Genomic DNA, 912189 nt, shown 5'->3' with positions numbered 1-912189 from the left:
TCATCGGGAAGCTGTCCCGGACCTCCACGTAGCGCGGGATCTTGTAATGCGCCAGCTTGCCGCGGCAGAACTCGGCGACACCGGCCGCGTCCAGCGGATCCGCGCCGGGTTTGACGATGATGCAGGCCATGAGCTCCTCGCCGTACTTGGCGTCCGGCACCCCGATCACCTGCACGTCCTGGATGGACGGGTGGGTGTAGAGGAACTCCTCGATCTCGCGCGGGTAGATGTTCTCGCCGCCGCGGATCACCATGTCCTTGATGCGGCCTTCGATCACCACGTAGCCGTCCGCGTCCATCCGGGCCAGATCCCCGGTGTGCATCCAGCCGTCCGGGTCGATCGCCTCCGCAGTCTTGTCCGGCTGGTTCCAATATCCCTTCATCACGGCATACCCGCGGGTGCACAGCTCGCCGATGTCCCCTCGCTCCAGCACCTCGCCTGTCACCGGGTCCACCACCTGGCTCTCCAGCTGCGGCATGGTGCGGCCCACGGTTTCAGTGCGCTGCTGCATGGAGTCGTCGGCACGGGTCATGGTGGATACCGGGGAGGTTTCCGTCATGCCGTAGCAGATGGCCACATCCTTCATGTTCATGTCGGAGATGACCCGGTTCATCACCTCGATGGGGCACAGGGATCCGGCCATCACACCGGTGCGCAGCGTGGACAGGTCATAGGAGGCGAAGTCCGGCAGCGCGAGCTCGGCAATGAACATGGTGGGTACGCCGTACAGCGATGTCCCGCCGAAGTCCTGGACCGCTTCGAGCGCCGCCGCCGGGGTGAAGGAGCGTCCCGGAATGATGGTCGCGGCGCCGTGGCTGAGGGCATTCAGGTTCCCGATCACCATCCCGAAGCAGTGGTAGAACGGCACCGGAATCACCACGCGGTCATGCTCCGTGTAGCCCAGCAGCTCGCCGATGGAATAGCCGTTGTTCAGGATGTTGCGGTGCGTCAGGGTGGCACCCTTCGGGAACCCGGTGGTGCCCGACGTGTACTGCAGGTTGATGGGGTCCTGCGGGTCCAGTCCCGCCAGGCGGGCCTTCAGGACGGAATGCCCGACGTCGTCAGCCCGCTTGAGCAGCTCGGCGTACGTCATTTCCGCAGCAGTTTCAGGTTCACCGGCCTGCAGCTGCGGCTGGCCGCCATCGGGCAGGAAGACCAGCTCCTTCAGCTCCGGGCATTCGGCGAGGGCCTGCCTGGCCATCGCCGTGTAGTCGCTGCTGCGGTCCGACGGCGCCGCCACCAGCATCCGCATGCCGTTCTGCCTGACCACGAACTCCAGTTCATGGCTCCGGTAGGACGGGTTCACGTTGACCAGGATCGCCCCGATTTTGGCCGTGGCGTACTGCAGGATGGTCCACTCGGCGCAGTTGGGGCTCCAGATGCCGATCCGGTCCCCCGCGGCGACGCCGCGGGCGATCAGCGCCCGGGCCAGCCTGTCGACGTCGTCGTTCAGCTTGGTGTAGCTCCAGCGGCGGGCGTCCGCCCCGGGTACCGGAGCCGCCTCGATCAGGGCGTCGTGGAACGGGAACCTGGCCACCATCCGCTCGAAATTCTGGCCGATGGTCTCGTCAAGCAGCGGGACGTCAGTGTCCCCGGCTGTATAAGCGCGCATGCTGGCACGCTACCAACAGAGCCCCGACAATAGAAGCCTAAAACTAGGAAGTCCTACAAAATATTCGGGGAGGCAAGCGGCCCGGCCGGTATTGTAAAACGCATGAGTGCACCCATTGACCTGAAGGCAACGTTCATCCCCAACGACGGCGAATTCTTCCGCGTGAAGCTCGCCCTCGAAATCGCGATCGACGAGGTGGTCAACGAACCCGGCTGCATCCGGTACGAACTGACGGAGGCCACCGAGGAAAAGCTGGTGCTGACGGAGCAGTGGGCTTCCGAAGAGGACCTGGCCAAGCATTCCAAGGGCACCGCCGTCCAGGACCTCAATGAATCCCTGAGCGCCCTGCTGGCCGAACCTGTCCAGCTCGAACGCCTGTAACGCCTTTTCCGTCCAACAACGCGGGGCCACTCCGCCCGAACGAACCAGGGTTCGTGGGCGGAAGTGGCCCCGCGTTGGAGTTTAAGGCGATGAGCGACCGGCGGACCCTTAGGCCTCCGGGATCTGCGTGCCGTCCTGCTTGCCTGCCGCCGCGGCCGCCTCGGCCTGGGACCGGGCAACATGCGCGTGGACTTCTTCCATGTCCAGTGCCTTGACGGCGTCAACCACCTGCTCCAGCTGCTGGGCATTGAGCGCGCCGGGCTGCGAGAACACCAGCACCTTCTCGCGGAAGGCCATCAGCGTGGGGATGGACGTGATGCCTGCTTCGGCGGCCAGCTGCTGCTCGGCTTCGGTGTCCACCTTGGTGAAGACGACGTCCGGGTGCTTCTCTGAAACTGCGGAATACGTGGGTCCAAACTGCTTGCAGGGACCACACCATTCGGCCCAGAAATCAACGAGGACGATGTCGTTGTTCTCGACGGTTGATGCGAACTGTTCACCTGTAATGTCTACGGTAGCCATGGGTCAACGGTACGCGAGCCGTCCGGCGATGTCCCGCGCGTTTCGCTCTTGGCACACCTTTTGCCGTCCGGCATCCGCGGCCTAATGCCAGAGGTGCGGCGCCGGCCGGCGGGCCCCGGGCAGCGCGTTGGTCTCGCGCCACTCGTGGATCCACTCCGGCAGTTCGAGCCCGGCCGGCGGCTCGCCGAACTCCCGGAAGATCTCCTCCTGGCTCACCGGCTTGCCCTTGCTGACCAGCCGCGTTGCGATGTGGGCGCGGGCATAGATTTCACCGTCCGCCACCATGCGCTGCTCGAAATAGATGGCCTTGGTGTCGAGTCCGATGATCCGGGATTCGATGGTGTATTGCTGCCACAGCTGCAGGGACTTCCGGAAGGCGATGGTCTCCCCTGCGGCCACCGGCGACCACCCCTGCTGGCGCATCTTCTTCCAGGTTCCGCTCCGCGCCATGAGATCAAACCGGCCCAGGTCCATGAGCGAGAAGTACATCCCGTTGTTGACATGCATGGCGATGTCGATGTCGGTCGGCAGTACGCGCAACGGGAGGGAGGACGTGTCCCAGATACTCAGGGGCGGGCGGCGCGAGGACGTGAACAGGAGCAGGAGCGTTCGCAAAAGCAGGTGCATGCCATCATGTTACCCGCGAGTAACAAGAGCGCCAAGAGTTGTCCCCTTTAGGATTTCCCCATGACGCAGCAACGCTACAGGGACATCGCCGAGTGGCCATTGATGGGAACAGCACTGATTTTCCTGGCAGCTTACGCCTGGCAGGTGATCGGTCACATCGAAGGGCGGCAGGCCGAGTTCCTCGAAAACGTCATGTGGATCACCTGGGCTGTCTTCGTTGCCGACTACGCGGCGAACCTGTGGCTCGCGGACAACAGGAAGCGCTGGTTCATTCGCAACCTGCACGAGCTGCTGATTGTGGCGCTGCCGTTTTTCCGGCCGCTCAGGCTGCTCCGGCTGGTCACCCTGCTGTCCGTGTTGCACCGGACCGTGGGCGAGACGCTTCGCGGCCGCGTGGTCACCTATGTGGCCGGCTCGGCCGTCCTGCTGGTGTTTGTGGGCGCACTGGCTGTCCTGGACGTCGAACAAAATGCGCCCGACGCCAAAATCGTCACCTTCGGCGACGCCGCGTGGTGGGCCATCACCACCATCACCACCGTGGGCTACGGGGACCTCTTTCCCGTCACACCCATCGGCCGCATGGTTGCCGCTGCCCTGATGATGAGCGGCATCGCCGTGCTGGGTGTCGTCACGGCGTCCATCGCATCATGGCTGGTGCAAAGGGTCGAAGAGAACACGGAAGCGGCCGTGGAGTCGGCTGAAGTTCCGGTCCGCGCGGAGGTCCGGGAACTCCTGGCGGAGGTGGCCGCCCTGCGGCAGGAATTGGCGGCGCTGCGCCGCGAACGCGAGCCATAGGCGAGTCCGGGCACGCTGCCACTGAGTACTTACGGGGAGCCGGGGCCTACGGGCACATAATCGCGACAAGGAATCGAGTACCGAATACTGGTGCCGACAATCCGCCCGGCCACTAGAATGATTCCGCTGGGGCGACACGCTACTGAACGTGTCTCTATCGACATACCGAGGGTCATGTCCCGTACGTTGAGCCACAGTCCGCTCTGTGCTTCCGTGATCCACCTGGCCTGCTAGGAACGCGCCGTCGTCTTTCGGCAGCGCAGGGATAGTCAAGAGCCCAGATGCGCCCCAGCCCTCCTTCTGTTCACCACATCGGCAGGTCAAAAGCGGTCGTTGCCGTGATCTCAATTTTGGCCTTGGGGACCATGTCCGTTCCGGCCGTGGAGCATTCCGCGTCGGAGGCCGTGTCCCACGCCGGTCCTATGCACGTGGCACCCGCACAATGGCAAGGTCAACCTCCGCCTGGCACCAAACCGGACCCGCTCATCATTCTGCGGAATGGGCGCGCCCAGCACTCGCAGGCGGGCAACTCGCCAGAGTCCGGAGTCGGCGAAACACCAGCACCTCCTGCCCTTCAACCAGCGACAGCGACCCCAATCACCGCCACTTCGACTGCCCCAGCGCCCGTCTCTGTACCCGAAGCTCCTGCCGCTCCGGCACCGGCGCCCGCCCCTGCTGCAGCACCAGCACCTGCTGCGGCTCCCGCTCCGGCGCCTGCTCCGGCAGTCCGTACGATCTACGTAGCGGGTGCGGGCGGACAGTCCATGGTGGACGCCTGCATCGGCCCCATCCACTTCACGCCCACCGATGCCTACGCACTTTTCATCACAGAGCATGACTTCTGCGGCGGATGGGCCCGGTTCTCGGGCATCGGCGTCGGCGAGACCGTCAGCATTCCCGGCTACGGGACCTACACGGTGGTCGGACGGGGGCAGGTGCCAAACCCCGGCACCACCAACAATGTCTCGGCGATCTTCGGCGGCTTCCCGCGGGTCATCCTGCAGACCTGCATCCCGGGGACCAGCCAGATGCTGGTGATTGGCCTCAACTGACGTTCCCGGACAACGAAAAAGTCTCCGGAACCTGATGGTTCCGGAGACTTTTCCTTGGGTGGCAGATGAGGGATTCGAACCCCCGTAGGCGTTGCCAGCTGATTTACAGTCAGCCCCCTTTGGCCGCTCGGGTAATCTGCCGAACTTCAAAAGAAGATCACTCGCGGCTTCCTTGGCCAGAACCACTGTTTCCAGTCCGTTCCGCTTCCAGCAACCGCGGGCAAGACAACTTTACAGAACTTCTGCCGAAGAATCGAATCGAGCCGCCGAGACCTCCGAATACCCCGGAAATCCGCCAAAAATCAGGCTTCGCCAAGAATGCGTCCGGCCAGTTTCGCTTCGAACTTCGCCGCCTGCTCCTCGGTGATCTGGTTCAACTGCACCGCCCGCATCAAATCTGAGTGCACACCGTCCAGTCGGGAGGAAGCCTCGGCCACTGGGCTAAGGATGATCGAGGCAGCGACCGCGGCGGCTGCTACGGAAGTGGCCGCAGCAGCGAGGGAGGTGGCTGCAGCGGCAGTGGAGCGGGTGACGTAGCGGACGGCCTTCTGGTGCATGTGCTTTCCTTCCGGGGCAACTCTTCCAACACTCCAACTCTGGGGGTCGAGACTTCGTTCCCGCCGTGCGTCCGCTTTGAGGAGACTGTGAATGGCCCGGAACGCCTCCGCTGCGACCGTTTCCGCCTCGAACCCGGCCCGGGGCCCTGAGCCTTCACTTCGCCGCCATCCGTACTAGGCTGGAATGCAGACACCACTGCCCCTGAAGGGGCACCCATGCGATCAGCAGGAGGACAGTTATGGCAGGCGAATCCACATTCGACGTCGTCAGCAAGGTAGACAAGCAGGAAGTTGCCAATGCGCTGAACCAGGCGCAGAAGGAACTGGCCCAGCGCTACGACTTCAAGGGCGTTGGCGCCGAAGTCGATTTCAGCGGTGAAAATATCCTGATGAAGGCCAACTCGGAAGAGCGGGTTCTGGCCGTCCTGGACGTACTGCAGTCCAAGCTCATCCGCCGCGGAATCTCGCTGAAGTCGCTGGACACTGGCGAGCCCTACGCATCCGGCAAGGAATTCCGGCTGGAGGCGACCATCAAGGAGGGCATCGCCCAGGACCTCGCGAAGAAGATCAACAAGCTGATCCGCGACGAGGCGCCCAAGTCCGTCAAGTCCCAGATCCAGGGTGATGAACTTCGTGTGACGTCCAAGTCCCGCGACGATCTGCAGGCCACCATGGCTCTCCTGAAGGACTTTGACGAAGCCGACCTGCAGTTCGTCAACTTCCGCAGCTGACTCTTTCCGGCGATGCGCAAAATTCCCGGCGCCTGGGGAATTCCGGCCGCGCAGGGTTTTTTGCGCGTCGCTTCAACCTGAGGCGAACGACGCCGGCGCTCAGCTGACCGGGCCGCCCGCCATCAGTTCCAGCCGGGTGATGCGGTCCTGCATCGGCGGGTGCGTTGCGAACATCCGGGTCACACCGCCGGCCCGGAACGGGTTGGCGATCATCAGGTGCGAAGTGTTCACCAGCTTCTGGTCCGGCGGGAGCGGCACCATCTGCACGCCCTGATGGATCTTGCGCAGGGCTGAGGCGAGCGCCAGCGGATCGCCGGTGAGTGCGGAACCGTCCTCGTCGGCGTCGTACTCCCTGGTCCGCGAAATGGCCGACTGGATCACCACCGCCGCGAGCGGAGCGAGAAGCGCCATCGCCATCACCGCGAGCGGGTTTGAGTTGCGGCGATCCCCTCCGCCGAAGATCAGCAGCATCTGGCCCACCGAGGTGATTACGCCCGCTACTGCGGCGGCCACGGACGAGGTCAGGATGTCCCTGTTGTACACGTGCATGAGCTCGTGGCCCAGCACCCCGCGAAGCTCCCTGACGCTCAGGAGCCGCAGGATGCCTTCCGTGCAGCAGACGGCGGCGTTCTGCGGGTTCCTGCCGGTGGCAAAAGCATTAGGCGCCGGGGTGGGCGAGATATAGATCCGCGGCATGGGCTGGTTCGCTTTGGCGGAGAGCTCCTGGACGATCTGGTAGAGCTGGGGCGCCTGCTCCTCGGTAACGGGATAGGCCTGCATGGAGCGGAGCGCGAGTTTGTCGCTGTTCCAGTACCCGTAGGCTGTGGTGCCCACGCCCACCAGTGCCATGATCCAGATGGGGGTGGTGCTCCGCATGCTGGTGCCGATCACGGCACCCAGCCCCAGCAGCACCGCCCAAAGAACCCCGAACAGAGCCGCGGTCTTCAATCCGTTGTGGTGATTATGCACTGTGCCTCCTCACGACGTTACAACCCTCAAGTGACGGCCGGGGCGCCGCCGCTACGGAACGGGATTCCGCGCGTCGTACTTCAGGAAACCCGACTGCAAGTGCGCCACCGTCCACGCCACGGCGATGCACAACAGCCCGCCCAGCAACAACACCCAACCTTCACTCAAAAGTTTAGTGCCGCCGCCGGCCAGCATGTCCCCGATCCGCGGGCCGCCCGCAACCACCACCACAAACACTCCTTGGAGCCGCCCGCGCAGGTGGTCCGGCGTCGCCGCCTGGAGGATGGTGGTGCGGAAGACGGCGCTCACGGAGTCCGCGATGCCAGCAAGGGCACAGCAGAGCGCCGCGGGCAGCAGCCACCACGTCACACCGCCGGCGCCGGAACGCCCGGCCAGCACCACCACCAGTCCGAAGCCGGCGATGGACGCTCCCCAGCCCATGACGGACCACACCACCGCGCTCCCCTGCCGCCGGATGCCGCCCAGCGGGCCGGAGAAGAGCCCGGCCAGGAACGCGCCCACGGCTGTCGACGCCAGCAGCACGCCCACGGTGGCCTCGCCGCCGCCGATCATCACCGCGCCGATCGCCGGCATCAGGGCCCGCGGCTGCGCGAAGATCATGGCCACGAGGTCGATCACGAACGTCATGCGGAGATTCGGCCGCGTACCCAGGAAGCGGAAACCCTCCACCACGGAGCGCAGCCCGGCCCGGTGTGAGGCTTTCCCCGGCGGCATCGGCGGGAGCCTCAGCAGGGCCCAGAACGCAAATGCGAAGCTCGCCACGTCCAGCGTGTAGGTCCAGCCGAAGCCCACCCAGGCCACCAGCACGCCGGCCAGCAACGGACCGGCCGTCATGCCCAGGCCGAACGTGATCATGCTCAGCGCGTTGGCCGCCGGCAGGAGTTCCTTGCGGACCAGTGCCGGGATAATGGCACTGCGGGCGGGCTGGTTGATGGCCTGTGCGCCGCTCTGCACGGCCACCAGGACGTAGAGCAGCCACACGTTGCCCAGCCCGAGCCAGGCCTGCGCCGCCAGCCCGGCCGTGGTAAGCCACAGCACAGTGGTCGCCAGCAGGGCAACCTTGCGGCGGTCGTGCGCATCGGCGATGGAGCCGCCCAGCAGGCCTCCGAGCACCAGGGGCACCAGCGCGAAGATACTCAACAGGCCCACGTAGAGGCTGTCCTGCGTCAGCCGGTACACCTCGAGGCTGACCGCCACCAGGGTCAGCTGGCTGCCAAGGTTGGAGACGGCGGATCCGAGCCAGAGCCGACGGAAATCCGGGCTCTCGCGCAACGGAGTGATGTCAGCCAGAAATCTTCCCACCGGGCAACTCTAGCGGCGGGGACCGAGGGATCCGGGCCATTCTGAGCCCGCATGCTGCGGCTCCCCTGAATGCCGGGGACGGCCTTGATAGTCTCGGGCGGGGAAACACTCTGGCGGAAGGAATGTACATGCAGTTGTCCAGACGGCTGCTTTTCGGCTCGGCGGTCTGGGAGGTCACCCGGCCGCGCACTCCGCTGACGGCCGGCCACCTGATGATCCGCCTGAGCAATCCGGCAACGGCACTGGACCACCGGTCGGCGGCCGACTGGCTACTCTGCCACAACGCCGCCCGAAGGGCACTGGCCGATGTTCTCGGGGCGGACACCTGCACCCTGCTCTTTGCGCATCGCTGGCATGCGCTCGGAGCCGCTATCGGCGAACCCGCCGCGGAATCTTCCACCCCCACGTTCCACCTGTTCGGCCGCTGGGACGGCGAACCGGTCACCCCCGCCGGGCAGCTGTCCCTGCCGGCGCAGCGCCGGAAGCCGGCGCCGGACCAGGAATTGGACAAGTACGACGCCGGGCTCCGCGCCGCGTTGCTGACAGCGGCAGCTGCCGCGGTGGACGAGGCGCCGGACGGTACCGGCTCGGAAACCGACGCGGAAACTGTCGCGGAAGCCGACCGGGATGAAGCCGCCCGGGAACAGGAAGCGCCGCTGCCCGCTATCCGCGCCTGGACACCGCCGTCCCCTGCGGGGTCGGACCACACGGTTCTCGCACCGGAACGGACCATCGGTTCCGTGGAGGAGGTGACCCCGAGTGAATTGCTTGCCCTGGCCGCAGCCTTGGAAGCCCTGTCGCTCCGGCAGGCCGTAACAGGCCTCAGCTGCGTTGTGCCTGACACTGCCGTCACCGGCGGCCGGCTTGAACTGCACGCGCTTGGCCGCTCTGCCGGTGAAGCCGTCAACCCGTTTGAAATATTGCTGCGGTCTCCGGACATTAGCCCGGCCTTATTGTGATTTAGTCATAATAAGTGCTTGAATGGGGCTATGACAGTTCACGAGGCAGGCCAGGATGCATGGGCTGCTGCCCTGCGCGCCCACGGCCGCCGGGTGACCAAACAGCGGCTGGCGGTCCTCACCGCCGTCGAACGCCACCCGCACTCGCCGGCCGAAAGCATTCTCGCCGCCGCGCGTGAAGAGCTGCCCGAAATGACCGCGCAGTCCGTGTACGTGGTCCTCGGTGACCTCACGGACCTGCATATGCTGCGCCGGTTCGAACCGCCACACTCCCCCGCGCTGTATGAGACGCGGGTGGGCGACAACCACCACCACGCCATCTGCATCAGCTGCGGGCGGGTGGAGGACGTGGACTGCGCCGTGGGCCATGCGCCCTGCCTCACGCCGCACTGGGACGAAAATTCCGAGCCGATGACCATCCAGATCGCTGACGTCATGTACCAGGGCATCTGCCAGGACTGCCAGCGCACCCAAAAGCTACCCGCCGAACGAAACTAAGCAAGAAACCCAACCAAAGGAGAAAGATGACTCTGAACATCTCTGCGCCCGCTGTGTCCACCACACAGTCCGGTGCTCCCGTCACTTCCGATGCTCACTCGAAGGCTGTCGGCGCTGACGGCGCCATCATCCTGACCGACCACTACCTGATCGAGAAGCTCGCACAGTTCAACCGCGAGCGTGTCCCGGAGCGCGTAGTCCACGCCAAGGGCGGCGGCGCGTTCGGTAAGTTCACCACCACCGAGGACATCTCCAAGTACACCAAAGCCGCATTCCTGCAGCCGGGCGTGGAAACCGAAATGCTGATCCGCTTCTCCTCGGTCGCCGGCGAGAACGGTTCTCCCGACACCTGGCGCGATCCCCGCGGCTTCGCCGTGAAGTTCTACACCTCCGAGGGCAACTACGACCTCGTGGGCAACAACACCCCCGTCTTCTTCATCCGCGACGGCATCAAGTTCCCGGACTTCATCCACTCCCAGAAGCGCCTGCCGGGCACCCACCTGCGCGACGCCGACATGCAGTGGGATTTCTGGACCCTGTCCCCCGAGTCCGCGCACCAGGTCACCTGGCTCATGGGCGACCGCGGCCTGCCGGCTTCCTGGCGTGAAATGCAGGGCTACGGCTCGCACACCTACCAGTGGATCAACGCCGAGGGTGAGCGCTTCTGGGTCAAGTACCACTTCAAGTCCAACCAGGGCGTCAAGACCATCACGGGCGACCGCGCCGAAGAGCTGGCCGGTTCGGACGCGGACTTCTACATCCGCGACCTCCAGGAGAACATTGCCGCCGGCAACTTCCCCTCCTGGGACCTGCACGTCCAGGTCATGCCGTACGAGGACGCCAAGACCTACCGCTTCAACCCGTTCGACCTCACCAAGGTGTGGCCGCACTCGGACTACCCGCTGATCAAGGTGGGCACCATGGAGCTGAACCGGAACCCGGAGAACTACTTCGCGCAGATCGAGCAGGCCACCTTCGCGCCGTCGAACTTCGTTCCGGGCATCGCCGCTTCCCCGGACAAGATGCTGCAGGCCCGCATCTTCTCCTACGCCGATGCACACCGCTACCGCGTGGGCACCAACCACGCCCAGATCCCGGTGAACCAGCCGAAGAACCAGGTCAACAACTACAGCCAGGACGGCGCCGGGCGTTACCTCTTCAACGCCCCGTCCGTTCCGGTCTACGCCCCCAACTCGGTTGGCGGCCCTGCTGCTGTTGAGCCTGCGGTTGCGGGTGGCGGCTGGGAGAACGACGGCGATCTGACGCTCTCCGCCCACTCCCTGCACGCTGAGGACAGCGACTTCGGCCAGGCCGGCACGCTGTACCGCGAAGTGTTCGACGACGGCGCCAAGGCCCGCCTGCTGGACACCATCACCGGTGCAGTGGGCGGCGTCAAGACCCCCGAGATCAAGGAACGCGCCATCCAGTACTGGACCAACGTTGACGCCGACCTCGGCGCCAAGCTGCGCGCCAACCTGGGCGCCGGCCAGACCGAATCCGACGCCGAGGCAGCCAACAAGCTGTAGCCTCCCCCGGCGGCGCCCTCGGTGCCGCTGACTGCGATTCACAAGAACACCCCGCTGCGGACCATCCGCGGCGGGGTGTTCTGCTTTTGTATCGCTGGGCTCTGAACCGCTGTTTTCCACATACGGGCCCCGGGCCACTGGCCGGGGCGCCGGGGCCGCCTTAGGCTCACTGCATGACCACATTCCAGGGCATCCCCGCCGCAGCCTTCGGCTTCTACGCCGAACTTGAGCAGAACAACAACCGGGAGTGGTGGCTCGAACACAAACCCCGCTACGAATCGCTCGTCCGGGAACCGCTGACGGCTTTGCTGGCCCAGCTGGAGCCCAGGTTCGGTCCCGCGAAAATCTTCAGACCCAACCGGGACGTTCGCTTCTCTCCCGACAAATCCCCTTACAAGACGGCCCAGGGGGCTTTCGCGTCGTTCCAGGAAGGCGTCGGCTACTACCTACAGATCAGCGCCGACGGCCTCCTGGTGGGTGGCGGCTGCCACTCCACTTCCCCGGCCCAGCTGGCACGCTTGCGGAACTCGGTGGACGCCACCGGGACCGGGGAGTCCCTGGAGCAGATCGTGCGCAGGGCCAGCGAGGCCGGCTTCACCGTCGACGGCGAACGGCTGAAAACGGTGCCGCGGGGCTTTCCGCGCGACCATCCCCGGGCGGAGCTCCTCAAGTACAAGTCGGTGTCCGCCAGCCGGGAACTGGGTCAACCGGACTGGCTGCCCACGCCTGCGGCCGTGGCGGAGATCGGCCGCCTCTGGGACGAGCTGCGGCCGCTCGTTGAATGGATGGGTCGCCACGCAGCACCCTGAGAATCGCGACCCCGAGAATTGCGGCCAGGAAAATTGCGGCCAATTGCGACGGCCCGAGGCTGAAACGCCGGACGGCTACGCAGTCGCCGGACGGGCTACGCAGTGTCGGAGGTGGAGGTCGCCGTCGTTGGAGTCTGCGCCGACGACGAGGCAGCCGCCGGGCGGTGGCCTCTCTTAGCCAGCTGGATCTGCTCATAGACGTGGTGCCGCAGTTCGGTAAAGCGTGGCAGCGAACGGGTGTTCAGCTGGTCACGCTCTGCCGGAAGGTCGATCATGATGTCCTCCTGGATTACCGTCGGAGAGCTGGAAAGGATGATGACCCGCTCCCCCAGGTAAACCGATTCATCGATATCGTGCGTCACGAAGAGCACGGTCACGCCGAGCTTTTTCCATACGACCCGGATCAGGTCTTCCAGGTCGGCACGGGTCTGGGCGTCCACGGCGGCGAACGGTTCGTCCATCAGCAGGACTTCGGGCTGGTAGGCAATGGCCCGGGCGATCGCCACGCGCTGCTGCATGCCACCGGAGAGCTGCCAGGGGTAGGACCGGGGAACGCCGGACAGGCCCACGGCCTCGAGGGCCTCGTCCACCAGCCTGTCACGCTCGGCTTTCGGCATCCCCTGGTTCTTCAGCGGGAGTTCCACGTTGTCGCGAACCCGCATCCACGGAAACAGCGAGCGTCCGTATTCCTGGAACACCACGGCCATCTTCTTCGGCGGGCCCGTCACCCGCCTGCCGTCCAGCAGGACCTCTCCCTCGGTCGGGGCCATCAGCCCGGAAATGCATTTCAGGAGCGTGGTCTTGCCGGAACCCGAGGGGCCCACGAGGCATGCCAACTCGCCGGCGCGCAGGTCGAAAGTAAGGTTCCGCACGGCCTCGATGTCGCCGCCGTCGGTCTGGTACACCTTCTTCACCCCGCGGACGGACAGCATGGCTTCCGGAGCTGCCGGAGTCGGGTCAGGCTGCATTTTCTACCTCTTTCTGGCCGTGGTACCAGCGCAGGATGTTCCGCTCGGCCCACTGGAAGATAAACGACATCGCCACGCCCAGCAGGCCGAGGACCACAATGCCGGACCACATCTCCGGAATGGCGAAGGAGCGCTGGAACTGGACGATGGTGAAACCCAGTCCCGAGGACGAGGCAAACATTTCGGAAATCACCATCAGGATCAGCCCGAGCGACAGCGACTGGCGCACACCGGCCAGGATCTGCGGGCTGGCCGAGGGCAGCACCAGGTAGCGCACCCGGGCCCAGCCATCGATACCGTAGGTGTGGGCCGAGTCCGAGAGGACCCCGTCGACGGCACGGACACCCTCAATGGTGTTCAGCAGGACCGGCCAGACACAGCCGGAGATGATGACCGCGATCTTCATGGAGTCGGTGATGCCCATCAGCAGGATCAGGACCGGGACCAGGACGGGTGGCGGGATGGCGCGGAAGAACTCCAGCACCGGTTCCAGCAGGGCGCGGAGCCACCTGATCGAGCCGATCAGGACCCCGCCGACGACCCCGATCACGATCGCCGCGACGACTCCGACCAGGAGCCGTCCGATGCTGGGCAGCACGTCCGTGAGGAAGCGCTCGCCGAACCAGACCTTGCCAAACGTTCCGACCAGGCTGGCCGGTGTGGGGACGAAGAAGTTGACCGTCCCCAGGGTTGCGGACCACCAGATCAGGATCAGCAGTACTGGCAGTCCCAGCAGGTAGCCAAGAGTCTTCAGGGCCTTCATACGATCACCTCGGAACGGACTGACGAATGCCAGGCCAGCGTCTTCTTCTCAATGAAGCGCATCAGGACATTGATCAGCACGCCGATCAGGCCGGTGGCCAGCACCAGGGCGTACATGCCGGAAATTGCGCCGCCGGACTGGGCAAGGGCGATCTCCCGGCCGAGTCCCGGGGATCCGATCACCAGTTCGGCCGTGATGGCCAGGACCAGCGCCACCGCGCCGGCGAGCCGCACCCCGGTCATCAGGTAGGGCAGGGCCGTGGGAAAGACGACGTACCGGATGCGCGCCATCCTTCCCAGCCCGTAGGTCTTGGCCGTGTTGTTGGCAACCATGTCGACGTCGGCCACGCCGTAGAGGACCTGGATCAGGACCTGCCAGAAGGACGCGTACACAATCAGCAGCAGCGACGATTCGATCTTGACGCCGAAGAGCAGAACGGCCAGCGGGATCAGGGCCACCGACGGGATCGGGCGGAGGAATTCAACCGTCGAATTGGTGGCCTTCCGGAGGAAGTTGCTGGAGCCGATGATGAAGCCGAGCAGCACGGCAGCCGCCACCGCTATCGCGAGGCCCAGGAACCAGGCCTTCATGGTCTCGCCAACCGCAACCCAGAAGGCGGTGAGCCCGAGGTCGACAACCAGGGCGGCAATGACCTCACTCGCGGGCGGCAGGTAGCGTGCATCGATGATGCCGAGCCGGGGAATCAGCTCCCAGGTGACAAGGAACCCCAGGATACCCGCGACGCCCAGCAGTTGTTTTGTTGGTACCTTGCGGACCCGCCGGTGGTGCCGCTCGCCGCGTGGAGCGGCACCACCGGAGGTGAGGGCCGGTGAACTCACGGGAGGAGTTCGTCTGCGTTCGGAGCCTTGGTCAGCGTGCCGAAGCTGGCGGCAGCATCGCCGAGGGTCTTGAACGCGTCCTTGTTGAATTCGACCCGGTACCGCGGCAGCACGATCTTGGCCCGGGCAGCCTCGTCGATCTTCGTGTAGGTCCCCACGATGTCGCGGACTTCCTGCGGGTGCTGCTGCGCATATTCGAGGGACTTGTTCATGGCGCGGGTGAACTTCTGCGTGAGCTCAGCCTTGCCCTTGATGGTGTCTCCCTTGGTGAAGTACCCGGCGATGTCCAGCTCCGGGCTCATCTCGACGAAGTTCCAGGAAACCACCTTGCCGCCTTCAGCCACGGCCTTGGACAGGAAGGGCTCCAGGATCCACGCCGCATCAACCTGCTTGTTGGCCAGGGCGGCCGGGGCGTCCGGGAAGGCCACCTCGACGAACTTCACGCTCTTGGGGTCACCGCCGTCCTTTTCGACGACCGACTTGATGGTGGTATCGCCGATATTGGAGAGGTTGTTCACGGAGACGGTCTTGCCGGCCAGATCTTTCGCGGACTGGATGCTCGAGCCTGCCGGGACAACGACACCGCCGATGTCCTTGCCCTTTTCGCCGGTGGTGGAAGCACCATTGGCGACGAATTTCAGGTCAAGACCCTTGTCCTTGGCGACCATGACCGAGATCAGATTGGAGAACGCGAAGTCGAAACTGCCACTGACGACGCCGGGGACGATCGCCGCGCCGCCCGTTGCGGTCTGGATGTCCAGCTGAAGGCCCTCTTCCTTGAAGAAGCCCTGCTTGTCTCCGAGGTAGATAGGGGCGCAGTCGACGATGGGAATGACACCGACGCTGACCTTGGTCAGGTCCGAACCTCCACCGGCGGTGCCCGAGGCAGTTCCGCCTCCCGTGGAACTGGGCGAGCCACTTCCGCAGGCCGACAAACCCAGAACAGACGCGGCTGCCAGAACGGCAATAAGACGACGTTTCATGTTCACTCCTTTGTGAGGTCCACCACATCTACTTAAGGCACATTGTTACAGCTCTGAGACGGCGGGGTAAGGGCCTGCTGCCCCCTGTTGGCCCCGAAGGAGGTCAGACGTGCTGGCCCCGAAGGAGGTCAGACGTGCTGGCCTTCCGTGGCCAGGCGGTGCTCAAGGTTGGAAAAGAACACGGCCACCATCAGCTCGAAGGCCTTCGTCGCTTCCTCGGGCTGGTTCATCACCACAAAATCGAACTGGAGGCCGTAAAAGGTAGAGGTAAAGAGGCGCGCGTCGGTGTCTGCGTACTCCGGCCGGATGCCCTGCACCACCAGCCAGTCGCGTGCTTTCTCGTGGAGCATGCGGAAATGGTCCTGGGCCGTCCCGCGGGGGGAGGCCGCCACAACGTCCTGCGCCGTGGCCTCGAACTCAAGCCTGGCGAGGTGGCGGTTGCGCTGGGCCATGGTCCACTGCCAGGACTCCATCAGGAAGGACCGCCAGGCCTCCCGGTCGATGTCACGCACGTCGGTGGTGCGCATGCTGTCCAGCCTGGATTCGATGGAGCGGATGATCTCGTTGACCAGTTGTTCCCGGTTGCCGAAGTGGTAGACCAGCACGTACGAGCTGATGCCCAGGCCCTCCGCGAGGCTCCGGAAGGTGAGCTCGGCCAGGGTCTTGTCCATCAGGTAGTCCTGAATGGCGGACAACAGCTCCACCTTGCGTTGCGGTTTAACAGCTCTGGCCATGACTCCATCTTATGGAGTCATGGCCAGTGCGGATTCCGGGGTCCGGAGGTCAGGGGCGGGTGAGCGCGTCCTCATCCTTGTCCCCCGCTGCCTGCGGCTCGCCATTGACGGCGGCCTTGGCCTCAGCGAACTTCTCGTTCAGCCGGGAGTGCCGCTGGCCGTAGGCGAAGTAGATCGCCACACCGATGACCAGCCAGATGGCGAAGAAGATCCAGGTCTCAACCGCGAGGTTCGTCATCAGGTAGAGGCACAGGAGGGCGGACACCACGGGGAGAACCTTGCCGAACGGCACGCGGAATGCCGGCTTCAGGTCCGGGCGCTTCTTCCGCAGGACCAGGATGCCCAGGCTCACCATCACGAAGGCGGACAGCGTGCCGATGTTGATCATTTCCTCCAGCAGGTCCACATTGGTCAGGCCGGCCACGAGGGCCACTGCCGCGCCGCAGATCACCTGGAGGCGGACCGGCGTCGCACGGATGGTGCTGGTCTTGGACAGCGAGCGCGGCAGCAGGCCGTCGCGGCTCATCGCCAGGACCACCCGGGACAGGCCCATAAGCAGCACCATGATGACCGTGGTGAGGCCCACCAGGGAGCCGAAGGCGATGACCTTGGCGGCGTCAGTGTTGCCCACGGCTTCGAACGCGGTAGTGAGGGTGGGGTTCTTGGCTTCGGCCAGCTGCGTGTAGGACACCATGCCGGTGAGGGCGAGCGATACCAGGATGTAGAGAACGGTGACGATGGCCAGGCCGCCGAAGATGCCGCGCGGCAGGGTCTTCTGCGGGTTCTTGACCTCTTCGGCCGAGGTGGCCACAACGTCGAATCCGATGAAGGCGAAGAACACGAGCGCTGCGCCGGCGAAGATGCCCAGCGTGCCGTACTGTGCCGGGACGGCTCCGGTCAGGAACCCGAAGAAGGACTGCTTGAGCACGTCGGCGGTGCCGGAGGCTGCGGTGGGTTCGGAAGCGGGAACGAAGGGCGAGTAATTCTCGAACTTCACGTAGCTGAAGCCCACCACGATAACGAACAGCACCACGGCGATCTTGATGAGGGTGAAGATATTGCCCACGCGGGCGGACAGCTTTGTCCCCAGCACCAACAGGACGGTGAAGACGGCCACGATCAGGAAGGCACCCCAGTAGAGGTCGATGCCGCCGAGCGAGATGGAGGGCGGAATGTCCACGCCCATGAGCGCAAAGACCTTGCTGAGGTAGATGCCCCAGTACTTGGCGATCACCGCACCTGCCGTAAAGAGTTCCAGGATGAGGTTCCAGCCGATGATCCAGGCCAGCAGTTCACCCATGGTGGCGTACGTGAAAACGTAGGCGGAACCCGCGACCGGAATGGCCGTGGCAAATTCTGCGTAGCACATGATGGCCAGCGCGCACGTGACCGCGGCAATGGCGAAGGAGATCGTCACAGCAGGGCCGGCGAAGTTCGCAGCGGCCTTGGCGCCGACGGAGAAGATCCCCGCGCCGACGGCAACGGCGACGCCCATGATCATGAGGTCCCACGTGCTCAGGGAACGCTTCAGCTTGCGTCCGGGTTCATCGGCGTCGGCGATCGACTGCTCGATGGATTTCGTCCGGAAAAGGTTCATAGGAAAGTCCACAATCTCGATAGCTTGCTGGAAACAGACTTATCAAGAGTAGTGTCCATCCAGTGGACGGTCACATTTATCCCAGATAGTGAGACGCCTATCGGGGTGGACGCACGGTTGGGGCCCCTCGCCGGAGGGGCCCCAACCGTACGTTCGCGCTGGCGGACGCTGGCCCTCAGGCCGGCCAGTTCATCAGTGTTGACCGGATCAGGAACCGCTTGCCTTCCGGTGCCTCCACCGAGAAGCCGCTTCCCCGGCCCTGGACCACGTCCACGGTCAGGTGGGTGTGGCTCCAGTAGTTGAACTGCTCCCTGGACATCCAGAACTCGAGCGTCTTCGGCTCCACGCCGTCGGCGATGTCGAACAGCCCCAGGAGCACATCCGCCTCGGCGGTGATGAAGTCCCCCGCCGGATAGCACATGGGCGAGGAGCCGTCGCAGCAGCCGCCGGACTGATGGAACATCAGCGGGCCGTGCTGGTCCCACAACTTCCGCAGCAGTTCCACGGCCGGCCCGGTGAGCGCCACCCGGGAGAAGTCCTCCCCGGGCAGCGTCACAGCGGCGTCCAGCCTCGCCTGTGTCATCAGTACTTGATGACGACGCGGCCGTCGATCTTGGCGTGTTTCATCTCGTCGAGAACCGCGTTGACTTCCGAGAGTTCCCGAGTGGACACCGTGGGGTGGATCTTGCCCTGTGCGTAGAAATCCAGGGCTTCCTCCAGGTCCTGCCGGGTGCCCACGATAGAGCCGCGGACGGTCAGGCCCTTGAGCACAATCTCGAAGATCGGTGCCGGGAAGTCGCCCGGCGGCAGGCCGTTGAACACAATGGTGCCGCCGCGGCGGGCCATCCCGATGGCCTGCCCGAACGCTGACGGGTGCACCGCCGTGACCAGGACTCCATGGCAACCTCCGGTTTCCCGCTGGATGACTTCAGCCGGATCTTCGTGCAACGCGTTGACGGTGAGCTCAGCGCCGTGTTTCTTGGCCAGGGCGAGTTTGTCGTCCGCGATATCCACGGCGGCCACCCGCAGGCCCATGGCCACGGCGTACTGGACGGCGATGTGGCCCAGGCCGCCGATGCCCGAAATGGTGACCCACTGGCCCGGCCTGGCCTCGGTCATCTTCAGTCCCTTGTAGACCGTGACGCCGGCACAGAGCACCGGGGCCACCTCCACGGGGTCGGAACCCGCCGGAATCCGGGCGGCGAAGCGGGTGTCAACGAGCATGTATTCGCCGAACGAGCCGTCCACGCTGTAGCCGGCGTTCTTTTGCGCTTCGCAGAGGGTTTCCCAGCCCGTGCGGCAGTACTGGCAGTCGCCGCAGGCGGACCAAAGCCAGGCGTTACCCACAAGGTCTCCGACGGCCAGGTCGGTGACACCCTCGCCGAGGGCGACCACTTCGCCCACGCCTTCATGGCCGGGGATGAAGGGAGGTGTCGGCTTGACCGGCCAGTCTCCCTCCGCGGCGTGAAGGTCGGTATGGCAGACCCCGGTGGTGATGACCTTGACCAGCGCCTCGCCGCGGCCCGGAGTGGGAACGGGGAGGGACTGGATCTGGAGGTCTTTCCCGAATTCGGTTACTACGGCTGCTTGCATTGTCGTCGTCATTGGCGAAATCCTTGCGTCGTTGAAGCATTGCTTGGGTGGAGCGGGAGGGGACGGATGCGTGCAATCCGTCCCCGCCCGGGTTCAGTGCGGCTTAGAAGAAGCCGAGCTTGTTTTCGTTGTAGCTGACCAGGAGGTTCTTGGTCTGCTGGTAGTGGTCCAGCATCATGGAGTGGTTCTCACGTCCGATGCCGGAGGACTTGTAGCCGCCGAACGCGGCACCGGCCGGGTAGGCGTGGTAGTTGTTGACCCACACTCGGCCCGCCTGGATTTCACGCCCGGCGCGGTACGCCACGTTGCCGTTGCGGGACCAGACGCCGGCGCCGAGTCCGTAGAGGGTGTCGTTGGCGATGCCCATGGCGTCGTTGTAGTCGCTGAAGCGCGTCACGGAGACCACCGGACCGAAGATCTCCTCCTGGAAGATCCGCATCTTGTTGTGGCCTTCGAAGACGGTGGGCTGGACGTAAAAGCCGCCGGCAAGGTCGCCGGGGAGCTCGGCGCGGGCGCCGCCGGTGAGCACCTTGGCGCCCTCCTGCTTTCCGATGTCGATGTAGGAGAGGATCTTCTCGAGCTGGTCGTTGGAGGCCTGGGCGCCCACCTGGGTTTCGGTGTCCAGCGGGTTGCCCTGGATCATCTTCTCCACACGCGCCACGGCATCGGCCATGAAGGAGTCGTAGATGTCCTCCTGGACCAGGGCGCGGGACGGGCAGGTGCAGACCTCGCCCTGGTTGAACGCGAACAGCGCGAAGCCTTCCTGCGCCTTGTCGTAGAACGCGTCGTCCTTTTCGGCAACGTCGTTGAAGAAGATGTTCGGGCTCTTGCCGCCCAGCTCCAGGGTGACCGGAATCAGGTTCTGGCTGGCGTACTGGCTGATCAGGCGGCCGGTGGTGGTTTCACCGGTGAAGGCGATCTTGCGGATCCGGGGGCTGGAGGCCAGCGGTTTGCCGGCTTCGACGCCGAAGCCGTTGACCACGTTGATGACGCCGGCGGGAAGGATGTCGCCGATGAGCTCCATCAGGACCAGGATGGACGACGGCGTCTGCTCGGCCGGCTTGAGGACCACGGCGTTGCCGGCGGCCAGGGCCGGGGCGAGCTTCCAGACGGCCATGAGGATGGGGAAGTTCCACGGGATGATCTGGCCCACGACGCCGAGCGGCTCGTGGTAGTGGTAGGCCGTGGTGTCGTCGTCGAGCTGTGACAGGCGGCCTTCCTGGGCGCGGACGGCGGAAGCGAAATAGCGGAAGTGGTCGGCAGCCAGCGGAATGTCCGCGTTGAGGGTTTCGCGGATCGGCTTGCCGTTGTCCCAGGACTCGGCCACGGCGAGCATCTCGAGGTTCTCGTCGATGCGGTCGGCGATCTTGTTCAGGATGGCTGCGCGCTCGGCAACGGAGGTCTTGCCCCAGGAGGGTGCGATCTTGTGCGCGGCGTCCAGGGCCAGCTCGATGTCCTCGGCCGTGCCGCGGGCCACCTCGCAGAATGCCTTGCCGGTGACCGGGGTGATGTTCTCGAAGTACTGGCCCTTGACGGGAGCCACCCATTCGCCGCCGATCCAGTTCTCGTAGCGGTCCTTGAACGTAACCTTCGAACCTTCGGTACCGGGCTGTGCATAGACAGTCATTGCTAGCTCCTTTGCTGTGCAGATGATTAGCGGCCTGTGCTGGCGGCCGCCGTTGCATTCAGCGTAGGAGCAGGGAGGTTGCAGTCAGGTTGCAACGCAGTGATCCAGCTCACGTCTACCGGGTCAGGCGCTGAGTTCGGTTTCCAGCCGTTCGAGATCGGCGACGACGGCGGCCCGCTTGGGTGAGCGCGCCGGCAGGAGCTTCAGCGCGGCGAGGCGGACGCCGACGTCGTCCTTTGCTTCCGGCAGTTCCGCGTACTTCAGCAGCGCATCAGCGCTGCCGTCGGTGAGCACCGCTTCGCGCAGCAGTGAGGAGACACGGTCCCGGAGTTCCACGATGCCCGGAGCTTCGGACCGCGGCAGCACAGCGCCGCGGTAGATCTCCAGCGCGATGCGGTGGGCGCCGCGCTGCAGGCAGTTGAGGACCTGGCTGGAATCCGGCATCAGGTCCATGGGCAGCCGGTACGGGCGCGAGCCGGGGACGGCTTCCGGGCTGAGCTGCTTCAGGACCTTGCGCAGCCGCACCATCTCCGGGCGCAGCGTCATGGACGAGCCGTCTCCCGGGTAGAGCAGGGTGCAGAGTTCCTCCGCGCTCAGCCCGTCCGGATGGACGCTGAGGAGGGCCAGGATTTCGCTGTGCCGGGCCGAAAGCGCCACGGTGCGGCCTTCGATGCTGAGCAGGGCCTGGTCCCGGCCCAGGAGCTGGAGGCTGTTGCGGTAGAGGCTGCCTTCCGCAGCGGAAGGTGTCCGTGAAGCGGAAGCCTGGGTCCGCCGTCGTGCGGGCGCTGCCTGGCGCGCGGCCGCCAGCTGGAGCCGCTCCACGCGCAACTGGGCCTGCGCGGCCGCAACCGTTGCCTCCACCAGCGACAGCGTGTGGGGCGCGACGGCGGACTCGGTGCCGGTGATGTCCACAACACCCAGCAGTGCGCCGGAATCAGGGTCGTGGAACGGCACGGCCGTGCAGCTCCACGGGTGGACGGAACGCTTGTAGTGCTCGGCGCCGGCAATCTGGATGCTGCGGCCAAGGGCCAGGGCGGTGCCCGGGGCGCTGGTGCCCACGCTGGCCTCGGACCAGTCCGCGCCGGCCACGAACATCATGCCTTCTGCCCGGCGCTGCATCACGGCGTCGCCCTCCACCCACAGGAGGCGGCCCACTTCGTCGCCCACGGCAACCAGCAGGCCGCTGTCGTGGCTGGGCAGGACCAGGAGTTTGTGGATGACGGGCATGATGGTGGCCAGGGGGTGCTGCCGGCGGTATTCCTCGAGCTCTTCCTGGTCCAGTGCAAGGGGTGCTTCGGGGTTGTCCGGGTTCGCCCGGAACTGGACGGACCGCTGCCAGGACTCCTCCACGAGGCTGCGCAGTCCGGGCACGCGCACTCCAGCCGGGCCACCGGCGCTGCCCGCCCCCAGCGGTCCCGGCACGGCCAGCAGCTCATGGCCTGCCAGGGCATCGCGCTGGAGCAGTGCCGCAGCGTCGTCCCTGTCTGCGGTGCCCGCAACAGCCGGCTGCATGATGTTCCTCATTGGACTCCCCTGCCGGCACAACAGTGTGCCAGGCGTGACGGCATGCCGAAGTGGCTTGGTCCGGACAGTCTAGTTCCCGCCCGGCCGTGCCGCCACAGGAGTTTTTGTCCAGATAATGGCCTTTTAGGGCCCCGGAAGTCGCGATAGGTGGACAAAAACTCCTGCGGAGCGAGGGATTAGTCTTCGGCGCTGCGGGAGATGCGGATCATTTCCTCACGCGGCACAACCTTGATGCGTTCACGCACGACGCCGGTGTCCGCTTCTGCTTCGGTCCAGGCCTTCCCCAGGGCTGCTTCGTGCGCGTCGAGCCTGTTCCAGCCTTCCCAGGTGGTGTATTCTACGCCGCGCTCCTCGAGCAGGGCGATGATGGCGTGTGGGTCCGGGTTCTGCGCCGGCGGCAGCGTCAGCCGGTCTTCGAGCAGGCAGCCGATGGTCTCCAGGGCGTCGCCCTTCGTGTGCCCGATCAGGCCCACCGGCCCGCGCTTGATCCAGCCGGTGGCGTAGATTCCCGGAACGGGGTTGCCGTCGGCATCCAGCACGCGGCCGCCCTCGTTGGGAATCACGCCGGCCCTGGCGTCGTATTCGAGTTCCTCCAGCGGCGAGCCGTGGTACCCGATGGCCCGGTAGACGGCCTGGACAGGGTAGTCGATGTACTCCCCGGTGCCCTTGACGTGGCCGGTGCCGTCCAGCTGCATCCGCTCAAACTTGATGCCCGCCACCTTGCCGGTGCCCGCGGTATTGCCGCCGGCGGCGTCGTAAATCTCCACCGGGCTGTGCAGGAAGTGCAGGTGGAGCCGCCGTGAGGACGGCACCTCGGCCTCCGCGTGCTCCTCGACAAGCCAGTTGGTCATGGTGTTGACCATGGTCTTGGTCTGGTTGTTGGTGCGGATGGCTTCCTCGGAAGCTTCATCGAATTCGAAGTCCTCCGGGTAAAGCACAATGTCAACATCCCTGGCGTGGCTCAGTTCGCGCAGTTCCAGCGGGGTGAACTTCACCTGGGCCGGGCCGCGGCGGCCGAAGACGTGTACGTCAGTAACCGGGGACTTCTTCAGCGCCTGGTAGACGTTGTCCGGGATTTCCGTGGACAGCAGATCGTCGGCGTGCTTGACCAGCATGCGGGCCACGTCCAGGGCCACGTTGCCGTTGCCGATCACGGCGATTTCCTTGGCATCGAGCGGCCATTCACGCGGCACGTCGGGGTGGCCGTCGTACCAGGAGACGAAGTCCGCGCCACCGAACGAGCCTTCAAGCTCGACGCCGGGAACGTTGAGGTCTGCGTCCTTGATGGCGCCCGTGGAGAAGATCACGGCATCATAGAAGGCGCGGAAATCGTGGAGTTTCAGGTCGCGGCCGTACGTCACGTTGCCGAGGAACCGGATGTCGCCCCGGTCCAGGACCTTGTGCAGGGCGTTGACGATGCCCTTGATGCGCGGGTGGTCCGGGGCCACGCCGTAGCGGATCAGGCCGTACGGGGCAGGGTAGGCCTCGAAGAGGTCGATGCTGACCTCGAAGTCGCCGTCTTTGACTTCGTTGGACTTGGTCAGGATGTCCGCGGCATAGACGCCGGCCGGTCCGGCGCCGACGATCGCGACGCGGAGGGGACGTTTGGGAGTGGTTTCGGCCGAATTGGACACCGGGAGCCCTTCTGGAACTGAGAGACTGCGCCAGGTCACTTAGCGCACAATTCCCCCATTCTAATTGCTCAGCCCGCTTTCTTCGGGGAGCTGTTGATGGATACGACGTCGCCTTCGCGGTACAGCATGGCGCGCAGTTCCGCTTCCGCCGAACCGGTCCGGCGGGGGTCGATGGTCTCCCCCGCGGAAAAGTGATCCAACAGCCGCGGATCCACGTAGCTCTTCCGGGCGATCGACGGCGTGTTCCCCAGCACCGCGGCAGCATCCTGCATCGCCAGGCTGATGGCGCGTTTCCTCGCGGCCACTGTTGGCTGCGGCCCGGTCCGGGCCAGGCTGACGGCCGCCGCCACGGTGCCGCGGAGGGTGCGGAAGTCCTTCGCGGTGAAGTCCGCGCCGGTGCGTTCCTTGACGTATTCGTTGATTTCCGCGCTGCCCACGGGGTGCCAGCCGCGCCCGTTCTTGTACGCCAGCAGCCTGGCGTTCCCGCCGCGCCGCTTGAGCGAGCGGACCAGGGCGGCGAGGTCGGCGTCGTCGATCTCCGAATCCCAGGTCTTCCCGCTCTTGGCGGGGAAACTGAGCCGGAGGCTCTCCTGCTTGACCTTCACATGGGCGCACAGCAGGGTGGCCAGGCCGTGGCTGCCGTTCTCGTTGGTGTACCGCTCCGATCCCACCCGCAGTGAACCGCTGTCCAGCATCCTGAAGGCCCCCGCCAGGACACGTTCGCGCGAGAATCCGTCGCTTCGGAGGTCCAGGGTGACCAGTCTGCGCGCCGTCGGCAGGGATTCGGCGAGCTGGAGGGCACGGTCGAACTTGAGCCGGTCCTTCTTTTCCCGCCAGGCCGGGTGGTAGATGTACTGGCGGCGGCCCACGGCGTCGAGCCCGGTCGCCTGGATGTGCCCGTTGTCGTAGGGCGCGATCCACACATCGGTCCAGGCCGGCGGGATGCCGATGCTTTCCAGCCGCTCCCGCACGGGGCCCGGCGGAAGGGTGGAACCGTCAAGGTCGCGGTACGTGAAGCCGGTTCCCGCGGCCAGGCGCCGGTAGCCCCTGCCCGAGGCGTTGCTGTGGCGGAGCCTCATCGTGCGGCCCGCTCAGGATGCGAATTCATAGTGGTAAGCGTACTGACTACCGCAAGTCCCCGGGATACCGCTCGCGGGGAATCCGTGCCGTGTTGGCGGAATACCGTCCATGGAGGTGGTGTTATTGATCGTGTGCCTACACCCGACGGAACCGCCTCAGCACCTGCCCTGACCACCACGGGTACGCCCGCTTCCGGCGGGCATTCCGCTGGGTCCGGCGGGCAGCCGCCCCGCCCCGGCGTCGTTCTCAAGGCGGTGGACAAGGACACGACGGCGGGTGTCATCTTCGGGATCGGCGCCTACGGACTCTGGGGGCTGCTCCCCCTGTACTTCTTCGTCCTGCAGCCCGCCGGTGCGGTGGAAATCGTGGCCAACCGGGTGGTGTGGTCGCTGGTGTTCTGCACACTGCTGATCACGGTCACCCGCTCATGGCGTGTTTTGGCAGCTGCTTTCCGCGACCGGACAGTCCTGGGCACGCTGTCCATCGCCGCGGCCCTCATCGCCGTGAACTGGCTGACGTACACCTACGGCGTGACCACCGGCCAGGCCGTGGAGGCGTCGCTGGGCTACTTCATCAACCCGCTCGTCTCCGTCCTGCTGGGCGTGTTCGTGCTGAAGGAAACGCTGCGTCCGCTCCAGTGGGCCGCCGTCGGGATCGGTTTTGTCGCCGTGGTGGTGTTGACGATTTCCTACGGCAAGCTCCCGTGGATCGCGCTGACGCTGGCCTTCAGCTTCGGGCTTTACGGGTTCGTGAAGAAACGGATCGGGCCGAAGGCGGACGCCGTCACCAGCCTGACGATGGAGACCGTGGTGCTGACTCCCCTGGCGGCCGCCACGATGATCTTCCTGGCAGTCAGCGGGACCAACACGCTCGGGACGCAGGGGCCCGTTCACTTCTGGCTGCTGGTCTCTTCCGGCGTGATCACGGCCGTGCCGCTGCTGTTCTTCGGAGCCTCCGCCCGCCGGCTGCCCATGACCACCATCGGGCTGCTGCAATATTTCGCCCCGGTGCTGCAGTTCATCGTGGCCTTGGTGGTGTTCAAGGAATCCATGACCCTGGACCGCTGGATCGGCTTTAGCGTGGTCTGGCTGGCGCTGCTGGTCCTGACGGTGGACATGCTGGCGTTGACCCGCCGGAACTCCGTGGCGAAGAAGCGTGCCCTGGCCGGAGCGCGAACGGGCAGATAATGCCCTGTTTTCGGCTTTTTAGGGGGCGTTATCTGCCCGTTCGCGCTCCAGCAGCTTGCGGTCAGGGCGCCATGGCAGTGTCCACCCGCTCGTACTCGCGCGGAATGACCACCATGGGCACCGGGAGCGCCCGGAGGACCTTGTTGGCCGTACTGCCGATGAACAGCTTGTTCCGTTCGGCCAGGCGGGAGGACCCCACGATCAGGATCTCCCCGTCATCCCAGTCGAGGTCGTCGATGCACTCCTCGATGGTGCGGCCGTGGGCCACCTCCACCGTGACCCTGTGTCCTTCGGGGAGCCTGCGCGAGGCTTCGGTGAGCACGGTGTTGGCGTGGATGTGAGCCGCGTTGACCACTTCTCCCGGGTCCCCTTCGGCGTCCAGCTCCACCAGGGAGACCATGCGCAGCGGAACGCCACGGCGCTCTGCGGATCCGATGGCGACGTCGATCGCGGCATCCGCCCCGGCCCGCTGTCCGACGGCGAGGGTCAGCCGCGATATTGCCTCCTTGCGGCGGTAACCGCGCGGAGCCAGCGCCACCGGCACCGGCGAGGCGTGCAGGAGGGCGTTCGCCACGCTGCCCACGGTATGGCGTTTGAATAGCCCGTTGCTTGCCGCACCCACCACGATGAGCCCGGCTTCGATATCGACGGCGGCCTCGATCAGTCCCGCGGCGAACGACTCAGCATGGCGTACGTGGAACTCGACGGGCACGTCCTCCGGGACCAGTCCTAGCCCTTCGCGCTGCGCGTCCTGCACGGCCTGCTCACGGGCGAGGTCGTGGCCGCTCGCCACCTCGTGCGCAACGTGCAGGCCCTTGTCCACCACATAGACGAGGTCGAGCTGGGCGCCCTGTGCCTTGGCCAATGCGGACGCCAGGGCAACTGCATCGGCGCCGCGCTCGTTTGGTGTGTAGCCAACTACGTATCGCATGGGTGAACCCCTTTTTGGGTCTGGGGCAGAATCCAGCCGCGCTCGGGGTTCCCGGGCGACGTCGGCCGGTCTGCGTTCCTGCAGTGGTACTGCTGACTCTAGCCCACACAGGCGTAAATCAGAGGTGACATTCGGCCCGAAAAGAAACCCCGGACACCCGCACCGGCGGCACAAACAGAAGAGCCGCGGACGGTCGGTCCGCGGCTCTTCGGTTGGCGCCCGGGTGCCCGGATCAGGCACCCGGGTGGAGTCCCAGTGGTTGGGCCCTGGTGGGGTCCCGGGTCTTGGTGGGGCGTGGCCGTGGTTAGGCGTGTGCCTTGATGGCGGCGGCCAGCACCTCGAGGCCGTCCAGCAGCAGCTCATCGCCGATGACCAGCGGAGGCAGCAGCCGGATGACGTTGCCGTACGTGCCGCAGGTGAGGATGATGACGCCCTCCTTGAGGCAGGCAGCGGCAACGGCCTTGGTCAGTTCCGGGTTCGGTTCCTTGGAGCCGGCCTGCACGAGCTCGATGGCCAGCATGGCGCCGCGGCCGCGGATGTCGCCGATGACGGACACTTCACCCTGCAGTGCGCGGAGCCGGCCGGTGGCCAGTTCTTCAATGTGCTTGGCGCGGGCGTTGAGGTCGTACTCCTCCATGGAGCCGATGGACGCCAGTGCCGCGGCGCAGGCAACGGGGTTGCCGCCGTAGGTGCCGCCGAGGCCGCCCGGGTGGACGGCGTCGAGCAGGTCGGCGCGGCCGGTGATCGCGGACAGCGGCATGCCGCCGGCGATGCCCTTGGCCATGGTGATGATGTCCGGAACAACACCCTCGTGGTTGACGGCGAACCATTCGCCGGTGCGGCAGAAGCCGGACTGGACCTCGTCCGCGATGAAGACGATGCCCTTCTCCTTGGCCCAGGCAGCCAGTGCCGGAAGGAAGCCGTCGGCCGGGACGATGAAGCCGCCCTCGCCCTGGATCGGCTCGATGATGATCGCGGCAACCTGCTCGCCGCCGATCTGCTTCTCGATCGCGGTGATGGCGCGCTTGGCGGCCTCGGGACCGGTGATCGCCGGGTTTTCCTCGCGGAAGGGGTAGCTCATGGGCATGCGGTAGACCTCGGGCGCGAACGGGCCGAAGTTGGTCTTGTACGGCATGGCCTTGGCGGTGAGTGCCATGGTCAGGTTGGTGCGGCCGTGGTAGGCGTGGTCAAAGGCGACGACTGCGTCGCGGCCGGTGGCCAGGCGCGCCACCTTGACGGCGTTTTCCACCGCTTCGGCGCCGGAGTTGAACAGCACCGTGCGCTTTTCGTGGTCGCCCGGGGTGAGCCGGTTCAGCTGTTCGGCGACGGCTACGTAGCCTTCGTACGGGGTGACCATGAAGCAGGTGTGGGTGAAGTGCTCCACCGCTTCCTTCACGGCGCCGACGACGGCGGGATCGGACGCACCGACGCTCGTCACGGCGATGCCGGAGCCGAGGTCGATGAAGGAGTTGCCGTCGACGTCGTGGATGATCCCGCCGTCGGCGTCGGAGACAAAGACGGGGACGCTGGAGGCGACGCCGGCAGCCACGACGGCTTTGCGGCGCTCGGTCAGCGCGACGGACTTGGGGCCCGGGAAGTCCGCCTGGACGCGGCGCTTCTGCTCGAGACGGTAGGTGATGTCATGGGCGGTTGCAGTCATGGGGATGCCTTTCTGGAAAATCGTGGGTAGCGTTATGCGGCTGTTCTACGCGTCGAGTGCGCTCATCACGTGCTTGATGCGCGTGTAGTCCTCGACGCCGTACATGGAGAGGTCCTTGCCGTAGCCGGACTGCTTGAAGCCGCCGTGCGGCATCTCAGCGGTCAGGAGGATGTGGGTGTTGATCCACACCGCGCCGAAGTCGAGGTCGCGGCTGACGCGCATGGCCGTGCCGTGGTCGGTGGTCCAGACGCTGGAGGCCAGGGCGTAGTCGACGTCGTTGGCCAGCTCCACGGCTTCCGCCTCGGTGCTGAACTTCTGGACGGTGATGACGGGCCCGAAGGTTTCTTTCTGGACGACGTCATCGGTCTGCTTGGCCCCGGTGATGATGGTGGGTTCGAAGAAGAAGCCCTTCTCCCCCGCGCGGTGGCCGCCGGTGACAATCTTGCAGTTCTCCGGCAAGTGCTCCACCACAGACGTCACGGCGTTGAAGTGGTTCACGTTGTTCAGCGGGCCGAAGTAGTTGTCTTCGTCGTTCTGCGAGCCGGTGTGCAGGGTCTTGGTGTGTTCCACCATGGCTGCCACGACGTCGTCGTGGACTGAGTCCTCGACCAGCACCCGGGTGATGGCCGTGCAGTCCTGGCCCGCGTTGAAGAAGGCGAACTCGGCGATGGCCGCTGCACTCTTCTTGATGTCGGCATCCTTGAAGACGATGGCCGGGGCTTTGCCGCCGAGCTCCAGGTGCGCCCGCTTGAGGCCCTTGGCCGCTCCCGAAGCCACTGCGATGCCCGCACGGACGGATCCGGTGATGGAAACGAGGCCGGGGACCTTGTGCTCCACCATCATGGCGCCGGTTTCGCCGGTGCCGAGGATGACGTTCAGGACGCCTGCCGGGAAGATCTCGCCTGCCAGGCGTGCCAGGACCAGGGTGGATTCCGGCGTGGTGTCCGAGGGCTTGAGCACCACGGTGTTGCCGGCGGCGAGCGCGGGGCCGATCTTCCAGATGGCCATCAGGAACGGATAGTTCCAGGGGGCAACCTGGGCCACGACGCCGATGGGTTCGCGGCGCACGTAGGAGGTGTGGCCTTCGAAGTACTCGCCGGCGGACTTGCCCTCCATGATCCGGGCGGCGCCGGCGAAGAACCGGAGCTGGTCCGCCCCGGCGGCGACTTCCTCGGAGGCGATGAGGCTGCGGACCTGGCCGGTGTTGCGGTGCTGGGCTTCAACGAGTTCGTCGCTGTTGGCCTCGACGGCGTCGGCAAGCTTGAGGAGCATCAGCTGGCGCTGACCCGGGGTGACGTGCTTCCAGGACTTGAACGCCTCGCTGGCTGCCGTCATGGCGGCGTCGACGTCGGCCTGCACCGAGATGGGCGACTTCGCCACCACCTCACCGTTGGCGGGGTTCACGATGTCCAGCAGTCCGGTGCCGGCGGGCGTGACGAACTCGCCGTTGATGAAGTTCTGCAAGGTTTGGACCACGGTGTTCAACCTCTTTCATGCGGGTTTCTGGAACCGGTTCTGCAACCGGCGCAGTATTGCGACTGCTCATGAGCCTATGCCAGGGCGGGTAGGCAGGGAATAGCCACCTGCACACCATCCCCGGAATCCTTTAGTGCGGTTGCCCAGCACGCGGCTATCCTGATTCCATGGCAATTTCCCTCGCCGCCCTGCTGGGCGTCCAGTCGCTCCAGCTCGTGAAATCAGGCCTCGCCGAGACCACGTGGCACCAGGACATCCAGTGGGTTGCCGTCACGGAGCAGGAGGACCCGCAGCGTTTCCTCAACGGCGGCGAGCTGGTACTCACCACGGGCATGCGGCTGAAGTCCGCCCCGGAGCAGCGCCGCTTCGTGCGGCAGGTGCAGCGGGCGGGCGCGGTGGGGATCGGCTTCGGGGTCGGGCTGACGCACGAGGCCGTTCCGCCGGCACTGATCGCCGAGGCCAACCGCTGGGGCCTTCCCGTCGTGGAGGTCCCCTACGAGACGCCCTTCATCGCGATCACCAAGCTGGTGGCGGACGCCCAGTCGGCGGACCACTACGCCAAGCTGGAACGGCTCATTGCGGGCCATCAGATCCTGGCCCGCGCCCTGCTCACCGGCGGCGGCCTGGCCGAGCTCCTCAAGAACCTGGGCTCCATGCTGCGCACGGACATTGTGCTGACCCAGTTCACGGCGCAGCTCTACAACAGCGTGCCCGGCAACCCCGCGCCCACGGCGGACACGTGGGCGTCCTATCCCATCCCCACCGGCCGGCGCGACGCGTGCACCCTTTGGGTCCGGCAGCCTTTCGAGGACACCGGCATCGTGGGGTACGCGCAGAACCTGATCAGCGTGGAACTGAACAACATGGTCAAGCAACGGCAGGCGCAGCGGGCACTGTCAGGGCAGGTCCTGGAGGACGTGATCCACGGGACGTTGGAGGCCAGCGAGGCGTCCCGGCGGCTCGCCGGCATCGGCGTCAACAGCACCCGGAAGAACGTTGTCCTGCTGGCCGAGTCCGCAGCCCACCCCAAGCAGCTGGTGAGTTCCTCGATGCCCCGGCCGCTGGAGCACGGGGTGACTGCCGTCGTCGGGAAGGACCTGGTGGTTGTTGTTACGGACGACGGCAGCGGCGCCAGCGCGCTCGCCAGGAGCCTCAGCGACCATCTTGCCGAGGCGGGCATCCATGCCACGATCGGCATCGGCGGCGCCTACACCAAACCCAACGGGCTGCGCTGGAGCTACTTCGAGGCCCGGGATGCGGCGAGCCACGGCCTGCCCGTCAACGAGCCCGAACGGCTCAGCCTGACGTCGCTGCTCCTGGCCAGCGAAGATGTGCCGCTGGCGGACATGGCGAACGAGTCCCTCAACCCGCTTCGGAACTTCGACGCCCTGCACGGAGCCGAGCTGATGACCACGCTGGAGAGCTACCTGAACAACAACGGCTCGGTGGCCGCCGTGGCCGAAGCGCTGACTCTGCACCGCAACACCGTCCGGTACCGGCTGGCCCAGATCACCGAACTGACCGGCTACGACCCCGCCCAGACCCAGGACCGGGTGCAGCTCTGGCTGGCCCTCGCGGTCCAGCGGCTGAACCATCGCCAGCAGCGGTAGGAAGCGCCGGTCCCGCCGGGAGCCGCCCGGCTAGCTGATCACCTGAACCCCGCTACCGGGGCTCCAGACGATGCGGCCCCCCTGAAAGTTCTGGATGACTGTTCCACCCGGGCCGGAATATTCACTGGAGGTCGGGTAGCCGAGCGGGCCGTTCTCAAAACCCAAACTTGCCCAAGCATTCCGGATGCCGCCTTTGGACACATGTGCGCCCGTCGCAGGAGACCAGACGATGCCGCCGCCCTCAAACATCTGGTATGCGCCGCCGTCACGGAGACCCTTGATCTCGTTCGTATACGGGTACCCAAGGGCGCCGTTCTGGAGTCCGCTCCACACCCATGTGCTGCGGATCGCGCCGGTAGATATTCTTGCGCCGGTGGCGGGGGACCAGACAATCGATCCACGCTGGAAGTCCTGGTTGGACCCGCCATCCTTCAGTCCGCCCACTTCGCTGGCTGTCGGGTATCCCAGCGAGCCTGATTCATAGCCCACGCCGCCCCATGCGACCCGAATGGCGCCCCGCGATGTATGCGCGCCGGTAGACGGCGACCACACAATGGCACCCCCTTGGTACATCTGGTAGGCGCCACCCGACACGAGGCCGCCTTTTTCATCGGTGACTGGGTACCCCAGAGGGCCGCGTTCCATTCCTGACCACAGCCAGGTGTTCCGGATGGCCCCAGTGGACTCGTACGCACCGCTCGCCGCCGACCAGACGGCAGTTCCACGCTGGTAGTCGCGGTATGCACCGTTGTTGGCCAGTCCGAGAGCCGCTGCCCGGAGAGGACTCCCGAGGCTGTTCCGCGCGGCGGCCGCATCGAGTTGGCTCACTATGGCCGGCGAAACTGAATCAATAGTCACAGACGCCGAGGTGGAAGTGATGTCGTTGACGCGGATCTGAACGCCTGAATAGGTGGTAAATACTCCGCCGCGTTGCCAGGCCAGGTTGGAGCCATACCACCCGCTGAATGCGAGCGTGCTCGGCGGCAGAAGCAGCGAGGATCCTGGTTCGGGTCCCGCCTTGAGGATCTGGATGCCCTTGTTGCCGTTGACTGCAGTCGCGGAGTCGTAGCCGACAGGAAGCCGAAGCTGGATGTAGTAGATCTCCCCGCTGCCAGGATCCTTGAATTTGACGGCCCGGGCAGCCGCGTTGCTGGCCCAGGGCAGGAGCGTGACGGTTTGGCTGCCCTGCAGAGTACCAAGATCGCGGATCTCATCGCCACTGCCAAATGATCCATAGTCGTAGAGGGCCGCGTTAAGATATGGCTGGGCAAACTGGGAGACTCCCATCAAGTCTGTTCCGTCGCCATACTCGCGTGCGTAGCACTCACCATTGCCTACAGCCCAGGCGGTCACGGCGGTGTCCGCACGTCCACTGGAACAGTCGAGGGAGTTGGCGTGCTGCAAGCCGAAGACATGGCCGAACTCGTGCGCCAGCACCGGCGACGTGAAGCCACTGGTCAGCGGCATCACGATGCGTCCTGTGGTGGCGCCGGAGGACCAGCCTGCGCCCAGGTTTCCTCCGACGGAATAAACGACGACGTCCGAGCGCGGGATGAATACGACCAGGGCCTGGCCCGGGTCGGCCTTCCAGCCCAACTCCCTGGTGATGGTCTCCAAAATAACGTCGAAGTTGTCGGCTGAGCTGGCGCTGGTGACGAATCCCAGTCTCAGGCTCGCGAGGCTGATGGTCAACTTACCGTCGCTAATCGTGCGCCAATAGTCCCCTGCCGAAGTAACAGCCGCCTTTGCCTTAGTGACATCGACGGATGCAACATCGGCAACTGATTTATCGCGCGTCTTAGCAGTGACCAGCGTGACCTTGATGTCCGCGGCACGGGCACCAACTCCAGCAGATTGGCGGACGAATGTTCTGTGGGGCACTGACTCTGCTGGCGCAGGCGCCGTGGTGGCCTCCGCAGTAGGCACCGCAGGCTCAGTTGTGGCCGCCGGAGCAGGCACCGCAGGCTCAGTAGTGGCCGCCGGAGCAGGCACCGCAGGCTCAGTAGTGGCCGCCGGAGCAGGCACCGCAGGCTCAGTAGTGGCTATCGCTGCAGGAAGCCCGGAGACGCATAGGACGGAGACTGCGGCCACGACGCCAGCGGCGCGTTTGAAGTGTGAGGTGATAATAGGCATTGGCCACTCCCGGCAAGACTAACGGTTGACTCTGCGGAAGGACTCCCCCAGAACTGCCAGTGGTGGCGTGGACCCCCAAGCCCTGCACCGACATTCGAATGGTAAGGCCATAAGGCATATTTGTGAACACTGTGCACTTCAGTCACATCAACCACAGTGGGTGTTTGGCCACTAGGCGGAAGTCGGAAACTTTCGACAGACGGCACGCCCCCATCCGGGGGCCGTTCAGATCCGAATTGCTTCATGGCGCCTTTTGGCGCGTGGAAACTGGACAGCTATCTAACTGGAGATGACACGTGAACAAGAACCTCAGGACTTCAACCCGGATCGCCGCAGGATCGGCCCTTGCCATTGCGGCCTTCACCTTCACTGCCATGCCGGCCCAGGCCGCGCTGATCGACGGCCCTCTCGTCGAGGGCACCCTCATCAACGGTCCGCTGGTTGACGGTCCGCTCGTGGAGACCGGCGAGACGAGTCCCTTCCAGTTCGGCCAGACCGGCCCGTTCCAATTCGGGCAGTTCCAGTAGCCTTCCCCTGACGCGGGGGTAGGGCGGCCCGACTGCCGGCCTGCCCCCCGGCCATCCTTACCCCGTTCCACCACCCCTCCTGAAAATCCCCCTGCCTGTGCTCACAGCCGGGGTCCTATCGGCGTGCCCTGATTCGGTCGCGCGGCCCCTCGAGACACCGAGAAGGAACATGAACCCGAACTCCTTGAATGCCCGGTCATCCGCTGCTGAAGGAAGGCTGGACCTGACGGCGGCGCAGCGCGGCATCTGGTACGCGCAGAAACTCGCGCCGCAGAATCCGATGTACCAGATCGGCCAGTTCGTCGAAATCGACGGGCCGTTGGAGGCGGACGTCCTGGCCAGGGCGGTAGCGTGCGCGGTCAGTGAAACCGACGCCCTCAACGTGGCATTCGGCGAGGACTCTTCCGGCCCCTTCCAGTATCCGCGCTCCAACCGTTCCGGCCTGGTGGTCACCGACTTGAGCGGGACGAACGACGGCGGCAACCGGTCCGGCGGCAACCTCGGCGAGAGCGCCGCCCGGGAACTTATGGACTCTGACCTTGCCATGCCGAGGGACGTTGCGGCCGACGAACTGCTGCACACGGAACTCATCACACTCTCGGAGACCAAGCACTTCTTCTACCAGCGTGTCCACCACCTGCTGCTGGACGGATACTCCGCGGTGCTGGTCCTCAAGCGGGTGGCAGAGCTGTACAACAGCCTCCTCGGTCGGGACAGCGAGGCTACCGCCCCCGCCATCTTCGGGTCTTTGTCTGAGCTAGTGGACACGGAGAACGGGTATGCCGGCTCCCCCGATGCCGACGGCGACCGCAGCTACTGGGAAGAGCAGTTGCGTGGCGCTGCCGCCCCGGCGGGCCTGGCCGGCCAGCCCCAAGGAACCGCACGCTCGCTGATTCGCGCCGTCAGGGCCCTCCCCCGGGAAACCGCTGCGGCGGTGGAGGCTGCCGCTGCCTCGGCACCGGCACTGGTACTCACCGCAGCCTCGCTCTACGTGCACCGCATCACCGGCGAGCGCGATGTGTCCCTGGCACTGCCGGTGACCGCACGGCGCGGCAAGCTGGCGAAATCCACGCCGTCCATGCTGTCCAACATCGTTCCGATCCGGATGGGCATCGCGCCCGGCGCCAGCGTCGGAGAAACCATCACCGCCATGGGCGCCAAACTGCGCGGGGCACTCATCCACCAGCGGTTCCGCTACGAGAACCTTGCGGCACAGTCAGGCTATGTTGGCCCGTCGGTGAACATTCTTCCGGCATTGGATGCCATTTCCTTTGGCCCCGCCCGCGGAACCATGAACATCCTCTCCACCGGCCCCATCGACGACCTCTCCATCATCGTTCACGGCCTCGGCCCGGGAGGCGGAGTGACGGTACAGTTCGAGGCCAATGCCGAGCTCTACACCGCGGCGCAGCTGGAACAGCACCTCGACCGCTTCGTTCGGATACTCGGGGCCGTGGCCACCCGGCCCCACGCGACCATGGCGTCGATGCCGGTCACCACCGCCGAGGAGGAGCGCTTGCTCCTCGCGGCCGGCGATGCCGGGGACGCCGCCCTCCCAGGCCATACGATCGTGGAAGAGTTCCAGCTCAACGCCCGGCACTCCGGAGACCGGACCGCCGTCGTGGCTCCCGACGGCGAGCTGACCTTCGCTGAGCTGGAGCGTCGCTCCAACCAGCTGGCCAGGTTCCTGAAAGGGCACGGGGCCGGCCCCGGCAAAACCGTGGCCGTGCGGCTGGACCGCAGCGTGCTCCTTCCGGTCGCGCTCCTTGCGGTCCTCAAATCCGGCGCGGCCTACCTCCCCCTGGACCCCGACTATCCCGCGGGACGTGTTGAGGGGATGCTGGAGGACGCATCGCCGGTCCGCCTGCTGACCTCGGCCGCCTTCACGGGAAGCGCCGCGAGCCATGAAGAGCCGGAGACCAGCGTTCCGGTCACCGTCCTGGACTCGGCCCTGATGGTGTCTTGCCTCGACGGCAAAGACCCGTCGGCGCCGGAACCCTCGGCCGGGCAGCACGACCTTGCCTACGTCATCTTCACTTCGGGCTCCACCGGGCGGCCAAAGGGCGTCGGCGTGGGACATCTTGCGCTCCTGAACCTTTACACCTCCCACCGGGACAACATCTTTGCGCCGGCGGAGCAGCGGCTCGGCCGGAAACTGAAGGTTTCGCACACCGCCGGTTTGTCCTTCGACGCCTCGTGGGACCCCATCCTGTGGCTCATCGCAGGCCATGAACTCCATGTGGTGGACAACCTCACCCGCCGCGACCCGGAGGACCTCAGCCGGTACCTGTCGGCCACCGGCATCGACTCGATCGAAACCACCCCGTCCTTCGCCAAGGTGCTGCTTTCCGGCGGCCTCTTCGACCAGGGGACCCACCCGACGGTGGTGGCCCTTGGCGGCGAAGCCGTGGACGCGTCGCTGTGGAGCACGCTGGCGGAAAAGAACGGCGTGGTGGCCTACAACTTCTACGGCCCCACCGAGACCACCGTGGACTCACTCACCGCGGTCATGGAACCCGGCACCGAACCCACTTTGGGTGATTCTGTGGCCAACAGCCGCCACTACATCCTGGACTCTGGCCTGAACCCGGTGCCCGTGAACGCCATCGGCGAGCTGTATGTGGCAGGCATCAACCTGGCACGCGGCTACGTTGACCAGCCGGGCCTGAGCGCCGAACGCTTCGTGGCCGACCCCTTCGTGCCGGACGGCTCCCGGATGTACCGCACCGGCGACGTCGTCCGGCGGCTCCCTGACGGAACCCTTGAGTTTAGGGGCCGCATGGATGCGCAGGTGAAGATCCGGGGATTCCGGATCGAGCTCGCCGAAATCGAGGAAGCCCTGCGCGGCCTGGCCGGCGTTGATCAGGCTGCGGTCACTGTGTCCAAGAACCGGGCGGGCTACGACCAACTGCTGGGCTTCGTCACGCCGGCCGGCGGGCTGGAGGATGAACTGGACGTGGCGGAACTTCGGCGCCAGGTCCGCAGGCAGCTTCCCGATTACATGGTGCCCGCCTCCATCGTGCAGATCACTGCCATACCGCTGACCCCCAACGGCAAACTGGACACCCGCGCCCTGCCGGCCGCGGCCCGGGAAACAGCCGTCAGCTCGCCCCGCAACGAACGCGAACGGCTCGTGGCGGACGCCTTCAAGGAAGTTCTGGGACTCGACGCCGTCGGGCTGGATGACGACTTCTTTGAACTCGGCGGCCACTCCTTGCTGGCCACCAGGCTCGTGGCCCACCTGCGTGATACCGCCGGCGTGGCGCCGGCGCTGCGCACGGTGTTTGAGCATCCCACGGTCACTTCACTGGCGGAGACGCTGGAACTGGCAGCAGCCAACGCCCACCCGCTCACGCCAACGGAACGTCCCGCAGCAATGCCGCTGTCCTTTGCCCAGCGCCGGCTGTGGTTCTTGAACCGCTTCGATCCCGAGTCGGGCGCCTACAACATCCCGGTTGTCCTCGACCTGAAGGGCCGGCTGGAGGTCTCCGCGCTCCACCGGGCAATCAACGATGTTGCGGCCCAGCATGAAACCCTCCGAACGCTCTTCCCCCTTGCCGACGGCGAACCCGTCCAGCAGGTCCTTCCCGCCGGCGAGCGGCCAGTGGACCTGCTGGGTGTCCAGTGCACCGCCGGGGCACTCGCCGACGCCGTGGCGGCCGAAACCCGCCGTGGCTTCGACGTGGCCCGGGAGCTGCCCATCCGGGCGGTCCTCTTCCAGCTGGCCCCGGACCATCACGTGCTGGCTATTACGCTCCACCACATCGCCGCGGATGGCTGGTCCCTGGCGCCATTGGCGCGAAGCCTCTCCGTGGCCTACAACGGCCATGTGTCCGGTCACGGCGCCCTGCTCCCGCCGCTCCCGGTCCAGTATGCCGACTACACGCTCTGGCAGCGCGACGAACTTGGCAGCGAAGAAGACCCGGACAGCCCCATCTCCCGGCAGCTGGAATTCTGGGCAAGGGAGCTCAAAGGCGCACCGGAGGAACTCCGGCTTCCCTTCGACTTCGCCCGCGGCGCGCAGCCCGCGGGCGAACCGGCTTCGTCGGTTCCGCTAGCGCTGTCAGCCGAAACAGCAAACCGGCTCAACCAGGTGGCCCGGGAACACAATGCCAGCCTGTTCATGGTGCTGCAGGCAGCGCTGGCAGCACTGCTCACCAAGGCAGGCGCCGGCGAGGACATTCCCCTGGGCACCCCCGTTGCCGGACGGACGGACACGCAGCTCAACGAACTCGTGGGCTTCTTCGTGAACACGCTGGTGCTGCGGACCACCACGTCCGGGAACCCCACGGCGGCGGAGCTGGTGGAAAGCGTCAGGTACACCAACCTGCACGCGTACGCCAACCAGGACGCACCGTTTGAACGCGTGGTGGAAGAACTCAACCCCGCCAGATCCCAGCACCGGCACCCGCTGTTCCAGGTGATGCTCACGCTGCAGAACAATGCGCCTGCGGGGTTGTCCATGGACGGCCTCGAGGCCAGCGCAGACGCCAGCCACGAGCCGGGCGGGGCGAAGTTCGACCTTCTGCTGGACCTTGCTGAGGAAGCGCACGACGGCGGCATCCGGGGTGCCCTCGCGTACAACCCGGCGCTGTTCGCCCGGGCCACTGCCGAACAGCTTGCGGCCGGTTTCCGGGCGGTTGCGGAGCAGTTCGCCGCTAATCCCGGCATCACCTTGGACCGATTGCAGGTCCAGTCACCCGGCCAGCTAGCACGCGTGATGGAGCAGAGTCGCGGCGTCCAGGCAGCCTCCCCGTGGAATACGGTCCTGGACGCCTTCCAGGACACCCTTGAACGGACACCGGACGCGCCGGCCCTCACGGACGGCTGCGGACCGGCTGCCACGTTCAGCCAGCTGCACTCACGGGTGAAGTCACTGGCCAAGGGCCTGGTGGCGTCCGGCGTGGAGCCCGGAGACCGGGTGGCGGTGGCCCTGCCGCGATCGTCCGACGTCGTTGCTGCCGCTCTGGCCGTACTGGCCGCCGGCGCGGTGTATCTCCCCGTCGATCTCTCCTATCCGGCTGCACGGATCCGCATCATCCTCGAAGACGGCGGCCCCGCCGTCATCATTGCTGCTGCCGGGGACCACGCCGCTGAGTTTCACGGCAAAGGCGCGGAAGGTCCCCGGATTCTCGACGTCGACGCCCTCCTGCAGGCCGGCGCGGGAGTCCCGGATGCCACGCTGGCCGGGCGGTACCCCGACGCCGATGATCTCGCCTACGTGCTCTACACCTCCGGTTCCACCGGCCGGCCCAAGGGGGTTGCCGTGGCGCACAGCGCCCTTGCCAACCTCTTCAGCCACCACCACCGGACTCTGTTTGCCCCGCGGCTGGCGGCGGCCGGTGCAGAACCGGTGGCGGTGGCCCACATCGCCGGGCTCGGCTTCGACGCCGCGTGGGATCCGATGCTCTGGATGATCGCCGGCGCCGAGCTGCATGTGGTGGGCGACCACATCCGCAGCGATGCCGAAGCCCTCGCCCGGTACTGCGTTTCCCACGGAATCGACGTACTGGAAACGACTCCCTCCTACGCAGCCCAGCTGCTGCAATGCGGCCTGCTGGATACGCCGCAGGCACACCCCCTGCTTCTTGCCCTGGGCGGTGAAGCAGTCAGCCCGGAACTATGGCAGCAGCTGGCCTCCACAGCGGGCGTGGAGGCGTACAACTTCTACGGCCCCACCGAATTCACGGTGGACTCCGCGACGGCCCGCATCACCGGCGCAACACCCACTATCGGCCGCGGCATCGGCAACACCGACGCCTATGTGCTGGACCAGTTCCTGGCCCCGGTTCCGGCCGGCGTGCCAGGCGAGCTGTACCTCGCGGGGCCCGGCATGGCACGCGGCTACAATCAGCGCCCCGGCGAGACCGCCGCGCGATTCGTGGCCAACCCCTTCGCTGCCGACGGCAGCCGGATGTACCGCACCGGCGATCTGGTCCGGAGAGCCGCGGACGGGTCGCTGGAATTCCTGTCCCGCACCGACGATCAGGTCAAAGTCCGAGGCTTCAGGATCGAACTGGGCGAAATCGAGGCAGCCGTGGCGTCCCACCCGGACGTGGCCCGGGCCGTGGCCGTGGCCGACGGTGATCCCGCCCATCGCGTGGTTGCCTATTACACGGGTGCGGCCAGCCCGGCGGAATTGCGCAGCGTGGCCAGTGAAAAACTGCCGGACTACATGGTGCCCGCCGTGTTCATGAACGTGCCCGCCATCCCGCTCACGGCCCATGGCAAACTGGACCGGAAGGCGCTGCCTGCGCCGGCGTCGGACACGGGTACCGGACAGGGTGCCGCACCGGCGACGGCGGACGAGCGCACCATGTGCGGAATCTTTGGCGAAGTGCTGGGTGCCGACAACGTGACGATGGGCGACGACTTCTTCGTGCTCGGCGGGCACTCCTTGCTGGCCATCACCATCATGGGCCGGATCCGTGAGGCCTTCGGCACTGAACTGCCGCTGCGGACCCTCTTCGACCGGCCCACCCCCGGGGGGCTGCTGGCAGCCATCCGCCAGCAGAGCGGCATGGCGGCCGGTCCGGTTACAACGCGTCCGGTCACGGCTACTGACGGCGTCCCACCCGCCGTCCACGAAGGAGACTTGCAACCACTGGCGGAGTGGCTGGACAGCGGGTCCGCGGTCCGGCCTGAGCGGCTGGTCCTTTCTTTTGCCCAGCAGCGCATGTGGTTCCTCAACCAGCTGGATCCGGGATCCTCCGACTACAACATTTCCCTCGCCGTGCGCCTGGGCGGGGAGCTGGACGAACGGGCCCTGGCTGCTGCTGTCAGCATGCTGTTCAGCCGGCACGAGATATTGCGGACCCTCTACCCCGCCACGGAAGGCGTGCCGGAGCAGCTGATCCTTGAACCGGATACCGATCCGCGGGCCGTTGGGCGGCTTGAAATCACCGACTCGGACTCCGAGGCCGGGGTCACGGCCCTGCTGCGGCAGGACGCCGAACGTGGCTTCGACGTCCGGTCCGAGCTTCCGCTGCGGACACGGCTGATCCGAACCGGATCCGCCGGCGCCGGCGGGGCCGGAACAGGCGAATGGGTCCTCCACCTGGTGATGCACCATATTGCAAGCGATGGCGCGTCCTTGGCGCCGCTGGTCCGGGACCTGTCGGTTGCCTACCAGTCCGCCCTTGCCGGACATTCCGGTCCGCCGCTGGCTCCACTGCCGCTGCAGTACGCGGACTTCAGCGCCTGGCAGCGGCAGCAGCTGGACCGAGGAGCTGCCGCCGGCCCGGACGCCAGTTTCGGAGCATCCGCCATGGCACCCAAGGTGGAGCACTGGCGGCGCACGCTGGCCGGCATTCCGGCGGAACTTATGCTCCCGGCGGACCGCCGGCGTCCCCGCGAAGCGCGCCAGCCTGGAGGCCAGCTGTCATTCCGGCTGCAACCCGCGGCCGTGGACGGGCTCAACAGCTTGGCGGCGTCGGTCAATGCGAGCCAGTTTATGGCCCTGCACGCCGGCCTGGCCGCCTTCCTGCACCGCACGGGCTGCGGTGACGATCTGGTCATTGGTTCCCCCACGGCGGGGCGGACAGATCCGGCGCTGAACGATCTGGTGGGCTTCTTCGTCAACACCCTGCCGCTGCGCGTCGGTGCGGACGGAGACCCGAGCCTGCGGAGCATGGTCTCGCGCTCCCGGGAAAGCATCCTGGCTGCGTTCGACAACGACGTACCCTTCGAGCGGCTCGTTGAGGCCGTCAATCCGGACCGCGAACTGGGCCGCCATCCGCTGTTCCAGACAATGCTCACCGTGGACAGCGAGGCACCGGCGGTTCCGCAGCTGCCCGGCGTCGTGGTCACGCCCGTGCCGGAGACGGCCTCAGCCGAGGCCAAGTTCGATCTCTCCTTCACCTTCAGGCCGGACGCCGGAGACGGCCTGGCCGGCACCCTCGATTACAACGCTGCCATGTTCGACGAGGCGACGGTCCGGCGAATGGTGCACAGCTTCGGCCGGTTCATCGGGCTCGCCGCCGCGTCCCCCGACACGCCCTTGTCGCTGCTGCCCCTGCTTGAGGACCATGAGGCCCGCGCCCTGATGACGTCCACCGCCAATCCCGCCGTCACCGCCGGCAAGCAGGCGGAAGGCATCTTGTCCGCCCTGGCACAGACGGTGGCTGCAACGCCCGCCGCCACCGCGGTGTCTGCGGACGGGAAGACCCTGACGTTTGCGGAGCTGGCCGCCTCCGCTTCACGGATCGCCGCTGCCCTGACGGCCGGGGGCGTCGGCAGCGGGGATGTGGTTTCCGTGATGCTCCCCCGCTCCCCGGGCACTGTTGAAAGCATGTTCGGCGTCATGGCCGCGGGCGCCGCCTACAACCCCATCGACACGGAATATCCGGACGACCGCGTGGCCGCCATCTTCGAGGACGCGGCTCCCCCGGTGATCGTCACCACCAGGGCCGTGGCAGGGCGGGTCCGGCAGATCATTGCGTCACTCCCCGGGGCCGGTCCGCGGCTGGTCCTGCTGGAGGAGCTCGCAGGCGCCCCGCAGGCTGCCAAAGGACCCGGCCCGGGACCCGACAACGAACCGTCAGCCGCCGTGTTTGCCCGGCCCGGCCCCCGCGACATGGCATACGTGATGTTCACGTCAGGCTCCACGGGCCGGCCAAAGGGTGTCGAAGTCAGCCATGGCGCCCTCGCGTCGCTTCTTGCATCGCACCGGGACACGTTGCTGGCAGACACCGGTGGCCCGCGGCGCGTGGCCCACACCACCGGGGTGGGCTTCGACGCATCCTGGGATCCGATCCTCTGGATGGTAGACGGCCACGAGCTGCACCTGATCGACGACGCAACGCGCCGGGATTCCGAGCGGCTCGCCGCCTACTTCGCCGAGCACGGAATCTCCGTCTGGGAGAGCACCCCCGGCTACCTTCGCCAGCTGCTCGGCGAGCCCGCTTTCACCGCGCTCCTGGACGCGCGCGCTGCCGCTGCGGATCCGTTCCGCCTCGCCCTGGGCGGAGAGGCGTTCGACGCCGGGCTGTGGGGCACCGTTTCCGCGCACCCGGGCCTTGAGGCGTGGAACCTCTACGGCCCCACCGAGGCCACGGTGGACACGGTGCTTGCCAGGGTGGGCGACACATCCGCGCCTGTGCTCGGACAGCCGACGGCGGCCACCCGGCTGTACGTCCTCGACGCCAGGTTGCAGCATGTCGCGGCCGGCGCGGCGGGCGAACTCTACGTCGCCGGCCCCCAGCTGGCCCGGGGCTACCGGGGCCGGCCGGACCTGACATCCGAACGATTCGTGGCCGACCCCTTCGCCGGCCGCGGCGAACGCATGTACCGCACCGGCGACGTGGTGTACCGGCATGCCGACGGCAGGCTGGTGTTTGCCGGCCGCAACGACGACCAGCTGAAGATCCGCGGCTTCCGGGTGGAACCGGGTGAAGTGGAGCGTGCGGTGCGCAGCGCCGAAGGCGTTCAGGAGGCGGTGGTTCGCGCAGCGGTGAACGACTCCGGCACCCGCCTCGTCGCGTACGTCGTCCCCGCGAACAGTTCGGCCCAGGCCGAGGCTGAGCTCTCCGACGTCGTCAGAACGCACGTTCGCGGGCTCCTGCCCGATTACATGGTGCCGTCCGCCGTCGTCGTCCTCGACAAAATCCCGCTGACCCAGCACGGCAAGGTGGACGCGTCCGCGCTGCCGGACCCGGGCCGGCCCGAACGCAGCGGAGGAAAGGCGCCGCGGAATCCGAAGGAAAAAACGGTGGCGCGGATCTTCGCCGAGGTGCTGTCCCTGGACCGCGCCGGAGTGGACGAGTCGTTCTTCGAACTGGGCGGGCATTCCTTCCTGGCCCAGCCGCTGATCGCCAAGGTCAACGCCGCGCTGGGGACATCGCTCCAGGTGCAGTCGCTGTTCCGCTCCCCGACGGTTGAGGGCCTGCTCCGTGAAGCCGCGCAAGGCGGGGAGGAGAGCACGGCGGACAGCCTGAAGCAGCTGTTGCCGCTGCGCACTGCCGGCTCCAAGCCGCCGCTCTTCGCCGTGCACCCTGCTTCGGGCATTGGCTGGGGATACGCCTCCATGCTGGGCCGGCTGGACCCTGAACGGCCCCTCATCGGGCTGCAGATGCCGGGAATGGAGCCGGGCCGGACCCATCGTGTGGCTGCTTCCACCCTGACGGAACTCGCGGACGACTACATTGCCCGGCTGAGGTCAGTCCAGCCCGAAGGCCCATACCACCTGATGGGGTGGTCCTTCGGCGGACATTTGGTCCACCGGGTGGCCACCAGGCTTCAAGCACTGGGCCAGGAGGTGGCCTTCCTCGCCATCCTCGATGCCTTCCCCGGCAACCAGGAACATAATGCGGACGTCGGGACCGGACCTGCCCTGTGGGCAAGCTACCTCGCGGCGCAGGGCTTCGAGCTGACGCCGTTGGAGGCCGCAAACCTCGACGGAGTGCGGGCACTGGAGATACTCCGGGAGAACCACAATCCGCTGGGAAACGTTCCGCTGGATTCGGTGAACGCCATGGTGGAGAACTTCCCGGACCTCGCGCGCCTGATCCGCGGCCAGGAACCCGAAGTTTTCAACGGCGACCTGCTGTTCTTCCGGGCCACCCTGGACGTCCCGGAGGGGACTCCGGGGACCGATGCCTGGCAGCCCTTCATCACCGGGGCCGTCACCGATGTGGCCGTGGAAGAGCGCCACTCGCAGATGCTAAGTGACGCGGCTCTCAGTGTGATTGTGCCCGAAATAGCAATCCGGCTGGACGTCTCCACCGAATAACCAGTGATGCCTCCGATCCACGAGAGAGGCCTTCCGAACGCCAGAACCGACCAGAAAGTTCAACGTGACGAACCCATTCGATGATAAATCCGCCATGTTCTCAGTGCTCGTCAACGAGTACCAGCAGCACTCCCTCTGGCCGACGTTCGCGACCGTACCGCAGGGGTGGGTCACCATGTTCGGGCCTGACAGCCGCGAAGCATGCCTGGACTACGTTTCCCGGAGCTGGACCGACATGGCTCCGCGAAAAGTCGCCGAGCTCGCCGCGTCGCATTGATCCGCGTCGAGAACGTCAGCAAGAGCTTCGGTAGCTTCAAGGCACTGGACGGCCTCACCCTGACGGCAGGCGAAGGGACTGTCCTGGGGCTGCTCGGACCCAACGGCTCCGGTAAGACAACCACGGTCAAAGTCCTCACCACCCTGCTGGCGCCGGACGCCGGGGACGCGCGTGTGGCAGGCCATTCGGTGCTGACCCATCCTGACCTGGTTCGCCGGAGCCTGGGCCTGTCCGGCCAGTACGCCGCCGTTGATGAAAAGCTCACAGCTTACGAAAACCTGCACATGGTGGGGCGCCTCTACGGCATGAACCGCCGTAATGCCTCGGCCAGGGCCCACGAACTGCTCGCCAGTTTCAGGCTCACCGACGTGGCCGGAAAGCGCTCCGGAACGTTCTCCGGCGGCATGCGGCGGCGCCTGGACCTCGCCGGTGCAATCGTGGCCAGGCCCAAGGTGGTGGTGCTTGATGAGCCCACCACCGGGCTGGACCCGCGCGGCAGGCTCGATACCTGGGACGTCGTGTCCAGCCTCGTGGCGGACGGCACCACCGTCCTGCTGACCACCCAGTACCTGGAGGAAGCGGACCGGCTTGCCGACCACATTGCCGTCATCAACCACGGCCGCGTCATCGCGGAGGGAACGGCGACGGAACTAAAGCAGGGCGCCGGCGCGGAACGCATCGACGTCGTCATGCGCCATGCCGCGGACCTGCCCGCGGCCGTCGCGGTAATGGCCCGCGCCGCCGGTCCGGACGCCGGTCCGGACCTTGATCCGCAGAACCGCTCCGTTTCCGTGGCTGCTCCCGGCGGCCACCGCTTGCTGGTCCAAGTCCTTTCCGAACTCGATGCAGCATCGCTCGTGGTCGAGGAAGCGTCGTTGCGCCGCCCCAGCTTGGACGACGTGTTCCTGCAGCTGACCGGCCAGCACTCAACCCGGAACGCTTCACCCGGGAAGTTGGAGGTTTCCGCATGAGCGCAATTACCGCCGCGGCACGGGACAGTTCCGTCATTGCCCGCCGCAATCTCATCAACGTCTTGCGTACCCCCGGCGCGCTGGTCACAGGCATCGTGCAGCCCGTCATGTTCGTCCTCCTGCTGGGCTTTGTGTTCGGCGGTGCCCTGGGCGGGGACCAGTACCGCAGCTTCCTGATCGGCGGCATCCTGGCGCAGACGCTCACCTTCAATGCATCCTTCACGGCCGTCTACCTCGCCAAGGACCTGCAACTGGGACTGATCGATCGGTTCCGGTCCCTTCCAATGTCCCGGGTGGCGGTGATCCTGGGGCGCACCACCTCGGACCTATCCACCAGTGTCCTGTCGGTGGTGGTCACCCTGCTCTGCGGACTGGCGATCGGCTGGCGGATCACCACCGGCCCGGGGCCGGCCCTGGCGGCACTGGCCATCCTGCTGCTTTTCGCGTTCGCTGTGTCCTGGATCGGGGCAGTCATTGCCCTCACCGCGAGGAGCGTGGAGGTAGCCCAAAGCCTGGGCCTGGTGTGGCTCTTCCCCGTCACATTCGTCTCCGGCGCCTTCGTGTCCGTCACGTCTCTGCCCGGCCCGCTGCGGTTGATTGCAGAGTGGAATCCCGTGACGGCCGTAGCCACGGCCGCCCGTGAACTCTTCGGCAACACGGCACCGGCCGGATTCGGCGTGGCCACCGGGTGGCCGGCGGAGAACGCCGTGCTCTACTCGGTCCTCTGCAGCCTGGCCATCATCGGGGTCTTTGCGCCGCTGGCCATCGGGCAGTACCGCCGCATCAGCAAGCGGTGACTGGTCAGGACACGGTGAACGCGCACGACGGCGGGCCTGCCGACAGCGTCACCTTCCTCGCCGTTGCATCGGCTGAGGCCGCCTCCGCCTGTGGCCCCTTCGGAGGTCTCCAGGTGTTCCTTAGTCCAGGCGAAATAGCCGCGTCCCGGCGTTTCCGGCGGACGGAAGACCAGACGGATTACCAAGCGTCTCATGCGCTATTCCGCCTGCTGGCGGCCTGGTCGCTGGGTTTGAGCCCCCGGGAAGCCCCCGCTCTCCCTATAGCCCGGCGCTGCGGCGGCTGCGGCGGGACGGACCACGGCAAGCCGTCAGTCCCGGGCGTTTGCCTCAGCCTCTCACGCAGCCATGGCGCCGTGATGGTGGCGGCCGGTCCTGAGGGGAGCATTCTGGGAGCCGACATCGAACGCTTGCCGGAACAGGTCTTCGACGGTTTCGATGACTTCACTGCTGCGCCGTCCGAACGGGCCCTGCTGCGCTCGGCGAGCGTGACGGACCGGATGCTGCTATGGGTGGCGAAGGAAGCCGTACTCAAGGCCGCGGGTGTCGGCCTGGCCGTGGAGCCGTCATCCGTGGCGCTTGCATTCAACGGCGGGACCCACGGCTCCCGCCGAACCGGTTTGCGGACAGCAGTCTGCCCCGGGCAGCCTGAGATCCACGGCCTGGAGGTCCGGCCCGTGACCGCTCCGCCGGGCTATGTTGCTGCCGTGTCGTCGGGGGCACGCTTGCCGGCGCACCGTTTGAGTCTGCCGGAGATGTTTGCCACATCTTTGCAGACATCAAACGTCTAACGTCTAATGTTTAAGCATGGCAACCACGACGACGGCACCTCCCGGAACTGACACCTCTCCCGCCGCCACGGCCGGTGCAGCCCGGCCGCGCGCCGTCGTCGTCCTCGGAATCATTGCCGTGGTGCTGATCGGACTCAACCTCCGCGCCGGCATCACCGGAGCCTCCGCCCTCCTCCACGACCTCCAGGAAGTCCTGGGCTACGGGGCGTTCATCGCTGCCGTTATCCCGTCCGTGCCAACCCTGTGTTTCGCGGTTGCCGGTGCGGCCACGTCCTGGCTGACGCGGCGGATGGGCGTGGAGAAGGCGATCCTGCTCGCGCTGGGAATGCTGGCCGCCGGACTCCTGCTGCGCGGCATCCCGTCGACGGGCATGCTCCTGGCCGGGACGGTGGTGGGGATGTCCGGGCTCGCCGTCTGCAACGTGGCCATGCCGTCGTTCATCAGGGAGCACTACGCGCACCGCACATCCCTCATGACTGCTCTCTACACGGTCACCATGACCACGGGCGCCACGGTCACCGCCGTACTGGTGGTTCCGGTGGCGCAGCTCCTGGGCTCGGCCTCGGCGGGTCTTGGCGCCATCGGCCTGCTGTCCGTCGCAGCCTTCCTGGGCTTCCTGCCGGTGGCACTCCACGCACACCGGAATGCCACCCCGGACCGGGGCACCAATATTTCCCCGTGGCCGCTCCTGCGGACCCGCAAGGGCGCCCTGCTCACCGCGATTTTCACGCTCCAGGCACTCCTCGCCTACGCCGTGCTCAGCTGGTTCCCGTACATGCTCACCACCACCGGACTGACGGCTAGCGACAGCGGGCTGATGTTCGGACTGATGCAGCTGGTCTCCGTCCCGGCCGGCATGGTGCTGATCGCCATCGGGTCCCGGCCGCGGATGCTGCGCCCGGCCTTCTACCTCGCCAGCGTCACCATGCTCTTCGGCGTGGCCGCCCTGATGCTGCTGCCTGCCACGCTCGCCGCCGTCCCGGCAGTGCTGCTGGGGTTCGGCTTGGGCATCTTCCCGCTGGTCATGGTGATGATCAGCCGCAGCGGGCGCACGACGGCGGAAACCACCGCCATGTCCACGCTGGCACAGTCGGTGGGCTACCTGCTCGCCACGGCCGGCCCGTTCGGCATGGGCCTGCTGCACAGTGCCACGGGCGGCTGGACGGTACCCTTGGTGTTGCTGCTCGCCATCGCCCTGGCCCAGATCGTGGTGGGGCACCTACTGACGGCAAGGACCCGGCCATGACCCTCACAGCTTCGCACCGGCCCGTACTGGCCGACGAAATCACGGACAAGCTCCGCGGGATGATCCACTCCGGTGAATGGCAGCTGCAGCAGAAGATCCCCGCCGAACCCGAGCTGATGGCCCGGCTGGGCGTCTCCCGGGGCACCCTCCGCGAGGCCATCAAGGCACTGGCCCACGGCGGAATGCTGGAAGTCCGCCGCGGCGACGGCACCTATGTCCGGGCAACCAGCGAGATCTCCGGCGCGGCGCAGCGCATGTACAAGGACCACACCCAGGAACACATCCTCGAGGTCCGCATCGGCCTGGACACGCAGGCGGCGCGGCTGGCAGCCCGCAACGCCAAACCGGAACATATTGCCGCTATGACGGCGCTGCTCACGGACCGCCGCGACGCCTGGAACTCCGAGGACTACGCCGCTTGGGCCCGCGCCGACTGGGATTTCCACGTGCTGGTGGCGCAGGCCTCCGGGAATCCGCTGCTGCACGAGCTGTACGTCAGTTTCGGCGGCGTGTTCCACGCGGACCTGCTTCGCCAGCAGCGCCGCAGCGGCTTCAACGGGCTCCCTGACGAAGGGCACGGCGAGCTGGTGGAAGCCATCGAAGCGCACGATGAAGCCGCGGCCGTGGACAGCGTCAACCGGAACCTGAACTCCTGCGCGGAGTGGCTCGGAGTGTAGGGACTGCGGCCGATCAGCGGGAGGCCCGGTAAATCAGTAGGCTTAGTTGCTTGGGGAGCCCCGATACTGGCCTCGGCCGGCCTGGGCGCCCCGTTCTTGCACGCTGACGAATTGGAGTACCCCTTGGCCAGATCAGTCGACATCACTGTGGACGGTAAACGCCCGGACCCCTGGGCGGACGGCTTGGGCAGGGTGGGCGTTCGCTCGGCCCAGATCCTGCTGGTCCTCACCGTGGTAGTGGTCTCCGTCTTCGCGCTGCTGCAGATCCGGCTGCTGGTCATTCCCGTGCTGATCGCCCTGATCCTGGCGGCCGCCATCGCACCGTTCGTCAACCTCCTGAAGCGCCGGGGCCTGCCCGGCTCAGCGGCAACGGCGGTTGCTTTCGTGGCCCTGCTTGCCGTGCTGGCCGGCGTCACCACAGTCATTGTGGCCTCCATCCGCAGCCAGTGGGGCGAACTGGTAAGCCAGGCATCGTCCGGCCTGGACGAGCTGCAGTCCTTCCTGCTCAACGGCCCCCTTCCCGTGGACGGCGAGCAGATCGAACAGGCCCGCGCAGCCATCGTGGACTTTGCCGCCAGCAGCCAGGTCCGCTCCGGAGCCATCACCGGACTGTCCGTCATCACCGAGTTCCTTGCCGGGGCAAGCCTGATGGTGGTCATCCTTTTCTTCTTCCTCAAAGACGGGACAGGTATCTGGAATTTCTTCCTGCGGCCCTACACCGGCGCCCGCGAGGCCAAGCTGCGCCGCTCGGGTGCACGCACCATTCAGGTCCTGGGCGATTACGTGCGCGGGACGGCCATCGTCGCACTGGTGGACACCCTGGCAATCGGCACTGCGCTGCTGATCCTGCAGGTTCCGCTGGCCATCCCGCTGGCCATCATCGTCTTCATCGGCGCCTTCGTCCCGATCGTGGGCGCCACCGTGGCGGGTATCCTCGCCGCCCTGGTGGCGCTGGTAGCCAATGGTCCCGTCGTCGCGCTGGTTGTGGTGATCGTGGTCATCGCCGTCAACCAGCTCGAGGGCAACCTGCTTCAACCCGTGGTGATGGGCAAGTCCCTGCAGTTGCATGCCCTGGTGATCCTGCTGGCCTTGACTGCGGGAACCATCCTCGCCGGCATCATCGGCGCCGTACTCTCCGTTCCGCTGGCCGCCGTGGTCTGGGCGATCATCCAGGTTTGGACTACTGACGGCAAGGAACAAGGGCCTGCGAACTCCGCGGACGCCAAGGAACCCACCGCTCCGGCTGACGCGGGAAGCTCCGGGAGCCTGGAAACCGAAGTGGCGGCACCGGGACGATAGTAAGCACCCTTAGCAATATCTTGGTAGGGTGGATGATGCGTAAAATCAGCGATATGAACGGATCCGGAACGCTTTTCGGTTGGGCATTTGGTGATCTCTCACGGTCCGGAGATGAGGCGTATCTGGACGAACTGCGCCGCGACGCCCTCGCCAACGCCACCCAGGATGCCGCCTCCCGCGGCTTCGGCGTCGAGGAGGGCACCGAAACCTACACGGTGATCAACCCGGGCGAAACCTTGGCGGATGTCCACACGGCACCGGAGCAGCTCATAGTCCGCTGCACCGTGAAACTAACCGGCCCGGGCGCCGACCAGGTCCACGCCGAAGGCCCCATGAACGGCTAGCGATGGCAGATGAAGACACGGCCATCGGCGAAGCCGCCGATGCGGCCGAAGCGGTGTCGAACACCAAGGCGCTGGACGTCGTCGCGCGTTCCGGTTTTGCCGTCATGGCCGTGCTTCACATCGTGATCGGGGCCATCGCCATCGCCTTGGCACTCGGCAAGCCCGGGCAGGCCGAGCCGACGGGAGCCATCGAGCAGCTCGCCGCGAATCCGTGGGGTCCCGCTGTGATGTGGGCGGGGCTGATCGGCTGTGCGGGCCTGGCGCTATGGCAGCTCAGCGAAGCCACCCTCCGGGCCCGACACCTCCCGCCAGGCCAGCGGCTCGGCAAGCTGATCTCATCCGGTTTCCTCGCTGTGGCCTACGGCAGCGTGGGGCTCACCTTTGCTGGGTTCGCGGTTGGAATGCGCGGCGACTCGGGCGATTCCACGAGGGACTTCAGCACGGCCGTGGTGCGCGGACCCCTGGGGATTCCGGCACTGATCGCGCTGGGGCTGACCGTGATCGGCGTCGGAATCTATTTCATCGTCAAGGGCGTCCGGAAGCAGTTCAAAGAGGAACTGCACCATTTCGAAGGCTCCCGGCGCGGACGCATGATCAGCGCGCTGGGCGTTGCCGGGCATGTCGCCAAAGGCGTCGCCCTGATCCTGGCGGGACTGCTGTTCGTGGTGGCAGCCGCCACCAACCGCCCCGGCGAATCAACCGGGCTGGACGGCAGCCTCAAGGCACTGCGGGACCACCCCGCGGGGCCGTATCTCCTGACTGCCATCGCGGCGGGCCTCATCAGCTACGGGTTGTTCGCCCTGGTCCGGGCCAGATTTGGCCGCATGTAGGCTGGCACAACCGAGCACGGAGCACAGAAAGCGAGCACACAAATGGCTACTGTTTCCAAGAGTTTCCTCACACCTCCGGCCGACGTCTGGAACGTCATCGCCGACGGCTGGCTCTACTCGGGCTGGGTGGTGGGCGCGTCAAGGATCAGGGATGTGGACGCACTGTGGCCCGCTGCCGACGCGGTGCTGCACCACTCAGTGGGAGCGTGGCCGCTGCTGATCAACGACAAAACCACAGTGACGGCGTCGGATCCGGGCAAGTCCATCGAGCTGATTGCACGGGGCTGGCCCCTGGGAGAGGCCAAGGTGGTGATCACGCTGGAGCCGGAGGAAACCGGGTGCAAGGTGACCATCGCCGAGGACGCCACCAAAGGCCCGGGCCGGAAGATCCCCAAGTTCATCCGCGACCCGCTGATCTCGGTCCGGAACACCGAAACGCTGAACCGGCTGGAGCTCATGGCCTCGGGCGGCGCGGGGAGCTCGGGCGGCGCGGGGGCTTAAGCCAAAGCGCGAACTGGCAGCTAATGACGTCAACCGCGTGGTGTGCGGTCATTAGCTGCCGGTTCGCGCTAAAGGGTTCGCGCTTAAGAAGGGTGCGGCTAGACCTGAGCGGCCACTCCGTCGCGGGAGATGGACACCATGTCCTCGCGCGGCACAACCTTGACCCGCTCGCGGGCAACCTCCACGCCGTGCGATCCGGTCTCGGTGGCCTTTTCGCCGAGGGCGCGCTCGTGTGCGTCCAGGGCCAGCCAGCCTTCCCAACTGGTGTACTTCACGCCGCGGTCTTCCAGGAGTTCGACGACGGCGTCCGGCGCCGGTGATGCGGCGAGCGGCAAGTTCGCACGGTCTTCCAGCAGGTAGGTCACGGTCTCCAGGGCGTCGCCCTTGGTGTGGCCGATCAGGCCCACCGGTCCGCGCTTGATCCAGCCGGTGGCGTAGATGCCCGGCACGTGGGTGCCGGCAGCGTCCAGGACGCGGCCGCCGTCGTTCGGTACAACACCCTTCTTGTGGTCGAACTCGACCTCCGGGAGGGCGGAACCGAAGTAGCCGATCGCGCGGTACACGGCCTGGACCGGGTAGTCCACGAACTCGCCGGTGCCGCGGGCGTTGCCCGTGCCGTCCAGCTCGGTGCGCTCAAACTTGATGCCGGCAACGCGGCCGGGGGTCTCGGCGTCGTCGTACACCTCAACCGGGCTGTGCAGGAAGTGCAGGTGCAGGCGGCGGGAGGCCGTGAGCTCGGAAAGGTCCTCGGGCTGCTCAGCGATCCAGTTGGTGAGGGTGCCCACCATGGTCTTGGTCTGGTTGTTGCTCTGGACCTGGCGGTCGGATTCCTCGTCGAACTCGAAGTCCTCCGGGTACAGGATGATGTCCACGTCCTTGGAGTGGGCCAGCTCGCGCAGTTCCAGCGGGGTGAACTTCACCTGGGCCGGGCCGCGGCGGCCGAAGACGTGCACATCCGTGACGGGCGAGGACTTCAGGCCGGCGTAGACGTTGTCCGGGATCTCGGAGACCAGCAGGTCGTCGGCGTGCTTGGAGAGCATGCGGGCCACGTCCAGTGCCACGTTGCCGTTGCCGATCACGGCGATTTCCTTGGCATCCAGCGGCCATTCGCGGGACACGTCGGGGTGTCCGTCGTACCAGGACACGAAGTCGGCGCCGCCGTAGGAGCCCTCGAGTTCGATGCCCGGGATGTTCAGGTCCGCGTCCTTGATGGCGCCGGTGGCGAAGATGACGGCGTCGTAGTGGGTGCGCAGGTCCTCGATGGAGAGGTCCGTGCCGTAATCAACGTTGCCGAAGAAGCGGATGTCGCCGCGGTCCAGGACCTTGTGCAGCGCGTTGACGATGCCCTTGATGCGCGGGTGGTCCGGGGCCACGCCGTAACGGATCAGGCCGTAGGGCGCCGGGTAGCGGTCAAAGAGGTCGATGCTCACGGTCAGCTCGCCGCTCTTGACGGCTTCGCTCTTGGTGAGGATGTCGGCGGCGTACACGCCGGCGGGGCCGGAACCCACGACGGCGACCCGGAGCGGGCGGGCGGCAGAACCTACGGTGGTGCTAGTTGACACGGCTGTGTTCCTTTTTTTCTGTCACGGCCCAACTGACTCGCACTTAACGTCGTGAAAACGGCTTTTGGGAGCGTTAACTGCGAGCTAGTTGGGAAGGGGCTTCGGGCTACTTGGTCAGTACGCGGGGGCGGTTCGGGGTGGTGGTGCTGTAGTCGGCGGTCTTGAAGTGCGACGGCGCGAACGGGCTGACGCGGACAACGTCACCGATCACGATCACCGCGGGATTCGCGACGCCGGCGGCCTCGGCCTGGTCAGCGATGGAACCGACAGTGCCGATGGTCACGCGCTGATTGGGCAAATAGCCGTTCTCAACGATGCCAACTGGAGTGTCCTGAGGCAAACCGGCAGCGGCCAGGGCTGCGGTGGATTCGCGGAGCTGGCCCACTCCCATGAGCAGCACGATGGTGTGGTCGGACCGGGCCGGGACCTCGGAGAGTTCCTCGTGCCCGGTGACCACGCTGAAGCCCTTGGCCAGGCCGCGGTGCGTGACGGGAATGCCGGCTGCAGCGGGAACGGAAATCGCCGACGTCACGCCGGGGACCACTTCAACCTCGACGCCGTGCTGGCGGCAGAACTCGGCTTCTTCGCCGCCGCGTCCCAGCACGTAGGGGTCTCCGCCCTTGAGCCTGACCACCCGGTGGCCGGCGAGGGCTTCGTCGACGAGGATCCGGTTGATGTCGGCCTGGGGCACGGGATGGTGGCCGGGGGTCTTGCCTACCTCGATGACGCGGACGTCCGGGGCCAGTTCGTTCAGCAGTTCGCGGGGGCCCAGGCGGTCCGCCACCACGACGTCGGCCTGGCCGAGGAGCCTGCGGCCGCGGACGGTGATGAGCCCGGTGTCGCCGGGACCGCCGCCCACCAGGGCCACGCTTCCCCGGTGCGCCCGCTGGCGGCGCAGCGGAAGGTCGCCGGTTTCCAGCGCGGTGGCCACGGCGTCACGCAGTGCCATGGCGCGGCGCGGGTCTCCCCCGGCGTTCACGGCGATCTGCACGTCGTCCACCACGGCAACCGCGGGCGTCCACGCGGCTGAGGCTTCGTGGTCGGAAGCGTTGACGCACCAGATGCGCTGCTCCTCGGCGTCCGCCGAAACCAGGGCGTCCACGGCGGAATCGCCGGTTGCGGTCTGGACGAACCAGACGCCGTCGACGTCGGACGTACGGTAGGGGCGCTGCTCCCAGGTGAGGAGGCCGGCGTCGGCCAGTTCCCTCAGTCCCGCGGAGGCAGCGGGGGCAACCACGGTTACCCGGGCACCGGCGTCGAGCAGCCCTTTGGTGCGGCGCGTGGCCACCGGCCCGCCGCCCACCACCAGTACGGGGCGGCCCAGCAGGCGCAGCGCCGTGGGGTAAATGTCCTGAATTGCCATAAATCGACGATAGGGCCGCGTCATATACCGGAACAACGGCGCGGAAACACCAGTTCACGTAAGGTAACGCTGCGTCACATTGCTTGTGGACCTGCCAGTGGTGGGCCTGCGGACCGCAGTGTGGGTGCGCGCCTTATCTGAGGCTTTCCCTCGGCCCTACTTCACGGCGATGAGGTCGATCAGCTTAATGTCGGGATCCTTGGCGAGCATGGCCGGGCCGTGTTCAGCGAGTGCAGCCGGAATGGCGCCGTTGAGGTGCGCCTGCCTGTCCTCCTCGGTATCAAAAGTGTCGAAAATGCCGAACGTGTTTTCGCTGACCCGGAAGGCATACCAGGTCCGGGTGCCCGGTTCGTTGTCCACGATCTCCCGGCCTCCGTTGAGGAAGTCCCAAACTTCCTGTTCTTTACCCGGCTTCGCCTCGACCATAGCCAGCAGTCCCAGTTTCGGTTCCATGGCTGTCTCCTCAAATCGTAGGAACCGGGCGATGCCGGCCTTTTCGCGAGTCTAGGCACTTGGTCCGGGCCGGACAAGGGTCCGCCGCGAAACCCCGGCCGAGGGACGGCCCGGCGACGCGCAGGCTAGGCCTGCGGGTTGTCGGGCAGCCCGGCGAGGTACAGCCCGCGCACCGCAATCAGCCGTTCCAGGTAGCGTCGCAGCACGAGCTTCTCCGCGATCCGGCCCAGCGGCCCGAACGGTGCCGTGAATTCCACCCGGTCCGTCATGGTGCACCCGGTGTCCCTAGCTTCGAACTCGTGGACATGGCGGAAGGCCTTGAACGGCCCGCGGACCTGCTCGTCCACGAACCTTCCGGGGAACTCCAGCGACGTGATGCGGCTGGTCATTCGGATCGGCAGCCCGAAGTGCCGTGCCCGCCACGTCACTTCCTGGCCCTCGCCGATCAGGCCTGACGTCACGCCCGCCACGGCCCGCTCCCCCGCATCGGTCTGCGACTCGAGGTGCGCATCGATGCTCCGCGCGAGGTCGAACAGTTGTTCCCGGGGCAGTGCGGATTCGGTGCGGCACACGAAGCTGACGGTCATGGCGCCAGTCTGCCAGACCCGTCTGAAAGCAACACGTCGCGGCGATCGCGGCCGCCGGCGCACCTCAACGAGACAGAAACAGCAGAGCCCGACGGCGGGACTCGCCGTCGGGCTCTGCTCTTTGGTTCTGTGCGGGCTGGCTGGAGCGGCGGACCCTAGCGGGTGCTGCCGGCGAGGAGGCCGCGCCGCCGGAGGAGGCGCTTTTCGATCGGCGCGAACACCAGCAGTTCGATCAGGATGCCCACGGCCAGGATCAGCAGGATGGCTGACATCACAATGGTCATGTCCGCCAGGTCGCGGCCCTGGTTCAGCATGGAGCCCAGGCCGAAGCCGATGGTGCCGCCCACGGCAATGATTTCGGCGGCCATGAGGGACCGCCAGGAGAAGGCCCATCCCTGCTTCAGTCCGCTCAGGTAGCCCGGCAATGCGGCCGGAAGGACGATCTGCAGGGCCATCTGCAGCCGGTTGGCGCCCAGTACCGTGCCCACGCTGCGGTACTGCGGCGGGATCTGGTCCACGCCGGAGATCAGGCCGTTGATGATGGACGGGATGGCGCCCATGAACACCACGAAGTACACCGTGGCATCGGTGAGCCCGAACCAGATGATGGCTGCTGGCACCCAGGCCACGGACGGCAGCACCTGCAGCCCTGAGATGAGCGGACCGAAGGCGCGCCGCAGCGGGGCCACCTGTGCCAGCAGGAGCCCGATCGGCGTGGCAATGACCACGCTGATCAGGAAGCCCACAATTCCGCGCTGCAGCGACGTCCAGACGGCTTCCTGCAGTGAACCGTCGGCCCACAGGGTGCCGAACTGGCCAAGCACGTCGAGCGGCCCTGGCACCAGATCGCGGCGCTTGAAGCCAAGCGAAACGTAGAACTGCCACGCCAGGACCAGCACCACGAGCGCGGCCACCGGGAGCAGGATGCGGCTCCAGTCGATGCGCGCGGCACGGGCCGCGTCCGACTGCAGGGAATCTAGTCCGGATTCAAGCTCGCGCAGGTCCTCGTTGCCGGTGGAGGACCGGGTCAGGGCCGCGTGCACCTTGCGGGTTTCGGGCTCAGCGCTGGATGCCTCGCCGTTAACGGGGGCTTCGGCCAAGGGCGTTGGGTTACTTGGCATGGCGGCGGATCTCCTCTCGCAGCCGGGCGGTGATGACCCCGGTCAGCTGTCCGGCAAGACCGGCGTCGGTACGGTGTTCCTCGGTGACGTTCCATTCCTGGACCACCCGGCCGGGGCGTGAGGACAGCAGGAGCACCCTCTGGCCCAGCCGGACGGCTTCGCGGACGTTGTGCGTCACAAAGACGATGGTGCGGCCGGTTTCCTTCCAGATCCGTTCCAGTTCGTCGTGCAGGAGGTCGCGGGTGATGGCGTCCAGGGCGGCGAACGGCTCGTCCATGAGGAGCAGCTGCCGGTCCTGGGCCAGGGAGCGCGCCAGCGAGACGCGCTGGCGCATGCCGCCGGAGAGCTCGTGCGGGCGCTTGTCGCCGGCACCGCCCAGGTGCACCAGGTCCAGGAGTTCGTTGGCCTTGGTGCGCCGCTCGGCCTTGCCCACCCCGCGCAGCTTCAGGGCGAGTTCGATGTTTTCCCGGGCCGTCAGCCACGGGAAGAGAGCGGCATCCTGGAACATAAAGGCTGCGCCGTCGCTGGGGACCTCAAGGGCGCCCGACGTCGGGAGCTCCAGTCCCGCCATGATGTTCAGCAGGGTTGACTTGCCGCAGCCGGAGGCGCCGAGGAGGGCGACGAACTCGCCTTGCGCGATGCTGGCGTTGACGTCGTCCAGCACCGGGGCGCCGTCGCCGAAGCGCTTGCCCAGGTTTTCCAGTACGACTGGCATGGTCCTGTCCTTACGTTGAGGGGGCTGGTGGTGGTGCTCAGGGTGGTGTTTTGGGTGGTGCGTGCCGGTCAGTCGCTGCCGAGTCCGGCTGCGGAGACTTTGCTGCCGCCGGTTTCGGCGGTGACGCCGTTCAGGGCGGTGAGGTCGAAGATGCCGTTGATGTCCGCCTGCTTGGTGGTTCCGGCTTTCACGCCGTCCTCGAGCAGTTTCTTGTAGGTTCCGGCCAGCGGATCCACGGTGAAGACGATGTTCTTCAGCGACCGTTCGATAACGTCGGCAGGGAGTTCGGCTCCGCCGGACTCCTTCAGCGCGGCATTCAGCAGGCTTGCCTTTTCCGCAGCGGGAGTGTCATTGAGCCAGGCGACGGACTCGGCGTGGCCCTTCAGCAGGGCCTTGACAGTGTCCGGGTGGTCCGCGGCGAACTTCTTGTTCACGATCAGGATGGTGGTGGGGAACTCGCCCGGCTTGCCCGTCAGCGACCCGTCCCACAAATCCTTCTCGTCCACCAGGACCTTCGCGCCGGCCTGCAGCACCAGCCGGGACGCCCACGGCTCGGGCAGCCACGCGCCGTCGAGCTTGCCGTCCTGGAACAGCTTCAGCGTCTGCGCGTTCTCGGTCGGGTTGATCGCCACATCCCCGCTGCCGTCGGTGTTCGTCTTGTACCCCTGCCCGGCGAGCCACGCGCGCAGCGCCACATCCTGGGTCCCGCCCAGCTGCGGCGTGGACAGGGTCTTGCCCTTCAAATCCGCCGCCGAACCGAACTCCGGCTTCACCACCAGCTGCGCCCCGCCCGCCGCGGCGCCCGCGATGATGCTCACGGACTCACCCCTGCTCTTCACAAACGAGTTGATCGCGGGGTTCGGTCCGATGTACGTGGCATCGATCGCGCCGGCGTTCAGCGCCTCGATCGCGGCCGGGCCGGCGTTGAACACCTGTGTGCTGAGCTTGGTATCGCCCAGGCTCCTGGCAACGAAACCCTGCTTCACGCCCGCCAGCGCCGGGGCGTGCGTGACGTTGCCGAAGTAGCCCAGCTTCAACTCCGCAGCCGGTGTCGGAGCGGGGGCAGCTGCCTGGGCTGCGGAGTCACGGGAAAGGGTTGACGCCACCACGGCACCGGCGGCAATAAGCAGCACCAGGCCGAGGGCAACCAGGACCTCCACGGCGCGCTTGCGCTTCGGGTTGTTGCTCTCTCCTGCCACGATGCGGATCATTCCGGGCTGGGGACTTGTCATTGTTTCACCATAGGGAGTGACATAAACCCGTTCAATGAAGCGGAAACGGGGGGTCACGCGGGTTCATCTAGCGTCATATTCGAACGTCCCCGTGCCGTCCCGGCTCAGGTCACGTAAGTGTCCGCTGCCGCCAGGGCCTCATCCAGGATGGCCACGCCCGCGGCGGCGTCGGAGTCGTTCACGTTGAGCGGAGGGGCGACGTGGACGCGGTTGCCCTGGACCAGCGGCAGCAGGCCCCGTTCCCGGCAGGCCTTGACGACGGAGACCATCGGCGCGTTGGCCGTGCCAGTGGCTCCGGCCGGGACGAGCGGCTCTTTGGTCAGCCGGTTGCGGACCAGTTCGAGGGACCAGAGTCCGCCGATGCCGCGAACGTCCCCGACTGCCTCGTGCTTGTCGGCGAGCGCCCGGAGCCCCGGCCCCAGGATGTCCGCCCCGAGGCGCGCGGCTGCCGCGACCGTGTCTTCCTCGTGCATCGCCCTGATGGCGCCGACGGCTGCCGCGCAGGCGAGCGGATGTCCGCTGTACGTCAGGCCCGCCGGGTAGGGGCGCTTGGTGAACATCTCGTAGATCGCGTCCCCCACCAGGACGCCGCCCAGCGGCACGGACCCGGAGTTCACGCCCTTCGCGAACGCCATCAGATCGGGTGCCACGCCGTCGTGGTCGACGCCGAACCAGGCTCCCGTGCGTCCGAAACCGACCATCACCTCGTCGGCGATATAGACGATGCCGTGGCGGGCGCACAGCTCACGGACCCCGCGCAGGTAGCCGGCCGGCGGCACGATGACGCCCGAGCTGCCGGTCACGGACTCCAGGACCAGGCCGGCGATGGTCGACGGGCCTTCCAGGAGGATGACCTGCTCGAGATGCGCGAGCGCCCGTTCGGCCTCCTCCTCCGGCGTCCGCGACCCGAATGCCGACCGGTACAGGAAGGGACCGAAGAAGTGGACGGCACCTGCCGCTCCGGTGTCCGAGGCCCAGCGGCGCGGGTCGCCGGTGAGGTGGATGGAGGCCGCCGTCGAGCCATGATAGGAGCGGTAGGCGGCGAGCACTTTCGGCCGTCCGGTGTACAGGCGCGCCATCCGGACCGCATGCTCGATGGCCTCCGTTCCACCGGTGGTGAACAGCACGTGCCCCAGGCCCTCCGGCGCGACCTCCACAATCAGCCGCGCCGCCTCGCCCCGGACATCGGACGCATTGCCGGGTGCGAGCGTGCACAGACGGTCTGCCTGCTCCTTGATCGCAGCAACGATGCGCGGATGTTGGTGGCCAAGGTTGGTGAAGACCAGTTGCGAACTGAAGTCCAGGTAGCGCCGCCCGTTGACGTCGGTGACATAGCTCCCGGAGCCACCGACCAAGGTAGGAACGTCGCGCGGCCCCTGTGTTACCCAGGGGTGGAAGACCAGATCGTCGAGATTCATGACATCCTCCGTTTCTCTTCTTTGGGCTGACCAGGTTCAGTCGCCTTTGACGTTGACGAGCTGCCGCAGCCTGTGGCGGACCTTCACCAGGTCCTCCGCGTCGTGCATCACGACGTCAATGGGCTTGTACGCCGCGGGAATCTCGTCGATGAAGGCTTCCGATGCACGGAACTCAATTCCCTGCATCGCCTTCTTCAGCTCGGCCAGGGAGAACGCTTTGCGCGCTGCTGTGCGCGAGTACTCGCGGCCCGCACCATGCGGCGAGGAATTCAGCGACATGCGGTTGCCGCGGCCGGCCACCACATACGAGGCTGTGCCCATGGACCCCGGGATCAGGCCCGGGTCCCCGGCCTCGGCCCTGATGGCACCCTTGCGCGAAACCCACACCGCCTTCCCGTAATGGGTTTCCCGGCGGGTGAAGTTGTGGTGGCAGTTGATCCGTTCCCGTTCCAGCACCTTTCCGCCTGTCCAGTTGCCGAACTGGCTGATCACGCGGTCCATCATTTCCTCACGGTTCAGCAGTGCGAACCGCTGGGCCCAGTGCAGCTCGTCGATGTACCGGCTGAACTCGGCTGTGCCCTCTTCCAGGTAGGCGAGGTCGGCGTCGGGAAGCGCGATCCGTTTCTCCCGCGTCATGCGCTGCGCGACGCTGATGTGGTGCTGCGCGATCTTGTTGCCAATGCCGCGGGAGCCGGAGTGCAGGAACAGCCAGATGGCATCCGTCTCGTCCGCGCAGACCTCGATGAAATGGTTGCCTGATCCGAGCGAGCCGAGCTGGAGCTCCCACTTCGCTACGTACTGGCCGGGATCAAACCTGGCCTTGGCTGCCAGCCTCCTCAGCTCGGCGATACGCGGTTCGGCCGTGGCCATGATCCTGCGGTTGTTGTGACCGGCCGACAGCGGGATGACGCGCTCAATGGCTTCCCGCAGCCGTTTCCGGTCCTGGGGGAGGTCCGTGAGGAGGTACTGCGTCCTGACGGCAATCATGCCGCAGCCGATGTCCACCCCCACCGCCGCCGGAATCACGGCGCCCAGGGTGGGAATGACGGACCCCACCGTGGCGCCCTTTCCCAGGTGGGCGTCCGGCATCAGCGCCAGATGCGGATAAATGAAGGGCAAGCGCGAGGTTCTCACGGCCTGCTCCCGCGTCTCGGCATCCAGGATGGAAGCCCAGTTGATGAGCCGGCTGTTGATGCGTTCCACGATCTGCCCTCCCGCCGGGATAGGGCGAAAGTAAGGCCGCGGGGCGGGCGTGTCAACACCCCGCGGTAACCCATGAAAGAAGCCGGCAGCCATTGCTGACCGGGCAGCCGACTGCCATCCTTGCTGGACCGGCGCTACCGGCACAACCAGCCACCGGGCCACCGGCCCGCCAAGAGGAAAGGACGAGACGATGCCGCTCTATCTGTCGAGGTTCAGCTACACACCGGAGACCTGGGCCAAAATGACCAGCAATCCCGAGGACCGCAGGAAGGCCGCCCAGACTTACATCGAATCCGTCGGCGGCAAGCTCCACGGCTTCTGGTACGCCTTCGGCTCCTACGACGGCTACAACCTGTGGGAGGCACCGGACAATGTATCCATGGCCGCGGTGGCACTGGCGATCAGCGGAGGCGGCGCGCTCAGCTCATTCGAAACGACAGTGCTCCTGAGCGTCGACGAAACACTCGAAGCCCTTCGCATGGCCGATCACATCAAGTACCGGCCTCCCGGCACCTGAGGAATCGATCCTCAAGAGCCTCAGTCCTGCATGCGCTCCAGCCGGTACGTCAGCTTCGCTTCCCGCTTGGGGTCGTCCCCCAGGGATTTGGTGCGCGCAATGTAGTCCACGCCCCACGTCTTCAGCAGGAAGTCGTCGGCAATGCGGACGTGGCCGGCGGGGAATTTGTAGTCCATCCGCTTGGCCACGCCGGACCAGTCGGCGGCACCGAAGAGTTCTTCGGCGTCGGCCACGGTCCGCACGCCGTTGGCCGCCAGCAGGTCCCCCAGCCAGCCGTATTGCCGGGCCTGGCTCCGGGGGTGTTCGGACAGCAGCCGGGCGAGCATGTCCTGGAGGATGTCCCCGGTGAGCTCGGTAGCGGCAGGGTTCGCGGCGAACTCGGCGGTACTCTCGGCCTGGCGGCGTTTGACGATGTCGTTGATCGCGGAGAACTGGGCGTCCGCGAGCTCGATCAGGGTTGACGCCATAGTGAACGCGCGGTCCACTTCCGCGTTGGCCTCGGCCAGGCCCTTGTAGCGGATGTCATGTTCGAACGCGGCCCACGCGTGCTGCAGCACGGTCCGGATCTGGACCTCGAAGCGCTCCCCGATGAACGTCTGGCAGCCCACGGGAACGTTCTCGGCAGGGACTTCCAGGATCAGGTGCCGGCCGGCGTAGCCGATCTGGCCGTTCCGCCGCTGGGAGCTCGTTTTGTCGTCGTCCTCGCGGCAGCTGAATTGCCCCTTCAGGGCCGTTGCAACGTCGGCAATGTCGGGCTCCAGGAACATGATGACCCTGACGCCGATGAGGTCGTCCAGCTGCTCGAGTCCACGTTCATATTTGAATCTGCCATCGGCAGTGAGCCGGTCCAGCTTTCCCTTGACCGAACCTGGATCCTTGACCCGGGCCTGCACGGTGTGATGGTTGAGGCCGTCGTCGCGGAGCCGGGCGCGGATGGCATGCCCGATGGCATCGGAAGCCGCATTCAGCCGGGGCAGCCGCGCACTGTATTGCTCCAGGGAGCTGGCTACAACTGACTCGTGATCGTCCACCCGGTCCCCCTCAGATCATCGCGCAGCGCATCTACCAGCAGAGTATCCAAGGCAGCGGGTTTCAGCTACTGCCGGGCTTTCACGTTTCCCGGACAAAAAACAGCGGCTTGTTCGCAGAACCTGTCCTCGAGGGTCAGGTTTGGCGAACAAGCCGCGGTTCCTCGTCAATTAGATGCTGTAGCGCTCGTCCTCGTGGTCGCCCGGGTGGTCGTTGACCAGGCCGGCGGCCAGAGTGTTGCCGTCCAGCGGGTCGATCACCAGGAAGGCGCCGGTGCGGCGGTGGTGCAGGTAGTTTTCCAGCGGCAGCGGGGCGGCGAGCCGGAGCTGCGCGTGGCCGATGTCGTTGAGCTCCAGGCTGGACGCACCCTCAAGCTTGAAGGTGGCCAGGTCCAGTTTGCCGCTGACGCTGCGGACCAGCGCCTGCACGGTGCGGGTGCCGTGCTTGACCAGCACCTTGGCACCCTCGCGGAGCGGCTTCGGGGAGAGCCAGCACAGCGCCGCGTAGAGGTCGGCGGACGCTTCGCGGACGGTGCCTGCGGCGGCGATGGTGTCACCGCGGGCGACGTCGAATTCGTCTGCAAGGCGGATCGCCACTGACTGCGGTGCCACGGCTTCGGTGAGCTCGGCGCCCGCGAAATCGATGCCCGTCACCGTGGTGGTGCGCGGGTCCTGGCCGGGGGTCAGCACGCTGACCTTGTCCCCCACCTTCACCGAGCCTTCGGTGATCTGCCCGGCGTAAGCACGGTAGTCACGGTATTTCTCGACGTCGAGTCCGCCGGCAACCGCGTCAGGCGCCAGCGCGCCCTGCGGCCGGACCACCAGCTGCACGGGGAAGCGGAAGCTCTCCAGGTGGCTCTCCAGTTCGTCCGCGGCAGGAAGGGTTTCGAGTACTTCGAGCAGTGCCGGTCCCGTGTACCAGGGGGTGCGCTCCGAGCGCTCCACCACGTTGTCGCCGTCGAGCGCGGAGACCGGAACCACCAGCAGGTCGGTGATGCCATCGGCACCGAGGCCCAGTTCTCGGCCCACCTTCTGCACGTCGGCTTCGATCTCGCGGAACACGGTCTCGCTGAAGTCCACCAGGTCGATCTTGTTCACGGCCACAATCACGTGGGCCACACGCAGCAGCTGCAGCACGGACAGGTGCCGGCGGGTCTGCTCCAGCACACCCTTGCGGGCGTCAATGAGCACGACGACGGCATCCGCGGTGGACGCGCCGGTCACCGTGTTCTTGGTGTACTGCACGTGCCCGGGGCAGTCAGCCAGGATGAAGCTGCGGCGGTCCGTGGCGAAGTAGCGGTAGGCGACGTCGATGGTGATGCCCTGCTCGCGCTCGGCGCGCAGGCCGTCGGTCAGGAGTGCCAAGTCAATGCCGCCGGCCGAGCCGCCGAATCCGCGGTCCGCGGAGGTGCGGGCGACGGCGTCGAGCTGGTCTGCCAGGATCGCCTTGGAGTCGTGCAGGAGGCGGCCCACCAGAGTGGACTTGCCGTCGTCGACCGATCCGGCGGTGGCGAAGCGGAACAGCGAGGCGTGCGCGAGGGGGGCCTCGTCAAGAAGGGCAGCCGCGCGGGCTGTATCGATTTCGGTGCTCATTAGAAATAGCCATCCTTCTTGCGGTCTTCCATGGCGGCCTCGGAAATGCGGTCATCCGCACGGGTGGCGCCACGTTCGGTGATGGTGGAGGCGGCAACTTCAATGACGACGTCGCGCACCGTGGCGGCGGCCGACTCAACAGCGCCGGTGCAGGACATGTCACCGACGGTCCGGTAGCGGACGGTCTTGGTGATGACTTCCTCGTCGGGGCGGGGCTGGGAAACCTCGCCGACCGCGCGCCACATGCCGTCGCGGGCGAAGACCTCGCGGTCGTGGGCGTAGTACAGGCCGGGCAGCTCGATGTTTTCGCGCTCGATGTAGCGCCACACATCCAGCTCGGTCCAGTTGCTGATGGGGAAAGCGCGGACGTGCTGGCCCACGGTGTGGCGGCCGTTGTACAGGTTCCACAGCTCGGGGCGCTGGTTGCGCGGATCCCACTGGCCGAATTCGTCGCGGAGGCTCAGGATGCGCTCCTTGGCGCGGGCCTTGTCCTCGTCGCGGCGGCCGCCGCCGAAGACGGCGTCGAACTTGTTGCGCTGGATCGCGTCCAGCAGCGGGACGGTCTGCAGCGGGTTGCGGGTGCCGTCCGCACGCTCGGCCAGTTCACCGGAATCGATGAACTCCTGCACGGAGCCCACCACCAGCTTCAGGCCCAGGCGCTCCACCGTGCGGTCGCGGAAGTCGATGACCTCGGGAAAGTTGTGGCCGGTGTCCACGTGCAGCACCGGGAAGGGGACCTTGCCCGGCCAGAACGCCTTGGTGGCGAGGTGCAGCATCACCACGGAGTCCTTGCCGCCGGAGAACAGCAGCGCAGGCTTCTCGAACTCGGCAACAACCTCGCGGATGATGTGGATGGCCTCGGACTCGAGGGTGTCCAGGGACGAGAGGCGTGTAGAGACGGCCGAGTCAGTCACCTGGGTGGGCTCCTCAGTTAGGAAAGTGCTCATACGTGTAGTCCGCATTCTGTCTTGTCGGTTCCTGCCCAGCGGCCGGCGCGGGGGTCATCGCCGGGCGCTACCTTGCGTGTGCAGGGCTGGCAGCCAATGGACGGGTAGCCCTGTGAAAGCAGCGGGTTGACGGGAAGGAGGTTGTCGTCGGAGTACTGCACCAGCTGGTCGAAGCTCCACGCTGCCACCGGGTTGACCTTGACCAGGCCGTTGGCCTCGTCCCAGGTGATCAGCGGGGTGTTGGTGCGGGTGGGGGCTTCGTCACGGCGCACGCCGGTGAACCAGACCTCGTAGCCGGCCAGGGTGCGGCGCAGCGGGGCCACCTTGCGGAGGGCGCAGCACTGGGCGGGGTCGCGGGCGAAGAGGTCCTTGCCGAGGAGGCGGTCCTGCTGCTCCACGGTGTTCTCCGGAAGCACGTCCACCACGTTGACGCGGAGGTTTGCGGCCACCTCGTCGCGCGTGGCGTAGGTTTCCGGGAAGTGGTAGCCGGTCTCGAGGAAGAGGACGTCGACGCCGGGAAGCTGGTCAGCCACGAGTGCCGGCAGGACGGCGTCGGCCATGGAGCAGGCCACGGCCACGGCGGGAAGCTCGAAGTTGCGTTCCACCCAGGCGATGACATCGCGGGCGGGGGCGTCCCAGCCGAGCTCGGCAGCGCCGGCCTCGGCCAGCGCTTTGAGCTCATCGTGGGAGCGGAGCTTCGGGGCGGCGGTTGCCACCGTGGCTTCGACCTGGGCAGAGGCCTCAGCCGGAGCTGCCACGGGGTCTACTCCAAGTGCGTGCTTGCTCATTGCAGGTCCTCCTCTTCGGCTGCGTGGGCCCACTCGGCGAAGGTCTGGCCTTCGGCGTGCTCGGCCGCGAACTTCCGGACCACGCGTTCCACGTAGTCGGGCAGGTCCTCGACGTAGACCTTCAGGCCGCGGACGGTACGTCCGAGGCCTGCTTCCTCGCGGGTGGAGGAAGCCAGCCCGCCGCCCAGGTGGACCTGGAAGCCGGGGCTGGGGTCGCCGTCGGGCGTTGGCAGCATCATGCCCTTGAGTCCGATGTCCGCGGTCTGGATGCGGGCGCAGGAGTTGGGGCAGCCGTTGATGTGCAGGGACAGGGCGTGGGGCAGCTGGCCGCTCTCCGCCAGGTCCGCGAGGCGGCGTTCCAGCTCGGCCACGGCGGTTGCGGCGGTGACCTTGGTTTCCACGATGGCCAGCTTGCAGTATTCGATGCCGGTGCAGGCGATGGTGCCGCGGCGGAACACGGACGGCCGGGCGGAGAGGCCCAGGGCGTCGAGCTCGGCCACCAGCGGTTCAACCTCGTCCTTGGGGACGTCCAGCACAACCAGCTTCTGGTGCGGGGTGGTGCGCAGGCGGTAGGAGCCGCGGGCTTCGAGGGTGTCCGCGAGCTTCACCAGCTGCGCGCCGGAGAGGCGGCCCGCAATCGGGGTGGCGCCGATGAAGAACTTGCCGTCCTTCTGCTCGTGCACGCCCACGTGGTCGCCCGGGGTGGACGGCTTGGGTGCGGCGGGACCGTCGGCCAGCTTGTAGCCGAGGTATTCGTCCTCGAGGATCTGGCGGAACTTCTCCGGGCCCCAGTCGGCCATCAGGAACTTCAGGCGTGCCTTGGTGCGCATGCGGCGGTAACCGTAGTCACGGAAGATGCTGGTGACGCCGAGCCACACGTCTGCTGCCTGCTCAGGCGTGACGAAGGCTCCGAGGCGCTTGCCGAGCATCGGGTTGGTGGACAGCGCGCCGCCGGCCCAGAGGTCGTAGCCGATGCCGAGTTCGGGGTGCTTGACGCCCACCAGGGCGAAGTCGTTGATCTCGTGCACCACGTCCTGGCTGGGGTGGCCGGTGATGGCGGTCTTGTACTTGCGCGGCAGGTTGGACAGCAGCGGGTTGCCGATGAACCGCTCCCCCAGCTCCTCGATCAGGGGCGTGGGATCGATGAGCTCGTCCTTGGCGATGCCGGCCACGGGCGAGCCGAGGATGACGCGGGGGACGTCACCGCAGGCTTCGGTGGTGGACAGGCCCACACCTTCCAGCCGGTTCCAGATCTCGGGGATGTCCTCCACCCGGATCCAGTGCAGCTGGATGTTCTGGCGGTCGGTGAGGTCGGCCGAATCCCGGGCGAAGTCCACGGAGATGTTGCCGATCACGCGCAGCTGTTCGGTGGTGAGCGCACCGCCGTCGATCCGAACCCGGAGCATGAAGTACTTGTCCTCAAGCTCGTGCGGCTCCAGCGTGGCGGTCTTGCCGCCGTCGATCCCGGGCTTGCGCTGCGTGTAGAGGCCCCACCAGCGGAAGCGGCCGTGCAGGTCCTGGCCGGGGATGGAGTCGAAGCCGTCCTTGGAGTAGATGGACTCGATACGCTCGCGGACGTTGAGGCCGTCGTCCTCCTGCTTCCAGGTTTCGTTGGCGTTGAGCGGCGTGGTGCCGTCAACCTTCCACTGTCCGTGCGGCTTCGCTGCCGGTCGGTTGGCGCGTGCGGGTCGCTTGGGGGCAGCGGAGTCCGCGGACGCTCCGGCTAGAGCTGTATCAGTCATGCATCGACTGTAGGTCCCACCGGAAAGCCGTCACAAAGGGTCAGAAACGCGAGGTCACCTAGGGAAATATTTCGTCATGAATCGCCGGAAAGCCTTGAAGAAGCCCTTGGGCTGTGCATGGTTCGGCTGCTCCAACGGGTTGGTCCCGAGGGGCTTTTGGGGCGTCGTGGAGGCAGCCGCGGAGGCGGCCCCTACGACGGCTTCGCGGGGCGCGGTGACGGCTTCGCGGGAGGCGGCGTCGGCTTCGCGGGCCGCGGCGACGGCAGCGTCGTAGCGGTCCAAAGCGATCTCGGCCATAAGCCGGGAGGGCAGCAGCGGCTCCGTGACGACGTCCGCTTCGGCCTTGGCGAGCTGGTCGTGGAAGAACCCGTGGGCCAGCAGATATGAGGCGATGATGACCCGCCCCTGCCCTTCCCCGCCCGGGTACTCGGCACGCAGGGAGGCGACGGCGTCGGGCACGGAGGGTTTGGCAGCCGCACCGTAGGCGGGAACGATCCTGTTGCTCCGCAGCGCCCTGAGGTGTTCGGCGAGCTCTTCGACGCTGACCGAGGCCTTGGGGTTGGTGGATCCGGCGGCCGCCAGCACGACGGCGTCGTGTTCGGTGGCGCCGGCCTCGCGCAGCCGCTGGTCGAGGATCTCCGCCAGCCGGGGGTCCGGCCCGAGCGGTTCCGAGGCGCTGCTGCCCTCCCTGCCCCGCGCCGCCTTCGCGATGTCCACCTTGGTGTGGAAGCCAACACTGAGCAGCAACGGGACGATGACGGCGTGTTCCCCTTCCGGCAGTCCGGCCATGACGTCCACGAGGTCGGGGTCCTGGACATCCACGTAGGCTTCCCGGACGTCAAGGCCGGGGCGCAGGGCGCTGATCTCGGCACGGAGGCCGTTGACCTCGGCCCCGCCCAGCGGGCTGGACGTTCCGTGGGCACAGGCGATCATGATGGGGCTATTCATAGGGGCTAGCGTAACGTTGGAGCCGCCCCATCCGCCCCTTCCACACTGACCGGGACGCCCATTGACCATCTCTTTCGACGCGGTTCAGGTATGGCTGGATCTGGCTGGCATCTTCTTCTTTGCGGTCTCCGGGTCCCTGCTGGCGGCGCGGAAACAGTTCGACATCCTCGGTTCCCTGTTGCTCGCGTCCCTGGTGTCCCTGGGCGGCGGTGTCATCCGCGACATCATCCTCAACAGCGGCCCTCCCGCGGCGTTCACCAACCCGGCCTACCTCGCTCCCCCGCTGCTGGCCACCGTCCTGGTGTACTTCTTGTTTTCCAGCGTCCAGCGGTACACGTCGCTCCTTATCCTGTTCGACGCCGGCGGCCTGGCGCTGTTCTGCATCACCGGTACGCTCAAGGCGCTGACTGCCGGGATGAACCCGGTGGCGGCGGTGCTGCTGGGAGTCACGACGGCGGTGGGCGGAGGCCTCCTGCGCGACATCACGGCCAATGAGGTGCCCCAGCTGTTCGACCCGAAGGACCTCTATGCCCTCCCCGCCTTCACCGGGGCGGCGCTGACCACTGTGCTGTGGGTTTCCGGTTCCTTCAACGCAGTCACGGCAGGTGCCGCTGCCGCCGTCGTGTTCGCCTTCCGGGTGACGGCCTGGCGCCGTTCCTGGTACGTTCCGCTGGCCGTGCGCGGGTGGCACCGGCTGGGCCTGGACACGGCGGATGGCGGGCCCAAGGATTAGCTAGGATAAGAACCATGACTGACATGTTCCTCGAGAAGTTCCGCGCGCTTGTTCCGAAGTATCTCGAAGACGAATGGCAGGAAGAGGACGGGCTGTCCCCCGAAGAACTCGACGAGGCCCTGTCCGAACACCAGTTCCAGATCCCGTTGGTACTCCGGGAGTTCTACCAGGCACTGGGTGGCTGCGAGGACCTCATGGAGGCGTACCACTACTTCTGGGACCCCGAGGAACTCGAAGTTGATGACGAAGGCTTCCTCATGTTCCTTGAGGACGAGGAAGAACAGTTCACCTGGGGTTTCCGCGTGGGCGATCTTGGCGTCCCGGACCCCATTGTGTACCGCCGCAACAACGCCCGCGGACAGTGGAAGAGCGAAGAAGGCACGTTCTCCGAATTCGTGTTCGACATGTTTGAGTGGGCGTTCAACGACGAAGAGGACTAGCTTCCTCGCTGCCTGCTTTGGCCTCCGCCGCCGTCGTGACCCTGTTCCAACTCCGGAGCCCCGGCGATACGCCGCAAACACGGCGTGTCCCGCGGCCGGTCGCCCCAAACAAGGTCACGACGGCGTGGCGCTCACCAGGGCGCGAACCCGCCGTCAGCGTGAAGACGCAGTACGGCGCGGATCTCCTCCACCATGGCTTGGGGATGGTGCACCACGTCGTCGTAGTAATAGCGGAGGGTCAGACGGCCTCCCAGAATGCCGGCCCTGCTCCGGCGGTGGTCTTTCTTGATCTGTCGATGTTCAAAATGGGACGCTCCGTCCAGTTCCACCACCAGCCAATCGTCCACGAGGCAGTCCACTTCACCGACCCCGGGCAGCTCAACATGCATGCGAACATTGAGGCCCGCACGGACAAAATGCGTATGCGCCAATATTTCCAGCAGTGAGTCCGCCCTGGGAATCAGGAGATCCAGCACGGCGCGTGCCCTGCCGTTCCGCTTCCCTGGCAGCTTTTTCCGCAGGAACTCAGCCGTTATGTCACCGCGCTGCGCGGCGCACTGGACCATCACCAACGCGTCCAACTCGGGCAGGCACCTCAGGGCATGCAGCAGCACGTCAGCAAGCCCGGCCACTGGCAGCGACGGATGCTTGGGGTGGGTGCAGGATGAATGGTCCACCACACCCGCTTTAGGAACCCCGTTCCCGCAGCTCAAGTGCAATGCCTGTGCCGGGTGCAGCGCCCAAAGGTTGTAGTAGGGGGCGGCCGAGATACACGTGAGCCGGCCGTTTGACCGAAAGGCGGCCAGGACGCCGTCGTCCGCGGTTGTTGTCGCGTAGACGCCTCTCAACGGGCGGAACAGCAGGCCGCCTGCCACTGCGGCCTCAAGCTCCGCCCGCTGAAAGCCGGCGGCCACCAGCTGACTCCGTTTGGCCGCACCTCCTCGAGGCCGCAGAAAGGTGAAGAGGTCCATCGAGCCATGATGGGTGCGGCAATTTGACTGCAACATACCGCGGCGATGCTATGTGGACAACCTGTAGCCTCCGCGCCGACCCTGTTTCGCCACCGGGAGCCGCGACACGCAGTGGCTACCCCTATTTCGCAGGCGCAGTAGGCAAAACAGGGTCATGGCGGGTGGCCATAGCGCGCCAAGGAACTGTGACACGCCGATTAACACCCTGGTTCGCATTTGTGACAAAGCTGTCATAGACTGTTTCACGGATCCACTAAATGCCTCCGGTGGATCTGATGCGAACGGAGAAATGGCCCCGGTTCGATGCAGCGTATGACTCGTACTGCTGCAAAGAACCGGGGCCATTCCGTTTAACCAAGGACTTCAGGGCCCGACGGCGGCCGGCGCGAGGACGCCAGGGAAACTAGCTCGCGCGGTCCACCACGGCCAGCGCAAAGCTGGTGAGCGAGGACTTGACCACGCCTTCGGGCAGTGGCGCCAGTGCTGCGATGGCTTCATCGGCCCAAGCACGAGCCACGACCCACGACTCCGCGGTGACCCGGTGATCCCGCAGGCCTGCCACGGCGGCAGCGAGTGCCTCGTCCGAGGAGAGGTCGCCGTCGATGAGTTTCAGGAGTTCGACGGCGGACTGGTCACCTTCGGCGGCAGCGTTGCGCAGCAGCAGCACCGGCAGGGTGGGCACCCCTTCGCGCAAATCCGTGCCCGGGGACTTGCCGGACTTGACCTTGATGCCGGTAACGTCGATGACGTCGTCGGCCAGCTGGAAGGCCACACCGATCTTCTCCCCGTACTCCACCAGGAGCGGTTCGTAGGCTTCATCGGCGCCGGCGAAGATGGCACCGAGCTGGCCGGAGGCAGCAACCAGGGAGCCGGTCTTGTCCGCGATGACGGACAGGTAGTGCTCCACAGGATCCTCGTCGGGGCGGGGTCCCACGGTCTCGTGCAGCTGGCCCAGGCAGAGCCGTTCGAAGGTGCGGGCCTGGATTCCCAGCGCACGGGAGCCGAGCTCGGACACGAGGATGGATGCGCGGGCGAAGATCAGGTCTCCGGTGAGCACGGCCACCGAGTTGCCCCAGACCTCGTGCGCGGTGGGGGCGCCGCGGCGGAACGGGGCCGAGTCCATCACGTCGTCGTGGTAAAGCGTGGCGAGGTGGGTGAGCTCAACCACCACGGCGGCCTGCACCACGGCCGGACGCGAGGCATCACCGAGGTGGGCGCAGAGCAGGGCCAGCAATGGGCGGATCCGCTTTCCGCCGGCTTCCACCAGGTGACGCGACGTTGCGTCGGCCAGCGGATCGGAGTTGGCGATGGCCTCGCGGAGCTTCTTTTCCACCCGGGCAAGGTTGGTGGTGATGGCGGGGCCCAGCTCGGGGTCGTCCGCGATGGCGGCGAAACCGGCCGGCAGCTGGAGTCCTGTGGCGATGGCGGTGGTGTTGGGCTCGGGCTCCCTGGTGTCCGGCAGGCCGTGTCCGGCGTGGGTCCAGCTGTGCTTGGCAGAGTTCGTCACGGGTTAACCCTAACTTTTTGTTGCGGAAACCGCGGATGTGTAGCTGGACGGGGACAGGGAGGTGTTGGAGGTGGCGGGCACCAGGGCCTCCAGGAGCCTGATCACCCTGTCCTCGAATCCCTTGGCTGATTCATCCGTGACGTTGGCCATCAGCCGGACTACGAACTTCATGAGTGCGGGCAACGGCATGCCAGTGCGGAGCGCGAGCTTCATCACGGACGGCTTGCCGATCACTGAGGCGAACGCGCGGCCCAAGGTGAAGTGGCTTCCCCACTGGCCGCGCACATAGTCCGCGTACCCCTTGAAGTGGAGGTCGGCGTCGTCGTGCGTCCACTTGGCGTAGCGGCTCTGCCAGGTGCTGGCGTCGATGATGTATTCGGCCGCAAAGCGGGCGGATTCCATGGCGTAGGAGATGCCCTCGCCGTTGAACGGGGACACCATGCCGCCGGCGTCGCCAAGGAGCAGCAGGCCCGGGTAGTAGTGCGGGGTGCGGTTGAAGCCCATGGGCAGCGCGGCGCCGCGGATCTCGCCCACCTGGTTCTCGGGCGTGAAGCCCCACTCGGCGGGCATGCCGGCGGTCCATTCGCGGAGGACCTGCTTGTAGTCGAGCTTGCCGAATTCCTTGGAGGAGTTCAGGATGCCCAGGCCCACGTTGGAGGTGCCGTCGCCTACGCCGAACACCCAGCCATAGCCGGGGAGCAGTTTCCCGTCGCGGCCGGGGAGCTCCAGCCAGCCCTCCATCCAGTCGTCGTCGTGGCGGGGACTCGTGAAGTACGTGCGCACGGCGACGCCGAGCGGGCGGTCGTCGCGCTTCTGGATGCCGACGGACACGGCGGTCCGGGACGAGTTTCCGTCTGCTGCGAGGACGACGTCGGCATGGAAGTCGCGCGTCTCCCCCGTCTTGCGTCCGGACTCGTCAAGCAGGGCAGCGCGGGCACCGATGACGCGGCCGTCCGGCGCGCGGAGGGCTTCGGTGACGCTGTGCCCCTCGAGAATGGTGGCGCCGGCGGCCTCTGCGTGCCGGGCCAGCTCTTCGTCGAAGCCCAGGCGCGTGCGGATCAGGCCGTAGGTGGGGAAATCGGAGACTTCGGGCCAGGGCAGCTCGATGGTGCGGCCGCCTGCGATCAGCCGGAGGCCCTTGTTGCGCCGCCAGCCACCCTCTTCGGCGTGCGGCAGGCCGAGCTTTTGGATCTCGCGGACGGCGCGCGGAGTGAGGCCGTCGCCGCAGACCTTTTCGCGCGGGAACCTGGTTTTTTCCAGCACCGTGACGGGGATGCCGGCCTTGGCGAGGTAGTAGGCGGCAGTGGACCCCGCAGGGCCGGCGCCGACGATCAGTACGTTCACGGCAGGTTCGGCTAGCTCGCCGGCCGGGTGATGTTGCGGCGGAGTTTCGCCACGGGGCCGGTGTGGTTGGCGATGGCCGCCGCGCTGCCGGACAACGGCTTGTGCGCACGGTGGACGGCCACGATGCCGCCGCTGAGGTTGCGGTAGGTGACCTTTTCCCAGCCGGATTCCTGCAGCCAGCCGGCCAGGTGGTCCTGGTCCGGCCAGGCGCGGATGGACTCGGCGAGGTAGACGTAGGCGTCCGGGTTGGACGAGACCTTCACGGCGATGGCCGGCAGGGCGCGCATGAGGTATTCGGTGTACATGGTGCGCCACAGCGGCACGACGGGCTGGGAGAACTCGGCAATCACCAGCTTGCCGCCGGGCTTGGTGACGCGCAGCATCTCGGCCAGGGCCTTCTTGGGCTCATTGACGTTGCGGAGCCCGAAGGAGATGGTGGTGGCGTCGAAGCTGTTGTCCGCGAACGGCAGGCGCGTGGCGTCGCCGGCGATGAAGTTGATATCCGGGCGGCGGCGCTTGCCCACTTTGAGCATTCCCAGGGAGAAATCGCAGGCGACGACGTCGATCCCCGCGTCCGCGTAGGGCTCGCTGGAGGTGCCCGTTCCTGCGGCGAGGTCCAGCACGCGCTGGCCGGCCTTCACGTCCATTGCTTCGACGACTACCCGACGCCAGCGGCGCGTCTGTCCCATGGACAGGACATCATTCACGACGTCGTATTTGGGGGCGACGTCGTCAAACATCGTGGCTACTTCGTCCGGACGCTTATCCAAGGATGCTCGGTTCACCCTGTCATTGTCTCAAATGTTGGGCGGACCCACGAACCACGGCGATTCTTTGGGCTGTGGGCTGAAAGCTGCGCGGCGGCGTTCGCCCCAACAAGGTGCCGGCCACACTCGGGAGTACTGTTATCTCATCATGACGAGTACGTTCCGCACCTTGACAGTCCCTCTGGATGGAAAATCATTCTCCGGGGGGCTGCCGTCATTTCTGGTCCGGGACGATGTCCTCTGCTGGACCCGCCGCGAGGCCGGGCTGGTGGGCTTCGGCGAGATCGCCCGCTTCACCGCCACCGGGCCCGAGCGTTTCCTCGAGGCCGACATCTGGTGGCGGCACCTGGTACTTGAGGCGGACGTCACCGACTCGGTGGAGTGCCCTGGCACCGGCCCGGTGGCCTTCGGCTCGTTCGCGTTCTCCAAGGTGTCCACGCACCGTTCACGGCTGATCGTTCCCGAGATCGTTGTGGGGGTCAGGGACGGCCGCGCTTGGCTCACCCAGTTAACGTTCGACGACGGCGAACTCACCGAAGCGGGCGCCCTCGCCGCCCTGGAGCGCTGGCTCAAGGCCGACCCGCTGGACCCTGACTCTTTGGACGCCGAACTGCTGGAAACCGAGCTGCGGGACACCGCCGTCGTGCTTTCACCGGGCAACCGTCCCGGCGGCGGCGTGACCGCAAACCCGGGCGCCGACGTCGTACCTAAACTTGAAACCGGATCGCTCAGCGAGCACGACTGGATGGCCGCGGTGGCCGCGGGCGTCGAGGAAATCCGGACCGGCAAGCTGGAGAAGCTGGTGCTGGCCCGGGACATCGTGGCGACGATTCCGGAGGGCGTGAATGCCGCGGAAATCCTGCGCCAGCTGGCCGTCCGGTACCGCGAATGCTGGACCTACGGCGTGGACGGCCTGGTGGGGTCGACCCCGGAAATGCTGATCCAGGTGGAGGGGCGGACTGCCCAGGCCCGGGTCCTGGCCGGAACCCTGGACCGGCGCGATGCCGAGGGGATGGACGGCTCGCCGCTGGAATTCGCCGAGCGTGTGCTGGCGGGGTCCGAGAAGCAGCGGCACGAGCATGAGATTGCGATCCAGTCGCTCACCACCCAGCTGGCGCCGTTCTCCGAGGCCATGAACGCGCACAGCGAACCGTTCATCCTGGAGCTGCCGAACGTGTGGCACCTGGCCTCGGACGTGAAGGCCGAACTGACCGAGGTGGAGGGACACGTGCCCACCTGCCTTGCGTTGATCAACGCGCTGCACCCCACGGCCGCGGTCTGTGGAACTCCCACCACCGTGGCCGGCGCGCTGATCCGCAAGCTGGAACACATGGACCGCGGGCCGTACGCCGGACCGGTGGGCTGGCTGGATGCGGCAGGGAACGGCGAATGGGGCATCGCGCTGCGCGGCGCCGTCGTCGAGGCGCCGGACACGGTGCGGCTCTACGCCGGGTGCGGCATTGTGGAGGGCTCGCATCCCGAGGCTGAACTCGCGGAGACCTGGGCCAAGTTCCGGCCGATGCTGGAGTCGCTGGGGATCAAAAGCTAGAGCCACGGGTAGGTCCGGGCCGAGAGTCCGGGATTTCAGACAATCCTCCGGCGCGGGGTCTTGCGCTAGCCTCGATATTAGTTATCCAATAGTGAAACTAAGTTTTCTGTGATGCACATCTCTTATTCGGCGATACACTATAAGCCGTTTTAGTCACGCATACCCCTGCAACAAAAGGTAAGAAACTATGCAGCCCATGTCCTCCGCCACGGCAAAGCTGGCCGCCAAGGCAGCCGCAATCCTCGCCGTCGGCGCCCTGTCCCTCACGGCCTGCGGCGGCAGCTCCACCCCCGCTGCGTCCTCCGCGGGCGGCGTCCAGCTCATCAACGCCGGCAAGCTGACCGTTTGCTCCGACGTCCCCTACGAGCCGTTCGAGTTCCAGAAGGACGGCAAGATTGTCGGCTTCGACATGGACATCGCCGCCGAGGTCGCCAAGGACCTGAAGGCCGAGCTCAGCGTGGTGGACAGCTCCTTCGAGGCCATCGAAACCGGCACCGCCCTCACCGGCTGCGACGTTTCCATCTCCTCGGTCTCCATCACGGACACCCGCAAGGCTGTCATGGACTTCTCCAACCCGTATATGGACGACGACCTCACCCTCGTGGCCAGCGAAGCGTCCGGCATCAAGGACATCGACAGCGCCAAGGGCAAGAAGGTGGGCGTGCAGCAGGCCACCACCGGCGCCAAGTACGCGCAGGAAAAGGGCATCGACGCCCAGCAGTTCGAAGATTCCGGACTCCTGGTCCAGGCTCTCCAGGCCGGCACCATCGACGCCGCCCTCGGCAACCAGTCCGTCCTGGCCTACGCCATCAAGGACGACCCCAAGTACAAGCGCGTGGAAAACTACGCCACGGGCGAGAAGCTGGGCATCTCCATCAAAAAGGGCAACACGGCCATGGCTGACCAGGTCAACTCCACGCTCAAGCGCCTGACCGACGACGGCTCCTTGAAGAAGTACGAGACCACCTGGTTCGGCGAAGCCGCCAAGTAGCACACGCTCCAGAGACCTACGCAGCCGGGGCCCCGTTCAGCACCTGTTCATCAGCCTGTACGGGGCCCTCACTGCGCAAACGAATGTGAGAACACCATGGCAATGACCGCACGTCAACGAGCCAAAGTCAGCCTGTACGTCCAGGCCGGAATCTTCGTTGTGGCTGTGGCCGCGCTGGTTCTGGCCACGGACTGGAAGACCATCGGCACCAGCGTCTTCAACTTCGCCAAGATCGGCCCGATGTTCCCGGACATCTTCTTCTCCGGCCTCAAGAACACCCTCATCTACACGGCCCTCGGCTTCATTGTGGGCCTGTCCGGCGGCCTGCTGCTGGCACTCATGAAGCTCTCCAGCTTCCCGCTGTACCGCTGGCTCGCCACCGGCTACATCGAGTTCTTCCGGGGCATCCCCGCCCTGCTGGTGTTCATCGCCTTCGGTTACGGTGTGCCCCTCGCATTCGGCGTGCAGTGGAACGTGACCATTGTGGTGATGATTTCCCTGGGCATGGTGGCCGCGGCCTACATCGCCGAAACGCTCCGTGCCGGCCTGCAGGCGGTGCCCAAGGGCCAGCTGGAAGCCGCCCGGTCGCTCGGCATGCCCCAGTGGCGCGCCATGGTGTCCATCGTGATCCCCCAGGCGTTCCGGATCGTGCTGCCGCCTCTGACCAACGAGGTCATCCTCCTGACCAAGGACTCCTCGCTGATCTACGTGCTGGGCCTCACCGCCTCGCAATATGAGCTCACCAAGTTCGGCCGCGACGGCATCTCCAGCCTGGGCGCAGGGCTCACCCCGCTCCTCGTGGCCGGTGCCTTCTACCTGGTGATCACCATCCCGCTGAGCCTTTTGGCCCGGAAGTTCGAAAGCCGCTCCGCGCGGACGAAGCGATAGGCAGGATAGTCATGAACGACGTCGTACACTCCTCCGGCAGCGCCGGTACCAGTGGATCCGTCCATGCAGCCGGAGTTTCCCTGAAGGACCTCCGCAAGTCTTACGGCTCCAACGAAGTCCTCAAGGGCATCAGCCTGGACGTTGCCCCCGGCGAGGTTGTCTGCCTGATCGGCCCGTCCGGCTCCGGCAAGTCCACCCTGCTGCGGTGCGTGAACCTGCTCGAGCAGCCCAACGAGGGCACCATCCACGTGGGCGGCTTCGAGGCCACCGACCCGGACGTGGACATCGACAAGATGCGCCGCAAGGTGGGCATGGTGTTCCAGCAGTTCAACCTGTTCCCGCACTTGAACGCCCGGCAGAACTGCACCATCGCTCAGACCAAGGTGCTCAAGCGCGGGCAGGCCGAGGCGGACAAGGTGGCGCAGGCCAACCTGGACCGCGTGGGCCTTGGCCACCTGGCCGACCGCTTCCCGGACCAGCTCTCCGGCGGCCAGCAGCAGCGCGTTGCCATCGCCCGCGCGCTGAGCATGGACCCCGAGCTCATGCTGTTCGACGAGCCCACGTCGGCCCTCGACCCGGAGACGGTGGGCGACGTCCTGTCGGTCATGCGGAACCTGGCCAAGGAGGGCATGACCATGCTGGTGGTGACCCATGAGATGGGCTTCGCCCGCGAAGTGGCCGACCGCGTGGTCTTCATGGACGGCGGCGTTGTGGTCGAGGAAGGCATAGCCGAGCAGGTCATCAGCGCCCCCACGCAGTCCCGCACCAAGGAATTCCTCAAGCGCGTCCTGGACCCGACGCACATCGACATCTCGGGTTAGGCTCCTGTTTTCGAGGCGTACGTGCCCCGGCGCTACGCAAATGCCCTGGCGCACCTGGATTTCCGGGTGCGCCAGGGCATTTGCGCGTCATGGGGCATTTCGCGCGTCGAAGTCGGCTGAACGGGCACGACGGCGGGGCACGCCACCCGCTGCCAACATGCGTTCCAGCCTGCCGGGTTCCATCAGGTCGGCCCAGTCCCACCGCACCACCTTGAAGCCGGCGGCGCGGATACGGTTCTCACGCCCCTTTTCGTCCACCACCGCCTGGGACGCCGTCCGGCCCATCAGGAACTCCGGTTTGACGTACTTGGCCACGCCGTCGAACTCTCCGACCACCTTTGCCTGCTTCCAATAGAAATCTGCGTAGCCCACCAGGCCGTCGGAGTCGTAGACCGCCTGCTGCAGGACCGGTGGTTCGAGGCCGGCCACGTGCATCAGCGAGCGGCTGTAGGACTCCCCCGCCGACCCGGAAAGAGGATCCGCGAACGACAGCGCCGTGCGGATCCTCCTTTGCGCTGCGCCTGTGTAATTCGACCCGATGCCGGCCGTCAGGTTATCCAAGGTCAGGGCCCGCAACCCGCCAGTGCGGTCCGGCTTGAGCACATGGTCCAAGGGCACGGCAGCCTCGGTGAACGGCGTGAACGCGGCAAGGTCCAGAACGGTCCGGATGCGGTCCGTGACCAGCAGGCCCTCCCGCCGGACAACTGTCAGGCCTGACGGATCAGCGAAGTAGCGGCGGACACCGGCGCGGGACCGGCCGCCGTCGTTCTTCAGCGTCAGTGCCTGAACGGGATGGCGCACGCCCATCGTGGGAATCTTCCACACGCTTGCCGCGGAGTGCCGGGCAAAAACGGTGGGGCTGTGGTGCGTTTCCGCAGCAGCCTGGACACGGAGCCGGTACTGTTCCCAGGGCACGAGTTCACGCCAGGCCGGCCCGTCTACGTACACCCCGTGCCGGATTCTCACGAGCGCACCCGACGCTGCACGCCGAGCCAGGTCCTTCGCTGTCAGTCCGTGCAGGAGGCGGTCGCGGGCGAGAAGCAGCGGCGGGAGATCGTTCATACGTTCAAGATGCCAACGGCGCGGCCCGGGTGACAGCTGCGGACGCCTGCATGTGGATAAGGCGCCCATTTTCGACGCGTAAGTGCCCCTGCGCTACGCAAATGCCCTGGCGCACCAGGAATTCCGGGTGCGCCAGGGCATGTGCGCGTCGCCAGGCAGTGTGCGCGTCGGGGTCAGCCTGCCAGCACGCCCCGCGCGGCTTCCGCCACTGCTTCCTTGATGCGGCCGTGCAGCTCCCGAAGGCCCGCCCGGTCCGTGCGGACCTCAATGATGCTGCGTCCCTGCGGCGGTGCGGCGAGCGCCTTGGCGAGTTCCGCCGTCGTACTTACCGCGCAATGTTCGACGCCGTATGCTGCGGCGAGCGACGAAATGTCCACTTTGTGCGGGGTACCGAAGAGGCGCTCGACGGCGTTCCCGTAGGTTCCGGACTCCTGCACGGCGCCGTGCTCCAGGAGGTTGAAGATGGCGCCCCCGGCGTCGTTCAGGACGACGATGCGCAGCAGCGGGTCGTTCTCGGCGAAGCCCAGGAGGAGGCCGCCGGCGTCGTGCAGGAACGTGACGTCGCCGAGCAGCAGCGTGGTTTCCTGCCGGCCGCCCCAGGCGATGCCCGTGGCGGTGGAGATGGTGCCGTCGATCCCGGCCAGGCCGCGGTTGGCGAAGACGGTGGCCTGCGGTTCGGGTGTGGGCTGGCCGGCGAGGTCCACGTCGCGGATGCCGTTGGAGGACCCCAGCATCAGCTGCCCGCGCGCGTGCTGCCACACCAGTGCGCCGACTGTCGGTCCGGTCGCGGCCGGTACCTCGGACAGCACCTGGTCGAGGGCATGCTGGGCTGCGGCGCCGGCCAGCAGCCAGGCATCCAGCCACTCCGAGGGGCCCCGGCCCGAGAAGTCGGCGAGATCGCTGAGGTTGTCCAGCGGAAGCTCGGTCCTGCGGCCCGGCTCGTACCAGGCCACCGGAAGCGGCTGGTAGAGGGCCGAGGGGACGTCGGCGCGCGCCAGCAGCTGCGCCACGGGCCTCGACAGGGTTGGCCGGCCGAACAGGACCACGCGCTCGATCGGCTGGGCGGAATCCGGGCCGAAATGCTCCAGCAGCAGCCGGTAGGGACCCACGGCATTGGGCCCGAAGCGCGCGTTGGAGGATGGTTCGGCCAGTAGCGGCAGCCCGTGGGCGCGGGCGAAGGCCTCGGCGACCGGGCCGGCGTCGTGCCCTGCCAGCACCACAGTGCGCCGTTCCGCCAGCGTGGCCGGTGCGGGCGTGAGGGTGAGCGGCTCCGGTCCGCGGCCGATCTGCCAGATTCCGGGGCCCGCTGCTTCGGGCAGGTGGTCGCCGGCGGCAGGGACCAGCGGATCGCGGAAGGCCAGGTTGAGCTGCACCGGCCCGGGCGGGGTGTCCTCGAAGACTCCCGTGGCCGCGCTGAGGGCGGTTTCCACGGCGCGCTGCGGGTCTGTGCCGGCGGGGACGTCGACGGCGAACCGGACGTGCTCGCCGAAGAGGTCCAGTTGGTCCGTGGTCTGGTTGGCGCCGGTCCCCCGCAGTTCGTCGGGCCGGTCGGCGGAGAGCACCATAAGCGGGACGGCGGCGTGGTTGGCTTCCATCACGGCCGGCATGAGGTTCCCGACGGCGGTGCCGGACGTGGTGAGCACGGCCACCGGCGCCCCCGTTGACAGGGCAAGGCCCAGGGCAGTGAACCCGGCCGAGCGCTCGTCGATCCGCACCAGGAGTTCCAGGCGTCCGGCGGCGTCGGCTTCGGCGAGCGCGTAGGCCATGGGCGCGGAACGCGAACCGGGGGAAACCACGACGTACCGGACGCCGCCGTCGAGCAGGGTTTTGACGGCGACCCGGGCGGCCTCGATTGCAGTCAGGGTGTCGGATCCTGAGTCGGCCAGGGCACCCGTGGGGTCGCCTTCGGAGAGCGGGGCATCATCGGCGGCAGCATAGGCGTTGTTCGGGTCCAGCGGGTTCTCAGAAGTCACCAATCAAGTCTCCCACCAACCCCAATGCTCTCTCACATCCTGCCGCTTCACCCCCAACGCTCTCTCACATCCTGCCGCTTCACCCCCAACGCTCTCTCACATCCTGCCGCTTCACCCCCAACGCTCTCTCACTTTCTTCGACGCAGTGAGAGAGCGTCCCGGAAAACCCCGAAACAAGTGAGAGAGCGTCTCCCAAAACCCCACCAAAAGTGAGAGAGCGTCCCCCAAGCAGAGCAGGGCTCACACGAGTTAGGTAAACTGCAGCAAAGCAGTGATTACCCATCCGGAGGATCAGCCCATGAACCGCAAGGCCACCGCACTGGACGTCGCCAAGCTGGCGGGGGTCTCGCGCAGCGCAGTGTCGCTAGTTCTCAACGGGCGGGGCGACGGCAACGTGGCCCTCGAAAGCCAGCAGCGCATCCGGGAAGCCGCTGCGGCGCTGAACTACACGCCAAACGCCATCGCCCTGAGCCTGCGCAACCAGCAGTCGCGGGTCATCGGGATCGTCTCGGATGAGGTGGTCACCAGCCCGTTCGACGGCAACATCATCGCCGGTGCGGATGCCGTGGCCCGGTCCCAGGGCTTTGTGACTGTGGTGATGGATACAGAATCGGACGAGACCCGGGACGAGGGCGCCGTGGCCACTCTTCTGGACCGCCAGGTGGACGGGCTGATGTACGTCACCGTAGGCCTGCGTCCCCTGCACGTCCCGCTCAACATGCTGCAGGTGCCGTCTATTCTGGCCAACTGCTTTGATGACCGCCCCGAGGCCGGTGTTCCCGCCGTCATCCCTGATGAGGTCCGCGGCGGGCGCGAAGCCGCCGAGCACGTGATGTCGCTGGGACACCGGGACATCGCCTTCCTCGCCGGCGACTCCCTCACCCCTGCGGCGCCCCGCCGGATCGAGGGCTACCGCGAAGCATTTGCCGGTGCGGACATGCTTGTCAATGAGGACCGCGTCCTCCAGGTGGGGTGGGATATCGACGCCGGTTTCCACGGCGCCATGAAGCTCCTCGACGGCGTGGAGCCGGCCGTCCGTCCCACCGCGATCCTGTGCGCCAACGACCGCTTGGCCATCGGCGTCGTACTGGCCTGCTACCGGTTGGGGCTGAGCATTCCGCAGGACGTGTCGGTCATGGGCTATGACGACGAATTCCGCATCGCCAGGAACATGGTCCCCGCGCTCAGCACCATGGCCCTTCCCCTCCGGGAGATGGGCGCGGCCGCCATGACGGCGCTGCTCGCCGAGGTGGGGTCGGCACCGAATGGAAAGCACGACGACGGCGGCCGGGCTACCGCCGCCAGCTCCCGTACCGCGGTTGGCACCGGAGCCGCCCCCAGCGCGTTGACGATGGTGCCGTGCCGGCTGGTGGTCCGGGATTCCACCGGCCCCGTCCCGGCCGGGCGCTAACCCGGCCGGACGCCCACCGGCCCTAGGAGGGCTGGCTCAGTTCCCAGACGTCGGCCGTCGCACCGGCGGGAAGCAGCAGCTGCCACTCTTCACCGGCGGCCGGGTAGGCGCGCAGCGTTGTAGCCACGGAGCCGCTTCTGTACACCTCCACCAGTGAGGCATCGACGAACACGCGCAGTTCCTCCCCCGGCTTCACCGTTCCGCTGAACACGGTCTGCCGGCTGCCGTCCCCCACGAGCAGGAGTTCGACGGCGGTGTCCCCGCTGCCAGCGCCGGTCCCGCCGCCAGCATCAGTCGCGCCGCCCGCGGTCACCAGGGCCTCGGCGAACGGCGGCAGCTGGACGGTTCCTCCGGCCCGGCTGGCCACTGGCATTCCACGGTAGGCATCGATTTCGTGGGCGGGGCGCACCACCAGCGCGCCGTCGACCACCGACAGCTCACGCGGGTAAGTCAGGACCCCTGCCCAGCCGACGGCGTCGATCTCGTCCTGGCTGCGGCCGCGGCGTCCGTCCCGGCCCGGGCCCTCGTTGGCCCAGCCCCACAGCAGGGCGCGGTCCTCCAAGGCCACCACCTGCGGAGCGTAGAAGTCGCGTCCATGATCGGACCTGCCGCCGCCGCGAGGTGTGAAGACCGGCAGCCCGGTTTCGGGGTCCTCGGTCAGCGAACCGATCAGATGGCCCACGCCGTTGGCGTGCTCGTGCGCGTCCCCGGAGAGCCAGAGCGAGAACATCATCAGCCAAGTCCCGGAATCCCCGGACGAATCCCCGGCGGAACCGCCGGCAGCGGGAGCCTCCGGCACCCGCACCAGCTGTGGGCATTCCCAGATCTCGGCCGGCGTGAACTCAGAGGCCACCGGATTTTCCGAGGTCAGCCAGATGCCCTGGTATTTCCAGTCGGACATGTCCTCCACCGTGTACAGGAGCAGGGCGGCGTGCCCGTTGGCGAGGCCGGCGCCCTGCATGGCGTACCGCTTGCCGTTGAACCGGAAAATGAACGGGTCGCGCACTGCGGTGACCTGCCCGTCGTTGGGCATCGAGGCGGCAACATGGCCGGTCTGCTCCCAGTGGACCAGATCCTCCGAGCCGCGGGCGATGACCACCTGCGAGTGCCCGCCGTCCCCGCGGACGCCCGAGTAAGCGGCGGTGGGGACGCCGCCGTCGTCCGTCACCACACCGGTCCAGCAGCCGTACTCATCCGGGCCGCCGTGCTGCGGGCGCAGCGCCACCGGGTGTTCCTCCCAGCGCACCAGGTCGGCGGAACTGACGTGGCCCCAGGCGATTTTGTGGTGCCGGGCGGAGTCCGGGTTGTACTGGAAGAACACGTGGTAGCGGCCGTTGATGTAGCTGATGCCGTTGGGGTCGTTGATCCAGCCCTGCGCGGGACGCGGGTGGAAACGCGGGAAGGCGGGGTCGGGATGGTGGGCGGCGACGTCGTCGAAACGGACGGCGGCGAGGTCCGGGGAGGGCATGGCGGGGCCTTTCGGTGGGTAGGTTATTTTCCGGTGCCGGCCGTGAGGCCGTCCTGGAGTGCGCGCTGGCCGAACATAAAGACCACCAGCGCCGGAATCATGGACAGGACCACGCCGGCGAGAACTACTGAGATGCTGCCGGTGCCCAGGTTGCCCTGGAGCGAGACCAGTCCCAGCGGCAGCGTGAAGTTCTGCTCGGAGATGGTCAGGATGAGCGGGCGGAAGAACTCGTTCCAGTGGAAGTTGAACGCAAGGATTCCCACGATCGCCATGCCGGGCATCGCCAGCGGCGCATACACGGAACGGAATGTACGCCAGGGCGAGGCGCCGTCGATCGAGGCCGCTTCGGCCAGCTCTGCCGGCAGCCCCATGAAGTACTGGCGCATCAGGAAGGTGCCGAACGCCGTCGGAATGGCCGGCAGGATCAGCGCCAGCAGCGTATCCGAGAGGCCCATGCCGCGGATCAGCATAAAGACGGGAACGATCGTGACCTGCACCGGCACCATCATGGTGGCGAGCACAATCGAGAAGAGGGCGCCGCGGCCGCGGAACTTCAGGTGGGCGAAGGCGTAGCCCGCCAGCGCTGCGGACACCATCTGGCCCACCGCGATCAGCCCGGTCACCAATGCGCTGTTGAGGACGAGCAGGAAGATATTCAGCTGCTGGAATACTTCCCCGTAGGACGTGAAGTCGGGGTTCCAGGGGATGAACGACGGCGGCAGTTTGAAGGATTCCGACGGCGAGCGCAGCGAGGTGGACAGGGTCCACATCACCGGGCCCAGCGTCAGGGCGGCCGCGATCACCAGCAGGGCGATGCGGATGGGAAAGGCCCAGCTGAACCGGCGCCGGTTGGGTGACGTTTCCGGGAGGCCTTCGGAAAGCCGGGGGGAATGTCCGGCCAGGCCGTGGTCTGTTGTGGTTGTCATGGCTGGCCTTACTGGTAGAAGACGAATCGTTTGCTGAGCCGGAACTGCGCGGCCGTGATGGCCATGATGATCAGGGTGAGCAGCACGCCGATGGCGGACGCCTGACCGAATTCGAGCCGCTGGAACGCCGATTCAAAGATGACCATGACGGCGGTGCGTGTGGAGTCGCCGGGGCCGCCGCGGGTCAGCACATAGGGCTGGTCGAACACCTGCAGGGCGCTGATGATGGCCATCACCGAGGCCACCAGGGTGGTGGGGCTCAGCAGGGGAAGCGTGACGTGCAGGTGCTTGCGCCAGCCGGTGGCGCCGTCGATCGCGGCTGCTTCGTATGTCTCCACGGGAATGGAGGCCAGGCCGCCGATAAACAGCAGGAAGGAGAACCCGAAGTTCTGCCACACATAGACCAGAATCACGACGGCGGCGGACCCGCCCGGTGTGGTCAGCCACGGCACGGCGGGGATGCCCACGAGGGACAGGAACCAGTTGACCACGCCGAACTGCTCGTTGAAGAGGTACCGCATGAAGATTGATACGGAGGCCGCGGACAGGATCAGCGGGAAGAAGAAGGCGGAGCGGAAGAACACACGCAGCCAGGCCGGCATCTTCTCCTGCACCATGATGGCCAGTGCCAGTGCGAGCCCCAGTTGGAGGGCCACGGCCACCACCACGAACACGATGGTGTTCAGGAAGGACACCCGGACGGTGGGATCCTGGACCACTTCGGAGAAGTTGTCGAACCCCACGAACGTCGGCGCGGAAATGATGTCCCAGCGGAAGAAGGCCAGGACAACGGAGGCGACGATCGGGATCAGCGTGAACAGGCCCATGCCGAGGATGGTGGGGGCCAGGAAGATCCAGGCCAGCCAGCGCTGGCTGTGCCGTGCGTTGGTTGCGGGATTCTTAGTGTGGGCGCCGCCGGGTGCAACCCCCGACGCCGCCGGCCCGGCGGCCCGCTTCGGCCGTTCCCGGTGCGGGGTGGTGGTGCTCATGACTGCCTCCTCAGGGCCAGTTCAAGATCGCGCTGCATGGAGGCGAGGGCCTGTTTGAGCTGGCGCTCGTCACCGCTGACAGCCAGCGAAACGTTCTTCATCAAGGCCGTTTCGACGGCGGCCTGCTGGGGTGGTGCCGGAATGGGGCCGGTGGTGGGGAACCGGTCCAGGGTGTCGTAGAAGACCTTCCAATGGGCGGGCCCCTTGCCGGCGTAGAGCTGCTCGTTGACCATGGAGCGGCGCGCCGGCGTCGTAATCGGGTTGGGGAAGATCAGTTCCATGGCCTCGCGGCTGGAACTGAACTTGATCCATTCCCAGGCGGCGTCCTTGTCCTTCGCGGTCTTCATGATCGCGTAGCCGGCGGTGCCGAACTGGTGGCGCTGGGTCTTCCAGCGCGGGAAGAACTGCACGTCGAAGTCGCTTTCGCCCATCCCGGCTTCGTGCAGGCCCTGCACCCAGTAGCCGCCGGCCGGGGTGGTCCCGATGCGGTTGGATGCGAACAGTCCCACCAGTGAACTGCCGCCGCCTTCCTCGGGGCGGACGCCGAGCCCGTCCTTGACCAGTCCGCGGAGGTAGTCGAAGGACTCGAAGACGCGGTCGTCGTTAGCGTTGGGCTCCAGCCACTGGTAGCCGCCGGATCGGAGGCTGCGGGAAGGATCCTTGGCGTAGAAGCCGTCCCAGAGCCACTCGCCGCCGGCGGACCTGGTCTCCTTCAGGAAGCTGGTGTCGTTGGCGTAGAGCCACGGCACCACCCCGCCGAAGAGCCGGTTGGTCCAGTAGTAGGGCGTGAAGTCCGAGGTCCGGGCCTTCCGCATGGCGGCCAGGCTGTTGCGGAAGTCCATGTGGGTCCAGTCGTCCGCCGGGCGCTCCAGGCCGGCCTGCGCGAACGCGGTGGTGTTGTAGTACATGTTGGCGGCGTTCCAGTCCATGGGCAGCTGGTACAGGCTGCCCTGGTACATGAACGCCTCTACCAGGCTGGGGTGGACGTCGTCGAAGAACTCGGCCATGTCCGCGGCGTCGCGGCGCACGTACTCGTCCAGCGGGTGGGCGAGCTTTTCGGCGAACAGCTGGGCGCCTTCCGTGGCCACGTAGACCACATCCGGCGGGGTGCCCGCGGCTACCATCGTGAGGATCTTGGTGAAGAAGTCTTTCCAGTCGACGGCCTGGATGGCCTGGACCTTGACCCTGATCTCCGGGTGGAGGCGGGTGAAGGCATCGATGGCGCGCTGGCGGGCGGCGGCGTCCGCGGCGGTGCCCATGATGGCGATGCTGAGGCTGTTGTCCCCGCGGCCCGGAATGTCAGTCCCGGAGAGCCGCGGCCACGACGCCACGGATGCTCCGATGATTCCCGCGCCCAGGGCACCAAGGGCGGTTCGGCGGGTAATTTCCCGCAGATGCCCGTTTGTGGCTCCGGTCATGTCAATTTCCTTCCTAACACGTGTTAGGTACTGTAGATCGTCGACCTAACACGTGTCAAGCGTCACAATACGGCCGTGCGTAATGCGACGCTCTCTCACTACCTGCGGCTTTTTCCCGGACGCTCTCTCACTACCTGCGGCTTTTTCCCGGACGCTCTCTCACCTCCCGCCGCCCCTCCCCCAAACGCTCTCTCACATCCCGCCGCCCCTCCCCCAAACGCCCTCCCACTTCCTGCCGCCCAAAGACCCCAATGCCCCGGCCGGCACGTCCTGACCTCCTCCACGCCTTGGCGGGCCGCGGCGTCGACGTCGGGGACACAGGGAGAGAGCGTTTCCCCAAAACGCGCAAGAAGGGAGAGAGCGTTCCCCAAAAACAGGCAGGACCTGAGAGAGCGTTGGAACCGTCATGCACTCCACAGGGGAATGCTAAGCGCATAGACTCGTGGGAGAAGGAGGCCGACAATGGCAAAAGGTCCCACGGTTTATCACGTCGCAGAGCGGGCGGGCGTCTCCATCGCGACCGTCTCGTTCACCTTCCGGCAGCCCGACAAAGTGAAGGCGTCCACGCGCGAACTTGTCCTCGCTGCCGCGGAAGAACTGGGTTACGTCCCCAGCGCCAGCGCGCGCGGCCTGGCAAGGGGCCGCACGGGCGCCCTGGGGCTTTTTGCCTACGACTACCTGCTGGACCCGGCCGACGGCATCCGCGGCGACGGCCCGGCCCCGAAAAACCCCGAAAACCCCGAAAACCCCGAAAACCCCGTGGCCGCCGACCTCGAACGCAGGAACGAGGATCTTCGGCTGTTCCCGCTGTACGTGGACGAGGTCCAGCGTGGCGTTGAGCTCGAGTGCTGGCGCCGGGGGCAGGCGCTGCTTGTCGGCGGCGGAAACCCGGAAAACAACGAGGCCGTGCTGTCGGACATTGCCGGCCGCGTCGACGGGCTGGCCGTGTTTCCGCGGTCCGTCCCGAGCGAAGCCCTTGCCCGGATCGCCCGCCGCATCCCCGTGGTGGAAGTGTCCGAGAACGTGAACAACCGCGCGTTGGACCACGTCACTGTGGACAACATTCCCGGGGTGCGGGCCATCACCGAACACCTCATCTCCGCGCACGGCCTCTCGGACCTGCTGTTCCTTGGCGGCATGCCGTCCTCGGACAATGAGCAACGGCTCGAAGGTTTCCGGGCGGCACTTCACGATGCGGGACTGCCGGCATCGCGCGAGCCGAAATACCCGTGCGGCAGCGAACAATCCCTGGCGGAAGTCGTCGCCGACATCCTTCGGCAGGGCTCATTGCCCGAGGCCTTTGTATGCGCCACCGATCAGGACGCGCTGGTGGTGATGGACGCCCTGGCCGCCGCCGGTGTCGGGATTCCCCAGGACGTTGCCGTGACGGGTTTCGACGGCATCGCTGCCGGGCGGGTCATCAAGCCGTCGCTTACCACCGTGCGCCAGCCCATGGAACAAATGGGACGCACCATGGTGGAACTGCTCCTGGACCGGCTGGACCATCCCGACAAACCTGCCGTGAACCTCCGGCTTCCCGTGCGCGTCGTGCTACGTGAAAGCTGCGGCTGCCACCCGGGCTAAGCCCGCCGCCGCCAAAACACGCCGCCGCAAACAACAGAAGCGCCCGACGACGGCGGGACTGCCCGCGCGGCGCTCCTCGCCTTCGCTCTCCCCCACTTGAGCTTCGACGCGCACCGTGCGCCAGGCCCCACACACCCCGAACCCGCGCACGCCCGCGGGCCCAAACCCCCGGCGCCCGCGCGCCCCGCGCACCCTGTCGGCAGCCACTCCGGAACCCCTCCGTCGCGCCTCCCTCGCGCTTCCGAAGCACCCCCGGACCACCCCCGCCGCGCCCGCGCACCCACTCCCCGCACAACAACTTTCTTCGGGGCACCTGTTGCCAAGATCACATTCAATGCGCTTAGATTGGTTCGAGCGATAAATCAAAGCGCTTAGATACTTCGCAGAACGGTGCCCTCACCGGCCCCGCCCCGCTACGCACCAGCCGAAGCACCGGGCCAAGGCATGAGCCGAACGCCAAGCCGAAGCCGGCCGCGCCTGTGGGACCGATGAAAGGAACAATGATGATCCATCCGAACGCCAAGAAGGCAGCCGCCGTCGGCCTCGCTGCCGCACTGCTGCTCACCGGCTGCGGCCGGGACTCCGCAGGTTCGTCCGCCGCGTCGTCGGCCAAGCCCGTTGCCTCGGGCCCGGCATCCGGCACCATCACGCTGTGGGCCCAGGGCAGCGAAGGCGAAGCCCTTCCGGCGCTACTCAAGGAATTCGAAGCCGAAAACCCCGGCGTCAAGGTCAACGTCACGGCCATCCCGTGGGACGCCGCGCTTAGCAAGTACCAGACCGCCATCGCCGGCGGCACCACCCCGGACGTCGCCCAGATGGGCACCACCTGGATGGGCGATTTCGCCAATTCCTTCGACGCCACGCCCCAGGAGATCAGCACCAGCGACTTCTTCCCCGGCTCGGTGAAGTCAACCGAAGTCGAAGGCACCACCTACGGCGTCCCCTGGTACGTCGACACCCGCGTGGTCTACTACCGCAGCGACCTCGCGGAGAAGGCCGGCATCACCAAGGCGCCAGAAACCTGGGATGACTTCAAGGCCCTCGCCAAGGGTCTCCAGGAGAAGGCCGGGGCAAAATACGGGGTCCAGCTGCCCGCCGGCGTCGCCGGTTCGTACCTGGACACCCTCCCCTTCCAGTGGTCCAACGGCGCGAAGCTGATGAACGACGACGGCACTAAGTGGACCCTCGACACCCCGGAAGCGGCAGAGGCGCTGAAGTACTACTCCAGCTTCTTCGCCGACGGGCTCGCGTCCAAGGCCGTGTCCACCGGAACCACCGCCGAAGCATCCTTCGTGGACGGTTCCGCCCCCATGATGATCAGCGGCCCATGGCACGTCGGCCTGCTCAACAAGGCCGGCGGCGCAGGCTTTGAGGACAAGTACAAGGTTGCCCCCATGCCCAAGGAGAAGACCTCCACGTCCTTCGTCGGCGGCTCCAACATGGTGGTGTTCAAGAAGTCCCAGAACCGCGACGCTTCCTGGAAGCTCCTGCAGTGGCTGTCCAAGCCCGAGGTCCAGCTCAAGTGGTACAAGGCCACCGGCGACCTCCCCTCGCAGCAGAGTGCCTGGAAGGACCAGTCCCTGGCGGGAGACAGCAAGCTCTCCGTCTTCGGCGACCAGCTCAAGACCACCAACAACCCGCCGGCCGTCACCACGTGGACCCAGGTCGCCGCGGCCGCTGACAGCGAAATCGAACAGATCGTCAAGGCCGGCAAGGACCCCGCGGAGGCGCTGAAGTCCCTGCAGCAGGCCGCAGATTCGATCGGCACCGGGAAGTAACAGTGGCCACCACCACAAACGCGATGCCTGCCGGCACCAAAAATGCCGGCAGGCCTCCGGCCAGTGCCAAGGTGCGCGCAGGGCAGACGCGGCGGCGCAGGAACGCGCTGACGGCGTGGCTGTTCGCGCTGCCTTTCGTCCTCATCTTCTCCGTGTTCATGCTGGGACCGCTGGTGTCGTCGTTCCTGATGTCATTCACCGACTTCACCAGCCGCGACATCGAGAACCCCCTGGCGGTCGGATTCGTCGGGATTGACCAGTACGCCGCGCTTTTCCGGAACCCGCAGTTCCTCCACTCGGTGTTGAACACCGCCTATTTCGTGGTGGTCGGCATCCCGCTCACCACGGTCCTTGCCCTCGCGCTTGCGGTAGCCCTCAACAACGGCATCACGCGTTTCCGCACCGCCTTCCGCGTGGGTTTTTACACCCCCGTGGTCACCAGCATCGTGGCCGTGGCCGTGGTGTGGCGGTTCATCCTGCAGCCTGACGGCCTCCTGAACGTCATCCTCGGCTGGGTGGGAATCGCCGGGCCGGACTGGCTCAACAGCACCACCTGGTCCATGCCGGCCCTGATCCTGCTGGCCGTCTGGCGGAACCTGGGCACGCTCATGATCATCTTCCTGGCCGGGCTGCAGGCTGTTCCGGGCGACATCCTCGAGGCCGCCGAAGTGGACGGCGCCAACGCCTGGCAGCGGTTCATGCGGATCACCCTGCCCATGCTGCGCCCCACGCTCCTGCTGGGAACCGTGCTGCTTTCGGTCGGCTTCCTGCAGTTCTTCGAAGAACCGTTCGTCATGACGAAGGGCGGCCCGCTGGATTCGACCCTGTCCGTCAGCTACTTCACGTACAACCAGTTCGGGTTCGGCAAATACGGCCTGGCCTCCGCGGCCAGCTATGTGCTCTTCGTGGCCATCGCGCTGTTGAGCCTGCTCCAATTCCGAGCCCTGCGATCCAAGGACTGAGGACCGATCCCCATGACGATCCCCGAAACTTCAGCGCCGCTTCCCGCGGCCCCAGCACCCGCCGCAGCGTCCACCGGAACGGGACCCGCCGCCGTCGTACGCGGAGCGGCCCCGGCCGGAACCACCGGTGGTTCCCCTCCACAGCGCAACGCACGACGGCGGTCCAGCCGCCGCGCGCCGGCGCGCCGCACGCTGACCTACGCTGTCCTGGTGGTCGCCGTTTCCGCGACTCTCCTGCCGTTCGCCTGGATGTTCCTTGGCGCGTTCAAGACCCAGGGCGAGCTCCTCCGCCGGCCCATCACCTGGTGGCCGGAGCAGCCCACGCTGGACAACTTCCTGGTCTGGTTCAACGAGCTGCACATCGGCACGTTTTTCCTGAACAGCGTGGTGGTTGCCGCGTTCACGGTCCTCGGCAACCTGCTGTTCTGCTCCATGGTGGGCTACGCACTGGCCAAGATGGACTTCCCGGGCAAGCGCTTCCTCTTCCTGCTGGTCATGGTCATGCTGATGGTCCCGGGCGTGGTCACGTTCGTGCCGCTGTTCGTGATGGTGAGCAAGCTGGGCCTGGTCAGCACCTACCCGGCCCTGATCCTGCCGTTCCTGGCCGCCCCGATGGGCGTGTTCCTGATGCGCCAGTTCATCATGGGCATCCCGGACTCCTTGATCGAAGCGGCCCGGATCGACGGCGCCGGCGAACTCCGCACGTTCCTGAGGATCGTTATGCCCCTGTGCGGGCCGCCGCTGGCCACCCTCGGCATCCTGACCTTCCTCGGGTCCTGGAACAACTTCCTGTGGCCGCTGGTGGTGGCGCAGACCGAGGACATGTACACCCTGCCGGTGGCCCTGTCCCTGTATTCCACCGGCCAGAACGCCACCGACTACGGCCTGCTCCTTGCCGGATCGGTCCTGGTGATCACGCCCATCATCCTGCTGTTCGTCTCCCTGCAGCGCTACTTCATCCAGGGCGTCGCAGCCACCGGCATCAAATAGGCCCCCACCTCCCCTGCCCTTCCAGACTTCACCTGACGCAAGAGAGCACCCATGACTTCACACACCCACACCAGCCCCCGCCTCGTCACCTCCGTGGCTGACGACGGCACCCCCTACCGGGACCTTAACGGCAACGGGATCATGGATCCCTTCGAAAACCCGGACCTCAGCCCGCACGAACGCGCCGCCGACCTCGTGGGCCGCCTCAGCCTCGAGGAAAAGGCCGGGCTGATGTTCCACACGGTCATCGAAACCGGCCCGGACGGCACCCTGCTGGAGACACCCGGCAACATCAGCAAGTCGCCCACCAGCACCGTGATCCTGGGCAAGTTCATGAACCACTTCAACATCCACGCGCTCGGCACCGCCCGCGAAGCAGCCCGCTGGAGCAACGCCCTGCAGACCCTTGCCGCGCAAACTCCCCACGGCATCCCGGTGACAATCTCCACCGACCCCCGGCACGCCTTCATCGAGAACTCCGGCGTCTCGTTCACGGCGGCCCATTTTTCGCAGTGGCCCGAGCCGATCGGACTGGCCGCCGTCGGCAGTGCGGACCTGATCCGCCGCTTCGCCGAGATCGCCCGCAAGGAGTACACCGCCGTCGGCATCCGTGCCGCCCTGCACCCCACAGTTGACCTCGCCACGGAGCCGCGGTGGTGCCGGCAGGCGGGAACCTTCGGGCAGGACTCGGAGCTCAGCTCGAGGTACGTCGTCGAATACCTCCAGGGCTTCCAGGGCGACGAGCTGGGACCGGACAGCGTGGCCTGCACCACCAAGCACTTCCCGGGCGGCGGACCGCAGCGCGACGGCGAGGACGCCCACTTCCCCTACGGCCGCGAACAGGTCTACCCCGGCGGCCGCTTCGACGAGCACCTGGCACCGTTCCGCACCGCCATCGCCGAGAAGACCAGCGCCATCATGCCTTACTACGGAATGCCGGTCGGTGTCGAGCTGGACGGCGAACGGGTGGAGGAAGTCGGCTTCGGCTACAACAAACAGATCATCACCGGCCTGCTCCGCGAGAAGCTCGGCTACGACGGCGTGGTGCTCAGCGACTGGGAGCTGGTCAACGACAACATCGTCGGAGACCAGGTGCTGCCGGCCCGGGCCTGGGGGGTCGAAGAGCTCACTGCGCCCGACCGGATGCTGAAGATCCTGAACGCAGGCGTGGACCAGTTCGGCGGAGAGGAATGCACCGAACTGCTCCTCGGCCTGGTCCGGGACGGGCTGGTCAGCGAAGAGCGCCTGGACGAATCCGCGCGCCGCCTGCTGCTGGTCAAGTTCCAGCTCGGCCTGTTCGACAACCCCTTCGTGGACGAGGACGCCGCGGCCGAAATTGTTGGCAACGCCGAGTTCCGGCGTGAAGGCCACCGCGCCCAGGCACAGTCCGTCACGGTGCTGGCCAACGGAACGCACGACGGCCGGACCGCACTGCCGCTGACCGGCTCACCCGCCGTCTACGTGCAGGGCATGGACCCGCTGAGTTTCGACGGTTTCGGAACTGTAGTGCAGGACCCGGACCAGGCGGATGTTGCCGTGGTCCGGCTGCACTCCCCATGGGACCACCGCGACGACCTGTTCCTGGAGCAGCACTTCCACGCGGGGAGCCTGGACTTCCCGCCGGGGCTGGTCTCCCGGCTCCGCACCCTGGCCGCAAAGGTTCCGCTGATCATCGACGTGCGGCTGGACCGGCCTGCCATCCTCACGCCCCTGGCAGAGTTCGCCTCGGCCCTGGTGGGCACCTTCGGCGTCTCGGACACGGCACTCCTCGACGCCCTGTTCGGACGCATCGAGCCCCAGGGCAGCCTTCCCTTCGATATTCCGCGGTCCATGGACGCCGTGCGTGCTTCGCGCTCGGATGTCCCCGGAGACACCGCCGATCCCCTCTTCCCGTTCGGGCACGGCCTGCGCCTGCCGCACGTCGTGGCCGCCACCGCCGCCGCTACCCAGTCAGGACTGAGCTCATGAACCAGCGCTTCGATGCCACCCCGGGATTCTCCACCGCCACCCGCCGCCAGCTCCTCGCCGGCGCGGCCGCCTTTGCCGTCACCGGATTCGCCGCCGCCACAGCGAAACCTGGCTTCGCAGCGGCAGGTGCGGAACCGGCGTCGTACTTTTCCCGCGCTCGGAACCTTGGCGGGGTGGACCGCAAGGTCATCACGCGCTGGGCCCAGGACACCTGGAAATCGCTGGTTGCCATGACCGATTCCACAACCGGCCTGCCGGCCGACTACATCGGCGAGTCCATCACCGCGCCTAGGCGCAGCGGATTCACTTCGCCCACCAACATCGGCGGCTACATGTGGAGCACCGTGGTGGCCCGGGAGCTGAACATCATCAGCGCCAGCGAGTGCCGGGAGCGGCTGACCCGCACCCTCACCACGCTGGCCGGCCTCAAGCACCACGAGCCCAGCGGCATGCTCTACAACTGGTACGACGAAGCCACCGGCGAAGTCATCACCGTGTGGCCCGAGAACGGAAACCCCGTGGCGCCGTTCATGTCCAGCGTGGACAACGGCTGGTTCGCAGCAGCGCTCATGGTGGTCCGCAACGCCGAGCCGAAGGTCGCCGGGCTGGCCAACACCATCCTGGGCAGGATGGACTTCGGGATCTTCTACAACAAGGACGCCCGGCCCGGTGTGGCGGCGGGGCTGCTGCGCGGCGGCTTCTACGATGTCAAACCACCGGTGGAAACGGTCCAGGGCAACTATCTGGGCAAGGGCGCTGACGTCTACTACACGATGAACCACTACGACGTCACCAACTCCGAGCCGCGGATCGCCACCTACATCGGCATTGCCCTCGGCCAGCTGCCGCCGGCGCACTACTTCGCCACCATGCGGGTCTTCCCGGACACCTGCGACTGGTCCTGGCAGGAGCAGAAGCCGGTGGGCCAGACCCGGACGTACCAGGGCATCGACGTCTTCGAGGGCGCCTACACGTACCGCGGCATGCGGATCGTGCCGAGCTGGGGCGGGGACATGTTCGAGTCCCTCATGCCGGACCTGTTCGTTCCGGAGTCCAGCTGGGCGCCGAAGGCCTGGGGCATCAACCACCCGCTGACCGTCCGTGCCCAGCGCGAGTTCGGCCTGGACGACGCCAAGTACGGGTACTGGGGCTTCTCGCCGGCCAGCCACCCGAACGGCGGCTACTCCGAGTGGGGCGTCGACGCGCTGGGCATGAGCAGCGACGGCTACCCGTCCGACGTCGAACGCACCAGCGTGGACACCGGCTTCGACGGGTGCCGCCCGGCCGGCAATCCGACCCCGGCCTGGGGCGACGGCGTGGTGACTCCGCACGCCGCGTTCCTCGCGATGGAATACGAGCCCCGCGAGGCGTATGACAACCTGGCCAAGATCGAACGCGACCTCGGCGCATACGGCGCCGGCGGCTTCTTCGATGCGGTGGCCGTCAAGTCCGGAACCATCGCCCGGCGCTACCTTTCCCTGGACCAGGCCATGGTCCTCGGCGCGATCGGCAACGTCTTCGGCGACAACGTGATCCGCCGCAACTTCGTCCAGGGCGAGGTGGAAGCGGTCATCAAACCGCTGATCGAGGTCGAGGAGTTCGGCGCGGGCCTGACCGGCTAAAACGCTCTCTCACCTCCCGGCGCAAGGACAACGGCGAGTGAGTGCGCAAGGACAACGGCGAGTGAGAGAGCGTCAGGGAAAACCGTGCAGGAAGTGAGAGAGCGTCGCCCGGCGCGGGGCGGGACGCGTCGCCCGGCGGGTCGCCCGCCGACGGCGGGACCGGGGCCAGGGCCAGGACCGGCAACCTACCGCTACATGTTCTCCGGAGTCTCGATACCCAGCAGGTCCAGGCCCTCGGAGAGCCTGTGGAGGACGAGTGCGCACAGGGCGAGCCGTGACTCGCGGACGGATTCGTCCGCCTTCAGCACCGGGCACTGGTCGTAGAACGAGGTGAACAGCTGCGAGAGTTCGAACAGGTACGCGCAGAGCCGGTGCGGCTCCAGCAGTTCCCCGACCCTTCGGAGGGTCGCACCGTACTCGAGCAGGTGGAGCGCCAGGGCCCGCTCGGCAGGTTCGACGACGGCGATACTCGCTGCCGCCGTCGGCTCCCCCACCGCCTCGCCCGGCGCACCCGCCGGCGAAACGGCCGGCTCCGCCGTCGGCTCCCCCGCCTTCCGCAGGATGGAGCGGATCCGGGCCGCAGCGTACTGCACGTATGGGCCCGTGTTGCCGCTGAGGGCCAGCATCCTGTCGAAGTCGAAGACGTACTCGGTGTCGTGCCCCACGGCGAGGTCGGCGTACTTCACCGCGCCGATGCCCACCTGCCGGGCAGTCACGGCGCGTTCCTCCTCCGAGAGCTCAGGGCGGCTCGAGTCCACCACGGCGCGCGCACGGTCCACGGCTTCGTCCAGCAGGGCCATAAGCTTCACCGGGGTGCCCGAGCGGGACTTCAGGATCTTGCCGTCTTCGCCCAGCACGTTGCCGATCTGCACGTGGGTGGCTTCCACCGTGTCCGGGAGCCAGCCGGCCTCCCGCGCGGTCTCAAAGACCATCCGGAGGTGCACGTTCTGCGGGGCGCCCACCACGTAGAGGATGCGGTCGGCATGGAGCTCCTGGACCCGGTACCGGATGGTGGCAAGGTCGGTCGTGGCGTACCCGTAGCCGCCGTCGGATTTGCGGATGATCAGCGGCAGGGGTTCGCCGTCCCTGCCCTTGAAGCCCGCCGGGAAGGTGCACAACGCCCCCTCGCTGACGCGGGCCAGCCCGCGCTCCTCCAGTTCCTGGCACAGTTGTGCTAAATGGGGATCGTAGGAGCTTTCGCCGGCGATGTGGTCGTCCTCGAGGCTGACTCCGAGCGTGGCGTAGATGGCATTGAAGTAGACCTTCGAGTGGTCAACCAGCCGCTGCCACACGTCCAGCGTTTCCTCGTGGGCCGACTGGAGGGACACCACGCGAAGGCGGGCCCGCGTCGCAAAGCTGTCCGGGCTGCCGTCGGAGCTGTCGAACTTTGCCCGCGCTGCCTGATAGAACGCACTGGGGTCCTCCACGAGCAGGGCGGCCTCGGGAGAATCCTCGCCGATCTCCAGCCAGTGCTCAATCAGCATGCCGAACGGCGTGCCCCAGTCGCCGATGTGGTTCTGCCGCATCACCGTGTGGCCCAGCGCCTCAAGGACGCGGACCAGGCTGTCCCCCACCACGGTGGTGCGCAGGTGCCCCACGTGCATTTCCTTTGCAACGTTTGGGGAGGAATAGTCGACGACGACGCGACGGGCTTGCGTCTCCGGCCCGCCTTGCGGCTGGGAAGCCTGGGCGTTGAGAAGCTCCTCGATCCAGGTGCCGTCGAACGTGAGGTTGATGAAGCCGGGGCCGGATATTTCGACGGCGGTGCAGAGTCCGTCGAGCTCCAGCGCCTCGACGATCCGGGCAGCAGCGTCGCGTGGCGGCAGGCCGACCTTCTTGGCGAGTGCCATGGCGGCGTTGATCTGGATGTCGGCGAACTGCGACGGCCGGACAACCGGGTCGGTGTCCCGGAACTCTTCGCCGAACGCTTGGGCAATAGCTGCCTGGACTCTGGGGACAACCATCTCGGCCGGATTATTCACAAGCTCAAATTATCAGCCCCGGCCCGTTCCGGCGCCCTCCCGGCTCCTGCGGATGAATCCGGTTAATCCGGAACGCTCCCCCATCTCCCGGCGTGTGCAGCCGTGGAGGTGAGAGAGCGTCCCGAAAAAACCCACCAAAGGTGAGAGAGCGTCCCGAAAAAACCCACCAAAGGTGAGAGAGCGTCCCTACCGGCTGGGACTAACCGTGACTAGGCGTCGGTACGGAAGACCTGGACCACAGACGGGCGCGGGGCGCGGGCCTGGCCTCGCGCCGGCGTCGTGCCTGCCGGAACGTAGTCCGGGAAGTACGAGTTGGGCGCGTCGAACGTGCCGTCTTCGCCCGGGTGCTGCACGGAGACGAAGACGGTGCGCTCGTCGTCGTGCACGATCGGTCCGCAGGTCTCGGCGTCGCGCGGCACGGCCAGGAACTGCTCCACCTTGCCGCGTTCGGCGCCGTCGAGCGTAACCTTGAACAAGCCGTCCGCGCGGCCGATGCCGGAGGGGGCGCCGTCAGTGGAGATCCACAGGTTGCCCACGGAGTCGAACGCGAGGTTGTCCGGGCAGGAGATCGGCGAGACCTGCTCCACCGGGAAGCCGGAGAAGTAGGTGACGTCGCCCTGGGCAGGATCGCCGCAGACCATCAGCAGGTTCCAGGTGAACTTGGTGGAGGTCTGGTCGCCGGTTTCGGTGATTTCCACGATGTGGCCGTCGCGGTTGGCGTTGCGCGGGTTGATCTCGGTGGCGCCTTCCTTGCCAGCCTTGCCGCGGTCCGAGTTGTTGGTGCAGGCCACGTAGACCTTGCCGGTGTGCAGGCTGGGCTCCACGTCCTCGCAGCGGTCCATCTTGGTGGGGCCCACCTTGTCCGCGGCCAGGCGGGTGTACACCAGCACCTCTTCGAGGGACATGCCGGGTACCTTGGAGGCCCCGTTCTCCACCAGCGGCAGCCATTCGCCCGTGCCGTCGAACGAACCGTCGGCAGGCACGGCGCCGGTGCCGGTGATCTCGGCGGCCGGTGAGTTCCCGGTGAACCTGGCGACGTAGAGGTTGCCGGCGGAGAGGAGGGTCATGTTGTGCTTGCGGTCGCCCTCCCGGTACTTGTCGGCCGAGACAAACTTGTAGAGGTAGTCGAAGCGCTCGTCGTCACCCATGTAGGCCACCATGTGGCCGGATTCCGCCACGATCACGTTGGCGCCCTCGTGCTTGAAGCGACCCAGGGAGGAGTGCTTCTTCGGCGTCGAGGTGGGGTCGAAGGGGTCCACTTCCACGATCCAGCCGAAGCGGTTGGCCTCGTTCGCGTACCCGGTGTTGCGGGTGTCGAAGCGGGGATCGTCCAGTTCCCACTGGCGGGCAGTGGCCTTGGAGGTCAGCCCGTAGCGGAGGTCCGAAGCGGACGTTCCCGGGGAGACGAAGTAGCCGTTGAAGTTCTCTTCGCCGGAGAGAATGGTGCCCCACGGGGTGGTGCCGCCGGCGCAGTTGCCCAGCGTGCCCTTGATGGCGCGGCCGGACGGGTCGTCGATGGTCTTCACCAGCGATGATCCCGCGGCGGGGCCGGTGAGTTCGTACACCGTGCTGTTCAGGTAGCGGCGGTTGAGTCCTGCACCCTTGACGTAGCTCCACGGCTTGTTCTTGTTCTTCCGCTCCAGCTCCACCACGGAAAGGCCGTGTGCCGCCTGGCCCACTGCGCGGACGTCAGCGGCCGGCATGGTGGCCGGGAACATGATGTTCTCGTTGGTGTACTCGTGGTTCGCGAACAGCACGGCGCGGCGGCCCTTGCTGCCGGGAATCTCCAGGATGTCCGAGTAGTCGTTGTTGTAGCCGAACTGCTGTTCCTGGGCGGCGGCCGTCTGGTTGTTGAGGTCGAAGTCCGGCGCGGTGTTGAAGATGGGGTCGCCCCAGCGGATCACCGGCTGCCAGGTGAACCCTGCGGGCACGGTCAGCTTGTCCACGTCCGCTGCAACGGACGGGATCGCGGTGAACTGAAGCTTGGACTTGCCAAAGCCGTCCTTAGCGGCGGCGGCGAGGCCGGTGCCGCCGTCGGCCACTGCGGTTCCGGCGGACGTTGCCGCGCTTCCGAGCACGACGGCGAGCGCACCGGCGGCGCCGAAGCCCAGGGCGGCGCGGCGGGACATCGTGGCAGAGGCGATGTCGCGGAAGTAGCTGTTGGAGCTCGTGTTGCAGACCTCGCCCGAGCAGGCGTTGTCACACTTCAGCGCGCAGGTGACGGGGCTGCGCTTGCCTTTGGTGTGGCCAAGCATGGGGAGTAGGGCAAACTTGCGTCCGGTCGTTTCAGACATGGGGGCCTCCAAGGGATGTGATGCGGTCCCGCCCACCCTTCCAGCCAATCCCAACCGGCAGCCGTCAGGCAGGTGAAGATCCGGTGAACTCCCCATCGATTGCTCCGTAGGCGCCGTTTTCGGCCCTCAATAGGGCAGTTACGGAGCAGTCGATGGTGCAAGCACGGCGTGGACGCGGCGGAGCCGGTCCAGCCACCAGTCCCGGCGGTCGGCGGGTGCCGCGTACCGCTCCAGCAGCCCGGCGTCGGCGGTGACATCGCGGACGCGGATGGCGCCGTCGTCGGCCACCAGCGGGTCCAGAGTGATGTCCTGCTCAAACAGCGAAACCGTTCCCAGCCCGCAGGCATACGGCAGTTCCGGGAGCGCCGCCGCCAGGGCCAGCCCGGCGCGGATCCCCACCGAGGTGTCCAGCGCGGAACTGACGACGGCGGGCAGCCCGGCCTGCGCCACGATGTCCAGGGCGCGCCGCACTCCCCCGAGCGGCGCCACCTTCACCACGATCAGGTCCGCCGCCCCGGCCCGCGCCACGCGGAGGGGGTCCTCTTCCTTGCGCACGCTTTCGTCCGCGGCGATCAACACGGGGACGCCGGCGTCCCGCAGCCGGCGGCGGACCTCGGCCAGGCCTTCGATGTCCGGGACCGGCTGTTCGGCGTATTCCAGTCCGACGGCGGACAGCCGGGTCAGTGCCTCCACGGCGGCGGGTACATCCCAGCCGCCGTTCGCGTCCACCCGGATAGCGGCGTCCGGGAGGGCGCTGCGGACGGCGGCAACCCGGGCGGCGTCGTCCTCGAGCGTCTGGCCGCGTTCGGCCACCTTGATTTTGACGGCGTCCACCCGGCCGAAGCGGGCCAGGACCTCCGGAACGCGGTCTGCGGGGACGGCGGGGACCGTGGCGTTGACCGGAATCACTGACCGCAACGCGGGCGGAAATCCCTGCCAGCCGGCTTCGACGGCGGAGGCGAGCCAGCGGGAAGCCTCGGCGTCCCCGTATTCGGGGAAGGGGCAGAATTCGCCCCAGCCCAGCGGGCCGTCCAGCAGCAGGGCTTCGCGCTGCGTGATGCCGCGGAACTTCACGCGCATGGGCAGGCTCACCACGTGCGCGGACGCCGCAAGCTGTTCCACGGAAGGAAGGTTCACCGAAGGGAGGCTCCGGGACTGGCGGGGTGCGTCGGCGGGCATGTTTTCACTCTACCGGCCAGGGCTGACAGCCATTCGGCCGGCCACTCCCCTGGTAGGGCCGACGGCGACTGGGGGTGAGCTTCACGTCTATGAGACTCGTCGCCGCCGGCCCAGCTCAAGGAGCCCGGGCATGCATTCCCTGCGCTTACCGCGGGGAATGCTGCGGGGTTCGGCCGGTCCGCAACCCGGCCGTTAGTAAAATGCTAGGGTCCGGAAGACGGCGCCGCATGAGTACCTGCTACTCGTTTTTACCCCCGGAGCGTACTCACGGAAGCGGCCACCACGCGCCGCAACAGCGCATGATGGCCGGCTGGTTTCCGTCCGTTTACCGGTGCCCGTGATCGTCATCCTTGGCGCGGTCCAGCATCTTGCAGATGTCCTTCGCGTGCCGGACGCTGTTGTGCGTGATCTCGCCGGACACTACTTCCTTCTGGTCGGTGGAGGCGTACACCACGTCGCCTGCCAGCCGTCCTTCGGTGAAGTAGAACGCCTTGGGCAGGCCCTCGTCTTCAAAGGCCTTTTCCTCAGCTGCTCCTATGGCATAGATCAGGGCTGGACCCCGGCCGGACAGGTGGGCGCTCAGCCCGTCTTGCGCAAGCCGCATGGTGAACGGACCGGAGACGTCCAGCTCGTCGATCGTGGCGCCGTCGGAGGCGCGGGTCAGGTCGATCGTGGCGTCGCCCCGGTACTTGATCACCAGGGTCCCGTCATCCTTCTTCTCGCCCTTGTACGTCACTTCGCGTTCGTCCCCGGCAGAGACCTTGATGGTGGTGTTACAAGCGTCGAACTCGTAGTCCGCGTAGTACGCGTCGGGAACGGAAACGTACTTCCCGTCAGTGTCCTCCGGGGGCCATGGCCCCACTGCACTTCCCCCGCCGTCGGACCCCGCAAACGCAGGGGCCGAAACTCCCGATAGCAGCGCCAGCGACAGGGCGGCAGGCAGGCACAATTTCCTCATTTTTCGGTTCATGGCAGCACTCCTGAAATGTGGCAGGAGGGGACGCATACGGACCTGTCCTGCCGATGTTAAACATCAAATGCCCGTAAGGGGCGAACGAGACCAGTTGTGATGCGGTGATGTTGCGGCCCGTGTGTCCAGGGCGGCAATACGATCAAGCTAGCGCCGCCGTCGCCGGGGTGTCAACGGGTTTTTGCGGATGCCAATGCCCTGCGTGTCACCGTCCCGGGACATTGGCATCCGCCACGGTCGCCGGCTTAGTGCTGGTCGGCTGACGGCCGCTGTGCTAAGCGTAAGAAGAACGGCCGCCGGCGGGCACGAGTATTTGCTACCTGTTTTGCGCAGGATTGCCGCCAGTGGCGCCCGCCGGTACGGTGCCGAAAAGCCGGTGCTCCGCCCCTACCGCACGGCCGGCGCCCGCAGACGGCTCCCAGCATTCTGTGGGACGCTGATGGTGATGAGTTCTCACCTTAAAGATTCCCGACGACGGCGGCCCGCCGGGCAGGTGCGTGGCGCAGTGGCACTGGCTGCGTTGTGCGTTCTCGCGACGCTGGCCTGTGTGGCCGGTTTGATTGCCACGTACTACTTCTTCGTGCGGACCACCACGGGACAGTACATTGACGAATCCGCCCTCGTAGAGGCCGTGGCCATCCACGGTCCGGCCGGGAAGGCCGCCACCAGGTTCCTGGACTGGCTGCCCACCATCTCCCTGGTGGTGGGCGCCGTCGTGGTCCTGTTTGTCACGGTGATCCGGAAACGCTGGCGCGCCGCGGGCATCGCCGTGTCCGCATGCATCGGCGCGAACATCGCCACGCAGGTCCTGAAGGAGCTGCTGCCGGAGCGGCCGTTCCGCGGCGTGGAAACCCTGGAGCTGAATTCGCTGCCGTCCGGCCACACCACGCTGGCAGCCTCGGCTGCTGCAGCGGTGTTCCTCATGGCGTCACCGCGCTGGCGGCCGTTCGCAGGGTTCGCCGGCGGCAGCTTCGCCATAGTGTCCGGGATTTCGACGGTGGTGAACCAGTGGCACCGCCCGGCCGACGTCATCGCGGCTTTCCTCCTGGTGGGTGCGTTCGCCATCCCGGCCGGCTGGCTGATCATCCGCACCGGCAACACCTGGAACGTGTGGGACGGCTTCGGCGGGCACTGGGCGTCCTCACGCTGGTGGATCCGGCTGCCCGGCCTGCTCTGCCTGGCGTTTGCCGCGGCGGCCGCGTTCCTGCTTACCCGTTACGTCCCCGGTCAGGGCGGCAGCACCACGAGCTACTTTTGGGGCGGAATCTCACTGATTGTGGTGGCCGGGTATCTGGCCACCGTGGCAACCACTGCTCTGTTTGCGTTTGCCGCACGACGGCGGGTGGCCGGCCGCCGCTAACGGGCCGCCGCTAACGGGCCGCCGGCCACTGCCGCATGGCGCTGCGCCGCCCTACTTCAGGAACGCGGCGTCGAAGGAGTTCAGGTCCACCGGGACGCCGTTGAGGCTGTGCTCAAACTTCTGCTGGATGCCGACCCGCATGGTGGCGTCCGTGTTCCAGCCGCCGTACTGAACCGGAGCGGGAGCGAGGTAGTCGGCCGTCCAGGTGGAGTAGTTGAGGTTGCTGGTGTTGGTATCCCAGAGCGGAACGTCCGTAAACTCCGCGCTGTCGCCCATAAGTGCTGGCCACATGCCGCTGCCGCTGTAGATCACGGGCCGCACACCCATGCTGCGAACTCCGTCCACCATGTCGCGGGTCACCGGGGGGCTGCCCGGTTCCACGTCCAGGGCGAAGAACTGAAGCTGCGCTGCATACGGGCCTGCCGCGCTGATGCCGCCCTGCCAGCAGCTGGCGTCGCGCGTGTACACGGCAATCTTCAGGCCGGCGTCCAGCGCCATCTTGAGCTGGGGCTGGGTGCGGTACCAGGGCTCGCAGGTACCCCAGGCGGTGGAGTGCATGACGTACAGGCGGATCCCGTCGTCGTACGCTTTTTTGAACCAGGCAGGGTCAGTGATCGCTGCGGTGGTGTCCACCACCTTGACCGAGGAGCTTGCGGTTGGCGGGAGGGCTTCCGCGGGCTGCATCTTCGCCTCCTGGACTGACGCTTCCGGCGCTGCGGCTGCTGGGCTGGAAAAGCCCAGCAGAAGCGGCAGTGCGGTCACGGCCGCGAGAAGATTCATGTGAAGCAAACGATACTCCTGGGTCTGGCTGGCCCGGTTCGGACCAGGGGTGCGCATGGCCCGGTCAGGCCGCGTTGGTGCGGTGTGCGGTGTGCGGTTGATCAGGCCCAGTTCCCGTTCAACCTGCGGGACGTGCAAGTAGCACTAGCCTCCATATCCAACCATAAGGGGTGATGCAACTGTCGGTGAGAACCCGCCAACGCGAGCGTTGACGCCGGGCACTGATACCGCTGTCAGCAGGAAAGACACCTTCCATTTACATTTCTGCCGGTCAGGGCCAGAATAATTCGCACCACAGCCTCCCACTGGCTCAGCAGCGAGCTGGCTTCCATGCTGCTAAAAACAGGGGGTTGCTCTGATGGCCGGTATCCACGATTCCAAGCTCTCCGGGCGGGTGGATTTCCCGGCCAGGGCACGGGCTGTCGCCTCCATTCCGTCGCTCCTCAGGGTCCAGGGATTCCTGCGCACGCATGCCGGCCGCCAGGACAAGCCGGGCATCTGCGACTTCACGCTCGGGAACCCCCATCAAATGCCGCAGGAGGCATATGTTGCGGCGTTGCGGGACCAGCTCGAACCCCGGAACGAAGGCTGGTTCGCATACAAGACCAACGGCGTCGAGGCCCAGAATGCCGCGGCGGGATCATTGCAGCGTCTGCTGGAGATGCCATTCGAGCCGGACGACATCCATTTAACAACGGGCGGCTTCACAGCCATCGCCATGGCGCTAAAGGCCGTGGCCGATCCGGGCGACGAGGTAATTTACAGCCTGCCACCATGGTTCCTTTATGAACCGATCGTCGTTGAAGCCGGGCTGGTTCCGGTCAAGGTGCGCATCAACCCCGAAACGTTCGACCTTGACCTGATGGCCATTGCCTCCGCCGTGACTCCCCGGACCAGGGTGGTGATCGTCAACAGCCCCAACAACCCCACGGGACGCATCTACCCGGAGACGTTGCTGGTGAAGCTGGCCGCCATGCTGGAGCTCGCCTCGGAACGGAACGGACGCCGGATCTACCTCCTGTCCGATGAGGCATATAACCGGATTGTGTATGACGGTGCCCGCTTCCACAGCCCGGCCGAGTACTATCCGTACACCCTGCTGGCATACTCCTACGGGAAGACGCACCTCGCGCCCGGGCAGCGGGTAGGGTACCTTGCCTTGCCGCCAACCATGCCGGACCGGGACGTCCTGCGGGAAATCCTGGGTGCGCTGCAGGTTGCCATGGGCTGGATCTACCCCAACGCCCTGCTCCAGTACGCGCTGCCCGCGCTGGAGACGTTCACCATCGACGTGGCGCAGCTGCAGCGCAAGAGGGACCGTTTCTTCGAGGAGCTGACCCGGATGGGCTACCAGCTGCACCGGCCGGAAGGCTCGTTCTACCTCTTTGTCCGCTCCCCTGTGGCCGACGACGAAGCATTCGCAGAGTCCTTGGCTAACCATGACGTGTTCGTGTTGCCGGGCGTTTTGTTCGAAACACCCGGGTTCTTCCGGATGTCACTGACCGCCAACGAGGAGATGGTGGAACGCAGCCTGCCCGCGTTCGCTGAGGCCATCCGACTCGCGAACACCAGCTAAACATTGAAGGCCATATGTTGACTCGCCGCAGGTCGCGGAGGAATATCGCATTTGTCCGCACCGGTGCTGTCAGGGCTAACCACCGTGCAGCGCGGGTGGCCCCAGCCGGAAGAAGGATCGCCCATGTCCATATTCGCCACCACTCCCGAAAGCCAGGCGTTCGGCCTGAAGGCGAAGATCTACGACGACGAGCTGCGGTCCCGCGGTTATGTCGCCAAATTCACCAAGGACCTGTCGGTGAACCCGGAAGCGTACGTGGCGTTTGAAGCGCTCATCAGCGCCATCACCCAGAAAATGGATCTGCGCCGCTACGAGCTGGTCACCCTGGCCGCGGCCCAGGCGCTCGGATCGGCGCACTGCCGGCTTGCCCATGGAGTGAAAGCCTTGCGGGCGATTGACGAGGACGAGCTGGTCCAGATCGCCCGGGACTACCACAACGCGGGACTGTCACCGGCCGAGGTGGCCATGATGGAATACGCCGAAAAGCTCAGTACCGACGCCGAGACCATGACGGACGCGGACACCCTCGACCTGCGCGACCACGGCTTCACCGACCGTGAAATCCTGGACATCACGCTCGCGGCCGGCGCCCGGAACTACATGAGCCGCGTGCTGCAGGCCATCGCTGCCGAAGTGGATGTTCCCACCAAGCTCTCCCCGCAACTCCGCAGCGCTTTGCTGGCGCCCTTGGCGCAGTACGGAGCAGCCGCGAAGCCCCGCCACCGCGACGCCTGAACCCGGTCAAACCCTCTCTCACTTCCGGCCCCAAAATCCCAAACCCTCTCTCACTTTCTCAAGAAGAGTGAGAGATGGTTTGGGAAAATCATGCAGGTACTGAGGGAGGGTTTCAAAAAAGCCCGCAGGTAATGAGAGAGGGTCCAGCAGACGACAAGCGCGCTCCTATGCCAAAGCGGCGGCGAGCGCCTTGAGGATCCACTCCCGGTATGCTTCCGGGGTCCATCCGGCGTCGTTCACCAGGGTGCGGTAAGCCTGCGGATGGCCCAGGGACCAGATGGCGGCGGCGGCGTCTTCGTCGGACATGCCCGAGGTCAGGCCGCCGCGTTCCCTTACCGCCGCGGCCGCCTCGTGATACCGCGTCAGCCGCTGCAGGGCGCGGGCCTTTTCCAGTTTCGCAACGTCGGCATCCACGGCTGCTGCCTGCGCGATCACGCCCAGCACTGTGCCGGTCCGCTGATGCACCTCGACGAACCAGTCCGCCAGCATGGCCAGCAGCGCTTGAAGATCCGGAGCTTGGCGGGTCCGCTCACGCATGAACTCCAGCACCTGCGCCGGCGCATTCGGACCTGAGGCGGCGTCATCCAGCACAGCTGAGAGCAGTGCTGCCTTGTTTCCTACGGAGTTGTAGACGGTCTGCACCGCCACGCCGCTCTCGGCAGCAACGCCTTCGATGGTGGTGCGCACGTAGCCGTTGGCAGCGAAGAGCTCGCGGGCGGTGGCCACGATGTGCAGCCTGGTGTCCGCCGCCTGTGCCGTCCTTCGGGTGATGCGGGGAGCTGTTGTCCTAGGTACTGGCGCCATGAAATTAGACTATCCCTCCACTCACTGGAATGGTATTCTAATCACATCGAAAAACAGCAGTTGTTCGGTCATAAGGAGCCAGTAATGGACCAGGACATGCAGCAGTTTGATGTGGTGGTGCTCGGCGCCGGCCAGGCGGGACTTGCCGCCGGCTATCACCTCTCCAGGACGGGACTGCGGTTCGTCATCCTGGAGCAGGCACCGCGGATCGGGGACGTCTGGCGGGCAAGGTGGGATTCCCTCCGCCTCTTCACCCCGGCCCAGCGCGTCGGCCTTCCCGGCCTTGCGTTCCTGGCCGCGCGGAACACGTGCCCTTCCAAGGACGAGTTTGCCGACTATCTCGAGGCGTACGCCCGGAAGTTCAGCCTCCCGGTCCGGACCGGCGTCCAGGTGCTCAGTGTTGGCGCCACGGGGACCGGCTTCGCCGTCACCACCACCGGTGGCGTCCTTCACGCGCGCAACGTGATTGCCGCTGTCGGCGCCAACGCGCTCCCCCGCATTCCGGCTGCGGCCGCCGGCCTGGACGCCGGAATCCTGCAGCTCCACAGCTCCCAGTACCGGCGCCCTGCGGACATCCCGGACGGCGACGTGCTGGTGGTGGGCGCCGGGATCTCCGGTGCAGAGATCGCACTTGAGCTCGCCGCCACCCACCGCACCTTCATTTCCGGCCGCCCCACTCCCCACGTGCCCGATCCCGTGCTGCGCTGGGCCGACCCCCTCTACTGGCGGTTCATCCATTTCGTCCTGACAACGGACAACCCGCTGGGGCGGAGGGTATCCGCCAACTTCCACCGGCACGGAGCGCCGCTGTTCCGGATCTCCGTCAAGGACCTGGACAGGGCAGGCGTGGTCCGGCTGCCGCGGTTCCGTGGCGCTGCCGGCGGAAAGCCAGCGTTCGACGACGGGACGTCCCGGAGCGTACGCACCGTCATCTGGGCGACCGGCCACAAGCCGTCGCTCGACTGGATCGAGGGACTGCCCGTGACGGACTGGGGTTGGCCGATCACCCGCCGGGGCGTGGTGCAGGAGCTGCCCGGACTGTATTTCGTGGGCATGCCGTTCCAGTACTCGCTCACGTCGGGGCTAGTAGGCGGGGTGGGCCGGGACGCGGCATACGTCGTGGACGGCATCCTGGAGCGCACCAAGGCGGGCGACCCCACGCCAGCGAAGTAGTGCCCGCCCCAACCGGTAGTGAGAGAGCGTCGCGTAAAAACGCGCCGGTAGTGAGAGAGCGTCGCGGAAAAGCGCGCCGGAAGTGAGAGAGCGTCCCGGAAAAGCGCGCCGGAAGTGAGAGAGCGTCCCAATCGGTTGGGGGCTAGCCGGGCGGGCCAGGAAGGGCGTGGTGCGCAGCGGGGTCGAACGCGTCGAACCTGGACGAGCCCATCATGAAGATCCCGCGCTGGGGAATCCAGAAGTCGCCCAGCCGGGTCTGCACAGGAAGTGCCTGCAGGGAACCCAGGTCTTCGCCCTGCAGCGTGGCGGTGCTGCCGGAGATGAACCACATCCGCCTGGGGTTGGCCCGGAAACCCTGGCCGTTGGGGACCCGGCCAACCAGCCCGATCCTGCCGGCCTGCAGCGAGGGCCCGGCCACGGCTCCCATGACCCGCAGGAATGCCGGGTTGCCCCACAGTTTCGCCGGCAGCGCGGAGGCGAGCGCGGACATCGCCCGGGTGACCGGTGTGGCGGCGAGGCTGACCTCCCAGTGGAGCCCGACGTCGTCCGCTATATCCACCGTGAAGCGGTGGTCGTCGAGCCATGCGACGTCGATCCGGTGGACCGATGTGGCCTCCAGGGCGCTGCCGAAGTAGCGGGGGCAGGACACGTCCGCGGGCACGTCCGTGTACATGATCCAGGCGCCCGAGGGGCGCCGCAGCCATATGGCGGTGTAGCCGGGGCCCACTGAGGTGGCGGAAAAGCGGCGCAGCGCGAGGAGGTAGCCGGAGCTGAACGGCTGGCCCATGATGCCGTAGCCGGTGAACCGCTCGTCCTCTCCTTCGGGGAGCCGGGAGTCGCGTTCCGCGGCGGCGATGAGTGATCTGATGGATTCCATGGCGCGCTCCTAGGCCTGCCTGCGGTAGGTGGCCTCAACCACCTGGTACGGATCGTGGCCTGGCACCACGTTGTGCATGGTGATGCGCCCGCCGTTGCCGTCGCCGGGTTCGATGTGGATCTGCCAGCCCCAGTCGGGTCCCTCCGGGGCGGGATAGGAGCCGGTCAGCCGGACCACGCCGTCGCCGCCGATGTTCCCGGACAGGGTGAGCCACTCCGGCCCGGAGTGGAAGGAATCCACCCACACCGCCGTGGCGCCTGGTCCGGAAGAAGCGTCCGACGGCGGTGCCTCGCCCGCCGCCGTCGCCTCACCGCCTGGTCCACCACGAGACGCCGGCCCCGAGCCCAGGAGCAGCAGGCCGTTCTGCGGCTGGCCCTCGTGCGCCCACGTGTACTCGACGGTCACGAAGTCCTTTGCCGTCACCGCCACCGTCGCGGCGGACACTGATTCCTGGTACTCGTCCGTGGGCATGATCCGCATCCGGTTGTGGCCCTGCCAGGTCCCCGTGAACGGCGCCAAACATTCGACAATTTTCATACCGGCAGTTTGGCCCTGATCCGCCCGCGCCGCTAGTGGGCCGCCGGCCATTGGTTCCGGCGGGCCGTGACGGCGCGGGTAGGATCGTGAGGTGAAAAAACAATCCTGCAGTGTCTGCGGTTCGGCCTTGTACTTTGAAAATTCCGTCTGCCTGCAGTGCGGATCCAACCTGGCATACCTGCGGGACTCGCGCGCCTTGGTCCAGGTGGACAGCCAGGGCCGGCATACCGATGCGACGGGAGCCACCTGGCACCGCTGTATAAATTTGCTGCTATCCGGCTGCACCTGGCTGGCGCCGGAGAGCGGCCGCCCATGCTTCAGTTGCGAACTCACGCGTACTCGGCCCAACGACAGCGACGCCAAAGGACTTTCGCAGTTCGTGGCGGCCGAGCAAGCCAAGCGCCACCTTGTCGCCGAACTCGATGAACTCGGCATGCCTATCGTCACCCGCGCGGAGGATCCTGACGGCGGCCTGGCGTTCGACCTCTTGTCGAGTGTCAACGAAGAGGTGGTGATCGGACATGCCGACGGAGTGATTACCATCAACCTGGCCGAGAGCGACGATGCCTATCGCGAAAGAATGCGTTCCCAACTCGATGAACCGTACCGGACGATGCTTGGCCATTTCCGGCACGAAGTGGGGCACTATTTCGAGACCACGCTGGTCTTCAGCGACGACGGTCGGACGCGCGGGGCCAGGGAGCTGTTTGGCGACGACACCAAGGACTACCAGGCGGAGATAGACCGCCATTACAGCGAAGACGCGCCGGCGGACTGGAACGAAAAGTACATTTCGAAGTACGCCACTATGCATCCGTATGAAGACTTTGCGGAGTCGTTCGCCCACTACCTGCACATCTGCGACACCCTCGACACCGCCCGGGAGTTCGGCCTCATTTCAGCCGCTCCCCGGAATGCATCTTTCCGGGCGGTTGTGGAGACGGAGTGGCTTCCGCTCTCAATCGCGCTGAACCAGGTCAACCGCAGCATGGGCAAGGCCGATCTGTACCCCTTCGTACTCTCCGCGCCCGTGATCGACAAGCTTGAGTTCATCCACGGACTGCGCACTGCGGCGCCCGTCGGCTAAGACGGCTCGGCTAGTAGTTCCGGCGGTGCTTGAGCCGCGGAATCGTGATGGCGAAGACGACGGCGGCGGCGAACCCCAGCACTCCGGTGGCCCAAACGCCGGCCCCGAGTGAGATTGCGGCGGTGACGCCGGAGAGGAGGACCGGGCCGCCGGTGGCGCCGGCGTCGGCGATGAAGCGCCAGAGTCCCAGGAACTGGCCGCGGCCGCGGTCCGGGGAGAAGTCGGCGCCGAGGGTCATGATGAGGCCGGAGCTGATGCCGTTGCCGAACCCGATCAGCAGGGCCGCCAGCAATAGGCCCACGAAGCTGCCCGTCAGCGGAATGAGCATCAGGGCGGTGCCCATGATTACCGTGGACGGGATGGCCACCCATTGCCGGCCCTTGCGGTCCATGAGCTTGCCGGCCGGGTAGAACACCAGCATGTCGATCGCCCCGGAGAGTCCATAGATCAGCGAGGCGTGCGTGGCGTCCATGCCCAGGTTGTCCGCCCAGAGCGGGATGACCACCTGCCGGGACGCTCGCAGGGCGCTGAGCAGCAGGATCCCGGCGCCCACGGTGAGGAACACCCCCGCGTGGGACCTGGCGATGCCGCGCATGGTGGGTTCCGGTCCGCGGTTCCCGTCGGCGGAACCCGGCGCGGGCGGCAGGTCCGGGATGGTGACGGACAGGACGGCGGCCGCCGCCATGGCCGCAACGCCCACCCAGTACGCGCCGCTGATCCCGGCAAACTGCATCACGCCGGCGCCTACGAAAGGTCCGATGAAGATGCCGATCCTGCTCACGCCGCCCAGCGTGGACAGGGCGCGGGCGCGGAAGGCGACGGGAACGGCCTCGGTCAGGTATTTCTGCCGGGCCAGGCTGAAGACGCTGGCGGCCATCCCGACGACGACCATCGCCGCGGCGAGCAGCCACAGGCCGTCGGGAATCACCGAGGACAGCGCTGCCGCCGTCAGCGCCAGGGCACCGGCCGCGGCGGCGCCGACGATGGACCAGCGTTCGCCGAATTTCAGGGTGATCAGGGAGGCCGGCAGGTTGAAGAACCATGACCCCAGGCCGATCAGCGTGACGATCAGCGCGGCCACCGCCACGGAGGCGCCGAGGTCGCGGGCGGAAAGCGCCACCACCGGAAGCACCGCCCCTTCGCCGATGCAGAACAGCAGCGCCGGTCCGAACGCGGGGACGGCAATGCTGCGGAGGCTGAAGGCTTTGGTTGCTTGTGCGGAGGTCATCCCTTTCATCCTATGCAGGCCCGGGCAATACCGCCGCGGACCACCCGCCCCGAACCCCACACATCCTCCCCTCCCGCATCGTCCCCTTCCGGGCTTAGGATCAGATATCGCCTCATAATCTCTGTCGCAATCCCTCGGTTAAGGACGACCCATGACATCGAAGTCCGCCAGCACGCGTGAACCTGTCGAAGGGCCACCGGCGGCCAGCGGCGGGCTGGCTGGCCGGCTCAGCGATCTTGCCCGGGACCTGCAGCAGGAACAGGACACCGAAGCGATCCTGACGAGCATTGTCCACGCCGCCCTGGAACTGGTCCCGCACGTCGCGGAGGCCTCCATCAGCCTGGTGACCGGCCGCCGCACGATCGAGTCCCGGGCTGCCTCGGGCGAACTTCCGGTCAAAATAGACGCGCTCCAAAGTGAGATGGGACAGGGTCCCTGCCTGGAGGCAGCCTATGACGAACGCGTCGTGCGGGTTCCCGACATGGGCAAGGACAAACGGTGGCCCGGCTTCGCGAAGGCGGCCTACGACCTTGGCGCCCGCAGCATGCTCTCCATCCAGCTCTTCGTGGAGGGGGACAAACTGGGCGCCTTGAACCTTTACGGCCAGGACGTGAACGTCTTCGACGACGAATCGGAACAGATCGCACTGCTCGTGGCTGCCCACGCTGCCATCGCGTTCTCCGACGCCAAGGAAATCGCGCAGCTGACCCAGGCCCTGGACACCCGGGACCTGATTGGCCAGGCCAAGGGGATCCTGATGGAGAGGTTCAAAATCACGCCCCAACAGGCCTTCCTGGTGCTGACCAAGGCGAGCTCGGAATCGAACATGAAGCTCAGGGACGTGGCCGCACACCTCGCCAACAGCGGGGAGATTCTCACCCGCCGGAAGTGATCGGAGGCTCTGCACCGATGCAGTCCCGGAGCAAGGGCAGCCCGCGGGAGGGTTATGCTGGTTACGGACCTGTTACCGGTCCCGGCCCAGCAGGGGGCACCTACCAGGACGTTACATGTCCTGATGCAGAAGGTTGGCGCTCATGCCACGGCATCTCCCCCTCGATGAAATCACGTTCACACTCGCCCGCGTCAAGGGCCTGCTCCTGACCCAGGAGAAGGTGGAGCGCGCCGTGCAGCTGCTCGCCGAGGGTGTCCGCGACGCTTTCCCGGGATGCTCCGGCGCGGGCGTGTCTTTGGTGGACGAAGAAGGCGGCCTGTCCAGCGCAGGGCCCACGGACACTGTGGTGGTCAATGCGGACGCGGCGCAGTACGAGCTCGGCCAGGGACCCTGCCTGCACTCCTGGGAGTCCCAACGCACCGTCCTGGTCAACGACGCCGGAACCGATGACCGCTGGCCCCTCTGGTCCAAGGCCGCCAGGGATCTCTCCATAAAGTCCGTGATCAGCTCGCCCCTCGTGGTCGCCAGCAGGTGCCTGGGGTCTTTGAAGGTCTACTCACCGCAGCCCGGAGCCTTCGACGATGCCGCAGCCCGCTCCCTGGAAAAATTCGCCGTTCCCGCCGCCACGCTGCTGGACCACATCCAAGGTTCTGACACCCCGCGCCGCTTCACGGAAGTGGTTACTGCGGCCCTGCACAGCCGGGATACCACCCACCGCGCCCAGGGGATCCTGATGCAGCGGCACGGATACGGCCCGGAGCGCGCCCTTGAGGAACTGATGCATCTGTCCAGGTCCAGCAAGCAGTCACTTGTCAGCGTCAGTGCGGAAATCCTCAGGATCTGTGCACGCCAAGGGCCGGTGGGCCCTTCCTGGCAGTAGCCTGGAGCGCCTAAACGTACCCGTCCACAATCGCGGCCGCGATTTCCTTGTAGGCGCGCCGCGTCTCCGGCTTGAGCACATCCAGGGTGACCAGGTCGCCGTCGGCCACTCCGCGGTCGTGGGGAACGGCGATCAGCTGCCGGCAGATGCCGGAGAGGTGTTCCTCGATGGCGTCCTTGTCCACGCGGGAGGAGACCTCGTCCTTGTCCGTGATCACCACGATGGCGTTGCGGGCCAGGTCCTCGTAGCCGTGGCTGGCGAGCCACTGCAGGGTGCTGCGGGCGCGCTTGGCGCCGCTCACCGCGTACCCGGCGGCGATCACCAGGTTGTCCGCGGACTGCAGGATCCCGCTCATCGCATTGTGCGTCACGCCGGTGCCGCAGTCGGTCAGGGCCACGGAGTAGTAGCCGGAGATCAGCTTGCGGATGCGGAGGTATTCCTCGGCAGTGAGCGAGTCGGACACTTCCGGGTCCTGCTCCCCCGCGATCAGGTGCAGGCGGCCGGCGTGGTGCATGTAGCGGGCCAGCGCCGTCAGGGAATCAACGGATTCGATGTTCTTGAGCAGGTCCGTGATGGTGCGCGGGCTGGACTGCTGGTAGATGCCTTCGCCCAGTGCGCGCTCCACGAGGTCGCCCGAGTCCGGGTTGGCGTCGATGGCGCAGGGGGCGTCGCCGCGGAATTCGGCGAGGGTCAGGCCCACGCCCACGGTGGTGGAGGTCTTGCCGATGCCGCCCTTGAGGCTGAGCACTGCGGTGTTGTAGCTGCCCTGCAGCTGGCGGGAGATGCGCCGGCCCAGCTCGTCCTCTTCGCGCTGCCGGGGGCCGGGGCCCAGGTTGATGGCCCCGCCGGTCATGGCGTAGAGGGCGCCGCGGAAGCCGCCGCGGGGGCGCGGCTTCTGTTCGCGGACAAAGGAACCTGGCGGGGTGATGAAGTCGGAGATGGGCGCGTCCGCTGCGGCCAGTTTGGCGGCCTGGCGGGAAACGTTCGACGGCGGCGCGCTGGGTTCCGCGGGGACGGCACCCCTGCGGGAGGTGGCCGGCCGCGCCGCGGGCTGCACGGCCGGCTGGTCCGCCGGCTGCGCGGGAACCGAGGCAGGAACGGAGGCCGGCACCGGGGCGGGAGCTGCCGCGGGAGCCTCGGGAGTTGCTTCCGCTTGAGCCTGCGCGTCGGCGACGGCTGCCGCTTCGGCCCAGGAACTCCGCCGGGTGGGCGCGGTGCGGCTGTTGTTCGGGGTGGCAGCGGCGGGCATGGTTCCTGTCCGGGCATCCGAAGATGCACCAGCCGGGCGACGGAGGTCGCGGCGGCGGCGCGTCTGGGGCTGCCCTGCATTCTTTGCAGTGGCGCGTGCGTTCTTATCGGCCGATTCGGGCATGTTCGTCCCCCCAGGACATTCGGCAAAGCGTGCAACGGCTCTTTAGGGCTTCGGTCAAACAGCAATTCTAGGCGCAATAGGCCAAAAGTCCCCCACATATCGCCGGAGAGAAAGCGCACACAGTTGCTCCGGAGGGGCGTGCGCTTTACATTGAGGCATGGCCAACTCTCCCGAGCACGAACGCGTCCTGGAACTTCAGGACCTTATTGTCGGCACCCAGAATGTTGCCGAGTTCCTGGAGCGGCTGTCCGTCATGGCGGCAGGTGCGCTGAGCCGTGACACCTCCGGCACCATCGAGTGCGGCGTCACGCTGAAGCGGCGGCGCCGGACCTTTACCGTGGCCGGGAGCAGCCCGAAGGCGGTCCTCCTGGATGAGATCGAACAGCGCATCGGGGACGGTCCGTGCATCGAGGCGCTCAGGGTCAAGGAGCCGGTGCTGCTGGCCGACGTGGACAAGGATCCGCGCTGGCCGGAATACCGGAAAGCGCTGGCGGATGAGGGCTGCCGGGCCACCCTGGGTGTTCCGCTGGAGCTCGGCGAGGATGCGGCCGCGGCGCTGAACTTCTTCGCGTTCGAGTCAGGCGTCTTCACCGCTCCCGTCATCCGGGAGGCCGTGGAGTTTGCGGATCTCGCCGGCGGTGCCGTGCGCCTGTCGGTGAAGCTGGGCACGGCGCAGTCACTGGCGGATGACCTTGCCGCCGCGATGGAGAGCCGCACGTCCATCGACCTGGCGTGCGGTGTGATCATGGGCCAGAACCGCTGCACCCAGGCCGAGGCGATGGCCATCCTCACCAAGGTGTCCAGCAACCGCAACCAGAAGCTGCGCACGGTGGCCGAGGAGATGCTGGCCAACCTCGCCGGCGGCGACGTCCGGACCCACTTCGACGCCTAGCCGGCCGCTACTCCCCGCCCGTCAGTCTCTTGGCGAGCCCGGAGAGCAGGATGCTGATGCCCTCGTCCAGTTCCGCCTCTCCGTCGTAGTCCGCCAGCACCGGTGCGAGCTCGCGCAGGTGGGGGAAGTCCCGCGCCGGGAGCCGGTGGAGGCCTAGCCGGAGCAGGGCCACGTTTTCTTCCGGGTCCACAATGAACTCCTGAAGTTCGTTCAGGATGTGGCCGTAGAGGAATCCGTAATACGCGCGGTAAACGTGGAGGGCGTCGTTCGGCTCGAAGCCCGCCTCGATGAGCAGTCCGAGGATCTGCTCCAATGGCCGAAGCGTCCCCAGCGGCCGGAGACCCAGCGGCGTGGACAGCGGGCGCGTCACCAGCAGCGGCACAACGTTCGGGTGCCGGAGCGCCAGGAGCCGGAGGTCGTGGGCAATCCGGCGCAGCTGGGCCTGCCAGTCAGGGTCGGTCGGGAAGATCGCCAGCTCATTGAGGACGAGTTCGGTAATGCCGTCCAGGAGGTCGGCACGGTTGGCGGCGTAGCGATACAGGCCCATCGGGTCCCGGTCCAGGGCCTGGCCCAGCCGCCGCATGCTCAGGGCCTCGAGCCCTTCGGAGTCCACCAGCTCGAGCGCTGTCTTGAGGACTTCCTCCCGGTTCAGCCTTCTTCTGGAATCGGTATCCTGCGGGGCTGGCATGGCGGTTGGTCCTTAGCTCGGGATGGCGCGGGGTGATTGCATTCGGATGTTCACTCTTGCTTAACTCGTAGTCTACGCCTAGTGTCTACAGTGTAGATGTCTCCGCAGGGAATAGTTTCAGACTTCCGGATTCACCTCATCACTGCTGCTAGTCAAGGGCGTGAGCCACCTCAGGCCTTGTGCAGTGATCTGAGGTGCAGCTGCTGTAGCCGAACGGCGGCACATGATGCACGGTACGGAAGAGAGCCAACCATGGGCGTTTCAAAGATTGACCGTTTTCTCAGCGAAGCCACCGCTCCGGACCATGACGGCGGCGCGTCGCTCAGGAAAGACCAGCTCTACGGGCTGTACACCAGCTGGTGCATGCTCAATCAGTTCGTCCCGGCATCCGCCGGGGACTTCTGGTCGGAGATGAAGACCCGCAGGATCAGGTCCACGGACAGCCGCCTGCGCATGACCGGGGCCGCCGCCGCGGACTATATCCTGGCCACCCGCCCGGTTCTGGTCTAGCGGCCGCAGGTCCAGTAGAAGCACGACGACGAGAGGCCGGTTTGCGGTCAGCCTTGGAGGCTGACCGGGGAACCGGCCTTTTGCGCGCCCGGACTACGGCCGTCCTCCGGGCACCGCCCCCCCTATCGCGGCAGCGCCTTCATCCCCTTCTTCGAGAGCGCCGATCGCTGGCCGCAGTTGGAGCACATGATGCGGTACGTGCGGGACATGGTGAAGATCGGAACGAAGAACACCGTGAATTTGGAGGCCCGTTCCTCGAGGTGCTGCTCCACGTACTGGCCGCAATAGCGGCACGCTGAGTGCCTGCCGGGCAGTGCCCGCAGGACGGTCTTGAGGCCGAACAGTAGAAGCATTTCTGCCTTTCTGGGTTACTCGACCCTCGGTGGCGAAACACCCGACTATTCAGGATGCTTACGATCTAATAGTAATCATGCTTAGTATTGGAGTGAGGTTTAACCAACAAAACCGTCACCGTGCCCCCAGCCGCGGTCTCCCGGAAGGCAGGCAACACGCACATGGCTTTGGCCCAGCAGAACAGACCGGCAGGATGGTCCACCCACCGCTTATTGTCGACGGCGGCGCGGCTGGACGAGCGCAGAATCAACCGGCAGCTTGTTGGCCTGGGCCTCACGAAGTCGTCCTTCGACGCTCTTGATTGCGTGGAGGAGCTGGGCCCCGCCACCCAGAACTGCCTGGCAGACGAGCTCGGAATAACCGCTCAAAGCCTGGGGAAGATCCTGGACCGGCTGAAGGACCTGGGCCTCCTCACCAAGGAACGCGGCGCGGGTGACGGCAGGAGCCGGAGCGTCAGGCTGACGCCCCGGGGGCGGTCCGTGCTGCGGACTGCCGAAGAGCTGGTGCGTGGACTCCCCCGCCCCGAGCGCGACGTCGAGGTGGACCTGCGCCGGCACCTTGAGCAGCACATCGCGCACCTTACGGATTCCCAGCAGGCCCGGGCCGAAGCCCAAACCTAGCGCAAAATTTCCCTGTTACAGCGGTTACAGAAGTGACAAAAAGAACCTTTAGTGAATCTTGATCATTTCTTTGAACCGACTTGATGGTGCTCCCGGAGACTCGATCTATCGGAGCCACCCAGGCCTCGAGGGTCTGCGGATACACCGCACAAGTTCAAGGGGAACTCAATGAGCAAAGTAGCTGGACGCAAGAAGCGCATCATCATCACCACCGCAGCCATGCTGGCCATCGGCGGCGGCGCGGCTTTCGCATACTGGAGTGCAACGGGCACCGGCGACACCACCACCGGGGCCGGTTCAACCGAGAATTTCACCATCACCAGCTCCATCGAAGGCGAGCCGCTGTCCCCCGGCGGCCCAACCCAGAAGGTCACCTTCGTCGTCACCAACCCGGGAAGCGGCGTGCAGAAGCTTTCCGCCGTGGCTGTGACGGTCGCCGGGGACAAGGGCACCCCCTGGACTTCCGTTGAGGGCTGCTCCGCCGCGGACTTCACCGTCGGCAAGCCCACCTTCACGCAGACCGAGATCGAACCCGGCAAGAGCGTCACCGGAACTGTGACCCTGCAGATGAAGAACCTGGCTGATACCAATCAGGACGGCTGCAAGGGCGCCACGGTTCCCCTGCACTTCGCCGCAAGCTGAAGAGGCAACGCACTCACGTTCTTCCTCCTCCATACCGGCACGCTCATCCCCCAATGGTGAGCGTCCCCTTTCCCGTCATCCCCCCGAGCCAACCTCGAGAAGGTCCGAATGCACGGCAGGCGCACCACCAGCTCCCCCGAAGCCCTTAAGGGCCCCCGGCGGGAGCTGGTGCTGCTTAAGCGGCTGTTCGGCCGCAGCGCGGCGGCAGGTGTCGCCATGATTTTGGTGGCACTCCTGGGCGCCTCGGCAGCTTCCGCATACTGGCCGGCTTCCGGGACGGGAAGCACGACGGCGGCAGTTGCCACCCTGGCACGGCCCACCAACGTGACGGTCCCCTCAAGCAGCAACTCCAACGTTGCGGTCAGTTGGACAGCATCCATCGGCCCCACTGTTCCCACGGGATATTTCGTCACCCGGGTCACGGGCACCACGGCAGTTGCTGCCTGCGGTAGCAGCACGGCAGCGCCGGTTACAGGTACGTCCTGCACGGATCCCTCAGTGCCTGAAGGCACCCACAGGTACGTGGTAACTGCGGTTCACCGCTCCTGGACTGCCGTCAGCGCAACCAGCGGGAACGTCACAGTGTCCAGCATCAATGACCTTCGCTTCGGCATCCAGCCTGCGGCGTCGGTAATTGCAGGTAGCGCCTTGCCGGCATTCACCGTGGAACTAAGGACCGCCTTCGGGCTGCCTTTCTGGAAATCCGATGTCCCTGTGACCATCGGCGTGGCAAGCAATCCCAGCGGCGGCACGCTGTCGGGAACCGTAACGGCCTCCACCAACGGCTGGGGTGAGGTCACGTTCAGCGGACTAACCATCACCAGGGCCGGCACTTACACCCTGATTGCGACCAGCCCGGGATACGCCGGAATGGTGAGCTCACCGTTCACCGTCACGGCAGCGGCCGCCACGCAGCTTTCGATCACGGGACCTTCTTCAGGCACCGCCTCCACCACCGCCATCATCGGGCCATTTGTCGTGCAGCGCCGTGACGCATACGCGAATCCCGTGACAGCGGGCAGCACCACAATGTCGCTCGCGTCGAACTCCACGGGCACCAAGGTGTTCGCCGCGACCGCCGGCGGCGCAAGCATCACCACTGTGACCATCCCGGCAGGGTCCGCGTCGGCGTCGTTCTTCTATGGTGACCGGATGGCTGGCTCGTGGAATCTGACGCCCTCCGCAACGGGTCTGTCCGCTGCTCCAAAGCCCGTCACCATCACCCCGGCTGCAGCGAGCAAACTAAAGTTCGTCCAACAGCCGGCCTTCGCCGGCCAAGGACAGAACCTCTCTCCGGTAGTGGTACACATCGTCGATGCCTTCGATAACCTCACCGCCAGCACCGGACGCGTGGTGATATCAAAGGTGACCAACCCTGGCAGTCTGTCCGGGAACCCTTTGTACGCCGACGCAATCGGTGGTGCTGCCACCTTCAACAACCTGTCCGTCTCGGGCAACGTGCGGGACTGCATCCTGAGGGTTACCAGCGAGGGGCTTACGGCAGACAGCGAGCCCTTCAGCGTGCGGTAATCGCCCGCAGTTGGGCCTCCTATTAAATCCGGAACAGGGCCGCCGCCACCACGCCCGCGGTGAGCACCAGGAGAACGCCGAGCAGGACGTAGCCGCGCCATTTGGGGCCGGAGCGGTGGGGATTGATATCTACGTAGGGCATTACCGGCGGACCTTAACGGGAACGGGCTTCGCTGCGGCACCGCGCTTGAGGCGGAGCATCACGTATAAAGCGGAAAACGGAATGAACAGGGTGCCCATCAAAACGCACAAGGCAAAGGCATAGTCGGTCAGAGCCACAGAACTACCTCCAGGATGCGTCGTTGCACTCGAAGCGGCCTGCAGGACTTAAGACTCTGGCGGCTGCGACGAACGGTGGGATCCCAGTATCGGATCCCTCCTCACCCTACGTGGGCGGCGCGGACTTGTCTAACGCCGTATAGGCGCACGACAAATGATGTCAACTAAGACTTTGCTATCGCATGTGGGGCCCGGAGTCAGCGCCGGAGCGCCATGACCACCACAACGGCCGTTGCCACGGCCAGGGCTGCCAGCCCGATGTACGCGAGCCTCTGGCGCCGCCGGCGGCGGAGTTCGCGCCGGGAATCCCTGGCAAAATGCATGCTCATGCGGCCCCCAAAAAACCTGATCCGTTCTGACGCAGGTGATGTTACCTGCACAATGTTTCGGGCAACTCAAGTCAAACGGTTTGTGACGCTTCGCTCACCTGAGGGTGAAGGCCACGCTCAGGACGACGGCGATCAGGGAAAAGACCGCCAGCCCGACGTACGGCCGCCAGACCCTTCGGGGTTTTGCAACAAGTTCGGCCCTGTGCCGGCCGCGCGGAGTGACGCTGGATGTAGTCATGCCTCGACGATAACGGTCCACCTGGTACTGCCGACAGAGTGTGCGGTACGTGCTTTCACGGCAGCAAATACTCGTGCGCCGCAGATTTCCGCACCCACAACACCTAGCGCCCCCTCAACGCTGAGGAGCATACTTATATCGCCGCCCAAATCGATGGATGTTCTCCACCCGGGCGGCCCTTCACCGGCAGTTCCCATCGGGTCCGCCGGCATCCTGGCGAAGGCGGGCAACTCGCACCCCGCGTTTCGCGTCCCTTACCGAACAATGAAATCTCGGGTCTCAGAGGGTTGGAAGAAAAATGAGGAATCGCACCAAAACCGGACTGATGTCCATGGTCGCCGCGGCCGTCCTGGCCGTAGGCCTTACCCCTGGAGCCGCAGTCGCCCATGAGGGGCACGAGGGCTCAGGGCACAGCAGCTCGGACAAGAGTGACGACTGGAAGAAGAGTTCGGAGCAGCGCAGGCTGGTCAGGACGCTGCGCGATGTCACCGACGAGTACCGCTGGCTGGCAAACGCCGAGGCCGACGGGTACAAGAAGATCACCGAGTGCATCGATAAGCCTGGAACCGGCGCCATGGGCTTCCACTACGCCAAGGAATCGTTGATCGATGACAAGACCCAGGCCCGCAAGCCGGAGATTCTCGTGTACATGCCCAACGAGCGCGGACGCATGAAGCTGGTGGCGGTGGAGTTCCTGTCCACTGCTGCGGAGCGGCCGGAGATCGCAGGCCTGGACTTTGAGGACGGGCCGTTCCCTGGCACCTTCGCGCTGCACGCCTGGGTGTGGAAGGACAATCCGGACGGCATGTTCGCGGCGTTCAACCCGGCCCACAGCTGCCCAAAATAGTGTAACGACGCGAGAGGGGTGACCGGCAATCACCCCTTCGCGGTAATTAGCGCCCTCTGCAGGAACGGAATGAGCATGGTGTTCCTGCCCCATACGGGGTCAAAGATCTGCAGCTCCCAGCACTCCGCCAGCGACTTGGCGAGCGTCTCGTTAGTCCAGTCGGTGTAGGTTTCATGGGCGTAGGAGGGTCCGCCGGAGGTGCCCAGCCACGTGAACTCCCGGGCGCCGTCCAGGGTCACGCAGATCCGGCCGCTGCCGGATTCTCCCGGCGGGAAAGCCAACAGCACCAGTTCCGTTTCCACCAGCACCGCCGAAATGATGGCGGCTGCCTGCTCAGTGCAGCGGCCCGTCACAAAGGCGCGTTGCCCGTAGCCGCCAGCCACGTCGGCCCCGGGCTGTGAGTCGTCGGTCAGGAACCCCAGCCTGTTGATGGCCGCCAGGGTGTCACTCATCGGGCCGTTATCGCCGGCGAACTGGGGCGCGGCGTAGCCGGGTACGTAGCTGAGCGAGCCCTCCAGCCAGTGGGCGGTCAGCTCACAAGCACCTTCGAGCGTGGTGCAGTTGCGCCACGCGTCCTCGTCCGGGACACCTTCAAACATCCGCCTGCTCCTTCAGATACCCCACACGGTCTTGAGCAGAATGTATCACTGCTCACATGCGCCACGTGAGTCACGTCCGTAACACCAGGGTGCACAAGCCGGCCGGGCACTTATCGGCGCGCGGCCACCGCCCCGCTTCCCGCCGTCCAGGAGATGCGGCCACCCTGGAAGTCCTGGGCGGTGCCGCCGGCGTAGGGATATTCGCCGGTCACCGGATAGCCCAGCCACCCGTTCTCCCAGCCCTGCGCTGCATAGGCGGTACGGATGGCGCCGCGGTTGATCTGCGCACCGGTGGCCGGGGACCAGTAGATGGTGCCGCCCTGGAACGACTGGTACACCCCGCCGTCGCGCAGTCCGCGCACCTCATCGGTGGTGGGGTACCCCAGGAAGCCGTTCTCCCACCCCTGGGACGCGTAGACGGCACGGATGCCACCGGCGTTGATATGCGCACCGGTGGCCGGCGACCAATAAATGGTGCCGTCCTGGAACGACTGGTACACCCCGCCGTCGCGCAGTCCGCGCACCTCATCGGTGGTGGGGTACCCCAGGAACCCGTTCTCCCACCCCTGCGACGCGTAGGCGGTCCGGATGGCTCCCGTGTTGACGTGCGCGCCGGTACCCGGGGACCAATAAATGGTGCCGCCCTGGAACGACTGGTACACCCCGCCGTCGCGCAGTCCGCCCACCTCATCGGTGGTGGGGTACCCCAGGAAGCCGTTCTCCCACCCCCGCGACGCGTAAACGGCACGGATGGCTCCCGTGTTCACATGGGCACCGGTAGTGGTGGACCAGTAGATGGTTCCGCGCTCATAGTCACGGTATGCGCCCTGGTCGCGGCCGTTGCCCACGAGGGGTCCCTTGGGCAGGCCGAGTGCTGCGGCCCCTCCGGCGGCCTGGTACTTCACTTCGATGGGATCCGCCACCGGAGAGGTGGGCGCCGAGGTGAAGGAGACGCTCGTCCCGAAGAACCGGCTTCCGGTCACCGTTACGGACAGCACCGCCCCGATGTCGGCCGGTTGCAGATGGTAACTCCCGGCCTGCGCTCCGGGGACGGCGGTGCCGTTCCGGCGCCACTGGTAGGAAAATTCGACGTCGCCGGGGGTCCAGTTCCGGACGACGGCGGTCAGATAGCTTCCGACGACGGCCTGGCCGCCTACTCCCGGGGTGCTCCCGCTGATGGTCCGGTCGGTCTGGAAGCTGAGCGCTGCCGTTGCGTCTACCACGCCGCTTCCGCAGGTCTTGGTGATGCAGGCCCAGGCGTACTTCCGGGACGTAGCCTTCATCCGTGCTTCCACGTTGGCGGGGGTGGCCATGTCCCCCAGCCGGGACATCAGCAGCGCGGCAAGTCCGGAGGCGTGCGGGGCGGCCACGGAGGTTCCTTCGGAGACGGCATATCCCTCGGCCCCGGCCGCCTGGGCGCCTGTGTTGAACGCCACCGCGATTCCGTCCGCCGTCGTCTGCGTCATGTCACCGCCCGGCGCCGCGACGTCTACCACGGATCCGTAGTTGGAGTATGGCGCCAGGAGGCCGGTTCGGGCAACGGCGGCGACGGAGATCACGTTCTGGCAGTTGGAAGGGCTTGACGAGGCGGCTGGCGTGTTCTGGTTTCCCGATGCCGCCACCACTGCCGCCCCGGTGTTGTATGCGAAGTCCACTGCATCCTGCAACGCGGCGGAGCACGGCTGGAGTGCCCCGAGGCTCAGGTTGATCACGCGGGCCGGGGTGGGATTCGAGGGCAGTCCGGCGATGCTTCCGCCCGCGGCCCAGATGATGCCGTCCGTGATGTCGGACAGGTAGCCGCCGCACGGGCCCAGGGCCCGGACCGGCAGGACCTTCGCCTCGGGCGCCACTCCGGCGATGCCTTTGCCGTTGTTGGTCGTGGCAGCGATGATGCCCGCCACCTGTGTCCCGTGCCAGGAGGACCTGCTGGCCGGGGCGCCGTCCCCGCACATCCCGGCGGCGGTCCAGTCACCCTCATCACGGGGGTTGGCGTCGCGGCCGTCACCGTCACGGGAATAGGCGGGATCGGACATCATGTCGTATCCGGGCAGCACGTTGGCGTTCAGGTCCGAGTGGCTGGTGATCCCGGTGTCGACCACAGCCACCACCACGCCGGCGCCCTTGCTGGCGGTCCAGGCACCGGCCAGCCGCATCGCTCCGGCGGAATCCCAGAGCGACCACTGCTCCGGGTAGAGGGGATCGTTCGGGGCGGCGGCGGGGTACATCCTGGTGTCCGGCTCTGCGTGCTCGACGGCGGGGTCCGCCGTCAGCGCGGCCAGCGCCTTCGCGGTTTGGCCGGCATCCAGCACGCGTTCAGCCCGCAGGACGCGGGCGCCGCCCGCCGTTCCGCGGATATCGCTCAGGTTGACGCCGGCGTCGCCGGCCACGTTGCGGTAGGACTCGGTCCGCAGCACGGAACCGGCTGCGGCTTGGGCCTTGAACTTAACGATGAACTGGTCCGTGGCGGAGCCAAGGCCCGCCGGGCGTCCGGCGTCCGGGGCCGCAGGAAGCGCCGCGCTGTCGCTGGCGGTGGCTGGAATCGGGACAGCCGTGCCGCACAGCAGTGCTGCGACAGCGGGAATCAGGAGGCGGGAAATGAGCCGGGTGCGCAGAGAGTGCAACATCGCGAAATCCTAGGGGCCGGGCGTCGGCCCCCAGGAGCCGGACCGTGGGAATGAGAGACCGCGATATCCGCGTCAAGCACGAGTGTAGCAACGGCTCCACCCCTGGCGGGGCTGGTGGGGGCCGGCATCTTTCGTGTGGTGGCAACGTAGGCGGCAGCCCGCACCGGCTTTGGGCAAGAGCAAATGCGGACTGCCTAAGCCATATGGTAAGCCAGCTTATGAAGATTCGTTTGCGATGACCGCATGGTTACGTGGTCAGCTCGCTCCAGTGGCTGTAGAACCGCTCCGCGATCAGGTTATGGCCGGCAGAATTGACGTGCGCGCCGTCCGTGTTGAAGGTGACGCTGTTCTCCGGGGTAAACCACTGCTCGCCGTATGCGTCGATGAAGGGGACGCCCGCAGTACGTGCTCCGGCACTGACGGCGGCATTGGTCTTCTTGAGGGTGGCGGCCAGCGGCTCGGGGGCGGTCGGACCCATGATGACAATCTGGATTCCGGGCCACAGCTCCTTGGCCTGGGTCACCGTGCTTGTGACCGCTTTGGTGACCGCGGCGTCGTCCCCGAGCAGTGCGTCGTTCTGTCCGCCTTGCAGGATCAGGACATCGGGCGTGTATTGGCGCTCGGCTGCGATCAGTTGGAGCCTGGCGGAGAACTGGTTCCCGTCGTCGCCGTTGGCTCCGCCGCCCCAGGCGAAGCCCGTGCCTGGAATCCCGTCAATCAGCGGTGTCACGTTCATCAGCGATCCCACCACGTGCGCCCAGCCGTCGGTCTCTGCCGCCGCACCCCAGCTGGCGGTGTAGGAGTCGCCCATGATCAGGACGCTGGGGTTGTCCGGGACGGTGATGGCGGGGACTGTAGTCGTGGTTGGCGACGGAGACGGCGAAGTCGCCGCCGCCGTCGCCGTCATACTGGCGGCGGAGACGGTGCCTGTGGGGGCCAGGGCCTCCGGGACCGGCCGCGGCGCCAGGGCTATGGCTGCCACCCAGAACGCCGCTACAGCCAGAAGCCCCAGGCCGCCGTAAGCGAACCACTCATTCCTGCGGATCGAGGACCGTCCCCCGCGAGTCTTCATCACAGGCACATCATAACTGCCCCCGTAGTGGCGGTCGTGGACCGCAAGTGCGTCAGGCGCGCTGCTAGCGGCGGGTGGCTACGGCGCCTCCGCCGGGCGTCCACGAGATGCGGCCGCCCTGGAAGTCCTGGGCGGTGCCTCCGCCGGATGGGTACTCGCCGGTCACGGGATAACCCAGCCAGCCGTTCTCCCAGCCCTGCGAGGCGTACGCCGTCCGGATGGCGCCGCGGTTAATCTGCGCTCCGGTGCCCGGGGACCAGTAAACGGTGCCGCCCTGGAAGGACTGGTAGGCCCCGCCGTTACGGAGCCCCCGGACCTCGTCCGTAGTCGGGTAGCCGAGGTAGCCGTTCTCCCAGCCCTGCGAAGCATAGGCTCCGCGGATTGCTCCCGTGTTGATGCGGGCCCCGGTGGTTGGGGACCAGTAGATGGTGCCGCCCTGGAAGGACTGGTACACGCCTCCGTTGCGCAATCCGCGGATTTCGCCGGTGGTCGGGTAGCCCAGGAACCCGTTCTCCCACCCCTGCGACGCGTACACGGCGCGAATGCCGCCAGTGTTGATGTGGGCACCGGTCGATGGGGACCAGTAGATGGTGCCGCCCTGGAACGACTGGTACGCCCCGCCGTCGCGCAGTCCGCGCACCTCATCGGTGGTGGGGTAGCCGAGGAAGCCGGTCTCCCACCCCTGCGACGCGTAGACGGAGCGGATGCCGCCTGTGTTGACGTGTGCGCCGGTGGCCTCTGACCAGTAGATGGTGCCGCGCTCATAGTCGCGGTACGCACCCTTGTCGCGGCCGTTGCCCACCTCGGGGCCTTTGGGCAGGCCAAGCGTTGCAGCTCCGCCGATCGAATCGTACTTAGCGTCGATGGGGGTGGCAGTGTGGATGGGGGCGGTTTTGAAGGTCGTGGTCCATTCCGACACCGCACCAGAGGCCAGGCGATAGTCAGTCTTCGCCCTCGCCGTCACGGTGACCGTCCCGGCGCCCGGGTGGGTTCCGGCGGCAACCACTTTGCCACCTACCAGGTACTCCACGCCTTCGGTAGCGGGAACCGTGAACGTGTCCTCTGCGGAACCTTCCTGGTCGCTAAATGTGACAGCTGCCGGCGTGACCGCGTGCGGCTCTGTCTTTAGTGTCGCCGTCCATTCGGCAGTAGAGCCTGCAGCCAATACGTAGCCGGGCTTTGCACGGGCGGTCACCGTGACCGTACCGGTGCCGGGGTACATCCCCGCGGCCTTGACCTCACCGTTGGCCGTGTACTGAATGCCCTGAACGTCAGGGATGGTGTAATTGGCCGCGGCGAAAATGGGCGGCGCGGCAGTTACGGTCAGCGGGTATGCAGCAAAATTTGTCGTTGCATAATACGTTCCGGGATACTCGCCTTTGGGGTTCCCCTGGTAGGCGTAACCGATGCCGATTTCGGTAAACCTGGAATCAAGCATGTTTAGCCGGTGGCCTTCGGAAGAAACCCAGCCCAGGAAGATTGCTTCCGGGCTGTCATCAGCCGCGATGTTCTCTCCGGCGGCAGACCACCCGGAAGGAATTTGGCTCGCAAAGTCGGGGTTGTGCTTGAATCCTCCCGCATCAGCAGTCTTGGTCGACCAATTCTGCGCGACGGTAGCGATGGCCGGGTTCGACGTGAGGGGTTCAACCCCGTTCTCTATCCGGTAATCGTTGATCCGGTTGAACAGCTCGGTCTTCTCGGCCCGGTAAGGGTCCGATTCCAGGGCGGGCTTTGCTGTTTCAGCCAGCGCTGCCGGCGCAGCGTACGCCGGAGCGACTATTCCGGGCACCAGAACCAAAGATGTCAAAAGGACTCCGAGGCCCCTCACTAATACGGACTTTTTCATTCATTCCCCCAAGTCAAATCTGACAATAACCTGAACGAATGTAACTCATCTGCTTTCCGTCAGCGAGAAGACCGGGCGCGAAGCGAATCAACGCTGGCAATTAAGAATCCATGCGCTACCTGGTCACCGGCTAATGGTGTGCCCGCGTCTCCTGCAGCCGCTTGATGAACCAGCGGGACTGCTCCGGCCCGTAGGGAAGCACCGGGATGGCCTTGGTGGCGTCGCTGGGGGTGTCTCGGATGGACTGGATGGCCTGGCGGACGGCGGTGGACATGGTGTTGGCCATGGTCTTCACGAACTGGTCGCTGCAGGGTTCGCCGTGGCCCGGGATGAGGAATTCGTAGCGGTGCCGCAGGGCGGAGAGGTGCCGCAGGGCGTCGGCCCATTCCTCCGGGAAGGAATCCTCAAAGGAAGGGTGCGAGCCCTGCTCCACGAGGTCGCCGGCGTAGAGAGTGGTGGAGGTACCCACCAGCAGGTCGCCGTCCGTGTGGCCGCGGCCCAGGTAAAAGAGCGTGACGGTCTGGCCGCCGAGGTCCACCAGGACGGGCTGGTCCTTCACGATGGCGTTGGGTACCACCAGTTCGGCGTCGGCGCCTTCGCCTGCGGCCATTTCGGGTTCCAGGGCGGCGACCATGCGGCGCTGCCGGTCCCCATTTTCCTCAATCTCACGTGCGCAGTTCTCGTGGGCGTAGAACTCCGTGACGCCGTCGGAAGCGAAGACGGCGTTGCCGAAGAAGTGGTCGTAGTGGGCGTGGGTGTTCACCACCACCAGCGGCAGCTGGGTCTTTTCGCGCACTGCGGCCAGGATTTCCCGGCCCTGCCGGGGTCCTCCGCCGGTGTCGATCACCATGGCGCGTTCGGCGCCGATTATGAGTCCGGTATTGAGCTTCGAGCCTTCGGTGGTCAGCACATGGTTGCCCTGGCCAACCTCCATCCATCGCGACATTCTGTTCTCCGTATTCCTGCGTTCCGGCGATCGTAGGCCTCGATTCTACCCACGGCTTGCTGGTGGAAGCCTGAAGGAATGCCCGCGGCTCAGGCCATGTCCGCCTCCATGTCTCCGGTTGACTGGCAGTCCTGGCAACGGCCCACAAACTGATGCGGGCAGTCCAACGCTTCATAACCGTCCCCGAGATCCAGCGTAATCTTCATGGCGTTCACTCCACCGTGACGCTCTTGGCCAGGTTGCGTGGCTGGTCCACGTCGTATCCCTTGGCGGTGGCGAGTTCGAGGGCGAAGATCTGCAGCGGAACGGCTGCCAGCAGGGGCGCGAGGAGCGTGGGCGTCTCCGGGATGTAGAAGACGTGCTCGGCGTAGGCCTTGACCGCTTCGTCGCATTCCTCGGCGATGACGATGGTTTTCGCACCGCGGGCCCGGACCTCCTGGATGTTGGAGACCACCTTGGCGTGCAGCGAGTTTCGCCCGCGCGGGGACGGGACCACCACGAATACCGGCTGGCCTTCCTCGATCAGCGCGATCGGGCCGTGCTTCAGCTCGCCGGCGGCAAAGCCCTCGGCGTGGATGTACGCAAGTTCCTTGAGCTTGAGCGCGCCTTCCATGGCCACCGGGAACCCGACGTGGCGGCCCAGGAACAGCACCGACTTGGCCCCGGACATGGACCGGGCCAGCTCCTTGATCTCGTCCGCGTGGTCCAGGACCTGCTGGATCTTCGCCGGGACCTTGCCCAGGTCGGCCAGGATGTCCTTGATCTCGCCCTCACCCTGGAACTTGTTGCCGCGCAGCTGTGCCAAATAAAGGCCCAGCAGGTAGGCGGCGGTGATCTGCGCCAGGAAGGCCTTGGTGGACGCGACGGCGATCTCCGGGCCGGCGTGCGTGTACAGCACGGCGTCCGATTCGCGCGGGATAGTGGAGCCGTTGGTGTTGCAGATGGAGAGGGTCTTGGCGCCCTGTTCCTTGGCGTAGCGGACGGCCATCAGGGTATCCATGGTCTCGCCGGACTGCGAGATGGACACAATCAGCGTGTTCTCGTCCACGATCGGATCGCGGTAGCGGAACTCGTGGGAGAGCTCCACCTCGGTGGGGATGCGGCACCAGTGTTCGATGGCGTACTTGGCCACCTGGCCGGCGTACGCGGAGGTGCCGCAGGCGAGCACGATGATCTTGTTGATCTTCTTCAGGTGCTCCGGGTCGATGCGCATTTCATCGAGGGTCAGCTTGCCGTCAAGGTCCGAGCGGCCCAGCAGGGTGTTGGCCACGGCGTCGGGCTGGTCGTGGATTTCCTTCTCCATGAAGGACGGGTAGCCGCCCTTCTCGGCCGAGGCCGGGTCCCAGTCAACGTGGTATTCCTTGCCGTGGGCCGGGGCCCCGTAAAAGTCGGTGATCTCCACGGTGTCCGCGGTGATGGTCACGATCTGGTCCTGGCCCAGCTCCACGGCCCGGCGGGTGTAATCGATGAAGCCGGACACGTCCGAGCCGAGGAAGTTCTCGCCTTCCCCCAGGCCCACCACGAGCGGGGAGTTGCGCCGGGCGGCGACAACGACGTCGGGCTGGTCAGCGTGCACGGCCAGCAGCGTGAACGCGCCTTCAAGGCGCTGGCAGGCAAGCTGCATGGCCTTGGTCAGCCCGCCCTTGGAAGCCTCGCCGTTCAGCTGGTTCCGGAAAATGTCGCCCAGCAGCGCCGCGGCCACCTCGGTGTCCGTCTCGGACGCGAACACAGTGCCCTTCTCCAGGAGCTCCAGCTTGAGCTCGGCGTAGTTTTCAATGATGCCGTTGTGAATCAGGGCCAGCTTGCCGCCGTCGGACAGGTGCGGGTGCGCATTCTGGTCCGTGGGCCCGCCGTGCGTGGCCCAGCGGGTGTGCCCGATCCCGGTCACGGAATCCGGCAGCGGCTTCGCTTCCAGTTCCGCGAGCAGGTTGCTCAGTTTTCCGGACTTCTTGCGGGACGAAATCGTCCCGTCCGACACCACGGCAACACCCGCCGAGTCATATCCCCGGTACTCCAGACGGCGGAGTCCCTCAAGGACAACGTCCAACGCGCTATGGCCAACATTTACCCGGCCTGACGAATGACCTACGTATCCTACGATTCCACACATAGCTGTATCGCTTCCCGTCGTCCCGTTCCTATCCGGAAAAAGTCACAAGGTCATGCTGCCCTGTGTACCAAGAAGTGAAATAGAGTGGCTGCTACCCGTTATTCATGCAGGAACTCCTGAATGGAAAGTGTGACGCCGGGCGGGTCCGCTTAACCCACACCAGGGTGGAGGAGCGCGGGCCACCAGATCTGGGCCGCAAGGATCGCCACATTTACGACGGCGAAAAGGGCCACGCCCCTGAACCAGTAACGATAGCTCTGCCGGGCCTCAAGAAACCCTTGCTTTTTGGGAGCGCCGTGTCCGTTACCGCTCAGGGTTTCCGGAACTGTATAAATCCTGTTGGTGAAGAAGTAATTGCGCCTGCTGATATGGGAAATTCCCAATTCCTCTTCAAGGCGGTGCATCAGTGTCTTGTCCATCTCGTTGAGGAAGCGATGTTTGGCCATGAGCTGCAGGGACAGGACGGCAACAACGAGCCCCAGTCCGGCCGAAGCAAAAACAGCCACAGGGCTTGCCTCATGATTGAGCGCGATGGTGAGCAGAAATGCCTGGGCCGTAAGGGCCAGTGTGGGCGTTTCCCACAGCATGGCTTCCTGTTCCATTTCACGTTGAATGAGCATCTCGTACGTGAACAGGGCCTTGGCGTTTTCTTCGGCCCACGGCCCCGCCACACTGCTGCTGCGGGATCGCCGCCGTCGAAATAACATAGACCCACTGTGCCCTGACTCGCAGCGCCCGGCGATTAACGACACCCGCTTCGCAGCAGGTGGACGAAGACAGGTAGTGGACACTCTGGCACGATGGCTTGCTGGTCCGTAGGCTGCGACCCATCCCGTCTACCAGAAGTGTTTGAGCGAGGGAGAAATCAATGAAGATGTATACCCGGGCCACGGCGGCCTTTATGATGACCTGCGGATTGGGGCTCTTCGCAGCCGCCGCGCCTGCTGCTGCAGCAACGAACGAGGTTCTTGATATTGGGAACGGTACCCTGCTGGCCAAGGGCCTTGGCTTCAGGATTTCCTACACGTATACGTGCCGGCCAGGATTCGTTGCGACATCGGTGATCGATGTTGAGCAACTTGTAAGTAAATCCCGGCTGGCGGTTGGAGTCGCGGGAAGCACAAGTCCGACCCCCTGCACGGGCGATCCGCAGACCACCACCGTCGTGGGAGTCATCAAAGATGACATTCCTTTGAAGAGCGGCGTGGCCCTAGCGAGGTTGACCGTCTATGTGGATAACCAAGTAATCTCTGAAACACTCGAGTTCCGGGAAGAAATCCGGCTCAGCAATAAGTAAGCACGTCCGGGTCAGGTAACCGGACCGGACCGGGCCGGCCGGTTACTTGACCTCAAGCTTTATGGTCGTGGACTTTTCAGCGGCAGCCACCGCCACCTCGACCGTTCCCGTTGCAGCCCCTGCCTTGAGTCCGGCGGCCGTTGCAACACCCAGGTCGTCAGATACATCCGTAACAAGAGTGGCGGGGAAAGCAGCGTCACCACTCTTGACGGTAAACGTCACCGTCACTCCGGCGATTTCCTTTCCGTTGGCGTCCCGGAGCTCCACACTCAGCGGCGCGAAGTCCTCCCCCGCGGAAACCGGTGAAGGCAGGTCACCAACGAGGACGAGGCTGTCCCTGGATTGGGCAGCCTGTCCGGAGGCAGAAGGCTCCGGACCGGATCCCGGACCCGCCCCCGCGCACCCAGTGAACAGGACGGTCGCCAAGCCTGCGGCCAGAGTGACCGACCGTCGAAGGTGAGGCGTCACTCAGCGATCTCCAGCGAGATCGTGGTGGTTGCGCTGCCCGAGGAAACGAAAACCGTGACAACGCCCGGGGTAGCCCCTGCTATCAGGCCGAAGGCAGTTGCCTGCCCATCTTCGTATGTGTTGGTAACTTGAACAGGACCGCCCTCCTCGAAGGCAGCGTTGTCCGATGTTACTTGGAATACAACGCCCTCGTCTTGCCCAACGGCACCACCGTTGTCAGATACCTGAACGGTGATCGGCAGGAACGTTTCACCCGGGGCGACGGGTTCAAGTTCGCTGACGAGTGAAATGGTTCGAAGTCCTGATGCGGCGGCGGCCGGTGTAGCAATAGCTGCCAGAACGACGGGCGTCGTCCAGACGCCGGCCAAAACGACTTTCCTGCGGCTAACGCCAGGGGTGCTTTCCATGTGACTTTCTCTCTTTCGTGTATGGGTTGTGATTCGCCCGGGGGCCGGCCACGAGTGGCTGGCCCCCGGGCGAACGCAGTCTTAAGGGGTCGAATTCAGCTCGGGAAGGGTCAGAGGCGCCACTCCGGGAACTGACGCTGTGACCTTGGCAGTCCCGGTCGCAGGGCCCGAAAACAGCTCCAGTGCCGGCCGCGCCCACCCTTGTGCGTCGGTGAATCCGTTGGAGCTAAGGGCACCGCCGGCGAAGGAGGCAGCGCCGGCAACGTCGAATCGAACTTCCACGTTGGCAACCGCAACACCCACGCTGTCCAGGACCCGGACGGGCTGATGGACAAATGTCTGCCCGACCCGCACGGACTGAGTACCGGCGTTGTCAGGCTGCAGCAGTGCTGGCAGCCCCGGTCCGGCTGCGGAGTAACCCGCCGTGGACACGCTGCTCGCTGTCCCGGCCACAGAGGTGAACGTGAGGCTGCCTGCGGCGATCTTGGTCAGGCCCGTTGCGAAGGCGTGGCTGACGGCTCCGCCCGGAGCCACTGCCAACAGTGTTTTCTTCCCGTACCGGCCCTGGACGGTGATGTCGACGGCGGCCGGCCCCCTATTCTCTGCATTTGCGACGATGAAGATCTTGCCGTTGACAGCCTTCACGTAGCTGGAGCTCCGAACATCAATCTCGGCCGAGGGCAGCGTCACTGTCCGCTCGGGAAGTGCCAGGGCGGCTGCTCCTTCTGCCCGGGCCGTTGCGGTAACCGTTCCCGCCTCCGTGGTGGCATTCAGCGGAACCGAGGTGACGGCATAGCCGGATGCATCGGTTGCCACAGTCGTCGAGGGCATGTCTCCGAAACGCGCCGGTCCGGCGACGTCGAAGGTGACGGAGGCACCGCTCACCACTGTGCCGTCACCCCTGACAAGTCGGACCGCGTAGGGCGCAAAGACTGAGCCGGTGATCTTGGATTCGGAGCTGGAAGCATTTTCCAGCTTCAGCTCAGCTGCCGGGTTGTAGGCGGCGTAGCTGATCGCCTGCGATCCGGAGGAAAGCGCTCCCTTGGCCGTCACGAGGACGGTTCCTTGGGAGATCTGTTTCTGCCCGGTTGCAAAGAGGTGGGTCGCGGATGCGCCGGGTTCAAGAATTCCCAGGTTCTTGCTGCCGTACCGGCCGCTCAGGGTCACGGTCTTGGCCTCAGTAGACCCGTTCGAGACTTTGGCTTCCAAGGCGACCTTCCCGGATACCACCCGCGGAGTCACAGTGGCGCTGACGCCTTCGGGAAGGACCTGCGCAGCTACCACCTCCTGCGGTTGCAGGACCACGGCGGGCTGTCCCGGCACTTCAGCGGCCGCCGACAAGGTCCCACTGCCGCCCGTTGGAAGTGGAGTTGTGGACACCGCATATCCCTCGGCGGTCGTCCATGCCTTGTACGTCTTGGCCCCTCCGGCAAACGACGCCGGCCCGTCAACCCGGAACTCGACTTCCGCTCCCGCCACAGGGTTTCCATTGGCGTCCAGCACACGCAGCGCCAGCGGCTTGAGCACAGTCCCTGGTGCCACGGTTGTCACCGGGACCACTTGGGCAGCGATGGCTGCCCAGCCGGACCGGATTTCGAGGTTGACGTCGATTCGACGGTCAATCTCTTTTTCTCCAACCAGTGACAAGTCGAATTTCCAGAAGCCCGCCGGCACGCTACCGGTGACCTTCCCCGCCGAGCTCACGGTGAACGGTGTTCCCGCCGGCAACGGATTGTGGGTCACGGTCCACTTCCCGTGAACGCCGTCGCGGAGGTCCTTGACGCCGAGCGTTGTGTCGACTGCTTCATTGGCAAGGGTCACCATCTGGTACGGATTGGACTTGGGTACGGCTACCCCCTTGAGCTTTGTTGACGTACGGGTCGCGAAGGCTTTCAGGAGCGTGTCGTCACGCTCATGGTATGTGGTGTGCACCTCGTAGCCCTTGGCGACAGACAGCGCGGTGGCAACGAAGCCCACGAGGTTGGGTCGGAAGCCAATGGCAATTTGCAGTGAGTCGCACACGATGTCCACTGAGTCGCACAGGGACATTGTCACCGGCGCCACTGCTTCCGGAATCTTGGGTGTCCACTTCACCGCACCGACGCCCGTGTTGCTTACTGCTGACCCCTCCCGCTGGCCGCCGATCAGAAGGTGGTTTGACGCGTTGGCAACCAGATATGCTCCCGCGACCTTTTTCTCGGACACCAGCGCCGGATTGTCAGCCATGACCCTGGACAGGACCACGCCTCCTTGCGAGTACCCGCCGAGGACGAGCTTTTCGTACGGGCAGGCAACGTTACGTTGTGCAAGGAAGGAGGTAAGTTTCGTTACCCCTTCTTCAATGCTGGCCATATAGGTCTCGAAGTCCACTGTGCTGTCCCCTCCAACGAGGGGTACGGCAGCCGCCGGATAGTCGAGGTAAACAGCGGCGTATGTGCGGGTGGCTTCCAGCTCCGACTTGAGCTGTGTAGCCACCATGGTCATGTTGGGGCCCAGCAGCTTCTCACCGGAACCGGCAGCGCCCACGAACAAGACGTCCATGCACTGGGGCGCGTTCATGGTGCTTCCGCTGATGATGCCGGCTCCGGAGGCAACGGGCAGGTCAGGCGGCGGGGTTTTGGATGCTGTCGCCACCCTGTGCGTGGGCTTTGTCGCGCCCCCTTCGAGTGTCGGTACGACGGCGTAGTACTCTCCCAGCTGGCTACTGCCTTCGTCGAGCATCCGTGCGTCGCTCAACTCACCGACAGCACCTTCGGTCACCAGTCGCCATTCGCCGCTGTCCAGGGAGTCACGGGAGAAGACTGAGTACTGGGATGCCCCCGTCACGGTCTCCCAAGCAATGAACATTTTGTGTGTGTCTCCGGGCGCTTTGACCCACTGCGCCTTCACATCCAGCGCATCCGTTCGAGCGGGATGCTTCTGGAGCGGGAGGTATTCGACGTCGACGCTTCCGCCGGTGGACACAATGAAGCTCTTGGCGAGGTCTCCGTCATTCAGCAGGACCTCCCCGGAGACCCTTGAGTAGAAAATGTACTCGGCTTCGAGCGTTTCCCCGGGCCTCAGCGAGGCCGCCGACTTCTTGTACTCCACAGCCGGAGCCAGGAGGTAATTCGTCCCTTGGAGCACTTCGAACGTGGGGTTGTAGACCACGGTGCCGGCGCCCTCGGGTGTCTTGTTGCGCAGCTTCACGGTGACACGGAACGGGTGAAGATTAACAGTGGAGGGATCCACGGTAACCTCCATTTGCAGGGCAGATCCGCCCCACACCTTCAGCGGCTTATCCGTCCGGGCCTCGATGCGCAGTGGTTCGCCCAAGGGCTCAAGCACGCCGGTGTAGGTGGCGGAGAGGTTGTATTCGCCCTCGGTGTCGCCACGCAGCGTCCATGATGCCGTCCGGCTTTCGCCGCCGGGAATGTCCTGCATCGGGATCGCCAGGTTCTGGGATGCCGACGTCGGCGCGAGGCTGACGCCCTTGGGGAGGCTGAGTTCTGCCTGGCCCTGGGTGAAGGTGAACGGGGTACTGGCCAGGTTCTGAACCAGGAGACGCGCTTCGAAGAACTCCTTGAGGAAACTGCCCTTGGTGGGGACGATCAACCACTGGACTACACGCTGTCCTCCGGCCTGGACCGTGCTCGGAGTGAAATCGTAGTCGCCGATAGTGATGCAGCATCCGCCATTTCCGCCGCTTCCCACCCAGTAGATTGGCTCTCCGGGGTCGGTGCTGATCCCTATCTGGTTGTTATCGTTCCAGACCACTCGTACCGGCGTCTCTTCCGGAACGTCCGGGTCTGATCCGGCAACCGCAAGGTGGATTTCAGATTCGAAGACCTGCTGGTTCTCCGGTGCTTGCGGATCAATTCCTAGATCGACAATTTCGTCGATGGTCAGCTGGCGTGTTTCCAGTACCGACGTGCCAACGTCCCCCTGCGCCAGGGTGGCCTGCAGCGAACCCGAGCCTTCGACGACGGTGCCCGTGGCGACCAGCGGAAGGTGCCCGCCGGCGGAGATGAAAACGCTGTGGTCGCCGTTGGGAAGTCCTGCGAGGACGGCAATGCCGTCGCTGCCGGACGTGGCGGTGATCCTGCGCCCGTCGGAGAGGTTGGTGGTGACGATGGCACCGGACACGAGGCTGGCCCCGGATTTAACCGTCACGGACAGCCCGGGAACGGCGGCGGCCTGGCTGACCTTCACCGAGGATGTGGCCGTGGCTGTTTCGCTGCCGTTGCGCACGGTCAGCGAAACGGCGTAGTCGCCCGGCGCGGCGTAGGTGTGCTGGGCCCGTAGCCCGGTGCCGGTGGTTCCGTCACCGAAGTCCCAGAGGTATTCGTGGATGAGCGCTGCCGGCCGTGAGCGGCCGGCGTCGAACGTCACGGCTTGTCCGGTCACGGACTGCTGCGGATCCCCGGCGTCGGGCAGGAGCGGTTCGGTCAGGATCACGGTGACGCGGGAGGTTTTCGAGACGGAACTTGTGCCATCGCGGACCGTCGCATACACGAGGTACGTGCCTGCCTGACCGTAGGAATGGCGTATGGCCTGGCTGCTCGGGTAGCTGCCTTGCGCTCCTCCCCCGTCGCCGAAGTCGATGGTGTACGTGAGCGGATCACCTTCGGCGTCGCTCGCGTCCAGGGTGTAGGTCACCGGATCATTAAGTTCGACGGCGGTTGCTGAGGTTGAGAACTGCAGCTGCGGCGGGGCGTTGGGCGCTTTGACGGTCAACCCGTAGTGGAACGGCTCCACACCGTCAGCGGAAGCAACGACTGTCAGGGGTCCGATAATATTTCCCGCCGGGATCAGCGGCGAATAGATCCGTCCGTCGGCATCCGTCTTGGCCGTGAACGTGGCGGAGCCGCCCTGGAAAGTTGCGCCTTCCGGACCCGTGATGGTGTACGTCACCTGGACCTGCTCGGCGGGGTTGCCGTCAGCGTCCACGGTCCGGATTCCGAGTGGCGCACCGAATACGGTGCCGGCCACGGCGATCTGCCCGTCGCCCGTGGGCTCGGTCAGCTCGGCGGCCTTCAGGAGCGGTTCGGTGGTCAGCGTGAACTGGACCGGTTCAAGGGTGCCGGTGTTGGCGGAGATGACCACCGGCCCGGTCTCGGTGCCGGCAGTGATGCCGCCTGAGCTGGCCAGCCCTTCGCTGTTTGTGGTGGCGTACGTCCGGAATGCCCCGCCGAAATTGGCCCGGCTCGGGTTCTCCGTGACGAAGCGGACCCGCTGGTTGGCCACGGGGTTGCCTGCGCTGTCCTTGACCGCCACGTCTACGGCACGGAACGCCTTGCCAATCCTTTCGGACTGTTCGTCGCCGGAGACTTTCTCAAGGCTTCGTGCGGAGCTCAGCACTGCCATGTCGAACGTGGCGGAGGTGATACCCGCGGCGGCAGCCGTGACGGTGAAGCTGCCTCCCTGGCTGCCGGCAAACAGCGCCGGCGCAACCGCGTATCCGGAGGCATCCGATGTTACGGCGGCGGTGGATGCCCGGGTTCCATTGTCGAGGACGAAGTAGGCGTCCGTTGAGCCTTCAATCGAGAACGTCACGGAAACACCCGGAACGCCAACCTCTACCTCGTGGTTGGAGACGCGCGCTGACATTCTGGCCGGGAATCCGGCTCCGGGCTGGACGCTCTGGCCGCCACCGCCCAGGTTGTTGAAGGTATCGGCGGTCGGGAAGTCGAGTGCTTCCAGCGTGAGCGCTGGATACGACTGCCCGTTGTGGTCAACGGAGACGGTGAAGGTTCCGGGAGAGTTGCCGATGTAGACAGTTGAGCCGTAGTAGCCGGGTGTGGCTTCGCCATTCGAATCGGTGTATCCGGCGATGGCCGTTGACCAGTTGTATGAGAACCGGTGTTCCTTGTTCTCGGGCAGTCTAAAGGTGACGGGCTGGTTAGGCACGGAGTAGCCGTCGGAATCGCGTGCAACCACGCGAAGGGGCATCATGTAGTTGTTCGGATATGACTTCTGGTTGTCGCCTGCCACCGCGGTGACGGTGGCGATGGGCCCCACCACGCGAAGACCATCCCAGCGCAGCTCGTTTGACTGGCTGCTCTTCGCGGTCAGGGAAAATTCGCCGCGGACCTGGCCGGCGGAAATGGTGGGCGAAGAAACGTTGCCCCAGCGGTCTGCCCGGAGAGTGACTTCGGACTCCAGCCGGACGTCTCCGGTTGCGGGATCGGTGATCTTGAACTTGGCGTCTGTTTCGCCGACGATCGCGAAGGTCACATCGGCATATCCTGCAGGACTCCCGTCCGCGCCGGTGGCGTATGCGTAGGCAAAGCCGTTGAGGTCGTCACCGGTCTTGACGTGCGCAGCCGGCATGCCGTAGGTGACCAGGGAGGTCGCAGCGGCCAGCGGCTTTACCTTGAAGGTGAACGGGTCTGCCAGGACTCCCGCCGCTTCAACGTCCACCACAACGTCACCGGCAGAATCCGGACCAGGCACGGCGCACAGGTGCACTGGCGATGAGGCGTTGCCGTAGGAGTCGGTCTGAACCGTGACGGTGGTCCGGCCGGATGGCTGGGAATAGCAGCCCCACCAGTAGTTGGAGAATTCGGCGCCGCCCTCACGCACCGTGAAGGTCACCGCTTCGTTGCCGACCGGGTTGCCGCCCTCGTCCTCAACCCGCACGGTGAGGTAGCCGAACCGGTCCTCCGGGAAGACCTCCAGATTGTCCTGCGATGTCTTGACGATCTTGCCGACGCCGCCGCTGACGGAAAGGTTCACCAGCAGGTCCGGCGCTCCGGGCGTAGCAGCCCTAAGCACCACTTTTCCTGTTGTGTCACCGGCAATAATCTGGGGCGCGGTTGCGTAGCCGTAGTTGGAGGCCGTGACAGTCGCCGGCCCGTCGATCCGGACGCCTTGATCGTTGACGAAATAGCTGCCCGTTTCACCTTCCAGTGTGAAGGTCACCTCGGCATAGCCCGCGTTGGACCAGCCCGCGCCCACGGCAGTAACGCTGACCGGTGCGAGGACCCCGCCAGGCTTCGCTGAGAGCCCTTCCCCGGATACTGTGAGGAGTTGCTCGGCGACAGGGTAGCTGGAAACCGTGTAGTTGACTTCTGTCCGCGGGCCGCCGGCCACGCCGGCACTCACGACGGCTGGTCCGTAGGCGGACTTTCCGGCTCCGGTGTACAGCGCTTCCCCGGCGTACGCAACACCGTTGGAGTCAGTCACTGCCGTGCGGGTCTTTTCACTCCCGTCCAGGCTGCGGCCGAAGCCGACGGCGCCGCTCTCGACGCGGAAAGTGACCGTCTGGTTGCCCACCGGCCGCCCCTCATTGTCAGTCACCACGGCGTACGGCCAGCCCAGTGTTGATTCCGGGTAGGCAGCTGCACCGGCACCGGGATACACCTGAATGCCTGCCGGCTGGCCCACCACATCGAGGTCGAATATCAGCTCCCCGGCAAAGTCCGGGGTGGTTGCCTTGACCGTGAACGCACCCACGTGATCGCCCGCCCACACCTGGGGTGTGGCCGCATGTCCATATCGGTCGGCATCGACCGCAATGGTGGTGAGCCTCGTGTCGTTGGGGCCTGCGAAGTAGGAGCCGCCACCGTTGACAATCGAGAACGTGACTGGAGCGTAGCCGGCATACCGGCCCTGCTCGTCCCTGGCATACACGCCGAGCGCCGCTGCGAAGGCGCCGCCGGCAGCAACGGTCTGGTTGCCGCCATACGCCTGGGTCAGGTTCCACGCCCGCGGCTGCTTCACAATCTTCAGGTTGAAGGTGGCGGTTTTCGTACCGGCTGCGGCCGTCACCGCCAGCGGCGTGCCCGAGGCCTTGGATCCGGGGTTGGCGCGCAGCGTGTACCACGGGACTGCGGCGCTCCCGTCGTACTGGCTCACTGCATGGAAGGATTTTCCGGCCTCGCCGTTGACCATGAAGCCGGCTTCACCGTTGATGTCGAAGCTGACATTCCGGTAGCCAAGGTGGGTGCCGTCCTTGTCCTTCACACGGACCTGCAGGGACTGGAAATAGTCCTCGCCGGCTACTTCCTGGCCATCGCCGGACATAATTTCCACTGCCTCGACGGGTGCCAGCGGAATCGTGAAAAGGACCGGGTCAAGCCCGGCAATCCGGGCTTCCACTTCGGCATCCACCGCCAGGCTCTCGGGAGAAATCCCGGAACGCAGGACCTGGTAATACTGGGCGCCGTCGCTGGTGCGGACCGTTCCGTCGTCGCCGGTGCTGAACGTGGTGGCGGGGTAGGACCAGCCGAAATTGGCGGTACCGTTCTTGGCCGTGAATTCCACCGTGGCGCCGGAAACCGGCTTGCCGTCGCCGTCAACGGCACGCACAACGAGGGGCTTGAGGATTTCGTAAGGGCTGTGGACGGTCTGGTCACGTCCCTCGACGTATTCGAGCCTTTCCGCGACGGTTGAATGGATCTGGTCAAAAACGAAGGTGGAGGACGAGCCCTCGGCACGGGCTTCCACTTCAATGGTGCCCACATAGCTGCTGTCCGCGAGCAGCCCGCTCATCGCAGCGTTGATGCGGCTGTTGGCCACCACCACACCGTCCGCGTCGGTGGTCAGATCCAGGGTTTTGGCGTTGCTCCGGTCGAAGGTGGCTTCTCCCGCCCGGACTTCGAAGGTGACCTTCACTCCGGCCACGGGCTGATCCGCTTCGTCGGTGAGCCGGACGGACAGTGCCTTGGGGCTGTACTGGCCCGGCCGCATGCGCTGGTCGGCTTCGCTGTCGTTTTGCGGCGAGACTGTCCACTGCGGGGAAGCCTCGGCGGATCCCGAGGGACTCGGCGTGGGGGTCGGTGAGTCGGTCGGTACGGAGGGTTCGAATTGAACGGCGGCCGGCTCCACCGCCTGGGCCGTAGCCAGTTCACCTGGCTGCAGAACCAGCAGCCCTGCTACTAACGCCGAGCTGACGGCCACTGACATCAAGCGCTTCGCCCGCGCGAAACCAGACAGGTGTGCCCTAGGACCTTTATTCATGTTGTTCCCCCAAAACGCGCAAAGTGCGATTGAGGAAAACTTAGCAGAACGCGCAAAAAGTACTATTCCGTGCCGATTTGTGTCGAATTGCTCAAGGTTGAATCAAGGAGGGCATGGACGGAGGGGCCCGAACAGCCCATCCGGCTGCGAAACGCAAACGGCCCGAAGCCGTGGCCGTTGTCAGGGCCCGTCCCGTGAGTGCCGGCACCAGGTCTTCTCGGTTTGCCTGATCTTCCCTCCATGAATGATCAAGTCAGGGGTTTTAAAATGGATGCTTGGGTGCCCCTATTTCAAACCGCACTGTGGGTCGCGGGATTGCTGGCGATCGGCTTAAATCTCCGACGCGAAATTTCTGCGTTGCGCAAAGAGATGCTCCACCGGCTAGATGTACTCGGCCATCAGGTTAGTGACACTCGCATGATCGGGGTGCCTTTGATGGCGGTGTGGATGCGTTCAGTGTTGTAGTAGTTCAGCCACGGGTCAAGTGCCGTCGCTCGTTCGGTGTTGCTGGTAAATGGCTTGGAGTAGGCCCATTCGGCTGCCAAGGTCCGGTTGAAACGCTCGATCTTTCCGTTGGTCCATGGGCAGTGCGGTTTAATGAACCCCTGTTCGGCATTGAGCTGTGCCACCGCGGCTTTGAAAGCGGCGGACTTCCGGCAGGCGAAGGCGTTGTCGGTGATGATGCGTTCGATTCTCCTGATGCCGCGCGCTTTGAAGTACGCGGCGGCTCGGAGAAGGAAGCCGGCAGCGGTCGCCCCTCTCTCGTCCGGGTGGATTTCGGCGTAGGCCAGGCGGCTGCGGTCATCGATGGCGGCGTGGATGTAGTCGAATGCAATGCCGCGCCCGCGGACCTTCTCTGAACGGCCATGGGCGCGCCAGCCCCCGCCGTCCGGGATCCGTCCGAGTTTCTTGACGTCCACATGGATCAGTTCTCCCGGGTAGTCGCGTTCGTAACGGACCGCCGTTGACCGGCTGGCCCGGATGACGGCCCCGGTCACGGGGTCGCAGGCAGCCAGAAGCGGCAAGCCCCGTCGGGCGAGGATCCGCGAGATCGTTCGTTCGGGGACACCGGTGGCACGGCTCAACCGCGCCAGCTCGCACCGTATCTCCGCCCTGGCCGCGATGACAGCGTCCTCCCGCTCGGCGCTGGTCCTTGACGGGGTCCGGTGAGGGCGGCTGGACCTGTCGAGAAGACCGGCCTCAGCCTCGGCCCGGAACCGCTTCACCCAGCGGTGGGCGCACTGCCGGGAAACACCCAATTCCTTCGCCACGTGGGCAACAGGCCGATGATCCCGGATCACCCTTTCAACAAGAAGAAATCTCCCATGAACGGTCAGACGGGCATTAGCGTGGGACATGAGGACCTCCGTGGCCGTGAAGATGTCAGTCACCTCCACTAAGCCCCGGAGGTCCTCCTCACTTCAACACTGATGTCACCAAAGTCATGGCCGAGTCCATCTAGAGCGAGTCTTCCCGCGGCGTCTGGTCATCGGAACGTGTCGTGGTGGGGGGAGACCGAAACTTGACCGTATACGTGGAACTTTCTGCCACTTATGCCAGATATGTCCAACTCGCCAAGAACCCTGAACTGTTAATCGCCGGGGCGGTGACTAGGGCGGACGGACTGGTGACCTCTGCCGACGTGGAATGGCCAGACGGGCAACCAGGAACGTACACCCCCACATACTCGGCAGCCTTCCCCGGAGCCGTGGATTCCTACACCATCACGCACGGTTCGCCCGTCACAGAGACCTACACACAACCGGCCATTACCCGCGACTCAACCGGCGCGGCGATCAACGTAACTCAGATTGTGGTGAGCTAAATGGGAGTTCTTGACCAGCCCGCACGGACCCAGCGCCAGAAGTACAACGCGCTTATGCCACTACGCGAAACGTGCAACACCGAAGGAACACCCTTTTCCGGTGGTAGCTCCACAGTAAACGCCACCTACACGACCGACGGTTCGGTGTCGGCCGGTTTCACATCGCCAGGCGTGACACGCGCCTTTGTTGTAGATACCGTCACCGTCACGTGCAACCGTTCCGCCCGCCTGCAGATACCACTGTACGAAACAGGTATCGGCGGTAATGATCAGCAAACCTGGACGGTGCAGGTAACGCCGGGCACGCCCGTCATCATCCCCGTCAACGCGATCATTCGTCCCGCGGTCACCGGTCCCAGTGGTGGATCAACCGGCTCGGTGCGGATTCGGGAAATCTACGACGGCGGTTCACTGACCGGCGTCAACCTCTTTGCGTACGTTTCCGGCTGGAGCATCGCTGATGACTTCGATTACTCCGCCGATAAGGTGTACCTGCATATCGGCGACTCAATCACTGCAGCCGGAACTGGCGTCACCGCAAAATCCTTCGAGTACGACTGGCTGACACTCGCATACTGGAAGGACAAGGGCATCTGGGTCCGCATGATCAACAAGTCCGTATCCGGCTCCACGTCAGTCATGCACGAGTCCCGCCGACTCCTCGGCGCCTACGACTTCCCGCAGGCAGACGTGATCGGCTACAGCCTCGGCATGAACGACGCAGGGCAGGCCGTCCCTGTGGCGACATACAAAACGAACGTCAAGAACATGATCGCGTGGAAGCAGGCACGCTACCCAGCCGCGAAGATGATCGTTTACGGGGCAACCCCGGCGGAGAACAACACCACAGAGACGGCCCTCGTAGCGCTCCGCACGGCCGCGTCACAGGCAGTGACGGAAGCCAATGACCCCCGTGTGGTCTACTGCAACCTTGGAACCGCCTTTGACCGGACAGTGGCGAGCAACTACGCAGGAAGCGACACGCCGGGCTCCCGCGTCCGCCCATCCAACGCAGGCCACGCTGGCATCTATGCAGTCATCAAGACCTACCTGGTCGCCAACCCGAACATCAAGCCCTAGTCGGGGTATAGGCCTGACGCATCGGGTTCATGAACAACTGACGGCGCCCCTAGCTAAACGAGTTGGGGGCGCCTTGGTGCGAACCTAGCGCTTCGCAAACACGCGTCGGCCGGATGTCTTAGGTGCAGGCAACTTAGACTTCAGCCAGCGTTCCACGGGCTTTTCAAACCAGTGGAACAGGGCGCCCGATAACGCCACCGAGAAAGCTATGACGCCTGTTGCCACGACGGCACTTTGCCAAGTGACCGTCCCGAATGGGAACACTCTGACTGCGACGGTGATGACAATCGCCTGAACGAGGTAGAGAGCGAAGGACCATTCCCCGAGCCGGATGAATGCCGGCTTGCGGAAGATTGACTTATGCCCGTGCAGGTCCGAATCGGCGGCGCAGGCGACGAGCATGATTGTTAGCGGCAGGTAGAGAAGGTCCAGCACGCTAAGTGGCAGGCCCGACGCGGTGAGCTGCTCGACGAAAGCGTTCAGCGCTGCCAAGGCGACATACCCGAACAGGGCCACCAATGCAGCAGTCGAGACTGACAGCCGAGGGCGCCAGCCCTGTCGCATCGCGTTGGCCAGTGCCACTCCGATGACGAATTCGCCCAAACGGTAAACCGGGTTCGTGTACCCGCTGAAGGCGGAAAGGAAGGGGACATCCGCTCTGCCGGCTAACACATATGCCCCGTGCCAGAGAACCATTAGCATTCCAGCCGATGCGATGATTATCCAGCTTTTTCTTATGGTGAGCCGCGTAAGTGGCTTCACTACAAAGGGGAACAAGACATAAAAAAAGCCTCTACTGAGAGCGACCAGCTTGGGCTATTGCCCCCGAGGCGGTAGCCCTCCGTGAACCACGCCTGCAGCAAGAAGAGGGACAGGATAGTACTTGCCCACAACGGGGTATCTGCCATGATCAGAAGTGCTGCGGCTACTACAGTAGTGAGCGCGTGGAGCGGCAGAATGCGGGCTGCCCGGCGACCGTAAAAGACTCCGCGACCCGTCGCAGGATTCCAGTTCCAAGTCAGAATGAACCCTGACAGCACAAAGAAGAAGCCCACCCCTATAGGGCCGATGGCACTGAGCTCGGACAACCCTGGCAGAGGGAAAATCTCTGGCACGGTATGCCTGAGAAGAACGACAAATGCGGCGAAAAACCGAAGACCGGTTAGCGAATCCAGCCGAGCAAGGCGCGGTTCAGTGTCGATCGACGTCAAATTCTTCCCCCATGTTTAAGACCTGCCCCGATTCTACCCGTCAGGCAACAGGGGCCGGCACGGGCCCTGTTAACATCGCAGTGTTCGTTTGTGCCAGCTAGAGTCGGACAGGTCGACCACTCGGCTTGATCTAATTCTGGGGGTCTCCATGTCCAAGCTCGGTAAGCGGCGCTGCGTCTTCTGCGATGGTCAGCCCGTTACCCGAGAACATGCCATACCGCTGTGGCTGACAAGACTCCCCCAGTTTTCCGAATACGTTGAGTCATGGGATACGAGTCCGAGGTACCAGCCTCGTATGAGCTTCGTCGGACCGGACACTGCCCTAGTAGAAATCCCACGGTTTGGCACGCCAACGCTCCAGTCCATAACGGTGAAGGCGGTGTGTCGGCGGTGCAACGGAGGCTGGATGAGCCGGCTGGAAGAACGAGTCCGCCCGCCGCTCAAGGAGTTGATGGCTGGCGATGCGTCCGCGGTTGAGAAATCGGACGTCAGGGTGCTGGGCCATTGGGCCATGAAGTCCTCGTTCATGTACCAACTGGTGGACCAAAGCACCAGGACTGTGACCGCCGAGCAGCTGCGAACTTGTGCAGAAGGGCCTGATGCCGTCCCCGCCGCCGAAGTGTTCGTGGCTAGGTACGCGGGCGAGACAGGCATATGGCCGTGCCATAGCAAATATATGACGGTCCGCCGTGCGGATTCGCGACAGGTTAGGGGCACTTTCGGCGTCACGACTCTCGTACTGGGAAGCGTTGCACTAGCGGTTATAGCCGCATCGAACCCTGAAACCTATGGGAGGGCGCGGGCAGCGCTTAGACCCCAGCTTGCTGGATGGGTACCGCTGAGAGGCAACCAGGAACTCGCGCTTGGCGAGCCCGTCGACAAGGCTGGCGTCAATGCGCTCACCGCGCCGTCGCCGAATGGCGTCCCGGTTACATAAGACCGGTTAAGTCCGCGCCAGATCTAGGCATCCCTAATCAGAGGGGTCCGGGCCATCTTTCCAGCGTCCTAGAATGTCTCACATGTCAGCCAGCACGGCTCCCGGATTCTCAATCGCGTCAGCCACATAACGCAGGAACCCGCCGGCCGTTCCTCCGTCGCACACTCGGTGGTCGAAGGTGAGGGTCAGCTCGGTGACTTTGCGGACCGTCAGCTCGCCGTTGACCACCCAGGGCTTGTCGATGATCCGGCCGACGCCCAGAATGCCCACTTCCGGGTGGTTGATGATCGCGGCGGAGCCGTCCACGCCTAAGACCCCGTAGTTATTGAGCGTGAACGTTCCGCTGCCCAGTTCGAACGGCGTCGCCTTGCCGTCGCGTACGACGGCGGTCAGCCGGCGGTATGCAAGTGCCCATGAACAGGTCGCGGGGTTTGGCCGGGACCGTGATCCCTGGAGGCTCAAAGCACAGTCTGCGGGGCGACGGACTCGACGCAGTAGCTGCCGCTGTAACGCCGGAGGCCGGACTAGAGAGCCGTGGAGGTGCCCACCAGCAGGTCGCCGTCGGTGTGGCCGCGCCCCAGGTAGAAGAGGGTGACGGTCTGGCCGCCGAGGTCCACCAGGACGGGCTGGTCCTTAACGATGGCGTTGGGGACCACCAGTTCGGCGTCGGCGCCTTCGCCTGCGGCCATTTCGGGCTCGAGAGTGGCGACCATGCGGCGCTGCCGGTCCCCGTTCTCCTCAATTTCGCGTGCGCAGTTCTCGTGGGCGTAGAACTCCGTGACGCCGTCGGAAGCGAAGACGGCGTTGCCGAAGAAGTGGTCGTAATGGGCATGGGTATTCACCACCACCAGCGGCAGCTGGGTCTTTTCACGGACGGCGGCCAGGATCTCCCGGCCCTGCCGTGGTCCGCAGCCGGTGTCGATCACCGACCATGGCGCGTTCGGCGCCGATTATGAGTCCGGTATTGAGCTTCGAGCCTTCGGTGGTCAGCACGTGGTTGCCCTGGCCGACCTCCATCCATCGCGACATTCTTTTCTCCGTATTCATGCGTTCCGGCGATCGTAGGCCTCGATTCTAGCCACGCCTTGCTGGTGGAAGCCTGATGAAAGGCACGCGGCGGCGGACCAAAACAGCGGTCATCGCCTTGTCCGGCGCAGGCGAGTAACCTGTGCCGTACTTGAGTTGCCCGGCCGAGGAAGCGAAGGTGCCGCATGGAATCCGGAACGTCCCTGGAGCGGACGGTGTTTTTTCAGTGACGCCGTCTTTGCCATCGCCCTGACCCTGCTGGCACTTGACCTGAAGCTGCCCGAGGGCATCGCGGCGGCACAGCTGGAGGGCGCCCTGATTGACGCCCTCCCCGAGCTTTCGCCTATGCGTTGTCGTTTGTGATCATCGCCAAGACGTGGCTGTCCCACCATTCGGATTTCGCGCTGATCCGCCATTTCAATCCGCTGCTGGCATGGCTGAACCTGGCCCTGCTGTTCTTCATCGCCATGCTCCCGACGCCCAGCTCGGTCCTCAGCGAATACGGGGACGACCCCACGCCATGGCCCAGCATTCTGCACGCCGCCAACATCGCCGCGATCCACCTGCTGATGGCCGTGATCTGGAGTTACCCCCGGCATGCGAAGCTCATGGATCCTGGGATGGCCGCGCATGTGCACCGGCGGGTGTTTAGCGCCCGCATGGCTGTGCCGGTGGTCTTCCTGCTCAGCATTCCGGCCGCGTTCTTCCTGAACGCGTACACGCCGCTGCTGTGGCTGCTGCTCCTGCCGGCATCGTGGCTGTCACGCTGGATGTCCGCCCGGTCCGAGCCCCGGGCGCAGGGCGCAGGGCGACGGCTAACGCCGACTGTCGGCTTCGATCCCGGCGAGCAGCTGTTTCAGCGTCCACTCGTAGTGGTCTTCACTCCCGTAGCGGTTCATGGGGCCGGCCGCCTCCGCGGTGAGCGGAAACTCCGGCGGCGGCGGCGCCAGCTGCACCGCTCCCCCGCCGCTGGCGGCGTCGGCTGCCTCGCGGGCCAGAACGAAGGAGGACCAGCCGTAGTTCAGTGCCACGATTCCGCTGAAGGCGGCGACGGCGGCGTCCCCCGTGATGCCTGCCTGCTGCAGGATGCGCAGTGCGGCTTCGCCGATGGGCAGCGCGTTCGCTCCCGGATAGGAGTGGCCGGTCAGCGGGGTGACGGCCCACGGGTGAACGTGCAGCATCTGACGGTGATGGCGCGCGAACGCCGCCAGGTCGTCCTGCCAAGCAGCAGTTTCCGGTGGAGCGGTGAATCGCGCCAGGACCCTGTAGAGCAGCCACCGCGACGGCCCGGTCTGTCAGCGCATCGAACCCGTAGGTGGGCACGGCTATGTGACAGAGTGGCGCGCATACGCCGACCTGGCTGTGCATCTCGCTCATTATGGTAGGCGGGGTTCTGGCGCCTTGTCGGTCCGTTCGAGCGCTACGGCTGGAAGTGGCGCCGCTCCCGACGCCGTCACCAACATTCTCCAGTCGAGGTGGCTCGTGGTGACGGGGCGTCCAGTTGTTGCTCTGATTTTTGTTCCTCTGATATTGCTCCACACCTTTTGTTCCGTTGCGGTAACCCAGGCGAAACCTGCGACTGCTTATGATCTGGCTATGGCTACTAAACAGCACAAGATTTTCTGTGCCAAATGCGGCGTCACCACGAACCATGTCACCTCCTACGGATCGTCCGAAGGCAGCAATGGCACCGCGGTGGTCAGCGTCAGGTGCGCTGAGCACTCAGAACTACGATCGTGATCCACCCACGCGGTTCTGCCCGGAGACTACGGGACCTTCAACACGGGCTGCGGAAACTCGGAATGCGGGGAAGCCAAAGCGATAGCTGCACCTAGACCTTTGCGCTTGAGTAATAGCTGCTGGCACTCAATCCGGCACTACTATTTCAGGATGCGCGTGCCAGGACCACCACACCTCGCACCTGCGGCACGCCAGCCCATACAACCGTCTGGGCCCGGGCTGGCTGAGACTGATCGGCGCAGTCTAAGGAGTAACGCGCCCTAAGCCTGGCCGGCCCTCGTCGGCTGGCTGTAGCGAAGCGGCAGCCGGGAACGTCGCTTCTCTGGCAGCCATTTGCTCATAGGGGGAGGGAGCTCGTTTGCTTCTGCCTCTGGGTGCCTTGATGGTGTCCGTTTCCTGGGTCCAAGCCAGTGCCATGCACCAACCAAAAAGCGGAGCTAGGTACCAGGGCAGGGAGTACGACCATGCGTACACGGCAATAGACAGAAGAATGGCTGTCGGTGCTACTCCTGCCCGCGTCTTCATGTGTCTGCCGACCGTGGACAAGAGGACGATGACGAACGCAGCGAGCCCCACCAACCCCAAACGCAGGTAGATACTCACGTACCAGTTGTGGGGTGCAAACGTCACAATCCGGCCCCCGCTTTCACGAGCATAACCGAACCCGAATGGCTCCCCGAAGATTACGGAGAAGGGCCCCCTCAGAACCGACTCATCAATCAGTGATGTCCAAGTGTCCAACCTCGCGTTATAGGTCCCGGTGCTCTCGACCGCGTACGTAAAGTTACTAATGAGGCCGTCAAGGGCCCCGAAGATGTAGAGCCCTAAAATAAGGACGGAAGCGTAGAAGGTGCCGAACGACGCCCTAGCGAGGGCGACTCCTCTGAGACGAAAAATAACGAGGAGAATTCCGATAGCCACGGCAACCCAAACGGATCGATGCTGGCTCATCACCGCGAGCACGACGAATGCGATACCAAACCAAACCTGGCCGCCTCGCCCCCTCCCTACCGAGGATTCGACTTGAAGCATCCCGATCAGCGCGAGAAGTAAGGCTTGCCCTGACACGAGCGGGCGTCCCGTTTGTTCCGTTCCGTCCGCCCGCAAGACGAATGAATCGGCTGTCCCCATCCCATAAGTTGCTACATGGAATATGAAAAGCACAGAAAGGCCCAGGCCTGTTAGCGCCGCCCATCTTCGAAATGCGTCCCGCATTTGCTCAGACTGCCAGTCTTGATTAAGCATCCATGCGCAGAGTCCAATAAGCCACAGGAAGCCACGAAACTCGTTAAAAGCACCAGCCCCGAACCGGATTGTTCCTACCGCTAGGGACAGAGCCAAGCACGCGGAAATCAGAACTAAAAGTACGCTACGCCGTCGCATAACTTGCGAAATTTGCGCCGGACGAAGAAACGTCGATGCTAGTGCCGCGAACACAATGGCGTCCTCGGGCTTTACTTGCGTGCCGGCAATACTAACCAAGGCAGGCGTGGCGGGGAACTCCCACGCAGCGAGGGCGAATCCCCCAACAGCGTAGAGAACCAACATAGGCCAGCGGATGAAAGCCGCCACAGTCAAACAGAAGAATGCGAGACCCCCCAAGGCCATGAAAATGGCAAACCCTGATGTCACTGTCAGCTACCCCCGTTAGTTGAACGGTCAGATCCGCCCAAAATATGATGATACCTCCTGGGCCCGACCAGCAATCAGGTCTCAGCGACGTTGACTCTAGACTCAGCGTGCAGTGTTCTGGAACGCATCAGGCGGCTGAGATAGCGTTGCGCGGCCAACTCGACAAGGTGATGTAATGCAATAGCTAAGGAAATGGCTACAGCGAGGGCGATGACGGCGAACACCGGTTTGGCAAGGCTATCAGGCAGTAGCCCTAGAAGGTTAAGAATGACTAACTCATGAACCAGGTAGAAGGCGTACGATACCTGCCCCGCGTAGATCAGGGGTTTGGCTGGGAGCCAGCCACGACGCCCCTGAAGGTCAGCGCCCGCCGCGCTTACAATGACTGCCAAAAATGGTAGAGCCATAAGCAGACCGATTCCTCCCGTGGGTACGTCCAACCACATCACGGCGGCATAGGCTCCTAAGGCGAATTTTGCTGCTGCCGTAAGGGACAACCGGGGGCGCCACCCTCGCTGCATTGCTAAGGCTGCCGCAACTCCAACGAAAAACTCTTCAGAGTGGATCAGCGGATTGGTGAAAGCGACCAACTGGAATCTACCGCCTAACACGAGCAAGATAGTGCTGGCAATCGTCAAGATGAGCCACCACGAGGCACTGACAGAAAGCACCTTTGTCAGGCTCCATTGCCGAATGGCAGGAAGCACCACCGGCAGCAAAGCGTAGAAGAAGGCCTCGCACGAAAGAGACCACCCGACACCGTTAGCACCAAATGCGATCGATCCGCTCGGGACCCACGCCTGGAGCATGGCAGTGCTCAGTATGGCTCCCGCAGGGGAATCCACCGCAGCTCGCGCCGGGACTAGTTAGGCCACTATGATCATCATGAAGTAACCGGGGTATAGCCTTGCGAATCGGCGGAAATAGAACGTGACCGGTTCAGGGCGAAATGACCAAGTTAGTAGGAAACCGGAAAGGATGAAGAAGAAGGCCACGCCTGCGTACCCATGTCCGGCGATTGCCTTTGCCTCGTCCCATTCGGTCCATCGGAAGATGTGGAACCCGAACACCGCCAGGGCCGCGAACGACCGCAATGATGTCAGGCGCGGCAGGTCGACGGAGCGGGCGTGTTTGGTCCCGTCACTGGTAGACATAGGCCCCCAAAGGTTCGTCAGCGGGCGCCAGTCTACCTGTCGACGAAACACAGAATAGCCAAAGTCGGCCGCGGCAGTGCTAGTGACTCCATCCTGGATCTTCAGGATGATCATTCTCTGAAGAATTTCACTTCGGGCCGTGCCTGCTGAGGCTCGATCACCTGATGTGCGACAAAAACCAAGAATTGCGACTCATCGCCGACGTTCGCTGTCGGCACTACCGGTGCCGCCGACTTCGAGGATCGCGTGGGCATGGGGTGCCTGCAAATCGAGATCGTACGTCGGAAAAAGTGTCGTTCTCGGTAAGCTGACGTCCTCATTCGTCAATGGCCAAAGGCGCCCATTTTCCTGACGCGGTCCTAAGGGAAAATCAACCGCAGAATCGGCGGCCGCGTATCGTCCGGAATCCGTTATCCAACGAAAGCCCTCGCTCTCTTGAATGGTCGCCGTCGTTGTTGATCGTGTCCGCAGAGACGGTGTCCCTACTCAAAGTTTCCCTACCGGCAGCCCACGGGGAACTCGGGCTCCTGTCCAACAATTTTTCCCGCCCGAGAGGCAAGTATCCAGGCTGGGCACGAACGTCTCACCGTATTCTGGGGCCCACAGGAACCCTGCGCTTCAGGTGCGCTGCACTCAAAACGCCGGATTCCGCGCAAGCGCATCCCGCTTAGGTTCCCAAAGACGAGAGCACACGGTTGTCAGTGCTGAGACGGAATTATCATTGATGTTTTCGGTCAAGAATCGCGAGCTGTTTCATCCAGAGGTTGAACGTCCGTGATGCCTGCACGTTGTGAACCCGCATATAATCCCACGTCTCCCAACATGCACGTGAACAAAATGTCAGCGCTGGTCGAAAACTGAGCCATTTTGTGGGCGGCGGAATTCAGCGGTCGTTGCAACGGTTTATGGTTCTATCGCCGGTGAAGTCAGTCTAGCCAAGTGCTCCATAGGACTCTTCCAACCCAGGACTTCGCGTGGCCTGCGGTTGAGTTCAGCGGCGACCATTGTGAGGTGTTCGGGGCTGTGGACGCCCAGGTCTGTTCCTTTCGGGAAGTACTGGCGGAGTAGGCCATTGGTGTTCTCGTTTGATCCGCGCTGCCAGGGGCTCGCGGGGTCACAGAAGTACACCGGGATTAGCGTCTGCCGCGTGAAATCCTGGTGGCAAGCCATTTCAGTGCCCTGATCCCAAGTAAGGGAACGGCGCAGATGGGCCGGGAGCGGGCTCATCGTTTCTGTCAGCCGGTCGCGCAGATTCTCAGCACCGCGGTTTCCCGCCAGATGCACGAGGATGATAAAGCGAGTCGTCCGTTCGACCAGTGTGGCGATGGCCGAGCGGCTGCCCTTTCCGATAATTAAGTCCCCCTCCCAATGCCCTGGTACTAATCTGCCGATCACTTCCGCAGGCCTGTCCCGGATCATGACCATGTCCGGGAAGCGCCTGGTCGGGTGTTCCTTCCGGCGGCGTGGCCGGCGACCGGTACGTCCGCTGCGCAGGGAGACGGCAGGATCCACGGCTAGGTCCAGGCTTTCGCGCCCGTAGAGGGCCTGATAGACGGTCTCAGGCACGATGTGCATTTCTGGCTGTCCCGGGAAGTCAGCGCGCAGACGGTTGCTGATCTGGCGGGGGCTCCAGCGTTGTTTCAGGTGTTCGCGCACGAACTCCCTCAGCTCCGGGTTGCTCGCGATCTTCCCGTTTCGGTGACGGCTCCGTCTGCGCTCGGCACTGCGCTGGGCCGTCCGCGGACGGTAGTTGCCAGAGGGTTCGTGGATGTTCCGGCGGATCTCCCTGCTCACGGTAGACGGACTACGCCCCAGCTCCAGGGCAATGGCACGGATGCTGCGCCGGGCATGCAACAGGTCCGCGATCGTGATGCGTTCCGACTCGGAGAGAAATCTGGCGGAGATCACGGCCGGCCTCTGATGGGAGATGGGAGCGTACTTCTTGATGTCTCCGGACTTCAGAACGACCGTATGTCCGTGCCGCCAGCGAGTGCCGGAACTACGGCTGATTCCTACGATCCGGCACGCTTCGGAATTGCCCATCCCCTGTTTCATCAGCTGATCATAGTGAGCCCGGGCAGCGTTCTTTGGAGGGGCGCCCCGGGACTTTCTTGGTCTTTTCATGTCTGCCAATTGCAACTCCTAAAAGCTAAGGTGTTGCAACGACCACTAGACGCCAAGCCGTCACAATGGCTCAGTTTTCGACCGCACCGACACAAAACACAGGAGGAGGTCTACGGTGGACCGGCCTGCGACAAAACCGGCATCTAGGGCCAGCTGCGAACAATCGAAGCAGAATTGGAATCATGGCTCGAGAATAGGCATGAGACTCTGTGTGCAGGTACTCGTCTTTGACGCACGAACTCCCGCCCATAACTCACGGGCTACTGGGGCACTGACAAGAGTCATACGGGAGGCTTCACTTATCGGCGCCGGTCGAGCCGGGTAAAGCTCACGTGGCGTATATCCATCAGCAAACACGTTTGGCGAAGAAGTCCATCCGTCGACCCGCGTATGCTCGCGCCGCGAGAGGCTGAAAGTTTTCTACATTTCAGCTAGCACTGTGCCCGGGTTCTCAATCGCATCGGCCACGTATCGCAGGAACCCGCCCGCCGTACCACCGTCACATACACGGTGATCAAATGTAAGCGTCAGTTCGGTGACCTTACGGACTGCAAGCTCACCATTAACGACCCACGGCTTGTCGATAATGCGTCCCATGCCGAGGATCCCCACTTCCGGGTGGTTGATGATCGCTGCTGAGCCATCAACTCCGAAGACCCCGTAGTTGTTCAGCGTGAAGGTGCCGCTGCCCAGCTCGGACGGTGTCGCCTTGCCCTCGCGTACGACTGCGGTGAGGCGTCGGATTTCGGTATCCAACTCACGCGCACTCATCTTGTCCGCGTTGCGTATTGACGGCACCATCAGTCCGCGGTCCGTCTGCGCGGCGAAGCCCAGGTTGACGCCGTCGAACGCGACGATCTCTTGGCTCTCCCCGCCCGCGGCGTCCTCCGTGGTGACAATTCTGGTGTTCAGCTCCGGGTACTTCTTCAATCCAGCGGTGACAAACCGCGCGATGAATGCCATCAAGCCGGGGGTGTTGTGCGGGTCCGCCTTCTTCAAGGCCGCACGCATCTCCACGAGGGCTGTGGCGTCAACGTCGACCCACACCGTGGCTTCCGGGATCTCCGAGCGGCTTCGGGTCATGTTCGCTGCAACAGCCTTGCGAACGCCGCGGACCGGCGTCCGGGCGGTGACGCCGAGGCCTGTGCGCGAGTCGGTCTCCGCACCGGTTTCGACAGGTTCAACCACGGAACGCGTCTCAGCCATCGAAAGTCGCGCTTCGGCAGGCTCAGCGACCCGACGCGGCTCAACCGCCGGGGCGGGAGCGATCGCCGCCTCGACATCCTTGCGCATGATCAGCCCGCTTGCACCCGACCCTTGGAGTCCCCCCAAATCAACCCCATGGTCGCGGGCCATCCTGCGGACCAGCGGCGAAATCACCGCTCCGAGTTTGCCCGGCACGCGGGTGCGCAGAAGAAGGAGATCGTCGGCAGCCTTCTCCGCTTCCCTGACCGTGGTTGCGGCAGCACCGCTCTCGACGGCCCCGCCAACCGGCTGTTTACGTGCCCGAGTGCGCCGGGCGACGCCGTGCCCGCCTGGTGTTCCATACCCGATGAGGACATTGCCAGAGCCGGCTTTTTCCTCATCACGATACGTTTCGGCCGCGACAGATGCGGAAGCCTCGGTTACGACAGGCTCCACTACCGGGGTCTTGGAATCGTACGGCCCTGCCGCCGGGGATCCAATGGGCGTGACCGAGATCAGCGGCTTCCCGACGTCGAGGGTCTGGCCTGGCTCGCCGTGGAGGACGGCAACGGTGCCGGCATACGGGGATGGGACCTCCACCATGGACTTCGCCGTCTCAACCTCGGCGATGGGCTGGTCGACGCGGATTTCGTCGCCCACGGCCACGAGCCAGTTCACCAGTTCGGCTTCCGTGAGGCCTTCGCCCAGGTCCGGCAGCAGGAACACTTTCGTTTCGCTCATCTGATCAGTCTTCCCACTGGAGGTCGTCAACGGCGTCGAGGATGCGGTCCACGCCGGGCAGGTAGTAGTGCTCAAGTTTCGGCGCAGGGTAGGGCACGTCAAAGCCGGTGACGCGGCGGATAGGCGCGGCCAGATAGTGGAAGCAGCGCTCCTGGACCCTTGCCACGATCTCCGAGGACACCGATGCAAAGCCATGGGCTTCGGCGATCACCACGGCACGGCCGGTCTTGCGGACCGACGCGCAGACGGTCTCGTCGTCGAACGGCACGATGGAGCGGACGTCGATGACTTCCAGCGAGCGGCCCTCTTCTGCCGCTGCGGCAGCGGCGGCCAGGGCGGTCGGCACGGACGGGCCGTACGCGATCAGCGTGGCGTCCGTACCGGGACGTGCGACGGCGGCGCGGCCTTCGGAAGAAATCCCCCGCTCGGCGTTCGCGGCGTGCTCGGCGCGGAGCCCCTCTAGGTCCACCAGGTCCTTGGACCAGTAGAGCTTCTTGGGCTCCATGAACATCACCGGGTCGTCGGAGTCGATGGCTTCGCGGAGCATGCGGTAGCCGTCGGCGACGGTGGCGGGGGTGAAGACCTTCAGGCCGGCGGTGTGGGCGTAGTAGGACTCGGAGGAGTCGCAGTGGTGCTCCACTCCCCCGATGCCGCCGGCGTACGGGACCCGGATGACGATGGGCAGCTTGACGGCGCCCTTGGTGCGGTTGTGCATCTTGGCCACGTGGCTGACGATCTGTTCGAAGGCCGGGTAGGCGAAGGCGTCGAACTGCATCTCGATCACCGGGCGCATGCCGTTCATTGCCATCCCCACGGCCATGCCGACGATGCCGGACTCGGCCAGGGGTGTGTCGAAGCAGCGGGACTCGCCGAACGTCTTGGTGAGGCCGTCCGTGATCCGGAAGACGCCGCCGAGCATTCCGACATCCTCGCCGAACACCAGCACGGAGGAGTCGGCGTGCATGGCGTCGGCCATCGCGGTGTTCAGTGCCTTGGCGAGTGTGACGGTCTGCGGACCTGTTGATTCAGCGGTGGCGGCTGCCTTGGCGGCGGCGCGAGCCGTGGCGGCGCTGACGTTGCCGTTGACCTCGGAGGAGGTGGTGACAGTCGGGCTCATTTTGCGGCCTCGTCCCGGGAGATTTCGTCGGCGAGCAGGGCGGACTGTTCCTTCAGCTGCGGGGTGGGTGTGGAGAAGACGTAGCGGAAGAGGTCCTGCGGGTCGACGGGGACGTCTTCGCCCAGGCCGTCGCGAAGCTGCGTGGCAACCTGCTCCGCTTTCTCCGCGATCCGGGCGGCGCCGTCGTCGTCCAGCAGTCCGCGGTCAGTCAGGTAGGTCTGCATCCGCTTCAGGGGATCCCGGGCCACCCACTGGGCCACTTCGCTGTCCTGGCGGTAGCGGGTGGCATCATCGGCGTTGGTGTGGGCCTGCATGCGGTAGGTGTGTGCCTCCACCAGGAGCGGGCCGGAGCCTTCGCGGGCCAGCTTGACGGCGCGGCCCAGCACGGCGAGGAGAGCGACGACGTCGTTGCCGTCCACACGTTCGCCTGCCATGCCGTAGCCCACGGCTTTGTGTGCCAGCGACGGCGCCACTGACTGGTGGGCCAGCGGCACCGAGATGGCGTACTGGTTGTTCTGCACGAAGAAAATGACGGGCAGGTGGAAGACGGCCGCGAAGTTGAGCGCCTCATGGAAGTCGCCTTCGCTGGTGGCACCGTCTCCGCACATGGCTAGGACGACGGTGTCCTCGCCACGGAGTTTGGCGGCATGGGCGACGCCGACAGCGTGAAGCAGCTGGGTGGTGAGCGGGGTGCACTGGATGCCCACCTTGTGTTTGAGGGGGTCGTAGCCGTTGTGCCAGTCGCCGCGGAAGAGAGTCATGGTTTGGACGGGGTCCACGCCGCGGGCCATCACGGCCACGGAGTCGCGGTAAGTGGGGAAGATCCAGTCGCCCTCCGCGAGGCAAAGGGCGGCCGCCACCTGGCAGGCCTCCTGGCCGTGACTGGAGGGGTAGACGGCCATCCGGCCCTGGCGCACCAGGGCGGAGTTCTGGTCGTTGACGCGGCGGCCGACGACCAACTGTTCATACGCAGCCAGCAGTTCGGCGTCGCCCGGTAATGCGTATTCGTGGCCGGGCTGGGCGCCCTGCTCGGTGTGGGGGTTCAGGGTCCCGTCCTGGTCCACCATCTGGATCTGGTGGCGGGCCGGCAGCATGTAGTCCTCCACCGTGATGCCGAACTTGCGCACCGCCTCGGCGGCGGCGTCTTCAGTCAGCTGGGTCCCGGCCGGCTGTTCCGGAGATTCCTGCCCGAGGGCGGTCTGGTCCGCGGAGATCGTCATTGGTCCGTCCTTCTGTAGCCACTATTCGCTTCCAGTATGGTCCTGAAGGAACTTTCGTATCCAGTCCCGGCAGGAATCGTGGAGAAGTTTGGATTTCTACCCTAATCTGAAAGACGAATCGTAAGTGTGAGCTGGGTTACCGGCGGGAGTTGTGAACAAATGGCAGAAACAGAGGCGGACCAGGTGCCGGTGCCGCTGGATGACGTGGACCGGAACATCATTGCGGAGCTGACCCGGGACGGGCGGATGTCCATCACGCAGGTGGCCGAGAACGTGCACATCTCGAGGGCGCACGCGTATACGCGGATCGCCAGGCTGACCGGCGAGGGTGTGCTGACCAAGTTCACGGCGCTGGTTGATCCTATTAAGGCGGGGCTCAAGTCCTCCGCCTACGTAACGCTGAAGGTGAGGCAGCATTCCTGGCGCGAGCTTCGCGAGCTTCTTAGGGCCATCCCGGAGGTGCACCACATAGCACTGGTGGGCGGGGACTTTGACGTCATCCTGCTTGTGCGCGCCGTGGACAACGTGGACCTGCGCCGCGTGATCTTCGACCAGCTGCAATCAATGCCTGGGGTGTTAGATACGCAGACGTTCCTAGTGTTTGAGGACGTGGATACGCGGTAATCAGAGTCTTCGATGTGGTAGGTCGGACGACCCGCAGTTACGGCCCCGGCTCGGCCCGCAATGATCGCATGCACGTTCATCCATGCTTACAAAACCGCTCGGCGCGTCCCTAATCCGGTAGCCACATAGGGATTCGCCAGGTCAATTTGGCGTATCTTCGGGGGCCACTTCATCAACAATCAGCCCAGTGTAGAGTTGTGCATCCTTCCATAAGACTGCGTAAAGTCTAAGTCTGTGACGGCGAATCCCAGAGACTAAAGCGCCGGGTATGATTAGCGGGACCGACGAATATTGCCGTTCTGGGTGCATGCCATCGGGCTGTCCCGGCAACCGACACAGGGGGACCCCGGTTTGGACCTACGCGATTACCTGCGAATCCTACGCCGCAACTGGATACTGATCGTCGCCGCGACGTTGGCTGGCCTGCTCGTGGGAGGTGCTTCCTCTGTTTTAGTTAAGCCGACGTACACATCCGAAACCCAACTCTTCGTCTCGCTTCAGAATTCAGGGTCCATTCAGGAGCTTCAGCAGGGCAATACATTTAGCCAAGCACGTGTGCAATCTTATGTTGAAACTATAGGCTCACCCATCGTGCTACAGCCCGCGATCGATGCCTTGGGCTTGGATATCACTCCTGCGGCCCTCGCATCCCGGGTCAAAGCAAGCACAGAAATCAACACAGTCCTAATTACGATATCTGTATCCGACCCCTCCCCCGTTCAAGCAGCCGCAATTGCTGAAGCAACTGCAAACAGTCTGATTCACGTAGTGGATTCCCTTGAAAAGCCAAAAAACGGAGGAAGCTCGCCGGTGAGTCTTTCTGTAATAATGCCAGCCGAAGCGCCTTCGGTTCCATCAGCCCCAAATACACGTTTGAACCTGCTGCTTGGGTTGGCATTTGGCCTTGCTCTAGGCTTCGGTATTGCATTTCTTCGTACTACTCTTGACAATCAAATTCGTGGAGAAATCGATCTTCGACAGGTAACCGACGCCCCACTATTGGGGGGAATACACTTCGATCAAGATGCCACAAGAAAGCCTCTCCTGACACAGACTCGGCCACAAAGCCCTCGCGCCGAGTCGTTCCGGCAGTTGAGAACCAATTTGCAGTTTGCGAACATTGCCGGACACGCCAAAACCGTCCTGTTGACCTCCTCGCTACCAGGGGAGGGAAAGAGCACTACTGCAACCAACCTCGCCATTGCTTTATCGCAAGCAGGCCAAACAGTTTGCCTGATCGACGCGGACTTGAGACGACCGATGGTCAACGAGTATTTGGGACTTGATCGAAGTGCTGGACTAACAACGGCACTTGTCGGTCTGGCCGATGTGAACGACCTGCTCCAGCCGTGGGGTGATGACAATCTGTTCGTCCTAACATCCGGGCAAATACCCCCAAACCCAAGTGAACTGCTGGGGTCTGGCGAGATGAAACAACTCATTCAGCGCCTTGAGACTGCGTTCGACACGGTGATAATCGACGCCCCGCCCCTCCTCCCCGTCACCGACGCCGCGGTCTTGTCCCAACATGTTGGTGGTGTAGTTGTGGTCGTAGGCTCGCAGAAACTTCGTCAGCAAGATCTTGCCAAATCTCTCGCTGCTCTAGAGATGGTCGGGTCAACCGTTTTGGGCATCGTGCTGAATAGGCTTCCTGTAAAGGGACCGGACGCATATGCCTACAGTTATTACGGCACGGACGAGGCTGCAGCGCCCAAGACGGACGAAGGCACTGGATTATTTCCGGGACCGAGGCGTGGATCGGCCCGAAATTTTGAACCAGATCTGTCGCGAACCTTGACCAGCGGCAGTCACGTTGACGTTAGGCCACCAAGTCTGTTTCCAACAAGTCGTCATGACTAAGAAATAGGGACTCGCAACCTCTCGCCCACACTCGCTGGGCAATAAATATGCAAAGGTGAGTGGCATTTCGTGATGGGCAACGGACAATCACTTTAGCCATGAGCCCGTGCACTCATCGTTCCAGACGCCAGCCTATGGCTGTGAAATTAGTCCACACTATTGCCGCGCATGGAATACGTCGTGATGCTCTCACACAATTAAGCAGAGTCCTCTGCGGTCGAAAACGCTATTCCACCGGTACCTACCGGAGCTTGAAGTTGCCCGAAAGGTAGAATTCCTAAGTGACAAATCTTGTAAGTACGTGGTTCTACGTCCAAGGGCAGGAAGAAGGCGGACGATTTGCCCAGATTAGCGAGAATTCCGCCTCAGAAGAATTTCGCGATATCTACCGTAGGTGCATAGGTGTCTTCTTCGCCAGTGCCAGGCGAGCCAACCCAGATGCCCGACTCGTTCTCTACCTGAACAAGCCATGGGATGACTCTGCATCCCGCGTATCTCGCCAAATCGGTATCCTGCTGAGTGGCCTTCGTGTTGAGATGCGAGTTATTTCGTACGATCATGTTCCTCCTCCATCTTTCACAGAGGCCTGGCGGAATCAGTTTTTTGTCATCGACGTGCTGAAGCACATCCATGTCGGCCTGTCACCAAACGACGTAGCCGTAATTCTGGACAGCGACGTTGTCTGGACTTCAGCTGCTAAAGCCGACGAATTCTGGGACAGCGTCCATTCAAGCGGTTTAGCGTCTTATCAGGTGGGCTACGATAACTCGTATAAGGTGAACGGTCTCAGCATTGGCGACCTACAGAACCTCATGTCAAGGCTTAACCTGGAGTCACCAGGTCGCCTCACTTATTGCGGTGGGGAAATTGTGGGCGGCACTGCGGACGGCATTGAGACACTCTTCGTAAATGCAGACCGCATCTGGTCACTCCTCATGGATCAACATCTCATAGACACATCGCTAGCGTTCGAGGAAGCCCACGTGCTAAGCATGGCTTACGCGTGCATGGGACATGAGCCAGGTTCAGCCGACCGCTTCATACGGCGACTGTGGACACAGCCTCTGAAGCCGAGGAATGTTGCCGTTAACGACACGACTTTAGCCTTGTGGCATGTTCCGGCAGAGAAAAAGTATGGGTTGGCGCGTCTCTACCGTCACTTGGTCAGCCACGGCCTCGAGCGGTTCGGAAGAGAACCGGACAGCAGGTTCAGGACACGCGTCGCCCGGCAGTTGGGCATTCCCAAGAACTCGATTCGAAAAGTCCTTCTGGACGTCTGTCAGGCTTCACTTGCCCGCCTTCGGAAGCTATCGCGAAAGTACCGTAACTGATGCGTCAGGGTCACAACTTGTTGATACTCCATTTGGCGACTGCCACTCGCCCATGCACCCATCTGAACAACGAATGGATGGATCATTGAGAATCGCGGTCGTTCATAGCTTCTATTCTTCACAAGTGCCGAGCGGCGAGAACAATGTCGTCTTGGCACAAGTGTCTGCCTTGGAAAGCCGCGGCCACGACGTCCGCTTGATTGCTCAATTCACAGACGAACTTGAATCGAGCGGAACCTACAAATTTCGAACGGCCATCAATGTCGCCACACAACGCGGCACTTCACCCCTCAACGAACTCTTGGAATTCAAGCCAGATGTTGTTCACGTCCACAATCTCTTCCCCAACTTCTCAAAGACGTGGGTCGACTCTTGGAATGGACCGATAGTAGCGACACTTCACAATTTCAGGCCAGTTTGTGCAGCGGGAACGCTTTACCGGGACGGTCGCCCATGCACCGAATGCGTCGATCGAGGTTCCCACAGATCTGTGGTCAACCGCTGTTACCGCGATTCGGCGATTGCCAGCATTCCCTTAGCGATACAGACCAGATCTGGTGTTCGAGGGGATGCCCTGCTTCGCCGCGCCGACCGGATCATCCTGCTGGCAGATCGCGCACAAAAAATGTTCACATCCTTAGGACTCGAAGAACACAGAACAGCTTTGCTGCCCAACTTTGTTGATCAACATGGCTTCGCTCCTCATTCGGCTCCTGGGTCCAATTGGACCTATATCGGCAGGCTGACTAACGAAAAGGGCATCCTTAGCCTTATCAATTCGTGGCCAGAAAACCAACATCTTCGAATTTTCGGTGACGGACCTTTGCGAGCAGAGGTTGAGTCGATAACGTCCCTACTACCGCACGTCGAGTATCACGGAAGCGTCCCTAGCTCCCACGTGGCCAGGATCCTTTCAGAATCACGCGGGTTGGTTTTCTCCAGTGAATGGCCGGAAGGCGCGCCCTTGGTCTACGTCGAGGCGCTGGCGGCGGGCCGCCCCGTTATCGCTAGGGAAGGAAATAGCGTAGCTGACGACGTACTCGCTCACGGAACCGGTCTTGTTTACACAGACTCGAACCAACTCACGTCGAGTCTCTTGGATGTTACACAAAATTGGGATCTCTTCCATACGAGAGCGCTTAGCCGCTTCAATGAGACCTACTCGATGGATGCCTGGACCACCAAACTCGAGAACTTGTACAACAGCGTGATAGAGAGGTATGAGCAAAGATGACCAAGGTTGTGATCCTTCAAGAATATGTGCCGACCTACAGAATCGGGTTCTTTTCGCGCCTTGTCGACAGTGCCTCTAGAGAGGGTATCGAAGTTGTGGTCGCCGCAGGGCACCCCAATAGCTCTCAGGCAAAACGCGGAGACAGCGGCACCGCACCGTTCGTGGTTCCTATCTCGCAGCGGGAAATGAGACTAGGCGGGAGACGACTTGTCTTTCGCAACACGTTCCAAGTGGCCAAGGGTGCAGATCTCTTGGTTTTGGAACAGGCGCGACGCAATCTCGACGCCTATCTTCTTTTTCTGCCTCGGTTTCTGAGGAAAAATTCATGGGCGCTTTGGGGACACGGTCGAGATTACGTCGAATCGAGATCACGCTTCTCAACCTGGCTGCAATCCGCAATCACCAGGAGATCAGACTGGTTCTTCGCGTACACGTCTGGGGGGGCCGGCCACGTTGAGCGTCTCCCGTATCCAGCTGGCCAGATTACAACAGTTATGAATGCCATCGATACGGCAGCAATGAGAGGACGGATCCAGCGAGTTGACAGTCGGCAGATAGCAGATTTTCGGCAACGCTTCCAGATCAACGGGAGGGTAGTATCCTTCATCGGCGCCTTGGATGCGTCGAAGCGCATACCCTTTCTCTTGGAATCCATCCGTCTCCTAAATGTCACGGGCTCCGAAGTGTCCTTCGTTATCGCCGGTGACGGACCGTTGCGTCATGAATTGATGGATCTAGCATCCGACTTGCCAAATGTCCACTTCGTCGGTCGGGCGGACGATGAGATGAAACATCTCATACTTTCCATGACGCATCTACTCGTCGTACCAGGTCGCGTCGGACTCATTGCGGTCGATAGCCTTGCAGCAGGTGTCCCAATTGTGACCACAAATTGGGCGTTTCACGCACCGGAGTTTGAGTATCTGAAGGATGGCGTGACCAGCAGGATTGTCAATAATGACGTTGAAGACTATGCGTTGGCCATCGAAGAATTACTGCAAGACGAAGTGCTTCGGGAAAGACTCAGTCGGAACAGTCTGTCAGAGGGAGATGGGCTCGGTGCAGAGCAAATGGCTCAAAACTTTCTCGAGGGGATACTCGCCGCCTTAAATCGAGGAGCAAACAATTGAAGTTTCACATTATTGTAGCCAGTCACAATCGTCGACAAACAACCATCCAATCGCTGTCTTCTCTCTTTGCTGCAGGTGATTCTGCGGGTGTTGAGACGCGTGTGGTTCTCTTCGATGATGGATCCAAGGATCAAACCGCCAGTTCAGTACTTGAGATGTTCCCCAGCGTCACTGTGATTCCAGGCAGCGGATCGACATACTGGGCTAAAAGTATGCACCAAGCGGAAAAGCGCGTCCTAAACGACGCAGAAAATCGAATCGATGACGCCCAAGACTATATTGTCTGGCTCAACGACGATGTAGTCCTGGATATCGATGCGCTGAGCAGAGCCATTCAGACTCTGGAGAACCATCCGGATGCGATACTTGCCTGCGCAATGCGGGATCCCGAAAGCCTTCAGACCACGTATTCTGGCTTCAAAAGGGAGGGCCGCCATCCCCTCCGGCTGAGCATTGTCGAGCCTGGAGCGGAGGTGCGGCCAATAGACACGTTTAACGGTAACCTCGTTTTGGTTCCCGGCCACGTCGCAAGGAGGCTAGGATCGATCGATGGTGAATACGCCCATGCTCTAGCAGACATTGACTACGGGTACCGAGCCAAGCTAGCCGGAATGCCGGTATTATTGGCCGCCGGAACTTTCGGAACGTGCCCCAGAAATCCGCCATCGCCGGCGATGAGCCTGAAAAGTATGTGGAAGTCTTTTGTCGGAGTCAAGGGCGGCGGACACCCGAAGTCACTGCTAAGGATCCTCCGCCTTGGGGCACCAAGGTTGTTTCCACTTTTTTTTGGTGCGACGTACGTCCTGTGGTGGGCACGAGCACTTCGTGATGGGATCATGAGCAGCGTATCTCAAGCTACTAGAAAGAACACTAATGCTTCATGAATGACTCAATCGAGGTAGTAGATTGCACATAGGATTCTGCGGTCCTGCCACACTCGAAGCCCTTAGTGACCTCGTCAACGAACCGATCAAGATCCAAGGCTATCCCTTCCGTGGTTCAGCAACCTTGATCCGGGAATATTTGGCCTTGGGGCATCGAGTGACCCTCTTCACCACTTCCCCTGACATCACGGAGAACGCTGTATTTAGCGGGCCGAATCTAAGGATCGTCGCAGTTCCAACGAGATCCAGGGGGCACAAGCGCGCCTTTGACTTCTTCGCTGAGGAGAGGAAGTCCCTCGTTACATGCATACGACGGGAACATCCCGACGTTCTACACGCAAACTGGACGTATGAATTTGGTCTCGCTGCACGCCAAAGCGGCATACCGACAGTTGTCACGGTCCATGATTGGGCGCCCAGTGTCGCTCGGACCAATAAACACCCGTACTGGTATTTTCGTTGGTTAATGCAAATAAGGTGTCTTCTCTACGGTGGTGCACTTACAGCGCCGTCTGAGTACATCGCTGCCAGAGTCTCCAGAGCATTCCGAAAATCCTGCGTTGTGATTCCTAATGGAATTGACATCGCGTCATTCCGTGTAGACGTCGAACATGCGACTGCTACGACGGTCCGAATTGGGATGCTCAATGTTGGATTTAGCGAACGGAAAAATGTTCGATGTGCGCTGATGGCTTGGGCCAAAATAAGGCACCTGCATCCCACCGCAACCCTCGTGGCCGCAGGCCCCGGCTATGAGCACGGGGGCGAAGCACATCGGTGGGCAACTGCCAACAATTTAGCGACCCAGGTAAACTTCGTAGGGAATATCGGCCCCAATTCCGTGCCGGACTGGTTCGCATCCTTGAACGCCTTTCTTCATCCCAGCATCGAAGAATCATTTGGAATGGTACTCCTCGAAGCGATGGCAGCGGGAGTACCAGTGATCGCCGGTCAGAAGTCCGGCGCCGTCCCCGCTGTAACGGGGGGTAACGCCTTCCTTACAGATGTGACCTCAAGTACGGCTCTCGCATCAGACCTACACCGCGTTTTAGCGGATGACGGCCTGCGCAGCGAATTGTCTGCCAAGGGGCGTCTTTGGAGCGAAAAGTTTTCTGTCTCGGCCTCAGCCAATAGATTTATCGAAGTCCTTGGAGCGGCCGCAGCAAGAGGATGACGTCACTGACCCGCTTCGCGAAGCGGGCGTAGGACGGTGCAAGGGTTGCCAGCGGCGACAACACCAGCCGGTATGGAGGCCGATACCACGGATCCAGCACCGATCACCGAGCCATTCCCAATCTCGACACCCTTCAGAATGATGCTTCGCGCGCCGATAAACACATCGTCACCAATCTTCACAGGCCGATCGTTCGCGGCGTGCGGAAGTCCGGCAAATCGCCGTCCGCTTGCTATGTCGACGACGTGATGATCCGAATCTGTGATGACAACCCCTCCGCCGAGTAGCACTCGACGCCCCAGCTCTACACTCAGGCCAGACGAAATGGTGCAGCTGGTCAGTCCGGAGTCGTCGCCAACTATTATTTCTGCACCCGGACGGAAGGTTCTAAGGATGACGGGACCACGAGCTTCGAGGGTGTTCTTCCCTGGACGGGCGTTGAGGACGATGCGTGCACCGAGCTCGATTCGGGAGCCTTTTGATCGATAGACGAGGATTCGCCCTTGTGTCACAAGATTTGGCCCGGCCGAGACTCCACGGCGTGATAGCCAAAAACTACGACAAAAGCGAACGATCCACCGAGCGGTCTTAACCATTGGTTTGAGAGGATTTGACATAATCTTAGTCCTTTGCAGGGATGCACTCGCCGGCCGGATCAGGCAAGAGGACGCAAGTCGCCACGCTTAGAGAACCGGCGTTTGAGTCTTCTGAAATGGTGTCTGGCCCCAGACCAGGCAAGCATGAAATCCCAGTTGAATGGACGAGTCGGGAGTGCTGGTTCTTGGTATGGGTAGAATCTATCGGGCCCAATAGCGATCTGCTCTGCATTTCGCACGTCAAACTGCGGCGCCGCCATCTGTCGCTTCATCAAGTGGATGAGAAGGCCTTCCCTGACCAGAATTTTAGAGCCTGACGCACCGGAGTACTCAAGAATACGGCCATTCCGCCATACGTATGAGTGATATCCCGGCGCCGAGCCCACCGCGCGCATCCTGAATTGCTCCCATTCGATATTGAAGATGCATTCTTCATTCCAAATGGAGACATCAAGGTGGCGAAGTATGCGGAGGATACCTGCAGATTCATCAAAATGGAAAGGGTTCGGAGTTGAGAAAACCCGGCGGTAGTCTACGTCAGGAAGCACGGTCCTGTACCATGCGTTGGCGGCAGGCGTATTTTGATAAATTGCAAAATTTCCCCTTATAAGAATTTTTGCATATGAAGAGAATGCTTCCTGCGGAATAACGCCAAGAATGTCCCCGAAAATGACATCCAAATCACAGTGGCCCCAGTGAGAATAACCTTGGATATAGCTCTCAAAAATGTGGCCGAAAGCAGGGCGAAAATCACATACCTTGTATGGCCTAGGCATCACTACTGGCATTCCTAGTGCCTTACTGGACATCTCGCTGAATTCATCGAGGTCCATCTGCTCGACCTGGAGATTGTTTGGTTTCCAGGCAATGGTTTGATCAGTAACCAGCAGGAAGTCGATCTCTGCGTTCAGCTCCACACTACGCAGAAAGACATCGAAATAAGAGGGAAGTTGCCCGAAATAGACCGCAAAGATAACGCATCTCGGTTTCGCAGCCAATGTATCGTCGACAGTATTCACGGATGCTCCTTAGGTGCAATGAGGCCATACTTGGTGGCTAACGTTACCGGTGGGAAAAATCTCCAGCATAGGACGACTGAAGCTAGCGCCCCTGCGATGGCCGCCCCACTGACAATCCATCCGGTGAGGCTTTGGCTGCCCCCTTCGGCTCCTAGCGTTACAGTGAACACTAGGAGCTTGCAGAATACAATGATCACCCCGCACCCGGCAAAAACTTTGAGTAGACCGAAAATAAATGTGCGTCCATCCAAGTAGCCAATGCGTATCGCTATAGTGCTGTGAATCAACAAGCGCGCTCCATTTGTCAGAGCAATTCCCCAGATCACAATGGAAACATCATTAGCTGCCAGCATCGAGAGAACTAGAATTATCTGCAGAATGAAGAGAACGATATCTGTCAGCCAGATTCTGCGAAAACTGCCTAACGACTCAAGAGCACTCGCCAACAGCACGCTGACTGGTTGAATCGCCACTCCAATTGAAAGCGGAACGGCAAATTGGGCCGCTTGAGTCCATTCGAATCCCAATATAAGCGGAATTAGGAACGGGGCGACAATTGCGAGAATCATGCCGGCGGGTGCTGACAGCCATGCAACCATGAGTAGCATTTCGGCCCAGACGGCCTTCGCGCGAACAGAGCTTCCTACATCGTGGCGGAACTCCGGATAGACGGCCTGAACCATTGCCGACTGCGCTTGTTGCATGGGAATAGTCGTCAAGACCTCAGCTCGGTTCCATTGCCCCATCACCGGGGCGCCGAATGAGCGCGTTGCAGACCATTTGCCCAGATTTCCCACCGCGTACTGAAGAATTCCGGCGACCACGAGTTTTAGGCTAAACGCGACGTGGGGCAGGGCCGTTGATAGTCGGCGGAGCCCGAGATAGCCTCGGTATTCCACGGACAGCCAGGCGACCAGGAGTGCTTGGGCTGACACGGCGGACACTACAAGCGAGGACGCATTTCCCCAAGCCGCGACAGCAGCGATTCCAAGCAGCATACCTATGAGATTAGAGCTGACCGTGACAGTGGCTAGACGAGAGAATTGGCCTGTCCGACGAGCCAATCCTGTGAGCAAAGAGAACATCGGGGACAAGATTGCGCTTACGCTGAGCCATCTGATGGTGTCTGCGGCGTCCGGTACGTCCCAAAGAGACGCCCAAAAGTCCGCTGTAAAGAATGTAATGGCCGCCACAGCGACGCCCAAAATCAAAGCAAAGGAGGTGAGTGCACCCACCACCCTCTTGTCCAAGTCCATCAGCCGCGCCACGGCCTGAGACATGCCTCCGTTTGCAATGAGAGAAATCAGGGCTGTTATTGACAGTGCCACGCTGTAGACGCCGAACTCAGTCGCACCAGCCAACCTTGAAACGACAACCGCATACCCAAGTTGAAACAGGATCGTCATGATTTGGGCGCCGTAACCCCACAAGGCACCCTTCAGGACACGACCGCCTCCACGTCCCGCCGTCACGCTGAGGAATCCCTATCAGAGAATCTGTGCGTGACAATTGACTGCATTCTGTCCCGATCAAAGTTGCCCGCGGGGTCAAGTCGGAACCACCGTCCTTCATTCGGCACTTCATGCCACCACGGATGCGGAGCAAGGACTATTCCGCGAGACGCGAGTGCCGCTGTGAAGCTGAAGGAGCTGGGAGCGGTGACAAGAACATCTGCAGACGCTAGATCGATTAGATCGTCTGCGCTATTTCCGTTCAGGCATAGGTTTACGCCCGCCATTCGGTTGAGAACAGGAAAGTCTTCGGCGGTGCCGAGCGAGATAACGCTGATCTCCAAGTCTCTAAGCTCAGAGACTGTGCGAAGATTTTCTATTACACCGGCGTACCACTCCTCAGACACCCAGCGGGATAAGCCTGCGCCACGGGCTTCGGACGTCGGACTTATATCGCCACGCCGAACATGAATCGCAATTCTCCGATGCCCGCCCGTTTCCCGCTCGCGCAGGCGGTGCCCACCAGACCCAGCGAGCAAAGCCCTCCTGATCTCACTCTCGGCCGGGACTTGATCATATCTGGGGTTATCTAGCGCAGAGGTAAAAACGATCGAATCCGATTTATGGTGACGCAACCGAGCTCGGTCGACGGCACCCCGGAGTATCAATTTTGAATCATCTGTCCGCTCATCCTGCGTAGGAGGCAAACTGACATAAACTATTCGCTGGCCTAATTTGCCCGCTGGCACACTCCCGTCACCTATCTCCAGGAGACCATCGGTATCCCTCGTAACCTCGCCCCCGAGGTACTGCAGGCCCAAGTCCTTGGACCAAAGGAGACCTGACAGCCATACGGAAATTTGATGTCCAAAGCCCGGGTATGGGTGGATTTTGGTACGAAGGTACAGTTTTGGCCCGTTGACGGGTTCTGTCGCAAGAGTCCATCTGTAGTACCTATTGAAAAGGCACGTCTGTCTTTTTCTAGCGTAAATATTGAAGCGGCCTTCGAAATTTAAGCGAACTCTCTGAGGTGCCGTTCTGAGCGGGCGAAGTTTCGCGAGGCTCTTCCTAAACTCCACGAACTGTTTAAACATGTGCATATTCTTTTCTAAACTTCCATCAACAATCGAGAGTTTGTGTCCCAAGCAGCGGAAGCCTGTGTAGGATCAATCAGTATCTGATCGAAATTCAGCATAGTGACTAACTGATCATCTTGACGGAAATGTCGATCAGCGAATTTACGTCCTTCAATCGCTCCCCGAATGAAATCCTCAGTTGTCCGCGTAGAAAGTAGGTTTTCAACACACCTGACAACGTCCTTTGGTGACCTTCCAAATTGGATAAAGGGTTCCGAATTCTGAAAAATAGCATCGAACCCGGGATGAAGCGTCGTCACATGGACGCTCCCCGTCGCAAGCGTGGTCGGTAAGCGATCAGAAAAATACGAAGCTTCCCCCGCGTAATGGTCCCAATTGGTCGATATCCAACCGGAGTGAATGGCTACGTCTTGCTTGCTGTAGTCAACAGGTCCTTGAGCACTCGGACCAGTCCAGCCGTTGCCGTAGATTGCGAACTTCGGTCCAAATGCATGGGCCAACCGTCTGACCAATTCCTCTCGCTGACGAGAGTTGGGATGCCCGGTAAATGGTGTACGCGCTTGAGACTTATTTGCGATCATGACAACGTCGAAGTCTCTGTGAGACGTCGTGAGCGCATTTGCTTTTCCAAATCTTCCTGGGTCAAAAACAGACGAGCACCATCTGACGTCTCTACTGCCAGCTCTTAGGAAATTGGATCGAAAGACGTCTTTGCCCACGGTGAATACAACGTCAGAGTGCCTTCCTGCTGATTTGGCCTCAGATGGTAGCCGGTGCTTCCACCGGCTGTAGGGATCCCCTTCGTGGTAGATCATGCGATGTTTGCCGACAGCGCGCAGCTCAGAAAAAAAGTCGTCGTTCAATCCAGTGCCGCCAAGATGCTGCATAAGAATCAAATCCGGGGCGAAGGCCTTGGCCGCCTCAAGGAGGCCTCGCGCGGCGCCTACACCTTCGCCTTGTCTTATGCGCCACAATAGGCTGTATATCTTTACGTCCTCGATTAGCCCACGGTCGACCAGGGTCGCAAAGGCGCGACGCATCCCGGACTGACGCGCAGTGCCCCACTCGTTGGGTACATAGAGTATTTTCATGGAGTCCTTCCGACAAGATGCAGGTTCGGGGCAATGGACGTGACCCGCCGAGCTAGGGGTGTGTCATGGTCCGTGCAGCAAATCCGGATCCTCCACTTTGGAATCCATAAACTGCTAGCGGAGGTGTGCAACCAAGCCGTGAGAATTCAGTTCTGCGTCTCAGGGTGCGTCTCTTGTTCAGAATGGACGTAGGCTGTCGCAACCAGTATCGATGATGAGTTGGCCCGGCCGCGTTCCCACCAGCGAGAGTCGCGATTACCGGATGACGAGTTCACGCAAGACTAGACGGAGGAAGACTGCATTCCCCCATAAGTACCGCTTCCAGAGCCGCCGTGGTTCGCTGAGGAGTCTATGGAACCATTCGAGTCCGGCTCTTCGAACCCACAAAGGGGCTAGCTTCTTCGTTCCCGCACTGAAATCGAAAGCGGCGCCGACGGCAGCGGCGTTAAAACCTTCTCCGGCGAGACGACGAGCCTCAAAATCCTGTTTGGGTGTTCCCAAACCCACCCAAACCATGTCGGGCCTGCAAGCTCGAATATCGTCATCTTGCCTGGCCAACTCGGCAGTCGTCAGTGTTCGGAACTCGGGACTGTGCGTACCAACGATCTGAACACCTGGAAATCGAAGTTCGATGTTGCGCGTCAGCGCGCTCAACGTCTCAGGCGTCGACCCGAGGAAAAAGTGGCGCACTCCCGGGATAACCCCTGCTTCAATGACATCCTCGAAATACTGTGGGCCACGAACTTGGTGAAGCCTGCCCCCGAGGAACCGACTAAACCAAGCAACGGGTTTGCCGTCCGGGAAGTTAATCGTCGACTCGCTGGCGCAGGCCGCAAATTCCATGTCGGAGTGTGCCAAGGCAACGCTGTATGCGTTGAAAAGATGGATGTCGTTACCGCCGTTTGGCTTATCAAGCAGTTCGAGAGTTCGGCGAACGGCCTCATCCGGTCGTGCAACTACGAACGGTATTCCAGCGAACTCCGTCGTGACCATATGGCGTTGCTCCCCCTGTAGAGCGCTGTTGAGACACCTGCGCTATTAACCTTCAAAGACAAAAATACCCGAAAGATCGAACGATTTTCACTTCGCGTCATGCAGTTCACGATGGGGAGGGGCATGCACTGCTACGGGTTACCATTGCAGTGGCTCCACAGCTACCAATATCCACCGAGCTAGCAAGCACGGATCACCGCAGGGGGAAACTTGTCCAAAAAAAGGGCTCTAATTACCGGCATCACAGGCCAGGACGGCTCCTATCTCGCCGAACTGCTGTTGAGCAAGGGGTACGAAGTACACGGCTTGATCCGCCGCGCTTCTACATTCAACACGACTCGTGTTGACCACCTCTATGTGGATCCGCATGATCCAAAGGCGAACCTGTTTCTTCACTACGGCGACCTTTCTGACGGGGCCCGCCTGGTCACCCTCCTAGCTGAAATAAGGCCTGACGAGGTGTACAACCTGGCTGCTCAATCCCACGTGCGGGTTTCCTTTGACGAGCCAGAACACACGGCTGACACCACTGGCGTGGGCACAATCCGGCTTCTCGAAGCAGTACGCATGTCTGGAATCGAAACCAAGTTCTACCAAGCCTCATCGTCGGAGATGTTCGGCGCGACGCCCCCCCCGCAGGACGAGGAGACCCCGTTTTATCCCCGCTCGCCGTACGGTGCCGCGAAGGTCTATAGCTATTGGATTACCAAGAACTACCGTGAGGCCTACGGCATGTTCGCGGTGAACGGTATTCTCTTCAATCACGAGTCGCCCCGCCGTGGTGAGACCTTCGTGACGCGCAAAATCACCCGCGCGGTGGCCGCCATTAAGGCAGGCAAACAGGAGCTCCTGTACATGGGCAATCTCGACGCAGTCCGAGACTGGGGATACGCTGCCGAATACGTAGAAGGAATGTGGCGAATGCTTCAGGCCGACGAGCCTGACGACTTCGTTCTCGCTACTGGAGGCAACTACACGGTCCGTGACTTCCTTCAGATTTCATTCGAGCATGCCGGCTTGAACTGGGAAGACCACGTGCGCTTTGACGAGCGATACCTTCGACCGACTGAAGTCGATGCATTGGTGGGCGATGCTTCGAAGGCACAGCAAAAGCTAGGCTGGAAGGCCTCCGTCCACACGCCTGAATTGGCGCGGATCATGGTTGACGCAGACATTGAGGCTCTTAAGCACGCTGGCAATCACTGGATCGACACGGTCAATCTTGAAAGCTGGAAGAATTAGTGGGCGAGGAAAGTAACTTCGCGCCGGGCGAGCTTGATCGCTCCTCCACTTTCTACGTCGCTGGCCACAGGGGTCTTGTTGGCTCAGCTATCTGGCGAAATCTCGAGAGCGAGGGCTTTACCAATCTCGTTGGACGGTCATCCACCGACCTCGACCTAAAGAATCGAGAGGCCGTCTTTGCCTTTTTTAAGGAGACGAAGCCGCGCTACGCCGTACTGGCCGCTGCAAAAGTGGGAGGTATCCTCGCGAATAATACCTACCCTGTCGACTTCTTGAGCGACAACTTGAGGATCCAGGTCAACGTTCTCGACGCCGCGCGGGAACACGGAGTTGAAAGACTCCTGTTTCTCGGCTCATCGTGCATATATCCGAAATTCGCAGAACAGCCCATCCGCGAGGAATCGCTGCTTACCGGACATCTAGAACCGACCAATGACGCATATGCCATAGCCAAGATTGCTGGGATCATGCAGATCCAGGCCGTGCGCCGCCAGTACGGTCTTCCCTGGATCTCCGCGATGCCGACTAACCTCTATGGCCCGGGCGACAATTTCTCACCAACCGGATCGCACGTCCTCCCCGCCCTGATCCGCCGCTACGATGAAGCGGCCAGCTCTGGCGTGGCCTCTGTGACGAACTGGGGCTCTGGATCACCACGTCGCGAATTCCTGCATGTCGATGACATGGCTTCTGCATGTCTGCACCTCTTGGAGAACTACGACGGATCGGCTCAGGTCAATGTGGGGACTGGCACCGATGTCACTATCAAGGAACTGGCTTCTGTCGTTGCTGCCGCAGTGGGATACACGGGCACCATCGAGTGGGACACAACCAAGCCAGACGGCACGCCGCGCAAACTCCTCGATGTTTCAAAGTTGGCCAAGGCCGGTTGGTCATCGTCGATTGGACTCGAAGAGGGCATTCGGACAACAGTAGATTGGTACCGGGCAAACCTCGCGTCCATTCGACACTAAAAACCCCTTGCCGTTAGTTCGTAAATATCGCTTCGAAGTGGGGGAACTTTTGTGACTGGGGGAAGCGATTGGCGCACGCGCTCTTCCCGACTACTCAGGGTAGTAGACGCGTTTGTAGTAGTTTGGGCTGTCGCAGGCGCCTTCATCGTTAGATTCGGATTGGAACCTGACTTTGTCATCGCTGGCCAGGAATTTACCTACGCTTGGCTCTCGCTGGCTCTGGCCATCGTTTGGTGGTTAATGCTCGGCGCATGGAACAGCAGACAGACCCGGGTATTGGGGGCTGGACCGGACGAGTACAAACGCGTGGCCGCGGCTTCACTTTGGTTATTTGGCTTAGTCGCAATCGTTTCCTACGTGCTTCGCGTTGACACAGCCCGAGGATACGTAGGGGTAGCCCTTCCCGCGGGTTTGCTCGGCCTGCTCCTAGGCCGGTGGCTGATTCGCCAGCATCTGGGGATAAATCGCCAACAGGGGCAGAGCATGTCGCGACTGCTCCTGTTGGGCGGCCCCAGCGCGGTTGCACACCTGGCTGCTTCTCTGGAGAGTGCCAAGCATGCTGGCTATCTTCCGGTTGCCGCGTACACTCCTGGATCGCATGAAGGACCCGCCGTTGAACCGGAGTCCGGATTGCCGATCATAGGCTACCGGCCTGATGCTCGGTCGATCGTCGACGCCATTACTTCTTGTGGCGCAGATGCCGTCGCAGTCTCGGCTGGGGTGCAGCTTCATCCGCAAACGCTAAGACATCTTGGCTGGGAACTGGCATCCCGAAACATTGGACTCATCATGGCCCCTGCACTGACGGATATCGCAGGGCCACGCATCCACACGCAGCAAGTAGCCGGCCTGCCTCTGATACACGTAACAACGCCAACTCTAGAAGGCGGCCAACGCGTCGCGAAGCGACTCTTTGACGTTTTGGTGTCGGGGCTTCTCATCGTTCTTTCATTGCCGGTCATGGCACTGGTGGCGATACTCGTGAAGGTGGATAGCCCGGGACCTGTACTGTTCAGACAGGATCGAGTGGGCATTGAGGGTAAGCACTTCAGCATGCTCAAATTCAGGTCGATGATGGTCGACGCTGAGCAACATCTCGCCGGTCTAAAGAATCGCAATGAAGGTAGCGGACTCCTCTTCAAAATGAAGAATGACCCTAGGATCACACGCGTTGGCGGAGTCCTGCGAAAGTTCAGTCTGGACGAGTTGCCGCAACTTTTCAATATTTTCGTGGGGTCGATGAGTTTGGTAGGCCCACGCCCGCCGCTCCCGTCAGAGGTCGCAGAATACGAACACGACGTACGACGGAGACTTCTCGTCAAGCCCGGTCTCACCGGACTATGGCAGGTTAGCGGACGGTCCAATCTCTCTTGGCAGGACTCTGTGAGACTGGACCTTTACTACGTCGAGAACTGGTCGCTGGCCGGCGATCTGATCATCCTATTGAAAACCTTTCGTGCCGTCTTCCACGGCGCCGGCGCCTACTGACCCCGTTACCTAGTCAATTTGCCCTTTGGGGAAGGAACATAACCATGCGAATATCTGTCATTGGCTGCGGCTACCTGGGTGCCGTCCACGCCGCATGTATGGCGAAACTTGGTCACGAGGTGGTTGGCATCGACGTGGACGAGCGAAAAATTGACGAACTTGCCAACTCCACGGCCCCGTTTTACGAGCCTGGTCTCGATGAACTCCTGCGAGATGTCCAAGGCACAGGCCGGTTGTCCTTCTCCACAGATATGTCTGCTGCGGCTGGCAGCGACGTACATTTCATCTGCGTCGGGACGCCGCAGAAGAAGGGTGAGAACGGCGCTGATATGACCTACGTTGACGCGGCGACGCTTGCGCTTTTGCCGCACATTTCGCCGGGAAACGTAGTTGTCGGCAAATCGACTGTTCCCGTCGGAACTGCATCGCGTCTGGCTCAACTGGTAAGCGCCCAGGAACCTTCGGCCCACTTAGTATGGAATCCAGAGTTTCTGCGCGAAGGCCATGCGGTGTCAGATACTCTGAGCCCGGACCGCCTTGTGTACGGCGTCGCCGGCGGCTCAGAGGAGCACCCGGCCGTCTCTGTGCTCGACGAAGTCTATGCGGGTTCCCTATCTGGCGGGACGCCACGATTGGTGACAGACCATCCGACCGCTGAACTTGTAAAGGCCGCAGCCAACTCCTTCCTGGCCACTAAGATTTCCTTCATCAACGCGATGGCTGAGGTTTGCGAGGCTACAGGGGCAGACGTCACCCGACTCGCCGACGCCATCGGCATGGACGACCGGATCGGCCGCAAGTTCCTCCATGCCGGCATTGGCTTTGGAGGAGGGTGCCTCCCCAAAGATATTCGAGCATTTATGGCTCGGGCCGGCGAACTCGGTGCCGACCAGGCCCTTACATTCCTGAGGGAGGTCGACGCTATTAATATGCGCCGCCGTTCTCGGGTAGTCGAACTGACACGCGACATCTGCGGCGGCATTCTTTTAGGTAAGCGAGTTACCGTTCTCGGCGCGGCATTTAAGCCTGAAAGTGACGACGTCCGCGATTCACCAGCCCTTAGCATCGCTGCTCAGCTTCAGCTTCAAGGTGCCGTCGTCACCGTGACCGATCCTAAAGCCTTAGCAAACGCTGCCAAGCGGTTCCCCGAGTTGCAGTATGAAGTCGACGTAGAAAAAGCCATTCACAACGCTGATGTCCTGCTACTTCTGACGGAATGGCAGCAATACCGGAGTCTGGACCCATACGAACTAGGATCCCGGGTGGCAACCTTGCGCATACTTGACGGACGCAATGTGCTCGACGCCGCCAAATGGCGCGCCGCCGGCTGGACATACCGCGGTTTGGGGCGACCCTAACAGTGGCGGGCACTGAAGCAGAGTCAGAGACGGAAACGACACGTGACAATAAGAGTAGCGGCTCCTTGAGCGCAGTTGAGATGCAAACTCGCCGTATCCAGAAACATCGTGGTCTGAAAATCGCGGCAGTATGGCTGGGCGCAACAGCAATCCTGATGATTTCTGCTGTCCTTTGGCTCGGCGTCAAGGCAAACGTCGTCAAGTCCGAACTAGAAGCCGCAACAAAGTTGATTCCGCTTCTCAAGGAAGACGTTGCGGGCGACAGGCCGCAAGACGCCGCCCAGACAGCCGAATTGCTTCGTGCTCACACGCGGGCGGCCCGCGAAGCGGCTGAAGACCCCCTGTGGACATTAGTCTCAGCTGTGCCCGGAGTCGGTCCGAACTTTAGTGCAGTCGCAGAAGTTGCCCGCTCGGCAGACGACGTGTCCACCCTGGGTGTGGGCCCGCTGGTCAAAGTATTTGGCTCTCTAGATTGGGACACACTGCTACCCAATAGCGAAGGAACGAACTTGGAGCCCATCCAAGATGCTTCTCCTAGTGTCACTTCCGCGGCTCATGCGGTTAGAGTCTCAGCCGACAGGTTGGCGAGGATCGACACCAGCAGCCTTTTGCCTCAGGTAGCGGAACCACTACTCCGGACTCGTGAACAATTGCAGACAGTGACGGGGGCATTGGATGCAGCCGCCAGTGCCTCGAAGATAGCTCCCCCGATGCTCGGAGCCGAACAGCCTCGCAATTACTTGCTCATGATCCAAAACAACGCCGAAGCACGCGCCTCCGGTGGCATCCCAGGAGCGCTTGCGGTCCTAACGCTCGACCAAGGGAAACTCTCGCTGGGCGTACAAAGCAGCGCCGGAGATGTTGGCGTGATGCAACACCCTCTGGCCGTTGACGCTGAACAGCAGCAAATCTATTCTGTTCGACTGGGTAAGTACATGCAGGATGTTAATCTGACGCCCGACTTCCCGACGGCGGCTACTAGCGCCCAGGGAATGTGGGAGAAAAAGACCGGCCAGCGTGTTGATGGAGTGATTTCAGTTGACCCAGTTGCGTTGGGCTACATATTGGAGGCGACGGGACCAATCAAGATCAGCAATCCCGAATTAGACGCGTTGGCCAGCGGCGGTCTGCCAACCGAACTGAACGGCAGCAACGTCGTTGCAACTCTCCTATCGGATGTCTACTCCAAGATCGAGTCTCCGCGGCTTCAGGATGCCTACTTTGCCGGAGTAGCGCATGAAATCTTCTCGGCACTTTCGAGCGGCAAAGGCGATGCCAAGGGGCTAGTCGACGGCGTCACACGCGGAGCATCAGAGGGTCGTGTACTCATCTGGTCTAGCAACCGAGATGAACAATCTATTTTAGGAAAGTATCCGCTTAGTGGTTCCATCACGGGCCCGAGTGTCGCCCCCGCACAATTCGGCGTCTACTTCAACGACGGCACGGGCGCCAAGATGGACTACTACGTGAAGAGAAGCGTTCAACTCGTGGAGGAATGCACGGGGGACGAATACGGGCAAGTGAAAGTCCGGATCACCAGCACCAACACTGCGCCTGCGGACGCTGCAACTACATTGCCTGAGTATGTGACAGGTGGTGGTGCCTTCGGTATCCCGCCAGGAACAGTCCAGACGAATGTCATCGCTTACGGCCCAGTTCAAGCAAACGTTGAAACCGCGACCGTAGATGGCAAGAAAACCGATTTCGCCGCTCACAGGCATAGCAACCGGCCCGTCGGATCCGTAACTGTAACTTTGGCGCCTGGGCAGAGCAGCACGGTGGAACTGACTTTCGGAAAAATCGTTCAGCACGCGGAACCTAACCTGGTTGTCACGCCGACCGTCCAACCAGTCAAGGACGTAGTTCTCGCCACCAAACCGGCGGAATGCATTCCGGGAAAGTAGACATCGCGTTAACAGTATGTAAAGCGACTTGATTCACTTTGGTAACAGACGTCACGGGGTGCTACCTTTTAGTCGGGCACATCAAATGAGATTTCAACCTACGGTCACTCGGGGACCGGAATCTCCGCAAATCAAGCGACACACATCGTTTTACGGTCTCAGGGGGACTCATGAAGAAATCACTCGCGGCAATCGCGCTCGCAGGATCCATCGCACTAGTAGGCGCGGTTCCGGCAATGGCCACTACAACGGATCGCTACCCGGCACCCGGCACCTGCGCCGCTGTTTCCGACGGAACGGTAGCGCCCGGCGAAACCTTTACTTTCTCCGGCACCTGCTTCGGAGCGAATCAGGTAATTACCATCACCGTTACTCTGACTATTGCTCCGCAGGCAGTCGGCGGCGTATCCGGTGGCCCTAGCATGTCCGTTCCGTCCAGAATCACGCTGCCGTTGGCACCACAGACCTTCACGGCGAAGACGGATTCCAATGGTGACTTCTCGTTCCCGCTGACTATCAACGAAGCGGGAACCTACACGCTGACGGCAAGCAACGGAACTGACAGCTACTCAACCACCGTCAAGGTTGCTGGGTCCGAAGCGGGTACCGGACTCGCCAACTCGGGCGGTACCACCACCGCCGGCACCGGCCTTGCCAACACCGGTGCAGACGCCAGCCTGATCCTATGGTCCCTGGTGGGCGCAGGCGCACTGGCTGCCGGCGCCACCTCGGTAGTTGTGGTTCGCCGCCGCGCCAAGGCTGAGGCCGCAGCGTAAGGCTAAACCAACAAGCACCAAAGAGGGTGGGTGGCGCTCCGGAAACGGAGCGCCACCCACCCTCTGCTTTAAAGCCTCCTCCTCCGTCCACACGAATTATGCGGTTGAGACATTAGAACTACGGGGAGAAAATGACGCGGACCAATCGCGCCGGGCCTTGGAATAAACTGGCCACGTGGCAGGCAGTGCTCACTGCCATGTTGGTCCCGCTTGCGCTGGTGGCCTTCTGGCCCAGCCCGGTGGACAAACCCGTTCAGGGCGAACTCGCGGGATTTCTCTTCCTGGTACACGCGCTAGGAATTCCCGGCTGGTTCAATTACCCGGTCGTAGAAGCCACAGCCAACATTGTCCTCTGCGTGCCTTTGGGTGCAGTCGCATCGCTGGCTTTCCCAAGCAAGCGATTCTGGCAACTCGGCGCCTTCGGATTGATGGTCTCTGGATGCATGGAGCTTGGCCAGCAGCTTTTTCTTCACGATCGAGTCGCGAGCCCCTTAGACCTTGTGACTAATACGGCGGGCTGTGTCATTGGTGCGCTGGCCGCCCGGACCTGTATTCGCGAGCTTAAAATCAGACAGGCCCAACGCATCCAGCGTTGAGCCTGTCTAGGTGAATAGATTTGAATTGACCTACTCGTTCACGAATTCCTTCATCCATGCTTTGAGGTCCTCGCCAAAGTCCACACGCTCCGAGGCAATGGAAATAACCGCTTTGATGTAGCTCAGCTTGTCTCCGGTGTCATAGCGGCGCCCACGGAACACCACGCCATATACTCCCCCGCCTTCTCCGTCGGACGTTGCCAGGGTCTGCAGAGCATCCGTCAGCTGGATTTCGCCGCCACGGCCGGGCTTAGTCTCTTCCAGCACGTCAAAAACGGCCGGGTGCAACACGTAGCGACCGATGACGGCCAGGTTGGAGGGGGCTTCGTCTACGGACGGCTTCTCCACCAGGCGGTTCACACGGAAGTAGTTCTCGCCGTCCACGGCCGAGATGTCCGCACAGCCGTAGGCGCTAATCTGCGACGGGTCCACCTCGATCAGAGCGATGACAGAGCCGCCGGTCTTGGCCTGCACGTCGATCATGGTGCTGAGCAACTCGTCCCGCTCATCGATAAGGTCATCACCAAGCAGGACGGCGAAAGGCTCATCCCCGACGTGCTGGCGGGCGCACAGCACAGCGTGCCCCAGGCCCTTCGGGTCACCCTGGCGCAGGTAATGCAGCGGGGCGAGGCTAGAGGCGTGCTGGACGGCCTCCAGCTTCTCCATGTCGCCCTTCAGCTCCAAGGTGTGCTCCAGGGCTGGCGCCCGGTCAAAATGGTCCTCCAGGGCCCGTTTCTGGCGCCCTGTGATCATGAGGAGGTCCGTCAGCCCTGCTTTGACGGCTTCTTCCACCACATACTGGATTGCGGGCTGGTCAACAACCGGCAACATTTCCTTCGGCATCGCCTTGGTGGCGGGCAGGAAGCGAGTTCCCAGTCCGGCAGCAGGAATGACGGCTTTTTTCACGGTTTTCCCCAAAGTCATAGCTGAACCATACAAATCCTTTGTGGAAACTGGCAATTCATTGCTGAGATTACGCGGCTGATGGGTACCCCTGCCCATCGCGGGGCCCTCATTTTTCGTACATACTTCTGGTTGCAGCTTTCACGAATATTGGGGGACTTCTTGAACAACGACCAACAGTCCGGCGTACCGCAGCAGCCGGAACAGCCCGGATGGCAGCAGCCCGGCCAGCAGAACCAAGCGGGCTATCAGGGCCATCCTGAGCAGCCGCAATATGGCCAGCCGCCCTATCCCCCGCGCGCGGACCAGTACAACGTCAACCAGCCGCCCTACGGCGAGCCCGGCCAGGGCCAGAGCCCGTATGGACAGCCCGGACCGGGACAATTCGGGCAGGCACCGCCCAAGGGTGGCTTCCCTGTCTGGGGCTGGGTGGCAAGCGGCGTGGGCGCAGTGGCGGTCCTGGCAGTGGCCGGCGTGATGGTGCTCGGCGGCCTCGGTTCAAATAAGCAGCAAGAAGCGGCTCCCGGCCCCACAGAGACCTCCGGCGGTTCGGAGTCGGCCGGGGCCACCGAGGAAGCCACGACGGACGGGTCCTCGGCCGCAGCTTCCGGCGAAGAAGACCTCTACATCTTCCAGGACGCCGACTTCACCTCGGCACCTGTGTGGTCCACCAAAATGCCGGAAGGCTGGACCATGTCAGAGGTAAAAGGCGGAACTATCCAGTACCGCAGCAAAGAGAGCCCCTGCAACTTCACCACGCACCAGGCCATCCTGCCGCCACGCGATGAAACCACCGACGAAGAAGCCACCAAAACCTCGATGCAGCTCGAAATCGACGGCATCAAGTCAACGGTGGGAAAGCCGGTCACCGTGGTGACCGATGCTGACTCGCTCTACACCAAGCTGCGGAACGCCGATGGCCGCGTCATCGAACTGCAGGAAGCGGAGCTTCGGTTCAAGAACAAGAGCGACGTGGACGTGGTGTACCGCATCGCCTTGCGGTCCATGCCGGCCGGCGACGGCCTGATGGAACTCATCCTGGCGTGCCCGGCCAACCTGCCCACGGAATCAGAGCTCTGGACCGAACTGACGGACAGCGTCACCATGGTTGACGATCCGGCAGCATAACTTGAGGCTCGCACCTAATTCCGAGCACTATTCATAAGTCTCGACGCAGTATTGTCCTTTTTGTGGTATACGAGCAAACTGTTCTGAATGGCGCCAGTCACTCTATGACGAGATCGGTATGGCATGAGCAGCAGTCCATTTCTTCGGTTCCGTGTCGCCTTCATTTTGTTTGGCTTTCTCCTACTGGCAGGTTGTGCAGGAGAAGCACCCGCACCCTCCGCTGATTCCACGTCAGCGCCCGTCACAAAGCCTTCAACGACGACTTCCGCAAATGCAGTCGCACCCGCTGATCAGAGCGCCGTGTGCGCGGTGGCAGCTGAACTCACGCGAGCTGGTAAACCTGAGGAGGCTCTAGCAACAATCAAGAGGCTTCGTGAGCTCGGCCCAATCAAACCTCCACCATCGGAGCCGTCGAGATCCTCATCCCCGTCAGAAACAGCGGCGGCCCCAACGGGCCCAAACAAGCCCTCTGAGGCGCCCACGCCCACGCCCACGCCCTTGAATACTGCAGCCTCGGCTGCACCAACGCCAGTTATCGATCCGGGTGCCTGTCAACAAGAATTAGTGGATGCGCTACGCGCGTCCGGAATTGCCCAAAAACCCGTCCAGACCCGCGTTGACAAACTACAGAGTCCACCCGGCGCCTGGCTGCCAAACTGGACGGCACCATTTACAAGTGCAGCCCCGGTATTCGCCGGAATGCTATTGGCTACTATGCTTTTGGCCCGGTTTTTGGCATCCACCGCCCTATTTTCCAGAACTCCGCTCGGCCTTGTTCCCGGCGTTGCCCGATTCGCCGTGTGCCTTGCTGGAATCGTACTAGCCGTATCCGGCTGCTACGTTTTCGTGGCCAAATCGGCCGAAGCACTGGACCCGTTCAGCGCGCCCCCGGACGGCTCGAATGATTTGCAGCCAACAGTCGGAGATGTGGCGGGATGGCTCCTCTTCTGGCTGTTTATCGCCGTCGTCGGTGCGGGTCTATTCGCGCAGTTTCTGACAAGCCGGTTGCGCGTATCCGTAACCATTCGGGACAAGACAGGCAAGACCGACGACGCAGCGATCGACAAGGCCGTTGCCTACATGACAGAGCTGGGCGCCCTGCCTCCACGCGGACTCCAAGTCCCCCGGGCGACCGACGTAACAGCCCTGTCCGGCGATGTCCTTGTCGATACACCGACGAACAAGATCCTCGCGGCCCTCAAGAAGATCGTTCAATCAGCCCTGCTTTTTGTCCCCTGGAACGTCTGCATCGACGAAACCGGCGATGACCAAACCACAGTGGTTGTGGCCAGGAACGGCTGGGTCAACAGGGCTGCCACTTTCACTACCAAAAGCCTGGGCCTTCCTGACCCCGATACTGACCCCCGAAAAGGGGACCCTTCAAGCCCGGCTGTGTCACCCCCTGGCGATCGCCGGCAGAAGGTGGCGGCAGCTGTTGTCATCTCAACCCTCGCAACCAAGCACCGGGGCTTTGAAGGCCTGTGCGGAGCAACGCACTGGCGAAGCATAGGGCTTCACTACATCGCCACCACGGAACTGGACCGGCATCCTACGCAAGCCGTCACGCTCCTGGCCCAGGCCCTAAACGACGATCCGCTCAATCTTCCAGCGCAACTGGCCAGCCAGTACTACCGGTACAAGAAATCGCGCACGGAACCCGACTTGCTCGCCTTCACCAATTGGCTCAACGCCCGAATAAAGGACCTACCGGACAAGAACGGCCGTCTTCTTAAAGGATACGAAGGGATTTACAGACGCCTGCTCCTGAACTACGTCTTGGCAATGCTCAACTTGCACAGCGTTCGAAAATCGGTCCACAACGAGCTCACGGAAGCCGAGAAGAATGAGACCCTCCGTATTGCCCAACTGTTGACAGAAAGACTGACCAAGCGAGTTCCGCCTGCGGACGTGATGGGACAAGCCATGCGAGATGTGGCCAACATAGCGGAACGGGCCATAAAGGACATCAAGTGGCCGCCCACTGCCGCTATCAACCAAAAGGAACAGGCGCCGGCCGCCACAGCAACCAAACTAGGCGACGCCCCAAGAACTCAGGATAAGAAAACAGCGGACTACGGCCGGAAACCGGAAAAGGACTGGACGAAAGCTGAAAACATTCCCTTGGCGCCCAGCGTCGCGTACAACCTTGCATGCTATCTCGCCTCGCGCACTTCGCCAGCCGTCAAACCCAGCCCGGCGGAACAACCACTAAAGGTCGCTTGCGAGGATGATCGTCTCCGTTCGTGGGCGAAGGAAGACCCAGTCCTCGCGGAATTCCACGGCGAAAAGTGGTTCCAGAAGCTGGTAGGCGCCAGCCCGCGACAAGCCTTCTTAGAAATAGCGCCGTTCAATGATTTCAAGGCCAAACTTGAAGCCATCGGCGCAACCACTCCAACGCGGCTACTGGCCGTTGCCCCATGGCGGCTGAGAGAGTATCTGGACATTCCCTCACCGCGAGCTGACCGAATCCGTCGCCTGGCCACGTTGGCTCAGAAGGTGGACTCACTCACCAAGGGCCCCGACTTCAAGTACGCCAAGGTCAAGGGCTATGAAATGGAGCTCCTCGAGTTGCTCATTAGCGCAGGTACCGAAGATGCGGCGGACATCCAAAACGACGCGGAACACAGGAGAGTGCTGACGACAAACCTCAAGAATCGGTGCCTTATCGAGATCCGCGACCGCGAACTCAGCGTGTGGCTTACGGCCCTGAAGCAGTAGGACGGCATAATTTCAACGGGCTCGATCAGCGGCCCTTGAACTCCGGGGTCCGCTTCTCCTGGAACGCCTTGAAGCCCTCCGAATAGTCCTCGGACTTGCACAGCCGGGCCTGCTCCGCGTTTTCCTCCTCCATGGCCTCCCAGAGGCCAAGGCGCTGGTCGCGGATGTGGGCCACCAGGTCCTTGCTGGCGGTGAAAGCACCCGTGGCACCCGTGGCAACCTTCGCCACGATTCCGCGGGTGTTTTCCAGCAGCTCGCCCTTGGGCATGGCGCGGCTGAACATCCCCTGCGCCACGGCCTCGGCCCCGGACATCAACTCGGCCGTGTAGATCAGGTCCAGCGTCCGGTGCATGCCCAGCCGCTCCGTGAAGTACCAGTGGCCCCCGGAATCCAGCGTGGCGCCCAGCTTGGCGAACGGCGAGCCGAACTTGGCGTCTTCCGCCACGTACACTACGTCCGTGGCCAGCAGCAGGCCCAGCCCCACGCCCAGGCATGCGCCCTGCGCCGCCGCGAAGGTGGGCGCCGGGAAAGCTGTCATCTTCTTCAGCAGCGGCTGCAGCAGGCCGCCCAGGTAGCCCTGCACGTCGTCGGTTTCCGGTGTCACGCCGGCAATGTCCCGGCCCGCGCAGAAGGCGCGTCCCTCTCCCCTGAGAAGCAGCGCCCGCACCTCACCGCGCGAGGCGGCGTCAGCGGCGTCGTCGTACGCCTGTGTTAAATCCTTCAGCGCCTGCTCGTCCAGTGAGTTCAGCTTATGCGGTGCGTTCAGCACAACCTCGGCGACGCCGTCGGCGATGGAGAGGGAGATCATGGGGCTCCTGTTCGTGGCCGTGACAGCCGGGTTGAAAGGCTTAGACGTCGAAGTCGACGCTGACTTCCGGGGTGGTGGGGTGCGACTGGCAGGTGAGCACGTAGCCCTTGTCCAGTTCATCCTGCTCCAGGGCGTAGTTCTCGTCCATGGTGACGGCACCCGTAACCACCTTGGCGCGGCAGGTGCCGCACACTCCCCCGGCACAGGCGAACGGCACGTCCGGGCGCACGCGCAGGGCGGCGTTGAGGAGGGATTCGCGGGCATGGGTGGGGCTCTCCACCTTGCCCTCGAGACCGTCCAGCTTGAACGTGATCTTGTAGGTGTCCTTGGACTCGTCCGCGATCACCGGCCGGCCGATGTTGCCTTCCGGGCGGTCCGGCTTGCCGGAGGTGAACAGCTCAAAGCGCACATGCTCGGGCTGCACGCCGCGGGCTGCCAGGGTGTCCCGGCACAGCTGCACCAGTTCGAACGGCCCGCACAGGAACCACTCGTCCACGTCGTCCGCGTGGATGGCGGTGCCCAGCAGCGCCTGGAGCTTCTCGGCGTCGATCCTTCCGCTCAGCAGCGGCGCGATGCGCTGCTCGCGGGACAGCACGTGGTGCAGGGCCAGGCGGGACGGGTACTTGTCCTTCAGGTCCGCCAGCTCCTCCAGGAACATCACGTCCATGGCGGCCTTGTTGGCGTAGATCAGGTCGAAGCGGGTCTCCGGGTTGGCCGCCAGCAGCGTGCGGGCAATCGCGATCACCGGGGTGATGCCCGAACCGGCGGCGATGGCCACGAAGCTGCCGGGCTCCCCCACCAAATCCTCCGGATGGTTCATGGAGTTCATGACGTTCTGCTCCACGGCCTTGCCGTCGCGGCCGTGCTTGGAGACGAACGCGCCCATGGGACTCATCACGTCCAGCTGGTCGCCGGGCTTCAGCTCGGCATTGGCCCACGTGGAGAACAGCCCGCCCAGGTCCTTCTTGATGGCCACGCGGATCTCGCTGCTGCCGTCCGCGAAGCTGCGCGGCTCGGCGCAGATGGAGTAGCTGCGGCGCACCTCGTGCGGCTGGCCGTTCTCATCCGGCATGGTGGTGCGCAGGGCCACATACTGCCCGGGCAGGTAGTCGTACTGGCCGGCAAGCTCCGCCGGGACCCCGAACGTCACCTCGATGGCATCGTCCGTGAGCCGGCGGACTTCCGCCACCGTCAGCGTGTGGAAGGACGCACGACGGCGGCCGGTGGCCGTTGCCTGTTCGGCGGCAGTCTGGCGGACAACAGTCATGGGAGCACCTGTTCCTTACAAAACTTTGAAGTAGTCGAACGGTTCCTTGCAGTCCTGGCAGACGTACAGCGCCTTGCAGGAGGTGGAACCGAAGCGGGTGAGTTCCTTGGTGTTCAGGCTGGAGCATTGGGGACACTTCACAGCCATTTGCAGGCGGATCGGGCCTGCATGGCGGGCCGCATCAGAGCGGCCGGTGGGCGGCGCGATGCCGTATTCCTTGAGCTTGGCCTTGCCGGACTCGGTCATCCAGTCCGTGGTCCACGCGGGGCTGAGCACCAGCTCCACGTGCACGTTGGGGTAGCCCGCCTTGGCGAACGCCGCGCTGAGGTCATCGCGGATGGCGTCCATGGCCGGGCAGCCCGAGTACGTGGGCGTGATGGTGACCTGCACGGCCGGAACCATGCCGCCGTCGTCGAACAGCTTCACATCCCGCAGGATGCCCAGATCCGCGATGGTGAGCACCGGGATCTCGGGGTCGCACACCGTGGCGGCGAGGTCCCAGGCCTTCTGCTCCGGAGTTTTCACGGTGCGCGCGGTGTCTGCGTCCGCGGTGGGGTGGCTGACGTACATGTCCGGCATGGCTACCAGCTCGCTCCGGGGTGCTGGCGGGCCAGCACCTGCATCTCGGCCAGCATGTAGCCCAGGTGCTCGGAATGCTTCCCCTGGCGTCCGCCGCCGAGGGCGGCCGGAACCTGCGGAAACTCGAGTTCCGCCTCGGCCAGGACCTCGCCGGTGAGCCTGTCAAAGTCCGCACGCAGGCTGGAAGGTTCGACGGCGGCACCCGCCGCCGTGAGGCGGGCGGTGAGGTCGTCGTCGCGGAACAGTTCGTCCACGTAGGGCCAGATGACCTTGAAGCCGTGGATCATCCTGCGGCGCGATTCGTCCGTGCCGAGGGCCAGGCGCAGCACCCACTGGGCGCTGTGGTCCCGGTGGTAGTCCACTTCCTTGACCGCCTTGGCGGCGATGCCGGCCAGGGTGGCGTCCGTGGACTTGGTCAGCCGGCTGTAGAGCTCGAACTGGTAGTAGCTCACCACGAACTGCCGGGCGATGGTGACGGCGAAGTCCCCGTTGGGCTGCTCGAAGAGCTCGATGGACCGGAATTCGTCCTCGGAGCGGAAGTAGGCAAGATCGTCCTCGCTCTTGCCGTTGAGGCCGCCGGCGTAGCTGAGGAAGGAGCGGGCATGGCCCAGCTGGTCCAGGGCGATGTTGCCCAGAGCGATGTCCTCCTCCAGCTCCGGTGCCCGGGAGATCCAGTGGCCCAGGCGCTGGGCCAGGATCAGGGCGTCGTCGCCCAGGCGCAGTGCGAACTCGGCCACGTCCTCGGAGGGCTTGGCGGTGCCGCGGCTGACGGCGAGCGCGATATCCTCCGGGCGGAGGGCGTTGCCCGGCGTGATGCGGGTGGCGCTGGCGGTGGCGTCACCGCTGGTGCCGGCAGTGGCGACGCCCACGGAGATGTCGCCGTGGCCGCCGTCGTGCGTTGTTTCTTCGGTGGTGGTTTCGGGTAAGGTGCTCACAGGTGCTTCACGCCCTCGCTCTTGGTGTAGTACGTCGCGTGCCGGTAGTCCTTGCCCTGGGGCGATTCGAAGAAGGCGCCCTTGGCGTCCGGATCGCTGGAGGCGATGGCCTCCGCGGGGACAACCCAGATGGACACGCCCTCGTTGCGGCGGGTGTACAGGTCGCGGGCGTTGCGCAGCGCCATCGCTGCGTCCGGCGCGTGCAGGGATCCGGCGTGCACGTGGGACAGGCCGCGGCTGGAGCGGACAAAGACTTCCCAGATAGGCCAGACGTTGCCGGCGGGGGTTTCGGGGCTCATGCTGCGGATTCCTTCTCTGCTTGCTTGCGGGCGTACGCTGCGGCCGCTTCGCGCACCCAGGTACCGTTCTCGTGTGCTTCGCGGCGCCGTTCCAGGCGCTGGGCGTTGCAGGGGCCGCGGCCCTTCAGGACTTCGTGGAACTCGTCCCAGTCCAGCGGGCCGTGTTCCCATTTCTTGGTTTCTTCGTTGAAACGGATGTCCTTGTCCGGGAGGCTGAGGTCCAGGACCTTGACCTGCTCCATCATCATGCCGACGAAGCGGTTGCGGAGCTCGTCGTTGCTGAAGCGCTTGATGTTCCAGGCCATGGACTGCTTGGAGTTGGGTGAATCGTCATCCGGCGGGCCGAACATCATCAGGGCCGGGGCGTACCAGCGGTTCACGGCGTCCTGTGCCATCTGCTTCTGCTCCGGGGTGCCGTGGGAGAGTTCCAGCAGGATCTCGAAGCCCTGGCGCTGGTGGAAGGACTCTTCCTTGCAGACGCGGACCATGGCCCGGCCGTAGGGGCCGAAGGACGCGCGGCACAGCGGGACCTGGTTGGCGATGGCGGCACCGTCCACCATCCAGCCGATGGCGCCCATGTCCGCCCAGGTGCGTGCCGGGTAGTTGAAGATGGAGGAGTACTTGGCCTTGCCGTCCATCAGGTCCTGCATCATCTGGTCGCGCGGCTGGCCCAGGGTCTCGGCGGCCGAGTACAGATAGAGGCCGTGGCCTGCCTCGTCCTGCACCTTGGCCATCAGGATGGCCTTGCGCTTGAGGCTGGGGGCGCGGGAAATCCAGTTGGCTTCCGGCTGCATGCCGATGATCTCCGAGTGCGCGTGCTGCGAGATCTGCCGGATGAGGGTCTTGCGGTAGGCAGCCGGCATCCAGTCGCGGGGCTCAATGCGCGAGTCCTCCGCCATGACGCGGTCAAAGTACGCCTGACCTTCTGCCTCGTGCCGGGCTGCTTCTTCCAGCTGTTCAGGTGTCAGATCAGCGGGCACTGACTGCAGGGTCTGCGATGCCATGGTTGCTCCTATGCATATCCGATAAATAATTACCGACCGTTCGTTCAGGATATGCGGAAGCCGGGAGATGCGTCAAGCACCGGGCGCGCTTTCGCGTGTGTAGGCTGTGGGCATGACGGCACCGCAGATCTATGTCAGTTTCCCCGGCACGGCGCGCGAAGCACTCACCTTTTACCAAGACGTCTTCGGTGGAGAGCTATCCCTCTACACCAAAGCGGACTTCGGCAGCAGCGACGGCCCGCCGGATCACATCGCCCACGGAGTCCTCAGCGGCAGCGTGGCCCTGGCCGGATCGGATGCGCCAGCCGACGGGAAGACGGTCCGGTTCAAAGGCCTCATGCTCTCGTTGCTGGGGACCGCCGAACCCGAGACCCTCCACGAGTGGTTCGACAAGCTCGCCGTTGGCGGCCACGTGGTGGATCCCCTGGCCCCCAAGCCTTGGGGTGCATCCGATGGCCAAGTGATCGACCGGCACGGACTCCACTGGCTCATCGGCTACGAACCCTCCCCCTGAGCAGTGCAGCTGCTCAAGCGCGGAGCCGAAGCGTTCCGTGGTGGGCGGCCGGAAGCAGGCCGGGAACACGCCGTCGGGCAGTGCCTTATATAGTGGCGCTTTGCGGCCGTGGCCAGGACGGTGGGCACCGCCGACGTTATCGGTGAAGCTGCCCTGCGGATTTGGCCGCCTAATCGCGCCGGCGGAGTGGACTGAGGTCACGCACAATCTCCGGGAGCGCACGCAGGAACCGGGCCCACCTGGCCTGGTGCTGGCGCAGCCGGCCACGTAGGGACATGTCGGCATAGATGTTCCGGGACAAGTGCACCTCGGGCGCCGGGAAGACTGCCCGGAACAGCATCCTGGGCTTCTCCCGCACCGGTGCCTGGGCAATCGCGATGATCCGCGCACTCCCCGGCTCTTTGGCCACAACGCGGTTACGCCATTCCGTGGAGGCCTCGGGCCACTCGACCGACACCGTCTGCGGCAGGAGGTCCTCGAGGAACGGGCGCATGGCTGCCAGGGAGCCGGTTACAGCAGAGATGTCCAGGATCGCCGCGGCGTGCGTCTCCCGCTCCGTGAGGTCCGCCAGGAACTCAAGTTCCTGCCGGCACGCCGGCAGGTGGGCCGAGCGAAGGGCATGCAGGGCAAGAATGAGGATTCCCAGGGCCTTCGACGGGACCCGCACGTCCTGCCCGGCAAGTTCAAGAACCTGGGTGTGGGGCCACATCATCTCGAAGCAATCTACGGGCTCACCTTCCATCCCCGGGAACCGGAAGTGGACGTCGATGCAGCAGGGCCATTCTGGGTGATCAACGGTTACGGAATGCCTCGGAAACGTCCTGCTGTCCGGATCCACCGGGCGTTCCCGCCAGCCCCGCCCACGCAGGCCCTCGACCATGGAGTCGAGGTCTGCCGGGTGCACAAAGACATCCACGTCCCCCGAGGTCTTGGGCCGACGCAGGCCCTGGACCACGCTGGCCGGCCCCTTGATAAAGAATGCCCGGATGCCCAGGCCGTCCGCCACCCGCTGAACCAGGGCATGGCCCAGAAGCACCCCTTCAGACACGGTCAGTTGCGTTTCGCTGGGACCGCTGGTCATCCGGGGCCTACCCCTTCACTCGGCGCCGGGACGGCAGGCGTTCTGGCGTTCCGTCAGCCCGGAATTCGGAGCCGTCGCCCATGGAAGTGTCCGCGTCCCGAAGCCCCGAGGGCGGAGCTGCGGCTCCCCTGTCCAAGGTGCCCGGGTCCACCGCTGAATGATATGTCCCGTAGTAGGAGTATGCGTCCCGGCCGCTCATCGGCACGTAGTTCAACACGGACCCCAGGATGCGGCCACGGACCCTCTGCAGGTTGCCCAGCGACTTTCCCAGTTGGTCCTGAGTGGTCTTACCGGTTCTGACCACGATTATTGCCCCGTCGGAGACGCGTGACAGCACGGCGGCGTCCGTGACGGGGAGCAGCGGCGGTGCATCGATCAGGACTATTGCGTTCTGGGCAAGGGTTTGGAGCATACTCTCCATGGCCTTGGAACCAAGCAGTTCGCTGGGATTAGGCGGTACACGCCCGGAACCCAGTACCGCGAGATTCGGCAGGGCCCCCCAGCGCTGGAGCACATCATCCAAGCGGGCGGCACCGCTCAGGACGTCCGTCACACCCACTCCGGGGACGAGGTCGAAGACGTCCACCAACGTGGGTCGCCTCAGATCGCCGTCCACCACCACCACGTTCTCTCCGGCTGCAGCCATGGTGACGGCCAAATTGGCAGTGACCGTCGACTTCCCCTCGGACGGCATCGAACTTGTCACCACAATGACACGTGGTGGACTATCCACGTCCACGAAACCAAGGTTGGTACGCAGTTCCCGAAGTGCTTCCGCCATTGCACCTCCGGCCGAGGCGCCATGGAGCAACGCAGAGTAGCCACCTTCCAGGATGCTGCTCTTGCCGTCCAGCCTGCGGTCCACGGGCAGTGTCCCAATCACCGGCATTTCGAACAGCCGTTCAATCTCCGCGGCATTGCGGATTCTCCGGTCCAAATGCCTGCGTATCAGCGCATAGGCCAACCCGATGGCCAGGCCAACAAGGGCGCCAAGGCCCAAGGCCAGTTTGACGTTTGGCGAAACGGGACTAGTGGGAAGGAGAGCCTTGCCCAAGGGGAGAACCCTCACGGCGGAAGCGGGCGCGGTGCCGGGATTCTTGGAGACTGCAGTCCCGCCGTCGGGCGTTGCCGTTTCGATCGCTTTCACTTGGGCCGCAAGGCCGTTGACCCAAGCATCTGCCACCCGCTGGGCCTCGGCCGGATCAGCCGACTGTGCTGTAACACGGATCTCAGTGGTATCGAGCGGAACTTTCACGCTGACGGTTGCCAGCAGGGAATCCGCGGTGGTTTTCAAGTTCAGGTCAGCTATGACCCGATCCGCCACAAGCCGGGACTTCGCCACCGATTCGTAGTTCTTCACCTTGGCCTTTGCCAGGCTTTCACCCGCCAAGGAAAGGCTCACGTTTTCCGATCCTGGGGTCACCACAATTCCGCTGGAGTCCGACGCGTAGATCTTGGGCTGCGCAACGGTCCAAGCGTAGGCAGCCAAGGTGCAGAGCAAAGCAATGCCGACGATAGCCTTCCAATACACGGTGACCACCCGCAGGTAATCGGCCAGGTCCGCACCGGCAGGTGATTCCCCTCTTTCTGCGATGTTGACGCTGGTCATTCTGTTTCCTTCCCCCGTTTTACTTTGGTCATACATGGCGAGTGCCCCGTCCTGCCGCATGCCCCAAGGGGCCGCCACGAAGTACCGGAACCGGCTGCGGTCCGCACTCCAGAATGGATCTGAAGATCAGCTGATCCACAGCTTCTTCGACTAGCGCCCTATAGCCCTTTGGACGTCCGTGACGGTCGCCAGTACGTTCTGATAGTTCGTCCATGGAACAGGATCGGGCCGCAGCACTCCAGATTGTCGGTGCGATGCCGCTTAGCCTGACAATGCCGGACTCCAGCAGCACCAACAGATCCCCGTCAATAGCCACGGCATCAAGCGCCGCAGCCCGCCGGATTCGTCCATCCGGAAGGGCGCATTCTTCTCCGGCGAGCGTTGGCGCAGTCCACTTGGCCGGCCCGTTTCCGTCCGCATCCGAGAATCCACCCGGTGATGAGGCAGGTTCAAAGAGCGGAGCCAAGGACTTGGCCAGGTCCTCTGCCTCCGAGTAGCTGACCTTCCAGACTCCGCCAACCCTGTCAATCAGCCGGCACAAGGCCTGCAACGGCTGCTCGATCTTGCCCTGTGAGGAGGACTCCGGAATCAGTGCGAGGACTGCGTCCGCCAATGGCACCTGCTGGAGGACTGGACTGACGGGGCCACGCCCAGCCGCGACCCTGTCCAGCAGGACGATGGACTGGATGGAAAGATCCGACGGTGCGGCCAGAAGCCCCAGCTCGTCCGGGCCAACTTGGAGCTTGGGCGCTCCGCGAATTGTCTGCTTCACGGACAGCGGCTTGGGGTAGGCGACTACTGAGCCGTCGGATCGAATGGCGACGGTCTCGTCAGTGACGTAAGCGTATCGGCTGGACAGCGCGGACGCGGCGGTGGTCTTTCCCGTCCCGGACTTGGCCACCAGTGCAACCACTGCGCCCGTCCGGGGATCAGCCAGTCCGCAAGCGTGCAGCATGGTGAACTCACCGGCATGGTCCATGATGGCGAAGAGTGTTAGCTGGGAGGTGAGCTGCTCGGACAACGCCTCAAACGTGTCCGATTGCAGGTGGAATTCAACCGGCTTTCTGTCCTTGGTCCGGTAGGCGACAACGGCTGAAAACGGCAATGTTTCGGTGGGCAGGAGGGGCGGGGCGGCGGGGAGCGTGCCTGGTTGGCCGGCACAACGCTTCCAGGCCGTCCGCATGGCGGTGCGCTGGCGTTCGGACAAAGCTTGGCCCCATCCCACCACGAATTGCGTCCCCAAAACGCCAACCTGGAGCGGCTCATCCTGCATTGGAAGTGCTTCCACGGTGAGCATCGGGTTCGACAAATGCCTGGCCGACCGCTTCTATCAGTTGCTGGGCCGCAAGCTGGGACAAGAAGGTGTCAACATGCGTGGCCATTCGCTCGTCTGCCTCGCCGAACGTGTACACAAGTTCGGCGACCATTTCGGCCTGAGTGCGAACACCGTCGATCAGCAGCCAGACGGCAGCCGCACTACCCTCCAGGACCACTGGCTGGTCAGCGTCCAGCTGGAGCAGGGCTACGCGATTGGCTGATTCGCGCACCTCGGCGACGTGGGCGCCCCTTTGCCAGATCACGGAGACGTGCCGGAGACAACCGCGCTGGCGGCGGAGGAACCGGCTACGGCTAATGTCAGAGTCATAACGCAAGAGTAGTGGTTTCCTGGCCGTCGGTTTGACAGTTTCGTCATGGTAGGCCTGCTGCGAGCGGTGGGGGCGGGTCGCCCACGCCGAAGGGTATATAGCGCACCTAGTTCGTCACGCGGCGGCGGACAGGCCCATGCTCCTCGACGCTGCGGGTGGCCGGCCTGTCCCCGATCAGAAAGCCCAGCTCTTCCGAATCCATGCTGGAAGAGGCCGCGTTTTCCGGGGCCGCAGCTGCCTGGTACGTCCCATGGTAGGTGTAGGCATCGGCGCCGCTGGTAGGCACGTAGTTAAGGACCGCCCCCAGAACCCTGCCCCTGACTTTGTCCATGTTGCCCAGCGACTGCCCCAGTTCCTCCTGGGTGGTCCTGCCGGTCCGGATCACCACAATGGCGCCATCAGCCACGCGGGACAGGACGGCAGCATCCGTGACGGGAAGCAGCGGCGGGGCATCGATCAGGACGATTGCGTTCTCTGCCAGGGCGTTGAGCATGTTCTTCATGGCCCGGGAACCCAGCAGCTCACTGGGGTTCGGCGGTACACGGCCGGAACCCAGGACGGAAAGGTTCGGCATAGCGCCCCAGGGCTGGAGGACATCCTCGAGTTCGGCGGTGCCGGTGAGCACGTCGGTGACCCCGACTCCCGGAACCAGGTTGAAAACGTCCACCAGCGTGGGGCGGCGGAGGTCGCCGTCGACCACCACCACGTTCTCGCCGGCAGCCGCCATGGTGACCGCCAGGTTGGCCGTAACGGTTGACTTGCCTTCGGACTGCATGGAACTGGTGACCACGATGATCCGCGGCGGCTGGTCCACGTCCAGGAAGCTCAGGTTGGTGCGCAGTTCCCGGAGGGCCTCGGCCATAGCGCTGCCTGCCGGGGCACCGTGGAGGTGGGCTGTGTAGCCGCCTTCCAGGATGGTGCTCTTGCCGTCCAGCCGGTGGTCCACGGGGAGGGTGCCGATCACCGGAACGTCGAAGAGGCGCTCAATCTCCGCGGCATTGCGGATGCGCCGGTCCAGGTGACGGCGCACCAGTGCATAGGCCACGCCGAGAGCCAGGCCGATCAGCGCACCGAGGGCCAGCGTCAGCTTGACGTTGGGTGAAACGGGGCTGGTGGGAAGGACTGCCTTGCCCAGCGGGAGCACCCGCACAGCCGAAGCGGACGCGGTGGCTGGCGTTCCGGCGTCGGGCGTTGCTCCGGTGCCGGAAGCTGCATCGGTGCCGGTCGCGGCAAGCGCCTCGGCGGGGGGTGCTGTTTCGATTGCTTCCACCTGAGCGGCGAGACCCTTGACCCACGCATCGGCCACGCGCTGGGCCGTGGCCGGGTCCGGCGACAGTGCCGTCACGCGAATCTCGGCCGTGTCCAGCGGAACCTTCACGCTGACGGTGCCGAGCAGCCCGTCCGCCGTGGTCTTGAGGCCAAGGTCAGCGATCACACGGTCCGCCACGAGCCTGGACTTGGCCACGGATTCGTAGCTTTTGACCTTTGCCTTGGCCAGGCTGTCGCCTGCGAGGGAGAGGCTCACATTGTCCGAGCCCGGCGTCACCACGATGCCGCTGGAATCTGATGAGTAGATCTTCGGCTGGAGGGCCGTCCAGCCGAACGCCGTCAATGTGGCCAGCAGGGTGAAGGCGACGATTGCCTTCCAGTACACCCTGACAACCCGAAGGTAGTCGGCCAGATCCAGGCCGGCGGGTGGTTCCGCGGTGGCAGCTGTGGTGACGCTCATGGTGGTTCCTTCCACGTTTGTATGTTTCTCGTCCCGGTCTTCGTTGCCGGGTTACTGCCTCGGCCGGCCGCCACCTCTGTGAGCTATTCGTGGCCCTGTTCCAGGACTGATTTCTCAATGAGTTGCTCTACGGCTGCGGCGACGGCGGCCCGGTAGCCTTCCGGTTTGCCGTGCACTTTCGCGATTTCGTCGGCCAGATTGTCCGGGCTGACTGCGCTGGCTGTTGCTTCCCAAATAGCCGGTCCGATGCCGCTCAGCCGCACGATCTCGGCATCCAGCATCACCAGCAGGTCGCCGTCGACGGTTATGGCATCTTTTGGCTCTGCCCGGCGGATCCAGCCTTGCGGGATTGGACCGAGCTCGGTTTCAACTCCGGGCGCTTCCCACTCAGGCTTCGAGCGGCGTTGCTTCCGGAAGAGCGGTTCCAGGGCCTGCGGCAGGTCGGCGGCCTCCGAATACGTGGCCCGCCATGCTCCCCCCACACGATCGATCAGCCGGCACAGCGACTGCAGCGGCTCCTCGATTTCCGCCTGGGAGGAGGAATCCGGAATCAGGGCCAGCAATGCGTCGGCCAGCGGGACCCGCTGAAGGACCGGGGCCGCTATGGCTTCCTCGGCGCCTTCCGTGCGTTCGGCGTCAATCCGGTCCAGCAGCACGATGGACTGGATGAACAGCTTGGACGGCGCCGGCTGGAGCCCGAGTTCATCCGGACCCACCTGAAGCTTGGGTGCACCCGGCTCCTGCTTCACGGACAGCGGCTTGGGGTAGGGAACCACGGAGCCGTCCGGACCAATGGCGACCGTCTCGTCAGTGACGTACCCGTAGGCGCCCGCGAGCGCGGAGGCCGCGGTGGTCTTGCCGGTTCCCGATTTGGCCACCAGGGCCACCACCGCCCCCGTGACCGGATCCGCCACGCCGCAGGCGTGAAGCATCATGAGCTCCCCCGCGTTTTCCAGGATGGCGGCCACGGTGAGCCGGGAGGTGAGGTTCTCAGCCAGCTCCTCAAAGGAGGCCGCCTGCAACGGGAACGTCCCGCCGTCGTACGCCAGGGACTGGTACGCGACGGAAGCAGAAAACGGCAGGGACTCCGTGGGTTCCTTGGGAAGCGGCGGAACCAGTTGTTCGCCGGTGGTGGCGCACCGGGCCCAGGCCGAGCGCATGACCTCCCGCTGCTCCCAGGTGACCTCGCGGCCCCAACGGATAGCGAACTGCGTGCCCAAAACGTCCACGCACAGCAGATCCCCGCCGCCGAACGTTTCCTCGAACTGCAGTGAGTCCCACTCCATCTGTATGTTCCCGCCGTTCATGATTCCCCCCGGATCTGACGCTGTTACTGCGAAGTTTTGGTACCAGCTTCAACGAGCCGCTGGGTCCTAAGATTTGCTAGGAAGCTTTCCACCTGGGTCTGCATCTGGCCTTCGAGGGCCACCGGCTGGATGGCGTCCAGGTGGAGCAATGCAACCCTGCCGGCTGGTTCGGTGCGGGCTTGGGCGACGTGGGGCGAGTGGCGCCAGACCACGGGAAGCAGCCCTTAGTTGAGCGTAAGGGTCGTAGGCAAGTCGGACAGACCCGTCGGAGACGAGAACGAAACTGTCAGGGTGAATTGTTTGCCCTTGGCAGCATTCTTGTCGGTACCCGTGTAGTAAAGACCCATGGGGAAACTGACCGTCGCACCGTTCGCGACACCGCCGGTTAGGCTGAATCCAGCCGAATATGCGTTTGCCGGAGGCAGTGCCGTCGGGGTCAGGCCACCCCCGGTGAATGTGTCAGCCTTAATCCCCACCCCTGGGTTCACGGTATCGGAGGAGGTGATGGTTATCGTGCCCTTTATCTCGCCTGAGGCAGCCCCACTGATGTTCTTCACGTGAAAAGCTATTGGACCCTTGCCCGGACGGTTTTGTCCCTTAACGGGGTTGGCCAACTGAACAAACGTGACAGCTTGACCACTCGCATAGTCCAACAGCGCTTCGAACTTTCCCGGTGACGCAGCCGCAGCCGGAGCCGCGATGGCTGTCACGATAACCGGCACCGACCAGGCAACTCCCTTGACTACCCTGCGGCGGCTGAAACCGCGCTCTTCGCTGCTCGTAGCGTTTGCGTTCAATTCCTCAGACAATTGCGCCCCCACATAGTTTCGGCTGGAGCCAGCCCCCATGGACCGGCCGTGTGCTTTGGCCGCGTTTCCCCGGCTGTGCCCACTCTCCCCAACGCCGCCAAAGGTTGCCGCAAACGTTTTGCAAGATTCGGTCAAGTTTTCCTGTGCGTGAAGGTTGACCGGCAGGGCGGAATTGAGATTTCAGCATTGCCAGGACACGCCCCGGCATTCGGGGTTAGCTCCGTAGAGCGGCAGCCTTCAATGACGGACCCCTTTGGCAGAGATATCCAATGGAAGCCGTTGAAGAGTTCGCCCCTGATCAAGCCGGGATGACCATGTGCGCCCGGCCCCGGCGTCGCAGGAAGGGCCTACTCCGTTCGGATGGCTACGGTTATCGGAGACCATTGACACCCCGGATGGTCGGCGGGATCATGATCGGACAGCGGACCCACGTAGCCAGCATCAGACAGGTGGCACGTTATGGAACCAGTGAGCCTTCAACTGCCCGCCAAAGCGCCGGACTACGTTGAGCTACCGCCCACGTTCACACTCCGAGAGCAGGCGGGCTCTAAGTGGCTGCTGACCTGCCCCGACGGGCAGCGTGTCCAGACCACGTACGACAAGGCGCTCGAATGGATACGTACCGTCACTCCCGGCAGCGGAAGCGAGGTCCGGTTCATCAACACGGTGGGATTGATTTACAAGGTCGCTCACCTCAAACCTCAGCGGACACTGGTGGCGACACCAAACCCGCAGGTACCGGTTGCGGAAGCTGCGCCACCCTTGAGGCTCTTCCTGCAGCACGAGCCGAGCATAACCCCGTACTATCCCTGGGGAGATTGGCGGGTCCGCCCGTGGGGCCCGGACTGTTTGGAGGTTGAGGCGTCCGTGCCGACCGCGGCCACCCCGATCATTGTCGTGGCGTATCTTGTGGCTGCGAGCAATCATCCTGGCATTAACGCGTGCGCAAGGCTCGGCGGCATGATGACTGGGCTCCTGGAGCAACGCCAGTTGATCCTGGCTTCGGCTCCGGCGCAAGCCGCACTCCAGTCCAGTACGTGCCTGCGTCCTCTGATGGAGCACGACGTCGTCGACGACTCAGGACTCGGACAGTGCTCACTTTCCTTCCTCAACAATGACGCCGGTGAACTGGAGACGCTGTTGGCCTGGTCGGACGGCCAACCTGCGGTCCTCGACGCAACACCCCACACCCGCTTCCTCGTCCAACGGACTTTTCACATCGCTTTGGAACTCATCTCTGAGGTGCTGTTACTGCAAGACGTGCTGGCGGCCAACCACGTTCCGCAGGCCCAGTCGATTTGGGACGAGACTGACAGTGCCCTTGAGTGGATTGATACCAACATCGCCCGCGCCGGACGTATCCTCGGCATTCTGGCTGACATCTTCAACTAGCGGCCATAACTGTGGTTGGTTTCATGGAGGTTGCCCCAGTCCGGTCCGGCGGGCAGGCGACAGCCACAGGGACCGCCCGACCTGCCCCCTCGCCGCCTGTCCGCTGGCTGATTATCCGGACGCGCAGGGGACAGCGCGTGATAGCCCGGTCCTGCCGACTTGAACTGGGGAGGGTCTAAAGTCGGCCGGGGCTTGGTCGCTGGAGATCGCGTACGGCCATATTTAGAGGGGACGGGTCTCGCGAGCGTGTGGTGGTGGCGAGGTACCAGGACGACGAACGATCTAGGGCTGCCCGCCTGCTACCGCCGTTCCCAAGGCGGAGCTTGGCCTTTGAGGTTTACCACAGACCAACAAACCTAAAATGTCGGACCTCATTGGCAGAGTTATCCCATGGAAGCCGTTGGAGAATTCGCCCCGAACCAGGCCCTGCGCCTTGGGCGGTTTCCTGACGCTCCGTTTGAACCGGCGACACTCAAACGGAGCCTGCGGGCCGTGCCGCCGACGGACAACATCGGCGGCCGGTCGGAGCCCGACGGCATGTTCGACGGCGGTCGCGGACGCTGCGGTGTTGGGTTTCCGGGAGGCTGCTGACTTCGCTTCCCGGGTGGAGGATATTTCCCGGGCCGCTGAATATTTGCAGGTGGTCGCGGCCGGGGCCGTGGACCGCACCCGGAGCCAGGCTATTTCTACCGCGCGCTCATGCTCAGCCGCCGGCTGGAGCACCGGGTGGGGCAACGAGACGGCCGTGCATGGGCCGATCGGCTGGGCTACCGGGACGGCGGGTCAAACGGATGGCGGCCCGGGAACGCCGAAGACCGACGATCCGGATCCGGCCGATGACGGGTGCCGGAACACCACCGAATTCCTCCAGGCACGGCTGCGGATCGGTACCGGCGAAGCCCGACGCCGGCTCGCCCTGGCCGAGGCCGTGCTGCCCCGGGCCGGGATCACCGGCCACCCCCAACCTCCGGAACGGCCCGTGCTCGCCGCGGCCGTCGCGTCCGGGTCGGTAAGCTCCCGTTCCGCGACGATCATCACCCTCGCCCTGGACCGGGTCCGGCATCACGCCCCCGCGGACACCATGGCCCGGATGGAACACACCCTGACCCGCACCGCGGCCGAACAAGACACCGACTTCGTCGCCCGCGTTGCCCGGCAACTGGTTGACGCGGCCGACCAGGACGGCAGCGAACCCACCCAGGAGGAACTCCGGCACCGGCAGGGCGTCTTCATCCGGAAACCCCGCCGCGGACTGCACCACGTGGAATTCTTCGCCACCCCGGACCAATACGAACCCCTCCTGACCGTGATGAACACCGCCACCAACCCCCGCACCCAACCAGGCGAACAGGACCTGGACCGGCGGACCCGGCCCCAGCAGCTCCTGGACGGCCTCGTCGGCGCCGCCAAAACCGCCCTCGCCAGCGGAAACCTCCCCGCTGCCGGCGGATTGCGTCCCCAGGTCATGGTCACCATCGACTACCGCGACCTCCTGAACCGCCTCGACCGCCTCGACCGGCGGGCCGGCACCGACAGCGCAACTGGCATCCCGGGAGCCGGGTCCTTCACGTTCACCGGGCCCGTCACGGCAGGCACGGTCCGGAAGATCGCCTGCGACGCCGACATCATCCCCGTCCTCCTCAGCAGCCAGGGCCGCGTCCTCGACATCGGCCGGACCACCCGGATCTTCCCTCCCCACATCCGCGTGGCAGATCCAGGTCAAAACCGGGATCCCGTGGTTCATCCCGCCACCCCACATCGACCCATGCCAAAGGCCCCGTAGAAACAACTTCTTTAGATGCCAAATCTCCGATGATGAATAGCGGGCTCAGCGCGGTTGTCGATCAGCAGCGATGATGGCTTCAGGCTGACCCGGCTGCGCTCTCGACCAACTGCGCTCATACCTGACTGCGCCATGAGAGGGCTCACAGGTGGATCAGGGCACCCGCAAACAGAAAAGTCGGAGCCTGCTTCCCATGCTCTTGGAGAATCACCTCGGCGTTCAGCGCGAAGTCGCGGTGGTCACTGTTCCTGCCACGGTAGCTGTGGCCACCGAGATCGACGTCCACCTGCGTTGTACCTGCGGGGACAACGCAGGTGAAGGCAGCGGAAAAGGTAGTGCCCGTGCGCTTCAGCGCCGGCGAAACAGACACGCCGCCCACTTCCGCCCATGAGATCGAAACCGACACGTCACCAGCTGCCGGCGTCACCGGACTGATAGTCAGATGCACGCTCACGGAACCGGTGACGGCTCCGAGGCCCGCCAGGCTGAGCCGGACAGGGACTTTGACGGCAGGGCGAAGATGGGCGGTCCCGTGAGGGTGAGAGGTCGAAGGAACGGACCGGATACCTGCATGGAGCACAGCCGACGGCTCCAGCACTTCCTTGGGCGCCGTGGCCGGAGCCGGAGCGATTGGTGGGCGCCCGGCGGGAGCTGGCGTGGCCAAGGCCGGCAATGACCGCCCGGTTCGCCACACCGGGACCCGGCGGCTGGCCCCGGCATGTTCCTTGATGCGATAGGCAAGCTCTGACATCTACGTCCCCCGTAGCAATCGGTTGGGCCTCCGAACGGACCGCCCAGCGGCTGTGGCCGTGTTCTTCACCGGTTGACCCTACTGTGCCCATTCAACCTTCAGGTTCGCGCAACCGACCGACAAGATTCGATCAAGATCTCCGCTGCGGGGAGGTCAATTGTGCCTGCGCCAGGGACATGGGGCCTGTGCTGAGAGATCGCGCTGACCCGGAAGCGGCGGTAGCGGACCCATCGCGTAGCCAACCACCGGGACAGCCAACACCAGCGCGGAGAGTATGAGCCAGTCCGTCCCTCCATAGCTGCCGTGTGGAGAACATACGGCCGGGAAGGCACTGGCTGCCACCTTTCGGCACGGCGTCCTCAATGCAAACGAAAGGCCCCCGCCGGAGGCGCCGGCGTCGTAAAGAGTGTTCGTTAGGTCAGCCGGCATCAGTGGTAAGTCCATGGCCCGCTCCGAACTATCCGGGGAAAGTTGGCATCCATGATGGTGAGCCGCAGGCGCCGTCCTCGCCGCCTGCGGCTCACCTGTTTGTCCGGCTTAGTAGTTGCGCTTAACGAGTTCGAAGTTGTCCGGTAGCGTCCAAACTTGCCCAGCGATCTTCTGACTCTCCGCCATCTGATTGATCATGCTGGTGGCGTAGGGGCTGTTCAAGAGGACGGGGCTGGTGGACATAGCATCGAGCGTTCCGTTGTGGGCGCCTCCGCCAACCGTGGTGCTTTCCAGCACCGGGCTCATGGATGGATCCTGAAGCGCGACGTTTCCCGTCTCAGGCGTTGTGTAGCTGTCGAACCGGCCGTCCTGGTTGGAGTCGTAAAGGCCCATCTCCTGGACGCCGTCGCCGTCCCTGTCTACGAGCATCGTTTCAGCTACCCGGTTTTGGTCGCTGTCGATGACCGTGGTGTCAATCCTGCCGTCCAGGTTTGTGTCCGTCGCCAAGGCGTCCGCGACACCGTCAAGGTTGTTGTCATAGCCGATCGACTCGAAGTACTGGTCGCCGTTGGCATCAAGCTGGTAGGTGTCAACATAGCCGTCGAAATTGGTGTCGAGTGCGTAGGCGTCCGCAACGCCGTCGCCGTTGAGGTCTGCCGCGCCCACGTCGCCCACCCCGTCGCCGTTGTTGTCGGTGAACGAGTAGTTTTCCAGTGACATGATGCTCTCCTTCTGAAGCGGAAGTCTTGCTTCCTTTTTTGTTTTGGTGATGATTAGAGGCCGTCTCGGGACGGAAAGTTCCCCTGAAAGAATCCATTTTCCGGGGAACTTTTGGGCCGAATCACGCATCAAACTAGGCATCGATAAAGTACTGGGCAGGAGGGAGCGTTGGCCGTGAGTGAACTGTCTGAGGCCTTCCCGGACCTTCGGTCCGCTGCCCTCCGGTTGCTGGACGATGTTGAAGGGCTGGTTGGCCTGCCTGGCGCCCCGATTGTGGACGGGCTAAGGCTCGCCCTCGGGAAACCGGCCGTCGTTGCAGTGACCGGCCGCGTGAACACAGGCAAGTCCACGCTGGTCAACAGCCTCATCGGCGCCAAGATGGCCCCCACCTCCGCGCAGGAAACTACCGCCTTGCTCTCCTATTACTCATTCGGCGCGCCCGCCCGGGCAGAAGCCGTCATGAAGGCGGGGCAGATCGCGCCGCTTCCGTTAGCCGCCTCCGGGCCCATGACGGGCAGCATCCCGCCGGCAACCATTGAGTACCTCCGCATCTACCTGCAGGCCGCAGTGCTGGAACGATCCACGATTATTGACACCCCGGGGCTGGGTTCCGCGGCCACGGACAACTCCGCCAGAACGGAATCCGGGATGCTCGGGGACTCAAACACCCCGGTGGATCCGGACGTTCTGCTCTTCCTCATCCGGGACGAACTACGGCCCGACGATGAAACCTTTATCTCCAGTTACAGGGAACGGCACGGACACGGTTCAGTGGGAGGAGTAGGCGCGACGGAAGGAGTGCCTGGACGCGTGCCGGTGATCGGCCTCGTTGCCCACGCAGACAATTTCGGCGGCGGCCCCTGGCACACGGCCGATCCCATCGAAGCGGCACGCACCGCCGCGACCGGGCTCACCGCACGGATGCCGCAGCTGACAGCCGTCCTCCCGATCTCAGGCTTGCTCGCCGAATCCGTGCGGACCGGAGCCTTGCGTGAACAGGACGTCCGCGTGCTTCGCGCCCTGCAGGCCGCGGACGCCACCCAACTGCAGTTTGCGGAACAGCTCGGCCCACCCCCGGGCGTCCGCAAGGAGGACTTCCAGCGGCTCACCGCGCTGATCGGCTCCTACGGAATCAGGTTTGGCAGGGAACACTGCGGTTCTGCCGGGCAACTGACGGCGTGGCTGAACGAGCGGTCCGGACTGACGCAGCTGGAGCGGGTCCTGCAATCCGAGGTGACGGGGCCCATCGAGAGCGCCCGTGTTGAAGCCGTGCTGACAGGGCTGCAGGCAGCAGCACGCGCTAATTCCTGGCCGTCCCCGGCACGACTCCTGGTTGAATCGGCCAGGCACGCACCCGCCTTCCACCGGTTGCAGGAGGTAGCGGCGTTGGCCTTGTTGCGGACCGCGGACCCGGAGCACGAGCTAGTGGCAGTGCTTGAGGGTTTGACCAAGCCCGCTCCGTTGCTGCCGGATGTTGGCCCGACGCCGAACCCTGGCCCAGCGATGCACGGCGGGAACCGGTACCTGGAGCTGGCCTCGCACTACCAGTCGATGGTGGGCACGGCATCAACCGGTGCAGAAGCCCGGGCCGCGCGCGTCATTGCCCGGTCCCTCCTCATTCGTTCCGAGACTCCCAGGAGTGCGACATGATCGGCCAAGTGGTTGGAGGCGTTCGCGTCCCGGGGTGGGCCAGGAAATTAGTTGAAGCCGCCCCCAACGGCAGCCTCGAAGGCATGCCTGGCCCGGCTTATCCTGCTCTTAACGGTGGCCACACCCACACCTTGGTACTCCGCAATTTGTGCATACGTGAAGTCGCACAATTCCCTCAGCACCAGGGCAACGCGCAGATCTTCATGCAACGTCTTCAAGGTCTGCTGCACAAGGTCTGCGGAGGCGAGGCTCTCGGCGAAATCCCGTTCGGGCGCGAAGTCGTCGGCCACCTCGATCTCCGTGGAGCGTCTCGAGCGGATGACCGCCAGCGCGGCGTTGGCAGCGATGCGATAGATCCACGTACCGAAGCTGGAGTCCCGGCGAAATCGCCCTATGCCGCGCCAGGCGGCGAGCAGTGTTTCCTGCAGGGCATCCTCGGCATCATAGGTATTCCCCGTGATGCGCAGACAGACGGACCAGATCATGGTCCGGTGCTGAGTGGCAAGGGACTCGAAAGAACGAGCATCTCCCCCTATTGCAGCATCCAGAAGCAGCGATTGGGCCACGGTCGCGTCCATAGTTCCCCCATTGGGTTCAGGTCGCCGTGCCCCCCGCACTAGCCGGTAGTAGAGCCACTATAGACCTGCCGGAAATGATCGACCACCCTTTAGACCAAGGATTCTAGAAATGAGCAACGAAATTCCCGAGAGCTCCTTCAAGCAGATCCTGCTGGTACCTGAGGGGCCACCCGAAGCCGTCTGGGATCGTGCCATGGATGCCGCCTTCGCAGCCGCGGAACCGGACTCCGGGCAGGACGATTCAGCAGACAATTCAGCCGTTGATCCCGCTTCCGCGTACACAGACGTTGACATCGACACTGACGACGACTCCGACGGTGAGTCCGGCGCTGGCTTGTTGCAGTCCGGCGGCAACACCCCCTCCGACCCCCAGCATGAGGACCTGTCTGGAGCGGCCGGGTGGGACGACGACGACGACCCGCTGGGCTACGATGATGCCGCCGGATACTGAGCTGCAGCGGCTGTCCACCCTGAACTCCGCAAGGGCGGTGCTCAGCACGTCGACACGCCTGCTGCGGACCGTGGGGCACGCCGGTGCAGCCGACCGCATCATCCGTCAGGCCACCGGCTCCACCGGCACACCCGTGGTGGTCTTTGTAGGAGAAAGCGGTCGTGGCAAGAGCGCCCTGGTCAACCTGCTGGCCCCGGACCTGCGCGCCTGTGACTCCGAGACCGGAGGACACGCGCTCTACAGACTGGTGGCCCCGGCCAGGGCTGACGGCGACGGCGACGGAACAATGACCGGCAGCACCGTGTGGGTTTTTCCCGATGGCACCCGATCTGCGAACGGGCCGGGAGATGCCATTGGAATGGAGGTGGAAACCGCCGCCGGACTGCTCGGCGACGTGGTCCTGCTGGACGCCCCCAGCGCCGGGGGCCTGGCAGGTCCCCAGTCGTTGCTGAACCTCAAAATCCTGGAAGCTGCCTCCGTTGCCGTTTTTGTCACCGATGCCGGCTCGCTGCTGTCGAGCGCAGAGATGGCATACGTAGAGCAATGTTCTGCCCAGGTGGAATCGGTGGGCGTGGTGGTCACCAAGACCGATCTCTACCCGGGCTCCTGGCAAGACGTCGTGGCGGGAAACGCGGCCTTGCTCAAGGCACGGATCCCCCGGCTGGCCGACGCCTTTGTCCTCGGCGTTTCGGCCGTCGTGGCGAACGCGGCGAACTCCAGGACGGATCCGTCCCTGCGCGAAGCCCTGCTCGACGCGTCCGGGCTCCCGCAGTTCGTCCTGGCCCTGACTCGGGACCTCGCCAAGGCCGGCACTGCCCCCACAGCCAATGCCCTCCGGCTGGCGCGCTCGGCGCTGGACGCGCACCGCCAAACGCGGCTCACCCAACTGGTGATTGCCGACGATCCGGCCGAAGCCAGGGCAGGGATGATGACCGAGCGTCAGCGCCTGTCCGAGCTGAAAGACGAACAACAGCGGTGGACCCTGGACCTGGAACGGGACCTGGGTGAGCTCCGCGCCGGCGTCCTGCGGCAGGCAAGCCTCAAGTTTGACGCCTGGGCCGCGGACTGGAAGAACCGTATCCAATCAACCAAAGCGCTGAGGGACGAGAAAACCACCCGTCAGCTCACCAGCGACATCTTCGCCGAACTCATGGCACTTCGGGCTGATATCATCAACGACTCCGAGCTCCAGCTCAGCAATCTGGCCCACGGAGTGTTCCGCGACGTGCCCCTACCCGCAGTGCTGGATGACATACTGCGGGCAGCCGAGCTTCCGGGAGACACACCGCAACTCAGCAGCGAGCGTCGCCCCGGGGGCTTTGATCCGTCCCAAGTGATGTCCCTCGTCATGGGATCAAGCATTGGCGGCTCGGCCGCAGGGCTTGTTACCGGCGTCGGCGTTGCCACCGGCGCAATCGTCAGCACCGCCGTCGCCGGGTTCGCCACAACGATCGGCATCCCCTTCACGGTACTGGGCGCTGGCGGCTGGTTTGCAATCAACCGCTACTACCGCCAGAACATGCTCGAGAAGACCCGGCTTTTGGCGGAAATTCCCCGGCTGGCCCAGGCCGAGCGGGCCGTCGTTGCGGACTATCTGGACGCACGGCTTCGCCGTCTGAAACCGGAAATAGTGGTCACCTATCGTACCCAGCTGCAGGATTCCCTGGCCGCTTTGCAGCAGCTCATCCGGGAGAGCCAGGCCCAGGAACAACTCTCAGCCCAGGCCTCCCAGCAGCGGATCGACGCCCTCAAACGGGACATAGCCACGATCGACAAACATTTGGCGGACATCGACGGGAGCTTGACGAAACTCCACCTCCTCTAAACGGAACTTTTCGCCGGCTCGGCACCTCTAACAGTCACCATTTCCACTAGGAGGAAACCATGGACACAACACCAGACACGGTGACCGAAGAAATGCCCGAACCCGGCGCCGCCGAGGAGACGGGTGGCACCGACTACGAATCAGTGGACCTGAACGAGGACGGCACCATTGACGCACTCTACGTACGAATCGACCAGGCAGTTTCCTTCGTAGCCCTCGATTCGGACGCCGATACATCGCTCGACACTGCATACATGGACCTCGACGGCGATGGAAAGGTGGACGTGCTTGTCACCGAATCGGACGGCGGGTATGTCATCACTGATGCGTCGGGGAACGCTGAAGGCCAATGGGTCTCGCGGGAGGACCTCATGGCCGCCTCTCCAGACCTCGTGGCAGCCCTGGACCAGCAGCTGCCCGCTGAGCCCGGCGGTGACGACACCGCCGATCAGCCAATCGAGCCGGACCAGGGCAGCACGGGCTGGAGCGTTCAGGACGGCGTCCTCATCGGGGATCCGATCGGCGATGCCGAGTATTGGTTCGAACAGGCGGAGAACGGATTCTGCTTGCCCGCCAGCATCGCGCAAATTGTCTCCGAATACACCGGCATGCCCTTCAAGGATGAGATGGTGTTCGTGGACATCGCCAACGAAATCGGGGCCTTCACCGTAGGCCACGACGGCGTTCCAAGTATGTCGATCGAAAAGGGCGTCGAAGTACTCAACGCGGCCGGCGTCCCCGCCGAACTGCGTTTCGGCGACCTCGACATTCTGGCCGCAGAGCTTGAAGCCGGCCACAGCGTTATCCTGGCCGTCGACAGCGGGGAACTGTGGACCGGCGAGGCGGCAGAAGACAACACTGCGGACCACGCCGTCGTGGTCACCGGCATCAACACGGAGCGGGGCACGGTGATTCTGTCGGATCCGGGTAGGGCTGGCGGCAACCTGGCGGAAGTGCCCATTGGCCTGTTCCTCAACTCGTGGGCCGACTCGCAAAACGCCATGATTGTGTGCGACGAACCTCCGGCGGATGCCGTAGAAGACTCCGACAGCGACTCCGTCCAGGAAACCTCAGCGGAAGGTCAAAGCGCTGAACCCGCACAGGCGGGCGCAGGGGAAGTGGAACCGCTGAAGGTTGGCCCGCTGGAAGCCCCTGACGCCATCCCTGCCGGATTGCCGGGCGTGAGCGGGGAAGTCAGCCGCGAGCCCCTGGAAGCCACTACATCAATCGCCATCCAGAACCCCTGGGTCTTCCTGCCGATTACGCTGGCGGGCGCCGTCCTGAGGGCACTCTGAGCGGCATGGTGACGTAGGCAGTGACCGCCACCGGCGTTGCACCCCAGCCCTGCACGGGGAACCCTGCGCCGGACGGCGGGGCACTGTGCCTGCCCAGCCAGGCGGCCGTCCCTTCCGGACCGGTTGAACAGCGGCAGCCGGTGGCGCCTACTCTGCCAGTCGCGCCTACTCAGCCGGTGGAGCAGCAACCCCAAGTGACGCCGACAGGTGCCTCCGGCCCGGACCCCGGCACGCCAGCCACAGACCTGCAGCTAGCCAATTTGCCCTTGTGGGCAGTGGTCGCAATCGCAATCCTTCTGCTGACGGTTGTTTTGCTCGGGTTGGTCCTGGTCCGGATGGCCCGGGGCGCCAACCCGGCTTATGACGGTGAGACTGTCCTGGCGGGTCCGGGACCCGGCTTGGACCCCAGGGGCCTCGCTCCGGCTTACGAAACCCTGCTGCAAGCATTTATCGGAACTTACGACCTCTCCGCAAGTGAGGTGGTCCGGGCCCATATCCAAAAGTCCCTCCGAGCCGTGGGAGTCACTCCGATCACCCCGCACCCCGGAGATCCCTTTGACATCCGGCTGCACAACGGCGTTGCCGGCGTCACAGCCCCGTCGTCGAGCCTGGCACTCCGGATCGTCCGGGTACTCAGACCCGGTTGGCGTTCAGACGACGGGGTCCTGCGCCTCGCCGACGTCGAAGTTTACAAGGAGTAGAACATGCCCCGACGCTCCGTCCGCTGCGCGGCACTGGCCGCCTCCGTTTCGCTTGCCGGTTGCGCGCCCGCCGGCGGGCAGCCGCCCGGCGCACCAACCGCGCCCACAACGGAAACCTCATCCCCAACGCAGACTCCCGGGGAGCCGGCCTCACCCCGCACCACGAAGGCGGCTCCACGGGTCTGCGGCGGGTACGAGAGGCCAGAGCTCTCGGCAGGAGAATGCGGTCTGGTCAATTCAGCCAATCTGGGGCTCCTGAATGTGGGCACGTGCGGCACGTACGCACCCCAAGGCGGCGCCACAGCGGCAGTGGAGTGCCGGGCACGCGGCATGGGCATCTTCCCCGTGGGCCAGGAACCAAACGTGTACGTTTTCGGGTTCGCGAACCTCCAGTCGCTCAAGGACGGCTTCAGTTCCTACGCAACGGGCCGAGGCATCAAGGAAGGCGACGTCCAGTATCCGCCGGCCGCCGGCTACTGGGGATTCCCGGCTGATCCTCCAGACGTACACCGGGGCCAATTGCTGAGCCAGGTACTGGACGGAGAATCACTGTTCATCTGGACTGACTGGACTGAACTCACATGGATTTCAGCGGAATCCAGCACCACGGATGTGAAAACGCTCTACAGCTGGTGGGGCAAAGGCAATAAGTAGGGAGTCTGTGCGTCCCCGCCCAACGAGAACGCAGGAAGGAGCCATCATGGAGGGAATCCCTTGGCGCTTGGCCATCGACTTCGGAACGTCGAATACGGCGGCCGCCGTGGTCCGGGGTGGCGGGGGCGTGCATGTCCTCCGGCTCGGCGCCCGCTCCGACGCAATTCCATCGTGCGTGGCCGCGTACAACGGCGAAATCCTCACCGGTGATGCAGCCCTTCAAATCTCAGGAATCTACCCCTCTGCATTCGAACCGACGCCGAAGCGGCGGCTGGGCGAAGACGCCGTGGTCCTGGGCGGCTCCGTATTCGACCCCGTGGACCTCGTCGCTGCGGTCATCGGATTCGTGGCACGCCAGGCCACCCGATTCGTGGGTGGCGACTCACCGTCCCAGGTGGTCCTGACCCATCCGGAGGCGTGGGACGAGTACATGAAGTGGCGCCTGACGGCAGCGGCGCTCAAAGCAGGCATACCGGAGCAGAACATTGTCCTGTTGCCCGAGCCGGTGGCGGCAGGATGGCATTACGCGGCAGGTTCGGACGTGGACCTCGGCGCCCACGTGGCAGTGCTGGACTTCGGCGGCGGCACCTGCGACGCCGCCGTGCTGGAACTTGCGCAGACACCCGCCGGTCCGTTGTTCCGCGTCGTGGCCTCCGGGGGCATCGATCCCCTCGGCGGCCATGACTTCGACGCGCAGCTGGAGAACTGGGTTTACGCACAGCTTGCCGCTGAGGGCAAGACCGAGCTGCTTCAAAGCCTGAAATCCGAGCGCGCCAGTGCTGACCGGGCAGTTCTGCGGGACCAGGTACGCGAAGCGAAACACGCCTTGAGTTACCACGGGTCCGCGCCGATAGGAGTGCGCTCCGGGGACCACGAATGGGTCTGCACCGCCACGCGCGGGGAATTCGAGCAGCTTATTGATGGTCAGATACGCCGGGCCGTGGAATTGGTTCAACGGGTGATCCAGGAAGCACTTCCGTCCGCGCAGCAACTTCACCGCGTCTACCTCACGGGCGGCTCAAGCCACATACCTGCGCTGCAGGCCACCCTCGGCGAAATCCTGCCGATGAAACTGGGGCTAATGGGAGACCCCAAACAAATCACCAGCATCGGAGCGTTGCAGGCACCTGCTCCCAGCGGCCGGGCCGCCGCCGTCGAACAACCGGCCGCTGCCGTCGAGCAGCCGATTGCCGTCGTCGAGCCGCTGGTTGCCGATGCTCCAGCCGCCAGGCGAGAAGGCAGAAAGCCATGGCGGGTTCAAAGGGTTCAAAGGAAGGTCTGGATTGGAGGCAGCGCGGGCGCGGCGGCCCTCCTGCTCATAGGCACCATTGCGCTGGCCACTGGGCGTATTATGCCAACGCCGCCGCCGACCACTTCGACTTCCGGAACTCCGCAGCGGGCGTCCAGGCTGTGCGCGGGCGAGGAACGAGCACGATTGTCCGATGGCGAATGCAGCCTGCTCACCACGGCCGTTGACCGGCGGCTGGTGGACCCGGATAGCTGCACCGCCATCAAATCCCTTGAACTGGCCAGCTCAGGGCTCAACTGCAATTTGCCGGCCGGCAGTTCGTTCAACTCCTCCGAACGCCCCACCATCAATGTTTATGGATACTCGTCAGTGGGCGCACTAAATAAGGCATTTGACGGTGTGGTCAACGAATACGGCGCCGCCGAACGCTCGGTTGCCGTTCCGCCCGCATGGCAGGACTGGGTCGGCGGAGATGGCAAGACGGTAAGGGGACGGATCCTGGGCGCTTCGAAAGACGGCACGAATTATCTGATCTGGAATGATGCGGAAAGGCTTTTGGAGGTCAGGGCAGACTCCACGGGCGCGGATGTGCCGGCGCTTCTCGAGTGGTGGAAGGCGCTGCCGCAGTGAGAGAGGCGCCCGCCGGGATTGCCCGGCCGGACGCCTGACACGGGGAGAGCCGATCAGTGCTTGCCAGGAACGGGGAACTGCACCCTGAACGGTGTGCTGAAACGCTCGGAATCGGACAGCAGATAAAGTCCCTCTATCTCGGCGGTGGAACCGGGGAGGACCGACTCGGAAATAGCGCACATCTCGGCGACTGTGTTCGTGGACGTATTCTGCAGCTTGGTCAGCATCATCCCAGCCTTGATCCCTACCTTGCTGGCGCCGGATCCCGGGACGACTGACTTGACGTACAGGCCCCCGTTGATTCCCCCGCGCGACAGTTTCTCGTCCAGCGCCGGGCCTTTGGTGGCATCCAGGGCCTTGAAATATCCGGGGTAGTACTCCTCAACCGACCACCCCATGTTGTTGGGGGACTCACCCTTCAGCAGTTTGTCCACGATTTCCTGCTTGGCCGAGTCGATTGCTATTGAATAGAACTGCCCCTGCGCCGGAGCGTTGAGCGACCCGAAGTTGATCAGGGTGTTTATGCCCACCAGCCGGCCATGGTGATCAAGCAGCGGCCCACCCGAATTTCCGAGGTTGACCGTGGCCCCGTGCTGGATGGTGTCCTTGTACTCTGGCAATCCCTCGGGCCGGGCGGGTACCTTTGTTGCGTTGACCAGGCCAGAGGTAATGAGCATCTTCTGCTCCGACGGGCTCTTGGTCGGGGGGGCTGGGAAGCCGAGGACAGTCACGGTGTCCCCGGGTTTCACGTCACCCGAGTTGCCCACAATGAGGGCCTCTGCTTTCTCCGGCAGCGGGGTTGAGAAGTGGACCACCGCAACATCACTGCAGGGGTCAGCACCGATGACATGCAGTGCCAGTTTCTGGCCGCCGCTGAAGCGGCCGGAAATCGCCGTGAGGCCCTCCACCACGTGGGCGTTGGTGACGCCCATGGCGCCGTCCTTGTCCACGAGGAACCCTGTACCAAAGCCGACGAAATCGTCCGGACGGCGGCCCTCGATCGAGAACACCGACTGTTCACCGAGTGCATACATCTGTTGCGGAGTCATATCCACCGGATGTTCGGCCCCGTGAGGCAGGGAATCGGCCATAGTGAGCCCACCGTCTTTGTGGTGGGGAATGTCCGTGGCGGCACCGGTAGCCGTGCTGGTTCCTGAAGGGCCGGTCGTGTCCGGAGGGGTGGCGGTGTTGCCGGACTGGCATCCTGTGACGAGTATCGCTGTGGCCGCGAACGTAGCTGCAAATTTTCGAAGCGACCGGCCGTTCCTGTATGGCTCCATGGTGTCCTCCTCGCGACCGCCTCATTGCGGTAGTTCATTATCACGCATTTGGACTAATTAGCAACATGGGTTCAGGAAACGCCGACAACCCTCTCCAGGCCCAGGCAGAACGATACATACATCCGCCACCGCGGTTCACCGCAGGATGCGAAGTGCGGAGCGTGTTAAATTGAACGTCAGGCATCGCACCGATCTGACAGCAACTCCGGAAAGAGCCCTCACCGTGGAATCGCCAACGCCCGTTCGGATCCTCACCGTCTGCACGGGAAACATCTGCCGCTCCCCCGTGGCCGAACGCCTGCTGCAGGCCGGCCTGGACCAGGTCCTGCCCGGCGGCTTCGACGTACGGAGCGCCGGTACCCGCGCCATGGTGGGCAGCCCCATTCAGCCGCTCTCTGCCGACATCGTGAACATGTACGGCGGCACGGACAAGGGTTTCGCCGCCCGGCAGCTGACCCCAAAGATACTCCGGGACACGGACATCGTGCTGACCATGACCTCCAAGCACCGCGGCGAGGTGCTGCAGCTGGACGCCTCCCTGCTCAAGCGCACCTTCACCATCCGCGAATTCGCGCGCATGCTCGAAGCCCTGGAGGAACGCGACGCCGCAGGCGTAGCCACCGGCACGGCACCCGCCGAAAAGGCGTCCGCCGAGACACCGTCCGACGCCGGTGCGATGTGGCGCGGCCTGCCCGCCCGCCTCGCCTCCGTGAGGCACCTCGCCCTGGCGGCGGAGAGCGCGGACAACGAAGTGATCGACCCCTACAAACGGGGCCCCGAGGTGTACCGCCAGATGGAAGACGAGCTGGCCCCCGCCCTCCTCACCATCCTCCGCTACGCCCGGCTCAACACGCCCGCATAAACAGGACCTTCGGCGTCGTTCTTTAACGCCTCAGCGGTGGTAGCGTCCGGTTATGGACAACCAGTCTGATCCGGAAGGAGCGGCTGAAAGCAGGCCGCCGCAGGGAAACTTCGCATGGCTCCCTGCCTGGCTGCGCCGGCAGCCCATCTGGCTCAAAGCGGTCCTGGCGATGGTCCTGGTGATCGCCCTGGGCAGCACGGCCTACGCCTTCTCACAGTTGGGACGCGGCGGACAGCCCGCCCCCACCGCCAGCGGAACCACGACGGCGGAAGGCGGCACCGCCACCCCGTCACCGTCCGAGCCGGCGCAGTCCCCGACGCAGGAACCGCCGCCGGCTGCCATGAACATCCTGCTGATGGGCAGCGACAGCCGCGGCGACTCGCGCGCGGAAGAAGCCCAGGCCGCCGCGGGAACACCCGCGGACCAGCGCGCCGACGTCCTCATGCTGATCCACATTCCGGCAGACCGGCAGAAGATCTACGGCATCTCCATCATGCGCGACACGTGGGTGAACATCCCCGACCACGGCGAAGCCAAAATAAACGCCGGACTGGAACTCGGCGGAATTCCCCTGATGGTCCGGACCGTGGAGTCGCTGTTCAACACGCACATCGACCACACCGTCATGACGGACTTCGCGGGCTTCAAACGCGCCACCGACGCACTGGGCGGCGTTGACGTCAACGTCACCCTTCCGTTCACCTCCACCCACGACTCCGGCCACACCTTCACCCCGGGCATCAACCGGCTCACCGGTGACCAGGCCCTGGAATTCGTCCGCGAGCGCTACGCCTTTGCCGACGGCGACTTCCAGCGCATCCGCAACCAGCAGACATTCCTGAAGTCACTCGTGGGCAAGTTCATGAGTGCCGGCACACTCACCAACCCGAACACCGTGGTGGGAGTCATCCAAGCTGTGCGCCCGCACTTGATCATCGACCAGGGCCTTACCCTGGACGACATGTGGCGGCTAGGTTTCAGCCTGCGCGACGTCGGTCCCGAGGACGCCATCTTCTTCCGGTTGCCCGACGGCGGCTTCGGCTTTAGCACCGACGGCCAGTCAATCGTGTTCCAGAACCCCGATGCGATAGGCGCCGTGTCCGCGGCACTCGCCAACGGCACCCTGGCGGACTACGTGGCAGCCAACGGCCTTGAAGGCGGTAACTGAAGGGCGCCCGCACCCCGTTCCGTGACCATCTGCAGGCGTTTAGGTGCCTACACAGGTGGCTGGTGAGTGGTGCTAGGTGGCGGGTTCCGCCGTCGTACTTCTGCCGAAGTATGCCTGCCGCTTAGGCGGCCAGGCTCATGGCCCTGTTCCTGACCCGGGTTGCCGCGTGCGTACCCGCCTGCGCGGGGGCCAAGACACTGATGTTGCATTCCGACTGGAGCGGATCAATCGACGCCGGCAGGTGGTGGGATTCAGAACATGCCTGCAGCTGCTCCATTGCAGCCGGCTCAACACGTGCGTGACTCACATCCACCACCAGGTGGAGTCCCTCCTTCAAATGATTTGCCCTCTTCACAACCACATACAGTGCCTGGAGGCTTTTCGCCGTCACATGCCCTTGGGCTGCTACTTCTGCTTCCCCGCAATCGAGGTCGAGCTTAACCAAAACCTTGAGCTTGTCGTTCAAGTGATTCCCCTATTCCTGCATGGCCGCGACGCTGCGACCGCCATCAGCCTATGGGCGGGATGTGACCTACGCAACACTATGCGTCACATGCGGAAGGAGTTCCGTTATGAACGGCACGGACAGTTGAATGGGACTGTGCCGTCGGGTAGTGCGGTCTGTCGGGCCTGGACCTGCACCCTATTCCGTCGCGATTCCAGCGCTGCTATATTGACCGCAAGCCCGGCTTCCGTTCCGGACCTATGGTCAACCACAGAAAATCCGTCCTTTGGACGTCCGCAGCTCCGCGTTCAATGCATCAAACCTGGGTTGACATGGGCCGGGCCGCACATCCTATTGAGGTGTGTTTTAGATAGGAAGTCAGAGATGACTGCCCCAGGTCACAGAAATCGAGTTTGGCAACGAGTGGCAACGATGCCGCTGATTGGATGCCTCATCGCCGTAGCCGGTATCTTGTTCAACCCGAATGCTGCACCGGCCAACGCATATGCAGCCACGCCGGGAGGGACAAGCGGCCCTTCGTGGGTCACAGCCCCGCTCTATGTGCACAGCACCTTTGGATCGAATCTTCCGTGGAGGCCGCTCGTTCCACCCGAAGTTGTCGCAGGGAGGAGCGCCAGTGTGGCGGGCGACCAGGCCGAGCGCGTGGATGTCGAGATCATTATCCAGAAGTACATATCCTCCTCATGGACGCCTTCGACCAGCCAGACAGTGACGGCGTACATACCTGCAGGCCAGGACGCGGTGAAAATCAGCTCCCCGATAATGGGTCCAGTTGATCCGGGCTACTACCGGGCAATCATCGTGATCCGTTGGTTCAATTTTGGGTTCCTGTCCGGGTTCCATTACTACGAACCCACCGTCGCGGGGGACAACGTCTGCAACATATCGGAATGCCAGGCATACGACGGCTATTTCCAAACCTGGTGAAATGACCGGGTTGCGGCACTTCACCTGAGGTAACGGCCGGCGGCTTCTGGGGAAACCGGCGGCCGGAGAAGCCTAGGATGGAGCCGGTGAGGATCAGGACGCTTGTGGCTTGGATGGAACGCCGCCAGATCGGCCTGTATCTTGCTTCGATCGTTGCCGGCGGCGCCGCGGGTTTCCTGGCTCCCGGGACAGCCGCAGCCATGGAACTGGCCATCAATCCGGTGCTGGGGCTGCTGCTCTACGCCACCTTCCTGGGGATCCCGTTCGCGTCGCTGGGGCGGGCCGTGCGCGACGTGCGGTTCATGGCTACGGTCCTGGTGCTCAACTTCGCCGTGGTGCCGGTGGTGGTGTTCGGGCTGAGCCGCATCGTCGCCGGGGACCAGGCGCTCCTGGTGGGTATGCTGCTGGTGCTTCTGACCCCGTGCATCGACTACGTGATTGTGTTCAGCGGCCTGGCCGGCGGCGCAAGCGACCGGCTGCTCGCCGCGGCACCGGTGCTGATGCTCGCCCAGATGCTCCTGCTCCCGCTGTACCTCCTGCTGTTCGTGGGCCCGGAGCTGGTGTCCGTGATCGACCCGGCACCGTTCGTGCAGGCCCTGGTGGGGCTCATTGTTGTCCCGCTGGCCCTGGCAGCGCTGACACAGTGGCTCGCGCGGCCGGCGCGTGGCAGCGAAGGCGACCGTTCCGCCGTCGGGCGATCCATCGTCGGGCGTGCCGCCGTCGGGCGCACAGTAATGGCGGCCGTGCAGGCGCTGATGGTCCCGCTTATGATGGCAACGCTGGCCGTGGTGGTGGGCTCGCAAATCGTGGGCGTGCGCCAGGAGCTGGCCTCGCTGCTGGCGGTGGTGCCGCTCTACGCCGCGTTCCTGCTGGTCATGGTTCCGCTGGGCCTGCTGGCGGCCAGGCCCGCCCGTCTGGACGCCCGCGCAACCGTGGCTGTGGTGTTCAGCGGCGCGACGCGCAATTCGCTGGTGGTGCTTCCCCTGGCCCTCGCGCTTCCCGAGCCGCTGGCCCTCGCCGCGCTGGTGGTGGTCACGCAGACGCTGGTTGAGCTCCTTGGCATGCTGGCCTATGTGCGCTTCCTGCCGAGGCTGGTGCCTGCCGATTCCCGGCTCCGGCGCTAGGTCCTGGCATTCGGTACGGGCTGAAACACTCCTCGGGAGGCTGAGACACTTCACATGAGCTAAGGGCCGGCGGCGCCTGGGGAAGCCTCGGTCTCAGAAGGCTTGTCACCGCCGGCCCAGCTCAGTCCGGCCCGGAACTTTTACCGGGCCAGGAATACGGCCGGGTGTTCCCCCCGGGGTTCAACCGCCGACCGACTCCTAAAGAATATGGAGCGCCGCCGCCTCGTGCATGAGTACCCACTACCTGTCTTTGGCGTCCCCCGCAGCTGCACGAACCAACGCGCTACGCAGGGCATAAGCGGACCACTCTATCCCCCGGTAGCGAACGCGTGTGCCCTCTGGCGGCATAGCTTTATATATTGAGTCAATGACCCAGACTCCAGTGCAGCACCCAGCCGACAACACCCCTGCGGCCGCCGCCCCCGTAGCCAGGAAGGTCCCGTTCGAACGGACCCACCACGGCGACACCTTCGTGGACAACTACGAATGGCTGCGGGCCAAGGCCTCCGCGGACGTGGTGGAGCACCTCAAGGCGGAGAACGCCTACCAGGAGGCGGTCACCGCCCACCAGGAACCGCTGCGCGAAGCCATCTTCCAGGAAATCAAGGGACGCACCCAGGAGACAGACTTGTCTGTCCCGAATCGCAAGGACGGCTGGTGGTACTACGCCCGCTCCGTCGAAGGCAAGGAATACGGCATCCAGTGTCGGGTCAAGGCCCAAAATACGGGGGACCCGGTGGCCGACTGGACGCCGCCGGCGGTGGAGGCCGGCGTCGAACTCCCCGGTGAAGAAGTCCTGCTGGACTGCAACGTCGAAGCCGAAGGCAAGCCGTTCTTCGCGGTGGGCGGCACGGCCGTGACCGTGGACGGCAACCTCTACGCCTACGCCGTGGACAACGCCGGCGACGAACGCTTCACGCTGCGCTTCAAGGACCTGCGCACCGGCGAGATGCTGCCGGACGTCATCGAGAACATCTTCTACGGCGTCTCCTTTTCCCCCGACGGCACGCGCCTGTTCTACACCGTGGTGGACGACGCCTGGCGCCCCTACCAGGTGAAGTCGCACATGCTGGGCACGCCGGTCACCGACGATGAGGTGATTTACCAGGAGGACGACGTCGCCATGTGGCTGGGCTTCGACCTCTCCTCCGACCGTCGCCACCTCGTGCTGAGCATCGGATGCTCCGAGTACAGCGAGACGCGGCTGCTCCGCTTTGACGATTACGACGCCGGACTCAGCACCGTGATCTCCCGCTACGAACACGTCCTCTACGAGGCCGAGCCGTTCATGCTTGATGGCACTGAGAAGATCCTGGTGACGCACAACCGGAACGCCATCAACTCCATGGTGTCCCTGGTGGACGCGGCCGAGCTCGCCAAGCCGCTGTCCGAGCAGCAGTGGACCACCGTCGTCGAACATTCCGACCAGGTGCGCGTCAACGGCGCGGGTGTCACGTCCACCCACCTGATTGTGTCCGTCCGCAAGGACACCATCGAGCGCGTCCAGGTCCTGGCCCTGGCCGGGCTGGGCACGCCCGCGCAGGGCGACCCGGTGGAGCCGGCGTTCGACGAGGAGCTGTACACCGCCGGCGTCGCAGGCTCCGACTACGAGGCCCCCGTGATCCGGATGGGCTACACGTCCTACTTCACGCCGTCGCGCGTGTACGACTTCGTGCTTCCCACTGCTGCTTCTCCGGCTGGCGAACTGTTGCTCCGCAAGGAGAGCCCGGTGCTGGGCGGCTACTCGCCGTCCGACTACGTGGCCACCCGTGAATGGGCGACGGCGGCCGACGGCACCCGTATTCCGCTTTCGGTGCTGCGGCACGCGTCGGTTTCCCGCGATTCCTCCGCGGCCGGGCTCGTGTACGGTTACGGCTCCTACGAGCTGAGCATGGACCCCGGCTTCGGCATCCCGAGGCTGTCCCTGCTGGACCGCGGGATTGTGTTCGTGATCGCGCACATCCGCGGCGGCGGCGAGCTGGGCCGGCACTGGTACGAGGACGGCAAGAAGCTCCACAAGAAGAACACGTTCACGGACTTCATCGCAGCGACGGACTGGCTGGCTTCTTCCGGGTGGGTCTCACCTGACCGGATTGCGGCGATGGGCGGCTCCGCAGGCGGGCTGCTGATGGGCGCCGTAGCCAACCTGGCCCCGGAAAAGTACGCGGCCATTGTTGCGGCCGTGCCGTTCGTGGACGCGCTCACCACCATCCTGGATCCGGAGCTGCCGCTGTCCGCCCTCGAGTGGGAGGAATGGGGCAACCCGATCACGGACCCCGAGGTGTACGCCTACATGAAGTCCTACACTCCCTACGAGAACGTTGGGCCGCTGGCGTACCCGAAGATCGCCGCGGTGACCTCGTTCAACGACACCCGTGTGCTGTACGTGGAGCCGGCCAAGTGGGTGCAGGCGCTGCGGTCTGAAACCACCGGGGCGGAGCCGATCGTGATGAAGATCGAAATGGACGGCGGCCACGGCGGAGCGTCCGGCCGGTACGTCCAGTGGCGCGAACGGGCCTGGGACTACGCCTTCGTGGCCGACTCCGTGGGCGCGACGGAACTGCTGCCAGGGGCCGGGGTTAAGTAGGGGTCGTTCCGGTCTGGCTGGGCGCGGGGCGAGTGGCTGAGCCTGCCGAAACCCGGCGATTTCCCGATTTTGGCCGCTATGCCGGGTGCATAGCGGCCAAAATCGTCACATGGATGAGCGTGCCGGCCCAACCACAGGATTACTGCTGCGCCGGCCCCAACGGGAGCGGAACGATGGGCTGGTCATTGGCCGTCAGGTCGATGCCGAAATCCTTCGCGAAAACGAGCCGGGTGTCCTTGTAGATTCCCGGGTGGTCCTCGTCCAGCTCAAAGACACGTGCGCCGCGCAGACGGTTACGGTCGGCGCCGGGCAGTCCATAGGCGCCGAATCCCGTTCCAGGGGCGTAGCCCAGCTGAACACCGTAGTAGTTACCCATGTAGGTGTTGACGTGATCGTGCCCCACAAAGTATCCGAGCACGTCCCCGCGTTCCAGGAAAGCGTTGAACAGGCCGGATTTGATGGGTCCGGGGCATTCATCTTCGTTGCGCTCCCCCACAATGCTGTGCTTCGTGAGTGCCCGGGCGTGATCAGCGTCCGTTCGTGAATCAAGGCTGGAGAACCACATGTTGCGGTGCTCATGAAGCGCGATGTGGCCCCACATGAGCGACGGTACTTTCTTCCCGTATTTCTGTTCGGTTGCGATGGACAGATTCCGATACCAGCTCACCTGATCCATGCGTACCCAGTCCCAGTCCGGGTAGCCCTCGAAGTCCTGGCCGTTGATGGTGTCCGGAGCGTAGCGGCCGGTGTCGATGAGCCACAGCCCAAAGGCCGGAGCCTTGGACCGCGAGGACTGCACCAGCAGCTGCGAGTTGGAGGTGCCGGTGAGCTCCGGGGCGGAATCAGCGTTCACATTGAACTCGTAGCTCTGCAGGAACTGAAGCATTTTGGCTTCGGTCATACCCGTTCGCTGCACTGAATCTTCGTCGTGGTTGCCGAACGTCACGGCCCACGGGATCTGCCGGCTTTCCATGGGCTGAACTACGTGGTTGAGCGCCTGCTTGACCTCAGTTTCGGAGTCGCAGCCGCCGTTGATCACATCTCCGTTGATCACCACAAAGTCCGGCTTTTCGGCTTCCAGGGTCCGGTTCATGAGTTCGATCGTGCGACGGTCCGTCTGCTCGTCGTCCTGGGTGTCGTTGAACTGGACGATCTTGAACGTGCCGTCCGGGCGGAAGAGGAGGCTTGGCTTTGGCGCCTTCGCACCCGGGGCCGCCTGGCTGCCGGCCGCTGCGGCCACGGTGATTCCCAGCGCTCCAAGCGTTCCGGCAGCAGCCAGTGCCGCTCTCCTGCTGAGTTTGGGCTGGTTGATACTGGTGTTCATTGAGACCTCTCGCTGCTGGTGCTGCACAGAGGCGGCCGCAGTTCCGGGCCGCCGTTATGTCCAGACAGTAGGAGAGGGAAGCGTCCCGCCCTGAAACACGCAGTGAACGGCCGGTGCGTACCAAAATATGATCATCATGCTTACTATTGACTGGCATTAGGCACATCGATGTAGAAACTGCTCACTGGGGGCAGCAGAAACCGTGCCGGAACTGGAGTTATTCGTGAGCACTGAACAGGGTTTGACCCCGCTTTCCGACGAAGAACTGATGGCACAGGGCGGCACAGCGCTTCCCGACAAGGAAGTGGCCTCCGTCCTGGACCTGAACGCCGACCTTGACCTGGGCATCAACGCTGCAGCACCCATCGACCTTGCCGTGGCAGCCAACGCCAACGTGGCGGCCCCGATCGACGCGGCAGCCTCCGCAAACATCCTCTCCTACGGGTCCGAGTCCCAGGCCCTCGCAGACCAGGGCGTGATCATCGATCAGGGGATCACCGCTGACGCCACGGCGGATTCCACCCAGGACAGCACCATTGACCAGGCGCCCGAAAGCACTGGCGCCGATTCCACCGACGGCGGTGCTACTGACGGAACCGCCGCTGACGGAACCGCCGACGGCACCCTGCCCGAGGGCTCAACGTCCGACGTCGGCGCCTTGCCGGTGGATCCCTCTGCAGCCCTGGACGGTGACCTCCTGAACGTGAACGTTGACCTTGCCGCCGATGCGGACATCGCCGCCCCGATCAACGGCGCGGTTGCGGCCAATGCCAACGTGGCCGCACCGATCGACGCGGCCGTGGCCGCCAACATCGGATCCATCGACAGCGACGCGTTCGCCGTGGCCCAGCAGGACGCCATCATCAGCCAGCACATCGACGGCGAAGCCACCGCCTCCGCCGATCAGCAGTCCGACCTCCGGCAGTAGAGTCCGGAAACCGACGTCAACGATGAGCACTCCTTAATGAGCACAGTGCACGGCGGGCCGTCCCGGCTGGACGGCCCGCCGGCCTCTTCCGCGCCCAGCGCCGGACGCCAGCCGGAAAACTCCGGGCCCGCTGTTGATTTGCCCGACGTTCCCTTCCGGGCCGACGGCATCGAGCTGATCGGCGAAACACAGGGCTCCGGCTACCGCGAGCCGCCCTCGTTGGTCCGGCGTGCCGACGGGCAGGCCATCCAGCTCACCCGCCTGTTGTACTTGGTACTCGAGGCGATCGACGGCAACCGCAGCGTCGACGAGGTTGCAGAGCATGCCAGCGCCCGCTTCGGCAGGCTGGTCAGCCCGGACAATGTCCGCACGCTGATCAGCTCGCAGTTGCTCCCGCTGGGACTGCTCCGGCTGGCCGACGGTTCGCAGCCCGAAGTCAAGAAAGCCGATCCGCTGCTGGGCATGCGCTTCCGGTACACCGTGACCGATCCGGACCGCACCCGGAAACTTACTGCTCCGTTTGCAGTCCTCTTCAACCCGCTCATAGTTGTGGCTGTGTGCGCAGCGTTCCTGGCCGCCTGCTGGTGGGTGCTGATGGTCAAGGGACTCGGCTCCGCCACGCACGATGCCTTCGCCAACCCGGCGATGGTGCTGCTGGTCCTGGCCGTCACCGTTTTGTCCGCCGGCTTCCACGAGTTCGGCCACGCCGCCGCAGCACGCCGCGGCGGTGCCACGCCGGGAGCGATGGGCGCCGGCCTCTATCTGATCTGGCCCGCTTTCTTCACCGACGTCACCGACTCCTACCGGCTCGGCCGCGGCGGCCGGATTCGCACGGACCTCGGCGGACTGTATTTCAATGCGATCGTGGCCGTGGCCATCATGGGCATCTGGTGGGCCACTGGCTTCGATGCGTTGCTGCTGGTGGTTGTCACCCAGATTCTGCAGATGGTCCGGCAGCTCCTCCCCCTTGTCAGATTCGACGGCTACCACATCCTGGCCGACGCCACCGGGGTTCCGGACCTCTTCCAGCGCATCAAGCCGACCCTGTTGGGGCTTCTGCCGTGGCGCCGGACGGCTCCGGAGGCCCAGGTGCTCAAGCCATGGGCCCGGGCCGTGGTAACCACCTGGGTGCTGGTCACCGTACCGTTGTTGCTGTTCAGCCTGGCCATGATGGTGATCTCACTGCCGCGCCTCCTGGGCACGGCGTGGGCAAGCGTGCTGAAACAGCAGTCCCAGCTGACCGAAAGCCTCGCTGCCGGGGACATCGCCGGCGCCGCGGTGCGCGCCCTGGCGATCGCCGCCGTCGCGCTTCCCGTGGTGGGCATCTTCTACGTCCTGCTGCGCCTGGTCCGTCAGCTGACCACGGGACTCTGGCAGAAGACCCGCGGCAAGGCCATCCAGCGCGGGGTCGCGATGGCCGCCGTCGCCGCTGTGACCGCCGGCCTGGCCTGGGCGTGGTGGCCCGGAGCAGACACGTACCGGCCGGTGCAGCCGTACGAGCGCGGCACCCTGGCCGACGTGACGACGGCGGTGTTCCCCACGTCGTCGTCCTCGACGCTTCGGGAAGGCCGGGCCGGGAAGACTGTCGCGTTGTGGCCCGCGGGCGCAGCAAAGCCCACACGGGAACAGCCACAACTGAGCATGGTGATGGTGCCCCGTACGGATTCTGCTGCCACCGGCGGCCCGGCTGCCGACGGCGGTGCTGCCGCGCCGCCGTCGTGGGTATTTCCGTTCAACCAGCCTGCCGCGCCCGACGAGGGCGACAACCAGGCGCTGGCGGTCAACACGCGGGACGGCACCGTGGCATACGACGTCGCGTTCGCGCTGGTCTGGGCCGAGGACGGCGACACGGTAGACACCACCAACGAGGCGTACGCCTTCGCCAGCTGCTCCGATTGCGCTGCGGTGGCGGTGGGCTTCCAGGTGGTGCTGATCGTGGGCCAGGCGGACGTGATTGTTCCGGAGAATCTTTCCGCAGCCGCGAACTACAACTGCGTCCGGTGCCTCACTTACGCGCTGGCCAACCAGCTGGTGCTCACTCTCGACGGGCCGCTGAGCGAGGACGGCATGGACCGGCTCAACGCGCTGTGGGCCGAGATTGCCGAGTTCGGGCGGAACCTGCAAAACGTTCCGCTGTCCGAAATCCAGGAACGCCTCAACGCGTTCAAGGCGCAGGTCATGGACATCGTCCAGAACGACCCGAGCGCCACCAGGACTTCACCCACGCCGGGCACCACGGCTACCCCGACGCCCGGATCCAGCCAGGCGCCCTCTCCCGGCGCCACGACGCCAACGGTCCCCGCAGGAACGACGACGGCGGATCCGACTCCCACCACCCCCGTCACCGGAGGTGCGGCCACGGAGAACCCCGCTCCCACGGCGGAACCGACCGTCGCACCAACGGTCGGCCCGACGGAATCGGCCCCCGCGACTCCTGCGCCTACGTCGACGGGCGGTTAAGCGTGGGTTGCCGCGCGAGCCGCCCAAAAATCCGAATTAGCCCACTACGAGGTTCTGGTGTCCGTCGATTAGCTCCCGGACGATGTCGAGGTGGCCCGCGTGGACGGACGTTTCAGCGAGCACGCGAAACAGGACCTCACGCCCGTCGGACATCGGTGGTGCGTCGAACACGCTGGTTGGAGGCCACCACCGGGGAGGGGCATCCAAATCGATCTCCGCAAGGACTTCATCACTTCGAGCGATTTCACGCTTGTAGATGTTGATGGCCTCGGAACCGGTCATCGGTTCGGAAGCCCAACCGTTGCGAAGTTCGGCAATCGCTCTGTCATCGCCGCCGAGAACGGCCGATATCCAGAACATCTCGTCGTCGAAGGCCAGGTGGTTGAGAAGCTGGGTCATTGTCCAGCCTGAGGGAACCAAAGCTCGTTGCATCGCATAGTTCTCGAGGCCGTCGACTGTTCGAAGAACATGTCTTCGCTCACCCGCCAGCTGAGCAAGCAATTGGACGTCGCTCATGCCGCAGGCTCGTATCCGACAAGCCAGTGAAGTCCATGACGATCAATGACCTGGCCGTCGAAGGCGCCCCAGGGCTTGGGCGAGAGTGGATCGAGCACGGACCCGCCGACGGAGAGTTTATCGAACCACTCATGGAGGACTGCCGGTTCGGCGGTTCCCAGCAGCGAGAGCATCATGCCTTCGAGCCGGACCGTTGTTTGGCCTTCGGCTGCGTCCGATCCTGCCAGGGCAACGACGCCGTTGAGCACTCCATGAGCTACGGCTTCTGGTGGGCCGTCGCTCCTGCCAAAGTTCTCGTACGTGTGCAGGGAAAGCTCACCGCCGAAGACATCAGCGTAAAAGTTCAAGGCTTCCCGCGCCGTTCCCGGAAAGAAGACATAGATCTGGGGCCCGGCCATGCGCCCATTGGTCCCTGTGGTCATGGCGGTGCTGTCCTTGACCCGGTCGATGGTAGCGCCCCAGCCCTCCTGAGTGCCTCCCAGCATGAGCTTTTGCACCTCTTCGATGTCGAGATGCTCAGAGAACTGAACAGTGAGAACGAGCTCCGTCTCCGTGCCCAAGTCGTTCAGCTGCACCGTGACAACAGGAGCGGTCAGTTCGTTCTCGCCGTCGAGTTCGGGCCAGCCTCCGGCTGCTCCCCAGCGGAAGACGAGTCGTTCGTCGGGAACGATCTCCAGGTAAACTCCCCCAGTGGGGTAGCTGAGGTCTTCATCGACGATCATCTGCTGCTTCCACGTTCCCCCAACGCGAAGGTCCACCTCAATGGCCGTGGCCGGCGTGGGCATGTCCGGGTTGTAGAACCAGGCCAGGTGCTCAGGGTCGGTCCACGCTGTGAACACGGCATGCCGCGAGGCGGCCAAAATGCGGGTCAGGGTGAAGCTTCGATCCTGCGTCGGGTAGTCGGTCATCATCTGTCCTCCGGTTCTGTGAGCTCATCGGGTCGATCGGGTGTCATGGCGAGCTGAGCGCCCAGGCGCTCCAATCGCGTGCCCAAGAAGTCGCGGTACGGGCGCATCCATTCCTCAACCTGCTGAAGGGGCGCAGGCTGGAGACGGCAGTTCCTCCACTGGGCAGATCTGGATTTAGTGATCAGCCCGGCCTGCTCGAGCACTTTCAGGTGGCGTGATACGGAGGGCACGCTGATTGAGTGCGGGGCGGCTAGTTCGGTAACCGTCGCGTCGCCCTGCTGCAATTGCGCCAGCAAAGCACGACGAGTCGGATCCGCCAAGGCAAAGAAGACCCTACTCAGTTCGTCCATTTGCGCACGAGCCTAATTACGCGTTGACGTAAATACAAGACCCTTGGGGGTTTGCCTGTGCTACCGGGCACCGAGGGGACTGCAGCCCCAAGGCCTGGAGCCCACATCAGATTGACATTCTTACCGCGCGGCCCATTCGTCACGGAGCATGGCGTAGACAACTTCCGTGGCCCATTCGCCCTTGTACCGCCACTTGTCCACGTGCTTGGCCTCGAGGCGCATGCCCAGCCGCTCGCAGATGGCAGCCGAAGCCGTGTTCAGTGCATCCAGCTTGGCGTCGATCCGGTGGAAGTTCAGGCCCTCAAAGCCGAGCTTGAGCACCGCCTCTGCCGCTTCGGTGGCGTAGCCGTGGCCGCGCGCGTCGGGCGCCAGGCTCCAGCCCACCTCGGCCTGCCCGAAGCCCGGCAGCCACTTGAGCACCACCTCGCCAATCAGGCCAGGCGAGTCCGCGGCTTCGATGGCCAGCGCCACCCAGTCGCCCTCCTTGTCGAAGACAAAGTTGGCGTACTTCCCCACCCTTTCCATGCACTGCGTGTAGGTCTTTGCATCCCCGGGCAGGAACCGTGCGGTGCCGGGCAGTGAGCGGTAGGCATGGAAGGCATCGAGGTCCGCGGCTTCAAAGCGGCGCAGGACCAGTCGGTCAGTACGGATGGGCAGTCTGATGTCCGGCATGGATTGAGCGTACCCTCCTGCAGATCCCAGGGATCGCACTGAACGGCAAGGTCTATGAACCGCCGGGTCCGAGCGGTTGGGGAGCCTGACTGTCCGCGGGCCGGGCAGCACCCTTGAGCTCAACAAAAAACGTGTGAGTTTCGGTTTCCCCGATGTTTTCTCCGGAATGATCCTGCGCGGGCAGCCAGCGGACCGCCCCGGGCGGCAGTTCCACTTCCACGGAATTACCGTTTGAGGAAATACGACGGCGGAAAGCACTAAGCGTAATCATCACGCTGTCGGGATGGCTGTGCTCCGTGGTCTTATGCCCGGGCACGTCCGTGTACTCGAGCACGCGGACCCGCTCGTTTTCGAAAGCCACCCGGTAATTCTCCGGATTCGTGTCAACAGGATCGTTCGCCATGCAGGGACTGTACGCCTGCGCAACTGCTCAGACCAGAGGCCTGGGGTCTCCGGTTGCCCCAGCCCGTGACCGCCGCCGGCGACCCCAGGAAACTAATCATGCTTACTATTGGGTGCACCCCGTTTCCAGTCGAGGGTTCAACGGTCTAGGTCACACCGAAGGAGCAAATATGGCGCTGCGCAAGGGAACGTCCGTGGAGTGGAACACGCCCCAGGGGCCCACCCACGGGAAGATCGTGGAGAAGAAGACCAGCGACTTCGAGCTGGACGGAAACAAGCACCGGGCCAGCGAAGAGGAGCCCCAGTACGTGGTGGAGTCCGCCAAGACCGGTGCACGCGCGGCCCACAAGGCGTCCGCCCTGACCGAGAAGGGCTAGGGCCGTGCCCGCCCGCGAACACCACGACATCCTGATCATTGGCGGCGGAAACGCCGGAATCTCCCTGGCGGCGCGCCTGCACCGTTACGGCGTCAAGGACGTTGCCGTGGCCGAACCCAAAGACCACCACCTCTACCAGCCGCTGTTCTCCCACATCGCCGGCGGCCGGGCCATGGCCTCCGAAGCCATCCGGCCTCAGGCTTCCGTCACGCCGCGCGGAGTGACCTGGCTGCACGACGCCGCCGCCAGCATCGACGCCGCCGCGAACACTGTCACGCTGGCCTCCGGCCGCAAGATCACCTACGGACAGCTGGTGGTCTGCCCCGGCCTCCAACTGGACTGGGACCGGATTCCCGGGCTGGCCGAGGCAGTCCACTCGCCGCAGGGCGCTTCCCATTACGAGTTCGAGCTGGCGCCGAAGGCCTGGACCCTGCTCAGCACCTTGAAGTCCGGCACCGCAGTATTCACCATGCCGGCCGGGCCCATCAAATGCGGAGGTGCCGCGCAAAAACCCATGTACCTGGCCTGCGACTACTGGCGGGAGCAGGGGGTCCTGGACGACATCCGCGTGGTGATGGTCCAGCCCTACCCCACCGTATTCGGCGTGCCGGGCGTTGATGAGGAGCTGGACCGGAAGGTGGCCGAATACGGCATTGAGCTGCGGCTCAACAGCGAACTGGTCTCCGTGGACCCCGCGGCCCGGACGGCGCACATCCGGAACAACTCCGACGGCGGCACCGAGGAACTCAGATACGACGTCCTGAATGCGGTCCCGCCGCAGTCGGCGCCGGACTGGCTCAAGCGCACCGACTTGCCCGCGCCCGGCGACGCCGGCGGCTTCGTTCAGGTGGACCCGGAGACTCTGCAGCATGTCCGCTACCCGAATGTCTGGTCGCTGGGCGATGCCGCCGGCACCACCAACTCGAAGTGCGGCGGCGCATTGCGCAAGCAGACCAAAGTTCTGGCCAAGAACCTGGTGTCGGCCCGCAAAGGCAAACCGCTGAAGGAGAAGTACAACGGCTACGCGGTGTGCCCGTTCACCGCCTCCCGGTCAACCGTGGTCTTCGCGGAATTCGACGACCAGTACCAGCCGATGCCCACCATCCCGCGTGTCCCCACGTGGAAAGAAAGCCGGGCTTCCTGGGTGGTGGACCGCGACGTCTTCCCGCAGGTCTACTGGAACCTCATCCTGAAGGGCCGAGCCTGAGCAGGAACGATTTGCCACGAGTGAGAGAGCGTCCCGGGAAAAGCGGCCACAAGTGAGAGAGCGTCCCGGGAAAAGCGGCCACAAGTGAGAGAGCGTCCCGGGAAAAGCGGCCAATAGTGAGAGAGCGTCCCGGTTAGGAGGCGGAATGCACGACGGCGGCGGTCGCCTCCGCGATGGCGCGCTCCTCGTCGGTGGGCACCACCAGGACGGGGATCACTGACGCCGCGGTGGAAATCACCCGCGGTTCCTTGGACCGCTGGCTGTTCAGCCCGGCGTCGAGCTCTATGCCCAGCGCCCCCAGCTTGTCCGCCACCAGCGCGCGGAACTGGTGCGAGTTTTCGCCGATGCCGGCGGTGAACACCAGGGCCTTGGCCCCGCCCACGGCCACGTGGTACCCGCCGATGTACTTGGCCAGCCGGTAGGACGCGACGGCGAGCGCCGTGGTTGCACGGGCGTCGCCGGTTTCGGAGGCTTCCACCACGGAGCGCATGTCGTTGTTCCCGGCGAGGCCCTTGAGCCCGGATTCGCGGTTGAGCAGGGAGTCGATGTCCTCGGTGGACCAGCCGGCGCGGCCCAGGAACACCAGGATGGACGGGTCCAGGTCGCCTGAGCGTGTGCCCATCACCAGGCCCTCCAGCGGGGTGAAGCCCATGGACGTGTCCACGGACTTTCCGCCGCGGATGGCCGTGACGGAGGCGCCGTTGCCCAGGTGGGCGATCACGCCGTCGAACTCGTCCACGGGAAGGTCCAGCAGCGCCGCCGCCTGGTGCGAGACGTACTCGTGCGAGGTGCCGTGGAAGCCGTAGCGGCGGATTCCGTGGTTGGTGTACAGCGAGTCCGGCACCGCGTAGCGCCAGGCGTGCTCGGGCAGGGTGCGGTGGAAGGCGGTGTCGAACACGGCAACCTGCGGCATGTCCGGCCACTTCCTGGCGATGGCGCGGATGCCCAGCACGTTGGCGGGGTTGTGGAGGGGCGCCAGCGGGTTGAGCCGTTCGATGGCGCGGGTGATCTCGTTGTCGATCAGCACCGGCTCGCCGAAGCGCTCGCCGCCGTGCACCACGCGGTGTCCCACGGCATCCAGCGTCCGGTCGCCCAGCACCTCGTGGATGGCTGCGTCCACCTGCTCCAGTGCCTCAGCGTGGTCCCGCGGGCCCTCGATCTCGCCGTCACCTTCACCGCCGTTGCCCATGCCGATCTTTTCGATCAGTCCCTCGGTAAGGACGCTGTGGGATGCCACATCCCGCACCTGGTACTTGAGCGAGGACGAACCGGAGTTGATGACGAGGACGAGCACTGGGCCTCCTAAGCCTGGACTGCTGCGGTGGTCGGTGGAAGTTCGATCGTAGCGCCATTGCGAAAGGTTCTGCGGGCGCTTAGAGTCGGCGGACAAATTGGACTACGCAAGGAGGGCCTTCCATGACTGACAACGCCAGCGAACCGGACACCACTGCGGCGGAGAACACCGCGCCGGACACCGGGGCGAAGAAGCCGGATCCCACCGGCGTCGAAGGCGCCAACCCCGCCCTGGACGACACGGGGAACGTCAAGGCCGCCGAGGTGGGCGACTCCCCCGAGCCGCCCGAGAACGTGGAGGACCTGGACCTCACCCCTGAGGGCCTGGCCGATGAACCGGCCAAGCAGGAAGACCCGGACAGTCCGGCAGAGCCGGAGAACAGCTAGAGCCGGAGAACAGCTAGCTACGCGTGCGCGGCCGTGGCTGCCGGTTCTGCGGCCGGCGCCACGGACTGCGCCTGCACCGCTGTGATGGCCACCGTGTTCACGATGTCCTCCACCGTGCAGCCGCGGGAGAGGTCGTTCACCGGCTTGCGGAGCCCTTGCAGGACAGGCCCGACGGCGACCGCCCCCGAGGACTGCTGCACCGCCTTGTAGGTGTTGTTGCCGGTGTTGAGGTCCGGGAAGATGAACACGGTGGCCTGCCCGGCCACGGTCGAGCCGGGCATCTTGGACTGCGCGATCGCGGCGTCTACGGCGGCGTCGTACTGGATGGGGCCTTCGACGGCGAGGTCCGGGCGGCGCCCCTTCACCAGTTCGGTGGCCTGCCGGACTTTGTCCACGGCCTCGCCGGTGCCGGATCCGCCGGTGGAGTAGGACAGCATGGCCACGCGCGGCTCCACACCGAACTGTGTGGCGGTCTCGGCCGACGCCAGCGCGATGTCCGCCAGCTGCTCCGCGTTGGGGTCCGGGTTGACCGCGCAGTCGCCGTACACCAGCACCCGGTCCGGCATCAGCATCAGGAACACTGAGGAGACGATCTTCACGCCGTCGCGGGTCTTCACGAACTCCAGCGCCGGTCGGATGGTGTGGGCGGTGGTGTGTGCGGCACCGGACACCATGCCGTCCACCACGCCCAGCTGCACCATCATGGTGCCGAAGTAGCTGCCGTCCAGCATGACCTCAAGGGCCCGGGCCAGGTCCACGCCCTTGTGCGCCCGCAGCTCCGCGTACTTCTCGGCAAACTGCTGCCGCAGCCCCGACGTGGCAGGATCCACGATGGTCATTCCGGAGAGGTCGATGCCCTGGGTGGATGCCAGCTCCCGGACGTCCGATTCGTTGCCCAGGATGGTGAGGTCGCAGACGTCCCGCCGGTGCAGGATCTCCGCGGCCCGCAGGATCCGAACGTCGTTGCCCTCGGGCAGCACGATGTGCCGGCGCTGCAGCCTGGCCCGTTCAATCAGGTCATGCAGGAACCGCAGCGGCGTCATTCGCTCCAGCCGCGGCAGGTGCAGGCGTTCCACCAGCTCCGCCTCGTCCACGCGCCTGGCCCACAGCCCGACGGCGGAGGCCACCTTGCGGCGGTGCCCGGACCAGATTTCGCTGCGGACCTCGGACACGCGCTTGGCGGTGGTGTAGGTGTCGTCCGGGCTGGCGAACACGGGGAACGGCGCCTGCGCCAACAGGGAGTAGATGTTGGGCTCCGGGGCAAGGCCGCCGGTGAGGATCAGCGCGGACGGCACCGGGAACTCCGGCGAGAACGACGACGCCAGGCACGCAACCATCACGTCCGCGCGGTCACCCGGCACGATCACCAGCGCGCCGTCGTCGAGCACGTGCAGGAAGTTGGCCACGCTCATGGCCGCCACCTTGATGGAGTGGACGTCGCGTTCCATGTCCTGCCGGCCCGCCACCTGGCGGATTCCCAGGGCCGCGGCCACCTCGCCCGTGGTGGGCCGGGCAATGTCCTCCAGCTCCGGGAAAACATACACCGGCCGGCCGGAGACGCCGGGCTTCACAGCCGCGACGATCCCGTCCACGTCCTCCGGGTCCGCGCGGTTCACCATGATGGCCAGCAGGCTGCAGCGTTCCGCCGCCAGTTCCTTGCGGGCAACCTCGACGGCGTCAGCCGCCTCCCCGATGGTCCGCCCCTTCGCGCCGACAACCGCCACGACGGAGGCGGCCAGGTTGTTCGCGAGGCGTGCGTTCAGGTCGAATTCGACGGCGGCGTCCTGGCCGGTGAGGTCGGTGCCCTCCACGATCACCACATCGCAGTGCCGTGACATGTCGGCGAAGATCTCCACGCAGCGGGCGTCGATCTCCGCCCGGTTTCCCTCGGCCAGCAGGGCACGGACCTCTGCATACGTCAGGCCGCCGCGGCAGCGGTCGTCGTCGAGATCGAAGCGGGACTTCATCAGCGCCACCATGGGGTCCGACGCGGCGTCGGGGCCGTGGACCACAGGCTTGAAGAAGCCGATGCGGTCCGCATGCCGGTGCAGCGTGTCCGCAAGCCCCAGCGCTATGAGCGACTTACCGGATCCCGGTGTGGTCGCGCTGACGTAAATCCCCTTGGCCATGATCCGCCCTTAGGTAGTGACGTGGTGGTGCTCCGTCCCTCCATACTTTCACTTGTTGGCCGGGTTTCTCCACGAGGCTTGCGGGGGCGGGGCCGGGGATGTCCCGAGGGCCAGTTCGGTGATTCGCTCGGTGGCGGCCCAGCTGGCGAGCAGCCGCAGGCGTTCATCCGAGGGCGATCCGGGCACGGCCGGATAGACCGTGAGCCGGAAGCCCGGGTCCTCGGCGAGATCCATGGCTTCGTAAGTGAGCTCGAGTTCCCCCACCACCGGGTGGTGGAACACCTTGGTGCCGGCGTAATGGCGGCGCACGTTGTGGGCTGCCCAGCGGGTCCGGAATTCCTCGCTGCGCGTGGACAGTTCACCGACGAGGTCGGCCAGGCGTTTGTCGAAGGGGTTCTGGCCGCTGTTGGTGCGCAGGATTGCCACGTTGGTGTTGGCTGCGAGTTCCCAGTTGGGGTAGAAGTCCCGGGCGCTGGGGTCGAGGAAGATGAAACGGGAGTGGTTGGCCGGCCGGGCGGGTCCGCGGTACATCTCCGAATACAGGGCGTAGCCGAGCTGGTTGGCGGCCACGATGTCCATGTGCTGGTTGCCGATGAAGGCCGGCGCCCCGGTGATGGCGTCCAGCATGAACTGGAGGGCGGGCCGGACGTTCCCGCTCTGGAGGGGACGTTGTTTGGTCCTGCCGGAAGGGCTGGCCGCACGCGCAAGGTTGTAGAGGTGGTCCCGTTCGGCTTCGTCCAGTTTCAGTGCCCTGGCGATGGCGTCGAGCACGCTTTCGGAGGTGCCGGACAGGTTTCCGCGCTCCAGCTTCGTGTAGTAATCCACGCTGACCCCCGCCAGCATGGCGACCTCTTCGCGGCGCAAGCCGGGGACCCGCCGTCGTCCGCCATAAAGCGTCAGTCCGGCCATTTCCGGGGTGATCTTGGCGCGTCTTGAGGCGAGGAATTCCCGCACCGCCATCCTGTTATCCACCCATTCACGCTACACCGGGGCAGCCGGCTGAGGGAGGTACTGCCAGAACCCGGATAAGGAGAGCCGTCGCTAGGAACGGCGCGGCCCGGTTGACTTGGAAATCAACCCGCATCACCTCTGGAACGGAGCCAGCATGACTGCCACCGGCACCCCTGAGCACGCCACCGCACCCGGGCCTGCTCCCGCGCCAATACAAGCCGTCGGCCGGCCGCTGGCGGTGGTCCTCGGCCTGCTGACAATCTTCGGTCCGATCTCCATGGACCTCTACCTTCCCGTCCTTCCAGCCCTCACCGCCGAGCTCAACAGCACAACGTCCGTGGCGCAGCTGACCATCTCGGCCTGCCTGCTTGGCCTGGCCATCGGCCAAGTGGTTGCCGGCCCGCTCTCGGACCGTTTCGGCCGCCGGCCGCCGCTGCTCATCGGCGTGATCGCCTACACCCTCACATCGGTCCTGTGCGCACTCAGCCCCACCGTCGAAACCCTCATCGCGGCCAGGTTCGTCCAGGGCATCGCCGGCGCCGTGGGCATCGTCATCGCCCAGGCGGCCGGCCGGGACGTGTACTCGGGCGGGAAACTGATCCGGTACTACGGCCGCCTCACCGTTCTGGGCGGACTGGCCGCCATCATCGGCCCCGTGATCGGCGGCCAGCTTGCAGCAGTCACGGACTGGCGCGGAGTCTTCCTGTTCCTCGCGGCAGTGGGCGTGGCCATCCTCGTGGCGTGCCTGATGATCTTCCGCGAGACGCTGCCGGAAGGCGCGCGCACCACGGGAGGCCTCTCCCACACGTTCAACGACTTCCGCCGACTCCTGGCCGACCCGATGTTCGTGGGAGCGGTCCTGATCACCGGCTTCACCTACTCCGCGATCTTCGCCTACCTCAGCGGGGCAACCTACATCCTGCAAGGCATGTACGGCCTCTCCCCGCAGGGCTACTCGTTCGCGTTCGGGCTCAATTCCCTGGGCTTCGTGATCTTCGGGTTTATCGCCGGCCGCCTGGCCGAGCACTGGTCCGAGCGGGGAACCCTTGCCGCGGGCCTGGCCATGACCCTCGCCGGGGCGTTGGGCCTGCTGGCGACCGCGTTCCTGCACCTGCCCTTGATCGCCATCATCCTGTCCCTGTTCACCATGGTCAGCGGCGTGGCCGTCACCAGCCCGCCGGCCACCTCGCTCGCGCTCAAGGGGTACCCGGACATCGCCGGTACGGCCTCGTCGCTCCTGGGCCTGGCGCGGTTCGCATTCGGCGGCCTGGCCGCTCCCCTGGTGGGCATCGGGGGCGCCAGCGATCCGGTGCCGTTCGGTATCGTCGCGGCCGCTGCCGCAGCGGCGGCCGCGCTCTGCCTGGGACTGGTCCACCGCCGTCGAAACCCTGTTGGTGGAGGTCAGGCTTCGTGAGGACCGGGCGTGGCCACCAGGATCAGGCGGTTTCCGAATCCGAGTAGGGTGCCCGCGGCCGCCACAGCGGCTCCAACGCAAAATCGTTCACTGCGACGGAAACCATGTCGCGTTCCTTGACCGGCAGCGGCCCTCGGCCCTCGACGTAGGCCAGGACGGGTTGATAATCGAGGTTCCCCCCGATGCTCAGGTAGTGCAGCCAGAGCGTAAAAGGATCGATCGCCAGTTCGTGGATCACCGTGGCAGTAAGCGCCCGCTGATCATCTTCCCGCATACCCGTACCTCCCCGGTTCCAGAGATTCAAGATTTCCCCGGTAGCGGTTCGGAACGGTGGTTCAGAAGGATGGGTCCGTTTTTTGGCAGATGGCTTTCGCGGCGGGCCCGGTCAGCAGTGCGGGCCCCGTCAGCAGTGCGGGCGGGGGCGCGGTCGCCGGCGGGGCGGGGGGTCCGGGGGCCGGTGGTTGGCCTGGACCAACTCCTGGATGAAGCGCCCCAGCGCGCCCGCGTCTGCCGGGTTGTCGGCGAGGGCCACGAGGCCGCACGCGATGCCGGCAAGCTTGATGTTCCTCTTGTTGCTGTAGGCGGTCAGCAACTTGAAGGCCTCGGCGGATCCGATGCCCAGCCGCCCCATGAGGATGCCCTCGGCCTTCGTGATGGTGCTCCGCGTACCCAGCGCGCCGCGGACGGCCTCACGCGCGGCCACTTCCGTTTCCCGATGGATCGTCGACGTCAGGTCAAGCATGACTCCCGAAATAGTGGACACCTTCCCGGCTTCATCCAGCACCGCCTCCCCCGCCGTCAGCACCTTACGCTCGCGCGACGCGGCATCGATCACTCGGTGATAAATGGCGACATGCCCGCCGTGTGTGTAGACCTCACGGCTGATCTCCTGGATCCCTGCCAGGTCTTCAGGGTGTTTGTGCGACAGCAACAGCTTCTGGGTGGGGACGACTTCCCCGCGACGATAGCCGTGGATTGCGTAGAGCTCATCCGACCACTCCATGGTCCCGGCCTTCACATCAAAAACAAACGTTCCGGCCAGCAATGCAGACGCTCCCAACACACTGGAATACGTCTCCGCCCGCCCCAAGATTTCATCCATTGGGCCCCTGTCCTGGGTCGGCTTCCCCCGGCTCTGATCGTACCCTGATGCACGGGGATACGGGACCGCCGGACCGGCCCAATAATGCTTTCCCATAACGCGCCGGGGGCGCACGGCAGGATCCCCAACCCGTTGCGGGCTGGGGATCCTCGCTCCGTGGGGATCCGGGGCGATTCCCTAGCCGATCAGGGTGGTGATGAGCCGGATCGACGAAGCGATGATGGCGATGAGGCCGATGGCGCCGAACAGGTTTTGCCACCACTTGTTGCGCAGGTCCCCCATGACGGCCTTCTTGTTGGCCATGATGACGATGAGTGCGCCGAGCAGCGGCGCGATGAGGACGGTCAGGGACTGGGCTATCACGATGAGCCCCACGGGCGAGGACTGGAAGGAAAGCGTGATGACCAGGCCGAAAGCCAGGATGACACCGGTGAAAATGCGCGCCGTCGGGGATCCGGCCTGGGCGCCGCGGCCGAGGCCGTCCGAGAGCATCGTGCCGCCGGCGGTGGCATTGGCGATCATGGATGAGAACGCCGCACCGGAGAGGCCAAGCGCGAAGAGCATGGACCCGACCGGCCCCGCCAGTGGTGCGAAGACGGAGGCCAGGGCGTTGATGGTGCCGGCTTCGGCGCCCGTCTTGCCGAGCACTGCGGCGGCCACCATGATGACCAGGGCCGTCATGATGCCGGGGGCAACGATGCCCGGGATCGTGTCAACAAGGGTGATGTCGCGGTAATCGGCGCGGGTGCGGCCGTTTTCCTTGATGCCGTATGAGGTGTAGAAGGCCGCGTTGATGGAGAAGTTGGTGCCGACCAGTGCCACGATGAGAATTTCGCTCCCTGCCGGAAGGCTCGGAACCATGCCCTCCATGGACCGGTACCAGTCGGGCTGCGCGACGATGGTGCTGGCTATGAACGCTATGCCCATCAGGACGACGATGACGAGCAGCGCTTTTTCCACGACTCCGTAGACGTTGCGGAACGCCAGGACGAAGGCGACCGCTGCCGTGCAGACCACCGACCAGAGAACGGGGGAACCGCCAAACACGAGCGAAAGGCCCAAGCCTGATCCGACGGCATTTCCGACCGAGAACATCAATGTGATTCCAAAGACGCCGAGGCCGGCCAGCACGCCGACCCATTTTCCGAGGTGCTGCTTGATGGCGGTGATCAGGGAACCGGGAGCGGTAATGCCGAGCCGGACGCTCATGTCGGTGAAGAAGATCATCAGGACTGTCGAGACGGCAATGACCCAGACCAGGCTGTAGTCGAACCGGCTGCCGGCCTGCACGGCGGTGGTGAGGTTCCCGGGCCCGAATTGCCAGGCGCCAACGACGAAAGCGGGGCCCATGAGGGCGAGGTAGCCCAGGAAAGTCCGGCGTTTGGCAGGTGCGGCCGGACCCGGGTGGTCGTCGCGGGTGACGGTTCGTCCTCGATGAGTGTGCGGGGAGGTAATGGTGTTGTTCGGCTCGCTCATTGCGAGTCCTCCTTCTACAGCAGCACTGCTGTGGTCGTCGTTGACCTAATTGGAGAATAAAGCATTCGATGGGGATACAGGTGGCGGGCTGCGCCCGCCACCTGTAAGGATCCGAAGATCAGGCAGGAACGGTGACGCTGCCCAGGTTCGCGGACTTCAGTGCCAGCGCAATTTCAGCTCCGGCGCCTTCCGCCAGGGGAAGCAGCGGCGGGCGGACAGTAGCGTGATCGAGGATGCCGCGGGCCACCAGGCCTTCCTTGAGGGCCACAGTGCCCTCCATGTGTGATCCACGGTGGTAGACGTTCTTCGTCACAGGCAGGAGGCGGTCGTGAATGGCGCGGGCCGCGGCATAGTCCTTGGCCTTACCGGCGGCGATGAGCTCCACCAGCGGCTCGGGGGCGAGTCCGCCGTAGCCGACGAGTGCGCCGTCGACATCGAACATGGTGTGCAGCAGGTACTCGTCGTGGCAGGTCAGGATCTGCAGGTCCGGGTAGGTGGCACGCAGGACCGGGATCTCGGTGTCCCAGCGCTTCATGTTACGGACACCGTTCTTGGTGGCGAATACCCCTTCCTGGCCCGCGATCTCCAGCTGGGTTTCGAGGTCGTAAGTGGCCTTGGTGGCGTCGGGGTACTGGAAGAGGATCAGCGGCAGACCGGAGGTTTCGTAGATTTCCTTGTATCGGGTCTGCGGGGCGCCCTTCTGGTACCCGAAGCGAAGCCAGCCGTGGGACGGGTAGACCAGGCCGGCCGCGGCCCCGGCTTCAACCGCACGCTTGGCCTCAAGGGCGGCGACCATGTTGCCCTCGCCGGTGATGCCGGCGATGATCGGCAGTTCGCCGTTGACCGCTTCCTTGAAAGCGCGGATAACGAGCGCCTGCTCGTCCTGGGTCAGGAAGGTGCCTTCGCCGGCGTGGCCGAGGACAACCAGCCCTTTGACGCCCTCGACGCTGGCCAGCCATCCGCCCAAGCGGTGGATGGCGTCGACGTCGACGCTGCCGTCCCGGTTGAACGGCGTTACGGGAGCGGGAACCAGCCCGCGGAGATCGATGGTCATTAGAGCTACCTCTGTCTTGTCGATGGTCTCTCCCGCTATGATGAAAACGTTTGCGGGAACGTTTTCATTCTGCGGTGTGTGCCAGCTCACTGTCAAGGGCCCATTGTGAACGGGGAGGAAATAGAGTGTCTTCTAACAGCATCTTGAACAGGAGAACGCGCATGGAACCGGCCAGCCCAGGCACTACCGTCACGCTGAGGGACGTTGCCGCGGCCAGCGGAGTCAGCGTGTCCACAGCCAGCCGCGCCTTGGACGAGCGGGGAGCCTCCAAATCAGCCGCAGCAGCGCACGTCCGAAAGATCGCTGAAGAGCTGGGATACCGGAGGAACTCCTTCGCCTCCAGCCTGCGCCGGGGCGAAACGCGGACCCTGGGCGTTCTGGTGCCGCGCCTCAGCGACACCGTGATGGCGCTCATGTTCGAGGAACTTGAAAGAGCTGCGGCCGGCCGCGGCTACTTCGCCATGGTCGCCACCAGCGGCGACGACCCCGAGGACGAACGCCGGGCCGCGGAAACCCTTCTCGACCGCAACGTTGACGGCCTAATCCTCGCAACGGCCCGTCTCGACGACGAACTTCCGCGCCTCCTCCGCCAACGCGGTGTAGCCCACGCCCTTGTCCTGCGCACGGACGGGGAAAGCCCTTCCGCAATCGGCGACGACGAGGTCGGTGGATATTTGGCCGTCCGCCACCTCATAGATCTGGGCCACAGGGATATCGCCGTCGTCACCGGCCCGTCCTTCACCTCCAGCGCCGTCGCCCGCCTTGCCGGCGCTCGCAGGGCGCTGGAGGAGGCCGGCATCCAAACACCGGAGGAATGGCTGATTGCCGCAGGCTACGGCATCGAGAATGGATACTCAGCAGGAGAATCCCTCCTCGGAGTCAACCGGGTCAGGCGCCCCACCGCCATCTTCGCCGCAAACGACAACATAGCCATGGGCATCATGGCGGCAGCACACCGCGTCCATGTCACCGTCGGGGAGGACCTTGCCCTCGTTGGCTACAACGACACACCGCTCGCCGCAAGGCTGCCCACTCCACTGTCATCCGTGCGTGTGCCTCTGGATCAAATCGCCACCACTGCCATCGACCTCATCGTCAATCCAGGCAAAGAACCCCGGATCCGCAAATCGATGCCGGCGCTTATCCCCCGCGCATCAAGCGGGCCGCCAAAGCACTCCCCGGCCATCCCGTCCTAGCCAGGATTTGAGGGCCGCCCTCAGGACTTGAGTGCCGCCTCAGGACTTGAGGGCCGCCTCAGGACTTGAGGGCCGCCGCGATCTCAGCTGCCCAGGCGTCTACCGCGTCCCAGTCACGGAAATCCCCGGCGGGCAACGCATCTTTGGCGGCCGGCACGAGCTTCATCAGCTTCTCAGCCACCCCGACGGGCGGCGCCTCCGGATCCAGGGCACCGAAAAACACCTGCTCCCCGCGGGCGTGCACAAGCCCGGACAGCTTCTCAAACTCCTTGGGCCTGGTGGACTCAAGGACATCGCGGCCCTCAGCGTCAACGCGGTCAGTGCCCAGCGGTCCGCTGCTGAACAGCCAGACCGGCCGTTCCGACAAGAGGACCTCATGGGTCTTGATGAAGGCAGTGACATCCTTCATGACATGGGCCATGTACGTTGCCCCGCCGATCACGAAGGCGTCGTACGGGGCGGCGTCGAAGTACTGGCTCACCGAGCGGGCCTCGGCGTCCAGTCCGGCAGCCCCCAGGCCGGCAGCAATCCGCTCGGCTATCCCGGCAGTTGCGCCGTGCCGGCTCGCGTACCCCACAAGCACTTTCATCGGAGTTCCCCTCTCAGCGTCCACGCAGCAGCGTCGAAGCAGCAACCGGTGTCGTTTCATGATCGCCGGTGGCGGCGGCAGGCAGATAGGGGCTTCCGGCCCCAACCCGGCACCCAGCCCCGGGAACAGCACCGAAATCGTTGCCGGCTCTTGACAGCATGCCCCAAAATGGGATTACCTAATGAACATTCGGTAAATAAAGCTGGAGGCAATGACGCATGGCTGAAGCAACACTCTCCGGGGCTACCCACCCCATCCTCGAAAACGACTATGCCTCCGAATGGATGGGCATCGAAGTCCTGAAAGTGGACGACGGTCACGCCACCATCCGCATGACGCTCCGGCAGGAAATGCTCAACGGCTTCGGCATGGCCCACGGCGGAATGATCTTCGCCTTCGGCGATACCGCATTCGCCCTGGCCTGCAACCCGGCAGACCCGCAATCCGGCACTGACACGATCACCGTAGCCTCCGGCGTCGACATCAATTTCCTTAAGCCGGCTTTCACCGGCCAGGTGATCACCGCCGTCGCAAACCGCCGCGCCCATGCCGGCCGCAGCGGTCTTTACGACGTCCAGATCTTCGCCGCAGATCCCCACCCCGCCGCAGGCGACTACACAGGCGGCGACACCGGCTCACCCGCGGGACCATCCGCCGGTGCCGCCCCAGATGAAACCCCGGGCGAGCTCATCGCCGAGTTCCGCGGCCGCTGCCGCACCATCTCCAAGAAATAGAAACAGGGACCCCCAGATGACCCTCCACGCCACTGAACCAGCAGCCGCCACCGACGCCGTGCTGGACCGCGAAGAAACCATATCCCGCGACGAGCTGGAGGCACTGCAACTGAGCCGCCTCCAGCACACGGTCGCCTACGCCTACGACCGCGTTCCGCTGTACAAGCGCAAGTTCGACGAGGCCGGCGTCCACCCCACAGACCTCCGCGAGCTCTCCGACCTGGACAAGTTCCCCTTCACCACCAAGGAGGACCTGCGCCTGGAGTACCCCTTCGGCATGTTCGCCGTGCCGCAGCACGAGGTGGCCCGCATCCACGCGAGCTCCGGCACCACCGGCCGCGCCACCGTCGTGGGCTACACCAAAAAAGACCTCGCCGACTGGGCCAAGCTGGTGGCCCGCTCGCTGCGCGCCTCCGGCGTCCGCCCCGGCATGAAGGTCCACAACGCCTACGGCTACGGCCTGTTCACCGGCGGCATGGGCGCCCACGCCGGCGCCGAGGCACTCGGCTGCACGGTCATCCCGATCTCGGGCGGCCAAACCGAACGCCAGATCACACTGATCCAGGACTTCAAGCCCGACGCTATCCTGGCCACCCCCACCTACCTGCTGACCATCGCCGACGCCATGATGAAGCAGGGCATCGACCCGGCTTCCACCTCGCTCAAGTACGCCGTGCTGGGTGCCGAGCCGTGGACCGAGGAGATGCGCCACGAGCTCGAAGTGACCATGAACATCAAGGCCTGTGACATCTACGGGCTCTCCGAGGTCATGGGCCCCGGCGTGGCCGGCGAAGCCGTGGAAACCCAGGACGGCAGCCACATCTGGGAGGACCACTTCCGCCCCGAGATCATTGACGCGTTCGACCCCACGAAGGTGCTGGGCGACGGCGAACACGGCGAACTGGTGTTCACCTCGCTCACCAAGGAAGCGCTGCCCATCATCCGGTACCGCACCAAGGACCTCACCCGCCTGCTGCCCGGCACCGCCCGCCCCGCGCACCGCCGCATGGGCCGCATCACCGGTCGCAGCGACGACATGATCATCCTGCGCGGCGTGAACCTGTTCCCGTCGCAGATCGAGGAAATCGCGCTCCGCATCCCCGAGCTGAGTCCGCACTTCCAGCTGGAGCTCACCCGCCCCGAAGGCCAGCGCATGGACCAGCTCACGGTGAAGATCGAACGCCGGGAATCCGTGACAGTTGAGAATGTCGCCTCGGCCGCCAAGGTCCTGCAGCAGCAGATCAAGATCCACGTCGGGTCCTCCTGCACCGTCAGCGTCGTGGAACCCGGCTCCCTGGAGCGCTCAAACGGCAAGCTCCGCCGGATCTACGATCTGCGCCCGAAGGCGTAGCTTCCAACGTGGGAATGGTCCCCGGCTGCTGCAGCCGGGGACCATCCTTTTACGGGAGGCATTCAGTGCACTGCTGCCAATGCGCGACAGCGCTGTGACGTGCCGATGGCTAACCGCCAGCCGGGCAGCCCGATGTGCCTGATCCCGTCCCGGTCTATGAAGCTTTTTGAGGGTGCGCACCGGTCCCCGCGCCGATGGTTACTCCTACAAGTTTTCTAGCACCCGGGCCCCGGGCAGGCAAGGGATTTCGGATACATGACACCGGATACGCCTATTGACCGAACGTTCATGAGAAAATAGCCGGTATGTCTCCAACTGATGCACCCACTAAGCGCGGCCGCCCGGGATACGACCAGCAGTCGGTGCTGCAGATCGCCGTCGAGGTCTTCAACCGGCACGGCTACGACGCCACATCCATGGGCATCCTCGCCGAAAACCTGGGAATTTCCAAGTCCGCCATCTACCACCACGTACCGTCCAAGGGCGATCTCCTCAAGCTCGCCCTGGAAGAGGCGCTGGGCGGTCTCGAGGCCATCCTGGAGCAGCCGCAGGCCCAGTCCGGGAGTGCCGAGGCGCGGCTGGAGTTCGTGCTCCGCCAGACGATCTCCGTGCTGGTGGAACGGCTTCCGTTCGTCACCCTGCTGCTGCGCCTGCGCGGCAACACGGACATTGAGCGCGACGCCATGGAACGCCGACGCACCTTCGACCACAAGGTGGCTGCCCTCATCTCCGCCGCCCGCGACGAAGGCTCCCTGCGCAAGGACATCGATCCCCGCACGGTCACCCGGCTCCTCTTCGGCACCATCAACTCGATCGTCGAATGGTACAAGCCGGGCGGATCACTGTCCCCCGAAAAGCTGGCCGACGACGTCATCACAATGGCATTCAACGGGCTTCACGCGTCACGCTGACCCCGTTCCTCCCCACACCTTCCCCGCCGCCACCGGACAGCTGCCGGGGTGGTCATTGACGGCGCGATAAGTGGCGCTCACCCTGTACTCATGGCCACGAAGTTATCAGACGTCATCTTCGGCACTTTCCCCGATTTGCGCTACCAGCCCACCCCGAAAAGGGTCCGTGCCATGGCGGGCGGGAACGCCGTCGTCGACACGAACTACGCACTCCTGGTGTGGGAGCCCAAACGCATCACCCCCGTCTTCGCCGTCCCCGAAGTGGACCTCCGGGCCGACCTGGCGCCGCCCGGAGAGGAGACCGGCGACGTCCCCGAATACGGGGTAAAAATCATGCTGGACGCCCCGCCGTCGCTGGATCCGCGCACCGGTTTCGGGCGCCACACAGCGGCAGGCGAGGAGTTCGACGTCGTGACCTCCGACGCGAGGCTGCCCCGCGCGGCCTTCCGGCCGGCTGATCCGGACCTCGCCGGACACGTGGTGCTGGATTTCAACGCCTTCGACTGGCTCGAGGACGACGAGGAGATCATCGGCCATCCCCGCGATCCGTTCCACCGCGTGGACGTCCGGGCGTCGTCACTCACCGTTGAGGTAAGGCTCGACGACGTCACGCTGGCCGCCACGAACGGTGCGCAGCTGCTGTACGAAACCATGCTGCCGGTGCGCTACTACATCCCGCCGGCGGACGTCCGGCTGGACCTCATGGAGGCCGGCGACAAGCAGACGGTGTGCCCCTACAAGGGCACTGCAAGCTATTTGAGCTACCCGCCTGCCGAGAACGGCCGGAATGTCGCGTGGATGTACGACCAGCGCTTCCGCGACGCCGCGCAGATCCACGGACTGGTGTGCTTCTTCAACGAACGCGTGGACATCACCGTGGACGGCGTCCGGCAGGAGCGGCCGGTCACGCCGTGGTCCACGCCGCCGGCCGGCTCACCCTGACGAGTGCACGGCGGTGTACCAGCCCGCGTAGGCCAACACCGCGGAGAGCAGGACGACGGCCAGGCCGAGCAGGATCGCATGGTCCTTCTTGAAGAGCAGCGCCAACAGGTTGACCACCAGAACGCCCGCCACCACCAGGACCTGGAAGAGGCTATTCGCGGCAATCACCCGGGGCGACTCGAACATGCCGCCCGCACCAACCAGAAACGAGATGAGAAACCAGGACGGCAAGACCCAGGCCGGGAAAGCCAGCACGACCAGGTCCAGGATCCCCGCCACCTTGCCGATCCTGGTCCGAGGCAGCCACACGAGCCTGCGGCGGGTCGGGACCGGGGTCGGTTGCCCTGGCTGCGGGTCAGTCATGGTGCGGCACCTCGCGTCGGCTGAAAAGGGGCGGCTGAAAAGGGAGCGTTAACGAAGAACAGCGCCCCGACGGACCGGGGCGCTGTTCCTCAGGCAGGGTGCCAGGAGCTGCGGGTCAAAGCTGGTAATCCGCTACTGCGCCGATGTTCTCGTGCACGCAGAGGATGTTGTGCTCGGAGTCCATGAACCATGCGCACTTCTCGGAGTCAGTTGTACAAATGTGGTTCTCGGTCTTGAGATCCGGGAGATCGTAGTCCTGGAATGCGACGCCCTTGGCTTCCATTTCCCTGACTGTGCGTTCGATCTCGCTGACTTCGAAACTCAGAGTGGTGTGCTCTGAATGCTTACCATCCTTGACTGGCATCAGCTGCAGCATCGGGCCGCCCTCCGAGCCAAACAATTCGCTTCCGTCATCTGCCACGCCCCGGTGCGGGAGCCCCAAAGTGTCCGCATAAAAATGTCGGGCACGCTCTACATCATCGACTGGCAGGACTGTTGTGGCTTTGTTGAGTACTAGGGACATTTCGCCACCTCCTACGCTGAAAATCTTACGCCGGGACGGACCAGAAAGATCTTACGAAACCCTCTCTCACTTCTGCCCCCAAAACGGCCGACGCTCTCTCACTTCTGCCCCCAAAACGGCCGACGCTCTCTCACTCCTGCCCCCCAAAACGGCCGACCCTCTCTCACTTCTGCCCCCCATGCGCTGAACGCAATCGCGGACGCCGGGGTTTTTCGCGTTGCTTTGCAAATGAGAATGATTCTCATATACCCTCGAATCATGAATGTGACAGTTGTAAGTTCCCTGGATGGCTTCTGCCGGCAACAAGCCTGCGCCGCTCTGGCCGCGAATTCGCCCGGCGCCCTGGTTGTTTTCCACGACCTGCTCGAAGACGGGTTGGTCATCCGCCGGATCTTCAGGGATGGCACACGGATTGACCGTGACGAATCGCTACTGGAGCACGGCTGCCTCAGCTGCACCGTGCGCCTGCATGTGGTGCCCACCGTGGGCGGACTGTTGGAGCAGGGTTCCCACATCATTCTGGGCCTGCCGCCTGCCGTGGCGTCAGCGATGGCCGTGGACGCACTATTGAAAGGCCTCGGGGCATCAGTCACAGTCGATTCGGCAGTGCTTGCCTGCACTCCCGATGCGGTGGAAGACCAGATCTGGGACCACCACACCTTGTTCGAGTCCGGTTTCACTCCGGTTGCGAGCGATGACCGGACGCCGGGGGAATTCCTGATCGGGGAACTCGCGTTCAGCGACACGGTCCTGCTGGCCGATCCCGCCCTGGTGCCGGTTAATCCTGATGCCCGGGAACGTGGCATGCAGCTCATCCGGGAACTGGCCCCCCACGCGAGGGTGACCACTGGCGACGGCGGCATCCGGCCGGGACGGCATGACCCGTCGGAGGCAACGGCCAGGACCAGGCCCGGCTCGGTGCGGGTACCTGCGCGGTCTTGCTCACCGTTCAGCACTGTGGTGCAGCGGATTGAGCGGCCCCTTCATCCTGAGCGCTTCCGGCACGCCTTGGCGGCGCTTGCGGAGGGATGCTGCTGGCTCCGCGGGCGTCTCTGGATGGCATCAGCTCCCGAATGCCGGATCGCCATCGAGGGCATCGGCCCGCGCGTGTGGCTTGAAAACACCGGAGCCTGGCAGGCAGACCGGACATCGCGCCCGTCCATGCCCCCGGAGACCGGCCCCGACTCCGCACTCGACTGGCACCCGGAGTTCGGCGACCGCGGGACCGTCCTGGCCGTCACGGGCGACGAGGCCGACACCGCAGAGGTCGCCGCGTTGCTTATGGCGTGCGAGCTGTCAGAGGCGGAGATGCTCTCGGGCACAGCCCCATTCCCTGATCCATTCGGCCTTAACCACCCAACCGAAACATCACAAAGGAGCACATCATGAAAGTTCGGAACTCGCTGCGGGCACTGAAGAAAATACCGGGAGCCCAGATCGTCCGCCGTCGCGGCCGCACCTTCGTTATCAATAAGAAGAACCCACGAATGAAGGCCCGCCAAGGCTAACCGGCGCCACGGACCGGCATTGCCGGCGTCGTATTTCGAACCCCCTCCCACATCCTGCCCCAATGCACCAACGCTCTCTCACCACACAAGTGAGAGAGCGTTGGGGAAAATCCGGCAGGAGGTGAGAGAGCGTTGGGGAAAAGCCCGCCACAAGTGAGAGAGCGTCCCAGGGGTTGTTTTGTCTCCGGGTTATTTTTCGACGAGGGTGAGGACGTCGTAGGTGGCTACGATTTCGTCCTTCTGGTTGGTGAGGACCGCGTCCCAGGCCACTTCGCCGTACTCGTCCGTCTCGCGCGGGGTGATCTTCTTGGCGGTCAGGGTGACACGGATCGAATCGCCCGCAGCCACCGGGGTGATGAAGCGCAGGCTCTCCAGGCCGTAATTGGCCAGCACGGGGCCCGGGGCAGGCTCCACGAACAGCCCGGCACCCCACGCCAGCAGCAGGTAGCCGTGCGCCACGATGCCCGGGAAGAACGGATTGGCCTCCGCAGCCTCCTGGTTGGTGTGGGCGTAGAACGTATCGCCCGTCGAGTTGGCGAACTTGGTGATCTCCTCCAGGCTCACTTCGCGCAGCTCGGAGCGGATCGCGTCGCCGATGTGCAGCGTGCTCAGGTGCTTGCGGAACGGGTGCTGGCCTTCGGTCTCGAGCGTGAAGTTACGGTCGGCGCCGGTGTGCCAGATGCCCGTGACGGCGGTGAGCATGTTGGGTGAACCCTGGATGGCGGTGCGCTGCATGTGGTGCATCACCGAACGGATGCCGCCCAGTTCTTCACCGCCGCCGGCACGTCCGGGACCGCCGTGGACCAGGTGCGGGACCGGCGAACCGTGCCCGGTGGAGCTGCGGGCGTCCTCGCGGTTGAGCATCAGGACGCGGCCGTGGTGCGCGGCAATCCCGGTGACCAGTTCGCGGGCAACCTCGGGATCGTTGGTGCACACCGAAGCCACCAGCGAGCCGCCGCCACGGGCGGCGAGGCGCACGGCGTCGGCCAGGTCGGTGTAGCCAATCACCGAAGACACCGGACCGAAGGCTTCCAGCGAGTGGACTTCCTCGGCTTCGGCGTCCGCCCAGCTGAGCAGCACCGGGGACATGAAAGCACCGTCTTCGACGACGCCTTTGGCGCCGTCGGCGCGGGTGACCGACGGCGAATCCAGGGTGCCGTACGCAAGCTCGCCGCCGGCGTCGAGCATGGACTGAACAGCGGCGCGGACATCGGCCAGCTGCTCAAGGGAAGCGAGCGCACCCATGGTGACGCCCTCGGCACGGGGATCACCCAGCACCACGCGTTCCTCGATCCGGGCACCCACGGCGGCAACGACGTCGGACACCATGCCCTGCGGCACAATGGTGCGCCGGATGGAGGTGCACTTCTGGCCGGCCTTGACGGTCATTTCGGTCACCACGGACTTGATGAAGGCGTCGAACTCCGGGGTGCCCTTGACGGCGTCCGGGCCCAGGATGGCGGCGTTGAGCGAATCGGTCTCCGACGTGAACCGGACGCCGCCGTTCACCACGTTCGGGTGCGACTTCAGGGAATTGGCCGTGGAGGCGGAGCCGGTGAAGGACACCAGGTCGCGGTAGTCGAGGTTGTCCAGGATGGTGCGGGCCGAGCCGGAGATGAGCTGCAGCGAGCCCTTGGGCAGGATGTTGGACTCGATCATGGCCTTGACCACGGCCGCGGCCACGTAGCCCGTGGGAGTTGCGGGCTTGACGATGGTGGGAACACCGGCGATGAAGGCGGGCGCGAATTTCTCCAGCATGCCCCACACCGGGAAGTTGAAGGCGTTGATCTGCACGGCGACGCCCGGGATGCGGGTGTAGATGTGCTCGCCGGCGAAGGAACCGTCGCGGGACAGCACCTCCATGGGGCCGTCCACCACCACTTGGGAGTTGGGCAGCTCGCGGCGGCCCTTGGAGCCGAAGGTGAAGAGCACGCCGATTCCGCCGTCGATGTCCACCATGGAATCGATCTTGGTGGCGCCGGTCTGGGCGGACAGCTCATAGAAGTGCTCGCGGCGGGCATTGAGGTACTGTGCCAGTTCCTTGAGCTTGAGGGCGCGCTGGTGGAAGGTCAGCGTGCCGAGTTCCTTCTGGCCGGTGGTGCGTCCGTAATCCACGACGTCGGCAAGGTCCAGTCCCTCGGTGCTCACCTTGGCGAGGAGCTCGCCGGTGCTGGCATCCAGGACGGGGACGGCGGAAGCCGCCGCTTCGGCGTCGGGGGTCCACCAGGCGTCCCGGACAAAACTGGGAACAGTCTCCACAGTGTCCAGCGAGGATTTCGGAGCAGTTGCAGTGGTGGTCATCGTTGACGGGTCCTTCCAGCGCGGGGCAAGATCATCACGGCCAGTGCATTACTGACCGTCCGTTCGGTAATATGTCTACAGTACATGAATGTGCCTTGCTGCACACTAGAGAAGCCGGACTGGTTCCAATGCCGGTCCCGTCCAAGCAAGCCGTCCGCGGCACCCTAAGGAAAGAGAAGTGGCCATGCAGCCCGAAACCGGCAGTGCCGAACTGTGGAAGATCACGCTGGGGGAACTCGACGAGAAGATGGGCGTGAAGATCGTCGAGGAATCCGTGGAACGCGTTGTCGCCACGATGCCGGTGGAGGGCAACCGGCAGTCGTTCGGGCTGCTGCACGGCGGTGCTTCACTGGCCGTGGGCGAGGCCGTGGGCTCCTGGGCCGCGGTGATCCACGCCAGCACCATGGGCAAGACCGCCGTGGGCGTGGACGTCTCCGCCACCCACCACAAGTCGGCGCGCGAGGGCCAGATCACCATCACCGCCACACCCATCCACCTGGGCGGAACGCTGACCACGCACGAGGTCCTGCTCACCAACGAGGCCGGGCAGCGCCTGTGCACCCTTAGGATCACCAACCTCCTGATGGACCGGAAAAACTGACGCCAAAAAAGATCCATGGGTTTGCATCCACAGAGGACGTCCCGCAGGTAGTAAGGGCGTAAGCACAAACACAGCCCGTCACCGGGCATCCCTCTGAGGAGTTTGAAATGCGCAAAACAACGTATGCCGCCGGAGCACTGTCGCTCGCGGCCGCACTGGCCTTCGCGACCCCGGCACAGGCCGGCGGCTGGCACCACGACGATGACCCCGCCAAGCTCTCGGTCCTGCACGGCGTGCCCGGCCTGACCGTGGACGTATGGGTGGACGGCAAACTCACCCTGGATGACTTCACTCCCGGAACCCTGGCCGGCCCGCTGGAGCTGGATGCCGGCGACTACGAGATCGCCATCACCGCCGCGGACGCCACCAGTGCCGACAACCCGGTGATCGGGCCGGTGAACGTTGAACTCGACGAGGGCGGCAACTACACCGCGGTGGCCCACCTCGACGCCGACGGTGCCCCCACGGCCACGCTCTTCACCAACGACACCAAGGCTCCCCGCAACGACAAGAAGGGCAAGCTGACTGTCAGGCACGTAGCCGCAGCTCCCGCCGTCGACGTCCTGGCCGGCGGATCGGCAGTAATCGAGGGACTCAGCAATCCGGACGAGGCCACCCTGAAGCTCAAGGCCGGAACCTTTTCAGCGTCCGTGGCCGCGGCCGGGACCACCGATCCCGTGATCGGGCCGGCTGACATCACGGTCGAGGGCGGCAAGAACACGATCGTCTACGCCTGGGGAAGCCTGGCCGACGGCACCCTGGCCGTGGCCGTCCAGGTTGTTGATTCCGAGGACCGGTGGCACGGCCGTCACTGAGGCGGCCCGCAGGAACGACGTGCGCCATCACTGATCGCCATTACCGGCGGGGCCGCCTGACGGGCGGCCCCGCCGTCGTTTCCGCGCCGCGCAGGCGAGCGAACGCGACATCCCGCAGGCGGGCGAACGCAACGTCCCGCCGTCGTGCTTCAGAGCGCCCCGCCCGCCGCTTCCGGCGTGCCGGACTCCTGCCCTCCGCCGCCGTGACCCCCATGCCCGCCGCCATGGTGGCCGCCGTGACCGGCGCCGCCCTCGGCGTCACCCACCCGCTCGCGGGCCAGGAACATCTCGACGTCGAAGAGGTTGTCCGCCCGGCGCGCGACGTTGAGGAGCGTGGACATGGACGCGACCTCTTCCACCTGCTCCTTGAGGAACCAGAGCATGAACTGTTCGCCCAGGGGGTCGTTTTCGGCCCTCGCTGCGGCGAAGAGTTCCTTGATGCGGTCCGTGACCCCAATTTCCTGCGCCAGGGCCAGGACCAGCGGCTCCTCCGCCGAAGTGAAGTCGTTCCGGACCGCGTCGATGCCGGGAATCGAAATCCTGATGCCGCGGTCCAGGATGTACCGGACCATCATCATCGCGTGGTTCCGCTCCTCCAGCGACTGCCGATAGAAATGCTTGGCAAGCCTGGGCAGATCCTGCCCGTCGAACCACGCCGCAATGGCGATGTACTGCTGGGACGCTGCGAACTCATTACCCACCTGTTTGGCGAGCAGGTCATTGAATGTTGCGGTGCTCATGGGGCTCTCCTCGAGTCGGGGGTCAAGGCTGAGGACCTGCGGCACGGAGGCTCTGCTGGGCCCGGGGTTGCCGGAGGGCCTTCCTCGAGCTTGCTCCGCTGCGAAGGCGGCGGTCAAGGCCCCGTACTATGGCGGAGCGCCAGCGGGCACGGCATAATGTGGTTCCACAGGTCTCACTGCCGCTCGAAGGAGCCATTGATGACGCCTCCCGGCCCGCACGATTGGGACGCCGCTCTCGATCATGCGTTCGCGGCCGGGCAGGAAGCGGCCCTCGCCGAGGCCTACCGGCGGCTGAGCCCGCTCGTGTACACCCTGGCGCTGCGGTCCCTGGGGGAACGGGCAGCGGCCGACGACGTCACCCAGGAAGTCTTCATCCGCGCCTGGAAGTCCCGCCTCAGCTACCGGCCCGAGGCCGCGCGGCTGCCTGCCTGGCTGGTGGGGATCACCCGCAATGCCATCTCCGACGCACTGTCCGCCCGGATGCGCCGGCAGGAGCTGGAACATGCTGCGGGCCAGTTCGTCGGCGATGAGCGCGGCGCCGGACCGCTGGCTGCTGACGTGGAAGCCGTGGCCGACCGCATAACCTTGGAGGAAGAGCTGGAGCGGTTGGGCGATCCACAGAAAGCGATCATGAAGCTGGCGTTCTACGAGGACCTCACGCACGATCAGATTTCGTCGCGCCTGCAGCTGCCCCTGGGAACCGTCAAGAGCCATATCCGTCGCAGCCTTTCGCGGATGCGCACCCGCCTGGAGGTGGGCCATGAAGCATCTTGACGATGAGCAGCTGAGCCTGATGGCCCTGGGTGAACCCGCCCTGACGCCGGCCGAGGCTGACCACCTGGCGTTTTGCCCTGAATGTGCAGGCACTCTGGCGGCCTTGGAACGCACCGTCCGCGCCGCCACCGTGGATCCCGCGGAAGTGGAACTGGCCACGCCCGGACCGCACAACTGGGCAGCCATCCATCAGGCATTGGGCCTCTCCCCCGAGCAGGCGCAGGACCCGTTGAGCCGGCAGGCCTCCGCGGAAGGTACGACGGCGGGCACAGGCACCGCGGCGCCGGTCACCCCTCCGACACCACTTAGGCCGCGCGCCGCATCCGCCAGGGCAGCTGCCCGGCGGTGGGTGGCCATGGCCGCGGCGGCAGGGATCGTGGTGGGCGCCGCTGCAGTGTGGGCCGGCTACAACGTCCTGGGACAAGGCCCGGAAGCAGTGCCTTCCCCCACGCCGACGGCCCCGCAGGCAGTGGTCCTTGCCCAGGCTCCGCTACAGCCCCTGAAGTCCTACACCGCCAGCGGCAAGGCCCTGGTGGAGGAGCTTCCCGACGGCACACGCCAACTGGTCGTGCAGCTCTCGGAGGGCCAAATCAGCGGTTACCGGGAGGTCTGGGTGATCTCGCCGGACCTCTCCAAGCTGGTCAGCCTTGGCGTGCTGGACGGCGAGCCCGGCGTCTTCGCCATCCCCGCTGGCCTCGACCTTGCCCAGTACCCCATCGTGGATGTGTCCAACGAGCCGTTCGACGGCAACCCTGCGCATTCGTCGGACAGCATTGCGCGGGGCGAACTGGCCGCGGAAGGCTGAGCAGCTGCACGCCGCCCGCTACACCGGTTTCCCCGTGCGAAGAAGTGCCAGTCGGCCCGGACCTTTGGCTGGCCGACTTCCAGGAGCGCCGAGTTTTTGTCCACTTATCGCGAGATATGGCCCCTTTTGGACGCGATAAGTGGACAAAAACTCGAGGGCGTCTTGCTCACCGGCGGGAGCGCCGCCTGGCAAGGACCAGGGCGACACCGCCGAGCAGCAGCACACCTGCCCCGACACCGGCCGCGGTAAGCAGGCCGTCGGCGCCGGTGGCCGGCAACTGGCCCGAGATGCCTGCCGGGGTGACGCCGGCGGGAACAACAACCGGTGCCGGGTCAACCGCGAAGGTGAGGTTCACCGGTGCGGAGGCCGCGCCGTCGACCGTTTGGCGGACCGTCACGGTGTGGGTTCCGGCCGCTAGCCCTGCCGGCAGCGGCGCGCTCCAGGCCCCGTCCGAGGCGGCCTGCACCGGTACGCCATCCACCGTGACGGTCACCGCAGCGCCCTTCACAGCTGATCCGGTGATCCGCCGGGGAACGGCGTCGTGCGCGAAACGCTGACCGTCCCGGATGTTGGCAACCGCAGGCGACGGCGGCACCACTGTGAAGCTCCGGCTTGCCGCCGGGCTTGCGACGACGCCCCGGGCGGTCTGCACCGCCTTGACGGTGAAGGATCCGTACCTCGCCTCGCCTGTCACCGGCACTGCCCATTTCCCGTCCAGCCCCACCACGGCCTGGCCGGCGGTGTCGCCGGAAAGTTCCACCGTGGCACCGGGCGTTCCGGTGCCCTCAATGCGTTCGAGGGCCGTGAGCGCGGCACCCTCGGCCGGGCCGGCAATGGCAGGTGCCGGTAGCTCCGACGGCAGCACTGTGACCTCGAAGGTGCTGGCTCCGGAGTGGCTGAAGCCGTTCACGGTTTCGGCGGTGAACCGAAGCCGGCCTGCGGGTGAGGGGGCCGTGAACTGCCATTGCCCGGCGGAGTCCACGGGCACCTCCACAGGTTCGTGCCCGGGCACGGTGATGCGGACCTTCGATCCCGCGGCGACGGCGGAGGCGGGGGCCGCCGGGACCTGCCCGGTGATGGTCTGGCCGAGTGCCACTCCGCCGCCGTCGGCCGGTTCGGTGAGCAGGGGTTTGTTGAGGAACAGCTGAAGCTGCACGCCGGGAAGCCGGGTCATGGCGTCTTCCAGCGTGGTGGCAACGGCGAAGTTGTTGATCGGCTGGCCGGGAACAACCCGGTCCCCCGCGGAGTGGGTGCCGACGGCGAAGTTGCCGCTGATCCAAGGTCCGCCGGAGTCGCCGCCGCTGGACTGGACGGAGGTGGACAGGAAGCCGCGGAAGGCCCGGAGGTCGGACGGGTCGGCGGTGAAACCGCCCACGACGTAGATGCCCACTTCGTCCACGGTGCCGCAGGACCAGCGGGCAGTCCGGCCGGACCGGCAGACGGCCTGTCCGGGCGACGGCGACGCGGTTCCGATGATCTTCACGGCCGTGGATCCGGGGTCCGCGGGCGCATCCCAGCGGGAGGTTGCGGGTTGAACGTCAAGGCCCGGCCGGATGTCCCCGATCTCCGCGATGTCCGTGCCCACGTTTCCGGGGTTGGCCTCGTCGCCCGTGATCCAGGAGTTGCCCGGGCCGCCGAACTGGCTGAAGCCCAGGGTGCCGAGAAGTTTGTTCGCGGGCGATTCCGGGCTCTCCACGTTGGCCGTGGTGAGGGTGCCGTCTTCGGTGCAGTGGCCGGCAGTGAGGACCAGCGGTTTCCCGTCCGGGCTGTACGCACCGTAACCGGCGGAGCAGATGACGCCGTTGTTGAGGACGTAGCCTTGCCCGCCGAAGAAGTCCTCCTCCGGGGCAAGCGGTGCGCCCTCTTCCAGGCGGACGTTTGAATAGCGCGCCACGAATTCGGACGGCGAGGGCGACGCCGCCAAGCGCCCGGGGGTTGCCGGGTTGGCCGGGGCGCCTTCGGCCTCCGGCTGGTTGGTGCCGCCGGTGCGGATCACAAAGCTGCCGTTGGCATACGCCACAGCCTGGAGGCCTTCGGCGCCGACCTCGCGGACGTAGTCCTTGAACAGCTGGTCCGTGCTGGCCGCGACGCGTTCCGGCGCAGGCTGGGCTGCCCCTGAGGGGGCGGACGCTGAAGGTGCCGGTGATGCGGCCGGCGCCGCCGGCACCGCACTGGACGCCACAAGCACAAAATCTCCGGTTCCCGCGGCATTGAGTTCCGCCACCCGGGCGTCGAGCTCCGGGCCGCTGCCCTCGACCACAATCCGGCCGTCTTTCAAGCTGATTCCCACGTAGCCGGGCAATCCGCGCAAGGAGGCAACGGCGTCGGCCGCGCGTTTGCCCTGGTCACCGGCCGCGTTGAACTGCTCCAGTGTCATGCCCAGGTCGCGGAGGATGGCCTCCGTCAGGCCGGCGTCGCTGATGGCGGGTGCGGAACCGCCCGCAGGGGGCGATGCCGTCGCCGGGGGCGCAGTCGCGGCGGGTGCAGGCGTGGATACGGCCGGCGCCGATACGGAGGGGTCGGGAACCGGCGAACCGGACTCTGCGACGGCGGGGACAGCCAGGAACGTACCGCCGAACGCCAGGGCGGCACAAGCGGCCAGCCCCAGGGCGCGGTTGAACTGGTTCCGGCCGGAATGATGCGTCAAGGTGTCCCCCATAGTGTGTTTACGTCGTCACCCTGGCTGCCAGCCGGGAGCGGATGGCATCCAGTTCGGCCACGGTGACCCCGTGCCGCAAGAGATAGTTCCGGGTATCCAGGCCGCGGACGAATTCCAGGGTTCCGCCGCCGCGCTTCTCCAGCAGCGGCACCAGGACGTCCTCCGCCAGGTAGCGCTCGTGTTTGTGCGGCGGACCGACGAGCCGGTGGCGCTCATTGATGCCCCGCATGGCCGCCTGGTAACCGGACACAATCTCATGGTCGCCGGCGCCGGAGAGGTCCTGGAGCATCGCAGCCACCATTCCGCTGCGGTCCCGGCCCGCGGAGCAGTGGATCACCACACCGGCGCGTGCCGCGGCAACCGCCTTGAAGACGGCCACCAGCTTGTCCGGAAACAGCCGGGCATTGGCCGCGTAGCAGGCAGGATCGTTCAGGTACGGGGAGCACAACTCTTTGAACTCCGGGTGGTCCGGCTCCTCCGTGGGAGCATGCACCACGTCGAACGCCGCCAGCACCTCAGCGCCAACAGCGGGGTCCGTGTCCCTCAGTCCGTGTTCCGAGGGGTTCCGGAGGTCGATCACGGTGCGGACGCCGTCGTCGTACGCCTGTTTCCAGCCCGTCTCGGTAACCCATTCCCGGCGCCCCATCCGGAACACGCTGCCGGAAATGCGCCAGGCATTCACGGCTCCGTCCCAGTGCACGGGCTGTCCAGGCTGTTCCATCCAGACAGCTAATCACAGACCCCCGTCATCCGGCACGGGTACCCGCCGGAAAATGGGGTGGCGCCCTGCGAATAAACGGGTATTCCGGCCCGTGTCCGGCGGGCGGGCCGCCGGGTACCGTTGGGCGTACTTGCGGCTTGGCCGCCGGCCCGCGGCCCACAGCCCGGCGCACAGTTCAGCACAAAGGGGAAACTGATGAGTGACCGGATATTACGACGGCGGCGCGCGGCGTACGCTGCCGGCCTGGCAACGCTGGCCCTGGCTTTGGGAACCGCGGCAGGGCCGGCGGGAGCGGCGCCTGCAGGGGCACTTGATTACATAGCGGTAGGTGACTCCTACACTGCGGGAACCGGTGCGGGTGCGGCCGTCAGGCCGCCCGAAGCGACGTGCTGGCAGAGCAGCCCGGGGTACGTTGCCGACGTCGACAAAACAGGCCGAGTGTCCCTGGTGGTCAATGCCGCCTGCCACGGGGCACTCCTTTTTTCGGGCGATGACCCGCTCCAGAAACAAATCAGCGTAACCACCCAGCTCACGGGCCTCGTCGGCGCAGGGAAACTGAATCCGTCCACCGGAATCGTCACCATCACCGCCGGAGCCAACGACGCGGGAGTGAGCCAGGTGCTGGGCGCCTGCGCCGCCTACGGCGATGAAGTGTGCGCCGGCGCTGTGGCGTCCTCCGAAAGCGGGATGGGTCAGGTGGGTGAGGCGCTCGCTTACACCTACGGGCGGATTCACACGGCGGCTCCGTCCGCGAAGATCGCCGTCCTGGGGTATCCAAGGCTGTTCGAGCCGGCGGACGGGAACCCGTATTTTTCCGCGGAAGAGCAGCGGCTCATCAACCGGGCCACCGACAATCTCAACACCGCCATCGCCACGGCAGTTTCAAATGCCAATGCTTTCGGGGCGAACGCGCAGTTTGTCGACGTCACAGCGAGGTTTGCCGGGCATGCCGTGAACTCCACCGATCCGTGGATCGCCTACGACGGCGGGAATCCCTTGGCGGATTCCAACTTCCACCCGACCCCCACCGGGCACCGCGCCTATGCCACGGCGGTGATGGCGGAGGTCAAGCCGGGCACCTTGGCGAGGTAGTGGCCTGTTGGCGAGGTAGGGGCCTGGCCAATCCGGACCGCGTGGGCCATGGCTCCCCGATCCGGGGCTCGGCCGTCTAGCGCCGCTTGGCCAGCCGGAACTCCAGGCCGGCACGGACCATGGGCCACTCATGTTCGAGGATCGAGAACACCACAGTGTCCCGGAGCTGCCCGTCAGCCGTCCGGGTGTGGCTGCGGAGCACGCCGTCCTGCTTGGCTCCGAGCCGCGCAATCGCCTCCCGGGACTGGTGGTTGAGCCAGTGCGTCCGGAACTCGACGGCCGGGCAACCCAGCGTTTCAAAGGCGTGCCGGAGCAGGAGCAGCTTGGAGTCCGCGTTGGTTCCGGTGCCGTGCGAAGAAGCCGCATTCCACGTGGAACCGATCTCCACGCGGGGAGTGGCGGCGTCGATATTCATGTACGTGGTCATCCCGATCACCCGGCCGGGACCGCCGGTGGCGGGATCAAGGAGGCGCGTGGTGAACGGGAGCATGGAGCCGACTTCCTGGAGCCGGAGCCGGCGGTCGATCTCTGCGGCCATGCCCTCCGGGCCGGGCACGCTGGTGTACCAGAGCTTCCAGAGTTCACCGTCGCGGGCAGCCTCCACCAGGCCGTCGTGGTGCGCGTGGCTCAGCGGTTCGAGAACGACGTGTTGACCGGTCAGCGTGATGGGTTCGATGGAAGTCACCGGACCATCCTAGGGGCAGCGGCTAGGCTGTTGGGATGATCACAGTAGCGGGAACCGTCAGCTCTCCCCTCGGGGCAGAGGAAGCCTTTACCTACCTGTCAGCCTTCGAACACACCGCTGAATGGGATCCGGGCACCCCTGTGGTGAAGAAGCTCTCCGAGGGCCCCGTTGCCATGGGCCACAGGTACCACGCCGAAGCGGAGTTCCGGGGCAAGCGTCAGACCCTCATCTACGAAGTGGTGGAGCTGACCGGCAGCCACATCAAGCTCCGGGGCCAAAACAAAACCGTCATCTCCGAGGACTCGATCGACGTCTCCCCGGACGGGACCGGCTGCACGGTGCAGTACACGGCGGAATTCCAGCTCAAGGGCGCGCTCAAGCTCATTGAACCGTTCATGAAGCCGGCGTTCATGTCGCTCCGGGACCCCGCGATGAACGGCCTGAAGTCCGCCCTCGACGCGCGGGCCGGGCGCTAGGCTTTCCGGGTCCTCAGCTTTCCGGACGCAAGGCCCGGAACCCGCCCGGACCGCACAATGGGCCTCGAACCCTAAGCCGGCCAGTCGAAGAATCCTTTGCCCGTTTTCCGGCCCAGTTCGCCGCGGGCCACTTTGTCGCGCAGGATTTGCGGCGGAGCGAAGCGCTCCCCCAGCGTGGACTGCAGGTACTCCGCGATGCCCAGCCGGACGTCCAGGCCCACAATGTCAGTGGTCCGCAGCGGCCCGGTGGGGTGCTTGTAGCCCAGCACCATGGCGTTGTCGATGTCCTCTGCGGACGCGACGCCTTCCTCCACCATGCGCATGGCTTCCAGGGCAATGGCCACGCCCAGGCGCGACGAGGCAAAGCCGGGAGCGTCATTGACGACGACGGCGGTCTTGCCGAGCGCCTCCACCCACCTTTTCGCCGCGGCGGCCAGGTCCGGGGCCGTCTGCTCGCCGAGTACCACCTCGATGAGCGTGGACGCGGGAACCGGGTTGAAGAAGTGCAGGCCCAGGAAGTTCCCCGGGCGCTTGAGTTCGCGGGCCAGGCCGTTGACGGACAGAGAGGACGTGTTGGAGGCGAGGTAGGCGTCGTCGGAGAGGCGCTCCTCGATTCCGCGGAGAGAGGAGACCTTCAGGTCCCAGTCCTCCGGAACGGCCTCCACCACCAACTGGCGGTCCTTGAAGTCGTCATAGTCCACCGTCACGGAGAGCCGCGACACCATTTCGTCCAGGTTGCCGTCCGTGGCGCCGCGCTCGATGCTCTTGGCGGCCGCGGACTCGACGCGTTCCCGGGCGGCTTCGGCCGAGGCCTCGTCCCGCTCCACCACCAGGACGTTGGCTCCGTTGATCAGGAAGGCGTGGGCGATGCCCGCCCCCATCCGGCCGCCGCCGAGGACGCCGACAGTTGCGGGAAGGCCCGCCGGAAGTACGGAATTGCCCATGGTTACTTCGTCCCGTCTGATTGATCTGAATTCTTGGCAGATTTCTTATCTGTTCTCTTGTCCAGGAAAGCCTGCATCCGGTCGAACTTCGCCTGGGATTCGAACAGGATCCCCTGTGCCAGCTGGTCGATCAGCGGGTGCGCCTCGGCGGGGGTGTGGAACACAGACTTGGTGATCCGCACGGCCAGCGGATCCTGCCGCGCAATGCGGTCCGCCAGGCTATGCGCGCCGTCCATCAGCACGGGCGCCTCATGGATCTCCGTGATGAGGTTGACGGCCAGGGCCTGCTCGGCGCGGAGCACCAGGCCAGCCAGCAGGATCTGCTTTGCAACGGGTTCGCCCACCAGCTCCTTCAGCCGCCAGCTGGCGCCGGCAGCTGCGAGGATGCCCAGGCCGGTCTCCGGGTTGCCGATTCGGACGCTGGGCGTCCCGATCCTGAAGTCCGCGGCGTACGCCAGCTCCGCACCCCCGCCCAGGCAGTAGCCGTCCAGGGCGGCGATCACGGGCATGGGCAGCTTCGCGATCCGGACGAAGATCGTGGAGTTGATGCCCTGCAGGGCATCGTCCCGGCGCCGGTCACGCAGCTGGGCGATGTCCGCGCCCGAGGCGAAGACGCCGTCGGTGCCCGCAATGATGAGCACTTTGGGGTTCTGCTCCAGCGCGGCGCAGACGACGTGGAGTTCGTCCACCATCTGCTGGTCGATGGCGTTCCGGACCTCGGGGCGGTTGAGGAGCACCACCACGCGGTCGTCCCGCTCCTCGACCAGGAGGGTGCGGAAGTCCAGGGTGCCCAAGTGTCCGTTCGCGCTTTCCGGGGCCGTCATTACACGCGCTCCAACAGCATCGCGGTGCCCTGGCCGACGCCGATGCACATGGTGGCGAGGCCCATCCTGGCGTCCTCGCGTTCCATCCGCCCCAGCAGGGTGATGGCGATCCGTGAGCCGCTGGAACCGAGCGGGTGCCCCAGGCTGATGGCACCGCCGTCGCGGTTCACAATCTCCGGGTCCAGCCCGAGCCGGCGCATGCTGGCCAGCGACTGGGTGGCGAACGCTTCGTTAAGTTCGACGGCGCCGAGGTCGCCAACGCTGTAGCCGCTCCGGCCCAGCACTTTCTGCGTGGCGGGGACGGGGCCGATGCCCATGATCTCGGGCTCGCAGCCGGCGGAGGCGCCGTCGATGATGCGGGCGCGCGGGGTGAGGCCCAGCTTCTGGATGGCCGCTTCGGACGCCACGATGATGGCGGAGGCGCCGTCGTTCAGCGTGGAGGAGTTGCCGGCGGTGACAATCGAGCCGCCCTTGACCACGGGGCGGAGTCCGGAGAGCACGTCCATGGTGGTGCCGGCGCGGGGGCCCTCGTCCGTGTCAACCACTGTTTCGCCCTTGCGGGTCTTCACCGTCACCGGGACGATCTCATCCTTGAACCGGCCGGCGGCGATGGCCGCGAGCGACCGTTCGTGGGAGCGGACCGCGAAGGCATCGGCGTCCTCGCGGGAAATGCCGTCCACCCGGCCCACTTCCTCCGCCGTTTCCGGCATGGAGTAGGTCATTTTGCCGTCCCGGGACAGCTCGCCCTTCTGGAACAGCGGGTTGGCGAACCGCCAGCCGATGGACGTGTCGAAGATGGCGCCGGGCTTCGCGAACGCCGTCTGCGGTTTTTCCTGTACCCAGGGTGCCCGGCTCATGGATTCCACGCCGCCGGCAATGACGATGTCCGCCGCTCCGGACTTGATCATCTGGCTGGCCATGATGATGGCGCTCAGGCCGGAGGCGCAAAGCCGGTTGACCGTGATGCCGGGAATGTGGAGGGGAAGCCCGGCCAGCAGGGTGGCCATGCGGGCCACGTTGCGGTTTTCCTCGCCGGCGCCGTTGGCGTTGCCGAGTATCACTTCGTCGATGGAATCAGGGTCAAGGCCTGCGCGGGAGACGGCCTCGCGGACCACCAGGGCGGCAAGGTCGTCGGGTCGTACAGCGGAGAGCGCGCCTCCGTAGCGGCCCACCGGTGTGCGGGCACCGCCTACCAAAAATGCCTGCGGTCCTGCTACTGCTGAGGCCATGGAAACACCCTTCACGCGATTAACGGCAATGTCATCTGCGGCGGCAAGAGCCTGGCGACTAATTTACCGACCGTTCGTTCTATAAAGATTACACTGCGGCCGCAAGGGGTCAACCAAGGTCCCATCCTGCTGCTTGAGTTTTTGTCCACTTATCGCGAGATAAGAGCGCTTTTGGACGCAATAAGTGGACAAAAACTCCAGCATATTTAGAGGACAGTGACGCCGAGGTGGGCTGCCAGTAGCGGGGCCAGCAGGCTCAGCTGGTAGTCGTCGATCACTACACCGGACAGGCTTCCGAGTCCGCTGATGGTGCGGAAGTCCGTGCCGCGCAGGTCGAAGTCCTTGAGCTTGGCGCCGGCGAGATCGAGCGTGCCGATGGTGCAGTTCTTCAGCGCCACCCGGATCCCCGTCACCGAGCCCAGGTCCAGCTCGTTGATGATGCAGTCGCTGATCTGCACATCCGTCAGCCTGGAGCCGCGCAGGTTCACGTAGTCCAGCTTCCCGCCGTCGATCCGCACCGACGTCCAGCCGCTCTCGTACAGCTCCGCCGAACCCCACCGGGGATTGCCGATCTCCACATCCCGCAGCGTAGCCCGCGCCGCGGTCAGCACCGGGGCGTACATTTCGGCCAGGATGCAGTCCCGGAACGTCGCGCCGCGCAGCTGCGTCTCGTTGAAGGAGACCCCGTCGAAGGCGCACTCGGCGAAGTCCGTGCCGCTGAGCTCGAGGCCGTCGGCATCGGCACGGCTGAACCTGAGGCCGTCGTACCGTTCGCCCCGCTGGAGGTCCGGTGCGGGCTCGTCCCGCAGCTCCTCCAGCCTGACCGGGGAGAGCCTGGGGGCCGTCACCTTGGGCGCCTTGGGTGCCCTTCCTGCCGCGCGACCGTCCGCCATCAGAGGGACTCGGCCTTCGCTGCAATCTCGGCGACGTCCCTGGCCAGCGCCTTCCGGGTGATGCTCATGCCGATCCTGCCGAAAAGGGCCAGCATGACCTTGCTCAGGAAAGTGGCCCTGGCCATCCGGGCGCCGAAGGTCAAGGTGAGGTCGGTCCCGCCGTCCCGCCCGGCAAGGATGAACCGCGTGGTGTAGTCGGCACCGCCCTGGAGCGCCTTGACCGTGGTGGTTCCGGCCCGCGTGGGCGACGGCGGCTCAGCCTGGGACACCCACATTTCGACGGTTTCCGCCCGGCCCATCATGGTCCGGGTTTCCTTCCACCGGGTACCTTCGCCGTATCCGCCCTCGCTGAGCATCTGGACGGAGTCGACTCCGGAGAGGGTGGCGGCGGAGCCCGGGATGTCCGAGATCACGGCCCAGACCTTGTCCGGACTGGCATTGACGTGATGCGTGAGCGTGGTCTTGTGGTCCATGCCTTCGAGCCTATCCGGGAGCGCCGACAAGCGTCGGCGGCGACGCTGCACTGACCGCTGTGCGGACGCGACGTGGCGGAGGGGTGCCGCTCCGGCCCGCTGTGCGGACGCGGCGAAAGTGGCGGCGGGGCCAAAGTGGCGGAGGGGTGCCGCTCCAGCCCGCTTGATTTAGTAAGTATGCTTCGTGTTAGGGTGAATGTGCTTAGTTTTTTTACCGGAAACGAGAGGTGGAACACACCATGGGTATCGGAGACAAAATTCAGAACGAAGCAGAGCACCTTGGCGGCAAGGCCAAGGAAGCGGCCGGCAACGCCACGGACAATGACCGTCTGCGCGCAGAGGGTCAGAAGGACCAGGTTGTTGCCGACGCCAAGAAAGTTGGCGAAAACGTGAAGGACGAGTTCAAAAGAGACTAATGCACCCTAGGCGGCGGCCACGGCCACTGTCTTGGAAAAAACGGCGGGCATTCCTTTGGGGGATGCCCGCCGTTTTTGTGAGATTCTCGGGTGGACAGCAACCGCCAACGGAAGGTCCGCACCATGACGATCATCGACCTCAGCGGCGCCGGAAGGAACGCGGCCACGCCCGCAGGCGCTGCCGGAACCGGCTCCCCGAACCTGCGCGGGTACCTGGCTGAACCCGCGGGACCGGGCCCGTTCCCCGCCGTCCTGATGATCCACGAAGCATTCGGCCTCAACGACATTTCACGCCGCCAGGCGGACCGGCTGGCAGCCGCCGGCTACCTGACGCTGGCGGTGGACCTTTTCAGCAACGGCGGCATGCGGCGCTGCATAGTCTCCACCATGCGGTCGATGGCGTCCGGCTCCGGCCAGGCTTTCACGGACCTGGCCATTGCGCAGGCCTGGCTGGAGAAGTCCGGCCGCACCAACGGCAAGGTGGGGGTGATCGGATTTTGCATGGGCGGCGGCTTCGCCTTGCTCCTCGCCAACAAGGGCTTCGACGCTGCCGCCGTCAACTACGGCAGGCTGCCGAAGAATCCGGAGGAAGCCTTGGCGGGCGCGTGCCCCGTGGTGGGCAACTTCGGCAAGGCGGACCGCACCCTGCCCGGAGCAGCAGCGAAACTCGAAGCGACGCTGGAGGGGCTCGGCGTCGAACACGACATCAAGGAATTCGACGGCGCCGGCCACGCCTTCATGAATGACGCCGAGGAGGGCCCCCGGCTCCTCCGCCCGCTGTTCCGGGTGATGGGCATCAAGCCGGATCCTGAAGCGGCTGCCGAAGCCTGGCAACGGATCGAAGACCATTTCGCCAAACACCTGAAGGACTAACACCTGAAGTACCGGGCGCGAACGACGGCGGCGGCCACCTCGTGAGGTGACCGCTGCCGTCGTCGTCATTGCCGTCGTCGTACTGCTTGGGTGAACAGCGTTAGCTGAAGAGCTCGCTCTTCGGCTCGTTGTCCTTGACCTTCTGCCAGCCGAGCCACAGCACCAGAACGAAGAACGGAATGGTGGCAAGGGTCCACAGGCCCAGGTGGAAAACCTCGCCGGTCTTGCTGGTCATGGTGTCGAAGCCGATCAGCACGGTGATGGCAAGCAGGGCAACCAGGCCGGCCCAGCTGCTCCAGGTTCCGCCGGGCGCGGGCAGGGAGGAAACCTTGCCCTTAGTCTTGCGCAGCGCGATCTGGCTGGCGAAGATGGCGCCCCAGGTGAAGATCACGCCGATCGACGCGGAATTGAGCGCGAGGTCGAAGGCGTGCGAGCCGCCCAGCCAGATGTTCAGCAGGATGCCGACCAGGTAGACGGCGCCGATAGCCAGGATGGCCGCGTACGGCACGTGGCTCTTGGACATCCGGGTCAGCCACTCCGGAGCGTGTCCGTTGTTGGCCATGGTGCGGAAGATCCGGCCGATCGAGTACAGGCCCGAGTTGCAGGAGGACAGTGCGGCGGTGATGACGATCATGTTCATGACATCGCCCATCCAGCCCAGGCCCATCTGGCCGAACACGGTGACGAACGGCGACGTGCCTGCCACGTACTGGTCCGAGGGCAGCAGCATGGCCAGCAGGGTCACCGAACCGACATAGAACACCACGATGCGGAAGACCACGGCGCGGATTGCCTTGGGCACTTCCTTGGCGGGGTCCTGCATTTCACCGGCCGTGATGCCGACGAGCTCAATACCGTTGTAGGCGAAGATCACGGCGTTCAGGACCAGGATCATCACCAGCGCGCCCTTGGGGAACATCCCGCCTTCGGCTGCGAAGAGGTTGTTGACCGAGGCGTTGCCGTCGCCCACCTGGGCGTTGGTGACCACCATGAAGGTGCCCACGGCCAGGAAGATGAGGATGGCGCCGACCTTGAGGCAGGACGCCCAGAATTCGAACTCACCGAACGCCTTGACGCTCATGAGGTTGACGCCCACGAGCAGCAGCAGGGCCGCGATGGCGGTCAGTTCCACCGGCACGTTCGGGAAGAAGAACTGGAAGTACAGTCCGATCGCGATGAGCTCGGCGATGCCGGTCATGGCCCAGTTGATGAAGTACATCCAGCCGGACACATACGCGCCCTTCTTGCCGAACATTTCGCCGGCATAGCTGACGAACGAGCCCGACGTCTGGCGGTACATGATGAGCTCGCCCAGGGCACGCATCAGCAGGTAAGCGATGACGCCGGCAATGGCGTAGGAGAAAATCAGCGCGGGGCCCGTAGAGGCCAGGCGTCCGCCGGCACCCATGAAGAGGCCGACGCCGATGGCGCCGCCCATGGCGATCATGGTGACCTGGCGGCCGCTTAGGGACTTCTTGTAGCCCTCGGCACTGAGGGTGGAGTCGACGACGGCGGATTGCGCCGTCGGGCTCTTAAGTTCTGTTGGGGTACTTTGTGGCACAACTGTTCCTTGTGGGTCGGGGTATGGCCGGCTCAGGAACGCAGAGTTTTTGTCCAGATAATTCGGGTTTATCCCCCGTTTGGGGCAATTATCTGGACAAAAACTCGCAAGGCGTCGAAGGTCGCGCGGCCTCCCCAGTTTACAAGGCCCGCGTAACCGTCAGTGACGCAGACAACAGCAGGAACGGAATATGCCGAATTAATTTAGCTACCTAGCGGAGATTCGCAGAATAATATTCTGATGGTTGTCGATTTGAACGTCGTAGCTGGTCAGAGGTTCGGCGCCGGTGGTGGAGCACCCGGTGTCCAGCCTGAAGGCGTTCTGATGCAGCGGACACAGGACCACGTCCTGATCGATGGTGCCGTCCGCGATCGGACCGCCCTTGTGCGGGCAGACAGCGGACAGCGCCCGCAGGCTGCCGTCGCGGAGCCGGAACACGGCTACCTGCTCGCCGTCCACGCCGAACGCCCGCCCCTCCCCGAAGGGAACCTGGCTGACGGGGCCCAGATTGCGGCCGGCATTCATCGGACCGGCACCTGGGGAAGCACCGTGAGCGGCAGCGAGGTGCGGAACTGCCCGGGCGTGAGCGGATCGTCCCGTTCGGTCCAGGGATCCACGTAGCTGTCCACGGACGCCTGCATGGCGGCGTCCAGTCCGGCTGCGAGGCCTTCCGCGTCGTCCACCACCACGGCACGGATGCGGTCAATGCCCACCCGCGGCACGAACGAGTAGGTCCGCTCCAGCCAGTTGGCGTTCTCCCGGTAGTACTGCATGAACCGGCCCGTCAGCACCTTGACCTCTTCGGGGTCCTCGACGGTGGCCAGCAGGTCTCCCTTGCGGATGTGGGCGCCGGCCGCTCCCCCGACATAGATCTCCCAGCGGCCGCCTTCCACCGCCACCACGCCCACGTCTTTGACCAGCGACTCAGCGCAGTTCCGCGGGCAGCCCGAGACGGCCAGCTTCAGCTTGGCTGGCGCCTCGATCCCCTGGAACCGCGATTCGATCTCGATGCCCAGCTTGGTGGAGTCGCCGGTGCCGTAGCGGCAGAAGTCCTTGCCCACGCAGGTCTTGACGGTGCGGAAGCTCTTCCCATACGCGTAGCCGGAGGGCATGTCCAGGTCCGCCCAGACCTGCGGCAGGTCCTCCTTGGGCACACCCAGAAGGTCGATGCGCTGCCCGCCCGTCAGTTTGATCAGCGGAATACTGTGCTTCTCGGCGACGTCGGCAATCCGGCGCAGCTGCTGCACGGACGTCACGCCGCCCTTCATCTGCGGAACCACGGAGAAGGTGCCGTCGCGCTGGATGTTGGCGTGGACGCGGTCGTTGATGAACCGGGCGTCCCGCTCGTCGATGTACTGGTCCGCAAGCATCATCTTCATGAGTGAGGCGAGGCCCATCTTGGATTTGGCGTCCTCCGCGCGGCCCGGTGCCAGCGCGGCGAACACGGAGGACACGGAGCGGAGTCCCTGCTTGCGGATGGCCGCCATCAGCGAGGGCTTGTCCAGTGGAATGCCCGGCACGTAGTAGCTGGCGGCGGGGTCCTCCTCCACCGCGCCGTCGGCAGCCCATTCCACCACCTGCTTCACCAGCAGCTTGCAGGAACCGCAGCCCTTGCCTGCCCGGGTGGCGTCCATGGCTCCGGCCACGGTGTTGCACCCGCCCTTAACCACGTCCACGAGTGACTTCTTGCTGACGCCGTTGCAGTTGCAGACCTGGGCGTCGTCGTCGAGTTCGGCCACGCCCTGCTCCTCCGCGGGACCGCCGAGGTCGAACATCAGGGCGATCCGCTCCTCCGGCAGGGGCAGCCCCTTGTCGAACGCCTGGGTCAGGTAGGCCACCTTGCGGCTGTCGCCGAGAAGGGTGGCGCCCACCATCTTGTTGTCCCGGATGACGATCGACTTGAACACGCCGCGGCTGGGCTCGGAAAACACGATGTGCTCGTCCGTGTCCCGCTCCGGACCGTGCAGGCCCATGGACGCGACCTCGACGCCGGCAACCTTGAGTTTCGTGGCGATCCGGGAGCCCAGGTACGCCGAGGAAGTGTCACTGCCGGTGACGTGGTCGGCGAGCACCACGGCCTGTTCCCACAGCGGGGCCACCAGGCCGTAGACCTCGCCGCGGTGCTGGACGCACTCGCCCACCGCATAGATGTCGTCCTCGTCCACCACCCGCAGCTGGTCATCCACCACGATGGCGCGTTCCACGTGCAGTCCGCTGAGCACGGCGAGGTCCACGTTGGGCCGGATTCCCGCGGCCACCACCACCATGTCGCAGCCGATATCCGGCTGGTCACGCAGCCGGACGCCCGTGACTTTATCCGTGCCCAGGACCGCGGTGGTGCGGCTTCCGGTATGCACCCTGATTCCGAGGGCCTCCACGCTTCGGCGGAGGATGGCTCCGCCGTCGGGCCCCATCTGGGCATTCATGAGGTGGCCGCCGGAATGCACCACGTCGACGTCGATGCCATGGCTTTGGAGCCCGCGCGCGGCTTCCAGGCCCAGCAGGCCGCCGCCGATCACCACCGCCCTCCGCTCCCTGTCCGGGTCATCCCCGTTGCGCGCATGCTGGACCATGTTGCGGGTGTCATCAATGGTGCGGAACGTGAAAACGCCGGGTTTGATCGAGCCGCTGGGGGTGTAGAGGCCGTCCATGGGCGGCATGAATGACTGGCTCCCCGTGGCGATAATCAGCACGTCGTACGGGACCACGTGGCCGTTGTTGGCGAAGACGTACTTGGTGAAGCGGTCGATCCGCTCCACCCGGACGCCGGCGTGCAGCGTGATGTTGTTGTCCTGGTACCAGTGCAGGGAGTTCAGGAAGATGTCCGCGTCACTTTCCTCTCCGGAGAGGACGTGGCTGAGCATGATCCTGTTGTAGTTGCCGTACGGTTCGTCGCCGAACATGGTGATGGTGAACTGTTCGGCGCCGCCGCGGGCCAGGATTTCCTCCACTGCCCGGGCACCGGCCATGCCGTTGCCGATCACCACCAGCCGACGGCGGGCGTTCGGCTTGCCCTGCGGGACCTTGCCCTGCGGAACCTTGCCCTTCGGGAGGGGACCGCGCTGGCGATTGCCGAGGGTGGCTGTCATCAGTGTTCCACCATGCCCAGGTCGATCACCACGAAGCCCGTTACGCCGTCGGCCGCCAGGAGGTACACCTCGATCACGGAGCCGCCCTCGATGTCCTCCACCACCCGGAGCGGCACGTGGACGTCGCTCTTGGCGCCGATGGGGAAATACCGCATGGGCACGCCGTCGCGCATAAGGACCACGGTGACCAGCTCGGAGCTGGAGTTGCCGCCGCGAAAGTAGAGGGTCTGGTTGATGATTCCGTCCGGAACGAAGTGCGCGAGCTCCCGGTGGATGGGAACGGGCTTTTCGAGTCCGGCTCCCACAAACGGGAAGACGCCCTGCAGGAAAAGGTTCTTGGTGATCACGGGACGGATCCTTTCGGCCGGCTGGGTAGGCCCGGCGGCGGACCGCGCGGGTGCTACTTGAGCGTGGGAATCACTGACTCCCTTCCATCCTGCTCCGCAGTTGTTTCGGCCCGGCGCGCAGGGAGTAACGATCCCTTAACGCAAATCTCACCGTTTTTTGGGACCGCCTTCCGCGGCCCGCCACGGCCCCGGAGCTAAACGAGCGCGCCGTCCCGCATGGTGTACCGCAGCCAGCTCCCGGCCCCGCGTGCCGCGCAGGTGCTGAACCACTCCCCCAGCGCCCGGTCGTGGCTGACCATGATCAGCGTTCCGCCGAACTCCGACAGTGCCGCTTCCAGCTGTTCCACCAGCACGGGCGCCAGGTGGTTGGTGGGTTCATCAACCAGCATCGTTCCATAGCCGCCCAGCAGGAGCCGGGCCAGGGCCAGCCGGCGCTGTTGACCGGCGGAAAGGCTGCCAACCGGAACGTGGAATTCGGTGGTCCGGAAGAGGCCCAGCCGCAGCAGTGCCTCGGCATGCTCGTCAATGTTGCCGCCCAGGCCGGACACGAAGGCCGGAAGAAGCCGTTGCCCGGGGCGCAGCGGCGGTTCCAGTTCCTGCTGCAAATAGCCGATCCGGCCGTGCCGTGCCACCGTGCCCGCGTCCGGCTCCAGCGTGCCCGCGAGGACGGACAGCAGCGTGGACTTACCGGCACCGTTGGGGCCCGTGATCAGGATCTTTTGGCCGGCCTCCACCCGGAAATCCGTCCGTTCCAGCCGCCCGCGCACCTCCACGCCGCAGGCTTCCAGGGCGGGGCCTTCGCTCTCACCGGGGCCGGCGGTGGCGCTGGGATCGTCCCCGGCAGCGCCCTGGAGGTCCACTGCCAGTTTCAGGGGAACCGGCGGGCGGTCCACCGGGCTGGCTTCGAGCCGGCGCAGCCGTTCCTGCGCGTTGCGGACCTTGCTACTGGCCGCCTGCTGCCAGGTGCCGGCTTTGAAGTCGAAGCCCATTTTGTCGCCGTCGCGGCGGCGGGCGTAGCCCATCTTCCCGGCTACGGTGTCCGCCTGGAGGCGTTCGGCGGCCATCGCGTCCAGCCAGCCGCGGTATTGCTGCACCCAGCGTTCACGCTCGGCCGCCTTCTCCCGCAGGTACCCCTCGTAGCCGTTCCCGTAGCGGTTGACGGCACACCGCTCGGCGTCCACTTCGATGATGGATGACGCCACCGTGCGCAGCAGCGCCCGGTCGTGGGAAACCACGACGACGGTCCCCCGGTGGGCGGCCAGCCGCGCCTCGAGCCAGGCCGTTCCGCTGGAGTCCAGATGGTTGGTGGGCTCGTCCAGGAGGAGGACGTCCGCGGGATCAGCGAGCACACAGGCCAGCGCCACCCGGTGCTGCTCACCGCCGGAGAGGGAACCCAGCGTCCGCTTCCGGTCCAGCCCGCCCAGGCCAAGGCGGTCAAGTGCCGCCTCCACCCGCGACTCCGCGGCATATCCTTCCCGGAGCTGGTATTGGGTCTGCAGGTTGCCGTAGCGTTCCAGCTGCTCCTCGTCAGCATCGGCCAGGCCGGCTTCCAGGCGGTCCAGCTCCGCCTCCAGGGCGCGGAGTGAGGCCAGCGCGTGGTCGACGGCGTCGCCCACGGTGAATTTCGGCGGCAGGCCCGTGGTCTGGGCAAGGTAGCCGACACGGCCGTGGCTGGCGGCGGTGCCTTCGTCCGGGGCCTCGAGCCCGGCCAGGATGCGGAGCAGGGTTGATTTTCCCGCGCCGTTCTCGCCGACGACGGCCACATGTTCACCGGCGCCGATGGCGAGGTGGACGTCGGTAAAAAGCCGGCGGTCGCCGTAGCCATGGGTGACGCCGGTCAGGGAAAGATGTTCAGTCAAAGGAAGTCCTCGCGGGTCCGAAGTGTGGCGCCGGAGACTCCGGCCGAACGGTGTCGGGGGTCTCTGCGGGGCCTTGGTACCGGTGCGCAGCGCCTGTCCGGCCGGTGCACAGCGTGATGCCATGCAGCGTTCCGGCGCTGCCTCTTAAGACTTCATCCGTCCAGCCTGCCCGGCCCGGGGCCCAACGTCAAGCGTGCACAGTCCGGCGGGCGCTGCCGCCGGCATTCCCGCCGAAGCGGGGTGCCGCCGTCGGACATTTGCTTCCCAAGCGGCGAAGGTCAAACGGCGAGTGCCACCGCTTTCCTGCGGCGGGCCTTCGCCAGCCGGGTGCCGATCAGCCCCTGCCGCGGGCTGAAGAGGTAGACGGCGGCGAACACCACACCCTGGGTGAGCACCACCATCGCGCCCGAGGCGGTGTCCAGGTAGTAGCTCAGGTAGATGCCGGTGATCGAGCACACCGCCGAGATCACGGGTGCGATCACCAGCATGCGGGAGAAGCGGTCCGTCAGCAGGTATGCCGTGGCTCCGGGGATGATCAGCATGGCCACCACCAGCACGACTCCCACGGTCTGCAGGGCCACCACCGAGGTCAGCGCCAGCAGGCCCAGCAGCAGCGCCCCCAGCCGCTTCGGCGACAGGCCGATGGCGTGGGCGTGCGTGGGGTCGAAGGCGTACAGCGTAAGGTCCCGGCGCTTGAGGATCAGGATGGCGAACGCCACCACGCCCAGCACCAGCACCTGGATGAGGTCCGGAATGCTGACGCCCAGCAGGTTGCCGAAGATGATGTGGTTGAGGTCGGTCTGGCTCGGCGTGACGGAGATGAGCACCAGGCCCAGGGCGAACAGCGAGCTGAAGACGATGCCGATCGCGGCGTCCTCCTTGACCCGGCTGGTGTTCCGGACCACCCCGATCAGGGTGACGGCGATCAGGGCGAAGACCAGGGCCCCGAGCGCGAACGGCGCCCCGACGATATAGGCCAGCACGACGCCGGGCAGCACGGCATGGGAGACGGCGTCGCCCATAAGCGACCAGCCGATCAGCACCAGCCAGCAGCTCAGCACGGCGCAGACGACGGCGGCGAGCGCGGTGGTGATGATGGCACGCACCATGAAGTCGTAGCTCAAGGGTTCCAGCACGATGTCGAAGAGGTCCATGGCTTAATTCCTGCCCTGTTGCTGGGAAAGGTCCGTGGCTGGAAGGTCCTTGGCTGGAAGGTCCCGGTTGAGGACGTCGAGGCCGAAGGCCATGGCCAGGTGCTCCGGCTGCAGCACCACCTCGGGCGGGCCGTGCATGAGGACCTTGCGCATCAGCAGCACCGCCTCGTCGCAGAGCTGCGGCAGGGCGTGGAGATCGTGGGTGGAGATAAGGATGGTGCAGCCGTCCGCGGCGAGTTCCTTCAGCAGGCGCGTGATGGTGGCTTCGGAGCGCTTGTCCACGCCGGCGAACGGCTCGTCCAGGAGCATCATGGTGGCACCCTGGGCAATGCCGCGCGCCACGAACGCGCGCTTCTTCTGGCCGCCGGACAGCTGGCCGATCTGCCGGTTCGCGAACTCGGACAGTTCCACCCGGTCCAGCGCAAGGTCGACGGCTTCGCGGTCGGCCTTGGAGGGTCGGCGGGTGAAGCCCTGGTGCCCGTAGCGGCCCATCATCACCACGTCGCGGACGGACAGCGGGAACTGCCAGTCCACGTCTTCGCTTTGCGGGACGTAGCCGATTCCCCCTTCCTTGCGGGCCTTGGCCGGTGACGCTCCGTTGATGAGGACGCGGCCGGCGTCGGGCTTGATCATTCCCATGATCACCTTGAACAGCGTGGACTTGCCGGAGCCGTTCATGCCGATCAGGCCGCAGATCCGGGCGGTGTCCAAGGTCAGGGACGCGGCGTCCAGCGCGAGGACCTCCCCGTAATGGACCGTGACGTTTTCAACCAGGATTGCCGGGCTGCTCATGATGCCGCCCCCGCCAGTGCTTCGGTGATGATCCTGGAGTCGTGCCGGATCAGGTCCAGGTACGTGGGCACGGGACCGTCCGCTTCGGACAGGGAATCGACGTAGAGCACCCCGCCGAATTTCGCTCCCGTGGCTCCCACCACCTGGCGCATGGGGGCGTCGGACACCGTGGACTCGCAGAAGACGGCCGGGACCTTGTTGGCCTTGACGAATTCGATGGCCCGGGCGATCTGCTGCGGCGTGGCCTGCTGCTCGGCGTTGACGGCCCAGATGTAGACCTCCTTGAGGCCGGCGTCGCGCGTCAGGTAGGAGAAGGCGCCTTCGCAGGTCACCAGGGCACGCTGGGCCTCGGGGACGGTTGCGAGCTTCTGCACCATCTCGTCCTTGACGGCCTGCAGCTTGGCCTTGTAAGCCGCACCGTTGGCTTCGAAGGTGGACGCGTTGTCCGGATCGAGCCGGGAGAAGGCCTTCACCATGTTGTCCACGTAGATCTGCACGTTCACCGGCGACATCCACGCGTGCGGGTTCGGCTTGCCCTGGTAGGAGTCCTCGCTGATGGACATCACCTGCACCCCCTCGCTCACCACGGCGTGCGGAACATCCAGGCCCTCGACGAACTGGGCAAACCAGGCTTCCAGGTTCAGGCCGTTGTCCAGAATCAGGTCCGCCTTGGAGGCCTTCCGGATGTCTCCGGGCGTCGGCTCGTAGCCGTGGATTTCGGCGCCCGCCTTGGTGATGGATTCGACCTGCAGCTTGTCCCCTGCCACGTTCTGCGCCACGTCGGCCAACACGGTGAAGGTGGTCAGCACGACAGGCTTCTCATCCCCGGGCCCCTGGCCAGGGGCAGCACCCCCGCACGCGGCGAGTGACAGGCACAGGAAAAGGGCGACGACGGCGGCTCCAGCAGAGCGAAGGACCCCGGTTCGGCGGACTACTTTGGCGCACCGAAACAGAAATTTAGGCATACCGAACATTCTACCCGGCGCCGTAAGTCCGCTGCAACGCCGGGATCCCGCCCCACCCAACTGACTCGCACTTAACGTCGCCATTAGCCGTTTTCACGACGTCAGCTGCCAGTCAGTTGGGGAAGCTAGGCTGGACCCATGGGAACAGCTGTCCGCAATTCCCCGGCGCCACAGCCGGAGCTCTACCGTTTCTCTGCGCTCGATTACACCACCGTGGGGCTGTACGTGGCCGTCGCGGTGCTCTTTGCCGTTGCGGGCCCGCTGCTGCAGCCGCTGCTGCTCCAGCTGTCCCCGAACCCCACCACGGCCGTGTACTCGGTCAACCTGCTGTTCTACGGCGGCGTGGGCATCCTGGCCGTGGCCGCCGCCCGCCGCATTGCCTCCCGCGACCTGCGCGTTCTGGCCACCAGGCCCTGGTTCACGCTCATCATGATCCCGGTGGCAGTGGTGGCCATGCTGATCCTGACAGCCATCCTGGTGGCGCTTACCGGGCCCGTGCAGGGCTCCGCCAACCAGGCCAACGTGCAGGCACTCGTCCAGCAGGTTCCGCCGTGGCTGATCGTGCCCCTGCTGGTCATTGTGGGCCCGTTCGTGGAGGAGTACATCTTCCGCCACCTGCTGATCGGCAAGCTGAGCCGGCGGGTGAACATCTGGGTGTGCTGCGTCCTGTCCACTTTCCTCTTCGCGGCATTGCACATCGTGGGCCAGGAAACCCTGACCCTGCCCGTGCTGATGCCATACCTCGCCATGGGCGCCACCCTGGTTTTCGTCTACGTGTGGACCGGAAAGAACCTGATGTTCTCCTACTTTGTCCACGCCGCAAAGAACCTGCTGGCCGTGGTGTTCATCTACGCCATCCCGCCCGAACTGATGGAACAGCTGCAGCAGGTCCAGCCCTAGTCGTCCGCCGCAGCGTCTCCGGACACCCCACGCAGGGTGAGCCGGTGCGAGCCGGCGGTGCGGCCGGTGATGTACACCTTCAATCCCTCCGTGGCGTTGGTTCCCCCGAGATACCGGTACCCCTCCCCCGGGTTGTAGCCCGCGGGGGAGTCAGCGTCATGCGGGGTTCCCGGACCGAACTCAATGGCGTCCCCGCCCACGGTGTATCGGCCTGTCCGGCCCGTCAGCTGGAAGGTTCCCGGGACCGCCAACGGCTCCACACCTTCCAGCACACCGCCGGGACGGAAGGTCAGTTCCAGTGCGAAGGACGTGTCCGCGCCGTCGAAGCGTACTTCCACGGCCGCCTCGGACCCTGAAACATGAACCGAAACGTCCGTCTTCAGGCGGTGGACAACCGTCGGCCGGCAGCTGAAATCCATACTGGCACTGAACCGGCCCTCGTGTTCGAGTGCGTAGATGCCGTCCGCCCGTCGCTTCTCCGGCGGGAGAGGGAGGTAGAAGTTGGCTTCCACCGTTTCGGAGAGGGACACTCCGGTGCCGTTACTGACGGTCTCCTGGCTCCTGAACGGACCGAGGTCGAAGAAGCTGCGTGACAACCTGACGTCGCTGAGGACCGCGCCGCCATGGGCGTATCGAAGGAACGTGGGGTTGCTGGACAGCCCGGAGACCACGCCCGGATCGAGTTCATCGCAGCCGCCGTAGACCGTGACGATTTTTCCGGATCCGTGGAACCGGTGGATCCCGCACGTCCGGAGCTCTGCGCGCTCAGGTGACATAGCGGCAGGGAGCCCGCTGCCCGGGTAACGAGAAGCGGCGCCGCCTGGAAGCTCCTGCGGCAGCCACGGATCAAGCCGGGTCCTGGCAAGCGCCGTGGCCGGTTCCAACAGCGGAAACTGCTGCAACCAGGCTGCCGCGGCGGCAAAGTCTTCCCGCCCGTCCTGGTTCGCCAGCCGGCGGTACAGCAGCTGGAAGGCCTCGCCGTTGAACGCGGCCCACTGGTCCTGCCGCCGGGAGAACAGGGACTCAACGGTGCCGTCCGGGTTGAACCATGGCAGGAAGGCCTCCAGGTTAAGGCGGACGTGCTCCAGCAGCTCGGGCCGGTCGGCGTAGTCGGCAATGGCCAGCAGCGACGGATTGCTGACGGCCGTGGCGTACAGCGGACTCCGTTCGGAATACATGCCGTCCGGCAACTGGTCCACGCCCTCGGCAAGCCACTGCCCGATGCGTTCCGCTATCCCCGGCCGGGGCCGGCCCTCGCGCTCCTGAAGCGAATGGATCCTGGCAAGTGCCGCGCAGAGCTCCCAGCGGTGGTTGGGCGTATGCACTCCCCCGGCGACCAGCGCATTGCTGATGCGTTCGACGACGGCACGCAGCCGGCGTCCGACGTCCGCGAGCGCGTCGGCCGGCCCCTCGCCTCCGGCGGAGGCCAGGATTTCCAGCGCCATGCAGGCATCGTTGATGGTGAACGCGGAGTCCGGCGGCGAGCTCAGGTTGGTGCCGTCTAACAGGCCACCGGGTCCCTGCAGGTGCTCCAGGCGGGCAACGCAACCGGCCATGGCGGCCGGTAGCTCCGCTGAACCCCGGTGCTCCGATCCCGGTTCCGTGTAGACCGTCACCAGAGCCAGCAGCCGGCTCATGGCAGCGCGGTGCGGAAGCGCCGCAACGTCGCCGTCGTGCATTTCAAGCAGTGCCCGGACGTACCGGTCCGATTCGTGCACGAGTGCCCGGTTGAAGTCGAGGTCGGTTGATGCTGTCGGCAAAGTCTCGCCTTTCATAAAGCGCAAGGTCCTAGTCCTTCAGGCCGGCACTGACGTCGGCATTGAGGACGTACTTCTGGAATACGGAAAACACCAGGACGAGAGGCAGGATGGAAATCACCGAGGCGCCCAGGAGTACGGGCCAGTCGATGTTTTCCGCGCCCACAATGCTCCGCAGCGCCACCTGGAGGGTGTACCACTTGGGATCGTTCAGCACGATCAGCGGCCAGATGTAGTCGTTCCATCGCCACTGAAAGGAGAAGATGGCCAGCGTGAACAGGATGGGCCGGGACAGCGGAAGCATGATCCGGAAGAAGATGGTGAGCTCGCTGGCGCCGTCGATCCGGGCCGAGTGCAGCAGGTCATCCGGAACCGTCAGGAAGAACTGGCGGAACATGAAGACGCCCGTGGCCGTGAGGACGGAAGGGACGATGATGCCGGCCAGGGAGTTGTAGAGGCCCAGGTCACGGATCACTGTGAACGTGGGGTTCAGGATCACCTCGGTGGGCAGCATGGTGGTGGCCAGGATGCAGACGAAGAACAGCCGGGTGCCCTTGTTGTTGTACTTCGCCAGGGCATAGCCGGTGCAGGCGCTGAAGAACACGGTGAGCACGGTGGTGACCAGCGCCACCGTTGCCGTGTTCAGGAAGTACTGCGCAAAATCCACCCGCTCCCACGCGTCGACGAAGCCCTGGAAGGTCCACTCCCGGGGAATCACGGACAGTGGATAGCTGAACAGTTCACTTCCGGGTTTGAACGAGCTGAGGAGGAACCACAGGAGGGGCAGCGCGTAAATGGCCACGATGAGCCACAGCAGGCCGGTCAGGGGCGCGGACATCCTGGTCCTGTCGCTTCCGGCCTTTCGGTTGCTCCGCGGCGGGACCGCCGGGCGGGAAACCCTGGCCCGTGCCTTGGCAGCATCGGCAGGCAGGTTGGTAGCTGTCGCCATGGGGTCAGCCCTTCTTCCGGTTGAAGCGCAGCTGAATGAGTGCGATAGCCAGCAGGATCACCATCAGCACCATGGAGGCGGCACTTGCGTAGCCCACCTTGGACTGCTCAAAGCCGGTCTTGTAGATGTACTGGACGATCAGGGTGTTCTCCGTGCCCGGGCCGCCGTTAGTCAGCGCCTGGATCATTGCGAACTCCTTCATGGCATGGATGGTTGAGAGCAGCACCACCATGAACGACGTGGGGGCGATGCCGGGAAGCGTCACGTGGCGGAACCGCTGCCAGGCGTTGGCCCCGTCCAGTTCGGCAGCCTCCAGCAACGCTTCCGGAATGTTCTTCAGGGCTGCGATGAACAGCAGCATGTTGAAGGCCGTTCCGCCCCAGGCCGAGGCAAGGATGACCACCATCAGCGCCAGGTTCCCGTTGCTGGACCATGGAACCGGGCTTCCGCCCATTGTGGAGATCACAAAGTTGATGAAGCCGAAGTCCTGGCCGAACATCCACTTCCAGATGACACCTACGACGATCGGCGAGATCAGCCAGGGAAGGAAGATCACTACCTTCGCGGCGGTCCGCCCCCTGACGGCCTTGCTGACCAGCAGGGCCGCAATTCCGAGGGAAGACACGTACACGAGCGGAACCGAGAACACGGTGTAGAGGAAGGTCCGGGTCAGAGCGGCGTAGAAGGTGCCGTCCCCGAAGAGTTTCTGGAAGTTGGCCAGGCCAATGAAGTTGAGCTTGCCGACTCCGCGGTAGTCCGTGAAGGAATAGATGAGCCCCAGGGCGCCGGGCCAGACGAAGAACACCAGGAAGAGCACCACGTTGACGCCGATGAGGACCAGCGGCGCAATCACGTAGCGGTTGTGACGCTTCTGCTGGGACTTGCTCCGCACGGCGCCCGTGCCGGGCTTCTCCGGCGCCACCGTGGAGGTCAAGGTTGGATTAGCCACTGATCAGGCACCGTTGTAGAGCTTCACGATGTTGTCCACCGTGGTCTTGGCGTCCTGGCTGCCGGAGAGCATCTTCACTGTTTCCTCACGCAGCGGATCTCCGGTGAACGGCGTTTCCGCGTAGGCCTCGGCAACCACGCGCTTGATGGCGTTGTCCCCCTTGGCTTCGTTGCCGGCGATCTGCTTCTGGTACAGCTCGAAGGAGGCCTGCTGGAACGGGTACTCGACTTTCAGCTCCTTGACCGGAAGGTAGCCGCCGAGCTTGGCGAACTCCGTGTAGTTGGCGTCATCGTAGAACCAGTCGATGAACTTCTTGGCTTCCGCGTCCTGTCCAGTGTCCTTGAACGCGACCATGAAGCCGCCGCCGAGGTTGGTGGCGTTGACCTTCTTCTTGGGCAGCGGCACGGACATCCATTCGAAGTCCTTGATGTTCTTGTTGAAGTCGGCAACCTGCCAGCTGCCGGAGTAGTAGGCAGCCACCTGGCCGCTCTTGAACATCGCGTTGCCGTCCTCGCCGCTGAGCCAGACGGATTTGGGCATGGTCTTGTCGTCGTTGATCTTCCGGAAGTACTCAAGGGTTTCCACGGCTTCCTCATCCGCGGCGTACTTATCGCCTTCCTTGGCGAAAGCGGTGCTGCCGAATTCGTACATCATGGCCCGCACACGGTGGCCGGAACGGTCCATGACCACGCCGTACTTGGCGCCGGCCTTCTCGCGGACCTCATTGACGGCGGCGACGAATTCGTCCCAGGTCCAGGCGTTCTCGATGGCGGTCGGGAAGGCGACGCCGGCCTTCTCGAAGAGGCTCTTGTTGACGAACAGGCCGACGGCGGTGAGGTCCGAGGGAATCGCCGGCAGGATCCCGTCCGGGGATTCCTGGAGGAATTGCTCTTCGATGTTGCGCGACTTGGCAATGTCAGAGAGGTCCTGCAGCTGGTTCACCCAGAGCGGGTCGATGCTGGTGACCCGCGCCAGTGCCGGCAGGTCGTTGGCCGTCGCGGCGTTCTTCAGCTTGGTGGCGATGTCCGCCGTAGGGACGTCAACCACTTCAATGGTGATGCCGGTGGCTTCTTTGTACTTCTTGGCAGCGGCGGCAAAGGCACCGCCCTGGTTGGTGTCACCGGAAAGAATCAGCTGGAGGGGCTTTGAGGGGTCGGCCGTGCTCCCGCCGCTACTTCCGCACGCGCTGAGCCCGGCTGCAAGTGCTGACAGCCCGAAAGCTGTCAGTCCGAACTGCCTGCGGCTGATGTTGGAGAGTCTTGTCTGCTCTGACAATGGTCTGTCCTATCTTTGCGGAGTGATCGATCCGGAGATCCTGAACGAACGGATAGATGGGCCGAAGCCTCGCCGGGCCACCATTGCCACATCTTCAGGAAAAGCCTTTCCCGGCTCAACTGTGACCCATGTCATGACAATCTGTCAAGACGACGTGCGGACTTTGTGAGCGCGCACACGGACCTCTTTGCCCCTTCGCAAGCCGCCCCGGAACCGTCGGCCAGCCCCTTTCCGCGAAGACGCCGGCGTCGTAGTTTTGACCCATGGGACTCAACATTCAGATAGCAATCGACTGCAGGAACCCGCACGAGCTCGCCGACTGGTGGGCGGAAACCCTGGACTGGGCGGTGGAGCCCCAGGACGAGGCGTTCATCCGGTCCATGATCGACCAGGGCTATGCCACCGAAGCGGAGACCAGGTCGCACCACGGCAAGCTTGTCTGGGCTTCCGGCGCGGCCATCCGCCCGGTGGAAGAAATCGACGCCAAGGCGCCCGCACGCCGCATGCTCTTCCAGACCGCACCGGAGGAAAAGACCGTCAAGAACCGCGTGCACTGGGACGTCCGCCTTGAAGGCAAGGACAAGGACGTGGCCCGCCAGGAGCTCGAAGCGCGGGGTGCAACGTTCCTCTGGAGCGCCAGCCAGGGACCGCATTCGTGGCACACCATGGCGGACCCGGAAGGCAACGAGTTCTGCATCAGCTGAGGCGATTACTAGACTCGGTCTGTGAGCAACGTATTCCCAGCCAAGGTATCCGACGTCTTTGACCCCACCCGGTGGCGCACCGTGGCCGGCTTTGACGACTTCCAGGACATGACGTACCACCGGCAGGTGGAGCGGGATTCGGACGGCGCAGTGCTGCGGGACCTCCCCACGGTCCGCATTGCCTTCAACCGCCCGGAGGTCCGGAACGCGTTCCGCCCGGGCACGGTGGACGAGCTCTACCGCGCCATGGACCACGCCCGGATGACCCCCAATGTGGCCACCGTGCTGCTCACCGGCAACGGGCCCTCGCCCAAGGATGGCGGGCACTCTTTCTGCTCCGGCGGTGACCAGCGGATCCGCGGGCGGGACGGCTACCGCTATGCAGAGGGCGAGACCAAGGAGACCATCGATCCTGCCCGCGCCGGCCGGCTCCACATCCTGGAAGTCCAGCGGCTCATGCGCACCATGCCCAAGGTGGTCATCGCCGTCGTGAACGGCTGGGCCGCCGGCGGCGGGCACTCGCTGCACGTGGTTTCCGACCTGACCATTGCCTCCCGCCAGCACGGCAAGTTCAAGCAGACGGACGCCACCGTGGGAAGTTTCGACGCCGGCTACGGCTCCGCCCTGCTGGCCCGCCAGATCGGCCAGAAGGCCGCGCGGGAAATCTTCTTCCTGGCCCGCGAATACTCGGCCGAGGACATGGTGCGGATGGGCGCCGTGAACGAGGCCGTGGACCACGAACGGCTCGAGGACGTGGCCCTGGAGTACGCGGCGGACATTGCCCGGCAGTCGCCGCAGGCCATCCGGATGCTCAAGTTCGCCTTCAACCTGGCCGACGACGGCCTGGCCGGGCAGCAGGTGTTCGCCGGCGAAGCGACCCGGCTGGCCTACATGACCGATGAGGCCGTGGAGGGCAAGGAAGCCTTCCTCGAGAAGCGCGATCCCGACTGGTCGCAGTTCCCGTACTACTTCTAGCCCTCCCTACTGACGAAGGCAGCACCCTGTGACTTCCCAGCCCCCGAACATCGAACCCGCGCTCAAGGCCCTGGCGGACGCCCTCCATGGCGAGGGCCCCGCCGTCGAACTTTCCGCCGACGCCGGCGGCAACGTTGTGGTCTCCGCTGTGGAAACGCCGGGCTTCGACGACGCCGCCGTGGTGGTGCGCACCTCCGGTTCCACGGGTGCGCCCAAGGCGACGGTCCTCACTGTGGACGCCCTGGCAGCGTCCTCCGTGGCAACCGCATTCGCGCTCAAGGGCGAGGGCCAGTGGCTGCTCGCCCTCCCGCTGCAGTACGTGGCCGGGGTGCAGGTGCTGGTCCGTTCGCTCTTTGCCGGGACCCGCCCGTGGGCCATGGACCTCTCCGACGGATTCACCCCGGAGGCCTTTACCGCGGCGGCGCAGGAGCTCACGGACAAGATCCGTTTCACTTCGCTGGTGCCCACCCAGCTGCAGCGGCTGCTGGATTCGCCGTCGGCCGAGACGCTGGCCGTCCTGCGCCGGTTCAACGGAATCCTGCTGGGCGGCGGGCCCGCCTCGCCCGAGCTGCTGGCCGCTGCCCGCGACGCCGGCGCCCGGGTGATCACCACCTACGGCTCCGCAGAAACCTGCGGCGGCTGCGTGTACGACGGCTTCCCGCTCGAGGACGTGCTGGCCCGGGTGGACGGGGACGGCCGGATCCTGCTGGGCGGAGCCACGCTGGCAGCCGGATACCTCGACGAGCCCGCCCTCACTGCCGACGCCTTCTTCGAGGAGGACGGCGTCCGCTGGTACCGCACCAGCGACCTCGGCGCCATTGACGCCACCGGCAAGCTCACCGTTCTGGGCAGGGCCGACGACGTCATCATCACCGGAGGCGTGAAAGTTTCCGCCACGCACGTGCAGGCAGAGCTGGAAAAGCTCGACGGCGTGCTGGCGGCTTTTGTGGCCGGCGTGCCCTCGGCGGAGTGGGGCCAGGCCGTGGCCGCCTACGTCGCAGTAGAGGACAGCTCCTCCGCCGGCATCGAAGGCTTCACCGCCGGGCGGCACGATGCCCTGGGCGTTTTGGGTGCCTTGGCACCTAAAACCGTCCTCGCGGCCCGCGAACTCATGATGCTTCCCAACGGCAAACCGGACCGGCTGGGCATGACTGTTCAGCTGGACGCCCTGCATCAGGGAAAATAGAGAAGCCCCCTCCGGACTGAATCCCGGAGCAGGCACGTTTTCGGCGGGTGGAACCCGCCCTGCCAGACCGAACCGAACAACGAACCACATCGGAGTACTGACCGTGGCCACAGCCGCACAATGGATCCAAGGCGCCCGACCGCGCACCCTGCCGGCTGCGATCGCACCGGTCCTGATCGGCACCGCCGCGGCTTTCGACCTGGACGCGTTCAAGCCCCTCAACGCCATCCTGGCCGCACTGGTGGCGCTGCTACTCCAGGTCGGCGTGAACTACGCCAACGATTACTCCGACGGCATCCGCGGCACTGACGAGGAACGGGTGGGCCCGCTCCGCCTGGTGGGCTCCGGCGCCGCGAAGCCGGAGATGGTGAAGCGTGCGGCCTTCGCCGCATTCGGCGCGGCCATGCTTTTCGGCCTGGTCCTGGTGCTCATCACGCAGGCGTGGTGGCTGATCCTGGTGGGACTGGGCTGCGTCCTGGCCGCCTGGGGCTACACCGGGGGCAAGAACCCCTACGGCTACATGGGCCTGGGCGACGTGTTCGTGTTTGTGTTCTTCGGCCTGGTGGCGACCCTCGGCACCACCTACACGCAGGCGGGACAGATCAGCCTGCCTGCCGTCATCGGCGCGATCGGCACCGGGCTGATCGCCTGCGCGCTCCTGATGGCAAACAACGTCCGGGACATCCCCACGGACATGCAGGCGGGCAAGAAAACCCTGGCCGTGCGGCTGGGCGACAAGCACGCCCGCGAAAGCTACGTCCTGATGCTCGCCGTCGCCATCCTGCTGGTCGTGGTCCTGGCACCCGGGCGTCCGTGGATGCTCATTGTGCTGTTGCTGATACCCGCCAGCTTGATGCCGTCATGGCTGATGATCAACGGCCGGAAGCGCAAGAGCCTCATCCCGGTCCTGAAGCAGACGGGCCTGATCAACCTGGGCTACAGCGTGTTGTTTTCCCTGGGCCTCGTACTCAGCCACGGCCTCTAGGGTCAGGCTTCCGTGCGGGGCGCTTCCGTGCGGGGGATTTCGGAACGGACGGTGATGTCCGGGTTTGCGTCCACCAGGGTGTCCTCGGCGTCTGCGTCTTCAACCTCTCCGGCGCTGCGAATGGGCTTGGCCCGGCCGGAGAACCGCTCGTGCAAGGTGGCCGTGGCGGCGTCGCGCTGCTTCTGGAAGAACAGGTAGCTGATGGCAAAGGCGATCAGGCCGGCGCACACTGCGGCAAGCAGGATGCCGATCTGGAGGACGCTGAACAGCACGAACAGCGGCACAAAGAGTGCCAGTCGGATGAGGGAGTATTTCATAAAGGCCACAGTCCAAGTTTAGCCGTCCGGCGCCTGCGCCCCTGACGGTAGACTGGTGGTATGCCCCGTGTATTGGTCGCCGTTGCCGTTCTTGCCATATTCGTCTATGGCCTCGTGGACGTGATCCGGACTGATAAGCACCTCACCAGGGGCATCTCCAAGACAGCCTGGATCGTCGTCATGGTTGTCCTTCCGGTGGTGGGAGCGGCACTGTGGTTCATCATCGGACGGCCGCGTGGAAGCCGCCCCGCCCCGCAGTCGTACAGCCACATGACGGCGCCGGATGATGACCCCGACTTCCTGCGCAACCTGGAAATCCGCCGCCGCAACCAGGCTGAAGCCGACCGCCTGAAGAAGCTCAAGGAAGAGCTCCAGGCCAAGGAACGCAACGCCAACGGCGGAGCCTCCGGTACGGGCACGGCTGAGGGCAAGGGGAAGCCGAACGGCAACCACCGTGGCGACAACCACCCCGAAGAATCACACCACCCAGAGACCGACGCGCACGGCACCGACGAGGTCAAGTAGGTTCTCCCCCCGGTCGCCCCTGGGCCCCGAGGCCCTCGCACCGTTGCCGGGCCACTCCTCCGGCCCGCGGTTCCTCACCCCTTTGCCGATTTTGGCCGCTAAACCTCGCCCAGAGCGGCCAAAAGTGGCAAAGGGCCAGGTCATGGAGCGGCGCAAGTAGAAAGCGGCGCATGGCCCGCCCGCCCAAACATTCCGGACCCTCACTTGTCCTCCACATCGACGTCGGATTGTGGATAACCGCTGTACCCGCACGCCGCCGGGACACAATGCTCCTATGCGCCGTCCATCAGAGCTCCCCGAGGCCCTCCGCCACCGGCCCTTCACCCTGGAGCAGGCCCGGTCAGCAGGCCTGACACGGCGCCGATTGCGCGCCGGCGACCTCATGCGGCCCTGCACCGGGGCACGGGTTTCAGCAGCAGCAGAGGAAACCCTGCTGCTCCGCGTCGCTGCCGTCAGCGCGGTCACGGGTGCAATTGTCAGCCACCTCTCGGCGGCGCTGCTCTGGGGATTTCCCTTGCCCTTGGCCTGCCGAAACAGGGACGAGATCCACCTGACCTTACCCGTGGGCAGGCGAGCCCTCCGGCGCATGGGAGTTGTCGGCCACCAACTGGATCTGGAACCCGCGGAAATCACAGCGGGAAAACACGTGCAATGCACCTCTCCGCTGCGAACCTGGTTCGATCTTGCCGGAATGCTTGGGCTCGAGGACCTGGTAGTCGCCGGCGATTTCCTGCTTCGGCGGAGGAATCCGCTGTCCACCCTTGCCGAGCTGGACGGCTTCCTGGCTGCCAAGGCGGGCAAGCCGGGTTACCGCAAGTCCATGCGGGCCCGGGCTCTGTTGCGGGCCAATACAGACTCAGCCAAGGAGACGGAAGTCAGGCTGCTGCTGCGCCGCTACGGCCTTCCCGAGCCCGCCATCAACGTACCCATGTTCGATGAAATGGGCCGCTGGATCCAGGACCCGGATATGTCCTATGAGCGCGAGAGGGTGGCCATCCAGTACGACGGCGCGCATCACGCCTCGGCTGTCCAGCGACGGAGTGATATCTTCCGCGACGAGAATGCGCGGGAGGCAGGTTGGCGGGTGGTGGTGTTGACCCAGGCGGACCTCGACGTGCCCGCGCCCGGCCTGGAGCCGCGCGCCGTCACCCGGGTCCGCAAAGCGCTCGCGGAACGGGGGTGGACACCGGAACCGGCCCGCCGTCGTCGTCGTTGAACTGACTTCGTTCATCGCCCTTTTGCCGCTAATGGCCGCTAAGCCCGGGGCTTAGCGGCCAAAAGTGGCAAATCGTGGGTCGGGCCGCGCGGCACGTGAGCCAGGCGCGAGCCCCGTGCCCGGCTACAGCCCCGAGTAGGAGTGCAGGCCGTTGAAGAACTGGTTGACGATGGTGAAGTTGAAGATCACGCAGAGGTAGCCCACGATCGACAGCCACGCGGCCCGGGTGCCGGTCCAGCCGCGGGTGGCACGGGCGTGCAGGTAGCCTGCGTAAACCACCCAGATCACGAACGTCCACACTTCTTTGGTGTCCCAGCCCCAGAAGCGGCCCCAGGCCTTTTCGGCCCAGATGGCGCCGAACATGAGGGTGAAGGTCCAGCCCACGAAGGCGATCGCGTTGATGCGGTAGGACAGGTTTTCCAGGCTCAGGGCGGAAGGTACCAGGCGCATGAAGCCCAGCTTGTCCGCGCCGCCGGCCGCGATGGTTTTCTGCCGGTGCGCCTGGACCAGCTGCAGGGCGGACATCGCGAACGTCAGTGTGAAGAGTGCTGAGGACATCACGGCGATGGACACGTGGATGATCAGCCAGTAGCTCTGGAGCGCCGGCACCAGGTGACCCACGGGCGTCCAGTAGGCCACGGAGGCCGCGACGAGCATGATGATGGCCAAGCCGATCACGAACGTTCCCAGGAACCGCAGGTCGCGGCGGATCAGCACCAGCAGGAAGACGGCAACAGCCACGAACGCACCCGTGGTGAGGAATTCGTACATGTTGCCCCACGGCACCCGGCCCGCGCCAAGGGCACGCGTGACCACACCGGCAGCGTGGATCACGGCGCCCAGCACCGTCAGGGCAACCGCAACGCGGGCGGGAACGCGGCGTTCGGCGGCATAGCGCATGTCGCCGTCGGCCGTCTGCCCGGCGCCTGAACCGGCACTCTTGGACGCCCGGGCGGTAGCCGAGGACGGCCGTTCGGCGCGGCCGGCCGGTCCGCTGACGTCCGAAGCGGCGCGGTCGACGTCGGCATCGGCACGATCAACGGAGCCTCCGGCCCCCACGCCGGCGCCCACCGGAACTCTGGCCGTGGCGGACGCCGACGCCTGCGCCGCGGCCGCAGCTTTGAGGTCGACGGCGCGGAGCGCTTTGCTGCTCTTCGCCAGGTCCCAGGCGAAAGCGATAAAGGCAACCGTGTACGTGCCGGCCGCCAGCAGCATAAAGAGCTCGCTGTACTGGCCCATGGTTTCGTTGATTCCAAATGGCATTACTGGTCCTTCTTCGACTCGGCTGAGCCTGCTGTTGACTGGATGAAGTCTTCTGTGCGCGATTCCGTGGAGGCTTCGTTGGGGACATTGCCTGAAGAGGCACTGTCCGCGGGGCCATTATCCCCCGGCCCGCTGTGAGCTTTCTGGGAGTCCAGGCCCCATTCGTCCGCCAGCAGTCCGCGGATGGTCTCCGCTTCGGCCGCGAGACGGTGGTCTTCGCCGCGGGCCAGGAGCCCGTACTCCACCATGGTGCGGCCGTCCGGGTGCGATCCCGTGCGGACCCACACCCGGCGGCGGTTCACGTACAGGGATGTCACCAGCCCGGCTACGGCAAGCAGGGCAAAGATGAGGGCGTACAGCTGGCCCGGGTTGTGGTGGATGTCCACGCCGATATAGCGCTTCACGCCGTCGAAGCTGATGGAGCCTTTGCCGTCCGGCAGCGTGTAGGTGCTGCCGGGAGCGAGAGTGATGCCGCCGGCGTCGAGGTTCCGGGCGTTGAGCGGCGTCAGCTTCTTCACGTCGAGCTCGAAGACGTTCTGCGGGGAGCCCGCGTCCAGCCCGAGGTCGCCGAAGTACGAGTTCAGGGTGAGCTGCGGGTTGATCAGCTCGGGGTCCCCGCTGAAGGAAACGCCTTCCTCGGTGACGAACGCGGTGGGCAGGAAGAAGCCGGCGAAGCCCAGCTGATCCGGCTTGGCATCCGGAACCTTGATCACCACGGAAGAGTAGTAGTTGTCCCCCTGCAGCTTGGCCACCACCGGGCCCTGCATGGCGACGTTGCCGGCGCCGTCGCGGATGGTCACCACGGGGGCGTAGCCGTTGCCGGTGAGGTAGATGCTGGTGCCGCCCAGGCTGACGGGATCGTTGACCTTGAGCACCTGTTTCTCCGCCGGCGCGTCCGGGGTTTCCCGGGTGGTTACGTCCGCCTTGAAGTCGATAGGCTGGCCGAACTTGCCCTTGGATTCACGGTCGAACGTGATCTGGAACTTGTCCAGCTGGATGGAGTAGGGCTGGAGCTGGCTGCTCTGGAAGTTGGTGCCGGGGGTGAACTGGTCGTAACCCACCAGGGTGTTCACGAAGGTGTCGCCCTCCACCAGGATCCGCTGCCCGCTGTACCCGAACAGGCCGCCGGCGGCCACGGACACCAGCACGCCGATCAGCGAGGTGTGGAACACCAGGTTCCCCACTTCCCGCAGGAAGCCGCGCTCGGCCCCCAAAGAGGGCCGTGCGCCGCCGTCGTCCCTGACATCCACGCGGTAACCGCGCTTCTTCAGCTTCGCGGCAGCGTCCGCAATAGCGCTCGACGCCGGGATCCCGGCGTCCGCGGGGATCACCAGTGTGCCGTACTCGGGCAGGCGGGAGAGCCTGGCCGGGGTGCGCGGAGGCTGGGAGCGCATTGCCTTGTAGTGGGCAATCGCGCGGGGAACAACGCAGCCGATCAGCGAAATGAACAGCAGGATGTAGATGGCGGAGAACCATGCGGAGGAGTAGACGTCGTAGAGCTGGAGGGAGTCCAGGATCTTGCCGTACTCGGGGTGGTCCTTGATGTACTGCGTGACGATGGAGGGGTTCGCCGGACGCTGCGGAAACAGGGACCCGGGTACCGCGGCAACGGCCAGCAGCAGCAACAGGAACAGCGCGGTGCGCATGCTGGTCAGCTGGGTCCAGGCCCACCGCAGCATGCCCATGAGACCCAGCGCCGGAAGCGCGGCTTCCGCCTTGGCCTTGGCCACGGGGGTTTCTGCCGCGTTGTCGGGGGAAGTGTTCTCCGCTTTGTCTGCAGGAGCAGGTCTCTTCTTGTCGTTCACTCGCTCGCTCATCAGATCGGCAATTTCACATCGGTTTGGAACCAGTACTGCAGCCCGGCAACCCAGGCACCCCACACCCCGCTGGCCATCAGGATGCCCAGGACCACCAGGATTCCCCCGCCGATCCGCTGGATCGCGAGCCGGTGCTTGCGGAAGAAGGACATCACTCCGACACCGCGGCGCACGGCCAGGGCAATCAGCAGGAACGGGATGCCCAGGCCCAGGCTGTAGACGAAGGCAAGGAACGCACCCTTCGCGGCCGAGGAGCCCCCGGACATGCTGAGCAGCTGGACTGCGGAGTACGTGGGCCCGATGCACGGCGCCCACCCCAGTCCGAAGGTGATGCCCAGCAACGGTGCACCCCACAGCCCGGCGGGAGGTTTGGCGTGGATCTTGGCGTCCCGCTGCAGCCAGCTGAAGCCGCCCATGAACACCACGCCCATGACGACCACGAGGATGCCCAGCACCTGGGTGATCCAGGCGTTCTGGCCGCCGCTGATCATGGATCCCAGCTGTCCGAACGCTCCGCCCAGCAGGACAAAAATCACCGAGAAGCCGAGCACGAAGAGGCCGATTCCGGCCAGCATCCGGCCGCGCTTCTGCTTCTCCAGGTCCACGCCGGTCAGTCCGGTGACATAGCCCAGGTAGCCCGGCACCAGCGGCAGGACGCACGGTGACAGGAAGGAGACGAGTCCGGCAAGCAGTGCCACGGGAATGGCAAGCAGCAGGGAACCGTTCAGAATGGCTTCGGCGAAGGGGCTGTTCACGGTGTGGACGCCGCCATTACTCTGCCACGGCGGCGGTAATGAGGGCCTTGAGCGTGCCCTTTTGGATTTCGCCGAGGACCCGGGACGCAACCCGGCCCTGTTTATCCAGCACCAGCGTGGTGGGGACGGCCCCGGGAGGAACCAGCCCGGAGACAGCGAGGAGTACGCCGCCATCCTTGTCATTGAAGCTGGGGTAGGTCAGGTTGAACGTCTTGTCGAACGCCTCAGCGGCGGCCTTCTCATCGCGGAGGTTCACGCCGTAGAACTGCACGCCCTGCTCCTTGAATTCCTGGTGGAGGGCTTCCAGCGACGGCGCCTCGACGCGGCACGGCGCACAGGCAGCGAACCAGAAGTTGAGCACGGTCACCTTGCCGACGAAGTCCGCGGACTCCACGGCGGTGCCGTCGAAGAGGGTCCCCTTAATGGTGACGGCGGATTTCCGGTCGGCAGCGGCGAATTCGGTTACGGACCCGTCCCCGGCCACGTAGTTCTTGTTGTCCCCGGCTTTGGCCTGCTTGGCCAGTGCGTCCTCCTGGGCACACGCGGAAAGCCCCAGGGTAAGGGCGGCCAGCCCCAGGCCGCCTGCGGCCAGGACGCTGCGGCGCGAGGCGGAGCGCATCACGCCATCACCTGCATTGTTTGCCTTCTCGAAGGGGGATCCGGCCACGCTCAAGCCCCCGGAGTGTTCGAGGCGCCGGGCAGGAGCGCGGCAGCAGGCTCGCTGTAATCGACCCGGAGGAGGGTGCCGTCGTCGTCGAACACCAGCGAGGTGATGGACGTCAGGGTGCATTCGCGCTTGCGCGGATCATGCCAGAGGGGCTTGCCCTCGGCACTCAGGCGCGTGGACCAGATGGGGAGCTGATGGCTGACCAGGATGGCTTCGGCGTGGTCGCCGCCCAGCTCAATGGCACGGCGGCGGGCGTCCTGCACCGCGGCGATGACGCGGGCGGCCTGGTCCTTGTAAGGCTCACCCCAGGACGGAACGAAGGGGTTCCGCAGGTACGGCCAGTGCCTTGGCTTGCGGAGCTCGGCCTTGTTGACCTTGAGGCCTTCGAAGTGGTTCTCAGCTTCGATGATGCGGGCCTCAGTGTGGATTTCGAGGTTCAGCGCTTCCGCTATGGGGAGGGCGGTTTCCTGCGCGCGAGTGAGCGGCGAGGCCACCAGGTGCACGATGTTAGCCCCGCCGGCTACGCGCTCACCGAAGTGCACAGCGAGCGTCTTGGCCATCTGCTGCCCGAGTTCGGAGAGGTGGAATTCCGGCAGCCGTCCGTAAAGGATGCCGTCCGGATTATGGACCTCGCCGTGGCGAAGGAGATGAACAGTGGCTTGGGGCATGTGTACCAGTTTCTCAAAGATGTCGGGTGATCTGAAATCTTCTACAGAGAGTAGAACTGAGACGTTTTGAAAAATGTTCCCTGGAGTTGGAATAAAAGATGCAAATGCATGTTTATACTGGGTGAAGCAGTTAGTTGAGACTTCAACCAAGAAGTTTCGGCTGGCGATCAGATGTCCTTCCGCAAGAGACTTTCAATCCAAGATCACAAGGAGCAACACCATGGCACTGCCCGCCAACACCACCACCGGCACCTGGACCCTCGACAACTCGCACAGCGAAATCGGCTTCACCGTGCGTCACGCAGGCATCAGCAAGGTCCGCGGCCAATTCAAGGACGCCGCAGCGACCCTGGAACTTTCCGAGAACGTTGCCGACTCCAAGGTCAACGCCACCATCCAGACCGCCAGCTTTGACTCGGGCGACGCCAACCGCGACGGCCACGTCCGCGGCGAAGACTTCTTCGACGTCGAAAAGTTCCCGGAAATCTCCTTCGTTTCCAACGCGATCGTGCCCAAGGGCGACGCTTACGAACTCCAGGGCGATCTGACCATCAAGGGCGTCACCCGCCCTGTGGCTCTCGAAACCGAGCTCCACGGTGTGGCCGTGGATCCCTTCGGCAACACCCGCGCCGGCCTCACCGCCGAAACCACCATCAGCCGCAAGGACTTCGGCCTGACCTGGAACGCTGTCCTCGAAGCCGGTGGCGTGCTGGTCAGCGACAAGGTTGCCATCAACCTCGAGCTCGCGTTCATCGCACCTGCCGCGTAGTTTCTTCGCTTCGTAGGTACACAGCACCCCGCTCCGTCACCGCGACGGAGCGGGGTGCTGTGTTTAAGGCGGCCGCTGACGCCGGCGGCCGCCATCGGCCGCCCAGAATACCTCCTTCGAATGATCCACCCCCGGGCCGGAGCGCGGTACGGTTGAACCAAACCATGCTGGGGGCAGGGAACCGTTACTGATCCCGGTACCCGTTTAATCAGTAGTCGACCCGCAAAGGACCAACTATGAGCACGCCTCCAGCAAACCCGGCCAACCCGAACGAACCTGAGAACGGCAAGCCCGGCCCCGACGCTCCCCAGTACGGCCAGAACGCGCCGGAATCCCCCGCAGCGCCGCAGTACGGCCAGAACGCGCCGGAATCCCCGGCAGCTCCCCAGTACGGCCAGCAGCCCCCCGCAGCACCCCAGTACGGGCAGAACGCACCGCAGTACGGCCAGCAGCAGTACGGCCAGCAGCCCCCCGCAGCGCCCCAGTACGGGCAGAACGCACCGCAGTACGGCCAGCAGCAGTACGGCCAGCAGCCCCCCGCAGCACCGCAGTACGGGCAGCAGCCGCCCTTCGGTCAGGCGCCGCAGCAGTACGGCCAGTCCCCGTATGCCCAGTACCCGTCCGAACAGCCACAGGGTGTCGCCGCCGGCGGTGTGCCGAAAATGGTCAACAACGCGTTCTGGATGATCATCGCAGCGGGCGTCCTGTACATCATTTCCATGCTGGTAGCCATTCCTGCCTTGGACGATCCCGCCATGCGGAACCAGTTCGAGGACCAGATGAGGGCCAGCGGTGCGGACGTCGACTTTGAGTCCATCAAGGGCCTTGTGATCGGCATGATGGTGGTCTTCGGCCTCATCGGCGCCGGCCTCTACGCCCTGGTTGCCTTCAACGTGCGCAAGGGCAAGAACTGGGCCCGCATCCTCGGCACCGTCTTCGCAGCCCTGTCGATCTTCAGCCTGGTTCCGTTCAGCATCGGCACCATCTCGGCTTTGCTTGGCATCGCCGCCATCGTGATGCTTTACCTCCCGGCGTCCGCACCGTACTTCCGGAAGCAGCAGCCTTTCGGCAGCCCCTACTCGCAGCCGGGCAACCCGTACGGCCGCTAACCCTGCCAGCACCACAGTTCCAGCCGGAGGGCGTGGACTTTGGACGGCCCGGGCGACACCAGTCGCCGGCCCCGGAGTCCGCGCCCTCTGCGTTTGCCCGGATGTTCCTTGAGCCGAAATTGAGCCGCAAACTATGCACAGAAAGCCCCCGCACACGGTACCGTGTTAGCAAAATCACGCTGGGGGCAGGAAGACGTGGCTGATCCCGGTGGCTGATTGCCCGTTAGCCGACTCGTAAAGGATCAACCATGAGCACTCCGCCCGTCCCGCCGTCGTACCCCGGCGATTCCCCGTCCGGCGGGCAATACGGCCAGCAGCCGCAGTACGGGCAGGGCCCGTCGCCCTTCGCGCAGGCACCGCAGTTCGCTCAGGCGCCCCAGTATGGCCAACCTGCTCAGTACGGCGCACCGGCTCAGTACGGGCAGCCACAGAACAGTCAGCCACAGTACAGTCAGCCGCAGTACGCGCAGGCACAGCAGCCGCAGCAGTTCGGGAACCAGCAGTACACGGTGTACCCCTCGGAGCTGCCGCAGCGGGGAAACTCGGCGGCAAGTGCCGCTCCCCCGTTGGTGAACATCTCTTTCTGGCTGTTAATCGTTGCTTGCCTCCTCTGGGTTGGCTCGGTGCTCCTCTCGCTGGGTTCCATCGACGACCCCGCCATGCGCCGGGCGTTTGATGCCAGGCTGGCAGCCAGCCGGGCTGACGTGGATTTCGAGGCACTCAAGGGCATCATCGTTGGAATGGTGATGCTGATCGCGGCCGTCGGAGTGCTGCTGTATGCGCTGGTGGCGTTCAACATCCGGAAGGGCCGGAACTGGGCCCGGATCCTCGGCACCATCCTGGCGGCATTCTCACTGCTGGGCGTTCTCCAAATGGGGCTCGGAACGCCGTCCATCCTCGCCGGAGTGGCTGCAATGGTGCTCCTCTACCTACCCTCCGCCGCGCCGTATTTCAGGAAGTACCACCCGTTCGCAAGCCCGTACGGCCAGCCGGGCTACCCCTACGGCCGCTGAGGGCAGTACTACTCCCCGTCCTCCGGGGCCTGGATCCGCTGGGCGTGGTAGGCCAGGATCTGCAGCTCGGTGGCCATGTCCACCTTGCGCAGGTTCACGCCCGGCGGGACCTGGAGCATGACCGGCGCAAAGCTGAGGATGCTCCGCACTCCTGCGGCGATGACGCGGTCGCACACGCCCTGCGCCACGGCGGCAGGCAGCGCCAGCACCACCATGTTGGCGCCGGTCCGCTGGAGGACCGGTTCGAGGTCCGCGACGTCACTGACCCGCAGCCAGCCCACCTCGTTGCCCACCACCATCTGGTCTGCATCGAAAATGGCCACGACGTCGAATCCGCGCGATTCGAAGCCGCCGTACCGCGCAAGCGCCTTGCCGAGGTTGCCGGCGCCCACGATTGCCACTTTCCAGTCGCGGGTGAGCCCGAGCGCGGCGGAGATGTTGCGGCTGAGGTACTGCACTTCGTAGCCAACGCCTCGGGTGCCGTAGGACCCCACATGCGAGAGGTCTTTCCGGAGGGTGGACGAGCTGACGCCGGAGGCTTCGGCCAGGGACTCTGAGGAGACGCGTTCGACGCCTTCGGCCAGCATGGTGGTGAGGGCGCGCAAATAGATGGTCAGCCGTGCCACGGCCGCGGGCGGAATCTGCTTGGCCGCAGTTCCGCTGTCCCCGTGAACAGCCTCGGGGGATGAATCCAGCGAAGTCACTATCTGCTCCATTGCGTCGCGTTGTGAGTCCACTCTAGAGCCCCGTCCGCACTGCCAACAAAGCAGAAGTCGCCGCGCCTATTTGGCCGCAGCCTGGCGAAGGATCCGCTCAAGGCGGGTTTCGTCGATCTTCCAGAAGTCACGCTGGATCCCGTCCACCAGGACCACGGGGATCTCTTCGGCGTAACGCTCGCGCAGCTCCGGATGGTTGTCCACCAGTTGTTCCGTCCACTCAAGTCCCAGGGCGGCAGTGACCCGTTCGACGGCGTCGCGCGCCGCCTCGCACAGGTGGCAGTCAGCTTTGGTGATGAGGACGACGTCGGGTTTTGCCATGCCTCAACCGTAGCCCGGGCCGCCGCTCCGCCGCGACGGCAGGCCCGTGACAGCCTGGACCGGCCCATTGACTAGACTCAAGTCATGCCCGAGGAGAAGTACGTCGCCGTAGTCCGGCAGCCGGCCGGTGCGTTGCAGCACGGCGAGGCTGCCTTCTTCGACGTCGATAACACCCTCATGAAGGGCGCCAGCCTCTTCCACGTAGCCCGGAAAATGCATCAGCGCGGCGCGTTCACCCTGCCGCAGGCGGCCGGGATGGCCTGGAAGCAGTTCAAGTTCGTCCTCCGCGGCGAGAACATGGATGACGTCCACGCGGTCCGGGACTCGGCCTTGACGCTGGCTGCCGGAATCACGGTGGAGGACATCAAGGCCCTCGGCGAAGAAGTCTTCGACGAAATGATTGAGTCCAGGATCTGGCCCGGCACCAAGGCACTGGCCCAGCAGCACCTCCGTGTGGGGCGCATGGTGTGGCTGGTGACCGCTACCCCCATCGAGGTGGCCACGGTGATTTCCACCCGGCTGGGCCTGACCGGTGCCCTGGGAACAGTGGGCGAGATCGAGAACGGTGCCTACACCGGCCGGCTGGTGGGCGACATCCTGCACGGCCAGGCCAAAGCGGTGGCTGTCCAAGGCATTGCTGATGCCGAGGGCCTGGACCTCCAACGGTGCTGGGCCTACAGCGATTCGCACAATGACATCCCGCTGCTAAGCATGGTGGGCCATCCCGTGGCCATCAACCCCGACTCCCGGCTCCGCCGCCACGCCCGCGAAAACAACTGGCCGGTGTACGACTTCCGCTCGGGACGCCGCGCCGCCACGCTCGGACTGAAGGCGGCCACGGTTGGCGGGGCCGTGTACGGCCTCTGGAGGGGCTTCACGCGCTTCCGCGGCCCCACGGTCTAGTCGCCTAGTCGCGGCCCGCCCCAGCTCCAGGCCTGCCCTTGCAGCGGACGTCGCAGGGATTCACCCGGCCCAAAGAAAAATGCCCGCTGCCAAAGGCAACGGGCATCTCACGCTGTAGGAAGTATCTCTACTTCTTGTTACGGCGCTGGTGGCGGGTCTTACGAAGCAACTTGCGGTGCTTCTTCTTGGCCATACGCTTGCGACGCTTCTTAATAACTGAACCCACGAAAGTTCCTTACAAACTAGATGGAGTACCTGTCTGATGGAAGAGGTCCGTGGACTAGGCAACAGACTAAACAACAAACAGATTCTTACAATAACGAAAAACGTTCCCTAACAGGGTACCGCTTATCCGGCGCACCCACTGACCGCACTCCGTTTGTGGCAGCTCAGGCGGTGTCCGACTGGCCTTCCACGACAGCACCCTTGACGTACTGTTCGACGGCGGACTCCGGCACCCGGAAGGACCGGCCGAAGCGGACGGCCGGCATCTCTCCGGAATGGACAAGGCGGTACACGGTCATTTTGGAAACGCGCATGAGCTCGGCCACTTCGGCCACAGTCAAGAACTGAGCGTTCGAGAAGTTCGACTCTGCGGACATTTCCCTTATTCCTTTGTTAACAGCTGATAAAGGCAACCCCATTGAAACCCCATTGCGGTGTGCCGATGCTGAGCCATCAACCTACCCTGTGCTAGTTACTCTAGTGGCTGATGGTGCCATTGTGAAAGTCATTGGGCGGTACCAGTTTTCGGCGGATCCGGGGGAAAATCAGCCCTCCAGCGCGCCACGCCGCTTGCGCGCGGATGCTGCCAGCTGGCCCAGCACCGACGCCGTGACGTCCCATTCCATGCAGGCATCCGTCACGCTCTGGCCGTAGACCAGTGCGTCAGTGCCGGCCGCGTGGTCGGCCACATCGAGGTTCTGCGCCCCGCCCACGAGGAAGCTCTCCAGCATGACGCCGGCAATCGCCGCGGCCGCCGCTCCGCCGTCTTCCAGCTGCGCGCCGATTTCGAGCGCCACCTCGGCCTGGCGGTGGTGGCTCTTGCCGCTGTTGGCGTGGCTGGCGTCCACGATCAGCCGGGGGTTGAGCTGCTTGCCGGCCAGTTTCGCCGAGGCCGCTTCGACGTCCGCCGCGGAGTAGTTGGGGCCCTTGCGTCCGCCGCGGAGGATCACGTGTGTGTCCGGGTTGCCGGCGGTGGCCACGAGTGCGGCCCGGCCATCGCCGTCGATCCCCAGGAAGGCCTGGGATGCCGCGGCGGCGCTGCAGGCATCGACCGCAACCTGGAGGTCGCCGTCGGTCCCGTTCTTGAATCCAATGGGCATGGACAGTCCGGAGGCCAGCTGGCGGTGGATCTGGCTTTCGGTGGTGCGGGCACCGATGGCGCCCCAGGAGACGAGGTCTGCCATGTACTGCGGGCTGATTGGTTCCAGGAACTCCGTGGCCGTGGGAAGGCCCAGCGACGTGACCTGCTTCAGGAACTGGCGGGCGGCACGCAGTCCGGTGGCGATGTCATGGCTGCCATCCAGGTGGGGATCATTGATGAGGCCCTTCCAGCCCACCGTGGTGCGCGGCTTCTCGAAGTAGGTCCGCATGACGATCAGCAGGTCTTCCTTGTGCTTCTCCGCCTGGCTCACCAGCCGGCGGGCGTATTCCAGGCCGGCCTTGGGGTCGTGGATGGAGCAGGGTCCCACGATCACCAGCAGGCGGTCGTCCACGCCGTCCATGATGGCCCGGACTTCGTCCCTGCCGCGTTCGACGACGTCTGCCACCCGGGCGTCCAGCGGCAGTTCAGCGATCATGTCCTGGGGCGACGGCAGGGCCTGGAATTCGCTGACGCGCAGGTTCGAGGTGGATTTCTGCGCGGACGCAGGGCCTTCCGGGGAACCTTTGGTTTCCGGGGAAGTGGAAGGCTGTGTTTCGGTGGCTGCTGCGGTGCTCATGTGTGCGGGTCCTGTTCCGGATGGTGCGGAGCGGGCCCAGATCAGAACCCGCCGGAGAAATGGCGAAGGGCAGAGAATGATCTCTGCCCTGTTGGCTCTGAAGGAAAGTTGGATGCGTGTCAGTTAGACGCGGGCCCCTCCAGAGCCAACGAAAAATACGCATACCAACGGTTAGTCATAGCCACGACCATAACCGCCGCACGCACCGTCCGCAAATTCATGCTCATTTCGCGACCTCATATTGCGGAGCCCTAACCGCGCGGCCCTCCCCCAACTGACTGGCAGTTAACGCTCCGAAAACGCGATTTCGCAGCGTTAAGTGCGAGTCAGTTGGGTGGGCCGGAGAAGCGGAACCTCAGCCGAGCAGCTTGCGCAGGTACTCCAGCTGGCGGTTCCACTGGTGTTCCTGGCCGCCCTCGTGGTTGTTGAAGCGGTACACCTCGATCTCCTTCGCCGGAGCCTCGTTTCCAGCGGCTGTTCCGTAGGCATTGAAGCTGGCAAAGACCGTCGACGGCGGGCAGATGTCATCCGCCTGCGCGGCCGAGAACAGCGCCGGGGCCGTTGCCGCCCGTCCCAGATTGACGCCGTCGAAGTAGTTCAGCACGGCCAGGATCGGCTCGTAGCGGTCGCGGTGGCGGGCCAAGAACGCGGCGATTTCGGGATAGGGCCCGCGCGGCGTGATGTCGATGGCGCGGGGAAAGTCCTGCAGGAACGGCACATCCGGCAGCGCCGCGATCACGCCGTCGAGCCTCCCGGCTGCGAGGCCGGCCACGGCAACGGTGATACCGCCGCCCTGGCTGACTCCCGCCACCACAACCCGTGAGGCATCGACGGCGGGATGGGCCTGCGCCGCTTCCACCGCACGGAAGGCGTCCACGTAGACCCGGCGATAGTAGTAGTCCTCGCGGCTTCCGACACCGCGGGTCATGAGTCCCGCGTGCGCCACATCGCCCGCGGAGGGATGCGGGTCCGCCGTGTGGCCCAGGAGTCCGCCGTAGCCCTGCCCCCGGGTATCCATGATGAAGTGCGCGTAGCCGGCCTGCGCCCACTTGGTGTCCTGGTTCGACAGCCCGCGGCCGCCCGAATACCCCACGTACTGCACGACGACGGGAAGCGGCTCGTCCGCGGGCCTGGTCGCCGGCAGGTGCAGCCAGCCCTTCACCCGGGAACCGCCGAAGCCTGCGAACGTGACGTCGAAGGTGTCGATCACCGTCAGGTAGTTGTCCACGGGTTCGAAGACCGCGTCCAGCGGGTATTCCCGGGCTTCGCTGATGGTGCGGTCCCAGAAGGCGTCAAGATCCGCGGGTGCGGTGACGCCGGAAGTGTAGTTACGGAGCTGCTCAAGCGGTAGGTCGAAGAGGGGCATCGGTATTCCGGTTCTGTGAAGCGGGCTGATAGGTACGTTGTGGTGATCGTGTCAGGCGGATCCTGCAGTTTCCAGCCGCCACGGCGACAGGTTGAGGACTGTGTCCGAGTGCGGCCGGAGGTGAAGTTCCTGGACGCGGTTACCGTAACGGACCGCAATGACCTGGTCCGTCCCGGCTGAGAATGAGGCCCCTGCCAGGCGCCCCGCACGCCACTCCAACGAGACACGGATGCCCAAACGGGCCCGCAGGCCGGAAGCACCGCCGTCGGGCAGGTCCGGCGGAAGAGCCGGCAGCAGCTCGATCTCCCGGACTGCTCCGTGGGTTGCGCTGTGATGGATCCGGTGGCTTTGCAGCAGGCACTCGGCGATGCCGGCTACGTAGCCCAGGTTTCCGTCGATCTGGAACGGCGGATGCGCGCCGACGAGGTTCGGATACAGGCCTCCGCTCTGCCCTCCCCGGTCCGTGGCCATGTCCCGAAAAAAGAGCCGCAGCAGGGCGTTGACGTTTGCCGGCTGGCGCAGCCGTGCGCGCAGCAGGATCTTCCACGCCAGGGACCAGCCGGTGGACTCGTCGCCGCGGGAATCGAGGCTGGCAGCGACGGCTGCTTCCAGTTCCGGGCCTAGGTGCGCGTCGCCGGGGTAAGCCGGGTACAGGTGGCTGACGTGCCGGTGCTCGGGTTCCCATTCGGGGGGATCGGCCAGCCATTCCCGGACGCGGCCGTCCCTGCCCGGACCCGGGCAGGGAATGCGGGGCAGCGCCTCCCGGGCCTCGGCAACCACGGGATCCCCTTCCAGCCCGAGGTCTTCAGCCAGTGTGCACAGCATGGTCAGGACATCACGGACCAGGACCAGGTCCAGGCTGGAAGACTCCCCTGCTGCGGCACGTTCCCCGCTATCCGTTGCGAAGCTGTTCTCGGGCGACGTGGACGGGCTGGTGCCCACAGAGCCGTCCGGCAGCACGGTCAGCAGATCCAGCGCGAACGCGGCGGCGCCCCGAATGGCAGGCCACGCCCTGTCCCGGGCGAACTCCCCGGCGCCGCCAAACTGCAGGTGCTCCCACAGGTGCCGGACCAGCCACAGCCCGGCCATGGGCCAGAAGGACCACGCCGGTGAGTGGCTGCCGTGGCCCACGGGTTTGCTGTAACCCCAGATGTCCGAGTTGTGGTGAACCGCCCAGCCGCGTGCACCGTAGTACTCCTGTGCCGTGCGTGCACCGGTCACCTGAAGGGTCTCGATGAGCGCAAACAGCGGCTCGGCGCACTCCGCCAGACCGGTCGGCTCGGCGCCCCAGTAATTCATCTGCAGATTGATGTTGGTGGTGAAGTTTGAGCTCCAGGGTGCGGGGAGATCGTTGTTCCAGATCCCTTGCAGGGTGGCGGGTGTGCCGCCGGCGCGTGAGCTGGAGATCAGGAGGTAGCGGCCGTAGTTGAACAGGAGTTCGGCCAGCCCGGGGTCCGCAGCGAGCGGCCCGCCGGGATGGGCGTTGGCCCGGAGCAGCCGCTCAGCGGTGTTGGTCCCCGTCCAGGCCGGCACGTCCAGCCGCAGCCGCGCCTTACCGTAGAGCTCGCCATGGCTCCGCAGGTGCCGGGCCAGGAGGGCGGCACGGCCGGTTCCCTGGGCCTGGGCCAGCCTTCCGGCCGCCGTCGCCGCGGCAGTCGCCGCGGTGCCGCCGGCTTGCGGTTCCCCGCCCCGGCGGCTGAATGTTGTCTCCGTGGTGACGAACACCACGGCGTGCCGGACGCCGGAGGCGGCCATTCCGACGTCGGACGCTTCCGCTTCCTGGCCGTCGTGCTCCCAGGTGACGGACACGGCGCCGTGCAGGCTGAGCGAATCGTCCTCCGAGTACTCCACCGCACCGCCGTCGTGGACAGGTGCGACGTCGGACGGCAGCTTGAGTTCCAGGCAGGAGCCGGTGCGCCGCAGCACGCGCAGCGGCGAATCCAGCCGGACGGTCAGGTCTAGGCCGGCCGGCAGCTCCGTATCCACGGAAATGACCAGGACGGAGGGGTCGTGGCTGGCGAAAGCCTCCACCCGGACGCCGGAGCCGGCTGCCTGGAACGCGGTGGTGGCGACGGCACGGGACAGGTCCAGGGCGCGGCTGTACCCGGAGATTTCGCCGGCGCCGCCCGCGGTGCTGCCGCTGCTGTTGCCGGGCGAATTGTTACCGGAAACGGGACTGGTGCCGAGGTACAGGTCTGCGAACGGCAGGAATGCCTGCGAGTGCCGGTGCTGGAGTGCCTTCAGCACGTCCTCGGCGGCATGGTGTTCCCCGGCCGCGACAAGCCGGCGCGCATCCGCAATGATCGCGGAAGCCTGCTCCCGACTGAAGTGCGGCGGCCTCTCCTGGCTGTGCGGCGACCCGGACCATGCCGTGCCGTCGTTCAGCTGGAAGCGGTGTTCCGCGGGACCGCCGAACACCATGGCCCCGAGCCGGCCGTTCCCCAGGGGAAGTGCCTCGAGCCAGTCGGACGCGGACGCGTCGTAGCGCAGGATGTCTTCGGGCATCTCAGGCTGTTCCCTTCACCGCTCAGACCAGCGCCGCCTGGTAGCTTTCCAATGGCTGCGAGCCGCGCACGAGTGCCCTGAGCTCGCCGGGCCCGCCCGACACCACACCTGCCGCCCGGGCCTGGACCAACACGTTACCAAGAGCAGTGGCCTCGACAGGGCCCGCAATGACCCGCTTGCCGGTGGCATCGGCCGTGAGCTGGCACAGGAGCCGGTTTTGCGAGCCTCCGCCCACGATGTGCACCACGTCCACGGGCACGTCCGCCAGGCGTTCCGCGTCGGCGATGGTCCGGGCGTAACCGGCAGCCAGGCTGTCCAGGATGCAGCGGGTGATCGCCGCGGGGTTGTCGGTGAGGACGTCGCCGGTGTTGCGGACAGCAGCGCGGATGCGTTCGGGCATGTTGTCCGGTGCGATGAAGTAGGGATCGTCCGCGTTGATCTGGGGTCCGCCGAACGGCAGCGCGGCGGCGGCTGCCAGCAGTTCGTCCAGCGTCGCCGTGTATCCCTGCTGCGCCCACGTCCGCTGGCATTCGCTGAGCAGCCAGAGCCCGCCGACGTTGCGGAGGTAGCGGATGCTGCCGTCCACGCCGCGTTCGTTCGTGAAGTTGGCCTGCCGGCTCGCCTCGGTGAGCACCGGCTTCCGGAGTTCGACGCCCACCAGCGACCAGGTCCCTGACGAGATGTAGGCGAAATTCCCGTGTTCGGCGGGGACGGCGGCGACGGCGGAGGCGGTGTCGTGTGAGCCGACGGCCACCACCGTCGTTGCCTGGGCCAGTCCCGTGCGCGCGGCGATGCCGGGCAGCAGGGTACCCACGGTTTCGCCGGGCTGGATCAGCGGCGGGAACAGGTTCTTCGGGAGCCCGAGGGCGGTGAGGAATTCGGTGGCCCACTCCCCCGCAACGGCGTCGAAGAGCCCGGTGGTGGAGGCGTTTGTGGCCTCGGTGCGGCGCTGCCCGGTGAGCAGGAACGCGACCAGGTCAGGGATGAGCAGGGCCTGCAGCCCGTCCAGGTCCGGTTCGCTGGCCAGCTGGTAGAGGGTGTTGAACTGCAGGAACTGCAGCCCGGTGGTGGCGTAGAGCCGGGCCGGGTCCAGTTTCTGGTGGACCCGGGCGACGGCGGCGCGGCTGCGGTCATCCCGGTAGCTGAAGGGCTGCGCAATGAGTTTGCCGGCAGCGTTGACCAGCCCGTAGTCCACCGCCCAGGTGTCGATTCCGATGCTGCTGATGGTCTCGCCCCGCTCCCCGGCGGCGCGGGCCGCGGCAGCGAGGCCGGTGAGGACCTCGGCGAAGAGGGCGTCGAAATCCCAGCGCAGGCCGCCGTCGGACTCCACCACACCGTTCGGGAAGCGGTGGACGGTTTGCAGCCTGGCACTTTCCGAACCGGCCCCGCCGGAGACCCGGCCGAGGATGACCCGCCCGGAAGAGGCGCCGATGTCGACGGCGGCAAACACACTGCCGGCGGACAGGCCGCCGTCGACACCCGAAACGTGCCCGCTCATCGCAGGAAGGCAGCGGCCACGCCGGCGTCCACGGGAATGTGGAGCCCGGTGGTGTGGGACAGTTCGGCGCTGGTCAGCACGGCCGCGGCGTTGGCCACGTTCTCCGGCAGGACTTCGCGCTTGAGCAGGGTGCGCTGGGCGTAGTACTTGCCCAGTTCCTGCTCGTCCACCCCGTAGACAGCGGCGCGCTTGGCGCCCCAGCCGCCGGCGAAGATGCCCGAGCCGCGGACCACGCCGTCGGGGTTGATGCCGTTGACGCGGATGCCGTATTCGCCCAGTTCGGCTGCGAGGAGCCGGACCTGGTGGGCCTGGTCGGCCTTGGTGGCGGAGTACGCGATGTTGTTCGGGCCGGCGAACACGGAGTTCTTCGAGGAGATGTAGATGATGTCCCCGCCCATGTCCTGGTCAATCATGATCTTCGCCGCGGCCTTGGAGACGAGGAAGGAGCCCTTGGCCATGACGTTGTGCTGCAGGTCCCAGTCCTTCTCCGTGGTTTCCAGCAGCGGCTTGGAGATGGACAGCCCGGCGTTGTTGACCACCAGGTCCAGCCCGCCGAATGCCAGCACCGCTTCCTGGATGGCGGCGGCGACCTGGGCTTCGTCCGTGACGTCCGCCTGCACGCCGATGGCCGCGTCCGGGCCGCCGAGTTCCGCGGCCACGGCTTGCGCGTTCTCCAGGTTCAGGTCCGCGATCACCACGCAGGCGCCTTCCGCGGCGAGGCGGGTGGCAATCGCCTTGCCGATGCCCGACGCCGCACCCGTCACCAGTGCAATGCGGGTGGCATGCGATTTCGGCTTCGGCATCCGGGCCAGCTTGGCTTCCTCCAAAGACCAGTACTCGATCCGGAACTTCTCGGATTCCTCGATCGGGGCATAGGTGGAGATTGCTTCCGCGCCGCGCATCACGTTGATGGCGTTGAGGTAGAACTCACCGGCCACGCGTGCGGTCTGCTTGTTCGCGCCGAAAGAGAACATGCCCACCCCCGGCAACAGCACGATCGCCGGGTCCGCACCGCGCAACGCCGGGCTCTCCGGAACCGCGTGGCGGTCGTAGTAGGCCTGGTAGTCCTCGCGGTAGTCGGCGTGCAGTTCCTGCAGCCGGGTGATCGAGTCCTCAACGGACGCATCCGCGGGCAGGTCCAGGATCAGCGGCTTGACCTTGGTGCGCAGGAAGTGGTCCGGGCAGGACGTGCCCAGGGCGCCCAGGCGCGGGTGCTCTGCGGCTTCCAGGAAGTCAAGGACGACGGCGTCATCGCTGAAGTGCCCCAGCTGCGGTTTGTCCGTGGACGCCAGCCCGCGGATCACCGGCGCCAGCGCGGCAGCTTTGGCGCGGCGTTCGGCTTCGGGAAGCGCGCCGTAGCCGGGCAGCTTCGGACCGAAGGGTTCGGGGCGGCCGTTTTCCGCGATGAACTTTTCAGCCTGGTCGATGATCCACAGCGAGTTGGCTTCGGCTTCTTCGCTGGTGGCGCCCCAGGCGGTGATGCCGTGGCCGCCCAGGATGGTGCCCACGGCCTGCGGGTTGGCGTCCTTGATCGCGGCGATGTCCAGGCCCAGCTGGAACCCGGGCCGGCGCCACGGAACCCACACCACCTTGTCACCGAAAATCTTGGTGGTCAGCGCCTCCCCGTCCACGGCCGTGGCAATCGCGATGCCCGAATCCGGGTGCAGGTGATCCACGTGCGCGGCGTCCACGAGCCCGTGCATGGCGGTATCGATCGAGGGTGCAGCGCCGCCCTTGCCGTGCAGGCAGTAATCAAATGCGGCCACCATTTCGTCTTCGCGGTCCACCCCGGGGTAGACGTTCTTCAGTGCGTTCAGCCGGTCCAGGCGGAGCACGGCAAGGTTTTCCTTCTTCAGCGTGCCAAGGTCCCCGCCGGAGCCCTTGACCCAGAGGAGCTGGACGTCATCGCCCGTGACCGGGTCCTTCTCCGTGCCCTTTGCCGAGGTGTTGCCGCCGGCGAAGTTGGTGTTCCGTTTGTCCGCTCCGAGGCGGTTGGACCGGGAAATTAGTTCTTCAACAGTTTTGTTAGTCATGCCCTATGCGCCCCATCCGGCTTGCTGGCCGCCCACGCGGTCCTCGTTGATCTGTTTCTGGTAGCCGCTGGCTTTGAAGGCGGCCATCGGGTCCGCGGGCAGGCCGCGGGATTCACGCCATGCGGCCAGGGCCGGTCGGACGTCCGTGTAGAAGGCGTCGTTGAAGACGGCGTTGGCTGCCAGGACGTCGCCGTTCCGCTGGGCCTCACCCAGGGCCGCGGTGTCCACCATGAGCGCACGCGCCGTCATTTCCTGGACGTTGAGCACCGATCGGATCTGGCCCGGGATCTTCTCCTCCAGGTTGTGGCACTGGTCCAGCATCAGCGCCACGCCGGAATTCCTGCCGAAGCCGCCGCCGCGGATGACCTCGTACATGATGCGGAACAGCTGGAACGGATCCGCGGCGCCGACGATCAGGTCGTCATCCGCGTAGAACCGCGAGTTGAAGTCGAAGGAACCGAGCTTGCCCAGGCGCAGCAGCTGCATGACGATGAATTCGATGTTGGTGCCCGGGGCGTGGTGGCCGGTGTCCAGGCAGACGTACGCCTTCTCCCCCAGCGCCAGGGTCTGGGCGTAGGAAGTGCCCCAGTCCGGAACATCGGTGTGGTAGAAAGCGGGCTCGAAGAACTTGTACTCCAGCACCAGGCGCTGATCCTCCCCGAGACCGGCGTAGATCTCCTGGAGGGACTCCGCCAGGCGGTCCTGCCGGCCGCGGATGTCGTCCTGGCCCGGGTAGTTGGTGCCGTCAGCCAGCCAGATCTTCAGGTCACGGGAGCCGGTGGCGTGCATGATGTCGATGCATTCAAGGTGGTGGTCGATCGCGCGGCGGCGGACCGATTCGTTCGAGGATGTCAGGGAACCGAACTTGTACTCGTCATCCTGGAAGGTGTTCGAGTTGATGGTGCCCAGGCCCACGCCCAGGCCCGCCGCGTACTCGCGCAGTGCGGCGTAGTCATCCACCTTGTCCCACGGAATATGCAGGGCAACCGTGGGCGCCAGGCCCGTCAGTTCGTGCACCTTGGCGGCATCCGCGATCTTCTCCTGCACGGTCCGGGGAGTGCCCGGCGTGCCGAACACCTTGAAGCGGGTACCCGAATTTCCATAGGCCCACGAGGGAACCTCGATGGCAAGCTCCTCGAGCCTGCCCAGCGCCGTTGCTACGTCATTCATGATGGTTCTTTCCAATGTCTTGTGCTGCTGCGGTATTTGGGTGTGGTGCTGCGGCCCCGCTGCTGGAGCCCGGGTGATTCAGCTTGCGGTGGACTCCGCCGCCGCAAGCTGATCGTCAAGATTGAAGACTTCCCCGAGGACCTGGAACCCTTCATCGGGTGCGCGGTCCGGGTTTTCCGGGTTGTCAAAAAGAGCGGCCATTTCCGCCTGCCAGCGGGCGTTGACTTCGGTGAGCGCCATCCGCGCCCTGACGGCGTCGAAGTCGTCGCATTCCACGTAGCCCACCAGCAGGCCGTCCGCGCCAAGGAAGAGCGAGTAGTTGTGCCAGCCTGCATCCTTCAGCGCACGGAGCATCTCCGGCCAGACGGCGGCGTGCCGGCGCCTGTACTCATCGATCAGTCCGGGCTGGACTGAGGAGCGAAAACACACCCTCATCTGCGACTCTCCTGAAATTCCGATTCTTTGAATCGTTTCATTGTTACGATTCAAAGTACTCTTGAAGTCGAGTGGGTGTCAAGCAATTGTCAGTGGGTGGAAAGCCATTTTTCCGGCCGTATGCCGTTTCGCTAGTCAGGGAACGCGGACCGGGCAAGGACAATTGGGCCGGGGGTTGATCCAGGCGGTTGCACACGCCGCCCCGCAAGAGAGAGCTTGGAGAAACATGTCACGGTCAGCCAGCATCAAGGATGTTGCGAACCATGCCCGCGTGGCGGTGGGAACGGTGTCCAACGTCCTGAATTACCCGGACCGGGTTTCACAGCGGACCAAGGACCGCGTTCTGCAGGCCATCGACGAGCTCGGTTTCGTCCGCAACGACGCAGCCCGGCAGCTCCGGGCCGGGCACAGCCGCACCATCGGCCTGATTGTGCTGGATGTGGGCAACCCCTTCTTCACCTCCGTGGTCCGGGCCGCCGAGGACGCCGCCGCCCTGCAGGGAAGTGCGGTCCTGCTCGGGGACAGCGGGCACGATGCGGGCCGCGAATCGAACTACATCGACCTCTTCCAGGAGCAGCGGGTCCAGGGCCTGCTGATCTCGCCCGTGGGCGATGTCACCGAGCGCCTCGACCAGCTGCGTGAGCGCGGCGTGCCCACCGTCCTGGTGGACCGGCTGGCCGATGAGACGAAGTACAGCTCAGTTTCCGTTGACGACGACGCCGGGGGTTACCTCGCGGCACGGCACCTGCTGGACATCGGCCGCCGTCGGCTGGCTTTCGTGGGAGGCCCGACGTCGATACGCCAGGTGGCGGACCGTCTCCAGGGGGCGCAACGCGCCGTCGCTGAGGTTGCGGACGCTTCACTGGAAATTCTGGATTCGGCCGGACAGACCGTCCTGGCCGGCCGGGGCGTGGGCGACCAGCTGGTCCGCCGCAGCGCCGGCGAACTGCCGGACGGCGTGTTCTGCGCCAACGACCTGCTGGCCCTCGGCGTGATGCAGTCCCTGACCATGCTGCACAGGCTGCGGATTCCGGAGGACATCGCCCTGATCGGCTATGACGACATCGACTTTGCCGTGTCAGCCGTGGTGCCGCTGTCCTCGATCCGTCAGCCTACGGAAGCGCTGGGCCGGACGGCGATCGAGCTGCTGGCGGAGGAACTGGAAGCCGACAAACCCAAGCACCGGGCCGTGATCTTCACCCCGGAGCTGGTGGTGCGCCAAAGCACCGCCGGCCCCGAGGGCTCTTCAGACCTGCCGGGCGATCACTGAGGCGATCACCAGGGGGCGAGTTCGCCATAGAAGTAGGACGCTGTGACGCCGCCGTCCATGAGGAAGTCGCTGCCGGTGATGAACGCGCCGTCCGGATCACCCCACAAGGAACTGCAGCCCCTCGGCATCACGGCCATCGCCGAAAGCAAGAACCCGCCGTCCTTGGTGGTGCTGGGGGCGGACGCCGGTATGCCCATGGCCCGCCGACGAGGCCGTCCACTGCCGGTCAGATCTTCTCGACCCTGAGGTTTCGGTAGGCGGCACGCAGCGGTGCCATCTGCCGGAAGCCGAGATAGCCTCCGCCCAGCACCTTGTCCGACGTGTCCGTCCACGCAAAAAGGGGCAGCCCGTTGATGGAGAACGCCACATGCGGGCCGTCCTTGACGAGTTCCATGCGGTAGAAATCCCGGGCGTCCTCCGCGGGCGGCAACGGGTCAGCGCCCTGGGCCACCAGTTCAAAGCCGGCACTCTTGCGCAGGTTGCACGTCCGGAAGGCCCGCTCGGAGTCGTACTTGTGCCGGAAGTAGGACACATGGAGGGCGTCGATGTCTCCCGAATGGTACTGCGGGTAGTAACCGGTGCGCTGCGGGAGATCCGCCGAAAAGAGGTCCCGGCCGGCGTGGCCGCTTGCCGAAAAGAACAGCATGGCCAGCCCCGGCTCGGCGAGGGGCAGGAACTCCCAGCTGATCCGGATGCCGTCCGGGAACTCCACCGGGCACCAGAACGTCCAGTGCGCATGGTCCCCGAGCTCGTCGTCGTCCGCCGGGCCGGATAGTTCGAGGGCGCCGTCGCGGGTACCCAGGCCCAGGGGTCCTTCGGCCACCCAGTCGGACACGTCGGGCGGGCCGGCAAGCGGGTTGGAGTACAGCAGGTCCGTGCCGGGCCGTGCCGTGCCCACCTAGCCCCTTCCCGCCGTCGTGAGTCCCGCCGTCGTGCCCTTTCGGGAGTCCGGCAGGGCATCCCGGCCGAATCCAAGCAGCGCAAGCCTGCCGGCAACTTCCTCGGCGACCAGCGACGCACCGCGCAGGGAAAAGTGCGTGTTGTCCGCCAGCCCGTCCGGCCAGTGGGCGTGCTCGCCGGGAGCGAAATGGCAGAACAGGGATTTCGATTCCTCGACGCCCAGCTCCGTGTACAGGCCGCGGGTCCAGGTGTTGAGGTCGACGACGGCGAGGTGCAGCTCGAGCGCGATCTCGCGGACCACTTCGGGATAGTCCTCCAGGCTGTCCTCCACGGTCCCGTCCAGGAAGTGCCGGCGCTCCACCGAAGTGCACAGCACCGGCACCGCACCGAGCGCGCGGACATCCGCCGCCATGCGGCGCAGGTTCGCTGCGTACCCGGTCCTGGCGGCAAGGTGAGGGCGCTTCTGGTCGTTGTGGCCGAACTGGATGAGCACCAGGTCCCCCGCCGCGGCTGTTTCCAGGAGCCGGCCCCAGAGCCCTTCCTCGCGGAACGACTCCGTGCTGGCCCCGCCTTTGGCGAAGTTGTGCACCGCAGCCCAGGTGTAGACGTTCCGGGGCAGCTGCGCACCCCAACCGCTCATGGGGTACTCGTGGGCGGGACAGGTGGCCACCGTGGAATCTCCGGCGAGCAGGATTTTCATGCTGTGCTTTCTGTTGGTGGGGCAGGCATCTGAGGTTCGGCCGCTCAGCCCTTGACGGAGCCGATGAGCATGCCCTTGGCGAAGTGTTTCTGCAGGAACGGGTAAAAGATCAGGATGGGCAGGGTGGCCACCACGATCACGGCGAATTTGATGCCCTGTTCCGGCGGGATGTAGTTCGGGTCCACGTTGCCGGTGCCGAGGAGGTCGGAGGAGGCGGTGACCTGGCGCAGGTACATCTGCAGGGTCCATTTGGAGTTGTCGCTCAGATACAGCAGCGGCGACATGAAGTCGTTCCAGATACCCACGGCGTAGAACAGCGCGAACGTGGCCAGCACGGGTTTGGACAGCGGCAGCAGGATGCGCCAGAGGATCCCGATTTCCGTGGCGCCGTCCATCTTGGCGGACTCTTCCAGTTCGGCAGGGAGTTCCTGGAAGAAGTTCTTGATGATGATCAGGCTGAACGGGTTGATCGCCGCGGGCAGGATCAGCGCCCAGTAGCTGTTGAGCAGGCCAAGGTCCTTGATCAGCAGGAAGGTGGGGATCATGCCGCCGGAGAACACCATGGCGAAGACCACCAGGGACAGGATCAGCTGGCGGCCGCGGAGGTTCCGCTTGGCCAGCGGGTAGGCCATGGTGACGGTCAGGATCAGCTGGATGACGGTGCCCACTGCCGTGACCAGCACGGTGGTGATGAGCGCGCGGATGAAGGCCTGGGTGGAGAAGATGTATTCGTAGGAGCCCAGGCTGAACTGCTCAGGCCAGACGAAGAAGGCCCGGCGGGTGATTTCCGCTTCGGTGGCGAAGGAACCGGCGAACACGTAGATGAAGGGCAGCAGCGTCAGGACGCCGATCAGCACCAGGAAGACGTAGTTGGCGGCGTCAAAGATCCTGCCGCCGGTGGTGTTGTGAATCTTCATTAGAACAGTCCGCTCTGGTTGAACCGCTTGGCCAGGGCGTTGGTGCCGAAAATCAGCACGATGCCCACCAGGGATTTGAACAGGCCCACCGCGGTGGAGTAGGAGTAGGCGCCCTGGGTGATGCCGACGAAGTACACGTAGGTGTCAAAGACGTCCGCCACATCGCGGTTGAGGGCGTTGGTCATGAGGTAGATCTGTTCGAACCCGGTGTTCAGCATCTGCCCGATCGCCAGGATGAGCATCACGATGATGGTGGACCGGATGCCCGGAAGCGTAATGTGCCAGACGCGGCGGAACCTGCCCGCGCCGTCGATGATCGCGGCCTCGTACTGGTCCTGGTCCACCGTGGCCAGGGCGGCCAGGAAGATGATGGTTCCCCAGCCGGTGTTCTTCCAGATCTCCTGCAGCACAATGAGCGGCCGGAACCACGCCGGATCGGACAGGAAGTCGATGTCGGTGCCCAGCACGGAATTGATGAACAGGAACAGCGGCCCGAAATCCAGGGCGAACAACAGGAAGCTCAGCGACGCCACGATGGTCCAGGACAAGAAGTGCGGGATGTAGACCAGGGTCTGGACCGTCCGTTTGAGGATGGAGAGCCGGACCTCGTTCAGCAGCAGCGCCAGCACGATGGTCAGCGGGAACGCGATCCCCAGGTTCAGGAACGCCAGGATCAGGGTGTTGCCCAGCAGCCGGCCGAAATCAGGATTACTGAAGAAGTCCTGGAAATGCTGGAAACCCACCCACGGGCTGGCATTGACGCCCAGGAACGGGACGTAGTCCTTGAACGCGATGCTGACCCCGTACATCGGGGCGTACCGGAAGACCGCAAAGTAGACCACGCCCGGCAGCAGCAAAAGATAGAGCCACTTGTAGTGCGCGAAGTGGACGGCGAAGCGGCGTCGCCGCCCCGGGGCAGGCGCCGGTGGCGGCGCCTGCTCCGGGGTTTTGACGTCAACGGTGGACGTTGTCACTTGCTGTCCTGCCAGAGCTTGTTGATCTCTTCCTGGACCTTGTCGCCGCCGCTGGTCTTCCACAGCTTGATGGCGTCCTTCAGGCCCTGCTCGTCGATCTGGCCGGCCAGGTACTTGATCCGGGCGTCGGCCACGATATTGTCCAGCTGCGCGCCCTTGGCAACGTAGGTGGGCGACACGAAGGCCGCGGCCGGGTTGTAGACAGCGCTCTTCAGGTCCTCCGCCATGACCTCAACGCGCTTGTCGAAGACTTCCTGCTCATAGTCCGAAGCCTGTTTGACCGGGTAGAAGTTGTTGCCGGTGACGTTGGTGCCCAGCTGCGCGTAGCTCTTGATGTCCGTGGTTACGGCCTTGCCCTCCGGGGTCTCGGGCTTGATGGTGGCTGCCTTGCCGTCCTCCACAGTGAAGTTCACGCCTTCAATGCCGTTATTGAGGAGCGTGGCCACGTCCTTGCCGTTCATGGTGTTCAGGAATTCCAGGACGTTCTTCAGCTCAGCCTCGGTGCGGACGCTGGTCTTGGGGACCGCAAGGAACCCTGAGTAGCCGTCCGTCGGGTGTGAGTGCAGTACGCCGTCCGGTCCCTTCAGGTTGCCGACGAAGCCCACCTTGTTCTGGAAATCGTTCGGGTTGGCCTGCTTGAACAGGTTGATCAGCACGCTGACGCGGGAGTCGACGTCGACAATGATGCCGCCCTTGCCGTTGAAGAACGGCTCGTTCCACTTGGTGCCGTCGAAGGTGGCGAAGTCCGGGTTGATGAGCTTCTCGTCCACCATCTTCTTGACGAACCGGTTGGCTTCCAGGAACTCCTCGGTTTCGAAGCTGGGGATCAGCTTGCCGTCCTTTTCGGTCCAGCGGTTGCCGGCACCGTACCACTCCTCGATGATGTCGTAGGGGCTGTTGGAGCCCAGGGCGCCCCACTTGGGAATGGTGATGCCCCAGGTATCATTCTGGCCGTTGCCGTCCGGGTCCTGCTCGGTGAAGGCCCTGGCCACGTTGTAGAGGTCCTCGGTGGTTTCGGGTGCCTTCAGTCCCAGCTTGTCCAGCCAGTCCTGGCGGAACATCACGGCTGCGCGGATGGGGTTGCGGGCCCGAAACACGCCGTAGACCTTGCCGTTGACGCTGGCGTTCTTCTCGACGTCCGGGAAAGTGGTCTTCAGGTTGGGGTACTCGTCAAGCTTGTCCGTGAGGTCCCAGAATGCCCCCGCCTCGGCGTTCTTGACGAAGCCCGGCGACTTGCTTTGAACCACCATGACCTGGGGGATTTCGGAGGAGGCCAGGGTGATGTTCATCTTGTCCTCGTAGGAGGCGTTCGGCGTCCACGTGATGTTCACGTCCTTGCCGGTGAGCTCCTCGAGCTTCTTCTGCACGGCGCCGTCAGCGGACGGTGGCTGCGCCTCCAGGAAAGGCGCCATGACGCTGATCTTCGAGGAATCCGCGGCCGGCGCTTCACCCCCGCTGCACGCTGTGAGGGTGAGGGCGGCGGCGGTAACGACGGCGGCCGCCAGGCTGAGTTTTCTACGGGTCATAGTGTTTTCCTTTTCCACTTCTTCGGGGTTGGTTCGGGTCTAGTCATTGCAGGTCAGGTGGTGCAGTTCAGGTGGCATCATGAGGCGGCCCGGCTATTGATACGTTTCACTCATAGCTCCGCCCAGTGCCCGGCTCCTCACGCAGCGGGGGCTCCAACCATTGCCGCCGGGCGCGCGGCGTCCGAGGCGTCCGCGGCATCACCGGTCACGGATTCGTCGTTCGCAGCGAAGAACCGGTCGCATAGCCAGCCGGTCACGTAGAGCCATGCTCCAACACTGAAGAACGGGATCAGTCCGGGGAGAGCCTGGCTGGCGAACAGCGCGGCGGCGGTCACGAAGAGCAGGATTGCGGTGCCCGCGAGGTGCCTGAGCGCAAACCGCGAGGACATCAGGAGGTACTGCGGGAGGGGAAGTTCATAGCGGGCAAACATCGGGAAGAGGTGGCAGGCCACCGCCACCAGGAAGATCGCGGCAACGAAGGCGCCGGCAGCCATCAGCTGGGACAGGAGGTCGCCGGAGCGGGAGAAGTAATTCCAGTTCAGGGCCAGGGCCGCTCCGGCCAGCAGGACCGGCAGCGCCAGGCCGTTGCCGCGTCCGAAGTTGCGGCCGTATTCCTTAGTGAAGGAGCGAAGCAGCGGGGCGGCCTCGCCCCGGACCCTGCGGCGCACCAGAATCTGCGCCGCAGCCGTGGCGGGGCCTACGCCCAGTACGCCCAGGCCGGCGAGCGAGAACACCATCCACAGCAGATTCAGGCATGCAATCCACAGCAGGGTGTCGAAGAACGAATATGCCTTGGCGCTAAAACTTCCAGCCAGCACAGCTAGCCCCCTTCGGATCTCCATCGTTGCAGAAACGGGGGCCGCAGTGGTCCACGTCACGTCAGTAAGCGGTTTCTCGAAAATCTAGACGCTTTTGAAGCGCCGGTCAAGGTGAATTTTGAATCGTTACATAATGAACCCGCCGGAGTTAGACTGTTGGCGAGAGTAATATGGAAAGCGCTTACCACGAGTGTCAGCAGGCCGCACCGGCCTACTCTGACAGCGGCGGCAACGGGCCCCTGCCCGGCGATTTCCAGCAACGACACCGACGTCAAACCCCGTCCCGGGGACAGAAGAGGAGAGCCATGGGCACACTGTCCGCGCCCGTCCCGGAAAAAGGCAGAATTCCGGCAACAGAAGTCACGATCACCTCCGCCGCGGCGAGGGTGGCGCTGGTAGGGGTCCACGGCTTCGGAACCCACCACCTCCGCAACCTCGAAAGGCTTCAGAAGGACGGGGCGGTCGCGCTCGTGGCTGTTGCCGACCCGAATCCCCCGGCCGACGGCGCGCTCCCTCCCGAAACCGCAGTCTTCGGCAATCTCGACGACCTCCTGGCCGCAACGCCTGGGCTCGACCTTGTCATTGTGGCCACTCCCATTCAGACGCACGCACCCTTGGCACTCACGGCCCTCCCCCATGCCGACCTCTACCTCGAAAAGCCCCCGGTCGCTTCCCTGGCCGACTTCAACCGGCTGCAGGACGCCGCCGCGGCTGCCGGACGGAGTGTCCAGGTCGGCTTCCAGAGCCTCGGTTCGCATGCCCTGAAGGCCATCGAGGACCTGCTCGAGGCCGGCGAAATCGGCACCCTCCTGGGAATCTCCGCCACCGGCCGCTGGGTCCGGGACCGCGCGTACTACGCGCGGTCGCGCTGGGCGGGGAAACGAAGCCTGGACGGCGTCGACGTCGTGGACGGTGTGGCCACCAACCCGCTGGCGCACGCCATCGCCACCGCCTTGAGGATCGCCGGCGCACGGACCGTGGACGACCTCGCCTCCGTGGAAACGGACCTCTACCGCGCCAACGACATCGAATCAGACGACACCTCCGTCATCCGTGTCCGCACCGCCTCCGGCCTTCCCGTGACCTGTGCGCTGACCCTGTGCGCCAAGGAGTCCGTGGAACCGTACGTCACCCTGCAGGGCAGCGAAGGAACCGCGGTGTTCCACTACACCGAAGACCGCCTCAGCGTCAGCACTGCCGCCGGCGAACGCCACGAGGTGTTTGGCCGGGACGACCTCACAGAGAACCTGCTGGACCATCTGCGGCACCGCCGCCAGGACCAGCACGGACGCGCGCCGCTGATCAGCTCCCTTGCGGACAGCGGCGCGTTCATGCGGGTACTGGAAGCCATCCGCACCGCCGAAGCCCCGGCTCTCATTGCCGGGGAGCACCTGGAGTGGGTGGGCGACGGCGACTCGGCCCACGCCGTCGTCTCCGGCATCGAAGATGCACTGGAGCGGGCGACGGCGGCGCACGCCACCTTCAGCGAGCTGGGCCTGCCCTGGGCCCTGCCGGCGGCCGGCGGCGCAGACATGTTGTCACTTTCCGTGCAGGACACCGGGCACGACGGCGGCCCAGCAACCGGCGTGCACAGCGGCGCCACCGCGCTGGCCACCCTGCGGAACGGCTCCGGCGTCGCAGCCCGGCTCTCACCCCGTCCCTACCTGCATCCGGTGCGTTCGCTCGGCGGCGTCACCGTCACCGACCACCTTCCGGCGGACCACCCGTGGCACCTCGGCGCCGGCGTCGCCCTGCAGGATGTGAACGGCACGAACTTCTGGGGCGGCAAAACCTACACCCGCGCTGCCGGAAGATATGAGGAACGCCCGGATCACGGCCGGATCGTGCAGCTGTCCGCAAGGGCAGAGCCCGGATCGCCGGGCGGCGACTCCCTCCATCAGGAACTCAGCTGGCAGGCGCCGGACGGCAGCGAACTGCTCCGCGAGCTCCGCACCACCCGCGCCGGCCGGGTGGACGCCCGCACCTGGCGGCTGGACCTGGCAACGGAACTTACCGCCGTCGTCGACGCTTCGCTGGGCGGCCCCGGCTCCAACGGTGCTGCCGGAAGCGGCTACGGCGGGTTCTTCTGGCGGCTGCCCGCGTGCTCCGCCGCGAGTGTCTTTACCGCCGACCGGCAGGGCGAGGCAGCTGTCCACGGCTCCGCCTCGCCCTGGCTGGCGTGGACGGGAATCTTCCCCGGGGGCGCGGCCAGCCTGGTGTTCGCCGCCCCTGCCGAGGCGCCGGACCCCTGGTTCGTCCGCCTGTCCGGCTACCCCGGCGTGGGCTCCGCCCTGGCGTGGGACCGGCCCGTGATCCTCGCCGCGGGAGAATCCGTCCGGCGCTCCTTCACGGTGTGGATCGCAGCAGGCACGCTGTCCCCGGCGGAAGCTGCGGAATTGGCCGATCACCGCTAACCCGCGTTGGCGAGGTGCACTGGCCGAGCGCGCTAGCCCAGTGCGCTCCTAAGTTCCTCGATCGACTTCTTCGCGGCTTCCTCCGGGCTCACCCTGCCAAAGTGGACCTCGGTGGTGAAGCGGGTCAGGATCTCCGAGGCCGGGCTGGACCCTGCCGGCGGGACAACGGGAGCATCGCCCACTTCATCCGCAATGTCGTTGATGAAGGCGGCCGTGGCGGCGTCCGCCGCGCTCAGCTTGGGCGTGATGGCGTCGCGCACCTCGGTATTGCCGGGGATGCCGCGGTCAGCCAGCGCGATTTCACCGGCCTCGACGCTGTTGGCCAGGAAGTCGATGAACTGTTGAGCTTCCTTCGGGTGCTTGGTGCGCGAGCTTGCGGACCAGAGCTGGGACGCTTTGTAGTACTGCTGCGCCGATTTGGCGTTACCGTCCGTGCTCGGCGGCCGCTTGATTTCCAGCGGCTGGCCGGAAGCCTTGGTGAGGGCGCCGAGCTGGTTGGACCACAGCCAGCCCATGGCGAACTTGTTCGTGGCCAGGCCTGTCTGGTCCAGCGCGGCGGTGGCCTCTTCGGTCATGACCGAAGCCGGCGGCACCGACTTCGCGTCGCGGAGGCCGGCTTGGAACTCGAAGTATTTCGTGGCGTCAGCCTCATCGAATCCCAGCTTCCCGTCCGAGGTGAAGAGGGACTTCCCGTGCTGGCGCAACCAAAGATTGAACGATGCGTCACCCGTGATTGATCCGGAACCGTAGATGCCGGCCTTGCTGTTGGCCGTGATGTCCGCAGCCGTCTTCTCGTAGTCCTGCCAGGTCCAGGACTCGTCATCCGGCAGGGCCACGCCGCTGGCGGAGACCAGCGCGGGGTTGGCCAGTACCACCAGCGCATTCATGCCGGCCGTCACGGCGAACTGCCCTTCCGGTGTCTTGCCGGCGTCGGCCGCAGCCTTGTCGAATTTGGACAGGTCCACGTCCTTCAGATCCAGGAGCGCCCCGCGCTTGGCGTACTCACCGAGATATTGCAGGTCCATTTGGATGATGTCCGGGGCCTTCTGGGAGGCCACCTGGGTGGCGAGCTTGTCCCAGTAGCCGGACCACTCCCCGTATTCACCCTCGATCTTGATGTTCGGGTTCTTGGCCTCGAACGCGTCAATGAGCTTCTGGGTCATCTTGTGCCGCACGTCCGAGCCCCACCAGGTAAACCGCAGCGTCACCGGGCCGCCGGCATCGGACTGCGCACCGCCCCCGCAGCCTGAGAGGGTCAGCGCGAGGGCTGCTGCCACCGCCGCAATTTTGGGAGTCCGGGATCTCAGGGCGCGAAAAATCATTCGATGTCCTTTTGACGGCTGGGTTTTGATGGGGTTCGACTCGGCGAGAAAACGCTTTCTCATCTACCCTAAGTGTGCGCCCGGTCACAGTCAATAAGGCGGCGCTGCCGAGTTTTTGTCCAGATCGAGGGACATACCCAAGGGTTAGCTCGCGTTATCTGGACAAAAACTCAGTACTGGACCGCCGTCGGGCGTTCAGCCACATCAGCAGTCCGATGACGGCGGCGGACAGCATTCCGAGGGCTCCGGTCACCACGAGGCCGGTGCGCACACCGAACTCTTCCGTGAGCCAGCCGGCCAGCAGCCCGCCGAGGGCGTGACCGCCGAGCAGCAGCGGCAGGTAGAGCGCCAGGACGCGCCCGCGGACGTCCGCCCCGGCCTCCAGCTGGACGGTAGTGGCCGCACTGGTCAGGAAGAGCAGCGTCATGATGCCGACCAGCACCAGCATGGCCACGAACAGTTCCTGCGTGGGCATGAGCGCGGCCACGAGCTGGGTCAGCCCGAACAGCCCGGCACTCACCACGATCCCCCGCCGGCCCAGGGTCCGGAGCCGCGCCGCCAGCAACGCGCCTGCAAGGGCACCCGCGGCGCTGAACGTGTTGAAGATGCCGAAGCCGGCGGCGCCACTGTGCCAGACATCTTCGGCGAATGCCGCCAGTACCACCGGCCCGTTCATGCCGAACGCGCCGAGGAGCCCGGCCAGCAGCATTACCAGCAGGAGGGACGGCCGGCGGCGGACGTAGCGGAACCCCGCGAGGATCTGCCCGCGGCCCCGGAGAGGCGGCGGGCCGGGGTAGAGCCGGGACGTCCGGATCGCCGCGATCAGGCCAATCACCGCCAGGCATACGACGGCGTTCGCGGCAAAGGCGGCGGCGGAACCCGCCTTGGCGATCAGCAGGCCGCCCAGGGCGGGTCCAGCCATCGCGCCGAGCTGGCCGATCGCGTTGTTCAGCCCGATCGCGGGACGCAACGCGGCGTCGCCCACCACCTCGTTCACGAACACCTGGCGGGCCGGACCGTCGACGGCGGACGTGATGCCCAGGGCCACGCAACAGGCGTACACGGCCCAGACGGTGATGCCGCCGCCGGCGTCCAGGACCGCGAGGGCCAGGGCCAGCAGCGCGGTGATGAACTGGCAGATCAGCAGGATGCGGCGCTTCGGAAACAGGTCCACCAGGATGCCGCTGAGCGGGCCCACCACCAGCATGGGCAGGAATTGGAGCGCCACGGCCACGCCCACGGCAGCGGGGCTGCCCGTCAGTTGCAGGACCAGCCAGTCCTGGGCGAGGCGCTGCATCCAGACCCCGGTGCTGCCCGCGAGCTGAATGGCAATGAAGAGCCGGTAGTTGCGCTGCGCCAGGGGGTGGTACCAGCGAAGCGGCCGTTCTGAAGCTTGTTCTTGGAGGGACTCAGCGGACGGGGTGCGGTCGGAAGACACGTCTGGCTCAACTCGGTAGTGAAGTGGACCTGCTGGGACGGTGTGTGGGGGCTGGTGGTGCTACGCGCGCGCCGAGCGCATCTTGACGGCGGCCGAGGCCAGGATCAGGGTCCCGGGAACCACAACGAACAGGGCTGCCAGCATCCAGACGAACACCACTCCCGCGAAGAGGGCGGCGGCCAGCAGGAGGGAACCGGTCCAGTCGCGGAGCGAAATAGTCTTGGCGGTCCCAAAGGCTGCGGTCCAGGCGCTGCCCGGAGCCGCGGTGCCCGTAACGTCAGACCATGCAGCAGCGGTGCGCAGGAGCAGGACGGCTGCGGCGGCAGCCAGGATGAGGGTTGCCGGCAGGACCACTTCCCTGCCCGGAAGCTGCCCCACCCATGCGAGCAACAGGTTAAGGACAATCACGACGGCGGCTGCCGCCGTCGTGATTCCCAGCTTCCAGCTGCCCGGCAGCGCCGAGCGGAACGTGCCCCAGAGGGCGCGGAGGGAGTCATCCCTGCCGGAGAGGTGGCGTTCAAGGTGCGCGATCCCGGCGGCATAGGCGGCCGGGATGGTGACCATCGGAATGGACAGCACCAGCACCAGCACTCCGGCCAGGAGGGTCTCGGAAAACAGGGCAAAGCGGTTTACCGGGATGCGGTCGTCGCGGCCTGGGGCGGGCGTGGTGCTGTCCATGATGCTCATATCCTGTCAGCCCTTGAGGCCCTGGGTGGAGACGCCTTCGACGATGTAGCGCTGGAAGACCAGGAAGAAGATCAGGACCGGCAGCAGGGCCAGGACGGACATGGCGATCATGGCGCCATAGTCAGAGGACTGGGTCTGGTCCACGAAGAGTCGCAGGGCCAGCGGCAGCGGGTACTTTTCCGGGGTGTTGAGGTAGAGCAGGGGGCCGAGGAAGTCGTTCCAGCTCCAGATGAAGGAGAAGATCGACGTCGAGATCAGGGCGGGTTTCATCAGCGGGAGCATGATGGAGGTGAAGATCCGGACGTGGCCGGCGCCGTCGATGCGTGCCGCTTCGTCGAGTTCGGCAGGGAGGTTGCGCATGAACTGGACCATCAGGAACACGAAGAACGCGTCCGCGGCCAGGAACTTGCCGATCAGCAGCGGGATGTAGGTGTCCACGAGGCCCAGCTGCTGGAAGATGATGTACTGCGGGATGATCACCACGTGGAAGGGCAGCAGCAGGGTGGCAATCATCATGCCGAACAGCGCGCTGCGGCCCGGGAACTTGATCCGGGCGAAGGCGTAGGCCGAGACGCTGGCCGAGAGGATGGTGCCCACCACGGCGCCGATGGCCAGGACCAGGGAGTTGGTGAAGAACTGCAAGGTGGACACCCCGCCGATCCCCTCCATGGCGGTGGCGAAGTTGTCGAAGCTGAAGTTGCTGGACCACAGGGAGGTGTTGGTGCCGCCGATTTCGGCGTTCGGCTTGAAGGACGAGGCCACCATCCACAGCGCCGGGTAGAGGACGACGGCCGTGAGGGCGAGGGCCACGATGTGGAAAATGAGGCTCTTGGCGCGCTTGGCACCGACGGACTCGGACTTCGGGTTGTATTCGGGCGCCGGAGCGGGGGCGGTGCCGCCGGCTTTCGGCTGGGTGGGTGTTGCCATGGTTGTCATTTCGAATCACCGCTGTAGTGGACCCAGGACTTGGAGGTTTTGAAGAAGATGAGCGTGATGATGCCCACCACGATCACCAGGAGCCAGGCCATCGCCGAGGCGTAGCCCATCCGGAAGTCGGAGAAGCCGCGGAGGTAGAGGTAGAGGGTGTAGAAGAGGGTGGAGCCGGCCGGGCCGCCTTCACCGTTGGAGATGATGTAGGCAGAGGCGAAGATCTGGAAGGCGTGGATGGTTTCCATCAGCAGGTTGAAGAAGATCACCGGCGAAAGCATGGGCCAGGTGATGTTGAAGAACTTCCGCACCGGACCGGCGCCGTCCATGGACGCCGCTTCGTAAAGGTCCGCGGGGATCTGCTTCAGGCCGGCGAGGAAGATCACCATCGGGGCGCCGAACTGCCAGACGGTCAAAAGGATCATCATGGGCATGGTCATGGAGGGGTTGCCCACCCAGCCGCCAAGGTTGATGCCGAAGAAGGACAGGCCCTGGTCCACCGGGCCGGCGTCGCCGAACATCGCCTTCCAGACGATCGCGATGGACACGGACGCGCCGATCAGGGACGGGGCGTAGAACGCGGAGCGGTAGAAGCCCTGCCCCTTGCGCTTGCTGTTCAGGAGCATGGCCACCGCGAGTGCGGCGGCGAGCTTGAGCGGGGTGCCGAAGACCACGTAGGACAGGGTCACGCCCACCGACTGCAGGAACCGTTCGTCCTGGAACAGGGTGGTGTAGTTGTCCAGGCCGATCCATTTGGGCGGCTCGAAGAGGTTGTAGTTGGTGAAGGACAGGTAGAGCGAGGAGATCATCGGGCCCACGGTCAGGGCGATGAATCCCAGCAGCCAGGGCAGCAGGAAGGTGTAGCCGGCGCGGGCATCCGCCCCCCGCTGCCGCGACTTGCGCGGCAGCGGCGGGGTGGACGACGTCGAACGCCTGCTCAGGGTTGGGCTTTGAGTCACGAGTTCATTCCGTCAGTTGTGAACGTCGGGCAGACAATACGCTGCTCAGGCGTTCTGCTTGATGAGGTCTTCGGCTTCCTTGAACCAGGCGTCGGCCGCCGAGTCAACGGTCAGCTTGCCGAAGTTCAGGTCCGAACTGATCCGCTTGAACGAGGCCTCCAGGGTGCCGAAACCGACGATGGGCGGCTCGGGAGCATCCTTGAGGTACTTTTCGATGGACTTCTCGTAGTCCACCACGATCTTGTCGGTGCCCTCGAAGGTGGTGCCGTCGCGCTGCTTCTTCGAGGCGGGAACGCCGCGGGAGGTCTTGAAGATCTGGCCCACCTCGGGGTCGTTGATCATAAAGTCGATGAAGCGTGCGGAGGCGTCCTTGAACTTGGTCTTGGCGCTGGCCACCATGAGCATCGAGGGCTTGAGGAACAGGCCCAGGTTGTCCGGGTCGTCGGAGGGAACGGGGACGATCTTCAGTTCCTTGGCGCCGCTGTCGGCGAGGTAGCCGGCCATGAAGTTGTCCCAGGTGTTTTCCGCGACGGTCACGTTGGAGCCGAACGGCGACTTGGGTGCCAGCTGGGTGGTCCGTTCCTCGGAGACCAGGGCCGGGGTACCGCGCAGGTCCGAAGCCATGTTCCACCAGGTCTTCAGGTCGTCCTTGCTGAAGCCGAGCTTGCCGTCCTCGGTGAAGGCTTCGATGTTCTTCTGGCGGAGCCAGATGTTGAACTGCCACCAGATGCCGGTGAAATCCGTGGAACCGAAGAAGGTGCCGTTGCCCTTGGCGCCGACCTCCTTGAGCCAGGACTTGTATTCGTCGTAGGTCCAGCTGCCGTCGGGCTCGGAAACGCCGAGGGTCTTGAGCTTGGCAGGATCGTAGTAGACGGCGAAAGCGTTGGTGCTGGTGGGGATGCCGTAGGTCTTGCCCTTGATCTGGCCGGACGGCAGCAGCGACTTGTCGAAGCCCGAGGTGTCAATCTTCACGGTGCTGAGGTCCAGGAGCTGGTTCCGCTGGCCATAGTCCCGCAGGTACGAGAGGTCCCACTGCATGACGTCCGGCAGGCCGCCGCCGGCAGCCTCGGTGGCGCGCTTCTGCCAGTAGCCGGCAAAGTCGGTGAAGTTGCCGTTGACCTTGATGTCGGGGTTCTTGGACTCGAACAGTTCGATGGCCTTGCGGGTGCGGGTGGCGCGGTCATCGTTGCCCCACCAGGTGTAATTGATGGTGACCGGGTTCTGTGCCGAACCGGTCTGTGCGGGGGCGGACTGTCCGCACGCAGCCAGGGCTGCGGCAGATGCGGTGCCCAGCGCCACTGTGGTGAGGAAATTCCTTCTGCTGATCATTAGAGCCTCCTTGCTCGGTTGTGTAAGCGCGATTCCCTGTGATTCTCTTCAACGAGGGTGGTGACCTGGCTTACACGTGCTTTCTGAAACGATACAATATCCTCATTCACACATTTGGGCAAGCGTTTTCCAAACATCTGCTTTCATGCCATGATCGTGCACCGGCCTCGACGAAGGAGTCACATGTCATCCCAGGAAATATCCACTCCACCAGCGGTGTGGAGCAGCCTCGAAGGTATCGCCTACGGGGGCGACTACAACCCCGAGCAATGGCCGGCCAGCACCCGGCTGGAGGACCTGGAGCTCATGAAGGAAGCCGGTGTTACGTTCCTCAGCGTGGGCATTTTTTCGTGGGGCCTGCTGGAGCCTTCCGAAGGCGACTACGACTTTGGCTGGCTGGACGACGTCCTGGACAACCTGGCCGCAGCGGGCATCAAGGTGGCCCTCGCGACAGCAACTGCCGCGCCCCCGGCATGGCTGGTGCGCAAGCATCCGGAAATCCTCCCGGTCACCGCTGACGGAACCGTGCTGGGACCGGGCTCCCGGCGGCACTACACGCCGTCGTCGGCCGTTTACCGGCGCTACGCAACCGGCATCACCCGGGTGCTGGCAGAGCGCTACAAGGACCACCCTGCACTGGCGCTGTGGCACGTGGACAACGAACTCGGCTGCCACGTTTCGGAGTTTTACGGCGACGAGGACGCGGCCGCCTTCCGCCGCTGGCTTGAGCGTCGGTACGGGAGCATCGAAGCCCTGAACGCGGCATGGGGAACGGCATTCTGGTCCCAGCATTACGCCTCGTTCGAGGAGGTCCTGCCGCCCGCAGTGGCGCCGTCCACGCTGAATCCGGGGCAGCAGCTGGACTTCCAGCGCTTCAGCTCCTGGGCCCTGATGGATTATTACCGCTCCCTGCTCGAAGTGCTGCGCGAAGTAACGCCAGGGGTGCCCGCCACCACCAACCTCATGGTTTCCAGCGCCACCAAATCCATGGACTACTTTGACTGGGCCAAGGACCTGGACGTGATCGCCAACGACCACTACCTCGTGGCCGCCGATCCGGAGCGTCAGGTCGAACTCGCATTCAGCGCGGACCTCACGCGCGGCGTTGCGGGCGGCGAACCGTGGATCCTGATGGAACATTCGACGTCGGCAGTGAACTGGCAGCCCCGCAACCAGCCCAAGATGCCCGGCGAGATGCTGCGCAACGCCCTGTCACACGTGGCCCGCGGCGCGGATGCCGTGATGTTCTTCCAGTGGCGGCAGAGCTTCGCCGGTTCGGAGAAGTTCCACTCCGCCATGGTCCCCCACGGCGGACGGGACACGCGCATCTTCCAGGAGGTGGTGGGGCTCGGCGCCGCGCTCCGGAAGCTGGCCGCGGTGCGGGGATCGCGCGTTGAGTCGCGCGTGGCCATCGTCTTCGACTATGAGGCCTGGTGGGCCAGCGAACTGGATTCCCACCCCAGCCAGGATGTGAAGTACCTGGACCTGATGCGCGCCTTCCACCGCTCCCTGTTCCTGCGCGGGGTTTCGACGGATTTTGTGCACCCTTCCGCCTCCCTGGAGGATTACGACCTGGTGCTGGTGTGCACCCTGTACAACGTCACCGACGCCGCAGCGGAGAACATCGCCGCGGCTGCCGGCGCCGGCGCAACAGTCCTGGTCAGCTACTTCAGCGGGCTTGTTGACGAACAGGACCACATCCGCCTCGGCGGGTACCCGGGCGCGTTCCGGGACCTGCTGGGCATCCGGGTGGAGGAATTCCACCCACTGCTGGCCGATGCCACGGCCAAGCTCAGCGACGGCGGAGTGGGGCGCGTGTGGAGCGAGCACGTGCACGCGGCCGGGGCTGAATCGGTACAGACGTTCACGGAATACCCGCTGGAGGGAGTCCCCGCCCTGACGCGGCGCTCCGCCGGAGCGGGCTCAGCCTGGTACCTGGCAACCTTCCCGGACGGGGACGGCATCGAGGCGCTGGTGGACCGGCTGCTCGCCGAGTCGGGAGTTTCCGCAGTGGCGGAGGCGGACCACGGCGTCGAATTATCGCGACGCCGCACCGGCGACGGCACCAGCTTCATCTTTGCCATCAACCACTCACGCGCCGATGCCAGCGTCCGCGTGGCAGGGGCTGAGCTGCTGTCCGGCGAGCGGTTCACCGGCACGGTTCCGGCCGGCGGCGTGGCGGTGATCGCGGAGGACTGACCTGGATCGGGGCGGCACGGGCAGCCTTAGGCCGCCCGGGCCGTCCCGCCGGCCGCCCCGCCGCACCATGACAGAGGCCTGTCCGCAGAGCCTGGCCTAAAAGGTCAGGATCTGCGGACAGGCCTAGGTTTTCCGGCTGCTCAGCCCTGCGTGCTAGCTGCTGATGGCTGACTTCATTTCATCGACTGCCTTCTTGCCGGCTTCCTCCGTGGACAGCCGGTTGAAGAGAACCTCCGAGGTGTAGCGCTTGACGATTTCCTGGATGGCGCCCGCGCCCTTCGGCGGCGGTGCCGGGGCCTCGCCGAGTTCGCCCTTGATCTGGTCGATGAACTTGACCACCTTGATGTCGGCGGGGGTCAGCTTGGGTGCGATTGCTGCCCGGACATCGGAGTTGGGGTAAACGCCGCGGTCGGCCAGGAGCGCTTCGCCGGCCTTGGTGTTGTTGGCCAGGAAGTCGATGAATTTAGCGGTTTCTTCCGGGTGCTTGGTGCGTGACGAAGCTGACCAGAACTGCGAGGCCTTGTACCAAAGCTTGGCATCCGCTGAGCTGCCGGTCTTGGACGGGAACCGCAGGATCTGGAGCTCTCCGCCGGCGGCCTTCTCCAGCGCGGGAAGCTGGTTGGACCACCAGAACGCGAGTCCGTTCTTGCCTGTCGCCAGGCCGCTCTGGTCCAGCGCTGCGGCCTCGGCCTCAACCACTTCCGAGGCGGAGGGCACGGCCTTCTTCTCACTGAGTTCCTTCAGGAAAGCCCACCACTCGGCGATGTCGCCCGGCTCAAAACCCAGCTTCCCGTCGCTGGTGTACAGCGACTTGCCGTTCTGCCGGAGCCATACGCCGAGCGAGGCTTCATCGGTGCCGTAGGCCGCAGCGCCATACGTACCCTTCGGCGACTTCGCGGTGACCTCGGCCGCGATGCGCTCGAAGTCCTCCCACGTCCAGGTCTTGTCGTCGGGCAGCGCAACGCCTGCGGCCTTGAAGACTGCCGGGTTGGCCAGGATGGTTGCAGCGTTGATGCCGGCGGCAATGCCCGTCAGGCCGTCTTCGCTCTTCCCGGCGTTAAGGGCGGCTTCGTCAAGCTTCGACGTGTCAATGTCGTATTTGGAAAGGTCCAGCAGGGCGCCGCGGGAGGAGTACTCCGTGATGTATTTTTCGTCCATCTGGATGATGTCCGGGGCGTCGTTGGCAGCAACCTGCGTGGCGAGCTTGTCCCAGTAACCGCTCCAGTCGCCGAACTCCGGCTTGATCTTGATGTTCGGGTTCTCGGCTTCGAAGGCCGCGATCGCAGCCTGCGTCAGTTGCGCACGCTTGTCTCCTCCCCACCAGGAGAAACGGAGCTCAACCTTGCCGTCGGCACTTTGCGGGGCGGCTCCCCCGCCGCAGGCACTGAGGGCAAGGACGACGGCGGCAGCTGCGGCAACTGCGCCGGTTCGGCGGAGCCTCCGCCCGGCCCGGGCGGATGTGGCCTCTGCTGCGCCACGACTGGCGGCTGAGGCAGGGCGGGAAAATAGCGGCACTGGATTCTCCGATCTTCTTTGATCTTGAAAGCTGATTGAGTTCGAAAAGTGGGCTGGAAAGTTGACGAGAAAACGCTTTCTCATCACTGATGATACAAGCAAGCCACTTGTATTACAAGACGTTTGGCCTGCTGATTTAACGTTTGGCCTGCTGACTTAAACGGCCGCCCGACAAAAACGGGGTGGACGGGCGACGAACACCCATCCACCCCGCGCAGACGTGAGCCGGCAGGCCTATTTGATACCCGTCGTCGCGATTCCCTTGATCAGGAAGCGCTGCCCGAACAGGAACACCAGGAACACCGGCAGCAGGGACACGATGGACATCGCGAAGAGCGAACCCCAGCTCGTGGCGGACTGCGAGTCCACGAAGGCCCGCAACGCCACCGGAACGGTGAACATGTCCGGATCAGTCAGGTAGATGAGCGCCCCGAAGAAGTCGTTCCACGTCCAGATGAACGTGAAGATGGTGGTGGTGGCCAGGGCCGGCACCATCAGCGGCAGGATGACCCGCAGGAAGATCCGGGGGTGCCCCGCGCCGTCGATCCTTGCGGCCTCATCCAGCTCCTTGGGAATGCCCCGGATGAACTGCACCATGAGGAACACGAAAAACGCATCCGTCGCCAGGAGCTTGGGCACAATCAGCGGCCAGAAGGTGTTCACCCAGCCGATCTGCGAGAACAGGATGTACTGCGGAACGATGATCACGTGGAATGGCAGCATGATGGTCAAAAGCATGATGCCAAAGAACAGCTTCTTGCCGGTGAACTGCAGCCGGGCGAAGGCGTAGGCCGCCATGGAGCAGGAGATCAGGTTCCCCAGGATGGATCCCAGCACCACGATCGCCGAGTTGAGCATGTAGTGGCCGAACGGGTGGGTCAGGGCAGACCAGCCATCGGTGTAGTTGCCCATTTCCAGGCTGTTAAGCCACAGTCCCGGCTCGCGGAAGATCAGCTCGTTGGGCCGCAGCGAGGACACCACCATCCACAGGAGCGGATAGATCATCAGGCCGCCGGCGACGATCAGGATGGCGTGCTTCATCAGCGCCTTGCTGCGCTGCGTCCGGCTGAACGCCAGGGTCCCCCGGGACTCGCGCACCTTGGGCTTGCGGTTCGTAGGCTTGCCGGCACCGGGTGTCTTCTTGTCCGGAGCGGGCAGCGTCTCAAGCTTAGTCGTCATAGAAAACCCAATACTTAGAAGCGATGAAGTTGATGGCGGTGAACACACCGATGATGACCAGCAGGAACCAGGCCATCGCCGAGGCGTAGCCCATGTCGAACTGGCCGAAGCCCTTTTGGTAGAGGTACAGCGTGAAGAACATGGTCGAGTCGGAAGGACCGCCATTGCCGCCGGAGACGATGAACGCCTGGGTGAATGACTGGAACGAGCCGATGATCTGGAGCACCAGGTTGAAGAAGATGATGGGGCTGAGCATCGGCATGGTGATCCGCCGGAACTGCTGCAGGGTACTCGCACCGTCAACCTTGGCTGCTTCGTAGTACATGACCGGGATCTGGCGCAGACCGGCCAGGAAGATGATCATGGGAGCGCCGAACGTCCAGACGTGCAGCAGGATGATCGAGCCCAGGGCCGTGCTGGGATCCGAGATCCAGCCGGGCCCCTGGATGCCGAACATGGCCAGGACCTGGTTCACCAGGCCCGTGGTGCCGAAGATCTGCTTCCACAGGATGGCAACAGCGACTGAGCCGCCCAGCAGGGAGGGCAGGTAGAACACCGAACGATAGAACGGGAGTCCGCGCAGGCCTTTATCAAGAACCAGGGCGATCAACAGCGCGACGGCCAGCTGGAGCGGTACGCCAACGAAGACGTAGGTGAACGTCACCCGCAGCGAATTGTGCAGCCGGGCGTCGCTGAGCATGCGGGTGAAGTTGTCCAGGCCGGTCCATTCCGGCGGCTGGAGCAGGTTGTAGTCCGTGAAGGACAGGTACAGGGACATCAGCATGGGGCCGATGGTGATGGCGACGAGCCCCACCAGCCATGGCAGCAGGAAGATATATGCGGCCTTGTTGTCGCGGCCGTTGGCCTTTTTCTCCTCAGCAGTGGCTTTGCCCTTGCGGCGGGAGATCGAGCTGAGTTCGCTAATGGCGCTCACTGCGTCAACTCCGTCCGGCACAGCGGGCCCGCTGCCGGCATGCCTGCCGGGCGCGTAGCCCTGGGGATGTGTTTAGCGGCCATGTGGTCTCCTTTGGTCATCGTGGCCCTCCACGTCTTGGTGATCGTCTGCGCGATCAGTGTATGCACCGCCTTTGTGGCCAATCCGGCCGTTCTGCAGGATCTCCCGCAACGGCCTCTTCCGGCATCTTTCGACGGTGCTGAACAACAGCGGCTTTGTACCAAAGTAAACGTTTTCTTGACTCCTGTATAGCCCTTTGTTAGTTTTTGAGAAAACGCTTTCTGTTACGCGGGTCACTCACCCGCCGTAGCAAACAACTGAGGGGCAGGACAATGAGGTTAGCTCTCAAGAAGTCTGTAATGGGTGTTGCCGGCGCCACGGCTGCACTGGTGCTGGTACTGACAGGCTGCGGCAACAGCCCGCAGGCCGGGAAGGTGGGAACGGCGGAGGACCCGGTCACCATCCGGTTCGCCTGGTGGGGCAACGATTCCCGCGCCAAGACCACCCTGGAAGTGATCAAGGACTTCGAAGCTGCCAACCCCACCATCAAGGTGCAGGGTGAAAACACGGAGTTCAGCTCCTACTGGGACAAGATGGCAACTCAGATCGCCGGCGGAACCACTCCTGACGTGTTCGCCATGAGCGGCGCCTACCCCAGCGAATACGCCAGCCGCGGCGTGCTCCTGGACCTGGACAAGGTGAAAGAGCAGATCGATACTTCCAAGTTCGCCGAGGGAACCGTGGACCTGGGCAAGATCGACGGCAAGCAGTACACCATCACGGCCGGCGTGAATTCGATGTCCATGGTCATCGACCCCCAGGTCTTCGAGGCTGCCGGGGTGCCGCTGCCGAATGACGAAACCTGGACCTGGGAGGACTACGTGGACATCGCCGCGGAGATTGCGAAAAAGTCGCCAGCGGGCACGTTCGGCACCACGCCCATGGCCAATGATTCGTTCCTGGCCGTCTGGGCACGCCAGAACAACGAGTCCCTCTACACGGATGACGGCAAGAAGATGGGTATCAGCGAAGGTACCTTGACCCGCTGGTTTGAACTGAACAAGAAGCTCATGGACACCGGCGGCGCCCCGTCGGCATCCCAGACCGTGGAGGACGGCTCGGCCCAGCCCGAGCTGACCCTCATGGGCCAGGGCAAACAGGCCATGAAGATTTCGTGGAGCAACCAGATGACGTCATATTCGGGTTCCCCGCTGGTCATGATGAAGATGCCCGGTGAAAGCAAGCAGCCGGGAGCCTGGCTGCGTTCCTCCATGGAATACGCCATCTCCTCGAAATCCGCACAGTCCAAGGAAGCCGCACTGTTCATCAACTACCTGGTGAACAACATGGACGCCGCAACCAAGATCAAGAGCGACCGCGGCATGCCCGCCAACACGGATCTGAAGGCCGGCATCACCCCCCTGCTGAAGGAAGGCCAACAGAAGGAGGCAGCGTACCTGGACCGGATCGCGGAGTTGGATGTGGCCCCGCCCAAGCCGTTCCCGGCCGGTTCCTCCGCCACCCTTGAGGTGTTGAACCGCTACAACACCGACGTTTTGTTCGGGAAGATTTCCCCGCAGGACGCTGCGAAGGGCTTCATCGCCGAAGTCAACCAGAACCTGGGGTGAGCATCATCGCCCGGCGTCCCCACCCAACGAACATCGCTTGTCCTCCGGGACAGCACCTCCCTGAACAGTAGGCAGGTCCGTGAACGAAACCATCCAGCCGGTCCGGCCCAGTGCGATCGCCGGTTATGAGGACTGGCCTGACTGGGTCCGGCAGCATCCGCGGCACCAGGCGTCCGGCCCCGCGGCGCAGGAACTTTCCGACGCCCTTGGCGTGCCGGTTCCATCCGCCCCGGAGGACCTGCAGGTCCACCGGGAGGACACGCACGACGGCGTCACCACCTCCCAGCTGAGCTGGCAGTTGGGATTCGGTCCCCGGACTACCGGCTGGCTGGTCCGCCCGGCCGGAAGCACCGGGCCCCTGCCGGGCGTTCTTGCCCTGCACTGCCACGGCGGAAACAAGTTCGGCGGGGCGGACCGGCTCGTGGAACTCCCCCACTCCCACCCCTCCGCCGCGGCGGCCCGCGCGGGCCACTATGACGGGCACGCGCTGGCGACGGACGTGGCGCGGCGGGGCTTCGCGGTCCTGGCACATGACACGTTCGCCTGGGGCAGCCGCCGCTTCGACCTTGCGCATCCGCCGTGGCGGACAGCCTCCGCGTTGGCCGCCCGCAAAGCGCAGTGGCGGGAGGACGGCGTCGAGCCCTCCGAAGCGGACCTCTACAATGCCGCCGCGGGCTTCCACGAGGATACGGTGGCCAAGGCGGCCGGACTGCTTGGCACCAGCCTGGCCGGAATGGCGGCGCACGACGACCTCTCCGCCCTGGAAGTGCTCGCGGGCCTGCCTGGCGTCGACCAGGACCGGCTGGGCTGCCTCGGATTCTCCGGCGGCGGCGGCCGGTCTCTGACGTTGGCCGCCCTGAGCCCCCGCATTCGGACCTACGTGGTGACCTGCATGATGACCACCTTCCAATCCCTTCTGCCCGCCTACCTGGACGCGCATTCCTGGCTACTGCAGACCCCTGGGCTGTGGAAGCTCGGTGACTGGCCGGAACTCACCACCCGGTCCGGCGCCGGCAGCTTCCTGGTCCAGTACGCCCTCGCGGACCCGCTCTTCCCCGAGGCCGGCATGCGGGACGCCCACAACAAGCTGAAGTCACTTCATTCCCCGGGCGCCTACACCGGCAGTTTCTGGCCCGGCTGCCACGTCTTCACCACCCGGATGCAGCAGGAAGCGATCAGTTTCCTGTCGGCAGCCCTGGGCACCGGGGGCCAGCGGCCACAGAACCGTCCCACCTTTCACCCCCTTAGCCTTTGAGGACCACTTCATGACTCAGCAATCCGTCGCCGCGGATTTTGGCAGCCGCACCACTGCTGACTCCGCAGATCCGCCCGCCCGCCCGCGCATCGCCCTGGTGGGCGTGCACGGATTCGGTGAGCGGCACCTGGCCAACCTCGCACGGCTCGAGGAAGCCGGAGCCCTGGAACTGGTGGCCGTAGCGGACCCCGCTCCCCCTGAGCCCGGGAGGCTCTCGGACTCCGTGGCCGTCTTCCGGGACCTGGAACAACTGCTGGGCTCCGGTCCGGCCCCTGACGTGGTCATCCTGGCCACACCCATCCAGACGCATGCTCCGCTTGCCCTTGCGGCGATCGCCGCCGGCGCCGATGTCTACGTGGAGAAACCGCCCATGGCGTCCCTGGCCCAGTTCGACGCCGTGCTTGCCGCGGCGCAGGAGGCCGGCCGGCTGGTCCAGGTGGGCTTCCAGAGCCTGGGCTCCCACGCCCTGCCGGCGCTGGACCGTCTGGTGGGGGCCGGTGAAATCGGCGAGGTGCGCGGAGTCAGCGCCGCCGGCACGTGGGTGCGCACCAAGGGCTATTTCAAGCGATCACGCTGGGCGGGCAAACGCAGCCTGGACGGCACCGATGTGGTGGACGGCGTAGCCACCAATGCCCTGGCGCACGCGGTGGCCACCGGGCTGAAGATCGCCGGCGCGGAACTGGCCCGCGACGTCCTGTCCGTGGAGACGGACCTGTACCGTGCCCACGCGACCGAAAGCGACGACACGTCGGTGATCCGGGTCCGCTCTGCCGGCGGCGCGGTCCTCCTCTGCGCCCTGACCCTGTGTGCCGACGAACAGACCCCGCCCTCCGTCACTGTCCACGGCACACTGGGCCGGGCAGACTTCTTCTACACAGAGGACCGGCTGACCGTTACCACGCCCGACGGCGAGCGCACCGAGACGTTCGGCCGCACCGATCTGCTGGAAAACCTCCTGGCCGCCCGCCGCTCGCCTGGCAGCGCGAGCCAGCTGCTCAGCCCGCTGGCCGGGAACGGCGCCTTCATGACGGTGCTGGAAGCAATCCGGACGGCGGAGCAGCCCCGCGCGATCGGCGCAGCGCATGTGGCCTGGGAAGGTGAAGGCGACGACGCCCACCCCGTGGTCAGCGGAATACGCCAGCTGGTGCGCCGGGCCGCCGCGGCGCAGGCCACCTTCGCAGAGCTCGGCGCGCCGTGGGCACGCGAACTGCCCTCAGCCGGGCCGCAACCGGCATTCACGGTGAACGGGGCTGTGGTGGCGAGGCCGGCAGACGGCAGCCGGATAACGCCCACGTCATCGCCCCGGCCCTACCTCCATCCCGTCAGCACCCTGGCCGGCACCGTGGTGACCGATCATCTCCCCGAGGACCACCTGTGGCACCTTGGGGCGGGGGTTGCCATCCAGGACGTGGACGGCGTCAATTTCTGGGGCGGCCGCACCTACACCCGCGACGCCGGGGCCTACATCTGGCGGAAGGACCATGGCCGGATCGTCACCCTCGCGGTGGAAGACGGCGCCCGCGGAGACTCGCGGACCGAAACCCTGAGCTGGCTGGCACCGGCGGGCTCCGCCGGGCCGGGGGTTCCCCTCCTCAGCGAACGCCGGACGTGGAGCTGGGCCGCCGTCGGCTCCTCCACGTGGCAGCTCACGCTGGACTTCACCCTGACGCCGTCCGGACCGGCCCCGGTCACGCTGGGCAGCCCGGGCTCGAACGGCCGGCCGCAGGGCGGGTACGGGGGCTTCTTCTGGCGCCTTCCCGCCGTCGACGGCGCAAAGGTGTGGACAGCGTCCGCGGAAGGGGAAGACGCCGTCCACGGCGCCGTCCCCTCCACTGCGGCGCCGTGGCTGGCGTGGTCCGGAAATTTCCGGAACGGAGAGCCCGACGGCGGCCCGGCCACCCTCGTCTTCCTGCCCCGGCCGGAGCCCGGGCAACCCTGCGATCCCTGGTTTGTCCGCGCAGCGGGCTATCCCGGCGTCGGGCTGTCCCTGGCCTGGGAGCAGCCGGCAACAGCCCGCCACGCCAGCCCGCTGCACCGCACCGTCACCGTCCTGGTGGCCGACGGCCTCCTGTCCACCAGCGATATCGAACAGCTCATCACCACTTTGGGGGAATACAAATGAACACTGCCACCCACCAGGCACAGCAGGTACCGCAGGCGTCCGCCGGGACGTCCATGACGACACCGTGGAACCTCTCCGACCGGGCCGTGAAGCGGCGGCGGGTCCTGGACATCCTGGATGCCGCGGGCCGGGACTCGCTGCTCCTGACCACCAACACGGCGCTGACCTGGTACCTGGACGGGAGCCGGATGCACATCAGCCTCGCCGGCGACCCCGTCGCGGCCATGCTGGTTGACCGCGACGGCGATCATCTGGTCACCTTCAACAACGAGGCCGCCCGGATCGCGGCGGAGGAACTGCCCGACGGCGTGGACCTCCACACGGTGCCCTGGCACGGGCAGTTGCATTCCGCCGCAGCCACGCTCGCCCCCGACGGAAGGCCCCTCGCGGAGGCTGATGTGGCCGCAGAGCTGAGGACTGCCCGCCAGCCGTTCCTGCCCGGGGAGAGCGCACGGTACGCCCGGCTGTGCGCCGACGCCGCTGCCGCGATGACAGACGTCCTTTCCGGCACCACGCCGGAAACCACCGAGTTCGCTGTGGCCTCCGCCCTGGCTGCACGGATCGTGGCGATGGGGGCCGAGCCGCTGGTGCTCCTGTGCAACGGCGCCGGACGCACCGGGTTCCGGCACCCGCTGCCCACGCACGCGCCGATCGGCCGGCGGGCCATGGCAGTGGTGTGTGCGCGGCGCAACGGGCTGGTGGCCAACGTGACCCGCTGGGTGCGGTTCGACGCCGGAACCCCGGGCGAGCTCGAAGCGGAAGCCCGGATCGCGGCGGTAGAAGCGGACATTTTCGACGCCACTATTCCCGGTGCACGGCTGGACGGCATCTTCGCTGAAATCCAGGAAGCCTACCTCCGCCACGGCTTCGGCGCAGACCAGTGGACCCTCCACCATCAAGGCGGTCCGGCCGGCTATGCGGGCCGTGACCCCCGGGCGACGCCCGGCACCGACGACGCCGTGGTCCTCAACCAGACCTTCACCTGGAATCCTTCCGGTCCCGGAGTGAAGATCGAGGACACGGTTCAGCTCACCGAGTCGGGGATTAGCGTCCTCAGCGTGGACCCGCGCTGGCCGGCCGCGGTCGTGAACGGCATCCGGCGGCCGCTGACCCTGGAGCTGTGAGCGCTCGCTTCCCAGCACCGGCACACGATGGAATGAGCGCCAAACTGCTGCCGCAACACGGCGTCACTGGTATAGACCGGCAGGCCGTTTCGAGGGAAAAGCAGGGGATATTTTTCCGCCCGGGGGCCGATTAGGTGCCCCATCGATTGGATTTGACTTGAAAACCGAGTCCCGTTCGGTGGGGCCCCGCCGCCTCCCCGCAGCGGGCAAACGGGTGGCGCGACAATCCGCCGCGGGGGCAATGTTGAGCCTCCGTTACGCAGCCCGGAGCGAGTTCCGGGCGTGTTCTTTCTCACGATCGGTTCCCTTGCGGGCTGAACTGGAGCGTCAATAGCGTGGCACGGGACCGCGACGTACCAGCGAAGGACTGCAATGCCATCAGCACCCGCCAAGACGGACCCGCCCGCCCCGCCCAGGACCGCCCCACCCGGCCGCAATCCCGCTGAGAAGGATCCCGGGAGCCTCCGGGCATTCCTGACCACCGGGATCCGCTGGGACCTGCCGGCATCGCTGGTGGTGTTCCTGGTGGCCGTCCCGCTGTCGCTGGGAATCGCGGCCGCCTCCGGCGCCCCGGTCATGGCCGGCCTGATCGCCGCCGCCGTGGGCGGGATCGTCGCCGGCAGCCTGGGTGGTTCCCCGCTGCAGGTCAGTGGACCCGCCGCCGGACTGACAGTGATCGTTGCCGGCCTGATCGAACAGTTCGGCTGGCCCGTCACCTGCGCCATCACCGTGGCAGCCGGTGTGCTCCAGGCACTACTCGGCCTGGCACGGGTGGGCCGCGTTGCGCTGGCCATCGCACCGGTGGTGGTCCATGCCATGCTCGCCGGCATCGGCATCACCATCGTGCTGCAGCAGCTTCACGTGATGCTCGGCGCCGAGTCGGCCAGCGAGGCCTGGGAGAACATCATGGCCATGCCGGGCAGCTTCCTTGCCGTCGACATCGCCGCCGCAGTGCTTGGGGCCGTGGTCATCGCCCTGCTGCTCGGCTGGAAGCACCTTCCTCCCGCTGTCCGCCGGGTCCCCGGGCCCCTTGTCGCTGTCATCGCGGCCACCGCCCTCTCCTTGCCCTTCAACGTGGACCGGATCACCTTCGACGGCTCCCTGCTGGGCGCGCTTGCCTTTCCCGAGCTGCCCGACGGGAACTGGACCGCGGTGGTCCTGGGCGTGGTGACCATCGCGCTGATCGCCAGTGTGGAATCCCTGCTCTCGGCCGTGGCCGTGGACAAGATGCACCATGGCCGGCGAACGGACTTCAACCGCGAGCTCCTGGGGCAGGGTGCGGCCAATGTGACCTCCGGGATGCTGGGAGGCCTGCCCGTGACCGGCGTGATCGTCCGGAGCGCCACCAACATTGAGGCCGGTGCCCGGACACGCAAGTCCGCAATCCTCCACGGTGTCTGGGTGCTGGTCTTCTCACTGCTGCTGGCGGGCCTGATCCAGCTCATTCCGCAGGCCGTCCTCGCGGGGCTGCTCATCGTGATCGGTTCCCGACTGGTCCGGGCGGCCGACATCAGGACGGCACGGCGGACCGGCGACCTGACCGTCTACGGTGTGACCCTGTTCTGCGTGGTGTTCGTCAACCTGCTCGTGGGAGTCTTGACCGGCCTGGTCCTGGCCGTGGCACTGGTTCTCTGGCGGGTGGCGCGGGCCAGCATCCACGCTGAACCGGCGGGCACCGGCGACGGGAACCGCTGGCGCGTGGTGATCGACGGCTCATGCAGTTTCCTCTCGCTCCCGCGGCTGAGCGCCGTGCTGGCCTCGGTTCCGGCCGGAGCGCACGTCACGGTGGAGCTGGAGGTGGACTTCCTGGACCATCCCGTACACGACACCCTTGATGCCTGGCGCAACCGGCACGTGGGCAACGGCGGCACGGTGGTTATCGAGGAAAGCGGCACGGCCACGCTCCACGACGCACAGGCCGGCCCGCCGAGCCGCGGCAGTTCACGCTCCGCCCTTCGGACCCCGCTGCGGAGCGATAACCGCGCTGCGGGCTGATCCGGACGGGGCGGCAGCTTCTCCTCGGCCTGACGCAGCGTTCTTTTGCGCCTCAGGCCGAGGAGAACCATACGACGTGCGGTTCCCGCCGGGACACCCGAGGGGCAATGGCATGTTCCCCACGGACCGCCCGGTCAACGTGGACAGCCTCGGGCCGGGCCGCTTCAACCGCGACGCGCTTTTCGACCCTGACGATGTCCAGCGCCTCCACGTCCAGCAGCTTGCGCGCCCCCGTTCGGGAATCGACGATCCAGAACAGATCCGTGGATGGAATTGTTTCCGTCACGCTCCCCCGGTGGAACAACCGGCCCTTGTGCCAGGCCTCGATTTCCTCCCCGACTGCCAAATCCGAACACGTCCGGATGGTTGAATTCCCGCTTGCTTCCACTGTGTGCCTCCCCTGGCGATGCTCCTGGGAACAGCTTCCCCCAGCAAGATTGCGGCAACGTTTCCGGGCGGTGATCTTCCTGTGTCGCCTGCCCGTGAACTGACCTAATGAACTGTGGGCAGCACCAGGACGCCGTCCACACGCCGCGGGATTCCCAACGGATTGGCTTCCCGGAGGGCGGGATGCAGCACGGCTTCGGGAGCGTCCTGGTAGGCCACCGGGCGCTGGAAGCGGCGCACCGCCGTCGCCCCCACCGAGGTGAACAGCGAGGTGGTGGCCGGGTAGGGGCCGCCGTGCTGCTGGGCCCAGTTCACCGCGACACCGGTGGGCCAGCCGTCGAACAGCACCCGGCCGGCGAGGCCGGACAACTGTTCCACCAGCTCCGCCACGTCCTCGCCCGGCTGCGCGTGGACAGTGGCGGTCAGGCTGCCGGGTACCAGCGCAAGTGCTTCGGCCAGCTCCTTGTTGCCGGAGTATTCGATCAGCAGCGTGGTGGGGCCGAAGCACTCCTCCAGCAGTTCCGCCGGGCGCTCCAGGACGTTAGCGGCAGTGGTCCTGAAGATCACCGGGGCCGCGCCGTTCGCTGTTGCGTCCTGGTCAACCGAACCGCTGACCACCTGCACGGCGGGCCGGCCCGACGCATCCGTCAGTGCGGCCACCGCCCGGAGGCCGTCCGGGTAGGCATCGGCGATCCGCTCGGTCAGCATCGGGGCGGCCCCCTTTTCCTTGGCCGCCTCCGCGAGCAGCGCCGGGAAGTCGGTGCCGGCGGGGATGAACACCAGCCCCGGCTTGGTGCAGAACTGTCCGGCGCCGAGCGTGAAGGAGCCCGCCAAACCTGCAGCCAGATCACCGGCACGGGCCTTCAGTGCCTCGGCCGTGACCACCACGGGGTTGAGGCTGCCGAGTTCGCCGTAGAACGGAATGGGTTCGGGCCGGGAGACCGCAAGGTCGAACAACGCCCGGCCGCCGGGAATGGACCCGGTGAAGCCCACGGCCTTGATGGCGGGATCCTGCACCAGCGCGGTGCCGGCGTCCCGTCCGCTGACCAGCGCAAACAGGCCGTCGGGAGCGCCGGCCGCGGCCAGCGCATCCGTGACGATTTCCGCCGTCCGTTCGGAGAGCCTGAGGTGGCCGGAGTGCGCCTTCACAACGACTGAGCAGCCGACGGCGAGCGCCGACGCCGTGTCGCCGCCCGCCACCGAGAACGCGAACGGGAAGTTCGACGCCGAGAAGACAGCCACCGGGCCGACCGGCTTCAGCAGCCGCCGCAGGTCAGGCTTGGGCGGAGTGGACGACGGGTCGGCGTGGTCGATGACAGCTTCAAGGTAGGAGCCTTCGGTGATCACCGTGGCGAAAAGCCGCAGCTGCCCGGAAGTGCGGGCCACTTCCCCGGTGAGCCGCGCGGTGCCCAGCCGGGTCTCCTCGTCGGCAAGGGCCACCAGTTCCGTCACGTTGGCGTCCAGCGCATCGGCGACGGCGTTCAGCCAGGCGGCCCGTTCGACGTCGGACGCGGCTGCGGCGGTTTTGGCCGCCCGGGTGGCGGCGGCCGTTAGGGCGGTGAGTTCGAGGGTTGCTGTTGTCACAGTGAATTCCTGTTCTGGTGATCGGCGGATGCCCCGGAGAAGGCGAACCCCAGCCCCGGCCTGCCGGCGAGGGTGAGCCGGCTGTCACGGACCTGTACGGGTGAGGGAGCGTCCAGCACGCCAAGTTGTTCGAAGGAGGCGTCCTCGACGTCCTCCACCATGGTGGGTTCGGCCATCGTCAGCGCGAGCTGGCCGGAGAGTTCCGGCAGCAGGTGCGGCATGACCCTGATGCTGTGCGTGCGGGCGAGTTCCACGATGCGGCGGAACGGGGTGATGCCGCCGACGCGGATGATGTTGGGCTGGATGATGTCCACCGCTCCCGCCTCGATGAAGTCACGGAAGCGGTAGATGTTGTGCAGGTTCTCGCCCAGCGCGATGGGTACCGGCGAGTGCTGGCGCAGCCTGCGGTAGGCCCAGAGGTCATCAGCCCGGAGGGGTTCTTCCAGCCATTCGAGGCCGAACTCGCCCAGCACCTCCAGGGCACGGAACGTGGCGGGCAGGTCCCAGCGCTGGTTGGCGTCGATCATCAGCTTCCGGTGCGGGCCCAGGACCTTACGGACAGCGGCCACGCGTTCCATGTCTTCCCGGATGTCCGGCTTGCCCACCTTGATCTTGACGGCGTTGTGCCCGGCAGCCACCCAGCGTTCCACCTGGGCCACGAGCTCCCCGATGGAGTAGTGCAGGTTCACGCCGGAACCGTACACCTCCACGGAATCCTGCCGCTGGCCCAGCAGCCGGGTGACCGAGGTTCCGGCGCGGCGGGCCTGCAGGTCCCACAGGGCAAGGTCCGCCCCGGCCATGGCGATGGTGGTCAGTCCCCCGCCGCCGGCTTCGTGCAGCCGCTTCCACAGCTGGTCCCACACGCTCTCGGGGTTCGCTTCGAGCCCGGTGATGAAAGGCGCGACGTCGAAGTCCAGGAGCGCCTGGACCGCCTGCGGGCCGATGGTGGGAGTCCAGGAAAACCCGTGACCCGTGCCGCCGTCGTCCGTCCGGACTTCGGTGACGATCACATGGTTTTCCGGTGCCTCCGCACCCCAGCTCCGCAGGAGCGGAACAGTCAGCAGGCGGCTCGAGAGCCCGGTGATCCGGGGCAGCGTCCGCACCGCTGCGGCGACCGGCGCTTCGGCAACTGGCGAGCCCATTAGCGGCCGGCCAGCTCGTAGCCCTTGGCCAGGATGGACTTGAGCTGGACGAGCTGTTCCTCGGTGGGGTCAACCAGCGGAGCCCGCACCGGTCCGACCGGCAGCCCGCCCAGGCGCAGCCCGGCCTTGATCAGGGAAACGCCGAAACCCGGGGTCTGGTCGCGGAGCCTCACCAGCGGCGCGTAGAAACCGTCCAGCAGCGCGTGCCGGCGGTCCTCGTCCCCGGAGATGTAGGCGTCGTAATAGGCCTTGGCGATTTCCGGGGCCATGGCGAACGCGGCCGAGGAGTAGAGCGGGATCCCAAGGCCGCGGTAGGCGCCCTGGGTCAGCTCCGCGGTGAGCAGGCCGTTGAAGAGCAGGAAGTCCGTGCGTCCGCTGGCGTTGATGGCGCTGACAATCTCCTGGGCCAGGCCAACGTCGCCCAGCCCGTCCTTGAAGCCGATCACCTTGGGGTTGGCGGCCAGCCGTGACATGGAGGCCGCCGTGTATTTGGCGTTCCCGCGGTGGTAGACGATCACCGGCAGGCTGCTGGCCGCGGCCACCGCCTCAATGTACGCCACCAGGCCGTCGGTGGGGCCGGTCACGAGATACGGCGGCAGGACCAGCAGGGCGTCGGCGCCCGCTTCCTCGGCGATGCGGGCGGCTTCAAGCGCGTGGCCCAGCGGCCCGCCGGCACCGGCAACCACCGGCACCTGGCCGGCCACGGCTTCGACGGCGGCGGTCACCACGGTGCGCACCTCGTCGATGCTCAGCGCATGGAACTCGCCGGTGCCGCAGGCCGGGAACACGCCGCCCGGTCCGTGCGGGAGACGCGAGGTGATGTGTTCCTTGAGGAGGTCCACATCAACTGTCCCTTCCGGTGTGAAGGGTGTGACGGGGAAGAACAGTACGCCGTCGAATTTCATGGGGTCTCCTTTGATCCTGTGCCGGCCGCGACCAGCACGGCGGGGGTCTCGTCATTGAGGGCGGTTTCAGTCTTCAGTTCGGTCCGCCAGCTGCGTTTGGGTTCCCAGCCGAGCAGTTCACGGGCCTTGGTGATCGAGAATGCCGGGCTGTTACCCCTGAGCCCGGCGGCAAGCTCCGAGCTGCCGGGCAGGAACCGGGGCATGAGCTCCGCAAGCGGTGCGGTGGCCAGCGCGTCGGCTGCCCCCACGAAGAAGGTCTGTCCGTTGGGGATGCTGTCCATCTTGGCCAGCAGCAGGTCCAGGAAGTCCGCCACGTCCCGCGCATCCACGTAGTTGAAGAGTGCGGGTGCGGACAACGCCGGATCATCCAGCCGTTCACGGACGGTGTGGCCCTGCTGGGTGGGCGCGCCCGCCCATTCTTCCGGCGAGATCACATAGCAGGGGCGGAACGCCGCGTAGCGGATGGCATCACCCTGCGCCGCGGCGAACATCTGCACGGTCTGTTCGGCGATGAGTTTGGACAGTGCATAGGCGTTCCAGGGTTTTGGTGTGGTGCGCTCGTCCACCGGGAAGCTCTCCGGGAGCCAGCCCGCGGGCGAGCCGTAGCCCAGTACCGTGGGGCTGCTTGCCGTGACGATCCTGCCGATGCGCAGTTCCGTCGCCGCGCTGATGACGGCGTACGCCAGCCTGGTGTTGGTGCTGAAGATGACGTCTTCCGGCGCACTGAACGGCACGGCGATCGCCGCAAGGTGGACGACGGCGTCGGGCGCTGTTTCGCGCAGGAGGCGTTCCGCCTCCCCCGGCGCCAGGAGGTCGGCAGTGCGCTGCTCGACGCCGTCGGGCAGCTGGGCGGCGGGAACAGCGTCGCGGTCCACGGAAATGACGTGGTGGCCTGCGGCGGCGAGGCCGGCGACAACACTGCGCCCCAGCCGGCCGGAGCCGCCGGTGACAAAAATCCTGCTCATGGTGGTGATTCCTTTAGGTTGTCGGCCGCTGGCTAGGCGCCGCGGCGTAGGTCTGCGCCGAGGTCAAGATCCTGGATGCGGACCGGGAGGGAAGATTCCAGCGAACGGTTGCCCGCGATGCCGACCGAAACGGAGCGAAGTCCGTCCAGGTAGCCGGAGGGGCGTCCCAGCGGGTCCTCGCCGGGACCGTTGAACAGATCGGACAGGAGGAGCTCATCGCCCCCGCCGTGGCCGCCCTCGCCGTTGACGATGGGCACCTCGTAGGCCGCCTCCCAGTGCCGCTGGACCACCAGGCGTTCACCGTTGCGGCGCACCGCGTCCTCTTCCTCGACGGGCGTCGCGGAGGGGTCCACCACGGTCTTCTTGTCCGTGCTGTGCAGGACAGCGGCGCGTTCCACCACTTCAAGTTCCGCCCGGCCCTCGGTGCCGTTGACGGCCACGCGGTAGCCTTCCCAGGGGCTGTGGGCGTTGAGCGAGTAGCTGAGGACGGGGCCGCCGTGGTAGTCCACCACGAGGGCGAGGTTGTCCTCGATGGTGATGCCGGCCGTGAAGACGTCCTGGTCGCGGCGGTAGCCGTCGAAGTGTTCGTTGTCCAGGAAGAGTGCCTTGAGGCGTTCGTCTTCGCGCAGGTCCAGCGCGAACGGGTCCTTTTCTGCCGAGCCTGTTACGGCGGCGGAAGCACCGGCGTCGGGCGTTCCGCGTTCCGGGCGCGGGCCCAGGCCGCGCTCGGCGGCGTTCTTGTCGCCGTAGAACTTGAGGCCGCCCGAGGCGAAAACACGCTCCGGGACGTCGTCGATCCACCAGTTGACCAGGTCGAAGTGGTGGGACGCCTTGTGGATCAGCAGCCCGCCGGAGTTCTTCTTCTCACGGTGCCAGCGGCGGAAGTAGTCGGCCCCGTGGACGGTGTCCAGAACCCAGCTGAAGTCGATGGAGGTGACCTTGCCGATCACGCCGCTCTGGATAATTTCCTTCAGGGCGCTGTTGCGCGGCGAGTAGCGGTAGTTGAAGGTCACCACCACATTGCGGCCGGTTTCTTCGACGGCTCTGGTGATCCGGCGGCAGCCTTCGGCATCGATGGTCAGCGGCTTTTCCACCACCACGTCGGCACCGGCTTCCAGGCCTTCCACAATGTAGTCGGCGTGGGTGTAGTCCGGCGTGGTCACCACAACGCGGTCAATGTCGTTGTCCCGGATGAACGCGGTCAGGTCGGCGGGATCAAACGCTGCGACGGGTCCGGGAGCCCCGAGTTCCTGGATGAGCTTCTGGTAGAACTCCACGCGGCCGGGGTTGACGTCGGAGAAAGCCACCAGTTCGGCGGTGTCCGAGTGCTTGCCGAAGATCGCGCGGATGTACATTTCGGACCGGCCACCCGTGCCGATCAGGACGATCCGCGCTTTGCGGACCGGTTTGGAGGGGGCTGCGCCGGCGGGATGGACAGCGTTGGCGGGGGCGGCGGCAGCGGCAGTGCTGGCCACGGCAGCACTGCTGCCCGGATTGACGGTGTTGGCTGTGGTGCCCATTGCGGTGTAACCCTTTCGGAAGGCAGGAAATCCGGCCGCTTGACGGCCGGTGGCGGTGCGGTGAGAATTATGAGAAAGCGTTTTCTCGGAACGTTATAAGCTTTGTATCAAGACTCTGGCGGTCACGTCAACCATCGCCCCGAACGGGAATGCCCGTAGCGGAAGACGGCGAAGGAGTCGGAGAAGCCCGGAAAGGGGCCACTTTGGGCAGGAGAGCCACCACCCGGCGAATCGGCATTGCCGATGTCGCCCTCAAGGCCGGCGTCTCGCACGCGACCGTTTCGCGTGTGATGAACGGCAACTTCACTGTTGACCCCGCCATCGCCGAGCGCGTCAGGGCTGCAGCCACCGAACTGAACTATCAGCCGAACCCGGTGGGCCGCAGCCTGGCGCTGGGAAAGACGGACACCATCGGCATCGTGGTGCCGGACCTCTCCAACCCCACCTTCCAGGCCATCCTCCGCGGCCTCAGCATGGCCGCCGCCCAGGATGGCTACCGGGTCCTCATCGCCGACTCCTCCGAAGTGTCCAGCGAGGAGGCCATCCTCGCCGGCGAGGCCCGCCGGCGTTGCGACGGCCTGGTGCTCTGTGCGCCGCGCATGGGCGACGCCGAGCTGGAAGAGCTCGCGCCGTCACTCCAGCCCATGGTGCTGATCAACCGCACCACCGTGGACACGCACACGCCCAGCCTGATGGTGGACTACGGCCAGGGCATCCAGGAACTGGCCGAACACCTTGTGGACTTGGGCCACACGCGCCTCGCCTTCCTGGCCGGACCGGCCCGGAGCGCGTCGAACGGCCTGCGCCTCGTAGGACTGGAAAAGTTCACAGCCGCCCACCCGGAGATTGACCTCACAATGCTCGACGGCGGCTCCACCTTCGAGGTAGGGCACCAGTCGGTGGATGCCGTCCTTGCCAGCGGAGCCACCGGCGTCCTGGCCTTCAACGACCTCGTGGCCATGGGCCTGCTGAGCGGGCTCCATGAGCGCGGTGTCAGGGTCCCGGAGGACATCTCCGTCACCGGCTTCGACGACATCCCCTTTGCCCGCTACACCACCCCCACGCTCACCACGGCGGCGGTGCCCATCACCGAACTGGGCCAGCAGGCGTGGCACCGGATGCGGGACCTGATCCGCCACATCCCCTCCGACGCAGTCGCCGAAGGACCCACGGTGTTCCAGCCTAGGCTCGAAGTCCGCGGCAGCACGGGCGCGGCGAAGGGCTAGCCCCGTCCCGGGAGAGTTTTTGTCCAGATAATGGCACCTGGGACCCCTTTTGGGGCCATTATCTGGACAAAAACTCTCAGCCGGACCTAGGCCACGGGTGGAGCCAGGAGGACATCAATCAGCTGAGTCAGGCCGTCCGCCATGTCCACATTCTTGTCATAAAGCCACTGCAACTGCAGGCCGTCAAAGGCGGCCACCACCAGCCGCGCCAGCTTCTGCGCGGGCACGTCGCGGCGCACTTCACCGGCCTCCTGGCGTCGGCCAATGTCTTCGGCCAGCTCCGCCACCACCTGGGCGTAGCGCTCCTGGAAATAGGAGTGGGAATCATGTCCCGGATCATTCGCCGTCGCTGATGCCACGGCATAGAGCGTGGTGAGCCCCGGCTCCCTGCGGTTGCGCTCAGCGATCGGCGCCATCAGCCTCAGGCCCACTTCCGTGTCTTCACCGGCGGCCAGGCTCCGGCGGTCCCGTTCGGCGAGCACAGCCGTCAGCAGTTCCTGCTTGCCGCGAAAGTAATGGAACAGGGTGGCTTCCTTCACCCCCACCAGCTCGGCCACGCGTTTGAGCGCCGTGCCCTCGAAGCCTTCTGTTGCAAAAACATCCGTGGCCGTCTGGATTATCTGTTCGCGGCGTTCCGCTCCCTTGGCGTACTGGCCGCGTGGCTTCGACGTTGACATTGAGTCAGTGTATTTCACTTCTTTCCACAAAAATCTAGTCAGACTTGGTTTTTGTCGCTACCATCATTGTCAGGACCCAATGGAGGGTCACTTTTCGTCAGGAGGCAATGTGGCCGTCAAGACCATTCCCCAGGATTCCGCTGCTTCTCCGGCCAGCGGAACCCCGGGGTACCTCGACCGCGCGGACTCTGCCGTGGAACGCCCGGTCCGCTGGCTCGCCGGCTACGCCGGAACACACCTGGCACCGGCAGGCACGGAAAGCGTCGAGGTACACATCCCGGCAAAAGCCTTCGCGCATTACGACGGCGGCTGGCAGTTCGAGCAGGGCACGTTCCGCCTGCTGGTGGGCCGCCACGCGGCTGACGGTTTCCAGGTTTTGGAGATCGAACTGCGCTGACGCCCCCACGCCCCATCCTTCCCTTCCGAGTTTTTGTCCAGATAACGTGAGATAAACAGGCCTTTGGGCACGTTATCTGGACAAAAACTCCAGGGCTAAGGCCGGGCCGGGTCCGAATCTTTCGGATCCAGCCCGGCCTCTTTGTAGTACCCCTCGATATGGGCTGCCACGAGCCCGGCCGCCCTGCCGCCGTCGTGGTGGTTAATGGCCGCCAGGATCTCACGGTGTTCGGTGCGGAGACGGGCGGCGGTGGCATCCCAGTCGGGAAGGTTTGCCGTCAGCCTGCCGGCGTAGCTTTGGATCGCTTCCCGCAGGGAGCCCATCATGGCGCTGACCACGGCGTTGCCGGCAGCTTCGGCGAGGGCCAGATGGAAGCGGACGTCGAGGGCCAGGAATTCGTCGGTGTCCGGGCAGGCCTCCATCTTTTCCAGCAGTTCGGCGGCCTCTGCCAGCGCCGGGGAGTCCGTGCGGGCCCGGGCAACGGCCCAGGATTCGAGCAGGACTCGGGTCTGCACGATATCCGCCACGGGCAGGTGCGAGGTGGCGACGTGGAGTCGCAGCGCCGAGCCGAGCGCCGCCGTCGGGTCTGCGATAACCACCGTGCCGGCGTCAGGACCGGATCCCACGCCGGCGCGGACAACCCCCATGGCTTCCAGGACCCGGATCGCTTCACGGACTGATGTCCGTGAGACCTGCAGCTGTTCGGCCAGCATCCGCTCCGCCGGCAGCCGGCCACCCAGTGCCAGTTCGCCGCTGGAAAGCTGGTTCTCGATCCACTGCAGGACCAATTGATGGGTACGCATGGGCCAATGGTACTTGATGTGGTTGGACCACATCCCTTAGAGTGTGGTTAGACCACAGAGCCACCTGTCCGGAGCGACCCGTCCAGAGCCGCTTCAGCCCGATGCCCCGGAGGCAGCAATGACGCACACCATCCAGCCCAACAACCCCGAGGCCACCCCGGCCCCCGACGCAACGGACGTGCCGTCCACAGCCGCCGGCACCGCACACGGAGCGTCCCTGACCGGCGCAACGTTGTCCGGCGCAGTGAACCGGGCCGCAGCAGCAGTCCCGGCCGCGCTCAAGCGCCGCGTGCCGAAGTACTCGGACCTCGCGCCGCTAATGCAGTTCAAAAAGCCCGAGTTCAGCCGCGCCGCGAAGCTGCAGCGCGCCAGCACCATCTGGGAGCTGCGGGACATGGCCAAGCGCCGCACCCCGCAGGCACCGTTCGACTACACCGACGGCGCAGCCGAAGCCGAAATCACCCTGCGGCGCGCTCGTGAGGCCTTCCTGGACATCGAGTTCCGCCCGGGCATCCTCCGGAACGTCTCCAGCATCGACCTGAGCACCGAGATCCTGGGAAAGCCGTCCCGCCTGCCCGTCGGCATCGCGCCCACCGGCTTCACCCGGATGATGCAGTCCGAAGGCGAGTACGCCGGGTCCCAGGCCGCTGAAGCCGCCGGCATTCCCTACACCCTCTCAACGATGGGCACCGCGTCCATCGAGGATGTCGCCGAGGCGGCACCCAACGGACGCAACTGGTTCCAGCTGTACCTGTGGACGGACCGCGACCGCTCCCTCGAACTGATCGAGCGCGCCGCCAAGGCAGGAAACGACACCCTCATGGTCACCGTGGACACCGCCGTCGCCGGCGCCCGCCTCCGCGACGTCCGCAACGGCATGACTATTCCGCCGGCGTTGACCATCAAGACCGTTTTGGACGCGTCCTACCGCCCGGCCTGGTGGTTCAACTTCCTCACCCACGAGCCGCTGACGTTCGCATCGCTCTCGCGGTACACCGGCACCGTGGCGGACCTGATCAACTCCATGTTCGACCCCACCCTGACGTTCGAGGACCTGGACTGGCTGCGCGAGACGTGGAAGGGCAAGCTCGTGGTCAAGGGCATCCAGACCGTGGATGACGCCCGCAAGGTGGTGGACCACGGCGCCGACGGCGTGGTGCTGTCCAACCACGGCGGACGCCAACTGGACCGTGCGCCCATCCCGTTCCACCTGCTGCCCGGCGTCAAGGAGGCCTTCACCAGGGACAACTCCGACGCCGCCATCATCCTGGACACCGGCATCATGAGCGGCGCGGACATCATTGCCGCGCTGGCCCAGGGAGCCGACTTCACGCTGATCGGCCGCGCGTACCTCTACGGCCTCATGGCCGGCGGCCGGGCCGGTGTGGACCGCGCCATCCAGATCCTGGAAAAGGACATGACCCGCACCATGGCGCTGCTGGGCGTCAGCAAGCTCTCCGAGCTCACCCCGGACCACGTCCGGATCCTCGGCAGGTAACCTGCACGCCCGGCCACCAGCCGCCTCGCCCAACTGACTGGCAGTTAACGCTCCCAAAACGGGTTTTCACAGCGTTAACTGCGAGTCAGTTGGGTTCGTGGCTACTTCTTGCGGCCGAACTTTGGCAGGTTCGCGATGAGGTCTGCGGCCTTCGTGGCGGCCCGGCCCACGGTGCGCCCGATCTGCTGCGGGACGGTGTCATCCCCGGCCGTGGCCACCGGAATTGCCACGGCAGGGCTCAACTGACCGCCTTCCGAGGCACCGGGCACCGCTGCCGGACGGGCCATGCCTGCAGCCGCGGCCACCGGCGAGGGCGCGGAAGCTGCGGCTTCCGCCGCCTGCTCCGTCTTTTCCTCCAGAATCTGCGCGGCCGGCGAGCCGACGACGGCGGCACGCGGCCCGACGTCGAACGTCTCCAGCCAGCTGGCGACGCCGGCGAGCGGTTTGGGATTCAGCGCGTAGTAGCGCTTCTGGCCCTGGGCGCGCATGCTGACCAGATCGGCCTCGCGGAGCACTTTCAAATGTTTGGAGATGGTGGGCTGGCTGGCGTCCAGTTCCTCGACCAGCTCCCCCACTGCTTTGTCCCCCGAGCGGAGGGATACCAGAATGTCACGCCGGGTTGCCTCAGCAATGACGGCAAATACGTCGTCTGTCACCATGGGATCCACCCTAGCGACATATACGCCGGATGGCATCCACTATTTCCTCCCGCGCACCTCCCGCGCACAACGGCCATTGCCCCGCACCTGCCGCAGTGCTACAACGGACTCACGGTTGCCCCGGGCTGTCCGGCTGCGGCCGCTCAAACATGAGGGGTGGGTGGCCATGGATTTCCTGCGCCAGCAGCTGTTCAACATCATCGCTTTTGTGTTTTTGGGCTTGTTCGTGGCGGTCTGGGGATCCGTGCTGTTGCGCGTCGGGTTCTGGGTGCCCGACGGCAGGACAGTCGCGCCGCCCCTCAACGGTGCCTTGGTAACCGCGGCGGGCGTACTGGCCACGTCCCTGAGCTCCCTGACCGCATCGGCCTTGGGGTTCACCATTGCCGAAGTCCGCCGCGACGAGGAAGCCCGCCGTGACCTGAAACCCGGCCAAGCCGGCGCCACCGCTGCCTTCAACCCGGCCGAGGTCACGGCCCGACTGTCCGGGCGGATAGTGGCCGCAGTGGTGGTTTACCTGGCAGTGGGGCTGCTGGTCCTGCTGCTCTGGCTGGTCAAGGGAACGGCGTCAACGGACCTCATCGGCGCCTTCGCGCTGTCCCTGCTGGGCTGGCTCATCGGCGCCGCCGGGGTGGTGTTCCAGACGGAAAAGCCGCTCACCTAATCGAACCAGGCGCTCGTCGAACCAGGCGCTAGTCGAACCAGGGGTCCAGGCCGTACAGCGGAAACACTTCCTTGCGCGTGGCCATCACGGTGCGGTCCACCTCGTCGTTGGGATCGAAGCCGACCTCCCATGAACGCCACCACAGGTCCACGTCGTCGCCCATCGATTCGGGCGCCGTCACCCCATAGAGTGCCCCGTACTTGTCCTGGACGTACTGCCGCCAGTCTTCGGGAACGGGCGTCCGGAGCGGCACGGGCCTGCCGGCCGCGACGGCAATCAGGTGGCTCCAGGACCGCGGCACCACGCTGATCACGTTGTAGCCGCCTCCGCCGGTGGCAATCCACCGGTTGCCGCAGTAGCGCGCCGCGAGATTCCCGACGGCGGTTGCCGCTTCACGCTGGCCGTCCACGCTGATGTTGAGGTGCGTCAGGGGATCAAGCCGGTGCGAGTCGCAGCCGTGCTGGCTCACGATCACCTCGGGCTCGAAGGCGCCGATCAGCTGCGGAACCACGGCATGGAACGCCCGCAGCCAGCCGGCGTCGCCCGTTCCGGCCGGAAGGGCCACATTGACCGCGCTGCCCTGGGCATTGGGGCCGCCGATCTCGTTGGCAAAGCCCGTCCCGGGGAACAGCGTCAGTCCGGTCTCGTGCAGGGAAATGGTGAGGACCCTCGGGTCATCCCAGAAGATACTCTGCGTCCCGTCGCCGTGATGGGCGTCAACGTCGATATATGCCACACGCTGCACACCGCCGTCGAGCAGTTTCTGGATGGCCAGGGCGGCATCGTTGTAGATGCAGAAGCCGCTGGCCCGCTCCTTGGCGGCGTGGTGCATGCCGCCGCCGAAGTTGACTGCCCGCACGGCGCTGCCGTCAAGGATCGCACCGGCCGCCATCAGTGAACCGCCAGCAAGCCGCGCGCTGGCCTCATGCATGCCGGCGAAAGCGGGGTCGTCCTCCGTGCCCAGGCCCCGTTCGAGGTCGGGTACGTCCGGATTCAGGCTGGCCCGCCGGACCGCCGCCACGAATTCGGGGCTGTGGACGGTGCACAGTTCGTCGTCACCGGCCACGTCCGGGGCGGCCACAGTGACGTGCCCCAGGTCCAGCAGGCCCAGGCTGCGAGCGAGGCGCGCGGTGAGCTCCATGCGTTCGGGTGCCATCGGATGCCCGTGGCCGAAGTTGTAGGCGGTCATGGCCATGTCCCACACCACCATCGTTGGCAATGCGGATTGAGCGAGTCCGGGCAGGAATGTCATCAAGGACAGGCTACCTGAGCCGGACGCCCTGATTTCCCGGTCATCGCGCGGAATATAGTGGTTTACTACTGAAGGAAGCAGTTTCAACCGAGGAAAAGCCGCACATGACGCAAAGCCAGCCGAGGTCCAAGAGCCCGGCAAACTGGCACCCCGGCATGCCGGAGCGTGAGGGTCTATGGATCTTCACGGGTATCCGCGACTTCATCGACAACATCGCCAACACGTCGCCGGCGAGGCTGGCGCTGACTGCGTTCGCTGTTGTCATCCTCGTTTTCACCGGACTCCTGTCCATGCCTGCGGCGTCTGCCACCGGAAATTTCACCCCCCTGTACCAGGCCCTGTTCACCGCGGTGTCCGCCGTCTGCGTTACGGGCCTCACCGTGGTGTCCACGGCCGTGCACTGGTCCTTCTTCGGCCAGCTGGTCATCCTGATCGGCATTTTTGTCGGCGGCCTGGGTACGCTGACCCTGGCCTCGCTGCTGGCCCTCATGGTCAGCAAGAAGCTCGGGGTGCGCGGCAAGCTCATTGCCCAGGAAGCCATGAACAACGCCGGGCGCCTTGGCGAAGTGGGCACCCTGCTGCGGATCGTCATCACCACGTCCGTGGTCATTGAAGCCGGTCTCGCCTTGGCCCTCGTTCCCCGCTTCCTGATGCTGGGAGAGAGCTTCGGCCAGTCCGTATGGCACGGCGTCTTCTATGCGATCTCGGCCTTCAACAACGCCGGTTTCACGCCGCACTCGGATGGCATCGTGCCGTACGAGACCGACCTCTGGATCCTGGTCCCCCTGATGCTCGGCGTGTTCCTGGGCAGCCTTGGCTTCCCGGTGGTGATGGTGCTGCAGCAGAACGGGCTGAACTGGAAGAAATGGAACCTCCACACCAAGCTGACCATCCAGGTGTCCTTCATCCTCCTGGCCGCGGGAACAGTGCTGTGGGGTCTGATGGAGTGGGAAAACATGCGGACCATCGGTTCCATGGACGTAGGCGACAAGATCGCGCATTCCCTCTTCGCCTCCGTGATGACCCGGTCCGGCGGCTTCAACCTGGTGGACCAGAACCACATGGAATCCACCACCATGCTCCTCACTGACGCACTCATGTTCGCGGGCGGCGGTTCAGCCTCCACTGCCGGCGGCATCAAGGTGACCACCATCGCCGTCATGTTCCTGGCCATCGCAGCCGAGGCCCGCGGCGACGCGGATGTGAAGGTCTACGGCCGCACCATTCCGCAGGGAACCATGCGGGTGGCCATCTCGGTGATCGTCGCGGGCGCAACCCTGGTGTCCGTATCGGCCTTTGCGCTCCTGCACATCAGCGGCGCTCCCCTGGACCGGGTGTTGTTCGAGACCATTTCAGCCTTCGCCACCGTGGGCCTCAGCACCAACCTCAGTGCCGAGCTGCCGCCGTCCGGCGTTTATGTCCTGACCGCGCTGATGTTCGCCGGCCGCGTGGGAACCGTGACCCTTGCCGCTGCCCTGGCGCTGCGCCAGCGCAGCCAGCTGTACCACTACCCGGAAGAGAGGCCCATCATTGGCTAATCCCTCAGGCGCCGTCAACCGCCCCGCCCACAATGCCCCCGTGCTGGTGATCGGGCTGGGCCGCTTTGGCTCGTCCACCGCCGAACAGCTGGTCAAGCAGGGCCGCGAGGTCCTGGCGATCGAACGCGACCGCAACCTGGTGCAGAAATGGGCTCCCGTGCTCACGCACGTCGTCGAGGCGGACGCCACGAACATCGACGCCCTCCGGCAGCTCGGTGCACAGGAGTTCAGCTCCGCGGTGGTGGGGGTGGGTACGTCCATCGAATCCTCGGTGCTGATCACCGTGAACCTGGTGGACCTCGGCATCGAACACCTCTGGGTCAAGGCGATCACGCCCTCGCACGGCAAGATCCTCACCCGGATCGGCGCCAACCACGTGATCTACCCCGAGGCCGACGCCGGTGTCCGCGCCGCGCACCTGGTCTCCGGCCGCATGCTGGACTTCATCGAGTTCGACGACGACTTCGCGATCGTCAAGATGTACCCGCCGCGCGAGACCGTGGGCTTCACCCTGGACGAGTCCAAGGTCCGCTCCAAGTACGGCGTGACCATAGTCGGCGTAAAGTCACCGGGCGAAGACTTCACCTATGCCCGGCCGGAAACCAAGGTGTCTTCACGGGACATGTTGATCGTGTCCGGCCACGTGGACCTGCTGGAACGGTTCGCCGCCCGCCCGTAGCCGGGGGCCGGAGTTTTTGTCCAGATAATGGCACCAAAGCGGTCCCGAAAGGGCATTATCTGGACAAAAACTCGTTGGGTCCGCTCGGTGAGCCGTCAGCCCAGTTGCTTCGTGATCTCGGCTGCGCGGGCTGCCGCGGCGCGGGCGCCGTCGGCGATGATTGCCGGCAAGCCCCGTTCATCGAACGTGGCTATGGCGCGTTCCGTGGTGCCGTTCGGGCTGGTCACGGCCTTGCGCAGGGCGGTAGGGTCCGCGCCGGGTTCGGCCAGCATCAGTCCGCCTCCTGCAACCGTTTCCCGTGCCAGCAGCAGCGACAACTCCGGATCCAGCCCCAGCTCGACACCGGCGGCAGCCATCGCCTCGGCAAGGTAGAACACGTAGGCCGGGCCCGAACCGCTGATGGCGGACAGCGCGTCCACCTGTTCTTCGGGCACCTCCACCACGGTCCCGGCACCCTTGAGGATGTCTTTGGCCAGCTGCAGCTCTTCGGCCGAGCAGTTGGTACCCGGCGAGACGGACACGACGCCTCGGCCCAGCTTGGCAGGGGTGTTGGGCATGGTGCGGATCACCGGCTGACCGGCTGGCAGCGCGGCTTCAAGCTGCGCGATGGACACCGCGGCGGCGACGCTGACCACGATGGTTTTCGGGGAAAGCGATCCGCTGATTTCCCGCGCGAGGTCGGTGATTCCCACAGGCTTGACGCCGAGAATCACGACGTCGGCGCCGGTGGCCGCCTGTTTGTTGTTCTCCGGCTCCTCCTCACCGGCAATGGCCGTGATGCCGGTGAAGCGCTGGGCAAGTTCGGCAGCACGCTCCGCGCGCCGGACAGTGGCCACGACGTCCGCCGGGTCCGTTCCGGCCTCCAGCATGCCGCTCATGACGGCCTCGTTCATGGATCCACAGCCAAGGAATGCGATTCGGTTGCTCATTGGTCCATCATTGCAGTTCCCCGCGCGTCGCCGCATCCGGAGGCTGCTCTCCGGACGCCCTCCGGCCGCGAGGCGGAGGCCGGGGGCAGGCGGGCCCGCCCCATTCACAGCTGGCTCACATGATCGGCGCAGCTTCCTCACAAAGTCCGCACCTAACGTAGTTATTACCTCATTGAGGGTGCGAGTGATGAGGCAAGCATGGGGATGTTTGCCCGGCACCGGTGGTCTGCAGCAGGTTTCCCCCATTTTCCTGCGAGGCCGCCGGTGCTTTCTCATTTAAGTCCCGGCGCAGCATTACGTCCGGCCGGCGGACGTCTTGCCAGCCAACGCACAGGGAAAACACCCGAAACACCCAAAGTGCGTCAGTAACGTGGAAAGTGCCTCACAGGTGCGAGTGATGACAGCCGGTTCTTCGGAACCGGCGGAGCGCCGGGCGGCTGCGGAAGGGTTCCCCCAATTCCTTCGGCAGGACCGCCCGGCGTTTTCTCTTTAATCCGGCTGGTCCGCCCCGGACAGACCAAGCAGCCGGCCTTGCAGGAACTGCCGCTCGGCCGCGTTGCCTGCCAGCCCCAGTGCCTCCCGGTATTCCTCCCTGGCTTCGGAGACGCGGCCCAGGCGCCGGAGGAGATCAGCGCGCACGGAATGGAACACCCCGTAGCCTGCCAGGTCCAGGGTGTCCACCAGCGCGAGGGCGGTCTCCGGGCCGTGCACTTCGGCCACGGCCACCGCGCGGTTAAGGGCCACCACCGGGCCCGGCGATGCCTGCAGGAGCTGATCGTACAACCGCAGGATCTGCTCCCAGTCCGTTTCCTCGCCCGACGGGGAATCGCTGTGCACGGCGTTGATGGCGGCCTGGAGCTGGTACGGTCCCGGCCGGTTCCGGCGAAGGCACCGGCGGACGATTGCCTGACCCTCCAGGATCAGGTCCTTGTCCCATAGCTGCCGGTCCTGGTCCGCCAACAGCACCATGCCGCCGTCGGGCGTCATCCTGGCTGCGCGCCGCGACTCTATCAGCAGAAGCAGCGCCAGAAGCCCTTGGGCTTCGGGCTCATCCGGCATCAGGGCCGCCAGGAGCCGGGCCAGCCTGATGGCCTCCCCGCAGAGCTCGCCCCGGACGAGGGTGTCGCCGGAGCTGGCGCTGTAGCCCTCGTTGAAGATGAGGTAGACGACGGCGAGCACCGCCGTGAGGCGCTCCGGCAGTTCGGCGCCGCGGGGCACGCGGTAGGGAATCCGGGCATCCCGTATTTTCGCTTTGGCCCGGACCAGCCGCTGGGCCATAGTCTTTTCCGGCACCATGAAGGCTCGGGCTATCTCCGCGGTGCTCAGGCCGCCCAGGAGGCGGAGCGTCAGCGCCACGCGGGCCGGAGTTCCCAGCGCAGGGTGGCAGCAGGTGAAGATGAGCCTCAGCGTGTCATCGCGCACGCCGGCCTCCTCTCCCGGCTCATCCATCAGCAGGTCCCCGGGTGCCGCTCCGGAGGCATCACCGGTGCGGGCATGCAGCAGGGCTGCCTGGGCGTATTTGTCGTCGCGGGCGGCGTCACGCCGAAGCCGGTCGATGGCCCTGTTGCGGGCAGTGGTGATAATCCATCCGGCCGGGCTGGGCGGGACGCCGCTGGAGGGCCAGCGTTGCACCGCCGCCGTGAACGCGTCCTGGACGGCGTCCTCGGCGACGTCGATGCTGCCGAATACCCGGACCAGCACTGCCACGGCGCGGCCGTATTCCCGGCGGAAGATCCGGGCTATCTCGCCGCTGGAAGCCTCCGAGGCGGAACCCCCGGCAGCGGAACCGCGCCCCGTCATCCGGACGTCTCCGAGGGCTTAGTGCCGGAAGGGGCGGACTTCGACCGGCAACGTCACGATCTTGGCCAGTCGGCGGGCCCAGTTCAGGGCGGCGTCGAGGTCGTCCACGTCGATGACAGTGAAGCCTCCCAGGTGCTCCTTGCCTTCGGTGAACGGGCCGTCGGTGACAAGCACGTCGTCCCCCTGCGGCCGCAGGACGGTGGCCGTGTCCGCGGGATGGAGGCCGGCGGCGAACACCCAGGCGCCGGCCGCCTTCATCTCCAGGTTCAGGCCTTCCAAACCGCGCATGATGGGCTCCAGGAACTCCCCGTCCGGGACGGGACCGTCAGGCTGGTAGATGCTGAGCAGATACTGTGACATTTGGTTTTCCTCCTTGAGGATCCGGCCGGCGGGGTGCCGGCCTCTCACCTCCTATACGAACGGCTCCCGCCCCTATCGACACACCTCCCCCGCCCCTTTGCGGAGAATCCTGCTACGCCTCGCGTGCACCGACCAGCGGGTGGCTCAGGTGCTGGCGCGCGAACTTCAGGGTTTCGTTAAGCCACAGTTCGCGTTCCCCCGCGAACTTTGCCCGCCGGGTGGAAATTTCCGCCACCACCACGCCGTCGAATCCGCTGGCGGCCAGGTGCTGCAGCGCTTCCGCACAGCCCTGGTTGCCGCGGCCTGGAATCAAGTGCTCGTCCCGGCCGGAACCGGATCCGTCCGTGAGGTGGATGTGCCTGAGTTTGCTGCCGAGAGCCTTGATCGCCTCAACACTGTTGGCCCCCGCGGTGGCGGCGTGCGAGAAGTCCCACGTGACGTCGTCGTAATCCTGGCCCAGCGGGTCCCAGTGCGGCAGGTAGGCAACCGTCTCCCGGCCCCGCACCCGCCACGGGTACATGTTTTCGACGGCGATCCGCACCTGGTACATGTCGGCGAGCTGGCGGATGCCTGCCGGGAAGTTCTCCGCGTAGTTGTTCTGCCAGCGGAACGGCGGATGGACCACCACGGTCCCGCAGCCCACTTCACGCGCCATCCGGCAGGACATTTCGATCTTGTTCCACGCCGAACCCCAGACCTTCTGGGTCAGCAGCAGCGTGGGCGCGTGGATGGACACGATCGGCTGCCGGTAACGGTGGCTGAGCTCCAGGAGGGAGTGCGGGCTCTGGCTGGTGGCGTTGTTGGTGACCATCACTTCCACGCCGTCAAAGCCAAGGTCCTGGGCCACGGCGAAAGCATCGTGCACGCTCAACGGGTAGACAGACGCGCTGGACAGCGCCACCGGGATCACGCGTTTTTCCTCCGGGGAACGTTCGACGGCGGTGCTCATCTCAGTCAGCCCTCCCGCCGGAGGCGGTGGCGGTGACCGAGTCGGAGTCGGTGGCGGTGGCGGAGGCCGGGGCGGCGGCGGGGGCCGCAACGGAAGCCGCAGCGGGGGCCGCAAGGGGAGGCAGCACCACCTGGTGTGCCGGTTCCAGGGGTCCTTCAAAGATCAGCTGGTCCAGGCGGCGGAGGATCAGTCCTTCCCGCAGCGCCCACGGACAGATCTTGACCTTCTTGAACTCAAAGAGCTCCAGGGCCGCCTCGGCCACAAGGGCTCCTGCGAGGAGCTGGTTGGCGCGGGCTTCGGAGACACCGGGGAGGTGCAGACGATCCTCGGTCTTCATGGCGGAGATCCGCTGCGCCCAGATGCCAAGGTCCGTGGCGCCCAGCTCGCGCTTGACGTAGGGTCCGGCCGCGCTGGGGGCTGCCCCGGCGATCCGGGCCAGGGAACGGAAGGTCTTGGACGTCCCGGCCACCACATTGGCCCTGCCCAGCTCGTTGAAGCTTCGGACAGCAGGTTTGAGGGTTGCCCGGATGTAGCGCCGGAGCTCCTTGACGCTCTTCGCCGTGGGCGGGTCCTCCTGCAGCCAGTCCCGGGTGAGGCGGCTCGCGCCCAGCGGCACGGACGTGGCCAGCTCAGGAAGCTCGTCCTGGCCAAGCGCCATTTCGAAGGAGCCGCCGCCGATGTCGAGGTTCAGGATGGGTCCGGCACCCCAGCCGTACCAGCGCCGGACGGCAAAGAACGTCATGGACGCTTCTTCGCTGCCGGTAAGCTCCTGGAGTGTCACGGTGGTTTCGTGCTTGACCCGGGCCAGCACCGCAGGACCGTTGGTGGCTTCCCGGATGGCGGAGGTACAAAAGGCCAGCAGGTCCTCGGCTTTGTGTTTGGCCGCGAACTCCCACGCTTCCAGGACGAATTCGATGAGTTCGTGCTGGCCGGCGTCGTTGATGTTTCCGTCGGCGTCGAGGAACTGCACCAGCGAGAGCGGCCGTTTGTGCGAAGCGAAGGGCACCGGCCGCGCGCCGGGGTGCGCGTCAACCAGGAGCAGATGGACAGTGTTTGAACCGATGTCGAGGACGCCTAGACGCATTCTGCCATTATTCACCGATGGCAAGCCGCCGGCGCAACTGCGTCGGCGGCTTGCCCGTCCAAGTCGGAATGAAGCTGCAGCTACTCGGCTGCCGGAGTGCCCGAATCCTCTGCGGGCTGGTCGGCACGTTTGAAGTCGCGCCGGATGTTGGCTACACCTTCGGGATCGATTTCGAAGCCGAAGGCGCTCCCCGGGTTGATCACCATGCCGAGCTCGTCCCCGAGGTTGCCGATGATGGCGGCTCCCTGGGTGCCCAGGACGTTGGGGGCGGCGTCGAGGAACTGCTGGTCCACCCGGCTCGGGTGCGAGAAAACGGCCAGCACGGGCTTGCCCTCGGCGTTGGACAGCACCAGTGGTTCCACCTGTGCGTCCTCGCCCTCAAGCGCATCGGAGCTGATGATGTAGACCTCGTTGTTGAGGAAGGACAGGATGACGTCCACCGGGTTGGCATCCGGCTGGTCACCTGTGGCGAGCTTCTCTTCGAGGTCGTTCAGGGGCTGGATTTCCGCGGGTGCAGGCTGTTCAGTCATACATCTACTCGACCACGTTTGCCGGGCGGGGCGCAATTCCTCGCTGCCGGGCTTCGACTTCGTGGGTGCGGGCCGGAGGCTGCGTTCCGGAACACAGGCCCCGGCCGGCACCCACGATCTCAGCCACGCAGGAGCCGCAGTAGGCGCCCTTTCATTCCCCGTTCGTCGAACAGGTCCTTCCAGCCGATGCGCAGGATCCGCCACCCTTGTTCGGTCAACAGCTTCTCCCGTTCGCGCTCTTCATAGATCACTTGGGCTGTCGGTTTGTAGTCGAAGTACTTCGACTTTCCATCGAATTCCAGGGCGGCCCGAAGATCCGGCCACGCAAAGTCGAATCGGTAGGTGCCGCGGACTGTTTGAACCGGAAACTGGAGCACAGGAGCGGGGAACCTCAGCCGCGCAATGATGTCCCTGGCCAATGACTCGCCGGGCGACTCGGACTTCGGGTCCGAAAAAGCCAGCGCCCGGCGGAAGCCTGCCACTCCCCGGACTCCGGCCAGTCCTGCGCAGGCCGATTCCAGTCGGTGCCGGTCGCATCCGCTCCGCAGCCCGTGGTCGAGGAGGATCAGGGCCTGCCGGTAGTTGAGCATCAGAGCGCAGTCAAGCACAGTCCGATCCAGTGAAGTTACTGGCAAACCGTCTATCTCGGTGCGGTCGCCGGGCACGAGAAGAGCGGAATGGGCTTTGACGTCGGCCGCGTGAGAACCGCGGGCCGCGTGGTAGGGAATGATGACATGAATCAGTTGGTCAGGCCGCCACAGATACAGGCGATGCAGCCGGCCGGCGGAAGTGTGGCTGAACGTAAGGCCGTCGCCAGCCGTGGCCGCCAGGGTCCGCTTGCTGTACGCGGCGAGCCGGGCACGCCCCCGGTCGCCGTCAGAAAGGGCATTCCAATAACTGCCGCGGGCCATAATGCCCGTGCGGACCCGGACAAGGGAGCCTGCGAGGAGGTGCTCATTGATGCGCCGCTTACTGAGCCCGCTGGCAAGCAACTCTTCCGTCCGCCACATGACTGAGCCGCCGGGCAGCGGACTCGCTGGTAAGGCGACGGGACCACGCGCCGGAGGCGATACGCAGGCGGAGGCGACGGAAGGGATCGGCGCAGCATCCGTCCGAAGCGCGGGGCGTCGGGGCGCCGTGGTTCCTGCTACCCGGCCACCCGTACGTGTGCCCGCGATCTCTGCCCAAACGTCCGCGAGCGGGTCAATGGCTTCATGCGGCCGGGGGTTTCCCTGACTGTTCATTCCACCAGCCTCCACGGGCGCCGGGGACCGTAAAAGCGCCCCGCCGGGCGATGTGGAAAACCCAGAACGTGGGTGCGGGCCGGGTGCTGCGTTGCGCAACGCAGCACCCGGCCCGCACCCACGGTCTCGAGTGGCTACTTCTTGGCGACAGCCTTCTTCTTCGCCGGGGCCTTGCGCGCCGCGGGACGCTTGGCCGGGCCCTTGGCACGCTTCTCGGCCAGCAGTTCCACGGCCTGTTCGCGCGTCAGTTCCTCCAGCGCGGTGGACCGCGGAACAGTGATGTTGGTGATCCCGTCAGTGATGTAGGGGCCGAAGCGGCCTTCCTTCACCACGATGTTCTTCTCCGACACCGGGTCCGGACCGAACTCGGCGAGCGGCGGGACGGCCGCACGGGCTCCACGCTGCTTGGGCTGGGAGTAGATCTCCAGTGCCTGCTCCAGCGTGATCGTGAAGATTTCCTCTTCGGAGCCGATGGAACGCGAGTCGGTGCCCTTTTTCAGGTACGGGCCGAAGCGGCCGTTCTGCACGGTGATGACGTTGCCTTCAGCGTCCTCACCGAGCGCGCGCGGCAGGCTCATGAGCTGCAGGGCCTCGTCCAGGCTGACCGTGTCCACGCTCATGGAGGCGAACAGCGAACCGGTGCGCGGCTTGGCCTTCACAGGCTTCTTCGGCGGCTTGGGCTTGCCGTTCTTGTAGTACTCCACGGGCTGGTTGGCCAGCTGCTCGTCCGTCATCTCCGGAATGATTTCCGTGACGTAGGCACCGTAGCGGCCGTTCTTGGCCACGATCGTGTGGCCGGTGTGCGGGTCTTCGCCGAGGACCCGTTCCTCCGGCGCTGCCGTCTCCATCAGCTCTTTAGCCTTGGCGGCCGTGAGTTCATCCGGAGCCAGGTCCTCGGGGACGTTGGCGCGCGCCGACTCCACCACTTCGCCGGTTTTGGGATCTATCGTGGGGATCGAGCTCTCCAGGTACGGGCCGAACTTGCCCACGCGCAGGGTGATGCCCTCGGCGATCGGCACGGAATTGATCTCCTTGGCATCGATTTCGCCAAGGTTGTTCACGATGCTCAGCAGGCCGGGGTCAGAGTCTTCGCCGTAGTAGAAGTGTTTGAGCCAGGCAGCGCCAACGGCCTGGCCGTTGGCGATCTTATCCAGGTCGCCTTCCATGTCGGCCGTGAACTCGTAGTCCACGTAGTCATGGAAGTGCTGCTCGAGCAACCGGATCACCGAGAAGGCGATCCAGCTCGGGACCAGCGCGGAACCCTGCTTACGCACGTAGCCGCGGTCCTGGATGGTGGAAATGGTGGAGGCATAGGTGGACGGTCGTCCGATGCCCTTCTTTTCCAGCTCGGCTGTCAGGGAGGCTTCCGTGTAGCGCGGCGGCGGCGAGGTCTCATGGCCGACGGCGACGATCTCCGAGGCCGTGAGGGCGTCGTCCTTTGCCACGTTGGGAAGGCGGCGCGCTTCCTCGGAGTCGTCGTCCCCGCGGCTTTCGTCCTTGCCTTCCTCATAGGCGGCGAGGAAGCCGGGGAAGGTGATGACGGTACCGGACGCCGAGAACTCGGCGTCGCGACCGTCCGCAGCCACCGCACCGAGGCGGATGGTGGCCGTGGAGCCCTTGGCGTCGCCCATCTGGGAGGCAACGGTGCGCTTCCAGATGAGCTCGTAGAGCCGGAATTCGTCACCCGAGAGCTGCTTGGCCACCTGCGCCGGGGTGCGGAAGGAGTCGCCGGCGGGGCGGATGGCCTCGTGGGCTTCCTGCGCGTTGGCTGCCTTGCCGGTGTAAACACGGGGCGACTGCGGCACGTACTCCGGGCCGTAGAGTTCGGCGGCCTGGCGCCGGGCAGCCGTCACGGCTTCATCACTCAGCGCGGACGAGTCCGTACGCATATAGGTGATGTAGCCGTTTTCGTAGAGGCGCTGGGCCACCTGCATGGTGCTCTTGGAGGAGAACCGCAGCTTGCGGCCCGCCTCCTGCTGCAGCGTGGAGGTGGTGAACGGAGCGGCCGGACGGCGGGTGTAGGGCTTGGTGTCGACGGAGCGGACACGGAATTCCGCGTTCTGCAGCCCGGCGGCCAGCGACGTGGCAAGTTCCTCGTTCAGGTGCGTGACGTTGCGCGAGGTGAGTTCGCCGTCGTCGTTGAAGTCCCGGCCGCTGGCCACCTTGGCGCCGTCGACGGCAGCGAGCTTCGCCTTGAATGACGACGTCGCGCCGTTGCCGGCACCGAACTGGCCGGTGAGGTCCCAGTAGGACGCGGCCTTGAACGCCATGCGTTCCCGTTCGCGGTCCACCACCATGCGGGTGACCACGGATTGGACACGGCCGGCGGAAAGGCCGCGGGCCACCTTGCGCCACAGCACCGGGGAAATTTCGTAGCCGTACAGGCGGTCAAGTACGCGGCGGGTTTCCTGGGCGTCCACCAAGTCCTGGTCGACATCGCGCAGGTTGCCCATGGCGCGCTGGATGGCTTCCTTGGTGATTTCGCCGAACGTCATCCGGTAGACGGGGACCTTGGGCTTGAGTACTTCCAGCAGGTGCCACGCGATGGCTTCTCCCTCGCGGTCCCCATCGGTTGCGAGATAGAGGGCGTCGGCGTCCTTGAGCGCAGCCTTGAGCTCAGTTACCTTTTTCTTCTTGTCCGGGGACACCACGTAGTACGGCTTGAAGTCGTGTTCGATGTCGACGGCGAACTTGCCGATCGAGGTTTTCTTGAGTTCGGCGGGGAGCTCGGACGGCTGCGGCAGGTCACGAATGTGACCGATGGAGGCCTCAACGATGAAGCCCTCGCCCAGGTACTTGGCGATGGTCTTGCTCTTGGCCGGAGACTCCACAATCACGAGTTTCTTGCCGGTTTTGGCCTTGCTTGGCACGGTGCTCCTACAGAAAAAGGTTGGCTCGGGCAGATGGGCCCATACTCGCCTAGTTCACCATATTTTGGAGGATGATGCGCATTCAGGTGGAAAACGGGTGCCGGGGATCACTTACGATCGTCCGGAATCAGGGACCACATTGTGGCCATGCGCCCGGCCCCCTCGGGGACCTGGTCCGGGTCCTCAAGCTCGTATTCCTTGAGCAGCCCGAACACCCTCGCGGTCAGCTCCGCGCGCTGTGCCGGGGTCAGGTACAGCAGGTCGCTGGACAATACCACCACGCCGGGCGCCTCGATCGATTCATTGTTTTTGCGGCGCTCATCGCGGACCCTGGCGTAGGCGTCGACCCTGCGGCGGAAGGCGTCCAGCTCGAGATCCAGGACGGCGAACTCGGGGCTGGCCACGCCGCCGCCTGAGTTGATGGTGAAGTCTGTTCCGGCGGCCCTCCAGCGGCGCTCCCTCGCGTCACCCGCGGTGGCGGCAGGCTCCACGATCCCCCACTTCTGCAGGGCCCGCAGGTGGTAACTCATGGCACTCGGCGTCAAGCCCGTCTGGGAGGCAAGCTCCGTGGCCGTCCGGCTCACCTGTGTGGAATACAGTTCCGAGATCACTTCCAGGCGTGCGGCGTGGGCAAGCGCGCGGATAGCCTTGGGGTCGGTGATCTCCACTTTCTTCTCCGGGCGGATCCTGCGCTTGGCAGCCTCTGGCGCGGCCGGCGCCGGGTCCGGCGTTTCTGCATTCACGCCTCCATTCTATCGGCCCTCCGGCGGGTCTGAAAGAAACGCTTGACATCCCCGTTCACCGGGGAGTAGCTTCGCGGACATGGGGGACTCTGCCGGGCCATCGCCTGCCTTACTACCGGTAAATTCGGCGCTCTGGCGAAACCGGGATTTCCTGTTGGCGAGCAGCGCCCGTTTCATGGCTGCCGCCGGCATGGGTGCCGTTGTGGTCAGCGTGATGCTGCATCTTCAGGCCGCCACTGCGGCCGGCACCGTTTCCTTCGCCGGTTCCTGGCTGGTGGCCGTTTACCTGCTGTGCTCCGCCCTGCCGCTGGTGGTCCTCGCCCCGTGGGCCGGCAGGCTGGCGGATACCAGGGATTCCCGCACACTCGCGACGGTGGCCTCCGCGGGAAGTGCAGCCGCCGTTGCAGGCATGGGCGTGAGCATGTACTACCTGGAAGATCACATTCCCGCGCTCTTCGCACTGACCCTTGTGCTGAACGCCTGCCAGGCCGTGGCCGGCCCGACGTTCCAGGCCCTGTTGCCCCGGATCGTCGGCGAAGAGCGCACGCCACGCGCCGTGGGCACCATGCAGGCAACCATCATGATCGCGGGAATGGCCGGACCTGCGGCGGGGGGTCTTCTGAGTGGCTGGGGCGGCTCCCTGCTGGTCTTTTCCGTGGCAAGCGCCTGCTATGTCCTGATGGGGGCCGGCGCGTTCCTGATCCGGACCCGGAGGGGCACCGCAGCCGAACGGGCCGGGCGGAAGCAGCCCGCTTTGATGGACGGCCTCCGGCTTATCCGGCGGGACAGCCTGGTGTGGGCACTGGTGCTCGGCGCGCTGTTCTTCATTGCCGTAGGAGAGGCAACCAACGTCCTTGAAGTGTTCCTGGTACGGGGCGAAATGGGCGCCTCCGAAACGCAGTACGGACTGCTCGTTGCCGCTTTCGCGCTGGGAATGGCGGTGGGCGCCGCCCTCGCCGGCCTGATCAGGACACCCCCGGTGCGCCTCCGCATCCTGCTGGGGTCGATGGCATTGACGTCCGCTGTGCTCGCCGTCATTGGCCTGGTGCCCACCGTGGACATCATGTTCGTCGCCTACACGGGGATGGGTGTTGCGTGCGGTGTCCTCAATGCCTGTTTCGGGGCAATCGTGATCCTCAGGATGCCCGAGGAAGGCCGCGGCCAGGCGATGTCCATGATCGGCGGCCTGACCCGCGCCATCACCATCGCAGCGTTGGCGTTCGGCGGGCTCCTGGGCGCCCTGCTGCCGATCCGGACCGGGTTCCTGCTGATCGGCGGGACCGGAGCGGTGGTGTCCCTCGCCGTCGCCGTCACCGTACTGTGGCGGTTCGGTTCACAGGATTTGGCTCCGGGCGTCCCGAACGGTGCAGGCTCCTCCGCAACCGTCCCGCACGGTGCCGGCCCCGCACCCGCCGCCGTTGCCGGTTCAGGCCGGCAGGAGGAACCCGTCGCGGACCAGGTTCCGGACTTCGGTGAGGAGCCCGTTCCGGAACGCTTCGCCGTCGAACCCGTCACCCCCGCCCAGCAGCGCGTCAAGGGCGCCGATGATCTGCCCGGCGGACAAATCGCCGTCGCACGCTGACACGAAGCCCGCCAGCTCGGTGCTCAACAGGTTGGTGCGCCGGAGCCCGGCGCCCTGGCGCAGCAGGATGACGCCGGGGTGTTCCGCCCCCGGGCGCTGGTGCCTCTCCTCCGTGACGTCCTCCGCCACCAGCAGGTGGGCGGCGGCCAGATCGTTGGCCGCCAGCCAGTCGGCCCGTTCCACTGCTGCCCCCAGGTGCGGGCCAATGGGCTGCTCGATGGGGTAGGTGATCTCCTCGAAGCGGCTGATGGCGGGCCGTGCGCCGTCAGCGGGCCGCCGTAGGAAGATCATGCCGAACCCGATCCCCTCCACGTTCCTCGAGGCAAAGTCGTCCAGGTAAGCTGCGTAGGCATCCTGGTAGTGCCGGCGGTCACGGGACTCAGAGGCATCCTGCAGCCACGTTTCGGCATACTGTTCCGGCCCCACCAGTTCACGCTGGATGAACCAGGCGTCCACATCCGGACTGACCCAGCTTTGCGGCCTGTCCTGCCATGACGTCCCCGCGGCGACCTCCCAGTTGCCCAAAAGCTGGGCTGTTCCGGCCGGCGCGAGGACGGACGGCAGTTCCCGCACCAGTGAGGCGACAATGTCGTCTCCGGGCAGGCCGCCGTCGCGGTACGTGAACTGGTCCGCGGCGGCCTCCCCCGCGCTTCGGGGCGTGATGACAAACGGCGGGTTGGACACCACCAGGTCGAAGGCCTCCCCCGCAACAGGTTCCAGCATGGAACCCAGGCGCAGGCTCACCCGGTCTTCCGGCCTGGCCGGGTCGATGCCGAGCGCCTCGGCGTTCAGCAGCAGGTTGAACCGGGTGAAGGCAAGCGCCCGGGCTGAGATGTCCGTGGCTGTCACATGGTCTGCGTGGTGCAACAGGTGGAAGGTCTGGATGCCGCAGCCGGTGCCGAGGTCCAGGGCTTTGGACACCTGCCGGCGGATGGTGGTCTGCACCAGCGTGGTGGAAGCCTGCCCGATTCCCAGCACATGGTCGTGGCGGAGGACGCCGGGCTGCTGGTGCGCCGCGAGGTCGCTGGCCACCCAGAGGTCGGTGCCGCCACTGCTGCCTGTTTCGTCCGCACCTGCCTCAGCAGCACCGCTCCAGCTGTACGGCCGCAGATCGGCTTTTGCCCTGACGGTTCCCGAAGCCGGATCCGAGCCGGCCTCCACGGCCTCGCAAGGTTCAACAAGTCCCAGCGCCAGGAGACCCTCGGTGCGGACCCCCGGGAGGGCGGCGTCGAGCACTTCGGCGCGCTGTGGCACTGCCAGCAGCCACAGGCGTACGACGGCGGCAAGCGCCGCCGTCTCCGGGCCGCCTTTCGCGGCACTTTCGGTGGCGATCAACGACGGGGTGATCTGGTCGCGGCTGAGAGCGGAATAGGCGGACCCGCCAAGCAGTCCGGCCACTCCGTCCACGGAGTAACCGACGCCGCGCAGGTCCGCGGCGAGGGCGGAAAGCAGTTCCGGGAGGTCGCTGCGCGGGGCGTCGGAAGTGTTGCCGGCCGTAAAGTGCATAGCTGTTTCAGTCACCAGGCAAGTCTATGGTTCCGGGCTGCGCCCTCCAGGCCGGGTTCGTCCGGCCCCGCGCCGCCGGGGCGGGATTGTCAGCAGCACCACCTATGCTTCAGAGCATGAGCCGCAAAAGTGTGATCTTCGTTGACGCAGGTTTCCTCCTGGCCACAGGCGGGCTGCGGGTCACCGGGAACTCGCTGCGCTCTGCCTTTTCCGTTCAATACAAGAGCCTGGTGGACGGCATCCAGGAGTTTGTCAGCGAGCGCGACAGCCGGGACCTGCTGAGGATGTATTGGTATGACGCCGCCAAGGACGGCTTGTTCAGCGACGAACACAAGCGGATCGGGCTGCTTCCGGGAGTGAAAGTCCGGCTCGGGCGCATGTCCTACAACGGCGAACAAAAAGGTGTGGACCTTAAGCTCGGGCTGGATCTCGTGGGAGTGGCGCGGAACCGGTCGGCTGACGTCGCCTACCTGCTCTCCGGCGACGATGACCTCGCCGAGGCGGTGGAAGCGGCGCAGGACCTCGGCATGAAGGTGGTGCTGCTGGGGATCGAGAACCAAGGCCACCGGCTGGGGGTCACCGCGGTGGCTGAGCATCTGGCATTGCAGGTTGACGATATTGCCACCCTGCCGCAGACGCTCCTGGACCGCTGCTTTGCGAAGTCGGCGCCCGTGGCTGAGCTTGCCGCCTACGCGCCCGCTTCGTCCGAAACCGGAGCTACAGTCAGCGTGTCCGGCAACGGTGCGGCCCATCTTCCCGGCACGCGGCCTGTCCCCGGGCCGGGCGTTGTTCCCGCCCGGCCCGCCACCGCGGCTCCGGCCGCTGGCTATGCGGCGGGCTCCGCTTCCGAGGCTGCCGGATCCACTGCGCCGGCAGAGCCCGGGGCCGCTTCTGCCGCGGCTGCTGCGGGCCCGGCAGGGCCATCCGGCAGGCCGGTCCCGACGCCCGGACCCAGGCGGGTGGTGCAGCCGGACGTGCGTCCGGTGCCGGCAGCAGGCGTTGTGCGCCGGGAACCGGTCTATTCCACGGCAACCGGCGCCCCCGCGGCCCAGAGCCCCTGGTTCGACCTGGTGGAGAGCGCCGAAGCGGTGGCTGTCAGCCTTGCGGATAACTGGCACGGCAGCGTCAGCCAGCGCGAACTCAACGAACTCCTCGCCGAGCGGCCGCTGCTGCCACCGACGATTGACCGGGTCCTCATCAAGGACTGCGCCGCGAAGATCGGCGAAGCCAAAACGGACCTGCAGGACATCCGCAAGGCCATCCGGGCGGCATTCTGGCGCCGGCTGGATGAGCTCGTTCAGTAGCAGCACCGCGGGAATCATGCGCAGCAGCGGCTGCTGTACCTTGCGCCCTACCGGCCGGTTTCACTCATGCCGCCGGTCCGCCGGGACCTCTCCCTGGTGCTGGCGGACCCTGCCGAGGCGGACATCGAAGTGCTGCGCGACCGGGTGTACATCGTCCTCCACCAGGGAAAAGTGCAGGAGCTGATCGCCGGTTAGGACGGTCAGCGCGGCCCGCGTCAACGGGTAAGTTGGAGGTATGTTTTCACGTTCATCCGGGCCCGGGCCGCTGCCTGCACTGAGGCGCGTCCTCGGCAAGGCGGCCGCGGGCACCTGCCTGCTGGTTGCCGCCTCGGCGTGCTCTTCAGCCGTTTCCATCGAGAACGCCGACGTCCCTGCCTGGAAGGCCACAGCCCTGCCGACGGCCAGCGGAACGGTGCTCGAGGATGCCGGCAAGATCCTCAACCGCCAGCCGCTGGTCAAGGATGCGGCCGACGTTCCGGCCGGCGCGTACACCCTGACCATGACGTGCGACGGCGGCGGCAAGGCCTTTTTCACCGTCAGCGCCGGTGGCACGAAGCTCGCCGAGGCCGGGGCCGCCTGCAACGGCAGCCGCGAGAACGCCAAAATATCCGTGCCCGCCGCCGGAGCCGTGCAGGTCAGCGTTTCCAGCGTGGATGCCCCACTCATCTACGCCTACCATCTGGCGGCCGGAAGCTAGCTCTGTGACTTGCACCGTCCCCAAGGGTGCGTATGCTCAGGGACATGTCAGCTCTTTGGGGGAAGCGGATGATGGGCGTCGCGGCGGTTGTGCCGGTTGCGGGCCTGCTTGCGGCGGCACTGAGCGGCTGTGAATACGCGGACGACGGCGGTCCGCCGGGTCTTGCTGGGTCCCCGCCACGGTCGAACGCCGGCCCGGACCGGCCGGACTCCGGTAAGGCGTCGAACTCTCCCACGGTCCAGCCGGAGCGGGCCAACGACGAGCAGTTGAGGCGGCTGCTGGGGCCGCCAGGAACCGATCAGCTGCCATACGTGACGGCAACGGGGGCTGCGGCCGCGTGGAGCACCGAGGTACCGGCCGGCGACTACCTCCTCACAGCCGCCTGCGTTGCGGCGCAGTATGGCGTGCTCGAGGTGCGGCTGGCCGAGGCCACCCCGGAGCAGTCAAACCTCCTGTGCCACACGCGGAGGGTCATGCGCCTCAACCACCAAGGCGGCCTCATCACGGCACGGGTTGCGGCCGCCGCCGAGCCGCGGTTCGGCGCGAGCGGTTTCCGGCTGGAACCCTACCCTGACGCACCTGGTTCAACGGCGGAGCCGGCCGCGGGCTGGTCCGCGGAACAACTCGGCCCGGCGCAACCGGGTGAGGTGCGGGGCTATCCGGTGGCGGGCCGGTGGCATCGCTCCGGGCCGGTTGGGTCACCCGGGACACTGACCCTTACCTTTGCCTGCGAAGGGACCGGCACTGTTGAGATTACGGTGGTTAAACCCAATGGTGAGGATCTGCTCTCCGGCAGCGGCTTTCCCTGCGGCAGGCCTCGTCCCACAGACATTCCGGTGGGACCGGACGGCATCCTGGTGAGGCTGGATTCCACCAGTGATACGGTCCGGGCTGCGTACAGCCTGCTGCCCGCTGCCGGGAGCGGGCTGTGATGGCGCACCGGGCGCCACGGCGCGCGGTTCTTCTGGTGGCAGGAGCCCTGGCCGCGGCCGGCCTGGCCGGGTGTGAATACGCGAACGACGTCGGTCCGGAGCCGTCCCGACCGACCGGCCGCCCGGCAACCACGGTTGCCGCACCACCGGTTCCGTTCGGAAGCATGGATCCCGCACTCGAGGCTGAGCTGGAACGAAACATGGCAGCCGTCGAACTCCTGCTGGCGGACGTCCCCGTGGGTGCGGGCGGCGCTGCCGGAGCTATCAGCGGGCACACCGGAGCGGGAGGCGGCCTGACGTTCAACGGAGTCCTGACCGGGGCGGGCGTATACACCGTTACGGCCGTCTGCGTCGGTGCGGTGACGGCGCAGCTGGTGGTCACCTCCCGCGGGGCCGCCGGCACCACCCATCGCATTGACGTGCCCTGCGGGGAACCGGTCAGCAAACAGGTCGAGCTGAACACCGGCCCGGTCACCGCCCATTTCGTGAGTCCGGACGGGGACCGGGTCCGCACAGCGGCAGTAGGGGCGATCCGGATTCTGGACCCCGGCCCCTGACGCCGGAAAGGGCATCGGGCCTGCGTCCGGCCGCCTCTGGTTTGGGGATGGCGGCAGGCCTAGAGTCAGAGTATGCACACCGTGCAGGCACCCCGGGTGCCACGGCGGACGGCCGCGGCGGCCGCCGTCGTGCTTTCCGGTGCGCTGGCCGCCGGTGCGGCACTGAACGCGTGCGAGTACGTGTACGACGACGGCCGCGGGCCGCTGCCCACCGCGACGGCGCCGCCCTTCACCGACGCAACCCTCCCCCAGGACCCCCGGCGGAACCTCCCGGTGACCGGCGCGGAACTTGAGGCGTGGGTCGGGCAGGTCCTCCCGGACACGGCGGGCCAGGTCTTCCACACGGGTTTCGGCCTGCTCAAGGCGGGCACCGCGCGCCAGGAGAGCACCGGGCAGCTGCCCAGCGGCACTTACTCGCTGACGCTGGCGTGCAAAAGCCCGCGCAGGGTGTCGTTCACTGTGCGCAACGGGGAGTTTGCTCTTGTGGACCTGAGCCTGCGGTGCGGAACTTCGCGCGTGAACGTAATCCATGTGTCCAACGACGCCGTGCTCAGCGTGGAGGTGGCGGCCCAGTCCGCAGCGAACTTCGCCTACCGGATCAGCAGGATCTGAGCGCGGGATGCCTAACTAGGCGGCGCAGCCTTCCGGGCAGCGCAGTGTCTCCGGGCTGGAGGCGCACTCCGTGCAGTAGAGCGTGAGCGTGCGGCATCTCGGGTTGGAACAGTTCTCGAACTTGCTGGTCGGAGCCGAGCAGCGGACACACTCGCCGATCGTTTTGGCTTCGTCGCTGAATTCGAGGTGCATGCGCTTGTCGAAGACGTACAGCGACCCTTCCCAGAGGCCCTGGTCCTTGAAGCTCTCGCCGTAGCGGACAATCCCGCCGTCGAGCTGGTAGACCTCCTTGAAGCCGCGGTTCACCATGAGGCTGGAGAGCACCTCGCAGCGGATCCCGCCCGTGCAGTACGTGACGACCGGCTTGTCTTTGAGGGCGTCGTACTTGCCGGACTCGAGTTCCTTGATGAAGTCATGCGTGGTGGCCACGTCCGGGACGACTGCGTCCTTGAACTTGCCGATCCGGGCTTCGAAGGCGTTGCGGCCGTCGAAGAACACCACTTCCTCGCCGCTTTCCTTCTTGGCATCAACCAGCTGGTGCAGTTCCTCTGGCTTGAGATGGGTGCCCCCGCCCACCACACCGTTGGCGTCCACCTTGAGCTCGCCGGGGGCGCCGAAGGATACGATTTCATCCCGCACCTTGACGCTGAGGCGGGGAAAGTCCTCTGCTCCGCCGTCGGACCACTTGACGTCAATGCCGTGGAAACCCTTGTATTCGCGGGTTGTCTTCACGTACTGCTTGACGGCGTTCAGCTCGCCGCCTACGGTCGCATTGATGCCGTCCTTGGAGATGAGGATGCGTCCGGTCAGGCCCAGCTTCTCGCACAGGGCGCGCTGCCACAGGCGCACGGCGTCGGGATCTGCGATCGGAGTAAAGCCGTAAAAGAGCACAATTCGGTTCAAAGCCACGTATTTAAGGGTACTTGCTGACCGAAAGCGGCCGAAACGGGGCCTTAGCCTCTACCAACGGTTCCGGTCACAATTCAATAAGCAAGCCTCCCTCCCGGGCCATACCCCCTGTTGCTTGCGGCAGGGCTGGAATACTCTCATCACATGAGTCCAGACGCCATGGTTGAAGACATCACCCGCCTCGTGGAAATCTGGGTAACCGGATGGGCCGGTTGCCGGGGCTACGAGACGCGAACGGAAGGCCGCTTTCCGGCCGCGCTGCGCGCGGACACCACGAAGGAATGGGAATATTTCGCCCACGATCCCTCGGACACTGAATTCGCCGAGCTGGCTGCCAAGACAGCGGAAGCTCCGGCCCGGATCCTCACCATCCTCACCAACGACGTCGCGCGATATACCTACCTCGCCCAGCAACAAGGCCTGAACGTCACCTCCGCCTCGCAAACCATGATGATCGTGGACATGGAGACTCAGGACTCCGAGGACCCCTGGCTTTCCGACGATGACCTGAAGCTGACCTCCTTCAAAAAGGACGGCGTCCACCATGCCGTGGTGAACGCCGGGGAATCCGTGGCAGCCAGCGGCCGCGTCTTCGTGGTGGGCCACACGGCGGTGTTCGACAAGATCGTCACCGAACCGGCGTACCAGCGGCGCGGGCTGGGGAGTTTCATCATGAAGGCATTGGCGGCGCAGGCGTTTGAACACGACGTGGAAAACGGCCTGTTGCTGGCCTCCCTGGACGGGCAGAAGCTGTACTCGCACCTGGGCTGGACCACTCTGTGCCACGTACTGATGCTGTCGGCATCGAACGAAGGCGCTGACCTTTCCGTCGGTTAAAACTGCTGCAGCCGGTCGGGCTGCCATGCAGGGGTTGTTGGTGCTGGACCTGTTGCTGCCCGGTTGCTCATGTCCGGCGATTTGAGCCCGGATGAAACAATATTGAAGTGAACCCCCATGACTCCCTGATTCCGTTGCTGGGCCGTGGCCCGGACCCGGAACAGTTGCGTCATGTCCGCACCATTCCGGCCCGCCAGGCCGTGAACGAGCCGTGGCCGGAATGGGCCCACCCCGACATCGTCGAGGCTTACGGTTCCCTCGGCATCCACGAGCCGTACCGCCACCAGATCCAGGCGGCCAACCTTGCCCATGACGGGGAACATGTCGTGATCGCCACCGGGACCGCCTCCGGAAAGTCGCTGGCCTATCAACTGCCTGCGCTGGACGCGATCCACCGCTCGGAGCTGCGGGTACTGTCCCAACCGGGAAAAATCCACGACGACGGCGCCGTGGCGTTGTATCTCTCCCCCACCAAAGCCCTGGCCGCCGACCAGCTTGCCGCCATCCGCTCGCTCAAGCTCCCGACTGTCAGGGCCGAAACGTACGACGGCGACACCGACCCGGCGTCCCGGCGCTGGATCAGGGACCACGCCAACGTGATCCTGGCCAACCCCGACATGCTGCACTTCGGCATCCTGCCCAACCACGCCTGGTGGGCGAGTTTCTTCCGCCGGCTCAAGTACGTGATTGTCGACGAGGCCCACAGCTACCGGGGCGTCTTCGGCTCCCATGTGGCCAACCTGATGCGTCGGTTGCGGCGCATCTGCGCTTATTACAGCACCAGCACCAGCACCTCCCAGCCCGGTCCGGTGTTTATCGCCGCTTCGGCGACCGCTTCCGAGCCGGGAACGTCCTTCGGCCGGCTCATCGGCGCGCCGGTCCGCGCCGTATCCGAGGATTCCTCGCCGCACGGTTCCACCACCGTGGCTTTCTGGGAGCCTGCCCTCACTGAACTGCGCGGCGAGAACGGCGCCAAGGAACGCAGGACTGCCGTGGCCGAAACCGCCGACCTGCTGGCAAACCTAGTGTCCGCCCGCATCCGGACCATCGCGTTCATCAAATCGAGGCGCGGGGCAGAGACCATCTCCGCCATCACCAAGAGGCTTCTGGATGAGGTGGATCCCAGCCTCCCCCAGCGTGTTGCCGCCTACCGTTCCGGCTACCTCCCCGAGGAGCGCCGGGCGCTGGAGCGGGCGCTGAGGTCCGGGGAACTCCTGGGCGTCTCCAGCACCTCGGCCCTTGAACTCGGGATCGACATCTCGGGCTTGGACGCCGTCCTGGTTGCCGGGTGGCCCGGGACCAGGGCTTCACTCTTCCAGCAGATCGGCCGGGCGGGGCGCGCCGGCCAGGACGCCATCGCCGCTTTTGTGGCCAGCGATGATCCCTTGGACACCTACCTGGTGAACCACCCGGAAGCCATCTTTGATGTTTCCGTCGAGGCCACTGTGTTCGATCCCTCCAATCCGTATGTGCTGGGACCGCACCTGTGTGCCGCCTCAGCGGAACTACCACTGGGTTACGCGGAGCTTGACCTGTTCGGTCCCACCGCGGAGAAACTCCTGGACCAGCTCGTCTCCCAGGGTTACCTGCGCAAGCGTCCGGCCGGCTGGTTCTGGACGCACCCGCAAAGCGCGGCGGCCATGGTGAACCTGAGGGCCGACGGCGGCGGTCCCGTGAGCATCGTCGACGCCGACACGGGTTCCCTGCTGGGCACCATGGACTCGCCGCAAACTCACTATCAGGCCCATACCGGCGCCGTGTACGTCCATCAGGGCGACAGCTATGTGGTGGAGGACCTGAACGAGGCAGACCACTGCGTGGTGGTTCGCCGCGCCAACCCCGATTACTACACCACGGCCCGTGATGTGACCCAGATCGAAGTCCTGGAGACGCAGCGGACGGCGCAATGGGGAGACGTCGCCGTGCACTTCGGGGACGTGAAGGTGACAACTCAGGTGGTCTCCTTCCAGCGTAAGGCGCTGATTTCGAATGAGATTCTGGGCGAGGAGCCGCTGGAGCTCGGCGCCAGGGATTTGTTCACCAAGGCCGTCTGGTTCGTGGTGGACAACCGTTCGCTGACGGGGGCCGGGCTGATCGAAGCCCAGTTCCCCGGTGCCCTGCATGCAGCCGAACACGCTGCCATCGGACTCCTGCCGCTCGTGGCGTCCAGCGACCGCTGGGACATCGGCGGGGTATCCACCGCCATTCATGCCGACACCGGGGTGCCCACGATCTTCGTCTACGACGGGCACCCCGGCGGCGCCGGTTTTGCCGAGCGCGGCTTCGACAAGGCCAAAGTATGGCTCTCCGCCACCCGTGACGCGATTTCGGCCTGCGAGTGCGACGCCGGCTGCCCGTCCTGTGTTCAGTCGCCCAAGTGCGGCAACAAGAACAACCCGCTGGACAAGGCGGCGGCGATCACCCTGATCGACGTCCTGCTGAAGGACGCCACCGAACAACTCGCCGGGCAGCCGGCTGGTGCCCGGACACCTGGTGCACTGGCGGAAGAGCACGCAGCCCCCTTTTAGGCCCGTCACCCTGGGCCGGCTTCCCGGCCGCGCCTGAGCCCGGCTTCCCGGCCGCGCCTGAGGCCGGCTTCCTGAGCCCCGCCTCCCGGACCTCGTCACCGGTCCCTCACGGGGGCGGCTCGTGGGTGCTGTTCAGGGAGGCGGACCAATGGGCCAGGGCATGGTGCCCGGTCATGGCGGCGGGCCGGCCCTGGCGTGGCCGGTCGCCACGCCGAACATGCTCCTGTTCAAGAGCTCTGTCCGGACCTCGACGGTGTCACTTCCTCCTTCCGTGCAACTGGTTATTCTCGCCCCTTGCCGGCCGGCAACATCGGCCGCCACGGAGCACGGCACGCCCTGGCTGATCCCGCGCAGCGCGTCGGCGGCCGCCAGCGCTGCAAGGTCGGCGGCCGCCGCTGCCCTGGATGCCATCACGGCCGACTGGGCAAGCAACAGCATCAGCACCATGGCTAGCATCACCACCATTCCGAGCCCGGCGGCAAGAACTGTTCCGGATCCGCGCTCATGGCCATGTTCCGGCTCACCGGCATGTGCTCCGCCCGGTTCCGGATTTCCCTGCTCGCCGTTCCCGGGTTTCGGATTTCCCTGTTCGCCGTTCGCCGGTTCCGAATTTCCCGGGTGCGCAGCCCCCGCCACGTTCACGAGGCCACAGCTTCGGGACGCTGCTCCCGGACGTGCCCGGAGTGTGCCGGTACGGTCCACGTCTCCGACGGACGGACTCGCACGGACTCCGCGGTTTCGCTCCTGGCCAAAGCCCGGGCGGACAACGTCCACGGGATGATGGACCCGACTGGCCCGGACACCCTTCCTGAAACCGTGACACTGAGCCATTCACCCTCACCCACGATGGATGATGATGCCGAGCCCCCGGCGAGCTGCCGGACGATACCCTCCACGGCGCCGGCGTCTTCCCCTCGCGCCAGCGCCCTTGCCCCGGCCCGTGCCGCTTCTTCGAGCCGAAGCTGGGTAATCCCCGCCGCCGATCCCGCAAGCAGCAGCGCCAGGAGAAGAAGGACAGCCGGCAACGCCACCGCGAACTCGGCGGTCACAGCTCCGCGGTCCGCCACCCGGCAGCGGCGTAACCCCTGCGTCATGGCAACGCCAGCGCCGTCCGGATCAGGTTCAGCAGGAAGCCCCGGACTTCGTCACTGCGAAGGATGAACACCAGGATCCCGGCGAAACCCACTGCGGCGAGGGTAGCGATGGCGTATTCCGCGGTGGCCATTCCCACTTCGGATCCCGTAAGACGCCGTCGCGCCCTGCCGGAAACGGGCGCCGCTTCCCGGGCACCCGGGTAGATCTCCAGCACTTCTGCGTCCGCGTGGACGGCCTGGCCGGTGGGCTCAGTCTGGGCGTACGGGCGGTGGTTGGATGTAGTTGACATTGCAGTTCCTTCCATTGTTTTCCGGCTGATCTGCCGGCTGATTCGACTCTCCCGGCTTGGCCGAATGGAGATAAGGGAGAGGTTCGGCTAAGTGGAAAAGCCCGGAAAGCCGTGGCTGTGGAGGAAGACTTGGCCGCGGTCGGGCCTCCCTCCATCCGGGACCCTGGGTCAGCTTCCGGTGGGAAGCATCGCCAGCAAGACCGGGACCACGCCCAGGCAGACGAAGGCGGGCAGCGAACAGAGGCCAAGCGGGACCACCAGCCGTACGCCGAGGGCGGCAGCACGCTTCTCCGCCGCCCTGAAGCGTTCCCTGCGCAGCCTGGCTGCCTGTGCGTAGAGAATGGCCGACGACGGCGCCCCGGTCAGGGCGGCAAAGCCCAGTGCCTGCCGCAGGACCAACAGCTCCGGAGTCCTGACCTCGGAACTGCGCCACGCTGTTTCCCAGTCGGCTCCAATGGCCAGCGCCGACACAACGGGACGGAGCGAATGGCGGTACTCAGGTGAGGCTGAATCAGCGACGAGTTCCAGTGCACGCCCGATCCCCGAACCGGCGTCCAGCATGGCCCCGATCAGCTCCAGCATCATGGCGGTGTCGCGCAGGCCCTCCCCGGCCCGAAGAGCCGGACGGGTTGTCCCGGCATCGCCGTTCCCTCCGTTGTCCATGGTCAGCCGGCTCCGCCGAAGAAGTCTCCTGTACGGGCTACCGCGTCCGGTCAAGGCCAGGGCAGCGGCCGCGGCCAGCACAAGTGCCACGACCGCCGACGGCAGCCATTCCGCCGTCATGGTGTTCCAATGGCAGAGCGGACGAGCCTGGCAGACCAGATCCGGCCGGCCACCGTCAGCGCTACTCCGGCTGCGAGCGCAGCCATCCCAAACGGCGTGCCGAGCAGGATGGACAGCGGATCCACGCCTAGGGCAACCCCGAGCCCCAGGCCCAGCAGGGGCAGCCAGGTCAGGAGGGTGACCGTTGCCTTCGGACCTGCCAGGGCGGTCTGGCGGGCGGCTTCGGCGTCGTCCTCCACCTCAAGCTGCGCCGCCAGACGGGTCAGGACGTCGGCCAGCGGGCAGCCGCTCGCTGCGGCAATATCGAAGCACGCCGCGATTTCGCCCCAGATGCGCCGTTCGCGGTTTTGGCCTCCGGGGAAGGCTGCAGCAGATGCCGCCCGAATGGCCTCCGCCACGGGGGAGCCCCGCAGGGCGGCTGCCCGGGCCACTGACACCATCGACAACGACCCGGGGGTGAGTCCCGGCTCGTCACCGGGTCCGGGCGGCTCCTCCACGGAATAGACCATCCAGAGTTCGTCCCACAGCCGTGACGGCGTACGGCCTCCTTTGAGCAGCGCAGCCAACTGCTGGACCACAACCGTCATGGGCACTACCTGGGTTTGTTGGCGCGACTTCCCTGCCCGGATGGCGTTCCAGACCGGTGCCCCACCTGGCCGGCCGCCTCTTCCCTTGATCCCGAGCGCACTTCGGGAGCCTCGCCTGCCTTGCGAGTCCGGGTGCCCGGGGTTCAGTGCTGTGCGGATCCTCCCTGCACGGCCACCTGGCGGCCGGGCCATCAGCCATGCGGCGAGTACCAGTGCTGTGACGAAGAGAACCATCATTCGCTTCCCCTGTGCACTGGCCCCACGGGTCCGGCACCGGGGTCCGCGGCGCCGGAAGCATCAATGCCCAGTCTTCGAGCCAGCTTCGGCCATGAGGCTCCAAAGCTGACGGCACCCGCCTGCACGGCCACGGCAGCCGAGACTTCCAGTCCGAGGGGTCCGTCTTCAACCACCCCGATGCAAGCCACCTGACGGATGCCGCGGGACCGCTCAACATGCACCACAACGTCCAAAGCGCTGGCAACCTGCAGCCGCATGGCGTCCTGGCCCATTCCGGCAAGGGCCCCCAGCGCCGTGAGCCGGGCAGGCACGGCGGCAGCTGTGTTCGCGTGGATGGTCCCGCCGCCGCCGGTGTGTCCGGTGTTCATGGCCGTCAGGAGTTCGCGGACCTCGGCTCCGCGGCATTCCCCCACCACCAGGCGGTCGGGCCTCATTCGGAGGGCCTGCCGTACGAGTTCGGCGAGGTCCACGGCACCGCCGCCTTCGAGGTTTCCGTGCCTCGACTCAAGTGACACCACGTGCGGGTGGACGGGGTTCAGCTCGGAAGCATCCTCGATCAGGACGAGCCGTTCGCCAGGCTCGCTCAGCCCCAGGAGCGTTGAGAGGAGGGTGGTCTTCCCCGACCCGGTGGCACCGCTGACGAGGAAGCTCAGGCGCCGTGAAACCACGCGTTCCAGGACGTCCTGGACCAAGGAACCAAACATGCCGCCGTCCCGGAGCTCGTCCAGCGTAAACACCTGGTGACGGCGGATTCTGACGCTCAACAGCGTCCCGGCTGTCGAGATCGGCGGGAGGACTGCGTGGACCCGGTATCCGGCCTCAAGCCTGACATCCACGCACGGGGATCCGTCGTCAAGGCGCCGCCCGCCTGCCGCCACGAGGCGGGCCGCCAGCGAACGGACCTCGCTTTCGGAGGAGAACGACACCGCCGCCTGCTCCAGGCCGTTTCCGCGGTCCAGCCAGACGGAGTCCGGGGCGTTGACGAAGATGTCCGTGACGGACGGATCCCTGGTCAGCGCCTGCAACGGTCCCAGGCCGTTGAGCTCTGCGCTGATCCTTTCGACGGCGGCCAGCGACCCCGCCGTGCCCAGGAGCCTTCCCGTGGCCTGAACGGCAGCGGCCACCCGGGAGGGGGTCACCGGACCGGAATCGGCCATCACTGATTCGCGGACCGATTCGAGCAGCCCGGCGTCGAGTGCACTGTTCTGCCGCCGCCTGAGGCCGCCGGCCGGCCCGGGAAACCGGGACGGACCCGGCATCTGCGGAGGCGTGCTCATGGAAGCTCACCACCCAGCAGGTCGAGTACCGAGGCGGCGAACCGGCGCACGCTGCGCCGGCGGCCCATTTCCAACAGCCGGCCCAGCTCCGTGGCGTTGGCCGTGCCCTTCACCTCCGGAACAAGTCCTTGCAGGGGCAACCCTACGGATTCCGCGATCAGCGGCCCGTCGAGGACGGCTCCCGCCTTGCCCCTGATCACCAGCGCAGTCTCCACCGGGGGGAGTTCCTGCAGGAGTCTGGCGGACGAAACGGCGGCCTTGAGCTGCGCGGGGGCCACCACGAGGATGCGGTCGCAGTCCCAGGCGAATGTCCGCAGCGGCTCCGTTCCGCGGCCGATGTCCACCAGGACGAGTTCGTACCCACGCCGCGCGGCATCGAGGACACCGCCCACGGTGGCTGCCTCCACACCCTTTTGGCGTTCGCGGCTGCCCGGCCAGGACAGGAAGGAGAACCCGCCCGCCACGGGCAGCGCGTCGGACAGCTGTTCCGGATCGATGCTCCCGCTCGCCTCTGAAAGGTCGTTCCACCGCAGACCGGGTGATTCTTCGGCAGCAAGGGCCAGTTCCAGGCCGCCGCCCCAGGGATCGCCATCAATCAACAGGACGCGGGCTCCCCACTCCGCGGCAGCCTGGGCGATCCAGATCGAAGCGGTAGTGGCGCCGGCTCCCCCGCACCCGCCTGTCACACCCAGGACGAGCCCGCCGGCTTCCGGTGACCGTGAGCGGCTCAGGTATTCAGCCAGCCACGCGGCGGCATCCGGTAGTACCGCCACGCGTTCGGCGCCCAGGGCCGCGGCAAGATGCCAGAGGCTGTCGCCCTCACCGCCCAGGCCCACGAGCACGGCAGGTGCCCGGCGGCGGGGCGGCAGCTCGCGGATATCGCTGCCCACGAGTACTACGGCCGCGGTGTCCCAGAAAGGGGCCGCTTCGGTGGCATCGGCTGCGACGCGAATCTGGCCGCCGGCAGCGGCCACGATCCGTTCAACCTCGCCGCGAAGAAAGTCAAAGCCGGTCACCAAGAGCGTTTCCGCAGACTCGGCCGGAAGCCAGGCGCCGGGAGCCCGGGCGGCCGGCAGGGCATCCCTTGCCGTGGTTCCGCGGACTGCCGCCCTGGCCTGGCCTGGCCGCCTGCCCGCATCAGCCTGCCGGCCGGGCGTCTGCCGCCCGCGCGTGGATCGTCCTTCCTGGGCGCGCGGTTTGGCTGCTTCTTCTTCAGTTCCGTTCCGTGCCCGGGACGCTTCTCGGCGCGAAACGCCGTCATCTCCCGGCGCTGTGGCCCGCGCCGCACGGCGTGCCGCCATGCCCGGCTCCGGAGGCCCGGCTGACGCTCCGGAGGCTGGACCAATACCTCGGCCCGGGGCCGTCACGGGGCCGGGGCCGAGGCCGCTGAATTCGGGCGTGAATTCCGGCGTGGGCTCCGGCGTGGGTTCGTGAAGATGCTGCCTGCTCATCCTGACACTGTGCCGACCCGCCGACCCGTCCGGACAGACCCCGCACACGCCATGTGGACAACCTCCGGCACCGAACAACCTGTGGAGGGGAAGTGCGCCCGCAGGACCACCTCGCGGTAGGCCCGCAGGACCGGCACAAGGGCACAGGCTGCCTGCAGGGCGGACTGCGGCGCCGACATGGCACTCCACAAGGCAGAATTAGGACTATGTACCTGCTGCTGTCCGCCCACGCCGACGGCGCAGCCCTCCAGGAACTGGCAGCGGACGGCTCTGCCGCCGCTGCCAACCCCAAACCCCGCCTCATCAGCGCCGGCGAGCTGGCCGGCGTCGTACGTGAACTCGAAAAGCGGCGCCCGCGCTGGATCTGGCACCGGACGCAGGACTGGTATCCGGCGCTCCTGGCGGCGGGGGTTGAACTGGAACGCTGCTACGACCTCACACTCTGCGGAGCGATCCTGGCGCACTCCGAGTTCACCGCCCACACTGCCTATGCCCGCAACGCGGAAAAGCTCACCCAGGACGACGACTCGCAGCAGCCGCCACGCAGCCTGCAGCCGCCGCCCCAGCCGGCACATCAGGGGGCACTTTTCGAGGACTCCGGACTCAGCCGGGCACCAAGGCATTCACTCGAGGAGCTGCGCACTGAGTACGCCGCCCAACAAGAAGCCCTCAGCCAGGCGGGCACGGACGCGAACCGCAGGCAGCGCCTCCAGTTGCTCCTCGCCGCTGAGTCCGCGGGCGCCATGATCGCGGCGGAAATGCAGCACACCGGTGTTCCCTGGCGCGAAGAACTTCACGAAGAGATCCTGGCGGACTATCTGGGCCCGCGCCCGCCGCTGGGCCACCGGCCCGCCAAGCTCGAGGCGCTGAACACCGAGCTCCGCAGGCTCCTGAACTCGCCAGGCCTCAACCCGGATTCGCCCCAGGAACTGATGCGCGCCCTGCACCGGAACGGCATTGAGGTGAAGACCACCAGGCAATGGGAACTCAAGGAATCCAGCCACCCGGCCATCGAACCTCTCCTCGCCTACAAGAAGCTGGCACGGCTCCATGCGGCCAACGGCTGGGCCTGGCTGGACGCCTGGGTGAACAACGGCCGCTTCCAGCCCGAGTATGTGGTGGGAGGCGTCGTCTCCGGACGGTGGGCATCGCGCGGCGGCGGAGCACTGCAGATTCCGCGCCAGATCCGCGGCGCCGTGCACGCCGATCCCGGCCATAAACTCATCGTGGCTGACGCCTCGCAGCTCGAGCCGCGGGTGCTGGTGGCCCTGGCCCAGGACTCCAAAATGGCCGAAGCAGCCCGGGACAAGGATCTCTATGCGGGCATCGCAGCCCAGGGATTCGGCGGTGACCGCGCCAAAGCCAAGGTGGCCCTGCTCGGTGCCATCTACGGGGCCACCACCGGCGAATCCGGGCGCCTTATGCCGCAGCTGACCCGCACGTACCCGCGTGCCGTCGGCTTCGTGGAACAGGCTGCCCGGGAGGGAGAGGCCGGCGGAACGGTCACCTCCAGGCTGGGCCGCAGCAGCCCGCCGCCGTCGGACCGCTGGCTGCAGAGCCAGAAATCCACCACCGCCGAGGAACAGCGCCGGGCGGACGCGATTGCCCGCTCCCGCGGCCGGTTCACCCGCAACTTCGTGGTCCAGGGGTCGGCAGCTGACTGGGCGGCCTGCTGGCTGGCGGAGTTACGACGGCGGCTCCGCGCCATGCGCTCGACCGGCGGACCCACGGGCGAGCTGGTGTTCTTCCTTCATGACGAAGTGATGGTCCACTGCCCCGACGACTCCGTGGACGCGTGTATCCGGGCCATCGAGGAGGCAGCTGCGGCCGCCAAGGAACTGCTGTTCGGCCGGATTCCGGTGGAATTCCCGGTGAGCGTGGCAGTGGTGGACTCCTACGACAAGGCGAAATAGCCCCTGTAAGTCGCGCTTTGTAACCTACCTGTTGGTAGCTTTGTGGACTGTCTCACATCCCGGTTAAGCTCGATTAGCCGGTTCGCAGCAGTGGCAGTGCAGCTCCGATAAAGGACCGGCCGATGCAATGACGCATGGAACTTGGGGAGGCACCACATAGTGGCTGGCACATTTGAAATTGTTAACGCGGAGGAAGAAGCTTTCTACTTCCGGCTCACGGCCGACGACGGCACGTTGGTGGCGGTTTCGCCACGGTTCAAGACGCTCAAAGGCGTGGTCGCAGGCATCAACGCGGTCCGCGAGAATGCAGCCACCGGGCTGGTCGTAAACCGCTCCCGGAGGGAACTGGCTTCCGGCTAGCGCCGCGGGCCGCTCGGACGGGCAACCGGCCGGCCCAGGACTTACATTAGGTGTTCACACATCGATCTGGTGCAACCGCGACCGGTCCCAGGGAACGGACCAGCCCAGGTGATCGAACAGTTCGTTCAGGATCATCCCGGTAAAGCCCCAGACCACCACCTTGTTCACCACGAAGGCAGGGCTCAGGAACGACTGGCCGGCCCGGCTGACCGTTGCCATCACGCGGTTGTCGGGATCCAGAAGGTCCCGGACCGGGACCCGGAAAACCTGGGCCGATTCGCCGTAGTCCACCACCCGGACAGGCGAAGGCGAGTGCCACCAGGCAAGGACGGGCGTCACCAGGAAATTCCCGCGGGGCAAGGCCAGCTGCGGCATGGCACCCAGTACTTCCACCCCGGCCGAGTCCAACCCTGTTTCCTCTTCGGCTTCGCGGAGGGCCGCTTCGATGGGGGTCTCGCCGGGGTCGATCCCGCCGCCCGGAAACGCCACCTGGCCGGGGTGATCGTCCAGCGTGTGGGCGCGTTCCAGCAGCAGGACATCAAGGTCGGCCGGTGCCAACGGCTTTCCCGAAGCGGCCGGAACGTTGTCCAAGGCACCGAACAGCATCAGCACGGCGGCTTTGCGGGCAACGCTGTCATCCACCGCGAGATCGCGCCAGTAGGGATTGCGCGCCGGGCCGCTCCCGGCGTCAATGGCGGCAATGAGGTCCACGAGGTCCTGGCGGGCGGTCATTTCCCCCGCTTTTGTGATTCCATCCGGATTTCAGCAGCCCGGTGTGTTTCAGCCAGCAGTTGTGCCAGGAGCGCCTCCTGCCCGGGCGCGAGCTCGTATTTGAGCAGCTTGCGTGCCTTCTCCGGGTCCGTCTCCCCCGCCCCGTAGCTGGGGCACCACGTGGCCACCGCACAGGCACCGCAGGCCGGCTTCCGTGCATGGCAGACGCGCCGTCCGTGAAATACCACCCGGTGCGAGAGCATGGTCCAGTCCCGCGGTTCGAACAGCTCGGCCACATCGGCCTCAACGCGGACGGGATCGTCGGATTCGGTCCAGCCCAACCGCCTGGCAAGGCGGCCAAAATGCGTGTCCACGGTAATCCCGGGAATGCCGAAGGCGTTGCCCAGCACCACGTTGGCAGTCTTACGACCCACACCGGGCAGCGTTACCAGGTCCTGCAACCGCGGCGGCACCTCACCGTCGTACTCGTCCACCAGCCGGTTGCACAGCGCCATGACGTTCCTCGCTTTCGCGCGGAAGAAACCGGTGGGCTTGAGGATCACTTCGAGCTCGGCGGGGTCGGCTTCGGCCATGCTCCGGGCGTCCGGATACCGGGCAAACAGCATCGGTGTGACCTGGTTGACCACCACATCGGTGGTCTGGGCCGAGAGCACTGTCGCCACGAGGAGCTCGAAGGGGCTGCGGAAGTCCAGCTCGGCGTGCGCATAGGGGTAAAGCTCAGCCAGCGCCCGGTTGATCCTGCGGGCCCGCCGCTTCAGCCCCAGCAGGGATTCCCCGGACGTCCGCGGAATAATGCCGCCCGGCTTCGGGGTGCCGGAAAGAGTGGCCACCGGCGGCCGGCTAGCCGCGCTCGATGTTGCTGAGGTCCCGCAGCACGCCCACCCGGCCGTCAGTGTGCTGCACCAGGAATTCGTGCCCCCGGTCTTCCAGGGCAAGAACCCATCCGCCGGGATCGATCACGAACGCGGGCATGCCCGTCCGCTCATCGATGGCAGTGCGGGGCTGGGCCACGGCGAACCAGAAAGCCTCGTGGACCGGCTGCTCCTCGTGTTCCTCCGGCCGGCTGTAGGGGTCAACCGTAGCACCGATGGGCTCCTGCGACCTCACCTGCGGGTTCAGCATCGTCTCAGCAGGAACCGATGCGGAGGGTACTGCGCCTGTGGCCTGACTGGAGTGGGCCTCCGGGCCGCCGGCGGCTTGCGTCCGCTCGGAGGCGGCGGGAACGGCTGCGGCGGCCTGCGTCCGCTCGGGGCCGGCGGCGGGTCCGGCGGCTTGCGTCCGCTCGGAGACGGAAGGAACGGCTGCGGCGGCCTGAGTCCGCTCGGAGGCGGCGGAAACGGCTGCGGCGGCCTGCGTCCGCTCGGAGGCGGAAGGAACGACGTCGGCGGCCTGCGTTGCGGGCGACGCGTCGGCACCGCGGCTGGCGGCTGCAGCACCTACCGCGGCGGCCCCCGCGGCGGCAGCGGCGTTGTTGCCCGCCGCATGGCCCGATGATGCGGCCACGCCTGCGGCAGCTGCCGGAACGGCGTCGCCCTGCCTGGCTGCGCCACGCTGTGCTGGCTCATGCTGTGCTGGCACATGCTGTGGTGTCCCGTACTGCGTTGCTCCATGCTGCGTGGCCGCAAGCGGCGTATCTCCAGCTGAGGCGCCGGCGTAGGGACGGTCGCCGTTCTGGACCGCACTTGCGGGGGCACCCTTGCTTGCAGCGGGAGCGTCGGCGGCACCCCCGCCCCCTGCAGCACCGGCCGTCAGTCGCTTCGACCAGCCGGCCAACGTGCCGGAGCCGGGCTCCTTGGCGGGCTTGGGCTCCTTCGGGGCGCTGGGCTTGCGGAACGGTGCGGCGGACTCACGGGCCACGACATGCGCGGGAACCTCGGCGCGGTCCAGGAAGTCGCCGGCCAGGAACGGAATGAAGCGTGCCAGCACAGTGGCCGCAAAGAGTCCTACGGATCCGATCAGTCCCACCAGCAGGACCGGTACGAATTCCTGGGCGGCGGACAGGAAAAAGAACCCCAGGGAAAACGAAGCGACCACAGACGCGAACTGGTCAATGGACAGGGACCCGATCCGCACCCTGGATTCGGGGCTCAGCCTGCGGGCTACAAAAAGGGCGGTCACGATGAGGGGCAGGATGATCCCCAGGCCCAGGAAGAAGAGGTTGCCCAGGTTCCACAGGTTGTACCGGGAAGCGAACATCGGGATCAGCGACGCGACAAACAGAAGAAGCGTCGACGCAAAGACGGTGAGGTCGCGCACGGTGAACGCGCCAAGGACCGTTTCATTCTTCTTTCCGGTCAGCCTGCTTCCCGCGGGCTTCGCCCCGTCCGCACTTGCCGGCTTGCCGGAATTCGCCGGGCCTGTCGCCTGACCGGGATGCTGATGGACGGCTTTGTGCTGTCCATGGCTCTGCTGGTTCATTCTGTTCTCCTTAGCACGGCGGCGCCCTGGACAGCGCCTCCTAACGGCAGGCAGAAACGGGACCGCCAAGCGGTCCTGTTGCCTCCATCGGATGTCACAACTCCATCTCAGCCTAGCCAAGTGATTGGCTGATCACTAGCTGACGGGCCGGAGGCGGACGCAGCGGAATACCAGCGGAATTTGCATAGCACACCCGCCTGTTTACGGGGTGGACGCGACCCTTGAGGAGGGGCCGGCCAGGCTTCCGGCTACCGCGTCCGGGATCGCCGGATGCGGGGCCCCGGAACCACTCGGCGCTTAATAAATGCCGCTCACGGTTCACTATGTGACGGGGCACACGCACGCTGCGGGGCAGGTATTAGTGTGTATTTCGGAACAGCTCTTTGCGGTACAGCCGTGACCAGCCGCCGCCCGATGCCGCGCATGCGGCCCGGCTGTGGCCCGGTGACGGTCCGTCCCGCGCAGCAAAGATCGATGAATGATGAGGTTCACCATGTCCCAACAGACCACAGGCTCCACCACGACAACACCCCGGCAGGGCGACGCCTTCGAGAACCTCTCCCAGGAGGACCGCAAGTTCGCCCCGTCAGCGGAGTTCGCCGCCAACGCGGTGGTCACCGCTGCGGACTACGCAGAGGCCGATGCCGACCGTCCCGCATTCTGGGCGAAGCAGGCCCGCGAGCTGCTCACCTGGAGCAAGGACTTCACCCAGACACTTGACTGGTCCAACCCTCCCTTCGCAAAGTGGTTCGTCGGCGGCGAGATCAACGCCGCCTACAACGCGCTGGACCGCCATGTGGAGAACGGCCTCGGGGACCGGGTGGCCATCTACTTTGAGGGCGAGCCCGGCGACACCCGCACGTACACCTACGCGCAGCTCACCGACGAGGTCAAGAAGGCAGCCAATGCCTTCGAATCCCTCGGCGTGGCCAAAGGCGACCGCGTGGCCGTTTACCTGCCCATGATCCCGGAGGCGGTCATCACTTTGCTGGCCTGCGCCCGGATCGGCGCCATCCACTCCGTGGTGTTCGGCGGCTTCTCCGCCGAGGCCCTGCGCTCCCGCATCGACGACGCCGAAGCCAAGCTCGTGGTCACGGCCGACGGCACCTACCGCCGCGGCAAGCCCAGCTCGCTTAAGCACGCAGTGGACGACGCCTTGTCCCACGAAGGGGACGGCAGCGGCCACACCGTCGAGAACGTCGTCGTCGTCAAGCGCAACGGCCAGGACGTGGACTGGCACGAGGGCAGGGACCATTGGTGGGCCGACACCGTTGGAGCAGCCTCCGCGGAGCACACGGCCGTGGGCCATGACTCCGAGCACCCGCTGTTCATCCTTTACACCTCCGGCACCACCGGCAAGCCCAAGGGCATCCTGCACACCACCGGCGGCTACCTGGCCCAGGGCGCCTACACCCACAAGGCCGTGTTCGACCTGCACCCGGAAACGGACGTGTACTGGTGCACCGCCGACGTCGGCTGGATCACCGGCCACTCCTACGTCGCCTACGCCCCGCTGATCAACGGCGCCACCCAGGTCATGTACGAAGGCACCCCGGACTCCCCGCACCAGGGCCGCTGGTGGGAAATCATCGAAAAGTACAAGGTGTCCATCCTCTACACCGCACCCACCGCGATCCGGACCTTCATGAAGTGGGGCAAGGAGATCCCGGCCAAGTTCGACCTCTCCTCCATCCGCGTCCTGGGCTCGGTGGGCGAACCCATCAATCCCGAGGCCTGGATGTGGTACCGCGACGTCATCGGCGCCAACGCGGGCAAGAACGGCGAAAAGAAGGAAAATCCGGCCCCGATCGTGGACACCTGGTGGCAGACGGAAACCGGTGCCCAGATGATTGCCCCGCTGCCGGGCGTCACCGCGACCAAACCCGGCTCGGCCCAGGTGCCGCTGCCAGGCATCGCCGTGGATGTGGTCGATGAGGCCGGCGAATCCGTACCGAACGGCCGCGGCGGCTTCCTGGTCATCCGCGAGCCCTGGCCGGCCATGCTCCGCGGCATCTGGGGGGACCCGGAACGCTTCAAGGAAACCTACTGGTCCCGCTTCGAGACCATGTATTTCGCCGGTGACGGCGCCAAGAAGGACGACGACGGCGACGTCTGGCTCCTGGGCCGCGTGGACGACGTGATGAATATTTCCGGCCACCGGCTCTCCACCGCGGAGATCGAATCGGCCCTGGTCAGCCACCCCGCCGTGGCGGAAGCGGCCGTGGTGGGTGCCGCCGACGAAACCACCGGACAGGCCGTCGTCGCCTTCGTGATCCTCCGCGAGGACGCCGTGGACTCCGGGGATGCAATCGTCCAGGAACTCCGCAACCACGTGAGCAAGGAGATCGGTCCGATCGCCAAGCCCAAGACCATCCTGGTGGTGCCGGAGCTGCCCAAGACCCGTTCCGGCAAGATCATGCGCCGCCTCCTCAAGGACGTCGCCGAGGGCCGCGAAGTCGGTGATGCCACTACCTTGGCGGACAACACCGTCATGGCCCAGATCGCCCAGTCGCTCAGAAAATAGCCGTCGTTCAAAAAGTAACAGTCGCCGGAAATCCCGGCTGAAGGGCGCCAGTCGGCCCCGCTTTTCCCCGCTCCGGCGCGGAAAAGCGGGGCCGCACTGCTTTGTGACGATTCAAACATGGAATGCAGTCAAAATGTTGTTTCCCGTTCTTTCCTGTTCTCTTTTGAGAGGTTATAGTCAGAGCATGTGAGGTGCCTCACATGCAGCTATTTTTCAAGGGAGAGAACATGGCAGCACAGTTTGATGCGTCGGCAACTGCTTATCCGAGCCGGCGGACCATCCTCAAGACCGTCGGCGTCGGCGCGGCAGGCCTGGCCGGCATTCCGTTCCTCGCCGCCTGCACGGGCGGTAGCGGGCCGTCGGCCACGGGTTCCGACTCCCCCGGCCTCACCTTCGGTTCCGGATCCTCGGACGACGTCCCCAAGCGGGCATACCAGGCCGTTACCGATGCCTTCACCGCCAAGACCGGCAAGAAAGTCACCACCAATGTGGTGCCGCACAACGATTTCCAGAACAAGATCAATTCCTACCTGCAGGGCTCCCCGGACGATACCTTCACGTGGTTTGCCGGCTACCGCATGCAGTACTACGCAGGCAAGGGACTGCTGGCACCGATCGACGACGTCTGGGAGAGCATCGGCGCCAACTACTCCGACGCGCTGAAGAAGGCCTCCACCGGCCCGGACGGCAAGCTGTACTTCGTCCCCAACTACAACTACCCGTGGGGCTTCTTCTACCGGAAGAGCCTCTGGGCGGAGAAGGGCTACGAGGTCCCGGAAACCTTCGATGCCCTCAAGGCCCTGGCCACCAAGATGAAGGCCGACGGCCTCATCCCGATCGGCTTTGCCGACAAGGACGGCTGGCCCGCCATGGGCACCTTCGACTACATCAACATGCGGCTCAACGGCTACCAGTTCCATGTGGACCTCTGCGCCCACAAGGAATCCTGGGACCAGCAAAAGGTCAGCGCAGTCTTTGACACATGGGCGGAACTCCTTCCCTTCCAGGACCCGGCCGCCCTCGGCCAGACCTGGCAGGACGCGGCAAAGGCGCTGGAGGCCAAGAAGACCGGCATGTACCTGCTGGGATCCTTCGTGACCCAGCAGTTCACCGATCCCGCCGTCCTGTCGGACATCCAATTCTTCGCCTTCCCGGAGATCGCCATGGAAGGCCGCGACGCCGTCGAAGCCCCCATTGACGGCCTCCTGCTGTCCAAGAAGGGCGGCGAGAACAAAGCCGCCCGCGACTTCATGGCATACCTGGGGACGGCCGAAGCCCAGGACGCCTACGCCGCAGTGGATTCGTCGAACATCGCCACGGCCAAGGGCACCGACACGTCGAAGTTCACGCCCCTCAACAAGACGTGTGCGGACACCATCGCCAACGCAAAATACATCAGCCAGTTCTTCGACCGCGACGCCCTTCCGGCCATGGCCAACAACGTGATGATTCCCGCCCTGCAGAGCTTCATCAAGGACGGCAAGATGGACGTCAAGAACCTCGAAGCACAGGCCAAGACGCTCTACGCCGCGCAGTAGCTCCGGCCCCGTCAGCCGCGCATCACAGGCAACCATCCAGGAAGGAACGACGACGGCGGCACAGCCTTCCGCCGTCGTCGTTCCTTCCCGGAGTCCGGACCAATCGAGGGAAAACTTCCATGAGCAGCACAGCAAGAGAACTGGTTCCGCCGGAATCACGGGAGCCTGAAGGCGCTCCCGCGAAACGGGCAAGGGGCGGCAGGGTCCGCCGCCTGTCCGGACAGGACAAGGTGGTCCTGTCACTGATGGTGGGCATCCCCACCCTGATCGAACTGACCTTGGTGTGGCTGCCCATGCTGATGTCCGTGGGCCTTAGCTTCACCCGGTGGAACGGCCTGGACCTGGGCGACATCCGCCCCGCGGGACTGGACAACTACCAGTACATCTCCCAGGACTACCCGCCGTTCTGGCCGGCGGTGCAGCACAACATGCTGTGGCTCCTGTTCCTGGCCCTCATCGCGACGCCGCTGGGCCTGCTGCTGGCCGTGCTGCTGGACCAGAACATCCGCGGCAGCAAGATCTACCAAAGCATCTTCTTTGCACCCGTGATGCTGTCGCTGGCCCTGATCGGCATCATCTGGCAGCTCTTCTACCAGCGCGACAACGGTCTGCTGAACTTCCTGCTGGGCACAGCCGGGACGCCGCAGGCCGTCGACTGGTTCGGAGATTCCTCCGTCAACATCTGGGCCGCCATGATCGCAGCCACCTGGCGGCATGCCGGCTACGTCATGCTCCTCTACCTGGCCGGACTCAAGGGTGTGGACCCCAGCCTGAAGGAGGCCGCCGCCATCGACGGCGCGAGCGCCGTCCAGACGTTCTTCCGGGTGGTCTTCCCGGCCATGCGGCCCATCAACATCGTGATAGTGGTCATCACCATCATCGAATCCCTGCGGGCCTTCGACGTCGTGTACGTCATCAACCGCGGCACCAACGGCCTGGAAATGCTCAGTGCCCTGGTGATCCAGAACCTGGTGGGCGAAGGCCAGGTGATCGGCGTCGGTTCGGCCCTGGCAGTGGTGCTGCTGGTCATTTCCCTCGTCCCCATCGTCTTCTACCTCAGCCGCACCTTTGGCAAGGAGAACAAAGCATGAGCACTACCGCAGTCCGCACCGGCAGGAAAGATACCGCTGGGGGGCCCCGGTCCGGCAGCCGGCCCAAACGCCACTACGGAACCCATATTTTCCTGACCGTCATGGCCGTTATGTGGCTGGTCCCGCTGGGCTGGTCCGTCTTCACTGCCCTCCGTCCGGTGGCATCCACCAACGAGCACGGCTACTTCAGCCTGGCGGGCGACTTCAATTTCGACAACTTCATCCAGGCCTGGACCCAGGGCGGATTTTCCACCTACTTCTGGAACTCGGTGCTCATCACCGTCCCTGCCGTGCTCATGACCCTTTTCCTGGCTTCCCTGATGGCATTCGCCGTAAGCCGGGTGAGCTGGAAGTTCAACATCACCCTGCTCATCATGTTCACCGCCGGCAACCTCCTGCCGCCGCAGGTCCTTGCCGCGCCGTTGTTCGAGATGGCCAAGCACTTCGAAGTGCCCTACTCCTTCAGCGATTCCGGCAACATGCTGAACACCTACATCATTGTCATCGCGGTCAACACGGCCTTCCAGATGGGGTTCTGCACGTTCGTGCTCTCCAACTACATGAAGGCGCTCTCCGCCGACCTCACCGAAGCCGCCCTGGTGGACGGTGCCGGAATTTGGCGGCAGTACCGGGAGATCATCCTTCCGCTGTGCCGGCCGGCCTTCGCTGCGCTCGGCACCCTGCAGGTCATCTTCATCTACAACGACTACTTCTGGCCGCTGCTGTTCATCCAGAGTGGCAACCGGCTCCCGATCACCACCGCCATCAACAACCTCCAGGGCCAGTTCCTGAACAACTACAACCTCTTGGCGGCCGGTGCCGTCATCACGGTCATCCCCACCCTGGTGATCTACCTGCTCCTGCAGCGGCAGTTTGTTGCGGGGCTGACTCTTGGTTCTTCCAAGGGGTAGACCATGATGGAAGCTGACGGGGACAGCACTCCCCCGCCCACAACCCGAAAGGAACTCCATGCTCCCCGCAGCACGCCACCAGGCAATCGTGGACGCCGTCCAGCGCGAGCGGGTGGTCCGCGTGTCGGATCTCGCGCAGCAGCTGGGTGTGTCGCTCATGACCGTTCGGCGGGACATCGAGCTGCTGGAGGAGGGCGGCCGGGTGGAACGGATCCACGGCGGCGCCAAGCTCCCCGGCGATGCCAGCACCCATGAACCCGGCTTCGAGCAGAAGTCGACGCAGCTCACGGCGGAAAAGAGGGCCATCGCCCTGGAAGCAGCTTCGCTGGTGCATGAGGGGATGGCGGTGGGGCTGGGCGCCGGAACCACCACGTGGGCGCTGGCCAAGGAACTCGTCAACGGACCGCGCATCACCGTGGTGACCAACTCCATCCGCATAGCCGATCTCTTCCATCACGGCTCGTCTTCCGGGGCAGGACGCTACGGCTCCACGGTGATCCTGATCGGCGGCGAGCGCACGCCGTCGGACGCATTGGTGGGCCCCATTGCGACGGCCGCGCTGAAGCATCTGCACCTGGACCTGCTGTTCCTGGGCGTGCACGGCATGGATCCCGATGCCGGTTTCACCACTCCCAACCTGCTGGAGGCCGAGACGGACCGCGCGTTCGTGGCGGCCTCACGCAAGGTGGTGGTGGTGGCCGACCACACCAAGTGGGGCACCCAGGGCATGAGCACCATTGCCGGGTTCGAGGAGGCGGACGAGGTCATCAGCGACGCCGGGCTCAGCAGCGACGCGCGGCGGATCCTGCAGGAAAGCGTCAGCCGGCTCCGGATCGCCAAAGCGGGGTAACCCTGCATCCGGCGCTGTTCACGGCCCGGGTCCGGCTACGGGCAGCCGCAGGACTGCCTGATGCGCAGCCGGGTGGGGAACAGCCTATGTTCGGGCGGGCTTCCCTTCGTTTCACCCACCAGGGCACTGACGGCGGCTTCCGCCATGGCGCGGACCGGCTGCTCCACTGTGGTCAGTGCGGGCCAGCTGAACTCCGCCTCGGCGGACCCGTCGAAGGACGTCAGCGCCATATCCTGCGGAACGGAGACGCCGGCCTCATGCAGGGCCCTGAGGATTCCGATGGCCTGCATGTCGGAGCTCGCAAACACCGCGGTCGGATGGCTGGCAGAAGCCACCAGGCGCTGCCCCGCCGCGTAGCCACCCTCCCGGGTGAATTCACCGCGGACAATGGGGCCTTCCGGCAGGCCGGCCGCAGCCAGCGCCTGAAGCCAGCCCTGTTCACGTCCGTCGACCTCGTTGGAGACGTTGGTGCCCATGGCCAGCGCAATGTTCTTGTGGCCGTGCCAGATCAGGTGCTCCACACCGATCTTGGCGCCGGCGGCAAGATCCACGCCCACGCTGTTGAAACCGGGGGAATCCCCGCTGTGATTGAGCAATACCGAGGGGATCTCGGCCGACTCAAGTTCCGCGAGGTCCGGTTCAAATAGCACACTGGCCAGCACCACGCCATCCACCTGGCGGGCGGCCAAGTTGCGGATGTTCCGCCTTTCCTTCGTTACATTGCCGTCCGAGTTCGTTAGAACCAGCGCAAATCCCCGGTCAGCGGCGGCGTCTTCCACCGCGTGCGCCAGCAAGGAGAAGAAAGGGTTGCTGTTGTCCGGAATGATCAGGCCGATGGTTTCGCTGGAACCGAGTTTCAGCGCACGTGCCGCGGCGTTGGGACGGTAGCCCAGGACGCGGATGGCGTCCTGGACCTTTGCCTCGGTGGCCGGCGCAACCCGCTTGGGTCCGCCGTTGACAACGTAACTGACCACCGCAGTGCTCACACCCGCATAGCGGGCAACATCCTTGCGGGTTACCGGGCCTCGGGGCGGATGCGTTGCGGGAATGGTCATGGAGTACATGCTAGCTATGCACGCTGCGGAGCGTCGCCAAAATCGCGGATCGGCAGGCGTTCGCCGTTCTGCTGGGCCGAGGCGTGCGCCACGATTCCGGGAAGCGTGAAGCGCGCGGCAACCCAGGCGTTGACGGGCGGAAGCGTCCCTTCGTTGACCGCCGTCACGAAGTCGTCCACCAGGAACTGGTGGCTTCCTTCGTGGCCGTTCGGGGCGCCACGGAATTCCTCCGGCAGGCGTCCGCGGTCGTGCACAGGGGCAAGTCCGGAGATGAAGGCGTCCCGCAGTTCCGGGGCGACGTCGGCCAGCGACGGGTCGTCCAGCGGGATGCTGGGCCGGGTTTCCACCTGTTCGGAGATGTCGTGGACGTTTTCCTTGTCCTGCCACACCGTCACCTTGGCAAGCTGCTCAAAGCTCGCCTCGGTGCCGAAGAAGCGGAACCGTGATTCACGGATGTGAGACGGATACCCCACGCGGCGCATTTCGTTGGTGCGCATGGCGCCGCCGTCGTTCAGTTCAAAGAGTGCCGTGGCGTTGGAGAAGTCGTTGCCGAACATGCTCACGTCCTTGTCGAAGACACCGTCCTTGCGGTCGTCCCGGACTCCGATGCAGCTGACGCTGACTGCGTGGGATGGAATCGCCCCCAGGACGCCGCCGATGGCGTGGGTGGGGTACAGCATGGGCGGGTAGCTCGCCGTCGACTTCCACGATTCCCCGCCACTGTACTGGTAGGCGTCGTAGAAGCCCAGGTCCATGTCGTGGACATAGTCGCCTTCGCTGTAGAAGATCCGGCCGAATTTGCCGGCCGCGTGCTGGTTGCGGGCGTACACGGTGGCGGGGTTGTAGTAGCTGGTCTCACCCATCGCATAGACAAGCCCGGTTTCCTTCACCGCCGCGATGATGCGTTCGATCTCTTCTTCCGAAACCGCCATCGGAACAGCGGAGTAGACATGCTTTCCGGCGCGCAGCGCCTGTTCCACCAGGGGACCGTGGGTCCAGCGCTGCGTGAAGATGGCGACTGCATCGACGTCGGACTCCAGCAGCTCCTCGAAGCTCCCCTTGGTGCCGTCAAGCCCCCAGCGCTCAAGCGCTGCGGCGGCGCGTTCCGGGCGTTCGTCGACGACGTAGACCTCGCTGACTCCCGGGTGGAGCTTGAAGAGGTGGGCGAAATGGCCGCCGAACTGTCCGACGCCGACGACTCCGATTGAAAACGTCATTGTTTACCTTTCCCTGATTGGCCCGCGATACCGGGCACGACTGGCCCCTGCGGGCTTACTGCGAGTCTTCCACCGGAATCTACTCGAGTCAACGAATTTTCGGCGATATCGGAAATCCTCCCGATTCATGGGAAGAAATACTTGCCACCTCGAATCTACTCGTGTAGATTCATCCTCAGTTGTAATCCACATCACAGTCAGGAAAGGGTCGAAGATGACCACCCTTACCAAGCACGAGAGTTCTGCAAAGCTCCGGTCCGGAGCGCCAACGCCGCGAGGCGGCCTCCGCCGGTTCGGCGACCTCAAGATCGCCCTCTTCTTCATTGCCCCGGCGATGATCGGGTTCATCCTCTTCTACGTTGTGCCCACGTTCCGCGGTATCTACTTGAGCTTCACGGAATACAACATCCTCGGTGACCCGGAATGGGTCGGCTTCGACAATTACGCAGCGATTGCCAAGGATGCCCTGTTCTGGAATTCCTTGGCCGTCACAGGGCAGTACGTCCTCATCAATATCGTGCTCCAGACGGCCCTGGCACTCGGCCTGGCACTGCTGATGGACAGGGTGGCTAAATCCACCCTTGTGCGAGGGGCCCTGCTGCTTCCCTACCTGATGTCAAACGTGATCGCCGCCCTGCTCTGGTTCTGGATGCTGGACTACCAGATCGGCGTGGTGAACCAGTTCATCGAATGGAGCGGCCTTCCCCGCGTCGCGTTCTTCGGCAGTGAGGAGTGGGCAATCCCCACCCAGGCCCTGATCAACACCTGGCGGCACATGGGCTACACCGCACTGCTCATCTTTGCCGGCCTCCAGGCCATCCCGCAGCACCTTTATGAAGTGGCCAACCTTGACGGCGCGTCTCCGTTCCAGACGTTCCGCAAGGTGACCATGCCGTTGCTGCGCCCGGTCCTGGTTCTGGTACTCGTGGTGACGGTGATCGGCTCTTTCCAGGTCTTCGACACCGTGGCCGTGACCACCCAGGGCGGACCGGTCAACGCCACCCGCGTCATCCAGTACTACATCTACCAGCGCGCCTTCACTGAGTCGGACTTCGGCTACGGGTCCGCCATCGCCGTCATTCTCTTCCTCATCCTCGCCCTCGTTGCCTTCATTCAGATGAAGTTCCTCCGGGGCAACGAGTCGGACCTGGACTAAGGAGCCCCGCATGACCACCACCACCAGCCGCGCACCGAAGCCGGCCACCACCCGCCGTCGCCGTCCCTTCAACACCCGCCGCGCAGGCGCCTGGGCCCTGCTGGCCCTGGCCATCGCGGTCTCTGTGGTCCCGTTCCTCTGGGTGCTCCGCACGGCACTGTCCACCAACGGGTCACTGGCCTCCCAATCGGCCAGCCTCCTTCCGGCGGACTTCACGCTGGGTGCCTTCATGCGCGTGTTCGGGCTGCAGAGCCCGGCCGACGCCGTCGCCGAAGGCGGTTCCGGCGCAGCCATCGACTTCTGGCTGTACCTGCGCAACTCGATCATCTTCTCCTCCATCACCACCGCCGGAGCCGTGTTCTTCAGCGCGATGGCCGCCTACGCCTTTGCCCGTCTGCGCTGGAAGGGCCGGAACGCCGTATTCAGCCTGTTCCTGGGCACCATGCTGGTCCCGCCAATCTTCACCGCACTGCCCAACTTCCTGCTGATCAAGAACCTGGACCTGCTCAACACAATGCTCGGCATGGTCCTGCCATACGTGTTCATGACCCCCTTCGCGATCTTCTTCCTCCGTCAGTTCTTCCTGAACATGTCACGCGAAGTGGAAGAGGCGGCCATGCTCGACGGCGCCAAGCACCTGCGCATCTTCTTCCAGATCGTTCTCCCGAATGCCGCCGCACCCCTGGCCACCCTGGCCCTGCTGACCTTCATCGGGCAGTGGAACGAGTACTTCTGGCCCCTGCTGGTCGGTTCCCAGGACGATGTCCGAGTCCTCCAGGTGGGGCTCGGCGTCTTCAAGTCGCAATCCCCGCAGGGAGCGCCGGACTGGTCCGGCCTCATGGCCGCAACCCTGGTGTCTGCCTTGCCCGTACTGATCCTCTTCGCCGCCTTCGGCAAGAAAATCGTCAACTCCATCGGATTCTCCGGAATCAAGTAACCCCCTGCTTCTCCCCACCACCCCGACTCCCCATCCCATCCCGAACGGAAAGAAAACAATGAAGAAATCCCTCGGCACCGTCGCCGTCGCCGCAGCCATCGCGCTCTCACTCTCCGCCTGTGGCGGCGGCTCAGGATCCTCAGCAGAATCGGCCAAGGGCGAGCTCAGCTACTGGCTCTGGGACGCCAACCAGCTTCCCGCCTACCAGCAGTGCGCTGATGACTTCCAGAAGGCCAACCCGGACATCAAGGTCAAGATCACCCAGCGCGGCTGGGACGATTACTGGAGCACGCTCACGAACGGGTTCGTTGGCGGCACGGCTCCCGACGTCTTCACCAACCACCTGGGCCGCTACGGCGAGCTCGCCGCGAACAAGCAGCTGCTCCCCATTGACGACGCCGTCAAGAAGGACAACGTGGACCTGTCCGCCTACAACGAGGGACTCGCGGACCTCTGGGTGGGCCAGGACGGCAAGCGCTACGGCCTGCCGAAGGACTGGGACACCATCGGGTTGTTCTACAACAAGGCCATGCTTTCCAAGGCCGGCGTCTCTGAAGAAGAGATGAAGAACCTCACCTGGAACCCGCAGGACGGCGGCACGTACGAGAAGGTCATTGCCCACCTGACCGTTGACAAGAACGGCAAGCGCGGGGACGAAGCGGGCTTCGACAAGAACAATGTGGATGTCTACGGCCTTGGACTCAACGGCGGCGGCGACTCCTCAGGCCAGACTGAGTGGAGCTACCTCACCAACACCACCGGCTGGTCACACACGGACAAAAACCCGTGGGGAACGCACTACAACTATGACGACCCCAAGTTCCAGTCCTCAATCGACTGGTTCGCCGGGCTGGTTGACAAGGGCTACATGCCCAAGCTCGAAACCACTGTTGGCGCGGCCATGGCCGACACCTTCGCCGCAGGCAAGTCAGCCATCAACGCCCACGGCTCATGGATGATCGGCCAGTACACCGGGTACAAGGGTGTTGAGGTGGGCATCGCTCCCACCCCCGTGGGTCCGGAAGGCAAGCGGGCCTCGATGTTCAACGGCCTGGCCGACTCGATCTGGGCCGGCACCAAGAAGAAGGACGCCGCCATCAAGTGGGTGGAGTACCTTGCCTCGGCACCTTGCCAGGACGTCGTCGCATCCAAGGCTGTAGTGTTCCCGGCCCTCAAGGCCTCTTCCGAAAAAGCTGCGGAAGCATTCAAGGCCAAGGGTGTAGATGTCACCGCCTTCACCGAGCACGTCAAGAACGGAACTACTTTCCTCTACCCCATCACTGACAATACTGCCAAGGTCAAGGGCATCATGGAGCCTGCCATGGACGCTGTGGTATCCGGCAAAAAGCCTGCCAGCTCCTTGACCGAAGCCAACAACCAGGTGAACGATCTCTTCAAGTAGATCGCACCTGTAGTGGCTGCGTAAGTGGTCGCAGCCACGGCCCCGGTGCCGCCGCTTCATCCTCGCGGAGCGGCGGCACCCGGGGCGCTCCACCCCGCACGTACTGACAAACACACCATACGAACCCCGCCGGCAGCGTCACCGGACGCCCGCCACAACGAAAGAGAACCCCCATGGATCCCCTGCACCTCCGCTCCGCCGGCACCAGCCTGGTGATCAGCTTCGACAGCGGGGAGGCCGAGGTCATTCACTGGGGCGCCGATCTGGGCGCTTCACTGCCCGATCTGGCCATCCTCGGCGAAGCGATCCCGCCGTCCGCCGTCGACGCCGCCGTCCCCGCCGGGCTGCTTCCGCAGGCATCCTCCAGCTGGCGTGGACGCCCGGCCCTCCGGGGGCACCGGATCGCCGACGGCGTACCCGGCTACGACTTTTCCGTCCGCCTCCGCGTCACGGACGTCAAGACCGGAGGAAGTTCAGCTGTGATTGTCCAGTCTGATCCCGATGCCGGCATCTCCGTTGAATCCACGCTGGAACTGCACGACGGCGGGCTGCTGGAAATGCGCCACACCGTCACCAACACCGGCACGTCGCCTTTTCAGCTCGACGAACTGGCCACCGTGCTGCCGGTGGCTCCCGACGCCGTCGAACTCCTTGACCTGACCGGACGGTGGTGCCGTGAACGCCACCCCCAGCGCCGCGCCATCCAGCAGGGCACCTGGGTGCGGACCGGCCGGCACGGCCGCACCGGACACGACTCCTCTCTGCTGCTGGCCGCCGGCACGGCAGGCTTCGGCAACCGCCACGGCAAGGTCTGGGCCACCCACCTGGCCTGGAGCGGAAACCATGAGCAGTTCGCGGACAGCATCGGGGACGGACGGACCGTCATCGGAGGGTCCGAGCTGCTGGGTCCCGCCGAAGTGGTCCTCCAGGCGAACGGCAGCTACACCACCCCCGCTCTCTTCGCGGCCTACTCGGACCGTGGCCTGGACGGCATCAGCGAAGCTTTCTACAGCTGGTTCAGGAGCCGCCCGCACCACGTGCTGCCTGCGCCGTCAGCCGTTTCAGGAGCAGGCACTGCGGGCACCGGCAAGGCCCGGCCTGTGGTGCTGAACGTCTGGGAAGCCGTCTACTTCAACCACGATCTCGGCACGCTGGTCGAACTGGCCGATTCCGCGGCGGACCTGGGCGTGGAGCGCTTCGTGCTCGACGACGGGTGGTTCCGCGGCCGCCGGCACGACCAGGCAGGCCTGGGCGACTGGTACGTGGACGAAGGCCTCTGGCCGGACGGCCTCACGCCCCTGATCGACGCCGTCACCTCCCGCGGCATGGAATTCGGCCTCTGGGTGGAGCCCGAAATGATCAACCTGGACTCGGACACCGCGCGCGCCCACCCGGACTGGATCGTCGGGCCCGCCGCACGGTCCCACAAGGACGGCGGCCGGCTGCCGTTGACCTGGCGCCACCAGCACGTCATCGACCTGGTCAATCCCGAGGCCTGGCAGTACGTCTTCGACCGGATCGACGCCCTGTTGCGCGAAAACAACATCAGCTACCTGAAGTGGGACCAGAACCGGGACCTCACCGAGCACGGCCACGCCGGGCGCGCCTCCGTCCACGAACAGACCCTGGCCGCCTACCGCCTCTTCGACGAGCTCAGGAAAGCCCATCCCGGCCTCGAGATCGAGAGCTGCTCTTCCGGCGGGGCACGCGTGGACCTGGGCATCCTGGAACGCACGGACCGGATCTGGGCTTCGGACTGCAACGATGCCCTGGAACGCCAGACCATCCAGCGCTGGACCGGACTGGTGGTGCCGCCGGAACTGGTCGGAGGACACATCGGCCCCACCACGTCCCACACCACGGGCCGCACGCACGACGTTTCGTTCCGAGCCATCACCGCCTTGTTCGGACACTTCGGCCTCGAGTGGGACGTCCGCCAGGTCCACGGCGCGGAGCGCGAAGAACTCAAGCGTTTCATCGGGCTCTACAAGGAGCACCGCGGCCTGATCCACTCGGGCCGGATGGTCCGGGCGGATGTTGCCGACGATTCGCTGATGCTGCACGGCGTCGTTTCCCACGGCAGCCCCGCAACCGGGGACACGGCGGCACTGTTCGCGCTGGTCAGCACCAGGACCTCGCTCGCGGAGCAGCCGGGCCGCATCACCATTCCGGGACTGGACCAGGACCGCAGCTACCGCGTGGAGGCCATCTTCCCGACGCCCGGCGATGCCGACTACGCGCACAACTACACCCAGGCGCAGCCCCCCGCATGGCTGACCGAGGGTGCAGAAGCCAGCGGCCGGTTCCTGTCCGAGGTGGGCCTGCCCATGCCCGTCCTCAACCCGGAGCATGCACTGCTGCTCAGCTTCACTGCCGTGTAGCCTCAACGCCGTGTAGTTTCACCGCGTCCCAAAGAGCCTGCCGGCCGGGTACCAACCCGGCCGGCAGGCTCTTGGCTTTCCGAGACCGCTTAGCGGGCGTCGGCGAGGACCACTTCGTAGGTGCTGGCCCCGGGAACGCCGAACTTCGCATTGACCACGGCGAGCGTATCGCCGAACAGGGCTGCCGTCGTCGGGACCTGGAAGTCAGGGCTGGTGATCACGTCCCTGACCTCGAAGGAATCCAGCCGGGAGTCCAGCCGGACACGGCTCACCTGGTTGAGCATGTTCTGAACGGCCCAGAGGGTGTTCCCCTTCACCACGATCCCGTCCACGAAGGGCAGGCCGGCGCCGGTGATGTCGGCGCTGGAACCGGAGTCCGGGTCCACCGTGTACAGGGCCTCGTTGGCGGTGTGGGCCACGATCAGGGTCCGGCCGCCCCGGACGGCCGCGATGCCGTTCAGGTTGAAGTCGGCCGGGGTGGCCGCGGCCGGTCCGGTCAGTTCGAGCGTGCTGGCCTCGCCCGGTGTGCCGTGGCGGTCCACCGGGACGAAGTACAGCTCACCCTTGCGCGAGTTGGTGAACCAGGCGCCGTCGGGGGTCACTGCGACGTCATTGATAAACGCCGGTTCAGTGGTCAGCTGATAGGTGGCCACTGTCTTTCGGGTGTCAGTGTCATAGACGTAGGCCTGGCCGGTGGCGCCGCCGGCCACGAAGAGCAGGCCGTTCTCCACGTCCACCTTCATGCCGACCGCCATCCGGCCGTCGGGCACGTCAATGTAAAGCCTGGCGGTTCCCCTGCGGATGTCACCGCGGAAAATATCCCCCTTGAGCAGGTCCCCGGCGAAGAAGCTGGTGCCCTCCCCCTCGGCTATGCCCTCGGCCGACGACGCGCCCGGGAGCTCAATGACTTTGTCGTGGCCGTTTGACGGCGGGGCGGCGGACGCCACAGGCGCCGGCGCTAAGAGTGCTGCGAGGGCAACAAGTCCCACGGCGGCACGGCGAATTGCGTTTCCTGAATCCACATTTTTGCAGCGCATGATGACGCTCTCTCCAGATCGGGCTTTCCGCGCGAGCTGACCGGTACGGGAGCTCCGCACGATGGTCCTTCAAGTCTAGGCACCCCCGCTAAGGGTGGCCAGAGTCGCGGGAAACGGCGGTCCCGGGCCACCGGCTGCCCCGCCCCGGCGTGCCAAGATGAACCATGACCGATTCGTGTGAAGTCCTGGTGGTCGGTGCCGGGCTCGCGGGGCTCCAGTGTGCCCGCGAACTGCAGGCCGCCGGGCGTGACGTGCAGGTGTGGGAAGCAGACGACGACGTCGGAGGCCGGATCCGCACGGAACAGGTGGACGGTTTCCTGGTGGACCGCGGGTTCCAGGTGCTGAATCCCGCCTACCCGGCCGTCCGGCGCTGGGTGGACGTGGGCGCGCTGGAACTGCAGCCCTTCGGCGCCGGCCTCGGCGTCCGGCGCGATGACGGTTTCGCCGTGCTCGCCCACCCGCTGCGCGAACCCCGGCTGATCGCCCGGACGGTTGGCAGCGGCATCGCCAAGCCACGTGATGCGGCTGCCCTCCTCCGCTGGGCGGCTCCGGCATTTGTCCGATCGTGGGGGCAGTACGACGACGGCGGAAGTCGCACCGCAGGGCGTCGCACCGGAGGGTCCGGGCGGGACGTCACGCTGCACCGGGCGCTGGATGACGCCCGCCTTTCCGGCGAACTCCGCCGGGTGGTTGAACAGTTTTTCGCGGGGGTGCTCCTGGAAGACGACGGCAGCACCTCCAATGACTTCGCCCTGCTCCTGCTGCGCACCTTCGCGCTGGGTGTGCCGGGGCTGCCGCGGCTGGGCATGCAGGCGCTGCCCAGGCAGCTGGCGGCTTCCCTCGCCGCACCGGTGCGCACCCGGACCACGGTGGAGTCCATCCGGCGCGAGGGCGGTTCCATGCTGGTCCGTGCCCCCGGAGCGGAGCTCCGCGCAGAGCAGGTGGTGCTGGCCACCGATCCGGTCAGTGCCGGAAGCCTGGCGCCGGGAAACAACGACGCCGGCGCGCCGGCCCGCGGTGCGGCAGCCGGCAGGGCGGGGCGCGGCGGCGCCCCGGCCATGAAGGGGGTGCTGACGCACTGGTTTGCGGCCAGCGAGCCGCCGTCGCGGCTCAACATGCTCTGCCTCGATGCCCGGGAACCTCGCGGCGGTCCCTTGGTCAATACCGCCGTCGTATCCAACGCCGCGCCCGGGTACGCACCCGCGGGCAGGCACCTGGTGCAGACCTCGGCCCTGTTCGGCCCGGGACGGCCGGTGCCCGGCGACGACGAGGTCCGCAATCACGCCGCTGGGATCTACGGTGAGGATGCTACGCATTGGGAACTGGTGGCGAGGCACGAAGTTCCACAGGCCTTGCCCGCCCAGCCGCCGCCGTTGGGATCACCGCACCCGGCGGAGGCCTCGCCGGGCCTCTTTCTTTGCGGGGACTACCGCGCCACCGCGTCCATCCAGGGTGCCCTCGAAAGCGGCCACCGCGCGGCGCAGGCCATTCTGCGCCCGGATTTCGGGTAGCTGGCATGCGGTTTTCCGTGTCACGGCACATCGCTGCGTCCGCGGCGGACGTGTGGGGGTTGCTCACCGACGTCGGGCGCTGGCCGGATTGGGGGCCTTCCATAACGGGTGCCGAACTCGACTCGCCCGGCCTCCAAGCCGGCAGCACAGGCCGGGTGCGGACTCGACTCGGCCTAAGGCTGCCGTTCACGGTGACGGAATTCGACGCGGGCCGGTCATGGGCCTGGGCCGTGGCCGGTATCCGGGCCACCGGGCACCTCGTGGTTCCGGAGGGGGACGGCTGCCGGGCCACGTTCACTGTCCCGTGTTGGGCGCTGGCCTACCTGCCGGTCTGCGCAGTGGCACTGCGCAGGATCGCCAAAATCACCGAATAGGCACAACAGCTGCGCAGCTGCAGTGGCTCGTAAAGAACGGCGCACGCCGCCCGCAAAGCGATAGATTGGCTGACATGACTGAAGCCTCCCCCGCCACCGACGCCGGCCGCGGCACCATCCTGGTCCTCAACGGGCCCAACCTGAACCTGCTGGGAACCCGGGAACCGGAGAAGTACGGCACGGCCACGCTGGCCGACGTCGAACAGCTCGCCAAGGATGCCGCCGCAACGTACGGCCTGGAGGTTGAGTGCTTCCAGTCCAACCACGAGGGCGCACTGGTTGACGCTATTCACGCAGCCCGGGGCAAGGCCATCGGCATCGTCCTCAACGCCGGTGCGTACACGCACACTTCCGTGGCCATCAGGGACGCCATCTCCGCGGTGCAGCTGCCGGCCGTGGAGGTCCACATCACCAACGTCCACGCCCGCGAGGAATTCCGGCACCACTCGTACCTTTCGGACATCAGCAAGGCCGTGATCGCCGGCGCCGGCGTGATGGGCTACCGGTTCGCCGTCGAATACCTCGCAGAACTGAACGCCGGCAAGGCCTGACCATGGGGACGGCGGATTGGTACCGGAACTTCGGGACTGTCGATGCGCCGTCTTCCTCGCCCTGCTACGCCGAATGGTCAGTGGGAATCGCCGACGATCCCGAGCTGATCCGCCGCATCGAGCAGTGGCCGCACAACAAGCGCCAACCTCTGCTGGTCCTCGCTGCCGCCCGCTTCCTCGGGGCTGGAATCACCCCGTACCGCGCGTTCCGGGAGTTCCTGGTCGCAAACTGGGAGGAGGTTTCCCGGATTGTGCTCTCCCGCGCTACGCAGACCAACGAGGCCGGCCGCTGCGCCACGCTGCTGCCCTCCCTCGCGGGCATCGCCGCTGCCTCGGGCCGTCCATTGGCCCTGATCGAGGTGGGCGCCTCCGCAGGGCTGGCGCTGTACCCGGACAAATACGCCTACGAGTACCACCGCGGGGCGTCTGTCACGCGGCTGGCCCCGCAGCCGGACACCGCCCGGTCCCCGGCGGACGGGCCGCCGGTCTTGCACTGCACGGTGCAAGGTGCCGTTCCGGTTCCTTCCCGGCTGCCCGAGGTGGTGTGGCGGGCCGGAATCGACCTGAACCCCCTGGACATCAACAACCCCGACGACGTCGCCTGGCTTGAAGCCCTCATTTGGCCGGAGCAGTACTTCCGCCGCGAGCGGCTGCGGCGGGCCATTGCCATCGCCCGCCAGGATACGCCCCTCCTGGTGGCCGGCGATCTCAACGAGCAGCTGGTGGCGCTGGCAGGACAGGCGCCGCCGGACGCAACCCTGGTGGTGTTCCACAGCGCGGTGATGGCCTACCTTAACGCCTCACAGCGGGAAGCCTTCCGGGCCGCCATCGGCGCTCTTGCGGCAGAGCGGGGCTGCCACTGGCTGTCCAACGAGGGCCACACGGTCATTGCCCAGGCCGACGGCTCGGTGGTGGTGCCGGAAATGGATGACGCCCGCCTGCAGGGCCGCTTCCTCCTCCTCCAGGACGGCGTTCCCGTGGCCATCGCCGGTCCGCACGGCCAAAGCCTGGAGTGGCTCTAAGTCCCGGTGCCCGTTTACTTCTGGATGCACTGCCCGGATGAGACGGGGCTGCTCAGCCCAGCGGCCTGGGCGGCCACCGGACCGAGGTCATCCATGGTGATGGCAAAGCCCAAATCGGCATCCGAGGTTGCCTTCGCAAAGATCACACCGGCCACCTGGCCTTCGGTAGTCAGGAGCGGGCCGCCGGAGTTGCCCGGCTGGACATCGCCGGCAAGCCGGTAAACATCCTCGGGTGCCGCATTGCTGCCGTAGATGTCCGGAACAAGGACGGTGGCGATGTCCTGCACCGTTGCCGGTTTGGATTGGAACGGACCGCCGTGCGGGTAGCCTGCGAAAGCGGCCGGGCTGCCGGCCGGAAGGTCCGCACTCAGCTGCAGCGGGGACGAAGGCAGGCCGTCCACGGCGAGGACCGCCAGGTCATGCTGGCTGTCGAAGTAGACCACCCGGCCGGGCATGGCTCCCCCGCCGGGAATCTCCACCACCGGCTGCGACACGCCCGCCACCACATGGGCGTTGGTCACAACGCGCCCCGGCGACACCACAAAGCCGCTTCCGGTCTGGTTCTGGCCGCACTGGTAGGCAGTGCCAGCAATTTTCAGGACGGATTCCGCTGCCCGGTTCAGGGCCGGCGTGTCCGTGCTGGCGTTGGGAATGGCCACCTGCTGGCCTTGTCCGAGTCCCTCGATGAGCGTGGGGATGCCGTCACCGATCACGGTGGAGCGCAGCTGCGCCACGGCCGTTTTTACCGGCACGGGCGTGAGGCCGTCGATGAACCGGATGACCTTGGACTCGGCCAGCTGCTGGGACACGAACGGGACGCCCAGTGCGCTGATGCTGAAGGACAGCATGGACATGACCAGTGCTGCCACCACCACGTTGACGCCTCCGCCCACCAGCCGGTCCATTGCCCGCAGGGGCTGGATCCGCACGGCACTGCGGATTTTGCGGCCGATCATGGTTCCCAGCGCATGCCCCAGGACAATCAGCACGACGGCGGCGGCCACGATGGCGGTGAGCCGCCACCCGCTGTCCTCCACCAGGTTGCTGACGACGGGCACCGAAACGAACGCGGCCACGGCACCGACGATAAACCCGGCAATGCCGCCAAGGGTCACCAGGAAGCCATTGCGCAGGCCGTAGATCAGGTACGACAGCAGCACCAGGATCAACGCCAGGTCCAGGATGGTCAAGCCGAACACACGGGCTCCTCACAAAACAGGTAAGCCCTAATTCTAGGGGCGGACCCTGACAGTTTGCCGACCAGGGCCGGACGCCGCAGCAAACGGCAATTTGCCCGCCAAACCCTGTTCCCGCCGTCGGAAACTGCCGCGTAGGGGCCCCGCAAGGGCCTTATCGGCGCCGTTTCAGGCGTTTCGCGTGCCAAGTACGTCACAGAACCTTCAAAATTCTGAAACAATGGCTGAAGCGCCCCAGCCGACACATTTACTCAGGAGATTTCATGGACATCGAGGTATTGCGCCGCGCACCCCTATTCGCCACGCTCGACGACGAGGCATTCCGCCTGCTCACGGACGAGCTCACGGAGGTGGACCTCTCACGCGGAGCCTCGGTTTTCCGCGAAGGCGACCAGGGTGATCAGCTCTACTTCATCGTCTCCGGCAAGGTGAAGCTGGGCCGCACGTCCCCGGACGGACGCGAGTCCCTGTTGGCCATCCTCGGCCCGGGCGAGCTCTTCGGCGAAATGGCGCTCTTCGATCCGAGCCCCCGCACGGCCACGGCAACTGCCGTCTCGGAGACCCGCCTCGCCGGCCTGAAGAACGAGAGCCTCAACGCACTCCTGCGCACCCGCCCCGAGGTATCGGCCCAGCTCCTGCAGGCCTTGGCCCGCCGCCTGCGCCGCACCAACGATTCCCTGTCCGACCTGGTATTCTCCGACGTCCCGGGCCGCGTGGCCAAGGCGCTGCTGGACCTGGCCGACCGCTTCGGCCGCCCGGCAACCGACGGCGTCCTGGTGGCCCACGAGCTCACGCAGGAAGAACTGGCCCAGCTGGTGGGCGCGTCACGCGAAACCGTGAACAAGGCCCTGGCCGAGTTCGTGCAGCGAGGCTGGCTCCGCCTGGAAGCCCGCGCCGTCGTCATCCTGGACATGCAGCGCCTCCGCCAGCGCTCCCGCTAGTCCTCACAACACCCTTACAGCGCATACAGAAGGCCGGCCCGTAGTAACGGAGCCGGCCTTCTGCATGTTCACCTACCGGGGATGTGTTAGACCCCGGTAGGCTTAGCGCTCGCGCTGAGGCTCTCCTGCCACGGTTTTGGCGGCTTCGACTTCGAGCATCAGCTTGCCGTCTTCGTCGACGAGCTTCGGCTGGTACACGTGCGGCTTGCGCTTATAGCTCAGGTAGGCGATGCAGCCGTTGGCGGCCGCCATCTTCTCGAGCATGATTTCGGAGCCGGGGACCAGCAGCTGGCCGAGTTTCAGGCCCACCGTGTTTTCCTGGCCCACTTCGTCGCCCAGGGCAGTGGTGTCACGTTCGGCGATAACCTTGCTGGCGCACACCCACCGGCCCCACACGCCCTTGCTTCCCAGCAGGGTGGGCTGTTGGTTCACGGGCACGGTGGCGGCAAAGTAGCGGGTGTTGAAGCGGCGGTGGGCGAAGTCGGGGCTGAGCCAGTTGACCAGCGGTTTCAGCAGATCCGTGCGGATCGACAATCCGCGCTTGGCCAGCACGTCCGTAAAGGATTTCTCCTGTTCGGCGACGGCAATCCTGGCGCGCATCCATTCGGGCGTGGACGTGGCCTCCACCGTGGTGGAGAAGTCCGGACCGGCGAGCAGGACGCCGGTTTCTTCGAAGAGTTCGCGGATGGCACCAACCACGTGGCGGCGCGCCAGCCCGACGTCGGCCGTTCCCATCTGGTCCGCCCAATGCTGCGGCGTGGGGCCCAGCCAGCCGACGGCGTCGTCGTCGGACGCCTCCAGCGAACCGCCGGGAAAGGCGAGGACGCCGAGCGGAGAGGAACCCGGCCGGTAGCCCAGCCAGGTTTCGAGCCCTGTGGGAGAGTCCCTCAGCAGGACAACGGAGGACGCGTAGCGTGCGGCGCGCGGTGTCCGCTCGCCATGTTCGAGCCAGCTTTGTGCTGCCCCCTCAAGATCGGGAGGCAGCACAAACAGGCGACGGGCTAACTGGGGCAAGGGAAGTGACCGGCCTTAGCTAAATTCGGCGATCAGTTCGACTTCGACCGGCGAGTCCAGCGGAAGCACCGACACGCCGACGGCGGACCGTGCATGCTGGCCGGCGTCGCCGAGGACCTTGCCCAGGAGTTCGGACGCGCCGTTGATGACTCCCGGCTGCCCGGTAAAGGTGGGATCGGAGGAAACGAAGCCCACCACCTTGACGATCCTGGTGATGCGGTCGAGGTCGCCGATCACGCTCTTGACCGCGGCCAGGGCATTGACGGCGCAGACAGCAGCGAAGCGCTTGGCGTCCTCGGGAGAAACCGTGGGTTCGTCAGCGTAGCCCTCGGTGCCCGTGGACACCTTGCCGGTAGCTTCGAGTTTGCCGTTAATAAAGGGCAGCTGGCCGGACGTATAAACATGGTTCCCGGAGATGACGGCCGGAACATAGGCAGCCACCGGGGCCGCAACGTCCGGAAGGGCCAGTCCCAGCTCCGCCAGACGCTGTTCGACGGCGGAAACCGGTGCTCCGGTTTCCGCTCCGGAGGCCGGATTTTCGGCGTGGGCCGGGGATTCCGGCGCCGTGCCCGCAGGGCTTGTCATAACTACTGCTTCTCCCTCTTGAGGTAGGCAACGAGGCCGTTGCCGTCAGGACCGGTGACTACCTGGACGAGCTCCCAGCCGTCCTCTCCCCACTGGTCCAGAATCTGCTTCGTGGCGTGAATAATGAGCGGAATCGTGGCGTACTCCCATTTGGTCATGAGCTAAAGACTAGTCCTTGCCGGTAAAGTGGAAAACATGGCGACTGGTAAGAACCCTTTATTCGACACGGCCACCACCCTCGGAAAGATCCTTGCTTTCCTTGGCGTGAGCGCGATTTGTGGTGTCCTGGTGGCAGGCCTGCTGGTCCCTGCGGCGGCTGTTTCAGGCAGCACCGCGAGCGGCTCCATCGAGTTCTTCGACACGCTCCCGGCGGAGCTGCAGGTGGATCCGCCGAGCCAGTCCACCAAGATCCTCGCCTCCGACGGCAGCCTGATCGCCAACCTCTACGCTGAAAACCGCACACGCGTTGCACTGGACCAGATGTCGCCATTCATCAAGGACGCAGTGATCGCCATTGAGGACAGCCGCTTCTATGAGCACGGCGGTGTGGACACCACGGGCATCATGCGTGCACTGGTCAGCACGGCCCGCGGTAACAAGCAGGGGGCGTCCACCATCACGCAGCAGTACGTGAACAACGTCATCAATGCCTCGCTGGAAGCTGAAGGCAATACCGAGGACATCAAGCTCAACGGCGTCAACAAGGGCGTAGGCGACAAGCTCCGCGAGATGAAGCTGGCCATCGCACTGGAGAAGAAGTTCACCAAGGAGCAGATCCTCGAGGGCTACCTCAACATCGTGTTCTTCAACCGGGACGCCTACGGCATTGAGGCGGCCTCCAAGTTCTTCTTCAGCACCACCGCCAAGGACCTCACCCTGCCGCAGGCCGCCCTGCTGGCCGGCGTGGTGAACAGCCCGTCGTTCTATGACCCCATCAACAACCCCGAGAACGCGAAGAACCGCCGCGACCAGGTGCTCAAGGCGATGTACACGCAGGGCAAGATCAACCAGCCCGACTACGAAGCAGCGGTAGCCACCCCGGTGGAAACCAAGGTCACCCCGGCCCGCCAGGGTTGTGCCTATGCTTCCACGGCCCCCTACTTCTGTGATTACGTCCTGCACCTGCTGCTGAACGATCCGGCCTATGGCGCCGATGCCACGGAACGCGAGCGGAAGATCTTCCGTGGCGGCCTGACCATTACCACCACTCTTGACCCCAAGGCGCAGAACGCGGCGCAGGCCCAGGTGGACGCGTCGGCCGGAGCCAACCCGGACAAATGGGGTGCTGCGGTGGTTTCGGTCCAGCCGAACACCGGCAAGATCACCAACATGGCGCAGAACACCGTGTGGTTCGCCGGGGACGGCAAATTCGACAGCCAGCTCAACTTCAGCGTTGACCAGTATGACGCCAACGGCAACGACCTCAACGGACTCGGCGGTGCACAGCCCGGTTCAACCATGAAGCCGTTCACGTTTGCCGAGTGGCTCAACGAGGGCAATTCGATGAACACGATCCTGAATGGAGCGGTTCGTCGGTATCCGCAGAACTTCCCTTGGAAGAACACCTGCGAGACCCCGACGGTTGGCTGGTACGACAGCACCAACGGCGAGTCCACGGACCTGCAGAATGCGGAGCCGAACTACTACAAGTCAATGACGGTCCTCGACGGCCTGGCCAACTCGATCAACACCATGACGTTTGCCACCGCCGCCAGGGTGGATCTGTGCGGAATCCAGAAGATCGTGGACGCCGTGGGCCTGCACGAAGGCCTTCCGCAGAGGGACGGCGACGGTAAGATCACCAACCCGACGCCGCCCATCACCATGACGACCCTGGGTAACCTCCTTGGTTCCAGGCAGACGTCGCCGCTGGCCATGGCGAGCGCCTTCGCCACTTTCGCGAATGACGGCAAGTACTGTGCCCCGATCGCCATCACGTCGGTCACGGACCAGACCGGTGCCCAGCTGCCGGCCCAGTCCACGAATTGCCGTGATGCCCTCAAGCCGGAGGTCGCCCGCGGCGTGAACTACGCCCTCCAGGAAGTCCTCAACCGTGGCTCCGGCTCATTGATCCAGCCCCGGATCTCCACGAAGACCAACTTCCCCATCGCAGCTAAGACCGGTACTTCCAACAACAACGGCTCAACGTGGGTGGTGGGACACACCACCGGCCTGGCCACCGCGGCCTGGTTCGGTGACGCCCTCGGAACGCAGCAGCGCGCGGGCCAGAACGTGACCGTCAACGGCAAGTTCTACACCGGAATCGACGGTTACATGATCGCCGGGCCGATGTTCTCGAACTTCATGTCCCAGGTAGCGCCCGCGTACGGTACCAACCCGTTCACGGCCCCGCCGTCGAACATGGTCAATGGAGCGCCCACGCGGCAGACCACCCCGACGACGCAGAGCAGTGCGCCAGCACCGGCGCCGGCTCCCACCACCGGAGCTCCGGCTCCGGCACCCAGCAACAAGGACAACGGCAAGGGCAACGGGTAGCGCACTAATGGGGGACAACACAACGCTGGCAGGCCGCGCCCGAAGCATCGGACGCGGCCTTGCCGTAACTGCAGCAGCCGGCGCCGCGGCCGGCATGGCAACGGCGGGGTACGGGCTCTGGGAGAAGAACCAGTTCGTCCTGCGTGAGGAAACCCTGCCCGTCCTTCCCGCCGGTTTCGGCCCGTTCCGGATCCTGCACCTCAGCGATATCCACTTCGTTCCGGGGCAGAACCGGAAGGCGCAGTGGCTCTCGTCCCTGGCGGAGCTGAAGCCGGACCTGGTGGTCAACACCGGGGACAACCTCAGCCACGTCAAGGCGATCGACCCGCTGCTGGCGGCGCTGGAACCCCTCCTGCAATTTCCCGGCGTCTTTGTGCCCGGTTCCAACGACTACTTCGCACCCACCGTGAAGAATCCGGCGTCCTACTTGCTGGGGCCGTCAAAAGCCCAGAAAAAGCCCGTGGAACTCGACTGGCCGAGGCTGCGTTCCTACTTCGGAATGTCAGGCTGGGTGGACCTGACCAACCGGAACCAGTCCGTGGTGCTGAAGGGCCTGCGCTTTGACTTCTCCGGTGTGGACGATCCCCACCTCAAGTTGGAGCGCTATGCCGGCTGGCCGCGCGGGACCAAGGGCCAGGACAACACGCCGCACCTGCGCGTGGCGGTCATCCACGCGCCCTACCAGCGCGTGCTGGATCATTTCACCGAGGACGGTGCGGACCTGCTCCTCGCCGGGCACACCCACGGCGGCCAGATCTGCCTGCCCGGGTACGGCGCCCTGGTGTCCAACTGCGACCTCCCCACGTGGCGGGCCAAGGGACTCAACAACTGGGAAAGCAACGGACGCACGACGCCGGTCAACGTCTCCGGCGGGATCGGCACCTCGCGCTTCGCACCGGTACGGATCGCCTGCCGCCCCGAGGCCGTACTCCTCACGCTGACGGAGCGTTGAGGAACCAGGTTTGCGCAGGCCCAACCGCGGGATGCATTACAAAACGCAATGACTGGGCAAGATCCCCTCGGCCCGCAGAATCCTGTGAACGATGTCACGCCATGGCATAGGGTAGTTGCTAAAGGAAACTACATTCGCAGTTGAGCTTTAAGAAGCAGGCATGGCCAAGCAGACTCCATTCTTCACGTCAATCAGCCGACTCTATCCCCATGTGAAGCCGATCATCCCCCGGCTTTTTATGGGACTCCTGTGTGCCCTCCTGGCCAGCATCGTGGCACTGACCATCCCCCAGGTGCTGCGGGTGCTCATCAATGACTCGCTCCGCCCGGGCGGCGCCACGGACGCTGTCTGGATCGCCTCCCTGATCATCCTGGGCCTTGGTGTCGCCGAAGCCGGGCTGGTTGCCCTCCGCCGCCAGTTCGTGATCAATCCGGCCACCACAGTGGAAACGCGGATGAGGGTATCGCTCTACGGGCACCTCCAGGACCTGACCGTGTCCTTCCACGACCGCTGGGGATCCGGGCAGCTGCTCTCCAGGGCCATGACGGACCTGAACTTCCTGCGCCGCTGGATGGCGTTCGGCGCCATCATGCTGGTGGTGACAACGCTGACGGTGGTGATCGGCGTCGTCGTGATGTTTGCCATGAGCTGGCAGCTTGCACTGATCTTCCTGGCCGCCGCCGTGCCCATCATGATCTACGGTTTCCGGTTCCGGACCCGCTTCAGCAAGGTGGCCCGCCGGAGCCAGGACCAGGCCGGCGACCTCGCCACCACGGTGGAGGAATCCGTGCACGGCATCCGCGTGCTCAAGGCCTTCGGCCGCAGCCGTGAAGCCCTGGAAAACTTCAATGAACAGGCCGAGGAACTCCGGCAGACCGAGATCGCCAAGGCCAAACACCAGGCCACTTTCAGCATGGTGGTCACTCTCCTGCCCGAACTCGCGCTCGGCGCCGGACTGGTGGTGGGCATCGCACTGGCCGCGGACGGCCAGCTAAGCATCGGTTCGCTGGTGGCGTTTTTCGCCACCGCGGCCGTCGTCGCTGCGCCCGTGGAATTCAGCGGCATGCTGCTCGCCATGGCGTTGACGGCCAAAACAGCCATCGACCGGCATTTCGAGGTCATGGACGCCGCCAACACCATTACCAGCCCGGAGCAGCCCCGGCAGCCCACGCAGCTCAGGGGCGCCCTCAGCTTCAACGCCGCGACGTTCGCCTTCGAGGACGCCCCGGACAAACCGATCCTCAAGGACATCAGCCTTGACGTCCGCCCCGGGGAGACCATGGCCCTTGTGGGTATCACCGGCAGCGGCAAGAGCGCACTGCTCCAGCTGGTCCCCCGCCTCTACGACGTCACCGCGGGCTCCATCACCATCGACGGTGTGGACCTGCGTGAGTTCTCCGTGGAACAGCTGCGCACGGTGGTGGGCGTCGCCTTCGAAGACACCACCCTGTTCTCCAATTCCGTCCGCGACAACGTGCTGCTCGGTGCAAGCGAGCGGAGCCAGGAAGCGCTGGAGGAGGCCCTGGACGTTGCCCAGGCCCACTTCGCCTATTCCCTTCCGGACGGCCTGGACACGCTGATCGGCGAGGAGGGCCTCAGCCTGTCCGGCGGCCAGCGGCAGCGCATTGCCCTGGCCCGTGCCATCGCCGCGAAGCCCAAGGTGCTGGTGCTGGATGATCCGCTGTCCGCCCTGGACGTCAACACCGAAGAACTCGTGGAAGCCCGGCTGCGCGAAGTGCTTGCCGACACCACCACGCTGATCGTCGCCCACCGGCCGTCCACCGTGGCGCTGGCGGACCGGGTGGCGCTGCTTGAGGACGGCCGGATCGCCGCCGTGGGGACCCACGCCGAGCTGCTGGCGCACAACGAGCACTACCGCTACGTGATCGCCAGCCTGGAAACGGAACCCCGTGACCTGGATTCCGAACTGTCGGACCTTTCAGAATTAAGCGACGAGTCCGAGGAGATTTCCCGATGACCACCGCTACCTTCGGCACCGCCAACGAGGACAACGCCCACCTGAGCAAGAGCGAAAGTAAAACCGTACGACGGCGGTCGCTCGCGTTGCTGGGCTCCCTGATCCGTCCCGTCCGGCTGAGGTTCTGGCTCACGATCACCATGGTGGTTCTGTCGCAGGCTGCCCGGGTGGCCGGGCCTGCGCTGATCGCCTTCGGCATCGACCACGCCCTGCCCGCACTGCGGGCCGGGGACAACTTGCCGCTGGTCCTCACCGGCGTCGCCTACCTTGCCGCGGCGGTTGCCACTGCAGGCCTCACCGCCCTGTACGTGACCTCGACGGCGAAGCTGAGCCAGGCGATGCTGCTGGACCTTCGGGTCCGCGTGTTCCGGCACACACAGCGGCTGAGTCTGGAATTCCACGAGAAGTACACGTCCGGCCGGATCATCGCCCGGCAGACGTCGGACCTCGAAGCGCTGCGCGAACTCCTGGACTCGGGCGTCAGCTCGCTGGCCTCCGGGATGCTGTTCATGGTGTTCACGGCCATCACGGTGTTCGCCCTGGACTGGCGTAGCGGCCTCATTGTGCTGGCCGCAGGCGTGCCCATGTACTTCCTGGCACGCTGGTACCAGAAGCACTCCCAGATCGCCTTCCGCGAGTCCAGGGTGGTGTCCGCGCGCCTGATCGTGCACTTCGTGGAGACCATGACGGGTATCCGGGCAGTGAAGGCTTTCCGCAAGGAGCGCGAAAACGCCGACCGCTACGGCGAACTGTCCGAGGACTACCGCAAAGTGACTGTCCGGTCCATCAACCTCAACGGCATCTTCCAGCCGGGCCTGGTGCTGATCGGCAACGTCTGCGTCGCGGTGGTTCTGCTCTTTGGCGGTTTCCGTGTGCTGGGCGGTGACCTCGCTGTGGGTGTCCTGCTGGCCCTGATCCTGTCCACCAAGCGCTTTTTCCAGCCGGTGGACCAGATGGCCATGTTCTACAACTCCTTCCAGAGCGCCCAGGCAGCCCTTGAGAAGGTCTCCGGCCTGCTGGAGGAGGTTCCCACCGTGCGGCCTCCGAAGAACCCCGTAGCGCTCCGTGACGCCCGCGGCAGCATCGACTTCAACGGGGTGGAGTTCCGGTACGGCGACGGGCCGGTGATCATCCCCAGGCTGGACCTGCACATACCGGCCGGGCAGATCGTGGCCCTGGTGGGCCAGACCGGCGCCGGCAAGTCCACGCTGGCCAAACTGATTGCCCGCTTCTACGACGTGTCCGAAGGGTCGGTGACGCTGGACGGCGTGGACCTGAGGAGCCTCACCACCCCGGACCTGCGCCGGAACGTGGTGATGGTTACCCAGGAGGCTTTCCTGTTCAGCGGGTCCGTGGCGGACAACATCGCACTGGGCCGTCCGGAAGCCTCCCGCGAGGAGATCGAGGAGGCCGCCCGTGCCGTTGGCGCCTACGAATTCATCATGGAACTGCCCGAAGGCTTCGACACTGACGTGAACAAGCGCGGCGGGCGTGTCTCGGCCGGCCAGCGCCAGCTCATCAGCTTTGCCCGGGCGTTCCTGGCCCGCCCGGCAGTGCTCATCCTGGACGAGGCTACCTCCTCGCTGGACATCCCCTCGGAGCGCCTGGTCCAGAGCGGACTCGCCGGCCTGCTGGAGGGCGTGGCAGGGCACGACGCGGGCCGCACGGCCCTGATCATCGCCCACCGGCTGTCCACGGTAGAGACCGCCGACCGCGTCCTGGTGGTCCACGACGGACGGGTGGTGGAGGACGGTACGCCGGAGGAACTGATCGGCGGCGGCGGGCGATTCGCTGAGCTGCACGGGGCATGGAAAGACTCATTGGTGTAGCTCCCGCGGGGCGTCCGGGCGCCGATTTCACATGGGGGCCGGAATCGGATACTCTTGTGAAGTTGCTTTTGAAGCAACGGATCGGGATGTGGCGCAGCTTGGTAGCGCGCGTCGTTCGGGACGACGAGGTCGCAGGTTCAAATCCTGTCATCCCGACCAAAAGCAAAGAGGGTCTTCCATTGGGAAGGCCCTCTTTGCGTTGCTTTGCTTCGGCGGCTCCGGCGGTGCCGGCCGTGACCTCAGAGGCCCTCGAACGTGGACCGTTGGCTGGCCTGGCCGTCGCCCAATAGTGGAACCCGTGGCCGGTTGGAGCCGTCATCCTCCCGGTAATCTCCCCGCGTTTCATACGTCTGGACCTGGGTCACGTACCGGTGCCGAAGCCGGAGTCCGTAGGCGAAGAGCACCAGCGCCTCCAGCAGCGACGCCATGCCCACAATCCCCCACACCAGGGTCCCGGCGTCGGCCGTCCCGCCGAACACTGCGATTATTGCCGACCCCGCCACGGCGGTCACGATCAACGAGGTCCCGGCGATGGTCCATGCGGCGTAGGCACGCTTCAAGTCATTCGGTTCCCTGCGGTTCATGACACTCCCCTTGCGTCGTTTGGCCAAAAAAACAGCCCCGGGACATGGTTCGCGCATGTCCCGGAGCTGGTGATCCCTTGCGGGAGGTACCTCAGGTCTACATCGGGTCCGGCCAGTTGCCGATGGACGCCTGGTAAGACATCGGATCCGGCCAGTTGCCGATGGACTGCGCAAACTGCATGGGATCCGGCCAGTTACCGATAGCGGTGGTGCTTCCCAGCTGATCCGCCCAGTTGCCGATAGGACCTGCAGACAACACTGCGGGGGCTGCGGCTGAAAATGCCAGTGCGCCAGCCAAGGCGGCGGCGGCTGCGATCTTCTTCAACATTAGGTTTCCTCAATACGAGTCGGATTCGTTACAAAGTCAGCACTGCCCTTGTTGACATACATTGTAAAATGTTTTCCACAGAGACTGTCAAGCATTTGGTATAAAGACTGTCCGGAATAAGGAGGAAACCCGTGGGGAACGGATTCGGGGAGAAGCTCCGCGCCGAACGACTCGAACGTGGGTTGACGCAAGCAGAACTGGGAAAGGACCTCTATTCTCCCAGCTACATCTCCCTCTTGGAAACAGGCCGGCGTGAACCTACCGCCGATGTTATCGAAGAGTTAGCCCGCAGGCTCGAGCTGGCCCCCAAGGCGTTGGAAGCCTGGAGCCAGCCCATCTCGGTCAGCGACGCCGAGTATGTCCTGGCCGGCCTCTACGCCCGGCAGGCCTGGGACCTGCGGGATTACCCGCTCGCGGCGGCGCACGCCGCCACAGCCGCCCAGATAGCCCTTGAGGGCAAGAACACCAGCGCCTGGTGGAACATGACCTACATGCAGGCGGAATGCCTCATGAAGCAGGGCCAGCTGCAGGAATGCCAGAACATCATGCAGCACCTCCTGGAGCACCCCATGGCCACCGAATCCGCCGGTCTGGGCGTACGTGCCCGCCAGATGCTCGCCGCGGTGTGCCACGGGCAGGGCCAGCTGGCCACCGCCGTCGAGCATGCCCAGAAGGCCGTGGAACTCTGCTCACAGCTGCCCAAGGGGTCAACGCTGATCATCGGTGCCCTGCGGGCACTGATCGGCGCGCTGGCTGAAAGCGGACGGCTGGACGAAGCCTGGACCTACTGCCAGGCCATGAACGACCAGATGGACGACCAGTCCATCTCGCAGCTCGCCGGAGAGGTCGCCTGGGTGATTGGCAACGTGGCGTTCATGCGGCATGACTACCCCGAGGGCATCAAGTACCACGAACGCGCCGCCAAACTGCTCTCCCCGGCCAATGACATCGAGCTGTGGGCCCGCTTCAACAAGGCCTCCGCAGCAGTGCGGCTCTCCTCGGGAATCGTGGAACCGGAAACCCTCTCCGCCATCGAGCGCGCCGAACTTGCCCTGTCCATCGTGGGCGGGAACAAGACGGACCAGCTGGAAGTAGCCTTCATCCGCGCGCGCTGGCTCTACCTGACCGGCGACATCCCGGCCGCCGTGGAGAAGCTCCGCGAAATCCACGCCGAGCGGAAGGCCCTGGCCCGTCACACGGCAGGCGAAGTGTCACTCCTGTTGGGGAAGTCGCTCAAGGCCGCCGGGGAATCCGACGAAGCACTGGTGCTCCTCGAGGAAGCGCAGCAGGAATTCAGCGCCGCCGGCGCCTCCGACCGCGTCCAGCAGGCCATGGACGCCGTACTGGAGATCAAGCTCGCCCAGCGGCGCGCAGCAGCCGCCCAGGCAGCTGCTGAGGCCAGCTAGGCGAACCCGACCCTCAATAAAACTCCGCTTAGACGAACGCCCGTCCGGTGAGCTTTTCGTACGCCTCGACGTAGCGGCCGCGCGTGCGGCCCACCACGTCCTCCGGCAGTGCCGGCGGCGGTACGTCCGAAGACCGGTCCCAGCCGGATTCGGCTGATGTCAGCCAGTCGCGGACATACTGCTTGTCGTACGACGGCTGGGACTTGCCCGGCTCATACGTGGCCGCGTCCCAGAAACGCGAAGAATCCGGGGTGAGGACCTCGTCACCAAGGGTGATGACGCCGGTGGACACGTCGAAGCCGAACTCCACCTTGGTGTCGGCCAGGATGATGCCGCGTCCGCGCGCGATTTCCTCGGCCTTGGTGTAGATCTTCAGCGTCAGCTCGCGCAGGCGGGCGGCCACGTCCTCGCCCACCAGGCCCACCACGGCGTCATAGGTGATGTTTTCGTCGTGCTCCCCCACCTCTGCCTTGGCGGACGGCGTGAAGATGGCTTCGTCGAGCCGGGAACCGTCAACGAGGCCCTCCGGCAGCGGGATGCTGCAGACGGTGCGGGACTTCTGGTATTCCAGGAGCCCGGAGCCGGTGAGGTAGCCGCGGGCAATGCATTCCACCGGGAACATATCCAGCTTCTTGCAGATCATGGCGCGGCCCTCGACCGCCGCCGGGACGCCGTCCTCGACGGTGGATGCCAGCACGTGGTGTGCGACGTCGAGCTGGTCGAACCACCACAGGCTCAGCTGGGTGAGGATGCGGCCCTTGTCCGGGATTTCGCTCGAAAGCACGTGGTCGTAGGCGCTGATGCGGTCACTGGCCACCACCAGGACGCAGTCCTGGCCGAACTGCCGGGCGAGGGAATCATCCGCGGGCACGTAGAGGTCCCGGACCTTGCCGGAATAAACATGGCGCCAGCCGGGAAGGTCCAGCGTGGCGGTGTCCAGTCCGGCCTTGGGAGCTGCTTCAAAGGGGGAATTATCGGTCATGCTATGCCTTCGCCTTCGTTACGGGCAGCGACCCTGTTGCGCCGGACGAGACCTTGATCTCGCCACGGGCCGCCTTGCGCCCGATGTCGGTGCGGAACTGCCCGCCTTCGAGCTGAACCAGCTCCACGCCGTCGTACGCCCGTTCGCGGGCCTCCACGAGGTCCGTTCCCAGCGCCACCACGGCGAGCACGCGGCCCCCGGCGGAGACCACTTTGCCTTCCTCGTCCAGCTTGGTGCCGGCGTGGATCACGTGGACGCCTTCCAGCTCGTCTACCTTCTTGAGCCCGCGGATGCGGTCGCCCGTTCGCGGGGTGTCCGGGTAGTTTTCCGAGGCGACGACGACGGCGACGGCGGTGTCCTTGGACCAGCGCAGCTCTTCCGCCTTGTCCAGTTCGCCCTTGGCAGCTGCCAGCAGCAGCGCACCGAGCGGCGTCTTGAGCCGGGCCAGGACGGCCTGGGTTTCCGGATCGCCGAAGCGGACGTTGAATTCGATGACGCGGGTGCCGCGCGAGGTCAGGGCCAGGCCCACGAACAGCACACCAACGAACGGGGTGCCGCGGTGCGCCATCTCGTTGACCGTGGGCTGCGCCACGCGGTCGATGACTTCCTGGACCAGGCCTTCCGGAGCCCACTCCAGCGGGGTGTAGGCGCCCATGCCGCCGGTGTTGGGGCCCTCGTCGTTGTCGAAGATGCGCTTGAAGTCCTGCGCCGGGGAGAGTGCCACCGTGTTCCGGCCGTCGCAGAGGACGAACACGGAAACTTCGGGACCGTCCAGGAACTCTTCGATCACCACGGAGCCGCCCGCGTCGAAGCAGCTCTGGGCGTGGGCCAGGGCTTCGTCGCGGTTGTTGGTGACAACGACGCCCTTGCCGGCGGCCAGCCCGTCGTCCTTGACCACGTAGGGGGCGCCAAAGGTGTCCAGCGCGTCGGCGGCTTCCTCGGCGGTGCTCGCAACGCGCGCCATGGCGGTGGGGACGCCGGCCTCGGCCATGACCTGCTTGGCGAACGCCTTGGATGCCTCCAGCTGGGCGGCCGCCTTGCTGGGCCCGAAGACGGGGATGCCGGCTGCGCGGACGGCGTCGGAAACTCCGGCGGCCAGGGGCGCCTCGGGACCAACCACCACGAGGTCCACACCCAGCTTGGTGGCCAGGGCAGCAACGGCGTCCGGATCATTGCCGTCAATGGCGTAGGTGGGGACCAGCTTGCCGATGCCCGCGTTGCCCGGAGCCGCGTGGACTTCGGAAACGTTGGGGTCTGCAAGCAGGGAGCGGACAATGGCGTGTTCGCGGCCACCAGGGCCAATGACGAGTACCTTCACAGTCTCCAAGGGTACTTTGTGCACCCGGTCCGCTCCTAAGCCGTGACCTGCCCCCGTCAATCCTTAACGCCCGCAGCTACGAACCCCCGGCATGAAGAAGCTGACGAACTGGCTCAAGGGCCCCACTGCGCTGGCAGCGCTGGCAGGCGTGGCCGCGGCCGCCGTCGTACTTTCCGTTGCGGAGCTGATCGGCGCCTTCTTTACGGCGCGGGCAACGCCGCTCATTGCCCTCGGCTCAACCTTTATCGACTTCACGCCGCCGTGGCTTAAGGATTTCGCCATCGCCACGTTCGGCACCAATGACAAGGCGGCACTCTTCGCGGGCATGGGGCTGACCATCTTCCTGCTCGCCTGCGTCCTGGGAGTCGTGGCCTACCGGAAGTGGGCGCTGGGCGTTGCCGGCGTCCTCCTGATGGGCGCGGTGATCGTGGCCAGCGTTGTGACCCGGGCCAGCGTGGAACCGCTGGACGCCATACCGTCGCTGATCGGCACCGCCGCCGGGCTGGTGGTGCTGCGGCTGCTGATCACGCGGCTGTGGCGGATGCGTACATGGCCCGGCGTCGCCGCGGATGTTGCCGCCAAGGACACCGAACGCCCGGCCACCACCCGCCGCGCCTTCTTCGCCGCCAGCGGGATCACTGCCGTGGCGGCTGCCGTCGCGGCCACCGGCGGCCGGCTGCTCAGCGCGGCACGGAGCAATATTGCCCAGGCCCGCGAATCCCTCCAGCTGCCGGCGCCGGCCAAGGCAGCCCCCGCTGTCCCGGCGGGTGTCCAGTCCGCCGCACCGGGGGTCACACCGTGGATTACCCCCAACAACGAGTTTTACCGGATCGACACCGCCCTGAGCGTCCCGGAAATCAATGCCGAGGAGTGGGAGCTTCGCATCCACGGCCTCGTGGAACAGGAAGTCACCCTGACGTTCCAGGACCTGCTCGACGCCGAGCTGATCGAGTCCCACGTGACCCTCACCTGCGTGTCGAATCCCGTGGGCGGCAACCTCGCCGGCAACGCCAAATGGCTGGGTCTGCCCATCCGCGAGGTCCTCAAGATGGCCCGCCCCAAGGATGGCGCGGACATGGTGCTGTCCACCTCCGAGGACGGCTTCAGCGCCTCGACTCCGCTCGAGGTGCTGCAGGATGACCGGGACGCCATGCTGGCGATCGGCATGAACGGCGAGCCCCTGCCGCTGGAACACGGCTACCCCGTCCGCATGGTGGTCCCGGGCCTGTACGGATTCGTCTCCGCCACCAAATGGGTGGTTGACCTCGAAGTGACCCGCTTCGCTGACAGCAAGGCCTACTGGACGGACCGCGGCTGGTCCGAGCGCGGCCCCATCAAGACCATGGCCCGGGTTGAGGTGCCCAAGTCCTTCGCGCAAGTCCCGGCCGGCAAGGTGGCCATCGGCGGCACCGCCTGGGCGCAGACACGCGGCATCACCAAGGTGGAGGTGCAGATCGACAACGGGCCCTGGACAGAGGCCGTGCTGTCCACCGAAGCATCCGTCGTGACGTGGCGCCAGTGGTCCTTCGAATGGGACGCCACCCCCGGGCCGCACTACATCAAGGCCCGCGCCACGGACGGTACCGGCGAGGTCCAGACGGACAAGCGCGCCGATCCCGTGCCCGACGGCGCCTCCGGCTGGCAGTCGGTCATGGTGACCGTGCAATAGCCCGGATTTCAGGCAACGGCACCATAGACTTTAGCCATGCCAGAAAATCCGCATGCCACATTCACAGTGGAGTCCGCCGTCGAACTGGCAGTCGTGGAACGAAGCGGTTTCGTCGAATCCCGGCACATCGGCTCAGCCGTGGTCCTTGCCGCCGACGGAACGGTGGTCACGCAGCTCGGCGACATCACCACCCCCATCTACGCCCGCTCGGCGCTGAAGCCGCTGCAGGCCCTGGCGGCCATGCAGTCCGGGGTTCCCCTGCGCGGCGCACAGGTCGCCCTGGCCTGCGCCAGCCACACCGGTTCCCTGGACCATATGGACGTGGTGGAGGGGATGCTGAAGGCCGCGGGAGTCAAGGAAGAGCAGCTGCAGTGCCCCGCCGCCTGGCCGCAGGACGAGAACGCCCGCCACTGGCTGATCCGGTCCGAACAGGGCAGGTCCAAGCTCGCGTTCAACTGCTCGGGGAAGCACGCCGCGTTCCTGTGGGCCTGCACGGAAAACGGCTGGGACACCCACAGCTACCTTGAGCCCAACCATCCGCTGCAGCAGCGGGTCCGCTCCGCGATAGAGGAGTATTCCGGCGAGCGGATCGCACACCTGGGAATCGACGGCTGCGGCGCGCCCGTGGCGGCCATCTCGCTGACCGGGCTGGCCCGGGCCTACTCGCGGCTGGCCAAGGCCCCCGGGGACAAGAATTCCAATGCGCGCGCCGCCACCATCGCGACCTCCATGCTCGACTACCCATGGGCAGTCCAGGGCAAGGGCGAGCCCAACACGATCGTGATGGACGAACTGGAGATCATCGCCAAGATCGGTGCGGAAGGCGTGCTTGCCATGGCCACCACCACGGGGGTTTCCGTGGCCATCAAGGTGCTGGACGGAAACCTGCGGGCCACCACTCTGGTGGGCCTGACCCTGCTGGCCGCCTCCGGCGCGGTGGACATCCCGGGCGTCTCCAGCGTGCTGGAAAAAGTAGTGGAACCCGTGCTCGGCGGCGGACGGCCTGTGGGCAAGATCCGGCTCGGCCATGCCGTCTCGGCGCTCCTGGACTGACATGGCTGTTTCACGTCGACGCATTGATATCGAAGAAGGCCGCGCCGCCCTGGCCGCGTGGCTGGAAGCCGCCGGACCGGCGTCGGGCGTTCCGGCGTCGGGCGTTCCGCGTGCCGTGACCGCGACGGCGGTGCGCTACACGCTGGAGGAGGTCACGGCGAGGGCGCCGGGCAACTCCGTGGAGGTGCGCGTTCCGCCGTTCGGCGTGACGCAGTGCGTGGAGGGCCCGCGGCACACGCGCGGCACTCCCCCGAACGTCATCGAATGCGACGCCGCCACCTGGCTGGCAATGGTCACCGGCCGGGTGGGCTGGGCCGACGCCGTGGCATCCGGGAAAGTGGCGGCATCCGGGCTGCGGGCGGATCTCTCGGAACTGCTCCCGCTGTAGCCCAGGTGACCATCAGCGGGAGCTCGGCATTTGGAGTTGCAGCCCACCCATGGAGTTTTTGTCCACATCGAGGGACTTACTGGCTCTTTTGGGCCGATTATCTGGACAAAAACTCGGCCGGCGGGCGGGGTGCTTCAGCCGGCGTTGGCCGGACGCTCCGCGGCCGCAACACGCAGCCCCGCCCCGGTGTTCCGGGACGGGGCTGCGTATAGTGCGGTTCTGCGGGTTTCCGGTTGTACGGCCGGGCCCTATTCGTGGTTGATGGCGGCTGAGCTGCGCTCCGGCGGACCTCCGTGGGCGCCGGGCCGGCTCATCTGGAAGCCGGGGATGTCCTCGGGGTTGGGTCCGCCGCGGAACTTGGGCGACGGCGCCCCTCCGCCGCTGATCCGCTCGAGCTCCTGGTCCTCGAAGTCATCCTCGACGCCGAGCATGATGGCCGAGTCGTGGTTGGTGATTTCGCCGCGGAATGCACGGACCATGACGCTGCGGTCGAACTGGCCCTCCCATTTGGAGACCACGAAGGTGGCTACGCAGTTCCCCAGCAGGTTGACCACAACCCGCATGGAGTCCATGAGGCGGTCGGCGCCGAGGAGCAGGGCCACGCCGGCAACCGGGAATATGCCGAGCGCGGCCGCGGTGGCGGACAGCGCGAGGAACGAGGACCCGGGCACTCCGGCCATGCCCTTGGAGGTCAGGAGCAGGACACCGAGGGCGGCCAACTGCTGGCCAAGGTCCAGGTTGTGGCCGAAGGCCTGGGCCAGGAAGAGCAGCGAGATCGAAAGGTAGATCGCGGCGCCGTCGAGGTTGAACGAGTAGCCGGTGGGAACCACCAGGCCGGTGGTGGCCCGTGAGCAGCCGGCATTGGTCAGCTTGGTCATGATGCGCGGCATGACAGCCTCGGTGGAGGCAGTGCCGAGGGCCAGCAGGAACTCTTCGCGGGTGTACTTCAGGAAATGCCAGAGCGGAACCCGGGCAAATCCCCAGGCCACAAGGAACAGCAGCGCGATGAAGACGATGGCTGCACCGTAGCAGGCGGCGATCAGCTTGGCGTAGGTGCCGAGGGTACCGAGGCCGTACTGGCCGATGATGAATGCCATCGCACCGAAGGCGCCGATCGGCGCCACCTTCATGATCCAGGACATGATCTTGAAGATGAGCTCCAGGACAGTCTCCATGAGGCTGATGACCGGCATGCAGCGCTCGCGTCCGATGACCACGATGGCCGCGCCGAAGAACACCGAGAAGAACAGGACCTGCAGGAGGCTGTTGCTCGCGAAGGCACCGATCACGCTGGTGGGAATGATGTCCAGGATGAAGTGGGCCGCGTCTTTCGGCGGCGTGGTGCCGGTTTTCGCGTTCAGCGCTTCCTGGGAGAGCGTGCTGGGGTCGATGTTCAGCCCGGCTCCGGGCTGGACGATGTTGCCCACGACCAGGCCGAAGACCAGCGCGAAGAGCGTGGCGGCAGTGAAGTAGAGAAGGGCCTTGACTCCTACCCTTCCGACCGCCTTGACGTCGCCTACGGCCGAGATTCCGGTGACAATCACCAAGAAAATCAGCGGCGCGATGATCATCTTGATGAGCTGGATGAATCCATCACCGAGAGGCCTCAGCTGCGAGCCGAGGTCCGGCCAGAAATGTCCGATAAGAACACCTGCCACGACGGCGATCAGAATTTGGAAGAAGAGCGACCTATACAGGGGCTTCTTCTTCGACGGCGCCGAACTCGCCTTCAGCGCCGCAGAGTCTGGGATCTTCATTGATCTGTACCTATCAATCGGGAACAGCCCCGGAGATCGGGGTCTGTTTCCAAAGTAACCCCGCTCACATTATTCCGCAAGAGGAAATTCAGTTTCCACAGAGTGGAAACTATCAACAGGTCGCGAAAGCCTGGCTGCGTCCCCGTCTTCGAGTTTTTGTCCACATCGAGGGACTCGAAAGCGTCTGAAGTCACGTCATCTGGACAAAAACTCCCTAGCGCCGCCAGCCCTGTTTCCGGAGTGTGTGCGTCACCCTCGACACCACCCACTCGGGACCCCGCTCCATGTCGATCCTGTTGATCCTGACCTGCCGCCAGCCCGCGTCCGCAACTCGCTGATCCCGGTATGCGTCCATGGCCTGCTGCTCCGGGTCCAGATGATGCAGGCCCTCGTACTCGACGCAGGTCCGGTACCGCGCGTTGCCCAGGTCCGTCCAGACCGGCCTTCCCAGGGCATCGTCCACGCGGCAGTTGGCGGTGAACTCCGGAAGGCCCGCGCCGTGGAGCATCAGGCGAAGTCTGCTTTCGGGCGGCGAATCGACGCCGACGCGCAGCAGGTCCAGGGCAAGCCGGGCCTTGCGGACACCATGGATGCCGTTGGCGTTGTCCACGAACTTCCGGAGCTCAGCCAGCGGCACCATGGCAACTTTTGGCGGACCGAACGACCTGGCGTGTTCGCTGACGATGGCGTCGCCCGCCACCACCAGGTCATCCGTGGGCAGCAGTGAGCCAAGATCCACCCACGTCCGGGCAACAGACGTCAGTCTCAGCCCATCGATTTCGACGACATCGCCGTCGCGGATCCTGAGCCGGTGTCCCGCCACGCCCTTGCGTCGGGGCAGCGTTGCGCCGCCCCCGCGGGAAAGGTGCAGGAAGCGCCCGGGCTCGCGGAAATGCGGGCCGGTTTTCTTACCCCAGGGAACAGGTTCGACGACGGCGGTCACCGGGCCGCCGCCGTCGGGCCGGAATTCCGCCCACGGCGGCAGCGGAACGCCGTGGATCTCAGCAGCGCTGACAAGGCTGCAGAAGGTAACCGCGTCCAACCGGGTGTGGGATCGGACGAGCGCCGCGAGGTCAGTCCGGCCGCCCTTGGGCACACGGATTCCGCGGCTTGGCCGGTGCAGGTCGGCGCCCAGCAACCTGCTGGTTCCGACGCCGGCAGCGGTGGCCTCCGCAACAGCAAAGGGGCGCCGGCCGACTTCTTCTGGAAGGGGAGACAATCTGCTCATGGTCCATTGAGGCACCCCTCCGCATGCCCGCAGAGGTTATCCACAGGCCAACATCCCGGCTCTCGAGTTTTTGTCCATATCGGGGGACTTAGAGGCCTCCCAAGTCGCGATATGTGGACAAAAACTCGAAGAAGGAGGTTAGCCGCGGCCGATGAACGGCATTCCTGCTGCCGTGATCACCACCGAGCCGACGCTGGCCGTAGGCGGCATGCCTGCCATCAGCAGCACCGCACGGGCGGCATCCTGCACCGGGAACGTGGGCTCCACCCGGCGGCTGCCGTCGGCCTGCAGGGCACCGGAGTCCACGCCGATGGTGCCCATGATGTCCGTGGCCGTGTTGCCGATGTCGATCTGGCCGCACGTGATGCCGAATTCCCGGCCGTCCAGTTCGATGCTCTTGGTCAGGCCGGTCATGGCGTGCTTGGTCACTGTGTAAGCAACTGTCCGGGGGCGCGGGGAATGGGCTGAAATGGAACCGTTGTTGATGATCCGGCCGCCCTGCGGCTCCTGGGCTTTCATCGCCCGCACTGCAGCGGCGGCACACAGCATGGACCCGGTGAGGTTCACCGCCACCACCGCATCCCAGTCGGCCACGCTGATCTCGTCCACCGACGCTGCCGGGCCAAACACCCCCGCGTTGTTGAACAGGACATCCACCCGCCCCCACTTCTGGAGGGCCGCAGCGAAAAGACGTTCGACGTCGTCGGGCACCGTGACATCGCAGGTCACCGCCAGCGCCTGGCGGTGACCCGCCGCGGACTCCAGCAGCGGAACCTCACGGCGGCCGGCCAGCACCACGCGGTAGCCTTCGGCCAGCATGAGCCGTGCCACCGCCCGGCCGATGCCGGACCCTGCACCGGTCACGACGGCGACCGGTCCCGGCCGGTGGGGTGGTACAGGCCGGTGGGTTGCAGTCATTCGTCGCTCCTTGCGTTGATGGCCGGGCTGTCGGGGCCGCGGCTACGGCGCAGCGGGCACGTCCGCTGCCGTTAGTGGCCAGCCTATGACGGTCTTGGGCCGCGGGCTGGCGTAGGTCCGGACTTTGGACGTGGACAGCCCCAGCCGCACCAGGGACTCCGCGATGGTCACGGCGGCCGCCACTCCGTCAACCACCGGGACGCCGGCACGCTTGCGGATCTCCTCGTCCAGGCCGGCCATCCCGCCGCAGCCCAGGACGATCACCTCGGCCTTGTCGTCACGCACGGCGGCCAGCGACTGTTCGATGATCGCTTCGACAGCCCTCTCCGGCTCCTCTTCCAGCTCCAGGACTGCCATCCCGCTGGCCCGCACCGAGGCACACCGCGCATCGAGGCCGGCCAGTTTCAGCCGGTCCTCGATGAGCGGAACCGCCCGGTCAAGGGTGGTGACCACCGAGTACTTGTGTCCAAGGAACATCGCCGTGGAGGCCGCTGCCTCGGTGATGTCCACAACGGGGACGTCGAGGAGCTCCTGCAGCCCCTCCCGCCCGTGCTCGCCGTACCCGGCCTGGATGACGGCGTCGAACGGCTCCGGGTAGTTGACCACGGCGTCCATGACGGCGATCGCGGCGAGATAGCTTTCGAAGTTCCCCTCGCAGGAGTCCGCGCCGAACCGCGGCGTGATCCCGATGATCTCGGTGCCGGGTGCCGCGACGGACCGGGCCTGGGCGGCGATGGAGTCGGTCATGGACTGTGTGGTGTTCACGTTGGCGACAAGTATGCGCATGGTGGTGTCTTCCGTTGTCTGTGGAGCCGGGCGGTGTTCGTCAGTGCGTGCTAGCGACGGCGATGGATTCGCCGTCGACGTCTTCGAGCCGCTGCGAGCGGTCGGCGATGAAGTAGTACACCACTGCGGCGATGCCGGCCGCGAAGAACCAGGCGAACGGGGCGGCCGCCTCGAGCGCCGGAACGAAGGCTATCAGGAGCGCGACGGCGGCTGCCGGGACCAGCGCGATGATGGCGCGGGGGTTGAAGCCCTTTTTGTAGAAGTAGGCTCCGGCGGGATCTTCCGTGTACAGCTCAAGCACATTGACCTTGCCGCGGCGTAGCAGCCAGTAGTCGGCCATGACGACGCCGAACAGCGGGCCGAGCAATGCCCCGAGGCCGCCCAGGAAGTACACGATCACCAGCGGATTGTTGTACAGGTTCCACGGCAGGATGATCAGTCCGATCGTGCCGCTGACCCAGGCCGCCTTGCGGAAGTTCAGGTGCCTCGGGAACAGATTGGTCAGGGCGTAGACCGGGGCCACGAAGTTGGCCATCAGGTTCACGGCGATGGTCAGGATGAGCAGCGCGAGGCAGGCCAACACCAGGAACAGCGTGTTTGGAATGGTCTGGACGATATCCGACGGGCTCTGGATGACCGTGCCGTTGATCTTGAACTGGCCGCCGGCCATGACCACCACAATGGCGCCGAAGAGGAGCATGTTGATGGGGATGCCCCAGAAGTTGCCGCGCACCACCGCCTTCTTGGAGACGGCCGAGCGGGTGAAGTCGCAGAAGTTCAGGACGAAAGTTCCGTAGATGGACACCCACAGTGCACCGCCGGCGAAGATGGTGCGCCACATGTCCGCCCCTTCGAGGGCGTTGTCGGACGACCACGCGATGGAGCCGCCGGCTTCGATGAAGATCCAGACGGCGATGGCCGCCATGGTCACGAGGATGACGGGCCCGGCAAAAGCCTCGTACTTGCGGATCATTTCCATGCCGAAGCTGACGATAATCAGCTGCACGATCCAGAGGAACACAAAGGCGGCCCAGCCCAGCGTGGACAGCCCGAGGATCGAGTTGGAGTCCAGTTCTTTCAGCGCGGGAACCACGGCCACGAGCATGACCCGAAGCACCACCGACGCAAGGTAGGTCTGGATGCCGAACCAGGCCACGGCCACAGCACCGCGCAGGAGGCTGGCGATCTGGGCTCCCCTGATGCCGAAGCTGATCCGGCTCATGACGGGGAAAGGCACACCGGTCTTGACACCCATGAAACCCGAGAAGCTCAGGAGCCCGAACAGCAGGACGGCACCGACGCCGAGGGCCAGCAGGATCTGCCAGCCGCCGAGGCCCAGTGCGAAGAGCCCGATGGCAAAGGCATAGTTTCCAAGGCTGTGGACGTCGTTGGCCCACAGGGTGAAGATGCTGTAGCTGGTCCAGCGGCGGCCTTCGCGCTTCGTCGGCGCAAGGTCGATGTTGTACAGGCTGGGGCTGATGATGCGCCCGGACGCGGCGCTCGCTGTTTCACACAGGGCTTCGACGCCCGTTGCGGGGTGGACCGGCTGGCCCGACAACTCTGTCGGGCCGGAGTCCGTTTTGACGCCGACTGATGGGGTCGTCTGCATCTGGTTCTCCAGTTCTAGGGATGGTGATGGGGGAAGCCACTGCTTCCGAGAGAGTAATTCCACAGGATGGAAATTTGGTTTTGAGGAGTGGAATAACTTTATGACCTGGGTCACCTTATGGTCAAGGGCCCGGCGGCGCATCAGGCGGTCACAATCAGTCCGCAGGAGCTTTCCCTCCGCTCCGTAGGCGGCACGGCAGGACCGCCTTGACCGTTCGGCCGCTTCTGCATAATCTCGAATTGCAAGAATGTTTTCTCACAATACGAAAACTTAGAGCCCAGACATTCAAAGATGAAAAGAGGCTGCCGTGGCTGCAGGAGAAGATACCTCCCATATCCTCAGCGGGTTGACTAACCAGCTGCCTGATCGTGATCCGGAAGAGACCGCCGAATGGATTGAGTCCCTGGATACGCTGATCAGGGAACAGGGCACTGAGCGTGCCCAGTACATCATGCGCAGTCTCCTGCAGCGTGCCGGCGCCCAGAGCGTCGGGGTTCCGATGGTCACCACCACGGACTATGTGAACACCATCCCCGCGGACCAGGAAGCACCGTTCCCCGGCAACGAGGAATACGAGCGCCGCTACCGGGCGTACATGCGCTGGAACGCCGCGGTCATGGTGCACCGGTCCCAGCGCCCGAACATCGGCGTCGGCGGGCACATCTCCACCTACGCCGGTGCCGCGACCCTGTACGAGGTCGGGTTCAACCACTTCTTCCGCGGCAAGGACCACCCCGGCGGCGGGGACCAGGTCTTCTTCCAGGGCCACGCCTCCCCCGGCATGTACGCCCGCGCCTTCATGGAAGGCCGGCTGACCGAGGAGGACCTGGACGGGTTCCGGCAGGAAAAGTCCAAGGCCGGGCACGCCCTGTCCTCCTACCCGCACCCGCGGCTGATGCCCCGGTTCTGGGAATTCCCCACCGTGTCCATGGGCATCGGGCCGATGAACGCGATCTACCAGGCCCAGTCCAACCGGTACCTGCACAACCGCGGCCTGAAAGACACCTCGGACCAGCAGGTCTGGGCGTTCCTGGGCGACGGGGAAATGGACGAGCCCGAGTCCCGCGGCCTGCTCCAGCTCGCCGCGAACGAGAACCTGGACAACCTGAACTTCGTGATCAACTGCAACCTCCAGCGCCTGGACGGGCCGGTGCGCGGCAACGGGAAGATCATGCAGGAACTCGAAGCGTTCTTCCGCGGCGCGGGCTGGAACGTCATCAAGGTCGTCTGGGGCCGGGAATGGGATGAGCTGCTCGCCAAGGACTCCGACGGGTCGCTGGTGAAGATCATGAACGAAACCCCGGACGGGGACTACCAGACCTACAAGGCCGAATCCGGCGGGTTCGTCCGCGAACACTTCTTCGGCAAGGACCCCCGCACCAAGGACCTCGTCGCGGACCTCACCGATGACCAGATCTGGAACCTCAAGCGCGGCGGCCACGACTACCGCAAGGTCTACGCCGCGTACAAGGCAGCCACCGAATTCAAGGGCAAACCCACCGTCATCCTGGCCAAAACCGTCAAGGGCTACGGCCTCGGCCCGAGGTTTGAGGGCCGGAATGCCACCCACCAGATGAAAAAACTCACGGTGGAGGATTTGAAGGAATTCAGGGACTACCTGAGGATTCCCATTTCCGACGCCCGCCTGGAAGAGGACCCGTACAGCCCGCCGTACTTCCATCCCGGTGCGGACGCTCCGGAGATCGCCTACCTCCTTGAGCGCCGCGCGGCCCTCGGCGGCTACACGCCCGAGCGCCGGGCCAACCACGCGGCCATTGAGCTGCCCGAAGCCAAGACGTTCGACGTCGCCAAGCGCGGCACGGGCAAGCAGCAGGCTGCCACCACCATGGCGTTCGTCCGCCTGCTCAAGGACCTTCTCCGGGACAAGAAGTTCGGGCACCGGATCGTTCCCATCGTGCCGGACGAATCGCGCACGTTCGGCATGGATGCCTTTTTCCCCACGGCGAAAATCTACAATCCGGGCGGCCAGAACTACCTCTCCGTGGACCGGGACCTGGTCCTGGCCTACAAGGAATCCGCCCAGGGCCAGCTGATCCACCCCGGCATCAACGAAGCCGGCGCCGTCGCAGCCTTCACCGCCGCCGGCACCGCCTACGCCACCCACGGCGTACCGCTGATCCCGGTCTACGTGTTCTACTCCATGTTCGGCTTCCAGCGCACCGGCGACGCCTTCTGGGCAGCCGCGGACCAAATGACCCGCGGCTTCATCATCGGCGCCACCGCAGGACGGACCACCCTCACCGGCGAAGGACTCCAGCACGCCGACGGCCACTCCCCCATCCTCGCCGCCACCAACCCGGCAGTCGTCACCTACGACCCCGCCTACGGCTACGAAATGGGCCACATCATCCGCGACGGCATCGAACGGATGTACGGACCGGGGGCCGCAAGCGGCGAAGGAACCGGAGCTGCATCCGATAAAAACCTGATGTACTACCTCACCGTCTACAACGAACCCATCACCCAGCCCAACGAGCCTGAGAACCTCGACGTCAACGGTGTGCTGAAGGGCATCTACCGGGTATCGGCGTCGGGTGTGGAAGGTCCCAGGAGCCAGATCCTGGCCTCGGGCGTTTCGGTGCCCTGGGCGCTGGAAGCCCAGCGGATCCTGGCTGAGGACTGGGGCGTCTCCGCGGACGTCTGGTCCGTCACGTCCTGGAACGAACTCCGCCGCGACGGCCTCGCCGCCGAGGAGGAAGCATTCCTGAACCCCGGCGAGCCGGCCCGGATCCCGTTTGTGGCACAGCAGATGGCCGAGGCGCACGGGCCCATCGTGGCGGTCTCGGACTACATGAAGGCCGTCCCGGACCAGATCCGCCAGTTCCTCCCGAACGAGTTCGCCTCGCTCGGCGCGGACGGCTTCGGCTTCTCCGACACCCGCGCCGCCGCGCGCCGCTTCTTCAAGAACGACACCCACTCCATCGTGGTGAAGACGCTGCAAATGCTCGCGGCGAGGGGCGATGTGGAGGAGGGGGCGCCGTCGTACGCCATGGACCGCTACAAGCTCCTGGACGTGAACGCCGGAACCACCGGAGGAGCAGGCGGCGACGCCTGACGCAGTCCATCCGGCTGTCCTCCTTTGGAGTTTTTGTCCAGATAATGCGCTTTGGAAGCACTTTTGAGGCCATTATCTGGACAAAAACTCGTATGTGATGTGGGGGACTCGCTTGTATATGGTGTGGGAATGAGCCATCCGAACAAGCAGGGGACGACGGCGGTGCTGCTCGCTGCCGGGTCCGGGTCCCGTTTGGGACTGGGGCCCAAGGCCCTGCTGCCGTTCCGCGGCCGCACACTGGTCGAAGTGCTCGCCGGGGTGCTGCTCGACGGCGGATGCCGCGACGTCGTGATCGTCCTCGGCGCCGACGCGGCGAAGGTCCGCGAAACCACCGACCTGGCCAAGTACACCGTTGCCCACAACCCTGACTGGCAGTCCGGGATGGGCGGGTCGTTCCGGCTGGGGGTTGCCGCAGCGGCAGCTGACGACCATGTGCTGATCGCGCTGGTGGACCAGCCGGGCCTCACTCCGGAAACCGTGTCCCGGCTCCTGGCAGCCCACGCGCCCGGCCGGGTGACTGCCGCCGCCTACCGCGGCGCGGACGGCGTCCTCCGGCGCGGCCATCCGCTGCTTTTGGACGCCGGCCTGCGAGCCGACGCGGCTGAATCAGCAACAGGCGACGCCGGAGCCCGGCATTTCCTGCAGGCCCACCCGGAGCTCATCGACCTGGTGGACTGCAGCGACCAGTCCGGCGGCGGGGATCTCGACACGCCGGACCAGCTGGGGCTGCTCGGCTAGCCGTTCAGGGCCGCATTCCCGCTGCGAGCAACTCCTCCAGTCCCCGTTTGAACCCGGACCGGCCGCCATGGGCGGGATGCCTGATCTTCGGCACGTCCAGGCCGCTCCGGTGCAGGCTGCGGTGCGCCACGTTGCCTACGGCCACCACGGTTTCGATCGGAAAGAGCTCAGTCAGTGCCTGCCAGAAGGGAGTTCCGAGTGCTGCCTCGGCCGGATTCGGAGTGCGGTTGGACAGCGGCCGCCCCGCAACGTGCGTATGCCACGGGCAGGCGCTCCACAGCAGGGGCAGGAATTCCAGCTCGGCCAGGACCTGCCACATGACTGTTGCGGTGGGCTCGGCTGCAACGGCGGCGGCATCAGCCGGCAGCACATATCCCTTGCCCGGCCCGAACAGCCCAAAGCTGTTGGCCGGCCCCTCAAACATGGTGCGGTTGGTGAACGGAACACCGGTGACCCTCATGCCCCGGAAGCCGGGGGCCTCCCCCACCAGCAGCACCTTCGGGGAACGGTCCAGCATTTCCTGCAGGTAGATCCCCAGGTTCCGCCGGCGCTGCGCATTTTCCGGGACGGCGTGGTCAAAAAAGTTGTTGCACCCCGGCCCTGTTGCCACGGCCCCGAGCCGTTCGATGAAGGCTTCGATTGCCGATGAAGGCATTCCATCCCCGTTTCCCTAGGCAGCTTGTCGGGCCACCAGAATATCCGGGCTGCCGCCTTAGCATGGGGGCATGACGGATATGACCATCTTCACGGTGGGGCACTCCACTCATCCCATCGACGAATTCATCGGCATCCTGAAAGCCCACGGCATCAAGAAGCTGATCGACGTGCGCACCGTCCCGAAGTCGCGGCACAATCCGCAGTTCAACGGGGACGCCCTGGCGGCGAGCGTGCGCGCCAGCGGGATCACCTACCGGCGGATGGAATCCCTTGGCGGCCTGCGGCATGCCCGGAAAGACAGCTCCAACGGCGCATGGCGGAACACGTCTTTCCGGGGGTACGCGGACTACATGCAGACCGAAGAGTTCTCATCAGCGATCGATGAGCTGATGGAACGCGGGCGGACCGGCAATGCGGTGATCATGTGCGCGGAGGCCGTCCCGTGGCGTTGCCACCGTTCATTGATCGGTGACGCGCTCCTGGCCCGGAACGTCAAGGTGCTGGACATCATGACGGAAAAGTCCGCCAAACCCCACACCCTGACCTCCTTTGCACACGTCGAGGGAGAGCGGGTGTGGTATCCGGCGGACTAACGAGCTGCCCGGTCCAGGACGGCGGCCACGCATTCGGCAGCTGCCGGGTCAGCCCGGGCCAAGCGCGCCTTCTTGAGGTTTTCCCGCACGATCCAGCGCACATCCTTGTCGTCACTGGCCGCCCACCTTTCCAGCCTCTCGAAGCCCTCCGCCGGTGACGCCGCAATGGCAACACTCCAGCAGTACCCCAGCCCCTGCCGCAGCACACGGAACTCTTCAGCACGCCGGGACTCAGGCCCCAGTCCCTGGATTGACGCCGTGATCCGGTCCAGGGTCTCCACCGCCCGGCGGGCATCGTCCGGGTGGCGCAGCAGGCGGGGTTCGCAGATACCGGCCGCCACGGCGCGCTGCACCAGGAGCGGGCCATCCGCCCAGTCCCCGGTCACGGCCCACAATGCCGGCATGTCCGCATCGCCGAGCCGCTGCAGTGCCATCGCCACACCCTCGCGCACCCGCCAACGGGAATCGGCTGCCCGCGACCTCAACGCTTCCGCGGCCTGCGCCTCGCCCTCGGCAAGTAAACGGCCAAAGCCGACGGCGCCGCAGGTGGCCAGGTATTCGTCCTGGCTCTCCGCGCACCTTCGGATCAGGACGGGGTCGGCCACATCGGCGAAAGCCTCCGCAAGTTCTATGTTCCCGCGGGGGCCGGGAAGGCCGGATTCCTGGTTCAGGTAGGCCACCCACTGGTCAGCGGGGAGCGACTCCAGCACCGCCCGGTAATCCGAACGTTTGGTCATCGGCCAATTCCTCGCTCCCGAAGTGCGCCTGGCCGTGAAGGAATCCTGCGCGCTACCAGCGCGGGTGGATCGATTCGCGGAAGTAGCGGTCGTAGATTTCGTGGACACCGACGTCGAACGTTGCGTCAATGCCGCTGACATGCGCAGCGGCAGCGTTGGAACGGGCTTGGTCCACGTTGCGCGCGCCCGGGATCACCGTGCTGACGCCGTCCTGCGCCGCGATCCAGGCGATGGCCGCCTGTGCTGTGCTGACGCCGTCGGGCACCAGTTCCTCGAACTCGGCCACCGCTTTGAGGCCCTGCCCGAAGTCCACACCGGAGAAGGTCTCCCCGACGTCGAACGCCGAGCCGGTGCGGTTGTAATTGCGGTGGTCGTTCTCCGCGAAGGACGTATCCTCGGTGTATTTTCCGGAGAGCAGCCCGGAGGCGAGCGGTACGCGGGCGATGATGCCCACCCCGGCAGCCTCCGCCGCGGGCAGCACATCGTCCAGCGGCTTGAGCCGGAAGGCGTTGAGGATGATCTGCACGGTGGCTGTGCCCTCGTGGCGCATTGCTTCAAGTGCTTCGTCGGTCCGCTCCACGCTGACGCCGTAGTTCCGGATGGCACCCTCCGCCACGAGGGTGTCCAGCGCGTCGTAGACTTCCGCGTTGCTGTACACGGCGGTGGGCGGGCAGTGGAGCTGGACCAGATCCAGTTGTTCCACGCCCAGATTTCGCCGGGAGCGGTCCGTCCACTCGCGGAAGTTGGCGAGGTTGTAGTTCTCCGGCCGCTGCTCCATCCGGCGGCCCATCTTGGTGGCCACCGTGATGTCCAGGCCGGGGTTGGCCGCCAGGAACGCGCCGATGGCCTGCTCGCTGCGGCCGTCACCATAGACGTCTGCGGTGTCGAAGAACGTGACGCCCTCTTCCACGGAGGCGGCCAGGATGGCCTGCGCCTGCGCGGGGTCCACGTTGCCCCAGTCCGCGCCAAGCTGCCAGGTCCCCAGTCCAACAATGGAGACATTCCGTCCTGTCTTGCCCAACATTCGCTTTTCCATCATCCGACTATAGGCCGTTAGCGCTCTCAAGGTGAGAGGCGAGCCCCGCTTCCTTCAGGCCAAGGTAGATCTTGTCCCTGGCGATGGGCAGCTCGGCGAACCTCACTCCCGTGGCGTTCCGGATGGCATTGGCGAGCGCCGGCGCCACCGGGTTGAACGGGCTTTCGCTCATAGACTTCGCCCCCAGCGGGCCCAGTTTGTCGCTGGTCTCCGCGAAGTAGACTTCGCTGCGGGGCACGTCCGCGAACGTGGGGATGTGGTACTGCCGCAGGATGTCCGTGGTGACCCTTCCGCCGTCGTCCACCTTCACTTCCTCGTACAGCGCGGCGCCGAGGGCCTGCGCGATCCCGCCTTCGATCTGCCCGCGGCACTGCCGGGGGTTGACCACCACGCCGGCGTCGGCGGCCTGGACGCTCTGCAGGATCTTCAATTCGCCAGTGCCCGTATTAACCGCCACGCGGAAACCCTGGACATTGAACGCCACCGAGCGCGGCGTCCCGCCCCAGTGCCCCTCGGTGGCAAGTTCGACGCCGGCGGCTTCGGCGGCTTCGAAGATTTCGGTCAGGGGAACCCGGGTTCCTTCGCACACCACGGCGTCCTCCTCCAGCACGCAGCCGGAGGACTGGACCTGGCGGATCCCGGCAGCGAACGCCCGGATCCGGACCGCGAGCTCCTCGGCCGCGGCCAGTGTGGCCTTGCCAGCCACCACTGTTCCGGCCGAGCCGAACGCCCCGGTGTCGTGCTGCACCAGGTCCGTGTCCGACTGCCGTACCGTGATGCGTCCTGCCGTCGTGGACAGCGCGGTGGCCGCGAGCTGCGCGTGGACGGTGGTGGTGCCGTTGCCGAATTCGGCGGTCCCGACGTCGGCAGCGTACGTTCCGTCCGGAAGGAGCCGGAGCTTTGAGTGGGCAAAGTGGCCGCGCGGGGGGACGGTGTCGATCATGGACAGCGCGGTCCCCTCCCCCGTGACCCAGTCCGGGCCCAGGTCATCGAGGCCGGCGGCACGGTACCGTTCCAGCCCGCGGGCCAGGGCATCCTGCACCAGCCGGGTGCACTGGTCCAGCCCGTAGCTGCCGTAGTGCACGTCTTCCTCGGGCTCGGAATGGGTGGAGAGCATGTCGTCGCCTTCCAGGACCATATTGCGGCGGCGGAACTCCAGCGGATCCATCCCGATCCCGGTGGCGAGCTCGTCGATCCCGGACTCGATGGCGAAGATCATCTGGCTGAGACCGTAGCCGCGGAACGCGCCGGACGGAACCGTGTTGGTGTACACGGCGTGGGCATCGACTTTCTTGTTGGCGCACTTGTATACGCCCAGGGATTCGCCGCAGCCGTGGAACATCACGCCCGGGGCATGGTTGCCGTATGCGCCGGTGTTGGTAAGCACCTCCAGCTGCAGCGCGGTGACCCGGCCGTCCCTGCTGGCACCGGCCTTGAGGTGGATGGTGAAGGGGTGCCGGGTGGTGGAAGCCGTGAACTGCTCCGTCCGGGTGAATTCGAGCTGCACCGGCCGCTTCAGCTTCATCGCCGCCAGGGCCACGACGTCCTCCGTGAGCACCTCCTGCTTGCCGCCGAAACCGCCGCCAACGCGGCCGGCCACCACGCGGATCTGTTCTTCCGGCATATCAAAGACCCGGGACAGGGTGCGCCGGACCAGGAAGGGGACCTGGCTGGAGGTGCGGACCTGCAGCCGGCCTTCCCCGTCCACGGATGCGATCGCGGCGTGGGTTTCCAGTGCGGTGTGCTGGACGCGCTGGGTCCGGTACGTCTGTTCGTGGATGAAATCGGCCTCGGCGAACCCGGCTGCCACGCTGCCGAGTTCCGAATGCAGCTCTGCCACGACGTTCCGCTCAGGCCGGCTGATGCGGGCCGTGGCCGCGTCCTTTTCCCCGTGGATCGCGGGGGCACCGGGGCGCATCGCGTCCTCGGGGGTGAAGACGGCGTCGAGCAGCTGGTATTCCACCGCCAGGGCGCGCACGCCGGCTTCCGCAGCCGCCACGGAATCGGCGACGACGGCAGCCACCTTCTGTCCGATGAACCGCACCACGTCGTCCAGGACACGGGTATCGTCCGGATCGTCGGTGTAAAGCTCGTGCTGGGCGGTCGAGAAGGGCTGGGCCGGGGCGTCCTCGTGGGTGAAGACGGCCACCACGCCCGGAACCTGGAGGGCAGCGCTTGAGTCGACGGAGATTACCCGCGCGTGGGCGTGCGGTGACCGCAGGAGCTTCAGGTGCAGCAGCCCTTGCAGCTCCTCTGCGGGAACGTCCAGGGTGTAGCGGGCTTTCCCGGTGACCACCGCAAGGCTGGCGGGGGCGGGAACGTCGTCTCCGAGCTGGCCCGGCTTGGGCTCGGGCTGGCCTTCACCGGCGATGCCCGAACCCGGGCCCTTGGGGTCCGGGTGCCCTTCGTGGCCGCACACGGCATCCTCGATGGCCCGGTAGCCGGTGCAGCGGCACAGGTTTCCCTTGAGGTTCCGGGGCAGGTTCTCTTTCTGCTCCTCGTCGAACGTGGCCGCCGTCATCACCATGCCGGCGGTGCAGAATCCGCACTGGAATCCCTGGCGGTCCAGGAACTGCTGCTGCATCGGGTGGAGGGCGCCTGAGCCGGTCCCTGCCGTTTCGGTACCGTCCGGGTCAGTCCCGTTCGTATCAGTCCCCGCGGAACTGCCGCAGGTGCGGGCGAGCCCCTCGATGGTGGTGACGGCGCGCCCTTCGGCCCGCACGGCCGGGTAGATGCAGCTGTGTACGGGAGTGCCGTCCACGTGCACGGTGCAGGCGCCGCAATCGCCGCCGTCGCAGCCCTTCTTGACACCGAAGTTGCCCTGTTCGCGCAGGAAGGTGCGCAGGCACTGGCCGGGACGTGGCTCCGCCGCGGCCTGGACGCCGTTGATTTCGATGCCGCGGGTGGTGTGGTTGGCCATGCTCAGGCCCCTTCCTGCTGAGGCGACGCCTGCGATGTAACTGTGCGCTGTGGTGAAGACGTGTGCTGTGGCGAACCGTGCTGTGGCGATTTTCGCTGCGGCGGCCAGAAGTCCCCGGACACCCGGGCCGGCGGAACCCCTGCCGGAGATGCGAGTTCTGCCCTGATTTCCTCCGCGAGCCGGTAGGTCATGTCCTTCCGCCAGGCGGGCAGGCCGTGGATGTCATCGTGGTAGAGCTCCGCCGGAATGGCGGCGTCGAGCGCTTCTATGAGCGCGGCCGCGGAGACCGCGGCAGTGGCCGGAAAGCGCAGCTGCACGGGGCGTTTGGTGGCCGCGGTGACGGTCAGGACCAGGGTGCCGTCGGCGTCGAGCCTTCCGATCAGCAGCACCCCCGAACGTCCCAGGTTGCTCAGCGACAGCCGGCGGAAAGCCACCCGGGCGGCAAGGGCCGACGCCGGGAGGTGGACTTTGCGGAGGAGGTCGCCGGGTGCCAGGCAGTTGCGCCCGTCCCCCGTGACGAACTCCGCCACCGGGACGGTCCGGCTGGTGCCGTCCGCCCCGAGAACCGTGGCCACCCCGTCGAGGGCGGCGCACAGGGAGGTCATGGGCCCGGCGGGTAGCGAGGTGCAGAGATTTCCGCCCACGGTGGACATGTTCCACACCTTGAAGGAGGCCACGAAGGAGTCGCAGCAGGGACGGACGAGGTCCAGGGCAGGCCACGCGACTGCCCGCTCCGCCGCGGCGGACCCGGGCAGGGCGTACAGCTCCGCCACGGTGCAGGTTGCCGCGAGCTCGATGCCCGCATCCGTCACCGTGACGGCGGGCCAGCCGGCGGAGCCGAGGTCCAGCAGCCGCCGGAGCGGTTCCTTGCCGAAGGCAAGGCTCCCGTAGGAGAAGAGCACCGTTCCGCCGGCGAGCCAGGCATCGCCGTCGCGCCATTCGGCCGGGTCTTCGGTGCGGACCACGGCCTCGATGGTGTTCATGTCCATGGGGTCTCCTGGTGTTGCGGGGTGTTGACGTTGTCAATGCGGCCGGTTCTGTGGATGGGGCCGGTTCCGTGGATGGGGCCCGCGCCGTCTTTCAGCGACGCCGCCCGCACCGAGGCACCGGCGGAGCGGCTGCGGCTGGCCACGAGTTCGGCAGTGATGGACACGGCCACCTCGGCAGGCGTCACGGCGCCGAGGTCCAGCCCGATGGGCGAATGCAACCGGGACAGGTCCTCGGGCCCCACCCCTGCGGCAAGCAGTGAATCGACGCGCTGCCGGTGGCTGCGCCGCGAGCCCATGGCGCCCACATAGGCCAGGTCCAGGCCCAGCGCGGTCTGCAGCAGCGGGATGTCGAACTTGGGATCGTGGGTCAGGACGCACACCACGGTCCGCGCGTCGATCCGCCCTGCCGCAGCTTCCTCGGCGAGGTAGCGGTGCGGCCAGGCCGTGACCATCTGGTCCGCCGCGGCGAACCGTGACTGGCCGGCGAAGGCCGGCCGGGCGTCACACAGTGTTACGTGGTAGCCCAGCAGCTGGGCGGCGGGCAGCAGTGCGGCCCCGAAGTCGTTAGCGCCGAAGATCAGCAGCCGCGCCGGTGGCAGCCGGCTCTCCACAAGGAGGGTGACGGGCTCCGGGCCGGTGGCCGGGCTGGTTGGGGCGCTACGTGGCACAGCTGTGCCGGAAAGGCAGCCCTCCGGCGGGGCGAGCCGGACCAGCCCTGTCCGGCCGCCGCGCAGCAGGGGTTCCAGCTGGGCGGCGGCCGCCAGCATCAGGCGCCGGGCCTCGGGTGCTGCCGGCCCGGGCAGGCCCAGCAGCGCCGCGAGTTCCGGGGAACGCTCCGCCTGGAAACCTGCCGGGTCCGGAATCACGACGGCGCCGCCCCCGTGGGCGTCCACCCGGCGGATCAGCGCGAGTGCGCTGCCGCCCCCCTGACCGGCAAGGACCCGCAGGTTATCCAACCGGAGCCCGCCGGGCGCCGTGCCCAGGGGTTCGATATGGATCTCCAGCTCTCCCCCGCAGGTGAGCCCGACGGCGAACGCGTCCTCCGCGCTGTAGCCGAAAAACTCGCGGCGCGTGCCGCCGTCGTGCATTGCCGCCAGCGCCGCCTCCACGACGGCGCCCTCAACGCAGCCGCCGGACAGGCTGCCCAGGACGTCGCCGGCTTCGGACACCAGCATGGAGGTGCCCAGCGGCCTCGGCACGGATCCGCCGGCCCCCACCACGGTGGCCAGTGCGCAGCGCTGGCCGGTGGCGGCGGGCTGCCATTCCTTCAGTGAAGGCATCAGATCCAACATTGCTGCACTCCCTTTTCCTGTGCGGCGATGGTGTCCATATTCTCGTTCCTATCGTGCGCCGGGGGAAGCACCGGCAGTTTGGTGGACCGGGGCCGGCCCCATCTGCCTGCCCCGGTCCGGTCTAAAGGGTCCCTACGCGCCCAGCAGGGCGTTGATGGGACCGCGGGCGAAGTAGATCAGGAAGCCTGCCGTGACCACCCACATCAGCGGATGCACCTTCCGGATCTTGCCGGAGCAGGCACTGATAACCGCCCAGGAGATGAAGCCCACGCCGATGCCGTTGGCGATCGAGTAGCTCAGCGGCATGGTGACGATGGTCAGGAAGGCGGGCAGTGCCACGGAGAACTTGCTGAACTTGATCTCGCGGATCTGGGCCATCATCATGGCGCCGACAACCACCAGGGCTGCGGCGGCCACTTCCAGCGGCACCACGGAGGTGAGCGGGGTCAGGAACATCGAGCCCAGGAACAACGCGCCGGTGACCACGGAGGCCAGACCGGTGCGGGCGCCTTCCCCGATGCCCGCGGCCGAGTCGATGTACACCGTGTTGGACGAACCTGACGTGGCACCGCCCGCCACGGCTCCCAGGCCTTCGACGATGAAGGCGGACTTCAGCCGCGGGAACGTACCGTCCTTGTGCGCCACGCCGGCGCTCCTGGCCAGGCCGGTCATGGTGCCCATGGCGTCAAAGAAGTTGGTGAACACCAGCGTGAACACCAGCATGGTCGCCGCGAGCCCGCCGATCCGGCCGAAGGCGCCGAAGAGGTCGAACTGTCCCACCAGGGACAGGTCCGGGGCGGACACCAGCTGGCCGGAGAGGACAGGGGTGTTCAGGTGCCAGCCGCCGGGGTTGCTCGCGCTGCCGGGGCCGATCTGCATGACTGCCTCGACCACCGCGGCGAGCACGGTGGTGGCCACGATGCCGATCAGCAGGCCGCCCTGCACCTTGCGGGCCACAAGGATGCCCATGACCAGCAGGCCAACGATGAACACCAGGGTGGGAACCGAGGTGATGGAACCGTTGTCGCCCAGCTGGACCGGTGGCCCCGCGGTCGTGGCCCGGACGAAGCCCGAATCCACGAACCCGATGAAGGCGATGAACAGGCCGATGCCCACCGTGATGGCAGCCTTCAGTTCCTTGGGCACGGCCCGGAAGATGGCTGTCCGGGCGCCGGTGACGCCGAAGAGGACGATCAGGATTCCGTTGATGACCACCAGGCCCATGGCCTCGGCCCAGGTGACCTCCTGGATCACGGCCACGGCCAGGAAGGAGTTGATCCCCAGGCCGGCCGCGAGCCCGAAGGGCAGGTTGGCGATCAGGCCGAACAGGATGGTCATGACGCCGGCGGTGAGGCCGGTGACGGCGCCCACCTGCGCTGCGGACAGCCAGCCCCCGGCAACATCGGTGGGGGCATTCTCCGCGCTGAAACCGCCTAGGATCAACGGGTTCAGGATGACGATGTAGGCCATGGTGAAGAACGTGACCAGGCCGCCGCGAACCTCGCGGGCCACAGTGGAACCGCGCTTGGTGATTTCGAAGAAACGGTCCAGGAAAGCATTGGCTGGCTGCGGGCGCTTGGGTGCGGCCGGTTGCTGCCGCTCGTCGGAGGTAGTGTCCAGGATTGTCATCTCAGCCACCGGCCCTAGTAATCAATCCTGGAGTCGAGCGTGTTCCAGGTGGTGAACGGTTCGAGGACCGGAGGAGCCTCGGGGTCCTCGAGTTCGAGCCTGGCCACCGGCATCAGCGCATCGCGCTGCTCGTTTTCGAAGTACTCGTAGAACACGGCGTCGTCGAAACCCACGGAGGCGGCGTCGTGCCGGTCCGCGGCGAACACCACCCGTTCCACCCTGGCCCACAGTGCGGAGGCCAGGCACATGGGGCAGGGCTCGCAGCTGGTGTAGAGGGTGGCTCCGGTGAGGTCGAACGTGCCGAGTTCGCTGCACGCGCGGCGGATGGCCGTGACTTCGGCGTGGGCTGTGGGGTCGTTCGTGGCGGTGACGCGATTGACGCCGTCGAACGCTTGTCCGTCTGCGGTGACAATGACGGCGCCGAACGGGCCGCCGCTGTTGAGGACGTTGGCAGTGGCCAACTCGATGGACCTGGCCAGGAATTCCTGGGCCGTGACGGTGGTACTCATGATGCGACTCCCTTTGCTGGGAAGCCGGTACGCCGAGGTGGAACGAAAAAGGCCAGATGCGACGGTTACCAGGCTTCAGCATGTGCTTTTGAAGGTTAAGTTGCGCCTGGTAGATAGCTTCCCCGGTGTCCGGGGGCCCGCCTTTGGCAGAATCGAGACTAGCACCGGAACGTGAGCTGCGCCATAGGTTTTCGGAAAGTTAATTTCGTGATGTGAAATTTGCGTTTCCGGCCTGTCACAACGCGTCGGCACAGTTTCCGGCGTTGACGGGGCGATTCCCGCCGCCTTACGCTGATGCCCAACCGGTGCCACGCGCGCCGGACGCCTGGATCAGCAGACAGGCCCTTCACTGAGCTGGAACCACATCCGCACCCTCAGGCAGGAGCCCGCCCCATGACCACGCATCCCTCCGTTTCCCGGCTCTGGATCCGGAATCCACTCGCAGCCTTCACCGCCAACCGTCTTGATGCCTCCGGCGGCGTCGTGGTGGCCGGCGGCATCATCACGGAAGTCCTGGCCGCCGGCCAGCTGCCTTCCGCCCCCTGCGAGGAAACATTCGACGCCGGCAGCCACGTGCTGCTGCCCGGCCTGATCAACACCCACCACCACTTCTACCAAACACTCACGCGCGCCTGGGGGCCGGTGGCCAACGCCCCGCTGTTCCCCTGGCTGCAGAACCTGTACCCGGTCTGGGCCCGGCTAATACCCCGCGACCTGGAACTGGCCACCACGGTTGCCCTCGCGGAACTGCTGCTCTCCGGCTGCACCACGGCCGCGGACCACCACTACCTGTTCCCGGACGGCATGGAGGACGCCATCGACATCGAGGTCCGGGCGGTGCGGGAGCTCGGCATGCGGGCCACGCTCACCCGCGGCTCCATGACGCTCGGAGAGGACGACGGCGGCCTGCCGCCGCAGTCCACCGTCCAGCAGCCGGAGGTGATCCTGGCGGACAGCGAACGGCTCATCCGCGAGTATCACGAACGCGGCGACGGCGCCGTCATCCGGATTGCCCTGGCCCCGTGCTCGCCTTTTTCCGTGACCAAGGAGATCATGGCCGAAAGCGCCGCGCTGGCCGAGCGGCATGACGTCCGGCTGCACACGCACCTGGCTGAAACGCTGGACGAGGAAGACTTCTGCCGGAAGATGTTCGGCCTGCGGACGGTGGATTACCTGGAGAGCGTGGGCTGGCTCGGCAACCGGACCTGGCTGGGCCACGGCATCCACTTCAGCGATGCCGAGATCGCCGCGCTGGGAGCCGCGGGCACCGCCGTCGCGCATTGCCCCACCTCCAACATGCGGCTGGCCTCGGGCACCGCCCGGGTACTCGAACTGGAGGACGCCGGAGTGCCCGTGGGGCTGGGAGTTGACGGGTCGGCGTCGAACGATGCCTCGAACATGATCCTGGAGGCACGGCAGGCACTGTACCTGCAGCGGCTTCGCTACGGGGCGCAGGTCCCGGTGGAGCGGGCGCTGGGCTGGGCGACACGGGGGTCGGCAGCGGTGCTGGGCCGCTCCGACCTGGGCCAGCTGGCACCCGGGATGCAGGCGGACCTGGCGTTGTTCCGGCTCGACGAGCTGCGCTTCTCCGGCAGCCACGACCCCCTCGCCGCGCTGCTGCTGTGCGGAGCGGACCGGGCCGACCGGGTCATGGTGGGCGGGCAGTGGCGCGTGGTGGACGGGCAGATTCCGGGCCTGGATGTTGCCGGACTGATCGCGGAACACTCGGCCGCGGCACGGAAGCTGGTGAGTGGGTAGGTTCCCGCGGGCCGCGGCGGGCCGCCGCGGGCCATGTGGCCTGCCGCGCAACGGGTCTGGCTGCGGTATCCGATCGTTGCTAGCGTGTCGAAATGAGCCCTTCAAAGACCCCGGCGGAGATCCTCAACATTGCCGGCAGCGACGTCCGCATCTCGAGTCCGGACAAGGTGGTGTTCCCCGGGCCCGGGCTGACGAAGCTCGACCTGGTGCGCTACTACCTCGCCGTCGCGGATGGTGCGCTGCGCGGCGCAGGCGGCCGTCCGATGGTGCTCAAGCGCTTCCCGAAAGGCATCGATGCTGAACCGTTCTTTCAAAAGCGCGTGCCCGAAAACCACCCCGACTTCATTGACACGACGACCCTTCACTATGCGTCCGGGACATCTGCCGAAGAGGCCGTTATCCGGAATGCTGCCGGCCTTGCGTGGGTGGTGAACCTTGGATGCCTCGACCTCAACCCGCATCCTGTGCGCGCCGAGGACCTTGAGCACCCCGACGAGCTCAGGGTGGACCTCGATCCGATGCCGGGGGTCGGTTGGCCCCAGATCGTCGACGCCGCGTATGTAGCACGGGAGGTCCTCGCCGACGCGGGACTCGTGGGGTGGCCGAAGACGAGCGGCTCGCGGGGACTCCACATCCTGGTGCGCATCGCCCCGCAGTGGTCGTACCGCGACGTACGGCTCGCTGCCGAGACCCTCGCCCGCGAGGTGGAGAACCGCGCGCCCGGCCTTGCCACCGCGCGGTGGTGGAAGGAGGAACGCGGCGAGAGTGTGTTCGTCGACTTCAACCAGAACGCCAAAGACCGCACCGTGGCATCCGCGTACTCGATCCGGCCGCTGCCCGATGCCCGGGTCTCGACGCCGCTCACCTGGGACGAGGTCCGCTCCACCCGGCCGGAACAGTTCACGGTGCCCACAGTGCTCGAGCGCTTCGCAGACCTGGGCGACCCGCATGTCGGCATCGACGCCGCGGTGGGCAGCCTCGACGGGCTCCTCGCTTTGGCTGCCGAGCTCGGCCCCGCCGAGAAGCCGCCGCGCGGCGGCGGCTCAGGCCGCCGGCAATCAGTGATGCCGCTGATCGAGGTGGCCCGCACCCGGACCAAACCCGAGGCCCTCGCGGCGCTCGACGAGTGGAAGGCCAGGCACGCGGATGTCGTCCCGGCCCTGCACCCGGCCGATGTGCTCGTCGACGGAATGCGCGGATCGAGCTCGCTCTGGTACAGGGTGCGGGTGAACCTGCAGCACGTCCCCCAAGCGGAGCGCCCGCAACAGGAGGAGCTCATCGCCGATTACGACCCCTGGGCCGGCAAGGAATGGCCGGGACGCGCGGGGGCCTGACGCAGGCGACACGCAAAAGGCCCGGCGACACGCAAAAGGCCTGGCGACACGCAAAAGGCCCGGCGACACGCAAAGTGCCCGGCGACACGCAAAAGGCCTGGCGACACCCGGATTCGGGTGTCGCCAGGCTTTTTACGCGTCGTCAGCGAAGATGCGTGTCGTCAGCCTCGTTGCGAACGTTGGCCGCCGAAGCCCGGCAGGCCGTGGACCCAGTGCGAGAAGCGGCCCGGGACGTGCTCCCGGTCTGCAGGCAGGTAGAAGTCCGGATCCGTTCCGCCTCCGAGGGGGAGGTAGAACTCCGGGACTGAAGGTGCCGCCGTCGGTGCCGGTGCAACCGGCGTTGTGTCCTGCTGGTACATCTGATCCTCCTCCGAGGTGGTTTGGTTAAGCTCTCAACTTCCACAAAATGGAAAATAACTTTTGCTATGTGAAATATCGTAGAGCGCTGCCCGGTATTCGTCAATGGTCCGGGAGGCCGCCGGTCACAATCCGATTTTTCAGCTAGTGATGTACACCACGGCGATGCTCGGCTACGCTTTAAGTCAACTCGTGGCGTAGGTCACGTAACCTGGGAGCAGCAGGCAGGGTCGTAATGAGCTGGCGTCATTGGATGCCGGCTCTTTTTTGTTGGGTCGGCTCCATCAGAAACGCGTGTGTAACACGCGCTTAATTTCAATGATGGAACCTAGGTTCCACATCACGGAAGTTGGGAACAGACCATGAGCAGCAAAATCATCCTCGGCCAGAACCAGTACGGCAAGGCCGAAGTCCGGGTCGTCAAGATCACCAGGGACACCGACCGCCACGAGATCGAAGACCTGAACGTCACCTCGCAGCTCCGCGGGGACTTCGCCGCCGCACACCTTGAGGGCGACAACAGCCACGTTGTGGCCACGGACACGCAGAAGAACACCATCTACGCGTTTGCCCGTGAAGGCGTCGGCTCACCCGAGGCCTTCCTCCTGCGGCTGGGCGAGCACTTCACCTCCAGCTTCGACTGGGTCACCGGCGGCCGCTGGGAAGCCGAGTCCTACAGCTGGGACCGGATCCAGGCCCACGGCGCCGAGCACGACCACTCCTTCGTGCGCAACGGCCAGGAAGTCCGCACTGCGGTGCTGGTCCGCGACGGCGCGGCCACTCACCTCATCTCCGGACTGAAGGACCTCACCGTCCTCAAGTCCACCCAGTCCGGCTTCGTCGGCTACCCGCGGGACAAGTACACCACCCTGCCGGAAACCACTGACCGCATCCTGGCCACGGATGTTTCGGCCCGCTGGCGCTTCAACGCCAACACGGACTTCAGCGCACTCGACTTCAACAAGAGCTACGAGGACGTCAAGAGCCTGCTGCTGGAGGGCTTCACCGAAAAGTACTCCCACGCCCTGCAGCAGACCCTGTTCGACATGGGCGCCAAGGTCCTGGAAGCGCACAGCGAGATCGACGAAATCAAGTTCTCGATGCCCAACAAGCACCACTTCCTGGTGGACCTCTCCCCGTTCGGCCTCGACAACCCCAACGAGGTCTTCTTCGCCGCAGACCGTCCCTACGGCCTGATCGAGGCCACGGTCCAGCGCGAGGACGCCACCCCGGCGGATATCGCCTGGTCCGGCATCGCCGGCTTCTGCTAAACCGCTCTTAGCGCCCGCCCGCTCCGCCGGCTCGGAGTTTTTGTCCAGATATCGAGGCCTTAGCACCCCTAAGCGGCCATTATCTGGACAAAAACTCCGGGCCCGGAGCCATCAACGATTCACAACTGTTAGCCAGACACCGTTAGCCAGACAAAGACGTCTGCCATGAACACCAAGAAAGTCTGCCATGAACACCAAGAAGAAATCGGCCGCCGCAGCCGCCGCCGGCCGCACAAAGTCTGATCGCCCCGAAGACCAGCGGCTGCCCCTCGGAAGCACGTTCGCCTACGGCTTCCAGCACGTCCTCACCATGTACGGCGGCATCATCGCCCCGCCTCTGATCATCGGCGCAGCCGCCGGCATGTCGTCACAGGACATCGGCCTGCTGATCGCCGCCTGCCTTTTCGTCGGCGGCCTTGCCACGATACTGCAGACCATCGGTATTCCGTTCTTCGGGTCGAAGCTCCCGCTGGTCCAGGGCGTCTCCTTCGCCGGTGTTTCCACCATGGTGGCGATCGTCCACGGCGGGGGCGGTATCCAGGCGGTATTTGGCTCGGTGATTGCAGCCTCACTGATCGGCCTGCTCATCACTCCCCTGTTTTCCAAGATCATCCGATTCTTCCCGCCGGTGGTGACGGGCACGGTGATCACCACCATTGGCCTGACCCTGATGCCGGTAGCGGCCAACTGGGCCATGGGCGGCAACAACAAGGCCCCGAACTACGGCAGCATGGCCAACATCGGCCTGGCCGCGGCCACCATGGCGATCGTGCTGCTCCTGAGCAAGGTGGGCAACGCGGCTATCTCGAGGCTTTCCATCCTGCTGGCGATGGTGCTGGGCACTGTGATTGCGTTCGCCTTCGGCATGGCTGATTTCTCCAAGGTGGGCCAGGGCGAGATCGTCGCCTTCCCCACCCCGTTCGCATTCGGTCCGCCCACTTTCGAGCTCGCGGCGATCATTTCCATGCTGATCGTCATCCTGGTGACGCTTACCGAGACCTCCGCGGACATCATCGCAGTCGGCGAGATCGTCGGCACCAAGGTGGACTCCAAGCGCATCGGCGACGGCCTGCGGGCCGATATGCTCTCCAGCGCCATTTCCCCGCTGTTCAACTCCTTTACCCAGAGCGCCTTCGCCCAGAACGTTGGCCTCGTGGCCATCACCGGCGTCAAGAGCCGCTTCGTGGTGAGCGCCGGCGGCCTCATCCTGGTGATCCTCGGCCTGCTGCCGGTACTTGGCCGGGTAGTCGCAGCGGTGCCGACCCCCGTCCTGGGCGGTGCCGGCGTCGTACTATTTGGAACCGTTGCCGCAAGCGGCATCCGGACACTCGCCAAAGTGGAGTACAAGAACAACATGAACCTGATCATTGTGGCGGCGTCCATCGGCTTCGGCATGATCCCGATCGCTGCGCCGGCGTTCTATGACAAGTTCCCGTCCTGGTTCGGCACGATCTTCCACTCGGGCATCAGCTCGGCCGCGGTCATGGCCATCCTGCTGAACCTGCTTTTCAACCACCTCAAGGCCGGCAATTCCGAGAACCAGTCGGTGTTCGTGGCCGGAACGGGACGCGTGGTCCGCGAAGAGGATCTCAAGTGCCTGGCCCACGGCGACCGCTTCGAAGACGGCAAGCTGATCGACTGCGACGGCAAGGAAGTGCCGGTGGAGTCGGCGTCGAAATCTGACCACTAGCCCGCAGACTGGCACAACAAGCGCGAACGGACAGTTACGGCCCCTTTGCGAAGGGCCGCAAGTGTCCGTTCGCGCTTTCTGCTGTGAGACGGTTGTTTCATGAGGATCGATGAACGAATCGAACGGCACTATGCGGAGCTGAGCCCCCAGGAACAAAAGGCGGCAGACACGCTCCTGGACCGCCTCGGCGACCTCGCCGTCTACAACGCCGCCGAACTTGCCAGGCTTAGCGGTGTTTCCAAAGCCACCATGAGCCGGCTGTTCCGCCGCCTCGGCTTCGAGGATTTCAACGAGGTCAAGGAACATACCCGGTCCATCCGTTCCAGCGGCATGCCGCTGGGTCCGCAATCGTCCGACGGCGGCCTGGCCGCCCATTGGGCGCAGGAGCAGGAAAACCTACAACGCCTGGCTGAATCGCTCGACGAGGACAAACTCTCGGCGGCCAGCGGCAAGCTCGCCGGCGCCCGGACCGTGCTGCTGCTCGGCTTCCGCAACAGCTTTCCCGTGGCGCTGCACTTCCGGCAGCAGTTGCTCCAGTGCCGCCCCGCGGTGTCTGTGGCGCCGCAGCCCGGACAGAGCCTGGGCGAGGAGCTCGCCGGACTGGGCGCAGGCGACGCGGTGGTCCTGTTCGGCTTCCGACGGCGGCCCGCCGGGTTCCGCAAGATCCTCCAGGCCGCCTCGGCCACCGGGGCTGCAACCATCCTGATCGCAGACCCGAGCGCACGCCGCCTTGCCGCCGACGCCACCCTGTGGCTCGAGTGCCCGGTGGACGGCACCCACGCCTTCGACAGCTATGCCGCCGCCATGAGCCTGGTGAGTGTCCTGGCCAACGGAGTGCTCATAGCCTCGGGACGGGCCGGCCGTGAGCGCGTCCGCGCAGTGACGGGCATGTTCGACACCCTCGGCGAGATCGAAGCGAAGTAAACAGGAATTGTTGCGCCAGAAACAGCTCTGAAACATTGGTTCCATCTAATTGAAAGCGTGAAACGGCCGGATCGGCGGCTGTCCCAATCTCTTAGAGGAAACCATGACAGACTCCGCGATGGCCGCACCCCGGCTTGAAACGCCCGCCCGCATCGGCCAGCTCCCCGACTACGATCCGCAGCTCAGCAATGAAGATCTTGTCCCCCTAAAGAACCAGCGCTGGACCAGCTACAACCTGTTCGCCTTCTGGATGTCAGACGTCCACAGCATCGGCGGCTACGTCACGGCGGGAAGCCTCTTCGCCCTGGGGCTGGCCAGCTGGCAGGTGCTCGTAGCCCTGTTGGCCGGCATCGTGATCGTCAACATCTTCTGCAACCTCGTGGCAAAGCCCAGCCAGCTGACCGGCGTCCCGTACCCGGTCATCAACCGGGCCGTCTTCGGCGTCAAGGGCGCCAACATCCCGGCCATCATCCGCGGCCTGATCGCAGTGGCCTGGTACGGCGTCCAGACCTTCCTCGCCTCGGAAGCGCTGGTCATTGTCTTCCTCAAGTTCTTCCCCGGCATGGCGCCGCTGTACGACGTCGAACAGAACGGCTTCCTGGGCCTCTCCACCCTGGGCTGGATCTGCTACGGCATCCTCTGGGTGGCGCAGGCCGCACTCTTCTGGAACGGCATGGAAAGCATCCGCAAGTTCATCGACTTCGCCGGCCCCGCCGTTTACGTGGTCATGCTGATCCTCGCGATCTACCTCGTCTCCAAAGCGGGCATCGGCAACATCAGCCTGAACCTGTCCAGCGGGCCACCCCTGGACTTCGCCGCCTCCATCCCCGTCATGATTTCCGCCATCGCCCTGGTGGTGTCCTACTTCTCCGGCCCGATGCTCAACTTCGGCGACTTCGCCCGGTACGGCAAGAGCTACACGGCGGTCAAGAAGGGCAACCTCCTCGGCCTGCCGGTGAACTTCCTGTTCTTCTCGCTCCTGACCGTCATCACCGCCTCGGCCACCATTCCGGTGTTCGGCCGCCTCATTACGGACCCGGTCAAGACCGTCCAGGAAATTGACACCGTATTCGCCGTGCTGCTGGGCGGGCTCACCTTCGTCATCGCCACCGTGGGCATCAACATCGTGGCCAACTTCATCTCGCCCGCGTTCGACTTCTCCAATGTCAGCCCGCAGAAAATCAGCTGGCGGGCAGGCGGCATGATTGCCGCCGTCGGCTCCGTCATCCTGACCCCGTGGAACTGGTACTCCAACAACGACGCGATCCACTACACACTGGGCGTCCTGGGCGCGTTGATAGGCCCGCTGTTCGGCATCCTGATCGCCGGGTACTACGTGGTGAGCCGCCAGAAGGTCTGGGTGGACGACATGTACACGCTGAAGACCACCGGCCGGTACTGGTTTCGGAACGGCTACAACCCGAACGCCGTCAAGGCGGTGGCCATCAGCGGCGCAATCTCCATTGCCTCCGTGCTGATCCCCAAGATCCTGCTCGACACCGGCGCCACCGCGGTGAACGCCACGTGGATCGGCAACTACAGCTGGTTCCTCGGATGCGCCCTCGGCTACGTTGTCTTCCGGGCGCTGGAGCGCAGGTCCCCGATGATCTCGCTCGAAGCGGCCGGCGGGGAAAGCGGCACCGTCAGCGACGGCACGCTGGTTTAGGACAGACCGCCGTCGAACTTGCCGACGTGACGCCGAACTGGCAGCAATTACGACGGCGGGAGGTCAGTTCTGGTTGAGCTCGTCGGAGATCGTCTGGGCTGCTTCGCGCAGGAGCGGCACGGCGCGTTCGGCGAAGGACTGGTCCACGCGCGACACCGGCCCGGACACCGAGATGGCCGTGGGCGTCGGCGCGTTGGGGACTGCCATCGCAAAGCAGCGGACGCCGATCTCCTGCTCCTCCTCGTCGATGGAATAGCCGCGTTCACGGATCAGCTTGAGGTCAAGGAGCAGGGAGTCGATGTCACCGATGCTCTTGGGGGTGGGCGTGGGCATGCCGCTGCGCTGGACGATTCCGCGGACCGTCTCGTCATCCAGCTGGGCCAGGATCGCCTTGCCGACGCCGGTGGCGTGGGTGTGCGCGCGGCGGCCCACCTCGGTGAACATGCGCATGGAGTGCAGGGACGGCACCTGGGCCACGTAGATGACCATGTCCGAGTCCAGGACAGCCATGTTGGACGTCTCCCCCAGCCGGTCCACGAGGGACTTGAGCTGCGGACGCGCGAGTGCACCGAGCTGCTTGTTGGCACCTTCGCCGAGCCGGATGAGCCGGGGACCGAGTGCGTACCGCCGGTTCGGCAGCTGGCGGATGTAGCCCAGCGTGACCAGGGTGCGCAGCAGGCGGTGGATCGTGGGAAGAGGCAGGTCGGTGGAGGAAGACAGCTCGCTGAGCGTGACGTCTCCGCCGGCGTCAGTGATCAGTTCCAAAAGTTCGAAGACGCGCTCAACGGACTGCACGCCTCCCGGGGCTTTTTCAGCCATAACCGTGGTCTCCTGCGGTATCGATTCCGACAACTCTTATCCACATCGTGAAAAAAATTGCTTAGAAGTCCCAAGATACAGCACGCATCGCCCTCCGTCGATGCACGGGCGGGGCTTGTGTTTCCACAAAGTAGATAATAATATCCATAATACGAAAACATTTGATTGAGCAGTACGTCCGGGTGCGCTCCGCATCCGGACCCGACCAGGAGGAACATTCAATGGCGAACCCGAGCCCCGGAAATTCGATCACCCTGCGCGTAGAAGCGCCGTCCAGCTTTACCGCGACGAGCGAGCTGGCCGCCGCCGTCGGAGCCGCCGGAGCAGCCATCACAGCCCTGGACGTCACCGAATCGCACCACGAAACGCTGGTTGTTGACGTCACCTGTAACACCACCGACGACGAGCACGCCGCCCGCGTCAAGGATGCCTTGAACGCACTCGACGGCGTCACGGTCCAGCACGTTTCCGACCGCACGTTCCTGATGCACCTCGGCGGCAAGCTCGAGGTGGTCCCGAAGGTGGCCCTGCGCAACCGCGACGACCTCTCCCGCGCGTACACGCCCGGCGTCGCCCGCGTCTGCATGGCCATCGCGGAGGACCCGTCAGCGGCCCGCAACCTGACGGTCAAGCGAAACACCATCGCCGTCCTCACCGACGGCTCCGCCGTCCTCGGCCTGGGCAACATCGGCCCGGCCGCGGCCCTGCCGGTCATGGAAGGCAAGGCCGCCCTGTTCAAGCAGTTCGCCAACGTGGACGCCTGGCCGGTCTGCCTGGACACCCAGGACACCGAGGAAATCATCATGATCGCCAAGGCCATGGCTCCTGTGTACGGCGGCATCAACCTCGAGGACATCGCCGCCCCGCGCTGCTTCGAGATTGAAAACCGGCTCCGCGAGGAACTGGACATCCCGGTCTTCCACGACGACCAGCACGGCACGGCAATCGTTACCCTGGCCGCCCTGGTCAACGCCCTGCGCGTGGTGGACAAGAAGCTCTCCGAGGTCAAAATCGTGGTCTCCGGCGTCGGTGCCGCAGGCTCGGCCATCATCCAGCTCCTCAAGGCCCAGGGCGCGCAGCACATCATCGCTGCCGGTCGCTCCGGTGCCATCCACTCCGGCGAGGAATACAGCGACGAACACCGCAGCTGGATCGCCGCCAACACCAACGAAGAAGGCTTCTCCGGCACGCTGCATGAAGCCCTCGTCGGCGCGGACGTCTTCATCGGCGTCAGCGCCCCGCATGTGATCGGCGAGGAGCAGGTCGCCGCCATGGCCAAGGGTGCGATCGTATTCGCCATGGCCAACCCCACTCCGGAAATCGACCCGGTGGTAGCGTCAAAGCATGCGGCAGTGGTGGCTACGGGGCGCAGCGATTTCCCCAACCAGATCAACAACGTCCTGGCATTCCCGGGGTTCTTCCGCGGGCTGCTCGACGCCGGCGCGTCGGACATCACGCCGGACATGCTGGTGGCCGCCGCCGAAGCCATTGCCAACCGCGTGGCTGACGACGAACTCAATGCCAGCTACATCATTCCCAGCGTCTTCGACCCGCATGTTGCAGCCGATGTGGCCACCGCCGTCGCAAATGCAGCGAACGCAGCAACCGCAGCCAAAGCAGCATCCGCAGCGCACGCAAACCTAGAACCCGCCAACGCCTGATTCGCAGCCTAGAAAGGACCCGGACAATGGCTCTCTCAGTCACAGACCCGCAGCCGATTGCACGAGCAGAGGAAATCCTCACGCCGAAGGCACTGGCCTTCGTGGAGGAGCTCCACAAGCGGTTTGCGGGCACCCGCGCCGAACTCCTCAAAGCCCGCGTGGCCAAGCGCGAGCAGGTAGCCCGGACCGGAAAGCTTGATTTCCTGCCCGAAACCAAGGATGTCCGCGAGGGCGACTGGAAGGTTGCGCCGGCGCCCGCCGCGCTGCAGGACCGCCGCGTGGAAATGACCGGCCCCGCCTCGCCGGCCAAGATGGCCATCAATGCCCTCAACTCCGGCGCCAAGGTGTGGCTGGCCGACCTCGAGGACGCCAGCACACCCACCTGGGCCAACGTCATTGACGCCATCCTGAACCTCCGCGACGCGGCCACGGGAACCCTGAGCTACACCTCCCCGGAGGGCAAGGAATACCGGCTCCGCAACGACGCCCCGCTCGCCGTCGTGGTGGCCCGGCCCCGCGGCTGGCACATGGACGAACGCCACCTGCTCCTCGACGGCGAACACACCGTCGGCGCGCTGGTGGACTTCGGCCTGCACTTCTTCCACACCGCCAAGCAGCTCGTGCTCAACGGCCAGGGCCCGTACTACTACCTGCCCAAGATGGAGAGCCACCTCGAGGCGCGCCTCTGGAACGACGTGTTCGTCTTCGCGCAGGATTTCCTGGGCATTCCGCAAGGCACCATCAAGGCCACCGTTCTCATCGAGACCATCCCCGCGGCGTTCGAGATGGACGAGATCCTGTACGAGCTCCGCGACCACGCCGCCGGGCTGAACGCCGGGCGCTGGGACTACCTGTTCAGCATCATCAAGTACTTCCGCGACGCCGGAGCGGACTTTGTGCTGCCGGACCGCGCCACCGTGGCCATGACGGCACCGTTCATGCGCGCCTACACCGAGCTGCTGGTCAAGACCTGCCACCACCGCGGCGCGTTTGCCATGGGCGGCATGGCCGCAGTCATCCCCAACCGCCGCGAACCCGAGGTCACCGCCCAGGCGTTCGAGAAGGTCCGCGCCGACAAGACGCGCGAGGCCAACGACGGCTTTGACGGCTCATGGGTGGCCCATCCGGACCTGGTGCCGGTATGCCGGGAAGTGTTCGATTCCGTCCTGGGCGAGCACCCCAACCAGCTGGACAAGCAGCGCCCCGAGGTCCATGTCACGGCGGACCAGCTGCTGGACATCGCTTCGGCCGACGGCACGGTGACGGAGGCCGGGCTGCGCCTGAACCTCTATGTCGCGGTGGCGTACACGGCGGTGTGGATCTCGGGCAACGGCGCGGTGGCCATCCACAACCTGATGGAGGATGCCGCCACGGCCGAAATCTCCCGTTCGCAGGTCTGGCAGCAGATCCGCAACAAGGTGGTCCTGGCCGATAGCGGCAACACTGTCACCCGGGAACTGGTCAGCACCATCCTGGCTGAGGAAACCGACAAGCTCCGCGGTGAAGTGGGCGAGGAAACCTTCGCAAAGTACTACCAGCCGGCCAGCGAACTGATCGCTGATATCTGCCTTTCCGAGGACTACACCGACTTCCTCACCACGCCGGCCTACGAACTGGTGGGCTGAGGCATGGCGGTACCCTCCGGATCGCTCAGCGCTGCCGATCTGGCACAGATCGACGAACAACTGGCCGCCACCGACCAGCTGCTGGAGCGCAACTACCCGGGAGACGACGGCTCCCGCCAGCCCGTGCATACCGTGTATGTACCGGCGGACCGTTTCTCGCCGTCGTTCTCCGCCGAGTGGGGCGCCCAGGCGCTGGCCGCCGCTGACGCGCACGGCGGCCTGTCGCGCCTGGGCCACCTGCTGGGCCAGGACGCCGAACTCGCCGAAGCCGTGGCCTCCCGGGTCCAGGCGAAGCTGGAAAGCGAACCGATCGAGGACCTGCGTCTGGACTTCGAGGACGGGTTCGGGGACAGGGGCGACGACGCCGAGGACGCCGCCGCTGTTGCCGCGGCGTCCGCCGTGGCCGCCGCAGCTGCGGCCGGCACAGCGCCCCCGTTCATCGGCATCCGCTTCAAGTGCTTCGAGGCGGCAACCCGGGCGCGCGGCCTGCGTACCCTGGACCTGTTCATCTCCGGACTCGCCGCAGCGGGCGAGCTGCCGCAGGGCCTGATCCTCACCCTGCCCAAAGTCACCACCGTGGCGCAGGTGCAGGCCATGGACTTCGCCGTGTCCCGGCTGGAGGAAGCGCACTCGCTGCCCGCCGGCCGGCTGCGGTTCGAGGTGCAGGTGGAAACGCCGCAGCTCATCCTCGGCCCGGAAGGAACGTCACCGGTGGCGCAGCTGCCGCACGCGGTTCCTGGCCGGATCAGCGGCCTGCACTACGGCACCTACGACTACTCCGCCTCACTGCAGATTTCGGCGGAATACCAGTCCATGGAGCACCCGGTGGCGGACTTCGCCAAGGAAGTCATGCAGCTGGCCGTCGCCGGCACCGGCATCCGCCTCTCGGACGGCTCCACCAATATCATCCCCGTGGGCGACAACGTGGAAAACGCGTGGCGCCTGCACGGCAGGCTGGTGCGGCGTTCGCTGGAGCGCGGCTATTACCAGGGCTGGGACCTGCACCCGGCCCAGCTGCCCAGCCGGTTCGCGGCAACCTACGCGTTCTACCGCCAGGGGCTGCCCGCTGCGGCGGCCCGGCTGCGCAACTACGTGGAACACACCGAAGGCGGGGTCATGGACGAACCCGCCACCGCCCGCGCCCTGGCTGCGTTCGTGCTGCGCGGCGTCCAGTGCGGAGCCGTCGGCGCCGAAGACGTCCAGGCGCTTGCCGGCGTCGGAATCCCCCAGTTGACCGGTCTGGCCCACCCCCGGCTGGCCCACTCCACTTCGAAGTAAGGATCCAATGATGGGAAAGTATTACTACCCCCAGGGCGGCCTGCCGCCGCAGACCCACCTCACCACGGAACGGGCCATCGTCACGGAGGCCTACACCGTCATCCCCAAGGGCGTCATGACCGACATCGTGACCAGCACCCTGCCGGGTTTCTCCAACACCCGCTCCTGGATCCTGGCCCGCCCGATCTCCGGGTTTGCCACCACGTTTTCACAGCTGATCGTGGAGATCGGCCCGGGTGGCGGGGCTCCCAGAGCCGAGTTTGAGCCCGGCGTCGAAGGCGTTGTCTTCGTCACCAAGGGCAAGGTCAACCTGACCCTCGACGGCGAACTGCACCAGCTTGAGGAGGGCGGCTACGCCTACCTGGCCGCCGGTGCCGCCTGGGGACTGGAGAACGTCTCGGATGACATTGTCTCCTTCCAATGGATCCGCAAGGCCTACGAGCGGCTTGAGGGTTACGAGGCAAAGTCCTTCGTCACCAGTGATGCCGAGGTGGAACCCACCGCCATGCCGGATACCGACGGCGCCTGGAAAACCACCCGCTTCACGGATTCCAGCGACCTGGCCCACGACATGCAGGTGAACATTGTGACGTTCCAGCCGGGCGGGGTCATCCCGTTCCCGGAGACCCACGTCATGGAGCACGGCCTGTACGTCCTCGAGGGCAAGGCCATGTACCTGCTCAACAACGACTGGGTTGAGGTGGAGGCCGGCGACTTCATGTGGCTGCGCGCCTTCTGCCCGCAGGCCTGCTACGCCGGCGGCCCGGGCCAGTTCCGTTACTTGCTGTACAAGGACATGAACCGCCAGATCCGCCTGACCTAGGCTCAGCTAGTCCCCACCCCAACTGACTCGCAGTTAACGTCGCCAAAACGCGGTTTCACAACGTTAACTGCGAGTCAGTTGGGTTAACAGGAACCTAGCCGAGGTCCCGGGCTGCCGACTATTGACGCGTTCGGACCGGCTGAGGAACATGAGTTCCGTGGCTTGGATTCGCACCCTGCAGTTCCGGGCCGTGGCCGCGGCAACGGCCGCCGTTTTGGCCGCCGCACTGGGCGGCTGCACTGCGGCCCCGGAGCCGCCGGAGCAGCCTTCGTCGATCGCACGGCTGGCGGAAGCGCTGGAGGAGTTCGGCAACGCAATGCTCGACGACGGCGCCCCCGCCGTCCTGATGCAGGCCAAAGTGCGCGGTGAAGAATGGGCGCGCGCCTCCGGTGTCAGGAGCCTGGAAAACCGGGAAGCGGTGGAAACCGCCGATCAGGTGCACATCGCCAGCGTGACCGAATCCTTCGTGGCAGTATCTGTGCTCAAGCTGGTCGACGAAGGCAGGCTGGGCCTTGGGGACGAGGTTGGCAAGCATCTGCCGGATTTCGAGGGCATCATGCACCCGCCAGGGCCGGTCACTGTCCGGCAGCTGCTGCAGCACCGATCAGGGATGCCGGACTACATCACCCCGCTCCTTCAGCAGGGCAGCTTCCGCGACGTACTGGCCACCCCCCGGAGCCACCGCGAACTCCTTGCGCTGGCAGCGACCCAGCCGTGGAAGCCACGGCTGGCACAAGGTTTTGAGGACTCCGATTCGAACTACATCGTGCTTGGCATGATCGTGGAACGGCTGCGCGGACGTCCGATCGGCGAGGTGCTGCGGTCTGACATCATTGAGCCGCTGGGCCTGCGATCCACCTCGATGACAGGCTCCGGCCCGGCCCCGCCCTCGCTGGTCCATGGCTACGTCACCAGCCTCGGCGAGCGCCTGGACGTCGGTTACGCCGCACTGCATGCGGGTGACCCTGCCGGCGGCCTGGTGTCCACCGTCGGCGATCTCAACGTTTTCTTCGCGGCACTCCTCCAGGGCCGGCTGATCCCCCGCACCCTGGTCAGGGAAATGCAGGACCCGCCTTACGCGCTGTACGGCCTGGGCATCCAGCGTTGGAACGATACCTGTACAAACAACTTCTACTACGGCCATGCCGGCCAGATCGCCGGGTACGGCGCCATTTCAATGTCCAGCGCTGACGGAACCCGGCAGGCATCATTCGCCCTGGCCTCTCCGCCACAGCCCTTCAGCTCCACCGGCAACGGCATCGTGGAGGACCTCACCGACGTCGTCGAGGAAGCCCTCAACGCAAGCTGTTAGGTGCGCCGCCCATCCGCGGAATGGCAGGTCGTGCGGCCCTTCTGGCGGCACCCCGGGCGACGTAGAGTGAAGCATGCCAACCACAGCCGGCGAGGTCCTGACACACTATCTGGCACAGCAACTTGCCGGGCTGAGGGAGCAGGAACCCTTGGTGCGGCAGGACCTGCCCGATTCCGTTCATCAGATGCGGATGTCCGCCCGCCGCCTGCGGTCGTTGCTGGCCACGGGGAAGAAGTTCTTCGACGACGGCGCTGCGGTCCCGGAAGTCCGGGAAGAGTTGAAATGGCTCTCCGGAGTACTGGGCGCGGCCCGGGACCCCGAGGTGATCCACCAGCGGCTCAGGGACCTCCTGGCCCGGGAACCGGATGCATTGGTCTTCGGGCCTGTAGCCCGGCAGATCGACGAGGAACTGGAGTCCGCCTCAGCCGCTGGCCGCGCAGCTGCACTTGAGGCCCTCAACGGGGACCGCTATGCCCGGCTGATCGCGAGCCTCCAGGAACTTGTGACGCTTGCACCCCTGACAGACAAAGCCGGCCGCAAACCGCACAAGGCCATGCTGAAGCTCATCGCCAAGGACGCCGCGAGAGTGCGGCGCAGGGTGCACGAACTGCCGGACGTCATGGGCAGCCCCGCCCACGACGGGCCGACCCGCGATGCCGGCCTGCATGAGGTACGCAAGGCGGCCAAGCGCCTCCGGTACGCCGCCGAAGCAGCCGGTCCGGTGGCAGGAAAGAAGGCAGCCAAAACAGCCAAGGGGGCCCATGAACTTCAGCAGATCCTCGGCCTCCACCAGGACAGCGTTGTCGCGAGGACCCTCCTGGCCGACCTGGGCAGCCGGGCCCACCGGAACGATGCGGGCACCGGGGACGGACGCCCCGGCGCCGCAAGCAGCTTCACGTACGGCCGCCTCCATGCAAAGGAGGAGGCCCTGGCCGCGAATGCCGAAGCCTCGTTCCGGAAGGCCTGGAAGAAATTTTCCCGCCTCCGGGCAGGCGACTAGGGCTGCAGCACCACCTTGATGCAGCCATCCTCTTTCTTCTGGAATTTCTCGTACATCGCCGGGGCTTCGTCCAGTCCCACCCGGTGCGTCACCAGGTCCATGACGCCCAGGGGATCCGCGTCATCTTCGACCAGTGGCAGGAGTTCATCGGTCCAGTTCCGGACGTTGCACTGGCCCATCCGCAGCTGGATCTGCTTGTCGAACATCGACAGGAGCGGCATCGGGCTTGCCTGCCCGCCATAGACGCCGCTGAGGGAAACCGTGCCTCCGCGGCGCACGGCATCCAGGGACGCATGCAGAGCTGCAAGGCGGTCCACACCGGCGGTTTCCATGGCCTTTTGCGCCAACTTGTCCGGCAGGAGTCCCAGCGCCTGGTGGGCAAAGGCTGCGACCGGAGAACCATGCGCCTCCATGCCGACAGCGTCAATGACCGAATCGGGCCCCCGCCCCTTGGTCGCCTCACGGAGTTCGTCGGCAATGCCCTTTGCATAGCCCATGGTTTCGATGCCATGCCGGTCGGCCATCGCCCGCCGCTCGGGTACGGGATCGACTCCGATCACACGGAGGCCGAGGTGTTTTCCGATGCGGCTTGCGAACTGACCCACCGGCCCCAGGCCAAACACCGCCAGGGTGCCGCCCTCCCCGGTGTCTGCGTATTTCACTGCCTGCCAGGCGGTGGGCAGGATGTCGGAGAGGAACAAGTAGCGTTCGTCCGGCAGCTCCGTTCCCACTTTGACCGGCCCATAGTCCGCATGCGGAACCCTCAGGTATTCGGCCTGTCCGCCGGGAACGGCGCCGTACAGCTCTGAATAGCCAAAAAGGGCGGCGCCTGAGCCGTGGCTCTTCACCTGCGTGGTTTCACACTGGGACTGCAGTCCGCGGGAACACATAAAGCACTTGCCGCAGGAGATGTTGAAAGGGATGACCACGCGGTCCCCTTTGGAGAGGTTGGTGACTGAACTTCCGACTTCCTCCACAATGCCCATCGGTTCGTGCCCTATGACGTCGCCCTTGTGCATGTAGGGGCCAAGGACCTCATAGAGGTGCAGGTCCGATCCGCAGATTGCGGTGGAGGTGACGCGGATGATCGCGTCCGTGGGCTCCTGGATGGTGGGATCAGGAACGTTCTCCACGCTGACGGAGCGTTTGCCTTGCCAGGTAAGTGCCTTCATGGTGCGCCTTTCTGTCAGCAAAGTGCTTGAAGATCAGCAAGCTTACTAATTTTCCCCGGAAAAACTAAGCACCCTGAGTAAATCCCTTGCTAACCGAGGCTGCGGATCATAGCGTTGAGGAATCCGAGCATCGAGGAAAGGCAACGACATGACTCTGTATCAGCCAGAGCCGGTAGAGATTTCAACGCGGATGCGTCCCGGCGAGTGGACCGAATCCAGCCTCGAAGAACTGGTCACGTCATACCGGGCCAAACTGATGGAAATGGGCGCGGGCCCCACCGATGTCATCACTGAAGTCGAGCGGGACGACGACGGCTCCGTCAGCGTCGCTGTGTCGTGGAACAAGGGCGCCATAGCGGACGTTTAGGATGCCCGGTCACTGGGAGCTTCCGGCGAGCGTGCCAATTGCACTGTCACGCAGGTTCGCCAGGAGCTCCCTCGGATTTTGATAGATTTCCACCGCGCCGGCCTCCAGCAGTTCGGCGGCGGAGGTGCCGCCGCACGTGAGTCCGATGGTTGGAATTCCCAGCTTCCCGGCGGCGTAAACATCCCAGACGGCGTCGCCCACGTACACAACGTCCGCCGCCTGCAGTCCCACGGCGGCGAGGGCCGCTTCCAAGATGTCCGGAGCGGGTTTGCCCTCCTTGGCATCGTTGGCACTCGTGGCGGCATGGATAAATGCGTCGGCCCGCAACGTCGCACGAAGTACGTCAAGGTCCCGTTGCCGGGCAGAGGAGGCGAGCGCGACGGCGAAGCCGCTTTCGTGGCACTGGGCCAGAAGGTCGCGGGCACCGTCCAGCGGACGGAGCGAGGGCCAGAACGTGGCGAACACGGCCCCGTGGGAAGACATGATGGAGGCGTCAAGGGATTTGTCCCGGCCTGCCGGCAGGAGCCTGTCCAGCAACTCCCGCCCGCCCATGCCCACGGAGCGGTGGATGGATGCCATCGGCACATCCAGCCCCGACTCCCGGAATGCCTGCCACCATGCGAGGGTGTGCAGGTAGCAGGAATCCACCAGGGTCCCGTCGACATCAAAGAGTACGCCGCGCCTTCGCCCGCCGGGCCCTTTAGGCGACATCGTCAGCCGTGAAATCAGTAGTGCGTCCGGGCGCGCTTGACGCCCGTGGCTCCGGTGGGCCTTCCGGAACCCAGAACGCCGATGTTCTTGGGCGCCTTCACATGCTGTCGCACGGGCGGCTGCTTCAGCGGCTCCGAGTCCTGGCTGACGCTCAGGTCCCGGATCAACCCGGTGCCGGCGATCTCCCGGGCCTTGGCCACACCCGCCGCAGCGGCGCGCTTGGTAGGAAATGTCACCGAGATGGCCATCAGGTTTCCGCTTCCGTCGATGAGCTTGAGGCGGTAGCCGCCGTCCGGGGCATCAACCAGCTCGAAATGTCCAGCCATTTCAACTCCTCCGTTTTTACCCCAACCTGAGGTATTAGTAAGTATACTTACCTGTGTCGGATTCGGAAGTCCCAGGGAGTTGTCAGACGTTGACCACCGAAAGCACGTTGCGCCTTAAGGCGCCGTAGCCCGGCGAAGAACCTGGCGCTGGCGGCCCAGTCCCTCGACCTCCAGCTCCAGGACGTCGCCGTCCTGAAGGTAGGGGAAACGCCCCGAAAGAGCCACCCCCTCCGGGGTGCCCGTCAGGATCACATCGCCGGGTTCCAGCACCATGAACTGGCTGAGGTGGTGCACCACGGCCGGGACGTCAAAAATGAGGTCCGCCGTGGACGAGTCCTGGCGGAGCTCGCCGTTCACCCAGGTCCGCAGCCGCAGGGCCGAGGGGTCCAGGTCTGCGGCCGGGACGAACCACGGGCCAAGGGGTGTTGACGCGGGAAGGGACTTTCCCTTAACCCACTGCCCCGCCGCACCGGGCAGCTGGTAGTCCCGTTCCGACAGGTCGTTGGCCAGCACGTAGCCGGCGACGCAGCCCGCCGCCTGGTCCACTGATTTCAGGTAGGAGGCGCGCTGTCCGATCACCACGGCCAGCTCGACTTCCCAGTCGTACTTGCCGGACAGCGGCGGGATGGGGGCGTCGTCGAACGGCCCTGCCACCGTGTTGCTTGGCTTCAGGAACACCACCGGGACCTCCGGGACCGCGGCACCGGACTCGGCAGCATGCCCGGCGTAGTTCAGTCCGATCCCCACGACGGCGCCGGGGCGGGCCAGCGGGGCTCCGAGGCGAAGGCTGCCGGCATCGGGGATCTCGGCCAGGGTCCCGGCCGCGAGCGCATCGCGGACCCGGGCAACGCCTCCGGCTTCAAGGAATGTTCCGTTAATGTCGGCGGTGATGCCGGCGAGTGAATACCATTTCCCGTTGGACTCGGGCCCGCCGGGTTGAACGGCCGGCTGCTCCCTGCCGGCATCTCCAAGACGCGCAAATTTCACCGGTCCACACTCCTTCGTGCCTGTTCCAATAGGTTTCCCTGACCATGGAACCACGCAGCGGACCGCAGTCCCCAGCTGAACCAAATGTGACCGTTAGTGCCCGTGCACGGGGGCGTCGCTGCGCTGCACACTGTCCTCGTGCAGCTCCATGGCACTCATGACCAGGGCGAAGTGGCTGAACGCCTGCGGTGTGTTCCCCAGCTGGCGCCCCGCTTCCACGCCCCATTCCTCACTGAGGAGGCCCACGTCGTTGCGCAGTGCCAGGAGCCTTTCGAACAGTTCCCTGGCTTCGCGGCGCCTGCCCACGCCGATGAGTGCTTCCACCAGCCAGAATGAGCAGGCCAGGAAGACGCCTTCGTCACCGGGCAGCCCGTCGTCGGAGTCCTCAGGGCGGTACCGGAGCACGAAGCCGTCGCGGGTGAGTTCCCGCTGCACGGCGTCAATGGTGCCCACCACCCTGGGGTCATCGGGCGGCAGGAAACCGACGCGGGGTATGAGCAGCAGGCTCGCGTCCAGCTCGGGCCTGCCGTAGGACTGGACAAAGGTGTTGCGCTTAGCGTCGAAGCCGTTCGCCATGACGTCGGCGTGGATGGTGTCGCGCAGGGCCTCCCAGCGGTCAGCGGGTCCCACCAGGCCGAAGTCCCGCACGCCCTTGACCATGCGGTCTGCCGCAACCCAGGCCATCACCTTTGAGTGGGTGAAGTGGCGCTGCGGCCCGCGCATCTCCCACAGGCCGTTATCCGGCCGGTGCCAGGCACCCTCGAGGTGTTCCATCAGTGCGACCTGGACGTCCCAGGCTTCGTCGGTGTGCTTCAGCAGGGAGTGCCGGGTCAGGGCCAGGCAATCCAGCACCTCGCCCCACACGTCCAGCTGGAGCTGACCCGCGGCGCCGTTTCCGATCCGAACGGGGGTCGATTTTTCGTATCCCGCCAGCCAGGGCAGTTCCATCTCCGGGAGCCGCCGCTCGCCGTGGATGCCGTACATGATCTGCAGGTCGGCGGGGTCCCCGGCCACCGCCCGCAGCAGCCAGTCCCGCCAGGAGGCGGCTTCTTCCGTGTAGCCGGCGGCGAGCAGCGCCTGCAGCGTCAGCGTGGCGTCCCGGAGCCAGCAGTACCGGTAATCCCAGTTGCGCGATCCGCCCAGCTGTTCCGGAAGGGACGTGGTGACGGCCGCCACGATGCCGCCGGTCGGAGCGTACGTCAGCGCTTTGAGCGTGATCAGCGAGCGCTGGATGGCTTCCCGGTACGGGCCGGTGATCTTGCATCTGGCGGACCACTCCCGCCAGAACGACTCCGTTGACTCCAAGTACGCTTCAGGGTCGATGGCCCGGGGGCGGTTCAGGTGGCTGGGGGTCCAGGTCAGCACGAACGGGACCCTCTCGCCCGCGTGGACGGTAAAGTCGCTGACTGTCTTCATGCGTTCGCCGCGCAGCGGGGCGTTTGTCACCAAATAGGCCGCATCCGGCCCGGCGATGGCGTGGATGCCGTGCTCATCATGCCGGACCCACGGCACGATATGCCCGTAGTCGAACCGGAGGGCCAGTTCGCCGCGCATACGGACGGACCCGTGGACACCCACAACTATCCGCACAACGTCCGCCACACCGTCCCGCGGCGGCATGAAGTCGATGACCTTCACCTTGCCGCTCGGGGTTTCCCATTCGGTTTCAAGAATCAGCGTTCCCTTGCGGTAATGGCGCCGGGTGCAGTCCCCGGCCCCGGCAGGCGCCAATAGCCACCGCCCGGCTTTCGGGGTGTCCAGCAGCGCATTGAAGCAGGCCGGCGAGTCAAACCGCGGCAGGCAGAGCCAGTCGATGGAGCCTTCAGTGCTGATGAGGGCCGCCGTGTGAAGGTCCCCCACTACCGCGTAGTCCTCGATGTGTGCCATGGACCTTACAGTGCCACAACCGCCCCCGGCCGACTACTATCCAAGGCATGCTGCAACGGAACTTCGGAAACTCTTCCCTGACCGTGTCCGCCCTCGGATTCGGCGCCGGCCATATTGGCTATGACGACGTCAGTGAGCGGGAAGCGCACGGCCTCCTCGACCGTGCCGTGGATTTGGGCATCACCTTCATCGACACAGCGCGCGGCTACGGGCTCTCCGAAGAGCGGATCGGCTCGTGGCTGCCCGGCCGGCGCGACGCCGTGGTGTTGTCCACGAAAGTGGGATACAACGTCGACGGCGCGGAGGACTGGAGCGCTGCCGCGGTAACCGGCGGCGTGGATGAGGCCCTGCGGAAGCTGGGAACCGACGTGATCGACGTCGTCTTCCTGCATTCCTGCCCGCTGACTGTCCTTCAGCGGGGCGAGGCGGCGGAGGCGCTGCTGAAGTGCGTGGACGCCGGAAAAGTCCGGGTTCCGGGCTACAGCGGGGAGAACGACGCCCTTGCGTGGTCCGGAAACGCCGGTTCCTTCGGCGCCTTGCAGTCCTCGGTGAACCTCGCAGACCAGCGCTCCCGGACTGGTGTCCTGCCTGCGGCAGCGCGGCAGGGACTGGGCGTGGTGGCCAAGCGGCCACTGGCCAACGCCCCCTGGCGCCACGACGAACGCCCTGTGGGTGTATACGGCGAAACCTACTGGGAACGGCTCCGCCTGATGGACGTTGAGCCGGAAAGCGACGACTGGCAGGGCACTGCGCTGCGGTTCTCGGCCTTCAGCCCGGGGGTGAGCACGGCGATCGTTGGGACGTCCAAGGTGCGCAACCTGGACGCAGCGGCGGCCGCCGTCGGACGCGGGCCGCTGCCGGAGGGCGAAAGCCGGCGATGGGAAGACGCCTTTGCGCCGCATGCGCAGGATTGGGCCGGCGAAGTTTGAGCCCGGCGGCCGGCTGACCTCGAAAGACGCCATGGGGATCCACATCGGAACGTCCGGCTGGAGCTATGACCACTGGGAGAACGTGCTCTACCCGCCGGGACTTCCGGCGCGCGACCGGCTGGCCCACTATGCGGCCCGGTTCGGCACGGTGGAGCTGAATGCGAGTTTCTACCGCTGGCCGCGGGAAGCATCCTTCGCCAGCTGGCGCCGGCGCCTTCCCGAAGGCTTCATGATGTCCGTCAAGGCACCACGCGGACTGACCCACGCGAAGAAGCTCTACGCGCCCGAGGTCTGGGTGGAACGGATCATCAGGTGCTGGCATGAGCTCGGTGACAAGCGGGCGGTCCTGCTGGTCCAGCTCCCGCCGGGGTTCGCCCGCGACGACGCCCGGCTCGACTACTTCCTCGCGGCCCTGCCGTGGTGGGTGCGGGTGGCGGTGGAATTCCGCCACCCCAGCTGGGACCATCCCGAGGTGTATGCCCTGCTGGAACGCCACGAGGCCGCCTATTGCATCATGAGCGGGGCCAACCTGCCCTGCATCCTGCGGGCCACGGCGCCGTTCGTATACGTCCGGCTGCACGGGCCGGACCATGACTATCTCTATGGGGGATCGTATTCCGACGAGGACCTTCGATGGTGGGCCGACCGCATCCGGGAGTGGCAGGGCCAGGGCAAGGACGTGTTCGTCTATTTCAATAACGACGGCGGCGGCAACGCCGTGCGGAACGCCGACACCCTGCGGTGGCTGCTGGGGGACGGCTGACTCCCTTGTTACGGTGCGGCGCCTTAGTGGCACCGTACGGTTGGCGGCGGGCGCCGTTGTGGCAGAGTGGAGGCATGGAATTGGCGTCGCAGGAATCATCGGTGTCCGGAAATCATGCCTTTCGGGCGGCTCACAAGGTCTCGGACACGGTCAATAGCGCCCGCATCAAGCTGGCCCGGCGCTGGAATTTCATTCCGCAGACAGTCGCTTACCAGGGGTACGGCTCCACATCGTGGGTGCGGGTCCTTGGCCGGGTGGTTCTGACCACCAAACCGAAGCCGGGCAGCCGCGCCGAGCACGCCGCGAAGAACGGCAACCAGAACATCCGCGGCTGGCGGGCGTTCACCAGCGTGCCCCTGCAGTTCACCGAGGTGGACATCGAAATCGAGGGTGTGACCACCCGCGTCAAGGCGGACCGCGGCGGCCTCGTGGACACCGTGGTGGACGTCGCCCTCTCTCCCGGCTGGCACACAGCCACGCTCCGGGCCGAAGGAACCGAGGCTGTCCAGGCCAACATCATTGTGATCGGCCCCGACACGAAGTTCGGCATCGTGTCCGACATCGACGACACCGTGATGGTCACGGCGCTGCCCCGGCCGTTCTTGGCCCTGTGGAACACCTTCGTGCTGAGTGAGCGGGCCCGGATGGCCACGCCCGGCATGCCGGTCCTCATGGACCGGCTGGTGGTGGAGCACCCCGATGCGCCGGTGATCTACCTGTCCACGGGACCGTGGAATGCCGCACCTACACTGGCACGGTTCCTGACCCGCAACATGTACCCGGCCGGTCCCCTCCTCCTGACGGACTGGGGGCTGACCCAGGACCGCTGGTTCCGGAGCGGCCAGGAGCACAAGAACGGGAACCTGGACCGGCTTGCCAAGGAATTCCCCGACATGCGGTGGCTGCTTATCGGCGACAACGGCCAGCACGACGAACAGATTTATTCGAGGTTCGCCCGGGACCACGGCGACCGCGTGGCCGCCATCGCCATCCGCCAGCTCTCAGTGGGCGAATCAGTGCTGGCTGGCGGCCACTCGGAGAACGGCGACCACACCGGCTCCACCGTCCCGTGGATCTACTCCCCCGACGGCGCGGGCATCACCAAGGGCCTCGCCGACCTCAAGATCGTCTGATTCAAGGACTCCTGCCAGGACTCCTGCCGGCCGGTGGGCATACCGGCCGGCCACCTCCGACGTGTCAGGCTACGGACTCCGGTTCACCGGCAGCACTCTCGCCAACCGCCTTGGCTGCGGCTTCCTTGCGGGCATCCTGCAGTTCCTGCAGCCAGTAGTATGACGCCTTGGGCGTTCTGGCCATCGACTCGAAGTCAACATGCAGGAGTCCGAAGGGCTGCTTATAGCCCGCGGACCACTCGAAGTTGTCGAGCAGGGACCATACGTAGTAGCCGCGCAGGTCGATGGATTCCGCGGGTCCCCCCGGGCTGGTGGCCTCCACCGCGCTGGAGATGTGCTCGGCAAGATAGCGCAGGCGGCGCTCGTCCGGAATGATGATCCTGTCCCCGGCCTTGTCCCGGACCACCACATCCTCAAAGCTTGCTCCGCCTTCGGTGATGAACACAGGCGGCAGCTCCGGGTAGCGTTCCGCCATCTCGGCGAGGGCCACGGGCATGTAGTCGGGCCTGATCGGCCAGCCGTACGCCGTGGTCTCGGCGTTTGGAAATTCAGTGATGTGGAAGGGTGCGCCGGGAGCGCTTCCGCTGAGGTCATCGCCCATGGCCTCGGCCATCCCCGGGGGAACGGCGCCGTCGCCCGGACCGGCCGCGACCCGCGTGGGCATGTAGTAGTTGAGCCCGTAGAAGTCCAACGGCTTTGAGATCAGGTCCATGTCCTCGTCGGAGGGGTTGAACGAGCTGAAGAACGTGGCAGCCCGGATGACGTCCGGGTACTTTCCGAGGAGCACCGGATCCGCGAAGAGCCTGTTCTGGAAAACGTCCATTAGCGCGGTGCTCAGTTTGTCCAGCGGGTTGTTCGAGGCCGGAACCATGGGCGAGTAGACATTGGTGATGCCTATTTCGCCGGGGACCTTGGCTGCGCGCAATGCCTGCATGGCCAGGCCGTGGCCGAGAAGCTGGTGGTGCACCGTGGGGAGCGCTTTCAGCAACTGCGATTCGCCCGGCGCGTGGAGTCCCAGGGCGTAGCCGTTGGTGGTCACGGTGGCAGGCTCATTAACGGTGACCCAGCGGGCCACGCGGTCGCCAAAGGCCGCTGCCGCAATGGAGGCAAACTCGCCGAGGCGGTACGCCGTGTCCCGGTTCAACCAGCCGCCGGCCTCGTCGAGCGGAAGCGGTGTGTCCCAGTGGTAGAGCGTCACCATCGGCGAGATGCCGCTGGCCAGCAGCTGGTCCAGCAGCCGGTCGTAGAAGTCGATGCCCTTCGGATTGACCGGCCCGCTGCCGCCGGGCTGGATGCGTGACCAGGACAGCGAGAACCGGTAGGAATCCACTCCCAGTTCCTTCATCAGCGCAACGTCTTCAGGCATGCGGTGGTAGTGGTCGCAGGCTGTGACGGGGCTGTGGTCGTCCACTATGGCGCCGGGCTTCCGCGCAAACACGTCCCACCCGGAGGGCCCTCGGCCGTCCTCGTCCAGGGCGCCCTCAATCTGGAAGGCGGCTGTGGCCACGCCCATGGTGAAGGACGGCGGGATCCTGGCAGCCAGGTCTTTGGCGGAGTGCTTCATCTGCTTGATCCCTTATGTAGTTTCGGGTGGTGGACTGATTTTAGTGCACCGTGGCGTCGGAGCCGAAGAGGAATTCCTTGGCATGCGCCAGGGCTTTCTTGAAGGCGTCGTTGCGGAGCGTGATCAGGTGTTCCGTCTCATCCGCCGCGGGTTCAAGGTAGCCCGTGAAGCCAGGGCGCAGCACCCAGATATCGCCGCCGGGCGGGAGATAGAAGACCCCAAAGGACCGGTGCTGGCTGTCATCCGGTGTCCAGATGGGGACCACGGCAAGTGCCGCACCCGTCTCCGGATGGATCCACTGGGCCCGCGGTAGCGGCTCCTCATGGGCTTCCGGGTCCAGGAACGGGGCCGTGCCCACGCCCCACCTTTGCTCAAAGCGTTCATGGAACGCCGGAATCAGATGGGAATCATAACGGCGCCAGGCGCTCATGGATTGCTCCTTCTCTACTTATCCGGTGCCCGGCCAGGGGCCGCGCTCCCAAAGCACTGGTGTGACCCGCAGCAGCGGGGGCTGCGGAGTGCGTGTCCGGCGGACCGGCACCTCACGGGGTCCTCCGCCGGCGGGGCGGGAGACGGACAGTGCACGGTCGTAGTCAGCACGCGTTGTGGGATCGCTGAGCACCGAAAAGGCTTCCATGATGCCCAGCAGCCCGTTGTTGTCGAGGCTGGCGCTGTCCAGGCCGTCGCTATCCGGGCCGGCGGCGGCGGACCTGCCCTCGAGGTCTGGATGGTGGAGGCGCATCAGCGCCCGGTAGGCACGCGAAATCTCCTGCCTTGTGGCCGTCCTGGCCACGTTGAGTACCTCGTAGTAGTCCGGTAACTGGTTGGTCATGGCGGTGCCACACTGTCCGCTGCGTTGCGGGACGGCCGCCGGCACCGGCCGGCTGCCGCCCCGCTCGTTCCACTGGGGACTAGGTGCTGATCTCGTGCATCTTGTCGTGCTTGGTTTCGATTTCGATCTTGCGCGGCTTTGCCTGTTCGGCAACCGGGATACGGAGAGTCAACACACCGGCGTCGTAGCTCGCCTTGACGTTGTCCGTGTCCAGGGTCTCGCCAAGGATCAACTGCCGGCTGAAGACGCCGCGGGGGCGCTCCGAAACGACCAGTTCCACGTTGGGCTGAGTTTGATCGCGCCGTTCAGCCCGCACAGTCAGTACGTTCCGCTCAATATTGAGGTCCACAGAGTCGATGTCGACTCCCGGCAGATCGAACGCGACTACGAACTCCCCGTCCTCCTGCCAGGCATCCATCGGCATGGCCGCAGGCCGGGCCGCGGTTCCAAACACCTGCTGGGTAAGCCTGTCCAGTTCACGGAACGGGTCCGTACGCATCAACATCATTTCCCACTCCTTCAGCATGTGGTTGTTGCATTCTCTTGGGCCGCCCGCCCCACATATCTATGGTGGCGGGTATAGATTTTTTATAGCACCGGTGGGAGACTGTTGCAAGACCGATTTGCACGAATTTTTCGGGGAGGATCATGGCCGAGCGCAATGCGGAGACAGGCCTCTACGCGATCTCCGTAGTGGCCCACCTGGTGGGAACGGGCCAGCAGAACATCAGGCTCTACGAACGGAAGGGCCTGCTCACTCCGGACCGCACCTCCGGGGGGACGCGGCAGTACAGTGATGCGGACCTCGCCGTGCTGAAACGCATCGGTGAACTGCTGGACGAGGGGCTCAACCTGGCAGGAGTGGCGAAGGTGCTGGAACTCGAGGCGGCCAATGCGAAGCTCAGGATCGAGCTAAAGAAGGCCCGCTCACGCCCGCGGGGGTGACACCTGCAGAGGTGATTCGCGGAGCTCATCGGGCATTCACGCCCGGCCGCCCGCAATCAGGTAGGCCTCCTCCAGCCGGGCCGCTCCGTAACGCCCGGCAACGCCAGGCAGAGGCGGCGGACGTCGTCGACGTCGGCCACTTGCTCCTAGCTTTCCACCGTATCGGCCTTGGACAATTCACCGGTGATCTGTTCCCCCGGGATGCGCGCCGTTCGCCACGTGTCCAGGGCGATGACGGCACCCAGGACCACGAAGGAGATGAACAGGGAGGCCAGGGCGTCGCTGACCCAGTGATAGCCCAGGTAGAGCCGGCTAATGGATGCGAGGAAGATACCGACGACGGCCAGGGCGAAAGCGGCCACCGCCGGCCACGTGCTTTGGCGTCGCGAGAAGATCAGGAACGTGGTGACCAGCAGGAAGTCGCAAGCACCGAGCACGTGCCCGGAGGGGAAGGAGAACGTGACGTCCGGGCCGAACAGCATGAGGTCAAGCGGCGGCCGCTGCCGTCCGACAGACCGACCGATGATCTGGGCAAGCGCGACTCCGGTGAGCATGGCCCCGGCCAGCAGCAGGGGCCGCCAGGCGTGCTTGGCGGCGAGGCCCCAGGCCACGGTGACCACCAGGACGATGATCGGCAACGCCACGGGTCCGAATACGATCGCAAGGAAGATCATGGCGGCGGTGAGCGGCTCCGACCGCTGGGTGACAAGCCACGCCCTGACTGGCTCGTCCATGAAGGTAAGGCCGTCTTTTCCCAGCACCCCGGTCAGGGCGAGTGAGAAAAGCACTGCGCCAGCAATCATCAGGATCACGGCGATCCGGTAAAGGTTCTTTCGGGAGGCTGCGCTCATGTACCGCTCTTCGACCACGAATTTGTCGTGGAAGACCCGCCACCAGTGGGGCGATTTCCGTGATCGATCTTCAGCCATGTCCCGCTTCCGCCTATGCAGTCTTGAAAATTTGTGTCCGCTGAGATTATCCCGATTCCGCGGATTTGGCTCGCAACCGCAGCCCGGCTGCAGACGGTAGCCTGACTGCATGGGTGCCATGAACGAACTGATTGACCAGGCTGCTGTCGGCCGGCTGGTCCGCGTCCTCGCGGATGCCGCTCCCGGCGTTTCCTGGTCCAACACCTCGAGTACCGGCGCTTCGCTGCGGAACCTGAGCCTGCGCGAACGGACCGATCATGTGAGCCGGGGCCTGCTCGCCGACTTTGCCACTGCCCGTGGCCCGGGTGACTACTCGACGGCGGCGCGCGTCTTCCGAAGCGCGCTCCTGGACGCCGGTTTTACCGGCTGGACGCTCTGGCCGGTCACGGAAACAGCAGTAACGCTGGCCCTGAATTCGACCCGGTCCGCGGATTTTGAGGACTGCCTCCATCTCCTGGCCGAACTGACTCCGCGGCTGACCGGGGAATTCGCCATCCGGCGGCTGCTGGCCGCCGACCTGGACCGCGCGCTGGCCGTCGTCCTGACCTGGACCGCCCACCCTGACCAGCATGTACGCCGCCTCGCCAGCGAAGGTACCCGCCCGTATCTCCCGTGGGCGGTCCGGATTCCCGGCCTGGTCCAGCGGCCAGAGGCCACGATTCCCATCCTGGACGCCCTGTACCGGGACCCGCACGAGTACGTCCGGCGGTCAGTGGCCAACCACCTCAATGACCTGGCACGCCATTCTCCCGAGGCGGTGCTGACCGCGGCTGCCGCCTGGACTGCCGCGCCGGACGCCAATACACCGTGGGTGGTCCGGCATGGACTCCGCACCCTCGTCAAGAAGGCCCACCCGGGCGCACTGGCCCTGCAGGGGTTCGCTCCCGCGTCCCTCTCCGTAACCCCGCCGAGGCTGGACCGGCACACCGTGGCCCTGCCGGCGGATCTCGCTTTCGAATTCGAGATCTCCAACACGGGTGCCGATCCGGCCAGGCTCGCCGTGGATTACATCGTGCACTATATGAAGGCAAACGGCTCGCAATCGGAGAAGGTCTTCAAACTGGCGGCCCTGACCCTGAATCCCGGCGAAACCCGGACGGTGTCCAAGCGCCATGCCTTCCGGCAGATGACCACCCGGGTGCACCACCCGGGAAGCCACGCCCTGGAGCTCCAGATTAACGGCGTCCGGTACGCCCACACGCAGTTCCTCGTCGAGGTCTGACCCGGAGGGTTAATCGTGCATTCACGCTGGAGACAGCCCGCGTCCAAATGACTTGAATAGTTTCAAGCCATGGATAACATTTCCCGCAGATCCCTTCTCACCGCCGGCCTCGGCGCCGGGCTTGTCGTTGCCGTTCCGGGCACAGCGGTTGCCGCCACATCAACAGTTACGGGTGCCGGCCTCCGTACCGACCCGTTCACTCTTGGCATCGCCTCGGGCGAGCCCTGGCCGGACGGCTTCGTCCTCTGGACCCGCCTCGCGCTGGACCCCCTCGCCGGAGACGGCCTGGGAGGCATGCCGTCTCGCAGTGTCCCGGTCGCCTGGGAGGTGGCCGAGGATGCAGGCATGAAGCGTGTGGTGGCACGGGGCGTCGAGCATGCCCTGATCGACAACGCGCATTCAGTCCACGTTGAACTGCGCGGTTTGAAGCCTGGCCGGGAGTACTTCTACCGTTTCCGCAGCGGCCAGCACATCAGCCCGGTGGGACGGACCCTCACCAGTCCCGCCCTGCACGAGACACCGGCGGCCCTGGCAATGTCCTTCGCCAGTTGTGCCCAGTACGAGCACGGCTATTTCACGGGGTACCGGCGGCTGGCGGAGGACCACCCTGACCTCGTGCTTCACCTCGGCGACTACGTGTACGAGTACCGCAAGGAGTCCTATGTGATTGGCGGCGGCAACCCGCGCGACCACGTCGGCCCTGAGACGGTCAGCCTGGAGAACTACCGGCAGCGACACGCACAGTACAAGTCTGATCCGGACCTTCAGGCCGCGCACGCCGTTGCTCCTTGGCTTGTGGTCTGGGATGACCACGAGGTGGATAACAACTGGGCGGATGAGATCCCGGAAAATTCAGATCCGGCACAGCTCAATGACTCCGCGGAGCACTTCCGCCAGCGCCGCACCGCGGCCTTCAAGGCCTATTACGAGAACATGCCCTTGCGCGCGTCCTCGGTCCCGGCTGGTGCCGACATGAAAATCTACCGGACAGTGCAGTGGGGCCAGCTGGCCAACTTCCACATGATGGATACACGCCAATACCGCGACGACCAGCTGGCTGGCGACGGCTGGAAGAAGAACGTGCAGGAACGGCTGGCGGCGGACCGCACCATCACAGGCGCCGACCAGGAGCAATGGCTGCTGGACGGCTTCAAAAACTCCACCCAGCGCTGGGACATCCTGGGCCAGCAGGTCTTCTTCGCCGAGCGGGACCGGAACAAGGCGCCGGACATCGACGACGTGTCCATGGACGGCTGGGACGGCTACGCCGCCTCCCGCCGCCGTATCACCCGGGGCTGGACAGACGCGAGGGTGCGCAACGCCGTGGTTCTCACGGGAGACGTCCACCGGAACTGGGCCAACGACATCAAGGTTGACTACAAGGATCCGGCGTCGCCTGTGGTGGGCTCCGAGCTGGTCTGCACTTCCGTCACGTCAACCGGCAACGGGTCCGGTTCCACGACGGATCCGGTGATGGCCTGGAACCCGCACCTGAAGTTCTACAACGACAACCGCGGCTACGTGAACACCCGCATCACGAAGGAATCGCTGCAGGCGGACTTCCGGGTGCTGGACTATGTGACCGCCCCGGGTGCGCCCGTTTCCACCAAGGCATCCTTCGAGATCCAGGACGGCATCCCGGGACTCAGGGCACGGGCCTGAGTCCCACCGTTCCGCCGGCGCCGGACGGAATCACGTCCGGCGCCGGCGGAGGCTGGCCCGGGTACAAACGACAGCCAAGGAGTGTGATTTGCTTCACAGTTGCCGCGCGGATAGCATTCCATAATTGTTAGCGATCACAGATTGGACCCCGGATGACCTCCGCCGTACCTGAAACAACCGGCACCTGGCAGCAGCTGATTGGCAGCCGGGTTGAGTTGCGGCTCGATGGCCGGATAGTCCGCACCGGGGAGGTGGAGGACGCCACCCAGGACTCCTCCGTGATGTGGCTGCGCTTCGACGGCAACCACGGGCGACAGTTGGTGTCCAAAACCGACGGCTACGAGGTTTTACCGGTCAGCTGAGGAATCGCTCAGACTTTGGCGTCGGCCGCCGCCCGGTGATACGGAAGGGAGGCCGACGGCGGCAGCCACTTGCCGCCGTCGGCCTCCCTCCCATGTCAGTTGCTTGCGCGCCGCCTAGCGGCCGCCTTCAATCTTGCGGTTGCGCTGCTCCTGGGCCATGGGACCGTACGGGTACACGCCCACCCGTGGCTGGCTGGCCTCGGTCAGCCGCCGGGTTTCCTCCTCCGTCAGCTCCAGGTCCGCAGCGGCGAGGTTGTCCGCCAGCTGCTCCGTGGTGCGGGCGCCGAGGATCACGGACGTCACCGCCGGCCGGTCGGCCAGCCAGGCCAATGCCACCTGGGATGCACTCACGCCATGGTCCGCCGCGATCTTTTCGACGGTTCCAATGACCTCCCACGTGCGGGGATCGTCGTTGCGGGCCTGCCAGGCTTCCATGCCGCGCTTGGGGTTCTCGCCCAGCCGCGTGGCGCCGGCCGGTGCCTCATCGCGCTTGTACTTGCCGGAGAGCCAGCCTCCGCCCAGGGGCGACCACGGCAGCAGCCCGATGCCCGCATCCAGTGAGGCCGGAACAATCTCTGATTCAATCTCCCGGACCAGCAGGCTGTATTGCGGCTGCAGTGTCACGGGGGCACTCCAGCCATGGGCCTTGGCCAGGTGCACCGCCTTGGTCAGCTGCCAGCCCAGGAAGTTGGAAAACCCGTAGTAGGCGATCTTGCCGCTGCTGACGGAATCATGCAGGAAGCGGAGCGTCTCCTCCAGGGGCGTGATGGGGTCCCACGCGTGCATCTGGTACAGGTCGATCTGTTCGACGCCGAGGCGGCGCAGCGAGTCATCGAGCGCCCGGGTGAGGTGGCGGCGGGAGGTTCCGAGGTCGTTCGGGGCCTGACCCATGGGGAAGCGTCCCTTGGTGGCCAGTACGGCGCGGTCCCTGACATCGGGACGGGCGGCCAGCCAGCGGCCGATGATCTGCTCAGAGACACCCTGGCTGTAGACGTCGGCGGTATCAATGAAATTGCCGCCCGCCGCGAAGTAATCGTCAAGTATGGCGAAGGACGTTTCCTCGGTGGCTTCGGCGCCAAAGGTCATAGTGCCCAGCGCGTAATTGGAAACGACGGCGCCGCTGTTGCCTAGTGTGCGGTATTGCATGGTTCTCCTCAATCCTCGGTGGGCGTGGTGCGGTTCGAGTGATACGTCCGCCACGTGTGCTCCGGAGCGAACCCCAGGAGGCGCTTGGCTTTGTCGATGGAAAGCATGGTTTCGTGTTCGCCGAGCTCCTTGACCACCTTGACGCCCGGAAAGACTTCCGCTGCGAGGCTGGCGCTGGATCGGCTCATGACGGTGTCTTCGTTGGCGACGATGAACGCTTCGAATCCGGGCTTGCCGTTTTCCAACGCGCGGGCCACGGCCTGCGCGCCGTCACGGCCGTCGATGTACCCCCAGAGGTTCCACTTCCGCAGCGTGGCGTCGGAGTCGAAGGAGGGAAACGCCTCATAGTCCTCGGGGTCCATCACGTTGGAGAACCGCAGGCCGGTGATGCTCAGTTCCGGGTCCCAGCGGGTCAGCTGGATGGCCATCTGCTCCTCCAGGTGCTTCACCAGCGAGTAGGTGCTTTCGGGCCTGGCCGGGTATTCCTCATCCACCGGGATATAGGGAGGATCGACCTCGAACGGCAGTCCCAGCACCGTCTCGCTGGAGGCGTACACCACCTTCTTGATTCCGGCCCGGCGTGCGGCCTGGAAGACGTTGTAGGTGGCGAGCATGTTGTTCTCGAACGTGGCCGCGTCCGGCGCGTGGCCCGGAGCCGGAATGGCCCCCAGGTGCACGATCGCGTCGAAGCCCTCGTGGCGGTCGTCGAGGCCGAGGATGACGTCCAGGACCTGCCCGTAATTGCGCAGGTCAACCTCGGTGAAGCCGCGGCCCCGGGTGCCGGTGCGGTCCAGGTTGAGAACGTCGTGGCCGTCCTCGGTCAGCCTGCGAACCACGCTCCTGCCCAGTTTTCCGCTTCCTCCGGTTACAGCAACTCTCATCAGGAACTCCTCTGGGTAGTTGGCGGCCGGCGGTCATCCGCGACCGTGCGCCGCCGCCGTCGTCATTCCACCCTAGAGGCGCAGCGGTACGGATGCAGCCCTTCAGCATGGCCCTCTGAGTCCTAGGAAGGATCGCCCCTGCCTGCCGGCGGCCTTCAGCCGAGGCGGAGCAGCAGCAGGAGGGCGTTGGTGATGATGGTGAAGGCGGCCGGGGTGGCCGTCAAATGTGCTGCGACTGGCCCGGCAAACCAAGGCTCGGCCGGCCGAAGGGAAGCCTGCTCGGGCTGATGCCCAGGGACGCGTAATAGCCGCCGGCCACCATCGCGGCGAACCCGACGACGCCCAGGTAGACAATCTGCAAGGCGGCGCCGGCGATCACCGCAAGGAATCCGCAGACCACGCACAGGGCACCAAGAACCATTCGTCGCATCAGTGACCAGGACTGGCCCTCCATGCGCGCGGCGAATTGCGGATCGTCCTCGTGAAGCGACTGCTCCATCTGCCTGAGGATGTCCTTTTCATGTTCAGAAAGCGGCATCATTGACCTCCGAACCGGATTGATATTAAGGATCGTCCCTCGGACGGTTAAGTCAATAGAGCCGAAAGTCATGGAGGAAGTCCGGTGACTTTGGACCCTAGGCAAGGGGTCCCGGGCGGCGCACGCTGGAACCCATGAACACTGAAGAACGCATTGTGGTGGGCGTGGACGGCTCCGAGTTCTCCACAGCTGCCTTGCAGCTCGCCGGACGAATGGCCGGAAGCCTCAACGCCCCGCTGGAGATCATCACCTGCCTGGGCACTTCTGATTTTTACCTCGCTTCGCACATGCCTGCCGGGCGCGTCCCCAGCATGGAGGAACTCGAAGAGACAGCCAAGCGCCTGGTGGACCAGGCGATTGAGAGGGCCTTCGGGGCCGCGCCTCCGGCGCGGCTGTCCCGCACCGTGAAATTCGGTCCGCCGGCAAAGACCCTGATCGATGAAAGCCGCGATGCGCAGCTGCTGGTGGTGGGCCGACGGGGGGAAGGCGGGTTCCTCACCCAGGTCATGGGATCCGTCAGCGGAGCCTGCGCCGCGCACGCACACTGCCCGGTCCTCGTGGTGGGCCAGGACTCGAAGGTGGCGGAACCCGAACCGCGTCCCAAGTCCGGGTGAAGCCGGGCATCCCCGTGGCAGGCCCTCGGGCGTTCAGTGACTTTGTGCCCTGATCACGGTCCGCATCCACGCCATAACCTGAATGAATCAGCGCGGCACGCACCGCGCGCCAAGTCCCGGGAGCATCGTCATGAAAGCAACAACGGCGAGCATCATCGCAGGCGTGGTCCTCCTGCTGGCCGGCATCCTGTTGTTGTTGGACGCCCTGCGCGTCCTCGACACCGCAGTGCTGGTGTGGCCCTTCATCTTTGGCGCCGCCGGCGCAGCCTTCCTCGCCGTGTTTTCCAGGAGCCGCGCCAACTGGTGGGCAGCCATCCCGGGCTTTGTCCTCCTGGGGCTTGCCGCGGTGGTCACCACAACTCAGCTGTGGCCCGGTGCAGCGGGCGACGGTCCAGGTTCGCTGTTCTTCCTCTTCATCTCCGCCGGCTTCGCTGCCGTGTACCTCCGGGAACGGGCCAACTGGTGGGCGCTGATTCCCTGCGGCGTCCTGCTCACCCTTGCCCTGGTGGTGGCCTTGCCGCCGGCGCTGGACGGCACACCGGTGGCCGCAGTGCTGTTCCTGGGGTTCGCCGCGACCTTTGCCGCACTGACCCTCACCCCGGAGAGGATGAAGTGGCCGCTAATACCGGCGGCTGTGCTGGCCGTCCTGGGGCTGTCCTTCGCCATCCAGTCGGCCGTGAATTTCCGCACCATGGAGTACCTCACCGCCGTGGTGCCGCTGATAGCCGGCCTGTGCCTGCTGTACTACGCATTCCACAGCCGCCGAGGCGGCAGCCGGCACACGGGCCGAGCCGTAACGGATCAGATGAAGCCGGGACTGGGTGATGCTCACGGTGGCCACTGACCCAGCAATCGACAACACCGTTGTTGGGGGAACGCACGTATACATCCTGGACAGCCATGCCTTGGTCCGGACCGGACTCCGCGAACTGCTGGAAGAGGCACACTTCAAGGTGGTTGGCGAGAGCGGATCGGCTTCCGAGGCAAGCCGCCGGATCCCGGAACTGCATCCCGACCTCGTGGTGATCGGAGCCCACCTGCCGGATGGCACAGGCATCGAAGTGTGTCGGGAAATTCTCGCGGACAATCCCGGCGTCCGGTGCCTGCTCCTGAGCAGTTACGACGACGACCAGGCCCTCAGCAGCGCTGTGCTGGCAGGGGCGGCTGGCTACGTGCTCCGGCAGTTACCCGGGACCGCGCTCCTGGAGGGAATCCGCAGGGTGGCCACCGGCGAGTCCTTGCTGGAGCCCGGCACCGAACGCAAGGTCATGGAGGGCCTGTACAAAGCGCAGGTGGGCCGCAGGCACAGCGGCCTCAGCGCGCAGGAACTGAGGGTCCTGGCCCTCATGGGCGAGGGGCTGACCAACAGCCAGATCAGCGAGGAGACGCGCTTCGCCCGGACCACCGTGAAGATCCAGGTTGCCGGCATCCTGGCCAAACTGGGCTTTGAACTGCGCTGCTAGGGGTTAGCGATGCAGCCCGGGTCAGTTCGATGGGGCGGTCCACGTTAGTACGGTGCCGTGCCCGGGACTGCTCGTGATGGAGCATTCGCCGCCCAGTGCCACGGCCCGGTGCTTCATGTTGGCGATGCCGCTGACGCGTCCGGGGTTTTCAAACCCGCAGCCGTTGTCCGCAATCCGGAGTTCCACGGAGTCGGGGCGGGCGGTCAGCGAAATCTCGATTTCGTCCGCCCCGGAGTGCCGGACGGCGTTACTCAGTCCCTCGGACAGCACCGGCAGCAACTGCTCGACGACGGCGTCGGGCACCGCTTCGTCCACCGGTCCCGTCAGCTGGACCTTGGGGGAAAAATCAGAGTTCCGGATCCCTTCGTGAATGGTCCGCATGATGAGGCCGGTGAGCGGCTCCTTCTGGCCGTGGCCGGTCCGCATCGAGTAGATGGTGTCCCTGAGCTCATGGATGGTGCCGTCCAATTCGGCTGTTACGGCAGAGATCCGTTCCTGGGCCACGGGGTCCGGGATGTAACGACGCAGGCTCTGCATGCTCAGCCCCGCACCGAAGAGCCGCTGGATCACCAGATCGTGCAGGTCCCGCGCGATCCTGTCGCGGTCCGTGGACAGCAGCTGCTCTTCCCGCCGCCGCCGTGCCCGGGCCAGCCCGAGTGCCAGGCCCACCCGGGAGCCGAAAACGGCGCAGGACTGCAGGTCGGACTGGAGGTACAACGGGCCTCCTGCGGGACGTGCCAGGATCAGCAGGCCGCGTTCGCTGCTCTTGCGTCCCAGGGCCGCCACCAGCAAAGGGCCAAGTTTCTCGTCCGTTCCCGGTCCGAAGACCTCGTTCGCGTTCCTGACGAGGGCGGAAGTCCCGGTTTCCAGGACGTCGGCGATGATCTCGGAAGCCGGCAGCTCCTGGCCGGCAGGAAGGGACTGGACGCCCACCATGGTCCGGCACCGCTGCGTGCCGTCGGCATCCGGGTAGGCAATCACGGCGAGGATTGAATCGGAGACGGTCAGTGCCCGCTCGGCCACGAGGTCCAGGTTGTCGGTTTCGCCGGGGAACATTGCCGAACTCAGCTGGTCACTGACCTCCAGCCCGGCCTCCAGCCAACGCTGCCGGCGTCGGGTGTCCTCGTACAGGCGGGCGTTCTCGATGGCCACGCCGGCAGCCGCCGCCAACGCGGAAGCGAGTTCCTGGTCCTCTGCGGTGAAGGGGCCGCCGTCGAGCTTCTCCGTCAGGTAGAGGTTTCCAAAGACGGAACCGCGGACCCTGACCGGCACCCCCAGGAATGTCTTCATGTCGGGATGGTTGGGCGGGAAGCCGCTGGCCATTTCGTGTGCACCCAGATCGTCCAGCCTCAGTGCCTCGGGCTGGCGGATCAAATGCCCCAGTACCCCGCGTCCCGTGGGGAGGTCGCCGATCAGGCGGACGCCGTCGTCGTCGATGCCCACGGTGATGAAGTGCCCCAGCTCATGGTCGGCGTCAATCACGCCAAGCGCGCCGTAGCGCGCTCCCACCAGCTCGCAGGCCGACTGCACCACACGGTCCAGGACGGCTTCGAGGCTGAGGTCTTCGGTGAGCGAAACCACGGCGCCAAGCAGGCCCTGCATCTGGTCCTGGGCGCGCACCAATTCATCTGCCCGGGCCACGAAGTCGCGCAGCAGGTCCTCAGTGCGCCGGCGGATGGGTTCACGCCACATGGCGTCCCCGAAGGCAAGGACCCCGGAAGAGGTCGTCGGCTAATTCGACGGCAGGCACGGCGGAAGGTGCGCCGCCATTCAGGCGGCCATAGGAAGATTTGTTTGACCGATACGTTCTGACTACCGGAAGGTCCGGGCTCATGCGACTCCCCACAGCAGCGAGACACACACGGCGGACTGCTTCACCGAGTTCTATTGCATCAACCCCAGACTGATACCAACACAGTACCAAGGCCGACACAGGGGCTCAATAGACAGCCTAACGGGACTAAAGGCACTGGGCATCCGTCCGCACGGCTGGGAACCTAATCGAGCGGCATACCGCGGCGTCCCCGTGTGCGAGGAGTTGATCCAACGTGCGTATCGGACTGATCGCTCCCCCTTGGCTGCAGGTCCCCCCGCCCCGTTATGGCGGCACCGAAGTGGTGGTTGACGGGCTGGCCCGCGGACTCGTTGCCGCCGGTCATGACGTGCTGCTGGCCGCCCCGGCAGGAAGCACCTGCCCGGTTCCCCTGGTTCCGGACATGCCGGAGCCCAGCTTCGGTTCAGCGGCCACCTGGTCCGCTGGAGCCGAGCTCTACCATGTGGCCCGGGCCTACGCCGCTTTGAAGGACGTGGACCTCGTCCACGACCACACCGTTGCCGGACCCTTCTTCCGCTATCGCCCGGCCTCGCTGCCCGTCGTCACCACCAACCACGGGCCGTTCAGCTCGCGCCTCGGCGACCTCTACCGGCTGATGGGTCCGGATGTCGCCATGGTGGCCATTTCGCATCGGCAGGCAGCGGATGCCGCCGGCGTGCGGATCGCCCGGGTGATCCATCACGGAATCGACGTTGACGCCGTGCCGGTGGGAGACGGCGCCGGCGGATACGCGGCCTTCCTCGGGCGGATGAGCCCGGACAAAGGGCCGCGGGAGGCCATCCTCATCGCGCGGCAGGCCGGGTTCAGGCTTCTGCTGTCCGCCCGTATCCAGGGCCGGGAGGAACAGGAATATTTCGACAGCCGGATTGCCCCGCTCCTTGGGCTGGAGGTGGAGTTCCTCGGAGAACTCAATGTCGCGGAAAAATATCAGCTCATGGGCGGTGCAGCCGCGTTCCTCAACCCGATCCAGTGGCCCGAACCGTTCGGCCTGGTGATGATCGAAGCGCTGGCAACGGGCACCCCCGTGGTGGGCACCGGTTCCGGGGCGGCCCCTGAAATAGTGGACGACGGCGTCACCGGTTACCTCCGGACCGGCATCGACGACCTCGCCGAAGCCCTGTCCCTGGCCCCCGGCCTGGACCGGGCTGCCTGCCGCCGGGCTGCTGAGCTGCGCTTCAGCGTGGGCCGGATGGTGGCCGATCACGTTGCATTGTATGAGGAGATACTGCGGGACAATCGGCTGGATCAGTCCCCGGGCCCCTCCGCGTCTGGCTGAAGGTAGCGGAGGAACCAGTCCCTGGCCAGCGCCGCAGCTTCCGACAACGTGCCGGGCTCCTCGAAAAGATGCGTGGCCCCCGGAACCACGGACAGTTGGCTGGGACAGCGGAGCAGTGCCTGGGCCCAGCGGTTGAGCTCCAGGACCTCCCGGTCCGCCCCGCCCACTATCAGGAGCGTGGGGGCACGGACGGCTGAGAGCCTCTCACCGGCGAGATCCGGACGGCCGCCCCGCGACACCACCGCACCAATGCGGACGCCGGGCTCCGCCGCCGCCCACAAAGCGGCCCCGGCCCCCGTGCTCGCGCCGAAGTACCCCACGCGGCTCCCCGCTGTGTCCGGCCGCCCGGCGAGCCATTCCGTTGCCCCCGTCAGCCGGCCTGCAAGCAGTCCGATGTCGAAAACATTGGCCCGGTTGAGTTCCTCGGCCGGGGTGAGCAGGTCCAGCAGCAAGGTTCCCAGCCCTGCCCGCTGGAGGAACGCCGCCACAAAACGGTTGCGGGGACTGTGCCGGCTGCTGCCGCTGCCGTGGGCGAACACCACGACGGCGGCGCCCTCCACCGGCAGGTAGAGGTGCCCCTGGAGCCGCACCGTTCCCGCATCGATCTGGACGTCTTCATCGACGGCAGTCCCGTTGGCTACGGCCTGGGCGCGGTGCAGCCGCTTGGCTGCCGCGTCGAGCAGCAGCACCACTTCGGCGTCGTCGGTCGGCGAGAAGTCACGGTAGTGGTACCCGACGGCGGTGAACTGGCGCGGCGTTGCCAGGCAGACCACCTCATCCGGTTCCGTGAGGTCCGCAAGCGTGTCCGCCGGCGCCACCGGAACCGCCAGGATCACCCTGGCGGCGCCCAGCTGCCGGGCGATGTGGCACGCAACGCGGGCTGTGGACCCGGTGGCGATGCCGTCGTCGACGATCACCGCGGTGCGTCCCTTCAGATCCTCACGGGTCCGGCCTTTCCTGAACCGGGCCACCCGCGACTCGAGCAGGGCGCGCTCCCGGTCTTCAACGGCGTCAAGCTCGGCCTGCGTCACGCCAACGCGGGAAATGATGTGCTGGTCAAGCACCCGGGCACCGCCCTCGCCTATGGCTCCCATGGCCAGCTCGGGCTGGAACGGAACGCCAAGCTTCCGCACCACGATCACGTCCAAGGGTGCGTCCAGTGCGGTTGCCACCTCGAACGCCACCGGAACGCCGCCCCGGGGCAGCCCCAGGACCACGATGTTCTGACCGCGCAGGTATTCGAGCCGCTGCCCCAGCCGCCGTCCCGCTTCAACCCTGTCCTCGAAAATGCTCATGGCCAGCCGTTCGCCTCGTGGCTCAAGGCCGCCATTCGGATCCGGTGGGCCGGCGGTGGGAAGCTCGGCGTGGAGGGACGGACTGCGGCCGCTTTTCTCCAACTATCCGGCAGGTAGCGGCCCGTTGCGAGGGACTTTCGGCCCGGATTCGACGGGCATCGGAGACGGCATCGGAGACGGGCATCGGAGCCATCCTTCGCGGCGGACGGACCGCCGGTGGGCCTTGTCACACGAGTCCGGAGCCCGGCAACTGATGTATATAATTTCCCGGTACGGTTTAGCAGAGAGCCGTTGGATAGTTCTACGATCCGGCTTCTCTGCCTGCTACCCGCGTTGCGACCGACAGGGTGGGCGGCCGCGTTGCCGGTTCGTTTTGACCTGAACGAAACGGCAGCAAGAACATCGTGGCCAGCGAGTCGACCGCAAACACCGCAACGTCCATCAGCCAGCACCTGAACGAAATGGTGTTGAACAGCTCGGATGTCGAGCAATTCCTCCACGAACTCGCACGCGTCTCCGCGCGCAGCCTCTCCGAATCGGGGGACGCCGTCCTGTGCGGTATCACGCTGCTCCGGCACCGGAAGGCGGCCACCGTGGCCAGCAGCAGCCCGGAGGCACAGGCGATGGACGAAATCCAGTACGCGTTTGGAGACGGCCCGTGCATGACCGCCTCCCGCGACCAGGTGACAGTGCACATCAAGGACCTTGAAACCCACGAACGCTGGCCGACGTACTCCGCCACGGTCCTGGGGCACGGAGTCCGGTCCATCCTCGCCATACCCTTCCAGCTTGAGGGCGACACCCGCGCTGCACTGAACCTCTACTCCCACCGCCCCGGCCGGTTTGAGGGCAAGGTCCTGGAGCTCGCCGAGGATTTTGTCAGCCAGACGTCCATGGCCCTCCGGCTGGCCGTGCGGTTCGCCCACTTCAGCGAGACGGCGGCGAACCTCAAGGCAACGCTGGAGTCCCGCACCGCGATCGACGTTGCCATCGGGATCATCATGGCCCAGAACCGGTGCAGCCAGGAGGAAGCCTTTGAGCTCCTGAAGGCGGCCTCGAGTGCACGGAACGTCAAACTGCGCGGCGTGGCAACGGCCATTGTCGATTCCCTGGGCCAGGGCCCGACGAGGACGCACTTCGAGCTATAACGGGTCAGAACATCGGCAGCAGGAACCCGGCAACCATGGCCGCCGCGCCGATGCCGCTCAGGATCCAGCCGAGGATTCCGGCCGTCTCGCCGCGCACCTCCGGGGCACTGGTCCGCCAGCGGGTGGGCGTCTTCACCGCGTAGTGGATGGTGACGGCGTCCCCCGGGGCCATATGCCGGATGTCATACGGGGACATGGGCGCGTTGTGAACCTCGTGGTGGTGGTCGTACCAGCGAAACCCCACGCCGCTCTCGTCGGAGTAAACCACGCCCTCCGACTGGGTCCACTGATCCTCGAACCGCCTGATCGTCTCCACGACCACCAGAAGAATCAGGCCGGCAGGCAGGCAAATCCAGGTCAGCACTTCCAGGATGGGGCCTGCAATGTCAAGAACTCCGGGCATGGTCACGATGCTACCGTTCCCGCGCATTCACGGGCCACAATCGTCACCGCGCCAGGGCGGGTCACAAGCCCGGCCGACGTGCCACACTAAGGACTACGAGCGGGGCATGCCTAAGGGAGCAACACACATGGTGACGGGGCAACGCACCCACCGGTTTGGCAAAGACAGGTGGCGAGGGAACGGCCTGTCCAGCGCGGACGTCTCCGAACGTGTCCGCGGAGGCCTGACCAACCTGGTCTCCAACACATCAAGCCGCAGCCTGTGGGACATCTTCCGTGCGAACGTCCTGACGCTGTTCAATGCCATTGTGGCCGGCAGCTTCGTGCTGCTCCTGGCCTTGGGGCAGTGGCAGGACGCCCTCTTCGGCTTCGCCGCCGTCGGAAACGCCGTCATCGGGGTGGTCCAGGAGTACCGGGCCAAGAAGTCGCTGGACCGGCTTGCGGTGCTGAACTCCCCGCACGCACGGGTCCTGCGGGACGGCGCCATCCAGGACATTCCCACGGCCGAGGTGGTCCTTGACGACGTCATCCTGCTCTTCGCCGGAGACCAGGTGCCCGCGGATGCCACCGTGTTCGATGCCAACGGGCTGGAAATCGACGAATCCCTCCTCACCGGCGAATCCAACCCCGTGGACAAAGAAGCGGGGTCCGAGGTGCTGGCCGGGTCCAGTGTTGTGGGCGGCCAGGGCCGGGCACAGGTTGTCCGCGTGGGGGACGACTCCTTCGCCGGCAAGCTCACGACGGCGGCCAAGCGTTTTTCCCTGGTCAACTCGGAAATCCGCACCGGCCTTAACCGGGTCCTGCGCTGGATCACGTGGGGCCTGCTCCCGGTCATGGCCGTCGTCGTCAACGGGGAGATGCACGCCCAGGGAGGCTGGAGCCAGGCGCTGGCCACGGGCGCCTGGAAGACCGCCGCGGTCGGCGCCGTGGCCAGTGTCATCGCCATGGTTCCGCTGGGCCTGGTGCTCATGGCCAGCGTCGCTTTCGCCCTGGGCGGGCTGCGGCTCGCGCGCGACAAGGTCCTCATCCAGGAACTGGCAGCCGTGGAAGGGCTGGCCCGGGTGGACATGCTTTGCCTGGACAAGACCGGCACCCTCACTGAAGGACGAATCATTTTCGACGGCAAGCACGACGCCGGCGCCGCACCGGTGCCAGGGTGGAAGGAGGCGCTGGGCTGGTTCGGGGCCGACCCCGATGCAAACGCCACCGCCCGCTGCCTCGCCGCCGTCTACAAGGACGACGGCGTCCCCCGGCCGGTATCCTCCGTCCCCTTCGCGTCGTCCCGCAAATGGAGCGCGGTCAGCTTCACCGAGGGGTCCGCACCCGGTGCCTGGGTGCTGGGCGCCCCGGAACTCGTCCTCGGGCCCACCACGCCGGGACACGTCCAGGCCCTGTCCTCCGCGGCCGGGCTGGCATCATCCGGCCTCCGGACCCTGGTTCTGGCCCATGCGGGGCAGCCCATGGCGCCCCGGGAAGCGGAGGAGGCAGCCCTGCCGTCCGTGCTGGTGCCCGCCGCATTACTGACATTCCGCGAAAAGATACGGCCCGACGCCGCCACGACTCTCGCCTACTTCCGGAAACAGGGCGTGGACCTCCGCATTATCTCCGGTGACGATCCGCGGACCGTGGCGGCAGTCGCCCGCGCCGTGGGCCTGGACTCCACAGACGGCTACGATGCCCGCGAGCTGCCGGAAGATCCCGAACTCATGGCGGACGTCCTGCAGGACCACAAGGTCTTCGGCCGGGTCACCCCCGCGCAAAAGAAGGCGATGGTCGCTGCACTGCGCAGCCGGGGCCACGTAGTGGCCATGACCGGCGACGGCGTCAATGACGCCCTGGCACTGAAGGAGGCGGACATCGGGATTGCGATGGGTACCGCCGCCGCGGCCACCAAGGCCGTTTCCCGGCTGGTCCTGTTGGACGGCCGATTCGACAGGCTACCCGGCGTCGTGGCTGAGGGACGGCGGGTCATCGCCAACATCGAGCGCGTCTCCATGCTGTTCCTGGCCAAGACAGCGTATGCCATTGTCCTTTCGGTGGTCTTCGGCGGTTTGCTGTGGGGCTTTCCGTTCCTGCCGCGACAACTCTCCGCCACCGACGGGCTCACCATCGGCATTCCCGCCTTCTTCCTGGCCCTCATGCCCAATACCAGGCTGTACAGGCCCGGCTTCCTCAAACGCTCCCTGACCTTTGCCGTGCCTGCCGGCCTCATCATCACCGCCGCCGTCCTTGCACTGAATACCTACGCGGCGATCGCAGGCGTGTACGGGGAGGACTCCGTGCGGACCGGGTCGGTCATGGTGCTCGCCCTCGTGGCACTCTGGGTTCTCGTGGTGCTCTCCCGGCCGCTCAACCGCTGGCGTCTCCTCATCGTCGCCTCCATGTATGCCGGCCTCCTCGCGCTGCTCACCGTGCCCGTCATCGCGGATTTCTTCGGCATCTCGTGGCCGCCGGACGAGCTCCGCAACGCCGCCCTGCTGGCGGCGCTTGGCGGATGCGCCGCCGTCGAGCTCGTGTTCCGGATACGCCGCCGCCTCAACGTCTGACGGCGCGCCAGCCGCGGCGCCGTGGACTCAAAACTCCGCATGGCACGGTTGCAGGCCGGTTGCACCTAGGGTGGAGGGGCAACGGTAGGCATCCGCCCGCCTGCGACTGATCAACTGATTGAGGAAACAAACATGGGTTTGGGCGACAAGATCAAGAACGCTGCCGAGAAAGCAATCGGCGAGGCCAAGGAAGCACTGGGCAAGCTGACCAACAACAGCAAGCTCGAGACCGAGGGCAAGATTGATCAGGGCACGGCCGACGCGAAGCACGCCGCCGAGGACGTCAAGGACACCATCAACGACAAGTAGTCGTTACCTGACGGCCGGGATGCGGAGACTTCCGCGTCCCGGCTTTTTCGTGTCCCGGCCAGGCCTGCCGGGACCTTCGCCCCTTCCATTCGAGGGCGGCCGCGGCCAGTCTGGTCACATGGCAGCCTGCCGCGGGGGGAACCGACAACGGCGGGCAATGATCGGTACAGGCGGCGACAGCCATGGACGGGCCAGTGGTGCACATCAGCGGTTTCCGGATGGACTTCGCGGACACCACCGTGATCCGCGACCTGTCCTTCGATGTCCGGGCCGGAGAGACGTTCGGGTTCCTGGGCAGCAACGGCTCGGGCAAGACCACCACCATCCGCGCCCTCCTGGGCCTCTACGAACCCACGGCCGGGGTCCTCCACATCAACGGGCGGCCCTTCAAACCCGAGCACGGCAGCAGGCTGGGCTATCTTCCGGAGGAACGCGGGCTCTACAAGAAGGAAAAGGTCATGGACGTCATGACCTACTTCGGCCGACTCAAGGGAATGGACCGGCATGCGGCGCGGCAGTGGTCCCTGGCCTACCTGGACCGGGTGGACCTGGCCGGCAAGGCCGCCACCCAGGTGGACAAGCTCTCCAGCGGCGAGCAGCAGAAAGTCCAGCTCGGCGTCACCATCATGAACCGTCCGGAGCTCCTTATCCTCGATGAGCCCACCAAGGGCTTCGACCCCGTGAACCGCCGGCTGCTGATGGACATCATCGGGGAGCAGAAGAACGACGGCGCCACCGTGGTCATGGTGACCCACCAGATGGAGGAAGTGGAGCGGCTTTGCGACCGCATCATCCTCCTGAAAGACGGCACGTCGGAGGCCTACGGCACCATCGATGAGGTCCAGAACAAATACGGCGGCCGGATCGTCCGCATCCGGCACGCCGGGCCCATTCCTCCGTCCCCCCATTACGAGGTGACGCTGGAAGAGACCAACTATGCGGAGCTCTCCATCAGCGACGACAGCGATGAAGCGGCCATCCTGCGGGAACTCATGGACGCCGGCCTGGTCATCCGCAGTTTCACCACCACCAAAATCTCGATGGAGGACATCTTCATCCGTGTCTACGGGGACCCCACCCGGCCGCCGTCGTCCGTTACCGGCCGTGCGCCGGCAGTACGGGGTGCGTAGCCATGGCGCAGCACAACCTTGGAACGGTCATCAGCTTCGAATTCGTGCGCACCGTCACCAAGGTGCGCTTCTGGATCGGCACCCTGTCCGTGCCCGTCATCATGGCGGTGGTGTTCGGGATGATCTTCCTCAGCAACACCAGCACCAGCACCGCAGCCGAGGCCCAGAAGAACGCCCAGTTCAGCATCACCTACCTGGACGCCTCCGGCCTCATCACGCCCGCTGACGCGGCCGCGTTCGGTGCCGTTCCCGCAGCCTCGTCCGACGCCGGGATACGGGACGTGCAGTCCGGCGCCGTCGATGCCTATTTCGAGTTCCCCGCCCGCCCCGAGACCACTGCGGTGAAGGCGTACGGCGCGGACCGGGGACTGTTCGAGAACGGCAAATACGCCGCCGTCGCCCAGGCCATGCTGGCCCGCGCTGTGGCCGTCAAAATCGGCTCGCCCCAGCTGTCCAGCCTCGCATCAGGATCGGCGCAGGTGGACACCTTCACCTACCAGGGGTCCGAGGTGTCCGGGGGCCTGAACTCCGTCATCCCGCCGATGGCATTCCTGGTGGTTTTCTACGGACTGGTGGTGCTCCTCGCCGGCCAGATGCTGAACTCCACCCTGGAGGAGAAGGAGAACAGGGTCACCGAAATGATCCTGACAACACTCAAGCCCACCACCCTCATCACCGGAAAAGTGCTGGCCCTGTTCATGGTGGGCCTGGTGCAGGTGGCAGTCTTCACCTCCCCCATCCTGATCGGCGCCCTTTTCTATCGGGACGCCATGAGCATCCCGGAATTCGACGCGTCGCAGCTCGCCTTCGACCCCCTGCGCATGACCGTCGGCCTGCTCATTCTCGTGGGCGGCTTCGCCTTGTTCACCACCACGCTGGTGGCCATCGGCGCCGTGATGCCCACGGCCAAGGAAGCCGGAAATTTCATGGGCGTGATGATCGCCCTGATCTTTATTCCCTTCTACTCCGTCAGCCTGGTGGTCTCCGAGCCGCACTCCCCGATCGTTCAGGTCTTCACCTACTTCCCGTTCTCCGCCCCGGTTACCGCGCTGCTGCGGAACGCCTTCGGCTCTTTGAACATCGTGGAAGCGGCCGTCGTGATCGCCATCCTCTACCTCGGGGCTGCTCTGATGCTCCGGATGGCCGTGCGGCTCTTCCAATACGGGTCCATCTCCTACACCTCGAAGGTCAGCATCAGGACCGCCCTCAAAGCAGGATCCCGGCATGCCGTGGCCGGCCCCGCAGAGCACCCGGCGAAGAAGTAGGCGGACCTTGCGCCTGATATTCCTGGGTGACGTGATGCTGGGCCGCCTGGTGAACCGGCAGCTCAGGACCGTCCCGCCGGCCTTCCCCTGGGGCGATACGCTCCCCGTCCTGGCACAGGCGGACATCCGGTTCGCCAACCTCGAATGCGTCCTGGCCGACGGCGGGACGCCGCAACCGGGGAAAGTGTTCCATTTCCGTTCGGACGCCCGCAACACGGCCGTCCTGACCGCGGCGGGCATCGACGCCGTCTCGCTCGCCAACAACCATGTGCTCGACTACGGCGCGGACGCCTTCCGGGAGACGCTGCCCGCACTGGACCGCAGCGGAATCCTGCACGCCGGCGCGGGGCCGGACCTGGAGACCGCGCGAAGGCCGGCGATCAGGCGGGCGGGTCCGGCCGCCGTCGGGCTCATTGCCTTCACGGACAACGAGCCGGACTGGGAGGCGGGGCCGCACCGGCCCGGGGTCTACTACGTGCCGGTGGACGCGCGGCAGCACGACGACGGAAGGGTCCATGACCTGCTGGCGCTGGTCCGCCGCACCAAGGCCCGGGCCGATCTGCTGGTGGTGTCGGCACACTGGGGCGGCAACTGGGGAGCCGAGGTGCCGTCCGCCCACCGGGACCTGGCACGGGCGCTGGTGGATGCCGGGACCGACGTCGTGTTCGGCCATTCGGCGCATATCTTCCGCGGCGTCGAGCTTTACCGGGGCAGGCCCCTGATCTACAGCGCCGGTGATTTCATTGACGACTATGCCGTGGACCCAGGGGAGCGCAACGACCAGTCGTTCATCTTCTGCCTGGACACCGCCGGGGGTGTGCCTTCCCGGCTGCAGCTCCATCCAACGGTCATCGCCGGGTTCCAGGTGCGGCTGGCCGGAAAAAGCTCACGCCACATCGCAACGCGGATGCAGGGACTCAGCGCCCAGCTGGGAACGCAGAGCCGATGGATTGACGAATCGAACGTGCTGGAAGTACCGGTGGACAGTTAGTCCCGTTTGTCCCGTTCGGTGAATTCCTCATCGAGGTCGTAATGCCTGAATTCGGTCTCCGGATTCGGTTCGCCTTCGGCCACGTATTCGTAATCCAGCTGGCGCTGGATCTGGCTGTCGAGGACCTGGAGTTCCGTGTCCTCGACCTCTGAGAGATCTTCCGGGAACTCGTCTTCCGGGGTGAGATGCAGCTTCTCGGTCATTTCGTGCCTCTCTTGGCCAGGAACTGGGGTGCTGTTCTGGCAGCATCCTGGCATTTCCCAGATTATCCGCCTCTGTCAGGTGGCGGAAGACCGGCCAGCGGAAGTCTGCGCGCCGCCCTTCCCCCGCCCCGTTGCCCGGTCAGCGGCCATGGATGGTCCTGGCCTTCCTCTTCCGCCCGCCGCGGACCAGCTGTCCGCGCAGGGGGCGGGCCACCGGGGTGCTGAAGCGGGCCGCGCGGCGGGAAATGTGGTGCGTGGGCCGCCGGCGCGGAATGACGGCCGGCCGGACCGGAGGCTGTTGGGCTGTGCGGGCAAAGAACCATCTCTTGGCGAATTCGACCATGACCAGATACACCACCGTCATTCCCAGCAGCGCCAGGAAGAAAGGCGTGGGCAGCGGGTCGAACCCCAAAACACCGGCCAGCGGAGACAGCGGGAGGAAGATGCCCAGCGCCACCACGCCCAGGGATGCGCCCAGCAGGCCGGCCGAAGGCCGGCTCCGCAGGAACGGAACCCGCCGGGTGCGGATGGCAAAAATGATCAATGTTTGCGTGGCGATCGATTCGATGAACCAGCCGGCCCGGAATTCGCCGGGCACCGCGTTGAACACAAACAGCATCAGGGCGAAGGTGCCAAAGTCGAACAGGGAGCTGATGGGTCCGAAGAGGAACATAAAACGCCGGATGAAGCCGATGTTCCAGTGCGACGGGGCCAGCAGCTGTTCCTTGTCCACGCGGTCGCCCGGGATGGCCAGCTGGCCGGTGTCGTAGAGCAGGTTGTTCAGCAGGATCTGCCCGGGCAGCATCGGCAGGAAGCTCAGGACGACGGAGGCCGTGGCGGCACTGAACATGTTGCCGAAGTTGCTGGAGGTTCCCATCAGCACGTACTTGATGGTGTTGGCGAAGATCCTCCGCCCTTCCATCACCCCCTCCGCCAGCACGCCGAGGTCCTTATCCAGCAGGACAACGTCGGCGGCATCCTTTGCCACATCGGTGGCGCTGTCCACGGAGATGCCGATGTCCGCCGCGTGCAAGGCCAGCGCGTCATTGACGCCGTCGCCCATGAACCCGACGGACCCCCCGCTTTGGCGCAGCAGGCGGATGATCCGGGCCTTCTGCTCCGGCGAGACACGGGCGAAGATGCTCGCCTCGCGGGCCGCCGCGGCCAGTTCGGCGTCAGAGAGAGCTTCCACCTCGGCGCCGGTGAGCGTGCCGCCGGAGAGCACCCCGAGCTCGTCACAGACCTTCTCGGCAACCTTGGCGTTGTCCCCGGTGGCAATCTTGACCGTGATGCCGAGCATTTCGAGCTGGTCCAGTGACGCCCTGGCATTGGCTTTGGGCCGGTCCAGGAAGACCAGCAGCCCCTCCAGAACCAGGTCCGTCTCGTCGGAGGGTTCAATCGCTGTCATTCCTCCGGCGGCCCGGCTTGCAACGGCCACCACGCGGGATCCCGCGTTGAACTGTTCGTCCAGCATCGCCTGCACGCCTGACGGGGTGTCCACGCAGAGCGCCAGGACATCTTCCGGCGAGCCCTTGGTGACCAGCCGCGCCGCCCCGCCGTCCTCACTGACCAGCACGCTGGTCCGGCGCCGAAGGTGGTCGAAATCAATGACGTCGAGCCGTTCATAGCGGTCCGGCAGGAACCCGGCCGCGTCAGCGGAGGCCCAGAGCGCCGTGTCCAGCGGGTTCAGCCCCACTGTGGAGACCTTCGCTTCCGAGTACTCCGCTTCCGTGGCGAGAAGTCCCAGCGTCAAGAGGGCACCCGGCGACACTCCCTCCCTGGCGGGCAAGGCAGCGGTGAAGCTGATCCTGCCTTCGGTAAGGGTGCCGGTCTTGTCCGTGACCAGCACGTCCATGTCCCCGAGGTCCTCAATGCACACCAGCCGTTTGACCAGCACCTTGCGTTTGGCCAGCTGACGTGTGCCCGTGGCCAGGCTGGTGCTCACAACGGCCGGCAACAGCTGCGGGGTGATTCCGACGGCGATGGCCAGCGAGAACAGCAGGGATTCAATGACGGGCCGCTGTAACAGGAGGTTGGCGATGAAGATCAGCGAGGTAAGGACTATGGCCACCTGCAGCAGCAGGTAGGAGAAGCGTTTCAGGCCGAACTGGAACTCGGTCTGCGGCTGCCGCTCGCCAAGCCCCAGGGCGATCCTGCCGAATTCGGCCCGCCCGCCCGTGGCCACCACCACCCCTGTGCAGCTCCCCGATTGGACCACCGTCCCCATGAACAGGCAGGACGTCAGGTCCGCGAGCGCGACGGCGCCGGTGACCGGCGCGGGGTCCTTGCTGACCGGTAGGGATTCGCCGGTCAGGATGCTTTCGTCGCAGAGCAGGTCCTTGGCCGTCAGCAGCCTGATGTCGGCGGGGACGATCGCACCGATGGCCAGATGCACGACGTCGCCGGGCACCAGGGCGGTGACGCCGACTTCGTCCAGGGTCCCGTCGCGGAGGACGGCGGCCAGGTGGGTGACGCGTGAGTGCAGCGCCTCGGCGGCGCGTTCGGCCCGGAACTCGTTGGTGAAGCCCAGACCGACGCTGACCAGCAGGATCACGCCGATCACGATGGAGTTCGTGGCGTCCCCCAGGAAGAGCGACAGCCCGGCGGTGATGGCCAGAAGGATCAGGATGGGGCTGCCCAGTTGCCGGCCCAACACGGACCATCCGCTGGCTTGATGCGTCCGCACGGCGTTGGGGCCAACGGCAGCCAGCCGTTTGGCGGCTTCCCCGCTGGCCAGCCCCCCGCTGCCGGATCCCAACTGGTCCAGGACCTCTTCCACGGGAAGCTGTGCGGCGTGCGCCATCGTCACTTGCCCGGGAAACCCCGCCTGGACACGGGAGTCCGGCACGTGGAGTTCCGGCACGCTAGGACAGCCGCCACACGTAGGCGTAGGGCTGCGGGAACTGCGTGATCCGGAAAGCCCTGATCACGATCCTGGCCTGCCCCGGCGGCATGCCCGTCCAGAGCACCTGTTCCACGTTGTTGCGGCGGTCGAAGCCGGCAGTCGTTCCTGAGTTTCCGTGGCGCTCGCTGCCGTCGGCTGCCAGCACAATGAGGTCGAGGTCGTTCTGCAGCTGCGGGCCGGGCGGATCGGACCACACGAGGGTGATCTTCAGGGTCACCCCGGCTGCGGTCAGCGCCGGTTCCGCGACCGGACCCCGGTTCCGCCTCCCTTTCGCGGCCGCCTTGGGGATTTCCTCGGGGATGTCGATGGTGAAGGAGTCCTCCTGCCCCTGCTCCAGCGGTCCGCCTTCGCCCAACCCGGCATTGCCGGGCTGCCCGGGCAAGACTACGGACCGGGCCAGGTTGACCCGGCCCCACCCGGAGTTCCCGTTCGGAGATTCCCCGGCCTCGCTGGGGTTGTACTGTCCCGGCAAGACGTCGGCGCCGTTGACGAGGAGGGCTTTGATGAGGGCAGCGCTTGGCGCGTTGAGGCCGTTCTTCACCAGGGTCTCACGCAGCACCGCGGCGCAGCCGGCCACCAGCGGCGTCGCCATGGACGTCCCGGAGTCGAAGAAGAACAGCGGGTCGGTGGAGGTGCCGAAGGTGTTGCCCATCGGGGCGTTCCGGGAGAGCGTGGACAGGATGCTGGTTCCCGGCGCCACGACATCCGGTTTGATACGCCCTTCCTTGGTAGGTCCCCGGCTGGAGAAGGCCACCATCCCGTCCGGATTGTTGGCTTGCTTGTCCCTCTTCACGGGATTCGCGGGGAAGTCGCCGGGCCAGTAGGTCCCGTAGGCGGGCGCGAATTCCTTGCGGAGGCTTTCGCTGGCACCTACCGTGATGCAGTTCTTCGCAGCGGACTGGGAACCGATGGAGTTCGAGTCCACCGTGCCGTCGCTGTTGCCGTCCACGCCGTCATTCCCGGCCGCAAAGCAGATCACCTGGTCCGGGTGGTTCCACACGAATTCGTCGATCTCCCGGGAACTCGCGTCGTACGGAAGGTTGAGTCCGGGCACGCCCCAGGAGTTCGTGTGCACGCGTGCGCCGTCGTCGTACGTCTTTTGGAAGAGGTCGTTGAGGTTGACCGGGATGCCGCCCAGGCCGCCGTTGGAGTCGAGGAGGCTCTGCAGGATCAGCAGGGCCTCCGGCGCCGTGCCCTCAATCGCTCCGCCCATGGTGGCCGAGTTTCCCCGGCCCAGCACGGAGCCGGCCACGTGGGTACCGTGGCCGTGCGGATCGTCTGCCTTGTCCGGCGCCGTGCGGCCCAGTGCGTAGAGCGTCTGGACCCGTCCGGTGAATGCCGGGTGCGGGTTGGCGGCGTCTCCGGTGTCAAAGCCGGTATCGGCAACCGCCACCACCTCGCCGTCGCCCCGGTACGTTGTCCCGTTGAACTGCACGTCGGCGTTCAGGATCTCGCGTGCCACATTGTTGAAAAGCTGGCGCTCGCGCACCGGATGGATCTCGCGGATCTCATCGATTGCGGCAAGGTGCGGGAGCTGGCCGACCGACGTGGTGATGCGCAGCTTGCCCGGCGTCACCGCCACGGCGTCGGGCTCCACCCTGGCGGCCGCGGCCACCCGGGCGATCAGCTCCGGGCCGGCCTCGATGCCCGCGTGCAGGAGCAGGTCCACTCGTTCCAGCCGCCGGTCCGGATGCGGTTCATGGTCCGCAAGCGACCGGACATTGCCCGTATCCGCACCGCGCGGCAGCAGGGGCGGCGGGATCTTGAAGACACGGGAGTAGACGTCCGCCCAGCTCACGAACGGCAGGGCGCGCACGCGGTTCAGGTCTGCCGGCGGGAACGCCGCCAGGTAGGTGTTGTCCGAGACGTATTCCTGCATCTCGACGTCGATGCCGGCCAGTTCCGCTCGCTGTTCCGCCGTCAGCGGCTCCGCCGTCTGGATGAGGATGTGATCCGACTCCGAGGCGTCCTCGGCAACCAGCCCGGCATCACGCAGGGCTCGGTTCTGTTTGATCGGATCAATGGTGATGCCGTTGATGGTGATTTCAGACATTAAATTGTGCCTCCAGGCGATCCGCCGATAAAGCGCCGCCGGAAACAGCCTCGGCACCCGGCGGCCGCATGCGTTCTAGAAGGAGACCCAGGCCCCCGCCGAGCGGGGCCCCGGAAGGTGAGCGTCAGCTTACGCCCGGCGCCCTAGGCGGTCAACGCCGCATGCGTTGCCGGCAAGCATGTGATGCAGGGCACACAAGAAATTCCACCGAAATGATTGCCTTGCGGCCCGGCGGTCAGCCACACTAAGGGTGGATCCGCAGGAACGACACAACGTTCCCGGTCCCTCCGCCGGAAGCATCGCACCGGCCCCCGCCCCATCACAGAATGCCGGGCCCCCTCGAATCATCCCCAGCCTCAACCGGCACTTCTTTTGTCCTCGGCAATTCCGTCCAGGGAACAGCCCTCACCAAATCCACCCTCAGACGCCCCTGCCCCTTCACCGCGAAAGCGAGCACCCCATGATCAAGCACCATTCCGACATCCTCCTCGAGATCATTGCCCACGACCCCGCAACGATCGAAAACGACCTCAACAGTGCGGTGGACATCGCCCTCCGGCACGCCATGCAGGAGCGGCGCCATGGCGTACTGGTCACCCAGACCGGCTTCTCCCGTTACACCGTGGCCGTGAGCCGCGACGTTCCCTACGGCGAAACCCGTGAACTGCGGCAATGGGCTTCCATGGCCTAGGGCAGCAGCGGATGCGCCTGTACTCGCCTCCCGCCCGCCTGTAGCGTGGGAAGGTCAGTGCACTTTCTACACGCTCGTGCAGTCCGACACCGCAAGACGAGGAGTAGTCAATGAGCACGGAACACAACGAGCCCGAAGACATCGTGAGCGACGGCGTCGAGGACGGAACACAACCAGTGCCGAGGCAGGAGCCTGCGGACCGTAGCTCCGGCCGCCACGCGGCCTCCGGCCCCGCTGATAGCGGTCCGGCCGGATCAGGTGGCACCAGACCCCCGGGACCGGCCGAGGAGCAGAACAGCGAAACCGCGGACGACCGGGGCCTCACCACGGAACCCAGCTCCAGCGACTGACTCTGTGACACACAGAAGAGAGGCCCGACGGCGGCAATTGCCGCCGTCGGGCCTCTCTTCTTTTGTGATTACGTGGCTGCTGCGCGACGGTCAGGCAGTCTGGCCGGCGTGCTCGCCTTCTTCGATCTCTTCGAGCAGTTTGTCGTTGAAGGCCTTGAGGTCGCCGGGGTGCCTGCTGGTCACGAACCCCTGGTCCACCACCACTTCCTCGTCACTCCAGTCCGCACCGGCGTTCTTCAGGTCGGTCTGGAGCGTGTGGTACGAGGTCAGCTTGCGCCCGCGGACCACTCCGGCATCGATCAGCAACCAGGGGCCGTGGCAGATGGAGGCCACGGGCTTGTGCTGCTCAAAGAAGCTGCGGGCAAAAGCCTGGGCGTCCTTGTCCACGCGAAGGTGGTCGGCGTTGACTACTCCGCCGGGGATGACCAGCGCGTGGAAATCCGAAGCATTGGCCTCCGCCACCGTGATGTCGACGTCGAAGGTCTCGCCTTTTTCGGTGCCGTCATAACCCTGCAGCTTTCCGGCCTTCGGCGCCACCAGCGTGGGCTCGCCGCCGGCTTCCTTCACGGCATTCCAAGGGCTGGTGAGCTCCACCTGTTCCACGCCGTCGGTCAGCAGGAACGCAACCTTCTTGCCTGCAATATTGTGCGCTGACATATGTCCTCCTCTTGCCGGATTCCTTACGGGTTTAACACTAGGAACCCCGGAAATAATAAGCAAGCTGACAATCAAAGCTGCGCCGGACAAACAGTGCTAGCACGGAAGCCAGCGGCAGCACCCCCGCCGCACCATGGAAACACGGCATCAGGAAAGGATTCCTGGCCGAAACCACCATCACCGCAACAGGAGCAGAAACAAATGTCCATGACCGCCGGAACAACGAAGTCCCGTCCCTCCCGCGCCAAGATCGCACTCGTTTCAGCAATGACGCTGGGACTTGCTGCGGGCGGCGTCGCACTGGCCGCGCCAGCCCAGGCCGCCACCACCAACTACGCCTGCACCGTCACCCCGCTGAAGCCCGTCTTTGCCGGCTTCAACTCCTCGGGCACCAAACTGGTGGACTACCAGATCCAGGTGCGCTGCTACAACGACCGTTCGGTCTACATCGAGCAGCAGCGCTGGGAAAGTGACGACTGGCCCAACGGCGACGACCACCTCGGCAACTCCAGCTTCAGCCGCAGCCTCGGCTACTACAGCGGAACTGTCACCATCCACAACGTCCGCACCCTGACCAATACGGAGATCGGCAATGAGGAGGTGTACCAGAAGGTCCGCCACCAGGAGGGGGCCGGCGGGGTCTGGTCGCCGTTCACGGGCTGGAAGAGCAGCGGCACCACCTCCATGTCCAACTAGCACGGTGTCCAACTAGCAGCATTCTTCTGACCGGAAACCGGCGGACGTCCCCCCAGGGCGGCCGCCGGTTTTGCTAGTGCTGGCGCAGGTAGGTGAGCACGGCGAGGACCCGGCGGTGGTCCTCGGGTTCCGGCCTCAGACCAAGCTTCAGGAAGATGCTCCGGATGTGCGCCTCCACCGTCCGCTCCCCCAGGAACAGGGTCTTCCCGATCGCCTGGTTGGTGCGCCCCTGGGCCATCAACTCCAGGACGTCCCGTTCCCTGCTGCTGAGCTCATCCTCCCGCTGGTGGCCGTTATGCGGCCGGGCCACCATCCGTGCCACCAGTTCAGGATCGACGGCGGTCCCGCCGGCCGCCACCCGGTGCAGCGCGTCGATGAACTCGTCGATGTCCGAGACCCGCTCCTTCAGGAGGTAGCCCAGGCCTTTCGCTCCGTTCCCCAGGAGCTGCATGGCGTTTTCGGTCTCCACATACTGGGACAGCAGGAGGACCCCCGTTCCGGGATGGTCGTGCCGGATCGCCGTCGCGGCCTGGATACCTTCGGTGGTGAAGGTGGGCGGCATGCGGATGTCCACCACGGCAACGTCGGGCTGCAAGGCCGCGACGCACCCCAGAAGCTCCGTAGCGTCCGCAGCCTCGCAGGCCACCTCCAGCCCCTCGGAGGTGAGCAGCGCGGCCAGGCCGCGGCGAAGCAGCGCCGAATCGTCCGCGATGGCGACGCGCAATGTCATGGCAGGTCCTCCGTCGGGTCGGCCGCGAACGGCAGGGTGGCCGCCACTGTTGTTCCGCCGCCTTCCGGACTGGTGACCGTGAGGGAACCGCCCAAAGCCGCGGCCCGGTCGGCCAGCCCCAGCAGCCCGCCGTCGGCACCGGGGCTTGCCCCGCCGATCCCGTTATCCGTCACGTGCAGCCTGAGCCCGGCGTCCGCGCCTGTGACGCCGATCTGCAGGTTCGAGGCACTGGCGTGCTTGGCCGCATTGGTCACCGCCTCGGCGCAGATGAAATACGCCGCGAGTTCCACCTGGGGCGGCGGCCTTTGCGGCAGGTCGACGTCCAGTTCAATGGGGAGCGCCGAACGCTCGGCGAGCGCCGTCAGGGAACCTTCCAGCCCCCTCTCCCGCAGCGACGGCGGGTAGACGCCCCGGGCCAGCTCACGAAGTTCCGTCAGTGCGACGGCGAGCTCGTCGCTGGCCTGGTCCACCAGCTCCTTCATCTCCGCCGGGCTCGCGGCCCGCCGCGCCCTTGCCAGGTCCATGGACACCGCAACGAGGCGCTGCTGGGCGCCGTCGTGGAGGTCCCGCTCGAGCTCACGACGCCGGGCGTCCCCGGCCGTGACAATCCGTTCCCGGGAGCGCCGGACCTCGATCAGCTGGTCCCGCAGCTGCTGTTCCATGTTCTGGTTGTCCAGGGCCAGGGAAGTGGCGCTCCGCACGGCGGCCATCAGCTGTGGCTGGTCCCGGAGCGCCTCATCGAAAACCAGCGCCCCCACGGGAGTGCCGTTACGCTCCAGCACCATGGCCGCCCGCCCGGATCCGTCCTCCGGCACCGCGCGGGGCACGCCGTCGTCGTCCACGAAGCCGGACAGCGCGGGCGACCACCGCCACAGGCTGAGGGTGGGGTCCCGGACCGACCTGCGCAGGGCGCGGATGAGCCGGTCGCTGACCGGCGCCATCCCGATCTCCACCATGAGCTCGCTCAGGGCACCACGGGCGAACCGGTAACGCCACAGACCCAGCAGGACGGCGAGGGGGACGATCGCGGTCGCCGGGTACTGCCAGAGCAGGGCCTCGTTGGAAAGCGAGCCGGTCAGCTGGACCACGGCCAGGGACACCCAGACGGTGGACGCCGTCTTGATGATCACGGCAAGCCAGAGTGGCAGGAACGCCGCCCGGTACGCAGGTGAGCCGGACCGCCAGCGGGACACCAGCACGGCCACAATGGCCATGCCGATGCCCACCTGGACAATGCGGGCGGCGTCCCCGATGACGCTGGTCAGCTCCGGGCTGTCCCACAGCAGAAGCAGGTTGCGGGAGGTGGACTCCCCTGCCGCAATGTGCAGCCGCGGATCGAAAAAGGCCCAGCTCGCCACTGCGATGACCACCCAGGCAGCGAAGAAGAAAACGACAGCCGCCCGTTCCGCCCGCGAGCGCAGGACTCCCGAGGGGAAGCTCAGGGCAAGCTGCAGCAGCGGAGGCTGGTACATGAGCGTCAGCGCCACACCGGCTGTGAACAGCACCGGATCACTGGACCGCCGCACCCCGGCAGCCAGCCACAGCAGCCCGGCGAGCACCAGCAGCAGGCCGGGATTCCGGTTGGGCCGGGTCTGCCACGCCGTCACGCCGGCAAGGACAAAGGCCAGTCCTACGGCGACGAACATGGCGAGTTCAAAGACGGAGAAGGGTGCCCTGTCCGGGTTTTCACCCCAGCGGATGACTCCCTGGGCGTTCAGGACGCCCAGGGTCCGGGCGGGATCCTGCAAGGCGGCCGGTGCCCAGTCGATCGAGATCAGCACCAGGGCCAAAACGCCCACGGTGGCAGCCACTACCAGAACCAGTTGCTTGGGAGTCACGGTGCTTCCCTCCGCCAAGCTTAAGAATCCCATGCCACGGGGCCCTCGGCCAGAGTTCGGGGCCCCGGCCCGGGACTCTGGCCCGGGACTCTGGCCCGGGACCAGCCAGGCGGTGCGGGTCAGCCGGCAGCCAGCTGCGGCGCAAGCCGGTAGCCGATTCCCCTGACGGTCTCAACCCATCGCGGCGAGCGCGAATCGTCCCCCAGCCGTTTCCGCAGGTTACCCATGTGGACTTCGACGGCGCGCTCTTCGGCGGTGCTCACGTACGAACCGGTGTCGTACGGTTCGTTCCTCAGGCGGCGGACCAGGTCGGCCTTCGTCTGAACCAGGCGTCCGTTCTCCAGGAGGACAAGGAGGAGGTCGAACTGCGTCCGGGTCAACTCAACCCTCAGTCCCTCGAACTCCGCGGTCCTGGTCCCCTCGCTCAGCGTCAGCCCGTTGTGCTCGAACTCGGCCAGCTCGGACTCTGCACGCTCTGCCTGCCGCAGTTCGGCCGGCACCATGCCGGCCGGACGGGTTGACGCGGCGGGCGCGTTAGCGGTTCCGCGCAGGTCTCCGGCGGCCACCATCGGCGCTTCGGCGTGCTGTCTGGGCCGGCGAAGCATCGCGGCGATCCGCGCCCTGAGCTCGCGGGGTCGGAACGGCTTGGTGAGGAAGTCATCCGCCCCTGCTTCGAAACCCATGATGGCGTCGGCTTCATCCACCCGGCCGGTCACGATGACCAGGTAGGCGTCGCTGAACGTGCGGATGCGGCGGGAGGCCTCAAGGCCGTCAAAGTCCGGAAGCCCCAGGTCCATGGTGACCACCACAGGGTTGTACCGGCGGACCGCCTCAACCCCCTCAAGCCCGGAAGACGTCGCGTACACGGAGAACCCGGATTGCAGCAGCACTTCCCTGAGGGAATTCCTGACGTCGTCGTCATCCTCTACAACAACGGCAATGCCGCGTTCTTCCATCTATGCCCCCATAGTCTTTCGGTCAGTCACCCCCATATTCGTCGGCAGAATCCCCACGGATGGGTATTTCCACTATCTGGACTTATGGGGCTGGTGATGAGCCTACACATGGAGTGGCATCCGGCATCGCCGGGCTATCAAATCTTGTGTGTCTCTTGAGATGACCACGGGAATCCCGCTGAACTTGAGCCAAAATTGCGTCAAAGTCGCGTCATTCATGATTCCGCCGGTTCACCCTTGAGTCATACATCCAGGCGGGAACCCAGCACCCGTGAGAAGGAAGCATCACAGGCTGCAAGGAAGCAGGACTGGCCATGGAAAAGGCTCCAGCTGTCAATGAAGTCGCCGCGATCCACGGCGTCATTACCGATCAGGCCCCGGTGGACTTTCATGCACTCGGGCTCGCCGGCTGCATCGACCGGCTCGCCACCCCGCTCCGGGAGCAGGGAACCACCGTCCGGTGGGAGACGCCGCACCACGGCATTGAGATCCCGGCCGGCAGTGCCGGGCTGCTTTACCACGCCGCCCAGGAGGCGCTGAGCAACGCCTTCAAATTTGCCGCCGCCACCCAGCTGACCGTCCGGCTCGCTGCGGTGCACCACGGCATCCGGCTGACCGTGGCTGACAACGGCACCGGCTTCGACCGCGCTGAAAGCTGCGGCAGCCGGCCGCAGGGATTCGGACTACTGCTGATGTCCATCGCAGTCCATGAAGCCGGCGGCACCGCGACCATAGACACCGCGCCCGGCAAGGGCACCTGCATCACGGTCACCCTTCCATTGGACTGACCGCCACGCTTCACGGGGGGAAACACCATGCATCTCAGTCCGGGCCGCTGTGCCCACGGAACCAGCCACCGGCTCCAGTATTATTCTGCCCATGACCAGGCCTGTAGTGAAGGTGCCTGTCGCGGGCGTTTCCCGCACAGCGTTCGATACCGCATGGGACCGGATCTTCTTCCTCATCGGTGGTGTCGCCGCCGTCTGGTTGACCTATCTACTCCTTGAACTGAGCTTCCAGTGGGGCTGGGGCCAGATCTGGTTCATGTTCATCTTTTGGGCCATGCTCGCCTACCTCGTGCTGCCCAGGCTCCACTCGATCCTGACCCGCCTCTACGTGCCCGATTACTTCATCGGGCGCGCCCGCACCAGCGACGGCCTCCTCGGCGATCCGGTGAACGTTGCCCTGCTCGGCTCCGAAGCCCAGCTCCACCACGTGATGCGCCGGGCGGGCTGGACCATCGCCGACGACGTGACCCTCGCCAGCAGCTGGCGGATCGTCACCTCCACCGTGCTGCGCCGCAGCTACCATGAGGCTCCGGTCAGCCCGCTCTTCCTGTTCGGCCGGCAACAGGACTTCGCCTACCAGCAGGAGGTGGACGGAAACCCCGGCAAGCGCCACCACGTCCGCTTCTGGCGGTGCCCGCCCGGCTGGCTGCTCCCCGGCGGCGTGGCCGCGGACTGGCTGGCTGCCGGTACCTACGACCGCAGCGTCGGCTTCTCGCTCTTCACCCTCCAGATCACCCACAAGATCGACGAGCACACGGACGACGAGCGGGACCATATCGTCACGTCCATTTCCGACGCCGATCCGGCAGCCGCCGTCCGGGTGATCCGGGACTTCTCCACCGGCTACCACAGCCGCAACGGCGGGGGCGATGAGATTGCCACCGACGGAGACCTCCCCGTCGTTGACCTGCGCGAAACGGCGGTGCCCGGACTTGTCTTGCCGCGGCTCCCGAGCGACAGCCGGAACAGGCGGCCCGCCCCCACCATCCTCGGGGCGGTCCTCGTCGCCGGCCGTGCACTGGCCGCGGCAGCACTGGCCCTGTCCATCGTGCTGTTTCCGGCCGCGCATCTGGAGCCCCTCCTCCAATCCGGCAGCAGCGACGGCGACGGGGCGGGCCTGACCATGGGCCAGGCGCAGCTGGCGCTTTACCTTGGCGTGGCCGTGGTGGTCTTCTTTGCCCTCGCGGAACTGCTGCTCGCCTGGTTCGTCTTCCTGGGACGGAACTGGGCGCGCACGCTCACCATGGCCGTGAGCACCGCCGCGATCGGCCTGCAGGTCATTGACGTGGTCAACGGCGGCCCGGGAATCACGCTGCAGACCAACCTGCCCGGCCTCACCCTGGACATCCTGCTGATCCTGGCCTTATCCAGCGAGCGGTCCCGCATCTACGCCCGCCGCGACCGCAAGGAACCCAAACGGATCGCGGCCCGGCCGAGCGGCCGCGCGGCGATCTGACCGATGCGGCGATCTGACCGATGCCGCGGCCTGACTGGCGGTCAGGCCGACGCTCAGAGCGTGGACGGGTCCGTGTTCGCTCCGCAGAGGATCACGGCTACGCGTTCGCCCTCCGCCGGGACGTAGGCCCCCGAGGTCAGGGCGGCAAAGGCGGCCGCCGCGCCATGCTCCACCACCATCCGGTAGTCGGCCCACAACCTTGAGCGCGCGGCAACAATTTCGTCGTCGGACACCAGCACGCCCACCACGCCCGTCCGCACCGCGACGTCGAAGCCGATCTGTCCGATCCGGCGCGCCCCCAGCGAGTCGGCTGCAATCCCGCCGACGGCCACATCCACGGGCTGCCCCGCCTTCAGCGCGGCGTGCAGTGTGGGGGCTGTTGCGGGCTCCACGGCCACCACCTTGGCAAAGCCTTCGACGGCGGCCGCGACCCCGGCCATCAGTCCCCCGCCGCCCACTGCCACCAGGACGGTATCCACGCCGCCCAGCTGTTCCAGCAGCTCCGAGCCGACGGTGCCGGCACCCGCGGCAATCTCGGGCTGGTCGTAGGCGTGGCAGTACACGGCCCCGGTTTCGGCCGCGTACGCGATCGCGGCGTCATAGGCGACCGCGTATTCGGCGCCGCGCTGGACGACGGAAGCCCCGGATTCCCGAAGTTTCTTCACCTTCATGGCCGGCGCGGTCTCGGGAACGAAGACGGCGGCAGGAACACCTGCCTGCGCTGCCGCGTAGGCGTTGGCGAGGCCGGCATTCCCGCCGGAGGCGACGACGATTCCAATGTCCTCTTTGAGCTCGCCCCGTTCGCGGCAGGCCAGCACGCGGTTGAAGGCACCCCGGGCCTTGAACGTACCGGTGTGCTGCATGAACTCGCACTTGAGCCAGACAGTCCCGGGGAAGCTCTCCCGGTCCGCTTCGATCACCGGGGTGCGGCGGACCAGCCCGGCAATCCTGCCGGCAGCTTCATCGACGTCTTTGCGTGTGATCATGTCATCCCCGGGTTGCAGTAGTGAGCGGTGCGGCGGCCCGCCCGCCGTAGTCGTGGCCGATCTGCCGTGCGGCGTCCTGCAGCAGCGGAACCACCGTTTTTTCGATGGCTTCCGCCGGTGCCCGGTGGGTCTGGAGGGACACGTTGACCGCGGCGACCACCTCGTGGCCGCGCCACACCGGAACAGCCACACCGCGGAGGCCCTCCTCCAGTTCCTGCGAGACCATGGACCATCCCTTGGTCCGGGCCTGGTCCACCTCGGCCTGGAGCTCGTCGAGGCTCCCGATTGAGCGTTCGGTGAACCGCTGCAGCTGGACGGACTCGAAGTACGACTTCAGCTCGGCGGCGGACAATGCACCCAGCAGGACGCGGCCCATGGAGGTTGCCCAGGCGGGAAACCGGGTGCCCACGCTGATGGAGACGCTCAGCAGCCGGGGCGACGGAACGCAGGCGACATAGACGACGTCGGTGCCGTCGAGAATGCACAAGGAGGTTGTTTCGTTGAGTTCCGCGGCCAGCGACTTGAGGTGCCGCTCGGCGATTCTCGGCAGCGCCAGGTTCGTCAGGAACGATTGTCCGATGTCCAGCGAACGGGGCGTAAGTTCGAAGTACGGACCGTCGGCACGAAGGTAGCCCAGGTCAGTGAGCGTCAGCAGGAACCTCCGGGCGGAGGCCCTGGTCATATCCGACTTTGCGGCGACCTGGGAGACGGTCAGGCGGGGCTCGTCCGGGGCGAAGGAGCGCAGCACGTCAAACGCTTTTTCCACAGACTTCACGAAGTATTCGGGTTGCTCCGCCATGGAATCGTTCACCCTCCCTGAAGCTCAATGTCGGCCTCTGCGGACGCTTGGCCGCAGGCTTATTCCGATCATATCCGGATAAAGCACAGCGGATCCGCGGGGTTAGTGCGGTTTCAGCCCGCTGTCAGTCCCCCCCCCCCCCCCCCCCCCCCCCCGGATGTCGGTGAGTGTGCGGCCCAAAACGGCGCCGGCCTCCGGCTTCAGTCCGAGGATGGGGATCATGGCCGCTGCCTGCGCCCGCAGGTGGTCCCAGCCGTCGGCGCAGGGCAGGCCCTGCGCTTTCGCCGCTGCGATGGTGGCCGTCGTGTGGCCGGCATAGACGAAGTCATAAACAAAAGTGTCCGGTGAGAGCTTCGCGGTCCCCCATGCCGGTTCGTCGGCACTGCTCTTGCCGAGGGGCGTCGCGTTGACGATCAGCGAGGCGTCCGGCGCGTGAGCGCGCGCCTCGGCCCACGTCACCGCACCGGCCTCCATGCCCAGGCTGGTGGCGAGGTTCAGCAGCTGGCGGGAGGCACGCGGGTCCTTGTCCGTCACGGTGACCCGGTCCGCCAGTCCCGCCAGGGCGACCAGTGCTGCGCGTGCGGCTCCGCCTGCCCCGAGCATCACGGCGTGCCGCTGGTGCCGGCCGCCCAGCAGTTCGGCGACGGCAGTGATGTCCGTGTTGTGCGCACTCAGGCTCCGGCCGTGCCGGACCAGCAGGTTGGAAGCTCCGCTGATCCGGACCTGTTCGGTAACAGTGTCAGCTGTCCCCGCGGCCCACTGCTTGTGGGGCATTGTCACGTTTGCGGCGACTACGTCGGCCTCCAGCATCGCGTCTCGGACGCCGGACATGTCCTGGCCGGCCGGGACATCCCATGCCTCGTAGATCCAGCTGCTTCCCAGCTGTTCCAGGACCGGGCCCCAGAGCCCGGGCGACATGGCGGCCGAGGCTTCCGAGCCGATGAGGAACAGCCGGTAGGCCGGTGTGCGGGTTTCCATGGTGGCACCTTTCGATTGGGAGATTCGGTCGGGGGGGTGTTGTGAGGCACCTCACTCTGCGTTACTCTTTCAATAGTCGCATACCGCACAGCTGTTCGGAATGCGCACAATCTCGCAAACAACAACCGTCTTTCAGCGCGGAAGGGCAAGCACCATGACAAATACAGCTACAGGCGCCAGCATCGGAGCCGATCAGCGCCAGCTCAGGCGGGCCAAGAAAGCAGCCCTCGCCGCGTTCCTCGGCGGTGCCCTTGAGTACTACGACTTCTTCATTTACGCCACCGCTGCGTCGCTGGTCTTTTCCAAGATTTTCTTTCCGGCCGGGGACCCCACCGTTGCCCTGATCGCTTCCTTCGCCACCTTCGGCGTGGCGTACGTGGCACGCCCCTTCGGCGCGGTGGTCTTCGGCCACCTGGGTGACAAGATCGGCCGCAAGAACACCCTGGTGCTGACGCTGGTGCTGATGGGTTCGGCCACGTTCCTCATTGGCGTGCTGCCCGACTTCAACACCGCCGGCTACTGGGCCCCTGCCCTGCTGGTGCTCCTGCGCCTCATGCAGGGCCTCTCCGCAGGAGCCGAAACGGCCGGTGCCTCGGCGCTGTCCACCGAGGAAGCCCCGGAAGGCCGCCGCGGCTTCTTCGCCAGCTTTGCAATGAGCGGCATCTCCGCCGGCATCGTCCTGGCCTCGCTGGCATTCCTGCCCGTGGCTGCCATGAGTGAAGCCGACCGCCTCGCCTGGGGCTGGCGCATCCCGTTCTGGCTCTCGCTGATCGTGCTGATCGTCGCGTACCTGGTCCGCCGCTCGCTCGAGGAACCCGAGGTGTTCGAGGAGAAGCATGATCACGGCGAACTGGTGAAGCTCCCCTTCGCGAAGATGTTCAAGACCCACCCGGCCCAGTTCTTCCAGGTGGCCCTGATGTCCTTCGAGACCGTCACCAACACTTTCATGCAGTCCTTCGGCCTGGCCTACGCGGTGTCCGTCGGCGTCCCGGCCTCCACCATGCTCTGGGTCAGCATCACCGGCAACATCATTGCCATCGCAACCCAGCCGCTGATGGCCTGGCTCTCCGACAAGTACGGCCGCCGCCCGATCTTCATCACCGGCGTCCTCGGTTCAGGCGCCATGATCTTCATCTACTTCTCCGTGATCTCCACCGGCAACGTGCCCATGATCTTCCTGACCAGCACCCTGATCACGGCCGGAACCTACGCCATGTCCAACGCCATCTACCCCGCCTGGTTCTCGGAGCTGTTCAACGTGAAGGTCCGCTATTCGGGCATGGCCATCGGCCTGCAGGTCGGCATCCTGTGCGCCGGCTTCACCCCGCTGCTCGGCACCGCACTCGTCGGCGCGGACAAGGCCAACTGGGGCCCCGCCGCCTGGATCGTGGCCGCGTCCTCGCTCCTGGCCGTCGCCGGCGCCTTCTGGGCCCGCGAGACCAGCAAGACCCCGCTGCGCGAACTGGGCAACTCAGTCCACTGACGGGACCTTGTCCTCTGCGGCCCTGCGCCGCCAGGTGGTTGGCTGGAAGCCGGGGGACAACGCAGCGGCTGCCACTTGCCACCAGAGGAGTTCCAATGGGCCACATCAAGCTGAACACAACAATCGACGCACCCGTGGAGCGGGTCACGGAGATCGCCACGGATCCGCGGCATTGGGCCTCCTGGTGGGTGAATCTCGGAGAGGCCAAGAAAGTAACGGGCGACGGCGGGGCCGGCACCGTGGTGGAGCACAGTTACCTGATGGCCGGCGTCCCGTTTCCGGTGACCACGCACGTTGTGGAGAACCAGCCGACGCCCGCCGGCGGGAAACACGTACGGATTGAATTCGACGGTCCGCTCAAGGGCTGGCAGAACTGGGATTACGAACCAGCAGGAACCGGGACGCTCGTCTCGATGGAGATCGAATACAACGTGCCGGGCAGTGCGATCGGCAAATTCGTGGACCATGTCATGATCGAGCACCTTCAGGAACGCGCCCGGCAGCAGACGCTGGAAAACCTCAAGCTCATTGCGGAGCGCTAAGGACCGACCACCCAGGGCGTACGCCGCAGCCTGGCCACCAGCGTCGCGGCGAGTAGCGCCGTCGTGATTTCCATGGCGATGATGCCGATCATGCCTCCGGCCGCGGAAGCCGCGGTTTCCGCGGCCGGCATCCCGGAAACCCCGTGGCTGTGGCCGGCCGGCCCGGTAGCCGGCACGGCCCCCAGCAACAGGACAGCGTGCAGTGCGGCCATCGCCAGCGCGCACGCCATCACCTGACGCAGGGAACCGGGCCTGCCGTCGCGCCAGATGTGGACCGCGCACGGCAGGCACACTCCCACCATGGCCAGCATCAGCAGGTTCAGCCACATCCCGTGATGGTTTCCCGCAACGAGCCACAGGTGTACCAGGCAGGACGCAACAGTGGCCGCGGCGACGGCGCGCATGTGCAGCACGGGCCGGGGCTGGCGGATGGAGCCGGCGGCACGGCTCCATCCACGCAGGGCTGTCATGGCGCCTGCCTAGCCGTGGCAGTGTCCGCCGGCGGCGGGCGTGGTGTTCGGGTTGGCCGGCACGTCCAGCACGGGGCTGCGGTCGAAGAATCCCTCAGGCCGCAGCTTGAAGCCCACAGTGTCCACGGGCATGATGGGCCAGTCCTCGATCCGGGGGAAGTGGGTCAGCCCGAAGGTGTGCCACACCACGATGTCCTGGCCGTCGATCTCGCGGTCCTGCGCGATGTAGGCCGGCAGCCCCGCTCCCCCGGAGTGCTGGTTCACGAAGTCGCCGGTAGGGTACCGCTCATCCTCCGCGAACCGGGTGACCCACAGGTCCTTGGTGGCGAACGCCGCACGGCGGGCAATGGAGGAATCCGGATCGGCCAGGAGCGTGGGCTGGCCCTGGGCATGCAGCTTGTAGCCCACAGGTTCGCCCAGCCGGTTGCGCGACTCCGGGTTGGAGATGATCCAGGTCCGGCCGCTGCGGGCGTCGGCTTCCCGGACGGCGTCGGATTCCCGGGCCAGGACAGTCCTCTTCCGGGAGAACGCGTTGCCGCGCTCGTTGCCTTCGCCCATGGGCTGCCGGACCACGTCCTCCTCCTCCACCCGGTTGGTGAAGCCGTCGATCGCCATGTCCAGGCGGGCACTGAAAAGGTGCTGGTGGAACGGCGCGCCGAGCCCGGGTGCGAGCTGGGAAATGTTGGCCGAGCCGCCCTCCGGGAAGGCGCTGGTGAAGACTACGCCGGTGGCCTTGGCTTCGAATTCGATGGTGCCGTCGAGGTAGAGGTACCAGTAGAAGCCGTAGTCGTAGTTGCCGATGGTGGTGAAGAAGGAGATGACCAGGCGGCGGTTGCGGCGGGTGTAGTTGATGCCCGTCCAGAGGTCGCTGTGCTTGGCCAGGATGCCCCAGTCCTCCTCGTGCATGCAGATGCCGTTGCGGATTTCGCGGGGGTTGCCGAACGCGTCGCTGATCACGGGGCTCAGGTAGGTGATCTCGCCGAGGCAGTCGCAGCCCAGTTCAAGAGAATTGGCGTACTGGCCCACCAGGTATTCGCCGGTGTCGAAGTAGTTCTGCCAGGAACGGATCGGCGACGGGTCGCCATAGGGAACCACCATCTCGGCGATGGAGGCGCGGTTGATGATGGGCCGCTTGCGCCCGCCGTCCTGGAAGGCAAGGTTGTGCAGCACCACGCCCTCGCGGACATCGAAGCCGACGTCGACGCTCCACTTTTCCCATTCAACGTGGTTGCCGCCGGTGACCGTGAAGCTGGGCCCCTCGGGCTGGGTGATGTGCAGCGGCTTCTGGGTGGTGCGCAGCGGGCCGGTGAGCTCTGGGTCGGTGTAGTTGCCGTGCTCGGCGGGAATAGGGACAACCCCGGTATCCAGGACCTGCGTGACTTCCTTGCTGACGACGTCGACATAGGCCACCAGGCCGTCAACGGGATGCGCCCAGGCGCTGTCCTCGGGAAAGTCCTGGACGAAGGCCAGCCCGCGGAGGATGCGCCGGCCCTTTTCCTCCGGGTACTCGAAGACACCGGCGGACAGCGGGGCAACGCGGACCTTGCCGACGTCGAGCCCGCGGTCGGCCAGCGCCTTCAGCCACCGCGCGTCGGAGGCCAGGAGTTCCTCCACCACCTCGAATTCCTCTTCCAGCACGGGAAGTTCGCCGGCGACGGCGGTGTCCAGTTCGACGGCGGAAATCACCTCGCCGCGCGTCACGGAGACCGTTACGTCAACGGGGCGGCCGCCGGAAACATCGTGGATGAACACGCGGAAGCGCCGGTCCTCGGAATTCCCGGCGCTGCCCCGGGCGGGGTCCAGCAGGCCGAGATAGGCGATCCGCTTCGCCGGGTCCAGCAGTCCCCCGGCGCGGAGAATGCCCTGGACTTCGGTGATTTCAGCACCGGCTGCCAGGCGGTACGGGGTGACTGTGTCAGTTGGTGCAAGTGTCATGCGCTCGACCTTTGTCCGGGACCGTGTTGGGGTCGGAATTTTTATTTTCTATAGTTGTAGAGAATAACCGTCCGTAAGATGGCTCACAATAGCCAGCCGCAAGAAATTTCCGGGGGAGCACCACCGTGCCAAAGATTGTTGACCATGATGAACGGCGCCTGGAACTGGTGGATGCGACCTGGCGGATCATCGCACGGCTCGGCATCGAAGGTGCCACGATGCGGGAGATCGCCCTCGAGGCCGGTTTTGCCAACGGCGCCTTGAAGCCGTACTTCCCCACCAAGGACACGCTGCTGACATTTGCCTTCGGGCACGTCTTCAACAGAACCAATGAGCGCATCCGGGAAGTGACCGCAGGCAAGGCCGGGATTCCGGCGCTCAGGGCTTTTTGCGTTGAGGTGCTGCCGCTGGACTCCGAGCGCGTCAATGAAGCGCGGATCGTGGTCCCGTTCTGGCAGAAGGCCATTAACGATCCGGAAAAGGCTGCCATCCACCGCGAGTCCATGGAGCAGTGGCATGCCGCGATCGTGGCATACCTGGCCGAGGCAAGGACGCGGGGTGACGTGCGTGCCGCCGTCGACGACTCAGCGGTTGCCGGCCACCTGCTGAACATGCTGCTGGGCGCGCAGATAGCTGCCGCGCTCGCCCCGGACGGCCAGTCGGATCCGGGCCTCAACGACCAACTGGAAGCATTCCTGACGTTGCTGCAAACGCACCCGTAATTCTTTTTTCGACGTTCGTCGAAAAAAGATGACAACGCCAGCCATCGGCGCTACCCTGAAATGAATGTGTCGCAGGACACAGCTTTGGGGACCACTATTCAGATGGCTATCCGGCGTCAGGAACATCCATGTCTGCAATTACAGCCCGCCCCGCTGGCCAGGACCTCACGTCCAGCGTGGCCACCTCCTTCGACCACTGGCGGCATCTCGTGGCGGAGTCCTTTGTGCCGCTGGCCGCCGAGACGGATCATCCGGACACTTTCCGCGGCCGGATGCGCTCCAGGGTCCTGGACCGGCTGTGCATCGTGGAGGTCTCCGCCTCGGGCCACAGCGTCCACCGCACGCCCGCCCTGGTGGCCCAGCCGGGCCAGCGCTATTTCAAGCTCAACCTCCAGCTGGAGGGCACCGGGCTGCTCATCCAGGACAACCGCGAGGCAGTGCTGCGCCCCGGCGACCTCGCCATTTACGACACTAACCGCCCGTACACCCTGGCGTTCGAAGAGCAGGCCCGGGTCATGGTGGTCATGTTTCCACAGGACTCCCTGTCCCTGCCTCCGGATTACGTAGGCCAGCTCTCGGCGGTGCGGCTGGCCGGCGGGCACGGGCTGACCGGCATCGTTGGTCCCTTTATTGCCCAGCTGGCGGAGAACCTGGAAGCCCTCAGTGGGCCCAGCGGCTCGCGGCTGGCCGCCAACGCGCTGGACCTCGTATCCACCATGCTGCACTCGGAACTGGACATGGCCCGGGACAGCATGAAGCCCCAGGCACTCCTGGCCACGTCAGTACGCGAATACATCGAGGCCAACCTCGCCGATCCGCAGCTTTCGCCGGCCAGCATTGCCACGGCGCACTTTATTTCCACCCGCCACCTGCACAACATCTTCCACGAGACGGGTGCCACTGTTGCCAGCTGGATCCGGAGCCAGCGTCTGGAACGCATCCGCCGCGACCTGAGGGATCCGCTGCTCAACGGCACTTCCGTGGGCGCAGTCGCCGCACGATGGGGGTTCCTGGACGCGGCGCATTTCAGCCGCACGTTCCGGGATGCCTACGGCGAATCCCCCAGTGACTGGCGCCGCGGCGCTTAGATCAAGCCCTGCGCGAGCATGGCGTCTGCCACCTTGACGAAGCCGCCGATGTTGGCGCCCAGCACGTAGTTGCCGGGTTCGCCGTATTCGTCGGCGGTGGAGGCACAGCGGTGGTGGATCCCCACCATGATGTCCGTGAGCCGCTGCTCCGTGTGCTCGAAGGACCAGGAGTCGCGGCTCGCGTTCTGCTGCATTTCAAGGGCCGACGTCGCCACGCCTCCCGCATTGGCGGCCTTGCCCGGGCCGAACAGCACCCCGGCCTCCTGGAACACCGCAATGGCTTCACGCGTGGAGGGCATGTTGGCGCCTTCGCCGATGGCCAGCAGTCCATTGCGGACCAGCCTCGCCGCGGCATCGCCGTCGAGCTCGTTCTGCGTGGCACACGGCAGCGCCACCGTGGCGTCAACGTCCCACACCGAACCGCCCTCCACGTAGGAGACGCCGGAACGGCGCAGCGAATAGTCCTTGAGGCGACCGCGTTCGGTTTCCTTGACCTGACGGAGAAGCCCGACGTCGATTCCCGCCTCGTCCACGACGTAGCCGGAAGAGTCGGAGCAGGCCACCACGGTGGCGCCGAGCGTCTGGGCCTTGGCGACGGCATTGATGGCCACGTTCCCGGAACCGGAAACCACCACGCGCTGCCCGTCGAAGGACGTCCCGCGGGTCTTCAGCATCTCCTCGGTGAAGATCACGGTGCCGAAGCCGGTGGCCTCGGGCCGGACCAGCGAACCGCCCCAGGAGATACCCTTGCCGGTCAGGACGCCGGATTCGTAGCGGTTGGTGATGCGTTTGTACTGGCCGAAGAGGTAGCCGATTTCGCGCCCGCCGACGCCGATGTCGCCGGCAGGCACGTCGGTGTATTCGCCGATGTGGCGGTACAACTCGGTCATGAACGACTGGCAGAACCGCATGACTTCGGCGTCGCTGCGGCCGCGAGGGTCGAAGTCCGAACCGCCCTTACCGCCGCCGATGGGCATGCCGGTGAGGGCGTTCTTGAAGATCTGCTCGAAGCCGAGGAACTTCACGATGCCCAGGTACACGGACGGGTGGAAACGCAGGCCGCCCTTGTAGGGGCCGAGTGCCGAGTTGAACTCCACCCGGAAGCCACGGTTGATCTGCACGCGACCCTGGTCATCGGTCCACGGCACCCGGAAAATGATCTGGCGTTCGGGTTCGCAGAGCCGTTCCAGGATGGCCGCTTCGAGGAATTCGGGGTGCCGGTCGTGGACGGGGCCCAGGCTTTCGAACACCTCGACCACCGCCTGGTGGAACTCCGCTTCTCCGGGGTTCCTGGCCAGGACCGTGTCCCGGATGGCCTCGAGCCGTGCATCCATGATGATTCCTTACGTCGAACCGGGCGCGGAGAGTCTGCGGCATGCGCCGCACCGCCACCCTTTTATTGAAACTTCAACCTACCCGATTGTGACTGCGCAGGCCACGCATGACCAACCGGACTTCCACTAACCTCCGTATTGTGACATTTAATTTCCATAAAACGAAAGTTAGGGCATCGGTTCCGGCTCCGGCAGGGGACTTCTGATGGCCCACATTTGCCTGCTTCTCTCCGGAGCCGCACTGCTGATCAACGGCCTTGCGGCGCTGGACCTCCTCCCCCGCCGAGACGCTGCCGTGTTCAGCCTGGTCATCGGCGTCACCCAGTTGGTCCTCGGCGTCACGTACCTGGGGATTACCGGCGGCGGCGGCCTGCATTTGCTCCTCGGGGCATCCGGGATGTTCCTGTTCGGGCTGACCTACGTCTACGTTGGGCTGGATTTCCTGCTGGGACTCGGGTCGCGGGGCCTTGGCTGGTTCTGCGGGATGGTGGGCCTGTGCGGCCTGCTGCTTGCCGCCGCCTGGTCCGGGGAAGATCCGCTGCTGGCCGTCCTCTGGCTCTGCTGGACTTACCTGTGGCTGCTGTTCTACCTGCAGCTTGCGCTGGGCATGGAGCGCCTCGCGCCGCTCATTGGCTGGTCCCTGATCCTCACCAGCCAGTTATCGGCCACGGTTCCGGCGTTCCTGGGCATCACGGGGCGCTGGCCCGATGGTCCCGAAGCAGCGACGACGGCGGCGGGCGCCGCAACGGCCCTGGCGGTGCTTCTGCTGCTAGCCGGCTGCCTCGCGTGGCGCGGGCGCCAAACCGCCGCCCGCGCCGCCGTCGTCTCTCCTGATGTCCCAGACAGATTGCTACCCGGCGAACTCAAGCTCTGAGGCCCGGATCTGCCGCTCCACCCGGATCTCCACCAGCACGCCGGCCAGGAACAGCGCCGGAACAGCAGCGAGCAGGCCCGCGGCCGTTTCGGCACTGCCACCGATGAGGGACGTGAAGTTGCTGACCACCAGGTACAGCACCCACGCCAGCAGCGCTGAAGCGAGCACCGGGGCAATGAACGTCTGCCATTGCTGGCCGGGCACCTTTTCCCGTCGGAAATAGGCGACGACGGAGAGGGAGGACAGCATGTACAGCACCAGCAGTGCCGCGACGGCCAGGCCGCTGAACCATGAGAACAGCGTCAGCACCGGGTCCAGCCCCAGCAGGGCGAATGGCGCCACCAGCAGGGCTGCCACTACGGTCTGGATCCAGGCCGCGGCGGCAGGGGCACGATGCCTGTTGGTCCGGGCAACCACTGCGGGCATGGAGCCGCGCAGGGCCAGTGAGTGGAGGTAGCGGTTGATGCCGTTGTGGAAGGCGATGATGCCTGCCAGCAGCGAGGTCACCAGCAGGACACCGGCGGTGATCCCGGCCCAGGGTCCGAACATTTCGACGATGGGGCCGATCACGAAGGACGTGGCGTCCCCGGATTCCAGGGCGGCGCCTGCGGCATCCACTACGTGGGAGGGCCCGTAGAAGCTGACCAGCATCCAGGTGATGAAGGAGAAGAAGACGGCGATGATGCCCACGGACAGATAGGTGGCCCGGGCAACGGTCCGGTGCGGGTCTTTGGCCTCGGCGGAGTAGATGGCGGTGGATTCGAAGCCGAACATGGAGGCCACCGCGAACATGATGGCGACGCCGGGGGCTCCGCTGGCGATGGCTTCCGGCGCGAACGAGGCGGCGATGTTCAGCCCTTCGGGGCCACCGCCTTTGAACAGCACGGCGAATCCGAACATCAGGAGGATGGCCACTTCCAGGCCCACCAGGACAGCAAGGACGCGGGCACCGAGCTCGATGTTCATGGATCCCAGGACCTGGACGCCCGCCATGGTGACCAGGGCGAGCAGCCACCAGGGAACAGTTATGCCGGCGGATGCCAGCAGGCCGGAGAAAGCCGCACCGTACAGCCCGTACATGGCCGCCTGCACCGTGCTGTAGGCCAGCAGGGCAAGCCACGCCGCACCGGCACCGACCTTGCGTCCGAACGCTGCGGTGACATAGGCGTAGAAGGCTCCGTTGGTCTGCACCTTCCGGCTCATGGCCACGAAACCCACCGCGAAGATGACAATGACGATGCCCACCACGAGGTAGGCGCCCGGGGCGCCGGCGCCGTTGCCGAGCGCGGCCGCGAGCGGCGCTGCGCCCACGATGCCGGTCAGCGGGGCCTGCGCGGAAAGGACAAAGAACAGGATGCCCAGGACTCCGATGCTTCCTGCGCGCAAGGCGGTGGAGTGTTCCTGGCGGGAACCGGGTTCTGCGGTCCGGGATTCCGGGTTCGAAATACTCATTGGATCCTTCTTAACGGTCATGAGTGCTGCGGAGGGAACTTAGGGGAAAGTGCGTGGGAAGGGTGCCTGGGCCCGGGCAAAGGTGCACCGTGAAATCCAGCATGGCACTTGCCGCCGGGCCCGGCTTGTCTTGCAGCGATCAGTTGTTGTTCGTGAGCGCAATGTGGTTCAGGGCCGCCCGTACTGTTCGCCACCGGTCAAGTGCCGTACGCGGATACACAAGACCCCGCGGCGCCTCCCGGAGCACGCTTAAGGGAGCGCTGTTGGGCCGCTCCGGCCGCGTTCTCTGACCTACTCGAAGTGGAGTACCCCATGGAAACCTACGATGCCCTGCTGGCCTCGATCACCCCGGACACCGGCGAAACCCGGACCATCCTGGACCCCGCCACGGGGGAACCCGTAGGCGAAGCACCCGTGCACACCGTTGAGGACCTCGAGGCGGCCATTGCTGCCGCGGCAGCCGCCCAGCCCGCGTGGGCCGCCCTGGGCCACAACGCCCGGAGCGCCGCGCTCATGAAGGCCGCCGACGCCGTCGAACGTTCCGCCGAAGAACTCGCCCGGCTGCTCTCCCGGGAGCAGGGCAAACCGCTGAACGGCCCCAACGCCCGCTTCGAGGTGGGCGCCTGCGCCGCGTGGCTGCGGGTCGCCGCCGGCACGCCGCTGGAACCGGAAACCGTGGTGGACGACGGCGAAACCCGCGCCGAGCTGCACTACCGGCCCATCGGCGTCGTGGGTGCGATCGGCCCGTGGAACTGGCCCATGATGATCACCGTCTGGCAGATCGCCCCCGCCCTGCGGATGGGCAACGCCGTGGTGGTCAAGCCCTCCGAATACACGCCGCTGTCCGTCCTGGCGCTGGCCAGGGTCCTCAACGAGGAACTCCCCGAAGGCCTCCTCACCGTCGTTTCCGGCGGCCGCGACGTCGGCGCCCGGCTGGCCGAACACCCGGCGATCGGCAAGGTCATGTTCACCGGCTCCACCGCCACCGGCAAGGCGATCATCAAATCCTCCGCGGACACCGTCAAGCGCCTCACCCTGGAACTGGGCGGGAATGACGCCGGGATCGTGCTGCCCGACGCCGATCCCAAGGCCATTGCCGAAGGCCTCTTCTGGGGCGCCTTCATCAACACCGGCCAGACCTGTGCTGCGCTGAAGCGCCTGTACGTCCATGATTCGCTGTATGAAGCCGTGTGCGAGGAGCTCACCAAGGTGGCCGCCGCGATGCCGATGGGCAACGGCCTGGATGAGAACAACGTCCTGGGCCCGCTGCAGAACAGGCAGCAGTACGACATCGTGGCAGGTCTCGTCGAGGCCGCCCGCGGCTCGGGCGCCCGGATCCTGCTCGGCGGCAACCCGGACCCGGACCAGCCCGGCCACTTCTACCCCGCCACCCTCGTGGCGGACATCGACAACAGCAACCCGCTGGTGGCCGAGGAGCAGTTCGGCCCGGCCCTGCCCATCATCCGGTACGGCACCGTGGACGAGGCGGTCACCATGGCGAACGCGCTCGACGTCGGGCTGGGCGCCTCGGTCTGGTCCTCCGACCCCGCAGCCGCGCGGGACGTGGCTGCCCGGCTTGAGGCCGGCACCGTCTGGATCAACAAGCACGGCGCCGTGGACCCCCGCATCCCCTTCGGCGGCGCCAAGCAGTCCGGCTACGGCCTGGAATTCGGCGTCGAAGGCCTGAAAGCCCTCGGCGTTCCGCAGGTGATCAACGGCTAGCAAGGAGTTTTTGTCCACTTAGAGGGACTTCAGCCCCGTTTTGCGCCCGCTATCTGGACAAAAACTCCTAGACCACCGGCTGTCGCAGCCAGGGCCTGGTGGGCGTCTGGCCCAGCTGGTCGTTGAACTCCTGGGCCTCGCGGTAGTAGTCCAGCAGGCTCAGCCGGGACGCGGCCGCCGGGTCCAGGATGACCACGGCCCGGCGGTGCATTTGCAGCACCGAGGCGGGGCAGTGCGCGCTGACCGGCCCTTCCACCATGGCCTGGACCGCGCCGGCCTTGTTCTCCCCCATGGCCACCAGCACCGCCAGCCTGGCTTCGCGGATGGTCCCCAGCCCCTGAGTCAGGCACAGCCGGGGAACTTCTCCATCCGGGAAGAACCGGGCGTTGTCGGCACGGGTGGCACCGGCCAGCGTCTTCACCCTGGTGCGGGAGACCAGCGACGAGGTGGGCTCGTTGAACCCGATGTGGCCGTTGGCTCCGATGCCGAGGATCTGGATGTCCACCCCGCCGGCGGCCGAGATGGCGGCGTCGTAGCGCTCGGCTTCGGCGATAAGGTCCGGCGCATTCCCCTGCGGGGTAATGAGCTGCTCGGGCGGCAGGTCCACATGGTCGGTGAATTCCCGCCGGATGGTGGAGTGGTAGCTCTGTTCGTGCTCCGGCGGCAGCCCGGCGTATTCGTCCAGGGTGAACGCGGTGACCCGGCTGAAGCTCAGCAGTTCCTCGCGGTGCCGCCGGATGAGTTCCTGGTACGTGGATTTCGGCGAACCTCCCGTCGCCAGCCCCAGGACGGCCGGGCCCTGCCGGACCCGGGCGTCGATGATGTCGGCTGCCCTGCCCCCTACGTGTTCCGCGGACTCACACAGAATGATCTGCACTCGTTTTCCTTTCCTCCGCTAGCGGTGCGCCGGCCCGGTAGGCCTGCAGCAGTTCGAGTTCTTCGGTGGTCACCAGCATGTCGGCGCGGTACCCGGTGATGATGGATCCGACCTGCGCGGGGCCCGGCTGGTCCAGGCCCATCAGTCGGGCAGGAGTGGCCGAGGCCGCGGCGACGGCGTCGGCCAGCGGCACGCCCCACCCGACGCAGCGGCGGACGTTTTCCAACAGCAGGCTGGTGGCCCCGGCAATCGCCCCGGGACGGGCATCATCCGCCGCGGGAACCAGCCGGGCCACCCGGTCCTGGACCTGCACGTCCAGGCTGCCCAGCGTGTAGTGGCCATCGGACATTCCGGCCGCCGCCATGGCATCCGTAATCAGTGCTATCGAGCCCGGTCCCACCAGATTGAAGACCATGCGGACAATCTCCGGGTCCAGGTGCACACCGTCGGCTACCAGCTCCACGACCATCCGGTCCGGTGACTCCCGGGCTTCCTGCAGCAGGACCGGAATAGGCCCCGGTGCCCGGTGGCCCAGCGCCGGCATCCGGTTGAACAGGTGGGTGGCGGACCAGGGACCGGCACCCGCCCCTCCCCCGAGGGCTTCCCGTGTCCGTGCCGCCGTGGCGCCGGTGTGGCCAAGGGACGGGACCACGTGGTACTCCCGGCACAGGGCCACCAGCTCGGCAAAGTGCGGCGTTTCCGGGGCAAGGGTCAGCGAACGCACCGTTCCCCGCCCCGCCTCGAGCCACTGCCGCAGGAGCGCCGGGTCACCGTCGATGATGGCCGCCGGGTCCTGCGCTCCGCACATGCTCCTGGCGATGAACGGCCCCTCCAGGTGCAGGCCGGCCAGCGTGCCGTCCTGCACCAGCTCCCGCAACACAGCGATCTGCTCAATCAGCACACCGGACGGCGCCGAAACGAGCGAGGCGAGCACCGACGTCGTGCCCTGACCGGCGTGAAAACCTGCCGCCAGGCGGGCGCCGTCCGCATCCGCGGAGAAGGTGTGCCCCACTGCGCCGTGGCAGTGGACGTCCACGAGTCCGGGCAAGATGAGCGGAACCTGTGATGTTTCGACGTCGACGCCGGCGGGCAGCTCCGCCGTCGGGCCGCACCACACGATGCGTCCCCCGGCGATCACCACCGTGCCGTCGTCGATCACTCCATCCCCGGGGCGGCCGGTGACCAGGCGGCCCCGCAGCCCCAGCACGCCGTCGTCGTCTCCCGCTCCGGGTTGAGTCAGCCCCGGCAGGCCGGGTTCAGCTCGCATCGGCTTTGGCCATCGAACCGTTCTCATCGGTTTCGTCTTCGCGCCCCATGGTGCGCAGGTTCCAGCGCCGGATCACGAAGCGGAACACCACGTAGTACACCGCCGCGTAGCCCAGCCCGATGGGAACAAGCCAGAGCGGATTCTGCGCGATGCCGAAGTTGAGCAGGTAGTCGATGGCCCCGGCGGAGAACCCGAACCCGTGGTGGATGCCCAGGAAGTTGACCAGCATCATGGAGGTTCCGGTCAGGACGGCGTGGACGAGGTAGAGCGGCCAGGCCACGAACATGAAGGAGAATTCCAGCGGTTCGGTGATGCCGGTGAGGAAGGCGGTAAGGCCGGTGGAGAGCATGACGCCGCCGACGATCTTCTTCTGGGACGGCTTGGCTTCGTGCCAGATGGCGAGGGCGGCCGCCGGCAGGGCGAACATCATGATGGGGAAGAACCCGGTCATGAACACACCGGCGGAGGGGTCTCCGGCGAAGAAGCGGTTGAGGTCGCCGTGTGCGCCGTTGTAGTCGCCGATGATGAACCAGACGATCGAGTTCAGGATGTGGTGCAGGCCCAGCGGGATGAGCAGCCGGTTGAGTGTGCCGTAGACGCCGCTGCCCACCACCGTGTTGTCCGCGACGGCGTTGCCCACGGCGGTCAGGCCCGTGTTGAAGAAGGGGTAGAGGAGCGCCATGACCACGCCGATCACGATGGCCGCGAACGAGGTCAGGATGGGCACCAGGCGCCGGCCGGCGAAGAACCCGAGCCAGTCCGGCAGGGTGGTCCGGTGGAACTTCTGCCACAGCCAGGCCGTGGTCAGGCCCATCACGATGCCGGCCAGCACGCCGTAGTTGATGACGGGATCCTTGCCGCCCTCCGGGGCGGCGCCCAGCACCAGCGGTGCCATGACTTTGAAAACGTTGGTCAGGACCAGGAAGCCGACGACGGCGGCCAGCGCCGTGGAACCGTCGCCCTTCTTGGCGAAGCCAAAGGAAATGCCGACGGCGAAGAGCAGCGGGAGGTTCTCGAACAGGGCCCCGCCGGCCGCGCCGATTACTTGCGCAACGGTGGTCAGGGATTCGAACCTGCCCAGCAGGTCGTCCTGGCCCAGGCGCAGGAGGAGCGCGGCTGCGGGAAGGGCGGCGATGGGGAGCATGAGGCTGCGGCCGAAGCGCTGCATGTTCTGCAATGCTTTACCGCTGCCCTTGGCCTTGCCCGGGGCCGGTGCGGCCAGCGGGCCGGCCCCGGCTGAAGCGGACGGGTTTTCCGTGGACATGAGGTTCCTCGTTTCAAAAAGGGGTGCTTGTGCGGGGATGCGGGATTCAGTAGAGTTTTGCTAACTGGTTATAACCAGTGACAATCATCACTGTGAAGTGCACCGGGCTTAGTTGTCAACCTCAGGCAGGAAAAAAGCTTCAGGACCGGCCGGACTCACCGCGAAACAACCAACAGGAGTGGACATGTCCAAAGCAGAAATCATCCTCGCCGCCCTGGGCGGCGCCGACAACGTCGAAGAGATCGAAGGGTGCATCACCCGCCTGCGCACCGAAGTGGTGGACGCCGGAAAGGTGGACGAGGCCGCACTCAAGGCGGCGGGCGCCCACGGCGTCATGATGGCCGGCTCGGTGGTTCAGGTGGTAGTTGGCCCCGAGGCGGAGAGCCTGGCAGAAGACATCCAGGACCTGATGTGAACTCGCCTGACGTGGGCACCGCAGGTGCCGGCACGGCAGATGTGGAGACAGCGCCGGTCGGGGCCATCAGTGTGGCCTCGCCCCTGCCCGGCCGGCTCATCCCGCTGAGCGAAGTGCCGGACCCCGTGTTCGCCAAGGGGCTCGTCGGCGGAGGCGCCGCGGTCATCCCGGACGACGACGCCGGTGTGCTTACCGCCGTCGCGCCCTTGGACGGCCGGGTCATCAAGGTCATGCCGCACGCTTACATCGTCCAGCACGCCTCGGGACCCGCAGTGCTGGTCCACGTCGGCATCGACACGGTGGGCCTGAAGGGCGAAGGCTTCAGCGTGCTGGCGCAGAAGGGGGACCAGGTCCGGGCCGGAGACCCCATGATCAGCGTCGACGTCACGTTTGTCCGCTCGAAAAACCTCAGCATGTGCAGCCCCGTGGTGGTCCTGGACAGCAAACCGGATGCCGTTGAACTGCCGGCCTCCGGCGGCCGCGTCGAAGCGGGCGGACACCTGTTCAACCTGCCCGGACAATAGAGCTATGGATACGGCGGGGGAACTCAAACACGTCTGGGTGCGCAGGCAGCTCCAGGATCTCGTGGCCACCAGGCTTCGGCCGGGGGACGCGCTGCTGGGGGAACGCCAGCTGGAGGAACAGTTCGGGGTTTCACGTATTACGGTGCGGCGGGCGATCTCGGACCTCGTCCAGGACGGGGCGCTGGTCCGGATCAAGGGCAAGGGGACCTTCGTCTCGCACGGCCTGGTTCGTTCCACCCTCCATCTGGCCTCCTTCAATGAGGACATGCGGGCTGCCGGCTTCGAACCCAGCACCCGGGTCATCACTGCCGCGACGGCGGAGCCGCCCGCTGCGGCGGCCGAGCACCTGGGGCTGCCCACGGGACAGGCGGCCTATCAGGTCCGCAGGCTGCGCCTCGCAAACGGGGCACCCGTCAGCGTGGACGAATCCTGGCTGCCGCCCCCGCTCCTGCCGGACCTGCTCTCCGAGGACCTGACGGGATCGCTCTACCGGGTCCTCGCTGCCTCCGGACATCCGGTGCAGCATGTGGAACAGACCGTCGAGGCTGCCGCCGCATCGGAGGACACCGCGGCCCTGCTGGACATCGAGCCCGGGGCCCCCGTCCTCCTCTTCAGGCGCCGCTCGTTCACCGGCCAGGAGGACCCGGGCACGCCCATCGAGTACTCCATCTCAACGTACCGCTCAGACCGGTACCAGGTGTCGATGCGGCTGGCGCTCTGACGGAGGCACCTGTATTCCCGTCTCACCCAACTGGCTGGCAGTTAATGTCGTGAAACGCGCGAATGGCGACGTTAAATGCGAGCCAGTTGGGTGGGAGCCGCCAGGGCGTGAAACCATACGGTTCGTGACCCAGAAAATTGCGTACCAAGGTGAACCCGGCGCTAATTCCAATATTGCGTGCGCCCAGATGTTCCCGGAGCTGGAAAGCATCCCGTGCGCCAGCTTCGAGGACGCCTTCGAGCTGGTATCCGGCGGTGAAGCCGACCTGGCCATGATTCCGATCGAGAACTCGATAGCGGGGCGGGTGGCGGACATCCACGTCCTGCTCCCCCAGTCCCGCCTCCAGATCGTGGGCGAGTTCTTCCTGCCCATCCACTTCGACCTGCTGGGCATCCCCGGCAGCACCATCGAAGGCGCCACCGAGGTCCACAGCCACATCCACGCCCTGGGCCAGTGCCGGCGCCTCATCCGGAGCGCCGGACTGAAGCCTGTTATTGCCGGCGACACTGCAGGCTCCGCCCGGGAGGTGAGCGAATGGAACGATCCTGCCAAGCTGTCCCTCGCTCCCCCACTCGCGGCCAAGATCTACGGGCTGGAGGTGCTCGCATCGCGCGTCGAGGATGACCCCTCCAACACCACCCGTTTCGTGGTCCTGGCTCCTGAAAAGGAACTGCCGTCCCGGGAGGAGCTGCCCGGACCGGCAGTAACCAGCTTCCTGTTCCGGGTCCGCAACGTCCCCTCCGCGCTCTTCAAGGCCCTCGGCGGTTTTGCCACGAACGGCGTGAACATGACCCGGCTGGAAAGCTACATGGTGGGCAACGAGTTTGCCGCCACCATGTTCATGGCCGACGTCGAAGGCCACCCCGAGGACCTGCCGCTCCGGCTGGCCCTCGAGGAACTGGACTTCTTCACCACGGAAGTGCGCATCCTGGGCGTCTATGCCGCCGCCGAATACCGGACCGGGCAGGCAGCCGCCGGCTGAGGTCCGGGCTTCGGTCCTGCGCGGGTGGAGTTTTTGTCCAGATAACGGGACTTCGGCCGCCTTTTGGACCCATTATCTGGACAAAAACTCCCATGCGCGGGGCAACAGGTCCGGGGCTAGACTGCCGCGGCCCGTCCGGTCGCCAGGAGGGGTGCGAAGAACGCGCCGAGTTCCGCCGTCGCCGCCAAGGGCAGGACGTTGGCCACGTACTGGTCCGGGCGCACCACCACGATCACGCCGCCGCGGTCCAGGCCGCGCAGCTCGAAGATGTCAGCCTTCGGATCGGTGGCGTACACCTTCTCGTAGTCCGTCAGCTGGAACGGGCCAACCTGCGGCTTGAACACCGCCGGGACCGCGTTGATATCAACGTCCGTGTGGGGCTGCTGGTAGATCACCTTCACGTCGAACCATGCGTCGAGGTCGGCGCCCGACGGCGTGGCGGCCAGCGGCGAGTCCGGCGCCTTCGCAATCCACTCGGCGAAGTCGGCCACCGCTGAGGGGACACCCTGCTGTCCCGTTGCCGGCGCTGCCGCGTCGGCGAAGACGTAGATGCGCCACCGTCCGTCCGCCGTGGCGTGGTGACCGAGCTGCATGGGGTTGGTATCGCAGACCCGCACGACGGGCGCTGACTTGAAGCGCTTGCCGACGGGGAAGCCGGCGGCCAGCTCCTGGTGTTCGGCACTGCCGGTGAGCATCGACGGGGTGTACTGGGTCATGAAGCCGGCCGGGAACTCGGCAGTGCTTACGTAGAAGTCCTCAAGCTCGGAAGGGCTCTCGAACTCTTCAGGCTTCTTCGCCATCATCGTGGACCACTCTTTGTCGAAGTCGATGAGGTTCTTGGCGATGACCTGCCGTTCGTTCGAGTAGGTGGTCAACAGGCTTTCCGGGCTGCGGCCCTCGAGGACGTGGCCGAGCTTCCACGCCAGGTTGAACCCGTCCTGCATGGAAACGTTCATGCCCTGCCCGGCCTTGGCGCTGTGCGTGTGGCAGGCATCGCCGGTGATGAACACCCGGGGTGCGCGGGTGCCCCGCTGGTCCGGGAGGACGTCGTCGAACCGGTCGGTGAGCCGGTGGCCCACCTCGTACACGCTGTGCCAGGCGACGTCGCGGACGTCGAGCGTGTACGGGTGGAGGATCTCGTTCGCCTTGCGGATGATCTCCTCGATGGAGGTGTTGCGCACGGCACCTTTGTCGTTGGGGTCCACCTCGCCGAGGTCAACATACATGCGGAACAGGTACCCGCCTTCGCGTGGGATGTGCAGAATGCTCCCGCCCGAGCCGGACTGGATTGCGCACTTGGTGCGGATGTCCGGAAAGTCCGTCACGGCGAGGACGTCCATAACGCCCCACGCATGGTTGGCGGCGTCGCCGGCGAGGGTGCAGCCGATCGCATCGCGCACCTTGCTGCGCGCGCCGTCTGCGCCGATGACATATTTGGCCCGGACAACCTTTTCCTGGCCTTCCCGGGGACCTGCAGTGTGAAGCAGGGTCACGGTGACCGGATACTCCCCCTCGCCGGTGACTTCCAGGCTCCGGAATTCAAAGCCGTAATCCGGGGCCATGCGCGTGGGCGAATTCGCCATGAATTCGGCGAAGTAGTCCAGGACGCGGGCCTGGTTGACGATGAGGTGCGGGAACTCACTGATCCCCATCGCGTCGTCCACCGCCCGGGCTCCCCGGATGATGCGCGAGTGGTCGGCCGGGTCCGGCTTCCAGAACGCCATTTCGGTGATCCGGTAGGCCTCGGCGATGATCCGTTCGGCGAAGCCGAAGGCCTGGAAGGTCTCGACGCTCCTCGCCTGGATGCCGTCCGCCTGGCCGATGGGCAGCCTGCCGGCGCGGCGTTCTACGATGCGCGTGGTGATGCCCGGGAACTGGGACAGCTGGGCGGCGGCCAGCATGCCGGCGGGGCCTGTGCCGACAATCAGGACGTCCACCTCATCAGGAAGCTCAGTGGGCCGATTGATGCCTACGCCTGCTGCCGGCCGGACTCGCGGGTCACCGGATACGTAACCGTGGTGGTGGAATTGCACGGGGGTCCTCACTTCATTGTGGGCGGCGGATCGCCGTCTTCTGTATTCGATATTCGAACTAAGTGTTCGATAATAGAAATCTATGCTCTTTCAAAACTGTACGCAGATATGACCTGCGTTACAAGCAGCCCGGAAAACTCCCTGAAAACAAAGGGTTGACGTTCCACGCTCCCTGAGTGATAGTTATCGTATACGATTTCGTACTCGATGAGGAGTAACTCTTGGAACAGGTCACCGACCGCATCCTGGCCGCGGCCCGCAAAGTCATCGCGGTGCATATCAACTACCCCAGCCGGGCGGCCCAGCGCGGCCGCACTCCGGAGCAGCCCTCCTACTTCCTGAAGCCGTCCTCGTCCCTGGCGACAGGGTCGGCGGAAGCCCCTTCAACGGTGGAACGCCCGGCCGGATGTGAACTCCTCGGCTACGAAGGCGAGATCGCCCTGATCATCGGCAAGCCGGCCCGCCGTGTGGGCGTCGAGGACGCCTGGAGCCACGTCGAGTGGGTCACGGCCAGCAACGACCTCGGCGTCTACGACCTCCGCTACGCGGACAAGGGCTCCAACCTCCGGTCCAAGGGCGGGGACGGTTTCACGCCGGTCGGCCCGGGACTGATCGCAGCGGACGCCGTCAACCCCGCAGAACTCCGCATCCGCACCTGGCACAACGGCGAACTTGTCCAGGACGACACCACCGGGGACCTCCTCTTCCCGTTCGCCCGGCTTATTGCGGACCTCTCCCAGCTCCTCACCCTCGAAGAGGGCGACATCATCCTGACCGGCACGCCGGCCGGCGCCTCCGTCGCCAGGCCGGGCGACGTCGTCGAGGTTGAAGTCAGCACCAGTACGACGGCGGGCGCCGCCGGCGGTGGCCTGTCCACCGGCCGCCTGGCCACCCGGGTGGAGGAAGGCACGACGCCGTTCGCGGACTTCGGCGCCCGGCCCAGGACCGATGACCTCCAGCGGGAGGAAGCGTACGGTTCGCGGGAAGCGGCCGGGCTTGCCGCCGTCGGGCCCGTCCTCCCGCCGGAACTGAAGGCCAAGCTGGAAAGCGTCTGCACTGCCACCCTGTCCTCCCAGCTGCGCAAACGCGGCCTGAACAACGTCAGCATCGACGGCCTCACCTCCACCCGCCCGGACAAGCGGATCGTGGGCCTGGCCCGGACCCTGCGCTACGTGCCCAACCGCGAGGACCTCTTCAAGACCCACGGCGGCGGCTTCAACGCCCAGAAGAAGGCCATCGACTCGGTCAACGAGGGCGAAATCCTGGTGATGGAAGCCCGCGGCGAAAAGGGCACCGGCACCATCGGCGACATCCTGGCCCTCCGCGCCCAGGTCCGCGGCGCCGCCGCCGTCATCACCGACGGCGGTGTCCGAGACTTCTCCGCGGTGGCCGCCATGGACATGCCCACCTACTATTCCAACCCGCACCCGGCCGTGCTGGGGCGCCGGCACATCCCGTGGGACACGGACATCACGATCGCCTGCGGCGGCACCACCGTGCAGCCCGGGGACATCATCGTGGCGGACGCGGACGGCATCCTGGTGATACCGCCGGCACTGGCCGAAGAACTCGCGGACGATTCCATCGCCCAGGAACGCGAGGAAACCTTCATTGCCGAGATGGTGCAGCAGGGCCACAGCGTGGACGGCCTCTACCCGTTGAACTCCGAATGGCGGGCCAGGTATGAAGAATGGGAAGGCCCCGCACATGACTGAAATAGTGATGGCCGGCAGTAAGTCCGAGCAGGCGTACGCCGCCGTCAAGGCCCGGATCGTGGACGGCACCTACTCCCCCGGCTACCGGCTGGTGCTGGCGAAAATCGCCGAGGACCTTGGCGTCAGCGTGGTGCCCGTCCGCGAAGCCATCCGCCGCCTCGAGGCCGAAGGGCTGGTCACGTTCGAGCGGAACGTCGGCGCCACCGTGTCCGGCATCGACCCCACGGAGTACCTCTACACGATGCAGACCCTGAGCATCGTCGAAGGTGCCGCCACGGCTCTCTCGGCTCCGCTCATCGGTGCGGCGGACGTGGCCCGGGCCCGGGCAGTGAACGAGGAAATGCGCGAATGCCTGGAGCACTTCGACCCCGTCCGCTTCACCCGGCTCAACCAGGACTTCCACAGCGTCCTGTTCGAGCACTGCCCCAACCCGCACATCCTGGACCTCGTCCACCGGGGCTGGAACCGGCTCGCGTCGCTGCGGTCCTCCACGTTCCGCTTCGTCCCGGGCCGCGCCCGTGACTCGGTGGACGAACACGAGGCCCTGCTCCGGCTCATTGAAACCGGCGCCACGGCCGACGACATCGAAAAGGCGGCCCGCCTGCACCGGAGCGCCACCCTGGATGCCTACCTGGCGCAAGCTACCTCCACCGAACAACAGACCGCACAGCAGTAAGGAAAAACAATGACGTTCACTGCCGCAGAAACCACCCACTACGTACCGCAGGACCTTCCCACCCACATCCAGCACTACATCAACGGTGAATTCGTTGACTCCGTGGGCGGTAAGACCTTCGACGTCCTGGACCCGGTTTCCAACACCAACTACGCCACCGCCGCCGCCGGCCAGAAAGAGGACATTGACCTGGCCGTCGCCGCAGCCCGCGAAGCCTTCGTCAACGGCCCGTGGCCGAAGATGAAGCCGCGCGAACGCGCCCGCATCCTGAACAAGATCGCGGACGCCGTCGAAGCCCAGGAGGAGCGCCTCGCCGAACTCGAGACCTTCGACACCGGCCTCCCCATCACCCAGGCCAAAGGCCAGGCCCTCCGCGCGGCGGAGAATTTCCGTTTCTTTGCGGACCTGATCGTTGCCCAGTTCGACGACGCCATGAAGGTCCCGGGCTCGCAGATCAACTACGTGAACCGCAAGCCGATCGGCGTCGCCGGCCTCATCACCCCGTGGAACACCCCGTTCATGCTGGAGTCCTGGAAGCTCGCCCCGGCACTGGCCACCGGCAACACCGTGGTCCTCAAGCCGGCCGAATTCACTCCGCTGTCAGCATCGCTGTGGGCCACGATCTTCAAGGATGCAGGACTTCCCGACGGTGTGTTCAACCTGGTCAACGGCCTCGGCGAAGAAGCCGGCGACGCCCTGGTCAAGCACCCGGACGTGCCCCTGATTTCCTTCACCGGCGAGACCACCACCGGCCAGACGATCTTCCGCAACGCCGCCGCCAACCTCAAGGGCCTCTCCATGGAGCTCGGCGGCAAGTCCCCCTGCGTTGTGTTCGCCGACGCCGACCTCGACGCCGCGATCGATTCAGCCCTGTTCGGCGTCTTCTCCCTCAACGGCGAACGCTGCACCGCAGGCTCCCGCATCCTCGTCGAACGCGCCATCTACGACGAGTTCTGCGAAAAGTACGCCGCCCGCGCCAAGAACATCGTCGTCGGCGATCCCCATGACCCCAAGACCCAGGTGGGTGCCCTGGTCCACCCGGAGCACTTCGCCAAGGTGGCCTCCTACGTGGAGATCGGCAAGTCCGAAGGCCGGCTCCTAGCTGGCGGCGGCCGTCCCGAAGGCCTCCCGGAAGGCAACTACATCGCCCCCACCGTGTTCGCCGACGTCGCCCCGGACGCACGGATCTTCCAGGAGGAGATCTTCGGCCCCGTTGTCGCCATCACCCCGTTCGAGAACGACGACGAAGCCCTCGCCCTGGCGAACAACACCAAGTACGGCCTGGCGGCCTACATCTGGACGCAGAACCTCACCCGCGCGCACAACTTCTCGCAGAACGTCGAGGCCGGCATGGTGTGGCTGAACAGCCACAACGTCCGCGACCTCCGCACCCCGTTCGGCGGCGTCAAGGCCTCCGGCCTGGGCCACGAGGGCGGCTACCGCTCCATCGATTTCTACACCGACCAGCAGGCCGTACACATCACCCTCGGTACCGTCCACACCCCCAAATTCGGCGCCTAGTCCCGGCCCACCAAGACCACCAGGTCCCCTTTCAAAGAAGAGAGAAAACCATGAGCAACGTCATCCCCAAGCCCTCCGTTCCGGCTCCTGACATCGTCCGCTGCGCGTACATGGAGATCGTCGTCACGGACCTCGCCAAATCCCGCGAGTTCTACGTTGACCTCCTCGGCCTGCACGTCACCGAGGAGGACGAGAACAACATCTACCTGCGCTCCCTCGAGGAGTTCATCCACCACAACCTGGTGCTCCGCAAGGGACCCATCGCCGCCGTCGCAGCGTTCGCCTACCGGGTGAAGTCCCCCGCCGAGGTGGACGCCGCCGAAGCGTACTACAAGGAACTCGGCTGCCGGGTGGAGCGCCGCAAGGAAGGCTTCACCAAGGGCATCGGCGACTCCGTGCGGGTGGAGGACCCGCTGGGCTTCCCGTACGAATTCTTCTACGACGTGGAGCACGTGGAGCGCCTCACCCAGCGCTACGACCTCTACTCCGCCGGCGAACTGGTCCGGCTGGACCACTTCAACCAGGTCACCCCGGACGTTCCCCGCGGCCGCAAGTACCTCGAGGACCTCGGTTTCCGTGTCTCCGAGGACATCCAGGACTCCGACGGCGTCTCCTACGCCGTGTGGATGCACCGCAAGCAGACCGTCCACGACACCGCGCTGACCGGCGGCAACGGCCCGCGCATGCACCACGTCGCTTTCGCCACCCACGAGAAGCACAACATCATCCAGATCTGCGACAAGATGGGCGCCCTGCGCATCAGCGACCGGATCGAACGCGGCCCCGGCAGGCACGGCGTCTCCAACGCCTTCTACCTCTACATCCTGGACCCGGACGGGCACCGCATCGAGATCTACACCCAGGACTACTACACCGGCGATCCGGACAACCCCACCATCACCTGGGACGTCCACGACAACCAGCGCCGCGACTGGTGGGGCAACCCGGTAGTCCCCTCCTGGTACACCGAGGCCTCCCTTGTCCTGGACCTCGACGGCAACCCCCAGCCCGTCATCCAGCGCACCGACGCCTCGGAAATGGCCGTCACCGTGGGTGCCGACGGCTTCTCCTACACCCGCAAGGACGGCTCCCCCGAAGGTGACCGGACCGGCTTCAAGCTTGGAGCGCAGCTGTAGCCATGCTGGATGCCAAGACGATCGAAGCCATCGCGGACGAGCTGCTGGAAGCCGGCCGGAACCGGAAGCCGGTGCCGCGGCTGACGTCCCGCTACCCGGAGATGACGGTGGAGGACTCCTACGCCGTCCAGCAGCTCTGGCGGAACCGCAACGAGGACGCCGGCCGGAAACTCGTGGGCCGCAAGATCGGCCTCACCTCCAAGGCGATGCAGGCCGCCACCGGCATCACCGAACCGGACTACGGCGCCATTTTCGATGACATGGTCCTCGAAACCGGCTGCTCGGTGCAGTGGGACCGGTACACGCATCCGCGGGTGGAGGTGGAGCTGGCGTTCGTCCTGAAAGACGGGCTCAAAGGCCCCGGCTGCACCATCTTCGACGTCCTGAACGCCACCGACTACGTGGTTCCGGCCCTCGAGATCCTGGACTCCCGGATCGAAATGGAGGGCCGGACCATCGTGGACACCATCGCGGACAACGCCGCGATGGGCGCCATGGTGGTGGGCGGCCGTCCGGTGAAGCCCGACGCCGTGGACCTCCGCTGGATCTCGGCCATCCTCTACAAGAACCAGACCGTTGAAGAAACGGGCGTGGCGGCGGGGGTTCTGGACCACCCCGCCAACGGAGTGCACTGGCTGGCCAACAAGATCGCCGCCCACGGTGACGGCATGAAGGCCGGGGACATCATCCTGGCCGGCTCCTTCACCCGCCCGCTCTGGGTATACAAGGGCGACACCGTCCACGCCGACTACGGCCCCCTGGGGAGTGTCACATGCCGCTTCGAGTAGAACCGGACGCCACGTTCCGCGACGCCCTGGCCAATCACAACGGTAAAGCAGGCCGTCCGCTGACGGGCATGTGGGTCTGCTCCGGCAGCCCACTGGTGGCCGAGCTGTGCGCCGGCGCCGGCCTGGACTGGCTGCTGATCGACGCCGAGCACAGCCCCAACGGACTCGAATCCGTCCTCGCCCAACTGCAGGCCGTCCGCGGCTACCCCGTCCAGGCGATGGTCCGGCCGCCGGTCAATGACACCGTGCTGATCAAGCAGTACCTGGACCTCGGCGTTCAGAACCTGCTGGTCCCCATGGTGAACTCCGCCGCCGAAGCCGAAGCCGCGGTGGCCGCCACCCGCTACCCGCCGCACGGCGTCCGCGGTGTGGGCTCAGCCCTGGCCCGCGCCTCGCGCTGGAACCGCATCCCGGACTACCTCGCACGCGCCAGCGAAACCATCAGCGTCACCGTCCAGATCGAATCCGAAGCCGCCGTCGCGGCCGTGGAAAGCATCCTGGCGGTCGACGGCGTGGACGCCATCTTCCTGGGGCCCTCCGACCTCGCCGCCTCCATGGGCCTGCTGGGACAGCAGGAACACCCCGAGGTGCGTGCCGCCGTCGAACACTGCATTGCTGCCGCCAAGACGGCCGGCAAACCGGCCGGCGTGAACGCCTTCAACCCAGACACCGCCCGCAACTACCTCGCGGCCGGCGCCTCCTTTGTGCTGGTGGGCGCCGACGTCGCCATCCTGGCCCGCGGCTCCGAGGCACTCGCTGCCGAATTCATCCCTCCGGAGCCGGTGGTAAAGCCGCCCCAAACCCCGGCCAGCTATTGAGCGGCCCCCTTGCGGCGGTAGGGCAGTAGGACTCTGTCCGGCGGGCGGCGGCCCGGCGTAGCCTTGAAGCACTGGCACGCGTGATAGCTGGAAAAATGGCACCGAAGAAGCGATGGGGTTCCCGTCTGGCCGCAGCCTTGGGAAGGCTGATCGGATTTGTTGCCGTGAGCGCCGTCTGCGGGGTCCTGGCCGCCAGCCTGGTGGCACCCAGCGTCGCGGCGGCAGGGGTGACGATCAGCAATTCGATCACGTTCTTCAACAGCCTGCCGGGTGACCTCACGGTCGATCCTCCGTCGCAGGCCACCAAAATGGTGACCGCGGACGGCCAGCCCATCGCCTCCTTCTACGCGGAGAACCGGGTGCGGGTCACCCTCGAGCAGATGTCGCCGTTCATCAAGGACGCGATCGTCGCGATCGAGGACAGCCGCTTCTACGAACATGGCGGCGTTGACCCGCAGGGCATCCTCCGGGCGCTGACGTTCAACGTCACCCAGGGCGGCCGTCAGGGCGCGTCAACGCTGACCCAGCAGTACGTCACCAACGTCGTCAATGAATCGTTTCTTTCCGCGGATCAAGGCGAGCAGGTCATCCTCAGCGGCCAGAAGAGCGTTGGCGACAAGATTCGTGAGATGAAGCTGGCCATCGAACTGGAGAAGAAATACACCAAGGACCAAATCCTCGAAGGCTACCTGAACATCGTGTTCTTCAACCGGGACGCCTACGGAATCGAGGCCGCCGCCCGGCACTTCTTCAGCGCTTCCGCCAAGGACCTCACCTTGCCGCAGGCGGCGCTGCTGGCCGGGCTGGTGAACAGCCCCAGCTTTTACGACCCCGCCGTGCATCCGGAGAACTCCCTGCAACGCCGCAACCAGGTGTTGGGCAACATGCTGGAACAGGGGAAAATCACGCAGGCCGAGCACGACGCCGCTGCGGCCACCGGGGTGGAGCTGAAAATCACCCCGGGCCGGCAGGGCTGCGCAGCCGCCGTGACCGCACCGTACTTCTGCGACTACGTGTCCCACCTGATCCTCAACAACCCGGCCTACGGAGCGGACATCAACGACCGCGAGAGGCTGCTGTACCGCGGCGGCCTGACCATCGTCACCACGCTGGACAGCAGGCTGCAGGCCGCCGCCCAGGCCCAGGTGGACGCCACCGCAGGAGCGAATCCGGACAAATGGGGCGCTGCCCTGGTGACCATCCAGCCCGGGTCCGGCAGGATCCTGGCCATGGCGCAGAACACGGTCTTCCTTCCGGCGGAAGGGAAATTCGATACCCAACTGAACTTCAACGTCGATTCCAAGGACGCCAACGGCAATGACCTCAACGGGGCCGGCGGGTTCCAGCCCGGATCCACCATGAAGCCGTTTACCTTCGCGGAATGGCTGAACGAGGGCAAACCCCTGAACGCAGTGATCGATGCGTCCCGTCGGACCTATCCTCTCGGCTTCCCGTGGCGGTCCAGCTGTGGGAAGGTGCTGGGCGCCTACAACACGGCCCAGCGGGCCGAGGGCGCGGCCGACGATCTCCAGAACAACGACCCCGGCTACTACCGGCCCATGCCGGTCAACTACGGCCTGTACAACTCCATCAACACGGCAACTTTCGCCGAAGCCACGCAGCTGGACTTCTGCGGGATCCAGAAGATGGTGGATACCGTGGGCCTCCACAGCGGGCTGGACGGCGCCCAGATCAACATGCACCAGCTCGGCAACCTGCTGGGCGCCATCGGTGTGGCTCCGCTGCATCTGGCCAACGCCTTTGCCACGTTCGCCAATGACGGCCGCTACTGCGCGCCCATCGCCATAGCGGACGTGACTGACACGACGCAGCGCCACCTGCCGTCTGAGTCCTCCCAGTGCCGCAACGCCGTCAAGCCAGACGTGGCCCGCGGCGTCAACGCTGTGCTCCAGGACGTGCTGAAGATGGGATCCGGCGTCTACATCAACCCGAAGGTCCAGAGCAAGGTGCCGGTGGCGGCCAAGACGGGAACGTCGAACAACAACGGCGCCACCTGGGTGGCGGGCTACACCTCGGGCCTGGCCACGGCGTCCTTCTTTGGAGACACCCTGGAAGGCCAGCAACGGGCCGGCCAGAACGTCACCATCAACGGCAATTTCTACAAGTCCGTGGACGGCTACATGCTCGCCGGTCCGCAGTGGGCCAACTACATGATGCAGGTGGCCGGGCTGTATCCGGCCAATCCCTTCCCGCCGCCACCGCCGTCCATGAGCAACCCGACGCCGGCGCCCTCCCGCTAAGCCGGAACGCTCCCGCTAAGCCGGCGTCACGCCAGCGCTACGGCAGCCCCATCGCGGTGCGGACCTCATCGAGGATGTGGTGCATGGCGGCCTCCGCCGTGCCGGCATCGCCCCCGGCAACCGCCGCCGCCACGGCCTCGTGCGCCGCCAGCGCTTCAGGACGCGGCTTGAAGGGCATCAATCCTTGTTTGGTCCGGCTGGACAGGACTTCGGCCACCATGCCGTCCAGGGCCTTGAACATCTCGTTCCCGCTGCTGTGCAGGAGCAGGCTGTGGAAGGCGATGTCGGCTTTGAGGAATGCTTCCAGCTCGCCTGCTTCGCCAAGCCGCCGCAGTTCTGAAGCCAACGCCGTGAGCTGACGGCGTTCGGCTGCGCCGGCACGGCGCGCAGCACCCGCCGCGGCAATGGGTTCGACGGCGATCCGGAGTTCCGTGAGGCTGCTGTACTGCTCGGCCCGGCGGGTGGACGCGAGCCGCCACCGCACCAGCTTGGGATCAAAGACGTTCCAGAGTTCGGGGTCCTGCACCACGATGCCCACGCGCCGGCGGGAGTAGACCAGGTTCATCGATTCCAGGACGCGCATGGTGTCCCGGGCAAGGGTGCGGGAAATGTTGTATTGCTGCTGAAGGTCGTCCAGGGTCAGCCGGTGGCCCGGGGCCAGCTCACCCGAAACGATGGCTTCGCCGAGGGCATCCAGTACCCGCAGGTGCAGGGCCGGAACCGCCGCGTCACCGTCGGTTGCGCCCGCGTGGTCCTCTGTCGCCGTCGACATCTTTGTAGCCTCCCTCTGCGCCGTGGCGCCTGGCCTCCAGTTTAGGCCACAAATCGGCAAAGGTATGACCTGTGTTACAAAAAGATGCTACTAATACCGCCGAATGGTGCTATCTTATTTTCCTATCCAGCCTCACTTGCTGGCCTGAGCTTCATTCCGAAGCCAACGATGTCTTCTACGGAGGTAGAACAATGAAGTTTCCTGCCATGCATTTGGTAGTCATGGGTGTCGCCGGAGCCGGCAAGTCCACCATCGCCGGGGCCCTTTCCCAGGACCTCGGCTGGGACATGGCCGAGGCGGACCAGTTCCACCCCGAATCCAACATCGCCAAAATGAACGCCGGCACTCCGCTCCAGGATGAGGACCGCTGGCCCTGGCTGCAGTCCATCCGCGATTGGATGACCGCCCAGGCCGCGGAAGGCAAAAGCACCGTCCTGACCTGCTCCGCGCTCAAGCACAGCTACCGCCAGCTCCTCTCCGAGGCAGAAGGCACGGTGGTCTTCATCCACCTGGACGGTGATCCCGCCCTGCTCGGCGAGCGCATGCGCGGACGTGAGGGCCACTTCATGCCGGTGACACTGCTGCCCAGCCAGCTGGCCACCCTTGAGCCGCTGACGCCGGAGGAGCTCGCCGCCGGAAGCCTTCGGCTGGACATCACCCGCACACCTGAAGACCTGGTCCAGGCCATCAAGGCCGCCCTCCACCTGCCGGCGGGCAACGCTCCCTGCGCTTCCTGATCTCCCGCTCCCCCAAGCTCCACTCCCCCAACACATCTGTTTCAAAGGAGAACCATGACCATCGAAGGATGGACTCAAACCCTCGGCGCAGGCCCCCTGCTGCTGATTGCCGGCGCCGCGATCTTGGTGCTGCTGTTCCTCATCATCAAGCTGCGCATGCATGCGCTGCTCGCCCTGATCCTCATCAGCCTGGCCACCGCCTTCGCCACCGGCATCCCGGCGGACAAGGTGGTTCCGGTGCTGGTCAACGGATTCGGCAGCACCTTGGGCACTGTGGCCCTGCTGGTCGGCCTCGGCGCCATGCTCGGCCGCATCGTTGAAACCAGCGGCGGTGCCAAGGCGCTGGCTGACTACCTCATCAACCTCTTCGGCGAGAAGCGCGCCCCGTTCGCACTGGGCCTCGCCTCGCTGATCTTCGGCTTCCCCATCTTCTTCGACGCCGGCCTGGTGGTCATGCTGCCCGTGGTCTTCGCGGTGGCCCACCGGCTTGGTGGCGGCGTGCTGCGCTACGGCCTGCCGGCTGCAGGTGCCTTCTCCGTCATGCACATCTTCCTGCCCCCGCACCCGGGCCCGGTTTCCGCAGCAACCTTCTTCGACGCCAACATCGGGCTGGTCCTGATCGCCGGCCTCATCACCGCCATTCCCACTTGGTACGTCACCGCCTACCTGTTCGGCCTGTGGACCGGCAAGAAGCTGGTCCTCCCCGTCCCGGAACTTCTGGGCCACGCCGACACCGCCGCCGAGGAAAACCCGCCGCGCTTCCGCACGGTCGTGGGCGTCCTGCTCCTTCCGCTGGTCCTCATCTTCCTCAACACCGGCCTCAGCACCCTTGCTTCCTCTGGCGTCCTTCCGGCCTCGGCAAAGACCGAAGCCTGGTACCAGATCCTGCGCACCCTCGGTGAAACGCCGGTGGCACTGCTGATCGCGGTACTGGTGGCAATGTTCGTCCTGGGCAGGCTCCGCGGCTCCCGCGGGGCCACCTTGGAGAAGCTGCTCGAATCCTCCCTCGGCCCGGTCTGCTCCGTCATCCTGATCACCGGCGCCGGCGGCATGTTCGGCGGCGTGCTGCGCACCTCCGGGATCGGCACCGCCCTGGCCGGCGTCCTCGGCGACGTCGGCATCCCCCTGCTGCTGGCCGGCTTCCTGATCTCGGCCATCCTGCGTATCGCGCAGGGTTCCGCGACAGTGGCGTTGACCACCACCGCCGGGCTGATCGCTCCCGCGGTGGCCCTCGCGGGCATGAACGGCATGCAGGTGGCCGCCCTGGTCATCGCCGTGGCCGCCGGTTCCGTGGTGGTCTCGCATGTCAATGACTCCGGCTTCTGGCTGGTGGGCCGCTTCTTCGGCATGGACGTCAAGACCACCCTGAAGACCTGGACCGTCATGGAAACGCTGATCGGTGTCATGGGCTTCGCGATCGCTGCGGCCATCTTCGGCGTGGCCGGCCTGGCCGGTTAGCCGGCCGATTCATCCATCCGGGCCACCCCGGTAACGCAACAGAGAACGACGGCGGGACGTCCCGCCGTCGTTCTCGCTTTAACGCCGGCTCATCACCGGCCCCAGCGGTGCTCAACCGCCAATCCATGCGTGGTGAGCAGCCGGTCATCTCGCCGAAACGTGTCCCGCCAAAAGCATGCCGCCGCCCCATCCGGGCGCCTTCGTTAACATCCCCGAAACACAGCGGTCATGTGATCTTCACGCAAGGTCCGTTCCTGTAACTTTCCCGCAACGTAGCGCCCCATTATCGGAAACACGGAACGTGAACCATTGAGCGGGGGCGTGGCCCGGAATCACTCGAGGTCCCGTACGGAAGACTTGATGAGAAGGGACACGCAGGTGCAAATCACTGCGGAAAACGTCTGGGTGCTGGTGTCAACGGCCCTCGTGCTGATCATGACGCCCGGCCTCGGCCTCTTTTACGGCGGCATGACCCGGGCCAAGGCGGCGCTCAACATGATCATGATGAGCTTCATCTCGGCGGGCATCGTCGGCGTCATCTGGGTGCTGTGGGGCTACTCCATGAGCGGCGGTGAAGGCGTGCTGGGAATCTTCGGCAACCCGTTCGCCAACTTCGGACTCACCAACCTCATCGGCTCCCCGGACCTCATCAAGGCAGCCTACGCGGGCACGTTCGCCATGGTCACCGTCGCCCTCATCAGCGGCGCCATCGCCGACCGCGCCAAGTTCAGCTCCTGGGCGCTCTTTGTGCCCATCTGGGTCACCCTGGTGTACTGCCCGCTGGCCTACATGGTCTGGGGCGGCGGGCTGCTGGGCGCCAACGGAGCCATCACCGCCGTGTTCGGCCAGGTCATCGACTTCGCCGGCGGCACCGTGGTTGAAATCAGCTCCGGCGTCGCAGCACTCGTCCTGGCCGTCATCGTTGGCAAGCGCCAGGGCTTCGGCAAGGACCCCAACCACCGCCCTCACAACGTCCCCTTCATCATGCTCGGTGCCGCCATCCTCTGGTTCGGCTGGTTCGGCTTCAACGGCGGCGCAGCCACCACGGCAGAGCAGGCCGGCCTGATCTGGATCAACACGCTGGTGACCCCTGCCGCGGCCATGCTGAGCTGGCTGGTCACCGAAAAGATCCGCCACGGACACCCCACCTCGCTGGGCGCCGCCTCCGGCGTAGTGGCCGGCCTGGTGGCCATCACCCCATCCTGCGCCAACATCAGCCCGGTGGCCGCCATCGGCCTGGGCCTTGCGGCAGGCGCCCTCTGCGCCATCTTCGTGGACCTGAAGTACCGGTTCGGCCTTGACGACTCCCTCGATGTAGTGGGCGTGCACCTCGGCGGCGGCCTCATCGGAACCCTGGCACTTGGCTTCATTGCACTGCCGGTGGACGGCCAGGGCGGCGGACTCTTCTACGGCGGCGGACTACACCAGCTGGTGGCCCAGACGGTTGCCGTGCTGGTCACCGTACTGCTCTCCGGCCTGGTGACCACCGTACTCGGCCTCGCCATCCATAAGACGCTCGGCTTCCGGGTCAGCGAGGAAGCGGAAAACGTGGGCGTGGATCTGTCCGAGCACGCCGAGACCGCCTACGCATTCGGTGAACTGTCCCGCAGCCGCTTCAACCCGTTCCACCACCAGGCGCCTGCTCCGGCAGCCGCCCCGGCAGCGCAGAAAAAGGAAGACAGCCTGGTGTAGCTGCCTTCCCCGGGCGTGGTTCGTCGGATCCAGATTGAGGGGCCGGCGGCGGTTTGGGAAGGCCCCCCGGGCGTGCCGGGAGTCGTGCCGTCGGCCCTACCTCAATTCTAGGGAGCGGCGCGTTGCCGGACCATAGGCCGTTGTGCCCTAAGGGCCCGCAGCCCCCGCAATTAGGTCATGCGTTTGGGTCTTTTTGATCGGACCGAACAGGCCTACCGTGGACGCAGGGAGCCGCCCGCCCGGGCAGCCGAACCACGGAGGATCTTCCTATGACAACGCACGTCGCCGACTGCAGTGTTTCCAACTGTTCCTTCAATGACCATTCGCATTGCAACGCCGCCGCCATCACGGTGGGCGGGAGCGAAGACCACGCGTCATGCGCCACTTTCATCGACACCGGCATCCATGGCGGCCTGCCCAAAGTCCTGGCCGACGTCGGAGCCTGCCAGCGCTCGGAATGCGCCCATAACGACCACCTGATGTGCAAGGCACCCGAGGTCCGCGTGGGTCCCGGGGCGGACAACGCCGACTGCCTTACCTACGCGCACGCGTAGCGGCACTAACGGAACGCAAGAGGACGACGGCGGGACTTCCCGCCGTCGTCCTCTTGCGTTAACAGGCTGCCGGCGTCCAGCGGTCATTGGGCCGGCGCCTCAGGTTCGGATGTCTCCATCCAGTTCACCACGCTGCTGCCGCCGTGGGCCCGGCTGAGGGTCTCCTGGAGGGCGTCGGCCTCCTGTGCGGCGATGTCCAGCTCAGCCACCGCGGTCATCACGCCGCGGGCACTTTCATTGTGCGGGCGGGAGTAGTGCGTTCCGGCTGCCGCTGCCCGGTGCCAAGCAGCCAGTTCCCGGATGGCCTGGGCGATGGAGCCCTGGGTTTCCGTCAGGCTGCGGAGGATTTCGTGGCTGTCCGAGGGGGTGTCCAGGTTCCTGGTGGCACGGGCAAGGTACCGGGCCGCTTCCTGCATCTGCTGCGCTGCGCGCCGTGGTCCGTTCGTCTCTGACACTGTCCTGCTCCTTCGCTGGGCTGTCCTCCGATGGGACTTATTGTCCTCCACCCCGACGGTGCGGGCAGGGGCGGAAAGGTCCTTGACAGCCCCATGGCACCGGGAGCTAGATGATCAGTAGCGGGGATCCGGAAATCAGGAACAAAGCACAGCAAAGGAGCGGACATGAGCGAGAACCCACGCGCGTCGGAGCGTGTCCACAGTGAAGCTCCGGCCGAGGGCGACGAGAACGCTGATCCGAGGGACATCCGGGTGCATTCCCAGGACCCGGCCGAAGGCGCCGACGTCACAGGCGCCGACCTCACGGACGGGGCGCCCGGCGGCTGAACCGTTGTGGACATTGTCGAATTCCTGTCTGAGCGCATCAGGGAAGATGAGGCGGCAGCCCTAAAAATCCTCAGCGACCGCACGGTGTCCGAGTCAGCGAAATGGTACGAGCACCGGCTCTTGCTGGAGTGCGAGGCAAAGAAGAAGGTTATCCGGATCGTTGAGTCAGCCCGGCAGACCGCTCTGGCCACCATGGTCAGCGACCCGTTCGAGGAGGAATCCCGCTGGATTCCCGAGGCCATTGAATGGACCACGCGTTCGCTGAAGGCGCTGGCGCTGCCCTACGCCGATCACCCGGACTTCGAAGAGGACTGGCGGTGAAAGTGGAGTCGGCCGGCTAGCCCGCAGGCCGCAGCGAGGTGATCATCCGCCTGATGTCGCGGTACTCCGCGGTCTCCGTATAAATCTTGGCCTTCTCCAAGTACGGCAGGGAGGGATCCCCCGGCGTTTCATTGTTCGCCGGGTCGTAGAACGCCCCGAACATGGCGGCGTTCGGCGGCCAGGTGAAGAAGTGGAAGATGGCGCACGCGGAGTCCCCCGAGGCCAGCGGAGCGGACGTGATGCCGTAGCCCGCAGCGGGGGTATCTGCCGGTCCCGGTGCCGTTGCGGTTCCGCGGGTCTCATACACGAACCGGGGTGTGGACCCCTTCAGCGTCAGCGCCGGCAGATCCTGCGAGTCCAGGACGGCGTAGGGGAACCGATCCGTGCAGGTGGACCCCGTTGCCATGTTGGTCCGCAGCGTGGCCAACGTTTTCCCGGCGGGGTTGGTGATTTCGGCGTAGGCGCCGCCGCCCTCCGCCAGTTCGCCGGCCGGGTCCTTCACGCTCCACGAGGCGGGATGGTCGAAAATCAGCTGGCCGTCGGCCGTCGCGTAGCTGGTCCACGCCGCGGACGTCCCGGACCCGTCCGGGCTCTTCGTTTCGCCCGGGACTTGCGTCGATTCCGGCGGTGCGGTTGCCGTCACCGAGGCGGGCAGGTCGCTCGCGGTTCCGGCCGGCGTTTCCGGCGGTCCGGCCGGCTGGGCACAGCCGGCGAGCAGGGCGGCAATGAGGAAGGCGGCAGGGGAAAGGAGACGGGATCGTGTTCGCGGGTTCATGCCATCCTCCTTGGGCCAGGATCCGGTCCCTTCATTCTGGCGCTTCGCAGGTTCTTTTGAACCGCTGTTCACTCGATTGGCACCGAACCGATGCCGGGCATAACGATTTGTTGCACGCTGTGAAATATCCCCTGCCGGGTTGGTGTTGGCCCCGATATGACAACAATCGGAATCATCGGTGCAGGACACATTGGCAGCCAGATCGCCCGCAAGGCCGTGGAACTCGGCTACGAGGTAGTCATCAGCAATTCGCGCGGACCGGAAACGCTGACGGACCTCGTGGCGGAGCTGGGACCGCGGGCTACAGCGGCAACAGCGGCGGAGGCGGCCGCGGCAGGCGATTTCGCCGTCGTGACCGTGCCCCTCAAGAGTATCGGGGACGTTCCGGCGCAGCCGCTGGAAGGCAAGATCGTGATCGACACCAACAACTACTACTGGGAACGCGACGGCCGCTTCCCTGAGCTGGACAACGGCCAGGAGACAACGTCCGGGCTGCTGCAGAGGCACCTCCCCACGTCCAAGGTGGCCAAGGGGTTCAACCACATCATGGCCAGGGAAATCACGACTGACGGAACGCCGGCCGGCACGGAAGGCCGCCGGGCCCTTGCCACGGCCAGCGACTATCCCGAGGCTGCGGAACTCGTGACCCGGTTCTACGACGAGTTCGGCTTCGACTCCGTCAACGTCGGTCCCTTGTCCGAAAGCTGGCGCGTTGAGCGCGACCGCCCGGCGTATGTGGTGCGCCAGACCGCTGCCGAGCTCACGGAGAGCCTGGAGCGGGCTCCGCGCACCATCTGACGTTCACGCGTTACGGCCCTTGCGGCTGGACGTCAGGTTCCGCCGCTCCAGATCCGCCGCCACCACGAGCGCTTCACCTCAGGCTCCGGTGGCGGCGGCGCGGCTGCGGCAACGGCTGCACGACGTTCGCGCCAAAGCGCCACCTCGGCGTCAACGTCACGGGTCCTGGTGATGACGGGCGGCCCGCCCTGGAGCTGGCGGCGGGCGTCGATCACGCGCTTATTGAAGTCCTGCAGGATGTCGCGGACCTGCTTTTCCGAATACTGGGCATCGAGCCTGGCGTCGAGACCGGCGTCCTCGGTCCGCAGGAGAATGGCTTTCGGGCCCATGCCGGTGATGTTCTCGCGCTGGATGAGGCCCTTGACCCACCAGTCCGGATCGTAGCCTTCGCCAAGCCCCGGGATGGGTTTGCCGGCGTACTTCAGGTTGTCGAACTTCCCCTGGGCCATCGCGTCCCGGATCAGGTATTCAACCCTCCTGGCGTCATCGACTTTCCGGCGCTTTTCCCGTTCCTTTTCCTCGGCAGCGGCGAGCTCGGCCTCCTCCTGGGCCGACATTCCGGTTGCACGGACGGCGCGCAGCTCGGCGGCACGTTCCACCCGGCGCCTGAACGCACCCCCGCTGCCTTCGCTGGTCATGTCCACACCGCCCCGATCCTGAATAGCCTGCCTTCCAGTATTCAGAGGCCGTGTGGGAGTTTCAATAAGGCGGCTGCGGGACCGGGGCCGCGATCATTGGCGTGAGCCCCGGTCGATGGCGTCCTTGAGGGCGCGGGCCAGAGGCGCGGGCGGGCGGGACGTAGGATTCAAACAGCATCAGGAAACATGCCGGACGCGGCGTTTCACCAAGACCCATATCCGGGAGGGCCCGATGGACCAGCCAAGGCTTGCCATGAAGACAAGATGGACAAGCAACCGTGGCAGCGCGCTGCTTCCCGTGTCAAAGGCCAGACTGCGTGGCCGGTTGATTCTTCGCCTTCTCCTCGCTTTTCCGGCGGGATTGATCATCGCCGCCATTGTGATCGCCGCATTCGGGCTTGAGTCTTCAGCGGCGCGGACGGTCACGTTCTCGGGGCTGGCGCTCTCTTATGCCGCGTTCCTGTTCACCACCTGGCGCCTGGGAGTCAGGCGGCGGGCCGCCTTTGCAGCTGCCGGCGGCGATCCCCAGGCGGCCGGCGTGCTGCTGTTCGGGGTCATGAAGCCACGCAGCCGGGCCAATGGTTCCCGATCAGGCGACTCAGGCTTCAACGGCTACTTCGGCGACGGCGACAGCTCCCACGGCGGGGGCGACAGCGGCGGGGGCGACAGCGGCGGGGGCGACGGCGGCGGGGGCGGGGGCGACTGACGCGGCCATTGCGGGCGGCGATACTATGTGCCAGTGGCTGACAGGGTTTCGAAGGGCGACGTCATCGCGTTCCGCCTGGCCGCCCATCATCTCGACGAACGGTTGGGCGAAGGCGGTCTGCTGGACGCGGCCGGCAAGTGCGCGATTCAGAACAGCCCGCCCGGGTCGGCCCTCCTTGCCCTGCACGCCAGGGTGCGCAACCTGACGCAGGAACAGGTGGCCGACGCCATCGCCATGGAGAAGAGTCTGCTGCAGACCTGGTGCATGCGCGGATCACCGTTCTACTTCCCCGCCACGGACGCGCCGGTATTCACTACCGGAGTCCTACCGCCGACCGAGGAGGCGATGCGCCATCTGGTTGTCGGCGTGGAGCCGGCGTTGGACAAACTTGGCATGGGCCTGCGCGAGACGGTCGAGCTGGCCGCCGCCGAAATCCATGACGTGCTGTCCGGGCGCAGGCTCGCCATCAACGAGTTGGGCGTGGAGATCGCCACGCGGATTGCCCGCAGGCTGCCGAAGCGACAACGCGACGTCTGGGAGGAAGATGGTCCCTACGCCCCGGGGCAGCCGCTCGGTGAGGGTGTCGTGCATTTCTGCGTCCGTATCCTCGCGTTGCAGCGGGTGGTCTGCCTCGCGCCGCGCGTGGGGAACAAAGCACCGTTCGTCCTGGTCGACGAGTGGCTTGGCCATCCGATCCCGGACATCGACCCTGAACTCGCACGCGCCGAACTGCTGCGCCGCTACCTGCGCTGCTATGGACCGTCGACGCGCGGCGACTTCGCCTCGTGGGCGGGGATCCATCCCGGTGACGCCGGCTCCTGGTGGAACCTGGTCGGGGACGAGCTGACCCAGGTCGAATACGGCGGCACGTCCTGGATCCTCACCGGGGATCTCGACGCACTGCGGTCCGCACCGGCACCGAAGGGAGTGCGACTACTCCCGCCCGGCGACCCTTATGCGCAGATGCGCGACCGCGAAACGATCGTCGACAGGAAGTACCACCGGGAAGTGTGGAGGATGGTCGGCCAACCGGGAACGGTCCTCGCAGACGGCAAAATCACCGGCACATGGCGGTCACGCAAGAGCGGCCGGAAGCTGGTCCTCACCATCACGACGTTCGGCTCGTTGCCGGAACGGGACAGGGTGTCGCTACAGGGTGAGGCTGCGCAGGTCGCGACGCTGCGAGGCGCGTCGTCGGTGGACGTCGCGTTCGGCACCCACTGACCCTCCCGGCGCGGACGACGGCGGGACCTCCCGCCGTCGTCCGCTTTTGTCGGTTCCGGGGAGCCGAATCAGCCGATCGGCTCGGCCATCTGTTCCACCACATACTGGGCGTCCACGGAGGCGCCGGTCACCGGATCGGCCATCTCCACCTTCCAGCTGCGGGCGAACTGGTCCACGCCGTGGGTCATGGCCACCGTGCCCGAAATGAGGATGGTGCCGGGCTCATTGAGGCCGCGTTCAGTGAGGACGTCCAGCCAGTAATCGGGGCTCAGCAACGCGCCCAGCGAGCTGTCCTGGATGAGGGTGTCCGGCGTATCGCCCTCGCCCACCCAGCCCCTGAGCGAGATCTGGTCCAGGTGCTCCCGCACGTCGTCAAGGCGCCAGGCTTTGCGTCCCAGGACGTCAGGGCTGGCGTTCTTGCTCCAGGCAACGCCGTGGACCTCAAGCTCGCGGTCCGTGTGGTCGCAGGCCACCGTCAGCAGTACGCCGTCCTCGGTGATCACCAGCGCCCATTCGGCTTCCCCTGAAGTCCGGCCGTGCTGCACGCGGACTTCGGAAACCTGCTGGGCCAGGTAGGGCGACACGGGATAGAGCGCCGGTGTGGTTGCGGGGCCGGGAACTCCCAGCTCGGCCAACTCGGCGATGTGGGCCTGTACTTCTTCCTGTTCCCGCCCTGCGTAGCCGGCGTTCAGGAGGTGCTTGACCTCGACTTTTCGGGTGGTGCCGTCGGGAAGTTCGAAGCTCAGAGTCGTCATGTTCTGTCCATCCTTTGCGTGTCCTGCTCGAGAAATTTACAAACCGGAAACCGGAAACGATCGCCAATGTACATCCAGTATGCGTAATGTATACATTTAACGCCAGCGTGACAGGCGTCACCGTAAACATCTCGTGGAGGACAACACCATGGCCAACGTCCCAGTTCAGGCTTCCGGCGCAGCGCCGCGCCCGGGCAAGCCGATGCATCCGAAGGGCCTGTACAAGGCCTTTGCCGCAAGCCTTACCGGTACCGCACTCGAGTGGTACGACTTCGCTGTCTACTCAGCCGCAGCCGCCGTCGTATTCCCCATCGTCTTCTTCCCGTCATCCGATCCCCTCACCGGCACCATCCTGGCGTTCTCCACCTACGCGGTGGGCTACGTTTCCCGCCCCGTGGGCGGCATCATTTTCGGCCGGCTCGGCGACCGGATCGGCCGCAAGAAGGTCCTGGTCACCACCCTCATGATCATCGGCGTGGCCACCGTACTGATCGGCGTGCTCCCCGGGTACGGCAGCATCGGCATCACCGCCCCGATCATCCTGGTGCTGCTGCGCTTCGCCCAAGGCGTGGGCGTAGGCGGCGAATGGGGCGGGGCCGTACTACTCTCCAGTGAATACGGAGATCCCCACCGGCGCGGCTTCTGGGCATCCGCAGCCCAGGTGGGCCCGCCCGCAGGCAACCTCATGGCGAACGGCGCACTGGCAGTCCTCACCCTCACCCTGACCGAAGAGCAGTTCATCAGCTTTGGCTGGCGGATCGCCTTCCTGGTCTCGGCCCTGCTGGTCGGATTCGGCCTCTGGATTCGTCTGAAGCTGGAAGACACCCCGATCTTCAAGGCCATCGAGGCCCACGGCGAACAGCCCAACGCCCCGGTCCGGGAGGTCTTCAGCAAGGAACTCCGGCCGCTCATTGCCGCCACCCTGTGCCGGGTTGGCCCGGACGTTCTCTATGCCCTGTTCACTGTTTTCACCCTTACCTACGGCATCCAGGCCCTGGGCTACGAGCGCAGCCAGGTCCTGACCGCCGTCCTGATCGGCTCCGCATTCCAGCTGTTCATGATCCCGCTGGCCGGCGCCGTATCGGACCGCTTCAACCGCCGCCTGGTGTACGGCACGGCAGCCGTGCTGGGCGCCGTCTGGACGTTCATCTTCTTCGGCATCCTCGGCGGAGACAATGAGCCGATGCTGATCGCGGGAATCGTCCTGGGCCTCATGGCACACTCCTTTATGTACGGGCCGCAGGCCGCCTTCATTGTGGAACAGTTCTCCCCCAGGCTCCGCTCCACCGGCAGCTCGCTGGCCTACACCTTCGCAGGCGTGATCGGCGGCGCCATCGCACCGCTGATGTTCACGCTGCTGCTGTCCCAGTTCGGCACCTGGATTCCGGTGGCCATCTATGTGGCCGTTGCCGCCGCCGTCACGGCAGTGGGCCTGGCGCTCGGCCGGGATTCCAACACCGTGGAGGACGAGGACTACCGCCTGCTGCTCGAAGGATCGGCAGCAGTGCGCCAGGAGTCCGCCGTCGCGGAATCCCGCTGACGGTCCAGAGTTTTTGTCCACATCATGGGTTCAAATAGCCTTGCAAGTCGCGTTATGTGGACAAAAACTCCCTCAGGTGCGGAGCAGGATGTCCCGGGTCACGGCCAGGTGATGGTCAATGGCTTCCTGCGCCTTCGCCGCGTCGCCGGACACCAGGGCATCGAGGATGTCCTGGTGTTCGGCACACACCTGCTCGCGCCGGCCTCCGGTACGGAACAGCGCGGACACACCCACCAGGATCTGCCGGACGTGGAGCTTGCTGTAGGTCCGGGAAATGAGCTCATTTCCGGCGGCGTCAATGAGCTGCTGGTGGAACAGGGTGTCCAGCCGGATGAACTCCCGGGCAGCCTCCGGGTTCAGGTCCTCGGGAAGGGCCGCCTGCTGGTCCAGGGTGTCCTGCATCGTCCGGGCGGGGACGCGCTTCTGTTCGATGACCAGGCGCGCGGCATGGCTTTCCAGCACTCCGCGGAGTTCCATCAGTTCGGACATTTCACGGCCGGTCACCGGTGGGACGTACGCTCCGCGCTGCGGAATCAGTTCCACCAGGCCGTCCGAGACGAGCAGCAGGAGCGCTTCCCGCACCGGAGTGCGCGAGACCCCGATCTCGGCGGCAAGCTCCTGCTCATTAAGGAACTTCCCCTGGACTTCGGGATCGATCAGGATATTTTCGCGCAGGTACGCGTACGCCTTCTCGCGGCCGGACGCCGCTGTCCCCGAACTTTTTCGCATACATCATGTATACAACAGACTGGAGTAATTTCATGCGTTTAGCAGTGGCCCAAATCATCACGGGAGCCGATCCGGCAGCCAACCTGGAGGTGATTCGAGAATACGCCACCCAGGCCAAAGCCGCCGGAGCCGAGCTGGTGGTGTTTCCCGAAGCGGCGATGCGCGCCTTCGGCAACAGCCTGGCGGACATCGCCGAGCCGCTGGACGGACCGTGGGCCAATGCCGTCCGGGCCATTGCCGGCGACCTGGATATCGCCGTCGTCGCCGGCATGTTTACCCCCGGGGACGATGGCAGGGTGCGCAACACCCTCCTGGTCACCGGCCCGGGGATCGATACTTCCTACGACAAGATCCACCTCTTTGACGCATTTGGTTTCGCCGAGTCCGATTCGGTGGACGCCGGCACGTCGCCGGTGACGTTCGAACTCAACGGCACGGTGATCGGCCTTGCCACCTGTTACGACGTGCGCTTCCCCGCGCTCTTTGCGGCCAACGCGCGGGCCGGGGCCCAGGTCAATATCGTCTGTGCCTCGTGGGGCGCCGGCGAAGGCAAGGTGGAACAGTGGGACCTGCTGGTGCGGGCCCGCGCCGTGGACAGCACCACCTTCGTGGTGGCATGCGGCCAGGGCAATCCCGCCAGCATCGGGCTGCCCGACGCAGGCACCGCGCCCACCGGCATCGGCCGCAGCGCCGTGGTGTCACCGCTCGGCACTCCCCTAGTCACCTTGGGCGCGGAGCCTGAGCTGGCCGTGGTGGACATCGACCCCGCCGTCATCACCGACGTCCGCGCAAAACTGCCGGTCCTCGCCAACGCGCGGAGCCTTTAGCGGGCAGTACGGAAGCAGACACGACGGAAGCGGACGACGGCGGGACCTCCCGCCGTCGTCCGCTTCCGATGCTTTCGGCCGCCAGGGCCGCCGGTCCGGCAAGCTGATCTGGTCACGCACCGCGGGCGACACTACGCTGGCTGGTACCCCCTCCAGGAAGAAGGACACCGTGGACGAACAGGACATCCTGCACCGCATCCAAAGCCTCGTTGAAGAGGAACGCGATCTTCGTGAAAAAGCGGAGTCCGCCGCGCCCGGCGCCGAGCACACCCCGGACCGTACACGGCTCCAGCGCATCGAAGAGGACCTGGACCAGTGCTGGGACCTGCTGCGCCAGCGGCGGGCCAAGATGCAGTACGGCGAGAATCCGGATGAGGCCGAGGTACGGCCGGTCAAGCAGGTGGAGGACTACCGCGGCTGATTCGGCGTTCCTTGCGGGCGCCGAGCCACCTCCGACATCGCAACATTCAGGAGTCCTTTGACAGGTTCTGTGACAAGTGCCATAGTCGTCATATGAACCTGTTGGACAGCTGGACAGCTGCGCAAGACCGAGTGGTGCGCGTCGGCGCGGCCGAGGCTGTATTCGCGTCCCTCCGCAGCGCCATCGAGGGCGGCAGGATTCCGGTCGGCACCCGTCTCGACTCCGAAGCCTCGCTCGCCAAGCAGTACGGTGTGAGCCGGACGATGGTCAGGGAGGCGCTGCGTTCATGCACCGCCCTGGGATTGACCGCCACGCACACAGGCAAGGGCACCTTCGTCATCGCTGACAAAGTGGCCCAGGACCTCAAGCTCGGCAAGTATTCAGCCAGCGCCCTGGTGGAAGCCCGCCCCCACGTCGAAGTGCCTGCCGCTGGCCTGGCAGCCCAGCGCCGCAGCGCCGAAGATGTGGAGGCTCTTCGGGAAATCCTTCGGGAAATGTCCGAGGAGGATGATCTGCAGCAGTGGGTGCTGTTGAACACCGAGTTTCATGTGACCATCGCCCGGTGCAGCGGTAACGGCGTGTTTGAATCATTCCTCTCGGACATCTGCGATGCCATGGCGAACCAGTCCAACACGCTCAACCTCGTGGCTGACCGGCGCAAGGAATCCGGCGAAGAGCACGCGCGCATTTTCGCTGCCATCGAGAGCGGATCAGCCGAGGAAGCATCCCAGGCCATGAGGATGCATCTGCACGGGGTGGAATGCGCCCTGGGCACCATCGTCCCCGGAAGAGAGAATTCCACGTCCGGCCATACGCGCTAAACCCCAAGCCCCGAATGTCACCCAGCGTCCCCTGATCTGCCCCACCCGCCGCAATCCCGCGTGCCTCCCTGCCGTGGCACACCCATGCCTCCTGCTGGCTGCGCGTTCCTTCAGCCTGCCCCGGCCCAAGCTCTTTGCCCCACAAATTTCCCACAGTCCAAGAATTTCCACGTCCAAACCCGTCAACGAAGCCCCGCGAGGACCCCCATGACTCTTCCCCTTACTGCCCCGAAAACCCGTTCCGAGCATGATCTCCTGGGTGACCGGGACGTTCCCGCCGCCGCGTACTGGGGTGTGCACACGCTCCGGGCCGTGGAGAACTTCCCCATCACCGGCCAGCCGCTCTCCTCCAACATGCACCTGGTCCGCGGACTCGCCGCCGTGAAACTCGCCGCCGCCCGCACCAACCACGAACTCGGCCTCCTCGACGCCGAACGCGCCGACGCCATCGAAGCCGCCTGCACCGACGTCATGAACGGCAAACTCAACGACCAGTTCGTCGTGGACGTCATCCAGGGCGGCGCCGGAACCTCCTCGAACATGAACGCCAACGAGGTCATCGCCAACCGCGCCCTGGAAATCCTCGGACACCCCAAAGGCGACTACACCCGCCTGCACCCGAACGACCACGTCAACCTCTCCCAGTCCACCAACGACGTCTACCCCACCGCAGTGAAACTCGGCACCATCTTCGCCGCCCGGGAACTCCTGGACGCCCTGGCCGAACTCGAAGAAGCCTGCGCCGCCAAAGCCCTGGAATTCCGCACAATCGTCAAAATGGGCCGCACCCAGCTCCAGGACGCCGTCCCCATGACCCTCGGCCAGGAATTCGGCACCTACGCCGTCACCATCGGCGAAGACCGGCTCCGCCTCGCCGAAGCAGACCTGCTCATCCACGAAATCAACCTCGGCGCCACCGCCATCGGCACCGGCCTGAACGCACCCGCCGGCTACGCCGAAGCCGCCTGCCGCCACCTCGCCGACATCACCGGCCTGCCCCTGGTCACCGCACCGGACCTCATCGAAGCCACCCAGGACGTCGGCGCCTTCGTCCACCTCTCCGGCGTCCTCAAACGCGTCGCCGTGAAACTCTCCAAAATCTGCAACGACCTCCGCCTGCTCTCCTCCGGCCCCCGCGCCGGACTCGGCGAAATCAACCTCCCCGCCGTCCAATCCGGATCCTCCATCATGCCCGGCAAGATCAACCCGGTCATCCCCGAAGTCGTCTCCCAGGTCGCCTACGAAGTCATCGGCAACGACGTCACCATCACCATGGCCGCCGAAGCCGGACAACTCCAGCTCAACGCCTTCGAACCCATCATCGTCCACAGCCTCCACAAGAGCATCTCCCACCTCGAAGCCGCCTGCCGCACCCTCACCGCACGCTGCATCCGGGGCATCACCGCCAACACCGACCACCTCCGCCTCACCGTCGAACAATCCATCGGCCTCGTCACCGCCCTGAACCCCCACCTCGGCTACACCACCGCAACCGCCATCGCCCAGGAAGCCCTCGCCACCGGCAAAGGCGTCGCCGAACTCGTCCTCGAACACAACCTGCTCACCGCCGAGCAACTCGAAGACCTCCTCAGCCCCCAACGCCTGGCCAACCTCAGCAAGTAGCGCCCACCCACCCGAACCACACCCAGCCCGACCACGGGAGCAGGGGCACACCGCCGTGCCCACATATCCCGGCCTCTACCCAAGGACTGACTATGAAAAACAAATCAACGATGTGGATTCTGGCCGCACTCGTCTTCGGAATCCTCAGCGGCCTGCTCTTCCACTGGCTGCTGCCGGCGGACTCACGCGGGTCCGTCGTGGCGGTCCTCGACACCGTGACGCACATGTTCCTGAACCTCATCAAAATGATCATTGCCCCGCTGATCTTCGCCACCCTCGTCTCAGGCATCGCGGGAGCGGCCAAATCCGCGGGCGTGGGCAAGCTCTTTGGGCGCTCCATGATCTGGTTCCTGTCCGCTTCCGTCCTGGTGGGCGCCTTCGGTTTCATCACCGCCCACGTGCTCAACGTCGGTGACGGGCTCAACCTGATGCCGGGCGGTGACGCGGGGATGGAAACGAAGCCCCTCGATTACCAGGCGTTTGTTACCCACATCATTCCCACGAGCGTCTTCGCTGCATTGACCGAAAACAACCCCCTACAGATCCTCGTCTTCGGCGCTCTCTTCGGCATCGCCCTGCTGAACCTCCGGAAGAAAGGCCGCTCCTCCATAGCGGATGCCATCGACGAACTGATGGGCGTCATGCTGAAGGTCACCGGATATGTGATGAAGGCGGCCCCGGTGGGCGTTTTTGCCGGCATCGCGGCAGCCTTCACGGCCAAGGGCCTGGACGCGTTTGCCACCTACGCCTCATTCATCGGCGGCTTCTACGTTTCCCTCTCCGCGCTCTGGGCGATCATGATCGCCGTCGCGGTCGCTTTCTTGGGGCGGGCGGCCTTCCGCCTGGTCCGGATTGTGCGTGAACCCATGGTGATCGCGTTCGCCACCTCCAGCAGCGAAGCCGCACTGCCCAAGCTCATCGAAGGCCTGACCAAGTTCGGCATCGAAAAGCGCACCACCGGCTTCGTGCTGCCCCTGGGTTATTCGTTCAATGTGGACGGCTCCATGATGTACATGACCTTTGCCTCGGTCTTCCTGATCAACGCCTACGGCATCGACATGGACCTTGGCCAGCAGATCGCGATGACCGCCATGCTCCTCCTCAGCAGCAAAGGCATGGCCGGCGTGCCCCGCGGGTCACTCGTCGTGGTCGCCGCCGTGGTCCCCGGCTTCGGTATCCCCGCCGCCGGCATTGGCGTGCTGCTGGTGATCGACCAGCTCCTGGACATGGGCCGCACTGCCACCAACATCCTGGGAAATGCCATCGCCACCGCGGTCATCGGCCAGAAACACGACAGGTCCGCCTCCCGCCCCGAAGCGGCGCCTTCCGGAACGTCCCCCGACGCGCTGGACGCTGAATTCAGCAGGGAGCCTGAGCGCGTTTCGATGCACTAACGGACCTCGTCCGGCCACCCTCGTTCCAACCAAATCCCACCACCCCACCGAATGAAAGGCCATAGCCAATGACCGCTGATTTTGAGCTGCAGCGCCCGAAGGACGTGCAAACCCTCGAGCGGACGGCAAGGACGCGGAGAACACCGATCAGGGCACAAATCATCGACTACCTGGCAAGCAATGGCGCTAGCAAAGTAGCCGATATCAGTAACGGCATCGCCTCCTGCCGGGACTCCGTCAGGCACCATCTGGCCGCCCTTGAGAGCGCTTCGATCGTCCGCTCCAACATCGCCCCCGGCGAAAGGGGCCGGTTCACGCCCTTCTACGCCCTCGCCCCTGGAAAAACAGAGCCGGATTCCTGACCGGCGGCGCCGGCCACTAAGCAATCGGACGACGGCGGGACCACCCGCCGTCGTCCGCTGTGCGCTAAGCGGCGTGCCGCAAGAGCCGACGTTCCTTGTCCGCTCCCCCGGCCGGCACCGCCTTGGTTTGGGGACCTAAAACGCAGCGCTGGATTTAGTCCGGCATCCATATTTTCCGCGAAATGCTCTGGATAGCATGGGGTGACCGGACAGAGCCGTCCGGCGGGGTATCAACGCAGAAGGAAGCCCATGGCCGCAGCTACAGTGGACGACATCCTGTCGGATCTCCCTCTGGGTTTCGCCAGCCTCATCCTCCGGCCGTCCCGCGCGGATTCCCCGATTGAACGCTTCCTGATCATTGACTCCGACGACGAGACGTCCGACGGCGGCGCCGCCTTTGTCCTGCTGATCGGGGTTCGCGGGCGCTCCGCTTTGCCCGCGCTGCGGCGCCTTCTGAAGAATCCTCCCCTGGTGATTGCCGTCAAGGGCAGTCAGGGGGAACTTGAGGAAGCCGAAGAGCTGCTCCGCGCGGCAGGAACAGGCCTTCTCCTGGTGGACCCGGCCGCCGACTGGGACCGGCTCCTGTCCATCGCCAAGGACCGCATCGCGCCGCGCAGCTACCAGAGCGAAGTGCTGACGCTGCTGGAAGAAGACCTGTTCGCCATCGCGCAGACCACGGCACGCCTGACGTCCAGCCACGTTGTCATCGAGGACGCCGCCAACAAGGTCCTGGCGTACTCCACGGTGACGAATGACATCGACGAACTCCGCAAGGCATCGATCCTTGCCCGCCGCGGTCCGCGGAAATACGAACTCCTCCTCAAGGACCTCGGCGCCTACCGCGAACTGCACCGGACACGCCTGCCAGTCAGGGTTCCGGCCCGGCCACAGGACGGACTGCGTGAGCGCATAGCCATCACGCTGTTCGCCGGCGACCGCATCATGGGGTACATCTGGCTGCAGGAAACCGGAGGCGGTTTCGGGGCCGACGTCGACTACGTCCTCACCGGATCCGCTGCACGGGCGTCCGCCGAGCTGATCCGCTACCGCAACCAGCAGTCCGTGCACATGCGCCAGGACCGGATTGCGCGGATCCTCTCCGGTCCGGCAGAAGCCGCGGCGAGCGCCCACAGCGAGAAGATCCCGGCGGACCGCCCCGCGGCACTCATTCTGATCGGAATGTCAGCAACTGACGCACAGGCCGACGATGCAGCGCTCAAACACGGGGAACTCGCCAACCTCGCGTCCATCCATGCGGCCGCCTACAAACAGTCAGCCGTCGTGGGACAGTTCAACGGCGATACCGCAGTGATCATCCCGGCACTCCAGTCTGCCAACGCCGAAGCCGGACTGCGGAGCCTGGCCGAAGCCATCGTCCGGGACGCCGGAAAGCACCTGGGCATCAGTCCCTTCGCCGCCGTGGGACCGGTCGCCCCTGATCTGCTGTCCATCCATTCGGTGACCGCCAAAACGGAGGCCCTCCTCGGCTGCATGCGGCGGTCCGGGACCGCCGGCGTGGCCACCGTGGACGATTTCGAAGTGGACATCCTCTTCCAGGAAGCGCTGGAGAATTTCACCGCCTCGGCTTTCCGCCACCGCAGCCTCTGGTCCCTCCTCCGCGATGACAGGGAACTGGCCGAGACCCTTCGGGTGTATTTCGAGGCGTCCCTGGACGTCAGCGAATGCTCCAAGCGCATGAAGCTGCACAAGAACACCGTTTATTACAGGATCAGCAAGGCCAGCCGCGTGACCGGCCTGAACTTCACCGATCCCCGCCATTCATTGGTCGCCCTGCTCCACATCCAGGAGTGGGCCGGCAAGCATAAGGAGCACCCGGGCAACCCATGACGACAGCACTCGACTCGCCGCCTCTCGACCTGGTCCTGGACGACATCGTGCGAAACCACCGGCCGCGGACTGAAGAAGGATCAGTTCCCGCAGGCATCCCCCATCTCTCGTCCCCGCCGTTCAGCCGCTTCGGCATTGCAGTGGCCACCTCGGCCGGGGACGTGTTCAGCGCCGGCGACGCCGAGGTTCCCTTCTCCATCCAGAGCATCTCCAAGGTCTTCACGCTGGCCCTCGCACTCAGCGCGGATGACCCCGGCGCGCTCTGGTCCCGGGTCCTTCGCGAACCGTCCGGCACGTCCTTCAACTCCCTGGTGCAGCTTGAAGTGGAGCACGGGATCCCCCGGAACCCGTTCATCAACTCCGGCGCACTGGTGGTCACCGACCATCTCATGGAAGGATCTCCCGACGCCGCCGGACACCTCCTGCGCTTCCTCTCCCGCGAAGCGGGCCGCCGCATTGGCGGGCAGGGCCCGTTCATCGACGAGGACGCCGCGAAGAGCGAGCTCGCCAACAGCAGCCGAAACCTTGCATTGGCGCACTTCCTGAAGGACTTCGGCAACCTTCGGCGCCCGGCGCAGGCGGTAGTGGAGAACTATGTCAGGCAGTGCTCCATCATGATGACCTGCGTGGAGACGGCGAAGGCCGCGCTCTTCCTCGCACAGGACGGCCGGGGCGCGCAGGGCACCGTGGTCTCCCGGAGCGAGGCCAAACGCATCAGCTCCATCATGCTCACGTGCGGCATGTATGACGCGGCCGGCGAATTTGCCTATCGCGTGGGACTTCCGGGGAAGAGCGGTGTGGGCGGCGGCATCCTGGCGATCGTTCCCGGCGAAGTGGCCATCTGCGTCTGGAGCCCCCGGCTGGATTCCAAAGGCAACTCCCTGGCCGGGACTGCGGCCCTCGCGGACCTGGCCGACCGCACCGGCTGGTCCGTGTTCTGACCCGCTCCCCCGCGTTTTCCAATAACTCCCGTTAGAACCCCCATTTAGATCTTTGACAGGTCGAAAGGAACACCCATGTCCAACAACCCCAATGGCGAGGTTGCTTTGTACGAGGCCGACGGCGGCCACGCCCACGCACCCGATTCCCTCATCCACGCGGAAGACGCCGGCTATCACAAGGGCCTCAAGGCGCGGCAGATCCAGATGATCGCGATCGGCGGCGCCATCGGCACCGGCCTGTTCCTTGGCGCCGGCGGCCGCCTCAATGCGGCCGGCCCCTCCCTGGTGATCGCTTACGCCGTCTGCGGCTTCTTCGCGTTCCTGATCCTCCGGGCGCTGGGCGAACTGGTGCTGCACCGGCCGTCGTCGGGCTCGTTCGTGTCCTACGCCCGCGAGTTCTTCGGTGAGAAGGCCGCCTTCATCTCGGGGTGGTTCTACTGGATCAACTGGGCCACCACCACCATCGTGGACATCACCGCCGTGGCGCTCTACATGAACTTCTTCGGCAAGTACGTCCCGTGGATGGGCGCGGTGCCGCAGTGGACCTGGGCCCTGATCGCGCTGGTCGTGGTTCTTTGCCTCAACCTCGTTTCGGTGAAGGTCTTCGGCGAGCTGGAGTTCTGGTTCGCCCTCATCAAGGTGGCAGCACTGGGGGCGTTCCTCATCATCGGCACGTACTTTGTCATCTTCGGCACGCCGGTGGACGGGCAGGACGTCGGACTGAGCCTGATCTCGGACAACGGAGGCATCTTCCCCACCGGACTGCTGCCCATGATCATCCTGATGCAGGGTGTGCTGTTCGCCTACGCCTCCATCGAGCTCGTGGGCACCGCCGCCGGTGAAACCGAAAACCCGGAGAAGATCATGCCCAAGGCCATCAACTCCGTGGTGTTCCGCATTGCGGTGTTCTACGTCGGTTCCGTCCTCCTGCTGGCGCTGCTGCTTCCCTACACGTCGTACGAGAAGGGCGTCAGCCCGTTCGTGACGTTCTTCGGCTCGCTGGGCATCGAGGGCGTGGACGTCATCATGAACCTGGTGGTCCTCACGGCCGCCCTGTCCTCGCTCAATGCCGGCCTCTACTCCACCGGCCGGATCCTCCGTTCCATGTCCATGGCCGGCTCCGCCCCCAGGTTCGCCGCCCGCATGAACAAGGCAGGCGTCCCTTACGGCGGCATCGCCCTTACGGCGGTGGTTTCGCTGCTGGGCGTCCCGCTGAACTACCTCGTCCCCGCGCAGGCCTTCGAAATCGTGCTGAACGTGGCCTCGGTGGGCATCGTTGTCACGTGGACCACCATCGTGGTGTGCCAGATCCAGCTGAAACGCTGGGCGGACAGGGGCTGGGTGGAGCGTCCCGCCTTCCGGATGTTCGGTGCGCCCTACACCGGCTACCTCAGCCTGCTGTTCCTGCTGGGCGTGCTGGTCATGGTGTTCATCGATTCCCCGCTTACATTGCTGGTGACCCTTGTGGCCTGCGCGCTGATGGTGGTGGGCTGGTACTCCTGCCGGAAACGGATCCATGAAATCGCCGAGGTCCGGAACGGATACACGGGCGCCGCGCCCGTGGTGGCCAACAGAACTCCCATCCGATAAGCGACCACCCGCCCGCATTTTCCCCCGGCCCCGCAGTCCCAGACCCCACCAACAACCGACGAAAGCCCGCCATGAACCGACAAGACCTGCTAAGCCCCCAACCCATCGGGGCGTCAACGGAAAACCAGACGACGGACAGTTGCGAGGACGGCTGCTTCTTCTGTACCGGGCCGGAAACCGACTAGGCGCCACCGGCGCTCCACCCAACACACGTAAACCAACACCCAACCCCAGAAGACAAGCAGAGATGACAACGGAATCCGCATCCACCATGACAGCAACCGACACCAGGCCCATCGACGGCGGCGCCATCCATCACCTCGCAGTACAGCCGCTCTCCTCGGCTGACCCCGGAACACTAAACCCCCGCGGCAGGACGGCAGGTTCCGGGACCCTGAAATCCGCCGGGCACGTGATTGTGGATTCCCTCGCGGCCCACGGGGTGGAACGCGCCTACGTTGTTCCCGGCGAAAGCTTCCTGGACGTGCTGGACGGGCTGCACGGCTCCGACATCGACACAGTGGTCTGCCGGCACGAAGGAGGCGCCGCGTACATGGCCGAGGCCGACGGCAAGATGAACCAGCGTCCGGGGGTAGCCATGGTCACCCGGGGCCCCGGGGCGGCCAACGCCCATGTGGGGCTCCACACCGCCTGGCAGGACTCCACCCCCATGCTGCTCTTCGTGGGGCTCATTCCGTTTGCGCACCGTGACCGCGAAGCGTTCCAGGAATTCGACATCAAGGCCTGGTTCGACACCGGGGCGAAGCGCGTCATGGTGCTGGACCACGCCGAGCGGGCGTCCGAGATCGTTGCGGAAGCCATGTTTGCGGCGATGAGCGGGCGGCCTGGGCCCGTCGTCGTTGGCCTGCCGGAGGACATCATCCGGCAGCAGATCGATCCGGCGCTGCACCCGACCATCCCCGTGGCTGCGGGCGGCATGAGCACCACGGATGCCGAAGCACTCGGCAGTGCCTTGGCTGTTTCCAAGAAGCCGCTGTTTGTCACCGGCGGCAACGACTGGACCCAGGAGGCGGCGGGCCAGCTCACCGGCTGGCTCGAAAAGCACCACATCCCGGCCGCTGCGGAATGGCGCACGCAGGGTACGGTCTCCTTTGATTCGCCGTCCTACGTGGGCCCGATCGGCTACGGACGCCCCCGCCCCACGTATGACCTCCTGGAGGAAACCGACCTGCTCGTCTTTGTCGGGACGGTGCCCGGGGACGTGATTACGGACGGGTTTGTCTGCCGCCAGGACTGGAACAAGCAGAACTTCCTGGTGACCATCGACCCCTCACTGCGCGGCCGGTCGGGGCCCGTCTCACGGCAGATCGTTGCCAAACCGGATGCCTTCGTCCGCGACCTGCTGGGCATCGACCTGCCCGTCAAGGATGAGTGGAAGGCCTGGACGGCAAGGATGCGCTCCGAACAGACTTCCTTTGCCGCCCTGCCGCCGGCCGCGCCGGCTGAAGGGCCCGCCCGGATGGACACGCTGATGGCCAACCTCGTCCCCCGGCTGCCTGAGGATGCCATGGTGACGTTCGGGGCAGGCGAGCACACCAACTGGGCGCACCGCTACTTCCCCACCCGCCGTTACGCCTCCATGATCAGCGCCAGGAACGGCTCCATGGGCTACTCCATCCCGTCCGCCATCGCCGCCTCGCTGGCCAGTCCGCAGCGCCGGGTGGTGACCATCGCGGGCGACGGCGAGTTCTTGATGAACGGGCAGGAGTTGGCGACGGCAGCCCAGTACGGGGCCACGCCGCTCATCATCGTGATGGACAACCAGGAATACGGCACGATCCGCACCCACCAGGAACGCCACTACCCGTCCCGGGTGTCGGGCACGCAGCTGAAGAACCCCGATTTCGGCCTCATGGCCAAAGCGTTTGGCGGGTTCGGCGTCACCGTCACCCGTGACGAGGGCGTCCCGGCCGCCCTCGACGCCGCGTTCCGGGCCATCGACCGGGACGGGACGTTCGCGCTCGTTCACCTCATCGTGGAACAGCGGGTGAAGGCGTACTGACCGGCTGGCGGACTCCGCCCGCCGCCCGCCGGGCGCGGCGGTGGATGACGTACTCGGCCACCGCCACGTTGATCAGCCACCCCGCTCCCAGCAGCACTGCCCGCGTGGGCGCATCGCTGGGGCCGGCCAGAAGCAGCCACGCAATACCTACAAGGGCCTGTGTTCCTGCGCCGACGGCGATTGCATAGGCACGCGTCATCCAGGCGCTGTGTCCCGCGAAATCCCGGCGCCTGATGGCGAGGATCCCCAGGACGATGCTTACCAGCATGGCCGAGCCGAAGAACAGCCGCAGCGGGACATCGGTGTAGCCGTCCGGGAGGGGGTAGAAGACGGACATCCACAGTCCGGAGAGAGCTGCGAGCAGGCCGGCCGGAATGAGGACGCGTCCGGCAATGCGGTGCCAGCCGCGCCTGCCGCGGAGCGATGGAACGAATTGGAACGCTCCGAGCAGGGAGTAGACGGTGACGCTGACAATGTGCGTCACCACGGGGACGGGAGACGCGAAGAAGCGTGCGTTCTGCGGCGTCACCGCTGCACCGGACGACAGCTCGGCCAGCCGGAGTGCCCCGAAAATCACCGGAATGAGGCTGAGCAGGATAAGGCCGGCGGGCACCGGCCAGCGGAGCCGGGGGCGCCGGACAGACGTAGCGGCGGGAGTGATGGTTTCAGTTGACATGGCCGGGCCCTTCGCGGGATAGGTATACGGCGTACACCTCTTGGGAGAGACGATAGGTGTACGCCGTACACTTGTCAAGGAAATGCGTGGGACCGGTCCAGGAGCGGCCGCGCGAGCAGGCTTGTGATGAGTCTCACGCGCAATGAACGGATCCTGGCTTGAGCCGTCGCCGCCCCTCCGTGCATCATGGAAAGGACGGCTGAGAATGCGATTTCACAGCCTCACCAGCCCTTGTTTCCGCGCTGAGGCGCAGGGAATGCAGCGGCTTAGAACGACCCAACCTGGTGGACGCAACGAGGCCAAACCAGTGAGCTCGCCGAGCTGCGCAAGGCCTCTGAGCGTTCACGGATAGACCCGTCCCGGGCTCCGCGCCGACGCGAAGCCCATGACCAAATTGATGAATGAGGCACCGAATAATGACGTTCGAAACCAATCACTCCGTGACCCTTAAGATCTGGGACCGCTCCGCGATCGACCACACACTGGACGCCCTGGTGCACGACATTTCCACGAAGGCCAATGCCCACCGGAACGATGTTGCAGTCACCCTCAGCGGGCCGAACACCTTCACGGTGAGCCTGAACCGCAGCGCCGCCCAGGGCGCCGCAGTCTAGTAAGCCGCAGCCTGCTAACTCAGGCTCAACACAACGCAAGGCGGACGACGGCGGGATTCTCCCGCCGTCGTCCGCTTTGGGTTTTCGGAGTATTCCGTCAGCGATGGTCCGGAGGGCCACTAGGCGTGGGAGCGCTCGGCAAGGAGGGCATCGATCTGCCCGGCTGCCTCCTTCAGGCCTTCCTCCATACCCATCTCCACCATCTGCTGCATCTGCTCTTCGGACTCGAAGGTGGACCTAATGGTCATGCGGGTGCGTCCGCCGAGGTCCTCGAGGGTGACGGTGGCGTGGGCGATCCCCATGGCTTCAACGTGGTCGCCGTTTTCGTCGGCAAAACCGTCGTCGAACTCCAGCTGGTTCGGTGCCTGGATTGTGGTGAATTTCCACCAGCCGCGGGGCTTCTCGCCTTCGGGTGTGGTCATGTAATAGCCGGCCTTACCACCGGGCTGGAAGTCGAACCGTTCAAACGTGGCCGGATAGGCGGGCGGGCCCCACCAGCGCTCCAGCTGGCGCGGGTCTTCCCAGATCTGCCAGACACGCTCGACGCCGGCGTCGAACTCCGCCACGAGGGTCAGGCTGAGGGCCTCGAGATTCTTGGTGGAACTGATAACAGGCATTGCGCAACCTTCCTATCCTTCAGCCAGAATGTCTGCGATCCGCTCGGCGCGCTGCCGCCAGATCGCTTCATACTCGTCAAGCAGCCGGCGGGCTTTCTGCAGGGCTTCACGGTTACCCCGCACGATCTGCTCCCTTCCGCGCTTCTCCTTGGTGACCAGGGAAGCGCGCTCCAACACCGCCACGTGCTTCTGTACGGCGGCGAAGCTCATGGCGTAGAGCGCAGCCAGCCCCGAAACGGAATAATCCGCAACGGCCACCCGCCGGACGATGTCCCGGCGGGTGGTATCCGCAAGTGCTTGGAACAGGCGGTCAACGTCGGCATCACTCAACTGATCTACAACCATTTGGTTGTAGATTATGACTGTCGTGTCCGGGTGTCAATGGGTTAGCGCTGTCAACGGGTTAACGCTGGCGGAATCCGGCCCCGTAAGCCGTGCCCGCCATCAGGTCCGCACCGTCGGTTCGGAGCCGGGAGCGCAGCGTACCCTTCTTCGGTTCCGTGTCGTAGAGCCCCCTCTTGGCAAGCTCCGGCACCACCAGTTCGGCGAAGTCGTTCAGGGAACCCGGGCTGACCAGCGGGTTGATCATGTAGCCATCCAGCCCCGACGCCGCCGAGTGTTCCTGGATCTGCGAGGCGACATCCTCCGGCGTGCCGATGAACAGCAGGTCCGTTCCGCGCGTGACCTCGGAGAATTTGCGCCGCACGTCCCCCGCGGTCAGCGGCCGGTCCTGCGGCGCCCCCTTGACCACGTAGGAGGTGAGTCCGTTGGACGCCGTGGCCAGCGGCTCGTCGTCGGCGTACTTGCTGAGGTCGATCCCGGTGTCGCCGGCATAGCTGACCAGCTGCGCCTCCAGGTGGTAGTTGCGCTGCAGTTCCTCGTACTTTTCCTGCGCTTCGATCGCCGTGGGCGCGGTGATGATCCGGGCGAGCGCCATGGAACGGACCTCGCCGGCGGGACGGCCGCCCTCCAGCGCCCTGCGGTTGATGTCCGCCAGCCCCGTTGCGATTTCCTGCGGGTCCTTCTTGGGCAGCAGGATCACTTCGGCATGCTTGGCGGCGAATTCGCGGCCCCGGGGAGACCACCCCGCTTGGAACAGGGTGGGGGTCCGCTGCGGCGACGGCGAGGTCAAGGACGGTCCGTCCACGCGGAAATGCTCGCCGTCGTGATTGATCGGCTGGACGGAACCGGGACGCGCGTACACCTTTTCGCTCTTGCTGCCGACGACGGCGTCGCCCGCCCAGCTGCCTTCCAGCAGTTTGTAGAACACATCCATGAACTCATCGGCGCGGCCGTACCGGTCAGCGTGCTTGAGCATCTCGTCCATACCGAAGTTCCTGGCCGCACTGGAAAGGTAGGACGTGACGATGTTCCAGCCGATCCGGCCGTTGCTGAGGTGGTCCAGGGTGCCGAAGCGCCGGGCCAGGGAGAACGGGTGCTCATAGGTGGTCGAGGCCGTGATGACGAAAGACAGCCGCTCCGTCAGCGCCGCCAGGGCAGGGACGTAGATGAACGGGTCATTCGCCGGCGCTTCCACGGCCCAGCCGAGGGCGGCGTCGGCAGATCCGCCGTAGACGTCGTAGAGGCCCAGCACGTCGGCGAAGAACAGCGCATCAAGGTTGGCCTGTTCCGCAGTCACTGCCACATCCCGCCAGCGGTCCAGGGAATTTACCCCCAGGCGGTCATCCAACGGGTGCGTCCACAGGCTCGGGGCACCGCCGCAACCGACGCTTGCCTGTTCGTAGAGGGCGAAAAGCAGCGGGGCGGCAGGGGTGCTCAAGGGAATCACTTCGCTTTCGTGGACGGGACAATGTCAAGCTATGTGCATCATATACAAGTAAATATGCTTGTGCTGCTCATCACAGTCTGTCAGGATGATTCAAAAGCCGCACGGACGGCTCCTGACGATCGAAGGAAGAGGCATCAAGGCATGGATATTGGAATGAAAAGTGTGCGCAAACTCCGCGTCCACTGGCCCATTGGCGCTGGTTCCCTGAGGCGGCTGGTGGAGGGTGACCTGGAGGTCCTGAAGGCGGACCCGGGCCTCTCGTCACTTTTCGACACACTGGAGTCCTGCCCGGATCTCGGGGACTTCGGGAACTACCGGCATGTCTTCGAATCGAGCCTCGGATTCGAGGGGTTCACGGCCTCGGCCGGAGCAAATCCCACCTTCGGCCGCGCAGATGAAAGAACCTTTTCGCCCACCTTTGTCCTGACCACGTATCTGGACGCCGACCTGTCCGACGAAGCCGTCAGCCGGCTCGTGGAGCGCATGATCGAAGTTCACCCGTGGGAGGTGCCGGTCATCGAACTTTCCGAGCCGGTCCGGGTTTCCACGGCAGCGTCTGTTCGTCCGGCACTGGGGCGGGCGTCATGACAGTCCAGGCCACCGGGCTCTGGGAAGGATTCCAGTCGTTGCTGTCCGGCCGGTCGTTCACCGATCTGACGCACGCCTTCCACCCCGGCCAGCCACACTTCCCTGCTTTTCCGGACGAACGCAGGACGGCTCTTTTCGACCTGGAAAACGGCGACGGCTTCACGGCACACGTCTACTCCATCGTCGGCCAGTGGGGCACCCACGTCGACCCGCCGTCGCACTTTATCCGGGGCGGGCGCACGCTGGACAACATCCCGGTGGATGAGATGGTGCTGCCCCTGGTGGTGCTGGACATCAGCGCGCGGGCCGCGGGTGACGCTGACGCGACACCCACGCTGGATGACGTCAGCGCATGGGAGGAGCGCAACGGAAGGATTCCGGCGGGCGCGTTCGTGGCGCTCCGGACCGGCTGGAGCAGCCGCTGGCCGGACCCGGAGGCCATGGCGAACCGGGGTCCCGACGGCGTCAGCCACACCCCGGGCTGGTCCCTTGAGGTGCTGTCCTTCCTGGTCGGCGAGCGGAACATCACGGCGATCGGCCACGAGCAGACCGACACGGACCCGGGCAAGGCGACGTCGAACCAGGATTTCAGCCTGGAAACGTACATCCTTGCCCGGGACTGCTGGCAGATAGAGTTGCTCGCCAATCTGGACGGCCTGCCCGAATCAGGGGCTGTACTGGTGGCTACCTGGCCGAAGCCGCAAGGCGGAAGTGGATTCCCGGCCCGGGTCTTCGCGATCCACTGAAGGCAACCCCCTTCCCTCCGGCGCCAGGAACTAAGATCGGATCCATGTCGAAGATCTCCAGCATGGGCCGCGGAATGCAAGTCGTCTTCGCCGTCGGGTCCCGTCACAAGGGCGGGGCGCGGGGCGCGACTGTCGGGGACATCGCCGCAGATCTCGGCAAGGACCGCAGCCAGATCTCCCGCGGGCTGAAGGCCGCCCAGCAGGAGAACTTCCTGCTCCGTGGCGGGCACCGGGAGTATTCGCTGGACTGGAGCCTCTACACGGATGCGCAGTTACTCACTGAGCAAAGGCTCCGCACCGAGGGATTGACGGCGCTGGAGGGGCTGGTCGAGGTTACCGGCGAAGGCTGCTTCCTGGGCGTCCTCAACGGGGACAGCACCGTAACCATCGGCGAGCATGTCCCGCCCAACAGCACGATGGTGGGCTCGTGGATCGGCCGGCCCTATCCCGCGTACTGCAGCGACGCCGGCCAGGCGCTGCTGTGGGACTCCAGCGACGCCGAGGTCCGGGCCGTCTTCAGCCATACCGAATTCGTGCGCCATGGCCCCAATACTCCCGCCGATATTGACGACTTCCTTGCCCGCCTGGCCGGGGCCCGGGAGCGCGGATATTCCGTGGTGGATGAAGAGGCGGAGCCTCACCTGTACTCCGTGGCCGTTCCCGTGCGCGACTTCCGCGGCGAGACCATTGCCGCGTTGCAGGTGGTCGGATCAAAGGCGCGGCTGGAGCCGAAGTGCGAAGAAATTGCCGCTGCGGCCCTGAAGTGGGGCGGCCGGCTTGAAGCGGCCCTAGGGCGTCCTAGCTGATTCCGGCACCGTCTGAACCCGCCGCGGCGAGGCGCTTTGCTGCCGAGTGCAGCGCATCGGCAATTTCCCCCGTCCGGAGCTCAACGGCGGCACGGCTGCCCAGGACGGAGAGGGCTGCGCTGACGCGTCCGCCCGGATCCCGCACTGGCACGGCCAGCTCATGGACATCGTGCTCAAACTCCTCGGCCGCCCTGATGAAGCCCTGCGGACGGTCACGTTCCATCAGTTCGCAGACTTCCGGCACGGAATGGGCCGCCCTGGGGCCGCCCACGCCGATGAAGTCCATGTCCTGAAGAAGATTTTCAACCTCGGCTGCCGTGTGGTCCCAGAGGAGGGCGCGGCCTGATCCCGTGCACCAGACGGGTGTGACCATGCCCGGTTTCACAAAGCTTCCCAGCACGCCGTCATTGCTCGACGTCCTGAGGAGGATCACCCGGACACCGTCCCGGACTGACAGCCGGGCCCGCAGCCCGAACTCCGCCACGAAGAGTTCCAGCTCGCTCCTGGCCTGGCCGATCCAGCCGACATTGAGGCTGGCCGCGAGCTGGAAGAAGGCCGGACCGGCACGGAACGGTCCGCGTTCCACCCGCTCGAGAATGGCCAGTTCGCACAGCTCCTGGGTAAGCCGGGACACGCGGCTTTGGTCCATCTCCAGCTCGGCGGCGAGCTGCGATACCCCCAGCAGTCCCCTGCCACGCTTCTCACGGTCGACGATCAGCCGGACAATGCGAAGGCCCTGGCCCAGCGATGACGCTTCCGACAATTCCAAGCTGAACCGCTCCCTCTGGTGGACTTCAACGCCCATTCTCACATAGCGCCGGCGGCCCAACACTGGTTGGGCCGCCGGGCCGGCGGGTTGACGCAGGACTGCCGCAGCAGGCTACTTGGCGAGCTGCTGCCGCCGTCCGTACTTGTAGTAGAAGAACGCGTAGCAGGCGCCCACAAACGGAATGCCGAAGTACAGGGCTGCGACCTGGTTCGGGTCGAAAGCGATGCCGATCAGCGAGATGAGGCACAGCGCGAAGGCAAGGATCGGGACCACCGGGAACAACGGCGCCTTGTAGGCGAGGTCGTCGATGTTCCCGCCGTTCCGCACGAAGGCCCGCCGGTGGAAGAAGTGTGAAGCCGTGATGGACATCCAGACCCCCACAACAGCGAACCCGGCGACAGACACCAGCGCGAGATAGACCGATTCCGGAGCAACCACGCTGCTGATGAGCGAAGCCAAGCCGCCGACCATGCTGACGCAGAGGGCGATGAGGGGAATCCCCCGTTTGGTGAGTTTCCGGAATGCCTTCGGCGCGTGCCCTTCCTCGGACAGGGAAAAGAGCATCCTTGCGCAGGAGAACAGGCCGCTGTTTCCGGCGGAGAGCAGTGCGGTGATGATGACGAAGTTCATGATGTCCGCGGCATAGGGAATGCCGATGGACGAAAAGACGGTGACGAAGGGGCTCTCGTCCAGGCCCACCTGGTCAAAGGGGATGGTGGCGGCGATGACAGCGATGGCCCCCACGAAAAAGATCAGCAGGCGGAACACCGTGGTCCGCATTGCCTTGGGAATGCTGGTCTCGGGATTTGCCGTTTCCCCCGCTGCGACGCCGATGAGTTCCGAGCCGGAGAACGCGTAGAAGACCGCCAGGGCAGTCACCAGGACTCCGGAAAAGCCGTTGGGGAACAGTCCACCCGAGGTGTTGAAGTTCTCGAGCAGGAACGGGTGGGGACCTCCGGCCAGCGGGTGGAACCCCACCAGCGCGGCGCCGCCAAAGGCAATCAGGACGACGATGGCGCCCACCTTGATGATGGAAAACCAGAACTCGGATTCGCCGAAGAACCGCGACGAGACGGCGTTCAGGGCAAACAGTATGGACGCGAAGATGACGCACCAGACCCACACCTCGATTCCCGGGAACCATCGCTGCATGAGCAGGCCGGCGGCGGTGAACTCAGATCCCAGGGCCACGGCCCAGCACAGCCAGTACAGCCAGGCCGTGGTGAAACCGGTGGCCGGACCGATGGACCTGGCAGCGTAGATGTGGAACGCGCCCGAGACCGGATAGGCGATGGCCAGCTCGCCGAGGCAGGCCATAACGAGGTACACGACGAAGGCGCCTACGAGATACGCCAGAACCGCGCCCAGCGGGCCGGCCTGGGAGATCGTGTAGCCCGAACTGAGGAAAAGGCCCGACCCGATGACGCCGCCCATGGCGATCATCACCAGGTGCCGCGGGCCCATGGATCGCTGGAGCCCCGGCGCCGGTCCGCGCCCTGATTCAGCGGGTCCTGATTCAGCTAATGAAGAAGCCTGCGGATCCAAGCGGGTTGTGGAAGAAAGTTCCATGAATTGCTCCCGGGAGAGTAGTCGAGGTGCGAACGGGATGGATGCACCGGAAAGCCTCGGAGGGCGGTGGGGACCAGACCGGCAAACCCAACCACCGTGATGAAAGTAACACCAAAACGCCTTTTTGATCTTTAAAAACATTCCTAGATGCATATATTGCACGATTGTTAAGGGCCGACGATACGTATGGCGTCATCCTTGGTCACTTTGCGTAGTCCTTTGGGCGGAATCACATGGCGGGACGGACACGGAGCGCCCTGAGCATGGAAACACCAAGCAATTCCGAGAGAAGGACACGGCATGACCACCTATGACCTTGCACTGATTGGCTTCGGCGGAGTGAACCGCAGCCTGGCTGAGCTGATTGCCGCCCGCGGGGAAGCACTCCGCGCCGAGCTGGGCTTCGGCCTGCGGGTAGTAGCCATCACGGATCTGCGCCTCGGGTCCCTTGTGGACGCCGGCGGTATTGATCTGTCCATGGCCCTGGCGCTGGGCGGCAACGGCGAAACCTTTGCCCGCCACGGCGGCTCCGCGGAGCCGGATAACGAGGGCGTGATCCGCAACTGCACAGCGGACATCGTCTGCGAGGCCACCTTCACCAATCCCGACGACGGTGAGCCCGCGGTGTCGCACGTCCGCTGGGCGCTGGAGTCGGGCAAGAGCGTGTGCACCACCAACAAGGGGCCCGTGGCGCTTCGGGGCCGGGAACTGGCAGCCCTGGCGGAACAGCACGGTGTCCGTTTCGAGTTTGAAGGTGCCGTCATGAGCGGCACTCCGGTGATCCGGCTTGCCAAGCAGATGTTCGGCGGCCTGCAGCTCAACGGCTTCGAAGGGATCATGAACGGCACCAGCAACTACGTTCTGGGGCGCATGGAAGCCGGCCTTGAACTTGGCGAGGCTGTCCGGGAGGCCCAGGAGCTGGGTTACGCCGAGGCGAATCCCGCCGCGGACCTCGAGGGTTTCGACGTGCAACTGAAGGTGCTGATCCTCGCCAACGAACTGCTTGGCGGGAACCTGCAGCTGAAGGACGTCCACCGGGAGGGAATCTCCGCGCTGACGCCGGAGGATATCCGGGCAGCCGCTTCGGCCGGCCGGCGCTGGAAGCTGATCGGATCCGCCAGGCGGACTCCCGACGGCGGCATCGCGGCAAGCGTCGCACCCCGCGCCGTCGATGTGGCGCACAGCCTTGCCGGCATCTCGGGCGCCACGAACGCGGTTTCCTTCGACACCGATCTGCTGGGCTCCGTGACGGTTTCCGGCCCCGGCGCCGGACGCATCGAGACGGCCTATGCGCTGCTCTCCGACATCATGGCCATCCACAAGATGGCGGAAGGACTGGCACGTGTCTGAGGCCACCATCCTGCAGGCTGTGCGCGCTCCCCGGCTCCACGAGGTAACCAGTCCCTACGACGGCAGGGTTGTGGGACACGTCCCCGTCACCGATGTCAGCGCTGTTGAAGAAGTGATGGCCGCGGCACGCTCGGGCGCCGCGGCGGCGAAGTCGCTGTCCCGCCATGCCCGCGCCGCCATCCTTTCAACGGCCGCCTCCGACATCGAGCGCAGGAGCGAAGTCTTTGCACAGACCATCGTGGCGGAGGCCGGGAAGACCGTCCGCCAGGCACGCAAGGAGGTGCACCGGGCCGTCAACACCCTCCGGCTATCCGCGGAGGCGGCAACGCGGATAGCCGGCGAGATCATCCCCTTCGACGCCTACGCCGGATCGGAGGACCGGACCGGCTGGTTCACACGTGAGCCGTTGGGGATCATTGCGGCCATCACTCCGTTCAACGATCCCCTCAACCTGGTGGCACACAAGGTGGGTCCGGCGATCGCAGGCGGCAACGCCGTCGTACTCAAGCCGTCAGCCCTCACGCCGCTGTCCGCACAGCTGCTGGCCGACGCCCTGTTCGACGCCGGCCTGCCGCCGGGGGTCCTGTCGGTGGTCCACGGCGGGAGGGATGTTGCTGCTGCCATCATCAGGACCCGGGACGTGCGGATGGTGTCCTTTACCGGCGGGTTCGCGACCGGGGAGGCGATCGCCCGCACGGCCGGGCTGAAGAAGCTCGCCATGGACCTGGGCGGCAACGCGCCGGTGATGGTCCTGGACGATGCGGACGTGGACCGCGCGGTGGAATCCTGTGTATCCGGCGCGTTCTGGGCTGCGGGGCAGAACTGCGTGGGAGTGCAGAGGATCCTGGTCCACCGCTCCGTCTACAGCGAATTCCGTGCGAAGTTCCTGGCGGCCACCAGCGCGCTGGTCACCGGCGACCCCGCCGAGGAACGGACGGATGTTGGCCCAATGATTACCCCCGCTGCGGTCCGGGAGGTCCAGCTCAAGATCAGCGGGGCCATCGACGCCGGCGCGACGATCCTGGCAGGAAACCGGGCGGAGGGAAATGTCCTGCTGCCTACGGTCCTGGAGTCTGTCCCGGAGGATTGCCGCCTCTGGCAGGAGGAAGTCTTCGGACCGGTGGTGATGCTCAAGGCTTTCAGCACCTGCGCCGAAGCCATCGAACTGGCGAACTCCATCGAGTTCAGCCTGCATGCGGGCATCTTCACCCGCTCCCTCGCATCGGCCATGGGTGCGGCACGGGATCTGGACGCGGGCGGAGTGATGATCAATGACTCCTCCGATTACAGGTTTGACGGCATGCCGTTCGGCGGGTCCAAGTACGGCAGCATGGGCCGCGAAGGCGTCCGGTTCGCCCTTGAGGAGATGACGCAGCCCAAGGTGGTCTGCATCAGAAGCTAGCGAGGCAGCAGGCCTAAGGCCCGGCTGTTCCGGGCATGTCGGCTCCGGGCCCGTCGGCTCCCCGCCGCCGGATGACGCTGGACAGGGTCAGCGCCGTGACGGTATCGCCCACGCCGGGCAGCGCCGCGATCTGCTCCCAGATCTCCTGGACCCTGTCCAGCGATCGTGCCTCCAGCCTCACCAGCAGGTCAAAGTCGCCGCTCAGGACATCGCAGAGGACCACTTCGGGAATGGTCCGCAGCGCTGCCAGGACGTCGGCACCCCGCATGCGGTCCTTGCGGTAAATCATGAGGAATGCGGAAACCATGCTCTGGCCCACGCTGCCCGCCACGATCGTGTAGCCCTGGATGTAGCCCTGCCGCTCCAGGCGGTCAACACGCTGCCGCACGGCGTTCCGGGACAAAAGCACCCTGCCGGCCAGTTCGGCATGGGACACCCGGGCGTTCTTTGTGAGTTCCGCAAGGATCTTCTGGTCGATGTGATCCAAACCCGCCCCGTCCATCCCTACCCTCCGCCGCAATCATCGGTTCACCCTTGTCCCCCGGACCGGGTGCGCCGATGCCGTAGCCAGAAAGGCTCCGCAGAAATGATACGTCCACATCGGGACAATCAGGCGCCCGCCGCCATCACCTGCATTCTCTTCGACATGGACGGGACGCTTCTGGACTCCGCACCGGGGGTGATGGACAGCGCCGCCCGGGCGCTCAGGGCGGTGAATGCCCCCGTCCCTCCGCCCCGGGAACTGCTCAAGTATGTCGGACCGCCCATGTACGAGTCGTTCAGGCACAGCGCCGGCCTGGACGAAGCAACCGCCCGGGACGCGCTCCGGCACTACCGCGCAGCCTACGCCGAAACGGGGGCCCTGCAATCCGGCCTTTTCGGCGGTATTGACAGCCTCTTGGATCAACTGGGTCTGTTGCGCTGTCCGATGGCGGTGGCAACGTCCAAGGTGGAGGATCAGGCGGTCCGGCTGGCCCGCGCCTTTGGGATTGACCGTCACTTCGCTGACATCTGCGGTGCCTCCGACTCAGCCGGAAGGGCTTCCAAGGAGGATGTGATTGCCGAATCGCTGGCACGGCTCGACGCGCAGGGGGTGGACATCTCCGGCGCGGTCATGGTGGGCGACCGGAGCTACGATGTTGCCGGCGCAGCCGCCCACCGGATCCCTGCGATTTTTGTCTCGTGGGGCTATGGAGAGCCGTCGGAGGCCCGTGAAGCCTCGGCTGTTGCACAGACGCCAGGGATCCTTGGGCGTCTGCTCTCCGCCGGCGTCGCCGTCCGCTGAGCGTGTCGTGAATAAAGCGGCTGCGGGTTTCCCGGCGTGCTGGCACACTGGGCAGATGAAAGAGTCGCCGTCCCCCGCCCGACGGCCCGGAATCCGGGCGGCCATGTTTGTCGACTTCGACAACGTATATACGGGGTTACTGGCCCTCGATCCGCTCGCGGCCAAGCGTTTCGCCGAGGATCCCAAACACTGGGCGGATGCCTTGTCCGCCGGCGGCTCCGCCGAAAGTTCCCGCCGCTTCCTGATCAGAAACTGTTACCTGAACCCGGTGGTGTACTCGAAGTACCGGACGTACTGGACCCGTGCCGGTTTCCGGGTGATCGACTGCCCGTCGCTGACGCAGCGCGGGAAGTCCAGTACCGACATCAACCTGGTGCTGGATGCGATGGACGCGCTGTCCGGCAGCGCAGGCATTGACGAGTTCTTCATCGCCTCGGCAGATGCTGATTTCACGTCCCTCATCCAGCGCTTTCGGGCGGCGGACAAGATGACCACGGTCATCGCCGCCGGCGCCGTGGCCTTCGCCTACCGCGAGATGGCGGACAGCGTGGTGGAGTCCCACGACTTCGTGGCGATCCTGAACGGCACCACCGGGGAGCCAATCCACGCTGTGGCCTCTGTCCAGCCGCTGCAGGCACAGGCGGCGGCGAAGGCAAAACCCACGGCAAAATCGAAGACCGTTTCCGCCGCGGTCCGGGAGGTCTGCGATTTCGTCCGGGCTGCCCCGGGTCCTGTTGTCGGAGCCATGGTGGCCCACCGTGCACTCACGGCGGACCCATCCCTGAAAACAGACTGGGGCGGGTACGGAAAATTCGGGACGTGGGTGGCCCAGATCGGCAACGGTGTTGAATACTCCCCCTCACGGGGCGGCTGGGTCTGGGACACCCACAGGTTTTCCAGTGACGACCTGCCTGCGGATGCCGACGTCGAGCCCGGCATCGAGGAACGGGTCACCAGGGTGACGGACGTGCCCGCACTCTCCGAGGCGCAGTTCCGGCAGCTATTCCAGGCGTTGGCGTCACGGCTTCGCGAACAGCCGGTCAACCGCAACGAACTGTCGCGGCTCGTCCGGGATGACTGCGTCACCGCCGGCCAGCCGGTGTCCCGCGGTGCGGTGAACTTTGTGGTTCAGGGTCTGGGTTACGTCAATTACCAGCTCAATGAAAATGCGACGGCGGAGGGGCTTGCGGCTGCTTGGACCGAAAACGTGGAAGAGCTCTGCCGTGTGGCGCTGATGGAGTTCGACGACGGCGAGAAGGCGGCGCTGCGCCGCTGGGCCAGCGGCGGCTACCTGGACGCCTAGTTCCCCTGCGGCGGCGCGCCGGTGAGAGGACGACGGCGGGGAGGAGTCGCCGTCGTCCGTCCCGGTCTTCCTTGCCTTACGCCGTCCCCAGGTACCGCGGTCAGGCCCTGCTTCGGCGCGTCACGGCGCCGTAGATGCCCAGCACAATCACGGCGCCCAGAATAGCCAGCAGCCAGGTCCTGAGATCGAAGAACTCAGCGAGGCCGCCGCCGAAGACCAGCGAACCGATCCATCCGCCAAGGATGGCGCCGACCACACCCAGAACCATCGTGACTACCCAGCCGCCGCCCTGCCTGCCGGGAAGTATGGCCTTTGCGATAGCTCCCGCGATCAAGCCGAGCAGGAGAAATCCGAGAATTCCCATGACGAGCTTCCTTCCGAATGAGAGAACCGCATACCTGCGGCAGGAGCAGGGATTCCTGCTGGGCGGGTCATGCCCCTTGCCTGCTGCCCTCCGCGGTCCGGGTTGCCGGCACCTGCCGGTGAGTGGATTCTAGGGATTGTCCTACGGCCCGTCACGAGTGGCCGCCACCCGAATATGCGGCCGCACACGCGCACCGCCGTCACCAACTACCCGCGGACCGCGCCTGAGGCCCAAATACCCTAGCGGGTATGTCCGCTCAACCATAGCCTTGGCTTCTGGCAAGGGAGGCCGATGATGTCCGTTCGTGGAATCGAAACCGGCGGTGGGTTCGGGCGAGGTGGACGGTGGATCGCGTGCGCTGCGGCCGCCCTGCTGGCTCTGGCGGGATGTTCATCCGGGGGCGGGACGCCGGGCGCAAGTCCGTCGGACGGGTCGCCTACCGCGACAGCTACGACGCCGCCCGCGTCCTCATCAAGCGGGCCGGGAACAACGGGGTTTCCCGAAGCGGTCTTTACGGACCAGGAACTCGTGGCGATCATCAACGGATTAGCTCAGAACCGGGGCGTGCAGTTTCCCACCGCGCAGGACTCCGCCCGCCAGCGAAGCGGAGCCTCCAGCGGCACCTTCCCCGAGGTCAGCACCGAGACGACACCCAGCGAGTGCATCAGCCTCGTCCCCCAAAACCCCTTCAGCCGCTGGGCCGACAAGGGCGTGAACTTCGCCGAGGGTGCCATGCCGATGGGTGCGCAGTCGGGACCGGCCACCACCATCATGATCACACTGCGAAGCGCGCAAAAGGATGCCATCGCCAAGGCCGATTTCGGCTACACGGACGATCTGGCACCCCGTTGCGGCCAGTTTGACCTGGCATCAACGGAGTCCGGCCGCACCTCAACGTACGCCGTCCAACTCTTGGCTGCTCCCCCGATCGGCGAGAAACAGCACGGCTTGATGCAGACCACGAAACCGAAGGGCCCGGGGGATTACGGCTCAGTGGTTCTGCGGGTGCTTGCAGGAACGCTCTCCATCACCCTGAGTCTCGCTGTCGCCGAGCTCAACTCCGAGGCCGATGCGAAGCCGGCCCTCGACTCCATGGCCGCCTTGGCGAAGGAACTCATCGACCAGGCCGTGACAAAGCCTCCGACAGTTGCCGCGCCGCCGCCCAACTCCCGCACCGCCGATGATCTCGTGGCACTGTTCAAGGGCGTCACAGGGCCGGACGGAAGTCCCGTGGCATTGCCCGGCGCCTCGGTCATCGGCCCTGCCCCCGGCTCCTCCGCGGGCCCTTCGTCGCAGGGGCCTGTGCCTCCATGCACCTACAACGACGAAGCATATTACGGCTCGCTCCCGGGCGCGGTCCTCGGCCAGGGGCAGATCCAGGGCGCCAGCAAGATGGATTACACCGAGTTCAGCGTGATCAGCATGGCGACAACGGCGGCGCCGCCCTACCCCTTTGACACCCGGGCCGCTGCACTCCGGGAGTGCACGACGATCCAGGAGGTCGGTTTGGGCGGCGGCTCGCGCGAGTGGTCGGCCGTTTCGAAGCTGAACACAACCATTGCCGCCGACTCAAGCTACGCCGTCGCCTATCAGTTGCCGGACGGGACAGGCGAATGGCACGTCAGGGCCGGCGCGCGCAAAGGGACGTTGTCGATGGAGGCCAATACCAGGACGTCCTCGCAGGCTGAAGCCCAGGCCACCGCCGACGGGCTGGCCACCTTCTTTGGCAATGTGTTCTCCCATGCCGGGCTGTAGAGCCTTCACTCATGATGAGGGTCGTGCGACCCCTCCATCCGGAACGACATGCAAAGGGATTTCACCGCTGGCATCCTCCGGCGCCTCCGGCGGCTGTGGCTTGTAGACCCAGGCCACCAGCACCACTGAGATGATCATCAGCAGGAACCACGAAACCAGCTTGTCGGGCGAGACCATGTGCCAGCCGTCCACCTGGTTGGGGTAGAGCCAGGCCCCCGACCAGGTGGCGATGTTCTCCGCAATCCAGATGAACAGCGCCACCAGCAGGAACGCCAGGACCAACGGCATCCGGAAGGTCCGGCGGAAGACACGGAAGTGCATGACGCACCGCCCAAAGACGATCACGACGGCGGCCAGCAGCACCCAGCGGGCATCCCAGATGTAGTGGTGGGTAAAGAAGTTCACGTAGACGGCCGCGGCAATGACCGCGGTGATCCACCGCCGCGGGTACCGGCCGAAGCGCAGGTCGAAGAGCCGGTAGACGCGCACCATATAGGAGCCGACCGCCGCGTACATAAAGCCGCTGAAGAGCGGCACCGCACCGATGCGCAGGAAACCGTCGGCCTCATAGGACCACGAGCCGACGTCGGTCTTGAACAGCTCCATCACGGTCCCCACGATGTGGAACAGGACGATAACCCTCAGCTCGCGGACAGTTTCCAGCCGTGTGGCCACCATGAGGATCTGGATGACGACGGCGGCGAGGGTCAGGAAGTCGTTCCTGGCCAAAGCGGCATTGTCCGGATACCACAGGCGTGCCGCCAGGAGCACGGCGAGGAGCGCGGCACCAAAGATGCATGCCCACCCCTGCTTGAGGCCGAAGACCACGAACTCGGTGAGCCTGGAGCGGGCGCCACCGGCTGGCCCTTTATCCAGGAATTGGTGGGCACGCTGATCGATCAAGAGCTCTACGGATGTGAAACTCCGCACTGATATACCTCGTTCCCCCGCCACGAGTGGCAATGTTGATTTCCCCGCCGGATTGAGCCGGACCACGGGGCGTTTCAGAACCTAGGCCGGGCTGAGCCGGCCCAGGCAGTAGTTCTTGGGCCAGTGGCGGACCCGCTGCGGCAGCCGCGGATAGACCATGGCGGACCACCGCATGGTGCGGTCGAACCAGCGGCCGTGACGCTCACTCCACGGCAGTCCGAAGCCCCGCCGGAGCTTGTCCGGCAGGAGGCCTGCGGTGATGAAGCGGGCCAGCGGCATGGCAAGGCGCTGCCACAGCAGGGGGTCCTCCGGATAGAGCAGGCTGCGCGCCACGTGAGACGTGACGTCGTCGGCCTCCAACCCCTCCAGCGAGGTCTTCCAGTAGCTTCCGAACGCCTCGCGGTCCGCCGGCCACAGTTCCGCGGGAAGCTGGAGGGCGGTGCCGAGTCTCGCGTAGTCCCGGTACATGAGGTCTGCGGCGTCGTCGTCCAGCGCTCCGTAGATTCTTTCGTAAACAGTGACGGCGGTGTCGTACAGGGTTGCCACCACCCAGAGCTGGGACTGCGCGTCGAAGGCGTTGTAGCCGGCGGAACCGGCATCGGGTTTGCGGCGGACGGGGCCGTGGGCACGGTTAACGCGGCGACGCACCGCCGCCACCTGCTCCTCGGTGCCGTAGACAACGGCATATACATAGGTGAGGGTGGCGCGAAGACGGTCCAGCGGACGCTCGGCAAAGTTGCTGTGCTCGGCGACGCCGTGACCCACCGCCGGGTTCGCGATCTGCAGCAGAATTGCCCGCCCTGCCCCGGCCAGCAGAACGCCTTCTGCTCCCATGTCGGCAAGTCCACGCACCATGCCCACACACTACCCGAGAGCCGCCCCTCAGCGTCGCCGCGTATAGCCTTGAACCAGGAGGCACCATGACTATTCGAAGCGCAGGGATTTTGCTGTACCGGGGGGATCCCGCGGCTCAACTGGAGGTGTGGATAGCCCATATGGGCGGACCTTTCTGGGCCCGCAAGGACGAACACGCGTGGTCCGTCCCGAAGGGTGAATACGCTGAGGATGAGGATGCCCTGACGGCCGCCCGGCGCGAGTTCGCAGAGGAAATGGGCACCCCGGCACCGCCGGCTGACTACATCGAGCTAGGTTCCTTCCGGCAGCCGTCCGGCAAGGTCATCACCGTGTTCGCAGCCGAGTGGGACTTCCAGCCCGAACGTATTGAGAGCAACACTTTCCCGCTGGAATGGCCTAGGGGCTCCGGCGTCATCAGGCATTATCCCGAGATCGACGACGCCCGCTGGTTCAATGAGCCGGAGGCGCGCACCAAGCTCGTGAAAGGCCAGCTTCCCATCCTTGACGCCCTCGTTCAGCGTCTCCGGGACAGCGCTTCCTGAGGTGACGCGGACTCACGGGACGCTCCGCCGTCGTCCTTAATCACTTTTTTGGCTTGGAACTCTTGGGCGCCTTCGGCGGCAGTGCGGCGACGTGCACCAGCGCCCGGGCCAGCCACGGCTCGATCTCTTCCGGCGGGCCCTCGACCGGCAGCCCCGCATAGCCGCCCATGGGCCGTTCGGCCGAGATGAATGGCAGGGTTTCCCGGCTCGTCATCAGCTCGTCGCGGTCAGCATCCGCGAGCTTCAGTCCCAGGGTGGAGCCGTAAAGCCCCGCGAACATGTTTCCGTTGACGAAGGCGCCGAGGTTTCCGAACATCGGCTTGATCTCGATACCCGGCAGCCCTGCCATCAGTGCCCTGAACTGCTCTTTGTCAGCCTCAGTGGCTTTGGCCATTTCCATGAAGGCGCCTTCCGGTCCGGGGTCTTCATTATCACCCCGGCCCGGCACAGCCGGGCCCCTGAGAGAATGAGCCCATGGAGATCGCCCTGGGACTGCTGGTTCTCGTGGCCGTTGTTTGCGCCGGCAGCGCACTGGGCCGGAAACTCAACGTGTCCGTACCCCTGCTGCTGGTGCTGGCCGGCGTCGCGGGTTCTTTCCTCCCCTTCGTCCCGCGCATTGAACTGAATCCGGAACTTGTCCTCGTCGGGCTGTTGCCGCCGCTGCTGTACGCGGCCGCGTTGCGGACCTCGCTGTTCGACTTCGGTTCCAACCGGCGCGCCATCGGATTGCTTTCGGTGGGCTACGTCATTTTCGGAACCCTCAGCGTGGGCTTTGTGGTCTGGTGGCTGTTCCCGGAGATCCCGCTGGCCGCCGCGATCGCCCTCGGCGCCGTCGTCGCCCCGCCTGACGCCGTGGCCGCGACCGCCATCGCCCGGAAAGTGGGGATGCCGCGCCGGATTGTCACCATCCTCGAAGGCGAATCCCTGGTCAACGATGCCACCGCGCTGGTCTGCCTCCGCGCCGCCATCGCGGCGATTGCCGGGTCCGTGTCCGCGGCCGGGATCGCGGGCGGTTTCCTGCTCGCGGCCGGCGGCGGGCTGGTAGTGGGCCTCGCCGCCGCTTACGTGCTGACCGAGCTCCGCAAGCGGATCCGGAACGTCCCGATCAACACCTCGACGTCGTTGATAGCCCCGTTCGTCGCCTACCTCCCGGCCGAGGCGATCCACGCTTCCGGGGTGCTCGCCGTCGTCGTCACCGGGCTCGTGATGGGCACCAAGGCGCCGTCCATGCCCAACGGCGCCGCCCGGCTGAGCCAGCGCAGCAACTGGAACACGGTGCAGTTCCTGCTGGAAAACTCCGTGTTCCTGCTGATCGGGCTGCAGGTCCGGACCATCATCGAGGGCGTCCAGGATGATTCGCTGGGCGCCGGCCGGATCTGGGCCGGCTGCGCCGTGATCCTGCTGGCGGTCCTGCTGTTGCGGCCGGTGTGGGTCTTCCCCGCCACCTACCTGCCCCGGCTGATCCCGGCCGTGCGGCGAAACGATCCGGCGCCGCCGTGGCAGTTCGCCGCGATCGTGTCCTGGGCGGGGATGCGCGGGGTGGTAACGCTGGCCGCGGTGCTGGTGCTGCCCGCGGAACTGGAACACCGACCGGTGCTGATCCTGGCCGCGATGGTGGTGGTGGGCGGGACCCTCACGCTACAGGGGTTCACCCTGCCTGCGCTGGTTCGGCTGCTCCGGGTGCAGGGTCCGGACCAGCGGGAGGACGCCTTGAACCAGGCCTCCCTGATGCAGCTGGCCACCGCCGCCGGCGTGCAACGGCTGCAGGAACTGCGCAGCGACGATGACCCGCCGGAGGTAGTGGCCATGCTGAAACGGCGGACCCAGGAACGCGGACTGGCGGCCTGGGAGCGGCTCGGCCGGCCGACGTCGGAGGCCGCGACACCGAGCCAGCGCTACGCCCAGCTGCGGCTGGCCATGCTGGAAGCGGAACGGGCCAAGGTACTGGAGCTGCGGCGCGGCGGCGAGTACGCGCACGAAGTACTCAGCGAGGTCCTGGACCGCCTGGACGTTGAGGAATCGATGCTCGACCTTTCATTGGATGAGCTGGACGCTCCCGGCGAGGGCGGAGGGGAGGGCATCGCGAGGCCGGGCGGGGTGTGCGGCCATCTGGAGTCCGCGCCGGACCCGGAGGTCCCGCGCGGGCCTTTCTGCGCGGACTGCCGCCGGGAAGGGACGACGACGGTGCACCTCAGGATGTGCCTGGCCTGCGGAAACGTGGGGTGCTGCGACTCCTCCCCCGGAACGCATGCGTCCAGGCACTTCGAGGCCACCGGCCACCCGGTGATGCGAAGCATCGAGCCGGGTGAAGACTGGCGCTGGTGCTACGAGGACGACCTGCTGGGGTGAAGCGGATTCCATCACTTACGGCCGGATCGCGTCTTTGGCCAACGGACAAACAGTGGGCAAACAGCTGGGAAACCGGGGCCGGGAAAGCCCAATCCGCTACTCGCGGGTAGGAATACTGGAACCATGAACAACTTTACTCGTCGTCAAGTACTGCGTTCTGCTGTGGTGGTGGCTGCGGCAGGAGCCGCAGGCACCGCGCTGACCGGCACCGCTGGCGTCCCTGCCAACGCAGCAGGCGCGGGAGCCTTCGGTCACGGTGTTGCCTCCGGTGACCCGATGCCTGACAGCGTGCTGCTCTGGACCCGGGTCACGCCGTCGCCCGATGCGCTACCCGGAAGCGGGTTGGGCCCGGACGTGTCCGTGGGCTGGGAGGTCGCGGCCGACGCCGGCTTCAAGAAGATCGTGGCCCGGGGTACGGCCAATACAGGCGCGTCCCGCGACCATACGGTCAAGGTCATCGCGGGCCGGCTCGCCCCCGGCACGAGCTACTGGTACCGCTTCACCCTTGGCTCGGCGGTGTCCCCGGCGGGACGCACCCGCACGGCGCCGGCTGCCGGCGCTCCAGTGGACCGGCTGAAGTTCGGCGTCGTGTCCTGCGCCAACTGGCAGGCGGGCTATTTCTCCTCCTACCGCCACCTTGCCGGCCGCGGGGATCTCGACGCCGTACTCCACCTCGGCGACTACCTCTACGAGTATGGGCCGGGCGAATACCAGGCGCGCGACGTGGTGGTCCGCCCCCACGAGCCTGCCCACGAGATGACCCAGCTGGCCCACTACCGTCGCCGCCACGCGCAGTACAAGACCGACACCGACCTGCAGGCCTTGCACGCTGCCGCACCTTTTATCGTCACCTGGGACGACCACGAATCGGCCAACGACGCCTGGAAGGGCGGCGCGGAGAACCACACTGAAGGCGCCGAAGGGGCCTGGAGCGCGCGGTTTTCGGCCGCGCACCAGGCCTACGCCGAATGGATGCCCGTGCGCTACGAACCGGGCGGACAGATTTACCGGCGGCTCGACTTCGGTTCGTTGGCCAGCCTGTCCATGCTGGACCTGCGTAGCTACCGGGACCGGCAGGCCGCCAACGGAACAGACGCTGCGGTCAGCGACCCCGCCCGCACCATCACCGGCGCCGCCCAGATGGACTGGCTTCTTGGCAACCTGAAATCCGCCGGCCCGCAGTGGAAGCTCGTGGGCAACCCGGTCATGATCGCACCCGTCCGGGTTCCTTCCACCCTGAGTACGGCCGAATTGGCCGGTGTGCAAAAGCTGATGGGCGGGACGAGCATCAGCGGCGCGCCCTACAACGTGGACCAGTGGGACGGCTACGAGGCGGACCGCAACCGCGTGGTCCGCCACCTGCGGGATAACGCCGTCAAGGACACTGTGTTCCTCACCGGCGATATCCACTCCGGCTGGGCCTGCGACATCCCCGCGGATCCGGCCAGCTACCCGGCCACCGGCGATTCCGTGGCCGCGGAACTGGTCTGCACGTCCGTCACGAGCGACAACCTCGATGACATCCTCAACGTCCCGCCCCGGACCGGATCCGTCGCCGTCGAGAACGCCATCAAGGCGGCCAACCCGCACGTGAAATACCTCGATTTCGACTCGCACGGCTATTCAGTCCTGGACGTAACGCCTGCAGGAGTCCGGATGGACTGGTACGTCCTGGCCGAACGCACCTCGGCCAGCTCAGGATCCGCACTGTCCACATCGTTCAACGTTCAAGCCAACACCGGCAAAGTCACGCCAACCCAGGGAGGACTCCCGTGAGCCGTTCAACACCCCCACGCCCGACGCCGGGACGCCGGCAGTTCCTGCAGCTCGCCGCTGCCGGCGGTGCCGCCGTCGTCCTTTCCGCCGCGCCAGGAACGGCGTGGGCCGCACCGGCTGCGGGACGGACCCGGTGCTACGTGCTCGTGGTGGACGGCTGCCGCCCGGACGAGATCACCCCCGCGCTGACTCCCAGGCTGGCTGGCCTGCGCGCGGCCGGAACGAATTTCCCGGCGGCCCGGTCCCTGCCTGTCATGGAGACCATTCCCAACCACGTGATGATGATGACCGGGGTCCGGCCGGATCGTTCAGGCGTTCCGGCCAACGCAATCTACGACAGGGCCGAGGGTGTGGTCCGCGACCTCGACCGGTCCACGGACCTGCACTTCGCGACCCTCCTGGACCGCTTGCAGGAGCGCGGGCTCACCACCGGCTCGGTGCTCAGCAAGAAGTACCTTTACGGCATCGTCGGCACCCGCGCCAGCTACCGCTGGGAACCGCAGCCGCTGCTGCCGGTCACCGGTCACGCGCCCGATGCCGCCACGATGGACGCGCTGCTCGCGATGGTGGGCGGGCCGGACCCGGACTTCGTGTTCACGAACCTCGGCGACATTGACCGCGTGGGCCACTCCGACCTTTCCGGCACCACGCTGCGCGCTGCACGGGAAGCCGCCCTCGCGGACACTGACGTGCAGGTGGGGCGTTTCATCGACCACCTCAAAGGCACGGGCAGGTGGGAATCCAGCGTGGTGATGGTGCTCGCCGACCACTCCATGGACTGGTCCATCCCCACGAACGTGGTTTCAGTCGACCTGATCCTGCAGGGCCGCCCGGAGCTGCAATCCAACGTCAAAATCGCCCAGAACGGCGGGGCGGACCTGCTCTACTGGACCGGCTCCGAAACCGACCGGACCGCGGGCATGGCTGCCGTCGAACAGCTGGTCAGTGCCCATGAGGGCGTGCTGTCCGTCCACAAGCCGGCGGACCTTCGTCTGGGGGTCGAGGCCGGCGACCTCGTGGCGTACTGCCGCGCCGGCTGGCGTTTCTCCGACCCGTATGTAGCTTCCAACCCCATCCCGGGAAACCACGGGCATCCTGCCACCGAGCCCATTCCCTTCTTCATCTCGGGCGGGAGCCCGCTGGTGGTCCCGGGAACGGTGTCATCGGAGCCGGCGCGGACAGCTGACGTCGCACCGACGATCGGCACCATTTACGGCCTCAAGGCCCCCGGCGGAGGATACGACGGAACGTCGCGGGCCGGATCATTGCGGCTGTGACTCAGGGATGACGGCGGGATCATCCCGCCGTCATCCATTCGCCGTTTCTTTATGCCGCCCCCGACCTACCAGGTTGTGGCCACCGAGCGCGACGCAAGCCACTCGCCTCCCACACGGACGAAATCCATGGTGAGTTGCAGCGGCCATTTGGCCCGTGAGCCGTAGACAGTCGCGTCAACGATGATCCGGCCCACCAGCCGGGGAGTGTCCCCAGTGACGTGGAGGGATACGTCCTTCTCCCGGGCATCGCGGGAGGGCCTGTCAGGACTTGCCAGCCGGCTGACACCCTGCGGCTGCCCGCCGATGGAGGATAGTTTTGAGGCATGACGGCAAGCTACAGGTATAACGTTGAGGTCCTGCATCTTCTGGTGTCGCCGGCGCATGCCTACTTTGGCCGGGCACGCGAGGGGGCGGCGGACGTGCCCACCACCGACGCAGACCAGGTGGAGATGGTAGCCGGCAAGGGCATCGTGGGTGACAGGTTCTTCGGCAAGGCCGCCCACATGGATGCTGCCGTCACGCTTTTTGCCGTTGAGGCACTCGAGTCCATCGCCGCGGAGCTGGGGGCGGCACCGTTTGACCCGCTGCTGACGCGGCGCAACGTCGCCCTCAGGGGCGCCCATCTGGCTCCGCTGCTGGGCGGGGAGTTTGCGCTGGAATCGCGCGGGGATGTGGTTCGGCTGAAGGCCGGGCGGCCCGCCCACCCCTGCGCTTGGATGGACCAGATGCTCGCACCCGGCGCGCACAAGGCCATGCGCGGGCGGGGCGGCGTGCGCTGCCAGGTGGTTTCAGGCGGCATCCTGCACCGCGGCCCGGCAGTGCTGGTCAGCCCCGTTCCCCTCGACACCGAAAGTGCCGGCACGCCCACGCTGCTGCGGGCGTCCCGGCTGCCGTAGCGGACCCGCCCCCAATCGCAAACGGAAGCGGACGACGGCGGGAGGTCCCGTCGTCGTCCGCTTGCGGTTTGGTGTCTTTACAGCCTGTAGTGCTCCGGAGCTGCGCGGCGGGCGTCGCCGGATCCGGCTTTGCTGGCCGAGACGCCTGTGTAGGTCCAGATGCAGGGCCGGCCGGAATCGCTCGGCAGGAGCTGGCCCTCGAACAGTGAGATGCTCGTTCCTGTTGGACTCTGCCAGACGCCGGTCAGTTCGCAGTGCGTCCCGGTGGCCTGGCGCCGTGGTGCGGTCGGGTTGATGATCCTGCGGGCCCGCGCCTCGGCAACGGGAAGTCTCTTCTTCACAATGACACTCCTGCCGGTTCCCGGTAGTTGCTCTCGGGAACATCCGTGATGAACATGTGCCCGGGGGCGTGGCTGATGGCAAACGAGGGCCTGGATGCCATCACGGCGCTTTGCGGGGTCACCCCGCAGGCCCAGAAGACCGGCACTTCCCCTGGCCGGATCTCCACCGCGTCTCCGAAGTCGGGGCGGTTGATGTCCGCGATGCCGAGGTCTCCGGGTGACCCGACGTGGACCGGGCTGCCGTGGACCTTCGGCACTTCGGCCGTGACCCGGATGGCCGTGTCCACCAGCCCCGGCAGCATGGGACGCATGGAGACCACCATCGGACCGTGGATGCGTCCGGCAGGGGTGCACTCGATGTTCGTGCGGTACATGGGCACGTTGCGGCCGGTTTCGGTGTGCCGCAACGGGATGCCCTCGCTGGCCAGCGCAGCTTCAAAGGTGAAGCTGCAGCCGATGAGGACGCCCACCATGTCCTCACGCCAGACCGATGTGACATCGGAGACTTCGTCGGCAAGTTCGCCATCCACCCATACGCGGTAGGCGGGGATGTCGCTGCGGATGTCCGATCCCGCGGCGAGGACGCTTTCGTAACGTCCCGCCGGGATGATGTCGACGACGGGGCAGGCCTTGGGATTGAGGCGGCAGAATTCAATGAATTCATCGGCGTAGCCGGCCGCCACTGCAATCAGGTTCGCCTGGGTATAGCCGTCGCTCCATCCGGAGGTGGGGGTGACCAGGCCGTTGCGGAATTTCAGCCGTGCATCGGAGGGCGCCATGAGGGCGGTGGCCTGATTCATCGGGCCACGGCCTCAGCGGGTTCCACCGTGGACTGCAGGTACTCCTCGTCTTCGGCAACGTTGGAGTCCCGCCCCAGTGCCAGGCCCACCAGGGTCAACAGGCACGCGACGCTGAGGTACATGGCAACCGGGACCCAACTGTGGAAAGTGCTCAGCAGCAGAGTGAACATGAACGGTGCAATGGCGCCGCCGATGATGCCGGCGAAGGTGTAGGCCAGCGAACTGCCGGTGGAGCGGAGCCGCGGTGAGAACTGTTCAACCACGAAGGCCGCCTGGGGCCCGTACATAAAGGAGTGGCACAGCAGGCCCAGGACCGTTCCCACGATCAGCATGACCGGGGACCGCCCCTCGAGGACGATGAAGAACAGGTACGCCCACACCGCGGCGGCCACTGCGGCAATAGCGTAGACCAGCCGGCGGTTGATGCGGTCCGAGATGGCGCCGGCAAGCGGCATCGTGAAGAGCTGGAGGGCTGAACCGATGAGCACAGCCACCAGCACCTGGCCGCGGTCGAAGCCGAGCTCCTGGATGCCGTAGGTGAGCGTGAAGACCGTGCACAAGGCGTAGGTGACGTCCGGGCCGATCCGGCTGAGCATGGCTGCGATGAGGGGCCTGCGCTGGGTGGTCAGGACTTCCCGGATCGGGGCCTTGGGCTTGTCTCCCCTGGCTTCCATGGCCTTGAAGATGGGGGTGTCCTCAAGTTTGAGCCGGATCCAGAGCCCGAAGGCCACCAGCAGCGCCGAGATGAGGAATGCGATCCTCCAGCCGTAGTCGAGGAAGGCCTGCTCCGACAGGGTCAGGGTCAGGACGGCGAGCGCGCCGTTGGCCATCAGGTTGCCGGCGGGCGGGCCGATCTGTGCGGCGGATGCCCAGAATCCACGGCGGTTGGGGTCACCGAATTCGCTGGAGAGCAGCACTGCCCCGCCCCATTCGCCGCCGACGCCCACGCCCTGGGCGAAGCGGAGGAAGACCAGGATGGCCGGGGCGATGACGCCGATGTTGTCGTACGTGGGCAGCAGGCCGATGAGGAACGTGGCCACGCCGATGAGCATCAGCGTGATGACCAGGATCTTCTTGCGGCCGATCTCGTCCCCGAGCCGTCCGAAGATGATGCCGCCGACCGGCCGGGAAATGTAGCCCACGGCGTAGGTGGAGAACGCCAGCAGGGTGCCCGTGACAGGGTCCGAGGCCGGGAAGAAGATCAGCGGAAAAACGATCGCGGCAGCGGCGGAGTAGACGGCGAAGTCGTAGAACTCCAGCGCGGTTCCGGTCAGGCTGGCCGCGAATGCCTTGTACATGCTCTTGCGCCCTATAACGGGCTTAGGGTCACCGGGGGCCATTACTGATGGAGTGGCCATGTGTATCCTCCATGAAAAGTGTGGATGTCATCCGAATGCGGGCGGATGGTGCTGGGGCGCCATGTTGTCCGGCTCGCGGAGTTGCAAGCGGTGCAAAGGGCGGGTGCGTGACCACCGCGGCGGGCTGCGGAAGTCGAAACTGCGAGCGATCGTTGGATCGTTGAACAATCCGAACTGTTGAACAATCTACGCGACGTAGATCACACCGTCAAGGGTTAATCGTGATTCTGCAGGAGCGGCGAGCCGCCTGCCCCAAGGCGCAACGCAAGCGGTCGACGGCGGGAAGTCCCGCCGTCGACCGCTTACGTTTGGTGCCGCTTTCCCTACAAGGCAGGGTGCTCGGCTATGAAAGGTTCCCTGTCCGGATCACCGGTCGTTTGCTGCCGAGACCCTGCTTGGGTTCCCGATGGCGCCCATTACCCTGGCGGTGACTTCCTCGATGCCGCCGATGCCGTCGACCCGGGCCAGAATGGCACGCCGCCCATACGCAGCCACCACGGGCTCGGTCTGCCGGTGATACAGGTCCAGCCGGTGGCGGATGACGGGTTCGCTGTCGTCGCTCCGGCCGGTGTCCTCGGCACGGCCCAGGAGACGCTTGACCAGTTCCTCATCGTCGGCGGTCAACTGCAGGACGACGTCGAGCGTCAGCTCCCGCGCAGCCAAAACCCCGTCGAGGTAGTCAACCTGGGCGGCAGTGCGGGGGTAGCCGTCCAGGAGGAAGCCGGTTTCGACATCGTCCTGGCTGAGACGGCTGCGCACCATCTCGTTGGTGACGCTGTCCGGAACGAAATCGCCGGCGTCCATGTACTTCCGGGCTTCGATGCCAAGCGGCGTCCCGCCCTTCACATGGGCGCGGAAGATGTCCCCCGTTGAGATCGCAGCAACGCCCAGGCGCTCCGAAATGCGCTCCGCCTGCGTTCCCTTGCCGGAGCCGGGCGGTCCGATAATCAACATTCTCGTCATTCGGTTAACCTTTCGCTGCGCCGTGGTTGAAAGCGTGCCCCCATGCTAGGACTTCGAAGGTTGCAACCAGGCTGCATCGGCACGTGCACGGCAATCCAGTCAGCATGCTTACTATTTGGGCTTGATCGGGTTTACGATGAACTTGTAGGCCGCTGGCGGATCGCCGGCGGCGACCAAACCGGAGGGAGTAACACCATGGGTCTGGGAGACAAGATTGACAATGCTGCCGAGAAGCTTGGCGGCAAAGGCAAGGAAGCGGCAGGCGAGGCCAGGAACGATCCGGGCCTGAAAGCCGAAGGCCAGGCTGACCAGGCGAAAGCCGATCTGAAGCAGGCCGGCGAGAAGGTCAAGGACGCCTTCAAGGAATAGTCCGCCGCCGAGAGGAAGGGTGCCACCCTGACGCGGGCGGCACCCTTCCTTGCCCGGACGCCCCCCTTCCCCCAAAGCGGTCGACGTCGTATATCGTCCAGACCGCATCACCCCAGGCTGCAACGGGAACGGGCAGCAAGCATCCGGAGCAAATAGTCCGGCTGTTGACAGGAAGTCCAGTGGATCCGACCACGCTTGCCGGGTACGCACTCATGTACATGGCAGCAATAGCGGGAATAGTTGTCCTACTGCTGCCAATCCTGATCCTGTTTCTCCTGCTCTTGCTGGTGACGGGAGCCATTGGAATTGTTCTTCTCGCAGTGAAGACCCTCATGGTCGGACTCATCAGGGGCATCACCGCACTCTTCTCAAGTTCGCGCGACCGCCACCGGCCCAGGAGCCCCGGCGATGAACTGGTGCCGCACTAGCCGCCAGAACAGACGGAACGCCCCCAACCAGCCCCCTGGTGATAACCCGTCACACCGACACTGCGCGTGCGGTCCATGTGTACCGCGGTGAGAGCAGCCGCGGCCGTCACCCTTGACGGAACGCAGAGATGCCCGTGATGCGTTGGCCCAGGATCAGCGTATGGACTTCGTCCGTGCCTTCATAGGTGCGCACGGATTCGAGGTTGTTGGCATGCCGAAGCGGCGAGTAGTCCAGCGTGATGCCGTTGCCGCCGAGGAGAGTGCGGGCCTCCCGGCAGATGGCGATGGCCTCGCGGACATTGTTCAGCTTGCCGACTGAGATCTGGACCGGCTCCAAGGCGCCGGCGTCCTTGAGCCGCCCGGTGTGTAAGGCAAGAAGCGTGCCCTTCTGGATTTCCAGCAGCATATTGACGAGCTTCTCCTGGGTGAGCTGGTACCCGGAGAGGGGCTTGCCGAACTGCAGTCGCTCCTGCGAGTACGCGAGGGCGGTTTCATACGAGTCCCTTGCCGCACCCATGGCACCCCAGATGATGCCGTAGCGGGCTTCGTTGAGGCAGGAGAACGGGCCGCTCAGCCCCCGGGCGCGCGGAAGCAGCGCCGCGCCCGGGAGCCGGACGTCGTCCAGGGTGATGTCGCACTGGATGGAGGCACGCATCGACAGCTTCGAGCCGATGGGTGTCGCGGTGAAACCGGGTGTGTCCGTGGGCACGATGAAGCCGCGGACACCCTCACTGGTATTGGCCCAGATGACCGCGATCTGGGCCACCGAGGCAAGCCCAATCCAGCGTTTGGCACCGTTGATGACCCAGCCGCCTCTTCCGTCGGGAACCGCGAAGGTAGCCATGCTGGACGGGTCGGAGCCGGCGGTAGGTTCGGTAAGCCCGAAGCAACCGATCCTTTCTCCCCGAGCCATCGCCGGGAGGTGCTCTTTCTTCTGCTCCTCGGACCCCCACTTGTGGATGGCACTCATAGCAAGGGAGCCCTGGACGCTAACGAAGGTCCGGAGTCCGGAATCCCCTGCTTCCAGTTCCATTGCGGCGAGACCGTATTCGACTGCGCTGCGGCCCGGGCAGCCGTAGCCCTCCAGATGCATCCCAAGGACCCCGAGGTTCCCGAGTTCGGGGACGAGTTCCAGGGGGAAGTGCGCGTCCTCGTACCAGCCGGCGATATTGGGGCGGATGCGTTCGTTCACAAACTCCCGGACAGTGCTGCGCAGTTGCAGCTCAGCCGGGCTGAGCAGGCTGTCCAGGTTCAGCACGTCGTCGTGCACCAGGGTGGTTTCGGATACGGTCACAGTTTGTTCTCCTGGCATGTGCTGGGCCGCTGGGGGCGGCGCTGGCTCTAAGGGCTGGCGATCTCCGACCACTGTGCCAGCTGGATTGCGTAAGATCCAATACCGTATTCTGCGACCACTGATGTCCTGGACGCATCAATAAGCGGCGTTGCCCGGCGACGGCAAGACGTCTTCCGAGAGTCGAAGGACCTCTCTCAGCGCCGGGCTGGTGTTGTCTTTTCGCCAAACCAGTCGCAGCTGGATGACATCGGCCGGGTCGTCCAATGGCAGGAAAGTGACCCCGGGGTGGCTGAAGTTTTCCGGGACAGACGAGACCGTCAGGGCAACGCCGATTTCGGCCGCCACGAGTGCCATGAGCGTGTGGGAATCCGGGGCGACCTGCACAATTTCGGCGGCGAATCCGGCCGCGCTTGACAGCCTCCTAAGATGGTCGTGGAGGATCGCCCCAGGGTGCTCTGGCAGGGTGACGAACGGCTGATCTGCAAGGTCCGCCATGTGCAGTGAAGCGCGGTCGCTCAGGGGATGGTTGTCATACAAGGCCACCACCAGTCGCTCGCTGGCCACGATCCGGGACTCCAGGACCGCCGGGATGAAGTTCCATCGCCCCAGACCTACTTCCATGGCGCCGCTCAAGACCTTGTCCATGGCCGGCAGGGCGAAGTTGGAGCTGGACAGTTCAAAATCGATTCCGGGATGCGTCTCCCGGACGCGCTTGGCGAGCTTGCCCACCATCACGTGTGAGGACACGCCGGCGAAAGCGACCCGCACCCGCCCGGTTTCGCCGCGGCCCACCGAGGCGACCGCGAGGGCCGAACGGCGGCAGGCCTCCAGTATGTCCCGGGCCGGCGCCAGCAACGCCTCCCCCTCCGGCGTGAGCCGGACCGTCCGGGTGCTCCGAATAAAGAGAGGCGCCTTAAGTTCGTGCTCCAGTCGCTGGATGGACCGGCTCAGGGGCGGCTGGGCCATGTGGAGCCGGAGCGCGGCCCTGCCGAAGTGCAACTCCTCAGCCAGGGCGAGGAAGATGCGAATCTGTTGTATTTCCATGGCCCCGGTCAGCTCCCGCTCAGGTCAACGTCATTGTTCATATGCCCAAGATACCCACCGCTGCGAAATAGGCATTGATGGCGGTGGGGTATCACTCCCACACCTAATGCGTATTGGACGCGAATCAATCCGCTTGCCAAGGTGGTGATGCAGACCACACACCGGAGGATTTAAATGACACAACCGAGCAGTGAAGCGGCGGCTGAAGGGCCCAATCGTCCTGCCGAAGGCGGAATCCGGCCAGGCGTTGACGTCCTGGGCCGCGAAGGCACCGGGCCCCTGGCCGGCGTCGTCGTCGCGGATTTCAGCCGGGTCTTGGCCGGCCCTTACGCCACCATGCTCCTGGCTGACATGGGCGCCACTGTGATCAAGGTCGAAGGCCTTGACGGCGACGACACCCGGACCTACATGCCCCCGGTCCGAGACGGCGAGGCCACCTTCTTCCTGGCGGTGAACCGCAACAAGCACTCCATCGCCCTGGACCTAAAAGATCCGCAGGACTTGGACGTGGCGCGTTCACTCATCCGCTCCGCCGACGTGATGATCGAGAACTTTAAGCCCGGCAACATGGCGCGGCTGGGTTTGGACTATGCCGCCGCCGCGGAGCTGAAGCCGGATATAATCTATGCCTCCATCACCGGGTTCGGCACCGGGGCCGGTGCGCACATTCCGGGATATGACTTACTTGTGCAGGCCGCCTCGGGGATGATGAGTCTGACCGGGGACCAGGACACGCAGCCCTACCGTGCCGGCATCGCCCTCTTTGACGTGATTACCGGCCTGCATGCGGCCATCGGCATCCTTGGGGCCCTGCACCATAAAGACCAGACCGGCGAGGGCCAGTTGGTGGAGCTGAACCTCCTGTCCTCGGCTTTGTCTGGCATGGTAAACCAGTCCGCGGCATACGTCACGGGTGGCGTGGTGCCGACCCGCATGGGTAATGAGCACCCCAGCATGTACCCGTACGCGCCGATGCAGACAGGCGACGGCATGCTCATCGTCGCGACCGGTAACGATGCCCAGTTCGTCCGGCTGTGCGGGGCGCTGGCGATCCCTGAAGTGGCCCGGGACCCGAAGTTCGCCAAGACCCGGCAACGCAATGCGCACCGTGATGAACTCCGGGACATCCTCCACGCGCGGCTGGCCACTCAGTCCGCCGCGCGGTGGTTCAGCGAGCTCTCTGCCGCCGGGCTGCCGTGCGCGCCGATCCAGGACGTAGGCGGCGGCATCGAGTTCGCCGAACAACTGGGACTGCAACCGGTGGTGTTGGCCGGCAGCGGGTCGCGAAAGATTCCGACGGTGCGGCATCCGGTCGAGTACTCCCGCACTCCCGTGGACTATGCGCTGGCCCCACCGGAGCTCAACGAAAGCTCCGAGTTGGTCCGCAACTGGCTGCTGCACCAGAAGGCTTTAGCCCATGCCTGAGGCATACCGGACCCGGATCCGCCCGCGATGGTCGGATCAGGATCTCAATGGACACGTCAATCATGCCGCCGTCGTGACACTGCTGGAGGAGTCGAGGATCCAGTGGCGGGCCACCCTGCCGGGAAGCCGCTCCGCAGGAGCGACCCCCACGGTGGTGGCTGCCCTCGAACTGAACTATCGGAGGCCGGTCCACCACGGCGAAGACCTTGACGTTGAACTCACGGTCAGCAGGATCGGCACCAGCTCCTTCAGCCTCGCATTCAGCGGCGCTCAGAACGGCGCAATCGCCGTGGACGGCAGGACAGTGATTGTTTCAGTCTGGCCGGAGACCGGCACGGCACGGCCGCTGGCGGAACACGAACGGCGCTGGCTCGCCCAATACCAGCCCACGCAAGCAAGCACGGAACCCCGTCAACCGCAGATTCCCGACGACACACCCCTGGAGCTGACCCAATGACACCGCAAATGGCCGAACATGGCACCGACTTCTACCTCATGGACGATTTCCTCACCGCTGAGGACCGGGCCCTCCGGCTGAAGGTCCGCAGCTTCGTCGACAAAGACCTGCTGCCCGTCATCAACGGCTACTGGGAACGGGCCGAGTTCCCGTTCGAGATGATTCCCAAACTCGCCGCCCTCGGCATCGTGGGAACCACTATCACCGGCTACGGCTGCCCCGGCCTGAGCAGGCTAGCCGCCGGGATCGTCGCCGCAGAAGTCTCCCGCGGCGACGGTTCCGTGAACACTTTCCTCGGTGTGCAGTCCGGCCTGGCGATGGGAACCATCAACATGCTTGGCAGCGAAGAGCAAAAGCAGCGCTGGCTCCCCGCCATGGCGACGCTGGATAAGATAGGCGCCTTCGCCCTGACCGAACCTGATCACGGTTCCGATTCCGTGGCCCTGGAGACCAGCGCCCGGCGGGACGGTGACAGCTACATCATCACCGGCCGTAAGCGGTGGATCGGCAACGCCAGCATGGCCGACGTCGTCATCATCTTCGCCCGGGACGAAGAGGATGCCAAGGTCAAGGCGTTCGTGATGGAGCGCAACGACGACGGCAGCTATCCGGACGGGTACTCCACTGATGTCATCACCGGCAAGATCGGCAAGCGGGCGATTCTCCAGCCGGACATCACCCTCAACAACCTCAGGGTGCCAGCAGACAACCGGCTCACTGGCTGCCGCTCCTTCAAGGACGTCACCCGTGTACTCACGTCCACTCGCAGCGGAGCGTCCTGGGAATCCCTCGGCCACGCCATGGCAGCCTACGAGATCGCGGTGGACTACGCGAAAACCCGGCAACAGTTCGGCAAACCGATCGGCAGCTTCCAGCTTGTCCAGAACAAACTGGCTAACATGCTCGCCGAACTGACGGCCATGCAACTGATATGTTTCCGGCTCGCCGTCCTGGCTGAGGACGCCCGGATGACCGGACCAATGGCCTCGCTGGCCAAGATGCACACGGCGCAGAAGGCGCGATGGATCTGTTCCGAGGCGCGGGACATGCTCGGCGGCAACGGCGTGCTACTGGAGAACCACGTCGCGCGGCACATGACCGACATGGAAGTCGTCTCCACTTACGAGGGCACCGACTCCATCCAATCCCTCCTCGTGGGCCGCGAGATCACCGGCCTCTCCGCTTTCAGCTAGGTCCGGGCCGGGCAGCCGCCACACAGTCATCAGTCACATTCCACGCAAGCGAAGGAAACACCATGAGCAATTTCACCAACCGGGTGGCAGTTGTCACCGGCGGTGCGCAGGGCATCGGCGCCGCCACTGCGCTGAAGCTGGCCACCGGAGGCGCTACCGTCATCGTCCTGGACCTCAACGAGGACGGTGCCAAGGACACTGCGCAGCGGATCTCGGAGCACCCGCTGGTGCTCGCGACCGGCGGTAGAGCCGTCGCTGCCGGCTGCGACGTCACGGATGAGGCGGCCGTGGACCGGGTCTTCGATGAAATTCACCGGGAGTTCGGAAGGGTGGACATCCTGGTCAACAACGCGGGCATTACCCGCGACAACCTGTTCTTCAAGATGGACCGGCCGGACTGGGACTCGGTCCTGACCACCAACCTCACGAGCGCCTACCTGTGCTCCCGTGCCGCCCAGCGGTACATGGTGCCCGCGAAGTACGGGAAAATCATCTCGCTGAGCAGCCGCAGCGCGCTGGGCAACCGGGGCCAGGCCAACTATGCCGCCGCGAAGGCCGGCATCCAGGGCCTCACGGCGACACTCGCCATCGAACTCGGCCCCTTCAACATCACAGTGAACGCCGTGGCCCCCGGCTATATCGCCACCTCGATGACCGCGGCAACGGCCGAGCGCGTGGGCAGCAGCCCGGCTGAACACCAGGAGGCGGTGGCAGCCCGCACCCCGCTGGGCCGCGTGGGCCAGCCGGAGGAAGTGGCCGCCGCCGTGGCCTTCTTCGCCGGCGACGATTCCTCTTACGTCTCCGGCCAGACGCTCTACATCAACGGCGGGGCCCGCTGATGCCCGAGGCATTCCTGGTCGGCGGCGTCCGCACCCCGGTGGGCCGTCACGGGGGCGTTCTCGCCACGGTCCGGCCCGACGACCTGGCCGCACTCGTTCTGCAGGCCGCAGTGGCCCGGGCCGGCGTCGATCCTGCCAGCCTTGACGAGGTCATCCTGGGCTGCGTGAACCAGGCCGGGGAGGACAACCGGAACATTGCCCGAATGGCGGTGCTGCTGGCCGGGCTGCCCGACGCCGTCCCCGCTGTCACTGTCAACCGGCTGTGCGCCTCGGGTCTGACAGCCATCAGCATGGCGGCCCAGTCGGTGCGCAACGGCGACGCCGACCTCGTGGTTGCCGGCGGTGTCGAGTCCATGACCCGCGCCCCGTGGGTGCTGGCTAAGCCGGAGAAGGCCTTCGCCAAACCTGGGGAGCTGGCGGACACCTCGATCGGTGCGCGCTTCGTGAACCCGCGGATGGACACCAATGCCCGGCAATCGATGCCCGAAACCGCTGAAGAAGTGGCCAGCCGCGAAGGAATCTCCCGCGCCGACGCGGACAGCTTCGCGCTGCGCTCGCACGAACTGGCCGTGGCCGCGATCGACGCCGGCCGCTTCAGTGACGAAATCGTCCCCGTCCCGGTCACCGGCCGGCGCGGGGAAGTAACGCTCGTGGACACCGACGAGGGGCCCCGGCGCGGGTCTACCGCCGACGCGCTGGCCGGCCTCCGGCCGATCGTGAAGCCCGGCGGGATCGTAACCGCGGGCAACTCCAGTTCGCTCAACGACGGCGCCTCCGCAGTCGTGGTCGCCAGCGGCGAGGCCGTGGCACGGTATGGCCTGACGCCGCGGGCGCGCATTGTCACAAGCCAGGCCGCCGGCGTCGCCCCGGAAGTGATGGGCATCGGCCCGGTCCCGGCCACCCGGAAGGCGCTGGCCAAGGCAGGCTGGAGCCTGGACGGCGTAGGCGCGGTCGAACTCAACGAGGCCTTTGCAGCGCAGTCACTGGCCTGCATGCGGCTGCTCGGGATGGATGCCGGCACGGTCAACAACGACGGCGGCGCGATCGCCCTCGGACATCCGCTGGGCTCCTCCGGATCCCGTATCGTCGTTACGCTGCTGGGCCGGATGGAGCGCGAAAACGCTGCCCGAGGCCTGGCCACAATGTGCGTCGGCCTGGGCCAAGGCGTGGCCATGCTGCTGGAAAGGGTTTAGATGAGACTGTTCGAGGACGCCGCCGAGCTGGCAAACATGACAGGGCAGGAAATCGGGGTGAGCGGCTGGCACACCTTGGACCAATCCCAGATCCAGGCCTTTGCCGATGCCACCCTTGACCAGCAGTGGATCCATACCGATCCGGGGCGGGCCGCTGCCGGACCGTTCGGCGCCACGGTGGCCCATGGGTATCTCAGCCTGTCAATGCTGCCGTATCTGGCCAGCCAGGTCTACCAGGTCCAAGGGGCGGCGATGATCATCAACTATGGCCTGAACCGGGTCAGGTTTCCGGCGCCGGCCAGGGTGAACTCGCGAATCAGGGACAGGTTGACACTGGCCTCGGTGACCGAAACGGCACACGGCCGGCAGTTGCAGTTCCAGCACGTCGTCGAGTTGGAAGGTTCCGAAAAACCGGCCTGCATCGCGGAGACTGTCTCCCTGCTCCGGAGCTGAACCGACTCCGATATCACCTTGCACCACCATCCGAACAACGACGTTACGGCCGAGCCTGCGTGCAGGCTCTTCACGAGGAGAACTCCGTGGTCACTGAAAACCCAAACCTGAAATACGCCGAGGCGAGCACTCAGGGCACTGCCCTGCATCCGGAAGTGTCACCGGCCGAACTGCGCCGCACCTCGATCTCATCCTTCCTGGGCTCTGCCTTGGAGTACATGGATTTCACGCTCTACACGCTGGCGGCAGCGCTGGTCTTCGGACCGCTCTTCTTCCCCAACACAGACCCGGCCATGGCACTGATGGCCAGCTTTGCCGCCTTCGGTTCCGGGTTCCTTGTCAGGCCTCTGGGCGGGATCTACTTCGGCTATCTCGGGGACAAGTACGGGCGGAAAACTGTTCTGGTCATTACCGTCGGGATGATGGGGATCGCCACCCTGGGGATGGGTCTGCTCCCCACTTTCGCCCAGATCGGCATTGTCGCCCCCATCCTCCTCGTGCTTCTGCGGCTCATCCAGGGCTTCGGTGCGGGCGCCGAATTGTCCGGGGCCTCGCTGCTGCTGGTTGAATCCGCCCCCATCGGCAAACGCGGTTTCTACGGCGCTGTGGTGGCATTGGGTACAGCGACCGGTGTGCTTCTGGCCAGCGGCCTGTGGCTGCTGCTATCGCAGATGCCGAAGGAAGAATTCCTTGCCTGGGGGTGGCGCATTCCCTTCCTGCTGAGCGTGGGCACCACCTTGGTGGCGCTGTACCTGCGGCGCAGCATCAGCGAATCGCCGGTCTTCGAGGCGGTCAAGGCCCGGCGCGAGGCGGCGCGCGCCGAGACCAGGCAGCAAAGCGTATGGCGTGACGCGGCAGACGCAAAGAAATCATTCCTGGTCTCACTGGGCATCAAGCTGGGTGAGAACGGCTCGGTCTACCTCGTCAAAGGCTTCCTTATCGGCTGGACGGTGTCGGTGGTGAAAATGGACGCAAACCTGGTCACGACCGGCGTGACGCTCGGCTCGATCCTGGGCGTCGCCACAGTTCTGCTGACCGGCAAGCTCACGGACCGGTTCGGCCGGCGCAAGGTCTGGCTCTGGCTCTCCGGCTTCCAGTTCGCCTTCACCATCCCCGCGATGCTGATGATTGAAACCCGCAACCCCGTGCTGGTGGCCCTCGTCTTCGTCATCTTCGTCGGCGGTCCGCTGCCTAACATGTACGGCGTGGAGTCCACTTGGTTGGTGGAGATGTTCGGGTCCAAGCGCCGCTTCTCCTTCATGACGACAGTGAAGGAGATCGGCGCCGTTCTTTCCGGCGGTCTGGGGCCCATCATGGCCGCCGCCATCGTTGCTGCTACTGGGCCGGGCTGGGTCCCGGTCGCCGGCATCCTGATGAGCTACGCCGCGATCGGCTGGGTGGCCGGATTCTTCGCTCCGGAAACCCGCGACCGGGATCTCAATTCGGAGGCCGACGCCTTCTGACCCATTCGCCGGTCGGGTCCTGCGCGGACAGCACAGTGACGGCAGTGCTGAGCCGAAGGTAAAGACGCCCAAATCCATGCTTTGTTGAAAATTCAATCTTCTGGATTCATTCCACCATGAACGTGATGACGACGGCGGGACCTCCCGCCGTCGTCCGTTTGCGTTGACCTATGAACGGGACCGCAGGGATTCCAGCGTTCCCCGGGCACCGGCGCGGTGGAGATCGCCCAGTGCCCGGAGGTAGGCGGCCACGAAGACAGGGTTGTCCACCAAGTCGCCGAAGACTTCACGGTTGGAGATAAACGCGAGCGGTTCATCGCGCTGCCGGGCGGCGGCCGCCATGAGAGGCTCTTTCAACCGGTCGACAACGTCGATGGGATTTCCCTGTTCGTCGGTGCCTTCGTCATACCGGGCCCAGCTGGCAACGATCGCCGCGGCCCGGCGGACCTCCCCGCCCTTTTCGAGGTTGATGCGGATCACCGGGACCAGCCATTTGGGGATCCGGTCCGAGCTTTCCGCGCACAACCGCGCAAGGGTATCCCGCACGTGCTCGTTGGAGAACCGCTCGATCAGTGTCCGCTTGTAGGCATCGAGGTCGATGCCGGGGACCGGGTGGAGTGTGGGCGTGGCTTCCTCGTCCATGTAGTCCAGCAGGAACTGCGCGAACAAACCGTCCTGGGCCACCTCGTGGGCGTAGCGGTAGCCGGCGAGGTAGCCGAAGTAGCACATGCCCTGGTGGCTGGCGTTGAGCAGGCGCAGCTTCATCAGTTCGTAGGGTTCGACGTCTTCGACGAGCTGGACGCCGGCGTCCTCGAAGGGCGGCCGGCCGAGGTTGAAGTGGTCCTCAAGGACCCACTGTTCGAACGGTTCGCACACCACCGGCCACGCGTCCTCGACGCCGAATTCCTCGGCGATTGCCTCACGGTCGGCGTCGGTGGTTACGGGGGTGATGCGGTCCACCATGCTGTTGGGAAAGGGGACCTTCTCCTCCACCCAGGCGCCAAGCTCAGGGTCCTTGAGCTTTGCGAAGGCGGTGAACATGGTGCGGGCAACGTCGCCGTTGCCCTGGATGTTGTCGCAGGACATTACCGTGAACGGCGCGAGCCCGCGTGCCCGCCGCCGGGCGAGCGCTTCGGTGACGAGTCCGAAGGTGGTCCTGGGTGCGGCGCCGGGTTGGAGGTCGTGGACAACGTCGGGGTTGCCGGCGTCGAAGTCGCCCGTGACGTGGTGGAAGTTGTAGCCGCCCTCGGTGACTGTCAGCGAAACAATCCGGACGGCGTCGGAGGCCATCTTCTCGATCACGGCTTCGGGATCGTCGGGTGCGAAGAGGTACTCGATGATCGAACCGATGACCCGCGCTTCCCGGGTTCCGTCCGGGTTCTTCACCACCAGGGTGTACAGGCAGCCCTGGCTGTCCATCACCTGCTTCATCCGGGCATCGCCGGGCAGGACCCCGACGCCGCAGATGGCCCAGTCATGCGCCTTGCCGGCGTTCATCAGCCGCTCCAGGTACATGGCCTGATGGGCGCGGTGGAATCCGCCCACGCCGAAATGGACAATCCCGGCGGTCAGGCCGGAGCGGTCGTAGGAAGGTACCGCCACGGAAGCGGACAATCCGGAAAGTACGCCGGGTTCGAGTGCAGGCATTGTCTAACCTTCCGATGCAGTGAGGGAGCCGGTCAAGGAACCCAGTTCAGCTGACGTGGGCGGGTTGGCGCCCGGCCGGGAACAAGTGATGGCAGCGGCCCTGTTCGCATATGCGGCCAGGGCGTGCAGTTCACCGAGGGTGATGTCCTGCAGGCGCGCCCTGGCAGGGGCGCCCAGCAGGCCCAGCTGGGCGAGGCCGCAGATCAGGCCGGCCATGAACGAGTCTCCCGCCCCGACGGTGTCCGCCACTGTGACGGGTTCGGCGGCCATTTCCATGCGGCCGCGCCGGGTCATGACCACCGGCCCGTCCGCGCCACGTGTCAGCGCCACGATGGCCGGTCCAAGCTCGAGCCACGCTGCCATCGACTCGTCCGGCGTCCTGTCCGGGTAGAGCCAGGCCAGGTCTTCATCGCTGGCCTTGACCACATCGCTGGCGGCCACGAAGACTTCCGCCTGCGCGCGTGCCGCCGCAGAATCGGGGCTGATCCCGGGGCGGCAATTGGGATCGTAGCTGACGGTCGCGTGCGCCCGGACCGCCTTCACGAGGGCAAGCGTGGCCTGGTCCCCCGGAGGCAGCACGGCAGCGATCGACCCCGTGTGGACGTGGTGGGACCCCTCGACGGCGGCCAGGGCAGGAAGCGATGCCCCGTTGATGTCCCAGCTGACGTCGAAGGCGTACGTCGCGGCGCCGCCGGAACTGAGCGTGGCGGTTGCCGTTGACGTTGGTGCGCTGCCGCCCCTGATCACCGCGACTCCGTTGGAGTGCAGATGCTCCTCGATCATGAGCCCGTGCCGGTCATCTGCGTAGTGGGTCACGAGGTTCGTTGCCAGGCCCAGCCGGGCAGCCCCCACCGCCACGTTGAGGGGGCTCCCGCCCGGGTGCTCCTGGGTTGGCCCCGCCTGGGTGGAGCCGGCGCGGTGCGGATCGTTGATGATATCGACGAGGGATTCGCCAATGACGGTGATCATGGTCAGCGGCCCGGGTAGACCACGGCTTTGAGCTGCCCGGGCTGTTTGCCGGCCTTGAGCGCTTCCTCGGATTCGGCGAGGGCGAACCTGCCGGTCACCAGGATGTCCAGGTCCACTTTTCCGTCGGCGATCAGCTGGATGGCCAGCGGCCACGTGTTGGTGTACCGGAACACTCCGGAGAGCCAGATCTCCCGGTTCTGGATGTACGAAACGGGGAGTTCGACGTCGTCCGCCCCGAGCCCCACGAGGATCACCCTCCCGGCCGGACCCACGGCCTTGATGCCGGAACGGACAGCCTGGGGTGCGCCGGAAGCGTCAATGAAGGCGTCGACGTCGAGCCCTTCCGCGCTGTCGGTCCTGGCGTTGAGCGCGTGTGTGGCGCCGTGCTCCAGCGCGAAGGCGAGCCGGTCCTCGGCAATGTCGCTGATGTAGATTTCGGTAGCGCCGAAGGCCCGGGCGGCCTGGGCAGCAATGATGCCGATGGGGCCGGCACCGGCGATCAGCACCCGGCTGCCGGGCTTGATCCCGGCACGTTCGCAGGCCCAGAGCCCCACCGAGAACGGTTCGATGAGGGCTGCCGCCTCATCGCTGACGCTGTCCGGAATGTCGTAGGCGAAGTCGCTCTGGATGGTCACGTATTCGGCGAAGGCGCCGTCGATCGGCGGGGTGGCGTAGAACTCGATGTCCGGGCACAGGTTGTAGCGGCCGGCCTTGCACTGCTTGCACGTACGGCAGGGACGCTGGGGTTCGACGGCGACCCGCTTGCCGATGCGGGCAGGGTCCACGGCGCTTCCGACGGCGGCGATCCGGCCGGCGAGTTCGTGGCCCAGGATCAGCGGGTGGTCCACCACGTAGTCGCCGATCCGGCCGTGTTCGTAGTAATGGACGTCGCTGCCGCAGACGCCGACGGCGGCAACCTGGACCAGGACCTGGTCGGCGTCGAGCTGCGGGACGGGAAGGGTCTCCAGTACCATGTCGCCCTGGCGCTTCAGGATGGCGGCGCGCATGGTGGCGGGCAGTTCGGCGTGCACGTGGGTGCTGGACTGGACGGTTGGTGTTGTCATGTGAGTAATCCTCTGGGAATCGAAGGGACGGCCGGCTATTTCACGGCGCCGAGGGAGAGGCCCTGGACGAGTTTGTCCTGGGCGGCAAAGCCGGCGAACAGCACCGGCAGGGAGATCACGACGGCGGCGGCGCAGACCTTGGCGAGGAAGAGGCCCTGGCCGGAGACGAAACCGGTCAGGAAGACCGGGGCGGTGCCGGCCACCACGCCGGTCAGGACCCGGGCCAGGAGCAGTTCGTTCCAGCTGAAGATGAAGCAGATCAGGGCGATGGCGGCGATGCCGGGCATCGCGACGGGGGCGATGATCTTGCGGAGGGTCAGGAGGAGGTTGGCGCCGTCGATCTGGGCAGCTTCAAGCATCTCGACCGGTACTTCCGCAAGGAATGAGCGCATCATCCAGACCGCGATGGGGAGGTTCATGGAGGTGTACATCAGGATCAGGAACCAGATGTTGTCCAGGGCTCCGACGGTCCGGGCGAAGAGGTAGAGCGGCAGGATCGCGGCCACCACGGGCATCATCTTGGTGGAGAGGAAGAAGAACATCACGTCGGTCCACTTCTTGACCGGCCGGATGGAGAGCGCATAGGCCGCGGGGATGGCCAGGACCAGGACGAGGACCGTGGACAGGATCGAGGCGGTGGCGGAGTTGATCAGCGAAGGCCACGGGCTGACGCCGGACGTTTCCCCGAAGAACTCCCGGTACGCGTCCAGGGTGAGGTTCGCGGCGACGGAGGGCGGATTCGTCGCTGCATCGGTTTCGGAGTGGAAGGAGGTCAGGATCATCCACACGACCGGGGCGGCGAAGAGCAGGGCGAGCAGCCAGGCAGCGAGGCCGGCGGCGGTGTTGTTGCGGGTGGGGTCCATGCGTGACTTGCCGCGCCGGCCTGAAGCGTTGTTTGACGTGGGGCGGACGGGTGCTGCCTTGCGTGATGCGGCCGGAGTGAGGGTGCTCATCGTGCTGCCTCCTTCTTGAAGAGCGAGAATACGGTGCGGAGCGCGAAGGTCGCCACGATGATGGTGCCGATGACCACCACGACGCCGGCGGCGGACGCCAGGCCGTATTCGTTGGCGAAGTAGAACGTCTGGTAGATCGCGTAGGGCAGGTTGGCCGTGCCCAGTCCGCCTGCGGTGAGGGTGAAGACGGCGTCGAAGTTCTGCACGATGTAGATCGCGCCGAGCAGGCCGCCCAGCTCCAGGTATTGGCGCAGGTGCGGCAGCGTGAGGTGCCGGAAGATGGCCCACGACGTGGCGCCGTCCATCTGGGCCGCTTCCACGGTGTCCATGGGCCGTGACTGCAGGCCGGCCAGCAGGATGAGCATCATAAACGGGGTCCATTGCCAGACCAGGGACACGATGACCGCCATCAGGGGTGCCTGGGAGAGCAGGTCCAGCTGGGGCGGCGTGACGCTGCCGAAGAGGGACCAGATCCAAGTCAGGATGCCGTTGATCAGCCCGTACGTGGGGTTGAGGAGGGCATGCTTCCAGATGAGCGCGGCGGCCACGGGGACCACCAGGAACGGCGCGATCAGCAGGGTGCGTGCCAGTCCGCGGCCGATGAACTTCTTGTCCAGCAGCAGCGCCAGGCCCAGGCCGATGAGGAGGCTCGCCAGGACGACGGCGACGGTAAGGAAGATGGTGGTGAAGATCGCCTGGCGCAGGTCCGGGTCGGTGAGGACCGTGACGTAGTTTTCCAGGCCGGCGAATGCCGTCTTGTCCGGGCTTAGGCTGTTCCAGTTCAGGAACGAGATGATCAGTGTCACCACGAACGGGAGCTGGGTGACGATGATGAGGAAGACCAGGGCCGGGAGCAGCGGCGCGCGCCGTGCCCAGGCCAGGGCGCGTTCACGCGACTTGGCGTTCCTGGATGGTTTGGCTGCGGTGTGTCCCGATCGGGAGATACGCGCCGTTGCGGTAGTCATGGGATTCTCCTGGGGTTTGGTTGGTGCTACTTGTACTTATTGCCGACTTTTTGTGCAGCTTCCTGGCCCTTGGCCAGCGCGTCAGCCACAGAACCCTGGCCGGCAATAGCGGAGCTGACGCCTTGGGAGACGTTGGTGCCCAGCGCAGCGAACTCGGGAATGCCCACGAACTGGATGCCGACGGCCGGGCGTTCCTGCGCGCCGGGGTTCTTCGGGTCGGCGTTCTCGATGGCGAAGCGTTCGGCCTTGAAGAATGGCGCAGCCTTCTGGAATTCGGCATTCTCGTAGGTGGAGATGCGCTTGCCGGAGGGAACCTTCGCCCAGCCGAGCTTGGCCGCCACGAGTTCCTCGTATTCCTTGGAGCTGGCCCAGGCGATGAACTTCGTGGCAGCATCCTGCTTCTTGGAGGCGGCCTGCATGGCCCAGGACCAGGTCCACAGCCAGCCGGAGGACTTGGTTTCCTTGATCGGGGCCTGGGCGTAGCCGATCTTTCCCTTCACTGGTGACGCGTCGGCTTCCAGGGCTCCGGCGGCCGATGTGGCGTCGTACCACATGGCCACCTTGCTCTGGCTCATGTTGTTCAGGCATTCGGTGAAGCCGGCCTGGGCGGCGCCCAATTCACCGTGCTCGCGGACCAGTTTGGTGTAGAACTCGACTGCCTCGGTGAATTCCGGGGAGTTGACCTGGGCGTTCCAGTCCTTGTCGAACCAGGTGCCGCCGAAGGTGTTCACCACCGTGGTCAGCGGCGCGAAGACCTGGCCCCAGCCGGGCTGGCCGCGCAGACAGATACCCTTCATTCCCGGGGCCGCGCCGTCCACCTTCGCCGCGATGTCAGCCACCTCGTCCCAGGTGGGCTTCTCCGGCATGGTCAGGCCCTTGGCGTCCAGGATGTCCTTCCGGTACATCAGGAAGGACGACTCGCCGTAGAACGGTTCGCCGTAGAGCTTGCCGTCCGTGCCGGTGAGGGACGCCGTGTAGGCCGGCAGGATGTCGTCCTGGTCGAACCCGGCGTCATTGGCCACGTTGTCCAGCGGTGCGAGCCAGCCGTTGGCGGAATAGAACGGAATCTCGTAGTTGGAGAGGGAGGCAACATCGTACTGGCCGGCCTGGCTGGAGAACTCCTGGCTGATCTTGGCGCGGACGTCGTTCTCAGGCAGGATCGTGTAGTTGACCTTGACGCCGGTCTCCTTGGTGAAATTTTCCGCGGTGAGCCGCTGCAGGTCCTCCATCTGGGGGTTGTTCACCATCAGGACGTTGATGCTGTTCGGGTCACCAGCGGAATTGCCTCCGCCAGCACCGGCACAGGCCGTGGCGCTCAGGGCGACGCACAGGGCGCCAGCTGCCAAAGCGGCAACGCGAGTTTTTGGGCGCATTAAGGACTCCTTTGTACTTCAGGGGTGCACAGCCGCTGTACTTCGACTGCTGCGTCGAGGTACCGGACTGGGGCGGGGCCTGCCATCGGGTATCCGTGGTGCCGCGCTGATGTTCCTCAACTTTAGGCGTGTGCGGTAGTGCACAACTAGCGCCCTGGTTGCCATTTTCTGATACTTATTTTCCCGACGGTTCCCGACTGTTCGCCTCCGGCAGGGGCTAACCTAAGGAAAAGGCTGTTGCGAGCTGTCCATTTTTCATAACCCACGGATCCCACGGAGAATCGCCATGAGTGCCGCCGACCCCACTGACGGAGCCACCGCAAGGCTGGCCGAAAGGCTGCTGGGGATGCGGGCCAACAGGGAAGTCATCCCGCCCGATCCCAACCACTCGGTCCGGTGGCACCAGCACGACTACCCCAGCCCCGTGGCCCGGTGGAACTACCATCCCGAGTACGAGATCCACCTGATCCGGAAGGGCACCGGAAAGTTCATTGTCGGAGACCACATCGGCACCTTCGAGGCCGGCCATGTGGCCCTGGTCGGTTCCGGCCTGCCGCACGACTGGGTCAGCGACCTTGAGCCCGGCGAAGTGCTGGCGAACCGGGACGCCGTCATCCAGTTCGACGGAAGATGGGTCGAACAGACCGCCGCATTGGTCCCCGAGATGGCGGAGGTCAAGCCCCTGCTGGAGCAGTCCGCACGCGGGATCGAGTTCCTGGGCCGGTCAGCCGGGAAGGCGGCCGCATCCATCGAGGCGATGGGCACCTCCACCGGACTGGAACGGCTTCACCACCTCTTTGAACTGTTTGCTGTCCTTGCCCATGCGCCCGCGGAAGAGCGGCGGTATCTTGCCGATGAGTGGTTCCGGCCGCAGCTGGACGGCCAGGCCGCGGCCGTGGTGGACATCATCCTGGAGTACGTGTTTACCAACCACGCCGGAAACGTCAAGATGTCCGAGGCCGCAGCCCTGGTGGGAATGCCTGAGCCCACCTTCTCGAAATACTTCAAGCGCGCCACCGGGCAGAACTTCAGCGACCTGGTCCGCAAGCTCCGGCTGGCGCACGCACGGCGCCTGCTAGAGCGCAGCGACAAAGCCATTTCCGAGATCTGCTACGAAGTCGGCTTCTCCAACCTGTCCAACTTCAACCGGCATTTCCTCAACGATGCCGGGGAAACCCCGCGGCACTACCGGCAGCGGGTACAAAGCTGACCGCCTTACCGCCTCCGCCAGCGCACGACGACGGGACTTCCCGCCGTCGTCCGCTTGCGTTTCGTGCCGCAGCGCAAGCCCTTTTATGTTCCCGCCGGAGTGGCTAAGATGTGTTTTCTTCAGACGGTACGCAGACGCCGTCTTCGCCCGCTCCAAGGAGAGACCGGCACATGGCAACCGACTATGACGCGCCCAGGGTGTCCACCGAGGACGAGGCAAACGAAGCGGCCGACGTTCTCAAACCAGAGCGCTCTGCCACGCAAACGTCCCAGATCGACGTGGACGAGTCCGACCTGGCCGACTCCTTCGAGCTCCCGGGAGCTGACCTTTCCCATGAGGAACTCCTGGTGCAGATCATCCCTGTCCAGAAGGACGAGTTCACCTGCATGTCGTGCTTCCTGGTCCACCACCGCAGCCAGCTGGCCCGCGAAAAGGACGGCATGAAGTACTGCAAGGATTGCGAAGGCTAGGCCCCGCCTGCTGCGGGACGGTCGTTGGACGATCGCGTCCCGCTATACTCGGCTGCAGTCATGAGCAGCCTTCCGTCAGCCCCAGCCACAGTCCGTATTGATGCCTGGCTGTGGGCCATCCGTGCCTACAAGACCCGCTCTGCGGCCACTGCCGCCTGCCGGGCCGGGCACGTCCGGCTCAACGGAAACCCGGCCAAGGCCTCGCAATCGCTGGTTCCGGGCGACACCGTCCGGGTCCGCCAGCCGGGTTACGAACGGATCCTTGAGGTCCGGCGGCTGATCGCCAAGCGCGTCGGCGCCGAGGCGGCCGCACACTGCTTCACCGACCACACCCCGCCCAGGCCGGTGGCGCCCGCACTCGGTCTTCCGCAACGCGACCGCGGAACCGGGCGGCCCACCAAGAAGGACCGCCGCGAAATGGAACGCCTGCGCGGCCCGGCCTAACGCTAAATCTCGGCCAAAACCGCAGCATTCGGCCCGCCGAGCACTCCCAGCTGCCGCACGATGACGTCCACGAGCGAGGCCGGATCATCAAGGAAGTCCACTGACACGTGCAGCTCATCGGACCCCAGCGGCTCAAGCGTCGCCAGCTGGGACGCCAGCAGGCTGCCGGGCATGTATTCATGTTCCCTGCTGCTCAACCGGCCGGAGATAGTGGCAGCGTCACCGGACAGATGAACGAACACCAGGTCCGGCGCGAAGCTCCGCAGCAGGTCGCGGTAACGGCGCTTCAGGGCCGAACAGGCGATGATGCGGGAGCCGGTTCCGGCGGCCGGCGTTGCCAGCGCAGCACCTATTTCGGCCAGCCACGGCGCCCGGTCGTCATCGTCCAGCGGAATGCCACTGGCCATCTTTGCCTTGTTGGCGGGCGGATGAAAGTCGTCTCCGTCAAAGAACGGGACACCCAGCCGTTCCCCGAGCAGCGCACCGACGGTGGACTTTCCGCAGCCGGAGACGCCCATGACAACCACGGGCGGGATATTGGCGGTCATGCTGCGGCCCCGAAGCTCAGGAGCACCTTGCCGGATTCGGCGGAGTTCCGGGCGACGCCGAACGCCTCGAGGGCTGCCTCCACCGGGTACTCATGCGTAATCACCGGATCGATCTGCAGGGAGCCGTCGGCGAGGGCCGCGATGACGTCGTCGATCTCGTCGTTGAAGCGGAACGAACCCTTGAGCTCCAGTTCCCGCGTGATGGCCAGGGAGATCAGGACCGGCTGGGGGCCGGTGGGCAACAGGCCCACCATCACCACCGTGCCGCCGCGGGTCGCGCCCTGGATGGCGGAAGCCAGTCCGTGGTGGTTGCCGGAGGATTCAATCACGACGTCGGCCTCGACGGCGGCGATTGCTTCCGCGTCGTCGGCGGCGAGGACCGTGTCCGCGCCCACGGCCGCAGCGATTTCCAGAGGCTTGGCGTGCATGTCGACGGCGACGATCCGGCCTGCGCCGGCCCACTTCAGGACCGCGACAGCCAGCGCGCCGATGGGGCCGCTGCCGATCACGAGGGCGGTCTTTCCCGCGACGTCGCCGGCCCGGGACACCGCGTGCCATGCAACGGAGGCTGGCTCGATCAGCGCGGCCGTGCGCAGGTCAATGCCCTCCGGCAGCGCGCGCAGCATCCGCGCCGGAAGGTTCACGTACCGGCTGAACGCGCCGTCGGTGTGGGGGTAGCGGGCGGCGCTGCCCAGGTAGGTGCACCCGGGCGAGAGGTTGGGCCGGTCCGCCGGATACCGGGCTGCGCCGGGTGCCGGAGTTGCCGGGTGAACGGCGACGGCGGTCCCCGCGGCCGGACCGGTGCCGTCCGCCGCGGCGCGGACCACAGTCCCGGAAATCTCGTGGCCCAGCACCAGGGGCGCCTTCAGGATGGATTCACCGGCCGCTCCGTGCAGCCAGTAGTGCAGGTCGGAGCCGCAGATGCCGCCGTAGAAGACCTCGACGACGGCCTCGTCCGGGGCCGGTGCGGCGAGAGTTACGTCGTCGATCCGGAGGTCGCCGGCCGCGTGGGCCACTACGGCAGGACCAGCGACGGGAAGGGCTGCGGCAGGCAGGTCTTCGCTGTTGGACATCAGACCACCACCGTCATTCCGCCGTCGATGAAGATGGTCTGGCCGTTGACGAAGTTGGAGCCGTCGGAGGCCAGCCAGACGGCCGGGCCGGCGAGGTCCTGCACGGTCCCCCAGCGGTGGGCGGGGGTGCGTCCCAGGATCCAGGCGTTGAACTGCTCATCGTCCACCAGGTTCTGGGTCATCTCGGTGTGGATGTAGCCCGGTGCGATGCCGTTGATCTGCAGCCCGGAGGCCGCCCATTCCGCGGTCATGGCCCGGGTGAGGTTCCGCAGTCCGCCTTTGGCCGCGATGTACGGGGCGATGGTGGGCCGTGCCAGGTCGGTCTGCACCGAGCAGATGTTGATGATCTTGCCCCGGCCGCGCGGGATCATGTGCCGGGCCGCTTCCCGCCCCACCAGGAAGGCGCTGGTCAGGTCCGTGGAGATGACGCGTTCCCAGTCCTTCACGTCCAGCTCCAGCATGGGCACGCGGTGCTGGATTCCGGCGTTGTTCACCAGGATCTCCAGCGGCCCCACGTTCTCTTCCACCCACGCAATGCCGCGCGCGGCCTCGGCGTCGCTGGTGACGTCGAAGGCGCAGCTGTGTACCCGGCCCGGCGGATAGTCGGCGGCCATCGCGGCCGCGGCGTCCTTGAGCCGTTCCGGGTTGATGCCGTTCAGCACCACCGTGGCGCCGGCATCGGCCAGGGCCCTTGCCAGGGCATTGCCGATCCCCCTGCTCGAACCGGTCACCAGGGCAACGCGCCCCGTCAGGTCAAAAAGTGCACTCATGCGAAAGGACCGGCCTGCACCAGGTTGGCGGGAGCCTGTCCCGCTGCGAGGGCTTCAAGCTGCTGCCGCAGGAGCTTCAGGATCCTCGGCTGGAACGCCGATGCATTGCCGCCGATGTGAGGGGTGATCAGGGCGTTCGGAGTGGACCACAGCGGGTGGTCCTGGGGCAGCGGCTCGGGATCAACGACGTCGAGCGCGCACTGCAGGCGGCCGGACAGGACTTCCTTGGTCAGGGCAGCCGTGTCCACCACGGAGCCGCGGCCCACGTTCACCACCAGGGCACCGTCCGGGAGGGCGGCGAGGACCTCTTCGCCGATCAGCTGGTGGGTCTGCTGGTTCAGTGGCAGTACCGTGACCAGGATGTCGTGTGTGGCGGCGAGCGCGGGGAGTTCCGCGGACGCGTGCACTTCGCCGTATTCGTCGGTGCGGGCTGCACTCCCCACCCGGGTGACAGTGACTTCGAAGGGTTCCAGGCGGCGGACGATTTCGTGCCCGATCCCGCCGACTCCCACCAGCAGCACGCGCCGGTCGGCCAGTGACTGGCGCCGCTCCGGCCGCCACAGGCCGTACTGCTGGTCACGGACGGCCTGGTCGATGCCGCGCAGCTTCGCCAGGATCAGCCCTACGGCCAGTTCGGCGGTGGCGGCGGCGTGGACACCGGAGGCGTTGGCCACGCCGGCCGCCGGCCCGGCAGCCTCGATGACGCCGTCGTAGCCGGTGGACTGCGTCTGCACGAACTTCAGGTCCTCGACCTTGCCAAGGGAACCCAGCACGGCGGAGGCGTCGATGTACGGGAGGATGACGCCGTCGATCTCACCCGGCGTCCCGCCGTCGGGATCCGTCTTCAGGTCCCACACCACTCCCCTCAGCCCTTCGGGGAGGGGCGAGAGATCGGCCAGCAGTTGCGGGTCGGGGAAGCTGACGGTGCGGACTGTTTGCATCGAAGAACCTATCAATCGTGGGGTGTAATGAAGCGGGCGCGGGCGGTTAGCGCCGGTCGAAGGTAAGGCCGCCGGGGACCTGGAACGTGGGCATGAGTTCGAGCATGCCCACGTTGACGTGCCGGGGCGTTTCGATCGCGTAGTCCATCGCGTTGACGATGTCGTCCGTGGTCAGCGACTCGTAGCCTTCGTAGTACGTCTTCCACGCCTCTTCCATGGCTTCCGGGGTACCGCCCATGTTGCGGCCGAAGATCTCCGTTTCGACGCGTCCGGGGCAGATCTCGGTGACTCGGATGCGCTTGCCCACGGTGTCGTTGCGAAGCTGCCGGGATACCTGGTGGACCGCCGCCTTGGTCGCGTGGTAGACGGTGTGGCCGTAGAAGTTGTACAGGCCCGCGATGGAGCTGATGTTGATGACGTGCCCGCGGTCCCGTTCCACCATGCCTGGCAGCACCAGCCTGGTCAGCTGGAGCAGGCCGCGCAGGTTGACGTCAATGAGTTCGTCGATGTCGCCTTCGCTGGAGTCCAGGATGTTCCCCGGCCGGGATACTCCGGCGCAGTTCACCAGGACATCCACTTCAAGATCACCGACGACGGCGGCCAGCGCCGCGGTGTCGGTCAGGTCGACGACGTGCGGGACCGCGCCGGTTTTGTCGGCCAGTTCGTTGAGCCGCTCCTCGTTCCGGGCCAGGGCGTGGACGGTGAGTCCGCGCTTGGCGAGGCGGCCGGCGATGGCGGCACCCATTCCGGTGGACGCGCCCGTGACGAGGGCAGTCGAATAGTCTGAAAAAGGCATGGAAGTCTCCTGGTGGTTTGCGGTGCAGTAATGCAGGTGCAGTGATGAAGCGGGTGGTTAGGCGTCGCGGAGCGGCAGGTGCGCCCGGTCCTTGACCGTGCTGACGGCGGCAAGGGTGCCCAGCGCGGTGATGACTGCGTAGAACGCTGGCATGTAGATGTTGCCGGTGGATGAGATCAGCCAGGTCATCAGCAGCGGTGCCGTACCGCCGAAGAGTGCAGACGAGATGTTGTAGCCCAGTCCGTAGGCCGAGTAGCGGACCCGGGTGGGGAAGAGTTCCACGATCAGGATGTGGATCACTGCGGTGTGGCCGGCGAAGACGACGGCCATGATGCAGGCGCCGAGGATGGCCAGTGCCATCTGGCCGGTGGCGATGAGGGCGTAGGAGGGAATGCCGAGGACGGCCATGGCGATTGCGGAGCCGGCGATGACTTTCTTGCGGCCGACGCGGTCCGAGAGGGCGCCCATGAAGGGGATGGCGATGCAGATGACCACCAGGCTGCAGGCAGTGACCAGAAGGGCTTCGCCGATGGTGAAGTTGAGCTGCTTGCCCTTGAGGAAAGTGGGCATGTACGAGAACAGGACGTAGTAGCCGGAGCCGTTCATGAGCGGGATGAAGAGGGCCAGCAGCATTGCCCGGCGGTGTTCGGCCGACGCAAACGCTTCCTTCAGCGGGTTCTCGGACAGCCCGCCTTCTTCCTTGAGCTTTTCAAAGTTGGGGGTGTCGCTGATCGCCTTGCGGATGTACCAGCCGATGATGCCCATGGGTATGGCCACCAGGAACGGGATGCGCCAGGCGAACGCGCCGAAGCCGCCGCCGTCGATCGCTGCCTGGGTGAGCCAGGGAGACATGGAGAACGCGACGAGCGTGCCGGTGAGCAGGGCGGCGAAGGAGGCGATCTGGGCGTAGGACGTGATGACGCCGCGCTTGCCTTCGGGTGCGTGCTCGGCGAGGAAGGTCATGGCGCCGGCGGCTTCGCCGCCAACGGAGAAGCCCTGCAGCATGCGGAGCAACACCAGGAGCACGGGGGCCGCGACGCCGATGGCCGCGTAGGCGGGCAGCAGGCCGATGCCCGCCGTCGCCACACTGATCAACAGGATGACGAAGACCAGGAGCTTCTGCCGCCCGATCCGGTCGCCCAGGTATCCGCAGACCACGGCGCCGAGCGGCCGCACGAAGAATGACACGGCGTATCCCGCAAAGACGAACAACAGGGCGTTGTCCGGGTTGCCGGGTGCCAGGAAGACGAGGGCAAGGGTGCCGGCCATGAAAGCGAAGATGCCGTTGTCGTAGAGTTCGACGAAAATCCCCACGCACCCGGCGGTAATGACTTTCCGGGTTTGCCTGGCACTGAGCCGGTCCTGCTGCGGGGCGGTCTCGCGCATTGATGTTGACATGTTCATTCCTAACTTAAATCTTGTGCGAAAAGACGGGGCCATCGGTGTTCTCAGCTGCCTGCTGCCGGTACGAGTTCCGGCCAGCCGGGCTGCCTGCCGATGCCCAGGAGGGAGAAGACGGTGCTGACTGTGGAACGGAGGGTTTCCAGTTCCCGCAGCGCGGCCCGATGCTTGGCTGTTGCTTCCGGGACGGTGGTCTTGCGGAAAGTTATGGTGTGCCCGGGCCTGGCCTGGGCAAGGACGTCCAGTGACCGGCTGGTGACCACCGCGAGCACGGGATAGCCGGCGGTGACTCCGCGTCCGCGGTGCAGCACCAGCAGTTCCTCCCGGGACGGCACTTCGATAGCCCCCACCGGAACGCCGCGGGACAGGACTTCCGCTGTGGACTGGCGTTCGGGAAGCGCGCCGCCGAGGCGCAGGCCGATGTGGTTGCTCCGGCCGCTGACGGTGTATTCGGTGTTGTAGAGAAGGTCGGCGGTGTCCCCGAACTCGTCCACGTCCGGGCCGTCCGTGACTTCCACAACCGCCCGGCTGCTGAATTCGGGCCGGGTCAGTCCCAGCCGGAACAGCGGCAGGTCGAAGTAGGGCTGCCGGATCGGTCCGACGCTTCGTGAGGTCTTCAGTTCGGTGCCTTCTGACAGCCGCAGGCCGAATCCGACGACGGTGTCCGGGGCGCAGCTGCCGAGAAGGACGGGCGCCTCCACCGAGCCGTGAACGGCAACGTAGGCCCGCAGGCCGCCGTTGATCCGGCGCAGCGCCACCGTTTCACCGGCCAGGACGGACACCGGTTCCCACTGCGGGCATTCGCGCCCGCCCACCGTGAGGTGCAGGGGTGCTCCGGTAACGGCGATGAGGATGTCGGTGGTGGCGCGCATCCGGAAGTCCAGGGCAGTGACCTCCAGCAGCGGTGCGTTGTCGGCGTTGGCGGCGAGGATGTTCGCCGCGCGGGCGGAGAACTGGTCCAGGGCGCCGTTCACGGGCAGCCCGAACCGGGGTCCCCGGAAGCGCCCCAGGTCGGTGACCACCGAGTTGCCGGGCTGCTGGATGATCAACGAGCCGTTCATCGTGCCGCCTCCAGTTTCCGGCCGGCGAAGCTGGCGAACTCTTCGGGCTGGATCTGGTGGAACCTGACCACGTCGCCGGGAACGTACGGGACGAGCGGTTCGCTGGCGGCGTCGAGAACGGCCAGGGGTGTCTGGCCGATGACGCACCATCCGCCGGGTGCCGCCGCCGGGGCGATGACTGCCTGACGGCCCGCAACGGAAACGGCACCTGCCGGGACGGACAGGCGGGGGTCCTTCAGCCGCGGGACCGGAAGCGGGAAATCGGGCCCGTCCATCATGGGCGAGCCAGCCGGGGCACCAAGGCAGCGGATCACGTAGGACTTGGCCGTATGGAGGGCAATGACCTCCTGGATCGACAGCTGCTCATGGGCGGCAACCCGCTCCAGGTCCGGACCGTACTCTCCGCCGTAGACCACGGGGACCTCGAACGTGCGGGGAGCCCGGGACGGCGCACCGATGAAATCAAGCTGGCGCAGGCCCATCAGTACAAAGGCTCGGACCTGGCGTGCCGAGGTGACCCCGGGGTCGAATTCCACGAGCAGTGAGTCGTACGTCGGCACAGCGCCGTGGACGCCGTCGGCGCCGGCTTCCTCAAGCCATTCGGCGAGGGCATGCACGGTGGTCCAGTTGGCTTCCGTGTCCGGGGACGAAGCGACGACGCGCAGTGCGGCGTCCCCTGATTCGTAAACCTCCACCGGAGTTGGGGTTGGGGTGGCTGCCATGTCAGGCGGCCTTCACTTTGGCGCCGAGGACCTGTGCCAGCGGAGCAATGGTCACTCCGGCACTTTCGAGTTCGGCGCGTACCTGCCGGGCCAGCTGCACCGCGCCGGGGGTGTCTCCGTGCAACAGGACCGTGTCGGCGACGATGGGCAGGTCGGTGCCTGCGACGGTCGAAATAAGCCCTTCGCAGACCATCCGGACGGTGCGGTCCACGATGGCTGAAGGATCATGGATGACGGCGCCGGGGCGGCTGCGCGGCACCAGTGTGCCGTCCGCCTCGTAGGCGCGGTCTGCGATGCCCACGATGGCCACCGGGAGCCGACGCGCGGCCGCCGCGGTGGCCAGCTCGCCGTCCTGGGCCAGGACGATGAGGTCCGGGTTGATGCGGGCGGCGGCGTCGGCCACTGCGTCGGCGTAGTCGGCGCGGGTGGCCACGAGGTTCCCGAGGCGGCCGTGCGGTGCAAGGTGGGCGACGCCGGCGCCGTGATAGGCGGCGAAGGCGCTCAGTGCGCCGAACTGGTAGACGACGTCGTTGCGGACCTCGTCCGCGGTCAGGTCCATGGCGCGGCGGCCGAAGCCGCGGAGGTCGGGGAAGCTCGGGTGCGCCCCGATGCTGACGCCGCGGCGGACGCATTCGGCCACGGTCGCGTGCATGATGTCCGGGTCCCCGGCATGGAAGCCGCAGGCGATGTTGGCGCTGGAAACCACTTCGAGCAGGGCCGCGTCGTCGCCCATTGAGTAGGCGCCGAAGCCTTCTCCGAGATCTGCGACGAGATCAACGATGGGTCCCATTGAGTGCCTTCCTGGGTGGGTGTGGTTCGGTGTGCCGTTTTGACCGGCTTCTGCAAAAAAGTCTGACACCGCGAGTTTGATCACACAAAGACGTAATCGGTGTCACGGGATAGCTGGCGGTTATGACGGGAGTGCTCAGCGGAGGGCTTTGCGGAGTCCCATGACGCGTTCCACCACCACCACTACCGCGAGGGATATCAGGATGAGGATGACGGACAGGGCCGCAACGGCGGCGTCTGCCGAGTTTTCCACGTACCTGAGCACCTGCACCGGCAGGGTGGGCAGCCCGGATTCGGCCACGAAGAGGGAGATGACGGCTTCATCGAAGGAGACGATGAACGCAATGACACCGCCGGCAATTACGCCCGGCTGGATGATGGGCAGGGTCACCCGGCGGAAGACCGTCCATGAGTCTGCACCGAGGACGCGTGCGGCCGCTTCACAGGACGTGTCGGTGGTGGCCAGGCTCATCAGGGTGGTGCGGATGACGAACGGGATGGTGATGGCCACGTGGCCGATGATGATGCCGGCGTAGGTGTTGGTCAGCCCCAGCGGACCGAACAGCAGCACCATGCCCAGGGCCAGCACGATGCTGGGAATCAGCAGCGGCGAGAGGAAGAACGACTGCACGGCTGCCTTGGCCTTGAAGTCGAACCTGTCCAGCGCCAGCGCGGCCGGCACGCCCAGCGCCAGGACAATGAGCGTGACGATGACGGCCACGATGAGGCTGACCTTCATGCCCTCCATGAACGTGCTCTCCTGCGGGAGCATCTCGTACCACTTCAGGGTCAGCCCTTCCGGCGGGAAGGACAGGTACTGGTTCGAGGCGAAGGAAACCACGCAGACGATCAGCAGCGGTGCCAGCAGGAACAGGTACAGCAGGAACACCAGCAGCCCGAAGGCCGGCTTGGCGGGGTTGAAGCGTGGCTTGAATATCCGGACGTCGCTCACGGTCAGCCTCCGATCTTTTTGGTGAGGCGCTGGTAAACGGCGATGATCAGGCCGAAAAGCACCAGCAGGATGACGGACAGGGCGGCGGCGAAGGGCCAGTTGAGCAGGCCGGTGGTCTGGTCGTAGATTTCGGTGGCCAGGACCTGCACGCTGCCTCCGCCCAGGAGCCGCGGGGTGATGAAGGTGCTGATGGCGAGCACAAAGACCAGCAGGAACGCCGTCAGGAGGCCGGGCAGGCTCAGCGGGAGCGTGACCCGGGTGAACACCTTGAACTTGCTGGCGCCCAGGGAGCCGGCTGCTTCCTCGAGCTGGGGGCTGAGCCGGCCGAAGCCGGAGATCATGGCCAGGATCGCGTAGGGCATGAAGATCTCCACCAGCCCGATGGTCACACCGGTCATGTTGTTGGTGAGCTTCAGGGGTGTGTCGATCAGGCCCAGGCCCTCGAGGGAGGAGTTGATGAGGCCGTTGGTTCCGAGGATCACCATCCATCCGTAGGTGCGCACCACGGCCGAGGTCAGCAGCGGGGCGATGGCGATGGCGATGAGCAGCCCGCGGTACTTGCTGGTGCTGCGGGCCAGGAAGAGGGCCACCGGGTAGGACACCAGGACGCAGAGGATGCCCACGGTCACGCCCATCTGGAACGTGTCCAGGGTGACGCGCCAGTAGTACGGGTCGGTCAGCGGCTGGATATAGGTGTCCAGCGTGAACGTCTCCACGATGACGCCGTCCGGGGCGCCCTTGTTGAAGGACATCCGGATCATGTAGGCGAGCGGGAACACGAAGCTGACCAGCAGGCCCAGGAGCCCGGGCAGGAGCAGGGCCAGGTAGGTGCGCCGGTTGCGCCGTTCGGTGGCCTTTTCCAGCAGGCCCTCGTCCTGGTCTGGCCGCTTTTCCGCGGCAACCGGCGTTTGCAGGAGAGTCATGCCGCCAGCCTTTCCGCGGACGCGGGCGCGGGCAGGAGGTAGGCGTCCTCGGGCGCCCATGACAGGTACGCTGCGTCCCCGGCGCGGGGCAGGTCGCCGCTGGAGGTCAGCAGCTGTGCCTGCAGCTGCTGGTCGCCCACGCGGACGGCCACCGCCAGGGCATCGCCGGTGTAGCTCACCCGTTCGATGGTTCCCGCGACGGGTGCCTGATCCGTTCCGGGGCGCAGGGCCACGGTGAGCCGGTGCGGGCGGATCACCATTTCGTGGGTGCTACCTGAGAGGCCCGCCGCGCCGACGGCGCCGAACTGGCCCAGGCCTTCGACGTCCACCTTGTAGTAGCTTTCGCCGGCAAGGCTGGCCCGTCCGGTTTCAGCGCCCACCCGGGCGGTGAGGAAGTTGGCCTGGCCGATGAAGTTGGCCACGAAGTGCGTGCGGGGGCGTTCGTACACGTCGGTGGGCGAACCGAACTGTTCGATCAGGCCGCCGTTCATCACGGCGATCCGGTCGGCCATGTCCAGGGCCTCGTCCTGGTCGTGTGTGACGAAGAGCGTGGTGGCCCTGGTGCGCTGCTGGATGGACCTGATCTCGGTGCGCATGGTTTCGCGGAGCTTGGCGTCCAGGTTGGACAGCGGTTCATCGAGAAGGAGAAGCGTGGGCTCCACAACGAGGGCCCGGGCCAGGGCGATGCGCTGCTGCTGGCCGCCGGAGAGTTCCTTGGTCTGCCGCTTTCCGAGGTGGCCGAGCTGGACCATGTCGAGCGCCGCCGCAACACGGGCTTTTTGCTCGGATTTCGGCGTCTGGCGCATTTCCAGGCCGAAGGCCACGTTTTGCTCCACGTTCATGTGCGGGAAGAGGGCGTAGGACTGGAACACCATGCCCATCCCCCGCTTGTTGACCGGTGTGTGGGTGATTTCCTTGCCGTCCACCACAATGGAGCCGGCCGTCGGGTCCATGAGGCCGGCCACCATCCGCAGGGTGGTGGTCTTGCCGCAGCCGGACGGGCCGAGGAGCGCCACCAGGTGCCCCTCCTCAACTTCCATGTTCAGGCGGTCGACGGCGGGTTCAAGACCTGCTGCATATCTTTTGGTCAGATCTACGATCGACAGTTTTGGTTCAGTCACGGGTTCAGTTCTCCTGAAGTGAAGTTGGGGAGGGGCACCGGCTCGCGGTTACTTGGTGATGATCTGGCGCTTCCAGATGTCGGTCCACTTGTCCCGGGCGGAGGACAGGAATTCCACATCCAGCGGGACGATGTTCAGTGACCCGTCCGTGGGGACCACACGGTCTTTCACGTCTGCCGGCAGTTCTGCATTGCTGACGGAGGGGGCGTAGAAGAGTGCTTTGGCGAACGCGGTCTGCGCCTCTGCGGACAGGGCGTAGTCCACGAACGTCTTGGCTGCGGCGGAGTGCGGCGCATCCTTCACCACGTTGATGGTGTTGATCTGGTAGACGGTGCCCTCCTTCGGGAAGGTGACGCCCATCTTCTTGTTGCTCTGGTCGCTGTAGAACTGGCCGCGGGCATTCTGGCCGAGGCCGAGGACGGTCTGGCCAGTGATGACGTTCTGGTATTCGTCCGGGTTGGGCGCGAAGGTCTGCACGCCCGGGGCCATCTCCTTGAGGCGGGTCACTGCGGCGTCAATGCCCTTGGTGTAGTCCTCCCCCGCCATTTTGGCGGTGATGGCCGTCAGGGACAGGCCCAGCAGCGACGGCGGGGCGTTGACGTTGATCTTTCCGGCGTACGCGGGGTCCCACAGCACGTCCCAGCTCTCGGGAGCCTTCGGGAAGGTGGCAGTGTCGTAGACCAGGCCCACGGCGTCGAGCATGGCCACCGGGCCGTACCCGTCCTTGTCGCGGAACTTTTCCGGGACGTTGGCGAGGTTCGGGACGCCGGCGGCGTCCACCTTCTCGAAGAGGCCCTGCTTGTTGCCGGTGGTGGAAACGGAGTTGTCCATGATGGCGACGTCGGTCGCCGGGTTGTTCTTCTGGCCCTGCAGGGCGCTGAGCATCTCAGCCGAGGACCGCTTGGAGGCGTAGTTGATCTTGATGTCCGGATACTTGGCTTTGAAGGGCTCGATGACTGCGGCGGTGTACTGGTCCTGCCATACGCCCGAGTAGGCGATCAGGTTCACTTCGCCTGACGTGGCGCTGTCGTTGCTGGCTGCTCCGGCGCCGCCCCCGCAGCCGGAAAGTACCAGCGCCGCAGCGGACAGCGCGGCCACAGCTGTGATCTTGCCTTTGATGGTTGCTCGCATTTGTCATCTCTTTCTCATAAAGAAGAATCCGGGCTGTTGGTGGCGGATCCTGATGTTCCGACGCTAGGGAGTGCACATTTCGGAAATGTAAAAGAAAACGTCTATTCCGGTAAAACCCAATAGCATGCAAAATGCGTCTGGGGTCATCGTTAATTTGCATATCCACCGGAGGGGTAGAATGTTCGATGAATGAAATAGCGTTCTGGGTTCAACCTAGTGTCAGAGATGTGGATCACACAAAGACCTGTTGCGTATCCCTCCATAGCATCCGGTTATGACCCTTCCTGGGTTCAGGACGCCGCGCAGAGAGAAGACGGCCATGGATACGCGGAAGCTTGCGTACTTCGTCCAGATTGTGGATTCGGGAAGCATCACCAAGGCAGCGGCGGCGCTGCATGTGGCACAGCCTGCCCTGAGCCAGCAGGTTTCGGCACTGGAAACGGACCTCAAGCAGCGGCTCCTGATCCGCAGCAAGCAGGGCGTCAAGCCCACGGCCGCGGGGCACACCTTGTACCGGCATGCCCAGTCGATCCTGCGGCTTGTGGAACAGGCGCGCCAGGACGTAGCAGCGTCGGGCGCCGCCCCGTCCGGGCGCGTGTCCATCGCGATCGCGCCCTACAGCATGGCCTCAAGCCTGACACCGAGGATCATCAGCGAGGTGGGCCGTCGCTACCCGGAAATCGTCCTGCATGTCACGGAGATCTACGGCGGTGTGCTGAGTGAGGCGATTAAGAACGGCCGGCTCGACATGGCCCTCATTTACGAACCGGGGCCTATCCGCGGCGTCCAGTTCACCACCATGATTGTTGAAGACCTGCACTTTGTGGTCAATGCCGGGAGGCCAGACGTGGCATCCGAAAACGGTGAAATCTCGCTGGCGGAAGTGGCGCGCTTCGGGCTCTTCCTGCCCGAGAAGATCCACACGCTCCGCCAGGCTGTGGAGGCCGGCCTCACCAGCAAGGGACTCACCCTCAAGCTCGTTGGTGAGGTGGAGTCCGTGCCGTCCCTGGCGCGCCTCCTGCGGGCCGACCTGGGTGCCACGATCATGCCCAAGTCAGCGGCGGACGCGCTCTTCCACGAGGAGGACTTCCACGTCCTGCGGATTGTGGATCCGGCGCTGCAGTGCAAGATCGCGCTGTGCACCCCGGATCATGATCCGCTTTCCGAGGCGGCGTCGGCGGTTCTCCTGGTGCTGAAGGAAATGCTTCAGGAAATGCTGAGCAATAAATATGCGCGATAGCCCTGCCATAGCATCTGCTTATTAGGGCACTTATCATTCGTCTTAGTATCCGAGGGCTCCTAATCCTAAAATTGTCATCAGGCCGATAAATTGCGGCGGTTGCATTTATGGAGAATTAATTGGGAGCGAGCCGTGAAAAAAATCAGCAGCATGCGCAGGAATTCCGACACAAACCCCGGACTGATGGCCAAAACGGGTTTCCACTGCCCTGCAAATGGTTTTTGGCGCCCTGAGGACCGCTCGGTGGCGCCTGTCTTTGTTTTCGAAGGCAGCATCATGCCGGCCGGCAGCGGCGGATCCACCGTGTGGTATCTGGAGGACGCCGTGTTTGGCCCGCCCACCCATCAGCTCCCGGCCCGGTAGGAAACAATTGCAAATGGGAGGGTTCGATGTCCTGCAACGGACGTCGAGCCCTCCCATTCCGCTTGCCGCGGCCGGGCGCCTCTGCATATGCGGACGCCGCCGCACGGGAATAGCCCGTACGACGGCGGTGCTGCCGCGGCTTGTGCGAGCGGCTAGGCCTCTTCGACGAGCAGGCCCTTGGCTTTGAGGACCTCAGTGAGGTTGCACAGCTCGATGGTGGTTCCGCCGGCCTGGTAGAGGCTGATGAGTTCGCGCTCGGCGTCGTCGCGTTCCTGCGAGAGGCGGATGACGTCCTCGATCTCGTCCTTCCGGACCACCACCACGCCGTCCGCGTCGCCGCGGAGCACGTCGCCGGGGTAGATGATCTCGTCGCCGAAGACCACGGGGTGGTTGATGGGGCCGATCGTTTCCTTGACGGTGCCCTTGATGGAGACGCTGCCGGAGAAGACGGGCAGTCCCAGTTCGATGAGGTCCTGGGTGTCGCGGACGCCCGAGTCGGTCACCAGGCCGGCGAGGCCCTTGGCCTTCATGGCATTGCCGAGGACGTCGCCGAACGTTCCGGCTTCCTCGTACTCCCCCGCCGCGGCCAGGATGACGTCCCCGGCCTCGGCGTAGTGGATGGCCACCTGCAACATGAGGTTGTCCCTGGGGGCGCAGCGCACGGTGACGGCGGGGCCGCAGAAGGACATGCTCCGGTCGATCGGCTTGATCCTGGAGCTGAGGGCGCCCTTACGTCCCTGTGCCTCGTGGATGGTGGCGGACGAGAACTTGGCGAGGCGGCTGACTGCGTCGGCTTCGGGTCGTTCGATGGTGGTCTTGACGTGGATCACGGCGTTTTCCTTCGGTGGGTGTGGATCAGTTGAGGGCCTGGACGGCCTTGTCGATAGCCGCGATGGACTCTTCGATGACGTCGAGGCTGGTGGCGTAGGAGATGCGGAAGTAGGGGCCCAGTCCATAGGCCGATCCCTGGATGACGGCGACGGAGGCCGCTTCAAGGAGGTAGAGGGTGAAGTCCTCGTCGGTTGCGATGACCTGCCCGTCGGTGGTCGTCTTCCCGATGACGCCCGCGCAGTTGACGTACGCGTAGAAGGCGCCTTCCGGCGTCGTGCATGACAGTCCGTCGATGGCGTTCAGCGCGGCGACTGCCGCATCGCGCCGGGCGCGGTAGATTTCACGGCTTTCCTGCACGAAACCCTGGTCGCCCGTGAGCGCCGCGGCGCCGGCGGCCTGGCTGACGGAGGACGGGCAGGACGAGATCTGCGACTGGAGCTTGTTGATCGCGGCGATCAGCGGGGCGGGTCCGGCCGCGTATCCCAGGCGCCAGCCGGTCATGGCGTAGGCCTTGGACACACCGTTGACCGCCAGGATTCGGTCCTTCAGTTCCGGGGCCACCTCCACGAGGCTGGAGAGCTTGCCGGTGCCGAAGTAGATCTGGTCATAGATCTCGTCCGTCAGGATGTTCACGTGCGGGAAGCCAGCCAGGACGTCCGCGAGCGCGCGCAGTTCCGCCGCGGAATAGACGGCGCCGGTGGGGTTCGACGGTGTGTTCAGGATGACCCATTTGGTCCGCTCGGTGAGGGCTCCGGCCAGCGCCTCGGGGGTGAGCTTGAATCCCGTCTCCTCGCCGCAGGCAACCACCACGGGCGTGCCCTCGTTCGCGAGCACCATGTCCGGGTACGAGACCCAGTACGGCGCGGGCACCACTACTTCGTCGCCGGCGTCCAGGCTGGCCATGAAGGCTGTGAAGATCACCTGCTTGGCGCCGCCGCCAATGGTGATCTCGGCCGGGGTGTAGTGGATTCCGGTGCGCAACTCCAGGGTCTGGAGGATCGCCTTCTGCAGGGCGGGGGTTCCGGTGACGGAGGTGTATTTGGTCTCCCCGCGGGTGATCGCCTCAATGGCGGCCGCCTTGATGTGCTCCGGAGTGTCGAAGTCAGGCTCGCCGACCGTCAGGTCCAGGATCCGGCGCCCTTCTGCCTTCAGCTCACGCACACGGGCCGCGGCGGCCACGCTGGCGGAAGACTTGATGCGGGACACCCGTGTTGCAGGTTCAAATTTAGGCATGGTCTCTTCCTACGGATTCAGGAGGGAGCGGTACTCGCTTCCTTCGACCCTAGGGAATCCTGGCGCGTCTGGATAAGACCTAAAGTGCGTGGACGGATAAGCGTCTCTTATGGCCTGTGCCCACATTTTTCGGTTATGGCTCCACGCAGTATTGGTATTTCCGCGGGCGGACCGTTGTGTCTAGCGTTTTATGTGCGCTGGCCCGATTGGGGTTCTTTCCGCCGGCGCCAACTGACGTGTTTCCGAACCGAGGAGTGCATTTGGCCGTTCTGCCCAGCCCTGTTTTGCACAGCCCTGTCCTGCACCCGTCTGTTCCGCACCCGGCCGACGGCGGTTACTACCGTTACCGGGGACGGCGGAAGCCCGAAGCGGCAGCTGTCCAGGCGGAACAGCTCCGGCAGCTCCTCAAAGAGGATCGGCAACGGATTTCCTTCAATGCCAGCAGCATGCGGGCGCTGTCGGTCCGCCTGAACCAGCACGTCGCCCAGGCACTGTGTGACGGCCTGAAGATGACAGGCCTTGCCAAGGCCGCCGGCCTTTCTAGCTGGGCAGTGCGGACCATCGGATTGTCCTCTGACGACCTGGCACCGTCCGGGCTGACGGCTGAGCAGCAACTTGCCCTGATTAGCGGGTTGAAGTCCGAGCTGGCCGAGCTGGAGGAGTCGAAGGCAGCCCTGGAGGGGCGGCGGTTGAAGCTCCTGGCCGTGGCGCGCAGGCTGGGAACCATGGACGATTACGAGCTGGCGGCACTGAGCGGGCTCCCTAGCGAGGCGATCCGGAAGATGACCTGGGGGCTTGCGCCCGATCCGGGTCTCATTCCTGCTTAGACCACGACGGCGGGACTTCCCGCCGTCGTTCCTCTTGCACTGAGTGCGGGCCACCTGAACCACTGGTATGACTCCCGGGAGCCATGCGCCCAACACGGCCAGCGCACTAATTCAGGTTGTTCTCCGCCGTTTCCGGCCCGCACCGGTTTAATACTACGAACCTCCCGCCGTCGTCCGCTTGCGTTGTCGACGGCACCGGGCATGCTTTGCAATGGCTATTGTCACGCAGGCAGGTCGTGAGTAATGTACGGCAAACCGGACTCTAAGCCGCCGCATCAGGCGGCCCCGGAACGGCGTTGTCGTCAGGGGCCACGCCCCGTACATACAAGGCGCCCAGTCACCGCACTGGCCGACCAGGCGGAACGCCGGACGCCACGCTTCCATTCAAGGGAGAACCTGATGTTAGGCACTAGAAGCTGCCTTGCCGCCGCTCTTACAGCCGCCCTCGTGACCATGGCCACCCCGGCACAAGCAGCCCCCGCAACACTCGTAAGCGCAGGCCCGGCAATCCTCGTCGCCGACGGCGCAGCGGTGGATGTTCCCGTCACCTTCGTGTGCGACACCGATCCCGCGTTGATCATCGCAATACCCGTGGTTCAAGTTACCCAGAGAGTCAGCGACGGACGGCTCGCCGGCGGCGGCGGAAGTGATCAGCTCAGCTGCACCAAGCAGGCCCAAACAGTCACCATACGGGTCATTCCAAATTTGATGGCGTTCAACGAAGGTGCCGCCGCGGCTTCGGTCTACCTGCGAACCTGCAGCGCGCAATTCCAGTGCTCCGTGGTAATTATCAACACCGAAATAACGCTCGCCAATCCAGACGGCGCAGAACAGGACTGAGTCGTTAAGCGCTACCCGTCGAGGAACCGCAGCAGGAACGGGACGGTGGCGTGCAATGTCCGCAGGTCCCCGCCGCTGGCGGCCTGCTCGCCAAGGTAGTCGCCATGGCCGCCGGGGACGACCAGCAGGCGGGCGCAGGGGATGGCACCAGCCATCCGGTCGGCGTAGGCGGCGGTGACGATATCCCGGTCGCCGCACACCACCAGCGTGGGCGCGGTGATGGTGCCCAGTTCGTCGTCGGACCAACCGGGGAAGTCCGTGATGCGCCGGTGGTCCAGCTCGAAGAGCCGTTCGAGGTGGCCGGGCTCGGGGTTGAGCAGGCGGTCGGCGTCCTTGTAGGTGTCGGGCATGTCGTCGAGCGTGGCATTCGCCATCCCGTCCCAGAACTCGTCCGGCACCGCGTCGCGGCTCGCAAAGGTGGAGGCCACGATGAGGCGCCGGACAGCGGCGGGACGCGCGAGTGCCAGCGCGATCGCGGTATGCCCGCCGGCGCTGAATCCCAGCACGTCCGCGGTTTCCACGGTGAGGTCGCCCAAGACGGCGAGGATGTCTCCGGCGGAGTTCTCGGCAGTGAGCGGGCGGCTGGTGGGCTGGGTGCGGCCGTGGCCCTCTTCCTCCACGGCGATAACTTCACGGTGTTCGGCCAGCAGCGGGATGAGTTCGCTGAAGTTCGTGCCGATGGTGGAGCCGCCGCCCGGGATGAGGAGCAGCGGCGGCCGGCCCGGCACCGCCTCCCCGTGGACCTCGTAATACATGCGAAGGCCGTTGTTGTCCGCGTAGCCGTGGGTGAAGGTCACACGGCATCCTAACCCTGTGCGCTTCCGGCGGAAAGGGCTGGATCGGGGCGGATCCTCCGTCGGCCAGCAGATCCTGCTCGTGGACCCGGCCGGAAACGTCGTCGAGTTGTTCCAGCCCGCCGCCGAACAGCCCCGGCCTAGGTCATAGCCTCTGCCTCCGCCATCCTGATCATTCGCAGTTCGTCCGCCACTGCACGGGCAGGCCAGTAGTCCTTCGCCAGCTTTCGTGGCACGTCTCGATCAGCCTCCAAGAACATTTTGTCGAGCAGTCCGGCCGCCTCAAGCAGGGCGATGAGGGCTGTGGTCCTGGCGTCTGCCGGTTTGGCGTCTGCCGGTTTTGCATCGGCCGGCGTCGCCATTGCCGGCGGCGAGGCTGGCGTCGCAGCTGACGGCTTGAGTCCGAGTGCGTCATGGATCTTCTTCAAGAGCGCGGCCTCCGGACCGTGGTCCTTCTCCGGATACCGCACGGACTTGAACAGGCCCAGGTGCTTTTCGCCGACCCGGTCCACAATGCCTTTCGAGGCCATAGCCTCATAGGCACGCTGCACTTCTGCCCGGCCCTCCAGCATGGAGACCCACCGCTTGGGAGTGTGAGGCCGCGATTTGTGACGAATGAGCTCCAACTGGTGCTGGAAGTCCGTTGGCGGCACGGTGCCGGTAGCCCTCACGTACTTCCCCTCCAGCCCGATGGCGCCGAGCAGTTCCAGCTCGGCCAATATTGCCCCTGCCACCGTGGTCCGGAGTATGTAGGCCGGCACTTCGGGAGCGCCGTCAGTGTCGTTCGTAGCCAGGAGGAGGAAAGCCTGGGGAAGGCTCAGCTCCGTGGCCTTCGGTTCCTCCGCCTGAGGTGTTTGTGCGTCCATACGATCATGGTGGCGCAGTTACGCGGCTATCACAATGAGTCCCGTAAACGCCCCGCGCCCGGCCACCGGACCGCGCGACGGCAATAGCAAGTATGCTTAGTATCCACCGTTACGAAGGGAACCACCGCCATGAAGAAACTGCTCATTGCCTTCCTCCCTACCATCATCAGCCGCGTCATGCGCGCCCGGCGGGCGAAACAGAACCCTGCCGCCAACCCTCGCAACCGGAACCGGCTCTGACCCCGTCCTCGCCAGCGCCCGCCTGGCACGAGAATCCCTAGGAGAACCATGAACATCCCCGAACCACGGGGGCCGGTCAGCGCCGCCCTGCTCGCACTCCTCGCCGGCCAGCCCGATGCGGACGCAGCAGCCGACGCAGCAGCCCTTGCCGGCCTGCAGGTACTCGTCTCCGCACAGCTGGCCGAGACCGGGGACGTCATCGAGGACGAGGACCTCCAGTTGGCGCTGTTCTGTCTCTACGAGCTGCACTATGGCGGGCTGGACGGCGTGGATGACGGCTGGGAATGGATTCCGGGCCTGATCGCTGCCCGGCGGCTGCTGGAGCAGCCGTTCGAGAAGGCCTTGCGGACGGCAGCCCGGACCGAGGCCCCCGCGGCTCCCCCGGTCGCTGCCGGAGCTCCTGTCAGCGACGCCGTGGCCACCGCCCTGTTTACCCTCGCGGCTGCGGACGCCGGGCCCAGCCTTTCGAAACACGTCGCGAAGAAGGCCAGCCTCGACCAGCTCCGGGAATTCCTCATCCACAAATCCCTCTATCAGCTCAAGGAAGCCGACCCGCACACGTGGGCCATTCCCCGCCTTTCCGGCCGCGCCAAAGCCGCCCTGGTGGAGATCCAGGCCGACGAATACGGCGGCGGCCGCGCGGACCGGATGCACAGCACCCTCTTCGCCAGGACCATGCGCGCCCTCGATCTCGATGACCGGTACGGCGCCTACGTCGATGCGGTGCCTGCGATCGCCCTCGCTTCGGTAAACATGATGTCCCTCTTCGGATTGAACCGCCGCCTCCGCGGTGCCATTTCCGGGCATCTGGCGATCTACGAGATGACGTCCTCCCGGCCCAACCAGCTCTATGGCAACGGTTTCCGCCGCCATGATTTCGACGCGGCAGCCACGGCCTACTTCGATGAGCACGTGGAGGCGGACGCCGTCCACGAGCAGATCGCAGGCCGGGATCTCGCGGGAGGTCTGGTGGAGGAAGAACCGGACCTGCTCCCCGACGTGCTGTTCGGGGCGACGGCGGCGATTGCCGTGGACGCCAGGCTCACCCTTCGCATCCTCGAGGCCTGGGAGAACGGGCGGACCTCGCTCCGCACCGGCCTCCCCGCAGCCGCATGACCACCCACCGGGAAGGGCACATGAACCAGGAGCCCGCTGAAAGTTCGATCGTCGTCTGCCCGGACGGGCCCCTGCTGGTCCGTGGTGACTTCGAAATTGTCACGCCTTCCGGAGAGCCTGTGCCCAGGCAGCGCCGCACGGTTGCGCTCTGCCGGTGCGGGGCGTCAGCGATCAAGCCCTACTGCGACGGGACACACAAGCTGATCAAGTTCCGGACCGACCCTGCCGCGCCGGCAGACCCAGCGCCGGCAGATACCGGGCCCTAGCAAGGCTTCAGCGCGGGCATCGGCGCTGACTCCAGAAGCTGGCTCCAAAACGTTAACGGACGACGGCGGGACCTCCCGCCGTCGTCCGTTCCTGTTTGCGCCGCGGCAGCCAAAAGGCCACCACAACGAGGATTTACAAGCCGGAAACCAAAAAGCCTGTTCGCAAACGAAATTGCATAGTACATTTGATGCAATCAGCCTTGCAGAGTGATGTGCGTTACAGAAGAGGTCCGGACTTGAACACCAACGCGGTCGATCTTGAAGCCAGCGGAGCAGGCGCGAGCGGCACCGGGAACGTCTCCCGGGCGTGGCTTGGCGACGCCCTTCCGGACGTTGCGCTCTCCAAGGCGCAGACCCGGGTGGTGGATGTCATCGCCCGCAATCCGCAGCTCTCCTCCTATGCGGACATCGCCGAGATCGCCCAGCGGGCCGACGTCAACAACTCCACGGTGGTCCGCGCCGCCCAGCACCTGGGCTACCGCGGCTGGCCCGATCTCCAGCGGGAACTCCGCTCGCGGTACCTCGTTATGATCTCCACCGAGGACACCCTGACTGAGCATGGCGAACACCGCAGCCCCCTCCACGACGCGCTCAACCACGACATCGAGAATCTCCGCCTGACGCTTGACTCCAATACAGGAGACGACGCCGAAGCCGCCATTGCGGCCATGGCCGCCGCCAAGTCCATCACCGTCGTCGGGCTTGGCTCTTTCGCCGGCCCCGCCAGCGTGATGGCCCATCTGGGCTCCACCATGGGCTACCCCATCACGTTGGAGAACCGCGCCGGCGTCCACCTGGCCTCCAGCACCAACACCCTTGGTGAGGGGGACGTCCTGGTGGTCGTCAACATGTGGCGTTCCATCCGGCAGATCATCGTCACCGCCGAAGCCGCCAAGCAGGCGGGCGCCACGGTCATCGCCATCAGCGACATGCGCCGCGGCCGCCTGGCTGCTGCTGCGGACCACCTCCTGGTGGTGGCCTCGGAAGGCATCTCCTTCTTCCAGTCCGTCACCGCAGCAAACTCAGTGGTCTACGGCCTGCTCGCGGGCATGGAGGCTGCGCATCCCGAACGCAGCCGAGCCGCCATCCGCCGAACCCAGCAGCTCTGGAAAGACCTGGACATCTACCTCGACTGACGCACCCTTTACCCCCCACACCCTTCACGCCCGGCGCATATTCCAGGAGTAGTTCATGAACACCAGCACCCGCATAGCCGTCATTGGCCTTGGAGCCATGGGCGGAGCCATGGCTGCCACGCTGCACAAAGCCGGCTGGGACGTCACCGGCTTCGACCCCTCCGAGGCCGCCCGGACCGCCGCCGCCCAAACCGGCATCGCCACCACCGCCAGCCTTGAGGACGTCGCCGGTACCCCCTACGCCGTCCTCTCACTGCCTGCCGCCAGCATCGTGGAAACCACCGTTCCCCGGCTCCTGGCCGTACCGGGGACCTTGGCGATCATTGACACCACCACCTCCGAACCTGCCACCAGCAAGCAGATGGCAGACCTCGCCGACGCACAGGGCGCGGCCTTCGTGGACGCTCCGGTCTCCGGTGGCCGCGACGGTGCGGCAACGGGCTCCCTGAGCGCCTTCGTCGGCGCAACGGACGCCGCCCTGAAGGCTGCCGAACCCGTCCTGCTCGCCCTAACCGGCGGCAAGTACAGCCACATCGGCGGACCCGGCAGCGGCAACGTGGTCAAGCTCCTCAACAACGTCCTGGCAGCGGCCAACCTTGTCTCAGTGGGCGAGGCGCTCGGAGTGGCCAAGGCCTACGGCATCGATCCCGCCAAGGCGGCGGCCAGCATCAGCGAAGCCTCCGGCGGCAGCAAAGTCTCGGCCAACATGTACCCCAACTGGGTGCTCAGCGGCACCCACGATTCCGGCTTCTCGCTCGGCTTGATGGCCCGCGATGCCGCCCTCGCCGTGGAGGTCGCCGCCCAGATCGGCGAAAGCCCGGCCCTCCTTGCAGCCGTGGCCGGCCAGTGGCAGGACGCCCTCGCCGCCCTCGGGCCGCGCGCCGACTTCACCGAAATCGCCAGGACCGTCGCCCCTGCCATCACGCCAGCCGGCGCGCCGTCCGCCACAAACGGCACCACCGCCGTCGCCTAAGCCCCCAAGTCCCAGCCCCGAAGGACCATCACCTTGAGCATCATCACAGCACCTACCTCCTCCTCGGCGGCCACCGCCCGGACCGTCCTCGACGCAGCCTTTCCGGCCGGCCTGGGCGCTTTCCTTGACGGCCGCGTTGTCGCCGGCAGCGGCGAGGGCATCACGCTCACCGCGGCGGCCACCGGCGAAGCTTTTGCCACCTACGCGGACCCCGGCACCGAGGGTGCCAACGCCATCCTGGAAAGCTCGACGGCGGGCGCGGCAGCCTGGGGCAAGATGAACGGCTTCGAACGGGCAGGCATCCTGCGCAACGTCAGCCGCGTCGTGGAAGCACACGGCGAGGAACTTGCCATCCTCGAGTCCGCCACCACCGGCAAACCCATCCGCGACGCCCGCGTCGAAGCCGCCAAAGTGGCTGAAATGTTCGGCTACTACGCGGGCTGGGCAGACAAGCTGACGGGCCTCACCATCCCGGTCCCCGGCCCGTGGCACACCTACACCGAACGCGTCCCGTGGGGCGTCGTCGTCGCCATCACGCCTTGGAACGCCCCCCTGTTTACGGCGGGCTGGAACTCGGCCGCCCCGCTGGCCGCCGGCAATGCCGTGATCATCAAGCCCAGCGAATTCACTCCGGCATCCTCGGTCCGGCTCGCCCAGCTGGCGCACGAAGCGGGGCTGCCGGCAGGCGTTTTCAACGTGGCGGCAGGGCTGGGCCAGACCGTGGGCGCGGCCCTCACCACGGACCGGCGCGTGGGCAAGATCAGCTTCATCGGTTCCGTCCCCACCGGCCGGCGCGTGGCTGTTGCGGCTGCGCAGGCCGGGATTCCCGCCCTGCTGGAACTCGGCGGCAAAAGCGCGAACATCGTGTTCGCCGACGCGGACCTGGAGCGCGCCGCCGACGGCGCCATCTCGGCGATCTTCTCCGGCGCGGGGCAGTCATGCGTGGCCGGGTCTCGGCTCCTGGTGGAGCGGAGCGTGCACGCGCAGTTCATTGAGCTGGTGGCCGACCGTGCGGCGCGGCTGCGGGTGGGCGACCCGCTCAGCGCGGACACCGAGGTGGGTCCGATCATCACGGCCCAGCAGTTCGCCACGGTCAACACCCTCATCGAGGCAGGAATGCACGACGGCGGCCGCCGGGTCACCGGGGCGGCGCTTCCGGACGCCCTCGCCGGGTCCGCACTCTCCGGCGGGCACTGGGTCATGCCCACCCTGCTGGACGGCGTCACGCCCGCGAACCGCCTGGAAACCACGGAGGTGTTCGGCCCGGTGGTGGGCGCGGACGCGTTCGACACCGAAGCAGAGGCCATTGCCCGGGCCAACAACACCAGCTTCGGCCTGGCCGGGGCGGTGTGGACGTCCGACATTTCCCGCGCGCACCACATTGCCCGCGAGGTGAAGGCCGGCACCTTCTGGATCAACTCCTACAAGACCATCCACGTGGCCGTTCCGTTCGGCGGCTTCGGCGATTCCGGCCACGGCCGCTCGTCCGGCCCGGGCGTCCTGGACGAGTACACCCAGACGAAGGCGGTCTGGGTGCCCACGCGCTCAGCCGGCTCCCCCTTCCCGTCCCTGTCCTACTAAAGCGTCCTACGAGAGCAGGCAGATACTCATGGAACTGACAGACTCAAGCCCCGCTCTGGCGACGCTCCGCGGCGCCCTCGCGGACGGCGTCGAAAACTGGAAACCCCGCGTCCAGGAATTGGCCAGGGAGATCCACGACCTCCAGGAGATCTCCTTCGAGGAGGTCCGTTCCGCCGAGGCGGCAGCGGCGCTGCTGGCCGAAGGCGGCTTCGAGGTGGAACGCGGCACCGGCGGGCTCCCCACAGCGTTCACCGCGAGCGCGGGCAGCGGCGAACTGACCGTGGCGCTGTGCGTGGAATACGATGCGCTCCCGGACATCGGGCACGCCTGCGGGCACAACCTGATCGCGGGCGCATCAGTGGCCGCCGCGTTGGCCCTGCAACCGTACGTGGATGAGCTGGGCATCACGCTGAAGGCCATCGGAACCCCGGCCGAGGAGCATGGCGGCGGCAAGGCGCTCATGCTGGAGCGGGGAGCGTTCGACGGCGTCGGTCTCGCTTTGATGGTCCATCCCGTCCAGGACGGGCTGACCTACAACCCCGCCGGCACCAGTGCGCAGGCCGTGGGCCGGTACAAGGCGACGTTCACGGGAAAGGCCGCACACGCGGCAGCGGCGCCGCACCTGGGCGTGAACGCCGCGGACGCGGCCGTGCTGAGCCAGGTGGCCATCGGACTGCTCCGCCAGCAGATCCCCGCTGACCACCGCATCGCCTGCTTCGTTGAGGAGGCCGGACACGTCACCAACATCATTCCGGAACGGGCGGTGGTCCAGTTTGAATGCCGGGCCTTCACGCTGCCGGAATACGATGCGCTGCACCAGCGCGTCCGCCGCTGTTTCGAGGGTGCGGCGCTGGCCACCGGAACAACGCTGGTCATCGAGGAGGCAGAACCCCTCTACGAGCCCCTCCTCCAGGACGATGCCCTGGCTGCGCACTGGGCTGATGCGATGGAGGTGTTCGGCAAGGACATCTCCCGTTCGTCGGGCCTCAGCGGCGGCTCCACCGACATGGGCAACATCTCCCAGGTCATCCCGTCGCTGCATCCGTGGCTGAGCATCCCGGGTGCCGACGTCCCCATCCACTCGCATGCGTTCGCCGCGCTTGCCGACTCCCCCGAGGCGTACGGGGTGATGTTCGAGGCAGCCACCGCGCTGGCCTGGACCGTCGCCGCCGCAGCCTCAACCCCCGCCCAAAGAGAACGCTTCATCAAAGCGGCATACCGCCGTCGTACTTTCACCCAGGAAGGCACATCATGAGCACCACCAAAACAGCGCGGATAGATAAGGCCGGCACCAAGCTGACCATCCCCATTGCCGCCCTGGCCCTGGTGATCGCCGTCGCGGTCCAGTTCATCGGCCAGGCCAAGATCGACGTCGGAATCGGCGCCATCATCATCTTCCCCATGGTGTGGGGCCTCATTGTGGGCCTGCTCGTCTCCATCCAGAAATTCAAGCCGCTGGGCCTTGACCTCCAGCGCGTTGCGGCCGCCCTGGTGGGCGTCGCCGTACTGCTGCTGGTGGCCCGGCTGGCGTTCAACATTGGGCCCAGCCTCCCCAGCCTCATCAAGGCCGGGCCGGCGCTGCTCCTCCAGGAGGTAGGCCACCTGCTGGGCACCATCGTGCTGGCACTCCCCCTGGCCGTCCTGCTCCGGATGGGCAAGGCAACTGTGGGTGCCACCTTCTCCCTGGACCGGGAACCGTCGTTTGCCATGGTCTCGGAAAAGTACGGGCCGGATTCGGACCAGTACCGCGGCGTGCTGGCCATGTACGTTTTCGGCACCCTGTTCGGAGCCGTGTTCATCACCCTCCTCACCTCGTTGGTGGCCAACTGGAAGATCTTCGATCCGCTGGCCCTGGCGATGGGCGCCGGCGTGGGTTCCGGGTCCATGATGGCGGCCTCCGCGGCCAGCATCGTCGCCGCCTACCCGGCCGACCAGGAAGCCATCCTGGGCATGGCAGCGGTGTCCAACCTGATCACCACCGTCCTGGGCGTCTACGTCGGCATCTACATTGCCCTTCCGCTGGCCGACCGTTTCTACAAGGCGCTCACCCGGAAGCAGACAGCCCGCGAAGCCGCCGCCGTCACGGCGGGCGCCCCCGCCGAGCGCAGCGCCGCCGACATCGACCGCGAGGCAGCACAGGCCGAGGAAAACCGCCTGTTCCGCGAGCGCGTCGCTGAATCCTCGGCAGCCATCAAGCTCCCGTTGTGGCTGTCCCTGTCGGTCCTGACGGTCCTCGGTATCGCCACGGCTTCCGTGGCGGCCAAGGGGTTCAGCCTGACCATTGTGGCCGGGTACGCCATCATGCTGGCCCTGGTGCTGGTCAGCATTGCCCTGGCGAAGGTCACCCGGAAGATCTCGGCGATCGTTTTCATCACCACCATCGGCGCGTACATCTCCAGCCCCTGGTTCTTCGGGGCAGAGGCGCTCAACGCCGCGGTCAAGACGGTGGACTTCCTGTCCATCGCCACGGTCATGCTGACGCTGGCGGGCCTGTCGCTGGGCAAGGACATCCCGCTGCTGAAGAACATCGGCTGGAAGATCATCCCGGTGGGCCTGGTGGCCATCACGGCTTCCTTCCTGCTCTCCACCGTGATTGCAGAGTTCGCCCTGGGGCTCTGGCACTGATACGGAGTTTTTGTCCAGATACAGCGGCTTACGGGGTTCTCAACTCGCGCTATCTGGACAAAAACTCCCCGGGCTTTCGGCATAAGTGAACGGACGACGGCGGGACCTCCCGCCGTCGTCCGTTTGCTTTCGATCAGCTTGACCCGGTCAGCTTGTCCGGTCAGCTCTCGGGCAGGCGCCCGGCCAGTCCTTGGAGCGACGGCTCGCGGCCCAGCTCCACATGCGCGAAGGCCAACGCCGCTGCCAGTTCCGCCTTGCCGTCGTAGATGGCCTTGCACAGGCTCAGGTGCTCAGCGCACTGCACCTGCGGGTCACGGTGTCCGGTCAGGGTGAACAGCCACTGCATCCGGCCCAGCAGCGGCTTCATGGAGTACTCCAGCAGCGAGTTGCCCCCCATCGCTACGATCTCTGCATGCAGGGCCGTATTGCTGAGCGGTATCTGCTCGTGGTCGTGGCGCAGGGTTGCTTCTTCCGCCTGGTCCATCATGTGCTGCAGCCGCGACGACGACTGACCCTTTGCCGCGGCTTGGGCAGCGAGGCGTGCGGCGAGGACTTCCAGGCTGAGCCGCACATCAAAGAGTTCGTTGACGTCGCGCAGGGTGATCTGCTTGACGGTGGCACCACGCCGGGGGGACGTGTCAATGAAGCCTTCGGCTTCGAGCTGCTGGAGGGCTTCCCGGACGGGTACCCGGGAAACGGCCAAGGTCTGGGACAGCTCACGTTCCCTGAGCCGGGACCCCGGAGCGAAGTCGCCTGAAATGATCAGTTCCCGGATCCGCGCCCGGGCCGTGTCAGACGAGGACGCGGGAGATTCCGCTTGGACCGTCATTCATGCCTCCCGTTATTGCTGCGGCGTCTTGCTTCCGCAGCTTCTCAGTTATTCAGCGCCACCCGGGTGCCAACGCCCTTGTTGAGCGCAGCGTCGTACAGGAGCCGCCCGATGGCAAGGTCCTGCAGACCGATACCTACCGAATTGAACAAGGTTACGTCCTCAGCACTGACGCGGCCTGGTCGTGTCCCGGCAGCCACGTCACCAAGTTCGGCTTCCACGTCCTCAAAGCCCATCACACCTTCGGCCACCGGGATGATGAGCCCGCCGGATTTTGCCCTGGCCGTGGCCAGGCTGTCCACGAAGACCCTCGCCCTCACCATACCCGCCGAATCTATCTCCCGGTGGTCAGCGCGGGGACGGGATCCGACGGCGTTGACGTGCAGCCCGGGCTTGAACCACTCACCTTTAACCAGAGGCTCAACGGCCGGCGTGAGGGTGCACAGCACATCGGCAGCCTCCACCACTTCCCGGACGCTGGCAGCCCGCGTGATGTTCAGGCCGTGATGGGATATTTCGGCGCAGAAGGCGGCGACCGTGTCCGCGGAACGTGACCACACCACCACGTGTTCGATCGGAAGGACGGACAACATGGCTTCCACATGGGCCACCGCCAGGGCACCTGCCCCGACCAGCCCCAGGGTTGTGCTGCTTGGCCTCGCGAGCAGCTTCGTCGCCACGGCGCTGGCGGCGGCAGTCCGGACCCGTGTGGGTACTTTGCCGTCCAGGATGGCCAGGGTTTCGCCGGTCAGCTGGGAGACGAGCATGATCGTGGACCGTTGCGTGGGGAGGCTGGACTCCCGATTCGCGGGGATGTCCGCCAGCAGTTTCACGGATGCCAGTTCCTCGGCGCCGGACAGTGCTGCCATCGGCAGGAACCTCGCGTCCGACGAGGGCAGGAGGAGGGAGTCCGGCGCCGGCTGGACAGCGGTGCCCCGGCTGAGGCCGGCAAAAACGCGTTCGACGGCGGCAATCGTCGCGGGCATATCGGCCAGGGCCTGGAGCTCGGAGGCCTTAAGAATCAGGGTCATGGGTGGCTTTCTAAATGGGTGCGGTCAAGCGCTCGGGCAGGGGAAGGCGGGAGGGGACAGCGTCGCCGCTATCCCCTGGCTCTCGATCAGAGCTCGTTCCGGACAAGGACCCCCTGTGCCACCACAGCCCGGATTTGTTCCATGGCCGAGGCGCTGGTCAAAGGATCAGAGTCCACAATGACGGCGTCGGCGAAGGAACCGCGCACCAGACGGCCCGCGCTTTCACCCCAGCCGAGCAGGGCGGCGGCGTTCACCGTCGCGGCCCTGAGCGCCTCCAGCGGAGACAGCCCTGCCTCGGCAAGAAGACGGACTTCCGTGCCAATCGGGGTTACGTCGGATCCGAAAGAGTCCGTCCCGGCAACGATGGTCACACCGGCTTCATGGGCAGCTTTGACGGCGGCTTTGATAATGGGTGTGTATTCCTTGCCGCGGGCGGCGAGGATGGGATTGGGCGAGCCCGCCATGCCCGTAATGGCATCCATGGTGGGCGTGAAGTAAGTCCCTCGGCGGGCCATCCGGGAAATGGTCTCCTCGGTGACGAAGACGCCGTGCTCGATGCTCCGAACACCGGCCCGGACTGCTCCGTCAATCCCTTCCGCGCTGTAGGCATGGCACAGCACCCCTGCTTTGCCTGCGGCCTTGACCACGGCAGAGAGCTGATCGTAGGTGTAGACGAGTTCTCGGGGGTCCTGTTCCGGCAGCCCTGCACGGGGGTTGGCCCGGGTCTTGATCACCTGCGCGCCGCGTTTAAGGTTGATGCGCGTGAGGTAGGCAAGGTCCGATGGTTCGGTGACTCCCCCGGACAGGGATGCGAGTGGTGCAAGGTCCGGGTCTGCAAGGAGCGAGTCCCCCAGCTCGGGTGAAATGAACAGCCCTGCCGGGCTCATCCGGGGCGAGGCGCCGGCGGCCCAGGCGGGGAGGGCGGCGAGGGCGACGTCCTGGTAGAAGCTGCTCGAGCCGCTCCTGACGCTGGTCGCGCCGCCCTGCAGGATGGCCCGTGCATCGGCCAGCGCGTTGGCATGGACATGCACGTCGATGAGGCCGGGGAGGACAAAGCGCCCGGCGGCATTCACCGTGCGGGCGCGTCCTGCAAGCGCGGCCACGGCACGCCGTGTCTCCTCCCGGCTGCCGACAGCGGTGACCTTGCCGCCTTCCAGCACAAGGACCCCGTCTGCCACGGCGTCGCCGGTCCTGGGATCCACTATGGTGCCGCCCTCGATGATCATGGGCTGCGGTGAAGCGGGCCGGCCGGGGTAGCCGGGACTGGACGCATTGCCCTCCGCCTTCGCGGCCGGGGCACTTCCAAGCTGGGCAGCAAGGCTTGCCACTGAGATTCCGGCCAGGGCAGCCGCCCCGGCGAGGATGCCGCGGCGTGGAACCGCAGCGGGAGGCAGGGCGGCAGGGGTGTGATCGTGCAGGCACATTGTTTTCTCCAATGGAATGGGCCGCTCCGCGGCACTGCGGGCGCCGATGTCAGCAGGTCAAAAAGTCGTGGTTTGACTGAGGGCGGAGGAGCTTTCCCCACAATGAGCTGGTAACCCTCGTATGTCCCCACCATACCGCTTTTGGTATACCAAGCCAAGAGCGGCCAGGTAAAGAGTTTGTGGTTTCAGTCGCTACGGGACAGCAACCGGCCTTGCGATTTCCGCGCGCGGATAGGTGGGCGGGAACAGCTCGTCGGGCTTCCGGAGACGGACGTCCCGAACCGAGTAGGCGGCCCGCATCTCGTCGAACAGCCGCTGCCCCTCAGCCCGTAGCGCGTCAAGGTCAACGCCGGGCAGGGCACCGCCGACCACCACGGGACGCCCGGCAACGAAGGTGTCGGTCACCTGGCGCGCCGTCCCGTTGAGCACGAGGGTGCGCAGCGGGTCTTCGACGACGCCGTCGCCGAAGTGGCCCAGGGAGACCACCGTGATGTCGGCTTGCATGCCGGGCGCCAACCTCCCCAGGTCAGGCCGGCCGAGGGCTCGTGCGCCGCCGAGGGTCGCGGCGTCGAAGTAGTCGGCCAGGGTCCCGGCATCCGGCCTCTCCTCAACCATCCGGGTCAGGTGCATGCCGACGTCCATGCCCCGCACAAGGTCCGGCGGGAAGGAGTCCGTACCCAGGCACAGGTTGATTCCGGCCTTGCGGAAGCGGTCGAACGAAACAAGCTGTTTCTGGTAGCGGAACGAGGTCAGCGGGCAGTGGACAACGCTGACGCCGTGCCGGGCCAGCATGTCCAGCGGGCCTCCGGAAGCCGACGCGGCGGGGTCCTTGCCGTTGATCACCACCCCGTGCGGAATGAGAAGGCGGGTGCCGAACAGGCCGGTGGATTCGAGGAGTTCCAGGACACCGTGTCCGGCTGAACGCTGCAGGAGCTCGTCCTCGAGGGGCGACTGGAGGCAGTGGAGCCGGACAATTGCGTCCCGGTCCCGGGCGATCCTCGCCGTCTCCCGCATGAGGTTTTCGGACAGCGTCTCGATGCGGCACGGCAGCAATACCCCAGTGACGAGGGGGTCTTCGAGGCCGGCGGCGTGGTCGATGAAACGCTCAGCGTCGCTCAGGCCCGCAAGCCCCCGGGCCTCGTCGAAGTGGACCTCGCGGCTGCCTGCGGCAGTGGTGACGTGGACCCCGGAACGGTAGGCGGGGCCGAGGTAGCCCCGCAGTCCGATCCGTCGGCTGGTCTCTGCCATGTCGACCAGTTCGTCGAAGCCTTCGGCCCAGGAACTGTGGATCTCGGAGGCGATCGGCATGTAGGTGGTAATCCCGTGCAGGGCGAGTTGGGCAAGGGCGAATTCGCGGATGGTGGCGCGTTCCGACGGCGTGAACACGTCCCGGCGGCGGTTGGCGAAGTAGTCATCCGACCACAGGTGGCCGGCGGCGACATCAGGCGAGGGCCACGAGTCCAGGATGAGGTGGTCGATGTCGGCGAGGGCATCCAGGTCGATCAGTCCGGGCATCACCAGGCTCTGGCCAAAGTCGCGTTCCTCATCGACCGGGCCCTCATAGTTTCGGCCCACGAAGATGATGGAATCTCCTTCGAAGACGACTTCGCCATCCGCGATGAGCGTGTGCCGCGTTCCGTCGAACCCCAGAACGTACCGGGCCGAGATCTTCGTGTACAAGGTGCCTCCTTGGGGCAGCGGCCGGGTATTACCGGCGTTTGAAAAATGTGACTTGCCTCTCAATGGGTACGAGTATACAGTCATTTGGTATACCAAAGCTTGCTTCCGCAAATGCGAGACGCCTTTGTCCTGATCCCCAACTCCTCCTTGGAAAGGCCTGCGCCATGCCCCACGAAACGAAGACCACAGGCGGCCCGGTATCCGCCTTAGTGGACGCGCCGCCCTCCCGTTCTTTCCGTGCCCGGCCCACCCTGTGGCTCGGGATGATCGCGCTCTCCACAGCCGTCTGTGCCGTGGCCATTACAATCGGCACCCACAAGTTGCAGCTCGGTCCGGCCGCAATCGTCCTCATGCCCATCCTGTGGACCGTGCTCATCGGCGGATTCCTCGGGGTCCAGAAGTGGAAGCCGATCGGAGGGCGTGCCCGTGCGGTGTCCACACACCTGATGGATGTATCCATCGTTTTCTTCCTGGCAGGCCTCGGGACCCAAATTGGCCCGTCGCTGACGAAGTTCACCGACATTGGCCCCGCCATACTCCTCCAGGAGGTCGGGCACGTGGTCGGCACCGTGATCCTGGCCCTGCCGGTGGCAGTCGCCCTTGGATTGGGCCGCACTGCAATCGGCGCCACCTGGTCGATCGACCGTGAGTCCTACCTTGCCTTCGCCATCCAGCGCTTCGGCGTCCGCTCCCCCGAGTACCGCGGTGTCTTCGCAGTGTGGGTGCTGGGCAGTGTATTCGGCGCCGTGTTCATCTCCCTGCTCGCCGGTCTTCTCGGCGGACTGGACTTCTTTGATCCCCGCGCCCTCGCGTTGGGCCTGGGACTGGGGTCCGCTTCCATGATGCTCGGGGGCGTCGGCGCCCTGTCCATCCTCTACCCCGAGATGGCCGGTGAGATCATGGCCCTCGCAGCGCTATCCAACCTCGTGACCAACATCGTCGGCTTCTACGCCGGCGTCTTTATCGCGTTGCCGATGTGCCAGAAGCTCTACAGGATGTGGTCCCGCATCTTCGGCCGGGACGACCTCGGCCGACGCGTCCGCCACAGTGTCCCCGCTGGCGCTGCAGTAGGCGCCCGGGCGGGCAGCACGGGCACGGCGCTCCCGGGAGGGGCATTGACCGACTCCGGAGAGGCGTCTGGCACCGACACCGTGGACGTCAACGGAATCGAAGCGGATCCCACAGTTGTCCGGACACCCAGGACGTGGCTGATCGCATTCGCAGCGACCGGAGTGGCCGGTTTCCTGCTGAACGCCCTCGGCACCGGTTCAGCACAAACGTTGGACGTCGTCGGCATCCTTATCCTGCTGGCTCTCACAGCGATCGCGCTGGTACTCGCGAAGCTCGTCCCGGTTGTCCCGTCCAGTATCTGGGTGCTGGCCCTGGCCACCATTGCCTCCGCGACGTTCCTGCCCATCGGCCCCTTCGTCGCCTCCGCCACCCAGCACATCAGCGTCCTCTTCGCGGGCCTGCCCATGATCGCCCTGATCGGCATGTCACTGGGCCGGGACGTGAAGGCGCTGCGCTCACTGAGCTGGAAGATCATCATCGTCGCCCTGATGACGTTCACGGCGAGCTTCGTCGCCGCGGCAGCGATTGCACAGGTTGCCTTCCACTTCTAGTCCATGGTGCGGTAGGGAAGGCGCCGGTGCCACGGTACCGGCGCCTTCCCTACCGTCGTCCCCAGCCCACCCGAAAGGAATGAATCATGCTCATCACCAACGTCCGCCCTTGGGGCGGGGACGCAGTAGACCTCGAGGTTCACGAGGGGCGGATTGCGGCCGTTCACCCTGCGGGGACCGGCGAAATATCAGCAGGCGCCGGCGGCAGGGCAATCGACGGGCGCAGCCGGATTGCCATGCCGGCGTTCACAGACGTGCACGTCCACCTTGACTCGACCCGGATCGGACTGCCGTTCCGGGAGCACACCGCCTCGCCCGGCGTATGGAACATGATGTGCAACGACAGGGAAAACTGGCGAGACACCCCCATCCCCTACAAGGATGTCGTGGCGGGAACGCTGGAGCGGATGATTGCGCGGGGCACAACGCGCGTCCGTTCCTACGCGCAGATCGATGTGGACTGCAAACTTGAGCGCTTCGAAGCAGTCATGGCGGCCAAGGAGCGCTTCGCCCACGCCGCCGATGTCGAGGTCATGGCTTTCCCCCAGGCAGGCCTCCTGCTCGAGGATGGCACTGTCCCGCTCCTTGAGGAGGCCCTCCGTGCGGGGGCGACGACCATCGGCGGCATTGATCCCTGCCAGCTGGACCGCGACCCGGTTCGCCACCTGGACATCGTCTTCGGGCTGGCTGAGAAGTACGGGGTGGACGTGGATATTCACCTGCACGAGCCTGGCCAGCTGGGGGTCTTCAGCGCGGAACTTGTCTTCGAACGCACCCGCGCGCTGGGCATGCAGGGACGCGTCTCACTTTCCCACGCCTACGATCTGGCCAACGTCCACCCCGATGTGACCGCCCGGATCGTGGAGCAGATGGCCGAGCTGGACGTCGCCTGGGCGACCGTGGCCCCGGCAAGTGGCGGCACCCAGTTCGACCTGGCCCGAATGACGGAGGCCGGGATCCGTGTAGGTCTGGGCGAGGACGGTCAACGGGATTACTGGAGCCCGTATGGCAATTGCGACATGCTCGACCGCACGTGGCAGCTGGCCTTTACCCACCGGCTGCGCAAGGACCGGCTGATCGAGCACTGCGCGGCGATCGCCACCATCGGAGGCGCGTCCATCATGGACCGCACCGTCCCGCGGCTCACCAGCCCCGACGACCGGCAGGGCCTGGCCCCAGGCGACCGGGCCGACATCGTCCTGGTCGACGGCGAGACCATCACGAGCACCATCATGGACCGCGGCACCGACCGCACCGTCATCCACGACGGCCGGCTCGTCGCCGACGGGCTGGCTGTTCTTCCGCATTCAGCCGGGTAGCTGATCGACTGGGAGGAATGCGGTGAGCGTACGACGGCGGGATCTCCCGCCGTCGTACGTTCCCCGCCGGGGAACGAGTCCGGCTCCTGTTCCGGGTCGTTCGACCCTACGGCTGCATCCCGGGCGTGCACAGACTGGTACGAGAAGGTCCGTGGATCATTCAGGCGATGCCCTCTTCGCGCGCGGGCCGTCAGCACAAGGAGGCCAATCATGGCCAATATCTACCTTCCTTACGGGACCACCGAGGGGCAGACCGCCAAGATCGCCGAGTACATCTCGGATGTGGTGCGGGCACACGGGCACGACGCGCAGACGGCGGACATCAAGCAGGCCGGGGACACGATCCCGGACGGGTACGACGCCGTGATCGTCGGCGCGTCGGTCCACATGGGAAAGCACGAAGACTACGTCCGGGACTTCGTGCGGAAAAACGGTGATGTCCTGAAACGCCTTCCGTCCGCGCTCTTCTCTGTCAGCCTGGCTGCGCACGGGGACGCCGAGAACGCGGAGAGCTACGTCGAGAAATTCGAGCATGAAACGGGCTGGCGGCCGGCTCAGGTGGGACTCTTCGGAGGGGCGCTGCTCTACACGCAGTACGGGTTCCTCAAGCGGCACATGATGAAGAAGATTGCCAGCGACAAAGGCAGCCTGGATACCGACACGTCGCAGGATTACGTCTACACCGAGTGGGATGGTGTCAGGCGGTTTGCCGAGGACTTTGTGAACGGATTGTGAGAGGACGACGGCGGCTAGTCCGGCAACCTGCCGACGTCGTTGACGGATCCGTTACGACGCCGCCGAAGCTGTTGAGCCGGCACGAACGGCGGGCCTGCCAGCGGGGCGTTTTCCCGCCGTCGTCCGGTCAGTTCGCTAAACCGGTCGACAGCCTGCTGGGCCGACGCCTGCAAGTCGGGATCCAGGTAAGCGGCCCGGGCATAGGCGCCCACTGCGGCAAGGGCGTCGCTTAGCAGCCGGGCGGGAAGCTCTCCGGACGCGCCGCCGCCTTGCAGCAGTATGGCCTCGCGATCAGCCGCCAGCGTGTCAGCCATGGTGCCCACGGTGATGCGCTGCCACACGTCGGGGATGCTCTCCACGTTCGCCAGTTTTTCGCGCAGCGGCCATGATGCGATGAACCGGGCCAGCCACGCCTTGTGCCGCTTCTTGTGCCGCCATTCCTGCCAATGCGGTTAGAAGCTGAAGACGACGGCGAACGGCGCGATGATTCCCAGCACCACAAGCGCCCAGTCCGCTTCCCCCTGGTAGGGTCCGTCTGCCGCGTCGCTGTAGATGGACAACATCACGCCTGCGGCGATGCACGACAGAATCCACGTGACACCCAAGATATCCCGGGTGCGTTTTTGTGATGTGGTGGCGTACTGGACGGGGGCCGGTTCAGAGACGACAAGAGCTTCAGCCGCCGTGAGTCCGGTGTTCAGCAGTCTGGAGGTCCCTGCACCCTGAAGACCGGATGGGTGCGGCACTTCCAGGTACACCGGCGGTAACCCCTGTGTTTCCCGTCCAGGCACAGTGGTTCCGTCGTCCACGTCTCCCCCAATAAGGCCGTCCGGATTGGACTCTTGAGTATAAGGTCCGCCGCGGGGCGCCGAACGCAGGCACGGGCAGCGGGCACCCGGACGCGGGCCGAGCAGGGCCGATCCTACGCCGCGGTGAATAGGGCCCATTCAGGGAAGGGGTCCACCGGTAATGGTGGCCCGGTCTCTCCGGGACCGGGGTCCTCGCCTGTGTGGCCGTCGTGGTCCGCGGGGCCGACTGCGTGGTCGGTGACGTCGGGCCAGTGGGGTGGTTCCCACTCCGGTCCCCACCCGGGGTCCTCGCCTGTGAGGCCGTCGTGGCCCGCGGGACCGGGGGCGACGGTTAGTGCGTCGGGCCAGTGGGGTGGTTCCCAGTCCTGTTGTTCGCTGGGGTAGGAGCGTCCTGCGGGTGAGATCCAGCCCGGTGGCCGGTCGCGGGTGGCGCCGACCGGCCGCCAGGCTGTGGTGTGTTTGAGCCGGTGGTGCTTCCGGCATGGCTGGCCCAGGTTGGTGATGCCGGTGCCGCCGCCGTCGGACCAGGCCAGCAGGTGGTCCGCTTCGTTGTCCAGGGAGTGGTTGGTGCAGCCGGGAAAAGGGCACCGGCCGTCCCGAAGCCGTAACCATTGACGCATCGCCTTCGGGACCCGGTAGCTGCTGCGTCCGATCTCCAGCGGCGCCCCGCTGCGCGGGTCGGTCAGCACACGCAGGAACGATCCGGCACCGTCCGCGACAAGCCGGCGGGCCATGGACGGCGGAACGGGACCGTACCCGTCCAGTGTGGCCGGTTCCGTCCCGGCGCCCAGGAGCGAGAACACCGGCACGGTCACCAGGACCTGTGCTTTCGGCGACGGAACACCCTCGGTGACGCCGGCGATGAGCCAGTCCGCGGTGACGTCCGCGCGGAGCTGGGTCAGGGTCCGGGATTCGGCCGGCCCCTGCAGGGCCCGGGCCGCTTCCGTGGCACGGGCCCACACCGCAGCTGCCACGTCCGCACTCACGTAGGCCGAGAGCCAGGCCATCCCGTCCAGGTCCGGGGCATAGTCCAGCCGACGGTCCTCCACGCTCTTGCGGTGGCGCGCTTCGATACTTACCGGGTGGTGCCGCTCACGCCAGCTGCGCGCTTTGGTCCGGAACCTGCCCGGCACCAGCTCCCCGGCCGGGCAGCCCCGCGCAGCAAAAGGAGCTTCGGGGTCCAGGAAATGCCCCTCCAGGGCAGCAGTAGCGGCGGGGTCCAGGCCGGATGTTTCATCACACATCACCCGTGCGTGCTGCCACGACATGCTCCCTGACCGCAGCGCGGACAGCGTCAGGGGCAACCGGGTGGTCAAGGCGACTGAGTCCGCCAGGAACGCCGCGGCCGATCTTTCGCTGACAGTCAGGGCACAGGCCACTTCTGCTGTCACTGCCATGTCCCGGGCGGTGCGCTCCTGCGGGGAAACGACCGGGGCCGCCAAGGCCGCGGCAGCACGGGCGTATCCGGCGGCGAAGTGCACTTTCACCGCGGCCAGCATGGCTTCCAGGCTGCCCGCCTCAGCCATGCCGTCCAGGCACGCGTCCGCTTCGTCCCGAAGAGGATTGGGACTCGAGGCCGCGCTTCCGGCCACGCGACCGGCGAACGCAGCCAAGGCAGAAAGGGAGGCCGCCATGCCCTCCAACGTCTCCGCAACTGCTTTGCCGTCCATACCCACAGCATGCCAGCAGGCACCGACAAAAAACCCCGCTTCAAAGCCGCAGGCAGAGTCAGCCTTCCAGAATCTGCCTGATCCCGAACTCCCCGACGGCGAACATCCGCGGGTTATCGTCGGAGTTGCTCAGCATGGCGGTGGACAGGATGAGAGCCCAGCCGCGGGCCCTCAGCCAGGTGTCGCTGTCCGCTGCGGGGCCCAAGGCGTCCATGAAGCGTTGGCGGGCGCCGCCGTCGAACATCAGCCATCCCACGGCGAGATCGACAGCCGGGTCCCCTGCCCCGACGTCGCCGAAATCAATGACGCCGGCCAGGGAGCCGTCCTCCTCCAGAAGGATATTGCCCGGGTGGAGGTCCCCGTGGAGCATCATCGCCGGACCGTCCCAGGCTTCAGCGGCACAGGCCTGCGCCCACACGGCGCTAAGTGCTGCCGCCTGCGGGTAGCGTCCGCGGTCCGCGAGCCGTTCCACAACTGCAGAGTCACGGTCCGTCAGCGGGACGCCGCGGAAAGGATTCACCGGGACGCCGGTGTCGGCCGGCACGTGGAGGGACAGGAGGAAATCGGCCAGGCCCTCGGCGGCGGGCCCGCGGTCTGCAAGGCCGGCGTCGGCAGCGGCGGCACCGGGGACCCACCGCACGATGCTCCACGGCCAAGGAAAGTTCGACGTCGGCCGGCCGGCATGGACGGGGACAGGAACCGCAACCGGGGAGCGGCGGGCTATCTCGGGAAGGTAGCGCTGCTCATGCAGTATCAGCGGAACGGCCTCCTCCCGACGCGGCAGACGGACGGCCAGGTCGTCGCCGAGCCGGAATGTCGCGTTGTCCCAGCCATTCGCCACCCGCGCCAACGGACGGTCGCCGAGGTCGGGCCGCTGGTCCCGGACCAGGCCCTGGACGACGGCGTCACTCACTCCCAGCGTGGCTGGTGGCATTCCCGCCATTCAGTGATCCGCCTTCCGTGGTTCGTGCGATGCAGCCTGGTCCTTTCCATTGTCAGGTACGGACGGTGCGGCCCGCCTTGGGGCGCCATGCCAAGCGGACGACGGCGGGATATCCCGCCGTCGTCCGCTTGCGTTTGAGAACGGGCAGCGTTCTTACGGTGCCGGATCGGAGAACAGCCGGATCAGACCGTCGATTTCCCGGGCTGCCTCGGTAGGATGCCGGAAGTGCTGATGCGGCTCAATGCTGTACCGGGTGCGGCGTCCCACCCGGGAGCGCTGCAGGTATCCGCCGCTTTCGAGGTCCTTGAGGATCTGGAGGGCTGCCCGCGTCGTGATGCCCACCCGGCCGGCGATGTCCGCCACGCGGATTTCGGGGTCCGACGCCACCGCCAGCAGCACGTGCCCGTGGTTGGTGAGGAAGGTCCACCCGGCCCGCCCGGAGGCGGGCAGGCCGGGTGGGTATGCTTCCTCCGGATTCACGTCCGGACCGGCTTCTTGCCGGGGCGCCGCCACAGCGGTTCCAGTGCTTCAATCTCCTCGTCCGAGGCGGTTCCGAACGGCGGGTTCGGCGGCGCGGGGAGCGCGTGGCGTCCCTGCCCCCGGGTGGCCCAGAGGCTCGCCGCTATGGATATGCCGAGGATCGTGGCGATGACGGCCAGGGACACCGGGGTGGGGATGTAGTAGATGTCGATCTTGAGGAGCATCTTGATGCCGACCCAGATCAGGACGAGTGCAAGGCCGATCTTGAGGTAGATGAACCGGTGGATCAGGTCGGCCAAGAGGAAGTACATGGCCCGGAGCCCCAGGATCGCGAAGGCGTTGGCGGTGAAGACGAGGAATACTTCGTCGGTGACGGCGAAGATCGCCGGGATGGAGTCCACCGCGAAGATGATGTCCGTGACCTCCACCAGGACCAGGACGGCCAGCAACGGGGTGGCAAGCAGGGCGCCGTTCTTGCGGATCAGGAAGCGCTGGCCATGGAAGTCCTCGGTCATGGGCACCCGCCGCCGGAAGAGCGCCAGTGCCTTGGATTTCTCCGGGTCCAGGTGTTCGTTGCGGTGGCGGATCATCTGGACGCCGGTGTAGAGCAGGAAGGCCGCGAAGAGGTACAGCACCCATCCGGCGCTGGCGATGATCGCGGAGCCGGCCGCGATGAAGATCCCCCGGAACACCAGGGCGCCCAGCACGCCGAAGAACAGGACCCGGTGCTGGTACTCCCGGGGCACCGCGAAGTACGTGAAGATGATGGCCCAGATGAACACGTTGTCCACGGCGAGGGACTTCTCGATCAGGTAGCCGGCGAAGTACTGCTGGCCTAATTCGGCCCCGTAGATCCCCCACACCAGGGCACCGAAACCAACTCCGAAGGCAACCCAGACAGCCGACCACAGGGCCGCTTCCCGGACGCCAATCACGTGAGCCTTGCGGTGCGCGAAAAGGTCCACGGCCAGCATGAGGACAATGAAGCCAAGGACGGCCAACCAGGCCCATAGGGGAACATTCATGAGATAAACCCGCTTCCAGTCAGTTCAACCAACTGGAGGTCTTTCCCGGTCCTCTGGGGACCTGTCCCGCCGGGCCGTTCAGGGACGGCCGGACTGACGACGGAACATTTGGGGGATACTCCCCTCCGTACCGAATAGTGAAACACATTTCACCTGTTGCGGCAATGGGTGGGCTTGGGCTTCTCAGGCCGGGGGACTCGGCTGGACGTGGAGGGTTTCCAGATAGTCGTCGTCGTACTTGTCGTCCCGCACGTCGTCATTCGGGAAACCACCGGGAAGGGTGCCCTGATTCAGGCCGGCCAGAAGGATGTGCTCAAGCCCCGGTTCGGTGTTCAAGGCGGTTGCCTGGACGGTTTCGGAGGCCACGCCGGGTATTTTTGCGTTGGCCATTTCATCGATGCCGGCCACGCTGGCTGCGACCAGTAAAAACGCCGCGACGGCGGCCAGCCCGGGAACTGTTCTCCTTCTCCATGCGCTCATACCCTCATCGTGGTCTGCGCGCATGGGAACGAGGCACCGTTTGCCTATGGGCAGGCTGTGAAAGGCCAGCACAGTACGACGGCGGGAGGACGACGGCGGGCGGTCCCGCCGTCGTGGTTTGACGGGAAGGCCCGCTGTTGTTCACAGTAAGTCAGTGCTCTTGAACGTTGAACAAAGCGCCCCGGGCACTCCCGCCCCCGGCACACGGCCGCGGAAGCGGCAGATTGCGGCCCTCCTCGGTTTCCTGGCGTTGTCCTGGGCGGTGTCCCTGCTGGGCTCCCTGCCGATCAGGATGAACAGTGCCTGGTATGCGGCCGCGGACAAGGCGCCGTGGACCCCGCCGGGGTGGATGTTCGGCTCGGCCTGGCTGATGCTGTACGCGGCCATGGCGGTGGCGGCGTGGCTGGTGTGGCGGCAGCAGCGCTTCCCGCGCAGGGAGGCGCTCAAGGTGTACGGCGGCCTGATGCTGCTGAACCTGTCGTGGCCGCTGATGTTCTTCGGCATGTACCCGATGCTGGGGACGGCCGCCCTGTGGCTGGCGCTGCTCGTGATTGCAGCCCACGCCGTGATCGCCACCTTCGCCGTGCTGCACTTCGGGCCGATCAGTACGACGGCGGGAGTGCTGATGCTGCCCTACGTTTCGTGGCTAGTGTTCTCGGGGAGCCTGAACCTGTACGCCGCCCTGAACAACTAAGGCCCGCCTCCCGGTCCGGATGTTGGCTGTTGTAGGGTCTGGCGGTATGGCATTGCAACTCGTTCAGGTGAATTTCAAGGCCCGGGATGACGCAGCGCTCGGCCGGTTTTGGGCGGAGGCGCTCGGCTGGGGTGTTTCCAGCGAAGGGCCCGGAGTGACCAACGTTGAACCCGTGGGCTTCGTCTGGCCGGACCCCGCCGCCGTGTGCGTCGATGTGGTCACCGTCCCGGACCCCGAGACGGTCAAGTACCGCGCGCACCTCGATCTCGCCACCACCTCCGCTGCCCATCAGGCGGAGCTGGTCGCGCGGCTGAAGGAGCTTGGAGCGACGCCGGCCGACGTGGGCCCGGGTGATGCGCCGTGGACGGCCCTGGCCGACCCGGAGGGCAACCTGTTCCGGGTGCTGGAACCCCGGTCGATCTACCGGGACACCGGGCCGATTGCCGCGGTGGTGGTCAACTGTGCGGACCCGCGGGCCATGGCCAGGTTCTGGAGCGAGGCGATGGACTGGACCCTGCACGAGGTGACTGACGATCATGCGAGGCTGCGTTCGGCCAAGGGTGTGGGACCGTATCTCGAGTTCCTACGGATTCCCGTTTTGAAGACCGTTTGCGGCCGCGTCCATCTCGACCTGATGCCGTACCCCGGCGATGATCAGGCAGCAGAGGTGGCCCGCCTGCGGGCTCTTGGCGCCACTGATGCCGACGTCGGCCAGGGCGACGTGCCATGGGTGTGCCTCGCCGACTCTGAGGGCAACGAGTTCTGCGTCCTCGCCCCGCGGTGACGCGGGGTGGCTCGGCTGGCGTCGCTGATGCGAGGTCCCGGAGCCACGCTGAACTAAACCACGCCACTTAGCCACCCAAATGTCGAAAATGTTCACCAACGCCTCTTGCTAAAACCATGCCTACATTTCGGTTAGATCCGGCCTCGCTGCGCTACGGTTGGCAGCACCAACATTTTTCAAGGGGGACAAATGGAGTTTTCAGAAAAACTTTCGGCTCTGGCAGCAAAGGTGCGTCAGCAGCGAGGTGTGATCCAAACCGAGGAGGCTACAAAGAATGCCTTTGTCATGCCCTTCATTTCCACAATTCTTGGTTACGACGTCTTCAATCCCATGGAAGTCGTTCCAGAGTTCATCGCGGATGTAGGTCTCAAGAAAGGCGAGAAGATCGACTACGCCATCGTCAAGGACGGCGAAGTCCAGATCCTGATCGAGTGCAAAAAGTCCACGGAACCAGTGAAGATCGAGCACGCGTCTCAGCTTTTTCGGTACTTTGCCGTCACGAACGCCAGAATCGCTATCCTGACCAACGGCGAGGTGTACCAGTTCTTCACGGACCTCGATGCACCAAACCGCATGGACGAAAAGCCGTTTCTCGTACTCGATTTGAGCGATATTGATGAGTCCCTCATCCCGGAACTGCAGAAGCTATCCAAGGACGTCTTTGATCTCGATTCGATCATCAGTGCCGCTGGAGAATTGAAATACATCGGTGAACTCAAGAGGACTTTGGCGGCTCAATTCAAGGAGCCGGAGGATGAGTGGGTCAAGTTCCTCACTGGTCGCGTTTATCCGGGCCCTTACACGCAGAAAGTCCGTGAACAATTCACAGCCTTGGTAACCAAGGCGTCCAAGCAGTTCCTGAACGACCAGGTGAACGAGCGCCTAAAGAAAGCCCTCGGCGCCCCCAGCTTCCCGCAAAGTGACGACGCCACGGCGGCGGCCACCGTCACCAGCGCTCCTGTGGCCGAAGCTGACTTGGCCGAGGCGGATGGTTTGGAAACAACACTGGAGGAAATCGAGGGCTACCAGATCGTCCGGGCAATCGTCTGCAGCGAAGTGAAGCCCGCTCGCGTGGTCCAGAGGGACGCCAAGTCCTATTTCGCGGTGTTGCTGGACGACAACAACCGAAAGCCGATTGCGCGCCTGCACTTCAACCGTACGCAGAAGTACATCGGAATCTTCGACGTCAACAAAGAAGAGACCCGGGTGCCTATTGGCTCGCTGGAAGAAATCTACGAGCACACAGAAGCCCTGCGGGCGAGCGTCAAGAGTTACCTGTGATCGAGCCGGCAAGGGGCTAAAACTTCCCTTGCAACTAAGCACACCGACGAGCGGACGACGGCGGTACTTCCCGCGGTCGTCCGCTCTCGGCGAGTGCCGCTCCCCTACGCTGCCGACCAGCCAGCGACGGAGGACGTCATCGACAGCATTCAGACGATGAGTGCACCACGACTGAGCCAGACCTCAACCGGATTGACAAGGAAGACCATGACCGATGGAGAACCCGTGAGGCCAGCCGCTAGGGATCGAAAGCGGCACCAGCCCGTACACGATGAGGGCCTGAATTCGCTTGCCTATCTATTTCCAGACGTAGCAGCGGAATGGGACCTGGCAAAGAACGCCTTTTCCCCGGCGTACGTCCGACCGCGGAGCAACCGCCGCATCTGGTGGCTTTGCAGCAATGGCCACTCGTGGCAAGCTACCCCCGATGTGCGAACCAAGGGCCACGGCTGCGCCGCATGCAAGGGCACGAAAGCCACACCTGAAAACAACCTCGTTGTCGCCCGACCAGACCTCATACCCACCTGGCATCATCAGCGGAACAAAACCGAACTGCGTGTGGGCCCGACCGATGTACTGCCCCAGTCGAACAAGAAGGTCTGGTGGATCTGCCCGAAGAATTCTGGGCATGAGTACCAAGCATCCCCTGCTGAACGGTTCCGGGGTAGGGGCTGTCCCTACTGCGCGGGAAAGCGGGTTGACTCATCAAACAGCGTCGCAAGCCGGAGTCCAATCCTGGCCGCCGAGTGGGATCCGGCCAACACCAGGGGTCCCGAACATGTGGCAGCTGGCAGCGACTACGCAGCCGACTGGATATGCCGGAAGGACAGCTCACATAAGTGGACCGCCGCAGTAAGCTCCCGGCCAGCAAACGGGGCCGGTTGCCCATTCTGCGACGGCAAGCGCCCAACGGAGCGCAACCGTCTGGACTTGAACAGTCCAACGCTGGCAAGCCAGTGGCACCCCACCAGGAACGAGGGCTTAACCCCGGCAGACGTAACCACGGGAAGCAATAGGCTTGCATGGTGGGTCTGCCCCCAGGACAGCACGCATGTGTGGTCCGGTCAAGTGCGTGCGCGTGCCCTCGACGGCGATGGCTGCAAATGGTGTGCACCGACCTTGCGCTCCCGGACCGATGTCGCACTCGCGTGTGAGTTCGCTGCTGTGTTCCCAAATGACGTGGATCCCGTGCGGCAGGAACGTCTCGAGCTTGGCCACAACAGGCCCCACACCGTTGATGTCTTAATCAAGTCGCTGCGCATTGTCATCGAGTTCGACGGTTCTTACTCCCACAAAGGGCACGAGCAGCGTGACCTGTCAAAAACAGAGCGTCTTCGCGAAGCCGGATACAGGGTGGTGCGCATCAGGGAGGAACCCTTAGCGTTGCTGGATCCGCTGTACGACGTGAGCATCGAACAGATCAGGGTGCCAGAGGTTAAGTCCATGACCGACAAGGTCCTGCGTCGCATGACTCATCTAGGGTGGGTTTCCCCTGATGTGATCAGTCCCTACCTTGCATCACGCGAGCCGCAGGCAGCAGAACGGGCTAAGAAGATCTATGATTCCTTGGCCCCTTCCGAACGCTTCGTCCCGTTGAGCGTCAAGGCAAGAAGAAGCCAGGAATCGGCAGAAGGCAGCACCGCTGGCACGCTCATCTAATCTGTGATCCAGCAAAAGAACGTCGCCGCGCTTCCATGCGGTTTGTCGGAGAGCTCCTGACGTGCCCCAGACCCCCCGCTCCCGCGCCTGTCGTCCGCAGCCAGCCTCACAACGTGGCGGCTTCTTCCTCCGCCAATCGGATCAATCGGAGTTCGTCCTCCACGGCGCGGGTGGGCCAATAGTCCCTGGCCAGCTCGTTTGCCCGGGTGAGGTCTGCTGCCGGGAAGAGCTTGCCGAGCAGTCCGGCCGCCTGAAGCAGGGCGATCAGCACTGTAGTCCTGACATCGGGCCCCTTAGGCTCAGGCTTGGCGGCAGGCTTCGCAACATCAGGCTTCGTGGAACCGGAAGCCGCGGCATCGGCCGCAGTGGCATCAGGCACCGCAGCAATAGCAGCCCCGGCTTCAGGGGCCTCGAGATCGGCCGGCGCACCGCTGAGTGCCGCTTCGATCTTTTTCAGGAGCGCCGCCTCCGCAGCGTGGTCCTTCTCGCGGTACCGCACGGCCCGGAACCGGCCCAGGTGCTTTTCGCCGACATGTTCCACGATGCCCTGTGCCGCCATGCCCTCATAGACACGCCGCACTTCGGCGCGGCCCTCCAATATGGCGACCCACCCCTTCGGAGTGTGGGGCCGGGATTTGCCGCGGATGAGTTCCAACTCGTACTGGAAGTCCGTTTGAGGGACGGTCCCGGTGGCCCTGACGTGCTTTCCCTGCAGCTCGATCGCACCGAGCAGCGCCAACTCGGCCAATATTGCCCCTGCCACAGTGGTCCTGAGTGCGAACACCGGCACTTCAGGTTTGCCGTTGTTGTCGTTCGTAGCCAAGAGAAGGAAAGCCTGGGGAAGGCTCAGTTCCACCGTTTGAGCTGATTGAGCGTCCATAGCATCATGGTGGCCCTGTTGGGCTGGCACCACAATGACGAACTACGAGCGGCGACGTCAACGTCAGCGGGAACGCCGTCAGCGAGCCCCGGCGGTGCTGCTCAGGTGCCCGGAGTCCGCTGTCCGCACGTCACGCAGGCTGGCCTGGCACTCAGCCGCACGTCCTGCTACATCGCCGTGAACGGCAGACGTAATTGCCTCCACAACAGCGATTTGTCCGGTCGTGTCGGGGACGCCTGGAAATTGCACCTGCGGGGCCTCAACCGCGGCCACCGGCGAATCGTCCGTGGCACGCATGCGAAGAATCGCGATGGCGGAAATAAGGCACCAGGCAATGTTCGTGACCACGGAGGGCCACGCTTCGTGGACCGCACCATTGACGATGAAGGCGCATGCACCGATGAGGTTAGCCACCTGGAAGCGCTTGCCGGCCTTCAACCAACCCATGGAGACAGACAGGTATGCCGACAGGATCAGAACGGCCCCCGACCAACCTGCGATTTCCCACAGCAGTTCCATGATGTCCTTTCGAAGTGATGCCCGGCTGCCGTCCGCTGGCGGAATGAAGATGGCGGGCTATGCGTGTGCTTGGAGGTCCGGCCCGGATGTCCCCCGCGGGCCTGTCATTTCAACAGCAATTATGGGCACGGCCCACCTTTAGAGCAATTGCATTCCACTGAAGACCTGGTTTAGAAATACTTAACATGGACATCGATCCGCGCCGGTTGCGCGTTCTTCTTGCAATTGCTCGTACGGGCGGCGTGCTGGCAGCCGCGGACGAGCTGGGACTTACGCCCTCGGCCGTCTCACAGCAGCTCACCAAATTAGAGGACGAGACGGGGCACGCCCTGGTGGTGCGCACACCCAAGGGCTCAGTTTTGACACCCGCCGGCTTGGCAGTTGCCGAAGCAGGCGAGGAGATTGAACGCGCACTCAGTGTTGCCCGCGCCCGAATCGAAGGCGGGGCCAAGGTCGCAGGAGTCGTGCGCGTGGGCGGATTCACCAGCTTCGTCCGGACGGTGGTGATCCCGCGCCTGCCCGAGTGGCGCACCCAGTACCCGCAATTAGCGATCAGGATCGTTGAGGACGACTTCCCTGCCTTGATGCGGCTGTTACGTCAGCGCCAGCTCGACGCCGTCGTGGTTGAGCTCGACTCGACGACCGCCGAGCAACGTTCACTTTCCGCCGGAATGATCGAAGAGCCACTACTTGACGAGCCCTGGAAGCTGGTGGTTCCCTCGGGTGCCCTGCTCACCACCGAGAACGTTGATCTTGCCGGGCTGCCATTTCCGTGGCTCGGCGTCGAGCCGTCCGCCGCCAACGCGGCGGTGCTTGGTCGCCTTCGCCAGTCAACGGGTGCCCGGATGGAGACTGTCCATCAGTATCAGGACACGCTGACCGCCCTCGCACTCGTGGCTGCGGGCGAGGGTATTGCGATCGCACCCACCCTGGCGTTGAGCGGCGTCCGCCATGACGGGGTGGATGTCCTGGACGTCCCCGGATTGGGCACGCGACGCATCGTCCTGCGACGGTTCGACCGGCGGCGGTCAGCCAACATGCCCGTGGACACAGTCGCGCGCCTCCTACGGGAATCGGCGGCAGCGTTCGACACCCGGTCGACATCCTGACCGGAGCTGCCGGGCCGGGACGTCGGCCTCACCCCTAACCGGTCGCAGAGGCAATCCGGACGACGGCGGGACGTCCCGCCGTCGTCCGCTTCGGTCATGCGGCGCCCCCCGAAAGTGCACTCGTTGCAGGTTAGGCAATAGTCTGGCCAGATGGGGACCAATGCCGTGAACTCCGGCGAACAGGTGGACAGGCAGTCGCGCATTCTTGAGGCGGCGCTGGATCTGCTGTCCCGCCATGGGATTTCGGGGGTGAGCATGCGGGCCGTGGCCCGCGAAGCCGGCGTCGCGCTCGGCCTGGTGAACTACTACTACGACGACAAGACCAGCCTGATACGGGCCGCCCTGCGCCGGGTCGATGAGCACGACCTTCTGCTCGTGGCACCCGACCCGTCGTCGGATCCGGAGGAGCAGCTGCGCAAGGCCCTGCGGCGAGTGGCGGCCGCCGACCTGCTGACCACCCGCTACCTGTCCCTGCGCCTGCACCTCTGGGCGCTGGCCCAAGCTGACGAAGGCTACGCGCAGATCAACGCCGAGGCGTTCGACCGCTATCTCAACGGCCTTGCCGCGCTGGTTTCCAACGCCCAGCCCGCTCTTTCCTGGGAGGCGTGCCGGGGGCGGGCCGCGGACATTGTCGTTATCCAAAACGGCATGTGGCTGACGGCGCTTCTGGGCATTGATGAGGCCTCCATCCAGCGAAGCATCGCCCGCACGGAGCAAATCGCCTTCGCACCTCTTCAGGACCACACCGCTTAGGACCACGGGCTGCACGAGTCCCGAACCACCAGCATCGGGCGGATTAAGCACCCTCCGTAGCATTGAACAACTGTTCAAGAAAGTATTGAACACTCGTTCAATCTGCATTACTGTCCCTCGTATGACTTACGCCACACCAGCCCATGACGTCGTTCGAATCGTGAAAACCGAGACAGCATCCACCCTGTTCATCAACGGTGCCTGGGAGCCGGCCGCCTCCGGCACTGTCCGCGAAATACACAACCCCGCCGACGGCGAGTTGGTGGCCACAGTGTCGGAGGCCGGCCGGGAGGACGCCGAGCGCGCCATCTCCGCAGCCCGCGCCGCCTTCGACTCCGGTGTCTGGTCCTCCGTCCCCGCACCCGAACGCGGCACCTTCCTGCTCAAGGTCGCCGCCGGACTGCGCGAACGCCGGGAAAAGTTCGCCCGGGCGGAATCACTGGACACCGGCAAGCGCATGGTCGAAAGCCGGATCGACATGGACGACATTGCCGCCTGCTTCGAGTACTTCGGCAGGCTCGCCGGGCAGCAGGCGGGCCGCATGGTCGACGCCGGTAACCCCGCTGTCGTCAGCAAAATCGTCTACGAACCCGTGGGCGTCTGCGGCCTGATCACGCCGTGGAACTACCCCCTGCTCCAGGCGGCATGGAAAATCGCGCCCGCACTGGCCGCCGGCTGCACTTTCGTCCTCAAGCCCTCCGAGCTGACCCCGTCCACAGCCATCCTGGCCATGCAGCTGCTGCAGGACCTCGGCCTGCCGGACGGCGTCGCCAACCTCGTCACCGGTGCCGGCGCACAGGCGGGCGCACCGCTCTCGGAACATCCCGACGTCGACCTCGTCTCCTTCACGGGCGGGCTGGAAACCGGCAAGCACATCGCGGCGGCCGCCGCCGGCACCGTCAAGAAGGTGGCGCTGGAGCTTGGCGGCAAGAACCCCAACGTGGTGTTCGCGGACGCGGACTTCGACGCCGCCGTCGACAATGCCCTGAACGGCGCCTTCGTCCACTCCGGGCAGGTCTGCTCCGCCGGGGCGCGGCTGGTGGTGGAGGAATCCATCGCCGAACGCTTTGTGGATGAGCTGGTCCGCCGGGCCGAGGGCGTCCGGATCGGCGGCCCGTTTGACGACGCCGCCGAAACCGGGCCGCTGATTTCCGCGGCCCACCGGGACAAGGTCCACGCCTATGTCCAGCGCGGCATCCAGGAGGGTGCGCGGCTGCGGACCGGCGGCGCGGCGCCGCAAGGAGAAAAGTACGACGGCGGTTTCTACTACCAGCCCACCGTCCTGGACCGCGTCCAAAGGGGAATGTCGGTGGTGGTGGACGAGGCGTTCGGCCCCGTGGTCACCGTGGAGACGTTCCGCACCGAGGATGAAGCCGTAGCCACTGCCAACGACACCATCTACGGCCTGGCCGGGGCGGTCTGGACCCAGGACGCCGGCAAGGCGCAGCGCGTGGCATCCCGGCTGCGGCACGGCACCATCTGGATCAACGACTACCACCCCTACCTCCCCCAGGCCGAGTGGGGCGGCTTCGGCCAGTCCGGCGTCGGCCGCGAGCTGGGCCCCACGGGCCTGGCCGAATACCAGGAAGCCAAGCACATCTACCAGAACACCAGCCCGCAGGTCACCGGCTGGTTCGCGGACCACGGCAAGGAGAACTAAATGCACTTCGACACCATTGAGGACCTCGGCGAGCGCGGGTTCGACTACGTCGTGATCGGCGGCGGATCCGCCGGGGCGGCCGTTGCCGCGAGGCTGAGCGAGGACCCGGACGTGTCCGTGGTCCTGGTGGAAGCAGGACCCGATGACCGCAACCTGCCCGAAATCCTGCAACTGGACCGCTGGATGGAGCTGCTGGAATCCGGCTACGACTGGGACTACCCGGTGGAGCCGCAGGAAAATGGCAACTCCTTCATGCGCCACGCCCGTGCCAAAGTGATGGGCGGGTGTTCCAGCCACAACTCGTGCATCGCCTTCTGGGCCCCGCGCGAGGACCTGGACGAGTGGGAGTCCAAGTACGGAGCCGCAGGCTGGAACGCCGATGCCGCCTGGCCGCTTTACCAGCGGCTGGAAACCAACGAGGACGCCGGCCCGGACGCGCCGCACCACGGGGACTCAGGCCCCGTGCACCTGATGAACGTGCCCCCGGCGGACCCAGCCGGCGTGGCGCTTCTGGACGCCTGTGAGCAGGCCGGCATCCCCCGCGCGAAGTTCAACACGGGTAGAACCGTCATCAACGGCGCCAACTTCTTCCAGATCAACCGCCGCGCGGACGGCACCCGGTCATCCAGCTCCGTCTCCTATATCCACCCGATCATCGAACGCCCCAACTTCACCCTGCTGACAGGCCTCCGCGCCCGCCAGCTCGTATTCGACGCGGACAAGCGCTGCACCGGCGTGGACGTGGTGGACTCTGCGTTCGGCCGGACCCACCGGCTCTCCGCCCACCGCGAGGTCATCCTGTCCACCGGCGCCATCGACTCCCCGAAGCTGCTGATGCTATCCGGCATCGGCCCGGCAGCGCACCTCGCCGCGCACGGCATCGAGGTGCTGGTGGACTCCCCCGGCGTGGGCGAGAACCTGCAGGACCACCCCGAAGGCGTGGTCCAGTTCGAGGCCAAGCAGCCCATGGTGCAAACATCCACCCAGTGGTGGGAAATCGGCATCTTCACCCCCACCGAGGATGGCCTGGACCGCCCGGACCTGATGATGCACTACGGCTCCGTCCCGTTCGACATGAACACCCTGCGGCACGGCTACCCAACCACGGAGAACGGCTTTTCCCTCACCCCGAACGTCACGCACGCCCGCTCCCGCGGCACCGTCCGGCTGCGCAGCCGCGACTTCCGCGACAAACCGATGGTGGACCCGCGCTACTTCACCGATCCCGAAGGGCACGACATGCGCGTCATGGTGGCCGGCATCCGCAAGGCACGGGAAATCGCCGCCCAGCCCGCCATGGCCGAGTGGACCGGCCGCGAGCTCTCGCCCGGCGTCGAGGCGCAGACGGACGAGGAGCTGCGGGAGTACATCCGCAAGACCCACAACACCGTGTACCACCCGGTGGGCACGGTCCGGATGGGTGCGGCCGACGACGGGATGTCACCGCTGGATCCCGAACTCCGGGTCAAGGGCGTCACCGGCCTTCGCGTGGCGGATGCCTCGGTGATGCCTGAACACGTCACCGTAAACCCCAACATCACTGTCATGATGATCGGCGAGCGCTGCGCCGATCTCATCCGCGCCGGCCGCGCCGGCGGCGCTGCAAGGAAAGAGGAGGAGCTCAGCCCGTCCTTCGCCTGAGAGGCGAGTTCCGGAGGCTATTGATTTCACCCGTGTCCAATGGCGGCCGCGGGGTGCATCGTCGTACTTTTCTGACATAGGAGTTCACATTTTGGAACCCAGCAAGAGTATTGATTCAAGCGGCATGGACGAATTTGGCTATACCCAGACCCTGGACCGGAGCATCGGCAAGTTTGCCAGCTTCGCAGCAGGTGTCAGCTACATCTCCATCCTCACCGGTGTTTTTCAACTGTTCTACTTCGGTTTTTCCATGGCCGGCCCGGCGTACGCCTGGTCCTGGCCCATCGTGTTCGTCGGCCAACTGATGGTGGCGCTGTGCTTTGCCGAGCTGGCCGGGCGCTACCCCGTGGCCGGATCGGTCTACAACTGGGCCAAGCGGCTCTCGTCGGGAACCTCATCCTGGCTGGCGGGCTGGCTGCTCCTGCTCTCCTCCATCGTGGCGCTGGGCTCCGTGGCACTGGCCCTGCAGCTCACCCTGCCCCAGCTCTGGTCCGGTTTCCAGTTCGTCGGTGACGGCACCGGGCCCTACGACTTCGCCATGAACGGCGTGGTGCTGGCCACCGTCATGATCACCATCTCCACCCTCATCAACGCCTTCGGTGTAAAGCTGATGACCAGGATCAACAGCATCGGCGTCTTCGTGGAGCTGACCGCGGCCGTGCTGCTGATCCTCGCGCTGGGCTGGCACGTGGTGCGGGGGCCCGAGGTCTTCTTCGACACCGCCGGCTTCGGCGAAGGGCACGACCTTGGCTTCTTCGGCGTCTTCCTCATCGGCGCCATGGCGTCCGGCTACGTCATGTACGGCTTCGATACCGCCAGCTCGCTCGGGGAGGAGACGAAGGACCCCAAGCGCACGGCCCCCAAGGCCATCCTGCGCGCCGTCACAGCCTCGTTCCTGCTGGGCGGCCTGATCCTGCTGTTTGGCATCCTGGCCGCACCGGACCTGGCCGATCCCAAGGTGGGAGCTGCCGACGGCGGGCTGCAGTACATCGTGCTCTCCGTCCTGGGCGGACCTTTCGGCAAGGCCTTCCTGGCATGCATCGTGGTGGCCGTGGTGGTCTGCACGCTGGCTGTCCACGCCGCCGCCATCCGTATGATGTTCGCCATGGCACGGGACAACAACCTGCCGTTCAGCCGGCAGCTCAGCAGGGTGGATCCGGTCCGCAGGACGCCCAAGATCGCGGCGATCGTGATCGGCGTCATGGCCGTCATTCCGCTGCTGGTCAACGTGATGCAGCCGGCCATCTTCACCATCATGTCCAGCATCAGCATCGTCCTGATCTATCTGTCCTACCTGCTGGTCACTGTTCCGTTGCTGCGCAACCGGCTGCTGAAGAAGTGGCCACTGCAGGATCAGCAGTCCGAAGCCGGGTTCAGCCTTGGCAAATGGGGTCTGCCGGTGAACATCCTCGCGGTCTTCTGGGGCGGTGCCATGACACTGAATCTGGTCTGGCCTCGGCCGGAGATCTACAACTCGGTGCCGCCGTTCGAGTGGTACCTGCAGTGGGGCGGCGTGATCTTCGTGGGCGCCGTGATCATTGGCGGGACCCTGCTCTACCGTCTGAAGATCCGCCACCAGACCGGGGTGCTGGCCGAGCACGCCGCGGCAGTCGCAGCACATCCGTCGTCGGGCGCTGCGCAGTACGAATCAGCACAGCACGAAGCCCCGGAGGATGCGCTCGCAGTCAAGATGGCCGGGTCGGAAGCTTAGTAACGCCCCCGGAAGGGTCGACGACGGCACTCACCCGAGCGCCGTCGTCGACCCTTTTGTTTTAATCGGGGACCTGCCCGCTGCCCTGTGACGTCACACAACGTGACGGCATCCCGATCCGGAGAGGCCACGCCCTACCCTTGACATGTGACTTTGACTAAGATCCGCACTGCCGCCGCGAGCTCCCTCGCCGCCGCAGGTCTCCTGTTTACCCTCGCCGCCTGTTCCACGCCGGCCGCCACCCAGCCCACCACCTCCGCGCCGGCCTCAGCAACGTCTTCATCCAGCGCCGCCGCATCCACCGACGGCGAGACCTGCACCGGCGTGAAGGTCATCGTCGATTCGGGCGCCCTGAAGCAGGATGCCGCTGATACGTCCGTTTGTGTGCCCGCGGACGCGCCAATCCTCGCTTCCAAGGCGCTCGAAGAGGCAGACGTGGAAACCGAAGGCACCACTCAGTACCCCAACGAACTGGTGTGCCGGGTGAACGGTGTGCCCGCTGCGGACTTCGACATTACGCACAAGGAGGGCACGTACCGCGAAGAATGCCAGGGCATGCCCGCCGCCTTCGCCTACTGGGCACTCTGGGTCAAGCCGGCCTCCGGTGACTGGGCCTACGCCCAGGAGGGCCTCGCCACCTTGAAGGTGAGCCCCGGCGAGAGCCTGGAACTGCTCTTCACGGTCGACGGCGAACCGGCCGCCCCCGCGGCATGACCTTCCGGCCCGCGCCATTACGCGCCGCGGCGGCCCTCGCCGTCGTCTTCATCGTGGCGCGGGTCATCTACCGCATCCTTTTCAACGGGGCGGGCATCGGCGAGCCGGTCCTGCTCGACCTGCCGGCCATTCGCCTGCCTGCCCCGTACGCCCATGTGGTTTTCCTCGGCCCGGTCAGCGGACCCGGGCTGTGGGCGGCGGTCCTGTCCGCCCTGCCGATTGCCGCGATGCTCCTCGGTTTCGGCGTGCTCAACGCGTTTGTGGACGTGGCCCGCGGCTTTGTCCACCTGGCCCGCCGCGGCCCCATGCAGGGCATCGGGCGGATGCTGGTGGTGGCCTGGGCGGCGCTCCCCGCACTGTCCGACGCCGTCACCTCCGTCCGCCTGGCGTTCCGGCTGCGGGGTGAACGCTTCGGCCCCCGCGCCCTGGTGCCCGTCCTCGAGCGCACCCTTGAGCACGCGGGCAGGGTTGCCGCGGCTCTGGAGCTGCGCGGCTTCGGGAGCCGGGCAGGGCACCGGCCCGGGAACGACGACGGCGGCCCGCTTCAGGTGCGCGACGCCCAGTTCCGCATCGGCGACGCGCAGGTCAGCGTCCCTGACTTCACACCGCGGAGCGGGTCCATCACGGTGATCACCGGGCCCACGGGATCCGGCAAGTCCACCATCCTGCGCGGCATCGCCGGGCTCCTCTCCCACGTGGACGGCGGAGACATCTCCGGCACCGTGCGTGTATCCGGATTGGACCGCGCCACCACGCCGCCGCGCGATACCGCCCAAGCCGTCGGCGTCGTCCTGCAGAATCCCCGCGCCGCCTTCGCCACCACCCGGGTCCGCGACGAAATCTCCCTTGCCCTTGAGCTTCGCGGCGTGGCGTCCGGGGCCGCCAAGGCCCGGGTGCTGGAGTTGGCGGAGCGCATCGGCGTGACGGCACTCTTGGACCGGAACGTCAGCACCCTCTCCGCGGGCGAGGCAACACTCGTGGCCATCGCCGCTGCGGTGGTGGAAGATCCGGCCCTGCTCCTGGTAGACGAGCCCCTGGCCGACCTCGACACCACAGCCCGCAGGCACGTCATCGCCGTGCTCAACACCCTGGCCCGCGACGCCGGCGTCTGCGTCATCGTGGCGGAGCACCGGGCGTCAGCGCTCGTCCCCGTTGCCGATTCCTGGTGGACCATCGACGGCGGCACCTTGATCCCAACAGCAGGGGTCCCGGCGTCGTCGGCCTCGGCGCCGGTCGAAGCCCGCCACCTCACTTCTCCGCCAGCTGATATCGCCCCGGCGCTGACGGCGACCAACCTCACCGTCCACCGCAAGGGCTCCCCGCTGGTGCGCGACGCGTCCCTGACCCTGCACCGCGGTGAGGTGGTGGCGCTGGTGGGTCCGAACGGGGCCGGGAAGTCGTCCCTCCTGGTGGCGCTCGCCCTGGGTGAGGGTGCGGTGAGCGAAGGAACGGTCAATGCAGGAAAGCGCGACGGCGGCACGGTCGACGGCGGGCGCGTCGCCCTGGTGCCGGACGCCTCGGACGACCTGTTCACTCGGGATACGGTCGCGGGCGAGCTCCGCGCGGCCGAACGTCGCCTTGCGCGCCGAAAGAACGGCGGACAGCCCAGGCCCGGATCTGCGGCGTCACACTTTGCCCGTTTGCGGGGAGACGTCCGGATTCCCATTGGGCACGAGCATCCCCGGGACCTCTCCGCAGGCGAGCGCAGGGTCCTTGCCATCGCGCTGCAGACCATGGACGATCCTCAGGTGCTCCTGATCGATGAGCCGACGCGCGGACTCGATCCTGCGGCGCGCACAGCAGTCTCGGCCGCGCTGCGGGCTGTAGCGGAATCCGGCGCGGCGGTTCTGATCGCCACGCACGACCTCGACTTTGCCCACAGCCTTGGCGCCCGGATCCTACCGATGCGTGACGGCGTCGCGCCTTCCTCTGCACCGGCCAATGCCCCGGAACCGCCCCTCCCGCTCCCCCGGACGGCGGGCCCCGGACTGGCACCAAGGGTCACCGGAGAACGGACAGGCTCGCAGGGCGCGGAAAAACGGCGCCGCATCCGGATACCGCGGGGCGCCGAGCTCGCCGTCCTCGCAGCCGCAAACGTTCTGGCCCTGGCAGCATTCTGCTGGCCGCTGCTCGCTGCGGCCTTCCCGGAGGATGCCGCCGCGGCCCTCCCCTACGCGGCGCTGGCCATTGCGCCGCTCGCCGCGGTCGCCATCGTCGTGTCCATGGACGGCTCGGTCCGCTCGGCACACACGGTGGCTTTGCTTGGTGTGCTGGCGGCAGTAGGTTCGGCGGTGCGGGTGGCCAGCACGGGCGTCGGGGGCGTGGAGGCGGTCTTTATCCTGCTGATCCTGGCCGGCCGGGCCTACGGTGCCCGGTTCGGCATGCTTCTCGGCGCCGCCACCATCGCCCTCTCCAGCGCCTTGTGGGGCGGCCTCGGGCCGTGGACGCCATTCCAGCTGTTCGCCTGCGCGTGGGTGGGCGCGGGGGCCGGCCTGCTCCCCCGCCGGGTGCGGGGCAAGGCGGAACTGTGGATGCTGTGCGGCTACGGCGTGCTGGCGTCCTACCTGTTCGGCCTGCTGACCAATCTGTGGTTCTGGCCCTTCGCAGTCGGCGCCGGCACCGGCATTTCCTACGTGCCCGGCGCGCCGCTGGGCACCAACCTCAGCAGCTTCCTGCTGTACTCGCTGTTGACGTCGACGGCGGGCTGGGACACCCTGCGTGCCATCACCACCATCGTCGGAATCGCTGTGGTGGGGCGGGCCATTCTCGCCGCGCTCCGGCGGGTGAAGCCGGTCTCCGGCATGGTTCCTGGACCCGGCGGGCAGGCCGTGCAGGCTCAATCCGACCAGGACAGGGACCGGCTACACATTGGAGTTTGAGGACACCCGACACAGGTCCCTGTCGGGGAGTCGCGTAAGCCGCGTCGCCCGCAATGGGCTGAACGGACGTCGCCTTGAAGGTCATAGTACGGGGATCCCTAGGATTCGCTATTCCCGGTGGATAGTCTGGGACAGGACGCCACCCGATGTAGGGTCAGTGAGAATGTGAAAGAAGGAGTTGCTGCGGTAATAGGCCGGAACAATGTCACCATATCGGGCCGGGATGACGGGCCTGTGATGATGTTTGCCCACGGTTTCGGCTGCGATCAGGCTATGTGGCGGAAGCTGCTGCCCTATTTCGTTGATGATTACCGGCTGGTGCTTTTTGACCATGTTGGTGCAGGACACTCTGACATCAGCGCCTACGACTGGGAGAAGTACGGGTCCCTCAACGGGTACGCTTCGGACCTGCTGGAGATTTGCGCCGCTCTTGACCTTGAGGACGTCATCCTGGTGGGCCACAGTGTCAGCACGATGATCGCCGTGATCGCCGCTGTGCAGGACCCCAACCGTTTCTCCCGCCTGGTTCTGCTTGCTCCTTCGCCCCGTCATACGGATGACCCGTACGACGGATACGTGGGCGGCTTTTCGCGGGAAGACATCGAGGGCCTGCTGGCATCTCTGGACAGCGACTATTTCGCGTGGGCCGCGGCCTTGGCCCCCATGGTTATGGGCAACCCGCAGGAGCCTGAACTAGCGGAGGACCTGCGTGTCAGCTTCTGCCGGACAAATCCGACCATCGCACGGCACTTCGCCGGGGTAACTTTCTTTTCCGACACCCGCCCTGAACTGAAAAAGTTGCGCACCAGCTGCCTGATCCTGCAGTGCTCCGACGATCGGCTTGCCCCGCCGGAAGTGGGCGCCTACCTGCACAAGAATCTGGAACACAGCACCCTGGTGCAGCTCCAGGCCACCGGGCACTGCCCCCACGTCAGCGCCCCGGAGGAAACAGCCCGGGCGATTCTGCACTACCTCGACACCCGCTCCTGACAGGCGCCGCGGGCCCCTCCCCCGCCCGGTTTTGCAGCCTTCTTTCATCAAACACCCCCGCGGGTGCCCGGATAACAGGATTGCCCCGTTTTCAGGCGAGCTGCAGGATCCGGGTTCAGGCGAGTTTGGTTACCTGGTAAGTGTGGCCGGCCGCGCGGAGCCGCTGTATGAGCACGTTGCCGAGTGCCGTGGCCGGCGTCAGTGACCCTTTAGCGGTCGGCAGCCGGTCACCATCGAGGGCAAGGGCGAGTGCAGTCTCCCCTGCCATCACGGCGGTGGCGGCATAGCCGGGATCACCGGGGCCAGCAGCAATCGCCTGATAACGCCGGCCGTCCTCGGTGCGGGCGGTGACCTGGGAGTGGAACCAGCCCGCGCGCTGCATGCTGATGCTCGGACCCGCACCCGGTGCCGGAAGAAAGCGGTCGAGCACCTTCCGGGTGGGCGGTAACGCCATCGCGCCCGTGAATGCCCGGAGCCCGAGTGCCATTGCCCTGGCGATGACCGCTCCTGCCGGTCCGGGGGCCACCCCCATCACCTCGCCGTACTGAAGGGCGCGGCCGTAGGCCCAGCCCTGCAATGCGTTGCTGCGGCGCACTATCCGGGTGTTGAACGGAGCCATGATGAACGGCGCGGTCCAGGTGCCGTCAGCGGAACGGCGCACAGGACCGGCGTCAGGAGGCTGTGGTGTCGTCGGCTCCCGTGTGCGGTCGGGGCTCAAAGCGTAGGGGTCAGCGACTAATGACCGCAGGGCGGTGCTCGATCGCATCGCATCGAGCTGCCCGCGCATCGATTCGAGCGTGCCGCCGCTGATGCCGGCCTTGGCCGTAGCCACGAGTTGCACCTCGGCTAAACCGCCAGCATTATCGGATTCTGCCGCCTGATGAAGCAGCAGTACGGCGAGGTCGGACGGCACAGAGTCGTAGCCGCAGGAGTGCACGATCCTGGCCCCACTCGTCCTGGCCAGAGCGTCGTAGCGATCGATCGCCTCCCGGATGAAGGACACCTCACCGGCGAGGTCGGCGTAGTGGGTACCGGCCCGGGCGCAGGCCTCGACGACGGGCAGTCCGTGTTTCGCGTATGGACCGACGGTTGTGAAGAGCACGCGTGTGTTCGCAGCCAGGGCGGCGATTGAGTCCGCGTCCTCCGAGGCGGCTTCGATGAGGGCCCACCCGTGCGCCGCGGCCGGCAACTCCGCCCGAACCGCCTCAAGCCTGGACATGGACCGGCCCGCGAGCCCAACTCGGAAACCGGCCGGTGCATGCCCGGCAATGTAGGCGGCAATCAGTCTGCCAACGAAACCCGTCGCTCCGTAGATCACGAGGTCATGTTCCCGAGATGAGGTGTCCATGACTGCAGCCTTTCACAGCGGCCTTGCACTTAGCAGCTTTGGACCGGTTACCCCGGAGGCGCTGCGTCCCCGCCCCGATCCGGCTCCAACTCACACCTTGAAGTACTTCGCCTCCGGGTGGTGGAACACGAACGCGTCCGTGGACTGTTCGGGGTGCAGCATCAGCTCATCGCTCAGCACCACGCCCATCCGCTCGGGACGCAGCAGCTCCGTCACCTTGCGGCGGTCCTCCATGTCAGGGCAGGCGGGGTACCCCAGCGAGAAACGCGCGCCGCGGTAATCGAGCTTGAAGTACCCGGCCTTGTCCTTGGGCTCCTCGGCCGCGAAGCCCAGCTCGGAGCGGATGCGCGCATGCCAGAACTCCGCGAGCGCCTCGGTGAGCTGCATGACCAGGCCGTTGAGCTCGTAGTAGTCACGGTAGTGGTTCCCCTTGAACAGCTCGGACGTCACCTCGTCGATCTTCGAACCGGCGGTGACCAGCTGCACGGGCAGGACGTCCACCTGCCCCGATTCGCGCGAGCGCACGAAGTCGGCGAGGCAGAGGTGCCGGTCCCGGCGCTGGCGCGGGAAGTCGAAACGCAGCCGCTCGGTGCCGATCGGACCGCCTGAGCCACCATCGGGGGCGAGCAGGCCCGGGGTCCCGAGCACGCCGTCGTGATCCTCCCCGTGGTGCAGCACCACCACCTGTTCCCCTTCGGCGACCACCGGGAAATAGCCGTACGCGACCGACGCGTCGAGCATTCCCTCGGCGAGGATGCGGTCCAGCCAGTACCGCAGGCGCGGCCGGCCCTCGAGTTCCACCAGCTCCTCATAGGAGGCGCCGTCATCGCCGCGGCCGGGCTTGAGCCCCCACTGCCCCATGAACGTGGCGCGCTCATCGAGCAACGCCGCGTAGTCGTGGAGTGCCACGCCGCGCACAATGCGCGTGCCCCAGAACGGCGGCGCAGGAACAGCGTTGTCGGAGGCGACGTCGGACCGGCCGGGCATAGCTTCCGGTTCGGTCACCGTGAACTTCGGGCCTCCCTTGTGGATCCGCTTCTTCAGCGGCGGAAGGCCGACGGCGTCAGGATCGGCGCCGCGGGCCACCTGCACCAGGGGTTCCATGAGTGCCAGGCCCTCGAAGGCGTCCTTGGCATACCTGACTGTTCCTTCAAACTGCTCCGCCAGGTCCTGCTCCACGTAGGCGCGGGTCAGGGCTGCGCCGCCGAGAATAATCGGCCACTTCTTCGCAAGCCCCCGGGACTGCAGTTCCGCGAGGTTCTCCTTCATCACCACGGTGGACTTCACCAGCAGACCGGACATGCCGATCACGTCGGCGTCGTGCTCCTCGGCTGCTGCCATGATCTCGGCGATCCCCTGCTTGATGCCGATGTTGACCACTTTGTAGCCGTTGTTGGTGAGGATGATGTCCACCAGGTTCTTACCGATGTCGTGCACGTCGCCACGGACGGTGGCGATCACCATGGTGCCCTTGCCCGAGGAATCGGACTTCTCCATGTGCGGCTCGAGCAGGGCGACAGCGTTCTTCATCACCTCGGCGGACTGCAGCACGAAGGGCAGCTGCATCTCGCCGGCGCCGAAGCGCTCGCCCACAACCTTCATGCCCTCGAGCAACTGGTCGTTGATGATGCCGAGCGGGGTCATGCCCTCGGAGCGGGCGAGGTCCAGGTCCGCTTCCAGGCCCTTGCCTTCGCCGTCGATGATGCGCCGCTGCAGGCGTTCGCCCGTGGGAAGGGCGGCGAGTTCCGCGGCCCGCTGGTCCTTGAGCGCTGCAGTGTCGACGCCGGCGAAGAGGTCCAGCATGATGGCCAGGGGATCGTACGTGACGTTGCCGTCGGCGTCGTATTCGCGGCGGTCATAGACGAGGTCCAGGGCCACTTTGCGCTGGTCCTCCGGGAGGGAGGCGAGCGGCACGATCTTGGCGGCGTCGATGATGCCGCTGGACAGGCCCGCCTGCACGGCCTCGTGCAGGAACACGGAGTTCAGCACCACGCGCGCCGCCGGGTTGAGGCCGAAGGAGACGTTCGAGACGCCGAGGGTGGTGTTGATGCCGGGGTACTTGGTGGTGATCTGGCGGATGGCCTCGATGGTTTCGATGCCGTCGCGGCGGGTTTCTTCCTGGCCGGTGGCGACGGGGAAGGTCAGGGCGTCCACGATGATGTCCTCGACGCGCATGCCCCATTCGCCCACCAGGGCGTCGACGAGGCGGGAGGCGATAGCCACCTTGCCTTCGGTGGTGCGGGCCTGGCCCTGTTCGTCGATGGTCAGGGCGATCACGGCGGTGCCGTGTTCCTTCACCAGCGGCATGATGCGCGCGAAGCGGCTGTTCGGGCCGTCGCCGTCCTCGTAGTTGACGGAGTTGACCACCGGGCGGCCGCCGATGAGTTCGAGGCCGGCCTGCAGCACGGGTGGTTCGGTGGAGTCGATGACCAGCGGGAGGGTGGAGGCCGACGCGAAACGCGACACGATCTCCTTGATGTCGGCCACGCCGTCGCGCCCAACATAGTCGATGCAGACATCGAGCAGGTGCGCGCCAACGCGGACCTGTTCGCGGGCGATATCGACGCAGTCGTCCCAGCGCTCTTCCAGCATCGCCTGGCGGAACGCCTTCGAACCGTTCGCGTTGGTGCGCTCACCGATGGCGAGGTAGGCGGATTCCTGGTCGAACGGGACGTGGTGGTAGAGGGAAGCGATTCCGGCTTCACGCTCGGTGGGAACGCGGCCGCCGTCGGCACCCCACCCGCCGCTGGTGACGGCGGCGCTGGCGCGGAAGGGCGCAAGACGCTCGACGACGGCGGCCATGTGTTCCGGCGTCGTACCGCAGCAGCCGCCCACCAGGCCCAGGCCGAATTCGCGCACGAACTGCTCATGTGCGGTGGCGAGTTCGCTGGGTGAGAGCGGATAGTGCGCGCCGTTGGGGCCAAGCACCGGGAGGCCGGCGTTGGGCATGCAGGCGATGGCCACGGAGGACTGCTTGGAGAGGTGGCGCAGGTGCTCGCTCATCTCGTCCGGCCCGGTGGCGCAGTTCAGGCCGATGGCGTCGACGCCGAGCGGCTCGAGCGCGGTGAGCGCGGCGCCGATCTCGGATCCCATCAGCATGGTTCCGGTGGTTTCGACGGTCACCTCGACGAAGATGGGGAGCCGGATGCCGCGGGTCACGATGGCCTGCTTGCAGCCGTTGACGGCGGCTTTGGTCTGCAGGAGGTCCTGGCTGGTTTCGATGAGGAACGCGTCCGCGCCGCCGTCGATGAGGCCCTCGGCCTGCAGGGCGAAGGTCTGCTTGAGGTAGTCGTAGCTGGTGTGGCCCAAGCTGGGGAGCTTGGTGCCCGGCCCCATCGAGCCCAGGACCCAGCGCATGCGTCCGTCGGTTTCTTCTGCCGCTTCGGCGCGTTCGCGGGCGATCGCTGCGCCCTTCCGGGCGAGTTCCTCGATCCGGTCGTCGATGCCGTAGTCGGAGAGGTTGGACCAGTTGGCGCCGAAGGTATTGGTTTCCACCGCGTCGATTCCGGTGGCGAAGTACGCGTCATGGATGTCGGCGAGGACGTCAGGCCGCGTGTCGTTGAGGATCTCGTTGCAGCCTTCCAGCCCCAGGAAGTCGACCTCGAGGGACAGTTCCCGGCCCTGCAGCATAGTGCCCATGGCCCCGTCGGCAATGACGACCCGGTGGTTCACGGCGTCCAGCAGCGCCTGAGCGCGGACGGGACGGGGCACGGACTCAATATCAAGCGCAAAACGAGGCATCTAAACAGATTACGTGTGGGGGCTGGAACGTTGCGCTGTGTGTCCGTGTACTACGGCGGGGGGGGTGACACCTACGTAGGGCCTTCGGGCGGCCTGAATTACAGCCCCGACCGCATCTGTCTCCCGCCGGGGGCAAAGGCAAGTGGCCGGCGGCCCTGACGCCGGCCACGATGAAGCGGACGTAATTCGCGGAGGCGTCGAGCATCGGGCGACGACGGATCGAACATGCTACCGCCCATTAGCAGCGTCCTAAGATCAAAGTCTGACTCACTCGGACGCAGTTTAGGTCAACCATCGGCGGACAACATCGCTTTTAGGCGTTGTCCAACTGTCCGCAAGGTATCCAAGCAGATAGTGCTCAGCAGTGGATGCCTTCGCCGCCGCAATCATTACTTCTGCGTCGCTGGTATTTAGACCTTTGAACCAGGTAGCCGCTTCCTGACTCACCGGCCACTGATCACATGCCTCCAAAGCCTCGAAGAAGCCAATCGAGAGGCGCTCCGCCGCTTCGGCCCGGTTATGTCCCACGACAATCCGAAGAACACTGAGAAGCCACGAAAGTGGGGGGCGAAGGCCTTCCTGCCTCAGACCAGCCCTACCTTGCTCGTCTTGCAACATACCGCTTACTCGCTCCGCCACCTCAAGTAGGCCCTCAGCATCGACCAAGAACCACGAATTGAGATCCGCGCTGCTTAGACTCGGAAGTTCCGCAAGGAGCAATTCAGGGTTGTCGCTGTGGGTAACCAAGAAATTGCTTAGCGCATCGTAGCTAACCGGGGGCTTCATAAGCGCAGCAAATTGGCTACTTAACGGTCCCACATGGGAAACTATTTCACTTTCCATCGCGGCGACCATCAGGTCAATCGTGGAATACCGCCGAGTTGGCTCTGTTCGCGTGGCCCTGACAACAACCGAACGGAATCGACCGGCTGGACGTGGCACTGATGAAATGGACGGGAAAGAGCCTGTGAGGATCCAGGCGACGATAGCACCGAGGCTGTAGACATCAGCTGCGGAAGTGGCCATGTGAGCGTCGAGATGCAGCTCAGGCGCGGCCCATCCCGTCGTTCCCAACAGCCCGCCAGCCTGAGTTAACTGAGAAGTAGTGCTACCTGGAGTATTTCGAGCTATACCAAAATCGGACACAACCCATCTGCCTTCTCCATCGTCATCAAGCCAGAGAATGTTTTGTGGTTTAAGGTCGCGGTGCACTTGGCCTCGCCTATGAAATTCCCGCAGGGCATCAGCCACAACCCTTACCGTTTCGCAGGCTAATTCTTCTCGTGCCTCCACAGACAAGCTTGCGCTGGCCTTAGTGAGCTCACGAGTGGCGAGGGGCATCGTGTACCAGTCACCGTCGACGTCAGCTTCGAGGACCGGCATGACGCTAGGACCAGCCGCCACCCTCATAGCTTCCACTTCTCGTGAAAACCGTTTTTGGATAGCGGCCCCCACCCTGGCCATTTTCACAGCAGTTACCAGGCCGGACTGGAAATGCCTTCCTTTTATGACTACCGAAGAGGAAGTCGATCCAAGGATCTCGAGTGTTTCAAAATGATCAGCAGGTTTAGTCACATCTCTTCTTCCGGCAAGGCGAGTTCGATTCTGAGGAAAATCCTTAAAACCCCGAGGCTCCTCCTGCAAATACTATTGCAGTACGACTGACCGTCCGGACAATATAAAAAGCAGGGCTAGAAAGAGTGGTATAGCACAACAGAAGGTGAAACATCCCTCTGCCGCCTCACTTTGCCGCCCTACTGTGCTTACAGCTCGAGTCGTTCCTACCGCGATCAATCCAAACGGTCTTGGTACAACCGGTCTGAAGCATCTCCCACGGGGAAACGTGCCACGCGGAGGCGCGCTTGCCTCGATCGGCCCAAACTTTCTTGTACCTTCAGGTAACGCTGCCGAAACCTGCTCCGTGATCGGCAGCCAGAGACGAGGTAGAAATGCGCTTTAATGCGACTAGACTGACATGCTTTGCACTCATTTCCGCGGTCGAGGGCGATGCTCGCGAGCTAGTTCTGTGCGGCAACGAAAGGGCGCCATTCAAATGGCCCGACCAAGCGCGGGCGAATGCGACACGGCGGTACAGCCAAGCTGGCCAAAAGCCGGGCGCTATACCCGACGCAACCTTAGTAGAATACCTAGACTTTGCCGACTCATACGAGATTCTGCTGTCAAATGTCGCCGAGTTGGCCGTGGAAGTAAGTGACTCCCTTCGTCAAGTGCGCTCCTACATGACCCGGCTTGGTAGCATCCGAAATCGCGTCGCCCACTCACGTCCTATGGAGGTCGACGACGTCCCTACTCTTATGGATGTGTGCAAGGGTTTAACCCGCATTTCCGCTAGTGCATGGCCTACGACAGCGGAAACAATATCAAGGCTTGAGTCTGATCCCGCGCACGTCCTGGGTCTAACAATCAAGTTGCCTAGCGACGTGATTCCGCAACCCGCCCACAATCTCCCTGCGGCTGACTTTGATGAGACGGGCTTCTTCGGGCGCAGTCGCGAACTTCAGCGAATCAAAAAGGCAATACTTGGACCATGGCCAGTGATTTCCATTCTTGGGGATGGCGGTATCGGAAAAACTTCAATAGCTCTAAAAGCCGCATACGATCTTTTAGATGATACAAAATCAGGTTTTGAGGCGATCGTCTGGGTCAGTGCTAAAGCCACAACCCTAACCACTGGTGAAATTCGAAACATCAGTGGGGCAATTCAGGACTCCTTGGGACTCTTCGAAGCAGCAGCGGAAGAACTAGGCGCGCCAAAGGCCCATGCAGATGCAGTTTCTGAAGTACTCGAATATCTCGAAAACTTTCGCGTACTCCTCATCCTAGACAACCTTGAGACGGTGAACGATCAGCGCCTAAGGGATTTTCTCGTCGAACTTCCAAATGGCAGCAAGGTCCTAATAACAAGTCGAATTGGCCTTGGGATGGAAAATCCCGTGAAACTAGAGCCTTTGTCTAGCTCCGAATCGAAGAGCTTACTCAAAGCTCTGGCTTCGATTCGGAACGTTCGGCTCCTAAAATCAATGGACGATAATGTCCTTGAGTCACTCGTTGATAAACTTCAGGGCCATCCACTCTATATAAAGTGGCTGGTCGCCGGCGTCCAAGCGGGGCAAAGACCATCAGAGCTGGTAAATGACAACAGCCTTCTCTTGGACTTCTGCATGTCCAACGTCTATGACAAACTTAGCGAGCCCGCCAGGATGGTCCTTCAATGCATGCAAGTCATGCGTGGGGCACGCAGCCAGGGAGAACTGGCATACCTGACAGAACTTGCGGCCGATGAAATCCAGGTCAGATTACTCGAACTCATGACCACGAACTTCGTGGCGATGACCCAATCTCCTGACTCCACACTGGACGCAAGCTACGAGTCCGGCGACTTCGCAAGCCAGTATCTAGCACGACATGTCCCCGTTACTTCCAATTTCAGGGACCAAATCATGGCCCGCTCTAGATCGCTGGCATCACTTGGCGTCAGTCTGGCCGCATCTGGGAAGGCCAACGAGTTTGACCCCCGTTCCGTAGATGTCCGCGGTCACTACGATGTACCTGCGGCACGTTTATTGGTGGAGGCCCTGCGTCTATCCAACGTAGGTAGTGTTGATTCGGCAATTGCCTTATGTCGTGAAGCACAGACGCTTTCCCCCACCTATCCAGAGGCTTGGCGCGTTGAAGCCGTCATCCAAGCGAAAAGAGACGACCGAAATGCCACTGTTTCTGCATATGAGAGAGCGCTCGAACTGGGTGGAGATTCGAAAGTCACCGCCTACCACTTCGGCCGCTATCTTATAGGTCAAACTGGAGAAGTAAACAGGGGTTTGGCCGTACTACGTCAAGCGATTAGGACGGACCCTACGAGTCCGGAGATTCTGATTCAAATTGCCGAGGCGCACTTCTTGAACCAAGACTTTATGGAAGCTATGGACACATGCTCTAGCATTCTTGAACGGCAACAGACCAAAGACTTGACGCATAGTGCCCTGAATCTGGCCATGAAGGCAGCATCTGCTGGATCAGAAGCCAGTCATAAGACTGGGAAAATTGCACAAGGACTTGAGTTCATTGAGGCTGCTCTAAATCTTGCATCTTACGTCTCCGTGGATATTCTGGACCGCGAAATAACGGACGGTCTCGTACTCTTAGTGCCGACGGCACAAAAACTGGCGCGCATTTCTGAGGAAGACGAGTATCTAAGCCGACGGGCAGCGCACTACGTGCAACGACTGCAAACGGGTATTGAGGAACTCGATCCCCTCGCACTGTCGAGGGTTACTGGCCAAATAAGGTCTATCGATGTCGCGAGACGATTTGGCTTCGTACGCCATGGACGAACGTCGTACTTCTTTCATTATTCCGATCTCATCACAAAGAGTGACTGGCTGGATCTTCAGATTGGGGCGGAACTCGTATTCGAGACCTCAAATGGCCCCAAAGGGCCCAAGGCTTTGAACGTTAGGTTTGTTCGTTGAATAAACCTTGCGGCAAAAAGAGTCAGGTATGTTAACACAAATATCCGCAATTCGCCCTGAACTGCGACTTTCGTCGTCCAGAAAGGGTGAGCAACGGACCATTCCCTTTTGATGCGACTGCTTCATCCGCTGTGTTGGATTTTCTGAGCGATGGCCGTACCTCACGAGATAACTCAGAAGCATTAGTGGGTTGTCGCGTTCGATGATGATCGCCAATTGGTGGGGTTGACTAAACCTCCGCCACCGGAGGCTCGAACTACGCCGCATACAGCCTCGCGTACGTCCCGCCCGCGGCCAGAAGCGAAGCGTGCGTGCCCTTCTCCACGATCAGGCCGGCCTCCATCACCAGGATGAGGTCGGCGTCGCGGATGGTGGACAGGCGGTGCGCAATGACAAAGAAGTACGGTCGCTCCTCAAAGCACTCATCGCCTTCTGCACCAGCACCTCGGTCCGGGTGTCCACCGAAGACGTCGCCTCATCCAGGATCAAAACAGACGGCCTGGCCAGGAACGCCCGGGCAATCGTGAGCAACTGCTTCTCACCGGCCGACACATTCGAGCCCTCGTCCTCCAGCACGGTGTTGTACCCTTCGGGCAGCGAGTGCACGAACCGGTCAACATAAGTGGCCGTGGCCGCCTTCAGAATCTCGGATTCAGTAGCCCCAGGCCGCCCATACGCGATGTTGTCCCGGATGGTCCCGCCGAACAGCCACGTATCCTGCAGCACCATCCCCAGCCGCGAACGCAGCTCGCGTCGCGGCATAGAAGTGATGTCCACGCCGTCGAGCGTTATCCGCCCCGCATCCAGCTCGTAGAACCGCATCATCAGGTTCACCAGCGCGGTCTTCCCCGCACCCGTCGGGCCCACTATGGCCACGGTCTGCCCCGGCTCCGCCACAAGAGACAAAGATGAAATCAGCGGCTTGTCCGGCGAATACGAGAAAGACAGGCTCGCCCTCGTCGTACCCGCGATTCGCTTTGACTTAAAATACCCTTCTGCAGAGAATCTGAATGGCTCGCTGTATTTAAAACTTTAACGGTGAGGGACACATGCTAGATAATTGGGCCGGCTTCGGAGTAAGAGGCTACAGAAGCTTTGGTACTGAAGAACTGGCGTTCGTGGGCCCGATGGCCAAGGTCCACCTTGTTGTCGGTCGGAATAACGTCGGCAAATCGAACATTCTACATGCGATGCACGACGTGCTGCCCCTGTTTCGAAATGGCGGCCCCGTGCCATTGAGCGATATCTTTCCTCGCCGAGAGGATACCCCCATCCCCGGGAACCTCGATCATCCGACAATTGCGTTAGGACTAAGAAAGGGTGATGACCTCACCAAGGCGTTTCGCCTGGACGTAGAAGGAAACCCTCTAACCGAGGCATTTGCCAGCGAGGCATACACGCGCGGCTCGAAGGACGTTGTCTGGTTGGAGTTCAACTTGTTGGGAGCAAGTGGCAATTCCTCGTTGGGGATTTTTCCAAGCTTGGATCAATTCCGCCGATTCACGGATCAGGAGCCATCCGTTCAAACTAGCCACCTATCTGCACTGTCTTCGCAACTCACTCATGGCTCCAGTTCCGATCCGCAAACGAATCTAACAGCGATCTTCAGTCACGCGAAGCCATGGGACTTGATACCGGAAACTGCTTGGGTCGATGCCATTCGAGAACTGACGGCGACCGCCGACCAGAATGACCATGAGGCTGGCCTCCGGAACGGCCGCGGACTCATCCCTCACCTCGCCCGCCTCGCAAGGCCGACGATAGCAGACCGCAAAGTAGCCAAGGCGAAGTTCAGTGCACTGGAGGCGTTCGTACAGGACGTCCTCGAGGACCCGGAAGCGCAGCTCGAAGTACCAATGGATCAGGACACGATGCACGTCGCAACATCAAAGGGCGAGGCGATGGCGCTCGATTCCCTGGGTACGGGCATTAGCGAAGTGGTTATTTTGGCTGCAGTGGCGACCATCATCCAGGACAAACTCATTTGTATAGAAGAGCCAGAGATACATCTGCACCCGTCCCTACAACGGAAACTGATCTCTTATTTTCACCACCATACAAACAACCGCTATCTGATCTCCACGCACTCCGCTGCACTTTTGAATGCCGAAATTGCCACAATTTCTCACGTAACAAAGGAGGGAGACTTTAGCGCAGTTGCCCCGGTCGCTTCGGCAGCAACGCTCGCTCATGCGGTCTCGGATCTTGGAAACAAGGCTTCCGACTTGGTCCAGTCGAACTACCTCATCTGGGTGGAAGGCCCCTCAGATCGGATATATGTCAACCACTGGTTGTCGATTATCGATTCAAACCTCATCGAGGGAGCACACTATTCGATAATGTTCTATGGTGGTGCGCTCCTTAATCACCTGGCCGTGGACGATAAGGCAACGGATGAATTCGTCTCTCTTCTGAATATCAATCGTAACTTGGCCGTTCTCATCGACTACGACAAGAAGAGTGCCGGCGAGCTCGTAAACGCGACAAAACAACGAGTGATACAGGAAGTAGCGTCAATAGGGGCCCTTAGTTGGGTGACCGACGGGTACACCCTTGAGAACTACGCATTGCAGGAAGAGCTGGTCAAAGCAATCGCCGCGGAGTACCCTGACAAAGTTTACGAGGTTCCCAAGTCAAGGTACGAATCCCCCTTGGCTAAGACGTTCCAGGGTATGGAAACCAAGCCAAGCAAAATCACGACAGCGAGGGCAATGGTCAATCTGCAAAGTGGCAAGGACGCGTGGTATGAGGACCTCTGGCCCCACCTAGACAGACTCTCGAACGCGATCAGGTCAGCGAACGACTTACCCCCTCACAACGTGTGAGCCGTTGTGTAAAAGCAAGTCGTGAAGATTCGCCAGACTAGGCAGTTGACCTCCTATACAGGTCTATAGGGCTCGTGGTCAGCCGCGCACTCGATGTGTCTGTTATCTGTCTTCTCGAACGCGTGCTTGAACCTCCGCCACGGGAGCAGGTGTGCGTTCAGAAGCTCGTCAGGTCGCTCCCCAAACACGCATCGCCTTCTGGGCCTGCACCTCGGTGCGGGCGTCCAAGGAGTTCGTCGCCTCGTCCAGGATCAGCGCGGACGTCCAGGTATGCAGGCTCTTAGGCAATGCCCGCGTAATCGTCCGCGGCTACTTCTCCCTCCGCGAATACGTTGGCGCCCTCCGTCCAGCACGGTCGTACTCCTCGGGCAACGACCGCACGACTGGTCCATCTACGTGGCCCCCTCCCCCGCCTCCAGAATCTCGTCCACAGCAGGCGCAGGCGCCTTGGCTCTGCTAATTGTCCGAAACTCGACGGGGGTGGTCGTGTTGCTGCCGGATTAGGCCGGGGCTTAGGGGGTACTGGAGGTCGTACGATTTGATGTGGTCCACTCCGCCGTCTAGGGGGTTCCGTCCAGGACGGCTTCACGGGCGGGCGTCAGACATGTCCGGGTGGCCCAGCATCGGGCCCGGTGGCCGTGGCTGACGCGTCGGTGACGTAGGCGTGCAGCTTGGTGCAGCGGGCTTCGTCGCGGAACAGTTCGAGGGTTCTTCATTGCTACCGAATGAACTAAGGGGGGCCAACCTACACAGGGCGGCCGTGCAGCGCGTGGCGTCACCTCCAGCCAAAATCCTAGATATCACTTGCCCTGACCGTGGATACCTACCAACCAGTGCAACTACCTGTATCGAAGTCGCAAAGCCCCTCGCCTTCCGTTCGCTTGAGTAACGTGAGTCAAATTCACTAACCACCAGTTACGCTAAGGAGCGTTACAGATCGAACATTCGGGGAAATTCATGATGCACACGACCGACGGCAATAAAGTTTCCGATTTCAATGACAGCGAAAAGGTTCAGTTTTCCGATTCCGAGCTTACCGAACTGAAGCGGTTCGCCGTTGAGCGCACAGACGCCATGGCTAAACAGAATTCACGACCGAAACTAGCTGGCACCGAGATTGCAGCGCTATCCATTTTCTCTGGAGTGACAGCCATACTCTGGATTACCGTTCTAGCTCAATTCCTGACTCTAGGGAAGGTTGTGAACACATTCATCGGCACCGGCCTTATCGCCCTGGGTGGCCTTGGGCAGATATTTGCCGCTACCGATCCATTGCCACGTAAGGGCCGCCAGCGGAATTGGCGCCCTGCAGTTCACACGTTTTCAGGACTGGCAATAGCGATTGGTGGTTTATTTCTTTTCACCGATGCAATCAACGAAGCGTGGACGACAAACTGGGGTACAAAACTCAAGTAGGACTGTCATCGAGTATCCCAGCGGACGGCACTGCTCGTTTGGGCGGTCCCCTTATAGCTCCGCCACCGGAGCCGCGAACTGCGCCGCATACAACCGCGCATAGGCCCCGCCCGCCGCCAGCAACGACGAGTGTGTCCCCCTGCTCCACCATCTGCCCGGTCTCCATCACCAGGATGAGGTCGGCGTCGCGGATAGTGGACAGCCGGTGCGCGATCACAAAAGAAGTCCGGTCGGACCGCAGCGCGCATCGCCTTCTGCACCAGCACCTCGGTTCGGGTGTCCACCGAGGACGTCGCTTCGTCCAGTATCAGCACCGACGGCCGTGCAAGGAACACCCGGGCAATCGTCAGCAGCTGCTTCTCGCCTACGGAAACGTTGGACCCCTCGTCCTCCAGCATCGTGTCGTACCCCTCAGGCAGGGACCGCACGAACCGGTCCACATAAGTCGCCCGCGCCGCCTCCAGGATCTCGTCTTCGGTAGCCGAAGGCCGGCCGTACGCGATGTTGTCCCGGATGGTCCCGCCGAACAGCCACGTATCCTGCAGCACCATGCCCAGCCGCGAGGGCAGCAGCTCACGCCGCGGCACCGAGGTGACATCGACGCCGTCGAGCGTTATCCGCCCGGCGTCCAGCTCGTAGAACCGCATCACCAGGTTCACTAGCGTGGTGTTGGCGGCACCGGTCGGCCCCACAATCGCCACCGTCTGCCCCGGCTCGGCCACCAAGCGAAGAAATCAGCGGTTTTTCCGGCGAATACGAGACGGAAACAGATTCAAACACCAGCCGCCCCCACCCAGCCCCGTCTACAGAAACCCCGGACTGCAGCAGGTTGGCCTTGGACCCCAGCTGCGCCAGCGGCAAAGTGAACTGCCGCGAGTACTGGATGAACGCCTGCACGTCACCCAGCGGCATCGCCCGGGACGCCACCTGCAGCCCGCCCACCCGTTACGGACCTGAGGGAGGAGCGAAGCCGGGTGCTGTTCGCACCCGGCTTCCCTCTTTCTGGCCTAGTTACTGGGTGGCACCCCTAGGTTCGTTCTCGACGTCCTTAGGTGCCGTGAGATCCATCTCGAGCAGCGGCACTACTTTGGACTTGGTGATATAGCGGTGACCCAGCCATAGAACGATGAAGACTGGTAACCCGATGTAGGAGGAAAGCACCTCCACGGACCGTCCGGCAAGCACAGCCTCGTAGTTCTGTCCCGCGATGACCAGTATGAGCAGGGCGAAGGCCAGCAGCGGACCAATGGGGAACAGGGATGCTTTGTACGGCAGGTCGCTGACTTTGTTTCCCTGGGCCAGGAAGCCGCGCCGGAAACGGTAGTGGGAGACCGCGATTCCCGCCCAGACGATGAAGCCGCACAGGCCCGACATGTTCAGCAGCCAGGAGTAGGCCGCACCCTGCCCGACGATCGCGGAGAGGAACCCGAAGAGTCCCACGGCCGCCGTCGCGAGCAACGCCGCGATCGGAACACCACGCGCATTAGTTCGGCCGAGGACCTTCGGGGCCATGCCGTCATGGGCCATGGCGTAAAGCATCCGGGTGGAGGCATACAGTCCGGAGTTGCCCGCTGACAGGATTGCGGTCAGGATCACTGCGTTCATCAGGGCCGCCGCGAAGGCGATTCCGGCGCGGGAGAAGACCAGCGTAAAGGGCGATGAGGCAATATCGGACTCACCGGAGGCCAGCAGGCTCGGATCGGTGAACGGGATGAGGCAGCCGATGATAAAGATGGCGCCAATGTAGAAAAGCATGATGCGCCAGAAGACAGTGCGGATAGCCTTCGGCACCTCGCGGCGCGGGTTCTTCGCTTCGCCGGCGGCCACTCCTACGAGCTCGGTGCCCTGGAAGGAGAACCCGGCGACCATGAAGACCGAGATGATCGAGACCCAACCCCCGTGGAACACGTCATCGCGGTTTTCCCAGTTGCTCAGTCCCGGAGAGTTATCCCCGAGGATGCCGAAAATCATCAGGACGCCAGCGATCAGGAAGAGCACCACTGCGCTGACCTTGATCAGTGAGAGCCAGAACTCCGACTCACCAAAGGCCTTGGCCGAGAGGGCATTGAGCCCGGTCAGCACCAGCAGGAAGATCCCGGCCCACACCCATCCAGGGACCCCCGGGAACCAGAAGTCCATGATGATTCCGGCCGCCACCAGCTCTGCGGCCACCGTGATGGCCCAGTTGAACCAATAGTTCCAGCCGATCGCGAACCCAAAGGACGGGGAGACGAAACGGGTGGCAAAGGACTGGAACGAACCGGCAACCGGAATTTTGGCCGACATCTCGCCCAGTGACTGCATCAACAGGAATACCATCAGCCCGACCAGCGCGTAGCCGGCCAGCGCACCGCCGGGACCCGCCTGGGAAATGGTGCTGCCCGAGGCCACAAACAGGCCGGTACCGATCGCGCCGCCAATGGCGATCATCTGCAGGTGGCGGTGGTTTAGCCCGCGCTTGAGTTCGTTGGTGGATCCGCCGGAAGCGTGACCTGCCGCTGTCGCAAGGGAAGACCGCTCTGTTCCATCGGGCTTGATTTCTGTGAGAGTTCCGATCGGTGGTGTCATGCAGCACCACCCCGGGATATCGTTTCGGGCCGGGTCGGGTTCCCGGTGCCAATAGCGGCTCGACCAGTGCAGGCTTCTGCGACTGCCATGTCGAGCAGATAGGCCGCCATAGTCCGATCACTTCTTTGTGTGTGGGAGCCAAGTCCCATGGTGCCTCCGAAAAGGTAGCTGCGGTGAATTGGGGCCTCCCGAAGCCCTCGGGCCGGGAAGGACGGTGATCAAGCTAACACAGGCAAAGGAGGCGACTTTTGGCGTGGCGAATGTTGCACGTCCGACGGGTCAAGTCCTTACGCATAGGCGGTGGCAATCCAATCCGAGCCCAAGAGTTGCTGATTTGATCCTGCCCGGTGGCTAAGCAGCCCTGATGATCTGGTATGGCGCCTCGATAGGCGGCGAGCAGACAATGCCACTGAGGGCACAGGGTGCAGGAGCCGAACCACCACTGGTCCCAAGACCGCCGCTGCTTCATCGTGGTACGCCGTTTCTGGGATGTCTTACAAGCACCGACCCCAAGGTCAGGCACAGGCATTGCGCTCAAGAGCAGTCCCGGAGCAAAAGTATCTCTTATGCATATTGGAATAGTGCTTCACGGATGCTTACGCACTGCTAGCTTCTTCAGGAATCCCCTCAACGGAAGGAAAGAGCATGTCTGTAATCGCAATCCCTGAAATGACAGCCATCCGGGCAGAAGACCTCAAGACGCTCCCCGCATGGCAGGCTCTGAAGGCAGCCGTCGTCGGGCTGCAGCAGGTTCAAGTACAGGACGGTTCCGTTCCGGAACCTGCTGACCATGACCAGGCCCGCCAGAATGTCGGCATCATTACGGACTCAATCAACGATCTGCGCCACCACCTCCCCCACGACACCGACTACCTTGACCTGCTCGTGCAGGACTTCCAGCGGTGGTCGTCCGAGGGCTTCGTCGTACCGGATTTCCTCGACTCGTTGGTAGCCTTCCACCCCGAGCAGTGGCGCATCGACGGGCTGCCGCATCTGGTTCTGTTTCCCATGTACACGCAGAACGGCAGCACGAACCGCTACTTCGAGGCCGTCCTCATCGAGGTCATTTGGCCTTCATTCGTGGCTGACCTGGAGGCAACAAACTACTCCAACAAGCTGTTCGTCCCCATCAGCTTCATCGATTTCACGCCCGGCTATGACACGAACTCCGCCGTTCTGTTCCCCGAGAGCGTAGCGGTCCGGAGCACCCCGTCCTTCACGTGGGGAGGTATCTTCGCGGACCGCGAAGCTGCCCGGTTCCGTCGCGTCCTCAAAGCTGCTGCCGACATCACTTCCTTGGACCTGCCGGCTGACGCCGCGGAACTCATCGACGACCAGCACCTCACGGAGAAGACCTTCGTGATGTGGGATCTGATCCATGACCGGACCCACATGCGCGGTGACCTGCCCTTTGACCCGTTCATGATCAAGCAGCGGATGCCGTATTTCCTGTACTCCCTCGAGGAGCTGCGCTGCGACCTGACCGCGTTCCGCGAGTCCGTCATCATCGAGAAGGACGAGAACGCTTCGGAGGATGCGCGCAAGCACGCCAAGCTGGTCCAGTACGCCGTGATCTTCGACCGCATCTTCCGCTTCGCGATCACAGGGAACCGGGTCCGTAACTACGACGCCGTGGGCGGGCAACTGCTGTTCGCCTGGATGCACCAGCACCGGGTCCTGCACTGGACCGACGGGAAGCTGAGCATCGACTGGGCGGACGTCGCCGGCGTCGTCGTTGAACTGGGAGTCCGCATCGAGGAACTCTACTGGCGTTCCATCGACCGGCCGAAGACCGCACACTGGCTCGCTGCCTATGATCTCGTCTCGGAAACCCTCACCCCAAACCCCTCATCCGTGTGGGCCAAGGGACCCGATGCCCTTCCGCTGGACGGTCCGCCCAAGGGTCTGACGGACCAGATCCTGGACGACGAATTCCCCCTGTCGATGTTCTACGAAGCACTGGAGAAGAAGATGCGCCCCGTCATCGAATCAACTGCCGGGATCACCGGGCAGAGCCCTGTGAAGACTGAGGGCGAGGCGGGCGCATGAGCCAGGACCTCTCGGGGCGTACGGTCGTCGTCGCCGGTTCGACCAGCGCCGCAGGCCTCGCGGTAGTCCATGCCCTCTCGCAAGCAGGGGCACGCGTGGCCGCCGTGGACATCCTTCAGGACCGGGTGCAGGAGCTCGCGGCCGCGTACGACAACGTCACGGGCTATGCCTGCAACCTCGCGGACCTGCAAGCCGTTGAGGACTTGGCGGCGTCTGTCCGGAACGATCTGGGTCCCGTGGACGGACTGATCCATCTTGTCGGAGGGTGGCGGGGCGGTACCGGAATTACCGGTCAGACGGATGAAGACTGGGACTTCCTGCACACCAGCGTCCTCACCACATTGAGGAACACCAGCCGCGCTTTCTACGACGATTTGGCTGCCTCCCCTGCAGGCCGCCTGGCCGTCGTTTCCGCACAGTCCGCCGCCTCGCCGACAGCGGGCGGCGCCGCCTATGCCGCCGTCAAGTCCGCCGCCGAGGCATGGACCCTGGCCGTGGCCGACGGATTCCGGCACCTGCAGGGCGGAAATGGAAGCCCCCACTCCGCTCAGCACTCAGCCGCCCTGGTCTTCGTCGTCAAGGCTCTGGTCGATGACCGGATGCGCGCAGCCCAGCCGGAACGGAAATTTCCGGGCTACACCGACGTCAGTGTCCTTGCCGACGCTGTACAGCGAATCTTCGATCTGGAGGCAGAACAGATCAACGGGCAGCGCTTGCCCCTCACGGCCGGCCATCTCGTGGGCGTGCCGGCATAAGCCTCAGCGTTGATCCAAAGCAGGCGTCCCACAGGTACTGGCGAAGCGCCTGCACGACCCGGCACACCTGCAGCGGGCGCGGTCTCAAAAGACCGCGCCCGCTCCCCAACCCTCCGCCACCGGAGCCGCGAACTGCGCCTCGTACAACCGCGAATAACCCCCGCCCGGCGCCGTCGGGCGTAACTACCGCCGCATCGCCTCGTGAATCTGCAGCGCGAACCACAACTGTGCAAGCGTGGACGTTTCACCCATGTCCAACCCCGTCAGCTCACCGATTTTCCGTAGCCGGTAGATGATGGTTTGCCGGTGCGCGAACAGGGCAGCAGCAGTCTTTTGCCACGAACGCTGCGAGTCCAAATACGTCCTCAGCGTGACTATAAGATCGCCTTCCTGGCTCTGCTCGTATTCAAAAATCGGACCCAAAAGCCGACGGACCAGCGCGGTTCCTTCCTCGAAGCCGGTCAGCCCCAGCCACGACGGACCTTGCGCGTACCGGGCCAGCCCCAGCTTGTTGGCCCGGGCCGATCCCAGCGCCCAGAGGGACTCCTGCAATGCCCGTTGAATGCCGGCAACCGTCGTCGGGGCGCTGATGCCCATCGCGGCACTGGACCCGGCACAGTGCACCAGCACGTCGTCGGGGACATCCGCCGGCACCACAACGTGAAGCCTGTTGTTCCGCCTCAAGGAGGCCGCTGAAACTCCATGACGCCAAAGTTCAATGTGGACGTTAGCCAGCTGTTCGCCGTCGTCCGCCGAGATCGACGCGACCATAAAATCCTGCGCCGGGACGCCGAAAGCCGCTAACCGGCTTTCCATCTCCGCCGTCCCAAGCCGGCCTTCCATTGCCTGCAGCAGGAACTCACCCGCCAGCCGATGCTGCCCTTCCAGCGACAGAACAATGCGCGAAAGCTGGAGTCCCAGCACGGTTGCCGCATGCAAAAGTACGACGGCGTCCGGGTGCGGTTCGCTCCTGGGCAGCACCACGAGGAGCGCGTTGGCGTGGGTGGGGATGTCCATGGTCAACACGTGGCGGCCCCTGACCCGATGCCACTGGAAGTTCTTGCCCGCCAGGGACACCTGCCCGGAGAGCGGCGCCCACTCGTCCGCGAGGAACGCCGGCAGTGATTGCCCGTCGGGATGCCAGGGGTGAAGGCAGCGACGATCCACCACGAAGAGTTCAGCGTCCAGTTCCGTCGCCAATCTTTGGACGAGGCTCTGCCAATGGTCCTCGGAGGCCCCCGCCGTTCTGAGCAGATCGTAAACGCGGGCCGTCTGGCGCAGGCGGCGGGACTCTTCGAGCAGGGAAGATTCGGCAACCGAGCGGGCGATCGCGATGAACGGCAACGGGTAGGGGATGTTGATCAGGGGCAGCGGCAGCCGGTCGCAGGCGTCAAGGAACTCCGGAAGCAGCGGGGGCGCATGCATTTTCTCGCCGATGGCCAAGGCGCTGGCGCCCGAATCCATCAGGGCCTCTGCGAGCGCCACCTGCCCCGGGGCATCGGCGGGTATGGACAGGCCGTTGGTCATCATGAGTTCCCCGCCGGTGACCCATTCCCAGAGCCGGGGAAGGTCGGAGGTGTGGGCCCACGTGATGCGGTTGTCCCGCCCGGCCGCGCCGGCAATGAGGGTGAGCCCCAGCTGCGGTTCAGCCACGAGCTCGGCCACGGTGATTGCCATCGGATTCCGTCCTGGTTCCTTGATTCCCGGCCTGCTGGGGCGGTACTTAGACATTCGTCTAAGCGCCTCGGCCATTTGTAGTCAATGTAGCGCTATCCGCGGTGATCCGCGTCACCAACAATGGAATTACTTAGTTCCCGCTCAATGGCGAGCACCCCTCAACCCAAGGATCCGGCATGACAACGCACAAGCCCATCGGCCCTGTCGACGCAACCAAAGTCCCCCGGTATGCAGGCCTCGGCACCTTCGCCCGCCTCCCCCAAATTGACCGCGTCCCGGACTACGACATCGCAATTGTTGGTGTACCTTTCGACGGCGGAACCTCCTTCCGGCCCGGCGCCCGTTTCGGTCCTGCCGCGGTCCGCGAGGCCTCACGCCTCCTGCGCCCCGGCTACCACCCCGAGCTCGACGTAGAGCCCGTGTACGAAGCCCAGGTTGTGGATGCCGGCGACATTGCGTGCACTCCCTACGACATCACCCGGGCAGTCCGTGAAATCGAGGAGCAGGCGTTGCCCCTGATCAGGGAGGACAAGCGGCTCATCTCCATCGGCGGCGACCACACCATCGCGCTGCCCATGCTGCGGGCCCTGAACAAGGTCCACGGTCCGGTGGCTTTGCTGCACTTCGACGCCCATTTGGACACCTGGGACACGTACTTTGATCAGCCGGTCACGCATGGAACCATCTTCCGGCGGGCATTTGAAGAAGGCCTGCTTGTGGAGGACAAGTCCATGCATGTGGGCATCCGCGGACCGGTCTATGACCGCAACGATTTCCTCCGCGACCACGAATTCGGATTCCAGATCATCCGCTGCTCGGACCTGGACGTCATCGGTGTTCCGGCGGCCATCGCCCAGGTGAAGGACCGGCTCGGCGACACCCCGGTGTACGTCTCCATCGACATCGACGTCCTGGATCCCGCCTTCGCACCCGGCACGGGCACCCCGGAGATGGGCGGGCTCCATTCCCGTGAGCTCCTTGCCCTGCTCCGCGGACTGAACGGCATCAATATTGTGGGCGCCGACGTCGTGGAGGTCGCACCGGCCTACGACCATGCGGACATCACCACCCTCGCCGCGGCCACCCTGGTCTTCGACCTTCTCGGGCTCATGGTTAACCGCAGCAAGGCCACCCCTGTCCGTGAACTTCAAGAAGCCACGTGGACCGCATCATGAGCACTGACACTCCGGCAACAGAAGTACCGCGGCTCGAAGATAAGACCATCCAGCCCATCCCGGCCAACGAACGCCACGGCAAAGCCAGGGACCTCTTCACCATCTGGTTCGGCTCCAACATCATGATCATGACCATCGTGACCGGCGGACTCGCCACCACAGTGTTCGGCCTCGGCTTTGTGCCGGCGATCGTGGGCATCATCATCGGCAACGTTGTGGGCGGCATCTTCATGGCGCTGCACTCCGCCCAGGGCCCGCAACTGGGCGTGGCACAGATGATCCAGACGCGCGGCCAGTTCGGCTCCTTCGGTGCGTTGTTGATCGTGGTCATCGTGGTGGTCATGTACGTCGGCTTCTTCGCCGCGAACCTCGTGTTCGGTGGCGAAGCAATGGCCGCAGTCAGCCCGGGCATCAGCGTTGACGCGGGCATCATCATTATCGGCGTCGTCAGCGTTATCGCCACGATTTTCGGTTACAGGCTCATCCACGCGTATGCACGCTTCCTGAGCGTCGCCGCCGGTTTGGCCTTGCTGCTGGCCTTCGGCTGGATCCTCGTGGTCCACGGCCTGCCGGCCAGCTTCCTGGAGCAAGGCAACTTCAACTGGGTTGGCTTCATGGGGACCATCTCCGTCTCCGCCCTGTGGCAGTTGGCCTACGCACCCTACGTCTCCGACTACTCCCGCTACATGCCGCAAGGCACAGGATCCGGCCCTGCGTTCTGGGCCTCGTATTCAGGCTGCGTCCTGGGCACTCTGTTCCCCATGATCCTTGGCGCGCTGGTAGGAACGCTCGCCATGACCGTGAGCGCCGGCGACGCGGAGATCGTCGGCAGCCTGGGCGCGTTGCTCCAGCCGTGGACCCTGATCATCGTCGGCATCTTCTGTCTGGGCGTCGCGGCGTCGAACGCCATGAACCTGTATTGCGGTGTTCTTTGTACCCTCACCATCGGGCAGACGTTCAAGCCGACGTGGTTGCCGCGCGCCAAGACCCGCAGCATCGCTGCAGTCATCCTCTTCGTTCTCGCCGTCAGCATCGCCCTGTTTGCCCGCGACAATTTCATCCTCTTCTACACCAACTTCCTGTCCTTCCTGATGTACGTGCTGGTTCCCTGGACGGCCATCAACCTGGTGGACTATTACCTTCTCCGGCATGGCGACTACCGGGTGGAAGACTTCTTCAAGCGCGACGGCGGTGTGTACGGGCGGTTCAATTGGGTCGCCATCGGCTCCTACGTAGCAGGCGCCCTGATCCAGGTCCCGTTCTCGGCAACCGCGATCTACACAGGCCCGCTGGCCGCCGCGATGGGCGGCGTGGACATCTCCTGGATCGTCGGGCTGGTAGTGGTTGCTCCCCTCTACTACGTCGCTGCCCGCGTATTCCGTCAAAAGACGGAACCCGCCGCCTTTCCTTCCCCTGCACTCACCCCAGACCTCATCTGAAAGCGAACCATCATGACCGCCACCCAGGCCGAACAGTTCACCGTCCGACGTTCCTCCGCTGACCCGGCTTCCGCCGGTGCCGTGCCGCTGCCGCTCCCGCCCGCTGGCCACTTCATCAACGGATCGTTTGTTCCGGGCTCCTCCCAGCAGTTCATCGACGTCGTGGACCCCGCCACTGAGCAGGTCATCGCATCCGTCCAGGAAGGCACCGCTGCCGACGTCGACGTCGCCGTTGAAGCCGCCGTCGCAGCCCAGAAATCTTGGGGAGCCACCACCCCCAAGGAACGGGCTGATGTCCTGAACCTGATCGCCAACATCATCGAGGCCAACCGCGAAGCGTTCGAGGTCATCGAGTCCGCCAACACGGGCAAGCCACACGCCGTGGCCGAGGATGATATCACCAGCACCATTGACACCTTCCGCTTCATGGCCGGCGCTTCCCGCACGCTGACGTCGATGGCCGGCGGCGACTACGCCACCGGCCACACCTCCGTGATCCTCCGCGAACCCGTGGGCGTCGTCGGCGTCATCACCCCCTGGAACTACCCGCTGCTGATGGCCGCCTGGAAGATCGCACCGATTCTCGCCGCTGGCAACAGCATCGTCCTGAAGCCCTCCGAGCAGACCCCGCTGTCCACGCTGAAGCTGGCCGAACTCGTGGCCGGACGCATCCCCAATGGCATCCTGAATGTCATCACCGGTCAGGGAAGGACGGTTGGGCAGCGGCTTTCCGAGCACCCTGACGTCGCCTTGGTGGCGCTGACGGGCAGCGTCGTCAGTGGCCAGGCCGTTGCGGAAACCGCCGCAAAGTCCGTGAAGCGCGTCCACTTGGAGCTCGGCGGCAAAGCTCCAGTCGTTGTCTTCCCGGACGCCGATCTCCGCGCGGCCGCCGCTGGAGTCCGGAACGCCGGCTTCTGGAATGCCGGCCAGGATTGTGGTGCCGCCTGCCGCGTTCTGGTCCATGAGTCCGTGGCGGCAGAATTCACGGAGCACCTGGTCCGGGAGGTTGGCACATTGGTAGTGGGCACTCCGGCGGCAGGGGACGATGTCGAAATCGGTCCCATGATCTCCCGCCCCCACTTCGAGCGTGTTAAGGAATCCCTCGCCGAAGCCCGGGCCGGAGGCCTTGATATCGCCATTGGCGGCTCGGCATTGGAAGGCCCCGGCTACTTCATCGAGCCAACGGTCATCAGCGGCGTCCCGGCTGGCGCGCACATCGCCACCCACGAGATCTTCGGCCCCGTAGTCACCGTCGAGAGCTTCAGCACCACCGAAGAAGCCGTCACCCGGGCCAACGAGAGCCCTTATGGCCTGTCCGCCTCGGTATGGACCAAGGACTCCAGCCTCTCCCTGCGGATTCCCAAGCAACTCGACTTCGGCACCGTCTGGGTCAATGCCCACCTGGTCCTGGCTTGCGAGGTACCGTGGGGCGGATTCAAGGGATCCGGCTACGGCCGCGACCTGTCGCTCTACGCCCTGGATGATTACTCGCGCACCAAGCACGTCATGATCAACCACAGCGCATGAGCACCCAGACAAGCAATGGAGCTTTCACCATGACCACCAACGTCTCCCGTCCCGCCTCCTTGGCAGGTGCCTCCACGCCCTCCGCCCCCTTCGGCACGGACGTCACCTGGACCAACTGGGGCGGGAACCAAAGCGCCACGCCGGCGTTTACGGTCCGGCCCGTGAATGAACAGGAAGCGCTCGACGCCGTCCGCTTCGCCATCCGCGAAGGCCTGCCTGTGCGGGCGGTCGGCTCAGGACATTCGTCTTCACCCCTGGTTCAAACCGGCGGCGTCCTGATGGACATGTCCGGCCTCTCCGCCATCACCGGCACCGACCGGGTGGGGCGCCGCGCCCGGGCCTTGGCCGGTACCACCATCAACGCCTTTGGGGACGCGTTGTGGGACAAGGGACTGGCGCTCAGCAATCAGGGCGACATCGACAAGCAGCAGATCGCAGGTGCCCTGGCCACCAGCACCCACGGGTCCGGCAAAGACCTTGGCAGCTTCTCCTCCAAGCTGCGCTGGGTGAAGCTCATCAACGGCTACGGCGAAATCGTGGAGATTGGCGAGGGCCAGCTCCGCGAACTTCGCGCCGCGCAGGTAGCCCTGGGCACGTTGGGAATCTTCTTGGAAGTCGAGTTGGCGGTCGAAGACAGGTACTACCTGCAGGAAGAGATCACCTACCCCACCTGGGCGGAAACTGCGGAAACGTGGCAGTCCGACATCGATTCCAACAGGCATTACTCCTTTCTCTGGTGCCCCGAAGACGACTCGTGCGAGCTTCTGGACCTGCCGGGTTCGCCGGATTACCGGATGGGCGGCCGGAGCTACACCAAGAAGTACAACATCGTGGACGTCCAGGACGAACGCCAGATCTCAGGCGTTGAAGGTGCCCGGCGGGACCGTTCGTACCGGATCTATCCCGGCGGCTTCACCACGCAGTTCCATGAACTGGAGTACTTCGTCCGCAGTGAGGACGGTTTGGCCGCCGTCGAGGCCATCCAGGACCTGATCCGCAGCAGGTACCGCGAGCAGAAGTACCCTGTGGAAGTCCGCTGGGTGAAAGCCGACGACGCCTACATGTCCCAGTTCCAAGGCCGTGACAGCACTGTCATCACGCTGACCACCCAGCCGGGAACCGACTACTGGCAGTTCTTCCGGGATGCCGACGCTGTCCTGCAGGAATTCGAGCCGCGGGCCCACTGGGGGAAGATCCACTTCATGACACGGACCCGCCTTGAGCGCCTTTACCCGGAACTGGACACCTTTATGCAGGTCCGCCGCGAATTTGATCCCCGCGGAATGTTCCTCAACGACCACACGCGGGCCCTCGTAGGCTAACTCGGGCTAATTGTCTTCATCACCAAATGGAGGCTCCGTACTCATATGAGTACGGAGCCTCCATTCATTTAATGGCAACCGATCAAACCTCGGCCACGGGGGCAGCGAACTGCGCCTCATACAGCCGGGCATAGGCCCCGCCGGCAGCCAACAGTGAAGCATGCGTCCCCTGCTCCACGATCTGGCCGGTCTCCATCACCAGGATGAGGTCGGCGTCGCGGATGGTGGACAGGCGGTGCGCAATGACAAAGGACGTCCGGTCGGAGCGCAGCGCGCGCATCGCCTTCTGCACCAAGACCTCGGTCCGCGTATCCACGGAAGAAGTCGCCTCGTCCAGGATCAGCACCGACGGCCGGGCCAGGAACGCCCGCGCAATCGTCAGCAGCTGCTTCTCGCCTGCCGACACGTTGCCGCCTTCGTCCTCCAGCACGGTGTCGTAGCCCTCCGGCAGGGAGTGCACGAACCGGTCCACATACGTCGCCGTCGCCGCCTCCAGGATCTCCTCCTCAGTAGCGTCAGGCCGCCCGTACGCAATGTTGTCCCGGATGGTCCCGCCGAACAGCCACGTATCCTGCAGCACCATGCCCATCCGTGAGCGCAGCTCGCGCCGGGAGACAGAGGTGATGTCCACGCCGTCGAGCGTTATCCGCCCCGCATCAATCTCATAGAACCGCATCATCAGGTTCACCAGCGTCGTCTTCCCGGCCCCCGTGGGGCCGACAATCGCCACCGTCTGCCCCGGCTCAGCCACCAACGAAAGGTCCGAGATCAGCGGCTTGTCCGGCGAATAGGAGAACGAGACGTTCTCGAACACCAGCCGCCCCCGCCCGCCGTCGGGCGCAGAACCAGCAGCCTCAGGCGACTGCTCCTCCTCATCCAGCAGCTCGAACACCCGCTCCGCCGACGCCACCCCGGACTGCAGCAGGTTGGCCATGGACCCCAGCTGGGCCAGCGGCTGGGTGAACTGCCGCGAGTACTGGATGAACGCCTGCACGTCGCCCAGCTGCATCGCGCCGGACGCCACCTGCAGGCCGCCCACCACGGCGATCCCCACGTACACCAGGTTCCCGATGAACGTCATGGCCGGCATGATCAGGCCGGAGATGAACTGCGCGCCGAAGCTCGCCTCATACAGCTCCGCGTTCTTCTGCCGGAACCGCTCCCCCACCTCCTGCTGCCGGCCGAACACCTTCACCAGCGCATGCCCGGTGTACGTCTCCTCGATCTGCCCGTTCAGCTCGCCGGTGTGCTTCCACTGCGCCACGAACAGCTTCTGCGAGCGCTTGGCGATCATCGTGGTCGTCACCAGCGTCAGCGGAATGGTCACCAGCGCAATCAGCGCCAGCGTGGGGCTGAGCAGGAACATCATCACCAGCACGCCCAGCACGGTCAGCAGCGAAGTGACCGCCTGGCTGATGGACTGCTGCAGGCTCTGGGAAATATTGTCGACGTCGTTCGTCACCCGGCTGAGCAGCTCACCGCGCTGGATCGAATCGAAATACCGCAGCGGCAGCCGGTTGATCTTCGCCTCGATCCGCTCGCGCAGCCGGTACACGGTCCGCTGCACCACGCCGTTGAGTATGTACGCCTGGATCCACATGAACGCGGACGCCAGCACATACAGCACCAGCGCCCACAGCAGCACGTTGGCCAGCGCGGTGAAGTCGATCCCCTGCCCGGGCGTCAGCGCCATGGCACTGAGCATGTCCGCCTTCTGGTTCTCCCCCGCGGCCCGCAGCTGCGCGATCAGCTGCGCCTTGCTCACCCCCGCAGGGAGCTGCTTGGATACGACGCCGGCGAAGATGAGGTTGGTGCCCTCGCCCAGCAGCCGCGGCCCGATCACGGACAGCGCCACCGCGGCCACGCTCAGCACAATCACCAGCACCAGCCACAGCCGCTCCGGCCGCAGCGTGCCCAGCAGCCGCTTGGCGGACGGCCAGAAGTTCATCGCCTTTTCGGCGGGGACGTTCATCCCGGCGAACGGTCCGCCGTGCCCGGGGCCGCCGCGCGGCCTGGGGATGCGTTCGACGGCGGCAGTCCCGCCGGGTGCCCCGCCTGCCGGCCTGCCTGTGGTGCTCATACCGCCTCCTCCGCTGCCAGCTGCGAGGACACAATCTCGCGATACGTCTCCGACGTTTCCAGCAGCTCATCGTGCGTTCCGTGGCCCACGATCCTGCCGTCGTCGAGCACCAGGATCTGGTCCGCGTCCGCGATGCTGGACACCCGCTGGGCGATGATCACCAGGGTGGCGCCGGAGGTGTCGTGCTTGAGCGCCTGCCTCAGCCGGGCGTCCGTGGCGGTGTCCAGCGAGGAGAACGAGTCGTCAAAAATGTAGAGCTCGGGCCGCTTCACCAGCGCCCGGGCAATCGCGATCCGCTGCCGCTGCCCGCCCGAGACGTTGGTGCCGCCCTGCGAAATGGGCGCATCCAGCCCGCCCTCCATCTCCCGGACGAACTCCTGCGCCTGCGCGGTGGACAGCGCCCGCCACAACTCATCCTCGGTGGCGTCGGGCTTGCCGTACAACAGGTTGCTGCGCACCGTGCCGGAGAACAGGTACGGCCGCTGCGGCACCAGCCCGATGTGCCCCCACAGCTGGTCCGGCTGCAGCTCGCGGACGTCCACGCCGTCGAACTTCACCGAACCGCTGGTCGCATCGAAAAGCCGCGGCAGCAGGTTCACCAGGGTGGTCTTGCCGGACCCGGTGCTGCCGATGATCGCCGTCGTCTGCCCCGACAGGGCAGTAAAACTGATGCCGGACAAAACCGGCTGCTCGGCACCCGGGTAGGCGAACCCGACGTCGTGCATTTCCAGCTCGCCGCTGCCCATGCCGCCCCGGCCGGCGGCAGCGGCAACCGGATGCTCCGGCGGCCGCACACTCGACTCCGTGGTCAGCACCTCACCGATCCGGTCCGCCGAGACCGCCGCACGCGGGATCATCACCGCCATGAACGTGGCCATCATGACGGACATCAGGATCTGCAGCAGATAGCTGAGGAACGCGATCAGCGTGCCCACCTGCATGGAGCCGTCCTCGATCCGGAACGAGCCGAACCAGATCACCGCCACGCTGGAGACGTTAAGCACCAGCATCACGGTGGGAAACGCGAGCGCCATCAGCCGGCCGGCCCGGAGCGCGGTGTCCGTGACGTCCTCGTTGGCCTGCGCGAACCGGGCGGTTTCGATGTCCTCGCGCACGAACGCCCGCACCACCCGGATGCCGGTGAGCTGCTCGCGCAGCACCCGGTTCACTGTGTCGATCCGCACCTGCATCTTGCGGAACAGCGGCACCATCCGGGTAATGATGAGCCCGACGGCGATCAGCAGCACCGGGACGCTGACGGCGATCAGCCAGGACAGCTGTGCATCCTGCCGGACCGCCATGATCACCCCGCCGATGCTGAGCATGGGCGCGGCCACCATCAGCGTGGCGGACATCAGCACCAGCTGCTGGACCTGCTGGACGTCGTTCGTGGAGCGGGTGATCAGGCTCGGCGCCCCGAACCGGGTGACCTCCTGCTCGGAGAACTCCCCCACCCGGGTGAAGATGGCCCCGCGCAGGTCACGGCCCAGGGCCATGGCTGCCTTCGCCCCGAAGTACACGGCCACCACCGCGCACGCGATCTGCAGCATGGTGATGAACAGCATGAGGCTGCCCACCCGCAGGATGTAGCCGGTGTCCCCCTTGGCCACGCCCTCATCGATGATGTCCGCATTGAGCGTGGGCAGGTACAGGGACGCGATGGACTGCGCCAGCTGGAAAATCACGACGGCGAGCAGCAGCCGCCGCTGCGGCCGCAGGTATTCAACAAGCAGTTTCCACAGCAAGGCGGCTCCTGACACAGTGTCCACAAGAGGTGGTGCGAAGGTCAGTTTACGCCCGCTGGCCGGGTTGGGGACGTGCCTTAAGAGGAGAAGCTCCCGGGTTCACGGACGGCGTATTTGCCGCACGGTCGGTAGAACCCATGTTGGATCCATTGGGCTAGTTGGCTGCCGTCCACATCTCCTCGAAGTTCTCCCGGTACTGCAGGTAGACATCCTGACGGGAGGTCTCGACGATTGCCTCATCATTCCTGCGCAGGGATGTGGTGTTGTAGTTGTGGCTCCCGGTGAGAACCAGGTTCTGGCCAGACTGCTTTCCCGTCATGTTTTCGGCGATCAGATACTTGGAGTGGATGCGCCCGGGCAGTGCGCTGGAGTCCAGTTCACGCAGTTCGATGCCCGGCTGTCCGGTGAGACGCTGGAGTACGGTTTCGCTCATGGGCCCATGCACGATTTTGATGCTGCAGCCGGCTTGGGCCATCTCTACAAGCCTCTGAAGTGCGTATCGATTGGGGCGCTATTCCTTCGGCCTGACAGAGGCTGGGTTCAGCTACGAGCCTGGGTCGCTCCGCGACATCAGTTTCCAGCCGGCGGCAGACTCCATGGTTCCGGGACGGGACGTACCGTCCATTTCGATGCCGATGTGTCCGAAGGCGGACGCAGCGTCGCTTGTGGGGAACCATCGACGGCCCGCGGCAACAAGGATGAGGAGCCCGCTGTGGTCTCCCACTGCGTGAAAAGATTCTGCATCCCCGGCGAATGACCGGATACCAAAAGTTTCCTCAATGTCCTGCATTGCATGGCCGACATCCGGTACAGCCAGCCCAACTTCGCTGACGCTGAGCAGGCTCGCGGCACTGAATCCGCTCGAGGAGCGGTTGTCCAGCTTGTGGCGCGCAATCAGCTCCAGAACGATCCCGTCAGGGCCCCTGAAATAGATCGATTCTGAACTCCATGGCTCTCCCAGCGGGAACTCATCCCGGCCGTCGAGGCTAAGGATTTCAGTCCTTGCGGACAGCCACCGTTTGGCATCGGCGAACTGGTTGCTGGGGATGGTGATTGCCAGGTGATTTGCCCCGGCCTTGACCGGCCCCCTGACGAACTCAAGCTGGGTGGTACCGACACCGACCCTCACGCAGTCGCTGGATTCGTGGACGGGGAGCCCAAGGACGTCCCTGTAGTACTCAGCGGCCGCACGAAGGTTAGTGGACGGCAACTCGATATGAGTAAGGCGCATAGCTTTGGCTCCCGTGTGGTGTTTTATGACTGCCCTGCTTCAAACCCATGGGTGTTCAGCTCCACCCGCTGGAGGAGCCCGATAAACTGGGCCTGCTCCCCCGCATCCAGCCCCTGCAGCAACGCCTCCTGCGTCCTAAGGTGATCGGGCAGCGCGCCCTCGATCACCTTCTTTCCCTCCGCAGTCAATTGCACACGGGTAGACCGCAAGTCGATATGATCCTTCTTCCTTGACACCAGCCCCCGCTCCACGAGCTTGTTCAGCCGCTGGGCGGTTGCGCTGGAAGTAACCATGGCCGCTTGTGTCAGCTCAAGGGGCGAAAGTTCATGGGGTTCACCGGACCGCAGCAACGTTGCCAGCACATCGAAGGAGCCGCCGTCCAAGCCATGCCGGGCGAACGTCATTTGGAGAGTGGATTCCACAGCTTTCGCTGTCCTGGCCAGCCTCCCCAAAACGGCCATGGGAGAAGCATCCAGGTCAGGCCGCTCGCGCCGCCATTGGTCAAGAATCAGATCCACGCCATCTCTCATGAAATTGAGGGTAGCAAGTAGCTAAGCACTTAGCTACAATAGCTAAGTGCTTAGCAAAAGATCAGCTGTTCTTGCCCTTACCGCCCTCGCCCCGATGGCATGGGGTACCACCTACATCGTCACCAGCGAATTTCTACCAGACGGAAGACCACTCCTCAGTGCTATCCTGCGAGCCCTGCCCGCAGGTCTGGTCCTGCTACTGCTGACCCGGCGCCTGCCGCAAGGAGCCTGGTGGTGGAAGTCGGCCGTGCTGGGCACCCTCAATATCGGTGCGTTCTTTGCTCTGCTGTTCGTCGCCGCCTATCTGCTCCCGGGGGGCCTGGCTGCCGCTGTCGGAGCAGTCCAGCCGCTGATCGTCGCTTTCCTGGCCAGCCGCTTCCTCAGCGAACGGCTGACTCTTGCGGTAGTGGCGGCCGGAGCGGCGGGCATCCTCGGCGTCGCCCTGCTCGTCGTTCAGTCGCAGGCGCAGCCGGACCCGGTTGGCGTGCTCGCCGCCCTGGGTGGAGCCGCTTCGATGGCGCTGGGTATTGTGCTGAGCAAGAAGTGGGGCCAGCCCGATGCGCCACTGGCCGTAACTTCCTGGCAGCTGGTGGCCGGCGGTATCGTACTGGTCCCGCTCCTGCTGCTGGTTGAGGGTTTGCCGGATGAGGGATTCAGCCTGGAAAATGTGGCAGGCTTTGCCTACCTGTCGCTGGTGGGCACGGCTTTTGCCTACACCGTCTGGTACCGCGGAATACAGATGCTGCCGGCCGGGTCCTTGTCATTCCTGGGCCTGCTGAGCCCCGTGGTTGCCGTCCTGGTGGGCTGGGCAGCCCTGGGGCAATCCCTTGCAGTTGGGCAGATACTGGGTGGCGTCATCGTCCTCGCCTCGCTGGGTATTGTCCTGTTTGGACATCGGCCCGCGAATACAGAAACGGGCGTCAGGCCACTTCTGAAATCCGGAACCCGGCAGCTGCTGCGCAGGCACTAGACTCCCACCGTGGCTGTGGCCCCGACAACGTTGACAGCCCTGTCCGCGACAACCAGGGAGTCACTTCCGGAGTCAAGGATCGGAGCAGCGCTCTAGAAAACTCTTTCAGGCCGCGTATCAAACCGCCGCCGGTATTCCGTGGGCGTCGTGGAAAAGGCGGCGGCGAAGTTTTGGCGCAGGGTGACCGCGTTGCCGAATCCGCAGTCGGCGGAGATCTGGTCTATCGACAGGTCCGTGGTCTCGAGCAGCCTCCGGGCTGCGTCAAGGCGGCGGGCGCGGATCCAGGCGGCCGGCGTCGTTCCTGTTGCTGCCCGGAAGGCGCGGACAAAAGTCCTGCGGCTCAGGTGCGCCTGCGCCACCAGCAGGTCGACGGTGAGCGGCTCACCCAGGCGTGCCAGAGCCCATTCCAGCAGGCGCGAGATCGGGTCGTCCGTGGAGCGTTCCGGCACCGGGCGATCGATGTACTGCGCCTGGCCGCCTTCACGGTGCGGAGCGATGACCAGGCTTCGCGCCACTTTGTTCGCTGCTTCCGCTCCGAGCCGTGTGCGCACCACGTGCAGGCAGGCATCCAACGCAGAAGCGGTTCCGGCCGAGGTCAGGACGTCTCCGTGGTCTATATAGAGCACCGACTGGTCCAGCGGGACATTGGGGTGCCGCACCGCCAGGGAATCAAATGCCTGCCAGTGCGTGACAGCCCGGCGCCCCGCGAGCAGCCCCGCGTCTGCCACAGGGATCGCACCAAGGCACAGTCCCAGGACCGGCACGCTCCGGGCGTGCGCGCCGAGGAGCACCTGCCGCAGCGAATCGCTCAGGATGCGCCCGTCGTCGAACCACGACGGCACCACCACGATGTCCGCCTCTTCCGCGGCCTCGGGACCCCTCACCTCGCCCAGCCGGTAGCCCTCAGCGGTTGTGATCTCGCCCGCCCGGTCAGAAAAAAGAACCGTCTCCCACCCGGCAAGGCCCTGGCGGGCTACCTCGTCAAAAACCATCTGCGGAACGGCAAGGTGAAACATGGTTGCCCCGTCGAAGGCGTACACCGCGATCCTCATCCCGCACCTCTTCCTTCTATTGGCCCGAATCCATCGTATATCTGCCTTTGTGCCACTGTTGGAACGCGCCGGCAGCGGGAAGACTGGAAAAGTTGTCAGAAGGCAGCCACGTGAGCCAACAGGGAGAACCAAGAACATGACCAGCCCCCGCCGCGCCCTCATCCTCATCGACGTGCAGCAGCAGTACTTCGGCGGCCCGCTCGAGATCCAGTACCCGCCACACCAAGAATCCCTGCCCACGATTGCGAGGGCAGTGGACGCTGCCACGGCCGCCGGCATTCCCATCGCCGTGATTCAGCACTCCGCCGGTGTTGGTGCGCCGGTCTTTGCGCCCGGCACACCGGAGTTCGACGTGCACCCGGAAATTGAACGCCGCAAGACCGCCGCATGGAAGTCAGTGGTCAAGCAGTACGGGTCCGTGTACGCCGACACGGACCTCGCCGACTGGCTGCGCCAGCACGACGTCGACACAGTCACCCTGGTGGGCTACATGACCAACAACTGCGTGCTCGCCTCAGCCGTGGAGGCAGAGTTCCTCGGCTTCACCACCGAGGTCCTCTCAGACGCCACCGGCGCCATCAACCTCGCCAACGACGCAGGCTTCGCTGACGCCAAGACGGTCCACACGACACTTCTGACGTTGCTGAACTCCAACTGGGCAGCGGTGGCGGATACTGCTGCGTGGGCCGAGGCGCTGGGCAGCCGGCAGCCTCTGACGAGGAGTGACCTCGGCAGCTCCGCGGTGGCCGGCGCCGAACTGGTCCCCCAGGTATAACCAAGCCCAACGACTCGCAAGGACATATCGAATGAAGTGGATTCTTCTCGCCGGCGCGATCCTGAGTGAGGTGACCGCATCCCTTTCCTTGAAAGCGGCCCTGGAAAATCCTGCCTTCTTCGTGGTGGTTGTTATTGGATACACCGCTTCCTTCGGCTTCCTCGCCGGGGTCCTCCGCAAAGGCCTTGGCCTGGGCGTCGCCTACGGCATCTGGGCTGCACTGGGAGTAACACTCACCGTGCTACTGGCCGCCATCATCTTCGGCGAAACACTGACCCCGATGATGCTGATCGGAGTCGCCATGGTCATCGGCGGGGTGCTGTGTGTTGAACTCGGGTCGCACAAGGAGCCGGCACAAGAACCGGCACACGAGATGGCCCGCTCATGATGTGGCTTCTGCTGGCCGGAGCCATCCTTACCGAGGTGACCGCCACCTTGTTTCTGCGTGTCGCGTCGACTGGCAAGCGGCGCTGGTACTTGCCGGTCGGCGTCGGGTACTTCCTGGCGTTCACCCTCCTCACCCTGACCCTGGACCAGGGACTGAGCCTGGGGGTTACGTACGGCACCTGGGCAGCTGCCGGCGTCGCACTGACCGCTTTGGGAAGCCGTGCCTTCTTCAAGGAGAGGATTACCCCCGTCATGATGCTGGGGCTCGGCCTCATCATCGGCGGCGTCCTGCTCATTGAACTGGGCGCCGCCCACTGACCCACCAGCAAAAAACGCCCGGCCGGGGAATCCAGCAGGATCATCCCCACACCGGCCTTCCCTTATTGCTACCCGCATCTGCCTGGACTATTCCAGCACCCGCCGGGAAATGCACATGACGATCCGCGGCCGTTCCCGTATGACAAGACGGCTCCCCGGCCCGTGGCTAGGCTGGTAGTTCAGCGCGCCCGCGGGCGTGGAATGCATGGTGATGATGGGGGACCCTTTGGGGAAACAACGATTGATTTTTGGCGGACCGTCCACGGTTCCGGCGGTGGTGAGGGCGTCGACGGCGTTCTGGCTGGCCAGCGCACTTGTCGCCGGTGTACTGCCGGTGATCATGGAGTTCGGCGGGGGCGGCACCGAACCGTCCACGCCCGACTGGGCCATGGTTGTCCTCGCGATCCCGTTCGTGGCCCTGCAGGTGTGGGCTGCCTTCCGGCTCCTGGCGGGCGTCAGATGGGTCCGCACCGTGCTGACGATCATCGCCGTACTCTCCGCCCTGGGAGCACCGTTTGAGCTGTCACCTGTTGTGGTGACCGGGCTGGCCCTGACGCTGGCCGGCGCCGTGCTGATGTGGCTACCCCCGGCGAACGCGTTCGTCCGGGGGCAGTACGAGGCAGCCGGTTCGGCCCGGTAAAGCCGCCAGTTCGGCCCGGTAGCCGGCTACCGGCGGGTTGCCGACGTGAGTTGCGGATGCCCGTGATCAGCGTGCAGGTTATGGGCGGCGCGCGTGCGGAGCAACGGGGCGCCGCTGTGGACCGGTGCCGGCTGCGAGGGCCTGATCCGGTGGGACGGTTCGATCCGCCGCCTGTTGCTCAGATCGCGGATCAGGCCGGTCCCGGCAATTTCACGAATTAGTGAGATCCCCTCCGCTGCAGCCCGTTTGGTAGGGAACTTTACGGAAATCGCCACCAGTTCCCCGGCCTTGCCCATAAGCCTGAACCTGTACCCGCCGTCGGGTGCGTCAATTAATTCGAAGTGTCCGGACATCGTTGTCAGCCTCTCTCAAGGGGATTCGTTCACCTCTTCCAGCCTAGTTGCGGTCCCGGAGCACAGATCAGGGCCAAAGGCCCCCTCCGCGCCCGCCCCCGGCCTGCTAGTTGTCGCCGGATGGGTCGATTGACTCGTCAGTGCCGGGCCTGCCGTGGATGTCGTGACCGCCCGCAGACTCCGACTCCTGGCCGGGTTCGGACGCCCGGCCGGGTTCCCGGCCTGGTTCCATCAGATCCGGGTCATCGGAGTACGGGGCATACAGGCGGGGAACGGCCTCAATGAGTTCATTGGCGGCCATGGCTAGCAGGTCCCGCTGGACCGGGGGCAGGGAAAGCAGCCCCTGCAGGTACGCTTCGACTTCGTATTCGCCCACGTTGCCGCCGATGCTGAAGTAGTTCAGCCAGAGTTCCCCGGGCGTGAGGCCCACGGCCTTCAGCGCCGCCCGCAACTGCCTGCGTTGATCGGGTTCGTTGTGATCGAAGCCCATGGTGGCGCTCCCCTAGTTCCTGCCGGCCGGCATCGCGGTGGCGGCGCCGACCTCTTCCTCTGTCAGGAGCAGCCTGCGGATCCTGCCGATCGCGCCGGAGAGGTCGTCCAGGGGAAGCTTCTTTGCCATGGATTGCCTTCCGGCGGGTCGCCGGACCATCCGAGTCGCCGGACCGTCCGGGGAAGTCGTGTGCGGGTAAGAGTCTCGTGTCCGCAGGTTCAGCTTAACCCCGGCGGTGTCCGGGCCGCAGTGGTTCGCGGCAAGGCCACTTTCCGGAATTGGCTATGGTTTCGCTGCCCGACCGCCGCCTACCGTGGTGGAGGAAGTCTCCCGCCGGAGCTACCCGCCACCCAGAGAAAGACCAGCATGCCCACCGTTGTGAACGAATATCCCTTCTCCCAGATAGACGTCTTTGCGCCGGGCCCGAAAGCCGGGAACCCCGTCGCCGTCGTACATGACGCGGACGGACTGACCACAGAACAGATGCAAAGCTTCGCGAACTGGACCAACCTGTCCGAGACCACGTTCCTCCTGAAGCCCTCGCACCCGGCAGCGGACTACAGGCTGCGGATCTTTACGCCGGCGTCCGAACTGCCCTTCGCCGGGCATCCCACACTGGGCTCGGCCCACGCCTGGCTGGAAGAAGGCGGACAGCCGTTCCGTGACGGAGAGCTGCTGCAGGAGTGCGAGGCGGGGCTGGTGAAGATCCGCCGGGCCGGTACCGATCTGGCCTTCGCGGCACCCCCGCTGGTCCGCTCCGGCGCGGTTGAACCGGGAGTGCTGGAGCAGGCCGTCGCCAGCTTGGGCGTCGACGCCGGACAGGTCCTGGGCAGCAACTGGGTGGACAACGGCCCGGGCTGGCTGGGCATCCGGCTGGAATCGGCGGAGCAGGTCCTGGAACTCCAGCCGGACTTTGCCGTCATGGACCAGCTCCGAGTGGGCGTTATCGGGAGTTACGCGGAGGGAGGACCGGCGGAGTTCGAGGTCCGGGCGTTCGTTCCCGGGTTCGGCGTTCCCGAAGACCCAGTAACAGGGAGCCTCAACGCCGGCCTGGCGCAATGGCTCCTCAGCGAAGGCTTGGTGGGCGGCAACTACACCGTCCAGCAAGGCACCGTCCTGGGACGCGGCGGGCTGGTGACAGTCAACGTCGAGGATGAGGACATCTGGATCGGCGGAACCAGCCGGGCCGTAGTGAGCGGCCGCGTGTCGATTTAGCGGCAGGCGCGCGTTGCTACTGCGGGGTCAGGCGGTAGCCCACTCCCCTGACTGTCTGAACCCACCGCGGGGACCGGGAACTGTCGCCCAAGCGCTTGCGGAGGTTGCCCATATGAACCTCCAGCACGCGTTCGTCCCGGGCTGCCACGGCGGAGTCCGGGACAGCAGGGTTATTGCGCAGTTGGCGGGCCAGTTCCGCGCGGGTCACGACCGCACCCTTGTTTTGGAGCAGTGTACGGAGCAGCTCGAACTGGGTCCGGGTCAGGTCAACGGCTTTCCCGTCCACTGATACCGCGCGGGTGCTGTCCATCAGGGCAAGGCCCCGGTGTTCAAAGTCCCATCCGGTTTCCCCGGCTGAACCCTCGGACGCTGCGGCTGCGACGGCAGGTTGACGGGCTGGAAAAGCGGCTGAAGCTGGCGATTCCGCGCCGTAGGGTCTGGCGACGAAGTGGCCGGCGGCGCACTGCGCCGCTTCCACCATGGCGTGGCGCCTGGGCCTGCGGAGCATGGCGGCGATCCTTGCCCGGAGCTCGCGCGGACGGAAAGGCCTGGCCAGGTAGTCGTCAGCACCGGCCTCAAGTCCCAGCAGTGCGTCCGCTTCGCTCGCCAGTGCGCTGACCATGATCACGTAGGCGTGGCTGAAGGTACGGATACGGCGGGAGGCCTCGATGCCGTCAAAGTCGGGAAGCCCTACCTCCACGGTGACCAGGACGGGGTCGTGCTTCCGCACGGCAGCCACTCCCTCGGTGCCGGACGCCGTTGCAACAACACCGAATCCGGACTGGACGAGCAGCTCTTCCAGAGCTCCCCTGTTACGACCGTCGCCGTCAACCACCACAGCCGTGCCGCGCGTAACCATCAAAACCCCTCTGAAATTCTTGTGCTTATTCAGCTTTAGTAAGTACCACTAATTCCTCAATTACGAATTGTGTAAAAATTGTGTATTTATTGAGGAAAGTCAAAAAGTAAATATCGGCATTCAGCTATTGCCAACCCCACGCCGCTGAATGATGATCATCATGTGCTCACTGGGGGCGCGGCGCTGCTGCTATCAGCGCAAAAGTAGGGGGCGTTTAAATGGTTTCCTTGAGGTCTCGCGTCACAAAAGCGGTTTGGCTGAACAGGCCGCTTGCAATGCTGGCAGCCGTCAGCCTGGTCATGTTGTCCGCCACAACGCCGGCGCATGCCGCCGACACCACCCCCATGGACCCGAACCCGGGCCCCGCGGGCAGCTTCGCCTGGAAGGGGTTCAACTGGGAAAAGCGCTTCTGGGGCGGTGCGCCACAGTTCAACAAGACCTTCGACGCGGCCAACGTCAGCAATCCCGACGGCAACGGATACGTCACGCTTTCACTCACCAACCCGACCGGCAGCGCCCCCGTCGGGGCCGAGTTTCAATCCACCCGGCAGGGATTCGGCTACGGCACATACAGCACCACCGTAGAAAAGAATGTGAGCGCCCTCCAGAAGGAAGTGGTGTGGGGTTGCCTGTTCACCTACGATCCCCTGGCTACTCCCGGTTACAACGAGATCGACCTGTGCGAGGCATCCGCCTGGGGTGGCGGCGCTAGCTATGGGGAATCCTGGCCGGTGACCCAGGCGCACGGCTATTGGTTCGATGCCACCAAACCGCCAGGTCAGGGCAACAACACCATCGTCTTTGCAACGACGAATGACGCAATCCTCACCCACAAAATGGTCTGGGAGCCGGGAAAGATCACGTTCGAAACCTTCGCTGGCGAGGGCTACGGGGGAACCCTGCTCAAGCGAACCGTGCTTCAGGGAAGCACCGTTCCCGTGCCGGCCAAAGAAGCCATCCACTTCAACCTTTGGGTCACTGGCGGTGGCGGCGGCGATCCCGAACATGTGAAACCTGAGTCCGTGGTGATCCGGGACTTCTCATTCACACCGGCTGCCAGCACCACCCCGGTTACCGAATCGCCCATCAAGCTGACGGCGGCCAACAGCAAGGTCAAGGGTGTCAATTCCACCACCGTGAAGTGGTCCGGGGCCACGGGGTCCAGCGTCACACTCTGGATCAACGGCGCCGCGAAGACCGTCCCCAACACCGGGAGCTTCGTGAACAAGTTCAAGGGCGGAGCAACCACAAGCTACAAGGTCTGCGATGCAGTTGCATGCTCCAACGCCGTCAGCGTGGTGACCTGAGCGAGCCCAAGGCGAACGGGCGGCCTGGATTCCTTGCGAATCCAGGCCACCCGCCCGATCAGGCAGAAGTTACTTGGTCCGGACCGGCACGATCCGCTTGACGGCCAGGCCAAGCGCCACGAGGGCGAAGGCTGCCAGGGCGAACCAAAACAGGTCACCGGCCCCGGTTGCGGCGAGGGTTCCGGCACCGACACCGGCTGCTGCGGGAGCTGCTGGATTGCTGTACATAAAGTGTTACCAAGCTTTCTTTTTGTTGAGTGCTGCATCCACGTAAGCCTTCGCGTGGACCACCTGAAGGAACAGGTCGATCAAGAGTTCGTACATCGTTGCGGCCGCCAGCATGTACTTCCAGCCACGCAGCCGCACAGTCACTACCCGTTCGATCACGAAGACACCGGTCACGGCCATCCAGAAGGGCTGAATGTGCAGCCCTTCCCCCGTGCCCAGTGCAAAAGCCACCGTTCCGAAGTAGGCCAACGACACCACAATGCCGGTCACGGAGAGGGCTTGCCTCCCCCAATACGGCCGGGTGACCCTGGTCCAGCCGTACTGGACGCAGTTCTCCACCGCTCCGCGCTTCCACCTCAGCCGCTGTGCCCAGAGTTCGCGCCAAGTGGGCATGATTTCGGTGACGAGCGTGCAGTCGGCCGGCGATTTGATGCGGTAGTTGAGGGTCAGCAGCGCGAAGGACAACTCGTTGTCCTCGGTCAGCACGGAGGTGTCGTAAACGCCTCCCCTGCCGTTGCCCGGCGGCAGGGTGCCGTCAAGCCGGGCTTCGATGACGTCCACCAGTGTCCGGACACGGAAGAGCGCGGCCGTTCCCGTAACTACCAGGCATTTGCCATGCAGCCGCTTCACGTCCCGCGCGTACCGTGCGTACTCATTCCGCTGCAGGTGACCCACGAATCCGCCGCCCTCTGCGCCGCGGAAGACGCCGCCCACGGCACCAAGCCGCCGGTCGGCACGCAGGTGACCGGTTGCCCGCTCGATGAAGTCATGGCTCAACTGCGAGTCCGCGTCCTGGACGAGGATCATGTCTTCCGGATTCGCGCCGGGCAGCAACCCCTCCAGCGCAAAATTCAAGGCGCCGGCTTTTTTGTCTGCGTTTCCGACAGTGCGGATGACCTCCGCGCCAAGCGCCAGGGCGATTTCCTCGGTGGCATCGGTGCAGTTGTCGGCAACAACCACCACCCTGTCCGGCGGTTGAGTCTGGGATTTGAGGGATTCGAGCGTGTCAGAAATACCCGCAGCTTCATTATGCGCGGGGATAAGAACTGTAATCACAGGAGTTCGGCACCCGCAGTCCCGAGAGCAGAATTCATATAGTCACGCACAGGCCCCGCAGCTCCCCACCGAATTAGTCAACTGATTGTTGACTTCGAGTTTTTCAACGGGAACGCAAGCAGGCGGAAAGTATTCGAAAAGGAATCCGCAATCTTCCGTCAAGGCAAATGCACACTCAACGGGACCTCAATTTGCCATCTGGAATGGGGCGTAAATACTCAATGCCGGGAGTCGGGGGCTGCGGCTTGAAAGCAGAAGTCGGGGTGCTGTCCTGGGACAGCACCCCGACTCCGTTAGCGGGCCACAATCATGGCCCGCAACATACTTTGCTGATTACAGGAGGCTGTTGCCGCCGTCGTTTACGACGGAACCTTCAGACACAGCTGAAGCCGCAGCATCCAGGCTCGCATTCGCGTCCAGGTTCAGACCCGCATCCAGATCCGAAACAACACTGCCGTCAGTCGAGCCCTCATTCCAGGAGCCCTCGCTCCAGGTCCCGTGGCCGTCATTCACAACCGAACCCTCAGACACAGCGGAAGCCCCAGCGTCCAGGCTCGCATCCGCATCCAGGTTCACACCAGCGTCCAGATCCGAAACAACACTGCCCGCAGCAGACCCCTCATTCCAGGTGCCCTCGCTCCAGGTCCCGTGGCCGTCATTCACAACCGAACCCTCAGACACAGCCGAAGCCCCAGCATCCAGGCTCGCATCCGCATCCAGGTTCACACCAGCGTCCAGATCCGAAACAACACTGCCCGCAGCAGACCCCTCATTCCAGGAGCCCTCGCTCCAGGTGCCGTGGCCGTCATTCACAACCGAACCTTCAGACACAGCCGAAGCAGCAGCATCCAGGCTGGCGTCAGCATCCAAGTTCACGCCCAGGCCAACGACAAGGTCGGTGACGGCGCTGGTGTCCGTAGAACTCCAAGTGCCGTGGCCGTCATTCACAACCGAACCCTCAGACACAGCCGAAGCCGCAGCATCCAGGCTGGCGTCGGCATCCAGGTTCACGCCCAGGCCAACGGCAAGGTCGGTGACGGCGCTAGTGTCCGTGGAGCTCCCGGTGCCGTGCCCCCAGGTGGAGGTCCCGCCGTCGTTCACTGCCGAGTTGTTTACCACCGAACCCTCAGTGGCCGCGGAAGTGGCAACGTCCAGGTTGGCGCCAAGGTTCAGGCTGATGTGGCTTCCCGAGCCGAGACCCAGGTCCGACGTCGTGGTGGTGGAGTCGGAAGCGGAGGCTGCGCCCGCGCCGAGGATGAGTACTCCGCCGGCAAAAACGGCGCTGCACAGAGTGGTGCGTACGAAAGATTTCATGACAATTCATTCCTTACTAGTGAGGTGAGCCAGGCACGGATGGTGCGTGGCCAGGTGCCGTCCGCGCAGAAGGCGCGGTGCCGGCGTCACTAGTCGGGGGAAAAGCCGTGCTCCAGGCTGACCGAACTCGGCAGCTCATCGGAGGCGTTGAGGACGTCCTTGAGCGAGATCTGCGTCAAGGAAAACTGGAAGGCCGGAACGTCGGCTGCTACGCCGGATCCGCCGTCGTTACCCGCCCGAAGCAGCGAACCGGAGCCCGTCGGGGCCGTAGCCGGCGATCCGGGGGCGGGCGTTGCGGGACGTTCGGGTGCGGGAGTCCGTGCTGTCATCACAACGGTGCTGCCGCCGTCGGACTTTGCGGCCGTTGCGGCCCCCTGGTCCTGCGCGCCAGCCGAAACGGTCGGTGAGATGCCCGCGGAAGGTGCGGCGGCCGGAGACGTGGCGGCGCCGCCCGGTGCAGGTTCCTGTGGAACGGACCCCGCCGGGTACGGCTGGGCGGGAACGTCAACGGGGGCGGGGACGGCGTCGACCGCGTTGCCGGCAACGTCGCCGGCGACGGAGCCAACCGGAGCCAGCACGGGTTCGGTGACATCAGCCACCAGCCCCGTGACCGGCGCCGTGATTCCGGCGACCGTTTGGGTCACGGGGGCGACGGCGTCTGAAGCGAGCGCTGTCGCGGGTGCCACCGCGCTGGTGACCTGCTCGACGACGGCGGCCACCGGTGCCACCGCAGTGTCCACGGGCACCAGAACCGGTTCGGCGATGGCCTGAACCTGCGGCGCAATCGGGCCTGCCACAGTGGCAACAGGTTCAGTCAGCGCGGCAAGGTGACCTTGATCCTCCGTGCCGGCTTCGGAGATAACAGAGGCGGCGGTGTCGGCAGAGATGGGGTCGGTCACGGGCGGCAGCAGGCTTGAAGCCTGTGACGAGACGGCGCCAAACACAACCCAGGCGGCCGCGAGCAATGTGGCCAGGACGAGGGACCGCAAGGCGGAGGGAAGCCAGGATGCATTTCCGCGCATTGCCTCACCTCCCGATCATGGCCGGACGTCATCGATTACCGCAGGACTTGCAAGGGATTCGCTGCCGTAATGAACGCGGATGGGTGCGGCTTGGAATACTGCCGGTGCTGTCCGGGCCGGGCGGAGGCCGTCTTGGGCTGCAGCCCTATTCCCCTCAACGCCCCCAAATGCTGCGCTAAGGGGAACCCGCCGGTGCGATGGCACAGCGCGGGAACGTCTCCGTTCTCGGGAGCCATGCCGTCGCCCGAGGTTCCAGTCAATGCCCCGTCGGGGGCCGGCCCCAGAGGCCAAAGCCCCCGAATGCTGCTCCCGGTGATCATCAGCGCCGGGGCTCTTGATGCCATGGCGGACTCCCAAAAGGCGCAAGAACCCGGGCGTTCCGGGATCTTAACGCCGGTTTGGCAGCGGGCGTACGGCCATTACCGGGGTCTGGATCGCGGCAAGTGCGTCGGCCAGACGCACGGCACCACCCGCCCGCAGACCGGCCGTGAGCGGCACGGTGCCTGCCTCGCTGGTGCAGTTCAACAGCGCTGCGGTGACCTCGGCGATCAAGTCCGGGAACCGGCTAAACCGGTAGTTTCCGTAGGAGGGGTTTTCCGATTGCTTCAGCGTCCTGGTGACCAGCACGGCGGCCTGCGTCCTGCGCGCCAAGCCGAGTTTCGTCAGCGCGGAGGACACGAGGTTCTTTATGGTCTTTTCCGCCAAAGACATCTCCTGGCTGATCTGCCGGTTGGTCATCCCTTTCCCCAGGCCGACAGCCACATTCCATTCCTGTCGGGAGAGTCTCAGGAGTCCCTCATCCGGCCGGTCCCTACCGGGCCCGGCGGCCGGTGCAAGAATCCCCGGCTGGAATCGGCGGCTGTACGCGGTGTGCCCGGCAAGGGCGCGTCGGATCAGCCTGAGCTGTTCCGTGTTGTCATCCTGCTGCGAGAGGCAACCCCACGCTCCTGCCAGGATGGATTCAATCAGCACGTTTTTCGTCGATTTCCCCGGTCATCAGCACGCACCGGATCGAGGGGTCGGTTGCTGCGACGGCCCGGCACACCTCGGCACCGGAACCATCCGGAAGGTCGTCGTCCAGGATGACCAGGTCGGGGCGCAGCGCAGGGATCCGCCGGACGGCTTCACAGACTGACCCTGTCTCCCCGACGATGGTGAACCCGTGGGTCTCCAGTAGCCGCCGCAGGCCCCTCCGCACGACCTCTTCGTCGTCCAGGATGTAGACGCTCTGGCCGGTCCGGGGGTACGCCGGCCTACTTTGCGGGGCTGCCATCATTACCGTTCCGTTCCTTCGCCCCTGGAAACCGAAAAGGCGTTGCTTCTGTCCCTGACGCCGGCCTCACTGCTGCGAAGACGAACCTGACCGGATCCCCGTCCGGTGTTTACTGCCCGCGCGCACGCGCAGGTACCCACTTCCCACGCTAGACCTAATAACGGCCGGACGACAGGCCTCAGCCAACCCGTATCCGGAAATCCCGTGGCCTCGTACTGTGCGGGTTTGCGAAAGGCCGCCCACCCCGCGCTCCCCAGCGTTTCGCCCACGGCGCACACGCTTATTTCGAAGGAGCCGCACCCCGTAGACTTAGCGACACTATGGACGACCCTCCTTCACATATGCCCAAGCCCCTCCACCTTCTGACCGGTTCACCGGCCATCACGGGAGAGGGGCGCCCGAATGTATGAATGGATCATGCTCGGTATCGGCCTTGTCCTCACGGTGGGTACCGGCTTCTTCGTTGCGTCCGAGTTCGCGCTGGTCAACCTTGACCGCAACGACCTTGAAGCCCGCCAGGCCCGCGGTGAGAAACGTCTTGCGCCCACCATCAAGGCCCTCAAGATCACCTCGACGCATCTCTCCGGAGCCCAGCTGGGTATCACGCTGACCACGCTCCTCACCGGCTACACCTTCGAACCCGCCATCAGCAAAATGCTTAGCGGGCCGTTGCTGGCGGCGGGCCTGCCTGAGTCCGTGGTGCCCGGGATCGGCGCCGTGGCGGGTATTTTCCTGGCCACCATCTTCTCGATGGTGATCGGCGAACTCGTCCCGAAGAACTTCGCCCTGGCCCTCCCCCTGGCCACCGCGAAGATCGTGGTCCCGTTCCAGGCCCTGTTCACCGCCGTCTTCAAGCCGGTGATCCTGCTGTTCAACAACACCGCCAACGGCATCATCAGGTCGTTCGGCATCGAGCCGAAAGAAGAGCTTTCCGGCGCGCGCAGCGCCGAGGAACTCAGCTCGCTGGTACGGCGCTCCGCGCTGGAAGGGGTGCTCGACGTCGACCATGCGGTCCTGCTGCACCGCACCCTCCGCTTCTCCGAGCACTCCGCTGCCGACGTCATGACGCCCCGCGTCCGGATGACGGCGGTGAACGCCGACGATACGGCGGAACAGATCGTCACCCTGGCCTCGTCCACCGGCTACTCGCGTTTTCCGGTGATCGGACGGGACCGCGACGACGTCCTGGGGGTCCTGCACGTCAAGCAGGCATTCGCTGTGGCCTTGGAGGAACGGGACTGTGTGACCGCCGCGAGCCTCATGATCGACCCGCTCCGGGTCCCCGAATCCATGAGTGTGGACACGCTGCTGGTCCTGCTCCGCAAGCAGGGGCTCCAGGTGGCCATCGTGTCCGACGAGCATGGCGGGACGGCCGGCATCGTCACCCTCGAAGACCTGGTGGAAGAGATCGTCGGCGAGCTTGAGGACGAACACGACCGCGCACGCGTGGGCGTGGTCAGGACCGGCCGTTCCATCACGTTCGACGCTTCCCTGCGCCCCGACGAACTGCTGGACCGGACCGGCATCGAAGTGCCCGACGGCGAGGAGTACGACACCATCGCCGGTTTCGTCACCGACCAGCTGGACCGCATCCCCGAGCTCGGCGACGAAGTCACCGTGGACGGCGGAACGCTGCGCGTGGAACGCGTGGTGGGCACCCATGTGGAGCGCCTCCGCTTCACCCCGGACGAATCACAGGAAGCACCCCAGAGCCCGCATGACCGCATCATCGACACCCTCACCTCGGAGCTGACCCATGAGTGAATACCTTCCCGGCATCATCTGGCTGGTGGTGCTCCTGGTGGTCAACGCCTTCTTCGTGGGAGCCGAGTTCGCGGTCATCTCCGCCCGCCGGTCGCAGATCGAGCCCAAGGCCGAGGCCGGCAGCAAGGCGGCGAAAACCACGCTGTGGGCCATGGAGCACGCCACGCTGATGCTGGCCACCAGCCAGTTGGGCATCACCGTGTGCTCGCTCGTGATCCTGAACGTTTCCGAACCAGCCATCCACCACCTGCTGGAAATCCCGCTGGGCCTGACCTCCCTCTCCGGCGAAGCAATCGGCATCATCGCCTTCGTGGCCGCGCTGCTGCTGGTGACCTTCCTGCACGTGGTCATTGGCGAAATGGTCCCCAAGAACATCTCGTTCTCCGTTCCCACCCGGGCCGCGCTCATCCTGGCCCCGCCGCTGGTGATGGTGGCACGGGTGTTCAAGCCGGTGATCTGGACCCTCAACGGGATCGCCAACTCCATCCTGCGGCTCTTCAAGGTCCAGCCCAAGGATGAGGCCACCAGCGCCTACACCCTGGACGAGGTGGCGAACATCGTGGAGCAGTCCACCCGGGACGGCATGCTCACGGACACTACCGGCACGCTGAATGCAGCGTTCGAATTCACCGCCAAGACCGTGGCGGACGTGGAAGTGCCCATCAGCGAGATGGTGCTCCTACCGGCGTCTTCGACGCCGGCCGACATCCAGAGCGCGGTGGCCCGGCACGGGTTCTCCCGCTACATCCTCACGGACGACGACGGCGTGCCCTCCGGTTACCTGCACCTCAAGGACGTCATGGACCTGACATCCCCGGAAAAGTTCGCCAGGCCCGTGCCTGCCAAGCGAATCCGCCGGCTCGCGTCCGCGTTCAGCGGCAGCGACCTCGAGGACGCACTGGCCACCATGCGCCGCACCGGCGCCCACGTCGCCCGGGTATTCGACGCGCACGGGAACACCACCGGCGTCCTCTTCCTGGAGGACATCATCGAAGAGCTGGTGGGCGAAGTGCAGGACGCCACGAGCGCCTAGCCGCGCCCGTCGAAGAGTGACCGCGTGCCGAAACCGGCGGCGCCGGAGCGGAGGCTTATGCTCGGCGCATGCATGAGCTGAGCAACCGCGTACCGGGGCAGGAAGTCATCGCCAAGCTTCTGGACGTCCAGGGACAAGAGGCCGACCGTTCACTGTTGGGACGGATATTCGGCGCCGATCCGCTCAGCGCCGAGGCCCGCCCTTGGTTCCGGGGGGCCCTGGGCGAAGTGGCGGTGGGAACGTTGCTCGCCGGGCTCGGCCCCGAATGGACCGTCCTCCACGCTATTCCTGTGGGCGCGGGAACCTCAGACATCGACCACGTGCTGATCGGTCCGGCCGGGGTTTTCACTGTCAATACCAAGAACCATTCCGACCAATCTGTGTGGGTCGCGGGGCGGACGCTTATGGTGGCAGGGCAGCGGCAGCGTCACATACCCAATGCAGCACATGAGGCGGCCCGGGCGGGCAAGCTGTTAAGCGCGGCGTCCGGCATCCCGGTGGAGGTTAGCGGGGTGGTGGTGATCATTGCACCCAAGAACCTGACCATCAAGAAAGCACCTGAAGGCGCCCAGGTGCTGTCCGACCGGCAGATACTGCGCTGGCTCCGTGGCCTGCGACCGGCGCTGAGCGCCGATCAGGTTTTCAGGATTGCGTCAGCAGCCCGGCTGCCTCGAACGTGGCATCGGAATCCCGGGCTTCAAGCAGATCCAGTTGAACTGCAGGACCGCTTCAACGCTCTCCGGGACCACGTGGACCGGGCGCGGCGGCGGCGCCTGTTGTGGGTGCTCGCCGCCTTCGTCGGCCTTTTCTCCATGATCTTCCTCAGCCCGCTCCTCTAGCGCCCGTGTTGCGTGATCAGCTCCCTGCTGAGTTCGCGGATCCCGGGCAGTTCGGCCGAAAGTCCGGCCAGTACGACGGCGGCATCGGCCGTCTGGGAAGGTGACGCACTGTCCGCGAGCCCGTCAGCGCGAAGGTTGATCAGGGACTCAACCAGGCGGAAGACCAGCTCACCGAGCGGCGCGCTGCCGGGACCGCCGGCCGCCGGCAGGAGCTCCTCCACCCTTCGACCCAGGTCCTGGTACCGCTGCCGGAGCTCGCGCCTGTCTGCCATGAACGGCTCGAACCGCTCGGCACGTGCTTCCGGCAGGTGGTAGAGAATGCCCAGGTTCCACCGTGCACTACACAGCAGGCCACCGTCATAGAGCGCCACTGCATGGAGCGCCGCGGCCGCCGCCACTGCGCTGCCCGGCCGGGGAGCCGCGCAGACCGCCCTCGCGAAGTCCAAGCCGCCGGCCACGGTGCCCTTCAGCAGCTCGCCCAGGATGTCATCCTTCGTGCCGAAGTGGTGGTAAAGCGACGACTGGCGCATGCCCACGGCGTCGGCGATCGCCCTCGTGGAGGTGTTCGCGAAGCCCTGGCCCGTAAAGAGTTCCGCGGCGGCATCGAGGATTTCGTCCCGGGCGGTGGCCCCCGGGCGCACTGGCTGCTGCTTGCGGGGTCGTCCCGGTCCGGCTGAAGTCACCCCACATTCTTACACCGCCCGGGTGTCCGGGTTGCGCCGGGCCAAAAGGGCCGGGATGCCGGTGAGTTTTTGTTCACAGAACTGAAACGCCTGGAAATCCAGCTTTTACACGGGCGAAACGGAACCGGGACACGGCGCTGGAAAACTATCAAGTGACCGGTATTTCGGGAGGGGCCATCCAGCGGCTACCCAGATGTGGTCACCAGCCCCCGTTCCAGACACGGAGAAACCGATGACTTCCACCATTTCGACGGCGTCCGCCCACGCAGACGATGCAGACCTGACCTCGCTCGGCTACCAGCCGTCACTGCACCGCAAACTTGGCCGCTACGCCTCCTTTGCCGCAGGATTCTCGTTCGTTTCCATCCTGACCACCATCTTCCAGCTCTTCGCCTTCGGGTACTCCTTTGCCGGGCCCGCGTTCTTCTGGACCTGGCCGGTGGTACTGATCGGCCAGCTGCTCGTTGCCCTGAACTTCGCTGAACTCGCTGCCCGGTACCCGCTCTCCGGCGCCGTCTACCAGTGGTCCCGCCGCATGGGCGGCGAAGTGGTGGGCTGGTTCGCCGGCTGGTTCATGTCCATCGCCCAGGTTGTCACTGCGGCAGCCGCCGCCATCGCACTCCAAGTGGTCCTCCCCCAGCTGTGGGACGGCTTCCAGGTGGTGGGCGGCGATCCCGCGCTGGCCACCGTCACCGGCGCCGCCAACGCAGTGGTTCTCGGCGCGGCACTCCTGGTGGTCACCACGGTGATCAACTGCCTGGGCGTCAAGCTCATGTCCCACGTCAACTCCATCGGCGTGACCTGCGAAATCGTCGGTGTGGCCGCCGTCATCCTGGCCCTGATTTCCGCCGCCCAGCGCGGACCCGAGGTAGTGGCGGACGTCAGCGTGGTGGCCGGCTCGGACCTCGGCGCCGTCGGCGCGTTCCTCGTCTCCGGGCTCATGGCCGCCTACGTCATGGTCGGCTTCAACTCCGCCGGGGAACTCTCGGAGGAGACGAAGAACCCGCGCAAGACGGCGCCGCGCACCATCCTTTCGGCCCTGATCATTTCCGGGATCGGCGGCGGGCTCATGATCATCACGGCACTCATGGCCGCCCCCAGCCTCGACGACGGGCGCCTCGCCACCGAGGGCCTTCCCTATGTGCTGACCGCCGTTCTGGGAACCTTCTGGGGCAAGGTCCTCCTGGTGGACGTCGCCGTCGCGATCTTTGTCTGCACCCTGGCCATCCAGACGGCGGGGTCCCGCCTGGTGTTCTCGATGGCCCGAGACGGCAAGCTCCCCGCCTCCGCACTTCTCTCCTCGGTCCACCCGGAGCGCGGCACGCCGATGTGGCCGTCCATCGCCATCGGCGGCCTCGCGGTCGGAGTCCTCGCGATCAACATCGGCAACGCCGCCCTGTTCACCACGCTCTGCAGCGTCTGCATCGTCATGGTGTACCTGGCCTACCTCCTGGTCACTGTTCCGCAACTGCTCAGCCGCCTGCGCGGAGACTGGGACCGGGTGGGCCAGACCATGCCGGGCGGGCTGTTCTCGCTGGGCCGCTGGGGGCTTCCGGTCAACGTCCTGGCTGTTCTCTACGGCGCCGTGATGGTGGTCAATCTCGCCTGGCCGCGCCCCGAGGTGTACGACCCCAGCGGCGAAAACGGACTCCTGCTGTTCTCCGCACCCCTCATGGTGGGGGCCGTACTTCTCCTGGGCATCTGGGTGCGCAGCCGCAAGACCTCCGGCGCTCCCGCAGCGTAAGCCCCGACTAAGACACCACAGCCAACCCAGCTAAAACAGCCAACACAGCTAAGAGATGACTGACATGACACAGACCCTCGAATCCGCCCAGCCCGCTGCCGGAACCGACGCTGCCGGAACCGCCACCACTGCGGGTGCGCGCGCCCATGCCCGCGCCCAGCACGGACGGACTGCGGACACCATGATCCACGTGCCTGCGACCACGGCACCCGAACGCCTCACGGCCGGGCTGCCCGCGGGGGCCGCCGCCTCACTCACCTGGGCAGAATCGCTCGCGTTCGGGCGGTACACCCACCTTGAACTGGCCCGCGGTACCAGGATCAGGCTCACCGATACGGACGGCGACGCCTGCGTCCATGCCGTGCTCTTCCGGGCCGGTGCGAGCCATGAGCGGATCAACGTCGCGGACACCGTCAAGGTCCCGTGGCAGGCCTACCTCGGGCCGGGCCATCCCCTGCTCTCCGATGCCGGCCGGTTGATGGCCACCGTCGTGGCCGATTCCTCCGGCAGGCACGATGCCCTCACCGGAACCACCAGCCTCGCAGGCAACCAGGCCAAATACGGTGCAGGCTCCGCGCACAGCGCCTCACCTGCAGGCCGCGAACTGCTGACCCTCGGCGCCCTCAAGCACGGCATCAGCCAGCGGGAAGTGCCGCCGTCGATCTCCTTCTTCAAGGGCACCGCCGTGGACGCGGACGGCACCATCCGGTTCACCGGCAGCGCCGGTGCCGGCACCGCCCTCGAACTCCTCCTGCAGATGGACGCTGTTCTGGTGCTGGCCAACACCGCCCACCCGCTGGACCCGCGTCCGGATTTCACCGGAAGCACCGTGGACATCGTTGCGTGGCAGGCGCCCGAAGACCTCGCCGCCCTTGCCGCCGGAGACCTGGGATTCGCCCCGGGCCCCGAGCACCTGCTTGCCCTCCAGAACACTGAACTCGACTTCACCGCAAGGACTTCCGCATGAACACGCCCACACTCACTTTCCAGCCGGACGCCGCAACCGCCGCCCTGGTCCCGGGACACGTCGTCCTCGACGAATACGTCGAAGCGCGCGGCCCGTGGTCCGCCGTGGTGGAAGCCGGGGACGTGCTCACCATCGTGGATCTTGACGGCAACCAGGCCGTGGACTGCCTCCTCTACGCTGCGGGCGACACCGCCACACGCTACTCCGCCGCCGCAACCATCGCCGCGCAGCGATCCATTGTCCTGACCACCGGGTCCGTGCTGCGGGCGGACAGCGGCGAAGCGCTGATGACCGTCGCGGCCGATGAAGTGGGCGTCCACGACACCATCGGCGGCGCCTGCTCACAGGAATCGAACACCCTGCGCTACGGCCAACACACGCACGAACAGCATGCCTGCGTGGAGAACTTCCTCATCGAAGGCTCCAAATGGGGCCTCGGAAAGCGGGACCTCGTCTCCAACATCAACTGGTTCATGAACGTACCCGTGGACCCGGACGGTGCGCTCGGCATCGTGGACGGGCTCTCCGCCCCCGGCAAACGCGTGGCACTGCGTGCCGAGGCGGACACCCTGGTCCTGGTTTCGAACTGCCCCCAGATCAACAACCCTTGCAACGGCTTCAACCCCACGCCCGTGCGCATGATCGTCACCCGTCCGGAGGCCTCCCGATGAACCGCTTCGACACCCTGCTCGTCGCCAACCGCGGCGAAATCGCCTGCCGGATCATCGAGTCCGCCAAAAAGATCGGGCTGCGCACCGTGGCCGTGTTCTCGGAGGCGGACCGCGGCGCCAAGCACGTGCGCCTCGCCGATGAAGCCGTCCTGCTCGGGCCGGCACCCGCCAAGGAGTCCTACCTCCGGGTCGACGCCATCCTGGCTGCGGCTGCGGCCACCGGCGCCGGCGCCATCCACCCCGGCTACGGCTTCCTGTCCGAGGACGCCGGGTTCGCCGAGGCCGTGGAAGCCGCCGGGCTCGTCTTCGTCGGCCCCACCCCGGACCAGCTGCGGATCTTCGGCACCAAGCACACCGCCCGGGACGCCGCCCAGCGTGCCGGAGTGCCCATGATCGCCGGCTCGGGACTCCTCGAGGACCTTGATGTAGCCATCACGGCCTCCGCCACGATCGGCTTCCCGCTGATGCTCAAGGCCACCGGCGGAGGCGGCGGCATCGGCATGGCCGTCTGCCGCACCGAAGCCGAACTGGCCGAGAACTACGCCCGGGTGGCCCGGCTTGCCAGCTCAAGCTTCGGCACCGCGGGCGTCTTCGCCGAGCGCTACATCGAACACGCCCGCCACGTCGAGGTCCAGATTTTCGGCGACGGCGAAGGCCGCGTCGTCAGCCTCGGGGACCGTGACTGCTCGCTGCAGCGCCGGCACCAGAAAGTCCTCGAAGAGGCGCCCGCGCCGGACCTTCCGGCCGGGCTGCGCGAGGAGCTGCACCGCAGCTCGCGCGCACTCTGCGCCTCCGTGGGCTACCGCTCCGCCGGGACCGTGGAGTTCGTCTACGACCCCGTCCGGCAGGAAGCATCCTTCCTCGAAGTAAACGCCCGCCTCCAGGTGGAGCACCCGGTCACGGAAGCCGTCACCGGCGTCGACCTCGTGGAATGGATGCTCAACCTGGCCCAGCAGCGGCCAGTGCTGGACGGCCTGCCGGACAGCCTCCCGGTGACCGGGCACGCCGTGGAAGCACGGATCTACGCGGAAGACCCGGCCCGCAACTTCCAGCCCAGCGCCGGAACCGTCACCAACGCCCAATACCCGGGCTCCGACGTCGTCCGCGTCGACGCGTGGGTGGAAACCGGCAGCGAGGTGTCCACCAACTACGACCCGCTCCTTGGCAAGCTCATCTCCTTTGGCGCGAGCCGGGACGAAGCCCTCGACTCCCTGGCGGACGCCTTGGCGCAAACCCGCATGGACGGCATCGAAACCAACCTCGGGATGCTGCGCTCCGTCACCGGCCTGGACGTGGTCCGCACCGCCACGCACTCCACCAGCACCCTGGACAGCGTGGGCGACCCCGAACCCCGCATCACCGTGGAGCGCCCCGGCCTGCAGACGAGCGTGCAGGACTGGCCCGGACGGACCGGCCTCTGGCAGGTGGGCGTGCCGCCGAGCGGCCCCATGGACGACCTCTCCTTCCGGCTGGGCAACAAGGCGCTGGGCAATCCGGAAGGGGCACCCGGACTTGAATTCACCATGGCCGGCCCGGCGCTGCGCGTCACCCACGCCACCACCGTCTGCGTCACCGGCGCAGAGGTGGCCGTCACCGTCAACGGACAATCTGTTCCGGCCTGGGAACCCGTCACGGTCCCCGCGGGCGGCGTGCTCGACGTCGGATCGGCCGAGGGTGCCGGACTGCGCGGCTACATCCTCTTCGAGGGCGGCCTCGACATCCCGACATACCTCGGCAGCGCTTCCACCTTCACCCTCGGCCAGTTCGGCGGCCACGGCGGCCGCGTGCTCCGCGCCGGCGACGTGCTCCGCACCGTGGCCGGGGCGGCACCCGACACCGTGCCCGCGCCGGTCCCGGCGGACAGCCGCCCGGCCCTGACCACGCAATGGGAGCTCATGGTGGTGGAAGGACCGCACGGAGCTCCGGAGTTCTTCCAGCGCGAGGACATCAACGACCTGTTCGCAGCGTCCTACGAGGTGCACTTCAACTCGGCCAGGACCGGCGTCCGCCTCATCGGCCCGAAGCCGCGCTGGGCACGGAACGACGGCGGCGAGGCGGGCCTGCACCCCTCCAACATCCACGACACCGCCTACTCGGTGGGCGCCCTGGACTTCACCGGGGACACACCCATCCTGCTCGGCCCGGACGGGCCCAGCCTGGGCGGCTTCGTCTGCCCGGTCACCGTGGTGACCGGCGAGCGCTGGAAGCTCGGCCAGCTCCGCCCCGGCGACACGGTCCGCTTCGTTCCGGTGAAGACCGTCCAGGCGCCGTCCGCCAAAGAGCTTGGCCCTGCCCGGCAGCGGCTGATCCTCCCCGCTTCCAGCAGCGGCCGCTTACAGGGCGACGGCGACGACGGTGTTCTCGGCCGCGTGCCGGAAGGCGACGGCCGTCCGGCCGTGACGTACCGCCGCTCCGGCGACGACAACCTGCTCGTGGAATACGGCGACATGGTGCTGGACCTCGGCCTCCGTGCCCGGGTCCACGCCCTTCACCAGGAGCTCGAGAAGCTGCGGATTCCCGGCATCGTGGACCTGACACCCGGCATCCGCTCGCTCCAGGTCAAAGCGGACCCGTCGGTCCTCCCCACTTCGCGCCTGCTGGGCATCGTGCGGGAGATCGAAACTGCGCTCCCTGCCAGTTCGGAGCTTGTCGTTCCGAGCCGCACCGTCAGGCTGCCGCTGTCCTGGGACGATCCTGCCACTCGTGAGGCAATCGAGCGGTACATGGCGGGCGTGCGGGACGACGCTCCCTGGTGCCCGTGGAACATCGAGTTCATCCGCCGGATCAACGGGCTGGACTCCGTGAACGACGTCTTCGACACCGTTTTCAACGCGGACTACCTCGTGCTCGGGCTGGGCGACGTCTACCTCGGCGCTCCCGTGGCAACGCCGCTGGACCCGCGGCACCGCCTGGTTACGACGAAGTACAACCCCGCCAGGACCTGGACCCCGGAGAACGCCGTGGGCATCGGCGGCGCGTACATGTGCATCTACGGCATGGAAGGTCCGGGCGGCTACCAGTTTGTCGGCCGCACCACGCAGGTCTGGTCCCGGCACGCCACCGCCGCCCCGTTCGAGCCCGGCTCGCCGTGGCTGCTGAGGTTCTTTGACCGGATTTCCTGGTACCCGGTCAGCCCGGAGGAACTCCTGGACCTGCGGGCGGACATGGCCGCCGGCCGGGGCCGGGGCGTGGAGATCGAGGACGGCACCTTCTCCCTGGCCGAACACGAGGACTTCCTCGAGGAGAACAGCGATTCGATCGCAGCGTTCCGGGCACGGCAGGAGAAAGCCTTCGCCATCGAACGCAAGGCCTGGGAAGACGCCGGAGAGTTCGACCGTGCGGAAAAGGCCGTCGCCATCGCGCCGCCCTCCGAGGAAGTGGTGGTTCCCGACGGCGGAACCCTGGTGAGCTCGCCGTTCGCGGCGAGCGTCTGGAAGGTGGACGTGGCGCCCGGGGACAAGGTGGTGGCGGGCCAGCCGCTGGTCTCCATCGAAGCCATGAAAATGGAAACCGTCCTCACCGCGCCCAGCGACGGGATCGTGTACCGGGTGCTGCCCAGCGCAGGCTCCCAGGTGGTGGCAGGCGAACCGCTGGTGGTCCTCGAAGCGGCGGAACTGAACGAAAAAGCACTCGTTCTCGAAGGGAGCGCGGCATGAGCGGATCAGCCACCGCCCGGGTGACGGCGGCACTCGCCGCGATCGACGCCGTCGACCGTCCCGAAATCTGGATCCAAGTCCGGGGCCGTGAGGACCTGCTGGCGGAGGCCGCCTGCATCGACGCCGACGCGGCGTCCGGCAGGGAACTTCCCCTGGCCGGACTCCTGCTGGCGGTCAAGAACAACGTGGACGTCGCCGGGGTCACCACGACGGCGGCGTGCCCCGGTTTCGGCTACGAGCCCGCCGAAGATGCCGTGGCAGTGGCCCGGCTGCGCGCCGCCGGGGCCCTGGTGCTGGGCTCAACAAACCTGGACCAGTTCGCCACCGGGCTGGTGGGAACCCGCAGCCCGTACGGCGCGGTCCGCGATGCGCGGCGGCCGGACCGGATCTCGGGCGGGTCCAGTTCGGGGTCCGCCGTGGCCGTGGCCCTGGGGCTGGCGGACATTGCCGTCGGGACGGACACCGCCGGCTCCGGCCGGGTTCCGGCGGGGCTGCAGGGAATCGTGGGCATCAAGCCCACCCTCAACGTGGTGTCCACCGCGGGAATGGTGCCCGCGTGCCGGTCCTGGGACACTGCCACCATCCTGGCCCGCGACCTGGCTACCGCTGAACTGGCCATGGGGATCATGGCCGGGGAATCGCGGACATGGCCTGCGGACGTGCGCCTGGCCGCGCCGTCCCGTCCGCGGGTGGCCTATCCGGCGTCACTTCCGGCGCTGCCGGAGGAATGGGCTGCGGAGTTCGGCGCCCAGATCGAGCGGCTGCGCTCCACCGGTGTGGACGCCGAGCCGATCGAACTGGACGTCTTCCTGCAGGCGGCCAGGCTGCTGTACGACGGCGCCCTCGTGGCAGAGCGCCACGCCGCCGTCGGGTCCTTCATCGACGCTGCAAACGCGGGTGACCAGCCCGGAAGCGGCACCGCGGCCGGGCTGGACCCGACGGTCACCGGCATCATCACCGCGGCAGGCCGCGTGCCCGCGCATCAGTACGTGCGCGACACTGCGGCGCTGGAGGAGCTGAGACGCGAAGCCCTGTCCCGGCTTGAGGGATTCGATGCGCTGATCGTGCCCACCACTCCGTTCCATCCAACGCTGGCCGAGGTCGCCGCGGACCCCGTGGGCGTGAACTCGCGCATGGGTACGTACACCAACTTCTGCAACCTCTTCGATATGTGTGCGGTCGCGGTGCCCGCCGGCACCGTCGCAGACGCCGGAGGCGATGGAGTCTCACAGTTCGGCCTCACCGTTGTGGGAAGGACGTTCGACGACGGCGTGGTGGCCGATATCGCCCGAAGGATCGAAGCGACACCGGACCTCCCGGCCCTGTTTGCCTCCGGGTCAGCACCGAGCCGTCCTTCGGCTCAGCAGCTGCCGTGGCTCGTGGCCGCCGGCGCGGGGGCTGTGCCGCTCGTGGTGGTGGGTGCCCACCGCAAAGGCCAGCCGCTGGTGGCCGAGCTGGAACGGCGGGGCGCGTTCTGGGACGGTCCGGTCACGCTGGCGGCCCGGTACCGAATGGTGGCTCTGGACACGCACCCGCCCAAGCCCGGCGTCATCCGTTCCAACGACGGTGCGGAACTGGCAGCAGAGCGGTGGCTACTGTCCGGGGCCGCGCTGGGATCGTTCCTCGCGGAGCTTCCCGAGCCCATGCTCCTGGGATCGGTCCAGCTCACTGACGGTTCCACCGCCGTGGGATTTGCCTGCGATGCGGTAGCGGCGTCCCTTGGCAGGGACATCACGCATTTCGGGGACTGGCTGCTGGCCCAAGCCGCGGCGGAAGATTCCACCGACAGAGCAGGCCAGGGCATCTGGAGGCAGACCGGCGAGGCTTTACTGACGGGTCTGCAGCGCGGCCGGCGGTAGCTCAGCCGCCGAGCACCACGTTGACCGGAGGCTCCCCTGCCAGCATGAGGTCGATCTGCCGCTGCAGCAGGCGGCCCATCCTGGGACGCATGGCGGAGCTTGCCCCGCCTACATGCGGGGTGATGATGACGCCGGGCGTGCCCCACAGCGGGTGGTCCTGCGGCAGCGGCTCGGGATCCGTGACGTCCAGCGCGGCGCGGATCCGTCCCGACGCGGTGTGGCGGACCAGGGCCTCGGTGTCCGCCACCGGTCCCCTCGCCACGTTGACCAGCAGCGCGCCGTCGGGCATTGCCGCCAGGAAGGCGTCGTCGATAAGGTGCGTGGTGGCGTCGCTGAGCGGGACACCCACCACCACAATGTCGTGCTCCGGCAGCAGTTCCGGCAGTTCGGTGATCCCGTGGATCACGCCGTTCCCGTCCGTCCGCCGCCGGCTGGCCACCCGGCTGACGCTGGTTTCGAACGGGATGAGCCGCTGCTCGATTGCCTTGCCCACCCCGCCATAGCCCACGATGAGAACGCGCCGGTCGGCCAGGCTGGCGGTGGGCCGGGTTTCCCAGACGCCGTCCTGCTGGTTGCGCAGGAGACGCGGAAACTCGCGCTGGCTGGCCAGGATCATGGCGAGGACCAGTTCCGCGGTGGAGGTCTCGTGCACACCGGCCGCGTTGGCAAACACCCGGCCGGCCGGGAGCGAGTCCGCCACGCCGTCGTAACCGATCGACTGGCTCTGCACCAGGGCAGTTTCCACGGCTTCAAGATTCCGGAGGATCCGCGTCCCGCCCATGTACGGCGGGACCACGATGTCGATCTGCGCCTGCGGCGGTTCGCCTGAGAAGTCCCACTCCACCACCGTGACATCCGGGTGCGGCGTCAGGTATTCGCGAAGTACGGCATCGGGCAGGCTGACAGTGATCTTCCGGGTCATGGTTCTCCAACAGCTCCGTCGGCTCGGGGCAGGTCGGCGCGGCCTGCCGGGAGGGTTCTTAGCTGCCAGCCTAGTGGAGGGACGGATCCCCGGAGCGTTGCGGGCCACTTTGCGTCGGTGTAGCTTGGCCGGATGCTGAGCATTGGCTCGATCGTGATCCGCGTTGATGACCTCCCGGCCCAGATGGCCTTTTGGCAGGCCGCCCTGGGCTTTGAACCGCGGCACGATCCCGAGGACGACTTCGTGATCCTGCAGCCTCCGGGCGGCCCGGGCACCTGCATATCGTTGGACCGCGTGCCGTCGTCGGTCCACATCCCGCCGCGCATCCACCTGGACCTCTACACCGAGGACCAGAGCGGCGAAGTGCAGCGGCTCCTTGACCTGGGCGCCACCCGCATTGAGTGGAGCAAACGGCCCGCCGACGCGGACTACGTGATCATGGCCGATCCCGAGGGCAACCGTTTCTGCGTCATCGACACTGCCGGCCGCGGCGACGCCCAGCGGTCCGAGACGAGCACATAGCGTCACACATAAACGCTCACAAGCGCACAGGTGTGCCACAAAAATCATTGACTTGTACCGTTGCGTACTGTTAGAACTGATCGGAAAGCGGTTTCCGACTTATCCCCAACCACCAAATACCCCGGGCCACGGGTCGGATTCTGTCGATATTTTGAAACGATACAAGTGCGATGTGAAGCAGCCCTTGATGCTGGTTAGCCACGCGCTGTCGAAGGAGACGGACAATGACGACCGAAGCAGCACTCAACTGGCTCGACGGCGATGCACCCGCGGAGCTTTCCGGCGGCACCACCTGGGGCATGCCCTTCGCCCGGGGTTCGCTGGCCGGCGTCGGCGGAATCTCCGTCTCGGACGCCGACGGGCAGCCGGTCGCCTCGCAGGCCTGGCCGCTGGCAACGTGGCCGGACGGCTCGCTGAAATGGGCAGGCATTGCACTGCCGGCCACCGACGCGCCCTCCGCCCACTACCGCGTAACGTCCGACGGCGGCGCCTCACCGGAGGCCGGGCCCTCACCAGAGGCAGCATCCGGCCAGGAGATCGCCATCACGGAAACGAAAGAATCCGTCACCGTCTCCACCGGCACGCTGGAGATGGTCATCAACCGACGTGGCTCATCCCTGTTCGCCACCCTCTCCCGCGGCGGCACCGTGGTGGCCCGCGATGGCAAACTGGTCAGCCTGCTCCAGGACAGTGTCCCGGACGGCCCCGGCACCGTCAGCCGGCAGGCCTTCACGGGTGAGGTGACCGCCGTCGTGCTTGAACAAAGCGGTCCGATCCGCGCGGTGGTGCGGATGGAAGGCACGCACCGCCCGGATAGCGACAATGGTGACGGGCGGGGCTGGCTGCCCTTCGTGGTCCGGTTCTACTTTTACGCCGGAGCCCGCAGCGTGCGGATGGTCCACTCCTTCATCTGGGACGGCGATGCCGAGCATGACTTCCTGGCCGGACTCGGCGTCCGGTTCACGGTGCCGCTCGAGGACCAGTTGCACGACAGGCACGTGCGCATCGCAGGGGCCGACGGCGGTTTCCTCACCGAGGCGGTGCGCGGCCTGACCGGCCTGCGCCGCGACCCGGGCGAAGCCGTCCGTCGTGCCCAGATCGACGGACGAGCCACTCCCCCGCTGGAGGAGTGGAGCGAACTGGTGTCCAGACGGCTGCACCTGATCCCGGCGTGGGACGACTACACCCTGACCCAGCTGAGCGCGGACGGCTTCGAGCTCCGCAAACGGACGGGCGAGGGCCACGGCTGGGTGGGAATCTCCGGTGGCACGCGTGCTGCGGGCTTCTGCTCGCTGAGCGGTCCGAGTGGCGGCTTCGGCGTCGGCATCCGCAACTTCTGGCAGTCCCACCCGGGGCAGCTGGACATCCGCGGTGCCGCCACCGCCGAGGCCGCTGTGACGGCGTGGCTGTACTCCCCCGAGGCGCAGCCCATGGACCTGCGGTTCTACCATGACGGACTGGGGCAGGACATCTTCGAGGAACAGCTCGAGGGCTTGGAAATCACCTACGAGGACTACGAACCGGGATTCGGCACCCCCAGCGGCATTGCCCGCACCCACGAACTGACCCTGTTCGCGTACGACTCCACCCCGGACACCGTTGCCCTCGCCGCCGATGCGGAGGCCACCTCCACCCCGCCGCTCCTGCAGGCAACCCCTGAGTACCTGCACTCGGCGGGCGTGTTCGGTGACTGGTCGCCCGTGGACCGCAGCACGCCGGAGCGGGCCGGACTGGAGGACAAGCTGGACTTCCTGTTCGACTTCTACACCGGTCAGGTGGAGCAGCGCCGCTGGTACGGGTTCTGGAACTACGGCGACGTGATGCACACCTACGACGCCGACCGGCACGTCTGGCGCTACGACGTGGGCGGGTACGCCTGGGACAACTCGGAACTCTCCCCCGACCTGTGGCTCTGGTACATGTACCTGCGGTCTGGCCGGGCGGACGTGTTCCGTTTCACCGAGGCCATGACCCGCCACACCGGCGAAGTGGATGTGTACCACCTGGGCGAATGGCGGGGCCTGGGCTCCCGGCACAACGTCCAGCACTGGGGATGCAGCGCCAAGCAGCTGCGGATCAGCACCCCCGCCTACCGGCGGTTCTACTACTACCTGACGGCCGACGAACGCACCGGCGACCTGCTCACAGAACTGGTGGACAGCGACCAGAACTTCCTGGGACTGGACCCCACCCGAAAGGTGCGTCCGGACATCGCCACGTACCGGCCGGACCGGAGCGCGCTGGCCGTGGGCCTGGGAACCGACTGGGGATCGCTGGCCGCCACCTGGCTGACCGACTGGGAACGCACCGGCAATCCGCGCTCACGGGACCGGTTGCTGGGGACGATGGCGGACATCGGCGCCCTGAAATACGGCTTCCTCACGGGCGAAGCCCTGTACGACCTGGATCAGGGAAGGTTCGACGCCGGCCGTGAAGTCATCAGCGTCTCGCACCTGAGCGCGGTGTTCGGTTTGGTGGAAATCTGCAGCGAACTGGTCAGCCTGGTCCCGGACGCCGGGTTTGAGCGCGCCTGGTTGCAGTACTGCAGGCTGTTCCTGGCCACACCCGAAGAACAGGCCCGGGAGGTGGGCCGGCCGCTGGACGGCATCTACCTGACGCAGGCCCACAGCCGGCTCACCGCCTACGCGGCCGCCCGCCTGGGTGACGCCGAGCTGGCCCGCCGCGCGTGGGACAGCTTCGCCGAAGGCGGCGAAAACCTCAACCACCAGGAAGCGTTCATGCTGCGAAAGATCGAACCGCCCTACGTCCTCACGCCTGTGGACGAGGCCCTGACCGTGTCCACCAACGACGCTGCGCAGTTCGGCCTGGCGGTGATCCAGAACCTGGCTCTGATCGGCGGCCACCTCCCGGCACTCCAGCAGGTGCGCTAAGTAAAGCTAGGCGGCGGCCCAGGGCTGGGTTTCGGTCCAGATGCCCTCCCCCGTTTCGATGGACTGCTGGATGGTGAGGGCAAGGTATTGGTCCTGGCAGGCCTCGGCGAGGCTGTAGACCTCGGGGCCGCCGTGGACGTAGTCCGCCATGCCCTGCAGCAGGGCGGCAACGGAAAGTTCGTCGTCGGCGAGCCGGGCGGGCAGGAACGGGTTCCGGTAGAGCCAGTTCCCGCCCTCCACCAGGCCGCGGAGAAACATGCCTTCGTGGTTGCCGGCGTGCCCGGCACCGACGCGCCGGATCTCGCCGCGCATGGGCGTCCGGAAGTCCTCCACGTAGCGCAGCTCGGTGTCGCGGAGCTCGCCACGGTCGCCCCGGACCAGCACGTGCGGGGAGCGGATCCAGGAGCGGTACTGATCGGTGGTGAAATCGAAGACGCCCAGCCTGCCGCCGAAGTCCAGCCGCGCGGACACGTGGGCCTCATCGATCAGATGGTCTTCCTGCGGATCCCCGGAGCGGTCAGGTCCGGCCTGCATCCTCGAGCGGAACTCGTGGGCGGTCACCTCGGCGTTTTCGAAGCCGATCCCCAGCAGGCGCCTGAGGATGCTGACCCCGTGGTACCCGTGGCAGACCGAGGCGAACGCCTCCGCAACGCTGCCCAGCCGGCCTGAGCGGGCGACGGCGATCTGCGCCGAGAGGAGCGGTTCGAGGTGGTATTGTTCGGCAACCTGGATCCGCGCGCCGTCCTCCACCAGCCGGTACAGGGACAGGAGCCCCTCGAGGTCCGGCGCCGGCGGCGTCTCCGTCAGCACAGGGAGACCCCGCGATGCGGCACCAGTGATGACACCCGGGGCGGCGCCGGCACTGACGGATACAACCGCGAAGTCGGGCGTCGCCTCGTCAAGGAGTGCCGCCAGGGAGGGGTACACCGGGACGCCCCACTCCGCCTCCACCGCTGCCCGGCTTTCCTCGCGCCGGGCCACCACGCCACAGACCCGGAAGAGGTGCGGAAGCGCCTGGGCCACACGGAGGAAGAAGCCTGCCCGGTAGCCTCCGCCAATGACGGCATAGTTCGTTGGAGGTTTGGCGCTCCCCCCGGCCGGAACGTGGTCTTCATGAGAAAGCGGTTTCATGGGTTCAGTCTGCCCGTCCTGCGGCGGTCAAACCAGCCCCGTCCCGCAAGGCGGACGACGGCGGTGCATCCGCTCCGCCGTCGTGCGCCGGATTCCACTGACTTACCGCACCGCCGCCGGTTCGGCAGCACCGGCAGGCTCGACGGCGGCAGGAGCCTCCAGTGCGCCGCCCGCCGTCGCGCCGTCCGCCGTCGTGCTTTCCTCCGCTTCCCCGCGAAAGGCGCGGAGCATGGCCTCCCGGTCGAACTGGCCTTCCCATTTGGCCACCACGAACGTGGCCACGCAGTTGCCCAGCAGGTTCACCGAGACACGCATGGAGTCCATGAGGCGGTCGGCGCCCAGGAGCAAGGCCACGCCGGCCACCGGGAAGATGCCCAGGGCGGCCGCGGTGGCCGAGAGCGCCAGGAAGGCCGAACCGGGGACGCCCGCCATGCCCTTGGACGTCAGCATCAGGATGCCCAGGGCCGCGAGCTGCTGCCCAAGGTCGAGGTTGTGCCCGAAGGCCTGGGCCAGGAACAGCAGGGAGATGGACAGGTACAGCGCGGCGCCGTCCAGATTAAAGGAGTAGCCGGTGGGAACCACGAGTCCCGTGGTGGCCCGGGAGCAGCCGGCGTTGGTCAGCTTGGTCATGATCCGCGGCAGAACAGACTCGGTGGACGCCGTGCCCAACGCCAGCAGGAACTCCTCGCGGCTGTACTTGATGAACTGCCACAGCGGAACCCGCGGATACACCCAGGCCACCACGAACAGCAGCCCGATGAAGATGATGGCCGCACCGTAGCAGGCCGCGATCAGCAGCGCGTAAGTGCTCAGCGAGCCGAGTCCGTACTGGCCGATGATGAACGCCATGGCGCCGAACGCGCCCACCGGGGCAACACGCATCACCCAGCCCATGATCTTGAAGAAGAGCTCCAGCACCGTCTCCAGGAGCGTCACCACGGGCAGGCAGCGTTCACGGCCGACCACCACGATGGCTGCGCCGAAGAACACCGAAAAGCAGAGCACCTGCAACAGGCTGTTGGAAGCGAAGGCACCCACCACGCTGGTGGGAATGATGCCCAGCAGGAACGCGCCGGCGTCCTTGGGCGGGGCCGTTCCGGTCTTGGCGTTGAGGGCATCCTGGGACAGCGTGTTCGGATCGATGTTCAGGCCCGCGCCGGGTTGGACAATGTTGCCCACCACCAGGCCGAACACCAGGGCGAAGAGCGTGGCGCCGGTAAAGTACAGCAGCGCCTTCACGCCTACCCTGCCCACGGCCTTCACGTCGCCCACGGCCGAGATGCCCGTGACAATCACCAGGAAGATCAGCGGGGCGATGATCATCTTAATTAGCTGGATGAAACCGTCGCCCAGCGGCCGCAGGGCCGAGCCGAGATCCGGCCAGAAGTGGCCGATCCCGACGCCCAGGCACACGGCCACCAGAATCTGGAAGAAGAGCGATTTGTAGAGCGGCGTCTTCGGGGCCGCGCTGCTTGCGTCGGGCACCAGGGGCGAGGGGAGTTTCATCAGGGCTGCCAATCAACGGGGAAGAGGCGCGTTGACGCCTTCAGGTCATAGGCAACGCTAGGGACCCCGTGTTTCCGGAATGCAAAATTCGTACTGCGGAATTGTTTAACCGCAGAATGGAATCTGATGCCAGCTCCGGCGGGACCGCCCTATACCTGGTCATCCCAGGTGCCGGCATCCGCCGCCGCATCCTCCGGCTTGCGTTCCGCGTCCGGCTCGCCGCTGCCCACGTACGACGCCGGCACGGTGCCTGCCGCCTGCGTCTGCTGCTCTTCGCGGATGTTCTTCGCTGCGCCGGCGCCCGGATGGGCCTGCTGCTGGTCAACGGCGTCGGGATCGCCGGGGCCGATCAGGTTTGCGGGATCGGTTGCGGCTTCCTGGGGGTCGGTCATGATGGAGCCTTTCGTTGGTGGTTGGCCTCGGTTCTCCCGGCCTGCCTTAGCGGCCGGCCGACCCTGCCAGCCTATGGTCCCATGCCGCGCAGAGGCGAGGTTTCCGGATGCAAAATATCCAGAATAGACCCGGCTTTCCCCAGTAAAAACGCGGGAAAATAGGGGCGCAAGGGCACTGGCGTTTGACGAAAAGCGGGCGCACGATTGTACTACCGGGCCACGAATTCAGATGGTAAGAGCCCGGAGTCAAGCCCCCCGTTAGAGACCGGGCGTGCTGTTTGAAACCGGATGGAACTGGTCGCCGCTTCACAGGGGAGTGAAAATCGCGGCGTACTAGTCCTGCCCGAAAATGTTCCACCCGCATCCTTTTGAGGAGCAAAAGAAATGTCCACAATTACCCCAACTAAATCCCGCCCCTTCGGAACCCGATTCGCCTTGATTTCGGCTGTTTCGCTGGGTCTTATTGGCGGACCTGTTGCACTGGCTGTGCCTGCCGACGCTTCGACGTCGCTGCGCGGTTGTACCGTTGACCCGCTGAAGCCAACGGACGCGGGCAAAAACCTCGCGGAGTTTAAGATCAGGATCCACTGCAACGGCAACAAGATCGTGGATGTCCGCCAGAAGCGCTTTGAAAAGGACCGTAATGGGCGCGACGACAGGCTCGGCAGTTCCGAATGGAGGAGGCTTGAGTTCAACAGGCACGATGAGCGCATGACCCTCAGCAAGAAGGACTCGGTCGACAAGGACAAGGGCAAGGACCGCGTGTACCAGGAAGTCTCCTTCCGGGTGAAGAGCGGCAACGACTGGTCCGACTGGACCAAGTGGGAGAGGAGCGACGTAGCCGTCATCCGGTGACCGCTCCGTCGTCTGATCCGTACAGAGCCAGGGGCGCCAAGCCCCTGGCTCTTCCGTTCCAAGCAAATGCGTTCCAACTGAGTCGTTTTCAACCATAGGAGACGCCGGGAGCACACGAGTGGAAAAGCAGATTCTGGTCAACGTGCCGGTGAGCGAGGCCTACAAGCAATGGACCAGGACTCTCTCAAGCTCACCCTGGTGTACCAGCCCGAGCGCTTTGTTGAGAAGGTGGGCAACCTGCTCCACATCGTGGGCCGCCAGGCGGAGCACGACCTCTTCAGCGCGGCCGAACGGCTACGGGAACAGCACCGCCACGACGGCCACCTCCCGCCGATGGGAGGCGGCTTGGGCCAGCACTGAACCGGCACAAAGCACCGCCCGCATCCTCACGATGCGGGCGGTGCCCTGTCCCGCCGTCGGCCGTTCTAACCGTCCGTCGTATTACTTGCCGGCTTACTTGTCGGCGCCGACGTAGGTGACTGACGGCATCGCCGGAGTTTCCATTCCTTCGCCAATGAAGAAGCTCGGGTGCGGGGGCTGGTTGTAGGCCACGTTTTCACGAGCCACCCCGGTGCGGTACATCGGATCGTGCATCAGGGTGCGGAGCCGCACCTCCGTGGGCGACGTGGTGGTGTAGATCCGCAGCTCGGCGCTGTCGCCGGACGGGAAGGCCAGCTCCTCGCGCCAGTCACCCAGCAGGTCAGCCTGCAGTGACGGGTTGCCCTTGGTGGTGTTGTTGGTCCGGGCGCCCGTGGCGGTCAGGAGCCGGTCGCTCGTTTCGGTCTCCCAGTTCCACTTGGAGATAGTGGGCACGCCGACGGACGTGGCGGCGTCATAGTCGTGGTCCACGATTTCGCGCAGCAGGTCCCCGTCCCACCAGGCCAGGAAGTTCGCGGCCGGGATGTTCTCCGCGATCAGTTCACCTTTCGAGGACATCAATTGCCCCACCGGCGAGTTCCAGGCGGCACTGCCCCCGATCGCCCACCCTTCAGCGCCGGCATAGCGGGGGTCGATATCCCCCGCAGCGCCGCGCCCGGTGTCCTTGATGGCCGGAATGCTCCACAGGATTTCGCCCGTGGCGGCGTCGCGGAAGGTGGCGCCCCGGTTCCCGCTCTGGCTCATGCTTTCGTGCACGGCGAAGGTTTCCAGGCCGGGCCGGGACGGGTCCAGGTCGCCCGTGTGGATGGCGTCGCCGTGGCCCAGCTTGGTGTTGTACAGCGGCTTGCCGTTGTCGTCGATGGTCATGGAGCCGAAAACGAACTCGTCCTTGCCGTCCTGGTCCACGTCAGCCACGGACAGGTTGTGGTTGCCTTGGCCCTTGTATTCTGTGCCGGCGACGTCGGAATCAAACTTCCAGCGCTGCACCAGCTTGCCGTTGACAAGGTCATAGGTGACCAGGACGGTCCGGGTGTAGTAGCCCCGGCTGAACATCATGGACGGGTGCTCGCCGTCCAGGTACGCCACTGCGCCGAGGAAACGGTCCACGCGGTTGCCATAGCCGTCGCCCCACGCGGCCACGGATCCGCGCGGCGGGTCGTAGTTGACGGTGTCCATGATGGTGCCGCTGGCGCCGTTGAAAACTGTCAGGAATTCAGGCCCGGAGAGGACATAGCCGGCGGTGGTGCGGTAGTCCGCCGACGGGTCGCCGATCACGGTGCCGGCGCCGTCCGTGGTGCCGTCCGCAGTCTTCATCGACAGCTCGGCCTTGCCGTCGCCGTCGAAATCGTAGGCGAGCAGCTGGGTGTAGTGCGCGCCCGCCCGGATGTTGTGGCCCAGATCGATGCGCCACAGCTTGGTGCCGTCCATCTTGTAGGCGTCCACATAGACGTTGCCGGTGTAGCCGGACTGCGAGTTGTCCTTGGCGTTGGACGGCGCCCACGCCTGGAGGATCTCGTATTTGCCGTCGCCGTCAAGGTCCGCCACGCTGGCGTCGTTGGCTGAGTACGTATAGGGCTTGCCGTCCTTGGTGACACCGTCGGCCGGCTTGTCCAGCTTGATGGCCAGGTAGTTCTGCGCCATCGGAGTGAACTCCCCGGTGAGCTGATTCTGCCCGTCACCGTTGCCGACAGCCTTGATGACGTACTTGGAGGACGCAGTCCCCTCCGGATCGACGTACATGGTGGCGTTCCGGATGGGATCCACCGTGAGCTGCACGCCGTCGCGGATCACATGGAAGCCGATGCTGTCCCGGTCCAGGCCCAGCATCCGCCAGCTGAGCGTTGCGCCCTGGTCCGTGAGAACCGCCACGGGCGCACGGTCCAGGTTTTCCACCTGGCGTTTGAGCGCGGACTTGCCTGACTGGGCCGGGAACTGGGCCGCCTGGGCGGGGTACGCCGGGCTGGCATCCGTCTTGGCGGGGGCCGCCTGGGCGGGGTCCGCCTGGGCCAGCGGGACGCCGGTGAATGCGAGGGTGGCGGCCGCCAGAGTTGCCGCGGCGGCCACTGGCGCCGTTTTTCTGAACCGTCCGGCCTTTTGGGGAAGGGAACATTTCGCGGGGTATGCCAAAGAACATCTCCTTTGATGCTGGCGGCAGCTGAGTCTGCCACCAAGGGGTTTTGTATCGTTTCATTTCTGCACCGCCCGCCGCTCGTGGAGCGTTAGGAGGGGATTCGGGCGGCAGAGAAAGCGCTTTCCGCATCTAAGGTTTATCAGGGCGTGACTGGATCGGTCAAGGACTTGACGGTGCGAAATGGGAGAAAATGTTGCATTCCGTTTGGTTGGCGTTGAGGTTCCGGTGACCGTCTACGTCGAAGTTCCGGTCGCCGTCGGGGTGGCCGTTCGGGAGGACCCCCCTTCCGCCTACTTCCCGGACACCATAGACCTTGGGTCTTTTCTTCCTACAATTTAAGTGGCGGGAATTGCGGCAACCAGCCGCATGGGCCGCACCACAAGGAGGACCGCAATGGGTTTGGGTGACAGGATCCACAACGCCGCGGAGCGACTTCACGGCAAGGGAAAGAAAGCCGCCGGCGAGGCCAGCGGCAACCGCCGGATGAGGGCAGAAGGCAGGGGTCAGGCAATCAAGGCCGACCTCAAGCAGGCCGGCGAAAAATTCAGGCACGCCTTCAAGCGGCACTAAGAGACAAACAGATGAAGCGGGCGGCTCCGAAAGGAACCGCCCGCTTTACTTCGCCCCGCCTACACAACAGGTGTCCGTGAGGGCGGGCGGGCACGGATAGCTGCCTGAACCCTGGAGGAAGCTCAGCCGCCGGAGACAACGCCCGGCAGCGCCGCGTAAAGGTCGTCCGGGTCGTCCTTCTCCCAGCGTGGGACGCCTCGTCCGGTGGAGGCTGCAACCGCTGTGACGGTGCTCCTGTTTTTGGCGGACTCTTCGACCGCGGTCAGGACGCGCTGGATCTGGAGCCCGTCGTCGAACGACGGCGACGGCTGCCTTCCGTCCCGAATCGCAAGGAGGAAGTCCCGGATCTGGTGGGGGAACGTGTGCTCCCACCCGATGATGTGGCCCTGCGGCCACCACGCTTCGAGGTACGGGTGCTCGGGCTCGTTCACGAGAATCCGCCGGAATCCCTGCTCCCGGACGGGAAGGCCGGCATCGAGGAAGTTCAGTTCGTTCAGGTTCTCGAGGTCAAACGTCAGCGACCCGAGGGAACCGTAGATTTCGAGCTTGAGCGAGTTTTTTTGACCCGTGGCAACCCGGGATGCCTCCACGGACGCGCTGATGTTCCCCGTCATGCCAAGGGTGGCCCAGGCGGCGTCGTCGACTGTCACTTTCTCCGCACCGCCGGGGCCGGGACGTTCGGTGACAAAAGTCCTCAACGTTCCGGTCACCTCAGTGACGGTTTGACCGGTGAGGTGCTGGACTTGGTCGATGGCGTGCGAGGCGATGTCACCCAACGCTCCGGATCCGGCCGTTTCCTTGCGGAGCCGCCACGTCACGGGAGACTCGGCGTCGGAGAGCCAGTCCTGCAGGTAGGCGGCGCGAACGTGCCGGACAGTGCCCAGCCGGCCTTCTGCAATGAGCTCGCGTGCCAGTGCCAAGGCAGGGACACGGCGGTAGTTGAAGCCGATCATCGACTGCACACCGCAGTCCCGGGCTTCAGCGGCGGCTGCCGTCATGGCCTCGGCCTCCGCGATGGTGTTCGCGAGCGGCTTTTCCACGAGGACGTGCTTACCGGCGGCCAGTGCAGCGATGGCGATTTCGGCGTGCATCCAGCCCGGGGCACAAATGTCCACGATGTCGATATCGTCCCGTTCAATGACGGCACGCCAGTCCGTGGCGGACTCGGCCCAGCCGTACTTGGCTGCGGCTTCGGCCACCTGGGTGCCGTCCCGGCCTACGAGCACTTTCTGCTCGATGGCCGGGACGTCGAAGAAACTGGCCACGTTCCGCCACGCATTCGAATGGGCCTTCCCCATGAAGGCGTAACCAATGGCGGCCACGCCGAGCGGGCGCGAAACCGGCGGCGAAGGGCGGGATGAGTGCGCGGAGGTGGTCATGTAGTCGTTCCTAGGGAGTCAGTATTTTGCGAAAGTAGAAGGGCCTAAGGTTGCTCGAACCAGCCCCGGGTGGGGTTGGAGACCTCAGGTGCCTCCCGGAACCGCTCCGGCTGGGCCACCCAAGCAACGCCGTTGGCGATGACCTTCTGGATTTGCGGCTGGTGGTACACCGGGTATTCCTGGTCGCCGGGGCTGAAGTAGAAGATTCGGCCCTTTCCCCTGGAGAACGTCACACCGGAACGGAACACCTCGCCGCCGGCGAAGGAGCTGATGAAGATCAGGTCATCGGGTTCCGGAATATCGAACAGTTCGCCATACATCTCCTGCTTGGGGATGACGATGGGGCTTTCGATGCCGGCCGCGATCGGGTGGGAAGGCTTGACCGTCCACACGAGTTCGCGTTCGCCTTCGTTGCGCCACTTCAGCGAGCACGTGGTGCCCAGCAGCCGGGTGAAGATCTTGGCGAAGTGCCCCGAGTGCAGGACTACCAGGCCCATGCCACCCAGCACGTGGCGCTGCACTCGCTCCACCACCTCGTCGCTGACTTCCTGGTGCGCGATGTGACCCCACCACAGCAACACGTCGGTCTGCTCCAGGACCTCCTCGGAGAGCCCGTGCTCGGGATCAGCCAGCGTAGCTGTGGAGATTTCGGAGTCCGGGTAGTAGGCGCGGAGCCCGGCGGCGATGGCGCCGTGGATCCCTTCGGGGTACATCTCGCCGATGGTTGCAGGCTCGTTGCGGGCCTCGTGCACGGCCTCGTTCCAGACAACAATCCTGAGTTTTGAATCAGACATATCAGAGCACCACTTCACGTTTTTCGAGGGCGGATTTGTAGCAGGCATCGAGAATCAGGGCGCGGCTGAGGGCTAGTGACCCATCGTGGCTGCCCCACACTGTCTCGCCGCCGCGCACGGCGGCAACGAAGTCATCGACGACGGCCTGATGGGCGCGTCCGGGTTCGGCCACCACTTCAAAGTCCGCGTTTTCGCCGTCCTTTTCAGTGAAAACGTGCACGTCGGCCACGGGATTCTCGGAAGCGCCGACAGAGCGCAGCTCGGCACCGCCGTCGGTTCCGTAGACAGTGAAGTCCATCAGGTCCCGTTCGTCGCGGTAGCTGGCCCATCCGGCTTCCAGGATGAGCGTCCCTCCGCCTTCCAACCGGATGAAGGCGGACGCGAAGTCTTCCACTTCGAACTTGTGGCTGGAGTTCGAGGCGGTGTAGCGGGCGTTGCCGCCAAGGCCGCGCGGACCGAGTTCGGAATGGGTCGAGGCCGAGACGGCCAGGACTTTGGGTTCGCCAAGGAGGTGCAGTGCGTAGTCCAGGACGTGCACGCCGATGTCCGCCAACGGACCTCCGCCGGCGAGCTCCGGGTTGGTGAACCAGCTGCCCAGCATCGGAATGCCCTGGCGGCGGAGCCAGGATGCTTTGGCGTAGTACGGGCGGCCCAGCGTGCCGTCGTCGATCACTTCCTTGAGGGCTTGGATGTCGCCGCGGCGGCGGTGGTTGAACGCGACGTCCAGGACCCGCCCTGCCTCGCGGGCTGCGTCCACCATCGCCTGCCCTTCCACGCCGTTGCGGGCCAACGGCTTTTCGCTCAGGACGTGCAACCCGCGTTCCAAGGCTGCAATCGAGATCGGTGCGTGCAGGAAAGTGGGCACGGCGACACTGACGGCGTCGAGGCCCTCAAGCTCGATCATGTCTTCCCAGCGGGCGAAGGCATGGGGAATGCTGTACTCCTCCTTCAGCCGGGCAAGGAGTTCTGCTTCCATGCCCGCGACGGCGACAATTTCGACGCCGTCGATGTTGCTGTACGCCTTGAGGTGCTGCTGGCCGGCCCAACCGATACCCACAACTCCCACCTTGAGGGTTGCGGACGGGGCCTGCTGCTGAATGCTCACGTTGTTCCTGTTCTTTCTGTGATTCCGGTTGGAGTCTGTTGATGGTCTGCAGCCAGTGGTGGCTAGCCCTTGACGGCGCCGGCCGTCATGCCCGAAACGATGCGTTTCTGGCACAAGAGCACAAGGATGACGAGCGGGACCGTGATGATCACCGACGCGGCGCTGATGGTGCCCAGCGGTTGGTCGAACTCGCTGGTTCCGCTGAAGAAGGCAATCGCGACCGGGACCGGGCGGGCCTCCGGCGAGGTGGTCAGGGTGACGGCAAGGAGGAATTCGTTCCAGACCGAGATGAACACCAGGATCGCCGTCGTGGCCAGGCCGGGGACCGCCAGGGGCAGGATGACTTTGCGGAAGGCCGTGAACGGCGTGGCGCCATCCATGTACGCGGATTCCTCAAGTTCCCGCGGGATCTCCTTGAAGAAGGACGTCAGCGTGTAGATCGCCAGCGGCAAGGCGAACGTCAGCTTCGGGATGATGAGGCCAAGGAGTGTGTCGTACAGGCCGATTTCCCGCCAGATGGAGAACAGCGGGGCCGCGATGGCGATGGCCGGGAAAGTTGTCACCGAGAGGATCAGCGTCAGGATCAAGGCCTTGCGGCGCATCTTCAGCCTGGCCAGGGCATAAGCAGCGAACGATGCAAACACCAGTGCCACTGTGGTGGTGACGACGGCGATAATCACCGAGTTGCGCAGGGCCAGGAGGAACTCGGGGTTCTGGAATACCACAAGGTAGTTCTCAAAGGTGGGCTGGCTCGGGAAGAGCTCGCCCTGGGACAGGCTCGCCCCCTTCTTGAGCGAGGTGTTGACCAGCCAGTAAAACGGGATGAGCGAGAAGCCCATGACGGCTACGACGAACACCCAAACAAGGGGGTTCAGTTTCGCTTCGCCCCGGAGCCGACGCTTCGGTGCCCTGGGGCGGGTGGCGGGTTCCGCCGTCGGGCGTTCTGCAGTCAGCGTGCTCATTGTTCCTCCTTGGCGACTTCGCGGATGTTGCCGCCGGCGAAGCGGACGTAAATGACGGAGACCACCATGACGGTCAGGAAGGTCAGGATGGACAGCGCCGACCCTTCGCCCACGAGCCGGTTTTCGCGCAACTGGGTGTAGGCCAGCATCGACATGGACTCGGTGCCGTTCGCGCCGCGGGTGAGCACGAACGGCAGGTCGAAGACGCGCAGGGCATCCATGGTGCGGAAGATCGCCGCTAGGACGATTGCAGGACGCAAGAGCGGCAGGGTGATGTGTACAAATGCCTGCCACTTGCTGGCGCCGTCGAGTTCTGCGGCCTCGTAGGTCTCGGAGGAGATGACCTGCAGGCCTGCCAGGATGATGAGTGCCGCAAACGGCGTGGTCTTCCAGACGTCGGCCAGAACGATCACGGCCATGGCGTATCCGTGCTCGCCGAGCCAGACGACGTCGCCGCCGGGCAGTCCGAGGGCGGAGAGGACGTTGGTTACCAGGCCCATGTTTGGCTGGAACATCGTCTGCCAAGTGATGGCGCTGACCACGGTGATGATGGCATAGGGCAGCAGAACCACGGTGCGCAGGAGGGCGCGGCCCTTGAACGCGAGGTTGAGCAGCAAGGCCATGGCCGTACCGAGCGCCAGTTCCAAGGAGACCGAAAGTCCGGCGAAGAGGAAGGTCTGGCCGAAGGCAGCCCACCATTCAGAGCTGCTCAGGGCGGAGATGTAGTTCTCCAGACCGACGAACCGGGAGAGTCCTGCAGTGCGGACGCTGTACTGGTTCAGGGAGAGCCAGATCGCGTAGCCAATGGGGACCGCCGCCACCAGGGCCATGATGACCAGGGAGGGGGCGGTCATGCGGACCGCCAGCCGCCGCTCGGCCCGGTCGCGGCCGTTCACTCCGCGACCGGGAACAAGTGTCTTATTGGCCATGTTTAGAAGCTCGCCTTGGCGGTGGTGATCTCCTCGGCCATCTTCTTCACGGCGTCCTCCGCGGAGGCTGTACCGGAAAGGACGGCATAGACGTTCTTGTAGATCGCCTGGGAGATCTGCGGGTAGACCGGGGAGATCGGGCGGGGCTTGGCACCCTTGACGGACGCGAGCAGTTCGGTGGCGAAGGGCATCTTTTGGAGAACTGCCGCATCAGAATAGGCGGCTTCATTGACCGGGGCCTGGGAGTAATCCATGGCCACGTGCTTCTGCCATTCCGGCGTGGTGGCAAAGTCGATGAACGCCACAGCCCCGGACTGGTTCGTGGCGTGGGCGGAGATGGCCAGGTTCCAGCCACCCAGCACGCCGGACGCCTTGCCGCCTTCCCATGCGGGCAGCGGCGCCACGCCAAAGCTGCCGGCCAGCGATGTGGCGTTGAGCAGGCGGTACACATGCGGCCAGTTGCGCTGGTAGCCGAAGTTGCCGGACTCATAAGCGAGACGGGCGGGGTCTTCGTTGTAGGTCAGGACGGCGCGGTCAGCTGAGCCGTTCTTGAGCCCGTTGCTCATGAAATCGAGGACCTTGCGGGTCTCCGGCGAATCAATGGCCACCTCGCCCTTGTCGTCGAGCACTTCGCCGCCTGCGCTGTAGAGCATCTCGAGGAAGTTCACCGTCAGGCCCTCGTACTGTTTGCCCTGGTAGACGTATCCGTTGCCGGGAGCCTTGGCTGCTTCTGCGTAGAGCTGCTGCCAGGTCTCAGGCTTGGCCACCTTGTCCTTCTGGTAGTAGACCAGTCCGGCGTTCGTGAAGAACGGCGAGGCCCAGTACTTGTCCTGGTACTTGGTGGTCTCCACCGTGGACGGAATGAGCCGGTCCTTGTTGGCCTCTACCAGCTTGGTCTGGTCCAGCAGCCAGCCCTGGGAGGCGAACTCGGAGGTCCAGATGACGTCAGTGAGGAAGATATCGCATTCAGTCGACTTACCTTCGAGCCGCTGGACGATCTGGGTGCGGGCCTCGTCTGTGGTGGCGCCGATCTCGGTGTACTTGGCCGTGACCTTGCCGTTCGCCTTGGTGAATGCCTCCGCAGTGCCTTTGTAGATACCCGACGCGTCCTTGACGCCGCAGATATTGACGCTGCCACTGGCATTAGCGCCCGACGCCGGATCGGCAGCTGCCGCCTGTTCCGCACCCTGGGGCGCGGCTCCCCCGCCGCAACCGCTGATCAGGAGGCCCGCGGCGATAGCCGCTGCGGCGACAGTCACCAAACGTGTCCGCAGGGAACCTGCGCGCAGTTCGATCATGTGTGCGGATGTCTGTGATGACACGGTGTCCTCCTGGAGCGGAGAAGCAGGTCGATTCAAGTCCACAAGTGGCTCCTTTGGGGGTCTGTGGGCGGTGGGAAGTTCAGGGGGCGGCGGCTGCCGCGCACGCTGAACAAGGCTTCTTTGCCGATGGTTCATTGAATTTTGGAATCGATTCCAAAGCGCGAAAAATATAGGGCCCTGCGGCCGTGGAATCGATTCCAAAGTAGTGTGACAGGGACCACGCGAGGCTGTCAACCCCTTTCTTTAGCCCTTGGTGGAGTCCCGCACCACGAGCTCGTACGGGAGGAAAGCCCGGCCGCGGCGGTGGGCGCCCGGCACCGTCATCCGCTCGAGGAGCTCGGCGAATGCCACACGGCCCATCTCATAGGCCGGCTGCCGGACCGTGGTCAGTTCCGGGACGCACATTTCCGCCTGCGCCGAGTCATCAAAACCTGCCACAGCAATGTCGTCGGGAACCCGCAACCCGGCGTCGGTGAGTTCACGGACGCACCCGGCCGCGACGATGTCAGTGCCGCAAAACACTGCGTCCGGAAGGTCCCCCGCCTCCAGTAGCTTCCGGGCAAGACTGCGCCCTGAGTGGAAGCCGAAATTGCCTTCGCCGAACAGGATCCGGTCCTGCGCCAAGCCCGATTCGGTGAGCGCCTGGCGAAAGCCTTCTTCGCGCAGCCGGCCCGAGCGGGCACCTCTGTGGGCGAGCATGGCCAGCCTCTTGCCGCCGGTGTCGATCAGGTGCCGGGTGATGTCATAAGCGGCCTGACGGTCGTCGATGGACACGCCGAAGGCCGCTTCGGCGTCGACGATCTCACAGACCTGTACCACGCTCATTTGCTCGGCAACGGCATTAACTTCCTGATCCGACATTGTCGGAGAAAACAGCACCAGCCCGTCCACGGAGCCGTTCCGCAGCATGTCCACCAATTGCTGTTCGCGCTCCAGGTCCCCGGACGTCGCTGCGATGAGGCTTACATAGCCCGAGCCCGCGGCAGCATCGCCCACACCCCGGAAGACTTCACTGATCACCAAAGAGTCCAGGTTCTTGGCGAGGGCCAAAACACGCATTGTCCGGTCGCGGCGAAGGTCCCGGGCCGAGGCAAGCGGCCGATAGCTGAGCTGACGAATTGCGGCATTGACCTTGTCCTTGCTCGACTCGCTGACAGCCGGACTTCCGTTTAAAACACGGGACACCGTCCCTACGGACACTCCCGCCGTTCGGGCGACGTCCTGGACTGTCGCTCGCGCCATTCGATTGTCCTTCCGCGACCAGTGGCAATGGTCCTTGCCGCCACACCACTGCCGTGCCTTACCGGCGTTCCTCAGCATAGCCGTAGGGGCGAACGGCGATGTCAGAATCAAACGGATCGGGGCATGGCTCTCTTGTCGGCGCAACGGATGCGGCCCCGAACTCCTTCCTTTCGATTTGCCTCATGCCCGCACCTGCCCCCTCCCCCTTGACTCACACCCCCGCCTTCCCTAAACTTTTCATAAAGCAGAATCTAAATTCCACAAAGCGGAAACACCTCAAGCCGAGACCGGCAGAGGCAAGCCAAGGGGAAGATAGATCAAAGCCCCTCCTCGGAAGGACCTACGATGACGTACACAGTGAACTGCTCCATCCTCCTGACGGAGCTGCCCTTGCTCGAGCGCCCCGCCGCCGCGAAGGCAGCCGGTTTTGACGCCGTCGAGTTCTGGTGGCCCTTCGAGTCCTCCGTCCCCACGGACGCCCAAATCAACGAGTTTGAAACCGCCATCAGGGATGCCGGCGTTCAGCTCACGGGCCTGAACTTCAACGCCGGCAACATGCCCGGCGGCGATCGCGGCCTGGTCTCCTGGAAGGGTCGTTGCTCCGAGTTCAAGGACAACATCGAAGTCGTAGCCGGCATCGGTGAGCGCCTGGGCTGCAAGGCCTTCAACGCCCTCTACGGCAACCGCCAGGACGAGTTCACCCCTGAAGAGCAGGACGAGCTCGCGGTCAAGAACCTCGCCGCAGCAGCCGAAGGCGTCGCCCGCATCGGCGGCACCGTCCTGCTGGAACCGGTCAGCGGCGCCCCCAGGTACCCGCTCCTCAAGGCCCAGGACGCCCTCAACGTCATTGCCCGGGTCAAGGAGGAGTCCGGCGCCGAGAACATCAAGCTCCTCGCCGACTTCTACCACCTGGCCGTCAACGGAGACGACGTCGCCGCCGTCATCGAAAAGCACGCAAAGGACTTCGGCCACATCCAGATCGCCGACAACCCCGGCCGCGGGGCTCCTGGAACCGGCGAGCTTCCCCTCGGCGAATGGATCGCCCGCAGCCGCGAACTCGGCTACGAGGGCTACATCGGCCTCGAATACAAGGAACCGCAGGAAACGGCCTTCAGCTGGGCCATCCGCGAACACGCTTCCCGCTAAATCAAAGACTTCAGAAAGAGAACCACAATGAGCAACGTTGCAGTCATCGGACTCGGAATCATGGGCCTGCCCATGGCCATCAACCTGGTCAAGGCCGGCCACACCGTCACCGGCTTCAACCGCAGCCAGGACAAGATCGACAAGCTTGTCTCCGAAGGCGGCAAGGGCGCCACGAGCATCGCGGACGCCGTCAAGGACGCCGACGTCGTCATCACCATGGTGCCGGATTCCCCCGACGTCGAAGGTGTAGTCAGCGGCAAGGACGGTGTCTTCGCCAACGCGAAGCAGGGCACCTTGTGGATTGACGCCTCCAGCATCCGCCCGGACGTGGCGGTCCGCCTCGCGGCAGACGCCAAGGAAGCCGGTATCCGCCCGCTCGACGCCCCGGTCTCCGGCGGCGAACAGGGCGCCATCGACGCCGTCCTCTCCATCATGGTGGGCGGCGACAAGGCGGACTTCGATGATGCCCAAGACGTGCTCAACGCCGTCGGCAAGACCATCGTCCACGTGGGCCCCTCCGGCTCGGGCCAGACAGTCAAGGCAGCCAACCAGCTGATTGTCGCCGTCAACATTGAGGTCCTTGGCGAAGCCATCGCCTTCCTCGAGGCCTACGGTGTGGACACCGCCGCCGCCCTCAAGGTCCTCGGCGGCGGCCTGGCCGGCTCCAAGGTCCTGGAGCAGAAGGGACAGAAGATGCTGGACCGCAACTTCGATCCCGGCTTCCGCCTGGCCCTGCACCACAAGGACCTGGGCATCGTCTCCTCCGCCGCCCGCGAAGCCAACGTCGCCGTTCCCCTCGGCGCTGTCGTCGCACAGCTCGTCGCCGCCACCGTCAACCAGGGCGACGGCGGCCTCGACCACTCGGGCCTCTTCAAGCAGGTCCTCCAGCTCAGCGGCCGGAAGTAACCCCACCCTCCGCCCTCCCTCCCGAGTTTTTGTCCAGATAATCGGCCCAACTAGCCCTTTATCTCCCGGCATCTGGACAAAAACTCACTTCAGCACACCCAAAATCAGCCCGCAGAGGGCACCCCCAAGACTTCCCCTAGGAGTACACAATGACCAAGATGCGCACCGTAGACGCTGCCGTCGCGATCCTGGAAAAGGAGGGCGCCACAGAGGCGTTCGGCCTGCCAGGCGCGGCCATCAACCCCTTCTACTCGGCAATGCGTGCCCACGGCGGCATCCGCCACACGCTGGCCCGCCACGTTGAAGGCGCCAGCCACATGGCGGACGGCTACTCCCGCGCCGCGGACGGCAACATCGGCATCTGCATCGGCACCTCCGGCCCGGCCGGCACCGACATGATCACCGGCCTGTACGCAGCGTGGGCCGATTCCATCCCCATGCTCTGCATCACCGGCCAGGCCCCCGTGGCCAAGCTGCACAAGGAAGACTTCCAGGCCGTGGACATCGAGTCCATCGCCAAGCCCGTCACCAAGATGGCCATGACCATCCTGGAACCCGGCCAGGTTCCCGGCGCCTTCCAGAAGGCCTTCCAGCTGATGCGCTCCGGCCGCCCCGGCCCGGTGCTGCTGGACCTGCCGATCGACGTGCAGATGGCCGAGATCGAATTCGACATCGAAACCTACGAGCCCCTGCCCGTGGAAAAGCCCAAGGCCAGCCGCAAGCAGCTGGAAAAAGCCCTGGACATGCTGACCGCAGGCGAGCGCCCGCTGATCGTGGCCGGCGGGGGCATCATCAACGCCGGCGCCTCCGCGCAGCTGGTGGAACTGGCCGAACTGCTGGGCGTCCCCGTCATCCCCACCCTGATGGGCTGGGGCGCCATCTCCGACGACCACCCGTTGATGGCCGGCATGGTGGGCCTGCAGACCTCGCACCGTTACGGCAACGAGAACTACCTGCGCAGCGACTTCGTGATCGGCATCGGCAACCGCTGGGCCAACCGCCACACCGGCGGCCTGGACACCTACACGGCCGGGCGGACGTTCGTTCACATCGACATCGAGCCCACCCAGATCGGCCGCGTGTTCTCCCCGGACTTCGGCATCGCATCCGACGCCGGTGCGGCGCTGACCGGCCTGGTTGAACTGGCCCGCGAACGCCAGGCAGCCGGATCCCTGCCGGACTACTCCGGCTGGGCCGCCGAATGCCAGGAACGCAAGGCCACCCTGCACCGCAAGACTCATTTCGAGAACATCCCCATCAAGCCGCAGCGCGTCTACGAGGAGATGAACAAGTCCTTCGGGCGCGACACCACGTACGTATCCACCATCGGCCTGTCCCAGATCGCCGGCGCCCAGATGCTGCACGTGTTCGGCCCGCGCAAGTGGATCAACGCCGGCCAGGCCGGTCCCCTGGGCTGGACCGCCCCGGCCGCCTTGGGCGTGGTCCGCGGCAAGCCGGACGAGACCGTTGTGGCCCTGTCCGGCGACTACGACTTCCAGTTCATGATCGAGGAACTGGCCGTGGGCGCACAGTTCAACCTGCCTTACATCCACGTGGTGGTGAACAACTCCTACCTGGGCCTGATCCGCCAGTCCCAGCGCGGCTTCAACATGGAACAGAACGTGTCCCTGGCGTTCGAGAACATCAACTCCCCGGAAACGAACGGCTACGGCGTGGACCACGTCAAGGTGGCCGAGGGCCTGGGCTGCAAGGCCGTCCGGGTGGAGAACCCGAACGACCTGGGTGCCGCCTTCGACAAAGCCAAGGCACTGGCCGGCGAGTTCAAGGTTCCCGTGGTGGTTGAAGTGATCCTGGAAAAGATCACCAACATCTCCATGGGCGTTGAAATCAACGCGGTGAACGAGTTCGAGGAACTGGCAGAGACCAGCACCGACGCCCCCACCGCCATCCTGGCGATGCAGGCCTAATCATGCGGATCGTGATCGCACCGGACAAGTTCAAGGGCTCGCTGTCCGCCCCCGAGGTGGCCCGGCACCTGGATGCCGGGCTGCAGTCGGCAACCGGCCACAACCTTGACGTCCTCCGGATTCCGGTGGCCGACGGCGGCGAGGGCACCCTCGATGCCGCCGTCGGCTCCGGCTTCACCCGGCGGAGCGCCATGGTCAGCGGCCCCACCGGGCAGCCGCTCCGGGCGGACTTCGCGGTCCGCGGCCGCGAGGCGGTCATCGAAATGGCCGCCGCGTCGGGCCTTGCGGTCCTCCCCGCAGAAGGTGGGTCACCCGGCCGCCCGGATTCCGCCAGCGCCAAGGGCGCCACCAGCCTGGGCACCGGAGAACTGATCCGGGCAGCGCTCGACGCCGGATGCCGGCAGATCATCCTGGGCGTGGGCGGGAGCGCCAACACCGACGGCGGCGCCGGCGTCCTGCAGGGACTCGGCGCGCAGTTCCTCGACGCCGGCGGCAACGAACTGCCGCCCGGCGGCGCCGCCCTTGCCAGGCTGGACCGGATCGACTTCTCCGGCTTCGATTCGCGACTGGACGAGACGCGATTCGTCCTGGCCAGCGACGTGGACAACCCGCTGCTCGGAGCCGAAGGCGCCCCGGCGGTCTTCGGCCCGCAGAAGGGTGCCAGCCCGGAGGACGTAGCAACACTCGACGCCGCCCTGGCGCACTTTGTGGATGTCCTCGCCGCCGAAATCGGGCCCCGCGCGCTGAAGGCCGCGGACGCACCGGGCGCCGGAGCGGCGGGCGGCGTGGGCTACGCAGCCATCGCGGTCCTGGCCGCGACGCGCAGGCCGGGCATCGACGTCGTGCTTGAATTCACCGGTCTCGCCGACCGGCTGGCCGGGGCCGATCTGGTGATCACCGGCGAAGGCAGCCTGGACGAACAGAGCCTGCTCGGCAAAACGCCCATGGGCGTGGCGCGTGCTGCGGCCCGGGCCGGCGTTCCGGTGGTGGCCGTCTGCGGACGCACCACCCTGACACCGGCGCAGCAGAAGGATTCCGGCTTCCGGCAGGTCTACCCCCTGACCTCGCTGGAGGCCAAGGTAGAAATATGTATAGCCGAAGCAGCACCCCTGCTTGAACAATTGGGAAAGCACATCGGCGCGGAACTGGCGGACCTGACCCGGGCCGCCGCCACGGTTGATTCCGCCGCGCCAGCGAACAACGCCCGCACTAAGGAGCCCCTCAATGTCTGAAGAAAGCTTTGACCTCGTTATCCGGGGGCAGCGCATCCTCACCACCGCCGGCATCGCACCGCGTGAAGTGGGCGTGCGCGGCGGCAAGATCGTGGCCATCGAACCGCTCGGCAACGGCCTGGCCGGCGCCGAAGTGATCGAACTCGCCGACGACGAAACCCTGATCCCCGGCCTGGTGGACACCCACGTCCACGTCAACGAGCCCGGCCGCACCGAATGGGAGGGCTTCGCCTCCGCCACCCGTGCCGCCGCGGCCGGCGGTGTCACCACCATCATCGACATGCCGCTGAACTCCATCCCGCCCACCACCACGGTGGAAGGCCTCAAGCTCAAGCGCGAAGTGGCCGAGGACCAGGCGTTCGTGGACGTCGGATTCTGGGGCGGCGCCGTGCCCGGCAACAAGGCGGACCTGCGCCCGCTGCACGACGAAGGCGTGTTCGGCTTCAAGTGCTTCCTGCTGCACTCCGGTGTAGACGAGTTCCCGCACCTCGAGGCGGACGAAATGGAAGAGGACATGGCCGAGCTCAAGTCCTTCGACTCGCTCATGATCGTCCACGCCGAGGACTCGCACGCCATTGACCGCGCACCCCATCCGGGCGGCGACCACTACTCCACCTTCCTGGCATCCCGCCCCCGCGGCGCCGAAAACAAGGCCATCGCCGAGGTGATCGAGCGTGCCCGCTGGACGGGTGCCCGCGCCCACATCCTGCACCTCTCCTCCTCGGACGCACTGCCGATGATCGCCAGCGCCAAGCGCGACGGCGTGCACCTCACCGTGGAGACCTGCCCGCACTACCTCACACTGATGGCCGAGGAGATCCCCGACGGCGCCACCGCCTACAAGTGCTGCCCGCCCATCCGCGAGGCCTCCAACCGCGAGCTGCTGTGGAAGGGCCTGCAGGAGGGCACCATCGACTGCATCGTCTCCGACCACTCCCCCTCCACGCTTGACCTGAAGGACCTGGAAAACGGCGACTTTGCCGTGGCCTGGGGCGGCGTCTCCTCGCTGCAGCTTGGCCTGTCGCTGATCTGGACCGAGGCCCGGCACCGCAACATCCCGCTGGAGCAGGTTGTTTCCTGGATGGCCGAGAAGCCGGCCGCCCTGGCACGCCTGTCCAACAAGGGCCAGCTGGCGCTCGGGTTCGACGCGGACTTCTCGGTCTTCGCGCCGGATGAGGCCTTTGTGGTGGACGTTTCCAAGCTCAAGCACAAGAACCCCATCACGCCGTACGACGGCAAGGCGCTCTCCGGCGTGGTCCGGAAGACATTCCTGCGCGGACATGAAATCGACGGCCAGACCCCCGGCGGCAAGCTGATCCGCCGCGGCGGCGTCTAAGGCACCACGCCATGGCTGTCCAGGTACATTCCCCGCGCGGCATATGCGCTGCGGGCCCGACGCCGACGGGCCCGCAGCGGCCCGGTCCGGCGGAGCCGGGTACGCAGCTCAAAGCCCATGGCCTGGCCGTCTGGGTGACCCCGGACGGCGACCAGGACATTGACGACGCCGTCATGGCGCGCGCCGCGGAACTGTTGCTGGCCCGTGCCCTCAAGATTGCTCCGGAGGCGGAAGTCCACGTCTGGCCCGCCGCCGGAGCTGCAACTTCCGCTGCCCAGGCTGGCCCGCCGGGGGGACCGCACGGGCCAGCCGGCAGCGGAACCCGGGTGCCGTCGTCGTCCGTTCCGGAGGACTCCCCGGAACAGGACGACGACGGCGCAACTCCCCTCCCGCCGTCGGCCGGTCCCGCGTGCCTGGTGTCCGTGGACCTCGCCGCGGGTGAGGTCCGGCTGGACGGCAAGCTGGTGGCGCTCACCGGCGTCGAGTTCAAGCTGCTCCGCTACCTCGTGGAAAACTGCTCGCGGACCGTGAGCCGGGAGGAACTGCGGCTGTTCCTGGAGTCGTTCGATTCCCCCGCGGCGGCCTCTCGCTCCATCGATGTGTACGTGGGCCGGGTGCGGCGGAAGCTGCGCCGAGGCCGGCATGCGATCGCCACAGTGCGCGGCGGCGGCTACCAGTTCGTCCCGGGCCCGCACACCAAAGTGCGCGGACCAGCGGAATACTGCATCTGAACCGGTGGTTGTGCCATACAGCCGTCTGCCCCGTCCCGTTGAGCACGCAGCTCTTTTTGTCAGCAAACAGACTCCCGAAGGATCATTATGAGCCCCACTCTGACCACCAAGCTCCAGCCCGGAACCCAGGCACCGGATTTCACCCTGCCGGACGCCGAAGGCAAGCCGACTTCGCTGGCCGATTACCGTGGCAAGAACGTCATTGTGTACTTCTACCCGGAAGCGGCCACCCCCGGCTGCACCACCGAGGCCTGCGACTTCCGCGACAGCCTCGAGTCCCTGCAGGGTTCCGGCTACGAGGTCCTAGGCATCTCCCCCGACGCCCCCGAAAAGCTGGCCCACTTCACCGGCGACTTCGCCCTGACCTTCCCGCTCCTGGCCGACGAGGACCACTCCGTGGCCCTGGCCTACGGCGCGTGGGGCGAAAAGCTGCGCGACGGCGAGGTCACTGAAGGCATCGTCCGCTCCACCGTGGTGCTCGACCCCGAAGGCAAAGTGAAGCTGGCCCAGTACCAGGTCAAGGCCCAGGGCCACGTGGCGGCGCTGAAGGAAACCCTGGGCGTCTAGCCCCCGCCCTCAGCCGCCCTCCCCGGACGCTCTCTCACTTATCGCAACAAAAGCCGGAACGCTCACTCACCGCGTGAGAGAGCGTTCCGGCTTTTTCGGTAGGAACTGAGAGAGCGTTCCGGCTTTTTCGGTAAATAGTGATAGAGCGTTCCGGCGGGTGGGCTCAGGCTGGTTCAGCGGCCAGCGCTGGCTGGCGCACCTGCGCCGGGGTGAAGCGGGCGCCGGCGTCGGGGAATTCCGGAACCTCAATCCGTGCGTGGCTGTGGACTTCGGTGACCGTGTCCCGGGTGTGCTGGGCGATTTTCGCCAGCGTGGTGACCCACATTCCGTCCATGTCCTTGACCCGGCTGATCAGCTGTTCCAGTGCCACGGCTTTCGAGGGCCGGCCGGAGATGAACGGGTGGTTGGTCAGTACGAAGCAACTCCCGGCCGCATGGTGCGCCTGCGCTTCCAGAGTCCACATTTCCAGGACCTTGGCGGGGCTTTCGATGACGCCGCTGCCGGTGACTCCCGGGTAGAAGGCGTACTGCTCCCAGTCGTCGAGCGCCCAGTCCACCGGAATTTCCACCAGATCCCTGGAATCGCCGTCGGCGACGCTGAAGCGGTACGGTGCATCGCCGTCGAGCAGGCTTGAATCGTAGAGGAAGCCGCGGTCTGCCAGGAGCGCCGGCGAGTGCCAGTTCAGTTCCCACCACGGAGCCCGGTAACCCACCGGCCGTACACCGGCGACCTTGGCCAGCGCTTCCAGCCCGCGGTCGATATACCGCGCCTCGGTGGCCGCATCGATCCCCCGCATGGGTTCGTGCAGGTAGCCGTGGTGGGCGATCTCGTGGCCGGCGTCCACGATCCGGCGCACCACGTCGGGGTAGCTTTCAGCCGTGAATCCGGGAATGAAGAAGGTGGCCTGGATGTCCTGGCGCTGCAGGATCTGCAGCAGCCGGGGCACAGCAACCTTGGGCCCGTAGGACTGGTGCGTCATGAGCGACATCCGGCGCGTGCTGGTGGGATCGTGGGCGATGGTGCAGGACTCCGCGTCCACATCGAACGTGAAGGACGCGGCCGCCCGGTAACCTTCGGGCCAGGTGATGGGATGGGCGGAGTCCGGGAGAGCGGGGAATTCCATGGTCCGAATCCTTTCTACAGCGAAACTGGGGTGGTTGACGGGCGGGCTGCAGCGTCCGGAACGGTCGTCTCCGGGACCGTTACCTGCTCAGTGGCCGCGCCGGCCAGAAACTTCCGGTGGACCCGGGGGCCAAGAACTGCGTAGCACGCTGCGCTGCTGACGCCGCCGGCGAGCCAGGACAGGTCCCAGCCGCCCAGTGCCACTGCGATGGGGCCCTGCATTGCAGGAACCAGGCCGTACATGAACAGCCAGGTGGCGAAAATGCCGACCAGGAGGGACACGACGCCCGCCCAGTTGACTCCGGGGAGCCGCTTAGTGCCCACGCCGTCGAACAACCGCGAGGCCTCGCCGGGCCAGCGCTTCTCGATCCAGAAGAAATGCACCAGCATTACGCCGCCCCAGGCGGCCACCCACGCCACGAGACCGATCAGCCAGGCGTCCAGGACGGAGGCGAAGTCCTCCTGGAAGATGAAGAATACGACGGCGATGAGCGAGAAGACGCCGACGAACAGGTTGAGCTTGCGGCGGCTGATGGTGATGTCGAGGGCCTGCGTCGCGACCGAGAAGGTGTAGATGTTCAGGATGTTGGTGGCGATGGGTCCGTGCAGGACCATCAGGAGCACCGGAAGCGCGAGGACCCCGAAGTTTTGCACAATGAGTTTTCCGGGGTCGATCTCGCCGCTGTTGGTTGCGAGGCTGGCGCCCAGGACTCCGAGCCAGACGACGGGGATGAACTGCCCCAGCACTGATGCCAGGTAGACCTTGCGCTTCGGTACCTCGGTGCTCACAAAGCGGGAGTAGTCGGCGGCATAGGTGAACCAGGTGATTCCCCAGCCGATGCCGATGGCCGTCATAACGGCGCTCATGGCAGCGATCCGGTCCGAGCCTTCGAGGATGTTGCCGGCGGGCCCCGCGTAGGACCAGTTGATTTTCATGCCGAACCAGGCCACGGCGGACATCACGGCGAGGATGATGATGGTGGGCGGCACGGTCCACTTTTCAAAAGCCGCAATGGCCTTGTAGCCGAACCAGGCGATGGCAACTTGCGCGGCCATGATGGCGGTGGCGACGCCGATCTTCCAGGCGTAGTTGTGGGCCGTCGGGTCCACCCAGCCGAGGGTGCCGAAGAGTGCCATCACAAGATCCAGGATGATCCAGGTGTTGACGGCGCACCAGCCGATGACCAGCAGCGCCTGGATGGCGGCGGGAAGGTAGTTTCCGCGCCGGCCGAATGCCGCACGGGCCAGCACCATGCCGGTTGCACCGGTCTTCTGGCCCAGCAGTACGAAGCAGCCGAACAGGAGCATGCCGATCAGGTTCCCCAAAACCAGAACGGTGACGGTGTCGGCGAAGCCAAGTCCGAGGTGGATGCCCAGGGCGCCGAGCACCCAGTTGATGGGCGCCAGGTTGGCTCCCGCCCAGATCCAGAACTGTCCGGAAACCTTCCGGGTCCGCTGTGATTCGGGGATGGGCTGAAGCCACGCTTCGACGTCTTCGCCGGCTGCGGGCGCGTGGCCGGCCGGGACTGCAGTGGAGTTGTTTTGCATGTGGGCCTCCGTGGGAGAAAGGGGATACAGCCAGAGTATGTGCCGCAGACCACACGCAACAAGATACGATATGTACATCAAAAGACCGATTTGCATGACGGAGCGTAATGCCAATAAAGCTCAGTGAGATCCTGAAACATGCCACCCTCACAGCTGCCGATCCCGTGATCCGCGCCGGTGCTGGCGCCGTGGCGGGTACGCAGCTGCGGTGGGTTCACTCCAGTGAAGTCTTGGACATCGCGCCGTTACTTAGCGGCGGCGAGCTGCTTCTTACCGGCGGCGATGCGCTGGTTACTGCCTCGGACGCCCGCCGTGTGGAGTATGTTCGGCAGCTGGCAGAGCGCGGGGTCGGTGCGCTGGCGGTGGAAACGGGCCAGCGGCTAGCTTCACTGCCGTCGTCGATGATCCAGGCGGCGGAAACCGCCGGGCTTCCCCTTATTGAATTCCGCAAAGTGGTGCCGTTCGTGGGCATCATGCAGGCGATCAACTCGATGCTCGTCAGTGAATCCGTGGCCCATCTGCGCCGCGCGGATGAGGCCAGCCACGCCATGGCCGTTGAGCTGGCCCACGGGAGCAGCCTGGATCAGATCCTCGCCGTGCTGGCCGGAATCATCGATGCGACGCTGGAGCTTTCGTCGGTGTCCGGCGTGACGCTGGGCAACGCCGGGCCGGATGGCGCCGGCACGCGTCCGGCTGACGGCGCCGATTCCCAGCCGGAGGAGGGCCCCGAGTCCGGCACCGGCTCCCCGGCAGAGCCCGGACGCACGGCAGGGCCGGGCAGCGGCGGCACGTTGATCAGCATTGATGTGCCGGTCCGCGGCGTGCCCTCCGCGAGGTTGCTCATCAACGTACCGGCCGACGGCGACGTCAACCTCGCGCGCGTGGCCGGTGGGCGCTGCGTGGACATCCTGTCGCTCGCGCTGCTGCAGCGGATGCCGCCCGGGCTGAAAGAAGTGGCCGGAACGGCGCTGCTGCGGGCCGTCAGTTCCGGCAGCCAGCCCTGGCGGCTTCAGCAGCTCTCCCCCGCCGCCGGGATCCTTCCCTCTGCGACGGTGGTCGCCGTCGTCGTCCGGTCCTCCACCTCGCAGCAGCTGCGGGCTGCCATGGACAATATCCTCAAGCGGTCGGCGCAGCAGAGCGCCAGCTATGTGGACAATGCCGAGCTCCTGGCGCTTGCCGCCCTCCCTTTTGACGGGGCGGCGGCCGCGCGGGCCGGGCTCGTGGCGGCACTCAGGGAGCTCCCGGTCGAGGCGGGAACCATGACGGCGGTGGGTCCGCTGGCAGCCGGGATCGAACACGCGCCGTGGTCGCTGTCGGAGGCAAAAAGCGCCCTGGATCTCGCCGTGAACGGCTCGCTTCGGTCGGCGGCCCGGCCGGCGGCGGACGCGGAAGGCATGGTGATCGACGTCGAAGACCTGGCGGTGGAGCGTCTGGCGGTGCAGCATCTGGACCAGGGCACACGGCAGGATTTCGTCCGCCAGCAGGTGGGGCCCCTGCTGGATCACGACGCGCGGCGCAACTCCCAGCTGCTCGCAACCCTGGCAACCTGGCTGGACTCGGGTTGCAACACCGCGCAGGCCGCCCGCGAACTGCATGTTGAGCGGCAGTCGATGCATCACCGCTTGCAGCGGATCTTTGAGTTGTGCGGCGGGGATCCGCGCGGAACCGGCCGGCTCGCCGCGCTGCACCTCGCCACCCGGCTGGCCGCGCTGTAGCCACCAGCAGCGGCCGGGTAGGACGCTCTCTCACTTAACGCAAGAAAAACCGCGATGCTCTCTCACTTTCCTGGAGAAAGTGAGAGAGCGTCGCGGTGAAACCGACCGGAAGTGAGAGAGCGTCGCGGTGAAACCGACCGGAAGTGAGAGAGCGTCGCGGGTTGCGGAGGGGGCGGGCTTAGCGGAGCACCACTGTCCTGTTGCCGCGCAGGATCACCCGGCCCTCACAGTGCCAGCGCACCGCGTTGGACAAAGCCTTGCACTCGGTGTCGCGGCCGGCGGCCACCAGGTCTTCCGGGCCGTAGGTGTGGTCCACCTCCACCACCTGCTGGGCGATGATGGGTCCCTCATCCAGCTCGCCGTTGACGTAGTGCGCCGTGGCACCCACCGTTTTCACACCGCGGGCGTAGGCCTGGTGGTAAGGCTTGGCGCCCTTGAAACTGGGCAGGAATGAGTGGTGGATGTTGATGGCACGACCGTCCAGCTTGCGGGTGAGCCCGTCGCTGAGGACCTGCATGTAGCGGGCCAGCACCACCAGTTCCACGTCGAACTCGTCCACCAGTTCCAGCAGCCGTGCCTCGGCCTCGGGCTTGGTGGCGGCGGTGACGGGCACGTGGAAGAACGGGATTCCGTGCCATTCCACCAGCGCCTGGTGGTCGGTGTGGTTGGACACCACAGCCACCACGTCCACCGGCAGCTCGCCGATCCTGGCACGGAACAGCAGGTCGTTAAGGCAATGCCCGAACTTGGACACCATGATCAGCACGCGGCGCTTTGAACCGTGCGGCTCCAGCCGCCAGCTCATCCCGAAACGTTCAGCCACCGGGGCAAAAGCGGTCCGCAGGGTGTCCGCTGTGGAGGCATCGCCGTCGGACGCAAAGTGCACCCGCATGAAGAAGTGCCCTTCGGAGCGTTCACCGAACTGCTGGTTGTCGATGATGTCGCAGCCGTGTTCCAGCAGGAAGCCGGAGACGGCGTGCACGATGCCCGGCGACTCGTTGCAGTCCAGCGTCAGGACATGCTCCACGGTGGTGGCCGGCTTTGGGAGAGAGGTTTCAGTCTCAATGGCAGTCATGGCTCAGCACTCGATCACATTCACGGCGAGGCCTCCTCGGGAGGTTTCCTTGTACTTGGTTTTCATGTCGGCTCCTGTCTCGCGCATCGTTTTGATGGCTTTGTCGAGGGACACCTTGTGGCTGCCGTCCCCGTGCAGGGCAAGGCGGGCGGCGTTGATGGCCTTCACGCTGGCAATGGCGTTGCGTTCGATGCACGGGATCTGCACCAGGCCGCCCACGGGGTCGCAGGTCAGGCCCAGGTTGTGTTCGATTCCCACCTCGGCCGCGTTTTCCACCTGTTCTGGCGTGCCGCCCAGCACCTCGCACAGTCCGGCGGCCGCCATGGAGCAGGCCGAGCCCACCTCGCCCTGGCAGCCGACTTCCGCGCCGGAGATGGAGGCGTTGATCTTGAAAAGAATCCCGACGGCGGCCGCCGCCAGCAGGAAGCGGACCACACCGTCGTCGTCGGCTCCGGGGACAAACTTGGTGTAGTAGTGCAGTACGGCCGGCACAATCCCGGCCGCGCCGTTGGTGGGGGCGGTGACGATCCGCCCGCCGGCGGCGTTTTCCTCGTTGACGGCAAGGGCGAAGAGGTTCACCCACTCCATCGCCCGGAGCGGATCTGTGACGCCGGTGTCCGCGGTCAGGGTTTTGAATAACGACGGCGCCCGGCGCCTGACGTTCAGCCCGCCGGGAAGGATCCCTTCCGCGGCGCAGCCATTGTCCACGCATTCGCGCATGACCGCCCAGAGTTTCAGCAGCTCCTCGCGGAGTTCCGCTTCGCTGCGCCACACCAGCTCGTTGGCGAGCATAACGTCGGAGATGGACATCCCTTCGCGCCGGCAGATCTCCAGGAGTTCGTCGGCCGTGGTGAAGGGGTACGGCAGCGGCGTGTCGTCCGCCACCACTTTGTCACCGGCGTCGGCGTCGCCGTCAACAACGAAACCGCCGCCAATGGAGTAGAAGCTCCGTTCACTGAGCACGGCGCCGGTGTGGTCCAGCGCGCGGAACGTCATTCCGTTGGGGTGGGCAGGCAGGGACTTCCGGCGGTGCAGCACCACGTCCTCGTCCCAGTTGAAGTCCACCCGGTGGTCCCCGCCGATCCGGAGTTCGGCGTCGAGCGCGGCGGCTGCTACCTGGTCGTCCGCGGTGGAGGTGTCCACCGTTTCCGGGTCCAGGCCCTGGAGGCCCAGAACCACGGCTTTGTCGGAGCCGTGGCCCCTGCCGGTGGCGCCGAGCGATCCGAACAGTTCCGCCTGGACCCGTGTGGTGGCGCTCAGGTGGCCGTCACCTTTGAGCCCGTCGGCGAACAGTTTCGCCGCCCGCATCGGGCCGACCGTGTGTGACGACGACGGCCCGATGCCAACGGAGAAGAGGTCCAGGGCGCTCAGCGCCATCAGGGCACCTCGGGGGAGGCGTATTCCCTCATGGCGTCCAGGAGCCAGCGGCCCAGGAAGTCCGCGAACGAAGCCCGCGGAAACAGCCGGAAGCTGTCCTCGCCGTTCTTCAGCAGGATCACCGGGATGTTGCCCACCTCGGTGTTCAGGGCAGTTCCCGGGGTGATGCTGCGCGGGTGCAGGTCCAGGGCGCAGCCCTTCTCCAGGACTGCCCGTGCACGCGGGCCGGAGAGCTCGAACGTGGTGCGGTTGGCGGAGAGGTCCACCACCTGGCCGGGAGCGTCGCCGAGGGCTGCCGTGAGGGAACCGATCAGGTCCCCGCCCAGGGAGTCGTGGGCTGCTTCCGGTGCTACCACCAGGAACTCGGACGGGCCGAGCCACAGGACGCTGATGCTGTCCGAGCCGGCCACTTCTCCGCACCGTGCGGGCAGGCCGCCGGCAACGGACGCGATCCGTGAGCCCTGCTCGGAGCGGGGGTCAACGCGGATCCCCGCCATGGTCTGGAACGGGCCTTCCTTGAGGACAACCGTTCCCGCCACGGAGCCGGCTTCCAGCGCTTCGGCCAGGTGGGAGGCAGGGCTGCGGCGGATGTCCCGGAGTCCATTGATGCCTTCGAGTGCTGCTGTGTTAGCCATCTTTGCGGGTCCCTTCGGGGTCAAAAAGTACGGTTTCTGCGACAACCACGTCAACCAGCTGGTCGCCGGCGGCGGCCACGAGGGTCTCGCCGATGCGGTTGCGGCCATTCTTGATCAGGGCCAGCCCGAACGACCTGCCCAGTGCGGCGCTGTGGTAGCTCGAGGTCACGAAGCCCTGCATCGGGACGGGGCCGTAGGCGGGGTTGGTGGAGATGCCCTTTTCCACGAGCTGGGTGCCTTCCGGCAGCCGCAGCGTTCCGTCCACGGGGAGGACGCTGACCAGGTGCTTGCGGTCCTCGCGCTTGGCATCGGCACGGGCGTAGGAGCGCTTGCCGATGAACTCCTTGGCCTTGGAGACCACCCATTCCATCCCGGCATCCTGCGGGGTGACGGTGCCGTCGGTGTCCTGGCCGACGATCGGGTAGCCCTTTTCGGCGCGGAGCACGTGCATGGTTTCGGTGCCGTAGGGGGTGATGTTGAATTCTGCCCCGGCGGCGGCCACGGCTTCCCAGGTGTTCAGGCCGTACCAGGACGGGACGTTGATTTCGTAGGCCAGTTCGCCGGAGAACGAGATCCGGCAGATCCGGGCCTGCACACCGGAGGCGAGGGTGGTTTCGCGGAAGGTCATGAACGGGAAGGCTTCCGCTTCCAGCCCGCCGCCAGCGGCCAGTTCGGGTGCCACCTTGGCGATGACCGCACGGGATTTGGGTCCGACGACGGCAATGGTGCTCCACTGTTCGGTCACCGAGGTGCAGTGCACGTCCAGTTCAGGCCATTCGGTCTGCAGCCATTCCTCCAGCCAGTCCAGCACCTTCGCGGCGCCGCCGGTGGTGGTTGTCATGAAGAACCGGTCCTCGTCGAGGCGCAGGGTCACGCCGTCGTCGAAAATCATGCCGTCCGCCATGCACATCACGCCGTAGCGGGCGGAGCCCGGGGCGAGCTTCTTGAAGGCGTTGGTGTAGATCCGGTTGAGGAACTCACCGGCGTCCTTGCCCCGGATCTCGATCTTGCCGAGCGTGGTGGCGTCCATGAAGCCCACGGAATCACGGACGGCGGCGCACTCGCGCAGCACGGCGGTGTCCATGTCCTCACCGGCCTGCGGGTAGTACCAGGGGCGCTTCCACTGCCCCACGTCCTCGAACAGTGCGCCCTTGGCAACGTGCCACGGATGGATCGAGGTGACGCGGGCAGGGTCGAACAGCTCGCCGCGCTGGCGTCCGGCCAGTGCCGCGAAGGCCACGGGGGTGAACGGGGCGCGGTAGGTGGTGGTGCCGATGTCGCCGATGCCCCGGGAGGCTTCGCCGGCGGTGCGGAGTGCCGCGGCGATCACGCCGATGGCGTTGACGCCGGAGGTCTTGCCCTGGTCGTTGGCGGTGCTGATGGAGGTGTAGCGCTTGATGTGCTCCACGGAGCGCATGCCGGCGCCGGTGGAGCGCAGCACGTCAGCCACGGACTGGTCGCGCTGGAAGTCCACGAAGTGGTGGTGCCAGTCATCCGGCGTACCGGCCTGGCCGGGCACCAGCCACAGCTGGCGGGTCGGGGCGGACGCCTTCGGCTCGCCGATGACAGAAGGTTCGACGGCGGCGCTGAAGCCGGCGGCGATGGCCGCCGCCGCACCGGCGGAGATGCCTTCGGCGAGGCAGTCGGCGAGTTCGAAGCTGCCGCGGCCGGAGCCGATGGTCTGCTGGTTCGGGACCACGGTGCTCGGTACGAACGCCGCCAGGTCCTCGTCCCAGCGCAGCTTTCCCTGCCGCTGCGAGTGGAGGTGGACCAGCGGGCTCCAGCCGCCGGAGACTGCCAGCAGGTCGCAGGCGATCTCTTCGATGCCGGAGGTGAGTTCGCCGTCGTCGTTGATACTGCGGACGGTGACGCTGTCCAGCCGGCCGTCGCCGGACTCGGAAGCGGCGGTGTTGGCCACCGCGCTGCCGATCAGCACCCGGGTGCCGGATTCGACGGCGGCGGCTGCCACCTCCGTGAGGCGGGGACGGGCGTCCACGACGGCGGCGACCTTGACGCCGGCGGCGCGCAGGTCCGAAGCCAAGGCATAGGCGCTGTCGTTGGTGGTGCTGATGACGACGCGCTGCCCGGCGGCCACGGCGTAGCGGTTGAGGTAGCTGCGGACGGCCGAGGCGAGCATGATGCCGGGCCGGTCGTTGTTCTCGAACACCAGCGGGCGTTCGTGGGCGCCGGGCGCAACCACCACCTGCTTGGCACGGATGTGCCAAATCCGCTGCCGGGATACGCCGGGGGCGGCCGGGCTGGAGAGGTGGTCGGTGCGGTTCTGGACGGCGACGACGTAGTTGGCATCGTAGGCGCCGAAGGCCGTGGTGCGGTTCAGGACGGTGCACTCGGCTGCGGAGACGAGCTCGGCTTCCACGTCAGCCACCCATTCCAGGGCCGGCTTGCCTTCGATGGTCTCAGCGAGCTCCGGTGCGGTGGATCCGGACAGGAGCGTGCCGCCCAGTTCGGGCTGGTCGTCCAGCAGCATCACGCGGGCGCCGGTGCGGACGGCCTCGCGGGCCGCGGCCAGGCCGGCGGGGCCTCCGCCGATCACCAGGACGTCGGTGTGCACGAACTTCTTGTCGTACTCGGCGCGGTCTTCCTCGGGATCGAGGCGGCCCAGGCCGTTGAGCAGGTCCGCCTTCAGGCCGTCCACCAGGGTGACGGTGGTGGCGGGGAGCATGGACTCGGCCACGTGGCCCGGGAACCGTGCTTCGACCCGCACCAGCGCGTTGGATTCCTCCACGCCCGCGGACATGATGCCGCGGGGGCGGTCCTCGTAGAGCGAGTTGCCGGCGGCGATCCGGCCGTTGGCGAGCAGGGCCGAGGCCAGCGTGTCTCCGGGGTGGCCGGTGAATTCCTCGCCGTCCACGGTGAAACGCCAGGAGATGCTGCGGTCGATGCGTCCGCCGGCCGCGAGGCGGGCGTTCTGGGAAGTCACTTGGTTGCTCCTTCCGGGGCGGTGGTGCCGGGGGCAGTGCTGGTTGCTGAAATGCTGGTTGCAGAGGTGCTGGGCGCGGTGTCCCCGGTAGTGGTGCTGTCAGCGGCGGTGCTGGCAGTGCCGGACTCGGCCGCGGCCGGGACGGACACGTCAGGCCGGGGCGTGCCCATCGGGTAGACGGCCTGGATGTCGTAGGTGACGGTGTCGCGGAGCATGTTGAACCACTGGCGGCAGCCGGTGCTGTGCAGCCAGCGCTCAGCGAACGTGCCCTTGGTGTTGTCGCGGTAGAACAGGAACTCGGCCCATTCACGGTCGTTCATGTCGTTCGGGTTCTCCGGGTACGGCACGTGGGCCTGGCCGCCGTAGTGGAACTCGGTCTCGTCGCGCGAGCCGCAGTTGGGGCATGAGATAAGCAGCATGTGCGTCTTCTTTCTATGGGACGGCGGCTAGTGGGCGACGGCGGCGGCGCCGTGTTCGTCGATCAGGGCGCCGGTTTCGAAGCGTTCCAGCGCAAACGGCTTGTTCAGCTTGTGCGGAGTGCCCGTGGCGATGGTGTGCGCGAACGTGAGTCCGGCAGCCGGAGTGGCCTTGAAGCCGCCGGTGCCCCAGCCACAGTTCACGAACATGTTCTCCACCGGGGTGGTGCCCACGATCGGCGAGGCATCCAGCGTGGTGTCCACGATCCCGCCCCAGGTCCGGAGCACGTGGGCCCGGGCAAAGATGGGGAACAGCTCGACGGCGGCGGCCATCTGGTTCTCGATCACATGGAAGGATCCGCGCTGGCCGTAGCCGTTGTAGGAGTCGACGCCGGCGCCCATGACCAGTTCGCCCTTGTGGGCCTGGGAAACATAGACGTGCACGTGGTTGGACATCACCACGGTGGGGTGGACCGGTTCGTGCAGTTCGGAGACCAGGGCCTGGAGCGGGTGGGACTGGATGGGGAGCCGGAAGCCGGCCATTTCCGCCAGGACCGAGCTGTGGCCGGCAGCGCACAGGCCCACCTTTTCGGTGTTGATGGTGCCGCGGTTGGTCTTGACGCCCACCACGCGGTCGCCGTCCTTGAGGAAGCCGGTGACTTCGCAGTTCTGGATGATGTCCACGCCCAGTTCGTCGCACTTGCGGGCGAAGGCCCACGCCACGTGGTCGTGCTTGGCGATGCCGGCACGCGGCTGGTATGTGGCGCCCATGACCGGGTAGCGGATGTTGTCGCTGATGTTGAGGATCGGGCAGAGTTCCTTGACCTGGTCCGGTTCCAGCCATTCAGCATCCACGCCGTTGAGCTTGTTCGCTCCCACGCGGCGGATGCTTTCGCGGACGTCGCCGAGGGTGTGGGCGAGGTTCATGACGCCGCGCTGGCTGAAGAGGAAGTCGTATTCGAGCTCCTCCGGCAGGATCTCCCAGAGCTTCAGGGCGTGCTCGTAGATGGCAGCGCTCTCGTCCCAGAGGTAGTTGGACCGGATGATGGTGGTGTTGCGTGCCATGTTGCCGCCAGCCAGCCAGCCCTTTTCGAGGACCGCGATGTTGGTCATTCCGTGGTTCTTGGCCAGGAAGTAGGCCGTGGCCAGGCCGTGCCCGCCGCCGCCCACAATGACGGCGTCGTAGGAGGACTTGGGCTCCGGGTTGCGCCAGAGGAAATCCGGGTGCTCGGGGAGCTGTTGGGTGCTCACTGGGCTGCTCCAATCATGTCTGATTCGAACGCGGCGATCTCGCCGCCGTCGTTCTGGGAAAGATGCGGGTAAAGGGGGAACTGTTCGGCGAGGGCGGTCACCCGGGCTCGGAGTTCGACGACGGTTTGGTCACCAATGGTGCCGTTGGCAGCCGAGGCGATGAGCGCCGTCGCGATGATGTCCGCAACCTCGGTAAATTCCGCGGCGCCGAAGCCGCGGGTGGCCAGGGCGGGCGTTCCGATCCGGAGGCCGGAGGAAACCATCGGCGGGCGGGGGTCGAACGGTACGGCGTTGCGGTTGACCGTGATGCCGATCCGGTGCAGGGCGTCTTCGGCCTGCTGGCCGTCGAGTTCGGAGTTGCGGAGGTCCACGAGGACCAGGTGCACGTCGGTGCCGCCGTTCACCACGGAGATGCCGGCTGCGGCGACGTCGTCGCGGAGGAGCCGTTCGGCCAGCAGCTTGGATCCCTGCAGGACGCGTTCCTGGCGTTCCTTGAATTCCGGGGTTCCGGCGAGCTTGAAGGCCACGGCCTTGGCTGCGATGACATGCTCCAGCGGGCCGCCCTGCTGGCCGGGGAACACTGCGCTGTTGATCTTGCGGGCGTATTCCTCCTTGGCCAGGATGACGCCGCCGCGGGGACCGCCGAGGGTCTTGTGCGTGGTGGTGGTGACGACGTCGGCGTACGGCACCGGATTGGGGTGCAGCCCTGCGGCCACCAGGCCGGCGAAGTGCGCCATGTCCACCATCAGGTACGCGTCCACGAGGTCGGCGATGCGGCGGAACTCGGCGAAATCGAGCTGGCGGGAGTAGGCGGACCAGCCGGCGACGATCAGCCGCGGGCGGTGCTCCAGGGCCAGCGCTTCGACCTCGGCCATATCGATCCGGAGGTCCGATTCACGGACGTGGTACGGGACCACGTTGTACAGCTTGCCGGAGAAGTTGATCCGCATGCCGTGGGTGAGGTGGCCGCCGTGGGCCAGGTCCAGGCCCATGATGGTGTCGCCCGGGTTCAGCAGCGCGAACATGGCGGCGGCGTTGGCCTGGGCGCCGGAGTGCGGCTGGACGTTGGCGAACTCGGCGCCGAACAGCGCCTTCACCCGGTCAATGGCCAGCTGCTCAATGACGTCAACATGCTCGCAGCCGCCGTAGTAGCGCTTGCCCGGGTAACCCTCGGCGTATTTGTTGGTCAGTACCGAGCCCTGTGCCTCCATGACTGCGGACGGGGCGAAATTCTCCGAGGCGATCATTTCCAGCGTCGACTGCTGGCGGCCCAGCTCATTGGCGATGGCCTGCTGGACCTCGGGATCGACTGCGGAAAGTCGCTCGTTCAACTGCTCAACCACGGATGCTCCTTTGAAATACCACTATTGCTATGACTGATATATCAGTGTGAGGTCAATGGTATGATTGGGATCACAGGAGAGTCAATAGCGGGAAGCAAAGTGGCACTGAGCTTCCGGTTGGAACCCGATCGCTCAGTGCTGAAGCTGAGCGGTGGAGAACTGAGTAGCGATGAACGGAGCGGCACCTTGAATGCACTTCCTGCCCTGCCACCCGCCGAGGACGAAGTCCTGTCCCAGGCGGAGGCGGCCTACCGGCAGCTGCGCGACAAGCTGATCATGTTGGAGATCCGGCCGGGCGAACCCATCAATGATGGCCAGCTGGCGGCCGAACTCGGGTTTGGCCGCACCCCTGTGCGCGAGGCGATCAAGCGGCTGGAGGTGGACCACCTGGTGGTGTCCTATCCGCGCCGGGGAACCTTCGCCACCAACGTGGACTTCACGGAACTGGCCGACGTCTCCGAGGTCCGGGAACTGCTGGAGCCGCTGGCGGCGCGTAGTGCTGCGACGAGGGCAAACGCCGCCATGCGCCGCGAGCTGCTGGACGTGGCCACGATCATCGCGGAGCTTGATCCGAGCCCTGCCGAATCCCGCGAGCTGATGAAATATGACCTGACGGTGCACCGGCTGATCTACAAAGCGGCAGCCAACCCGCACCTGGAAGACACCCTGATCCGCTACGACAACCTGGCCACCCGCATCTGGTGCCTGGTCCTGGACAAGGTTCCTTCGGTGAGCGGCCACATCACCGAGCACGTGGAGCTGCTCAAGGCAGTGGCCGCGGGCGACGCCGACAAGGCCGGAGAGCTGGCCCTGCACCACGTCACGAGCTTCGAAGAGACCATCCGCAAGGTCCTCTAAGCAGAACCCCTGCGGACGCTCTCTCACCTTTCGCCATAAAACCCGAGACGCTCTCTCACCTTTCGCCATAAAACCCGAGACGCTCTCTCACTTTCTTCAAGAAAGTGAGAGAGCGTCTCGTATAAACCAGCAGAAAGTGAGAGAGCGTCCTGACTGCTTGCTAGTGGCCGCCGCCTCCGATCACTCCTGCTTCCACGGCCTTGGTGACGGCGTCCGCCTCGGCCTGGGTCAGCTTGCCGTCGGTGACAGCCTGGTCAAGCCGCGTCTTGAGTTCGGCCGCCCGTTCAGCCTGGCCGGCCGTGCGGATTTCCTCCAAGGCTGCGGTGACCTTGGATTCCTCGACGCCGAGCGACTCAGCCAGGGCCTTGGCCATCGCCGCATCCATCGCGGTGCGGTCCGGCTTGGTGCCGTCGGCTGGTTTGGTGCCCTCGGCCGGTTTGTTGGCATCCCGGAAAGCCTGAAGCGCCTCGGTCACCTTGGACTCGTCCACGCCAAGCTTGGTGGCCAGGTCGGCAGCCAGCTGGCCGCGGTCGCCGCCCTTGTGACCGCCGCGCATGCCGCTGTCAGTGGCGGTTGATCCGTCGGTGGACGCTGTGCTCTGGGCCGTTGCGCTGGGGCTCGGGGTTTCGGCCGCCGAGGCCATCCCGGTGACTCCCAGTCCGGCGCCGAGCGCCAGTGCCCCGGCCGTCAGGCCGAGCGTGATTCTCTTCGTGCGTGACATCTGATGTCTCCTCGATCCGCCGCGTGAACGGCTCTTTGGGTAGAACGGCCGGTTTGCACCGTCCTTCACTCAAAGATGCAGCGCCAAGGTAAGGCGCGGCTGTCCGGATCCTGTCGGCAGGCTGTGAATGCGGGCCGGGAGAGCACGTGGATGGTCGAAGGCGTCCGGGCAGGGCGGGTCAGCCGTTCCTCTTCCAGCTCTTCGGCCACTTCACGTTCAGCAGCAGCAGGCCCAGCAGGAGCGAGTCCACTGTCATGATTGCGGCCATAAGGTAGGCCCAGCCGATCATCATGCGTTGTTCACCGCCAACCTGCGGCACGAAGTCTTGGCGGGCATCGATGGTCGCATGACAATCTCCTGACGTGGATCCCCCCAGTCAATCGATAGTCCATCAAGTGTGGCATGGCCGCAGACAGGACGGAACGGCCGGGACTACTCGAATCCTGCCGCGGTCATACACCGAAGAGCGCGCGGAATACTCGTTAGATAATCGCCGCGCGCAGCTGCTTGGCGGCCAGTGCCGGATCCTCTGCACTGTAGATGGATCCTCCGACGACGGCGACGTCCGCACCGGCGCGCTGTACGGCTTCAATGGTGGAGAGGTTTACTCCGCCGGCCACGGAAAACGGCACCCGGGCTTCCTCCCCTGCGCTGAGCAGCACGTTCAGGTTGTAGCCCGGCTTGGCCTGCTCGTCGAGGCCTGCGTGGAACTCGATGAACTTGGCGCCGAGTGCGCGGGCTTCCTTGGCGCGGGTGACTTTGTCCGCGACGCCGATCAGGTCAACAACGATGCCCTTGTTGTGGGCCTTCGCCGCCTTCACCGCTCCGGCAATGGTGGAGTCGTCCGCGCTGCCGAGGACGGACACCAGGTCCGCACCGGCGCCGAAGGCGATCTCGGCTTCCAGCTCTCCGGCGTCCATGGTCTTCATGTCAGCGAACACGATCTTGTCCGGGTGGGCGGTCTTGACGGCGGTCACGGCGGACAGGCCGGCGTTCTTCACCAGCGGGGTGCCGAGCTCGATGATGTCAACGTATTCGGCAACCTTGCCCGCGAGCTCGAGGGCGGCTTCGACGGTCAGGACGTCCATGGCGACTTGCAGTTTCACGTGGTGTCTCTTTTCTGATTGGGGTTCTTGGTTGAGGCGGGGCGGGTGGTAACGGGGTGCGGCCTATTCGAGGTTCGCGTGGCGCCGCCAGAGTTCCTCGGCAGCGGCAGCGTCCTCGTCCCAGAGGCTTTGGAAGACGGCTTCGGTGGTGGTGAACAGCACCTGTTCAAAGAGGCTGCCGGAATACTGCCGCGACACGGCCGAGCCGTGGTCCGTCTTCCGGGCGGCCGGGATAAGTACGACGGCGGCAGCAACTTCCGCGAGCGGGGAACCGGCGTCGGCGGTGTAGACGGCGACCCGTGCGCCCTGGCCGGCCGCGGTTTCCGCCGCCTTGACGACGCCGGCGGTAGTGCCGGAACCGGAGGCCGCTAGCAGCAGGTCCCTTGGGCCGATCGCCGGGGTGGTGGTCTCACCCACCACGTGCACCGTCAGCCCCAGGTGCATGAGCCGCATGGCCGCCATCTTTAGGACGAGCCCGCTGCGGCCGGCTCCGGTCACGAAGATCCTGTTGGCCAGCCGGAGCTCGGTAACGAGCGCCGCCACCTGGTCCGGATCAACCCGCCCGGATACGTCCCTGATTTCGTCCTGGACCAGTTCCCTGTTGCGGCCAAAGGCCCGGGACACACCGGCCAGGACTGCCGGGTCGGTTTCAGCGATGACGCTCATCGGCTGGTTCCTCCTTCACGAAAGTTGCTACCTGTTCATCCTCACCCGTCCAATAGGTGGTTCCAACGCCATGATTGAACGGTCTTTACTACCCAAAGGGATAGGTAAATACCCGCGGCGCCGTACACTGGGCAGGTGGAAGCTCCCGATACAGTCCTGCTCGAAGCTGTTGCCGCCCTGTCCACTGCTCCGCTGGCCACCATTGCGCAGCGGCTGCGGGAGGCCACCCGCCCCTATCTGGGAAGCAGCGCGCTGGTCATCTTCACCGAGGACTGCACGGGCCGGCCGCAGAAGAAGGCCGGGGACGAGTCGATCATCAGCCGGGTCTCCATCGCCGAACTGGACCTCATCCGGGCGTCGCTCTCCGGCGCAAGCGAGTCAGGCACAGGCGATACGTGGCAGGGTGACGCCGTGCTCGGCGGGGAAGAGCGCCCGGTCCTCGCTTTGTCTTCACCCAGCAACGCCCTGCTGGTCCTCACCGATCCGCAGCCGCTTCCGGACCCCGCCGGGCACGACGCAGCGGACCGCATGCTCCGCTACCTGTGGACGCTGGCAGCGGAGCGGATCAGGGAAAAGGTGGCGGACGCGCCGCCGTCGTACCTCATCGAATCCCGCGCGGCCTCGGCCGAGCGGGTGAGGGTAACGGCGGAACTGGTGGATCACCACTCCACCACCCTCGAAACCCTGCTCGCCGCGCTGCGGTCGCCCGCACTGAGCGACGCTGCCGCGCGAAGGTCCGCCACCGACGTCGCCGCCAAGGCGCTCGTGGGACTCCGCACGCTCAGCGACCGAACCACCGACCTCGTGGAGGAACCCGTCGCCACCGCATTCCAGCGGCTGCGCGAGGACCTGAAGCCGCTCATGAACTTCAGCGGCATCGACGTCCAGTTCATCGAGCCGCCCGTCAACGGCCGCGCCCTGCCCGGCGAAGTGGCGCACGCGGCCCGCGCGATCGTCCGCGGGCTGGTCCTTGCCATGGTGGACCAGGCGGGAGTGCGGCGGATCCGTACGCAGTGGGATTGCGACGGCGAGAACCTCCTGGTCAACGTCCGCGACGACGGACCCGGCGAGCGCTCCGGCGCCTCACCCTCAATGTCCCGCCTCGCCCAGCGCGTGGAAGCCCTCGACGGCAGCATGTCCGTGGACGTGATGCCCGGCTGGGGTGCCGACGTCGCCATCTCGCTCCCCCTCGATCCGCCGGCCCGACCGCTGGCCGACGTTTCCGACGGGAAGCTCGGGGACCGCGAACTTGAGGTGCTCCAACTGCTCTCCGCCGGACAGCGGAACCGGGCCATCGCCGCGAAACTGCACATCAGCGAGAACACAGTGAAGTTCCATCTCCGCAACATCTACCGGAAAGTGGGCGCCACCTCCCGCACCGAAGCGATCGCCATGGCCCACAGCAACGGTGTGCGGTAGGCATGGCGATCGAAATCCGTCCGGCAGTCCTGTTCGAGGACATGAAAACGATGGTGGGCCCCAAACGGCCCGATGCGACCGTGTGCTGGTGCCTGAGCTACCGCATTCCCTCCAGACAGAACATTGCACTGCATGGCCCGGAGCGCGGGGAAGTCGTCAAGGAGTTGCTCCGGCAGGACCCGCCGCCCGGGGTTCTCGCGTACGACGGCGACGAAGTGGTGGGCTGGGCGGCCGTCCATCCGCGCGCCGACACCAGCTTTGCCCGCAACCGCAAGATCCCGCACCTCGACGACCTCGACGTGTGGTCGGTGTGGTGCATCCGGGTGAGGCCCGGGCACCGCGGCAAAGGGATCTCCCACCATCTGCTCAAGGGCGCCGTCGAATTCGCCCGCAGCCATGGGGCCCCTGCCATTGAGGGCTATCCGGTGGACAACCAGGGCAGACACGTGGACCTCACCATGGCCTACGTTGGCACGCGGAGCCTCTTCGAGCAGGCCGGGTTCACCATGGCTGCCCCCACTGACTCCGTGCTTAACGGCTTTCCCCGGGTGCTGATGCGCCTGGACCTGCAGTGACGTCCCCGCGCTTAACGCAATGCCGCCTGACGCGCCGGTCTCGGCATAGGATCGAAAATGTGGAACTAACCGAGAGGTCGCTCTAAGCGGCCTTGTGGCGGGTAAGCGAGCCGCAGAAACTACTTGAGGGTATGGATCATGGCTTCGAAGAACGACCCCGAATCCGACGTCGACGCGGAATCGGGCCAGCACGGCGGCGTCCAGTCAGTGGACCGGGCAATGGCAGTCCTGGAGATCCTGGCGCGGGACGGCCATGCGGGCGTGAGTGAAATCGCCGAAGAGATGGGCATCCACAAGTCCACCGTCTCCCGGCTGCTGGGCTCGCTGGTGAGCCGTGAAATGGTCCACCAGAACAGCGAGCGCGGAAAGTACCAGCTGGGGTTCGGCATCCTAAGGCTGGCGAGCTCCATCCCCGGACGGCTCAGCCTGGTCCGTGAAGCCCGGCCTGTGCTGGAAGGGCTGGCCGAGGAATTCAAGGAAACGGTGAACCTGGCCGTCCTGCGCTCCAACTACGCCGTCAACGTGGACCAGGCCATGGGTCCGTCCACACTGGCCACCTATGACTGGGTGGGCAGCCTGACACCGCTCCATGCGACCTCGAGCGGCAAAGTCCTCCTGGCGGCGCTATCCGCGGACGACCGGGACCGCATCCTGAAGGACACCGGGCTTCCGGCCCGTACGCCGCGGACCATCACCAACCGGGCCAAGCTGGAGAACCAGCTGATCGACGTAGCCCGCGAAGGCTACGGCGTGGTCCGCGAAGAGTTCGAAATCGGCCTCAACTCAATGTCCGTGCCGGTGTACAACCACCTGGGCGCGGTGATCGGCGCGGTCAGCATTTCCGGGCCGGCCTTCCGTTTCGACCCGGAACAAGCGCCGGGCCTCCTCGAGGCGCTGAAACAGGCGGGACTGCAGATCAGCGCAAAGATGGGCTACACCCGCCGCTAAGGCATCAGGTCCAGGACGCCCCACGCCGGCAGCGTTCAGAGGTCCTCGTTGAGCCGGTCGGTGAGAATCCGGTTGGCGTTGAACTGCAGGATGCCGAGCGACTCCTGGATCAGGGGTGAGGCGATGCTGCCCCTGCGCACCGCTGCAACGATGCGGCGCGTGGGTTTCGTCTGACCGGTGATGCGTAACCGAACCACGTTTTCGGCACCATGCAAAGGCGCCAGCCGGGGCAGCAGGCCGACGCCCAGCCCCGCTCCCACGAACGCGATGTGGGTTTCCCATTCAACGGCTTCATGGGCAATCCGCGGCGTCACCCCGACTGCCGTGAACGCCGCGGTGAAGAGGGAATGGTACGTGGAACCGGCGGCCTCCGTAATCCAGGGTTCCGATGCCAGCTCTTCAAGCGTCGCTGTTTGGCGTGATGCCAGCGGATGGTCACCGGGAATGATCACGTCCAGTGGATCGTCGAGCAGAACTCTCTGCTCGAAGCGCGGATCGTCCTCACCATAACTGTCGGACTGCATGGCGACGATAACTGCAAGGTCGATTCGTTCCGCAATCAACAAGTCGAAGCAGCGTGCCGGTTCAGCCTCAAGAACCTGCACCTCCAGCAGGGGGCGTGTTGAGCGCAGGGTGGCGGCCAGCGGCGCCAGCAACTGGGCGGCTGCTGAGGAGAATCCGCCGAGGCCAAAGTGGGACTGCACCTGGTCGCCAGCCTCCATGGCTGCGGCGCGCAGGTTCTCCCATTGGGCAATGAGGGGATCCGAGCCCGCCACCAGAAAGCGTCCCGTGGCGGTAAGACGCACACCCCGGCCGTCCTTCGTCAGCAGCTGCATTCCAAGCACGCGCTGGAGCTCCCGCAATTGCGCGGAGACAGCGGAGGGAGAATAACCCGTGAGCTCCGCGGTTGCGCCAATAGTGCCGCACCGGGCAAACACCCGAAGTGTTATGAGCCGTGGATCGATCATGCATCTATTCTGCATGGTTATCTTCAAAATCACGCGCTTTTGTTGCAGCTCCCGTGACCCTAATCTCATCATTACAAGTACTTCGACCGGCCGTTAGCACCCGCCCACGCATGGCCGCCGCAACACCCACTACCCATGCCTCCCGGGAGGAAACCCATGACTGCTTCAGTGAACGTCCCCCTCAATTCACGCGGAAAACTCGCTGCATCCTTGCCGGCCGAGCAGCTGGCAGAAATTACCGCGTTGTTTGAGTTCCGGCGCACCGGCTACTCCCTCGATGCCCCCTTCTACACCGATCGCTCGATCTTCAACATCGACATGGAGGCCATTTTCGGCCAGCACTGGATCTTTGCCGCGAGCACCGCCGAACTGCCGGAGCCGGGCGACTACGTCACCGTCGACTACGGGCCCTACTCCCTGATTGTGCTGCGCAACGACGACGGCGCCGTGAACGTCCTGCACAACGTATGCCGCCACCGCGGCGCCCGCGTTCTCACCGAAGCTGCCGGGTCAACCGGAAACCTGGTCTGCGGCTACCACTCCTGGACCTACTCCCCGGAAGGTAATTTGATCCATGCCTCCGCGCCGGGGGAAACGAAGTTCGACAAGAGCTGCTTCGGCCTCAAGCGCGCCCACGGCCGCGAAGTCGCCGGACTCATCTTCGTCTGCATTGCCGATGATGCGCCGACGGACTTCGACGAAACCGCAAAGATCTTTGAGCCCTACCTGGCGCCCCACGATCTCTCGAAGACAAAAATCGCCTACCAGCAGAACATCATCGAAGAGGGCAACTGGAAGCTCGTCATGGAGAACAACCGTGAGTGCTACCACTGCGACGGCCACCCTGAGCTCGCCTGCTCCCTCTTCCCCACCTGGGGCCTGACGGAGGGCCTGATCCCGCCCCATCTTGAGGAAGTGTGGAACCGGAACAAGGAGGCTCAGTCCTCCCTCGAGGAGCGTTGCCGCCGCTACGGCCTTCCCTACGAGGTGGTCGAGCAGCTTGACACGCGTATCGCGGGAATCCGTATCTCGCGGGAATCACTCGATGGAGAGGGTGAATCGTTCTCTGCCGACGGTCGGAGGCTTTCAAAGAAGCTCCTCGGTGACTTGCGCGACTTCCGCCTTGGCCGCTGCTCGATGCACCTGCAGCCCAACAGCTGGTTCCATTTCCTCGGCGACCATGTCATCACGTTCGGTGTCTTCCCCATCAACGAACACCAGAGCCTGGTACGCACCACTTGGCTTGTGGCTGACGACGCCGTGGAAGGCGTCGACTACGACCTGGACAAGCTCACCTACACCTGGAAGCAGACAAACCTGCAGGACAAGGCGTTCGTGGAGCTGTGCCAGCAGGGTGCCGGCAGTCCCGCCTACGAGCCCGGTCCGTACATGAAGAGCGAATACCAGGTCGAGGCATTCATCAACTGGTACGTGCAGCGCGTGCAGGAGCACTTGGCATGATTGAACTCCTCACTGAAACGGCAATCCAGGAACCACAGCGTATTCGCGGTCTTGAGATGCCGTGGAACAGGGTGATGGGAAGCCCCGAGACACCCGCACGGGCAGCCCGGGCGTTGGGCCCATGGCATCCGCAGGAGTTCAAGGCCGAATGCGTCGAGACCGTTCCCGAGGCCGGGGCCATGATGACCTTCGTGTTCCGCCGATGCGACGGTGCCCCCCTGGCGTTCCGTGCCGGCCAGTACGTGAACGTCGCATTTCCCGTGAATGGCGAGGACCAGGAACCGGTGGACCGCAGCTACTCGCTGTCCAGTTCGCCCACCGAGCCGTGGACTTTCAGCATTACCGTCAAGTGCGACCCCACGGGATTGGCCTCACCCTGGGTGCACGAGAACGTCAAACCCGGCACCGTTCTTGAGATGCTGGGACCGGTGGGAGCATTCCACCTGCCCGATGCCGACCGACGGGCCCGGTATCTCCTGCTTGCTGCCGGCGCAGGCATCACTCCCATCATGTCCATGGTGCGGACCATCCACTCCCTGCCCGGACACGCCGATGTTGTGGTGCTCTACCACGGTTCGGATGCTGGAGGCTTTGCCTTCCACCGGGAACTGGCCTATATCGCTTCTGTGGACTCGCGCATCAAGGTCCACTACTCCCTGGGCGACCGCAGCGTACCGGAGGGGTGGGAAGGGCTCAGCGGAAGGCTGACGGCGGCCATGCTCGAGGAGGTGGCCCCCGATGCCAACGGCCGCCAGGTGTACGCATGCGGTCCCGAGGGTTACCTGAACACCGCCACCGAGCTCCTCCAGAAGGTCGGCGTCGATGACACTTCCATATACATGGAGTTCTTCTCGGGAGACCGCCAGACGCTCCTTGAATACCAGGCGGAAGTGGCACTTGCAGCCGACGTCGCGGAGGAGATCGCCGAGGAGATCGCCGAATCCGCCGAGGACTACTTTGAAAGCCAGCCCGCCGCGTTCGGGCTCTATGAGCCTGGCTACGACGCCGACGGGACTCTGCAGGCCTCGGGGCTGCCGCTGGAAATCAGCGACCCGGAGGCACCCGGCTCCGACCCCGCCGTCGACAGCCCGGGCCTGGTGCCGGAAGCCGGTTCCCCCGACGCCTCGAGCTTCGGCACGGTGGGGACAGGCAGCCTCACCATGTCCTTCATGCGGACCGGCATCAATGTCCGGATCGATCCCACCGAGCGCATCCTCGAGGTGGCCCAGCGTGCGGGCGTCAGGATTGGCGCGAACTGCAAGGAAGGCATGTGCGGCTCCTGCAAGGTCGTCAAGCTTTCAGGGGAGATCGAGATGAACCACCAGGGAGGGATCCGGGCGCGGGAAATCTCTGCGGGCAAGTTCCTGCCCTGCTGCTCCACGGCGCAGACGGACCTGGTTATCGATGCCTAGCCCCTGTCCCGTTCCACTGTCAAGGCCCGGCCGGATTCCCTGAAATAGGGCTTAAGACTTCAGAAAACCTTGACACGCGACTGTGATACGGGTCACTCTGTTGCTTATGGCGAGACGTGTTGATCCTTACGGAACAACTGCCGCGATGGAAGCAAAGCTGACCTTGAACAATGAATGCCAGGAAGGCCCCGATCTTCCGCCCGGTTTGGGGACGCCGGAGTACAGCTTCAGCCCATGAATTCAAACCAAAGGACTTGACATGGCTTTGAACAGCGACATCCGCACGGATGCCCAACCCCGCCTCGAGCTGGAGGAGCCCAAGCTCGTTCCTGCACCCGAGAACTCTCCTTCCTCCCACGATTCACACGATGCCGGGGACACCGAGCAGATCATGCAGGAACTCCGCCAGACCAAAGCCGAGCAGGCTGTGGCAGAGCGGCGGAACCGCAAACTCACCCTCGACAAGGCCACCTTCGGCATCACCGGGGTCCTGGCCCTGGCCTTCGTGGCGTGGGGCTTCCTGGGCCGGGACAGCCTGGCAGCCACGTCAACAGCCGCCCTCGACTGGGTAATGGAGTACACCGGCTGGCTCTTTATGGTCCTGGCCTCGCTGTTCGTTGTTTTTGTGCTCTGGCTGGCCCTGGGCAAGTGGGGCAACATTCCCCTCGGCAAGGACGGCGAGAAGCCCGAGTTCCGGACCGTGTCATGGATTGCCATGATGTTTGCGGCCGGCATGGGCATCGGCCTGATGTTCTACGGTGTGGCCGAGCCGTTGTACCACTACATCTCTCCGCCGCCGGGAACGGTGGACGGACGGACACCGGCAGCCATCCAGACGGCCATGGCAACCTCCATCTTCCACTGGACCCTGCACCCCTGGGCAATGTACGCCGTCGTCGGCATTGCCATGGCCTACGGCACCTACCGCCTGGGCCGCCGCCAGCTGATCTCGGCAGCGTTCACGTCGCTGTTCGGCATCAGGACGGTAGAAGGGCCGGTGGGCAAGTTCATCAACATCCTGGCGATCTTCGCCACGCTCTTCGGCACGGCCGCTTCCCTGGGCCTCGGCGCGCTCCAGATCGGCAGCGGCCTGACCTCGAACGGCTGGATCGGCGAGATCGGCACCCCCGTCCTGGTGGCCATCGTTGCCGTCCTGACTGCGTGTTTCGTGGCCTCGGCGGTGTCCGGCATCAGCCGCGGCATCCAGTGGCTGTCCAATATCAACATGGTCCTGGCCGTTGTCCTGGCGCTCATCGTCTTCATCGCGGGGCCAACGCTGTTCATCCTCAACCTCATCCCGGCCGCGGTGGGCGACTACGCCAGGGACCTGGCCGAAATGTCCTCCCGCACCGAGGCCGTCGGTGACGAGGCCCTGCGCACCTGGATGTCCGGCTGGACTATCTTCTACTGGGCCTGGTGGGTGTCCTGGACGCCGTTTGTGGGCATGTTCATCGCCCGCATCAGCCGCGGCCGCACCATCCGGCAGTTCGTCACCGGCGTCCTGCTGGTCCCCAGCATCGTCAGCGTCATCTGGTTTGGCATCTTCGGCGGAACGGCCTTCAAGATCCAGGAGGACGCGGACAAGGCGGGCACGGCCGGCCTCGTGTCCATGGCCAGCGGGTCACCGTCCATCGACTTTGACGGCGCCCTGTTCGACCTCGTCCGGAACATGTCCATGCCTGCCTGGCTCACCGCAGCAGTAGTGGTTCTCGCCATGGTCCTGGTGGCCATCTTCTTCATCACCGGCGCCGATTCCGCATCGATCATCATGGCATCCCTGAGCTCCAACGGGTCCTCCGACCCGAAGCGCGGCCTGGTCATCTTCTGGGGCCTGCTCACCGGCGCAGTAGCCGCCGTCATGATGCTGGCCGGCGGTGATGAACCCTCGGAGGCGCTCTCCGGCCTGCAGCGGATCACCATCGTGGCGGCCCTGCCGTTTGTGCTGGTCATGCTGCTGCTGTGCTTCGCCCTGGTCAAGGACCTGCGCCGGGATCCGCTGTCCCTCCGGCGCCGACTGGCGGACTCCGTAGTGGAGCGCGCCATTCGCAGCGGCGTGGACCAGCACGGCGGCGTCCAGTTCGATCTCGTTACCAAGCATCAATGTGATCAGCGCTGTCCGGACGACGGCCGCTGCGCGGCTTCCCCCGCTGACACCCAAGCCCCCGCAAAAAATTAGGAGTAGACCATGACCACAGTCCTCGAAGGCCGCCCCACCGGTAACGCGACGGTGGAGGCCGGCGACGTTGCCGGCGTCCGCGGCACCGACACCGTACAGTATGTCCTTACCCTTGCGTGCCCGGAGCGCCCCGGAATCGTCCGGGCCATCACAGCATTCCTCGCTGATCGCGGCTTCGACATTGTTGAACACCAGCAGTTCGATGACCACATCAGCGGCAAGCTCTACCTGCGCACGGCCTTCACTCCGGGAGACAAGGAAGTTTCCGCGGAAGGCCTCAGCGCGGAGTTCGCCGCCATCGCCGATGAGTTCGGCATGGACTTCACCATCCACGACGGCCGGCCCCAGCGCCTGCTGGTGATGGTTTCAAAGTTCGGGCACTGCCTCAACGACCTGATCTTCCGCTGGCGCGCCGGCAGCCTGGGTGCGGAGATCGCCGTCGTGGTGTCCAACCACGAGGACCTTCGCCCCATGGCGGAAGCCGCCGGCCTGCAGTTCATCCACGTCCCGGTAACGGCCGCTACCAAGCCCGAAGCTGAAGCGCGCCTGCTGGAGCTGGTGGCCGAGTACAACGCGGACCTGGTGGTCCTTGCACGCTACATGCAGGTCCTGTCCAACGACCTGTGCTCCAGCCTCCGCGGCCGTGCCATCAACATCCACCATTCTTTCCTGCCCGGGTTCAAGGGTGCCAAGCCTTACCACCAGGCCTATGATCGCGGCGTGAAGCTCATCGGAGCCACCGCGCACTACGTCACCGCAGACCTGGACGAGGGCCCGATCATCGAGCAGGAAGTGTTCCGGGTGGACCACAGCCTGGACCCGAACGCACTGGTCACGGTAGGCAGGGACGCCGAATCCCAGGCACTGTCCCGTGCAGTTAAGTGGCACTGCCAGCACCGGGTCCTGCTCAACAACACCCGCACCGTCGTCTTCCGCTAACGCCAACGCCTCTTACGCAAAAACAGGAGAAACAACCCATGAGCGCATCACCACGCGTTGTCATTATCGGCGCCGGCATCGTCGGAACCAACCTTGCCGACGAACTCGCCACCCGGGGCTGGACCAACATCACGGTGGTGGAACAGGGCCCGCTGGAGCTTGCCGGCGGCTCCACGTCGCACGCGCCGGGCCTGGTGTTCCAGAACAACCCGTCACGGACCATGACCGAATTCGCCACCTACACGGTCAACAAGTTCCTCTCCCTGAGCAAGGACGGCCAGTCCTGCTTCAACCAGGTGGGCGGCCTGGAACTGGCAACTACCCCCGAACGCCTGGCCGACCTCAAGCGCAAGATGGGGGTGATGACCTCCTGGGGCGTCGAAAGCCGGATCGTCGACGCTGATGAATGCGAAAAGATCTACCCGCTGTTGAACACCGGTAAGCTCACCGGCGGCCGCGAGGTCCTGGGCGGCCTGCTCATCCCCACGGACGGGCTGGCCCTGGCTGCCCGTGCCGTGCAGTTGCTGATCGAGCGCTCCAGCGAGCGTGGCGTGACCTTCCTCGGCTCCACCACCGTGACCGGCATCGCCCAGGAGGGCGGCAAGGTGACCGGCGTCGAAACGGCCGACGGCGTGATCCCGGCGGACATCGTCGTCTCCTGCGCCGGGTTCTGGGGACGGGAGCTCGGCAAGATGGTGGGCCTGGAAGTCCCGTTGCTCCCGCTGGCCCACCAGTACGCCATCAGCACCCCGCTGCCCGAACTCGAGGGCGTCAACGAGCTCCCCAAGGGCGCCAGCAAGCCCATCCTGCGCTACCAGGACAGGGACCTGTACTACCGCGAATGGGGCGACCGCATCGGCATCGGCAGCTACGCCCACCGCCCCATGCCGGTGGACATGTCCGCTCTGCCGAAGGTCTCCGCAGAGGAAATGTCGGACCACCGCATGCCCTCCCGCCTGGAGTTCACTCTGGAAGACTTCCTGCCCGCTTGGGAGGACAGCCAGGACCTCCTGCCTGCCCTGCGCGGGGCTCAGATCGAGGACGGCTTCAACGGCATTTTCTCCTTCACCCCCGACGGCGGCCCGCTCATGGGCGAGTCCCCCGACCTTGCGGGGTTCTTCGTGGCCGAAGCAGTCTGGGTCACCCACTCGGCCGGTGTGGCCAAGGCCATGGCGGAGCTGCTCATCGAGGGCCAGCCCCGCACCGACCTGCACGGCTGCGAACTCACCCGCTTCGAGAAGGTCCAGACCAGCGACGAGTACGTCAGCGAAACCTCCCAGCAGAACTTCGTGGAAATCTACGACGTCCTGCACCCGCTGCAGCCCAAGGAGTCCCCGCGGGACCTGCGGGTCAGCCCGTTCAACGTCCGGCAAAAGGAGCTCGGAGCGTTCTTCCTCGAGTCCGCCGGCTGGGAGCGCCCGCACTGGTTCGAGGCCAACCGCGGGCTGCTCGAGGAACTTCCGGCCGAATGGCAGGCACCGGAGCGGGACGAGTGGTCAGCCATGTTCTCCTCCCCCATTTCGGCGGCCGAAGCGTGGAAGACGCGCACCGCCGTCGGGCTTTACGACATGACGCCGCTGAAGCGGCTGGCCGTCAACGGACCGGGCGCCCAGGCGCTGCTGCACCGGCTCAGCACGGGCAACATCGCCAAGAAGCCGGGTGCCGTGACGTACTGCCTGCTGCTGGAGCACGACGGCGGCATCCGCAGCGACGTGACCGTCGCCCGGCTCGCGGAGGAACAGTTCCAGCTCGGCGTGAACAGCAACGTGGACTTCGACTACCTGCGGGTGGAGGCCCGGAAGCAGTCTGCCGCTGACCCGGCCCAGTGGGTGCACGTCTCGGACATCACCGGCAGCACCTGCTGCATCGGGCTCTGGGGGCCGCTGGCGCGCGAGGTGATCGGCAAGGTCAGCTCCGACGACCTGACCAACGACGGGCTCAAGTACTTCCGCACCAAGGAAATTTCCGTGGGCGGCATCCCGGTCACGGCCATGCGGCTCTCCTACGTCGGCGAGCTCGGCTGGGAGCTGTACACCACCGCCGAGTACGGGCTGAAGCTGTGGGACCTGCTGTTCGAGGCAGGCCAGGAACACGGCATCATCGCAGCCGGGCGCGGCGCGTTCAACAGCATGCGGCTCGAGAAGGGCTACCGGCTGTGGGGCACGGACATGACCTCGGAGCACCACCCGTACCAGGCCGGCCTGGGCTTCTCGATCGCCAAGGACAAGACGGGCTTCGTGGGCTGTGAGGCCCTGGCCGCGCGGAAGGAACAGCCGCTGGACAAGGTGCTGCGGTGCCTGACCATGGACGACGGCACCTCCCTGGTCCTGGGCAAGGAACCGGTGTACGTCAACGGCGAGGCCGCCGGCTATGTCACCAGCGCCGCCTACGGCTACTCGATCCGCAAGCCCCTCGCGTACGCCTGGCTGCCTGCCGCGGTGTCCGAGGGCGACGCCGTGGAGGTTGAGTACTTCGGCCGGCGCATCGCGGCCACCGTCTCGGCCGAGCCGCTGTTCGACCCCGGCATGGAGCGGCTGCGCGGCTAGTTCGACTAGTTCGACGGCGGCTCAGGACGGCCGCCCGGCCGTCCCGACCCTCTATTACGCCAGAACGACGGCGACACACCGGCGAGCCCGGAGTGTCGCCGTCGTTCGCGGTTAAACAGGGTCACGACGGCGGGCGGCGGGGGCTGGCGGCCGGGGCGGACGGCTGGGGCTGGCGGGGCCGAAGTCCTAGCCGGCCGCGTAGGTTTTGGCTTCGCGCTGAATGAGCCGGGTGACTTTTTCGACCCGTTCGGACATGTACGAGCCCACCTGGAGCCGGTCGCCGGGCCAGCTGGAGGCCTCCCGGGAGTCCTCCAGGGCCTTGGCCAGGGCACGGGAAAGGGAGTACACCTTCCACGAATGCTTCAGGTAGTGCAGGGCCCGCCTCTTGTACCCGGGGGCTTCCCGCACGAGTCCGACGGCGGCCCTGGCCAGGGCTTCACCCAGCAGTTTCTCCCCGCTTTGAATTCTTTCCATGCGGACCTTCACCATCCCCGGTACGCAGACTGACTCTTACTTGACCCTTCCCTTCGAGTGTGGCGAACGTAGCTCAGCGTCGGCTCAAAGAAATGCAAGGATTCGCTCAAGGTACGGCAAGGGAGCCAACCGAGTATCTTGGGAAGCTGACGAAAGGTGGATCCCCATGACGGAACCGGACTGGGTCAAACACGCAATCTGGTGGCAGGTCTACCCGATCGGCTTTGTCGGCGCGGAGCAGACTGCCGCAGAGCGGGCGTCCAAGGAGCCGGAAGAGCCTGTGGCCCATCGGCTGGGCCAGCTGGTCCCCTGGCTGGACTACGTGCTGGAACTCGGAGCGTCCGGGCTCGCGCTGGGGCCGGTCTTCGCCTCGGAAACCCACGGCTATGACACCACGGACTACTTCAGGATCGATCCCCGGCTGGGCGATGACGCGGACTTTGACGAGCTCATCGCCCAGTGCCACGCCCGCGGGCTGAAAGTCCTGCTGGACGGCGTCTTCAACCATGTGGGACGCAGCTTCGGGGCGTTCCAGGATGTGCTCACGGACGGTCCAGGGTCTCCTGCCGCCTCATGGTTCCGCCTGCAGTGGCCGGACTCCGAGTGGACGCCGGGGACAGAACCGGACTACGAGGACTTCGAGGGCCACCATCATCTGGTGGCCCTCAACCACGACGAACCGGGGGTCGCCGCCCTGGTCACGGACGTGATGAAGCACTGGCTGGCCCGCGGGGCGGACGGCTGGCGGCTCGACGCGGCGTACGCCGTGCCGCCGTCGTTCTGGGCCCCGGTGCTGGCTGAGGTGCGCCGCGAGTATCCGGACTCCTATTTCGTGGGCGAGTACATCCACGGCGACTTCGCCGAGGAGGTGGAACGGAGCACCCTCGACTCGGTCACGCAGTACGAACTGTGGAAAGCCGTCTGGAGTTCACTCAACGATGCCAACTTCTACGAACTCGCATCCGCGCTCGAGCGGCACAACGGGTTCCTGGACAGCTTCGTGCCGCTCACGTTCGTGGGCAACCACGACGTCACCCGCCTGGCCAGCAAGCTGGCGAACCCGGACCAGCTGGCGCTGGCGCTCACCGTCCTCCTGACCGCGGGCGGGACGCCCTGCATCTACTACGGCGACGAACAGGCCTTCCGCGGCGTCAAGGAGGAGCGCGCCGGCGGAGACGACGCCGTCCGTCCGGCGTTCCCCGCCGGCCCCGCAGAACTGGCAGCGGCCGGCTGGCCCGTGTACCACCTGCACCAGGAACTGATCAGCCTCCGACGGCGGCATGCCTGGCTGCACCGGGCGCGCACCACGGTCCTGACGCTCAGCAACGAGCACCTCGTCTACCAGGTCCGTGGCGAGGGTAATGCAGGCGCCGGTAGCGCAGACGACAGCGGCGCAGGCGCCGGAGGAGTGCTGACAGTTGCGCTGAACCTCTCCGGCACGCCGGCGGACCTGCCCGTGCCGCCCGGTTCGGGCGGGCTGCTGGCCGGGCGGGCCCACCGGCATCCGGACCGGGACGCCGCGGGCCTGCCCGGTTACGGGTGGGCAGTGCTCGGAGAGGGCTAGCTCTCCTGGCCGGTCCTGTTAGCCGGCCGCCGCGGCAGCTGCCTCGCTGCGCTCAGCCGGGACATCCGCCGGGGTTTCCGCGGGGTGCGGCACGAAGCGGACGAACATGGCTTTGAACCCGGGGGTGTTGGATTCCCGGGCCACGTTTTCCTTGTGGACCAGGGCGTTGGCTTCGGGGAAGTACGCCGCGGCACAGCCCTTCGCCGTCGGGTAGGCCACCAGCCGGAACTTGTCCGCCTGCCGGTCGTTCCCGCGGAAGGTGCTCACCACGTCCACCAGGTCCCGGTCCTTGAAGCCGAGTTCGGCCAGGTCCTCCGGATGCACCAGGATCACCCGGCGACCGTCCGAGATGCCGCGGTACCGGTCATCCACGCCGTAGAACGTGGTGTTGTACTGGTCGTGGCTGCGGATGGTCTGGAGCACCAGGTGGCCCTCCGGCGGTGTCAGGTATTCCAGCGGGCTGACCGTGAAGCGTCCGCGCCCGATGTCCGTCTTGAAGGACCGGGTGTCCCGCGGCGGGTTGGGCAGCACAAAGCCGTTCCTGGTCCGGATCCGCTCGTTGAAGTCCTGGAAGCCCGGGATGACGCGGGAGATGTGGTCCCGGACCACGTCATAGTCCGCGGCCATGGCCTTCCAGTCCACCGGGTGGTCCTCGCCGAAGGTGGCGTCGGCCATCCGGGCGATGATCACCGGCTCCGCGAGCAGGTGGTCAGAGACCGGGTGGAGCCTGCCCTGGGTGGAGTGGACCACGGACATGGAGTCCTCCACGGACAGGAACTGGGCGCCGCCCGGGTGCTTGTCGTCCTTGTCCGTCCGGCCCAGCGTGGGCAGGATGAGCGAGGTGCGCCCGTGCACCACGTGGGACCGGTTCGGCTTGGTGGACACATGCACGGTCAGGCCGATGCGCTGCATCCCGGCTTCCAGGGTTTCGGTGTCGGAGCAGGCCAGCGAGAAGTTGCCGCCCATGGACACAAAGACGTCCACGTCGTCGCGTTCGAACCCCTCCATCGCTTCCACGGCGTCGTAGCCGTGGCCGCGCGGTGACTGGATGTTGAACTCCTTGTCCAGTGCTTCGAGCAGCCATTCCTTCGGCTTCTCCCAGATGCCCATGGTCCGGTCGCCCTGGACGTTGGAGTGTCCGCGGACGGGGCAGGCGCCGGCGCCGGGCTTGCCGAAGTTGCCCTGCAGGAGCAGGACGTTGACCATTTCCTTGATGGTGTCCACCGAGTGGGGCTGCTGCGTGACGCCGAGGGCCCAGCAGAAGATCGTGGCCTTGGACCGGACCAGCATCCCGGCCACGTCCTCGATCTGCTTCCGGGCCAATCCGGTCGCTTTCTCCGTCTCGTCCCAGTCCAGCTCAGCGCGGGCTTCGCGGTAGGCGTCGAAGCCGTCCGTCTGCGCGTCAACGAAAGAACGGTCGACGACGGAACCCGGGTTCCGCTCTTCCTCCGCCAGCAGCAGGTGGCCCAGGGCCTGGAACAGGGCCAGGTCCCCGCCCACCTTGATCTGCAGGTACTCGTCCGCCAGTGGTGTGCCGCCGCCCACCACACCGGAGATTGTCTGCGGGTCCTTGAAGTTGAACAGCCCGGCCTCGGGCAGCGGGTTCACCGCCACCACCTTGCCGCCCTTGTCCTTGCACTCCTTCAGCGCCGAGAGCATCCGGGGATGGTTGGTGCCCGGGTTCTGTCCGACCACGAAGATGAGCTCGGAGTCATGGATGTCGTCCAGCGACACGGTGCCCTTGCCGATGCCGATGGTCGGATTCAGCGCCGAACCCGAGGATTCATGGCACATGTTCGAGCAGTCCGGCAGGTTGTTGGTGCCCAGGGCCCGCGCGAACAGCTGGTACATAAACGCCGTCTCGTTCGCCGTGCGACCGGAGGTGTAGAAGACGCAGCGGTCCGGCGTGCTGGCCCGGATGTGTTCGCCGATGAGGTCGAACGCGTCCGCCCAGGAGATGGGCGAATAGTGCGTTTCGCCTTCGCGGATCACTACCGGTTCGCTGAGCCGGCCCTGGTTGCCCAGCCAGTACTCCGTTTTCCCTGACAGTTCGGCGATGGAGTGCTTCGCCCAGAATTCGGCGCCGACCGTGCGCAGCGTGTTCTCCTCGGCCACGGCCTTGGCGCCGTTCTCACAGAACTCCGCCGTCTTGCGTTTCTTGTCCGATTCAGGCCACGCGCAGCCAGGGCAGTCGAAGCCGCCGCGCTGGTTCAGCCGGAGCAGCGAATGGGCCGTCCGGGACACCCCGGCCTGCGCCACGGCGCGCTCCAGCGCAACCATCACAGCCTTGACGCCGGCCGCTTCCCTCTTCGGCGGGTGGACTTCAAGGTCGTCCTCGTTGATGTCCGCGACCGGGGCCGGCTGCCTGCCGAACTTGGGAGGTTTCATTGGTCTACCTTGGCCAGCGTCTCGCGCTCGGCCCCTATGGTGGTGTTGTCACCGTGGCCGGTGCGGACCACCGTCGCGGCAGGCAGGGTCAGCAGCCGTTGGCGGATGGACGCCAGGATGGTGGGGTAGTCGCTGTAGGACCTGCCCGTGGCGCCCGGGCCGCCGTTGAACAGCGTGTCCCCGGTGAACACCGTCCCCTCATCCTCGAGCTGGAAGCACGTGGACCCGGGCGAGTGGCCCGGGGTGTGGAGGGCGCGCAGGGTTGCCCCGCCCACCTGGAACACATCGCCGTCCGCGAGGTAGCGGTCCGGTTTGACGTCGGGATAGACCTGCTCCCACAGCACCAGGTCGTCAGGGTGCAGGTAGATCGGCGCGCCCACGGCCCCGGCCACGGCACGCGCCGCCCCGATGTGGTCGTTGTGCGCGTGCGTCAGCAGGATGGCCAGGACTTTTCGGCCGCGGACCTGGCTGATGATCGCCTCCGCATCATGCGGGGAGTCGATGATCACGCATTCTTCGTTGTTTCCCACGATCCAGACGTTGTTGTCCACATCCCAGGTGCCGCCGTCGAGCGAAAACGTGCCCGAGGTGACCAGGTTCTCGATGGTCACGCTCATACGGCGGCCGCTTCCGGGGCGGTGCGCGCGGTCTCGGCGGACGGGCTGATTTCGACCACGGAACGCAGCACCTTGCCCTCGTGCATCTTCTCGAAGGCCTCCTCCACCTGGTCGATGGTGATGCGTTCGGAGACAAACGCGTCCAGGTCCAGGTTGCCCAGCTTGTAATGCTGCACCAGCATCGGGAAGTCCCGGGACGGCAGGCAGTCGCCGTACCAGGAGGACTTCAGGGATCCGCCGCGGCCGAAAACATCCAGCAGGGGCAGCTCCAGCTTCATGTCCGGTGTCGGAACGCCCACCAGCACCACGCGGCCGGCGAGGTCGCGGGCGTAGAACGCCTGCTTGTATGTCTCGGGGCGGCCCACCGCTTCAATCACGACGTCGGCGCCGTTGCCGCCGGTCAGCGCCCGGATGGCCTCGATCGGGTCTTCCTTGCTGGAATCCACGCCGTGGGTAGCGCCGAGGGACTTGGCCATTTCCACCTTGTTGGCGTCGATGTCCACCGCGATGATGGTGGTGGCGCCGGCCAGCTTCGCGCCCGCGATGGCGGCGATGCCCACGCCGCCGCAGCCGATCACGGCAACGGATTCGCCGCGCTTGACCTCACCGGTGTTGATCGCGGCGCCAATGCCTGCCATCACGCCGCAGCCGAGGAGCCCGACGGCGGCGGGATCGGCGTCGTCGTCCACCTTGGTGCACTGCCCGGCGGCAACGAGCGTCTTCTCCGCAAACGCACCGATGCCCAGCGCGGGCGAGAGCTCAGTGCCATCCTCCAGCGTCATCTTCTGCGTCGCGTTGTGCGTGTTGAAGCAGTACTGCGGCTGGCCCTTCGCGCAGGCGCGGCATTCTCCGCACACGGCGCGCCAGTTCAGGATCACGCGGTCGCCGGGGGCCACTTCGGTGACGTCCGGTCCCACCGCGTTGACCACGCCGGTAGCCTCGTGGCCCAGCAGGTAGGGGAAGTCCTCACCGATACCGCCCTGCTTGTAGTGCAGGTCCGTGTGGCACACCCCGCACGTGAGGATGTCCACCAGTGCTTCACCCGGCCCCGGGTCCGGCACCAGGATGGTCTCCAGCGAAACCGGAGCGTTCTTCTCCTTGACGACAACGGCTTTTACTTTGTGAACCATGATTCTTGTGTTCCTTTCCTGAGCCCGGGGGGCTCGCTGGCAACGGCACCCATTGCCAATCTAGCTGACTCGTTGCGGTTCCAAATCTTCTTCCAGCGGCTCAAGGCCCTGATCGGCGCCCTGGCCGGGGCCTTGGCCGGGGCCCGAAACCCGGACCTGATCCGCGCCCGGGACGGCGGCGTGCGCTGCTGCCCGGGCTGCGGCGGGCACTGCGGCGTGCTCAGGATCTACAAATTGCGTATTACACAACACGATGCACATAGCGCGTACTGGAAAATATGACAGTCGTCACACAGGGGTGTCAATAGATCGCCGGAGTGCTACGTCCCGGGGTTCATCGCGGCGTCGCAGCAGGCTTCGGCGCGATGCAACAAAACGCAACCGCGTCGCTTTCAGCGCAACTAATTTTCCACACCTGGGCTCCTTGGGCACATTCACCGAGTCCTTACGGGGCGGAAATTTCACATTTTGGAAACCAAAAGGTATTGACTGTGTTACACGTCACGCCTAATCTGGTGCAACAGCGTTGCGCTGAATGCAACCACAAACAATTTGGTGGATACATGAGTAACGAAACTTCCTCTCCCGCTCTTGCGGGAGGACCGGGCGCGGAGCAGGATGGCCTGCATGAAGGCCCCCGCGCCGGCCGCAGCACGTTGAGCGGCCAGCATTTCCAACCTGCTGACAACGATGTCAGCAAGGAAACCCGCCGCAGGGTCATCGCGGCCAGCTTCATCGGCAACTTCGTTGAATGGTTCGACTACGCCGTTTACGGCTACCTGGCCGTCACGATCGCGACGGTCTTCTTCCCTGAATCAAACCCCCAGACCGGGCTTCTGCTGACTTTCGCCCTGTTCGCGATTTCATTCCTGGTCCGCCCGCTCGGCGGGTTCGTCTGGGGCCACATCGGTGACAGGGTGGGCCGCCGGACCGCGCTCTCCCTGTCGATCCTGATCATGTCCGGGGCGACATTCTGCATAGCTCTTATTCCGGGCTACGACACAATCGGCCTCTGGGCCCCGATCCTGCTGCTGATCATCAGGGTCGTGCAGGGCTTCTCAGCCTCAGGGGAGTACGCCGGAGCATCGGCGTTCCTGGTCGAATACGCCCCCGCTAACAAGCGGGGCGTCTACGCCGCAGTGGTTCCTGCGAGCACCGCAGCAGGCTTGCTCCTGGGTTCCCTGTTGGCGGGCCTGCTGACAGTCCTGCTCAGTTCCGACGCGATGCATAGCTGGGGTTGGCGCCTGCCGTTCCTGCTGGCTGCCCCGATGGGACTGATCGGACGCTACATCCGCACCAAGCTGGAGGACACCCCGGTGTTCCGCGAAATGGCAGCGGAGGACGAGGCCGTCAAGGCACCTGTTTCCAGCCTGTTCCGGAACCATTGGCGGCAGCTGCTTCAGGCCGTCGGAGCTGTACTGCTGAACGCCGTCGGCTTCTACGTGATCCTCAGCTACATGCCCACCTATCTGTCCTCAGAGCTGGGCCTGGGCGCAACCGAATCCTTCCTGGCCACCACCATCGCGTTGATCACGTACATCGGGTTCATCTTCCTCACCGGGATGCTCTCGGACCGTTACGGCCGCAAGAAGGTGCTCATCAGCGCATCCGTTGCCTTCATCGTGCTGACGGTGCCGGCGTTCGCCCTCCTGGGGACCGGGAACTTCCTGATCATTGTCCTGGTCCAGATCCTGCTGGGTGCGATGCTCACCCTCAACGACGGAACGCTCCCCAGCTTCCTGGCCGAAATGTTCCCCACCCGTGTCCGCTACAGCGGCTTCGCGGTCAGCTTCAATCTCTCCAACGCCCTGTTCGGCGGCACCGCCCCGTTTATGGCAACCCTCCTGATCGCTGCCACCGCCAGCGATCTGGCACCGGCCTGGTACCTCGTCGCCGCGGCGGTGATCTCCCTGATCGCCGTTTCGCTCTCCCGGGAAACCTGCAAAGAACCGCTGCGCCACGAATAGCCAAACTTCTTCCACTCACCTCACGTAACTGCACCACGGAAAGGCAACACCACTATGACCACCACAACATCCGAGAACGCAACGTCCGTCGCCGAACTGGAGCGGCTCAAAGTCCTGAAAAACGGCGACAAGGTCAAGCTGACGTTCTCCGACACTGAGTTCGAGCGCCGCCTCGCCGGCCTGCGCCGCATCATGGCCGAGAAGGACCTGGACGCCGTCGTCCTGACCAGCTACCACTCCATCAAGTACTACTCCGACTTCCTTTTCACCACCTTCGGCCGCTCCTACGGCATGGTGGTCACCAAGGATGACACCGTCACCGTCACGGCCAATATCGACGCCGGCATGCCGTGGCGGCGCAGCTACGGCGACAACGTCATCTACACGGACTGGCGCCGGGACAACTACATCTTCGCCATCCAGGAAGTCCTGCGCACCCGCGGCATCAACCCGCGCCGCCTCGGTGTCGAGGACGACTCGCTGCCGCTGGATAACCGCAACAAGATCCAGGCTGCCTTCCCCTCAGCAGCCCTCGTGGACGTGGCCCAGGCCGCCATGCGCCAGCGGATGATCAAGTCCGCCGAGGAGATCGAGGTCATCAAGCACGGGGCGCGCATCGGCGACCTCGGCGGCGAAGCCATCCGCAACGCCATCACGGCAGGCATCACCGAGTACGAGGTCGCGCTGATCGGCACCGAAGCCATGGTCCACGAAATCGCCCGGACCTTCCCGGATTCGGAAATCCGCGACACCTGGGTCTGGTTCCAGTCCGGCATCAACACCGACGGCGCGCACAACTGGGCCACCACCCGCAAGATCCAGGAACACGACATCCTGTCGCTGAACTGCTTCCCCATGACCTCCGGCTACTACACCGCGCTGGAACGCACCCTGTTCTACGGCGAACCGGATGCCCGCTCGCTGGAGCTGTGGAACATCAACGTCGAGGTCCACAAGCGCGGTTTGGAACTGATCAAGCCCGGCGCGGTCTGCAAGGACATCGCCGCGGAGCTCAACGAGATCTACGTCGGTTACGGACTGCTCGCCAACCGCACCTTCGGTTACGGCCATTCCTTCGGTGTCCTGAGCCACTATTACGGCCGCGAAGCCGGGCTGGAACTCCGCGAGGACATCGACACGGTCCTGGAGCCGGGCATGGTGGTTTCCATGGAGCCGATGATCACGGTCATGGACGGCCAGCCCGGCGCCGGCGGCTACCGCGAGCACGACATCCTGGTGGTGGGCGAGGACGGCGCGGAGAACATCACCAAGTTCCCGTTCGGTCCGGAATACAACATCATCGGGGCCTAACAAGCACCGGAGTTGCCACCGCCGGAAAGCGGCGCCACGTCCTTCGTGGCGCCGCTTTCCTGCTTACATACGGAATGATGGTGCACACCATGACCTCTGCAGCAGCTTCCGAATCCAGCAGCAACGGCGACGCCAAGGGCACGTCCGTCATCGTCAACGCCATCGCGGTGCTTCGAAGTTTCACCGCGGACGAGCCGCTGCTCGGCGTCACCGAGATCGCCAACCGCGTGGGCCTGCACAAGAGCACCGTTTCCCGCATCCTGGCCACCTTCGAACAGGAACACCTGGTGGAGCGCGACCCGGAGACCCGCAGGTTCCGGCTGGGGCTGGGCCTCATCGCCGTCGCCGGACCGCTGCTGGCCGAACTCGAAGAGCGCCGCGTGGCCTACCCCGTCCTGCGCGAACTGACGGAGCAGACCGGCGAAACAAGCGCCCTCATGGTGTGGAACGGCTCCGAGTCGATGTGCGTGGAGCAAATTGCCAGCCACCACCAGATCAAGCACACCACCCCGCTGGGCGCCCGGTACAACGATGCCCTCAGCGCCTCCGTGCAGGTCTTCCTCGCCGCCGAGCCCGCCGAGCGGGTGCGGGTACTGCTCCGCAGCGGCGAAATTGCCTATCCGGGCCTGGACGACACCAGCCTCGAGGCCTACCTGATCCGGCTTGGTGACGTCGCCCGGCGCGGCTGGGCCACCAACTACGGGGAGTCGTCCCTGGACGAAGTGGGGCTGGCCGCCCCCGTGTTCGACCACCGCGGCGACATCGTGGCGGCGGTCCTCATCCCGGCACCGCGCTTCCGGGTCTCCCCGGACACGCTGCAACGCCTCGGGGAATCCTGCAAGGCAGCCGCGGACCGCGTCACAGCCCGCCTCGGCGGCGCCTCCCCGGCCCCGGCCTGAGAGAGCGTCAGGTGGGGATGATGCGGAACAGGAACTTGGTCCGGACCATCACCCACAGCAGCGCCACGATCAGGGCATACGCGGCGGTGTTGAGCCAGATGTTTCCCTGCTGCAGTGCCGGGATGTTCGCCACCACGGCGATCAGCACCACGTGCATGATGAAGACGTACAGCGTGGCCCGCCCCAGCGGAATCAGCAACCAGCCGACGGCGCGTTCGATCGGCTTCCAGTAGGCCGTGAGGAGCGCGTAGACCGTCACCAGCAGGGTGAGCACGTTCAGGAGCCGCCCCGGTTCCAGGTAGGTCCGCCCGAAGAACCGGTCGTAAACGGCGCGGTAGTTCGCGTCGGACGTCAGCGCGAGCCGCACATCGTATTCGTTCGCCAGGTACGGGTTGGCCCAGGACATCAGGGCGAAGGCCACGGTGACGGCGGCACAGAGACCCACCACCCAGCGGTGCGCTGACAGCCAGGCCACGATGGTCCGCCGGTAGTAGCCGCCCACCAGGCCCAGCACGAACAGGACCTGCCACACCATCAGCGGGAAGGAATCCTCGAACTGCGACGGCAGGACCCTGAACCGGAACACTGTGCCTGCGACGTAGAGCGCGGTGGTGGCCGCGAGTACCCAGAGCACCTTGCCGTGGGCCAGGGCGAGCAGGATCAGCGGGCTGACCAGGAGCATGATCACGTAGAGTCCCATGACGTTGAACTGCCATGGCCCGAATTGCAGGAGCAGCACCGCGGGGATGACGGCCCCGGACACCGGGAACTGCAGCAGGCCCTGCATACCGGTGTAGAGGTCATAAGTCCGGCCCGCTCCCGACCTGCCGGCGCCGCCGGTCCCCTGGTCCGTGAACGTGGTCAGCACGTCGGAATTGAAGGCCGGGATGAGGCTGAGGGCGAACACCAGGACAACAACTCCCAGCGCCGTGACGTACAGCTTGCCCGCCCGCCTGCCGGTTTTTTGGGCGACCTCGCCGATGTTGTCCTGGGCCTTGGGCCCGTAGACCATCCCCAGCACCAGCCCGGACAGCAGCACGAACAGCTCGGCGCCGGAGACAAAGCCGATGGTCTCCTGGGTGAACAGCTGAAAGAGGGACGTCATGCCCACGTGGTTCACCACCACAAAGAGGATGGCCAGCCCGCGCATCAGGTCAACCCGGGAATCGCGCGAGGACTTGTCCGAATACGTCCAGCCCTTCGCCGGGCGCAACCGCATCGGCAGGAACCACAGCAGGATCGCACCGGCCAGCAGGGCGGCCGCCGCAATCCCCGCCGGAGCGCCGGACAGGGTGTTGCCGGGCGCCCCGCCCAGCCCCTCCACAATCCTGGTGACCGGCCCGGTGACGAGCGTGGATTCCTTGACGGCTGCCCCGGCGGCGGCTGCCACGCCCGGGTTCCGGGTGAGGCGCCAGTCAATGATGGTGTTGCCGGCGTCCCCCACCTCCGTTTTCTCGTCCCACACGACGGCGGCAATACGCTCCAGCTTGCCCGGCGCTGCCTCGCCCAGCACTTGCTCCCACCAGCCGGACTTGATGTCGGCTTCCGACGGGCCGCCTGCCGTCGGACTGAAGTAGGCCGCCGTCTGGACCAGCAGCGGCTTGTCCCGCTTCACTGCGTAGGACTCGTAGAAGTCGGAGCCACCGCCGTCGGAACCGGCGCCCTCAGCGGAGGCGGCCCCGCGGGCGGTCCCGTTCAAAAGGGAGGCCAGTTCCCCGTCCCTTGGCAGTGTGTTGACGGCAGCTCCGCCGCCCGTGTCGTCATGCAGTGCCGTCAGGCCCGCCCAGTCAACCGCGTCGTCTCCCGGGTAGTACGGGGCGTAAGGTGCGTCGGCCCCGTTCCAGGCGCCGTCGGAATTGGTGTCCAGTGCAGGGAAACCCGGAGTGCCGGGTGCCGGGGCTTCACGGTTCCTGGTGAACGGATAGTCACGCGCCTGGAACGGCTGCCACACCATCACCGCATTTGGTTCCGGTTCGAACGCCTGGGCCACCGCACGGAACGCCGTCACATAGTCCCCGGGCTGCTGACCCCAGGACACCCAGCTTGTGTTCATGTCCGGGGCGAAGCGGATCAGCAGCTTCCCGGGGAAACCCTGCGCGAGTTCCTCAAGCTGCCCGGCAAAATCTGCGGCACCGGCTGCGTCCACCTCCGTGAGGGGCACCGCGGGATTCACGGTGAGCAGGGCATGGGCCCCGGAGGCGGCGCTCTGGGCCAGGAACTCCCGCAGGTAGCCTTTTTCACCGCGCGTGATGGGAAAGGAGACGTCGTGACCGAGGACCGCCGGGGTTGCCTGCAACCGGCCGGCGAACCCGGCGGCGTCGTCCTCGCCCCATTCCAGGACGCCGCCCAGGAGCGGCTTTCCCGATGAGGCACCGAGGTCCTCACCGCTGTTAGTGTTCGACGCCGGGATGGCGGCTTGCGCAGCCACGCCGGCTTGCGCTGCCACGGCAGCCTGCGCGGCCCCAGCCGGCAGGAAGAGCACGAGGGCGAGCACCAGGAGCGCGGCCCTCCGGAAGGCTTTAAGCGGATTCATGCGGGCCGCCTTTCGGGAAGAGTGCCGAGACGGTCGTTCCGCCGCCGGGGGTTTCCGTGAGCGAGAGTTCTCCGCCGTGCGACTGGACGATGCGCACGCAGGTAGCCAGCCCCAGGCCCGAGCCGGCGGCGTCACCGGGACGGTGCAGCCGGACCAGGGGTTCAAGGACCCGCTCGCGGTCGGCGGCGCTGATGCCCTTGCCGTTATCCGACACCCGGACAGTGACTCCGCGGTCGTCTGCCAGCGCGTAGACCCTGACTTTGAGCTCGCGCGCCGGGCTGCGGTAGTTGGAGGCATTGCCCAGGAGGTTCTGCAGCAAGGACCTCAGCTGCGCCGGATCAGCCATGACTTCCGCGTCCTCGCAGTCCAGCCCGGCGTCAGGACTGAACCCGTCGCCCAGGTCGCTGACCGCCGCCGCAACGGTCTCCTTGAGGGACACCGGACGGGAACGCAGCATTCCGCCCACCTGGGAGTAGCTGAGGACGCCGTCCAGCGTGGAGAGCATCCGCCGCCCGCTGCCTCGGATGTGTTCCAGGTATCCCGCAGCCGGACTGCCCGGACGGATGTCCTCGTCGTCCTCACTCAGTTCCACATAGCCAAGGATGGTGGTGAGGGGGATCCGCAGGTCATGGCTGACCCGGCCGGCAAAATCAGCGAGCTTGCGGTTGCTTCGGCCCAGTTCTTCCAGGGCATGCTGGAGCTGCAGGGTGCGGTGCTGCAGTTCCAGCACTTCCACCACCTGCGCCGCGAGGACATCCAGCATGGCGGTTTGTTCGGCGGAGAGGGTGGCCGGCGCTTCGGAAAAGACGCACAGGGAGCCCAGCGCGAACCCCGAACCGGTCAGCAGCGGGGAGGAGGCGTAGAACCGGACGCTGGCGATTTCTCCGGTCACAAAGGGATGGGCCGCAAACCTGGGGTCGGCGGCAGCGTCGGGCACCACGGTGGTGCGGCCCTGCTGGAAGACCCTGGCGCACATCGAGTCTTCGCGGGCGCACAGCCCGGGTTTCAGGCCCGCAGCCGCGAGCTGGACCTGCTGCTCGGGAGTGATGATGTTGACGACGCTGAAGGGAACGCCGCAAAGCTTCGCGGCAAGGTCCACCAGGAAGTTCAGTGCGCGTGCCGCGCTGGCACTGGGATTCTCTTCCAGCAGTCCGTACTCCCCCAGCACGGAGCGCCGTTTAAAGTCAGCGCTAGCAAGGCTGTGCCCATCTGCTTGAGCCACGTGAGTCCCTTCCACATCCAGGACACCCAGCCAAGCGCCGCAGTCCCCCCAGCAGGAGTCTAGCGGAGCGGATTGCCGCTCACAGGGGTGAGGTAGTCTCTTGACACCAACCGCAAATTTCGGGTTGACTATTACGCATGCTGAAATAACAGTTCCATGATGTGGAATGTAGGTGAACGCAGCGGCCCTGACCGGATCCGCGGCGGCACCTGCACCGGGGTACTCCCTCTTCCGCATAGCCGACGCCATGGATGCCAGCATTTTGCACGAGGGATGAACAAGCATGCAGCTTGCCGTATTCAACGGGGCGGACCGCGCGGAAGTCACCGCGGCACTTCGCCCCTGCATCGACGTCCAGCGCTGGGTGGACCAGATCGCGGACGCACGACCCTTTGCCAGCAGCAAGGCCCTGCTGGACTTTGCCCGCGACGCCGCCGCCCCGTTTACACCGGACGAGGTGGAGTCCGCCATGGCCCACCACCCGCGGATCGGGGAACGGCCCACGGCCTCAACCACGGAGGCATCCATGTCCCGCTCGGAGCAGGCCGGAGTGGATCCGGCGGACGCGGACGTCACCACGGCACTGGCCGAGGGGAACCGCGCCTACGAGGAGAAGTTCGGCCGGGTCTTCCTGATCCGGGCAGCCGGCCGCACCGCGCCGGAAATCCTGGCGGCGCTGCACGAGCGCCTCAACCACACCGCCGAAGAAGAAGACGCCATAGTGGCCGGGCAGCTGCGCGAAATCGCCCTGCTCCGGCTCGAAGGAGTGATCAGCGAATGACCGTTTCACAGGTGACCACCCACATCCTGGACACCGGATCCGGGCGCCCGGCTGCCGGCGTCGCCGTCGGGCTTTACGCGCGCGACGGCGGAGGCTGGAACCTCGTTGCGTCGGGCACCACCGACGGTGACGGCCGGGCGAAGGACCTCGGTCCGGAACTGCTCCCGGCCGGGACGTACCGGCTGAACTTCGCCACAGGGGCTTACTACGAAGGCGTGGGCACGGCCACGTTCTTCCCGGAAGTGGACCTGGTGTTCACGGTGTCCGACGCCGGCGAGCACTACCACGTGCCGCTGCTCCTGAGCCCCTTCGCCTACTCGACGTACCGCGGCAGCTGACGAGTTTTTGTCCAGATACCACGGCCAAACGCTCCTCGAAAGCCCATTATCTGGACAAAAACTCGGGAGGGGGCCGCTCAGGGCGAGGCGGCCCCGGGCGGCCAACCCGATCAACACGGGGCAGTAGGCTAGAGGGCATGGCTTCTGAAGACACCCCCGCCGAGAGGCGCGAAATCACCGTGCGCCGAGCACCCAAATACGTGCCGTTCCTCATACTTGGCGGACTCGTGGGCATCATCGTTGCGGCGGTCATCGCGTTCGCGCTGCCCGGAGACCCGGGCTACGAACCCAGCTCGGTCTTCGGCTTCTTCCTGGTCCTTTTCGGCGCCGGCGGCGTGATTCTGGGCGCCGTCGTCGCCCTCCTGCTGGACCGGCTCAGCGTCCGCCGCGCCGAACACGCCGTCGTCGAGGCCGTCCCGGAGGACGCCCCGGGCAACGAAGCAGACGACGGCGATGACAGCGGCACCCCGGCCGGCCGTCAGTCATAAACGGGCAGCCGGAAAAGTCCTACCCCATGACGTGAGATAATCGACCAGTGGCACGCGGCGATGGAAAACTTTCTCATGATCTTCTCCCTGGCGAAAAAGGCCCCCAGGACGCTTGCGGCGTCTTCGGGGTCTGGGCACCAGGTGAAGAAGTAGCAAAACTCACCTATTACGGGCTGTATGCATTGCAGCACCGCGGTCAGGAGTCGGCTGGCATAGCAACCAGTGACGGCAAGCGGATCAACGTCTATAAGGACATGGGCCTCGTATCCCAGGTCTTCGACGAGACCACGCTGAACACCCTGACCGGGCACCTGGCCGTCGGCCACTGCCGCTATTCCACTACCGGCGCCAGCCACTGGGCCAACGCCCAGCCCACGCTTGGCGCTACCGCCACGGGAACCGTGGCGCTGGCCCACAACGGCAACCTCACCAACACCGCCGAGCTCAATGCCATGATCATTGAGCGCAACGGCGGCCAGCTCAGCGGTGAAATGAAGCAGGGCAACACCTCGGACACCGCCCTGGTGACGGCACTGCTGGAGGGTGAAGAGGGCAAGTCCCTCGAACAGACCGCCATCGAGCTGCTGCCCAAGATCAAGGGCGGCTTCTGCTTCGTCTTCATGGACGAAGGCACCCTCTACGCGGCACGCGACACCTATGGCATCCGCCCGCTGGTCCTCGGCCGGCTGGAGCGCGGCTGGGTAGTGGCCTCCGAGCAGTCGGCCCTCGCAACGGTGGGCGCCAGCTTCATCCGGGAAATCGAACCCGGCGAATTCATCGCCATTGACGAAGAGGGCGTGCGGTCCCAGCGCTTTGCGGAGCCGACGCCGGCGGGCTGCGTTTTCGAGTACGTCTACCTTGCGCGTCCGGACGCCGCCATTGCGGGACGTTCCGTGTATGAGTCCCGTGTGGAGATGGGCCGCCAACTGGCCCGCGAGAACACCCAGGAAGCGGACATCGTCATCCCCGTCCCCGAGTCCGGAACCCCGGCCGCCGTGGGCTACGCCGAGGAATCCGGCATCCCGTTCGCGCACGGCTTCGTCAAGAACTCCTACGTGGGCCGCACGTTCATCCAGCCCTCGCAGACCCTGCGCCAGCTGGGCATCCGCCTCAAGCTCAACGCCCTCGAATCCGTGATCCGCGGCAAGCGCGTTGTGGTGGTGGATGACTCGATCGTTCGCGGCAACACCCAGCGCGCCATCGTCCGGATGCTCCGGGAGGCCGGCGCTGCTGCGGTGCACGTGAAGATCTCCTCCCCGCCGGTCCAGTGGCCGTGCTTCTACGGCATCGACTTCGCGTCCCGCGCGGAGCTGATCGCCAACGGCGCCACCATTGAGGAAATTTCCCAGGCAATCGGCGCCGATTCGCTGGCGTACATCTCCGAAGACGGCATGATCGGCGCCACCCAGCAGCCGCGCGAACGCCTCTGCACCGCCTGCTTCACCGGCAAGTACCCCATCGAGCTCCCGGGCTCGGACAAACTGGGCAAGAACCTGCTGGAGCGCACGGACCTCGGCGGCCTGCCCGCGGCAGGATCCGCCACCACAGCCGCCGCCGCGGTTGCCGTTGATTCCGAAGAGGACCCGGCCGGGAAGCCCGGCGCTACGGGCTGCGATCCGGGACCGGACGCCGAGTTCGAGAACCTGCTGACCGACGCCGACCGTCTGACCGCTGACAAGAAAGAGTCCGTATGACTTCCGCATCTTCCTCCGCCCAGAACGCCGGCATCACGTACGCCTCTGCCGGTGTTGACGTCGAAGCGGGAGACCGCGCCGTCGAACTCATGAAGGACGCCGTCAAGGCCACCCATAATTCCTCCGTGATCGGCGGGGTGGGCGGCTTTGCCGGACTCTACGACGTTTCGAGGCTCCTCACTTTCAAGCGGCCGCTGCTCGCCACCTCCACGGACGGCGTGGGCACCAAGGTGGCCATCGCCCAGGCCATGGACATCCACGACACCATCGGTTTCGACCTGGTGGGCATGGTGGTGGACGACATCGTGGTGGTGGGCGCCGAACCGCTCTACATGACCGACTACATCGCCTGCGGCAAGGTTGTCCCCGAGCGCATCGCGGACATCGTCCGCGGCATCGCAGCAGCCTGTTCCGTGGCGGGAACCGCCTTGGTGGGCGGCGAAACCGCAGAGCACCCGGGCCTGCTGGGTGAGCACGAGTACGACGTCGCCGGTGCCGCCACCGGTGTTGTCGAGGCCGACGCCCTGCTGGGTCCGGACCGCGTCCGCGCCGGCGACGTGGTGATCGGCATGGCCTCCTCCGGCCTGCACTCCAACGGCTATTCCCTGGTCCGCCGGGTCATCAACCACGCCGGCTGGGCCCTGGACCGCCAGGTCTCCGAACTCGGACGCACGCTGGGCGAGGAACTGCTCGAGCCCACCCGCGTCTACGCCGCTGACTGCCTGGACCTGGCCCGCACCTTCCCGGTCACGGCCGGCGCCGCCGTCCACGGCTTCAGCCACGTCACCGGCGGCGGCCTCGCAGCCAACCTGGCGCGTGTCCTCCCCCAGGGCCTCATCGCCACGGTGGACCGCGCCACCTGGGAACTCCCCGCCATCTTCAAGCTGGTTTCGGAACTGGGCAACGTTCCGCTGGCCGACCTCGAGCGCACCCTGAACCTCGGCGTGGGCATGGTGGCGATTGTCTCCCCCGAAGCCGCCGACGCCGCCGTGAACCGCCTCAACGACCGCGGCCTGCCGTCCTGGATCATGGGCACCGTGGAAGAGAACACGGACTCGATCGTCAAGACCGGCCCCGACTACGTCCAGGGTGCCAAGGGTGTTGACGGCGGCGCAGTCCGACTGGTGAACGCCTACGCCTAAGCACCTCGCCTGAGCAACCCACCGGGTGCCCCGCAACCGCCGTTTAGAGAGAACTGAGAACGGCAGTTGCGGGGCACTCGGCGTCTAAGCCCGCGGCGGCTAAACCTCCAGCACGCTGAATACCCCGCCCTGCGGGTCTCTCAGCGTGGCGATGGTTCCTGCCTCGTCGATGTCGTCCGGCTCAACGAGGACCACGCCGCCTGCTGCCACCGCAGCTGCCACCGCTTCCGCGACATCTGAAACGCCGAAGTACACCTGCCAGCCGGGCTCGAGCGTATCCTGGGCATCGCCGGGAACCCTGGCGATGCCGGCCACCTCCGCGCCGTGCACCATCAGCGTGGTGTACGTCCCGCCGTCGTCCTGCGGATATTCCGTGACCTCGTGCCCGAACAGCTGCTGGAAGAACGCGACAGCTGCCTGCGGTTCGGGAGTCAGCAGTTCAGCCCAGGCCAGCGCCCCGGCCTGGTTGTACCGGGCGGTGCCGGTATGCGTTCCCGGCTGCCACACCCCGGTGGTGCCGCCCCCGGGCGGCGCAACGAACACCATCACACCGGTGTCCCCCACGTCCTCGGGACCGAACTCCAGTATTCCGCCCGCGTGCGGGGTTTCCTCGGCTATGGCGCCGGCGTCACCCGCGGCAAAGTAGATGTTCCACTGCGCGGCCGTCCCGGATGCCTCCTGGAGGGGATTCTGCGGCGCAATGACGGTGATGAGGTCACCGTCCAGGTAAGCCTTCGAATAGCTTCGCCCGTCCGGTGTGGGCAGGTCCTCATAGCGCCATCCGAACACGCTTGCGTAGAAGGACTTGGCGGCCTCCACATCCTTGGCCTGCAGGTCCGTCCAGCAAATCTCGCCCGCGTCGTACGTGCTGCGCTCGGTCATAAAATTGTTTCCCTTCGACCCCAACAGTGTAGGCGTACAGCAGAAAGGCCCGTCAGAGCACACCGGAAACCGGCGCGCCCTGACGGGCCTGATATCTGGGGTCAGCACCCGGGGGTGCTGGGAAAGAAGAGCCGAAGCATCGTACGGATCACTGTGGTGAATGAACGACGGCGGCACGCCGCTGAGTGCCTTACGGCAGGTTCAGCGGGCGACAACTAACCGATTCGACGGGTGTCAACCTCGTCGTCGTCTTCTTCCAAATCATCCGCGTACTTATCCACATAGGCCGAATAATCCGGCTCTACCGGCTCACTCGAGAAACGGCTCGGTGCACGACCCTCGGAGCTCTTGAGCTCGCGCTGAAGAGCAGTGTAGTCGGTGTTCGGGGAATAGTACTTAATATCCCGAGCCTGCTTGGTAGCTTTTGCCTTTTGACGGCCGCGCCCCATGGCGTGACCCCCTTTTGTACTCGGACCGGAGGTGGTCACCATTGGCGTTAGTGAGGCCCCGGAATGTTTGGTCAATTTGTCGTACACCTAGATTACATGCTTTCAGCGGTAACTGCTCCCCGGAACGGGCCCCCGGCGGACAGCAGCCACGTTTACGCAGGTCCGGGCCTTCTGCGGCCCTCGGTTTTTCTTCGGTAGAGTCGTTTGAGCGACTCCCCGCCGGCGGCCGCAGCCACGGCCCAAGGCGGGGAAAAAGACGCCGGGAAGGGTGAATCTTCACGTGAATGACGAGAACGCAACGGACACCAGCGACGGGAACCACAAGACATCCCCGGGCACCGGAACGCTGCCCGTGGTGCCGCCTCCGCCTGCCAGGCCGCCGACCAGCAGCAACACCAGGAGAACCGCAGAGCAGGCCTCCGAGCAAAAACAGACCTTGTTCAAGGCCGGCTTCGTGGTGGCCGGACTTGTGCTGCTGGGCCTCTTCATCTGGTGGCTGGCCACCCTGATCGCCAACGCAAACGAGCAGGCCGCCGGCCAGGACCCGGCCCCGGCCGCCCAGGAAACGTCCCAGTCTGCGCCGGCAACCCGGAGCCAGCTTCCCCAGGACGGCGTGAGCGCCCTGGACTACCAACTGGGCGACTGCTTCGAGAACTTCGATCCCGAAGCCACGGGATCCCGGGTGGTGGCCTGCACCACGGGCCACTCGGCCCAACTGGTCGCCCTGTACCGGTACCCGGAATCGGACTCCTATCCGGGCATCGCCGCGCTGCGGCAAAAGGGCCGCGAGATCTGCCAGGACGCCGGCCTCACCGACGCCGTGGCAAACTACGTCCTCATGCAGCGCAACGCCTACCCGAGCGACACCAGCTGGGAGAAGGGCGACCGGCGGGTGGATTGCTACGTCACGGCGGACAAGGGCAACATCATCATGGAATCCCTGCTCCCCTAGGACCGCCCGGACCGCCTCCACCCGCCCTAGCGCTGCTAGCCCTTCCGCCGCACTGACAGCCCGCTGCCGGCGAGGGCACCGCCGTCGGGCGCTTCCTGTCCGCCCAGGCTGGCAATGGTGAGTTCGTCGACGTCGGCCGCGGTGTCCACCAGCACAGTGTCGCCGTCGGCGATTTCCCCGGCGAGGATGGCCTTGGCCAGCCGGTCGCCGATCTCGCGCTGCACCAGCCGGCGCAGCGGCCGGGCGCCGTAGGCAGGATCGAAGCCCGTCATGGCCAGCCAGGCGCGGGCGCCGTCGGTGACTTCCAGGTCCAGGCGGCGCTCGCGCAGCCTTCCGCCGAGTTCAGCCACCTGGAGTTCCACGATCCGGGCCAGCTCTTCGACGTCCAGGGCGTCGAACAGCACCACTTCGTCCAGCCGGTTCAGGAATTCCGGCTTGAAGGACGCATTCACGGTGGCCATCACGGCGCTGCGCTTTGCGTTGGCATCCAGTGTCTGGTCCACCAGGAACTGGCTGCCAAGGTTCGAGGTCAGCACCAGGATCACGTTGCGGAAATCCACGGTGCGGCCCTGGCCGTCGGTGAGGCGGCCGTCGTCGAGCACCTGCAGCAGGATGTCGAACACCTCGGGATGGGCCTTCTCCACTTCGTCCAGCAGCACCACGGAATACGGACGACGGCGGACGGCTTCAGTCAGCTGGCCGCCTTCCTCGTAGCCCACGTAGCCCGGAGGGGCACCGACAAGCCGCGCGACGGAGTGCTTCTCGCCGTACTCGGACATGTCGATCCGCACCATGGCGCGCTCGTCGTCGAACAGGAACTCCGCCAGGGCCTTGGCGAGTTCGGTCTTGCCCACGCCGGTGGGTCCCAGGAACAGGAACGAGCCCGTGGGCCGGTTGGGATCGCTGATGCCCGCGCGGGCGCGCCGGACGGCGTCCGACACTGCAGTGACGGCCTTCTTCTGGCCGATCAGACGTTTGCCGAGCTCTTCCTCCATGTGCAGCAGCTTCTGGCTCTCGCCCTGCAGCATGCGGCCGGCCGGAATGCCGGTCCATGCCGAAATCACCTCGGCGATGTCACCGGCCGTGACCTCGTCCGCCACCATGAGTTCCTGCTTGGCTCCCCCGCCGGCAACCCGGGCGGCTTCCGCCTCGGCGGCAGCGGACAGCTCGCGTTCCAGTGCGGGAAGTTCGCCGTACAGGATACGGGAGGCGGCAGCGAGGTCGCCTTCGCGCTGGTACTTCTCAGCGGCCGAGCGCAGCTCGTCGATCCGGGCTTTCAGGTCACCGACATGGTTCAGGCCGGCCTTCTCGGCTTCCCAGCGGGCATTCAGTGCGGACAGCGCTTCCTTTTTGTCCGCCATGTCCGCCCGCAGCGCGGCCAGGCGTTCCACGGAGGCGGCGTCCTTCTCGTTGGCAAGGGCAAGCTCTTCCATGGTCAGGCGGTCCACCTGGCGGCGCAGCTGGTCGATCTCCTCCGGTGCGGAGTCAATCTCCATGCGCAGCCGTGACGCCGCCTCATCCACGAGGTCGATCGCCTTGTCCGGGAGCTGCCGGCCGGAGATGTAGCGGTTGGACAGCGTCGCTGCGGCGACCAGTGCGGAGTCCGCGATGGACACCTTGTGATGGGCCTCGTAGCGTTCCTTCAGGCCGCGGAGGATGCCGATGGTGTCGTCCACGCTCGGCTCACCCACGAACACCTGCTGGAAGCGCCGCTCCAGGGCGGGGTCCTTCTCGATGTTCTCGCGGTATTCGTCCAGCGTGGTGGCGCCGATCAAGCGCAGCTCGCCGCGGGCCAGCATGGGCTTGAGCATGTTGCCGGCGTCCATGGAGGAATCTCCGGAGGCGCCTGCTCCCACCACGGTGTGGAGCTCGTCGATGAAGGTCACGATCTGGCCCTCGGAGCTCTTGATCTCCTCCAGGACGGCCTTCAGCCGTTCCTCGAACTCGCCGCGGTACTTGGCCCCGGCCACCATCGAGGCGAGGTCCAGGGCGATGAGGGTCTTGCCGCGCAGGCTCTCCGGGACGTCATTGGCGACGATCCGCTGGGCCAGGCCTTCGACGACGGCGGTCTTGCCGACGCCCGGTTCGCCGATGATGACCGGGTTGTTCTTGGTGCGGCGGCTCAGCACCTGGATGATGCGGCGGATCTCGGCGTCGCGGCCGATCACCGGGTCCAGCTTGCCGGAGCGGGCGATCGCGGTGAGGTCCGTGCCGAACTTCTCCAGGGCCTGGAAGGTGTTCTCTGGATCGGCGTTGGTGACCTTGCGGTCCCCGCGGACACCCGGCAGGGCGGCGAGCAGGGCCTCATGGGAGGCGCCGGCGTCGCGCATCAGCTTGCCGACGGCGTCACTGCCAGCGGAGAGCCCGAGCAGCAGGTGCTCGGTGGAGACAAAGGTATCCCCCAGCTTGTCCGCCTCGTTCTGGGCGTTCTTGATGGCCTGCAGGGCGGCGCGGGACAGCTGGGCCTGCTGCACCGAGGTGCCGGACGACGCCGGCAATGCTTTGATGGCGGTGCTTGCCTGGACGCTGACGGCATCCGGATCGGCGCCGGTGGCGCGGAGGAGCGCGACGGCGACGCCCTCGCGCTGGTCCATCAGCGCCTTGAGTAGATGGGCAGGTTCAACCTGGGGATTTCCTGCCGTGGAGGCGTTCATGGCTGCTGCCGAAAGAGCCTCCTGGCTCTTGGTGGTGAACTTGGCGTCCAAAGAGAGCTCCTTTCGGGATAGATCAACTCTTAAAGTTGAGTGTACATGACTCAACTTTGCAGAGGGGCCCTACGCTCCATGTTTGCCGACGGCGAAATGGCTGTCTAGGGGCGATCGGCCCCCACTGGCGGGCACCAGCAGGACCGGCAGCCAAGGCGTCCGGCTGTCAGGACGGGGTGACGCCGGTGATGACCGCGATCCAGCCCAGGTGGCGCGAGACGGCGGCATGGTCGTTGTAGAGGCCGGCGAACCCGGACGGGTTGCCGCCCGGCAGGACGCTCGACGTCGACAGCACGCCAACCAGCTTTCCGCCGACAATGAGGGGCCCCCCGGAGTCACCGGACAGCGGGTGCCCCGTCCGGGACCGCGTCCGCACCGACAGGCCGCCAAAAGCGTCCGAGCCCTGCCCCGCCACGGTGGCACCGGCAGCCTTGAGCTGGAACGACATGGCCCCCGACCCCTCAGCCTGGTCACCCCAGCCGAATGCCCGCGCGTCCGAGCCGGGCGCCGGGGTGGTTCGGGACAGGCTGGCATATTGTCCGGGGTACGGGGTGGAGAGTTTGAGCAGGAGCACGTCGCCCGCCGTCGAAGGGTACCGGGCAGCGACCGTCCGCACCGAACCGCCGGCTCCCAGGTACGGGGTGCCGAGGCGGACCGACTGAAGTCGCGCAGAGTCGCAGTGCCTGGCAGTAATCACCCACTCCGCTGAAATCTGGCTGCCCGTGCAGCCCACCCTGGTGCCGGCGGTGTCGTAGGCGATCTGGGCGGCGAAGGGGGCGTCGGACATGGCAACGGCCTCGCCGCCGGCAATGTTCGTGCCGCCCGGGCCCGGCTCCGGCGGATCCGAGACAGGGGAAGCGGGGGCTGGCGAAGCGGGGGCCCGCGACCCGAACGCCGGCGCCAACGGCAGGGCAATGAGAAGCGCGACGGCGAACATCACCCGTAGGGTGCGGCGACCCTGGAAACTCAGGCGACAACGCATTTTCACATGGTAGGACTGCGGCCGGAGAAACGTTAGCCCCGCAGGCGGACATGCAGGAGGGCGGCTCCCCCAAGGAACCGCCCTCCGGCTGGCATGGGAGCCGGCGCACGGCATGCGCACGGCCCGACATACAGGAACTTCTCTGGTGGACCGCCGCCCGCCGCGGGGCGGGCAAGCGGTCCGGTGAAAACACTACAACGCTATCGAGGTTGTGTCACGACTATGACAAAATCCGTCAAGCCGTGATGGGTATTCTGGGAGCCATGGACCAGACTCATGATGCCGGCAACCCCACCACCCAGCACATCTTCATTGACAAGGAAAGCCCGGCCGTCTGGCGTGCGCTGAACGGACTCGGCCTGAAGGCCCGGGAGGCCGCCGACGAAGCCGGCATCAGCAGGGAGCTGACGGAGCTGCTCAACGTCCGCATCTCGCAGATCAACGGCTGCGCCTACTGCCTGAACATGCATGTTGCCGATGCTCTGAAGAAGGGCGAAACCACGCAGCGCCTCGCCGTGCTGTCCGCCTGGCGGGACACCGCGTTGTTCACGGAAAAGGAGCGCGCGGCCCTGGCATTGGCCGAGTCCATCACCACCCTGCCGGACGCCCACACCCGTGAACGGGAGGACGCCTACGCGCGGCAGCACCTGAACACGGCCGAATATTCGGCGGTGAGCTGGCTGGTGATCACCATGAACGCGTTCAACCGCGTGTCCATCACCAGCCAGCACCCTGTGCGGCGCGACGTAAAGAATGAATCCGAAACGCCTTAGGAGGCCTGTGCCCGCGCGGCCTTCACCAGCTCCGCGCAGCGCTCCCCGATCATCATGGTGGTGATGTTCGGGTTCACCGTGGTCAGCTCCGGCATCACCGAGGCATCCGCAACACGCAGTCCGGTCACGCCCTTGACCCGCAGCTCAGGGTCCAGCGGGGACATCACGTCGTCCGACGCACCCATCCTCACGGTTCCCGCCGGGTGGTAGACCGTGTTGTGGGTTTTGCGGATGTAGTCAGTGATTTCCGCATCGCTCTGAATGGCCTCGCCGGGATAGAGCTCCTTGCCCGCCCATTCGGCCATGGCCGGCTGCGCCACGATTTCGCGGGCCTTGCGGATGCCGGCAACCATCACGCGCATGTCGTGCGGATCGGTGAAGTACCGCGGATCCACCTTGGGCTTGTCCCGGTAGTCGCGGCTGCGGAGCCGGACCGTCCCGCGTGACCTGGCGTGCGTGACGTTGGGCGTCAAGCAGAAGCCGTTGTCCGTCGTCGGGAAGCCCTGCCGCAGCGTGTGCATATCGAAGGGCACCGAGCCGTAGTGGAACATCAGGTCCGGCCGGTCCAGGCCTTCTTCAGTGGTGGTGAAGATCCCGATCTCCCACCACTGTGTGGACGTCTCCGGCATGGGCTTCCTGGCTTCCCACTGGATGACGCCTTCCGGGTGGTCCTGAAGGTGTTCGCCGACCCCGGGGGAATCGGAGCGGACCGGGATGCCGAACTCTTCCAGCTGGGCGGCCGGGCCGATCCCGGACAGCATGAGCAGCTTGGGCGAATCGATGGCCCCGGCGGACAGGATCACCTCGGCCCGGGCAGTCAGGGTGTGCGTTTTACCGAAGGAGTTGTCCACGACATCGACGCCGGTGCAGCGGTTGTCCGCTGTGAACTTCAGCTCGCGGGCCCGCAGCCCGGTCAGCAGGGTGAAGTTGGGACGGTCCACCACGGGGTGGATGTAGGACACGGACGACGACGAGCGGGTGCCGTCGGCGCGGCGGTTGATCTGGAAGAAGTTGGCGCCGTTGATCACCGTTTCGCCGGAGTTGAAGCGGACCCGGGGAATCCCGGTTTCCTCGCAGGCGTCCAGCAAGGCGCGGCCGCAGGGGTCCTCCGCCGGTACGTTCATCAGGTGGACCGGGCCGCTGTCGCCGTGGTGCGGCGCGTCCGGTCCGGCGTCCTCGTTGGTCTCCAGGTGCTTGTACAGGCGGTAGGCCGTCTCGGCGTTCCAGCCGGTGGCGCCGAACTTCTGCTCCCACTCGTCGATGTCCTCGCGGGGCGCCCAGAAAGCGATGCAGGAGTTGTGGCTGGAGCAGCCGCCCATCACCTTGGCGCGGGCGTGGCGCATGAAGGAGTTGCCGTTTTCCTGCTCCTCCACGGGGTAGTCCCAGTCGTAGCCGGATTCCAGCAGTTCCATCCAACGGTCCAGCTGGAGGATGGCGTCCACGCCGCGGTCGTCCGGGCCGGCTTCCACGAGTGCCACTTCCACCGAGGGGTCCTCGCTCAGCCGGGAGGCCGCCGCCGCGCCGGCGGACCCGCCGCCGATCACGATGTAGTCGAAGTCAGTCTTGTCCAGTGCTGTCATGCGCTTAGTTCCCCTCTGCAGTGACTGTGTTCTCGCCTGTGTTTCCGGCTGCGCCGTGGTCCGCGAACCAGCCCGTCACCTGCGGATCGATGTTGTGATAGACGTGCTTGGCTTCCTGGTATTCGGCCAGGCCCGTGGGTCCGAGTTCGCGTCCGACGCCGGACTGGCCGAAGCCGCCCCACTCCGCCTGCGGCAGGTAGGGGTGGAAATCGTTGATCCAGATGGTGCCGTGGCGCAGCTTGCGGGCCACGCGCTGGCTCTTGCCGGCATCCTGGGTCCAGACGGCGCCGGCCAGGCCGTAGTGGGTGTCATTGCCCAGCCGGACGGCTTCTTCTTCGGTGCTGAAGGTTTCCACCGTGACCACCGGGCCGAAGGCTTCGTCCTTGAGCACGGACATGCCGCTGGTGACCTGGTCCAGGACGGTGGGCAGGTAGTAGTAGCCCTTCTTGAGCTCGCCATCGCCCCACTTCCCGCCGCAGCGCAGGCGTGCGCCCTCGGCCACGCCCTTGTCCACGTAGGCGGTCACCTTGTCGCGGTGCGCAGCGGAGATCAGCGGCCCCGTCTCGGCGTCGGGATCGAAGGGGCCGCCCAGGCGGATCTGCTCCGCACGGCGGACCAGCTCGTCCACGAACCGTTCGGCGATGGATTCCTCGACAATCAGGCGCGAGCCGGCCGAGCAGACCTGGCCGGAATGCACGAAGGCGGCGTTGAGAGCATTGTCCAGGGCGGCGTCGAAGTCGGCGTCAGCGAAGATGATGTTGGGGTTCTTGCCGCCCAGCTCCAGCGCCACCTTCTTGACCGTGGCGGCGGCCGAAGCCGCGATGGTCTTGCCGGTTTCGAGCCCGCCCGTGAAGGAGACGAGGTCAACATCCGGGTTTCCGGAAAGCACGGAACCCACGGTTTTCCCGTCGCCGAGGACAAGGTTGGCGACGCCGGACGGCAGTCCCAGCTCTTCCAGCACCTCCATCATCAGGATGGCAGTGTGGGGCGTCAGTTCGCTCGGCTTGAGCACGAAGCTGCAGCCTGCCGCGAGCGCCGGGGCGATCTTCCAGGCGGCCTGCAGCAGCGGGTAGTTCCAGGGTGCGATCAGCGCGCAGACGCCCACCGGTTCGTATTCGATCCGGCTGACCACGGTGCTGCTGCCCGCATCGACCAGCCGGCCGGAGTCCTGGCCCGCGATCTTGCCGAAGTACTCGAAGCAGTTGGCGATGTCGTCCATGTCGATTTCGCTCTCCACCAGGCGCTTGCCGGTGTCCAGCGTTTCGGCGCGGGCGAACTCGTCCTTGCGCTCCCGCAGCCTCGCGGCGACGCGCAGCAGGAAGGACCCGCGTTCCAGGGCGGGGACGCCGGCCCATTCGCCGCCGTCGAACGCCGCCCGGGCGGCCGCCACGGCGCGGACAGCGTCGTAGGCGTTGGCCTCGGAGACGATGCCGGCCAGTTCGCCGTCGGCCGGGCAGCGGATTTCCCGGGTGCCGCCGTCGGACGCTGCACTCCAGGTGCCGCCGATGAATAGCGTTGCGGTGGTCATTTCGCTGCCTCCTGCGTTTCGAAGTCTGATTCCCAATTGTCTTTGGCCACCTGGTCTTCGACCAGGACGGTATTGCCCGGCGCTGCACGGTTCAGGTGCAGGAATTCCAGGTGCTGTTCGTAGTGGTCCAGGACATCGGTGATGACCTGTTCCTTCGTGTAGCCCATGAGGTCGTAGCCGTGGCTGCCCTCGAGGGAGAACACTTCCATCCGGTAGTAGTGGTCGTCCGGGTCCGCCCGCCGGGTGGCGTAGGACGGCGTCTCGTACTGCACCGGGTAGATCTGGTACTTGAAGGGCCGCTCGTCGCCCATGGCGAGCTGCAGGTCCGCACTCTCAATCCCGCAGGATTCCACGGTGGACACCGAAAGCGCGGTCTCTGCGCCCTGGGCCTTCAGTTCCTCGCTGACCTCCCGGAGCGCCGGCACGGCCACGGTTTCGACGAACCGCGTGGTCTGCCGGCGGCCGGGATAGCTCATGGCGCGGGTGAGTCGCTGGCGCCAGCTGCGGCCGCCGCGCTGTTCGCCCGCACGGCCGGTGATGATGCCCGGAAGGCTGGCGCGGTAGCTGTCGTTGAGCGAATTCTCCACCCGCAGCGCTTTGTAGAGCCCCAGCATGATGAACACCAGAAGCAGGGACAGCGGCAGGCCCATCACAATCGTGGCGTTCTGCAGGGTGGCCACGCCGCCCACCATCAGCATGGCGAGCGTCAGCAGGCCGGTTGCCACCGCCCAGAACACGCGCATCCATTCGGGACCGTCGGCGTCGGCGTCCTTGAGGTGCGAGGTGAAGTTGGCCATCACCAGGGCTCCGGAGTCCGCGGAGGTCACGTAGAACAGCAGTCCCGTGAAGGTGGCGACGGCGGCCGTCACCGGAACGCCGGGGTACTGGGACAGCAGGCTGTAGAAGCCGCGCTCCGGGTGGCTCATGGCGGCTTCGCCGAAGGCCGCGTTGCCGTTCATGATCAGGTCAATGCTGGAGTTCCCGAACACGGAGATCCACAGCAGGATGAAGAGGAACGGGACCGTCATGGTGCCGAGCACGAACTGGCGGATCGTGCGGCCGCGGGAGATGCGCGCCAGGAACAGGCCGACGAACGGCGCCCAGGCTATCCACCAGGCCCAGAAGAACAGGGTCCAGGCATTCAGCCAGTCGGTGGGCCGGTCGTACGCGAAGGTGTCCAGGGTCATGGCCGGGAAGCGGCTCATGACGTCGCCGACGTTCTGCACGATGCCGTCCAGCAGGAAGCTGGTCTTGCCGGTCACCAGCACGAACAGCATCAGGGCCACGGCCAGGATCACGTTGAGTTCGGACAGCCGCCGGATGCCCTTCTCGACGCCGGACACCACCGAGACGGTGGCCATCACCACGGACAGGGCGATCAGGCCGATCTGCACGGCGAGGTTCTCCGGGATGCCGAACATGAAGTTCAGGCCGTAGTTGAGCTGGACCACGCCGATGCCCAGCGAAGTGGCGATGCCGAAGATGGTGCCGAGCAGGGCGGCGATGTCCACGGCATGCCCCACCGGGCCCTCGATCTTCTTGCCGAAGATCGGGTACAGCGCGGAACGGATGCTCAGCGGAAGATTGTGGCGGTACGCGAAGTAGCCAAGCGCCAGCCCCATCAGCGCGTAGAGCGCCCAGCCGGTGATGCCGTAGTGGAACAGGGTCCAGACCAGGGCCTGCCGGGCGGCTTCAGCGGTACCGCCTTCGCCCTGCGGCGGGGCAAGGTACTGGCTGACCGGTTCGGACACGGAGAAGAACATCAGGTCGATTCCGATGCCGGCGGCGAACAGCATGGCGGCCCAGGTGAACATGCCGAACTGGGGCTTGGAATGGTCCGGTCCGAGCTTGGTCTTGCCCACCCGTGACAGCGCGGCCACGAGGACGAAAACCACCACGGCCGTGACGATAAGGAAGTAGTACCAGCCCATGTTGGTGGACACCCAGCCCACCATGGACCCGATGACCGCCTCGGCGTTGTCCTTGGCGAGCATGGCCCAGAGCGCGATGCCCACCACGCCCGCGGCCGAGCCGAAAAACACGGTCTTGTTGACCCGGGTGGTGCGTTCCGGCGCGGCGTCCTGCGCCGGGGACTGGCTTGGCGGTGAGGGTGCGCCCGCTGCCGGCGCTGCGCCGGGGTGCGCTGAGGAGTTGTGGCTCATTGGTCCCATTTCAGTTTTTGAGGCTGCGGTCCAGACGCCGGGTCTCCCGGCCGCGCTGTGGCGCGCGGAGGCGGGGGCCAGGGGTCGTATTGAGTCTGGCTTGGCTTTCGACGGTATCAACGCGGTGCGGCGGACCCCCAAGTTTTATGAGACTACTCACGCGTTTGGTGCCGTTTGCGGCGGTTTGTGGGAGTTTGCTAGGCCGGGTAGACGGCTACCGCTGCCGCCTTGATGACGAAGTAGACCGTCATTCCCGGCGCCAGCCCCAGGTCCGCGGAGGCGGCCGGAGTGATATCGGCGGACATCCCGCTGGCCCGGACCCGAATCTGGTCTCCATGCTGTTCCAGGTCGGAGACGGTGACGGCGAATGAGTTCCGCGGGCTGCCGTGCGCGTCCGTCAGGAACACGGAAACGGCCGACGGCGGGAAGGCTGCCACGCCGGGCTGACCGGCCAGGGCGGCCGCCCCGGTACCGTCCGGGAGGTATTCCTGGTCCAGGTGCCCGGCCACTTCCCGGCCCTCCGCGGTCCGGATTCCTGTGGCGGTCAGCGTCCCTTGAATGAGGTTGAGCCCGGCCAGTCCGGCGGCGAACCGGCTCCGGGGCCGCTGCAGGACCTGCCGGGTGGGCCCTTCCTCGGCGATCCGGCCCTCCTCGAGGACGATCACCCGGTCGGCCAGCATCAGGGCGTCAAGGACATCGTGGGTGATGATGATGGCGCGGCGCCCGGCCAGGACCTTCTTCAGGAGCCTGCGGAGCAGCGGTGCGGCGTGGATGTCCAGGGCTGCCATGGGCTCGTCCAGCAGCAGTACTTCGGGGTTGGCCGCGAGCGCCCGTGCGACAGCCACGCGCTGGGCCTGGCCGCCGGAGAGTTCCGCGGGGCGCCGGGCTTCGAGCTCCGCCGCATCCACCGCGGCAAGCCATTTCCGGGCCGACTCGCGGGCCGCTTTCCTTGCCGTCCCGGCACTGCGGGGCCCGAAGGCCACGTTTTCCAGGGCGCTGAGGTGCGGGAACAGCAGCGGTTCCTGCGCGAGCAGGGCCGTGCCGCGGTGGTGCGGCGCAGTCCAGGCGGTGGCGCCGCCGTCGAGGTCGAACAGCACTTTTCCGTCGATTTCGGCGCGGCCGGTATCCGGCCGCAGCAGCCCGGCGATGACGTTGAGGAGGGTCGATTTCCCGGCCCCGTTGGGGCCGAGCACCGCAACGGTTTCGCCCGGCGCGAGGCTCAGCCCGACGTCGAACCCGCGGGCACGCACGGTTGCCTGCATGTGGAAGCTCACCGGGCACCGTCCAGTTTTCCATCGGCCGGTCGCCCGTCTCCCAGCCGGCTGGCGGTGCTGTCCGCCGGCGAACTGCGTTGGCTCTGCTGCCCCGGGCGCCGGTAAGTCAGTCCCACCACTGTCACGGCGACAGCCACCAGGACGAGGGAAAGCGCGACGGCGGCATCGGCATCCGTTTCCCGCTGCAGGTAGATTTCCAGCGGCAGCGTCCGGGTCACCCCCTGCAGGCTCCCGGCGAAGGTGAGCGTCGCACCGAATTCGCCCAGGCTCCGGGCAAAGGACAACACGGCGCCGGAGGCCAGGCCTGGCAGCACCAGCGGCACGGTGACGCGGCGCAGCACAGTGGTGGGGCGGGCGCCGAGCGTGGCCGCCACTGCCTCGTACCGTCCGCCGGCCGTGCGCAGTGCGCCTTCCAAACTCACCACCAGGAACGGCAGTGCCACGAAGGTCTGCGCGAGCACCACCGCCGTCGTCGAAAACGCAATCTGGATCCCGGCAGCCTCAAGGCTGCGGCCCAGCAGGCCCTGGCGGCCGAAGGTGTACAGGAGCGCGATGCCGCCCACCACCGGCGGCAGCACCAGTGGCAGCAGCACGAAGGCGCGCAGCAGCCGCTGGCCCCGGAAGCTCGAGCGGGCCAGCACCAGGGCAAGCGGCACTCCGAAGACGATGCACAAGACGGTGCTCGCGGCCGAGGTCCGCAGGCTGAGCGCCAGGGCCGTCAGGGAGGATTCGGACGTGACCAGCGGGATGAACTGGGGCCAGTTGACCCTGGCAGCCATCGCGGCCAGCGGCAGGAGCACGAACAGTCCGCCCGCCGCTGCGATGGCATAGATCCAGCGCGGGATGCCGTGGTAACCGCTCACGTTGGCTTGGACCATCCTTAGGGAGCCCCGAAGCCCGCGTCGGCGAGGGTCTTCCTGCCGTCGGCGCCGGCCACCATGGCGACGAACGCTGCGGCCAGTTGCTTGTTCCTGCTGGCGCCTACGGTGGCGATGGGATAAGTGTTGACGGCCTTGCCGGCTTCCGCGAACGGGATTCCCTTCGCCTTGGCGCCGGCGGCCTTGACGTCGGTGACGTACACCAGGCCGGCATCGGCCTCACCCGACGTCACTTTGCCCAGGACGTCGGTGACGGATGATTCCTCACTGACCGGGGCAAGCGTGACGCCGGCAGCCTTTTCAACGGCGTCCGCCGCGGCACCGCACGGGACCTGGCCCGCGCAGACCACCACTTTGACGCCGGGCCTGGCCAGGTCCGCGAAGGAAGCGATCGACGCCGGGTTGGACGGCGGGACCGCGATCTGCAGGACATTAGTGGCGAAGTTCGTCGCTGCGCCGTCAAGGAGTCCCGCGTCGGCGAGCTTGGCCATGTTCGTGGTGTCTGCGGAGGCAAACACGTCAGCGGGCGCACCCTGGCTGATCTGCGTGGCCAGGTCCGAGGAACCGGCGAAGCTGAGTGTCACCGTGGTGCCGGGGTTCTTCTTCTCAAACTCGTCCGCGAGCGTTGTGAAGGTGGCTTTGAGCGAAGCCGCCGCAAAAACGGTGATGGTCCCGGAAAGCTGCCCGGCCGTATCCGAGGATGCGCCGGCCGCAGGGCCGGCCGACGTCGACGCTGCCGGAGCGCAAGCGGCAAGGCCTGCGGTGAGCGCCGCCGCTGCCAGCAGTGCTGCAGCGCGCGGTTTCCTGGTGTTCACACGATGCTCTTTCCCTGCGGCGTTTCAATGATCACGGTGGTGGCCTTGACCACGGCCGTGGCCACGGAACCGAGCTCCAGGCCGAGCTCGCGGACAGCTTCGCTGCTCATCAGGGACACGACGCGGAATGGCCCGCACTGCAGTTCCACCTGAGCCATGACCTTGTCCGCGGTGATTCCCGTGACCAGGCCGACGAACCGGTTGCGCGCCGAACTGCCCACCCGGGCGGGGTCATCCGGCAGCTGTGCCTGTTCGCGGGCCAGGGTTGCCAGCTCGAAACCGTCCACGGCCAGGCGGCCGGATTCGTCCTTCACCGGAGTGAGGCTTCCGTTCTCGGTCCAGCGGCGGACGGTATCGTCGCTGACACCGAGGAACCGGGCTGCTTCCGCAATGCGTATGGTGGGCATTTGTCCAGCCTATTACCTCATATGCGGTTTTGAAAGCATGATTTATCCGCATATCCGGTTCGGTAATGGTTTGTGCGCTCTTCTGTAAGCCTCAGCCGTAGCCCGCCAATCCCGGCCGCAGTACGATTTTTCCTGGGGGCGAAGCCGCCAGCGCCGAGGAGCGTTGCCATGAAATGGATCAAGCCTGACAGTCCGGACTATGACGAATCCCGGAAGCTTTTCAACGCAATGATCGACCGGCGCCCGGCCGTCATTGCCCAATGCGGCACCCCCGCCGACGTTGCCCGGGCCCTCCAGCACGCGCGCGACAACGAACTGCCCGTGGCCGTCCGCGCGGGCGGCCACTCGGTGGCCGGGATGTCCATGAACGACGGCGGCCTGGTGGTGGACGTCCGCCCCATGAAGTCGGTCAGGGTGGATCCGGAAAGTCGCACGGTCACCGCCGGAGCGGGCCTCACCTGCGGTGAGTTCGACCGCGCAACACAGGAGCACGGCCTGGCCCTGACGGGCGGCCGCGTCTCCACCACCGGGCTGGCCGGCTTCACGCTGGGCGGCGGCTCCGGCTGGCTGGAGCGGGCCTTCGGCTTTGCCTGCGACGACCTCATTTCGGTGGACCTGGTCACTGCCGGCGGCGACCAGGTGACCGCCAGCGCACGGGAGAACCCCGAACTGTTCTGGGCTTTGCACGGCGGAGGCGGCAACTTCGGCGTGGCCACCTCCTTCACGTTCGGACTCCACGAACTGGGCCCGAAGGTCCATGCCGGGCTCATGCTCTGGCCGGGGGACGCAGCCACCGACGTCAGCCGCGGCTTCCGGGAACTTGCCCTGGCGGCACCCAACGAGGAATGCGCAACCCTCATCTACCTGACAGCCCCGCCTGAGCCGTTTGTTCCCGCGGAGATGGTGGGGAAGATGGCTGTTGCCGTGGTGTACATCTACGCCGGGGACGCCGGCGAAGGCGCGGAACGGGCCAGGCCGTACCGTGCGCTCGACCCCGCAGTGGATCTGCTGGGAGACACGAATTACGCCGACTTCCAGTGCTCGCTGGACGATCCCCCGGGCATGTACAACTACTGGAGCGCCGACTACCACAATGAACTCTCCGACGACGCCCTGGACGTCATCATCGATTCCGCGCGCAGGCTGCCCGGCCAGCACTCCCAGCAGCTGATTGCGCACTGGGGAGGTGCGGTGGGCGGACCGGCCGCGGCGGCCACTCCGCTGCTGAACCGCAACGCCAGCTGGGTCAGCCACCCGTTCGGGCTGGGTGAAACACCGGAGGAGGGCGAAGAGGCCAAGGCGTGGGTGAAGCATTTCCGTCACGACATCGCGCCCTACGCCACGGGCGGGGTGTGGCTGAACTTCATCGGCGACGAAGGCCAGGCCCGCGTCCGCGCAGCCTTCGGGAACGAGAATTTCGACCGGCTGTCCCGGGTGAAGCGCGACTTCGACCCGGACAACGTGTTCCGCGGCAACCAGAACATTCCGCCTGCAACAGAGTAGGGAGTCTGCCGGCGGCCAGGGCTGAGCTGTCGATGGCGCTCTATTTGAATTGTCCGGGATCCATTTGACGGGCGTTTAGTTCTCCACGAGGGAAACGTCGCGGACGGCTCCCTTGTCCGCTGAGAGGGCCATGGCGGCGTAGGCGCGCAGGGCGGGCGAGACCTTGCGGTCCCGGTTCCGGGCCTTGTAGCCGCCGTTGGCCCTGATGGCTTCGGCGCGCGCGGTGAGGACCTGGTCTTCCACGTGGAGGTGAACGAGGCGCTGGCTGATGTCGATGGTGATCCTGTCGCCGTTTTCGACCAGGGCGATGGTTCCGCCGGCGGCTGCCTCGGGGGAAACGTGTCCAATGGAGAGTCCGGAGGTTCCGCCTGAGAATCGCCCGTCGGTAATAAGGGCACATTTGGCGCCCAAGCCGCGGCCCTTGAGGAACGACGTGGGGTAGAGCATCTCCTGCATGCCGGGACCACCGCGGGGGCCTTCATAGCGGACCACGACGACGTCGCCGGCTTTGACGCGTTTGTTGAGGATGATGTCGCAGGCGTCTTCCTGGGAGTCGACTACGACGGCGGGTCCGGTGAAGATGTGGATTGACTCGTCCACGCCGGCGGTTTTAACGACGCAGCCGTCCGGGGCTAGGTTTCCGCGGAGGATGGCCAGACCGCCGTCTGACGAGTAGGCGTGGTCGATGTCCCTGATGCACCCTGCCTGAGCGTCCCGGTCAAGGGTGTGCCAGCGTTCAGACTGGGAGAACGCCGACGATGAACGGACCCCGCCCGGAGCCGCATGGAACAGTTCCACTGCTTCCGGTGAAGGATCTTCGGAGCGGATGTCCCAGCGCGCGAGCCATTCCTTGAGGGACGGGGCGTGGATGGAATTGACGTCTTCGTTCAGGAGTCCTCCGCGCTGCAGCTCTCCGAGGATAGCGGGCATGCCACCAGCACGGTGCACGTCCTCCATCAGGTATGTTCCGTTCGGGGCTACCTTGCAGAGGCAGGGCACCCGGCGGGAGAGCCGGTCGATGTCGGTGAGCGTGTAGTCCAGTTCTGCTTCGTGGGCCGCGGCGAGCAGGTGGAGAATGGTGTTCGTTGACCCTCCCATGGCGATGTCCAGGGCCATGGCATTCTCGAAGGCTTGGCGGCTTGCAATAGCGCGGGGAAGGACCGATTCGTCGTCGCCGACGTAGAAGCGGTTGGTGAGATCCACGATGGTGGAGCCCGCGTCCTCGTAGAGCGCGCGGCGGGCAGTGTGGGTTGCGAGGGTGGAGCCGTTGCCTGGCAGGGAAAGGCCAAGGGCTTCGGTCAGGCAGTTCATGGAGTTCGCGGTGAACATTCCGGAGCAGGATCCGCAGGTGGGGCAGGCGGCTTCTTCCACGGACAGGGCGTCCTCGTCCGAGATGGACTCGTTGGCCGCGTCAGTCATGGCGTTGACCAGGTGGAGCCGCTTGCGGACCGTTCCGTCGATCAGGACAGCGGTGCCGCCCTCCATGGGACCGCCTGAGACGAACACCGTGGGGATGTTCAGGCGAAGCGCCGCCATCAGCATCCCGGGCGTGATTTTGTCGCAGTTCGAGATGCACACCAAGGCATCCGCGCAGTGGGCGTTGACCATGTACTCAACGGAGTCGGCGATCAGGTCGCGGGACGGCAGGGAGTACAGCATCCCGGAGTGCCCCATGGCAATGCCGTCATCAACGGCGATGGTGTTGAATTCGCGGGCGATGCCACCGGCGGCGTGGATGGCCTCGGAGACGATCCGTCCCACCGGGGCAAGGTGGGTGTGGCCGGGAACGAATTCAGTGAAGCTGTTCGCGACGGCAATGATGGGCTTTCCGAAATCCTCACGGGCCACGCCGGCGGCGCGCAGCAGTGCGCGGGCGCCGGCCATGTTTCGGCCGTGGGTGACAGTGCGGGAACGTAGAGGAGGCATGGTTAGGCGGTTTTCTCGAAGGCTGCTGTCTGGACGGTTTCGCGTTCCTCCAGGGCTCCGGTTACAGAGGCCGTGAGGCTGTTGGCGATGTGGGTGCGCGCGAGGTCGGCCGCGCCAGCGCCGTCCCGGGCAATGACGAGCTCGAGGATCTGGTGGTGCTGGTTCAGGTCGATGGTGCGGGGCTCGTCACCGGAGGGGAGCTCGAGCCCGATGCGGCGGTAACGGTCGGACTTGTCCCACAGGTCATCCAGGAGTTTGATCATGACGTCGTTGTGCGAGGCCGCGTAGACAGCGCGGTGGAATTCCCTGTGCACGGTGATGGCGTCCTCGCCCCAGACCCGCGTGACCGGCAAGAGCTTCTCGGCTGCCGTGCGCATTGCTGCAATATCGGCATCGGTCCGGCGGGCGGCTGCCAGTTCCGTTGCTGACGGTTCCAGTGAGAGGCGGACTTCAAGGAGTTCGCGCGCTTCGGAGGCGCTCATGTCAGCCACGCGGGAATCCCGGTGGGTGTCCATGATGATCAGGCCCTCGCTGGCGAGCCGGCGGATCGCCTCACGCAGGGGCGTGATGCTCATGTGCATGTTGTCCGCCAGTTCGTACTGGGAGATGCGCGAGCCCGGGGTCAGGCCACCGGAAAGGATCAGCTGGCGGAGTTCGTTGTACGCCAGGCTGCCCTTGCTGGAAAAGACGTTCGTGGTGCTCATCTGACGCTCCGAATCTCTTACCGAGGTATGGCCCCCGTTGTTCACACTTCACTGCCTTGGAAACATCTTATAAGAAATTCCTCGGAAAGACTTGTGCGCCCCATCACCCTCAGGCTAACCTTGATTCCAAGATCTTATAAGATATTCGCTCGAAGGGCCCATACCCCTCGTCGCCGCCTCGGATTAGCTTTGATCCAAGTCTTATAAGAAATAAGATACCCACACAGGAGAGATTCAAAGATGAAAATCGTTTCCGCCCACGTTGGCACCATTCCCATCAGTTCCTCGATCCGGAACGCCTTCATTGACTTCACCAAGATGGACTGCACGATCATCGCCCTGGTCAGCGACGTGTTCGTCGACGGAAAGCCCCTGGTTGGTTATGGATTCAACTCCAACGGCCGCTACAACGCGACCGGCATCCTGAAAGATCGCATTCTTCCGCGCATCATGGATGCCCCGTCCGAGGATCTTCTGGACGAGGACGGCCAGCTCTCGCCGGAGAAGGCGTGGGACCTGATGATGTCCAACGAAAAGCCCGGCGGCCACGGCGAGCGCTCGGTGGCCGTCGGCGTCGCCGACATGGCCCTGCACGACCTCGCGGCCAAGATCGCCGGCGTCCCGCTCTACCGGTGGATCTCTGACCACTACGGCGACGGAAACCCGGACAAGGACGTCTTCGTCTACGCCGCTGGCGGCTACTACGCACCCGGCAAGAGCCTCGAGGACCTGCAGAACGAAATGCGCGGCTTCCTCGCCAAGGGCTACAACGTGGTCAAGATGAAGATCGGCGGCGCCGACCTCGCTGAAGACCTCCGCCGCATCGAAGCCGTGATCGAGGTCCTCGACGGCGACGCTTCCCGCCTGATGGTGGACGTCAACGGCAAGTTCGACCTGGACACCGCCCTTGAATACGGCAAAGCCATCGACCAGTACGGGCTGTTCTGGTACGAGGAAGTCGGAGACCCGCTGGACTACGCCCTGAACGCCACCCTCTCCGAGCACTACAAAAACCCGATCGCCACCGGAGAGAACCTGTTCTCCCTCCAGGACGCCCGCAACCTGGTCCGCTACGGCGGGATGCGCCCGGACCGCGACTTCATCCAGGTCGACCCGGCCCTGAGCTACGGCCTGACCGAATACCGCCGGATCCAGGACATGCTCGCCCAGCACGGCTGGTCCTCACGCCGCTGCATCCCCCACGGCGGACACCAGTTCTCCCTGCACATCGCCGCAGCCCTCAAGCTCGGTGGCAACGAGTCCTACCCGGGCGAGTTCCAGCCGACCGGCGGCTTCACCGACGACGCCGTCATCGTCAACAGCCGCGTAGCCCCGGGTGACCTGCCGGGTATCGGGCTCGAGGGCAAGGCCGAGTTCTACAAAGTCCTGCGCGCGCTGCACAACTAACCAATCCGGTAGTGCCCCGGTCCCGGGCAGCATCACTGCCCGGGACCGCACCCCTCCAACTTTCTCCGTCCGACGTGCAAAGGAGCACCAAGATGTCCTCCCACACAATGCAGAACCCGCAGCATTCCGCCCACCCGCCCAAGCAGCGATCCCGGTTCGGCCGGCTGATTCGCGAACTCTGGTTCCAAGTTGTCCTGGGCGCAGTCCTGGGCATCGCCGTCGGCCTGCTCCTGCCCTCCGTCGGCAAACAACTCACCCCCCTTAGCGACTGGTTCATCGCCCTGGTGAAGATGATCGTCATCCCAGTGGTGTTCTGCGTCGTGTCCCTTGGCATCGCTTCGATGGACAGCCTGCGCAAGGCAGGCCGCATCGGGGTGAAGGCGCTGGGCTACTTCCTGGCCCTGTCGCTGGTGTCGATGCTGATCGGCCTGGTCGTCGCCAACGTCTTCCGCCCCGGCGACGGCATGAATATCGATCCATCACAGCTGGACTCGAGCAAGGTTCCTGCGGCCGCTAACAAGAGCTTCGACGGCCTCGAGTTCGTCAGCAACATCATTCCGGAATCGCTGTTCGGAGCCCTCACCGGCCACACCATCATCGCCGCGCTGATGGTCTCCATCGTGTTCGGTGCCGCCATGAACGTCTCCGGAGAAGCCGGTGCCTTCCTCACCAAGGGCATCCAGGCCCTGTCCACAGTGATCTTCAAGATCGTCACCTGGGTCATGCGCCTCGCCCCCATCGGCACGTTCGGTGCGCTGGCGGCCGTTGTGGCCAACTACGGCACCCAGAGCCTGCAGCAACTCGGATACCTGGTCCTGCTGTTCACCGGAACCTGCATCCTCTACGTCCTGGTAGTTCTGGGCATTATCGCCCGTACCTGCGGACTGAACATCTTCACGGTGATGCGCTACTTCAAGGCAGAACTGCTCATCGCCCTGAGCACCTGCTCCAGCGAAGCGGTCCTTCCGCAGCTGATCAAGAAGCTCGAAGCCATGGGCGTCGGCAAGTCCACCGTCGGCATCGTGATCCCGTCCGGGTTCTCCTTCAACCTCGACGGATCCGCCGTCTACCTGACCATGGCTTCAGTGTTCCTGGCCCAGGCCGTCGGCATGGACCTCTCCTGGGAACAGCAGCTGGTCATGGTCGGCGTCATGATGCTCACCAGCAAGGGCACCGCTGGAATTGCCGGCGGCGCGTTTATCGTCCTGGCCAGCACTCTGAGCTCAGTGGGCGGAATCCCGCTGGCCGCTCTCGCCCTCATTGTCGGCATCGACCGGCTCCTGAACGAAGGCCGGGTGTTCATCAACGTCCTTGGCAACGTGATGGCAGCCGTTGTCGTCGGCAAATGGGAGAAGGACTACGACCCTGAACAGGCCCGCGAGGCCCTGCACGCCCATGGCCGGAAGAAGAACGAAATCGAGGCAAAGACACCGGCCGCCGTGGAACCGGACAAGGTCGACGTCCACTAGCACCGCGCCCAGCCAGGGCCGCCGCGCGCACCGCGGCGGCCCTGTCCGCATGAACCGTAAACCCACAGCCGCTGACGGCAGCGCATCCGCCCCAAACAAGAAGAGGAACCCAGCCGCACCATGGCCCCACGCATCCTGATCACCACCGACTACCTCCACCCCGGAGATACCGTTGACCAGCTCCTGCGCGAACACGGCCTGGAACCGGTCTACGCTCCATCCCGGGGGACACGGACCCCTGAGGAACGCCGCTCCTTGTTCGACGGCATTTCCGGTGCGATCCTAGCCAGCGAGCCGGTCACCGCAGACATGCTCACCGGCGCTGCCGCCCTGCAAGTCATCGCACGCAGTGGCGTGGGGTACGACTCCATCGACGTCCCTGCCGCGGCCGCACAAGGAATCAGGGTCTGCAACGCCCCCGGGACAAACCACCACTCCGTCGCTGAGCTGACCATCGGACTGATCGTCATGGCCGCACGCCGCCTCCTGGAGGTCACCAACGGCGTCCACCAAGGTCGCTGGCCCCGGGAAGCCGGCCATGAACTGCACGGTTCCACCCTCGGCATCATCGGCTTCGGCCCCAGCGGACGCGCCACCGCAAGCCTGGGCGTCGCCCTTGGCATGACTGTCCTGGTCAGCACCGCCTACCCTGACGGTGATAACCAGCCGGTCCGGTTCACTGATCTCGACACCGTCATCCGCGACGCCGACTATCTTTCCCTGCACACCCGCGGCGGCCAGGGCACCGGCAAACTCATCGACGCGCCCCGGCTGCAAGCGATGAAACCCACCGCCGTACTCATCAACACAGCCCGCGGCTCGCTCGTGGACGAAGGGGCCCTGGCTAACGCACTCAACGATGGCATCATTGCCGGCGCCGCGCTGGACGTGCTCGAAAGCGAACCCCTGCCCGGCGACAGCCCCCTCCGGAGCCTGGATAACGTTCTCATCACCTCCCACCTCGCCGGCCAGACAGCCGAAGCCCGGGCTCGGGCCGGGCTGGCAGCCGCGCACGCCGTCATTGACGTCATCGAAAACCGTGAACCGGCACACCCGGTCGACCGCTAAAGCCGAACACACGCCAACTACGAAGAAGGATCCTGATGTCGAAATCCCACCGCATCGCAGTCATTCCCGGCGACGGAATCGGGACCGAAGTTGTGCCCGAGGGGCTGCGCGTCTTGGACGCCGCAGCCTCAGCCTTCGACCTCAACCTCACATACGAACACTTCGATTACGCCTCCGCTGACTACTACACCCGGCACGGGAAGATGCTGCCCGACGGATGGTTCGAGGAACTGAACCGGTTCGATTCCATCTTCTTCGGTGCCGTCGGGTGGCCTGACGTCGTCCCCGACCACGTATCGCTGTGGGGCAGCCTCCTGCAGTTCCGCCGTCACTTCGACCAGTATGTCAGCCTCCGCCCGGTCAAGCTCCTGCCCGGCGTGCCCAGCCCCCTGGCCGGCAGGGTTCCGGGCGATGTCGACTTTTACGTCGTGCGCGAAAACACCGAAGGCGAATACTCCAGCATCGGCGGGAAGATCTTCGAAGGCACCGACCGCGAAACGGTCATCCAGGAAACCGTCATGACCCGCACCGGCGTGGACCGGATCCTCAAATACGCCTTCGACCTGGCCCAGAGCCGGCCCAAGAAGCACCTGACCTCCGCCACGAAGAGCAACGGCATCTCCATCACCATGCCCTACTGGGACGAACGGGTGCAGGCCATGACCGCCGCCTACCCGGGGATAAAGGTGGACAAGTACCACATCGACATCCTGGCGGCTAACTTTGTCATGCACCCCGATTGGTTCGACGTCGTCGTCGCCAGCAACCTCTTCGGCGATATCCTCTCCGACCTCGGGCCGGCGTGCACGGGAACCATCGGCATCGCCCCCAGCGGCAACATCAACCCTGAACGCAAGTTTCCCAGCCTGTTCGAGCCGGTCCACGGGTCCGCCCCGGACATCGCCGGCAAGGGCATCGCCAACCCCATAGGTCAGATCTGGTGTGCCGCGATGATGCTCGACCACTTGGGGGAACCGGAAGCCGCGGCCGCCATCACCACCGCCATGGAAACCGTGCTCGCTCACGGGGAAAAAGCCCTCACACCCGACATGGGCGGCAATGCCACCACAGAAGAACTAGGCAAAGCGGTGGCATCTGCCCTGACCGCACCATGACCCCATCAACCGGCCCCGGCACCCATCGGGCACCTGCCTACGGAGAGCGGATCATGCTCCGGCAGTACATCAATTGGCGCCGGCTTATCGGAGCGACTGTCCAGATCCGCCAGCACGGCAGGATCATCCGCACCGGAACCGTCGATGATGCGATGGCAGACTCCACCGCACTCTGGATCGCAGGCGACGCCGCCCAACCACGCACCATGTACGAAGCCTCGCTCGGGATCGAGGTGTGGACAGAACCGGAAGAAACCGAAGACGGGCTCCGCTACCACCGGATGACATCCCCACCACCATCATCAACCTGAGTTAGCACGGAGACCCATGACGCAGCACACCTACATGCCCCAAAGCATCGAAGACACCACCCACGCCACCCCGCCGCTCAATGACGTTCCCCAGGCCATGCGGCCCGAACGAAACATCCCCGCTGAAATTGCCCGTTCGTGGCTTTTGGTGAACGCAATGAAGCCTGAGCTTTTTGACGTCTCGGCCGTGTCGCGCGCGGACTCGATCATCCTGGATATCGAAGATGCAGTGGACCCCTCGCAGAAGGACACCGCCCGCGAACACGTCATCAACTGGCTGACCGCCGGCGGCCAGGCCTGGGTGCGCATCAACGACGCCACCAGCCCGTTCTGGGCCGATGACCTCGCCGGACTGCGCGGCACCCCGGGCCTGCTCGGCGTTATGCTCGCCAAGACCGAGTCCGCGGACCAGGTCACCGAGAGCTACCACCGCATGGACGGCAAGACCCCCGTGATTCCGCTGGTGGAATCCGCCGTCGGCATCGAGGAAGCCAACAACATCGCCAAGGCCCAGGGCGCCTTCCGCCTGGCGTTCGGTTCCGGCGACTTCCGCCGCGACACCGGCATGGCGGCCACTCCCGAGGCCATGGCGTACCCGCGGGCCAAGCTGGTTGTCGCCAGCCGCGTCGGCAACCTCCCGGGCCCCATCGACGGCCCCACGGTGGGAACCAACCACCCGATCCTGCGCGAGCAGACCGGCATCACCGTGATGATGGGCATGACCGGCAAGCTCTGCCTGGCCATTGACCAGACCAACGTCATCAACGAGGTCATCAGCCCCACGCCGTCGGACGTCGCCTGGGCCACGGACTTCATGGCCGACTTCGAAGCCAACGGCCGCGTCATCCGCGACGGCTCCGACCTGCCCCGCCTGGGCCGCGCCGGGAAGATCATGAAGCTCGCGGTTGCCTTTGGGGTGCAACCGGCACTCTGAATGCCCTCACCGCGCACTGCCGTAAACAGCAACCAAGATCAGGAAGAGACAACGAATGGCCTACGCAAATTACCAGTACAAGGGTCGCAACTTCATCGGCGAAGTTCACGGCGCGCACCTCATCCCGCTGGCCGGGCTCACTGACGTCGGGCCGGAAACATCCGCAGAGCTCCTTGCCAGTGCTGCCCGTCTGACCGGATCACGGGTTGCCCTGTCCGAAGTCACCCTGCGCGCTGCGTCGCCACGGGCCGGGAAGATCCTCTGCGTGGGTTTGAACTACAAGGACCATGCCAACGACGCCAGCACGGCCGTCTTTCCCGTTCTCTTCCCCAAGTACACATCCACCCTCATCGGACCCGCCGACGACATCATCCTGCCCCCGGAATCCACCCAGGTCGACTTCGAAGGGGAACTTGCCGTCATCATCGGCAAGACAGGCCGCCGCATCGCCGAACAGGACGCCATGGACCACGTCCTTGGCTATTGCGTCTCCAACGACGTCACCATGCGCGACTACCAAAACAAGTCCCACCAATGGTTGCAGGGCAAGGTCTGGGACAACACCACCCCGATAGGCCCCTACATCGTCACCCCGGCAGAAACCGAGGTGAGCAAGGCAGGCATCAGCACAACCCTGAACGGGAAAGTGGTACAAAAATCTGATCTCTCCCACCTGATCTTCAGCATCCCAACACTCATCGCCACCATCTCCGAATTCACCACACTGGAGCCAGGGGACGTCATCCTCACCGGCACACCATCCGGAGTGGGATACCGCCGAGACCCCCAACTGTTCCTCAAGGACGGCGACACCATCACTGTGGCCGTGGAAGGAGTCGGCAGCATCACCAACAACGTGAGGGCGGAAGTCTAGAATTCCCCCATGGCCGTATACCTCGATCCGCCGCTCTGGCCAGCCCACGGAACCCACTTTTCACACCTGATCTCGGACACCTCCCTCGACGAGCTGCACCGCTTCGCGGCGGCCGCCGGCATTCCGGAGCGGGCGTTCGACGGCGACCATTACGACGTCTCCGAGGCCAGGTACAACGCCCTCGTGGAGGCCGGTGCCATCCCCGTTGAGGCAAGGATCCTGGTCCGCAAGCTGATTGCCTGCGGGCTCCGCATCCCTGCCCGCCAGCGCGGCAAGGCCCTCAAGGTGCCGCTGCTGAACCGCTGGAACGCCGTGCTGCCCGGCCACGACGCCCTGTTCCTGGACCTGCTGGACCGGTGGGGCGAGGAACACCGGAAGTACCACGGCCGTACCCACCTGCTGTCCGTCCTGGAGGCCCTGGACCTGCTCACCGAGCCGGCCGGCCCGCCACGCACCGTGGTTCTCGCCGCCTGGTTCCACGACGCCGTCTACCGCGGGATCGCCGGACAGGACGAGGAGGAATCGGCGCGGCTGGCCGAGGACAGGCTCCTGCACGCCGGACTGTCCCAGGATGAGGCGTACGAGGTGGGGCGGCTGGTCCGGCTCACTGCCGACCACCGTCCGGAACCGGGGGACGACGACGGTGCCCTCCTCTGCGACGCGGACCTGTCGGTTCTCGGCGGCGAACCCAAGGCGTACGGCCGCTACCTCAGCGCCGTCCGGGAAGACTTCGCGCACATCGGCGACGCCGACTTCGCGGCGGGACGCGCCGCCGTCGTGCGTCACCTGCTGGAGCTGGACCCGCTGTTCAACACGGCCCGCGGCCGTGAGCTCTGGCTTGACTCCGCCCGGCGAAACCTGGCGGGCGAGCTCGCGTGAGCGAGGTTCAGGCCGCGCACCGGCAACTGCCGTTTACGGTCCGCTTTGAATGGGGGCTCGATGGCGCCATGGCCGTGGCGCCAGGAGCCGAACTGGCCGTGGTGGTGGATGTCCTGTGTTTCACCACGTGCGTGAGCGTCGCCGTGGACCGCGGCGCCAATGTGTTCCCCTACCGCTGGAAGGACGGCACCGCCGCTGATTTCGCCGCGGCGCAGGACGCGGTCCTCGCCGGCCGGCGCGGCGGGAGCGGGGTGAGCCTCTCCCCTGCCAGCCTGCGCTCCGCGCCGGCTCTGGACAGGGTGGTGCTTCCCTCGCCCAACGGCTCCGCGCTGGCCCACTCCCTGGCGGGAACAGTACCGCGGGTGGCCGCGGTATGCCTCCGCAACGCCCGCGCGACCGCCGAGTGGGCGGCCCGGAACCTTCCGCCCGCAGCGGTGATCGCCGTCATCGCGGCCGGGGAAAAGTGGCCCGACGGCGGGCTCCGGCCCGCGCTGGAGGACCAGTTGGGAGCGGGGGCCTTCCTGGCCGCGCTGCCAGAGCACCGCCGGAGCGGGTTCTCCCCGGAGGCGCAGTGGGCGATGGACGCGTTCATGGCTGCGGAGCCACGGCTTGGTGGCACGCTTCTGGAGTCCTCCAGCGGACGGGAGCTCGTTTTCGGCGGCTACCAGGAGGACGTGGAAATCGCAGCGGAACTCAACGGAAGCGCCGCCGTCGCGCTTCTCGACGGCGGCGCTTTCCGCCGGGCCTAGCGGTAGCTGGTGACGAACGGCCGGTCGGAGGGCACAATCTGCTTGCCGAGCGGCATCAGCGAAACCGGGATGAGCTTCAGGTTGGCGATGGCCAGCGGGATCCCGACGATGGTGATGGCCATGGCGAACGCGGTCACCACGTGGCCGATCGCGATCCAGATGCCCGCGACCACCAACCAGATGACGTTGCCCAGCAGCGAGAACACGCCGTTGCCGCCCGGCTTGTCCACCACCATGCGGCCGAAGGGCCACAGCGTGTAGGACGCAATCCGGAAGGACGCGATGCCCCAGGGGATGGTCACGATGAGCAGGCAGCAGATGATCCCCGCGAAGAAGTACCCGAGCGCCAGCCAGAGCCCGCCGCAGACCAGCCAAATGATGTTGAGCAATGTCTTCATACAGCCATTGTCCACCGAGGGCGAGTGATCGGAAGTAGGGGACTGCCCTGACCGGGCCCTGAATTCCGGGCCACGCTGCTTCAGCCGATGATCGGCCGCTCTTCGGGCAGGTGGTAGAGCCGCGGATGCGCAGACAGTGCAAGGGCAGAGGCCACAGTGATGGTCCCGATCCGGCCGATGAACATCAGCGCCATCAGGACCCACTCCGCGCTGGCCGGCAGGTGGTAGGTGATGCCGGTGCTCACCCCCACTGTGGCGAAGGCGGAAATGGATTCGAAGAGCACCTTTTCGAGGCTGTAGTCGGTGAACATCAGGAGCAGGAGCGTTCCCGCGATGACCGCGGCAACCCCCAGCAAGGCAACGGAAAGCGCCTGGCGCTGTGCCGAGGAACTGATGGACCGGTGGGCGATGGTGACCTGCTCACGGCCCCGCACCTCGTTCCAGATGGCGAATCCCAGGATCAGGAAGGTGGTGATCTTGATACCGCCCGCGGTCCCGGCGCTCCCGCCGCCGATGAACATGAGGATGTTGGTGACCATCAGGGTTTCCGGCGTGGCGGCCCCGTAGTCGATGCTGTTGAAGCCCGCGGTGCGCGGAAACACGCTGCCGGCCAGTGCGCCGAGGAACTTTCCGCCGGTGCTGAGCGACCCCAGGGTTTCGGGCCGGTTCCATTCGAAGGCGGCGAAGAGCACGAAGCCGGCGGCGAGCAGCATGAGGGTGCCGTAGACGGTCAGCCGCACGTGGACCGTCCACTCCTTGAACCGGAACCCGTCCCCCATCAAGGCGATGATGACCGGGAAACCCAGGCCGCCGGCCACCACTGCCGCGCAGATGGGGATGATGATCCACGGGTCTTCAGCGAGCCCGACGAGGTTGTCGCTGTAGAGCGAAAAGCCTGCGTTGTTGAAAGCGGATACTGCGTGGAAGATGCCGTGCCACAGTGCCGTGGCCGGGTTGGCGTCATACCCGAACCAGAACCGGAGCGTCAGGACCGCCGCCGTGCTGCCCTCGATGGTTGCCATGATTTTGGCGACCCGCACCAGCACGGACCGGACATCGCCGAAGTTCAAGGTGTGGGTTTCGGACTGCGCCACGAGCTGCCCGCGGAGGCCCAGGTTCTTGCGGACCAGCAGTGCGAGCAGGGTTGCCAGCGTCATGATGCCGAAGCCGCCCACCTGGATCAGCCCGAGGATGACTGCCTGGCCCAAGGGCGTCCAGAACGTGGCCGTGTCCACAGTGATCAGCCCTGTCACGCAGACGGCGGAAACCGAGGTGAACAGGGCGGGCATCGCTGTGTCGGAGTCGGTGGGGTAATGCGAGGCGGGAAGCAGGAGCAGCCCGGCTCCCAGCATGATTACGGCAAGGAATGCCACCGGCACCGACCTGACCGGGTGCAGGAGCAGGCGCCTGATGCGGCTGTCCCCGGGCCGGATGTCCGTGCCCGCTTTTGCCGACCCTCTCAGCGGTACCGCCATTGGAAAATCCTCTCATCGGCGGGCATGCGAAGGGCTTCAGGCGCCGTGCCTCTATAACGTGCCTGTTGTTCGACGCATCACGGAGCGTAGCACCGTGCGATTCCGGCTTAACCCGGTCTTTACGAAATCCTTACGCTGCCCGCTCACGGCGTCACGGCGGCCCGGGCGCATACTGTTGGCAGCGTCCCGGCGAAGGGCTAACGTCACAGCAAGGGACGGTCCGCACAAGGAGGCGCAGCGTGACTATTGTTGACAATGCCGTCTATGTGAATGGCCGCCGGACCACCGACCCGGAAGGGCTCGAGGAGACCTACTTCCTGCTGCGGCAGCGTGAGGGGATGGCCTGGATCGGGCTGTACCGGCCGGACTCGCAGGAACTGCGTTCCGTGGCAGACGAGTTCGAACTCAGCCACCTGGCGGTGGAGGACGCCCTGACCGGGCACCAGCGGGCCAAACTTGAGCACTACGGCGAAACCCTGTTTCTGGTGCTGCGCCCGGCGCGCTATCTCGACGACGTCGAAAAGGTCGAGTTTGGCGAAATCCACGTCTTCGTGGGTACTGACTTTGTGGTCACCGTCCGCCATGCCGAGTCACCGGACCTTGCCCGCGTCCGCCGCAGGATGGAATCGGAGCCCGAGTTCCTGGCGCTGGGACCCGACGCCGTGCTGTACGCCATCCTGGACCAGGTGGTGGATGAATACGAGCCGGTGGCCGCCGGGCTGGAAAACGACATCGACGAAATCGAGGATGACCTCTTCGGCGGCGACCCCGACGTGTCACGCCGGATCTATGAGCTCTCGCGCCAGGTCATCATGTTCCAGCGCGGAACCAGTCCCCTTGCAGGGATCCTGCAGGCCCTGCTCACCGGCACACCCGAGCACCGGCCCGGCCCCGAACTGCAGGACCACCTGCGCGACGTCCTGGACCACGTCCTGCGGCTTGGCGAGCGGACCGCTTCCTTCAGGGCCCTGCTGCAGAACGCGCTCACGGTCAACGCGGCGCTGGTTGCACAGCGGCAGAACGATGAAATGCGGCGCCTGACGGAATCCAGCTTCGCGCAGAGCGAGCAGGTCAAACGGATCTCCTCGTGGGCTGCCATCCTCTTCGCCCCGACCCTGGTAGGCACCATTTACGGGATGAATTTCCGCACCATGCCTGAGCTGGACTGGGTCTTTGGCTACCCTATGGCGCTGGGCCTGATGGCGGTCATGGGCGTGATCCTCTACGCGGCCTTCCGGCACAACAAATGGATCTGACGGCGCTCCGGGCGGCCCTGGCTCAAACAGCTAACCGGGCCCGCGTGCCGGGAATGTCCCTGGCGGTCGTGTCACGGGACCGCGTGCTGTATTCCGGCGCGACCGGGTATGCGGACGTGTATGCCCTGACGCCGGCAACCGCGGACACGGTCTATCCATGGTTTTCGATGACCAAGCCGGTGACAGCCACTGCCGCCCTGCGGCTATCCGACCAGGGGCTCCTGGACCTGCACGCACCTGTGCATGAATACCTGCCCTGGCTGCGCGCCCCCGGCCCTGCCCAGCCCACCGTGTGGCAGCTGCTCAGCCATTCGGCGGGGCTGGGCAATCCGCTGCCCGTGAAATGGATCCACCCCGCGGGCGCAACGGGGCCGGACCAGGAACAGATGCTGCGGCAACTGATGGCCAGGCGCAGGCCGTTCCGCTACCGGGTGGGAGGCACCGGACACTACTCCAACGTCGGCTACCTTGTGGCGGCGCAGATCATCAGCCAGGTCTCCGGCGAGCCGTTCACAAGCTATGTCCAACGCGAGATCCTCACCCCGCTGGGGATGGATTCAACCGGTTTCTCGTATCCGCCAGGGCGTCAGGCGGCCACGGGTTATGTCCGGCTCCCACGCCCGCTCGCACCGGTGCTGGCGCGGATCCTCCCGCCGGGGACTCTGGGCCCACGGCACGGCGACTACTCGTCACTGAACCCGTTCCTGGTTGACGGCGCGGGCTACGGCGGCCTGGTGGGAACAGTACTGGACGCGGCCGAGTTTGCCCGGATGCACCTCAATGACGGGCTGGCCGCCGGCCCCGGAACCACGGCTCTCGGAACCACGGTGTCCGGGGCTGCCGGCAGGGCGGGCGGGAGCCGCATTCTGCAGGAATCCACGGCCCGGGCAATGCGCCAAATCCATGTCCCGGGAAAGGGGTTTGACCACTCCGCAGGCTGGTTCCGGAAGCACACCCGCGGGCCCCACGGGTCCTACGTGGAGCACTTCGGCACCGGGCTGGGGTTTTGGAACATCATGCGCCTCTACCCGGAACGGGGCAGGGCAGTCGTGCTCATGTCCAACGGCTCCACGAGCTACGACTACGCCGCCTTGTTTTCCCTGATCCTCCGGATGCCCTGGACCTGAGCCGCCGCGGCCGCCCGGCTGGCGCCGCGCCCCGTGGCCGGTCCTTCCGGTCTAGCTCTGCTTGACCAGGGCCGCCTCCACGTTGATCTTGACCTTGTCACTTACCAGCAGCCCGCCGGCTTCGAGGGCCGCGTTCCAGGTCAGTCCGAACTCCTTGCGGCTGATTTCGGCCTCGGCACTGAATCCCGCCCGGGTGGCCCCGAACGGATCAACCGCCACGCCGGTGAACTCCACTTCGAGTTCCACGGGCTTGGTGATGCCGCGGATGGTGAGGTCGCCGGTGACGGTGTAGTCCTCGCCGTCGCCTTCGATGCCCGTGGCCCGGAAAGTCATCTCGGGATACTGCTCGACGTCGAAGAAGTCCGCTCCGCGTACATGGGCATCACGGTTGGCATCGCCGGAGTCGAAGCTCGCCGTCTTGACGGTGGCGTGCAGGCTGGAGGCTGCCAGGGACGTTCCCACGTGCGCCTCCGCCGAGGCGTCGGTGAAGCGGCCGCGGACTTTGCTGATGCCGGCATGGCGGACCGTGAACCCGATTTCGCTGTGGGACATGTCGAGGGTCCAAATGCCGGGGGTAATACCTTGGGGCAGAGTCACAACGGGTCTCCTTTGACTCGGTTGGCGGGCGTGGCCCGCCGGGTTCTTCGGGGTGCTCCCCAGCTGAATGCTAGCGAAGACCCCTACCCACGGCTAGCCTCCGCGCCCGGCACCTCAGCCGGGGCTGTAGCCGCAGACGCAGCCCATTTAGGCTGCCAGCCGATGGCGGGGGCAATGTGGCGGGCAATGGTGCCCAGCAGCTTGGCGTTGAAGTCCACGCCCAGCTGGTTCGGGACAGTGAGGAGCAGCGTGTCGGCAGCCTGCACCGCGGCGTCTGCCGCAAGTTCCTCGGCGATCGCCTCAGGCTCGCCCACGTAGCTCTTTCCGAACCGTGCCACCAGGCCGTCGATGATGCCCACCTGGTCCCGCCTTTCCCGCAGGGCGCTGAGGCCGAAGTACCGGCGGTCCTCGTCGTCGACGATGGGCAGGACGCTGCGGCTGACCGATACCCGCGGCGTGTGCTGGTGGCCTGCGCCGGCCCAGGCATCACGGAACATGCTGATCTGCTCCGCCTGCAGCTCGTCGAAGGGCACACCTGTGTCTTCGGTCAGGAGCGTGGAACTCATCAGGTTCATCCCCTGTTCCGCGGTCCACACGGCGGTGGCGCGGGATCCGGCGCCCCACCAGATCCGGCGGGCAAGATCCGGCGAGTTCGGCTGCACCGGAAGCCTGCCGGGTCCGCCGCCATAGCGTGGATCGGATTCGGCCACCCCGGCGCCGGTGATGGCATGGCGGAACACTGCGGTGTGTCGGCGCGCCATGTCAGCGGGGCTCTCGCCGTCGGCCGGAACATGGCCGAACACCGCTGCTCCGTCCCGGGCAGGTTCGGGTGAACCGCGGCTGACCCCGAGCTGCAGCCTCCCGCCGCTGATCAGGTCCGTGGCGGACGCTTCCTCGGCCATGTACAGCGGGTTCTCGTACCGCATGTCGATGACGCCGGTGCCCATTTCGATCCGGCTGGTGCGGGCGGCGATGGCGGCCAGCAGGGGGAACGGGGAGGCCTGCTGGCGGGCAAAGTGGTGCACCCGGAAGAAGGCGCCGTCGATCCCCAGTTCCTCAGCTGCCACGGCGAGGTCGATGCCCTGCAGCAGCGCATCCCGGGCGGTGCGGGTACGGGACCCCTCAACGTTGCCCCAGTGGCCGAAGGAAAGAAATCCGATGCGCTTCATGACTGCGGCAACAAGAACCGTGCGCCATCCATTCCGGCTGACGCCGTGTACCCCAGCGGAAGGGTGCTAAGCCTTCGCCGCCAGCACGAACGCCCGGATCTTCGCCAGGTCCTTTACCCCGCGCGAGCTTTCGACGCCGGAGGAGACATCCACTCCCCACGCACCGGCTTCCTTCGCGGCCAGGGCGACGTTAGCGGGGTCCAGGCCCCCTGCCAGCAGCCAGTTCCGGCCGGCCAGCCCCTTGGCCTGCACCGAGGCGTAGTCCCAGGCCTCCCCGGAGCCCGGAACAGCAGCGTCGATCAGCAGCAGTTCCTCGCCCCAGCTGCCGAATGCTTCCGGTGAGGCACCCATGGTGACGGCCCTGATCACCTTCATGCCGGCGTCGTGCGCTGCTTCGACGTCCTGCGGGGTGCGGTCCCCATGGAGTTGGATCCAGTCCAGGCCGGCGTCGCGGGCGAGCGCGATGGCGTCCGCCACCGGCTCGTGCCGGAACACGCCCACAGCCGGGGTGCCGGCCGGAACGTCGGCCAGAAGCTCCCGCGCGCGGGCGGGCGTGACCTCGCGCGGACTCCTGGTCAGGACAAAGCCGACGGCGTCCGCACCGGCGCCGGCCGCTTCCCGGACCGACTCCGGCGTACTCAACCCGCACACCTTGACGAACATCCCTGGCTCCTCCTGCCGTAATTCCTCCACCTGACGTTAGCAAGTCCGCGAAACCCCCACCGACACCCCTTCACCGGCGTCCCTGCCGACGCCGCCCGGCCCCCGGCCGCTAGGCTGGTCGGATGGAGATCATCCGCTATGCCGAACTCAGGGCCGAACCGTGGCGCAACAAGGGCGGGGTCACCCGCGAACTGGCCAGCCATCCGAAAGCTGCTTCCTCACAGGACGGCGTGTGGGACTGGCGGGTGAGCATCGCCGAGGTGTCCAAGGCCGGCGAGTTCTCCGCTTTTCCCGGCATGGACCGCGTGCTGACCGTCATCGAAGGCGAACTCCTCCTGCTGACGGTTGACGGCGCCGAACACCCGCTGGAGAAGTACCGGCCCTTCCGTTTTTCCGGTGATGCGGACGCAGCCGGCGCACTGCCCACAGGCGACATCCGCGACCTCAACGTGATTACCCGGAACGGGGCGTTCAAGGGGTACACGTCCATCATCGAACTCTCCAAGAAGCGCGCCCACCCCGTCTTCGAAGGCCAGCTGGGCATCCTGCTGCAGGGCCAGGCCACCGTCACCCCCGGCACCGCCGGCGGCGGGGACACCCCGGGCGACGGCGAAGCACCCGAAACAGCCCCGGCTGCCGGCGAGCCGGAGACGCTGGGCCGCTATGACGCCGTCGTCGGCTCCGACTCCGGCACCCCGGAAATCCTGGGCCGGGGCTTCCTGGCAGTCGTGTCTATAGACCGCGTTACCGGCTAGGCCGCATTACACGCTGGCGGCGGACGGCTGCAGGTCCTCCCGCTGTGCCGGCCGCCCGTTCGGGGCGAGCGCAGCGGCGATCACCACCGAGCTGGCCGAGGCCCAGGCCTGCGGACGGCAGCTCGCCGGGAACGGCACGGGGGTGCGCATGGTGTCCGAGCCGTGGCCGCCAAAGAGCTCCGGCAGCCGCCAGTCGTTGGCTTCGGCCACGTGCAGCAGCCCGGCGGCGAGCTGCGCTGCCTCATCCGGGAAGCCGTCCGCCAGCATGCCGCTGATGATCAGGGCCGTGTCATGACTCCAGACAGCACCCGCGTGGTACCGGGTGGGCCAGTAGCCGCCGTTGGTGGTGGACAGGGTCCGTACGCCGTAGCCGGAGAACATGGTGGGGTCCATGACGCGGCGCACCACGATCCGCTGCTCCTCCTCATTGAGGATTCCGGTTCCGAGCAGGTGGCCCATGTTGGAGGTCACGCCATCCACCGGGCGCTTGTCCGCATCCAGGGCGAGCGCCGGGTAGGGACCCAGTTCGTCCTCGCACCAGAACTGCGCCCGGAAGCGCTCGGCCATGCCTGCCGCGTAGTCGCGCCATTCCTGTGCCCCGGGGCGTCCGAAGGCGTCCAGGATCTCGGCGCCCACCACGGCGGCCTCGTAGGCGTAGGCCTGGACCTCGGCGAGCGCAATCGGCCCCTTCGCCAGAGAACCGTCGTGCCAGCGGATGGCGTCGCCGGAGTCCTTCCAGCCCTGGTTCACCAGGCCCTGGCCGGAGGCGTCAAGGTATTCCAGGAAGCCGTCCCCGTCCAGGTCGCCATGGTCCCTGAGCCATTCGAGGGCGTCCTGGAGGTTGGGCAGGAGTTCCTCCACCTCGGCATCCGGCATGCCGGCTTTCCAGGCGTCGTGCAGGAGGCAGATCCACAGCGGCGTGGCGTCAATGGTCCCGTAATACACCGGCGGCAGGCGCAGGGCCTGCCCGCTCTCGGCCATGGTCAGGACGGTCCGGCGGACCTCGTGCAGGATCTTGCCGGGCTGGACGGCCGTGGTGTGGTCCGTCTCCGTGCCCTGCCGGCCGGCGAGCGCGCGGAGCGTTCCGCCGGCAATGGCCGTGTTGATGGGCAGCAGCATGCGCGCCGCAATGATGGAATCACGGCCGAACATGGTGAAGAACCACGGGGCGCCGGCCGCCAGGAACGTGTCATGCGGATGCGAGTAGTGCGCCAGGCGCAGGCTGTTGAGGTCGCTGACGGACCGTTCCAGGAGCCTGCTGAGCCGGGGGTCGTTTGAGGCCGGAGCAACGATGGGGTCCCCGTCCGCGGCGAGCATCGGGGAATCCTCGTCCGTCAGGTCCACCGCCCAGGCCAGCTCCACGGGCACTCCGGGAAGCACCTCCACGGCCCAGTCGATGGTCACCGTGCTGCCATGGATGCTGACGGTTCCGTTGCCCGCCGTGAGTGCCAGGGTGGTGTCCTTGTCCCGCCAGGACCAGGTGGTCCCCTGCGGCTCCACCGGGGCGCCGCCACGCGCGCCCTGCTTGATGGTCTCCATCGTGGTGTTGTCCGTGCCAAGGGTCAGACGGACAGTCAGCGACACCGGCTCCCGCATGGCCGATTCAAGGCGCAACGTCTCAGCCACCCGGCCGGAGCAACCGGTGAGGGTTTCGGTGTCCCCGCCGGACCGGACCCTGCCGGAATCTGCCGTGCGCGTGCGCACCAGGGAGAGCAGGGGGTCCGCTACTTCGGCGTCGGCACGCACAAAATAGATGTAGTCGGTTTCCTTGGAGGAACGCAACTGCGTGGACACCCACTCCGGTTCCCGCCCGTCCACCGTGAGGACGGCGGTGTTGAGCACGCGGTCATCGCCGCAGTAGATCCCCTGCGCGCCGGCGTGGCGGATCTGGCCATGGGCGTCTGACCATGCCTGGATGGGGGCGCTGAAAACGCCGGAAAGATTGTGCAGGTATGGCTGTTCAGAGGCCACGGTGAAACAACTCCTGTGCTGCTGGATGTGGGTGCGGAGGATGGTGTCCCGCAGTACCGGGCGTGAACCTGGGCGCGGAAATTTGATCGATCAAATTTGTGCGGTTAAATCGTCTCACACGTTAGTCTGTGAGGGAAAAGTCCACCATGCTGCGGCCTTGCCGGGACGCCCGCCGACCACTGTCCGGGCGGACCTGCACCCAGTACCCGCGTCCCAAGGAGCCCCGTTTGCCCCGGCCCACCCTCGCCAGCCTGGCCGGCGAACTTGCCGTGTCGCGGCAGACCATCTCCAACGTGCTGAACGCCCCGCACAAGGTCAAGCCCGCCACCCGGGAACGCGTCCAGGCCGCCATCGCCGCGGCCGGCTACCGGCCCAGCGCCGCCGCCCGCCAACTGCGCACCCAGCGTTCCATGAACTTCGGCATGCGGCTCCTTCCCGCCACGGACGGCATCAACGGCGCCGTCCTGGACCGGTTCCTGCACGCGCTCACGGAAGCAGCCCAGTCGGCCGGCTACCGGCTCACGCTCTTCTGCGCCGACTCGGACCGGGACGAAATCCGCCAGTACGAACAACTTCTGGACGTCGCCGGGCTGGACGGATTCATCCTCACCTCCAGCACCCCCGACGACCCCCGGACCCGGTGGCTGCAGGAACGCGGCACGCCTTTCGCCGTTTTCGGCAGGCCCTGGGATGCCGCCGGGCACCCCGCAGCGGCGGACCACCCCTGGGTGGACGTGGACGGGGCCGCCGGAACGGAAGAGGCCGTGAGGATGCTGCTGGCGCAGGGCCACTCGCGGATCGGATTCCTGGGCTGGTACACGGGCGATCCGGTGGGTGCGGACCGCCGCCACGGCTGGGAGCGCGCCATGACCGAGGCAGGACGGGGCTCGGATGTGCCGGCCCTCAGCGTGGAAACGGAGGACACCGTTGCCGGCGGCGCGTCCGGAGCAGCACTACTGGCATCAAGGGGAGCCACCGCCGTCGTCTGTTCCAGCGACTCCCTGGCGCTGGGTGCCGCGGAGACGCTGCGGGAATCACGGCTTGGCAGTTCCGGCTCCGGGCTGCCTGCCGGCCGGCCCGCCGTCGTGGGCTTTGACAACACTCCCGTGGCTGCCGCCCTGGGACTGTCCAGCGTCGCCCAGCCCGTGGAGGAGGCAGCGCGCCACATTATCCGTGTCCTGGCTGACGAGCTGGCCGGAACCGGCCCCGTTGCCGGAACGGGCGCCGCCCGAACCGGGGGCGGTTCCGTCCCTGCAGACCCCAGCCCGCCGAAAAGGCAGCTCCTCCTTGCACCGCGGGTGGTGGAACGGATTCCGCTGCCGCTGGCGGCAACCGGCACCAGCTAGCGTGCAGCTAAGACACCGGCCTGCGAAGCCCCGGTGAGCTTGGCCACCAACGGTGGCCGCCCGCCGTCGGGCGTTGCTACGCTGGGACCAAGGTTCCCGTCCGGAGCCTCCGGACGACGGTTCAGTACCCGGCACGCGACAAGACTGGCCAAAGGATCTGTCATGTCGTGGTTAATCCTCATTTTCTCCGGCGCCCTCGAGGCCGTCTGGGCCGCAGCGCTGCACCGGACGTCCCAGGCCAAAGGCCGCCGGCGTGTGCTGCCCGCGGCGGTCTTCCTGGTTTCCGTCATCGCCAGCACCGGCGGCCTCGCCATCGCTATGCAGTCCATCCCCACAGGCACTGCCTACGCGGTGTGGGTGGGTGTCGGCGTAGTGCTGACCTCCGCTTACGCGATGGTCACCAAAGTGGAACGCGCGACGGCGGCGCGGCTGCTGCTGCTCGCCGGCATCGCGGCGTCCGTGGTGGGCCTGAAGGTGGTGGCGTAATGACCAGGAATGCCATTGCGTGGCTGGTCCTGCTCGCTTCCGCCGTGCTGGAGGCCGTCTGGGCCACGGCACTGGGATTGTCCGACGGCTTCTCCCAGGCACTGCCCACTGCTGTCTTTGCCGTCACCGCAACTCTGAGCATGGCGGGGCTGGGGATCGCCGTGAAATCGATCCCGCTCGGGACCGCCTACGCCGTGTGGGTGGGCATCGGCGCCGCGCTGACAGTGGGCTGGGCCATGGCCACCGGTGTCGAGCCTGCCAGCCCGCTCAAGCTGCTGTTCATCGCCGGGATCGTTGGCTGCGCGGCGGGGTTGAAGATTCTGCCACAGGACCGGTAGAGCCGCGCACCACCAGGTCGGACGCCAGGACCACCGGCGAGCGCGTGGAGTGTTCGCCGGCAATGTCGGCCGCCAGGGCGTGGACGGCGGCGTGCGCGATGGCCGCGACAGGCTGCCGGAGCGTGGTCAGCGGCGGGTTGGTCAGGGCCATCAGCGGGGAGTCATCGAAACCGACGATGGACACGTCCTCCGGGACTCGCAGCCCCCTTGCCTGGGCCGCCCGGATGGCGCCGAGTGCCATGACGTCGGAGGCGCACACAATCGCCGTGTGGCCGGAGTCCAGGAGCTCATTCGCCGCGCTCTGCCCGCCTTCCACTGTGAACATGCTGGTGGCCGTATGTGGTTCCGGGTCCTCGATGTCCAGGTACTCGGCGAGGGCGGAGCGGAATCCGGCCAGCTTCTGCCTGCTGGGGATGAAGCGGTGCGGGCCGATGGCCAGCCCCACCTTCCGATGCCCCAGGCTGGCGAGGTGCTGCACCGCGGTGCAGATTGCCGCGGCGTCGTCATTGGACACGGAAGCGGCCGCCAGTTCCGGGCGGGCACCGTTGACCAGGACGAAGGGGATGCCGCGGCCGCGCAGCCGGTGGTAGCGCTCCAGGCTGGCCTGGCCGTCGGCGTGTGAACTGCAGATGAAAATGATTCCGGACGCTTCCTGCGCCACAAGCATCTCGATGTACTCATCTTCTGAACGTCCCCCGCCCGGCAACGCACAGAGAATCGGGATGAAGTCCTCCTGGGACAGGAGCGATACGACGGTCTGCGCAATTGCCGGAAAGATCGGATTGGTCAAGTCCGGGACGATAATCCCCACCTGGCCCCGGGTGGTGCTCCGCGCACGGTCCGGGCGCTCGTAGCCAAGGTCGTCCATCGCGGCGAGAACCGCCTGCCGCACCTCACGCGAAACGCCTTTCCGGCCGTTGACCACGCGGGACACGGTGGCGATGCTGACGCCCACCTTCCGGGCGAGGTCCTCCAGCTTGGGTCGCTCCGGGGCGTCAGGGTCTGCGCGGCCCGCTGTCGTGCTCATAAGGCTCCTTCACCGGAACAGCCGTCCGGAAGTCATGGTGCTCCCAGTCTACGTAAACAGCACGCCGCATCTCATGAAAACAGAACGTAAAATTTTCGGTAAATGGTTGACGTGCATCACAACAGCTACCTAGGCTCATCGGTATCCCCGCTCACCGCTGATGCCGTTCTGGGGCATTGCCAAGGAAGGTCTCCCATGATTCGCCACTCCCGCCTGCCCGGGTCCCCGCCCGCCCTCAACAGGAAGCTCCTGGCTGCGCTGGCCGCAGCCTGCGTCACTCCCCTCACCCTGGGCGGCCTCGCCCTCCCCGCTTTTGCGGACCACACCGCCACTCCCGGCACGGTGGCCCTCGTAGGATCACTGCAGTCCGAAATCGGCTGCCCGGGCGACTGGCAGCCGGAGTGCACCGCCAGCAGGCTGCTGCCGGTCGAGGGATCTGCAACCCTGTACCGGGCCACCTTCGATGTCCCGCCCGGCACCTACGCCATGAAGGTCGCCCTCAACAATTCATGGGACGAAAACTACGGGGCCGGAGGAGTGGCGGGCGGCGGCGACATCGCGCTCACCGCGCCGGGAGGACCGGTGACGTTCACCTACGACCACGCCAGCCACACCCTCACGGACGACGTGCCGGACGCGCTCGGAGCCGAGGCCGGGGCGCACTGGCTGACGGCGGACACCATCGCATGGAAGGCCCCCGCGGCCGAGGGGACGAGCTACCGGCTCTACAGCGCTCCCGACGGCGGCCTGGCAGTTGCGGACGGACAGGTCACCGGCGGTTCCTCCCTTCCGCTCGAGCTCAACGCCAAAGGGTTGGATGCAGGCCTTGCGGCCAAGTATCCGCACCTGGCGGCCCTTGCCTCCCTCCGACTGACGGAAGCTGATGCGCGCCAGGCCAAGGAACTGTTGAAAGGCCAACTGCTGGTGGCCGCGATCGGCCCCGACGGCAAGGTCACAGCCGCCACCGGGGTCCAGGTTCCCGGCGTCCTGGACTCGCTCTACCCCGGAGCCGCAGAGCGGCAACTCGGACTGACCTGGAAGGGCAAGCGCCCGGAGCTTTCGCTGTGGGCCCCCACGGCCCGCAGCGTCACCCTCCGCACCTACGCGTCCGGCTCAGGCGGCGAACCAGTGGCCACCACGGCCATGAAACCCGGCAAGGACGGCGTATGGTCCGTTACCGGGGACAAGGACTGGAACGGCGCCTACTACCTGTACGAAGTGGAGGTGTTCGTCCCGGAAACCGGCAAAGTTGAGCGGAACCTCGTCACGGACCCCTACAGCGTGGGCCTTTCCGCCAACTCCGAACGCAGCCTGTTCGTGGATGTGGATGACAAGTCGCTGGCACCGGCCGGCTGGGCCAGACTCCAGAAGCCCGCGCTCAGCAAGCCGGAGGACCTTTCCCTCTACGAACTGCACGTGCGCGACTTTTCCATCAGCGACGAATCCGTTCCTGCCGAGCACCGCGGCACCTACAAGGCGTTCACGGACACCGGCAGCAACGGCATGAAGCGCATGCAGGAACTGGTGGACGCCGGGATGAACGCGGTCCACCTGCTGCCCGTCAACGACATCGGCACCATCGAGGAACGCCGCAGCGAACAGCGCGAACCGATCTGCGACCTGGCCGCCCTTCCCGCCGACTCAGAGGAACAGCAGGCCTGCGTGGCCGGGACTGCCGCCAAGGACGGTTTCAACTGGGGTTACGATCCCCTGCACTACACAACGCCGGAAGGCTCCTACGCCACCAACCCTGACGGACCCACCAGGATCACTGAATTCCGCGGGATGGTGGCCGCCCTGAACACCACGGGCGCACGGGTCATCCAGGACGTCGTCTACAACCACACCTCCAGCGCAGGACAGTCCGGGAGCAACAACCTCGACCGGATTGTCCCGGGCTACTACCACCGCCTGAACGCCGCCACCGGATCCCTGGAGACGTCCACGTGCTGCGCCAACACGGCCACCGAGAACGCCATGATGGGCAAACTCATGGTCGACTCGCTGATCACCCTGGCCAGGACCTACAAACTGGACGGGTTCCGTTTCGACCTCATGGGGCACCACTCAAAGCAGAACATGCTGGACGTCAGGGCTGCCCTGGACAAGCTGACCCTGCCCAAAGACGGCGTGGACGGCAAGAACATCGCCCTGTACGGCGAGGGTTGGAACTTCGGCGAGGTGGCCAACAATGCCAGGTTCGTGCAGGCCACCCAGGCGAACATGGCCGGGACCGGCATCGGCACGTTCAACGACCGCCTGCGCGACGCCGTCCGCGGCGGAGGCCCGTTCGACCCCGATCCGCGCGTCCAGGGGTTCGCTTCCGGACTGTTCACGGATCCCAACGATTCCCCGGCCAACGGCACGCCCGAACAGCAGAAGGCCGCCCTCCTCCTCGCACAGGACCTGGTGAAGGTGGGCCTGACCGGCAACCTGAAGGACTACTCCTTCATTGACCGCACCGGCGCCGCCGTCAAGGGTTCGGACGTACCCTACAACGGCGCCCCGGCGGGGTACACAAGCGATCCCCAGGAGGCCATCACCTACGTGGAGGCCCACGACAACGAGACGCTGTTCGACGCCCTCGCCTTGAAACTGCCGCAGGACACGCCCATGGCCGACCGCACCCGGATGCAGACCCTCGCGCTCAGCACCACGGCCTTCGGCCAGGGCATCTCCTTCTGGCACGCCGGAGGCGAGTCACTGCGCAGCAAGTCACTGGACCGCAACAGCTACGATTCCGGTGACTGGTTCAACGTCCTGGACCACACGGATACCACCAACGGTTTCGGCCGCGGCCTGCCGCCCAAGGCTGACAACGAGGACAAGTACGGCTACATGCGCCCGCTGCTGGCAGATCCGGCCCAGAAGCCGGCTTCCGCGCACATCGCAGAAGCCCGTCAACGGGCCGAGGAACTGCTGCAGATCCGCAAGAGCACGCCGTTGTTCCACCTGGGCGACGCCGGACTGGTCCAGCAGAAGGTGTCCTTCCCGGGAGGCGGCCCGGAACAAACCCCGGGCGTCGTGGTGATGCGCATTGACGATTCAGCCGGGACGGACGTGGACCCGAACCTGCGCGGACTCGTCGTGGTGTTCAATGCCTCGGATGAGGCCACGAGCCAGACCGTGTCCGGCACGGCCGGTTCCGCCTACGCCCTCCACCCGGCGCAGGCAGGGGGTGTCGATTCCGTGGTCAAGGCGGCCGCATATGATGCGCAGTCCGGGACCTTCACCATCCCGGCCCGCACTGTGGCGGTGTTCCAGGCCAGGTAACGGCGAATTAGGCTGGTGGCCATGGCATCTATCCCGCCGGACGCGCTCCGGCACCCGGAGGTGAGGGCGGCCGTGGCGGACCTGCGCGGCCGCCTGGCGTCCGGGAACCGGACGCTGCTCGGCATCACGGGCGCGCCGGGGTCCGGTAAATCGACCTTCGCGGCCGCCCTGCACACGCTCTTTGGCCCGGACCTGGCCGTCGTGGTGCCGATGGACGGCTTCCACCTGGGCAACGCGATCATCGACGGCACGCCGCTGCGGCAGCGCAAGGGGGCAATAGACACGTTCGACGCCGGCGGTTACCTCTCGCTGCTGCGGCGGCTCGCGCGGCGGGATGAGCCGGTGGTCTACGCGCCGGATTTCCGCCGGGAGATCGATGAGCCCGTGGCAGCCTCCATCGGCGTTCCGGCCTCGGTGCCGCTGGTGATCACCGAGGGGAACTACCTGCTGGCGGACCATCCGGTGTGGCGGCAGGTCCGGGCGCAGCTGGACCAGGTCTGGTTCATGGACACTCCCCCGGGCCTGCGGCTCGAGCGGCTGGTGGACCGGCATGTGCACTTTGGCATGGACCGGCCTGCCGCGGAGCAATGGGCCGGCGGCTCCGACGAAGCAAACGCACGGCTGATCGAATCCACCCGTGCTGCCGCGGACCGGATCATTCCCTGGTCCTAGGGTCTCCCGTTCGTTCGCCGCCGGCCGGACAGGAGTTCCCCGAAGTCTTATTTCAGCGGCAAACGGTCCAAGGCAGCGCAGCCCTGTTAGCCTGCTCCTAGGATCACCGGACCATCATCGGGTCTCAGCCGGTGGCTGGGTCCCCCGTGGCTCCTGGACGCAGAGGACAACAGCACATGGATGCGCAAGCGCCGGACAATGCTTCAGGACCAGCGGCCACGCCCCCGGAGGGCCGCGCAACCGGGCCTGCCGCGTCCGGGCGCACCTGGAGCCTGCGGCGCGAATGGTCCAGGGCGTTCCTGCTTATGCTCGCCGCACTGCTGATCGGCGCCGTGGTCACGATCGTGGGTGTGCGGGGCCTGATGGACCAGGTGCAGGAAACGTCAGCCCGGCTGCAACTGGAGCTCGACAAACTAGAGACCCTCCGGTCCGCCCTCGATGCCCACGAGCAATTGGGGCACCAGTTGCTCTCGGGTGCCCCCGTGGACCGCTCCGCTTTCCTCGGGCAGCAGGAGGAGATTTCCCGCGTCTTCGAGGACGTCGCCGCCGTCCTGCCGGCTGAAACAGAAGTGCGGGAAACGATTGCCGCGGCCCGGCAGTCCTGGCAGGAAGCCTTGGCGGAACATGGCCTGTGGGGCAACGGGGTGCTTTCACTGCGGGGCAGCCACGTGGAGGAGACCCCGGCATTGGCCGCCTCCAGCGCAGGAATCCGCAGCCAACTGGCGGACATCCGGCGCTACTCCCTGGCAGAAATGGACAAGGGACTCGAGCACAGCGCCGAACTCGAGCGGTTCCTGGTTATCGCGCGCAGCTTCCTGTTCGTGGTGGCAGTGGGCGCTACGGTGTACTTCCGCCGCAGGATGGTCAAGGACCTCATGCGCCCGGTTGGGAGCCTGCACCAGGGTGTCCGCAAGCTGCAGGCCGGAAACTACAACCACCGCATCGAAGTCTTCCGCCGCGACGAACTCGGCGAACTGGCGGAGGCGTTTAACGGCATGGCCGCCGCCGTCCACAGCAGCCATGAGGCCCTCACACACCGGGCAACCCACGACCCCCTCACCGGCCTGGCAAACCGGGCGGCCCTGATGGAACGCCTCACGGCTTCCTTTGGGGCCGGAAGCACCCGCAGGAACCGGAACGAGGGACTGCTGTTCATCGACATCGATGACTTCAAGGAGGTCAACGATTCGCTGGGACACGAGCGGGGTGATGCCCTGCTCATCCAGCTGGCCGCCCGCCTCAAGGGCTGCGTCCGCTCCGACGACGTGGTTGCCCGCCTTGGCGGGGACGAGTTCGCGATCGTTGTAATGGACGACGACGTCGGCTCCGTCACCGCCGGGATCGCCGAACGGATCCACGGGGCGTTGCGCGCACCGTTCTTCGTCGGCGACGACCGCCTCACCGTCACGGCCAGCATGGGTGCGGCGCAGCGCCGTCCGGAAACCACAGACGCTGCCGAGCTGCTGCGGCAGGCGGACTTCGCGATGTACCTGGCCAAGCACGGCGGAAAGGCACGCTTCCAGCTTTTCGACGCCGAAGGCTACGACCATATGACGTACCGCGCCGCCCTCAAACGGGACTTGGCCTCCGCCGTGCCCGCCGGTCAGCTGCGCCTCGAATACCAGCCCATTGCCGATCTGGACACCGGAGCCATCCTCGGCGTGGAAGCGCTGGTGCGCTGGGAGCACCCCACGCTGGGGCTGCTGGCGCCGTCGGAGTTCATTCCGCTCGCCGAGGAGACGGGCGACATCGACGCCGTCGGCTGCTGGGTGCTGGATAACGCGAGCCGCCAGGCGGCCAGCTGGCGGAAGTCCCTGCCGCAGTGCGGAGACCTCTGGATTGCCATCAACCTCTCCACCATCCAGCTTCCCAACCCGCGGAACCTGGCCGCCATCACACGCATCCTTGCCGACCCCGCGGCACAGGCGGACAAGGTGGTGCTCGAAGTCACCGAAACAGCCCTTGCCGGCAGCACGGACGGCGGCATCGCCGCACTCAAAACCCTGAAGGAGACCGGTGTGCGTGTGGCCATCGACGACTTCGGGACGGGATATTCCTCGCTGAGTTCCCTGGCTGTGCTGCCGGCGGACATCCTCAAGATCGACCGTTCGTTTCTTGGGCGGCAAGCGTCCGAGGCGCAGTCGGCGGCGATGCTCGAAGGCATCCTGGGACTGGCCCGCATGCTCTCCCTCGAAGTGATCGCCGAAGGGGTGGAGGAGCCCGGGCAGCTGGACCTGCTCCGCGCCCTGGATTGCCGGATGGGCCAAGGCTACTTCCTGGCCCGGCCGGGTTCCGCCGAGGCGATCGAAACGCTCCTTGCTTCGGACGCCCGCCTTCAGCCCCGCCCGGCAACGCTCGAGCAAGCCCTCGATTCATGAGGAATACTGGCCTTCCCGCCGGAGTTCTTGGCTAGGACGGCACTTCCCGGAATACGCACAGCAGCGAAATGGAGACCCTTATGGCACCGGCATCCGCATCACTAGTCCACCTCGGCGACGGATTGAACGTCAGCCCCCTGGGGTTCGGCGGCATGGCCCTGACGCCGGTCTACGGCGAAGTGGACCAGGCCGCGGCCCTGCGGACCCTGCACCATGCGGTGGATGCGGGCGTCAGCTTCATCGACACCGCAGACATCTACGGCGGCGGCAGCAACGAGGAACTGATCTCCCGGTTGCTCAAGGAACGCCGGGGCGAAGTGCAGCTGGCCACCAAGTTCGGGCTGGTGGGCACCCCGTCCACCGGCTACACCGACATCCGGGGCGACGCCGCCTATGTGCAGGAAGCGGTGGAAGCCAGCCTCCGCCGCCTGGGCACCGACACCATTGACCTGTACTACATGCACCGCCGCGACCTCCGCGTTCCGATTGTGGAAACCGTGGAGGCCATGGCGGCGCTGGTGCAGCAAGGCAAGGTGCGGCACCTCGGCCTGTCGGAAGTGACGGCCGAAGAGCTCCGGGAGGCCAGCAGCGTCCACCCGATCGCAGCGGTCCAGAGCGAATGGTCCATCTGGAGCCGCGATGTGGAACGCAACGTTGTTCCCGCGGCGGCCGCGCTTGGGGTGGGTTTCGTGCCATATTCGCCGCTGGGCCGGGGATTCCTCACCGGCACAGTGGACGCTTCGAAGCTCGGGAGCGGCGACTTCCGCCGCAACATTCCCCGCTTCGCCGCAGACGCGGCGGATGCCAACCAGGGAGTGGTGGCCGCGGTTCAGGCCGTCGCAGCCGAGCTCACCGTCGCCGGTAAGCCGGCGACTCCGGCACAAGTGGCCCTGGCCTGGCTGTTTGCCCAGGGCAAAAAGCTCGGCCTGCCCGTGGTTCCCATCCCGGGCACGCGCAAGGCGGAACGGATCGACGAGAACCTGGGTGCGCTGTCGCTCACCTTCACCAGTGCGCAACTGGAGAAGCTCGACGCCGCCGCGGACGCCGTCGTCGGCTCCCGCTCTGCGGACCCCAAGTGGGTGTCCCAGGGCCGCGAATAGGGTTTCCGTAGACTGAGCCCCATGGATTCCCTCATTCACGACCTTCGTGACATCACCATCCGCCGGATTTCGGTCAGCGAGATGGACAACAACGTGTATCTGCTCACCGGCAAGGCGTCCGGTGCACAGCTCCTGATCGATGCGGCCGATGATCTGGCCGCCATCCAGGGGCTGCTTGCAGACGCCGCCGCGGATACCTCCGCGACGCCGAAGCTGGCGCTCGTTGCCACCACCCACCAGCACTGGGACCATGTCCGTGCACTGCCGGGCCTCGTGGCGGCCACCGGAGTGAAGACGGCGGCCGGGACTGATGACGCCCCGGAGCTGCCGGTACCGGTGGACGTGCTGCTGGACCACGGTGACGTGGGCAACTTCGACGGTTTCGACGTGACGGCAGTGCACCTCCGGGGGCACACGCCGGGGTCGGTGGCGCTGGTGTACCAGGACCCGGAAGGGCCGGCGCACATCTTCTCCGGCGACTCACTGTTCCCCGGAGGCGTGGGCAACACCCAGAAGGATCCGGAGCGGTTCACCCAACTGATCACCGATGTGAGCGAGCGGCTGTTTGACGTGTACCCGGATGACACCCTGGTGCATCCGGGCCACGGCAAACCCACTACCCTCGGCGCGGAGCGTCCGCACCTTGAGGAGTGGCGCGCCCGCGGCTGGTAGCTTTCGCTACGCTTTCAGGCTGGCGCTGCGCTTCGTGATTTGCGCTGCGCTAAATGCCGGTCGCTGCGGATATACCCGCAGCGACCGGCATTTTGCGTGTCGCCCTCTACTTTTGGTAGCGAAAACGCGATCTTTAGCGGCTGCGGCGTTCGTTCGAGGCCGGAGCCGACGCGCGGCGGGGTCCGCCGCTGCGTGCCGGACGGCCTTCGCCGGAGCGGCCGTTGCCGCCGCCTGCGTAGGATCCGCCCGAGGTTCCGCCCGTGTTGGATGACCAGACTGCAGCGTTGCCGCCGGCCGAGCCGGACTTGCTGCCGGCAGCGGCGCGCTGGCCCGTTGCCGGACGTCCGCTGCGCTGGCCGCCCGTTGCTCCGCCGGTGCGGGGAGCGCCACCGCGCTGCGCACCGGTGCGGGGAGCGCTGGTGCGGGTTGCGCCGCCGCGGGCGTCGCCACGGCCGTCGGACGTACGTGCGTCAGACCCGCGGCCGGCCGATGCACGGCCCCCTGCAGCGGGAACGTCGTTGTGGTGCGAGTAGGCAGTGGCACGGCCGCGGCCGCGTGCATTGCGGCGCTCGGCGCGCTCAGCATCGGCGCGGTCCTGGTTCTTCTCCGCCACGCGCTCAGCGGCGTTGCGGGCAGCGGCCTGGCCTTCATAGGCCACGGCACGGCGCTCGGAACGCGGAAGATCAGTGCGCGGAGCCTCGGCCGAGACCCGTCCGCGTCCGCCACGTCCACCGCGGCCACCCGCAGTGGGTGCAGCCTGAGTGGAGCGGCGGGCGCGCTTGCGCTCCGCGTTGGCACCGGTGGAGGTGCCGCCGCCGTGCTGCGCAGCCTTGGCGGCGAGCAGTGCGGCGCGGGTGCGCGGATCGATCTTGTCGGCCATTTCGCCCACCAGTTCTGCAACCAGGGGTGAGTTGGCGGTGACGCGCTCGAAGTTGACCTCGACGCCGGCAGCCTTCATGAGCTTCTTGACGTCGGACTGCTGCTCCGGGAGGGTCAGCGTGACCACGGTGCCGTCGGAACCGGCGCGGGCCGTACGGCCCGAGCGGTGCAGGTATGCCTTGTGCTCCGTGGGCGGGTCAACGTGGATCACCAGTTCGACGTCGTCCACGTGGACGCCGCGGGCGGCGACGTCGGTGGCCACCAGGACGCGGACGTCGCCGGAGGAGAACTCGGCGAGGTTGCGGTCACGGGCGTTCTGCGAAAGGTTGCCGTGCAGGTCGACGGCGGGGATGCCGGCGTCGGTCAGGGTCTTGGCAAGCTTGCGGGCATGGTGCTTGGTGCGCATGAAGAGCACGCGGCGGCCGGCACCCGAAGCGAGTTCAACGATCAGCTGCTTCTTGACGGTCTGGTCGTTGACGACGAGCACGTGGTGTTCCATGGTGGTCACCGCGGCCTGCGGATCGTCCACGGAGTGGGTCAGCGGGTTGGACAGGTAGCGCTGGACGATCTTGTCCACGCCGTTGTCCAGCGTGGCGGAGAACAGGAGCCGCTGGCCCTGGCTCGGGGTCATGTCCATAAGCTTCTTGACCACCGGCAGGAAGCCGAGGTCGGCCATGTGGTCGGCCTCGTCGAGCACGGTGACCTCGACGGCCTCGAGGGTCAGGATGCGCTGGCGGATCAGGTCCTCCAGGCGGCCCGGGCAGGCGATAACGATGTCGACGCCGGCGCGCAGCGCCTTCTCCTGGCGTGCCTGGGAGATGCCGCCGTAGATCACGGTGGTGTTCAGGCCCATGGCCTTAGCCATCGGCTCGATGGTGGCGTTGATCTGGGTGGCCAGCTCGCGGGTCGGCGCAAGGACCAGGCCCATCGGGCGGCCGGGCTTGCGGAAGTGCTTGGCTTCCCGCTCAGCGAGTCGTGCTACAAGCGGGATGGCGAAGGCGATGGTCTTGCCGGAGCCGGTGCGGCCGCGGCCCAGGACGTCGCGTCCGGCCAGGGTGTCCGGGAGGGTCTTGACCTGGATGGGGAACGGCTCGGTGATTCCCTGTGCGGTGAGGGTGTCGGCAAGTTCTTTGGGCGTGCCGAGGGCAGCAAAAGTAGTCATGTGTTTCAAAGGTCTTTCAGGCGGTATCCGTGCGGATATCGGCCCCCGGTGCCGGTTGGCCCAGGGGTTCGCCGAAGAAAAGTCAGGTGATCAACCGGGCTGCTGCAAACCTTGCGGTAGCGGCGGCCGGGACCAAATAGAACGCGTTCATCGACGCAGGATGTGCCTCTCACATGAAAAAAACCCACTCCCTGCCGGACAAATCCTTCGGGGGATCCGGTTGATGAACCGAATCAAAGTGGGCATCACTGCACATCAAGTTCCATCAGTCTAGCACCCGCACGCCGCAGCCCCGTGCTCGAAGCCGCCCCGGGGCGGAACGGGACCGAATGAATGTGATGCAGCTCACGCAGAGCGGAGCGTGAGGATTGCCGCGGAGGTTGCGTCTTACTCATGTCGGCACCACCGCGGTGTCCGCTTCAAATGACCAGGAGTGATTGTATTGACGACCCAGACCCAGGCCAAGACCCCCGCCGACGTGACCAAGTCCCAGGCCCCGGCACCGGCAGCACCCGCCACGCAGGTCAAGCACGCCGGCAAGGACGGCCGCGGTGCCACCACGGTCGCCGACGGCGTGGTGGCCAAGATCGCCGGCATCGCCATCCAGGAGATCGACGGCGTGTATGCCCTCGGCGGCGGCGCGGCCCGCGCCATCGGATCCCTCAGGGAACGCGTGGGCCAGAAGGATCTCACCCAGGGTGTGAACGTTGAAGTAGGCCAGACACAGGTGGCCGTGGACGTGACCCTGGTGGTGGAGTACCCGCACGCACTGCAGAAGGTGGCGGATGAGGCCCGCGACGCCGTGTACACCGCCATCGAAGACCTCGTCGGCATGGAGGTCACGGAGGTCAACGTGACCATCACGGACATCCACGTCCCGTCGGATGACGAGGAGCAGGCTGACCAGGCTGCCCGTGAATCGCGGGTAGCTTGAGCCCCGCAATTGCCGGAACCGCCATCGGCGCCGTCCTCGCGGTGGTGGCCCTGGCCTTCGGCTTTTGGGGCTTCCTGCTGGCCGCCCTCCTGATGGGTGCCGGCGCGGCCGCGGGGCGTGCGGCCGAAGGCAGGCTGGACCTGCGCGGAGTGGCGGACGCCCTGCGCGGCAAGCGCTCATCCTCATGAGCACCGGGCTGAGGCCCCGCCCGAAGACTTGCAGTCAGGAGTCGCAGCAGCGGGGCCACACCAGGATCACGGCCAAGGCGCTGACAGTGGCTGTTGAGGCTGTGGCGGCGCAGGCCTTCGGACTTCCGGCAGGCACGGTCAGGGCAAGCCTGCGGGACGACGCCGGACTGCTCGCCATCACGGTGGCGGTCCCGCTTCCGGTGCCTGCCCTTCTCGAACTGGCTGCCGCGGACGCGGACGGCGTGCCCGGCGTACCCACTGTGTTTGAACAGTCGGACCTGGCCAGGGCAGCCATCATCAAGCACACCGGCGCAGTCACCGGAACGACAGTCAGCCGCGTGGATATCCGGCTCACGGATACCCACCGGACAGGCGGAAAGGCACTGCTATGAGCGAAAACCTACACATCAGCAGGATGGTCCGCCGTGAAATACATTCCTCGCGCGCCGTCGCTTCCACAGCCGCGGCAGCCGCTGCGGCCGGGCTCCTGCTCTGGATGGCGCTGGAAACAGCACTGTCCGCGGCGGGGCAGCCGGCCGTCATCGCGCGGCCGCTGGATGCGGGACGGTGGCTAGCGGGCACTGCGGGCTCCGCGGCCCCCTCAGCGCTGACTGCCGCGGGCGCCGGACTCGGCCTGGCCGGCCTGTTGTTCCTGATACTTGCTGTCGCACCAGGTCGGGGCGCCCGGCATGCGCTCGGCAGCGGCCGTGCAGCCGTCGTCGCCGACCATGAAGTCATCGCCGCGGCGCTTTCCCGGGCCGCGCGCCGGCAAGCGGGCCTTGCACCGGGCCAGGCCTCCACCACCGTCGGCAGCCGGAGCGTGAGCGTCACCATCCAGCCGACGTCGGGCATTCCGGTTGACGCCGGCGCCGTCAAGGCGGCGGTCGACGGCGAACTCGCCACGTACGCGCTGCGCCGCCGCATGCGCAGCAGCGTCCGTGTCACCACCAAGGGGGTGCTCGGCCAATGACAGGAACACACACCGCGCCCTGAACCGCGTCCTCCTTGCGCTCACCGGACTGCTGCTGATTGCGACCGGCGCCCTCGCCGCTGCCGCCGGGACCCTTCCCGGAGTTGCAGCGCAATGGGCTGCAACAGGACGGGAATCATGGGCCCGGATCCGCGAACTTCTTGCGGCCGCCCCGCTGCCGGACGGCGCCACCAGCTGGTGGACCATTGCCGCCGTCGGAATTCTGCTGCTGGGGGCGGCCCTGATGATCTGCTGGGCAGCCTCCCAAGGCGGCCGCCGCACCCGCGTTGTGGCGGAAGCGCCCGACGCCGGGCAGGGAACCACCACCGTGGAAACAAGCCTGGTGTCCCGGCTGGTCGCGGAAGCCCTGGCGGGAAACCGCCTGGTGCTGGCCGCCTCCGTTACCGCCTGGCGGGTCCGGGGCGCCGCCGGCGGGAAATCCGGCATAAAACTCAACATCCGGGCACGCCAGGGCGCGTGTCCGCGGGAGCTCACGGACACAGCCGAACAGCTCGTCGCCGGACTCGACCGGCTGCTGGGCCATCCTGTTCCCGCCCTGGTCCGAATCACTGCCGGGACCAGGACGCGCCTGGCCCGGCCCGACCGCGCCCGCTGACAGCCACACCCGCACCACCAACTGAATCGACGATCACCCGGAACCGGGCACAAGCCCGAACCATCGCGAAAGGACATCCCATGGGACTCGAAGACAAGGGACGCAACACCGTCATCAACCACCTCGGCGGCGCCAAGGAGCAGGCCGGCCGGCTGACCGGCAACGAGGACCTGCAGCGCGAAGGCCAGGCTGACCAGGCCCGGGCGAAGCTCGGCGAAGCCGCCGAGACCGCCAAGGACGCAGCAGCTGACATCGGCGGCAGCATCAAGGCAGCGGCCCAGAAGCTCAAGGACGGCCTGGGCAAAGGCTGAGCGGGACGGCCACCACCCACGGTGGGGCCGCCACGCCTGGTGAGAGCCGCCCTTCCTGAAACCCGCCGCGCCGGAGAGGAAAGCAGAATCAATTGGACGGTCCATCATCCGTGCCGCATGGCCTGGAACTCGTTCCGGATGCCATCCTTGCCGGGCGCGCCTCTGACGGGGACACCGCCGCATTTGAAGCACTGGCCCGGCGGTACGGACCTCAGATGCGGGCATGCGCCCGCCGGATCACCGCGTCCTTCGCTGACGCCGACGACGTTGTCCAGGAGTCGCTGATGCAGGCCTGGACGCAGCTGGACACGCTGCGGGACAACGGGGCGGTGAAGGGCTGGCTGCTGCGCATCACGGGTAGCCGCAGCATCGACTATATAAGGCGGCGGAAGGTCCACCCGGAGCTGGCCGCGGAACATGAAGCTGCGGCCGGCGGCGCGGGCAACCACGCCAATCCCGAGTCGGCCGCCGTGAACCGCTCCCGGGTCGCCGCCCTGAAGGCAGCCCTGGCCCGGCTCCCGGAAGAGCAGCGCCGCTGCTGGGTCCTGAAGGAATTCGGGGACCAGAGCTACGAGGAAATCGCCTCGACGTTGAACATCAGTGCCGACAGCGTCCGCGGCCGGCTGGCGCGGGCGCGGGTCACCCTGGCCCGCGAAATGGAGGAATGGCGATGAGTATCCCGGACAGGAACCTCGAATGCGGACACAGCCTCGAAGAGCTCAGCACCTATCTGGACACCGGAGACATCTCTGATCCCCGGCACCTGGCGGAATGCCCGGACTGCCAGGCGGCACTCGCCTCCCTTCGCAACCTCAAAGACCTGGGGACCGAATTCCTCGGCGAGGAAATCGCGGCTGCAGGCAAAGGGACGGACGACTGGATGCAGTCGATCCTGGACAACCTGCGCCTTGAGTTGCGTCCCGGCCGCACGATTCCGCTGCGGCCGGACCACCCCGGGGACACCCTGTCCCAGACAGAGGGAGCCATCACGGCCCTGGTCCGCGCCGTGGGTGACGCGGTCGAAGGGATCGCCGTGGGCAAGTGCCGGCTCCGCGGGGATGTCACAGTGCCCGGCGCTCCGGTGACGGTGGAGGTCCAGCTGGCTGTCCTCTATGGCCACCAGATGATGGGCAAGGCCGCGGCGCTCCGCGAGCACCTCGCCGCCGCACTCGCCCGCCACACGGAACTGAACATCGCGGCGATAGACCTGGCGGTCTCTGACGTCCTGCAGCCGCCTGCAGCCACGCCGCCCACTACGGAGGAGCCCCAGCCATGAACCAGCCCCTGCCCGCGGCCGACGGGCTCTATGAGGTCATCCGCTCCGTGGACGGCGTCACCGCGGTCTACCCTGCCCGTCCGGCGTGGCAGAACATTGCCGGTGCGGCGCTGGGCGCGGCCACCGGCGTCCAGCTCCCGCCCGTCCTTGTCCTGGCCTCTGCAGCGGCGCCGGGCACGACGGCTGAAGTGCGGACCCGGATCGGCGTCAGTTCCGCGCACCGGGCTCCGGACGTCTGCCGTGAAGTGGCGGCAGCCGTCCGCCGGCACCTTGAACCCCTGTCCGTCACGGTGGACGTGCAGGTGGCCGCGATCTCAGGTCCCCAGCCGACGCCGCGGTAGCCGGCCTCGCTCCCGGTAGCCAATCATTGTTACGTCCAACAACGGACTACAGTTGATGCCCTGAGGCTCGACGTTTGTCGAGGCGCAAGCGACGCGGACAGCGGCTGATCCGCCCGCTCCGGGAGACGACGACACGAGGCCCCGGCTATGGCAGCACAGCCCGGCACCACGCCGGGGCATGCCCTTTCCCGCTGCGGAAGCCGAGTAACGATCGGGGCCGCCCGCCGTCGGCTTTCCGGTGCGCCGTCCGGCGGTGCCGCTTGCCCCGGCGCGAAGGAGGGGCCGCCTACCGGCCCCTAGTCTTAATCCACACCCCCAACTGTTACCTCCGTCACATCCGTGGCGGCTCCGTGCGGACGGCGGCGGTGCAGCCTGCCGGACGGCAGACCGCCTGCGGCGCAGTCCGCCTGAGACAAGGAAAGAAGCACTGATGTCTGAACGCACCACCACGGTTGCCAGGAACACTGCAACGGAAACCGCCAGCGGAGGCCACAGCCAGGAACCGCACCTCGCCCGGGCACTGGGCAACCGCCACATCCAGCTGCTGGCCATTGGCGGCGCCATCGGCACCGGCCTGTTCATGGGCTCCGGCAAGACCATCTCCCTCGCCGGCCCGTCCGTCATCTTCGTCTATATGATCATCGGCTCCATGCTGTTCTTCGTGATGCGCGCCATGGGCGAAATCCTGCTCTCCAACCTGAACTACAAGTCCTTTAGCGACTTCGCCGGCGATCTCCTGGGCCCTTGGGCGAGCTTTTTCACCGGCTGGTCCTACTGGTTCTTCTGGGTAGTGACCGGTGTGGCCGACATCGTCGCGATCGCCGGGTACGTGGACAAGCTCGCACCCGGCACGCCGCTGTGGATCCCGGCCCTGATCACGCCGGTCGTGCTGATCCTGCTGAACCTCCCCACGGTCAAGGCCTTCGGTGAAGCCGAGTTCTGGTTCGCGATCATCAAGGTGGTTGCCATCCTGGCGCTGATCGGCACCGGCATCGTGATGATCGCAACGCACTTCACCTCCCCCAACGGCGCAGTGGCAAGCCTCGCCAACATCTGGAACGACGGCGGCATGTTCCCGCACGGCATGTTCGGCTTCATCCTCGGCTTCCAGATCGCCATCTTCGCCTTCGCAGGCATCGAGCTGGTGGGCACCGCGGCAGCCGAAACCAAGGACCCGGAGAAGAACCTTCCGCGGGCCATCAACTCCATTCCGATCCGCGTCCTGCTCTTCTACGTAGGCGCCCTGGTGGTCATCATGGCGGTCAACCCGTGGCGGACCATCGACGCCGCCAGCAGCCCGTTCATCGGCATGTTCACCCTGGCCGGCCTGGGAATCGCGGCGGTGGTCATCAACCTGGTGGTCCTCACCTCCGCGGCGTCCAGCGCCAACTCCGGCATCTACTCCACGTCCCGCATGGTCTACGGCCTGGCCCAGGACGGCAACGCCCCGAAGGCTTTCGGCAAGCTGAGCATCCGCAAGGTCCCGCAGAACGCCCTGCTGTTCTCCTGCATCTTCCTGCTCGCCGGACTGGTGCTGCTCTACTCGGGCGACTCCGTCATTGGCGCCTTCACCGTGGTCACCTCGGTCGCCTCCGTGCTCACCATGTTTGTCTGGTCTATGATCCTGGTCAGCTATATTGTGTTCCGCCGCCGCCGGCCCGCACTCCATGCCCAGTCCGCCTTCAAGATGCCCGGCGGCGCCTTTATGCCGTACGTGGTGCTGGCATTCTTCGTGTTCATGCTGGTGGCTCTTGCCCAGGCCGATGACACGCGCCTCGCCCTGGTGGTCGCTCCCCTCTGGTTCCTGATCCTGGGCGCGGCTTGGCATTTCAACCGCAAGACACCGCTGCAGCAGGCCCGGATTGAAGAGTGGAAGGCCGAGTCCGATTCGGACAAGGCAAGAGTCAACGCCCTGAGCTAGGACTTTGTCCGCGCCGCAACCCGCGGCGCAACAACCACAGCGACGACGGCGATGGCGGCCGTGAGGGCGAAGACTCCTGCAAAGGAAGCGCCCGAGACCCCGCCCGCCGTCGTCGTTGACGTTAACGCCGTAAACACTATCCCGGTGGTGGCCAGGGCCAACGCACCACCAAGCGAATCGGAGATGGACATGGCCGAACTGTTGAACCCTTCGGTGTCCGGCGTGGACATGGCCAGGGTCATCACGCTGAGCCGCGGATACATCAGGCCCATCCCGAAGCCGGCGGACATCCAGCCCGCAATCGCGACGGCGGCCGGCCAGCTTAGGACGGTGGTCACCAGGGCCAGGACGACGGCGCCGAGCACCATCACTGACCCGATCTTCATGGCCCTGACGTTGCTGAGCCTGCCGCCCATCCGGCCTTGGACGGCAGAGGCGCCGGCCCACGCCAGTGCGCCGCCGGTGAGGGTCAGCCCGGCGAACGTCGGGGAAAAGGAATACTGCTCCACCAGCAGGTACGGAAGGTAGACCTCTGCCCCGAAGAACGCGGCCGAGACGAGGCCGCGGGCCAGGATGACGCTCGGCAGCCCCCGCCGGGCAAGCAGCGTGCCGCGGGGCACCAGCGGGCGCACTGCCACCAGTGCGATCACGACGGCGGCCGCCGCCAGATAGCCCCCCACCCCCGGGACCTGCGCGGACAGGTTCAGCGCCAGAACGGCCAGCGCCGCCAGTGCCGCCCATGCGAGCCGGCCGTAGGACCACCGTTGGGCACTTGTGGTTCCTTCCGGCGCATCGGCGTTGGCAGGGGTGGCCTTGGCAGGGGTGCGGTGCAGTCCGCGCAGCGCGGGAACGATCATCAGGAGCGCCGGCACCACCAGGCCCACCACACCTAGGAACACCCAGTGCCAGCTTGCCGCCTGGGCCACGATTCCGGCCGCGAAGGGGCCCACCAGGGACGGAATAACCCAAGCCGCGGAAAAGGCGGCGAAAATCTTCGGGTGCAGCACGGGCGGATAGACGCGCGCCACCACAACGTAAAGCGCCACGGTCATGGCGCCGCCGCCAAGGCCCTGCACCAGCCGTCCGCCCACCAGGGCCGCCATGCTTCCTGCCGTTCCGGCGATCAGCAGCCCCAGCACGAACAGGGCCACGGAAGCGTACAGCGGACCCACCGGACCCCGGCGGTCGGACCAGTTGCCGGCCGCCACCATGCCGATCACACCGGTGGCGAGCGGCCCGGCGAAGGCCAGGGCGTACAAGGCGGCGCCGTCCAGTTCGCGGCTGACCAGCGGCATGATGGTGGTCACGGCAAGGGACTCGAAGGCGGCCAGGAACACCAGGGCGCATGCGCCGGCCGTCACCAGCAGGTAGTGGCGGTGCAGGATTCCGGCTTTCTCGGGGGCGTCGGCGGGGGCGCTTCGTTGCACGGTGGTGGCCTGATCAGTAGACATGGATGGTGCCTGCCATTAAACACCCCGGCCCGTGGCGTTCAGGGTCGTCCTGAACTCGCGGCGCCGACAACTGGTACCACCTGCTCTGCGACGAAGGCTAGGCCTCCAGCCCCAGGCCGGCGGATGGAACAACCGCACCGGTGGCGGTCGAATCCGGGTTAAGCATCCAGCCCACCCGCTTCGCGGCGCTCAGGACCACCACGCTTTCCGCCAGTTCAATCCCGGGAATCTTCTGCTGGAGGGCCAGCTCGGCATTCATCACCTCGGCCAATGATTGCAGCCACATGATGATCACAAAGTTGGTCCGGCCGGTGGTGGAAGCGGCAAGCCTGACGTTGCGGAGGCTGCGCAGTTCGGCCGCGGCGGCCTCGTGCCGGCCGGGCGGCACATTGGCGAACCACTGGCACGTGACCGGGTAGCCGGAGTACTTCTGCGCGATTTCGCAGCGGAAGGACAGCAACTGGCTGGAGAGCAGGCGGTTCAGCTGCCGCTGGACGGTGGCCGGGTTCCGGCCCAGGCTGCGGGCGATATCCGCTGCCGTTGCCCTCCCGTCCTGCGCAAGGAACGGAATCAGGTCCAGGTGGCTTTGCGGCAGCGGGGCTCCCGTAGCGGCGGGCGGCACGGAGCCGGCCGCCTCGGGTCCGGCGAGTGCGTTGAAGGCGCTCTGCTGTGCCTTGCTCAGAACGTTGAGCCGCCAGGCGTAACCGCCCACATGAAGCCGGGTGCAGAGTGAGGTCCGGTATTTGAGCAGTCCCGGGATCTCCTTGAACTGCGGCACCACCGTGTCGCTAAAGCGGTCCAGGGTGGGTGTGATCACCGTCAGCATCAGGTCGCGGTTGCTGGCGGCTTCCTCCACTGTGACCACTTCCGGGATAGCCGCGAGCGCCGCCGTGACGTCAGCGCGCTGCCGCATTTCGCAGTCCACGTCCACCAGTGCCAGGCACATCTGCTTGGGGTCGCCGATCAGATGGGCTGTTGTCCAGGCGGCGCCGGCAGCCCGAAGCCTGTCCCAGCGGGCCGCCAGGGTGGTGGCATGCACCCCCAGGACGCCGGCGGCATCAGACCAGCTGACACGGGGCGCGATCTGCAGCGCATTGATCAGTTCGAGATCGTCTTCGCTGACATCCATCTGGCACCACCACCTTTTCCCATGCGCGAATCCTGCAGATTCCATCTTACTTTTGATTTTTTCGAGCTATTTCCCTGGTTGTGAACCAGCTCACTCCAGAATGGACGCAGGTCACTTACCAATCGTTCGGAAATGAGGAGAGCACATGTCGATCACCGCCGATGCCAGGGAACTGCAGGGCGAAATTGCCAGGTTCCGCCACGAACTGCATCGGGAGCCGGAGATCGGTCTGGATCTCCCCCGGACCCAGGAAAAGGTGCTCAAGGCCCTGGACGGCCTGCCGTATGAAATCACCCTTGGTGAGAGCACGACGTCGGTCACTGCAGTCCTGCGCGGCGGCGCGCCGCACGCGTCGGCCGAGAAGCCGGCGGTCCTGCTCCGTGCGGACATGGACGGCCTGCCCGTCCACGAACGTACCGGCGTGGACTTCACGTCACGCATCGACGGCGCCATGCATGCCTGCGGCCATGACCTCCACACGTCCATGCTGGCCGGCGCCGCCCGGCTGCTGGCCGACCGCCGGGACCAGCTCGCCGGCGACGTTGTCCTGATGTTCCAGCCCGGCGAGGAAGGCTTCGACGGCGCCTCCCATATGATCCGCGAAGGCGTCCTGGACGCTGCCGGCCGGCGCGTGGACGCCGCCTATGCCATGCACGTGTTCTCCGCCCTGGAACCGCACGCGCAGTTCTGCACCAAGCCCGGCGTCATCCTGAGCGCCTCGGACGGACTCTTCGTCACCGTCCTGGGCGCCGGCGGCCACGGCTCCGCGCCGCACTCCGCAAAGGACCCCGTCACGGCCGTTGCCGAAATGGTGACCGCCCTGCAGGTGATGATCACCCGCCAGTTCAACATGTTCGATCCCGTAGTCCTCACGGTCGGCCTCCTGCAGGCCGGCACCAAGCGCAACGTCATCCCTGAATCCGCGCGCTTCGAAGCCACCATCCGCACCTTCTCCGATGCTTCCCGGGAACGGATGATGACGGCCATTCGGATCCTCCTCAAAGGCATCGCCGCGGCCCACGGCCTCGAGGTGGACGTCGACTACCGCTCCGAGTACCCCCTCAGCGTCACGGATGAAGACGAGACACACACCGCCGAAAAGACCATCCAGAAGCTCTTTGGCGATTCGCGCCTGACCCGCTGGGCCACCCCCCTCAGCGGCTCGGAGGACTTCTCCCGGGTGATGGCCGAGGTGCCTGGAACCTTCATCGGGCTCAGCGCCGTTGCCCCGGGTGCGGACCACACGTCCACCCCGTTCAACCATTCCCCCTACGCCACCTTTGACGACGGCGTCCTCTCCGACGGCGCAGCGCTCTACGCGGAGCTCGCTGTTTCCCGCATCGCGGCCCTTGCGGCTGCCGGCAACTGACCTTCCCACCACTTTTTGGAGCCCCACATGACTTCCACCGTAGGCATGCCAGCCGAGGTCCAGGTTCACAAGTCCCACCTGCGTACCCTCATCGGCACCGGCATCGGCAACGCCGTTGAATGGTACGACTGGGCGATCTACGCCACGTTCTCGCCGTTCATCGCCAGCGCGCTGTTCAGCAAAGCGGATCCGACGTCGGCCTTCCTCGCCACCCTGGCGATCTTCGCCGTCGGCTTCGTGGCCCGCCCGTTCGGCGGCTTCGTGTTCGGGTGGATCGGTGACCGGATCGGCCGCAAGACGTCCATGACGTTCGCCGTCGGCCTGGCGGCGCTCGGCAGCCTGCTGATCGGCGTCGCCCCCACCTTCGAAGCTGTTGGCGCCTTTGCGTCCGTGATGCTGCTGGTGGCCCGCCTGATCCAGGGCCTGGCCCACGGCGGGGAGCTGCCGTCGTCGCAGACCTACCTCTCGGAGATGGCGCCCAAGGAAAAGCGCGGCTTCTGGGCAACGCTCATCTACACCTCCGGCACCGCCGGCATCCTGGCCGGGACCCTGCTCGGCGCCGTCCTGTCCAACGTCCTCAGCCAGGCCGACATGAACGCCTGGGGCTGGCGCATCCCGTTCCTGATCGGCGGCGCCCTGGGGGTTTACGCCCTGGTGATGCGCGCCAGGATGAAGGAGACGGCGGCCTTCGAGTCCGAGACTCCCACCGAGAAGCATGAGCCGATGTGGCCGCAGATCTGGCGGCACCGCAAGCAGGCCCTGCAGGTCATCGGCCTGACGGTGGGCCTCACCGTGAGCTACTACATCTGGGGCGTCGTGGCGCCCAGCTACGCCGCAACCACGTTGAAGATGGACCGCGGCGAAGCCCTCTGGGCCGGCGTGATCGCCAACATCGTCTTCATCGCCGCCCTGCCGTTCTGGGGCAAACTGTCCGACCGGATCGGCCGCAAACCGGTCCTGATCATGGGCTCCGCCGGTGCCGCCCTGCTGCACTTCCCCATGACCTGGCTCTTGAAGGACTCCCCCTGGCAGCTGGCCGTCACAATGTCCGTGATGCTGTTCTTCATCGCAGCCAGCGCCGCCATCGTTCCGGCCGTGTATGCCGAGCTCTTCCCCACCCGGATCCGCACCGTCGGCGTCGGTGTCCCCTACTCCATCTGCGTTGCCGTCTTTGGCGGCACAGCCCCCTACCTGCAGACCTGGCTCGGCACCGTCGGACAAGCCAACCTGTTCAACGTCTACGCCGTGCTCCTGCTGTTGATCGGCATCGCGTTTGTCTTCACCATCCCGGAAACCAAGGGCAAGGACCTGACGCACTAGCGTTCCCCGCAGCGTCACAGGCCGGGTACGCACACCGGAGGCCCAGCGGGACCTGCGTACAATCGACCGACAGTCATCTATTAAGGGAACCATGAAGAAACTCACCACGGCCCTGCTCGCCGCCGGGCTCATCATCTCCGCTTCCGCTTGCTCCGCGCCGGCAAAACTGACCACCGCTGAAACCTGCGACCGGCTCAAGATCGTTGTGACGGACCCCAGCGCCAACGCCGGCAAGACGGGAATGATCATTCTGGGCAACAAGCTCCGCCCGCTCGTCGGAGGGGCCTCAGACGAGATGAAGCCCGCCGTGCAGGCGATCCTGGATTACGCGGACGAGAACGCCAAGGAGAACCCGGACGCCGGGAAGGTGGCCGAGCTGCAGGCGGGCTACCAGAAGGCCGGCGCCACCTTCGGACAGCTCTGCAACTAAAGTTCTGCGACAGCTCTGCGGCTAAGGGGCTGGAACCGCCCGGGGGCGGCCGGACGGTCTCCGGCCGCCCCTTCCCGCCAAGGACACGCAGCTAAGGATCAGCATGAACGCAGAGGACCGGCCTGTAAGCAGGAAGCTGCACGGGGCAACGCCGGGCCACGCCGCCAGCCCGGCCCAGCCCGGCCTTCCCCACCCCGTCCCGGAAGACCGCAGCTTGCAGCGCCGCGTTGTCACCGTCCTGGTCGGCGGCCAGATCCTCGGCGGCATCGGCATGGGCGCGACGCTTTCCCTGGGTTCCCTGCTGGCAGCCCAGCTCTCCGGATCCAACGCGTGGTCCGGAATGGCTGCCACGATGAGCACCCTCGGTGCCGCCCTCGCCGCTGTCCCCCTGGCCAGGCTTGCCCAGGCCCGCGGGCGCCGGGTATCACTGTCCACGGGCGCCCTCATTGCCGGCGCCGGCGCTATCCTGGCCATCACTGCCACGGCACTTGCCGTCTTTCCGCTGCTCCTGCTGGGCCTCATGCTCCTCGGAGCGGGCTCCGCGGTGAACCTGCAGGCACGTTTCGCCGCAACCGATCTTTCACTCCCCGGGTCGCGGGGCCGGGACCTCTCGATCGTGGTCTGGTCCACAACAATCGGAGCCGTTCTGGGCCCGAACCTTTTCGGCCCCGGCGAGGTGGTGGGTGCCGCGCTCGGCCTGCCCCCGCTGACCGGCGCATTCGCCTTTTCCGTGGCCGCCCAGCTTGCAACCGCCGTCGTTTATGCAACCGGCCTGCGGCCGGACCCGCTCCTCACCGCGATGGCCTCCCGCGTGCCCGACCTCGAAGCGCCCCAGCCCAAGAGCGGCCTGCGGATCCTGCGCAGCAACCCCCGGGCGAGGTATGCGGTGGCCGCCGTCGCCCTCAGCCACGCCACCATGGTGGCGCTCATGTCCATGACGCCCGTCCACCTGCGCGACCACGGGGCCAGCCTCACAGTGGTTGGCCTGACGATCAGCCTGCACATCGCCGGCATGTACGGGTTGTCCCCCGTATTCGGCTGGATGGCGGACAAAGCGGGCCGGCTGCGCACCATCCTGCTGGGCCAGGCCATGCTGTTGTCTTCGCTGGTGCTGGCCGGATTCGCGTCGGATTCAGGTCCGGCCGTGACCGCAAGCCTGATCCTGCTGGGGCTTGGCTGGTCCGCCTCGGTGGTTGCCGGGTCCGCACTGGTGGCCGAATCGGCACAGCTGCAGGACCGGCCGGCCATCCAGGGCGTTTCGGACCTGAGCATGAACGCAGCCGCGGCTACGGGCGGTGCGCTGGCCGGCCCGGTGCTGGCCGCCGTCGGCTATTCCGGGCTTGGTTTGATCTCCATCGCGCTGGTGGCCACCGTGATCATCTGGACCGCGCTGCAGCCGCGGTCCGGAGCCGCCGAACTGAACTGACACGACATCCGGAGGACGGGCCGCCGCTGTCCGTGCCGCCCGCCTGCCGGCCGGCAGTCCGACATGACGACGACGGCGGCAGTTACGTCACGTGACGCTCCGTTACTTTCCGGACGCCCCGGACGGCCGGTCGGGGCTTGCCGATGTCGCTTTGCGTCACCGCGTGAACGCCGGTGAACGTGCGCGTCGCGGACCGTTGATAGTGCCACACGCCGAACCGTAATCTCAGTCCAAGCGCTGGCACCGGGGCACCGGAGACGCTCCACAAGAGCAGCAGGCCCAGCCACTGACCACGACGGAGGGCGGCAGAGATGCCGCCTCGAGCCTCCGTCCCTTCGACCTCCATCCCCGACTGTCATCCGGCGGCAACCCTGTGCAGGCACGCCGCATTCGTGAAGGAATCCCCATGTCATCGCATCAGAACCCAGAAGGATCCACCCGCATCGTGGCGGGCCAAAGCACCAAACCACAAAACTCCGCAGCAAAGCGCAAGCGCGCCCTGGGAATCGGCATCGCCGCCGGGCTCGTCGCCCTGATAGCCGGCGGCGCCGCAGTGGCGTCGAACCTTAGCCGCGGCACTGAAGCACAGCCGGCCGCAGCCGCTGCAGCTGCCGCCGGCACGCCTGCTGCGGAGTTGAAGCTGGGCTACTTCGGCAACGTCACGCACGCCCCGGCACTGGTGGGCGTGAAGCAGGGTTTCATTGCCAGGAGCCTGGGCGATACCAGGCTCAGCACACAGGTGTTCAACGCCGGCCCGGCCGCGATCGAGGCGCTGAACGCCGGCGCGATCGACGCCACGTACATCGGCCCGAACCCGGCCATCAACTCGTTTGTGAAGAGCCAGGGTGAGTCCGTGAGCATCATCGCCGGCGCCGCGGCGGGCGGCGCGCAGCTGGTGGTGAAGCCGGAGATCGGTTCGGCGGCGGATTTGAAGGGCAAGACCCTGTCCACGCCGCAGCTGGGCGGGACCCAGGATGTGGCGCTGCGCGCGTGGCTGGCCGGCCAGGGGTACAAGACGAACACCGACGGCAGCGGTGACGTGGCGATCAACCCGACCGAGAACGCGCAGACGCTGAAGCTGTTCCAGGACGGCAAGCTCGACGGCGCGTGGCTGCCCGAGCCGTGGGCGTCCCGGCTGGTGCTGCAGGCCGGCGCGAAGGTCCTGGTGGACGAGAAGGATTTGTGGGACGGGTCGCTGACGGGCAAGCCGGGCGAGTTCCCCACCACCATCCTGATCGTGAACAAGAAGTTCGCCGCGGACCACCCGGACACCGTCAAGGCCCTGCTGAAGGGCCACGCCGAGTCCGTGGCCTGGCTCAACTCCGCGGCCGCCGCCGAGAAGTCCGGCGTCATCAACGCCGCCCTCAAGGAAGCGTCCGGCGCTGAACTGAAAGCCGACGTCATTGAACGGTCCCTGAAGAACATCGTCTTCACCGTGGATCCGCTGGCCGGAACCTACAAGAAACTGCTCGAGGACGGCGTGAAAGCCGGAACCACCAAGCAGGCGGACATCAACGGCATCTTCGACCTCACCGCACTGAACAGCGTCACCGCCGAAACCGGCGGCAGCAAAGTCTCCGCAGCCGGACTCGGCAAGGACTGAGCCCGGGGCCAACGCCGCAGCGGCTGAGGGGGCGGCGGACGCCGCCCCCTCAGCCGCTTAACCCCCGATGAAGCGGTCCCGCCCGGCCCGGAAACCGAACACTGCGGCGAGCGACCCGACCACGAGGAACAGCACACCCGAGGCGGCGAAGGACCCCGTGGCCTGATGAAGTTGTCCCACCATCAGCGTGCCCGTGGACCCGACGCCGTAGCCCACACCCTGCATCATGCCGGACAGGTGGGCTGCCGTGTGCCCGTCACGGGTGCGCAGCATGATCATGGTCAGCGCCACCGCGGTCAGGCTGCCCTGCCCGAGGCCCAGCAGCCCGGTCCACACCCAGATAAAGTCCAGCGGCCCGAAGATGCTGAGTGCGAACCCGCCGCCGGTCATCAGCGCCACCACCGTGTTGATGGCCCGCTGGTCGCGGAACCGTGCTGCGAGCGCCGGTGCGAAGAGTGAGCCGAGCATCTGCAGGACAATGGAGGCGGAGACGATCAGCCCGGCCGTTCCGCCGTCCACTCCGCGTTCCCGCAGGATGGGGGCCAGCCAGGCGAACACGCTGAAGGACATCATGGCCTGCAGCACCATAAAGATGGTGACCTGCCAGGCCACCGCCGAGCGCCACACGTTCACGCCGTCGGCAACGGCCTGGTGCCGCGGGTGCCGCTGCCGAAGGGCAAGCGGAAGGAACAGGAGAAATACGACCGCGGCGGGCAGCGCCCAGAACCACAGCGCCGCCGTCCAGTCCCCCGAGGCGGAGAACACCGGGTAGGTGAACCCGGCGCCCAGGGCGGCCGAGGCGCAGATTGCAGTGGTGTAAAGGCCGCCCATCAGCCCGAGCCGGTGCGGGAAGTCGCGCTTCACCAGGCCCGGCAGCAGCACGTTGCACAGGGCTATCGCGGCGCCGCAGGCCGCTGTTCCGGCAAGGAGGGCGGGCAGGTGCCCGGCGCCCGGCAGGTCAACAGGGCGGAGCAGCAGCCCGGCAGTGAGCACCGCCATGGCTCCGAGCAGCACCCGCTCGGCACCAAAACGCCGGGCAAGGACCGGCGCCAGTGGCGCGAAGACCCCCAACAGGGTCACGGGCACCGTGGTGAGGACCACCACCGCCCAGCCCGGCAGCCCGGCGTCGGACCGTATTTCCGGCAGCACCGCGGCGAAACTGGAGAACACCGTCCGCAGGTTCAGCCCGATCAGCACCAGGCATCCGCCGAGGTAAACCAGTCCGCGGCGGCTGCTGACGCGGGTGGGCTCTGCGGCGGGGAGCTCGTCGATTTCGGCGTCCACCAGCGTGCCGGGGTTCTGACTCCGGGCGCGCCCGGGAGCGTCGGGTTTCACGGCGGCATTCTTAGCTTCGGTCACCGGCCCATTCTTGCAGGCCTTCGGCAGGCAGAGGCCGCAGCTAGCACGTGCTGACTATCAAGTAACGCTCATCCGTGATCTCCTTGCCCCAGAGCGCCGGGTCCGTGAGCATGGTCAAGGTGGCATTCGTGCGGTGGCCGCGCACCAGTTCCAGACAGCGTTGCGCCGGAATCCCTGCGCCGGTCCCCCACAGCCCTTCCACGAGGATCAAGGTGCCGGGTCCGCGCAGCAACCGGGACCAGCGTGCAAGGGCGGCATCCGGATCAGGGAGTGCCCAGAGGACGTGGCGGGCCAGAACCACGTCAAAAGCCGCAGGTGCCAGAGGCGGAGCTGAAGCGTCGCCCAGAACGAACTCCGCAGGCACCCCGGCGCCAGCGGCCTTGGCCCGGGCGATGTCTACCATCCGCAGTGAAAAGTCCACGCCGCAGACCCTGTGGCCGGCGTTGCCCAGCAGCACAGAAAGACTGCCGGTGCCGCAGCCAAGATCGGCCACCTCGCTGGCGGGGTGCCGGATCAGCGGCAGCAGCAGCGCCTCCCATGCGCTGCGAACGGTTGGGTCAGGGAGCCCGTGGTCCGCTTCGTCGTCGAACGTTTCGGCTTGGCTGTCCCAATAGTTGCGCATGGCATCAGTCATGCGGGACAGTCTCGCATGACTGATGCCGGCTCGAAAGGCAAGGAGGCACCCCCGGCCAGTGGAGTTTTTGTCCACTTGTCGCGGGTTGGAGCGCTCCCAAGGCACGTTATCTGGACAAAAACTCAACTATTCTGGAGGGGATGAGCGAATCCCCAGAAACCCCCGAGCCTTCCGCTGCCCAGTCACCGGACGCAGCCTCTGAATCAGCCCCCGGGCAGTCGCAGGCCTCCCGGCCGGTGACCCCCGGCAGCCAGGCTTCGTTCGGCACCTACGGCGGCCGGCCGGTCAGCTTCGTGCGCCGCGGAACCCGGTTGCAGGGCCGCCGCCAGCAGGCCTGGGAAGAGCACTCGGACCGCTGGGCGGTGGACGTGCCGCGGCACATCGCCAACACCTCGGTGCACCCGGACTACGTGTTCGACGCCGAAGCGGAGTTCGGCCGCACGGCGCCCCTGATCGTGGAGATCGGTTCGGGCCTCGGCGACGCCGTCTGCCACGCCGCGGAGGAGAACCCGGACTGGGACTTCCTGGCCGTGGAGGTCTACACCCCCGGGCTCGCGAACACGATGATCAAGATCAACAGCCGCAAGCTCAGCAACGTGCGCGTCGTGGAAGCCAACGCTCCGGAAGTCCTGGCCACCATGCTCCCGGCAGGCTCCGTCAGCGAGGTGTGGGTCTTCTTCCCCGACCCCTGGCACAAATCACGCCACCATAAGCGCCGGCTCATCCAGCCCGAGTTCGCCGCGCTCGTAGCCACTGCCCTGAAGCCGGGCGGCCTGTTCCGCGTGGCCACCGACTGGTCCAACTACGCGGTGCACGTCCGCGACGTCATGGCCGGGTCGGCCGACTTCGTGAACCTGCACGACGGCGAGCGCCGGGGTCCCGAAAGCCCGCTCACCCAGGTGTGGCAGTCTGGCGTCGAATCCCTGGTGGGCGGCGCGCCCGTCAAGGAGGGCCGTGCCCCGGTAAGCACCGAACACACCGGACCCAACGAAGGCGTGGACGAAACCGGGGGCTGGGCGCCGCGCTTCGAGGGCCGCATCCGGACAAGCTTCGAAAACAAGGCCCACGAAGCAGGCCGCCTCATCTTCGATCTTTGCTACCGGCGGCTATGATGCACCAGGGCCTCCGCACCGCAACGCCCCTCCGCTGATTCCCGCGGGCTGGCGGCCGGTCAGCTCACCTTGATGGCGCCGACCACTTCTTTGAGGAGGCCGATCCGCGGCTCGAGCTGGGGGTCAACATAGGGCCAGATCACCACGACGCCGATGAACCGGTCCTTTTCCCACACCCCCACGGTGGCGGCGGCCTTCGCGTCGCCCCGTTTGTCGTCATAGCCGACGACGACGGCGTAGGCGGCTTTGCCGGGAAGGTTCAGTTCGCCCTCGGTCAGCAGGTTGCCGCCGCGCTCTTCAAGGTAGTGGGCCGACATCAGGTGCGCCCAGCCGTTGGCCTCGGCCGGACCTTCCACGGAGGTGTCATCCTTGATGACGGTGACGAGGACGTCTCCCAGCAGGCCGTACTGTTCGGTGTTGGGGCCGGCGGTGGAGTCGCCCAGGACCAGGGTGTGCTCGGGGAAGTCCGCGGTGAAACCGAGCGGGGATTCGATGTGAACTGTCATGGCTGGTGTTGCTCCTTCAGCGGTAACTCAGTGTTTATGGGGCAGCGGCGGCGTTGATAGGCCAGGCGAAACTAGAGCCGGGAAAGCTTGGTGTCGTTCGGGACCTTCTGGTACGTGCTGACGTTCGTGCTGACCTGGTTTTCCGTGCTGACCTTGACCTCGCCGGCCTTGACGTCGAAACCGGCCTCGTTGGACGCCGTGACCACGCTGTTCACCTGGACCGTGGCCGAGCCCGCCTCGTAGAGCTTTGCTGCGTCCCGGGCGGCAGCGGCGTCGTTCCCGAGCGCCACGTTCTTCATGTAGCTGTCGATCACGGCGCTGTTTTCCGGCGTGTAGTCGATGTCGATCTTGACGGTGCCCTGGGTGCCTGCCGTCACGCTGGACTCGACGCTGCCGGCCTTGACATCCATGCCCTCCTTGACGCCCTGCGCCACGGTGCCCTCCATGGACAGGGACACCGAACTGAGGTTGTTGTCCTTGTCCATGTTCAGCTCCAGGCCGCCCTTGCCCGAAGCCTCGAACGTCCGCCCGTCCAGGTCCAGGTTGCCCTTCGCGGAGACTTCCACGCTGCCCTTGGACGTCCCGTCGCTGAGGTTCTTTTCATAGGCCAGTTCCAGCTTCGCGGAGGCGGCGGCATCGGCCGAATCGGCCCCTGCCTCAAAGCTCAGCGATCCCTTGGCCTTGTCCTCGTGGCCGTTGGAGCCGTTGTCTGAGGCGGCCTCGTTCAGGGTGTCCAGGATGTAGTCCGGCGGGTTGCCGGCCACGTCCTTGATGTCACCCACACTGTCCGGCGGGAGGTCCGCGTACATCTGGTTCCGCGCCGCCATGGCTTCTTCAATGCTGTCGAACGTGTATTCGCGGGCCACCTCGCCGGTCAGGGTGGCACCGGCGGACCCGGAAGCGTCGTTCACGCCCAGGCCCATGTTGCCGTAGACCTTCACGGTGGCCGAGCCATCCGCGTTTTCCACCACTTCGGTGCCCACCTCGGCGCCGCCGTGGACCCACAGGACACGGGCTTCGATGGAGGCCTTGCCCGTCTCCGTGTAGACCGGGATGTCTTCCTTGGCCAGCTCCAGCAGGTGCTGCCGGGCGAGGTCCTGCGCTGATTCCGGGATCCCGCCGTCCATGGCCATCAGGTCCTTGGCCAGGGGACCGTCCGGGCCTTCGCCCTCGATCAGGTACTTCTTGTCCGCGGCCGAGAGGCTGTCCCACCACTTCGCCTGTTCCTCCGGGCTGGCCCCGGCCATCGTGTCCAGCTGGCCCTGGAGGTCGGCGCGGTGTTCGGCCGCCTCGCGGGCAGCCTCGAGCTTCTCCTGCGCCCAGTTCTTCATCTGGTCGAACAGGCCCTTCAGGCCGCCCGGCGCCGCGCTGGTGCCGCCCGTGCCGGCCGCCGAGGACTTTTCCTGCTCCGCGGCGTTCTGGAGCAGGACCTTCGAGTTCTGCCGGAGGCTTGCAACCACCCGTTCGATGCTGGGACGGTGGCTGCCCGTCCACTCCTGCCGGAAACGCTCGCCGTCGCCGCCTTTCCAGGGGGCCGCAAGGATCTGGCTCTGCAGCGAGGACGCCCTGGTGCTGAGCAGTGAAGCAGCTTTGTCTGCGGCCTTGGCCAAGGCGCGAAGCTGACTGACGTCAGCACCGTAAAAAGTCATGATGTCTCCCCAGAGAATGATGCAGTTGCGAGGTGGTGGCTGGTCCATATCGTGCCATGTTGCGCCAGGGGGTGCCATGGGCATCACTCCCCATGGGGCCCCGCCAGCAGCCTGAGTCCGTCCGCCACCACCCTGCCGCGGTGGATCACGGTGCGGTCCGGAAGCCGGTCCATGACCGCCGCGGAGGGCGTTGCGTCGGAGCGTTCGGCGCCCCAGGGACGGCCGTCGCGGATCAGGGTCTTCGCTGGACTGCTGGTGGCCATCGTCCCAGCCTACTGTCGCGCCCGGCACCGGACCGCGAGCTGTTCCGGAGCCGGTTCCCGTGGCACGATTGGCCTTTAACACCGCATGCGGGACAGACCCGCGGCCACGAGAACTGCACGAGGGTCCGGACATCAAAAAAGAACTGAGAGAAGCCGCCGGGACGGCTGAGGAAGTCACCAATTCGCGGCCGCTGGAGCTTATGGCCCGCGCAGGGTTCGCAGTGAGCGGCATCCTGCATTTCCTGGTGGGCGCCATCGCCATCCGCCTGGCCATGGGCGGCCAGGGCAAGGCTGACGTCAGCGGTGCCGTGCAGGAACTCTCCGGCCAGCCGGCCGGTCCCATCCTGCTGTGGAGCAGCTTCGCCGCCTGCGTGGCGCTGGCAATCTGGCAGACCAGCGATGCGATCTTCGACTTCAGCCACCTGCCGAAGCGCGAAAAGATCGGCAAGAAGCTCAAGGCGGCAGGCCAGGCCGTGGTTTTTGCCGCGTTCGCCGTCACGCTGGCCTCGTTCGCCATCGGCGCTGGAAAGGACAACAGCCAGTCCACGAGCGATTTCACCATCGCGCTGATGAGGGCCCCCGGCGGCATAGCGCTGCTGATCGTCATCGGCGCAGCGGTGGCCGTCACGGGAATCGTGTACGGGATCCGCGGCGTCCGGAAGTCGTTCGAAAAGAACCTCAGGATGCCTGCCCCGGGCACCATGCGCACCGGGGTGACCGTCCTGGGCGTGGTGGGTTACGTCGCGAAGGGCTTCGCACTGCTGCTGGTGGGCCTGCTGATCGTCATTGCTACCATCCGGTCGCATCCGGAGGAATCCACCGGGCTCGACGGCGGATTGAAGGCGCTGCGTGACCAGCCGTTCGGGCTGTACCTGCTGGCCGCCGCCGGAATCGGCCTGATCTGCTACGGCGTGTACTCGATAATGCGGGCGAAGCTGGCGAAGATGTGAGCTGCCCGGGGCACCCGCCCGGCTAGGGTGGACGCATGCCCCAGGTACGCGCCGAACGATTCATCCGACTCGACCCTGAGACCGCCTTTGCGTTCTCCCAGACCACAGGCGACTTCCGGCTGAAGTGGGATCCGTTCATTTCGGCTCAGGGCTGGCTGGACGGCGCCCGGGCCGCCGGCAAGGGCGTCCGCACCCGGACGGTCTCGAAGATGGGGCTGGTGATGGTGAGCGAATACGTCTCCTACGCACCGCCCCGGAACGTAGGCATGACCATGGTGTCCGGGCCGTGGTTTTTCGGCAACTTCGGCGGCGGCTGGCGTTTCACCCCGGCCGACGGCGGCACCCGGGCTGTCTGGAAGTACACCTTCACCTGCCGGCCGGCGTGGCTGCGGCCCCTGGCGGAGCGGATCGGCAGCCGGCTGCTGGGCCGTGAGATCGAAAAGCGCATCGAAGCATTCGCCCGGGCGTGCGAGGACCCGCAGCTCGTGGCGGAGTTCCGCGCCCTGCAGCCCTAGCCCAAACCTCCGAGTTCGCGGCTCCGGGTCGGGGGCTGCGTGCCGTCACGCAGCCCTCGGGCCGAACCCCCGATCTCGCTCGGCCGACACCAGCTCAGTCGCCCTCGAGGGCGGCCCTGACACGCGCACCGATACCGCGCAGCCGCTCCACCGGTTCGGTGGCGTAGACCAGCCGCACGTACCGGGGAGCCACGTCCTGGCCCCACGCCGTCATGGGGGTCGCGGCGATCCGGCCCGCCACCAGGAGCCGCCGGGACAACTCCGGCGCCCGCATCCCCAGCGCCTCGGCGTCCAGCAACAGCGACCAGCCGCCTTCAGGCACCACCACGGGCAGCCCGGCCAACTCGTCGGTCACCAGGTCCCGGCGCGACTGCCACTCCCGCACGGCACCGGTGATCCCGTCGTCGCTGTTGGTCAGTGCGGCGAGGACCCCGGCCTGGTTGAAGCCGCTGGCCACGGCAGTGTTGTAGATCGCGGCGAGGGCCACGTCTCCCATCACCTCCGGGGGCCCGGCCACCCAGCCGACACGCCAGCCGATCATGCGGTAGTTCTTGGAGACTCCGCCCATGGTGATGGTGTGCGGGGCCAGCTCCGGGAACGACGCCGGATGACGGTACGGCAGGCCGTCGAACAGGATCCGGTCCATGGCGGCGTCATACAGCAGCCAGCAGTCCGCGTGCAGGCACGCATCACGCACGGCACCCCATTCGGCGTCGTTGAGCACGTGGCCGGTGGGCATGGCAGGGCTCATCAGCAGGATGGCCCGGGTGCGCGCGGAAACCGCCGCGGCAAGCCTCGCCGGATCCAGGCGCCAGCGCCCGCCGGAGACCATCAGCGGAACAAACACCGGGATGGCCCCTGCAAGCCGGACCCTGTTGATCATGCCCGCATAGGTGGGATCCGTGAGGATCACTTCGTCGCCGTGGTCCACGGTTGCCAGGAGTACGCTCAGCATTCCGGCGAGCGCGCCGCCGGTGATCACCACCTCGGAACGGGGATCGTAAGAGAGCCCGGTCTGCTGCCTGAGCCGGTGCGCCACGGCCTGGCGGAGGGCCAGCGTGCCGGTGAAGGGCAGCCAGCTGTTGGCGGCCTTGTTTCCCACAGCGTCGCGGGTGGCGATGATGGCCGACGGCGGCGGCGCGATGTCCGTGTCCAGGTTCTCCATCCGGAGCACGTCGGGATCACCACCGACGGCGGCTGCCACCTTGTCGATGCCAAAGGGCTGAATCCGGGCAAAACGCCCGGTCCTGCCGCGGACCATGTGCCCAGCGTCCCACCGGGTGCAGAGCGCGTCAATGGGCTCCGGACGAGCCGTCCACCATGGAAATGACAGCCACTGTCTTCTGGCCCTCGTTGCGCAGTTCCACGCTGCTGATCCGGCTGATTTGGGTGGGTGTTGCCCCGGTGATCCTGGACCGGCCCCCGGGCGTCGCGGACCAGCTGCAGGCACGGTCTTCGGTGCCGTCCTGGCTCCTGACCCACAGGGACAGGGTGCCCTGGGTGGGCAGGCTGGTCCCGGAAAACGAGACCTCCGTCCCCCACGCCTTCTTCACCAGGGCAAGCTGGACCTGGAGGCCGCCCGGGGCCTCCACTGAATAGCTGGCATCCGGCCGGGGAGGCTGGTTGAGCAGCGGAGCGGCCAACACCCCCGCCGCCAGGCACGCGGCGGCCACCGCCCCGACGAAAGCCGCCCACCGCCGTCGTGATTTCCGCCGCTGTGCTGCCAGTTCGTCCAGCAGCGCGGCGGGCTCCCCTGCGGAAGCTACTGCCCCCAACGCAGTGGCTTCCGGGGCTGCCTCCGCGGGCGTCGGCCCGGCCAAGGCGACGGCGTCGGCAACGGGGAGGGCGTCCAGAAGGGCCGGGAGGCTGGCGAGTTCGTCCAACTCCCGCCGGCAATCCGCGCACCCGGCCAGATGCTGGTCGAACCGCGACACGTCAGCATGCTCCAGACCGCCCAGCAAGTAGGCTCCCAGCAGTTGGTGCACGTCCGCACTGCTCACCGCTGCACCCCCATTTCGTCCAGGATGGTCCGCAGCGCCCGCACCGCATAGAACGCACGGGACTTCACCGTACCGGCGGGAATGCTCAGCTCCACGGCCGTTTCCGCGACAGTGCAGCGGCGGTAGTGCAGTGCCACCAGGACGTCCCGGTGTTCGGCGCTCAGCCGCAGCAGGGCTTCCTCCATCAGTACGCGGTTGAGCAGTTCGTCAACGCGTTCAGTGGCTTCCGCGGGGTCTGCCACGTCCCGTTCGGCCGCTTCGAGGGGACGGCGCTGGGCCTTGCGGTAGTTATCGATCATGATGTTCCGGGCGGTGCGGAAGAGGTAGCTCCGCAGGCTGCCGGTAATCTCCGGGGCCTGCTGCCAGACCCGGAGCACGGTTTCCTGGACCACGTCCTCAGCCAGTTGCGGATCCCTGCAGGCGCTCAGCACAAAGCGCCGCAGCGCCGGGCCGTGCTCCCGGTAGATCGCTGCCACCACGTCTTCATCGAGCGGCATCCCCGCCCCTCCCGCTGTGCTGACGGTGCCCTGCATTGTGTGTGCTGCCTCGTGCTGCCGCGGCCGGCCGGACGCCCGCCGTTCCCCAGTTATGACGCCGTCCGGCCCGAAATGGTTCACCGCCGCCCGGGGCATGTGGGCATCTTTCAGAACGATTCTGCTTGTGAACCATTCTGTTCCCTGGCACGTCGTACCGGATAGCGCCGGCCCGCACTGATTCCGCACCTATTGGCCGGCACGAATCCAAGGAGCCGGACATGAAGAAGCATTGGGGAACAGGCTTGTACGTTGTGGCGCTGGCCGCGGCCCTCACCGCCTGCGGCGGCGGAACCGGGACCTCGGCGCCAACCACTGCGCAGGGTACGACGGCGGCTTCCGCCCCCGCAGAAACCTCGTCAGCCCCCGTCCCCGCCGGAGCGGCTGAACTGAAGACGGCGTCATCGGCGGCGGGCCGGATCGTGGTGGATGCGAAAGGGATGAGCGTCTATTTCTTCACCAAGGACGTGAAGGATTCAGGCACCAGCGCGTGCACCGGAGCCTGCATCGCCGCGTGGCCGCCGGTCCTCACGGAATCGGACGCGCCGGCCGTTGACGGCGTTACGGGGACGGTGGCAACCATCGCGACGCCGGAGGGAAAGAAGCAGGTGACGATCAACGGCCTGCCGGTGTACTACTACGTCAAGGACAAAACCGCTGGTGACATCACCGGTCAGGGCGTGAACGGAGTCTGGTACCTGGCGGGCCCTTCAGGCGACATGCTGAAGCCCGCTGCCGGCGGCTACTAGCCAACGGGTTAACGCAGAGTCTGGTTTCAGCACAGTGCCCGGCCGGGGACGGGCTAGCGGACCGGGGAGGGAGCCGGCAACTCCGGGACGGGCAGCTCCACCGGCGATGTGGGAACAAGGTCGGACGGGTCGGGGCTCACGGGGGCGGTTGGAAGCGGCTTGCCCGAGGGCAGCTGTCCAAGTCCCGGAACGTTGGCCGGGTCGCGGGGATCCGGTTTCCCCGGCAGGGTGTGTCCGGGCGTGGGGACGGTGCCCGGCGAGGGGGCGGCGGGTTCCCCGGCGCTGCCCTGCCCGGGCTGCCCGCCGGAGACTGATCCGCCGTCCCCCGGCGAAGGCACCGGCGAGGCGGGCGCGGGTGCGCCAGGCGCCGTTCCACCGGTACCCGGCACGGGCTGGCCGGGCGTGCTTCCCCCGCCTCCCGGCGTCATGGTCCCCACGAAGAAGGTGACGGCATGTCCGACGTTACCCAGGGTGTGGCGGAAGTTTTCATCGGAGGCTGCCGCAGCGGCGCCCCCGGCGGCCAGGGCAGCGGCGACGGAAAGCGCCGTAAGCGGCAGCCGGCGTTTGCGCCGTCGTCGGGCGGCCAGCTCGTCCAGGGCCGGCCCGGCGGGTGCGGGCTCGGCGGAGGTGGCAGGCAGTGCCATGGCGAGCGTGCCAACGTCGGAAGGTTCAGCAGGAACAGCGGGAAGCGCTGTCAGCGTTGCGGCCGGCGCCATCAGCGCTTCCACCGCGGCGGACGGCCGCGGGCTGTCGGCGGCCAGTGCACGCAGTTCCAGCAGGACGGGGCGCAGTTCGCCAGCGTTTTCCATGCCGGCGTCGGCCAGCAGTTCGTCGATGATCCGCTGGTTCCGGGATGAGGAGTTGTCACTCATGATGTGCCTGGCTTCCTATTGAGGCGCGTTCCCTAAGGGCGATGAGCGCCCGTCGATGCAACTGTTTGACGGCCCCGGGGGTCCTGTCCATGATCTCGGCGGCCTGTTCCACGGACAGGTCCGCCACCACCCTCAGGGCGAGGACTTCCTGGTGGTCCGGGCTGAGTCCTTCAAGAAGGGCTCCGGCGCCACCGGCGTCCACTTTCGCGAGCGCCAGTTCCTCGGCTGAAGCCGAGCTGCGGCCGTCGAGTTCGGACTCGTAGGGGCTGAGGGACGGAGTGCGCTCGTTGCGGCGGTAATAATCCACCATCCGCGCATGCGCAATGGAGAAAATGAGCGACTTGGCGCCCTGGAGTCCGCCGCTCAGTCCGTCAAGCTTCGGATAGAAGGCAAGGAACACATCCTGGGTGACCGCCTCGGGATCATCCACTCCGCGAGCCCGGAGGTAACCAAGCACTGCGCCGGAGAACTTTCGGTAGACAAGGGTGAACAACACGGCGGGGTCGGTCCCGTCCGTGTGCACGTATTCATCTGCCAAAGTGTCCAGCACCCTAAGGCTCCTCCATCCCGCTCAATGCGGTCACATCTGTCCGAGGTTCGGAAGGCTGCGAACCCGGGCCGGTTGCACCGCGGGACTTCCGCCACAGCGAGAAGTCCCGCGGTCCACCATAGGCGGCTGTGTTACGGACGGCCAGCTGAGGTGGGCAGCTCAGGGAGCTGGGTGGGGACCTCGGCGGGGATTTCCGGGGTGGCCGGAACTGCTGCCTCGGTGGGCAGCTCAGGGGCTTCCGGCACCTCCGGAGCCTGAACGTCTGCTTCGGCCTCGCCGGAGCCGGCTCCTTCAACCTTGCTGCCCTCGGACTCGGCAGCTGCCTTGCCTGCGGCGGTTACGTCCGCGCAGTAGCTTTCGACGTTGGCTTCGCCCTCAGCGGCGATGGCCAGCGACTTGAAACCGGTGGAGGATGCGTCCAGGCCGCCCTTGGTGAAGGCGGTGCACAGGCCGTAGGCGGCGGGGCCGGTGGCGTCCGGGCCGACGGCGGTTGCCGAGGCTTCAGCGCTGGCGTCCTCATCGGAGCCGGTTGCTGCAGCATCAGCCGAAGCGGAAGCGGACGGCGTGGCGGAAGCGGAAGCTTCGGCGGTGGCGCCGGCCGTGGCGGTCCCTGAGACGCCGCCGACGTGCGGGGCGGGGGCGCCGAGCAGTTCGTGGGCGCTCTGCTGAACGTCAGTAGGAAGGGCTCCGGCAAAGGCTGCTGCGCCGGTGCCACCGACCGCCAGCGTACCGGCCGCCAATGCGCTCGCGGCAACCTTACTAGTGGCAAAAACAGTGAACAAGGACATGAAACCCTCCGAAAACATATACAACAGTGTCAGTAACGGCCAGGTTGGATCCGGCCACTCAAGCTGTGCGGACGCGGTCCGCACTCCCCTTACATCGCTGCATGTTCCGGAAAAGTTACGCGGTGCCGAAAATTCTTTTGCGGGCCCCGGGCGGGCAAGGGGTACCGGAGCGGCATCAGGATCAAAAGACGGGCAAGCCGACCGATCCTAGGAACGCCGCGAAGACCCGGCAGACCCCGGCTGCGGCAAGCTCAAACGCAGGTGCTGTCCTGCCCGGCGCTGTGAAATGATCAAGCATGCGTCCCATGCAGCACTCCAGCAAACTCCAGAACGTCCGCTACGAACTCCGCGGGCCCATCCTCCAGGCGGCGAAGGAGATGGAAGCCGAAGGGCACCGGATCCTGAAGATGAACCTGGGCGACACCGCGCCGTTCGGACTGGAGACCCCCGAGTCCGTGGTGGTGGACATGATCCACCACCTGCGCGGGGCGCAGGGCTACAGCGATTCCAAGGGAATCTTCTCCGCGCGCACGGCCATCTCGCAGTACTACCAGACCCGCGGCCTGATGCAGATCGGCGTCGAGGACATCTTCATCGGCAACGGCGTCAGCGAGCTCATTTCCATGTGCCTCCAGGCCTTCATGGAAGACGGCGACGAAATCCTCATTCCGGCCCCCGACTACCCGCTGTGGACGGCGGCCGTCACGCTGACCGGCGGAAAGCCCGTGCACTACCTGTGCGACGAGGACGAGCACTGGTGGCCGGACATGGCCGACGTCGAAGCAAAGATCACCAAGCGCACCAAGGCAATCGTGATCATCAACCCGAACAACCCCACAGGAGCCGTGTACCCGCGTCACGTCCTGGAACAGTTTGCCGCGTTGGCGCGCAAACACCATCTGGTGCTGTTCTCGGACGAGATCTACGAGAAGATCCTGTACGAGGATGCGCAGCACATCCATACGGCCTCGGTGGCCGAGGACATCTGCGTCCTGACGTTCAGCGGCCTCTCCAAGGCCTACCGGATGCCGGGGTACCGCGCAGGCTGGGTGGCCGTCACGGGCCCGCTTGCCGCAACGCTGGCCTACCGGGAAGGCCTGGAGCTGCTGGCTTCCCTGCGCCTGTGCCCCAATGTCCCCGCCCAGCACGCGATCCAGACGTGCCTTGGCGGCTATCAGAGCATCGAGGCCCTGGTCCGGCCGGGCGGCCGCCTCCGCGAGCAGCGGGACCGCGCCCATAAGCTGCTCACCGCCATTCCGGGCGTCACGTGCGTCCCCGCGGCGGCGGCCATGTACCTGTTTCCGCGCCTTGACCCGGAGCTCTACCCGTTCAAGAGCGACGAACAGTTCGTCCTGGACCTCCTGCGTGAACAGAAGATCCTGGTCTCGCACGGCACGGCGTTCAACTGGCCCCGGCCGGACCACTTCCGCTTTGTCATCCTTCCGTCCGTGGAAGACATTGAGGAAGCAGTGCGCCGGATCGCCGCGTTCCTCGCCTCGTACCGGACCGGCGTGGCGGACGACGCGTAGCGTGCCCGGGACTCGGCAGCCCGGAACGCGGCGGGCAGAATCAGGCCCGGGTCAGGACGTGGCCGCCATCGGTGTATAGCTGAAGGACTTGAGCGTCAGCGTCCCGTCCTTGGTCAGCGCCTTCAGTCCCTTGGGTGCGCCGGCGGGAAAGACGAGTGACGTGAGGGTTCTCTCGCCGTCATTGACGAACACTTCCACGGAGCTGTGGTCCACAAAGATTTCCAGCCGGACCCGGCCCTCGCGGGGTGCGGATTCCGCCCGCCGGAGCACGCCATAATCGGGCGCGAGGCCTGCCGTTTCTTTGGCTGCCCCGTCCCGCGTGACGAAGGCGGTTCCCGATTCGAAGTCATAGCCCACCGTGGCAAAGACCCCGTTTTCGGCCAGCAGCTCCACCTTGGCCTCGGAGCCGTCGTCGCCTGCCGCGCGTTCGAGCGTGAGGTCTAGCCGGTACGCTCCGCGGTCAGGAGCGGGAAGCCCTGCTGCACCGTCCGGAGTCAGTTTCCGGTCTTCCACGGTGGCGGTGTCTCCTTCCAGCGACTTCAGCGCACCTGTGGGGCTGGAGACGAGCGTGGGCTTGCCGGAGACCGTCTTCAGCCGGATATCCCTGACCAAAGTGTCGGCGCCGCCGTGCCAGTCGTCGGTGGGTAGTTTGCGTGCATAGGCCCAGTTGTTCAGCCACGCGATGGCGTGGCGCGACCCCATGCGCTGGCTTTCCGTCAGCCGTGGATCGTCCCAGGTCACGGCGGCGTAGAAGTCGGAGCCGTCATCCAGCCACTGGTGCTTCTGGTCCGATGGCTCGAACCGGGTCCCGTCCCACGTCCCGGTCCAGTAGGCGACGCCGGTGGACTTCCCTTCCTCGGCCCCGTTGGCGCTGGCAGCAAGGACCCAGGTCCGTTTGGCGGGATCGCCGTCGACGTCGAGCTGGAAGAATTCGGGGCATTCAAGAATTCCCAGGCCCTTGCGTTCAAAGGCCGACAGGTAGCGCCATTCCTTCAGGTTGGCGGAGGCGTACAGGCCGATCTTTTCGCCCTCCGCCAAGGCCATCACCCACTGGTTGTTCGCGTCGTCACGGATGATCTTCGGGTCGCGCCAGTGCTGCTCCCCCGGGTTGTCCATCACCGGGTTCCCGTCGTAGGGCTTGAATGTGTAGCCCTTGTCAGTGGAGTAGAACAGCGACTGCCGCTGGATGCCGTCGTCCTGCTGGGTCATGACGGCGATGACAGCGCCTTTGCCGAACCCTGCGGAGTTCTCGTAATCCACCACGGCGCTGCCCGTTTCGATGTCCCCCAGGCCGTTCTTGTACTTTTCAATGGCCACCCCCTCGTCTTTCCAGTGCACCAGGTCGGTGCTGGTGAGGTGGTACCACTCAGTGCCGTTCTCCTCCGGGTAGCCGGCATTGTAGAGGTAGTAGTAGTGCCAGAGGCCGTCCAGCCAGAACGGCCGCTGCGGATCGTTCATCCAGTTTTCGCGGGGGGTGATGTGGTAACCGGGGCGGTAGGCGGAGGCTCCGTCCGGCCGCGCGAACGCGGACTCCGCCGGCGCAGGAACCTCGGGCCCGGCGCCCAGGTCGCTCAGCATGGCCTCCACTGCAGCGGCTGTGACGCAGTCCGGGCGGGGGATGTCCGCGGAACCTGCCCGTACCGCCTGGTCCTGACTGCTGGAACGTACCAGGACGTCCTGCCCCGCCCGGGCGGCGGCCACCCATCCGTCGGCGCATTCAATGGCGCGGAGGTCGGAAACGCCGTCGGTCCGGAGCGGGTGCGCGAGGCTTTCCAGGCTGCGGTCGCCCCCGGTCAGCCAGAACGAGCCATAGCGGCCGGCGTCTTTTTTGGCCTCCGCCTGGGCCGCAGCGACGTCTGCCAGCGCGTCCGCGGCGGGGCTGCCCGGGCCCGGCTGCTGCCCCGCACCCACCACGATGGCCACCGCCGCCAGGACGAGCGCCAAGGCAGCGGCCACCGCGGCCCATAGGGCCCGGGGCGTGAGTTTGCTGGGGAGAAACCTGAGCGACATGTCCACCGATCATCGTGATGCACAAACGCCGCCGCCGGTATAAGCCGGCGCCGGCGTTTGTGCATGTTGGTCTGATTTCGCTCAATTTTACAGGGGCCGCGCTTCCGCGTTACCGCCGCGGTCCCGGCAGGGCGGTGCCGGGACGCTAGGCGTCGGCCTCTTCGAACTCCACGGCGGCCACGATCTCCTTGGTCGATGGGCTGATCATGTAGGCCTCCTCGTCATCCTCCACCATGATGAAGTCGCCCTGGTCCGTGGTGAAGTGCCAGGCGAGGACGGTTTCGCCGTTGTGCTCGTAGTTGGGATCGCCCATGGTGATTTTCTGCAGCTCATGGCCCGCGACGTCGCAGAGTTCGCGGATGATCAGCTCGAACTCCGGCGCATTCTCCAAGGCTTCTTCCGCCGCTTCTGCCTGGCGTTCCGCAAGGTTGGGGATCCGGGCCACGCGTTCGGCGATGTGCAGTTCCAACTGCTCCCCGTCAAGCAGCAGCAGGCCTTCCTGGCCGCGGAGCCAGGCGGCGTTGAGCGCGAGGATGTCCTCGGTCTCCAGCAGCGACTCGAATTCGTCGTCGAGCTCTTCGAGTTCCCGGACCGCCTCCGGGGCGGGGGTCCCGCCGTCGTCATCGGCGCTGCTGAAGGCTTCCGTGTCCCCATCCAAGTACGCGTCAGCGTCGTCCTCGGAGAGCGCGTCGAAGGCCGCGGCGGTGCGGTTGAACAGGGCCAGGTGGGCGGTGGCGCCCATACCTTCCAGTCCTTCGCGGACGTAGGCGTCGATCTCGTCGCGCTCCGGCACCGTGAAGACGTACTGGGCAAAGCCGCCGGCCAGCGCCTGGGTGAGGTAGAAGTCGACGTAGTAGCTGCGGAGCGCGTTCGGCGCGATTTCCGGAGCGTCGAGGAGCTCCGCATACATGGCGTTGACCACGGTCACGTTCGAGTCCACAACGTCTTCGTTGGCCGCCTCGGCGCTTTCGGGTGCCAGGACGACGGGGTGCTTGCTGGCGGGCTGACCGGTGCTCATGGAAGATCCTCACTGCTGAAAGCGGGTGGTGCTCAGGACCCTTTCACGCTACGTGGCGCACCGGTCCGGAGGTTGAGGATGAGCTGAACGTTGGGCGAAGTTTCAGGGCCTCTTCCGGCTCGGTAAGATGGATCAGATAACCTGCAGATTTTTGACCTGCTGAAAGTAGCGCGCACCATGCCATCCCAACCGGACGAGAGTGCGGCACTGGCAATACAGACCCCCGCGATCAACGACCGCTCCCTCGCGGCCGGGCTCGCCTACGCCATGGGCAGCCGGGTCTCGGGGATCTCCTTTGATGCCGCCACCGGCCTGATGCTCGGCAAGGTCCGAGGCGGCTCGGACGCGCCCTACTCGACCACCGCGAAGCTGGTCCGCAAGGCGGGCGGCTGGAGCTGCACCGTCGGGGTGTGCAGCTGCCCGGTCCGGAAGGACTGCAAGCATGTGGCCGCGCTGCTGTTTGCGGCCGAGGACAGCCCCGCCATCCGCGTCCAGCTCCTGGCCCCGGCCGAGTCCACCCGGCTGTCCCGTGAACCCCTGGCGCAGGACATGCCGGACTGGGAGCAGGCCCTTGGCCCGCTGATTGCCCGGCCCGGGATCACCCCGTCCACCAACGGCATCCCGCTGGCGCTCCAGTTCGACATCGAAGAGCCGGCCCCGCACTTTTCCTACACCGGCCGCCGTGATCCGCTCCGCAGCGTGCGCCAGCTGAAAGCGCGCCCGGTGATCATGGGGGCCAAGGGCAAGTGGATCCGCGGCGACGTCTCCTGGAACACCCTGAGCTACCTCAACTACCGGCGTGAATGCAACGAGGCCCATGTGGAGTGGATGCAGGAATTCCTTGCCTCCCACACCGCCCTTGCCAACCGGCAGCACAACTCCACCGCGCCCTGGCTGGGGCTGAACACCTATGCCGGGAAGAACCTGTGGAGCCTGCTGGCCCAGGCCCGGAAGATCGGCGTCGCGCTGGTCCATGCCGGCAGCCAGGAGCCGGTGCGGTTCGTGGAGGAGCCTGCTGCGGTGGGGCTTAACCTGACCCGCTTCGACACGTCCGGCGGGGAAACCGGCGGTGGTGCCGCCGCCGAGCCGTCCGCCGTCGAGCCTTCCGCCGTCGTCAACGGGAAGACGTCCGACGACGGCGGGCTGACACTGGCGCCCACCATCACCGTTGAGGGGGAAGTGGTTGATCCGGCGTCCGTGGGCACGATCGGCCGTCCGGCCCACGGGATTTTCCTGACGTCCGGAGCTGACGCCCTTCCCGGCACGGGCAACGGATCGATCATCACCCTGGCTCCGCTGGAAAGCGGGCTGAGCGAAGAACTCCTGACATTCGTCACGGCCGGCAGCACGCTGCACATTCCGGCGCGGGACGAGACCCGGTTCCTCACCGGCTTCTACCCCAAGCTCAAGCAGGCCGCCCGCGTGACAGCCTCGGACCAGTCCGTGGAACTGCCCACACTGGCTGTTCCCACCTTGTCGCTCCTGGCCAACTACGGCGCCGACCACAAAGTCCGCCTGCACTGGGAATGGCACTACGCGTCAGGGAACCTGGTCACGGCACAGCCTCTGTGGCGGCATCCGGGCGACCACGGCTACCGTGACGACCCCACTGAGGCCCGCATCCTCGAGGCGGTGGGCCAGCCCTGGGAGGTTGTTCCCAAGCTGGGGGAATCCGCCACCGGAGGCTGGGGCACCCCGCGGCTTGCTGCTTCTGCCGAGCTGAGCGGGTTGGACACGCTTGCCTTTACCGAGGAAGTGCTACCCCGGCTCCGCAACACCCCGGACGTAGTGGTGGACACTTCAGGTGAGATCGCCGACTACCGGGAGGCCGAAGAAGCCCCCGTGGTGGCCATCTCCACCAAGGCCACGGACCAGCGCGACTGGTTCGATCTCGGCATCCAGATCTCCCTCGAAGGCCAGCCCGTTTCCTTCGCAGCAGTGTTCTCCGCCCTCGCCGCCGGCCAGACGAAGATGCTCCTGCCCAGCGGCGCCTACTTCTCGCTGGACCTTCCGGAACTCCACCAACTGCGGGCCCTGATAGAGGAGGCCCGGTCCCTTCAGGACAACAAGGACGCGCCGCTGCAGATCAGCCGGTTCCAGGCCGGGCTCTGGGACGAACTCGCACACCTTGGCGTTGTGGACGAGCAGGCCGCGGCCTGGCGCGAGGCTGTAGGCGGACTGCTGGAAGGCGGCATCAAGGGGCTTCCCCTGCCGCCAACCCTGAATGCCGAGCTTCGCCCGTACCAGCTGGAGGGTTTCAACTGGCTGAGTTTCCTCTACCGGCACGGGCTGGGCGGGGTGCTGGCCGATGACATGGGCCTGGGCAAGACCGTCCAGGCCCTCGCGCTGGTCTGCGCGGCGAAGGAAACTGCCGCGGCTGAGAGCGCGGCGTCTGAGGGGAAAGCGGCCGACGGCGCCGCGCCCTTTCTCGTCGTGGCCCCCACCAGCGTGGTGGGCAACTGGGAGGCCGAAACCGCACGGTTCGCTCCCGGGCTTACCGTCCGCGCCATCGGCGAGACGTTCGCGAAGAACGGCGTGGACCCGGCCGAGGCCATGGCCGGTGCAGACATCGTGATTACGTCCTACGCCCTGTTCCGGATCGACTACGAAGCGTATGCGTCGCGGGAATGGGCCGCCCTGGTGCTGGACGAGGCGCAGTTCGTGAAGAACCACCAGTCCAAGGCCTACCAGTGCGCACGCAAGCTGCCGGCTGCGTTCAAGCTCGCCATCACCGGCACCCCGCTGGAAAACAACCTGATGGAATTCTGGGCGCTCACCTCGATCGTGGCGCCCGGCCTGTTCGCGAGCCCCAGCCGGTTCGCCGAGTACTACCAGAAGCCGGTGGAAAAGAACGGCGACAAGGGGCAGCTGGACAAGCTCCGCCGTCGTGTCCGTCCGCTCATGATGCGCCGCACCAAGGAACAGGTCATCCACGACCTGCCGCCCAAGCAGGAGCAGATCCTGGAGGTGGTGCTGAACCCGCGGCACCAGAAGGTGTACCAGACCCACCTGCAGCGGGAGCGCCAGAAGATCCTTGGCCTTATTGAGGACGTCAACAAGAACCGCTTCACCATTTTCCAGTCGCTCACCCTGCTCCGTCAGCTCAGCCTGGACGCATCGCTGGTGGACCCGTCCCTGTCCGGCGTCCGGTCCAGCAAGCTGGACGTGCTCTTCGAGCAGCTCGAGGACCTGGTGGCCGAAGGGCACCGCGCCCTGATTTTCAGCCAGTTCACCGGCTTCCTGGGCAAGGTCCGTGAACGGCTCGTCGAGGAGAAGATCGAATTCTGCTACCTCGACGGCGGCACCCGCAACCGCTCCGACGTGGTGAACGAGTTCAAGAACGGCTCCGCCCCCGTGTTCCTGATCAGCCTGAAGGCCGGCGGCTTCGGCCTGAACCTGACCGAGGCGGACTACGTCTTCCTGCTGGACCCCTGGTGGAACCCGGCATCCGAGGCGCAGGCCGTGGACCGCACCCACCGGATCGGCCAGGCCCGCAACGTGATGGTCTACCGGCTGGTTGCCAAGGACACCATCGAGGAAAAGGTCATGGCGCTGAAGGCCAAGAAGTCGCAGCTGTTCGCGGACGTCATGGAAGGCGACGCGCTCTCCGGCGGTTCCCTGACGGCCGAAGACCTGGCCGGCCTGTTCAACGACTGACGGTTGACCGGCTCCCCGGTTCGGGAACTGTCGCGGGGGCCGCCTTTCCGGTGCGGTCGCTCAGCCCATGGCCGGGGCCAGGGACCTTCCCGCGGACAGCTGCTTCCGGGCCCAGCGGGCGAGTTTCTTGCCCTTGCCCTTCCACCAGTTGTCCTCGTCCTTGTCGTGGTGCAGGCGGAAGATGATCATCACCATCACGAAGACGCCCATGGCAACGTCCATCCATGACCAGAACACGGCGTCAACCAGGACGCTGATGCCCATCACAAGGACCGACGGGAGTGCCAGCGTCCGGAAGACGGTGCTGGCGACGTAGCGCCGATGGGACCTGGGCACGGATAGAGCACGGACCATGTCAAAACAGAGGCAAGCAACCACCATTGCCTGCCCCAGGGACAGGATGACCAAACCGGCCATCGACCCGGCGAACATGGCAACGGATTCCATCCCCGCGCTCACCGGACGCCGCCCTGCATGGCAAGGCGCGGACAAAACACCATGGGAACGCACAAAACACACATGAGAAAAACCCCCAGAGACCAGAGACCAAGCTGTGAGACCAAGCTGTGGTCCATTCAAGCCGCTGCGGCGGCGGTCCGTCACCAGTAGTGTGTACTCTATTCTGCCGGCCCGGGTCGCCGCAGGCGTCCCAAGTACCGCAAACCCGGGTACTCAGTCCGGCCTCGCCGGATGCCGTTAGCCGGGGTGATCCTCGTCAGAGCGTGATCTTGCGGCCTATGACTTCTGCGGCCGTATCGTAAATGGTCTGGTTGTGGGCACGCGCATAATCGCGCAGCATCGAAAAAGCCCGGTTCATGTCCACGTTGGCGGTGTGCGAGATGACGCCCTTCGCCTGTTCAATCTGGATGCGGCTGTTCAGCGCGCGCTGCAGCTGTTCATTGATGATGGCGCTTTCCCTCGCGGCACGTTCCTGCAGGAGGGTGATGGTGGCGACGTCGGCAAACGCCTGCGCAATGGCTGCGTCGTCCGCGCTGAGGGGGCCGGTCTCACGGCCGAAGAGGTTCATGGCACCGATGGTCCGGCTGCGCAGGCGCATCGGGACGGCGTGCAGGGACCGGAAGCCCTGGGCCAGGGCGGACTCCTGGAACAGCGGCCAGCGGGATCCGTCCGCCGCAATGTCGTCAACGGCCACAACAGCGCCGGTGCGGTAGCAGTCCACGCACGGACCCGCGCCGGACTCCAGCTGGAGCACCTCCACCAGCTGGCTCTCCTCGCTCGTGGAAGCCATCACCTGCAGATCTCCGGCCGGGTCCACCAGCACCAGCCCGGCAGCGGCGGCGTCGAGTATTCCCACGGATTCCTCCACCAGGGTGTGCAGGAGGTCGAAAACGTCGTAATCCGCCACCAGGGTGTCCGCTATTTTGACGAACGCGGCACTCACGCGCCCGGCGCGGCTCATCATCGCCATGAAGGGATTCTACTGCACGTCAAGGTTCGCCGTTCACCCGTCATTCGGGGTGAAGTCAAGGGTTTTGGCGACGACGTCGCGGGCCACGTCGCGGACCGTGCGGCCCTGCGCGAACGCGTGCGCCCGCAGCATCACCAGCGCGTCTGTGGCGGAGGCCCCGGTCTGGGCGAGGATCATTCCCGTGGCCTGGTGCACTTCGCGCCGGGAGAGCGGCGAGCCGTCAGGCGGCGCGTCTGTCCCGTCTCCCGGGGTCAGGGTGAGGAGCTGACGGAGCAGCTGCCACGTCGCGGCATCGGCCAGCCGCAATGCCGTCGAGTGGTCTGCCGGACTCAGCGGGCCGGCATCGGAGCTGTACAGTTCCACCACGCCGATGTCTATGGCACCAAGCACCAGGGGGAACACAAAGAGCGCTGAAACATCAAGGTCCCGCAGGGCTTCGGCAAAGACGGGCCAGTCCGGGTGGGAACCCGAGCGCACGTAGGGAAGGAGGACCGGCATCCGGGTTCCCAGCGCCTCCCAGCGCGGGCCCTCGCCCAGGTCGAACTGGAGCTCGTCAATCCTCGCCGACACCGTGTTGCTGGCACAGACCATCGTTTCCGGAGCCAGACAGGAAAAGACGGAAATCGATGCTCCGGAGACTGGCAGCGATTCCAGGAACCCGGTGCAGAGGCCCCCGTCCAGCCCTTCGGTCATCGAGCAGGAGCCTTCAACCATGGCTGGACCACGTCGCGCCAGCCGCTTCCGGGCCACGGAAGGACGTCGCTTGAACCATAGGACCGGCACCTTCCATGCATTAACTGCTGTTCCTACAGTTTATGCCTGCCCCTGGCCAGTCCGGTGGCCCCCGGCCCTGTTCACCCCTTGCCAGGCCGGATATACTTAAGTGTTGCCCCGGACCCCGGTAGCGCCCATTGTCGGCGAACTACCCAGGAGGAGTCCATCCGATGCGCGGCCGTCAATTCCTAGAAGTATCGCTCACTAATACGGCATCCCCGGACCATGGCGAGTTGTTGAGGGCTGCCATGTCCGCCAGCAACTGGCGCCGGCCCGATTTGAGCCTGAACCGAAGTTCCTCCGAGGCAAGGCAAACCACGATGCCGTACGATTCCGAAAGCTGGCGTGACGAGCTATTGACGGAGATCGAGGACCTCGTGGGGCAGCTGAAGGCAAAAGTGGCGCGCTACTCGCTCCTGCGTTCCGACCCGTCCCTCCAGGACCCGTTGCATCCGGACAACCGGGCCGCCACGGACTGGATGCACGGGGCCCTCGAGGATATCGCCGCGACGGCGCTCGGCATCGAACTGGCGACGCAGGAGCGGATATTTCGCGCGATCTCTGACGTTGACCGGGACGCCACCATCGAATCGAACCAAGAACCGAAGACAGGAACCGCAGGATGATCAGCACTATCGAGGCCGGCCGGACCTTTTTTGTCGAAGCAACTGACCCGCACCTCCTTGATGCGGAGTTGAACGCGGCGGTGGAGCAGGCACGGCAGCACGCCATGGAAGAGGGCACATCCGGCATCCTGGTGACACGGCTGGGCCACACCACGTTCACGGTAGCCGTCAGCGCGGACGTTCCCTTCGGTCAGACGCACGAGCGCCAGGGCCCGTCTGTGAGCGCGGGCAGCGCCCGGGGCGACGCCGTCAGTTCAAGCTAGCTCACCCCCTGCCTGTTTCGGTCAGATCAGCATCGCGTCACCCACTTGCGCGGCGGATTCCGCTCCGCCGCTGCCCCGGGAACTGACGCGTCCGGCCGCGAGCACGTACTAGCTGTCCGCGGCGTTCAAGGCAAAGCCGATGTGCGAAATGTGCCGCCGTCATCTTGTTGTTGACTGACGGCGGCACAAATCCTTCAGGGGACCCGGCTCCTACTTCTTCAGGAAGGCCAGGAGTGCCTCGTTGATTTCCTTTGCGTGGGTCCAGCACATCCCGTGCGGCGCCCCCTCGATCTCCACGTAGTCTGCGTTGGGCAGTGCATCCTTGAACCGGCGGCCGGCCACGTCAATGGGCAGGATGTTGTCCGCGGTTCCATGGACGATGAGCGAAGGGACATCGATCTTCGGGATATCGGCGCGGAAGTCGGTCAGCCAGGTGGGCTGGGCGGCCACGGAGGCGTGCGCGGAGGACTTGCTGGCAGTGGCCCAGTTGGCACGCAGCGCTTCTTCGCTGAGGCGGCTGCCCAGGGTGTCGTCGGTGTTGAAGAAGTTCTTGAAAAACTCCGTGAAGAACGCGTAGCGGTCTTCCTTCACTGCACTCAGCAGGCCGTCGAACACGTCCTGGGGAACGCCGTCGGGGTTGTCTTCCGTCTTCAGCAGGAACGGCTCGAGGGAGCCGAGGAACACGGCCTTGGAAACCCGGTCCGAGCCGTAGGTGCTGAGGTAGCGGGCCACCTCGCCGGTGCCCATCGAGAAGCCCACCAGCACGGCATCGGCCAGATCGAGCTCGGTGAGCAGGGTGTTAAGGTCGGCGGCAAAGGTGTCGTAGTCGTAGCCCTCGGTGGGCTGGCTGGACTTGCCGAAGCCGCGGCGGTCATAGGTGATGACCCGGTAGCCAGCCTCGAGCAGCGCGCTGGTCTGCCGTTCCCACGATGCGCCGTCCAGCGGGTAACCGTGGATGAGGACCACCGGCTGTCCCTGCCCGTGGTCCTCGTAGTAGAGCTCAACGGTGGTGCTGTTTTCTTTTCCAACAGAGACAAAGGCCATGAGGCGTTCCTTCCGGGACAGTGAAGACTGGCAGTGAACAGGCGTAACCATCCACTCTGTTCCGGCATCCCGGAGCTGTCAAGAACAACAGCGCGCTCCCGCCCGCGGTCACTCAGTGGGGCGGGGCCGCCACACCACCACGGCCTGGGAGCGGGCGCGGGGACGCTGGCCACGGGCCAGGCTCACCACGTCGCCGGCTGCTCCGGCCGCGAAAATGCGCGAATCCAGCGGGCTGCGGCGGCGGCCGAGTTCCTCGGTCAGTTCGGTCACCCGGCGCTGCAGTGCAGCCACTTGGTTTTCCAGCTGGAGGATGCGTTTGATGCCCTCCAGCGACACCCCTTCGTGGGAGAGCCGCTGCACCTCGCGAAGCACATTGACGTCCCGCTGGGAGTACCGCCGGGATTTGCCGGGCGCGCGGCTGGGCGAGACGATGCCCAGGCGGTCATACTGCCGCAACGTCTGCGGGTGCATGTCCGCCAGCTCCGCAGCCACAGAGATCACGAAGATCGGCTGATCGAAATCAATGTCCATGGCCGGCTCCTCCCGCTAGTCCCAGTCCGTGCACGTGCTTTTCCTAGAGGCGTGCCTTGGCTGCCAGTCCCGCCCGCACGTCCTGGCCGTCGGTGGCCGCGGCGAACGCCTTCACGGCTTCCTCCGCTTCCTTGGTCAGCTTCTGCGGAACCACGACGTCGATAGTCACCAGCAGGTCGCCGGTGGCCTTCGCGTGCTTCACCCCGCGGCCCTTGACGCGCAGCGTCCGGCCGGACGGCGTCCCTGCCGGGACACGGACCTTGACCTTCTCGCCGTCGATCGTGGGTACTTCAATGTCGGCACCCAGCGCAGCTTCCGGGAAGGTGACCGGAACATGGATGCGGAGATTGTCGCCGTCGCGCGTGTAGAAGTCATGGCCCTTGACGTTGACGGTGACCATCAGGTCGCCGTTGCCCGCCGGGCCGTACTGTCCTTTGCCGCGCACGCGGACCTTCTGCCCGTCCTTGATCCCGGCCGGGACTCGGACGTCGATCACATCGCCGTCCGGCTCGCGCAGGCCGATGGTGGTGCCGCGGATGGAACCGGCGAAGGAAATGGTGGTGGTGGCAGTACGGTCGGCGCCCTTCTGCGGGGCGCGCTGGAACCCGGCACCGGAACCGGGTCCGCCGAACTGTCCGCCAAAGAGGTCGGCGAACTCTGGCGGAATGCCGCCGGAGGTGCTGTAGCCCCCGGAGTGGCGTCCGCCGCCGCCGGTGAAGAGGCCGCCGAAGAGGTCCTCGAAGCCCGCACCGCCAGCTGCACCGCCCCCGCCGCCCGGAGCGAACCGCGCACCGCCGCCCATGGCGCGGATGGCATCATACTGCTGGCGCTCATCCGGATCCGAGAGCACGGAGTACGCCTCGGAGATGTCCTTGAACTTCTTCTCCGACGCAACATTCCCCGCATTGGTGTCCGGGTGGTGCTGCCGCGCAAGCTTCCGGTAAGCCTTCTTGATATCGGCGTCGGAAGCGTCCTTGGCGACTCCAAGGATCTTGTAGAAGTCCTTGTCGACCCAGTCCTGGCTAGCCAATGGCGTTTCCTTTCAAAAGTACAAAAAAGCGTTAAGGCGAGATTACCGCTGAGCGACGAACGGATGAGGGGGCGGGGCCCCCTCATCCGTCTGTCGTTGGTTACTACGCCGGAACTGCGACGATAACCTGTGCCGCGCGGAGGACCCGCTCGCCGGACTTGTAGCCGGAGCGCAGAACCTGGCTGACGGTGTCGATTTCGACATCCTGGCCGGGCTGCTGGATGAGGGCCTCGTGGATCGTGGGATCGAACTCCACGCCGGTCTCATCGATGCGCACCAGGCCGTAGGTCTTCAGCGCGCTCTCCAGCTTGGCGGCGATCGCGGCGAACGGGCCGTCGGCCAGGTCGCCGTGCTGGCGGGCGGCGTCGACGTCGTCCAGCACCGGAAGCAGCGAGTTCAGGACGCCGATGACGGCCATCTCCCCTGCCACGGCACGGTCGCGTTCCACGCGCTTGCGGTAGTTGACGTATTCGGCCTGCAGGCGGCGGAGATCGTTCCTGAGTTCCTCCGCCTCCTCGGCGCCTACGCCCTGGGCCACCGATTCCTCGGCCGGAACCTCAACGCTGTTGAGGATGTCCTCGGCCTGGGACAGTGCGTCCCCGGAACCGGTGTTCCCCGCGGGTGCGTGTTCCTGGTCAGGGTGGCGGGCCTGGCCGGTCTTCGGATCAACCTTGCGGTTGTCGTGGATCACCGGTTTCTGCGGCTCGTTCTCCTGGCGCTCGTCTTCCCGGCTGTCGCGCTCGTGCTGCTGGCTTGCGGAAGAGTTGTGCTCTTCCTCGTTACCGTGATGCGGCATGATTACTTCTTCTCGTCTTCGTCAACGATCTCGGCGTCGACAATGTCCTCATCGGAAGCAGAGCCAGCCTTGGCACCTTCGGAGCCCGCGGCACCCTCTGCGCCTGCGGTACCCGTGGCACCGTCCGGCGAACCGGCCTGTGCGTAGATGGCTTCGCCGAGCTTGCTCTGGGAAGCCTGCAGCTTCTCAAACGCGGTCTTCACGGCGGCGTCATCGGTGCCTTCGAGGGCCTTCTTGAGGGCGTCGACGTCGGCCTGGACCTCGGTCTTGACCTCTTCAGGCAGCTTGTCGGCGTTGTCCGCGATCAGCTTGTCCACGGAGTAGGCGAGCTGCTCGGCGGTGTTGCGGGTGTCGGTTGCCTCGCGGCGGGCCTTGTCCTCGGCTGCGTGCTCCTCGGCATCCTTGACCATGCGGTCAATGTCTTCCTTGGAGAGCGCGGTGCCGCCGGTGATGGTCATGGACTGTTCCTTGCCGGTGCCCTTGTCCTTCGCCGAGACGTGGACGATGCCGTTGGCGTCGATGTCGAAGGTGACCTCGACCTGCGGGACACCCCGCGGAGCCGGAGCGATGCCGGTCAGCTCGAACGTGCCCAGCGGCTTGTTGTCGCGGGTGAACTCGCGCTCGCCCTGGAAGACCTGGATGGCCACGGACGGCTGGTTGTCGTCAGCCGTGGTGAAGGTCTCGGACCGCTTGGTGGGGATGGCCGTGTTGCGCTCGATCAGGTGCGTCATGACACCGCCCTTGGTTTCGATGCCGAGGGACAGCGGGGTGACGTCGATCAGCAGCACGTCCTTGCGCTCGCCCTTCAGGACACCGGCCTGCAGCGCGGCGCCGACGGCGACGACCTCATCCGGGTTGACGCCCTTGTTGGGCTCCTTGCCGCCGGCGAGTTCCTTGACGAGCTCGTACACGGCGGGCATGCGGGTGGAACCGCCCACGAGCACGATGTGGTCGATCTCGGAGAGCTTGATGCCGGCTTCCTTGATGACGTCCTGGAACGGCTTCTTGGTGCGGTCCAGGAGGTCCTTGGTGAGGTCCTGGAACTTGGCACGGGTCAGCTGCTCGTCCAGGTGGACCGGGCCGTCGGGGGTGACGGAGAGGTACTGGAGGGAGACATTGGTGCTCGTGGAGGAGGACAGCTCCTTCTTGGCCTGCTCGGCGGCTTCACGGAGGCGCTGCAGGGCGATCTTGTCCTTGGAGAGGTCGATGCCCTTGACCTTGAGCTGGTTCAGCAGGTAGTTGACTACGCGCTGGTCCCAGTCGTCGCCGCCGAGGTGGTTGTCACCGGCGGTGGAGCGCACCTGGATGGTGGAGAAGTTGTCTTCGTCCTTGCCGACTTCCAGCAGGGAGACATCGAAGGTTCCGCCGCCGAGGTCGAAGACGAGGATGAGTTCATCTTCCTTGCCCTTGTCCAGGCCGTAGGCCAGGGCCGCAGCAGTGGGCTCGTTGACAATGCGGAGGACGTTGAGGCCTGCGATTTCGCCGGCTTCCTTGGTGGCCTGGCGCTGCGCGTCGTTGAAGTACGCGGGAACGGTGACCACGGCGTCGGTGACCTTTTCGCCGAGGTAGGACTCGGCGTCGTTCTTCAGCTTCATCAGGATGCGCGCGGAGATTTCCTGCGCGGTGTACTTCTTGTCATCGATGGCGACGTTCCAGTCAGTGCCCATGTGGCGCTTGACGGAGGCGATGGTGCGATCGATGTTGTTGACGGCCTGGCGCTTGGCGATCTCGCCGACCAGGACTTCGCCGGACTTGGAGAACGCAACGACGGACGGCGTGGTGCGGCCACCCTCGGCGTTGGCAATAACGGTGGGCTCGCCACCTTCGAGAACGGAGACGACGGAGTTAGTGGTTCCGAGGTCGATACCTACTGCACGTGACATGTGTTGCTTCCTTCTTTCCTTGGAAACGCTGGTCGAGATTCAGGCACGCCCACTGATTGAGCGATCTACACTCAACTCTACTCAGGGCGGGATTTAAGTCAATCCAAAGTTGAGTCAACTAGGCTCAACTCACTGGATCGCCAGCTGGATGTGGGAGTACAAGGAGCACTGCTAGGGTCGAAAATGCGCGGATTTCCGCCGGATATTGCGGCGGCATGGCTGAGGTTTCGCTGTGCGTGAAACCGGCGGCCGGGGTCAGCCGGCCGCCGGTCAGGGCTGTCAGGGAATGTCGCCGGTCTCCTCGGCAGTATCCGCCGGGCCGGCAGTACCGGGGGGCGGACCGGCAGTGCCGGCTTTGCCGTAGTCGCCGTCCGGGTACTCGGCTTCCTCCAGAGTCACCAGGTTCTCCCCGGCCGTGCCGGCCTTGCCGTAGTCGCCGGCTTCGTACTCGCCTTCCACGGCGCCGGCAGGTTCCTCGACTTCCCCGGCGGTTCCGTAATCGCCTTCGGGATATTCGCCGTCGCCGGTTGCAGCTTCGGCCTCATGCGCAAGCCCGGCCTTGCCGTAGTCGCCGTCGACGTACTGGCCACTGTCACCTTCGGCTGCAGGCCCCGGTTCGGTGCTGCGCTGTTGTCCCGCTTCGTTTTCGCTGTTCTGTGGTTTTTCGCTGTTCTGTGGCTTTTCGCTGTTCTGTGGCTTTTCACTGTTCTCTGACACTGACGGTTCCCTCCTGGAAGCATCGGGCGCCCGGACGGGTGCAGGGGCAGTCTATCCATCCGCCCGGCGCTCCAACAGGGGGAACTCAGTTGCGCACGACCTCCAGTTCGATTGCCGCCCAGGACAGCGCGGGCAGGCTCGCGCGGACTTCACCGCCGGCAGCCTTGACACCTTCGAGCGGGGTGAGGCCCACGGCATGGGGGTTGTCCTGCGTGTTGGTAATGAACCGGTCCGCGCCGTCGGGTATCCGCAGCACGTCGGCCCGGACCACCTTCCGGGCATCGAAGCCGCGGAGGACCACCTCGACGTCGGCGGCTTCCTCCAGCCCGCGGTTGGCGAGGAACAAGGCGATGCGCCCGGTTTCCTCGTTCCAGGTGGCGCTGACGTCCACCAGGTCGGCGTCGCCGAATTTTGCGTTGCTGTACTTGTCGGAGTCGACCGCGAGCCGCAGGATCTGCCCGTGCGCCAGCTCGGCCATGCGGGCGAACGGATGGAAGATGGTCTGTTTCCACGCCGGGCCGTTTTCTTCGCTGAGGATGGGGGCAATCACGTTGATCAGCTGCGCCTGGTTGGCGATCTTGACCCGGTCACCGTGCCGGAGCAGGGAATTCAGGAAGGTCCCGACGACCACCGCGTCTGTCACGTTGTATTTGTCCTCAATGACGCGGGGGTGCTCGCGCCAGCCGTGCCTGCCCACTTCGGCGGGGCTGTCGGCATCGCCGGGACGGGTGTACCAGACGTTCCATTCGTCGAAGGAGAGGTTGATGTGTTTTTTGTGCTTGCCCTTGGCCCGGACGGCGTCCGCGGTGGCGATCACGGATTCGATGAAGTAGTCCATGTCCACGGCACTGGCCAGGAAACTGCCGGCGTCGCCGTCGTGCTCCTGGTAGTAGGCGTGCAGCGAGACGTAGTCCACCTGCTCGTAAGCGTGGGTCAGGACGGTCTGTTCCCAGGCGCCGAAGGTGGGCATGCCCGAGTTGGAGCTGCCGCAGGCCACGAGTTCGATGTCCGGGTCCACGAAGCGCATGGCCTTGGCGGCTTCCTGCGCCAGCCTGCCGTATTCCTCCGCAGTTTTGTGCCCGATCTGCCAGGGACCGTCCATCTCGTTGCCCAGGCACCACAGCTTGATGTTGAACGGATCCTCATGGCCGTTCTTGCGGCGCAGGTCGGACAGCCGTGTGCCGGACGGAATGTTGGCGTATTCCACGAGTTCGCGGGCGGCATCCACGCCGCGGGTGCCGAGGTTGACCGCTTCCATGACCTCCACCCCGGCTTCACGGGACCAGTCCACGAATTCGTGCAGGCCGAAGGCGTTCGTTTCCAGCGTGTGCCAGGCGCCGTCGAGCCGGCGCGGCCGCTCCGCCACGGGTCCGACGCCGTCCTCCCAGTTGTAGCCGGAGACGAAGTTGCCGCCGGGATACCGGACCACCGTGGCGCCGAGCTCCTTGACGAGGTCCAGGACGTCGCGGCGGAAGCCGCGCTCGTCGGCCCGGGGATGGCCCGGTTCGTAGATGCCTGTGTAGACACAGCGGCCCATGTGTTCGACAAAGGATCCGAAGATGCGGCGGGGAACGTCACCTACGGTGAAGTCGCGGTCAATGGTGATGCGTGCGCGGGACATTTTTTACTCCAGTCCTGGTGAGGGTTGGTGGGTGTTGCAGCGGTCGGACGGGGTGCCGGGACTAGGTGCCGGCGAGGCCGGTGGTGGCCACGCCCCTAATGATCTGGCGCTGGAAGAACAGGAACACCACGATCAGCGGCAGCGCAGCCAGCAGCGCGGACGCCATGTTCTGGGCGTACTGGATGCCGTAGGCGCTCTTGATGGTCTGCAGGCCCACCGGCAGGGTGAGCAGCGAGCTCTCGTTGGTGGCGATGAACGGCCAGAGGAAGTTGTTCCAGGCCCCGATGAACACGAAGATGGCCACGGCGGCCAGGATGGGCCGGGACAGCGGCAGCACGATCGTGGTGAAGATCCGCAGCCTTCCGGCGCCGTCCATCAGCGCCGCCTCCTCGAGCTCCCGCGGGATCTGGTCAAAGAACTTCTTGAGCACGAACACCATCGGCGAGTGGATCACCTGCGGCAGGATCAGCGCCCAGTACGTGTCGATCAGGTTCAGCGACTGCATCTGCTGGAACAGCGGGATGATGAGGACCGGCGGCGGAATGATGATGGAGGCCACGATCACTCCCATCAGCATCCTCTTGCCGCGGAAATCGATCCGCGAAATGGCGTAGGCCACGGACGCGGAAATCACCAGCGTGATGGCGGTGATCGCCGCGGACGTGAATAGCGAGTTGAGCGTCCAGGTGGGAATGTTGCCGCTCTGCAGCACTTTGGCAAAGGCATCGAGCGTGAAGCCCGACGCCGGTATCCAGCTGATGGGGGTTGACGCGGCATCCGTTTCGCTCTTCAGCGCGGTAGCTGTTGCCCAGGCAAAGGGCACCAGCCACGCTACCGCGAGGACCGACACGATGACGGTGGCCAGGATGCGGGACAGCGGCGTCTTCGGGCGCCTGTTTGGCGCCGCCCCGGCGGACCCCTTGGGCTGGAGTGCAGGCTTGGAAAGTGTGGTGGTGGCCATGGCTAGGCGCTCCTTTTCCGTGTAATGAAGACCTGGGCCAGCGCAATGACCAGGATCAGGCCGAAGAAGATGTAGGAAATGGCTGCCGAATAGCCCAGCCGGTAGCCCGTGAATCCGGCCTCGAAGACGTACTGGACGATGGAACGGGTCGCCCCGCCCGGCCCGCCCTCGGTCATCTGGTAAATCTGGTCAAAGACCTTCAGGGACGCGAGGATCTGCAGGATGACGATCATCACCGTGGTGGGGCCCAGCTGGGGAAGGCTGATGGAGAAGAACTGGCGCCAGCCGCCGGCGCCGTCGAGCGAGGCGGCCTCGTAGTGCTGCTGCGGGATGTTCTGCAGCGCCGCCAGGTACAGCAGGAAGTTGAAGCCCACGGTCCACCACACGGTCGCAATCACGATGGCCCACATCGCCACGGCTGGATCGTTCAGCCAGGCCACGGGCGGTATCCCCAGCTTGGCGAGCAGATCATTGAAGAGGCCGAGCTCCGGGTTGTACATCCAGGCGAAGAAGAGCGACACCACGGTGGAGGCCAGCAGGAACGGGGAAAAGAAGGAGAGCCGCCACAGCCACTGCGCCGGCAGGCCCATGTTGACGATTGCTGCCAGCGCCAGGGCGATGACCACGAGGGGCACGGTGCTGATCAGCGTGAAGTACAGGGTGTTCCCCAGCGAGCGCCACATGTCCGAGTCGGCGAACGCCTCGGTGTAGTTGGCCAGGCCGATGAACCCGCTGTTGGCCCCGGTGAGGGACTTACCGGTGAGGCTCATGACGGCGCCGGAAATCATGGGCCAGACCAGGAACATCAGGAAGAAGACGAGGAACGGGGCAGAGAAAGCCCAGCCGTGGATATTGTCACGCCTGGATCGCTGGGATCTCGCGGCGGGCGCTATGGTGCGGGCGGTGCTCATGGGGACTCCTTTGTCACAGGCGGGTTGGTGCTCAAACGGGGTTCGGCTGCCGCGCCGGGTCTGGTGCTCACACCGGGTTCGGCATCGCGAGAACCGTGTTAATGCGCTTCATGAAGGCATCCCAGCCGTCCGCGGCCTTGTCCCGTCCAAGGAACACGTTCTGGACGTTTTCGGCGAAATAGCCCTGGAAGTCTGACCCGGAACCGGTGAACCAGGCTTCGGGGTCGTAGTTGATGATGTCTGCTGCGTGCGCGTAGTCCGCCTGCGGGGTCAGCGCTGCGTACTCCTTGGACTTCACCACCGGCTGGTAGGCCGGAATATGGCCGGCCTCCGCCCAGCTCAGGGAGCCCTTCAGCATCGACGCGACGAACTGGTACACGCCGCGGCGTTTGGTCTCGTCCAGCGTGACCTGGTGCGGGAGCACGAACGAGTGGGAGTCGGCAAAGGCCGCCGGCGTTCCGAAAAGGGTGGGAATGGTGCTGGCACCGAGCGGAACGCCTGCTGTCTTCATGGTGGGCAACTCCCAGACGCCGGTGAAAAGTAGCCCCGAACCCTGGCTGGCGAACTCCGCGATGGCCGTGCCGCCGTCGCCGCTTTTGGTGGAAATGGTGTTGTCCAGCAGTGACGTGATGAATTCCAGGCAGTCGATGGCCACGTCCCGCTCCACCTGCGCCGGCTTGCCGGGATCCAGGACGAAGTCAGCGCCGTGCTGGCGGTAGAGGGTATAGAACAGGCGCCACATCTGCGCGCCGTCGCCCAGGTACCCGTAGGAGAGCCCGTGTTTGCCGGTGACCCGCTGCAGTTCGCGGCTGACCTCGAGGAACTGCGACGGCGAGGAGATCCCGGCCAGCCGGCCGTCCTTTCCCAGCACTCCGGCCTTGTCGGCCAGCTCGGTGTTATAGAGCATCACGAACGGGTGCGAGTCCAGCGCCAGTGAAAATACCTGGCCATTGAACTGGCTCTTCTCCCAGATTCTCGGGCCGAAGTCCTCCGGACGCACGCCGAACTCGGCCAAAAGGTCCAGGTCCCAGGCGTCCAGCAGTCCGCCGGGAGCGTAGCCGGGCACACGGGCCGCATGCATCACGGCCACCTCCGGCGGCCGACCGCCCGCGGAGGCCATGGCCAGTTTCGTGTAATACGGCGCACCCCACGCGAGCACGGTGGGTTTGATCCTGAAGTCAGGGTGGTCCGCGTTGACTTTGTCGATCATGGCCATCATTTTGATGCCGTCCCCGCCGGAGAGCAGGTGCCAGAACCGGATATCGTTAGCCGCCGCCTGGGCCGCGCCCCCGCAGCCAGTCAGGCTCGCGCCGAGCGAAAGGCTGCCTGCGAGCACACCGCCTCCGAGCAGCAATTGCCTGCGTGTCATCTGCATCGGGCGTGAATCAACTTGCTTCACCGTCACTCCTTTGGACGTAGCCGTTGGAAAAGATCGCCGGCCGCCCGGGCTCCTGCGGCCCGGCTGAGCCGGGCCGGGCCTGGCGGCTGTGGGCTGAGACACACTTTATATCGTTGTAAATTGAGATACAAGGAAAATTTGTTAGCGCTCACAAAGTGGTAGCTGCCACTCTGCTGCCGCCCGATGCGGCAGCTTCTATTCGAGCCCGGCGATGCTGGCCAGCACCTGCAGGTGATGTTCGAACAGCGCGTCCTTGGCAGAGAAGGTTCCCTCGCCGTACTGGCCGAATACTTCGAAGCTGATGGCCCCGAAAAGGGACGTCCACACCAGCGCCCCGCGTGCCAGCAGACCGTCCGGAAGCCCCAGGCCCCGCCCTTCGCGGATCACCTTCAAGTCGGCAGCCAGAGCCGGCGGCACCGTGGCCGGAGGCGCCACAGCTGCGGGCCCGTCCGCCTCAAGGGCGCCGGCCTGCCACGCGCCGTCGAGGACGGCCATCAGGCTGTAGATCACCCGGGTCCCCGGTTCCGTGGTGCGCTCCGCCGGGGCCCGGTAGCCGGGCACCGGGCTGCCGAAGAGCAGGGCGTAGCGGGCGGGCTCACGGAGGGCCCACGCGCGGACAGCGCGTCCCAGCGCCCGGAAGCGCCCGGAAAAGTCACCCTCCGCAACGCGGCCGACGGCGGCATCCACTTCGTCGCCCAGCTCGCCATACGCGTCGATCAGCAGCAAGGTGAGGAGTTCGTCCCGGCTTTGCACGTACCGGTACACGGCGGAGGACACCACGCCCAGGTCCCTGGCCACAGCCCGAAGCGACAGCGCAGCCGCTCCGTGGACGGCCAGGTGTTCCCTGCCGAGGCGGACGATATCGGCCACGGTTTGCGCCCGGGCGCGCTCCCGCGGCGTGCGAAGTGGCGGGGTGGCGGCATCGGTAGCTGGCATGGCTCCAGCATTCCATGGCTCAGAGCAGTGTCAACAATAGAGAGCGGTGCTCTTGACATGAACTTCCTGACGGGCCATTCTTATTTT

815 protein-coding genes, 2 tRNA genes, 13 pseudogenes and 1 riboswitch (1 of these 831 cut by a window edge) are annotated in these 912189 nt (G+C 65.7%); of the genes and pseudogenes, 396 read left to right on the top strand and 434 right to left on the bottom strand.

What is annotated here, in order from left to right; translation table 11 throughout:
• Window positions 1–1612: the 5' portion of an AMP-binding protein gene (locus JOE31_RS07325; RefSeq protein WP_209742970.1), read on the bottom strand. 65 nt of this gene lie to the left of the window's left edge; only the first 1612 of its 1677 coding nucleotides appear in the window; it begins with the start codon at window positions 1610–1612; the stop codon falls past the left edge of the window.
• A gap of 102 nt (window positions 1613–1714) precedes the next feature.
• Here JOE31_RS07325 and JOE31_RS07320 point away from each other — a divergent pair, with 102 nt between their 5' ends.
• Entirely contained in the window at window positions 1715–1993 is a 279-nt protein-coding gene (locus JOE31_RS07320; RefSeq protein ID WP_028269669.1) for a putative quinol monooxygenase, read from the top strand.
• A 108-nt stretch (window positions 1994–2101) separates the two neighbouring features.
• On the opposite strand, the gene trxA is transcribed toward JOE31_RS07320, so the two are convergent.
• Together trxA and JOE31_RS07310 are read right to left on the bottom strand one after the other, a co-directional pair.
• Window positions 2102–2515 carry a thioredoxin gene (gene trxA, locus JOE31_RS07315; RefSeq protein WP_209742968.1) on the bottom strand — a complete coding sequence of 138 codons (414 nt, stop codon included), beginning with the start codon at window positions 2513–2515 and terminating at the stop codon, window positions 2102–2104.
• A gap of 81 nt (window positions 2516–2596) precedes the next feature.
• Entirely contained in the window at window positions 2597–3142 is a 546-nt protein-coding gene (locus tag JOE31_RS07310) for a thioesterase family protein (protein ID WP_209742966.1), read from the bottom strand.
• Window positions 3143–3202: 60 nt separating this feature from the next.
• On the opposite strand from JOE31_RS07310, the gene JOE31_RS07305 reads away from it, so the two are divergent.
• Window positions 3203–3937: a potassium channel family protein gene (locus JOE31_RS07305; protein ID WP_209742964.1), complete on the top strand. Its 735-nt coding sequence runs from the start codon at window positions 3203–3205 to the stop codon at window positions 3935–3937.
• A 281-nt stretch (window positions 3938–4218) separates the two neighbouring features.
• Complete coding sequence (locus JOE31_RS21905) at window positions 4219–4989, top strand: peptidoglycan-binding protein (RefSeq protein ID WP_374100817.1); 771 nt, start codon at window positions 4219–4221, stop codon at window positions 4987–4989.
• A gap of 59 nt (window positions 4990–5048) precedes the next feature.
• On the opposite strand, the gene JOE31_RS07295 is transcribed toward JOE31_RS21905, so the two are convergent.
• A tRNA-Tyr gene (locus JOE31_RS07295) sits at window positions 5049–5130 on the bottom strand.
• A gap of 161 nt (window positions 5131–5291) precedes the next feature.
• Entirely contained in the window at window positions 5292–5546 is a 255-nt protein-coding gene (locus tag JOE31_RS07290) for a hypothetical protein (RefSeq protein WP_011692903.1), read from the bottom strand.
• 239 nt (window positions 5547–5785) lie between these two features.
• Between JOE31_RS07290 and JOE31_RS07285 the strand changes: the two genes are divergently transcribed.
• On the top strand, window positions 5786–6277 hold the full coding sequence (locus JOE31_RS07285) for a YajQ family cyclic di-GMP-binding protein (RefSeq protein WP_209742962.1): 492 nt from the start codon (window positions 5786–5788) through the stop codon (window positions 6275–6277).
• A gap of 99 nt (window positions 6278–6376) precedes the next feature.
• On the opposite strand, the gene htpX is transcribed toward JOE31_RS07285, so the two are convergent.
• Both htpX and JOE31_RS07275 read right to left on the bottom strand, forming a co-directional pair.
• Window positions 6377–7246 carry a zinc metalloprotease HtpX gene (gene htpX / locus JOE31_RS07280; RefSeq protein WP_209742960.1) on the bottom strand — a complete coding sequence of 290 codons (870 nt, stop codon included), beginning with the start codon at window positions 7244–7246 and terminating at the stop codon, window positions 6377–6379.
• 51 nt (window positions 7247–7297) lie between these two features.
• The gene (locus tag JOE31_RS07275) at window positions 7298–8569 is read right to left on the bottom strand and encodes an MFS transporter (protein WP_209742958.1); all 1272 of its coding nucleotides are present in this window, start codon (window positions 8567–8569) and stop codon (window positions 7298–7300) included.
• Between the two features lie 128 nt (window positions 8570–8697).
• Between JOE31_RS07275 and JOE31_RS07270 the strand changes: the two genes are divergently transcribed.
• From JOE31_RS07270 to JOE31_RS07255, 4 genes are all read left to right on the top strand, one after another.
• Window positions 8698–9528: a hypothetical protein gene (locus tag JOE31_RS07270; RefSeq protein ID WP_209742956.1), complete on the top strand. Its 831-nt coding sequence runs from the start codon at window positions 8698–8700 to the stop codon at window positions 9526–9528.
• A gap of 30 nt (window positions 9529–9558) precedes the next feature.
• Window positions 9559–10026: a Fur family transcriptional regulator gene (locus tag JOE31_RS07265; RefSeq protein ID WP_011692907.1), complete on the top strand. Its 468-nt coding sequence runs from the start codon at window positions 9559–9561 to the stop codon at window positions 10024–10026.
• A 26-nt stretch (window positions 10027–10052) separates the two neighbouring features.
• The gene (locus tag JOE31_RS07260) at window positions 10053–11552 is read left to right on the top strand and encodes a catalase (protein WP_209742954.1); all 1500 of its coding nucleotides are present in this window, start codon (window positions 10053–10055) and stop codon (window positions 11550–11552) included.
• Between the two features lie 173 nt (window positions 11553–11725).
• Window positions 11726–12361: a DUF2461 domain-containing protein gene (locus JOE31_RS07255; RefSeq protein ID WP_209742952.1), complete on the top strand. Its 636-nt coding sequence runs from the start codon at window positions 11726–11728 to the stop codon at window positions 12359–12361.
• 95 nt (window positions 12362–12456) lie between these two features.
• Here JOE31_RS07255 and JOE31_RS07250 read toward each other — a convergent pair whose 3' ends face one another.
• The 12 genes from JOE31_RS07250 to JOE31_RS07195 all read right to left on the bottom strand — a co-directional run bounded on the left by JOE31_RS07250 (window position 12457) and on the right by JOE31_RS07195 (window position 25702).
• Window positions 12457–13329, bottom strand: a complete 873-nt coding sequence (locus JOE31_RS07250; protein ID WP_209742950.1) for an ABC transporter ATP-binding protein — start codon at window positions 13327–13329, stop codon at window positions 12457–12459.
• Window positions 13319–14092, bottom strand: coding sequence for an ABC transporter permease (locus JOE31_RS07245; protein ID WP_209742948.1), 774 nt, complete (start codon window positions 14090–14092; stop codon window positions 13319–13321). Before JOE31_RS07245 ends, JOE31_RS07250 begins: the two co-directional genes overlap by 11 nt.
• A complete protein-coding gene (locus JOE31_RS07240) occupies window positions 14089–14931 on the bottom strand; it encodes an ABC transporter permease (protein WP_209742946.1) in 843 nt (280 codons plus the stop codon). The genes JOE31_RS07245 and JOE31_RS07240 overlap by 4 nt, the downstream gene beginning before the upstream one ends.
• Complete coding sequence (locus JOE31_RS07235) at window positions 14928–15914, bottom strand: ABC transporter substrate-binding protein (protein ID WP_209742944.1); 987 nt, start codon at window positions 15912–15914, stop codon at window positions 14928–14930. The genes JOE31_RS07240 and JOE31_RS07235 overlap by 4 nt, the downstream gene beginning before the upstream one ends.
• 128 nt (window positions 15915–16042) lie before the next feature.
• A complete protein-coding gene (locus JOE31_RS07230; RefSeq protein ID WP_209742941.1) occupies window positions 16043–16648 on the bottom strand; it encodes a TetR/AcrR family transcriptional regulator in 606 nt (201 codons plus the stop codon).
• 49 nt (window positions 16649–16697) lie between these two features.
• Window positions 16698–18245, bottom strand: a complete 1548-nt coding sequence (locus JOE31_RS07225; protein WP_209742939.1) for an amino acid permease — start codon at window positions 18243–18245, stop codon at window positions 16698–16700.
• A gap of 175 nt (window positions 18246–18420) precedes the next feature.
• A complete protein-coding gene (locus tag JOE31_RS07220; protein WP_209742937.1) occupies window positions 18421–18828 on the bottom strand; it encodes a DUF779 domain-containing protein in 408 nt (135 codons plus the stop codon).
• The gene (gene adhP, locus JOE31_RS07215) at window positions 18828–19850 is read right to left on the bottom strand and encodes an alcohol dehydrogenase AdhP (protein ID WP_209742935.1); all 1023 of its coding nucleotides are present in this window, start codon (window positions 19848–19850) and stop codon (window positions 18828–18830) included. Before adhP ends, JOE31_RS07220 begins: the two co-directional genes overlap by 1 nt.
• Before the next feature lie 91 nt (window positions 19851–19941).
• Entirely contained in the window at window positions 19942–21465 is a 1524-nt protein-coding gene (locus JOE31_RS07210) for an aldehyde dehydrogenase family protein (protein ID WP_209742932.1), read from the bottom strand.
• A 123-nt stretch (window positions 21466–21588) separates the two neighbouring features.
• Window positions 21589–22989, bottom strand: a complete 1401-nt coding sequence (locus JOE31_RS07205; RefSeq protein ID WP_209742930.1) for a GAF domain-containing protein — start codon at window positions 22987–22989, stop codon at window positions 21589–21591.
• A 176-nt stretch (window positions 22990–23165) separates the two neighbouring features.
• Complete coding sequence (locus JOE31_RS07200; protein ID WP_209742928.1) at window positions 23166–24623, bottom strand: FAD-dependent oxidoreductase; 1458 nt, start codon at window positions 24621–24623, stop codon at window positions 23166–23168.
• 68 nt (window positions 24624–24691) lie between these two features.
• Window positions 24692–25702, bottom strand: a complete 1011-nt coding sequence (locus JOE31_RS07195) for a DNA topoisomerase IB (protein ID WP_209742926.1) — start codon at window positions 25700–25702, stop codon at window positions 24692–24694.
• 132 nt (window positions 25703–25834) lie between these two features.
• On the opposite strand from JOE31_RS07195, the gene rarD reads away from it, so the two are divergent.
• Window positions 25835–26890: an EamA family transporter RarD gene (rarD, locus tag JOE31_RS07190; RefSeq protein ID WP_374100815.1), complete on the top strand. Its 1056-nt coding sequence runs from the start codon at window positions 25835–25837 to the stop codon at window positions 26888–26890.
• Between the two features lie 61 nt (window positions 26891–26951).
• Here rarD and JOE31_RS07185 read toward each other — a convergent pair whose 3' ends face one another.
• The 3 genes from JOE31_RS07185 to JOE31_RS07175 all read right to left on the bottom strand — a co-directional run bounded on the left by JOE31_RS07185 (window position 26952) and on the right by JOE31_RS07175 (window position 30957).
• Entirely contained in the window at window positions 26952–27821 is an 870-nt protein-coding gene (locus JOE31_RS07185; RefSeq protein ID WP_209742924.1) for a universal stress protein, read from the bottom strand.
• Between the two features lie 304 nt (window positions 27822–28125).
• Complete coding sequence (gene gabT / locus JOE31_RS07180) at window positions 28126–29481, bottom strand: 4-aminobutyrate--2-oxoglutarate transaminase (protein ID WP_209742922.1); 1356 nt, start codon at window positions 29479–29481, stop codon at window positions 28126–28128.
• A gap of 45 nt (window positions 29482–29526) precedes the next feature.
• The gene (locus tag JOE31_RS07175) at window positions 29527–30957 is read right to left on the bottom strand and encodes a gamma-aminobutyraldehyde dehydrogenase (RefSeq protein WP_209742920.1); all 1431 of its coding nucleotides are present in this window, start codon (window positions 30955–30957) and stop codon (window positions 29527–29529) included.
• Window positions 30958–31124: 167 nt separating this feature from the next.
• Between JOE31_RS07175 and JOE31_RS07170 the strand changes: the two genes are divergently transcribed.
• Entirely contained in the window at window positions 31125–32567 is a 1443-nt protein-coding gene (locus JOE31_RS07170) for a PucR family transcriptional regulator (RefSeq protein WP_011692926.1), read from the top strand.
• A 30-nt stretch (window positions 32568–32597) separates the two neighbouring features.
• Here JOE31_RS07170 and JOE31_RS07165 read toward each other — a convergent pair whose 3' ends face one another.
• Complete coding sequence (locus tag JOE31_RS07165; protein WP_209742918.1) at window positions 32598–34259, bottom strand: M43 family zinc metalloprotease; 1662 nt, start codon at window positions 34257–34259, stop codon at window positions 32598–32600.
• 737 nt (window positions 34260–34996) lie between these two features.
• On the opposite strand from JOE31_RS07165, the gene JOE31_RS07160 reads away from it, so the two are divergent.
• The 12 genes from JOE31_RS07160 (at window position 34997) to JOE31_RS07105 (ending at window position 53686) form a co-directional block, all read left to right on the top strand.
• Complete coding sequence (locus tag JOE31_RS07160; protein ID WP_209742916.1) at window positions 34997–35227, top strand: hypothetical protein; 231 nt, start codon at window positions 34997–34999, stop codon at window positions 35225–35227.
• 169 nt (window positions 35228–35396) lie between these two features.
• On the top strand, window positions 35397–45956 hold the full coding sequence (locus JOE31_RS07155) for a non-ribosomal peptide synthetase (RefSeq protein WP_209742914.1): 10560 nt from the start codon (window positions 35397–35399) through the stop codon (window positions 45954–45956).
• Window positions 45957–46020: 64 nt separating this feature from the next.
• The gene (locus JOE31_RS07150; protein WP_011692929.1) at window positions 46021–46233 is read left to right on the top strand and encodes an MbtH family protein; all 213 of its coding nucleotides are present in this window, start codon (window positions 46021–46023) and stop codon (window positions 46231–46233) included.
• Window positions 46230–47204 (top strand): ATP-binding cassette domain-containing protein, encoded by a 975-nt coding sequence (locus JOE31_RS07145; protein WP_209742912.1) that lies wholly within the window; start codon window positions 46230–46232, stop codon window positions 47202–47204. The genes JOE31_RS07150 and JOE31_RS07145 overlap by 4 nt, the downstream gene beginning before the upstream one ends.
• Entirely contained in the window at window positions 47201–48001 is an 801-nt protein-coding gene (locus tag JOE31_RS07140; RefSeq protein WP_011692931.1) for an ABC transporter permease, read from the top strand. Before JOE31_RS07145 ends, JOE31_RS07140 begins: the two co-directional genes overlap by 4 nt.
• Window positions 47998–48789 carry a 4'-phosphopantetheinyl transferase superfamily protein gene (locus tag JOE31_RS21820; RefSeq protein WP_209742909.1) on the top strand — a complete coding sequence of 264 codons (792 nt, stop codon included), beginning with the start codon at window positions 47998–48000 and terminating at the stop codon, window positions 48787–48789. The genes JOE31_RS07140 and JOE31_RS21820 overlap by 4 nt, the downstream gene beginning before the upstream one ends.
• A gap of 16 nt (window positions 48790–48805) precedes the next feature.
• Window positions 48806–50035 carry an MFS transporter gene (locus tag JOE31_RS07130; RefSeq protein WP_209742907.1) on the top strand — a complete coding sequence of 410 codons (1230 nt, stop codon included), beginning with the start codon at window positions 48806–48808 and terminating at the stop codon, window positions 50033–50035.
• Window positions 50032–50712, top strand: a complete 681-nt coding sequence (locus JOE31_RS07125; protein WP_209742905.1) for a FadR/GntR family transcriptional regulator — start codon at window positions 50032–50034, stop codon at window positions 50710–50712. The genes JOE31_RS07130 and JOE31_RS07125 overlap by 4 nt, the downstream gene beginning before the upstream one ends.
• A gap of 123 nt (window positions 50713–50835) precedes the next feature.
• Window positions 50836–52011, top strand: coding sequence for an AI-2E family transporter (locus tag JOE31_RS07120; RefSeq protein ID WP_245199040.1), 1176 nt, complete (start codon window positions 50836–50838; stop codon window positions 52009–52011).
• Between the two features lie 53 nt (window positions 52012–52064).
• A complete protein-coding gene (locus JOE31_RS07115; RefSeq protein WP_245199037.1) occupies window positions 52065–52355 on the top strand; it encodes a hypothetical protein in 291 nt (96 codons plus the stop codon).
• Window positions 52356–52357: 2 nt separating this feature from the next.
• Window positions 52358–53185 carry a DUF1206 domain-containing protein gene (locus JOE31_RS07110; RefSeq protein WP_209742902.1) on the top strand — a complete coding sequence of 276 codons (828 nt, stop codon included), beginning with the start codon at window positions 52358–52360 and terminating at the stop codon, window positions 53183–53185.
• Between the two features lie 42 nt (window positions 53186–53227).
• Window positions 53228–53686: an SRPBCC family protein gene (locus JOE31_RS07105; RefSeq protein WP_209742900.1), complete on the top strand. Its 459-nt coding sequence runs from the start codon at window positions 53228–53230 to the stop codon at window positions 53684–53686.
• A 98-nt stretch (window positions 53687–53784) separates the two neighbouring features.
• On the opposite strand, the gene JOE31_RS07100 is transcribed toward JOE31_RS07105, so the two are convergent.
• The 9 genes and pseudogenes from JOE31_RS07100 to JOE31_RS07060 all read right to left on the bottom strand — a co-directional run bounded on the left by JOE31_RS07100 (window position 53785) and on the right by JOE31_RS07060 (window position 63340).
• A complete protein-coding gene (locus JOE31_RS07100) occupies window positions 53785–55248 on the bottom strand; it encodes an FAD-dependent oxidoreductase (protein ID WP_209742898.1) in 1464 nt (487 codons plus the stop codon).
• A gap of 106 nt (window positions 55249–55354) precedes the next feature.
• Window positions 55355–56611 (bottom strand): uroporphyrinogen-III C-methyltransferase, encoded by a 1257-nt coding sequence (gene cobA, locus JOE31_RS07095; RefSeq protein WP_209742896.1) that lies wholly within the window; start codon window positions 56609–56611, stop codon window positions 55355–55357.
• Window positions 56612–56767: 156 nt separating this feature from the next.
• Window positions 56768–57064, bottom strand: coding sequence for a putative quinol monooxygenase (locus tag JOE31_RS07090; RefSeq protein WP_209742894.1), 297 nt, complete (start codon window positions 57062–57064; stop codon window positions 56768–56770).
• 125 nt (window positions 57065–57189) lie between these two features.
• A complete protein-coding gene (locus JOE31_RS07085) occupies window positions 57190–57651 on the bottom strand; it encodes an SRPBCC family protein (RefSeq protein WP_209742892.1) in 462 nt (153 codons plus the stop codon).
• A gap of 155 nt (window positions 57652–57806) precedes the next feature.
• Window positions 57807–58772 (bottom strand): ABC transporter permease, encoded by a 966-nt coding sequence (locus JOE31_RS07080; protein ID WP_209742890.1) that lies wholly within the window; start codon window positions 58770–58772, stop codon window positions 57807–57809.
• Window positions 58762–59487, bottom strand: coding sequence for an ABC transporter ATP-binding protein (locus JOE31_RS07075; RefSeq protein WP_043483399.1), 726 nt, complete (start codon window positions 59485–59487; stop codon window positions 58762–58764). Before JOE31_RS07075 ends, JOE31_RS07080 begins: the two co-directional genes overlap by 11 nt.
• A 68-nt stretch (window positions 59488–59555) precedes the next feature.
• A complete protein-coding gene (locus tag JOE31_RS07070) occupies window positions 59556–60719 on the bottom strand; it encodes an ABC transporter substrate-binding protein (protein ID WP_245199035.1) in 1164 nt (387 codons plus the stop codon).
• 104 nt (window positions 60720–60823) lie between these two features.
• Window positions 60824–62146 (bottom strand): annotated as a pseudogene (locus JOE31_RS07065) (aspartate aminotransferase family protein); the annotation flags it as partial.
• A gap of 27 nt (window positions 62147–62173) precedes the next feature.
• Entirely contained in the window at window positions 62174–63340 is a 1167-nt protein-coding gene (locus JOE31_RS07060) for an RtcB family protein (RefSeq protein ID WP_209742886.1), read from the bottom strand.
• Window positions 63341–63530: 190 nt separating this feature from the next.
• Between JOE31_RS07060 and JOE31_RS07055 the strand changes: the two genes are divergently transcribed.
• A complete protein-coding gene (locus tag JOE31_RS07055) occupies window positions 63531–63857 on the top strand; it encodes a GYD domain-containing protein (RefSeq protein ID WP_209742884.1) in 327 nt (108 codons plus the stop codon).
• Window positions 63858–63877: 20 nt separating this feature from the next.
• Here JOE31_RS07055 and JOE31_RS07050 read toward each other — a convergent pair whose 3' ends face one another.
• From JOE31_RS07050 to JOE31_RS07025, 6 genes are all read right to left on the bottom strand, one after another.
• The gene (locus JOE31_RS07050; RefSeq protein WP_209742882.1) at window positions 63878–64888 is read right to left on the bottom strand and encodes a GTP pyrophosphokinase family protein; all 1011 of its coding nucleotides are present in this window, start codon (window positions 64886–64888) and stop codon (window positions 63878–63880) included.
• 168 nt (window positions 64889–65056) lie between these two features.
• Window positions 65057–66478 carry a sulfate adenylyltransferase subunit 1 gene (locus JOE31_RS07045; protein ID WP_245199034.1) on the bottom strand — a complete coding sequence of 474 codons (1422 nt, stop codon included), beginning with the start codon at window positions 66476–66478 and terminating at the stop codon, window positions 65057–65059.
• Entirely contained in the window at window positions 66478–67425 is a 948-nt protein-coding gene (cysD, locus tag JOE31_RS07040) for a sulfate adenylyltransferase subunit CysD (protein WP_209742880.1), read from the bottom strand. The genes JOE31_RS07045 and cysD overlap by 1 nt, the downstream gene beginning before the upstream one ends.
• Window positions 67422–68213 carry a phosphoadenylyl-sulfate reductase gene (locus tag JOE31_RS07035; protein ID WP_245199027.1) on the bottom strand — a complete coding sequence of 264 codons (792 nt, stop codon included), beginning with the start codon at window positions 68211–68213 and terminating at the stop codon, window positions 67422–67424. Before JOE31_RS07035 ends, cysD begins: the two co-directional genes overlap by 4 nt.
• Window positions 68210–69955, bottom strand: a complete 1746-nt coding sequence (locus JOE31_RS07030; protein WP_209742878.1) for a nitrite/sulfite reductase — start codon at window positions 69953–69955, stop codon at window positions 68210–68212. The genes JOE31_RS07035 and JOE31_RS07030 overlap by 4 nt, the downstream gene beginning before the upstream one ends.
• Before the next feature lie 54 nt (window positions 69956–70009).
• A complete protein-coding gene (locus tag JOE31_RS07025) occupies window positions 70010–70903 on the bottom strand; it encodes a sirohydrochlorin chelatase (protein ID WP_209742876.1) in 894 nt (297 codons plus the stop codon).
• Window positions 70904–70964: 61 nt separating this feature from the next.
• Between JOE31_RS07025 and JOE31_RS07020 the strand changes: the two genes are divergently transcribed.
• Both JOE31_RS07020 and JOE31_RS07015 read left to right on the top strand, forming a co-directional pair.
• Window positions 70965–71636: a trimeric intracellular cation channel family protein gene (locus JOE31_RS07020; RefSeq protein WP_209742874.1), complete on the top strand. Its 672-nt coding sequence runs from the start codon at window positions 70965–70967 to the stop codon at window positions 71634–71636.
• A gap of 14 nt (window positions 71637–71650) precedes the next feature.
• Window positions 71651–72076, top strand: coding sequence for a hypothetical protein (locus JOE31_RS07015; protein WP_011692957.1), 426 nt, complete (start codon window positions 71651–71653; stop codon window positions 72074–72076).
• A gap of 131 nt (window positions 72077–72207) precedes the next feature.
• On the opposite strand, the gene JOE31_RS07010 is transcribed toward JOE31_RS07015, so the two are convergent.
• The 4 genes from JOE31_RS07010 to JOE31_RS06995 form a co-directional block, all read right to left on the bottom strand.
• Window positions 72208–72990, bottom strand: a complete 783-nt coding sequence (locus JOE31_RS07010) for a DUF559 domain-containing protein (RefSeq protein ID WP_307864384.1) — start codon at window positions 72988–72990, stop codon at window positions 72208–72210.
• Window positions 72991–73450: 460 nt separating this feature from the next.
• Window positions 73451–74554, bottom strand: a complete 1104-nt coding sequence (locus JOE31_RS07005; protein ID WP_209742870.1) for a polyprenyl synthetase family protein — start codon at window positions 74552–74554, stop codon at window positions 73451–73453.
• 9 nt (window positions 74555–74563) lie between these two features.
• Window positions 74564–75898, bottom strand: a complete 1335-nt coding sequence (locus JOE31_RS07000) for a geranylgeranyl reductase family protein (protein ID WP_209742868.1) — start codon at window positions 75896–75898, stop codon at window positions 74564–74566.
• Window positions 75899–75909: 11 nt separating this feature from the next.
• Complete coding sequence (locus tag JOE31_RS06995) at window positions 75910–76683, bottom strand: demethylmenaquinone methyltransferase (RefSeq protein ID WP_307864383.1); 774 nt, start codon at window positions 76681–76683, stop codon at window positions 75910–75912.
• Between the two features lie 130 nt (window positions 76684–76813).
• Here JOE31_RS06995 and JOE31_RS06990 point away from each other — a divergent pair, with 130 nt between their 5' ends.
• From JOE31_RS06990 to JOE31_RS06975, 4 genes are all read left to right on the top strand, one after another.
• Window positions 76814–78214, top strand: coding sequence for an isochorismate synthase MenF (locus JOE31_RS06990; protein WP_209742866.1), 1401 nt, complete (start codon window positions 76814–76816; stop codon window positions 78212–78214).
• Between the two features lie 187 nt (window positions 78215–78401).
• Complete coding sequence (locus tag JOE31_RS06985; protein ID WP_011692963.1) at window positions 78402–79205, top strand: ABC transporter substrate-binding protein; 804 nt, start codon at window positions 78402–78404, stop codon at window positions 79203–79205.
• A gap of 96 nt (window positions 79206–79301) precedes the next feature.
• Window positions 79302–80093 carry an amino acid ABC transporter permease gene (locus JOE31_RS06980; protein ID WP_011692964.1) on the top strand — a complete coding sequence of 264 codons (792 nt, stop codon included), beginning with the start codon at window positions 79302–79304 and terminating at the stop codon, window positions 80091–80093.
• An 11-nt stretch (window positions 80094–80104) separates the two neighbouring features.
• Window positions 80105–80914 carry an amino acid ABC transporter ATP-binding protein gene (locus JOE31_RS06975; RefSeq protein ID WP_245199025.1) on the top strand — a complete coding sequence of 270 codons (810 nt, stop codon included), beginning with the start codon at window positions 80105–80107 and terminating at the stop codon, window positions 80912–80914.
• Window positions 80915–81001: 87 nt separating this feature from the next.
• On the opposite strand, the gene JOE31_RS06970 is transcribed toward JOE31_RS06975, so the two are convergent.
• Window positions 81002–81976, bottom strand: coding sequence for a hypothetical protein (locus JOE31_RS06970; RefSeq protein WP_209742864.1), 975 nt, complete (start codon window positions 81974–81976; stop codon window positions 81002–81004).
• Between the two features lie 173 nt (window positions 81977–82149).
• On the bottom strand, window positions 82150–83949 hold the full coding sequence (gene menD, locus JOE31_RS06965; protein ID WP_209742862.1) for a 2-succinyl-5-enolpyruvyl-6-hydroxy-3-cyclohexene-1-carboxylic-acid synthase: 1800 nt from the start codon (window positions 83947–83949) through the stop codon (window positions 82150–82152).
• 298 nt (window positions 83950–84247) lie between these two features.
• On the opposite strand from menD, the gene JOE31_RS06960 reads away from it, so the two are divergent.
• Window positions 84248–85360, top strand: coding sequence for a LacI family DNA-binding transcriptional regulator (locus JOE31_RS06960; RefSeq protein WP_209742860.1), 1113 nt, complete (start codon window positions 84248–84250; stop codon window positions 85358–85360).
• A 22-nt stretch (window positions 85361–85382) separates the two neighbouring features.
• On the opposite strand, the gene JOE31_RS06955 is transcribed toward JOE31_RS06960, so the two are convergent.
• From JOE31_RS06955 to JOE31_RS06940, 4 genes are read right to left on the bottom strand one after another with little or no spacing between them, the layout of a single operon-like run.
• Window positions 85383–86828, bottom strand: a complete 1446-nt coding sequence (locus JOE31_RS06955; protein ID WP_209742858.1) for a glycoside hydrolase family 32 protein — start codon at window positions 86826–86828, stop codon at window positions 85383–85385.
• 23 nt (window positions 86829–86851) lie between these two features.
• Window positions 86852–87754: a carbohydrate ABC transporter permease gene (locus tag JOE31_RS06950; RefSeq protein ID WP_245199023.1), complete on the bottom strand. Its 903-nt coding sequence runs from the start codon at window positions 87752–87754 to the stop codon at window positions 86852–86854.
• 8 nt (window positions 87755–87762) lie between these two features.
• Window positions 87763–88743, bottom strand: a complete 981-nt coding sequence (locus tag JOE31_RS06945) for a carbohydrate ABC transporter permease (RefSeq protein ID WP_209742856.1) — start codon at window positions 88741–88743, stop codon at window positions 87763–87765.
• The gene (locus tag JOE31_RS06940) at window positions 88740–90161 is read right to left on the bottom strand and encodes an extracellular solute-binding protein (RefSeq protein ID WP_209742854.1); all 1422 of its coding nucleotides are present in this window, start codon (window positions 90159–90161) and stop codon (window positions 88740–88742) included. The genes JOE31_RS06945 and JOE31_RS06940 overlap by 4 nt, the downstream gene beginning before the upstream one ends.
• A gap of 462 nt (window positions 90162–90623) precedes the next feature.
• Between JOE31_RS06940 and JOE31_RS06935 the strand changes: the two genes are divergently transcribed.
• The 6 genes from JOE31_RS06935 to JOE31_RS06910 all read left to right on the top strand — a co-directional run bounded on the left by JOE31_RS06935 (window position 90624) and on the right by JOE31_RS06910 (window position 99065).
• Window positions 90624–91745: a LacI family DNA-binding transcriptional regulator gene (locus tag JOE31_RS06935; protein ID WP_209742852.1), complete on the top strand. Its 1122-nt coding sequence runs from the start codon at window positions 90624–90626 to the stop codon at window positions 91743–91745.
• A 503-nt stretch (window positions 91746–92248) separates the two neighbouring features.
• Complete coding sequence (locus JOE31_RS06930) at window positions 92249–93523, top strand: sugar ABC transporter substrate-binding protein (protein WP_028271568.1); 1275 nt, start codon at window positions 92249–92251, stop codon at window positions 93521–93523.
• A gap of 23 nt (window positions 93524–93546) precedes the next feature.
• Window positions 93547–94485 (top strand): carbohydrate ABC transporter permease, encoded by a 939-nt coding sequence (locus tag JOE31_RS06925; protein WP_209748202.1) that lies wholly within the window; start codon window positions 93547–93549, stop codon window positions 94483–94485.
• Window positions 94486–94497: 12 nt separating this feature from the next.
• The gene (locus tag JOE31_RS06920; protein WP_209742850.1) at window positions 94498–95475 is read left to right on the top strand and encodes a carbohydrate ABC transporter permease; all 978 of its coding nucleotides are present in this window, start codon (window positions 94498–94500) and stop codon (window positions 95473–95475) included.
• A gap of 51 nt (window positions 95476–95526) precedes the next feature.
• Window positions 95527–97443, top strand: a complete 1917-nt coding sequence (locus tag JOE31_RS06915) for a glycoside hydrolase family 3 protein (RefSeq protein ID WP_209742848.1) — start codon at window positions 95527–95529, stop codon at window positions 97441–97443.
• Entirely contained in the window at window positions 97440–99065 is a 1626-nt protein-coding gene (locus JOE31_RS06910) for a glucoamylase family protein (RefSeq protein ID WP_209742846.1), read from the top strand. The genes JOE31_RS06915 and JOE31_RS06910 overlap by 4 nt, the downstream gene beginning before the upstream one ends.
• 191 nt (window positions 99066–99256) lie before the next feature.
• Here the strand turns inward: JOE31_RS06910 and argS are convergent, their stop codons facing one another.
• The 4 genes from argS to JOE31_RS06890 all read right to left on the bottom strand — a co-directional run bounded on the left by argS (window position 99257) and on the right by JOE31_RS06890 (window position 105490).
• The gene (gene argS / locus JOE31_RS06905) at window positions 99257–101029 is read right to left on the bottom strand and encodes an arginine--tRNA ligase (protein WP_209742844.1); all 1773 of its coding nucleotides are present in this window, start codon (window positions 101027–101029) and stop codon (window positions 99257–99259) included.
• 227 nt (window positions 101030–101256) lie between these two features.
• Entirely contained in the window at window positions 101257–103341 is a 2085-nt protein-coding gene (locus tag JOE31_RS06900) for a PhoX family phosphatase (protein WP_209742842.1), read from the bottom strand.
• Between the two features lie 138 nt (window positions 103342–103479).
• A complete protein-coding gene (locus JOE31_RS06895; protein WP_209742840.1) occupies window positions 103480–104520 on the bottom strand; it encodes an o-succinylbenzoate synthase in 1041 nt (346 codons plus the stop codon).
• 325 nt (window positions 104521–104845) lie between these two features.
• On the bottom strand, window positions 104846–105490 hold the full coding sequence (locus JOE31_RS06890) for a hypothetical protein (RefSeq protein ID WP_209742838.1): 645 nt from the start codon (window positions 105488–105490) through the stop codon (window positions 104846–104848).
• Window positions 105491–105929: 439 nt separating this feature from the next.
• Here JOE31_RS06890 and JOE31_RS06885 point away from each other — a divergent pair, with 439 nt between their 5' ends.
• A complete protein-coding gene (locus tag JOE31_RS06885) occupies window positions 105930–106850 on the top strand; it encodes a phosphatase PAP2 family protein (protein ID WP_209742836.1) in 921 nt (306 codons plus the stop codon).
• 51 nt (window positions 106851–106901) lie between these two features.
• On the opposite strand, the gene JOE31_RS06880 is transcribed toward JOE31_RS06885, so the two are convergent.
• On the bottom strand, window positions 106902–107630 hold the full coding sequence (locus JOE31_RS06880) for a hypothetical protein (RefSeq protein ID WP_209742834.1): 729 nt from the start codon (window positions 107628–107630) through the stop codon (window positions 106902–106904).
• A gap of 358 nt (window positions 107631–107988) precedes the next feature.
• Between JOE31_RS06880 and JOE31_RS06875 the strand changes: the two genes are divergently transcribed.
• Window positions 107989–109206 carry an aminotransferase class I/II-fold pyridoxal phosphate-dependent enzyme gene (locus JOE31_RS06875; protein WP_209742832.1) on the top strand — a complete coding sequence of 406 codons (1218 nt, stop codon included), beginning with the start codon at window positions 107989–107991 and terminating at the stop codon, window positions 109204–109206.
• A 123-nt stretch (window positions 109207–109329) separates the two neighbouring features.
• Window positions 109330–109941 carry a carboxymuconolactone decarboxylase family protein gene (locus JOE31_RS06870; protein WP_209742830.1) on the top strand — a complete coding sequence of 204 codons (612 nt, stop codon included), beginning with the start codon at window positions 109330–109332 and terminating at the stop codon, window positions 109939–109941.
• Window positions 109942–110106: 165 nt separating this feature from the next.
• On the opposite strand, the gene JOE31_RS06865 is transcribed toward JOE31_RS06870, so the two are convergent.
• Window positions 110107–110745 (bottom strand): TetR/AcrR family transcriptional regulator, encoded by a 639-nt coding sequence (locus JOE31_RS06865; protein WP_209742828.1) that lies wholly within the window; start codon window positions 110743–110745, stop codon window positions 110107–110109.
• An 84-nt stretch (window positions 110746–110829) separates the two neighbouring features.
• On the opposite strand from JOE31_RS06865, the gene JOE31_RS06860 reads away from it, so the two are divergent.
• Window positions 110830–111918, top strand: a complete 1089-nt coding sequence (locus tag JOE31_RS06860) for an NAD(P)/FAD-dependent oxidoreductase (RefSeq protein WP_245199021.1) — start codon at window positions 110830–110832, stop codon at window positions 111916–111918.
• Window positions 111919–112060: 142 nt separating this feature from the next.
• On the opposite strand, the gene JOE31_RS06855 is transcribed toward JOE31_RS06860, so the two are convergent.
• Together JOE31_RS06855 and JOE31_RS06850 are read right to left on the bottom strand one after the other, a co-directional pair.
• On the bottom strand, window positions 112061–112795 hold the full coding sequence (locus tag JOE31_RS06855) for a hypothetical protein (protein WP_209742826.1): 735 nt from the start codon (window positions 112793–112795) through the stop codon (window positions 112061–112063).
• A gap of 9 nt (window positions 112796–112804) precedes the next feature.
• Window positions 112805–113332 (bottom strand): DUF1579 family protein, encoded by a 528-nt coding sequence (locus tag JOE31_RS06850; protein ID WP_209742824.1) that lies wholly within the window; start codon window positions 113330–113332, stop codon window positions 112805–112807.
• A 91-nt stretch (window positions 113333–113423) separates the two neighbouring features.
• Here JOE31_RS06850 and JOE31_RS21815 point away from each other — a divergent pair.
• Window positions 113424–113675: pseudogene (locus JOE31_RS21815) on the top strand (zinc-ribbon domain-containing protein); the annotation flags it as partial.
• Between the two features lie 36 nt (window positions 113676–113711).
• Window positions 113712–114419, top strand: coding sequence for a putative zinc-binding metallopeptidase (locus tag JOE31_RS06845; RefSeq protein WP_307864465.1), 708 nt, complete (start codon window positions 113712–113714; stop codon window positions 114417–114419).
• A 10-nt stretch (window positions 114420–114429) separates the two neighbouring features.
• On the opposite strand, the gene JOE31_RS06840 is transcribed toward JOE31_RS06845, so the two are convergent.
• Complete coding sequence (locus JOE31_RS06840) at window positions 114430–115647, bottom strand: MFS transporter (RefSeq protein WP_209742820.1); 1218 nt, start codon at window positions 115645–115647, stop codon at window positions 114430–114432.
• A 151-nt stretch (window positions 115648–115798) separates the two neighbouring features.
• Between JOE31_RS06840 and JOE31_RS06835 the strand changes: the two genes are divergently transcribed.
• Entirely contained in the window at window positions 115799–116539 is a 741-nt protein-coding gene (locus JOE31_RS06835; protein WP_209742818.1) for a GAF and ANTAR domain-containing protein, read from the top strand.
• A 142-nt stretch (window positions 116540–116681) separates the two neighbouring features.
• The gene (locus JOE31_RS06830) at window positions 116682–117419 is read left to right on the top strand and encodes a GAF and ANTAR domain-containing protein (protein WP_209742816.1); all 738 of its coding nucleotides are present in this window, start codon (window positions 116682–116684) and stop codon (window positions 117417–117419) included.
• 10 nt (window positions 117420–117429) lie between these two features.
• On the opposite strand, the gene JOE31_RS06825 is transcribed toward JOE31_RS06830, so the two are convergent.
• On the bottom strand, window positions 117430–118791 hold the full coding sequence (locus JOE31_RS06825; RefSeq protein WP_209742814.1) for a MinD/ParA family protein: 1362 nt from the start codon (window positions 118789–118791) through the stop codon (window positions 117430–117432).
• Window positions 118792–118948: 157 nt separating this feature from the next.
• On the opposite strand from JOE31_RS06825, the gene JOE31_RS06820 reads away from it, so the two are divergent.
• A complete protein-coding gene (locus tag JOE31_RS06820) occupies window positions 118949–119683 on the top strand; it encodes a GAF and ANTAR domain-containing protein (protein ID WP_209742812.1) in 735 nt (244 codons plus the stop codon).
• 7 nt (window positions 119684–119690) lie between these two features.
• On the opposite strand, the gene JOE31_RS06815 is transcribed toward JOE31_RS06820, so the two are convergent.
• Window positions 119691–120371: a TetR/AcrR family transcriptional regulator C-terminal domain-containing protein gene (locus JOE31_RS06815; protein ID WP_209742810.1), complete on the bottom strand. Its 681-nt coding sequence runs from the start codon at window positions 120369–120371 to the stop codon at window positions 119691–119693.
• Between the two features lie 252 nt (window positions 120372–120623).
• Here JOE31_RS06815 and JOE31_RS06810 point away from each other — a divergent pair, with 252 nt between their 5' ends.
• Window positions 120624–120881 carry a hypothetical protein gene (locus tag JOE31_RS06810; protein WP_209742808.1) on the top strand — a complete coding sequence of 86 codons (258 nt, stop codon included), beginning with the start codon at window positions 120624–120626 and terminating at the stop codon, window positions 120879–120881.
• A 122-nt stretch (window positions 120882–121003) separates the two neighbouring features.
• Here JOE31_RS06810 and JOE31_RS06805 read toward each other — a convergent pair whose 3' ends face one another.
• Entirely contained in the window at window positions 121004–121234 is a 231-nt protein-coding gene (locus tag JOE31_RS06805; RefSeq protein ID WP_209742807.1) for a zinc-ribbon domain-containing protein, read from the bottom strand.
• A 120-nt stretch (window positions 121235–121354) separates the two neighbouring features.
• Between JOE31_RS06805 and JOE31_RS06800 the strand changes: the two genes are divergently transcribed.
• The 3 genes from JOE31_RS06800 (at window position 121355) to JOE31_RS06790 (ending at window position 124027) form a co-directional block, all read left to right on the top strand.
• Entirely contained in the window at window positions 121355–121855 is a 501-nt protein-coding gene (locus tag JOE31_RS06800) for a MarR family winged helix-turn-helix transcriptional regulator (protein ID WP_209742805.1), read from the top strand.
• 168 nt (window positions 121856–122023) lie between these two features.
• A complete protein-coding gene (locus JOE31_RS06795; RefSeq protein ID WP_209742803.1) occupies window positions 122024–122497 on the top strand; it encodes a hypothetical protein in 474 nt (157 codons plus the stop codon).
• Window positions 122498–122605: 108 nt separating this feature from the next.
• Entirely contained in the window at window positions 122606–124027 is a 1422-nt protein-coding gene (locus JOE31_RS06790) for a carboxypeptidase-like regulatory domain-containing protein (protein WP_209742801.1), read from the top strand.
• Between the two features lie 476 nt (window positions 124028–124503).
• Here JOE31_RS06790 and JOE31_RS21690 read toward each other — a convergent pair whose 3' ends face one another.
• Together JOE31_RS21690 and JOE31_RS06785 are read right to left on the bottom strand one after the other, a co-directional pair.
• On the bottom strand, window positions 124504–124635 hold the full coding sequence (locus tag JOE31_RS21690; protein ID WP_280872659.1) for a hypothetical protein: 132 nt from the start codon (window positions 124633–124635) through the stop codon (window positions 124504–124506).
• Between the two features lie 94 nt (window positions 124636–124729).
• Window positions 124730–124873, bottom strand: a complete 144-nt coding sequence (locus JOE31_RS06785) for a hypothetical protein (protein WP_209742799.1) — start codon at window positions 124871–124873, stop codon at window positions 124730–124732.
• A 298-nt stretch (window positions 124874–125171) separates the two neighbouring features.
• Between JOE31_RS06785 and JOE31_RS06780 the strand changes: the two genes are divergently transcribed.
• Window positions 125172–125720, top strand: coding sequence for a hypothetical protein (locus JOE31_RS06780; RefSeq protein ID WP_209742797.1), 549 nt, complete (start codon window positions 125172–125174; stop codon window positions 125718–125720).
• A 29-nt stretch (window positions 125721–125749) separates the two neighbouring features.
• On the opposite strand, the gene JOE31_RS06775 is transcribed toward JOE31_RS06780, so the two are convergent.
• The 7 genes from JOE31_RS06775 to JOE31_RS06745 form a co-directional block, all read right to left on the bottom strand.
• The gene (locus JOE31_RS06775; RefSeq protein WP_209742795.1) at window positions 125750–126319 is read right to left on the bottom strand and encodes a hypothetical protein; all 570 of its coding nucleotides are present in this window, start codon (window positions 126317–126319) and stop codon (window positions 125750–125752) included.
• 110 nt (window positions 126320–126429) lie between these two features.
• A complete protein-coding gene (locus tag JOE31_RS06770; protein WP_209742793.1) occupies window positions 126430–128943 on the bottom strand; it encodes a S8 family serine peptidase in 2514 nt (837 codons plus the stop codon).
• Window positions 128944–129190: 247 nt separating this feature from the next.
• The gene (locus JOE31_RS06765; protein WP_209748198.1) at window positions 129191–130015 is read right to left on the bottom strand and encodes an SGNH/GDSL hydrolase family protein; all 825 of its coding nucleotides are present in this window, start codon (window positions 130013–130015) and stop codon (window positions 129191–129193) included.
• 64 nt (window positions 130016–130079) lie between these two features.
• The gene (locus tag JOE31_RS06760; protein ID WP_209742791.1) at window positions 130080–131822 is read right to left on the bottom strand and encodes a CAP domain-containing protein; all 1743 of its coding nucleotides are present in this window, start codon (window positions 131820–131822) and stop codon (window positions 130080–130082) included.
• 169 nt (window positions 131823–131991) lie between these two features.
• Window positions 131992–132807: an MBL fold metallo-hydrolase gene (locus tag JOE31_RS06755; RefSeq protein ID WP_209742789.1), complete on the bottom strand. Its 816-nt coding sequence runs from the start codon at window positions 132805–132807 to the stop codon at window positions 131992–131994.
• A gap of 211 nt (window positions 132808–133018) precedes the next feature.
• Window positions 133019–134917: a glutamine--fructose-6-phosphate transaminase (isomerizing) gene (glmS, locus tag JOE31_RS06750; protein WP_209742787.1), complete on the bottom strand. Its 1899-nt coding sequence runs from the start codon at window positions 134915–134917 to the stop codon at window positions 133019–133021.
• Window positions 134918–135066: 149 nt separating this feature from the next.
• Window positions 135067–135588 carry a hypothetical protein gene (locus JOE31_RS06745; protein ID WP_209742785.1) on the bottom strand — a complete coding sequence of 174 codons (522 nt, stop codon included), beginning with the start codon at window positions 135586–135588 and terminating at the stop codon, window positions 135067–135069.
• Window positions 135589–135785: 197 nt separating this feature from the next.
• On the opposite strand from JOE31_RS06745, the gene JOE31_RS06740 reads away from it, so the two are divergent.
• Window positions 135786–136214 carry a hypothetical protein gene (locus JOE31_RS06740; protein ID WP_209742783.1) on the top strand — a complete coding sequence of 143 codons (429 nt, stop codon included), beginning with the start codon at window positions 135786–135788 and terminating at the stop codon, window positions 136212–136214.
• A gap of 42 nt (window positions 136215–136256) precedes the next feature.
• Here JOE31_RS06740 and JOE31_RS06735 read toward each other — a convergent pair whose 3' ends face one another.
• From JOE31_RS06735 to JOE31_RS06720, 4 genes are all read right to left on the bottom strand, one after another.
• On the bottom strand, window positions 136257–136682 hold the full coding sequence (locus tag JOE31_RS06735; RefSeq protein ID WP_209742781.1) for an Ig-like domain-containing protein: 426 nt from the start codon (window positions 136680–136682) through the stop codon (window positions 136257–136259).
• Entirely contained in the window at window positions 136679–137089 is a 411-nt protein-coding gene (locus JOE31_RS06730) for a hypothetical protein (protein WP_209742779.1), read from the bottom strand. The genes JOE31_RS06735 and JOE31_RS06730 overlap by 4 nt, the downstream gene beginning before the upstream one ends.
• A gap of 81 nt (window positions 137090–137170) precedes the next feature.
• A complete protein-coding gene (locus JOE31_RS06725; protein WP_209742777.1) occupies window positions 137171–145978 on the bottom strand; it encodes a PKD domain-containing protein in 8808 nt (2935 codons plus the stop codon).
• Window positions 145979–146430: 452 nt separating this feature from the next.
• On the bottom strand, window positions 146431–147390 hold the full coding sequence (locus JOE31_RS06720) for an IS481 family transposase (protein ID WP_209742775.1): 960 nt from the start codon (window positions 147388–147390) through the stop codon (window positions 146431–146433).
• 176 nt (window positions 147391–147566) lie between these two features.
• On the opposite strand from JOE31_RS06720, the gene JOE31_RS06715 reads away from it, so the two are divergent.
• The gene (locus tag JOE31_RS06715; protein ID WP_209742773.1) at window positions 147567–147857 is read left to right on the top strand and encodes a hypothetical protein; all 291 of its coding nucleotides are present in this window, start codon (window positions 147567–147569) and stop codon (window positions 147855–147857) included.
• Window positions 147858–148937, top strand: a complete 1080-nt coding sequence (locus JOE31_RS06710; protein ID WP_209742770.1) for an SGNH/GDSL hydrolase family protein — start codon at window positions 147858–147860, stop codon at window positions 148935–148937.
• Between the two features lie 84 nt (window positions 148938–149021).
• On the opposite strand, the gene JOE31_RS06705 is transcribed toward JOE31_RS06710, so the two are convergent.
• On the bottom strand, window positions 149022–149633 hold the full coding sequence (locus JOE31_RS06705; RefSeq protein ID WP_209742768.1) for an acyltransferase: 612 nt from the start codon (window positions 149631–149633) through the stop codon (window positions 149022–149024).
• Between the two features lie 65 nt (window positions 149634–149698).
• On the bottom strand, window positions 149699–150148 hold the full coding sequence (locus JOE31_RS21900; RefSeq protein WP_209742766.1) for an acyltransferase: 450 nt from the start codon (window positions 150146–150148) through the stop codon (window positions 149699–149701).
• Between the two features lie 295 nt (window positions 150149–150443).
• On the opposite strand from JOE31_RS21900, the gene JOE31_RS06695 reads away from it, so the two are divergent.
• Window positions 150444–151085, top strand: a complete 642-nt coding sequence (locus tag JOE31_RS06695) for a hypothetical protein (RefSeq protein WP_209742764.1) — start codon at window positions 150444–150446, stop codon at window positions 151083–151085.
• A gap of 78 nt (window positions 151086–151163) precedes the next feature.
• On the opposite strand, the pseudogene JOE31_RS06690 reads toward JOE31_RS06695, so the two are convergent.
• Window positions 151164–151484 (bottom strand): annotated as a pseudogene (locus JOE31_RS06690) (2-oxo acid dehydrogenase subunit E2); the annotation flags it as partial.
• 128 nt (window positions 151485–151612) lie between these two features.
• Window positions 151613–152114: pseudogene (locus tag JOE31_RS06685) on the bottom strand (MBL fold metallo-hydrolase); the annotation flags it as partial.
• Window positions 152115–152267: 153 nt separating this feature from the next.
• Between JOE31_RS06685 and JOE31_RS21445 the strand changes: the two are divergent.
• A pseudogene (locus JOE31_RS21445) lies at window positions 152268–152527 on the top strand (TMEM175 family protein); the annotation flags it as partial.
• A 399-nt stretch (window positions 152528–152926) separates the two neighbouring features.
• Here the strand turns inward: JOE31_RS21445 and JOE31_RS06675 are convergent.
• The 7 genes and pseudogenes from JOE31_RS06675 to pdhA form a co-directional block, all read right to left on the bottom strand.
• Entirely contained in the window at window positions 152927–153370 is a 444-nt protein-coding gene (locus tag JOE31_RS06675) for a TetR/AcrR family transcriptional regulator C-terminal domain-containing protein (RefSeq protein ID WP_280873108.1), read from the bottom strand.
• 724 nt (window positions 153371–154094) lie between these two features.
• On the bottom strand, window positions 154095–154883 hold the full coding sequence (locus JOE31_RS21895) for an O-antigen ligase family protein (RefSeq protein ID WP_354298612.1): 789 nt from the start codon (window positions 154881–154883) through the stop codon (window positions 154095–154097).
• A 674-nt stretch (window positions 154884–155557) separates the two neighbouring features.
• Window positions 155558–156637: pseudogene (locus JOE31_RS06670) on the bottom strand (acyltransferase family protein).
• Window positions 156638–157540: 903 nt separating this feature from the next.
• Window positions 157541–158680, bottom strand: a complete 1140-nt coding sequence (locus JOE31_RS06660) for an IS30 family transposase (RefSeq protein WP_374100879.1) — start codon at window positions 158678–158680, stop codon at window positions 157541–157543.
• Window positions 158681–159181: 501 nt separating this feature from the next.
• A complete protein-coding gene (locus JOE31_RS06655; protein ID WP_209742758.1) occupies window positions 159182–160687 on the bottom strand; it encodes a dihydrolipoamide acetyltransferase family protein in 1506 nt (501 codons plus the stop codon).
• 4 nt (window positions 160688–160691) lie between these two features.
• Entirely contained in the window at window positions 160692–161804 is a 1113-nt protein-coding gene (locus JOE31_RS06650; protein ID WP_209742756.1) for an alpha-ketoacid dehydrogenase subunit beta, read from the bottom strand.
• Window positions 161801–163024, bottom strand: a complete 1224-nt coding sequence (gene pdhA / locus JOE31_RS06645) for a pyruvate dehydrogenase (acetyl-transferring) E1 component subunit alpha (RefSeq protein ID WP_209742754.1) — start codon at window positions 163022–163024, stop codon at window positions 161801–161803. The genes JOE31_RS06650 and pdhA overlap by 4 nt, the downstream gene beginning before the upstream one ends.
• 159 nt (window positions 163025–163183) lie before the next feature.
• Here pdhA and JOE31_RS06640 point away from each other — a divergent pair, with 159 nt between their 5' ends.
• The 7 genes from JOE31_RS06640 to JOE31_RS21685 all read left to right on the top strand — a co-directional run bounded on the left by JOE31_RS06640 (window position 163184) and on the right by JOE31_RS21685 (window position 171261).
• The gene (locus JOE31_RS06640) at window positions 163184–163648 is read left to right on the top strand and encodes an Lrp/AsnC family transcriptional regulator (protein ID WP_209742752.1); all 465 of its coding nucleotides are present in this window, start codon (window positions 163184–163186) and stop codon (window positions 163646–163648) included.
• 351 nt (window positions 163649–163999) lie between these two features.
• Complete coding sequence (locus JOE31_RS06635) at window positions 164000–165508, top strand: polysaccharide biosynthesis tyrosine autokinase (protein ID WP_209742750.1); 1509 nt, start codon at window positions 164000–164002, stop codon at window positions 165506–165508.
• Between the two features lie 281 nt (window positions 165509–165789).
• On the top strand, window positions 165790–166839 hold the full coding sequence (locus JOE31_RS06630; protein ID WP_209742748.1) for a hypothetical protein: 1050 nt from the start codon (window positions 165790–165792) through the stop codon (window positions 166837–166839).
• Between the two features lie 85 nt (window positions 166840–166924).
• On the top strand, window positions 166925–168073 hold the full coding sequence (locus JOE31_RS06625) for a glycosyltransferase family 4 protein (RefSeq protein ID WP_209742746.1): 1149 nt from the start codon (window positions 166925–166927) through the stop codon (window positions 168071–168073).
• Complete coding sequence (locus JOE31_RS06620) at window positions 168070–169203, top strand: glycosyltransferase (RefSeq protein ID WP_209742744.1); 1134 nt, start codon at window positions 168070–168072, stop codon at window positions 169201–169203. The genes JOE31_RS06625 and JOE31_RS06620 overlap by 4 nt, the downstream gene beginning before the upstream one ends.
• Window positions 169200–170087, top strand: a complete 888-nt coding sequence (locus tag JOE31_RS06615) for a glycosyltransferase family 2 protein (RefSeq protein WP_209742742.1) — start codon at window positions 169200–169202, stop codon at window positions 170085–170087. Before JOE31_RS06620 ends, JOE31_RS06615 begins: the two co-directional genes overlap by 4 nt.
• Window positions 170088–170109: 22 nt before the next feature.
• On the top strand, window positions 170110–171261 hold the full coding sequence (locus JOE31_RS21685) for a glycosyltransferase family 4 protein (RefSeq protein ID WP_307864381.1): 1152 nt from the start codon (window positions 170110–170112) through the stop codon (window positions 171259–171261).
• Window positions 171262–171263: 2 nt separating this feature from the next.
• Here the strand turns inward: JOE31_RS21685 and JOE31_RS06605 are convergent, their stop codons facing one another.
• The 5 genes from JOE31_RS06605 to JOE31_RS06585 form a co-directional block, all read right to left on the bottom strand.
• The gene (locus tag JOE31_RS06605) at window positions 171264–171857 is read right to left on the bottom strand and encodes a DapH/DapD/GlmU-related protein (RefSeq protein ID WP_209748195.1); all 594 of its coding nucleotides are present in this window, start codon (window positions 171855–171857) and stop codon (window positions 171264–171266) included.
• Between the two features lie 59 nt (window positions 171858–171916).
• Window positions 171917–172876 (bottom strand): DUF6625 family protein, encoded by a 960-nt coding sequence (locus JOE31_RS06600; protein WP_209742738.1) that lies wholly within the window; start codon window positions 172874–172876, stop codon window positions 171917–171919.
• Window positions 172873–174348: an oligosaccharide flippase family protein gene (locus JOE31_RS06595; protein ID WP_307864380.1), complete on the bottom strand. Its 1476-nt coding sequence runs from the start codon at window positions 174346–174348 to the stop codon at window positions 172873–172875. The genes JOE31_RS06600 and JOE31_RS06595 overlap by 4 nt, the downstream gene beginning before the upstream one ends.
• A 1087-nt stretch (window positions 174349–175435) precedes the next feature.
• On the bottom strand, window positions 175436–176515 hold the full coding sequence (locus JOE31_RS06590; protein WP_209742734.1) for a hypothetical protein: 1080 nt from the start codon (window positions 176513–176515) through the stop codon (window positions 175436–175438).
• Window positions 176516–176770: 255 nt separating this feature from the next.
• Window positions 176771–177508 (bottom strand): WecB/TagA/CpsF family glycosyltransferase, encoded by a 738-nt coding sequence (locus JOE31_RS06585; protein ID WP_209742732.1) that lies wholly within the window; start codon window positions 177506–177508, stop codon window positions 176771–176773.
• A 210-nt stretch (window positions 177509–177718) separates the two neighbouring features.
• On the opposite strand from JOE31_RS06585, the gene gmd reads away from it, so the two are divergent.
• The 7 genes from gmd (at window position 177719) to JOE31_RS06550 (ending at window position 185846) form a co-directional block, all read left to right on the top strand.
• Window positions 177719–178750, top strand: coding sequence for a GDP-mannose 4,6-dehydratase (gene gmd, locus JOE31_RS06580; protein WP_209742730.1), 1032 nt, complete (start codon window positions 177719–177721; stop codon window positions 178748–178750).
• Window positions 178750–179724 carry a GDP-L-fucose synthase gene (locus JOE31_RS06575; protein WP_209742728.1) on the top strand — a complete coding sequence of 325 codons (975 nt, stop codon included), beginning with the start codon at window positions 178750–178752 and terminating at the stop codon, window positions 179722–179724. Before gmd ends, JOE31_RS06575 begins: the two co-directional genes overlap by 1 nt.
• A gap of 51 nt (window positions 179725–179775) precedes the next feature.
• On the top strand, window positions 179776–181212 hold the full coding sequence (locus tag JOE31_RS06570; protein ID WP_209742726.1) for a sugar transferase: 1437 nt from the start codon (window positions 179776–179778) through the stop codon (window positions 181210–181212).
• 44 nt (window positions 181213–181256) lie between these two features.
• Complete coding sequence (locus tag JOE31_RS06565; protein ID WP_209742724.1) at window positions 181257–182570, top strand: UDP-glucose/GDP-mannose dehydrogenase family protein; 1314 nt, start codon at window positions 181257–181259, stop codon at window positions 182568–182570.
• Between the two features lie 65 nt (window positions 182571–182635).
• Window positions 182636–184474, top strand: coding sequence for a DUF4012 domain-containing protein (locus tag JOE31_RS06560; protein ID WP_245199013.1), 1839 nt, complete (start codon window positions 182636–182638; stop codon window positions 184472–184474).
• Between the two features lie 170 nt (window positions 184475–184644).
• A complete protein-coding gene (locus tag JOE31_RS06555) occupies window positions 184645–185250 on the top strand; it encodes an LPXTG cell wall anchor domain-containing protein (RefSeq protein ID WP_209742722.1) in 606 nt (201 codons plus the stop codon).
• A 131-nt stretch (window positions 185251–185381) separates the two neighbouring features.
• Window positions 185382–185846 (top strand): VanZ family protein, encoded by a 465-nt coding sequence (locus JOE31_RS06550; RefSeq protein WP_245199012.1) that lies wholly within the window; start codon window positions 185382–185384, stop codon window positions 185844–185846.
• Between the two features lie 30 nt (window positions 185847–185876).
• Here the strand turns inward: JOE31_RS06550 and galU are convergent, their stop codons facing one another.
• Window positions 185877–186770 (bottom strand): UTP--glucose-1-phosphate uridylyltransferase GalU, encoded by an 894-nt coding sequence (galU, locus tag JOE31_RS06545; protein WP_209742720.1) that lies wholly within the window; start codon window positions 186768–186770, stop codon window positions 185877–185879.
• 141 nt (window positions 186771–186911) lie between these two features.
• Between galU and JOE31_RS06540 the strand changes: the two genes are divergently transcribed.
• The gene (locus JOE31_RS06540; RefSeq protein ID WP_209742719.1) at window positions 186912–187877 is read left to right on the top strand and encodes a hypothetical protein; all 966 of its coding nucleotides are present in this window, start codon (window positions 186912–186914) and stop codon (window positions 187875–187877) included.
• Between the two features lie 498 nt (window positions 187878–188375).
• Window positions 188376–190595 carry a hypothetical protein gene (locus JOE31_RS06535; protein WP_209742718.1) on the top strand — a complete coding sequence of 740 codons (2220 nt, stop codon included), beginning with the start codon at window positions 188376–188378 and terminating at the stop codon, window positions 190593–190595.
• 25 nt (window positions 190596–190620) lie between these two features.
• On the opposite strand, the gene JOE31_RS06530 is transcribed toward JOE31_RS06535, so the two are convergent.
• Genes JOE31_RS06530 through paaA form a run of 6 tightly spaced genes read right to left on the bottom strand, consistent with a single transcriptional unit; the run spans window position 190621 to window position 195487 of the window.
• Window positions 190621–191403: an enoyl-CoA hydratase/isomerase family protein gene (locus JOE31_RS06530; RefSeq protein ID WP_209742717.1), complete on the bottom strand. Its 783-nt coding sequence runs from the start codon at window positions 191401–191403 to the stop codon at window positions 190621–190623.
• Between the two features lie 40 nt (window positions 191404–191443).
• Window positions 191444–192670, bottom strand: a complete 1227-nt coding sequence (paaE, locus tag JOE31_RS06525; protein WP_209742716.1) for a 1,2-phenylacetyl-CoA epoxidase subunit PaaE — start codon at window positions 192668–192670, stop codon at window positions 191444–191446.
• A 15-nt stretch (window positions 192671–192685) separates the two neighbouring features.
• A complete protein-coding gene (paaD, locus tag JOE31_RS06520; RefSeq protein WP_209742714.1) occupies window positions 192686–193249 on the bottom strand; it encodes a 1,2-phenylacetyl-CoA epoxidase subunit PaaD in 564 nt (187 codons plus the stop codon).
• Window positions 193250–193251: 2 nt separating this feature from the next.
• Entirely contained in the window at window positions 193252–194184 is a 933-nt protein-coding gene (gene paaC / locus JOE31_RS06515) for a 1,2-phenylacetyl-CoA epoxidase subunit PaaC (protein ID WP_209742713.1), read from the bottom strand.
• Window positions 194181–194483 (bottom strand): 1,2-phenylacetyl-CoA epoxidase subunit PaaB, encoded by a 303-nt coding sequence (paaB, locus tag JOE31_RS06510; protein WP_011693044.1) that lies wholly within the window; start codon window positions 194481–194483, stop codon window positions 194181–194183. The genes paaC and paaB overlap by 4 nt, the downstream gene beginning before the upstream one ends.
• Window positions 194480–195487 (bottom strand): 1,2-phenylacetyl-CoA epoxidase subunit PaaA, encoded by a 1008-nt coding sequence (paaA, locus tag JOE31_RS06505; RefSeq protein ID WP_209742712.1) that lies wholly within the window; start codon window positions 195485–195487, stop codon window positions 194480–194482. The genes paaB and paaA overlap by 4 nt, the downstream gene beginning before the upstream one ends.
• Before the next feature lie 112 nt (window positions 195488–195599).
• On the opposite strand from paaA, the gene JOE31_RS06500 reads away from it, so the two are divergent.
• Window positions 195600–196001 carry a VOC family protein gene (locus JOE31_RS06500; RefSeq protein WP_209742711.1) on the top strand — a complete coding sequence of 134 codons (402 nt, stop codon included), beginning with the start codon at window positions 195600–195602 and terminating at the stop codon, window positions 195999–196001.
• Window positions 196002–196170: 169 nt separating this feature from the next.
• On the opposite strand, the gene JOE31_RS06495 is transcribed toward JOE31_RS06500, so the two are convergent.
• The 7 genes from JOE31_RS06495 to JOE31_RS06465 form a co-directional block, all read right to left on the bottom strand.
• Entirely contained in the window at window positions 196171–197082 is a 912-nt protein-coding gene (locus tag JOE31_RS06495; RefSeq protein ID WP_209742709.1) for a nucleotidyltransferase family protein, read from the bottom strand.
• Between the two features lie 7 nt (window positions 197083–197089).
• Complete coding sequence (locus JOE31_RS06490; RefSeq protein WP_209742707.1) at window positions 197090–198691, bottom strand: polysaccharide biosynthesis tyrosine autokinase; 1602 nt, start codon at window positions 198689–198691, stop codon at window positions 197090–197092.
• Window positions 198692–198719: 28 nt separating this feature from the next.
• Window positions 198720–199979 carry a hypothetical protein gene (locus JOE31_RS06485; RefSeq protein ID WP_209748702.1) on the bottom strand — a complete coding sequence of 420 codons (1260 nt, stop codon included), beginning with the start codon at window positions 199977–199979 and terminating at the stop codon, window positions 198720–198722.
• Window positions 199954–200184, bottom strand: coding sequence for a PqqD family protein (locus tag JOE31_RS21810; protein WP_307864464.1), 231 nt, complete (start codon window positions 200182–200184; stop codon window positions 199954–199956). Before JOE31_RS21810 ends, JOE31_RS06485 begins: the two co-directional genes overlap by 26 nt.
• Window positions 200185–200443: 259 nt before the next feature.
• Window positions 200444–202066 (bottom strand): polysaccharide biosynthesis tyrosine autokinase, encoded by a 1623-nt coding sequence (locus tag JOE31_RS06475; RefSeq protein WP_209742705.1) that lies wholly within the window; start codon window positions 202064–202066, stop codon window positions 200444–200446.
• 83 nt (window positions 202067–202149) lie between these two features.
• A complete protein-coding gene (locus JOE31_RS06470) occupies window positions 202150–203352 on the bottom strand; it encodes an ATP-binding protein (protein WP_245199008.1) in 1203 nt (400 codons plus the stop codon).
• A gap of 245 nt (window positions 203353–203597) precedes the next feature.
• Entirely contained in the window at window positions 203598–204182 is a 585-nt protein-coding gene (locus JOE31_RS06465) for a hypothetical protein (protein WP_209748700.1), read from the bottom strand.
• A gap of 459 nt (window positions 204183–204641) precedes the next feature.
• On the opposite strand from JOE31_RS06465, the gene JOE31_RS06460 reads away from it, so the two are divergent.
• The 3 genes from JOE31_RS06460 to JOE31_RS06455 all read left to right on the top strand — a co-directional run bounded on the left by JOE31_RS06460 (window position 204642) and on the right by JOE31_RS06455 (window position 207357).
• Complete coding sequence (locus JOE31_RS06460) at window positions 204642–205574, top strand: hypothetical protein (RefSeq protein ID WP_209742704.1); 933 nt, start codon at window positions 204642–204644, stop codon at window positions 205572–205574.
• A 390-nt stretch (window positions 205575–205964) separates the two neighbouring features.
• The gene (locus JOE31_RS21805) at window positions 205965–206165 is read left to right on the top strand and encodes a hypothetical protein (RefSeq protein ID WP_307864379.1); all 201 of its coding nucleotides are present in this window, start codon (window positions 205965–205967) and stop codon (window positions 206163–206165) included.
• A gap of 13 nt (window positions 206166–206178) precedes the next feature.
• Window positions 206179–207357, top strand: a complete 1179-nt coding sequence (locus tag JOE31_RS06455) for a DUF222 domain-containing protein (RefSeq protein ID WP_307864378.1) — start codon at window positions 206179–206181, stop codon at window positions 207355–207357.
• A gap of 142 nt (window positions 207358–207499) precedes the next feature.
• Here JOE31_RS06455 and JOE31_RS06450 read toward each other — a convergent pair whose 3' ends face one another.
• Window positions 207500–207811, bottom strand: a complete 312-nt coding sequence (locus JOE31_RS06450; RefSeq protein WP_209742703.1) for a hypothetical protein — start codon at window positions 207809–207811, stop codon at window positions 207500–207502.
• A gap of 834 nt (window positions 207812–208645) precedes the next feature.
• Window positions 208646–209257: a hypothetical protein gene (locus JOE31_RS06445; protein ID WP_209742702.1), complete on the bottom strand. Its 612-nt coding sequence runs from the start codon at window positions 209255–209257 to the stop codon at window positions 208646–208648.
• Between the two features lie 174 nt (window positions 209258–209431).
• Here JOE31_RS06445 and JOE31_RS06440 point away from each other — a divergent pair, with 174 nt between their 5' ends.
• On the top strand, window positions 209432–210907 hold the full coding sequence (locus JOE31_RS06440; protein ID WP_209742699.1) for a GTPase: 1476 nt from the start codon (window positions 209432–209434) through the stop codon (window positions 210905–210907).
• Between the two features lie 47 nt (window positions 210908–210954).
• On the opposite strand, the gene JOE31_RS06435 is transcribed toward JOE31_RS06440, so the two are convergent.
• Window positions 210955–211485 carry an RNA polymerase sigma factor gene (locus JOE31_RS06435; RefSeq protein WP_209742696.1) on the bottom strand — a complete coding sequence of 177 codons (531 nt, stop codon included), beginning with the start codon at window positions 211483–211485 and terminating at the stop codon, window positions 210955–210957.
• A gap of 109 nt (window positions 211486–211594) precedes the next feature.
• Here JOE31_RS06435 and JOE31_RS06430 point away from each other — a divergent pair, with 109 nt between their 5' ends.
• The 6 genes from JOE31_RS06430 (at window position 211595) to JOE31_RS06405 (ending at window position 218290) form a co-directional block, all read left to right on the top strand.
• Entirely contained in the window at window positions 211595–211936 is a 342-nt protein-coding gene (locus JOE31_RS06430; RefSeq protein WP_209742694.1) for a hypothetical protein, read from the top strand.
• Entirely contained in the window at window positions 211920–213761 is a 1842-nt protein-coding gene (locus JOE31_RS06425; protein ID WP_209742692.1) for a hypothetical protein, read from the top strand. Before JOE31_RS06430 ends, JOE31_RS06425 begins: the two co-directional genes overlap by 17 nt.
• Before the next feature lie 59 nt (window positions 213762–213820).
• Window positions 213821–215056, top strand: coding sequence for a C39 family peptidase (locus JOE31_RS06420; RefSeq protein ID WP_209742690.1), 1236 nt, complete (start codon window positions 213821–213823; stop codon window positions 215054–215056).
• 194 nt (window positions 215057–215250) lie between these two features.
• Window positions 215251–215757: a nucleotide exchange factor GrpE gene (grpE, locus tag JOE31_RS06415; RefSeq protein ID WP_209742688.1), complete on the top strand. Its 507-nt coding sequence runs from the start codon at window positions 215251–215253 to the stop codon at window positions 215755–215757.
• Between the two features lie 3 nt (window positions 215758–215760).
• Window positions 215761–216411 (top strand): hypothetical protein, encoded by a 651-nt coding sequence (locus JOE31_RS06410; RefSeq protein ID WP_209742686.1) that lies wholly within the window; start codon window positions 215761–215763, stop codon window positions 216409–216411.
• A 46-nt stretch (window positions 216412–216457) separates the two neighbouring features.
• Entirely contained in the window at window positions 216458–218290 is a 1833-nt protein-coding gene (locus JOE31_RS06405) for an Hsp70 family protein (RefSeq protein ID WP_209742684.1), read from the top strand.
• 53 nt (window positions 218291–218343) lie between these two features.
• On the opposite strand, the gene JOE31_RS06400 is transcribed toward JOE31_RS06405, so the two are convergent.
• Window positions 218344–219339 carry a S1C family serine protease gene (locus JOE31_RS06400; RefSeq protein ID WP_209742682.1) on the bottom strand — a complete coding sequence of 332 codons (996 nt, stop codon included), beginning with the start codon at window positions 219337–219339 and terminating at the stop codon, window positions 218344–218346.
• Window positions 219340–219793: 454 nt separating this feature from the next.
• Here JOE31_RS06400 and JOE31_RS06395 point away from each other — a divergent pair, with 454 nt between their 5' ends.
• On the top strand, window positions 219794–220432 hold the full coding sequence (locus JOE31_RS06395) for a low molecular weight phosphatase family protein (RefSeq protein WP_209742680.1): 639 nt from the start codon (window positions 219794–219796) through the stop codon (window positions 220430–220432).
• A 52-nt stretch (window positions 220433–220484) separates the two neighbouring features.
• Window positions 220485–221600 (top strand): LCP family protein, encoded by a 1116-nt coding sequence (locus tag JOE31_RS06390; RefSeq protein ID WP_209742678.1) that lies wholly within the window; start codon window positions 220485–220487, stop codon window positions 221598–221600.
• 121 nt (window positions 221601–221721) lie between these two features.
• Here JOE31_RS06390 and JOE31_RS06385 read toward each other — a convergent pair whose 3' ends face one another.
• Window positions 221722–222066 carry a hypothetical protein gene (locus tag JOE31_RS06385; RefSeq protein WP_209742676.1) on the bottom strand — a complete coding sequence of 115 codons (345 nt, stop codon included), beginning with the start codon at window positions 222064–222066 and terminating at the stop codon, window positions 221722–221724.
• A 618-nt stretch (window positions 222067–222684) separates the two neighbouring features.
• On the opposite strand from JOE31_RS06385, the gene JOE31_RS06380 reads away from it, so the two are divergent.
• The 3 genes from JOE31_RS06380 (at window position 222685) to JOE31_RS06370 (ending at window position 226704) form a co-directional block, all read left to right on the top strand.
• Window positions 222685–222993, top strand: coding sequence for a hypothetical protein (locus tag JOE31_RS06380; RefSeq protein ID WP_209742674.1), 309 nt, complete (start codon window positions 222685–222687; stop codon window positions 222991–222993).
• 77 nt (window positions 222994–223070) lie between these two features.
• On the top strand, window positions 223071–224117 hold the full coding sequence (locus JOE31_RS06375; protein WP_209742672.1) for an arsenic resistance protein: 1047 nt from the start codon (window positions 223071–223073) through the stop codon (window positions 224115–224117).
• Between the two features lie 367 nt (window positions 224118–224484).
• Entirely contained in the window at window positions 224485–226704 is a 2220-nt protein-coding gene (locus JOE31_RS06370; RefSeq protein WP_209742670.1) for a S9 family peptidase, read from the top strand.
• 139 nt (window positions 226705–226843) lie between these two features.
• On the opposite strand, the gene JOE31_RS06365 is transcribed toward JOE31_RS06370, so the two are convergent.
• Window positions 226844–228028 (bottom strand): metallophosphoesterase family protein, encoded by a 1185-nt coding sequence (locus JOE31_RS06365; RefSeq protein ID WP_209742668.1) that lies wholly within the window; start codon window positions 228026–228028, stop codon window positions 226844–226846.
• A gap of 223 nt (window positions 228029–228251) precedes the next feature.
• On the opposite strand from JOE31_RS06365, the gene JOE31_RS06360 reads away from it, so the two are divergent.
• A complete protein-coding gene (locus tag JOE31_RS06360) occupies window positions 228252–228956 on the top strand; it encodes a peptidoglycan-binding protein (protein WP_374100813.1) in 705 nt (234 codons plus the stop codon).
• Window positions 228957–228992: 36 nt separating this feature from the next.
• Window positions 228993–231416 (top strand): hypothetical protein, encoded by a 2424-nt coding sequence (locus tag JOE31_RS06355; RefSeq protein ID WP_209742666.1) that lies wholly within the window; start codon window positions 228993–228995, stop codon window positions 231414–231416.
• 36 nt (window positions 231417–231452) lie between these two features.
• Here JOE31_RS06355 and JOE31_RS06350 read toward each other — a convergent pair whose 3' ends face one another.
• The 6 genes and pseudogenes from JOE31_RS06350 to JOE31_RS06330 all read right to left on the bottom strand — a co-directional run bounded on the left by JOE31_RS06350 (window position 231453) and on the right by JOE31_RS06330 (window position 234265).
• Window positions 231453–231932 (bottom strand): DUF664 domain-containing protein, encoded by a 480-nt coding sequence (locus JOE31_RS06350; protein ID WP_209742664.1) that lies wholly within the window; start codon window positions 231930–231932, stop codon window positions 231453–231455.
• Window positions 231929–232330, bottom strand: a complete 402-nt coding sequence (locus JOE31_RS21435) for a VOC family protein (RefSeq protein WP_245199448.1) — start codon at window positions 232328–232330, stop codon at window positions 231929–231931. The genes JOE31_RS06350 and JOE31_RS21435 overlap by 4 nt, the downstream gene beginning before the upstream one ends.
• Before the next feature lie 48 nt (window positions 232331–232378).
• Window positions 232379–232840 (bottom strand): annotated as a pseudogene (locus JOE31_RS21430) (SRPBCC domain-containing protein); the annotation flags it as partial.
• Entirely contained in the window at window positions 232840–233190 is a 351-nt protein-coding gene (locus tag JOE31_RS06340) for a helix-turn-helix transcriptional regulator (RefSeq protein ID WP_209742660.1), read from the bottom strand. The pseudogene JOE31_RS21430 and the gene JOE31_RS06340, both read right to left, overlap by 1 nt.
• Window positions 233191–233310: 120 nt before the next feature.
• Window positions 233311–233862: a GNAT family N-acetyltransferase gene (locus JOE31_RS06335; protein ID WP_209742658.1), complete on the bottom strand. Its 552-nt coding sequence runs from the start codon at window positions 233860–233862 to the stop codon at window positions 233311–233313.
• Between the two features lie 52 nt (window positions 233863–233914).
• Entirely contained in the window at window positions 233915–234265 is a 351-nt protein-coding gene (locus JOE31_RS06330; protein WP_209742656.1) for a cytoplasmic protein, read from the bottom strand.
• Window positions 234266–234434: 169 nt separating this feature from the next.
• Between JOE31_RS06330 and JOE31_RS06325 the strand changes: the two genes are divergently transcribed.
• Window positions 234435–234641: a DUF2945 domain-containing protein gene (locus JOE31_RS06325; RefSeq protein WP_209742654.1), complete on the top strand. Its 207-nt coding sequence runs from the start codon at window positions 234435–234437 to the stop codon at window positions 234639–234641.
• A 4-nt stretch (window positions 234642–234645) separates the two neighbouring features.
• Window positions 234646–235848: an NAD(P)/FAD-dependent oxidoreductase gene (locus JOE31_RS06320; protein ID WP_209742652.1), complete on the top strand. Its 1203-nt coding sequence runs from the start codon at window positions 234646–234648 to the stop codon at window positions 235846–235848.
• A gap of 133 nt (window positions 235849–235981) precedes the next feature.
• Here the strand turns inward: JOE31_RS06320 and JOE31_RS06315 are convergent, their stop codons facing one another.
• On the bottom strand, window positions 235982–237142 hold the full coding sequence (locus JOE31_RS06315) for an acetate kinase (protein ID WP_209742650.1): 1161 nt from the start codon (window positions 237140–237142) through the stop codon (window positions 235982–235984).
• Between the two features lie 122 nt (window positions 237143–237264).
• Here JOE31_RS06315 and JOE31_RS06310 point away from each other — a divergent pair, with 122 nt between their 5' ends.
• A complete protein-coding gene (locus JOE31_RS06310) occupies window positions 237265–237528 on the top strand; it encodes a hypothetical protein (protein WP_209742648.1) in 264 nt (87 codons plus the stop codon).
• A 17-nt stretch (window positions 237529–237545) separates the two neighbouring features.
• On the opposite strand, the gene pta is transcribed toward JOE31_RS06310, so the two are convergent.
• Entirely contained in the window at window positions 237546–239657 is a 2112-nt protein-coding gene (pta, locus tag JOE31_RS06305) for a phosphate acetyltransferase (RefSeq protein ID WP_209742646.1), read from the bottom strand.
• A 48-nt stretch (window positions 239658–239705) separates the two neighbouring features.
• The gene (locus JOE31_RS06300; RefSeq protein ID WP_209742644.1) at window positions 239706–240629 is read right to left on the bottom strand and encodes a helix-turn-helix transcriptional regulator; all 924 of its coding nucleotides are present in this window, start codon (window positions 240627–240629) and stop codon (window positions 239706–239708) included.
• 133 nt (window positions 240630–240762) lie between these two features.
• Between JOE31_RS06300 and JOE31_RS06295 the strand changes: the two genes are divergently transcribed.
• Window positions 240763–242022: a multidrug effflux MFS transporter gene (locus JOE31_RS06295; RefSeq protein ID WP_209742642.1), complete on the top strand. Its 1260-nt coding sequence runs from the start codon at window positions 240763–240765 to the stop codon at window positions 242020–242022.
• Between the two features lie 22 nt (window positions 242023–242044).
• On the opposite strand, the gene JOE31_RS06290 is transcribed toward JOE31_RS06295, so the two are convergent.
• The 4 genes from JOE31_RS06290 to JOE31_RS06275 all read right to left on the bottom strand — a co-directional run bounded on the left by JOE31_RS06290 (window position 242045) and on the right by JOE31_RS06275 (window position 245654).
• Window positions 242045–242296 (bottom strand): hypothetical protein, encoded by a 252-nt coding sequence (locus JOE31_RS06290; RefSeq protein WP_209742640.1) that lies wholly within the window; start codon window positions 242294–242296, stop codon window positions 242045–242047.
• Between the two features lie 129 nt (window positions 242297–242425).
• Window positions 242426–243025: a PAS and ANTAR domain-containing protein gene (locus JOE31_RS06285; RefSeq protein WP_245199005.1), complete on the bottom strand. Its 600-nt coding sequence runs from the start codon at window positions 243023–243025 to the stop codon at window positions 242426–242428.
• A gap of 276 nt (window positions 243026–243301) precedes the next feature.
• A complete protein-coding gene (locus JOE31_RS06280; RefSeq protein WP_209742637.1) occupies window positions 243302–244600 on the bottom strand; it encodes an Nramp family divalent metal transporter in 1299 nt (432 codons plus the stop codon).
• Between the two features lie 118 nt (window positions 244601–244718).
• Window positions 244719–245654 (bottom strand): dihydrodipicolinate synthase family protein, encoded by a 936-nt coding sequence (locus tag JOE31_RS06275; protein WP_209742636.1) that lies wholly within the window; start codon window positions 245652–245654, stop codon window positions 244719–244721.
• 161 nt (window positions 245655–245815) lie between these two features.
• Here JOE31_RS06275 and JOE31_RS06270 point away from each other — a divergent pair, with 161 nt between their 5' ends.
• On the top strand, window positions 245816–246850 hold the full coding sequence (locus JOE31_RS06270) for a LacI family DNA-binding transcriptional regulator (protein ID WP_209742635.1): 1035 nt from the start codon (window positions 245816–245818) through the stop codon (window positions 246848–246850).
• 58 nt (window positions 246851–246908) lie between these two features.
• Here the strand turns inward: JOE31_RS06270 and JOE31_RS06265 are convergent, their stop codons facing one another.
• Window positions 246909–247439: a flavodoxin domain-containing protein gene (locus JOE31_RS06265; RefSeq protein WP_209742634.1), complete on the bottom strand. Its 531-nt coding sequence runs from the start codon at window positions 247437–247439 to the stop codon at window positions 246909–246911.
• Window positions 247440–247657: 218 nt separating this feature from the next.
• Between JOE31_RS06265 and JOE31_RS06260 the strand changes: the two genes are divergently transcribed.
• The 4 genes from JOE31_RS06260 (at window position 247658) to JOE31_RS06245 (ending at window position 251377) form a co-directional block, all read left to right on the top strand.
• Entirely contained in the window at window positions 247658–248173 is a 516-nt protein-coding gene (locus JOE31_RS06260) for a hotdog fold thioesterase (RefSeq protein ID WP_209742633.1), read from the top strand.
• Between the two features lie 16 nt (window positions 248174–248189).
• Window positions 248190–249524, top strand: a complete 1335-nt coding sequence (gene paaK / locus JOE31_RS06255; RefSeq protein ID WP_209742632.1) for a phenylacetate--CoA ligase PaaK — start codon at window positions 248190–248192, stop codon at window positions 249522–249524.
• Between the two features lie 305 nt (window positions 249525–249829).
• Window positions 249830–250435 (top strand): TetR/AcrR family transcriptional regulator, encoded by a 606-nt coding sequence (locus JOE31_RS06250; RefSeq protein ID WP_209742631.1) that lies wholly within the window; start codon window positions 249830–249832, stop codon window positions 250433–250435.
• Between the two features lie 90 nt (window positions 250436–250525).
• Complete coding sequence (locus tag JOE31_RS06245; RefSeq protein WP_209742630.1) at window positions 250526–251377, top strand: DUF427 domain-containing protein; 852 nt, start codon at window positions 250526–250528, stop codon at window positions 251375–251377.
• Here JOE31_RS06245 and JOE31_RS06240 read toward each other — a convergent pair.
• Together JOE31_RS06240 and JOE31_RS06235 are read right to left on the bottom strand one after the other, a co-directional pair.
• On the bottom strand, window positions 251369–251740 hold the full coding sequence (locus JOE31_RS06240; RefSeq protein ID WP_209742629.1) for a hypothetical protein: 372 nt from the start codon (window positions 251738–251740) through the stop codon (window positions 251369–251371). The two genes, JOE31_RS06245 and JOE31_RS06240, sit on opposite strands and share 9 nt — an antisense overlap.
• A 115-nt stretch (window positions 251741–251855) precedes the next feature.
• The gene (locus JOE31_RS06235; RefSeq protein WP_209742628.1) at window positions 251856–252263 is read right to left on the bottom strand and encodes a VOC family protein; all 408 of its coding nucleotides are present in this window, start codon (window positions 252261–252263) and stop codon (window positions 251856–251858) included.
• Between the two features lie 258 nt (window positions 252264–252521).
• Between JOE31_RS06235 and JOE31_RS06230 the strand changes: the two genes are divergently transcribed.
• Both JOE31_RS06230 and ykgO read left to right on the top strand, forming a co-directional pair.
• Window positions 252522–253652 carry a GTP-binding protein gene (locus JOE31_RS06230; RefSeq protein WP_209742627.1) on the top strand — a complete coding sequence of 377 codons (1131 nt, stop codon included), beginning with the start codon at window positions 252522–252524 and terminating at the stop codon, window positions 253650–253652.
• A complete protein-coding gene (ykgO, locus tag JOE31_RS06225; RefSeq protein ID WP_011693081.1) occupies window positions 253649–253771 on the top strand; it encodes a type B 50S ribosomal protein L36 in 123 nt (40 codons plus the stop codon). The genes JOE31_RS06230 and ykgO overlap by 4 nt, the downstream gene beginning before the upstream one ends.
• Window positions 253772–253960: 189 nt before the next feature.
• Here the strand turns inward: ykgO and paaZ are convergent, their stop codons facing one another.
• Window positions 253961–256072 carry a phenylacetic acid degradation bifunctional protein PaaZ gene (gene paaZ, locus JOE31_RS06220; RefSeq protein WP_209742626.1) on the bottom strand — a complete coding sequence of 704 codons (2112 nt, stop codon included), beginning with the start codon at window positions 256070–256072 and terminating at the stop codon, window positions 253961–253963.
• 184 nt (window positions 256073–256256) lie between these two features.
• On the opposite strand from paaZ, the gene JOE31_RS06215 reads away from it, so the two are divergent.
• Window positions 256257–256673: a PaaI family thioesterase gene (locus JOE31_RS06215; protein ID WP_043430976.1), complete on the top strand. Its 417-nt coding sequence runs from the start codon at window positions 256257–256259 to the stop codon at window positions 256671–256673.
• A 107-nt stretch (window positions 256674–256780) separates the two neighbouring features.
• On the top strand, window positions 256781–257488 hold the full coding sequence (locus tag JOE31_RS06210) for a DUF4397 domain-containing protein (protein WP_209742625.1): 708 nt from the start codon (window positions 256781–256783) through the stop codon (window positions 257486–257488).
• A 149-nt stretch (window positions 257489–257637) separates the two neighbouring features.
• Here the strand turns inward: JOE31_RS06210 and JOE31_RS06205 are convergent, their stop codons facing one another.
• Complete coding sequence (locus JOE31_RS06205; RefSeq protein ID WP_209742624.1) at window positions 257638–258228, bottom strand: ferritin; 591 nt, start codon at window positions 258226–258228, stop codon at window positions 257638–257640.
• 198 nt (window positions 258229–258426) lie between these two features.
• Between JOE31_RS06205 and JOE31_RS06200 the strand changes: the two genes are divergently transcribed.
• A complete protein-coding gene (locus JOE31_RS06200; RefSeq protein ID WP_209742623.1) occupies window positions 258427–259002 on the top strand; it encodes an RNA polymerase sigma factor in 576 nt (191 codons plus the stop codon).
• Complete coding sequence (locus JOE31_RS06195) at window positions 258989–259807, top strand: anti-sigma factor (protein ID WP_209742622.1); 819 nt, start codon at window positions 258989–258991, stop codon at window positions 259805–259807. Before JOE31_RS06200 ends, JOE31_RS06195 begins: the two co-directional genes overlap by 14 nt.
• A 166-nt stretch (window positions 259808–259973) precedes the next feature.
• Here JOE31_RS06195 and JOE31_RS06190 read toward each other — a convergent pair whose 3' ends face one another.
• Both JOE31_RS06190 and JOE31_RS06185 read right to left on the bottom strand, forming a co-directional pair.
• Window positions 259974–262454 (bottom strand): LPXTG cell wall anchor domain-containing protein, encoded by a 2481-nt coding sequence (locus JOE31_RS06190; RefSeq protein ID WP_209742621.1) that lies wholly within the window; start codon window positions 262452–262454, stop codon window positions 259974–259976.
• Between the two features lie 19 nt (window positions 262455–262473).
• Entirely contained in the window at window positions 262474–263187 is a 714-nt protein-coding gene (locus JOE31_RS06185; protein ID WP_209742620.1) for a tyrosine-protein phosphatase, read from the bottom strand.
• A 195-nt stretch (window positions 263188–263382) separates the two neighbouring features.
• Between JOE31_RS06185 and JOE31_RS06180 the strand changes: the two genes are divergently transcribed.
• The gene (locus JOE31_RS06180; RefSeq protein ID WP_209742619.1) at window positions 263383–264279 is read left to right on the top strand and encodes an SGNH/GDSL hydrolase family protein; all 897 of its coding nucleotides are present in this window, start codon (window positions 263383–263385) and stop codon (window positions 264277–264279) included.
• 76 nt (window positions 264280–264355) lie between these two features.
• Here JOE31_RS06180 and JOE31_RS06175 read toward each other — a convergent pair whose 3' ends face one another.
• A complete protein-coding gene (locus JOE31_RS06175; protein ID WP_209742618.1) occupies window positions 264356–264964 on the bottom strand; it encodes a GNAT family N-acetyltransferase in 609 nt (202 codons plus the stop codon).
• Between the two features lie 35 nt (window positions 264965–264999).
• Between JOE31_RS06175 and JOE31_RS06170 the strand changes: the two genes are divergently transcribed.
• A complete protein-coding gene (locus JOE31_RS06170) occupies window positions 265000–265440 on the top strand; it encodes an SRPBCC family protein (RefSeq protein WP_209742617.1) in 441 nt (146 codons plus the stop codon).
• A 71-nt stretch (window positions 265441–265511) separates the two neighbouring features.
• Here JOE31_RS06170 and JOE31_RS06165 read toward each other — a convergent pair whose 3' ends face one another.
• The 5 genes from JOE31_RS06165 to JOE31_RS06145 form a co-directional block, all read right to left on the bottom strand.
• Complete coding sequence (locus JOE31_RS06165) at window positions 265512–266384, bottom strand: 3-hydroxyacyl-CoA dehydrogenase family protein (RefSeq protein ID WP_209742616.1); 873 nt, start codon at window positions 266382–266384, stop codon at window positions 265512–265514.
• A 2-nt stretch (window positions 266385–266386) separates the two neighbouring features.
• The gene (locus tag JOE31_RS06160; RefSeq protein WP_209742615.1) at window positions 266387–267208 is read right to left on the bottom strand and encodes an enoyl-CoA hydratase/isomerase family protein; all 822 of its coding nucleotides are present in this window, start codon (window positions 267206–267208) and stop codon (window positions 266387–266389) included.
• Window positions 267208–268437 (bottom strand): thiolase family protein, encoded by a 1230-nt coding sequence (locus JOE31_RS06155; RefSeq protein WP_209742614.1) that lies wholly within the window; start codon window positions 268435–268437, stop codon window positions 267208–267210. The genes JOE31_RS06160 and JOE31_RS06155 overlap by 1 nt, the downstream gene beginning before the upstream one ends.
• A gap of 206 nt (window positions 268438–268643) precedes the next feature.
• The gene (locus tag JOE31_RS06150; RefSeq protein ID WP_209742613.1) at window positions 268644–269330 is read right to left on the bottom strand and encodes a pentapeptide repeat-containing protein; all 687 of its coding nucleotides are present in this window, start codon (window positions 269328–269330) and stop codon (window positions 268644–268646) included.
• Window positions 269330–269803 (bottom strand): SRPBCC family protein, encoded by a 474-nt coding sequence (locus JOE31_RS06145; protein ID WP_209742612.1) that lies wholly within the window; start codon window positions 269801–269803, stop codon window positions 269330–269332. Before JOE31_RS06145 ends, JOE31_RS06150 begins: the two co-directional genes overlap by 1 nt.
• Before the next feature lie 239 nt (window positions 269804–270042).
• Here JOE31_RS06145 and JOE31_RS06140 point away from each other — a divergent pair, with 239 nt between their 5' ends.
• Window positions 270043–270219, top strand: a complete 177-nt coding sequence (locus tag JOE31_RS06140; RefSeq protein WP_011693098.1) for a CsbD family protein — start codon at window positions 270043–270045, stop codon at window positions 270217–270219.
• A gap of 123 nt (window positions 270220–270342) precedes the next feature.
• Window positions 270343–271092 (top strand): dienelactone hydrolase family protein, encoded by a 750-nt coding sequence (locus tag JOE31_RS06135; protein ID WP_209742611.1) that lies wholly within the window; start codon window positions 270343–270345, stop codon window positions 271090–271092.
• Between the two features lie 100 nt (window positions 271093–271192).
• On the opposite strand, the gene JOE31_RS06130 is transcribed toward JOE31_RS06135, so the two are convergent.
• The 8 genes from JOE31_RS06130 to JOE31_RS06095 form a co-directional block, all read right to left on the bottom strand.
• Window positions 271193–272653 (bottom strand): amino acid permease, encoded by a 1461-nt coding sequence (locus JOE31_RS06130; protein WP_209742610.1) that lies wholly within the window; start codon window positions 272651–272653, stop codon window positions 271193–271195.
• A 207-nt stretch (window positions 272654–272860) separates the two neighbouring features.
• On the bottom strand, window positions 272861–273178 hold the full coding sequence (locus JOE31_RS06125; protein ID WP_209742609.1) for a Rieske (2Fe-2S) protein: 318 nt from the start codon (window positions 273176–273178) through the stop codon (window positions 272861–272863).
• On the bottom strand, window positions 273175–275742 hold the full coding sequence (gene nirB / locus JOE31_RS06120) for a nitrite reductase large subunit NirB (protein WP_280872649.1): 2568 nt from the start codon (window positions 275740–275742) through the stop codon (window positions 273175–273177). Before nirB ends, JOE31_RS06125 begins: the two co-directional genes overlap by 4 nt.
• Window positions 275742–276089, bottom strand: a complete 348-nt coding sequence (locus JOE31_RS06115) for a molybdopterin oxidoreductase (RefSeq protein ID WP_209742608.1) — start codon at window positions 276087–276089, stop codon at window positions 275742–275744. Before JOE31_RS06115 ends, nirB begins: the two co-directional genes overlap by 1 nt.
• A 194-nt stretch (window positions 276090–276283) precedes the next feature.
• Window positions 276284–277948, bottom strand: a complete 1665-nt coding sequence (locus JOE31_RS06110; protein ID WP_209742607.1) for an ABC-F family ATP-binding cassette domain-containing protein — start codon at window positions 277946–277948, stop codon at window positions 276284–276286.
• A gap of 278 nt (window positions 277949–278226) precedes the next feature.
• On the bottom strand, window positions 278227–279102 hold the full coding sequence (locus tag JOE31_RS06105) for a metal ABC transporter permease (protein WP_209742606.1): 876 nt from the start codon (window positions 279100–279102) through the stop codon (window positions 278227–278229).
• A gap of 3 nt (window positions 279103–279105) precedes the next feature.
• On the bottom strand, window positions 279106–279894 hold the full coding sequence (locus tag JOE31_RS06100; protein WP_209742605.1) for a metal ABC transporter ATP-binding protein: 789 nt from the start codon (window positions 279892–279894) through the stop codon (window positions 279106–279108).
• A complete protein-coding gene (locus tag JOE31_RS06095; protein WP_209742604.1) occupies window positions 279891–280859 on the bottom strand; it encodes a metal ABC transporter substrate-binding protein in 969 nt (322 codons plus the stop codon). The genes JOE31_RS06100 and JOE31_RS06095 overlap by 4 nt, the downstream gene beginning before the upstream one ends.
• A 138-nt stretch (window positions 280860–280997) precedes the next feature.
• Between JOE31_RS06095 and JOE31_RS06090 the strand changes: the two genes are divergently transcribed.
• Window positions 280998–281759 carry a CPBP family intramembrane glutamic endopeptidase gene (locus tag JOE31_RS06090; RefSeq protein ID WP_209742603.1) on the top strand — a complete coding sequence of 254 codons (762 nt, stop codon included), beginning with the start codon at window positions 280998–281000 and terminating at the stop codon, window positions 281757–281759.
• Here JOE31_RS06090 and JOE31_RS06085 read toward each other — a convergent pair.
• The 4 genes from JOE31_RS06085 to JOE31_RS06070 are packed head-to-tail and all read right to left on the bottom strand — an operon-like array spanning window position 281756 to window position 286689.
• A complete protein-coding gene (locus JOE31_RS06085; RefSeq protein ID WP_245199004.1) occupies window positions 281756–283519 on the bottom strand; it encodes a hypothetical protein in 1764 nt (587 codons plus the stop codon). The two genes, JOE31_RS06090 and JOE31_RS06085, sit on opposite strands and share 4 nt — an antisense overlap.
• A gap of 28 nt (window positions 283520–283547) precedes the next feature.
• Window positions 283548–284465, bottom strand: a complete 918-nt coding sequence (locus JOE31_RS06080) for a carbohydrate ABC transporter permease (RefSeq protein WP_209742601.1) — start codon at window positions 284463–284465, stop codon at window positions 283548–283550.
• A gap of 4 nt (window positions 284466–284469) precedes the next feature.
• A complete protein-coding gene (locus JOE31_RS06075) occupies window positions 284470–285414 on the bottom strand; it encodes a carbohydrate ABC transporter permease (protein WP_209742600.1) in 945 nt (314 codons plus the stop codon).
• 3 nt (window positions 285415–285417) lie between these two features.
• The gene (locus JOE31_RS06070; protein ID WP_209742599.1) at window positions 285418–286689 is read right to left on the bottom strand and encodes an ABC transporter substrate-binding protein; all 1272 of its coding nucleotides are present in this window, start codon (window positions 286687–286689) and stop codon (window positions 285418–285420) included.
• A gap of 263 nt (window positions 286690–286952) precedes the next feature.
• Here JOE31_RS06070 and JOE31_RS06065 point away from each other — a divergent pair, with 263 nt between their 5' ends.
• The 4 genes from JOE31_RS06065 to JOE31_RS06050 all read left to right on the top strand — a co-directional run bounded on the left by JOE31_RS06065 (window position 286953) and on the right by JOE31_RS06050 (window position 290539).
• The gene (locus JOE31_RS06065) at window positions 286953–287393 is read left to right on the top strand and encodes a VOC family protein (protein ID WP_209742598.1); all 441 of its coding nucleotides are present in this window, start codon (window positions 286953–286955) and stop codon (window positions 287391–287393) included.
• Window positions 287394–287414: 21 nt separating this feature from the next.
• Window positions 287415–288368 (top strand): 1,4-dihydroxy-2-naphthoyl-CoA synthase, encoded by a 954-nt coding sequence (locus tag JOE31_RS06060; protein ID WP_209742597.1) that lies wholly within the window; start codon window positions 287415–287417, stop codon window positions 288366–288368.
• A gap of 28 nt (window positions 288369–288396) precedes the next feature.
• A complete protein-coding gene (locus tag JOE31_RS06055; RefSeq protein ID WP_209742596.1) occupies window positions 288397–289554 on the top strand; it encodes an AMP-binding protein in 1158 nt (385 codons plus the stop codon).
• 103 nt (window positions 289555–289657) lie between these two features.
• The gene (locus JOE31_RS06050) at window positions 289658–290539 is read left to right on the top strand and encodes a 1,4-dihydroxy-2-naphthoate polyprenyltransferase (protein ID WP_209742595.1); all 882 of its coding nucleotides are present in this window, start codon (window positions 289658–289660) and stop codon (window positions 290537–290539) included.
• Between the two features lie 2 nt (window positions 290540–290541).
• On the opposite strand, the gene JOE31_RS06045 is transcribed toward JOE31_RS06050, so the two are convergent.
• The gene (locus tag JOE31_RS06045) at window positions 290542–290856 is read right to left on the bottom strand and encodes a DUF4229 domain-containing protein (RefSeq protein WP_209748184.1); all 315 of its coding nucleotides are present in this window, start codon (window positions 290854–290856) and stop codon (window positions 290542–290544) included.
• A gap of 60 nt (window positions 290857–290916) precedes the next feature.
• Here JOE31_RS06045 and JOE31_RS06040 point away from each other — a divergent pair, with 60 nt between their 5' ends.
• Entirely contained in the window at window positions 290917–291381 is a 465-nt protein-coding gene (locus JOE31_RS06040) for a PLDc N-terminal domain-containing protein (RefSeq protein WP_209742594.1), read from the top strand.
• A 274-nt stretch (window positions 291382–291655) separates the two neighbouring features.
• Window positions 291656–292597 carry a hypothetical protein gene (locus tag JOE31_RS06035; protein ID WP_209742593.1) on the top strand — a complete coding sequence of 314 codons (942 nt, stop codon included), beginning with the start codon at window positions 291656–291658 and terminating at the stop codon, window positions 292595–292597.
• A gap of 123 nt (window positions 292598–292720) precedes the next feature.
• On the opposite strand, the gene ccsB is transcribed toward JOE31_RS06035, so the two are convergent.
• The 5 genes from ccsB to JOE31_RS06010 are packed head-to-tail and all read right to left on the bottom strand — an operon-like array spanning window position 292721 to window position 297767.
• On the bottom strand, window positions 292721–293860 hold the full coding sequence (gene ccsB / locus JOE31_RS06030; RefSeq protein ID WP_209742592.1) for a c-type cytochrome biogenesis protein CcsB: 1140 nt from the start codon (window positions 293858–293860) through the stop codon (window positions 292721–292723).
• Window positions 293860–295677: a cytochrome c biogenesis protein ResB gene (locus JOE31_RS06025; RefSeq protein ID WP_245199002.1), complete on the bottom strand. Its 1818-nt coding sequence runs from the start codon at window positions 295675–295677 to the stop codon at window positions 293860–293862. The genes ccsB and JOE31_RS06025 overlap by 1 nt, the downstream gene beginning before the upstream one ends.
• Window positions 295677–296432, bottom strand: a complete 756-nt coding sequence (locus JOE31_RS06020; protein ID WP_209742591.1) for a cytochrome c biogenesis protein CcdA — start codon at window positions 296430–296432, stop codon at window positions 295677–295679. Before JOE31_RS06020 ends, JOE31_RS06025 begins: the two co-directional genes overlap by 1 nt.
• Window positions 296433–296448: 16 nt before the next feature.
• Complete coding sequence (locus JOE31_RS06015; RefSeq protein ID WP_209748180.1) at window positions 296449–297051, bottom strand: TlpA disulfide reductase family protein; 603 nt, start codon at window positions 297049–297051, stop codon at window positions 296449–296451.
• Window positions 297052–297101: 50 nt separating this feature from the next.
• On the bottom strand, window positions 297102–297767 hold the full coding sequence (locus JOE31_RS06010; RefSeq protein WP_209742590.1) for a histidine phosphatase family protein: 666 nt from the start codon (window positions 297765–297767) through the stop codon (window positions 297102–297104).
• Between the two features lie 220 nt (window positions 297768–297987).
• Between JOE31_RS06010 and JOE31_RS06005 the strand changes: the two genes are divergently transcribed.
• From JOE31_RS06005 to JOE31_RS05995, 3 genes are all read left to right on the top strand, one after another.
• Window positions 297988–298536, top strand: a complete 549-nt coding sequence (locus JOE31_RS06005; RefSeq protein WP_011693121.1) for a YceI family protein — start codon at window positions 297988–297990, stop codon at window positions 298534–298536.
• Window positions 298537–298772: 236 nt separating this feature from the next.
• On the top strand, window positions 298773–299645 hold the full coding sequence (locus tag JOE31_RS06000; RefSeq protein ID WP_209742589.1) for a hypothetical protein: 873 nt from the start codon (window positions 298773–298775) through the stop codon (window positions 299643–299645).
• Between the two features lie 248 nt (window positions 299646–299893).
• Window positions 299894–300658 (top strand): hypothetical protein, encoded by a 765-nt coding sequence (locus JOE31_RS05995; RefSeq protein ID WP_209742588.1) that lies wholly within the window; start codon window positions 299894–299896, stop codon window positions 300656–300658.
• 8 nt (window positions 300659–300666) lie between these two features.
• Here JOE31_RS05995 and JOE31_RS05990 read toward each other — a convergent pair whose 3' ends face one another.
• Together JOE31_RS05990 and JOE31_RS05985 are read right to left on the bottom strand one after the other, a co-directional pair.
• Window positions 300667–301362: a redox-sensing transcriptional repressor Rex gene (locus tag JOE31_RS05990; protein WP_209742587.1), complete on the bottom strand. Its 696-nt coding sequence runs from the start codon at window positions 301360–301362 to the stop codon at window positions 300667–300669.
• 78 nt (window positions 301363–301440) lie between these two features.
• A complete protein-coding gene (locus JOE31_RS05985) occupies window positions 301441–301695 on the bottom strand; it encodes a glutaredoxin family protein (RefSeq protein WP_209742586.1) in 255 nt (84 codons plus the stop codon).
• An 84-nt stretch (window positions 301696–301779) separates the two neighbouring features.
• On the opposite strand from JOE31_RS05985, the gene JOE31_RS05980 reads away from it, so the two are divergent.
• Window positions 301780–302598 carry an HAD family phosphatase gene (locus JOE31_RS05980; RefSeq protein ID WP_209742585.1) on the top strand — a complete coding sequence of 273 codons (819 nt, stop codon included), beginning with the start codon at window positions 301780–301782 and terminating at the stop codon, window positions 302596–302598.
• A 127-nt stretch (window positions 302599–302725) separates the two neighbouring features.
• On the opposite strand, the gene JOE31_RS05975 is transcribed toward JOE31_RS05980, so the two are convergent.
• From JOE31_RS05975 to JOE31_RS05935, 9 genes are all read right to left on the bottom strand, one after another.
• Entirely contained in the window at window positions 302726–302824 is a 99-nt protein-coding gene (locus tag JOE31_RS05975; RefSeq protein WP_003792170.1) for a 30S ribosomal protein bS22, read from the bottom strand.
• A 163-nt stretch (window positions 302825–302987) separates the two neighbouring features.
• The gene (locus JOE31_RS05970; protein ID WP_043429999.1) at window positions 302988–303200 is read right to left on the bottom strand and encodes a helix-turn-helix domain-containing protein; all 213 of its coding nucleotides are present in this window, start codon (window positions 303198–303200) and stop codon (window positions 302988–302990) included.
• Between the two features lie 168 nt (window positions 303201–303368).
• Window positions 303369–304541 carry a 3-deoxy-7-phosphoheptulonate synthase gene (locus tag JOE31_RS05965; protein ID WP_209742584.1) on the bottom strand — a complete coding sequence of 391 codons (1173 nt, stop codon included), beginning with the start codon at window positions 304539–304541 and terminating at the stop codon, window positions 303369–303371.
• Between the two features lie 355 nt (window positions 304542–304896).
• Complete coding sequence (locus tag JOE31_RS05960) at window positions 304897–305907, bottom strand: acetylxylan esterase (protein ID WP_209742583.1); 1011 nt, start codon at window positions 305905–305907, stop codon at window positions 304897–304899.
• Window positions 305908–305958: 51 nt separating this feature from the next.
• Window positions 305959–308412, bottom strand: a complete 2454-nt coding sequence (locus JOE31_RS05955; RefSeq protein ID WP_209742582.1) for a glycoside hydrolase N-terminal domain-containing protein — start codon at window positions 308410–308412, stop codon at window positions 305959–305961.
• Window positions 308413–308434: 22 nt separating this feature from the next.
• Window positions 308435–309910, bottom strand: a complete 1476-nt coding sequence (locus tag JOE31_RS05950) for a rhamnulokinase family protein (protein ID WP_209742581.1) — start codon at window positions 309908–309910, stop codon at window positions 308435–308437.
• A complete protein-coding gene (locus tag JOE31_RS05945) occupies window positions 309907–311943 on the bottom strand; it encodes a bifunctional aldolase/short-chain dehydrogenase (protein ID WP_209742580.1) in 2037 nt (678 codons plus the stop codon). The genes JOE31_RS05950 and JOE31_RS05945 overlap by 4 nt, the downstream gene beginning before the upstream one ends.
• Before the next feature lie 3 nt (window positions 311944–311946).
• A complete protein-coding gene (gene rhaI / locus JOE31_RS05940; protein WP_209742579.1) occupies window positions 311947–313113 on the bottom strand; it encodes an L-rhamnose isomerase in 1167 nt (388 codons plus the stop codon).
• 78 nt (window positions 313114–313191) lie between these two features.
• Window positions 313192–313548 (bottom strand): L-rhamnose mutarotase, encoded by a 357-nt coding sequence (locus JOE31_RS05935; protein ID WP_209742578.1) that lies wholly within the window; start codon window positions 313546–313548, stop codon window positions 313192–313194.
• A gap of 226 nt (window positions 313549–313774) precedes the next feature.
• Between JOE31_RS05935 and JOE31_RS05930 the strand changes: the two genes are divergently transcribed.
• The gene (locus JOE31_RS05930) at window positions 313775–314818 is read left to right on the top strand and encodes a LacI family DNA-binding transcriptional regulator (protein WP_209742577.1); all 1044 of its coding nucleotides are present in this window, start codon (window positions 313775–313777) and stop codon (window positions 314816–314818) included.
• A gap of 5 nt (window positions 314819–314823) precedes the next feature.
• On the opposite strand, the gene JOE31_RS05925 is transcribed toward JOE31_RS05930, so the two are convergent.
• The 7 genes from JOE31_RS05925 to JOE31_RS05895 form a co-directional block, all read right to left on the bottom strand.
• Entirely contained in the window at window positions 314824–315015 is a 192-nt protein-coding gene (locus JOE31_RS05925; RefSeq protein WP_209742576.1) for a hypothetical protein, read from the bottom strand.
• Between the two features lie 29 nt (window positions 315016–315044).
• The gene (locus JOE31_RS05920) at window positions 315045–315716 is read right to left on the bottom strand and encodes a DUF1961 family protein (protein WP_209742575.1); all 672 of its coding nucleotides are present in this window, start codon (window positions 315714–315716) and stop codon (window positions 315045–315047) included.
• Entirely contained in the window at window positions 315717–316418 is a 702-nt protein-coding gene (locus tag JOE31_RS05915; protein ID WP_209742574.1) for a rhamnogalacturonan acetylesterase, read from the bottom strand.
• 44 nt (window positions 316419–316462) lie between these two features.
• Window positions 316463–317335 (bottom strand): carbohydrate ABC transporter permease, encoded by an 873-nt coding sequence (locus JOE31_RS05910; RefSeq protein ID WP_209742573.1) that lies wholly within the window; start codon window positions 317333–317335, stop codon window positions 316463–316465.
• On the bottom strand, window positions 317335–318309 hold the full coding sequence (locus tag JOE31_RS05905; protein WP_209742572.1) for a sugar ABC transporter permease: 975 nt from the start codon (window positions 318307–318309) through the stop codon (window positions 317335–317337). The genes JOE31_RS05910 and JOE31_RS05905 overlap by 1 nt, the downstream gene beginning before the upstream one ends.
• Window positions 318306–319835: an extracellular solute-binding protein gene (locus tag JOE31_RS05900; protein WP_209742571.1), complete on the bottom strand. Its 1530-nt coding sequence runs from the start codon at window positions 319833–319835 to the stop codon at window positions 318306–318308. Before JOE31_RS05900 ends, JOE31_RS05905 begins: the two co-directional genes overlap by 4 nt.
• A 137-nt stretch (window positions 319836–319972) precedes the next feature.
• The gene (locus JOE31_RS05895) at window positions 319973–320653 is read right to left on the bottom strand and encodes a YesL family protein (protein ID WP_209742570.1); all 681 of its coding nucleotides are present in this window, start codon (window positions 320651–320653) and stop codon (window positions 319973–319975) included.
• A gap of 305 nt (window positions 320654–320958) precedes the next feature.
• Here JOE31_RS05895 and JOE31_RS05890 point away from each other — a divergent pair, with 305 nt between their 5' ends.
• Window positions 320959–323067 (top strand): DUF6807 family protein, encoded by a 2109-nt coding sequence (locus JOE31_RS05890; RefSeq protein WP_209742569.1) that lies wholly within the window; start codon window positions 320959–320961, stop codon window positions 323065–323067.
• Window positions 323068–323099: 32 nt separating this feature from the next.
• On the opposite strand, the gene JOE31_RS05885 is transcribed toward JOE31_RS05890, so the two are convergent.
• From JOE31_RS05885 to JOE31_RS05860, 6 genes are all read right to left on the bottom strand, one after another.
• On the bottom strand, window positions 323100–324344 hold the full coding sequence (locus JOE31_RS05885; RefSeq protein ID WP_307864377.1) for an extracellular solute-binding protein: 1245 nt from the start codon (window positions 324342–324344) through the stop codon (window positions 323100–323102).
• A gap of 199 nt (window positions 324345–324543) precedes the next feature.
• Complete coding sequence (locus JOE31_RS05880; protein WP_209742567.1) at window positions 324544–325827, bottom strand: MFS transporter; 1284 nt, start codon at window positions 325825–325827, stop codon at window positions 324544–324546.
• 60 nt (window positions 325828–325887) lie between these two features.
• On the bottom strand, window positions 325888–326514 hold the full coding sequence (locus JOE31_RS05875; RefSeq protein ID WP_209742566.1) for a Poxvirus protein I5: 627 nt from the start codon (window positions 326512–326514) through the stop codon (window positions 325888–325890).
• 6 nt (window positions 326515–326520) lie between these two features.
• Window positions 326521–327450 (bottom strand): carbohydrate ABC transporter permease, encoded by a 930-nt coding sequence (locus JOE31_RS05870; protein WP_209742565.1) that lies wholly within the window; start codon window positions 327448–327450, stop codon window positions 326521–326523.
• Window positions 327447–328400 (bottom strand): carbohydrate ABC transporter permease, encoded by a 954-nt coding sequence (locus JOE31_RS05865; RefSeq protein ID WP_209742564.1) that lies wholly within the window; start codon window positions 328398–328400, stop codon window positions 327447–327449. Before JOE31_RS05865 ends, JOE31_RS05870 begins: the two co-directional genes overlap by 4 nt.
• A gap of 45 nt (window positions 328401–328445) precedes the next feature.
• On the bottom strand, window positions 328446–329729 hold the full coding sequence (locus JOE31_RS05860; RefSeq protein ID WP_209742563.1) for an ABC transporter substrate-binding protein: 1284 nt from the start codon (window positions 329727–329729) through the stop codon (window positions 328446–328448).
• 183 nt (window positions 329730–329912) lie between these two features.
• Here JOE31_RS05860 and JOE31_RS05855 point away from each other — a divergent pair, with 183 nt between their 5' ends.
• A complete protein-coding gene (locus JOE31_RS05855) occupies window positions 329913–331928 on the top strand; it encodes a beta-galactosidase (protein ID WP_209742562.1) in 2016 nt (671 codons plus the stop codon).
• A gap of 153 nt (window positions 331929–332081) precedes the next feature.
• Here JOE31_RS05855 and JOE31_RS05850 read toward each other — a convergent pair whose 3' ends face one another.
• From JOE31_RS05850 to JOE31_RS05840, 3 genes are all read right to left on the bottom strand, one after another.
• Complete coding sequence (locus JOE31_RS05850; RefSeq protein ID WP_209742561.1) at window positions 332082–333443, bottom strand: ABC transporter substrate-binding protein; 1362 nt, start codon at window positions 333441–333443, stop codon at window positions 332082–332084.
• Window positions 333444–333677: 234 nt separating this feature from the next.
• Window positions 333678–334622: a carbohydrate ABC transporter permease gene (locus JOE31_RS05845; RefSeq protein ID WP_011693152.1), complete on the bottom strand. Its 945-nt coding sequence runs from the start codon at window positions 334620–334622 to the stop codon at window positions 333678–333680.
• On the bottom strand, window positions 334612–335556 hold the full coding sequence (locus tag JOE31_RS05840; protein WP_043483689.1) for a carbohydrate ABC transporter permease: 945 nt from the start codon (window positions 335554–335556) through the stop codon (window positions 334612–334614). The genes JOE31_RS05845 and JOE31_RS05840 overlap by 11 nt, the downstream gene beginning before the upstream one ends.
• 380 nt (window positions 335557–335936) lie before the next feature.
• On the opposite strand from JOE31_RS05840, the gene JOE31_RS05835 reads away from it, so the two are divergent.
• The 5 genes from JOE31_RS05835 (at window position 335937) to JOE31_RS05815 (ending at window position 343701) form a co-directional block, all read left to right on the top strand.
• The gene (locus tag JOE31_RS05835) at window positions 335937–337205 is read left to right on the top strand and encodes an ABC transporter substrate-binding protein (protein ID WP_209742560.1); all 1269 of its coding nucleotides are present in this window, start codon (window positions 335937–335939) and stop codon (window positions 337203–337205) included.
• Window positions 337206–337284: 79 nt separating this feature from the next.
• Window positions 337285–338460, top strand: coding sequence for an acetylxylan esterase (locus JOE31_RS05830; protein WP_307864376.1), 1176 nt, complete (start codon window positions 337285–337287; stop codon window positions 338458–338460).
• Between the two features lie 10 nt (window positions 338461–338470).
• Complete coding sequence (locus JOE31_RS05825; RefSeq protein WP_209742559.1) at window positions 338471–340582, top strand: DUF6807 family protein; 2112 nt, start codon at window positions 338471–338473, stop codon at window positions 340580–340582.
• Window positions 340579–341706, top strand: coding sequence for a M24 family metallopeptidase (locus tag JOE31_RS05820; protein ID WP_374100811.1), 1128 nt, complete (start codon window positions 340579–340581; stop codon window positions 341704–341706). Before JOE31_RS05825 ends, JOE31_RS05820 begins: the two co-directional genes overlap by 4 nt.
• A 372-nt stretch (window positions 341707–342078) precedes the next feature.
• Window positions 342079–343701: a SulP family inorganic anion transporter gene (locus JOE31_RS05815; RefSeq protein WP_374100810.1), complete on the top strand. Its 1623-nt coding sequence runs from the start codon at window positions 342079–342081 to the stop codon at window positions 343699–343701.
• Window positions 343702–343753: 52 nt separating this feature from the next.
• On the opposite strand, the gene JOE31_RS05810 is transcribed toward JOE31_RS05815, so the two are convergent.
• The 6 genes from JOE31_RS05810 to JOE31_RS05785 form a co-directional block, all read right to left on the bottom strand.
• Window positions 343754–343987: a hypothetical protein gene (locus JOE31_RS05810; protein ID WP_245198990.1), complete on the bottom strand. Its 234-nt coding sequence runs from the start codon at window positions 343985–343987 to the stop codon at window positions 343754–343756.
• A 206-nt stretch (window positions 343988–344193) separates the two neighbouring features.
• Window positions 344194–345672, bottom strand: a complete 1479-nt coding sequence (locus JOE31_RS05805; protein WP_209742557.1) for an aldehyde dehydrogenase (NADP(+)) — start codon at window positions 345670–345672, stop codon at window positions 344194–344196.
• Complete coding sequence (locus tag JOE31_RS05800; RefSeq protein WP_209742556.1) at window positions 345669–346814, bottom strand: mandelate racemase/muconate lactonizing enzyme family protein; 1146 nt, start codon at window positions 346812–346814, stop codon at window positions 345669–345671. Before JOE31_RS05800 ends, JOE31_RS05805 begins: the two co-directional genes overlap by 4 nt.
• Window positions 346814–347719 (bottom strand): 5-dehydro-4-deoxyglucarate dehydratase, encoded by a 906-nt coding sequence (locus tag JOE31_RS05795; RefSeq protein WP_209742555.1) that lies wholly within the window; start codon window positions 347717–347719, stop codon window positions 346814–346816. Before JOE31_RS05795 ends, JOE31_RS05800 begins: the two co-directional genes overlap by 1 nt.
• A complete protein-coding gene (locus JOE31_RS05790) occupies window positions 347716–348684 on the bottom strand; it encodes an NAD(P)-dependent oxidoreductase (RefSeq protein ID WP_209742554.1) in 969 nt (322 codons plus the stop codon). Before JOE31_RS05790 ends, JOE31_RS05795 begins: the two co-directional genes overlap by 4 nt.
• A 32-nt stretch (window positions 348685–348716) precedes the next feature.
• Window positions 348717–350204, bottom strand: a complete 1488-nt coding sequence (locus tag JOE31_RS05785; RefSeq protein WP_209742553.1) for a Gfo/Idh/MocA family oxidoreductase — start codon at window positions 350202–350204, stop codon at window positions 348717–348719.
• A gap of 203 nt (window positions 350205–350407) precedes the next feature.
• Here JOE31_RS05785 and JOE31_RS05780 point away from each other — a divergent pair, with 203 nt between their 5' ends.
• Entirely contained in the window at window positions 350408–351430 is a 1023-nt protein-coding gene (locus tag JOE31_RS05780) for a LacI family DNA-binding transcriptional regulator (RefSeq protein WP_209742552.1), read from the top strand.
• A gap of 86 nt (window positions 351431–351516) precedes the next feature.
• Here JOE31_RS05780 and JOE31_RS05775 read toward each other — a convergent pair whose 3' ends face one another.
• Window positions 351517–352107, bottom strand: coding sequence for a TetR/AcrR family transcriptional regulator (locus JOE31_RS05775; RefSeq protein ID WP_209742551.1), 591 nt, complete (start codon window positions 352105–352107; stop codon window positions 351517–351519).
• A gap of 169 nt (window positions 352108–352276) precedes the next feature.
• On the opposite strand from JOE31_RS05775, the pseudogene JOE31_RS05770 reads away from it, so the two are divergent.
• Window positions 352277–352504, top strand: a pseudogene (locus tag JOE31_RS05770) (fibronectin type III-like domain-contianing protein); the annotation flags it as partial.
• A 95-nt stretch (window positions 352505–352599) separates the two neighbouring features.
• Here the strand turns inward: JOE31_RS05770 and JOE31_RS05765 are convergent.
• The gene (locus tag JOE31_RS05765; protein WP_209742550.1) at window positions 352600–353307 is read right to left on the bottom strand and encodes a FadR/GntR family transcriptional regulator; all 708 of its coding nucleotides are present in this window, start codon (window positions 353305–353307) and stop codon (window positions 352600–352602) included.
• Between the two features lie 118 nt (window positions 353308–353425).
• On the opposite strand from JOE31_RS05765, the gene JOE31_RS05760 reads away from it, so the two are divergent.
• On the top strand, window positions 353426–354805 hold the full coding sequence (locus JOE31_RS05760; protein ID WP_280872643.1) for an alpha-hydroxy acid oxidase: 1380 nt from the start codon (window positions 353426–353428) through the stop codon (window positions 354803–354805).
• A gap of 101 nt (window positions 354806–354906) precedes the next feature.
• On the opposite strand, the gene JOE31_RS05755 is transcribed toward JOE31_RS05760, so the two are convergent.
• Window positions 354907–355464, bottom strand: coding sequence for a helix-turn-helix transcriptional regulator (locus JOE31_RS05755; RefSeq protein ID WP_209742549.1), 558 nt, complete (start codon window positions 355462–355464; stop codon window positions 354907–354909).
• Between the two features lie 166 nt (window positions 355465–355630).
• Here JOE31_RS05755 and JOE31_RS05750 point away from each other — a divergent pair, with 166 nt between their 5' ends.
• Complete coding sequence (locus tag JOE31_RS05750; protein WP_043431000.1) at window positions 355631–356125, top strand: hypothetical protein; 495 nt, start codon at window positions 355631–355633, stop codon at window positions 356123–356125.
• Window positions 356126–356153: 28 nt separating this feature from the next.
• Here the strand turns inward: JOE31_RS05750 and JOE31_RS05745 are convergent, their stop codons facing one another.
• Window positions 356154–357377, bottom strand: coding sequence for an acetoin utilization protein AcuC (locus JOE31_RS05745; protein ID WP_209742548.1), 1224 nt, complete (start codon window positions 357375–357377; stop codon window positions 356154–356156).
• 104 nt (window positions 357378–357481) lie between these two features.
• Here JOE31_RS05745 and JOE31_RS05740 point away from each other — a divergent pair, with 104 nt between their 5' ends.
• Together JOE31_RS05740 and JOE31_RS05735 are read left to right on the top strand one after the other, a co-directional pair.
• Window positions 357482–358915 carry a TrkH family potassium uptake protein gene (locus JOE31_RS05740; RefSeq protein ID WP_209742547.1) on the top strand — a complete coding sequence of 478 codons (1434 nt, stop codon included), beginning with the start codon at window positions 357482–357484 and terminating at the stop codon, window positions 358913–358915.
• 40 nt (window positions 358916–358955) lie between these two features.
• Window positions 358956–359594, top strand: a complete 639-nt coding sequence (locus JOE31_RS05735; RefSeq protein WP_198011609.1) for a TrkA family potassium uptake protein — start codon at window positions 358956–358958, stop codon at window positions 359592–359594.
• Between the two features lie 95 nt (window positions 359595–359689).
• On the opposite strand, the gene proC is transcribed toward JOE31_RS05735, so the two are convergent.
• The 9 genes from proC to JOE31_RS05690 all read right to left on the bottom strand — a co-directional run bounded on the left by proC (window position 359690) and on the right by JOE31_RS05690 (window position 370103).
• Entirely contained in the window at window positions 359690–360523 is an 834-nt protein-coding gene (gene proC, locus JOE31_RS05730) for a pyrroline-5-carboxylate reductase (RefSeq protein WP_209742546.1), read from the bottom strand.
• Window positions 360524–361012: 489 nt separating this feature from the next.
• Entirely contained in the window at window positions 361013–362323 is a 1311-nt protein-coding gene (locus JOE31_RS05725) for an RNA polymerase sigma factor (RefSeq protein WP_209742545.1), read from the bottom strand.
• An 18-nt stretch (window positions 362324–362341) separates the two neighbouring features.
• Window positions 362342–362683, bottom strand: a complete 342-nt coding sequence (locus tag JOE31_RS05720) for a YciI family protein (protein WP_209742544.1) — start codon at window positions 362681–362683, stop codon at window positions 362342–362344.
• Window positions 362684–362795: 112 nt separating this feature from the next.
• A complete protein-coding gene (locus JOE31_RS05715; protein WP_209742543.1) occupies window positions 362796–363632 on the bottom strand; it encodes a sugar phosphate isomerase/epimerase in 837 nt (278 codons plus the stop codon).
• A gap of 1 nt (window position 363633) precedes the next feature.
• Window positions 363634–364716: a Ppx/GppA phosphatase family protein gene (locus JOE31_RS05710; protein ID WP_209742542.1), complete on the bottom strand. Its 1083-nt coding sequence runs from the start codon at window positions 364714–364716 to the stop codon at window positions 363634–363636.
• An 80-nt stretch (window positions 364717–364796) separates the two neighbouring features.
• Window positions 364797–365246, bottom strand: coding sequence for an SseB family protein (locus JOE31_RS05705; protein ID WP_043431006.1), 450 nt, complete (start codon window positions 365244–365246; stop codon window positions 364797–364799).
• Between the two features lie 119 nt (window positions 365247–365365).
• Window positions 365366–366256 carry a hypothetical protein gene (locus JOE31_RS05700; RefSeq protein ID WP_209742541.1) on the bottom strand — a complete coding sequence of 297 codons (891 nt, stop codon included), beginning with the start codon at window positions 366254–366256 and terminating at the stop codon, window positions 365366–365368.
• Between the two features lie 368 nt (window positions 366257–366624).
• Window positions 366625–369360: a type I DNA topoisomerase gene (topA, locus tag JOE31_RS05695; RefSeq protein ID WP_209742540.1), complete on the bottom strand. Its 2736-nt coding sequence runs from the start codon at window positions 369358–369360 to the stop codon at window positions 366625–366627.
• Window positions 369361–369467: 107 nt separating this feature from the next.
• Entirely contained in the window at window positions 369468–370103 is a 636-nt protein-coding gene (locus JOE31_RS05690; RefSeq protein ID WP_209742539.1) for a helix-turn-helix transcriptional regulator, read from the bottom strand.
• Window positions 370104–370182: 79 nt separating this feature from the next.
• Here JOE31_RS05690 and JOE31_RS05685 point away from each other — a divergent pair.
• Window positions 370183–371370 (top strand): annotated as a pseudogene (locus tag JOE31_RS05685) (MFS transporter); the annotation flags it as partial.
• Window positions 371371–371529: 159 nt separating this feature from the next.
• On the opposite strand, the gene JOE31_RS21425 reads toward JOE31_RS05685, so the two are convergent.
• Window positions 371530–373191, bottom strand: coding sequence for a methyltransferase (locus JOE31_RS21425; RefSeq protein WP_245199430.1), 1662 nt, complete (start codon window positions 373189–373191; stop codon window positions 371530–371532).
• 116 nt (window positions 373192–373307) lie between these two features.
• Here JOE31_RS21425 and JOE31_RS05680 point away from each other — a divergent pair, with 116 nt between their 5' ends.
• The 6 genes from JOE31_RS05680 (at window position 373308) to JOE31_RS05660 (ending at window position 377293) form a co-directional block, all read left to right on the top strand.
• Entirely contained in the window at window positions 373308–374495 is a 1188-nt protein-coding gene (locus tag JOE31_RS05680) for an NYN domain-containing protein (RefSeq protein ID WP_245198989.1), read from the top strand.
• 66 nt (window positions 374496–374561) lie between these two features.
• A complete protein-coding gene (locus JOE31_RS21680; protein WP_280872639.1) occupies window positions 374562–374690 on the top strand; it encodes a hypothetical protein in 129 nt (42 codons plus the stop codon).
• A gap of 40 nt (window positions 374691–374730) precedes the next feature.
• Window positions 374731–375192 carry a hypothetical protein gene (locus JOE31_RS05675; protein ID WP_209742537.1) on the top strand — a complete coding sequence of 154 codons (462 nt, stop codon included), beginning with the start codon at window positions 374731–374733 and terminating at the stop codon, window positions 375190–375192.
• Window positions 375193–375236: 44 nt separating this feature from the next.
• The gene (locus tag JOE31_RS05670; RefSeq protein ID WP_209742536.1) at window positions 375237–376124 is read left to right on the top strand and encodes a hypothetical protein; all 888 of its coding nucleotides are present in this window, start codon (window positions 375237–375239) and stop codon (window positions 376122–376124) included.
• A complete protein-coding gene (locus JOE31_RS05665; protein ID WP_209742535.1) occupies window positions 376121–376681 on the top strand; it encodes a hypothetical protein in 561 nt (186 codons plus the stop codon). Before JOE31_RS05670 ends, JOE31_RS05665 begins: the two co-directional genes overlap by 4 nt.
• Before the next feature lie 72 nt (window positions 376682–376753).
• Window positions 376754–377293, top strand: coding sequence for a hypothetical protein (locus JOE31_RS05660; RefSeq protein ID WP_245198988.1), 540 nt, complete (start codon window positions 376754–376756; stop codon window positions 377291–377293).
• Window positions 377294–377308: 15 nt separating this feature from the next.
• Here JOE31_RS05660 and JOE31_RS05655 read toward each other — a convergent pair whose 3' ends face one another.
• Window positions 377309–378202 carry a rhodanese-related sulfurtransferase gene (locus JOE31_RS05655; RefSeq protein WP_209742534.1) on the bottom strand — a complete coding sequence of 298 codons (894 nt, stop codon included), beginning with the start codon at window positions 378200–378202 and terminating at the stop codon, window positions 377309–377311.
• Window positions 378203–378346: 144 nt separating this feature from the next.
• Here JOE31_RS05655 and JOE31_RS05650 point away from each other — a divergent pair, with 144 nt between their 5' ends.
• Complete coding sequence (locus tag JOE31_RS05650; protein WP_209742533.1) at window positions 378347–379039, top strand: GNAT family N-acetyltransferase; 693 nt, start codon at window positions 378347–378349, stop codon at window positions 379037–379039.
• Between the two features lie 107 nt (window positions 379040–379146).
• The gene (locus tag JOE31_RS05645) at window positions 379147–381567 is read left to right on the top strand and encodes a DEAD/DEAH box helicase (protein ID WP_209742532.1); all 2421 of its coding nucleotides are present in this window, start codon (window positions 379147–379149) and stop codon (window positions 381565–381567) included.
• Between the two features lie 171 nt (window positions 381568–381738).
• Here the strand turns inward: JOE31_RS05645 and JOE31_RS05640 are convergent, their stop codons facing one another.
• The 7 genes from JOE31_RS05640 to ssd all read right to left on the bottom strand — a co-directional run bounded on the left by JOE31_RS05640 (window position 381739) and on the right by ssd (window position 387286).
• A complete protein-coding gene (locus JOE31_RS05640) occupies window positions 381739–382203 on the bottom strand; it encodes an Rv3654c family TadE-like protein (protein ID WP_307864375.1) in 465 nt (154 codons plus the stop codon).
• Window positions 382204–382205: 2 nt separating this feature from the next.
• Entirely contained in the window at window positions 382206–382661 is a 456-nt protein-coding gene (locus JOE31_RS05635) for a TadE family type IV pilus minor pilin (RefSeq protein WP_209742531.1), read from the bottom strand.
• Window positions 382658–382951 (bottom strand): DUF4244 domain-containing protein, encoded by a 294-nt coding sequence (locus tag JOE31_RS05630; protein ID WP_209742530.1) that lies wholly within the window; start codon window positions 382949–382951, stop codon window positions 382658–382660. The genes JOE31_RS05635 and JOE31_RS05630 overlap by 4 nt, the downstream gene beginning before the upstream one ends.
• A gap of 168 nt (window positions 382952–383119) precedes the next feature.
• A complete protein-coding gene (locus JOE31_RS05625) occupies window positions 383120–383734 on the bottom strand; it encodes a type II secretion system F family protein (protein ID WP_209742529.1) in 615 nt (204 codons plus the stop codon).
• Complete coding sequence (locus tag JOE31_RS05620; protein ID WP_209742528.1) at window positions 383731–384558, bottom strand: hypothetical protein; 828 nt, start codon at window positions 384556–384558, stop codon at window positions 383731–383733. The genes JOE31_RS05625 and JOE31_RS05620 overlap by 4 nt, the downstream gene beginning before the upstream one ends.
• Window positions 384555–385835, bottom strand: a complete 1281-nt coding sequence (locus JOE31_RS05615; RefSeq protein WP_209742527.1) for a TadA family conjugal transfer-associated ATPase — start codon at window positions 385833–385835, stop codon at window positions 384555–384557. Before JOE31_RS05615 ends, JOE31_RS05620 begins: the two co-directional genes overlap by 4 nt.
• Window positions 385832–387286: a septum site-determining protein Ssd gene (ssd, locus tag JOE31_RS05610; RefSeq protein WP_374100807.1), complete on the bottom strand. Its 1455-nt coding sequence runs from the start codon at window positions 387284–387286 to the stop codon at window positions 385832–385834. The genes JOE31_RS05615 and ssd overlap by 4 nt, the downstream gene beginning before the upstream one ends.
• Window positions 387287–387492: 206 nt before the next feature.
• On the opposite strand from ssd, the gene JOE31_RS05605 reads away from it, so the two are divergent.
• Window positions 387493–389199 carry a bifunctional 3'-5' exonuclease/DNA polymerase gene (locus tag JOE31_RS05605; protein WP_209742526.1) on the top strand — a complete coding sequence of 569 codons (1707 nt, stop codon included), beginning with the start codon at window positions 387493–387495 and terminating at the stop codon, window positions 389197–389199.
• Between the two features lie 159 nt (window positions 389200–389358).
• A complete protein-coding gene (locus tag JOE31_RS05600) occupies window positions 389359–389559 on the top strand; it encodes a YegP family protein (protein WP_209742525.1) in 201 nt (66 codons plus the stop codon).
• Window positions 389560–389613: 54 nt separating this feature from the next.
• Here the strand turns inward: JOE31_RS05600 and JOE31_RS05595 are convergent, their stop codons facing one another.
• Genes JOE31_RS05595 through JOE31_RS05585 form a run of 3 tightly spaced genes read right to left on the bottom strand, consistent with a single transcriptional unit; the run spans window position 389614 to window position 392709 of the window.
• Window positions 389614–390291 (bottom strand): CoA pyrophosphatase, encoded by a 678-nt coding sequence (locus JOE31_RS05595; RefSeq protein WP_011693200.1) that lies wholly within the window; start codon window positions 390289–390291, stop codon window positions 389614–389616.
• Entirely contained in the window at window positions 390288–391121 is an 834-nt protein-coding gene (gene nth / locus JOE31_RS05590) for an endonuclease III (protein ID WP_307864373.1), read from the bottom strand. The genes JOE31_RS05595 and nth overlap by 4 nt, the downstream gene beginning before the upstream one ends.
• Window positions 391122–391131: 10 nt before the next feature.
• Window positions 391132–392709: a hypothetical protein gene (locus JOE31_RS05585; protein WP_209742524.1), complete on the bottom strand. Its 1578-nt coding sequence runs from the start codon at window positions 392707–392709 to the stop codon at window positions 391132–391134.
• 493 nt (window positions 392710–393202) lie between these two features.
• On the opposite strand from JOE31_RS05585, the gene acs reads away from it, so the two are divergent.
• From acs to JOE31_RS05560, 5 genes are all read left to right on the top strand, one after another.
• Window positions 393203–395233: an acetate--CoA ligase gene (acs, locus tag JOE31_RS05580; protein ID WP_209742523.1), complete on the top strand. Its 2031-nt coding sequence runs from the start codon at window positions 393203–393205 to the stop codon at window positions 395231–395233.
• A 227-nt stretch (window positions 395234–395460) separates the two neighbouring features.
• Window positions 395461–396771 carry an ABC transporter substrate-binding protein gene (locus JOE31_RS05575; protein WP_245198987.1) on the top strand — a complete coding sequence of 437 codons (1311 nt, stop codon included), beginning with the start codon at window positions 395461–395463 and terminating at the stop codon, window positions 396769–396771.
• A 119-nt stretch (window positions 396772–396890) separates the two neighbouring features.
• Window positions 396891–397862: a carbohydrate ABC transporter permease gene (locus JOE31_RS05570; RefSeq protein ID WP_209742521.1), complete on the top strand. Its 972-nt coding sequence runs from the start codon at window positions 396891–396893 to the stop codon at window positions 397860–397862.
• Window positions 397859–398773 (top strand): carbohydrate ABC transporter permease, encoded by a 915-nt coding sequence (locus tag JOE31_RS05565; RefSeq protein WP_209742520.1) that lies wholly within the window; start codon window positions 397859–397861, stop codon window positions 398771–398773. Before JOE31_RS05570 ends, JOE31_RS05565 begins: the two co-directional genes overlap by 4 nt.
• A 58-nt stretch (window positions 398774–398831) precedes the next feature.
• Window positions 398832–399623: a DeoR/GlpR family DNA-binding transcription regulator gene (locus JOE31_RS05560; protein WP_209742519.1), complete on the top strand. Its 792-nt coding sequence runs from the start codon at window positions 398832–398834 to the stop codon at window positions 399621–399623.
• A gap of 35 nt (window positions 399624–399658) precedes the next feature.
• Here the strand turns inward: JOE31_RS05560 and JOE31_RS05555 are convergent, their stop codons facing one another.
• Both JOE31_RS05555 and JOE31_RS05550 read right to left on the bottom strand, forming a co-directional pair.
• Window positions 399659–400678: a LacI family DNA-binding transcriptional regulator gene (locus tag JOE31_RS05555; RefSeq protein WP_374100806.1), complete on the bottom strand. Its 1020-nt coding sequence runs from the start codon at window positions 400676–400678 to the stop codon at window positions 399659–399661.
• A 14-nt stretch (window positions 400679–400692) separates the two neighbouring features.
• Window positions 400693–401895, bottom strand: a complete 1203-nt coding sequence (locus tag JOE31_RS05550) for a Gfo/Idh/MocA family protein (protein ID WP_209742517.1) — start codon at window positions 401893–401895, stop codon at window positions 400693–400695.
• Window positions 401896–402109: 214 nt separating this feature from the next.
• Between JOE31_RS05550 and JOE31_RS05545 the strand changes: the two genes are divergently transcribed.
• From JOE31_RS05545 to JOE31_RS05530, 4 genes are all read left to right on the top strand, one after another.
• Window positions 402110–403051 (top strand): carbohydrate ABC transporter permease, encoded by a 942-nt coding sequence (locus JOE31_RS05545; RefSeq protein WP_209742516.1) that lies wholly within the window; start codon window positions 402110–402112, stop codon window positions 403049–403051.
• A 10-nt stretch (window positions 403052–403061) separates the two neighbouring features.
• Window positions 403062–403988 (top strand): carbohydrate ABC transporter permease, encoded by a 927-nt coding sequence (locus JOE31_RS05540; RefSeq protein ID WP_011693211.1) that lies wholly within the window; start codon window positions 403062–403064, stop codon window positions 403986–403988.
• A gap of 58 nt (window positions 403989–404046) precedes the next feature.
• Entirely contained in the window at window positions 404047–405390 is a 1344-nt protein-coding gene (locus tag JOE31_RS05535) for a sugar ABC transporter substrate-binding protein (protein ID WP_209742515.1), read from the top strand.
• Between the two features lie 173 nt (window positions 405391–405563).
• Window positions 405564–407771 carry an alpha-galactosidase gene (locus JOE31_RS05530; RefSeq protein ID WP_209742514.1) on the top strand — a complete coding sequence of 736 codons (2208 nt, stop codon included), beginning with the start codon at window positions 405564–405566 and terminating at the stop codon, window positions 407769–407771.
• Between the two features lie 89 nt (window positions 407772–407860).
• Here JOE31_RS05530 and JOE31_RS05525 read toward each other — a convergent pair whose 3' ends face one another.
• On the bottom strand, window positions 407861–408808 hold the full coding sequence (locus JOE31_RS05525) for an SMP-30/gluconolactonase/LRE family protein (RefSeq protein WP_209742513.1): 948 nt from the start codon (window positions 408806–408808) through the stop codon (window positions 407861–407863).
• A gap of 164 nt (window positions 408809–408972) precedes the next feature.
• On the opposite strand from JOE31_RS05525, the gene JOE31_RS05520 reads away from it, so the two are divergent.
• The 4 genes from JOE31_RS05520 to JOE31_RS05505 all read left to right on the top strand — a co-directional run bounded on the left by JOE31_RS05520 (window position 408973) and on the right by JOE31_RS05505 (window position 412266).
• On the top strand, window positions 408973–410319 hold the full coding sequence (locus tag JOE31_RS05520) for an NAD(P)/FAD-dependent oxidoreductase (RefSeq protein WP_209742512.1): 1347 nt from the start codon (window positions 408973–408975) through the stop codon (window positions 410317–410319).
• A gap of 5 nt (window positions 410320–410324) precedes the next feature.
• Window positions 410325–410693: an SRPBCC family protein gene (locus JOE31_RS05515; protein WP_209742511.1), complete on the top strand. Its 369-nt coding sequence runs from the start codon at window positions 410325–410327 to the stop codon at window positions 410691–410693.
• 74 nt (window positions 410694–410767) lie between these two features.
• On the top strand, window positions 410768–411244 hold the full coding sequence (aroQ, locus tag JOE31_RS05510) for a type II 3-dehydroquinate dehydratase (protein WP_209742510.1): 477 nt from the start codon (window positions 410768–410770) through the stop codon (window positions 411242–411244).
• 2 nt (window positions 411245–411246) lie between these two features.
• Window positions 411247–412266 (top strand): DUF2332 domain-containing protein, encoded by a 1020-nt coding sequence (locus JOE31_RS05505; RefSeq protein WP_209742509.1) that lies wholly within the window; start codon window positions 411247–411249, stop codon window positions 412264–412266.
• 14 nt (window positions 412267–412280) lie between these two features.
• Here JOE31_RS05505 and JOE31_RS05500 read toward each other — a convergent pair whose 3' ends face one another.
• The gene (locus JOE31_RS05500) at window positions 412281–413465 is read right to left on the bottom strand and encodes a MarP family serine protease (RefSeq protein ID WP_209742508.1); all 1185 of its coding nucleotides are present in this window, start codon (window positions 413463–413465) and stop codon (window positions 412281–412283) included.
• A 260-nt stretch (window positions 413466–413725) separates the two neighbouring features.
• On the opposite strand from JOE31_RS05500, the gene JOE31_RS05495 reads away from it, so the two are divergent.
• The gene (locus JOE31_RS05495; RefSeq protein ID WP_011693220.1) at window positions 413726–414403 is read left to right on the top strand and encodes a Crp/Fnr family transcriptional regulator; all 678 of its coding nucleotides are present in this window, start codon (window positions 413726–413728) and stop codon (window positions 414401–414403) included.
• A gap of 102 nt (window positions 414404–414505) precedes the next feature.
• Here JOE31_RS05495 and JOE31_RS05490 read toward each other — a convergent pair whose 3' ends face one another.
• Genes JOE31_RS05490 through JOE31_RS05480 form a run of 3 tightly spaced genes read right to left on the bottom strand, consistent with a single transcriptional unit; the run spans window position 414506 to window position 416160 of the window.
• Entirely contained in the window at window positions 414506–415417 is a 912-nt protein-coding gene (locus JOE31_RS05490) for an NUDIX hydrolase (protein WP_209742507.1), read from the bottom strand.
• 15 nt (window positions 415418–415432) lie between these two features.
• Window positions 415433–416002 (bottom strand): RidA family protein, encoded by a 570-nt coding sequence (locus JOE31_RS05485; RefSeq protein ID WP_209742506.1) that lies wholly within the window; start codon window positions 416000–416002, stop codon window positions 415433–415435.
• Between the two features lie 2 nt (window positions 416003–416004).
• Entirely contained in the window at window positions 416005–416160 is a 156-nt protein-coding gene (locus tag JOE31_RS05480; protein WP_011693223.1) for a DUF4177 domain-containing protein, read from the bottom strand.
• Between the two features lie 37 nt (window positions 416161–416197).
• Between JOE31_RS05480 and JOE31_RS05475 the strand changes: the two genes are divergently transcribed.
• The 5 genes from JOE31_RS05475 (at window position 416198) to JOE31_RS05455 (ending at window position 423416) form a co-directional block, all read left to right on the top strand.
• Window positions 416198–418498, top strand: coding sequence for a transglycosylase domain-containing protein (locus tag JOE31_RS05475; RefSeq protein ID WP_209742505.1), 2301 nt, complete (start codon window positions 416198–416200; stop codon window positions 418496–418498).
• A 7-nt stretch (window positions 418499–418505) separates the two neighbouring features.
• Window positions 418506–419450, top strand: coding sequence for a metallophosphoesterase (locus JOE31_RS05470; protein WP_209742504.1), 945 nt, complete (start codon window positions 418506–418508; stop codon window positions 419448–419450).
• Window positions 419451–419610: 160 nt separating this feature from the next.
• Window positions 419611–421428 (top strand): ABC transporter ATP-binding protein, encoded by a 1818-nt coding sequence (locus JOE31_RS05465; protein ID WP_209742503.1) that lies wholly within the window; start codon window positions 419611–419613, stop codon window positions 421426–421428.
• Window positions 421425–423257 (top strand): ABC transporter ATP-binding protein, encoded by a 1833-nt coding sequence (locus tag JOE31_RS05460; protein WP_209742502.1) that lies wholly within the window; start codon window positions 421425–421427, stop codon window positions 423255–423257. The genes JOE31_RS05465 and JOE31_RS05460 overlap by 4 nt, the downstream gene beginning before the upstream one ends.
• Before the next feature lie 82 nt (window positions 423258–423339).
• Window positions 423340–423416 (top strand) — tRNA-Pro (locus tag JOE31_RS05455).
• An 80-nt stretch (window positions 423417–423496) separates the two neighbouring features.
• Here JOE31_RS05455 and JOE31_RS05450 read toward each other — a convergent pair.
• Both JOE31_RS05450 and JOE31_RS05445 read right to left on the bottom strand, forming a co-directional pair.
• Window positions 423497–423841: a hypothetical protein gene (locus JOE31_RS05450; RefSeq protein WP_209742501.1), complete on the bottom strand. Its 345-nt coding sequence runs from the start codon at window positions 423839–423841 to the stop codon at window positions 423497–423499.
• A 97-nt stretch (window positions 423842–423938) separates the two neighbouring features.
• On the bottom strand, window positions 423939–424169 hold the full coding sequence (locus JOE31_RS05445) for a hypothetical protein (RefSeq protein ID WP_209742500.1): 231 nt from the start codon (window positions 424167–424169) through the stop codon (window positions 423939–423941).
• A gap of 131 nt (window positions 424170–424300) precedes the next feature.
• Here JOE31_RS05445 and JOE31_RS05440 point away from each other — a divergent pair, with 131 nt between their 5' ends.
• Window positions 424301–425575, top strand: coding sequence for a helix-turn-helix domain-containing protein (locus tag JOE31_RS05440; protein ID WP_011693229.1), 1275 nt, complete (start codon window positions 424301–424303; stop codon window positions 425573–425575).
• A gap of 28 nt (window positions 425576–425603) precedes the next feature.
• Here JOE31_RS05440 and JOE31_RS05435 read toward each other — a convergent pair whose 3' ends face one another.
• Both JOE31_RS05435 and purD read right to left on the bottom strand, forming a co-directional pair.
• A complete protein-coding gene (locus JOE31_RS05435) occupies window positions 425604–426557 on the bottom strand; it encodes a phosphoribosylaminoimidazolesuccinocarboxamide synthase (RefSeq protein ID WP_209742499.1) in 954 nt (317 codons plus the stop codon).
• Window position 426558: 1 nt separating this feature from the next.
• Window positions 426559–427875 carry a phosphoribosylamine--glycine ligase gene (gene purD, locus JOE31_RS05430; RefSeq protein WP_209748161.1) on the bottom strand — a complete coding sequence of 439 codons (1317 nt, stop codon included), beginning with the start codon at window positions 427873–427875 and terminating at the stop codon, window positions 426559–426561.
• 91 nt (window positions 427876–427966) lie between these two features.
• Between purD and JOE31_RS05425 the strand changes: the two genes are divergently transcribed.
• From JOE31_RS05425 to JOE31_RS05415, 3 genes are read left to right on the top strand one after another with little or no spacing between them, the layout of a single operon-like run.
• Window positions 427967–429544, top strand: coding sequence for a molybdopterin-dependent oxidoreductase (locus tag JOE31_RS05425; protein ID WP_209742498.1), 1578 nt, complete (start codon window positions 427967–427969; stop codon window positions 429542–429544).
• A gap of 36 nt (window positions 429545–429580) precedes the next feature.
• Window positions 429581–430597, top strand: a complete 1017-nt coding sequence (locus JOE31_RS05420; RefSeq protein ID WP_011693233.1) for an asparaginase — start codon at window positions 429581–429583, stop codon at window positions 430595–430597.
• 1 nt (window position 430598) lies between these two features.
• On the top strand, window positions 430599–430985 hold the full coding sequence (locus JOE31_RS05415) for a sterol carrier family protein (RefSeq protein ID WP_209742497.1): 387 nt from the start codon (window positions 430599–430601) through the stop codon (window positions 430983–430985).
• Window positions 430986–431233: 248 nt separating this feature from the next.
• Here JOE31_RS05415 and JOE31_RS05410 read toward each other — a convergent pair whose 3' ends face one another.
• The 5 genes from JOE31_RS05410 to JOE31_RS05390 all read right to left on the bottom strand — a co-directional run bounded on the left by JOE31_RS05410 (window position 431234) and on the right by JOE31_RS05390 (window position 437283).
• The gene (locus JOE31_RS05410; protein ID WP_209742496.1) at window positions 431234–432742 is read right to left on the bottom strand and encodes a cation:dicarboxylate symporter family transporter; all 1509 of its coding nucleotides are present in this window, start codon (window positions 432740–432742) and stop codon (window positions 431234–431236) included.
• 214 nt (window positions 432743–432956) lie between these two features.
• Window positions 432957–433961: an endonuclease domain-containing protein gene (locus JOE31_RS21420; RefSeq protein WP_245198985.1), complete on the bottom strand. Its 1005-nt coding sequence runs from the start codon at window positions 433959–433961 to the stop codon at window positions 432957–432959.
• A 147-nt stretch (window positions 433962–434108) separates the two neighbouring features.
• Window positions 434109–434888: an SDR family oxidoreductase gene (locus tag JOE31_RS05400; protein ID WP_209742495.1), complete on the bottom strand. Its 780-nt coding sequence runs from the start codon at window positions 434886–434888 to the stop codon at window positions 434109–434111.
• 42 nt (window positions 434889–434930) lie between these two features.
• Window positions 434931–435674 (bottom strand): aspartate/glutamate racemase family protein, encoded by a 744-nt coding sequence (locus JOE31_RS05395; RefSeq protein WP_209742494.1) that lies wholly within the window; start codon window positions 435672–435674, stop codon window positions 434931–434933.
• Between the two features lie 40 nt (window positions 435675–435714).
• Window positions 435715–437283 (bottom strand): NCS1 family nucleobase:cation symporter-1, encoded by a 1569-nt coding sequence (locus tag JOE31_RS05390; RefSeq protein ID WP_209742493.1) that lies wholly within the window; start codon window positions 437281–437283, stop codon window positions 435715–435717.
• 307 nt (window positions 437284–437590) lie between these two features.
• Between JOE31_RS05390 and aceE the strand changes: the two genes are divergently transcribed.
• The gene (gene aceE, locus JOE31_RS05385) at window positions 437591–440359 is read left to right on the top strand and encodes a pyruvate dehydrogenase (acetyl-transferring), homodimeric type (RefSeq protein WP_209742492.1); all 2769 of its coding nucleotides are present in this window, start codon (window positions 437591–437593) and stop codon (window positions 440357–440359) included.
• A gap of 129 nt (window positions 440360–440488) precedes the next feature.
• Window positions 440489–441097 (top strand): nicotine blue oxidoreductase, encoded by a 609-nt coding sequence (nboR, locus tag JOE31_RS05380; RefSeq protein ID WP_209742491.1) that lies wholly within the window; start codon window positions 440489–440491, stop codon window positions 441095–441097.
• A 4-nt stretch (window positions 441098–441101) separates the two neighbouring features.
• On the opposite strand, the gene JOE31_RS05375 is transcribed toward nboR, so the two are convergent.
• On the bottom strand, window positions 441102–441752 hold the full coding sequence (locus tag JOE31_RS05375; protein ID WP_209742490.1) for a uracil-DNA glycosylase: 651 nt from the start codon (window positions 441750–441752) through the stop codon (window positions 441102–441104).
• 70 nt (window positions 441753–441822) lie between these two features.
• Between JOE31_RS05375 and JOE31_RS05370 the strand changes: the two genes are divergently transcribed.
• On the top strand, window positions 441823–442347 hold the full coding sequence (locus tag JOE31_RS05370; RefSeq protein ID WP_209742489.1) for a DUF488 family protein: 525 nt from the start codon (window positions 441823–441825) through the stop codon (window positions 442345–442347).
• Here JOE31_RS05370 and JOE31_RS05365 read toward each other — a convergent pair.
• From JOE31_RS05365 to JOE31_RS05335, 7 genes are all read right to left on the bottom strand, one after another.
• A complete protein-coding gene (locus JOE31_RS05365) occupies window positions 442344–443084 on the bottom strand; it encodes a HEAT repeat domain-containing protein (RefSeq protein WP_209742488.1) in 741 nt (246 codons plus the stop codon). The genes JOE31_RS05370 and JOE31_RS05365 overlap by 4 nt on opposite strands.
• Window positions 443085–443136: 52 nt before the next feature.
• Window positions 443137–444120: an aldo/keto reductase gene (locus JOE31_RS05360; RefSeq protein ID WP_209742487.1), complete on the bottom strand. Its 984-nt coding sequence runs from the start codon at window positions 444118–444120 to the stop codon at window positions 443137–443139.
• 7 nt (window positions 444121–444127) lie between these two features.
• Entirely contained in the window at window positions 444128–447040 is a 2913-nt protein-coding gene (locus JOE31_RS05355) for a molybdopterin-dependent oxidoreductase (RefSeq protein ID WP_209742486.1), read from the bottom strand.
• A 2-nt stretch (window positions 447041–447042) separates the two neighbouring features.
• A complete protein-coding gene (locus JOE31_RS05350) occupies window positions 447043–448029 on the bottom strand; it encodes an FAD binding domain-containing protein (protein ID WP_209742485.1) in 987 nt (328 codons plus the stop codon).
• Window positions 448020–449321, bottom strand: a complete 1302-nt coding sequence (locus tag JOE31_RS05345) for an XdhC family protein (RefSeq protein WP_209742484.1) — start codon at window positions 449319–449321, stop codon at window positions 448020–448022. Before JOE31_RS05345 ends, JOE31_RS05350 begins: the two co-directional genes overlap by 10 nt.
• A gap of 132 nt (window positions 449322–449453) precedes the next feature.
• Entirely contained in the window at window positions 449454–450950 is a 1497-nt protein-coding gene (locus JOE31_RS05340) for an NCS2 family permease (protein WP_209748157.1), read from the bottom strand.
• A gap of 14 nt (window positions 450951–450964) precedes the next feature.
• On the bottom strand, window positions 450965–451459 hold the full coding sequence (locus JOE31_RS05335) for a nucleoside deaminase (RefSeq protein WP_209742483.1): 495 nt from the start codon (window positions 451457–451459) through the stop codon (window positions 450965–450967).
• A gap of 393 nt (window positions 451460–451852) precedes the next feature.
• On the opposite strand from JOE31_RS05335, the gene JOE31_RS05330 reads away from it, so the two are divergent.
• On the top strand, window positions 451853–453217 hold the full coding sequence (locus tag JOE31_RS05330) for an 8-oxoguanine deaminase (RefSeq protein WP_209742482.1): 1365 nt from the start codon (window positions 451853–451855) through the stop codon (window positions 453215–453217).
• Between the two features lie 92 nt (window positions 453218–453309).
• Window positions 453310–454551 (top strand): non-homologous end-joining DNA ligase, encoded by a 1242-nt coding sequence (ligD, locus tag JOE31_RS05325; RefSeq protein WP_209742481.1) that lies wholly within the window; start codon window positions 453310–453312, stop codon window positions 454549–454551.
• Between the two features lie 161 nt (window positions 454552–454712).
• Here the strand turns inward: ligD and JOE31_RS05320 are convergent, their stop codons facing one another.
• The gene (locus JOE31_RS05320; RefSeq protein WP_209742480.1) at window positions 454713–454910 is read right to left on the bottom strand and encodes a hypothetical protein; all 198 of its coding nucleotides are present in this window, start codon (window positions 454908–454910) and stop codon (window positions 454713–454715) included.
• 360 nt (window positions 454911–455270) lie between these two features.
• On the opposite strand from JOE31_RS05320, the gene pucL reads away from it, so the two are divergent.
• The 4 genes from pucL to JOE31_RS05300 all read left to right on the top strand — a co-directional run bounded on the left by pucL (window position 455271) and on the right by JOE31_RS05300 (window position 460459).
• On the top strand, window positions 455271–456179 hold the full coding sequence (pucL, locus tag JOE31_RS05315) for a factor-independent urate hydroxylase (protein WP_209742479.1): 909 nt from the start codon (window positions 455271–455273) through the stop codon (window positions 456177–456179).
• 187 nt (window positions 456180–456366) lie between these two features.
• Complete coding sequence (locus tag JOE31_RS05310) at window positions 456367–457869, top strand: nucleobase:cation symporter-2 family protein (RefSeq protein WP_209742478.1); 1503 nt, start codon at window positions 456367–456369, stop codon at window positions 457867–457869.
• A gap of 99 nt (window positions 457870–457968) precedes the next feature.
• Window positions 457969–458793 carry a MurR/RpiR family transcriptional regulator gene (locus JOE31_RS05305; RefSeq protein WP_209742477.1) on the top strand — a complete coding sequence of 275 codons (825 nt, stop codon included), beginning with the start codon at window positions 457969–457971 and terminating at the stop codon, window positions 458791–458793.
• A 103-nt stretch (window positions 458794–458896) separates the two neighbouring features.
• Complete coding sequence (locus tag JOE31_RS05300; protein WP_209742476.1) at window positions 458897–460459, top strand: NCS1 family nucleobase:cation symporter-1; 1563 nt, start codon at window positions 458897–458899, stop codon at window positions 460457–460459.
• Window positions 460460–460522: 63 nt separating this feature from the next.
• On the opposite strand, the gene JOE31_RS05295 is transcribed toward JOE31_RS05300, so the two are convergent.
• Window positions 460523–461278 carry an IclR family transcriptional regulator gene (locus JOE31_RS05295; protein ID WP_209742475.1) on the bottom strand — a complete coding sequence of 252 codons (756 nt, stop codon included), beginning with the start codon at window positions 461276–461278 and terminating at the stop codon, window positions 460523–460525.
• A gap of 221 nt (window positions 461279–461499) precedes the next feature.
• Between JOE31_RS05295 and JOE31_RS05290 the strand changes: the two genes are divergently transcribed.
• From JOE31_RS05290 to JOE31_RS05265, 6 genes are all read left to right on the top strand, one after another.
• On the top strand, window positions 461500–462939 hold the full coding sequence (locus tag JOE31_RS05290) for an NAD-dependent malic enzyme (protein ID WP_209742474.1): 1440 nt from the start codon (window positions 461500–461502) through the stop codon (window positions 462937–462939).
• A gap of 26 nt (window positions 462940–462965) precedes the next feature.
• Complete coding sequence (aceB, locus tag JOE31_RS05285) at window positions 462966–464564, top strand: malate synthase A (protein ID WP_209742473.1); 1599 nt, start codon at window positions 462966–462968, stop codon at window positions 464562–464564.
• A gap of 3 nt (window positions 464565–464567) precedes the next feature.
• On the top strand, window positions 464568–465842 hold the full coding sequence (locus JOE31_RS05280; protein WP_209742472.1) for an aldolase: 1275 nt from the start codon (window positions 464568–464570) through the stop codon (window positions 465840–465842).
• A 10-nt stretch (window positions 465843–465852) separates the two neighbouring features.
• Complete coding sequence (locus JOE31_RS05275; RefSeq protein ID WP_209748155.1) at window positions 465853–466665, top strand: bifunctional allantoicase/(S)-ureidoglycine aminohydrolase; 813 nt, start codon at window positions 465853–465855, stop codon at window positions 466663–466665.
• A 148-nt stretch (window positions 466666–466813) separates the two neighbouring features.
• Window positions 466814–467977: a serine hydrolase domain-containing protein gene (locus JOE31_RS05270; protein ID WP_374100805.1), complete on the top strand. Its 1164-nt coding sequence runs from the start codon at window positions 466814–466816 to the stop codon at window positions 467975–467977.
• 73 nt (window positions 467978–468050) lie between these two features.
• Entirely contained in the window at window positions 468051–468977 is a 927-nt protein-coding gene (locus JOE31_RS05265; RefSeq protein ID WP_209742470.1) for a CHAD domain-containing protein, read from the top strand.
• Here the strand turns inward: JOE31_RS05265 and JOE31_RS05260 are convergent.
• Window positions 468974–470149: a zinc-dependent alcohol dehydrogenase gene (locus tag JOE31_RS05260; RefSeq protein WP_209742469.1), complete on the bottom strand. Its 1176-nt coding sequence runs from the start codon at window positions 470147–470149 to the stop codon at window positions 468974–468976. The two genes, JOE31_RS05265 and JOE31_RS05260, sit on opposite strands and share 4 nt — an antisense overlap.
• 148 nt (window positions 470150–470297) lie before the next feature.
• Here JOE31_RS05260 and JOE31_RS05255 point away from each other — a divergent pair, with 148 nt between their 5' ends.
• Window positions 470298–470516: a hypothetical protein gene (locus JOE31_RS05255; protein ID WP_209742468.1), complete on the top strand. Its 219-nt coding sequence runs from the start codon at window positions 470298–470300 to the stop codon at window positions 470514–470516.
• A gap of 9 nt (window positions 470517–470525) precedes the next feature.
• On the opposite strand, the gene JOE31_RS05250 is transcribed toward JOE31_RS05255, so the two are convergent.
• The 4 genes from JOE31_RS05250 to JOE31_RS05235 form a co-directional block, all read right to left on the bottom strand.
• The gene (locus tag JOE31_RS05250; RefSeq protein ID WP_209742467.1) at window positions 470526–471227 is read right to left on the bottom strand and encodes an HAD family hydrolase; all 702 of its coding nucleotides are present in this window, start codon (window positions 471225–471227) and stop codon (window positions 470526–470528) included.
• A 14-nt stretch (window positions 471228–471241) separates the two neighbouring features.
• Window positions 471242–471553, bottom strand: coding sequence for a hypothetical protein (locus JOE31_RS05245; protein WP_209742466.1), 312 nt, complete (start codon window positions 471551–471553; stop codon window positions 471242–471244).
• Between the two features lie 114 nt (window positions 471554–471667).
• Window positions 471668–472540 carry a fumarylacetoacetate hydrolase family protein gene (locus JOE31_RS05240; protein WP_209742465.1) on the bottom strand — a complete coding sequence of 291 codons (873 nt, stop codon included), beginning with the start codon at window positions 472538–472540 and terminating at the stop codon, window positions 471668–471670.
• 93 nt (window positions 472541–472633) lie between these two features.
• Window positions 472634–474427: a glycoside hydrolase family 15 protein gene (locus tag JOE31_RS05235; RefSeq protein WP_209742464.1), complete on the bottom strand. Its 1794-nt coding sequence runs from the start codon at window positions 474425–474427 to the stop codon at window positions 472634–472636.
• 47 nt (window positions 474428–474474) lie between these two features.
• On the opposite strand from JOE31_RS05235, the gene JOE31_RS05230 reads away from it, so the two are divergent.
• The 3 genes from JOE31_RS05230 to JOE31_RS05220 all read left to right on the top strand — a co-directional run bounded on the left by JOE31_RS05230 (window position 474475) and on the right by JOE31_RS05220 (window position 477252).
• Entirely contained in the window at window positions 474475–475356 is an 882-nt protein-coding gene (locus tag JOE31_RS05230; RefSeq protein ID WP_209742463.1) for an aldo/keto reductase, read from the top strand.
• A gap of 31 nt (window positions 475357–475387) precedes the next feature.
• Window positions 475388–476119: a DUF72 domain-containing protein gene (locus JOE31_RS05225; RefSeq protein WP_209742462.1), complete on the top strand. Its 732-nt coding sequence runs from the start codon at window positions 475388–475390 to the stop codon at window positions 476117–476119.
• 74 nt (window positions 476120–476193) lie between these two features.
• Complete coding sequence (locus JOE31_RS05220) at window positions 476194–477252, top strand: App1 family protein (RefSeq protein WP_209742461.1); 1059 nt, start codon at window positions 476194–476196, stop codon at window positions 477250–477252.
• 64 nt (window positions 477253–477316) lie between these two features.
• Here the strand turns inward: JOE31_RS05220 and JOE31_RS05215 are convergent, their stop codons facing one another.
• From JOE31_RS05215 to JOE31_RS05200, 4 genes are all read right to left on the bottom strand, one after another.
• Window positions 477317–478816: a GH1 family beta-glucosidase gene (locus JOE31_RS05215; RefSeq protein WP_209742460.1), complete on the bottom strand. Its 1500-nt coding sequence runs from the start codon at window positions 478814–478816 to the stop codon at window positions 477317–477319.
• A 40-nt stretch (window positions 478817–478856) separates the two neighbouring features.
• A complete protein-coding gene (locus JOE31_RS05210) occupies window positions 478857–479246 on the bottom strand; it encodes a hypothetical protein (protein WP_209742459.1) in 390 nt (129 codons plus the stop codon).
• Window positions 479247–479264: 18 nt separating this feature from the next.
• Complete coding sequence (locus JOE31_RS05205) at window positions 479265–479648, bottom strand: J domain-containing protein (RefSeq protein WP_209742458.1); 384 nt, start codon at window positions 479646–479648, stop codon at window positions 479265–479267.
• A 79-nt stretch (window positions 479649–479727) separates the two neighbouring features.
• A complete protein-coding gene (locus tag JOE31_RS05200; RefSeq protein ID WP_209748153.1) occupies window positions 479728–480153 on the bottom strand; it encodes an Hsp20/alpha crystallin family protein in 426 nt (141 codons plus the stop codon).
• A 143-nt stretch (window positions 480154–480296) separates the two neighbouring features.
• Here JOE31_RS05200 and JOE31_RS05195 point away from each other — a divergent pair, with 143 nt between their 5' ends.
• Window positions 480297–480593 (top strand): MerR family transcriptional regulator, encoded by a 297-nt coding sequence (locus JOE31_RS05195; protein ID WP_011693274.1) that lies wholly within the window; start codon window positions 480297–480299, stop codon window positions 480591–480593.
• 146 nt (window positions 480594–480739) lie between these two features.
• Here JOE31_RS05195 and JOE31_RS05190 read toward each other — a convergent pair whose 3' ends face one another.
• On the bottom strand, window positions 480740–481522 hold the full coding sequence (locus tag JOE31_RS05190; RefSeq protein ID WP_209742457.1) for a phosphatase PAP2 family protein: 783 nt from the start codon (window positions 481520–481522) through the stop codon (window positions 480740–480742).
• A 109-nt stretch (window positions 481523–481631) separates the two neighbouring features.
• Between JOE31_RS05190 and JOE31_RS05185 the strand changes: the two genes are divergently transcribed.
• The 3 genes from JOE31_RS05185 (at window position 481632) to JOE31_RS05175 (ending at window position 484768) form a co-directional block, all read left to right on the top strand.
• Window positions 481632–482744, top strand: coding sequence for a DNA alkylation repair protein (locus tag JOE31_RS05185; RefSeq protein ID WP_209742456.1), 1113 nt, complete (start codon window positions 481632–481634; stop codon window positions 482742–482744).
• 69 nt (window positions 482745–482813) lie between these two features.
• Window positions 482814–484406 (top strand): alkaline phosphatase, encoded by a 1593-nt coding sequence (locus tag JOE31_RS05180; RefSeq protein ID WP_209742455.1) that lies wholly within the window; start codon window positions 482814–482816, stop codon window positions 484404–484406.
• A 152-nt stretch (window positions 484407–484558) separates the two neighbouring features.
• Entirely contained in the window at window positions 484559–484768 is a 210-nt protein-coding gene (locus JOE31_RS05175; RefSeq protein WP_209742454.1) for a hypothetical protein, read from the top strand.
• A gap of 114 nt (window positions 484769–484882) precedes the next feature.
• Here JOE31_RS05175 and JOE31_RS05170 read toward each other — a convergent pair whose 3' ends face one another.
• The 3 genes from JOE31_RS05170 to JOE31_RS05160 all read right to left on the bottom strand — a co-directional run bounded on the left by JOE31_RS05170 (window position 484883) and on the right by JOE31_RS05160 (window position 487336).
• A complete protein-coding gene (locus tag JOE31_RS05170) occupies window positions 484883–485914 on the bottom strand; it encodes an aldo/keto reductase (protein WP_209742453.1) in 1032 nt (343 codons plus the stop codon).
• 8 nt (window positions 485915–485922) lie between these two features.
• A complete protein-coding gene (locus JOE31_RS05165) occupies window positions 485923–486795 on the bottom strand; it encodes an NAD(P)-dependent oxidoreductase (RefSeq protein ID WP_209742452.1) in 873 nt (290 codons plus the stop codon).
• Between the two features lie 220 nt (window positions 486796–487015).
• On the bottom strand, window positions 487016–487336 hold the full coding sequence (locus JOE31_RS05160; protein ID WP_209742451.1) for a DUF3040 domain-containing protein: 321 nt from the start codon (window positions 487334–487336) through the stop codon (window positions 487016–487018).
• Between the two features lie 131 nt (window positions 487337–487467).
• Between JOE31_RS05160 and JOE31_RS05155 the strand changes: the two genes are divergently transcribed.
• From JOE31_RS05155 to JOE31_RS05145, 3 genes are all read left to right on the top strand, one after another.
• The gene (locus JOE31_RS05155; protein WP_209742450.1) at window positions 487468–487947 is read left to right on the top strand and encodes a universal stress protein; all 480 of its coding nucleotides are present in this window, start codon (window positions 487468–487470) and stop codon (window positions 487945–487947) included.
• A gap of 130 nt (window positions 487948–488077) precedes the next feature.
• Window positions 488078–488791 carry a hypothetical protein gene (locus JOE31_RS05150; protein WP_209742449.1) on the top strand — a complete coding sequence of 238 codons (714 nt, stop codon included), beginning with the start codon at window positions 488078–488080 and terminating at the stop codon, window positions 488789–488791.
• Window positions 488772–489410, top strand: a complete 639-nt coding sequence (locus JOE31_RS05145) for a response regulator transcription factor (protein ID WP_209748151.1) — start codon at window positions 488772–488774, stop codon at window positions 489408–489410. The genes JOE31_RS05150 and JOE31_RS05145 overlap by 20 nt, the downstream gene beginning before the upstream one ends.
• Window positions 489411–489431: 21 nt before the next feature.
• Here JOE31_RS05145 and JOE31_RS05140 read toward each other — a convergent pair whose 3' ends face one another.
• On the bottom strand, window positions 489432–491102 hold the full coding sequence (locus JOE31_RS05140; RefSeq protein WP_209742448.1) for a GAF domain-containing sensor histidine kinase: 1671 nt from the start codon (window positions 491100–491102) through the stop codon (window positions 489432–489434).
• A gap of 356 nt (window positions 491103–491458) precedes the next feature.
• Between JOE31_RS05140 and JOE31_RS05135 the strand changes: the two genes are divergently transcribed.
• Window positions 491459–492520, top strand: a complete 1062-nt coding sequence (locus tag JOE31_RS05135; protein WP_209742447.1) for a glycosyltransferase family 4 protein — start codon at window positions 491459–491461, stop codon at window positions 492518–492520.
• On the opposite strand, the gene JOE31_RS05130 is transcribed toward JOE31_RS05135, so the two are convergent.
• Entirely contained in the window at window positions 492490–493815 is a 1326-nt protein-coding gene (locus JOE31_RS05130; RefSeq protein ID WP_209742446.1) for a phosphoribosyltransferase, read from the bottom strand. The two genes, JOE31_RS05135 and JOE31_RS05130, sit on opposite strands and share 31 nt — an antisense overlap.
• Window positions 493816–494219: 404 nt before the next feature.
• Between JOE31_RS05130 and JOE31_RS05125 the strand changes: the two genes are divergently transcribed.
• A complete protein-coding gene (locus tag JOE31_RS05125) occupies window positions 494220–494963 on the top strand; it encodes a GAF and ANTAR domain-containing protein (RefSeq protein WP_209742445.1) in 744 nt (247 codons plus the stop codon).
• Window positions 494964–494967: 4 nt separating this feature from the next.
• Here JOE31_RS05125 and JOE31_RS05120 read toward each other — a convergent pair whose 3' ends face one another.
• On the bottom strand, window positions 494968–495366 hold the full coding sequence (locus JOE31_RS05120; RefSeq protein ID WP_245198984.1) for a hypothetical protein: 399 nt from the start codon (window positions 495364–495366) through the stop codon (window positions 494968–494970).
• A 106-nt stretch (window positions 495367–495472) separates the two neighbouring features.
• On the opposite strand from JOE31_RS05120, the gene JOE31_RS05115 reads away from it, so the two are divergent.
• The 5 genes from JOE31_RS05115 (at window position 495473) to JOE31_RS05095 (ending at window position 501606) form a co-directional block, all read left to right on the top strand.
• On the top strand, window positions 495473–497911 hold the full coding sequence (locus JOE31_RS05115) for an HAD-IC family P-type ATPase (protein WP_245198983.1): 2439 nt from the start codon (window positions 495473–495475) through the stop codon (window positions 497909–497911).
• Between the two features lie 132 nt (window positions 497912–498043).
• Window positions 498044–498220 (top strand): CsbD family protein, encoded by a 177-nt coding sequence (locus JOE31_RS05110; RefSeq protein ID WP_011693297.1) that lies wholly within the window; start codon window positions 498044–498046, stop codon window positions 498218–498220.
• Window positions 498221–498402: 182 nt separating this feature from the next.
• On the top strand, window positions 498403–499350 hold the full coding sequence (locus tag JOE31_RS05105) for an ABC transporter ATP-binding protein (protein ID WP_209742443.1): 948 nt from the start codon (window positions 498403–498405) through the stop codon (window positions 499348–499350).
• 2 nt (window positions 499351–499352) lie between these two features.
• On the top strand, window positions 499353–500615 hold the full coding sequence (locus JOE31_RS05100; protein ID WP_209742442.1) for an ABC transporter permease: 1263 nt from the start codon (window positions 499353–499355) through the stop codon (window positions 500613–500615).
• 7 nt (window positions 500616–500622) lie between these two features.
• Window positions 500623–501606, top strand: a complete 984-nt coding sequence (locus tag JOE31_RS05095; RefSeq protein ID WP_209742441.1) for a CapA family protein — start codon at window positions 500623–500625, stop codon at window positions 501604–501606.
• On the opposite strand, the gene JOE31_RS05090 is transcribed toward JOE31_RS05095, so the two are convergent.
• The 3 genes from JOE31_RS05090 to JOE31_RS05080 all read right to left on the bottom strand — a co-directional run bounded on the left by JOE31_RS05090 (window position 501603) and on the right by JOE31_RS05080 (window position 506767).
• A complete protein-coding gene (locus JOE31_RS05090; RefSeq protein WP_209742440.1) occupies window positions 501603–501809 on the bottom strand; it encodes a hypothetical protein in 207 nt (68 codons plus the stop codon). The genes JOE31_RS05095 and JOE31_RS05090 overlap by 4 nt on opposite strands.
• A gap of 139 nt (window positions 501810–501948) precedes the next feature.
• Entirely contained in the window at window positions 501949–504612 is a 2664-nt protein-coding gene (gene mgtA / locus JOE31_RS05085) for a magnesium-translocating P-type ATPase (RefSeq protein ID WP_209742439.1), read from the bottom strand.
• 61 nt (window positions 504613–504673) lie between these two features.
• Entirely contained in the window at window positions 504674–506767 is a 2094-nt protein-coding gene (locus JOE31_RS05080) for a S8 family serine peptidase (RefSeq protein ID WP_209742438.1), read from the bottom strand.
• Window positions 506768–507227: 460 nt separating this feature from the next.
• Between JOE31_RS05080 and JOE31_RS05075 the strand changes: the two genes are divergently transcribed.
• Window positions 507228–507458, top strand: coding sequence for a hypothetical protein (locus JOE31_RS05075; protein ID WP_209742437.1), 231 nt, complete (start codon window positions 507228–507230; stop codon window positions 507456–507458).
• 110 nt (window positions 507459–507568) lie between these two features.
• Window positions 507569–507808: a hypothetical protein gene (locus JOE31_RS05070; RefSeq protein WP_209742436.1), complete on the top strand. Its 240-nt coding sequence runs from the start codon at window positions 507569–507571 to the stop codon at window positions 507806–507808.
• 90 nt (window positions 507809–507898) lie between these two features.
• Here JOE31_RS05070 and JOE31_RS05065 read toward each other — a convergent pair whose 3' ends face one another.
• Complete coding sequence (locus JOE31_RS05065) at window positions 507899–508465, bottom strand: type 1 glutamine amidotransferase domain-containing protein (protein WP_209742435.1); 567 nt, start codon at window positions 508463–508465, stop codon at window positions 507899–507901.
• 207 nt (window positions 508466–508672) lie between these two features.
• Between JOE31_RS05065 and JOE31_RS05060 the strand changes: the two genes are divergently transcribed.
• Window positions 508673–509161 carry a hypothetical protein gene (locus JOE31_RS05060; RefSeq protein WP_245198981.1) on the top strand — a complete coding sequence of 163 codons (489 nt, stop codon included), beginning with the start codon at window positions 508673–508675 and terminating at the stop codon, window positions 509159–509161.
• 73 nt (window positions 509162–509234) lie between these two features.
• Here the strand turns inward: JOE31_RS05060 and JOE31_RS05055 are convergent, their stop codons facing one another.
• The 3 genes from JOE31_RS05055 to JOE31_RS05045 all read right to left on the bottom strand — a co-directional run bounded on the left by JOE31_RS05055 (window position 509235) and on the right by JOE31_RS05045 (window position 512685).
• Window positions 509235–509891 (bottom strand): response regulator transcription factor, encoded by a 657-nt coding sequence (locus tag JOE31_RS05055; RefSeq protein ID WP_245198980.1) that lies wholly within the window; start codon window positions 509889–509891, stop codon window positions 509235–509237.
• A complete protein-coding gene (locus JOE31_RS05050) occupies window positions 509888–511729 on the bottom strand; it encodes a histidine kinase (RefSeq protein ID WP_307864372.1) in 1842 nt (613 codons plus the stop codon). The genes JOE31_RS05055 and JOE31_RS05050 overlap by 4 nt, the downstream gene beginning before the upstream one ends.
• A 119-nt stretch (window positions 511730–511848) precedes the next feature.
• Window positions 511849–512685, bottom strand: coding sequence for a response regulator transcription factor (locus JOE31_RS05045; RefSeq protein ID WP_209742432.1), 837 nt, complete (start codon window positions 512683–512685; stop codon window positions 511849–511851).
• A gap of 314 nt (window positions 512686–512999) precedes the next feature.
• On the opposite strand from JOE31_RS05045, the gene JOE31_RS05040 reads away from it, so the two are divergent.
• Both JOE31_RS05040 and JOE31_RS05035 read left to right on the top strand, forming a co-directional pair.
• Window positions 513000–513473 carry a sensor histidine kinase gene (locus JOE31_RS05040; RefSeq protein WP_209742431.1) on the top strand — a complete coding sequence of 158 codons (474 nt, stop codon included), beginning with the start codon at window positions 513000–513002 and terminating at the stop codon, window positions 513471–513473.
• Between the two features lie 91 nt (window positions 513474–513564).
• A complete protein-coding gene (locus JOE31_RS05035) occupies window positions 513565–514929 on the top strand; it encodes an LssY C-terminal domain-containing protein (protein ID WP_209742430.1) in 1365 nt (454 codons plus the stop codon).
• Between the two features lie 53 nt (window positions 514930–514982).
• Here JOE31_RS05035 and JOE31_RS05030 read toward each other — a convergent pair whose 3' ends face one another.
• The 3 genes from JOE31_RS05030 to JOE31_RS05020 all read right to left on the bottom strand — a co-directional run bounded on the left by JOE31_RS05030 (window position 514983) and on the right by JOE31_RS05020 (window position 517692).
• The gene (locus tag JOE31_RS05030) at window positions 514983–515915 is read right to left on the bottom strand and encodes a threonine/serine dehydratase (protein WP_209742429.1); all 933 of its coding nucleotides are present in this window, start codon (window positions 515913–515915) and stop codon (window positions 514983–514985) included.
• A gap of 1 nt (window position 515916) precedes the next feature.
• On the bottom strand, window positions 515917–516714 hold the full coding sequence (locus JOE31_RS05025) for an IclR family transcriptional regulator C-terminal domain-containing protein (RefSeq protein ID WP_209742428.1): 798 nt from the start codon (window positions 516712–516714) through the stop codon (window positions 515917–515919).
• 102 nt (window positions 516715–516816) lie between these two features.
• Window positions 516817–517692 (bottom strand): shikimate dehydrogenase, encoded by an 876-nt coding sequence (locus tag JOE31_RS05020; protein ID WP_209742427.1) that lies wholly within the window; start codon window positions 517690–517692, stop codon window positions 516817–516819.
• Window positions 517693–517846: 154 nt separating this feature from the next.
• Here JOE31_RS05020 and JOE31_RS05015 point away from each other — a divergent pair, with 154 nt between their 5' ends.
• On the top strand, window positions 517847–519175 hold the full coding sequence (locus JOE31_RS05015) for an MFS transporter (protein WP_209742426.1): 1329 nt from the start codon (window positions 517847–517849) through the stop codon (window positions 519173–519175).
• A 95-nt stretch (window positions 519176–519270) separates the two neighbouring features.
• Window positions 519271–519717 carry an SRPBCC family protein gene (locus tag JOE31_RS05010; RefSeq protein ID WP_209742425.1) on the top strand — a complete coding sequence of 149 codons (447 nt, stop codon included), beginning with the start codon at window positions 519271–519273 and terminating at the stop codon, window positions 519715–519717.
• On the opposite strand, the gene JOE31_RS05005 is transcribed toward JOE31_RS05010, so the two are convergent.
• Together JOE31_RS05005 and JOE31_RS05000 are read right to left on the bottom strand one after the other, a co-directional pair.
• Window positions 519714–520187: a hypothetical protein gene (locus JOE31_RS05005; protein ID WP_209742424.1), complete on the bottom strand. Its 474-nt coding sequence runs from the start codon at window positions 520185–520187 to the stop codon at window positions 519714–519716. The two genes, JOE31_RS05010 and JOE31_RS05005, sit on opposite strands and share 4 nt — an antisense overlap.
• Before the next feature lie 9 nt (window positions 520188–520196).
• Window positions 520197–522122 carry a primary-amine oxidase gene (locus JOE31_RS05000; protein WP_209742423.1) on the bottom strand — a complete coding sequence of 642 codons (1926 nt, stop codon included), beginning with the start codon at window positions 522120–522122 and terminating at the stop codon, window positions 520197–520199.
• A gap of 125 nt (window positions 522123–522247) precedes the next feature.
• Between JOE31_RS05000 and JOE31_RS04995 the strand changes: the two genes are divergently transcribed.
• Both JOE31_RS04995 and JOE31_RS04990 read left to right on the top strand, forming a co-directional pair.
• Window positions 522248–522844, top strand: a complete 597-nt coding sequence (locus JOE31_RS04995) for a TetR/AcrR family transcriptional regulator (RefSeq protein ID WP_209742422.1) — start codon at window positions 522248–522250, stop codon at window positions 522842–522844.
• Between the two features lie 128 nt (window positions 522845–522972).
• Entirely contained in the window at window positions 522973–523932 is a 960-nt protein-coding gene (locus JOE31_RS04990; protein WP_209742421.1) for a helix-turn-helix domain-containing protein, read from the top strand.
• Here JOE31_RS04990 and gdhA read toward each other — a convergent pair.
• Complete coding sequence (gene gdhA / locus JOE31_RS04985) at window positions 523929–525266, bottom strand: NADP-specific glutamate dehydrogenase (protein WP_209742420.1); 1338 nt, start codon at window positions 525264–525266, stop codon at window positions 523929–523931. The two genes, JOE31_RS04990 and gdhA, sit on opposite strands and share 4 nt — an antisense overlap.
• A 205-nt stretch (window positions 525267–525471) precedes the next feature.
• Here gdhA and JOE31_RS04980 point away from each other — a divergent pair, with 205 nt between their 5' ends.
• On the top strand, window positions 525472–526140 hold the full coding sequence (locus JOE31_RS04980; RefSeq protein ID WP_209742419.1) for an AmiS/UreI family transporter: 669 nt from the start codon (window positions 525472–525474) through the stop codon (window positions 526138–526140).
• Here the strand turns inward: JOE31_RS04980 and JOE31_RS04975 are convergent.
• A complete protein-coding gene (locus tag JOE31_RS04975) occupies window positions 526117–527592 on the bottom strand; it encodes an APC family permease (protein ID WP_209742418.1) in 1476 nt (491 codons plus the stop codon). The genes JOE31_RS04980 and JOE31_RS04975 overlap by 24 nt on opposite strands.
• A gap of 312 nt (window positions 527593–527904) precedes the next feature.
• Here JOE31_RS04975 and JOE31_RS04970 point away from each other — a divergent pair, with 312 nt between their 5' ends.
• Entirely contained in the window at window positions 527905–529314 is a 1410-nt protein-coding gene (locus tag JOE31_RS04970; RefSeq protein WP_209742417.1) for an aldehyde dehydrogenase family protein, read from the top strand.
• Between the two features lie 67 nt (window positions 529315–529381).
• Here JOE31_RS04970 and nagB read toward each other — a convergent pair whose 3' ends face one another.
• The 3 genes from nagB to JOE31_RS04955 are packed head-to-tail and all read right to left on the bottom strand — an operon-like array spanning window position 529382 to window position 532722.
• Window positions 529382–530191: a glucosamine-6-phosphate deaminase gene (gene nagB, locus JOE31_RS04965; protein WP_209742416.1), complete on the bottom strand. Its 810-nt coding sequence runs from the start codon at window positions 530189–530191 to the stop codon at window positions 529382–529384.
• Window positions 530172–531458, bottom strand: a complete 1287-nt coding sequence (locus JOE31_RS04960) for an N-acetylglucosamine-6-phosphate deacetylase (RefSeq protein ID WP_209742415.1) — start codon at window positions 531456–531458, stop codon at window positions 530172–530174. The genes nagB and JOE31_RS04960 overlap by 20 nt, the downstream gene beginning before the upstream one ends.
• Window positions 531448–532722 carry a PTS transporter subunit EIIC gene (locus JOE31_RS04955; RefSeq protein WP_209742414.1) on the bottom strand — a complete coding sequence of 425 codons (1275 nt, stop codon included), beginning with the start codon at window positions 532720–532722 and terminating at the stop codon, window positions 531448–531450. The genes JOE31_RS04960 and JOE31_RS04955 overlap by 11 nt, the downstream gene beginning before the upstream one ends.
• A gap of 112 nt (window positions 532723–532834) precedes the next feature.
• On the opposite strand from JOE31_RS04955, the gene JOE31_RS04950 reads away from it, so the two are divergent.
• The 4 genes from JOE31_RS04950 to JOE31_RS04935 all read left to right on the top strand — a co-directional run bounded on the left by JOE31_RS04950 (window position 532835) and on the right by JOE31_RS04935 (window position 535364).
• Window positions 532835–533137 (top strand): glucose PTS transporter subunit EIIB, encoded by a 303-nt coding sequence (locus JOE31_RS04950; RefSeq protein ID WP_209742413.1) that lies wholly within the window; start codon window positions 532835–532837, stop codon window positions 533135–533137.
• Window positions 533134–533661, top strand: a complete 528-nt coding sequence (locus tag JOE31_RS04945; RefSeq protein WP_307864371.1) for a PTS glucose transporter subunit IIA — start codon at window positions 533134–533136, stop codon at window positions 533659–533661. The genes JOE31_RS04950 and JOE31_RS04945 overlap by 4 nt, the downstream gene beginning before the upstream one ends.
• Before the next feature lie 4 nt (window positions 533662–533665).
• A complete protein-coding gene (locus JOE31_RS04940; RefSeq protein WP_209742412.1) occupies window positions 533666–534382 on the top strand; it encodes a GntR family transcriptional regulator in 717 nt (238 codons plus the stop codon).
• Between the two features lie 124 nt (window positions 534383–534506).
• Window positions 534507–535364 (top strand): prephenate dehydratase, encoded by an 858-nt coding sequence (locus tag JOE31_RS04935; RefSeq protein WP_209742411.1) that lies wholly within the window; start codon window positions 534507–534509, stop codon window positions 535362–535364.
• A 116-nt stretch (window positions 535365–535480) separates the two neighbouring features.
• On the opposite strand, the gene JOE31_RS04930 is transcribed toward JOE31_RS04935, so the two are convergent.
• Complete coding sequence (locus tag JOE31_RS04930; protein WP_209742410.1) at window positions 535481–537397, bottom strand: FAD-binding monooxygenase; 1917 nt, start codon at window positions 537395–537397, stop codon at window positions 535481–535483.
• A 221-nt stretch (window positions 537398–537618) separates the two neighbouring features.
• On the opposite strand from JOE31_RS04930, the gene JOE31_RS04925 reads away from it, so the two are divergent.
• From JOE31_RS04925 to JOE31_RS04895, 7 genes are all read left to right on the top strand, one after another.
• Window positions 537619–539112 carry a fumarylacetoacetate hydrolase family protein gene (locus tag JOE31_RS04925; RefSeq protein WP_209742409.1) on the top strand — a complete coding sequence of 498 codons (1494 nt, stop codon included), beginning with the start codon at window positions 537619–537621 and terminating at the stop codon, window positions 539110–539112.
• Window positions 539105–539788, top strand: coding sequence for a GntR family transcriptional regulator (locus tag JOE31_RS04920; protein ID WP_209742408.1), 684 nt, complete (start codon window positions 539105–539107; stop codon window positions 539786–539788). The genes JOE31_RS04925 and JOE31_RS04920 overlap by 8 nt, the downstream gene beginning before the upstream one ends.
• A 9-nt stretch (window positions 539789–539797) precedes the next feature.
• Window positions 539798–541309, top strand: a complete 1512-nt coding sequence (gene hpaE, locus JOE31_RS04915; protein ID WP_209742407.1) for a 5-carboxymethyl-2-hydroxymuconate semialdehyde dehydrogenase — start codon at window positions 539798–539800, stop codon at window positions 541307–541309.
• 50 nt (window positions 541310–541359) lie between these two features.
• Complete coding sequence (gene hpaD / locus JOE31_RS04910) at window positions 541360–542445, top strand: 3,4-dihydroxyphenylacetate 2,3-dioxygenase (RefSeq protein WP_209742406.1); 1086 nt, start codon at window positions 541360–541362, stop codon at window positions 542443–542445.
• A 2-nt stretch (window positions 542446–542447) separates the two neighbouring features.
• The gene (gene hpaH, locus JOE31_RS04905; RefSeq protein WP_209742405.1) at window positions 542448–543233 is read left to right on the top strand and encodes a 2-oxo-hept-4-ene-1,7-dioate hydratase; all 786 of its coding nucleotides are present in this window, start codon (window positions 542448–542450) and stop codon (window positions 543231–543233) included.
• The gene (locus tag JOE31_RS04900) at window positions 543218–544051 is read left to right on the top strand and encodes an HpcH/HpaI aldolase/citrate lyase family protein (protein ID WP_209742404.1); all 834 of its coding nucleotides are present in this window, start codon (window positions 543218–543220) and stop codon (window positions 544049–544051) included. Before hpaH ends, JOE31_RS04900 begins: the two co-directional genes overlap by 16 nt.
• Before the next feature lie 95 nt (window positions 544052–544146).
• Window positions 544147–546312 (top strand): transglycosylase domain-containing protein, encoded by a 2166-nt coding sequence (locus JOE31_RS04895; protein WP_209742403.1) that lies wholly within the window; start codon window positions 544147–544149, stop codon window positions 546310–546312.
• A gap of 37 nt (window positions 546313–546349) precedes the next feature.
• On the opposite strand, the gene JOE31_RS04890 is transcribed toward JOE31_RS04895, so the two are convergent.
• Window positions 546350–547084 (bottom strand): FadR/GntR family transcriptional regulator, encoded by a 735-nt coding sequence (locus JOE31_RS04890; protein ID WP_209742402.1) that lies wholly within the window; start codon window positions 547082–547084, stop codon window positions 546350–546352.
• 191 nt (window positions 547085–547275) lie between these two features.
• Here JOE31_RS04890 and JOE31_RS04885 point away from each other — a divergent pair, with 191 nt between their 5' ends.
• The 4 genes from JOE31_RS04885 to JOE31_RS04870 all read left to right on the top strand — a co-directional run bounded on the left by JOE31_RS04885 (window position 547276) and on the right by JOE31_RS04870 (window position 551525).
• Window positions 547276–547821, top strand: a complete 546-nt coding sequence (locus JOE31_RS04885; RefSeq protein WP_209742401.1) for a gluconokinase — start codon at window positions 547276–547278, stop codon at window positions 547819–547821.
• A 54-nt stretch (window positions 547822–547875) separates the two neighbouring features.
• A complete protein-coding gene (locus JOE31_RS04880; RefSeq protein ID WP_209742400.1) occupies window positions 547876–549279 on the top strand; it encodes a GntP family permease in 1404 nt (467 codons plus the stop codon).
• Between the two features lie 378 nt (window positions 549280–549657).
• Complete coding sequence (locus JOE31_RS04875) at window positions 549658–550971, top strand: ammonium transporter (RefSeq protein WP_307864370.1); 1314 nt, start codon at window positions 549658–549660, stop codon at window positions 550969–550971.
• A gap of 269 nt (window positions 550972–551240) precedes the next feature.
• Window positions 551241–551525 (top strand): DUF1540 domain-containing protein, encoded by a 285-nt coding sequence (locus JOE31_RS04870; protein WP_011693356.1) that lies wholly within the window; start codon window positions 551241–551243, stop codon window positions 551523–551525.
• An 83-nt stretch (window positions 551526–551608) separates the two neighbouring features.
• Here JOE31_RS04870 and JOE31_RS04865 read toward each other — a convergent pair whose 3' ends face one another.
• A complete protein-coding gene (locus JOE31_RS04865) occupies window positions 551609–551980 on the bottom strand; it encodes a hypothetical protein (protein ID WP_209742398.1) in 372 nt (123 codons plus the stop codon).
• Window positions 551981–552145: 165 nt separating this feature from the next.
• Here JOE31_RS04865 and JOE31_RS04860 point away from each other — a divergent pair, with 165 nt between their 5' ends.
• Both JOE31_RS04860 and JOE31_RS04855 read left to right on the top strand, forming a co-directional pair.
• Window positions 552146–552307: a hypothetical protein gene (locus JOE31_RS04860; protein WP_209742397.1), complete on the top strand. Its 162-nt coding sequence runs from the start codon at window positions 552146–552148 to the stop codon at window positions 552305–552307.
• A gap of 6 nt (window positions 552308–552313) precedes the next feature.
• Window positions 552314–552628, top strand: coding sequence for a DUF6221 family protein (locus JOE31_RS04855; RefSeq protein ID WP_209742396.1), 315 nt, complete (start codon window positions 552314–552316; stop codon window positions 552626–552628).
• A gap of 16 nt (window positions 552629–552644) precedes the next feature.
• Here JOE31_RS04855 and JOE31_RS04850 read toward each other — a convergent pair whose 3' ends face one another.
• A complete protein-coding gene (locus JOE31_RS04850) occupies window positions 552645–553403 on the bottom strand; it encodes a hypothetical protein (protein ID WP_209742395.1) in 759 nt (252 codons plus the stop codon).
• Window positions 553404–553559: 156 nt separating this feature from the next.
• Here JOE31_RS04850 and JOE31_RS04845 point away from each other — a divergent pair, with 156 nt between their 5' ends.
• Entirely contained in the window at window positions 553560–554201 is a 642-nt protein-coding gene (locus tag JOE31_RS04845) for an NADPH-dependent F420 reductase (RefSeq protein ID WP_209742394.1), read from the top strand.
• Between the two features lie 32 nt (window positions 554202–554233).
• Here the strand turns inward: JOE31_RS04845 and JOE31_RS04840 are convergent, their stop codons facing one another.
• Window positions 554234–554839, bottom strand: a complete 606-nt coding sequence (locus JOE31_RS04840; RefSeq protein ID WP_209748143.1) for a DUF1992 domain-containing protein — start codon at window positions 554837–554839, stop codon at window positions 554234–554236.
• A 325-nt stretch (window positions 554840–555164) separates the two neighbouring features.
• Between JOE31_RS04840 and JOE31_RS04835 the strand changes: the two genes are divergently transcribed.
• Together JOE31_RS04835 and JOE31_RS04830 are read left to right on the top strand one after the other, a co-directional pair.
• Window positions 555165–555545, top strand: a complete 381-nt coding sequence (locus JOE31_RS04835) for a hypothetical protein (protein WP_209742393.1) — start codon at window positions 555165–555167, stop codon at window positions 555543–555545.
• A gap of 33 nt (window positions 555546–555578) precedes the next feature.
• The gene (locus JOE31_RS04830; protein ID WP_307864369.1) at window positions 555579–556769 is read left to right on the top strand and encodes a winged helix DNA-binding domain-containing protein; all 1191 of its coding nucleotides are present in this window, start codon (window positions 555579–555581) and stop codon (window positions 556767–556769) included.
• Between the two features lie 68 nt (window positions 556770–556837).
• On the opposite strand, the gene JOE31_RS04825 is transcribed toward JOE31_RS04830, so the two are convergent.
• Window positions 556838–557524, bottom strand: a complete 687-nt coding sequence (locus tag JOE31_RS04825) for a DUF2848 domain-containing protein (RefSeq protein ID WP_209742391.1) — start codon at window positions 557522–557524, stop codon at window positions 556838–556840.
• 148 nt (window positions 557525–557672) lie between these two features.
• On the opposite strand from JOE31_RS04825, the gene JOE31_RS04820 reads away from it, so the two are divergent.
• Window positions 557673–559064: an MFS transporter gene (locus JOE31_RS04820; RefSeq protein WP_209742390.1), complete on the top strand. Its 1392-nt coding sequence runs from the start codon at window positions 557673–557675 to the stop codon at window positions 559062–559064.
• 72 nt (window positions 559065–559136) lie between these two features.
• On the opposite strand, the gene JOE31_RS04815 is transcribed toward JOE31_RS04820, so the two are convergent.
• A complete protein-coding gene (locus JOE31_RS04815; RefSeq protein ID WP_209742389.1) occupies window positions 559137–559793 on the bottom strand; it encodes a GntR family transcriptional regulator in 657 nt (218 codons plus the stop codon).
• Between the two features lie 32 nt (window positions 559794–559825).
• Here JOE31_RS04815 and JOE31_RS04810 point away from each other — a divergent pair, with 32 nt between their 5' ends.
• The 10 genes from JOE31_RS04810 to JOE31_RS04765 all read left to right on the top strand — a co-directional run bounded on the left by JOE31_RS04810 (window position 559826) and on the right by JOE31_RS04765 (window position 571643).
• The gene (locus tag JOE31_RS04810; RefSeq protein WP_209742388.1) at window positions 559826–560620 is read left to right on the top strand and encodes a carbon-nitrogen hydrolase family protein; all 795 of its coding nucleotides are present in this window, start codon (window positions 559826–559828) and stop codon (window positions 560618–560620) included.
• A gap of 169 nt (window positions 560621–560789) precedes the next feature.
• Window positions 560790–561041 carry a DUF2630 family protein gene (locus JOE31_RS04805; RefSeq protein WP_209742387.1) on the top strand — a complete coding sequence of 84 codons (252 nt, stop codon included), beginning with the start codon at window positions 560790–560792 and terminating at the stop codon, window positions 561039–561041.
• A 92-nt stretch (window positions 561042–561133) separates the two neighbouring features.
• Window positions 561134–561862 (top strand): FadR/GntR family transcriptional regulator, encoded by a 729-nt coding sequence (locus tag JOE31_RS04800; RefSeq protein WP_209742386.1) that lies wholly within the window; start codon window positions 561134–561136, stop codon window positions 561860–561862.
• Window positions 561863–562069: 207 nt separating this feature from the next.
• Window positions 562070–563485, top strand: a complete 1416-nt coding sequence (locus tag JOE31_RS04795; RefSeq protein ID WP_209742385.1) for an aspartate ammonia-lyase — start codon at window positions 562070–562072, stop codon at window positions 563483–563485.
• Window positions 563486–563577: 92 nt separating this feature from the next.
• Window positions 563578–564879, top strand: a complete 1302-nt coding sequence (locus JOE31_RS04790) for a dicarboxylate/amino acid:cation symporter (protein WP_209742384.1) — start codon at window positions 563578–563580, stop codon at window positions 564877–564879.
• Window positions 564880–564947: 68 nt separating this feature from the next.
• A complete protein-coding gene (locus JOE31_RS04785; protein WP_209742383.1) occupies window positions 564948–565241 on the top strand; it encodes an ArsR family transcriptional regulator in 294 nt (97 codons plus the stop codon).
• Between the two features lie 249 nt (window positions 565242–565490).
• The gene (locus JOE31_RS04780) at window positions 565491–567089 is read left to right on the top strand and encodes a CdaR family transcriptional regulator (RefSeq protein ID WP_209742382.1); all 1599 of its coding nucleotides are present in this window, start codon (window positions 565491–565493) and stop codon (window positions 567087–567089) included.
• Window positions 567086–568030, top strand: coding sequence for a glutaminase (locus JOE31_RS04775; protein ID WP_209742381.1), 945 nt, complete (start codon window positions 567086–567088; stop codon window positions 568028–568030). Before JOE31_RS04780 ends, JOE31_RS04775 begins: the two co-directional genes overlap by 4 nt.
• Window positions 568031–568105: 75 nt before the next feature.
• Window positions 568106–569620, top strand: a complete 1515-nt coding sequence (locus JOE31_RS04770) for an amino acid permease (RefSeq protein ID WP_209742380.1) — start codon at window positions 568106–568108, stop codon at window positions 569618–569620.
• A 247-nt stretch (window positions 569621–569867) separates the two neighbouring features.
• Window positions 569868–571643 carry a thiamine pyrophosphate-dependent enzyme gene (locus JOE31_RS04765; protein WP_209742379.1) on the top strand — a complete coding sequence of 592 codons (1776 nt, stop codon included), beginning with the start codon at window positions 569868–569870 and terminating at the stop codon, window positions 571641–571643.
• Here the strand turns inward: JOE31_RS04765 and JOE31_RS04760 are convergent.
• Entirely contained in the window at window positions 571612–572319 is a 708-nt protein-coding gene (locus JOE31_RS04760) for a DUF2306 domain-containing protein (protein WP_209742378.1), read from the bottom strand. The genes JOE31_RS04765 and JOE31_RS04760 overlap by 32 nt on opposite strands.
• A gap of 416 nt (window positions 572320–572735) precedes the next feature.
• Here JOE31_RS04760 and JOE31_RS04755 point away from each other — a divergent pair, with 416 nt between their 5' ends.
• Window positions 572736–572933: a hypothetical protein gene (locus tag JOE31_RS04755; protein WP_011693996.1), complete on the top strand. Its 198-nt coding sequence runs from the start codon at window positions 572736–572738 to the stop codon at window positions 572931–572933.
• Between the two features lie 119 nt (window positions 572934–573052).
• Here JOE31_RS04755 and JOE31_RS04750 read toward each other — a convergent pair whose 3' ends face one another.
• Genes JOE31_RS04750 through JOE31_RS04740 form a run of 3 tightly spaced genes read right to left on the bottom strand, consistent with a single transcriptional unit; the run spans window position 573053 to window position 575330 of the window.
• Window positions 573053–573550, bottom strand: coding sequence for an SRPBCC domain-containing protein (locus JOE31_RS04750; protein WP_209742377.1), 498 nt, complete (start codon window positions 573548–573550; stop codon window positions 573053–573055).
• A 12-nt stretch (window positions 573551–573562) separates the two neighbouring features.
• Entirely contained in the window at window positions 573563–573895 is a 333-nt protein-coding gene (locus JOE31_RS04745; RefSeq protein WP_011693378.1) for a helix-turn-helix domain-containing protein, read from the bottom strand.
• Window positions 573896–573953: 58 nt separating this feature from the next.
• A complete protein-coding gene (locus JOE31_RS04740; RefSeq protein ID WP_209742376.1) occupies window positions 573954–575330 on the bottom strand; it encodes an NtaA/DmoA family FMN-dependent monooxygenase in 1377 nt (458 codons plus the stop codon).
• Between the two features lie 162 nt (window positions 575331–575492).
• On the opposite strand from JOE31_RS04740, the gene JOE31_RS04735 reads away from it, so the two are divergent.
• Genes JOE31_RS04735 through JOE31_RS04725 form a run of 3 tightly spaced genes read left to right on the top strand, consistent with a single transcriptional unit; the run spans window position 575493 to window position 577479 of the window.
• Window positions 575493–575927 carry a hypothetical protein gene (locus tag JOE31_RS04735; RefSeq protein ID WP_307864368.1) on the top strand — a complete coding sequence of 145 codons (435 nt, stop codon included), beginning with the start codon at window positions 575493–575495 and terminating at the stop codon, window positions 575925–575927.
• Window positions 575924–576673 carry a cyclase family protein gene (locus JOE31_RS04730; RefSeq protein ID WP_209742374.1) on the top strand — a complete coding sequence of 250 codons (750 nt, stop codon included), beginning with the start codon at window positions 575924–575926 and terminating at the stop codon, window positions 576671–576673. Before JOE31_RS04735 ends, JOE31_RS04730 begins: the two co-directional genes overlap by 4 nt.
• A 44-nt stretch (window positions 576674–576717) precedes the next feature.
• Window positions 576718–577479 carry an IclR family transcriptional regulator gene (locus tag JOE31_RS04725; RefSeq protein ID WP_209742373.1) on the top strand — a complete coding sequence of 254 codons (762 nt, stop codon included), beginning with the start codon at window positions 576718–576720 and terminating at the stop codon, window positions 577477–577479.
• On the opposite strand, the gene JOE31_RS04720 is transcribed toward JOE31_RS04725, so the two are convergent.
• Both JOE31_RS04720 and JOE31_RS04715 read right to left on the bottom strand, forming a co-directional pair.
• Window positions 577472–578248: an IclR family transcriptional regulator gene (locus JOE31_RS04720; RefSeq protein WP_209742372.1), complete on the bottom strand. Its 777-nt coding sequence runs from the start codon at window positions 578246–578248 to the stop codon at window positions 577472–577474. The two genes, JOE31_RS04725 and JOE31_RS04720, sit on opposite strands and share 8 nt — an antisense overlap.
• A gap of 111 nt (window positions 578249–578359) precedes the next feature.
• On the bottom strand, window positions 578360–579817 hold the full coding sequence (locus JOE31_RS04715; protein ID WP_209742371.1) for an amino acid permease: 1458 nt from the start codon (window positions 579815–579817) through the stop codon (window positions 578360–578362).
• 300 nt (window positions 579818–580117) lie between these two features.
• Between JOE31_RS04715 and JOE31_RS04710 the strand changes: the two genes are divergently transcribed.
• Both JOE31_RS04710 and JOE31_RS04705 read left to right on the top strand, forming a co-directional pair.
• Entirely contained in the window at window positions 580118–581167 is a 1050-nt protein-coding gene (locus tag JOE31_RS04710; protein ID WP_209742370.1) for a homoserine dehydrogenase, read from the top strand.
• Window positions 581160–582569 (top strand): aldehyde dehydrogenase family protein, encoded by a 1410-nt coding sequence (locus tag JOE31_RS04705; protein WP_307864367.1) that lies wholly within the window; start codon window positions 581160–581162, stop codon window positions 582567–582569. Before JOE31_RS04710 ends, JOE31_RS04705 begins: the two co-directional genes overlap by 8 nt.
• Before the next feature lie 13 nt (window positions 582570–582582).
• Here the strand turns inward: JOE31_RS04705 and JOE31_RS04700 are convergent, their stop codons facing one another.
• Window positions 582583–583056, bottom strand: a complete 474-nt coding sequence (locus JOE31_RS04700) for an Lrp/AsnC family transcriptional regulator (protein ID WP_374100804.1) — start codon at window positions 583054–583056, stop codon at window positions 582583–582585.
• 99 nt (window positions 583057–583155) lie between these two features.
• Here JOE31_RS04700 and JOE31_RS04695 point away from each other — a divergent pair, with 99 nt between their 5' ends.
• Both JOE31_RS04695 and JOE31_RS04690 read left to right on the top strand, forming a co-directional pair.
• Complete coding sequence (locus JOE31_RS04695) at window positions 583156–583854, top strand: HAD hydrolase-like protein (protein ID WP_209742368.1); 699 nt, start codon at window positions 583156–583158, stop codon at window positions 583852–583854.
• Window positions 583855–583909: 55 nt separating this feature from the next.
• On the top strand, window positions 583910–585157 hold the full coding sequence (locus JOE31_RS04690) for an NYN domain-containing protein (protein WP_209742367.1): 1248 nt from the start codon (window positions 583910–583912) through the stop codon (window positions 585155–585157).
• A 100-nt stretch (window positions 585158–585257) separates the two neighbouring features.
• On the opposite strand, the gene JOE31_RS04685 is transcribed toward JOE31_RS04690, so the two are convergent.
• Complete coding sequence (locus JOE31_RS04685; RefSeq protein WP_043484223.1) at window positions 585258–585521, bottom strand: GlsB/YeaQ/YmgE family stress response membrane protein; 264 nt, start codon at window positions 585519–585521, stop codon at window positions 585258–585260.
• A 564-nt stretch (window positions 585522–586085) separates the two neighbouring features.
• Between JOE31_RS04685 and JOE31_RS04680 the strand changes: the two genes are divergently transcribed.
• Window positions 586086–587276, top strand: coding sequence for a hypothetical protein (locus JOE31_RS04680; RefSeq protein ID WP_307864366.1), 1191 nt, complete (start codon window positions 586086–586088; stop codon window positions 587274–587276).
• Window positions 587277–587285: 9 nt separating this feature from the next.
• Here the strand turns inward: JOE31_RS04680 and JOE31_RS04675 are convergent, their stop codons facing one another.
• Both JOE31_RS04675 and JOE31_RS04670 read right to left on the bottom strand, forming a co-directional pair.
• A complete protein-coding gene (locus tag JOE31_RS04675) occupies window positions 587286–588206 on the bottom strand; it encodes a DUF817 domain-containing protein (RefSeq protein WP_209742366.1) in 921 nt (306 codons plus the stop codon).
• Between the two features lie 81 nt (window positions 588207–588287).
• Complete coding sequence (locus JOE31_RS04670; RefSeq protein WP_209742365.1) at window positions 588288–589061, bottom strand: oxygenase MpaB family protein; 774 nt, start codon at window positions 589059–589061, stop codon at window positions 588288–588290.
• A 65-nt stretch (window positions 589062–589126) separates the two neighbouring features.
• Here JOE31_RS04670 and JOE31_RS04665 point away from each other — a divergent pair, with 65 nt between their 5' ends.
• A complete protein-coding gene (locus tag JOE31_RS04665; RefSeq protein WP_209742364.1) occupies window positions 589127–589603 on the top strand; it encodes an NUDIX domain-containing protein in 477 nt (158 codons plus the stop codon).
• A gap of 40 nt (window positions 589604–589643) precedes the next feature.
• On the opposite strand, the gene JOE31_RS04660 is transcribed toward JOE31_RS04665, so the two are convergent.
• The gene (locus JOE31_RS04660; protein WP_209742363.1) at window positions 589644–590003 is read right to left on the bottom strand and encodes a TfoX/Sxy family protein; all 360 of its coding nucleotides are present in this window, start codon (window positions 590001–590003) and stop codon (window positions 589644–589646) included.
• Between the two features lie 74 nt (window positions 590004–590077).
• On the opposite strand from JOE31_RS04660, the gene JOE31_RS04655 reads away from it, so the two are divergent.
• From JOE31_RS04655 to JOE31_RS04640, 4 genes are all read left to right on the top strand, one after another.
• Complete coding sequence (locus JOE31_RS04655; RefSeq protein ID WP_209742362.1) at window positions 590078–591952, top strand: Na+/H+ antiporter; 1875 nt, start codon at window positions 590078–590080, stop codon at window positions 591950–591952.
• 123 nt (window positions 591953–592075) lie between these two features.
• The gene (locus JOE31_RS04650) at window positions 592076–593728 is read left to right on the top strand and encodes an alkaline phosphatase (RefSeq protein ID WP_209742361.1); all 1653 of its coding nucleotides are present in this window, start codon (window positions 592076–592078) and stop codon (window positions 593726–593728) included.
• On the top strand, window positions 593725–595005 hold the full coding sequence (locus JOE31_RS04645; protein ID WP_209742360.1) for an alkaline phosphatase family protein: 1281 nt from the start codon (window positions 593725–593727) through the stop codon (window positions 595003–595005). Before JOE31_RS04650 ends, JOE31_RS04645 begins: the two co-directional genes overlap by 4 nt.
• 323 nt (window positions 595006–595328) lie before the next feature.
• Entirely contained in the window at window positions 595329–595901 is a 573-nt protein-coding gene (locus JOE31_RS04640) for an MOSC domain-containing protein (protein ID WP_209742359.1), read from the top strand.
• A 77-nt stretch (window positions 595902–595978) separates the two neighbouring features.
• On the opposite strand, the gene JOE31_RS04635 is transcribed toward JOE31_RS04640, so the two are convergent.
• The 4 genes from JOE31_RS04635 to JOE31_RS04620 form a co-directional block, all read right to left on the bottom strand.
• Entirely contained in the window at window positions 595979–596242 is a 264-nt protein-coding gene (locus JOE31_RS04635) for a hypothetical protein (protein WP_209742358.1), read from the bottom strand.
• On the bottom strand, window positions 596239–597042 hold the full coding sequence (locus JOE31_RS04630; RefSeq protein ID WP_209742357.1) for a putative hydro-lyase: 804 nt from the start codon (window positions 597040–597042) through the stop codon (window positions 596239–596241). The genes JOE31_RS04635 and JOE31_RS04630 overlap by 4 nt, the downstream gene beginning before the upstream one ends.
• Window positions 597039–598400 (bottom strand): MFS transporter, encoded by a 1362-nt coding sequence (locus tag JOE31_RS04625; protein WP_209742356.1) that lies wholly within the window; start codon window positions 598398–598400, stop codon window positions 597039–597041. The genes JOE31_RS04630 and JOE31_RS04625 overlap by 4 nt, the downstream gene beginning before the upstream one ends.
• A gap of 366 nt (window positions 598401–598766) precedes the next feature.
• A complete protein-coding gene (locus JOE31_RS04620) occupies window positions 598767–599363 on the bottom strand; it encodes an adenylate kinase (RefSeq protein WP_245198978.1) in 597 nt (198 codons plus the stop codon).
• Window positions 599364–599558: 195 nt separating this feature from the next.
• Here JOE31_RS04620 and JOE31_RS04615 point away from each other — a divergent pair, with 195 nt between their 5' ends.
• Window positions 599559–599732 carry a CsbD family protein gene (locus tag JOE31_RS04615; protein WP_209742355.1) on the top strand — a complete coding sequence of 58 codons (174 nt, stop codon included), beginning with the start codon at window positions 599559–599561 and terminating at the stop codon, window positions 599730–599732.
• A gap of 179 nt (window positions 599733–599911) precedes the next feature.
• Window positions 599912–600160, top strand: a complete 249-nt coding sequence (locus JOE31_RS04610) for a hypothetical protein (protein ID WP_209742354.1) — start codon at window positions 599912–599914, stop codon at window positions 600158–600160.
• Window positions 600161–600266: 106 nt separating this feature from the next.
• Here JOE31_RS04610 and JOE31_RS04605 read toward each other — a convergent pair whose 3' ends face one another.
• Together JOE31_RS04605 and JOE31_RS04600 are read right to left on the bottom strand one after the other, a co-directional pair.
• Window positions 600267–601472 carry an acyl-CoA dehydrogenase family protein gene (locus JOE31_RS04605; protein ID WP_209742353.1) on the bottom strand — a complete coding sequence of 402 codons (1206 nt, stop codon included), beginning with the start codon at window positions 601470–601472 and terminating at the stop codon, window positions 600267–600269.
• 117 nt (window positions 601473–601589) lie between these two features.
• Complete coding sequence (locus tag JOE31_RS04600; protein ID WP_209742352.1) at window positions 601590–602498, bottom strand: LysR substrate-binding domain-containing protein; 909 nt, start codon at window positions 602496–602498, stop codon at window positions 601590–601592.
• Window positions 602499–602672: 174 nt separating this feature from the next.
• Between JOE31_RS04600 and JOE31_RS04595 the strand changes: the two genes are divergently transcribed.
• From JOE31_RS04595 to JOE31_RS04565, 7 genes are all read left to right on the top strand, one after another.
• Window positions 602673–603923 (top strand): CaiB/BaiF CoA-transferase family protein, encoded by a 1251-nt coding sequence (locus JOE31_RS04595; protein WP_209742351.1) that lies wholly within the window; start codon window positions 602673–602675, stop codon window positions 603921–603923.
• The gene (locus JOE31_RS04590) at window positions 603916–604380 is read left to right on the top strand and encodes a thioesterase family protein (RefSeq protein WP_209742350.1); all 465 of its coding nucleotides are present in this window, start codon (window positions 603916–603918) and stop codon (window positions 604378–604380) included. The genes JOE31_RS04595 and JOE31_RS04590 overlap by 8 nt, the downstream gene beginning before the upstream one ends.
• Window positions 604377–605573 (top strand): acyl-CoA dehydrogenase family protein, encoded by a 1197-nt coding sequence (locus JOE31_RS04585; RefSeq protein WP_245198977.1) that lies wholly within the window; start codon window positions 604377–604379, stop codon window positions 605571–605573. Before JOE31_RS04590 ends, JOE31_RS04585 begins: the two co-directional genes overlap by 4 nt.
• A 62-nt stretch (window positions 605574–605635) precedes the next feature.
• Window positions 605636–606412 (top strand): 3-oxoacyl-ACP reductase FabG, encoded by a 777-nt coding sequence (gene fabG, locus JOE31_RS04580; RefSeq protein ID WP_209742349.1) that lies wholly within the window; start codon window positions 605636–605638, stop codon window positions 606410–606412.
• Window positions 606412–607605 carry an acetyl-CoA C-acyltransferase gene (locus JOE31_RS04575; protein WP_209742348.1) on the top strand — a complete coding sequence of 398 codons (1194 nt, stop codon included), beginning with the start codon at window positions 606412–606414 and terminating at the stop codon, window positions 607603–607605. Before fabG ends, JOE31_RS04575 begins: the two co-directional genes overlap by 1 nt.
• Window positions 607606–608058 (top strand): MaoC family dehydratase, encoded by a 453-nt coding sequence (locus tag JOE31_RS04570; RefSeq protein ID WP_209742347.1) that lies wholly within the window; start codon window positions 607606–607608, stop codon window positions 608056–608058. It abuts the gene before it with no gap.
• Between the two features lie 86 nt (window positions 608059–608144).
• Window positions 608145–609521, top strand: a complete 1377-nt coding sequence (locus JOE31_RS04565; protein ID WP_209742346.1) for an MFS transporter — start codon at window positions 608145–608147, stop codon at window positions 609519–609521.
• Between the two features lie 168 nt (window positions 609522–609689).
• Here JOE31_RS04565 and JOE31_RS04560 read toward each other — a convergent pair whose 3' ends face one another.
• The 6 genes from JOE31_RS04560 to JOE31_RS04535 are packed head-to-tail and all read right to left on the bottom strand — an operon-like array spanning window position 609690 to window position 616492.
• Window positions 609690–611168: a mannitol dehydrogenase family protein gene (locus JOE31_RS04560; RefSeq protein WP_209742345.1), complete on the bottom strand. Its 1479-nt coding sequence runs from the start codon at window positions 611166–611168 to the stop codon at window positions 609690–609692.
• 3 nt (window positions 611169–611171) lie between these two features.
• Entirely contained in the window at window positions 611172–612137 is a 966-nt protein-coding gene (locus JOE31_RS04555) for a carbohydrate kinase (RefSeq protein ID WP_209742344.1), read from the bottom strand.
• Window positions 612138–612139: 2 nt separating this feature from the next.
• On the bottom strand, window positions 612140–613201 hold the full coding sequence (locus JOE31_RS04550) for an NAD(P)-dependent alcohol dehydrogenase (protein ID WP_209742343.1): 1062 nt from the start codon (window positions 613199–613201) through the stop codon (window positions 612140–612142).
• A 35-nt stretch (window positions 613202–613236) separates the two neighbouring features.
• Window positions 613237–614154: a carbohydrate ABC transporter permease gene (locus JOE31_RS04545; protein ID WP_209742342.1), complete on the bottom strand. Its 918-nt coding sequence runs from the start codon at window positions 614152–614154 to the stop codon at window positions 613237–613239.
• Window positions 614151–615119 (bottom strand): carbohydrate ABC transporter permease, encoded by a 969-nt coding sequence (locus JOE31_RS04540; protein ID WP_209742341.1) that lies wholly within the window; start codon window positions 615117–615119, stop codon window positions 614151–614153. Before JOE31_RS04540 ends, JOE31_RS04545 begins: the two co-directional genes overlap by 4 nt.
• Window positions 615120–615145: 26 nt before the next feature.
• Entirely contained in the window at window positions 615146–616492 is a 1347-nt protein-coding gene (locus tag JOE31_RS04535; protein WP_209742340.1) for a sugar ABC transporter substrate-binding protein, read from the bottom strand.
• A gap of 286 nt (window positions 616493–616778) precedes the next feature.
• Between JOE31_RS04535 and JOE31_RS04530 the strand changes: the two genes are divergently transcribed.
• The 3 genes from JOE31_RS04530 (at window position 616779) to JOE31_RS04520 (ending at window position 618616) form a co-directional block, all read left to right on the top strand.
• Window positions 616779–617702 (top strand): AraC family transcriptional regulator, encoded by a 924-nt coding sequence (locus tag JOE31_RS04530; protein ID WP_209742339.1) that lies wholly within the window; start codon window positions 616779–616781, stop codon window positions 617700–617702.
• Window positions 617703–617872: 170 nt separating this feature from the next.
• Complete coding sequence (locus tag JOE31_RS04525; RefSeq protein WP_209742338.1) at window positions 617873–618172, top strand: DUF4193 domain-containing protein; 300 nt, start codon at window positions 617873–617875, stop codon at window positions 618170–618172.
• A gap of 60 nt (window positions 618173–618232) precedes the next feature.
• Entirely contained in the window at window positions 618233–618616 is a 384-nt protein-coding gene (locus JOE31_RS04520; protein WP_011693407.1) for an RNA-binding S4 domain-containing protein, read from the top strand.
• Between the two features lie 2 nt (window positions 618617–618618).
• Here JOE31_RS04520 and JOE31_RS04515 read toward each other — a convergent pair whose 3' ends face one another.
• From JOE31_RS04515 to JOE31_RS04455, 13 genes are all read right to left on the bottom strand, one after another.
• The gene (locus JOE31_RS04515; protein WP_209742337.1) at window positions 618619–619164 is read right to left on the bottom strand and encodes a gluconokinase; all 546 of its coding nucleotides are present in this window, start codon (window positions 619162–619164) and stop codon (window positions 618619–618621) included.
• Window positions 619161–620237: an L-idonate 5-dehydrogenase gene (locus JOE31_RS04510; RefSeq protein WP_209742336.1), complete on the bottom strand. Its 1077-nt coding sequence runs from the start codon at window positions 620235–620237 to the stop codon at window positions 619161–619163. The genes JOE31_RS04515 and JOE31_RS04510 overlap by 4 nt, the downstream gene beginning before the upstream one ends.
• Window positions 620237–621007, bottom strand: a complete 771-nt coding sequence (locus tag JOE31_RS04505) for an SDR family oxidoreductase (protein WP_209742335.1) — start codon at window positions 621005–621007, stop codon at window positions 620237–620239. The genes JOE31_RS04510 and JOE31_RS04505 overlap by 1 nt, the downstream gene beginning before the upstream one ends.
• Window positions 621004–621948, bottom strand: coding sequence for a 2-hydroxyacid dehydrogenase (locus JOE31_RS04500; RefSeq protein WP_209742334.1), 945 nt, complete (start codon window positions 621946–621948; stop codon window positions 621004–621006). Before JOE31_RS04500 ends, JOE31_RS04505 begins: the two co-directional genes overlap by 4 nt.
• Window positions 621949–621994: 46 nt before the next feature.
• Entirely contained in the window at window positions 621995–622744 is a 750-nt protein-coding gene (locus tag JOE31_RS04495; protein ID WP_209742333.1) for an SDR family oxidoreductase, read from the bottom strand.
• A gap of 57 nt (window positions 622745–622801) precedes the next feature.
• On the bottom strand, window positions 622802–624142 hold the full coding sequence (locus tag JOE31_RS04490) for an MFS transporter (RefSeq protein ID WP_209742332.1): 1341 nt from the start codon (window positions 624140–624142) through the stop codon (window positions 622802–622804).
• A 50-nt stretch (window positions 624143–624192) separates the two neighbouring features.
• Window positions 624193–625206, bottom strand: coding sequence for a biotin-dependent carboxyltransferase family protein (locus tag JOE31_RS04485; protein ID WP_209742331.1), 1014 nt, complete (start codon window positions 625204–625206; stop codon window positions 624193–624195).
• Window positions 625203–625928: an allophanate hydrolase subunit 1 gene (locus JOE31_RS04480; protein WP_209742330.1), complete on the bottom strand. Its 726-nt coding sequence runs from the start codon at window positions 625926–625928 to the stop codon at window positions 625203–625205. Before JOE31_RS04480 ends, JOE31_RS04485 begins: the two co-directional genes overlap by 4 nt.
• A 1-nt stretch (window position 625929) precedes the next feature.
• The gene (locus JOE31_RS04475) at window positions 625930–626718 is read right to left on the bottom strand and encodes a LamB/YcsF family protein (protein ID WP_209742329.1); all 789 of its coding nucleotides are present in this window, start codon (window positions 626716–626718) and stop codon (window positions 625930–625932) included.
• 135 nt (window positions 626719–626853) lie between these two features.
• On the bottom strand, window positions 626854–627669 hold the full coding sequence (locus tag JOE31_RS04470; RefSeq protein ID WP_052500618.1) for an ABC transporter permease: 816 nt from the start codon (window positions 627667–627669) through the stop codon (window positions 626854–626856).
• 2 nt (window positions 627670–627671) lie between these two features.
• Window positions 627672–628592: an ABC transporter permease gene (locus tag JOE31_RS04465; RefSeq protein WP_209742328.1), complete on the bottom strand. Its 921-nt coding sequence runs from the start codon at window positions 628590–628592 to the stop codon at window positions 627672–627674.
• On the bottom strand, window positions 628589–629713 hold the full coding sequence (locus JOE31_RS04460; RefSeq protein ID WP_209742327.1) for an ABC transporter ATP-binding protein: 1125 nt from the start codon (window positions 629711–629713) through the stop codon (window positions 628589–628591). The genes JOE31_RS04465 and JOE31_RS04460 overlap by 4 nt, the downstream gene beginning before the upstream one ends.
• 48 nt (window positions 629714–629761) lie before the next feature.
• A complete protein-coding gene (locus JOE31_RS04455; RefSeq protein WP_209742326.1) occupies window positions 629762–630844 on the bottom strand; it encodes an ABC transporter substrate-binding protein in 1083 nt (360 codons plus the stop codon).
• Window positions 630845–631163: 319 nt separating this feature from the next.
• On the opposite strand from JOE31_RS04455, the gene nac reads away from it, so the two are divergent.
• Window positions 631164–632084, top strand: a complete 921-nt coding sequence (gene nac, locus JOE31_RS04450; protein ID WP_209742325.1) for a nitrogen assimilation transcriptional regulator NAC — start codon at window positions 631164–631166, stop codon at window positions 632082–632084.
• Window positions 632085–632234: 150 nt separating this feature from the next.
• Window positions 632235–632447, top strand: a complete 213-nt coding sequence (locus JOE31_RS04445; protein ID WP_245198976.1) for a hypothetical protein — start codon at window positions 632235–632237, stop codon at window positions 632445–632447.
• A 152-nt stretch (window positions 632448–632599) separates the two neighbouring features.
• Here the strand turns inward: JOE31_RS04445 and JOE31_RS04440 are convergent, their stop codons facing one another.
• Together JOE31_RS04440 and JOE31_RS04435 are read right to left on the bottom strand one after the other, a co-directional pair.
• On the bottom strand, window positions 632600–633277 hold the full coding sequence (locus tag JOE31_RS04440; protein ID WP_209742324.1) for a 4-carboxy-4-hydroxy-2-oxoadipate aldolase/oxaloacetate decarboxylase: 678 nt from the start codon (window positions 633275–633277) through the stop codon (window positions 632600–632602).
• A 25-nt stretch (window positions 633278–633302) separates the two neighbouring features.
• Complete coding sequence (locus JOE31_RS04435) at window positions 633303–634511, bottom strand: aspartate transaminase (protein ID WP_209742323.1); 1209 nt, start codon at window positions 634509–634511, stop codon at window positions 633303–633305.
• Between the two features lie 260 nt (window positions 634512–634771).
• Between JOE31_RS04435 and JOE31_RS04430 the strand changes: the two genes are divergently transcribed.
• Both JOE31_RS04430 and JOE31_RS04425 read left to right on the top strand, forming a co-directional pair.
• Entirely contained in the window at window positions 634772–635338 is a 567-nt protein-coding gene (locus JOE31_RS04430) for a hypothetical protein (protein WP_245198974.1), read from the top strand.
• Between the two features lie 447 nt (window positions 635339–635785).
• Entirely contained in the window at window positions 635786–636178 is a 393-nt protein-coding gene (locus JOE31_RS04425; RefSeq protein ID WP_209742322.1) for a hypothetical protein, read from the top strand.
• Window positions 636179–636189: 11 nt separating this feature from the next.
• Here JOE31_RS04425 and JOE31_RS04420 read toward each other — a convergent pair whose 3' ends face one another.
• Complete coding sequence (locus JOE31_RS04420) at window positions 636190–636975, bottom strand: alpha/beta fold hydrolase (protein WP_209742321.1); 786 nt, start codon at window positions 636973–636975, stop codon at window positions 636190–636192.
• 137 nt (window positions 636976–637112) lie between these two features.
• Window positions 637113–637838, bottom strand: a complete 726-nt coding sequence (locus JOE31_RS04415) for a GPP34 family phosphoprotein (RefSeq protein WP_209742320.1) — start codon at window positions 637836–637838, stop codon at window positions 637113–637115.
• Between the two features lie 288 nt (window positions 637839–638126).
• Here JOE31_RS04415 and JOE31_RS04410 point away from each other — a divergent pair, with 288 nt between their 5' ends.
• The 7 genes from JOE31_RS04410 (at window position 638127) to JOE31_RS04380 (ending at window position 645775) form a co-directional block, all read left to right on the top strand.
• Window positions 638127–639194: an iron-containing redox enzyme family protein gene (locus JOE31_RS04410; protein WP_209742319.1), complete on the top strand. Its 1068-nt coding sequence runs from the start codon at window positions 638127–638129 to the stop codon at window positions 639192–639194.
• Window positions 639195–639214: 20 nt separating this feature from the next.
• On the top strand, window positions 639215–639460 hold the full coding sequence (locus tag JOE31_RS04405) for a CDGSH iron-sulfur domain-containing protein (RefSeq protein ID WP_209742318.1): 246 nt from the start codon (window positions 639215–639217) through the stop codon (window positions 639458–639460).
• Window positions 639461–639696: 236 nt separating this feature from the next.
• Window positions 639697–640596, top strand: coding sequence for a MurR/RpiR family transcriptional regulator (locus JOE31_RS04400; RefSeq protein WP_209742317.1), 900 nt, complete (start codon window positions 639697–639699; stop codon window positions 640594–640596).
• A 55-nt stretch (window positions 640597–640651) separates the two neighbouring features.
• The gene (locus JOE31_RS04395) at window positions 640652–641569 is read left to right on the top strand and encodes an NAD(P)-dependent oxidoreductase (protein ID WP_209742316.1); all 918 of its coding nucleotides are present in this window, start codon (window positions 640652–640654) and stop codon (window positions 641567–641569) included.
• A 33-nt stretch (window positions 641570–641602) separates the two neighbouring features.
• A complete protein-coding gene (locus JOE31_RS04390) occupies window positions 641603–643150 on the top strand; it encodes an aldehyde dehydrogenase (RefSeq protein WP_209742315.1) in 1548 nt (515 codons plus the stop codon).
• 28 nt (window positions 643151–643178) lie between these two features.
• Window positions 643179–644405: an amidohydrolase gene (locus tag JOE31_RS04385; RefSeq protein WP_209742314.1), complete on the top strand. Its 1227-nt coding sequence runs from the start codon at window positions 643179–643181 to the stop codon at window positions 644403–644405.
• Window positions 644402–645775 (top strand): DUF3100 domain-containing protein, encoded by a 1374-nt coding sequence (locus tag JOE31_RS04380; protein ID WP_209742313.1) that lies wholly within the window; start codon window positions 644402–644404, stop codon window positions 645773–645775. The genes JOE31_RS04385 and JOE31_RS04380 overlap by 4 nt, the downstream gene beginning before the upstream one ends.
• A 160-nt stretch (window positions 645776–645935) precedes the next feature.
• Here JOE31_RS04380 and JOE31_RS04375 read toward each other — a convergent pair whose 3' ends face one another.
• The 4 genes from JOE31_RS04375 to JOE31_RS04360 all read right to left on the bottom strand — a co-directional run bounded on the left by JOE31_RS04375 (window position 645936) and on the right by JOE31_RS04360 (window position 650739).
• Entirely contained in the window at window positions 645936–646604 is a 669-nt protein-coding gene (locus JOE31_RS04375) for a GntR family transcriptional regulator (protein WP_209742312.1), read from the bottom strand.
• A gap of 44 nt (window positions 646605–646648) precedes the next feature.
• Window positions 646649–647635, bottom strand: a complete 987-nt coding sequence (locus JOE31_RS04370) for an ornithine cyclodeaminase family protein (RefSeq protein ID WP_209742311.1) — start codon at window positions 647633–647635, stop codon at window positions 646649–646651.
• 86 nt (window positions 647636–647721) lie between these two features.
• Window positions 647722–649059 carry an amidohydrolase family protein gene (locus JOE31_RS04365; RefSeq protein ID WP_209742310.1) on the bottom strand — a complete coding sequence of 446 codons (1338 nt, stop codon included), beginning with the start codon at window positions 649057–649059 and terminating at the stop codon, window positions 647722–647724.
• A gap of 192 nt (window positions 649060–649251) precedes the next feature.
• Window positions 649252–650739, bottom strand: coding sequence for an amidohydrolase family protein (locus JOE31_RS04360; protein ID WP_209742309.1), 1488 nt, complete (start codon window positions 650737–650739; stop codon window positions 649252–649254).
• Window positions 650740–650903: 164 nt separating this feature from the next.
• Here JOE31_RS04360 and JOE31_RS04355 point away from each other — a divergent pair, with 164 nt between their 5' ends.
• The 3 genes from JOE31_RS04355 (at window position 650904) to JOE31_RS04345 (ending at window position 654415) form a co-directional block, all read left to right on the top strand.
• Window positions 650904–652361: a DUF3100 domain-containing protein gene (locus JOE31_RS04355; protein ID WP_245198973.1), complete on the top strand. Its 1458-nt coding sequence runs from the start codon at window positions 650904–650906 to the stop codon at window positions 652359–652361.
• Between the two features lie 86 nt (window positions 652362–652447).
• On the top strand, window positions 652448–653680 hold the full coding sequence (locus JOE31_RS04350) for an amidohydrolase family protein (protein WP_209742308.1): 1233 nt from the start codon (window positions 652448–652450) through the stop codon (window positions 653678–653680).
• A gap of 210 nt (window positions 653681–653890) precedes the next feature.
• Window positions 653891–654415: a flavodoxin domain-containing protein gene (locus JOE31_RS04345; RefSeq protein ID WP_209742307.1), complete on the top strand. Its 525-nt coding sequence runs from the start codon at window positions 653891–653893 to the stop codon at window positions 654413–654415.
• Window positions 654416–654429: 14 nt separating this feature from the next.
• On the opposite strand, the gene JOE31_RS04340 is transcribed toward JOE31_RS04345, so the two are convergent.
• The 7 genes from JOE31_RS04340 to JOE31_RS04310 all read right to left on the bottom strand — a co-directional run bounded on the left by JOE31_RS04340 (window position 654430) and on the right by JOE31_RS04310 (window position 659822).
• Entirely contained in the window at window positions 654430–654774 is a 345-nt protein-coding gene (locus JOE31_RS04340) for a hypothetical protein (protein WP_209742306.1), read from the bottom strand.
• Between the two features lie 93 nt (window positions 654775–654867).
• The gene (locus JOE31_RS04335; RefSeq protein ID WP_209742305.1) at window positions 654868–655224 is read right to left on the bottom strand and encodes a hypothetical protein; all 357 of its coding nucleotides are present in this window, start codon (window positions 655222–655224) and stop codon (window positions 654868–654870) included.
• Window positions 655225–655337: 113 nt separating this feature from the next.
• Entirely contained in the window at window positions 655338–656894 is a 1557-nt protein-coding gene (locus JOE31_RS04330) for an HNH endonuclease signature motif containing protein (RefSeq protein ID WP_209742304.1), read from the bottom strand.
• Between the two features lie 58 nt (window positions 656895–656952).
• Window positions 656953–657828, bottom strand: coding sequence for an aminoglycoside phosphotransferase family protein (locus tag JOE31_RS04325; protein WP_245198971.1), 876 nt, complete (start codon window positions 657826–657828; stop codon window positions 656953–656955).
• Window positions 657829–657990: 162 nt separating this feature from the next.
• Complete coding sequence (locus JOE31_RS04320) at window positions 657991–658317, bottom strand: winged helix-turn-helix domain-containing protein (protein WP_209742302.1); 327 nt, start codon at window positions 658315–658317, stop codon at window positions 657991–657993.
• Entirely contained in the window at window positions 658314–659342 is a 1029-nt protein-coding gene (locus JOE31_RS04315) for a TerC family protein (RefSeq protein WP_209742301.1), read from the bottom strand. Before JOE31_RS04315 ends, JOE31_RS04320 begins: the two co-directional genes overlap by 4 nt.
• 183 nt (window positions 659343–659525) lie before the next feature.
• Complete coding sequence (locus JOE31_RS04310) at window positions 659526–659822, bottom strand: hypothetical protein (RefSeq protein WP_209742300.1); 297 nt, start codon at window positions 659820–659822, stop codon at window positions 659526–659528.
• Between the two features lie 154 nt (window positions 659823–659976).
• Here JOE31_RS04310 and JOE31_RS04305 point away from each other — a divergent pair, with 154 nt between their 5' ends.
• The 5 genes and pseudogenes from JOE31_RS04305 to JOE31_RS21800 all read left to right on the top strand — a co-directional run bounded on the left by JOE31_RS04305 (window position 659977) and on the right by JOE31_RS21800 (window position 664240).
• On the top strand, window positions 659977–660516 hold the full coding sequence (locus JOE31_RS04305) for a TspO/MBR family protein (RefSeq protein WP_307864365.1): 540 nt from the start codon (window positions 659977–659979) through the stop codon (window positions 660514–660516).
• Between the two features lie 46 nt (window positions 660517–660562).
• Window positions 660563–661300 (top strand): VOC family protein, encoded by a 738-nt coding sequence (locus JOE31_RS04300; protein ID WP_209742299.1) that lies wholly within the window; start codon window positions 660563–660565, stop codon window positions 661298–661300.
• 189 nt (window positions 661301–661489) lie between these two features.
• Window positions 661490–662581, top strand: a complete 1092-nt coding sequence (locus JOE31_RS04295) for a type I restriction endonuclease (protein WP_209742298.1) — start codon at window positions 661490–661492, stop codon at window positions 662579–662581.
• Window positions 662582–662737: 156 nt separating this feature from the next.
• Window positions 662738–663679: pseudogene (locus JOE31_RS21890) on the top strand (zinc-ribbon domain-containing protein); the annotation flags it as partial.
• Window positions 663680–663760: 81 nt separating this feature from the next.
• The gene (locus JOE31_RS21800; protein ID WP_307864364.1) at window positions 663761–664240 is read left to right on the top strand and encodes a DUF559 domain-containing protein; all 480 of its coding nucleotides are present in this window, start codon (window positions 663761–663763) and stop codon (window positions 664238–664240) included.
• Window positions 664241–664346: 106 nt separating this feature from the next.
• On the opposite strand, the gene JOE31_RS04285 is transcribed toward JOE31_RS21800, so the two are convergent.
• Entirely contained in the window at window positions 664347–665120 is a 774-nt protein-coding gene (locus JOE31_RS04285) for a GPP34 family phosphoprotein (RefSeq protein ID WP_209742296.1), read from the bottom strand.
• 78 nt (window positions 665121–665198) lie between these two features.
• Window positions 665199–665639 (bottom strand): hypothetical protein, encoded by a 441-nt coding sequence (locus tag JOE31_RS04280; RefSeq protein ID WP_209742295.1) that lies wholly within the window; start codon window positions 665637–665639, stop codon window positions 665199–665201.
• 185 nt (window positions 665640–665824) lie between these two features.
• Here JOE31_RS04280 and JOE31_RS04275 point away from each other — a divergent pair, with 185 nt between their 5' ends.
• The 8 genes from JOE31_RS04275 (at window position 665825) to JOE31_RS04240 (ending at window position 677096) form a co-directional block, all read left to right on the top strand.
• Window positions 665825–666748 carry a LysR family transcriptional regulator gene (locus JOE31_RS04275; RefSeq protein ID WP_209742294.1) on the top strand — a complete coding sequence of 308 codons (924 nt, stop codon included), beginning with the start codon at window positions 665825–665827 and terminating at the stop codon, window positions 666746–666748.
• Window positions 666749–666898: 150 nt separating this feature from the next.
• A complete protein-coding gene (locus tag JOE31_RS04270; protein ID WP_209742293.1) occupies window positions 666899–667501 on the top strand; it encodes a TetR/AcrR family transcriptional regulator in 603 nt (200 codons plus the stop codon).
• A 121-nt stretch (window positions 667502–667622) separates the two neighbouring features.
• Window positions 667623–669161, top strand: a complete 1539-nt coding sequence (locus tag JOE31_RS04265) for an aldehyde dehydrogenase family protein (protein ID WP_209742292.1) — start codon at window positions 667623–667625, stop codon at window positions 669159–669161.
• Window positions 669162–670802 carry a GMC family oxidoreductase gene (locus tag JOE31_RS04260; RefSeq protein ID WP_209742291.1) on the top strand — a complete coding sequence of 547 codons (1641 nt, stop codon included), beginning with the start codon at window positions 669162–669164 and terminating at the stop codon, window positions 670800–670802.
• A gap of 124 nt (window positions 670803–670926) precedes the next feature.
• Complete coding sequence (locus JOE31_RS04255; RefSeq protein ID WP_245198970.1) at window positions 670927–672513, top strand: APC family permease; 1587 nt, start codon at window positions 670927–670929, stop codon at window positions 672511–672513.
• A gap of 147 nt (window positions 672514–672660) precedes the next feature.
• A complete protein-coding gene (locus JOE31_RS04250; protein WP_209742289.1) occupies window positions 672661–673227 on the top strand; it encodes a hypothetical protein in 567 nt (188 codons plus the stop codon).
• The gene (locus JOE31_RS04245) at window positions 673224–676106 is read left to right on the top strand and encodes an ATP-binding cassette domain-containing protein (RefSeq protein WP_209742288.1); all 2883 of its coding nucleotides are present in this window, start codon (window positions 673224–673226) and stop codon (window positions 676104–676106) included. Before JOE31_RS04250 ends, JOE31_RS04245 begins: the two co-directional genes overlap by 4 nt.
• A gap of 165 nt (window positions 676107–676271) precedes the next feature.
• On the top strand, window positions 676272–677096 hold the full coding sequence (locus JOE31_RS04240) for an alpha/beta fold hydrolase (RefSeq protein ID WP_209742287.1): 825 nt from the start codon (window positions 676272–676274) through the stop codon (window positions 677094–677096).
• Window positions 677097–677211: 115 nt separating this feature from the next.
• Here JOE31_RS04240 and JOE31_RS04235 read toward each other — a convergent pair whose 3' ends face one another.
• The 3 genes from JOE31_RS04235 to JOE31_RS04225 all read right to left on the bottom strand — a co-directional run bounded on the left by JOE31_RS04235 (window position 677212) and on the right by JOE31_RS04225 (window position 683760).
• Complete coding sequence (locus JOE31_RS04235; RefSeq protein WP_209742286.1) at window positions 677212–678444, bottom strand: trans-acting enoyl reductase family protein; 1233 nt, start codon at window positions 678442–678444, stop codon at window positions 677212–677214.
• A 90-nt stretch (window positions 678445–678534) separates the two neighbouring features.
• Window positions 678535–682185 (bottom strand): methionine synthase, encoded by a 3651-nt coding sequence (metH, locus tag JOE31_RS04230; protein WP_209742285.1) that lies wholly within the window; start codon window positions 682183–682185, stop codon window positions 678535–678537.
• Between the two features lie 282 nt (window positions 682186–682467).
• Entirely contained in the window at window positions 682468–683760 is a 1293-nt protein-coding gene (locus JOE31_RS04225; RefSeq protein WP_209742284.1) for a serine/threonine-protein kinase, read from the bottom strand.
• Between the two features lie 866 nt (window positions 683761–684626).
• Between JOE31_RS04225 and JOE31_RS04220 the strand changes: the two genes are divergently transcribed.
• Complete coding sequence (locus JOE31_RS04220) at window positions 684627–686675, top strand: NB-ARC domain-containing protein (protein ID WP_209742283.1); 2049 nt, start codon at window positions 684627–684629, stop codon at window positions 686673–686675.
• Window positions 686676–686931: 256 nt separating this feature from the next.
• On the opposite strand, the pseudogene JOE31_RS04215 reads toward JOE31_RS04220, so the two are convergent.
• Window positions 686932–687623, bottom strand: a pseudogene (locus JOE31_RS04215) (ABC transporter ATP-binding protein); the annotation flags it as partial.
• A gap of 101 nt (window positions 687624–687724) precedes the next feature.
• Here JOE31_RS04215 and JOE31_RS04210 point away from each other — a divergent pair.
• Together JOE31_RS04210 and JOE31_RS04205 are read left to right on the top strand one after the other, a co-directional pair.
• Window positions 687725–689500, top strand: coding sequence for an AAA family ATPase (locus JOE31_RS04210; protein WP_209742282.1), 1776 nt, complete (start codon window positions 687725–687727; stop codon window positions 689498–689500).
• A 957-nt stretch (window positions 689501–690457) separates the two neighbouring features.
• Window positions 690458–690916: a hypothetical protein gene (locus tag JOE31_RS04205; protein WP_209742281.1), complete on the top strand. Its 459-nt coding sequence runs from the start codon at window positions 690458–690460 to the stop codon at window positions 690914–690916.
• Window positions 690917–690967: 51 nt separating this feature from the next.
• Here the strand turns inward: JOE31_RS04205 and JOE31_RS04200 are convergent.
• Both JOE31_RS04200 and JOE31_RS04195 read right to left on the bottom strand, forming a co-directional pair.
• Window positions 690968–691858 (bottom strand): annotated as a pseudogene (locus JOE31_RS04200) (ABC transporter ATP-binding protein); the annotation flags it as partial.
• 69 nt (window positions 691859–691927) lie between these two features.
• Window positions 691928–693484, bottom strand: coding sequence for an amino acid permease (locus JOE31_RS04195; RefSeq protein ID WP_209742280.1), 1557 nt, complete (start codon window positions 693482–693484; stop codon window positions 691928–691930).
• A 645-nt stretch (window positions 693485–694129) separates the two neighbouring features.
• On the opposite strand from JOE31_RS04195, the gene JOE31_RS04190 reads away from it, so the two are divergent.
• The gene (locus tag JOE31_RS04190) at window positions 694130–695533 is read left to right on the top strand and encodes a DUF6421 family protein (RefSeq protein ID WP_209742279.1); all 1404 of its coding nucleotides are present in this window, start codon (window positions 694130–694132) and stop codon (window positions 695531–695533) included.
• Window positions 695530–696288, top strand: a complete 759-nt coding sequence (locus JOE31_RS04185) for an SDR family NAD(P)-dependent oxidoreductase (protein ID WP_209742278.1) — start codon at window positions 695530–695532, stop codon at window positions 696286–696288. The genes JOE31_RS04190 and JOE31_RS04185 overlap by 4 nt, the downstream gene beginning before the upstream one ends.
• Before the next feature lie 183 nt (window positions 696289–696471).
• Here JOE31_RS04185 and JOE31_RS04180 read toward each other — a convergent pair whose 3' ends face one another.
• On the bottom strand, window positions 696472–697965 hold the full coding sequence (locus tag JOE31_RS04180) for a PucR family transcriptional regulator (protein ID WP_209742277.1): 1494 nt from the start codon (window positions 697963–697965) through the stop codon (window positions 696472–696474).
• Window positions 697966–698141: 176 nt separating this feature from the next.
• Here JOE31_RS04180 and speB point away from each other — a divergent pair, with 176 nt between their 5' ends.
• The 4 genes from speB to JOE31_RS04160 are packed head-to-tail and all read left to right on the top strand — an operon-like array spanning window position 698142 to window position 703428.
• Entirely contained in the window at window positions 698142–699140 is a 999-nt protein-coding gene (gene speB / locus JOE31_RS04175) for an agmatinase (protein ID WP_209742276.1), read from the top strand.
• Window positions 699137–700579, top strand: coding sequence for a cytosine permease (locus tag JOE31_RS04170; protein WP_209742275.1), 1443 nt, complete (start codon window positions 699137–699139; stop codon window positions 700577–700579). Before speB ends, JOE31_RS04170 begins: the two co-directional genes overlap by 4 nt.
• A 12-nt stretch (window positions 700580–700591) precedes the next feature.
• Window positions 700592–702106 (top strand): aminobutyraldehyde dehydrogenase, encoded by a 1515-nt coding sequence (locus JOE31_RS04165; protein WP_209742274.1) that lies wholly within the window; start codon window positions 700592–700594, stop codon window positions 702104–702106.
• The gene (locus JOE31_RS04160) at window positions 702103–703428 is read left to right on the top strand and encodes a D-arabinono-1,4-lactone oxidase (protein ID WP_209742273.1); all 1326 of its coding nucleotides are present in this window, start codon (window positions 702103–702105) and stop codon (window positions 703426–703428) included. Before JOE31_RS04165 ends, JOE31_RS04160 begins: the two co-directional genes overlap by 4 nt.
• A gap of 82 nt (window positions 703429–703510) precedes the next feature.
• On the opposite strand, the gene JOE31_RS04155 is transcribed toward JOE31_RS04160, so the two are convergent.
• From JOE31_RS04155 to JOE31_RS04135, 5 genes and pseudogenes are all read right to left on the bottom strand, one after another.
• The gene (locus JOE31_RS04155; protein ID WP_209742272.1) at window positions 703511–705508 is read right to left on the bottom strand and encodes an ABC transporter ATP-binding protein; all 1998 of its coding nucleotides are present in this window, start codon (window positions 705506–705508) and stop codon (window positions 703511–703513) included.
• Complete coding sequence (locus tag JOE31_RS04150; protein WP_209742271.1) at window positions 705505–707253, bottom strand: ABC transporter ATP-binding protein; 1749 nt, start codon at window positions 707251–707253, stop codon at window positions 705505–705507. Before JOE31_RS04150 ends, JOE31_RS04155 begins: the two co-directional genes overlap by 4 nt.
• 154 nt (window positions 707254–707407) lie before the next feature.
• Window positions 707408–707749: pseudogene (locus JOE31_RS04145) on the bottom strand (phosphatidylserine/phosphatidylglycerophosphate/cardiolipin synthase family protein); the annotation flags it as partial.
• Window positions 707750–707797: 48 nt separating this feature from the next.
• A complete protein-coding gene (locus JOE31_RS04140) occupies window positions 707798–708484 on the bottom strand; it encodes a VOC family protein (protein WP_209742269.1) in 687 nt (228 codons plus the stop codon).
• A gap of 23 nt (window positions 708485–708507) precedes the next feature.
• Window positions 708508–709014, bottom strand: coding sequence for a MarR family winged helix-turn-helix transcriptional regulator (locus tag JOE31_RS04135; RefSeq protein ID WP_209742268.1), 507 nt, complete (start codon window positions 709012–709014; stop codon window positions 708508–708510).
• Window positions 709015–709060: 46 nt separating this feature from the next.
• On the opposite strand from JOE31_RS04135, the gene JOE31_RS21795 reads away from it, so the two are divergent.
• Window positions 709061–709984 (top strand): EamA family transporter, encoded by a 924-nt coding sequence (locus tag JOE31_RS21795; protein ID WP_307864363.1) that lies wholly within the window; start codon window positions 709061–709063, stop codon window positions 709982–709984.
• Between the two features lie 92 nt (window positions 709985–710076).
• On the opposite strand, the gene JOE31_RS04125 is transcribed toward JOE31_RS21795, so the two are convergent.
• Window positions 710077–711036, bottom strand: coding sequence for a GlxA family transcriptional regulator (locus tag JOE31_RS04125; RefSeq protein WP_209742267.1), 960 nt, complete (start codon window positions 711034–711036; stop codon window positions 710077–710079).
• A 136-nt stretch (window positions 711037–711172) separates the two neighbouring features.
• Here JOE31_RS04125 and JOE31_RS04120 point away from each other — a divergent pair, with 136 nt between their 5' ends.
• From JOE31_RS04120 to JOE31_RS04105, 4 genes are all read left to right on the top strand, one after another.
• Window positions 711173–711811 (top strand): isochorismatase family protein, encoded by a 639-nt coding sequence (locus JOE31_RS04120; protein WP_209742266.1) that lies wholly within the window; start codon window positions 711173–711175, stop codon window positions 711809–711811.
• Window positions 711812–711842: 31 nt separating this feature from the next.
• Window positions 711843–712199 (top strand): multidrug efflux SMR transporter, encoded by a 357-nt coding sequence (locus JOE31_RS04115; RefSeq protein ID WP_209742265.1) that lies wholly within the window; start codon window positions 711843–711845, stop codon window positions 712197–712199.
• Window positions 712196–712516, top strand: a complete 321-nt coding sequence (locus tag JOE31_RS04110; protein WP_209742264.1) for a multidrug efflux SMR transporter — start codon at window positions 712196–712198, stop codon at window positions 712514–712516. The genes JOE31_RS04115 and JOE31_RS04110 overlap by 4 nt, the downstream gene beginning before the upstream one ends.
• A gap of 241 nt (window positions 712517–712757) precedes the next feature.
• Window positions 712758–713156, top strand: coding sequence for a hypothetical protein (locus JOE31_RS04105; protein ID WP_245198967.1), 399 nt, complete (start codon window positions 712758–712760; stop codon window positions 713154–713156).
• 26 nt (window positions 713157–713182) lie between these two features.
• Here JOE31_RS04105 and JOE31_RS04100 read toward each other — a convergent pair whose 3' ends face one another.
• Together JOE31_RS04100 and JOE31_RS21415 are read right to left on the bottom strand one after the other, a co-directional pair.
• On the bottom strand, window positions 713183–713509 hold the full coding sequence (locus JOE31_RS04100) for a YegP family protein (protein WP_209742262.1): 327 nt from the start codon (window positions 713507–713509) through the stop codon (window positions 713183–713185).
• Window positions 713510–713615: 106 nt separating this feature from the next.
• Window positions 713616–713999 (bottom strand): hypothetical protein, encoded by a 384-nt coding sequence (locus JOE31_RS21415; RefSeq protein ID WP_245198966.1) that lies wholly within the window; start codon window positions 713997–713999, stop codon window positions 713616–713618.
• A 366-nt stretch (window positions 714000–714365) separates the two neighbouring features.
• On the opposite strand from JOE31_RS21415, the gene JOE31_RS04090 reads away from it, so the two are divergent.
• Window positions 714366–715214 carry a PhzF family phenazine biosynthesis protein gene (locus JOE31_RS04090; protein ID WP_209742261.1) on the top strand — a complete coding sequence of 283 codons (849 nt, stop codon included), beginning with the start codon at window positions 714366–714368 and terminating at the stop codon, window positions 715212–715214.
• A gap of 16 nt (window positions 715215–715230) precedes the next feature.
• On the opposite strand, the gene JOE31_RS04085 is transcribed toward JOE31_RS04090, so the two are convergent.
• Window positions 715231–716073, bottom strand: coding sequence for a response regulator transcription factor (locus JOE31_RS04085; RefSeq protein ID WP_209742260.1), 843 nt, complete (start codon window positions 716071–716073; stop codon window positions 715231–715233).
• Window positions 716074–716348: 275 nt separating this feature from the next.
• Between JOE31_RS04085 and JOE31_RS04080 the strand changes: the two genes are divergently transcribed.
• Window positions 716349–717380 carry a hypothetical protein gene (locus JOE31_RS04080; protein ID WP_245198964.1) on the top strand — a complete coding sequence of 344 codons (1032 nt, stop codon included), beginning with the start codon at window positions 716349–716351 and terminating at the stop codon, window positions 717378–717380.
• A 69-nt stretch (window positions 717381–717449) separates the two neighbouring features.
• Here JOE31_RS04080 and JOE31_RS04075 read toward each other — a convergent pair whose 3' ends face one another.
• The 6 genes from JOE31_RS04075 to JOE31_RS21785 form a co-directional block, all read right to left on the bottom strand.
• Window positions 717450–717608, bottom strand: a complete 159-nt coding sequence (locus JOE31_RS04075) for a hypothetical protein (RefSeq protein ID WP_209742259.1) — start codon at window positions 717606–717608, stop codon at window positions 717450–717452.
• A 6-nt stretch (window positions 717609–717614) separates the two neighbouring features.
• Window positions 717615–718664, bottom strand: a complete 1050-nt coding sequence (locus JOE31_RS04070; protein WP_209742258.1) for a glycosyltransferase family 2 protein — start codon at window positions 718662–718664, stop codon at window positions 717615–717617.
• 333 nt (window positions 718665–718997) lie between these two features.
• The gene (locus tag JOE31_RS04065; protein WP_209742257.1) at window positions 718998–719978 is read right to left on the bottom strand and encodes a hypothetical protein; all 981 of its coding nucleotides are present in this window, start codon (window positions 719976–719978) and stop codon (window positions 718998–719000) included.
• A gap of 89 nt (window positions 719979–720067) precedes the next feature.
• Window positions 720068–721000 carry a hypothetical protein gene (locus JOE31_RS04060; protein WP_209742256.1) on the bottom strand — a complete coding sequence of 311 codons (933 nt, stop codon included), beginning with the start codon at window positions 720998–721000 and terminating at the stop codon, window positions 720068–720070.
• A gap of 387 nt (window positions 721001–721387) precedes the next feature.
• Entirely contained in the window at window positions 721388–721762 is a 375-nt protein-coding gene (locus tag JOE31_RS21790) for a LuxR C-terminal-related transcriptional regulator (protein WP_307864362.1), read from the bottom strand.
• A 199-nt stretch (window positions 721763–721961) separates the two neighbouring features.
• Window positions 721962–722276 (bottom strand): response regulator transcription factor, encoded by a 315-nt coding sequence (locus tag JOE31_RS21785; protein ID WP_307864361.1) that lies wholly within the window; start codon window positions 722274–722276, stop codon window positions 721962–721964.
• Window positions 722277–722675: 399 nt separating this feature from the next.
• On the opposite strand from JOE31_RS21785, the gene JOE31_RS04050 reads away from it, so the two are divergent.
• The 3 genes from JOE31_RS04050 (at window position 722676) to JOE31_RS04040 (ending at window position 725909) form a co-directional block, all read left to right on the top strand.
• Window positions 722676–724037 carry a hemolysin family protein gene (locus JOE31_RS04050; RefSeq protein WP_209742255.1) on the top strand — a complete coding sequence of 454 codons (1362 nt, stop codon included), beginning with the start codon at window positions 722676–722678 and terminating at the stop codon, window positions 724035–724037.
• A complete protein-coding gene (locus JOE31_RS04045) occupies window positions 724030–725070 on the top strand; it encodes a hemolysin family protein (protein ID WP_209742254.1) in 1041 nt (346 codons plus the stop codon). Before JOE31_RS04050 ends, JOE31_RS04045 begins: the two co-directional genes overlap by 8 nt.
• Before the next feature lie 68 nt (window positions 725071–725138).
• Entirely contained in the window at window positions 725139–725909 is a 771-nt protein-coding gene (locus JOE31_RS04040) for a nuclease-related domain-containing protein (RefSeq protein WP_209742253.1), read from the top strand.
• On the opposite strand, the gene JOE31_RS04035 is transcribed toward JOE31_RS04040, so the two are convergent.
• Window positions 725906–726592 carry a TetR/AcrR family transcriptional regulator gene (locus JOE31_RS04035; protein ID WP_209742252.1) on the bottom strand — a complete coding sequence of 229 codons (687 nt, stop codon included), beginning with the start codon at window positions 726590–726592 and terminating at the stop codon, window positions 725906–725908. The two genes, JOE31_RS04040 and JOE31_RS04035, sit on opposite strands and share 4 nt — an antisense overlap.
• A 232-nt stretch (window positions 726593–726824) precedes the next feature.
• Here JOE31_RS04035 and JOE31_RS04030 point away from each other — a divergent pair, with 232 nt between their 5' ends.
• From JOE31_RS04030 to atzF, 5 genes are all read left to right on the top strand, one after another.
• A complete protein-coding gene (locus JOE31_RS04030; protein ID WP_209742251.1) occupies window positions 726825–728336 on the top strand; it encodes an amino acid permease in 1512 nt (503 codons plus the stop codon).
• Window positions 728337–728400: 64 nt separating this feature from the next.
• Window positions 728401–729303: an urea amidolyase associated protein UAAP1 gene (locus JOE31_RS04025; RefSeq protein ID WP_209748122.1), complete on the top strand. Its 903-nt coding sequence runs from the start codon at window positions 728401–728403 to the stop codon at window positions 729301–729303.
• The gene (locus tag JOE31_RS04020; RefSeq protein ID WP_209742250.1) at window positions 729300–729974 is read left to right on the top strand and encodes an urea amidolyase associated protein UAAP2; all 675 of its coding nucleotides are present in this window, start codon (window positions 729300–729302) and stop codon (window positions 729972–729974) included. The genes JOE31_RS04025 and JOE31_RS04020 overlap by 4 nt, the downstream gene beginning before the upstream one ends.
• The gene (gene uca, locus JOE31_RS04015) at window positions 729971–733630 is read left to right on the top strand and encodes an urea carboxylase (protein ID WP_209742249.1); all 3660 of its coding nucleotides are present in this window, start codon (window positions 729971–729973) and stop codon (window positions 733628–733630) included. Before JOE31_RS04020 ends, uca begins: the two co-directional genes overlap by 4 nt.
• Window positions 733627–735489: an allophanate hydrolase gene (gene atzF / locus JOE31_RS04010; protein WP_209742248.1), complete on the top strand. Its 1863-nt coding sequence runs from the start codon at window positions 733627–733629 to the stop codon at window positions 735487–735489. Before uca ends, atzF begins: the two co-directional genes overlap by 4 nt.
• 1 nt (window position 735490) lies before the next feature.
• On the opposite strand, the gene JOE31_RS04005 is transcribed toward atzF, so the two are convergent.
• Complete coding sequence (locus JOE31_RS04005; RefSeq protein ID WP_209742247.1) at window positions 735491–736411, bottom strand: 2-hydroxyacid dehydrogenase; 921 nt, start codon at window positions 736409–736411, stop codon at window positions 735491–735493.
• A 132-nt stretch (window positions 736412–736543) separates the two neighbouring features.
• Between JOE31_RS04005 and JOE31_RS04000 the strand changes: the two genes are divergently transcribed.
• Window positions 736544–736933 carry a VOC family protein gene (locus tag JOE31_RS04000; protein ID WP_209742246.1) on the top strand — a complete coding sequence of 130 codons (390 nt, stop codon included), beginning with the start codon at window positions 736544–736546 and terminating at the stop codon, window positions 736931–736933.
• A gap of 224 nt (window positions 736934–737157) precedes the next feature.
• A complete protein-coding gene (locus JOE31_RS03995) occupies window positions 737158–739824 on the top strand; it encodes a Tat pathway signal sequence domain protein (RefSeq protein WP_209742245.1) in 2667 nt (888 codons plus the stop codon).
• Window positions 739825–739830: 6 nt separating this feature from the next.
• Here the strand turns inward: JOE31_RS03995 and JOE31_RS03990 are convergent, their stop codons facing one another.
• The 3 genes from JOE31_RS03990 to JOE31_RS03980 form a co-directional block, all read right to left on the bottom strand.
• The gene (locus JOE31_RS03990) at window positions 739831–740955 is read right to left on the bottom strand and encodes a Gfo/Idh/MocA family protein (RefSeq protein ID WP_209742244.1); all 1125 of its coding nucleotides are present in this window, start codon (window positions 740953–740955) and stop codon (window positions 739831–739833) included.
• 102 nt (window positions 740956–741057) lie between these two features.
• Complete coding sequence (locus tag JOE31_RS03985; protein ID WP_209742243.1) at window positions 741058–742461, bottom strand: cation:dicarboxylate symporter family transporter; 1404 nt, start codon at window positions 742459–742461, stop codon at window positions 741058–741060.
• A gap of 149 nt (window positions 742462–742610) precedes the next feature.
• On the bottom strand, window positions 742611–742853 hold the full coding sequence (locus JOE31_RS03980) for a hypothetical protein (protein WP_209742242.1): 243 nt from the start codon (window positions 742851–742853) through the stop codon (window positions 742611–742613).
• A 384-nt stretch (window positions 742854–743237) separates the two neighbouring features.
• On the opposite strand from JOE31_RS03980, the gene JOE31_RS03975 reads away from it, so the two are divergent.
• Both JOE31_RS03975 and JOE31_RS03970 read left to right on the top strand, forming a co-directional pair.
• The gene (locus JOE31_RS03975) at window positions 743238–743708 is read left to right on the top strand and encodes a hypothetical protein (protein WP_209742241.1); all 471 of its coding nucleotides are present in this window, start codon (window positions 743238–743240) and stop codon (window positions 743706–743708) included.
• A gap of 168 nt (window positions 743709–743876) precedes the next feature.
• Window positions 743877–744068: a hypothetical protein gene (locus JOE31_RS03970; protein ID WP_245198962.1), complete on the top strand. Its 192-nt coding sequence runs from the start codon at window positions 743877–743879 to the stop codon at window positions 744066–744068.
• A 93-nt stretch (window positions 744069–744161) separates the two neighbouring features.
• On the opposite strand, the gene JOE31_RS03965 is transcribed toward JOE31_RS03970, so the two are convergent.
• Window positions 744162–746213 (bottom strand): rhamnogalacturonan lyase, encoded by a 2052-nt coding sequence (locus JOE31_RS03965; protein WP_280872600.1) that lies wholly within the window; start codon window positions 746211–746213, stop codon window positions 744162–744164.
• Window positions 746214–746610: 397 nt separating this feature from the next.
• On the opposite strand from JOE31_RS03965, the gene JOE31_RS03960 reads away from it, so the two are divergent.
• Window positions 746611–746787, top strand: coding sequence for a CsbD family protein (locus JOE31_RS03960; protein WP_043430082.1), 177 nt, complete (start codon window positions 746611–746613; stop codon window positions 746785–746787).
• A 122-nt stretch (window positions 746788–746909) separates the two neighbouring features.
• Here JOE31_RS03960 and JOE31_RS03955 read toward each other — a convergent pair whose 3' ends face one another.
• The 7 genes from JOE31_RS03955 to JOE31_RS03925 form a co-directional block, all read right to left on the bottom strand.
• Window positions 746910–748166 (bottom strand): Gfo/Idh/MocA family protein, encoded by a 1257-nt coding sequence (locus JOE31_RS03955; protein WP_209742240.1) that lies wholly within the window; start codon window positions 748164–748166, stop codon window positions 746910–746912.
• Window positions 748167–748210: 44 nt separating this feature from the next.
• A complete protein-coding gene (locus JOE31_RS03950) occupies window positions 748211–748960 on the bottom strand; it encodes a ThuA domain-containing protein (protein WP_209742239.1) in 750 nt (249 codons plus the stop codon).
• Between the two features lies 1 nt (window position 748961).
• Entirely contained in the window at window positions 748962–750065 is a 1104-nt protein-coding gene (locus JOE31_RS03945; RefSeq protein WP_209742238.1) for a Gfo/Idh/MocA family protein, read from the bottom strand.
• Window positions 750066–750127: 62 nt separating this feature from the next.
• Window positions 750128–751027 (bottom strand): carbohydrate ABC transporter permease, encoded by a 900-nt coding sequence (locus tag JOE31_RS03940; RefSeq protein WP_209742237.1) that lies wholly within the window; start codon window positions 751025–751027, stop codon window positions 750128–750130.
• Window positions 751024–751956 (bottom strand): carbohydrate ABC transporter permease, encoded by a 933-nt coding sequence (locus JOE31_RS03935; protein ID WP_209742236.1) that lies wholly within the window; start codon window positions 751954–751956, stop codon window positions 751024–751026. Before JOE31_RS03935 ends, JOE31_RS03940 begins: the two co-directional genes overlap by 4 nt.
• Window positions 751957–751958: 2 nt before the next feature.
• Window positions 751959–753254, bottom strand: coding sequence for an ABC transporter substrate-binding protein (locus tag JOE31_RS03930; protein ID WP_209748119.1), 1296 nt, complete (start codon window positions 753252–753254; stop codon window positions 751959–751961).
• 267 nt (window positions 753255–753521) lie between these two features.
• Window positions 753522–754520 (bottom strand): LacI family DNA-binding transcriptional regulator, encoded by a 999-nt coding sequence (locus JOE31_RS03925; RefSeq protein WP_209742235.1) that lies wholly within the window; start codon window positions 754518–754520, stop codon window positions 753522–753524.
• A 345-nt stretch (window positions 754521–754865) separates the two neighbouring features.
• Between JOE31_RS03925 and JOE31_RS03920 the strand changes: the two genes are divergently transcribed.
• From JOE31_RS03920 to bcp, 7 genes are all read left to right on the top strand, one after another.
• On the top strand, window positions 754866–755666 hold the full coding sequence (locus JOE31_RS03920; RefSeq protein WP_209742234.1) for a hydroxypyruvate isomerase family protein: 801 nt from the start codon (window positions 754866–754868) through the stop codon (window positions 755664–755666).
• A gap of 27 nt (window positions 755667–755693) precedes the next feature.
• Window positions 755694–756572: a 2-hydroxy-3-oxopropionate reductase gene (locus JOE31_RS03915; RefSeq protein ID WP_209742233.1), complete on the top strand. Its 879-nt coding sequence runs from the start codon at window positions 755694–755696 to the stop codon at window positions 756570–756572.
• A gap of 149 nt (window positions 756573–756721) precedes the next feature.
• The gene (gene gcl / locus JOE31_RS03910) at window positions 756722–758500 is read left to right on the top strand and encodes a glyoxylate carboligase (RefSeq protein ID WP_209742232.1); all 1779 of its coding nucleotides are present in this window, start codon (window positions 756722–756724) and stop codon (window positions 758498–758500) included.
• Between the two features lie 2 nt (window positions 758501–758502).
• Entirely contained in the window at window positions 758503–759732 is a 1230-nt protein-coding gene (locus tag JOE31_RS03905; protein ID WP_209742231.1) for a glycerate kinase, read from the top strand.
• Complete coding sequence (gene allB, locus JOE31_RS03900; RefSeq protein ID WP_209742230.1) at window positions 759725–761068, top strand: allantoinase AllB; 1344 nt, start codon at window positions 759725–759727, stop codon at window positions 761066–761068. The genes JOE31_RS03905 and allB overlap by 8 nt, the downstream gene beginning before the upstream one ends.
• 11 nt (window positions 761069–761079) lie before the next feature.
• Window positions 761080–761799: a winged helix-turn-helix domain-containing protein gene (locus tag JOE31_RS03895; protein WP_209742229.1), complete on the top strand. Its 720-nt coding sequence runs from the start codon at window positions 761080–761082 to the stop codon at window positions 761797–761799.
• Window positions 761800–761886: 87 nt separating this feature from the next.
• Window positions 761887–762366, top strand: coding sequence for a thioredoxin-dependent thiol peroxidase (bcp, locus tag JOE31_RS03890; protein WP_209742228.1), 480 nt, complete (start codon window positions 761887–761889; stop codon window positions 762364–762366).
• Between the two features lie 163 nt (window positions 762367–762529).
• Here bcp and JOE31_RS03885 read toward each other — a convergent pair whose 3' ends face one another.
• Window positions 762530–763489 (bottom strand): polysaccharide deacetylase, encoded by a 960-nt coding sequence (locus JOE31_RS03885; protein WP_209742227.1) that lies wholly within the window; start codon window positions 763487–763489, stop codon window positions 762530–762532.
• 14 nt (window positions 763490–763503) lie between these two features.
• Window positions 763504–765036 (bottom strand): cytosine permease, encoded by a 1533-nt coding sequence (locus tag JOE31_RS03880; RefSeq protein WP_209742226.1) that lies wholly within the window; start codon window positions 765034–765036, stop codon window positions 763504–763506.
• Window positions 765037–765143: 107 nt separating this feature from the next.
• Here JOE31_RS03880 and JOE31_RS03875 point away from each other — a divergent pair, with 107 nt between their 5' ends.
• The gene (locus JOE31_RS03875; RefSeq protein ID WP_209742225.1) at window positions 765144–766751 is read left to right on the top strand and encodes a PucR family transcriptional regulator; all 1608 of its coding nucleotides are present in this window, start codon (window positions 765144–765146) and stop codon (window positions 766749–766751) included.
• Window positions 766752–766929: 178 nt separating this feature from the next.
• On the opposite strand, the gene purU (JOE31_RS03870) is transcribed toward JOE31_RS03875, so the two are convergent.
• The 7 genes from purU (JOE31_RS03870) to glyA are packed head-to-tail and all read right to left on the bottom strand — an operon-like array spanning window position 766930 to window position 775789.
• On the bottom strand, window positions 766930–767826 hold the full coding sequence (purU, locus tag JOE31_RS03870) for a formyltetrahydrofolate deformylase (RefSeq protein WP_209742224.1): 897 nt from the start codon (window positions 767824–767826) through the stop codon (window positions 766930–766932).
• A gap of 3 nt (window positions 767827–767829) precedes the next feature.
• Window positions 767830–769203: an L-serine ammonia-lyase gene (locus JOE31_RS03865; protein ID WP_209742223.1), complete on the bottom strand. Its 1374-nt coding sequence runs from the start codon at window positions 769201–769203 to the stop codon at window positions 767830–767832.
• Window positions 769203–769838 (bottom strand): sarcosine oxidase subunit gamma, encoded by a 636-nt coding sequence (locus JOE31_RS03860; protein ID WP_209742222.1) that lies wholly within the window; start codon window positions 769836–769838, stop codon window positions 769203–769205. Before JOE31_RS03860 ends, JOE31_RS03865 begins: the two co-directional genes overlap by 1 nt.
• Entirely contained in the window at window positions 769831–772779 is a 2949-nt protein-coding gene (locus tag JOE31_RS03855) for a sarcosine oxidase subunit alpha family protein (RefSeq protein ID WP_209742221.1), read from the bottom strand. The genes JOE31_RS03860 and JOE31_RS03855 overlap by 8 nt, the downstream gene beginning before the upstream one ends.
• On the bottom strand, window positions 772776–773198 hold the full coding sequence (locus tag JOE31_RS03850) for a sarcosine oxidase subunit delta (protein WP_209742220.1): 423 nt from the start codon (window positions 773196–773198) through the stop codon (window positions 772776–772778). Before JOE31_RS03850 ends, JOE31_RS03855 begins: the two co-directional genes overlap by 4 nt.
• A gap of 27 nt (window positions 773199–773225) precedes the next feature.
• Window positions 773226–774446, bottom strand: a complete 1221-nt coding sequence (locus JOE31_RS03845) for a sarcosine oxidase subunit beta family protein (RefSeq protein ID WP_209742219.1) — start codon at window positions 774444–774446, stop codon at window positions 773226–773228.
• Window positions 774443–775789, bottom strand: coding sequence for a serine hydroxymethyltransferase (gene glyA / locus JOE31_RS03840; RefSeq protein ID WP_209742218.1), 1347 nt, complete (start codon window positions 775787–775789; stop codon window positions 774443–774445). The genes JOE31_RS03845 and glyA overlap by 4 nt, the downstream gene beginning before the upstream one ends.
• 186 nt (window positions 775790–775975) lie before the next feature.
• Here glyA and JOE31_RS03835 point away from each other — a divergent pair, with 186 nt between their 5' ends.
• On the top strand, window positions 775976–776647 hold the full coding sequence (locus tag JOE31_RS03835; protein WP_209742217.1) for a GntR family transcriptional regulator: 672 nt from the start codon (window positions 775976–775978) through the stop codon (window positions 776645–776647).
• Window positions 776648–776807: 160 nt separating this feature from the next.
• On the opposite strand, the gene JOE31_RS03830 is transcribed toward JOE31_RS03835, so the two are convergent.
• The 3 genes from JOE31_RS03830 to hxlB form a co-directional block, all read right to left on the bottom strand.
• Window positions 776808–777368 (bottom strand): hypothetical protein, encoded by a 561-nt coding sequence (locus JOE31_RS03830; protein ID WP_209742216.1) that lies wholly within the window; start codon window positions 777366–777368, stop codon window positions 776808–776810.
• Between the two features lie 482 nt (window positions 777369–777850).
• Entirely contained in the window at window positions 777851–778474 is a 624-nt protein-coding gene (hxlA, locus tag JOE31_RS03825; protein ID WP_209742215.1) for a 3-hexulose-6-phosphate synthase, read from the bottom strand.
• 63 nt (window positions 778475–778537) lie between these two features.
• Window positions 778538–779140 carry a 6-phospho-3-hexuloisomerase gene (gene hxlB / locus JOE31_RS03820; RefSeq protein WP_209742214.1) on the bottom strand — a complete coding sequence of 201 codons (603 nt, stop codon included), beginning with the start codon at window positions 779138–779140 and terminating at the stop codon, window positions 778538–778540.
• Window positions 779141–779275: 135 nt separating this feature from the next.
• On the opposite strand from hxlB, the gene JOE31_RS03815 reads away from it, so the two are divergent.
• The 3 genes from JOE31_RS03815 to JOE31_RS03805 all read left to right on the top strand — a co-directional run bounded on the left by JOE31_RS03815 (window position 779276) and on the right by JOE31_RS03805 (window position 782082).
• A complete protein-coding gene (locus tag JOE31_RS03815) occupies window positions 779276–780559 on the top strand; it encodes a LuxR C-terminal-related transcriptional regulator (protein ID WP_209742213.1) in 1284 nt (427 codons plus the stop codon).
• A 2-nt stretch (window positions 780560–780561) separates the two neighbouring features.
• Window positions 780562–781134 (top strand): GNAT family N-acetyltransferase, encoded by a 573-nt coding sequence (locus tag JOE31_RS03810; RefSeq protein WP_209742212.1) that lies wholly within the window; start codon window positions 780562–780564, stop codon window positions 781132–781134.
• A 138-nt stretch (window positions 781135–781272) separates the two neighbouring features.
• Window positions 781273–782082 carry an IclR family transcriptional regulator gene (locus JOE31_RS03805; protein WP_209742211.1) on the top strand — a complete coding sequence of 270 codons (810 nt, stop codon included), beginning with the start codon at window positions 781273–781275 and terminating at the stop codon, window positions 782080–782082.
• 35 nt (window positions 782083–782117) lie between these two features.
• Here JOE31_RS03805 and JOE31_RS03800 read toward each other — a convergent pair whose 3' ends face one another.
• Window positions 782118–783050, bottom strand: coding sequence for a LysR family transcriptional regulator (locus JOE31_RS03800; RefSeq protein WP_209742210.1), 933 nt, complete (start codon window positions 783048–783050; stop codon window positions 782118–782120).
• 156 nt (window positions 783051–783206) lie between these two features.
• Here JOE31_RS03800 and JOE31_RS03795 point away from each other — a divergent pair, with 156 nt between their 5' ends.
• The 5 genes from JOE31_RS03795 (at window position 783207) to JOE31_RS03775 (ending at window position 791584) form a co-directional block, all read left to right on the top strand.
• Window positions 783207–784511 carry an SRPBCC family protein gene (locus tag JOE31_RS03795; RefSeq protein ID WP_209742209.1) on the top strand — a complete coding sequence of 435 codons (1305 nt, stop codon included), beginning with the start codon at window positions 783207–783209 and terminating at the stop codon, window positions 784509–784511.
• Window positions 784508–785923, top strand: coding sequence for a ferredoxin reductase (locus tag JOE31_RS03790; RefSeq protein WP_209742208.1), 1416 nt, complete (start codon window positions 784508–784510; stop codon window positions 785921–785923). Before JOE31_RS03795 ends, JOE31_RS03790 begins: the two co-directional genes overlap by 4 nt.
• Before the next feature lie 259 nt (window positions 785924–786182).
• Complete coding sequence (locus tag JOE31_RS03785) at window positions 786183–788099, top strand: BCCT family transporter (protein ID WP_209742207.1); 1917 nt, start codon at window positions 786183–786185, stop codon at window positions 788097–788099.
• A 9-nt stretch (window positions 788100–788108) separates the two neighbouring features.
• On the top strand, window positions 788109–789038 hold the full coding sequence (gene purU / locus JOE31_RS03780; RefSeq protein ID WP_209742206.1) for a formyltetrahydrofolate deformylase: 930 nt from the start codon (window positions 788109–788111) through the stop codon (window positions 789036–789038).
• Window positions 789039–789076: 38 nt separating this feature from the next.
• Window positions 789077–791584: an FAD-dependent oxidoreductase gene (locus tag JOE31_RS03775; RefSeq protein ID WP_209742205.1), complete on the top strand. Its 2508-nt coding sequence runs from the start codon at window positions 789077–789079 to the stop codon at window positions 791582–791584.
• Window positions 791585–791770: 186 nt separating this feature from the next.
• Here the strand turns inward: JOE31_RS03775 and JOE31_RS03770 are convergent, their stop codons facing one another.
• Window positions 791771–792058, bottom strand: coding sequence for a hypothetical protein (locus tag JOE31_RS03770; RefSeq protein ID WP_209742204.1), 288 nt, complete (start codon window positions 792056–792058; stop codon window positions 791771–791773).
• A 166-nt stretch (window positions 792059–792224) separates the two neighbouring features.
• Between JOE31_RS03770 and JOE31_RS03765 the strand changes: the two genes are divergently transcribed.
• Complete coding sequence (locus tag JOE31_RS03765) at window positions 792225–793622, top strand: alpha-amylase family glycosyl hydrolase (RefSeq protein ID WP_209742203.1); 1398 nt, start codon at window positions 792225–792227, stop codon at window positions 793620–793622.
• Window positions 793623–793640: 18 nt separating this feature from the next.
• Here JOE31_RS03765 and JOE31_RS03760 read toward each other — a convergent pair whose 3' ends face one another.
• Genes JOE31_RS03760 through JOE31_RS03750 form a run of 3 tightly spaced genes read right to left on the bottom strand, consistent with a single transcriptional unit; the run spans window position 793641 to window position 797757 of the window.
• Window positions 793641–796010, bottom strand: coding sequence for an FdhF/YdeP family oxidoreductase (locus tag JOE31_RS03760; RefSeq protein WP_209742202.1), 2370 nt, complete (start codon window positions 796008–796010; stop codon window positions 793641–793643).
• A complete protein-coding gene (locus JOE31_RS03755) occupies window positions 796007–796627 on the bottom strand; it encodes an MBL fold metallo-hydrolase (protein WP_209742201.1) in 621 nt (206 codons plus the stop codon). Before JOE31_RS03755 ends, JOE31_RS03760 begins: the two co-directional genes overlap by 4 nt.
• Window positions 796624–797757 (bottom strand): S-(hydroxymethyl)mycothiol dehydrogenase, encoded by a 1134-nt coding sequence (locus JOE31_RS03750; RefSeq protein WP_209742200.1) that lies wholly within the window; start codon window positions 797755–797757, stop codon window positions 796624–796626. Before JOE31_RS03750 ends, JOE31_RS03755 begins: the two co-directional genes overlap by 4 nt.
• Before the next feature lie 563 nt (window positions 797758–798320).
• On the opposite strand from JOE31_RS03750, the gene JOE31_RS03745 reads away from it, so the two are divergent.
• The 3 genes from JOE31_RS03745 to JOE31_RS03735 all read left to right on the top strand — a co-directional run bounded on the left by JOE31_RS03745 (window position 798321) and on the right by JOE31_RS03735 (window position 801934).
• The gene (locus JOE31_RS03745; RefSeq protein WP_209742199.1) at window positions 798321–799724 is read left to right on the top strand and encodes an MFS transporter; all 1404 of its coding nucleotides are present in this window, start codon (window positions 798321–798323) and stop codon (window positions 799722–799724) included.
• A 54-nt stretch (window positions 799725–799778) separates the two neighbouring features.
• On the top strand, window positions 799779–801035 hold the full coding sequence (locus JOE31_RS03740) for an aminopeptidase P family protein (RefSeq protein WP_209742198.1): 1257 nt from the start codon (window positions 799779–799781) through the stop codon (window positions 801033–801035).
• Window positions 801036–801124: 89 nt separating this feature from the next.
• Complete coding sequence (locus tag JOE31_RS03735; protein ID WP_245198960.1) at window positions 801125–801934, top strand: IclR family transcriptional regulator; 810 nt, start codon at window positions 801125–801127, stop codon at window positions 801932–801934.
• Window positions 801935–801941: 7 nt separating this feature from the next.
• On the opposite strand, the gene opgC is transcribed toward JOE31_RS03735, so the two are convergent.
• Both opgC and JOE31_RS03725 read right to left on the bottom strand, forming a co-directional pair.
• Entirely contained in the window at window positions 801942–804467 is a 2526-nt protein-coding gene (opgC, locus tag JOE31_RS03730) for an OpgC domain-containing protein (protein WP_245198958.1), read from the bottom strand.
• Window positions 804454–805689 (bottom strand): GAF domain-containing sensor histidine kinase, encoded by a 1236-nt coding sequence (locus JOE31_RS03725; RefSeq protein ID WP_209742196.1) that lies wholly within the window; start codon window positions 805687–805689, stop codon window positions 804454–804456. Before JOE31_RS03725 ends, opgC begins: the two co-directional genes overlap by 14 nt.
• 283 nt (window positions 805690–805972) lie before the next feature.
• Here JOE31_RS03725 and uraD point away from each other — a divergent pair, with 283 nt between their 5' ends.
• The 5 genes from uraD (at window position 805973) to purM (ending at window position 810132) form a co-directional block, all read left to right on the top strand.
• Window positions 805973–806470: a 2-oxo-4-hydroxy-4-carboxy-5-ureidoimidazoline decarboxylase gene (gene uraD, locus JOE31_RS03720; RefSeq protein ID WP_209742195.1), complete on the top strand. Its 498-nt coding sequence runs from the start codon at window positions 805973–805975 to the stop codon at window positions 806468–806470.
• Window positions 806467–806808: a hydroxyisourate hydrolase gene (gene uraH / locus JOE31_RS03715; RefSeq protein WP_209742194.1), complete on the top strand. Its 342-nt coding sequence runs from the start codon at window positions 806467–806469 to the stop codon at window positions 806806–806808. Before uraD ends, uraH begins: the two co-directional genes overlap by 4 nt.
• Window positions 806809–806945: 137 nt before the next feature.
• The gene (locus JOE31_RS03710; RefSeq protein ID WP_209742193.1) at window positions 806946–807296 is read left to right on the top strand and encodes a hypothetical protein; all 351 of its coding nucleotides are present in this window, start codon (window positions 806946–806948) and stop codon (window positions 807294–807296) included.
• Window positions 807297–807343: 47 nt separating this feature from the next.
• Window positions 807344–808990, top strand: coding sequence for an amidophosphoribosyltransferase (gene purF / locus JOE31_RS03705; protein ID WP_209742192.1), 1647 nt, complete (start codon window positions 807344–807346; stop codon window positions 808988–808990).
• Complete coding sequence (gene purM, locus JOE31_RS03700) at window positions 808987–810132, top strand: phosphoribosylformylglycinamidine cyclo-ligase (protein WP_209742191.1); 1146 nt, start codon at window positions 808987–808989, stop codon at window positions 810130–810132. Before purF ends, purM begins: the two co-directional genes overlap by 4 nt.
• A 99-nt stretch (window positions 810133–810231) precedes the next feature.
• Here purM and JOE31_RS03695 read toward each other — a convergent pair whose 3' ends face one another.
• Window positions 810232–811014: a VOC family protein gene (locus JOE31_RS03695; RefSeq protein WP_209742190.1), complete on the bottom strand. Its 783-nt coding sequence runs from the start codon at window positions 811012–811014 to the stop codon at window positions 810232–810234.
• Between the two features lie 215 nt (window positions 811015–811229).
• Window positions 811230–811463, bottom strand: a complete 234-nt coding sequence (locus tag JOE31_RS03690; RefSeq protein WP_209748114.1) for a DUF3073 domain-containing protein — start codon at window positions 811461–811463, stop codon at window positions 811230–811232.
• A gap of 280 nt (window positions 811464–811743) precedes the next feature.
• Between JOE31_RS03690 and JOE31_RS03685 the strand changes: the two genes are divergently transcribed.
• A complete protein-coding gene (locus JOE31_RS03685; RefSeq protein WP_209742189.1) occupies window positions 811744–812415 on the top strand; it encodes a septum formation family protein in 672 nt (223 codons plus the stop codon).
• A gap of 35 nt (window positions 812416–812450) precedes the next feature.
• Here JOE31_RS03685 and clpB read toward each other — a convergent pair whose 3' ends face one another.
• A complete protein-coding gene (gene clpB / locus JOE31_RS03680; RefSeq protein WP_209742188.1) occupies window positions 812451–815120 on the bottom strand; it encodes an ATP-dependent chaperone ClpB in 2670 nt (889 codons plus the stop codon).
• Between the two features lie 166 nt (window positions 815121–815286).
• Entirely contained in the window at window positions 815287–816102 is an 816-nt protein-coding gene (locus JOE31_RS03675; protein ID WP_245198956.1) for a trypsin-like serine protease, read from the bottom strand.
• A 263-nt stretch (window positions 816103–816365) separates the two neighbouring features.
• On the opposite strand from JOE31_RS03675, the gene JOE31_RS03670 reads away from it, so the two are divergent.
• Window positions 816366–816875, top strand: coding sequence for a carboxymuconolactone decarboxylase family protein (locus JOE31_RS03670; RefSeq protein ID WP_209742187.1), 510 nt, complete (start codon window positions 816366–816368; stop codon window positions 816873–816875).
• On the opposite strand, the gene JOE31_RS03665 is transcribed toward JOE31_RS03670, so the two are convergent.
• The 7 genes from JOE31_RS03665 to JOE31_RS03635 all read right to left on the bottom strand — a co-directional run bounded on the left by JOE31_RS03665 (window position 816872) and on the right by JOE31_RS03635 (window position 825519).
• Window positions 816872–818455, bottom strand: coding sequence for a GMC family oxidoreductase (locus JOE31_RS03665; protein ID WP_209742186.1), 1584 nt, complete (start codon window positions 818453–818455; stop codon window positions 816872–816874). The genes JOE31_RS03670 and JOE31_RS03665 overlap by 4 nt on opposite strands.
• Before the next feature lie 4 nt (window positions 818456–818459).
• On the bottom strand, window positions 818460–819983 hold the full coding sequence (locus JOE31_RS03660) for an aldehyde dehydrogenase family protein (RefSeq protein ID WP_209742185.1): 1524 nt from the start codon (window positions 819981–819983) through the stop codon (window positions 818460–818462).
• Window positions 819980–822154: a choline BCCT transporter BetT gene (gene betT / locus JOE31_RS03655; RefSeq protein ID WP_209742184.1), complete on the bottom strand. Its 2175-nt coding sequence runs from the start codon at window positions 822152–822154 to the stop codon at window positions 819980–819982. Before betT ends, JOE31_RS03660 begins: the two co-directional genes overlap by 4 nt.
• A gap of 188 nt (window positions 822155–822342) precedes the next feature.
• Window positions 822343–823419, bottom strand: a complete 1077-nt coding sequence (locus JOE31_RS03650) for a sulfate/molybdate ABC transporter ATP-binding protein (RefSeq protein WP_209742183.1) — start codon at window positions 823417–823419, stop codon at window positions 822343–822345.
• A complete protein-coding gene (locus JOE31_RS03645) occupies window positions 823416–824297 on the bottom strand; it encodes an ABC transporter permease (RefSeq protein WP_209742182.1) in 882 nt (293 codons plus the stop codon). Before JOE31_RS03645 ends, JOE31_RS03650 begins: the two co-directional genes overlap by 4 nt.
• A gap of 2 nt (window positions 824298–824299) precedes the next feature.
• The gene (modA, locus tag JOE31_RS03640; RefSeq protein WP_209742181.1) at window positions 824300–825112 is read right to left on the bottom strand and encodes a molybdate ABC transporter substrate-binding protein; all 813 of its coding nucleotides are present in this window, start codon (window positions 825110–825112) and stop codon (window positions 824300–824302) included.
• On the bottom strand, window positions 825109–825519 hold the full coding sequence (locus JOE31_RS03635; RefSeq protein ID WP_209742180.1) for a molybdopterin-binding protein: 411 nt from the start codon (window positions 825517–825519) through the stop codon (window positions 825109–825111). Before JOE31_RS03635 ends, modA begins: the two co-directional genes overlap by 4 nt.
• 168 nt (window positions 825520–825687) lie before the next feature.
• Between JOE31_RS03635 and JOE31_RS03630 the strand changes: the two genes are divergently transcribed.
• Window positions 825688–827022: an FAD-binding oxidoreductase gene (locus JOE31_RS03630; RefSeq protein ID WP_209742179.1), complete on the top strand. Its 1335-nt coding sequence runs from the start codon at window positions 825688–825690 to the stop codon at window positions 827020–827022.
• Between the two features lie 75 nt (window positions 827023–827097).
• Here the strand turns inward: JOE31_RS03630 and ilvD are convergent, their stop codons facing one another.
• Window positions 827098–828948 (bottom strand): dihydroxy-acid dehydratase, encoded by a 1851-nt coding sequence (gene ilvD, locus JOE31_RS03625; protein WP_209742178.1) that lies wholly within the window; start codon window positions 828946–828948, stop codon window positions 827098–827100.
• Between the two features lie 2 nt (window positions 828949–828950).
• A complete protein-coding gene (locus tag JOE31_RS03620; RefSeq protein ID WP_209742177.1) occupies window positions 828951–829652 on the bottom strand; it encodes a GntR family transcriptional regulator in 702 nt (233 codons plus the stop codon).
• Window positions 829653–829892: 240 nt separating this feature from the next.
• Between JOE31_RS03620 and JOE31_RS03615 the strand changes: the two genes are divergently transcribed.
• From JOE31_RS03615 to JOE31_RS03575, 9 genes are all read left to right on the top strand, one after another.
• Complete coding sequence (locus JOE31_RS03615) at window positions 829893–831059, top strand: mandelate racemase/muconate lactonizing enzyme family protein (RefSeq protein ID WP_209742176.1); 1167 nt, start codon at window positions 829893–829895, stop codon at window positions 831057–831059.
• A 92-nt stretch (window positions 831060–831151) separates the two neighbouring features.
• The gene (locus JOE31_RS03610; RefSeq protein ID WP_209742175.1) at window positions 831152–832528 is read left to right on the top strand and encodes a cation:dicarboxylate symporter family transporter; all 1377 of its coding nucleotides are present in this window, start codon (window positions 831152–831154) and stop codon (window positions 832526–832528) included.
• A 120-nt stretch (window positions 832529–832648) separates the two neighbouring features.
• Entirely contained in the window at window positions 832649–833596 is a 948-nt protein-coding gene (locus JOE31_RS03605) for a phosphoglycerate dehydrogenase (RefSeq protein WP_209742174.1), read from the top strand.
• Between the two features lie 35 nt (window positions 833597–833631).
• Window positions 833632–834711, top strand: coding sequence for a tartrate dehydrogenase (locus JOE31_RS03600; RefSeq protein ID WP_209742173.1), 1080 nt, complete (start codon window positions 833632–833634; stop codon window positions 834709–834711).
• Complete coding sequence (locus JOE31_RS03595; protein ID WP_245198954.1) at window positions 834708–835022, top strand: hypothetical protein; 315 nt, start codon at window positions 834708–834710, stop codon at window positions 835020–835022. Before JOE31_RS03600 ends, JOE31_RS03595 begins: the two co-directional genes overlap by 4 nt.
• Window positions 835023–835119: 97 nt before the next feature.
• Window positions 835120–835956, top strand: a complete 837-nt coding sequence (locus JOE31_RS03590; protein WP_209748109.1) for a CoA ester lyase — start codon at window positions 835120–835122, stop codon at window positions 835954–835956.
• A gap of 55 nt (window positions 835957–836011) precedes the next feature.
• Window positions 836012–836830 carry a fumarylacetoacetate hydrolase family protein gene (locus JOE31_RS03585; protein ID WP_209742172.1) on the top strand — a complete coding sequence of 273 codons (819 nt, stop codon included), beginning with the start codon at window positions 836012–836014 and terminating at the stop codon, window positions 836828–836830.
• A gap of 9 nt (window positions 836831–836839) precedes the next feature.
• Window positions 836840–837709, top strand: a complete 870-nt coding sequence (locus JOE31_RS03580; protein ID WP_209742171.1) for a DUF4031 domain-containing protein — start codon at window positions 836840–836842, stop codon at window positions 837707–837709.
• Window positions 837706–838458: a 2-phosphosulfolactate phosphatase gene (locus JOE31_RS03575; RefSeq protein ID WP_209742170.1), complete on the top strand. Its 753-nt coding sequence runs from the start codon at window positions 837706–837708 to the stop codon at window positions 838456–838458. The genes JOE31_RS03580 and JOE31_RS03575 overlap by 4 nt, the downstream gene beginning before the upstream one ends.
• Here the strand turns inward: JOE31_RS03575 and JOE31_RS03570 are convergent.
• Both JOE31_RS03570 and JOE31_RS03565 read right to left on the bottom strand, forming a co-directional pair.
• Entirely contained in the window at window positions 838455–838856 is a 402-nt protein-coding gene (locus tag JOE31_RS03570) for a YccF domain-containing protein (protein ID WP_209742169.1), read from the bottom strand. The two genes, JOE31_RS03575 and JOE31_RS03570, sit on opposite strands and share 4 nt — an antisense overlap.
• 80 nt (window positions 838857–838936) lie before the next feature.
• Window positions 838937–840331: a TrkH family potassium uptake protein gene (locus JOE31_RS03565; protein WP_209742168.1), complete on the bottom strand. Its 1395-nt coding sequence runs from the start codon at window positions 840329–840331 to the stop codon at window positions 838937–838939.
• Between the two features lie 239 nt (window positions 840332–840570).
• Between JOE31_RS03565 and JOE31_RS03560 the strand changes: the two genes are divergently transcribed.
• Window positions 840571–841587 carry a magnesium and cobalt transport protein CorA gene (locus tag JOE31_RS03560; protein WP_209742167.1) on the top strand — a complete coding sequence of 339 codons (1017 nt, stop codon included), beginning with the start codon at window positions 840571–840573 and terminating at the stop codon, window positions 841585–841587.
• Window positions 841578–842714 carry a serine hydrolase gene (locus tag JOE31_RS03555; protein ID WP_209742166.1) on the top strand — a complete coding sequence of 379 codons (1137 nt, stop codon included), beginning with the start codon at window positions 841578–841580 and terminating at the stop codon, window positions 842712–842714. Before JOE31_RS03560 ends, JOE31_RS03555 begins: the two co-directional genes overlap by 10 nt.
• Before the next feature lie 51 nt (window positions 842715–842765).
• Here JOE31_RS03555 and JOE31_RS03550 read toward each other — a convergent pair whose 3' ends face one another.
• The 3 genes from JOE31_RS03550 to JOE31_RS03540 all read right to left on the bottom strand — a co-directional run bounded on the left by JOE31_RS03550 (window position 842766) and on the right by JOE31_RS03540 (window position 845143).
• On the bottom strand, window positions 842766–843311 hold the full coding sequence (locus JOE31_RS03550) for a YceI family protein (RefSeq protein WP_209742165.1): 546 nt from the start codon (window positions 843309–843311) through the stop codon (window positions 842766–842768).
• Window positions 843312–843394: 83 nt separating this feature from the next.
• A complete protein-coding gene (locus JOE31_RS03545) occupies window positions 843395–844480 on the bottom strand; it encodes an LLM class flavin-dependent oxidoreductase (RefSeq protein ID WP_209742164.1) in 1086 nt (361 codons plus the stop codon).
• 66 nt (window positions 844481–844546) lie between these two features.
• Complete coding sequence (locus tag JOE31_RS03540) at window positions 844547–845143, bottom strand: phosphoribosylanthranilate isomerase (RefSeq protein ID WP_209742163.1); 597 nt, start codon at window positions 845141–845143, stop codon at window positions 844547–844549.
• Window positions 845144–845265: 122 nt separating this feature from the next.
• Here JOE31_RS03540 and JOE31_RS03535 point away from each other — a divergent pair, with 122 nt between their 5' ends.
• A complete protein-coding gene (locus tag JOE31_RS03535; protein ID WP_209742162.1) occupies window positions 845266–845898 on the top strand; it encodes a HutD family protein in 633 nt (210 codons plus the stop codon).
• A gap of 6 nt (window positions 845899–845904) precedes the next feature.
• Here the strand turns inward: JOE31_RS03535 and JOE31_RS03530 are convergent, their stop codons facing one another.
• Window positions 845905–847869, bottom strand: a complete 1965-nt coding sequence (locus JOE31_RS03530) for a glycogen debranching N-terminal domain-containing protein (RefSeq protein WP_209742161.1) — start codon at window positions 847867–847869, stop codon at window positions 845905–845907.
• A 227-nt stretch (window positions 847870–848096) separates the two neighbouring features.
• Here JOE31_RS03530 and JOE31_RS03525 point away from each other — a divergent pair, with 227 nt between their 5' ends.
• The 3 genes from JOE31_RS03525 to JOE31_RS03515 all read left to right on the top strand — a co-directional run bounded on the left by JOE31_RS03525 (window position 848097) and on the right by JOE31_RS03515 (window position 850039).
• Entirely contained in the window at window positions 848097–849215 is a 1119-nt protein-coding gene (locus tag JOE31_RS03525; protein WP_245198953.1) for a LacI family DNA-binding transcriptional regulator, read from the top strand.
• An 87-nt stretch (window positions 849216–849302) separates the two neighbouring features.
• A riboswitch (guanidine-III (ykkC-III) riboswitch) is annotated at window positions 849303–849368 on the top strand.
• A 9-nt stretch (window positions 849369–849377) separates the two neighbouring features.
• The gene (locus JOE31_RS03520; protein WP_209742159.1) at window positions 849378–849701 is read left to right on the top strand and encodes a multidrug efflux SMR transporter; all 324 of its coding nucleotides are present in this window, start codon (window positions 849378–849380) and stop codon (window positions 849699–849701) included.
• On the top strand, window positions 849701–850039 hold the full coding sequence (locus JOE31_RS03515) for a multidrug efflux SMR transporter (protein WP_209742158.1): 339 nt from the start codon (window positions 849701–849703) through the stop codon (window positions 850037–850039). The genes JOE31_RS03520 and JOE31_RS03515 overlap by 1 nt, the downstream gene beginning before the upstream one ends.
• On the opposite strand, the gene JOE31_RS03510 is transcribed toward JOE31_RS03515, so the two are convergent.
• Window positions 849981–851066, bottom strand: coding sequence for a LacI family DNA-binding transcriptional regulator (locus JOE31_RS03510; RefSeq protein WP_209742157.1), 1086 nt, complete (start codon window positions 851064–851066; stop codon window positions 849981–849983). The genes JOE31_RS03515 and JOE31_RS03510 overlap by 59 nt on opposite strands.
• Before the next feature lie 195 nt (window positions 851067–851261).
• Between JOE31_RS03510 and pulA the strand changes: the two genes are divergently transcribed.
• The 5 genes from pulA (at window position 851262) to JOE31_RS03480 (ending at window position 859161) form a co-directional block, all read left to right on the top strand.
• Window positions 851262–854339: a pullulanase-type alpha-1,6-glucosidase gene (gene pulA, locus JOE31_RS03500; protein WP_209742156.1), complete on the top strand. Its 3078-nt coding sequence runs from the start codon at window positions 851262–851264 to the stop codon at window positions 854337–854339.
• 21 nt (window positions 854340–854360) lie between these two features.
• Entirely contained in the window at window positions 854361–855011 is a 651-nt protein-coding gene (locus JOE31_RS03495) for a nucleoside/nucleotide kinase family protein (RefSeq protein WP_209742155.1), read from the top strand.
• A gap of 176 nt (window positions 855012–855187) precedes the next feature.
• Entirely contained in the window at window positions 855188–857389 is a 2202-nt protein-coding gene (locus JOE31_RS03490; protein ID WP_209742154.1) for a bifunctional diguanylate cyclase/phosphodiesterase, read from the top strand.
• Between the two features lie 80 nt (window positions 857390–857469).
• Entirely contained in the window at window positions 857470–858489 is a 1020-nt protein-coding gene (locus JOE31_RS03485; protein ID WP_209742153.1) for an aldo/keto reductase, read from the top strand.
• A gap of 21 nt (window positions 858490–858510) precedes the next feature.
• Complete coding sequence (locus JOE31_RS03480) at window positions 858511–859161, top strand: MBL fold metallo-hydrolase (RefSeq protein ID WP_209742152.1); 651 nt, start codon at window positions 858511–858513, stop codon at window positions 859159–859161.
• A gap of 133 nt (window positions 859162–859294) precedes the next feature.
• Here JOE31_RS03480 and JOE31_RS03475 read toward each other — a convergent pair whose 3' ends face one another.
• The gene (locus JOE31_RS03475; protein ID WP_209742151.1) at window positions 859295–861202 is read right to left on the bottom strand and encodes a DEAD/DEAH box helicase; all 1908 of its coding nucleotides are present in this window, start codon (window positions 861200–861202) and stop codon (window positions 859295–859297) included.
• Window positions 861203–861638: 436 nt separating this feature from the next.
• Here JOE31_RS03475 and JOE31_RS03470 point away from each other — a divergent pair, with 436 nt between their 5' ends.
• The 10 genes from JOE31_RS03470 (at window position 861639) to cycA (ending at window position 867759) form a co-directional block, all read left to right on the top strand.
• Window positions 861639–862136, top strand: a complete 498-nt coding sequence (locus JOE31_RS03470) for an Asp23/Gls24 family envelope stress response protein (RefSeq protein WP_374100878.1) — start codon at window positions 861639–861641, stop codon at window positions 862134–862136.
• Window positions 862133–862324, top strand: coding sequence for a DUF2273 domain-containing protein (locus JOE31_RS03465; protein WP_209742149.1), 192 nt, complete (start codon window positions 862133–862135; stop codon window positions 862322–862324). Before JOE31_RS03470 ends, JOE31_RS03465 begins: the two co-directional genes overlap by 4 nt.
• Before the next feature lie 86 nt (window positions 862325–862410).
• Window positions 862411–862716 carry a hypothetical protein gene (locus JOE31_RS03460; protein ID WP_209742148.1) on the top strand — a complete coding sequence of 102 codons (306 nt, stop codon included), beginning with the start codon at window positions 862411–862413 and terminating at the stop codon, window positions 862714–862716.
• The gene (locus JOE31_RS03455) at window positions 862713–863294 is read left to right on the top strand and encodes a DUF6286 domain-containing protein (RefSeq protein WP_209742147.1); all 582 of its coding nucleotides are present in this window, start codon (window positions 862713–862715) and stop codon (window positions 863292–863294) included. Before JOE31_RS03460 ends, JOE31_RS03455 begins: the two co-directional genes overlap by 4 nt.
• Window positions 863263–863910 (top strand): hypothetical protein, encoded by a 648-nt coding sequence (locus JOE31_RS03450; RefSeq protein ID WP_209742146.1) that lies wholly within the window; start codon window positions 863263–863265, stop codon window positions 863908–863910. Before JOE31_RS03455 ends, JOE31_RS03450 begins: the two co-directional genes overlap by 32 nt.
• A gap of 80 nt (window positions 863911–863990) precedes the next feature.
• Entirely contained in the window at window positions 863991–864221 is a 231-nt protein-coding gene (locus JOE31_RS03445; RefSeq protein WP_209742145.1) for a CsbD family protein, read from the top strand.
• Between the two features lie 92 nt (window positions 864222–864313).
• Window positions 864314–864895: an RNA polymerase sigma factor gene (locus JOE31_RS03440; protein WP_245198952.1), complete on the top strand. Its 582-nt coding sequence runs from the start codon at window positions 864314–864316 to the stop codon at window positions 864893–864895.
• Window positions 864892–865497, top strand: a complete 606-nt coding sequence (locus JOE31_RS03435; RefSeq protein WP_209742144.1) for an Asp23/Gls24 family envelope stress response protein — start codon at window positions 864892–864894, stop codon at window positions 865495–865497. Before JOE31_RS03440 ends, JOE31_RS03435 begins: the two co-directional genes overlap by 4 nt.
• On the top strand, window positions 865494–865838 hold the full coding sequence (locus JOE31_RS03430) for a hypothetical protein (RefSeq protein ID WP_209742143.1): 345 nt from the start codon (window positions 865494–865496) through the stop codon (window positions 865836–865838). Before JOE31_RS03435 ends, JOE31_RS03430 begins: the two co-directional genes overlap by 4 nt.
• Window positions 865839–866268: 430 nt before the next feature.
• Window positions 866269–867759: a D-serine/D-alanine/glycine transporter gene (gene cycA, locus JOE31_RS03425; protein ID WP_209742142.1), complete on the top strand. Its 1491-nt coding sequence runs from the start codon at window positions 866269–866271 to the stop codon at window positions 867757–867759.
• Here cycA and JOE31_RS03420 read toward each other — a convergent pair.
• Window positions 867756–869210: an MFS transporter gene (locus JOE31_RS03420; protein ID WP_209742141.1), complete on the bottom strand. Its 1455-nt coding sequence runs from the start codon at window positions 869208–869210 to the stop codon at window positions 867756–867758. The genes cycA and JOE31_RS03420 overlap by 4 nt on opposite strands.
• A 97-nt stretch (window positions 869211–869307) precedes the next feature.
• Entirely contained in the window at window positions 869308–870339 is a 1032-nt protein-coding gene (locus JOE31_RS03415; protein WP_209742140.1) for an Lrp/AsnC family transcriptional regulator, read from the bottom strand.
• 145 nt (window positions 870340–870484) lie between these two features.
• Here JOE31_RS03415 and JOE31_RS03410 point away from each other — a divergent pair, with 145 nt between their 5' ends.
• From JOE31_RS03410 to JOE31_RS03390, 5 genes are all read left to right on the top strand, one after another.
• Window positions 870485–871708 carry a M20 family metallopeptidase gene (locus JOE31_RS03410; RefSeq protein ID WP_209742139.1) on the top strand — a complete coding sequence of 408 codons (1224 nt, stop codon included), beginning with the start codon at window positions 870485–870487 and terminating at the stop codon, window positions 871706–871708.
• A 27-nt stretch (window positions 871709–871735) separates the two neighbouring features.
• A complete protein-coding gene (locus JOE31_RS03405) occupies window positions 871736–873028 on the top strand; it encodes an MFS transporter (protein WP_209742138.1) in 1293 nt (430 codons plus the stop codon).
• A gap of 91 nt (window positions 873029–873119) precedes the next feature.
• The gene (locus JOE31_RS03400) at window positions 873120–873458 is read left to right on the top strand and encodes a hypothetical protein (RefSeq protein ID WP_209742137.1); all 339 of its coding nucleotides are present in this window, start codon (window positions 873120–873122) and stop codon (window positions 873456–873458) included.
• 103 nt (window positions 873459–873561) lie between these two features.
• Window positions 873562–874884: an MFS transporter gene (locus tag JOE31_RS03395; RefSeq protein WP_209742136.1), complete on the top strand. Its 1323-nt coding sequence runs from the start codon at window positions 873562–873564 to the stop codon at window positions 874882–874884.
• A 406-nt stretch (window positions 874885–875290) separates the two neighbouring features.
• Entirely contained in the window at window positions 875291–876487 is a 1197-nt protein-coding gene (locus JOE31_RS03390; RefSeq protein WP_209742135.1) for an ABC transporter substrate-binding protein, read from the top strand.
• A 57-nt stretch (window positions 876488–876544) separates the two neighbouring features.
• Here the strand turns inward: JOE31_RS03390 and JOE31_RS03385 are convergent, their stop codons facing one another.
• Window positions 876545–877846, bottom strand: coding sequence for an MFS transporter (locus JOE31_RS03385; RefSeq protein WP_374100800.1), 1302 nt, complete (start codon window positions 877844–877846; stop codon window positions 876545–876547).
• Window positions 877847–877886: 40 nt separating this feature from the next.
• Window positions 877887–878480, bottom strand: coding sequence for a class I SAM-dependent methyltransferase (locus tag JOE31_RS03380; protein ID WP_209742134.1), 594 nt, complete (start codon window positions 878478–878480; stop codon window positions 877887–877889).
• A 140-nt stretch (window positions 878481–878620) separates the two neighbouring features.
• Between JOE31_RS03380 and trmB the strand changes: the two genes are divergently transcribed.
• Window positions 878621–879592: a tRNA (guanosine(46)-N7)-methyltransferase TrmB gene (trmB, locus tag JOE31_RS03375; RefSeq protein ID WP_245198950.1), complete on the top strand. Its 972-nt coding sequence runs from the start codon at window positions 878621–878623 to the stop codon at window positions 879590–879592.
• Window positions 879593–879651: 59 nt separating this feature from the next.
• On the opposite strand, the gene JOE31_RS03370 is transcribed toward trmB, so the two are convergent.
• The 3 genes from JOE31_RS03370 to JOE31_RS03360 all read right to left on the bottom strand — a co-directional run bounded on the left by JOE31_RS03370 (window position 879652) and on the right by JOE31_RS03360 (window position 882010).
• Complete coding sequence (locus JOE31_RS03370; protein WP_209742133.1) at window positions 879652–880098, bottom strand: hypothetical protein; 447 nt, start codon at window positions 880096–880098, stop codon at window positions 879652–879654.
• A gap of 71 nt (window positions 880099–880169) precedes the next feature.
• Window positions 880170–881747: a hypothetical protein gene (locus JOE31_RS03365; RefSeq protein WP_209742132.1), complete on the bottom strand. Its 1578-nt coding sequence runs from the start codon at window positions 881745–881747 to the stop codon at window positions 880170–880172.
• 83 nt (window positions 881748–881830) lie between these two features.
• Complete coding sequence (locus JOE31_RS03360; protein ID WP_209748698.1) at window positions 881831–882010, bottom strand: hypothetical protein; 180 nt, start codon at window positions 882008–882010, stop codon at window positions 881831–881833.
• Between the two features lie 59 nt (window positions 882011–882069).
• Here JOE31_RS03360 and JOE31_RS03355 point away from each other — a divergent pair, with 59 nt between their 5' ends.
• Both JOE31_RS03355 and JOE31_RS03350 read left to right on the top strand, forming a co-directional pair.
• Entirely contained in the window at window positions 882070–882960 is an 891-nt protein-coding gene (locus JOE31_RS03355) for a DUF1206 domain-containing protein (protein WP_374100799.1), read from the top strand.
• Window positions 882961–882995: 35 nt separating this feature from the next.
• On the top strand, window positions 882996–883475 hold the full coding sequence (locus JOE31_RS03350) for an SRPBCC family protein (RefSeq protein ID WP_209742131.1): 480 nt from the start codon (window positions 882996–882998) through the stop codon (window positions 883473–883475).
• A 94-nt stretch (window positions 883476–883569) separates the two neighbouring features.
• On the opposite strand, the gene JOE31_RS03345 is transcribed toward JOE31_RS03350, so the two are convergent.
• Genes JOE31_RS03345 through JOE31_RS03335 form a run of 3 tightly spaced genes read right to left on the bottom strand, consistent with a single transcriptional unit; the run spans window position 883570 to window position 885972 of the window.
• Entirely contained in the window at window positions 883570–884736 is a 1167-nt protein-coding gene (locus JOE31_RS03345; protein WP_209742130.1) for a pyridoxal phosphate-dependent aminotransferase, read from the bottom strand.
• A gap of 31 nt (window positions 884737–884767) precedes the next feature.
• On the bottom strand, window positions 884768–885475 hold the full coding sequence (locus JOE31_RS03340; protein ID WP_209742129.1) for a zf-HC2 domain-containing protein: 708 nt from the start codon (window positions 885473–885475) through the stop codon (window positions 884768–884770).
• Entirely contained in the window at window positions 885472–885972 is a 501-nt protein-coding gene (locus JOE31_RS03335) for a sigma-70 family RNA polymerase sigma factor (protein ID WP_209742128.1), read from the bottom strand. The genes JOE31_RS03340 and JOE31_RS03335 overlap by 4 nt, the downstream gene beginning before the upstream one ends.
• 257 nt (window positions 885973–886229) lie before the next feature.
• Here JOE31_RS03335 and JOE31_RS03330 point away from each other — a divergent pair, with 257 nt between their 5' ends.
• Window positions 886230–886757 carry a hypothetical protein gene (locus tag JOE31_RS03330; protein ID WP_209742127.1) on the top strand — a complete coding sequence of 176 codons (528 nt, stop codon included), beginning with the start codon at window positions 886230–886232 and terminating at the stop codon, window positions 886755–886757.
• 53 nt (window positions 886758–886810) lie between these two features.
• Here the strand turns inward: JOE31_RS03330 and JOE31_RS03325 are convergent, their stop codons facing one another.
• From JOE31_RS03325 to JOE31_RS03315, 3 genes are all read right to left on the bottom strand, one after another.
• Window positions 886811–887629, bottom strand: coding sequence for a hypothetical protein (locus JOE31_RS03325; protein ID WP_209742126.1), 819 nt, complete (start codon window positions 887627–887629; stop codon window positions 886811–886813).
• The gene (locus JOE31_RS03320; protein WP_209742125.1) at window positions 887622–888179 is read right to left on the bottom strand and encodes an RNA polymerase sigma factor; all 558 of its coding nucleotides are present in this window, start codon (window positions 888177–888179) and stop codon (window positions 887622–887624) included. Before JOE31_RS03320 ends, JOE31_RS03325 begins: the two co-directional genes overlap by 8 nt.
• A 131-nt stretch (window positions 888180–888310) precedes the next feature.
• Window positions 888311–888967 carry a protein tyrosine phosphatase gene (locus JOE31_RS03315; protein ID WP_209742124.1) on the bottom strand — a complete coding sequence of 219 codons (657 nt, stop codon included), beginning with the start codon at window positions 888965–888967 and terminating at the stop codon, window positions 888311–888313.
• A 296-nt stretch (window positions 888968–889263) separates the two neighbouring features.
• On the opposite strand from JOE31_RS03315, the gene JOE31_RS03310 reads away from it, so the two are divergent.
• On the top strand, window positions 889264–890496 hold the full coding sequence (locus JOE31_RS03310) for a pyridoxal phosphate-dependent aminotransferase (RefSeq protein WP_209742123.1): 1233 nt from the start codon (window positions 889264–889266) through the stop codon (window positions 890494–890496).
• A gap of 51 nt (window positions 890497–890547) precedes the next feature.
• Here the strand turns inward: JOE31_RS03310 and JOE31_RS03305 are convergent, their stop codons facing one another.
• Window positions 890548–892506, bottom strand: a complete 1959-nt coding sequence (locus JOE31_RS03305; RefSeq protein WP_209742122.1) for a glycoside hydrolase family 32 protein — start codon at window positions 892504–892506, stop codon at window positions 890548–890550.
• A 145-nt stretch (window positions 892507–892651) separates the two neighbouring features.
• Window positions 892652–893524, bottom strand: coding sequence for a hypothetical protein (locus tag JOE31_RS03300; protein ID WP_209742121.1), 873 nt, complete (start codon window positions 893522–893524; stop codon window positions 892652–892654).
• A 177-nt stretch (window positions 893525–893701) separates the two neighbouring features.
• Here JOE31_RS03300 and JOE31_RS03295 point away from each other — a divergent pair, with 177 nt between their 5' ends.
• A complete protein-coding gene (locus tag JOE31_RS03295; RefSeq protein ID WP_209742120.1) occupies window positions 893702–897181 on the top strand; it encodes a DEAD/DEAH box helicase in 3480 nt (1159 codons plus the stop codon).
• A gap of 60 nt (window positions 897182–897241) precedes the next feature.
• On the opposite strand, the gene JOE31_RS03290 is transcribed toward JOE31_RS03295, so the two are convergent.
• The 3 genes from JOE31_RS03290 to JOE31_RS03280 form a co-directional block, all read right to left on the bottom strand.
• Window positions 897242–897628, bottom strand: a complete 387-nt coding sequence (locus tag JOE31_RS03290; RefSeq protein WP_209742119.1) for a hypothetical protein — start codon at window positions 897626–897628, stop codon at window positions 897242–897244.
• A 268-nt stretch (window positions 897629–897896) separates the two neighbouring features.
• Window positions 897897–898610 (bottom strand): GAF and ANTAR domain-containing protein, encoded by a 714-nt coding sequence (locus JOE31_RS03285; RefSeq protein ID WP_209742118.1) that lies wholly within the window; start codon window positions 898608–898610, stop codon window positions 897897–897899.
• Between the two features lie 33 nt (window positions 898611–898643).
• Entirely contained in the window at window positions 898644–899303 is a 660-nt protein-coding gene (locus JOE31_RS03280; RefSeq protein WP_245198939.1) for a GAF and ANTAR domain-containing protein, read from the bottom strand.
• 401 nt (window positions 899304–899704) lie between these two features.
• Here JOE31_RS03280 and JOE31_RS03275 point away from each other — a divergent pair, with 401 nt between their 5' ends.
• Both JOE31_RS03275 and JOE31_RS03270 read left to right on the top strand, forming a co-directional pair.
• Window positions 899705–900010: a hypothetical protein gene (locus tag JOE31_RS03275; protein WP_209742116.1), complete on the top strand. Its 306-nt coding sequence runs from the start codon at window positions 899705–899707 to the stop codon at window positions 900008–900010.
• Window positions 900007–900273: a hypothetical protein gene (locus JOE31_RS03270; protein ID WP_209742115.1), complete on the top strand. Its 267-nt coding sequence runs from the start codon at window positions 900007–900009 to the stop codon at window positions 900271–900273. The genes JOE31_RS03275 and JOE31_RS03270 overlap by 4 nt, the downstream gene beginning before the upstream one ends.
• A 210-nt stretch (window positions 900274–900483) precedes the next feature.
• Here JOE31_RS03270 and JOE31_RS03265 read toward each other — a convergent pair whose 3' ends face one another.
• From JOE31_RS03265 to JOE31_RS03215, 11 genes are all read right to left on the bottom strand, one after another.
• Window positions 900484–901317, bottom strand: coding sequence for an alpha/beta fold hydrolase (locus JOE31_RS03265; protein WP_209742114.1), 834 nt, complete (start codon window positions 901315–901317; stop codon window positions 900484–900486).
• Between the two features lie 108 nt (window positions 901318–901425).
• Window positions 901426–901848, bottom strand: coding sequence for a heat shock protein transcriptional repressor HspR (locus JOE31_RS03260; protein ID WP_209742113.1), 423 nt, complete (start codon window positions 901846–901848; stop codon window positions 901426–901428).
• Between the two features lie 43 nt (window positions 901849–901891).
• Window positions 901892–902878 (bottom strand): DnaJ C-terminal domain-containing protein, encoded by a 987-nt coding sequence (locus JOE31_RS03255; protein WP_209742112.1) that lies wholly within the window; start codon window positions 902876–902878, stop codon window positions 901892–901894.
• A 103-nt stretch (window positions 902879–902981) separates the two neighbouring features.
• Window positions 902982–903674, bottom strand: a complete 693-nt coding sequence (locus JOE31_RS03250; RefSeq protein WP_209742111.1) for a nucleotide exchange factor GrpE — start codon at window positions 903672–903674, stop codon at window positions 902982–902984.
• Window positions 903675–903676: 2 nt separating this feature from the next.
• Window positions 903677–905557 carry a molecular chaperone DnaK gene (gene dnaK / locus JOE31_RS03245; protein WP_209742110.1) on the bottom strand — a complete coding sequence of 627 codons (1881 nt, stop codon included), beginning with the start codon at window positions 905555–905557 and terminating at the stop codon, window positions 903677–903679.
• Between the two features lie 279 nt (window positions 905558–905836).
• On the bottom strand, window positions 905837–906274 hold the full coding sequence (locus tag JOE31_RS03240; RefSeq protein ID WP_209742109.1) for a hypothetical protein: 438 nt from the start codon (window positions 906272–906274) through the stop codon (window positions 905837–905839).
• Between the two features lie 85 nt (window positions 906275–906359).
• Window positions 906360–907895 (bottom strand): alpha-N-arabinofuranosidase, encoded by a 1536-nt coding sequence (locus tag JOE31_RS03235; RefSeq protein ID WP_209742108.1) that lies wholly within the window; start codon window positions 907893–907895, stop codon window positions 906360–906362.
• A gap of 61 nt (window positions 907896–907956) precedes the next feature.
• Window positions 907957–908856 (bottom strand): carbohydrate ABC transporter permease, encoded by a 900-nt coding sequence (locus tag JOE31_RS03230; protein ID WP_209742107.1) that lies wholly within the window; start codon window positions 908854–908856, stop codon window positions 907957–907959.
• 2 nt (window positions 908857–908858) lie between these two features.
• Window positions 908859–909767: a carbohydrate ABC transporter permease gene (locus JOE31_RS03225; RefSeq protein WP_209742106.1), complete on the bottom strand. Its 909-nt coding sequence runs from the start codon at window positions 909765–909767 to the stop codon at window positions 908859–908861.
• Between the two features lie 67 nt (window positions 909768–909834).
• Window positions 909835–911166 carry an extracellular solute-binding protein gene (locus JOE31_RS03220; RefSeq protein ID WP_307864360.1) on the bottom strand — a complete coding sequence of 444 codons (1332 nt, stop codon included), beginning with the start codon at window positions 911164–911166 and terminating at the stop codon, window positions 909835–909837.
• A 195-nt stretch (window positions 911167–911361) separates the two neighbouring features.
• On the bottom strand, window positions 911362–912102 hold the full coding sequence (locus JOE31_RS03215; RefSeq protein WP_209742105.1) for a TetR/AcrR family transcriptional regulator: 741 nt from the start codon (window positions 912100–912102) through the stop codon (window positions 911362–911364).
• Window positions 912103–912189 lie beyond the last annotated feature (87 nt).

It is taken from the genome of Arthrobacter sp. PvP023, assembly GCF_017832975.1.
Taxonomy (GTDB): domain Bacteria; phylum Actinomycetota; class Actinomycetes; order Actinomycetales; family Micrococcaceae; genus Arthrobacter.
The sequence above is the reverse complement of the archived record's forward strand: the minus strand, read 5'-3'. Positions and strand labels throughout refer to the sequence as shown.

Bases quoted from the DNA above. Each gene is read 5' to 3' on its own strand.
- JOE31_RS06145 (WP_209742612.1), bottom strand. From the start codon at position 269,803: ATGGACCACAAGACCACGCTCACGCATCACGTCAATGCCAGTCCGGAC.
- JOE31_RS03645 (WP_209742182.1), bottom strand. From the start codon at position 824,297: ATGGTCCAAGCCAACGTGAGCGGTTACCACGGCATCCCGCGCTGGATC.
- JOE31_RS04075 (WP_209742259.1), bottom strand. From the start codon at position 717,608: ATGTACAGCAATCCAGCAGCTCCCGCAGCAGCCGGTGTCGGTGCCGGA.
- JOE31_RS04040 (WP_209742253.1), top strand. From the start codon at position 725,139: ATGCATGAGCTGAGCAACCGCGTACCGGGGCAGGAAGTCATCGCCAAG.
- pdhA (WP_209742754.1), bottom strand. From the start codon at position 163,024: ATGACGATCTCCGCGGACCAGACCGCCCTCGGGCAGGAATCTCCGGAA.
- JOE31_RS05965 (WP_209742584.1), bottom strand. From the start codon at position 304,541: ATGAGCACCGCAGCAGCCACCGAAACACAGCCTTCCACTTCCCCGGAA.
- JOE31_RS05930 (WP_209742577.1), top strand. From the start codon at position 313,775: ATGTCACGGTCAGCCAGCATCAAGGATGTTGCGAACCATGCCCGCGTG.
- JOE31_RS04895 (WP_209742403.1), top strand. From the start codon at position 544,147: ATGGCACCGAAGAAGCGATGGGGTTCCCGTCTGGCCGCAGCCTTGGGA.
- JOE31_RS03325 (WP_209742126.1), bottom strand. From the start codon at position 887,629: ATGAGTGACAACTCCTCATCCCGGAACCAGCGGATCATCGACGAACTG.
- JOE31_RS07260 (WP_209742954.1), top strand. From the start codon at position 10,053: ATGACTCTGAACATCTCTGCGCCCGCTGTGTCCACCACACAGTCCGGT.
- JOE31_RS05915 (WP_209742574.1), bottom strand. From the start codon at position 316,418: ATGAAAATCCTGCTCGCCGGAGATTCCACGGTGGCCACCTGTCCCGCC.
- JOE31_RS04575 (WP_209742348.1), top strand. From the start codon at position 606,412: ATGCCCGAGGCATTCCTGGTCGGCGGCGTCCGCACCCCGGTGGGCCGT.
- JOE31_RS03950 (WP_209742239.1), bottom strand. From the start codon at position 748,960: ATGTCTGATTCAAAACTCAGGATTGTTGTCTGGAACGAGGCCGTGCAC.
- JOE31_RS03535 (WP_209742162.1), top strand. From the start codon at position 845,266: ATGGAGATCATCCGCTATGCCGAACTCAGGGCCGAACCGTGGCGCAAC.
- JOE31_RS07035 (WP_245199027.1), bottom strand. From the start codon at position 68,213: ATGAGCAAGCACGCACTTGGAGTAGACCCCGTGGCAGCTCCGGCTGAG.
- JOE31_RS03750 (WP_209742200.1), bottom strand. From the start codon at position 797,757: ATGGTTCACAAAGTAAAAGCCGTTGTCGTCAAGGAGAAGAACGCTCCG.
- nirB (WP_280872649.1), bottom strand. From the start codon at position 275,742: ATGACAGCCACCCTCGGCAATCGCCAGCGCGGTCCCCTCCCGAAGGGC.
- JOE31_RS03580 (WP_209742171.1), top strand. From the start codon at position 836,840: ATGGCCGTATACCTCGATCCGCCGCTCTGGCCAGCCCACGGAACCCAC.
- JOE31_RS05180 (WP_209742455.1), top strand. From the start codon at position 482,814: ATGGATAACATTTCCCGCAGATCCCTTCTCACCGCCGGCCTCGGCGCC.
- JOE31_RS05815 (WP_374100810.1), top strand. From the start codon at position 342,079: ATGCCATCAGCACCCGCCAAGACGGACCCGCCCGCCCCGCCCAGGACC.
- JOE31_RS04820 (WP_209742390.1), top strand. From the start codon at position 557,673: ATGGCCAACGTCCCAGTTCAGGCTTCCGGCGCAGCGCCGCGCCCGGGC.
- JOE31_RS05550 (WP_209742517.1), bottom strand. From the start codon at position 401,895: ATGACGTTTTCAATCGGAGTCGTCGGCGTCGGACAGTTCGGCGGCCAT.
- JOE31_RS03455 (WP_209742147.1), top strand. From the start codon at position 862,713: ATGAGCGAAAACCTACACATCAGCAGGATGGTCCGCCGTGAAATACAT.
- JOE31_RS07185 (WP_209742924.1), bottom strand. From the start codon at position 27,821: ATGCGATACGTAGTTGGCTACACACCAAACGAGCGCGGCGCCGATGCA.
- JOE31_RS05970 (WP_043429999.1), bottom strand. From the start codon at position 303,200: ATGTCCGCAGAGTCGAACTTCTCGAACGCTCAGTTCTTGACTGTGGCC.
- JOE31_RS05680 (WP_245198989.1), top strand. From the start codon at position 373,308: ATGAGCCGCAAAAGTGTGATCTTCGTTGACGCAGGTTTCCTCCTGGCC.
- JOE31_RS05035 (WP_209742430.1), top strand. From the start codon at position 513,565: ATGACCAGGCCTGTAGTGAAGGTGCCTGTCGCGGGCGTTTCCCGCACA.
- JOE31_RS06125 (WP_209742609.1), bottom strand. From the start codon at position 273,178: ATGAATGCCGGCCGCAATCTGGGCCCCGTCAGCCAGGTTCCCTTCGGG.
- JOE31_RS03600 (WP_209742173.1), top strand. From the start codon at position 833,632: ATGTCGAAATCCCACCGCATCGCAGTCATTCCCGGCGACGGAATCGGG.
- JOE31_RS05195 (WP_011693274.1), top strand. From the start codon at position 480,297: ATGGCCGAGCGCAATGCGGAGACAGGCCTCTACGCGATCTCCGTAGTG.
- JOE31_RS04180 (WP_209742277.1), bottom strand. From the start codon at position 697,965: ATGGCAATCACCGTGGCCGAGCTCGTGGCTGAACCGCAGCTGGGGCTC.
- JOE31_RS06890 (WP_209742838.1), bottom strand. From the start codon at position 105,490: ATGAACCGAAAAATGAGGAAATTGTGCCTGCCTGCCGCCCTGTCGCTG.
- JOE31_RS06435 (WP_209742696.1), bottom strand. From the start codon at position 211,485: ATGGACGCGACCGTGGCCCAATCGCTGCTTCTGGATGCTGCAATAGGG.
- JOE31_RS04520 (WP_011693407.1), top strand. From the start codon at position 618,233: ATGAGCAGCCTTCCGTCAGCCCCAGCCACAGTCCGTATTGATGCCTGG.
- JOE31_RS04570 (WP_209742347.1), top strand. From the start codon at position 607,606: ATGAGACTGTTCGAGGACGCCGCCGAGCTGGCAAACATGACAGGGCAG.
- JOE31_RS05545 (WP_209742516.1), top strand. From the start codon at position 402,110: ATGACCACCCTTACCAAGCACGAGAGTTCTGCAAAGCTCCGGTCCGGA.
- JOE31_RS05605 (WP_209742526.1), top strand. From the start codon at position 387,493: ATGTACCTGCTGCTGTCCGCCCACGCCGACGGCGCAGCCCTCCAGGAA.
- JOE31_RS06400 (WP_209742682.1), bottom strand. From the start codon at position 219,339: ATGACTCCGCAACAGATGTATGCACTCGGTGAACAGTCGGTGTTCTCG.
- pucL (WP_209742479.1), top strand. From the start codon at position 455,271: ATGAGCAGCAAAATCATCCTCGGCCAGAACCAGTACGGCAAGGCCGAA.
- JOE31_RS06460 (WP_209742704.1), top strand. From the start codon at position 204,642: ATGGAACCAGTGAGCCTTCAACTGCCCGCCAAAGCGCCGGACTACGTT.
- JOE31_RS07320 (WP_028269669.1), top strand. From the start codon at position 1,715: ATGAGTGCACCCATTGACCTGAAGGCAACGTTCATCCCCAACGACGGC.
- JOE31_RS06210 (WP_209742625.1), top strand. From the start codon at position 256,781: ATGCGCAAAACAACGTATGCCGCCGGAGCACTGTCGCTCGCGGCCGCA.
- JOE31_RS03915 (WP_209742233.1), top strand. From the start codon at position 755,694: ATGAGCAACGTTGCAGTCATCGGACTCGGAATCATGGGCCTGCCCATG.
- JOE31_RS06565 (WP_209742724.1), top strand. From the start codon at position 181,257: ATGCGAATATCTGTCATTGGCTGCGGCTACCTGGGTGCCGTCCACGCC.
- paaB (WP_011693044.1), bottom strand. From the start codon at position 194,483: ATGAGCCCCGAAACCCCCGCCGGCAACGTCTGGCCTATCTGGGAAGTC.
- JOE31_RS04165 (WP_209742274.1), top strand. From the start codon at position 700,592: ATGACCGCCACCCAGGCCGAACAGTTCACCGTCCGACGTTCCTCCGCT.
- JOE31_RS04480 (WP_209742330.1), bottom strand. From the start codon at position 625,928: ATGGCAGCCACCCCAACCCCAACTCCGGTGGAGGTTTACGAATCAGGG.
- JOE31_RS05345 (WP_209742484.1), bottom strand. From the start codon at position 449,321: ATGTTGGATCTGATGCCTTCACTGAAGGAATGGCAGCCCGCCGCCACC.
- JOE31_RS06895 (WP_209742840.1), bottom strand. From the start codon at position 104,520: ATGCCCGCCGACGCACCCCGCCAGTCCCGGAGCCTCCCTTCGGTGAAC.
- JOE31_RS06265 (WP_209742634.1), bottom strand. From the start codon at position 247,439: ATGAAAGTGCTTGTGGGGTACGCGAGCCGGCACGGCGCAACTGCCGGG.
- JOE31_RS06825 (WP_209742814.1), bottom strand. From the start codon at position 118,791: ATGCCCGAATCGGCCGATAAGAACGCACGCGCCACTGCAAAGAATGCA.
- JOE31_RS04755 (WP_011693996.1), top strand. From the start codon at position 572,736: ATGACGTTCGAAACCAATCACTCCGTGACCCTTAAGATCTGGGACCGC.
- JOE31_RS03665 (WP_209742186.1), bottom strand. From the start codon at position 818,455: ATGACAGCACTGGACAAGACTGACTTCGACTACATCGTGATCGGCGGC.
- JOE31_RS04155 (WP_209742272.1), bottom strand. From the start codon at position 705,508: ATGAGCACCACAGGCAGGCCGGCAGGCGGGGCACCCGGCGGGACTGCC.
- JOE31_RS03370 (WP_209742133.1), bottom strand. From the start codon at position 880,098: ATGACAGTTCACATCGAATCCCCGCTCGGTTTCACCGCGGACTTCCCC.
- JOE31_RS06000 (WP_209742589.1), top strand. From the start codon at position 298,773: ATGAGCACGCCTCCAGCAAACCCGGCCAACCCGAACGAACCTGAGAAC.
- JOE31_RS21680 (WP_280872639.1), top strand. From the start codon at position 374,562: ATGCCGCCGGTCCGCCGGGACCTCTCCCTGGTGCTGGCGGACCCTGCC.
- argS (WP_209742844.1), bottom strand. From the start codon at position 101,029: ATGGTTGTCCCCAGAGTCCAGGCAGCTATTGCCCAAGCGTTCGGCGAA.
- JOE31_RS05570 (WP_209742521.1), top strand. From the start codon at position 396,891: ATGAGCAGCACAGCAAGAGAACTGGTTCCGCCGGAATCACGGGAGCCT.
- JOE31_RS04410 (WP_209742319.1), top strand. From the start codon at position 638,127: ATGAACATCCCCGAACCACGGGGGCCGGTCAGCGCCGCCCTGCTCGCA.
- JOE31_RS03265 (WP_209742114.1), bottom strand. From the start codon at position 901,317: ATGGCCTTTGTCTCTGTTGGAAAAGAAAACAGCACCACCGTTGAGCTC.
- JOE31_RS03985 (WP_209742243.1), bottom strand. From the start codon at position 742,461: ATGAAACTCCCCTCGCCCCTGGTGCCCGACGCAAGCAGCGCGGCCCCG.
- JOE31_RS06205 (WP_209742624.1), bottom strand. From the start codon at position 258,228: ATGAGCACCGCAACATTCAATGACCTGCTCGCCAAACAGGTGGGTAAT.
- JOE31_RS04120 (WP_209742266.1), top strand. From the start codon at position 711,173: ATGACCAGCCCCCGCCGCGCCCTCATCCTCATCGACGTGCAGCAGCAG.
- JOE31_RS05945 (WP_209742580.1), bottom strand. From the start codon at position 311,943: ATGACTAACAAAACTGTTGAAGAACTAATTTCCCGGTCCAACCGCCTC.
- JOE31_RS04785 (WP_209742383.1), top strand. From the start codon at position 564,948: ATGACCGCTGATTTTGAGCTGCAGCGCCCGAAGGACGTGCAAACCCTC.
- JOE31_RS05955 (WP_209742582.1), bottom strand. From the start codon at position 308,412: ATGCCCGAAGACATCCTGCGCTACGACGCGTCCGCGTCCGACTGGCTC.
- JOE31_RS06810 (WP_209742808.1), top strand. From the start codon at position 120,624: ATGGGCGTTTCAAAGATTGACCGTTTTCTCAGCGAAGCCACCGCTCCG.
- JOE31_RS07230 (WP_209742941.1), bottom strand. From the start codon at position 16,648: ATGGCCAGAGCTGTTAAACCGCAACGCAAGGTGGAGCTGTTGTCCGCC.
- JOE31_RS06705 (WP_209742768.1), bottom strand. From the start codon at position 149,633: ATGGTTCTCTGGCACGGGGCATATGTGTTAGCCGGCAGAGCGGATGTC.
- JOE31_RS06755 (WP_209742789.1), bottom strand. From the start codon at position 132,807: ATGTCGCGATGGATGGAGGTTGGCCAGGGCAACCATGTGCTGACCACC.
- JOE31_RS03330 (WP_209742127.1), top strand. From the start codon at position 886,230: ATGAAGAAGCATTGGGGAACAGGCTTGTACGTTGTGGCGCTGGCCGCG.
- JOE31_RS07250 (WP_209742950.1), bottom strand. From the start codon at position 13,329: ATGCAGCCTGACCCGACTCCGGCAGCTCCGGAAGCCATGCTGTCCGTC.
- JOE31_RS05750 (WP_043431000.1), top strand. From the start codon at position 355,631: ATGGATTTCCTGCGCCAGCAGCTGTTCAACATCATCGCTTTTGTGTTT.
- JOE31_RS06420 (WP_209742690.1), top strand. From the start codon at position 213,821: ATGGACACAACACCAGACACGGTGACCGAAGAAATGCCCGAACCCGGC.
- JOE31_RS04615 (WP_209742355.1), top strand. From the start codon at position 599,559: ATGGGTCTGGGAGACAAGATTGACAATGCTGCCGAGAAGCTTGGCGGC.
- JOE31_RS04695 (WP_209742368.1), top strand. From the start codon at position 583,156: ATGATACGTCCACATCGGGACAATCAGGCGCCCGCCGCCATCACCTGC.
- JOE31_RS05595 (WP_011693200.1), bottom strand. From the start codon at position 390,291: ATGACCGCCCGCCAGGACCTCGTGGACCTCATTGCCGCCATTGACGCC.
- JOE31_RS07170 (WP_011692926.1), top strand. From the start codon at position 31,125: ATGGCAATTTCCCTCGCCGCCCTGCTGGGCGTCCAGTCGCTCCAGCTC.
- JOE31_RS04970 (WP_209742417.1), top strand. From the start codon at position 527,905: ATGGAAACCTACGATGCCCTGCTGGCCTCGATCACCCCGGACACCGGC.
- JOE31_RS06640 (WP_209742752.1), top strand. From the start codon at position 163,184: ATGGCAGAAACAGAGGCGGACCAGGTGCCGGTGCCGCTGGATGACGTG.
- JOE31_RS05765 (WP_209742550.1), bottom strand. From the start codon at position 353,307: ATGCGTACCCATCAATTGGTCCTGCAGTGGATCGAGAACCAGCTTTCC.
- JOE31_RS04500 (WP_209742334.1), bottom strand. From the start codon at position 621,948: ATGCAAACAGTCCGCACCGTCAGCTTCCCCGACCCGCAACTGCTGGCC.
- JOE31_RS05520 (WP_209742512.1), top strand. From the start codon at position 408,973: ATGACCGATTCGTGTGAAGTCCTGGTGGTCGGTGCCGGGCTCGCGGGG.
- JOE31_RS05205 (WP_209742458.1), bottom strand. From the start codon at position 479,648: ATGACCAACCAGTTACCGGACTACTACGAGGTACTCAACGTGGCCAGG.
- JOE31_RS06875 (WP_209742832.1), top strand. From the start codon at position 107,989: ATGGCCGGTATCCACGATTCCAAGCTCTCCGGGCGGGTGGATTTCCCG.
- JOE31_RS06260 (WP_209742633.1), top strand. From the start codon at position 247,658: ATGGCTGAAGCAACACTCTCCGGGGCTACCCACCCCATCCTCGAAAAC.
- JOE31_RS03380 (WP_209742134.1), bottom strand. From the start codon at position 878,480: ATGACTGATGCCATGCGCAACTATTGGGACAGCCAAGCCGAAACGTTC.
- JOE31_RS05000 (WP_209742423.1), bottom strand. From the start codon at position 522,122: ATGACACTTGCACCAACTGACACAGTCACCCCGTACCGCCTGGCAGCC.
- JOE31_RS06790 (WP_209742801.1), top strand. From the start codon at position 122,606: ATGCACGGCAGGCGCACCACCAGCTCCCCCGAAGCCCTTAAGGGCCCC.
- JOE31_RS04050 (WP_209742255.1), top strand. From the start codon at position 722,676: ATGTATGAATGGATCATGCTCGGTATCGGCCTTGTCCTCACGGTGGGT.
- cysD (WP_209742880.1), bottom strand. From the start codon at position 67,425: ATGAGCACTTTCCTAACTGAGGAGCCCACCCAGGTGACTGACTCGGCC.
- JOE31_RS07305 (WP_209742964.1), top strand. From the start codon at position 3,203: ATGACGCAGCAACGCTACAGGGACATCGCCGAGTGGCCATTGATGGGA.
- JOE31_RS03285 (WP_209742118.1), bottom strand. From the start codon at position 898,610: ATGGCGATGATGAGCCGCGCCGGGCGCGTGAGTGCCGCGTTCGTCAAA.
- JOE31_RS06155 (WP_209742614.1), bottom strand. From the start codon at position 268,437: ATGGCCTCAGCAGTAGCAGGACCGCAGGCATTTTTGGTAGGCGGTGCC.
- JOE31_RS06335 (WP_209742658.1), bottom strand. From the start codon at position 233,862: ATGCCGGACATCAGACTGCCCATCCGTACTGACCGACTGGTCCTGCGC.
- JOE31_RS04160 (WP_209742273.1), top strand. From the start codon at position 702,103: ATGAGCACCCAGACAAGCAATGGAGCTTTCACCATGACCACCAACGTC.
- JOE31_RS05795 (WP_209742555.1), bottom strand. From the start codon at position 347,719: ATGAAATTCGACGGCGTACTGTTCTTCCCCGTCACACCCTTCACACCG.
- JOE31_RS03760 (WP_209742202.1), bottom strand. From the start codon at position 796,010: ATGAAACCTCCCAAGTTCGGCAGGCAGCCGGCCCCGGTCGCGGACATC.
- JOE31_RS06590 (WP_209742734.1), bottom strand. From the start codon at position 176,515: ATGAAAATACTCTATGTACCCAACGAGTGGGGCACTGCGCGTCAGTCC.
- JOE31_RS05785 (WP_209742553.1), bottom strand. From the start codon at position 350,204: ATGGGCACCACAGCCAACACCGTCAATCCGGGCAGCAGTGCTGCCGTG.
- JOE31_RS04020 (WP_209742250.1), top strand. From the start codon at position 729,300: ATGAACACGCCCACACTCACTTTCCAGCCGGACGCCGCAACCGCCGCC.
- JOE31_RS05060 (WP_245198981.1), top strand. From the start codon at position 508,673: ATGACCGCCGGAACAACGAAGTCCCGTCCCTCCCGCGCCAAGATCGCA.
- JOE31_RS03990 (WP_209742244.1), bottom strand. From the start codon at position 740,955: ATGAAACCGCTTTCTCATGAAGACCACGTTCCGGCCGGGGGGAGCGCC.
- JOE31_RS04190 (WP_209742279.1), top strand. From the start codon at position 694,130: ATGTCTGTAATCGCAATCCCTGAAATGACAGCCATCCGGGCAGAAGAC.
- JOE31_RS06295 (WP_209742642.1), top strand. From the start codon at position 240,763: ATGACTGCCACCGGCACCCCTGAGCACGCCACCGCACCCGGGCCTGCT.
- JOE31_RS03400 (WP_209742137.1), top strand. From the start codon at position 873,120: ATGAAGAAACTCACCACGGCCCTGCTCGCCGCCGGGCTCATCATCTCC.
- JOE31_RS06365 (WP_209742668.1), bottom strand. From the start codon at position 228,028: ATGAACACCAGTATCAACCAGCCCAAACTCAGCAGGAGAGCGGCACTG.
- hxlB (WP_209742214.1), bottom strand. From the start codon at position 779,140: ATGAGCGTCATCGCTGAAACCGACCCGGCAGTCCTGGCCGGTGTGTCC.
- JOE31_RS04505 (WP_209742335.1), bottom strand. From the start codon at position 621,007: ATGAGTGCACTTTTTGACCTGACGGGGCGCGTTGCCCTGGTGACCGGT.
- JOE31_RS03930 (WP_209748119.1), bottom strand. From the start codon at position 753,254: ATGATCGAACTGCGCGCAGGTTCCCTGCGGACACGTTTGGTGACTGTC.
- JOE31_RS06530 (WP_209742717.1), bottom strand. From the start codon at position 191,403: ATGATCTCCCTCTCCATCGCCGACGGCGTCGCCGAGGTTGTGCTGAAC.
- JOE31_RS04620 (WP_245198978.1), bottom strand. From the start codon at position 599,363: ATGACGAGAATGTTGATTATCGGACCGCCCGGCTCCGGCAAGGGAACG.
- JOE31_RS04525 (WP_209742338.1), top strand. From the start codon at position 617,873: ATGGCAACCGACTATGACGCGCCCAGGGTGTCCACCGAGGACGAGGCA.
- JOE31_RS03980 (WP_209742242.1), bottom strand. From the start codon at position 742,853: ATGACCGACCCCCAGGAAGCCGCAACCGATCCCGCAAACCTGATCGGC.
- JOE31_RS21425 (WP_245199430.1), bottom strand. From the start codon at position 373,191: ATGCACTTTACGGCCGGCAACACTTCCGACGCCCCGCGCAGCGACCTC.
- JOE31_RS04745 (WP_011693378.1), bottom strand. From the start codon at position 573,895: ATGGTTGTAGATCAGTTGAGTGATGCCGACGTTGACCGCCTGTTCCAA.
- JOE31_RS03295 (WP_209742120.1), top strand. From the start codon at position 893,702: ATGCCATCCCAACCGGACGAGAGTGCGGCACTGGCAATACAGACCCCC.
- JOE31_RS05555 (WP_374100806.1), bottom strand. From the start codon at position 400,678: ATGACCATTCCCGCAACGCATCCGCCCCGAGGCCCGGTAACCCGCAAG.
- JOE31_RS03675 (WP_245198956.1), bottom strand. From the start codon at position 816,102: ATGCGTTGTCGCCTGAGTTTCCAGGGTCGCCGCACCCTACGGGTGATG.
- JOE31_RS04715 (WP_209742371.1), bottom strand. From the start codon at position 579,817: ATGGAACTTTCTTCCACAACCCGCTTGGATCCGCAGGCTTCTTCATTA.
- JOE31_RS05250 (WP_209742467.1), bottom strand. From the start codon at position 471,227: ATGTCGCCTAAAGGGCCCGGCGGGCGAAGGCGCGGCGTACTCTTTGAT.
- JOE31_RS05935 (WP_209742578.1), bottom strand. From the start codon at position 313,548: ATGAGGGTGTGTTTTCGCTCCTCAGTCCAGCCCGGACTGATCGATGAG.
- JOE31_RS05530 (WP_209742514.1), top strand. From the start codon at position 405,564: ATGGATCCCCTGCACCTCCGCTCCGCCGGCACCAGCCTGGTGATCAGC.
- JOE31_RS05120 (WP_245198984.1), bottom strand. From the start codon at position 495,366: ATGCCCGGAGTTCTTGACATTGCAGGCCCCATCCTGGAAGTGCTGACC.
- JOE31_RS03690 (WP_209748114.1), bottom strand. From the start codon at position 811,463: ATGGGGCGCGGCCGTCAAAAGGCAAAAGCTACCAAGCAGGCTCGGGAT.
- JOE31_RS04065 (WP_209742257.1), bottom strand. From the start codon at position 719,978: ATGAAATCTTTCGTACGCACCACTCTGTGCAGCGCCGTTTTTGCCGGC.
- JOE31_RS07070 (WP_245199035.1), bottom strand. From the start codon at position 60,719: ATGACAAGTCCCCAGCCCGGAATGATCCGCATCGTGGCAGGAGAGAGC.
- JOE31_RS06720 (WP_209742775.1), bottom strand. From the start codon at position 147,390: ATGTCCCACGCTAATGCCCGTCTGACCGTTCATGGGAGATTTCTTCTT.
- JOE31_RS06470 (WP_245199008.1), bottom strand. From the start codon at position 203,352: ATGGAGTGGGACTCACTGCAGTTCGAGGAAACGTTCGGCGGCGGGGAT.
- JOE31_RS06095 (WP_209742604.1), bottom strand. From the start codon at position 280,859: ATGCCTAAATTTCTGTTTCGGTGCGCCAAAGTAGTCCGCCGAACCGGG.
- JOE31_RS05860 (WP_209742563.1), bottom strand. From the start codon at position 329,729: ATGATCAGCAGAAGGAATTTCCTCACCACAGTGGCGCTGGGCACCGCA.
- JOE31_RS03475 (WP_209742151.1), bottom strand. From the start codon at position 861,202: ATGACTACTTTTGCTGCCCTCGGCACGCCCAAAGAACTTGCCGACACC.
- JOE31_RS07130 (WP_209742907.1), top strand. From the start codon at position 48,806: ATGGCAACCACGACGACGGCACCTCCCGGAACTGACACCTCTCCCGCC.
- JOE31_RS07290 (WP_011692903.1), bottom strand. From the start codon at position 5,546: ATGCACCAGAAGGCCGTCCGCTACGTCACCCGCTCCACTGCCGCTGCA.
- JOE31_RS03410 (WP_209742139.1), top strand. From the start codon at position 870,485: ATGTCGATCACCGCCGATGCCAGGGAACTGCAGGGCGAAATTGCCAGG.
- JOE31_RS04960 (WP_209742415.1), bottom strand. From the start codon at position 531,458: ATGCGAGCTGAACCCGGCCTGCCGGGGCTGACTCAACCCGGAGCGGGA.
- JOE31_RS04355 (WP_245198973.1), top strand. From the start codon at position 650,904: ATGCCCCACGAAACGAAGACCACAGGCGGCCCGGTATCCGCCTTAGTG.
- JOE31_RS07270 (WP_209742956.1), top strand. From the start codon at position 8,698: ATGCAGTTGTCCAGACGGCTGCTTTTCGGCTCGGCGGTCTGGGAGGTC.
- JOE31_RS21785 (WP_307864361.1), bottom strand. From the start codon at position 722,276: ATGATGGCAGCCCCGCAAAGTAGGCCGGCGTACCCCCGGACCGGCCAG.
- acs (WP_209742523.1), top strand. From the start codon at position 393,203: ATGTCCCAACAGACCACAGGCTCCACCACGACAACACCCCGGCAGGGC.
- mgtA (WP_209742439.1), bottom strand. From the start codon at position 504,612: ATGGCGCACGCCGCACAGCTTCCCGTGGAAGAGGTCCTGGACCAGTTG.
- JOE31_RS03865 (WP_209742223.1), bottom strand. From the start codon at position 769,203: ATGGCGCTGAGCGCCCTGGACCTCTTCTCCGTTGGCATCGGGCCGTCG.
- JOE31_RS05265 (WP_209742470.1), top strand. From the start codon at position 468,051: ATGCCAACCACAGCCGGCGAGGTCCTGACACACTATCTGGCACAGCAA.
- JOE31_RS05760 (WP_280872643.1), top strand. From the start codon at position 353,426: ATGACGCACACCATCCAGCCCAACAACCCCGAGGCCACCCCGGCCCCC.
- JOE31_RS06820 (WP_209742812.1), top strand. From the start codon at position 118,949: ATGGCCAACTCTCCCGAGCACGAACGCGTCCTGGAACTTCAGGACCTT.
- JOE31_RS05910 (WP_209742573.1), bottom strand. From the start codon at position 317,335: ATGAAGATTCACAACACCACCGGCGGCAGGATCTTTGACGCCGCCAAC.
- JOE31_RS05470 (WP_209742504.1), top strand. From the start codon at position 418,506: ATGGGGGACAACACAACGCTGGCAGGCCGCGCCCGAAGCATCGGACGC.
- JOE31_RS04860 (WP_209742397.1), top strand. From the start codon at position 552,146: ATGAGCGAGAACCCACGCGCGTCGGAGCGTGTCCACAGTGAAGCTCCG.
- JOE31_RS03555 (WP_209742166.1), top strand. From the start codon at position 841,578: ATGGATCTGACGGCGCTCCGGGCGGCCCTGGCTCAAACAGCTAACCGG.
- JOE31_RS04550 (WP_209742343.1), bottom strand. From the start codon at position 613,201: ATGACAACACCAACCGTCCAGTCCAGCACCCACGTGCACGCCGAACTG.
- paaD (WP_209742714.1), bottom strand. From the start codon at position 193,249: ATGCCGGACATGTACGTCAGCCACCCCACCGCGGACGCAGACACCGCG.
- JOE31_RS05420 (WP_011693233.1), top strand. From the start codon at position 429,581: ATGCCAGAAAATCCGCATGCCACATTCACAGTGGAGTCCGCCGTCGAA.
- JOE31_RS04545 (WP_209742342.1), bottom strand. From the start codon at position 614,154: ATGAGCACCCTCACTCCGGCCGCATCACGCAAGGCAGCACCCGTCCGC.
- JOE31_RS04375 (WP_209742312.1), bottom strand. From the start codon at position 646,604: ATGACGGTCCAAGCGGAATCTCCCGCGTCCTCGTCTGACACGGCCCGG.
- JOE31_RS05230 (WP_209742463.1), top strand. From the start codon at position 474,475: ATGCTGCAACGGAACTTCGGAAACTCTTCCCTGACCGTGTCCGCCCTC.
- JOE31_RS04300 (WP_209742299.1), top strand. From the start codon at position 660,563: ATGGCATTGCAACTCGTTCAGGTGAATTTCAAGGCCCGGGATGACGCA.
- ssd (WP_374100807.1), bottom strand. From the start codon at position 387,286: ATGAGCAGGCAGCATCTTCACGAACCCACGCCGGAGCCCACGCCGGAA.
- JOE31_RS06835 (WP_209742818.1), top strand. From the start codon at position 115,799: ATGACATCGAAGTCCGCCAGCACGCGTGAACCTGTCGAAGGGCCACCG.
- JOE31_RS07045 (WP_245199034.1), bottom strand. From the start codon at position 66,478: ATGAGCACCGAAATCGATACAGCCCGCGCGGCTGCCCTTCTTGACGAG.
- JOE31_RS05540 (WP_011693211.1), top strand. From the start codon at position 403,062: ATGACCACCACCACCAGCCGCGCACCGAAGCCGGCCACCACCCGCCGT.
- JOE31_RS05190 (WP_209742457.1), bottom strand. From the start codon at position 481,522: ATGGCTGAAGATCGATCACGGAAATCGCCCCACTGGTGGCGGGTCTTC.
- JOE31_RS04405 (WP_209742318.1), top strand. From the start codon at position 639,215: ATGAACCAGGAGCCCGCTGAAAGTTCGATCGTCGTCTGCCCGGACGGG.
- JOE31_RS06275 (WP_209742636.1), bottom strand. From the start codon at position 245,654: ATGACCATCGATCTCCGCGGGCTGGTTCCCGCTCCCGTAACGCCGTTC.
- JOE31_RS06870 (WP_209742830.1), top strand. From the start codon at position 109,330: ATGTCCATATTCGCCACCACTCCCGAAAGCCAGGCGTTCGGCCTGAAG.
- JOE31_RS06445 (WP_209742702.1), bottom strand. From the start codon at position 209,257: ATGTCACTGGAAAACTACTCGTTCACCGACAACAACGGCGACGGGGTG.
- JOE31_RS05140 (WP_209742448.1), bottom strand. From the start codon at position 491,102: ATGTGGCGTGAACCCATCCGCCGGCGCACTGAGGACCTGCTGCGCGAC.
- glmS (WP_209742787.1), bottom strand. From the start codon at position 134,917: ATGTGTGGAATCGTAGGATACGTAGGTCATTCGTCAGGCCGGGTAAAT.
- JOE31_RS03235 (WP_209742108.1), bottom strand. From the start codon at position 907,895: ATGTCCCGCGCACGCATCACCATTGACCGCGACTTCACCGTAGGTGAC.
- JOE31_RS06920 (WP_209742850.1), top strand. From the start codon at position 94,498: ATGACGATCCCCGAAACTTCAGCGCCGCTTCCCGCGGCCCCAGCACCC.
- JOE31_RS05710 (WP_209742542.1), bottom strand. From the start codon at position 364,716: ATGCGTCTAGGCGTCCTCGACATCGGTTCAAACACTGTCCATCTGCTC.
- JOE31_RS04750 (WP_209742377.1), bottom strand. From the start codon at position 573,550: ATGCCTGTTATCAGTTCCACCAAGAATCTCGAGGCCCTCAGCCTGACC.
- JOE31_RS03975 (WP_209742241.1), top strand. From the start codon at position 743,238: ATGTCCACAATTACCCCAACTAAATCCCGCCCCTTCGGAACCCGATTC.
- JOE31_RS06500 (WP_209742711.1), top strand. From the start codon at position 195,600: ATGACGGCACCGCAGATCTATGTCAGTTTCCCCGGCACGGCGCGCGAA.
- JOE31_RS06980 (WP_011692964.1), top strand. From the start codon at position 79,302: ATGGCAATGACCGCACGTCAACGAGCCAAAGTCAGCCTGTACGTCCAG.
- JOE31_RS04760 (WP_209742378.1), bottom strand. From the start codon at position 572,319: ATGTCAACTGAAACCATCACTCCCGCCGCTACGTCTGTCCGGCGCCCC.
- JOE31_RS03250 (WP_209742111.1), bottom strand. From the start codon at position 903,674: ATGCCGCATCACGGTAACGAGGAAGAGCACAACTCTTCCGCAAGCCAG.
- JOE31_RS05020 (WP_209742427.1), bottom strand. From the start codon at position 517,692: ATGGAAACCCGCACACCGGCCTACCGGCTGTTCCTCATCGGCTCGGAA.
- aceB (WP_209742473.1), top strand. From the start codon at position 462,966: ATGGCTCTCTCAGTCACAGACCCGCAGCCGATTGCACGAGCAGAGGAA.
- JOE31_RS04780 (WP_209742382.1), top strand. From the start codon at position 565,491: ATGGCCGCAGCTACAGTGGACGACATCCTGTCGGATCTCCCTCTGGGT.
- JOE31_RS03545 (WP_209742164.1), bottom strand. From the start codon at position 844,480: ATGAAGCGCATCGGATTTCTTTCCTTCGGCCACTGGGGCAACGTTGAG.
- JOE31_RS05170 (WP_209742453.1), bottom strand. From the start codon at position 485,914: ATGCAATACCGCACACTAGGCAACAGCGGCGCCGTCGTTTCCAATTAC.
- JOE31_RS05310 (WP_209742478.1), top strand. From the start codon at position 456,367: ATGAACACCAAGAAGAAATCGGCCGCCGCAGCCGCCGCCGGCCGCACA.
- JOE31_RS05200 (WP_209748153.1), bottom strand. From the start codon at position 480,153: ATGTTGATGCGTACGGACCCGTTCCGTGAACTGGACAGGCTTACCCAG.
- JOE31_RS04765 (WP_209742379.1), top strand. From the start codon at position 569,868: ATGACAACGGAATCCGCATCCACCATGACAGCAACCGACACCAGGCCC.
- JOE31_RS05675 (WP_209742537.1), top strand. From the start codon at position 374,731: ATGTTTTCACGTTCATCCGGGCCCGGGCCGCTGCCTGCACTGAGGCGC.
- JOE31_RS04690 (WP_209742367.1), top strand. From the start codon at position 583,910: ATGAAAGAGTCGCCGTCCCCCGCCCGACGGCCCGGAATCCGGGCGGCC.
- bcp (WP_209742228.1), top strand. From the start codon at position 761,887: ATGAGCCCCACTCTGACCACCAAGCTCCAGCCCGGAACCCAGGCACCG.
- JOE31_RS04045 (WP_209742254.1), top strand. From the start codon at position 724,030: ATGAGTGAATACCTTCCCGGCATCATCTGGCTGGTGGTGCTCCTGGTG.
- JOE31_RS06960 (WP_209742860.1), top strand. From the start codon at position 84,248: ATGAACCGCAAGGCCACCGCACTGGACGTCGCCAAGCTGGCGGGGGTC.
- JOE31_RS05305 (WP_209742477.1), top strand. From the start codon at position 457,969: ATGAGGATCGATGAACGAATCGAACGGCACTATGCGGAGCTGAGCCCC.
- JOE31_RS05950 (WP_209742581.1), bottom strand. From the start codon at position 309,910: ATGAGCGGGCACGTTTCGGGTGTCGACGGCGGCCTGTCCGCCGGCAGT.
- JOE31_RS06815 (WP_209742810.1), bottom strand. From the start codon at position 120,371: ATGCCAGCCCCGCAGGATACCGATTCCAGAAGAAGGCTGAACCGGGAG.
- JOE31_RS03430 (WP_209742143.1), top strand. From the start codon at position 865,494: ATGAACCAGCCCCTGCCCGCGGCCGACGGGCTCTATGAGGTCATCCGC.
- JOE31_RS05650 (WP_209742533.1), top strand. From the start codon at position 378,347: ATGAGTCCAGACGCCATGGTTGAAGACATCACCCGCCTCGTGGAAATC.
- JOE31_RS05100 (WP_209742442.1), top strand. From the start codon at position 499,353: ATGGCGCAGCACAACCTTGGAACGGTCATCAGCTTCGAATTCGTGCGC.
- JOE31_RS03595 (WP_245198954.1), top strand. From the start codon at position 834,708: ATGACCCCATCAACCGGCCCCGGCACCCATCGGGCACCTGCCTACGGA.
- JOE31_RS04030 (WP_209742251.1), top strand. From the start codon at position 726,825: ATGACTTCCACCATTTCGACGGCGTCCGCCCACGCAGACGATGCAGAC.
- JOE31_RS04085 (WP_209742260.1), bottom strand. From the start codon at position 716,073: ATGGTTACGCGCGGCACGGCTGTGGTGGTTGACGGCGACGGTCGTAAC.
- JOE31_RS06230 (WP_209742627.1), top strand. From the start codon at position 252,522: ATGAATGTGACAGTTGTAAGTTCCCTGGATGGCTTCTGCCGGCAACAA.
- proC (WP_209742546.1), bottom strand. From the start codon at position 360,523: ATGAGCAACCGAATCGCATTCCTTGGCTGTGGATCCATGAACGAGGCC.
- JOE31_RS05235 (WP_209742464.1), bottom strand. From the start codon at position 474,427: ATGGCACACATCGAGGACTACGCGGTAGTGGGGGACCTTCACACGGCG.
- JOE31_RS06475 (WP_209742705.1), bottom strand. From the start codon at position 202,066: ATGAGCGTCACCACAGCTGCCACCGCGGAACCACCCGCCGGCCTGGAT.
- JOE31_RS04465 (WP_209742328.1), bottom strand. From the start codon at position 628,592: ATGACTCTCCTGCAAACGCCGGTTGCCGCGGAAAAGCGGCCAGACCAG.
- JOE31_RS04655 (WP_209742362.1), top strand. From the start codon at position 590,078: ATGGAGATCGCCCTGGGACTGCTGGTTCTCGTGGCCGTTGTTTGCGCC.
- JOE31_RS04845 (WP_209742394.1), top strand. From the start codon at position 553,560: ATGACAACAATCGGAATCATCGGTGCAGGACACATTGGCAGCCAGATC.
- JOE31_RS06180 (WP_209742619.1), top strand. From the start codon at position 263,383: ATGAGTGACCGGATATTACGACGGCGGCGCGCGGCGTACGCTGCCGGC.
- JOE31_RS05620 (WP_209742528.1), bottom strand. From the start codon at position 384,558: ATGATGGTTCTCTTCGTCACAGCACTGGTACTCGCCGCATGGCTGATG.
- JOE31_RS03305 (WP_209742122.1), bottom strand. From the start codon at position 892,506: ATGTCGCTCAGGTTTCTCCCCAGCAAACTCACGCCCCGGGCCCTATGG.
- JOE31_RS06355 (WP_209742666.1), top strand. From the start codon at position 228,993: ATGAGCACAGTGCACGGCGGGCCGTCCCGGCTGGACGGCCCGCCGGCC.
- adhP (WP_209742935.1), bottom strand. From the start codon at position 19,850: ATGACGACGACAATGCAAGCAGCCGTAGTAACCGAATTCGGGAAAGAC.
- JOE31_RS07105 (WP_209742900.1), top strand. From the start codon at position 53,228: ATGGCTACTGTTTCCAAGAGTTTCCTCACACCTCCGGCCGACGTCTGG.
- JOE31_RS05275 (WP_209748155.1), top strand. From the start codon at position 465,853: ATGGGAAAGTATTACTACCCCCAGGGCGGCCTGCCGCCGCAGACCCAC.
- JOE31_RS06935 (WP_209742852.1), top strand. From the start codon at position 90,624: ATGGCAAAAGGTCCCACGGTTTATCACGTCGCAGAGCGGGCGGGCGTC.
- JOE31_RS07210 (WP_209742932.1), bottom strand. From the start codon at position 21,465: ATGACTGTCTATGCACAGCCCGGTACCGAAGGTTCGAAGGTTACGTTC.
- JOE31_RS06770 (WP_209742793.1), bottom strand. From the start codon at position 128,943: ATGTTGCACTCTCTGCGCACCCGGCTCATTTCCCGCCTCCTGATTCCC.
- JOE31_RS04880 (WP_209742400.1), top strand. From the start codon at position 547,876: ATGACCATCGAAGGATGGACTCAAACCCTCGGCGCAGGCCCCCTGCTG.
- JOE31_RS04080 (WP_245198964.1), top strand. From the start codon at position 716,349: ATGCTGGCAGCCGTCAGCCTGGTCATGTTGTCCGCCACAACGCCGGCG.
- JOE31_RS04195 (WP_209742280.1), bottom strand. From the start codon at position 693,484: ATGACACCACCGATCGGAACTCTCACAGAAATCAAGCCCGATGGAACA.
- JOE31_RS04495 (WP_209742333.1), bottom strand. From the start codon at position 622,744: ATGCCTTTTTCAGACTATTCGACTGCCCTCGTCACGGGCGCGTCCACC.
- JOE31_RS05900 (WP_209742571.1), bottom strand. From the start codon at position 319,835: ATGACCCGTAGAAAACTCAGCCTGGCGGCCGCCGTCGTTACCGCCGCC.
- JOE31_RS03540 (WP_209742163.1), bottom strand. From the start codon at position 845,143: ATGTTCGTCAAGGTGTGCGGGTTGAGTACGCCGGAGTCGGTCCGGGAA.
- dnaK (WP_209742110.1), bottom strand. From the start codon at position 905,557: ATGTCACGTGCAGTAGGTATCGACCTCGGAACCACTAACTCCGTCGTC.
- JOE31_RS05720 (WP_209742544.1), bottom strand. From the start codon at position 362,683: ATGTCACAGTATCTGCTCAGCATCTACCAGCCTGACGGTCCCGTCCCG.
- JOE31_RS04815 (WP_209742389.1), bottom strand. From the start codon at position 559,793: ATGCGAAAAAGTTCGGGGACAGCGGCGTCCGGCCGCGAGAAGGCGTAC.
- JOE31_RS03395 (WP_209742136.1), top strand. From the start codon at position 873,562: ATGAACGCAGAGGACCGGCCTGTAAGCAGGAAGCTGCACGGGGCAACG.
- JOE31_RS06325 (WP_209742654.1), top strand. From the start codon at position 234,435: ATGGCGCTGCGCAAGGGAACGTCCGTGGAGTGGAACACGCCCCAGGGG.
- cycA (WP_209742142.1), top strand. From the start codon at position 866,269: ATGTCTGAACGCACCACCACGGTTGCCAGGAACACTGCAACGGAAACC.
- JOE31_RS04115 (WP_209742265.1), top strand. From the start codon at position 711,843: ATGAAGTGGATTCTTCTCGCCGGCGCGATCCTGAGTGAGGTGACCGCA.
- JOE31_RS06040 (WP_209742594.1), top strand. From the start codon at position 290,917: ATGCCCCGTGTATTGGTCGCCGTTGCCGTTCTTGCCATATTCGTCTAT.
- JOE31_RS06430 (WP_209742694.1), top strand. From the start codon at position 211,595: ATGAGCAACGAAATTCCCGAGAGCTCCTTCAAGCAGATCCTGCTGGTA.
- JOE31_RS05670 (WP_209742536.1), top strand. From the start codon at position 375,237: ATGTCAGCTCTTTGGGGGAAGCGGATGATGGGCGTCGCGGCGGTTGTG.
- JOE31_RS05335 (WP_209742483.1), bottom strand. From the start codon at position 451,459: ATGAGTACCACCGTCACGGCCCAGGAATTCCTGGCCAGGTCCATCGAG.
- JOE31_RS05225 (WP_209742462.1), top strand. From the start codon at position 475,388: ATGGGGATCCACATCGGAACGTCCGGCTGGAGCTATGACCACTGGGAG.
- JOE31_RS06235 (WP_209742628.1), bottom strand. From the start codon at position 252,263: ATGTCCCTAGTACTCAACAAAGCCACAACAGTCCTGCCAGTCGATGAT.
- JOE31_RS06150 (WP_209742613.1), bottom strand. From the start codon at position 269,330: ATGGCGGACGGTCGCGCGGCAGGAAGGGCACCCAAGGCGCCCAAGGTG.
- JOE31_RS04125 (WP_209742267.1), bottom strand. From the start codon at position 711,036: ATGAGGATCGCGGTGTACGCCTTCGACGGGGCAACCATGTTTCACCTT.
- JOE31_RS05415 (WP_209742497.1), top strand. From the start codon at position 430,599: ATGGCTGTTTCACGTCGACGCATTGATATCGAAGAAGGCCGCGCCGCC.
- JOE31_RS06805 (WP_209742807.1), bottom strand. From the start codon at position 121,234: ATGCTTCTACTGTTCGGCCTCAAGACCGTCCTGCGGGCACTGCCCGGC.
- JOE31_RS06240 (WP_209742629.1), bottom strand. From the start codon at position 251,740: ATGACTGACCCGCAGCCAGGGCAACCGACCCCGGTCCCGACCCGCCGC.
- JOE31_RS05340 (WP_209748157.1), bottom strand. From the start codon at position 450,950: ATGACAATCCTGGACACTACCTCCGACGAGCGGCAGCAACCGGCCGCA.
- cobA (WP_209742896.1), bottom strand. From the start codon at position 56,611: ATGGCAATTCAGGACATTTACCCCACGGCGCTGCGCCTGCTGGGCCGC.
- JOE31_RS04110 (WP_209742264.1), top strand. From the start codon at position 712,196: ATGATGTGGCTTCTGCTGGCCGGAGCCATCCTTACCGAGGTGACCGCC.
- JOE31_RS04955 (WP_209742414.1), bottom strand. From the start codon at position 532,722: ATGTCCACGGAAAACCCGTCCGCTTCAGCCGGGGCCGGCCCGCTGGCC.
- JOE31_RS03770 (WP_209742204.1), bottom strand. From the start codon at position 792,058: ATGGAAAGAATTCAAAGCGGGGAGAAACTGCTGGGTGAAGCCCTGGCC.
- JOE31_RS06795 (WP_209742803.1), top strand. From the start codon at position 122,024: ATGAGCAAAGTAGCTGGACGCAAGAAGCGCATCATCATCACCACCGCA.
- JOE31_RS06650 (WP_209742756.1), bottom strand. From the start codon at position 161,804: ATGAGCCCGACTGTCACCACCTCCTCCGAGGTCAACGGCAACGTCAGC.
- JOE31_RS06865 (WP_209742828.1), bottom strand. From the start codon at position 110,745: ATGGCGCCAGTACCTAGGACAACAGCTCCCCGCATCACCCGAAGGACG.
- JOE31_RS03590 (WP_209748109.1), top strand. From the start codon at position 835,120: ATGCGGCCCGAACGAAACATCCCCGCTGAAATTGCCCGTTCGTGGCTT.
- JOE31_RS06830 (WP_209742816.1), top strand. From the start codon at position 116,682: ATGCCACGGCATCTCCCCCTCGATGAAATCACGTTCACACTCGCCCGC.
- JOE31_RS05005 (WP_209742424.1), bottom strand. From the start codon at position 520,187: ATGACAGCCCTGCGTGGATGGAGCCGTGCCGCCGGCTCCATCCGCCAG.
- JOE31_RS06370 (WP_209742670.1), top strand. From the start codon at position 224,485: ATGACCCAGACTCCAGTGCAGCACCCAGCCGACAACACCCCTGCGGCC.
- JOE31_RS05300 (WP_209742476.1), top strand. From the start codon at position 458,897: ATGACAGACTCCGCGATGGCCGCACCCCGGCTTGAAACGCCCGCCCGC.
- JOE31_RS04660 (WP_209742363.1), bottom strand. From the start codon at position 590,003: ATGGAAATGGCCAAAGCCACTGAGGCTGACAAAGAGCAGTTCAGGGCA.
- JOE31_RS05220 (WP_209742461.1), top strand. From the start codon at position 476,194: ATGGAATTGGCGTCGCAGGAATCATCGGTGTCCGGAAATCATGCCTTT.
- JOE31_RS06100 (WP_209742605.1), bottom strand. From the start codon at position 279,894: ATGAGCAGCCCGGCAATCCTGGTTGAAAACGTCACGGTCCATTACGGG.
- trmB (WP_245198950.1), top strand. From the start codon at position 878,621: ATGAGCGAATCCCCAGAAACCCCCGAGCCTTCCGCTGCCCAGTCACCG.
- JOE31_RS03755 (WP_209742201.1), bottom strand. From the start codon at position 796,627: ATGAGCGTGACCATCGAGAACCTGGTCACCTCGGGCACGTTTTCGCTC.
- JOE31_RS04840 (WP_209748143.1), bottom strand. From the start codon at position 554,839: ATGACCAGCGAAGGCAGCGGGGGTGCGTTCAGGCGCCGGGTGGAACGT.
- pta (WP_209742646.1), bottom strand. From the start codon at position 239,657: ATGGCCAAGGGGATTTACGTCAGCGCGACCACACCGGGATCCGGTAAG.
- JOE31_RS03785 (WP_209742207.1), top strand. From the start codon at position 786,183: ATGGCTTTGAACAGCGACATCCGCACGGATGCCCAACCCCGCCTCGAG.
- JOE31_RS06375 (WP_209742672.1), top strand. From the start codon at position 223,071: ATGGAGCCGGTGAGGATCAGGACGCTTGTGGCTTGGATGGAACGCCGC.
- JOE31_RS06250 (WP_209742631.1), top strand. From the start codon at position 249,830: ATGTCTCCAACTGATGCACCCACTAAGCGCGGCCGCCCGGGATACGAC.
- JOE31_RS06605 (WP_209748195.1), bottom strand. From the start codon at position 171,857: ATGGTTAAGACCGCTCGGTGGATCGTTCGCTTTTGTCGTAGTTTTTGG.
- JOE31_RS04630 (WP_209742357.1), bottom strand. From the start codon at position 597,042: ATGAATCAGGCCACCGCCCTCATGGCGCCCTCCGATGCACGGCTGAAA.
- paaE (WP_209742716.1), bottom strand. From the start codon at position 192,670: ATGACTGTTGTCCGCCAGACTGCCGCCGAACAGGCAACGGCCACCGGC.
- JOE31_RS04350 (WP_209742308.1), top strand. From the start codon at position 652,448: ATGCTCATCACCAACGTCCGCCCTTGGGGCGGGGACGCAGTAGACCTC.
- speB (WP_209742276.1), top strand. From the start codon at position 698,142: ATGACAACGCACAAGCCCATCGGCCCTGTCGACGCAACCAAAGTCCCC.
- gdhA (WP_209742420.1), bottom strand. From the start codon at position 525,266: ATGGATGCACGGCTCGAGGCCATCCGGGACACGGTCCTGGCCAGGAAC.
- JOE31_RS06165 (WP_209742616.1), bottom strand. From the start codon at position 266,384: ATGGGCAATTCCGTACTTCCGGCGGGCCTTCCCGCAACTGTCGGCGTC.
- JOE31_RS04940 (WP_209742412.1), top strand. From the start codon at position 533,666: ATGGATACGGCGGGGGAACTCAAACACGTCTGGGTGCGCAGGCAGCTC.
- JOE31_RS05155 (WP_209742450.1), top strand. From the start codon at position 487,468: ATGAACACTGAAGAACGCATTGTGGTGGGCGTGGACGGCTCCGAGTTC.
- JOE31_RS06930 (WP_028271568.1), top strand. From the start codon at position 92,249: ATGATCCATCCGAACGCCAAGAAGGCAGCCGCCGTCGGCCTCGCTGCC.
- JOE31_RS04295 (WP_209742298.1), top strand. From the start codon at position 661,490: ATGGAGTTTTCAGAAAAACTTTCGGCTCTGGCAGCAAAGGTGCGTCAG.
- JOE31_RS03615 (WP_209742176.1), top strand. From the start codon at position 829,893: ATGAAAATCGTTTCCGCCCACGTTGGCACCATTCCCATCAGTTCCTCG.
- JOE31_RS21415 (WP_245198966.1), bottom strand. From the start codon at position 713,999: ATGGGCTTCGATCACAACGAACCCGATCAACGCAGGCAGTTGCGGGCG.
- paaK (WP_209742632.1), top strand. From the start codon at position 248,190: ATGACCCTCCACGCCACTGAACCAGCAGCCGCCACCGACGCCGTGCTG.
- JOE31_RS05740 (WP_209742547.1), top strand. From the start codon at position 357,482: ATGACGCAAAGCCAGCCGAGGTCCAAGAGCCCGGCAAACTGGCACCCC.
- JOE31_RS04530 (WP_209742339.1), top strand. From the start codon at position 616,779: ATGAGTGCCGCCGACCCCACTGACGGAGCCACCGCAAGGCTGGCCGAA.
- JOE31_RS05075 (WP_209742437.1), top strand. From the start codon at position 507,228: ATGATCAAGCACCATTCCGACATCCTCCTCGAGATCATTGCCCACGAC.
- JOE31_RS03775 (WP_209742205.1), top strand. From the start codon at position 789,077: ATGAGCGCATCACCACGCGTTGTCATTATCGGCGCCGGCATCGTCGGA.
- JOE31_RS03310 (WP_209742123.1), top strand. From the start codon at position 889,264: ATGCGTCCCATGCAGCACTCCAGCAAACTCCAGAACGTCCGCTACGAA.
- JOE31_RS06090 (WP_209742603.1), top strand. From the start codon at position 280,998: ATGGGAACAGCTGTCCGCAATTCCCCGGCGCCACAGCCGGAGCTCTAC.
- JOE31_RS05845 (WP_011693152.1), bottom strand. From the start codon at position 334,622: ATGACGACTAAGCTTGAGACGCTGCCCGCTCCGGACAAGAAGACACCC.
- JOE31_RS07125 (WP_209742905.1), top strand. From the start codon at position 50,032: ATGACCCTCACAGCTTCGCACCGGCCCGTACTGGCCGACGAAATCACG.
- gabT (WP_209742922.1), bottom strand. From the start codon at position 29,481: ATGACTGCAACCGCCCATGACATCACCTACCGTCTCGAGCAGAAGCGC.
- JOE31_RS05745 (WP_209742548.1), bottom strand. From the start codon at position 357,377: ATGACATTCCTGCCCGGACTCGCTCAATCCGCATTGCCAACGATGGTG.
- uraD (WP_209742195.1), top strand. From the start codon at position 805,973: ATGCAGCTTGCCGTATTCAACGGGGCGGACCGCGCGGAAGTCACCGCG.
- uca (WP_209742249.1), top strand. From the start codon at position 729,971: ATGAACCGCTTCGACACCCTGCTCGTCGCCAACCGCGGCGAAATCGCC.
- JOE31_RS06005 (WP_011693121.1), top strand. From the start codon at position 297,988: ATGGCACTGCCCGCCAACACCACCACCGGCACCTGGACCCTCGACAAC.
- JOE31_RS07115 (WP_245199037.1), top strand. From the start codon at position 52,065: ATGAACGGATCCGGAACGCTTTTCGGTTGGGCATTTGGTGATCTCTCA.
- JOE31_RS05755 (WP_209742549.1), bottom strand. From the start codon at position 355,464: ATGGTGACAGACGACGTATTTGCCGTCATTGCTGAGGCAACCCGGCGT.
- JOE31_RS04455 (WP_209742326.1), bottom strand. From the start codon at position 630,844: ATGCGAGCAACCATCAAAGGCAAGATCACAGCTGTGGCCGCGCTGTCC.
- trxA (WP_209742968.1), bottom strand. From the start codon at position 2,515: ATGGCTACCGTAGACATTACAGGTGAACAGTTCGCATCAACCGTCGAG.
- JOE31_RS04590 (WP_209742350.1), top strand. From the start codon at position 603,916: ATGCCTGAGGCATACCGGACCCGGATCCGCCCGCGATGGTCGGATCAG.
- JOE31_RS03520 (WP_209742159.1), top strand. From the start codon at position 849,378: ATGTCGTGGTTAATCCTCATTTTCTCCGGCGCCCTCGAGGCCGTCTGG.
- JOE31_RS03920 (WP_209742234.1), top strand. From the start codon at position 754,866: ATGACGTACACAGTGAACTGCTCCATCCTCCTGACGGAGCTGCCCTTG.
- pulA (WP_209742156.1), top strand. From the start codon at position 851,262: ATGATTCGCCACTCCCGCCTGCCCGGGTCCCCGCCCGCCCTCAACAGG.
- JOE31_RS06660 (WP_374100879.1), bottom strand. From the start codon at position 158,680: ATGGGCAATTCCGAAGCGTGCCGGATCGTAGGAATCAGCCGTAGTTCC.
- JOE31_RS04795 (WP_209742385.1), top strand. From the start codon at position 562,070: ATGACTCTTCCCCTTACTGCCCCGAAAACCCGTTCCGAGCATGATCTC.
- JOE31_RS06045 (WP_209748184.1), bottom strand. From the start codon at position 290,856: ATGAAATACTCCCTCATCCGACTGGCACTCTTTGTGCCGCTGTTCGTG.
- JOE31_RS06885 (WP_209742836.1), top strand. From the start codon at position 105,930: ATGGTGATGAGTTCTCACCTTAAAGATTCCCGACGACGGCGGCCCGCC.
- JOE31_RS03745 (WP_209742199.1), top strand. From the start codon at position 798,321: ATGAGTAACGAAACTTCCTCTCCCGCTCTTGCGGGAGGACCGGGCGCG.
- JOE31_RS07220 (WP_209742937.1), bottom strand. From the start codon at position 18,828: ATGACACAGGCGAGGCTGGACGCCGCTGTGACGCTGCCCGGGGAGGAC.
- JOE31_RS04260 (WP_209742291.1), top strand. From the start codon at position 669,162: ATGCACTTCGACACCATTGAGGACCTCGGCGAGCGCGGGTTCGACTAC.
- JOE31_RS04265 (WP_209742292.1), top strand. From the start codon at position 667,623: ATGACTTACGCCACACCAGCCCATGACGTCGTTCGAATCGTGAAAACC.
- JOE31_RS04670 (WP_209742365.1), bottom strand. From the start codon at position 589,061: ATGGTGCGTGGACTTGCCGACATGGGAGCAGAAGGCGTTCTGCTGGCC.
- JOE31_RS05280 (WP_209742472.1), top strand. From the start codon at position 464,568: ATGGCGGTACCCTCCGGATCGCTCAGCGCTGCCGATCTGGCACAGATC.
- JOE31_RS06105 (WP_209742606.1), bottom strand. From the start codon at position 279,102: ATGGACCTCTTCGACATCGTGCTGGAACCCTTGAGCTACGACTTCATG.
- JOE31_RS04870 (WP_011693356.1), top strand. From the start codon at position 551,241: ATGACAACGCACGTCGCCGACTGCAGTGTTTCCAACTGTTCCTTCAAT.
- JOE31_RS03740 (WP_209742198.1), top strand. From the start codon at position 799,779: ATGACCACCACAACATCCGAGAACGCAACGTCCGTCGCCGAACTGGAG.
- JOE31_RS03260 (WP_209742113.1), bottom strand. From the start codon at position 901,848: ATGGACATTGATTTCGATCAGCCGATCTTCGTGATCTCTGTGGCTGCG.
- JOE31_RS04600 (WP_209742352.1), bottom strand. From the start codon at position 602,498: ATGGAAATACAACAGATTCGCATCTTCCTCGCCCTGGCTGAGGAGTTG.
- JOE31_RS05700 (WP_209742541.1), bottom strand. From the start codon at position 366,256: ATGTGGCGGACGGAAGAGTTGCTTGCCAGCGGGCTCAGTAAGCGGCGC.
- JOE31_RS05875 (WP_209742566.1), bottom strand. From the start codon at position 326,514: ATGAGCATCATGGACAGCACCACGCCCGCCCCAGGCCGCGACGACCGC.
- JOE31_RS03230 (WP_209742107.1), bottom strand. From the start codon at position 908,856: ATGGCCACCACCACACTTTCCAAGCCTGCACTCCAGCCCAAGGGGTCC.
- JOE31_RS04135 (WP_209742268.1), bottom strand. From the start codon at position 709,014: ATGAGAGATGGCGTGGATCTGATTCTTGACCAATGGCGGCGCGAGCGG.
- ligD (WP_209742481.1), top strand. From the start codon at position 453,310: ATGAGCCCTTCAAAGACCCCGGCGGAGATCCTCAACATTGCCGGCAGC.
- JOE31_RS05495 (WP_011693220.1), top strand. From the start codon at position 413,726: ATGGACATCGAGGTATTGCGCCGCGCACCCCTATTCGCCACGCTCGAC.
- JOE31_RS05635 (WP_209742531.1), bottom strand. From the start codon at position 382,661: ATGACGCAGGGGTTACGCCGCTGCCGGGTGGCGGACCGCGGAGCTGTG.
- JOE31_RS05350 (WP_209742485.1), bottom strand. From the start codon at position 448,029: ATGGACATGAACACCATCGAGGCCGTGGTCCGCACCGAAGACCCGGCC.
- JOE31_RS05705 (WP_043431006.1), bottom strand. From the start codon at position 365,246: ATGACTGAACAGCCTGCACCCGCGGAAATCCAGCCCCTGAACGACCTC.
- JOE31_RS06340 (WP_209742660.1), bottom strand. From the start codon at position 233,190: ATGGACGAACTGAGTAGGGTCTTCTTTGCCTTGGCGGATCCGACTCGT.
- JOE31_RS06855 (WP_209742826.1), bottom strand. From the start codon at position 112,795: ATGGAATCCATCAGATCACTCATCGCCGCCGCGGAACGCGACTCCCGG.
- JOE31_RS04140 (WP_209742269.1), bottom strand. From the start codon at position 708,484: ATGCGCCTTACTCATATCGAGTTGCCGTCCACTAACCTTCGTGCGGCC.
- JOE31_RS03895 (WP_209742229.1), top strand. From the start codon at position 761,080: ATGGCTGTCCAGGTACATTCCCCGCGCGGCATATGCGCTGCGGGCCCG.
- JOE31_RS03350 (WP_209742131.1), top strand. From the start codon at position 882,996: ATGCCCCAGGTACGCGCCGAACGATTCATCCGACTCGACCCTGAGACC.
- JOE31_RS07030 (WP_209742878.1), bottom strand. From the start codon at position 69,955: ATGACTGATACAGCTCTAGCCGGAGCGTCCGCGGACTCCGCTGCCCCC.
- JOE31_RS04790 (WP_209742384.1), top strand. From the start codon at position 563,578: ATGAAAAACAAATCAACGATGTGGATTCTGGCCGCACTCGTCTTCGGA.
- JOE31_RS05110 (WP_011693297.1), top strand. From the start codon at position 498,044: ATGGGTTTGGGCGACAAGATCAAGAACGCTGCCGAGAAAGCAATCGGC.
- JOE31_RS05065 (WP_209742435.1), bottom strand. From the start codon at position 508,465: ATGTCAGCGCACAATATTGCAGGCAAGAAGGTTGCGTTCCTGCTGACC.
- JOE31_RS05290 (WP_209742474.1), top strand. From the start codon at position 461,500: ATGGCGAACCCGAGCCCCGGAAATTCGATCACCCTGCGCGTAGAAGCG.
- JOE31_RS06550 (WP_245199012.1), top strand. From the start codon at position 185,382: ATGACGCGGACCAATCGCGCCGGGCCTTGGAATAAACTGGCCACGTGG.
- JOE31_RS06555 (WP_209742722.1), top strand. From the start codon at position 184,645: ATGAAGAAATCACTCGCGGCAATCGCGCTCGCAGGATCCATCGCACTA.
- JOE31_RS04280 (WP_209742295.1), bottom strand. From the start codon at position 665,639: ATGGAACTGCTGTGGGAAATCGCAGGTTGGTCGGGGGCCGTTCTGATC.
- JOE31_RS07140 (WP_011692931.1), top strand. From the start codon at position 47,201: ATGAGCGCAATTACCGCCGCGGCACGGGACAGTTCCGTCATTGCCCGC.
- JOE31_RS07245 (WP_209742948.1), bottom strand. From the start codon at position 14,092: ATGAAGGCCCTGAAGACTCTTGGCTACCTGCTGGGACTGCCAGTACTG.
- JOE31_RS04485 (WP_209742331.1), bottom strand. From the start codon at position 625,206: ATGAACGGCTCGTTGATCATCCAGCAGCCCGGCAACTCGGTGGTCACC.
- JOE31_RS05210 (WP_209742459.1), bottom strand. From the start codon at position 479,246: ATGAGCGCCTGGCGCCGTTATGATTCCCATCTGATTCCGGCGTTCCAT.
- JOE31_RS07025 (WP_209742876.1), bottom strand. From the start codon at position 70,903: ATGAATAGCCCCATCATGATCGCCTGTGCCCACGGAACGTCCAGCCCG.
- JOE31_RS03300 (WP_209742121.1), bottom strand. From the start codon at position 893,524: ATGAGCACCGGTCAGCCCGCCAGCAAGCACCCCGTCGTCCTGGCACCC.
- JOE31_RS07195 (WP_209742926.1), bottom strand. From the start codon at position 25,702: ATGAGGCTCCGCCACAGCAACGCCTCGGGCAGGGGCTACCGGCGCCTG.
- JOE31_RS05870 (WP_209742565.1), bottom strand. From the start codon at position 327,450: ATGACAACCATGGCAACACCCACCCAGCCGAAAGCCGGCGGCACCGCC.
- JOE31_RS03335 (WP_209742128.1), bottom strand. From the start codon at position 885,972: ATGCCGCTCGATGAAGACGTGGTGGCAGCGATCTACCGGGAGCACGGC.
- JOE31_RS03290 (WP_209742119.1), bottom strand. From the start codon at position 897,628: ATGGAATCCGTTGCCATGTTCGCCGGGTCGATGGCCGGTTTGGTCATC.
- JOE31_RS06245 (WP_209742630.1), top strand. From the start codon at position 250,526: ATGGCCACGAAGTTATCAGACGTCATCTTCGGCACTTTCCCCGATTTG.
- JOE31_RS03795 (WP_209742209.1), top strand. From the start codon at position 783,207: ATGACTGCTTCAGTGAACGTCCCCCTCAATTCACGCGGAAAACTCGCT.
- JOE31_RS07155 (WP_209742914.1), top strand. From the start codon at position 35,397: ATGAACCCGAACTCCTTGAATGCCCGGTCATCCGCTGCTGAAGGAAGG.
- JOE31_RS04270 (WP_209742293.1), top strand. From the start codon at position 666,899: ATGGGGACCAATGCCGTGAACTCCGGCGAACAGGTGGACAGGCAGTCG.
- JOE31_RS04810 (WP_209742388.1), top strand. From the start codon at position 559,826: ATGCGTTTAGCAGTGGCCCAAATCATCACGGGAGCCGATCCGGCAGCC.
- JOE31_RS04370 (WP_209742311.1), bottom strand. From the start codon at position 647,635: ATGACCCTGATTCTTAAGGCCTCCGAGCTCCAGGCCCTGGCCGATATG.
- JOE31_RS05460 (WP_209742502.1), top strand. From the start codon at position 421,425: ATGACCACCGCTACCTTCGGCACCGCCAACGAGGACAACGCCCACCTG.
- JOE31_RS21435 (WP_245199448.1), bottom strand. From the start codon at position 232,330: ATGGCCGGGCCCCAGATCTATGTCTTCTTTCCGGGAACGGCGCGGGAA.
- JOE31_RS05505 (WP_209742509.1), top strand. From the start codon at position 411,247: ATGGGGACGGCGGATTGGTACCGGAACTTCGGGACTGTCGATGCGCCG.
- JOE31_RS04380 (WP_209742313.1), top strand. From the start codon at position 644,402: ATGAGCACCACCAAAACAGCGCGGATAGATAAGGCCGGCACCAAGCTG.
- JOE31_RS04210 (WP_209742282.1), top strand. From the start codon at position 687,725: ATGCTAGATAATTGGGCCGGCTTCGGAGTAAGAGGCTACAGAAGCTTT.
- JOE31_RS06015 (WP_209748180.1), bottom strand. From the start codon at position 297,051: ATGCGCTCCGCCTCGCGCCGCAGCGTCCTGGCCGCAGGCGGCCTGGGG.
- JOE31_RS04395 (WP_209742316.1), top strand. From the start codon at position 640,652: ATGAACACCAGCACCCGCATAGCCGTCATTGGCCTTGGAGCCATGGGC.
- JOE31_RS03605 (WP_209742174.1), top strand. From the start codon at position 832,649: ATGGCCCCACGCATCCTGATCACCACCGACTACCTCCACCCCGGAGAT.
- JOE31_RS03860 (WP_209742222.1), bottom strand. From the start codon at position 769,838: ATGGCTAACACAGCAGCACTCGAAGGCATCAATGGACTCCGGGACATC.
- JOE31_RS05080 (WP_209742438.1), bottom strand. From the start codon at position 506,767: ATGTCTGAAATCACCATCAACGGCATCACCATTGATCCGATCAAACAG.
- JOE31_RS07255 (WP_209742952.1), top strand. From the start codon at position 11,726: ATGACCACATTCCAGGGCATCCCCGCCGCAGCCTTCGGCTTCTACGCC.
- JOE31_RS04920 (WP_209742408.1), top strand. From the start codon at position 539,105: ATGACTGAAATAGTGATGGCCGGCAGTAAGTCCGAGCAGGCGTACGCC.
- JOE31_RS06195 (WP_209742622.1), top strand. From the start codon at position 258,989: ATGAAGCATCTTGACGATGAGCAGCTGAGCCTGATGGCCCTGGGTGAA.
- JOE31_RS05560 (WP_209742519.1), top strand. From the start codon at position 398,832: ATGCTCCCCGCAGCACGCCACCAGGCAATCGTGGACGCCGTCCAGCGC.
- JOE31_RS06080 (WP_209742601.1), bottom strand. From the start codon at position 284,465: ATGGCGACAGCTACCAACCTGCCTGCCGATGCTGCCAAGGCACGGGCC.
- JOE31_RS05400 (WP_209742495.1), bottom strand. From the start codon at position 434,888: ATGACTGCAACCCACCGGCCTGTACCACCCCACCGGCCGGGACCGGTC.
- JOE31_RS04730 (WP_209742374.1), top strand. From the start codon at position 575,924: ATGACAGTCCAGGCCACCGGGCTCTGGGAAGGATTCCAGTCGTTGCTG.
- JOE31_RS06280 (WP_209742637.1), bottom strand. From the start codon at position 244,600: ATGAGCGAGCCGAACAACACCATTACCTCCCCGCACACTCATCGAGGA.
- JOE31_RS04770 (WP_209742380.1), top strand. From the start codon at position 568,106: ATGTCCAACAACCCCAATGGCGAGGTTGCTTTGTACGAGGCCGACGGC.
- JOE31_RS04665 (WP_209742364.1), top strand. From the start codon at position 589,127: ATGACTATTCGAAGCGCAGGGATTTTGCTGTACCGGGGGGATCCCGCG.
- JOE31_RS06975 (WP_245199025.1), top strand. From the start codon at position 80,105: ATGAACGACGTCGTACACTCCTCCGGCAGCGCCGGTACCAGTGGATCC.
- JOE31_RS06200 (WP_209742623.1), top strand. From the start codon at position 258,427: ATGACGCCTCCCGGCCCGCACGATTGGGACGCCGCTCTCGATCATGCG.
- JOE31_RS05030 (WP_209742429.1), bottom strand. From the start codon at position 515,915: ATGATCACACGCAAAGACGTCGATGAAGCTGCCGGCAGGATTGCCGGG.
- JOE31_RS05105 (WP_209742443.1), top strand. From the start codon at position 498,403: ATGGACGGGCCAGTGGTGCACATCAGCGGTTTCCGGATGGACTTCGCG.
- ilvD (WP_209742178.1), bottom strand. From the start codon at position 828,948: ATGCCTCCTCTACGTTCCCGCACTGTCACCCACGGCCGAAACATGGCC.
- JOE31_RS05925 (WP_209742576.1), bottom strand. From the start codon at position 315,015: ATGGGCATACCGGCGTCCGCCCCCAGCACCACCAAGGACGGCGGGTTC.
- JOE31_RS04315 (WP_209742301.1), bottom strand. From the start codon at position 659,342: ATGAATGTTCCCCTATGGGCCTGGTTGGCCGTCCTTGGCTTCATTGTC.
- JOE31_RS06785 (WP_209742799.1), bottom strand. From the start codon at position 124,873: ATGACTACATCCAGCGTCACTCCGCGCGGCCGGCACAGGGCCGAACTT.
- JOE31_RS03695 (WP_209742190.1), bottom strand. From the start codon at position 811,014: ATGACCGAGCGCAGCACGTACGACGCGGGCGAGATTTGCTGGACGGAC.
- JOE31_RS04975 (WP_209742418.1), bottom strand. From the start codon at position 527,592: ATGAGTATTTCGAACCCGGAATCCCGGACCGCAGAACCCGGTTCCCGC.
- JOE31_RS05835 (WP_209742560.1), top strand. From the start codon at position 335,937: ATGGGTGTTGCCGGCGCCACGGCTGCACTGGTGCTGGTACTGACAGGC.
- JOE31_RS07080 (WP_209742890.1), bottom strand. From the start codon at position 58,772: ATGCCAAGTAACCCAACGCCCTTGGCCGAAGCCCCCGTTAACGGCGAG.
- nboR (WP_209742491.1), top strand. From the start codon at position 440,489: ATGAGCCATCCGAACAAGCAGGGGACGACGGCGGTGCTGCTCGCTGCC.
- JOE31_RS04415 (WP_209742320.1), bottom strand. From the start codon at position 637,838: ATGGACGCACAAACACCTCAGGCGGAGGAACCGAAGGCCACGGAGCTG.
- gcl (WP_209742232.1), top strand. From the start codon at position 756,722: ATGACCAAGATGCGCACCGTAGACGCTGCCGTCGCGATCCTGGAAAAG.
- JOE31_RS03585 (WP_209742172.1), top strand. From the start codon at position 836,012: ATGGCCTACGCAAATTACCAGTACAAGGGTCGCAACTTCATCGGCGAA.
- JOE31_RS05800 (WP_209742556.1), bottom strand. From the start codon at position 346,814: ATGGGCTCGCCAGTTGCCGAAGCGCCGGTCGCCGCAGCGGTGCGGACG.
- JOE31_RS06160 (WP_209742615.1), bottom strand. From the start codon at position 267,208: ATGACGGCCCCGGAAAGCGCGAACGGACACTTGGGCACCCTGGACTTC.
- JOE31_RS03970 (WP_245198962.1), top strand. From the start codon at position 743,877: ATGGACCAGGACTCTCTCAAGCTCACCCTGGTGTACCAGCCCGAGCGC.
- JOE31_RS06495 (WP_209742709.1), bottom strand. From the start codon at position 197,082: ATGACCAGCGGTCCCAGCGAAACGCAACTGACCGTGTCTGAAGGGGTG.
- JOE31_RS06945 (WP_209742856.1), bottom strand. From the start codon at position 88,743: ATGAGCACCACCACCCCGCACCGGGAACGGCCGAAGCGGGCCGCCGGG.
- JOE31_RS04285 (WP_209742296.1), bottom strand. From the start codon at position 665,120: ATGGACGCTCAATCAGCTCAAACGGTGGAACTGAGCCTTCCCCAGGCT.
- JOE31_RS03490 (WP_209742154.1), top strand. From the start codon at position 855,188: ATGGATGCGCAAGCGCCGGACAATGCTTCAGGACCAGCGGCCACGCCC.
- JOE31_RS07285 (WP_209742962.1), top strand. From the start codon at position 5,786: ATGGCAGGCGAATCCACATTCGACGTCGTCAGCAAGGTAGACAAGCAG.
- JOE31_RS03925 (WP_209742235.1), bottom strand. From the start codon at position 754,520: ATGGCGCGAGCGACAGTCCAGGACGTCGCCCGAACGGCGGGAGTGTCC.
- JOE31_RS06765 (WP_209748198.1), bottom strand. From the start codon at position 130,015: ATGAAGACTCGCGGGGGACGGTCCTCGATCCGCAGGAATGAGTGGTTC.
- JOE31_RS04330 (WP_209742304.1), bottom strand. From the start codon at position 656,894: ATGGACGGCAAAGCAGTTGCGGAGACGTTGGAGGGCATGGCGGCCTCC.
- JOE31_RS06330 (WP_209742656.1), bottom strand. From the start codon at position 234,265: ATGGCGAACGATCCTGTTGACACGAATCCGGAGAATTACCGGGTGGCT.
- JOE31_RS06620 (WP_209742744.1), top strand. From the start codon at position 168,070: ATGACCAAGGTTGTGATCCTTCAAGAATATGTGCCGACCTACAGAATC.
- JOE31_RS04900 (WP_209742404.1), top strand. From the start codon at position 543,218: ATGCCGCTTCGAGTAGAACCGGACGCCACGTTCCGCGACGCCCTGGCC.
- JOE31_RS03905 (WP_209742231.1), top strand. From the start codon at position 758,503: ATGCGGATCGTGATCGCACCGGACAAGTTCAAGGGCTCGCTGTCCGCC.
- JOE31_RS05525 (WP_209742513.1), bottom strand. From the start codon at position 408,808: ATGCGCTGCAAAAATGTGGATTCAGGAAACGCAATTCGCCGTGCCGCC.
- JOE31_RS04510 (WP_209742336.1), bottom strand. From the start codon at position 620,237: ATGTCCAACAGCGAAGACCTGCCTGCCGCAGCCCTTCCCGTCGCTGGT.
- JOE31_RS04560 (WP_209742345.1), bottom strand. From the start codon at position 611,168: ATGCCTGCACTCGAACCCGGCGTACTTTCCGGATTGTCCGCTTCCGTG.
- JOE31_RS03570 (WP_209742169.1), bottom strand. From the start codon at position 838,856: ATGAAGACATTGCTCAACATCATTTGGCTGGTCTGCGGCGGGCTCTGG.
- JOE31_RS03805 (WP_209742211.1), top strand. From the start codon at position 781,273: ATGGCTTCGAAGAACGACCCCGAATCCGACGTCGACGCGGAATCGGGC.
- JOE31_RS06270 (WP_209742635.1), top strand. From the start codon at position 245,816: ATGGAACCGGCCAGCCCAGGCACTACCGTCACGCTGAGGGACGTTGCC.
- JOE31_RS04100 (WP_209742262.1), bottom strand. From the start codon at position 713,509: ATGTCCGGACACTTCGAATTAATTGACGCACCCGACGGCGGGTACAGG.
- JOE31_RS03765 (WP_209742203.1), top strand. From the start codon at position 792,225: ATGACGGAACCGGACTGGGTCAAACACGCAATCTGGTGGCAGGTCTAC.
- JOE31_RS06310 (WP_209742648.1), top strand. From the start codon at position 237,265: ATGACTGACAACGCCAGCGAACCGGACACCACTGCGGCGGAGAACACC.
- JOE31_RS03510 (WP_209742157.1), bottom strand. From the start codon at position 851,066: ATGAGCACGACAGCGGGCCGCGCAGACCCTGACGCCCCGGAGCGACCC.
- JOE31_RS04625 (WP_209742356.1), bottom strand. From the start codon at position 598,400: ATGGCCACTCCATCAGTAATGGCCCCCGGTGACCCTAAGCCCGTTATA.
- JOE31_RS05725 (WP_209742545.1), bottom strand. From the start codon at position 362,323: ATGACGGGGCGCGGTTCCGCTGCCGGGGGTTCCGCCTCGGAGGCTTCC.
- JOE31_RS03565 (WP_209742168.1), bottom strand. From the start codon at position 840,331: ATGGCGGTACCGCTGAGAGGGTCGGCAAAAGCGGGCACGGACATCCGG.
- JOE31_RS05575 (WP_245198987.1), top strand. From the start codon at position 395,461: ATGGCAGCACAGTTTGATGCGTCGGCAACTGCTTATCCGAGCCGGCGG.
- JOE31_RS04245 (WP_209742288.1), top strand. From the start codon at position 673,224: ATGACCTTCCGGCCCGCGCCATTACGCGCCGCGGCGGCCCTCGCCGTC.
- JOE31_RS04310 (WP_209742300.1), bottom strand. From the start codon at position 659,822: ATGAGCGCATGGAGAAGGAGAACAGTTCCCGGGCTGGCCGCCGTCGCG.
- JOE31_RS04325 (WP_245198971.1), bottom strand. From the start codon at position 657,828: ATGCCACCAGCCACGCTGGGAGTGAGTGACGCCGTCGTCCAGGGCCTG.
- JOE31_RS05160 (WP_209742451.1), bottom strand. From the start codon at position 487,336: ATGATGCCGCTTTCTGAACATGAAAAGGACATCCTCAGGCAGATGGAG.
- JOE31_RS06780 (WP_209742797.1), top strand. From the start codon at position 125,172: ATGAGGAATCGCACCAAAACCGGACTGATGTCCATGGTCGCCGCGGCC.
- JOE31_RS06405 (WP_209742684.1), top strand. From the start codon at position 216,458: ATGGAGGGAATCCCTTGGCGCTTGGCCATCGACTTCGGAACGTCGAAT.
- JOE31_RS03485 (WP_209742153.1), top strand. From the start codon at position 857,470: ATGGCACCGGCATCCGCATCACTAGTCCACCTCGGCGACGGATTGAAC.
- paaA (WP_209742712.1), bottom strand. From the start codon at position 195,487: ATGGCATCGCAGACCCTGCAGTCAGTGCCCGCTGATCTGACACCTGAA.
- JOE31_RS03360 (WP_209748698.1), bottom strand. From the start codon at position 882,010: ATGGCCACCAGCAGTCCAGCGAAGACCCTGATCCGCGACGGCCGTCCC.
- JOE31_RS07110 (WP_209742902.1), top strand. From the start codon at position 52,358: ATGGCAGATGAAGACACGGCCATCGGCGAAGCCGCCGATGCGGCCGAA.
- JOE31_RS05355 (WP_209742486.1), bottom strand. From the start codon at position 447,040: ATGGCCAACCACACCACCCGCGGCATCGAAATCAACGGCGTCCAGGCC.
- JOE31_RS03365 (WP_209742132.1), bottom strand. From the start codon at position 881,747: ATGACTTTTTACGGTGCTGACGTCAGTCAGCTTCGCGCCTTGGCCAAG.
- JOE31_RS03880 (WP_209742226.1), bottom strand. From the start codon at position 765,036: ATGCAAAACAACTCCACTGCAGTCCCGGCCGGCCACGCGCCCGCAGCC.
- JOE31_RS05175 (WP_209742454.1), top strand. From the start codon at position 484,559: ATGACCTCCGCCGTACCTGAAACAACCGGCACCTGGCAGCAGCTGATT.
- JOE31_RS04060 (WP_209742256.1), bottom strand. From the start codon at position 721,000: ATGCGCGGAAATGCATCCTGGCTTCCCTCCGCCTTGCGGTCCCTCGTC.
- JOE31_RS05130 (WP_209742446.1), bottom strand. From the start codon at position 493,815: ATGAGCATTTTCGAGGACAGGGTTGAAGCGGGACGGCGGCTGGGGCAG.
- JOE31_RS05320 (WP_209742480.1), bottom strand. From the start codon at position 454,910: ATGTACCAGCAGGACACAACGCCGGTTGCACCGGCACCGACGGCGGCA.
- JOE31_RS03215 (WP_209742105.1), bottom strand. From the start codon at position 912,102: ATGCCAGCTACCGATGCCGCCACCCCGCCACTTCGCACGCCGCGGGAG.
- JOE31_RS05825 (WP_209742559.1), top strand. From the start codon at position 338,471: ATGACTCAGCAATCCGTCGCCGCGGATTTTGGCAGCCGCACCACTGCT.
- JOE31_RS03620 (WP_209742177.1), bottom strand. From the start codon at position 829,652: ATGAGCACCACGAACGTCTTTTCCAGCAAGGGCAGCCTGGCGTACAAC.
- JOE31_RS04595 (WP_209742351.1), top strand. From the start codon at position 602,673: ATGACACAACCGAGCAGTGAAGCGGCGGCTGAAGGGCCCAATCGTCCT.
- JOE31_RS03390 (WP_209742135.1), top strand. From the start codon at position 875,291: ATGTCATCGCATCAGAACCCAGAAGGATCCACCCGCATCGTGGCGGGC.
- JOE31_RS04825 (WP_209742391.1), bottom strand. From the start codon at position 557,524: ATGACGACTCTGAGCTTCGAACTTCCCGACGGCACCACCCGAAAAGTC.
- JOE31_RS06860 (WP_245199021.1), top strand. From the start codon at position 110,830: ATGGACCAGGACATGCAGCAGTTTGATGTGGTGGTGCTCGGCGCCGGC.
- betT (WP_209742184.1), bottom strand. From the start codon at position 822,154: ATGGGACCAATGAGCCACAACTCCTCAGCGCACCCCGGCGCAGCGCCG.
- galU (WP_209742720.1), bottom strand. From the start codon at position 186,770: ATGACTTTGGGGAAAACCGTGAAAAAAGCCGTCATTCCTGCTGCCGGA.
- JOE31_RS05040 (WP_209742431.1), top strand. From the start codon at position 513,000: ATGGAAAAGGCTCCAGCTGTCAATGAAGTCGCCGCGATCCACGGCGTC.
- JOE31_RS03830 (WP_209742216.1), bottom strand. From the start codon at position 777,368: ATGTCACGCACGAAGAGAATCACGCTCGGCCTGACGGCCGGGGCACTG.
- JOE31_RS04605 (WP_209742353.1), bottom strand. From the start codon at position 601,472: ATGCCAGGAGAACAAACTGTGACCGTATCCGAAACCACCCTGGTGCAC.
- ykgO (WP_011693081.1), top strand. From the start codon at position 253,649: ATGAAAGTTCGGAACTCGCTGCGGGCACTGAAGAAAATACCGGGAGCC.
- JOE31_RS04555 (WP_209742344.1), bottom strand. From the start codon at position 612,137: ATGATCACCGTCATTGGCGAATCCCTCGTCGATATCATCAACGATCCG.
- JOE31_RS05070 (WP_209742436.1), top strand. From the start codon at position 507,569: ATGAGCACGGAACACAACGAGCCCGAAGACATCGTGAGCGACGGCGTC.
- JOE31_RS05445 (WP_209742500.1), bottom strand. From the start codon at position 424,169: ATGTTGAAGAAGATCGCAGCCGCCGCCGCCTTGGCTGGCGCACTGGCA.
- JOE31_RS06655 (WP_209742758.1), bottom strand. From the start codon at position 160,687: ATGAGCGAAACGAAAGTGTTCCTGCTGCCGGACCTGGGCGAAGGCCTC.
- purU (WP_209742224.1), bottom strand. From the start codon at position 767,826: ATGACTGCCATTGAGACTGAAACCTCTCTCCCAAAGCCGGCCACCACC.
- JOE31_RS04205 (WP_209742281.1), top strand. From the start codon at position 690,458: ATGATGCACACGACCGACGGCAATAAAGTTTCCGATTTCAATGACAGC.
- JOE31_RS06035 (WP_209742593.1), top strand. From the start codon at position 291,656: ATGCGCCGTCCATCAGAGCTCCCCGAGGCCCTCCGCCACCGGCCCTTC.
- JOE31_RS06410 (WP_209742686.1), top strand. From the start codon at position 215,761: ATGCCCCGACGCTCCGTCCGCTGCGCGGCACTGGCCGCCTCCGTTTCG.
- JOE31_RS03790 (WP_209742208.1), top strand. From the start codon at position 784,508: ATGATTGAACTCCTCACTGAAACGGCAATCCAGGAACCACAGCGTATT.
- JOE31_RS05395 (WP_209742494.1), bottom strand. From the start codon at position 435,674: ATGCGCATACTTGTCGCCAACGTGAACACCACACAGTCCATGACCGAC.
- JOE31_RS05375 (WP_209742490.1), bottom strand. From the start codon at position 441,752: ATGCCTTCATCGGCAATCGAAGCCTTCATCGAACGGCTCGGGGCCGTG.
- aroQ (WP_209742510.1), top strand. From the start codon at position 410,768: ATGACTGAAGCCTCCCCCGCCACCGACGCCGGCCGCGGCACCATCCTG.
- JOE31_RS04890 (WP_209742402.1), bottom strand. From the start codon at position 547,084: ATGTCGACGGCGACAGAGGACCACGCGGGCGCAACCGACGGTGACGCG.
- JOE31_RS05535 (WP_209742515.1), top strand. From the start codon at position 404,047: ATGAAGAAATCCCTCGGCACCGTCGCCGTCGCCGCAGCCATCGCGCTC.
- JOE31_RS05775 (WP_209742551.1), bottom strand. From the start codon at position 352,107: ATGTCAACGTCGAAGCCACGCGGCCAGTACGCCAAGGGAGCGGAACGC.
- JOE31_RS03810 (WP_209742212.1), top strand. From the start codon at position 780,562: ATGGCGATCGAAATCCGTCCGGCAGTCCTGTTCGAGGACATGAAAACG.
- JOE31_RS05410 (WP_209742496.1), bottom strand. From the start codon at position 432,742: ATGAAGATCCCAGACTCTGCGGCGCTGAAGGCGAGTTCGGCGCCGTCG.
- JOE31_RS04090 (WP_209742261.1), top strand. From the start codon at position 714,366: ATGCCCACCGTTGTGAACGAATATCCCTTCTCCCAGATAGACGTCTTT.
- JOE31_RS06915 (WP_209742848.1), top strand. From the start codon at position 95,527: ATGACTTCACACACCCACACCAGCCCCCGCCTCGTCACCTCCGTGGCT.
- JOE31_RS07075 (WP_043483399.1), bottom strand. From the start codon at position 59,487: ATGCCAGTCGTACTGGAAAACCTGGGCAAGCGCTTCGGCGACGGCGCC.
- JOE31_RS07015 (WP_011692957.1), top strand. From the start codon at position 71,651: ATGACTGACATGTTCCTCGAGAAGTTCCGCGCGCTTGTTCCGAAGTAT.
- JOE31_RS05090 (WP_209742440.1), bottom strand. From the start codon at position 501,809: ATGACCGAGAAGCTGCATCTCACCCCGGAAGACGAGTTCCCGGAAGAT.
- JOE31_RS05150 (WP_209742449.1), top strand. From the start codon at position 488,078: ATGAAAGCAACAACGGCGAGCATCATCGCAGGCGTGGTCCTCCTGCTG.
- JOE31_RS04185 (WP_209742278.1), top strand. From the start codon at position 695,530: ATGAGCCAGGACCTCTCGGGGCGTACGGTCGTCGTCGCCGGTTCGACC.
- metH (WP_209742285.1), bottom strand. From the start codon at position 682,185: ATGCCTCGTTTTGCGCTTGATATTGAGTCCGTGCCCCGTCCCGTCCGC.
- JOE31_RS05330 (WP_209742482.1), top strand. From the start codon at position 451,853: ATGACCACGCATCCCTCCGTTTCCCGGCTCTGGATCCGGAATCCACTC.
- JOE31_RS06985 (WP_011692963.1), top strand. From the start codon at position 78,402: ATGCAGCCCATGTCCTCCGCCACGGCAAAGCTGGCCGCCAAGGCAGCC.
- JOE31_RS07235 (WP_209742944.1), bottom strand. From the start codon at position 15,914: ATGAAACGTCGTCTTATTGCCGTTCTGGCAGCCGCGTCTGTTCTGGGT.
- JOE31_RS05485 (WP_209742506.1), bottom strand. From the start codon at position 416,002: ATGACAAGCCCTGCGGGCACGGCGCCGGAATCCCCGGCCCACGCCGAA.
- JOE31_RS05270 (WP_374100805.1), top strand. From the start codon at position 466,814: ATGAGTTCCGTGGCTTGGATTCGCACCCTGCAGTTCCGGGCCGTGGCC.
- JOE31_RS05365 (WP_209742488.1), bottom strand. From the start codon at position 443,084: ATGACCAAACGTTCGGATTACCGGGCGGTGCTGGAGTCGCTCCCCGCT.
- JOE31_RS03735 (WP_245198960.1), top strand. From the start codon at position 801,125: ATGACCTCTGCAGCAGCTTCCGAATCCAGCAGCAACGGCGACGCCAAG.
- JOE31_RS06925 (WP_209748202.1), top strand. From the start codon at position 93,547: ATGCCTGCCGGCACCAAAAATGCCGGCAGGCCTCCGGCCAGTGCCAAG.
- JOE31_RS06390 (WP_209742678.1), top strand. From the start codon at position 220,485: ATGGACAACCAGTCTGATCCGGAAGGAGCGGCTGAAAGCAGGCCGCCG.
- JOE31_RS05585 (WP_209742524.1), bottom strand. From the start codon at position 392,709: ATGAACCAGCAGAGCCATGGACAGCACAAAGCCGTCCATCAGCATCCC.
- JOE31_RS05370 (WP_209742489.1), top strand. From the start codon at position 441,823: ATGACGGATATGACCATCTTCACGGTGGGGCACTCCACTCATCCCATC.
- JOE31_RS06290 (WP_209742640.1), bottom strand. From the start codon at position 242,296: ATGCGGGAAGATGATCAGCGGGCGCTTACTGCCACGGTGATCCACGAA.
- JOE31_RS05515 (WP_209742511.1), top strand. From the start codon at position 410,325: ATGCGGTTTTCCGTGTCACGGCACATCGCTGCGTCCGCGGCGGACGTG.
- JOE31_RS05855 (WP_209742562.1), top strand. From the start codon at position 329,913: ATGTCATCCCAGGAAATATCCACTCCACCAGCGGTGTGGAGCAGCCTC.
- JOE31_RS04475 (WP_209742329.1), bottom strand. From the start codon at position 626,718: ATGGGACCCATCGTTGATCTCGTCGCAGATCTCGGAGAAGGCTTCGGC.
- JOE31_RS05010 (WP_209742425.1), top strand. From the start codon at position 519,271: ATGGGCCACATCAAGCTGAACACAACAATCGACGCACCCGTGGAGCGG.
- JOE31_RS04650 (WP_209742361.1), top strand. From the start codon at position 592,076: ATGAACAACTTTACTCGTCGTCAAGTACTGCGTTCTGCTGTGGTGGTG.
- JOE31_RS03445 (WP_209742145.1), top strand. From the start codon at position 863,991: ATGGGACTCGAAGACAAGGGACGCAACACCGTCATCAACCACCTCGGC.
- JOE31_RS07310 (WP_209742966.1), bottom strand. From the start codon at position 3,142: ATGCACCTGCTTTTGCGAACGCTCCTGCTCCTGTTCACGTCCTCGCGC.
- JOE31_RS04515 (WP_209742337.1), bottom strand. From the start codon at position 619,164: ATGACCGCCAATATCCCGCCCGTGGTTGTCATGGGCGTCTCCGGCTGC.
- JOE31_RS03940 (WP_209742237.1), bottom strand. From the start codon at position 751,027: ATGAGCACGCTGACTGCAGAACGCCCGACGGCGGAACCCGCCACCCGC.
- JOE31_RS03670 (WP_209742187.1), top strand. From the start codon at position 816,366: ATGGACCAGACTCATGATGCCGGCAACCCCACCACCCAGCACATCTTC.
- JOE31_RS04710 (WP_209742370.1), top strand. From the start codon at position 580,118: ATGACCACCTATGACCTTGCACTGATTGGCTTCGGCGGAGTGAACCGC.
- JOE31_RS05820 (WP_374100811.1), top strand. From the start codon at position 340,579: ATGAACACTGCCACCCACCAGGCACAGCAGGTACCGCAGGCGTCCGCC.
- JOE31_RS07085 (WP_209742892.1), bottom strand. From the start codon at position 57,651: ATGACCGTCAGCTTCGTGTGCCGCACCGAATCCGCACTGCCCCGGGAA.
- JOE31_RS03435 (WP_209742144.1), top strand. From the start codon at position 864,892: ATGAGTATCCCGGACAGGAACCTCGAATGCGGACACAGCCTCGAAGAG.
- JOE31_RS05480 (WP_011693223.1), bottom strand. From the start codon at position 416,160: ATGACCAAATGGGAGTACGCCACGATTCCGCTCATTATTCACGCCACG.
- JOE31_RS05435 (WP_209742499.1), bottom strand. From the start codon at position 426,557: ATGACCGATAATTCCCCCTTTGAAGCAGCTCCCAAGGCCGGACTGGAC.
- JOE31_RS04775 (WP_209742381.1), top strand. From the start codon at position 567,086: ATGACGACAGCACTCGACTCGCCGCCTCTCGACCTGGTCCTGGACGAC.
- JOE31_RS03280 (WP_245198939.1), bottom strand. From the start codon at position 899,303: ATGACCGAAGGGCTGGACGGGGGCCTCTGCACCGGGTTCCTGGAATCG.
- JOE31_RS05295 (WP_209742475.1), bottom strand. From the start codon at position 461,278: ATGGCTGAAAAAGCCCCGGGAGGCGTGCAGTCCGTTGAGCGCGTCTTC.
- JOE31_RS04345 (WP_209742307.1), top strand. From the start codon at position 653,891: ATGGCCAATATCTACCTTCCTTACGGGACCACCGAGGGGCAGACCGCC.
- JOE31_RS05015 (WP_209742426.1), top strand. From the start codon at position 517,847: ATGACAAATACAGCTACAGGCGCCAGCATCGGAGCCGATCAGCGCCAG.
- JOE31_RS06910 (WP_209742846.1), top strand. From the start codon at position 97,440: ATGAACCAGCGCTTCGATGCCACCCCGGGATTCTCCACCGCCACCCGC.
- JOE31_RS04725 (WP_209742373.1), top strand. From the start codon at position 576,718: ATGTCGAAGATCTCCAGCATGGGCCGCGGAATGCAAGTCGTCTTCGCC.
- JOE31_RS05390 (WP_209742493.1), bottom strand. From the start codon at position 437,283: ATGCAGACGACCCCATCAGTCGGCGTCAAAACGGACTCCGGCCCGACA.
- purM (WP_209742191.1), top strand. From the start codon at position 808,987: ATGACTTCCGCATCTTCCTCCGCCCAGAACGCCGGCATCACGTACGCC.
- JOE31_RS05425 (WP_209742498.1), top strand. From the start codon at position 427,967: ATGAAGAAGCTGACGAACTGGCTCAAGGGCCCCACTGCGCTGGCAGCG.
- JOE31_RS06880 (WP_209742834.1), bottom strand. From the start codon at position 107,630: ATGAATCTTCTCGCGGCCGTGACCGCACTGCCGCTTCTGCTGGGCTTT.
- JOE31_RS21690 (WP_280872659.1), bottom strand. From the start codon at position 124,635: ATGAGCATGCATTTTGCCAGGGATTCCCGGCGCGAACTCCGCCGCCGG.
- JOE31_RS04640 (WP_209742359.1), top strand. From the start codon at position 595,329: ATGACGGCAAGCTACAGGTATAACGTTGAGGTCCTGCATCTTCTGGTG.
- JOE31_RS07225 (WP_209742939.1), bottom strand. From the start codon at position 18,245: ATGAACCTTTTCCGGACGAAATCCATCGAGCAGTCGATCGCCGACGCC.
- JOE31_RS04980 (WP_209742419.1), top strand. From the start codon at position 525,472: ATGGCCCACATTTGCCTGCTTCTCTCCGGAGCCGCACTGCTGATCAAC.
- JOE31_RS04255 (WP_245198970.1), top strand. From the start codon at position 670,927: ATGGACGAATTTGGCTATACCCAGACCCTGGACCGGAGCATCGGCAAG.
- JOE31_RS05475 (WP_209742505.1), top strand. From the start codon at position 416,198: ATGGCGACTGGTAAGAACCCTTTATTCGACACGGCCACCACCCTCGGA.
- JOE31_RS06065 (WP_209742598.1), top strand. From the start codon at position 286,953: ATGGGACTCAACATTCAGATAGCAATCGACTGCAGGAACCCGCACGAG.
- JOE31_RS03630 (WP_209742179.1), top strand. From the start codon at position 825,688: ATGAAATGGATCAAGCCTGACAGTCCGGACTATGACGAATCCCGGAAG.
- ccsB (WP_209742592.1), bottom strand. From the start codon at position 293,860: ATGCCATTTGGAATCAACGAAACCATGGGCCAGTACAGCGAGCTCTTT.
- JOE31_RS03660 (WP_209742185.1), bottom strand. From the start codon at position 819,983: ATGACCACCGCAACGCTATTCATCGGCGGCACCTGGAGTGCAGCGTCC.
- JOE31_RS06025 (WP_245199002.1), bottom strand. From the start codon at position 295,677: ATGAGCGAGCGAGTGAACGACAAGAAGAGACCTGCTCCTGCAGACAAA.
- JOE31_RS04275 (WP_209742294.1), top strand. From the start codon at position 665,825: ATGGACATCGATCCGCGCCGGTTGCGCGTTCTTCTTGCAATTGCTCGT.
- JOE31_RS05890 (WP_209742569.1), top strand. From the start codon at position 320,959: ATGGGCACACTGTCCGCGCCCGTCCCGGAAAAAGGCAGAATTCCGGCA.
- JOE31_RS03345 (WP_209742130.1), bottom strand. From the start codon at position 884,736: ATGGTCCGCGGCAGGACCGGGCGTTTTGCCCGGATTCAGCCCTTTGGC.
- JOE31_RS06170 (WP_209742617.1), top strand. From the start codon at position 265,000: ATGATCACAGTAGCGGGAACCGTCAGCTCTCCCCTCGGGGCAGAGGAA.
- JOE31_RS03635 (WP_209742180.1), bottom strand. From the start codon at position 825,519: ATGCCCACCATACGCATTGCGGAAGCAGCCCGGTTCCTCGGTGTCAGC.
- JOE31_RS04800 (WP_209742386.1), top strand. From the start codon at position 561,134: ATGAACCTGTTGGACAGCTGGACAGCTGCGCAAGACCGAGTGGTGCGC.
- JOE31_RS21905 (WP_374100817.1), top strand. From the start codon at position 4,219: ATGCGCCCCAGCCCTCCTTCTGTTCACCACATCGGCAGGTCAAAAGCG.
- JOE31_RS05115 (WP_245198983.1), top strand. From the start codon at position 495,473: ATGCCTAAGGGAGCAACACACATGGTGACGGGGCAACGCACCCACCGG.
- JOE31_RS04850 (WP_209742395.1), bottom strand. From the start codon at position 553,403: ATGAACCCGCGAACACGATCCCGTCTCCTTTCCCCTGCCGCCTTCCTC.
- JOE31_RS03960 (WP_043430082.1), top strand. From the start codon at position 746,611: ATGGGTTTGGGTGACAGGATCCACAACGCCGCGGAGCGACTTCACGGC.
- rhaI (WP_209742579.1), bottom strand. From the start codon at position 313,113: ATGAATGACGTAGCAACGGCGCTGGGCAGGCTCGAGGAGCTTGCCATC.
- JOE31_RS07055 (WP_209742884.1), top strand. From the start codon at position 63,531: ATGCCGCTCTATCTGTCGAGGTTCAGCTACACACCGGAGACCTGGGCC.
- JOE31_RS05985 (WP_209742586.1), bottom strand. From the start codon at position 301,695: ATGGCAAAACCCGACGTCGTCCTCATCACCAAAGCTGACTGCCACCTG.
- atzF (WP_209742248.1), top strand. From the start codon at position 733,627: ATGAGCGGATCAGCCACCGCCCGGGTGACGGCGGCACTCGCCGCGATC.
- JOE31_RS05660 (WP_245198988.1), top strand. From the start codon at position 376,754: ATGCACACCGTGCAGGCACCCCGGGTGCCACGGCGGACGGCCGCGGCG.
- JOE31_RS05450 (WP_209742501.1), bottom strand. From the start codon at position 423,841: ATGAACCGCAGGGAACCGAATGACTTGAAGCGTGCCTACGCCGCATGG.
- JOE31_RS03955 (WP_209742240.1), bottom strand. From the start codon at position 748,166: ATGACCACCTCCGCGCACTCATCCCGCCCTTCGCCGCCGGTTTCGCGC.
- JOE31_RS06425 (WP_209742692.1), top strand. From the start codon at position 211,920: ATGCCGCCGGATACTGAGCTGCAGCGGCTGTCCACCCTGAACTCCGCA.
- JOE31_RS04235 (WP_209742286.1), bottom strand. From the start codon at position 678,444: ATGGACACCTCATCTCGGGAACATGACCTCGTGATCTACGGAGCGACG.
- JOE31_RS06135 (WP_209742611.1), top strand. From the start codon at position 270,343: ATGACGATCATCGACCTCAGCGGCGCCGGAAGGAACGCGGCCACGCCC.
- JOE31_RS06950 (WP_245199023.1), bottom strand. From the start codon at position 87,754: ATGACAACCACAACAGACCACGGCCTGGCCGGACATTCCCCCCGGCTT.
- JOE31_RS06850 (WP_209742824.1), bottom strand. From the start codon at position 113,332: ATGAAAATTGTCGAATGTTTGGCGCCGTTCACGGGGACCTGGCAGGGC.
- JOE31_RS06940 (WP_209742854.1), bottom strand. From the start codon at position 90,161: ATGACCGGAGCCACAAACGGGCATCTGCGGGAAATTACCCGCCGAACC.
- opgC (WP_245198958.1), bottom strand. From the start codon at position 804,467: ATGAATCCGCTTAAAGCCTTCCGGAGGGCCGCGCTCCTGGTGCTCGCC.
- JOE31_RS04735 (WP_307864368.1), top strand. From the start codon at position 575,493: ATGAAAAGTGTGCGCAAACTCCGCGTCCACTGGCCCATTGGCGCTGGT.
- JOE31_RS03610 (WP_209742175.1), top strand. From the start codon at position 831,152: ATGTCCTCCCACACAATGCAGAACCCGCAGCATTCCGCCCACCCGCCC.
- JOE31_RS03480 (WP_209742152.1), top strand. From the start codon at position 858,511: ATGGATTCCCTCATTCACGACCTTCGTGACATCACCATCCGCCGGATT.
- JOE31_RS05185 (WP_209742456.1), top strand. From the start codon at position 481,632: ATGGGTGCCATGAACGAACTGATTGACCAGGCTGCTGTCGGCCGGCTG.
- JOE31_RS05025 (WP_209742428.1), bottom strand. From the start codon at position 516,714: ATGGCGGAGCAACCCGAATACTTCGTGAAGTCTGTGGAAAAAGCGTTT.
- JOE31_RS05045 (WP_209742432.1), bottom strand. From the start codon at position 512,685: ATGGAAGAACGCGGCATTGCCGTTGTTGTAGAGGATGACGACGACGTC.
- JOE31_RS05980 (WP_209742585.1), top strand. From the start codon at position 301,780: ATGCCCGAGGAGAAGTACGTCGCCGTAGTCCGGCAGCCGGCCGGTGCG.
- JOE31_RS07265 (WP_011692907.1), top strand. From the start codon at position 9,559: ATGACAGTTCACGAGGCAGGCCAGGATGCATGGGCTGCTGCCCTGCGC.
- JOE31_RS21895 (WP_354298612.1), bottom strand. From the start codon at position 154,883: ATGCTTCAAGTCGAATCCTCGGTAGGGAGGGGGCGAGGCGGCCAGGTT.
- JOE31_RS04540 (WP_209742341.1), bottom strand. From the start codon at position 615,119: ATGACTACCGCAACGGCGCGTATCTCCCGATCGGGACACACCGCAGCC.
- JOE31_RS06955 (WP_209742858.1), bottom strand. From the start codon at position 86,828: ATGCCCTCCCCGGACCTCGCCGCCGTCCGTTTCGACGACGTCGCCGCC.
- JOE31_RS06740 (WP_209742783.1), top strand. From the start codon at position 135,786: ATGAAGATGTATACCCGGGCCACGGCGGCCTTTATGATGACCTGCGGA.
- JOE31_RS06710 (WP_209742770.1), top strand. From the start codon at position 147,858: ATGGGAGTTCTTGACCAGCCCGCACGGACCCAGCGCCAGAAGTACAAC.
- JOE31_RS04365 (WP_209742310.1), bottom strand. From the start codon at position 649,059: ATGTGCCTGCACGATCACACCCCTGCCGCCCTGCCTCCCGCTGCGGTT.
- JOE31_RS03405 (WP_209742138.1), top strand. From the start codon at position 871,736: ATGACTTCCACCGTAGGCATGCCAGCCGAGGTCCAGGTTCACAAGTCC.
- fabG (WP_209742349.1), top strand. From the start codon at position 605,636: ATGAGCAATTTCACCAACCGGGTGGCAGTTGTCACCGGCGGTGCGCAG.
- JOE31_RS04385 (WP_209742314.1), top strand. From the start codon at position 643,179: ATGGAACTGACAGACTCAAGCCCCGCTCTGGCGACGCTCCGCGGCGCC.
- JOE31_RS03885 (WP_209742227.1), bottom strand. From the start codon at position 763,489: ATGGAATTCCCCGCTCTCCCGGACTCCGCCCATCCCATCACCTGGCCC.
- JOE31_RS03995 (WP_209742245.1), top strand. From the start codon at position 737,158: ATGACGACCGAAGCAGCACTCAACTGGCTCGACGGCGATGCACCCGCG.
- hpaE (WP_209742407.1), top strand. From the start codon at position 539,798: ATGACGTTCACTGCCGCAGAAACCACCCACTACGTACCGCAGGACCTT.
- JOE31_RS06775 (WP_209742795.1), bottom strand. From the start codon at position 126,319: ATGTTTGAAGGTGTCCCGGACGAGGACGCGTGGCGCAACTGCACCACG.
- JOE31_RS05145 (WP_209748151.1), top strand. From the start codon at position 488,772: ATGCTCACGGTGGCCACTGACCCAGCAATCGACAACACCGTTGTTGGG.
- JOE31_RS05465 (WP_209742503.1), top strand. From the start codon at position 419,611: ATGGCCAAGCAGACTCCATTCTTCACGTCAATCAGCCGACTCTATCCC.
- hpaD (WP_209742406.1), top strand. From the start codon at position 541,360: ATGAGCAACGTCATCCCCAAGCCCTCCGTTCCGGCTCCTGACATCGTC.
- JOE31_RS04170 (WP_209742275.1), top strand. From the start codon at position 699,137: ATGAGCACTGACACTCCGGCAACAGAAGTACCGCGGCTCGAAGATAAG.
- JOE31_RS03275 (WP_209742116.1), top strand. From the start codon at position 899,705: ATGCCGTACGATTCCGAAAGCTGGCGTGACGAGCTATTGACGGAGATC.
- JOE31_RS06010 (WP_209742590.1), bottom strand. From the start codon at position 297,767: ATGCCCCAAGCCACTGTTCATCTCCTTCGCCACGGCGAGGTCCATAAT.
- JOE31_RS05260 (WP_209742469.1), bottom strand. From the start codon at position 470,149: ATGAAGGCACTTACCTGGCAAGGCAAACGCTCCGTCAGCGTGGAGAAC.
- JOE31_RS06970 (WP_209742864.1), bottom strand. From the start codon at position 81,976: ATGAACGATCTCCCGCCGCTGCTTCTCGCCCGCGACCGCCTCCTGCAC.
- JOE31_RS05055 (WP_245198980.1), bottom strand. From the start codon at position 509,891: ATGACATTGCGCGTCGCCATCGCGGACGATTCGGCGCTGCTTCGCCGC.
- JOE31_RS03710 (WP_209742193.1), top strand. From the start codon at position 806,946: ATGGCTTCTGAAGACACCCCCGCCGAGAGGCGCGAAATCACCGTGCGC.
- JOE31_RS21805 (WP_307864379.1), top strand. From the start codon at position 205,965: ATGGAAGCCGTTGGAGAATTCGCCCCGAACCAGGCCCTGCGCCTTGGG.
- JOE31_RS05360 (WP_209742487.1), bottom strand. From the start codon at position 444,120: ATGGAAAAGCGAATGTTGGGCAAGACAGGACGGAATGTCTCCATTGTT.
- JOE31_RS04445 (WP_245198976.1), top strand. From the start codon at position 632,235: ATGCGCAGGAATTCCGACACAAACCCCGGACTGATGGCCAAAACGGGT.
- JOE31_RS03315 (WP_209742124.1), bottom strand. From the start codon at position 888,967: ATGTCCTTGTTCACTGTTTTTGCCACTAGTAAGGTTGCCGCGAGCGCA.
- JOE31_RS03935 (WP_209742236.1), bottom strand. From the start codon at position 751,956: ATGGCCAATAAGACACTTGTTCCCGGTCGCGGAGTGAACGGCCGCGAC.
- JOE31_RS03495 (WP_209742155.1), top strand. From the start codon at position 854,361: ATGGCATCTATCCCGCCGGACGCGCTCCGGCACCCGGAGGTGAGGGCG.
- JOE31_RS05255 (WP_209742468.1), top strand. From the start codon at position 470,298: ATGACTCTGTATCAGCCAGAGCCGGTAGAGATTTCAACGCGGATGCGT.
- JOE31_RS05565 (WP_209742520.1), top strand. From the start codon at position 397,859: ATGAGCACTACCGCAGTCCGCACCGGCAGGAAAGATACCGCTGGGGGG.
- JOE31_RS06215 (WP_043430976.1), top strand. From the start codon at position 256,257: ATGCAGCCCGAAACCGGCAGTGCCGAACTGTGGAAGATCACGCTGGGG.
- JOE31_RS05215 (WP_209742460.1), bottom strand. From the start codon at position 478,816: ATGAAGCACTCCGCCAAAGACCTGGCTGCCAGGATCCCGCCGTCCTTC.
- JOE31_RS04885 (WP_209742401.1), top strand. From the start codon at position 547,276: ATGAAGTTTCCTGCCATGCATTTGGTAGTCATGGGTGTCGCCGGAGCC.
- allB (WP_209742230.1), top strand. From the start codon at position 759,725: ATGTCTGAAGAAAGCTTTGACCTCGTTATCCGGGGGCAGCGCATCCTC.
- hpaH (WP_209742405.1), top strand. From the start codon at position 542,448: ATGCTGGATGCCAAGACGATCGAAGCCATCGCGGACGAGCTGCTGGAA.
- JOE31_RS06725 (WP_209742777.1), bottom strand. From the start codon at position 145,978: ATGTCAGTGGCCGTCAGCTCGGCGTTAGTAGCAGGGCTGCTGGTTCTG.
- JOE31_RS05630 (WP_209742530.1), bottom strand. From the start codon at position 382,951: ATGTCAACTACATCCAACCACCGCCCGTACGCCCAGACTGAGCCCACC.
- JOE31_RS04000 (WP_209742246.1), top strand. From the start codon at position 736,544: ATGCTGAGCATTGGCTCGATCGTGATCCGCGTTGATGACCTCCCGGCC.
- purU (WP_209742206.1), top strand. From the start codon at position 788,109: ATGACCACAGTCCTCGAAGGCCGCCCCACCGGTAACGCGACGGTGGAG.
- JOE31_RS06350 (WP_209742664.1), bottom strand. From the start codon at position 231,932: ATGAGCGACGTCCAATTGCTTGCTCAGCTGGCGGGTGAGCGAAGACAT.
- JOE31_RS05790 (WP_209742554.1), bottom strand. From the start codon at position 348,684: ATGAGCAGGATTTTTGTCACCGGCGGCTCCGGCCGGCTGGGGCGCAGT.
- JOE31_RS03800 (WP_209742210.1), bottom strand. From the start codon at position 783,050: ATGATCGATCCACGGCTCATAACACTTCGGGTGTTTGCCCGGTGCGGC.
- JOE31_RS03270 (WP_209742115.1), top strand. From the start codon at position 900,007: ATGATCAGCACTATCGAGGCCGGCCGGACCTTTTTTGTCGAAGCAACT.
- JOE31_RS03415 (WP_209742140.1), bottom strand. From the start codon at position 870,339: ATGGATGTCAGCGAAGACGATCTCGAACTGATCAATGCGCTGCAGATC.
- JOE31_RS04435 (WP_209742323.1), bottom strand. From the start codon at position 634,511: ATGCCTAAATTTGAACCTGCAACACGGGTGTCCCGCATCAAGTCTTCC.
- nac (WP_209742325.1), top strand. From the start codon at position 631,164: ATGGATACGCGGAAGCTTGCGTACTTCGTCCAGATTGTGGATTCGGGA.
- JOE31_RS06730 (WP_209742779.1), bottom strand. From the start codon at position 137,089: ATGGAAAGCACCCCTGGCGTTAGCCGCAGGAAAGTCGTTTTGGCCGGC.
- JOE31_RS06140 (WP_011693098.1), top strand. From the start codon at position 270,043: ATGGGTATCGGAGACAAAATTCAGAACGAAGCAGAGCACCTTGGCGGC.
- JOE31_RS05715 (WP_209742543.1), bottom strand. From the start codon at position 363,632: ATGAGCACCGCCGTCGAACGTTCCCCGGAGGAAAAACGCGTGATCCCG.
- JOE31_RS06900 (WP_209742842.1), bottom strand. From the start codon at position 103,341: ATGTCTGAAACGACCGGACGCAAGTTTGCCCTACTCCCCATGCTTGGC.
- JOE31_RS03850 (WP_209742220.1), bottom strand. From the start codon at position 773,198: ATGCTGCTTATCTCATGCCCCAACTGCGGCTCGCGCGACGAGACCGAG.
- JOE31_RS06285 (WP_245199005.1), bottom strand. From the start codon at position 243,025: ATGGAGTGGTCGGATGAGCTCTACGCAATCCACGGCTATCGTCGCGGG.
- JOE31_RS07205 (WP_209742930.1), bottom strand. From the start codon at position 22,989: ATGAGGAACATCATGCAGCCGGCTGTTGCGGGCACCGCAGACAGGGAC.
- JOE31_RS04685 (WP_043484223.1), bottom strand. From the start codon at position 585,521: ATGGGAATTCTCGGATTTCTCCTGCTCGGCTTGATCGCGGGAGCTATC.
- JOE31_RS04535 (WP_209742340.1), bottom strand. From the start codon at position 616,492: ATGCGCCCAAAAACTCGCGTTGCCGCTTTGGCAGCTGGCGCCCTGTGC.
- JOE31_RS06840 (WP_209742820.1), bottom strand. From the start codon at position 115,647: ATGACCTCCGCACAAGCAACCAAAGCCTTCAGCCTCCGCAGCATTGCC.
- JOE31_RS05625 (WP_209742529.1), bottom strand. From the start codon at position 383,734: ATGACGGCGGAATGGCTGCCGTCGGCGGTCGTGGCACTTGTGCTGGCC.
- JOE31_RS04005 (WP_209742247.1), bottom strand. From the start codon at position 736,411: ATGACCCGGAAGATCACTGTCAGCCTGCCCGATGCCGTACTTCGCGAA.
- JOE31_RS07090 (WP_209742894.1), bottom strand. From the start codon at position 57,064: ATGGAACCGAAACTGGGACTGCTGGCTATGGTCGAGGCGAAGCCGGGT.
- JOE31_RS04585 (WP_245198977.1), top strand. From the start codon at position 604,377: ATGACACCGCAAATGGCCGAACATGGCACCGACTTCTACCTCATGGAC.
- JOE31_RS05615 (WP_209742527.1), bottom strand. From the start codon at position 385,835: ATGAGCACGCCTCCGCAGATGCCGGGTCCGTCCCGGTTTCCCGGGCCG.
- paaZ (WP_209742626.1), bottom strand. From the start codon at position 256,072: ATGACCACCACTGCAACTGCTCCGAAATCCTCGCTGGACACTGTGGAG.
- JOE31_RS04025 (WP_209748122.1), top strand. From the start codon at position 728,401: ATGACACAGACCCTCGAATCCGCCCAGCCCGCTGCCGGAACCGACGCT.
- JOE31_RS04490 (WP_209742332.1), bottom strand. From the start codon at position 624,142: ATGTCAACATCAATGCGCGAGACCGCCCCGCAGCAGGACCGGCTCAGT.
- JOE31_RS05995 (WP_209742588.1), top strand. From the start codon at position 299,894: ATGAGCACTCCGCCCGTCCCGCCGTCGTACCCCGGCGATTCCCCGTCC.
- JOE31_RS06695 (WP_209742764.1), top strand. From the start codon at position 150,444: ATGAGCTTCGTCGGACCGGACACTGCCCTAGTAGAAATCCCACGGTTT.
- JOE31_RS06585 (WP_209742732.1), bottom strand. From the start codon at position 177,508: ATGGTCACGACGGAGTTCGCTGGAATACCGTTCGTAGTTGCACGACCG.
- JOE31_RS06185 (WP_209742620.1), bottom strand. From the start codon at position 263,187: ATGGAACAGCCTGGACAGCCCGTGCACTGGGACGGAGCCGTGAATGCC.
- JOE31_RS03515 (WP_209742158.1), top strand. From the start codon at position 849,701: ATGACCAGGAATGCCATTGCGTGGCTGGTCCTGCTCGCTTCCGCCGTG.
- JOE31_RS05960 (WP_209742583.1), bottom strand. From the start codon at position 305,907: ATGCCCCTCTTCGACCTACCGCTTGAGCAGCTCCGTAACTACACTTCC.
- JOE31_RS05165 (WP_209742452.1), bottom strand. From the start codon at position 486,795: ATGAGAGTTGCTGTAACCGGAGGAAGCGGAAAACTGGGCAGGAGCGTG.
- JOE31_RS06990 (WP_209742866.1), top strand. From the start codon at position 76,814: ATGACGAGTACGTTCCGCACCTTGACAGTCCCTCTGGATGGAAAATCA.
- JOE31_RS03875 (WP_209742225.1), top strand. From the start codon at position 765,144: ATGCCAATAAAGCTCAGTGAGATCCTGAAACATGCCACCCTCACAGCT.
- JOE31_RS06490 (WP_209742707.1), bottom strand. From the start codon at position 198,691: ATGACCAGCGTCAACATCGCAGAAAGAGGGGAATCACCTGCCGGTGCG.
- JOE31_RS04990 (WP_209742421.1), top strand. From the start codon at position 522,973: ATGTCTGCAATTACAGCCCGCCCCGCTGGCCAGGACCTCACGTCCAGC.
- JOE31_RS03420 (WP_209742141.1), bottom strand. From the start codon at position 869,210: ATGTCTACTGATCAGGCCACCACCGTGCAACGAAGCGCCCCCGCCGAC.
- JOE31_RS05245 (WP_209742466.1), bottom strand. From the start codon at position 471,553: ATGGCTGGACATTTCGAGCTGGTTGATGCCCCGGACGGCGGCTACCGC.
- uraH (WP_209742194.1), top strand. From the start codon at position 806,467: ATGACCGTTTCACAGGTGACCACCCACATCCTGGACACCGGATCCGGG.
- JOE31_RS03225 (WP_209742106.1), bottom strand. From the start codon at position 909,767: ATGAGCACCGCCCGCACCATAGCGCCCGCCGCGAGATCCCAGCGATCC.